810 protein-coding genes, 13 tRNA genes, 3 rRNA genes, 34 pseudogenes, 1 riboswitch and 1 other annotated feature (2 of these 862 running past the window's edge) are annotated in these 922,746 nt (G+C 52.1%); of the genes and pseudogenes, 532 read left to right on the top strand and 328 right to left on the bottom strand.

Annotated elements, in window-relative coordinates:
* Both LCS67_RS20870 and lysC read right to left on the bottom strand, forming a co-directional pair.
* Nucleotides 1–123, bottom strand: partial view of a PTS sugar transporter gene (locus tag LCS67_RS20870; protein WP_000716846.1) — the 5' end (the start) only. The gene continues 1,467 nt to the left of window position 1, outside the view; the window shows 123 of its 1,590 coding nt (coding positions 1–123); the start codon lies at nt 121–123; its stop codon lies beyond the left edge, outside the window.
* Nucleotides 124–499: 376 nt separating this feature from the next.
* Entirely contained in the window at nt 500–1,849 is a 1,350-nt protein-coding gene (lysC, locus tag LCS67_RS20865; RefSeq protein WP_000136392.1) for a lysine-sensitive aspartokinase 3, read from the bottom strand.
* A 387-nt stretch (nt 1,850–2,236) separates the two neighbouring features.
* On the opposite strand from lysC, the gene pgi reads away from it, so the two are divergent.
* A complete protein-coding gene (gene pgi / locus LCS67_RS20860; protein ID WP_000790035.1) occupies nt 2,237–3,886 on the top strand; it encodes a glucose-6-phosphate isomerase in 1,650 nt (549 codons plus the stop codon).
* A 91-nt stretch (nt 3,887–3,977) separates the two neighbouring features.
* On the opposite strand, the gene LCS67_RS20855 is transcribed toward pgi, so the two are convergent.
* Nucleotides 3,978–5,233, bottom strand: a protein-coding gene (locus LCS67_RS20855; RefSeq protein ID WP_111725023.1) for an IS3-like element ISSen1 family transposase whose coding sequence is annotated in 2 segments (ribosomal slippage) — nt 3,978–4,882 and nt 4,882–5,233 — 1,257 coding nt in all. Because the reading frame shifts where the segments join, the coding sequence is not laid out codon by codon here.
* 411 nt (nt 5,234–5,644) lie between these two features.
* Between LCS67_RS20855 and yjbE the strand changes: the two genes are divergently transcribed.
* From yjbE to psiE, 5 genes are all read left to right on the top strand, one after another.
* Complete coding sequence (gene yjbE, locus LCS67_RS20850; RefSeq protein WP_031569882.1) at nt 5,645–5,887, top strand: exopolysaccharide production protein YjbE; 243 nt, start codon at nt 5,645–5,647, stop codon at nt 5,885–5,887.
* A gap of 63 nt (nt 5,888–5,950) precedes the next feature.
* Nucleotides 5,951–6,589, top strand: a complete 639-nt coding sequence (locus tag LCS67_RS20845) for a YjbF family lipoprotein (RefSeq protein ID WP_000824809.1) — start codon at nt 5,951–5,953, stop codon at nt 6,587–6,589.
* Nucleotides 6,586–7,323, top strand: a complete 738-nt coding sequence (locus LCS67_RS20840) for a capsule biosynthesis GfcC family protein (RefSeq protein WP_000977974.1) — start codon at nt 6,586–6,588, stop codon at nt 7,321–7,323. Before LCS67_RS20845 ends, LCS67_RS20840 begins: the two co-directional genes overlap by 4 nt.
* On the top strand, nt 7,323–9,419 hold the full coding sequence (locus LCS67_RS20835; RefSeq protein ID WP_000750782.1) for a YjbH domain-containing protein: 2,097 nt from the start codon (nt 7,323–7,325) through the stop codon (nt 9,417–9,419). The genes LCS67_RS20840 and LCS67_RS20835 overlap by 1 nt, the downstream gene beginning before the upstream one ends.
* A gap of 142 nt (nt 9,420–9,561) precedes the next feature.
* Complete coding sequence (gene psiE, locus LCS67_RS20830) at nt 9,562–9,972, top strand: phosphate-starvation-inducible protein PsiE (protein WP_000982752.1); 411 nt, start codon at nt 9,562–9,564, stop codon at nt 9,970–9,972.
* A 45-nt stretch (nt 9,973–10,017) separates the two neighbouring features.
* Here psiE and xylE read toward each other — a convergent pair whose 3' ends face one another.
* From xylE to malF, 3 genes are all read right to left on the bottom strand, one after another.
* Nucleotides 10,018–11,493 carry a D-xylose transporter XylE gene (gene xylE / locus LCS67_RS20825; RefSeq protein WP_001091898.1) on the bottom strand — a complete coding sequence of 492 codons (1,476 nt, stop codon included), beginning with the start codon at nt 11,491–11,493 and terminating at the stop codon, nt 10,018–10,020.
* A gap of 319 nt (nt 11,494–11,812) precedes the next feature.
* Nucleotides 11,813–12,703, bottom strand: a complete 891-nt coding sequence (gene malG, locus LCS67_RS20820; RefSeq protein ID WP_001252081.1) for a maltose ABC transporter permease MalG — start codon at nt 12,701–12,703, stop codon at nt 11,813–11,815.
* Nucleotides 12,704–12,717: 14 nt separating this feature from the next.
* On the bottom strand, nt 12,718–14,262 hold the full coding sequence (malF, locus tag LCS67_RS20815; RefSeq protein ID WP_000382569.1) for a maltose ABC transporter permease MalF: 1,545 nt from the start codon (nt 14,260–14,262) through the stop codon (nt 12,718–12,720).
* Nucleotides 14,263–14,304: 42 nt separating this feature from the next.
* Between malF and LCS67_RS22920 the strand changes: the two are divergent.
* Nucleotides 14,305–14,445 (top strand): annotated as a pseudogene (locus LCS67_RS22920) (hypothetical protein); the annotation flags it as partial.
* Here LCS67_RS22920 and malE read toward each other — a convergent pair.
* Nucleotides 14,394–15,584, bottom strand: coding sequence for a maltose/maltodextrin ABC transporter substrate-binding protein MalE (malE, locus tag LCS67_RS20810; protein WP_000695415.1), 1,191 nt, complete (start codon nt 15,582–15,584; stop codon nt 14,394–14,396). The pseudogene LCS67_RS22920 and the gene malE sit on opposite strands and share 52 nt — an antisense overlap.
* A gap of 361 nt (nt 15,585–15,945) precedes the next feature.
* Between malE and malK the strand changes: the two genes are divergently transcribed.
* The 5 genes from malK (at nt 15,946) to ubiA (ending at nt 21,148) form a co-directional block, all read left to right on the top strand.
* On the top strand, nt 15,946–17,055 hold the full coding sequence (gene malK / locus LCS67_RS20805) for a maltose/maltodextrin ABC transporter ATP-binding protein MalK (RefSeq protein ID WP_000179176.1): 1,110 nt from the start codon (nt 15,946–15,948) through the stop codon (nt 17,053–17,055).
* Nucleotides 17,056–17,143: 88 nt separating this feature from the next.
* Nucleotides 17,144–18,502 carry a maltoporin gene (locus tag LCS67_RS20800; RefSeq protein WP_000973678.1) on the top strand — a complete coding sequence of 453 codons (1,359 nt, stop codon included), beginning with the start codon at nt 17,144–17,146 and terminating at the stop codon, nt 18,500–18,502.
* 163 nt (nt 18,503–18,665) lie between these two features.
* Nucleotides 18,666–19,583, top strand: coding sequence for a maltose operon protein MalM (malM, locus tag LCS67_RS20795; protein ID WP_000782497.1), 918 nt, complete (start codon nt 18,666–18,668; stop codon nt 19,581–19,583).
* A gap of 181 nt (nt 19,584–19,764) precedes the next feature.
* Nucleotides 19,765–20,262, top strand: coding sequence for a chorismate lyase (gene ubiC / locus LCS67_RS20790; protein ID WP_000019216.1), 498 nt, complete (start codon nt 19,765–19,767; stop codon nt 20,260–20,262).
* Between the two features lie 13 nt (nt 20,263–20,275).
* Entirely contained in the window at nt 20,276–21,148 is an 873-nt protein-coding gene (ubiA, locus tag LCS67_RS20785; protein ID WP_000455251.1) for a 4-hydroxybenzoate octaprenyltransferase, read from the top strand.
* 98 nt (nt 21,149–21,246) lie between these two features.
* On the opposite strand, the gene plsB is transcribed toward ubiA, so the two are convergent.
* Nucleotides 21,247–23,667, bottom strand: a complete 2,421-nt coding sequence (gene plsB, locus LCS67_RS20780; RefSeq protein WP_001631823.1) for a glycerol-3-phosphate 1-O-acyltransferase PlsB — start codon at nt 23,665–23,667, stop codon at nt 21,247–21,249.
* Nucleotides 23,668–23,837: 170 nt separating this feature from the next.
* Between plsB and LCS67_RS20775 the strand changes: the two genes are divergently transcribed.
* The 5 genes from LCS67_RS20775 to LCS67_RS20755 all read left to right on the top strand — a co-directional run bounded on the left by LCS67_RS20775 (nt 23,838) and on the right by LCS67_RS20755 (nt 26,768).
* The gene (locus LCS67_RS20775) at nt 23,838–24,206 is read left to right on the top strand and encodes a diacylglycerol kinase (protein WP_000002900.1); all 369 of its coding nucleotides are present in this window, start codon (nt 23,838–23,840) and stop codon (nt 24,204–24,206) included.
* A 108-nt stretch (nt 24,207–24,314) separates the two neighbouring features.
* On the top strand, nt 24,315–24,923 hold the full coding sequence (gene lexA / locus LCS67_RS20770; RefSeq protein WP_000646079.1) for a transcriptional repressor LexA: 609 nt from the start codon (nt 24,315–24,317) through the stop codon (nt 24,921–24,923).
* A gap of 178 nt (nt 24,924–25,101) precedes the next feature.
* A complete protein-coding gene (gene dinF / locus LCS67_RS20765; RefSeq protein WP_031569867.1) occupies nt 25,102–26,427 on the top strand; it encodes an MATE family efflux transporter DinF in 1,326 nt (441 codons plus the stop codon).
* Nucleotides 26,424–26,537: a hypothetical protein gene (locus tag LCS67_RS20760; RefSeq protein ID WP_001575282.1), complete on the top strand. Its 114-nt coding sequence runs from the start codon at nt 26,424–26,426 to the stop codon at nt 26,535–26,537. Before dinF ends, LCS67_RS20760 begins: the two co-directional genes overlap by 4 nt.
* A gap of 21 nt (nt 26,538–26,558) precedes the next feature.
* Nucleotides 26,559–26,768: a CsbD family protein gene (locus tag LCS67_RS20755; protein WP_001030592.1), complete on the top strand. Its 210-nt coding sequence runs from the start codon at nt 26,559–26,561 to the stop codon at nt 26,766–26,768.
* A 99-nt stretch (nt 26,769–26,867) separates the two neighbouring features.
* On the opposite strand, the gene zur is transcribed toward LCS67_RS20755, so the two are convergent.
* Nucleotides 26,868–27,383 carry a zinc uptake transcriptional repressor Zur gene (gene zur, locus LCS67_RS20750; RefSeq protein ID WP_000416269.1) on the bottom strand — a complete coding sequence of 172 codons (516 nt, stop codon included), beginning with the start codon at nt 27,381–27,383 and terminating at the stop codon, nt 26,868–26,870.
* A gap of 246 nt (nt 27,384–27,629) precedes the next feature.
* On the opposite strand from zur, the gene LCS67_RS20745 reads away from it, so the two are divergent.
* The 3 genes from LCS67_RS20745 to pspG all read left to right on the top strand — a co-directional run bounded on the left by LCS67_RS20745 (nt 27,630) and on the right by pspG (nt 30,436).
* Entirely contained in the window at nt 27,630–28,940 is a 1,311-nt protein-coding gene (locus tag LCS67_RS20745; protein WP_001039335.1) for a conjugal transfer protein TraF, read from the top strand.
* An 87-nt stretch (nt 28,941–29,027) separates the two neighbouring features.
* Nucleotides 29,028–30,026: a tRNA dihydrouridine(20/20a) synthase DusA gene (gene dusA, locus LCS67_RS20740; RefSeq protein ID WP_001182224.1), complete on the top strand. Its 999-nt coding sequence runs from the start codon at nt 29,028–29,030 to the stop codon at nt 30,024–30,026.
* A gap of 167 nt (nt 30,027–30,193) precedes the next feature.
* Nucleotides 30,194–30,436 (top strand): envelope stress response protein PspG, encoded by a 243-nt coding sequence (gene pspG, locus LCS67_RS20735; RefSeq protein WP_000891414.1) that lies wholly within the window; start codon nt 30,194–30,196, stop codon nt 30,434–30,436.
* Between the two features lie 174 nt (nt 30,437–30,610).
* On the opposite strand, the gene LCS67_RS20730 is transcribed toward pspG, so the two are convergent.
* Entirely contained in the window at nt 30,611–31,594 is a 984-nt protein-coding gene (locus LCS67_RS20730) for a quinone oxidoreductase (protein ID WP_000235555.1), read from the bottom strand.
* 64 nt (nt 31,595–31,658) lie between these two features.
* Here LCS67_RS20730 and dnaB point away from each other — a divergent pair, with 64 nt between their 5' ends.
* From dnaB to LCS67_RS20700, 6 genes are all read left to right on the top strand, one after another.
* A complete protein-coding gene (gene dnaB, locus LCS67_RS20725) occupies nt 31,659–33,074 on the top strand; it encodes a replicative DNA helicase (protein WP_000918353.1) in 1,416 nt (471 codons plus the stop codon).
* Nucleotides 33,075–33,105: 31 nt separating this feature from the next.
* On the top strand, nt 33,106–34,185 hold the full coding sequence (alr, locus tag LCS67_RS20720; RefSeq protein WP_001147297.1) for an alanine racemase: 1,080 nt from the start codon (nt 33,106–33,108) through the stop codon (nt 34,183–34,185).
* Between the two features lie 185 nt (nt 34,186–34,370).
* Nucleotides 34,371–35,564: an aromatic amino acid transaminase gene (gene tyrB / locus LCS67_RS20715; RefSeq protein ID WP_000486919.1), complete on the top strand. Its 1,194-nt coding sequence runs from the start codon at nt 34,371–34,373 to the stop codon at nt 35,562–35,564.
* Between the two features lie 186 nt (nt 35,565–35,750).
* The gene (aphA, locus tag LCS67_RS20710) at nt 35,751–36,464 is read left to right on the top strand and encodes an acid phosphatase AphA (protein ID WP_000724435.1); all 714 of its coding nucleotides are present in this window, start codon (nt 35,751–35,753) and stop codon (nt 36,462–36,464) included.
* Between the two features lie 128 nt (nt 36,465–36,592).
* Complete coding sequence (locus LCS67_RS20705; protein ID WP_000270392.1) at nt 36,593–37,009, top strand: secondary thiamine-phosphate synthase enzyme YjbQ; 417 nt, start codon at nt 36,593–36,595, stop codon at nt 37,007–37,009.
* Between the two features lie 2 nt (nt 37,010–37,011).
* A complete protein-coding gene (locus LCS67_RS20700; RefSeq protein WP_000155665.1) occupies nt 37,012–37,368 on the top strand; it encodes an MmcQ/YjbR family DNA-binding protein in 357 nt (118 codons plus the stop codon).
* On the opposite strand, the gene LCS67_RS20695 is transcribed toward LCS67_RS20700, so the two are convergent.
* From LCS67_RS20695 to uvrA, 3 genes are all read right to left on the bottom strand, one after another.
* Nucleotides 37,369–37,707: a hypothetical protein gene (locus LCS67_RS20695; protein WP_000146597.1), complete on the bottom strand. Its 339-nt coding sequence runs from the start codon at nt 37,705–37,707 to the stop codon at nt 37,369–37,371.
* On the bottom strand, nt 37,694–38,149 hold the full coding sequence (locus LCS67_RS20690) for a hypothetical protein (protein ID WP_000432200.1): 456 nt from the start codon (nt 38,147–38,149) through the stop codon (nt 37,694–37,696). Before LCS67_RS20690 ends, LCS67_RS20695 begins: the two co-directional genes overlap by 14 nt.
* Nucleotides 38,150–38,280: 131 nt before the next feature.
* Nucleotides 38,281–41,106 carry an excinuclease ABC subunit UvrA gene (uvrA, locus tag LCS67_RS20685; RefSeq protein WP_080183760.1) on the bottom strand — a complete coding sequence of 942 codons (2,826 nt, stop codon included), beginning with the start codon at nt 41,104–41,106 and terminating at the stop codon, nt 38,281–38,283.
* A 247-nt stretch (nt 41,107–41,353) separates the two neighbouring features.
* On the opposite strand from uvrA, the gene ssb1 reads away from it, so the two are divergent.
* The 7 genes from ssb1 to siiF all read left to right on the top strand — a co-directional run bounded on the left by ssb1 (nt 41,354) and on the right by siiF (nt 66,333).
* Nucleotides 41,354–41,884, top strand: a complete 531-nt coding sequence (gene ssb1 / locus LCS67_RS20680) for a single-stranded DNA-binding protein SSB1 (protein ID WP_000168322.1) — start codon at nt 41,354–41,356, stop codon at nt 41,882–41,884.
* 1,040 nt (nt 41,885–42,924) lie between these two features.
* Nucleotides 42,925–43,557 (top strand): SPI-4 type I secretion system auxiliary protein SiiA, encoded by a 633-nt coding sequence (gene siiA, locus LCS67_RS20675; RefSeq protein ID WP_000389239.1) that lies wholly within the window; start codon nt 42,925–42,927, stop codon nt 43,555–43,557.
* Complete coding sequence (locus tag LCS67_RS20670; protein WP_023228454.1) at nt 43,554–44,942, top strand: MotA/TolQ/ExbB proton channel family protein; 1,389 nt, start codon at nt 43,554–43,556, stop codon at nt 44,940–44,942. The genes siiA and LCS67_RS20670 overlap by 4 nt, the downstream gene beginning before the upstream one ends.
* The gene (siiC, locus tag LCS67_RS20665) at nt 44,932–46,251 is read left to right on the top strand and encodes an SPI-4 type I secretion system protein SiiC (RefSeq protein ID WP_001670706.1); all 1,320 of its coding nucleotides are present in this window, start codon (nt 44,932–44,934) and stop codon (nt 46,249–46,251) included. Before LCS67_RS20670 ends, siiC begins: the two co-directional genes overlap by 11 nt.
* The gene (gene siiD, locus LCS67_RS20660) at nt 46,248–47,525 is read left to right on the top strand and encodes an SPI-4 type I secretion system protein SiiD (protein ID WP_001081935.1); all 1,278 of its coding nucleotides are present in this window, start codon (nt 46,248–46,250) and stop codon (nt 47,523–47,525) included. The genes siiC and siiD overlap by 4 nt, the downstream gene beginning before the upstream one ends.
* Before the next feature lie 16 nt (nt 47,526–47,541).
* Nucleotides 47,542–64,227: a non-fimbrial adhesin SiiE gene (gene siiE, locus LCS67_RS20655; protein WP_100521820.1), complete on the top strand. Its 16,686-nt coding sequence runs from the start codon at nt 47,542–47,544 to the stop codon at nt 64,225–64,227.
* Nucleotides 64,228–64,266: 39 nt separating this feature from the next.
* Nucleotides 64,267–66,333 (top strand): SPI-4 type I secretion system protein SiiF, encoded by a 2,067-nt coding sequence (gene siiF / locus LCS67_RS20650; protein WP_000358574.1) that lies wholly within the window; start codon nt 64,267–64,269, stop codon nt 66,331–66,333.
* Between the two features lie 277 nt (nt 66,334–66,610).
* On the opposite strand, the gene LCS67_RS20645 is transcribed toward siiF, so the two are convergent.
* On the bottom strand, nt 66,611–66,892 hold the full coding sequence (locus LCS67_RS20645; RefSeq protein WP_000719058.1) for a YjcB family protein: 282 nt from the start codon (nt 66,890–66,892) through the stop codon (nt 66,611–66,613).
* Between the two features lie 563 nt (nt 66,893–67,455).
* Here LCS67_RS20645 and LCS67_RS20640 point away from each other — a divergent pair.
* Nucleotides 67,456–69,057 carry an EAL domain-containing protein gene (locus LCS67_RS20640; protein WP_000083658.1) on the top strand — a complete coding sequence of 534 codons (1,602 nt, stop codon included), beginning with the start codon at nt 67,456–67,458 and terminating at the stop codon, nt 69,055–69,057.
* On the opposite strand, the gene soxS is transcribed toward LCS67_RS20640, so the two are convergent.
* Nucleotides 69,045–69,368 carry a superoxide response transcriptional regulator SoxS gene (soxS, locus tag LCS67_RS20635; protein ID WP_000019483.1) on the bottom strand — a complete coding sequence of 108 codons (324 nt, stop codon included), beginning with the start codon at nt 69,366–69,368 and terminating at the stop codon, nt 69,045–69,047. The genes LCS67_RS20640 and soxS overlap by 13 nt on opposite strands.
* Nucleotides 69,369–69,454: 86 nt before the next feature.
* Between soxS and soxR the strand changes: the two genes are divergently transcribed.
* From soxR to LCS67_RS20615, 4 genes are all read left to right on the top strand, one after another.
* Nucleotides 69,455–69,913 (top strand): redox-sensitive transcriptional activator SoxR, encoded by a 459-nt coding sequence (soxR, locus tag LCS67_RS20630; RefSeq protein WP_000412686.1) that lies wholly within the window; start codon nt 69,455–69,457, stop codon nt 69,911–69,913.
* Nucleotides 69,914–70,205: 292 nt separating this feature from the next.
* Nucleotides 70,206–70,874, top strand: coding sequence for a glutathione S-transferase family protein (locus LCS67_RS20625; protein ID WP_000958575.1), 669 nt, complete (start codon nt 70,206–70,208; stop codon nt 70,872–70,874).
* 346 nt (nt 70,875–71,220) lie between these two features.
* The gene (gene ghxP, locus LCS67_RS20620) at nt 71,221–72,570 is read left to right on the top strand and encodes a guanine/hypoxanthine transporter GhxP (RefSeq protein WP_000106907.1); all 1,350 of its coding nucleotides are present in this window, start codon (nt 71,221–71,223) and stop codon (nt 72,568–72,570) included.
* 149 nt (nt 72,571–72,719) lie between these two features.
* A complete protein-coding gene (locus LCS67_RS20615) occupies nt 72,720–74,366 on the top strand; it encodes a Na+/H+ antiporter (RefSeq protein ID WP_001542845.1) in 1,647 nt (548 codons plus the stop codon).
* 94 nt (nt 74,367–74,460) lie between these two features.
* Here LCS67_RS20615 and LCS67_RS20610 read toward each other — a convergent pair whose 3' ends face one another.
* Nucleotides 74,461–75,348, bottom strand: a complete 888-nt coding sequence (locus LCS67_RS20610) for a LysR family transcriptional regulator (protein WP_000354962.1) — start codon at nt 75,346–75,348, stop codon at nt 74,461–74,463.
* A 103-nt stretch (nt 75,349–75,451) separates the two neighbouring features.
* On the opposite strand from LCS67_RS20610, the gene LCS67_RS20605 reads away from it, so the two are divergent.
* Nucleotides 75,452–75,862: a CidA/LrgA family protein gene (locus LCS67_RS20605; RefSeq protein WP_000257347.1), complete on the top strand. Its 411-nt coding sequence runs from the start codon at nt 75,452–75,454 to the stop codon at nt 75,860–75,862.
* Nucleotides 75,855–76,544, top strand: a complete 690-nt coding sequence (locus LCS67_RS20600; RefSeq protein WP_001067096.1) for an LrgB family protein — start codon at nt 75,855–75,857, stop codon at nt 76,542–76,544. The genes LCS67_RS20605 and LCS67_RS20600 overlap by 8 nt, the downstream gene beginning before the upstream one ends.
* Nucleotides 76,545–76,582: 38 nt before the next feature.
* Here LCS67_RS20600 and actP read toward each other — a convergent pair whose 3' ends face one another.
* From actP to acs, 3 genes are all read right to left on the bottom strand, one after another.
* Nucleotides 76,583–78,232 (bottom strand): cation/acetate symporter ActP, encoded by a 1,650-nt coding sequence (actP, locus tag LCS67_RS20595; RefSeq protein ID WP_000832536.1) that lies wholly within the window; start codon nt 78,230–78,232, stop codon nt 76,583–76,585.
* Entirely contained in the window at nt 78,229–78,543 is a 315-nt protein-coding gene (locus LCS67_RS20590; RefSeq protein ID WP_000999620.1) for a DUF485 domain-containing protein, read from the bottom strand. Before LCS67_RS20590 ends, actP begins: the two co-directional genes overlap by 4 nt.
* A gap of 239 nt (nt 78,544–78,782) precedes the next feature.
* Entirely contained in the window at nt 78,783–80,741 is a 1,959-nt protein-coding gene (gene acs / locus LCS67_RS20585) for an acetate--CoA ligase (RefSeq protein ID WP_000083874.1), read from the bottom strand.
* A gap of 431 nt (nt 80,742–81,172) precedes the next feature.
* On the opposite strand from acs, the gene nrfA reads away from it, so the two are divergent.
* The 9 genes and pseudogenes from nrfA to LCS67_RS22910 form a co-directional block, all read left to right on the top strand.
* Nucleotides 81,173–82,609, top strand: coding sequence for an ammonia-forming nitrite reductase cytochrome c552 subunit (gene nrfA, locus LCS67_RS20580; RefSeq protein ID WP_000101784.1), 1,437 nt, complete (start codon nt 81,173–81,175; stop codon nt 82,607–82,609).
* A gap of 44 nt (nt 82,610–82,653) precedes the next feature.
* Nucleotides 82,654–83,220, top strand: a complete 567-nt coding sequence (gene nrfB, locus LCS67_RS20575) for a cytochrome c nitrite reductase pentaheme subunit (RefSeq protein WP_000115068.1) — start codon at nt 82,654–82,656, stop codon at nt 83,218–83,220.
* Nucleotides 83,217–83,888, top strand: coding sequence for a cytochrome c nitrite reductase Fe-S protein (gene nrfC, locus LCS67_RS20570; RefSeq protein WP_001278032.1), 672 nt, complete (start codon nt 83,217–83,219; stop codon nt 83,886–83,888). The genes nrfB and nrfC overlap by 4 nt, the downstream gene beginning before the upstream one ends.
* Nucleotides 83,885–84,841, top strand: coding sequence for a cytochrome c nitrite reductase subunit NrfD (gene nrfD / locus LCS67_RS20565; RefSeq protein ID WP_031569835.1), 957 nt, complete (start codon nt 83,885–83,887; stop codon nt 84,839–84,841). The genes nrfC and nrfD overlap by 4 nt, the downstream gene beginning before the upstream one ends.
* Nucleotides 84,834–86,570 (top strand): heme lyase CcmF/NrfE family subunit, encoded by a 1,737-nt coding sequence (locus LCS67_RS20560; protein ID WP_031615756.1) that lies wholly within the window; start codon nt 84,834–84,836, stop codon nt 86,568–86,570. Before nrfD ends, LCS67_RS20560 begins: the two co-directional genes overlap by 8 nt.
* Before the next feature lie 82 nt (nt 86,571–86,652).
* Nucleotides 86,653–87,072: pseudogene (nrfF, locus tag LCS67_RS22915) on the top strand (heme lyase NrfEFG subunit NrfF); the annotation flags it as partial.
* Entirely contained in the window at nt 87,069–87,689 is a 621-nt protein-coding gene (gene nrfG / locus LCS67_RS20555) for a heme lyase NrfEFG subunit NrfG (protein ID WP_000083233.1), read from the top strand. The pseudogene nrfF and the gene nrfG, both read left to right, overlap by 4 nt.
* 344 nt (nt 87,690–88,033) lie before the next feature.
* A complete protein-coding gene (gltP, locus tag LCS67_RS20550; RefSeq protein ID WP_000793278.1) occupies nt 88,034–89,344 on the top strand; it encodes a glutamate/aspartate:proton symporter GltP in 1,311 nt (436 codons plus the stop codon).
* A 4-nt stretch (nt 89,345–89,348) separates the two neighbouring features.
* Nucleotides 89,349–89,425: pseudogene (locus LCS67_RS22910) on the top strand (hypothetical protein); the annotation flags it as partial.
* A gap of 76 nt (nt 89,426–89,501) precedes the next feature.
* Here the strand turns inward: LCS67_RS22910 and yjcO are convergent.
* The 6 genes from yjcO to LCS67_RS20520 all read right to left on the bottom strand — a co-directional run bounded on the left by yjcO (nt 89,502) and on the right by LCS67_RS20520 (nt 95,536).
* Nucleotides 89,502–90,191 carry a Sel1 family TPR-like repeat protein YjcO gene (gene yjcO / locus LCS67_RS20545; RefSeq protein WP_000803307.1) on the bottom strand — a complete coding sequence of 230 codons (690 nt, stop codon included), beginning with the start codon at nt 90,189–90,191 and terminating at the stop codon, nt 89,502–89,504.
* Nucleotides 90,192–90,367: 176 nt separating this feature from the next.
* Nucleotides 90,368–92,515 carry a formate dehydrogenase H subunit alpha, selenocysteine-containing gene (locus LCS67_RS20540; protein ID WP_011233236.1) on the bottom strand — a complete coding sequence of 716 codons (2,148 nt, stop codon included), beginning with the start codon at nt 92,513–92,515 and terminating at the stop codon, nt 90,368–90,370.
* Nucleotides 92,516–92,885: 370 nt separating this feature from the next.
* A complete protein-coding gene (gene lpxO, locus LCS67_RS20535; RefSeq protein WP_000457033.1) occupies nt 92,886–93,794 on the bottom strand; it encodes a lipid A hydroxylase LpxO in 909 nt (302 codons plus the stop codon).
* A gap of 257 nt (nt 93,795–94,051) precedes the next feature.
* Complete coding sequence (phnO, locus tag LCS67_RS20530) at nt 94,052–94,486, bottom strand: aminoalkylphosphonate N-acetyltransferase (RefSeq protein ID WP_001527229.1); 435 nt, start codon at nt 94,484–94,486, stop codon at nt 94,052–94,054.
* A 151-nt stretch (nt 94,487–94,637) separates the two neighbouring features.
* Nucleotides 94,638–95,081, bottom strand: coding sequence for a VOC family metalloprotein YjdN (yjdN, locus tag LCS67_RS20525; RefSeq protein WP_001131298.1), 444 nt, complete (start codon nt 95,079–95,081; stop codon nt 94,638–94,640).
* A gap of 119 nt (nt 95,082–95,200) precedes the next feature.
* Nucleotides 95,201–95,536 (bottom strand): zinc ribbon domain-containing protein YjdM, encoded by a 336-nt coding sequence (locus LCS67_RS20520; protein ID WP_000056482.1) that lies wholly within the window; start codon nt 95,534–95,536, stop codon nt 95,201–95,203.
* 467 nt (nt 95,537–96,003) lie between these two features.
* Between LCS67_RS20520 and proP the strand changes: the two genes are divergently transcribed.
* Both proP and pmrR read left to right on the top strand, forming a co-directional pair.
* Nucleotides 96,004–97,506, top strand: a complete 1,503-nt coding sequence (proP, locus tag LCS67_RS20515; protein WP_000919710.1) for a glycine betaine/L-proline transporter ProP — start codon at nt 96,004–96,006, stop codon at nt 97,504–97,506.
* A gap of 69 nt (nt 97,507–97,575) precedes the next feature.
* Nucleotides 97,576–97,665, top strand: a complete 90-nt coding sequence (gene pmrR / locus LCS67_RS20510) for an LpxT activity modulator PmrR (RefSeq protein WP_000844399.1) — start codon at nt 97,576–97,578, stop codon at nt 97,663–97,665.
* Between the two features lie 7 nt (nt 97,666–97,672).
* On the opposite strand, the gene pmrB is transcribed toward pmrR, so the two are convergent.
* The 7 genes from pmrB to melR form a co-directional block, all read right to left on the bottom strand.
* Complete coding sequence (pmrB, locus tag LCS67_RS20505; RefSeq protein ID WP_001212189.1) at nt 97,673–98,743, bottom strand: two-component system sensor histidine kinase PmrB; 1,071 nt, start codon at nt 98,741–98,743, stop codon at nt 97,673–97,675.
* A gap of 9 nt (nt 98,744–98,752) precedes the next feature.
* Nucleotides 98,753–99,421 carry a two-component system response regulator PmrA gene (gene pmrA / locus LCS67_RS20500; protein WP_000697899.1) on the bottom strand — a complete coding sequence of 223 codons (669 nt, stop codon included), beginning with the start codon at nt 99,419–99,421 and terminating at the stop codon, nt 98,753–98,755.
* Nucleotides 99,418–101,061: a phosphoethanolamine transferase EptA gene (gene eptA / locus LCS67_RS20495; RefSeq protein ID WP_000919296.1), complete on the bottom strand. Its 1,644-nt coding sequence runs from the start codon at nt 101,059–101,061 to the stop codon at nt 99,418–99,420. Before eptA ends, pmrA begins: the two co-directional genes overlap by 4 nt.
* A 133-nt stretch (nt 101,062–101,194) precedes the next feature.
* Nucleotides 101,195–102,532 (bottom strand): arginine/agmatine antiporter, encoded by a 1,338-nt coding sequence (gene adiC / locus LCS67_RS20490; protein ID WP_000093130.1) that lies wholly within the window; start codon nt 102,530–102,532, stop codon nt 101,195–101,197.
* Between the two features lie 139 nt (nt 102,533–102,671).
* On the bottom strand, nt 102,672–103,433 hold the full coding sequence (locus tag LCS67_RS20485) for an AraC family transcriptional regulator (protein ID WP_001217074.1): 762 nt from the start codon (nt 103,431–103,433) through the stop codon (nt 102,672–102,674).
* A gap of 297 nt (nt 103,434–103,730) precedes the next feature.
* A complete protein-coding gene (gene adiA, locus LCS67_RS20480; RefSeq protein WP_001542850.1) occupies nt 103,731–105,998 on the bottom strand; it encodes an arginine decarboxylase in 2,268 nt (755 codons plus the stop codon).
* Between the two features lie 232 nt (nt 105,999–106,230).
* Nucleotides 106,231–107,163 (bottom strand): transcriptional regulator MelR, encoded by a 933-nt coding sequence (gene melR / locus LCS67_RS20475; RefSeq protein ID WP_000106992.1) that lies wholly within the window; start codon nt 107,161–107,163, stop codon nt 106,231–106,233.
* A 268-nt stretch (nt 107,164–107,431) separates the two neighbouring features.
* On the opposite strand from melR, the gene melA reads away from it, so the two are divergent.
* Both melA and melB read left to right on the top strand, forming a co-directional pair.
* Entirely contained in the window at nt 107,432–108,787 is a 1,356-nt protein-coding gene (melA, locus tag LCS67_RS20470) for an alpha-galactosidase (protein WP_001615029.1), read from the top strand.
* A gap of 83 nt (nt 108,788–108,870) precedes the next feature.
* Nucleotides 108,871–110,301, top strand: coding sequence for a melibiose:sodium transporter MelB (gene melB / locus LCS67_RS20465; RefSeq protein ID WP_000028070.1), 1,431 nt, complete (start codon nt 108,871–108,873; stop codon nt 110,299–110,301).
* Between the two features lie 88 nt (nt 110,302–110,389).
* Here melB and fumA read toward each other — a convergent pair whose 3' ends face one another.
* From fumA to LCS67_RS20440, 5 genes are all read right to left on the bottom strand, one after another.
* The gene (gene fumA / locus LCS67_RS20460; RefSeq protein WP_031569809.1) at nt 110,390–112,036 is read right to left on the bottom strand and encodes a class I fumarate hydratase FumA; all 1,647 of its coding nucleotides are present in this window, start codon (nt 112,034–112,036) and stop codon (nt 110,390–110,392) included.
* A gap of 95 nt (nt 112,037–112,131) precedes the next feature.
* Nucleotides 112,132–113,472 (bottom strand): anaerobic C4-dicarboxylate transporter DcuB, encoded by a 1,341-nt coding sequence (gene dcuB, locus LCS67_RS20455; protein ID WP_000899149.1) that lies wholly within the window; start codon nt 113,470–113,472, stop codon nt 112,132–112,134.
* Between the two features lie 146 nt (nt 113,473–113,618).
* Nucleotides 113,619–113,885, bottom strand: a complete 267-nt coding sequence (locus LCS67_RS20450; RefSeq protein WP_001642024.1) for a hypothetical protein — start codon at nt 113,883–113,885, stop codon at nt 113,619–113,621.
* A gap of 316 nt (nt 113,886–114,201) precedes the next feature.
* Nucleotides 114,202–114,921 (bottom strand): two-component system response regulator DcuR, encoded by a 720-nt coding sequence (gene dcuR, locus LCS67_RS20445; protein ID WP_000611307.1) that lies wholly within the window; start codon nt 114,919–114,921, stop codon nt 114,202–114,204.
* The gene (locus tag LCS67_RS20440) at nt 114,918–116,549 is read right to left on the bottom strand and encodes a sensor histidine kinase (RefSeq protein WP_000682906.1); all 1,632 of its coding nucleotides are present in this window, start codon (nt 116,547–116,549) and stop codon (nt 114,918–114,920) included. The genes dcuR and LCS67_RS20440 overlap by 4 nt, the downstream gene beginning before the upstream one ends.
* A gap of 374 nt (nt 116,550–116,923) precedes the next feature.
* On the opposite strand from LCS67_RS20440, the gene LCS67_RS20435 reads away from it, so the two are divergent.
* From LCS67_RS20435 to LCS67_RS20420, 4 genes are all read left to right on the top strand, one after another.
* Entirely contained in the window at nt 116,924–119,353 is a 2,430-nt protein-coding gene (locus LCS67_RS20435; RefSeq protein ID WP_141085978.1) for a DMSO/selenate family reductase complex A subunit, read from the top strand.
* A gap of 13 nt (nt 119,354–119,366) precedes the next feature.
* Nucleotides 119,367–119,993, top strand: a complete 627-nt coding sequence (locus LCS67_RS20430) for a DMSO/selenate family reductase complex B subunit (protein ID WP_000816143.1) — start codon at nt 119,367–119,369, stop codon at nt 119,991–119,993.
* Complete coding sequence (locus LCS67_RS20425) at nt 119,986–120,759, top strand: dimethyl sulfoxide reductase anchor subunit family protein (protein ID WP_000544926.1); 774 nt, start codon at nt 119,986–119,988, stop codon at nt 120,757–120,759. Before LCS67_RS20430 ends, LCS67_RS20425 begins: the two co-directional genes overlap by 8 nt.
* Before the next feature lie 75 nt (nt 120,760–120,834).
* Nucleotides 120,835–121,428, top strand: coding sequence for a molecular chaperone (locus LCS67_RS20420; RefSeq protein ID WP_001542855.1), 594 nt, complete (start codon nt 120,835–120,837; stop codon nt 121,426–121,428).
* An 83-nt stretch (nt 121,429–121,511) separates the two neighbouring features.
* Here the strand turns inward: LCS67_RS20420 and LCS67_RS20415 are convergent, their stop codons facing one another.
* Nucleotides 121,512–122,912: a DUF1996 domain-containing protein gene (locus LCS67_RS20415; protein ID WP_000773787.1), complete on the bottom strand. Its 1,401-nt coding sequence runs from the start codon at nt 122,910–122,912 to the stop codon at nt 121,512–121,514.
* A 303-nt stretch (nt 122,913–123,215) separates the two neighbouring features.
* On the opposite strand from LCS67_RS20415, the gene LCS67_RS20410 reads away from it, so the two are divergent.
* Nucleotides 123,216–124,121 carry an SdiA-regulated domain-containing protein gene (locus tag LCS67_RS20410; RefSeq protein ID WP_001268209.1) on the top strand — a complete coding sequence of 302 codons (906 nt, stop codon included), beginning with the start codon at nt 123,216–123,218 and terminating at the stop codon, nt 124,119–124,121.
* Between the two features lie 294 nt (nt 124,122–124,415).
* Here the strand turns inward: LCS67_RS20410 and LCS67_RS20405 are convergent.
* Both LCS67_RS20405 and LCS67_RS20400 read right to left on the bottom strand, forming a co-directional pair.
* A pseudogene (locus LCS67_RS20405) lies at nt 124,416–124,550 on the bottom strand (hypothetical protein); the annotation flags it as partial.
* 109 nt (nt 124,551–124,659) lie between these two features.
* A pseudogene (locus tag LCS67_RS20400) lies at nt 124,660–124,759 on the bottom strand (hypothetical protein); the annotation flags it as partial.
* 19 nt (nt 124,760–124,778) lie between these two features.
* On the opposite strand from LCS67_RS20400, the gene LCS67_RS20395 reads away from it, so the two are divergent.
* Entirely contained in the window at nt 124,779–124,961 is a 183-nt protein-coding gene (locus tag LCS67_RS20395) for an ATP-binding cassette domain-containing protein (protein ID WP_001527266.1), read from the top strand.
* Here the strand turns inward: LCS67_RS20395 and rtsB are convergent.
* The 3 genes and pseudogenes from rtsB to LCS67_RS20380 form a co-directional block, all read right to left on the bottom strand.
* Entirely contained in the window at nt 124,954–125,241 is a 288-nt protein-coding gene (gene rtsB, locus LCS67_RS20390) for a transcriptional regulator RtsB (protein ID WP_001269916.1), read from the bottom strand. The genes LCS67_RS20395 and rtsB overlap by 8 nt on opposite strands.
* Nucleotides 125,238–126,113: an AraC family transcriptional regulator gene (locus LCS67_RS20385; RefSeq protein ID WP_000921676.1), complete on the bottom strand. Its 876-nt coding sequence runs from the start codon at nt 126,111–126,113 to the stop codon at nt 125,238–125,240. Before LCS67_RS20385 ends, rtsB begins: the two co-directional genes overlap by 4 nt.
* Before the next feature lie 263 nt (nt 126,114–126,376).
* A pseudogene (locus tag LCS67_RS20380) lies at nt 126,377–126,599 on the bottom strand (hypothetical protein).
* Between the two features lie 316 nt (nt 126,600–126,915).
* Between LCS67_RS20380 and LCS67_RS20375 the strand changes: the two are divergent.
* The 3 genes and pseudogenes from LCS67_RS20375 to LCS67_RS20365 form a co-directional block, all read left to right on the top strand.
* Nucleotides 126,916–127,209, top strand: coding sequence for a DUF1778 domain-containing protein (locus LCS67_RS20375; RefSeq protein WP_001110453.1), 294 nt, complete (start codon nt 126,916–126,918; stop codon nt 127,207–127,209).
* A complete protein-coding gene (locus tag LCS67_RS20370) occupies nt 127,206–127,697 on the top strand; it encodes a GNAT family N-acetyltransferase (RefSeq protein WP_000625912.1) in 492 nt (163 codons plus the stop codon). The genes LCS67_RS20375 and LCS67_RS20370 overlap by 4 nt, the downstream gene beginning before the upstream one ends.
* A 214-nt stretch (nt 127,698–127,911) precedes the next feature.
* Nucleotides 127,912–128,160: pseudogene (locus LCS67_RS20365) on the top strand (IS481 family transposase); the annotation flags it as partial.
* A gap of 275 nt (nt 128,161–128,435) precedes the next feature.
* Here LCS67_RS20365 and LCS67_RS20360 read toward each other — a convergent pair.
* Nucleotides 128,436–128,663: a hypothetical protein gene (locus tag LCS67_RS20360; RefSeq protein WP_001112992.1), complete on the bottom strand. Its 228-nt coding sequence runs from the start codon at nt 128,661–128,663 to the stop codon at nt 128,436–128,438.
* A 586-nt stretch (nt 128,664–129,249) separates the two neighbouring features.
* On the opposite strand from LCS67_RS20360, the gene LCS67_RS20355 reads away from it, so the two are divergent.
* The 12 genes from LCS67_RS20355 (at nt 129,250) to LCS67_RS20300 (ending at nt 139,307) form a co-directional block, all read left to right on the top strand.
* Nucleotides 129,250–129,540, top strand: a complete 291-nt coding sequence (locus LCS67_RS20355) for a PapB/FocB family fimbrial expression transcriptional regulator (protein ID WP_000773469.1) — start codon at nt 129,250–129,252, stop codon at nt 129,538–129,540.
* A gap of 34 nt (nt 129,541–129,574) precedes the next feature.
* Nucleotides 129,575–130,114, top strand: a complete 540-nt coding sequence (locus LCS67_RS20350; RefSeq protein ID WP_000721295.1) for a fimbrial protein — start codon at nt 129,575–129,577, stop codon at nt 130,112–130,114.
* A gap of 45 nt (nt 130,115–130,159) precedes the next feature.
* Entirely contained in the window at nt 130,160–132,562 is a 2,403-nt protein-coding gene (gene faeD, locus LCS67_RS20345) for a F4 (K88) fimbrial usher FaeD (protein WP_371062536.1), read from the top strand.
* 22 nt (nt 132,563–132,584) lie between these two features.
* On the top strand, nt 132,585–133,376 hold the full coding sequence (locus LCS67_RS20340; protein WP_024137307.1) for a fimbria/pilus periplasmic chaperone: 792 nt from the start codon (nt 132,585–132,587) through the stop codon (nt 133,374–133,376).
* A 35-nt stretch (nt 133,377–133,411) separates the two neighbouring features.
* Nucleotides 133,412–133,903: a DUF5462 family protein gene (locus LCS67_RS20335; RefSeq protein ID WP_000709795.1), complete on the top strand. Its 492-nt coding sequence runs from the start codon at nt 133,412–133,414 to the stop codon at nt 133,901–133,903.
* A 222-nt stretch (nt 133,904–134,125) separates the two neighbouring features.
* Entirely contained in the window at nt 134,126–134,899 is a 774-nt protein-coding gene (locus LCS67_RS20330; RefSeq protein ID WP_000751769.1) for a hypothetical protein, read from the top strand.
* 230 nt (nt 134,900–135,129) lie between these two features.
* Nucleotides 135,130–135,927, top strand: coding sequence for a K88 minor fimbrial subunit faeH (locus LCS67_RS20325; RefSeq protein ID WP_000704729.1), 798 nt, complete (start codon nt 135,130–135,132; stop codon nt 135,925–135,927).
* Between the two features lie 27 nt (nt 135,928–135,954).
* Nucleotides 135,955–136,719, top strand: a complete 765-nt coding sequence (locus LCS67_RS20320) for a fimbrial protein (protein WP_079971610.1) — start codon at nt 135,955–135,957, stop codon at nt 136,717–136,719.
* A gap of 421 nt (nt 136,720–137,140) precedes the next feature.
* Nucleotides 137,141–137,725: a hypothetical protein gene (locus tag LCS67_RS20315; protein ID WP_024151731.1), complete on the top strand. Its 585-nt coding sequence runs from the start codon at nt 137,141–137,143 to the stop codon at nt 137,723–137,725.
* A gap of 72 nt (nt 137,726–137,797) precedes the next feature.
* On the top strand, nt 137,798–138,010 hold the full coding sequence (locus tag LCS67_RS20310) for a FaeA/PapI family transcriptional regulator (RefSeq protein WP_000063792.1): 213 nt from the start codon (nt 137,798–137,800) through the stop codon (nt 138,008–138,010).
* Between the two features lie 261 nt (nt 138,011–138,271).
* The gene (locus LCS67_RS20305) at nt 138,272–138,433 is read left to right on the top strand and encodes a hypothetical protein (RefSeq protein ID WP_001816720.1); all 162 of its coding nucleotides are present in this window, start codon (nt 138,272–138,274) and stop codon (nt 138,431–138,433) included.
* A 25-nt stretch (nt 138,434–138,458) separates the two neighbouring features.
* A complete protein-coding gene (locus LCS67_RS20300; RefSeq protein ID WP_000175392.1) occupies nt 138,459–139,307 on the top strand; it encodes an SdiA-regulated domain-containing protein in 849 nt (282 codons plus the stop codon).
* Between the two features lie 131 nt (nt 139,308–139,438).
* Here LCS67_RS20300 and LCS67_RS20295 read toward each other — a convergent pair whose 3' ends face one another.
* Nucleotides 139,439–140,191: a non-specific acid phosphatase gene (locus tag LCS67_RS20295; RefSeq protein ID WP_000842411.1), complete on the bottom strand. Its 753-nt coding sequence runs from the start codon at nt 140,189–140,191 to the stop codon at nt 139,439–139,441.
* A gap of 553 nt (nt 140,192–140,744) precedes the next feature.
* Here LCS67_RS20295 and LCS67_RS22780 point away from each other — a divergent pair.
* A pseudogene (locus LCS67_RS22780) lies at nt 140,745–140,822 on the top strand (helix-turn-helix domain-containing protein); the annotation flags it as partial.
* Nucleotides 140,823–140,901: 79 nt separating this feature from the next.
* On the opposite strand, the gene LCS67_RS20280 reads toward LCS67_RS22780, so the two are convergent.
* From LCS67_RS20280 to aspA, 6 genes are all read right to left on the bottom strand, one after another.
* Nucleotides 140,902–140,977: transfer RNA gene (locus tag LCS67_RS20280), tRNA-Phe, on the bottom strand.
* 115 nt (nt 140,978–141,092) lie between these two features.
* Nucleotides 141,093–141,668, bottom strand: a complete 576-nt coding sequence (locus tag LCS67_RS20275) for a transcriptional regulator (RefSeq protein ID WP_001188509.1) — start codon at nt 141,666–141,668, stop codon at nt 141,093–141,095.
* Between the two features lie 36 nt (nt 141,669–141,704).
* Entirely contained in the window at nt 141,705–143,408 is a 1,704-nt protein-coding gene (locus LCS67_RS20270; RefSeq protein ID WP_000068889.1) for a protein-disulfide reductase DsbD, read from the bottom strand.
* Nucleotides 143,384–143,731 (bottom strand): divalent cation tolerance protein CutA, encoded by a 348-nt coding sequence (cutA, locus tag LCS67_RS20265; RefSeq protein WP_000887832.1) that lies wholly within the window; start codon nt 143,729–143,731, stop codon nt 143,384–143,386. Before cutA ends, LCS67_RS20270 begins: the two co-directional genes overlap by 25 nt.
* A 120-nt stretch (nt 143,732–143,851) precedes the next feature.
* The gene (dcuA, locus tag LCS67_RS20260) at nt 143,852–145,153 is read right to left on the bottom strand and encodes an anaerobic C4-dicarboxylate transporter DcuA (RefSeq protein WP_000637595.1); all 1,302 of its coding nucleotides are present in this window, start codon (nt 145,151–145,153) and stop codon (nt 143,852–143,854) included.
* Nucleotides 145,154–145,267: 114 nt separating this feature from the next.
* The gene (gene aspA, locus LCS67_RS20255; protein ID WP_000069440.1) at nt 145,268–146,704 is read right to left on the bottom strand and encodes an aspartate ammonia-lyase; all 1,437 of its coding nucleotides are present in this window, start codon (nt 146,702–146,704) and stop codon (nt 145,268–145,270) included.
* A gap of 340 nt (nt 146,705–147,044) precedes the next feature.
* Here aspA and LCS67_RS20250 point away from each other — a divergent pair, with 340 nt between their 5' ends.
* A complete protein-coding gene (locus tag LCS67_RS20250; protein ID WP_001267291.1) occupies nt 147,045–147,521 on the top strand; it encodes an FxsA family protein in 477 nt (158 codons plus the stop codon).
* Between the two features lie 58 nt (nt 147,522–147,579).
* Here LCS67_RS20250 and yjeH read toward each other — a convergent pair whose 3' ends face one another.
* Nucleotides 147,580–148,821, bottom strand: coding sequence for an L-methionine/branched-chain amino acid transporter (gene yjeH, locus LCS67_RS20245; protein WP_023220391.1), 1,242 nt, complete (start codon nt 148,819–148,821; stop codon nt 147,580–147,582).
* A gap of 275 nt (nt 148,822–149,096) precedes the next feature.
* On the opposite strand from yjeH, the gene LCS67_RS20240 reads away from it, so the two are divergent.
* The 3 genes from LCS67_RS20240 (at nt 149,097) to LCS67_RS20230 (ending at nt 151,677) form a co-directional block, all read left to right on the top strand.
* Nucleotides 149,097–149,390: a co-chaperone GroES gene (locus tag LCS67_RS20240; protein ID WP_000027827.1), complete on the top strand. Its 294-nt coding sequence runs from the start codon at nt 149,097–149,099 to the stop codon at nt 149,388–149,390.
* A 43-nt stretch (nt 149,391–149,433) separates the two neighbouring features.
* Nucleotides 149,434–151,080 carry a chaperonin GroEL gene (gene groL, locus LCS67_RS20235; protein WP_000729126.1) on the top strand — a complete coding sequence of 549 codons (1,647 nt, stop codon included), beginning with the start codon at nt 149,434–149,436 and terminating at the stop codon, nt 151,078–151,080.
* A gap of 243 nt (nt 151,081–151,323) precedes the next feature.
* Nucleotides 151,324–151,677, top strand: a complete 354-nt coding sequence (locus LCS67_RS20230) for a DUF4156 domain-containing protein (protein ID WP_000558210.1) — start codon at nt 151,324–151,326, stop codon at nt 151,675–151,677.
* Nucleotides 151,678–151,724: 47 nt separating this feature from the next.
* Here the strand turns inward: LCS67_RS20230 and LCS67_RS20225 are convergent, their stop codons facing one another.
* Both LCS67_RS20225 and epmB read right to left on the bottom strand, forming a co-directional pair.
* Entirely contained in the window at nt 151,725–152,582 is an 858-nt protein-coding gene (locus LCS67_RS20225) for a YjeJ family protein (protein ID WP_001229229.1), read from the bottom strand.
* Between the two features lie 281 nt (nt 152,583–152,863).
* Complete coding sequence (epmB, locus tag LCS67_RS20220; RefSeq protein WP_023136357.1) at nt 152,864–153,892, bottom strand: EF-P beta-lysylation protein EpmB; 1,029 nt, start codon at nt 153,890–153,892, stop codon at nt 152,864–152,866.
* A 40-nt stretch (nt 153,893–153,932) separates the two neighbouring features.
* Between epmB and efp the strand changes: the two genes are divergently transcribed.
* The 3 genes from efp (at nt 153,933) to ecnB (ending at nt 154,948) form a co-directional block, all read left to right on the top strand.
* A complete protein-coding gene (gene efp / locus LCS67_RS20215) occupies nt 153,933–154,499 on the top strand; it encodes an elongation factor P (RefSeq protein ID WP_000257282.1) in 567 nt (188 codons plus the stop codon).
* 60 nt (nt 154,500–154,559) lie between these two features.
* On the top strand, nt 154,560–154,694 hold the full coding sequence (locus tag LCS67_RS20210; RefSeq protein WP_024151732.1) for an entericidin A/B family lipoprotein: 135 nt from the start codon (nt 154,560–154,562) through the stop codon (nt 154,692–154,694).
* Between the two features lie 107 nt (nt 154,695–154,801).
* The gene (ecnB, locus tag LCS67_RS20205; RefSeq protein ID WP_000239598.1) at nt 154,802–154,948 is read left to right on the top strand and encodes a lipoprotein toxin entericidin B; all 147 of its coding nucleotides are present in this window, start codon (nt 154,802–154,804) and stop codon (nt 154,946–154,948) included.
* 30 nt (nt 154,949–154,978) lie between these two features.
* On the opposite strand, the gene LCS67_RS20200 is transcribed toward ecnB, so the two are convergent.
* Complete coding sequence (locus tag LCS67_RS20200) at nt 154,979–155,566, bottom strand: helix-turn-helix transcriptional regulator (protein ID WP_000912959.1); 588 nt, start codon at nt 155,564–155,566, stop codon at nt 154,979–154,981.
* 256 nt (nt 155,567–155,822) lie between these two features.
* Between LCS67_RS20200 and sugE the strand changes: the two genes are divergently transcribed.
* A complete protein-coding gene (gene sugE, locus LCS67_RS20195) occupies nt 155,823–156,140 on the top strand; it encodes a quaternary ammonium compound efflux SMR transporter SugE (RefSeq protein WP_000118469.1) in 318 nt (105 codons plus the stop codon).
* Nucleotides 156,141–156,156: 16 nt separating this feature from the next.
* Here the strand turns inward: sugE and LCS67_RS20190 are convergent, their stop codons facing one another.
* The 5 genes from LCS67_RS20190 to frdA form a co-directional block, all read right to left on the bottom strand.
* Nucleotides 156,157–156,690 (bottom strand): lipocalin family protein, encoded by a 534-nt coding sequence (locus LCS67_RS20190; RefSeq protein WP_001221668.1) that lies wholly within the window; start codon nt 156,688–156,690, stop codon nt 156,157–156,159.
* Between the two features lie 110 nt (nt 156,691–156,800).
* The gene (gene frdD, locus LCS67_RS20185; RefSeq protein ID WP_000609650.1) at nt 156,801–157,160 is read right to left on the bottom strand and encodes a fumarate reductase subunit FrdD; all 360 of its coding nucleotides are present in this window, start codon (nt 157,158–157,160) and stop codon (nt 156,801–156,803) included.
* A gap of 10 nt (nt 157,161–157,170) precedes the next feature.
* Nucleotides 157,171–157,566: a fumarate reductase subunit FrdC gene (gene frdC / locus LCS67_RS20180; RefSeq protein ID WP_000208749.1), complete on the bottom strand. Its 396-nt coding sequence runs from the start codon at nt 157,564–157,566 to the stop codon at nt 157,171–157,173.
* A 10-nt stretch (nt 157,567–157,576) separates the two neighbouring features.
* Nucleotides 157,577–158,311, bottom strand: coding sequence for a fumarate reductase iron-sulfur protein (gene frdB, locus LCS67_RS20175; protein WP_000829509.1), 735 nt, complete (start codon nt 158,309–158,311; stop codon nt 157,577–157,579).
* A complete protein-coding gene (gene frdA / locus LCS67_RS20170) occupies nt 158,304–160,094 on the bottom strand; it encodes a fumarate reductase (quinol) flavoprotein subunit (RefSeq protein ID WP_001192952.1) in 1,791 nt (596 codons plus the stop codon). Before frdA ends, frdB begins: the two co-directional genes overlap by 8 nt.
* Before the next feature lie 322 nt (nt 160,095–160,416).
* Here frdA and epmA point away from each other — a divergent pair, with 322 nt between their 5' ends.
* Both epmA and yjeM read left to right on the top strand, forming a co-directional pair.
* Entirely contained in the window at nt 160,417–161,394 is a 978-nt protein-coding gene (epmA, locus tag LCS67_RS20165; RefSeq protein ID WP_000004797.1) for an elongation factor P--(R)-beta-lysine ligase, read from the top strand.
* 225 nt (nt 161,395–161,619) lie between these two features.
* Nucleotides 161,620–163,122, top strand: a complete 1,503-nt coding sequence (yjeM, locus tag LCS67_RS20160) for a glutamate/gamma-aminobutyrate family transporter YjeM (RefSeq protein WP_000149874.1) — start codon at nt 161,620–161,622, stop codon at nt 163,120–163,122.
* Nucleotides 163,123–163,183: 61 nt separating this feature from the next.
* On the opposite strand, the gene mscM is transcribed toward yjeM, so the two are convergent.
* The 3 genes from mscM to rsgA all read right to left on the bottom strand — a co-directional run bounded on the left by mscM (nt 163,184) and on the right by rsgA (nt 168,641).
* Complete coding sequence (gene mscM, locus LCS67_RS20155; protein WP_001236755.1) at nt 163,184–166,510, bottom strand: miniconductance mechanosensitive channel MscM; 3,327 nt, start codon at nt 166,508–166,510, stop codon at nt 163,184–163,186.
* 18 nt (nt 166,511–166,528) lie between these two features.
* On the bottom strand, nt 166,529–167,497 hold the full coding sequence (gene asd, locus LCS67_RS20150; protein WP_000934949.1) for an archaetidylserine decarboxylase: 969 nt from the start codon (nt 167,495–167,497) through the stop codon (nt 166,529–166,531).
* A 91-nt stretch (nt 167,498–167,588) separates the two neighbouring features.
* Entirely contained in the window at nt 167,589–168,641 is a 1,053-nt protein-coding gene (gene rsgA, locus LCS67_RS20145) for a small ribosomal subunit biogenesis GTPase RsgA (RefSeq protein WP_000041945.1), read from the bottom strand.
* A 106-nt stretch (nt 168,642–168,747) separates the two neighbouring features.
* On the opposite strand from rsgA, the gene orn reads away from it, so the two are divergent.
* Nucleotides 168,748–169,293: an oligoribonuclease gene (gene orn / locus LCS67_RS20140; RefSeq protein WP_001271546.1), complete on the top strand. Its 546-nt coding sequence runs from the start codon at nt 168,748–168,750 to the stop codon at nt 169,291–169,293.
* Between the two features lie 61 nt (nt 169,294–169,354).
* On the opposite strand, the gene LCS67_RS20135 is transcribed toward orn, so the two are convergent.
* On the bottom strand, nt 169,355–170,095 hold the full coding sequence (locus LCS67_RS20135; protein WP_000727894.1) for an arginine ABC transporter substrate-binding protein: 741 nt from the start codon (nt 170,093–170,095) through the stop codon (nt 169,355–169,357).
* Between the two features lie 275 nt (nt 170,096–170,370).
* Between LCS67_RS20135 and LCS67_RS20130 the strand changes: the two genes are divergently transcribed.
* The 3 genes from LCS67_RS20130 (at nt 170,371) to LCS67_RS20120 (ending at nt 170,790) form a co-directional block, all read left to right on the top strand.
* A tRNA-Gly gene (locus LCS67_RS20130) sits at nt 170,371–170,446 on the top strand.
* 37 nt (nt 170,447–170,483) lie between these two features.
* A tRNA-Gly gene (locus tag LCS67_RS20125) sits at nt 170,484–170,559 on the top strand.
* A 155-nt stretch (nt 170,560–170,714) separates the two neighbouring features.
* A tRNA-Gly gene (locus tag LCS67_RS20120) sits at nt 170,715–170,790 on the top strand.
* Nucleotides 170,791–171,059: 269 nt separating this feature from the next.
* On the opposite strand, the gene queG is transcribed toward LCS67_RS20120, so the two are convergent.
* A complete protein-coding gene (gene queG / locus LCS67_RS20115; protein WP_001615111.1) occupies nt 171,060–172,199 on the bottom strand; it encodes a tRNA epoxyqueuosine(34) reductase QueG in 1,140 nt (379 codons plus the stop codon).
* Between queG and nnr the strand changes: the two genes are divergently transcribed.
* From nnr to LCS67_RS20005, 22 genes and pseudogenes are all read left to right on the top strand, one after another.
* Nucleotides 172,198–173,745: a bifunctional ADP-dependent NAD(P)H-hydrate dehydratase/NAD(P)H-hydrate epimerase gene (nnr, locus tag LCS67_RS20110; RefSeq protein WP_000968675.1), complete on the top strand. Its 1,548-nt coding sequence runs from the start codon at nt 172,198–172,200 to the stop codon at nt 173,743–173,745. The genes queG and nnr overlap by 2 nt on opposite strands.
* On the top strand, nt 173,717–174,178 hold the full coding sequence (tsaE, locus tag LCS67_RS20105; protein WP_000981984.1) for a tRNA (adenosine(37)-N6)-threonylcarbamoyltransferase complex ATPase subunit type 1 TsaE: 462 nt from the start codon (nt 173,717–173,719) through the stop codon (nt 174,176–174,178). Before nnr ends, tsaE begins: the two co-directional genes overlap by 29 nt.
* A gap of 16 nt (nt 174,179–174,194) precedes the next feature.
* A complete protein-coding gene (gene amiB, locus LCS67_RS20100; protein WP_000640362.1) occupies nt 174,195–175,514 on the top strand; it encodes an N-acetylmuramoyl-L-alanine amidase AmiB in 1,320 nt (439 codons plus the stop codon).
* A gap of 9 nt (nt 175,515–175,523) precedes the next feature.
* Nucleotides 175,524–177,380: a DNA mismatch repair endonuclease MutL gene (gene mutL / locus LCS67_RS20095; RefSeq protein ID WP_031568666.1), complete on the top strand. Its 1,857-nt coding sequence runs from the start codon at nt 175,524–175,526 to the stop codon at nt 177,378–177,380.
* Nucleotides 177,373–178,323: a tRNA (adenosine(37)-N6)-dimethylallyltransferase MiaA gene (miaA, locus tag LCS67_RS20090; protein ID WP_031568669.1), complete on the top strand. Its 951-nt coding sequence runs from the start codon at nt 177,373–177,375 to the stop codon at nt 178,321–178,323. Before mutL ends, miaA begins: the two co-directional genes overlap by 8 nt.
* Before the next feature lie 82 nt (nt 178,324–178,405).
* Complete coding sequence (gene hfq / locus LCS67_RS20085; protein WP_001051875.1) at nt 178,406–178,714, top strand: RNA chaperone Hfq; 309 nt, start codon at nt 178,406–178,408, stop codon at nt 178,712–178,714.
* 71 nt (nt 178,715–178,785) lie between these two features.
* On the top strand, nt 178,786–180,066 hold the full coding sequence (hflX, locus tag LCS67_RS20080; protein ID WP_000460338.1) for a ribosome rescue GTPase HflX: 1,281 nt from the start codon (nt 178,786–178,788) through the stop codon (nt 180,064–180,066).
* 214 nt (nt 180,067–180,280) lie between these two features.
* Nucleotides 180,281–181,540 carry an FtsH protease activity modulator HflK gene (gene hflK, locus LCS67_RS20075; protein WP_000312505.1) on the top strand — a complete coding sequence of 420 codons (1,260 nt, stop codon included), beginning with the start codon at nt 180,281–180,283 and terminating at the stop codon, nt 181,538–181,540.
* A gap of 2 nt (nt 181,541–181,542) precedes the next feature.
* Nucleotides 181,543–182,547, top strand: a complete 1,005-nt coding sequence (gene hflC, locus LCS67_RS20070; RefSeq protein WP_001232417.1) for a protease modulator HflC — start codon at nt 181,543–181,545, stop codon at nt 182,545–182,547.
* A 78-nt stretch (nt 182,548–182,625) separates the two neighbouring features.
* A complete protein-coding gene (locus LCS67_RS20065) occupies nt 182,626–182,823 on the top strand; it encodes a DUF2065 domain-containing protein (RefSeq protein ID WP_001089290.1) in 198 nt (65 codons plus the stop codon).
* A gap of 102 nt (nt 182,824–182,925) precedes the next feature.
* On the top strand, nt 182,926–184,224 hold the full coding sequence (purA, locus tag LCS67_RS20060) for an adenylosuccinate synthase (RefSeq protein ID WP_000527965.1): 1,299 nt from the start codon (nt 182,926–182,928) through the stop codon (nt 184,222–184,224).
* A gap of 219 nt (nt 184,225–184,443) precedes the next feature.
* The gene (nsrR, locus tag LCS67_RS20055) at nt 184,444–184,869 is read left to right on the top strand and encodes a nitric oxide-sensing transcriptional repressor NsrR (RefSeq protein WP_001177632.1); all 426 of its coding nucleotides are present in this window, start codon (nt 184,444–184,446) and stop codon (nt 184,867–184,869) included.
* 37 nt (nt 184,870–184,906) lie between these two features.
* Nucleotides 184,907–187,345 (top strand): ribonuclease R, encoded by a 2,439-nt coding sequence (gene rnr, locus LCS67_RS20050; RefSeq protein ID WP_000076351.1) that lies wholly within the window; start codon nt 184,907–184,909, stop codon nt 187,343–187,345.
* 90 nt (nt 187,346–187,435) lie between these two features.
* On the top strand, nt 187,436–188,167 hold the full coding sequence (gene rlmB / locus LCS67_RS20045) for a 23S rRNA (guanosine(2251)-2'-O)-methyltransferase RlmB (RefSeq protein WP_001293274.1): 732 nt from the start codon (nt 187,436–187,438) through the stop codon (nt 188,165–188,167).
* 132 nt (nt 188,168–188,299) lie between these two features.
* Nucleotides 188,300–188,704: a YjfI family protein gene (locus LCS67_RS20040; protein ID WP_000312615.1), complete on the top strand. Its 405-nt coding sequence runs from the start codon at nt 188,300–188,302 to the stop codon at nt 188,702–188,704.
* Between the two features lie 14 nt (nt 188,705–188,718).
* Nucleotides 188,719–189,417, top strand: a complete 699-nt coding sequence (locus LCS67_RS20035; protein ID WP_000511981.1) for a PspA/IM30 family protein — start codon at nt 188,719–188,721, stop codon at nt 189,415–189,417.
* A pseudogene (locus LCS67_RS22905) lies at nt 189,417–189,518 on the top strand (hypothetical protein); the annotation flags it as partial. The gene LCS67_RS20035 and the pseudogene LCS67_RS22905, both read left to right, overlap by 1 nt.
* Before the next feature lie 122 nt (nt 189,519–189,640).
* Nucleotides 189,641–190,324: a YjfK family protein gene (locus LCS67_RS20025; protein ID WP_000090292.1), complete on the top strand. Its 684-nt coding sequence runs from the start codon at nt 189,641–189,643 to the stop codon at nt 190,322–190,324.
* A 17-nt stretch (nt 190,325–190,341) separates the two neighbouring features.
* A complete protein-coding gene (locus tag LCS67_RS20020; protein WP_000547736.1) occupies nt 190,342–190,740 on the top strand; it encodes a DUF350 domain-containing protein in 399 nt (132 codons plus the stop codon).
* A gap of 9 nt (nt 190,741–190,749) precedes the next feature.
* Entirely contained in the window at nt 190,750–191,388 is a 639-nt protein-coding gene (locus LCS67_RS20015) for a DUF1190 domain-containing protein (protein WP_001085604.1), read from the top strand.
* Between the two features lie 2 nt (nt 191,389–191,390).
* Entirely contained in the window at nt 191,391–192,554 is a 1,164-nt protein-coding gene (locus LCS67_RS20010) for a glutathionylspermidine synthase family protein (RefSeq protein WP_000943948.1), read from the top strand.
* Nucleotides 192,555–192,638: 84 nt separating this feature from the next.
* Complete coding sequence (locus LCS67_RS20005) at nt 192,639–194,261, top strand: isovaleryl-CoA dehydrogenase (RefSeq protein ID WP_000118974.1); 1,623 nt, start codon at nt 192,639–192,641, stop codon at nt 194,259–194,261.
* A 44-nt stretch (nt 194,262–194,305) separates the two neighbouring features.
* Here LCS67_RS20005 and yjfN read toward each other — a convergent pair whose 3' ends face one another.
* Nucleotides 194,306–194,581, bottom strand: coding sequence for a DUF1471 family protease activator YjfN (gene yjfN, locus LCS67_RS20000; protein WP_001542902.1), 276 nt, complete (start codon nt 194,579–194,581; stop codon nt 194,306–194,308).
* A 130-nt stretch (nt 194,582–194,711) separates the two neighbouring features.
* Nucleotides 194,712–195,041, bottom strand: coding sequence for a biofilm peroxide resistance protein BsmA (gene bsmA, locus LCS67_RS19995; RefSeq protein WP_000586836.1), 330 nt, complete (start codon nt 195,039–195,041; stop codon nt 194,712–194,714).
* 183 nt (nt 195,042–195,224) lie between these two features.
* Between bsmA and yjfP the strand changes: the two genes are divergently transcribed.
* Entirely contained in the window at nt 195,225–195,974 is a 750-nt protein-coding gene (gene yjfP / locus LCS67_RS19990) for an esterase (protein ID WP_000560310.1), read from the top strand.
* Here the strand turns inward: yjfP and ulaR are convergent.
* Both ulaR and ulaG read right to left on the bottom strand, forming a co-directional pair.
* Entirely contained in the window at nt 195,971–196,726 is a 756-nt protein-coding gene (gene ulaR / locus LCS67_RS19985; protein WP_000133620.1) for an HTH-type transcriptional regulator UlaR, read from the bottom strand. The two genes, yjfP and ulaR, sit on opposite strands and share 4 nt — an antisense overlap.
* 104 nt (nt 196,727–196,830) lie before the next feature.
* The gene (gene ulaG, locus LCS67_RS19980) at nt 196,831–197,895 is read right to left on the bottom strand and encodes an L-ascorbate 6-phosphate lactonase (RefSeq protein ID WP_000049161.1); all 1,065 of its coding nucleotides are present in this window, start codon (nt 197,893–197,895) and stop codon (nt 196,831–196,833) included.
* Between the two features lie 362 nt (nt 197,896–198,257).
* Here ulaG and ulaA point away from each other — a divergent pair, with 362 nt between their 5' ends.
* The 7 genes from ulaA (at nt 198,258) to LCS67_RS19945 (ending at nt 203,309) form a co-directional block, all read left to right on the top strand.
* Entirely contained in the window at nt 198,258–199,655 is a 1,398-nt protein-coding gene (gene ulaA, locus LCS67_RS19975; protein WP_000404876.1) for a PTS ascorbate transporter subunit IIC, read from the top strand.
* A gap of 15 nt (nt 199,656–199,670) precedes the next feature.
* Nucleotides 199,671–199,976: a PTS ascorbate transporter subunit IIB gene (gene ulaB, locus LCS67_RS19970; RefSeq protein WP_000218358.1), complete on the top strand. Its 306-nt coding sequence runs from the start codon at nt 199,671–199,673 to the stop codon at nt 199,974–199,976.
* Between the two features lie 9 nt (nt 199,977–199,985).
* Nucleotides 199,986–200,450, top strand: coding sequence for a PTS ascorbate transporter subunit IIA (gene ulaC / locus LCS67_RS19965; protein ID WP_000776531.1), 465 nt, complete (start codon nt 199,986–199,988; stop codon nt 200,448–200,450).
* A gap of 13 nt (nt 200,451–200,463) precedes the next feature.
* Nucleotides 200,464–201,114 carry a 3-keto-L-gulonate-6-phosphate decarboxylase UlaD gene (gene ulaD, locus LCS67_RS19960; RefSeq protein ID WP_023216462.1) on the top strand — a complete coding sequence of 217 codons (651 nt, stop codon included), beginning with the start codon at nt 200,464–200,466 and terminating at the stop codon, nt 201,112–201,114.
* 9 nt (nt 201,115–201,123) lie between these two features.
* Nucleotides 201,124–201,978, top strand: coding sequence for an L-ribulose-5-phosphate 3-epimerase UlaE (ulaE, locus tag LCS67_RS19955; protein ID WP_000949550.1), 855 nt, complete (start codon nt 201,124–201,126; stop codon nt 201,976–201,978).
* Nucleotides 201,978–202,664: an L-ribulose-5-phosphate 4-epimerase gene (locus tag LCS67_RS19950; RefSeq protein ID WP_001170769.1), complete on the top strand. Its 687-nt coding sequence runs from the start codon at nt 201,978–201,980 to the stop codon at nt 202,662–202,664. The genes ulaE and LCS67_RS19950 overlap by 1 nt, the downstream gene beginning before the upstream one ends.
* An 87-nt stretch (nt 202,665–202,751) precedes the next feature.
* Nucleotides 202,752–203,309, top strand: coding sequence for a YagU family protein (locus tag LCS67_RS19945; protein WP_000026294.1), 558 nt, complete (start codon nt 202,752–202,754; stop codon nt 203,307–203,309).
* A gap of 52 nt (nt 203,310–203,361) precedes the next feature.
* On the opposite strand, the gene yjfY is transcribed toward LCS67_RS19945, so the two are convergent.
* Nucleotides 203,362–203,637, bottom strand: coding sequence for a DUF1471 family protein YjfY (gene yjfY / locus LCS67_RS19940; RefSeq protein ID WP_000466078.1), 276 nt, complete (start codon nt 203,635–203,637; stop codon nt 203,362–203,364).
* A gap of 386 nt (nt 203,638–204,023) precedes the next feature.
* Here yjfY and rpsF point away from each other — a divergent pair, with 386 nt between their 5' ends.
* The 5 genes from rpsF to LCS67_RS19915 all read left to right on the top strand — a co-directional run bounded on the left by rpsF (nt 204,024) and on the right by LCS67_RS19915 (nt 206,536).
* Nucleotides 204,024–204,419 (top strand): 30S ribosomal protein S6, encoded by a 396-nt coding sequence (gene rpsF / locus LCS67_RS19935; RefSeq protein WP_001216673.1) that lies wholly within the window; start codon nt 204,024–204,026, stop codon nt 204,417–204,419.
* A 6-nt stretch (nt 204,420–204,425) separates the two neighbouring features.
* Nucleotides 204,426–204,740 carry a primosomal replication protein N gene (priB, locus tag LCS67_RS19930; protein WP_001519453.1) on the top strand — a complete coding sequence of 105 codons (315 nt, stop codon included), beginning with the start codon at nt 204,426–204,428 and terminating at the stop codon, nt 204,738–204,740.
* A gap of 4 nt (nt 204,741–204,744) precedes the next feature.
* Nucleotides 204,745–204,972: a 30S ribosomal protein S18 gene (gene rpsR, locus LCS67_RS19925; RefSeq protein ID WP_000135199.1), complete on the top strand. Its 228-nt coding sequence runs from the start codon at nt 204,745–204,747 to the stop codon at nt 204,970–204,972.
* A gap of 41 nt (nt 204,973–205,013) precedes the next feature.
* Nucleotides 205,014–205,463, top strand: a complete 450-nt coding sequence (gene rplI, locus LCS67_RS19920; protein WP_001196065.1) for a 50S ribosomal protein L9 — start codon at nt 205,014–205,016, stop codon at nt 205,461–205,463.
* A 146-nt stretch (nt 205,464–205,609) separates the two neighbouring features.
* Nucleotides 205,610–206,536 carry a DMT family transporter gene (locus LCS67_RS19915; protein WP_000381075.1) on the top strand — a complete coding sequence of 309 codons (927 nt, stop codon included), beginning with the start codon at nt 205,610–205,612 and terminating at the stop codon, nt 206,534–206,536.
* A gap of 49 nt (nt 206,537–206,585) precedes the next feature.
* Here LCS67_RS19915 and LCS67_RS19910 read toward each other — a convergent pair whose 3' ends face one another.
* On the bottom strand, nt 206,586–207,221 hold the full coding sequence (locus LCS67_RS19910; RefSeq protein WP_001119446.1) for an OapA family protein: 636 nt from the start codon (nt 207,219–207,221) through the stop codon (nt 206,586–206,588).
* A 219-nt stretch (nt 207,222–207,440) separates the two neighbouring features.
* Here LCS67_RS19910 and fklB point away from each other — a divergent pair, with 219 nt between their 5' ends.
* Nucleotides 207,441–208,061, top strand: a complete 621-nt coding sequence (fklB, locus tag LCS67_RS19905) for an FKBP-type peptidyl-prolyl cis-trans isomerase (protein ID WP_000235161.1) — start codon at nt 207,441–207,443, stop codon at nt 208,059–208,061.
* A 295-nt stretch (nt 208,062–208,356) separates the two neighbouring features.
* The gene (gene cycA, locus LCS67_RS19900) at nt 208,357–209,766 is read left to right on the top strand and encodes a D-serine/D-alanine/glycine transporter (RefSeq protein ID WP_000228322.1); all 1,410 of its coding nucleotides are present in this window, start codon (nt 208,357–208,359) and stop codon (nt 209,764–209,766) included.
* 111 nt (nt 209,767–209,877) lie between these two features.
* On the opposite strand, the gene ytfE is transcribed toward cycA, so the two are convergent.
* From ytfE to LCS67_RS19885, 3 genes are all read right to left on the bottom strand, one after another.
* The gene (gene ytfE, locus LCS67_RS19895; protein WP_000331467.1) at nt 209,878–210,540 is read right to left on the bottom strand and encodes an iron-sulfur cluster repair protein YtfE; all 663 of its coding nucleotides are present in this window, start codon (nt 210,538–210,540) and stop codon (nt 209,878–209,880) included.
* A gap of 102 nt (nt 210,541–210,642) precedes the next feature.
* On the bottom strand, nt 210,643–211,608 hold the full coding sequence (locus LCS67_RS19890; protein ID WP_000623290.1) for a DMT family transporter: 966 nt from the start codon (nt 211,606–211,608) through the stop codon (nt 210,643–210,645).
* Nucleotides 211,609–211,688: 80 nt separating this feature from the next.
* Nucleotides 211,689–212,537, bottom strand: coding sequence for an SDR family oxidoreductase (locus tag LCS67_RS19885; protein WP_000560616.1), 849 nt, complete (start codon nt 212,535–212,537; stop codon nt 211,689–211,691).
* An 87-nt stretch (nt 212,538–212,624) separates the two neighbouring features.
* Here LCS67_RS19885 and LCS67_RS19880 point away from each other — a divergent pair, with 87 nt between their 5' ends.
* The gene (locus LCS67_RS19880; RefSeq protein ID WP_001201297.1) at nt 212,625–213,011 is read left to right on the top strand and encodes a winged helix-turn-helix transcriptional regulator; all 387 of its coding nucleotides are present in this window, start codon (nt 212,625–212,627) and stop codon (nt 213,009–213,011) included.
* 57 nt (nt 213,012–213,068) lie between these two features.
* Here LCS67_RS19880 and LCS67_RS19875 read toward each other — a convergent pair whose 3' ends face one another.
* On the bottom strand, nt 213,069–215,012 hold the full coding sequence (locus LCS67_RS19875) for a bifunctional 2',3'-cyclic-nucleotide 2'-phosphodiesterase/3'-nucleotidase (RefSeq protein ID WP_100521815.1): 1,944 nt from the start codon (nt 215,010–215,012) through the stop codon (nt 213,069–213,071).
* Between the two features lie 267 nt (nt 215,013–215,279).
* Between LCS67_RS19875 and cysQ the strand changes: the two genes are divergently transcribed.
* Nucleotides 215,280–216,020, top strand: coding sequence for a 3'(2'),5'-bisphosphate nucleotidase CysQ (cysQ, locus tag LCS67_RS19870; RefSeq protein WP_000893398.1), 741 nt, complete (start codon nt 215,280–215,282; stop codon nt 216,018–216,020).
* Here the strand turns inward: cysQ and LCS67_RS19865 are convergent.
* Complete coding sequence (locus LCS67_RS19865; RefSeq protein ID WP_000175304.1) at nt 216,010–216,567, bottom strand: YtfJ family protein; 558 nt, start codon at nt 216,565–216,567, stop codon at nt 216,010–216,012. The two genes, cysQ and LCS67_RS19865, sit on opposite strands and share 11 nt — an antisense overlap.
* 326 nt (nt 216,568–216,893) lie before the next feature.
* On the opposite strand from LCS67_RS19865, the gene LCS67_RS19860 reads away from it, so the two are divergent.
* The gene (locus LCS67_RS19860; protein WP_000689229.1) at nt 216,894–217,100 is read left to right on the top strand and encodes a DUF1107 domain-containing protein; all 207 of its coding nucleotides are present in this window, start codon (nt 216,894–216,896) and stop codon (nt 217,098–217,100) included.
* An 83-nt stretch (nt 217,101–217,183) separates the two neighbouring features.
* On the opposite strand, the gene LCS67_RS19855 is transcribed toward LCS67_RS19860, so the two are convergent.
* Both LCS67_RS19855 and msrA read right to left on the bottom strand, forming a co-directional pair.
* The gene (locus LCS67_RS19855; RefSeq protein WP_000934970.1) at nt 217,184–218,527 is read right to left on the bottom strand and encodes a hemolysin family protein; all 1,344 of its coding nucleotides are present in this window, start codon (nt 218,525–218,527) and stop codon (nt 217,184–217,186) included.
* 182 nt (nt 218,528–218,709) lie between these two features.
* Complete coding sequence (msrA, locus tag LCS67_RS19850) at nt 218,710–219,348, bottom strand: peptide-methionine (S)-S-oxide reductase MsrA (RefSeq protein ID WP_000051465.1); 639 nt, start codon at nt 219,346–219,348, stop codon at nt 218,710–218,712.
* A gap of 212 nt (nt 219,349–219,560) precedes the next feature.
* On the opposite strand from msrA, the gene tamA reads away from it, so the two are divergent.
* From tamA to LCS67_RS19835, 3 genes are read left to right on the top strand one after another with little or no spacing between them, the layout of a single operon-like run.
* Nucleotides 219,561–221,294, top strand: coding sequence for an autotransporter assembly complex protein TamA (tamA, locus tag LCS67_RS19845; protein ID WP_001120237.1), 1,734 nt, complete (start codon nt 219,561–219,563; stop codon nt 221,292–221,294).
* Complete coding sequence (gene tamB, locus LCS67_RS19840; RefSeq protein ID WP_100521813.1) at nt 221,291–225,070, top strand: autotransporter assembly complex protein TamB; 3,780 nt, start codon at nt 221,291–221,293, stop codon at nt 225,068–225,070. Before tamA ends, tamB begins: the two co-directional genes overlap by 4 nt.
* 2 nt (nt 225,071–225,072) lie before the next feature.
* Entirely contained in the window at nt 225,073–225,417 is a 345-nt protein-coding gene (locus LCS67_RS19835; RefSeq protein WP_001219167.1) for a gamma-glutamylcyclotransferase, read from the top strand.
* Nucleotides 225,418–225,471: 54 nt separating this feature from the next.
* Here the strand turns inward: LCS67_RS19835 and LCS67_RS19830 are convergent, their stop codons facing one another.
* The 4 genes from LCS67_RS19830 to fbp form a co-directional block, all read right to left on the bottom strand.
* On the bottom strand, nt 225,472–226,680 hold the full coding sequence (locus LCS67_RS19830) for an MFS transporter (protein WP_000203137.1): 1,209 nt from the start codon (nt 226,678–226,680) through the stop codon (nt 225,472–225,474).
* On the bottom strand, nt 226,677–227,840 hold the full coding sequence (locus LCS67_RS19825; protein ID WP_000977196.1) for a metallo-dependent hydrolase: 1,164 nt from the start codon (nt 227,838–227,840) through the stop codon (nt 226,677–226,679). Before LCS67_RS19825 ends, LCS67_RS19830 begins: the two co-directional genes overlap by 4 nt.
* Before the next feature lie 409 nt (nt 227,841–228,249).
* Complete coding sequence (gene ppa / locus LCS67_RS19820) at nt 228,250–228,780, bottom strand: inorganic diphosphatase (protein ID WP_000055079.1); 531 nt, start codon at nt 228,778–228,780, stop codon at nt 228,250–228,252.
* Between the two features lie 226 nt (nt 228,781–229,006).
* Nucleotides 229,007–230,005 carry a class 1 fructose-bisphosphatase gene (gene fbp, locus LCS67_RS19815; RefSeq protein WP_000853764.1) on the bottom strand — a complete coding sequence of 333 codons (999 nt, stop codon included), beginning with the start codon at nt 230,003–230,005 and terminating at the stop codon, nt 229,007–229,009.
* A 174-nt stretch (nt 230,006–230,179) separates the two neighbouring features.
* On the opposite strand from fbp, the gene mpl reads away from it, so the two are divergent.
* Both mpl and iolR read left to right on the top strand, forming a co-directional pair.
* A complete protein-coding gene (gene mpl, locus LCS67_RS19810) occupies nt 230,180–231,559 on the top strand; it encodes a UDP-N-acetylmuramate:L-alanyl-gamma-D-glutamyl-meso-diaminopimelate ligase (RefSeq protein WP_001219833.1) in 1,380 nt (459 codons plus the stop codon).
* A 490-nt stretch (nt 231,560–232,049) separates the two neighbouring features.
* Nucleotides 232,050–232,883 carry a myo-inositol utilization transcriptional regulator IolR gene (gene iolR / locus LCS67_RS19805; RefSeq protein WP_000033840.1) on the top strand — a complete coding sequence of 278 codons (834 nt, stop codon included), beginning with the start codon at nt 232,050–232,052 and terminating at the stop codon, nt 232,881–232,883.
* Between the two features lie 50 nt (nt 232,884–232,933).
* Here the strand turns inward: iolR and iolT1 are convergent, their stop codons facing one another.
* Both iolT1 and LCS67_RS19795 read right to left on the bottom strand, forming a co-directional pair.
* Nucleotides 232,934–234,367, bottom strand: a complete 1,434-nt coding sequence (iolT1, locus tag LCS67_RS19800; RefSeq protein ID WP_000107709.1) for a myo-inositol import MFS transporter IolT1 — start codon at nt 234,365–234,367, stop codon at nt 232,934–232,936.
* A gap of 227 nt (nt 234,368–234,594) precedes the next feature.
* A complete protein-coding gene (locus LCS67_RS19795) occupies nt 234,595–234,789 on the bottom strand; it encodes a hypothetical protein (RefSeq protein WP_000667715.1) in 195 nt (64 codons plus the stop codon).
* A 36-nt stretch (nt 234,790–234,825) separates the two neighbouring features.
* On the opposite strand from LCS67_RS19795, the gene iolT2 reads away from it, so the two are divergent.
* A complete protein-coding gene (gene iolT2, locus LCS67_RS19790; protein ID WP_000083113.1) occupies nt 234,826–236,262 on the top strand; it encodes a myo-inositol import MFS transporter IolT2 in 1,437 nt (478 codons plus the stop codon).
* 352 nt (nt 236,263–236,614) lie between these two features.
* On the opposite strand, the gene iolB is transcribed toward iolT2, so the two are convergent.
* The 3 genes from iolB to LCS67_RS19775 are packed head-to-tail and all read right to left on the bottom strand — an operon-like array spanning nt 236,615 to nt 239,272.
* Nucleotides 236,615–237,424 carry a 5-deoxy-glucuronate isomerase gene (gene iolB, locus LCS67_RS19785; RefSeq protein ID WP_000002011.1) on the bottom strand — a complete coding sequence of 270 codons (810 nt, stop codon included), beginning with the start codon at nt 237,422–237,424 and terminating at the stop codon, nt 236,615–236,617.
* Nucleotides 237,425–237,448: 24 nt separating this feature from the next.
* Entirely contained in the window at nt 237,449–238,954 is a 1,506-nt protein-coding gene (gene iolA / locus LCS67_RS19780) for a malonate-semialdehyde dehydrogenase IolA (RefSeq protein ID WP_000450728.1), read from the bottom strand.
* Nucleotides 238,955–238,969: 15 nt separating this feature from the next.
* Nucleotides 238,970–239,272 (bottom strand): hypothetical protein, encoded by a 303-nt coding sequence (locus tag LCS67_RS19775; RefSeq protein ID WP_071786680.1) that lies wholly within the window; start codon nt 239,270–239,272, stop codon nt 238,970–238,972.
* Nucleotides 239,273–239,394: 122 nt separating this feature from the next.
* Here LCS67_RS19775 and reiD point away from each other — a divergent pair, with 122 nt between their 5' ends.
* From reiD to iolI1, 5 genes are all read left to right on the top strand, one after another.
* A complete protein-coding gene (gene reiD, locus LCS67_RS19770) occupies nt 239,395–240,219 on the top strand; it encodes a myo-inositol utilization transcriptional regulator ReiD (protein ID WP_000332219.1) in 825 nt (274 codons plus the stop codon).
* Between the two features lie 259 nt (nt 240,220–240,478).
* Nucleotides 240,479–241,399, top strand: a complete 921-nt coding sequence (iolE, locus tag LCS67_RS19765; RefSeq protein WP_012601329.1) for a myo-inosose-2 dehydratase — start codon at nt 240,479–240,481, stop codon at nt 241,397–241,399.
* Nucleotides 241,400–241,417: 18 nt separating this feature from the next.
* Complete coding sequence (gene iolG1 / locus LCS67_RS19760; RefSeq protein ID WP_000172704.1) at nt 241,418–242,428, top strand: inositol 2-dehydrogenase IolG1; 1,011 nt, start codon at nt 241,418–241,420, stop codon at nt 242,426–242,428.
* A gap of 97 nt (nt 242,429–242,525) precedes the next feature.
* Nucleotides 242,526–243,869, top strand: coding sequence for a lysosomal glucosyl ceramidase-like type III secretion effector SrfJ (gene srfJ, locus LCS67_RS19755; RefSeq protein WP_000678384.1), 1,344 nt, complete (start codon nt 242,526–242,528; stop codon nt 243,867–243,869).
* On the top strand, nt 243,870–244,703 hold the full coding sequence (iolI1, locus tag LCS67_RS19750) for a 2-keto-myo-inositol isomerase IolI1 (RefSeq protein ID WP_000976927.1): 834 nt from the start codon (nt 243,870–243,872) through the stop codon (nt 244,701–244,703). It abuts the gene before it with no gap.
* Here iolI1 and LCS67_RS19745 read toward each other — a convergent pair.
* Both LCS67_RS19745 and LCS67_RS19740 read right to left on the bottom strand, forming a co-directional pair.
* Complete coding sequence (locus LCS67_RS19745; protein WP_100521811.1) at nt 244,700–245,866, bottom strand: MFS transporter; 1,167 nt, start codon at nt 245,864–245,866, stop codon at nt 244,700–244,702. The genes iolI1 and LCS67_RS19745 overlap by 4 nt on opposite strands.
* Before the next feature lie 60 nt (nt 245,867–245,926).
* On the bottom strand, nt 245,927–247,864 hold the full coding sequence (locus LCS67_RS19740; protein WP_077905318.1) for a bifunctional 5-dehydro-2-deoxygluconokinase/5-dehydro-2-deoxyphosphogluconate aldolase: 1,938 nt from the start codon (nt 247,862–247,864) through the stop codon (nt 245,927–245,929).
* Nucleotides 247,865–248,280: 416 nt separating this feature from the next.
* On the opposite strand from LCS67_RS19740, the gene iolD reads away from it, so the two are divergent.
* The 5 genes from iolD (at nt 248,281) to iolH (ending at nt 254,636) form a co-directional block, all read left to right on the top strand.
* Entirely contained in the window at nt 248,281–250,221 is a 1,941-nt protein-coding gene (gene iolD / locus LCS67_RS19735) for a 3D-(3,5/4)-trihydroxycyclohexane-1,2-dione acylhydrolase (decyclizing) (RefSeq protein WP_000849477.1), read from the top strand.
* 180 nt (nt 250,222–250,401) lie between these two features.
* A complete protein-coding gene (gene iolG2 / locus LCS67_RS19730; protein ID WP_000736098.1) occupies nt 250,402–251,424 on the top strand; it encodes a D-chiro-inositol-2-dehydrogenase IolG2 in 1,023 nt (340 codons plus the stop codon).
* 72 nt (nt 251,425–251,496) lie between these two features.
* Nucleotides 251,497–252,723 carry an MFS transporter gene (locus tag LCS67_RS19725; protein ID WP_000661780.1) on the top strand — a complete coding sequence of 409 codons (1,227 nt, stop codon included), beginning with the start codon at nt 251,497–251,499 and terminating at the stop codon, nt 252,721–252,723.
* A gap of 160 nt (nt 252,724–252,883) precedes the next feature.
* Nucleotides 252,884–253,699 (top strand): 2-keto-myo-inositol isomerase IolI2, encoded by an 816-nt coding sequence (iolI2, locus tag LCS67_RS19720; protein ID WP_001019388.1) that lies wholly within the window; start codon nt 252,884–252,886, stop codon nt 253,697–253,699.
* 52 nt (nt 253,700–253,751) lie between these two features.
* Nucleotides 253,752–254,636, top strand: coding sequence for a sugar phosphate isomerase/epimerase IolH (gene iolH, locus LCS67_RS19715; RefSeq protein WP_000683955.1), 885 nt, complete (start codon nt 253,752–253,754; stop codon nt 254,634–254,636).
* A gap of 55 nt (nt 254,637–254,691) precedes the next feature.
* Here the strand turns inward: iolH and yjgA are convergent, their stop codons facing one another.
* Entirely contained in the window at nt 254,692–255,243 is a 552-nt protein-coding gene (gene yjgA, locus LCS67_RS19710; protein ID WP_000166287.1) for a ribosome biogenesis factor YjgA, read from the bottom strand.
* Between the two features lie 95 nt (nt 255,244–255,338).
* Here yjgA and pmbA point away from each other — a divergent pair, with 95 nt between their 5' ends.
* The 13 genes from pmbA (at nt 255,339) to LCS67_RS19645 (ending at nt 265,477) form a co-directional block, all read left to right on the top strand.
* Entirely contained in the window at nt 255,339–256,691 is a 1,353-nt protein-coding gene (gene pmbA, locus LCS67_RS19705; RefSeq protein ID WP_000852994.1) for a metalloprotease PmbA, read from the top strand.
* A 98-nt stretch (nt 256,692–256,789) separates the two neighbouring features.
* A complete protein-coding gene (gene cybC, locus LCS67_RS19700; protein WP_001232231.1) occupies nt 256,790–257,176 on the top strand; it encodes a cytochrome b562 in 387 nt (128 codons plus the stop codon).
* A gap of 277 nt (nt 257,177–257,453) precedes the next feature.
* On the top strand, nt 257,454–257,792 hold the full coding sequence (locus LCS67_RS19695; RefSeq protein WP_001255104.1) for a glycine dehydrogenase: 339 nt from the start codon (nt 257,454–257,456) through the stop codon (nt 257,790–257,792).
* Nucleotides 257,793–257,802: 10 nt separating this feature from the next.
* A complete protein-coding gene (locus tag LCS67_RS19690) occupies nt 257,803–258,165 on the top strand; it encodes an SFCGS family glycine-rich protein (protein WP_000435389.1) in 363 nt (120 codons plus the stop codon).
* Nucleotides 258,165–258,467, top strand: coding sequence for a DUF4312 family protein (locus LCS67_RS19685; protein ID WP_000975187.1), 303 nt, complete (start codon nt 258,165–258,167; stop codon nt 258,465–258,467). Before LCS67_RS19690 ends, LCS67_RS19685 begins: the two co-directional genes overlap by 1 nt.
* Nucleotides 258,468–258,489: 22 nt before the next feature.
* On the top strand, nt 258,490–259,266 hold the full coding sequence (locus LCS67_RS19680; protein WP_000478578.1) for a DUF4311 domain-containing protein: 777 nt from the start codon (nt 258,490–258,492) through the stop codon (nt 259,264–259,266).
* 11 nt (nt 259,267–259,277) lie between these two features.
* Nucleotides 259,278–259,922 carry a DUF4310 family protein gene (locus tag LCS67_RS19675; protein WP_000392127.1) on the top strand — a complete coding sequence of 215 codons (645 nt, stop codon included), beginning with the start codon at nt 259,278–259,280 and terminating at the stop codon, nt 259,920–259,922.
* 58 nt (nt 259,923–259,980) lie between these two features.
* Nucleotides 259,981–261,114 (top strand): amidohydrolase/deacetylase family metallohydrolase, encoded by a 1,134-nt coding sequence (locus LCS67_RS19670; RefSeq protein ID WP_023212816.1) that lies wholly within the window; start codon nt 259,981–259,983, stop codon nt 261,112–261,114.
* Nucleotides 261,098–262,216: a DgaE family pyridoxal phosphate-dependent ammonia lyase gene (locus tag LCS67_RS19665; protein ID WP_001139184.1), complete on the top strand. Its 1,119-nt coding sequence runs from the start codon at nt 261,098–261,100 to the stop codon at nt 262,214–262,216. The genes LCS67_RS19670 and LCS67_RS19665 overlap by 17 nt, the downstream gene beginning before the upstream one ends.
* Entirely contained in the window at nt 262,213–262,953 is a 741-nt protein-coding gene (dagF, locus tag LCS67_RS19660; RefSeq protein ID WP_000779263.1) for a 2-dehydro-3-deoxy-phosphogluconate aldolase, read from the top strand. The genes LCS67_RS19665 and dagF overlap by 4 nt, the downstream gene beginning before the upstream one ends.
* Nucleotides 262,954–262,969: 16 nt before the next feature.
* Nucleotides 262,970–264,883, top strand: a complete 1,914-nt coding sequence (locus LCS67_RS19655; protein ID WP_001212131.1) for a BglG family transcription antiterminator — start codon at nt 262,970–262,972, stop codon at nt 264,881–264,883.
* Between the two features lie 77 nt (nt 264,884–264,960).
* Nucleotides 264,961–265,203 carry a type II toxin-antitoxin system RelB/DinJ family antitoxin gene (locus tag LCS67_RS19650; RefSeq protein WP_000212724.1) on the top strand — a complete coding sequence of 81 codons (243 nt, stop codon included), beginning with the start codon at nt 264,961–264,963 and terminating at the stop codon, nt 265,201–265,203.
* Nucleotides 265,193–265,477 (top strand): type II toxin-antitoxin system RelE family toxin, encoded by a 285-nt coding sequence (locus LCS67_RS19645; protein ID WP_000220578.1) that lies wholly within the window; start codon nt 265,193–265,195, stop codon nt 265,475–265,477. The genes LCS67_RS19650 and LCS67_RS19645 overlap by 11 nt, the downstream gene beginning before the upstream one ends.
* 3 nt (nt 265,478–265,480) lie before the next feature.
* On the opposite strand, the gene nrdG is transcribed toward LCS67_RS19645, so the two are convergent.
* The 7 genes from nrdG to treR all read right to left on the bottom strand — a co-directional run bounded on the left by nrdG (nt 265,481) and on the right by treR (nt 275,227).
* On the bottom strand, nt 265,481–265,945 hold the full coding sequence (gene nrdG, locus LCS67_RS19640) for an anaerobic ribonucleoside-triphosphate reductase-activating protein (protein WP_001009178.1): 465 nt from the start codon (nt 265,943–265,945) through the stop codon (nt 265,481–265,483).
* A gap of 216 nt (nt 265,946–266,161) precedes the next feature.
* The gene (gene nrdD / locus LCS67_RS19635) at nt 266,162–268,300 is read right to left on the bottom strand and encodes an anaerobic ribonucleoside-triphosphate reductase (RefSeq protein WP_000187815.1); all 2,139 of its coding nucleotides are present in this window, start codon (nt 268,298–268,300) and stop codon (nt 266,162–266,164) included.
* 614 nt (nt 268,301–268,914) lie between these two features.
* On the bottom strand, nt 268,915–269,655 hold the full coding sequence (locus LCS67_RS19630) for a GIY-YIG nuclease family protein (protein WP_223202802.1): 741 nt from the start codon (nt 269,653–269,655) through the stop codon (nt 268,915–268,917).
* A gap of 165 nt (nt 269,656–269,820) precedes the next feature.
* Nucleotides 269,821–270,792, bottom strand: a complete 972-nt coding sequence (locus tag LCS67_RS19625; protein ID WP_000219492.1) for an IS110 family transposase — start codon at nt 270,790–270,792, stop codon at nt 269,821–269,823.
* Between the two features lie 229 nt (nt 270,793–271,021).
* Nucleotides 271,022–272,674: an alpha,alpha-phosphotrehalase gene (gene treC, locus LCS67_RS19620; protein ID WP_000155049.1), complete on the bottom strand. Its 1,653-nt coding sequence runs from the start codon at nt 272,672–272,674 to the stop codon at nt 271,022–271,024.
* A gap of 49 nt (nt 272,675–272,723) precedes the next feature.
* Nucleotides 272,724–274,142 (bottom strand): PTS trehalose transporter subunit IIBC, encoded by a 1,419-nt coding sequence (gene treB, locus LCS67_RS19615; RefSeq protein ID WP_000048828.1) that lies wholly within the window; start codon nt 274,140–274,142, stop codon nt 272,724–272,726.
* A 137-nt stretch (nt 274,143–274,279) separates the two neighbouring features.
* Complete coding sequence (treR, locus tag LCS67_RS19610; protein ID WP_001181297.1) at nt 274,280–275,227, bottom strand: trehalose operon repressor TreR; 948 nt, start codon at nt 275,225–275,227, stop codon at nt 274,280–274,282.
* A gap of 151 nt (nt 275,228–275,378) precedes the next feature.
* Between treR and mgtL the strand changes: the two genes are divergently transcribed.
* Entirely contained in the window at nt 275,379–275,477 is a 99-nt protein-coding gene (mgtL, locus tag LCS67_RS22900; protein WP_107320725.1) for a mgtA regulatory leader peptide MgtL, read from the top strand.
* A 140-nt stretch (nt 275,478–275,617) separates the two neighbouring features.
* A complete protein-coding gene (gene mgtA, locus LCS67_RS19600; RefSeq protein WP_031615735.1) occupies nt 275,618–278,326 on the top strand; it encodes a magnesium-translocating P-type ATPase in 2,709 nt (902 codons plus the stop codon).
* Nucleotides 278,327–278,441: 115 nt separating this feature from the next.
* Here the strand turns inward: mgtA and LCS67_RS19595 are convergent, their stop codons facing one another.
* From LCS67_RS19595 to pyrL, 5 genes are all read right to left on the bottom strand, one after another.
* Nucleotides 278,442–278,888 (bottom strand): transposase, encoded by a 447-nt coding sequence (locus tag LCS67_RS19595; RefSeq protein WP_000252557.1) that lies wholly within the window; start codon nt 278,886–278,888, stop codon nt 278,442–278,444.
* Nucleotides 278,889–278,962: 74 nt separating this feature from the next.
* Nucleotides 278,963–279,349 carry a 2-iminobutanoate/2-iminopropanoate deaminase gene (ridA, locus tag LCS67_RS19590; protein ID WP_000047544.1) on the bottom strand — a complete coding sequence of 129 codons (387 nt, stop codon included), beginning with the start codon at nt 279,347–279,349 and terminating at the stop codon, nt 278,963–278,965.
* Nucleotides 279,350–279,425: 76 nt separating this feature from the next.
* Nucleotides 279,426–279,887, bottom strand: coding sequence for an aspartate carbamoyltransferase regulatory subunit (pyrI, locus tag LCS67_RS19585; RefSeq protein ID WP_000148566.1), 462 nt, complete (start codon nt 279,885–279,887; stop codon nt 279,426–279,428).
* A 12-nt stretch (nt 279,888–279,899) separates the two neighbouring features.
* Nucleotides 279,900–280,835 (bottom strand): aspartate carbamoyltransferase, encoded by a 936-nt coding sequence (gene pyrB / locus LCS67_RS19580; protein WP_000013055.1) that lies wholly within the window; start codon nt 280,833–280,835, stop codon nt 279,900–279,902.
* A gap of 35 nt (nt 280,836–280,870) precedes the next feature.
* Entirely contained in the window at nt 280,871–280,972 is a 102-nt protein-coding gene (gene pyrL / locus LCS67_RS19575; protein WP_000249504.1) for a pyr operon leader peptide, read from the bottom strand.
* On the opposite strand from pyrL, the gene LCS67_RS19570 reads away from it, so the two are divergent.
* Nucleotides 280,952–281,092, top strand: coding sequence for a hypothetical protein (locus LCS67_RS19570; protein ID WP_077905461.1), 141 nt, complete (start codon nt 280,952–280,954; stop codon nt 281,090–281,092). The genes pyrL and LCS67_RS19570 overlap by 21 nt on opposite strands.
* On the opposite strand, the gene LCS67_RS19565 is transcribed toward LCS67_RS19570, so the two are convergent.
* The 3 genes from LCS67_RS19565 to argF (LCS67_RS19555) form a co-directional block, all read right to left on the bottom strand.
* Nucleotides 281,062–281,550: an arginine repressor gene (locus tag LCS67_RS19565; RefSeq protein ID WP_000666051.1), complete on the bottom strand. Its 489-nt coding sequence runs from the start codon at nt 281,548–281,550 to the stop codon at nt 281,062–281,064. The two genes, LCS67_RS19570 and LCS67_RS19565, sit on opposite strands and share 31 nt — an antisense overlap.
* 186 nt (nt 281,551–281,736) lie before the next feature.
* Nucleotides 281,737–283,140: a YfcC family protein gene (locus LCS67_RS19560; RefSeq protein ID WP_000514438.1), complete on the bottom strand. Its 1,404-nt coding sequence runs from the start codon at nt 283,138–283,140 to the stop codon at nt 281,737–281,739.
* 55 nt (nt 283,141–283,195) lie between these two features.
* Nucleotides 283,196–284,200, bottom strand: a complete 1,005-nt coding sequence (argF, locus tag LCS67_RS19555; RefSeq protein WP_000237031.1) for an ornithine carbamoyltransferase — start codon at nt 284,198–284,200, stop codon at nt 283,196–283,198.
* Between the two features lie 23 nt (nt 284,201–284,223).
* Here argF (LCS67_RS19555) and LCS67_RS22895 point away from each other — a divergent pair.
* A pseudogene (locus LCS67_RS22895) lies at nt 284,224–284,306 on the top strand (hypothetical protein); the annotation flags it as partial.
* A 5-nt stretch (nt 284,307–284,311) separates the two neighbouring features.
* On the opposite strand, the gene arcC reads toward LCS67_RS22895, so the two are convergent.
* The gene (arcC, locus tag LCS67_RS19550; RefSeq protein WP_000428751.1) at nt 284,312–285,244 is read right to left on the bottom strand and encodes a carbamate kinase; all 933 of its coding nucleotides are present in this window, start codon (nt 285,242–285,244) and stop codon (nt 284,312–284,314) included.
* A gap of 10 nt (nt 285,245–285,254) precedes the next feature.
* Entirely contained in the window at nt 285,255–286,475 is a 1,221-nt protein-coding gene (gene arcA / locus LCS67_RS19545) for an arginine deiminase (protein ID WP_000410838.1), read from the bottom strand.
* A gap of 676 nt (nt 286,476–287,151) precedes the next feature.
* On the opposite strand from arcA (LCS67_RS19545), the gene LCS67_RS19540 reads away from it, so the two are divergent.
* Entirely contained in the window at nt 287,152–287,604 is a 453-nt protein-coding gene (locus LCS67_RS19540) for a YhcH/YjgK/YiaL family protein (protein ID WP_000583457.1), read from the top strand.
* Nucleotides 287,605–287,676: 72 nt separating this feature from the next.
* Here LCS67_RS19540 and argF (LCS67_RS19535) read toward each other — a convergent pair whose 3' ends face one another.
* Nucleotides 287,677–288,681, bottom strand: coding sequence for an ornithine carbamoyltransferase (gene argF, locus LCS67_RS19535; RefSeq protein WP_000103041.1), 1,005 nt, complete (start codon nt 288,679–288,681; stop codon nt 287,677–287,679).
* Complete coding sequence (gene argL, locus LCS67_RS22890; protein WP_223148976.1) at nt 288,651–288,746, bottom strand: putative translational regulatory protein ArgL; 96 nt, start codon at nt 288,744–288,746, stop codon at nt 288,651–288,653. The genes argF (LCS67_RS19535) and argL overlap by 31 nt, the downstream gene beginning before the upstream one ends.
* 100 nt (nt 288,747–288,846) lie before the next feature.
* On the opposite strand from argL, the gene rraB reads away from it, so the two are divergent.
* Nucleotides 288,847–289,263, top strand: a complete 417-nt coding sequence (gene rraB, locus LCS67_RS19525; RefSeq protein ID WP_000002940.1) for a ribonuclease E inhibitor RraB — start codon at nt 288,847–288,849, stop codon at nt 289,261–289,263.
* Nucleotides 289,264–289,274: 11 nt separating this feature from the next.
* A complete protein-coding gene (miaE, locus tag LCS67_RS19520; RefSeq protein ID WP_000218452.1) occupies nt 289,275–290,087 on the top strand; it encodes a tRNA isopentenyl-2-thiomethyl-A-37 hydroxylase MiaE in 813 nt (270 codons plus the stop codon).
* Nucleotides 290,088–290,330: 243 nt separating this feature from the next.
* On the opposite strand, the gene LCS67_RS19515 is transcribed toward miaE, so the two are convergent.
* Together LCS67_RS19515 and LCS67_RS19510 are read right to left on the bottom strand one after the other, a co-directional pair.
* Nucleotides 290,331–290,819 carry a DUF3617 domain-containing protein gene (locus LCS67_RS19515; RefSeq protein WP_000681668.1) on the bottom strand — a complete coding sequence of 163 codons (489 nt, stop codon included), beginning with the start codon at nt 290,817–290,819 and terminating at the stop codon, nt 290,331–290,333.
* 106 nt (nt 290,820–290,925) lie between these two features.
* Nucleotides 290,926–291,429 (bottom strand): GNAT family N-acetyltransferase, encoded by a 504-nt coding sequence (locus tag LCS67_RS19510; protein WP_001519079.1) that lies wholly within the window; start codon nt 291,427–291,429, stop codon nt 290,926–290,928.
* Nucleotides 291,430–291,623: 194 nt separating this feature from the next.
* On the opposite strand from LCS67_RS19510, the gene LCS67_RS19505 reads away from it, so the two are divergent.
* A complete protein-coding gene (locus tag LCS67_RS19505) occupies nt 291,624–292,811 on the top strand; it encodes a YjgN family protein (protein WP_001066974.1) in 1,188 nt (395 codons plus the stop codon).
* 141 nt (nt 292,812–292,952) lie between these two features.
* Here LCS67_RS19505 and LCS67_RS19500 read toward each other — a convergent pair whose 3' ends face one another.
* The 3 genes from LCS67_RS19500 to pepA all read right to left on the bottom strand — a co-directional run bounded on the left by LCS67_RS19500 (nt 292,953) and on the right by pepA (nt 297,901).
* Nucleotides 292,953–295,808 (bottom strand): valine--tRNA ligase, encoded by a 2,856-nt coding sequence (locus LCS67_RS19500; RefSeq protein ID WP_000416331.1) that lies wholly within the window; start codon nt 295,806–295,808, stop codon nt 292,953–292,955.
* The gene (holC, locus tag LCS67_RS19495) at nt 295,808–296,251 is read right to left on the bottom strand and encodes a DNA polymerase III subunit chi (protein WP_001523689.1); all 444 of its coding nucleotides are present in this window, start codon (nt 296,249–296,251) and stop codon (nt 295,808–295,810) included. Before holC ends, LCS67_RS19500 begins: the two co-directional genes overlap by 1 nt.
* Before the next feature lie 138 nt (nt 296,252–296,389).
* Nucleotides 296,390–297,901: a leucyl aminopeptidase gene (gene pepA, locus LCS67_RS19490; RefSeq protein WP_000397158.1), complete on the bottom strand. Its 1,512-nt coding sequence runs from the start codon at nt 297,899–297,901 to the stop codon at nt 296,390–296,392.
* A 280-nt stretch (nt 297,902–298,181) separates the two neighbouring features.
* Between pepA and LCS67_RS19485 the strand changes: the two genes are divergently transcribed.
* From LCS67_RS19485 to lptG, 3 genes are all read left to right on the top strand, one after another.
* A complete protein-coding gene (locus tag LCS67_RS19485) occupies nt 298,182–298,232 on the top strand; it encodes a hypothetical protein (RefSeq protein WP_212724070.1) in 51 nt (16 codons plus the stop codon).
* A gap of 63 nt (nt 298,233–298,295) precedes the next feature.
* Nucleotides 298,296–299,396, top strand: coding sequence for an LPS export ABC transporter permease LptF (gene lptF / locus LCS67_RS19480; RefSeq protein WP_000584134.1), 1,101 nt, complete (start codon nt 298,296–298,298; stop codon nt 299,394–299,396).
* Nucleotides 299,396–300,478 carry an LPS export ABC transporter permease LptG gene (gene lptG, locus LCS67_RS19475; protein WP_001182242.1) on the top strand — a complete coding sequence of 361 codons (1,083 nt, stop codon included), beginning with the start codon at nt 299,396–299,398 and terminating at the stop codon, nt 300,476–300,478. The genes lptF and lptG overlap by 1 nt, the downstream gene beginning before the upstream one ends.
* Nucleotides 300,479–300,693: 215 nt before the next feature.
* On the opposite strand, the gene idnR is transcribed toward lptG, so the two are convergent.
* The 4 genes from idnR to idnD all read right to left on the bottom strand — a co-directional run bounded on the left by idnR (nt 300,694) and on the right by idnD (nt 304,957).
* The gene (gene idnR / locus LCS67_RS19470; RefSeq protein WP_001244064.1) at nt 300,694–301,692 is read right to left on the bottom strand and encodes a DNA-binding transcriptional regulator IdnR; all 999 of its coding nucleotides are present in this window, start codon (nt 301,690–301,692) and stop codon (nt 300,694–300,696) included.
* A 63-nt stretch (nt 301,693–301,755) separates the two neighbouring features.
* Nucleotides 301,756–303,075, bottom strand: coding sequence for a gnt-II system L-idonate transporter (gene idnT, locus LCS67_RS19465; RefSeq protein WP_001128356.1), 1,320 nt, complete (start codon nt 303,073–303,075; stop codon nt 301,756–301,758).
* 61 nt (nt 303,076–303,136) lie between these two features.
* The gene (idnO, locus tag LCS67_RS19460) at nt 303,137–303,901 is read right to left on the bottom strand and encodes a gluconate 5-dehydrogenase (protein WP_000998688.1); all 765 of its coding nucleotides are present in this window, start codon (nt 303,899–303,901) and stop codon (nt 303,137–303,139) included.
* A 24-nt stretch (nt 303,902–303,925) separates the two neighbouring features.
* Entirely contained in the window at nt 303,926–304,957 is a 1,032-nt protein-coding gene (gene idnD / locus LCS67_RS19455; RefSeq protein ID WP_000453343.1) for an L-idonate 5-dehydrogenase, read from the bottom strand.
* A 216-nt stretch (nt 304,958–305,173) separates the two neighbouring features.
* Between idnD and idnK the strand changes: the two genes are divergently transcribed.
* The gene (gene idnK / locus LCS67_RS19450; RefSeq protein WP_000896758.1) at nt 305,174–305,704 is read left to right on the top strand and encodes a gluconokinase; all 531 of its coding nucleotides are present in this window, start codon (nt 305,174–305,176) and stop codon (nt 305,702–305,704) included.
* 27 nt (nt 305,705–305,731) lie between these two features.
* On the opposite strand, the gene ahr is transcribed toward idnK, so the two are convergent.
* Nucleotides 305,732–306,751, bottom strand: a complete 1,020-nt coding sequence (gene ahr, locus LCS67_RS19445; RefSeq protein WP_000152563.1) for an NADPH-dependent aldehyde reductase Ahr — start codon at nt 306,749–306,751, stop codon at nt 305,732–305,734.
* A gap of 222 nt (nt 306,752–306,973) precedes the next feature.
* Between ahr and LCS67_RS19440 the strand changes: the two genes are divergently transcribed.
* The 7 genes and pseudogenes from LCS67_RS19440 to LCS67_RS19405 all read left to right on the top strand — a co-directional run bounded on the left by LCS67_RS19440 (nt 306,974) and on the right by LCS67_RS19405 (nt 313,475).
* Nucleotides 306,974–307,058: transfer RNA gene (locus LCS67_RS19440), tRNA-Leu, on the top strand.
* Between the two features lie 477 nt (nt 307,059–307,535).
* On the top strand, nt 307,536–307,760 hold the full coding sequence (locus LCS67_RS19430) for a CopG family ribbon-helix-helix protein (protein ID WP_031233173.1): 225 nt from the start codon (nt 307,536–307,538) through the stop codon (nt 307,758–307,760).
* Nucleotides 307,761–307,868: 108 nt separating this feature from the next.
* A complete protein-coding gene (locus LCS67_RS19425; protein WP_000016244.1) occupies nt 307,869–308,108 on the top strand; it encodes a type II toxin-antitoxin system CcdA family antitoxin in 240 nt (79 codons plus the stop codon).
* A 2-nt stretch (nt 308,109–308,110) separates the two neighbouring features.
* Nucleotides 308,111–308,419: a CcdB family protein gene (locus tag LCS67_RS19420; protein ID WP_001199743.1), complete on the top strand. Its 309-nt coding sequence runs from the start codon at nt 308,111–308,113 to the stop codon at nt 308,417–308,419.
* A 434-nt stretch (nt 308,420–308,853) separates the two neighbouring features.
* A pseudogene (locus LCS67_RS19415) lies at nt 308,854–309,155 on the top strand (Arm DNA-binding domain-containing protein); the annotation flags it as partial.
* A 361-nt stretch (nt 309,156–309,516) separates the two neighbouring features.
* On the top strand, nt 309,517–313,032 hold the full coding sequence (locus LCS67_RS19410; protein WP_000342547.1) for an AAA domain-containing protein: 3,516 nt from the start codon (nt 309,517–309,519) through the stop codon (nt 313,030–313,032).
* A 140-nt stretch (nt 313,033–313,172) separates the two neighbouring features.
* Nucleotides 313,173–313,475, top strand: coding sequence for a hypothetical protein (locus tag LCS67_RS19405; protein WP_024146607.1), 303 nt, complete (start codon nt 313,173–313,175; stop codon nt 313,473–313,475).
* Nucleotides 313,476–313,522: 47 nt separating this feature from the next.
* On the opposite strand, the gene LCS67_RS19400 is transcribed toward LCS67_RS19405, so the two are convergent.
* From LCS67_RS19400 to LCS67_RS19390, 3 genes are read right to left on the bottom strand one after another with little or no spacing between them, the layout of a single operon-like run.
* Complete coding sequence (locus tag LCS67_RS19400; protein ID WP_080097121.1) at nt 313,523–316,900, bottom strand: DEAD/DEAH box helicase family protein; 3,378 nt, start codon at nt 316,898–316,900, stop codon at nt 313,523–313,525.
* A gap of 2 nt (nt 316,901–316,902) precedes the next feature.
* Nucleotides 316,903–320,220, bottom strand: a complete 3,318-nt coding sequence (locus tag LCS67_RS19395) for a DNA methyltransferase (RefSeq protein WP_000049831.1) — start codon at nt 320,218–320,220, stop codon at nt 316,903–316,905.
* A 20-nt stretch (nt 320,221–320,240) separates the two neighbouring features.
* On the bottom strand, nt 320,241–323,132 hold the full coding sequence (locus LCS67_RS19390; protein ID WP_000580535.1) for an SNF2-related protein: 2,892 nt from the start codon (nt 323,130–323,132) through the stop codon (nt 320,241–320,243).
* A 175-nt stretch (nt 323,133–323,307) separates the two neighbouring features.
* On the opposite strand from LCS67_RS19390, the gene LCS67_RS19385 reads away from it, so the two are divergent.
* From LCS67_RS19385 to LCS67_RS19355, 7 genes are all read left to right on the top strand, one after another.
* Complete coding sequence (locus LCS67_RS19385; RefSeq protein WP_223617493.1) at nt 323,308–324,135, top strand: hypothetical protein; 828 nt, start codon at nt 323,308–323,310, stop codon at nt 324,133–324,135.
* A 2-nt stretch (nt 324,136–324,137) separates the two neighbouring features.
* Nucleotides 324,138–325,841: a membrane protein gene (locus tag LCS67_RS19380; RefSeq protein ID WP_024151736.1), complete on the top strand. Its 1,704-nt coding sequence runs from the start codon at nt 324,138–324,140 to the stop codon at nt 325,839–325,841.
* Complete coding sequence (locus LCS67_RS19375; protein ID WP_000434625.1) at nt 325,813–327,543, top strand: LeoA/HP0731 family dynamin-like GTPase; 1,731 nt, start codon at nt 325,813–325,815, stop codon at nt 327,541–327,543. The genes LCS67_RS19380 and LCS67_RS19375 overlap by 29 nt, the downstream gene beginning before the upstream one ends.
* A gap of 180 nt (nt 327,544–327,723) precedes the next feature.
* Nucleotides 327,724–328,953: a DUF6361 family protein gene (locus tag LCS67_RS19370; protein WP_024146610.1), complete on the top strand. Its 1,230-nt coding sequence runs from the start codon at nt 327,724–327,726 to the stop codon at nt 328,951–328,953.
* Nucleotides 328,947–330,743 carry a phospholipase D family protein gene (locus LCS67_RS19365; RefSeq protein ID WP_000933952.1) on the top strand — a complete coding sequence of 599 codons (1,797 nt, stop codon included), beginning with the start codon at nt 328,947–328,949 and terminating at the stop codon, nt 330,741–330,743. Before LCS67_RS19370 ends, LCS67_RS19365 begins: the two co-directional genes overlap by 7 nt.
* A complete protein-coding gene (locus LCS67_RS19360) occupies nt 330,733–333,882 on the top strand; it encodes a helicase-related protein (RefSeq protein ID WP_000763887.1) in 3,150 nt (1,049 codons plus the stop codon). Before LCS67_RS19365 ends, LCS67_RS19360 begins: the two co-directional genes overlap by 11 nt.
* A gap of 611 nt (nt 333,883–334,493) precedes the next feature.
* Complete coding sequence (locus tag LCS67_RS19355; protein ID WP_000199874.1) at nt 334,494–335,369, top strand: phosphorothioated DNA-binding restriction endonuclease; 876 nt, start codon at nt 334,494–334,496, stop codon at nt 335,367–335,369.
* 477 nt (nt 335,370–335,846) lie between these two features.
* On the opposite strand, the gene LCS67_RS19350 is transcribed toward LCS67_RS19355, so the two are convergent.
* The 3 genes from LCS67_RS19350 to LCS67_RS19340 all read right to left on the bottom strand — a co-directional run bounded on the left by LCS67_RS19350 (nt 335,847) and on the right by LCS67_RS19340 (nt 339,016).
* A complete protein-coding gene (locus tag LCS67_RS19350) occupies nt 335,847–336,563 on the bottom strand; it encodes a YebC/PmpR family DNA-binding transcriptional regulator (protein ID WP_000532939.1) in 717 nt (238 codons plus the stop codon).
* Nucleotides 336,564–337,122: 559 nt separating this feature from the next.
* Complete coding sequence (locus LCS67_RS19345) at nt 337,123–338,754, bottom strand: methyltransferase domain-containing protein (protein ID WP_000979784.1); 1,632 nt, start codon at nt 338,752–338,754, stop codon at nt 337,123–337,125.
* Nucleotides 338,755–338,758: 4 nt separating this feature from the next.
* A complete protein-coding gene (locus LCS67_RS19340; protein ID WP_001054380.1) occupies nt 338,759–339,016 on the bottom strand; it encodes a YjhX family toxin in 258 nt (85 codons plus the stop codon).
* A gap of 487 nt (nt 339,017–339,503) precedes the next feature.
* On the opposite strand from LCS67_RS19340, the gene LCS67_RS19335 reads away from it, so the two are divergent.
* The 3 genes from LCS67_RS19335 to LCS67_RS19325 all read left to right on the top strand — a co-directional run bounded on the left by LCS67_RS19335 (nt 339,504) and on the right by LCS67_RS19325 (nt 342,041).
* A complete protein-coding gene (locus tag LCS67_RS19335) occupies nt 339,504–340,112 on the top strand; it encodes a DUF1062 domain-containing protein (RefSeq protein WP_000864859.1) in 609 nt (202 codons plus the stop codon).
* A 351-nt stretch (nt 340,113–340,463) separates the two neighbouring features.
* Entirely contained in the window at nt 340,464–341,375 is a 912-nt protein-coding gene (locus LCS67_RS19330; protein ID WP_000556785.1) for an STM4504/CBY_0614 family protein, read from the top strand.
* Nucleotides 341,376–341,579: 204 nt separating this feature from the next.
* Complete coding sequence (locus LCS67_RS19325) at nt 341,580–342,041, top strand: DUF302 domain-containing protein (RefSeq protein WP_001642121.1); 462 nt, start codon at nt 341,580–341,582, stop codon at nt 342,039–342,041.
* Here the strand turns inward: LCS67_RS19325 and LCS67_RS19320 are convergent.
* The gene (locus tag LCS67_RS19320) at nt 342,038–342,712 is read right to left on the bottom strand and encodes a dienelactone hydrolase family protein (protein ID WP_000588686.1); all 675 of its coding nucleotides are present in this window, start codon (nt 342,710–342,712) and stop codon (nt 342,038–342,040) included. The genes LCS67_RS19325 and LCS67_RS19320 overlap by 4 nt on opposite strands.
* Nucleotides 342,713–343,061: 349 nt before the next feature.
* On the opposite strand from LCS67_RS19320, the gene uxuR reads away from it, so the two are divergent.
* Nucleotides 343,062–343,835, top strand: coding sequence for a Uxu operon transcriptional regulator (gene uxuR / locus LCS67_RS19315; protein ID WP_000841654.1), 774 nt, complete (start codon nt 343,062–343,064; stop codon nt 343,833–343,835).
* On the opposite strand, the gene trpS is transcribed toward uxuR, so the two are convergent.
* On the bottom strand, nt 343,836–344,849 hold the full coding sequence (trpS, locus tag LCS67_RS19310) for a tryptophan--tRNA ligase (RefSeq protein ID WP_001094619.1): 1,014 nt from the start codon (nt 344,847–344,849) through the stop codon (nt 343,836–343,838). It abuts the gene before it with no gap.
* Nucleotides 344,850–345,566: 717 nt separating this feature from the next.
* Here trpS and LCS67_RS19305 point away from each other — a divergent pair.
* Complete coding sequence (locus LCS67_RS19305; protein ID WP_000907671.1) at nt 345,567–346,097, top strand: Hcp family type VI secretion system effector; 531 nt, start codon at nt 345,567–345,569, stop codon at nt 346,095–346,097.
* 238 nt (nt 346,098–346,335) lie between these two features.
* Complete coding sequence (locus tag LCS67_RS19300; RefSeq protein WP_000683243.1) at nt 346,336–347,070, top strand: aspartate/glutamate racemase family protein; 735 nt, start codon at nt 346,336–346,338, stop codon at nt 347,068–347,070.
* A gap of 5 nt (nt 347,071–347,075) precedes the next feature.
* Here the strand turns inward: LCS67_RS19300 and hypT are convergent, their stop codons facing one another.
* The 7 genes from hypT to mdtM all read right to left on the bottom strand — a co-directional run bounded on the left by hypT (nt 347,076) and on the right by mdtM (nt 355,278).
* The gene (gene hypT / locus LCS67_RS19295; RefSeq protein WP_000383509.1) at nt 347,076–347,984 is read right to left on the bottom strand and encodes a hypochlorite stress DNA-binding transcriptional regulator HypT; all 909 of its coding nucleotides are present in this window, start codon (nt 347,982–347,984) and stop codon (nt 347,076–347,078) included.
* Nucleotides 347,985–348,102: 118 nt separating this feature from the next.
* On the bottom strand, nt 348,103–349,275 hold the full coding sequence (iadA, locus tag LCS67_RS19290) for a beta-aspartyl-peptidase (protein ID WP_001113050.1): 1,173 nt from the start codon (nt 349,273–349,275) through the stop codon (nt 348,103–348,105).
* A 12-nt stretch (nt 349,276–349,287) separates the two neighbouring features.
* Entirely contained in the window at nt 349,288–349,749 is a 462-nt protein-coding gene (locus tag LCS67_RS19285; RefSeq protein ID WP_000211979.1) for a YjiG family protein, read from the bottom strand.
* Nucleotides 349,746–350,417, bottom strand: coding sequence for a nucleoside recognition domain-containing protein (locus LCS67_RS19280; protein ID WP_000068752.1), 672 nt, complete (start codon nt 350,415–350,417; stop codon nt 349,746–349,748). Before LCS67_RS19280 ends, LCS67_RS19285 begins: the two co-directional genes overlap by 4 nt.
* An 868-nt stretch (nt 350,418–351,285) precedes the next feature.
* The gene (locus LCS67_RS19275) at nt 351,286–352,470 is read right to left on the bottom strand and encodes an MFS transporter (RefSeq protein WP_031568870.1); all 1,185 of its coding nucleotides are present in this window, start codon (nt 352,468–352,470) and stop codon (nt 351,286–351,288) included.
* A gap of 208 nt (nt 352,471–352,678) precedes the next feature.
* On the bottom strand, nt 352,679–353,950 hold the full coding sequence (locus LCS67_RS19270; protein ID WP_001033023.1) for a DUF445 domain-containing protein: 1,272 nt from the start codon (nt 353,948–353,950) through the stop codon (nt 352,679–352,681).
* An 86-nt stretch (nt 353,951–354,036) separates the two neighbouring features.
* Nucleotides 354,037–355,278 (bottom strand): multidrug efflux MFS transporter MdtM, encoded by a 1,242-nt coding sequence (gene mdtM, locus LCS67_RS19265; protein ID WP_001188918.1) that lies wholly within the window; start codon nt 355,276–355,278, stop codon nt 354,037–354,039.
* 478 nt (nt 355,279–355,756) lie between these two features.
* On the opposite strand from mdtM, the gene LCS67_RS19260 reads away from it, so the two are divergent.
* Nucleotides 355,757–356,710 carry an Rpn family recombination-promoting nuclease/putative transposase gene (locus tag LCS67_RS19260; protein ID WP_000750005.1) on the top strand — a complete coding sequence of 318 codons (954 nt, stop codon included), beginning with the start codon at nt 355,757–355,759 and terminating at the stop codon, nt 356,708–356,710.
* Here LCS67_RS19260 and LCS67_RS19255 read toward each other — a convergent pair.
* Nucleotides 356,707–356,850, bottom strand: coding sequence for a hypothetical protein (locus LCS67_RS19255; protein ID WP_153247006.1), 144 nt, complete (start codon nt 356,848–356,850; stop codon nt 356,707–356,709). The genes LCS67_RS19260 and LCS67_RS19255 overlap by 4 nt on opposite strands.
* Nucleotides 356,851–356,890: 40 nt before the next feature.
* On the opposite strand from LCS67_RS19255, the gene LCS67_RS19250 reads away from it, so the two are divergent.
* On the top strand, nt 356,891–358,261 hold the full coding sequence (locus LCS67_RS19250) for an NAD-dependent succinate-semialdehyde dehydrogenase (RefSeq protein ID WP_000331434.1): 1,371 nt from the start codon (nt 356,891–356,893) through the stop codon (nt 358,259–358,261).
* 97 nt (nt 358,262–358,358) lie between these two features.
* Here LCS67_RS19250 and LCS67_RS19245 read toward each other — a convergent pair.
* A pseudogene (locus LCS67_RS19245) lies at nt 358,359–358,499 on the bottom strand (hypothetical protein); the annotation flags it as partial.
* On the opposite strand from LCS67_RS19245, the gene yjiS reads away from it, so the two are divergent.
* The gene (gene yjiS / locus LCS67_RS19240; RefSeq protein ID WP_000397916.1) at nt 358,466–358,630 is read left to right on the top strand and encodes a DUF1127 domain-containing protein YjiS; all 165 of its coding nucleotides are present in this window, start codon (nt 358,466–358,468) and stop codon (nt 358,628–358,630) included. The pseudogene LCS67_RS19245 and the gene yjiS sit on opposite strands and share 34 nt — an antisense overlap.
* A 76-nt stretch (nt 358,631–358,706) precedes the next feature.
* Here the strand turns inward: yjiS and LCS67_RS19235 are convergent, their stop codons facing one another.
* From LCS67_RS19235 to btsT, 6 genes are all read right to left on the bottom strand, one after another.
* The gene (locus LCS67_RS19235) at nt 358,707–359,627 is read right to left on the bottom strand and encodes a DUF5655 domain-containing protein (RefSeq protein ID WP_031568878.1); all 921 of its coding nucleotides are present in this window, start codon (nt 359,625–359,627) and stop codon (nt 358,707–358,709) included.
* 410 nt (nt 359,628–360,037) lie between these two features.
* Complete coding sequence (locus LCS67_RS19230; RefSeq protein ID WP_000438685.1) at nt 360,038–360,679, bottom strand: LysE family translocator; 642 nt, start codon at nt 360,677–360,679, stop codon at nt 360,038–360,040.
* A 47-nt stretch (nt 360,680–360,726) separates the two neighbouring features.
* Nucleotides 360,727–361,542: an AraC family transcriptional regulator gene (locus LCS67_RS19225; RefSeq protein ID WP_001128427.1), complete on the bottom strand. Its 816-nt coding sequence runs from the start codon at nt 361,540–361,542 to the stop codon at nt 360,727–360,729.
* Nucleotides 361,543–361,578: 36 nt separating this feature from the next.
* Nucleotides 361,579–362,535 carry a GTPase gene (yjiA, locus tag LCS67_RS19220; protein ID WP_000187838.1) on the bottom strand — a complete coding sequence of 319 codons (957 nt, stop codon included), beginning with the start codon at nt 362,533–362,535 and terminating at the stop codon, nt 361,579–361,581.
* A 10-nt stretch (nt 362,536–362,545) separates the two neighbouring features.
* On the bottom strand, nt 362,546–362,749 hold the full coding sequence (locus LCS67_RS19215) for a YbdD/YjiX family protein (protein ID WP_000460616.1): 204 nt from the start codon (nt 362,747–362,749) through the stop codon (nt 362,546–362,548).
* 94 nt (nt 362,750–362,843) lie between these two features.
* A complete protein-coding gene (btsT, locus tag LCS67_RS19210; protein ID WP_000379929.1) occupies nt 362,844–364,994 on the bottom strand; it encodes a pyruvate/proton symporter BtsT in 2,151 nt (716 codons plus the stop codon).
* Nucleotides 364,995–365,360: 366 nt separating this feature from the next.
* Between btsT and tsr the strand changes: the two genes are divergently transcribed.
* Nucleotides 365,361–367,022 (top strand): methyl-accepting chemotaxis protein, encoded by a 1,662-nt coding sequence (tsr, locus tag LCS67_RS19205; RefSeq protein ID WP_000919524.1) that lies wholly within the window; start codon nt 365,361–365,363, stop codon nt 367,020–367,022.
* 111 nt (nt 367,023–367,133) lie between these two features.
* On the opposite strand, the pseudogene LCS67_RS19200 reads toward tsr, so the two are convergent.
* Nucleotides 367,134–367,208: pseudogene (locus LCS67_RS19200) on the bottom strand (GNAT family N-acetyltransferase); the annotation flags it as partial.
* A 136-nt stretch (nt 367,209–367,344) separates the two neighbouring features.
* Between LCS67_RS19200 and LCS67_RS19195 the strand changes: the two are divergent.
* The 7 genes from LCS67_RS19195 to LCS67_RS19165 all read left to right on the top strand — a co-directional run bounded on the left by LCS67_RS19195 (nt 367,345) and on the right by LCS67_RS19165 (nt 374,843).
* The gene (locus LCS67_RS19195) at nt 367,345–370,110 is read left to right on the top strand and encodes a sigma 54-interacting transcriptional regulator (protein ID WP_001224220.1); all 2,766 of its coding nucleotides are present in this window, start codon (nt 367,345–367,347) and stop codon (nt 370,108–370,110) included.
* A gap of 101 nt (nt 370,111–370,211) precedes the next feature.
* Nucleotides 370,212–370,634 (top strand): PTS sugar transporter subunit IIA, encoded by a 423-nt coding sequence (locus tag LCS67_RS19190; protein WP_000820693.1) that lies wholly within the window; start codon nt 370,212–370,214, stop codon nt 370,632–370,634.
* Between the two features lie 14 nt (nt 370,635–370,648).
* On the top strand, nt 370,649–371,110 hold the full coding sequence (locus LCS67_RS19185) for a PTS sugar transporter subunit IIB (RefSeq protein WP_000634729.1): 462 nt from the start codon (nt 370,649–370,651) through the stop codon (nt 371,108–371,110).
* A gap of 25 nt (nt 371,111–371,135) precedes the next feature.
* A complete protein-coding gene (locus LCS67_RS19180; RefSeq protein WP_000228866.1) occupies nt 371,136–371,915 on the top strand; it encodes a PTS mannose/fructose/sorbose/N-acetylgalactosamine transporter subunit IIC in 780 nt (259 codons plus the stop codon).
* Nucleotides 371,893–372,741 carry a PTS system mannose/fructose/sorbose family transporter subunit IID gene (locus LCS67_RS19175; RefSeq protein ID WP_000178065.1) on the top strand — a complete coding sequence of 283 codons (849 nt, stop codon included), beginning with the start codon at nt 371,893–371,895 and terminating at the stop codon, nt 372,739–372,741. The genes LCS67_RS19180 and LCS67_RS19175 overlap by 23 nt, the downstream gene beginning before the upstream one ends.
* Nucleotides 372,742–372,753: 12 nt before the next feature.
* Nucleotides 372,754–373,815 (top strand): SIS domain-containing protein, encoded by a 1,062-nt coding sequence (locus LCS67_RS19170; protein ID WP_000075418.1) that lies wholly within the window; start codon nt 372,754–372,756, stop codon nt 373,813–373,815.
* A gap of 17 nt (nt 373,816–373,832) precedes the next feature.
* Complete coding sequence (locus tag LCS67_RS19165) at nt 373,833–374,843, top strand: SIS domain-containing protein (RefSeq protein WP_000900319.1); 1,011 nt, start codon at nt 373,833–373,835, stop codon at nt 374,841–374,843.
* A gap of 133 nt (nt 374,844–374,976) precedes the next feature.
* Here LCS67_RS19165 and opgB read toward each other — a convergent pair whose 3' ends face one another.
* The 6 genes from opgB to LCS67_RS19135 all read right to left on the bottom strand — a co-directional run bounded on the left by opgB (nt 374,977) and on the right by LCS67_RS19135 (nt 380,712).
* Nucleotides 374,977–377,268: a phosphatidylglycerol--membrane-oligosaccharide glycerophosphotransferase gene (opgB, locus tag LCS67_RS19160; protein ID WP_001292720.1), complete on the bottom strand. Its 2,292-nt coding sequence runs from the start codon at nt 377,266–377,268 to the stop codon at nt 374,977–374,979.
* A gap of 282 nt (nt 377,269–377,550) precedes the next feature.
* On the bottom strand, nt 377,551–378,042 hold the full coding sequence (locus LCS67_RS19155) for a DUF2501 domain-containing protein (protein WP_001090316.1): 492 nt from the start codon (nt 378,040–378,042) through the stop codon (nt 377,551–377,553).
* Between the two features lie 57 nt (nt 378,043–378,099).
* Nucleotides 378,100–378,837 carry a DNA replication protein DnaC gene (gene dnaC, locus LCS67_RS19150; protein WP_000799924.1) on the bottom strand — a complete coding sequence of 246 codons (738 nt, stop codon included), beginning with the start codon at nt 378,835–378,837 and terminating at the stop codon, nt 378,100–378,102.
* 2 nt (nt 378,838–378,839) lie between these two features.
* Nucleotides 378,840–379,379, bottom strand: a complete 540-nt coding sequence (gene dnaT / locus LCS67_RS19145) for a primosomal protein DnaT (RefSeq protein ID WP_000098578.1) — start codon at nt 379,377–379,379, stop codon at nt 378,840–378,842.
* A gap of 92 nt (nt 379,380–379,471) precedes the next feature.
* Nucleotides 379,472–379,945, bottom strand: coding sequence for a threonine/serine exporter (locus LCS67_RS19140; RefSeq protein WP_000511329.1), 474 nt, complete (start codon nt 379,943–379,945; stop codon nt 379,472–379,474).
* The gene (locus LCS67_RS19135) at nt 379,936–380,712 is read right to left on the bottom strand and encodes a threonine/serine ThrE exporter family protein (RefSeq protein ID WP_001665630.1); all 777 of its coding nucleotides are present in this window, start codon (nt 380,710–380,712) and stop codon (nt 379,936–379,938) included. The genes LCS67_RS19140 and LCS67_RS19135 overlap by 10 nt, the downstream gene beginning before the upstream one ends.
* A 711-nt stretch (nt 380,713–381,423) precedes the next feature.
* On the opposite strand from LCS67_RS19135, the gene LCS67_RS19130 reads away from it, so the two are divergent.
* Nucleotides 381,424–382,149: a response regulator transcription factor gene (locus tag LCS67_RS19130; protein WP_000936659.1), complete on the top strand. Its 726-nt coding sequence runs from the start codon at nt 381,424–381,426 to the stop codon at nt 382,147–382,149.
* Nucleotides 382,110–382,784, top strand: coding sequence for a DNA-binding transcriptional activator BglJ (gene bglJ, locus LCS67_RS19125; protein WP_000431546.1), 675 nt, complete (start codon nt 382,110–382,112; stop codon nt 382,782–382,784). Before LCS67_RS19130 ends, bglJ begins: the two co-directional genes overlap by 40 nt.
* A gap of 50 nt (nt 382,785–382,834) precedes the next feature.
* Here the strand turns inward: bglJ and LCS67_RS19120 are convergent, their stop codons facing one another.
* From LCS67_RS19120 to LCS67_RS19110, 3 genes are all read right to left on the bottom strand, one after another.
* Entirely contained in the window at nt 382,835–383,293 is a 459-nt protein-coding gene (locus tag LCS67_RS19120; protein WP_000058271.1) for a YbaK/EbsC family protein, read from the bottom strand.
* A 150-nt stretch (nt 383,294–383,443) separates the two neighbouring features.
* Nucleotides 383,444–384,232 (bottom strand): siderophore-iron reductase FhuF, encoded by a 789-nt coding sequence (gene fhuF / locus LCS67_RS19115; protein WP_000331537.1) that lies wholly within the window; start codon nt 384,230–384,232, stop codon nt 383,444–383,446.
* Nucleotides 384,233–384,352: 120 nt separating this feature from the next.
* Entirely contained in the window at nt 384,353–385,417 is a 1,065-nt protein-coding gene (locus tag LCS67_RS19110; protein WP_000211204.1) for a GGDEF domain-containing protein, read from the bottom strand.
* A 250-nt stretch (nt 385,418–385,667) separates the two neighbouring features.
* Here LCS67_RS19110 and LCS67_RS19105 point away from each other — a divergent pair, with 250 nt between their 5' ends.
* Entirely contained in the window at nt 385,668–385,904 is a 237-nt protein-coding gene (locus tag LCS67_RS19105) for a DUF1435 domain-containing protein (RefSeq protein WP_000941879.1), read from the top strand.
* Between the two features lie 31 nt (nt 385,905–385,935).
* Here LCS67_RS19105 and LCS67_RS19100 read toward each other — a convergent pair.
* From LCS67_RS19100 to rsmC, 4 genes are all read right to left on the bottom strand, one after another.
* Nucleotides 385,936–386,022: transfer RNA gene (locus LCS67_RS19100), tRNA-Leu, on the bottom strand.
* Between the two features lie 31 nt (nt 386,023–386,053).
* Nucleotides 386,054–386,140 (bottom strand) — tRNA-Leu (locus LCS67_RS19095).
* A gap of 27 nt (nt 386,141–386,167) precedes the next feature.
* Nucleotides 386,168–386,254, bottom strand: a tRNA-Leu gene (locus LCS67_RS19090).
* Between the two features lie 190 nt (nt 386,255–386,444).
* On the bottom strand, nt 386,445–387,473 hold the full coding sequence (gene rsmC / locus LCS67_RS19085; protein WP_001272285.1) for a 16S rRNA (guanine(1207)-N(2))-methyltransferase RsmC: 1,029 nt from the start codon (nt 387,471–387,473) through the stop codon (nt 386,445–386,447).
* A 102-nt stretch (nt 387,474–387,575) separates the two neighbouring features.
* On the opposite strand from rsmC, the gene LCS67_RS19080 reads away from it, so the two are divergent.
* From LCS67_RS19080 to LCS67_RS19045, 8 genes are all read left to right on the top strand, one after another.
* On the top strand, nt 387,576–388,013 hold the full coding sequence (locus tag LCS67_RS19080; protein WP_031570628.1) for a DNA polymerase III subunit psi: 438 nt from the start codon (nt 387,576–387,578) through the stop codon (nt 388,011–388,013).
* Nucleotides 387,958–388,404: a ribosomal protein S18-alanine N-acetyltransferase gene (gene rimI / locus LCS67_RS19075; protein ID WP_001092434.1), complete on the top strand. Its 447-nt coding sequence runs from the start codon at nt 387,958–387,960 to the stop codon at nt 388,402–388,404. The genes LCS67_RS19080 and rimI overlap by 56 nt, the downstream gene beginning before the upstream one ends.
* Before the next feature lie 21 nt (nt 388,405–388,425).
* Nucleotides 388,426–389,103, top strand: coding sequence for a pyrimidine 5'-nucleotidase (gene yjjG / locus LCS67_RS19070; protein ID WP_000870686.1), 678 nt, complete (start codon nt 388,426–388,428; stop codon nt 389,101–389,103).
* A 91-nt stretch (nt 389,104–389,194) separates the two neighbouring features.
* Entirely contained in the window at nt 389,195–390,784 is a 1,590-nt protein-coding gene (gene prfC, locus LCS67_RS19065; RefSeq protein ID WP_000175965.1) for a peptide chain release factor 3, read from the top strand.
* A 401-nt stretch (nt 390,785–391,185) separates the two neighbouring features.
* Nucleotides 391,186–391,803, top strand: coding sequence for a molecular chaperone OsmY (osmY, locus tag LCS67_RS19060; protein ID WP_000178963.1), 618 nt, complete (start codon nt 391,186–391,188; stop codon nt 391,801–391,803).
* 128 nt (nt 391,804–391,931) lie between these two features.
* Nucleotides 391,932–392,093 (top strand): DUF1328 domain-containing protein, encoded by a 162-nt coding sequence (locus tag LCS67_RS19055; protein WP_000490276.1) that lies wholly within the window; start codon nt 391,932–391,934, stop codon nt 392,091–392,093.
* A gap of 123 nt (nt 392,094–392,216) precedes the next feature.
* Complete coding sequence (locus LCS67_RS19050) at nt 392,217–393,290, top strand: patatin family protein (protein WP_000531540.1); 1,074 nt, start codon at nt 392,217–392,219, stop codon at nt 393,288–393,290.
* A complete protein-coding gene (locus LCS67_RS19045; RefSeq protein WP_031570623.1) occupies nt 393,287–394,060 on the top strand; it encodes a metal-dependent hydrolase in 774 nt (257 codons plus the stop codon). Before LCS67_RS19050 ends, LCS67_RS19045 begins: the two co-directional genes overlap by 4 nt.
* Nucleotides 394,061–394,092: 32 nt before the next feature.
* Here the strand turns inward: LCS67_RS19045 and LCS67_RS19040 are convergent, their stop codons facing one another.
* Nucleotides 394,093–394,956 carry a YjjW family glycine radical enzyme activase gene (locus tag LCS67_RS19040; RefSeq protein WP_031570622.1) on the bottom strand — a complete coding sequence of 288 codons (864 nt, stop codon included), beginning with the start codon at nt 394,954–394,956 and terminating at the stop codon, nt 394,093–394,095.
* Nucleotides 394,928–396,478, bottom strand: a complete 1,551-nt coding sequence (locus LCS67_RS19035; RefSeq protein ID WP_001111686.1) for a YjjI family glycine radical enzyme — start codon at nt 396,476–396,478, stop codon at nt 394,928–394,930. Before LCS67_RS19035 ends, LCS67_RS19040 begins: the two co-directional genes overlap by 29 nt.
* Before the next feature lie 259 nt (nt 396,479–396,737).
* Between LCS67_RS19035 and deoC the strand changes: the two genes are divergently transcribed.
* The 5 genes from deoC to LCS67_RS19010 all read left to right on the top strand — a co-directional run bounded on the left by deoC (nt 396,738) and on the right by LCS67_RS19010 (nt 401,865).
* Nucleotides 396,738–397,517 (top strand): deoxyribose-phosphate aldolase, encoded by a 780-nt coding sequence (gene deoC / locus LCS67_RS19030; protein WP_001519713.1) that lies wholly within the window; start codon nt 396,738–396,740, stop codon nt 397,515–397,517.
* A 123-nt stretch (nt 397,518–397,640) separates the two neighbouring features.
* The gene (gene deoA / locus LCS67_RS19025; protein ID WP_000477840.1) at nt 397,641–398,963 is read left to right on the top strand and encodes a thymidine phosphorylase; all 1,323 of its coding nucleotides are present in this window, start codon (nt 397,641–397,643) and stop codon (nt 398,961–398,963) included.
* Nucleotides 398,964–399,014: 51 nt separating this feature from the next.
* The gene (deoB, locus tag LCS67_RS19020) at nt 399,015–400,238 is read left to right on the top strand and encodes a phosphopentomutase (RefSeq protein ID WP_000816454.1); all 1,224 of its coding nucleotides are present in this window, start codon (nt 399,015–399,017) and stop codon (nt 400,236–400,238) included.
* Between the two features lie 209 nt (nt 400,239–400,447).
* Nucleotides 400,448–401,167, top strand: coding sequence for a purine-nucleoside phosphorylase (gene deoD / locus LCS67_RS19015; RefSeq protein WP_000224864.1), 720 nt, complete (start codon nt 400,448–400,450; stop codon nt 401,165–401,167).
* Nucleotides 401,168–401,373: 206 nt separating this feature from the next.
* Nucleotides 401,374–401,865 carry an REP-associated tyrosine transposase gene (locus LCS67_RS19010; RefSeq protein ID WP_000073957.1) on the top strand — a complete coding sequence of 164 codons (492 nt, stop codon included), beginning with the start codon at nt 401,374–401,376 and terminating at the stop codon, nt 401,863–401,865.
* An 84-nt stretch (nt 401,866–401,949) separates the two neighbouring features.
* Here the strand turns inward: LCS67_RS19010 and lplA are convergent, their stop codons facing one another.
* A complete protein-coding gene (gene lplA / locus LCS67_RS19005; RefSeq protein ID WP_000209769.1) occupies nt 401,950–402,966 on the bottom strand; it encodes a lipoate--protein ligase LplA in 1,017 nt (338 codons plus the stop codon).
* A gap of 33 nt (nt 402,967–402,999) precedes the next feature.
* Nucleotides 403,000–403,644, bottom strand: a complete 645-nt coding sequence (locus LCS67_RS19000) for a YtjB family periplasmic protein (RefSeq protein WP_000090067.1) — start codon at nt 403,642–403,644, stop codon at nt 403,000–403,002.
* Between the two features lie 116 nt (nt 403,645–403,760).
* On the opposite strand from LCS67_RS19000, the gene serB reads away from it, so the two are divergent.
* The 3 genes from serB (at nt 403,761) to nadR (ending at nt 407,578) form a co-directional block, all read left to right on the top strand.
* On the top strand, nt 403,761–404,729 hold the full coding sequence (serB, locus tag LCS67_RS18995) for a phosphoserine phosphatase (protein WP_001132983.1): 969 nt from the start codon (nt 403,761–403,763) through the stop codon (nt 404,727–404,729).
* A gap of 83 nt (nt 404,730–404,812) precedes the next feature.
* Nucleotides 404,813–406,195, top strand: a complete 1,383-nt coding sequence (radA, locus tag LCS67_RS18990; RefSeq protein ID WP_001029710.1) for a DNA repair protein RadA — start codon at nt 404,813–404,815, stop codon at nt 406,193–406,195.
* 150 nt (nt 406,196–406,345) lie between these two features.
* The gene (gene nadR, locus LCS67_RS18985) at nt 406,346–407,578 is read left to right on the top strand and encodes a multifunctional transcriptional regulator/nicotinamide-nucleotide adenylyltransferase/ribosylnicotinamide kinase NadR (RefSeq protein ID WP_000093829.1); all 1,233 of its coding nucleotides are present in this window, start codon (nt 406,346–406,348) and stop codon (nt 407,576–407,578) included.
* 117 nt (nt 407,579–407,695) lie between these two features.
* Here nadR and ettA read toward each other — a convergent pair whose 3' ends face one another.
* The gene (ettA, locus tag LCS67_RS18980; protein WP_000046773.1) at nt 407,696–409,363 is read right to left on the bottom strand and encodes an energy-dependent translational throttle protein EttA; all 1,668 of its coding nucleotides are present in this window, start codon (nt 409,361–409,363) and stop codon (nt 407,696–407,698) included.
* A gap of 208 nt (nt 409,364–409,571) precedes the next feature.
* Here ettA and sltY point away from each other — a divergent pair, with 208 nt between their 5' ends.
* The gene (sltY, locus tag LCS67_RS18975; RefSeq protein ID WP_000373262.1) at nt 409,572–411,509 is read left to right on the top strand and encodes a murein transglycosylase; all 1,938 of its coding nucleotides are present in this window, start codon (nt 409,572–409,574) and stop codon (nt 411,507–411,509) included.
* 57 nt (nt 411,510–411,566) lie between these two features.
* Nucleotides 411,567–411,893: a trp operon repressor gene (trpR, locus tag LCS67_RS18970; protein ID WP_000192005.1), complete on the top strand. Its 327-nt coding sequence runs from the start codon at nt 411,567–411,569 to the stop codon at nt 411,891–411,893.
* Between the two features lie 101 nt (nt 411,894–411,994).
* On the opposite strand, the gene yjjX is transcribed toward trpR, so the two are convergent.
* On the bottom strand, nt 411,995–412,510 hold the full coding sequence (yjjX, locus tag LCS67_RS18965) for an inosine/xanthosine triphosphatase (RefSeq protein ID WP_100521904.1): 516 nt from the start codon (nt 412,508–412,510) through the stop codon (nt 411,995–411,997).
* A gap of 48 nt (nt 412,511–412,558) precedes the next feature.
* Between yjjX and gpmB the strand changes: the two genes are divergently transcribed.
* Complete coding sequence (gpmB, locus tag LCS67_RS18960) at nt 412,559–413,206, top strand: 2,3-diphosphoglycerate-dependent phosphoglycerate mutase GpmB (RefSeq protein ID WP_000942363.1); 648 nt, start codon at nt 412,559–412,561, stop codon at nt 413,204–413,206.
* Here the strand turns inward: gpmB and robA are convergent.
* Nucleotides 413,203–414,072, bottom strand: a complete 870-nt coding sequence (gene robA, locus LCS67_RS18955; RefSeq protein ID WP_000371685.1) for an MDR efflux pump AcrAB transcriptional activator RobA — start codon at nt 414,070–414,072, stop codon at nt 413,203–413,205. The genes gpmB and robA overlap by 4 nt on opposite strands.
* A gap of 211 nt (nt 414,073–414,283) precedes the next feature.
* Between robA and creA the strand changes: the two genes are divergently transcribed.
* From creA to creD, 4 genes are read left to right on the top strand one after another with little or no spacing between them, the layout of a single operon-like run.
* The gene (gene creA / locus LCS67_RS18950; RefSeq protein WP_100521905.1) at nt 414,284–414,757 is read left to right on the top strand and encodes a protein CreA; all 474 of its coding nucleotides are present in this window, start codon (nt 414,284–414,286) and stop codon (nt 414,755–414,757) included.
* Nucleotides 414,758–414,769: 12 nt separating this feature from the next.
* The gene (creB, locus tag LCS67_RS18945) at nt 414,770–415,459 is read left to right on the top strand and encodes a two-component system response regulator CreB (RefSeq protein ID WP_001187046.1); all 690 of its coding nucleotides are present in this window, start codon (nt 414,770–414,772) and stop codon (nt 415,457–415,459) included.
* Complete coding sequence (gene creC / locus LCS67_RS18940; RefSeq protein ID WP_001647439.1) at nt 415,459–416,883, top strand: two-component system sensor histidine kinase CreC; 1,425 nt, start codon at nt 415,459–415,461, stop codon at nt 416,881–416,883. The genes creB and creC overlap by 1 nt, the downstream gene beginning before the upstream one ends.
* A gap of 57 nt (nt 416,884–416,940) precedes the next feature.
* Nucleotides 416,941–418,290 (top strand): cell envelope integrity protein CreD, encoded by a 1,350-nt coding sequence (gene creD, locus LCS67_RS18935; RefSeq protein ID WP_000920387.1) that lies wholly within the window; start codon nt 416,941–416,943, stop codon nt 418,288–418,290.
* Nucleotides 418,291–418,347: 57 nt separating this feature from the next.
* Here the strand turns inward: creD and sthE are convergent, their stop codons facing one another.
* The 8 genes from sthE to arcA (LCS67_RS18895) all read right to left on the bottom strand — a co-directional run bounded on the left by sthE (nt 418,348) and on the right by arcA (LCS67_RS18895) (nt 426,623).
* The gene (gene sthE / locus LCS67_RS18930) at nt 418,348–419,433 is read right to left on the bottom strand and encodes a fimbrial major subunit SthE (protein ID WP_001253757.1); all 1,086 of its coding nucleotides are present in this window, start codon (nt 419,431–419,433) and stop codon (nt 418,348–418,350) included.
* A gap of 40 nt (nt 419,434–419,473) precedes the next feature.
* Nucleotides 419,474–420,031, bottom strand: coding sequence for a fimbrial protein (locus LCS67_RS18925; RefSeq protein ID WP_001056991.1), 558 nt, complete (start codon nt 420,029–420,031; stop codon nt 419,474–419,476).
* Nucleotides 420,032–420,048: 17 nt separating this feature from the next.
* Nucleotides 420,049–422,586, bottom strand: coding sequence for a fimbrial outer membrane usher protein (locus LCS67_RS18920; protein ID WP_080183750.1), 2,538 nt, complete (start codon nt 422,584–422,586; stop codon nt 420,049–420,051).
* 45 nt (nt 422,587–422,631) lie between these two features.
* Nucleotides 422,632–423,315, bottom strand: coding sequence for a fimbrial biogenesis chaperone SthA (sthA, locus tag LCS67_RS18915; protein ID WP_000680522.1), 684 nt, complete (start codon nt 423,313–423,315; stop codon nt 422,632–422,634).
* A gap of 70 nt (nt 423,316–423,385) precedes the next feature.
* Nucleotides 423,386–423,931 (bottom strand): fimbrial protein, encoded by a 546-nt coding sequence (locus tag LCS67_RS18910; protein ID WP_000482237.1) that lies wholly within the window; start codon nt 423,929–423,931, stop codon nt 423,386–423,388.
* Between the two features lie 338 nt (nt 423,932–424,269).
* Nucleotides 424,270–424,941, bottom strand: a complete 672-nt coding sequence (locus LCS67_RS18905; RefSeq protein ID WP_000811639.1) for a winged helix-turn-helix transcriptional regulator — start codon at nt 424,939–424,941, stop codon at nt 424,270–424,272.
* A gap of 384 nt (nt 424,942–425,325) precedes the next feature.
* Complete coding sequence (locus tag LCS67_RS18900) at nt 425,326–425,640, bottom strand: hypothetical protein (protein ID WP_000749515.1); 315 nt, start codon at nt 425,638–425,640, stop codon at nt 425,326–425,328.
* A gap of 266 nt (nt 425,641–425,906) precedes the next feature.
* On the bottom strand, nt 425,907–426,623 hold the full coding sequence (gene arcA / locus LCS67_RS18895; RefSeq protein ID WP_001194359.1) for a two-component system response regulator ArcA: 717 nt from the start codon (nt 426,621–426,623) through the stop codon (nt 425,907–425,909).
* A 95-nt stretch (nt 426,624–426,718) separates the two neighbouring features.
* On the opposite strand from arcA (LCS67_RS18895), the gene yjjY reads away from it, so the two are divergent.
* From yjjY to thrC, 6 genes are all read left to right on the top strand, one after another.
* Complete coding sequence (yjjY, locus tag LCS67_RS18890) at nt 426,719–426,859, top strand: protein YjjY (protein ID WP_001541509.1); 141 nt, start codon at nt 426,719–426,721, stop codon at nt 426,857–426,859.
* 399 nt (nt 426,860–427,258) lie between these two features.
* The gene (locus LCS67_RS18885; RefSeq protein WP_001266769.1) at nt 427,259–427,945 is read left to right on the top strand and encodes a tRNA/rRNA methyltransferase; all 687 of its coding nucleotides are present in this window, start codon (nt 427,259–427,261) and stop codon (nt 427,943–427,945) included.
* Between the two features lie 213 nt (nt 427,946–428,158).
* Complete coding sequence (thrL, locus tag LCS67_RS18880; RefSeq protein ID WP_001575544.1) at nt 428,159–428,224, top strand: thr operon leader peptide; 66 nt, start codon at nt 428,159–428,161, stop codon at nt 428,222–428,224.
* Nucleotides 428,160–428,280, top strand: a sequence feature (Thr leader region). It overlaps the preceding gene by 65 nt.
* Before the next feature lie 25 nt (nt 428,281–428,305).
* Entirely contained in the window at nt 428,306–430,768 is a 2,463-nt protein-coding gene (gene thrA / locus LCS67_RS18875) for a bifunctional aspartate kinase/homoserine dehydrogenase I (protein WP_001264680.1), read from the top strand.
* A gap of 1 nt (nt 430,769) precedes the next feature.
* On the top strand, nt 430,770–431,699 hold the full coding sequence (gene thrB / locus LCS67_RS18870) for a homoserine kinase (protein WP_000241685.1): 930 nt from the start codon (nt 430,770–430,772) through the stop codon (nt 431,697–431,699).
* Nucleotides 431,700–431,702: 3 nt separating this feature from the next.
* Complete coding sequence (thrC, locus tag LCS67_RS18865) at nt 431,703–432,989, top strand: threonine synthase (RefSeq protein ID WP_000781105.1); 1,287 nt, start codon at nt 431,703–431,705, stop codon at nt 432,987–432,989.
* A gap of 93 nt (nt 432,990–433,082) precedes the next feature.
* Here thrC and yaaA read toward each other — a convergent pair whose 3' ends face one another.
* The gene (yaaA, locus tag LCS67_RS18860) at nt 433,083–433,856 is read right to left on the bottom strand and encodes a peroxide stress protein YaaA (protein WP_000906172.1); all 774 of its coding nucleotides are present in this window, start codon (nt 433,854–433,856) and stop codon (nt 433,083–433,085) included.
* Nucleotides 433,857–433,934: 78 nt separating this feature from the next.
* Nucleotides 433,935–435,365 carry an alanine/glycine:cation symporter family protein gene (locus tag LCS67_RS18855; protein WP_001113801.1) on the bottom strand — a complete coding sequence of 477 codons (1,431 nt, stop codon included), beginning with the start codon at nt 435,363–435,365 and terminating at the stop codon, nt 433,935–433,937.
* A 268-nt stretch (nt 435,366–435,633) separates the two neighbouring features.
* On the opposite strand from LCS67_RS18855, the gene tal reads away from it, so the two are divergent.
* Together tal and mog are read left to right on the top strand one after the other, a co-directional pair.
* Complete coding sequence (gene tal / locus LCS67_RS18850; protein WP_000130179.1) at nt 435,634–436,587, top strand: transaldolase; 954 nt, start codon at nt 435,634–435,636, stop codon at nt 436,585–436,587.
* A 110-nt stretch (nt 436,588–436,697) separates the two neighbouring features.
* Entirely contained in the window at nt 436,698–437,288 is a 591-nt protein-coding gene (gene mog / locus LCS67_RS18845; protein ID WP_000380373.1) for a molybdopterin adenylyltransferase, read from the top strand.
* Between the two features lie 56 nt (nt 437,289–437,344).
* Here mog and satP read toward each other — a convergent pair whose 3' ends face one another.
* From satP to LCS67_RS18830, 3 genes are all read right to left on the bottom strand, one after another.
* Nucleotides 437,345–437,911 carry an acetate uptake transporter gene (gene satP, locus LCS67_RS18840; RefSeq protein ID WP_000528525.1) on the bottom strand — a complete coding sequence of 189 codons (567 nt, stop codon included), beginning with the start codon at nt 437,909–437,911 and terminating at the stop codon, nt 437,345–437,347.
* Nucleotides 437,912–438,060: 149 nt separating this feature from the next.
* Nucleotides 438,061–438,774, bottom strand: coding sequence for an acidic protein MsyB (gene msyB / locus LCS67_RS18835; RefSeq protein WP_001103472.1), 714 nt, complete (start codon nt 438,772–438,774; stop codon nt 438,061–438,063).
* Nucleotides 438,775–438,809: 35 nt separating this feature from the next.
* Nucleotides 438,810–439,214: a DUF2541 family protein gene (locus tag LCS67_RS18830; protein ID WP_001258082.1), complete on the bottom strand. Its 405-nt coding sequence runs from the start codon at nt 439,212–439,214 to the stop codon at nt 438,810–438,812.
* Between the two features lie 348 nt (nt 439,215–439,562).
* On the opposite strand from LCS67_RS18830, the gene dnaK reads away from it, so the two are divergent.
* The 4 genes from dnaK to LCS67_RS18810 all read left to right on the top strand — a co-directional run bounded on the left by dnaK (nt 439,563) and on the right by LCS67_RS18810 (nt 444,403).
* Nucleotides 439,563–441,479 (top strand): molecular chaperone DnaK, encoded by a 1,917-nt coding sequence (gene dnaK, locus LCS67_RS18825; protein WP_000516126.1) that lies wholly within the window; start codon nt 439,563–439,565, stop codon nt 441,477–441,479.
* Nucleotides 441,480–441,564: 85 nt separating this feature from the next.
* The gene (dnaJ, locus tag LCS67_RS18820) at nt 441,565–442,704 is read left to right on the top strand and encodes a molecular chaperone DnaJ (RefSeq protein ID WP_001119009.1); all 1,140 of its coding nucleotides are present in this window, start codon (nt 441,565–441,567) and stop codon (nt 442,702–442,704) included.
* A gap of 280 nt (nt 442,705–442,984) precedes the next feature.
* Nucleotides 442,985–443,932, top strand: a complete 948-nt coding sequence (locus LCS67_RS18815; RefSeq protein ID WP_000534916.1) for a LysR family transcriptional regulator — start codon at nt 442,985–442,987, stop codon at nt 443,930–443,932.
* A gap of 126 nt (nt 443,933–444,058) precedes the next feature.
* A complete protein-coding gene (locus LCS67_RS18810) occupies nt 444,059–444,403 on the top strand; it encodes a phage holin family protein (RefSeq protein WP_000026889.1) in 345 nt (114 codons plus the stop codon).
* Between the two features lie 60 nt (nt 444,404–444,463).
* Here the strand turns inward: LCS67_RS18810 and LCS67_RS18805 are convergent, their stop codons facing one another.
* Nucleotides 444,464–444,997 carry a glycoside hydrolase family 108 protein gene (locus LCS67_RS18805; RefSeq protein WP_225090900.1) on the bottom strand — a complete coding sequence of 178 codons (534 nt, stop codon included), beginning with the start codon at nt 444,995–444,997 and terminating at the stop codon, nt 444,464–444,466.
* Nucleotides 444,998–445,013: 16 nt separating this feature from the next.
* Nucleotides 445,014–445,457 carry a winged helix-turn-helix domain-containing protein gene (locus LCS67_RS18800; RefSeq protein ID WP_000860681.1) on the bottom strand — a complete coding sequence of 148 codons (444 nt, stop codon included), beginning with the start codon at nt 445,455–445,457 and terminating at the stop codon, nt 445,014–445,016.
* A 380-nt stretch (nt 445,458–445,837) separates the two neighbouring features.
* Here LCS67_RS18800 and LCS67_RS18795 point away from each other — a divergent pair, with 380 nt between their 5' ends.
* From LCS67_RS18795 to LCS67_RS18740, 12 genes are all read left to right on the top strand, one after another.
* The gene (locus tag LCS67_RS18795) at nt 445,838–447,937 is read left to right on the top strand and encodes a glycosyl hydrolase family 18 protein (protein WP_000235809.1); all 2,100 of its coding nucleotides are present in this window, start codon (nt 445,838–445,840) and stop codon (nt 447,935–447,937) included.
* Nucleotides 447,938–448,029: 92 nt separating this feature from the next.
* The gene (locus LCS67_RS18790; RefSeq protein WP_031570575.1) at nt 448,030–451,026 is read left to right on the top strand and encodes a hypothetical protein; all 2,997 of its coding nucleotides are present in this window, start codon (nt 448,030–448,032) and stop codon (nt 451,024–451,026) included.
* Between the two features lie 288 nt (nt 451,027–451,314).
* Nucleotides 451,315–452,010 (top strand): winged helix-turn-helix transcriptional regulator, encoded by a 696-nt coding sequence (locus LCS67_RS18785; protein WP_000980522.1) that lies wholly within the window; start codon nt 451,315–451,317, stop codon nt 452,008–452,010.
* A 430-nt stretch (nt 452,011–452,440) separates the two neighbouring features.
* Nucleotides 452,441–452,983 carry a fimbrial protein BcfA gene (locus LCS67_RS18780; protein ID WP_000743357.1) on the top strand — a complete coding sequence of 181 codons (543 nt, stop codon included), beginning with the start codon at nt 452,441–452,443 and terminating at the stop codon, nt 452,981–452,983.
* 100 nt (nt 452,984–453,083) lie between these two features.
* Nucleotides 453,084–453,770 (top strand): fimbrial biogenesis chaperone BcfB, encoded by a 687-nt coding sequence (gene bcfB, locus LCS67_RS18775; RefSeq protein WP_000742551.1) that lies wholly within the window; start codon nt 453,084–453,086, stop codon nt 453,768–453,770.
* A gap of 4 nt (nt 453,771–453,774) precedes the next feature.
* Nucleotides 453,775–456,396, top strand: a complete 2,622-nt coding sequence (gene bcfC / locus LCS67_RS18770; RefSeq protein WP_080183738.1) for a fimbrial usher BcfC — start codon at nt 453,775–453,777, stop codon at nt 456,394–456,396.
* Nucleotides 456,397–457,404, top strand: a complete 1,008-nt coding sequence (locus tag LCS67_RS18765) for a fimbrial protein BcfD (RefSeq protein WP_000701256.1) — start codon at nt 456,397–456,399, stop codon at nt 457,402–457,404.
* Nucleotides 457,405–457,950 carry a fimbrial protein BcfE gene (locus LCS67_RS18760; protein ID WP_001082038.1) on the top strand — a complete coding sequence of 182 codons (546 nt, stop codon included), beginning with the start codon at nt 457,405–457,407 and terminating at the stop codon, nt 457,948–457,950.
* Between the two features lie 15 nt (nt 457,951–457,965).
* Nucleotides 457,966–458,484 carry a fimbrial protein BcfF gene (locus tag LCS67_RS18755; protein ID WP_001243228.1) on the top strand — a complete coding sequence of 173 codons (519 nt, stop codon included), beginning with the start codon at nt 457,966–457,968 and terminating at the stop codon, nt 458,482–458,484.
* Nucleotides 458,450–459,181, top strand: coding sequence for a fimbrial chaperone BcfG (gene bcfG / locus LCS67_RS18750; RefSeq protein ID WP_001135030.1), 732 nt, complete (start codon nt 458,450–458,452; stop codon nt 459,179–459,181). The genes LCS67_RS18755 and bcfG overlap by 35 nt, the downstream gene beginning before the upstream one ends.
* 64 nt (nt 459,182–459,245) lie before the next feature.
* On the top strand, nt 459,246–460,091 hold the full coding sequence (locus LCS67_RS18745; RefSeq protein ID WP_000291402.1) for a DsbA family protein: 846 nt from the start codon (nt 459,246–459,248) through the stop codon (nt 460,089–460,091).
* Nucleotides 460,092–460,158: 67 nt separating this feature from the next.
* Complete coding sequence (locus LCS67_RS18740; RefSeq protein WP_000558466.1) at nt 460,159–460,443, top strand: hypothetical protein; 285 nt, start codon at nt 460,159–460,161, stop codon at nt 460,441–460,443.
* Between the two features lie 121 nt (nt 460,444–460,564).
* On the opposite strand, the pseudogene LCS67_RS22885 reads toward LCS67_RS18740, so the two are convergent.
* A pseudogene (locus LCS67_RS22885) lies at nt 460,565–460,958 on the bottom strand (transcriptional regulator).
* 822 nt (nt 460,959–461,780) lie between these two features.
* Between LCS67_RS22885 and LCS67_RS18735 the strand changes: the two are divergent.
* A pseudogene (locus tag LCS67_RS18735) lies at nt 461,781–461,960 on the top strand (arylsulfatase); the annotation flags it as partial.
* 207 nt (nt 461,961–462,167) lie between these two features.
* Here LCS67_RS18735 and LCS67_RS18730 read toward each other — a convergent pair.
* Entirely contained in the window at nt 462,168–462,464 is a 297-nt protein-coding gene (locus LCS67_RS18730; protein ID WP_001542932.1) for a 5'-nucleotidase C-terminal domain-containing protein, read from the bottom strand.
* A 455-nt stretch (nt 462,465–462,919) separates the two neighbouring features.
* On the opposite strand from LCS67_RS18730, the gene LCS67_RS18725 reads away from it, so the two are divergent.
* From LCS67_RS18725 to nhaR, 8 genes and pseudogenes are all read left to right on the top strand, one after another.
* The gene (locus tag LCS67_RS18725; protein WP_000052612.1) at nt 462,920–463,684 is read left to right on the top strand and encodes an outer membrane protein OmpK; all 765 of its coding nucleotides are present in this window, start codon (nt 462,920–462,922) and stop codon (nt 463,682–463,684) included.
* 20 nt (nt 463,685–463,704) lie between these two features.
* Entirely contained in the window at nt 463,705–465,192 is a 1,488-nt protein-coding gene (locus tag LCS67_RS18720) for a sulfatase (RefSeq protein ID WP_100521906.1), read from the top strand.
* A 103-nt stretch (nt 465,193–465,295) separates the two neighbouring features.
* Nucleotides 465,296–466,492: an anaerobic sulfatase maturase gene (locus tag LCS67_RS18715; protein ID WP_001189142.1), complete on the top strand. Its 1,197-nt coding sequence runs from the start codon at nt 465,296–465,298 to the stop codon at nt 466,490–466,492.
* A gap of 17 nt (nt 466,493–466,509) precedes the next feature.
* Nucleotides 466,510–467,763, top strand: coding sequence for a hypothetical protein (locus LCS67_RS18710; protein WP_000457886.1), 1,254 nt, complete (start codon nt 466,510–466,512; stop codon nt 467,761–467,763).
* Nucleotides 467,764–467,881: 118 nt separating this feature from the next.
* Nucleotides 467,882–468,139: a hypothetical protein gene (locus LCS67_RS22880; protein WP_000528977.1), complete on the top strand. Its 258-nt coding sequence runs from the start codon at nt 467,882–467,884 to the stop codon at nt 468,137–468,139.
* Nucleotides 468,061–468,288 (top strand): annotated as a pseudogene (locus LCS67_RS22875) (arylsulfatase); the annotation flags it as partial. The gene LCS67_RS22880 and the pseudogene LCS67_RS22875, both read left to right, overlap by 79 nt.
* Before the next feature lie 162 nt (nt 468,289–468,450).
* Nucleotides 468,451–469,617, top strand: coding sequence for a Na+/H+ antiporter NhaA (nhaA, locus tag LCS67_RS18700; protein WP_000681340.1), 1,167 nt, complete (start codon nt 468,451–468,453; stop codon nt 469,615–469,617).
* A 61-nt stretch (nt 469,618–469,678) separates the two neighbouring features.
* Nucleotides 469,679–470,578 (top strand): transcriptional activator NhaR, encoded by a 900-nt coding sequence (gene nhaR, locus LCS67_RS18695; protein ID WP_000062872.1) that lies wholly within the window; start codon nt 469,679–469,681, stop codon nt 470,576–470,578.
* A 54-nt stretch (nt 470,579–470,632) separates the two neighbouring features.
* Here nhaR and LCS67_RS18690 read toward each other — a convergent pair whose 3' ends face one another.
* From LCS67_RS18690 to rpsT, 3 genes are all read right to left on the bottom strand, one after another.
* Nucleotides 470,633–472,672, bottom strand: coding sequence for a TIM-barrel domain-containing protein (locus LCS67_RS18690; protein ID WP_001116449.1), 2,040 nt, complete (start codon nt 472,670–472,672; stop codon nt 470,633–470,635).
* Between the two features lie 39 nt (nt 472,673–472,711).
* On the bottom strand, nt 472,712–474,085 hold the full coding sequence (locus LCS67_RS18685; RefSeq protein ID WP_000099988.1) for an MFS transporter: 1,374 nt from the start codon (nt 474,083–474,085) through the stop codon (nt 472,712–472,714).
* 460 nt (nt 474,086–474,545) lie between these two features.
* Nucleotides 474,546–474,809, bottom strand: coding sequence for a 30S ribosomal protein S20 (gene rpsT / locus LCS67_RS18680; RefSeq protein WP_001518655.1), 264 nt, complete (start codon nt 474,807–474,809; stop codon nt 474,546–474,548).
* A gap of 105 nt (nt 474,810–474,914) precedes the next feature.
* Between rpsT and LCS67_RS18675 the strand changes: the two genes are divergently transcribed.
* The 8 genes from LCS67_RS18675 to rihC all read left to right on the top strand — a co-directional run bounded on the left by LCS67_RS18675 (nt 474,915) and on the right by rihC (nt 483,350).
* The gene (locus LCS67_RS18675; RefSeq protein WP_001538903.1) at nt 474,915–475,130 is read left to right on the top strand and encodes a DUF2575 family protein; all 216 of its coding nucleotides are present in this window, start codon (nt 474,915–474,917) and stop codon (nt 475,128–475,130) included.
* Between the two features lie 7 nt (nt 475,131–475,137).
* Entirely contained in the window at nt 475,138–476,076 is a 939-nt protein-coding gene (gene ribF, locus LCS67_RS18670; protein WP_000767311.1) for a bifunctional riboflavin kinase/FAD synthetase, read from the top strand.
* Between the two features lie 44 nt (nt 476,077–476,120).
* Nucleotides 476,121–478,955 carry an isoleucine--tRNA ligase gene (gene ileS / locus LCS67_RS18665; protein ID WP_001563101.1) on the top strand — a complete coding sequence of 945 codons (2,835 nt, stop codon included), beginning with the start codon at nt 476,121–476,123 and terminating at the stop codon, nt 478,953–478,955.
* On the top strand, nt 478,955–479,455 hold the full coding sequence (gene lspA, locus LCS67_RS18660) for a signal peptidase II (RefSeq protein WP_000042736.1): 501 nt from the start codon (nt 478,955–478,957) through the stop codon (nt 479,453–479,455). Before ileS ends, lspA begins: the two co-directional genes overlap by 1 nt.
* Nucleotides 479,456–479,609: 154 nt before the next feature.
* Nucleotides 479,610–480,059: an FKBP-type peptidyl-prolyl cis-trans isomerase gene (gene fkpB, locus LCS67_RS18655; RefSeq protein ID WP_000047269.1), complete on the top strand. Its 450-nt coding sequence runs from the start codon at nt 479,610–479,612 to the stop codon at nt 480,057–480,059.
* 2 nt (nt 480,060–480,061) lie between these two features.
* Complete coding sequence (ispH, locus tag LCS67_RS18650) at nt 480,062–481,012, top strand: 4-hydroxy-3-methylbut-2-enyl diphosphate reductase (RefSeq protein WP_001166422.1); 951 nt, start codon at nt 480,062–480,064, stop codon at nt 481,010–481,012.
* Between the two features lie 199 nt (nt 481,013–481,211).
* Nucleotides 481,212–482,414, top strand: a complete 1,203-nt coding sequence (locus tag LCS67_RS18645) for an XAC2610-related protein (protein ID WP_000516311.1) — start codon at nt 481,212–481,214, stop codon at nt 482,412–482,414.
* A gap of 15 nt (nt 482,415–482,429) precedes the next feature.
* The gene (gene rihC, locus LCS67_RS18640) at nt 482,430–483,350 is read left to right on the top strand and encodes a ribonucleoside hydrolase RihC (RefSeq protein ID WP_000741408.1); all 921 of its coding nucleotides are present in this window, start codon (nt 482,430–482,432) and stop codon (nt 483,348–483,350) included.
* Between the two features lie 21 nt (nt 483,351–483,371).
* Here the strand turns inward: rihC and LCS67_RS18635 are convergent, their stop codons facing one another.
* The 6 genes from LCS67_RS18635 to citS all read right to left on the bottom strand — a co-directional run bounded on the left by LCS67_RS18635 (nt 483,372) and on the right by citS (nt 490,658).
* Nucleotides 483,372–484,058: a response regulator gene (locus LCS67_RS18635; protein ID WP_000377415.1), complete on the bottom strand. Its 687-nt coding sequence runs from the start codon at nt 484,056–484,058 to the stop codon at nt 483,372–483,374.
* Nucleotide 484,059: 1 nt separating this feature from the next.
* On the bottom strand, nt 484,060–485,679 hold the full coding sequence (locus tag LCS67_RS18630; protein WP_001563099.1) for a sensor histidine kinase: 1,620 nt from the start codon (nt 485,677–485,679) through the stop codon (nt 484,060–484,062).
* 134 nt (nt 485,680–485,813) lie between these two features.
* Nucleotides 485,814–487,115, bottom strand: a complete 1,302-nt coding sequence (locus tag LCS67_RS18625; RefSeq protein WP_000444883.1) for an oxalacetate decarboxylase subunit beta — start codon at nt 487,113–487,115, stop codon at nt 485,814–485,816.
* Between the two features lie 12 nt (nt 487,116–487,127).
* Nucleotides 487,128–488,903: a sodium-extruding oxaloacetate decarboxylase subunit alpha gene (gene oadA, locus LCS67_RS18620; protein WP_000150495.1), complete on the bottom strand. Its 1,776-nt coding sequence runs from the start codon at nt 488,901–488,903 to the stop codon at nt 487,128–487,130.
* 16 nt (nt 488,904–488,919) lie between these two features.
* A complete protein-coding gene (locus tag LCS67_RS18615) occupies nt 488,920–489,159 on the bottom strand; it encodes an oxaloacetate decarboxylase subunit gamma (RefSeq protein ID WP_001001154.1) in 240 nt (79 codons plus the stop codon).
* Between the two features lie 158 nt (nt 489,160–489,317).
* The gene (gene citS / locus LCS67_RS18610) at nt 489,318–490,658 is read right to left on the bottom strand and encodes a citrate/sodium symporter CitS (protein ID WP_000183609.1); all 1,341 of its coding nucleotides are present in this window, start codon (nt 490,656–490,658) and stop codon (nt 489,318–489,320) included.
* Between the two features lie 244 nt (nt 490,659–490,902).
* Here citS and citC point away from each other — a divergent pair, with 244 nt between their 5' ends.
* The 7 genes from citC to dapB all read left to right on the top strand — a co-directional run bounded on the left by citC (nt 490,903) and on the right by dapB (nt 497,104).
* A complete protein-coding gene (gene citC, locus LCS67_RS18605) occupies nt 490,903–491,946 on the top strand; it encodes a [citrate (pro-3S)-lyase] ligase (RefSeq protein ID WP_077916013.1) in 1,044 nt (347 codons plus the stop codon).
* Between the two features lie 29 nt (nt 491,947–491,975).
* A complete protein-coding gene (gene citD / locus LCS67_RS18600; RefSeq protein WP_000691461.1) occupies nt 491,976–492,269 on the top strand; it encodes a citrate lyase acyl carrier protein in 294 nt (97 codons plus the stop codon).
* Nucleotides 492,266–493,135, top strand: a complete 870-nt coding sequence (gene citE / locus LCS67_RS18595; protein ID WP_001247809.1) for a citrate (pro-3S)-lyase subunit beta — start codon at nt 492,266–492,268, stop codon at nt 493,133–493,135. Before citD ends, citE begins: the two co-directional genes overlap by 4 nt.
* A 10-nt stretch (nt 493,136–493,145) precedes the next feature.
* Nucleotides 493,146–494,666, top strand: coding sequence for a citrate lyase subunit alpha (citF, locus tag LCS67_RS18590; protein ID WP_000665582.1), 1,521 nt, complete (start codon nt 493,146–493,148; stop codon nt 494,664–494,666).
* On the top strand, nt 494,666–495,217 hold the full coding sequence (citX, locus tag LCS67_RS18585) for a citrate lyase holo-[acyl-carrier protein] synthase (protein ID WP_031568117.1): 552 nt from the start codon (nt 494,666–494,668) through the stop codon (nt 495,215–495,217). Before citF ends, citX begins: the two co-directional genes overlap by 1 nt.
* The gene (gene citG / locus LCS67_RS18580) at nt 495,195–496,103 is read left to right on the top strand and encodes a triphosphoribosyl-dephospho-CoA synthase CitG (RefSeq protein ID WP_001103238.1); all 909 of its coding nucleotides are present in this window, start codon (nt 495,195–495,197) and stop codon (nt 496,101–496,103) included. Before citX ends, citG begins: the two co-directional genes overlap by 23 nt.
* A gap of 179 nt (nt 496,104–496,282) precedes the next feature.
* Entirely contained in the window at nt 496,283–497,104 is an 822-nt protein-coding gene (gene dapB, locus LCS67_RS18575; protein ID WP_000544042.1) for a 4-hydroxy-tetrahydrodipicolinate reductase, read from the top strand.
* Between the two features lie 127 nt (nt 497,105–497,231).
* Here the strand turns inward: dapB and LCS67_RS18570 are convergent, their stop codons facing one another.
* Nucleotides 497,232–497,396, bottom strand: coding sequence for a hypothetical protein (locus tag LCS67_RS18570; protein WP_001610158.1), 165 nt, complete (start codon nt 497,394–497,396; stop codon nt 497,232–497,234).
* A gap of 747 nt (nt 497,397–498,143) precedes the next feature.
* Here LCS67_RS18570 and carA point away from each other — a divergent pair.
* The 3 genes from carA to caiF all read left to right on the top strand — a co-directional run bounded on the left by carA (nt 498,144) and on the right by caiF (nt 503,207).
* Nucleotides 498,144–499,292, top strand: a complete 1,149-nt coding sequence (gene carA, locus LCS67_RS18565; RefSeq protein WP_000597270.1) for a glutamine-hydrolyzing carbamoyl-phosphate synthase small subunit — start codon at nt 498,144–498,146, stop codon at nt 499,290–499,292.
* Between the two features lie 18 nt (nt 499,293–499,310).
* Nucleotides 499,311–502,538, top strand: coding sequence for a carbamoyl-phosphate synthase large subunit (carB, locus tag LCS67_RS18560; protein WP_001126315.1), 3,228 nt, complete (start codon nt 499,311–499,313; stop codon nt 502,536–502,538).
* A gap of 273 nt (nt 502,539–502,811) precedes the next feature.
* Entirely contained in the window at nt 502,812–503,207 is a 396-nt protein-coding gene (gene caiF / locus LCS67_RS18555) for a carnitine metabolism transcriptional regulator CaiF (RefSeq protein ID WP_000333324.1), read from the top strand.
* Between the two features lie 76 nt (nt 503,208–503,283).
* Here the strand turns inward: caiF and caiE are convergent, their stop codons facing one another.
* The 6 genes from caiE to caiT all read right to left on the bottom strand — a co-directional run bounded on the left by caiE (nt 503,284) and on the right by caiT (nt 510,468).
* On the bottom strand, nt 503,284–503,880 hold the full coding sequence (gene caiE, locus LCS67_RS18550; protein ID WP_000122863.1) for a carnitine operon protein CaiE: 597 nt from the start codon (nt 503,878–503,880) through the stop codon (nt 503,284–503,286).
* A 109-nt stretch (nt 503,881–503,989) separates the two neighbouring features.
* Nucleotides 503,990–504,775 (bottom strand): crotonobetainyl-CoA hydratase, encoded by a 786-nt coding sequence (gene caiD, locus LCS67_RS18545; RefSeq protein WP_000004378.1) that lies wholly within the window; start codon nt 504,773–504,775, stop codon nt 503,990–503,992.
* Nucleotides 504,776–504,828: 53 nt separating this feature from the next.
* Nucleotides 504,829–506,382, bottom strand: coding sequence for a crotonobetaine/carnitine-CoA ligase (caiC, locus tag LCS67_RS18540; RefSeq protein ID WP_000355804.1), 1,554 nt, complete (start codon nt 506,380–506,382; stop codon nt 504,829–504,831).
* Between the two features lie 62 nt (nt 506,383–506,444).
* Entirely contained in the window at nt 506,445–507,662 is a 1,218-nt protein-coding gene (caiB, locus tag LCS67_RS18535) for an L-carnitine CoA-transferase (RefSeq protein WP_001016212.1), read from the bottom strand.
* A 111-nt stretch (nt 507,663–507,773) separates the two neighbouring features.
* Nucleotides 507,774–508,916 (bottom strand): crotonobetainyl-CoA dehydrogenase, encoded by a 1,143-nt coding sequence (gene caiA / locus LCS67_RS18530; RefSeq protein WP_000347134.1) that lies wholly within the window; start codon nt 508,914–508,916, stop codon nt 507,774–507,776.
* 34 nt (nt 508,917–508,950) lie between these two features.
* A complete protein-coding gene (caiT, locus tag LCS67_RS18525; protein WP_000787073.1) occupies nt 508,951–510,468 on the bottom strand; it encodes an L-carnitine/gamma-butyrobetaine antiporter in 1,518 nt (505 codons plus the stop codon).
* Nucleotides 510,469–510,948: 480 nt separating this feature from the next.
* Here caiT and LCS67_RS18520 point away from each other — a divergent pair, with 480 nt between their 5' ends.
* The 7 genes from LCS67_RS18520 (at nt 510,949) to LCS67_RS18490 (ending at nt 516,819) form a co-directional block, all read left to right on the top strand.
* Nucleotides 510,949–511,719: an electron transfer flavoprotein FixA gene (locus tag LCS67_RS18520; RefSeq protein ID WP_000692185.1), complete on the top strand. Its 771-nt coding sequence runs from the start codon at nt 510,949–510,951 to the stop codon at nt 511,717–511,719.
* A 15-nt stretch (nt 511,720–511,734) separates the two neighbouring features.
* Entirely contained in the window at nt 511,735–512,676 is a 942-nt protein-coding gene (locus LCS67_RS18515) for an electron transfer flavoprotein subunit alpha/FixB family protein (protein WP_001032206.1), read from the top strand.
* Between the two features lie 49 nt (nt 512,677–512,725).
* Nucleotides 512,726–514,012 carry an FAD-dependent oxidoreductase gene (locus LCS67_RS18510; RefSeq protein ID WP_023251625.1) on the top strand — a complete coding sequence of 429 codons (1,287 nt, stop codon included), beginning with the start codon at nt 512,726–512,728 and terminating at the stop codon, nt 514,010–514,012.
* Nucleotides 514,009–514,296 (top strand): ferredoxin-like protein FixX, encoded by a 288-nt coding sequence (fixX, locus tag LCS67_RS18505; RefSeq protein ID WP_000203736.1) that lies wholly within the window; start codon nt 514,009–514,011, stop codon nt 514,294–514,296. Before LCS67_RS18510 ends, fixX begins: the two co-directional genes overlap by 4 nt.
* 147 nt (nt 514,297–514,443) lie before the next feature.
* The gene (locus tag LCS67_RS18500; protein ID WP_001136169.1) at nt 514,444–515,784 is read left to right on the top strand and encodes an MFS transporter; all 1,341 of its coding nucleotides are present in this window, start codon (nt 514,444–514,446) and stop codon (nt 515,782–515,784) included.
* An 88-nt stretch (nt 515,785–515,872) separates the two neighbouring features.
* Nucleotides 515,873–516,103, top strand: coding sequence for a YgdI/YgdR family lipoprotein (locus tag LCS67_RS18495; protein WP_001172089.1), 231 nt, complete (start codon nt 515,873–515,875; stop codon nt 516,101–516,103).
* A 299-nt stretch (nt 516,104–516,402) separates the two neighbouring features.
* A complete protein-coding gene (locus LCS67_RS18490) occupies nt 516,403–516,819 on the top strand; it encodes a hypothetical protein (protein ID WP_000767274.1) in 417 nt (138 codons plus the stop codon).
* Nucleotides 516,820–517,042: 223 nt separating this feature from the next.
* On the opposite strand, the gene srfN is transcribed toward LCS67_RS18490, so the two are convergent.
* Complete coding sequence (srfN, locus tag LCS67_RS18485) at nt 517,043–517,333, bottom strand: DUF1471 family virulence protein SrfN (RefSeq protein ID WP_000745957.1); 291 nt, start codon at nt 517,331–517,333, stop codon at nt 517,043–517,045.
* A gap of 898 nt (nt 517,334–518,231) precedes the next feature.
* On the opposite strand from srfN, the gene LCS67_RS18480 reads away from it, so the two are divergent.
* Nucleotides 518,232–520,121, top strand: coding sequence for a sulfatase-like hydrolase/transferase (locus LCS67_RS18480; RefSeq protein WP_000066315.1), 1,890 nt, complete (start codon nt 518,232–518,234; stop codon nt 520,119–520,121).
* 351 nt (nt 520,122–520,472) lie between these two features.
* On the opposite strand, the pseudogene LCS67_RS22870 reads toward LCS67_RS18480, so the two are convergent.
* Nucleotides 520,473–520,553: pseudogene (locus tag LCS67_RS22870) on the bottom strand (hypothetical protein); the annotation flags it as partial.
* 120 nt (nt 520,554–520,673) lie between these two features.
* Here LCS67_RS22870 and kefF point away from each other — a divergent pair.
* From kefF to folA, 3 genes are all read left to right on the top strand, one after another.
* Nucleotides 520,674–521,204 carry a glutathione-regulated potassium-efflux system oxidoreductase KefF gene (gene kefF / locus LCS67_RS18475; protein WP_000600704.1) on the top strand — a complete coding sequence of 177 codons (531 nt, stop codon included), beginning with the start codon at nt 520,674–520,676 and terminating at the stop codon, nt 521,202–521,204.
* Complete coding sequence (kefC, locus tag LCS67_RS18470; RefSeq protein ID WP_000377171.1) at nt 521,197–523,059, top strand: glutathione-regulated potassium-efflux system protein KefC; 1,863 nt, start codon at nt 521,197–521,199, stop codon at nt 523,057–523,059. The genes kefF and kefC overlap by 8 nt, the downstream gene beginning before the upstream one ends.
* A 198-nt stretch (nt 523,060–523,257) precedes the next feature.
* Nucleotides 523,258–523,737 carry a type 3 dihydrofolate reductase gene (gene folA, locus LCS67_RS18465; protein ID WP_000624379.1) on the top strand — a complete coding sequence of 160 codons (480 nt, stop codon included), beginning with the start codon at nt 523,258–523,260 and terminating at the stop codon, nt 523,735–523,737.
* A 95-nt stretch (nt 523,738–523,832) separates the two neighbouring features.
* Here the strand turns inward: folA and apaH are convergent, their stop codons facing one another.
* The 6 genes from apaH to lptD are packed head-to-tail and all read right to left on the bottom strand — an operon-like array spanning nt 523,833 to nt 530,573.
* On the bottom strand, nt 523,833–524,681 hold the full coding sequence (apaH, locus tag LCS67_RS18460) for a bis(5'-nucleosyl)-tetraphosphatase (symmetrical) ApaH (protein WP_000257211.1): 849 nt from the start codon (nt 524,679–524,681) through the stop codon (nt 523,833–523,835).
* A 10-nt stretch (nt 524,682–524,691) separates the two neighbouring features.
* Nucleotides 524,692–525,069, bottom strand: coding sequence for a Co2+/Mg2+ efflux protein ApaG (gene apaG / locus LCS67_RS18455; protein WP_000610894.1), 378 nt, complete (start codon nt 525,067–525,069; stop codon nt 524,692–524,694).
* Nucleotides 525,070–525,071: 2 nt separating this feature from the next.
* Nucleotides 525,072–525,893 (bottom strand): 16S rRNA (adenine(1518)-N(6)/adenine(1519)-N(6))-dimethyltransferase RsmA, encoded by an 822-nt coding sequence (rsmA, locus tag LCS67_RS18450; RefSeq protein ID WP_001065397.1) that lies wholly within the window; start codon nt 525,891–525,893, stop codon nt 525,072–525,074.
* Nucleotides 525,890–526,879 carry a 4-hydroxythreonine-4-phosphate dehydrogenase PdxA gene (gene pdxA / locus LCS67_RS18445; protein ID WP_000092999.1) on the bottom strand — a complete coding sequence of 330 codons (990 nt, stop codon included), beginning with the start codon at nt 526,877–526,879 and terminating at the stop codon, nt 525,890–525,892. Before pdxA ends, rsmA begins: the two co-directional genes overlap by 4 nt.
* Complete coding sequence (surA, locus tag LCS67_RS18440) at nt 526,879–528,165, bottom strand: peptidylprolyl isomerase SurA (RefSeq protein WP_000800482.1); 1,287 nt, start codon at nt 528,163–528,165, stop codon at nt 526,879–526,881. The genes pdxA and surA overlap by 1 nt, the downstream gene beginning before the upstream one ends.
* A gap of 53 nt (nt 528,166–528,218) precedes the next feature.
* Complete coding sequence (gene lptD, locus LCS67_RS18435; protein ID WP_000746125.1) at nt 528,219–530,573, bottom strand: LPS assembly protein LptD; 2,355 nt, start codon at nt 530,571–530,573, stop codon at nt 528,219–528,221.
* Nucleotides 530,574–530,826: 253 nt separating this feature from the next.
* On the opposite strand from lptD, the gene djlA reads away from it, so the two are divergent.
* A complete protein-coding gene (gene djlA, locus LCS67_RS18430) occupies nt 530,827–531,639 on the top strand; it encodes a co-chaperone DjlA (RefSeq protein ID WP_001200595.1) in 813 nt (270 codons plus the stop codon).
* Between the two features lie 94 nt (nt 531,640–531,733).
* On the opposite strand, the gene rluA is transcribed toward djlA, so the two are convergent.
* The 4 genes from rluA to LCS67_RS18410 all read right to left on the bottom strand — a co-directional run bounded on the left by rluA (nt 531,734) and on the right by LCS67_RS18410 (nt 538,500).
* Entirely contained in the window at nt 531,734–532,393 is a 660-nt protein-coding gene (gene rluA / locus LCS67_RS18425; RefSeq protein ID WP_000525196.1) for a bifunctional tRNA pseudouridine(32) synthase/23S rRNA pseudouridine(746) synthase RluA, read from the bottom strand.
* An 11-nt stretch (nt 532,394–532,404) separates the two neighbouring features.
* Complete coding sequence (rapA, locus tag LCS67_RS18420; RefSeq protein WP_001116966.1) at nt 532,405–535,311, bottom strand: RNA polymerase-associated protein RapA; 2,907 nt, start codon at nt 535,309–535,311, stop codon at nt 532,405–532,407.
* 173 nt (nt 535,312–535,484) lie between these two features.
* On the bottom strand, nt 535,485–537,836 hold the full coding sequence (gene polB, locus LCS67_RS18415) for a DNA polymerase II (RefSeq protein WP_031568121.1): 2,352 nt from the start codon (nt 537,834–537,836) through the stop codon (nt 535,485–535,487).
* Between the two features lie 43 nt (nt 537,837–537,879).
* Nucleotides 537,880–538,500 (bottom strand): YdcF family protein, encoded by a 621-nt coding sequence (locus LCS67_RS18410; protein ID WP_000877518.1) that lies wholly within the window; start codon nt 538,498–538,500, stop codon nt 537,880–537,882.
* Nucleotides 538,501–539,017: 517 nt separating this feature from the next.
* On the opposite strand from LCS67_RS18410, the gene LCS67_RS18405 reads away from it, so the two are divergent.
* A complete protein-coding gene (locus tag LCS67_RS18405) occupies nt 539,018–539,437 on the top strand; it encodes a DUF4751 family protein (RefSeq protein ID WP_001102192.1) in 420 nt (139 codons plus the stop codon).
* Nucleotides 539,438–539,442: 5 nt separating this feature from the next.
* Here the strand turns inward: LCS67_RS18405 and araD are convergent, their stop codons facing one another.
* From araD to araB, 3 genes are all read right to left on the bottom strand, one after another.
* Nucleotides 539,443–540,138, bottom strand: coding sequence for an L-ribulose-5-phosphate 4-epimerase (gene araD / locus LCS67_RS18400; RefSeq protein ID WP_000888685.1), 696 nt, complete (start codon nt 540,136–540,138; stop codon nt 539,443–539,445).
* Nucleotides 540,139–540,278: 140 nt separating this feature from the next.
* Complete coding sequence (gene araA, locus LCS67_RS18395; RefSeq protein ID WP_023212446.1) at nt 540,279–541,781, bottom strand: L-arabinose isomerase; 1,503 nt, start codon at nt 541,779–541,781, stop codon at nt 540,279–540,281.
* Between the two features lie 10 nt (nt 541,782–541,791).
* Complete coding sequence (gene araB, locus LCS67_RS18390; RefSeq protein WP_031568125.1) at nt 541,792–543,501, bottom strand: ribulokinase; 1,710 nt, start codon at nt 543,499–543,501, stop codon at nt 541,792–541,794.
* Nucleotides 543,502–543,841: 340 nt separating this feature from the next.
* On the opposite strand from araB, the gene araC reads away from it, so the two are divergent.
* Both araC and LCS67_RS18380 read left to right on the top strand, forming a co-directional pair.
* Nucleotides 543,842–544,687 (top strand): arabinose operon transcriptional regulator AraC, encoded by an 846-nt coding sequence (gene araC, locus LCS67_RS18385; protein ID WP_000852387.1) that lies wholly within the window; start codon nt 543,842–543,844, stop codon nt 544,685–544,687.
* A gap of 118 nt (nt 544,688–544,805) precedes the next feature.
* On the top strand, nt 544,806–545,573 hold the full coding sequence (locus tag LCS67_RS18380) for a DedA family protein (protein ID WP_001148369.1): 768 nt from the start codon (nt 544,806–544,808) through the stop codon (nt 545,571–545,573).
* 38 nt (nt 545,574–545,611) lie between these two features.
* On the opposite strand, the gene thiQ is transcribed toward LCS67_RS18380, so the two are convergent.
* From thiQ to sgrR, 4 genes are all read right to left on the bottom strand, one after another.
* Entirely contained in the window at nt 545,612–546,319 is a 708-nt protein-coding gene (gene thiQ, locus LCS67_RS18375; protein WP_000915973.1) for a thiamine ABC transporter ATP-binding protein ThiQ, read from the bottom strand.
* A complete protein-coding gene (gene thiP, locus LCS67_RS18370; RefSeq protein WP_000235637.1) occupies nt 546,303–547,913 on the bottom strand; it encodes a thiamine/thiamine pyrophosphate ABC transporter permease ThiP in 1,611 nt (536 codons plus the stop codon). The genes thiQ and thiP overlap by 17 nt, the downstream gene beginning before the upstream one ends.
* Nucleotides 547,889–548,872, bottom strand: coding sequence for a thiamine ABC transporter substrate binding subunit (thiB, locus tag LCS67_RS18365; protein ID WP_000915326.1), 984 nt, complete (start codon nt 548,870–548,872; stop codon nt 547,889–547,891). Before thiB ends, thiP begins: the two co-directional genes overlap by 25 nt.
* A gap of 31 nt (nt 548,873–548,903) precedes the next feature.
* A riboswitch (TPP riboswitch) is annotated at nt 548,904–549,003 on the bottom strand.
* A 47-nt stretch (nt 549,004–549,050) separates the two neighbouring features.
* Nucleotides 549,051–550,709 carry an HTH-type transcriptional regulator SgrR gene (sgrR, locus tag LCS67_RS18360; RefSeq protein WP_023137255.1) on the bottom strand — a complete coding sequence of 553 codons (1,659 nt, stop codon included), beginning with the start codon at nt 550,707–550,709 and terminating at the stop codon, nt 549,051–549,053.
* A gap of 92 nt (nt 550,710–550,801) precedes the next feature.
* Between sgrR and sgrT the strand changes: the two genes are divergently transcribed.
* Entirely contained in the window at nt 550,802–550,924 is a 123-nt protein-coding gene (sgrT, locus tag LCS67_RS18355; RefSeq protein WP_000553886.1) for a glucose uptake inhibitor SgrT, read from the top strand.
* Nucleotides 550,925–551,209: 285 nt separating this feature from the next.
* On the opposite strand, the gene leuD is transcribed toward sgrT, so the two are convergent.
* The 5 genes from leuD to leuL form a co-directional block, all read right to left on the bottom strand.
* A complete protein-coding gene (gene leuD, locus LCS67_RS18350) occupies nt 551,210–551,815 on the bottom strand; it encodes a 3-isopropylmalate dehydratase small subunit (protein ID WP_000818267.1) in 606 nt (201 codons plus the stop codon).
* A gap of 10 nt (nt 551,816–551,825) precedes the next feature.
* Entirely contained in the window at nt 551,826–553,226 is a 1,401-nt protein-coding gene (gene leuC, locus LCS67_RS18345; RefSeq protein WP_001140632.1) for a 3-isopropylmalate dehydratase large subunit, read from the bottom strand.
* Nucleotides 553,227–553,228: 2 nt separating this feature from the next.
* Nucleotides 553,229–554,320 (bottom strand): 3-isopropylmalate dehydrogenase, encoded by a 1,092-nt coding sequence (gene leuB / locus LCS67_RS18340; RefSeq protein WP_000042325.1) that lies wholly within the window; start codon nt 554,318–554,320, stop codon nt 553,229–553,231.
* On the bottom strand, nt 554,320–555,891 hold the full coding sequence (leuA, locus tag LCS67_RS18335) for a 2-isopropylmalate synthase (protein ID WP_000082819.1): 1,572 nt from the start codon (nt 555,889–555,891) through the stop codon (nt 554,320–554,322). The genes leuB and leuA overlap by 1 nt, the downstream gene beginning before the upstream one ends.
* Nucleotides 555,892–555,978: 87 nt before the next feature.
* Nucleotides 555,979–556,065 (bottom strand): leu operon leader peptide, encoded by an 87-nt coding sequence (gene leuL / locus LCS67_RS18330; protein WP_001575587.1) that lies wholly within the window; start codon nt 556,063–556,065, stop codon nt 555,979–555,981.
* 656 nt (nt 556,066–556,721) lie between these two features.
* Here leuL and leuO point away from each other — a divergent pair.
* The 23 genes from leuO (at nt 556,722) to mutT (ending at nt 584,096) form a co-directional block, all read left to right on the top strand.
* Nucleotides 556,722–557,666 carry a transcriptional regulator LeuO gene (gene leuO / locus LCS67_RS18325; protein WP_001115418.1) on the top strand — a complete coding sequence of 315 codons (945 nt, stop codon included), beginning with the start codon at nt 556,722–556,724 and terminating at the stop codon, nt 557,664–557,666.
* Nucleotides 557,667–557,987: 321 nt separating this feature from the next.
* Nucleotides 557,988–559,712 carry an acetolactate synthase 3 large subunit gene (ilvI, locus tag LCS67_RS18320; protein ID WP_000425623.1) on the top strand — a complete coding sequence of 575 codons (1,725 nt, stop codon included), beginning with the start codon at nt 557,988–557,990 and terminating at the stop codon, nt 559,710–559,712.
* A 2-nt stretch (nt 559,713–559,714) separates the two neighbouring features.
* The gene (ilvN, locus tag LCS67_RS18315) at nt 559,715–560,206 is read left to right on the top strand and encodes an acetolactate synthase small subunit (RefSeq protein ID WP_001563086.1); all 492 of its coding nucleotides are present in this window, start codon (nt 559,715–559,717) and stop codon (nt 560,204–560,206) included.
* 283 nt (nt 560,207–560,489) lie between these two features.
* Nucleotides 560,490–561,494 (top strand): catabolite repressor/activator, encoded by a 1,005-nt coding sequence (gene cra, locus LCS67_RS18310; protein WP_000762406.1) that lies wholly within the window; start codon nt 560,490–560,492, stop codon nt 561,492–561,494.
* A 605-nt stretch (nt 561,495–562,099) separates the two neighbouring features.
* Nucleotides 562,100–562,558 carry a division/cell wall cluster transcriptional repressor MraZ gene (gene mraZ / locus LCS67_RS18305; protein ID WP_000488294.1) on the top strand — a complete coding sequence of 153 codons (459 nt, stop codon included), beginning with the start codon at nt 562,100–562,102 and terminating at the stop codon, nt 562,556–562,558.
* A 1-nt stretch (nt 562,559) separates the two neighbouring features.
* Nucleotides 562,560–563,501 (top strand): 16S rRNA (cytosine(1402)-N(4))-methyltransferase RsmH, encoded by a 942-nt coding sequence (rsmH, locus tag LCS67_RS18300; RefSeq protein ID WP_000970443.1) that lies wholly within the window; start codon nt 562,560–562,562, stop codon nt 563,499–563,501.
* Nucleotides 563,498–563,863: a cell division protein FtsL gene (gene ftsL, locus LCS67_RS18295; protein ID WP_000625651.1), complete on the top strand. Its 366-nt coding sequence runs from the start codon at nt 563,498–563,500 to the stop codon at nt 563,861–563,863. Before rsmH ends, ftsL begins: the two co-directional genes overlap by 4 nt.
* Before the next feature lie 15 nt (nt 563,864–563,878).
* Nucleotides 563,879–565,645 carry a peptidoglycan glycosyltransferase FtsI gene (gene ftsI, locus LCS67_RS18290; RefSeq protein WP_000642236.1) on the top strand — a complete coding sequence of 589 codons (1,767 nt, stop codon included), beginning with the start codon at nt 563,879–563,881 and terminating at the stop codon, nt 565,643–565,645.
* The gene (gene murE / locus LCS67_RS18285; protein WP_023204299.1) at nt 565,632–567,119 is read left to right on the top strand and encodes a UDP-N-acetylmuramoyl-L-alanyl-D-glutamate--2,6-diaminopimelate ligase; all 1,488 of its coding nucleotides are present in this window, start codon (nt 565,632–565,634) and stop codon (nt 567,117–567,119) included. The genes ftsI and murE overlap by 14 nt, the downstream gene beginning before the upstream one ends.
* Nucleotides 567,116–568,474, top strand: coding sequence for a UDP-N-acetylmuramoyl-tripeptide--D-alanyl-D-alanine ligase (gene murF, locus LCS67_RS18280; protein WP_000626640.1), 1,359 nt, complete (start codon nt 567,116–567,118; stop codon nt 568,472–568,474). The genes murE and murF overlap by 4 nt, the downstream gene beginning before the upstream one ends.
* Nucleotides 568,468–569,550 (top strand): phospho-N-acetylmuramoyl-pentapeptide-transferase, encoded by a 1,083-nt coding sequence (gene mraY / locus LCS67_RS18275; RefSeq protein ID WP_000964138.1) that lies wholly within the window; start codon nt 568,468–568,470, stop codon nt 569,548–569,550. The genes murF and mraY overlap by 7 nt, the downstream gene beginning before the upstream one ends.
* 2 nt (nt 569,551–569,552) lie before the next feature.
* Nucleotides 569,553–570,869 (top strand): UDP-N-acetylmuramoyl-L-alanine--D-glutamate ligase, encoded by a 1,317-nt coding sequence (gene murD, locus LCS67_RS18270; RefSeq protein ID WP_031568139.1) that lies wholly within the window; start codon nt 569,553–569,555, stop codon nt 570,867–570,869.
* Nucleotides 570,869–572,113, top strand: coding sequence for a cell division protein FtsW (ftsW, locus tag LCS67_RS18265; protein ID WP_001239803.1), 1,245 nt, complete (start codon nt 570,869–570,871; stop codon nt 572,111–572,113). The genes murD and ftsW overlap by 1 nt, the downstream gene beginning before the upstream one ends.
* Nucleotides 572,110–573,177 carry an undecaprenyldiphospho-muramoylpentapeptide beta-N-acetylglucosaminyltransferase gene (murG, locus tag LCS67_RS18260; protein WP_000016613.1) on the top strand — a complete coding sequence of 356 codons (1,068 nt, stop codon included), beginning with the start codon at nt 572,110–572,112 and terminating at the stop codon, nt 573,175–573,177. The genes ftsW and murG overlap by 4 nt, the downstream gene beginning before the upstream one ends.
* 118 nt (nt 573,178–573,295) lie before the next feature.
* Nucleotides 573,296–574,771: a UDP-N-acetylmuramate--L-alanine ligase gene (murC, locus tag LCS67_RS18255; RefSeq protein WP_023213698.1), complete on the top strand. Its 1,476-nt coding sequence runs from the start codon at nt 573,296–573,298 to the stop codon at nt 574,769–574,771.
* Entirely contained in the window at nt 574,764–575,684 is a 921-nt protein-coding gene (locus LCS67_RS18250; protein WP_000763897.1) for a D-alanine--D-alanine ligase, read from the top strand. Before murC ends, LCS67_RS18250 begins: the two co-directional genes overlap by 8 nt.
* A gap of 1 nt (nt 575,685) precedes the next feature.
* The gene (ftsQ, locus tag LCS67_RS18245) at nt 575,686–576,516 is read left to right on the top strand and encodes a cell division protein FtsQ (protein ID WP_000075728.1); all 831 of its coding nucleotides are present in this window, start codon (nt 575,686–575,688) and stop codon (nt 576,514–576,516) included.
* The gene (ftsA, locus tag LCS67_RS18240) at nt 576,513–577,775 is read left to right on the top strand and encodes a cell division protein FtsA (protein ID WP_000588463.1); all 1,263 of its coding nucleotides are present in this window, start codon (nt 576,513–576,515) and stop codon (nt 577,773–577,775) included. Before ftsQ ends, ftsA begins: the two co-directional genes overlap by 4 nt.
* Nucleotides 577,776–577,836: 61 nt before the next feature.
* Nucleotides 577,837–578,988 (top strand): cell division protein FtsZ, encoded by a 1,152-nt coding sequence (gene ftsZ, locus LCS67_RS18235; protein WP_000462785.1) that lies wholly within the window; start codon nt 577,837–577,839, stop codon nt 578,986–578,988.
* Nucleotides 578,989–579,088: 100 nt separating this feature from the next.
* The gene (gene lpxC, locus LCS67_RS18230) at nt 579,089–580,006 is read left to right on the top strand and encodes a UDP-3-O-acyl-N-acetylglucosamine deacetylase (protein ID WP_000595487.1); all 918 of its coding nucleotides are present in this window, start codon (nt 579,089–579,091) and stop codon (nt 580,004–580,006) included.
* Nucleotides 580,007–580,284: 278 nt separating this feature from the next.
* Nucleotides 580,285–580,782: a secA translation cis-regulator SecM gene (gene secM / locus LCS67_RS18225; RefSeq protein WP_023137252.1), complete on the top strand. Its 498-nt coding sequence runs from the start codon at nt 580,285–580,287 to the stop codon at nt 580,780–580,782.
* 61 nt (nt 580,783–580,843) lie between these two features.
* A complete protein-coding gene (gene secA / locus LCS67_RS18220) occupies nt 580,844–583,549 on the top strand; it encodes a preprotein translocase subunit SecA (protein WP_000905755.1) in 2,706 nt (901 codons plus the stop codon).
* Nucleotides 583,550–583,700: 151 nt separating this feature from the next.
* Nucleotides 583,701–584,096, top strand: coding sequence for an 8-oxo-dGTP diphosphatase MutT (gene mutT, locus LCS67_RS18215; protein WP_000826474.1), 396 nt, complete (start codon nt 583,701–583,703; stop codon nt 584,094–584,096).
* A 33-nt stretch (nt 584,097–584,129) separates the two neighbouring features.
* Here the strand turns inward: mutT and LCS67_RS18210 are convergent.
* A pseudogene (locus LCS67_RS18210) lies at nt 584,130–584,270 on the bottom strand (aldo/keto reductase); the annotation flags it as partial.
* A 30-nt stretch (nt 584,271–584,300) separates the two neighbouring features.
* On the opposite strand from LCS67_RS18210, the pseudogene LCS67_RS22865 reads away from it, so the two are divergent.
* Nucleotides 584,301–584,414: pseudogene (locus LCS67_RS22865) on the top strand (LysR family transcriptional regulator); the annotation flags it as partial.
* Here LCS67_RS22865 and yacG read toward each other — a convergent pair.
* Genes yacG through coaE form a run of 3 tightly spaced genes read right to left on the bottom strand, consistent with a single transcriptional unit; the run spans nt 584,411 to nt 585,975 of the window.
* On the bottom strand, nt 584,411–584,602 hold the full coding sequence (gene yacG, locus LCS67_RS18205) for a DNA gyrase inhibitor YacG (protein WP_001286419.1): 192 nt from the start codon (nt 584,600–584,602) through the stop codon (nt 584,411–584,413). The pseudogene LCS67_RS22865 and the gene yacG overlap by 4 nt on opposite strands.
* A gap of 9 nt (nt 584,603–584,611) precedes the next feature.
* Nucleotides 584,612–585,355: a cell division protein ZapD gene (zapD, locus tag LCS67_RS18200; protein WP_000557441.1), complete on the bottom strand. Its 744-nt coding sequence runs from the start codon at nt 585,353–585,355 to the stop codon at nt 584,612–584,614.
* Complete coding sequence (gene coaE, locus LCS67_RS18195) at nt 585,355–585,975, bottom strand: dephospho-CoA kinase (protein ID WP_001270914.1); 621 nt, start codon at nt 585,973–585,975, stop codon at nt 585,355–585,357. Before coaE ends, zapD begins: the two co-directional genes overlap by 1 nt.
* Nucleotides 585,976–586,200: 225 nt before the next feature.
* On the opposite strand from coaE, the gene LCS67_RS18190 reads away from it, so the two are divergent.
* On the top strand, nt 586,201–587,244 hold the full coding sequence (locus LCS67_RS18190; protein ID WP_001217363.1) for a GMP reductase: 1,044 nt from the start codon (nt 586,201–586,203) through the stop codon (nt 587,242–587,244).
* 30 nt (nt 587,245–587,274) lie between these two features.
* Here LCS67_RS18190 and hofC read toward each other — a convergent pair whose 3' ends face one another.
* The 4 genes from hofC to nadC form a co-directional block, all read right to left on the bottom strand.
* Complete coding sequence (hofC, locus tag LCS67_RS18185) at nt 587,275–588,477, bottom strand: protein transport protein HofC (RefSeq protein ID WP_000114110.1); 1,203 nt, start codon at nt 588,475–588,477, stop codon at nt 587,275–587,277.
* Entirely contained in the window at nt 588,467–589,852 is a 1,386-nt protein-coding gene (gene gspE / locus LCS67_RS18180) for a type II secretion system protein GspE (protein WP_000650587.1), read from the bottom strand. Before gspE ends, hofC begins: the two co-directional genes overlap by 11 nt.
* A gap of 9 nt (nt 589,853–589,861) precedes the next feature.
* On the bottom strand, nt 589,862–590,299 hold the full coding sequence (ppdD, locus tag LCS67_RS18175) for a prepilin peptidase-dependent pilin (protein WP_000414989.1): 438 nt from the start codon (nt 590,297–590,299) through the stop codon (nt 589,862–589,864).
* A gap of 221 nt (nt 590,300–590,520) precedes the next feature.
* Complete coding sequence (gene nadC, locus LCS67_RS18170; protein WP_001135139.1) at nt 590,521–591,414, bottom strand: carboxylating nicotinate-nucleotide diphosphorylase; 894 nt, start codon at nt 591,412–591,414, stop codon at nt 590,521–590,523.
* Nucleotides 591,415–591,501: 87 nt separating this feature from the next.
* Between nadC and ampD the strand changes: the two genes are divergently transcribed.
* Together ampD and ampE are read left to right on the top strand one after the other, a co-directional pair.
* Nucleotides 591,502–592,065, top strand: coding sequence for a 1,6-anhydro-N-acetylmuramyl-L-alanine amidase AmpD (gene ampD, locus LCS67_RS18165; RefSeq protein WP_000936326.1), 564 nt, complete (start codon nt 591,502–591,504; stop codon nt 592,063–592,065).
* Complete coding sequence (gene ampE / locus LCS67_RS18160; protein WP_000172042.1) at nt 592,062–592,916, top strand: beta-lactamase regulator AmpE; 855 nt, start codon at nt 592,062–592,064, stop codon at nt 592,914–592,916. Before ampD ends, ampE begins: the two co-directional genes overlap by 4 nt.
* Nucleotides 592,917–593,007: 91 nt before the next feature.
* Here ampE and LCS67_RS18155 read toward each other — a convergent pair whose 3' ends face one another.
* The 3 genes from LCS67_RS18155 to aroP form a co-directional block, all read right to left on the bottom strand.
* The gene (locus LCS67_RS18155) at nt 593,008–593,958 is read right to left on the bottom strand and encodes a family 43 glycosylhydrolase (protein WP_000024771.1); all 951 of its coding nucleotides are present in this window, start codon (nt 593,956–593,958) and stop codon (nt 593,008–593,010) included.
* Nucleotides 593,958–595,364, bottom strand: coding sequence for a glycoside-pentoside-hexuronide (GPH):cation symporter (locus LCS67_RS18150; protein WP_023137246.1), 1,407 nt, complete (start codon nt 595,362–595,364; stop codon nt 593,958–593,960). The genes LCS67_RS18155 and LCS67_RS18150 overlap by 1 nt, the downstream gene beginning before the upstream one ends.
* Nucleotides 595,365–595,527: 163 nt before the next feature.
* Nucleotides 595,528–596,901, bottom strand: coding sequence for an aromatic amino acid transporter AroP (gene aroP / locus LCS67_RS18145; protein WP_001539002.1), 1,374 nt, complete (start codon nt 596,899–596,901; stop codon nt 595,528–595,530).
* A 562-nt stretch (nt 596,902–597,463) separates the two neighbouring features.
* Here aroP and pdhR point away from each other — a divergent pair.
* From pdhR to LCS67_RS18120, 5 genes are all read left to right on the top strand, one after another.
* Nucleotides 597,464–598,228: a pyruvate dehydrogenase complex transcriptional repressor PdhR gene (pdhR, locus tag LCS67_RS18140; protein WP_000331771.1), complete on the top strand. Its 765-nt coding sequence runs from the start codon at nt 597,464–597,466 to the stop codon at nt 598,226–598,228.
* Between the two features lie 306 nt (nt 598,229–598,534).
* Nucleotides 598,535–601,198 (top strand): pyruvate dehydrogenase (acetyl-transferring), homodimeric type, encoded by a 2,664-nt coding sequence (gene aceE, locus LCS67_RS18135; RefSeq protein WP_000003840.1) that lies wholly within the window; start codon nt 598,535–598,537, stop codon nt 601,196–601,198.
* Nucleotides 601,199–601,212: 14 nt separating this feature from the next.
* Nucleotides 601,213–603,102 (top strand): pyruvate dehydrogenase complex dihydrolipoyllysine-residue acetyltransferase, encoded by a 1,890-nt coding sequence (gene aceF / locus LCS67_RS18130; RefSeq protein ID WP_017441555.1) that lies wholly within the window; start codon nt 601,213–601,215, stop codon nt 603,100–603,102.
* Nucleotides 603,103–603,303: 201 nt separating this feature from the next.
* A complete protein-coding gene (gene lpdA / locus LCS67_RS18125; RefSeq protein WP_001529952.1) occupies nt 603,304–604,728 on the top strand; it encodes a dihydrolipoyl dehydrogenase in 1,425 nt (474 codons plus the stop codon).
* Between the two features lie 288 nt (nt 604,729–605,016).
* Nucleotides 605,017–605,301 carry an outer membrane protein gene (locus LCS67_RS18120; protein WP_000765363.1) on the top strand — a complete coding sequence of 95 codons (285 nt, stop codon included), beginning with the start codon at nt 605,017–605,019 and terminating at the stop codon, nt 605,299–605,301.
* A 37-nt stretch (nt 605,302–605,338) separates the two neighbouring features.
* On the opposite strand, the gene LCS67_RS18115 is transcribed toward LCS67_RS18120, so the two are convergent.
* Together LCS67_RS18115 and LCS67_RS18110 are read right to left on the bottom strand one after the other, a co-directional pair.
* Nucleotides 605,339–606,130 (bottom strand): DUF2950 family protein, encoded by a 792-nt coding sequence (locus LCS67_RS18115; protein WP_000757447.1) that lies wholly within the window; start codon nt 606,128–606,130, stop codon nt 605,339–605,341.
* A 12-nt stretch (nt 606,131–606,142) separates the two neighbouring features.
* A complete protein-coding gene (locus tag LCS67_RS18110) occupies nt 606,143–607,738 on the bottom strand; it encodes a DUF3300 domain-containing protein (protein WP_052942881.1) in 1,596 nt (531 codons plus the stop codon).
* Nucleotides 607,739–608,126: 388 nt separating this feature from the next.
* Between LCS67_RS18110 and acnB the strand changes: the two genes are divergently transcribed.
* From acnB to LCS67_RS18080, 6 genes are all read left to right on the top strand, one after another.
* Nucleotides 608,127–610,724 carry a bifunctional aconitate hydratase 2/2-methylisocitrate dehydratase gene (acnB, locus tag LCS67_RS18105; protein WP_000888956.1) on the top strand — a complete coding sequence of 866 codons (2,598 nt, stop codon included), beginning with the start codon at nt 608,127–608,129 and terminating at the stop codon, nt 610,722–610,724.
* 188 nt (nt 610,725–610,912) lie between these two features.
* Nucleotides 610,913–611,275, top strand: a complete 363-nt coding sequence (gene yacL, locus LCS67_RS18100; RefSeq protein WP_000384308.1) for a protein YacL — start codon at nt 610,913–610,915, stop codon at nt 611,273–611,275.
* Between the two features lie 234 nt (nt 611,276–611,509).
* Nucleotides 611,510–612,463 (top strand): 2-keto-3-deoxygluconate permease 1, encoded by a 954-nt coding sequence (locus LCS67_RS18095; RefSeq protein WP_001022089.1) that lies wholly within the window; start codon nt 611,510–611,512, stop codon nt 612,461–612,463.
* Nucleotides 612,460–613,731 (top strand): D-threonate kinase, encoded by a 1,272-nt coding sequence (gene dtnK / locus LCS67_RS18090; RefSeq protein ID WP_000782192.1) that lies wholly within the window; start codon nt 612,460–612,462, stop codon nt 613,729–613,731. The genes LCS67_RS18095 and dtnK overlap by 4 nt, the downstream gene beginning before the upstream one ends.
* Entirely contained in the window at nt 613,721–614,704 is a 984-nt protein-coding gene (locus tag LCS67_RS18085; RefSeq protein ID WP_080183754.1) for a D-threonate 4-phosphate dehydrogenase, read from the top strand. The genes dtnK and LCS67_RS18085 overlap by 11 nt, the downstream gene beginning before the upstream one ends.
* A gap of 9 nt (nt 614,705–614,713) precedes the next feature.
* Complete coding sequence (locus LCS67_RS18080; protein WP_000678255.1) at nt 614,714–615,481, top strand: DeoR/GlpR family DNA-binding transcription regulator; 768 nt, start codon at nt 614,714–614,716, stop codon at nt 615,479–615,481.
* A 29-nt stretch (nt 615,482–615,510) separates the two neighbouring features.
* On the opposite strand, the gene speD is transcribed toward LCS67_RS18080, so the two are convergent.
* The 3 genes from speD to LCS67_RS18065 form a co-directional block, all read right to left on the bottom strand.
* Nucleotides 615,511–616,305 (bottom strand): adenosylmethionine decarboxylase, encoded by a 795-nt coding sequence (gene speD, locus LCS67_RS18075; RefSeq protein WP_000734276.1) that lies wholly within the window; start codon nt 616,303–616,305, stop codon nt 615,511–615,513.
* A gap of 20 nt (nt 616,306–616,325) precedes the next feature.
* Complete coding sequence (gene speE / locus LCS67_RS18070) at nt 616,326–617,186, bottom strand: polyamine aminopropyltransferase (RefSeq protein WP_000829974.1); 861 nt, start codon at nt 617,184–617,186, stop codon at nt 616,326–616,328.
* A 106-nt stretch (nt 617,187–617,292) separates the two neighbouring features.
* On the bottom strand, nt 617,293–617,640 hold the full coding sequence (locus LCS67_RS18065; protein ID WP_000846613.1) for a YacC family pilotin-like protein: 348 nt from the start codon (nt 617,638–617,640) through the stop codon (nt 617,293–617,295).
* A gap of 201 nt (nt 617,641–617,841) precedes the next feature.
* Between LCS67_RS18065 and cueO the strand changes: the two genes are divergently transcribed.
* Nucleotides 617,842–619,452, top strand: coding sequence for a multicopper oxidase CueO (gene cueO / locus LCS67_RS18060; RefSeq protein ID WP_000946047.1), 1,611 nt, complete (start codon nt 617,842–617,844; stop codon nt 619,450–619,452).
* 77 nt (nt 619,453–619,529) lie between these two features.
* On the opposite strand, the gene LCS67_RS18055 is transcribed toward cueO, so the two are convergent.
* Complete coding sequence (locus LCS67_RS18055; RefSeq protein ID WP_031568172.1) at nt 619,530–621,920, bottom strand: glucose/quinate/shikimate family membrane-bound PQQ-dependent dehydrogenase; 2,391 nt, start codon at nt 621,918–621,920, stop codon at nt 619,530–619,532.
* A 205-nt stretch (nt 621,921–622,125) separates the two neighbouring features.
* Here LCS67_RS18055 and hpt point away from each other — a divergent pair, with 205 nt between their 5' ends.
* On the top strand, nt 622,126–622,662 hold the full coding sequence (hpt, locus tag LCS67_RS18050; RefSeq protein WP_000683342.1) for a hypoxanthine phosphoribosyltransferase: 537 nt from the start codon (nt 622,126–622,128) through the stop codon (nt 622,660–622,662).
* Nucleotides 622,663–622,719: 57 nt separating this feature from the next.
* On the opposite strand, the gene can is transcribed toward hpt, so the two are convergent.
* Complete coding sequence (can, locus tag LCS67_RS18045) at nt 622,720–623,382, bottom strand: carbonate dehydratase (RefSeq protein WP_000651590.1); 663 nt, start codon at nt 623,380–623,382, stop codon at nt 622,720–622,722.
* A 108-nt stretch (nt 623,383–623,490) separates the two neighbouring features.
* On the opposite strand from can, the gene LCS67_RS18040 reads away from it, so the two are divergent.
* Nucleotides 623,491–624,417 (top strand): ABC transporter ATP-binding protein, encoded by a 927-nt coding sequence (locus LCS67_RS18040; RefSeq protein WP_000150617.1) that lies wholly within the window; start codon nt 623,491–623,493, stop codon nt 624,415–624,417.
* On the top strand, nt 624,414–625,184 hold the full coding sequence (locus LCS67_RS18035; RefSeq protein WP_000983418.1) for an ABC transporter permease: 771 nt from the start codon (nt 624,414–624,416) through the stop codon (nt 625,182–625,184). Before LCS67_RS18040 ends, LCS67_RS18035 begins: the two co-directional genes overlap by 4 nt.
* A gap of 117 nt (nt 625,185–625,301) precedes the next feature.
* Here the strand turns inward: LCS67_RS18035 and LCS67_RS18030 are convergent, their stop codons facing one another.
* From LCS67_RS18030 to LCS67_RS18015, 4 genes are read right to left on the bottom strand one after another with little or no spacing between them, the layout of a single operon-like run.
* The gene (locus LCS67_RS18030; RefSeq protein ID WP_000794036.1) at nt 625,302–626,378 is read right to left on the bottom strand and encodes a fimbrial protein; all 1,077 of its coding nucleotides are present in this window, start codon (nt 626,376–626,378) and stop codon (nt 625,302–625,304) included.
* Between the two features lie 8 nt (nt 626,379–626,386).
* Nucleotides 626,387–628,933 (bottom strand): fimbrial outer membrane usher protein, encoded by a 2,547-nt coding sequence (locus LCS67_RS18025; protein WP_023212436.1) that lies wholly within the window; start codon nt 628,931–628,933, stop codon nt 626,387–626,389.
* 26 nt (nt 628,934–628,959) lie between these two features.
* Nucleotides 628,960–629,643: a fimbrial biogenesis chaperone StiB gene (gene stiB / locus LCS67_RS18020; RefSeq protein WP_001086399.1), complete on the bottom strand. Its 684-nt coding sequence runs from the start codon at nt 629,641–629,643 to the stop codon at nt 628,960–628,962.
* A gap of 47 nt (nt 629,644–629,690) precedes the next feature.
* On the bottom strand, nt 629,691–630,242 hold the full coding sequence (locus tag LCS67_RS18015) for a fimbrial protein (RefSeq protein WP_000779119.1): 552 nt from the start codon (nt 630,240–630,242) through the stop codon (nt 629,691–629,693).
* Nucleotides 630,243–630,607: 365 nt separating this feature from the next.
* On the opposite strand from LCS67_RS18015, the gene LCS67_RS18010 reads away from it, so the two are divergent.
* Together LCS67_RS18010 and LCS67_RS18005 are read left to right on the top strand one after the other, a co-directional pair.
* Nucleotides 630,608–631,048, top strand: a complete 441-nt coding sequence (locus tag LCS67_RS18010) for a PTS sugar transporter subunit IIA (RefSeq protein ID WP_000901969.1) — start codon at nt 630,608–630,610, stop codon at nt 631,046–631,048.
* Between the two features lie 61 nt (nt 631,049–631,109).
* The gene (locus tag LCS67_RS18005) at nt 631,110–632,339 is read left to right on the top strand and encodes a polysaccharide deacetylase family protein (protein ID WP_000245328.1); all 1,230 of its coding nucleotides are present in this window, start codon (nt 631,110–631,112) and stop codon (nt 632,337–632,339) included.
* A 6-nt stretch (nt 632,340–632,345) separates the two neighbouring features.
* Here LCS67_RS18005 and panD read toward each other — a convergent pair whose 3' ends face one another.
* The 16 genes from panD to thpR all read right to left on the bottom strand — a co-directional run bounded on the left by panD (nt 632,346) and on the right by thpR (nt 647,327).
* Nucleotides 632,346–632,726 (bottom strand): aspartate 1-decarboxylase, encoded by a 381-nt coding sequence (panD, locus tag LCS67_RS18000; protein WP_000621526.1) that lies wholly within the window; start codon nt 632,724–632,726, stop codon nt 632,346–632,348.
* 94 nt (nt 632,727–632,820) lie between these two features.
* The gene (panC, locus tag LCS67_RS17995; protein ID WP_000905342.1) at nt 632,821–633,675 is read right to left on the bottom strand and encodes a pantoate--beta-alanine ligase; all 855 of its coding nucleotides are present in this window, start codon (nt 633,673–633,675) and stop codon (nt 632,821–632,823) included.
* Nucleotides 633,676–633,800: 125 nt separating this feature from the next.
* Nucleotides 633,801–634,595, bottom strand: a complete 795-nt coding sequence (panB, locus tag LCS67_RS17990; RefSeq protein ID WP_000043005.1) for a 3-methyl-2-oxobutanoate hydroxymethyltransferase — start codon at nt 634,593–634,595, stop codon at nt 633,801–633,803.
* Nucleotides 634,596–634,716: 121 nt separating this feature from the next.
* Nucleotides 634,717–635,985, bottom strand: coding sequence for a fimbrial-like adhesin (locus tag LCS67_RS17985; protein WP_001610392.1), 1,269 nt, complete (start codon nt 635,983–635,985; stop codon nt 634,717–634,719).
* Nucleotides 635,986–636,006: 21 nt separating this feature from the next.
* Nucleotides 636,007–636,591, bottom strand: coding sequence for a fimbrial-like protein (locus LCS67_RS17980; protein ID WP_012218521.1), 585 nt, complete (start codon nt 636,589–636,591; stop codon nt 636,007–636,009).
* Nucleotides 636,592–636,602: 11 nt separating this feature from the next.
* On the bottom strand, nt 636,603–637,211 hold the full coding sequence (staE, locus tag LCS67_RS17975) for a fimbrial protein StaE (RefSeq protein WP_000745162.1): 609 nt from the start codon (nt 637,209–637,211) through the stop codon (nt 636,603–636,605).
* 14 nt (nt 637,212–637,225) lie between these two features.
* On the bottom strand, nt 637,226–637,792 hold the full coding sequence (locus tag LCS67_RS17970) for a fimbrial protein (protein ID WP_001549988.1): 567 nt from the start codon (nt 637,790–637,792) through the stop codon (nt 637,226–637,228).
* Entirely contained in the window at nt 637,779–640,385 is a 2,607-nt protein-coding gene (locus LCS67_RS17965; RefSeq protein ID WP_001125005.1) for an outer membrane usher protein, read from the bottom strand. The genes LCS67_RS17970 and LCS67_RS17965 overlap by 14 nt, the downstream gene beginning before the upstream one ends.
* Before the next feature lie 59 nt (nt 640,386–640,444).
* Nucleotides 640,445–641,182 (bottom strand): fimbrial chaperone, encoded by a 738-nt coding sequence (locus LCS67_RS17960; protein ID WP_000019793.1) that lies wholly within the window; start codon nt 641,180–641,182, stop codon nt 640,445–640,447.
* Nucleotides 641,183–641,447: 265 nt separating this feature from the next.
* Nucleotides 641,448–642,041, bottom strand: coding sequence for a fimbrial protein (locus tag LCS67_RS17955; RefSeq protein ID WP_000756782.1), 594 nt, complete (start codon nt 642,039–642,041; stop codon nt 641,448–641,450).
* Nucleotides 642,042–642,443: 402 nt separating this feature from the next.
* Entirely contained in the window at nt 642,444–642,923 is a 480-nt protein-coding gene (gene folK, locus LCS67_RS17950) for a 2-amino-4-hydroxy-6-hydroxymethyldihydropteridine diphosphokinase (RefSeq protein WP_000150780.1), read from the bottom strand.
* Nucleotides 642,920–644,317 (bottom strand): polynucleotide adenylyltransferase PcnB, encoded by a 1,398-nt coding sequence (gene pcnB, locus LCS67_RS17945; RefSeq protein ID WP_206734930.1) that lies wholly within the window; start codon nt 644,315–644,317, stop codon nt 642,920–642,922. Before pcnB ends, folK begins: the two co-directional genes overlap by 4 nt.
* A 161-nt stretch (nt 644,318–644,478) precedes the next feature.
* Nucleotides 644,479–645,375: a tRNA glutamyl-Q(34) synthetase GluQRS gene (gene gluQRS, locus LCS67_RS17940; protein WP_001549989.1), complete on the bottom strand. Its 897-nt coding sequence runs from the start codon at nt 645,373–645,375 to the stop codon at nt 644,479–644,481.
* A 68-nt stretch (nt 645,376–645,443) separates the two neighbouring features.
* Nucleotides 645,444–645,899 carry an RNA polymerase-binding protein DksA gene (dksA, locus tag LCS67_RS17935; RefSeq protein ID WP_001155232.1) on the bottom strand — a complete coding sequence of 152 codons (456 nt, stop codon included), beginning with the start codon at nt 645,897–645,899 and terminating at the stop codon, nt 645,444–645,446.
* 176 nt (nt 645,900–646,075) lie between these two features.
* Nucleotides 646,076–646,780 (bottom strand): DNA/RNA nuclease SfsA, encoded by a 705-nt coding sequence (gene sfsA, locus LCS67_RS17930; protein WP_000899412.1) that lies wholly within the window; start codon nt 646,778–646,780, stop codon nt 646,076–646,078.
* Nucleotides 646,781–646,796: 16 nt separating this feature from the next.
* The gene (thpR, locus tag LCS67_RS17925; protein WP_001294185.1) at nt 646,797–647,327 is read right to left on the bottom strand and encodes an RNA 2',3'-cyclic phosphodiesterase; all 531 of its coding nucleotides are present in this window, start codon (nt 647,325–647,327) and stop codon (nt 646,797–646,799) included.
* A 72-nt stretch (nt 647,328–647,399) separates the two neighbouring features.
* On the opposite strand from thpR, the gene hrpB reads away from it, so the two are divergent.
* From hrpB to fhuB, 6 genes are all read left to right on the top strand, one after another.
* Complete coding sequence (hrpB, locus tag LCS67_RS17920) at nt 647,400–649,829, top strand: ATP-dependent helicase HrpB (protein WP_023213685.1); 2,430 nt, start codon at nt 647,400–647,402, stop codon at nt 649,827–649,829.
* Nucleotides 649,830–649,969: 140 nt separating this feature from the next.
* A complete protein-coding gene (mrcB, locus tag LCS67_RS17915) occupies nt 649,970–652,489 on the top strand; it encodes a bifunctional glycosyl transferase/transpeptidase (protein ID WP_000918126.1) in 2,520 nt (839 codons plus the stop codon).
* A 292-nt stretch (nt 652,490–652,781) separates the two neighbouring features.
* On the top strand, nt 652,782–654,971 hold the full coding sequence (gene fhuA / locus LCS67_RS17910) for a ferrichrome porin FhuA (protein ID WP_000113229.1): 2,190 nt from the start codon (nt 652,782–652,784) through the stop codon (nt 654,969–654,971).
* Nucleotides 654,972–655,019: 48 nt separating this feature from the next.
* Complete coding sequence (gene fhuC / locus LCS67_RS17905) at nt 655,020–655,817, top strand: Fe3+-hydroxamate ABC transporter ATP-binding protein FhuC (protein ID WP_001610412.1); 798 nt, start codon at nt 655,020–655,022, stop codon at nt 655,815–655,817.
* On the top strand, nt 655,817–656,707 hold the full coding sequence (gene fhuD / locus LCS67_RS17900; RefSeq protein ID WP_001205359.1) for a Fe(3+)-hydroxamate ABC transporter substrate-binding protein FhuD: 891 nt from the start codon (nt 655,817–655,819) through the stop codon (nt 656,705–656,707). Before fhuC ends, fhuD begins: the two co-directional genes overlap by 1 nt.
* Before the next feature lie 14 nt (nt 656,708–656,721).
* A complete protein-coding gene (gene fhuB, locus LCS67_RS17895; RefSeq protein WP_100521895.1) occupies nt 656,722–658,761 on the top strand; it encodes a Fe(3+)-hydroxamate ABC transporter permease FhuB in 2,040 nt (679 codons plus the stop codon).
* Nucleotides 658,762–658,845: 84 nt separating this feature from the next.
* Here fhuB and hemL read toward each other — a convergent pair whose 3' ends face one another.
* Entirely contained in the window at nt 658,846–660,126 is a 1,281-nt protein-coding gene (gene hemL, locus LCS67_RS17890; protein WP_000045251.1) for a glutamate-1-semialdehyde 2,1-aminomutase, read from the bottom strand.
* A 169-nt stretch (nt 660,127–660,295) separates the two neighbouring features.
* Here hemL and clcA point away from each other — a divergent pair, with 169 nt between their 5' ends.
* Together clcA and erpA are read left to right on the top strand one after the other, a co-directional pair.
* Entirely contained in the window at nt 660,296–661,717 is a 1,422-nt protein-coding gene (gene clcA / locus LCS67_RS17885) for a H(+)/Cl(-) exchange transporter ClcA (RefSeq protein ID WP_000845430.1), read from the top strand.
* Nucleotides 661,718–661,798: 81 nt separating this feature from the next.
* Nucleotides 661,799–662,143 carry an iron-sulfur cluster insertion protein ErpA gene (gene erpA, locus LCS67_RS17880; protein ID WP_001278668.1) on the top strand — a complete coding sequence of 115 codons (345 nt, stop codon included), beginning with the start codon at nt 661,799–661,801 and terminating at the stop codon, nt 662,141–662,143.
* A gap of 100 nt (nt 662,144–662,243) precedes the next feature.
* Here erpA and LCS67_RS17875 read toward each other — a convergent pair whose 3' ends face one another.
* From LCS67_RS17875 to mtnN, 3 genes are read right to left on the bottom strand one after another with little or no spacing between them, the layout of a single operon-like run.
* The gene (locus tag LCS67_RS17875; RefSeq protein ID WP_000964234.1) at nt 662,244–662,867 is read right to left on the bottom strand and encodes a TRIC cation channel family protein; all 624 of its coding nucleotides are present in this window, start codon (nt 662,865–662,867) and stop codon (nt 662,244–662,246) included.
* A 36-nt stretch (nt 662,868–662,903) separates the two neighbouring features.
* Nucleotides 662,904–663,704 (bottom strand): vitamin B12 ABC transporter substrate-binding protein BtuF, encoded by an 801-nt coding sequence (btuF, locus tag LCS67_RS17870; protein WP_001118847.1) that lies wholly within the window; start codon nt 663,702–663,704, stop codon nt 662,904–662,906.
* On the bottom strand, nt 663,697–664,395 hold the full coding sequence (gene mtnN, locus LCS67_RS17865; RefSeq protein ID WP_000689822.1) for a 5'-methylthioadenosine/S-adenosylhomocysteine nucleosidase: 699 nt from the start codon (nt 664,393–664,395) through the stop codon (nt 663,697–663,699). The genes btuF and mtnN overlap by 8 nt, the downstream gene beginning before the upstream one ends.
* Nucleotides 664,396–664,479: 84 nt before the next feature.
* On the opposite strand from mtnN, the gene dgt reads away from it, so the two are divergent.
* The 3 genes from dgt (at nt 664,480) to cdaR (ending at nt 668,864) form a co-directional block, all read left to right on the top strand.
* Nucleotides 664,480–665,997 carry a dGTPase gene (gene dgt, locus LCS67_RS17860; RefSeq protein WP_000146450.1) on the top strand — a complete coding sequence of 506 codons (1,518 nt, stop codon included), beginning with the start codon at nt 664,480–664,482 and terminating at the stop codon, nt 665,995–665,997.
* A gap of 129 nt (nt 665,998–666,126) precedes the next feature.
* Nucleotides 666,127–667,554, top strand: coding sequence for a serine endoprotease DegP (gene degP / locus LCS67_RS17855; RefSeq protein ID WP_000753958.1), 1,428 nt, complete (start codon nt 666,127–666,129; stop codon nt 667,552–667,554).
* A 152-nt stretch (nt 667,555–667,706) separates the two neighbouring features.
* Nucleotides 667,707–668,864 carry a DNA-binding transcriptional regulator CdaR gene (gene cdaR / locus LCS67_RS17850; RefSeq protein ID WP_000929420.1) on the top strand — a complete coding sequence of 386 codons (1,158 nt, stop codon included), beginning with the start codon at nt 667,707–667,709 and terminating at the stop codon, nt 668,862–668,864.
* A gap of 123 nt (nt 668,865–668,987) precedes the next feature.
* Here cdaR and LCS67_RS17845 read toward each other — a convergent pair whose 3' ends face one another.
* Nucleotides 668,988–671,957, bottom strand: a complete 2,970-nt coding sequence (locus LCS67_RS17845) for a putative mucin/carbohydrate-binding domain-containing protein (RefSeq protein WP_080183704.1) — start codon at nt 671,955–671,957, stop codon at nt 668,988–668,990.
* A 185-nt stretch (nt 671,958–672,142) separates the two neighbouring features.
* The gene (locus LCS67_RS17840) at nt 672,143–672,529 is read right to left on the bottom strand and encodes a DUF3461 family protein (protein ID WP_000272193.1); all 387 of its coding nucleotides are present in this window, start codon (nt 672,527–672,529) and stop codon (nt 672,143–672,145) included.
* A 246-nt stretch (nt 672,530–672,775) separates the two neighbouring features.
* On the opposite strand from LCS67_RS17840, the gene LCS67_RS17835 reads away from it, so the two are divergent.
* Complete coding sequence (locus LCS67_RS17835; protein WP_000017177.1) at nt 672,776–674,077, top strand: MFS transporter; 1,302 nt, start codon at nt 672,776–672,778, stop codon at nt 674,075–674,077.
* A gap of 36 nt (nt 674,078–674,113) precedes the next feature.
* Here LCS67_RS17835 and dapD read toward each other — a convergent pair whose 3' ends face one another.
* From dapD to map, 3 genes are all read right to left on the bottom strand, one after another.
* Nucleotides 674,114–674,938, bottom strand: a complete 825-nt coding sequence (dapD, locus tag LCS67_RS17830) for a 2,3,4,5-tetrahydropyridine-2,6-dicarboxylate N-succinyltransferase (RefSeq protein WP_001186676.1) — start codon at nt 674,936–674,938, stop codon at nt 674,114–674,116.
* Between the two features lie 29 nt (nt 674,939–674,967).
* A complete protein-coding gene (gene glnD / locus LCS67_RS17825; protein WP_001094523.1) occupies nt 674,968–677,640 on the bottom strand; it encodes a bifunctional uridylyltransferase/uridylyl-removing protein GlnD in 2,673 nt (890 codons plus the stop codon).
* Between the two features lie 237 nt (nt 677,641–677,877).
* On the bottom strand, nt 677,878–678,672 hold the full coding sequence (gene map / locus LCS67_RS17820) for a type I methionyl aminopeptidase (protein ID WP_001018214.1): 795 nt from the start codon (nt 678,670–678,672) through the stop codon (nt 677,878–677,880).
* 450 nt (nt 678,673–679,122) lie between these two features.
* On the opposite strand from map, the gene rpsB reads away from it, so the two are divergent.
* From rpsB to tilS, 21 genes are all read left to right on the top strand, one after another.
* The gene (gene rpsB, locus LCS67_RS17815) at nt 679,123–679,848 is read left to right on the top strand and encodes a 30S ribosomal protein S2 (protein ID WP_000246886.1); all 726 of its coding nucleotides are present in this window, start codon (nt 679,123–679,125) and stop codon (nt 679,846–679,848) included.
* Nucleotides 679,849–680,105: 257 nt separating this feature from the next.
* Nucleotides 680,106–680,957, top strand: a complete 852-nt coding sequence (tsf, locus tag LCS67_RS17810; RefSeq protein ID WP_000808106.1) for a translation elongation factor Ts — start codon at nt 680,106–680,108, stop codon at nt 680,955–680,957.
* Nucleotides 680,958–681,101: 144 nt separating this feature from the next.
* Complete coding sequence (pyrH, locus tag LCS67_RS17805; RefSeq protein WP_000224567.1) at nt 681,102–681,827, top strand: UMP kinase; 726 nt, start codon at nt 681,102–681,104, stop codon at nt 681,825–681,827.
* 146 nt (nt 681,828–681,973) lie between these two features.
* Entirely contained in the window at nt 681,974–682,531 is a 558-nt protein-coding gene (gene frr / locus LCS67_RS17800; RefSeq protein WP_000622423.1) for a ribosome recycling factor, read from the top strand.
* A gap of 141 nt (nt 682,532–682,672) precedes the next feature.
* Nucleotides 682,673–683,869, top strand: coding sequence for a 1-deoxy-D-xylulose-5-phosphate reductoisomerase (gene ispC / locus LCS67_RS17795; RefSeq protein ID WP_000811899.1), 1,197 nt, complete (start codon nt 682,673–682,675; stop codon nt 683,867–683,869).
* Nucleotides 683,870–684,181: 312 nt separating this feature from the next.
* Nucleotides 684,182–684,940, top strand: a complete 759-nt coding sequence (ispU, locus tag LCS67_RS17790) for a (2E,6E)-farnesyl-diphosphate-specific ditrans,polycis-undecaprenyl-diphosphate synthase (RefSeq protein WP_000947413.1) — start codon at nt 684,182–684,184, stop codon at nt 684,938–684,940.
* 12 nt (nt 684,941–684,952) lie between these two features.
* Nucleotides 684,953–685,810: a phosphatidate cytidylyltransferase gene (gene cdsA, locus LCS67_RS17785; protein WP_000922422.1), complete on the top strand. Its 858-nt coding sequence runs from the start codon at nt 684,953–684,955 to the stop codon at nt 685,808–685,810.
* Nucleotides 685,811–685,821: 11 nt separating this feature from the next.
* Nucleotides 685,822–687,174, top strand: a complete 1,353-nt coding sequence (gene rseP, locus LCS67_RS17780; RefSeq protein ID WP_000949017.1) for a sigma E protease regulator RseP — start codon at nt 685,822–685,824, stop codon at nt 687,172–687,174.
* A 31-nt stretch (nt 687,175–687,205) separates the two neighbouring features.
* The gene (gene bamA, locus LCS67_RS17775) at nt 687,206–689,638 is read left to right on the top strand and encodes an outer membrane protein assembly factor BamA (RefSeq protein ID WP_001240936.1); all 2,433 of its coding nucleotides are present in this window, start codon (nt 687,206–687,208) and stop codon (nt 689,636–689,638) included.
* 122 nt (nt 689,639–689,760) lie between these two features.
* The gene (skp, locus tag LCS67_RS17770; RefSeq protein ID WP_000758966.1) at nt 689,761–690,246 is read left to right on the top strand and encodes a molecular chaperone Skp; all 486 of its coding nucleotides are present in this window, start codon (nt 689,761–689,763) and stop codon (nt 690,244–690,246) included.
* Nucleotides 690,247–690,249: 3 nt separating this feature from the next.
* A complete protein-coding gene (gene lpxD / locus LCS67_RS17765; protein ID WP_001139265.1) occupies nt 690,250–691,275 on the top strand; it encodes a UDP-3-O-(3-hydroxymyristoyl)glucosamine N-acyltransferase in 1,026 nt (341 codons plus the stop codon).
* A 105-nt stretch (nt 691,276–691,380) separates the two neighbouring features.
* Nucleotides 691,381–691,836, top strand: coding sequence for a 3-hydroxyacyl-ACP dehydratase FabZ (gene fabZ / locus LCS67_RS17760; protein ID WP_000210741.1), 456 nt, complete (start codon nt 691,381–691,383; stop codon nt 691,834–691,836).
* 3 nt (nt 691,837–691,839) lie between these two features.
* Entirely contained in the window at nt 691,840–692,628 is a 789-nt protein-coding gene (gene lpxA / locus LCS67_RS17755) for an acyl-ACP--UDP-N-acetylglucosamine O-acyltransferase (RefSeq protein WP_000565952.1), read from the top strand.
* Entirely contained in the window at nt 692,628–693,776 is a 1,149-nt protein-coding gene (gene lpxB, locus LCS67_RS17750) for a lipid-A-disaccharide synthase (RefSeq protein WP_000741217.1), read from the top strand. Before lpxA ends, lpxB begins: the two co-directional genes overlap by 1 nt.
* A complete protein-coding gene (gene rnhB / locus LCS67_RS17745; RefSeq protein WP_000569411.1) occupies nt 693,773–694,369 on the top strand; it encodes a ribonuclease HII in 597 nt (198 codons plus the stop codon). Before lpxB ends, rnhB begins: the two co-directional genes overlap by 4 nt.
* Nucleotides 694,370–694,392: 23 nt before the next feature.
* A complete protein-coding gene (gene dnaE / locus LCS67_RS17740) occupies nt 694,393–697,875 on the top strand; it encodes a DNA polymerase III subunit alpha (protein WP_023207369.1) in 3,483 nt (1,160 codons plus the stop codon).
* Nucleotides 697,876–697,887: 12 nt separating this feature from the next.
* Entirely contained in the window at nt 697,888–698,847 is a 960-nt protein-coding gene (gene accA / locus LCS67_RS17735) for an acetyl-CoA carboxylase carboxyl transferase subunit alpha (RefSeq protein ID WP_000055753.1), read from the top strand.
* Nucleotides 698,848–699,026: 179 nt separating this feature from the next.
* Nucleotides 699,027–700,790 (top strand): chitinase, encoded by a 1,764-nt coding sequence (locus LCS67_RS17730; RefSeq protein WP_000524167.1) that lies wholly within the window; start codon nt 699,027–699,029, stop codon nt 700,788–700,790.
* 75 nt (nt 700,791–700,865) lie between these two features.
* A complete protein-coding gene (gene ldcC, locus LCS67_RS17725) occupies nt 700,866–703,007 on the top strand; it encodes a lysine decarboxylase LdcC (protein ID WP_100521894.1) in 2,142 nt (713 codons plus the stop codon).
* A 55-nt stretch (nt 703,008–703,062) separates the two neighbouring features.
* Nucleotides 703,063–703,452: a VOC family protein gene (locus tag LCS67_RS17720; protein WP_000901088.1), complete on the top strand. Its 390-nt coding sequence runs from the start codon at nt 703,063–703,065 to the stop codon at nt 703,450–703,452.
* A 62-nt stretch (nt 703,453–703,514) separates the two neighbouring features.
* Nucleotides 703,515–704,807, top strand: a complete 1,293-nt coding sequence (gene tilS / locus LCS67_RS17715; protein WP_080183723.1) for a tRNA lysidine(34) synthetase TilS — start codon at nt 703,515–703,517, stop codon at nt 704,805–704,807.
* 83 nt (nt 704,808–704,890) lie between these two features.
* Here the strand turns inward: tilS and rof are convergent, their stop codons facing one another.
* Together rof and LCS67_RS17705 are read right to left on the bottom strand one after the other, a co-directional pair.
* Nucleotides 704,891–705,151: a Rho-binding antiterminator gene (rof, locus tag LCS67_RS17710; protein ID WP_000062329.1), complete on the bottom strand. Its 261-nt coding sequence runs from the start codon at nt 705,149–705,151 to the stop codon at nt 704,891–704,893.
* Nucleotides 705,138–705,338, bottom strand: coding sequence for a YaeP family protein (locus tag LCS67_RS17705; RefSeq protein ID WP_001518678.1), 201 nt, complete (start codon nt 705,336–705,338; stop codon nt 705,138–705,140). Before LCS67_RS17705 ends, rof begins: the two co-directional genes overlap by 14 nt.
* A 197-nt stretch (nt 705,339–705,535) precedes the next feature.
* On the opposite strand from LCS67_RS17705, the gene LCS67_RS17700 reads away from it, so the two are divergent.
* The 3 genes from LCS67_RS17700 to nlpE are packed head-to-tail and all read left to right on the top strand — an operon-like array spanning nt 705,536 to nt 707,233.
* The gene (locus tag LCS67_RS17700; RefSeq protein ID WP_001185323.1) at nt 705,536–706,081 is read left to right on the top strand and encodes a YaeQ family protein; all 546 of its coding nucleotides are present in this window, start codon (nt 705,536–705,538) and stop codon (nt 706,079–706,081) included.
* On the top strand, nt 706,078–706,500 hold the full coding sequence (gene arfB / locus LCS67_RS17695) for an alternative ribosome rescue aminoacyl-tRNA hydrolase ArfB (RefSeq protein ID WP_000560524.1): 423 nt from the start codon (nt 706,078–706,080) through the stop codon (nt 706,498–706,500). Before LCS67_RS17700 ends, arfB begins: the two co-directional genes overlap by 4 nt.
* Nucleotides 706,501–706,531: 31 nt before the next feature.
* Entirely contained in the window at nt 706,532–707,233 is a 702-nt protein-coding gene (gene nlpE, locus LCS67_RS17690) for an envelope stress response activation lipoprotein NlpE (RefSeq protein ID WP_000252576.1), read from the top strand.
* Between the two features lie 73 nt (nt 707,234–707,306).
* Here nlpE and proS read toward each other — a convergent pair whose 3' ends face one another.
* The 6 genes from proS to metN all read right to left on the bottom strand — a co-directional run bounded on the left by proS (nt 707,307) and on the right by metN (nt 712,894).
* Nucleotides 707,307–709,025, bottom strand: coding sequence for a proline--tRNA ligase (gene proS, locus LCS67_RS17685; RefSeq protein WP_001260675.1), 1,719 nt, complete (start codon nt 709,023–709,025; stop codon nt 707,307–707,309).
* A 110-nt stretch (nt 709,026–709,135) separates the two neighbouring features.
* Entirely contained in the window at nt 709,136–709,843 is a 708-nt protein-coding gene (tsaA, locus tag LCS67_RS17680; RefSeq protein WP_000093989.1) for a tRNA (N6-threonylcarbamoyladenosine(37)-N6)-methyltransferase TrmO, read from the bottom strand.
* Nucleotides 709,840–710,244, bottom strand: a complete 405-nt coding sequence (gene rcsF / locus LCS67_RS17675) for an Rcs stress response system protein RcsF (RefSeq protein WP_001202315.1) — start codon at nt 710,242–710,244, stop codon at nt 709,840–709,842. Before rcsF ends, tsaA begins: the two co-directional genes overlap by 4 nt.
* Nucleotides 710,245–710,362: 118 nt before the next feature.
* Complete coding sequence (gene metQ, locus LCS67_RS17670) at nt 710,363–711,178, bottom strand: methionine ABC transporter substrate-binding lipoprotein MetQ (RefSeq protein ID WP_000874215.1); 816 nt, start codon at nt 711,176–711,178, stop codon at nt 710,363–710,365.
* A gap of 38 nt (nt 711,179–711,216) precedes the next feature.
* Nucleotides 711,217–711,870, bottom strand: a complete 654-nt coding sequence (locus tag LCS67_RS17665; RefSeq protein WP_001287486.1) for a methionine ABC transporter permease MetI — start codon at nt 711,868–711,870, stop codon at nt 711,217–711,219.
* Nucleotides 711,863–712,894, bottom strand: coding sequence for a methionine ABC transporter ATP-binding protein MetN (gene metN / locus LCS67_RS17660; protein ID WP_000594021.1), 1,032 nt, complete (start codon nt 712,892–712,894; stop codon nt 711,863–711,865). The genes LCS67_RS17665 and metN overlap by 8 nt, the downstream gene beginning before the upstream one ends.
* A gap of 189 nt (nt 712,895–713,083) precedes the next feature.
* Between metN and gmhB the strand changes: the two genes are divergently transcribed.
* The 8 genes from gmhB to dkgB all read left to right on the top strand — a co-directional run bounded on the left by gmhB (nt 713,084) and on the right by dkgB (nt 720,395).
* On the top strand, nt 713,084–713,650 hold the full coding sequence (gene gmhB / locus LCS67_RS17655) for a D-glycero-beta-D-manno-heptose 1,7-bisphosphate 7-phosphatase (RefSeq protein WP_001140158.1): 567 nt from the start codon (nt 713,084–713,086) through the stop codon (nt 713,648–713,650).
* Nucleotides 713,651–714,018: 368 nt separating this feature from the next.
* A 16S ribosomal RNA gene (locus LCS67_RS17650) occupies nt 714,019–715,558 on the top strand.
* A 69-nt stretch (nt 715,559–715,627) separates the two neighbouring features.
* A tRNA-Ile gene (locus LCS67_RS17645) sits at nt 715,628–715,704 on the top strand.
* Between the two features lie 111 nt (nt 715,705–715,815).
* Nucleotides 715,816–715,891: transfer RNA gene (locus LCS67_RS17640), tRNA-Ala, on the top strand.
* Between the two features lie 182 nt (nt 715,892–716,073).
* Nucleotides 716,074–718,979: ribosomal RNA gene (locus LCS67_RS17635) — 23S ribosomal RNA — on the top strand.
* Between the two features lie 201 nt (nt 718,980–719,180).
* Nucleotides 719,181–719,296: ribosomal RNA gene (gene rrf, locus LCS67_RS17630) — 5S ribosomal RNA — on the top strand.
* The 16S, 23S and 5S rRNA genes sit together here with 3 tRNA genes alongside, the layout of an rRNA operon.
* A 54-nt stretch (nt 719,297–719,350) precedes the next feature.
* Nucleotides 719,351–719,427 (top strand) — tRNA-Asp (locus LCS67_RS17625).
* A gap of 164 nt (nt 719,428–719,591) precedes the next feature.
* A complete protein-coding gene (gene dkgB / locus LCS67_RS17620; RefSeq protein WP_000154889.1) occupies nt 719,592–720,395 on the top strand; it encodes a 2,5-didehydrogluconate reductase DkgB in 804 nt (267 codons plus the stop codon).
* A 21-nt stretch (nt 720,396–720,416) separates the two neighbouring features.
* Here the strand turns inward: dkgB and yafC are convergent, their stop codons facing one another.
* Entirely contained in the window at nt 720,417–721,331 is a 915-nt protein-coding gene (gene yafC / locus LCS67_RS17615) for a DNA-binding transcriptional regulator YafC (RefSeq protein ID WP_000648526.1), read from the bottom strand.
* 104 nt (nt 721,332–721,435) lie between these two features.
* On the opposite strand from yafC, the gene LCS67_RS17610 reads away from it, so the two are divergent.
* The 3 genes from LCS67_RS17610 (at nt 721,436) to LCS67_RS17600 (ending at nt 724,391) form a co-directional block, all read left to right on the top strand.
* On the top strand, nt 721,436–722,611 hold the full coding sequence (locus LCS67_RS17610) for an MFS transporter (RefSeq protein WP_001127552.1): 1,176 nt from the start codon (nt 721,436–721,438) through the stop codon (nt 722,609–722,611).
* A 131-nt stretch (nt 722,612–722,742) separates the two neighbouring features.
* Nucleotides 722,743–723,543: an endonuclease/exonuclease/phosphatase family protein gene (locus LCS67_RS17605; protein WP_001230970.1), complete on the top strand. Its 801-nt coding sequence runs from the start codon at nt 722,743–722,745 to the stop codon at nt 723,541–723,543.
* Nucleotides 723,544–723,620: 77 nt separating this feature from the next.
* Nucleotides 723,621–724,391, top strand: a complete 771-nt coding sequence (locus LCS67_RS17600) for a class I SAM-dependent methyltransferase (protein WP_000207218.1) — start codon at nt 723,621–723,623, stop codon at nt 724,389–724,391.
* A 55-nt stretch (nt 724,392–724,446) separates the two neighbouring features.
* Here the strand turns inward: LCS67_RS17600 and mltD are convergent, their stop codons facing one another.
* Complete coding sequence (gene mltD / locus LCS67_RS17595) at nt 724,447–725,814, bottom strand: murein transglycosylase D (protein ID WP_080183857.1); 1,368 nt, start codon at nt 725,812–725,814, stop codon at nt 724,447–724,449.
* Between the two features lie 71 nt (nt 725,815–725,885).
* A complete protein-coding gene (gene gloB, locus LCS67_RS17590) occupies nt 725,886–726,641 on the bottom strand; it encodes a hydroxyacylglutathione hydrolase (RefSeq protein WP_001052773.1) in 756 nt (251 codons plus the stop codon).
* Nucleotides 726,642–726,675: 34 nt separating this feature from the next.
* Between gloB and LCS67_RS17585 the strand changes: the two genes are divergently transcribed.
* Complete coding sequence (locus LCS67_RS17585; protein WP_000801231.1) at nt 726,676–727,398, top strand: class I SAM-dependent methyltransferase; 723 nt, start codon at nt 726,676–726,678, stop codon at nt 727,396–727,398.
* Here the strand turns inward: LCS67_RS17585 and rnhA are convergent.
* Nucleotides 727,395–727,862 (bottom strand): ribonuclease HI, encoded by a 468-nt coding sequence (gene rnhA / locus LCS67_RS17580; RefSeq protein WP_000917872.1) that lies wholly within the window; start codon nt 727,860–727,862, stop codon nt 727,395–727,397. The two genes, LCS67_RS17585 and rnhA, sit on opposite strands and share 4 nt — an antisense overlap.
* 63 nt (nt 727,863–727,925) lie before the next feature.
* Here rnhA and dnaQ point away from each other — a divergent pair, with 63 nt between their 5' ends.
* Together dnaQ and LCS67_RS17570 are read left to right on the top strand one after the other, a co-directional pair.
* Nucleotides 727,926–728,657, top strand: a complete 732-nt coding sequence (gene dnaQ / locus LCS67_RS17575; RefSeq protein WP_001562201.1) for a DNA polymerase III subunit epsilon — start codon at nt 727,926–727,928, stop codon at nt 728,655–728,657.
* Nucleotides 728,658–728,790: 133 nt separating this feature from the next.
* Nucleotides 728,791–728,867, top strand: a tRNA-Asp gene (locus LCS67_RS17570).
* A 319-nt stretch (nt 728,868–729,186) separates the two neighbouring features.
* Here LCS67_RS17570 and LCS67_RS17565 read toward each other — a convergent pair.
* The 6 genes from LCS67_RS17565 to tagK are packed head-to-tail and all read right to left on the bottom strand — an operon-like array spanning nt 729,187 to nt 735,342.
* Entirely contained in the window at nt 729,187–730,236 is a 1,050-nt protein-coding gene (locus LCS67_RS17565; RefSeq protein ID WP_000367623.1) for an ImpA family type VI secretion system protein, read from the bottom strand.
* Nucleotides 730,237–730,246: 10 nt separating this feature from the next.
* Nucleotides 730,247–731,242: a type VI secretion system baseplate subunit TssG gene (tssG, locus tag LCS67_RS17560; RefSeq protein WP_000145239.1), complete on the bottom strand. Its 996-nt coding sequence runs from the start codon at nt 731,240–731,242 to the stop codon at nt 730,247–730,249.
* The gene (gene tssF / locus LCS67_RS17555; RefSeq protein WP_031564775.1) at nt 731,239–733,122 is read right to left on the bottom strand and encodes a type VI secretion system baseplate subunit TssF; all 1,884 of its coding nucleotides are present in this window, start codon (nt 733,120–733,122) and stop codon (nt 731,239–731,241) included. Before tssF ends, tssG begins: the two co-directional genes overlap by 4 nt.
* Before the next feature lie 15 nt (nt 733,123–733,137).
* Nucleotides 733,138–733,632 (bottom strand): type VI secretion system baseplate subunit TssE, encoded by a 495-nt coding sequence (tssE, locus tag LCS67_RS17550; RefSeq protein ID WP_000108007.1) that lies wholly within the window; start codon nt 733,630–733,632, stop codon nt 733,138–733,140.
* Nucleotides 733,629–734,453 (bottom strand): type VI secretion system accessory protein TagJ, encoded by an 825-nt coding sequence (locus tag LCS67_RS17545; RefSeq protein ID WP_000750540.1) that lies wholly within the window; start codon nt 734,451–734,453, stop codon nt 733,629–733,631. The genes tssE and LCS67_RS17545 overlap by 4 nt, the downstream gene beginning before the upstream one ends.
* Nucleotides 734,440–735,342 (bottom strand): type VI secretion system-associated protein TagK, encoded by a 903-nt coding sequence (gene tagK / locus LCS67_RS17540; RefSeq protein ID WP_000806696.1) that lies wholly within the window; start codon nt 735,340–735,342, stop codon nt 734,440–734,442. Before tagK ends, LCS67_RS17545 begins: the two co-directional genes overlap by 14 nt.
* A gap of 367 nt (nt 735,343–735,709) precedes the next feature.
* Between tagK and tssH the strand changes: the two genes are divergently transcribed.
* The 24 genes and pseudogenes from tssH to LCS67_RS17425 all read left to right on the top strand — a co-directional run bounded on the left by tssH (nt 735,710) and on the right by LCS67_RS17425 (nt 762,645).
* On the top strand, nt 735,710–738,373 hold the full coding sequence (gene tssH / locus LCS67_RS17535; protein ID WP_000449780.1) for a type VI secretion system ATPase TssH: 2,664 nt from the start codon (nt 735,710–735,712) through the stop codon (nt 738,371–738,373).
* A gap of 85 nt (nt 738,374–738,458) precedes the next feature.
* Complete coding sequence (locus LCS67_RS17530) at nt 738,459–738,749, top strand: hypothetical protein (RefSeq protein WP_000175471.1); 291 nt, start codon at nt 738,459–738,461, stop codon at nt 738,747–738,749.
* A gap of 61 nt (nt 738,750–738,810) precedes the next feature.
* Nucleotides 738,811–739,353 carry a type VI secretion system contractile sheath small subunit gene (gene tssB / locus LCS67_RS17525; protein ID WP_000996818.1) on the top strand — a complete coding sequence of 181 codons (543 nt, stop codon included), beginning with the start codon at nt 738,811–738,813 and terminating at the stop codon, nt 739,351–739,353.
* 23 nt (nt 739,354–739,376) lie between these two features.
* Nucleotides 739,377–740,885 (top strand): type VI secretion system contractile sheath large subunit, encoded by a 1,509-nt coding sequence (gene tssC / locus LCS67_RS17520; RefSeq protein ID WP_000013884.1) that lies wholly within the window; start codon nt 739,377–739,379, stop codon nt 740,883–740,885.
* A gap of 186 nt (nt 740,886–741,071) precedes the next feature.
* The gene (locus LCS67_RS17515; protein ID WP_001602342.1) at nt 741,072–741,518 is read left to right on the top strand and encodes an STY0301 family protein; all 447 of its coding nucleotides are present in this window, start codon (nt 741,072–741,074) and stop codon (nt 741,516–741,518) included.
* A 253-nt stretch (nt 741,519–741,771) separates the two neighbouring features.
* Nucleotides 741,772–742,257, top strand: coding sequence for an Hcp family type VI secretion system effector (locus LCS67_RS17510; protein WP_000312802.1), 486 nt, complete (start codon nt 741,772–741,774; stop codon nt 742,255–742,257).
* A 67-nt stretch (nt 742,258–742,324) separates the two neighbouring features.
* Nucleotides 742,325–742,519: pseudogene (locus LCS67_RS17505) on the top strand (type VI secretion system lipoprotein TssJ); the annotation flags it as partial.
* Between the two features lie 42 nt (nt 742,520–742,561).
* Entirely contained in the window at nt 742,562–743,047 is a 486-nt protein-coding gene (locus tag LCS67_RS17500; protein ID WP_001081548.1) for a type VI secretion system amidase effector protein Tae4, read from the top strand.
* Nucleotides 743,032–743,415 carry a type VI secretion system amidase immunity protein Tai4 gene (locus tag LCS67_RS17495; RefSeq protein WP_000379082.1) on the top strand — a complete coding sequence of 128 codons (384 nt, stop codon included), beginning with the start codon at nt 743,032–743,034 and terminating at the stop codon, nt 743,413–743,415. Before LCS67_RS17500 ends, LCS67_RS17495 begins: the two co-directional genes overlap by 16 nt.
* A 142-nt stretch (nt 743,416–743,557) precedes the next feature.
* The gene (locus tag LCS67_RS17490; RefSeq protein WP_023251615.1) at nt 743,558–744,043 is read left to right on the top strand and encodes an Hcp family type VI secretion system effector; all 486 of its coding nucleotides are present in this window, start codon (nt 743,558–743,560) and stop codon (nt 744,041–744,043) included.
* Between the two features lie 66 nt (nt 744,044–744,109).
* Nucleotides 744,110–744,646 (top strand): type VI secretion system lipoprotein TssJ, encoded by a 537-nt coding sequence (tssJ, locus tag LCS67_RS17485; protein WP_001045934.1) that lies wholly within the window; start codon nt 744,110–744,112, stop codon nt 744,644–744,646.
* 3 nt (nt 744,647–744,649) lie between these two features.
* Complete coding sequence (tssK, locus tag LCS67_RS17480; RefSeq protein ID WP_000118728.1) at nt 744,650–745,993, top strand: type VI secretion system baseplate subunit TssK; 1,344 nt, start codon at nt 744,650–744,652, stop codon at nt 745,991–745,993.
* The gene (tssL, locus tag LCS67_RS17475) at nt 745,990–747,294 is read left to right on the top strand and encodes a type VI secretion system protein TssL, long form (RefSeq protein WP_000132488.1); all 1,305 of its coding nucleotides are present in this window, start codon (nt 745,990–745,992) and stop codon (nt 747,292–747,294) included. The genes tssK and tssL overlap by 4 nt, the downstream gene beginning before the upstream one ends.
* 4 nt (nt 747,295–747,298) lie before the next feature.
* The gene (locus tag LCS67_RS17470) at nt 747,299–748,072 is read left to right on the top strand and encodes a Rap1a/Tai family immunity protein (RefSeq protein WP_000976551.1); all 774 of its coding nucleotides are present in this window, start codon (nt 747,299–747,301) and stop codon (nt 748,070–748,072) included.
* 202 nt (nt 748,073–748,274) lie between these two features.
* Nucleotides 748,275–748,683: pseudogene (locus LCS67_RS17465) on the top strand (Shiga toxin A subunit).
* A gap of 33 nt (nt 748,684–748,716) precedes the next feature.
* Nucleotides 748,717–752,586 (top strand): Type VI secretion protein IcmF, encoded by a 3,870-nt coding sequence (icmF, locus tag LCS67_RS17460; protein WP_031564752.1) that lies wholly within the window; start codon nt 748,717–748,719, stop codon nt 752,584–752,586.
* The gene (locus LCS67_RS17455) at nt 752,586–753,368 is read left to right on the top strand and encodes a TagF domain-containing protein (RefSeq protein WP_001254115.1); all 783 of its coding nucleotides are present in this window, start codon (nt 752,586–752,588) and stop codon (nt 753,366–753,368) included. Before icmF ends, LCS67_RS17455 begins: the two co-directional genes overlap by 1 nt.
* The gene (locus LCS67_RS17450) at nt 753,365–754,204 is read left to right on the top strand and encodes a hypothetical protein (RefSeq protein ID WP_000654209.1); all 840 of its coding nucleotides are present in this window, start codon (nt 753,365–753,367) and stop codon (nt 754,202–754,204) included. Before LCS67_RS17455 ends, LCS67_RS17450 begins: the two co-directional genes overlap by 4 nt.
* Before the next feature lie 374 nt (nt 754,205–754,578).
* Nucleotides 754,579–756,771 (top strand): type VI secretion system Vgr family protein, encoded by a 2,193-nt coding sequence (locus LCS67_RS17445; protein ID WP_031564747.1) that lies wholly within the window; start codon nt 754,579–754,581, stop codon nt 756,769–756,771.
* Nucleotides 756,772–756,794: 23 nt separating this feature from the next.
* The gene (locus LCS67_RS17440; RefSeq protein WP_000375832.1) at nt 756,795–757,241 is read left to right on the top strand and encodes a DcrB-related protein; all 447 of its coding nucleotides are present in this window, start codon (nt 756,795–756,797) and stop codon (nt 757,239–757,241) included.
* 18 nt (nt 757,242–757,259) lie between these two features.
* Complete coding sequence (locus tag LCS67_RS17435) at nt 757,260–761,360, top strand: RHS repeat-associated core domain-containing protein (protein ID WP_100521857.1); 4,101 nt, start codon at nt 757,260–757,262, stop codon at nt 761,358–761,360.
* Complete coding sequence (locus LCS67_RS17430; RefSeq protein ID WP_000116458.1) at nt 761,357–761,803, top strand: hypothetical protein; 447 nt, start codon at nt 761,357–761,359, stop codon at nt 761,801–761,803. The genes LCS67_RS17435 and LCS67_RS17430 overlap by 4 nt, the downstream gene beginning before the upstream one ends.
* Before the next feature lie 352 nt (nt 761,804–762,155).
* Nucleotides 762,156–762,242, top strand: a pseudogene (locus tag LCS67_RS22860) (hypothetical protein); the annotation flags it as partial.
* Nucleotides 762,243–762,366: 124 nt separating this feature from the next.
* A complete protein-coding gene (locus LCS67_RS17425; RefSeq protein ID WP_012664366.1) occupies nt 762,367–762,645 on the top strand; it encodes a hypothetical protein in 279 nt (92 codons plus the stop codon).
* Nucleotides 762,646–762,711: 66 nt separating this feature from the next.
* Here LCS67_RS17425 and LCS67_RS17420 read toward each other — a convergent pair whose 3' ends face one another.
* A complete protein-coding gene (locus LCS67_RS17420; RefSeq protein WP_072103250.1) occupies nt 762,712–763,026 on the bottom strand; it encodes a SymE family type I addiction module toxin in 315 nt (104 codons plus the stop codon).
* 52 nt (nt 763,027–763,078) lie between these two features.
* Here LCS67_RS17420 and LCS67_RS22855 point away from each other — a divergent pair, with 52 nt between their 5' ends.
* From LCS67_RS22855 to LCS67_RS17370, 11 genes and pseudogenes are all read left to right on the top strand, one after another.
* Entirely contained in the window at nt 763,079–763,276 is a 198-nt protein-coding gene (locus LCS67_RS22855) for a transposase (RefSeq protein WP_053258939.1), read from the top strand.
* A pseudogene (locus LCS67_RS17415) lies at nt 763,210–763,783 on the top strand (integrase core domain-containing protein); the annotation flags it as partial. The gene LCS67_RS22855 and the pseudogene LCS67_RS17415, both read left to right, overlap by 67 nt.
* Before the next feature lie 760 nt (nt 763,784–764,543).
* Nucleotides 764,544–765,038, top strand: a complete 495-nt coding sequence (locus tag LCS67_RS17410; protein ID WP_061377699.1) for a pilus assembly protein — start codon at nt 764,544–764,546, stop codon at nt 765,036–765,038.
* Between the two features lie 83 nt (nt 765,039–765,121).
* Nucleotides 765,122–765,859, top strand: a complete 738-nt coding sequence (safB, locus tag LCS67_RS17405; RefSeq protein WP_001530955.1) for a pili assembly chaperone SafB — start codon at nt 765,122–765,124, stop codon at nt 765,857–765,859.
* Nucleotides 765,860–765,882: 23 nt separating this feature from the next.
* The gene (locus tag LCS67_RS17400; protein ID WP_000669620.1) at nt 765,883–768,393 is read left to right on the top strand and encodes a fimbrial biogenesis outer membrane usher protein; all 2,511 of its coding nucleotides are present in this window, start codon (nt 765,883–765,885) and stop codon (nt 768,391–768,393) included.
* Nucleotides 768,394–768,414: 21 nt separating this feature from the next.
* Nucleotides 768,415–768,885, top strand: coding sequence for an AfaD family invasin (afaD, locus tag LCS67_RS17395; RefSeq protein ID WP_000266941.1), 471 nt, complete (start codon nt 768,415–768,417; stop codon nt 768,883–768,885).
* Between the two features lie 406 nt (nt 768,886–769,291).
* A complete protein-coding gene (locus LCS67_RS17390; RefSeq protein WP_000119391.1) occupies nt 769,292–770,113 on the top strand; it encodes a polysaccharide deacetylase family protein in 822 nt (273 codons plus the stop codon).
* Between the two features lie 82 nt (nt 770,114–770,195).
* Nucleotides 770,196–770,433 (top strand): annotated as a pseudogene (locus LCS67_RS17385) (PerC family transcriptional regulator); the annotation flags it as partial.
* A gap of 496 nt (nt 770,434–770,929) precedes the next feature.
* The gene (locus tag LCS67_RS17380; protein WP_000970302.1) at nt 770,930–771,877 is read left to right on the top strand and encodes a LysR family transcriptional regulator; all 948 of its coding nucleotides are present in this window, start codon (nt 770,930–770,932) and stop codon (nt 771,875–771,877) included.
* Nucleotides 771,878–771,996: 119 nt separating this feature from the next.
* Nucleotides 771,997–772,116: pseudogene (locus tag LCS67_RS17375) on the top strand (hypothetical protein); the annotation flags it as partial.
* 80 nt (nt 772,117–772,196) lie between these two features.
* Nucleotides 772,197–772,358 (top strand): annotated as a pseudogene (locus tag LCS67_RS17370) (transposase); the annotation flags it as partial.
* Between the two features lie 64 nt (nt 772,359–772,422).
* Here the strand turns inward: LCS67_RS17370 and LCS67_RS17365 are convergent.
* A pseudogene (locus LCS67_RS17365) lies at nt 772,423–772,980 on the bottom strand (ATP-binding protein).
* A gap of 1,035 nt (nt 772,981–774,015) precedes the next feature.
* Between LCS67_RS17365 and tcfA the strand changes: the two are divergent.
* The 6 genes from tcfA to tioA all read left to right on the top strand — a co-directional run bounded on the left by tcfA (nt 774,016) and on the right by tioA (nt 780,622).
* Entirely contained in the window at nt 774,016–774,726 is a 711-nt protein-coding gene (gene tcfA / locus LCS67_RS17360; protein WP_001009507.1) for a fimbrial chaperone TcfA, read from the top strand.
* Between the two features lie 50 nt (nt 774,727–774,776).
* Nucleotides 774,777–775,352 (top strand): fimbrial protein TcfB, encoded by a 576-nt coding sequence (tcfB, locus tag LCS67_RS17355; RefSeq protein ID WP_001555872.1) that lies wholly within the window; start codon nt 774,777–774,779, stop codon nt 775,350–775,352.
* Nucleotides 775,353–775,460: 108 nt separating this feature from the next.
* Nucleotides 775,461–778,148, top strand: a complete 2,688-nt coding sequence (gene tcfC / locus LCS67_RS17350) for a fimbrial outer membrane usher protein TcfC (RefSeq protein WP_024151533.1) — start codon at nt 775,461–775,463, stop codon at nt 778,146–778,148.
* 22 nt (nt 778,149–778,170) lie between these two features.
* Nucleotides 778,171–779,277, top strand: coding sequence for a CfaE/CblD family pilus tip adhesin (locus LCS67_RS17345; protein ID WP_031564707.1), 1,107 nt, complete (start codon nt 778,171–778,173; stop codon nt 779,275–779,277).
* Between the two features lie 132 nt (nt 779,278–779,409).
* Complete coding sequence (tinR, locus tag LCS67_RS17340; protein ID WP_000141547.1) at nt 779,410–779,865, top strand: Lrp/AsnC family transcriptional regulator TinR; 456 nt, start codon at nt 779,410–779,412, stop codon at nt 779,863–779,865.
* 139 nt (nt 779,866–780,004) lie between these two features.
* Nucleotides 780,005–780,622, top strand: coding sequence for a protein TioA (tioA, locus tag LCS67_RS17335; RefSeq protein ID WP_000241747.1), 618 nt, complete (start codon nt 780,005–780,007; stop codon nt 780,620–780,622).
* 601 nt (nt 780,623–781,223) lie between these two features.
* Here the strand turns inward: tioA and LCS67_RS17330 are convergent.
* A pseudogene (locus tag LCS67_RS17330) lies at nt 781,224–781,336 on the bottom strand (hypothetical protein); the annotation flags it as partial.
* Between the two features lie 56 nt (nt 781,337–781,392).
* On the opposite strand from LCS67_RS17330, the gene LCS67_RS17325 reads away from it, so the two are divergent.
* Nucleotides 781,393–781,578, top strand: coding sequence for a hypothetical protein (locus tag LCS67_RS17325; protein ID WP_031602079.1), 186 nt, complete (start codon nt 781,393–781,395; stop codon nt 781,576–781,578).
* Nucleotides 781,579–781,584: 6 nt separating this feature from the next.
* On the opposite strand, the gene pagN is transcribed toward LCS67_RS17325, so the two are convergent.
* The 4 genes from pagN to fadE all read right to left on the bottom strand — a co-directional run bounded on the left by pagN (nt 781,585) and on the right by fadE (nt 786,687).
* Nucleotides 781,585–782,304: an adhesin/invasin protein PagN gene (gene pagN, locus LCS67_RS17320; RefSeq protein WP_000787605.1), complete on the bottom strand. Its 720-nt coding sequence runs from the start codon at nt 782,302–782,304 to the stop codon at nt 781,585–781,587.
* Between the two features lie 345 nt (nt 782,305–782,649).
* Nucleotides 782,650–783,057, bottom strand: coding sequence for a Spy/CpxP family protein refolding chaperone (locus LCS67_RS17315; protein ID WP_000788200.1), 408 nt, complete (start codon nt 783,055–783,057; stop codon nt 782,650–782,652).
* Nucleotides 783,058–783,366: 309 nt separating this feature from the next.
* Nucleotides 783,367–784,134 (bottom strand): amidohydrolase, encoded by a 768-nt coding sequence (locus LCS67_RS17310; protein ID WP_000015789.1) that lies wholly within the window; start codon nt 784,132–784,134, stop codon nt 783,367–783,369.
* Nucleotides 784,135–784,242: 108 nt separating this feature from the next.
* On the bottom strand, nt 784,243–786,687 hold the full coding sequence (gene fadE / locus LCS67_RS17305) for an acyl-CoA dehydrogenase FadE (protein WP_000973041.1): 2,445 nt from the start codon (nt 786,685–786,687) through the stop codon (nt 784,243–784,245).
* A gap of 239 nt (nt 786,688–786,926) precedes the next feature.
* Here fadE and lpcA point away from each other — a divergent pair, with 239 nt between their 5' ends.
* Nucleotides 786,927–787,505 (top strand): D-sedoheptulose 7-phosphate isomerase, encoded by a 579-nt coding sequence (lpcA, locus tag LCS67_RS17300; RefSeq protein WP_000284051.1) that lies wholly within the window; start codon nt 786,927–786,929, stop codon nt 787,503–787,505.
* Between the two features lie 212 nt (nt 787,506–787,717).
* Nucleotides 787,718–788,485 (top strand): class II glutamine amidotransferase, encoded by a 768-nt coding sequence (locus LCS67_RS17295; RefSeq protein WP_100521856.1) that lies wholly within the window; start codon nt 787,718–787,720, stop codon nt 788,483–788,485.
* Here the strand turns inward: LCS67_RS17295 and dpaA are convergent.
* Nucleotides 788,456–789,196, bottom strand: a complete 741-nt coding sequence (dpaA, locus tag LCS67_RS17290; protein WP_001225658.1) for a peptidoglycan meso-diaminopimelic acid protein amidase — start codon at nt 789,194–789,196, stop codon at nt 788,456–788,458. The two genes, LCS67_RS17295 and dpaA, sit on opposite strands and share 30 nt — an antisense overlap.
* A 249-nt stretch (nt 789,197–789,445) precedes the next feature.
* Here dpaA and dinB point away from each other — a divergent pair, with 249 nt between their 5' ends.
* The 3 genes from dinB (at nt 789,446) to prfH (ending at nt 792,470) form a co-directional block, all read left to right on the top strand.
* A complete protein-coding gene (gene dinB / locus LCS67_RS17285) occupies nt 789,446–790,501 on the top strand; it encodes a DNA polymerase IV (protein ID WP_001226199.1) in 1,056 nt (351 codons plus the stop codon).
* Nucleotides 790,502–790,719: 218 nt separating this feature from the next.
* Nucleotides 790,720–791,859, top strand: a complete 1,140-nt coding sequence (locus tag LCS67_RS17280; RefSeq protein WP_000528904.1) for an RNA ligase RtcB family protein — start codon at nt 790,720–790,722, stop codon at nt 791,857–791,859.
* A complete protein-coding gene (gene prfH, locus LCS67_RS17275; RefSeq protein WP_000602087.1) occupies nt 791,856–792,470 on the top strand; it encodes a peptide chain release factor H in 615 nt (204 codons plus the stop codon). The genes LCS67_RS17280 and prfH overlap by 4 nt, the downstream gene beginning before the upstream one ends.
* A gap of 155 nt (nt 792,471–792,625) precedes the next feature.
* Here the strand turns inward: prfH and pepD are convergent, their stop codons facing one another.
* The gene (pepD, locus tag LCS67_RS17270; protein ID WP_001292981.1) at nt 792,626–794,083 is read right to left on the bottom strand and encodes a cytosol nonspecific dipeptidase; all 1,458 of its coding nucleotides are present in this window, start codon (nt 794,081–794,083) and stop codon (nt 792,626–792,628) included.
* Between the two features lie 248 nt (nt 794,084–794,331).
* Here pepD and gpt point away from each other — a divergent pair, with 248 nt between their 5' ends.
* From gpt to crl, 3 genes are all read left to right on the top strand, one after another.
* Nucleotides 794,332–794,790, top strand: a complete 459-nt coding sequence (gene gpt / locus LCS67_RS17265; protein WP_001292018.1) for a xanthine phosphoribosyltransferase — start codon at nt 794,332–794,334, stop codon at nt 794,788–794,790.
* A gap of 88 nt (nt 794,791–794,878) precedes the next feature.
* Nucleotides 794,879–796,123 (top strand): esterase FrsA, encoded by a 1,245-nt coding sequence (gene frsA, locus LCS67_RS17260; protein ID WP_000189586.1) that lies wholly within the window; start codon nt 794,879–794,881, stop codon nt 796,121–796,123.
* Nucleotides 796,124–796,180: 57 nt separating this feature from the next.
* On the top strand, nt 796,181–796,582 hold the full coding sequence (crl, locus tag LCS67_RS17255; RefSeq protein WP_000174693.1) for a sigma factor-binding protein Crl: 402 nt from the start codon (nt 796,181–796,183) through the stop codon (nt 796,580–796,582).
* Nucleotides 796,583–796,632: 50 nt separating this feature from the next.
* On the opposite strand, the gene phoE is transcribed toward crl, so the two are convergent.
* A complete protein-coding gene (gene phoE / locus LCS67_RS17250) occupies nt 796,633–797,685 on the bottom strand; it encodes a phosphoporin PhoE (RefSeq protein ID WP_001043672.1) in 1,053 nt (350 codons plus the stop codon).
* Between the two features lie 282 nt (nt 797,686–797,967).
* Here phoE and proB point away from each other — a divergent pair, with 282 nt between their 5' ends.
* From proB to LCS67_RS17230, 4 genes are all read left to right on the top strand, one after another.
* Complete coding sequence (gene proB, locus LCS67_RS17245) at nt 797,968–799,071, top strand: glutamate 5-kinase (RefSeq protein ID WP_001285275.1); 1,104 nt, start codon at nt 797,968–797,970, stop codon at nt 799,069–799,071.
* An 11-nt stretch (nt 799,072–799,082) separates the two neighbouring features.
* Nucleotides 799,083–800,333 carry a glutamate-5-semialdehyde dehydrogenase gene (gene proA / locus LCS67_RS17240; RefSeq protein WP_000893220.1) on the top strand — a complete coding sequence of 417 codons (1,251 nt, stop codon included), beginning with the start codon at nt 799,083–799,085 and terminating at the stop codon, nt 800,331–800,333.
* A 115-nt stretch (nt 800,334–800,448) separates the two neighbouring features.
* Nucleotides 800,449–800,524 (top strand) — tRNA-Thr (locus LCS67_RS17235).
* 153 nt (nt 800,525–800,677) lie between these two features.
* Nucleotides 800,678–801,850, top strand: coding sequence for a tyrosine-type recombinase/integrase (locus LCS67_RS17230; RefSeq protein ID WP_100521855.1), 1,173 nt, complete (start codon nt 800,678–800,680; stop codon nt 801,848–801,850).
* Here LCS67_RS17230 and LCS67_RS17225 read toward each other — a convergent pair.
* Together LCS67_RS17225 and LCS67_RS17220 are read right to left on the bottom strand one after the other, a co-directional pair.
* The gene (locus tag LCS67_RS17225) at nt 801,847–802,035 is read right to left on the bottom strand and encodes a helix-turn-helix transcriptional regulator (protein WP_000189281.1); all 189 of its coding nucleotides are present in this window, start codon (nt 802,033–802,035) and stop codon (nt 801,847–801,849) included. The two genes, LCS67_RS17230 and LCS67_RS17225, sit on opposite strands and share 4 nt — an antisense overlap.
* The gene (locus tag LCS67_RS17220) at nt 802,032–803,432 is read right to left on the bottom strand and encodes an SNF2-related protein (protein ID WP_052909489.1); all 1,401 of its coding nucleotides are present in this window, start codon (nt 803,430–803,432) and stop codon (nt 802,032–802,034) included. Before LCS67_RS17220 ends, LCS67_RS17225 begins: the two co-directional genes overlap by 4 nt.
* A 36-nt stretch (nt 803,433–803,468) precedes the next feature.
* Between LCS67_RS17220 and LCS67_RS17215 the strand changes: the two genes are divergently transcribed.
* On the top strand, nt 803,469–804,224 hold the full coding sequence (locus tag LCS67_RS17215; protein ID WP_052909488.1) for a hypothetical protein: 756 nt from the start codon (nt 803,469–803,471) through the stop codon (nt 804,222–804,224).
* On the opposite strand, the gene LCS67_RS17210 is transcribed toward LCS67_RS17215, so the two are convergent.
* The 11 genes from LCS67_RS17210 to LCS67_RS17160 all read right to left on the bottom strand — a co-directional run bounded on the left by LCS67_RS17210 (nt 804,182) and on the right by LCS67_RS17160 (nt 813,248).
* A complete protein-coding gene (locus LCS67_RS17210; protein WP_072106198.1) occupies nt 804,182–804,490 on the bottom strand; it encodes a VRR-NUC domain-containing protein in 309 nt (102 codons plus the stop codon). The genes LCS67_RS17215 and LCS67_RS17210 overlap by 43 nt on opposite strands.
* Before the next feature lie 189 nt (nt 804,491–804,679).
* Entirely contained in the window at nt 804,680–804,895 is a 216-nt protein-coding gene (locus tag LCS67_RS17205; protein ID WP_100521854.1) for an ANR family transcriptional regulator, read from the bottom strand.
* 10 nt (nt 804,896–804,905) lie between these two features.
* Nucleotides 804,906–805,385, bottom strand: a complete 480-nt coding sequence (locus LCS67_RS17200; RefSeq protein ID WP_052909485.1) for an HNH endonuclease signature motif containing protein — start codon at nt 805,383–805,385, stop codon at nt 804,906–804,908.
* Between the two features lie 3 nt (nt 805,386–805,388).
* Nucleotides 805,389–807,455: a DNA polymerase gene (locus LCS67_RS17195; RefSeq protein ID WP_100521853.1), complete on the bottom strand. Its 2,067-nt coding sequence runs from the start codon at nt 807,453–807,455 to the stop codon at nt 805,389–805,391.
* Nucleotides 807,456–807,529: 74 nt separating this feature from the next.
* On the bottom strand, nt 807,530–808,168 hold the full coding sequence (locus tag LCS67_RS17190; protein WP_100521852.1) for an Nmad5 family putative nucleotide modification protein: 639 nt from the start codon (nt 808,166–808,168) through the stop codon (nt 807,530–807,532).
* 50 nt (nt 808,169–808,218) lie between these two features.
* Nucleotides 808,219–808,767 carry a DUF2815 family protein gene (locus tag LCS67_RS17185; RefSeq protein ID WP_100521851.1) on the bottom strand — a complete coding sequence of 183 codons (549 nt, stop codon included), beginning with the start codon at nt 808,765–808,767 and terminating at the stop codon, nt 808,219–808,221.
* A gap of 15 nt (nt 808,768–808,782) precedes the next feature.
* Nucleotides 808,783–810,084, bottom strand: a complete 1,302-nt coding sequence (locus tag LCS67_RS17180; RefSeq protein ID WP_100521850.1) for a DUF2800 domain-containing protein — start codon at nt 810,082–810,084, stop codon at nt 808,783–808,785.
* On the bottom strand, nt 810,077–810,598 hold the full coding sequence (locus LCS67_RS17175) for an NUMOD4 domain-containing protein (protein ID WP_100521849.1): 522 nt from the start codon (nt 810,596–810,598) through the stop codon (nt 810,077–810,079). The genes LCS67_RS17180 and LCS67_RS17175 overlap by 8 nt, the downstream gene beginning before the upstream one ends.
* Nucleotides 810,599–810,603: 5 nt before the next feature.
* Nucleotides 810,604–811,479: a hypothetical protein gene (locus LCS67_RS17170; RefSeq protein ID WP_100521848.1), complete on the bottom strand. Its 876-nt coding sequence runs from the start codon at nt 811,477–811,479 to the stop codon at nt 810,604–810,606.
* Nucleotides 811,480–811,760: 281 nt separating this feature from the next.
* Nucleotides 811,761–812,288, bottom strand: coding sequence for a hypothetical protein (locus LCS67_RS17165; protein ID WP_100521847.1), 528 nt, complete (start codon nt 812,286–812,288; stop codon nt 811,761–811,763).
* A gap of 336 nt (nt 812,289–812,624) precedes the next feature.
* On the bottom strand, nt 812,625–813,248 hold the full coding sequence (locus LCS67_RS17160) for a LexA family protein (RefSeq protein WP_100521846.1): 624 nt from the start codon (nt 813,246–813,248) through the stop codon (nt 812,625–812,627).
* 120 nt (nt 813,249–813,368) lie between these two features.
* Here LCS67_RS17160 and LCS67_RS17155 point away from each other — a divergent pair, with 120 nt between their 5' ends.
* From LCS67_RS17155 to LCS67_RS16965, 39 genes and pseudogenes are all read left to right on the top strand, one after another.
* Nucleotides 813,369–813,581, top strand: coding sequence for a helix-turn-helix domain-containing protein (locus tag LCS67_RS17155; RefSeq protein ID WP_080091516.1), 213 nt, complete (start codon nt 813,369–813,371; stop codon nt 813,579–813,581).
* A gap of 3 nt (nt 813,582–813,584) precedes the next feature.
* Nucleotides 813,585–815,753 carry a VapE domain-containing protein gene (locus tag LCS67_RS17150; protein WP_100521845.1) on the top strand — a complete coding sequence of 723 codons (2,169 nt, stop codon included), beginning with the start codon at nt 813,585–813,587 and terminating at the stop codon, nt 815,751–815,753.
* A gap of 305 nt (nt 815,754–816,058) precedes the next feature.
* Complete coding sequence (locus LCS67_RS17145; RefSeq protein WP_100521844.1) at nt 816,059–816,493, top strand: antiterminator Q family protein; 435 nt, start codon at nt 816,059–816,061, stop codon at nt 816,491–816,493.
* 587 nt (nt 816,494–817,080) lie between these two features.
* Entirely contained in the window at nt 817,081–817,269 is a 189-nt protein-coding gene (locus LCS67_RS17140) for a hypothetical protein (protein WP_000658039.1), read from the top strand.
* Between the two features lie 89 nt (nt 817,270–817,358).
* Nucleotides 817,359–817,748, top strand: coding sequence for a phage holin family protein (locus LCS67_RS17135; protein ID WP_001623349.1), 390 nt, complete (start codon nt 817,359–817,361; stop codon nt 817,746–817,748).
* Nucleotides 817,735–818,016, top strand: coding sequence for a phage holin family protein (locus LCS67_RS17130; RefSeq protein WP_079964098.1), 282 nt, complete (start codon nt 817,735–817,737; stop codon nt 818,014–818,016). The genes LCS67_RS17135 and LCS67_RS17130 overlap by 14 nt, the downstream gene beginning before the upstream one ends.
* A complete protein-coding gene (locus LCS67_RS17125; protein WP_100521843.1) occupies nt 818,016–818,630 on the top strand; it encodes a glycoside hydrolase family 19 protein in 615 nt (204 codons plus the stop codon). The genes LCS67_RS17130 and LCS67_RS17125 overlap by 1 nt, the downstream gene beginning before the upstream one ends.
* Complete coding sequence (locus LCS67_RS17120) at nt 818,627–819,169, top strand: DUF2514 family protein (RefSeq protein ID WP_100521842.1); 543 nt, start codon at nt 818,627–818,629, stop codon at nt 819,167–819,169. The genes LCS67_RS17125 and LCS67_RS17120 overlap by 4 nt, the downstream gene beginning before the upstream one ends.
* Before the next feature lie 102 nt (nt 819,170–819,271).
* Complete coding sequence (locus tag LCS67_RS17115) at nt 819,272–819,775, top strand: hypothetical protein (RefSeq protein WP_023136440.1); 504 nt, start codon at nt 819,272–819,274, stop codon at nt 819,773–819,775.
* A gap of 59 nt (nt 819,776–819,834) precedes the next feature.
* Nucleotides 819,835–820,407, top strand: a complete 573-nt coding sequence (locus LCS67_RS17110; RefSeq protein ID WP_000162793.1) for a terminase small subunit — start codon at nt 819,835–819,837, stop codon at nt 820,405–820,407.
* Nucleotides 820,408–820,409: 2 nt separating this feature from the next.
* Nucleotides 820,410–822,032 (top strand): TerL protein, encoded by a 1,623-nt coding sequence (locus LCS67_RS17105; protein WP_100521841.1) that lies wholly within the window; start codon nt 820,410–820,412, stop codon nt 822,030–822,032.
* The gene (locus tag LCS67_RS17100) at nt 822,032–823,501 is read left to right on the top strand and encodes a DUF1073 domain-containing protein (protein ID WP_100521840.1); all 1,470 of its coding nucleotides are present in this window, start codon (nt 822,032–822,034) and stop codon (nt 823,499–823,501) included. The genes LCS67_RS17105 and LCS67_RS17100 overlap by 1 nt, the downstream gene beginning before the upstream one ends.
* A gap of 13 nt (nt 823,502–823,514) precedes the next feature.
* The gene (locus tag LCS67_RS17095) at nt 823,515–824,123 is read left to right on the top strand and encodes a phage minor head protein (RefSeq protein WP_225090899.1); all 609 of its coding nucleotides are present in this window, start codon (nt 823,515–823,517) and stop codon (nt 824,121–824,123) included.
* 14 nt (nt 824,124–824,137) lie between these two features.
* Nucleotides 824,138–825,370 (top strand): DUF2213 domain-containing protein, encoded by a 1,233-nt coding sequence (locus tag LCS67_RS17090; protein ID WP_100521839.1) that lies wholly within the window; start codon nt 824,138–824,140, stop codon nt 825,368–825,370.
* Between the two features lie 4 nt (nt 825,371–825,374).
* Nucleotides 825,375–825,872, top strand: coding sequence for a hypothetical protein (locus tag LCS67_RS17085; protein WP_000128058.1), 498 nt, complete (start codon nt 825,375–825,377; stop codon nt 825,870–825,872).
* Between the two features lie 11 nt (nt 825,873–825,883).
* The gene (locus LCS67_RS17080; protein ID WP_100521838.1) at nt 825,884–826,825 is read left to right on the top strand and encodes a DUF2184 domain-containing protein; all 942 of its coding nucleotides are present in this window, start codon (nt 825,884–825,886) and stop codon (nt 826,823–826,825) included.
* A gap of 41 nt (nt 826,826–826,866) precedes the next feature.
* Nucleotides 826,867–827,235: an STY1053 family phage-associated protein gene (locus tag LCS67_RS17075; protein ID WP_100521837.1), complete on the top strand. Its 369-nt coding sequence runs from the start codon at nt 826,867–826,869 to the stop codon at nt 827,233–827,235.
* Nucleotides 827,201–827,608 carry a DUF4054 domain-containing protein gene (locus LCS67_RS17070; RefSeq protein WP_100521836.1) on the top strand — a complete coding sequence of 136 codons (408 nt, stop codon included), beginning with the start codon at nt 827,201–827,203 and terminating at the stop codon, nt 827,606–827,608. Before LCS67_RS17075 ends, LCS67_RS17070 begins: the two co-directional genes overlap by 35 nt.
* Entirely contained in the window at nt 827,605–828,153 is a 549-nt protein-coding gene (locus LCS67_RS17065) for a hypothetical protein (protein WP_100521835.1), read from the top strand. The genes LCS67_RS17070 and LCS67_RS17065 overlap by 4 nt, the downstream gene beginning before the upstream one ends.
* Nucleotides 828,140–828,529 (top strand): hypothetical protein, encoded by a 390-nt coding sequence (locus LCS67_RS17060; protein WP_001142488.1) that lies wholly within the window; start codon nt 828,140–828,142, stop codon nt 828,527–828,529. Before LCS67_RS17065 ends, LCS67_RS17060 begins: the two co-directional genes overlap by 14 nt.
* Complete coding sequence (locus LCS67_RS17055; protein WP_129328868.1) at nt 828,504–829,067, top strand: hypothetical protein; 564 nt, start codon at nt 828,504–828,506, stop codon at nt 829,065–829,067. The genes LCS67_RS17060 and LCS67_RS17055 overlap by 26 nt, the downstream gene beginning before the upstream one ends.
* A 3-nt stretch (nt 829,068–829,070) precedes the next feature.
* Nucleotides 829,071–830,216 (top strand): DUF3383 domain-containing protein, encoded by a 1,146-nt coding sequence (locus LCS67_RS17050; protein ID WP_070808804.1) that lies wholly within the window; start codon nt 829,071–829,073, stop codon nt 830,214–830,216.
* Between the two features lie 11 nt (nt 830,217–830,227).
* Nucleotides 830,228–830,668, top strand: coding sequence for a phage structural protein (locus LCS67_RS17045; RefSeq protein ID WP_000257262.1), 441 nt, complete (start codon nt 830,228–830,230; stop codon nt 830,666–830,668).
* Between the two features lie 3 nt (nt 830,669–830,671).
* Nucleotides 830,672–831,124, top strand: coding sequence for a phage tail assembly chaperone (locus LCS67_RS17040; RefSeq protein ID WP_000389050.1), 453 nt, complete (start codon nt 830,672–830,674; stop codon nt 831,122–831,124).
* A gap of 23 nt (nt 831,125–831,147) precedes the next feature.
* On the top strand, nt 831,148–831,312 hold the full coding sequence (locus LCS67_RS17035) for a DUF6889 family protein (RefSeq protein WP_023229521.1): 165 nt from the start codon (nt 831,148–831,150) through the stop codon (nt 831,310–831,312).
* The gene (locus tag LCS67_RS17030) at nt 831,302–833,311 is read left to right on the top strand and encodes a transglycosylase SLT domain-containing protein (protein WP_100521833.1); all 2,010 of its coding nucleotides are present in this window, start codon (nt 831,302–831,304) and stop codon (nt 833,309–833,311) included. The genes LCS67_RS17035 and LCS67_RS17030 overlap by 11 nt, the downstream gene beginning before the upstream one ends.
* Nucleotides 833,311–833,886 (top strand): phage baseplate protein, encoded by a 576-nt coding sequence (locus tag LCS67_RS17025; protein WP_100521832.1) that lies wholly within the window; start codon nt 833,311–833,313, stop codon nt 833,884–833,886. The genes LCS67_RS17030 and LCS67_RS17025 overlap by 1 nt, the downstream gene beginning before the upstream one ends.
* Nucleotides 833,886–834,188, top strand: a complete 303-nt coding sequence (locus LCS67_RS17020) for a phage baseplate plug protein (RefSeq protein WP_000155111.1) — start codon at nt 833,886–833,888, stop codon at nt 834,186–834,188. The genes LCS67_RS17025 and LCS67_RS17020 overlap by 1 nt, the downstream gene beginning before the upstream one ends.
* A 2-nt stretch (nt 834,189–834,190) precedes the next feature.
* On the top strand, nt 834,191–835,252 hold the full coding sequence (locus LCS67_RS17015) for a hypothetical protein (protein ID WP_100521831.1): 1,062 nt from the start codon (nt 834,191–834,193) through the stop codon (nt 835,250–835,252).
* Nucleotides 835,253–835,254: 2 nt separating this feature from the next.
* The gene (locus LCS67_RS17010) at nt 835,255–835,596 is read left to right on the top strand and encodes a hypothetical protein (RefSeq protein ID WP_225090898.1); all 342 of its coding nucleotides are present in this window, start codon (nt 835,255–835,257) and stop codon (nt 835,594–835,596) included.
* Between the two features lie 539 nt (nt 835,597–836,135).
* Nucleotides 836,136–836,309: a hypothetical protein gene (locus tag LCS67_RS17005; protein ID WP_164972474.1), complete on the top strand. Its 174-nt coding sequence runs from the start codon at nt 836,136–836,138 to the stop codon at nt 836,307–836,309.
* Nucleotides 836,310–836,369: 60 nt separating this feature from the next.
* Entirely contained in the window at nt 836,370–837,125 is a 756-nt protein-coding gene (locus LCS67_RS17000) for a Gp138 family membrane-puncturing spike protein (RefSeq protein WP_058108200.1), read from the top strand.
* Entirely contained in the window at nt 837,125–837,478 is a 354-nt protein-coding gene (locus tag LCS67_RS16995) for a hypothetical protein (protein WP_001270643.1), read from the top strand. The genes LCS67_RS17000 and LCS67_RS16995 overlap by 1 nt, the downstream gene beginning before the upstream one ends.
* Nucleotides 837,479–838,678, top strand: a complete 1,200-nt coding sequence (locus LCS67_RS16990) for a baseplate J/gp47 family protein (RefSeq protein WP_100521829.1) — start codon at nt 837,479–837,481, stop codon at nt 838,676–838,678.
* Nucleotides 838,675–839,355, top strand: a complete 681-nt coding sequence (locus LCS67_RS16985; RefSeq protein ID WP_023223254.1) for a DUF2612 domain-containing protein — start codon at nt 838,675–838,677, stop codon at nt 839,353–839,355. The genes LCS67_RS16990 and LCS67_RS16985 overlap by 4 nt, the downstream gene beginning before the upstream one ends.
* Nucleotides 839,355–840,887, top strand: coding sequence for a phage tail protein (locus LCS67_RS16980; protein ID WP_100521828.1), 1,533 nt, complete (start codon nt 839,355–839,357; stop codon nt 840,885–840,887). Before LCS67_RS16985 ends, LCS67_RS16980 begins: the two co-directional genes overlap by 1 nt.
* Nucleotides 840,888–840,901: 14 nt before the next feature.
* Nucleotides 840,902–841,420, top strand: a complete 519-nt coding sequence (locus LCS67_RS16975; protein ID WP_000421108.1) for a tail fiber assembly protein — start codon at nt 840,902–840,904, stop codon at nt 841,418–841,420.
* A gap of 248 nt (nt 841,421–841,668) precedes the next feature.
* Nucleotides 841,669–841,854 carry a PagK family vesicle-borne virulence factor gene (locus LCS67_RS16970; RefSeq protein WP_071786695.1) on the top strand — a complete coding sequence of 62 codons (186 nt, stop codon included), beginning with the start codon at nt 841,669–841,671 and terminating at the stop codon, nt 841,852–841,854.
* A gap of 98 nt (nt 841,855–841,952) precedes the next feature.
* Nucleotides 841,953–842,378, top strand: a pseudogene (locus tag LCS67_RS16965) (tail fiber assembly protein); the annotation flags it as partial.
* A 127-nt stretch (nt 842,379–842,505) separates the two neighbouring features.
* Here LCS67_RS16965 and LCS67_RS16960 read toward each other — a convergent pair.
* The gene (locus LCS67_RS16960) at nt 842,506–843,708 is read right to left on the bottom strand and encodes a multidrug effflux MFS transporter (RefSeq protein WP_000776343.1); all 1,203 of its coding nucleotides are present in this window, start codon (nt 843,706–843,708) and stop codon (nt 842,506–842,508) included.
* A gap of 208 nt (nt 843,709–843,916) precedes the next feature.
* On the opposite strand from LCS67_RS16960, the pseudogene LCS67_RS16955 reads away from it, so the two are divergent.
* Nucleotides 843,917–844,273, top strand: a pseudogene (locus LCS67_RS16955) (recombinase family protein); the annotation flags it as partial.
* A 276-nt stretch (nt 844,274–844,549) separates the two neighbouring features.
* Nucleotides 844,550–844,771 (top strand): annotated as a pseudogene (locus LCS67_RS16950) (hypothetical protein); the annotation flags it as partial.
* Between the two features lie 47 nt (nt 844,772–844,818).
* Here the strand turns inward: LCS67_RS16950 and stbE are convergent.
* The 5 genes from stbE to LCS67_RS16925 form a co-directional block, all read right to left on the bottom strand.
* Complete coding sequence (stbE, locus tag LCS67_RS16945) at nt 844,819–845,577, bottom strand: fimbrial biogenesis chaperone StbE (RefSeq protein WP_001247022.1); 759 nt, start codon at nt 845,575–845,577, stop codon at nt 844,819–844,821.
* Nucleotides 845,543–846,868 carry a fimbrial usher protein StbD gene (stbD, locus tag LCS67_RS16940; RefSeq protein ID WP_000899094.1) on the bottom strand — a complete coding sequence of 442 codons (1,326 nt, stop codon included), beginning with the start codon at nt 846,866–846,868 and terminating at the stop codon, nt 845,543–845,545. Before stbD ends, stbE begins: the two co-directional genes overlap by 35 nt.
* Before the next feature lie 4 nt (nt 846,869–846,872).
* Nucleotides 846,873–849,434, bottom strand: coding sequence for a fimbrial outer membrane usher protein (locus LCS67_RS16935; protein WP_080148140.1), 2,562 nt, complete (start codon nt 849,432–849,434; stop codon nt 846,873–846,875).
* Nucleotides 849,418–850,179, bottom strand: coding sequence for a fimbrial biogenesis chaperone StbB (gene stbB / locus LCS67_RS16930; RefSeq protein ID WP_000781492.1), 762 nt, complete (start codon nt 850,177–850,179; stop codon nt 849,418–849,420). The genes LCS67_RS16935 and stbB overlap by 17 nt, the downstream gene beginning before the upstream one ends.
* A 61-nt stretch (nt 850,180–850,240) precedes the next feature.
* The gene (locus LCS67_RS16925; RefSeq protein WP_000062033.1) at nt 850,241–850,777 is read right to left on the bottom strand and encodes a fimbrial protein; all 537 of its coding nucleotides are present in this window, start codon (nt 850,775–850,777) and stop codon (nt 850,241–850,243) included.
* A 662-nt stretch (nt 850,778–851,439) separates the two neighbouring features.
* On the opposite strand from LCS67_RS16925, the gene LCS67_RS16920 reads away from it, so the two are divergent.
* The 9 genes and pseudogenes from LCS67_RS16920 to LCS67_RS16880 all read left to right on the top strand — a co-directional run bounded on the left by LCS67_RS16920 (nt 851,440) and on the right by LCS67_RS16880 (nt 858,201).
* Nucleotides 851,440–852,174 carry a winged helix-turn-helix domain-containing protein gene (locus LCS67_RS16920; protein ID WP_001005860.1) on the top strand — a complete coding sequence of 245 codons (735 nt, stop codon included), beginning with the start codon at nt 851,440–851,442 and terminating at the stop codon, nt 852,172–852,174.
* A pseudogene (locus tag LCS67_RS16915) lies at nt 852,147–852,447 on the top strand (hypothetical protein). The gene LCS67_RS16920 and the pseudogene LCS67_RS16915 overlap by 28 nt, the downstream one beginning before the upstream one ends.
* 512 nt (nt 852,448–852,959) lie before the next feature.
* Nucleotides 852,960–854,534 (top strand): EAL domain-containing protein, encoded by a 1,575-nt coding sequence (locus LCS67_RS16910; RefSeq protein ID WP_000868297.1) that lies wholly within the window; start codon nt 852,960–852,962, stop codon nt 854,532–854,534.
* A gap of 99 nt (nt 854,535–854,633) precedes the next feature.
* The gene (locus LCS67_RS16905; protein ID WP_000081363.1) at nt 854,634–855,377 is read left to right on the top strand and encodes a transcriptional regulator; all 744 of its coding nucleotides are present in this window, start codon (nt 854,634–854,636) and stop codon (nt 855,375–855,377) included.
* On the top strand, nt 855,350–855,838 hold the full coding sequence (locus LCS67_RS16900; RefSeq protein ID WP_000545419.1) for a hypothetical protein: 489 nt from the start codon (nt 855,350–855,352) through the stop codon (nt 855,836–855,838). The genes LCS67_RS16905 and LCS67_RS16900 overlap by 28 nt, the downstream gene beginning before the upstream one ends.
* Nucleotides 855,839–856,239: 401 nt before the next feature.
* Nucleotides 856,240–856,764 (top strand): Ail/Lom family outer membrane beta-barrel protein, encoded by a 525-nt coding sequence (locus LCS67_RS16895; protein WP_000830237.1) that lies wholly within the window; start codon nt 856,240–856,242, stop codon nt 856,762–856,764.
* A 143-nt stretch (nt 856,765–856,907) separates the two neighbouring features.
* Nucleotides 856,908–857,549 (top strand): helix-turn-helix transcriptional regulator, encoded by a 642-nt coding sequence (locus tag LCS67_RS16890; RefSeq protein ID WP_000610827.1) that lies wholly within the window; start codon nt 856,908–856,910, stop codon nt 857,547–857,549.
* 10 nt (nt 857,550–857,559) lie between these two features.
* A complete protein-coding gene (locus LCS67_RS16885) occupies nt 857,560–857,784 on the top strand; it encodes a membrane protein (RefSeq protein WP_000737124.1) in 225 nt (74 codons plus the stop codon).
* 57 nt (nt 857,785–857,841) lie between these two features.
* Nucleotides 857,842–858,201 (top strand): DUF4156 domain-containing protein, encoded by a 360-nt coding sequence (locus tag LCS67_RS16880; protein ID WP_000722976.1) that lies wholly within the window; start codon nt 857,842–857,844, stop codon nt 858,199–858,201.
* Between the two features lie 69 nt (nt 858,202–858,270).
* On the opposite strand, the gene mdsC is transcribed toward LCS67_RS16880, so the two are convergent.
* From mdsC to mdsA, 3 genes are read right to left on the bottom strand one after another with little or no spacing between them, the layout of a single operon-like run.
* Nucleotides 858,271–859,728 carry a multidrug efflux transporter outer membrane subunit MdsC gene (mdsC, locus tag LCS67_RS16875; RefSeq protein WP_001610632.1) on the bottom strand — a complete coding sequence of 486 codons (1,458 nt, stop codon included), beginning with the start codon at nt 859,726–859,728 and terminating at the stop codon, nt 858,271–858,273.
* A 16-nt stretch (nt 859,729–859,744) separates the two neighbouring features.
* Nucleotides 859,745–862,912, bottom strand: a complete 3,168-nt coding sequence (mdsB, locus tag LCS67_RS16870) for a multidrug efflux RND transporter permease subunit MdsB (RefSeq protein WP_031564646.1) — start codon at nt 862,910–862,912, stop codon at nt 859,745–859,747.
* Nucleotides 862,909–864,135, bottom strand: a complete 1,227-nt coding sequence (gene mdsA / locus LCS67_RS16865) for a multidrug efflux RND transporter periplasmic adaptor subunit MdsA (protein WP_023197128.1) — start codon at nt 864,133–864,135, stop codon at nt 862,909–862,911. Before mdsA ends, mdsB begins: the two co-directional genes overlap by 4 nt.
* 276 nt (nt 864,136–864,411) lie before the next feature.
* Between mdsA and golT the strand changes: the two genes are divergently transcribed.
* The 13 genes and pseudogenes from golT to foxA all read left to right on the top strand — a co-directional run bounded on the left by golT (nt 864,412) and on the right by foxA (nt 880,623).
* The gene (gene golT, locus LCS67_RS16860) at nt 864,412–866,700 is read left to right on the top strand and encodes a gold/copper-translocating P-type ATPase GolT (RefSeq protein WP_031564643.1); all 2,289 of its coding nucleotides are present in this window, start codon (nt 864,412–864,414) and stop codon (nt 866,698–866,700) included.
* Nucleotides 866,701–866,711: 11 nt separating this feature from the next.
* Nucleotides 866,712–867,176: an Au(I) sensor transcriptional regulator GolS gene (gene golS / locus LCS67_RS16855; protein ID WP_001020583.1), complete on the top strand. Its 465-nt coding sequence runs from the start codon at nt 866,712–866,714 to the stop codon at nt 867,174–867,176.
* Nucleotides 867,177–867,253: 77 nt separating this feature from the next.
* Complete coding sequence (golB, locus tag LCS67_RS16850; RefSeq protein ID WP_001159470.1) at nt 867,254–867,448, top strand: gold resistance metallochaperone GolB; 195 nt, start codon at nt 867,254–867,256, stop codon at nt 867,446–867,448.
* Between the two features lie 291 nt (nt 867,449–867,739).
* Nucleotides 867,740–868,993, top strand: a complete 1,254-nt coding sequence (locus LCS67_RS16845; RefSeq protein ID WP_000288504.1) for an MFS transporter — start codon at nt 867,740–867,742, stop codon at nt 868,991–868,993.
* A gap of 188 nt (nt 868,994–869,181) precedes the next feature.
* The gene (locus tag LCS67_RS16840; protein WP_000910364.1) at nt 869,182–871,140 is read left to right on the top strand and encodes a site-specific DNA-methyltransferase; all 1,959 of its coding nucleotides are present in this window, start codon (nt 869,182–869,184) and stop codon (nt 871,138–871,140) included.
* Nucleotides 871,141–871,149: 9 nt separating this feature from the next.
* Nucleotides 871,150–874,122: a type III restriction-modification system endonuclease gene (locus LCS67_RS16835; RefSeq protein ID WP_077916001.1), complete on the top strand. Its 2,973-nt coding sequence runs from the start codon at nt 871,150–871,152 to the stop codon at nt 874,120–874,122.
* 276 nt (nt 874,123–874,398) lie between these two features.
* Nucleotides 874,399–874,500, top strand: a complete 102-nt coding sequence (gene ssaA, locus LCS67_RS16830; RefSeq protein ID WP_000934834.1) for a small effector SsaA — start codon at nt 874,399–874,401, stop codon at nt 874,498–874,500.
* 116 nt (nt 874,501–874,616) lie between these two features.
* Nucleotides 874,617–876,020: a cytochrome ubiquinol oxidase subunit I gene (locus LCS67_RS16825; protein WP_000393711.1), complete on the top strand. Its 1,404-nt coding sequence runs from the start codon at nt 874,617–874,619 to the stop codon at nt 876,018–876,020.
* On the top strand, nt 876,017–877,027 hold the full coding sequence (cydB, locus tag LCS67_RS16820; protein ID WP_000151045.1) for a cytochrome d ubiquinol oxidase subunit II: 1,011 nt from the start codon (nt 876,017–876,019) through the stop codon (nt 877,025–877,027). Before LCS67_RS16825 ends, cydB begins: the two co-directional genes overlap by 4 nt.
* A pseudogene (locus tag LCS67_RS22850) lies at nt 877,027–877,098 on the top strand (DUF2474 family protein); the annotation flags it as partial. The gene cydB and the pseudogene LCS67_RS22850, both read left to right, overlap by 1 nt.
* Nucleotides 877,077–877,269, top strand: a pseudogene (locus LCS67_RS22750) (hypothetical protein). The pseudogenes LCS67_RS22850 and LCS67_RS22750, both read left to right, overlap by 22 nt.
* Before the next feature lie 95 nt (nt 877,270–877,364).
* Nucleotides 877,365–878,369: a ferrioxamine uptake transcriptional regulator FoxR gene (foxR, locus tag LCS67_RS16810; protein ID WP_000074611.1), complete on the top strand. Its 1,005-nt coding sequence runs from the start codon at nt 877,365–877,367 to the stop codon at nt 878,367–878,369.
* Between the two features lie 145 nt (nt 878,370–878,514).
* The gene (gene foxA / locus LCS67_RS16805; protein ID WP_001127717.1) at nt 878,515–880,623 is read left to right on the top strand and encodes a ferrioxamine B receptor FoxA; all 2,109 of its coding nucleotides are present in this window, start codon (nt 878,515–878,517) and stop codon (nt 880,621–880,623) included.
* 40 nt (nt 880,624–880,663) lie between these two features.
* On the opposite strand, the gene LCS67_RS16800 is transcribed toward foxA, so the two are convergent.
* A complete protein-coding gene (locus tag LCS67_RS16800; protein ID WP_000433131.1) occupies nt 880,664–881,296 on the bottom strand; it encodes a LysE family transporter in 633 nt (210 codons plus the stop codon).
* Nucleotides 881,297–881,527: 231 nt separating this feature from the next.
* Between LCS67_RS16800 and yahO the strand changes: the two genes are divergently transcribed.
* Nucleotides 881,528–881,803, top strand: coding sequence for a DUF1471 family periplasmic protein YahO (yahO, locus tag LCS67_RS16795; protein ID WP_000848026.1), 276 nt, complete (start codon nt 881,528–881,530; stop codon nt 881,801–881,803).
* Nucleotides 881,804–881,947: 144 nt separating this feature from the next.
* On the opposite strand, the gene prpR is transcribed toward yahO, so the two are convergent.
* Nucleotides 881,948–883,564 (bottom strand): propionate catabolism operon regulatory protein PrpR, encoded by a 1,617-nt coding sequence (prpR, locus tag LCS67_RS16790; RefSeq protein ID WP_000205265.1) that lies wholly within the window; start codon nt 883,562–883,564, stop codon nt 881,948–881,950.
* A gap of 265 nt (nt 883,565–883,829) precedes the next feature.
* Between prpR and prpB the strand changes: the two genes are divergently transcribed.
* The 4 genes from prpB to prpE all read left to right on the top strand — a co-directional run bounded on the left by prpB (nt 883,830) and on the right by prpE (nt 889,415).
* Nucleotides 883,830–884,717, top strand: coding sequence for a methylisocitrate lyase (gene prpB, locus LCS67_RS16785; RefSeq protein WP_000052223.1), 888 nt, complete (start codon nt 883,830–883,832; stop codon nt 884,715–884,717).
* Between the two features lie 110 nt (nt 884,718–884,827).
* On the top strand, nt 884,828–885,997 hold the full coding sequence (gene prpC / locus LCS67_RS16780) for a 2-methylcitrate synthase (RefSeq protein WP_001285877.1): 1,170 nt from the start codon (nt 884,828–884,830) through the stop codon (nt 885,995–885,997).
* 39 nt (nt 885,998–886,036) lie between these two features.
* A complete protein-coding gene (locus LCS67_RS16775) occupies nt 886,037–887,488 on the top strand; it encodes a bifunctional 2-methylcitrate dehydratase/aconitate hydratase (RefSeq protein ID WP_000107074.1) in 1,452 nt (483 codons plus the stop codon).
* Between the two features lie 40 nt (nt 887,489–887,528).
* Nucleotides 887,529–889,415: a propionate--CoA ligase gene (gene prpE / locus LCS67_RS16770; protein WP_000010222.1), complete on the top strand. Its 1,887-nt coding sequence runs from the start codon at nt 887,529–887,531 to the stop codon at nt 889,413–889,415.
* 105 nt (nt 889,416–889,520) lie between these two features.
* Here prpE and hemB read toward each other — a convergent pair whose 3' ends face one another.
* Nucleotides 889,521–890,495, bottom strand: coding sequence for a porphobilinogen synthase (gene hemB, locus LCS67_RS16765; protein ID WP_000130724.1), 975 nt, complete (start codon nt 890,493–890,495; stop codon nt 889,521–889,523).
* Nucleotides 890,496–891,007: 512 nt separating this feature from the next.
* Here hemB and LCS67_RS16760 point away from each other — a divergent pair.
* Together LCS67_RS16760 and iprA are read left to right on the top strand one after the other, a co-directional pair.
* Nucleotides 891,008–893,944 carry an autotransporter outer membrane beta-barrel domain-containing protein gene (locus tag LCS67_RS16760; RefSeq protein WP_000556520.1) on the top strand — a complete coding sequence of 979 codons (2,937 nt, stop codon included), beginning with the start codon at nt 891,008–891,010 and terminating at the stop codon, nt 893,942–893,944.
* 85 nt (nt 893,945–894,029) lie between these two features.
* The gene (gene iprA / locus LCS67_RS16755) at nt 894,030–894,653 is read left to right on the top strand and encodes a hydrogen peroxide resistance inhibitor IprA (protein ID WP_000950234.1); all 624 of its coding nucleotides are present in this window, start codon (nt 894,030–894,032) and stop codon (nt 894,651–894,653) included.
* Nucleotides 894,654–894,697: 44 nt separating this feature from the next.
* Here iprA and ampH read toward each other — a convergent pair whose 3' ends face one another.
* Nucleotides 894,698–895,855, bottom strand: coding sequence for a D-alanyl-D-alanine-carboxypeptidase/endopeptidase AmpH (ampH, locus tag LCS67_RS16750; protein WP_000830780.1), 1,158 nt, complete (start codon nt 895,853–895,855; stop codon nt 894,698–894,700).
* A 346-nt stretch (nt 895,856–896,201) separates the two neighbouring features.
* Here ampH and sbmA point away from each other — a divergent pair, with 346 nt between their 5' ends.
* Together sbmA and yaiW are read left to right on the top strand one after the other, a co-directional pair.
* The gene (gene sbmA / locus LCS67_RS16745) at nt 896,202–897,422 is read left to right on the top strand and encodes a peptide antibiotic transporter SbmA (RefSeq protein ID WP_000477023.1); all 1,221 of its coding nucleotides are present in this window, start codon (nt 896,202–896,204) and stop codon (nt 897,420–897,422) included.
* 14 nt (nt 897,423–897,436) lie between these two features.
* Nucleotides 897,437–898,531 carry a surface-exposed outer membrane lipoprotein YaiW gene (yaiW, locus tag LCS67_RS16740; protein WP_001271409.1) on the top strand — a complete coding sequence of 365 codons (1,095 nt, stop codon included), beginning with the start codon at nt 897,437–897,439 and terminating at the stop codon, nt 898,529–898,531.
* Between the two features lie 37 nt (nt 898,532–898,568).
* Here yaiW and LCS67_RS16735 read toward each other — a convergent pair whose 3' ends face one another.
* The gene (locus LCS67_RS16735) at nt 898,569–898,877 is read right to left on the bottom strand and encodes a YaiY family protein (protein ID WP_000763139.1); all 309 of its coding nucleotides are present in this window, start codon (nt 898,875–898,877) and stop codon (nt 898,569–898,571) included.
* A 267-nt stretch (nt 898,878–899,144) separates the two neighbouring features.
* On the opposite strand from LCS67_RS16735, the gene LCS67_RS16730 reads away from it, so the two are divergent.
* On the top strand, nt 899,145–899,360 hold the full coding sequence (locus tag LCS67_RS16730; RefSeq protein WP_001239240.1) for a DUF2754 family protein: 216 nt from the start codon (nt 899,145–899,147) through the stop codon (nt 899,358–899,360).
* Between the two features lie 25 nt (nt 899,361–899,385).
* On the opposite strand, the gene ddlA is transcribed toward LCS67_RS16730, so the two are convergent.
* Complete coding sequence (gene ddlA, locus LCS67_RS16725) at nt 899,386–900,480, bottom strand: D-alanine--D-alanine ligase (RefSeq protein WP_001096588.1); 1,095 nt, start codon at nt 900,478–900,480, stop codon at nt 899,386–899,388.
* A gap of 77 nt (nt 900,481–900,557) precedes the next feature.
* On the opposite strand from ddlA, the gene LCS67_RS16720 reads away from it, so the two are divergent.
* The 5 genes from LCS67_RS16720 (at nt 900,558) to adrA (ending at nt 905,085) form a co-directional block, all read left to right on the top strand.
* Nucleotides 900,558–901,271 (top strand): extensin family protein, encoded by a 714-nt coding sequence (locus LCS67_RS16720; RefSeq protein ID WP_000480786.1) that lies wholly within the window; start codon nt 900,558–900,560, stop codon nt 901,269–901,271.
* Between the two features lie 168 nt (nt 901,272–901,439).
* Complete coding sequence (locus LCS67_RS16715) at nt 901,440–902,651, top strand: multidrug efflux MFS transporter (RefSeq protein ID WP_000446772.1); 1,212 nt, start codon at nt 901,440–901,442, stop codon at nt 902,649–902,651.
* 296 nt (nt 902,652–902,947) lie between these two features.
* Entirely contained in the window at nt 902,948–903,208 is a 261-nt protein-coding gene (gene iraP, locus LCS67_RS16710; RefSeq protein ID WP_001518423.1) for an anti-adapter protein IraP, read from the top strand.
* Between the two features lie 352 nt (nt 903,209–903,560).
* Nucleotides 903,561–903,881: a phosphate starvation-inducible protein PsiF gene (gene psiF / locus LCS67_RS16705; RefSeq protein WP_000705162.1), complete on the top strand. Its 321-nt coding sequence runs from the start codon at nt 903,561–903,563 to the stop codon at nt 903,879–903,881.
* A gap of 91 nt (nt 903,882–903,972) precedes the next feature.
* Complete coding sequence (gene adrA, locus LCS67_RS16700) at nt 903,973–905,085, top strand: diguanylate cyclase AdrA (RefSeq protein WP_023233102.1); 1,113 nt, start codon at nt 903,973–903,975, stop codon at nt 905,083–905,085.
* Nucleotides 905,086–905,099: 14 nt separating this feature from the next.
* Here adrA and proC read toward each other — a convergent pair whose 3' ends face one another.
* Nucleotides 905,100–905,909 carry a pyrroline-5-carboxylate reductase gene (proC, locus tag LCS67_RS16695; RefSeq protein WP_000412193.1) on the bottom strand — a complete coding sequence of 270 codons (810 nt, stop codon included), beginning with the start codon at nt 905,907–905,909 and terminating at the stop codon, nt 905,100–905,102.
* Nucleotides 905,910–906,048: 139 nt separating this feature from the next.
* On the opposite strand from proC, the gene LCS67_RS16690 reads away from it, so the two are divergent.
* The 5 genes from LCS67_RS16690 (at nt 906,049) to ppnP (ending at nt 908,735) form a co-directional block, all read left to right on the top strand.
* Nucleotides 906,049–906,504 carry a YaiI/YqxD family protein gene (locus LCS67_RS16690; RefSeq protein ID WP_000158137.1) on the top strand — a complete coding sequence of 152 codons (456 nt, stop codon included), beginning with the start codon at nt 906,049–906,051 and terminating at the stop codon, nt 906,502–906,504.
* 184 nt (nt 906,505–906,688) lie between these two features.
* A complete protein-coding gene (gene aroL / locus LCS67_RS16685) occupies nt 906,689–907,234 on the top strand; it encodes a shikimate kinase AroL (protein WP_000983570.1) in 546 nt (181 codons plus the stop codon).
* A gap of 26 nt (nt 907,235–907,260) precedes the next feature.
* Complete coding sequence (gene yaiA / locus LCS67_RS16680) at nt 907,261–907,452, top strand: protein YaiA (RefSeq protein ID WP_001143161.1); 192 nt, start codon at nt 907,261–907,263, stop codon at nt 907,450–907,452.
* Nucleotides 907,453–907,702: 250 nt separating this feature from the next.
* Nucleotides 907,703–908,380, top strand: coding sequence for an AroM family protein (locus tag LCS67_RS16675; protein WP_001276437.1), 678 nt, complete (start codon nt 907,703–907,705; stop codon nt 908,378–908,380).
* A gap of 70 nt (nt 908,381–908,450) precedes the next feature.
* Entirely contained in the window at nt 908,451–908,735 is a 285-nt protein-coding gene (ppnP, locus tag LCS67_RS16670; protein WP_000941953.1) for a pyrimidine/purine nucleoside phosphorylase, read from the top strand.
* Between the two features lie 37 nt (nt 908,736–908,772).
* On the opposite strand, the gene rdgC is transcribed toward ppnP, so the two are convergent.
* The gene (gene rdgC / locus LCS67_RS16665) at nt 908,773–909,684 is read right to left on the bottom strand and encodes a recombination-associated protein RdgC (RefSeq protein ID WP_000964307.1); all 912 of its coding nucleotides are present in this window, start codon (nt 909,682–909,684) and stop codon (nt 908,773–908,775) included.
* A gap of 125 nt (nt 909,685–909,809) precedes the next feature.
* On the opposite strand from rdgC, the gene mak reads away from it, so the two are divergent.
* Nucleotides 909,810–910,718, top strand: coding sequence for a fructokinase (gene mak / locus LCS67_RS16660; protein ID WP_001219282.1), 909 nt, complete (start codon nt 909,810–909,812; stop codon nt 910,716–910,718).
* A 19-nt stretch (nt 910,719–910,737) separates the two neighbouring features.
* On the opposite strand, the gene araJ is transcribed toward mak, so the two are convergent.
* The 3 genes from araJ to sbcD all read right to left on the bottom strand — a co-directional run bounded on the left by araJ (nt 910,738) and on the right by sbcD (nt 916,422).
* A complete protein-coding gene (gene araJ / locus LCS67_RS16655; protein WP_000755629.1) occupies nt 910,738–911,910 on the bottom strand; it encodes an MFS transporter AraJ in 1,173 nt (390 codons plus the stop codon).
* Between the two features lie 172 nt (nt 911,911–912,082).
* On the bottom strand, nt 912,083–915,223 hold the full coding sequence (sbcC, locus tag LCS67_RS16650; protein WP_001610717.1) for an exonuclease subunit SbcC: 3,141 nt from the start codon (nt 915,221–915,223) through the stop codon (nt 912,083–912,085).
* Entirely contained in the window at nt 915,220–916,422 is a 1,203-nt protein-coding gene (sbcD, locus tag LCS67_RS16645) for an exonuclease subunit SbcD (RefSeq protein ID WP_001221249.1), read from the bottom strand. The genes sbcC and sbcD overlap by 4 nt, the downstream gene beginning before the upstream one ends.
* Before the next feature lie 213 nt (nt 916,423–916,635).
* On the opposite strand from sbcD, the gene phoB reads away from it, so the two are divergent.
* From phoB to malZ, 5 genes are all read left to right on the top strand, one after another.
* Entirely contained in the window at nt 916,636–917,325 is a 690-nt protein-coding gene (gene phoB / locus LCS67_RS16640; protein ID WP_000113921.1) for a phosphate response regulator transcription factor PhoB, read from the top strand.
* A gap of 69 nt (nt 917,326–917,394) precedes the next feature.
* Nucleotides 917,395–918,690 (top strand): phosphate regulon sensor histidine kinase PhoR, encoded by a 1,296-nt coding sequence (phoR, locus tag LCS67_RS16635; protein ID WP_000893638.1) that lies wholly within the window; start codon nt 917,395–917,397, stop codon nt 918,688–918,690.
* Nucleotides 918,691–919,098: 408 nt separating this feature from the next.
* Complete coding sequence (brnQ, locus tag LCS67_RS16630; RefSeq protein ID WP_000149625.1) at nt 919,099–920,418, top strand: branched-chain amino acid transporter carrier protein BrnQ; 1,320 nt, start codon at nt 919,099–919,101, stop codon at nt 920,416–920,418.
* A gap of 74 nt (nt 920,419–920,492) precedes the next feature.
* Nucleotides 920,493–921,863 carry a proline-specific permease ProY gene (proY, locus tag LCS67_RS16625; protein WP_000445556.1) on the top strand — a complete coding sequence of 457 codons (1,371 nt, stop codon included), beginning with the start codon at nt 920,493–920,495 and terminating at the stop codon, nt 921,861–921,863.
* Nucleotides 921,864–922,024: 161 nt separating this feature from the next.
* A protein-coding gene (gene malZ / locus LCS67_RS16620) for a maltodextrin glucosidase (RefSeq protein WP_080183958.1) crosses the window boundary here: on the top strand, nt 922,025–922,746 show its 5' end (the start). 1,096 nt of this gene lie beyond the right edge of the window; the window shows 722 of its 1,818 coding nt (coding positions 1–722); it begins with the start codon at nt 922,025–922,027; its stop codon lies off the right edge, out of view.

Here is a 922,746-nt window from a genome sequence, read left to right as displayed (position 1 = left end):
GGCCACATTCACGCCCGCAGCCTCACACTGCTGATAAATCTCCTGGAGTAACTTCTCTGGCTCGGCGCCACCCAGGTTGTAGAGGTTGCCTCCACTGCTTCCAATAATCGCAATTTTTTTCATAGCGGCCTCAAATAGGGTAAGGGGGTTATCTGTGTTGTAGTGCAATCATAATTCCAACTAAAACAAAATAAAGCAACAATGAAAAAGTGGCCTTATACCAAACGATCTCAATTTTTAAAGGTAACGCATTAAAATATAATGATTAATTTATGTTTTTGCTTTGTGTTGTTTTATGTGGTTTTGTGACGAAGTTCAAAATGAGGAGGGCATAAATAGGGGAAAGCTGCCCATGTTGATGGGACGAGTAGGGTGTTGCGGATTCCTGAGCAGTATTCCGCCGGCAGCGCCTGGCGCGGGAACCGCCGGATGACGTGCTTGCGTCGCCATCCGGCAGCGTATTGCCTGATAGCGCTCACCCGCTGCCGTGTCAGGGCGATTATTCAAATAAGTTCTGATGCAGCTTTTGCACCACTTTCTCGGCATCGTCTCCCGGCACGAGGAAGCACAGATTGTGGCTGGAGGCGCCGTAACAAATCATGCGAATGTTGAACGGTTCCAGGACGCCAAACACTTCTTTACCAACGCCGCAGGCTTTTGACAGGTTGTTGCCAATCAGCGCGACCAGCGCCAGTCCTTCTTCGACTTCTACCCGACACAGCGCGGAAAGCTCCATCAATAAGGATTGGGTCAGTAACGTATCGCCCGTGGAGGTGGAGCCGGTAGTATCCAGCGTCAGCGCGACGCTCACCTCCGAAGTGGTAATCAGATCTACCGAAATATTATGCCGCGCCAGAATGCCGAACACCTCTGCCAGGAAACCTCGCGAGTGCAGCATATTCAGGCTGTGCAGCGTCAATAGCGTTTGATTGCGGCGCAGCGCCAGCGCACGGAACAGCGGCGGGTTTTGGGTTTTATTGCACACCAGCGTACCGCCCGCTTGCGGATCTTTACTGGATCCAACGAAGACCGGGATATCGCTACGCACGGCCGGGAGTAAGGTGGCTGGATGCAGTACTTTTGCGCCGAAGGTTGCCATCTCCGCCGCTTCTTCAAAGTCGATTTCATCAATTCGCTGCGCGACGGGCACCACGCGCGGGTCGGTGGTGTAAATACCGGGCACATCTGTCCAGATATCAACCCGCGCGGCGTGGAGCGCTTCAGCCAGCAACGCTGCCGTATAGTCGCTGCCGCCGCGGCCTAACGTCGTGGTGCGGCCTTTGCTTTCACTGCCGATAAAGCCCTGAGTAATGACCAAAGTTTCGTTCAGGCGCGGGAGCAACTGCTGCGCGGCCAGTTCCGCAAGCGCTGCGACGTCCGGTTCCGCACGACCAAAGCGATCGCTGGTACGCATCACTTTGCGCACGTCGAACCAGTGGGCCTGTACGTCGCGTTCACGCAGGATCTCAACAAATAGCAGGGTAGACATCAGCTCGCCGTGACTGACCAGTTCATCGGTCAGGGCTGCCGATGTCGCCAGCGATGCCGCCTCCGCCAGAATAGTGATGTTTTCCAGCAGGCGTTCAATCTCTTCGCGAATGACATTCGGATGACGCAGACGATCAAGGATATCGAACTGGATTTTACGGATGGCGTCGAGCGTAGCGAAACGTTCGCCAGGCTCCATCCCTTCGGCCAGCGCCACCAGCAGATTAGTGATGCCGGCAGACGCGGAAAGCACGACTAAACGAACATTGGCGTCGGAAAGTACGATATCCGCGCTACGGTTCATGGCGTCAAAATCAGCGACGCTGGTACCGCCAAATTTGGAAACAACGATCTCTGTCATATCAACCTCGTGTCAGGAAATGAAAAACGCGACCATGGCACAAGGGCAGAACAGAAACCGGTGCAGGCGCAAATGCAAGTAACGTATTTATAAATAAAAGTTGTGGCCTGGACTGTCAACGTTGGGATTATGCGGATTTTTTATGCTGAGTTTAGGCTCAGTAACAGCGCTTATAACCCCGATACCCGTTTGTAGTATGTTGGCTTATCTATGCGCCCGGCGACTCACCCACTTGCTGCCTTTCTGCACCTCGAATTATTTAGGGTATATACTTTTTATCCTCATTCGACAGTGCCTGGGGCAACGGCACTAAAACAATCACACTTTTCTGTGACTGGCGTTACAATCGATCCCAGTCACAATTCTCAAATCAGAAGAGTATTGCTAATGAAAAACATCAATCCAACGCAGACTTCTGCCTGGCAGGCGCTCCAGAAACACTACGATGAAATGAAAGACGTTACGATCGCTGAGCTTTTCGCGAACGATAGCGACCGTTTCGCTAAATTTTCCGCGACGTTTGACGATCTGATGCTGGTGGATTTCTCCAAAAACCGCATCACCGAAGAGACGCTGGCAAAATTACAGGATCTGGCGAAAGAGACCGATCTGGCCGGCGCGATTAAATCCATGTTCTCCGGCGAGAAGATCAACCGCACTGAAGACCGCGCCGTGCTGCACGTGGCGCTGCGTAACCGTAGCAATACGCCGATCATCGTGGACGGCAAAGATGTGATGCCGGAAGTGAACGCCGTGCTTGAGAAGATGAAAACTTTCTCGCAAGCGATTATCTCCGGTCAGTGGAAAGGCTACACCGGTAAGGCCATCACCGACGTGGTGAACATCGGTATCGGCGGTTCCGACCTCGGCCCGTTCATGGTGACCGAAGCGCTGCGTCCGTATAAAAATCATCTGACTATGCACTTCGTCTCTAACGTTGATGGTACCCACATCGCTGAAGTGCTGAAAAAAGTGAACCCGGAAACGACTCTGTTCCTGGTGGCGTCGAAAACCTTCACCACGCAGGAAACCATGACCAACGCCCACAGCGCGCGCGACTGGTTCCTGAAAACTGCAGGCGATGAAAAACACGTGGCGAAACACTTTGCTGCGCTCTCCACCAACGCCAAAGCGGTCGGCGAATTTGGTATCGACACGGCCAATATGTTCGAGTTCTGGGACTGGGTCGGCGGTCGTTACTCGCTGTGGTCTGCCATCGGGCTGTCCATTATTCTGTCCGTCGGTTTCGACAACTTTGTCGAGCTGCTTTCCGGCGCGCACGCGATGGACAAGCATTTCTCCAACACTCCGGCGGAGAAAAACCTACCCGTTCTGCTGGCGTTGATTGGCATCTGGTACAACAATTTCTTCGGCGCGGAAACCGAAGCCATTCTGCCGTACGACCAGTATATGCACCGTTTCGCCGCCTACTTCCAGCAGGGCAACATGGAATCCAACGGTAAATACGTTGACCGTAACGGCAACGCCGTGGATTACCAGACAGGCCCAATTATCTGGGGCGAACCAGGCACCAACGGTCAGCACGCGTTTTATCAATTGATTCACCAGGGTACTAAAATGGTGCCGTGTGACTTTATCGCCCCGGCTATCACCCATAACCCGCTATCCGATCATCATCAGAAGCTGCTGTCTAACTTCTTCGCGCAGACCGAAGCGCTGGCGTTTGGTAAATCCCGCGAGGTGGTTGAGCAGGAATATCGCGATCAGGGTAAAGATCCGGCGCAGCTCGAACACGTTGTGCCATTCAAAGTGTTTGAAGGCAACCGCCCGACCAACTCTATCCTGCTGCGTGAAATTACGCCGTTCAGCCTGGGTGCGCTGATTGCGTTGTATGAGCATAAAATCTTTACGCAGGGCGTCATCCTGAACATCTTTACTTTCGACCAGTGGGGCGTTGAGTTGGGTAAACAGTTGGCTAACCGTATTCTGCCGGAGCTGGGCGATGATAAAGCTATTTCGTCCCATGATAGCTCTACCAACGGTCTGATTAACCGTTATAAAGCCTGGCGCGCCTGATGGCGCTGCGCTTATCCGGTCTACGTAATGCATAGCGTCTGTAGGCCGGATAAAGCGTTTCGCCGCCATCCGGCAAAAAGAGAATAAGTGACTAGTCCTGATATAGGTTGACAGTTTTTTGTCTGTAAAACGCCTGATGAACATCATCGGGCGTTTTGTATTTCAGGGCCAGGTGTGGCCGTTCATGGTTATAAATTGCCACGGACTCTTTTACTATTTCCCGCGCTTGCGCCAGGTCTGCAGGACGCGAGAGTAAAAACTCATTTTTCAGTATCCCGTTTATTCTCTCAGCCAGCGCATTCTGGTAGCAGTCGTAACCATCGGTCATTGAACAGGTTATTCCGTTTCGCTCATGAACTGACTGATAAAGTACCGAACAGTATTGCAGTCCTCTGTCAGAGTGATGTACCAGCGGACCTGTCGTTTTTCTCCGCCTCAGAGCCTGCCTGAACGCCTTTACCACATTTTCTGTCTGCAGGTTTTCCCCGACATGGTAACCCACGATTTTTCTGGAGCAGGCATCGGTGACCAGACTCAGATAGGCCGTGCCGCTGCGTAGTGGAAGGTAAGTAATATCGGCGACCCAGACCTGCTCTGGCTCAAGGGCGGTAACCTGTTCAGGGCCGGGTTTCAGCAGATTAGGATGCCGGTAAAAGCGATGATGGCTGTTGGTGGTTTTGTGATATGCCCGTTTCACGGGTACCAGGAGCCGGTATTCACCCAGCAGATTAAACAGACGGTCCCGTCCGATATTCAGCGTGTTATCAGTCTGCATGTTCAGCAGATAGTGCAGTTTACGCGTACCGATTCGCGGCTGACGGCACCGGGTACGGGCAACAAAATCAAGAACCTGAGCATGATGCTCCTGCCGTTTATTACATCTTGTATTGTACTGGTACCACGCCTGTCTGCTGTGCCCCAGGAACTGGCATGCACGCGTAACTGTTATTTTGGGGGCCTGACTTTGCGTGAGGACTTGCCGGGCCGCTTTTTTACAACACTTACCCCGTAATCATTTTTCAGGACGTTGATAACGCACTCAAAAAACTCAGCTTTCTGGTTTGCCAGCTCAAGCTGTTCTTCAAGTTCCCTGATTCTTTGCTCGGGTGTCAGCGGGATAGTTGTCTGAGCCACAGGCAGTTTCCTCTTCACCGGGTCAGGAAGTCCGGGTCTCCAGTCAAGCCGGCCATATTTACGCAGCCAGACAAGTACGGTGGAGCGCCCCTGAATGCCATATCGCTGCTGGGCTTGTTTATAGGTCATCTCGCCTTTTTCGACCTGCTCAACGACGGCTATTTTAAAGGATAGAGGATAATCGCGTTGGGTGCGTTTGAACTCAGTCATCATCACGTTCTCCGGATTTAAGTCTGGAACGTGTCAACGCTATTCAGGACGGGTCAAAGATAATAAAAAGGCCGATATTCACATCGGCTTTTTTTATAAGATAATTCCGCTTGTCCGTCTTTATCCCCACGATTTTATATTGAGCTTAATCCTAAAATAAGCAATAACCAGAAAATCACTCTACGTTATTTTCAGATTATACGGATGCCAATGTCTTTTGGTTTAATTTTAACTTATTGATTTTATTTGTTTGTTAATTAAATAATGTAGGCGTTACTTCTTTAAAGTTTAATTATCCTAAAACCTCGCTGTTATTTCTCCCGGACATAATCCGCCTGCTTTGGTTGTGTATACTCGGTAGCGCCCGAAATTCTTTTGGGTAAATCTCCATTCATTCAATGAAGGGAAATTATGATGAAAAAAGTACTGTATGGCATTTTTGCCATAACCGCGCTTGCGGCGACACCTGTCTCGGCAGCCCCCGTTCAGGTGGGTGAAGCGGCAGGGTCGGCAGCGACGTCGGTATCGGCGGGAAGCTCCTCCGCTACCAGCGTTAGCACCGTAAGTTCGGCGGTGGGCGTCGCGTTAGCGGCAACCGGCGGCGGCGATGGTTCCAATACCGGAACCACGACCACCACGACCACCAGTACCCAGTAGTATCGGTACGTTTAACCATAACCACACTCCGGTGTGGTTATTTTGCCCCTCTGGAGAAGCGTCGTGAAGCGACTCGCACTTATCCTGATTTGCCTGCTATTACAGGCGTGTTCGGCCACTACTAAAGGCCTGGGCGATTCACTGTGGGACAGTTTGTTCGGTACGCCAGGCGTACAGCTAACGGATGACGATATTCAAAACATGCCGTATGCCAGCCAGTACATGCAGCTTAACGGCGGTCCTCAACTGTTTGTGGTGCTCGCTTTCTCGGAAAACGGGCAGCAGAAATGGGTGACGCAGGATGGCGCGACGATCGTGACGCAGCATGGCCGTCTGGTCAAAACGCTGCTCAGCGGCGACAACCTGATCGATGTGAATAATCTGGCGGCCGACCCGCTGGCGAAACCAGGACAGATTATCGATGGCGCGACCTGGACTCGCACCCTGGGCTGGACCGAACATCGCCAGGTGCGTTACGCCACCGCCCGTTCCGTTTTTACATGGCGAGGGACCGATAGCGTTAGCGTCGGCAGTGAAGAGACCGCCGTGCGGGTGCTGGATGAAGAAGTGACGACCGATCAAACGCGTTGGCGTAATCGCTACTGGGTTGATAGCGAAGGCCAAATTCGCCAGACGGAACAGTATCTGGGCGCGAATTACTTTCCGGTGAAAACCACGCTGATTAAGGCGGCAAAATCATGATGAAAAGGACGATAAGCGCGCTGGCGCTGGCCTTTGTCGCGTCATCCGCCTTTGCCAGCGGCACTGTTACCGTTTTTACCCAAGGTAATAGCGAGCCTAAAACGCTGACAGACGCTGAGCGTCTGCTCGATTTAGTCGGACAGCCGCGCCTGGCAACGAGCTGGTGGCCTGCGGCGGTGATAGGCGAAGAACAGGCGACCGTGACGGCGCGTCAGCAGCAGCAGGAACTTCTCGGGCGACTGGCGGCGCTCAGCGCTGAGGAAGACGGTGATGCGGCGGCGGCGATAAATACACTGCGCCGACAGATTCAGGCGGTGAAGGTGACGGGCAGACAATTCGTGAATCTTGATCCTGACGTGGTGCGGGTGAGCGAACGAGGTAACCCGCCGCTGCAAGGTCACTACACGCTCTGGGTCGGGCCGCAACCCACGCAGGTGACGCTCTTTGGCTTGATTAGCCAGCCGGGCAGCCAGCCGTTCGTCCCTGGGCGGGACGTCGCCAGTTATCTCGAGGGTCAGCGCTTACTCAGCGGCGCGGATCGTAGCTATGCCTGGGTGGTTTACCCTGATGGACGCAGCCAAAAAGCGCCGGTGGCTTACTGGAATAAACGTCATATCGAGCCAATGCCCGGCAGCATTATTTTTGTCGGTTTTGCCGATTCCCTTTGGCGCGGCACGCCGGAGGCGATAAATGCCGACATTCTTCATACCCTGACGCAGCGGATACCGGAATAATGAAAAAAACACATCTGCTCAGCGTGCTGGCGCTGGGTATTAGCGCGGCCTGCCATGCCGAAACATATCTAGCCCCTGTTGGGCCTTCACAATCTGACTTTGGCGGCGTGGGCCTGCTGCAAACGCCGACAGCGCGTATGGCGCGTGAAGGGGAGATGAGCCTGAACTATCGCGATAACGATCAGTACCGCTACTACTCGGCTTCGGTTCAGCTTTTCCCGTGGCTGGAAACCACGTTGCGCTATACCGATGTCCGTACGAAAAAGTACAGCAGCGTGGAATCATTCTCCGGCGACCAGACTTACAAAGATAAAGCGTTTGATGTGAAACTGCGGTTGTGGGAAGAGAGTTACTGGATGCCGCAGGTGGCGGTTGGCGCGCGCGATATCGGCGGGACGGGGCTGTTTGATGCGGAATATATTGTAGCGAGTAAGGCCTGGGGGCCGTTTGATTTTTCATTAGGTCTCGGCTGGGGCTATCTTGGCACCAGCGGCAATGTGTCTAATCCTTTCTGTTCGTATAGTGATAAATTCTGTTCGCGTGATAACAGCTATAAAGAGGCAGGTTCCGTTGACGGTAGCGATATGTTTCACGGCCCGGCCTCGCTGTTTGGCGGCGTGGAATACCAGACCCCGTGGCAACCGCTACGCCTGAAGCTGGAGTATGAAGGCAATAACTATCAGCAGGATTTTGCGGGTAAACTGGAACAGAAGAGCAAGTTTAACGTCGGCGCCATTTACCGCGTCACCGATTGGGCCGACGTTAACCTCAGCTACGAGCGCGGCAACACCTTTATGTTTGGCGTTACGCTGCGCACCAATTTCAACGATTTACGTCCCGCGTATCATGACAATTCACGCCCGCAATACCGACCACAGCCGCAGGATGCCATCCTGCAACATTCGGTAGTGGCTAATCAATTAACGTTATTGAAATATAATGCTGGTCTGGCGGACCCGAAGATCCAGGTCAAAGGCGATACGCTGTACGTTACCGGTGAACAGGTGAAGTACCGCGACTCCCGTGAAGGGATCGTGCGCGCTAACCGGATCGTCATGAACGATCTGCCGGAGGGGATCCGCACGATCCGCGTGACGGAAAACCGCCTTAATCTGCCGCAGGTCACCACTGAAACCGATGTCGCCAGCCTGAAACGCCATCTGGAAGGCGAACCGCTGGGACATGAAACCCCGCTGGCGCAAAAACGCGTAGAGCCGATCGTGCCAGAGAGTACTGAACAGGGCTGGTATATCGACAAGTCGCGCATTGATTTTCATCTTGATCCCGTGCTGAATCAGTCGGTAGGCGGCCCGGAAAACTTCTATATGTATCAGTTGGGCGTAATGGGAACTGCGGATCTGTGGGTCACGGATCATCTGCTCACCACGGGCAGCGTGTTTGCCAATATCGCCAACAACTACGACAAATTTAACTACACTAATCCGCCGAAGGATTCGCATCTGCCGCGGGTGCGTACGCATGTCCGTGAGTATGTGCAGAATGATGTTTATGTGAATAACCTACAGGCCAACTACTTCCAGTATTTTGGCAATGGTTTCTATGGGCAGGTCTACGGTGGTTATCTGGAGACCATGTTTGGCGGTGCCGGGGCGGAAGTCCTGTATCGCCCGATAGACAGCAATTGGGCGTTTGGTCTGGATGCCAACTACGTGAAACAGCGTGACTGGCGTAGCGCGCAGGATATGATGAAGTTTACCGATTACAGCGTGAAGACCGGACATTTGACCGCATACTGGACGCCGTCGTTCGCCCAGGATGTGCTGGTGAAAGCCAGCGTTGGTCAGTATCTGGCGGGCGATAAAGGCGGTACGCTGGAGATCGCCAAACGCTTCGATAGCGGCGTCGTTGTCGGCGGTTACGCGACGATTACCGATGCGTCGCCGGATGAATATGGGGAAGGGGATTTTACCAAAGGTGTATATGTTTCCGTGCCGCTGGATCTCTTCTCGTCCGGCCCAACCCGAAGTCGTGCGGCAATTGGCTGGACGCCGCTGACGCGTGACGGTGGTCAACAGCTTGGGCGTAAGTTTGGCCTGTATGATATGACCAGTGACAGGAGCGTAAATTTCCGTTAATACTCAGGCCGGATAAGGCGTTCAAAGCGCTATCCGGCAAATTATCTTATTGAACAAAATATAAACATAAATAAAAAATATAGATGCTCGTCACATTTGTGCGTTATACAGAAACCTCGCCGCAGAGAAAGAGGGGGCTGTTATGATGCCATTATCGCGCTCACGTCTTGAGTTTATCGCCACGATTTTACAAAACGTACTAAATTTGGGGCTGCTTACCCTCGGTCTGATTCTGGTCGTTTTTCTCGGTAAAGAGACGGTGCATCTGGCGGATGCATTATTCGTGCCTGAGCAAGCCAGCAAATATGAACTGGTGGAAGGGCTGGTGATCTACTTTCTTTATTTCGAATTTATTGCGCTGATTGTGAAGTACTTTAAGTCTGGCCTTCACTTTCCGCTGCGCTATTTCGTGTACATTGGGATCACGGCGATTGTGCGCCTGATCATTGTCGATCATAAAACGCCAATGGATGTATTACTCTATTCGGCGGCGATCCTCCTGTTGGTTATCACGTTGTGGTTATGTAATTCGAACCGACTACGGCGAGAATAGGCGTCGCCACACCGTAACGGACGTACGGCGTGGCGATAAATCAGCTTATTGTATGGCGGCTTTCGGCGTTTTCTCTTCTGCTGGCGTCCATAACTTCTCAAGTTCTTCCAGCGTTTTGCCTTTGGTTTCCGGCACGAACTTCCACATAAACAGCGCCGCCAGAATACCCATACAACCGTAAATCCAGTAGGAGAAACCGTTGTGGAAATGGGAAACCAGCCACGAATTTTTGTCCATCATCGGGAAGGTCCAGGAGACGAAGTAGTTCGCCAGCCACTGCGCGGCGACGGCAATGGCGAGCGCTTTGCCACGAATCGCGTTCGGGAAGATTTCTGCCAGCAGCACCCAACAAACCGGTCCCCAGGACATGGCAAATGCGGCGACGTAAAACAGCATCGACAGCAGCGCTATCAGCCCGGAAGCCTGGGTGTAAAACGCGGTGCCAAGGCTGAACATCCCAAGAGCCATACCCAATGCGCCAATAATTTGCAGCGGTTTGCGACCAAATTTATCTACCGTCATGATGGCCAGCACGGTGAAGCTCAGGTTGATTACGCCGACAATAATGGTCTGCAAGAGCGCCACGTCGGTGCTGGCCCCTAACGTTTTAAACACTTCCGGCGCGTAGTAGAGCACGACGTTAATGCCGACAAACTGCTGGAAGACGGACAGCATCACGCCAATGACTATCACGCCCACGCCAAACATCAACAGGCGTCCGCCGGTTTTACGACCATGCTCCAGAGACTGGTTGATCTCCTGCATGGCCTGGGTAGTGAGGCTGCTACCCATAATTTTGCGCAGAATGCCCTCCGCCTGTTCGTGTTTGCCACGTGCCATCAGCCAGCGCGGGCTTTCCGGTACGGTATACAGCAGCAGTAAAAACAGCAGGGCGGGAATACTTTCTGAAGCAAACATATATCGCCAGCCATCGGTATTCAGCCAGTTAGCGTCACCAGAGCGGGCAATGAAATAGTTAACGCAATACACCAACAGTTGACCAAAAATAATGGCGAACTGGTTAAAGGAAACCAGTTTCCCACGAATATGCGCTGGAGCCAGTTCAGCAATATACATCGGTGAGAGCATTGAGGCTAAACCAACGCCAATACCACCAATGATGCGATAAATAACAAATTCGGGGACATATCCGGCCAAATAAACAGGTACGGCATTATCTGGGTTAATCGTGGTAAATCCTAATTCTGGCCATGCGGAGCCAATACCGGAAATAAAGAACAGCAGAGCGGCGATTTTCAGCGAGTCCCGACGACCAAAGCGGTTACTGCAATAACCGCCCAGCGCACCGCCGATGATGCAGCCAATCAACGCACTGGCGACGCAGAAGCCCAATAGCGAGTTGGCGGCGGATTCACTTAAATGTTGCGGAGCGACAAACACGGTATTTAAGGATTCTACCGTTCCGGATATGACGGCAGTGTCATAGCCGAATAATAACCCTCCTAATGTTGCGACTAAGGTAATGGAAAAAATATAGCGGGAATTATAGTGGGTGTTCATTCAGACCTGCCTTAGAGGATACAGCTCTTTTGATCAGTGTCGTGATGGTGAATTTAACAGGCAGGGAAAACAATTATCATTTTTTACATTGCAATTATGTTTTGTCTTTTCTGTGATCTTAATTCTGTTTAATTTGTCTGTTTTCAGGCGGTAAATATAATTGCAGTGATGGGGGCCACGAAAGGAAATAATCGTAACAGCAATGCAAAATAACATAAAAAAAGCGCTCCGAAGAGCGCCAAAATACGACCATAAGTGGGGATAACATAAGTTGAGGGCAGTGGCATTGCCCGTTGCCGGGCAGGTACTTCGATAAGACTTAACCTTTCACACCCCCTGCCGTCAGGCCGTTGACCAGCCAACGCTGCGCCAACAGGAACACCAGGGTGATAGGAATAGCGGAAAGGACGGCGGCGGCGGCAAAGTCGCCCCACAAATAGTTTTGCGGGTTGAGATATTGCTGCATACCCACGGCCAGCGTATAGCTGTCCACATCGCGCAGTAACAACGAGGCGACCGGAACTTCGGTAATCGCCGCGATGAACGACAGAATAAACACCACCGCCAGAATCGGTACGGAAAGCGGCAGCAGCACCAGGCGAAATGCCTGCCACGGGGTTGCGCCATCTAGCGCGGCGGCCTCTTCCAGCGAGCTGTCGATAGTTTCGAAGTAGCCTTTAATCGTCCAGACATGCAGCGCAATGCCGCCAAGATAGGCGAAGATCACGCCGCCATGCGTATTCAGACCGATAAATGGAATGTATTGTCCCAGGCGGTCAAATAACGCATACAGCGCCACCAGAGACAAAACCGCCGGAAACATCTGGAAAATCAGCATCCCCTTGAGCAGTGTTGCTTTACCTGGAAAACGCATTCGTGCGAAAGCGTAGGCGCAGGTGGTGGAGAGCGCCACGATGCCGATGGCGGTAATACCGGCGATTTTCACCGAGTTCCACAGCCACAGCAGGACCGGGAAGGGAGGCGGCGTTACCCGACCATCCGCATGTTCCACGCTGAAACCCAGCGCCAGCCGCCAGTGTTCCCAGGAGATTTTATCCGGGATCAGGCTTCCGGTGGCGAAGTTCCCCTCACGTAGCGAGATAGCGATGACCATCAGCAGCGGGAACATGATCGCCGCGATGAAAATCAGCAGCCCCAGGTGCGTGATGAAGAGACGTAATTTTTGAGATTTGGGTTGGACCATAGCCATTGTTATTATCTCCCTTAATCAAACTTCATACGCGTGGCTTTCAGGTTCACGATGGCCAGCGCGCCTACCAGCAGGAAGATCAGCGTGGCAATGGCCGCCGCCAGACCGAAGTCCTGACCGCCGCCGCCTTCAAAGGCGATACGGTAGGTGTAGCTGACGAGCAGATCGGTATAACCGGCAGGCGTGGTGGTGCCGAGACGGTCTGGCCCGCCGTTGGTCAATAACTGAATCAGGACAAAGTTATTAAAGTTAAAAGCGAAGCTGGCGATCATCAGCGGCGTTAGCGGCTTAATCAGCAGCGGTAAGGTGATCTTAAAGAAATTCTGAAATGGACCGGCGCCGTCCATTGCGGAGGCTTCGTACAGGTCATCCGGAATCGCTTTCAGCAGTCCCATGCACAGGATCATCATGTAGGGATAGCCCAGCCAGGTATTCACGATAATCACCATTGCCCGCGCGGTGTTGGGGTCGCTGAACCAGGCAGGTTTAATGCCAAACAGCGCGCTCAGCATCATATTGATTTCGCCAAAGCTTTGGTTGAATAACCCTTTGAAAATCAAAATTGAAATAAACGACGGTACGGCGTAGGGCAGAATCAGCAGGACGCGGTAGATAGCTTTACCTTTCAGCGCTTCCCACTGTACGAGGCAGGCCAATACCATCCCAACCGCCACGGTTAACACCACAGTGAGAACCGAAAAGACCACGGTCCAGACGAAGATAGCGAAAAAAGGCTTCTGGATCCCTTCGTCGGTAAAGACGCGCGTAAAGTTTTTCGCGCCGATAGTAACGGTATAACCAGGACTGAGTTTTTCATCACCCCAGCTTCCGTCGGCGTTGATCGACTGATAATAACCGCTATCGTTGTTTGGCCGGTATTTTACGCCGCTCTGGTTATTGGTAAGCAGGCCATCATCAGCCAGTGTGTACAGCGGACGGGTACCGGAAAACTGACGTAGCGAGCTCATAATCACTTTACTTTCATCCGGCAGGACGGCGGTTATCTGGTTCAACGCCAGACGGTTCTGGGTGATTATTCGCAGATTGGCGCGTTCGCCGCCCGGCAGGGCATCAGTCTCTTTCAGCTGTAATTTTTGTTCGCCGCCGAAGGAAAATGCGTCAGACAGGTAATGTTTGCCCGTTTCTCCGTCGGTGAGGGCCAGTTGCCACTCGTTGCCGGCCGGGTAAAGACCGAAGTTATAGGTTTTTCCCGCCTGATAAGAACGGTCCATCAGCACTTGCTGGGCGCGTTCAAAGGTGAGCTGGTTGGTGCTGCTGTAGTTAGTAAAGGCGATGGCGATGGTGCACACCAGCGGGAATAGCACAAACAGCCCCATGCCGGCGAGGCCAGGGTAAACGTAGCGCCAGGCGTAGGTTTTACGATTTGCGAAAATATACAGGCCAGCAGAGCTTAAAATCAGCGTCATGATGGCGAACAGATACTCCCCTTGTACGTACATTAAAACTACAAGGTAACCCACCAGCAGGCCCAGCAGACCAATTACTGACCATTTAAGCTGGTCGCTTTGCCACCAGTGTTTCTTTTTAATGACATCCATGGGGGTTTTCCTCTACAGCGTTGAAACTTCCTGGCCGGAGATGTGCCTGATGGCGCTGCGCTTATCAGGCCTACGGTGTGTTGTAGGCCGGATAAGGCATTTATGCCGCCATCCGGCACAGGCTCGCGGCATTACTTAGTGATACGGCTTTGTGCATCTTTCAGCGCGGCATCCACGGTTTGACGGCCGCTGGCGGCGTTGATCACAGCCGTACGTACCGCATACCAGAAGGCGGACATCTGCGGAATATTCGGCATGATCTCGCCTTTCTGGGCGTTATCCATGGTGGCGGCGATACGGGGGTCTTTCGCTAACTGCTCCTGGAAAGATTTCAGCGCCACGGCGCCCAGCGGTTTATCTTTGTTCACCGCTTCCAGACCCTGATCGGTCAGCAGGTAGTTTTCGAGGAACTCTTTCGCCAGCTCTTTATTCGGGCTGGCAGCGTTAATCCCCGCGCTCAGCACGCCGACGAACGGTTTCGAGGGTTTGCCTTTGAAGGTCGGCAGCAGGGTGACACCGTAGTTGACTTTGCTCTTGTCGATGTTCGACCATGCCCACGGGCCGTTGATGGTCATTGCCGTTTCGCCTTTATTGAAGGCTGCTTCGGCGATGGAGTAATCGGTATCGGCGCTCATATTTTTGTTCTTGATCATATCGATCAGGAAAGTCAGACCCGCTTTCGCGCCGGCGTTGTCGACGCCAACGTCTTTCACGTCATACTTGCCGTTTTCAAATTTGAACGCGTAACCGCCGTCAGCGGCGATCAAAGGCCAGGTGAAATACGGCTCTTGCAGGTTGAACATTATCGCCGACTTCCCTTTCGCTTTTAGTTCTTTATCCAGCGCCGGGATCTCTTCCCAGGTTTTCGGCGGGTTCGGGACGAGGTCTTTGTTATAAATCAGGGAGAGGGCTTCAACGGCGATGGGGTAGGCGATCAGCTTGCCGTTATAACGTACCGCATCCCAGGTGAACGGATAGAGTTTGTCCTGAAACGCTTTATCCGGAGTGACCTCCGCCAGCAGACCAGACTGCGCGTAGCCGCCAAAACGGTCGTGCGCCCAGAAGATAATGTCAGGACCGTCGCCGGTGGCAGCCACCTGCGGGAATTTCTCTTCCAGCTTATCCGGGTGCTCAACGGTCACTTTAATGCCGGTGTCTTGCTCAAATTTTTTACCGACCTCGGCCAGACCGTTATAGCCCTTGTCGCCGTTGATCCAGATAACCAGTTTACCTTCTTCAATTTTGGCGAGAGCCGGGGCGGAAATCATCATCGTCGTAAGTGCGGATAATGCGAGGATGCCTACGCCAGTTTTAATCTTCATATCTCCCATCCTTTTTGGTGATGTACACAGAGGTGGTTTAACGGTCTCTAGTTTCTTTATACGACAACCTCTTTCCATCCTCCCCGCCCCTACGCCCCACCCCGGCTTTATGTGATCTGTGTTACATAAATGTGAGTAATGCGTGCTGGCGCACATAAAAACACGCCGATTTTTGCGGGCGGCATCACGAAATTCCTTTTCTGCCCGCGCCCGTGGTCTCAGGCGCTGTGCCCTCATCCTCCCGCCTCCTCCCCCATAAAAAAGCCGGGGGGTGGAGGATTTACCCCAGTCAGGGATCGCGCATAGTCAGGCCATCATGAATGTTGCTGTCAATGACAGGTTGTAACGAAGGGAGAAGGGCATGGCGAGCGTACAGCTACGAAATGTAACGAAAGCCTGGGGTGACGTGGTGGTATCGAAAGATATTAACCTCGATATCCATGACGGGGAGTTCGTGGTGTTTGTCGGACCGTCAGGCTGTGGTAAATCGACCTTGCTGCGTATGATCGCCGGGCTTGAAACCATCACCAGTGGCGACCTGTTTATCGGGGAAACCCGTATGAATGATATTCCGCCTGCCGAGCGCGGCGTGGGCATGGTATTCCAGTCTTATGCGCTCTATCCCCATCTCTCCGTTGCAGAAAACATGTCTTTCGGCCTCAAGCTGGCGGGCGCCAAAAAAGAGGTTATGAATCAACGCGTCAACCAGGTGGCGGAAGTGCTGCAACTGGCGCATCTGCTGGAACGTAAGCCAAAAGCGCTTTCCGGCGGTCAGCGTCAGCGCGTAGCGATTGGCCGCACGCTGGTAGCGGAGCCGCGTGTGTTTTTGCTGGACGAACCGCTCTCTAACCTGGACGCCGCGCTACGCGTGCAGATGCGCATTGAAATTTCTCGCCTGCATAAACGTCTGGGCCGCACGATGATTTACGTCACCCACGATCAGGTCGAGGCGATGACGCTGGCCGACAAAATCGTGGTGCTGGACGCCGGTCGCGTCGCGCAGGTCGGTAAGCCGCTGGAGCTGTACCACTATCCGGCGGACCGCTTTGTCGCGGGCTTCATCGGCTCGCCGAAGATGAACTTCCTGCCGGTGAAAGTGACCGCCACCGCGATTGAACAAGTCCAAGTCGAACTGCCGAATCGCCAGCAAATCTGGCTGCCGGTCGAAAGTCGCGGCGTGCAGGTCGGCGCCAATATGTCTTTAGGCATTCGGCCGGAACACCTGCTGCCGAGCGATATCGCCGATGTCACCCTGGAAGGTGAAGTCCAGGTGGTCGAGCAGTTAGGGCACGAAACACAAATTCATATCCAGATCCCCGCCATCCGTCAAAACCTGGTTTATCGCCAGAATGACGTGGTGCTGGTAGAAGAGGGCGCCACATTCGCTATCGGCCTGCCGCCAGAGCGCTGTCATCTGTTCCGCGAGGATGGCAGCGCATGTCGTCGTCTGCATCAAGAGCCGGGTGTTTAAGGCCTCCATAAAAAAACGAAACGCAAAACCATTCGCAGTTTTAGAAGGTGGCAGCGTTTAAAGAAAAGCAATGATCTCAGGAGATAGAATGATGATTACTCTGCGCAAACTCCCTCTGGCGGTTGCTGTCGCAGCGGGCGTAATGTCCGCTCAGGCAATGGCTGTCGATTTCCACGGTTACGCCCGTTCCGGTATTGGCTGGACGGGAAGCGGCGGCGAACAACAATGTTTCCAGGTGACCGGTGCACAAAGTAAATACCGTCTCGGTAACGAATGTGAAACCTATGCGGAACTGAAACTGGGCCAGGAAGTGTGGAAAGAGGGCGATAAGAGCTTCTATTTCGACACCAACGTCGCCTATTCGGTTAACCAGCAGAACGACTGGGAGTCGACCGATCCCGCCTTCCGCGAAGCGAACGTGCAGGGTAAAAACCTGATTGAATGGCTGCCGGGCTCTACCATCTGGGCCGGTAAGCGCTTCTATCAGCGTCATGACGTACACATGATCGACTTCTACTACTGGGATATTTCAGGTCCTGGCGCGGGTATCGAAAATATCGATCTGGGCTTCGGTAAGCTTTCACTGGCGGCGACCCGCTCTACTGAAGCGGGCGGCTCTTACACCTTCAGCAGCCAGAATATTTATGATGAAGTGAAAGATACCGCTAACGACGTCTTTGACGTACGTCTGGCTGGTCTGCAAACGAACCCGGACGGCGTACTGGAGCTGGGCGTTGATTACGGCCGCGCCAATACGACCGATGGTTATAAGCTGGCTGATGGGGCATCGAAAGACGGCTGGATGTTCACCGCCGAACACACGCAAAGCATGTTGAAAGGCTATAACAAGTTTGTCGTGCAATATGCCACCGATGCCATGACCACGCAGGGTAAAGGCCAGGCGCGTGGTTCCGACGGTTCTTCATCTTTCACTGAAGAATTGCCTGATGGAACCAAAATTAATTATGCCAATAAGGTCATCAATAATAATGGCGATATGTGGCGTATTTTGGATCATGGCGCCATCTCGCTTGGTGATAAATGGGATTTGATGTACGTCGGTATGTACCAGAATATCGATTGGGATAATAACCTGGGTACTGAGTGGTGGACCGTGGGCGTACGTCCAATGTACAAGTGGACGCCAATCATGAGTACCCTGCTGGAAGTCGGCTACGACAACGTGAAATCTCAGCAGACCGGCGATCGTAACAATCAATATAAAATCACCCTGGCGCAACAGTGGCAGGCGGGCGACAGCATCTGGTCGCGTCCGGCTATCCGTATTTTCGCCACCTACGCGAAATGGGATGAGAAATGGGGCTATATCAAAGACGGCGATAACATTTCCCGTTATGCCGCAGCGACTAACTCCGGCATTTCCACCAACAGCCGTGGCGATAGCGATGAGTGGACCTTCGGCGCCCAGATGGAAATCTGGTGGTAATACGATGGTCATCTGACGTAACGAGGGGCGCAAGCCCCTCTGAAACATCAGGTCTGATGATGCTTGTAAGCCGAATAAGGCGCCAGCCGCCATTCGGCGATATGTTTGGGTTGGCGCGCTATTGCCTGGCTACCGCTGAACCCGCCTTATTGAGGTGAGAATAATGAAAATGAAGAAAAGTCTCGTCGCCCTCTGTTTAACCGCAGGGCTGTTCGCCAGCGTGCCGGGTATCAGCCTGGCGGAAGTGAACTATGTACCGCAAAATACCAGCGCCGCGCCCGCTATTCCTGCTGCTGCGCTACAGCAATTAACCTGGACGCCTGTAGATCAGTCAAAAACGCAGTCTACCCAACTGGCGACGGGCGGCCAGCGCCTTGACGTCGCCGGCATTACCGGCCCGGTCGCCGCTTATAGCGTTCCGGCGAATATCGGCGAGCTGACATTAACTCTGACCAGCGAGGTCAATAAGCAAGCCAGCGTTTTTGCGCCAAACGTGTTGATTCTTGACCAAAATATGACGCCTTCGGCGTTCTTCCCCAGCAGTTACTTTACTTATCAGCAGCCGGGCGTCATGAGCGCAGACCGGCTGGAAGGCGTGATGCGCCTGACGCCTGCGTTGGGGCAGCAGAAACTCTATGTTCTGGTGTTTACGACCGAAAAAGATCTTCAGCAAACTACTACGCTGCTCGATCCGGCAAAAGCCTATGCCAAAGGCGTCGGTAACTCTATCCCGGATATTCCCGATCCAGTTGCTCGCCATACCACTGACGGCGTGGTGAAACTGAAGGTGAAAACCAACAGTAGCTCCAGCGTATTGGTCGGGCCGTTGTTTGGCTCGTCCGGTACCGGGCCGGTAACGGTAGGCAATACCGCCGCGCCGGTCGCTGCGCCAGCGCCAGTCGCGCCGAAGAAAAGCGAACCGATGTTGAACGATACGGAAAGCTACTTTAATAAAGCGATTAAGGATGCCGTAGCGAAAGGCGACGTCGATAAAGCGCTGAAACTGCTTGATGAGGCCGAACGTCTGGGATCGACATCTGCCCGTTCCACCTTTATCAGCAGTGTAAAAGGCAAGGGGTAATTGTTTCCCCACAGTGCTGATTTTGCAGCAACTGGTGCGTCTCCTGGCGCACCTTTTTTTTGTCATTTCATGCGAATTGTTATTTTTTTGTTGCGCAACAGATCACTTAATTGTGATTGCGCCCCCCGTAATGTCTTTTCTGAGATACAATGACTTTAGGTTATGAATCGGAGAGTAAGGCATGTCACACCCTGCGTTAACGCAACTGCGTGCGCTGCGCTATTTTGATGCGATTCCTGCGCTTGAACCCCATTTGCTGGACTGGCTGTTGCTGGAAGATTCTATGACTAAACGTTTTGAGCAACTGGGAAAGCGGGTAAGCGTGACGCTGATTCGGGAAGCGTTTGTCGACCAAAGCGAGGTCGAGGAAGCATCAGGTTTACTGCCATCCGAATCCCGCTACTGGTTACGTGAGATACTGCTTTGCGCTGACGGCGAGCCCTGGCTTGCCGGACGTACCGTGGTACCGGAATCCACGCTGTGCGGACCTGAACAGGTCTTACAACATCTGGGTAAAACCCCGCTTGGACGTTATCTATTTACATCATCGACACTGACCCGCGATTTTATTGAAATTGGACGCGATGCAACGCTGTGGGGGCGCCGCTCTCGACTGCGGTTGAGCGGAAAACCGCTGTTGCTTACCGAGCTTTTTTTACCTGCATCGCCGCTGTACTGAGAGGAAGATAAAGATGGAGTGGAGTCTGACGCAGAGTAAGCTGCTGGCGTTTCACCGTTTGATGCGTACAGATAAGCCTATTGGCGCGTTGCTGCTGCTCTGGCCGACGCTTTGGGCGCTATGGGTGGCGACACCGGGTATGCCTCAGCTGTGGATTTTGGCGGTTTTTGTCGCTGGCGTGTGGTTAATGCGCGCGGCGGGCTGCGTGGTAAATGATTACGCCGATCGTAAATTTGACGGACATGTAAAACGTACGGTCAACCGGCCTTTACCCAGCGGCGCCGTGACAGAGAAAGAAGCGCGCAACCTGTTTGTGGTGCTGGTGCTGCTGGCGTTTCTGTTGGTGCTGACGCTGAACGCCATGACGATTCTGCTTTCCGTGGCGGCGTTGGCGTTGGCCTGGGTTTATCCCTTTATGAAACGCTACACCCACCTGCCGCAGGTCGTGCTGGGGGCCGCTTTCGGCTGGTCAATCCCCATGGCGTTCGCCGCGGTGAGCGAATCCCTGCCGTTGAGCTGCTGGCTGATGTTCCTCGCCAATATTCTCTGGGCGGTGGCTTACGATACGCAATATGCGATGGTCGACAGAGATGATGATATCAAGATAGGCATTAAATCGACGGCGATCCTGTTTGGTCGTTATGACACATTGATTATCGGGATTCTGCAGCTTGGCGTCATGGCGTTAATGGCGCTGATCGGCTGGTTGAATGGTCTGGGATGGGGATATTACTGGTCTGTGCTGGTGGCGGGCGCGCTGTTTGTCTACCAGCAAAAACTGATTGCGAACCGTGAACGTGAAGCCTGCTTTAAAGCCTTTATGAACAATAACTACGTTGGCCTGGTGCTATTTTTAGGGCTGGCGATGAGTTACTGGCACTTCTGATGTCATGCCGGGCGGACCCGGCCTACAAAGCCAAAATTTTCAATACGTCATATCAGTTGCCCGATAAGCTTACGCCATCGGGCATTTCAGGCACTGGCTTACTCGCCCTGCGTCGCGCTTTCAATCGTCAGACGGACATCAGAGGTAATCAGATCGGCAAGCATCTGATATATCTTCATCGTTTCTGCCGGTTCGGCATCGCCCGTATCACTGATATAACCCTCATCCCGTAGCGTCAACACGAGTGAACTGAACACCGCTTTGTCGAAAAACTCCGGCGCGTTAATACCGTGCAGGACAGACAGACGTTGCGCCACGGTACGGCTTTCTTTCTCCAGCGTACTGCGGTTGATGGACGGATTGGCGCTCAACAGCCAGAACGTAATGGCATAACGCTGTAGCGTTTCGCGCGCGCCTGCCGCCAGCAGTTGCAGCGTACGGGAATGCGCCGGGTTGATATGCAGTTCATCATCCTGCAGGGTAATTAGCCCCTGACGCTGCATTTCACTGGCCAGCGCGTCAATGACCGAGGCTAACTCCTCGCGCTCCCAGCGCAGGAACAGCTCCGCTTTTAACATCGGATAGAGCGCTTCAACATGCTGCTGCAACGCATCACGCGAAATGCGACGATGCTGGGTGATAATCGCCGCCATCAGCGAAGGCATAATCAACATATGCGCGATATTGTTACGATAGTAGGTCATCAACACCGCCTGCTCGCGCGGCAGAATGATGATATCGCCAATGGTGTCTTTCTCGACCTCAAACTTATTCATCTGCAGCGCGTGAGCGATGAGCTCACCAGCGTTGGCGGCAGGAACGGTTGAGTCTGTGGAATAAGGGACATTGCGCATCAGATCGAGATAGCAATCAAGCTGTTCGGTGAGCTGCTCGCGGGTGAGCGAGCGCTGACGCGACGCCAACAGCGCGGTACAACACAGGTTCATCGCGTTTGCCGCGCCAGCGTTGTTAATACGCACCATCAGATCGGCGGCGATACTATTTACCGTCGGCGTCAGCCAGGCTGGGCGTATGGCCTCTATAGGGTCGATAGATTCGCGCCACTCCGGCACATGCTGGTTCAGGTACGTCATGAGCGGCATCGGTTCGCCAAAGTTAACGTAGCCCTGACCCAGATTGCGCAGCTTGCTCAAGCCTTTCAGCATTTGCGGCAGGCTCTCTTTCTCTTTTGTCGCGCCGCGCAGCTCTTTCGCATAGGTTCCCACTTCCATGACGTGCTCATAGCCGATGTAAATAGGCACTAACGTAATTGGACGGGTACCGCCGCGCAGCATCGCCTGTATAGTCATCGACAGGGTGCCGGTTTTCGGGTCTAACAAACGTCCGGTACGCGAACGTCCTCCTTCGACAAAATACTCAACCGAGTAGCCGCGGCTGAACAGCTCGCCCAGGTATTCGCGAAAGACGGTGGAATAGAGTTTATTCCCCTTAAAGGTGCGACGAATAAAGAACGCGCCCAGACGACGGAAAATCGGGCCAGCGGGCCAGAAATTAAGGTTAATACCGGCGGCAATGTGCGGCGGAACCAGTCCCTGGTGATACAGCACATAAGAAAGGAGCAAGTAGTCCATATGGCTGCGATGACAGGGCACATAGACGATTTCATGCCCGTCGTGCGCCAGTTGGCGTACGCGCTCGGCGTTATGCACGTTAATCCCCTGGTACAGTCGGTTCCAGGTAAACCCCAAAATCCTGTCGGTCAAACGAATCATCTCGTAAGAGAAGTTCGCCGCGATCTCTTCCATCAGCGCAATGGCGTTTTGCTGCGCTTTTTCATGAGAGATTTTCTTACTGCGCGCTTCGTCTTCTACCGCGCGAGCGATCGCTTTCGAGGCCAGCAGTTTGTTAAACAGATCCTGACGGGCGGGCAGGCGTGGGCCAACCGCCGCCAGGCGCTGGCGAGCAAAGTGCATACGCGCCACGCGAGCCAGCTTCTGCGCGATGATTTTATCGGTGCCGTGTTCATCAGCCATACGACGCAATGAGACGGACGGCGAGAATCGGACAAAGCTATCGCGACCTAGCCAGGAGATGGCAAAGAATTTCTGTACGCCGTTCAGCATACGTAAAGGCGGGTTATCTTCTCCCTTTTCACGACCCGGCGCGCGGCCAAACATCACGGAAACGGGCACCATCTGCACGTCCAAAGCCGGATTACTCCGATGCAGATCGAGATAATCGTGAAAAAGTTTCACCGACTCTTCTTTTGGCGTGTAATAGGTAAAGACACGCGGTCCGCCGTGAATAAATACATAGCGTGGCAGCAGCGCGCCGTCGATCTCCAGCGGCTCCAGCGGATCCGGAAGATCGTGCGCCAGACATTGAGCCCGCAGCGTCAGTAAGTCCGCTTTTGAGTTGTATGGCAAGACATACATAATGGGGCGAGAAGTATCGAGCCCCAATTCCTGGGCGGGTTCCGCCGGAATAGACTTGCTTTTTACCAGTATGCTTAATGGTAAATTCAGTAATTTGTAGTAAATTCGTGGCCAGCCGGACATAAACGATGTAAAGCCTCTGGTTAATAATGCAAATGCGGTGCAAGGATATCAGAAAGTTTAGCGAATTTCTGTTGTATCCCGTCATACTTCGCGCTGCGTTACGGCAGTCCGAATCGTGCAGGGCAACCGTATAATGTCATTGACGTTAATAATGTAAAAAGGTTCTTTTGATGGCCAATAATACCACTGGATTCACCAGAATTATCAAAGCGGCAGGATATTCCTGGAAAGGATTTCGCGCCGCATGGACTCACGAAGCGGCGTTTCGCCAGGAAAGTATCGCGGTATTGCTGGGCGTCATCATCGCCTGCTGGCTGGATGTGGATGCGATTACCCGTGTGTTATTGATAGGTTCCGTTTTACTTATCATGATTGTTGAAATCCTCAACAGTGCTATTGAAGCGGTCGTGGACCGCATCGGTTCTGAATACCATGAGCTTTCCGGCCGTGCGAAAGATATGGGATCGGCCGCGGTGCTACTGTCTATTTTCGTTGCCCTGATGACCTGGGGCATCCTGTTATGGTCACATTTTCGATAAAGGTTCCAAATTTTATAAATCTCTTGTTTTTTGCGCCGTTTGTGGTTCCAAAATCACCTTTAACTGTATATACTCACAGCATGACTGTATATACACCCAGGGGGCGGAATGAAAGCGTTAACGGCCAGGCAACAAGAGGTGTTTGATCTCATCCGGGATCACATCAGCCAGACAGGTATGCCACCGACGCGTGCGGAAATCGCGCAGCGTTTGGGGTTCCGTTCCCCAAACGCTGCGGAAGAACACCTTAAAGCGCTGGCGCGCAAAGGGGTGCTTGAAATCGTTTCCGGCGCATCGCGAGGTATCCGTCTGTTACAGGAAGAAGAGGACGGATTACCGCTTGTCGGGCGTGTCGCGGCGGGTGAACCGCTTCTGGCGCAGCAGCATATTGAAGGCCATTACCAGGTCGATCCTTCACTGTTCAAACCCAGCGCCGATTTCCTGCTGCGCGTGAGCGGAATGTCGATGAAAGACATCGGTATTATGGATGGGGATTTGCTGGCGGTACATAAAACGCAGGACGTCCGTAATGGCCAGGTGGTTGTCGCTCGCATTGACGATGAAGTGACAGTAAAACGCCTGAAAAAGCAGGGCAATAAAGTGGAGCTGCTGCCGGAAAACAGCGAGTTTACACCGATAGTGGTGGATCTGCGCGAACAAAGCTTTACGATTGAAGGGCTGGCGGTAGGCGTCATTCGCAACGGGGAATGGTTGTAATCTCTTTTTGATCTCCTTGTAAGCCGTCATCCGGCAATCGTGCAGCCTGATGGCGCTGCGCTTATCAGGCCTACGGGAATGCAGTTCCTGAGATGATTAATTTGTAGGCCGGATAAGGCGTTACGTCGCCATCCGGCAATGCGCTCGTTTCGTTTAACTCCTTGTCAGGCTTTTCTCCATGCCGCTTTTTACCTCCTCTGATAAAGCTCTCTGGCGTCTCGCGCTGCCGATGATTTTTTCTAACATCACCGTCCCCTTACTGGGGCTGGTCGATACGGCGGTGATTGGTCATCTGGACAGCCCGGTTTTCCTGGGCGGCGTGGCGGTGGGCGCGACTGCCACCAGCTTTCTTTTCATGCTGCTGCTATTTCTACGTATGAGCACCACCGGCCTAACGGCGCAGGCATTTGGCGCCAAAAATCCGCAGGCGTTAGCCCGGACGCTCATTCAACCGTTATTGCTGGCACTGGGCGCAGGCGTGATGATTGTGCTATTTCGCACGCCGCTTATCGAGCTGGCTTTACATATTGTCGGCGGGAACGACGCTGTCCTGGTGCAGGCGAGACGCTTCCTTGAAATTCGTTGGCTAAGCGCTCCTGCGTCACTGGCGAATCTGGTACTGCTCGGTTGGCTGTTAGGCGTTCAGTATGCGCGGGCGCCGGTTATCTTGTTGGTCGTGGGCAATATCCTCAACATCGCGCTCGACCTGTGGCTGGTAATGGGGCTTCATATGAACGTGCAGGGCGCCGCCCTGGCGACGGTCATCGCAGAATATGCCACATTACTGATCGGCCTCATGATGGTACGTAAAGTTCTCCATCTCCGCGGTGTGTCGCTGGATATGCTAAAACAGGCCTGGCGCGGCAACGTGCGCCGCCTTTTGGCGCTCAATCGCGATATCATGCTGCGCTCATTGCTCCTTCAGCTTTGTTTTGGCGCCATTACGGTGTCAGGCGCGCGGCTGGGCAGCGATATTATCGCGGTAAATGCAGTCCTGATGACCTTACTCACCTTTACGGCCTATGCGCTGGACGGTTTTGCTTATGCGGTGGAGGCGCACTCCGGTCAGGCTTACGGCGCGCGTGACGGTAGCAAGCTACTGGACGTCTGGCGAGCGGCGTGTCGTCAGTCAGGAATTGTGGCCTTGTTGTTTTCCACGGTCTATGCCCTGGCAGGCGAACATATTGTCGCGTTACTGACCTCATTGCCGCAAATACAGCTACTGGCGGATCGGTATCTTATCTGGCAGGTGGTATTACCGCTGGTGGGCGTATGGTGCTATCTGCTCGACGGTATGTTTATTGGCGCGACGCGCGCCGCCGAAATGCGCAATAGCATGGCAGTCGCCGCGGGAGGATTTGCGCTGACGCTCTTCGCCCTGCCGGTATTAGGAAATCATGGTTTATGGCTGGCATTAACCGTGTTCCTGGCGCTTCGCGGTCTGTCGTTGAGCCTTATCTGGCGTCGTCACTGGCGCGAGGGTACATGGTTTGCCAGATCGTGACGGTTAAAAATTCTGAATATAAAACCGAAGGCCGAATTCCTGCCTACAATTATTATCACGTCCAGCAGAAATTGCAGTGCATTTGGGCGAATAACACCTGCTATTCCTAACCGAATGATGAGGACAAGATGATGAATAAAGACGAAGCCGGCGGTAACTGGAAACAGTTTAAAGGTAAAATGAAAGAACAATGGGGCAAACTGACCGATGACGATATGACCGTTATCGAAGGTAAACGCGACCAATTGGTAGGTAAAATCCAGGAGCGTTACGGTTACCAAAAAGATCAGGCGGAAAAAGAGGTTGTTGACTGGGAAACCCGTAACAACTATCGCTGGTAATATGTTTTCCCCTACCAGGAGTACATGGATGTGCTTCCCACTGTTTGCTTATGAATGCGGGCGTGCCCCTCTCTACTGCCGCCCGTTTTTCCGTTCAGGCTAACGCGGTTTTTTCTTCACCAGCACCGAGTGATCGTGACCACAGTCGCCCGGATGGCGACACGCTTCCACTTCTACGCACGCAGGGCACAGACCGTGCGCCTCAATAACGTTATGTCGTAGCGCAAAGCCCATTTTAGCCGCCAGCATATGCATGATGTCTTCCACGCCCTCGGCACACTCTTCCTTCACCACGCCGCAACGATCGCAGATAAACATGGCCGAGCTGTGCGTCGGCTGGTCGAACAGGTGGCAAACCACATAACTATTGGTGGATTCCACTTTATGGACAAAACCCTGTTCGAGCAAAAAATCCAGCGCGCGGTAAATGGTGGGCGGTTTGGCCTGTGGTTCCGTTTCGCGCAGCAAATCGAGCAAATCGTATGCGCTGATGGCACCCTGTTGCAGACTCATCAGGCGCAGCACTTCGAGGCGCTGAGGCGTCAGGCGCACGTTGCGCTGCGCGCAGAGTTTTTCAGCTTGCGCCAGTAACTCTTGCGTTGTGGTCTTTTCCATGTAGCACCTCGAATGGCATGAAAGTCTAATCCGTTACTTTACCACGAGCTGCTTAAAACTCTGAAATTACCCCGCGACAATATATCGCCTGCTAAGCTTTTCCGCGCCAGTATTCTCATCTATACCTAATGAGGGTCGATATTATAACAACAGGATTTAACATCACTATTTCACAGCAATAGTTCGCCTCTGTCCGGTAAAGCGTGGCGGAGGGATTACTTCACCTGATAATAAGATGGGCTAACTGTGAACAAAAACGTCAAACTTTCACTGATTGCTATCGCGGTCTCGCTTTTTATGGCAAAGCAGGCGAGCGCCGCCAATACCTGGACGGAAGCGCGTAATGACGCAATGGGCGGGACGGGCGTTGCGTCCGCGAATTATGGCAGCGGAGTACTATTAAATCCGGCGTTACTGGCAAAAGCCAAACCGGAAGACAATATCACTGTTGTCCTTCCTGCGGTCGGCGTCCAGATTACGGATAAAGACAATCTCCAGGATGAAATTGACGATATCAGCGATAAAGTGGATTACTACGATGAGGTCGTCGATAACCTTACGCTGGGGCAAATTCTGCTCAATCCGCGAGGCGTGCTGAATCAATTTCAGGGCGCCGCGCGCGACCTGGCCGATGAGCTGGAATATCTCAACGGAAAAACCGCTCGCGCCAATGCCGGCGCCGGGTTGGCGGTAAGTATTCCAGGGCAAACGCTTTCCGTGGCGTTTATCGCCAAAGGTTATGCGCATGGGCGCGTGAGTTCGTCCATTGATCAGAACGATATTCAGTATCTGCGCGATATCCAGCATGATGAACGTGTTGCGCTTCGTGAAGCAGGACGCGCTGCTTTATTGGGGTCTGACGAAATTACAAAGCATTTAAACTCTACCGCGTCGGGGCGGGTAGCGATTGTATCTGACTACGGTATTGCGCTGGCGAAGCAGTTTGTGGTGGGCGAGGTGCCTGTTTCCATTGGCGTTACGCCAAAACTGCAAAAAACCTGGCTCTATAACTACACCACCTCAATTTATAACTACGACAGTAGCGACTGGAATAGCAGCCGTTATCGCAATGATGATACGGGTTTTAACATTGATGCGGGGCTTGCTGCCGATATCGGTGAAAACTGGACGCTGGGGCTGAGCGGGCAAAATCTGGTATCTCGCGATATCGATACGAAAGATATTTACATCACTAATGGTATGACGGGAGAAACCACCAACTACAAAGATACATACCAAATCCGCCCCCTGGTTACCGCGGGCATCGCATGGCATAACGATTTGCTGACCGTAAGCGCCGATGGCGATCTGACGGAAACGAAAGGCTTTAAGAGCGAAGACAATTCACAGTACGTGGGTGTCGGCGCTGAAGTTCGACCGTTGTCATGGCTGGCGGTGCGCGCAGGGTATCGTGCGGATGTGAAAAATAACGATAGCAATGTGGTTACCGGCGGTCTTGGCTTTGCGCCCTTTAACCGCGTGCATCTCGACTTAATGGGACTGTACGGCGAAGATGAAACCTGGGGGGCAGGCGCGCAGCTTACAATGACATTCTGAGGTGCTTTCACCGGAGGCGCTACGCCTCCGGTTTAGCGTTATGCTATAGTAACGCCCCTTTTTTAACCGGATGCTTATTTATTCGCCATGCAGCCTGAAACCCAGTCCTCCGCTTTTCCTGCTTATCGCTTCTCCATCGCGCCTATGCTCGACTGGACGGACAGACATTGCCGCTATTTCCTGCGTTTGCTGTCTCGCCAGACGCTGCTCTACACCGAAATGGTGACCACGGGCGCGATTATTCACGGTAAGGGTGACTATCTGGCTTACAGCGAAGAAGAGCATCCGGTCGCTCTACAGCTTGGTGGAAGCGATCCGGCTCAGCTTGCGCATTGTGCAAAGCTGGCGGAAGCGCGTGGCTACGATGAAATTAACCTCAACGTGGGGTGCCCCTCCGATCGCGTGCAAAATGGTATGTTTGGCGCCTGTTTGATGGGCAATGCGCAACTGGTCGCCGATTGTGTTAAAGCCATGCGTGATGTCGTCTCGATTCCGGTGACGGTAAAAACCCGCATTGGTATTGACGATCAGGACAGTTATGCGTTTCTGTGTGATTTCATCGATACGGTTTCCGGTCAGGGCGAATGCGAGATGTTTATTATCCATGCGCGCAAAGCCTGGCTTTCTGGCTTAAGCCCGAAAGAAAATCGTGAGATCCCGCCGCTGGATTACCCGCGCGTCTATCAGCTAAAGCGGGATTTTCCGCACCTGACCATGTCCATTAACGGCGGCATCAAATCGCTGGAAGAGGCGAAGGAGCATCTGCGCCATATGGATGGCGTCATGGTTGGCCGCGAAGCTTATCAGAATCCGGGTATACTGGCCGCGGTGGATCGGGAGATCTTTGGCGCCGATACCACCGATGCCGACCCGGTTGCGGTGGTTCGCGCGATGTATCCCTATATTGAGCGTGAGTTGAGCCAGGGAGCGTATCTGGGGCATATCACTCGCCATATGCTGGGGTTGTTCCAGGGCATCCCCGGCGCGCGGCAGTGGCGTCGCTATCTGAGCGAAAACGCCCATAAAGCTGGCGCGGATGTTGCTGTACTGGAGCAGGCGCTAAAACTGGTAGCAGACAAGCGTTAAAAGTTCGCCAAAAATTAGTCAATCTCACCACGCTCTGTGCAGTCTTGCAGGGTATTTTCTTTATATATCAAAAACATAAATATTGGCATGATTTTTGTAATAGCTTACCTGACCAAACCCGGTAAGCGCCGTGCCGCCGGGCAATGCCATCTTTATGGGGAGCGACTATGCTGGAACTACTTTTTGTGCTTGGCTTTTTTCTGATGTTAATGGTGACGGGCGTCTCCTTGCTGGGCATTCTGGCCGCGCTGGTTGTAGCGACTGCCGTCATGTTCCTGGGCGGAATGTTCGCCCTGATGATCAAGCTGTTACCGTGGCTACTGCTGGCGGTGGCTGTGGTGTGGGTGATCAAAGCAGTAAAAACGCCAAAAATCCCACAGTATCAGCGCAATAACCGTCGGTTTTACTAAGGTATTGAGCGGTTCGTCACAACCTGGAACTTTGCCCTCACAGGCAAATAGGAATCGATTATTAAATCTGTCATGATTGCGCAGGTAACGAATTCATCGCGCTGTACCCTACATACAGCCGAACAAAAAAAGAAAGGGCTTCCCGGGTGGAAGCCCAATTTCTTTGCAGAGCTATTACGGAATCAGCAGGCTTGAGCCCTGTGTGGCCCGGCTTTCCAGCACTTCATGCGCGCGACGGGCATCTTTTAACGCATAGCGTTGATTTTCAGCCACATCAACTTTAATCACGCCGCTGGCGATCAATGAGAATAATTCATTGCTGGCTTCGGTTAGTTCTTCACGCGTCGTAATATACCCCTGTAGTGAAGGTCGCGTGGCATACAGGGAACCTTTCTGATTCAGAATACCTAAATTCACGCCGGTGACGGGGCCGGACGCATTGCCGAAACTGACCATCAGTCCCCGACGTTGCAGGCAGTCCAGTGAGGCTTCCCAGGTATCTTTCCCCACGGAGTCATAGACCACGCGGACTTTTTTGCCGCCGGTGATCTCTTTTACCCGTTCTACAATGCTCTCCTCACGGTAATTAATTACCTGCCAGGCGCCGGCGTCCAGCGCCCGCTGCGCTTTTTGCGCGCTACCGACGGTACCGATAAGCTTCGCGCCCAGCGCTTTCGCCCATTGGCAGGCGATCAGACCGACGCCGCCCGCAGCGGCATGAAACAGGAAGGGTTCATCGGGTTTCACTTCATAGGTTTTGCGCAACAGGTAAAAAACGGTCAATCCCTTGAGAAAAGAGGCTGCCGCCTGTTCGAAGGAAATGGCGTCAGGTAAAATCGCGGCTTTATCTGCGGGGACGTTATGGACGGAACTGTAAGCGCCGAGCGTTGACTGCGCGTAGACGACGCGATCGCCGACGCGAATGTGCTCCACGCCGTTGCCGACTTTACTGACCACACCCGCAGCTTCGGTTCCCAGGCCCGCAGGCAACGACGGGGGCGGATAGAGTCCGCTACGGATATAGGTGTCGATGAAGTTGATACCAATGGCTTTGTTCTCAACCTGGATTTCGTGTTCCGCCGGTTCCGTTGGCGTAAACTCCACGGTCTGAAGCACTTCCGGACCACCATGCTTGTGAAATTCAATACGCGTTGCCATGCTTCCTCCAAAAGAAATGTGGTAATCTTTCGACCCAATCACTATCTCGGTAACTCCATTCACTATGGCAGGAAATAAACCCTTCAACAAACCACAGACTGATGCCCGCGACCGCGATCCGCAGGTTGCCGGGATAAAAGTACCGCCGCACTCGATTGAAGCGGAACAGTCGGTGTTGGGCGGTTTAATGCTGGATAACGAGCGCTGGGACGATGTGGCCGAGCGCGTGGTGGCGGAAGATTTCTATACCCGCCCGCATCGCCATATCTTTACGGAGATGGGGCGCTTGCAGGAAAGCGGCAGTCCTATCGACCTGATTACGCTCGCGGAATCGCTGGAGCGGCAGGGCCAACTGGACAGCGTCGGCGGTTTCGCCTATCTGGCGGAGCTGTCTAAAAACACGCCAAGCGCGGCGAATATCAGTGCTTATGCGGACATTGTGCGCGAACGCGCCGTGGTCCGCGATATGATCGCGGTGGCGCATGAAATTGCGGACGCTGGTTACGATCCACAGGGGCGCAATAGCGACGAACTGCTGGATCTGGCGGAGTCGCGCGTCTTCCAGATCGCGGAAAACCGGGCCAACAAAGACGAAGGTCCGAAAAGCATCGACCAGATTCTCGACGCTACCGTGGCGCGTATTGAGCAGTTGTTCCAGCAACCGCACGATGGCGTTACAGGCGTGGATACCGGCTATCAGGATCTCAATAAAAAGACGGCAGGGTTACAGCGTTCGGATTTGATTATCGTCGCGGCGCGTCCCTCCATGGGTAAAACCACTTTTGCGATGAACCTCTGCGAAAACGCGGCGATGTTGCAGGATAAACCGGTACTGATCTTTAGTCTGGAGATGCCCGGTGAACAGATCATGATGCGTATGCTGGCCTCGCTGTCCCGCGTCGATCAGACACGTATTCGTACCGGTCAACTCGATGATGAAGACTGGGCGCGAATCTCCGGCACGATGGGCATTCTGCTGGAGAAACGCAATATGTATATTGACGACTCCTCAGGTCTTACGCCGACAGAAGTCCGTTCGCGCGCACGGCGTATTTTCCGCGAACATGGCGGGTTAAGTCTGATTATGATCGACTACCTGCAATTGATGCGCGTGCCGTCGCTTTCTGATAACCGTACTCTGGAAATCGCCGAAATTTCCCGCTCGTTGAAAGCGCTGGCGAAGGAACTCCAGGTGCCGGTCGTGGCGCTATCGCAGCTTAACCGCTCTCTGGAACAACGCGCGGATAAACGTCCGGTGAACTCCGACCTGCGTGAATCCGGCTCTATTGAACAGGATGCCGACTTAATTATGTTTATCTACCGTGATGAGGTTTATCACGAGAACAGCGACTTAAAAGGCATTGCTGAAATTATTATTGGTAAGCAACGTAACGGTCCTATCGGTACGGTTCGTCTGACGTTCAATGGTCAGTGGTCGCGCTTCGATAACTATGCGGGACCGCAATACGATGATGAGTAACTCTCCGTCATTCTGTTAACAAGGAATTCAAATGCAAGCGGCAACAGTCGTCATTAACCGCCGCGCTCTGCGACACAACCTGCAACGTCTGCGTGAACTGGCGCCTGCCAGTAAGCTGGTTGCGGTGGTGAAAGCGAACGCTTATGGACACGGTCTTCTGGAGACCGCGCGAACGCTCCCTGATGCTGACGCTTTTGGCGTGGCGCGTCTTGAAGAGGCTCTACGTCTGCGAGCGGGCGGGATCACGCAGCCTATCCTGCTGCTGGAGGGTTTTTTCGACGCCGCCGATCTGCCGACCATTTCCGCGCAATGTCTGCATACCGCCGTACATAATCAGGAGCAGCTTGCCGCCCTGGAGGCGGTGGAGCTGGCGGAGCCAGTAACGGTCTGGATGAAACTGGATACCGGTATGCATCGTCTCGGCGTGCGTCCCGAAGAGGCGGAGGCGTTCTACCAGCGTCTGACGCACTGTAAAAATGTACGCCAGCCGGTGAATATCGTCAGCCATTTTGCCCGTGCGGATGAGCCGGAATGCGGCGCTACCGAACATCAGCTCGACATTTTTAATGCCTTCTGTCAGGGTAAACCCGGTCAGCGCTCTATTGCCGCGTCTGGCGGTATTCTGCTGTGGCCGCAGTCTCACTTTGACTGGGCGCGTCCGGGCATCATTTTGTATGGCGTATCGCCGCTGGAACACAAACCCTGGGGGCCTGATTTTGGTTTTCAGCCGGTGATGTCCTTAACCTCCAGTTTGATCGCGGTGCGTGACCACAAAGCGGGCGAACCGGTGGGCTACGGCGGGACATGGGTGAGTGAGCGCGACACGCGCCTGGGCGTGGTGGCGATGGGTTATGGCGATGGCTACCCACGAGCGGCGCCTTCCGGTACGCCAGTACTGGTCAATGGTCGTGAAGTCCCGATTGTCGGGCGGGTGGCGATGGATATGATTTGCGTGGATTTGGGGCCAAACGCGCAGGATAACGCGGGCGATCCGGTGGTCTTATGGGGCGAAGGTCTGCCGGTTGAACGTATCGCTGAAATGACAAAAGTAAGTGCTTACGAACTTATCACGCGCCTGACTTCAAGGGTGGCGATGAAGTATATTGATTAAATACGCGGCAGGCCGGGTGGCGCTTGCGCTTATCCGGCTTGTCTCGCGCATTGGCTGTAGGCCGGATAAGACGTTCACGCCGCCATCCGGCAATATGCGCATCCACCACAACATCCTCTCGATCTTCTCGTCCTTCCGGTTTATTGTGTTATTTCCTGCCCTCTGTAAACCTGGAGAACCATCGCGTGTTTCAAAAAGTTGACGCCTATGCCGGCGATCCGATTCTTTCACTGATGGAGCGTTTTAAAGACGACTCCCGTCACGACAAAGTAAATCTGAGCATTGGCCTGTATTACAACGAAGACGGGATTATCCCACAGCTCAAAACGGTGGCCGAAGCCGAAGCCCGGCTTAACGCGCAGCCGCATGGCGCTTCGCTGTACCTGCCGATGGAAGGACTCAATACTTATCGCCATACTATCGCGCCTTTGCTCTTTGGCGCCGATCACCCGGTTCTTCAGCAACAGCGCGTGGCTACTATCCAGACATTAGGCGGTTCCGGCGCGCTGAAAGTGGGCGCGGATTTCCTGAAGCGTTATTTCCCCGACGCAGGCGTATGGGTGAGCGACCCCACCTGGGAAAACCATATTGCGATATTTGCCGGGGCAGGATTCGAAGTGAGTACTTACCCCTGGTATGACGACGCGACTAACGGCATCCGTTTTAACGATCTGCTGACCACGCTGAATACGTTACCTGCGCGCAGTATCGTGCTGCTGCACCCCTGTTGTCACAACCCGACCGGGGCGGATTTAACGCCTTCGCAATGGGATGCGGTGATTGAGATAGTGAAAGCGCGCGATCTGATTCCGTTCCTTGATATTGCCTATCAGGGGTTTGGCGCAGGCATGGACGAGGATGCTTACGCTATTCGCGCCATTGCCAGCGCCGGGTTACCTGCGTTAGTCAGTAATTCTTTTTCGAAGATTTTCTCGCTGTACGGCGAGCGCGTCGGCGGCCTGTCCGTGGTGTGTGAAGATGCTGAAATTGCCGCGCGGGTTCTGGGACAGCTAAAAGCGACGGTGCGCCGAATTTACTCCAGTCCGCCGTGTTTCGGCGCTCAGGTGGTCGCTACGGTCCTGGGCGATGAGGCGTTAAAAGCGGGCTGGCTGGCGGAAGTCGACGCGATGCGTAACCGCATTATATCGATGCGCCAGACGCTGGTGAAGGAGCTGAAGGCGGAGATGCCTGACCGCAACTTTGATTACTTGTTACAGCAGCGCGGTATGTTCAGCTATACCGGGTTAAGCGAGGAGCAGGTCGAGCGGTTGCGCGATGAGTTTGGCGTTTACCTGATTGCCAGTGGCCGCATGTGTGTCGCCGGGCTTAATGCTTCAAATGTACACCGCGTGGCGAAGGCATTTGCCGCTGTCATGTAATATTCAGGCCGGACGGCGATAACAGTGCCCTCCGGTCTGACAATAGCTGTTGTGATCATCCTCTTTTTTCGTAACAAAACCGCAGATAATCCTTCCTTTTGACCGTTACTGGCGTTATGGTCAGATAGTTTTTTGAGCAAAGACTCATCTTAATAATTATAATATTTTGAATTTTAAGGGAAAAGTATGAAAAAAATAACCCTGGCGCTAAGTGCCGTCTGTTTGTTGTTTACGCTAAACCATTCCGCGAATGCGTTAGTATCTTCCCCTTCGACGCTCAATCCGGGCACTAACGTTGCAAAACTCGCGGAACAAGCGCCTGTCCATTGGGTCTCTGTCGCCCAGATTGAAAACAGCCTCACCGGACGCCCGCCGATGGCGGTCGGCTTTGATATTGACGACACCGTGTTATTTTCCAGCCCCGGATTCTGGCGCGGAAAGAAAACCTACTCCCCGGACAGCGACGATTATCTGAAAAATCCGGCCTTTTGGGAAAAAATGAACAACGGCTGGGATGAGTTCAGTATTCCAAAAGAAGTGGCCCGACAGCTCATTGATATGCATGTTCGCCGTGGCGACAGTATTTACTTTGTCACTGGTCGTAGTCAGACGAAAACGGAAACCGTGTCGAAAACGCTGGCGGATAACTTCCATATTCCGGCGGCGAATATGAATCCGGTGATTTTCGCCGGCGATAAACCGGAACAAAATACGAAAGTACAGTGGCTGCAGGAGAAGAACATGCGTATCTTCTACGGCGATTCGGATAACGATATTACCGCGGCTCGTGATTGTGGTATCCGCGGTATTCGCATCCTGCGCGCGGCTAACTCCACCTACAAACCGCTGCCGCAGGCAGGAGCGTTTGGCGAGGAAGTCATTGTCAACTCGGAGTACTAAAAATCAGGAGAGCGACAGGCTCTCCTTTTTTGCATGATTTTTGCACAAACTTGCCCCGCTGGCTTTTACCTTTTCCAGACTTGCTGCACACTATTCAGGAGACGTTTGTTTTTAGGAAGGAGCAGCCTATGTGGTATCAGCGCACCATTACACTGAGCGAGAAGCCGCGCGGGTTTCATCTGATAACAGATGAAATTATCGATAAATTGTCTGGCTTACCGCCTGTCGAAACGGGTTTGCTGCATCTGTTGTTACTACATACCTCGGCCTCGCTGACGTTAAACGAAAACTGCGATCCCACCGTGCGCGCTGATATGGAGCGCCATTTCCTGAAAACCGTTCCCGATAATGCGGCGTATGAACATGATTACGAAGGCGCAGATGACATGCCTTCGCATATTAAGTCGTCAGTATTGGGCGTCTCGTTGCTGCTGCCTGTACGCCAGGGGCGTTTACAGTTAGGAACATGGCAAGGTATCTGGTTGGGAGAGCACCGTATTCACGGCGGTCCACGTAAAATCATCGCGACACTACAAGGGGAATGATAATGACCATTTCGGAATTACTGCAATACTGCATGGCAAAACCTGGCGCAGAGCAGAGCGTCCACAGCGACTGGAAAGCGACGCAAATTAAAGTGGAAGATGTACTTTTCGCGATGGTAAAAGAAGTTGAAGGACGCCCGGCAGCCTCTCTCAAAACCAGCCCGGAACTGGCAGAGTTGTTACGTCAGCAGCACAGCGATGTACGACCGAGTCGGCACCTTAATAAAGCGCACTGGAGCACGGTCTATCTGGACGGATCGCTGCCGGATTCACAACTCTATTATCTGGTCGATGCCTCTTATCAACAGGCGGTAAATGCGCTGCCGGAAGATAAACGCAAGCAGTTGCCGCAGTCCTGATTATAGCGCGCCGACCAACAACGCCAGGGCGATATCAATGAGGCGGATGACCGTAGACCGGATACGGCTGCCGAGGGCGATTTGCGCATTATTGGCGCGTAGCCTGGCGAGGTCCCGCTGTCCTTCCAGCAGAATAATCATATCATCGTCGTCCAGCCAGCCGCGAGCATGTTCCTGAAGCGCGCGGGCGATAAACGCGGCGGACTCGCGGATACCGTCGTCGCTGTCTTCTCTTGCCTGCTTATACGCCTGGATAAACTCGGCAATCGCCGAGGAGGCTACAGGATGTTCGGCCCGGGCGGTGGTCATCAGGTAATGTATTTCGTTAATAGACGCCATTTTCTTCTCCCTGAGTACAGCGGGCGCCCCAATGCAGACACTCACCCTGTATGGCTAATTTCCAGACCTGATTATTTTGCTGTTGGTATCTCTCAGCCTGGATGTAAGTAAGTGGTTGCTTACGTTGTATAACCCGCGCATAAAGACGCAAATAGTGATTTTTCAGCAGCGCCAGATTATCGAGTCGGTGTTTATCCCCACCTTGACGGGCGACCCGCTCAGCCTGAAAAAATGTCTGGCGGATATCGCGGTCATCCTTGAGCAGTGTCTCTTTTTGCCACGGTATTTGCGCCGCGTCCTGCAGGAAGCGGGTTGAGCGCGCTTGTAATAGCGTCAGTTGTTGAAAAGCCACGGCGCTAAAGCGGTCAGGCAGTATACAGGCGGATAAAAACAGGCACAGCAGTAGTGTGATTGCGTAGGGCAACTTCATGGTGTTTTCCATAACAGACCGTTTGCGCTATCACATGTCAGAGCGAGGCGGCACGCAAATCACAAATGCTCAACACGGATACAATGAGGTGGGATGAGGAAAAATGATGCCGCTTCCCGGCGAATCGGAAAGCGGCGTGAAGGTTATTTGAGCATAGGTTTAAGGAAGCGGGCGGTATGCGACGCCTCGCACTCCGCCACGGTTTCCGGCGTACCGGAGACGAGAATTTCGCCGCCGCCGCTGCCGCCTTCCGGGCCGAGGTCGACAATCCAGTCCGCCGTTTTAATGACGTCCAGGTTGTGTTCGATCACCACGATGGTGTTGCCCTGATCGCGCAACTGATGCAGAACGTCAAGCAACTGCTGAATATCAGCAAAGTGCAGGCCGGTGGTCGGCTCGTCGAGAATATACAGCGTCTGCCCGGTGCCGCGCTTCGACAGTTCGCGCGCCAGCTTCACGCGCTGGGCCTCGCCGCCGGAAAGCGTCGTCGCCGACTGACCAAGACGGATATAGGTCAGCCCCACGTCCATCAGCGTCTGCAGCTTACGCGCCAGCGCCGGAACCGCATCAAAGAACTCACGCGCTTCTTCAATGGTCATATCCAGCACTTCGTGGATGGTCTTGCCTTTGTACTTAATCTCCAGCGTTTCCCGGTTATAGCGCTTGCCTTTGCACTGGTCGCACGGCACGTAAATATCCGGCAGAAAGTGCATTTCGACTTTAATGACGCCATCGCCCTGGCACGCTTCGCAGCGACCGCCGCGCACGTTGAAGCTGAATCGCCCTGGCGTATAGCCGCGCGCGCGAGACTCCGGCACGCCAGCAAAAAGCTCGCGAACCGGGGTAAAGACGCCCGTATAGGTCGCCGGGTTGGAACGCGGGGTGCGCCCGATCGGGCTCTGGTCGATATCGATCACTTTATCGAAATGTTCCAGCCCCTGAATATCCCGATACGGCGCCGGTTCGGCGATAGTCGCCCCGTTTAACTGACGCTGGGCGATGGGGAACAGCGTGTCGTTAATCAGCGTCGATTTACCGGAACCCGAGACGCCGGTGATACAGGTAAACAGCCCTACCGGTAGCGTAAGGGTCACATCTTTCAGGTTGTTGCCGCGCGCGCCGGTGAGTTTGAGCACTTTTTCTGGATTTGCCGGCACGCGTTGTTTCGGCACTTCAATTTTGCGTTTACCGCTCATGTACTGGCCGGTCAGCGATTCCGGTACCGCCATAATGGCTTCCAGCGGGCCTTCCGCCACCACCTCGCCGCCGTGAACGCCCGCGCCGGGGCCAATATCAATCACATGGTCGGCGGCGCGGATGGCGTCTTCATCGTGTTCCACCACAATCACGGTATTGCCAAGATTGCGCAGATGAATCAACGTACCCAGCAGCCGTTCGTTATCGCGCTGGTGCAGACCGATGGACGGTTCATCCAGCACATACATCACGCCGACTAACCCGGCGCCTATCTGGCTCGCCAGACGAATACGCTGGGCTTCGCCGCCGGAAAGCGTCTCTGCCGAGCGGGAGAGCGTGAGATAGTTCAGGCCGACGTTCACCAGAAACTTGAGGCGATCGCCGATCTCTTTTAGCACTTTTTCGGCGATTTTCGCCCGTTGCCCGGAAAGCTTGAGATTAGTGAAAAAATCCATCGCATGGCCAATGCTCATATCGGAAATAGCAGGCAGCGGCGTATTTTCCACAAATACATGGCGCGCTTCGCGATTCAGTCGCGTTCCTTCACAGCTGGCGCAGGGGCGATTACTGATGAATTTCGCCAGCTCTTCGCGCACCGCGCTGGATTCCGTTTCTTTATAACGGCGCTCCATATTATGTAGCACGCCTTCGAACGGATGGCGGCGCACGGAGGTATCGCCGCGATCGTTCATATATTTAAATTCGATGTTCTCTTTGCCGGAACCGTACAGCACGACTTTGTGTACGTTGGCGCTGAGGCTTGCCCACGGCGCATCCACGTCGAACTTATAGTGTTCCGCCAGCGACTTGAGCATTTGAAAGTAGTAAAAATTGCGACGATCCCAACCACGAATCGCGCCGCCTGCCAGCGACAGGTCGGGATTCTGGATCACGCGGTCCGGATCGAAATATTGCTGAACGCCGAGGCCGTCACAGGTCGGGCAGGCGCCTGCCGGGTTGTTGAACGAGAACAGACGCGGTTCCAGCTCGCGCATACTGTAGCCGCAAATCGGACAGGCAAAATTGGCGGAGAACAGAAGCTCCTCCGCTTTCTCATCGTCCATATCGGCAACAACCGCCGTGCCGCCGGATAATTCCAGCGCCGTTTCGAACGACTCCGCCAGGCGTTGGGAAAGATCGTTGCGAACTTTGAAGCGATCGATCACCACCTCAATGGTATGTTTCTTTTGCAGCTCCAGCTTCGGCGGATCGGAGAGATCGCAGACTTCGCTGTCAATACGGGCGCGAATGTAACCCTGGCTTGCCAGATTTTCCAGCGTTTTGGTGTGTTCGCCTTTACGCTCTTTAATAATCGGCGCCAGCAGCATCAGACGTTTGCCTTCCGGCTGTGACAGCACGTTATCGACCATCTGGCTAACGGTTTGCGCCGCCAGCGGCACGTCATGATCCGGACAACGCGGTTCGCCCACGCGGGCAAACAGCAGGCGCAGGTAGTCGTGGATCTCGGTAATAGTACCCACCGTAGAGCGCGGGTTGTGCGATGTCGATTTCTGTTCAATTGAGATCGCGGGCGATAGCCCCTCAATATGGTCGACATCCGGTTTTTCCATGAGCGACAAAAACTGCCGCGCGTAAGCGGAGAGCGATTCAACGTAACGACGCTGCCCTTCGGCATACAGAGTGTCGAAAGCCAGTGAGGATTTGCCTGAACCCGAAAGCCCGGTCACGACAATCAGTTTGTCGCGTGGGATGACGAGGTTAATATTTTTGAGATTATGGGTGCGGGCGCCCCGAACTTCGATCTTATCCATTCACCTTTCCCGGTAGAGACTCGGATGCCTGGTTTGTTTGAAGGACAAACGGCAGAAACGGCTAATTATGACACAATTTAACCTGTTTGAATATACAGTATTGGAATGCATCTTCAGCTAAAGTATGCAACAATATGAGGTTCGCGCGAGTGACCTGGAACCTGCATCGCAGCTATTAAAATGCTACGTGGAAATGGTACACTCACGCGTTTACACTATTTATGAAACGTATTCAGGAGACTCAATTATGGCCAGCAGAGGCGTAAACAAGGTGATTCTCGTTGGTAATCTGGGCCAGGACCCGGAAGTACGCTATATGCCGAGTGGCGGCGCTGTCGCCAACTTAACGCTGGCTACTTCTGAATCCTGGCGCGATAAGCAGACCGGCGAAATGAAAGAGCAGACTGAATGGCACCGGGTGGTGATGTTCGGCAAACTGGCGGAAGTGGCCGGCGAATATCTGCGTAAAGGTTCTCAGGTGTATATCGAAGGTCAATTGCGTACCCGCAAGTGGACCGATCAGAGTGGCCAGGAACGCTATACGACTGAAATTAACGTTCCGCAGATCGGCGGCGTGATGCAGATGCTGGGTGGTCGTCAGGGCGGCGGCGCACCGGCAGGCGGTCAGCAGCAGGGGGGTTGGGGTCAACCGCAACAACCTCAGCAGCCACAGGGCGGCAACCAGTTCAGCGGCGGCGCGCAGTCGCGTCCACAGCAATCCGCGCCAGCGCCGTCTAACGAACCGCCAATGGATTTTGACGACGACATTCCGTTCTGATTTTTGGTAAAAAACTCAAAGCGTTATTTGCATTTTCGCTATAGTTCTCGTCTGCTGAAATGCCTGGTGTAAACCAGGCATTTTCTTACCTGGTATTATTGTCTTTGTCTCCCTTTCAAAAAAGAGAAGCGCATATCTTACGGAAAAATGTCGCTTATCGCCTCTGGCCGACTCGCCTCGGCACATCATTATCCAGCCGAAGTTCATAAATGTACTGCAATAACCCGGATTGTCTTAAATATGAAAGAGAAATCTCATCTGCAAAATATATAATTTATAGCCATTTTTTGACAACAAAAAGATATTATAAAATAACGTTAGAGAATGGTCGGTATTATCAATAGTTAATTAAATGTTTGCTTTAGCTTGTGATGAGGTCAAATATGATATGTTCATCTTGCTTTATTTTTAATTGCTGAAGATAAACTTGTTACTTATAGCTGGCTTTATATAAAAAATGGTTTTATTTATGTATTTTTTTTACGCAATTCTGATTTTTTACTCCCCGCTTATTATATTTTTAATGATTTAAGTTATATTGAAGTCCCTATGACCCTATGTTTTAATTGTGAAAATTCATTTTATCCTCTGGAGGCAAATTTATTAAATACGTATGATTATAACGCGTATTAAAAAGAAATATGTCCTTAAAATGATTTAGAGTTTCAATGATTAGCTAACAAATCTATTTATCGGCGAGTGGTTTTAATTTGCTGATGACTATTTTTTATTTATGAGCTGAGAGCTTATGCGATACCTATTATTGGGGAAGATATAGTTAGTGCAATAATTGATGTCTACCTAATTAAAAAATAAAGAGTGTTTTTAATTAAAGCACTCATCTTTGTTGTGGGCGCATAAAAATGGCGTCATTGTTTTTATTTTTCTGATTACGAGATGTAGGAAAACTGAAATCTATAAAGCGTATTGGTAGCAGGAAGCCAAGGGCGGTAGCGTTCACTTTCTGAATAAGTTGAGCATCCTTTATCCTTTCTAATCCACAAAAACATTTTATTCACAATGTAATATCAGGAGACAACATGGAAGACGAAAGTAATCCGTGGCCTAGTTTTGTTGATACATTCTCTACGGTATTGTGCATTTTTATATTTCTTATGTTGGTGTTTGCACTTAATAATATGATTATTATGTATGACAACTCAATTAAAGTTTATAAAGCAAATATAGAGAATAAGACTAAATCTACTGCTCAAAATAGCGGAGCCAATGACAATTCAAATCCTAATGAAATAGTTAATAAGGAAGTGAATACTCAAGATGTGTCGGACGGAATGACTACAATGTCAGGTAAGGAGGTTGGAGTATACGATATCGCCGATGGTCAGAAAATTGATATAACATCTACAAAAAATGAGCTTGTTATTACGTATCATGGCAGGCTGAGAAGCTTTTCAGAAGAGGACACTCATAAAATAAAGGCTTGGTTAGAAGACAAAATCAATAGTAATTTATTGATAGAAATGGTTATTCCTCAGGCAGACATCTCTTTCTCTGACTCTTTACGACTGGGATATGAACGGGGAATTATTTTAATGAAAGAGATTAAGAAGATATATCCTGATGTAGTTATTGACATGAGTGTTAACTCCGCAGCATCAAGTACAATGAGTAAAGCTATTATCACGACTATTAATAAAAAGGTGTCAGAGTGAAATATATAAATCATTACCGCTATTTGTTTGTCTGTTTTTTCCTTGCCATACTCCCTTTTTCCGCTTTATCTTTTCCCGGTATAAGAGAGTATGTTTTTGATAACTTTATGGTTTCTGCAATTTACAATGGAGTCATTATTGCCATTTATATTACAGGCTCTTTGTGTGCATTATTCACTATTTTTAAAAATATTTCAGCAAAAGACATATTAATAGCTCAGGACGCCAGCAGAAAAAATAGTATTCTTTCTAACCTCAATCAGATTTTGTTTTCCGGAGAACCCAAACAGTGTGATTTCAATTTGCTGATGGAATTAGATGACAATGTGTCTACCGCCCGTAACCAACGATTGTCATTTATTATGAGTTGTAGCAATGTGTCGACGCTTGTTGGCCTGTTGGGGACGTTTGCGGGTCTGTCTATTACGATTGGTTCAATCGGGAATTTATTGAGCTCGCCATCAGATGTTGGCGGTGATAATGCAAGTAATACACTCAATATGATCGTGACAATGGTAGCGTCGCTTTCTGAACCATTGAAAGGGATGAATACCGCATTTGTATCTTCTATCTATGGTGTTGTTTGCGCCATACTCCTGACCTCACAAAGTGTTTTTGTTCGCAGCTCCTATTCCCTTGTTTCTACGGAAATCAAAAAATTAAAAATCATAAGCAACAGATCCAATAATAAACAACGAAGCCTGCGGGTTGAATCAGAGACGCTTGTAGAATTTAAAGAGTTGTTTAAAGCGTTTTTTGATAACTACCTGACAGTTGAAAACTTACGGACGCAGGATGAAGAAAAGAAACGAGTGATGCTATCAGATAGCTTTGTCACTTTGCAAAACCGACTATTGGATAACTCAGCAAAACTGGAACAACTTTCTACGCTGATTGATGGTTATCTGGTAAGCAGTAACGAAAATCTCAAAAAATTATCTGACGGTGTAATAACAATTACCTCTCGTTTATCTGAAGGTAATATCCTGCTTGCTGATAATAATGCACGACTGGAGGCAATGAGTACAATACAAAATATTATAGACAAAAAGAATGATTCAATAATAGCATCAGTTGATAAATGTTATCAGGAATCTCTTTCACATGGTAAGACCATAAACGATATTGCCGCTGGCAGTGCCGATATTTCTCATACTCTCGATGGGCTGAGAACAGAAATGGATGAGGATATGAACAATGTTCATTTAGCGCTATCCGATCTATCGGCTACTGATAAAAAGATTATTGCCAATACTAAAGAGATTAGTGCTGAAATGGTTAGCTACCGTGATACCTATATGCCATTAATGGAAAAAATAACATCTATGCACCAGGAAATAGTAAAGCAACGTTTGTTAAACAAGGAGGAAAAAAATGAAGATTAAGATGTTTTTTCTGACGACTGCTTTTATTACACAAAGTACATACGCCAGCGAGCTTCCGGTCATTCCTCTAAGAGATTTAGTTAATGCCGCATTAACGCATCAGCCCTCTGTTGCTGTTTCATATTATGAGACTGAAAAGAAAAACAGTGACTTAGATCTTTCACGGGCAGCACTTTATCCTACCCTGGATCTAACATCTGGCCTTAATAATAACAGGAAGGAGTCGTCAGGTACCGAGAGAAACGTTGAAAATAAGGTGTCCTTATCATACCGAATAACGGATTTTGGAGTGAGGGGGGCTAATATCAGGAAATCTGAATATGAAAGAGATAATAGTAAAACTGACTATGAAAAAACAAAGAATATAGTGTCTCAGGAGGTTGTGACAACCTATTACAACATCAGTAAATATCGTGAAATGATTGATGGCGTAAATCTGGAGAAAGAGTTTTATAAAAAGATGCTGGAAACTTTTTCGCTGCTGGTATCTTCCGGTGTAGCTATGCAATCTGATATGCGTAAAGTACAAGTATCTATCGATGCATTAAATACCAGAAGCATTATGTATCAGTCGATGTTGGATGATGAAATGTATAAAATGCAGAATATGACTGGTCTGAATTTGTCACCAGATCAGATTCAAAGCGATGAAAAATTCAACCTCTTCAAAAAATATATCTTTGTCGAAAGTCCTGAAAAACTTATGGACATGGTGATGAAATACAACGATGACTATAAGATGCTTGTCAATACCCGAAAAGCCGCGACCGAAGATATTAATGCCGCAAAATCATCCTATTTTCCGACTGTAGATCTCGTTTCCAGCTATGTACAGAATAACCCGAGCGGTAGTGCCAAAAAAAGTGATTATGAAGATGAATTTAAAACAGGTATCAATGTCAGTTTCAACATTTTTAATGGGTTCAGAAATTCAGCCCAGGAAAGAAAAATGGTGGCAAGTTACTCGCAGGCTAAGCTGCAAATTGACGATTTTTTGATTAAAACGCGTTATAACATTGATTCACAACTTTCAAGATACGCCGCTGCAAAAGAGACTTACTCAGTGGCGGAACGTTCACATACAAACGCGTTACAGCTTACTGAATTATATGAGCAGGAGTTTCAGTTAGGGCAAAAAAGTTTGCTTGATTTAATTTCAAGCCGTAATGAAGCATTTCAGGCATATGTAAGCATGATCGACAGCAAATATAGCCTGTATATTTTAAAGTTACAGCAACTCTCATTGATTTTTCATTTAATGGATTATTTAAAAGGAAATACTGAAAGTGAGTTAAATGTAATGAAATGAATAGAAGACAAAGCGATCATCTCATGATGATAATTATTTCTTTGACGATCTTAATTATTATCCTTACCTACTTTATAGAAATTAATTCAGTGGTTCATGGTCAGGGCGTTATCACCACTAAAGATAATGCTCAGTTAATATCTCTTTCTAAAGGAGGGACGATACAAGATATTTATGTGGCCGAGGGTGATACTGTAAAAAAAGGAGAACTCCTTGCAAAGGTCGTTAACCTTGATCTGCAAAAAGAATATCAAAGGTATAGAACTCAAAAAGGGTATCTGGATAAAGATGTTAACGAAATATCTTTCATTCTTGATAAAGAAAATGAGAGTGGATTGATTACCCTGGATGGCACCCGTTCTTTAAGTAATAAAGAGGTAAAAGCGAATATTGAATTAGTGCATAGTCAGATAAGAGCTAAAGAGTTAAAAAAAACCTCTCTTGATTCTGAGATTAGCGGATTACAAGAGAAGCTGAGTTCGAAAGAAAAAGAACTCGCATTGCTTGCCGAAGAAATAAATATTCTTTCCCCACTGGTAAAAAAAGGAATTAGCCCATATACCAATTTTCTTAACAAGAAACAGGCGTATATAAAAGTTAAGTCTGAAATTAATGATATTGAAAGTAGCATCACTTTAAAAAAAGATGATATTGAGTTGGTTGTTAATGATATTGAGGCGCTTAATAATGAATTGCGACTATCTTTATCTAAAATAATATCTAAAAATCTTCAGGAACTTGAGGTTGTTAACTCTACATTAAAAGTAATAGAGAAGCAGATAAATGAGGAGGATATCTATTCACCGGTTGACGGTGTAATTTATAAAATCAATAAAAGTGCCACTACTCATGGTGGTGTGATTCAGGCGGCGGACTTACTTTTTGAAATAAAACCAAAAGTAAGGACTATGCTGGCCGATGTGAAAATATTACCCAAATACCGTGACCAAATATATGTAGATGAAGCCGTTAAACTGGATGTGCAGTCAATTATCCAACCAAAGATAAAATCGTATAATGCGACTATCGATAATATTAGCCCTGATTCCTATGAGGAAAATACCGGAGGAACAATTCAGCGTTATTATAAAGTAATTATTGCATTCGATGTTAATGAAGATGATTTACGGTGGTTAAAACCAGGTATGACTGTTGACGCCAGTGTAATTACCGGAAAACACAGCATTATGGAATACCTGTTATCTCCCTTGATGAAAGGCGTGGACAAAGCCTTTTCAGAACCAGTTAATACTAAACGATTAGATACACCTTGAGAGTGAATATAATATTATGGGAAATAAAAGCATACAAAAGTTTTTTGCCGATCAAAATTCTGTAATTGATTTATCTTCTTTGGGTAATGCCAAAGGCGCAAAAGTTTCTCTTTCCGGGCCAGACATGAACATTACCACGCCGCATGGGTCAGTGATCATTGTCAATGGCGCTCTTTATTCAAGTATCAAAGGCAATAACCTCGCTGTTAAATTTAAAGATAAGACTATTACTGGCGCTAAAATTCTGGGCAGCGTAGATTTAAAAGATATTCAACTAGAGAGAATTGACAGCTCATTGGTTGATTCTGCTCAGGTAGAAAAGAAAGGTAATGGCAAACGACGAAATAAGAAGGAAGAAGAGGAATTAAAAAAGCAGCTTGACGAGGCTGAAAACGCAAAGAAAGAAGCTGATAAGGCGAAGGAAGAAGCTGAGAAAGCTAAGGAGGCTGCAGAAAAAGCGCTCAATGAAGCGTTTGAAGTACAGAACTCGTCAAAGCAAATTGAAGAAATGCTGCAGAACTTTTTGGCTGACAATGTAGCAAAAGACAATCTGGCTCAGCAAAGCGATGCTTCCCAGCAAAATACACAGGCTAAAGCAACGCAGGCTTCTAAACAGAACGATGCTGAAAAAGTTCTTCCTCAACCTATTAATAAAAATACCAGCACTGGCAAAAGTAATAGCAGTAAAAATGAGGAAAATAAGCTCGATGCCGAGTCTGTTAAAGAGCCGCTTAAAGTCACATTAGCGCTTGCGGCCGAGAGTAACAGCGGTAGCAAAGATGATAGTATAACTAATTTTACCAAACCTCAGTTTGTAGGTAGCACTGCTCCCAATGCCACGGTCATTATTAAAATTAATGGTATTGCTGTCGGTCAGGCTGTAGCGGATAGTTTGGGTAACTTCACCTTCACTGCGCCTGAAACATTGACTGATGGAACATACAATCTGGAGGCAGAGGCCAAGACTGCTGATGGGAGCGGTAGCGCCAAACTTGTCATTACTATCGATTCCGTTACCGATAAGCCAACATTTGAACTTTCGCCTGAAAGTAGTGTGTCTGGTCATAAGGGCTTAACGCCGACCTTGACGCCTTCAATTGTTGGTACGGCGGAAGAGAATGCCAAGGTTGACATTTATGTAGATAATAAACTGGTTGCCAGCGTTGATGTCGATAAAGATGGAAACTGGAGTTATGAATTTAAAGATAATGAATTATCTGAGGGCGAAAATAGTATAAAAGTCGTTGCCGTAGATAAAGCAGGTAATAAAAACGAAACGACGGATAGTATCATAACCGACACCATTGCTCCGGAAAAGCCGACGATTGAGCTGGATGATAGTAGTGATTCCGGCATTAAAAATGACAGCATTACAAATAGCACCCTGCCAACATTTATTGGTGTGGCGGAACCCGGTTCTACAGTCTCTATTTATCTTGGACTTAAACATCTTGGTGAGGTCATTGTTGCTAAAGATGGGACATGGAGCTATACGCTTACTACGCCGCTCAAGGATGGCGAATACAATATAACAGCAACAGCTACTGATATTGCCGGACATACCTCAGCGACGGCAAATCTGCCTTTTACTATTGATACACGTATCAGCTATTTCAGCGCTGAGATTGAAACGACGAATGATAGCGGTATTGTCGGAGATAACGTTACTAACAATACTCGCCCAACCTTTACAGGTAAAACTGAGCCAAATGCTATTATCAGTGTCATAAATAGTGAGACTGGCGAAGAGGTTATTTTTAAAGCGAATGACAAGGGCGAATGGACGTTCAATTTCACTTCCGACTCAGTGGAAGGGATTAACAATCTTACGTTCACTGTTGAAGATGTCGCTGGCAACAAAAAGGATTTTTCCTTTAGTTACGTTATCGATACTGTTGCCCCTGTACCTCCGACGGTTTCTTTGGAGGATTTTGTTGTTTTACCGAATGGTATAATTTTATCAGGGAATGATTTACCGGCTTTAGTCGGTACGGCAGAGCCAAAGTCTACCATCTTATTGATGCGAGATGGCAAATTATATGACAGCATTGAGGTTGACTCAAACGGGACCTGGAATTATCAGTTTAGTAATAAATTTCTTCAGGGCGCCTATGATATTGAAATCATTTCTCAGGATGCCGCCGGTAATAAATCCTCTACTGTTAAATATTCTTTTACTATTCAAACTGAAGTTGTACCTCCAAAAGCGGAACTCGATGCCAGTGATGATTCCGGTGCAAAAGGCGACTGGATTACCAATAAACATAATGCTCTGACATTACTGGGAACAGCGGATAGGTTTGCTACCGTAAATATCCTTATCGATGGTAAAACGATAGGCGTGACGACTGCGGATGCAGACGGTAACTGGAATTTTGATATTTCCCGAAATCTGTCTGACAATGTTTATAAGATTACGGTTGAATCCATCGATCCTTTAGGAAGAACGTCATCTGTAGATTATCAGCTTACCATTGATAGCTTTACGCCGATCCCTACTGTTATGTTGCATGATAGCGCTGATTCTGGCGTTAAAGGCGATATGATTACTAAAATTAATACGCCGTTGTTTACCGGGATGGCTGAAGCTAATGCTAAGGTTTCCATCTATGTCGACGGTGTGTTAAGTGGCGAGGCTATTGCTGGCGATGATGGTGTATGGAATTTTCAATTTACCACAGCGTTATCCGATGGCTCGCATGACGTAACGGTAAAGGTAGAAGATATTGCCGGTAATACTGCCTCCTCATCAGCGTATAATTTCCAAATCGTAACGCAAACGCAAAAACCAACAATAGAGTTGGTCAACGATACGGGGGTTGATAATACAGACCATATTATTAATGAAAAGAATCCTGCACTGACAGGAACCGCTGCACCCTATTCAACGGTTAAACTCTATATTGATGGTGCACTGATCGCTGAGGTCAGAACAAATAAAGATGGCAGATGGGAGTATACTCTGAAAGCCGATCAAGGTTTGGTTGATGGCGATCATAGAATAACTGCTTCAGTTGAAGATATCGCTGGCAACATTGCCCATTCGGATCCTTTCTTAATTAGCGTCGATACTGCTATTTCAATACCGATAGTTTCATTGAGCCCGGATTCAGATTCGGGAATTTCAGATGATAATTTAACGAATATCGTTAAACCTACCTTGCACCTAAAAGATATTGATCCGGACATTATCAGTGTTCAGGTATGGGATGCCGCGTCTGATACGCAGATCGGTGTTGCCACGCAACAACCTGATGGTTCATGGGCCTATACCTTTACTTCAGATTTAACGGAAGGCTTGCATCAGGTTTATGTCAAGGTTGAGGACATTGCGGGTAATAAAGCGAACAGCGCGGTATTCGATTTTACTATCGATACCACAGTATCAACGCCGGTGATTTCCCTGCTTTCTAAGGATGATACGGGGGTTACAGGCGATAACCTGACCAACATCAATAAGCCAGGTTTTGCTATTTCCGGTGTTGATGCCGATGCGCATCGGGTCGTCGTACAGGTGATGCACAATGGCGTGAGCGAAGAGATCGAACTTTCTCACCTCAATGGTAGTTGGTTATTTACACCAGGGAATACGTGGGCGGATGGCAGCTACACGTTAACGGTGAAAGTAGAAGATAAGGCAGGAAATACCAACTACTCAGCACCGCTGACGGTCGTTATCGATACCCAAATCGCCATTGATGGGGTGGAACTGGTCAACGATAGCGGCGTGAAAGGCGATAATATGACCAACGACGACCGTCCCCACTTTCGTGTGACGGTACCGACGGATGTCAATGAAGTCCGTCTGAGCATTGACGGTGGTAATTCGTGGGTTCAGGCAACTCCGGGCGTGGCAGGAAGCTGGGAGTATATCTGGCCGACAGACCTGGCAGATGGTCAATACACGCTAACGGTGGAAGCGACTGATAAAGCAGGCAATACAGTGACGAAGACCATCGATTTCGCGGTGGATACCACGCTGTCAGTGCCGGTCATCGTACTGAATAGCGCGGACGATACCGGTGTCCAGGGCGATAACATGACGAATAGCACCCAGCCGACATTTGCCCTGCAGCATATTGATGATGATGCCGTTCGCGTTACGGTCAGCGTGGAGCATGGCGGCGTCACCACCACATTTGACGCCACGAAAGGCACAGGCGGATGGAGCTTTACGCCGACAGGGGCGTGGGCGGATGGTGATTATACCCTGAGTGTGTCAGTCGAAGATAAAGCGGGGAACACCAGCCATTCGTCATCGCTGACGGTGACGGTGGACACGCAAATCGCCATTAATAACATTGAACTGGTCAATGACAGCGGTATTCCCAACGATAATCTGACTAATAACGTGCGTCCGCACTTCCAGGTGACGGTACCGACGGATGTCAACGTGGTGCGCCTGAGCATTGACGGCGGCAAGACGTGGTTCAACGCTACCCAGAACGCGACGCCGGGCGTCTGGGATTATATCTGGCCGGATGATGTGGCCGACGGAGGCTATACCCTGACGGTAGAAGCGACCGATGAGGCGGGAAATAAGACAACACAGACGCTCGATTTCACCATCGATACCACTCTGTCTGTGCCGACCCTCTCGCTGGACAGCGCAGATGACAGCGGCATCGCGGGCGATAATATCACCAATGTTAAAACGCCGGGCTTTACCCTCAACAATATTGATACCGATGTCAGCCGGGTAACAGTGGAGGTAATGCACAATGGCATTAAACAGGAGGTGCCACTGGTTCAGACCGGCGGACAGTGGCGCTTTGCGCCGACCAGCGACTGGGCGGACGGCGACTATATCCTGACGGTGAAGGTAGAAGATAGGGCCGGAAATGTGAAGCAGTCCGCGCCGTTGACGGTGACAGTGGACACGCATATCGCCATTGACCGTATTGAACTGGTTAACGACAGCGGTATCCCCGGCGATAATCTGACCAATGAAGCGCGCCCGCACTTTCAGGTGACAGTACCGGCGGATGTTAACGGTGTAAGACTGAGTATTGATGGCGGCAAAACGTGGTTTGACGCCACGCAGAGCGCGACGTCGGGCGTCTGGGATTATACCTGGCTGACGAATGTGGCTAACGGCCCTCACACCCTGATGGTGGAAGCGTCCGACAAGGCGGGAAACAAAACGACGCAGAAACTGGACTTCATCATCGATACCATGCTGTCAGAACCGACGATTACCCTGGACAGTGCGGATGACAGCGCCGCTGGCGATAACATCACCAACGTTAAGATGCCAGGCTTTACCCTCGGTAATATCGACGCCGACGTGACCAAAGTGGTGGTGACGGTGGCGCATGATGGTAAGAACCAACAGATAGAGTTGATTAAGAACGGCGGTGTGTGGCGCTTTACGCCGGGCGCAGCCTGGACCGATGGCGACTATACGCTGACGGTAAAGGTAGAAGATAAGGCGGGTAATACAAATTATTCTGCGCCGCTGACGGTGACTATCGATACGCAAACGTCTATTGATCGCATTGAACTTCTTAATGACACGGGTATTGTCGGGGATAACCTGACCAATGAAGCACGTCCACAGTTTCATATTACGGTACCGACGGACGTGAACTCTGTGCAACTGAGTCTTGATGGCGGCATCAACTGGGTTAACGCAACGCTGACGCCCGACGGCGTTTGGGAGTATATATGGCCGACAGATCTGGTCGAAAATACGTATACCCTGACAGTGAAAGCAACCGATGTTGCAGGCAACACGGCGACGGAAACGCTCAATTTTATCATTGATACCACATTGTCGACACCGACCATCACGCTGGATAGCGCAGATGATAGCGGCACCGCCAACGATAATAAGACTAACGTTAAAACACCGGGTTTTATTATCGGCGGTATTGATTCTGACGTGACTCAGGTCGTCGTGCAGGTGATGCGCGATGGTCACAGCGAGGAGGTGGAGCTGACGCAGACTAACGGGCAGTGGCGTTTTGTACCCGGCAGCGCGTGGACTGATGGCGACTATACGCTGACGGTAACGGTGAAAGATGAGGCGGGTAATATTCGCCACTCAGCGCCGTTGACGGTTACCATCGATACGCAAATCGCCATTGACCATATTGAACTGGTCAATGACAGCGGTATTCCCGACGATAATCTGACTAATAACGTGCGTCCGCACTTCCAGGTGACGGTACCGACGGATGTCAACGTGGTGCGTCTGAGCATTGACGGCGGCAAGACGTGGTTCAACGCTACCCAGAGCGCGACGCCGGGCGTCTGGGATTATACCTGGCTGGCTGATGTGGGTGAGGGGAAGCATACCCTGACAGTGGAGGCGACCGACAAGGCGGGAAACAAAACGACGCAGCAACTGGACTTCATCATCGATACCCTACTGTCAGAACCGACTATCGTGCTGGACAACACGGACGACAGCGGAACAAAAGGCGATAACCTGACCAACGTAAATAAGCCGACGTTTTTACTGGGCAATATTGACGCAGACGCGCGGTATGTCACGGTTGAGGTGCAGCATGGCGGCACGAAAGAAGTGCTGACGGCCACCAAAGACGCGACCGGCAACTGGAGCGTAACACCGACCGGCACATGGGCAGATGGCGACTATACGCTGACGGTGAGGGTGGAAGATGAGGCGGGGAACGAAAAACACTCAGCGTCGCTGACGGTCACTGTTGATACCCAAATCACCATTGATGCTATTGAACTGGTTAATGATAACGGTATTCCCGGCGACAATATGACTAACGACGCCCATCCGCAGTTCCGCGTGACGGTACCGGGGGACGTTAACGAAGTCAGTCTGAGCATTGACGGTGGCGTGACCTGGGTTAAGGCGACACAGAGCGCGACGCCGGGCGTCTGGAATTATACCTGGCCGGGCACCGTGCCGGATGGCGACTATACGCTGAATGTGAAAGCGACTGACAATGCGGGTAATACGGTGACGGAGACACTCCACTTCACTATTGATACCACGCTGTCGACGCCGGTCATCGTACTGGATAGCGCGGACGACACCGGCATCCAGGGCGATAACATGACTAATCGCACCCAGCCGACATTTAACCTGCAACATATTGATGATGATGCCGTTCGCGTTACGGTCAGCGTGGAGCATGGCGGCGTCACCACCACATTTGACGCCACGAAAGGTGTAGGCGGATGGACCTTTACGCCGCCGACATCATGGGGGGCGGGCGATTATACCCTGAGTGTGTCAGTCGAAGATAAAGCGGGGAACACCAGCCATTCTGCATCGCTGACGGTGACGGTGGACACGCAAATCGCCATTAATAACATTGAACTGGTCAATGACAGCGGTATTCCCGACGATAATCTGACTAATAACGTGCGTCCGCAGTTCCAGGTGAAGGTACCGACGGATGTTAACGAGGTGCGCCTGAGCATTGACGGCGGCAAGACATGGTTCAACGCTACCCAGAGCGCGACGCCGGGCGTCTGGGATTATACCTGGCTGGTTGATGTGGGAGAGGGGAAGCATACCCTGACAGTGGAGGCGACCGACAAGGCGGGAAACCAGACGACGCAGAAACTGGACTTCATCATCGATACCCTACTGTCAGAACCGACTATCGTGCTGGACAGCACGGACGACAGCGGAACAAAAGGCGATAACCTGACCAACGCGAATAAGCCGACGTTTTTACTGGGTAATATTGACGCAGACGCGCGGTATGTCACGGTTGAGGTGCAGCATGGCAGCACGAAAGAAGTGCTGACGGCCACCAAAGGCGCGACCGGCATCTGGAGCGTGACACCGACCGGCACATGGGCAGATGGCGACTATACGCTGACGGTGAGGGTGGAGGATGAAGCGGGTAACGTAAAATACTCGGCGCCGCTGACGGTCACGGTTGATACCCAAATCACCATCGATGTTATTGAACTGGTTAATGATAACGGTATTCCCGGCGACAACCTGACCAATGACGTTCGTCCACACTTCCGCGTCACGGTGCCAGGGGATGTCAACGAGGTACGTCTGAGTATCGACGGCGGTAATACGTGGGTTCGTGCAACACAGGGCACGGCAGGGATCTGGGATTACACCTGGCCGAAAGATGTGACCGACGGGCTACATACCCTGACGGTAGAAGCGACCGATAAGGCGGGAAATAAGACGACGCAGACGCTCGATTTTACCATTGATACCCGGCTGTCAACGCCTACCATCACTATGGATAGCAGGGACGATACAGGTGCCATTGGCGATCATATTACGAGCGTCAAAAGACCGGGCTTTACCATTGGCAATATTGACGCCGATGCGCACTCGGTCATTTTGCGGATCACACAGGGCGGCAATAGCCAGGAAGTGACACTAACCCAGGTTGGAGGACAGTGGCGCTTTACGCCAGATGCTGACTGGGCGGACGGTAGCTATACGCTAACGGTAGAAGTCCAGGATAACGCGGGGAATGTCCGCCAGTCCACGCCGCTGATAGTGACGGTAGATACGCAAACCAGTATTACCGATATTACATTGGTCAATGATCATGGCGTGCCTGATGACAATCTAACTAACAGTACCCGTCCGCAGTTTGAGATCACGGTGCCGGCGGATGTGAATTCTGTGCAACTGAGCATTGATGGCGGCGCAAACTGGGTGAGCGCGGCGCAGGGTATCGAAGGCGTCTGGGGCTATACCTGGCCAACGGATATGGGCGATGGAAAACACACCCTAACCGTCATGGTCACCGACAGAGCGGGCAATACGGCGACGCAAACGCTTGAATTTTTCATCGACACCCGGTTGTCGACGCCGACCATTGCGCTGGATAGCACGGATGATACCGGTACGCCTGGCGATGATATGACCAATCGCACCCGACCGACCTTTATTCTGCAGAATATCGATTCGGATGTTATCAACGTTACAGTCAGCGTCACGCATAATGGAACGACAACCTCGTTTACTGCGACACAGGGGGCTGGAGGATGGAGCTTTACACCGCCAGCACCGTGGGGCGACGGTGATTATACGCTGACGGTGACAGTGGAGGATCGGGCGGGAAATACGCGTCCGTCTACGCCGCTGACGGTGACAGTGGATACGCAAATAGCCATTGATCATATTGAATTAGTCAACGATAGCGGCGTCCCTAGCGATAATATCACAAAACATGTGCGTCCGCAGTTCCAGATCTCGGTACCGGATGATGTGGAAAAGGTTCTTCTGAGTATTGACGGCGGCACGACCTGGGTTACTGCAATCAAGAGTTCGACGGCTGGCATTTGGGATTACACCTGGCCGACGGATATGCCAGAGGGACAGCATACCCTGATCGTGGAAGTGACTGACGGTGCGGGTAATAAGATGACGGGGACGCTCGATTTCACTATCGACATCACGTTGTTGACGCCAACCATTGAGCTAGCGCCCGATCAGGATACCGGACAGAATAAGAACGATAATCTGACCAGTGTCACTCAGCCGATATTTGTGTTGGGGAGTATCGATAAAGATGTTCGACACGTGGAATTGAGTATTGAGCATAACGGCACGTTTAAAACGGTGGTACTCACCGAATCAGCCGACGGCTGGCGTTATCGACCGGATTCTGCTTTGGCGGACGGTAGCTACACATTCACCGTGACGGTAACAGATGTGGCAGGCAACCAGCAAACATCCGCGCCTTTAAAGGTGACGATAGACGGTACGTTGACTACGCCGGTGATTGAACTGGCAGCTGGCGAAGATAGCGGTACTGTTGGCGATCGCCTCACCAATCACGATCGGCCGGTGTTCGACATACGCCAGGTTGATTCTGACGTTACGCGCGTGATGGTCAAAGTAACTTACAACGGTAAAACGCACGAGGAAGCGGCGGTATTCACCAATGGTCAATGGCGCTTTACGCCTTCTGCGAGCTGGGCTGATGGCTCATATCAGTTAGCCGTTGTGGTGGAAGATCTGGCGGGGAATGTAAAAGAATCTGCGCCGTTAGAGGTGCGTATTGATACCACGACAACCATTAACAATATCGTATTGCTTAATGATACTGGCGTGCAGAATGATCAATTAACGAATGTTGCCAAACCGTCATTCAGAATTGACGTTCCCGGTGATGTCATCCAGGTACGCGTAACCCTGGATGGTGGCGCTAACTGGAATGTGATACGCAAAAATGCCGACGGACAGTGGATTTTTGACAGCCCGAATACTCTGGTTGACGGCACATATACCCTTCGCGTAGAGGCCACGGATGAGGCAGGTAATATTGCGAATAAAGATTTAGTATTTAATATCGATACTAATATACAGGTTCCGACTATTGCTTTAGACGCAGGACAAGATACCGGAGCGAATACAGCCGATAATATCACTAATATTTCACGACCCACCTTTACGATTGGTAATGTTGACCCCGATGTTATTAAAGTCGTGGTGACGATTGATGGTCATGATTATAACGCGACTAAGGTTGGGGCTGGTTGGCAATTTACACCAGGCAATGCCATTCCGGATGGTTCTTATAATATTACCGTTACGGTTGAAGATAAGGCCGGAAATACCGCGACATCGAAACCATTACCTGTTGTGATAGATACGACGGCTGAAATTGAAAGCGTCACGTTGGTTACAGATAGCGGTGATAGCGATGTAGATAACATTACCAAAGTCGACAAGCCGCAGTTTAGTATTGTTACCGCTGATGATATTACCCATGTGCGCGTTAAAATCGATAACGCCGCTAATTGGATTGAACTCACAAAAGGAGGGGATGGCCGCTGGATATTTAATGTCGGTTCGGCATTACCTGATGGGAAACACACTCTCTTGGTTGATGTGACTGATATCGCTGGCAACGTTGCGCAAGAAACGCTGCAGTTTACGATTGATACGACTCTGCGAGAGCCGACAATTGTACTCGATCCCACCCATGATACTGGTGATGATACTAATGATAATCTTACCAGGATTAACAAACCGGTGTTTATTATCGGTAATGTCGATAATGATGTATCACACATTGTGGTTCATATTGATGGTCGGGATTACACCATTGAAAACACAGGGGGGAATTTAACCTTTACGCCGGATCAACCGCTGTCTGACGGTCAGCATACGATCTCTGTTACCGTAACGGATATTGCTGGTAATACCAAAACATCGGCCGAACTGCAGATTGAAATCGACACGCAGGTTCAGATTGACAGTGTTACGTTAACAACAGATAGCGGCGTCAACGATCACGATAATGTCACCAATGCTACCCGTCCCTCTTTTGAAATTGCAACGCCTGATGATGTGACATCGGTGCTGGTTTCTTTCGATGGCGTAAACTGGACGCCTATCAGTAAAAATGCGGCCGGGCAGTGGGAATTTACTGCAGGTAGCGCATTGCCTGATGGTCATTATACTCTCCATGTCCAGGCGACGGATCGGGCAGGAAATACGGCAAATTCCACGCTGGGCTTCACCGTGGATACGCAGATTGACGGCCTGAGCGTCGTGATGCTGGACGACGCCGGAAAGGATTCTACGGATGGTATTACGAATATTACCTCTCCACGTTTTGAAATTTCAGCCAGAGAACCGCTGCAGAGCGTGACGGTAATTTTAAACGGGAAATCCAGCACACTGACTCAGGGGGCAGGTAATAAATGGCTGTTTACCCCTGATACACCGTTAGTGGATGGAACTTACAAAATAGAAATAGTGGCTGAAGATATCGCAGGTAATAAAATTAGCAAAGAGGTATCATTCACAATAGACACTATTGTTTCTGATCCCAGTATTGATTTGCTGGATGCGGATGATACTGGCGAAAGCGCTGTTGATAATATTACGAGTGTCACTAAACCACGTTTCGTTATTGGCAATGTACCCGCCGATATTGATACTGTTGTAATCAGAATTAACGGCGTTTCTTATCCGGTTACGGCAAATGGCAATAACCTCTGGGAATTTCAGGTTCCCGTTGCGTTAAACGATGGCGTATATGAAGCCGTTGTTGTCTTCAGAGATATTGCCGGAAATACTTCTGAAACTAAGCTGCCCTTTACCATTGATACCACGACAAGCGTCAGTGTCAGAATGGAGCCAGCGTCTGATACCGGCAGCTCCAATAGCGATAACCTTACGAATAAGCAAAATCCCAAATTCGAAGGTACTGCGGAGCCTAATGCGAAACTGGTGATTACCATTGTTGATGATAAGTCAGGTCGGGAGGTTCTAAAACACACGATTACGGTTGGCGCCGATGGCAACTGGAGTGTGACGCCGAATATACTGCCGGATGGCATGTATACCATCAACGTCGTCGCAACAGATGTCGCGGGAAATACTGCGCAAACGCAGGAAAGATTCACTATCGATACGGTTACGATCGATCCTACCATTCGCCTTTCGGATCCATCTATTGATGATCAGTATGAAGCAACCAGCCTGCGTCCTGAGTTCAAAGGGCTAGCCGAAGCGTTCTCGACGATTATGATTCAGTGGGATGGGAAAGTGGTCGGCTCGGCAAACGCCAATGCGAATGGCGAATGGAGTTGGACGCCGCCATCAGTATTAGCGCCAGGCTCCTATGTTGTGAGCATTGTTGCCAAAGATAAAGCGGGTAATGAATCGTCGCAGGTCGACTTTCCTGTCGTAATACCTGTTATTGATGTCACGCCTCCAACCATAAAGCTCAGCGAGGAGAGCGATAGTGGTGCCTTAGGAGACTTTACCACGAATAATAAAACGCCGACCCTGGTTGGGAACACGTTACCTAATGCGATTGTGAGTATTTATGTGGATGGCGTGAAGGTCGGCGAGGCGACAGCGGATACAGCGGGTCGATATACTTTCCAGTTATCGGAAATGAAAGATGGCCATTATGTCGTCCAGGTGGGTATCGTCAACCCTCGCGATAATAGCGAACTGCGTTCCACCGCCGTTGATGTCACTATCGATACCGAGGTTGCTGAACTGGTATGGAATATATCTGGAATGCATGAGGGCGGATATATCAATACGGTGACGCCGGAGATTGGCGGCACCAGTGAGCCAAACAGCAAAATCACTATCTTTGTGAATGGCGTTGAAAAAGCGATTGCTTATACGACAGGCGCAGGACACTGGGGCGTAGTATTACCTGCTTTGGGTAATGACGGTAATTATGTATTAACGTTTAAAGTTGAAGATGTTGCCGGCAATATCAGAGAGTTTGGTCCGCAGAATGTGATACTGGATACGGTAATTTCGCCGTTAACCGTGGTATTACGCGAAGCTGATGACAGTGGCAAAGTTGGCGACTGGATCACCAATAAATCTCATGTCACCATCGATGGTACTGCCGAAGCCGGAAGTACTTTAACCATCAGGAATCCACAGGGGGTGGTTATTGCTACCCTGGTGGTAGGCAATGATGGTCGATGGAGCGCAGAATTAGATCTGCGTGAAGGTAGTAATGCCTTTGTCGTGGTATCGGAAGATAAAGCGGGCAACAGCCAACAAAAAGATATCCTGATAGAACATGATACGCAGATTGAAATCAGCGATATTTCATTAAGTCGGGATACTAATAGCGGTGATAAATATGATCTGATTACCAATAATAAGTCTCCGGTACTGGTTGCCATGACCGATCCCGGCGCGACGGTACAGGTTTATATTAATGGTGTGTTACAAGGCACAGTAGAGGCGAGTTCGTCAGGTAATATTAGCTATACCATGCCGGCAAATAGCGCCGACGGCGAGTATCAGGTGCAATTTGTTGCTACGGATACTGCTGGTAACCGGGTTGAGTCTGCGATTACAACCGTGACAATCGATTCTCAAATTGCTGTCTTTGACATTGATGAAGATTCATTACCGGCCCTCTCTAATAACCGGGCGTTGTCAGTCTCAGGTGTCGGGGAGGCAGGTTCTCAGGTCAGCATCTTTGTCGATGGTAAATTAGTCAACGTTGTTATGGTTGAGGCTGATGGCACATGGCGCGCGCCGATACTGCTGCAAGATGATGGTACGTTTAATATTCATTTCAGCATTACTGACGTTGCTGGCAACACTGAAGTGAGCAAGGATTATAGCGTGGATGTCGATTCATCAACCGACTTCCCAACGCTCAACCTTGAAGATGCGAGCAACTCTGGTTCACTTGACGATCTGATTACTAGTCACAACAAGCCTGTGTTAGTTGGCACCGCAGAAGCGGGAGCCACAATCCATATTTATGTGGATGAAAAGATCGTGGCAAATGTTCTTGTGCTTGAAGATGGAACCTGGTCCTATCAGTTTGATAATGCGTTAAAAGATGGTGAATATTCTATCCGAGTGGTTGCCGAAGACCCGGCAGGTAATACGGCAGAATCGCCTCGCTTACTCGTCACGATAGATACCAGTACGTTTATCGATAATCCTGTTATGATGGCAGGTTCTGATAACGGTATTTTCAGTAATGATAGTATAACGAGTCAAACCCGGCCTGCGTTTAGTATTTATGGAGAAATGAACCAGAGTGTTCAGATTTTCATTGATGGGGTGTTAGTCGATACGATCACGGTGACGGACAGAAATCAAGTTTATCGACCTGAGTCACCGTTGGGCGATGGTTCCCATAGCATTTATTATGTTATCACCGATAAAGCAGGCAACACGGCTACCTCGAAAACGCTAAACTTTACTATCGATACCTTTAATACGACGCCTGTCGCCATTGATTCTATCGGTGGACAAACGTTAGCAGAGATGACCGGTAGTGATGGCAAAATATATATAACGGACACGACACGTAACTTATTGTTTAGTGGCAGTGCCGAGCCCAATAGCAAAATAGAAATCATCATTAATGGCTTAAATGTGGGGGAAGTTTGGGTTAATGACAAAGGCCACTGGCAGATGCCGGTGAACCCGCTTTATTTCACAGAAGGCCAGCTGGATATCACTGTTAAATCTACGGACCGTGCTGGTAACGTAAATCAGGAAAAGTATTCCATTTGGGTCGATACGCATATCCAGGTATTTACTAGCGAGCTTGATGACAATAAATCATCATCGAAAACGGACTGGTGGAGTAATAGCTCCACTATTACCATGAGAGGTATGGGGGAAATTGGCGCTACGGTATCATTAATCGTGGCAGGGGTCACGCTGGCAACCGCTGTCGTTGCGGCTAATGGGCAGTGGGAGTTATCGACCGATCAACTTCCGGAAGGGAAATACGATATCACTTTGAGTATTGAGGATAACGCAGGCAACCGTAAGGAAGAAGTACATGAAATATTTATTGATCGAACGCCGCCAAACGCTCCGGTCGTAACTTATTCAGATATTGTCAACGATCTAATTATTATGCAGGGAACGGCGGAAGCCAAATCTCAGCTAATAATAACCGATAGTAATGGGAATACTTATACGTTAACCGTTCCTGATAATGGTAAATGGAGTATGGCGATCCCGTATCCATCGGAAGGGAAGTTTACCATTACGAGTGTGGATGCGATTGGTAACCGGAGTGATGATGTCCCTCTCGATATCATGAAAGAGACTCCTGTTATTTCATTATCTCCAGACTCAGACAGTGGTACGGTGGGCGATAATATTACGCGAGATAATCAGCCTACCTTTATTATCGGGAATCTGGAAAGCGATGTTGTGGTCGTTCAGGTCGATATCAATGGGACCGTATATAATGCTGAAAAAAATGCCGATGGCGTTTGGTTCTTTACGCCAGGTACACCGTTAGCTGATGGTTCCTATACGGTATCGGTAATCGCAAGCGATGCCGCGGGTAATCAGAAAAACTCGTTACCCATTACCGTTACGATCGACAGTACGCTGACCGTGCCGGAGATTGCGCTGGCAGCAGGTGAAGGCAATGGCGCTTCAGACAGCGATAACGTGACGAATCACAATCACACCCAGCCTAAGTTCACGCTGCAGCATATTGATGCTGACGTGACCGGGGTGACCGTAAACGTGACGCATAATGGCGTGACAGACATCTATCAGGCGACGCAAGGCGCGGATGGCTGGACCTTCACGCCGCCAGCCGCCTGGAATGATGGTACCTACACGCTGAGCGTGACGGTGGTGGATCGCGCGGGGAACTCACTGCAATCTGCTTCGCTGGAGGTGACGGTTGACTCAACGGTGACGGTAACAGCGGATAGCCAGCATGACGATGCGAGCGATGACGCCACGGCAACAGCGGTTACTCCACCGGAGTCTGAAACAGTGAATGCCGAAAGCGCTACGCATCTTCGTACAGTGCCGTCTGCGGCGGAAGAAAGCGTGGTGAAGGAGACAGCCTATAGTATTACATTGTTAAACGCTGACTCTGGGGATGAAATAGATCGTTCAATTAGTCAGACACCTTCTTTTGAAATATCAGTACCTGAGAATATTGTTAATGTCAGTGTTATGTTTGAAGGAGAAGAGTTTACTCTGCCGATAACTAACCAGAAAGCAATATTCGAAGTTCCGCTATCTTTGGAAGATGGTGAATATACTATGGACGTGAAATTCCTTGATAAGGACGATGATTTCCTGATTAAGGAGAAAACATTCTCAGTCGATCACTCCTCGGCGGATATTGTGAACGCAATGAATGCAAGAGGAAAGACCGAGGATGATATTAATGATTCCCCTTCAACGAGTTCTGTAGGGCACAACAATAACGGCGCTATTGAAGTTTTCGCCGTTAATGAAGTTACGTTACCTGTAGATAATCAAGAAGAACACGCATAATAACGGAGACCCCTCACCTTTGGGTGAGGGGGTTTACTTATGGATAAAAAACTAGAACCTTATTATTTAAGTGCGGAAACGGCATTATCTATAGTGTCTAAAAAATTCAACATAAAAATTGACATCAAAGAAGATGATATAAATTTAAGATTTAAAAAGTACGACAGAAATAACACTGACGACTCTATACAAATGAAGAATTTCTTTTTGTCGTTAGGGCTTTCTCTACAGGATATATTATTTAATAATGGTGAGGATTTACTAAATGAGCCTATGCCGATTTTACTATTAACACCAGAAATGAAGTGGATGGTGTGTGTGAGTGGCGGGCAAAAAATAAAGTTGGTAAACGCGCGCGGTGAACTCTGTTATGTTGAAATTGAAGATGAATATTTAAAAGAGTTATCTGCATTTAGTATACTACCTTTAAATAAAGTTGTTGATAGTATAAGAGTAAAAAATATCATAAAAAACTCTTTATCGATGAACAAGATTTTTTATACTAAATACTTCTTTTCATCTCTTTTTATGGCAATTTTTGCGTTAACTATTCCAGTATTTAGTAATCTGTTCTATGATAAGCTTGTTCCAAGTGCTTCGGTTTCATCTTTATTTGGCGTGGCTATAATTGTTGCTGTATTTATTGTTTTTGAGTTTATCCTTCGTACTTCGAAAGATATTTATCAGTCTATCACAGCAAGGCAGGATGACGTCGATATTGATATCGCATTTCTTGAAGCGGTACTTTATAGTAAAAAGAAAAATGGCAGATCCATGTCATCAGCATTTGTGCTATGGAATGAGTTTCAGAAAATTAAACCCGTTTTATTAAACTCGATCTTTCAACGTATAGCCGATATTCCAATATTTATTATATTTCTCATTGTTATATATGTAAATTTAGGTCTGGTCGTTATTGTCCCTGTTACCATGTTTATCGTCTCTATTATTATTTCCCTCGTTAACCACCATTATACTAATGAGTTAATGAACAAACAAAAAGAAGGACAGAAGAACAGAAATATCTTCATCTCAGAGGTTTTCTTATCTATTAAAATGATCCATACCTTAAATAATCAAGGTTTACTTTTTGATTGGGTCAACACATCAAATGAACAGTCGTATCTTAACCTGAAGATAAGGAAATTAAATCTTATCTATCAATCTATATTGGGGAGTATGTCATCTATTACCCAAATAACTATTATGGTAATAGCCTTTTTTATGGTAATCAAGGGTGATGTTACTACTGGCGCAATTGTTTCATCTGTCATTGTCTCTGGTCGTATTTCCGGGATCATTTCGAATTTTTCTTCTACATTAATCTCTATTTTATCAGCAGAAAAAACCGGTAAGGATCTGCTTTCTTTTTTTGATGAAGATCAGGCAGAAAAAACACCGGCATTACAGTCCATATCAAAGTGCAATGGCGATATCTCTATTCGGGGTGTGAGTTATCAGTATGACGCTCAATCTCCGATGATTATTAACCGACTGTCTATAGACATACCTGCGGGGCAGCGTGTCGCAGTGATAGGCGAATGCGGTGCAGGAAAAAGCTCATTACTGGGAATGCTATCTGGCTACCTTTCGCCAACAGACGGCGCCATCTTATATGATGGATATAACTTAGGGCATTTATCGCAGAACTTTTTTTCTCAGCATTTAAGCGTGGTGACGACACATGATGTTTTATTCACCGGAACCATTGAAAGTAATTTCGCGTTAAAACCGCAAAACGACAGGGGCCGGGTACTCAAGGCGCTCCATCTGGCGAACTGTGGTTTTATCTTGCAACATCCTATGGGGCTGAAGTTTCCGGTGAATTTTATGGCTAAAAACCTGTCATCCGGACAGCAACAGCAGTTATTATTAGCACGTAGTCTGAGCAGTAACGCCAGCGTCTTTTTATGGGATGAACCAACATCAAATCTGGATGAAAATACCGAGAAGCAAATTTTTGATAACTTAGATGAGTTTATTCATGGGAAAACGTTGATCATGGTGACGCATCGTCGATATCTGATAAAGTATTTTGACCGGGTTCTGGTAATGAAAGGTGGAAAAATAATCCGTGATTGTTCTCCGGATAAATTATTAATGTAAAATAAGCAGCGCTTGTCGCTGTTATCAGGTGGTACTGCTTAATAAAAAAGACCCGTTGCACAAACGGGTCTTTTTTGTCATTTAACGAGTCGGCAATGTCTTCAATAAGTTTAGCTCGATTCTGTTAGGGCTATTCCACTTGCCATTTTTGGATAACCACACCTGGCGGCCCTCATCAACGGCAATGCGAGGGACGTGATGGTTCGCAAGGCTACTCCTGGCGCGCGATTCCGCGTTGAGATAACCGGTGGGCGGCTTCATCGGCAGCGATAGCGTATCAGGTCAGCACCATCGGCCATTCTGGCGGGGTCTGGCTCATCGTTTCGACCATTACGGCTTCAATGTTATGCCAGATCGCAGCGAGATCCATCATGGTAATACCGAGTAAACCGGTGGCAAACCAGCAGGCGGATACCACGCCCAGACCGCTACTGATCACCGCCAGACCAATATAATCTGATTTACGGAAACGGATATTGAGCGTGCTGGCTAAAAACATGAGCACGGCGCTCAACAGTTGCCAGCGGAGAAGAACGACACCAGTGGTTATGGCAGCCATGAAACATTTCCTCTGAATAGACCTTTGTCCAGGACAGCACGGCGTTGTTCCCGGGAAACGTGGGACATTCTGGCTATCAACGGACGTCACATCAACATCGAATGAAACATTGTTTCTGTTTCATTGTTTTTGTGAACTATATCACAAAAACAGGCTTGTTCGCCAGATCGGCAATGTATTTTTTGTGCGTTTTATAACCTTATTTTTTGTGTGACTTCTGCGCGTCCGTAGAGAAACAGCCGGAAAGCAAAGATGTATTATTACTACTCTTTTATTTCTTTTTCGTGAAATTCAGACCTGATAAAAATATCAAGTTATTTATCAAAAGAAAGGAGTAAAGATGTATACCCCATCGTTTACTTAGGTATAAATCTGATGTTATCAAAAATATTTAGCGTCCTGCCTGGTATGCGAGAGAGATTGCGCTTAGTTATTAATGGTAAATGTTGATCGGTAAAAGTCTGTTGCTAATATTGATAAATTCATGCACCGTAAACCTCCGTTTGGTTCACGTCTTATTTTGCCAACAATAGTCACAAATAATGCAGGGAAATAGGCTGAAAATGAGTCAAAGCACACGACGCAAGGTGTTGAGATTTCTCGGAACGATCATTGTGGTGTTACTTCCTGTATTGCTGGCGATCTGGTTTGCTCATATCCGGGCAGTCTCTGAAACCAGAAATCAGTTACATTCATTTGCGCAGTTGGTATTAGATAAAACGGAGCGGGTTATCCTGCAAGCGAATTTAGCCCGCGATGCCGCTGAACAATATCAGGGGCAAGCCTGTACGCCAGCCCATCAACAGCGAATGCTGAATATTATCCGCGGTCGTTTGTACATTAATGAGTTGATTTATGCTAAGGGCCAGCGTTTTCTATGCTCTACGGTTATGACGCCAACAAGTCCTTATTTTATTCCCCGCGCTGACTATAAACGAAAGCCTGACATCGCTATTTATTACTATCGTGATACGCCTTTTTTCAACGGTTATAAAATGACATATATGCAGCGGGGAAACTATGTCGCGGTTATCAATCCCTTATCTTATAGCGAGGTGATGTCAGACGATCCGGCGTTGGCCTGGGGAATGTATGATACGGTGACCAACACCTTTTTCTCTCTGAGTGAACAGGCGCAGGCTGATCACCTATTACCTTTGGTACGACGGAGTGAACCTGTGTTCCAACAGGGTGAGCGTTTTTATACTCTGGTTAAATCAGCAAAACGACCGGTTGCCGCGATTGTTTCAACCTCAAAGCAACGCTTTTACCAGAACCTCTTTCATCAGCTTACGTTAACGCTACCGTTAGGGATCATCTGTAGCATTATCGTCTTATTTATGTGGTCACGATCCCGGCAGGCATATTACTCACCGCGTCGATTGCTGCAACGGGCCATTACCAGGCACCAGCTTTGCCTTCATTATCAGCCGATCATTGATATCCGAAACGGGACATGTGTAGGTGCCGAAGCGCTATTGCGTTGGCCGGGCTATCACGGTCCGGTGATGAGCCCGTGCGAATTTATTCCGCTGGCGGAAAAAGAGGGGATGATTGAGCAGATCACCGATTATGTCGTCGAAGAGGTATTTAATGATTTAGGTGGTTTTCTGGCCGCGCACCCGCATCTTTATGTCTCTATCAATCTCTCTGCCGCCGATTTTCTCTCTTCCCGACTAATTGTGATGATTCATGAAAAAACGCGTCAGCATTCAGTGCTTGCGCAACAGATAAAGGTTGAAGTGACCGAGCGCGGATTTATTGATGTGCCTAAAATGACGCCGATTATTCAGGCGTTTCGCCAGGCGGGATACGAGGTGGCAATTGATGACTTTGGTACCGGCTATTCGAACTTGCATAACCTGTACTCATTAAATGTCGACCTTTTAAAAATTGATAAATCTTTTGTCGACACGCTAACCACTAATAGCGCCAGCCATTTGATTGTGGAACATATTATTGAAATGGCGCAAAGTTTGCGGCTAAAAATCATTGCGGAGGGGGTTGAAACGGCTGAACAGGTTAGCTGGTTGCTAAAACGCGGCGTTCAGTATTGTCAGGGATGGCACTTTGCGAAAGCGTTACCACCGCAGGAATTCATCTCCTGGCTACAACAAACGCCCGCGCCTCTGACGATACGCGGGCAGACGCCCTACAGGCGGTGACGGTAATCGCTGGGAGTGCGATCGAACTCGCGGCGGAATACACGCGAGAAGGTTTGCTGCGATACATAGCCCAGGTCCATCGCGATATCAAAAATCGGGCGCTCGGTCGTTCGTAGCTCAACAGCCGCCAACAGGAGACGGCGCTGGCGAATATACTCGCCTAATGTTTGATGCGTTACCGTACGAAACATCCGCTGTAAATACCACTTGGAGTAGCCCGATTTTTTTGCCACCACATCAATGTTTAGCGGTTGGTCGATATGTTCATCAATCCATTCGATAAGGGTCTGAATTATCTGCTGATGCGACATATTGTTGCCTCTTAAACAGTATTCGATTCGTCGTTTTGTCTGCGGGCGAGTATAATTCCTCAAGTTAACTTGAGGTAAAGCGATTTATGGAAAAAAAATCTCCCCGTTTAAAAGCCTTACTGACGCCGGGGGAAGTTGCGAAACGTAGCGGTGTTGCTGTGTCCGCCCTGCACTTCTATGAAAGCAAAGGGCTAATTACCAGTATCCGTAATAGCGGTAACCAACGGCGATACAAGCGTGACGTGTTGCGTTATGTCGCGATTATCAAGATCGCCCAGCGTATCGGCATCCCGCTGGCAACTATCGGCGACGCGTTTGGTATCTTGCCGGAAGGGCATACGTTAAGCGCGAAAGAGTGGAAGCAGCTCTCCTCGCAGTGGCGCGAAGAGTTAGACCGACGTATTCATACGCTGGTGGCGTTGCGCGATGAGCTGGACGGTTGTATCGGCTGCGGCTGTTTATCGCGTAGCGACTGTCCGCTGCGAAATCCAGGCGACAGGCTTGGCGAACACGGGACGGGTGCCCGGCTGCTTGAAGATGATTAACATGCACTCGGCCATCGGGCTGAGTTCACCTAAAACTAAAGCGCCGCTAAGGGCGCTTTAGTTTGTTTCCGGTCTTTGTCTTTCGCTCTATCCCGCTGATTACAGGAGGGTTTCCCCCGACGTCAACACCCCTCATATCGAGCACGTGGTGGAGGTTCCGGTTTGTGTTGATACTGTAAGTGTAAGCGACGACGCCCTGTTCGCCAGCGAAATGCTGATTTTTTAGCCGAAATTTTTACGGCAACTGCCATAATTTTCTATAGTTAGTTGGCATACCTTACAGGAGACAGCCATGCTGACGGTGCACCATTTAAATCAGTCTCGTTCGCAGCGCATCCTCTGGGCGCTGGAAGAGCTGGCGTTGCCTTACCAGATTGTGCGTTACCAGCGTGAAAAGACCATGCTGGCGCCGCCGGCATTGAAAAAAGTGCATCCACTGGGCAAGTCTCCGGTTATTGAAGATCACGGTATGGTTATTGCGGAATCGGGCGCCATCCTGGAATATTTGCAGGACACTTACGACAGTATCGGACGCTTTAAACCTGCGGATGCGCAGGGGAAACAACACTATCGATTCTGGCTACATTACGCTGAAGGTTCGCTCATGCCCTTACTATTGATGAGACTGCTCTTTACCTCTCTGGGTAAACCGCCGGTACCATTGGGCCTGCGAACGTTGGGCGGCGTTATCGGTAAGGGCGCGCAAAAAGCGTACCTCAATCCGCAACTGGAAACCCATGCGCGCTTTATTGACGGGCATCTGGCAAATCACCCCTGGTTTGCCGGAGAGCAGTTAAGTATGGCGGATATCCAGATGAGCTTCCCGCTATTTGCGCTGCTTGCCCGAGGCGGGATCGCTCATCTCGACCATATCAACGCATGGAAAGCGCGGGTAGAAATGCGTCCAGCCTGGCAACGAGCGATTCAGCAGGGCGGTCCGTTTACCATTCCTGGCGGATAATGGCGTTTTTGTGAGCAGATTGCGCAACGTATTTGCTAACAGCGATGCGAAAAATTGTTGCTGGATTGCGCAGGGACGATAACGTTTGCGCATCGTCTGGCGATTTATTGAGCATACTAAGCAGAAAAGCATAAAAAGCGGCAAAGTTCAGTTGAAAAAGCGTTGATGATCGCTGGATAATCGTTTGCTTTTTTTTGCCACCCGTTTTGTATACGTGGAGCTAAACGTTTGCTTTTTTGCGGCGCCCCGGTTGTCGTAAATGTAGCACAAGGAGATAACGTTGCGCTGTTAGTGGATTACCTCCCGCGTATACCGACGAATAATAAATTCTCAGGGGATGTTTTCTATGTCTACGCCTTCAGCGCGTACCGGCGGTTCACTCGACGCCTGGTTTAAAATTTCACAACGCGGGAGCACCGTTCGCCAGGAAGTCGTTGCTGGCTTAACCACGTTTCTTGCGATGGTTTACTCCGTCATCGTGGTGCCAGGGATGCTGGGTAAAGCCGGGTTCCCGCCTGCCGCCGTCTTTGTAGCGACCTGCCTGGTCGCAGGCGTCGGCTCTATCGTTATGGGGCTTTGGGCGAATCTGCCGCTGGCTATCGGTTGCGCTATCTCGTTGACGGCGTTTACCGCGTTTAGCCTGGTCCTGGGGCAGCATATTAGCGTACCGGTCGCGCTTGGCGCCGTATTCCTGATGGGCGTACTGTTTACCGTTATCTCCGCCACCGGCATTCGTAGCTGGATTTTGCGTAACTTGCCACAGGGCGTGGCCCACGGAACCGGTATCGGTATTGGCCTGTTTTTGTTGCTGATTGCCGCCAACGGCGTCGGCCTGGTCATTAAAAACCCGCTGGATGGCCTGCCGGTCGCGCTGGGCGATTTCGACACCTTCCCGGTGATTATGTCGCTTGTGGGGCTGGCTGTTATTCTCGGTCTGGAAAAGCTGAAAGTCCCCGGCGGCATTCTGTTGACCATTATTGGCATTTCTATTGTGGGTTTGCTCTTCGATCCTAACGTCCATTTTTCCGGCATTTTCGCCATGCCTTCGTTGAGCGATGAAAACGGCAACTCGCTGATCGGCAGCCTGGATATTATGGGCGCGTTAAACCCTGTCGTTCTGCCAAGCGTACTGGCGCTGGTGATGACGGCGGTGTTTGATGCGACCGGAACGATCCGTGCGGTCGCAGGGCAGGCTAATCTGCTGGACAAAGATGGACAAATTATTGATGGCGGCAAAGCGCTAACCACCGACTCCCTGAGTAGCGTTTTCTCCGGCCTGGTCGGGGCAGCGCCAGCCGCGGTGTATATCGAGTCTGCGGCCGGTACGGCGGCGGGCGGTAAAACGGGCCTGACGGCGATTACCGTGGGCGTGCTGTTTTTGCTGATCCTGTTTCTTTCGCCGCTCTCTTATCTCGTTCCCGTCTACGCAACCGCCCCGGCGCTCATGTATGTCGGTCTGCTGATGCTGAGTAACGTGGCGAAAATCGATTTTGCTGATTTCGTCGATGCGATGGCGGGGCTGGTAACGGCCGTATTTATTGTACTGACCTGTAACATTGTCACCGGGATTATGATCGGCTTTGCCACGCTGGTCGTCGGGCGTCTGGTTTCCGGCGAATGGCGTAAGCTGAATATCGGAACTGTCGTCATTGCGGTCGCGCTGGTCGCTTTTTATGCCGGCGGCTGGGCTATCTAGTTCTGCCTTCATTCTGAAAAACGGGCGGCGTTGGTCGCCCGTTTTCATTTTCAGGACACATCACGTTACCTTTTGCGTTAATCTGAAGAAGGTGAAACCGAGGCATGATGCCTTTCTCCATCATAAAAAACATCGCAAACAGGGAACGCATGGAAATTTTCTTCACAATACTCATCATGACCCTTGTGGTCTCGCTGTCGGGGGTATTTACGCGTGTATTACCCTTCCAGCTTCCTTTACCCCTTATGCAGATCGCCATTGGCGCGCTGTTGGCGTGGCCGACGTTTGGTTTGCATGTGGAATTCGACCCGGAACTCTTCCTGGTGCTGTTTATTCCGCCGCTGCTGTTTGCGGATGGCTGGAAGACGCCGACCCGTGAATTTCTTGAGCATGGACGAGAGATTTTCGGGCTGGCGCTGGCGCTGGTCCTGGTAACGGTTGTGGGAATCGGCTTCCTGATTTATTGGCTGGTGCCCGGCATTCCGCTGATCCCCGCCTTTGCGCTGGCCGCTGTGCTGTCGCCGACCGATGCGGTAGCGCTCTCCGGAATTGTGGGCGAGGGGCGCATCCCGAAAAAAATCATGGGCATTCTGCAGGGAGAGGCGTTAATGAACGACGCCTCCGGTCTGGTATCGCTGAAATTCGCCGTCGCGGTGGCGATGGGGACGATGGTCTTTACCGTCGGCGGCGCGACGCTGGAATTTTTTAAGGTCGCTATCGGCGGTATTCTGGCGGGTTTTGTGGTCAGTTGGCTGTATGGCCGCTCGCTGCGTTTTTTGAGCCGCTGGGGCGGCGATGAACCCGCGACGCAAATTGTCCTGCTGTTTCTGCTGCCCTTCGCGTCTTACCTGATTGCCGAGCATATTGGCGTCTCAGGCATCCTGGCCGCGGTTGCCGCCGGGATGACCATCACCCGTTCTGGCGTAATGCGCCGCGCGCCGCTGGCAATGCGTTTGCGCGCGAACAGTACCTGGGCGATGCTGGAATTTGTCTTTAACGGTATGGTCTTTCTGCTGTTGGGACTGCAATTGCCGGGTATTCTGGAATCTTCGCTGGCGGCGGCGGAAGCTGACCCGAATGTCGAAACCTGGATGCTCTTTACCGATATCGTGCTGATTTATGCGGCATTGATGCTGGTTCGCTTCGGCTGGCTATGGGCCATGAAAAAGTTCAGCCTGCGTTTTTTGAAGAAGAAACCGATGGAGTTCGCCAGCTGGACGTCGCGTGAAATTCTGATTGCTTCCTTCGCTGGCGTTCGTGGGGCGATCACCCTGGCTGGTGTGCTCTCTATACCGTTACTTTTGCCGGATGGCAGCGGATTTCCGGCGCGTTATGAACTGGTATTCCTGGCGGCTGGCGTCATTCTGTTCTCGTTATTTGTCGGCGTGATCATGCTGCCGCTGCTGTTGCAACATCTGGAAGTCGCCGATCATGCGCAACAGTTGAAAGAGGAGCGTATCGCCCGTGCGGCGACGGCGGAGGTGGCAATTGTCGCCATTCAGAAAATGGAAGAGCGTTTGGCGGCGGATACCGAAGAAAACATCGATAATCAGTTGCTTACTGAAGTAAGCTCGCGTGTCATTGGTAACTTGCGTCGCCGTGCCGATGGGCGAAACGATGTCGAAAGCTCCATACAGGAAGAAAACCTGGAGCGACGTTTCCGTCTTGCCGCGCTGCGTTCCGAACGCGCCGAGTTGTATCATCTGCGCGCCACACGAGAAATCAGCAATGAAACATTGCAAAAGCTGCTGCACGACCTGGATTTGATGGAGGCGTTACTGATAGAAAATCAGTAGTCCTTGTGGCCCGGTGGCGCCATGCTTACCGGGCCTACAAGTAGGCCGGATAAGGTGCTTGCGCCGCCATCCGGCAAGGGTTTTAACCCATGGCTTACGGTTGTTTCAGCCAAAACCCTTCGCAACAGGTTAACCATGCCCGGGCGCTGTGCGACAGATACACGCCCTCTCGCCAAATCATGCCCAACTGCCAGCGGAGATCGCTTTCCAGCGGCAGCCAGCGCAGCGTGGCCTTATCCAGACGCTGACAAATCGGCTCCGGTAAAATGGCGATGCCGACGCCCGCTTGCACCATGGCGGCGAGAAAATCCCATTGCCCGCTGCGCACGGCAATCCGTGGTTTTACGTCATGCTGGCTAAATAAGGTCATCAACTGGCGGCTCAGGGCAAAGTCTTCGTTATAGATAAGAAGAGGATGCTCCGCCAGTGCTTCAGGCGCGATGGAGTCGCAGGTTGTCCACTGACCTGAACGGGGAACCAGCACGCACAGCGGATGACTGAACAGCGATAATGTCGTCAGCCCGCTCGCTTCTTCCACCGGGAGCGCGGTCATCGCAACATCCAGCTCGCCATTCATTACCGCCTGCTGTACCGTCAGGCCGCCAAACTCCGAAATTTTGAGTTCAACGCCAGGGTAGCGTTGTCGAAACAAACTGATTGGCCCGGCCATCAACATGCCGACCATCGGGGGAATACCCAGCCGCAGCACGCCCTTGTTGAGATGGTTAATATCGCTCAACTCGGCCTCTAACTGGCGAAACTCAGCGAGGATCGCCAGACCGCGTTCAAACACCACGCGTCCGGTATCGGTCAGCAATAACTTACGTCCGTCGCGGATCAGTAGCGTACAGTTAAGCTCATCTTCAAGATTTTTCAGCATCTTGCTAATGGTGGGCTGGGTGACAAATAACTTCTCCGCTGCGCGGGTGAAACTTTGCTGGCGCACCACCTCGACAAAATAACGCAGCGTTCTGATATCCATGATTATTCCTTCCGACTATGCCTGCAATGATTTTAATTCATTTCTGCCCGTGACGGAGGTTCTCTATACTGGCGCTCCGTATTATTTTTCAGGACATTCCCTCATGGCTGTGGCGATAAGCCGCGTTACGCCTGCCGTTGTGCAACGACTCCAGGTACCGGTTCAGGTACTGCTCTATGCAGGTTTATTCATTTTTTCCCAATATCTTGTCTCCTGGCTGCACCTGCCGTTGCCCGCGAATCTGGTCGGCATGGTACTTATGTTGGCGCTGATCGTTTGCCGGATTATTCCGCTTAGCTGGGTACGCGCAGGCGCACGCTGGCTGCTGGCGGAGATGCTGTTATTCTTTGTTCCCGCCGTCGTGGCGGTAGTGAACTATGCCCATCTGTTACTGGTGGACGGCTGGCGCATCTTCTCGGTGATAGCGATCAGTACCTTAATGGTACTCGGTGCGACGGCGTGGGTGGTGGATAAAGTGTATCGCTATGAGATGAGCAGGCTAAACCGTGAATAACGTTCAGTTAAGCGTACTGTGCCTGGTGATTACGCTGGGGATTTACTTCGCCAATAAGCGTCTGTATCGCCGTTTTCGCAAACTGCCGTTGATGCCATTAGTGTTGACGCCAGCACTGCTGGTGTTAATGCTGGTGTTCGGTCATATCTCCTGGCAAAACTATATTGGTGAATCGCACTGGCTATTGTGGCTGCTCGGCCCGGCGACCATTGCCTTTGCGGTGCCGGTGTACGATAACCTCGCGATTATCAAACGTCACTGGATGTCGCTCACTGCGGGCGTAGTGACGGCGACGGTGGTGGCGGTCACCAGTTCCGTTTGGCTGGCGCGTCTGTTCACGTTATCGGATGAGATTCAGCGTAGTCTGGCGGTACGTTCCGTTACTACGCCGTTTGCGCTGGCGGCGGCAGAACCCCTGGGCGGGCAGCCAGATCTGGTGGCGCTGTTCGTGGTCGTCACTGGCGTGTTTGGCATGGCGGTCGGCGACGCGCTATTTTTGCGTCTCTCTATCCGGGAAGGCATGGCAAAAGGGGCAGGATTCGGCGCGGCGTCACATGGGGCGGGCACGGCGCGTTCCTATGAACTTGGTCAGCAGGAGGGTGTCGTCGCCAGTCTGGTAATGATGCTGTCCGGCGTGGTGATGGTGCTGGCAGCCCCGCTGGTGGCGAGGGTAATGTTCTGATTTTCCTCCGACCCACAGGGCCGGAGGAAACGGTAAGATTAATGCGCACGCCCTTGTTGTACGCCGAATCCCGTTTGGGAGCGGATAAACTGAGCGCGGAACTGCTCACGTTCACGGTTGCCTTCTGCCGAGTTATCGGTGGCCGAGAAAAACCAGATCCCCAGGAACGCCACGCTGATAGAGAACAGCGCCGGATACTCATACGGGAAGATCGCTTTTTCGTGGCCGAGGATCTGCACCCAAATGGTAGGGCCAAGAATCATCAGCACCACCGCTGTCAGTAAACCTAACCAGCCGCCCAGCATAGCGCCGCGCGTGGTCAGTTTTGACCAGTACATGGAAAGCAGAATGATGGGGAAGTTGCAGCTCGCGGCGATAGCAAACGCCAGGCCCACCATAAAGGCGATGTTCTGATTTTCAAACAGGACGCCGAGGATAATGGCGATCACGCCCAGCACCAGGACGGTGATTTTCGACACCTTCAGCTCTTCACGTTCGGTTGCGCCTTTGCGGAACACGTTGGCGTACAAGTCATGCGACACCGCCGATGCGCCCGCCAGCGTCAGACCGGCAACCACCGCCAGAATGGTGGCAAACGCCACTGCCGAAATAAAGCCGAGGAACAGGTTGCCGCCTACCGCGTTGGCCAGATGCACCGCCGCCATGTTATTGCCGCCAATCAGCGCGCCCGCGGCATCTTTATAGGCTGGATTCGCCCCCACCAGCATGATAGCGCCGAAGCCGATAATAAAGGTCAGAATGTAGAAATAGCCCATAAAACCGGTGGCGTAGAACACGCTCTTGCGCGCTTCGCGGGCATCGCTGACCGTAAAGAAACGCATCAGAATATGCGGCAAGCCGGCGGTGCCGAACATCAACCCCAGACCCAACGACAACGCCGAAATCGGATCTTGCACCAATCCTCCAGGGCTCATAATCGCCGTGCCTTTCGGGTGTACCGCCATGGCTTCGGTAAACAGATTATTGAAGCTAAAGCCGACGTGTTTCATCACCATAAAGGCCATAAAACTGGCACCAAACAGCAACAGGACGGCTTTGATAATTTGCACCCACGTTGTCGCCAGCATCCCGCCGAACAGCACGTACATCATCATCAGCACGCCGACCAGCACCACGGCGATGTGATAGTTGAGGCCGAACAGCAGTTCAATCAGTTTACCGGCGCCGACCATTTGGGCGATGAGATAAAGCGCTACCACTACCAGGGAGCCACAGGCCGAAAGAATACGGATTGGCCCCTGTTTCAGGCGATAAGAGGCAACGTCAGCAAAAGTATAACGTCCCAGATTACGCAGGCGCTCGGCAATCAAAAACAGGATGATTGGCCAGCCGACAAGGAAGCCCAGCGAATAGATCAGCCCGTCATAACCGGAGGTAAACACCAGCGCGGAAATGCCGAGAAATGACGCGGCAGACATATAGTCGCCGGCAATCGCCAGGCCGTTCTGGAACCCGGTGATATTGCCGCCTGCGGTGTAGTAGTCGCTACGGGAACGTACGCGTTTAGAGGCCCAGTAGGTAATACCGAGCGTAAACACGACGAAAATCAAAAACATGATAATCGCCTGCCAGTTGGTGGGCTGGCGTTCAACCGCGCCGCTAATGGCATCCGCCGCATGAGCGGCGAAGGGGAGTGCGGCGGCAAGCGCCGTCAGAACTCTCTTCATAATGCTTTCACCTCATGCAGTACGGCGTTATTAAGACGATCGAATTCGCCATTCGCCCGCCAGATATAAATTCCGGTCAACACAAAAGAAATCACAATCACCCCGACGCCAATGGGAATTCCTCGGGTGACGCTGGTTCCCGCATGTAGAGGCGTGCCCAGCCAGCCAGGCGCGAAGGCGATCAGTAAAATAAAGCTGATATAAACCGCCAGCATGATAACCGACAGAATCGTGGCAAACCGTTGCCGTTTTTCGACTAATTCCCTGAAACGCGCACTGTCTTCTATCCGCTGATAAATTTGGTCATTCATCACAGAGCTCTCCAGAGGTCCCCCTGCGTCTTTCGCGCTACAGGCGCGTTGGCCGCACTCGCGCGCCCCAGCCACATAGTGAACTATGCTGCTGAGGATGTGCTCGCTTGCCGCCTTCCTGTAACACGAAATCCTTTGGGGGAGGTTTTTTTATATTTCCCTCTCCCGGTTTGAGAGAGGGCAGGGGTAGGGTCGTAGGCCGGATAAAACGCATTCGCGTTGCCATCCGGCATTTATGGTTATGACGGCATCGCGATGGCCTGCTTCTCTTCGAGCAGTTTCTCCACCACGCCAGGATCGGCGAGAGTCGAGGTATCGCCCAGATTGCTGGTATCGCCCGCCGCGATTTTGCGCAAAATGCGGCGCATAATTTTGCCGGAACGGGTTTTTGGCAGTGAGTCGGTCCAGTGCAGCACGTCCGGCGTCGCCAGTGGGCCAATCTCTTTACGTACCCAGTTGCGCACCTCCGCGTACAGTTCTGGCGACGGCTCCTCGCCGTGGTTGAGCGTCACATAAGCGTAAATCGCCTGGCCTTTGATAGCGTGTGGAATACCCACCACCGCCGCTTCGGCGATCTTCGGATGCGCCACCAGCGCTGACTCGATTTCCGCCGTACCCAGACGGTGGCCGGAGACGTTTAACACGTCATCCACGCGACCGGTGATCCAGTAATAGCCGTCTTCATCGCGACGCGCGCCGTCGCCGCTGAAATACATATTCTTAAAGGTAGAGAAATAGGTCTGCTCAAAACGTTCATGATCGCCGAACAGAGTACGCGCCTGGCCCGGCCAGGAATCGGTGATGACCAGATTGCCTTCCGTCGCGCCTTCTTGCGGATGGCCTTCGTTATCCACCAGCGCAGGCTGTACGCCAAAGAAAGGACGGGTGGCGGAACCGGCTTTCAGTTCGATAGCGCCTGGTAGCGGCGTGATCATAAAACCGCCTGTTTCAGTCTGCCACCAGGTGTCGACGACCGGACATTTTTCCTTGCCGATCTTCTTCCAGTACCATTCCCACGCTTCGGGATTGATCGGCTCGCCGACGGAACCCAGAATGCGCAGTGAAGAACGGTCGGTGCCTTCAATGGCTTTATCGCCTTCCGCCATCAGCGCGCGGATGGCCGTTGGGGCGGTATAGAGAATGTTGACCTGGTGTTTGTCGACCACCTGGCACATGCGAGCGGGCGTTGGCCAATTCGGCACGCCTTCAAACATTAAGGTGGTCGCGCCGCAGGCCAGCGGGCCATACAACAGATAGCTGTGCCCCGTCACCCAACCCACATCGGCGGTACACCAGTAAATATCGCCAGGGTGATAATCAAAGACATACTTAAAGGTGGTCGCGGCGTAGACCAGATAGCCGCCGGTGGTGTGCAGCACGCCTTTCGGCTTGCCGGTGGAGCCGGAGGTATAAAGGATAAACAGCGGATCTTCGGCATTCATCGCTTCAGGCTGGTGCTCAGGGCTGGCTTTTTCAATCAAATCGCGCCACCACAGGTCGCGGTCTTCTTGCCAGTCAATGTCGCTGCCGGTGCGCTTCAGGACGATCACATGCTCAACGCTAGTGACATTCGGGTTTTTCAGCGCGTCATCGACATTCTTTTTCAGCGGGATACTGCGTCCGGCACGTACACCTTCGTCAGCGGTGATCACCAGCCGCGAGCTGGAGTCGATAATGCGTCCGGCGACGGCTTCCGGCGAGAACCCCCCGAAGATCACCGAATGCACCGCACCGATGCGGGCGCAGGCCAACATTGCCACCGCCGCTTCCGGCACCATCGGCATATAAATCGCTACCACATCGCCTTTTTTAATGCCCAGATCCAGCAGTGTATTCGCGAAACGGCAGACATCGCGATGCAGTTCGCGATAAGAGATATGTTTACTCTGCGACGCGTCATCGCCTTCCCAGATAATGGCGGTGCGATCGCCATTTTCCTGCAAATGGCGGTCAAGACAGTTCGCCGCCAGATTCAGCGTGCCGTCCTCGTACCATTTAATCGACACATTGCCTGGCGCAAAGGAGGTGTTTTTCACTTTTTGGTACGGCGTGATCCAATCGAGAATTTTTCCCTGTTCGCCCCAAAACGTATCGGGGTCGTTAATAGACTGTTTATATTTAGTCTCATACTGCTCTGGATTTATCAGGCAACGATCCGCAATGTTGGCGGGAATGGCGTGTTTATGTGTTTGGCTCATGCTGTTATTCTCCTTGTAGGATGTTAATAATATGTCGCATAAACGTTAAATGTAGGGTCTTAATAAGTTTTGTTTAGTATTTGGGCGACAGATCACGCAAAAAGGGAACTGTGCAAATAAGCAGCAATCTATTTTTTGATTGTGTCCCGCAAAATTAGATAAATTTTCGGGATAACATGACGTTATATGAAATTTTTTAAAAAAGTGATCCGTGTCCGGAAATCAGAAAAGAGAGGGAGTTTTGTCCAGGTTACTAACTCTAAAGTGGTATTTTACATACACTTACAATTGATTAAAGACAACATTTTAAGTGTGGTTATTTGTTACACATAGAGGAGATCAATGTAATAACAGTATTTGTGCGGTTGCTGTTATGGAAAACGATAAAAAATCGCCATTAAAGATAATGGCGCAATCTGGATGAGACCTCTATGGCAAGGAAAACACTACGCGCACGCCGTTTCTTCAGCCTTATATTTCCTTTTTTCTTCATTACCTCTGTTTACGCTGAGCAAACGCCTGTATCCGCAAAAACCGTTACTGTTGAAGCGAAAAATGAAACGTTCGCGCCTCAACACCCCGACCAATATCAGTCATGGAAAGCGACGTCAGAACAGTCTGCCCGTGAAGATGCGCTGGCGGAAGACCCTCGTCTGGTGATCCTGTGGGCGGGCTATCCCTTCTCCCGTGATTACAACAAACCACGCGGCCACGCGTATGCGGTAACTGACGTGCGCGAAACGCTGCGTACCGGCGCGCCAAAAACGGCGGAAGACGGCCCGCTGCCGATGGCCTGCTGGAGCTGTAAAAGCCCTGATGTCGCGCGCCTTATCCAACAAGAAGGCGAAGACGGCTACTTCCATGGCAAATGGGCGCGCGGCGGCCCGGAAATTGTCAACGATTTGGGCTGTGCCGACTGTCATAACACCGCGTCGGACGATTTCGCCCAGGGGAAGCCAGCGTTAACGTTGTCGCGCCCCTATGCCGAACGGGCGATGGAGGCTATCGGCAAACCGTTTGATAAAGCGGGACGATTTGATCAGCAATCGATGGTCTGCGGCCAGTGCCACGTGGAGTACTACTTTGACGGTAAAAACAAAGCCGTTAAGTTCCCGTGGGATGAGGGCATGAAGGTCGAAAATATGGAGCAATACTACGACGCCATCGCCTTCTCTGACTGGACTAACTCGCTGTCGAAAACCCCAATGCTCAAAGCGCAGCACCCGGAATATGAAACCTGGAGCGCGGGCATTCACGGTAAGAACAACGTGACCTGTATCGACTGCCACATGCCGAAAGTACAGAACGCCGAAGGCAAGCTCTACACCGACCATAAAATCGGCAACCCGTTCGACAATTTCGCGCAAACCTGCGCCAACTGCCACACCCAGGATAAAGCGTCCCTGCAAAAAGTGGTCGCCGAGCGTAAACAGGCGATTCATGACCTGAAAATCAAGGTTGAAGATCAGCTGGTACATGCGCACTTCGAAGCGAAAGCCGCATGGGATGCGGGGGCGACAGACGCGGAAATGAAACCGATTCTGAACGATATTCGCCACGCGCAGTGGCGTTGGGATCTGGCGATTGCGTCACACGGTATTCATATGCATGCCCCGGAAGAAGGTCTACGGATGTTAGGCAGTGCGATGGATAAAGCCGCGGATGCCCGAACTAAACTGGCGCGACTGCTGGCGACCAAAGGCATTACCCATGAAATTCCGCTGCCGGATATTTCGACGAAAGAGAAGGCGCAGAAAGCAATTGGTTTGAATATGCAACAAATCAACGCGGAGAAGCAAGACTTCCTGAAAACGGTCGTACCGCAGTGGGAAGATCAGGCGCGTAAAAACGGTCTGTTAAGCCAATAACCCCATTCCGCCCCGTAAGGGGTGGATAACTCAACGGAGTGAATATGAGCGTATTACGTTCGTTATTAACTGCTGGGGTGCTGGCGTCAGGCCTGTTCTGGAGCCTGAGTGGAATCACTGCCACGCCAACGTCGCAGGAGTCGGATCAACGCTGGACGGTCACCCAGCAGCGTAATCCGGATGCTGCCTGTCTGGACTGTCACAAGCCGGACACCGAAGGTATGCACGGTAAACATACGGGCGCTATCAACCCGAACAATAAATTGCCGATAACCTGTACCAACTGCCACGGTCAACCGTCGCTTCACCACCGTGAAGGGGTGAAAGATGTGATGCGTTTTAACGATCCGATGTATACGGTAGAGCAGCAGAACAGCGTCTGTATGTCCTGCCACTTGCCTGAACAACTGCAAAAAGCGTTCTGGCCGCACGATGTTCATGTTACTAAAGTGACCTGCGCCAGTTGCCATTCCCTGCATCCGCAGCAAGACACGATGCAGACGCTAAACGATAAAGGGCGGATCAAAATATGCGTGGATTGCCACAGCGATCAGCGTACTAACCCGCACTTTAACCCGGCGTCCGTTCCGTTGCTTAAGGAGCAGCCATGAGTTGCACCCGACGTCAATTTATTACCCGCGTCGGCGCGCTGGCGGCGGTCAGTGGGATGGCAGGACGCGTCGTAGCGAACACGTTGAATATTAACGGCGTGCGTTATGGCATGGTACACGATGAGTCATTATGCATCGGCTGCACGGCCTGCATGGATGCCTGTCGGGAAGTCAACACCGTGCCGGAAGGCGTATCGCGCCTGACGATTATTCGCAGCGAGCCGCAGGGGACGTTTCCGGAGGTGAAATATCGCTTCTTCCGCCACTCGTGCCAGCATTGCGACCATGCCCCCTGCGTTGACGTCTGCCCGACGGGGGCATCATTCCGCGATGCCGCCAGTGGTATTGTCGACGTGAACCCGGACCTTTGCGTCGGCTGCCAGTACTGCATTGCCGCGTGTCCCTACCGCGTGCGCTTTATCCATCCGGTCAGTAAGACGGCGGATAAATGCGATTTCTGCCGGAAAACCAACCTGAAAGCGGGCAAACAGCCTGCCTGCGTTGAGTCATGCCCGACGAAGGCGCTGACGTTTGGTAATCTGGACGATCCCAACAGCGATATCTCCCGTTTGTTGCGGCAAAAAACTACCTATCGTTACAAGCTGGCGCTGGGCACAAAACCGAAGGTCTACCGCGTTCCCTTTAACTATGGGGAGGTGAGCCAATGACATCCGCTTCTGCATTTCATTTTGCATCACTGGTGTGGGACTGGCCCATCGCCATCTATCTGTTCCTGATTGGCATCTCTGCCGGACTGGTTACGGTGGCGATTCTGCTGCGCCGCTTCCATCCTGAGGCGGGCGGTTCGGACAGCACGCTGCTGCGCACCACGCTGGTGTTAGGGCCGGGGGCGATTATTCTTGGTCTGCTGATTCTGGTCTTTCACCTGACGCGCCCGTGGACCTTCTGGAAGCTGATGTTCCACTACAGCTTTACCTCGGTGATGTCGATGGGGGTGATGCTGTTCCAGTTGTACATGGTAGTGCTGGTGCTGTGGCTGGCGAAAATCTTTGAAAAAGAGGTGATTGCCCTGCAGCAGCGTTGGCTGCCGCGGTTAGAGATCGTGCAGAAAGTGTTGGCGCTAATAACGCCGTTTCATCGCGCGCTGGAGACGTTAATGCTGGTGCTGGCGGTCCTGCTCGGGGCGTACACCGGCTTTCTGCTGTCGGCGCTGAAATCCTATCCGTTCCTGAATAACCCGATCCTGCCGGTGCTGTTCCTGTTCTCCGGCATCTCCTCCGGCGCGGCGGTGGCGCTGATCGCTATGGCGTTACGCCATCGTAGCAACCCGCACAGCACCGAGGCGCGCTTTGTGCATCGCATGGAGGTTCCGGTGGTATGGCTGGAAATTTTCCTGCTGGCGGCGTTCTTCGTCGGTCTGGCGCTGGGCGATGACGGCAAAATGCGCGCGCTGGCGGCGGCGCTGGGCGGCGGATTCTGGAGCTGGTGGTTCTGGCTTGGCGTCGTAGGGCTGGGATTGATTATCCCGCTGCTGCTGAAACCCTGGGCAAATCGTAGCGTCACGTTTCACGGCGTGCTGGCCGTTTGCGGCGCCAGTTTGACCGGCGTGCTGCTGCTGCGCTTTTTCATTCTTTATGCGGGACAGCTAACGGTTGCATAATCTGGACATCTTCCTTCCTGAAGCCGGATTTCTGGCGCTGTTGTTGAGTCTCGGGGTCAACGTGCTGACCCCGCTGGCGACGTGGTGCGGGATGGGGCTGCACTGGCGCGGCGTCATGCGCCTGACGACCTGCGGCGCGTGGACGGCGTTCACGCTGCTGCTACTGGCGTTTGCGATTCTGGTTAGCTGTTTTCTGACCAGCGATTTTTCGGTCGTTTATGTTGCGCAGCATAGCCATAGTCAGTTGTCATGGGGACTGAAACTGGCGGCGGTATGGGGCGGTCATGAAGGCTCGCTCCTGCTGTGGGCGCTGCTTCTTTCGGGGTGGACGGCGCTATTCGCCTGGCGCTCCCGGCATGAATCTGACGCGCTTTTTCCGCTGACCCTGAGCATCTTGTCCCTCATTATGGCTTCGCTGCTGCTATTTATTGTGCTGTGGTCCGATCCGTTCCTGCGTATTTTCCCTCCCGCCATGGAAGGGCGCGACCTTAATCCCATGCTGCAACATCTGGGGCTGATCTTACATCCGCCTCTGCTCTATCTGGGTTACGGCGGCCTGATGACCGCGGCGAGCGTAGCGCTGGCTTCGCTACTGTGCGGCGGCTTTAACGCGGCAACCGCCTGGGTGTGCTGGCGCTGGGCGTTACCCGGCTGGTGCGCTCTGACGCTGGGGATCATTCTCGGATCGTGGTGGGCGTATTGCGAACTGGGCTGGGGCGGCTGGTGGTTCTGGGACCCGGTGGAAAATGCCTCGTTGTTGCCGTGGCTTGCCGCCAGCGCCTTGCTGCACAGTCTGTATGTCAGCCGCCAGCGCGGGAGCTTCCGTCACTGGTCGTTGCTGCTGGCGATACTGACGCTGATCCTCTCGTTGCTGGGAACGCTGATTGTGCGTTCCGGCATTCTTGTTTCGGTACATGCCTTTGCGCTGGATAACGTGCGCGCGGTGCCGCTGTTTATCCTTTTTGCCGCGTTAAGTCTGGCATCGCTTGCTCTGTACGGCTGGCGGGCGCGGGAGCCGTATCCGGCGACGCGTTTGGACGGCGGAAAGTGCGAAACGCTCATTCTGGCGACGTTGCTGCTCTTTAGCGCCGTCTTGTTGATCGTGCTGGTCGGGACGCTCTACCCCATGATTTATGGTTTGATGGGCTGGGGAAGGCTTTCGGTGGGCGCGCCCTATTTTAATCGCGTCACGCTGCCGTTTGGCCTGCTGATGCTGGTAGTTATCGTGCTGGCGACAATCAGAAGCCGCAAACTCTCTGTGCATCGTCAGCTTCCGGCATTGCTGGCGCATACGGGCGTATTTATCTTCGCCGCTGGGATCATGGTTTCCAGCGGCAGTCGGCATGAAATCAGTCTTAACCTCAGCCCCAGTCAGCAGGTGGTACTGGCGGGCTATACCTTTCGTTTCGAGCGTCTGGATCTGGAGGCCAAAGGCAACTACACCAGTGAAAAAGCGCGGATCACGTTGTGGCGGAATGAAAAACGCATTGGCAGCCTGCAGCCTGAAAGGCGCTTCTATGCCGCGCGTCGTCAACAGATGATGGAGCCGGGGATTCACTGGAACCTGCTACATGACTGGTACGCGGTGATGGGCGAAAAAACCGGACCGGATCGTTACGCCATGCGCTTATACGTGCAGACCGGCGTGCGCTGGATCTGGGGTGGGGGATTGTTGATGGTGTGTGGCGCGCTGCTGAGCGGATGGCGGGGGAGGAAGCGTGATGCGTAAATTACTCACAGCGTTGCCGGATGGCGGCGTAAACGCCTTATCCGGCCTACAGGATGCGCAAACCGTAGGTCGGATAAGCGTAGCGCCATCCGGCAGAAAGTTTTTACTCTTAACGATCGTCCTGTTTTTAATCACCTTCGCCACCCACGCCCAGGTGGTGGATACCTGGCGCTTTGACAATCCGCAACAGCAGGAAAAAGCGCTGTCTATTGCCAGTCAACTGCGTTGTCCGCAGTGTCAGAACCAGAATTTGCTGGAATCCAATGCGCCCGTGGCGGTCAGTATGCGCCATCAGGTTTACAGTATGGTGGCCGAAGGTAAAAGCGAAGCGGAAATCACCGCCTGGATGACCGACCGTTATGGTGATTTCGTACGCTACAACCCGCCGTTGAATGAGCAAACGCTGCTGTTGTGGACGCTGCCGTACCTGCTGTTATTGCTGGTGGGTGTGGTGGCCTGGCGGGTGAGAAAGCGTCAGCACGCAGAAAAGGGGGAACAATGAGCCAGTCTGAACACTCCACTGCGCCGTTACGTCCCATGCCCGTAAAGCGTCTGGCGGCTGCGGCGGTGTTGATGGTGGCTGCCTGTGTCGGCGGCTATCTGTTGACGCCGAAATGGCAGGCTGTGCGTAGCGAGCAACAGCGTCTGGCCGATCCGCTACGTGACTTTACGAACCCGCAAACGCCAGAGGCGCAGCTTTCCAGGCTGCAAGAAAAAATCCGCGCCAATCCGCAGGATAGCGAGCAATGGGCGCGGCTGGGCGAGTATTATCTCTATCGCAATGCGTATGACAATGCGCTGCTGGCATATCGTCAGGCGTTGCGTCTGCGAGGCGATAACGCGCAGCTTTTCGCCGCGCTGGCAACGGTGCTGTATTACCAGGCCGGACAACATATGACGCCTGCGACGCGTGAAATGATTAATAAAGCGTTAGCGCTGGATGCGACAGAAGTGACCGCGCAGATGCTGCTGGCGGCGGATGCGTTTATGCAGGCGGATTATGCGCAAGCCGTGTCGCTGTGGCAAACCTTACTGGATGCTAACTCGCCGCGAGTGAATCGCACGCAGCTGGTAGAGGCCATTAATTTGGCTAAATTGTTACAAAATCGGCAGAAATAATTTTTTCTTTTTTGTGACTTTTGTCATGTGAGCTGTTTAAAAAAACGGCGAATGAGACACAAGTAAAAATTAATTACCTCAGTGTATTATTCGTTTTTGACGAAGTAAAAAACTTTCCATAACAAATAGTTATTCATCATTAACACCATAAACTCGCGTTATTATGCATAAAAACAGCCAAAAGCCCTGTTATGAAAGGGTTGCGCAAGACGCTATGCAAATGATACTGATTATGCGCGTTAAAAAACTCTACAAACCAACGCAACACAAATCATACCCTTTCAGTATGTATTGCTCTCATGCTTTCGGCGGAGAGCAACGCTTCATCGAGGAAGTCTGTTGTTATGAAAAATTTGAAAGTCAGCCTGGCCTGGCAAATTTTGCTGGCTATGGTGCTGGGCATTCTGTTGGGCAGCTATCTGCATTATCACAGTGACAGTCGTGAATGGCTGATTGCCAACCTGCTGTCGCCTGCTGGCGATATCTTTATCCATCTGATTAAAATGATCGTCGTGCCGATCGTGATCTCGACTCTGATTGTCGGCATCGCCGGCGTTGGCGATGCGAAACAGCTAGGCCGTATCGGCGCCAAAACCATTCTCTATTTTGAACTGATCACTACGGTGGCGATTATCCTCGGCATTACGCTGGCGAATGTCTTTCAGCCAGGCTCAGGCATTGATATGTCGCAACTGGCGACCGTCGATATTTCGAAATACCAGAACACCACGGCGGAAGTACAAAGTCATGCGCATGGGCTGATGGGGACGATACTGTCGCTGGTGCCGACCAATATCATCGCATCGATGGCCAAAGGGGATATGCTGCCAATTATCTTTTTCTCGGTCCTGTTTGGGCTGGGGTTGTCGTCCCTGCCGGCAACGCACCGCGAACCGCTGGTGACGGTATTTCGTTCCATCTCTGAAACCATGTTTAAAGTCACCCATATGGTGATGCGCTATGCGCCAGTGGGCGTTTTTGCGCTGATCGCCGTCACGGTGGCGAATTTTGGTTTCGCGTCGCTGTGGCCGCTGGCGAAACTGGTGCTGCTGGTACACTTTGCCATTATCTTCTTTGCGCTTGTAGTGCTGGGCATCGTGGCGCGCCTGTGCGGGTTAAGTATCTGGATTCTGATTCGCATTCTGAAAGATGAATTGATTCTGGCGTACTCGACCGCCAGCTCCGAGAGCGTGCTGCCGCGCATTATCGAGAAGATGGAAGCTTACGGCGCACCAGCCTCTATCACCAGTTTCGTGGTACCGACCGGTTACTCATTTAACCTCGACGGCTCCACGTTATACCAGAGCATCGCCGCCATTTTTATCGCGCAGCTATACGGTATCGACCTGTCGCTGTGGCAGGAAATTGTACTGGTGCTGACGCTGATGGTGACGTCGAAAGGGATTGCCGGCGTGCCAGGCGTTTCCTTCGTGGTGTTACTGGCGACGCTGGGCAGCGTGGGCATTCCGCTGGAAGGTCTGGCGTTTATCGCCGGTGTCGACCGTATCCTCGACATGGCGCGTACTGCGCTAAATGTGGTGGGGAATGCGCTGGCGGTGCTGGTGATCGCCAAGTGGGAACACAAGTTTGACCGCAAAAAAGCGCTGGCCTACGAGCGCGACGTGCTGGGCAAATTTGATAAGACCGCCCAATAACGGATTGCCGGATGGCGCTTTGCTTATCCGGCCTACAGAGAAAGAAAATGTAGGCCGGATAAGGCGTTCACGCCGCCATCCGACAACCTGCTCCGGGTTGCCTGATGGCGCTACGCTTATCAGGCCTACAACGACTACGTTCATCAGGCAATAAACATCAGCCATTTGTTAGCGTTTCGAACTCTTCGCAACCGGTATCAAACCCTTCCAGACAGCTTAGATTCAACCAGTGCAACGCCTTCTGCTTGTTCTTTTCAATAAAGCCCGGTTCACCGTTTAAAAACATCATTCCCGCCCAGTATTCTGAATAGCCGGTACGGGAAATGGCGGAACTGCGTTTGAAATACCAGGCGGCTTTTTCATCATCGGCGGCAATGCCCACGCCGTTGGCGTAAATCAGGCCAAGCAACATTTGCGCATCCACCGCGGAGTCGTTATCCAGATCTTCAGAGGCCTTTTGCAGCAGCGAGATGGCTTTTGGGTAGTCCGGACGCCCGGCCTGGGTGTTGACCAGGATCCGCGCCAGCGTAATTTCGCCCGCTTTACTGCCCGCGTTAGCCGCCTTTTCAGCCAGCTTTTTCGCGTCGGGATAATCCAGGCTTACAGGATTAGTGATTTTGATTTGCGCCAGTAGCGCGCAGGCGTCGGCGTCGCCATTGTCGGCGGCTTTTTGCGCCCAGTATTCAGCTTTGTTCAAATCGCCATAGCTCAACCAACTGTCGGCCAGAAAATATTGCGCGCGTCTGTCACCTGCCTCTGCTGCCTGCAAATACTGGCTACCCGGCTCAGGATCTGCGGCATGGGCAAAGAATGTCATAAACAACATCAATGCAAGAAGTGGTTTCATTTTGAATTTTATTTAGGGTACGGAAAAGACAGTATAAAGAGATCGTATGGATAAAAAAACAGCCTCCGGGCGGAGGCTGTTATAGGGAAAATGCCTGATGGCGATGCTAATGCATCTAATCAGGCCTACAGTAGACGCAGGCCGAATAAAGCATTCTGATGCCGCCATCCGGCAGATCAACCCATTGCGCTTTCGCGCAGGCGGGTTTTCAGCTTGTTGTACTCATCAATCACATACTGCTCGGCGGCTCGCTGATCGGCGATCGGCTCAACGCGTACGGCGCAGTATTTGTACTCCGGCGTTTTGGTAATCGGGCTGAGGTTTTCAGTCACCAGCTCGTTACAGGCGCCAATCCACCACTGGTAGGTCATGTAAATCGCCCCTTTGTTCGGGCGATCGCTGACCTGCGCGCGGGTGATGATTTTGCCTTTGCGCGAATGAACCCACACCAGCGCTTCATCTTCAATGCCCAGACGCGCGGCGTCGGCGGTATTGATTTGCGCATAGCCCGGTTCATCGGCCAGCGCGGCCAGCGCCGCACAGTTACCGGTCATTGAGCGGCAGGAGTAGTGGCCGACTTCGCGCACCGTCGACAGTACCATCGGGTACTCTTCGGTGAGTTTATCGATAGGCGCTACCCAGTCGCAGGTGAAGAACTGCGCCAGACCGTTGGGGGTATCGAACTTCTCTTTAAAGAGGTACGAGGTTCCCTGATCGGCATCCGACGTGTCGCGACACGGCCACTGGATATAGCCCAGCTCGCCCATTTTCTCGTAAGTGGCACCGTAGAAATCCGGGCACAGATGACGCAACTCATCCCAGATTTCCTGGGTATTGTTGTAGTGCATCGGATAGCCCATCCGGGTGGCGATTTCACTGATAATCTGCCAGTCGGTTTTCAGGTCCCACTTCGGCTCAACGGCTTTAAAGAAGCGCTGGAAGCCACGGTCAGCCGCAGAGAAGACGCCTTCATGCTCGCCCCACGAGGTGGAGGGTAAAATCACATCCGCCGCCGACGCGGTTTTGGTCATGAAGATATCCTGCACGATGACCAGTTCCAGATCCTCAAACGCTTTACGTACTGCAGAGAGTTCCGCATCGGTTTGCAGCGGATCTTCACCCATAATGTACGCCGCGCGCACTTCGCCATGCGCCGCACGGTGCGGCAGCTCGCTGATGCGATAGCCGGTATGCGCAGGCAGACTTTCTACGCCCCAGGCTTTAGCGAACTTCTCGCGGTTTTCCGGGAACTTAACGTACTGGTAGCCCGGATAAGTATCCGGCAGCGCGCCCATATCGCACGCACCCTGAACGTTGTTTTGGCCGCGAACCGGGTTAACGCCCGCGCTTGGCTTGCCGAGGTTGCCGGTCAGCATCGCGAGGCTGGTCAGTGAACGCACGGTTTCCACACCCTGATAGAACTGGGTGACGCCCATCCCCCACAAGATCGCTGCGCTTTTCGCGCTGGCATACATCCGCGCCGCCTGACGAATCTCCTGTGCGCTCACGCCAGTGATCTCTTCGACGGACTCCGGCGTATAGCCTTCGACAATCTTGCTGTACTCTTCAAAACCTTCGGTACGGCTGGCGACAAACGCTTTGTCGTACAGGTTTTCTTCAATAATGACATGCCCCATGGCGTTGAGCAGCGCGATATTCGAGCCGTTTTTCAACGCGATATGCATGTCGGCAATGCGCGCGGTTTCAATTTTGCGCGGATCGCAGACGATAATTTTCGCCCCGTTGCGTTTAGCGTTAATCACATGATTCGCCACGATAGGGTGGGAATCCGCCGGGTTATACCCGAAGACGAACACTAAATCAGTGTTATCAATTTCGTTAATCGCATTACTCATTGCGCCGTTACCGACCGATTGGTGCAGACCTGCAACCGATGGGCCGTGTCAGACGCGAGCGCAGCAGTCAACGTTATTGGTACCAATAACGGCGCGTGCGAATTTTTGCATTACATAGTTGGTTTCATTTCCGGTACCGCGAGAGGAGCCGGTTGTCTGGATTGCATCCGGACCGTACTTCGCTTTGATGGCGCTCAAACGTTCAGCGACGTAATTGAGCGCTTCATCCCAGGAAACAGATTCCAGTTTGCCGCCACGCTGGCGACGGATCATTGGGGTTTTCAGGCGCGGGGTCAGGATCTGGGTATCATTAATAAAATCCCAGCCGTAGTAGCCCTTCAGACACAGGGTACCCTGGTTGGTTTTCCCCTGCGCCGCCTCAGCCCGGACGATTTTGCCGTTATCGACCACCAGATTGATTTTGCAACCTGATGCGCAATACGGGCAAACCGTGACGACTTTTTTCATCGGTTTCGCTCCAGTTAATCAAATCGCGCATACGCGCTGTCGCCCTCAGTATGCATGTTTTATGCCACTTTTTTAGTATGGGCTTTCCCTGATATTACGGGCGAATTTTGCTCAAAACCCTGACGAAAAACAGGCTATCGTCAGTTTTGACGTGTCGAAAGAAAATGCCACATGACATTTATTATGGGGAGAAACGCTGAGCGCAGGCCAGATAGGGCGGAGCCGCCATCCGGCAATCTGCTCTGCCTGAAGTGGGGTTTTTAATAAATTGTCCGGATGGGGATGGATAGACTCAAGGCCAGGAAACGCGTTGAGACTAACGCCAGGATAGAACGGGCCGCGGCAGGCAGTTCCATACCGCGGCCCGGCTTCAGAGGAGGCTGAAAAGGATTATCGCGGCAAAAATAGCGGCAATAACGAGATATTTCAGCGCGTAATAGAGAGTGCGGTTTTTCTTTTTCAGCCGTTGCCCGGCATCGCGTGCTGCGTGAACGTATTTAAAGATGCGATTAATCGCACCGGTGCGATCGTTCTCGTCGTTTGGCGAACTGGCGGCGGACATCAACGATGCGCCGACCCAATGGTTTACGCTCTGCGCCCAGCGCCATTTCATTGGGCGCTCAATATCGCAAAAGAGGATAATACGTGTCTGCTCAGTTTTATTTTCCGCCCAATGAACGTAGGTTTCGTCGAAGATGACGGCTTCGCCGTCGCGCCAGCTATGGCGCTGTCGATCAACTTCAATAAAACAGCGGTCGTCATTCGGTGTGCTTAATCCAAGATGGTAACGTACTGAACCGGCATAGGGGTCGCGATGTTTTCCCAGATAGGCTCCGGGAGGCAACTCGGCGAACATCGCCGCTTTAATAGAGGGGACGCTGTTGACCAGCTTTGTCGTTATCGGGCATAACGTTTCCGCCGACGGGTGGGCATCGGAATACCATTTAAGGTAAAACCGTTTCCAGCCGCGCTTGAAAAAGGTGTTGAATCCGGCGTCGTTATTGGCCTGCGCGGCTTTTATGTGATGCTGAAGCCGTAGCGCCTCTTCACGAATCACCTGCCAGTTTTCCGTCAGCTTCTGCAGCTCTGGAAATGCCGTGGTATCAAAGTACGGCTGCTTTGCCGGTAACGTTGAGAAGCGAGTCATGAACATATTGATCGGCGCCATAAACGTCGAGTGGTCAAAGAGTTGACGGGAAAGTTTTTGTTTTTCCACCCCGCGTGAATGCGCATAAATGACGCTGATAATAAAAATACCGATAATGATTGCTGCGAACATAACGTCACTGTCCTTCTAAGAAAACCTCATCCCGGGATTTTCAGGCAACCCTCCCGGTGATGCCAAAGAGAAAAGTGTAGTTCGTTGACAATAAATTTACATTTCTACAACTTAAAAGGGCCATTTTTGTTAAAGAAGCGAGTCAGCCCGTTTAATCTTTATCCAGGCTTGCCGACAGTAGAATTAAGATGGCTCCGCTACTTCACCCGGTGACGGTTGATTACGTTATGTCTTATCTCCCGATGACGGCTGCCAGATCACAATGCTTTCGTAAACCGGAAATGACTTTGCTTGTAACCTTCGCGAAGATAAAAACGGTGTGCATCGCGGCGCTTAATATTTGTGGAAAGCTCCGTTAGCTCGGCGCCCGCCTGACGTGCTTCTTCTTCTGCCCAGGCCAGAAGCTGACTGCCAACTTTTTGTCCCCGCATCTGCGGTAATACCACCAGCTCCTGAATTTCGCCAATCCAGTTGGCATGATGGAGATGAAACTGCATATGCAGGCTGATCATGCCGACTACCTCTCCGTTGCGCAGCGCTAAACGATAATGAAAGTTGGGGTCCAGTAAATTAGCGGCGAACCCATCCCTGAAAGCCTGATAATCAAGCTCATCTTTAAGTAACTCACAGATAAGCGCGTAAACAGAATCGGTATCCTCTGTTGTCGCGTGGCGTAATTCACAGACTGGCATAATGTCCTCCCGATGCTTCATCAGGATCAACCATCTTTCGGCAGACTGTAGCAAACTACCGTCATTATTTATTCTATGACAGTTAAACGGCGGATAACGTGCAGCCAAAGATCACTCTGATGGCAAGGGGGAGGGCGAGCCTCCCGGGGAGTTAGGTGGCAGGCTGATGTTTAACCACGTTAATCATCCACGGCACACCGAAACGATCGCTGACCTTGCCGAAACCCTGCGCCCAGAAGGTCTCCTGCCAGTCCATTTCGATTTGCCCTTGTGCGGCAAGGTTATCAAACCAGCGCTTCCCTTCTGCTACATCCTGGGTATCAAGCACCAGCGTAAAGCCGGAATAATGCGCCGTTCCCGACGCGCTGGCATCACTCATCATGATATCGCTGCCGGCAATGCGCATGTTGGCGTGGGCGATAGCAGTATCGGGAAAGCGTATTCCTGACGGGCAGCCCTCTTCGTTATCCGCCGCCGAGGGGGGCATTTCACCGAAGCTGAGTTTATAAAGCAGTTCTGCGCCTAACGTTTGTTGATAATACGCGATGGCGTCGGCACAGTTGCCGGCAAAAGAGAGATAGGGACTTAACGGCATGATGGTTACCTCAGGTAAGAGATGCTCGTTAAGTGTAGTTCGAAATTGGCACAATATTGTCGGTGGCAGGGCCGCTCAGGCCCGGTAAGCGAGGCGCTACCGGGCAATGACACGGTAAATCAGTTCTTTTTCACGAACTCGGATTTCAGTTTCATCGGGCCAAAACCATCGATTTTGCAGTCGATGTTATGGTCGCCTTCAACCAGACGAATATTCTTCACTTTGGTGCCGATTTTCAGCATGGAAGAGCTGCCTTTTACTTTCAGATCTTTCACGATGGTGACGCTATCGCCGTCCGCCAGCAGGTTGCCGTTGGCGTCTTTGACAATCAGCTCATCGCTCTCCTGAGCGGGTTCCGCATCGTTCCATTCGTGAGCGCATTCCGGGCAGATGAACATGCCGTTATCTTCGTAGGTATATTCGGAGTTACATTGCGGGCAGTGGGGTAATGACATGTTGGTATCCTCAAAAAGTCAGCGGGGGCAAACGCGCCCAAAAATGGCAGATCGCCGAAAAAGGCCGCAATTATACACAAAATCCTTAGCGTTGTCGGGACTATTGCCGCTTTTATAAAAGGGACTGCGCCACGCCAGTCAGCAATGGTTTACACTCAAATAACCGCTTTTTTACTGTCACCACAGCGCATTAGGGCGTCCTTATTTACACCTTTTGACCGAATTGACATATATGTGTGAAGTTGATCACATATTTAAACCCTGTTAGGGTAAAAAGGTCATTAACTGCCCATTCAGGCGTCAACAGGTTCGGTTGTACAGTCCGTAACCGGACAGTGTAAGTAAACCTGCTACGCTTGTATGAGGGAGAGCGTTCGCGCCCCTCCCTCCGCTCGACGGCGACGCTGGCGCGGTATGCCAGTGCCCGCCGTATATAGCGCTACAGGGCTTAGCCTATGAGGACAGCTATGCTGAAAAGGAAAAAAATAAAACCGATTACACTGGGCGATGTGACCATCATTGATGATGGTAAACTTCGCAAAGCGATTACCGCCGCCTCGCTGGGCAACGCGATGGAGTGGTTTGATTTTGGTGTTTATGGATTTGTTGCCTACGCGTTGGGTAAAGTCTTTTTCCCCGGTGCCGATCCCAGCGTCCAGATGATTGCCGCGCTGGCCACGTTTTCCGTTCCCTTCCTGATTCGTCCGCTCGGCGGGTTATTCTTTGGTATGCTCGGCGATAAATACGGGCGCCAGAAGATCCTGGCGATCACGATTGTGATTATGTCGATCAGTACCTTCTGTATCGGGTTAATCCCCTCTTACGCGACGATCGGTATCTGGGCGCCAATACTGTTGTTGCTGTGTAAAATGGCGCAGGGCTTCTCGGTTGGCGGGGAATATACCGGCGCGTCGATCTTTGTCGCGGAATATTCGCCGGATCGTAAACGCGGATTTATGGGAAGCTGGCTGGATTTTGGTTCCATCGCCGGGTTCGTGCTGGGCGCGGGCGTGGTGGTCTTAATCTCAACGATTGTCGGCGAGGAGAATTTCCTGGAGTGGGGCTGGCGTATTCCGTTCTTTATCGCTCTGCCATTGGGAATTATTGGTCTCTACTTACGCCATGCGCTGGAGGAGACGCCAGCGTTTCAGCAGCACGTGGATAAACTGGAGCAGGGCGACCGCGAAGGGTTGCAGGATGGGCCGAAAGTCTCCTTTAAAGAGATTGCCACCAAACACTGGCGGAGCCTGTTGTCATGTATCGGTCTGGTGATTGCCACCAACGTGACCTACTACATGCTGCTCACCTACATGCCGAGCTACCTGTCGCATAACCTGCACTATTCTGAAGATCACGGCGTGTTGATTATCATCGCCATTATGATCGGGATGCTGTTTGTGCAGCCGGTGATGGGGCTGCTGAGCGACCGTTTCGGTCGACGTCCATTTGTGATTATGGGCAGCATTGCGCTGTTCGCGCTGGCGATCCCGGCCTTCATCCTGATTAACAGTAACGTTATTGGCCTGATTTTTGCCGGTTTGTTGATGCTGGCGGTGATTCTGAACTGCTTTACCGGGGTGATGGCCTCGACATTGCCGGCGATGTTTCCGACGCATATTCGTTACAGCGCGCTGGCGGCGGCTTTTAATATCTCTGTATTGATTGCCGGTTTGACGCCAACGCTGGCGGCCTGGCTGGTGGAAAGCTCGCAGGATCTGATGATGCCGGCGTATTATTTGATGGTCATCGCGGTGATAGGCTTGATTACCGGTATTTCCATGAAAGAGACGGCCAATCGTCCGTTAAAAGGCGCAACGCCAGCGGCGTCGGACATCCAGGAAGCGAAGGAAATTCTGGGCGAGCATTACGATAATATTGAGCAGAAAATCGACGACATCGATCAGGAAATCGCGGAGCTGCAGGTCAAACGTTCGCGTCTGGTACAGCAACATCCGCGCATCGATGAATAAATTTCGCGCTTAAGGTTCGCTTAATCTCTCGTGGGCATACTCTCCTCCATACCTTTGGAGGAGAGCGTCATGAAAAGCTATATTTATAAAAGTTTGACGACCCTGTGTAGTGTGCTGATTGTCAGCAGTTTTATCTATGTGTGGGTCACGACGTATTAAACGCCTGTTATGCCTTTTTCAACAGCACCCAGGCACGGGTGCCTGTTCTTTCTGTACGGTTTTGCAGGAAAAACTGTCCCTGATGTAGCTGGGTGATGCGGCTGACGATACTCAGCCCCAGGCCAATTCCGCCATAACGGCTGTCCATCCGCACGAACGCTTCGCTTAGCTTCCCGCATTTGCTTTCATCAATACCCGGCCCCTCGTCTTCGACCGCCATAATAGCGTCGGGGTCGGCGCTAATGTGGATAGTGATATGGGTTCCTTCAGGGCTATAGCGATGCGCGTTTTCCACCAGATTTCGCAGCAGCATACGCAGTAACGTCGCGTCACCGCGCACCACCACGTCCGCCGCGCTTTCCGGCAGCAACAGAGTTTGCTGACGCGTTTCCAGCATGGTGTTCAGCTCATCGTAGGAGGGGAGGATCACATCTTCCAGCAGTTTTACTTCCTGATAATTCCCGGAAGAGAATGACTGGCCCACGCGCGCCAGTTGCAGAAGCTGGGAGACGCTATCCATCATCTGGTCAAGACGGGCGATAAGCGGCGCGACATCAACATTGTGGGTTTTTGACAATAATTCCAGATGCAAACGCACCCCCGACAGCGGCGTGCGTAGCTCATGCGCCACATCGGCGGTAAAAAGGCGTTCATTGTCGAGCGTGGTGGTCAAACGCGTAACCAGTTGATTGATCGCCGAGACGACGGACTCAATCTCAAGCGTGGAGCTGTGAATGGCGATCGGCGCCAGATTATCCGCCGTCCGTGCTTCCAGCTCTTTTTGCAGTTCGGCGAGCGGACGGGTAATACGCCGTACCGCCTGGTAACAAATTAGCAGAGTCAGGCTAACCATAAATACGCCGGGGACGATCAGGCTGGCGACCGCCTCGCGAATTTCGTGCATGATATGGCGATCGTTGTTGCGATTATCCCGCAGCGCCTGCTCGAACAATTGAATTTGCTCAGTGCTTTCATGCCATAACCAGAAGGTACTGATTAACTGGAACACCAGCAGAATAAGACCAATTGTCAGCATTAAACGCTGGCGAAGGGTCATCGCTCTTCGCTGAAAACGCATCAGGCTCACTTAGCTTTCCTCAGTGGCAACCAGCATGTAGCCAAACCCGCGAACCGTGCGAATGCGCGACTTGCCGACTTTGTCGCGCAAATTATGTATATGCACTTCCAGAGTGTTGGTCGAGGGTTCGTTATCCCAGTTGTAGATATCGTTATAAAGAATTTCCCGGTGCACCGGACTGCCTGCCTTGAGCATCAACCGTGAGAGCAGCGCGTACTCCTTAGGCGTCAGGGTCAGTTCCTGTCCATCCCTCCATGCCTGATGGCGACCTATATTGAGCGTCAGATTGCCAACCGTCAGTTCACTTTCACCCTGATTATTATGGCGGCGCAGCAGCGCGCGGATGCGGGCGTGCAATTCCTCCAGGGCGAAGGGTTTTACCAGATAATCATCTGCGCCGACATCCAGCCCGGTAATGCGGTCATTGAGCGTATCGCGGGCGGTCAGAATGAGTACCGGGAGGGTATATTTTTTCTGTCGGATTCGCGTCAGGAAATGCAGGCCATCCTCATCGGGAAGCCCTAAATCCAGCACCATCAGACTGTAATGACCAGACTCCAGACTATGCTCGGCGGCACGCGCTGTCGAAACGCCATCACACGCATAGCCTTCGGTTTGCGCGGCGAGTATTAACCCCTGTAATAATAGCGTGTCGTCTTCAACAATCAGTATCTTCATTCGCTTAGTCTCCTGCACGGTTGCAGAATATCATCTGCGGCCTGGTAATACGTCGTTTGTACGCCGGTTAATCCCAGCATGGTTGAGAAAAGATTGTCCTGTGAATAATCCAGCGTGCTCGCCCGTTTTTGCAGGCAGGCCTGATCCACCTGATAACGCTGTTGATAATCTTTAGAAAGCCAAATGAGCATCGGGACATGTTTTTGCGTATCCGGCGCAATAGAATACGGCAGACCGTGTAAATAAACGCCATTTTCACCCAATGATTCGCCGTGATCGGAAAGATAGACCAGGCTGGTTGTGAATTTATCCTGATGAGATTTCAGCAGATTAATGGCTTTATCTACAATATAGTCCACGTACAGCACGGTATTATCATAGGTGTTGATCAACTGCTGTTGGGAACAGTTCTGAATTTCGTTAGTGTCACAGGTTGGGGTAAATTTTTTAAACTGCGGTGGATAACGGTTGTAATAGGTTGGGCCGTGGCTGCCGATGGTATGCAGTACAATAACGCCATCGCCTTTCAAATGGTCGATATAGTCTTCCAGACCGTGAAATAACACCTCATCGTAGCACTCGCCGTCGATACATTGTCCGGGCAGGTTTAGCTCGGTGACATTTTGATGCGGAACGCGATCGCATGCGCCTTTACAGCCGCCGTCATTATCATTCCACAGTACGTTAATCCCCGCGCGCTGGATAATATCCAGCAGCCCTTCCTGGTGATGCGCCAGCTCTTCGTCATAATGTTTGCGCGGCATATCAGAAAACATGCAGGGAACGGAGATCGCGGTCGCCGTACCGCAAGAGGTGGTATGCGGGAAATAGATCACATCGTCTTTCGCCAGCCGCGGATTGGTGTCGCGCGGATAGCCGCCAAGAGAGAAATCATCGCCGCGCGAGGTTTCGCCAACGATAAGAATCGTCAGGTTTTTGCGATCGCCTTTCAGCATTAATGGATTGCGATGGGCATCCTCGCCAATGCGTACCAGCGGCAAATTCGCCAGCCGTTGATGCGAATACCATGACCAACTGGCGACAATACTGTTCGATGGGCTTAACGCTTTGATCAACTGTTTATTATTTCGAAATAGCGAGGCGTAATCTTTGTAGAAAAAGGCGGCGACCAGAATAACTAATAAAATAGAGATCAGGACGCTGGCCAGGCGGTAAAGCCCGCTACGTAAGCGCGGCGTCGCCGGGCGGATTTTGACCCAGAAGGCAATCACGACGGCCAGAACGCCGCTTAATCCCAGCGTCAGCACCATTTGCGGCGTCATCAGCGCAAAGGTTTCCGCAGGCGTGGTATCCATCATATTGGCGATCATGGAACGATCGATGATGATGCCGTAAGTCAAAATAAAATACTGCGCGGCAGCGCCGACCAGAATAAAAACGCAGGCCAGCAGTCGGTTTAGCCAAATAAATGAGGCCAGCGTCAGCACACTATTGACCACGCTAAACGCGACGACCGGCATGGAAATAAACACCAGCACATTGCGTAGCGAGTTTAACGGTAGGTCTTGTAGTACCTGCTTGTAGAACGCAATGTTCAGGCAGACGGCAATATAAAAGGAAAAAAGCAGAAGCCAGGCGATTTGCCCAAGAACAGGTCTTTTAAGAAAGCGCTTTAACATGTTGATGCGTCCATCGATTCGGTGACGCTAATCGTGACAAAGAAAAATTAAGTGAACCTTAAGAACTTAATGTTGGTGGCGGCCGGATAACCTGCGCTATCCGGCCTGTTGCGATAACATTAACTACACGTGGTCAATCCTGTTTAACCGGCGCATCCAGCGGATACGGGTTTTTGTGAATGCGGTTGTAATTCAACGCATACAGCGCGGTGATCACCATCAACGTGACGAACGACCACATCACTTCTTTGGCGCCGGAACCGATGACCGCCCAGATGCAATACACAAACGCGACGAAGGTAATCAGCAGATACAGCGGGCGCGCTTTACCAAAGTGACCGTGGCCCAATAGCAACAGCGCGGCACAGGTGTAAAGATAAGGCACCAGGGTGAAGATAACCGACACGGAGGAGACCAGACCAAACTCTTTCGCGGCGTTCGGCGACATACTGCTGAACTGGAAGATAGTCATCAGCACGCCGACGATAAGCAACCCAGCCACTGGCGTACCGGCTTTATTAACCCGTGCGAAGATTGGCGGGAAGAGACCATCGTCCGCCGCCGCTTTTGCGGTTTGACCGGCAAGCAGCGTCCAGCCGCCGAGAGAGCCCAGGCAACCCGCTGCCGCACAGAAGGAAACAATAGCCCCTGCGGTATCGCCCAGCGCCATACGCGCCGCGTCACCGAAAGGCGATGCCGACACACGCAGCGCTGCGTTGGGGATCATCCCCATAATCGCCGTTGTGGAGAGTACATAGCAGACGGCGGCGATCAGTACCCCGCCGATGGTGGCGATAGGCACGTTGCGTTTCGGGTTTTTGACCACACCGGCCGCAACGGAGGCGCTTTCTACCCCGATGAATGACCACAGCGTAACGTTCAACGTGCTTTGAATCGCGCCGAAGGTATTCATGCCGCTCACGTTCCAGGCCGCCATATAGGTTTCGCCTTTAAACCAGAACCAGCCGAAGACCGCAATCCCTACGATAGGCACCAGCGCCAGTACGGTGGCGACGGCCTGTACGCGGGTAATCATTTTCGGCCCGACGATGTTCAGCAGAACAAAAATCCACAGCACCGCGACGCAGGTAAGCGTTAATACCAGCGGATCTTTCAGAATCGGGAAGAAATAGCTCAGATAGCCGACGCCGATAACGACCATCGCGATATTACCGATCCAGCATGCCAGCCAGTACAGCACGTTCGTTTGATAGCCCAAAAACGGCCCGAAGCAGCGACGTGCGTAGGCATAGGAACCGCCGGGACTGGGATCTAAGGACGACATTTTGGCATAAACCATCGACAGCGCCAGGGCGCCGATGATAGTGACCAGCCATCCGTAGATTGCAATCCCGCCAGTGGCCGCCAGGTTGGCAGGGAGTAAGAATACCCCTGAACCCATAATATTCCCCGATACCATTAAGGTGACGGGGATTAGGCCCACTTTGTGAGCATCAGCATCCGAAGACATAATTTGGACTCCTGAAAAGGTGACTTCGTTACGATAAATTACGTCGTATCATACCCCCTCAGAATGCCGCTGAATTATGTCGGAGACGGGTTATCGCCAATGCTGTTATTATCGTGTCTTATCGTTGAGTGTAGAAAAATTAGGCAGCCGATCGTTCCCGATGTTGGCTAACATAATGCAGGGGGGTCATACCATAAAACTCTTTAAACACGGAAATAAAGTACGATGTGCTGTTATACCCACACAGCTGTGAGACTTGAGAGATATTCTTTCCGTCCATTAATAATTGGTTTACGGCATAACGCATTCGGCAGGTCGTGATTATTTGGCTATAACTGGTATTCTCGTTTTTGAGCTTTTTCTTTAACAAGCTTGGACTCAGGCACAGGCAGCTGGCAACGGCGCTCAGATTCCAGTCTTTATGAATATCGCTCTGAATGATGTGGTAAACGCTGTCACTGATGCGGCTGCGCAGCATGTGCATTAACAAAGAAATAAATTTTTTGTGGTCAAGAAAGCGGGATAAAACGGTGAAAAGGAGCGCACGGGTACGTTCACTAACAATTTCATCCGGTGCTTCCATCGCGCTGTAGCGGGCGGCGACCCTGAAGATATCCGGCGTCAGACAGTTGGCGGTCAATAAGGGATCGGCGTTGCGTTGCCAGACGGGAAGGTGTGAGAGATCTTTATTCAGGAATTGTAAATAGTCTTTAATATTATTGCGACTCACTTGTATTACTAGCACGCTATTTAATGATGAAATGTCAATAACGTTATTTTCACAAGCCAGAATGGCCATATGATTCGCTTTTAAACTGATTGGCTCCTTACCATTTACTCGTAACCATGTATCTTTTTCGGTTAATAACACTATGCAAGGTTCGTTGCTGCAAATCCTCATACCCGAACTCCTGGAATATGAACATAAAATACCGGATCTCGCCAAACGGGAGAGATAACGGGGACTGAGTCAATTGTGTGATGAATTGAAACTGCACTAAAATAACTTTCCTGAATAATATTACAATATTTGTACGATGAATTAGGGTGTACAAAAAGTTGTACGCGAGTGGCAACTTGTCATTTTTGTATAAAAAAAGCGCGGGATGGGGCCCGCGCAAAAAGGTATGACAGTATTATTGTTTTGCAGCAATACTCAGGGAATACATGCCATCCTCAAAAAAAAGACTCTTTGTGATTAGGCTTTCACGCACATAACGTGATATACGCCATCAATAATTTCCGTGCCTTCGGTTTCATGCTCAAAGCCAGGGAAGTGATGATCCCAGGATTGCAGTGAGCGTAAGTAACCCACCTGCGGACTGTTTTCATCGCCAAAGTTTTCGCCGGAGAGCAGCATCGGGATGCCTGGCGGGTAAGGAATAACGGAGTTCGCCGCGATGCGACCCGGTAGATTTTCAATCGCCACCATTTCAATATTGTTGTTCACAATCGCGTTGTAGGCGTCGCGCGGGGTAATCTCCGCAACCGGCAGGGTGGAATAGGCGGCGTTGAGACGGGCGCCCGGGTTATTTTCACGTAGCCAGGCAAACATTTTATCGCCCAGGTCATGAATACCCATGTTCGCGTAAGTGTCAGGATAATCCTGCACCAGTTCCGGCATCACCTGCGCCAGCGGCGTATTCGCGTCGTAATGATGTTTGAAGGAGCACAGCGTGTTGATCAGCGTTCCCCATTTCCCGCGAGTTACCCCCATGGAGAACAGGAACATAATCTGAAAGTCGGTGGTGCGGGTCGGCACGATACCGTGGCGGCCAAGCCATGCTGTGACCAGCGCAGCAGGTACGCCGGATGCTTCCAGTTCGCCATCGTCGCCCATACCCGGCGCCAGAATACTGACTTTAATCGGGTCCAGCATACTCCAGTTATCCGGCAGGTCTTTAAAGCCGTGCCAGGTTTCTCCGGGGCGCATGACCCAGCAGTTCTGGTCGGTGGCCAGCAGTTTTGCCGGCGCGTCGGCGAAGTCATACGTTTTACCGGTTTGTGGATCGGTGACGACGTCTTTATTCCACGGTTTAAAGAACCAGTCGCCTTCATCGGTAAACTCTTTATAAAGACGCGCCATCGCCTGACGGAAATCAACCGCTTCGTCAATCACCTCTTGAGTCAGGGACAGGCCGCTGTTACCGTCCATCATCGATACCGCCACATCGTTGGATGCGCAGATGGCATATAACGGAGAGGTGGTGGCATGCATCATATATGCTTGGTTGAAGCGGGAGAAATTCACCGCGCCACGGCCTTCACGGACATGAATGTAGGAAGCTTGTGAAAGCGCATTCAATAATTTGTGCGTGGAGTGGGTGGCAAACACGGTCGGACCGTTATGGTCGCCTGGCTCGCCGCGCATCGCGTAGTGATCGCAATAAATCGGGTTGAAGCGCGCATAGCCGTACCATGCTTCGTCGAAGTGAATGCGATCGCTGGTTTTTGCCAGCAGATCCTGCGCCTCTTTGGCGTTATAGCATACGCCGTCATAGGTACAGTTGGTCACCACGCTGTAAGACGGTTTCTGTCCGGCTTTGGTTTTGGTCAGCGGGCTGGCGCTGATTTTTTTCTGCAAGGTTTCAGGCTGCATTTCCTGCGGGTAGATTGGCCCGATAATGCCGTAACGGTTACGGCTTGGCACCATATATACCGGTTTGGCCCCAGTGAGGATCAGCCCCTGCTCGATGGATTTATGGCAGTTACGATCCAGTACAACGACATCATTATCCGTCATACAGGCCTGCATAATAGTACGGTTAGAACCGGAGGTCCCGACAACCACGGACCAGGAGCGGTCAGCACCGAATACGCGGGCGGCGTTTTTCTCGCTTTCGCCAAACGCGCCGGTATGGTCGAGGAGTGAACCGAGCGTGGTACGCTCAATCCCCATATCGCTGCGGAACAGGTTTTCGCCATAATAATCGTGATAAAAGCGACCGGCAGGCGTTTTAGTGAAACCGACGCCGCCCTGGTGTCCCGGCGCCGCCCATGAATATTCATGAATGTCGCTGTATTTCATCAACGCGTTAAACAGCGGCGGTAACAGTTGCTGGCGATACCGGGTCATGGCGGCAACAGCGCGTCCGGCGATAAAGTCAGCGGTGTCTTCCAGAATCCAGGCGAATTCATCGACAAGCTCCAGCAGGTCGCGGTCCAGCGATGCCGTCGCTTTTTCCCTGTCGCCTAACAGGAAAACGGGCACGTTTTGCTGACGCTCGTGAAGCTTACCGATCAATTGCCTGACGCTCAGGTGCTCATCCGGTTGTTCCATTTGGTAGCTAAACATCAGACAGTCAATGGCTTCGTTCGCGGACAAGATGGCATAGCCGTCATCGAAGGATGTCGATTTAATGACGGTAACATTTTGTTGGCTCAAGGCATCCGCCAGACGCTCAACCGCGTTGCCAACCCAGGTGTCCTGATGCAGAAACTCACTTTCAACAATTAATACTTTCATCATCTTTTACCCGGTTGTGGAGGCCGTGCAATTTACGCCTTGCCGACCCGCCGTATGAATGTGACGTGGGCAAGTATTACCCCGTCAAATAGGGGGTGTAAAGTGATGGAATAATGGTCAGTTATTGATATTATTGTTTAATAAACAATGGGTTAATTATTGATATCGAGCGATTTCACCTGCCGTTTATCGACAGGTGAATTATTTTTTTGGCTGATAGTGGTATCCGGCTTTAGCCGGGCATCGTCTGGCGTCGTTGCTGGCTTAGCTTGCGGTATTGTTGCGGAGACATGCCGACAAATTTGCTAAAAGTACTGTAAAAACGGCTGCTGGATCGGAACCCGGCAGTCAGAGCGACATCGAGGATCGTTTTGTCAGTATCGCTCAATAAGGCACGTACGTGATTGATGCGCATCGCCGTGATGTACTGCTTCATCGTCAATTGCATAACCCGCTGGAATATTCCCATCGCGTAATTAGCATTGAGTTTGACATGCTCCGCGACGTCGTTAATGGTGAGCGCCTGATCGTAGTTATCGGCAATAAATCCCAGCATCTGGCTTACGTAAAACTGCGCATGGCGTGAGACGCTATTCTTGTGGGTGCGTGATGTTTTATTGAGCAAAATAGGCTGCCAGCCGGAAAGGCTAAAGCGTTTAAGCATCAGGCCGATTTCATCGATCGCCAACTGGCGAATTTGCTCATTCGGGCTGCTTGTTTCCTGCTGCCAGCGCAACACTTCAAAGGTGCTAAGCTGCTGGGTCGCCAGTGATTTAACCACCATCCCGTGCGTGACGTGGTTGATAAGATCGCGATCCAGCGGCCAGGAGAGAAACAGGTGCATCGGCAAACTGAAAATCGCCATCTGGCGGCAGTTGCCGGGGCGGGTAAGCTGGTGTGGCGTACAGGCCCAAAACAGGGTGATATGTCCCTGCTTTATCTGCACGACTTCATTGTTGATTAAATACTCCACATCGCCGTCAAACGGAACATTCACTTCTACTTGCCCATGCCAGTGACTGCTGGCCATTCTGTGCGGTGGCCTCAGCTCAACGTCCAGTCGTTGATATTCGGAATAGAGCGACAGCGGGCTACGGGTTTGCTTTTCATCGCCGTTGCACATGTGCGGGTCGGGCGGGAGGAGGGATATTGCTTGCGTACTCATCGTCACTCCATTTCCTGAATTATCAGAATTATGCCCCTTTAGCCGGGAGGAAACCGGGAATCCGGACACAGAATCCGTCGATATTGTAGAGCGTAGCCTGACTTTCAGGCCGAATACTCTGCTTTTTACGCCATTTTGTCCCAAAAACTCAGATCTCCCGCGCGTCAGCATACGATCTGAGTTTTCGGGAATGCTCATCGGGGAAGACGGAGGTTTTCACCGGGAACGCGTGCCACCATGAAGGTGTTCACTACTGTTCTGGAGAGTCATGATGACGGCACCCAAAATTACCTTTATCGGCGCAGGTTCTACGATTTTCGTCAAAAATATCCTCGGCGATGTGTTTCACCGCGAGGCGCTAAAATCAGCGCATGTCGCCCTGATGGATATTGACGAAACCCGGCTGGAAGAGTCGCACATTGTGGTACGGAAACTGATGGACTCAGCGGGCGCTTCTGGCCGGATTACCTGCCATACCCACCAGAAAGCGGCGCTACAGGATGCGGATTTTGTGGTGGTCGCCTTTCAGATTGGCGGCTATGAACCCTGCACCGTGACCGATTTTGAAGTTTGTAAGCGTCATGGCCTGGAACAGACGATCGCCGATACGCTGGGGCCGGGCGGCATTATGCGCGCGCTGCGGACCATCCCGCATCTGTGGCGGATTTGCGAAGACATGACGGAAGTCTGTCCGAAAGCCACCATGCTCAATTACGTCAACCCGATGGCGATGAATACCTGGGCGATGTATGCCCGCTATCCGCATATCAAACAGGTCGGCCTGTGCCATTCGGTACAGGGAACGGCGGAAGAACTGGCGCGCGACCTGAATATCGATCCCGCCTCGCTGCGCTATCGCTGCGCCGGCATTAACCACATGGCGTTTTACCTCGAACTGGAGCGCAAAACGGCTGACGGGACTTATGTCGATCTCTATCCTGAATTGCTGGCAGCCTATGACGCCGGACAGGCGCCGAAGCCCAATATTCACGGCAATGAACGCTGCCAGAACATTGTGCGCTATGAGATGTTCAAAAAGTTGGGCTACTTCGTCACCGAATCATCAGAGCATTTTGCCGAGTACACGCCGTGGTTTATTAAACCGGGACGCGAGGATCTGATTGCGCGCTACAAGGTGCCACTGGATGAATATCCGAAACGCTGCGTAGAACAACTGGCGAACTGGCATAAAGAGCTGGAGGAGTATAAAACCGCCGAGCGTATCGACATCAAACCGTCCCGCGAGTACGCCAGCACCATTATGAACGCTCTGTGGACCGGCGAGCCGAGCGTGATTTACGGCAATGTGCGTAATGAGGGGCTGATTGATAACCTGCCGCAGGGAAGCTGCGTGGAAGTGGCTTGTCTGGTGGATGCCAACGGCATTCAACCGACGAAGGTGGGGACGATCCCTTCTCATCTGGCGGCGATGATGCAGACCAACATCAACGTGCAAACGCTGTTGACCGAAGCCATCCTCACGGAAAACAGCGATCGCGTGTATCACGCGGCGATGATGGACCCTCATACCGCGGCGGTGCTGGGTATCGAAGAGATCTATGCGTTGGTTGACGATCTGATCGCCGCGCATGGCGACTGGCTTCCGGCCTGGTTACGCCGTTAATCTCCAGCCGCGCTGGACGGCAGATCCGGCGTTTAACCTCTACTAACAGAAGGCGGGCGCTGGTAACAGCGACCCGGTACCCTATGAGCATCTCTCTGACAACAAAGCTGAGTTACGGGTTCGGTGCGTTTGGTAAGGATTTCGCCATCGGCATTGTGTATATGTACCTGATGTATTACTACACCGATGTGGTGGGACTCTCGGTCGGCCTCGTCGGCACCCTCTTTCTGGTCGCGCGAATCTGGGATGCTATAAACGATCCCATCATGGGCTGGATTGTCAACGCCACGCGTTCGCGGTGGGGGAAATTTAAGCCGTGGATATTGATCGGCACCTTAACCAATTCGCTGGTGCTTTTCCTGCTGTTCAGCGCCCATCTTTTTGAGGGAACCGCGCAGGTTGTATTTGTCTGCGTAACCTACATCCTGTGGGGCATGACGTATACCATTATGGATATCCCATTTTGGTCGCTGGTGCCGACCATTACGCTTGATAAGCGAGAACGCGAACAACTGGTGCCGTTCCCGCGTTTCTTCGCCAGTCTGGCTGGCTTCGTCACTGCCGGTATAACGCTGCCGTTTGTGAACTACGTTGGCGGAGCGGATCGTGGGTTCGGCTTTCAGATGTTTACGCTGGTACTGATTGCGTTTTTTATCGCCTCGACTATCGTGACATTACGCAACGTACATGAGGTGTACTCCTCCGACAACGGTGTAACGGCGGGCCGCCCACATCTGACGTTAAAAACGATCGTTGGATTGATATACAAAAACGATCAGCTCTCTTGCCTGTTGGGAATGGCGCTGGCGTATAACATTGCCTCCAATATTATCAATGGCTTTGCGATCTACTACTTCACCTATGTGATTGGCGATGCCGATCTTTTTCCCTATTACCTTTCTTACGCCGGCGCGGCGAATCTGCTGACGCTGATTGTCTTCCCCCGGCTGGTGAAAATGTTATCGCGACGGATATTGTGGGCGGGCGCCTCCGTGATGCCCGTTCTGAGTTGCGCAGGGCTCTTCGCGATGGCGTTGGCGGATGTCCATAATGCCGCTTTAATCGTGGCGGCGGGTATTTTCCTGAATATCGGGACCGCGCTCTTTTGGGTGCTTCAGGTGATCATGGTGGCGGATACGGTCGATTATGGGGAATTTAAGCTCAATATTCGCTGCGAGAGTATCGCTTATTCCGTACAGACGATGGTCGTGAAGGGCGGCTCGGCGTTTGCGGCGTTCTTTATCGCTCTGGTGCTGGGGCTGATTGGCTACACGCCGAACGTGGCGCAGTCTGCGCAAACCCTGCAGGGGATGCAGTTTATTATGATTGTCCTGCCGGTACTGTTTTTCATGATGACGCTGGTTCTCTACTTCCGCTACTACCGTTTGAACGGCGATATGCTGCGCAAGATTCAGATCCACCTGCTGGATAAATACCGGAAAACGCCGCCATTCGTCGAACAGCCGGATAGCCCGGCGATTTCTGTGGTAGCGACCAGCGATGTAAAAGCGTGAGCATGGTCTCTCGTGCAGGCCGGATAAGCGTAGCGCCATCCGGCAATTAACCGATAACGCGGCCCGGGTGAACGCCGGGCCTGCCAGGTTATTTCGCGCAGTTAGCGCACTGTTTGCTGACAATCTGCTGGAAGAAATCGTTGCCTTTGTCATCCACCAGGATAAAGGCCGGGAAATCTTCTACTTCAATTTTCCAGATAGCTTCCATGCCGAGTTCCGGATACTCGACGCACTCCAGATGCTTAATGCTCTGCTGTGCCAGTACCGCCGCCGGGCCGCCGATACTGCCCAAATAAAAGCCGCCATGTTTTTTACAGGCATCCGTGACCTGCTGACTACGGTTGCCTTTCGCCAGCATGATCATACTGCCGCCGTGGGATTGCAGTAGATCGACATAAGAGTCCATTCGGCCTGCGGTGGTGGGGCCTAATGAGCCAGATGGATAACCTGCCGGGGTTTTTGCCGGACCTGCGTAATAGATGGGATGGTCTTTAATATACTGCGGCAGGTCTTCGCCGGATTCAATACGCTCTTTTAGCTTCGCGTGGGCGATATCGCGACCTACGATAATGGTGCCCGTCAGCGACAGGCGAGTCGAGACCGGGTACTGCGATAGCTGGGCGAGGATCTCTTTCATCGGACGGTTGAGATCGACTTTCACCGCGTCGCCTTCGCCCGCCTGACGCAGCGCTGGCGGAATATACTGGCCCGGATTGTGTTCCAGTTTTTCGATCCAGATGCCTTCGCGGTTGATTTTCGCTTTGATGTTACGGTCGGCCGAGCAGGAGACGCCCATCCCCACCGGACAGGAAGCGCCGTGACGCGGCAGGCGAATTACGCGAATATCGTGGGCGAAATATTTCCCGCCGAACTGGGCGCCGAGGCCAAGTTTATGCGCTTCTTCCAGCAGTTCCTGTTCCAGGCGGAGATCGCGGAATGCCTGGCCGTGCTCGTTACCTTCCGTCGGCAGCGCGTCGTAATAGTGGGTGCTGGCGAGTTTAACGGTTTTCAGCGTGCTTTCCGCCGAGGTGCCGCCAATGACAAAGGCGATATGGTATGGCGGACAGGCTGCGGTGCCCAGCGTGCGCATTTTCTCAACGAGGAAGTTTTTCAGCTTGCCTGGGGTGAGCAGCGCTTTGGTCTCCTGATAGAGATACGTTTTGTTTGCTGAACCGCCGCCTTTCGCCACGCAAAGGAACTTGTACTCGTCGCCGTCGACAGCATAGAGATCGATTTGCGCTGGCAGGTTGCTGCCGGTATTGACCTCTTTGTACATATCCAGCGGCGCGTTCTGCGAGTAGCGCAGGTTATCTTCGATATAGGTATTAAACACGCCTTTGGAGAGCGCGGCTTCATCGCCGCCGCCCGTCCAGACGCGTTGGCCTTTTTTACCCACGATAATCGCCGTGCCGGTATCCTGGCAGGTCGGCAGAATGCCTTTGGCGGCGATTTCGGAGTTTCTCAGGAATTGCAACGCCACATATTTGTCGTTTTCGCTGGCTTCGGGGTCATGGAGAATGGCGGCGACTTGCTGCTGGTGTTCAGGACGGAGCATAAAAGACGCATCATGGAAGGCCTGCTGAGCCAGCAACGTTAACGCCTGCGGCTCAACGTTGAGGATAGATTCTCCATTGAATTCACTGACGCTGACATAATCGGAGGTGAGCAGATAATACTCTGTTTTGTCCTCTCCCATCGGGAAAGGCGCCTGATAGATAAACTCTTTTTTCGACATGTGCTTCCAGCCTAATAGTAAGAAAATGTATTAAGAGCCTCATGGGCCAGGCTCTAAGTCGCGCGCCGCGCATAGCCGGGCGGCGCGCGCGGCCATTACAGGAATCCGTACATTGCGGCAAAGATCCAGCCAAAGACGCAGGAGACGCTCACGCCAATCAAACCCGGCAGAATGAAGCTGTGGTTAATGACGAAGCGGCCAATACGGGTTGTGCCGGAACGGTCAAACTGAATCGCCGCCAGATCGCTTGGGTAGGTCGGCAGGATATAGTAGCCATAACATGCCGGCGCAGAGGCCACGATATACGCCGGATCGACACCGATAGCCAGCGCGACGGGAACAATCGCCGCCAGCGCCGCGGCCTGGGAGTTAACAAACTTGGAGACCAGCAGCAGAACGATGGCGTAGGCCCACGGATACTCTTTGACCATTTCGCCCAGCACGCCCTGAATTTCCGACATATGCGCGCCGAACATGGTTTCCGCCATCCAGGCGATCCCGTATACCGCGACAATCGCAATCATACCGGAACGAAAAACTTCGTTTTTTGAGATAGACGCAGGATTGGTTTTGGTCAGAATGATAATGAGCGCCCCGGTCAGCAGCATGAACATCTGAATGACCAGCACCATCGACAACGGTTTGCCGCCGAAGGTTGGACGTAAGTCGGAGTCCGCGCCCAGGAGAGCGACCACGGCAATCGCCGCCAGGAAGATCCACATCGCCAGCCAGTTGCTTTTCGGCAGTTTTTTATCCAGCAGCGTCGCGGTATCGCCGTACACGTACTGACGGTTTTCCGGTACGGAGATAAATTTCTGAAACGCTTCGTCTTTATCCAGATCTTTACCGCGGAACCAACTAAAAATACCGATTGCCAGGATACCGAGCAGGGTAGACGGGATGGTGATCGACAGCAGATCGAGGAACTCCAGATGTTTTCCGTCAAATGTCACGTTGCCCAGCATCGCTACCAGAGAAACCACGGCGACGGAAACCGGACTGGCGATGATGCCCATTTGCGCGCCGATAGAACTGGCCGCCATTGGACGTTCCGGACGGATATTATTCTTGATCGCCACGTCATAGATAATCGGCAAAATGGTGTAGACCACGTGGCCTGTCCCACACAGAATCGTCAGGGTACAGGTGACGAACGGCGCCACAATAGAGACGTATTTGGGGTTGCGACGCAGCAGCTTTTCGGCAATCTGCAGCATCACATCCAGCCCGCCTGACGCCTGCAACGTTGCCGACGCGGCGACTACCGCGATAATGACCAGCATTACGTCAACGGGCGGTTTACCTGGCTGGAGATGGAAAACAAACACCAGAATGACCAGACCAATACCGCCCAACAACCCGAGCGCGATCCCGCCCTTTCGGGCGCCATAAAACAGACATATTAATATTATGAGAAGCTGTATACTAAATAACATTTTTATTTATCCTCGCGATAAACCCAGTCAATTTTGATAAATGGATCACAGCCATCCTCTGATTTGTGTGAATGAGCATCAGGAAATGGCGAATATTCAATGCGCCAGTGGCGACGATTAACGATTAAGCTTTTTACAGAGTTGCTTTAAGTAATTATTTTCTTGCGATGGTGATGTTCAGAGGGGAGTACCCTCTGGCGATGGGCAGGTGGAGTCAGCGAGAGCAGTAAATTATGATTTGTCTGTTTTAAAAACAGGCGTTTATTATTTAATTTTTGTGTCTCGCCATCAGGTAAATCACGAGATAAATCCAACAGAATGTGACTTATGTGATCATTGTCACGCCATTTTTTTAAATTATTAGTATGGCGTGTGGAGACGCGTATCTGCTCACCAATATACGTATTGTCCATAGGCGTAGCACAAGCTCCATTGCTACAAACATAATTTTATTTAAGTGTCAGGAAAATTCCGGACAAATCCCTTTTTTAATAAAAATACACACTCTCGGCATGGGATAATACTTAATTAACTTTTGTTAGCGTTTTGAAACTAAAAACAGCGCAGAGCGCTGTAATAATAGAAAATAACGTTAACAGGCCTGGGTTGAGTATATTTGATCTGACACAATTTCCCAGATTTGTTATTAATGTGATAGCGTTTTTATTGGCATTGTTATAATAAATGTTACCAGGATATAACGCTTCGCGTCGGCTTTATGCGGTATCCTTACTGACAATATTGTTTCAGTAAAGAGTAATGTTCCGGCTGAACGCGGTAGCGGTAAACCGGCCTGCCGGTCACGCCGTAATGAATACTGGTAAACAAGATATGGCAATTCACCAGCCAGATGAGATATTTACGGCAGGAGACGCGCGAGATATTCACTTCGTTGGCCAACTCGTCGGTAGAAAATTCCTGCTCCTGATGCGCATCAATCCACTGGCATAAGGTGCGTAGCGTTTGCTGCGTCAGCCCTTTTGGCAGCCGGCGAGGCTCCTGCTCGCTGGATGAATTACCGTGAATGAGCAGGTCAAGCTCAGACTGTTCGTAATACTGGCGTTTTTCCATCGCCGTTTTCTTACGTAGCCAGCCGGTCAGCGCTTCTTCAAAGCGCGTGGCCTGAAAAGGCTTGATCAGATAATCCACCACGCCGTAGTGAAGCGAATCTTTAATGGTGGCGGCGTCAGCGGCAGAAGAAATGACAATAACGTCGCTTTTGCAGCCTGCGCTGTGCAGGACAGGCAGCAGATCCAATCCGTTTTCCTGCTGCATGTAGATATCCAGCAGGATTAGGTCAATGTGATTTTCACTGTTGAAGATAAACTCTTTCGCTTTTTCCAGCGTCGAAGCGGTTCCACAACAATGAAAACCGGAGATTTGCGCGACATAGCGGCGATTTAACTCCGCGACCATCGCATCGTCATCGACAATTAATACATTGATCATAGGCTGGTCCTTTTTCCATCCCAGGGTAACTGTACAAAAAATTGTGTGAAGATCCCAGGCTCGGACTCCACGGAAATTACGCCGCCAAGCGCTTCAACCTGCTGTTTAACCAGCGCTAAACCGACGCCGCGTTCGGCGCCTTTCGACGAGACGCCTTTTTCAAAAATCGCCTCGATGCGCTCAGGTTCGATACCCGGACCGTCATCGCTCACTTCGCAATGCAGCCAGCCATGGCGGTAGTGTAACGAGACGCTGATTTCGCCGCCGGATTCCTGGCTCAATGCTTCCAGCGCGTTTTCAATCAAATTACCCAGCGCCGTAATCAGCACCGTAACCTGATCTTCATTGTTATTATCCGGTAACTGGCTGTCGCTGCTTATCACCAGGCTGTGCCCGAAATCAGAGGCGCGAGTAATTTTACTGAGCAAAAAGCCAGCGATAATCGGCGACTTTATTTTACCCAGCAGCAAACCGATCTCTTCCTGATAGTTATTGGCCGTCTTGATAATATACGCTTCAAGCTGCTTATAACTCTTCAGGTGCAATAATCCCAGAATCACATGTAATTTGTTCATGAATTCGTGGGATCGTTCACGGAGCGCATCCGCGTAGTTCACCATCCCGTCCAACCGCTGCATCAGTTGGCGAACTTCTGTTTTATCCCTGAAGGTGGATATCGCGCCGATAATTTCGCCGTTGCTGCGCACCGGAACGGTATTCACCAGCAGCAGGCGGCCTTTGACGATAATCTCTTCATCGCGGCGCGGCGTACCGTCACGCAACACTTCGCTAATGTCCACCACCTGCGACCAGGCATGACTCAGGGTGGATAATCTGGCGTCATCCTGCGTTTTTCGATAATCGAGCAGCGCCTGCGCCGCATGGTTAATCAACGTGACTTCGCCGCTACCATCCACGGCGATAACGCCCTCTTTGATTGACTGCAGCATCGCCTGGCGTTGTTCAAACAGGGTTGAGATCTCATAGGGTTCTAGGCCAAACAGGATACGTTTTAGCACCTTGACCAGCGCATACGTGCCTACTAACCCCACCAGAGCGCCGAACAGAATGGACCAGATAATACTGCCGCGGCTATTGTTGATCTGCTGCGTAACGTGACTGAGTTCCAGGCCGATCGCTACCACACCGATCTGCCGGTGGCGTTCATCATAAACCGGTGTGAAAACGCGCAGCGCTTTGGCAAGAAAGCCGCGATTAATGGCAACGTTTTCCTTTCCCTGCAGCGCGAGCAGAATGTCATCGCCTTTGAACGGTTGGCCGATTCGCTGCGTTTCTGGGTGTGAATAACGGATGCCCTGCATGTTGGTCACCACAATAAACAAAAAGCCATTATGCTGGCTCACCGCTTCGGCGAGCGTCTGAATGCCGCTTTCCGCAGGCGGTTTTTTCAGCCCCTCGCGAATTGCCGGAGAGTCCGCCAGCGAGCGCGCCACCGCCAGCGCTTTATCTGCCAGCGCGTCGCGCGTCATGCTGCTGATTTGCGAAAAATAGATCAGATGGACCACAACGAGCACCGAAAACAAAACGGCGCTGACCATCAGAATGACGGTAGTGCCGAGTTTCATGGGGCGTTTGCGTAACGCCCGGCATGGCAGGGAGTGTTTCATAGTGGACCTGAGCGGACGAATCGTAAGGTTATTATCCCTGATGAGGCGTCTAATTCAAAGGCATAGGCGATGTTGCTCCAGTGTTGAAAAGCCCGTCTTACCTTGTAGGGGGCGCTACCTGCTCATGTCGACTGGCAAACGTCATGTCGTTAATTAATATCGCCGGATACCGTGATGGGTAATTTATTTTCATCAGAATTGCATAAAATAATTTTTCATTAATTTTTATAATAACGTATGCGGTGTCACGTTTTATTTTTACTGACGTTCAGAATGCGTTTGATCACAATCAATCAGCGCTAATGTTTAATCTATTATGATTAGTTTTCATTACATATTATTAATAATTATGGAAGCAATGTGAGAAATAAAAAATGGAAATAAAAAAATGGCTGAACACAACCATAACCCGACGTGATGCTATTGTCGCTACTGCAAAAGTAGGGGCGGCGGTGACGCTAAGTCAGGCGATTACGCTGCCTTTTGCTACCACTGCCCAGGCGCAGAATATCCCGATACCGAAGGATGCCAACGACGAAACCGTCAGGCACAGCGCCTGTCTGGTCAACTGTGGCAGCCGATGCCCGCTTAAGGTTATCGTGAAAAATGATCGCATCGTGCGCATTGAGCCGGAAGACGCGAAAGATGACGCGGTATTCGGCGAGCATCAGATTCGTCCCTGCCTGCGTGGGCGTTCCAGTCGCTGGCGCGTCTATAGCCCGGATCGCATTAAGTATCCGATGAAAAGAGTGGGAAAACGCGGTGAAGGAAAATTTAAACGTATTTCATGGGATGAGGCCACGGCCTTTATTGCAGCGGAATTAACGCGCGTTAGCGAACAATATGGCCGGGAAGCTATTTATTATAATTATCAATCCGGGGCATATTATCATACACAGGGCAGGCCCGCCTGGATAAGATTATTAAATCTCACCGGCGGTTATTTAAATTATCACAACACCTATTCCACGGCGCAAATCGCCACCGCCACGCCCTATACCCACGGCGATTATGTCGGTAGCCATTTTACGCAGATCGCGCATTCCGATCTGGTGGTGCTATTTGGTCTGAATCTCTCAGAAACGCGGATGTCCGGCGGCGGTCAGGTTGAAGAGCTGCGCCGGGCGCTGGAGACCTCGAAAGCCCGAGTCATTATTATCGATCCACGCTATACCGATTCGGTGATTACCGAACACGCCGAATGGCTACCGATTCGCCCAACCACGGACGCTGCGTTAGTCGCCGGCATCGCGCATACGCTGATTACCGAACAGCTTCTCGACGAGGCGCTGGTAAACCGCTATTGCGTCGGCTACGACCGTAGCACCTTGCCGGACACGGCTGCGCCTAACGCCAGCTATAAAGATTATGTTCTTGGCACGGGCGATGACGGTATCGCGAAAACCCCGGAATGGGCGGCGGATATCACCGGTATTCCGGCAACGCGTATTCGCCAACTGGCGCGCGAAATCGCCTCGGCGCGTGCCTGCTATATTTGCCAGGGCTGGGGTCCGCAGCGTCATGCCAACGGCGAACAAACCGTGCGTGCTATTCAGACGCTGCCAGCGTTAACCGGCCACTTCGGGCGGCCCGGCACCAACAATGGCAACTGGCCTTACGGTACGCCGTATGGCGTGCCATTGTTGCCTGTCGGTAAGAATCCGATCAAAACCTCTATTCCTTGCTATTTATGGACGGACGCCATTCAGCATCCGGAGAAAATGACCGCGACGACAATGGGCGTGAAAGGCGCGGACAGGCTAAAAACCGGGATTAAGCTGTTTTTCAACCAGGCCGGTAATACCTTGCTGAATCAGCACGGCGAAACGAACCGCACCCGTCAAATTCTCGCGGATGAATCGCTGTGTGAAACCATTATCGTGATTGAAAACCATATGACGCCCAGCGCGATGTATGCGGATCTGCTGTTGCCGGAGACCAGCTATCTTGAGGCGGAAGACCTGGTGGACAGCTCCTATGCGGCGGGATCGCATAACTATATGATTGCGATTCAGAAAACCGTTAAACCGATGTGGGAAGTGCGCAGCACGTATGACATCTGCGCGGATATCGCCGGGCATCTTGGACTGCGCGAGCAATATACCGAGGGCCGAACTCAGGCGCAGTGGGCGGAGATGCACTATCAGCAGATCCGTGAAAAACGACCATACCTGCCGGAGTGGAGCGTGGCGAAAGAGATGGGCGTGATTGACCAGCGTATCGCGACCGAGCAGCAGAGCCTTGCGTTTGCCGATTTCCGCGCCGACGCCGAGGCTAATCCACTCTCCACGCCGTCGGGCAAAATTGAAATTTACTCCCAGGCGCTGGCGGATCTGGCGCAAACGTGGACTTTGCCAGAAGGCGAGCGAATTCCCGCATTGCCGGAATTTTGCCCGGCGAAAGAGTCGCACCTTAACAAAACGCTGACGGCGAAGTATCCGTTGCAGTTAAGCGGCTTCCATACCAAAGGGCATACCCACTCGACCTACAGCAATGTGCTGATGCTGCATGAGGCGGTGCCGGATGAAGTCTGGATTAACCCGATTGACGCCAGCGCCCGCCAATTGAAGTCCGGCGATCGGGTGCATGTATTCAATGACCGCGGCGTGGTGGAGCTTCCCTGTAAAGTGACCCAGCGCATTTTACCCGGCGTGGCGGCGATGCCGCAGGGCGCGTGGACGCGGCTTGACGGCAACGGCGTTGATGTCGGCGGCTGTATCAATACGCTGACCAGCCACCATCCTTCGCCGCTGGCGAAAGGCAATCCGCAGCATACCAATCTGGTTGAAATTAAACGCGCTTAAGGAGTGATGTACGATGAAACAGTATGGCTTTTATGTTGACTCCTCGCGCTGTTCAGGCTGTAAAACCTGCCAGGTAAGCTGCAAGGATAATAAAGATCTGGATGTCGGTCCGAAACTGCGCCGCGTCTATGAATATGGCGGCGGAAGCTGGGTGAAAGAGGGGGAAAGCTGGCATCACGACACCTTTACCTACTACCTCTCTATTGCTTGTAACCATTGCGATGAGCCGGTATGTGTCTCTGGCTGTCCGACCGGGGCGATGCATAAACGCAAAGAAGATGGTCTGGTCGTGGTGGATGACAGCGTATGCGTCGGCTGTCGCTATTGTGAAATGCGCTGCCCCTACGGCGCGCCGCAGTTTGATACGCAGGCGAACGTGATGCGTAAATGCGACGGTTGTCTTGACCGACTGGAGAACAATCTGCGCCCTATTTGTGTGGATTCTTGCCCGCAGCGAGCGCTGGATTTCGGCCCTGTCGATGAATTACGGGCAAAATATGGCACGGAGAATCAAATCGCGCCGCTGCCTTCAGCGTCGTTCACCCATCCTAACCTCATTATTAAACCGCATCCGAAAGCGAGACCCACGGGCGATACGGAAGGCGCAATCATGAACATTCGGGAGGTGCGCCATGCATGAGTTACCGCTGGTCTTTTTTACGGTCTTTACCCAGAGCGCGGTCGGCGCGTTTATTCTGCTGCTGATTGGCGGCGCAATGGGGCTGGTCGCGCCGCGGCGCAAGGCTATTGGTCTGTTCTCGGTGATGTGCCTGTTTGGGCTGGGCGTCATTGTCGGCACCTTCCACGTCGGGCAACCGCTGCGCGCGTTGAATATGCTGCTGCGCGTCGGACATTCGCCGATGAGTAACGAGATTGTCTTGTCGGCGGCTTTTGCGGCGCTCGGCGGTCTGGGGGCGCTCGGTTTGTTGCTGAACCGGGCGACGCCGCTGTGTAACGCGTTGGTATGGTTGGCGGCGATAGTCGGGGTGGTCTTCTTATACGCCGTTCCGCAGATTTACCAACTGCCGACGGTGGCGACCTGGCGTTCATCTTACACCACGGCAATGATGATATTGACGCCGTTGATTGGCGGCGGCGCGTTGGCGGCATTGTTTGGCGTGCGCCGTCTGGGGCTACTGGTCAGCGTGTTGGCGATTTTGGTGAGCTTTTGTCTGCGCCCGGGCTATATGGCGACGCTGATGAGCGCCGATAGCGCTCTGACCGCCGCGCAGCATAGCTGGTTTACCGCCCAGGCGATATTGCTGGCGGCGGGCGTGGTCGGGGTGGTGGCCTGCGCGCGCCTGAAATCGAGCGCTGCGGTGCTGGCCATGACGGCAGTGGTGGTTATCGCGGCGGAGTTGGCGGGTAGGATTGCGTTTTACAATCTGTGGACGCTGCCAATGTAGTTTTTTGCCCGGTTTATGCCATGTAAGCCTGATAAGCGTAGCGTCATCAGGCGAAATATTTCAGGAGCTATTGCTATGCCTTCCCGTGCTGTTTTGCCGCGTATCCTCGGCGCACTGTTTTACTTCTCCCCTGAGAGGCCGGAGGTGAAAGCGTTGTTCGACTGTTTGCCAACGTTGCCTGAGCTTTACCCCTGGCGCGATCGCGGACATATTGAATCACTGTGTGCGTCATGGTCGCTACCGGATGATGATGCGCTTACATGGCAATTTTCCGTGTTGTTTGAAGGCCAGGGAAAGATGCCCGTCCCGCCCTGGGGATCGGTCTATCTGGAAAAAGATAATTTGCTGATGGGGGAAACCACCGCCGATTATCGAGCTTTTTTACAGGCGCAGGGCATGGTATTCACTGACCGTGAACGCGAGCCGGAAGATCAGTTTGGCCTGATGCTATTAGCCTGTAGCGATCTGCTGGCTCGAGGCGACAACGTGGCGGCCAACCGGTTACTGGAGGCGCATCTGCTGCCCTGGGGATTCCGCTATCTGGAATTGCTGCAACGCAATACCGTTAGCGCCTTCTATGCCCGGCTTGCCATCGTAGCGACCTGTTATCTGCAGGATGTTCAGCAGCAACAGGGACTACAGCCTGAGAATAAACGGTTGTTTTTCTGAGGTATTGGTCAGGTTTTGATGGCGTGCCATAATGCTTGTGCCGCCATCGTGCCCGCTGTTGCGTCAGCGGGCACAGTTTACTATTACAGCTCCGGCGTCTTTTTGAAACCGGTCAGCATCAGCACCAGGCTCTGTTTTGAGTCCGCTGGCGTGAAATCGTAGTGATTTCCCTGACGGTCGCCGCCGATATACCAGGATATTTCCGTTTTCCCTTCCGCCAGCGCTTTGCGCACCGCTTTATCGACATCAACCATGCGATACTCATGTGAATGGTTTAGATATAACACGGCATCGGAACGGTAGTTGATCGCCGGTTTATTGTTCCAGGACACGGTACTGACGTGCCAGTCACTGCTGGTCGGGTAAAAGAAAATTTGATCGGCGCCGTTCGTTTCCGTTTTGCCGCCAAAAAGGCGAATACGGTATTTGAATAGCGAAGCGTCCATATTGGCAGGCAGGGGCGGGATCTTAAATTTCACCAGCGTGAGCGTTTCCGGGTGCTGCGTGCGTCCGCCATTTGTCCAGTCATCCTGTACGTACAAGGTATCGACGCTGGCATGAGGCTTGTCGTCTTCGCTGCTTACCCAGGTATTTTCTTCCGCTTTACTGTAGGCGTAAGGAACCGTAGTGCCGCAATCCAGTCCCTGATTCATACACAGATCCGTCATAAACTGCGCGCCATCTTCCGTCCAGCCATTCATAAAATCGGCATGGGCGGTATAAAGACTTCCCCAGCGATCTGCCCGGGTTTCGCCATGCATTACCGGGTCCATCGACAATTCCACTTTAGACGTATCCAGCGAGGAGATCTGCGGGAGTACCCAGGCGATGTTCATATTCACCGTCGGGATTTTTACCGGATAGTCTGCGGAACATTTCCCGTGGTCGGCATAGATAGCGTTATTGTGAGTATGGGTCGGTTTCAGGTTGACGCCATCCCAACAGTTGGGGAAAGCGATCCCGATATTAAACTGGACGGCATCGCCCGCTTTACGCAGGCCGCATATTTCGCCTACCTTGTTGGTGTAACCCTTGCCGTTGGCACATAAAAAGGTGATTGCGGAACTGGGGCCAGTACCGTGATGATCGCCTGCCAGTAACTCCAGCCCTGCCGGGAATGGATGGAGCGGATATTGCGCAACATTTGTAGATTGATAATAGGTCTTTTGGTAGGCCGGATTTACGATTTCACCATCGGGTAATTTCATGGACGGCGCCCAGTAAGCGGAGCTGTCGGCTTTATTATCACAGGTGGTATCTGGTTGCGCGCGCAACGTCTGGTAGGTAGAGACCGCGTCGGTGTGGGTGTTGCCAAAAAAGTCATGCCACATCGCCTGATTCGCTTTACCAAACATCATAATCGCGTCATCGCCCAGCGTGTGGTGATAGCCGCACACGACATGCGCCTGAGGACCGGCATGGGCCGGGAATGCGCCAGCGGCAACGAGCGTAGCCAGGCTGACGGTAATAAGGTTGAGTTTCATTTTTTTGCTGCCCGGTTGAATAGAAGTGGGAGCAGCAATAGCAGATCAGATTGCGGTGTTACATCTCATTAATTATCACTTTTTGTCATTCGCCCTGCATACAGGGGCGAATTTGCAGACGTACTATTTAAATAATTAGCCGAAACTACCCTCCTCTTGATTATGTCAATTTACAAAAAGGGTACGTTAGTGATTAAAATCGGGCTTTTTGTGATAACCCTCACTATTTCATTTTGCCTATGCTAATGGCGCTCGCCATAACCGAATAACGATTCTATCGGACATCGGCTTTATTTTTAAGAAATGCGTTACGACATCAGTCGTGGCGCGATCTGCTATGGATTTTTTATGAGATTACTAAAACGCGTTATTGTGGTTGTACTCTTGGGCGTGATTTTATTTATGGTCAGGGACGATATACGCTATGTTTATCAACTGATCCTCAAATATGGTGATAAACCCTCGGCGCTAGCACTGAGTAGCTATAAAGCGGTTATTCAGCAAAAACCAGTCGCAGGAGTTAAGAGTAACCTTTCAGGTTTGACCTACTCTGCCGAAGACAGGATGCTTTTCGCCGTTATTAATAATCCCCCTGAACTGGTCTGGTTAACGACAGAAGGGCAGCTGGTAGGGCGGATGCCGCTCCAGGGCATCCACGACCCGGAGTCTATTGCATGGAGTGGGGGCAACCAGTTCCAGATAGGCAGTGAGAAAGATGGCGCGGTCTATAAAACACAGGTGGATATTCAGCGCGGCACCATGCAGATAATCTCCATGGTGAAGCTTGAGGGCTATGACAAAGCAAAAAATAAAGGGCTGGAAGGTACGGCATGGGATGCGAAAAATGAGAGATTATATGTCGCAAAAGAAAGAAAACCCATTATGATCAAAGAAGTAGAGATGAGCAAAAATGGTATCACCAGAGCGTTGCCTTCTGCCATCACTGCAAGTGTGAGCGATGTCTCCGGACTTGAATACCATGCCCCAACGGATTCGCTGCTGGTGTTGTCGGACGAGTCAAAAATGATTCTGGAGGTCAGTTCCGAGTGGCGGGTGCGCGATCGATTGTTCCTGACGGCGGAGTGGTCAGGGCTCAGAGACGATATTCCCCAACCAGAAGGGATTGCCATGGATAATGAAAATAATTTGTATATTGTGAGTGAACCAAATCTGTTTTATAAATTTTCGTGTGATATACAGAATGACTAAAATCTATTTTTACTGTCACAGTATGCTAAAACAGAACAAGGTTATTAATACCATGATTTGACGATTGTTTGATTCGTTGATTCATTGTTGGGGATATTTATGTTTTACTTACCTCAGTAACGGATTACTTTGTGGTGTAGCGTAACGGTAATTGTCCTCCTCATATTTGCGGCAGCGTAGTCTGCCGCTTTTTTTTATAAATTAACTCTCTCTGTAATAATTAACAGACAATAAATATTATGCTGTTTTTTTCAGGAGGCCTTCGAAGAGACCTCGCATGGTGATGTTTAGTTATCAGGCATAATATTCTTCATCAACACTTACCGAATGCCATGTCGCCTCGCTAAGCGAAATCATTTCATCTACGCCGGAACTCTTGTTAACCGGGTTTTACGTCGGCGATGTGCCTGTAAATGTTCCATTGGCGGTGGCGCTATTCCCGGCGGGATCGGTGGCCGTAATGATGTACTGATTCTCCCCCCCGACAGAATAGCGGATTGCGGAACAGAAACATGCCAGTTACCGGTATCGTTATCAACACTGGCGGAGTAGAGTCGATCGTCAGCCAGCCGATAGACAGCGAAGAATTACCCCATAGCGTTTGCGGAACGAACACTGATTGAACAGCTTTCATTCACTGCTGTTCCCGGAGATTTTATGGGTATTATCGGTACATCAGGTTCAGGTAAATCTTCTTTAATCAAAGCACTATCAAATTCCAGTCATTGCTATACGGGAACAGTTAAATTAAACAACGTAGATATCACACCGATCTCTGAAGATGATATCCAGAATTGCCTTGCCTACCACTTTGGCAACATTTTAGAAAAAATTACGTAATATCGACTGATATGTAAAACTCATTCAGCATCAAATGGATTAATTCAACATCAGTAGTAATATCCATTTTTTTATAGGCTGATCTCTTTTGTGTTGAAATCGTTTTTATATTTCGATCTAATAAATTTGAGCAACTTTTAACAGATAATCCTGCTGCCACGTAATAAATGACTTTTTTCTCGCTCAATGTTAGGTCGAATTTTTTAGCGAGTAACAGAATCCCATCTCTTATATTAATATGTTTTGCTTTGTTCTTATACTGCATTGTCAGATATCTCAATTAACATATTGATGACGAGAGGAAGATAAAAACGCTAAAAATTCCGATGGTGTAGTTTTGAAGTGTTTTTTAAAAACGCATGTAAAATAAGAAGCACTATCATAACCACACATATAAGCCACTCGGGTAATATTATATTCACTATTGCGTAGAAGTTTTGTCGCTTTATTCATTCGCGCATTAAGGTAAACTTCGCTGAATGAGGTGTTCTCTTGTTTCAATTTCCTCTTTAATGTGGAACAACTCATATAGAGTGAGTCAGAAATATCCTTGAGTGCCCATTTTCGACTTATGTCGCTTATAATAATATTATAAATGTTTTCGGCTAATGTATTTTGCGATAGTTCTCTGAAGAGAGCAAATGCTTCGGGTTCATAGATGAACTCTGAAAGTAGAAATCTTATTAAATATTCCTTTTTATCTTGGGATAGTTTTTGGCTTTTATTTGAAGAGTGTAAGAGGTTGAATACTCTTGCTACGCCTGTTTCTATTGGCGCTAACAGATGTTTTGTCGTCGGTTTTGTTAATGGGGCCGAAAAGTCTGCATGTTCATACAGAAAAAAATTATAAGCATTTTTTATTGACGCTGAATCTAATTCAATTAAATTATAATTTAACTGTTCATGAGTCTCTTCCATTGTGATATGAATGGTTTGATCTTTAGCTAAAAATATTAACATTGGCCCTGATGCCGTAATATACTCCCCGGACGATGTCGTAATTGAAATTTTACCCGTGGTGAGCTTGATGAGCACGGACTGCAGTAAATTTAATCCCTGAAGTGATAAGGATTTCCTCTGCCAGTTTTGCGCTGATTGTAAACATTCAATGCTCCCCACCTGGACAGGTGAGGGATTAAATACTTTTAGCATGATAATTTCCTTTTATTAAATGTGCGTGTAAATCAAAAATTATTCTGAAAAATATTTCAAAAAAACTAATATATAGCTATATAATTATTTGCGAACTTAAGGTATCAGGTGGCGATCTTTTCATTTTCTATGGAAAATGCTATTTTATATTGCATTTCTACATATTATAGTATCGTTAAAAAACTATGTCGCGTATAAAAAAAAGATGGAAATTTACAAGAATTGGCTCATGTTATTATCAAATTATCTCTTTAAAATTTGAATTAAGTAATAATTTCCTTTAATCTTTTAGAGAATAGCTCTTTAATTTCATGGAGGTAGTTAGCATGAGGTATAAGATCTGATTTTAATTTGTGATAAGGTTTATCCTGGAGGTAAATATTAACGTTCTCGGTTAGGAAAGGCATACAACGCGGTAAATATATACTGCGGCGGATAGATGGCGTAGCGATATCCGGAAGTTTGAGGGGGAGGGGACGCATTCAATCGTATGGTTGGCTTTATGAAAAACGGTGTAACACGTTATTGGGGTTCTTACTGTGCGTATCCGTTAGGTTTATGCTTTCTGATTATATAATGTTGCGTGTTTTGGCGCGGCAGTATTGAATCTTTTGCTGCGTCGGCCCCGAGGAGGAATCACTCACAGCGAATGCCAGCGCACAGCCTGGTACTGAATCTCTAAATGAGTAGAAAACCTTTCGGTTCGATACTCCGGTTCTATTCCTTCTAAATTTATCGTAATGACATCTGCGTTACGCGTGTTGTATACTTAATATCCACAGAAGTACAAGAGGACAACACTATGCCAGCCGCAAACAGTATGGCGATGAAACGCGAAACCCTGAACCTGCGTATCAAACCCGCCGAGCGCGATCTTATTGATCGAGCGGCGAAAGCCAGAGGGAAAAACCGCACTGACTTTGTGCTGGAAGCTGCCCGTGCTGCCGCCGAGGAAGCGCTGATCGAACAACGCATCATTATGGCCGATCCACAGGCTTATCAGGAATTTCTGGCTCGTTTGGATCAAACACCTTCACCTAATGCCGCACTGCGTAAAACCATGCAGACCCCTGCGCCGTGGGAGCAGGAAAAATGATCTCCTCCCCTGAGCCGCTTCATGCCGGACATATTCTTACTCCGTTTTGCTGCGGTGTGGATTCTATGGATAACTGGCTGAAACAGCGGGCGATGAAAAATCAGACCACTGGTGCGTCCCGTACCTTTGTGTGTTGTGGCAGCGATTCGAGCGTACTGGCCTATTACTCGCTGGCGTCCAGCGCGGTCACGACGAATACCGCCCCCGGTCGCTTTCGTCGCAATATGCCTGACCCGATTCCGATTGTGGTATTGGGGCGTCTGGCGGTGGATAAATCGCTTCATGGGCAGGGCGTTGGTCGGGCGCTGGTACGCGACGCAGGGCTGCGGGTTATTCAAGTGGCGGAGACTATCGGCATTCGCGGGATGCTGGTTCACGCCCTGTCGGATGAAGCGCGGGAATTTTACCAGCGGGTGGGGTTTGTACCGTCGCCGATGGATCCGATGATGTTGATGGTGACGTTGGGGGATTTGGTGGAGAGTGTTTAAACTCCAGAACGTATCCATTAACCTCACAGATACTTCAAGTTACGGATGAACATTGCCCCTGAAATAAAAAATGAATTCAGTTTTGAACATTTTCCATCAAATTAAGTGGGTTTTCGTCGATATGCAGCGTCAAGTTGTACAAAAAATAGTTACGAAACACACCCTGGTCCTACGTTACTTATAAGAGTTATCGCTTGTTATTATGCAGCAGCGAGGTCAGCACAGAACCAGTAATGAGTTACGTAAACAGAGAGTCTTTATCTCCGGAAGCGGTGTCCGTTCTGTTTGGTTTCGCCATAACCTTGAGAACTTCAAAAAGCGCCTGAAAGCGCTGGAGCGTAGAGCCAGTGACGACGAGGCGTGTGGAGAAATCGAAACGGCGCATCCCGGTTATCTGGGTTCACAGGACATATTCTATGTTGGCAACCTGAAAGGCGTTGGGCGTATTTACCAGCAGACATTCTCGGGCCAGACTGTGTGTTCTGTTCTTTTTGACGATCGGATGTCCGAAGATGATGGCTGCCGCCAGACTGACGATGTCTGTCCTGCTGCTCAATATCCCGTCCGGGGGCGTGATGATGCTGTCAGGTCTGCTGCCCGGTGGCCGCTGGTTTGCGCAACTTTGTGTCCTGCACCTGACCGTTATCAGAGCCGTGTTATATCTCCCCTGATCATTCCTTTCCTGTCGAAAATTACACTGTCTGTTGTTTAATTATGTATTAACCCGGAGAGACTCTTTTAGCTCCAGCAGTCAGGCATTGCGGGTTGTTTATCTGCTGACTGAACGTTTTCTCTGTGTGTAAACACCTTCCCTTCTTCCACCTGATCCATGTTTAAGAATGGAACGGATGTTATTTTATTACGGCAACCATGTCCGTTTTTTTTATTTATTTCCCTTTTTTTAATATCTGAACATAATTTAATACTCTCCCAGCCTGTTTTCTGAACGTTGTTTTTATCCGGCATTAATGGTTCTGTATTTTATATACCCTGTTCACCGGGCCCTTTAATTCTCGGTTACTGTTTTGCGTTTTGTTGAAAAACAGGAAGATACTTGCGTGGTGAATAATATCCTGCGGTACTTGTTCGGGGCTGGGAAACCTCTTTGTTTGCGGTCGATTCCGGCTTAACTATAAATCAACGTCTTTTTTAAGTGCTGCGAGGTTGCTGTGTATCCATTTGATTTAAATGTATTTTATATCGTGATATTCAGTTTTATTACATGAAGTTCTGTCTTTTTCGTTATTATTTTCTGTTTTTGATTCTGGTTAATTAATTCTTTATTTTTTAATGGAGTGGAATGCATGGTGGACTGGTTATTTGGCGATCTTTTGTATTGGCTTAATGCTATTTTATGGTGTATTAATCTATTATTTGTTTGTTTTTTGGTTTTTAGTGTTACATATTGGCTTTGCTATGGATTAAAAGATCGTTAAAAATGGCCTTTTCAGCATTAATCTCTTAAATATAATAAGCGAAAAGATTAGTTATCTTCCCTTTACATGTTTTCCTTGCCGGGAAGGTTAAGGAAAAGTTAAGGAAGGAAGTTCCGTTGAAACTGAATAAAAAATCATTTTCCGGCGTCAGGATAGTGAGGGCCGGGGAACTCGAACCGGGGGCAGTGTCCGAAGAGCAGTTCTGGCTACTTGTTGATATATCCCCGATACACAGTGAAAAGATTATTCTGGCCCTGAAAGATTATTTCGTTTCCGGGTATTCCAGAAAGGTTGTGTGCGAACGCCACGGTATGAGTGGCGGGTATCTCAGCACCAGTGTTAACCGGCTGAATTTTATCAGCAGGAATGTGCATAAACTGGCGGGTTATTACAGCCATCATGAATGATAAAGCAGACTGAACCGTCTGCTCCGGATTTGCGATGAAAAAAATAAAGATACTTTTCCTTCTGCTGCTGGCAGGGGGCGGGCTTTCTCACGCTTCCGTTCAGAAAACCCTGTTCAGTGCTGATGTGGTGGCCTCTGCCTGTCATGTGGTGGTGGATGCTGACGGTACCGGCAGCAGCCGTCTGACGTTCGGGACATACCGTAAGTCGTCCGCTGCACCCGTGCCGCCGCGTGATTTCACCGTGCGTCTGTATGAGACCGGCGCCACCGTTCAGGGCTGTTCGGCCTTTCTGGCCGGGCAGATCGCCACCCTGAATTTCGGCAACCCGGGCCAGCTGGACGGACAGGGTGTGGTCACCCGTGGCGCCGGCGACGGTATCCGTATCGATGTGCGGGCCGCGGATACGCAGGCGGACTTCCGGGGGCGCATCACGCAGGCAAATCATGAGGTGAAGTACCCGGTGGATTTTGCCGCGAAGGGGCAGTTCCGGTTTCGTGCGCAGCCGGTGTTTCCGGCGGACGTGAAGGCGGGTGAGTACAACGGCGCCCTGACCTTTGTGGTCACCTACCAGTAAGGAATGCTGATGAACGGGAATAACGTAAGACAGCCAGCCTGCCAGATGTCTTTTCGCCATGCCGTGCTGGCATTTGCGATAGCGGTTGCCCTGGGCAGCGGTACCGCAAGTGCCGGAGAGAAACTGGACATGTCCTTTATTCAGGGCGGGGCGGGGATTAACCCTGAGGTCTGGGCGGCGCTGAACGGAGATTATGCGCCGGGGCGCTACCTGGTGGACCTGTCCCTGAACGGGAAGGATATCGGGAAGCGGATCCTGGACGTAACACCACAGGACAGCGAAGCGCTGTGTCTGTCAGAAGCGTGGCTGGCAAAGGCCGGGATTTATGTCAGCGCGGAGTACTTCCGTAAGGGATATGACGCCACGCGGCAGTGCTGGGTGCTGGCGAAAGCGCCGGCGGTGAAGGTGGACTTTGATGTCGCCACCCAGAGCCTGTCGCTGGCCATTCCGCAGAAAGGACTGGTGAAAATGCCGGAGAACGTGGAGTGGGACTACGGCACGGAGGCGTTCCGGATGAACTACAACGCGAACGCCAACAGCGGGCGGTACAACACGTCGGCGTTCGGCTCAGCAGACCTGAAGGCCAACATCGGTCGCTGGGTGGTGAGCTCGTCAGCCACGGCCAGCACCGGGGATGGCGGGAGCAACGAGGCCACGATAAACATGTTCACGGCCACCCGGGCCATCCGCTCCCTGAGTGCGGACCTGGCGGTCGGGAAGACCTCGACCGGTGACAGCCTGCTGGGCAGTACCGGCACGTACGGGGTGTCCCTGTCGCGGAACAACAGCATGAAGCCGGGCAACCTGGGGTATACCCCGGTGTTCAGCGGCATTGCGAACGGTCCCTCAAGGGTGACCCTGACCCAGAACGGCAGGATGCTGTACTCGGGGATGATGCCGTCCGGGCCGTTCTCCGTCACGGATGTGCCGCTGTACAGCAGCGGGGACGTGACGATGACCGTCACCGGGGATGACGGGCGGGTGCAGACGCAGGTCTTCCCGCTGTCGGTAATGGCCGGGCAGCTGAGTCCGGGGCAGCACGAGTTCAGCGTGGCGGCCGGGATACCGGACGACGACAGCGACCTGGAGGGCGGGGTGTTTGCCGCGTCATACGGGTATGGTCTGGACGGGCTGACACTGCGCACGGGAGGCGTGTTCAACCAGGACTGGCAGGGCGCCAGTGCCGGTGCGGTACTGGGGCTCGGTTATCTGGGGGCGGTGTCTGCTGACGGCGCTTATGCCACGGCGAAGTACCGGGACGGCAGCCGCAGCGGGAATAAGGTGAAACTGGCCTGGAGCAAACAGCTGGCGCTGACGAACACCGGACTGCGGGTGAGCTGGTCACATCAGAGTGAGGAATATGAGGACATGTCCTCCTTTAACCCGGCTGAAACATGGCTGCAGCAGAACCAGGGGCGCCGGACCCGGGATGAGTGGAATGCGGGCATCAGCCAGCCGGTGGGAGGGCTGTTCAGCCTGTCGGCGTCGGGATGGCAGCGGAGCTATTACCCGGCCTCCACGACCGGCAGTTACCGGTACGCTGATGACAACGGTAAGGAGACAGGAATTACCGGTACCCTGAGCACACAGATAAAAAGCGTCAGCCTGAATCTGGGCTGGTCCGGGTCCCGGAACATGAACGGGGAGAACACCTGGTCGGCCTCCGCGTCGGTGTCTGTGCCGTTCACCCTGTTTGAGCGGAAGTACAGCAGCAGCACCACGGTGAGCACCGGTAAAGATGGCGGCACCGGCGTCAGTACCGGTATCTCCGGGGCCCTGAACGACCGGTTCAGCTACGGTCTGGGCGGCGGCCGTGACAGTGACGGCGGTATCAGCAGTTACCTGAACGCCGCCTACAGCGGCGACCGGGCGAACCTGAACGGCACGGTGAACCACTCGTCCGGTTCGGGCACCAGTGGTTCGGTGTCAGCCAGCGGTTCGGTACTGGCGGTGCCGGCGGCGCGGGACATCATGTTCAGCCGGACCACCGGGGACACGGTGGCGGTGGTGAGCGTGAAGGACACGCCGGGGGTGAAGGTGATGTCCGGCAATGAAACGTCGGACAGTGACGGAAACCTGGTAGTACCGCTGAACAGCTATGACTGGAATACGGTGACCATAGATGCGGGCACGCTGCCGCTGGACACGGAGCTGTCCACGACCAGCCGGAAGGTGGTGCCGACGGACAGCGCGGTGGTGTGGATGCCGTTTGATGCTCTGAAGGTGCACCGTTACCTGCTGCAGGTGAGGATGCCGGACGGGGCCTTTGTGCCGGGTGGCACATGGGCACGGGACAGCAATAACACGCCGCTGGGCTTTGTGGCGAACAACGGCGTGCTGATGATTAACGCGGTGGACCGCCCCGGCGATATCACGCTGGGACAGTGCCGGATACCTGCGGCGAAACTGCAGGAGACGGCGAAACTACAGGAAATTACGTGCGAATAAGCATAACCGGACAATGATGACGATGAAACAGACCCAGAAAATGCGTTCTTTTTTCCGTAACAGAGTGACGAAGGCGCTGGGAATGACCCTGGCCCTGATGATGGCGAGCCAGAGTGCGCTGGCTTCCCTGGCGGCGGACCAGACCCGCTATATTTTTCGCGGCGACAAGGACGCGCTGACCATCACGGTGACCAACAATGACAAGGAGCGTACTTTCGGCGGCCAGGCGTGGGTGGACAATATTGTGGAGAAAGACACCCGCCCGACGTTTGTGGTGACGCCCTCCTTCTTTAAGGTGAAACCGCAGGGGCAGCAGACGCTGCGTATCATCATGGCCTCTGACCACCTGCCGAAGGATAAAGAGTCAGTGTACTGGCTGAACCTGCAGGATATTCCGCCGGCGCTGAAGGGAAGCGGGATTGCCATTGCCCTGCGCACGAAGCTGAAGCTGTTCTACCGCCCGGAGGCGCTGCTGAAGGACCGTAAAGGCGCCGAGGAAGGCATCAGCCTGCAGGTCCGTCCGGACGGGCGGACGATGCTGGTCAACACCACGCCGTATATCTACGCCATCGGCAGCCTGCTGGATGCGAACGGTAAAAAGGTTGCGGTAGACAACGACACCGCCCAGAAACTGTTGATGTTTATGCCGGGGGATGAGGTGCAGGTGAAGGGGAATGTGGTGAAGGTGGATTCCCTGAACGATTACGGCGAGCTGCAGACCTGGACCATCAACCAGAAAAAAACGGCGACTTCTCCCAGGCAGAAGACATCTGATACGGCGGTTAATTCGTCTGATAAAGCAGGTAAAAAATAACCCTTTCCGGTCCTGCGGAATAGAGAGAAACCATGATGAAAAAAGCACTGATGGCGGTGGCCCTCTTCAGCGCCCTGCCGGTCCTGGCGGCGGATTACAGCGAGAAGACGCAGTACCTGGGCGTGGTGAACGGTCAGGTGGTGGGCAACAGCGTGGTGAAGGTGACGCGCACCCCGGCGGACCCGGTGCTGTACCGGACGGAGAGCAACGGTCCGCTTCCGGAGACGCTGGTCATCCGCAATGCCGAAAGTCGTCCGGCATCCGGAAACATGGCGTATATCACGGTGAAACGGACCCTGGGAGACGGCCGGGACGCACGGCTCACGCTGAAGACCACCCTGATGGTGGACGGGCAGCGGGCGGCCATTACGGCCGGCCAGCGGGGAGAGGATGTGGTTATCACGGTGCCGGCGGCAATCCGGCAGGTGGAGCTGAGAAGTGACGCGCCGGCGGAGCTGGAGGTGCCGGCGAACTACCGGGGGAATGTGCAGGTGCCGGTGGAAGTGGAAGGTATCAGCGCCGGTTAAAAAGAACGGCAGGGCACCACGAATTACCTGAGTGAATGACGCCCAGTTATTTACGGCAATAACGTAAAGCCATTCTGTATTACAGGGATAAATATCTCAGTGATGCCACATAAATAAGGTGGCAGGGGATGGCTTTGCGGTAAGACCGGGTAACAGACGGAATTACTATTTAATAACAAAATAGTTCTTTAATTGTTTTATAAAACTGAAAGGAATAAATTCATGAAAAAAACACTGATTGCACTGGCAGTGGCTGCATCTGCAGTGGTATCCGGCTCGGCTATGGCTGCGTGGACAGCAAACGGCGGCGGTGGTCAGGTTGAGATTGGCGGGTCACTGACACCAGTGACGAAAGCGACTCCGTGGGAAACTGCAATCGGCACTGCTGTCACAGACCTTAACGCTCAAATTCAGAAAAATGACACAAAAGTTGAAGTTAATGTTCCAAAAACCCTCCCTATCCTGGCCATTCGCTCTACTGCGCAGTTTACAGGCCGGGCAGGCATTGCTCCAGCCATTAATTATGGGTGGATTGGCAATGTCTGGAAGAATAGTTCAACACAAGCTTCAGCAGAAGTACGGAACGAAGCGGGAGTGGTTGTAGGTGGTGCTCATTTCCCTTTAACTGTTCAAGGAGCCATGGCTGCATCCAAAGTTGATGGTAGCACTCCTCACCAGAAATTGATGTTTGCAAATAAGAAGGGGCAGGCGTACGTTGGTGGTCTTCCAACATCTGCTAACGATGTTTTGGATGTTAGAAATATCATTCTTCAGGGGTGGCCTGATATTGCAGATAAATTTGTCCTCCCAAGCGGGGCGGCATGGGAACCTAATTTTTACGAGACATTTACTGACTCAGGCTGGAAATACTCTTCCTATTATGGTTCTGTAATTGCCAAAAATAGTAAAATTAATATAACCATGAATGCTCCAGTTAAGGCCGATGCTCCATTTAAATGGAAAATTAGTTTGCCTGCTACGGTTACCTATCAATAATAGATCAGATTACCAGACATAACAGAATGTAATATGCCTGGTTATTAAAAACGGCGAACTGTTTTTGGGTCGTTTGCCGGTAATAAACCCGGCATTCCGGTATGGTTATTTCCTGCTTCTCTGTCAGTCAGGGAATGTCCGTATGCGCCGGTGTCGGGTTTATTTTTCAGCTTATCTGAGCGCACGTTGTTTATTAATACTGATTAACGGATAAAACAGAGTGAATAACGATGAAAATAACACATCATTATAAATCTATTATTTCCACCCTGGTCGCAATGGCCCTGTTTTATTCCGCAGCACCCCGGGCCGAAATTCTTGACGGCGGGGAAATACAGTTTCACGGTCTGGTCACTGACGAGGCCCCGAAATGGACCTGGCAGGTGGGGGCTCCTGACCAGACATGGGCGGTGGACACCGCTGATGCCCGTAATGAAAACGGCTTTCTTGTTTTTAATCTGCGCAGTAAGGGCACCCTGCCGTTTCTGGAAGGCCATCTGTATGAGGTGGCTGAGCGCGGTGGGCCCGGCTTCACCCCTTTTATCTCTTTCAGCAGTAACGGGCAGCCGTTTTCCGTGACGGATGGCGGCAGCACGACGGCGCAACACTTCCGCGCCTCTGTCCCGGTACGTAACCCGGAGAACGGTCACGTGGCGGGACAGCTTTCTTTCATCCTTGACCAGGGAATGGCCGTCAGCGCCGGTACCCCGGAGGACGGCATCACACTACCGGCAGGCATGTCGCTCGTAAACGGGCAGAGCGTGAGCGGTGTGCAGGCCGGCACCCTGCCGCAGTGGCTTAAAAGCCGCCTGTCCGCCCTGCTGCTGATGAACCGGGGCTTCGGTAACGGAATGAGCACGGCAGATAACGGTCAGGTTATCAGTCAGGGCGTGCTGGCTGACGGCCGGGTGACCCGGCTGGCGGCGGCCTATGCGTCCGCCGTCTCGGATTTTGAGCTGCGCCTGCCGGCAGAAAACACGCCGGCGCAGTGGCAGGCCGGGCTGAGTGTGACGGTGACGGTCCAGTAAAGAACGGGCAGGGAGAGGAAGAACACAATGAAACGAATGACGATTTTACTGCTGGCCGCCAGTCTGCTGCCGTCCTGTGTGCTGGCGTGGAACACGCCGGGGGAAGACTTCAGCGGAGAGCTGAAGCTGGGCGGGCCGGTGACCAGCACCCGTAATCCCTGGGTCTGGAAGGTCGGGGAAGGGAACACACAGATAAACACGAAAGCTGTCTCTGTCCTGCGCAGTGGGGAGCAGGTAATACCGGTTCCCCTGCCGGCCATGACGGTCCTGCTGGGAAAAACTATCCTGACCACCCCGGCCGGCCGGGAGGGGCTTGCGCCGCAGGTGACGTACGGTAAGGAAACCGAGGGTTTTGCACTGGCGTGGACGGCGCCGGGTACGGCATCGGTGACACTGCCGGTGACGGGGGAGGGAAATGTCCGTACCGGGACATTCACCTTCCGGATGCAGGCGGCGGGTGTGCTGCGCCATGTCCTGGGGGACCGGGCGGAGTATGCCGGGCTGTATGGCGACCTGCAGGGCAACGGCTTGCCGCCACAGACGCAGGTGATGCCGGCAGGGCAGACGCCGGGTGTGCTGCAGACCCTGTTTGACAGTGAAGGCCCGGTCTGGCTCCGGGAGATGACGGTCAGCAGCGTGTCCGGACTGAGCCGGTTCAGTGACGCCGCCCTGCGCCAGGTTGACGGGGTATACGGCGCACAGACGGTGGCGGACAGCGGTGAGCTGCGTTTTAAGGGGGCGGTACCGTCCCGCTGGCATACCTCCCTGGCGGTGAGCATTGAATACCGGTAAGGCTGCAGGCCCCCGGTCACCCGTTCCGGACCCCGCCGTTTTTATGGGGCTGGAGCGGGCCGACGGCGTGTTTTTCTTTGTGAGTGTCCGGGATATCCGGCAGGCGCAGGAACATAACGGCCGGGTCAGGCTGGTATTCGGGGAAGGCACGACATTCATGACCAGAATGTCGCTGTCTGAGTTTTCTGCTGCCTTACATGAAGCCGGTGGCTGTTATCTGTCGGTTGTTGATGCAGGTACTGTGTTATGTCAACCACTTGCAGGGAAACCTGATGCCGGTAGTGAACTATTTCTGAGCAGGGATCGTAATGAAAATATCTGTACGTGTACTGGTCACGGTTTATCTGCTGGTTCTTGTGGGACTGGCAGCCATGCTGGCAGGGCTGATAAGCCCGGCGTTAAGTTAGCGGGGGCAGGATAAATGGAAAATGCCATGTCCCGTCGGAAACGCGTACTGCTGACGGGGAACTGTGAATATGAACTGCTGGGGCTGTCACATCTGCTTGCCGGTATGGGGTATGCCGTGATGCGACCGGAGATGTCACCTCCCGGGGCATATGACCTGGCCCTGGTGGCACTGAGTGCGGAGCCGCTGGCCGGCTGGGGGCGGCATCTGCAGGACATCAGAATGCTGCACGCGGCCAGTCCGGTTCCCATGGTTGTTCTGGTACCTTCGCGGCTGCAGGAAATGCGGCTCCTGAGAGGAACTGCGCAGGTTATCAGTGGCCGGGACAGCCTCCTCCGGCTGCGTGACATGCTGCGTCAGGCGTTTGAGGGAAGAGCCGGGCCGGAAAGCTCAGGTGAACTGACTGAGTTGCGAAAGCGGACTTTGATATCCCTGTGTACGGCCATAACCAGGAATGCCTCACTGAAGGCGGCATCACGCAAGGATTATTACCTCCGGGCCTGCCTGGTGGAGTATGCAGGGGTGGAGAACCTGCATGTACTGTGCACGAGCGGCCTGTTACCCGGGGTGATTACAGATGAAACCGGACAACGCTTCTGATATGTGAAGACCCGGGGCAGGTATTTCAGCTTCCGGGACACCATTGCTTCCCCGTAGTCACAGGAGAACAAAATGAGTAATGACGCTTGCGACAAAATTCTGTCTTTTATGCAGTCACAGGCAAACGGCAGGATAAATATACCGGTCAGGACCCGGAGTATTGCGGATGCGGCCGGGCTGACAATATACCAGGCCAGGGCTTATCTGGTTACGCTTGAGGACGCTGGCGTGGTGGAGAAAATGAATGCAGGTAAAGGCGTGTCCGGCCGATGGCTGCTGGTCTGACGGATATCCGGTAAAACAGGGGCATGGAGAGAACAAGTGGCCGGAACAGATATTGCGGTAACTGACTGATGAACTTTCTGAAGATGATTTATTACATCTGTATTTCTTTTGTCGTCATGATGTCACTGGTGTTTTTTGTATCAGTATTTCTGTTACTGAATATTGAATGAATATAATCCGGGGCTGCATGACAGGCCTTACGGGAATAAAGCTCTTTTTATCCGGACATCTCCATACCGGTAATTCCCCGGAGAATTTTTTTTGCAGAAGGACAACATGCCGGATGACGAAAGACGCGCCGGGTATGGCGGGGGACGCTTTTCGCTCCGGGCGCTGATTTTACTGCTGCTGACCAGCGCTTTTATCTCCGGCTTCCTGACCGGAGCCCTGGCCATGCTCTGGTTTGTCATTGACTGCATGTAATGCGATGAACTGAACATCCGGAACCATGACTCTGAGACGTTTACTTAAACAAAAACCGGCACTGCTGGCTGGCGCTCTTCTGATGGTGGCCGGTGCTGCCACACTGTATTTTCCGGAAACCTGGTACCCGGAGGAAACGCAGTGGCAGCTTGCGACAGAAAAAGACATTCCCGGTATACAGGGCGGTCTCTCCGGCCTGACGTGGAACCCGGACAGCGGAACGCTGTTTGCCGTGACCGACCATCCGTCGTCGGTGGTGGAGCTGGACACGGACGGGAACGTGCTGCGGGTGATACCATCGGATGGCGACCATGATTTTGAGGCCATTGAGTATCTCGGCCGGAACCGCTATGTCCTGTCCCGGGAACGGGAGCGGATACTCACCACCCACCACATTGACAGGAATACGTCTGTCCTGCCGCCGACGTCATACACCCTGACCCTGGATGTGGACAGAAAAAGCGACAATGCCGGTTTTGAAGGCCTTGCCCGTGGACGGGGAGAGAATGCCCTGATAGTGGCGCAGGAAAAGAAACCGCTTCGTTTTTTAGAAACGGACCACAGCCATGACTCTCTGTCGGTCAGTGATTCACTGACGCACCGGTTGTCCCTGCCGTGGTTCCTGAAGGATATCTCCGGCCTGCATTACGACAGGAAAAACAGGCGGCTGTATGTGCTTTCCCATGAATCAGCCCTGGTACTGGTGTCAGACCCCGAGGGCGGCTGGTGGGTGATGCCGCTGCGCCGGGGACACAGTGGTCTGGAGCGGGACATTCCGCAGGCGGAAGGGATAGCTTCTGATGGCCGGAATTCGCTGTGGATAGTCAGTGAGCCAGACCGGTTTTACCGCTTCAGCCGGACAACGACGTCATGACGGTCTGGACGGACTGCAAACGGGTGGTTTGCGAATCGGGGAAACCAAAGGCGTTCTCCACGCCCGGTCGCCCCTACGCAGTTGCACTTCCTTTCATTTACTGTGGCCAGTTTGCGGGAAGACTTTCACCTTCAGTAATTAAGTTTGGGGTGATCTTCTTTACTCAATAAATTATTTTTGTCGTTCAGCTCCTCACGGACTTTTGCCAGTGACTTCTGAAAAGCCGGGATTGTTTGCAGCCTTGCAAACTCTACTGCTCCCACATAACGGCCAGCATCAACATCGCTTTGCCAGTGAGCACCGCATATCACTCTGCTTTGCCCGAACTCCCATCCTCGTCTGGCGAGCTCCTGCGCGCGTTCCGGTCTGGCCTGGGATAATACTAATGCCAGAAGTGTACCATAAGCAGTATGCCCGGAAGGGTAAGAGCCATCTTTTCTCAAAGTATCCTCATCTTCAGGACGGCAGGTAGAATGATTAAATAAGACAAAGGGACGAGTACGCATATAATATTTTTTTGCCGAAGCAGTAGCGTAGTAGCCGCCCATTTTCAGAAGATTCTGTAACATATTCCAGGTTTCTGGCGTATCTTTGGGATTAATTTTAGCACCCACTACTGGCGAGAATATTCTGGCTATATTTTCCACGCTTACATCTGCATCCTCAGCAGCTTGTTTCCATCGTGGGGAACCTTTTATCGCATAGCCCTTAAAATAAGCCTCCTTATCATAGCGGAAAGCCGGATCATCATTACCTGGCGGTGGTGGTAAGTAGAACTGACTGTTCACTGATTCTTCAGGAGAATGAAAGGGTTGCACTGTTTCTGCTGATGTATATTTAGCTACGATCAGTGGTAGAAAAAATAGTAAATAACGACTTTTCATAAAGACTCACTCCGGATCAGGAAATAATAAACAGATGTAATCCTATAATGATTTATTGCAATGGTTATTCAACATACAGGTAAAAAAGCAGGACGCTGCACTGGCATTATCGTCTGCCCATACCGGACTGACTGCAGCGGACAACAGAACAATACTGATATTTCCGGCTAACAGCATTTTGTTTAACTTTTGTCTCCGGTTATTTTTTATCTGCGTGCCTGACTGACATGCATTAGGTTAAAATGTTTACGTAATAACAAAGTATGAATAAGTATTTTAAAATATGTGCCCTGTTACCCCGACAGTTACCACCAGTTATGATGTGCTGAGTATTAATTTATGATTATGAACAAGAGTCGGAAACAGTATTTAAGAATAAAGAAGCCGACAAAGAAAAAATGCCAAAATTGGCGAAGGGATTATTGTTTTCAGTGATGAAAAAGCTCATGGCGGAGATATTGGATTCACTTGTCGGGGTTAGCGAACCGTCAGATGAAGTGATAGGCGTTATTACTGGTAATAATCTCCCTGTAGCTAAGTAAGCTTTTGACCCTGGCCCAAAGGGGAAAAGCTGATCGACGAAGCGCTGGGCGTTGCGCCAGAGAAAATCTGGCCTTCTCGTTATAGCTAGTCAGGCCGGAGATGGGGGCTACGGATTTCCATTCCCAGAAAAGCAAAAACCCAGCCATAGGCTGGGTTTTCTGAATAAGTGGTGCCCGGACTCGGAATCGAACCAAGGACACGGGGATTTTCAATCCCCTGCTCTACCGACTGAGCTATCCGGGCAACGGGGCGCATTAAACCGTAAAGGGGCGCGGTCGTCAACGGCTTTACACGAAAAAAGTGATAAAAGCGCGCTGACTGCCTGCTTTTCAGGCAAAATGCATAAAATCAGTACCCGTCAGGTGAGCGCTCCACCCTGACGGCACTGTGCAAAACGCAGAATATCTTCCGCCAACCGCTGAGCGGTATCTACATCAGCCTGACTGCGGTTGACCAGCATTCGGCTGAGACAACCTTCCAGCACCAGCTCCATCTGCCTTGCGACCATCGCCGGATCGTCAATTTCCAGCGTGGTCAGTAGCTCATGGGTAAAATCATGTGCCGCGCGTTTTTGTTGATTGGCCAGTTGGTGAATAGGATGGGTTGGGTCGGGATAAAACGTACAGGCGGCAATGAACAGGCAACCAGGATAACGGTTATTACTGACACATTCCGAGAGCGCGCTGTAGCGTGCCAGTAGCTTTTGTTCAGCAGAAAGCGTCTCATCAAGAAGAAGCTGGCGTCGCCAGATATCTACCTGCTGACTCAGGTAACGTAGCGCGTCATATAAAATGGCTTCTTTATCTGGCCAGAAACGCTGTAATGTGTCGAGTGGGCGATTTACGCGCTCCGCCACCATTTCCAGCGTAGTATCGGCTATCCCTTGCGTCTCCAGTAATTTCAGGGCTTCTCCCAGAATATCTTCACGTTGCACGGTATTCTCCTCCGTCTTTGCTTTTGCAAGTGTCGCTCACGGTTGGCGATCGTGCAAATGCGCGCTAAAGGTGGCGGCGTCCATAAAGCCGGTGACTCGCGATTGCGGCTGTTCCTGGCCTTGGGCATTAAAGAACAGAATGGTGGGCAGCCCGAGGACTTGCAGATGCTTTAACAGCGCGACATCCTGCGCATTGTTAGCGGTGACGTTAGCCTGCAAGAGCACCGTGTCGCCGAGCGCCTGCTGGACCCGCGGATCGCTGAAGGTATACTTTTCAAACTCTTTACAGGCCACGCACCAGTCGGCGTAGAAATCCAGCATAACGGGTTTGCCTTTGGCCTGCGCCAGCGCCTGATTGAGTTCGTCCACGGTAGAAATAGCCGTGAAATTGAGGTGCGCTGGAGCTTGCGCGGATGGCGATCCGAACGCCCAATCCTGTAGAGGCCGCACGCTAATGAGCGCTGCCGCCAGCAGGATAATCTGTACGATACGCATCCACGCTCGTCTGGCCTGAAGGCTGGTGATAAAGGCCCAACCAAAGAAAGCGACGCCCAGCAGCGACCACAGACGTAAACCCCAAGCCTCGCCAATAATCCGCTCCAGTAAAAAGACCGGTAACGCGAGGATCACGAAACCAAAAGCGGTTTTGACATGCGCCATCCACGGGCCGCTTTTCGGTAGCAGGCGGTTGCCAAACACGGTGACCAGCATTAGCGGCAGACCCATACCTAATGCATACAAATACAGCGTACCGCCGCCCAGCCACATGTTGCCGCTCTGAGCGATATAAAGCAGGATCGCGCTTAACGGCGCTGTAGTGCAGGGCGAGCAAATTAATCCGGCAATCGCCCCCATAACAAAAACGCCGCCGGGCGAGCCGCCTTGCTGACGATTACTCATTAATGTCAGCCGGGTTTGCAGTGAGGAGGGGAGCTGTAGTGTGAACAGGCCAAACATCGACAACGCAAGCAGGGTGAACACGGTGGCAAGGCCGATTAACACATAAGGGTGCTGCAGCGCCGCCTGAAACTGTAATCCCGCCGCGGCGACGACCAGACCCAGTGCGGTATAGGTCAGCGCCATCCCTTGTACATAGATAAAGGCCAGCAGCAGTGCGCGCCCCGTCGACAAACGTTGCCTTCCCCCCAGGACAATACCGGAAATCAGCGGATACATGGGTAAAACGCAGGGCGTAAAGGCGATGCCGATGCCGATCAGCAGCGCCCAGATCGCGGAAAAAGGTAGCTGGGCGGCGGGTTTTGACGTCTCACCCGTCTGGGTGACAGCAGGCGTCGGCGTGGCGTCTATTGCCGCGGCGACTTCACTTAGCGGCACCGTTTTCGTTTCCGGCGGATAACAGAATCCCGCATCGGCGCACCCCTGGTACGTTACCGTTAATGTCGCGCCAGCCGCCGCCTGGTTAACCGTTACCGGAACGTTTAGCCGCTTACGGTAGATTTCGCTTTTTCCGTAGAACTCATCTTCATGCCAGACGCCTGCCGGGAGTTGGACTGCGGCGATATCCGCTTTCGTCGGCGTGATACTAATTTGTTTACGGTAAAGGTAGTAACCCTCTTTTACCTGCCAGGAGAGGGTAAGATCGTGTTGATTTTGCTGAAAATCAAAAACAAACGCCCGGTCGGCAGGGACGAACTGCGAGCGACCCGGCGCGTCGAATAATCCGGCGAAGGCGGATGTGCTGCACAGCAGCAGGATCAGCGTAAAGATGCGTTGAGCCATGAGAGGTAATCAGTATCTCCGTGAGTAACAGGTAAAACCAGAAGTTCAGGCGTTTGATACGGGTGATGAGACTTCAGGCAGTCGATAAGCGCTTGCTGATGTGAAACGGTGGTCTTTAAGATCATTTGAACTTCATACTCCTGCTCCAGTTTGCCTTCCCAGTAGTACAGCGATGTCGCGCCGGGGAGGAGGGTGGCGCAGGCGGCCAGTTTTTCCGCCAGCACTTTGGCGGCCAGATCCTGGGCGGTAGCTTCATCCGGGGCGGTACAAAGCACCACAACGGCCTCGGGGATGGAAATATCCTGACTCTTAACATCAAGCATAAACACCTCGAAAGAACAAAAAGACCCGCAAGTGAACGGTCACTATACAACGGACGAGGGCAGGATGTTAGTCAAAGGGCGGGAGAATGCGGGGCGTGATACGCCCCGCGGGTGAAACACTTACAGCATAAAGCTGCCCAGCAGGAAGCCGAAGCAGACAGCCAGAACGACGCCCAGGGTGCCTGGGATGAAGAACGGGTGGTTAAAGACGAATTTACCGATACGGGTTGTACCGGTGTCATCCATCTGTACCGCCGCAACCAGAGTCGGGTAGGTCGGCAGAATGAACAGGCCGGAAACGGCGGCGAAGGAGGCGACTGCCGTCAGCGGAGAGACGTTCAGCGCTAGCGCCATCGGCATCAGCGCTTTCGCCGTTGCCGCCTGAGAGTAGAGCAGCGCGGAAGCAAAGAAGAAAATGACGGCCAGCAGCCACGGATGACCCTGGATGACGCTACCCGCAGTGTCTTTGATCCAGTCGATGTTAGCGGATACGAAGGTATCGCCCAGCCACGCCACGCCCAGAATACAGATACAGGCGCTCATCCCTGCTTTAAAGGTGCTGGAGTTGAGGATGGCGTCAGTTTCCACTTTACACAGGATGGTGGTCAGCGTTGCGACGCTCAACATGATGATCAAAATAGCGTTGGTGGTGTTCATCAGCGGTTTCTCAACCAGGCCGAGGCTCGGACTGTTGACAATCGCATAAACAACCACGCAGATAACGCCCAGCAGGAACAGCCAGACGGAATTTTTTGCCATCGGTTTGATTTCAATCTGCTTTTCACCACGCAGTTCAATCAGCCCTTCTTCCAGACGCTTGCGGTAAATCGGGTCGTCCGACAGTTTGGAGTTGAACAGCATCGTGACCAGGAAGGACATCACTAGCACCGCCAGCAGCGTAGAGGGGATAACTACGGACAGCAGGTGAATGTAGCTAATGCCATGACCTTCCATAACAGAAGACATATACACCACGGCCGCAGAAATCGGCGAGGCGGTAATCGCAATCTGCGCGGATACCACGGCGGTCGAGAGCGGACGGCAAGGTTTGATTCCCTGCTCCTTCGCGACTTCAGCAATAACCGGCAGCGTTGCCAGGGAAATGTTCCCGGTACCAGCAAAAATAGTCAGGAAATAGGTCACAATCGGTGCGAGGATAGTGATGTATTTCGGGTTCTTACGCAGCAGTTTTTCCGTCTGGTTTACCAAATAATCCAGACCGCCCGCGACCTGCATAGCAGAGATCGCGGCGATAACCGCCATGATGATGGAAATGACATCGAATGGAATTGTCCCTGGCTTCACGCCGATGGCGGCAAGTACCAGAACACCCAGCCCACCTGCGAATCCAATACCGATGCCCCCAAGTCTGGCGCCCAAAAAGATTGCCAGCAAAACAATGATAAGTTCGACAACTATCATATTAGCCTTCCTTGTTGTTTAACAAGTTGATATTAAATTGTTGTTATTTGGTAACTTCTTGTAAGAAAAAAGGCACGTCATCGTGACGTGCCTCTTTGGTACTACCCTGTACGATTACTGTTCGCTTTCATCAGTATAACGTTTAGCTTTATAAGCCGGGTGCATCAAGTTCTGTACGGAGAAAATATCGTCCAGCTCGGCTTCCGTTAACAGGCCGCGCTCCAGCACAACTTCACGTACGCTCTTACCGGTTTCAGCACAGATTTTACCGACGATGTCGCCGTTGTGGTGGCCGATGAACGGGTTGAGGTAAGTGACGATACCGATGGAGTTATAAACGTACCCTTCGCACACTTCTTTATTCGCGGTAATGCCGTTAACGCATTTTTCCAGCAGGTTGTAGCACGCGTTGCTCAGAATGTGGATGGATTCGAACATCGCCTGACCGATAACCGGCTCCATAACGTTCAACTGCAACTGACCGGCTTCCGCCGCCATCGTAACGGTGGTGTCGTTACCGATGACTTTAAAGCATACCTGGTTTACGACTTCCGGTACTACCGGGTTCACTTTGGCTGGCATGATGGAAGAGCCCGCCTGCAGTTCCGGCAGGTTGATCTCGTTCAGGCCGGCACGAGGACCAGAAGAGAGCAAGCGCAGGTCGTTACAGATTTTGGACATCTTCACTGCCAGACGTTTCAGCGCGCTGTGAACCATAACATACGCGCCACAGTCAGATGTCGCCTCAATCAGATCTTCCGCCGGAACACAGGCGAAACCAGTGACTTCAGCCAGTTTTTTCACCGCCAGCGGAGAGTATTCTTTCGGCGTGTTCAGACCGGTACCGATTGCCGTTGCGCCAAGGTTGACTTCCAGCAGCAGCTCAGCAGTACGCTCGATGCTTTTCACTTCTTCTTTCAGCAGGATGCTGAACGCACGGAATTCTTGACCAAGCGTCATCGGTACGGCGTCCTGCAACTGGGTACGACCCATTTTCAGGATGTCCTGGAATTCAACCGCTTTACGTTCGAAACCTTCACGCAACTGGTTGATGGCATCGATCAGTTTGACGATAGAGGCGTAAACCGCTACACGGAAGCCTGTCGGATAGGCATCGTTAGTGGATTGACATTTATTCACGTGGTCGTTCGGGTTCAGGTACTGATATTCACCTTTCTGATGACCCATCAGTTCCAGCCCGATGTTGGCCAGCACTTCGTTGGTATTCATGTTGACGGAAGTGCCCGCGCCGCCCTGGTAGACATCTACCGGGAACTGATCCATGCACTTACCGTTGTTAAGGACTTCATCACATGCGGCAATGATGGCGTTCGCCACACTCTTAGGAATGGTTTGCAGCTCTTTGTTGGCCAGCGCCGCCGCTTTTTTTACCATAACCATGCCACGCACAAATTCAGGGATGTCGCTGATTTTGTTATTGCTAATGTAGAAGTTTTCAATCGCTCTCAGAGTGTGAACACCATAGTAGGCTTCAGCTGGAACTTCCCTGGTACCCAACAGATCTTCTTCGATACGAATGTTGTTTGACATGTGAACCTTCTTTTTCAAGCTGCCAATGATTTTTACTTTAAAACACACAGGATATATGTGATTTCGAATGTTTTCTGACCGACGATTATCCCCTCCATCGGCCTGATAAACGAGATCATATGCTGGTTCAGAATTCCTACCGTAATCTGGATCACTTAAAGTGTGGGAATTTACCCCTTATTTATTATTTTGTGAAATAGGTCACCGCTTTAGTATTACTACCTAAAATAGGTGTACAAACCACTTGAAATTTTGCTACGCACCACCATATCGGATCGATGCGAATCGCAACCCCATTCAAATGGTCGTCGCAGACGGCCATGACTTACAGGAGAGTCCTTTGCGCTGGATACCCTTTTTAGCTGTCTTTCTCTATGTTTACATTGAGATTTCTATCTTTATCCAGGTCGCCCATGTGCTTGGCGTCCTGATGACGCTAATCCTGGTGATTTTTACGTCTGTTATCGGTATGTCGCTGGTACGTAACCAGGGTTTTAAAAACTTTTTGCTGATGCAACAAAAAATGGCGGCCGGTGAGAGCCCGGCGGCAGAAATGATTAAGAGTGTATCGCTGATCATCGCTGGCTTACTGCTCCTGTTGCCGGGATTTTTCACCGATTTTCTCGGCCTTCTCCTTTTGTTACCACCAGTGCAAAAACATTTGACGCTGAAGTTGCTGCCGCATTTACGTTTTTCCCGGATGCCGGGCGGCGGGTTTAGCGCGGGTACTGGCGGTGGCGAAACATTTGACGGCGAGTATCAGCGTAAAGATGACGATCGCGATCGTATTGAACATAAAGACGATCGTCGGGATTAAAGGTAGAAATGTTGGTCGGATAAGTCGCGCGAGGCGTTATCCGGCCAGCGGATGCGTCTTACGCCATGCGTTTTCGCTTCGGTAAAAACAGCCATAATGCAGCCAGCATGATAATGGCATATAAGCTTTTCCACCCCAGCATTGCCAGCAATAACAGGCACAGTAGACAACCCGTCACCGCCAGTGCATAGCAACGCCCTTTCAACAGTCGACAGCCCGCCAGCATACAAAGCAGATAGAGCATAATAAAAATACCGTTAGCATAGACGATCAGCGCATTGAGGTTAATCTTCAGGGCATAGACGACCAGGGAACTCACGCAACAACAGGCCAGAATAACGTTTAACGCGTGCAAGGGAAGGCGCCCGGGAGAGAGTTGAGCCAGATAGTGATCGGGCTGATATTGCATTTGCGTCCATATCAGACGCGCAAAACTCTGAGCATACACATTCAGGCTGGCAAAGCAGGTGAGATAACCAATAATGCAGGCTACCCACAACGCCTGGATACCGAAGAGATGAACAATAATAAGCGGTAGCGATGCTGTTGCCGCTATCTTGTCGCTATAGACGCCAAAATGCAGCACCACGGCGGTACAGGCCCAATAAATGGCGCCGGCCAGCATCAGGCCAATGATCAATGCGCGCGGAAAATCACGTTCAGGATTTTTAAATTCAGATGACAAATGCGTAAACGCCTCAATTCCCACAAATCCCCAGAACATGATCGCCAGGGCGGTACACAGGCGGGAAAAGGTGATTTCGTTTGCGGCTGGGAAGGTGATATCTGCAGGTTTAATTGCGCCTTTCCACAGAATGGCGGCAATAAGCGCGATAATTAATCCAGCGATAATGGCTTGCAGGTTGGCGCTGGAGCTGGCGCCGCGCGATCCCATAAACCATAGCAAACCTAGAGTACCCAGCTCCCCAAATAAGAGCTGTTCGCTTTGCCAGCCAAACAGCGCCTGGCCGAAACCCACCGCAATATGCAAGGCTGCGGGAAAACTAACAGGAATGACTGATAAAAACAGCCAACTGATCACTCGTTGCAGACGCGGGCCAAATGCCATCCCGACAAAATGCGCTACGCCGCCAGCGTGTGGAAAATGACGCCCCAGCACAGCAAAGACAATCGCAATAGGGAAAATCAAAATAATGAGTAGCGGCCATGCCCAAAGGCTGATGTTGCCTGCCGCCAGCGCAGCCAGCTCTGGAAGCGCAAAAACGCCAGTCCCTAATAATGATGTGGTTAACAAGATAACGCCCTGAACCAACCCAAGCTCTTTTTTTAGTTCATTCATCAGCTCATTATCCGGCGGCATTGTAACGTCAGGTGACGACAGACATTTTTAAGCGTATCACACACGCCTTTTCTTATAGCAGGATGTTCTAAACCTTGGGTAAACGTGAGATAAGTAGCGTTTTTACCGCTTTTTTCGCTCAGAAGAATTTTTTTTCATCTCCCCCCTTGAAGGGGCAAAACCCCATCCCCATCTCTCTGGTCACCAGCCGGGAAACCGTTTACGGGCCGGCGTCACCCATAACTGATAATGACTTTCTCAAAGGAGAGCTATCAATGAGTATTCGTCCGTTACATGATCGTGTGATCGTCAAACGTAAAGAAGTTGAGTCCAAATCTGCTGGCGGCATCGTACTGACCGGTTCCGCAGCGGGTAAATCAACTCGTGGCGAAATCATCGCTGTCGGTAAGGGTCGCATCCTGGACAACGGTACTGTACAGCCGCTGGACGTGAAAGTTGGCGACATCGTTATTTTTAACGATGGCTACGGTGTGAAATCTGAAAAGATCGACAATGAAGAAGTGTTGATCATGTCTGAAAGCGACATTCTGGCAATTGTTGAAGCGTAATCCGCGAACGACACTGAACATACGAATTTAAGGGAAAGAGAAAATGGCAGCTAAAGACGTAAAATTCGGTAACGACGCTCGTGTGAAAATGCTGCGCGGCGTAAACGTACTGGCAGATGCAGTGAAAGTAACCCTCGGTCCGAAAGGCCGTAACGTGGTTCTGGATAAATCTTTCGGTGCGCCGACTATCACTAAAGATGGTGTTTCCGTAGCGCGTGAAATCGAACTGGAAGACAAGTTTGAAAACATGGGCGCGCAGATGGTGAAAGAAGTTGCCTCTAAAGCGAACGACGCTGCAGGCGACGGCACCACCACCGCGACCGTACTGGCGCAGTCCATCATTACCGAAGGCCTGAAAGCCGTTGCTGCGGGCATGAACCCGATGGACCTGAAACGTGGTATCGACAAAGCGGTTGCTGCTGCGGTTGAAGAGCTGAAAGCCCTGTCCGTACCGTGCTCCGACTCTAAAGCGATTGCTCAGGTAGGTACTATCTCCGCTAACTCCGACGAAACCGTAGGTAAACTGATCGCGGAAGCGATGGATAAAGTCGGTAAAGAAGGCGTCATCACCGTTGAAGACGGTACCGGTCTGCAGGACGAACTGGACGTGGTTGAAGGTATGCAGTTTGACCGCGGCTACCTGTCTCCTTACTTCATCAACAAGCCGGAAACTGGCGCAGTAGAACTGGAAAGCCCGTTCATCCTGCTGGCTGATAAGAAAATCTCCAACATCCGCGAAATGCTGCCGGTTCTGGAAGCCGTTGCAAAAGCAGGCAAACCGCTGCTGATCATCGCTGAAGATGTTGAAGGCGAAGCGCTGGCTACCTTGGTTGTTAACACCATGCGTGGCATCGTGAAAGTGGCTGCTGTTAAGGCACCGGGCTTCGGCGATCGTCGTAAGGCGATGCTGCAGGATATCGCTACCCTGACCGGCGGTACCGTAATCTCTGAAGAGATCGGTATGGAGCTGGAAAAAGCAACCCTGGAAGACCTGGGTCAGGCGAAACGCGTTGTGATCAACAAAGACACCACCACCATCATCGATGGCGTGGGTGAAGAAGCTGCAATCCAGGGCCGTGTTGCTCAGATCCGTCAGCAGATTGAAGAAGCGACCTCCGACTACGATCGTGAAAAACTGCAGGAGCGCGTAGCGAAACTGGCAGGCGGCGTTGCGGTAATCAAAGTTGGCGCTGCGACCGAAGTTGAAATGAAAGAGAAGAAAGCCCGCGTTGAAGATGCCCTGCACGCGACCCGTGCTGCGGTAGAAGAAGGCGTGGTTGCCGGTGGTGGCGTTGCGCTGATCCGCGTTGCTTCTAAAATTGCTGACCTGAAAGGCCAGAACGAAGACCAGAACGTGGGTATCAAAGTTGCGCTGCGCGCAATGGAAGCTCCGCTGCGTCAGATCGTGCTGAACTGCGGCGAAGAGCCGTCTGTTGTCGCTAACACCGTTAAAGGCGGCGACGGTAACTACGGTTACAACGCAGCAACTGAAGAATACGGCAACATGATCGATATGGGTATCCTGGACCCAACCAAAGTTACCCGTTCTGCGCTGCAGTACGCGGCTTCTGTGGCTGGTCTGATGATCACTACCGAGTGCATGGTGACCGACCTGCCGAAAAGCGATGCTCCTGATTTAGGCGCTGCTGGCGGCATGGGTGGTATGGGTGGTATGGGCGGCATGATGTAATTGCCCACACCCTGCATCCTTCAGGCTGCAGATGCGTTGGCTAACCCCAGTCACTTACTTGAATAAGTGACTGGGGATTAACAAACTGGCCGCCTTCCTGCAACCAGAATGATTTGGGTGCTTATCTCCCAGAATTGAGAAACCCCCGGGCAGAAATGACCGGGGGTTTTTCTTTTAGTCATCTTTTTAGTATAAGATTCAGATACGGACAAAACGTCCAGCTCATTGATTATGGGGAATAACATGCACGTGAAATATTTAGCAGGGATCGTTGGCGCCGCGCTGCTGATGGCGGGTTGTAGCTCCAGCAACGAACTTACCGCTGCCGGCCAAAATGTACGCTTTGTCGAAGATAAGCCAGGCGCGGAATGCCAGCTTATTGGTACGGCAACCGGTAAACAGAGTAACTGGTTTTCAGGCCAGCACGGCGAAGAGGGTGGCTCAATGCGTGGCGCAGCGAACGATCTGCGTAATCAGGCGGCCGCGATGGGTGGAAACGTGCTGTATGGCGTAAGTAGTCCGTCGCAGGGCATGTTGTCCAGTTTTGTCCCGACGGCCAGCGAGATGAACGGCCAGGTTTATAAATGTCCGAACTGATATGTCTGAATCGTAACGCCCTCTGAAAGATTCAGAGGGCAATATGGTTAGCGTTTTTCCTGCGATGATGCCATGCGTAGATTATGCAACGCGCGCATGCATTGATCTTGCGTCAGACGCGCTGCTTTACCGGTTCTAAGCGTTCTGACAAAAACCTTACACGGTTTTCCTTCCAGCTTTTTAAGACGCGGGCTGAAATTCAGTAAGCGGCGTGATATCGCTTCAGCTTCTTTAGAGCCTGACTGACTGCGGGTCTTAATGATGGTGCCGCAATCATGCGATTGTCCTGCCTCATCCGTATAACGATAAACGAGCGCTAAATAATGGTTATACAGATTATGTTTCCAGTCAGGCTGGTTATAGGTATCGAATTCGATATTACCGTTTTCCAGACAGTCAGCATCGTATAATGGTAAAAAGTCCAGCATTGAAGAAATACGCAATGCGAGCTCACGCATTTCGGCATTATTAATGGCGTGAATAATAGCCATCACCAGAACTTCAACCTGCCACTCACCGACCTGTAAATCAAGATGGCTACCATTGTGCAGCTTTAACGTAAAGGTTAATACTTTTTCTGTATTATCGCTCAACGCTAAAGATTCAACTCGCTGATTAACATCGGCATTTTCCAGCTCTTCACGGAGTATTGCCGGAATATTCTCATGCATTTTAAGCACATGACTGCTTTTAGCTTTCTGGCGTTTTTCCTGCTCTTGTTCCGGAAGCGAGTGTTGTAAATAAAGCCGGTGTTCAAGGCCGATCAACAAGTCTCGCAGCGCGAGCACAGGAAAGAAAAGCAGTGTTTCTTTATTTCTCAGTGACTTCACCTTAAGCGCCAGCGCGATAAACTTATCATTGTGACGAATAACGCCGGTATTTAGTCCCTTAATCGTTAAGGCCATGTCAATTCTCCACAAATATAAAATAATTAAATGTTTTACTGCAATGTATTTGATATATAAATTGTTTATGCCGTCCTATAAAAAGGAGAACCAGTATAATTCGAAAATGCAGTACACGCTAAGCGAGTCCTAAAACGGACTTTATTGAAAAGAGAGGACCGGAAAGGTGTATTTAACGAAGGTTAGTTTATCCTCGCCAGAGGGTGAGGAGAATCGTGGGGGAATCTCCTCGTAATATTGCGCGGTAATATTTTTCGTCGTCCCTGACGTGCCCGCGAGGATTAGCACTGCCGAAGCTGTAAATCCAGCGGTGTTTTGCTCGGTTCGCCGCCGATTTCACGCGCCAGTCTTGGCACCATATAGCCGGATACCAGCGTGAGCAGTTCGCGCATGATTTGCCGGGCTTCGTCATCGGTGACCATAAAATGCGCGGCGCCCTGCACTTTATCCAGCACATGCAGGTAATAGGGCATCACGCCGGCGTCAAATAGCGCGTTGCTCAGATTCGCCAGCGTTTGCGCGTTATCATTCACGCCACGCAGCAGGACGCTCTGGTTGAGAAGCGTGACGCCCACGTGGCGCAGTTTCTTCATCGCCAGGCAGAACGCCTCGTCCACTTCATTAGCGTGGTTGATATGGTTCACCAACAAAATTTGCAGACGTGACTGGTCAAAGCGGGCGACCAGTTCGTTAGTAATGCGTGCCGGGATGACGATAGGCAACCGGCTGTGGATGCGTAGCCGCTTGACGTGCTTTATGGCTTCCAGTTGCGTGAGCAGCCAGTCCAGCTCATGATCTTTCGCCATCAGCGGATCGCCGCCGGAAAAGATGATCTCATCCAGTTCCGGGTGTGCGGCGATATACTCCAGCGCGACTGTCCAGTTACGCTTATTGCCTTGATTCTCCGCATACGGGAAGTGACGACGGAAACAGTAGCGGCAATTTACCGCACATCCGCCTTTTACCAGCAATAGCGCCCGGTTTTGGTATTTATGCAATAATCCTGGCACCACGCTGTGTTGCTCTTCCAGCGGGTCGGTGGAGAAACCGGGGGCGACAATAAATTCATCCCGGGACGTCAGCACTTGACGTAACAGAGGATCGTCAGGGTTGCCCTTCTCCATGCGCGCAATAAAAGCGCGCGGCACGCGGAGGGCAAACAAGCGCCTGGCGTCCTGTCCTGCCCGGAGGTTTTCATCAGCTTCAATCTGTAAAAGATGCAGCAGTTCGTCGGGATTGGTCACAACATCGGCAAGTTGCGCTAACCAATCTTCTCGCAATGGGGTATTTAGGGTTACAATATGCGCCATTTTGTGGCTTAGCTACCAGTTAACAATTTCAGAGGGCCTTATGGCGACTTACTATAGCAACGATTTTCGTTCCGGTCTTAAAATCATGTTGGATGGCGAACCTTATGCGGTTGAATCCAGTGAATTCGTGAAACCGGGTAAAGGCCAGGCGTTTGCCCGCGTTAAGCTGCGCCGTCTGCTGACCGGCACGCGCGTTGAGAAAACCTTCAAATCGACCGATTCCGCTGAAGGCGCGGATGTAGTCGATATGAACCTGACTTACCTGTACAACGACGGTGAGTTCTGGCATTTCATGAACAACGAAACCTTCGAACAGCTGTCTGCAGATGCCAAGGCTATCGGCGACAACGCAAAATGGCTGTTGGATCAGGCGGAATGCATCGTAACCCTGTGGAACGGTCAGCCTATCTCTGTCACTCCGCCGAACTTTGTTGAACTGGAAATTGTTGATACCGACCCAGGTCTGAAGGGCGATACCGCAGGTACTGGCGGCAAACCAGCCACGCTGTCTACTGGCGCAGTGGTTAAAGTTCCGCTGTTCGTGCAGATTGGCGAAGTGATCAAAGTCGATACCCGTTCCGGCGAATACGTATCCCGCGTAAAATAATTTACGTTATCGGGAAAAATGGTGCAGCGTATGCTGCGCCATCCTATTTTTCGCGCCTCAATGATGAAACGCTTTATCTGCCTTGTCGCGCTGGTTCTTCTTACCGGCACATTATTAACGGCATGTAATACCGCCCGCGGCTTCGGCGAAGATATTCAGCATCTTTGCCACGCCATCTCCCGTGCAGCCAGCTAATCGCTTCTCGTCTTCCTAAAATTAGTCGATCGCCCATCATTTTCTGGGATGTTGTCTATTATTAAGTTGCTATACACAAACAACATTGGCTAGAAAAGGAAGACATTATGGTTAAAAAGACAATTGCAGCGATCTTTTCTGTTTTGGTACTTTCCACTGTATTAACTGCTTGTAATACCACGCGCGGCGTGGGCGAGGACATCTCGGACGGTGGTAGTGCGATCTCTGGCGCTGCAACCAGAGCTCAGCAGTAATCATCAACGGTACGGCATGGCGTCGTACCGTTAATCGATTTTCTCCGGAAGCATAAGAAAGGGAGAATACCGATTATCCATATGAAGTTTCATACGGATATTACGCTTATAGGTGTAAACCGTTTTCCCGTGAATACCAAGCGCATACGCAATCTCTTTATTGCTGGTGCCTTCCGTCCACATCGCGAGTACCTTTTCCTCCTGCGGAGAGAGCAATGGAGTGGCGCTTTCCGGCGCTTCCTGCAGTGGATGAGTATATAGCGCTCCTTTAATTCGTTGTGCAAGCTCATGTAAAGGCGTGTGTTTAGATAACACCGCATGACTGGCATATTGCGGTCTGTACGGCATATTCCCTGACTGTAATAATACCAACGGCGTCATCCTGCAGGCGGCAAAAAATGCATTGATAGGCTGTTCGGGTAAGGCATCGTTGAGAAAACCATATAAATCAGCGATAACCAGATGGGGCTTCCATTGCAGAATATGTTCTTTCGCCAGTATAAGGTTATTCATCCCGGATACCAGCAGTGAAGAACTGAGCACATCAGTGTGATTAAGCCAGGCCTCCATGCCCGTACGGGTAAAGTGGCATCGGTCTATCACTAAAATTTTCAACATAGTTTTTTGCACCCGGAAGTAGATAAAGCACTTTCTTTCCCAGAAGGCGTTCCATCATAGAGAACTCCTGTGGGCGCTAAATGCGAAAACTACGCGGCTTAAAAGGGCCAATTCCCGCCTTTAGACGGAAAAAAATAAAAAGGTTGAAATTCATTTTCTCTCAGGCAAAAATGGCTTTTCATCCGTATACGTTACAGGACGACCTGTAAACGCTATTCTCACCGGGGACGGCCCCATTAATTATCTGGAGCCTGCTATGTCCTGGATCATTCTATTAATCGCTGGTTTACTTGAAGTGGTATGGGCTGTCGGCCTGAAGTATACCCACGGTTTTTCTCGTCTGACCCCCAGTATTATCACCATTACGGCCATGGTTATCAGTATGGCGTTACTTTCCTGGGCAATGAAAACGCTGCCCGTTGGAACAGCGTACGCCATCTGGACCGGCATCGGCGCCGTCGGGGCGGCAATCACCGGTATCCTTCTGCTGGGCGAGTCTGCCTCACCGGCGCGTTTGCTCAGTCTTGGCTTGATCGTCGCGGGTATCATTGGGCTAAAACTCAGTGCGCATTAATTCGTCGCTGACATTGCTACGAACCTGATTGTTTTACCCAAATTAATTTATTGACGTCAAACCCCTCCCGGGTCGCGACGGCCAGCATTTGCTGTTTTATTTCCTCAGAAAGCGTTGGCGTGCGAGAGAGTATCCACAGATAGTCGCGATCCGGGCCGCACACCAACGCATGACGGTATTCCCGGTCAAGCGCAATCACGTTATAGCCGCCGTAGAACGGGCCGAAAAAAGAGACCTTGAGCGCGGCGCGGTTTGGACTACCGGTAAAATACGCTTTGCCTTCTGTTTTTTGCCACATTCCCCGATCCGGGTTATAGCCTTTATTGATGACATTAATCCCGCCATCGTCACGCAGACCATAGGTGGCCGTGACTTGTTCCAGTCCACGTTCAAATCGATGATCGAGGCGTGCGATCTCATACCAGGTGCCGAGGTAACGTTTGGCATCAAAGTTATTTACCACGGTAACGCCTTTAGGCGGAGTAGGTGAACTACAGGCGACAACCAGAAATGCAGCCGTAACTGCAGCAACGACGGGCAGAATGCGCATAAAATTTTCCTTCCAGTGTTTTTTCTAAGTGTAGAACCTGGCGGGAAAATGAGAGGCAGGAAAAGAAAAAACGCCCTCTTATCGGGTAGATAAGAGGGCGTCGTGGCAACTTAGAGAGTGATAACGCCAATCGCCGTCACAACGGTCAGGATTGCCGCCAGACCGTAGAAGACCCATTTGCCCGCAGGCACGTGGATTTTCAGGTCATGCATCGCGTGGTGCATACGGTGTAGGCCACACCATAGCGGCAGCACGATCATCAGGAACAGAAAAACGCGACCAATAAAGCTTTGAGCGAACGTCAGTACGCGCTCAAAACTCAGGGCATCGCCCGGAAATAGCCCCAGCGGCAGCATGATGCCAACCAGTAGCACGATCACCGGCGCGATGATCGCGCCCCACATACCGCCTGCGCCAAACAGTCCCCAGAATACGGGTTCATCAGAACGTTTTGGGTTTGGATTAATCATCCGGGACTCCTTACCAGAACAGGGCAACATACAGAATGACTACGGTGACTACCGCAGTGACCACCCAAAGCCCTTTGATGATTGGCTCTGGCCCCATTTTTTCGTCTTTTACAATGATATTGGCCGCCTTCGGCGCCAGTTCAAACCAGGTTTTGGTGTGCAGCAGCGCGGCCGCCAGGGTGATCAGGTTTAAGATCACCACCACCGGGTTTTGTAAAAAGCCGACGAATCCCATCCAGGATTCCGCGCCGTGTTTGAGCGCAAACAGACCGAAAATCAGTTCAATACTGAACCAGACTGCCGGCACTGCTGTGCCTTCGCGCAGCATATAAAAGCGATAAAACGGCAGTTTTTTCCACCAGGTGGACGTCATCGGCCGCACATAGGGTTTGCGTTTAGTCGTCATGTTGCACTCCTTAGCGTGGTTTCAGGGTGGCGATAAGAAAGTCTTTCGAGCTTTCCACTTTACCCTGCTGAATGGCCGCAGCCGGATCGACATGTTTTGGACAGACTTCGGAGCAGTAGCCCACGAAAGTACAGGTCCATACGCCGTTCGGACTGTTCAACTGCGCCATACGCTCCTTCTTACCGTGATCGCGGCTATCTTCGTTATAGCGATGCGCCAGCGTAATCGCAGCCGGTCCGATAAACTCAGGATTCAGACCGAACTGCGGGCACGCGGCGTAGCACAGACCACAGTTGATGCAACCGGAGAACTGGTGATACTTCGCCATTTGCGCCGGGGTCTGGACATTCGGCCCCTGATCTGGCGTGCGAGAGTTGCCAATAATGTACGGTTTGATCGCTTCCAGGCTTTCGATAAAGTGCGTCATATCGACAACCAGATCGCGCTCAATCGGGAAGTTCGCCAGCGCTTCCACCTTCATACCGTTGGTGTAATCGCGCAGGAAGGTTTTACACGCCAGTTTAGGGACGTTGTTGACCATCATGCCGCAAGAGCCGCAGATCGCCATACGGCAGGACCAGCGGTAGCTCAGGTCTGGCGACAGGTTATCTTTGATGTAGCCCAACGCGTCCAGTAGCGATGTTGTTTCATCATAAGGAACTTCATAGAAAGCACTGTGCGGCGCGGTATCGGTTTCCGGGTTATAGCGCACCACCTCAACTTTCAGGTTTTTCATCTCAGCCATTCGCCTTCTCCTTCTTATCGGCTGCTTCCGCTTCACCGCCGTAAACACGTTTGGCTGGCGGCAGGGTGGTGATTTTCACGTCGCTGTATTCCAGACGGGTCGTGCCATCAGCATCGCGGAAGGCGAGGGTGTGCTTGAGGAAGTTCACATCGTCGCGCTCGGTACAGCCTTCATCCAGACGCTGATGCGCGCCGCGGGACTCTTTACGCGCCAGCGCAGAGTGCGCCATACATTCCGCCACGTTCAGACCATGACCCAGTTCGATGGTATACAGCAGGTCAGTGTTGAACACGCTGGAGGTATCGGAGATACGTACGCGCTTGAAACGTTCCTGAAGCTCGGCCAGTTTATCAATGGTTTTCTGCATCAGTTCCGGGGTACGGTAAATACCGCAACCTTCTTCCATAGACAGACCCATCTCATCGCGGATCTTCGACCAGTTTTCGTTGCCTTCCTGGTTCACCAGATTTTTCAGACGTTGTTCAATATCGGCAACCTGGGCGTCGAGCGCGGCGCTATTTGCGGCGCCTGCCGTCGCAGCGCGTTCCATTGCTTGTTCGCCAGCCAGACGACCAAATACCACCAGTTCCGCCAGTGAGTTGGAACCGAGGCGGTTCGCGCCATGCAGGCCAACAGAGGAGCATTCGCCAACGGCAAACAGCCCTTTGACACGGCTTTCACAGTTCTGGTCGGTTTCAATGCCGCCCATGGTGTAGTGCGCGGTCGGACGTACTGGAATCGGTTCTTTAACCGGATCGACGCCGACATAGGCTTTCGCCAGTTCGCAAATGAACGGCAGACGTTCATGCAGTTTCTTCTCGCCGAGATGACGCAGGTCGAGGTGAACCACATCGCCGCGCGGCGTGGAGATGGTGTTGCCTTTACGCCATTCGTGCCAGAAAGCCTGGGATACTTTGTCGCGCGGCCCCAGTTCCATATATTTGTTTTTCGGCTCGCCCAGCGGCGTTTCGGGGCCCATGCCGTAGTCTTGCAGATAACGGTAGCCATTTTTATTGACCAGAATACCGCCTTCACCGCGGCAACCTTCGGTCATCAGGATACCGGAACCTGGCAGGCCGGTCGGGTGATACTGAACGAATTCCATATCACGCAGCGGAACGCCGTGGCTCAGCGCCATGCCCATCCCGTCGCCGGTGACGATGCCGCCGTTGGTGTTATAGCGGTATACGCGGCCTGCGCCGCCTGTCGCCATTACCACGGCGTTGGCACGGATTTGCACCAGCGTGCCTTCCATCATATTCATTGCCACCAGGCCGCGCGCATGGTTGTCATCAACCAGAATATCCAGCACAAAATGTTCGTCAAAGCGCTGGATTTGCGGGAACTGCAGGGAAGTCTGGAACAGGGTATGCAGCATATGGAAGCCGGTTTTATCCGCGGCGAACCAGGTACGCTCGATTTTCATACCACCGAAGCGACGCACGTTAACGCTACCGTCCGGACGGCGGCTCCACGGGCAGCCCCATTGCTCCAGCTGCGTCATCTCAGTGGGACAATGGTGGACAAAGTAATCCACGACATCCTGCTCACACAGCCAGTCTCCGCCTGCTACCGTATCGTGAAAATGGTAGTCAAAGCTGTCATGATCCTGGGCGACAGCGGCTGAACCCCCTTCGGCAGCGACGGTGTGGCTGCGCATCGGGTACACTTTTGAGATCAGTGCGATTTTAGCATTGGGATTCGCCTGTGCGGCAGCAATTGCAGCACGTAATCCCGCGCCACCGGCGCCTATAATGGCAAGATCGGCTTGAAAGGTTTGCACGACATTCCTCCAGATTATTGTAATTTCACCCTCGCGCAGCCAGATAAAGCCTCTGGGTTCTGCGAAGTATGAATGCGTTTCCACTGCTCCTTTATGGGTACAACAGTATAGTCTCAGGGATGTCAGGGAAATTTGACGTGTTCGATTTTTTTAGCGTATCAGAGGGATGAATTATCATTGATTTTGATTAATTTAATTACTAAACCATCTGAAATCACTTTTTTTACCCTCCAGAAGGCACCCGATACGCCTGCGCAAAATTTGTTTCGCCCGCGCGTTGCGAGTAGACTTCGTGACCTTGTCTTAAACTGGAGAAAGAATCATGAGCGAAACGGCAACCTGGCAGCCGAGCGCGTCCATCCCCAATTTATTAAAACGTGCGGCGATTATGGCGGAAATCCGTCGTTTCTTTGCCGATCGTGGAGTGCTTGAGGTTGAGACGCCCTGCATGAGTCAGGCGACGGTCACAGACATTCATCTGTTCCCGTTCGAAACGCGTTTCGTCGGACCTGGCCATTCCCAGGGGATGAACCTCTATTTAATGACCAGTCCGGAATACCATATGAAACGCCTGCTGGCGGCAGGGTGCGGTCCGGTTTTCCAGCTATGCCGCAGTTTCCGTAATGAAGAGATGGGACGACATCATAATCCGGAATTCACCATGCTGGAGTGGTATCGCCCGCATTACGATATGTACCGCCTGATGAATGAAGTGGATGATTTGCTTCAGCAAGTGCTGGATTGTCAACCTGCGGAAAGTCTCTCCTATCAACAGGCGTTTCAGCGCCATCTGGAGATTGACCCGTTATCAGCAGATAAAACGCAACTGCGTGAGGCGGCGGCAAAGCTTGATTTAAGCAATATCGCTGATACGGAAGAAGACCGTGATACGTTGCTGCAACTGCTGTTCACGATGGGGGTTGAGCCGCATATAGGTAAAGAAAAGCCGACCTTTATTTATCACTTTCCGGCAAGTCAGGCATCGCTGGCACAAATCAGTACCGAGGATCATCGCGTCGCCGAGCGCTTTGAGGTGTACTACAAAGGTATTGAGCTGGCGAATGGTTTCCACGAACTGACGGACGCACGTGAGCAACAACAGCGCTTTGAACAGGACAATCGTAAGCGCGCCGCGCGCGGTCTGCCGCAGCAGCCGATTGACCAAAATCTATTGGATGCGCTGGCCGCCGGTCTACCGGATTGTTCCGGCGTGGCGCTGGGTGTTGATCGTCTGGTGATGCTGGCGCTGGGAGCAGAAAGCCTGGCGGACGTGATTGCTTTTACGGTCGATCGGGCGTAAATCTGAAATTCACTCTTTGGCGAGATAAAATGGCGCAATAAGCGCCATTTTGTAGCATATTTTTTCAATTATCCTCTGTTTGCCACAACATAAGGCTGGAACTTTGATGCCATTTAGGTATCAATCCTGTGTTGATTTTTTTATCGCTGACCTTTGTAAAAAAGAAGGCGGCGTCAATCGGTGAGCGGCGTCTGGCAAACGCGCTCGAGCGTAAGGGATGGTTGAATGACCCACACGATAAAAAAGATGAGCCTTATTGGGCTTATCCTGATGATTTTTACTTCTGTTTTTGGTTTTGCGAATAGCCCGTCGGCGTTTTATTTAATGGGGTATAGCGCAATCCCGTGGTATATATTTTCTGCCTTGCTGTTTTTTATTCCATTCGCCTTAATGATGGCTGAAATGGGTTCCGCTTATCGCAAAGAAGAGGGCGGGATCTATTCGTGGATGAATAATAGCGTGGGGCCACGTTACGCGTTTATCGGCACGTTTATGTGGTTTTCATCGTATGTCATATGGATGGTAAGTACGGCGGCAAAAATTTGGGTACCGTTTTCTACTTTTGTTTTTGGCGCCGATATGACGCAGCACTGGCGTATTGCGGGGCTTGAGCCTACGCAGGTTGTCGGGCTGCTCGCCGTCGGCTGGATGATTCTGGTGACGTGTGTCGCCGCCAGAGGGATCAATAAAATTGCGCGAATTACGGCGGTCGGAGGTATTGCCGTAATGTGCCTTAATTTAGTTTTATTGTTAGTGAGTGTCGCTATTTTGTTATTAAATGGTGGGCATTTTGCACAAGAAATTAATTTTACCTCGTCACCGAATCCGGGTTATCACTCCGGCCTGGCAATGTTGTCATTTGTGGTATTTGCTATTTTTGCTTACGGCGGTATTGAGGCTGTCGGCGGACTGGTGGATAAAACCGAGAAACCGGAAAAGAATTTTGCGAAAGGTATTGTTTTCGCGGCTATTGTGATTTCAATTGGTTATTCTTTGGCGATCTTTTTATGGGGCGTCAGCACTAACTGGCAACAGATATTAAGTAATAGCGCCGTTAACTTAGGGAATATCACCTACATTCTGATGTCGAGTTTAGGCACGACATTAGGTAACGCGTTAAACCTTTCTCCGGACGCAGCGATGACGGTGGGCGTCTGGTTTGCGCGTATCACCGGCCTTTCTATGTTTCTGGCTTATACCGGCGCGTTTTTTACGTTGAGCTATTCACCGCTGAAAGCCATTATTCAGGGGACGCCAAAAGCGTTGTGGCCCACGCCGATGACGACACTGAACGCTAACGGTATGCCGGCGACCGCTATGTGGCTACAGTGCGTGCTGGTGAGTCTGTTTATTTTGCTGGTCTCTTTTGGCGGTGACACCGCATCGGCGTTTTATAACAAACTCACGCTGATGGCGAACGTCTCAATGACCTTGCCATACCTGTTCCTTGCGCTGGCATTTCCCTTCTTTAAAGCGCGTCAGGATCTGGAGCGGCCATTTGTTCTCTTTAAAACCAAAGCCTCTACCCTGGTCGCGACGGGTGTTGTGGTGCTGGTGGTGACGTTTGCCAACGTCTTTACCATCATCCAGCCGGTGATTGAAGCTGGGGACTGGGACAGCGCCTTGTGGATGATCGGCGGCCCGATCTTTTTCTCGCTGCTGGCGATGGCGATTTATCAGAATTACAGCAGCCGCATGAGTGCCGATCCGGAGTGGGCGGCGGAGTAAAGGCCGTATGCCGGATAAGACCCCACGGGTCGCATCCGGCATTTCTTGCCTGGATCATGCGCTACAAACTCCCCGCCGGGCGGCTGGTTTTACCCGCTGACGTTAACGTTCTCCCCGTTTGTTTACCGCCGAGACTCTCCAGACGCATCTGGAACGGCGGGAACGGCATATCAATACCGTGCTCGCGGAAGCCAGCCAGAATCAATTGGTGGATCTCATGGCGTAATGGCATACGGTGTCCCATTTCCGCGGCATAAATACGCAGTTCGAAAATTTGAATACCCTGCTGGAGATCCACCAGAAAGATTTCAGGCGGTGGGTTATCCAGCACCAAAGAACAGCGCTGCGCCGCCGTCAGCAGAATTTGCGTCACCTCTTCGCTATTGGCATCCGCCGGTGCCGGGATGGTTAACACCACGCGCGTAACGGAGTCAGACAGCGACCAGTTGATAAACTGTTCGGTGATAAAGGCTTTATTCGGCACGATAATCTCTTTACGATCCCAGTCGCTGATAGTGGTGGCGCGGGTATTGATTTTGGTCACGCTGCCGGTGAGATCGCGAATGGTCACCGTATCGCCGATACGAATCGGCTTTTCAAACAAAATAATCAGGCCGGAGATAAAGTTAGCGAAAATTTCTTGCAGGCCAAAACCAAGCCCAACGCCGAGCGCGGCAACCAGCCATTGTAGCTTCGACCACTCAATGCCGATCATCGAGAAACCGACCAGCCCGCCAATCAGCATTAATAGATATTTGGTGATGGTCGTGATGGCGTAACCGGTACCAGGCGTTAAATCGAGATGCTGTAATAACGCCAGTTCCAGCAGCGCAGGCAGATTACGCACCAACTGCGTGGTGATGATAAAGACCAGAATCGCAATGAGCACCGCCCCGAGGGTAATCGGCTCCAGGCTTTCCACTCCTTGCACCGTAGAGGTGACATCCCACAGCGAAATATTCTCCAGGAAGCCGAATGCCGAGTGGATTTCCGACCACAGTACAATTACCGATAGCAGGGCGATAAGCATCAGAATTGAGCGGACCAGACGCAGCGACTGAGCGCTAATAGCGTCAAGATCGATTTCACTTTCATCGATGTCGACCGCGCCTTCCAGGCTGGAGGAGTGCGCCGGTTCTTCTTCGCCGCGCGCGCGCTGCGCCAGCATTTCCGCCCGACGATGTTTGGCGCGGTCAAAAGCCAGTCGGCGTCGTTGGATCAGCATCCAGCGGCGAATGACGTGATAGATGACCAGCAACAGGAACCAGATGGCGACCGAGGTTTCCAGTCTCGCCAGTAGCGCCTGCGCCGTGGCCAGATAACCCACCGCCGCCGCCAGAATCGCGATAAGCGGCGCGCCCATCAACATATTCCACAGCAGGCTGTTGACCATGTTGTCGCCGTTGCCTTCTTTATCAAGATAGAGCGGGATGCCCGCTTTTTTCAGACTCAGCGTGACCAGCGCCAGCGCGCCGCATATCAGGATGAAGCAAAGGCGGCCCAACGAGCCGGAAAACTCCCGATCGTTAAGATTATCAAACATGATCACTGCCATGATGAGCGGCACGATCAGCCCAATGCTCATCAGGTAGTAGCGCATCGCTTTCGCTACCCGGTTTCGCGGCCAGCCAAAATGCGCCACAAACAGGCCATTAGGGCGGGCAAACGCGGCGCAAATCATGACTACCCACAACAGCGGTACTGTCGCCGTCACGCCATCGCCGATGGCGACGGCCAGCGGATACGGCCAGGCTTCCTGTAGACCATAGCCGAGCGTCGCCCACAAGACCGGCAGCGGCGAGGCCACCAGAATCGACCAGAACACCGTTCGCAGCGTCAGCGAGAAGTGATCCTGGGTGACTTTCCCGACGCGCGAGGCCGAGCGCTCAAGGAACCGGTTGAAGTGTTGGCGTGAATAGAGGCTAAACCCGACCAGCGCCAGCGCGCCGAATAACGGCAGTAGCGTCTCTTTGCTGGTCAGCATCATGATGCTGGCTTTACCTAACTGATTAAACGTATCTAATGAGATAAGCCGGCGTAAATCCTGAACCAAATCAACAGGCCAGGAGAGCGATAGCGGGCTAACGTCAGCGGTCCAGAACAGATAACGGTGGGTCGCTTCATTAACCTCTTTAAGCGCATCCTCCAGTTGGCTGTTGGAGACTTTCAGTTTGGTCAGCTCCAGGATCAGCGTATCGCCGCCCTGTAACAAAGAGTTGAGCAGCTCGCGCTGAGTGCGAAGCTGGGCGTCAAGGATCTGGTTTTGCTCGGCGGTCAGCGGCTGTCCATTGGCCTGACGTATTTGCCGTAGCTGCGGCTGCTTATTGAGTAACTCTTCATAGCGCATACGGTGGACGCGTAGCTGCGCCATTTCCGTATCAAGCTGCTGCGGCTTAGGCATCTCTGGCAGACGGGCGACCTGCGCGCGCAGCGCTTCGCCAAGCATGTTGGACACGCCAAGCCATTGCGACTGCTCCCGCAGCGTATTGAGCGCCTGGCGCACCTGTAACGTTTGGCTGGTGGCCTGTCGCTGCTGCGAGGCGACCAGATCCATCCGCTGCGCTTGTTGATTGAGTGCCTGTGACAGCTCGCGGTTGACTTTAAATTGTTCGACGATGCCTTCCGGCAAACCGGCGCTGTTTTCCGCCAGCAGCTCAGTGCTTTCCAGCGCGCGTTCCGCTTCACGTTGACGCAGGCTATTGAGCTGATTGCGCAGCGCCTGAAGATACGCATCCAATTGCTGACTCTGTTTTTCCGCCAGCTCGGAACGCAGACGAGCCAGTTCCTGCCGGTTGTTGGCGGACAGTTGCGCCAACTCCAGTTCGTCGACTAACGCTTTTAGTTTGGCGGACTCCGCCTGCATACTGAGACTTTGCGCCTGGCTAAGCGCGGCACTTCCGCCTGCGGCGCCGAGCCGTCGCTCAATCTCATTAAGCTGGCGGCGGGCATCGTTTTGCTGTTGGGGAAGCTGGCTGAGCGAGTCGGCGATCTCCCTGACGCGCTCCTGCTCCTGTTGCGCCTCGCGGGTTTTATCCAGTAGCTGGCTGCTAACCTGCAAGATCTCCTGATTTAACGCTTCGGTGGACATCTCTGGCGGTACGCTGCGAGGCTCATCGCGCAGATTATTCAACTGGGCGCGCAAGGTGGCGGATAGCTTAGGGAAATTATCAATAACGTGTTGATATTGTTTCGCGCGCTCAAGCGAGCCTTTTCGCTCTTCAAGCGCGTTTAAAGCAGTCTGGAGCGCCTCAACGGCTTCCGGCTGAGCGGGCTTCGCCGCTTTTGCCTGCTCCAGTTCCTGCGTGATTTGTTTGGCGTCGGGGGCCGTTGCGGCGAACGCCCCCGTGCTGAGGCACCAGGCCATCAGAAAAGCGATAATCAGGCGCACGTCAGCATTCTCTCTTGATTAGGTGTCGTCTTTTTTATTGTCAACCAGCGGGCTGGCGTCGTGTTCGGCTTTAATTTCTTCTGCCGGCAGCGGAGCAGGTTCTACCTCCGGCGCGACGAATGTTTCGGTCGACGTCGCCAGCGGTTGGCCAATTTTGGTAACGGACAGGCTTGCCAGCGACGCGATCAGATTCACTTTCCCCGGCGCAAATAAGTTGATGACCGTGGAACCCAGTTTAAAGCGCCCCATCTCCTGGCCTTTCAACAAGGCGACAGACCCTTCATGTTCGCCTTCTGGCCAGGTCCAGCGCTTGATGATGCCTTCGCGCGGCGGGGTAATGGTTCCCGCCCAGACGGTTTCGATACTGCCGACAATAGTTGCGCCGACCAGAATCTGCGCCATAGGACCGAACTCGGTATCAAACAGACAGATAACGCGCTCGTTGCGGGCAAACAGGTTGGGGACGTTTTGCGCGGTCAGATGGTTAACGGAGAACAGATCGCCCGGTACGTAGATCATTTCACGCAGGATGCCGTTGCATGGCATGTGCACGCGATGGTAGTCGCGAGGGGAGAGGTAAGTGGTCACAAACGTGCCGTTGCGGAACTTATCCGCCATCAGGTAGTTACCCGCCAGCAACGCCTCAAGGCTGTAATTATGGCCTTTGGCCTGCAAAATTTTATCTTCTTCGATACGACCTAACTGGCTTATCACGCCGTCGGCAGGCATAACCAGGATGTTAGGATCGGTATTGAGCGGACGCACGTCATCACGCAGCGGACGAACAAAGAAATCATTGAACGTACGATAGCTGGCGGTATCCGGTTTTTGCGCCTCGGTCATATCAACTTTGTAATACTTTACGAAGAGATCGATAACCAGTTTTGTCAGCCATCCTGCTCGTTTGCTTGCGCCCCAGCCCGCCAGGCGAGTGAGCCATAGTTTCGGCAGAATGTATTGTAGCGAAAGTTTAAATGAGTTTAACAAGGTAGCCTCCAGGCCATTGTTGTTCCTGAACCGGCAGTTATACCGGTATCCTGAAAAAAGGGGACGATTCTAACGACGCCTAGCGTATCTGTCAGTCGTCCGTATCAGAAAAGTTTTTACGCGTTTTTACCTGCGCCATACTTTCAAGAATTCGGTGATAATTTTCGAAACGGGTTTCCGCAATAGCGCCGTTCTCTACCGCTTCGCGAATGGCGCAGCCTGGATCGGCGTCATGCTTGCAGTCCCGGTATTTGCAATGTCCCAAATAGTCATGAAATTCGACAAAGCCCTGGGTGATTTGTTCCGGCTCCAGATGCCATAAGCCGAACTCGCGCACGCCGGGGGAATCAATGACATCGCCGCCATGCGGGAAATGATACAGACGAGCAGCGGTAGTGGTATGTTGACCCAGACCGGAGACATTCGACACATCGTTCGTCAGAATCTCGTTCTGTAAGCCGAGCAGAGCGTTTAGCAGACTGGATTTTCCGACGCCGGACTGCCCGGCAAAAATACTGATGCGACCGGTTAACGCCTCTTCCAGCGGTTTCAGACCATCCTGCGTATGGCTGGAGACCATCAGCACGCGATAGCCGATATTGCGGTAGATATCCATCTGCTCATTAACGAAGTCCATACCTTCGTCGTCCAGCAGATCAATTTTATTGAGTACGATAAGCGGCTCAACCTGTAGGGTTTCACAGCCGACCAGATAGCGATCGATGATATTCAGCGACAGCTCCGGCAAAATCGCGGAGACGATAACGATTTGGTCAATGTTGGCGGCAATAGGCTTCACGCCGTCGTAGAAGTCCGGGCGCGTCAATACCGAGGTGCGCTCATGCACCGCTTCAACGATGCCTTTTACGTTGACGCCCTCTGCGGCGGCTTTGCCCGGACGCCAGACGACGCGATCGCCCGTCACCAGCGAACGGATAGTGCGGCGGATATTGCAGCGGTGAACCTCGCCGTCAGCAGACTCCACATCGGCATGCATACCAAAACGGCTAATGACGATACCTTCTGCAGGCTCGCCAAACAGGTTGTCATCGTAGTCGGCTTTCTCCGCGGACGTTTTTAAACGACGCTGGTGATTGGCGTTCACACGGCGCTGCTGGCCTTTGGAGAGTTTATTTTTGCTCAATCGTACTGGCTCCTGGTCGCCCATAGTGGGCAAAACATCTATGATACACGCAATTGTAGATGAATATAGTCACAGTGAATGTGACCTCTGAACGGTGGAAAATAGCATGAGTGCCGATGAAAACAACCTGATTTGGATCGATCTGGAGATGACAGGTCTGGACCCCGAGCGCGATCGCATTATTGAGATAGCCACGCTGGTGACGGATGCCAGCCTGAACATTCTGGCAGAAGGGCCGACGATTGCGGTACATCAATCCGATGCGCAACTGGCGTTAATGGATGACTGGAACGTGCGCACCCATACCGGCAGCGGCCTGGTAGATCGCGTTAAGGCAAGTACGATGGGCGAACGAGACGCTGAACTGGCGACGATTGAATTTCTGAAAACGTGGGTGCCTGCGGGTAAGTCGCCGATTTGCGGTAACAGTATCGGTCAGGATCGTCGTTTTCTGTTTAAATATATGCCGGAACTGGAGGCTTACTTCCACTATCGCTATCTGGATGTCAGTACGCTCAAGGAACTGGCGCGCCGCTGGAAGCCGGAGATTCTGGCCGGCTTTACCAAGCAGGGCACGCACCAGGCGATGGATGATATTCGCGAGTCGGTGGCGGAGCTGGCTTACTACCGCGAGCATTTCATTAAGCTGTGAGGCGTAACATGCCGGATGGCAACGCCAGAGCGTCTCATCCGGCAGCTCTCCCGCCACTGAATTACTGCGTAAACCATTTCTCTTGCATTTGCGCATATTCCGGCGACGCTTTCACCTTGTCGAGCGCGGCATTAATTTCTTGCAATAGCGCGTCGTTGCCTTTGCGTACCGCAATGCCTAACCCTTTTCCGTAGTAGTCAGGATCGTTGGCGCGTTCATCCATGATGGCATAATCCGGATTGTTTTTTAGCCACTTACCAATCGCGGCGACATCGCCAAACACGCCCTCAAGACGGTTGTTTTTCAGATCGGTAAAGGCGTTTAGATAGCTGTCATAGGCGACAGGCGTGATGGCTTGTTGTTTATCCTGCAAATAGCGCTGATGCGTTGTACCGTTTTCCAGACCGACTTTTTTGCCTTTCAGATCGGCAAAAGTGTGATAAGCCCCTTTACGCGTGACGACTACCGCCGATAAACCTTCGTAATAGGGTCGGCTAAAGGAGACCTGCTGCTCACGTTTGGGCGTCATATCCATACCGGCGATCACCGCATCAAACTTTTTGAAGCGTAGGCCGGGGATCAGACTATCAAAGCTCTGGTTAGTGAATGAGCACTCCGCTTGCATCTCTTTGCAGACCGCGTTGGCGACATCAATATCGAAACCAACAATTTTATTATCGGCATCGACAAACTCATAGGGCGCATAGGTGGCGGAGGTGCCAAAATGTAATGTTCTGGCGGAAACGGAAGCGGCGTGAACGGAGAGGCTGGCTAACAGCATGACAATAAGTTTTTTTTTCATCTTGATCCCTGATATCAATTGGATGTTGTGGTCACCGTGCTATTCTTTTTTTGGCGCAGGGTGCTATTCTGATTCTGTGCCTTTAGGCGTGGCGTGAAAAGTTTTTTGTTGCATAGCGCACGCTTTGCTCGTTTTTTGTCTTGTTTGGTGATTTAATCAGCATTCAAACAAAAATCGCGAAAAAATGCGTTCAGGGGCTTGCAGCTAAATGGATTTCTCGTATAATGCGCCTCCCGTAACGACGCAGAAATGCGAATTACGACAGCAACAAATTTGCGGGAATAGCTCAGTTGGTAGAGCACGACCTTGCCAAGGTCGGGGTCGCGAGTTCGAGTCTCGTTTCCCGCTCCAAAATTTGAAAGTACTTGTTAAGTACAAGCGCACCCAAGCGGGAATAGCTCAGTTGGTAGAGCACGACCTTGCCAAGGTCGGGGTCGCGAGTTCGAGTCTCGTTTCCCGCTCCAAATTTGAAAGTACTTGTTAAGTACAGACCACCAATCGCAGGATTTCGAATTGCGACAAGGCGGCAACTGAATGAGTCCTCAGGAGCTTACTGAAGTAAGTGACTCAGGCGAGTGAAGGCAGCCAACGCAGTAGCGGTTCGAAAGACGAAGATTATGCGGGAATAGCTCAGTTGGTAGAGCACGACCTTGCCAAGGTCGGGGTCGCGAGTTCGAGTCTCGTTTCCCGCTCCAATTCTTATCTACAGTAAAATTATCCACAACGAATATCGCGTTGGGGCACGTTTTGTTCCGCTTTCGTCAGATCCTTGTAAACAGACTTATCCACAGGGCGGCCCATTACTCCTGGAATGCAAAAAATTATACCTGACGCGTAGAATTTTTATAATTTACTGAAAAATATAGAAAAAATAAGATTTCAAAACGTTAGCGTTATTGACTATTCCTTTTTTCCCTCTTGAATCGCAATGTGTTTTTATTTTTATACACAGCCTGTGAATAATTCAGGCATCGCGCACCAGCCCTTTTTCAATCACCCTGACCAGACGCTGTTTTTTCGGTAGCTGCACTTCAATGATGCAGGCGTTGCGCTTTTCAATTTGTTGCGCAATCGCCCATTCGATATGCTCATCAAGAAGTGGATGCTCACCCTTGCGGCTTTCCAGCGCCGTAATGACGGCATTACTCCACGGCGCATTCCCCAGCGCGACGGCAACATTGCGCAGCCAGCGTAAATGACCAATGCGCCGAATCGCAGAACCTTCAGTGACTTTCAGAAACTGCGCTTCGCTCCAGCTAAACAACTCAACCAAATCTGGGTTATGCAGCGCCTTGCGTGGGCTAAAATCTGCTTCGTCGGTCAACTGAGAGTAACGATTCCACGGACAGATAAGCTGGCAGTCATCGCAGCCGTAAATACGGTTGCCTATCAGTGGGCGAAATGCTTCCGGAATAGCGCCTTCCAGCTCAATGGTGAGATAAGAAATACAGCGCCGCGCGTCCACCGTATACGGTTCGACAATCGCCCCGGTCGGGCAAATGGTCATACAGGCGACGCATTTTCCGCAACCTTCCTCGACCGGCTGGTCGACCGGAAGCGGTAAATCAATCAGCAGTTCCCCCAGGAAAAAGAATGAGCCCGCCTCCCGATTAAGGATAAGTGAGTGCTTACCCGTCCAGCCAAGTCCGGCTTTTTCCGCTAATGGGCGTTCAAGAATAGGCGCAGAGTCGACAAACGGTCTAAAATTCAGCGAACCGCAGTACTGCTGGATCTGCTCGCCCAGTTTTTTAAGGCGGCTGCGTAATAGCTTGTGATAATCACGCCCCAGCGCATATCGGCTAACGTAGCCCAGCGTGGGATCCTTCAACGTACTGGCAAACGCGGCGTTGGCGGGCAGATAGTTCATGCGCACGCTGATGACACGTAGCGTACCGGGTAAGAGTTCATGAGGCCGGGCGCGCATCATACCGTGGCGCGCCATCCATGCCATCTCGCCGTGGTATTGTTTGTCCAGCCACGCCTGCAGCGCAGGTTCGGATGCGCGCAGATCGGTATCAGTAATACCGACCTGCTGAAAGCCCAGCTCCAGCCCCCACTGCTTAATATTTTGCGCTAACTGATTGAGATCGAGGGGCTTTGACATGATGGACCATAACATGAAGAAAAACCCTGTAAGTATACCACACTCCATTTGGCCCGCCGATGACATCAAACGGCTGGAACGCGATGCGGCGGATGCCTTCGGACTCACACTCTATGAATTGATGCTGCGCGCTGGCGACGCGGCATTTCGGGTAGCCCGTGACAGTTATCCTGACACCCGACACTGGCTGGTGTTGTGTGGTCATGGCAACAACGGCGGCGATGGTTACGTCGTGGCGCGACTAGCGCAAGCGGCGGGCATTAGCGTAACGTTGCTGGCGCAGGAGAGCGACAAACCGTTGCCTGAAGAAGCGGCGCAGGCGCGCGATGCCTGGCTGAATGCCGGCGGCATTATCCATGCTGCCGATATTATCTGGCCGGAAGCGACGGATCTGATTATCGACGCGCTGCTTGGCACCGGCATAGCCCAGGCGCCGCGCGACCCGGTAGCCGGTCTGATTGAACAGGCGAACGCTCATCCTGCGCCGGTTGTCGCCGTCGATATCCCGTCAGGTCTGCTGGCGCAAACGGGCGCCACGCCTGGCGCGGTGATAAGCGCCGCGCATACGGTCACGTTTATCGCCCTGAAACCAGGCCTGCTGACCGGCAAAGCGCGTGACGTTACCGGCATACTGCATTATGACGCGTTGGGACTGGAAGGCTGGCTGGCAAGCCAGACGCCGCCGCTCCGGCGTTTTGACGCGACGCAGTTGGGGCAATGGTTAACGCCGCGTCGACCGACCTCGCATAAGGGCGATCATGGTCGTCTGGCGATTATCGGCGGCGACCAGGGAACAGCGGGCGCAATTCGGATGGCTGGCGAGGCGGCGCTGCGTACGGGGGCTGGGTTGGTCAGAGTACTGACTCGCGGTGAAAACATCGCGCCGTTGCTGACGGCCCGCCCGGAACTGATGGTACATGAACTCACGCCTCAGTCGCTGGAAGAGAGCCTGACCTGGGCTGACGTTGTAGTGATCGGCCCGGGGCTTGGGCAGCAGGAATGGGGCAAAAAAGCCTTACAGAAAGTAGAAAACGTCCGTAAACCTATGCTGTGGGATGCGGATGCGTTGAACCTACTGGCAATCAATCCTGATAAACGTCACAATCGCGTGATTACGCCGCATCCGGGAGAGGCTGCCCGCCTGTTAGGATGTTCTGTGGCAGAAATTGAAAGTGATCGCTTACTTTCAGCACAGCGTCTGGTAAAACGGTACGGAGGCGTGGTCGTGTTAAAAGGCGCAGGAACGATTATCGCCGCTGAACACCACCCTCTGGCTATCATTGACGCTGGTAATGCGGGGATGGCGAGCGGCGGGATGGGCGATGTCCTGTCCGGCATCATCGGCGCATTGCTCGGACAGAAGTTTACCCCGTATGATGCGGCATGTGTGGGATGTGTGGCTCACGGCGCGGCGGCGGACTTACTGGCAGCGCGTTATGGCGCTCGCGGCATGTTGGCGACCGATCTTTTTACTACGCTGCGGCGTATTGTTAACCCTGATGTGATTGACGTAAACCATGATGAATCGAGTAATTCCGCTACCTGACGAACAGGCGACGCTAGACCTGGGGCAACGGGTAGCCAACGCCTGCGATGGCGCGACCGTTATTTATCTGTATGGCGATTTAGGTGCCGGTAAAACGACGTTTAGCCGGGGATTTTTACAGGCGTTAGGCCATAACGGTAATGTAAAAAGCCCCACCTATACGCTGGTAGAGCCTTATGCGCTTGATAACATGATGGTATATCACTTCGACTTGTACCGTCTTGCGGACCCGGAGGAGCTGGAGTTTATGGGCATTCGCGATTATTTCGCCAACGACGCCATTTGTCTGGTGGAGTGGCCGCAACAAGGTAAAGGCGTTCTCCCCGACCCGGACGTCGAAATCCATATTGATTACCAGGCGCAGGGGCGTGAGGCTCGCGTAAGCGCGGTATCCTCATCGGGTCATTCGTTACTGGCGCGTTTAGCCGATTAGCTATAAAGGTGGCGGGATGATTTATCGCATCAAAAATGCCGTAATAGCAGCCTTAATCCTGCTGTGCGCGCAGGCGGGCGCCGCCAGTCTCTCTGATATTCAGGTGTCCAACGGCGAGCAGCAGGCGCGCATTACGCTGAGTTTTATCGGCGAGCCGGAATATGCTTACTCACAGGACGGTAAACGTACCGTGGCGCTGGATATCAGGCAGACCGGCGTGATTCAGGGGCTGCCGCTTCAGTTTAGCGGTAACAATCTGGTGAAAACGATCCGTGCCGGAACGCCGAAAGATGCGCAATCTTTACGGTTGCTTGTCGATCTGACGGAAAATGGTAAAACCGAGGCTGTGAAGCGGCAAAACGGCGGCAACTATACGGTCATTTTCACCATTAATGCCGATGTTCCGCCGCCACCGCCGCCTGTCGTCGCGAAACGGGTTGAAAGCGCGCCCCGCCCGACGGAGCCGGCCCGTAATCCGTTTAAATCTTCTGATGATCGCCTGACTGGCGTAACCAGCAGCAATACCGTTACGCGGCCTGCGGCGCGCGCGTCGGCAGGCGCTGGCGATAAAGTGGTGATTGCTATTGATGCCGGACATGGAGGCCAGGACCCCGGTGCGATAGGCCCGGGCGGTACGCGCGAGAAAAATGTCACCATCGCCATCGCGCGTAAGTTACGCACATTGCTGAATAACGATCCGATGTTTAAAGGCGTGCTGACGCGTGACGGCGACTATTTTATTTCGGTGATGGGGCGGTCTGACGTGGCGCGTAAGCAAAACGCCAACTTCCTTGTCTCTATTCATGCGGATGCCGCGCCAAATCGCGACGCCACCGGCGCCTCCGTCTGGGTATTGTCCAATCGTCGCGCGAATAGCGAAATGGCAAACTGGCTTGAGCAGCATGAGAAGCAATCCGAACTGTTAGGCGGCGCTGGCGATGTGCTGGCGAACAGTCAGTCAGACCCTTACCTGAGCCAGGCGGTACTGGATTTGCAATTCGGTCATTCGCAGCGGGTAGGGTATGATGTGGCGACGAACGTGCTAAGCCAACTGGATGGTGTGGGGTCGCTGCATAAACGTCGCCCGGAACACGCGAGCCTGGGCGTGTTGCGTTCGCCGGATATCCCGTCCATTTTGGTGGAGACGGGCTTTATCAGTAATCACGGCGAAGAGCGATTGCTGGCGAGCGACCGCTATCAGCAGCAGATTGCTGACGCTATATACCGGGGGTTGCGTAAGTACTTTGCAGCGCATCCGATCCAGTCTGCGCCGCAGGGCGGCCCAGGCCAGACGGCCAGTACCAACCAGCCTGGCGCCATAACCGCCGCGAATTAAGGAGATTTCATGCCGATTCAGGTTCTGCCGCCGCAGCTTGCGAACCAAATCGCCGCTGGCGAAGTGGTGGAACGCCCTGCGTCGGTTGTTAAAGAGCTGGTAGAGAATAGTCTGGATGCAGGCGCCACCCGCGTTGATATCGACATCGAGCGTGGCGGCGCGAAGCTTATTCGTATTCGCGACAATGGCTGCGGCATTAAAAAAGAGGAGCTGGCGCTGGCGCTGGCCCGTCATGCCACCAGTAAAATCGCCTCGCTTGACGATCTGGAAGCGATTATCAGTCTGGGATTTCGCGGCGAAGCGCTGGCCAGTATCAGTTCGGTCTCGCGTTTGACGCTAACGTCGCGCACGGCGGAGCAGGCGGAAGCCTGGCAGGCGTATGCGGAAGGGCGTGACATGGACGTAACGGTAAAACCCGCCGCGCACCCGGTCGGCACCACCCTGGAAGTTCTGGATCTCTTTTATAATACGCCCGCCCGGCGCAAATTCATGCGTACCGAAAAAACGGAATTTAATCACATTGATGAGATCATCCGTCGTATTGCATTGGCCCGTTTTGACGTCACGCTTAACCTGTCGCACAACGGCAAATTGGTACGGCAGTATCGCGCTGTCGCAAAGGACGGGCAAAAAGAGCGCCGGTTAGGCGCCATCTGCGGGACGCCGTTTCTCGAACAGGCACTGGCGATCGAGTGGCAGCATGGCGATCTGACCCTGCGCGGCTGGGTCGCCGATCCGAATCACACCACCACGGCGTTAACGGAGATCCAGTACTGCTATGTGAATGGCCGCATGATGCGCGACCGCTTGATCAACCATGCCATTCGCCAGGCCTGTGAAGATAAACTGGGCGCGGACCAACAGCCTGCGTTTGTGCTGTATCTGGAGATTGACCCGCATCAGGTGGATGTCAATGTTCATCCCGCCAAGCACGAAGTGCGTTTTCATCAATCCCGGCTGGTGCACGACTTCATCTATCAAGGGGTGCTGAGCGTTCTGCAACAGCAGACGGAAACGACGCTGCCGCTGGAGGAGATTGCGCCAGCGCCGCGGCATGTCCCGGAAAACCGTATCGCCGCCGGGCGCAACCATTTTGCTGTACCCGCCGAGCCAACTGCGGCGCGCGAGCCCGCGACACCGCGTTATTCCGGCGGCGCATCGGGCGGTAATGGCGGGCGTCAGTCCGCAGGTGGTTGGCCGCACGCGCAGCCAGGTTATCAGAAGCCGCAGGGCGAGGTTTATCGCGCGCTTTTACAGACGCCGGCGACGAGCCCCGCGCCGGAGCCGGTTGCGCCTGCGCTTGACGGACATAGCCAGAGTTTTGGTCGCGTACTAACGATAGTCGGCGGTGACTGCGCGTTGCTGGAACACGCGGGGACTATCCAGCTCTTGTCGCTGCCGGTTGCGGAGCGTTGGCTGCGTCAGGCGCAGCTTACACCGGGTCAAAGTCCGGTTTGCGCGCAGCCGTTGCTGATTCCGCTGCGTTTAAAAGTGAGCGCCGATGAAAAAGTCGCGCTGCAAAAAGCCCAATCTTTGTTGGGAGAATTGGGTATTGAATTTCAGTCAGATGCGCAGCATGTGACCATTCGGGCGGTGCCTTTACCCTTACGACAACAAAATTTACAAATCTTGATTCCTGAACTGATAGGCTACCTGGCGCAACAGACCACATTTGCAACGGTCAATATTGCACAATGGATAGCGCGTAATGTGCAGAGCGAACATCCGCAGTGGTCGATGGCGCAGGCCATATCGCTGCTGGCGGATGTTGAGCGGCTATGTCCGCAGCTGGTAAAAGCGCCGCCGGGTGGCCTGTTACAACCTGTTGATTTACATTCGGCGATGAACGCCCTGAAGCATGAATGATGTAAGCAAGGCGAGCCTGCCTAAGGCGATATTTTTGATGGGGCCGACGGCCTCCGGCAAAACGGCGCTGGCGATAGAACTGCGTAAAGTTTTGCCAGTAGAGTTGATAAGCGTTGATTCCGCCCTCATTTATCGGGGAATGGATATTGGCACGGCTAAGCCGAATGTCGATGAGCTGAAAGCGGCGCCGCATCGACTGTTAGATATACGCGACCCGTCGCAGGCGTATTCGGCGGCGGATTTTCGCCGCGACGCGTTAGCGCAAATGGCGGAGATCACCGCTGCGGGGCGTATCCCGCTGTTAGTGGGCGGTACCATGCTGTATTTTAAGGCATTGCTGGAAGGCTTATCGCCGCTGCCTTCAGCAGATCCGGAAGTCAGATCCCGGATAGAGCAGCAAGCAGCGGAGCTTGGATGGGAGGCGTTGCATCAGCAACTTCAGGAGATAGATCCGGTTGCCGCCGCGCGAATTCATCCAAATGATCCGCAAAGACTTTCCCGGGCACTGGAAGTTTTTTTCATTTCGGGTAAAACTTTAACGGAGCTAACGCAAACGTCAGGAGACGCGCTACCGTACCAGGTGCATCAGTTCGCTATCGCCCCGGCGAGCCGTGAACTGCTCCATCAGCGCATTGAACTGCGTTTTCATCAGATGTTGGCTTCAGGTTTTGAAGCAGAAGTCCGGGCGCTTTTTGCCCGAGGAGATTTGCATACGGACTTGCCTTCCATCCGTTGTGTGGGATACCGCCAGATGTGGTCATACATTGAGGGCGAAATCTCATATGATGAAATGGTTTATAGAGGTGTTTGCGCCACGAGACAGTTGGCGAAGCGCCAGATGACCTGGTTGCGCGGTTGGGAAGGGGTGCGCTGGCTTGACAGTGAGAATCCCGATCGGGCGCGAAAAGAAGTATTACAGGTTGTTGGTGCTATCGCAGACTGAATGTGTACAATTGAGACGTATCGTGCGCAATTTTTCAGAATCGAAAGGTTCAAAGTACAAATAAGCATATAAGGAAAAGAGAATGGCTAAGGGGCAATCTTTACAAGATCCGTTCCTGAACGCATTGCGTCGGGAACGTGTTCCAGTTTCTATTTATTTGGTGAATGGTATTAAGCTGCAAGGTCAAATCGAGTCCTTTGATCAGTTCGTGATCCTGTTGAAGAACACGGTCAGCCAGATGGTTTATAAGCACGCGATTTCTACTGTTGTCCCGTCTCGCCCGGTTTCCCATCACAGCAACAATGCCGGTGGCGGCGCCAGCAATAACTACCATCACGGTAGCAACGCGCAGGGTTCTACTGCGCAACAGGACAGCGAAGAGACTGAATAAGTTCACGCGCTGTTTATCCATGTCGGGGGCGTCGGATAATCGCCCCCGCTGGTTATTAAGAGGGTTTACGCTTGTTTGACCGTTATGATGCCGGTGAGCAGGCGGTACTGGTACACATCTATTTTTCGCAAGACAAAGATATGGAAGACCTCCAGGAGTTTGAATCTCTGGTCTCTTCCGCCGGTGTCGAAGCAATGCAGGTGATTACCGGTAGCCGTAAAGCACCGCACCCGAAGTACTTTGTAGGTGAAGGTAAGGCAGTTGAAATTGCGGAAGCCGTGAAAGCGACTGGCGCAGCGGTCGTATTGTTTGATCATGCATTGAGTCCAGCCCAGGAGCGAAACCTGGAGCGTTTGTGCGAGTGCCGGGTTATCGATCGCACCGGTCTTATCTTAGATATTTTTGCCCAGCGTGCGCGTACCCATGAAGGTAAGTTGCAGGTTGAGCTGGCGCAGCTACGCCATCTGGCTACGCGTCTGGTGCGTGGCTGGACCCACCTTGAACGTCAGAAAGGCGGGATTGGTTTGCGCGGTCCGGGTGAAACCCAACTCGAAACCGACCGTCGTTTACTGCGTAATCGCATTGTGCAGATTCAGTCGCGCCTGGAGAAAGTTGAGAAGCAACGTGAGCAGGGGCGGCAGTCGCGCATCAAGGCCGACGTTCCGACGGTATCGCTGGTGGGCTATACCAACGCCGGAAAATCCACCCTTTTTAATCAGATCACTGAAGCGCGGGTCTATGCGGCAGATCAGCTATTTGCGACGCTGGACCCCACGTTACGTCGTATTGATGTAGCGGATGTCGGTGAAACCGTTCTGGCGGATACGGTAGGCTTTATCCGCCATTTACCGCACGATCTGGTGGCTGCCTTTAAAGCTACCCTGCAGGAGACGCGTCAGGCGACGCTGCTGCTGCATGTGGTCGATGCGGCGGATGTTCGTGTGCAGGAAAACATCGAGGCGGTAAACACCGTTCTTGAAGAGATTGACGCTCACGAAATCCCCACCTTAATGGTGATGAACAAAATCGATATGCTGGACGACTTTGAACCGCGTATCGACAGAGATGAAGAGAATAAACCCATCCGCGTTTGGCTTTCAGCGCAAAGCGGCGTGGGAATACCACAGCTTTTTCAGGCTTTGACGGAGCGTCTTTCCGGCGAGGTGGCGCAGCATACGCTGCGTTTGCCGCCGCAGGAAGGGCGTCTGAGAAGCCGGTTTTATCAGCTTCAGGCAATAGAAAAAGAGTGGATGGAGGAAGACGGTAGCGTCAGTCTGCAGGTACGAATGCCGATTGTCGACTGGCGTCGCCTCTGTAAACAAGAACCGGCGTTGATCGAATACGTGATCTAGACGCGAAGTCATTCAGGTCGTATTGAGGCGGTAGCTGAGAGAATCTCAGGAGCTCACAACGAAGTGACCTGGGGTAAAAAAGCCGCCACTCAAGACGCAGCCTGAAAGATGATGTCTGTAACGGCGGTTCGTCTGAAGCATGGAGTAATTTCGCCTTATCCTCTGAGGTCGAAAGACAACGGGGATCACCGCATAACAAATATGGAGCACAAACATGGCGTGGAATCAGCCCGGTAATAACGGACAGGACCGCGACCCGTGGGGAAGCAGCAAACCTGGCAGCAACTCTGGGGGAAATGGAAACAAAGGTGGCCGCGATCAGGGACCTCCCGATCTGGATGATATCTTCCGTAAGCTGAGTAAAAAACTCGGTGGTTTTGGGGGCGGTAAAGGCACCGGTTCCGGCGGCGGTAGCTCATCGCAAGGCCCGCGTCCGCAACTGGGAGGCCGTATTGTCGCCATCGCCGCGGCGGCAGTAGTCATTATCTGGGCGGCCAGCGGTTTTTATACCATTAAAGAAGCCGAGCGCGGCGTTGTGACGCGTTTTGGTAAATTCAGCCATCTGGTAGAGCCAGGTCTGAACTGGAAGCCGACATTTATTGACGACGTCACGCCGGTGAACGTTGAAGCGGTGCGCGAACTGGCGGCGTCAGGCGTGATGCTGACGTCTGATGAAAACGTCGTGCGCGTTGAAATGAACGTGCAATACCGCGTCACCGATCCGCAGAAATATCTGTTTAGCGTGACCAGCCCGGACGATAGCCTGCGTCAGGCCACTGACAGCGCGCTGCGTGGCGTCATTGGTAAATACACGATGGATCGCATCCTGACCGAAGGCCGTACCGTTATTCGTAGCGATACCCAACGCGAGCTGGAAGAGACTATCAAACCGTACAACATGGGGATTACCCTGCTGGACGTGAACTTCCAGGCTGCGCGTCCGCCGGAAGAGGTGAAAGCCGCCTTTGACGACGCGATTGCCGCACGTGAAAACGAGCAGCAGTACATTCGTGAAGCGGAAGCGTATACCAACGAAGTTCAGCCGCGCGCCAACGGTCAGGCGCAGCGTATTCTGGAAGAGGCACGCGCCTATAAAACCCAGACTATCCTGGAAGCGCAGGGTGAAGTCGCCCGGTTTGCGAAGATTTTGCCGGAATATAAAGCCGCGCCGCAGATTACACGCGAGCGTCTGTATATTGAAACGATGGAAAAAGTGCTGAGCCATACCCGTAAAGTACTGGTTAACGACAAGAGCGGTAATTTAATGGTGCTGCCGTTAGATCAGATGCTGAAAGGCGGGAATGCGCCGGCGGCAAAGAGCGACAATAGCGCCAGCAACCTGCTGCGCCTGCCGCCGTCCACAAAGTCAAACGCCAGCGGAGCAAGCAACACGTCGTCCTCAAATCAGGGCGATATTATGGACCAACGCCGCGCGAATGCGCAGCGTAACGACTACCAGCGTCAGGGGGAATAACGATGCGTAAGTCAGTTATTGCGATTATCATCATCGTGCTGGTAGTGCTCTACATGTCCGTCTTTGTGGTCAAAGAGGGCGAGCGTGGCATTACGCTGCGTTTTGGTAAAGTTCTGCGTGACGATGAGAACAAACCGCTGGTTTACGCGCCGGGTCTGCACTTTAAGATCCCGTTTATTGAATCAGTGAAAATGCTTGATGCGCGTATCCAGACGATGGATAACCAGGCCGATCGCTTTGTGACTAAAGAGAAGAAAGACCTGATTGTCGACTCCTACATCAAATGGCGTATCAGCGACTTTAGCCGTTACTATCTGGCGACCGGCGGCGGCGATATTTCGCAAGCCGAAGTGCTGTTAAAACGTAAATTCTCGGACCGTTTGCGTTCTGAGATTGGTCGCCTGGACGTAAAAGACATCGTGACAGATTCTCGTGGTCGTCTGACTCTGGAAGTGCGCGACGCGCTGAACTCCGGTTCAGCCGGTACCGATGATGAAGTAGCGACCCCGGCGGCGGATGACGCGATTGCCGAAGCGGCGGAACGCGTCACGGCGGAAACCAAAGGTAAAGTACCGGTCATCAACCCGAACAGTATGGCGGCGTTGGGTATCGAAGTGGTCGATGTGCGTATTAAGCAGATCAACCTGCCGACCGAGGTTTCTGAGGCGATTTACAACCGTATGCGTGCCGAGCGTGAAGCGGTCGCGCGTCGTCATCGTTCACAAGGTCAGGAAGAAGCGGAAAAACTGCGTGCGGCTGCTGACTATGAGGTGACGAAAACTCTGGCGGAAGCCGAGCGTCAGGGGCGTATCATGCGTGGTGAAGGTGATGCTGAGGCCGCGAAGCTGTTTGCCGATGCGTTCAGCCAGGACCCTGATTTCTACGCGTTCATTCGTAGTCTGCGCGCTTACGAGAAGAGCTTCGAAGGTAATCAGGACGTGATGGTACTGAGCCCGGACAGCGATTTCTTCCGCTACATGAAGACACCGAGTTCGACGACACGTTAAAATAGCGTCAGCGGTTTTAGACCAGCAAAACCACCGCATCCAAAGGATGCCGGTGGTTTTCTTTTATAAGGGCGATAAATGAATTCAACAATCTGGTTGGCGCTTGCTCTGGTATTAGTCCTCGAAGGGCTGGGACCGATGCTGTATCCCGGCGCATGGAAAAAAATGGTTTCGGCACTGGCGCAACTGCCGGAAAATGTTTTACGACGTTTTGGCGGCGGACTTGTGGTTGCGGGAGTTGTGGTCTACTACATGTTGAGGAAAACGATTGGCTGAGCAAAAAGTGGTCGGATTTGCCGCAGATTGAGTGCAAAAAGTGCTGTATATCTGAAAAAGCGATGGTAGAATCCATTTTTAAGCAAACGGTGATTTTGAAAAATGGGTAACAACGTCGTCGTACTGGGCACCCAATGGGGTGACGAAGGTAAAGGAAAGATCGTCGATCTTCTGACTGAACGGGCTAAATATGTTGTACGCTACCAGGGCGGTCACAACGCAGGCCATACTCTCGTAATCAACGGTGAAAAAACCGTTCTCCATCTTATTCCATCAGGTATTCTTCGCGAGAATGTAACCAGCATCATCGGTAACGGTGTTGTGCTGTCTCCGGCCGCGCTGATGAAAGAGATGAAAGAACTGGAAGACCGTGGCATCCCCGTTCGTGAGCGTCTGCTGCTGTCTGAAGCTTGTCCGCTGATCCTTGATTATCACGTTGCGCTGGATAACGCGCGTGAGAAAGCGCGTGGCGCGAAAGCGATCGGCACCACCGGTCGTGGAATCGGGCCTGCTTATGAAGATAAAGTGGCACGTCGCGGTCTGCGTGTTGGTGACCTTTTCGACAAAGAAACCTTCGCTGAAAAACTGAAAGAAGTGATGGAATATCACAACTTCCAGTTGGTTAACTACTACAAAGTTGAAGCGGTTGATTACCAGAAAGTTCTGGATGATACGATGGCTGTTGCCGACATCCTGACTTCTATGGTTGTTGACGTTTCGGACCTGCTCGACCAGGCGCGTCAGCGTGGCGATTTCGTCATGTTTGAAGGTGCGCAGGGTACGCTGCTGGATATCGACCACGGTACTTATCCGTATGTAACTTCTTCTAACACCACTGCAGGTGGCGTGGCGACCGGTTCCGGCCTGGGCCCGCGTTATGTTGATTACGTTCTGGGTATCCTCAAAGCTTACTCCACTCGTGTAGGTGCAGGTCCGTTCCCGACTGAGCTGTTTGATGAAACCGGCGAGTTCCTCTGCAAGCAGGGTAACGAATACGGCGCCACTACCGGCCGTCGTCGTCGTACCGGCTGGCTGGACACCGTTGCCGTTCGTCGTGCGGTACAGCTGAACTCCCTGTCTGGCTTCTGCCTGACCAAACTGGACGTGCTGGATGGCCTGAAAGAGGTGAAACTCTGCGTGGCTTACCGTATGCCGGATGGTCGCGAAGTGACTACCACTCCGCTGGCAGCTGACGACTGGAAAGGTGTAGAGCCGATTTACGAAACCATGCCGGGCTGGTCTGAATCCACCTTCGGCGTGAAAGATCGTAGCGGTCTGCCGCAGGCGGCACTGAACTACATCAAGCGTATTGAAGAACTGACCGGCGTGCCGATTGATATTATTTCTACCGGCCCCGATCGTACTGAGACGATGATTCTGCGCGACCCGTTCGACGCGTAATTGATGGATGATGCCCGGTAACGCTACGCTTACCGGGTCTATGATGAGTACGCATTTGTTGGCCGGATAAGATGCTTTGCATCACCCTTCGGCTCAAATGCGTCATTGTTCCCCGCTTTTTTCCTTCCTGAACCGAAATAAATTAGCAGCCTGACAGGTGGCTGGTTTATCATCAATACAGATAAGTTATATCCCGTTTTCCCTTTTCCTGAGGTTGATGTGCAGTTAACGAGTTTCACCGATTACGGCTTACGTGCGCTAATCTATATGGCGTCGTTACCAGATGGACGAATGACCAGCATTTCTGAGGTGACAGAAGTCTACGGCGTGTCCCGTAATCATATGGTCAAAATTATCAATCAGCTTAGCCGGGCGGGCTTTGTCACCGCCGTTCGGGGAAAAAATGGCGGTATCCGCCTGGGTAAACCGGCTAATACTATTTGTATTGGCGATGTGGTGCGTGAGCTGGAACCCTTATCACTGGTCAACTGTAGCAGCGAATTTTGCCACATCACCCCTGCCTGTCGTCTGAAACAGGCGCTTTCTAAGGCCGTGCAGAGTTTTCTCAAGGAGCTGGATAACTACACGCTTGCCGATTTGGTTGAAGAGAATCAACCGCTTTATAAATTATTACTGGTGGAGTGAAGTAAACTTCATTAGAGATGACAATGGAGGAACCTCAATGTCACAAGATCCTTTCCAGGAACGCGAAGCAGAAAAATACGCGAATCCTATCCCGAGCCGGGAATTTATCCTCGAACATTTAACGAAACGTGAAAAACCGGCCAGTCGCGAAGAACTGGCCGTAGAACTGAATATTGAAGGCGAAGAGCAGCTTGAAGCCTTGCGTCGCCGCCTGCGCGCGATGGAGCGCGACGGACAACTGGTCTTTACCCGCCGCCAGTGCTATGCGCTGCCGGAACGCCTCGACCTGCTGAAAGGCACCGTGATCGGTCATCGTGATGGTTACGGTTTCTTACGTGTCGAAGGCCGCAAAGACGATCTGTATCTTTCCAGCGAGCAGATGAAAACCTGTATTCATGGCGATCAGGTGCTGGCGCAGCCGCTGGGCGCCGATCGTAAAGGTCGCCGCGAAGCGCGTATCGTCCGTGTACTGGTACCGAAAACCAGTCAGATAGTCGGGCGTTATTTCACCGATGCGGGCGTCGGCTTTGTAGTGCCGGACGACAGCCGCCTAAGCTTCGACATTCTTATCCCGCCAGAAGACGTCATGGGCGCGCGGATGGGGTTCGTGGTCGTGGTTGAACTGACCCAACGTCCAACTCGCCGTACTAAAGCGGTAGGGAAAATCGTCGAAGTGCTGGGCGACAATATGGGCACCGGTATGGCGGTTGATATGGCGCTGCGTACCCATGAAATACCCTACATCTGGCCGCAGGCGGTAGAGCAGCAGGTTGCCGGGCTGAAAGAAGAGGTGCCGGAAGAGGCGAAAGCCGGTCGTGTCGATCTGCGCGATTTGCCGCTGGTCACTATTGATGGCGAAGATGCCCGTGACTTTGACGACGCGGTTTACTGTGAGAAAAAACGCGGCGGCGGCTGGCGTTTGTGGGTCGCTATTGCTGACGTGAGCTATTATGTACGGCCGCCAACGCCGTTGGATCGCGAGGCGCGCAATCGCGGCACGTCGGTTTACTTCCCGTCACAGGTTGTCCCAATGTTGCCGGAGGTGCTCTCCAACGGCCTGTGTTCGCTAAACCCGCAGGTTGACAGGCTGTGTATGGTCTGTGAAATGACCATCTCGGCGAAAGGTCGGCTGACCGGCTACAAATTCTATGAAGCGGTGATGAGCTCCCATGCGCGTCTGACCTATACCAAAGTCTGGCATATGCTGCAGGGCGATCAGGATCTGCGTGAACAATATGCGCCGCTGGTGAAGCATATTGAAGAGCTGCACAACCTCTACAAAGTGCTGGATAAAGCGCGTGAAGAGCGCGGGGGGATCTCGTTTGAGAGCGAAGAGGCGAAGTTTATCTTTAACGCCGATCGTCGCATTGAGCGTATCGAACAGACCCAGCGTAATGACGCGCATAAGCTTATCGAAGAGTGCATGATCATGGCGAATATCTCGGCGGCGCGCTTTGTCGAAAAAGCTAAAGAGCCGGCGTTATTCCGTATTCATGATAAGCCCACCACCGAAGCGATCACCTCATTCCGCTCCGTACTGGCGGAGCTGGGGTTGGAGCTGCCGGGCGGAAATAAACCGGAACCGCGCGATTATGCCGAACTGCTTGAATCGATTGCCGACCGGCCGGACGCCGAAATGCTGCAAACTATGCTGCTGCGTTCAATGAAGCAAGCGATTTACGATCCGGAAAACCGCGGGCACTTTGGCCTGGCGTTGCAGTCTTATGCGCACTTTACCTCGCCGATTCGCCGCTATCCGGATCTTTCTTTGCACCGCGCCATTAAGTACCTGCTGGCGAAAGAGCAAGGGAACAAGGGCAACACCACAGAAACGGGCGGTTATCACTACTCGATGGAAGAGATGTTGCAGCTCGGCCAGCACTGTTCGATGGCGGAACGCCGCGCTGATGAAGCGACGCGTGATGTCTCCGACTGGCTGAAATGTGACTTTATGCTGGATCAGGTAGGCAACGTCTTTAAGGGCGTGATTGCCAGCGTCACCGGTTTCGGCTTCTTTGTCCGTCTTGATGAACTGTTTATCGATGGGCTGGTACACGTTTCCTCACTGGATAACGATTACTATCGCTTCGATCAGGTAGGGCAACGTCTGATTGGCGAGTCCGGCGGGCAGACATATCGCCTGGGCGACCGGGTCGAGGTACGCGTCGAAGCGGTGAATATGGACGAACGGAAAATTGACTTTAGCTTGATTTCCAGCGAGCGCGCACCGCGTAACGTCGGCAAAACGGCGCGTGAAAAAGCGAAAAAAGGTGAAAGTAAAAACGCCGGTAAACGTCGTCAGGTAGGTAAAAAAGTTAACTTCGAGCCTGATAGCGCCTTCCGCGGCGAGAAAAAAGCGAAGCCGAAAGCAGCGAAAAAAGACGCGAGAAAAGCAAAAAAGCCATCGGCTAAAACGCAGAAAATAGCCGCAGCGACCAAAGCGAAGCGTGCGGCGAAGAAAAAAGCGGCAGAGTGAGCAATACCCTCTTCAAACAGAAGAGGGTGAATTATCTGTAGGCCGGGCAAGCGTAGCGCCCCCGGCAAAACGTAAACAACGAGTACATTAATGAGCGAAATGATTTACGGCATCCACGCAGTGCAGGCCCTGCTGGAGCGCGCCCCTGAACGTTTTCAGGAAGTCTTTATTTTAAAAGGCCGTGAAGATAAACGTCTGTTGCCGCTGATTCACGCCCTTGAGTCCCAGGGCGTGGTTATCCAGCTGGCAAACCGCCAATATCTCGACGAGAAAAGCGACGGTGCCGTGCATCAGGGTATTATCGCTCGCGTGAAACCAGGCCGGCAGTATCAGGAAAACGATCTGCCGGATCTGATCGCATTACACGATCGCCCCTTTTTGTTGATCCTCGATGGCGTCACCGATCCGCATAATCTTGGCGCCTGTCTGCGCAGCGCCGATGCCGCTGGCGTACATGCGGTAATCGTGCCGAAAGACCGCTCCGCGCAACTTAACGCGACGGCGAAGAAAGTCGCCTGCGGCGCAGCGGAAAGCGTGCCGTTGATCCGCGTCACCAACCTGGCGCGCACGATGCGCATGTTGCAGGAAGAGAATATCTGGATTGTCGGAACGGCGGGCGAGGCTGACCATACGCTGTATCAGAGCAAAATGCCTGGCCGCATGGCGCTGGTCATGGGCGCAGAAGGTGAAGGTATGCGTCGTCTGACCCGTGAGCACTGCGATGAGCTGATCAGCATTCCTATGGCCGGTAGCGTGTCGTCGCTGAATGTCTCTGTTGCGACCGGGATTTGTCTGTTTGAAGCCGTTCGCCAGCGAACCTGACGCTAATAGTATTTTTTAAGAAAAAACCATCCGATTATGGATGGTTTTTTTTTATCTCTGGCTGGTAATATAAAAAGAAAAACCTACCCTGTAATTTCTTTTATTTATAAAAAATGAGATAGAGATAAAAATATGGCATGGACTCCACGGACGCTGACGGATGCGTTAAACAACATCGCCGAATTAGATATTGATATAGAAAATAATGAATCATCATTAATAATAAAAATGAATGATTATGGCGATTTACCACTGGCGGTTTTATTTACCTCGCAACAAATAGTTATCGAGACTTATATCTGTCCGGTAAATACGATTAGAGATACCGCGGAATTTAATCTTTTCTTGCTGAGAAATCAGAAGATTTTACCGCTGTCTTCGGTCGGTATTACCCAGGTAAAACAGGAGGAATATTATGTCGCTTTTGGCGCGTTGTCGTTAAATTCGTCGCTTGCCGACGTGACGCTGGAAATCACCACGCTTGTAGAAAATGCGTTGGATATCGCTGAAATAACACAAGTCTATTCACAGGAATAATACAGGCGGCTTACATGGGAATTTTAAAAAGTTTGTTCACGTTAGGTAAATCATTCGTTGCTCAGGCAGAAGAGGCCATTGATGAAGCACAGGGTGTACGTATGCTGGAGCAGCATATTCGCGACGCAAAAGCCGAGCTGGATAAAGCGGGTAAATCCAGAGTGGATTTATTGGCGCGGGTGAAACTAAGCCATGACAAGCTGAATGATTTACGTGAGCGTAAAGCAAGCCTTGAAACGCGGGCGTTGGCGGCAATGAGTAAGAATGTCGACGCCGCTTTACTCAACGAAGTGGCGGAAGAAATAGCCCGTCTGGAAAATGCCATTCTTGCCGAAGAACAGGTGCTGACTAATCTGGAAGCCTCTCGTGATGCGGTAGAGAAGGCCGTAACGGCGACAGGCCAGCGGATTGCGCAGTTTGAGCAGCAACTTGAAGTGGTTAAGGCGACAGAAGCCATGCAGCGCGCCCAGCAGGCGGTGACGACTTCGACCGTCGGAGCCGCGTCGAATGTGTCTACGGCGGCGGAGTCGCTTAAACGTTTACAAACGCGTCAGGCTGAACGCCAGGCCCGGCTGGATGCCGCCGCGCAGCTGGAAAAAGTCGCCGATGGACGCGACCTGGACGAAAAACTGGCGCAGGCCGGTATTGGCGCAACCAATAAAAGCAATGCTCAGGATGTGTTGGCGCGTTTACAGCGTCAACAAGGCGAATAATGCTCTTTACATGGATTGTCAAAACCTGCCAGCGTCATTTGTCCAGACTGACCTGGCCCGCTTTGCTGGGCCTGTTTATCGGGCAGTATCTGCTTTGCTATCGGTAGCGCGAAAGCGCGCTACCGTGCTGGGTTTCGTCGCTTTCATACGAGACGGCACATGAATGCGCGATCTCAAATGGCATTATGCCCAACGACAATCGCATTCTGGCTGAAGAGGTCGCATGGCAAGAGATAGAGGTTCCCCTATGATGCAATTTTTTCAGCGTTTGCTCGGTAAAACAAGCGCGCCAGCGCCGATTCGCGGACCATTAGGATTACATCTTAACGCCGGTTTCACGCTGGATACGCTGGCATTTCGGCTACTGGAGTCGTCGTTGCTGGTGGCGCTACCGGGTGAAAAATACACTGTCGCGGCAGTGAGTCGCATAGATTTAGGCGGCGGCAGTCAGATTTTTCGCTACTACACCTCTGGCGATGAGTTTCTACAAATTAACACCACTGGCGGCACGGGTGTTGACGACATTGATGACATCAAACTTTTTGTATATGAGGAAAGTTTCGGTATTAACGAGGAACGCCACTGGCGTTCAGCCATTGCGCCAGCGGCAATAGGGCCGATGACGCTCAACTGGCAAGAACGGCGCTGGCAACGCTTTTTTAACCATGAAGAGCCGGGCAATATTGAACCTGTCTACATGCTGGAAAAGGTTGAAAATCAGCAGGCAGAGAAATGGGACGTTCACAATTTTACGATGGGCTTCCAGCGCCAGGTGACGGACGACGCCTGGGAGTATCTTCTATTGAACGGGGAAGAATCATTTAACGAACGCGGTGAGCCTGAATGGGTGTTTTCGCGCGCGCTCGGCGTGGATATCCCGCTCACCTCACTGACGGTTATTGGTTAAGCACAAACAGGACAATTATGCATATACTGGACGCATTACTGGCTTTCTGCGCCTATTTTTTTATTGGCGCGGCAATGGTCATCGCATTTCTTTTTATTTACTCAAAGATAACGCCGCATAATGAATGGCAGTTGATAAAAAATAACAATACTGCGGCATCGCTGGCCTTTAGCGGTACGTTGCTGGGCTATGTCATCCCCTTATCCAGCGCGGCGATAAACTCGGTCAGCATCCCGGACTATTTTGCCTGGGGCGGCATTGCGCTGGTGATTCAACTGCTGATTTATGGCTGCGTAAGGTTATACATGCCTACGCTGAGCGAAAAAATTATTCATCACAACGTGGCGGCGGGGCTATTTATGGGAACCGCAGCGCTGGCTGGCGGTATTTTTAACGCTGCCTGTATGACATGGTAACGGAAGATCATGGCAAAAAAACGAAAATCCAGAAGCACATCCGGCGTAGGCCATTCGGCAATAAGACGGATAGCCGAACCGGTTAATCCCTTTGAGCGGCAACGAAATCGCTACACGCCAAAATGCCTGACGCTGGTGATTATGGGCGGAGCGGCCTTTTTTCTCCTGAAAGGGTGCGGTGATGGCGGCAATACTGACAACGACGGCGATGGGACATTTTACACCACGGTGAACGACTGTATTGACGATGGCAATAGCGCCAGCGTTTGCGCTGACGGCTGGAATAATGCGAAAACAGAATTTTACGCGAATGTGCCTAAGCAATTGACGCAGGAGAGCTGTCAGTCGCAGTTTGGCGATTGCTACTTTGATAGCACCGATCGGAGTTGGGTTCCGGTATTAAGCGGCTTTTTGCTCAGCCGCGCGATTCGTCAAAACCGTGACGAACAATACATCTATAGCAGCGGTGGTTCATCCTACGCCTCCCGTCCCGTCTGGCGCACCACGTCCGGCGATTATGCGTGGCGCAGCGGTACAGGGAAAAGCGATACCGCGACCAGCCTTGGTTATACGACACGGAAAGCGTCCACCGTCTCCCGCGGCGGCTATGGCCGTTCTTCCAGCGCCCGCGGGCACTGGGGAGGCTAACCATGTTACGACATAACGTACCGGTACGCCGGGATCTGGATAAGATCGCCTGCGATCACGGTTTTGACTTTCATGTTATCGATAACGAAATTTACTGGGATGAAAGCCGGGCCTACCGTTTTACATTACGGCAAATTGAAGAACAGATCGAAAAACCGACCGCAGAGCTTCATCAGATGTGTCTGGAGGTTGTCGAGCGGGCCGTCCGGGATGAGCAGATCATGCAGCAGTTGGCGATCCCGCCATTGTACTGGGATGTCATCGCCGAAAGTTGGCGCAGCCGCGATCCTTCGCTTTACGGACGGATGGATTTCGTCTGGTGCGGCAAAGATCCGGTTAAATTGCTGGAATACAACGCGGATACGCCGACATCGCTCTATGAATCCTCCTACTTTCAATGGCTATGGCTGGAGGATGCTCGTCGTAGCGGCGCCATTCCGCGTGATGCCGATCAATACAACGCGATACAGGAGCGGCTGATCGCCCGCTTCAGCGAGCTGTACAGTCGGGAACCGCTCTACTTTTGCTGTTGTGAAGATACCGACGAAGATCGCACGACGGTGCTGTACCTTCAGGATTGCGCGCAGCAGGCGGGCCAGGAAACGCGATTTATCTATATTGAAGAACTGGGGCTTGGTGTAGGCGGCGTGCTGACCGATCTGGACGATAATGTGATTCGCCGCGCCTTTAAGCTCTACCCGCTGGAGTGGATGATGCGCGATGACAACGGCCCGCTGTTGCGAAAACGGCGTGAGCAATGGATTGAGCCATTGTGGAAAAGTATTCTGAGTAACAAAGGGCTGTTGCCGTTATTGTGGCGCTTTTTCCCTGGCCATCCGAATCTGCTACCGGCCTGGTTTGAGGGCGAAAAATCGCTCGCAGCGCCAGGCGAAAGCAGCGTACGGAAGCCGATTTATTCACGTGAAGGCGGCAACGTCACGATTTTCGACGAGCGGCAAAATGTTATCGATCATGCCGACGGCGACTACGCTGACGAGCCGATGATTTACCAGGCGTTTCAGCCTTTGCCGCGCTTTGGCGATAGCTATACGCTGATTGGCAGTTGGATCATTGACGATGAAGCCTCCGGGATGGGGATTCGCGAGGACAATACGCTGATTACCAAAGACACTTCCCGTTTCGTCCCACATTATATTGCCGGTTAATCATACTTTTGTGATCTTGCTCCGGCGTCAATGGCGCAGTCATGACCATACTTGACTTCAGCGCCATTGAAGGAGGGAGACACCATGTCCTGGCAAACACATACCGTTTTTAATCAACCAGCTCCGCTCAATAACAGTAACTTATTCCTGTCTGATGGCGCGCTGTGTGAAGCGGTTTCCCGGGAAGGAGCGGGATGGGATAGCGATCTTCTCGCCAGCATTGGCCAACAACTGGGAACGGCGGAATCACTGGAACTGGGTCGTCTGGCGAACGCGCATCCTCCTGAGTTGCTGCGTTACGATCCCCAGGGACAGCGCCTGGATGACGTTCGCTTTCATCCCGCCTGGCACCTGTTGATGCAGGGGCTTTGCGCTAATCGGGTACATAACCTGGCCTGGGAGGAGGAGGCAAGGGCGGGAAGTTTTGTCGCCCGGGCGGCGCGTTTTGTATTACATGCTCAGGTAGAAGCGGGAACACTCTGTCCTGTCACGATGACCTTTGCCGCGACACCGTTGCTATTGCAGATGCTTCCCGCCACTTTCCATGACTGGCTGGTGCCGCTGCGCAGCGATCGCTACGATTCGCATTTGCTGCCGGGCGGGCAAAAACGGGGCCTGCTTATCGGCATGGGAATGACGGAAAAGCAGGGCGGATCGGACGTACTCAGTAATACGACCCACGCGGAGCGGCTGGCGGATGATTCATATCGGCTGGTGGGACATAAATGGTTTTTCTCTGTGCCGCAAAGTGATGCGCACCTCGTGCTGGCGCAGGCAAAAGGAGGGCTATCCTGTTTCTTTGTGCCGCGTTTCCTGCCAGACGGGCAACGGAACTCTGTTCGTCTTGAACGCCTGAAAGATAAACTCGGTAATCGATCTAATGCCAGCGCCGAAGTCGAGTTTCAGGATGCCGTCGGCTGGCGGCTGGGAGAAGAGGGCGAAGGAATTCGGCATATCTTAAAGATGGGCGGTATGACGCGTCTTGACTGCGCGCTCGGGAGTCATGGTTTAATGCGGCGCGCGTTTTCAGTCGCGATTTACCATGCTCATCAGCGTCAGGCTTTTGGTAAAACGCTGATCGAACAACCGTTGATGCGACAAACCTTAAGTCGTATGGCGCTATGCCTGGAAGGGCAGACGGCGCTTTTGTTTCGGCTGGCGCGCGCCTGGGAGCAACGTCGCGAGGCGAAAGAGGCATTATGGGCGCGATTATTCACGCCAGCGGCGAAATTCGCCATCTGTAAGCAGGGAATCCCTTTTGTGGCTGAGGCGATGGAGGTTCTCGGCGGGATGGGGTATTGCGAAGAGAGCGAACTCCCGCGCCTGTACCGTGAAATGCCGGTGAACAGTATCTGGGAAGGTTCCGGTAATATCATGTGTCTGGATGTACTGCGGGTGCTGACAAAACAACACGGCGTCTATGACGTATTGAGTGAAGCTTTTGCGGAAGTCAAAGGTCAGGATCGCCATTACGACCGCGCGGTACGCCAGCTACAGCAACGTTTACGCAAACCGGACGAAGCAATGGGCAGAGAGATTACGCAGCAGCTTTTCTTGCTGGGATGCGGAGCGGAAATGCTGCGTCATGCCTCGCCGCCGCTGGCGCAAGCGTGGTGTCAGATGATGCTGGATACACGCGGCGAAATGCCGCTGCCTGCCCAGGTGCAAAATGATTTACTGTTAAGGGCGACCGGGGGACTGCGGTAACGTTTGACCTGTAGTACATGCCATCCGGCGCGAGCCACGCGGCATCAGGCATAGAGTATCGCCTGTACGCGCCAGTTATCCGACTGTTGTTCTTCATACATTTGAATAATTCTGTACCAGGACGCACCCTGTTCGTCGGCTTTCAGGGCGATAATCCGCTCCACATCCTGTGGGTTTCCTGCAATATTACTGACCGAGATCAGGCCGATTTCATTCAGACCCGTTACGCAGTCAGCACTGGCGAATTCGGCAGACTGTGCCGTCGTACTCACCAGTCCGGCAGAAAGCAGCAGTGAGGATAAGGCAAGTTCTTGTTTCATCGTCAGCTCCTTATTACATACCCCGCATTTAACAGGACGCTCCATCACGGTAAACCTGTTTGTGTATTGTGCACAGGTAAACGCATAGGGGCGCAAAGCAATGTAAAACTGACTAAAAATCAATCTACTGTTATTGACGATACAAAATGGCTTGTGAATACCACTGGCCGGTTACAACCGTTTCATCAACCATTAAGATAACGTAATAATCGGCTTTCGCAGCGACGGCTTTCGCTCTGATTTCATCTATTGCATCATCCGGGGAGCCCCGAACCAGCGCGCTTACGGTCCCCATCCGCTGTAGTCCTTGCGTTTGATCGCGACGGATTTCCTGCGGGTGATCGGCGACAGGCGGCGCAGGTTGCGGCGTACCCTGCAGCACGCTACACGCGCTTAATAACAGTGCTGCTATCAATGAAGCAAACCGACGCATAACTCTATCTCGTTTCCTGATAATCATAGTGTAATGCCTTATTGATTTCCCTTTAGGGGGAATGTTCCCGAAGTGTTACCTGTCACGCGATTTTCGAATGAAAACGTTGCGAAAGCGTAACCCAGTTCTCAAACATTATGAATTATTGCGCTATCCATAAACTTGCGTTAAGTATTTCTCCGTGGCATACCGGATAAAAAGGAGAGAATAATGATAGCGATTGAAACACGACAATTAGCCGGAGGCGTCGTATTACATGCCTTCCCGGAAGGGAAACGCGCCGTGCCGCTTCCCTGTGTGGTGTTCTATCATGGCTTCACCTCCTCCAGCCTGGTTTATAGTTATTTTGCCGTTGCCCTGGCACAGGCAGGATTGCGGGTAGTCATGCCGGATGCGCCGGAGCATGGCGCTCGCTTCGGCGGCGACTCACAGGGACGGATACAGCGATTCTGGCAGATTCTGCACCAAAACATGCAGGAATTTACGACGTTACGTGCGGCGATTCAGGCGGAAAATTGGCTACTTGACGGGCGGTTAGCGGTGGGCGGCGCATCCATGGGCGGTATGACGGCGCTGGGCATTATGACGCGTCACCAAGAGGTAAAATGCGGGGCCAGTTTAATGGGGTCGGGCTATTTTACCGGGCTCGCCCGGACGCTTTTCCCGCCGTTATCCCCGCAGAACCCGGTACAGCAGGCGGAATTCGACAATATCATCGCGCCGCTACGTGAATGGGAAGTCACACACCAGTTAGAGCGACTGGCCGACAGGCCGCTTCTGTTGTGGCATGGTCAGGAGGATGACGTGGTGCCTGCTATCGAAACCTTCCGGCTCCAGCAGGCACTCGCCGGGGCGAAGCTGGATAAGCATGTGACCTGTTTATGGGCCGCAGGCGTGCGGCATCGCATTACGCCAGAAGCGTTGTCGGCGACGGTAGCGTTTTTCCGACAGCATCTTTAAACGCGGAGTATGCTTACACCCTGGGCTTCAAGCTGTTGCAAAACTTGCGGATTGGCATTTTTGCCGGTAATCAGCATAGCGATCTGATCGGCGCGGCTGAACAGCATTCCCGCGCGCTCGCCAATTTTACTGCTATCGACCAGCGCGACCAGTTTCCCGACGACGCTGAGCATTTTTTGTTCCGCCATGGCGGTTAGCATATCGGTCTTGTACAGGCCATCCGCGGTTAAGCCCTTTCCGCTGGTAAACATCCAGTGGCCAGCATAGAGACTGTTTTCACTTCCCTGCGGGCTCAGGGTAATCGACTGGCTTTTATTATACTGACCCCCCATGATAATCACGCTTTCATGCTCTTGATCGATCAGATAATTCGCCAGCGGCAGATAGTTGGTAATGATCTGTACTGGCTTCCCGCACATTTCGCGCCCCAGCAGGAAAGCGGTGGAGCCGCAGTTAATCACTACGCTTTCACCCGGGTTCACCAGCTGCGACGCCGCTTTCGCGATGCGTACTTTTTCATCGTGGTTTTGCGCCTGGTGCAGATTCATCGGCGTCCAGCGGGGCCGCTGTTGGGTAATGGCCTCTGCGCCGTTGCGCACTTTTTTAAGTTTCCCGCTTTCGTCGAGCTTGTTGATGTCGCGGCGCGCTGTCGCCGGGGAGATCCCCAGACGCTCAATCACGTTTTCGACGGTAACAAAGCCCAACTGTGCCAGCATATCCAGCAGTATTTGATGTCTTTGTGCTTCAGTCATGAGCTATTCCGATACAAATTGATTTGAAAAGATGATATTTGAAATAGCCTGGAAATACTAAAGTAAATGGAAAAAATGCCGGGTAATCCCGGCATGATATCGACTCACAGGAAGGATTTGAACGGTAGATCGGGTTCAATGGTAAAGCAATCGTCAAACCCACGCGGATAGTGGTATTCGAAATTGTCTTTATCCAGCGGCCAGGTAAACTTGCCGCCAACCTGCCAGATAAACGGTTTAAAACCATACTTCAGGCGATCTTTCTTCATTTCCCATAGCACGCGGATCTCTTGCGGATCGGCCTGGAAGTTCGACCAGATATCGTGATGGAACGGGATCACCACTTTGGTATTCAGCGATTCCGCCATGCGTAAAATATCCGCGCTGGTCATTTTGTCCGTAATACCGCGCGGGTTTTCACCGTAAGAACCGAGCGCGACATCAATTTGATGTTCGTTGCCGTGTTTCGCGTAGTAGTTGGAATAGTGAGAATCGCCGCTGTGATAGAGATTGCCGCCCGGCGTTTTAAACAGATAGTTAACCGCGCGTACATCCATGCCGTCTGGCAGTACGCCAGCGGCTTTCTGATCGGCGGGCAGGGTGATTAATGCGGTGCGGTCAAAGGCATCAAGCGCATGAATTTCAATATCTTTCACTTTCACGACATCGCCCGGTTTTACCACGATGCAGCGTTCTTTCGGCACGCCCCAGCCAACCCATAAATCCACGCAGGTCTGCGGGCCGATAAACGGAACATCATCGGCGCAATTCTGCATTACGGCAGCCGCGACATTGACGTCAATGTGATCGTTATGGTCGTGGGTCGCCAGTACGGCGTCAATTTGACGGATAGCGAAAGGATCGAGAACAAACGGCGTGGTGCGCAGGTTAGGCTGTAATTTTTTGACGCCAGCCATACGCTGCATCTGATGGCCGGTTTTCATCAACGGATTACCGTGGCTCTGTTTACCGGTACCGCACCAGAAATCGACGCATACGTTAGTGCCGCCTTCAGATTTTAGCCAGATACCGGTACAGCCCAGCCACCACATAGCGAACGTACCCGGCGCGACCTGCTCTTGCTCAATCTCTTCGTTCAGCCAGCTTCCCCACTCCGGAAACGTGCTCAGAATCCATGATTCACGCGTGATGCTTTGTACTTTACTCATCGCATTTACCTTCATGTTTGTTCAAAATGGTTCAAAACGTGATTTGTTTTGATTAATCCTGACACTATTTTCTCAAGAAGGCAATGGGCTATTTTTTGACTTTTGGGTAGAGGAGAACGCAGCCAGAAGAAAATTTAATCTTTTCTGGCGTCATGGGGATGTATTCATCTTTATGATTTTACTTATTTTAATGAAGAAATGAGTTATTTATAAGTAAACCATGTATTAAGTGTGCTAATTATTTGCGCGCTACGTCACATTTAATCAAATTCAATCTTGTTGTGATTACTTTTGAAAATTACAGTGGAGGGACATTATTCTGAGCGCCTGTGACTCAGCAACCTTGTCTACCGGAGATCGTTATGGAGATCCTCTACAACATCTTTACCATTTTTTTTAATCAGGTAATGACCAATGCCCCGCTATTACTGGGTATTGTGACCTGCCTGGGCTATATCCTGCTGCGTAAAAGCGTCAGCGTGATCATCAAAGGGACGATCAAAACCATCATTGGCTTCATGCTGCTACAGGCCGGGTCCGGCATTCTGACCAGCACCTTTAAACCGGTGGTGGCGAAAATGTCTGAGGTCTACGGCATCAACGGCGCGATTTCCGATACCTATGCTTCGATGATGGCAACGATCGAACGGATGGGTGATGCGTATAGTTGGGTAGGCTACGCGGTGTTGCTCGCGCTGGCGCTGAATATTTGTTACGTCTTGTTGCGACGCATTACCGGTATTCGCACCATCATGTTGACCGGGCACATCATGTTCCAGCAGGCGGGGCTGATTGCGGTCTCTTTCTATATCTTCGGCTATTCCATGTGGACCACCATTATCTGCACGGCGATACTGGTTTCCCTGTACTGGGGTATTACCTCCAACATGATGTATAAGCCGACTCAGGAAGTGACCGATGGCTGTGGTTTCTCCATCGGTCACCAGCAGCAGTTTGCTTCCTGGATTGCCTATAAAGTCGCGCCGTTCCTGGGCAAAAAAGAGGAAAGCGTTGAAGACCTCAAACTGCCGGGCTGGCTGAACATTTTCCACGACAACATCGTCTCCACGGCGATTGTAATGACCATCTTCTTTGGTGCCATTCTGCTCTCCTTCGGTATCGACACCGTGCAGGCGATGGCGGGCAAAGTGCACTGGACGGTCTACATCCTGCAAACCGGTTTCTCCTTTGCGGTGGCGATCTTCATCATCACTCAGGGCGTGCGCATGTTTGTGGCAGAACTCTCTGAGGCCTTTAACGGTATCTCCCAGCGTCTGATTCCGGGCGCAGTACTGGCGATTGACTGTGCGGCTATTTATAGCTTCGCGCCGAACGCGGTGGTCTGGGGCTTTATGTGGGGCACCATTGGTCAGCTGATTGCGGTTGGCATCCTGGTTGCCTGCGGCTCCTCGATCCTGATTATTCCTGGCTTTATCCCGATGTTCTTCTCCAACGCCACTATCGGCGTGTTCGCTAACCACTTCGGCGGCTGGCGTGCGGCGCTGAAAATTTGTCTGGTGATGGGGATGATTGAAATCTTTGGTTGCGTCTGGGCGGTGAAACTCACCGGTATGAGTGCCTGGATGGGTATGGCGGACTGGTCGATTCTGGCACCGCCGATGATGCAGGGCTTCTTCTCCCTCGGTATCGCCTTTATGGCCGTCATCATTGTAATTGCACTGGCTTATATGTTCTTCGCTGGCCGCGCACTGCGCGCAGAAGAAGATGCAGAAAAACAACTGGCAGAACAGTCTGCTTAATAAGGAGTTTTGATTATGACCGTACGTATTCTGGCTGTGTGTGGCAACGGACAAGGCAGTTCCATGATCATGAAAATGAAAGTGGACCAGTTTTTAACCCAATCAAACATTGACCACACGGTAAACAGCTGCGCGGTTGGCGAGTACAAAAGCGAGTTGAGCGGCGCGGATATCATCATCGCTTCTACCCATATTGCAGGCGAAATCAGCGTGACCGGCAACAAATATGTGGTTGGCGTGCGCAACATGCTCTCTCCAGCTGACTTCGGCCCGAAACTGCTGGAAGTGATCAAAGAACATTTCCCGCAAGACGTGAAGTAAGGATGCAACATGAAATTACGTGATTCACTGGCGGAGAATAATTCTATCCGCCTGCAGGCTGAAGCGAATACCTGGCAGGAAGCCGTCAAGATCGGCGTCGATTTACTGGTGGCTGCCGACGTGGTGGAGCCGCGCTATTACCAGGCCATTCTCGATGGCGTTGAGCAGTTTGGCCCCTATTTTGTGATTGCCCCCGGCCTGGCGATGCCGCATGGCCGCCCGGAAGAAGGGGTCAAGAAAACCGGTTTTTCTCTGGTGACGCTGAAAAAGCCGCTGGAGTTCAACCACGAAGATAACGACCCGGTGGATATTCTGATCACCATGGCGGCAGTAGACGCCAATACCCATCAGGAAGTAGGCATCATGCAGATCGTTAATCTGTTTGAAGACGAAGCCAATTTTGACCGTTTACGCGCCTGCCGTACCGCGCAGGAAGTCCTGGATCTCATTGACCGCACCAACGCGGCAGCTTAAGAAGGAATTGAACATGTCATTACCAATGTTGCAGGTCGCGCTGGACAACCAGACTATGGATAGCGCCTATGAAACCACCCGCCTGATTGCCGAAGAAGTCGATATCATTGAAGTGGGCACCATTCTGTGCGTGGGCGAAGGCGTGCGCGCCGTTCGCGACCTGAAAGCGCTCTATCCGCACAAAATTGTGCTGGCGGACGCCAAAATTGCCGATGCCGGCAAAATCCTTTCTCGTATGTGCTTCGAAGCCAACGCAGATTGGGTGACCGTGATTTGCTGTGCGGATATCAACACTGCGAAAGGCGCGCTGGATGTGGCAAAAGAGTTCAACGGCGATGTGCAAATCGAGCTGACCGGTTACTGGACCTGGGAACAGGCGCAGCAGTGGCGCGATGCGGGCATTCAGCAAGTGGTTTACCACCGCAGCCGCGACGCGCAGGCCGCAGGCGTGGCGTGGGGTGAAGCGGATATTACTGCGATTAAGCGGCTGTCCGATATGGGCTTTAAAGTGACCGTGACCGGCGGGCTGGCGCTGGAAGACCTGCCGCTGTTCAAAGGCATTCCGATCCATGTCTTTATCGCGGGCCGCAGCATCCGTGATGCCGCTTCTCCGGTAGAAGCCGCGCGTCAGTTTAAACGTTCCATCGCTCAACTGTGGGGCTAAGGAGCGGCTATGTTGTCGAAACAAATCCCGCTTGGCATCTATGAAAAAGCGCTCCCCGCCGGGGAGTGCTGGCTGGAGCGCCTGACGCTGGCAAAAGAACTGGGTTTCGATTTCGTCGAGATGTCGGTCGATGAAACCGATGAACGTCTTTCGCGGCTTGACTGGAGTCGCGAGCAGCGCCTGGCGCTGGTGAGCGCGGTTGCTGAAACCGGCGTGCGCGTGCCGTCCATGTGTCTGAGCGCGCATCGTCGTTTTCCACTCGGTAGCGAAGATGACGCGGTACGGGCGCAGGGGCTGGAGATTATGCGTAAAGCGATTCAGTTTGCGCAGGACGTCGGGATTCGCGTCATTCAACTGGCGGGGTACGACGTTTACTATCAGCAGGCCAACGACGAAACGCGTTGCCGCTTCCGCGATGGGTTAAAAGAGAGCGTTGATATGGCCAGCCGCGCCCAGGTGACGCTGGCGATGGAGATCATGGACTACCCGCTGATGAATTCCATCAGTAAAGCGCTGGGCTATGCTCACTACCTCAATAACCCGTGGTTCCAGCTCTATCCGGATATCGGCAATCTGTCTGCCTGGGATAACGACGTACAGATGGAGCTACAGGCGGGAATCGGGCATATCGTCGCGGTACACGTCAAAGATACTAAACCCGGCGTGTTCAAAAATGTGCCGTTTGGCGAAGGCGTTGTCGATTTCGAACGCTGCTTCGAAACGCTCAAACAGAGTGGCTATTGCGGGCCCTATCTGATTGAGATGTGGAGCGAAACAGCAGAGAACCCGGCGGCAGAGGTAGCGAAAGCGCGTGACTGGGTGAAAGCGCGCATGGCCAGCGCCGGTCTGGTGGAGGCAGCCTAATGCAAAAACTCAAGCAGCAGGTATTTGACGCTAACATGGATTTGCCCCGTTATGGACTGGTGACGTTTACCTGGGGCAACGTCAGCGCTATCGATCGCGAACGCGGGCTGGTGGTAATTAAGCCAAGCGGTGTCGCCTATGAAACCATGAAGGTAGATGACATGGTGGTGGTGGATATGGATGGCAAAGTGGTGGAGGGAGGTTATCGTCCTTCTTCCGATACCGCTACCCATCTGGCGCTGTATCAACGCTATCCGTCGCTTGGCGGCGTCGTTCATACCCACTCCACCCACGCCACGGCATGGGCGCAGGCGGGGATGGCTATTCCAGCGCTCGGCACCACGCACGCGGACTATTTCTTTGGCGATATTCCTTGTACCAGAGCGTTAAGCGAAGAAGAAGTGCAGGGCGAGTACGAGCTGAACACCGGTAAGGTGATCATCGAAACGCTGGGCGAGGTGGAACCGCTGCATACGCCAGGCATTGTCGTGTATCAACACGGGCCGTTCGCCTGGGGGAAAGATGCGCACGATGCGGTACATAACGCGGTCGTCATGGAGGAAGTGGCGCGAATGGCGTGGATTGCGCGCGGCATTAACCCTGGCCTCAACCCCATCGACGATTATCTGATGAATAAACACTTCATGCGTAAGCATGGCCCGAATGCGTATTACGGGCAGAAGTAAAACAACGCTCCGGGATCCTATCCCTCAGGGATGTAATTGGTCAGATTCCGGAGCTTCTTTCATAACACTCTATAGAATCATACTATTGTGTCTATCAACGGATTGTTTGTTAAAACTGACCCACAGCGGCGTCGGTATGGAGTAGCTGCGTTAATTGGTTTTGCAGCGGGTATTATTTCAGCATTTGTAAAATGGGGCGCGGAAGTTCCTTTACCGCCGCGAACGTTTTCCGGCGGGCGCGATGAGTTTAATCCACCGTATATTTTTTTGCGGGATTATTTAGGCATTGACCCAACACAAACGGTTTATACCTTTTCTGAGCATGTTATTAACCCTGTGATGGTAACTCACATTATCTTTTCGCTGGTATTCGCAATAGGTTACTGCGTCGTCGCGGAAATTTTCCCGAAAGTTAAATTATGGCAGGGGATACTGGCGGGGCTGATTGTTACGGTTGTCGTGCATGGCATATTCTGCCCGGCGCTGAACTTAACGCCTCCGCTTACACAACTTCCTTTTGACGAGTACGCTTCTGAAATTCTGGGACATGTATTTTGGTTTTGGGTGATTGAATTAATGCGCCGCGATCTGCGAAACCGCATAACGCATGAGCCGGATGCCGAAGTGCCATTAACAACCCGATAAGCGAAAAAAATGCCCCCTGACCAGGGGGCAAAACTATGGCATTTTCCTGATACTAGCGATAAATCTCCGCGCTGGCATGCATGTTGCCGTTACTACTGGGCTCCCGTAACAAAATCGGGTGGTAGTACGTTGCGCCTCGCGCATCAGTTTCTTCTTTCAGCGCCTGGCGGGCCTCGCTTTCAGTCGCGAAATTATGGTTTATGTAAATCACGCCTAAGCTCTGTATATCGTCCATATTTCTGGCCTGACGATTATCAATTTCAATGGCTGCCATTGTATTTACGCTGAGCAAAAATCCAGCCAGAAGGGGGAAAATACGGAAGAACATAGTGGCCTCCTCGGCGGCGGTTGCTGACCTGGCCCTGCCTCCTTTTTTGTGAACCTCTGATGTTATTTTAATCGCTACCAGCAGGAGCGATAGCGACCATTTCTGATGCAGTTGTTCAAAAAATTACCGCATTTCCCGCTTCTGCCTGATAAATCGTCAACTCGCTAGCTGTTATGGTGGTTAACAGGTCGGTATCTCAGCCTTAATCTTTTACATTTCAGAACTGATCGGCAGGCACATAAATAATCGAACTATTGCCTTGAGTTTCGCCGGACGTGTCAGTATTATAACGCGTCATTTTTCAGCCGACCTTTAACACGTTCCTTGCCTCCATGGGCCGCGGCTGACCCAGACAGGAGGCTGAATAATCCGTAAGGAGCAATTCGATGCGTCATTACGAAATCGTTTTTATGGTCCATCCTGACCAGAGCGAACAGGTTCCGGGTATGATCGAGCGTTACTCTGCCGCCATCACTGGCGCAGAAGGCAAGATCCACCGTCTGGAAGACTGGGGCCGCCGTCAGCTGGCTTACCCGATCAACAAACTGCACAAAGCGCACTATGTTCTGATGAACGTTGAAGCGCCGCAGGAAGTGATCGATGAGCTGGAAACTACCTTCCGCTTCAACGATGCCGTTATCCGCAGCATGGTTATGCGTACTAAGCACGCTGTTACCGAAGCTTCTCCGATGGTTAAAGCGAAAGACGAGCGCCGTGAGCGTCGCGATGATTTCGCTAACGAAACCGCAGATGATGCTGAAGCTGGGGATTCTGAAGAGTAATTTCTGATGACCAACCGTCTGGCGTTGTCCGGCACCGTGTGCAGGGCCCCCCTTCGAAAGGTCAGTCCATCAGGAATTCCGCATTGCCAGTTCGTGCTTGAGCATCGTTCTGTGCAAGAGGAAGCCGGCTTTCACCGGCAGGCGTGGTGCCAAATGCCCGTTATTGTTAGCGGACACGAAAACCAGGCCATTACTCACAGTATAACGGTCGGCAGCCGCATAACCGTTCAGGGGTTTATCTCTTGCCACAAGGCAAAGAACGGTCTGAGCAAAATGGTTCTGCATGCCGAGCAGATTGAATTGATAGATTCTGGAGACTAGCCATATGGCACGTTATTTCCGTCGTCGCAAGTTCTGCCGTTTCACCGCGGAAGGCGTTCAAGAGATCGACTATAAAGATATCGCTACGCTGAAAAACTACATCACCGAAAGCGGTAAGATTGTCCCAAGCCGTATCACCGGTACCCGTGCAAAATACCAGCGTCAGCTGGCTCGCGCTATCAAACGCGCTCGCTACCTGTCTCTGCTGCCGTACACTGATCGCCATCAGTAATCGGTCACGGTCCATTAATACGACTTTGAGAGGATAAGGTAATGCAAGTTATTCTGCTTGATAAAGTAGCAAACCTGGGTAGCCTGGGTGATCAGGTTAACGTTAAAGCGGGCTATGCTCGTAACTTCCTGGTACCACAGGGTAAAGCTGTTCCGGCTACCAAGAAAAACGTTGAATACTTCGAAGCACGTCGCGCTGAACTGGAAGCTAAACTGGCTGACGTTCTGGCTGCTGCAAATGCACGCGCAGAGAAAATCAACGCCCTGGAAACCGTTACTATCGCGTCTAAAGCAGGCGACGAAGGTAAACTGTTCGGTTCCATCGGTACTCGCGACATCGCTGACGCTGTGACTGCAGCTGGCGTTGACGTGGCTAAGAGCGAAGTTCGTCTGCCGAACGGCGTTCTGCGTACCACTGGCGAACACGAAGTGAACTTCCAGGTTCACAGCGAAGTATTCGCAAAAGTTATCATCAACGTGGTTGCTGAGTAATCAGGCATTCTCGTTTTTGCTAGCAACGAAACGTCGGCCCAGCGCCGACGTTTTGCTTTTTAACCCCATCGCTTTTCGACTGGTTATCTCCCCCTCTTTTCGCGATAATCAAAAATAAAACATTATTTTAATTTCTTGGTGAAAGAATGGATACCCAACGCCAGGCCTCCCCGTTTGCCCGCAAAAACGTCGTTTATGTGTGTGCCGCATTTTGTTGCCTGCTATGGGGCAGCGCTTATCCAGCCATCAAAAGCGGTTATGACCTCTTTCAGATAGCCACCGACGATATCCCTTCTAAAATTGTTTTTGCTGGTTATCGTTTTTTGTTTGCGGGTGGGTTGCTGCTACTGTTCGCGCTGCTTCAGCGTAAACCGATTGGTCGGTTTCGTCCGCGCCAGTTTGCTCAGTTAACGTTACTGGGGCTGACTCAGACGTCGCTACAATATCTCTTTTTCTATATCGGCCTTGCGTTCACCTCCGGCGTGAAAGGCTCAATCATGAACGCGACAGGCACATTCTTCAGCGTATTGCTGGCGCACTTTATTTATCAGAACGACCGATTGAGCTACAACAAAACGCTCGGCTGTATTCTGGGCTTTGCGGGCGTCATGGTGGTGAACGTCAGCAACGGCCTGGATTTCAGCTTTAATCTGCCGGGAGAAGGCTCCGTGGTGCTGGCGGCGTTTATTCTTTCTGCGGCCACGTTGTATGGCAAACGTCTCTCGCAGACGGTCGATCCGATGGTCATGACTGGCTATCAATTGGGGATTGGCGGTCTGGTACTGGTCATTGGCGGCTACGTTTTTGGCGGTACGCTGACGATACATGGCTTCTCGTCGGTGGCGATTTTAGTCTACCTGACGTTGCTCTCGTCGGTCGCTTTTGCGCTATGGAGCATTTTACTCAAATATAATCGCGTGGGGATGATTGCGCCGTTTAACTTTCTGATCCCGGTTTCCGGCGCTGCTCTTTCGGCTATTTTCCTCGGCGAGAATATTCTGGAGTGGAAATACATGATTGCGCTGGTGCTGGTGTGTTCGGGGATTTGGTGGGTGAATAAGGTGAAGCGGTAATGCTTCACCTGAACGAATAGGGTATAGGCGGGGTAAGGCGTAGCCGGCGTTACTGTGCGCGAATAAAACTGCCGTCAGGCTGACGCGTAAACAGCACCTGTTGGCCGTTATCGCCATCTATCGTTAAACCTGTCACCACCCCGCTGGCATTCTGGCGAATTTTAATCATTTGACCATTTTTGAGATTACTCAGCGGCTTGCCAGCGCCTTCTACCTGCGCCATTGCATAAACGTCTGTTGGGGGAAGTCCGTGGTCACGGAACAGTTGCGCCAGAGTTTTACCAGGCTCTACCCGGTACGAGCGCCACTGTTGACCGATGCCGCTATCCTGCTGGAAAGGCTGCGTTTGCGGCTGGTTTTGTTCTTCCGGCTGGCCTTCCTGGATAGGTTCCGGCGCAACGGGCGCCACCTGATCCGGATCGTTTTGCGGCGCGACCAGCTGCGCCTGAAGCTGGGCCTCTGTCGGCGGCTGTGATTGCGATTGCAGATCCAATTGCGCTTCCCGCGTGACGACGGGCGAGTCGCTGGTCTCGCTGGCGGGCAGCAGGAAACCGATCACCAGCACGATAGCGGCAATGATAATGCCACGACGATGCATAGGCGGCAGCGGCTCCATGATGCGAAAATTATCCGGCGCGTGCCAGATTTTCGCCAGGGTTGGTTTTAATTCAAAGCGCCCGGGCATGGTTTACCTCCTGCTCCGCATCTTGTTCCTTAATCATAGAGTATAGATGGCTAACGCTATGATACTGGTAGTGCTATCCGCTTTCGTGACATCAATACGGATAATCTATTGTTTCTTTTTCCCTGCGATTTGTCATCCTCCCTGAGACAAAGTTTTACCAGAAGAAGCGTGGCTGTTATGCTGCCCGCTACTTTTTTGATATCCGATGAAGGAAAAATAATGGCCACCCCGACTTTTGACACTATTGAAGCGCAAGCGAGCTACGGCATTGGTTTGCAGGTAGGGCAGCAGCTCAGCGAATCCGGTCTTGAAGGGCTGTTGCCTGAAGCGCTGGTTGCAGGCATTGCTGATGCGCTGGAAGGTAAACACCCGGCGGTTCCTGTTGATGTGGTGCATCGTGCGCTGCGTGAAATTCATGAGCGTGCGGACGCGGTGCGTCGTGAGCGTTTCAAAGCGATGGCGGCCGAAGGCGTGAAATACCTGGAAGAAAACCGCGAAAAAGACGGTGTGAACAGTACTGAATCTGGTTTACAGTTCCGCGTTCTGACGCAGGGCGAAGGCGCGATTCCGGCGCGTACCGACCGCGTACGCGTGCATTACACCGGTAAGCTTATTGATGGCACCGTATTTGACAGCTCCGTCGCGCGCGGCGAACCGGCTGAATTCCCGGTAAATGGCGTGATCGCCGGCTGGATTGAAGCGCTGACTCTGATGCCGGTAGGTTCCAAATGGGAACTGACTATCCCACAGGAGCTGGCCTATGGCGAGCGTGGGGCCGGGGCATCTATTCCGCCATTCAGCACCCTGGTGTTTGAGGTGGAACTGCTGGAAATTCTGTAAGCGCCCCGGGTTTGCCGGATGACGGCGTAAACGCCTTATCCGGCAACCCTGACTTCAGCAGATGCCAATATTTTATTTTGCAAATGGCGTCGTTACGTGTATTTTTGTGAGCTAATTCGCATTATCAAAGTGATATAACACTCATTTTAAACATAAAATTAACATTGTATTTGAATCTTAGTATTCATCCCGCCGATTCTTACCTAATATCGATGAGTCCTGATAACAGGATCGTCGTATCATAGACCAAAGGCCGTAGAGCCCGCACAACACAGACAGGTACAGGAAGAAAAACATGGTAGATCAGGTAAAAGTCGCAGCCGACGAACAGGCTCCGGCTGAACAGTCGCTACGGCGCAATCTTACAAACCGTCATATACAGCTTATCGCTATTGGCGGCGCTATTGGTACCGGTCTGTTTATGGGATCGGGTAAAACGATCAGTCTCGCCGGACCGTCGATCATTTTTGTGTATATGATCATCGGTTTTATGCTTTTTTTCGTGATGCGCGCCATGGGGGAATTGCTGCTCTCGAATCTGGAATATAAATCGTTTAGCGATTTTGCTTCCGACCTGCTTGGCCCCTGGGCGGGATATTTCACCGGCTGGACGTACTGGTTTTGCTGGGTAGTGACCGGTATGGCTGACGTGGTGGCGATTACCGCCTACGCGCAGTTCTGGTTTCCCGGCCTTTCCGATTGGGTCGCCTCGCTGGCGGTAGTGATCCTGCTGCTAAGCCTCAACCTCGCCACCGTTAAAATGTTTGGTGAAATGGAATTTTGGTTTGCTATGGTCAAAATCGTCGCCATCGTGGCGTTGATTGTGGTCGGGCTGGTCATGATTGCGATGCACTTTAAATCGCCGACAGGCGTTGAAGCGTCTTTTGCGCATCTGTGGAATGACGGCGGCTGGTTCCCGAAAGGTATTAGCGGGTTCTTTGCCGGTTTCCAGATTGCGGTGTTCGCCTTCGTGGGCATTGAGCTGGTCGGTACTACCGCCGCAGAAACTAAAGATCCGGAAAAATCGCTGCCGCGCGCGATTAACTCAATACCGATCCGTATCATCATGTTCTACGTCTTTGCGCTGATTGTCATTATGTCGGTGACGCCGTGGAGTTCCGTGGTGCCGGATAAGAGCCCGTTTGTTGAGCTGTTTGTACTGGTGGGTCTGCCTGCCGCCGCTAGCGTGATCAACTTTGTTGTGCTGACCTCGGCGGCGTCTTCCGCCAACAGCGGCGTCTTCTCGACCAGCCGTATGCTGTTTGGCCTGGCGCAAGAAGGCGTGGCGCCAAAAGCGTTCGCTAAGCTATCGAAACGCGCGGTACCGGCGAAAGGCCTGACCTTCTCCTGTATCTGCCTGCTGGGCGGCGTGGTTATGCTGATGGTCAACCCGAGCGTGATTGGCGCATTCACCATGATCACTACGGTTTCGGCTATCCTGTTTATGTTTGTCTGGACCATCATTCTGTGTTCATACCTGGTGTACCGCAAAAAGCGTCCCCACTTGCATGAAAAATCCATCTATAAGATGCCGCTCGGTAAGCTGATGTGCTGGGTCTGTATGGCGTTCTTTGCGTTCGTGCTGGTATTACTGACGCTGGAAGACGATACGCGCCAGGCGCTGATCGTGACGCCGCTGTGGTTTATCGCGTTGGGTCTGGGCTGGCTGTTGATAGGTAAGAAACGGATGGCGGGAATGCGTTAATTGTTTTGCCCGGTAGCGCTGGCGCTTACCGGGCTTACAGCGTAGCGTTGATTTGTAGGCCGGATAAGGCGCGGTTTACAGCCGCCACCCGGCAAAATGCCTGGCTGGCGATTATTCCCCGGCCAGCGCGCGTGGGAACAGCACGTTATTCTCCAGGCTGATGTGCTCCATCAGATCATCAATCATCTCATTAATGCCGTTATACATCGCTTTCCAGGTGGTGCAGGCTTCTGGCGGCGGCGTTACATTTTGGGTGACGTGTTTGATGACGTCTACCAGCTCTCCCGCCTCGTCATGCTCGATTTCCATTACGCTTATCGGGCCCGTTGCCTGGCGACCCATACCCTGTTTGATCATGGGGAACAGGATCTGTTCTTCTTTCATCATATGGCTGGAAAGCTCTTCATGCAGCGCGGTGAGATATTTTGTCAGGCCGCGTGGGACGTTTGGCTTATCCGCGTGAACGCGTTCCACTTTGGTTGCCTGCAGGATAAGCTCCGGCAGTTGTTCGCGGTGTCGATCATGATAGCGCACCACGATATGGTCAATAATGTCCGCCAGCGGAACGGCGCGCCAGTCTTTTTCGATGGGCTGTTCAGCCAACTGCGCGAGTTGCGCTTCAATGATGTCAATATCGACGTCGTGACGCGCGGCGGCGCGCGCCAGCGTCTGTTTTCCGCCGCAGCAGTAATCCATATCGTACTGGCGAAACAGCGCCGATGCGCGGGGAATAGAGAGCGCCAGTTCGCCTAAAGGTTGATCGCGATAAGCCATTGCCGTTACCTCATTTGCAATAATATAAGTTGTATTTTAAATGCATCTTTAAGGCGAGGCTATAACTCTTTCGGGGTGCGTATAATTTAAGCCAGGATGAGATTAGCGTTCCGTGACCGGAACGACGGTCGCTTTTTCCGGTTTCGCTCTCACGGCAATGACCACGCCCGCCACCAGGAGCGCAATGCCGCTTAACGTCAGGAATGGCGGGATTTCCTGGCGCAGAATGAAGGTATAGAGCAGTCCCGCCAACGTCTCAAAAACAATGAGCGGCCCTAAAATAACGGTTGGCAATTTTTGGCTGGCGATATTCCAGCACAGCGCGCCCACCCAGGAACACAGCACCGCGATGGCGATCATCAGACCGATAAATAGCGCGGGATGCGGGCCAAAGGGCAGGGTAAACAGCGGTTTCTGGATACTCAGCCACAGACAGACCGCCGCGTAGCCGATTAACGAGACCGGCAGCGTAACCAGCGCCTGCGCCGTTGCCCACATCATGGGATGTTTGTCGGGATTTTCCCGCAGCCAGCGGGCGTTGCGCAGCGCATACCATGCCCAGCACGCTACGGAAATCAGCGCCAGCACAATGCCTGAACCATAGCGCCAGCCGCTAACATCGGATAATCCCTGACTAAGTTCAGCAATATTGACGCACAGCAGGCCAAAACCGATAAGCGCCAGCGCGGGCGCTAAACGCCGCCAGGATAATCTGCCGTCTCGTTGGCTATAGAGAACGTTAGCGAAAAGCGGAATGACGACCGGCAATGTCCCGATGATCATCGTCGACACCGGCGCGCCGGTTCGCTGAATGGCGCTGGCGAGGCAGGCGTAATAGATTACATTGCCCATCAGGGTCAGCGACAGGGCGGTGGACCAATCTTTGCGCGTCAACTGGCGTAACCGCGTGCGGCCTAACCAGGCAATCGGCAGGGCAATCAGCCCCAGCGCCAGATAGCGTCCCATTGACTGTAAGAGGGCCGGGTAATCCGGCACGATTAACGGGCCGACGAAAATCAATCCCCACATTAGCCCTGCCAGCAGGGCGTATAGCACGCCGCTAATCATCAGATTCTCCTCATAAACCGTTCTGTCATTATCAGAGAAGGTCTATGAGGATGCCACATAAATTAACTAAATTTTAACACTTACAGTACGGAGCGAAGGCTTTCTGTGAGCGTCGTCGTCGGGCGACCGATGAGTTTACGCAGCGTATGGCTGTCATCAAACAAGCCGCCTTTCGCCGCGCCAGCGTCAGAATTGGCTAACATATCCGCCAGTCCGTCAGGCAGGCCTGCGCCTTTCAGCGCGGCGGCAAAATCGACTTCACTCAGGTTCTGGTAGACGATTTTTTTTCCGCTCTGATGAGTAAGTTCATCCGCCAACTGGCTTAATGTCCAGGCGTCATCACCCGCCAGCTCGTAGACATTCCCGGCGTGACCCTCTTCACGGATGACGCGCGCGGCGGCGGCGGCATAGTCAGCGCGCATTGCGGAGGCGATTTTCCCTTCTCCCGCTGCACCAATAAAGACGCCATGTTTCAGCGCGGCAGGGACGCTCGCCAGGTAGTTTTCCGTATACCAGCCGTTACGTAATAGTGTGTGAGGAATACCTGACTCAGCCAGCATTTTTTCCGTTTCAATATGTTCATCGGCGAGCGCCAGCGGCGATTTATCCGCATGTAGCAGACTGGTATAGGCGATGAATTTCACCTTCGCGGCAATGGCGGCCTGAATGACGTTGCGGTGCTGCGCGGTGCGTTGTCCCACTTCGCTGGATGATATAAGCAGCAGTTTATCAACACCCTGTAAGGCGGTGGTCAGCGCGGCTTCGTTAGCGTAATCCGCCTGGCGAACGGCAATCCCGCGCTGACTGAGCGGGGCAGCTTTTTTCGGGTTACGGACGATCGCGACGAGGTGACTGGCGGGCGTCGTTTTTAGCAGGTTTTCAATAACGTGTTGGCCCAGTTGGCCTGTTGCGCCAGTGATAGCAATCATGGTGAACTCCTCAGTGTTGGTCTTGTGTTTTATTACGCTACCACCTAAACTTACTTTTAGTAAGTACGTACAAAAAGGTAAGTATCAATGCGCGCTCATACTCTTTCCCGGCAGTTGCGTGAAGGCAATCTCTTTGCTGAACAGTGCCCGTCCCGTGAGGTGTTAAAACATGTCACCAGTCGCTGGGGCGTACTGATTCTGGTCGCGTTACGCGACGGTACACACCGTTTTAGCGACCTGCGTCGCAAGATGGGAGGCGTGAGTGAAAAGATGCTGGCGCAGTCGCTACAGGCGCTTGAACAGGACGGATTTCTCAACCGGGTGTCATATCCAGTTGTTCCGCCGCATGTGGAGTACAGCCTGACGCCGCTTGGCGAGCAGGTGAGCGATAAAGTCGCCGCGCTGGCGGACTGGATAGAACTGAATTTGCCCCAGGTATTGGCGCAGCGGGAGCGTTTATCAGATGGCGGCTAGCGCTTTATTCGGCCTGCCAGTCAGGCCGAATAAACGCAGCGCCATACGGGACTCACGTTACTTGCTCAAATCCACCTGATAAATGGCAAAACCAATATCATCGACGGCAACCTTCTTCATCGGATACTGCCCTTTCGCTTTAATGAAGGCAGCGGCTTTATCGCCTGGCGATGTTTCAAAGCGGATATCCAGCGCCGTATCGCTGTGGATTGGCGCCAGACGCCAGTTATTATCCGCCGCCGGATGGATTTCGCCCGCGCGTTTTGACTCTGCGCCAATCCATGCCGCCAGCACGGCGCGATTTTCATCCGGAGACGCAAAGGCGATATGGCTGTCGCCCGTGCCGGCAAACTTGCCGCCGTAAGCGCGATAGTTATTCGTGGCGACCAGGAACGTAGCGTTCGGGTCGACAGGCTTACCGTTAAAGGTCAGGTTTTTAATACGTTCCGCCTGCGGATTCACCATCTGACATTCGCCATCATAGCGGGCGGGCTGTGACACATCGATTTGATAATTCACGCCGTCAATGACATCGAAATTATAGGTGCGAAAGCCATCCCAATTGATCAACGATTGCGGTTTGTTGCTATGAATATCAATCTGATTAAATTGTCCGGCAGAACATTCCAGCCACTCTTTTACCTCCTTGCCGCTGGCTTTCACCACCACCAGCGTATTCGGATAGAGATAAAGATCGGCGGCGTTACGGAAGGTCAACTGGCCTTTTTCCACTTCGACAAAACTGGCAGGATCGTTCTTACGCCCGCCAACTTTAAACGGCGCGGCGGCGGACAGCACCGGCAGTTTCGCCAGATCCGGATCGCCCTGAATAAAGTGTTCCACATACGCTTTTTGCGCGTTATTCACCACCTGTACGGTAGGATCGTCCTGCACCAGAGCAAGATAACTGTACATATTATCGGCGGATTTACCGATGGGCTTGCTGACAAACTCGCGGGTGGCATCGTGATCGGCTTTCAGAATATCGACCAGCTTACTGTCTTCCGCTGCCAGCGACTTTTTAGCGGCGGCGTCATAGATAGGCCGCGCTTGTGCTTTCGCCTGCGTAACCTGCCATTTGCCGCTGTCGTTATTGAGCACCAGATCGACCACTCCCAGATGGTCGCCCCACATGCCAGGCATTACCGCAGGAATGCCGTTAAGCGTACCTTTGGCGATATCCGCGCCTTTGATGTCGGCAAAATCTTTACCGGGGAAGACGGCGTGGGCGTGGCCAAACATAATCGCGTCGACGCCGGGAACTTCGCTGAGGTAATAAACCGAGTTTTCCTCCATGCTGTGGTACGGATCGGCAGAAAGGCCTGAGTGAGCAATGACTACCACGATATCAGCGCCTTTCTCGCGCATTTCGGGCACATATTTCCGGGCGGTTTCCGTAATGTCATTGACGGTAACTTTGCCGCTCAGATTCGCTTTATCCCAAATCATGATTTGCGGCGGAACAAAGCCGATATAGCCGATTTTCAGAGTTTGCGGGTTGCCGTCTTTATCAATAACGCTCGTCTCTTTAATCAGATAAGGCATAAAGAGCGGCTTTTGGGTTTTAACGTCGATAATATTGGCGTTAACATAAGGGAATTTCGCGCCGGCCAGCGCGTTATGCAGATAGTCCAGACCATAATTAAACTCATGGTTGCCGAGGTTTCCAACCGCGTAATCCAGAGTGTTGAGCGCTTTATAGACCGGGTGAATATCACCGTCTTTGAGCCCTTTTGCCGCCATATAATCGCCCAGAGGGCTCCCCTGAATCAGGTCGCCGTTATCCACCAGCACGCTGTTTTTGACTTCATTTCGGGCGGCATAAATCAAACTTGCGGTACGTACCAATCCGAATTTTTCGGTTGCGGTATCCTTGTAATAATCGAAATCCATCATGTTGCTATGTAAATCAGTAGTTTCCATGATACGGAGATCGACGGTGGCCGCATTCACGCTGGCGGCGATCAGCGTAGCCAGAAGCGTTGCACTAAACTTAATCATCAGAGGCACCTTTTAAGAACGCAATAGAAAAGCCGGATAGTGAAAAATAGCGATGATAAACAGTGAAACCCGATATCGTTCCGACCGTCGCCAGAAGAAGGCGAAACCGCCCCATCCGGCCGATTTTTTGCGAGTGTTCACAGAAGGGTGAATCATGCCATGAAAGGTATTATCAAAACCGCAGACGGTATCACAGTTGGCGGAACCCTTAACGATCGGGTATAAGTAAAACAACGAGTTAACGCCCCCGTCATAAAGAGGTGGAGAATGTTAGAACAAGTATGCCAGCTTGCACGGAACGCGGGCGATGCCATTATGCAGGTTTATGATGGAGCCAAACCGATGGAGTACGCCCGCAAGCAGGACGATTCTCCAGTCACTGCGGCGGATATCGCCGCACATACCGTGATTCTCGAAGGGTTACGCACGCTCACGCCGGATATTCCGGTGCTTTCAGAAGAAGATCCGCCTGCCTGGGAAGTGCGCCAGCACTGGCAGCGCTACTGGCTGGTCGATCCGCTCGACGGCACCAAAGAGTTCATCAAGCGCAATGGCGAATTCACGGTCAATATCGCGCTGATTGAGCAGGGCAAGCCGGTGTTGGGCGTGGTCTATGCGCCGGTGCTGAAAGTGATGTACTACGCGGCGGAAGGTAAGGCCTGGAAAGAGGAGTGCGGGGTGCGTAAGCAGATTCAGGTCCGGGATGCCCGCCCGCCGCTGGTGGTGATTAGCCGTTCGCATACGGATGATGAACTCACCGAATATCTCCAACAGCTTGGCGAACATCAGACAACTTCTATTGGTTCCTCGCTGAAATTCTGTCTTGTGGCGGAAGGCCAGGCGCAGCTTTACCCCAGATTTGGGCCGACCAGCGTCTGGGACACTGCCGCAGGTCATGCCATTGCCGTTGCAGCCGGGGCGCACGTTCACGACTGGCAGGGAAAAACGCTGGACTATACCCCTCGTGAATCGTTCCTTAACCCCGGCTTCCGGGTGACTATTTACTGAGGAGCTTATGCAGCAGGCCGACCACCTGCTGTACCTCTTGCTGGGTTAACGCGCCATCTTTCACCCATTGAACCCGACCGTCTTTGTCAAGCACAATGACGGCGGACCCCTCTTCTTTTAATTGCCAGGCGTTACGCGCCACGCCATTGCTGTCGACAATAAATTGCGACCACGGATAGAGCTTTTTATTACTTTCTATACTGCTACGCACGAACATACCGGAGCCTGGGATCGCATCATCAGTGTTCACAATTGTGGTCGTCTGGTATTTGTCATGCGGGAGCTTGGCTGATTTAATCGCTTCAATCAGCGTGGCGTTTTTTTCCTTCGCTGACGTTCGACCCGCAATGTGCAGCAGGACGCGCACTTTTCCCGCCAGCTGCGCGCTATTCCAGTTTTTATAACTAAACTCATCTTTATTCAACGTCAGTTCGCCACGATCGGCAATGCCTACCGGCGGCACCCGTTGGTTAACTTCAAGGTTATGCGCACAAGCCATTATGGGGAGTAGCAGACACGACATCGCCAGAATTTTACGTAGGGTCATGGTCATTCCTTCTTTATTTTTTTGCAGGTGATCCGACCACTTTGGGCCGATAGTTAATCATATGTGCGATTGATGCTTTTTCCCGCAAAGGGGATGCCAGTTTGCGGGCGGGCGCACACTTCCTGTGAAAAATGAAGGCATATACTGAGAAAAATGAGCTGATGTTTAGATAATTCTGAATAACTGTAATCAAAAGGTAAATATACTTATGCACACTGGAAACGACGTAGATATGGTCTATAGTCATATGGCATTAAAATTTGCGCCTTAAAACTGTTGGGCCGATTGTGGCACCGCAAGGGCGTAATACTCTGCAGGAGACAACAATGAAAATTTTCCAACGCTACAACCCGCTACAGGTGGCGAAGTACGTGAAGATCCTGTTCCGTGGACGGTTATATATCAAGGATGTTGGCGCTTTTGAGTTCGATAAGGGTAAGATTCTTATCCCAAAAGTGAGAGACAAGCAGCACTTGTCTGTGATGTCTGAAGTTAACCGTCAGGTTATGCGTCTGCAAACTGAGATGGCGTAACCAAAAGTGCTATGCAGTAGGTTAAAAAAGTAAAAAAAACGGCTCCTGAATCAGGAGCCGTTGATGTTTCTGGCAAACGGATTTCAGGCCGCGCTGTCTTCTTTACCTTGCGCATCGGGCAGTTTCGGTGCCGGTACGTTGCTTTTATTGTCGAGACGCGTCACCAGCAACTGATCGATACGGTAGTTGTCGATATCCACCACTTCAAATTTGTAGCCGGAAAACTTCACCGAATCAGTACGTTTTGGAATCTTGCGCAGCATAAACATCATAAAGCCGCCAATGGTTTCATAGTTGCCGGATTGCGGAAACTCATCGATATCCAGCACGCGCATGACGTCGTCAATCGGCGTGCCGCCGTCAACCAGCCAGGAATTTTCATCGCGTGCCACAATTTGCTCTTCCAGTCCCTGGCCGACCAGGTCACCCATTAGCGTGGTCATCACATCGTTCAGCGTAATGATACCGACGACCAGTGCGTATTCATTCATAATGACCGCGAAATCCTCGCCCGCCGTTTTGAAACTTTCCAGCGCCTCAGAAAGGGTCAGCGTATCCGGCACAATCAAGGTATTGCGAATTTGCACGCCGCCATTCAGCGCCATACTTTGGTTCGCCAGCACGCGGTTCAGCAGATCTTTGGAGTCTACATAGCCGATGATGTGGTCGATATCTTCATTACACACCAAAAATTTTGAGTGCGGATGTTCGGCGACCTTTTTCTTCAGGCTTTGCTCGTCTTCGTGCAGATCAAACCAGATGATACTTTCGCGCGGCGTCATGGAAGACGGTACGGTGCGGGATTCAAGTTCAAACACATTTTCAATCAGTTCGTGCTCTTGCTTGCGCAAGACGCCCGCCAGCGCGCCGGCTTCCACCACTGCGTAAATATCATCAGAAGTAATGTCGTCTTTCCGCACCATTGGAATTTTGAACAGGCGGAAGATGTTGTTTGCCATGCCGTTAAACAGCCACACCAGCGGGCGAAAAACGAACAGGCAGAAGCGCATCGGGTTGATGATACGCAAAGCCACAGCTTCTGGCGCAATCATACCGATGCGTTTCGGGGTTAAATCCGCGAACAGGATAAACAGCCCCGTCACCAGCGAGAAAGAGAGAATAAAGCTCAGCTGCTCGGAGAGTTCTGGCGACATATAGTGCGAGAAAAGGGCGGAAAAGGCGGGCGAAAATGCCGCATCGCCGACGATACCGCCAAGAATAGCGACGGCGTTCAGGCCAATTTGCACAACGGTGAAAAACATGCCGGGATTTTCCTGCATTTTCAATACGCGTTGTGCGTTGATACTGCCTTCATCAGCTAATAACTTAAGTTTAATCTTACGTGATGCGGCAAGCGAGATCTCGGAGATGGAGAAGAACGCACTTACAGCGATCAGGCAGAATATAATGAATATACTGTTTAACATATCTTATCCGGCGAAACGCCAGATCCTCGGAAGGGAAGTTTATAAATCCGTGTGGTAACGTTTAATGAAAACCGGCTCGTAGCAGTGAGCCGATAAGTTCAGGGCTAGTATAGCGTAAGCTACTGTAAAGTCGCCAGAGGGTTCATTTTCAACTCCGACAAGTTCCCCCTACGCCAGCGTCGTCACGCGTCAGGCGGCAGGCAAACGCCGATCCCGCCAATCCCACAGTAACCGTATGGATTTTTGTGCAGATACTGTTGGTGTTCATCTTCGGCGTAGTAAAACGGCGTCGCATGGGTGATTTCCGTGGTAATAGGGCGATGGTTTCCGGCGGCGGCCATTGCCGACTGAAAGCGCTCGCGACTGGCGTGAGCAGCGGCACTCTGTTCCGGCGTTAAGGGATAAATCGCAGAACGGTATTGCGTACCGTGATCGTTACCCTGTTGCATCCCCTGCGTTGGATCGTGATTTTCCCAGAAAATCTGTAAAAGCTGCTCATAACGGATAACGGCAGGATCGTACACTATCCGTACCGCTTCGGCATGACCGGTCTGCCCGGAGCAGACTTCCCGGTAGGTTGGATTAGGCGTGTAACCGCCCGCATACCCTGCCGCGGTGCTATATACGCCGGGCAATTGCCAGAATAAACGTTCTACGCCCCAGAAACAGCCCATAGCGAAGTAGGCGATCTCCATCCCGGCAGGGACATTGGTCATAGAGTGTTCATTTACCGCATGCAGAGTGGCGATCGGCATCGGGGTGTTGCGTCCTGGTAACGCATCTGCTTGAGTAACCAGATGTTTTTTATCAAATAAACTCATGAGCTATTCTCCCGAAAGCGTTAATTGGCGTTAAGGTTGTAACGAGACGCATCTTTGCACACAATAACAACATTAATGTATCTGGATTTAACCATAAGAAATATTTGGGCAGTCGTCTGCTTTTCAATCGAAATTGTTGATTTTATGTTAAGCCGCGGAGCGGTAGTGTGATTTTTTCCAGGGGTGGGAATAGGGGATATTCAGGAGAAAATGTGCCACATATCCGTCAGTTATGTTGGGTTAGCTTACTGTGCCTGAGCAGTTCTGCGGTAGCCGCAAATGTTCGTCTGAAAGTCGAAGGGCTATCCGGAGAGCTGGAAAAAAACGTTCGCGCACAGCTCTCTACGATTCAGAGCGATGAGGTGACGCCGGATCGGCGCTTTCGCGCCCGAGTTGATGATGCGATTCGCGAAGGGCTTAAAGCGTTAGGCTATTACGAACCCACTATCAAATTCGACCTGCTTCCACCGCCTGCGAAAGGACGGCAGGTATTAATCGCCAGGGTTACGCCCGGCCAGCCGGTGTTGATTGGCGGTACAGAAGTCATTTTACGCGGCGGCGCGCGCACGGACAAAGATTATCTGGCCTTACTGAAAACGCGTCCGGCAATCGGCACGGTGCTGAACCAGGGAGACTATGACAATTTTAAGAAGTCGTTAACCAGCGTGTCGCTACGTAAAGGCTATTTCGACAGCGAATTCGTTAAAAGTCAGTTGGGAATTGCTCTGGGCCGTCATCAGGCGTTTTGGGATATTGATTATGATAGCGGTGAGCGCTATCGCTTCGGACCTGTCACCTTCGAAGGTTCGCAGATTCGTGATGAATATTTACAAAATCTGTTGCCGTTTAAAGAGGGCGATGAGTACGAGTCGAAAGATTTGGCGGAACTAAACCGCCGACTTTCCGCTACCGGATGGTTTAATTCTGTCGTGGTGGCGCCGGAATTTGAGAAATCGCGTAAAACAAAAATTCTGCCGTTAAAAGGCGTGGTATCGCCGCGAACCGAAAACACGATTGAAACTGGGGTGGGGTACTCCACCGACGTCGGGCCGCGCGTGAAAGCGTCGTGGAAAAAACCGTGGATGAACTCCTACGGTCATAGCCTGACCACCAGCACCAGTATTTCTGCGCCGGAACAGGTGCTGGATTTTAGTTATAAAATGCCGCTGCTGAAAAACCCGCTGGAGCAATACTATCTGGTACAGGGCGGTTTTAAACGTACCGATTTGAATGATACGGAGCAGGACTCGACCACGCTTGCCGTGTCGCGTTACTGGGACCTTTCCAGCGGTTGGCAGCGGGCGATTAACCTGCGCTGGAGTTTCGACCACTTTACCCAGGGGAACGTCACCAATACCACCATGCTGTTCTACCCGGGCGTGATGATCAGCCGAACCCGCTCGCGAGGGGGACTGATGCCAACCTGGGGCGATTCGCAGCGCTATTCAGTAGACTATTCGAATACGGCCTGGGGCTCCGACGTGGATTTCTCCGTGCTGCAGGCGCAAAACGTCTGGATTCGGACTTTGTACGATCGCCACCGTTTTGTGATGCGCGCCAATTTGGGCTGGATAGAAACCGGTGATTTCGACAAAGTTCCGCCGGATTTACGTTTCTTCGCCGGGGGCGACCGCAGTATTCGCGGCTATAAATACAAATCTATTTCGCCTAAAGATAGCGACGGCAATCTTAAAGGCGCCTCAAAACTGGCAACCGGATCGCTGGAGTACCAGTATAACGTCACCGGCAAATGGTGGGGGGCAGTGTTTGTCGATAGCGGCGAGGCGGTGAGTGATATTCGCCGTAGCGATTTTAAAACCGGGACCGGGGTCGGCGTGCGCTGGGCGTCGCCGGTTGGGCCTGTCAAACTCGATTTTGCCGTACCGGTCGGCGACAAAGACGAACACGGTTTACAGTTTTATATCGGTCTGGGGCCTGAATTATGAGTTTATGGAAGAAAATAAGCCTCGGCGTGTTGATTTTCATTGTGGTGTTACTGGCGAGCGTTGCGTTTCTGGTCGGGACGACGACGGGGCTGCATCTGGTATTCAGTGCGGCGAACCGCTGGGTGCCGGGGCTGGAGATTGGGCAGGTCACCGGCGGCTGGCGGGACTTATCATTAAAAAATATCCGCTATGAGCAGCCGGGCGTTGCGGTGAATGCGGGCGAAATTCATCTGGCCGTCGGGCTTGATTGCCTGTGGCGCAGTAGCCTGTGCGTCAATGATCTGGCGCTAAAAGACATCAATGTCGCTATCGACAGCAAAAAAATGTCGCCTTCCGAACCGGCGCAAGAAGAGGAAGAAAGCGGACCGCTGAACCTCTCCACCCCCTGGCCCATCACGCTGTCGCGCGTGGCGTTGAATAACATCAATATCAAGATTGATGACACTACCGTTTCGGTGTTGGATTTTACCTCCGGGCTGGCATGGCAGGAGAAGAACCTGACCCTGAAACCGACGCGGCTTCAGGGACTGCTGATTGCGCTGCCGAAGGTCGCTGACGTGGCGCAGGAAGAGGTGGTTGAACCCAAAATCGAGAAACCTCAACCGGATGAAAAGCCGCTTGGCGAAACGCTAAAAGATCTGTTTGCAAAACCGGTAATGCCGGAGATGACTGATGTTCACCTGCCGCTCAATCTGAATATCGAGTCATTTCGCGGCGAGCAGCTACGCATCACCGGCGATACCGATCTGACGGTGCGCACGATGCTGCTTAAAGTCAGCAGTATCGACGGTAATATGAAGCTGGATACTCTGGATATCGACGCCAACCAGGGCACGGTGAAGGCCTCCGGTACGGCGCAGCTCGCCAATAACTGGCCGGTTGATATTACGCTCAACAGTACGCTGAATATCGATCCGCTAAAGGGTGAAAAGATAAAACTCAAGGTCGGCGGCGCGTTACGCGAACAACTGGAGGTCGGGGTGAACCTTTCCGGGCCGATGGATGTCGCGCTTCGCGCCCAGACGCGGCTGGCGGAGGCCGGTTTACCGCTCAATCTTGAAGTCGTCAGCCAACGCATTGCCTGGCCATTGACGGGTGATACCCAGTTTCAGGCTGACGATCTGAAGCTCAAACTGAGCGGTAAGATGACCGACTATACGTTGTCGATGCGAACCGCCGTGAAAGGACAAGATATTCCGCAGGCGACCATCACGCTGGATGCCAAAGGGAATGAGCGGCAGATTAATCTCGATAAACTCACCGTCGCCGCTCTGGAGGGAAAAACCGAACTGAAAGCGCTGGTGGACTGGCAGCAGGCGATTAGCTGGCGTGGCGAACTGACGCTGAATGGCATCAATACCGCTAAAGAGATCCCGGACTGGCCCGCGAAGCTTAACGGCGTCATGAAAACCAAAGGCAGCCTCTACGGCGGCACCTGGCAGATGGATGTCCCGGAGCTCAAGCTGACCGGCAATGTGAAGCAGAACAGTGTTAACGTCAACGGGACGCTAAAGGGCAACAGCTACATGCAGTGGACGATCCCGGGGCTGCACCTTGCGCTGGGCCCAAACAGCGCCGATATAAAAGGCGAGCTTGGCGTTAAGGAGCTGAATCTTGACGCCGCCATCGATGCGCCGGGGCTGGATAATGCGCTGCCAGGACTGGGCGGCATGGCAAAAGGAATCGTTAAAGTCCGCGGTACGGTAGAAGCGCCGCAGCTGTTGGCGGATATCACCGCCCGCGGTCTGCGCTGGCAGGAGCTGTCTGTCGCCCAGGCGCGCATTGAAGGCGATATTAAATCCACCGATCAGATAGCGGGCCATCTCAACGTTCGCGTAGAGCGGATTTCGCAGCCCGACGTTAACATCAATCTGGTGACGCTTGACGCCAAAGGCAGCGAGAAGCAGCATCAGCTACAGCTCCGTGTTCAGGGAGAACCGGTATCCGGTCAACTCTCCCTGACAGGCAGTTTTGATCGCGAGGCGGCGCGCTGGAAAGGGACGTTAAGCGACACCCGTTTCCAGACGCCAGTGGGGCCATGGTCGTTGACCCGCGCGATTGCGCTGGACTACCGTAATAAAGAACAGAAAATCAGTATCGGGCCGCATTGTTGGCTGAACCCGAACGCCGAGCTGTGCATCCCGCAAACCATTGATGCGGGCGCCGCAGGACGGGCGGTGGTCAATCTCAACCGCTTTGATCTGGCGATGCTGAAGCCATTTATGCCTGATACCACTCAGGCCAGCGGGGTCTTTAGCGGGAAAGCGGACGTGTCGTGGGATACCACCCAGGAGGGATTGCCGCAGGGGAAGGTCACGCTTTCCGGTCGTAACGTGAAGGTCACGCAGACCGTCAATGACGCGCCGTTACCGGTCGCGTTTGAGACGCTGAACCTCAGCGCCGAACTGCATAATAATCGCGCCGAGCTGGGATGGCTGATTCGCCTGACGAACAATGGTCAATTCGATGGCCAGGTGCAGGTAACCGATCCTCAGGGGCGGCGCAATCTCGGCGGTAACGTCAACATGCGCAATCTCAATCTGGCGATGGTCAACCCTGTCTTTTCGCGCGGCGAAAAAGCGGCGGGAATGTTAAACGCCAGGCTACGTCTGGGCGGCGATGTGCAAAGCCCGCAGTTGTTTGGTCAGTTGCAGCTTAGCGCGCTGGATATTGACGGTAATTTTATGCCGTTTGAGATGCAGCCGAGCCAGCTCACCATGAACTTTAGCGGTACGCGTTCGACGCTCGCCGGTATCGTGCGAACACAACAAGGGCAAATTAACCTGAACGGTAACGCCGACTGGAGCCAGATTGACAACTGGCGCGCGCGGGTGACGGCGAAAGGCAGCCGGGTGCGGATTACCGTTCCGCCGATGGTGCGCCTGGATGTCTCGCCGGATGTGGTCTTTGACGCGACGCCTTCGCTGTTCACGTTGGATGGGCGTGTGGACGTTCCGTGGGCGCGAATTGTGGTGCACGACCTGCCGGAGAGCGCGGTTGGCGTCTCCAGCGATGTGGTTATGCTCAATAATGACCTGCAACCAGAAACGCCGCAGACAGCGTCTATTCCCATCAACAGTAATCTGACGGTCCACGTCGGCAACAACGTGCGCATCGACGCCTTCGGGCTTAAAGCGCGTTTGACCGGCGATTTGAAAGTCGCGCAGGATAAGCAGGGACTGGGGCTGAATGGTCAAATCAATATTCCTGACGGCCGATTCCGCGCCTACGGCCAGGACCTGCTTGTCCGTAAAGGCGAGCTGCTGTTCTCCGGCCCGCCGGATCAGCCGCTGCTCAATATCGAAGCGATCCGTAACCCTGACGCCACCGAAGACGATGTCATTGCGGGCGTGCGTGTCACAGGCACTGCTGATGAACCCAAAGCGGAAATCTTCTCCGATCCGGCGATGCCGCAGGCTGAAGCGCTTTCTTATCTGCTGCGTGGGCAGGGGTTGGACAGCAATCAGAGTGATAGCGCAGCAATGACTTCCATGCTTATTGGCCTGGGGGTTGCGCAAAGTGGTCAGGTTGTGGGTAAAATCGGAGAGACATTCGGTGTAAGTAATCTGGCGCTGGACACGCAAGGGGTGGGCGATTCGTCTCAGGTCGTGGTCAGCGGCTATGTACTGCCGGGTCTACAGGTGAAGTATGGTGTAGGGATATTTGACTCTCTGGCGACGCTCACGTTACGTTATCGCCTGATGCCTAAGCTATATCTGGAAGCAGTGTCTGGCGTAGATCAGGCACTTGATTTGCTCTATCAGTTTGAGTTTTAGCAATGCGAATATTTGTCTATGGCAGTTTACGACAGAAACAAGGCAACAGTCACTGGATGACCAATGCCCAATTGCTTGGCGATTACCGTATCGATAACTACCAGTTGTATAGTCTGGGCCACTATCCAGGCGCAGTTCCGGGAAACGGAGCGGTATACGGTGAAGTTTATCGAATTGATAACGCCACGCTGGCCGAACTTGATGCTTTGCGCACCAGGGGCGGTGAATACGCACGCCAGTTAATCCAGACGCCTTACGGCAGCGCATGGATGTATGTATATCAACGTCCTGTTGATGGGTTAACTCTGATTGAAAGCGGTGACTGGTTAGACAGAAACCAGCCCTGAACTGAACACGCCACCCTCGGGTGGCGTTGTTTTTTTACATTCTGGCTGATGGCGCTAGCGCCGGGCATGGTGAGCTCTTATTCTGCCGTAGATCAATAATGACGCGCCGCCCAGGATAACAATGCATCCGAGAACCATAAATCCCTGCATGTAGCTGCCGGTTGTCCGGTAAAAATAGCCGACCATTAGGCCTGCCAACGTACCGCCGCCGCCAGCGCCGATGCCATTAATAATACCGGAGGCTGGGCCAATCGCATGGGGTTTAACGTTCGACTGGATAATCGACCAGATATTGGGGGTAAAGCTGGCGGCATAATAACCCATCGCCAGGGTAATGAGCGTGATTTTAAAGCCCGGCGCATCGACAAATGGCAAGAGAAATAACATTACGCCGGGGATTAGTAGGCCCAGTGAAGCAATAAGTACACGCTTTTGTGTCTTATCACTGATCCATGAGATAGGGATTGCCAGTATAACCGCAGTCAGATAAGGCAGAGAACTGACCAATGCTTTACTGAATCCGGTATAGCCGAGAGAATTGACAACCATGGGGATCCATAACGTAATTCCCCAGAACAACATCCCTTGAGTGATGTAGGTAAAAATAAGGAGTAGGAAGGGGGTTCCGCCCAGCGATTCCAGGGTAAGTTTAGTTTTCTCTGTTGGCGTCGGCGCACGATAATAAGGCGCTTCTTCCTGTTTTTTCAGCATTGTTATATAAAGTGGAACTACAACAACAATGCCGATCACACCAGTGATAATAAAAACATTTCGCCAACCGAAGGCAGCATCCAGCGGGGACAAAATCATAAACCCCAGGCCTAATGCCAGGAACTGTCCATAATACTGGATAATGCTGTTCGCCTGCGTCCGTTCTTTGTCTGAAAACCAGTCGCTGGCGAAGCGGGACTGCTGCGGCCAATAAATGCCTTCGGTAATGCCAAGCACCAGCCGGCAAATCAAAATAACGTACACTGACGAGGTAAATCCGACAAAAACGGTCGCAATCGACCAGATTAGCACCATCAGAATGACTATTTTTTTCGGATCGTATCGCTGGGTAAATACGCCGCCAAAAATATTTGAAAAGGCATAGCCAATAAGAAATATGGTTAATACAATGCTGGCCGTTGCGCCATCAATATTCAGGTCGTGTGTAATCGTAGGTAACGTAACGGAAAGATTAGAACGGTCAAGATAAGCAACAAAAAGGCCGAACATTAATGTCGCGCCGATCCGTAGCCATTTTTGCATTGAGGTCATTTTTCAACTCCGTTTGGCCGCGCGCCAAAATCAATTTGACGAAATAATATCTCACCGGATTTTATGGTCATTTGTGGTACCAGCACATGCGTCCCCGTGAGCGTTTCACCATGAATATCGGCAAATTCAACATGCCTGTTTTTTAATTTAAAGATGGCGATATCGGCAAATGCCCCAGGGGCCAGCGTACCAATTTCTGCTGCCATGCCCAATAAAACTGCTGGGGTATGGGTACAGGCGTTAATGACATCGGTAAGCGCGACGCCGAGTGCTAAATATTTCGATAAAATCCATGGTAAGGCGTAAACAGGCCAGGCGAGTTTAGTGATGGTTGAGAGATCGCTACTGATGATATCCGGAAGAAAGCCATTGGCGATGGCCCGGCGTGCCGTGTTCATTGAAAAATGGCTGCGACCATTGGCGGCATCAAATATAACGCCTCTTTCCCTTGCCTGACGGACTTCGGCTAAGACAGCGCCTTCATCAGTAAGAATGGTGCTACCTTTGCCGTGAAACGCATGAGCGATAATATCGCCGTGGCGTAGCAAGGAGACAAGTTCTTTCATGGGAACGACGGGATGAGTCGAGTGTATTGCCACGGGGCACCTTAAATCGTTGGCAATACGAAGGGATTCAGTCAGCGGTTTTAAGCCATATTCAGCAATGTCCTCAGTCTGAACCTTGAGTTTTAATCCCTGAAGAACGTTGCGATACTGGCGAAACAGCGCGTGGATCTTATTTTCATCAATATTGTCAGGATCATAATTTTCTTGTGACCAGGTTTGGCCCGGCGGCGACACGGTCAGAAACGCTTTGATTCGAACTTTGCTGGCGCAAATCACCGTTCGGTAGAAGGCATCAAAGTTTGCCGTACCGGCAGAACCTGCATCCACGACGGTGGTGACACCATTCGGCGGCATGTACATATCAGGCCTGACGCCGCCTTCCGTCGCGTCATAAAAAACATGCGCGTGATAATCGATAAGACCGGGAGTGACGATCATGCCGTCGGCATGGATAATCCGGGTCTCCGAAGTTACAGGATATTTATCGGCATCAACGATAATATCGTTGATGATGCGTAACTTGTTAATCTCATTAATATTACGAGCGGGATCGATGATATGTCCACCGGTAATTAATATATCATTTTTCATCATAATCTCTTAAAATAGTAAATAATTATGGCAGCCCTTAAAAATATATTAAAAAGTGTGTTTTGAGCGGATGTTATGTTGGATTAAAAATACGGTTATTGGTAGGGAGAGCTTAGGATACCTTATTAAAAAGGTAATCGGGCCTATGCACTAAATAAGAATTTAGCGCTTGCTAATATTTAGGGCGTAAGTCCAGGGGAGTCTGGGGGCATTCACAAAACAATTATTATCTTAAGCTTTTTAGAGAAACCGTGAGCGTATTCAACCCTTTTTAATAAAAAATCAGGTAAAGTCTTATTCATTCCGTGAATGTTAAATTAATAATGATAAAAATTGTGTTCTATTCATTAGCCAATAAAAAGGCCCTCATTACTATGAGAGCCTTTATCTTGACGCTTATGTAAAAGCGAACTTATTTCTTCGCTGCGCGCTCGAAGGAGGCAACGATTTCCGCTTTAGCCGCTTCGGCGTTGTCCCAACCGTCAACTTTCACCCATTTGCCTTTTTCGAGATCTTTATAATGCTCGAAGAAATGAGTGATCTGCGCTTTCAGCAGTTCCGGCAGATCGTTCACATCTTTAATGTGATCGTACTCTTTGCTCAGTTTGGTGTGCGGTACGGCAACCAGTTTCGCATCTTCACCGGATTCGTCGGTCATTTTCAGTACGCCAACCGGACGGCAACGGATGACGGCGCCTGGCTGCAGCGGGTACGGCGTCGGGACCAGAACGTCTACCGGGTCGCCGTCCAGAGACAGGGTATGGTTGATGTAACCGTAGTTGCACGGATAGAACATCGCGGTGGACATGAAGCGGTCAACGAACAGCGCGCCGCTCTCTTTGTCAACTTCGTATTTGATCGGATCTGCGTTAGCCGGGATCTCGATAACGACGTAGATATCTTCCGGCAGTTCTTTACCCGCCGGGACGTTGAGTAAGCTCATGTCTGTTTCCTTTGAATTTATGACAAACAAGTGGCGAGTATTATAGCCAACTCACGCCGAAAGTCTTCGCTTGTTTTCGTTTCCGCCTCATCTGGCGCGTCGTTGCGGAGCATAAACGACAAAGGTTAAGAACCGGAAAAATCACGGGCCTGATAAGGCAACGCCGCCATCGGACATGTTATTGCCCAATGGCGGCTTCATGCGTTATTCCGCATGGTGGTAAAAATTACGCGTCCGGGTATTCGCGGATAAAGCGTTCCACATCGTCAACCATATGGCGGTTGCCGACGAAGAACGAGCGGCGCTGGTGAAGGCTTTCCGGAATGATATCCAGAATACGTTCTTTACCATCGCTTGCTTTGCCGCCGGCCTGTTCCGCGAGGAACGCCATCGGGTTGCATTCATACAGCAGACGCAGTTTTCCCTGCGGATGGCTGGCGGTGCTGGGGTAGAGATAGATGCCGCCTTTCAGCAGGTTGCGGTGGAAATCGGCCACCAGAGAGCCAATGTAACGTGAGGTATAAGGGCGACTTGTTGAACTATCCTCTTCCTGGCAGAATTTGATGTACTTCTTCACGCCATTCGGGAATTTAATGTAGTTGCCTTCGTTAATGGAGTAGGTTTTACCCTTTTCCGGGAAACGCATACGTTCCTGGCACAGACAGAACACGCCCAACGACGGATCGTAGGTGAAAGCATGTACGCCGCAGCCAGTGGTGTAAACCAGCATGGTGGACGAGCCATACACGACATATCCCGCAGCGACCTGTTTGTTGCCGGGTTGCAGGAAATCTTCTTCGGTGACCGGCGTGCCGACGGGCGTCACGCGGCGATAAATCGAGAAAATCGTACCGACAGAGACGTTAACGTCGATGTTAGAAGAGCCATCCAGAGGGTCCATCAGCACCACATATTTCGCGTGTTCGCAGCCTTCAAAGACGACGATTTCGTCCTCTTCTTCCGATGCGATGCCCGCTACAATATCGCGCGCTTTTAGTGCAGCTTTCAGTTTCTCGTTCGCGAACAGATCGAGTTTCTGCTGAACCTCGCCCTGTACGTTCTCAGCACCGCTGGCACCCAGGATATCGACCAGACCGGCCTTGTTGATATCGCGGTGGATGATCTTGGCGCCCAATTTTATTGCCGACAGCAAAGCAGTGAGCTCACCGGTAGCCTGAGAGAACTCGTGCTGCTTTTCGACAATAAATTCACCTAACGTTTTCATAACACTTTCCCTGCAATTGATTGGAGTAAAGCGACCGTAACAATCTTAACAAACATTTCAGATGATGCGCTCAGGTGAATCGCGCCAGCAAAGTACAGATTTACCTGAAATGCGTTTCTCACTTGCCAGACATGTGCGTAAAATGGCTCGCAGATAAAAAAAGGATAGTGACGTATGCGCATTCATATTTTGGGAATTTGTGGCACTTTCATGGGGGGGCTGGCGATGCTGGCTCGCTCGCTTGGTCATGAAGTAACGGGTTCGGACGCCAATGTGTATCCGCCGATGAGTACCTTACTTGAGAAGCAAGGCATTGATCTGATCCAGGGTTATGACGCCAGCCAGCTCGATCCGCAGCCGGATCTGGTGATTATCGGTAATGCGATGACGCGCGGGAATCCGTGCGTGGAAGCGGTGCTGGAAAAAAACATTCCCTTTATGTCTGGTCCACAGTGGCTGCATGACTTTGTGTTGCGCGACCGCTGGGTACTGGCGGTCGCCGGTACCCACGGCAAAACCACGACCGCAGGCATGGCGACCTGGATACTGGAAGCTTGCGGGTACAAACCGGGCTTCGTGATCGGCGGCGTACCGGGTAACTTTGAGGTTTCCGCGCGCCTGGGCGAGAGCCCGTTCTTTGTTATCGAAGCGGATGAGTACGACTGCGCGTTCTTTGATAAACGTTCTAAATTTGTGCATTACTGCCCGCGGACACTGATCCTCAACAACCTTGAGTTTGATCATGCCGACATCTTCGACGATCTGAAAGCGATCCAGAAGCAGTTTCACCATCTGGTGCGCATCGTGCCGGGGCAGGGGCGCATCATCTGGCCGGAAAACGACATCAACCTGAAACAGACCATGGCGCTGGGCTGCTGGAGCGAGCAGGAGCTGGTGGGCGAGCAGGGACACTGGCAGGCGAAGAAGCTGACTACGGATGCTTCCGAGTGGGAAGTGTGGCTGGACGGCGAAAAAGTCGGCGATGTGAAATGGGGCCTGGTCGGCGAACATAACATGCACAACGGTCTGATGGCGATTGCCGCCGCGCGCCACGTGGGCGTCGCGCCCGCTGAAGCGGCCAGCGCGCTGGGGTCATTTATTAACGCCCGCCGCCGTCTGGAACTGCGCGGCGAAGCGAACGGCGTGACGGTGTATGACGATTTTGCTCATCACCCGACGGCAATTCTGGCCACGCTGGCGGCGCTGCGCGGTAAAGTGGGCGGCACCGCGCGCATTATCGCAGTGCTGGAGCCGCGTTCTAACACGATGAAGATGGGGTTATGCAAGGATGACCTGGCACCGTCGTTAGGGCGTGCGGATGAAGTGTTCCTGCTGCAGCCGCCGCATATTCCGTGGCAAGTGGCGGAAGTCGCTGAAGCCTGCGTACAGCCTGCTCACTGGAGTGGCGATGTCGATACGCTGGCGGAAATGGTGGTGAAAACCGCACAGCCTGGCGATCACATCCTGGTGATGAGCAACGGCGGTTTCGGCGGCATCCATCAGAAATTGCTGGATGGGCTGGCGAAAAAAGCTCAGAACGTAACAGCGTATTAAATGACTATGCGGTCAGCCAGCTTTGTGGCTGGCTGTTTTATATGGGGCATCTTGCCATCGAAAGCGCATTCCGCTCGCCGGGAGACGTTAAAGCAATACTGAAAAATCATTTGCCGCTCAGTATTGAAAAAGAGTAGACGCATATCCTTAAAGTAATCAGTGTAATACACTAAGAGTGTTCCGCCGGTTGCCGTATGCGGGACGAAAAGAGCCAGTTCGCAATAACAGATGAAGGTTTCGTGATTTATAAACGTCATCTTCTGCCTTTCAACGTTTGCGATGCCGCCTGGCTGCGGGCATCGTCCAGTCATAACAATGCTGATCCTGTCGCATTTATGCGGTCAGATTCAGATTGCTCAGAACCCAGCCCGCCAGCAAATTCTGTACTGAAGGTAACCACAGCGCAATTTGAATGTTGTTAACTGTATGTTCAGTTCATTTGTGCTAATATTGTTATTTACGAAATTTTCGTTCTTTTAGAGTATCATGCATGTCTAAACATCAAACTCAACTTTCCTTACTGCAGGATGATATCCGCAGTCGCTATGACAGCCTTAGCAAACGTCTTAAACAAGTTGCTCAGTATATTCTGGATAACAGTAATAGCGTTGCTTTTGACACGGTCGCTTCCATCGCGCAACATGCCGATGTTCCCCCTTCGACACTGATTCGTTTTGCTAATGCGTTTGGTTTTAGCGGATTTAATGAAATGAAACAGGTATTTCGCCAGCACCTGATGGAGGAAACAGTAAGCTATACCGAGCGGGCGCGTCTGTTCAGACAGAAAAATGCGGATGAAGGGGAACCTACCCCGGAAAAGCCGGGTGAAATTCTGAAGCTATTTTCAATGGTGAATGCACAGGTATTACAACAATTACCGGTGCAGATTAAAAATGAGCAGTTGGATGCGGCGGTCAATCTGTTAGCGAAAGCCGACAATATTTATGTGATTGGATTACGTCGTTCGTTTAGCGTGGCCAGTTATTTAACCTACGCATTGCGTCATCTGGAGAGACGGGCATTTTTAATTGACGGTATTGGCGGAATGTTCTCTGAACAGCTAAGTATGGTCAGCCCTGACGATGTTGTTATTGCCATCAGCTACTCGCCTTACGCGCAGGAAGTGGTGGAATTAGTCGAGCTTGGCGCGAAACGCGGTGCGCACCATATTGCGATAACCGATAGCCAGGTCAGCCCGCTGGCAGCGTTCAGTGAAGTCTGTTTTGTGGTACGTGAAGCGCAGGTCGATGGTTTCCGTTCTCAGGTCGCGTCCATGTGTCTGGCGCAAACGTTAGCGGTTTCACTGGCGCTGGCGACGGAGTAAAAAAACAAGCCGATGATCGTATTTAGCGATCATCGGCATTGTGGTGAAACTTAATCAGAATAACGTTCGGTTTGAATTGGCTGCAGTTTTTTTCTGCGTTTTGCTAACACTACGCTCTCCATTTTCTCCAGCGAAATGCCTTTTGTTTCCGGCAGGTAACGGCAGATAAAGAAGTAACTGAAGATGCAGCAGATGGCAAATATCCACATTGGAAATGCGCCGTGGAAATGCGAAAGTAAATACGGGTTTTCATTAATCATCGGGAAGAATTGCGAAACTAAAAAGTTTGCCATCCACATAAATCCGACCGAAATACTCATTCCCTGCGACCTCATCCGGTTAGGGAATATTTCAGAAATAAGCACCCATGCGCCCACGCCCCAGGAAAGCGCGTAGAAAATCATAAAGAACAGCATACCGAATAGCGCGAAATAACCGGTTGCCTGGCTGTACAGCGCCCATGAGGTGAGCAACAAGCCGATGATGCTGCCAATAGTGCCTTTACGCATCAGCGACAAACGCCCCATCTTATCCATAATCATTGCGCCAATAATGGAACCGATAAGCTGAATCACGCCGATCCAGATTGTCTGGAACAGGGCCTCCTGGGCGCTACCGGTCACATCCTTAAGGACGATTGGCGCGTAATACATCATGACGTTAACCCCTGTTACCTGTTGCAGCATAGCGATCATGCAGCCCAGAATCAGGATGAAACGCACGTTCCCGTCGCGGTAATTGAGTTTTTGATGGGCGTTTAGTTGGTCGTTTTGCAGTGAGGTTTTTATATCGGCAAGAAGATGTCTGGCATGTTCTTCGTTGGATATTTTGGTCAGTATTTTTAGCGTCTCCTCCTCGCGACCAATCATCATCATCCAGCGGGGAGATTCCGGGATTAAAAAGACTAAAATACAGAACAAAATGCAGGGAATAATACCCGCAGCAAACATATAGCGCCAGCCAAGTTCAATGAGCCAGGTATCCGCTGCAATCGATGCTATTTTGTAGTTAACGTAGAAGATCAGAATCTGACCGAAAACGATAGCGAACTGCTGCATACTTAATGCTCTGCCGCGCATGTTTTTCGGTGAGACTTCAGACATATACATCGGTGATACTGTTGCCGCCAGGCCGACTGCCAGTCCACCGATAATGCGATAAATCACAAAATGGGTGAACGTGTAGGAGAGGGAGGTGCCCACTGCGGAAATAGTGAATAACAGCGCTGAAACCATCAATGATTTCTTGCGTCCAAAACGTTTGGATAAATATCCGGCGCTAAACGAACCAATAACGCACCCCACCACAACGCAGGAAACCGCCCAGCCGGTCTCAGCAGGAGATAGATGAAAGTAGCTGGTCAGTGAACCAATCGCACCTGAAATAACAGCAGTATCGTAGCCAAATAATATTCCGCCCAATGCGGCAATCGCGCAGATGCGTAATATGTAACCCGTATTATAACAACTATCTGATGTGGACATAGGTAGATTATCTCCAGAATAAACTTCATCTATCTGTTTGAATTTAGTGAACAAATAGACAAATTCATCTTATGTCGGTCATTGCCGTAGCTCTGCCGACGATCTTATAGCTATTGAGAACTCTCGTTTCACAACCTATGTTTTAATTTCAAAGCGATCAATAATGAAACTTATGTTTTGTTATGAGTATCACATTTCGAATTTCATAATCCTGGCGTTTTTTATCGTTAAGATGCTGCGTTTTGCGCAGTGCTCTCATCTATATTGATGAATTTACTTGGTTTTATTGCTTTCGTGACAATGCCTGAACTCAATTTGTCAGGGGCCGTACTTTTTGTTCTTTCCTGGAATATCTCCATTTCGTGATCTTTTGCATGGAATTTTTCTTCTAATGAATGCAAAAATAAAATGAAAAATTTCATTGGTGTGTTGTTTCCTCAACAGGCAAGGGAGGGATTATGTCTCAGAGAAGTAAGTACAATTCGGCCTATGTGTACGTCCTGTGTTGTATTGCGGCGCTGGCTGGATTGATGTTTGGTTATTCAACGGCGGTGATTACCGGGGTGGTATTGCCTTTACAGCAGTATTACCAACTGACGCCAACCGAGACCGGATGGGCCGTTTCCAGTATCGTGATTGGTTGTATCATCGGCGCGCTGGTCGGTGGAAAAATTGCCGATAGACTGGGGCGTAAACCTGCGCTTCTGATCATTGCGATCATTTTTATCGCTTCTTCCTTAGGGGCGGCGATGAGTGAATCGTTCATGATCTTCTCCCTTTCCCGCATTGTGTGTGGTTTTGCGGTTGGGATGGCCGGAACGGCATCCACCATGTATATGTCTGAACTGGCGCCTGCTGAAATTCGCGGCAAAGCGCTGGGCATTTACAATATCTCCGTGGTATCTGGCCAGGTTATCGTGTTTATAGTCAACTATCTGATAGCAAAAGGAATGCCTGCTGATGTGCTGGTTTCCCAGGGCTGGAAGACTATGCTTTTTGCCCAAGTGGTACCCTCCATTGCGATGTTAGCGATTACGCTTTTCCTACCCGAATCACCGGCATGGTGCGCCCGTAACAACCGCAGCGAAGCTCGTTCGATAAAGGTGCTTACCCGGATCTACAGTGGATTAACGGCCACAGATGTGGCCGCTATTTTTGACAGCATGAAAGAAACCGTACGTCCACAGGACAACGTCGCCGGGGGAGAACGCACCAACCTGAAAAGCTCGCCGGTGCTCCGCTATATTCTGTTGGTTGGATGCTGTATCGCCGTTTTGCAACAGTTCACAGGCGTTAACGTAATGAACTATTATGCGCCGTTGGTGTTGCAGAACAGCAGTACCGAAGTGGTTATGTTCCAGACCATTTTTATCGCGGTATGTAATGTGGTGGGCAGTTTTATCGGCATGATCCTGTTCGACCGCTATGGCCGTATACCGATTATGAAAATTGGTACCATCGGCTCAATTGTCGGCCTGTTGATCGCGTCATACGGTTTGTACACCCACGATACAGGCTACATTACCATCTTTGGCATCCTGTTTTTTATGCTGCTGTTTGCCGTCAGCTGGAGCGTTGGCGCATGGGTACTGATTTCTGAGGTTTTCCCTGAAAAGATAAAAGGTTTTGGGATGGGGCTGGCGGTGAGTCTGATGTGGATAGCCAACTTCCTCATCTCACTGTTGTTCCCGGTCATAAATGATAACGCCTGGCTGCAGGAGACCTTCGGCGGCGCTTTTTCGATGTGGATTTTTGTCGTCTTTAATTTGGTCTGCTATGTCTTTATTTCTCGTTATGTGCCGGAAACAAAAGGGGTGCCGCTAACAGAAATTGAACAGCTGGCCGAGAACAAGCTGCGTGAAATTCAGGGGAAACGTCGCGATGTAATAGCCTGATACCTCTCCAATATTAGCGGAGAATATCCAGAGATATTCTCCGCTGGTTACACAACCTTTACTCCCTCCGGCGAGTGCGCACAGGATATACCCTGTTGAAACCTCCCCAGTGTTTACCACCTCTACGTAACTACTTGATCCATAATAATATCGGCAAATAGGGTAAGTCTTCTTCTGCATCATTATTTTATTGCGTATTCCTGGTGGGGGCCGTGCCGTAAATACGCTATATACAAAACAGGGAAATAATTTAAGAGAAGGCGGATAGCGATCTTATGAGCGTGTGTGGCGCAGAGTTGAATAAAAAAGCCAGCCGCAGAGGACGGCTGGCAAAGTACCACTCAACGAAGTGTTATCGCGGGTAGTCTGGTGAGTTAATCCACGCGTGGTTCTCTTCCCAGGTGAAACGCCATTTTCGTAGCGGGCCGGCCATCACGTTCAGATAGTAGTTATCGTAACCCGCGATGGTGGCAACCGGGTGGTAGCCCTTAGGTACTTTCACTACATCCCGGTTATAGACCGCCATACATTCATCCAGGCTGCGATCGTCGGTGTAGACGCGCTGTAAGCAGAATCCCTGAGGTGGATTGAAACGGTGATAGTACGTCTCTTCCAGATAGGTCTCCTGGCCTTCAACTGCCGTATCGTGCTTGTGCGCGGGCCAGGAGCTGGTATCGCCTTCATTAGTGTACACTTCAACGACTAGCAGGCTGTCGGCGAGCTGGCTATCAGGAAGGATGTTATGCACCAGGCGCTGATTGCGCCCTTTTCCCCGATGCTCTACCCCGACCTCTTGTGGCGAGATCAGACGTACCGGAAGCTCTCCGAATCCCGGCGCGCTGCATACGGCCAGCTCAAGGTCGGTTTCGGCTGTCACTTTCGCCTCCGTATGATGGGGGAGGTAAACCGAATAAGCCGGAATGCGTTCAAACGGACTCATGCGCTGACCAATCCGATAGAAAAAACTGTCGTCGGCCTTAACGCTGGCCAGCCCGGCAACCAGCACCAGACAGCGTTCACGCTCATCGGACGGCAGGGTTATCGACTCTCCAGCCTTCAACTGCCAGACATCAAAACCGACATACTCCCAGCCTGCATTTTGAGGGGAAATGTGTTGGATATTTCCCGACTCAGAGGTACAGGTACTCAGCAAGTTGGCCATAATCTTCTCCTTCCTGAAAGCGTATTAACCGAGAGTCGGCATACTGAACTCCGATACGATCTGCTGTCCGTTCGGCCAACGCGAGGTAACGGTTTTCATCCGGGTATAGAAGCGCACGCCATCCGGCCCATGGACGTTCAGGGCGCCAAACACCGAGCGCTTCCAGCCGCCAAAAGAGTGAAATGCCATCGGAACCGGAACTGGAATATTAATACCGACCATCCCGGCTTCAACCGACTGGGCGAATTCGCGCGCATAGTGACCGTTGGTGGTGAAAATCACGCTGCCGTTGCCGAATTCATGGGAGTTTACCGTGCTAATGGCGGTGGCATAATCCGGGACGCGCACAATTCCGAGAACCGGGCCAAAAATTTCTTCACGCCAGATGGTCATCTCAGGCGTGACGTTATCAAACAGAGTGCCGCCGACATAAAAGCCTTCAGGATATCCCGCCACGCTATAGTTGCGGCCATCCATGACCAGAGTTGCTCCCTCGCTAACCCCTTTGTCGATGTAACCCAACACTTTCTGTTGATGAGCACGTGAAACAACCGGGCCCATTTCATTTTCATCTTTGCCGCGCAGCTCTCCCGGGCCGATACGTAGCGCCGCAATCAGCGGTTTCAGGCGTTTGATCAGACGGTCCGCCGTTTCATCGCCCACCGCGACTACTATCGGCAGCGCCATACAGCGTTCGCCCGCGGAACCAAATGCTCCGCCCATAATGGCGTTGACGGTGGCGTCCAGGTCTGCATCCGGCATGACGATTGCGTGATTTTTGGCGGCCCCGAAGGCCTGTACGCGTTTGCCATGGGCGCTGGCGGTGGTATAGATATGTTCCGCGACAGCGGAGGAACCGACAAAGCTGACGGCCTGTACGCGAGGGTCGCTGGTCAACAGGCTAGCCGCCTCATTGCCACAGTGAACAACGTTAAACACGCCGTCCGGCAGGCCAGCCTCCTGCAGAAGCTGCGCCATACGTAACGATGCGGACGGCACCAGTGCGGGCGGCTTCAGGACGAAGGTATTGCCGCAAGCCAGAGCAACCGGGAACATCCACATAGGCACCATTGCCGGGAAGTTAAACGGTGTGATGCCTGCCACAACCCCAAGCGGCTGCATTAATGAAAAGCTGTCAACGCCTGAGCCGACGTTAAAGGAGTACTCTCCTTTGCTGAGGTGCGGGATCCCGCAGGCAAATTCGACAACCTCTATGCCGCGCGTCAGTTCGCCAAGCGCATCTGACCAGACCTTGCCATGCTCGCTGACGATCAGCGCCGCCAGTTCGTCCCGATGCTTTTCCAGTAATACTTTGAATTCAAAAAGGATACGTGCCCGGCGTAGCGGAGTCATTTTACTCCATGCCGGAAAAGCCTCATGTGCGCTTTGAATTGCCGCCAGCATCTCCTCTCGGGTGCTCTGGGTGACCTGACGAATTACTTTACCGGTGGCCGGATTAGTCACCGGTAGCGTCTCGCCGCTGCTGCTCAGTGTCGTTTTACCATGAATAAAATTGCCGACTGTTTCCATCTCTTTTTTATCCTCTTAAACCGATGTTGACGACGTTCTGACTGAGCGGTCACAGGAAAGCCTGGTTATCTTCAGCCTAAAACGCATACCGTATTCAATGTAAATTTTAGGATTAAAAATTTCAAATTTATTTTTATGAAATTTTATTTTGAAAATTTGACGACTGATTTTTATACGAGGGTATGTGCAGTAAGAAATCAAAAACCTAATTAACTTATTGATTTTTATTGTTTTTATTTGGTGTGGTATCAATGGTTGTCTGTTGTGATGAGGAAAGATTTGGAAAAAATTATGATCTATATAGCATTTTTGTTTCATTTGGTGTGGTATAAAAATTCAAATTTCAGGGGTGTTTCGGCACCACAGTTTCGGATATTGGAGGGTAAATCATGCGCTTGTGCTTCTGTCCTTCAGAACGAGAGAATAAGGCTCAGCCCCAGTTGGCGTATGTGAGTCAGGTCAGTGAGAGCAATGGTCCGTTTGTCCGGTTCATGCATATGCACCCACAGACCGTTGAACTGATTCTTATCACCGAAGGAGACGGGGAGTATTTCATTGGCGATCGCATCTACCCGGTTCGTAAAGGCGACTTGGTCATTTATAACAGCCAGGTGGTGCATGATGAGTATCTGGAAAGCGGGCGGCCAATTGGCACTATTTGTTGTGGGATTAACAATATTTCGTGTCCGGGTCTACGTGAGAATGCGCTAATACCGGATGATATTGTGCCGGTTATTCCACTGTATCACCATTATGCGACGGTGGAAAAACTGATGAGCTCCGTGTTTACCGTTATTAATCAGCATGCGGTAGAAGGGCCAGCAATGGCGCAGCTATTGACCCAGGTAGTACTCAAATACATTGAGGGAAATGTCTTATTGCGCACAGGTAACGATGCCATACAGCGCCATGAAAATTTACTTGATTCAATAAAATCCTATATTGATCGCAATTTCTATGAGCCAATTCGGCTGGATACACTGGCGACGAAATTTAATGTCAGTCCTTATTATGTTTCCCATGAATTTAAACGCCGCTATGGTTATTCACCGATGGATTACCTGATAAAACGTAGGCTGGGGGAGGCGCAATCGTTACTAACCACGGATGAAGGCGGGCGCGAAAAGATCACCTCTATTGCTTATCGTGTTGGCTTTAGCAACCTTAGTCATTTTCAGAATTACTTCAAAAATAAAGTGGGGAAAACACCCGGTCAATATCGAAAGGACTATCGTAAAGCTAATTATTTATTATTTGAATATTAATGCTTGCTAAAATTTAATCGTCATGAGAATGGTCGCAATACTGCGGCCATTTTTTATTTGTCGGTATATTTTATGCGTTTATCTATAGCGCGAAAAGTCTGGCAATATCATTAAAGAGTGATGATTTTTTTGTGATACCTGACGCATTTATCCCACTTCTTCAACCAGGATAGATAAAGTTTTTCAGGCTACAAAAAGTAATATGTTGTCCATCAAAGGTTAATTTGCATCGCGGTATGCAGTAAAAGCGTTTCATTAAGTGGGAGCCAGCAACATGTACAATGTAAAAAAGAGCATTAAGTTGGGGATTGCGCCTATCGGTTGGCGCAATGATGATATTCCTGAGATTGGTAAAGAAAATACATATAAACAAATACTTAGTGATGCCGCGCTCACCGGTTTTTCCGGGACGGAAGTTGGCGGTTGTTATCCGCAGGATCCTGCTGAGTTAAATAAAGAGTTAATGCTTCGCGGACTGGAAATACCAGGCCAGTGGTTTTCTTCCTTTATTATTCGCGATGGTATTGCATCTGCGATGAATGCTTTTGAACAGCATTGTGCTTATTTGCAGGCAATACATGCATATGTCGCCGTTGTTTCTGAACAAACTTATAGTATTCAAGGTATTATCGATAAGTGTGTTTATACAGAGAAGCCTAACTTCAGCGACAGCGAATGGCAGCTTTTATGCGAAGGACTTAATGCGCTTGGGAAAATTGCCAATGCGCACGGGCTGAAGCTCGCTTTCCATCATCATATGGGCACCGGTGTGCAGACTCTGCCAGAAGTGGATCGACTCATGGAGAATACCGATCCGCAATTTGTACATCTGCTGTTTGATACCGGGCATATATATGTTTCTGACGGCGATGTCATGCCGCTACTGAGTAAACATTTTGATCGTATTAAACACGTTCATTTTAAAGATGTGCGTAATGAAAAACTCAAAGCATGTCGCCTCGCGAAGAAATCATTCCTCAATTCTTTCCTTGATGGTGTGTTTACCGTCCCCGGCGATGGAAATATTGATTTTAAATCCGTATTAGCTTATCTGGTCGGGCATCAATATTCTGGCTGGATTGTTGTTGAGGCCGAGCAGGATCCTAAGAAATATAACCCATTGGAATATGCGCAAAAAGGTAAAAAGCATATTGATGAGTTACTGAAAAATTATCTTTAATTGAAAAGGAAACAGAAAATGACTTTAAAAGCAGGTATTGTAGGTATCGGCATGATCGGCTCCGATCACTTAAGACGTCTGGCCAACACCGTGTCGGGTGTAGAGGTTGTTGCCGTATGTGATATCGTCGCGGGTAGGGCGCAGGCGGCGCTGGATAAGTATGCGATCGAAGCCAAAGATTATAATGACTATCACGATCTGATTAATGATAAAGACGTTGAAGTGGTCATCATTACCGCATCAAATGAGGCGCACGCCGATGTGGCCGTTGCCGCGCTAAATGCTAACAAATATGTTTTCTGCGAAAAACCGTTAGCGGTGACGGCTGCGGATTGTCAGCGTGTGATTGAAGCAGAGCAGAAAAATGGTAAGCGCATGGTGCAGATTGGTTTTATGCGCCGCTACGACAAAGGTTACGTTCAGCTGAAAAATATTATCGACAGCGGCGAAATCGGTCAGCCATTAATGGTTCATGGACGTCATTACAATGCCAGCACGGTGCCAGAATACAAAACGCCACAGGCTATCTATGAAACATTGATTCATGAAATTGACGTTATGCACTGGCTGCTTAACGAAGATTATAAAACCGTTAAGGTTTACTTCCCGCGTCAGTCCAGCCTGGTGACCACTCTGCGTGATCCGCAGCTGGTTGTAATGGAAACCACCTCCGGCATCAATATTGTGGTTGAAGTATTTGTGAACTGCCAGTATGGCTACGACATTCACTGCGATGTTACCGGCGAGAAAGGAATGGCGGAGCTGCCAACCGTCGCCAGCGCCGCGGTACGGAAAGCGGCGAAGTATAGCACCGACATCCTGGTTGACTGGAAACAGCGCTTTATTGATGCCTACGACATTGAGTTCCAGGATTTCTTCGATCGCCTGAACGCAGGATTGCCGCCGGCAGGCCCAACGTCATGGGATGGTTATCTGGCTGCGGTTACCGCTGATGCCTGCGTGAAGTCTCAGGAAACAGGGAATACCGAGATTGTTGAATTACCCTCAAAACCTGATTTCTACAAATAAACCTTCCGCGTATTAAAACCTTCTGCCGGATAGCGATGCTTAAGCGTCCTATCCGGCATATCACAATTTATTATCTTCTTTTATCCGGAACTTCCCTATGAAAGGCAGACTCATCTCTTCCGATCCGTATCGTCAGCAATTCCTTGTTGATCGTGCGGTCTCTTTTTCGCATCGTCAGCGTGATTGCAGTGAATTAATCAGCGTCTTACCGCGCCACACGTTACAGCAGATTGACGGATTCGGCGGCAGCTTTACCGAAGGTGCGGGCGTGGTATTCAACAGCATGAGCGAAAAGACGAAGGCGCAATTTCTTTCCCTTTATTTTTCTGATCAGGAACATAATTACACTCTGGCGCGGATGCCAATTCAGAGCTGTGATTTTTCCCTGGGCAATTACGCGTATGTCGATTCCAGCGCTGACCTGCAGCAGGGACGGCTCTCCTTTTCCCGCGATGAAGCGCATTTAATACCGCTGATTTCCGGGGCGTTGCGGTTAAATCCACACATGAAGCTGATGGCTTCGCCGTGGAGTCCGCCGGCGTTTATGAAAACTAATAACGATATGAACGGTGGCGGCAAGCTGCGGCGCGAATGCTACGCCGACTGGGCCGATATCATTATCAACTACCTGCTGGAATACCGCCGCCACGGCATTAATGTGCAGGCGCTCTCCGTGCAGAATGAGCCGGTGGCGGTAAAAACCTGGGACTCCTGTCTGTATAGCGTGGAAGAGGAGACAGCCTTTGCCGTGCAGTATCTGCGTCCGCGCCTCGCCCGGCAGGGTATGGATGAGATGGAGATCTATATCTGGGATCACGATAAAGATGGCCTGGTAGACTGGGCTGAACGCGCCTTTGCTGACGAAGCTAATTATAAGGGAATTAACGGGCTGGCATTCCACTGGTATACCGGCGACCATTTTTCGCAAATACAGTATCTGGCCCAGTGCCTGCCGGATAAAAAACTCCTGTTTTCCGAAGGCTGTGTGCCAATGGAGAGCGATGCCGGTAGCCAGATTCGCCACTGGCATACCTATCTCCATGACATGATTGGTAATTTCAAATCGGGTTGTAGCGGGTTTATCGACTGGAATCTGCTGTTGAACAGTGAGGGTGGGCCGAATCATCAGGGTAATCTGTGTGAAGCGCCCATTCAATACGATGCGCAAAACGACGTGCTGCGGCGTAACCACTCCTGGTATGGTATTGGCCACTTCTGCCGCTATGTGCGTCCGGGGGCGAGGGTCATGCTTTCTTCAAGTTACGATAATCTTCTGGAAGAGGTGGGATTTGTGAATCCCGACGGCGAGCGTGTGCTGGTGGTGTATAACCGCGATGTCCAGGAAAGGCGTTGCCGGGTGCTGGATGGCGATAAAGAGATCGCGTTAACGCTGCCGCCGTCAGGCGCCAGTACGTTGCTATGGCGGCAGGAGTCGATCTGAATGATGAAGCTGGGATTTAATGAAGCGACCTGTATGCGAAACTCCACGCTGGCACAGGATGTTGTGTTGGCGGAACGTTTTGGCTATGACTACATCGAAATCCGTCTGGATATGTTGCAGGAGTGGTTGCAGAAACATACGTTAAGCGAGCTGGCAGACATTTTCGCCGTCGGCCACCTTAAGCCCTGGGGCTACAATTCGCTGGAAGACATTACGTTTTGTGATAGCGAAAGCTGGGCGGAGAAACGGCGGCAGTTGGCTTTCGCCTGCCATGCTGGCTCAGTGGTGGGGGGGGATTGTCTGGTCGTGGTGCCCACCATTCGTCAGGGGGGAAATTTTCCGCCAGGGGAAACGGTGAAAGATTCAGTGAAGCGTCTGCGCGAGATGGCGGCAGTGGCGGAAGAAAGCCAGATGCGGCTGGCCTTTGAGCCGATCGGTTCCGCAGGATGCTGTGTGCGCAGTCTTGCCATGGCGATGGAGATCGTAGATGCGGTCGATCGCAGTAACGTCGGGCTGGTCGTCGATGCCTTTAATCTTTACCTGCACGATCAATGGCGGGATCTGACCACGCTTCGCCAGATCCCTGTGGAAAAGATCTTCGTTTACCATATTGATGACGCCGATAATCTGCCGCTGGCAACGCTGGAGCATTGCCATCGTCTGTTTCCTGGCAACGGCGTGATCCCACTGCATGAGATCACGCATGAGCTAGTGCAGAAGGGCTATGAGGGGATCTGTTCGCTGGAACTGTTTAACCCTGGCTACTGGCAGATGGCGGCCAGCGAAGTCTTTGCGATAGGGGCGGAAAAGACTCGCCCCTTCTTAACTGCTTAATGTTGCCGCAGCAGGAGATGGACAACCGCCGCGCCCAGCAGCGCGCAGGCCGCGGCCAGAAGAAAGACCTGCTGATAGCCGATAAACGGCGTCAGCAGGCCCGCTATTGGTCCGGTAAATCCGTAGGCCAGATCCTGAAACGCTGACCAGACGCCGAGGGCCGTACCACGAATCTCCGGTGGCACTCTGCGCACAACCTCTACGCCCAGCGATGGGAACATCAGCGAACAGCCGCAGCCGGTAATCGCCGCGCCAATCAGCGCAGCGCCTGCTGACGGAGCGGCCCACATTACCGCCAGTCCGGTCCCCTCTACCAGTAGTGAAAAGGTTGCGACCGTGGCGCCGCCGTAACGGTCGGGAAATTTGGCGCAGAAAAAGCGGACAGCGATAAACGCAATGCCAAATAGCGTCATCGCAAAACCGGTGTTATCCCAGTGACGCTCGTTGAACCAGAGGGCGGTAAACGCGCTTAGGGTGGCAAAACCAATGCCCTGGAGCACAAGCCCTGTTCCGGGCCGCCACACCAGGCCGACTACCCGTAGCACTGGCACGCGGGGACGGGCTGTTGGGATATTCCCCGGAATGCCATAGATGGCTCCGCTGGCGATGATCGGCAACAGCACGACGAGGAGCGCCGGAAGCGCCAGGCCGGCCCTGGCGTAAAGCGACAGCCCCAGCGGCGCGCCGATAGCCAGCGCACCGTAGGTCGCCATGCCGTTCCAGGAAATAACCTGACCCGCGTGGGTCGAGCCCGCCAGCCACATCCCCCAGGTTAAATTACCGGTCAAAATGAAACTTTCACCGATGCCCAGCAGCACACGACCAACAATCAGTATGGCCCATGCGAGCAGCGGAACCGGGTGAGCGATTAGACTGACCAGCATCAGCAGACCTGATGCGGCGCAGTAGAACTGACCGGTGATAACCGTCCGACGTCCGCCTGACGTGTCGGCTTTTCGACCCGCGGCGCCCCGGGTAAGCAAGGTGGCGATAAACTGGCTGCCTACCGCGATACCGATCAACAGATCGCTCAGATGCAACTGCTGCTGAACGTACAGCGGCAGCATGACTAACGGGATGCCAATAGTCAGATAGTTGAGAAACATCGCGGCGCTGATGCGAAACAGCGTGATCGATGTGGAATGTTGTGTGAGAGCTGGCATGGAATCGTCCTTGAACACGCCCCTTGTCCGATGCAGACACGGGGCGTGATGAGGCAGGCATTAACGTGCCGAGCGGTATTCGCGCCAGTAGTCAATAAGCATGCGGTATTTTTGTTTCACCGTTGCGATGAGCTGTTCATCGTTAAGCTGGCCGCCTAACCACTGGCGTGACGGTTCGCCAAAGATGGTCCGGCCGACGGCGAAACCTTTCACCCAGGGCATATCCGCTGCTGCGGCGAATCCTGACTTCAACTCGCTTTCCGGTGCGTCCAGGCCAAGTATCAATATACCGCGACATTCAGGGTCATAATGCTCAATATGCTGGCTGATTTCTCGCCAACGATCTGGGCTTAACGGCGGCAGTTTCCACCAGTCCGGCAGGATCCCCAGTTGATAAAAACGTTCCACAATCTGAGGATAGTATTGCTCATTTTGGTCTGCCGCATCGCGCGGCAAGATGACTTCCAGCAGCAGATCGTGACCAGACTGGCAGCAGGCGCGGTAAACCTCGTCAATGAGCGCCTCTTGTTCAAGACGTACCGACTCTGCATCGAGTGGATGATAGAAGACCAGACATTTCACGACGTGCTCTTGCGGCCAGCTGACAAGCTGAGAGCCAATATCGCCATGTTCCAGCTTCAGCGGATACGAACCGGGCATCTCAACCGGTCGGCCAATCCACCATCCCTGGCCGGTCACGTCGTTAAGCGCCTGCTGACCAAAGGTGGTATCGGCAAGGATGCCGCTATTATTCTGTAAACCGGCCTCAAGCGCCGCCTGACGCGCCCCTTCCAGCAGTAGCATCTTCAGAGGGGGGATCGCGGATTCACTGGCGCCGACTTCATTTGCGATATCCACCAGTTGCTTGCGATGGTCAAAGGCGAATACGCACAGCTCCGGCCAGTGCTGTTTACGGGTTGTGACCCGATGAAGGTGATTCAGCCGCGGGTCTTTGTCTGGCCGGGTGATGGATTGTTCACGCGCGAGGTAGTCGTCCAGCTCTTTTTTGGTTGGCATGGCGGGGGCACAACCGTGGCGCGATACCACTAACGCGCCGCAGGCGTTTGCATAACGGCAGGCTTGCTCCCAGCTTTCATCGTTCAGGTATCCCCGCAGCAGTCCTGACATAAAGGCATCGCCCGCGCCCAGAACGTTCAGAACGTCTACGCGAACGCCGCTATGTATCTTCACCTGCGACCAGTCATCGGCAATGTTGCCTTCAAAGACTGAGCAGCCCAGCGCGCCGCGTTTGCACACCAGTACGGCCTGGGTCAACTGACGGACGCGCCGCAGGGCGGTCAGCGTGTCGGTACTGCCGCCGGCGATATGGAATTCTTCTTCGGTCCCAACGATCAGATCGAAATGGCGCAATACCTGCTGGAGCTGTTCGGTAACCTGTGATGAGGCGATGAAACGCGTTTCACCGTCTCCTAGCGACGTCAGGCCCCACAGTACGGGGCGGTAGTCGATATCCAGCGCCCGCCGCAGCCCGTGTTTTTGCGCATACTCCAGCGCTTTAAGAACGGCGGCGCGCGTATTGGGGTGAGAAAGATGGGTACCAGTGACGGCTAATGCGCGTGAAGAAGCGATGTAATCTTCGCGGATATCCTCGGGTGTTAGCGCCATGTCCGCGCAGTTATCGCGGTAGAAGATCAGAGGAAAGGTGTCCTGATCTTTAATGCCGAGGATCACCAGCGCGGTCAGACGATCGCGATCCGACAGCAGGCACTGCGTATCCACACCAACGCGGTTTAATTCTTCACGAACGAAACGTCCCATATGCTCATCGCCGACGCGGGCCAGCATAGCGGAACGTAATCCCTGAATGGCCGTGCCGTAGGCAACATTGCCTGACGATCCCCCTAAATATTTAGCGAAAGTCGTCATATCCTCCAGCCGCGACCCGATTTGTTGACCATACAAATCAACGGCGACTCGTCCCAGACAGATAACGTCCAGCGGCTTTTGCTCACTACTGACTGCTTTATTCATTGACATATCCCCTAACAGAAGACGGTGTTATTTTTGCCCATACTAAGGTTTGGTGATTTCATTTTCAATAAAAATGGAAATAATGTTTTCATTTATTGTTTGAACAAGATCACAGAAATGGCATTTCCGGGCAACGCGTATGATCGTTTTCTGTTGTGTTTTTTGTGTTAATTAATTGATTATTAATACTTTATTTATTTTAAAAGCGCATGGAAGATAAATTTCATTTTCATGAAAAATACGCCTAAATGGCGAAATTTTTTAACCGTTTTTTGATCTCCTTCCCATAAATGAAATATAAATTCCATATAATTGTGAGAACGGAAATTTTGATCCTATGATAAGTCTCTGTGTTTTTGGGGCTGAAGCGATGCATAAGCAGGCAACGACAGCCGAACGGTTGATAAAAGCAGGTGGGGTACATGAAAACAATCAGGTTGACCATGGCGCAGGCTTTGGTGCGCTTTCTTGATAATCAGTACATCGACGTAGACGGCAGCGAAATCAAATTTGTAAAAGGGATTTTCGCCATTTTTGGCCACGGGAACGTCGTCGGATTGGGGCAAGCGCTGGAAGAGGACTGTGGCCAACTTAGCGTTCATCAAGGGCGTAACGAACAGGGAATGGCGCATATCGCGACGGGATTTGCCCGCCAGATGCGTCGCCATCAGATTTATGCCTGCACCTCCTCAGTGGGGCCAGGGGCCGCCAATATGATCACCGCAGCGGCGACCGCGACGGCTAACCGTATTCCACTGCTTTTGCTGCCGGGCGATGTGTACGCATCTCGTCAACCCGACCCGGTTTTGCAACAGGTTGAACAAGAACACGATCTGACGCTGAGCACCAATGACGCTTTCCGTGCAGTTAGCCGCTACTGGGATCGCATTACGCGTCCGGAACAGCTAATGAGCGCCTGTATCAGCGCGATGCGGGTGTTAACCGATCCGGCGGATACGGGGGCCGTGACGCTTTGCCTGCCACAGGATGTGCAGGGTGAAGCCTGGGATTATCCGGATTATTTTTTCGCTCGCCGGGTCTATCGTCTTGAGCGTCACGCGCCGACGGAGCCGATGCTGAACGAGGCGGTTGCGCTGATTCGCCGCCACCAGCGGCCGCTGATCGTTTGCGGTGGGGGCGTGAAGTATTCGCAGGCTGAAGAGGCGCTGCTGAGATTTGCCGAACGCTGTCATCTGCCGATTGCTGAAACCCAGGCTGGCAAGGGAGCGCTCAGTTCTGCACACCCGTTGAACGTCGGCGGGATTGGCGAAACCGGTTCACTGGCGGCGAATCTGCTGGCGCAGGAAGCCGATCTGATTATCGGTGTGGGGACGCGCTATACCGATTTCACCACCTCCTCAAAGTGGATCTTCCAGAATCCCGACGTGCGCTACTTAAATATCAACGTTAGCCGCTTTGATGTCTTCAAGCTGGATGGCGTACAGATGCAGGGTGACGCTCGCGTCGCCCTGACGCAGCTTAGCGAACGGCTGGCCCAGGAGCATTATGCTTCGCAATGGGGTGAGACTATTCACCGCGTCCGCTCGCAATATATGGCGGAAGTTGAGCGCGTCTATGCTGTGGAATATAGCGGAGAGGGCTTCAAACCTGAAATTGAGGATCATATGGATACTCAAAAGGTGTTTGAAGAGTTTAATGAGATTACGCGGTCGTGGCTGACCCAGACGCGCGTGTTGGGCGTGCTTAACCGGATGTTGCCGGAAAACGCGCTGGTGGTGGCGGCGGCGGGCAGCCTGCCGGGCGACCTCCAGCGTGTCTGGCAAAGCCGCGGCGAGAATGATTACCACGTCGAGTACGGCTACTCCTGTATGGGCTACGAAGTCAATGCCGCATTGGGGGCCAAGCTGGCGCAGCCGGAGCGCGAGGTGTACAGCTTCGTGGGCGACGGTTCGTTCATGATGCTGCACTCTGAGTTGGTCACTTCCGTCCAGATGGGGAAAAAGATTACCGTCATTTTGCTCGATAACATGACCAACGGCTGTATCAATAATCTGCAAATGGAACACGGTATGGACAGTTACTTCACCGAGTTTCGTTTCCATCAGCAGGAGAGCGGTCGTCAGGAAGGCGGGTTTATCCCAGTCGATTTCGCTCGCATCGCTGAAGGATATGGCTGTAAAAGCTATCGCGTCACCACCATTGAACAACTGCATGAAGCGTTGGAAGATGCTCGTAAACAGACCGTGAGCACGCTGATAGACATAAAAGTGCTTCCCAAAACGATGGTGCATAAGTACCTGAGCTGGTGGCGCGTTGGCGGGGCGCAGGTATCCCGTAGCGAACGTATCCAGGCGGTAGCGCGTATGCTTGAGGAACATATCGGACAGGCCCGGCAGTACTGATTAATTTGCCGTCGTTCAGGTTGCAGAAGTGTGGTTATTGTTCTGCAACCTGAACGATACAGCGTCAACGCATTGTTTGCTTTTCAGAACGGCAAAATAAAACGATCCGTTTTTCGCAGAACTACGGATGCTTTTCTTTTGCGGTTTTAAATTTACTATTCATGAGATTAAGAGGTACGAATGAAAAAGCTTCGATGTGGTGTTATTGGCCTTGGTCGGGTAGGTAAAATGCATGTTGAAAATATGTATTTACTGCCTCAATTAGATATTATCTGCGCCGCCGATTATTTTATTGAGGAGATGAGCGATTGGCTTTATTCGGTAAATATAACTTCAGGGTATAAAAATTATCAGGAACTTTTACAGCGTGATGATATAGAGGCAGTTTTTATTTTCACCTCAACGGATATGCACGAAGAGATCGTCACGGCGGCAGCGCAGGCGGGGAAGCACATTTTTTGTGAAAAACCGCTCAGCATGAATGAAGATGAGCAGGCCTCAATGGCGGTGCTGAGAAAAGTGAAAGAGAAGGGGGTGACGCTGCAGGTTGCCTTTAATCGCCGTTTTGATCCTCAGTTTCACGAGGTCTTTGAGCTGGTGCGCAGCGGCAAGATTGGTCGGCCCCAGATGATAAAAATCACCTCCCGCGATCCGGACCTGCTACCCCATGATCTGATCAAACGTATTGGCGGTCTGATTTTTGACTTCACCATGCATGACTTTGATATGGCTCGTTTTATGATGCAGGATGAAGTCAGCGAAGTCTATGTTAAGGGCAATACGCTGATTGATCCCAGCCTGAAAAATATTGATGATGTTGATACGCTTGCGGTGATGCTGACTTTCAGAAACGGCGGCTACGCGCTCATTGATAACAGCCGTCGGGCGGTATATGGCTATGACCAACGGGTGGAGGTTTTTGGCTCAGAAGGGATGGCGTATGCGGATAACGTTAGTGAATCGACGGTGAAAGTTTTCAACAGCCAGCACTGCATAATGAAAAATCCTCTTCCTGATTTCACGGTCCGTTATCGCGAAGCTTACCGAACGGAAATATTACACTTTATTGATTCAGTCCTGCATCATACGCCGGTTGTCTGTACCGGCGAAGACGCATTATTGGCCCAGCGTATCGCTATTGCCGCGCAGCAATCATTAAAAAGCGGGCTGCCGGTGAAAATAACAAGCGATATTTATCTTTAACTGCATCTGTTAATAATGAATAAACTCTCGCACTGAAAAGTGTGAGAGCTTTTCTATACCGAGGGTAATAAAATGAAAGAAATGCAGGCAACGCTGCCCCAGACATTTTATATAAAACCAGGTAAGTTTATCTGGAGCTACCTGGGAACATTTTTATTTATGTTGGGCGGCTGTATTGAGAACAGCTGGTTATCTGCCTGGTTAAATACGCAGGGATTTGATCAGGCGCATATCGGGCAGATTTTTGCCGGGTATGGGATTGTGGTCGCGATCACCTCCTGGCTATCCGGCGTCTGTGTGGACGTTTTTGGTCCTAAAAAGGTGATGGTTACCGGTTTTATCGTCTATCTTCTGGCTTCCGTCGCGTTTCTGAACTTTGCGCTACCCAGCCATGATTTTGGCGCCATTCTCGTGACCTATATGCTGCGTGGCGTGGGGTATCCGCTGGTCTGTTACTCCTTCCTGGTACGCCTGACCATCCAGTTGGATAATCACCAGCAAGGGATCGGCACCTCGCTGTTTTGGGTGGTCTATAACCTTGGTTTTACCATCATTGGGCCGGTGGTGGCGGCGTCGTTAATTCCTGCGTTGGGGCATATCAACGTGATGTGGGCCGGGATGGGCGTTGCGCTGCTGGGGGTTCTCTTCATGCTGGTGCTGGAACGCAATGAATTCATTCTGAAACCGCGAACGACGCCGGTCTTCAAAGAGTTATCTGCGGGTATCTCCATTATGTATGAACGGCCACGGATCGGTCTGGCGGTGATTGTCAAAACTATTAACGGTCTTGGCACCTATGGTTTTGTTGTCGTATTACCTCTGTTTCTGCTGGATAAGCACTTTACGCTTGAGGAATGGGCGAGTATTTGGGGGATTACCTTTATCTCTAACCAGGTCTTCAACATTATCTTTGGCTGGATGGGCGATAAAATTGGTTTTCGCCGAACCATCCAGATTTTTGGCAGCATCCTGACCGGTGTCGCTACGCTGATTGTTTACTGGGTGCCGATGATATGGGGGCATAACTATGTCGCCTTTATGCTGGCGATGTGTTTGTGGGGAGCCGGGCTGGCTGGCTTTGTGCCAATGACGCCGCTGGTGCCGATGATGGCGCCGGATAAGAAGGGGGCGGCGAACTCGGCCGTGAACTTTGGTTCCGGCCTGGGGAATTTCGTTGGGCCAGCGCTGGTCTCTGTTCTGGCAGGATTCGGCACCGGCGTGGTGATGTATACTATGGCGGGGCTCTATTTATTCAGCGGCATTCTGGTGCAGTTTCTTAAAGTGCCTGGCGAAAAATAGCTTCAAATATTCTTCAAAAATCCCTTATAGCCTGTGATGTTCATCACTAAATTAAACCGGTTTTTATCAAGATTGATAAAGCCGGTTTTTTCACCCTACGTTAAATTGTACTAACGGATTACGGTTATTTACCCACCCATATACGTTCAGGGAGAAAATAATGAATATCGAAAAAACACGGTTTTGTATTAACCGGAAAATTGCACCGGGTCTAAGCATAGGAGCATTCTTTCGACTGGTTAAACGTCTTGAGTTTAATAAAGTGGAATTGCGTAATGATATGCCAAGCGGCAGCGTTACTGATGACTTGAATTATAATCAGGTGCGTAACCTGGCAGAAAAGTATGGACTTGAAATTGTCACAATTAATGCGGTCTATCCCTTCAACCAACTGACCGAGGAGGTCGTAAAAAAAACGGAAGGATTATTACGAGACGCGCAGGGAGTCGGCGCGCGGGCATTAGTTCTTTGTCCGCTGAATGATGGAACGATTGTGCCGCCGGAGGTTACGGTTGAGGCAATAAAACGACTGAGCGATCTCTTTGCCCGGTATGATATTCAGGGGCTGGTTGAACCTTTGGGATTCCGCGTAAGTTCGCTGCGTTCTGCCGTCTGGGCTCAGCAACTGATCCGGGAAGCAGGTTCCCCCTTTAAGGTTTTGCTGGATACCTTCCATCATCATCTGTACGAAGAGGCCGAAAAGGAGTTTGCGTCGCGCATTGATATTTCTGCTATCGGGTTGGTGCATTTGTCCGGTGTGGAAGACACCCGACCAACGGAAGCATTGGCTGATGAGCAGCGTATTATGCTGAGTGAAAAGGATGTAATGCAGAATTACCAGCAGGTGCAGCGTCTGGAAAATATGGGATATCGCGGTATTTACGCTTTTGAACCTTTTTCTTCCCAGTTGGCTTCCTGGAGTGAGGCGGAAATAGAGGAACAAATTAATCGCAGTGTGTCATTGCTGTTGCAATGATACAGCTAATTTCCAGGTGACCGTTTTCAGTTTCCGCAGCGTGGTATTTACAATGAAAATTGCTTTTGATGTCGATGTTATTAAACATTTACCCATTACCCAAATGGTACGGCAGGTTTCCGAGTGGGGGTATAAATATATTGAGCAGTCGCCGCACCCGCGTATTAATCCGTTTTATAAACACCCTAAAGCTGGTCGCGATACCATGCAGGAATATAAACGCGCCTTGCAGAACTACGGTGTGGAAATCTCGTCATTTATTGTGGTTTATCGTTGGTCCGGCCCCGATGAAGAGCGTCGGCGCGCCGCGGTAACCAACTGGAAGCGGATGATTGAGATTGCCGTTGATATGGGCGTACAGGTGATTAATACCGAGCTTTCCGGGACGCCGGATGAGCCGGAGATTTGTGAAGAGATGTGGTATCGCTCCATGGAGGAACTGCTGCCGATCGTAGAACGAGAGGGAATTCGAATCGAAATTCAGTCTCACCCCTGGGATTTCTGCGAACTGAACGATGAGACGGTCGACATGGTGCAGTCTTTGCGTAGTGATAACGTGACCTATCTGTACAGCGCACCGCATGGCTTCTTTTACGATAAAGGGCAGGGCGATGTCGCAAGGATGCTGAACTATGCCGGGGCCGATCTTTCGCATGTTCTGCTGGCCGATACGCACAACCACACGCTTCCCTGCCGCTATATCATGAACCCGCCTGGCGTGAATGCGACGATTCATCAGCACATCGGGCTGGGAGAAGGTGAGGTCGATTTTGACGCGCTATTCCAGGCGCTGCGTGAAATGGATTTTGCAAATCGCACGTTTAAGGTGGGCGGTGAGGCAATTATCACCACGTCGCTGTTTGGTTATCCTGAAAAAATGAGTGTTCAGGCGGTGGAAACGCGCGAGCGGATCGAGCGGGAGCTACTCGGACGTTAAAAACGGGTGGATTTGCCTGTACCGCGCCACAGGCTGGCGCGGTCATTTGCGGCAATTACCCTTCGTTTTCCGCTAGCTCGCGCAGATACTGGAAGATCTGACGCGCTGATTTCGGCGGTTTGTTGCCTTCTTTCTCTTTCTTCGCATTGCGGATCAATGAACGAAGCTGTTGACGATCGGCGTGCGGCCACAGGGTCAGTACTTCGGCTACCGCGTCATCGCCTTCGACGATCAGACGATCGCGCAGATGCTCAAGCTTGTGAAACAGCACCACCTGCTGATTATGGCGGTTCTTCAGCTTGTCCAGCGCCTGGCGAATAGGTTCAACGTCGCGTTGGCGCAGCATTTTTCCGATAAGCTGCAACTGGCGGCGGCGTCCTTCCATTTTGATACGCTGGGCCAGTTCAATGGCGTCGCGCAGATCGGCGTCCAGCGGGATCTTATCCAGCGCGTTTTTCCCCAGATCCACCAGTTCCGCGCCCAGGCGTTTTAATTCCTCGGCATCGCGTTTAATTTCACTTTTACTGACCCAGATAATTTCATCGTCTTCGTCTTCGATGTCATCACCGGGAACGTCGTCGAGCCAGTCTTCGGGCTGCTTTGTCATGTCAGGCTCCTTAAAAAAAGAGGCTAATGTTACCAGTTAAGATGCGCACTGAAAAACGGTTCTCTGTTAGACTTCAGAGAAACTCTCTCTACATTATGGCATTTGCAATGAAAGTAATCTCACAAGTTGAAGCGCAGCGTAAGATTCTGGAAGAAGCAGTTTCGACAGCGCTGGAGTTAGCCTCAGGCAAATCGGATGGGGCGGAAGTCGCCGTCAGCAAGACCACCGGCATTAGCGTCAGCACCCGTTATGGTGAAGTAGAGAATGTCGAATTTAATAGCGACGGCGCGCTGGGCATTACGGTGTATCACCAGAACCGCAAAGGCAGCGCCTCTTCGACGGATTTAAGCCCGCAGGCGATTGCCCGTACCGTGCAGGCCGCGCTGGATATCGCGCGTTACACGTCGCCGGACCCGTGCGCAGGCGTGGCGGACAAAGAACTGCTGGCGTTTGACGCGCCGGATCTGGACTTGTTCCACCCGGCAGAGGTTACGCCAGACGAAGCCATTGAACTGGCCGCGCGTGCGGAGCAGGCTTCTCTAAAGGCGGATAAACGCATCACCAATACCGAAGGCGGTAGCTTTAACAGCCATTACGGCATTAAAGTGTTCGGCAACAGCCACGGCATGTTGCAGGGATATTGCTCCACGCGCCATTCGCTCTCAAGCTGCGTCATCGCCGAAGAGAACGGCGATATGGAGCGTGATTACGCTTACACCATCGGTCGGGCAATGGCGGATCTGCAAGCGCCGGAATGGGTCGGGGCCGAGTGCGCGCGCCGTACCTTATCCCGCCTGTCGCCGCGCAAGCTCTCCACCATGAAAGCGCCGGTCATTTTCGCCAATGAAGTGGCGACAGGGCTATTTGGTCATCTGGTTGGGGCGATTGCCGGCGGCGCGGTATACCGTAAATCCACTTTTCTGCTCGACTCGCTGGGCAAACAAATTCTGCCGGAATGGTTAACCATCGAAGAACACCCGCATCTGCTAAAAGGGCTGGCGTCTTCACCGTTCGACAGCGAAGGCGTGCGTACAGAGCGCCGGGACATTGTGAAGGATGGCGTACTGACGCAATGGTTGCTGACCAACTATTCCGCCCGCAAACTGGGGCTGAAAAGTACCGGTCATGCTGGCGGCATTCATAACTGGCGTATCGCCGGGCAGGGGCTGAACTTTGAGCAGTTACTGAAAGAGATGGGCACCGGCCTGGTGGTGACGGAACTGATGGGCCAGGGCGTCAGCGGTATTACCGGCGACTACTCCCGCGGCGCTGCGGGATTCTGGGTTGAAAATGGTGAAATCCAGTACCCGGTAAGTGAAATTACCATTGCCGGTAATTTAAAAGAGATGTGGCGTAATATTGTCACTGTGGGTGATGATATTGAAACGCGCAGTAATATACAGTGTGGTTCGGTATTGTTACCGGAGATGAAAATCGCCGGACAATAATACCCGTCATACTTCAGGCTGCAGGCGCGTTGGCTGCCTGCAACTTGAATTATTCAGGGTATTACACTTATCGTTAATAATAAAAAAGGAAGTGAGCAATGCGTAAAAGCCTGTTAGCTATTCTTGCTGTGTCATCGCTGGTATTCGGTTCGGCTGTTTTTGCTGCCGATCTTGAAGATAATATGGATATTCTCAATGATAACCTGAAAGTTGTTGAGAAAACGGATAGTGCCCCTGAACTGAAAGCGGCATTAACCAAAATGCGCGCGGCCGCGCTGGATGCTCAAAAAGCTACGCCGCCAAAGCTGGAAGATAAAGCGCCGGATAGCCCGGAAATGAAGGATTTTCGTCACGGTTTTGACATTCTGGTCGGCCAAATTGATGGCGCGCTGAAGCTGGCGAACGAAGGTAACGTTAAAGAAGCGAAAGCGGCGGCGGAAGCGCTAAAAACCACCCGCAATACGTATCATAAAAAGTATCGTTAATTTTTGTGGGATGGCGGCTTCGCTTTATCCGCAGGTCGCCATCCGGCAAAATGTAATACCCATCACACTTTCTCACTTTAGACGACAACGTCATTGTTTCGCCATTTCCTCTTTATGCCGCGATAGATCTCACACTTTCCCGGCGATAATTCATTAATGCCGCCTTTTCTGTGGCGCAGATCACCTATCCCACTCGCGTTTCCACTTCGAGGTGGAAAATAACTCGCTACAAACTTTTAACCCTTGCCGCTAGTTTTATCTCATTGCCATTAACGGGGTGAGACGCGTGGATAACGGAGCAGTAAAACACGATGCCGGTGAGCGAATTAACGAACTGGCTGAACAGGTGTTAACGCAGGTAGATAGCCTGCTGGGGCGGCATCACATTGTCCCCAATGCGGTACAGACGCAAATGCTGACCTCGCACGTTCGCGCGATGGCGCACCGGTCAATTACCGGCGAGCCTTTACCGGAAGTCGATGCCAGCTTGTTTGATGAAATCTCAGCCGAATCAATGGCGCTCGCCCGCGAAATCGTGGCGGCGTTTGGCAACCTTCCTGACGAAGAAGCCTGGCTATTATCGGTACATTTTGAAGTCGCGAAAGACAACCTCTAAGGAGCAAAAAATGGAACAGATTACCGTCGTGATTGGCGATCGCCTGGGTAAAGGCCAGAAAGTGGCGGCAGGCGTGGAAAAAGCGGGCGGTCGCGCGGTCGTCGTACCGGGCGTCGCGGCAGACATGAAGCTGGGCGATGTGATGAAAGCGGAAAACGCCACCTTCGGCATTTCATTTTGCGGCAGCGGCGGCGCGGGCGCTATCACCGCGCAAAACAAGCATGGCTACAAAGCCAAATATGGAATGCGGTCAGTGGATGAAGGCGTCACCGCTATCAATGAAGGCTGCAACGTGTTGGGTTTCGGCTTTATGGATAAAGAAGAGCTCGGCGAGCGCCTGGTGCAGGCGTGGCAAAAGAAATACGGCGCCTGATGATGAAAGAGCAATTCACCACCACGGTGAGAGTAAAAGGCAAGGGCGACGCCAAAGCACGCGCCTTTGCCGATGCGCTGAACCATGTTCAGTCGGCGGTGATGAGAGAGTCGCCGTATATCTTACTGCGTATTGAGCCACAGGATGTGCGGATTGTTCAGGCGCATGAGTCGGTGCGTAAAGAGGCCTTTCTGTTTTTCTTTTTGCGCCGGGAACGACGCACTTACAGCGTGGAGCTGGATGTGACCGTCAACGTGACCGCCATCAATCTCGACAGGGTGGATTTCGTCGCGAAACGCTGATTTTTATTAAAAAGGCATAGTTATGTTCCTGATAATACTAATTAAATCGCTCATTATCGGCGCGCTGGTCGGCGTAGGAGTGGGCGCTGGGGCTGCACGCATGTTTCACGCGCCAACCACGCAGGGGATGGGCGCGTTCCGTACGTTGGGCGAACTCAACTCTTGTGAAGGCGACCCGGCATCTCACTTCTCCTTTGGACTGGGTTTCTTCTTTAACGCCTGGGCGTCGTCTGTGGCGGCCGGATCGTTCACCCAGGATGTCGATCACCGCATTATCCCTAACTGGGGCGCGGCGGCGCTCATGATCAAAAACCGTAACGTTGGCGAGACGCTGCACGACCCGAAAAAAATGGCGATCGCCTGCGCCGTCATCGGCATGATCGTCGTGACGTTCCTTAACCTGACCGCCTCATCCGTGCCAGAAGCGCTACAGGTGACGGCGGTTAAGGTGCTGGTACCGGCGGCAAACCTGCTGGTCAACATCGTCATGCCTGTGATCTTCTGGTTAGCGGCGATCGACGCCGGTAAAAAATCGGGCTTCTGGGCCACCGTTTTCGGCGGCGCGGCGCAGCTCATCATGGGGAACGCCGTACCGGGGCTGGTGCTGGGTATTTTGATCGGTAAAGGCGTAGAAGAGAGCGGCTGGAACCATGTCACCAAAGTGATGATGGTCGCCATCGTTTTGCTGTTTGTGTTGAGCGGCTTCTTCCGCGGCTTCGACATGAAAATGATCGAGTCTTTCAACATGACGGTACCTAACTGGCTTGAACTGATCCACAACTCGCTCAGCGGCAAATAACGGAGGCCACAATGGAAGAGAATAAAGGTTTTTGGTATGCCGACTGGTCGTTCCCGATCTTTGTTGGTCTGCTCTCCTCCGGCGTTTTCGCCGGGACGCATATGTACTATCTGTACGGTATCGGCGCATTTAACGAAGTCGCTTTTGTGGCGATGTTGAAAGCGGGGATGGATACCGGCGTCTACGGCGCGGTCGCCGCTTTCGGCGCCAGCTTTTTATTTGCCCGCATTATCGAAGGTTCGCTGGTCGGAATTCTGGATATCGGCGGGGCAATTCAGACTGGCGTGGGCTTAGGGGTTCCGGCGTTACTGCTGGGGGCTGGCTTTGTCTTCCCGGTGGCGAACTTTATCGCTTCGCTGATAACCGGTCTGGTGATTGGCCTGGCGATTGGCTACATCATTATTCTGGCGCGTAAGTTCACCATCAATCAGAGCGACTCCACGTACGGGGCGGACGTCATGATGGGGGCCGGTAACACTTCAGGTCGTTTTCTGGGGCCGTTGATTATCCTCAGCGCCATGACGGCATCGATTCCCATTGGTCTGGGCTCTCTGGTGGGCGCGCTGCTGTTTTATATCTGGCAGAAGCCGATTACCGGCGGCGCGATTTTAGGCGCGATGATCCTCGGTTCTATCTTCCCGATTGCGATTAGCTAACTGTTGATTTGTAGGCCGGATAAGGCGGTTGCGCCGCCATCCGGCAAAGGAGAGAACGATGTTTGATTTACTCCTGCGCCATGCGCGTCTGGTCGATGACACGCTGACTAATATTGCCCTGCAAGATGGCAAAATCGCGGCGTTGGGTGACGTTGATGGTCCGGCGCTGAAAACCATTGACCTGCGCGGCGAGTGTTACGTTAGCGCGGGTTGGATTGATTCGCACGTTCACTGCTACCCGACATCGCCGATTTACCACGACGAACCGGATAGCGTGGGTATTGCCACTGGCGTTACCACAGTGGTGGATGCCGGTAGCACTGGCGCAGATGATATTGATGATTTCTATGCTTTGACCCGTCAGGCGACCACCGACGTTTATGCGCTATTGAATATTTCCCGCGTTGGGCTTATTGCCCAAAACGAGCTGGCTAACATGGCCAATATTGACGCCGATGCGGTCCGGCAGGCGGTAAAACGCCACCCGGATTTTATCGTCGGCCTCAAGGCGCGGATGAGCAGCAGCGTGGTAGGCGTTAACGGCATCACACCGCTGGAACGCGCTAAAGCCATGCAGCAAGAAAACGGCAACCTGCCGCTGATGGTGCATATTGGCAATAACCCGCCGGATCTGGACGAAATAGCGGAGCGTCTGACGGCGGGCGATATCATTACCCACTGTTACAACGGTAAGCCGAACCGTATTCTGACGCCGGAAGGCGAGCTGCGCACCTCGGTGACACGAGCGCTGGCGCGCGGCGTGCGTCTGGACGTCGGGCATGGTACCGCCAGCCTGAGCTTTGCGGTGGCGAAACGCGCTATTAGCCTGGGGATTTTACCGCATACCATCAGTTCCGATATCTACTGCCGTAACCGCATCAATGGCCCGGTGCATTCGCTGGCTAATGTGATGTCGAAATTCCTCGCCATCGGCATGTCGCTGCCGCAGGTCATTGCGTGCGTGACGGCCAATGCCGCCGATAGCCTGAATCTGAAAACCAAAGGGCGTCTTCAGCCAGGTCTGGATGCCGACCTGACCCTCTTTACGCTTAAACGCCAGCCCGCCGTGTTGGTAGACGCGGAAAACGACAGCTTACAGGCTGAAGAATTGCTGACGCCGCTTGCCGCGATACGCGCAGGCAAGGGCTATATGACCGAACAAGGGAGCGCGGAACATGCCTTCGATTTTTGAGAAGTATCAATTAAAACAGGTGATTAATGCCTCCGGACGTATGACGGCGCTCGGCGTCTCCACGCCGCGCCCGGAAGTGATAGACGCGGCGATGGCCGGAATGAATCAGTATTTCGAGATGAAAGATCTGGTGAATAAAACTGGCGAGTACATTGCGAAATTGCTGGAGGTGGAAGGGGCGACGGTAGTCTCCTGCGCCAGTGCGGGCCTTGCCCAGTCGGTTGCCGCGGTACTGGTTCAGGACAGCGACTGGCTGCTGGAAAACCTGCACGTTACACCGATTGAAAATAACGAAATCGTCCTGCCAAAGGGCCACAACGTCAACTTTGGCGCGCCGGTGGGAACGATGGTGGCGCTGGGCGGCGGCAAACTGGTGGAAGCCGGTTACGCCAACGAATGTTCCGCCGCGCAGTTGGCGGCGGCCATTACGCCGCGCACGGCGGCTATTCTCTATATCAAATCTCACCACTGCGTACAGAAAAGTATGCTTAGTGTGGAGCAGGCTGCGGTAGTGGCACGCACGCATAATCTCCCGCTGATTGTGGACGCGGCGGCGGAAGAAGATTTGCAGTGCTACTACCGCGTGGGCGCAGATCTCGTTATCTATAGCGGCGCGAAAGCGATTGAAGGGCCGACCAGCGGGCTGGTGATTGGCAAAACGCAGTATGTTGAGTGGGTAAAACGTCAGTCAGCGGGCATTGGCCGGGCGATGAAGGTCGGCAAAGAGGGAATTGTTGGCCTGACCTGCGCTATTGAACTGTACCTCAGTGCGCAGAAAGAGAGCGGTGCGGAAATGGTCGAGAAAATGACGCCGTTTATTAATAACTTGAATCAGCTTCACGGCGTAAGCGCCCGTGTGGTGTGGGACAGCGCCGGACGCGACATCGCGCGCACGGAAATTAAGTTTGATGAAGCCGTTACCGGCATCGCCACAGGCGAACTGGTCGACGCGCTGAAGCAAGGGGAATACGCGATTTACTTTCGCGGATACAAAGCCAACGAAGGAATTATTGAAGCGGATGTCCGCAGCGTCGATCGCGCGCAGTTAGCGATTGTGGCGCGTCGTATTGGCGAGGTGATTAATCAGGAGAAAAAAGCATGAAACTGACCCCTAACTTTTACCGCGATCGCGTTTGCCTGAACGTACTGGCCGGTTCGAAAGATAACGCCCGGGAAATCTACGCGGCGGCGGAAGGTCATGTGCTGGTTGGCGTGCTCTCCAAAAACTATCCGGATGTGGCAAGCGCAGTCGCGGATATGCGTGAATATGCGGCGCTTATCGATAATGCGCTCTCCGTCGGACTGGGGGCAGGCGATCCTAACCAGTCGGCGATGGTGAGCGAAATCTCGCGTCAGGTACAGCCGCAGCATGTCAACCAGGTGTTTACCGGCGTCGGGACCAGCCGGGCGCTGCTGGGGCAAAATGAGACGGTGGTTAACGGTCTTGTCTCGCCGACCGGCACGCCGGGGCTGGTGAAAATTTCCACCGGCCCGCTAAGCAGCCGCGCGCCGGACGGCATCGTACCCATAGAAACGGCGATTGCGCTACTCAAAGACATGGGCGGCAGCTCCGTTAAATACTTTCCGATGGGAGGACTCACCTGTCGCGACGAGTATAAAGCGGTGGCTGAGGCCTGCGCCCGCCATGATTTCTGGCTGGAACCGACGGGCGGCATCGATCTGGAAAACTTCGCCGAGATTCTGCACATCGCCCTTGATGCAGGTGTAAGCAAAATCATTCCTCACATTTATAGTTCGATTATTGATAAGGTGAGCGGCAACACTCGTGCGGACGATGTGCGTCAGTTACTCGCTATCGTCCGGTCGCGTGTCGGCTAATCATGAGGAGAGAGACGTGCGATTCCCCAACCAACGTTTAGCGCAGCTATTTGCGATGCTGCAAAACGAGACGCTGCCGCAGGACGAACTGGCGCAGCGGTTGTCGGTCTCCACGCGTACCGTTCGGGCGGATATCGCCGCGCTGAACATGTTGCTGACGCCGCATGGCGCGCAATTTACTCTCAGCCGCGGCAACGGGTATCAGCTCAAAATTGATGATCCGGCACGTTATCAATCCCTGCAAACGCAGCAATCTCCCGCCCTGGCGCGCGGTCCGCGCACCAGCCAGGAGCGGATACACTATTTGCTGGCGCGTTTTTTAACCTCCGCCTTCTCGCTGAAGCTGGAGGATTTGGCAGATGAATGGTTTGTCAGCCGTGCGACGCTGCAGAACGACATGGCGGACGTGCGCGAGCATTTGCTGCGTTATCATCTGACGCTGGAAACGCGTCCGCGTCATGGCATGAAACTGTTTGGTGGAGAGATGGCGATTCGCGCCTGTCTGACCGACCTTTTATGGACGCTGGCGCAGCAGGAGCCCTCCCATCCGTTAATTGTTAGTACCACGCTGAACACCGAGGTGTCTCAACGGCTGCAGTCTCTTTTGCCGGATATTTTCTCTCATTGTCAAATCCGCCTGACCGATGAGGGCGAGCTGTTTCTGCGTTTATACTGCGCGGTGGCGGTACGGCGTATTCGCGAGGGGTATCCGTTATCGGAATGCGTGGCGGAGGAGGTCGATGAAAAGGTGCGCCATGCGGCGCATGAAATTGCGGAGCTACTACAACAGCTGGCCGACAAGCCGCTGTCGGAGCCGGAAGTAAGCTGGCTGAAGGTGCATATTGCCGCCCGCCAGGTACAGGAGATTGCCCCCAGCGCCATTAATGCCGATGATGAAGAGGCGCTGGTGCGCTATATCCTCAATTTTATTAATACCCAGTACAACTATAACCTATTGAATGATAAACAGCTTCACGCGGACTTGCTGACCCACATCAAAACGATGATCACCCGCGTGCGCTACCAGATCATGATCCCCAACCCACTACTGGAAAATATTAAGCAGCACTATCCGATGGCGTGGGATATGACATTGGCGGCGATATCGAGTTGGGGAAAATACACGCCGTATACCATTAGCGAAAACGAAATCGGTTTTCTGGTGCTGCATATTGGCGTTGGGCTGGAACGTAGTTACAACATTGGCTACCAGCGGCAGCCGCAGGTACTGCTGGTGTGTGATGCTGGTAATGCGATGGTGCGGATGATTGAAGCGGTACTGGCGCGGAAATACCCGCAGATTGAGATAGCCCGCACTTTGACGCTACGCGACTATGAGGCGCGGGACAGTATTGTGGAGGATTTTGTGATTTCCACGGCGCGGATCGGTGAAAAAGATAAACCGGTCATCATGATCGCGCCCTTTCCTACCGACTATCAATTGGAGCAGATCGGTAAGCTGGTGCTGGTGGACAGAACCCGTCCGTGGATGCTGGATAAATATTTCGATGCCTCGCATTTTCGCATTGTGGAAGGGGAAATAGATCAACAGACGCTGTTTAAAACGCTGTGCGATCAGTTGCATGAGGAAGGCTTTGTTGATGCGGCGTTTCTCGATTCGGTTATTGAACGTGAAGCTATCGTCAGTACGTTATTAGGCGACGGGATTGCCTTGCCACACGCGCTGGGGCTGCTGGCGAAGAAAACGGTGGTTTATACGGTGCTCGCGCCACAGGGGATTGCCTGGGGTGATGAAACGGCGCACGTTATTTTTTTACTCGCCATCAGCAAAAGTGAATATGAAGAGGCGATGGCCATCTACGATATTTTCGTCACTTTCCTGCGCGAACGCGCCATGACGCGCCTCTGCGCATGTCAGAATTTTACGCAATTTAAAACGGTCGCGATGGAGTGCGTGAGTCGTTTTTGAGAGGCGTTATCCAGAATTCGATGTAATGCGAATGTAATGCTAAACTGCATTACACATTCGATTTTACTGGAGGCATAATGGCCACGCTGAACGTCCGTCTGGATGACAAACTCAAAAATGAGGCTTATGCCGTGCTGGAAAAACTGAACATTACTCCAACGGAGGCCGTGCGATTACTGTTCCAGTACGTCGCGGAAACGGGGCGCATGCCAGTGAAAACCGTCACTCTTAGCGACAGTGAGGATGCACTGATTCAGACAGTTCGGGAGAGGCTGTCTAGTCCGCAAAAGGGAATCAAGGTTAGTCTGGATGACTTATGAACTGGAATTCGACCCGAGGGCCTTAAAAGAGTGGCATAAGCTGGGCGATACGGTGAAGGCTCAGCTTAAGAAAAAGTTGGCTGATGTGCTATTGAACCCCAGAATTGACTCTGCCCGTTTAAACGGTCTTCCTGACTGCTATAAAATTAAGCTTAAATCGTCCGGTTATCGTCTGGTGTACCAGGTTCGGGATGACGTTGTGATTGTGTTTGTTGTCGCGGTCGGCAAGCGAGAACATTCAGCCGTCTATCACGATGCAAACAAACGGCTTTAGCGATCAACGCAAATGATGCACTACCTGGTTGCTGCTACCGCGCCAGATAAGCGCCGGGTCTTTCAGATCCTGCACAAATTTGCCATCGACCAGCACGTTGATGAGATCGACCACCTGCATCTGTGCGGCGTTAAGTTCATCGAGCTTGTAGCCGGTCCACACCCAGATATCTTTCCCCGGGCACTCCGCGTGGATACGTTGTACCAGTGTCAGGATATCCGGTACGTTTTGCGGATGCAGCGGATCGCCGCCCGACAGCGAGATCCCCTGACGGTGAATGCGCGTGTCGTTCAGATCGGCAATGATCTTATCTTCCATCTCTTTGGTAAACGGCTGGCCGGAGTTCAGCCGCCAGGTGCTTTTGTTATAGCAGCCAGGGCATTCATGCACGCACCCTGACACAAACAGGGTGCAGCGGGTGCCGGGGCCGTTAACGATGTCTACGGGGTAGTATTGGTGAAAGTTCATGTTTCCTCGTTGCATTTGGCGCTGTAGCGGCGTTGGCCGCTCTTACTTACCCAGGTCACTTACTTATGTAAGCTCCCTGGGATTCGTTCGTTTGCCGCCTTGCTACAACACCAACTGCTTAGAGGAAATTCATGAAATTGGAACTATAGCCAGCGGTTGTAGGCCGGATAAGGTGTTTACACCGCCATCCGGCATTTACGCATTGCAAACGGAGGATTAACCTATCTGCCCATTGCCTAAATGCTTCACGCGGCGCTTCACTTCTTCCTGCTTACCGGCGTTAAACGGGCGTGCGTCCGGGCTGCCTAAATAACCGCACACGCGGCGGGTGACCGAGACGCGCGCGGCGTCGTGGTTGCCGCATTTCGGGCAGGTGAAACCTTTACTGGTACATTCGAACTCGCCGGTAAAGCCGCACTCGTAGCATTCATCGATCGGCGTGTTGGTGCCGTAATACGGTACATGCTGATAGCTGTAATCCCAGACATCTTCCAGCGCCTTCAGGTTGTGCTGAATGTTCGGGTATTCGCCGTAGCAAATGAAACCCCCGTTCGCCAGCGGCGGATACGGCGCTTCGAAATCGATTTTGTCGTACGGGTTAACCTTCTTCTCCACGTCGAGGTGGAAGCTGTTGGTGTAGTAACCTTTATCGGTTACGCCCGGCACCACGCCGAACTCGGCGGTATCCAGACGGCAGAAGCGGTCACAGAGGTTTTCACTTGGCGTGCTGTACAGACTAAAGCCGTAGCCAGTCTCTTCTTTCCACTGATCCACGGCCTGGCGCAGACGTTCCACAATGGCGATACCTTTGGCGCGCAGCTGCTCGCTGTCATAGACATGTTTGTCGCCAAACAGCGCGTTGATGGTCTCATGAATGCCGATGTAGCCCAGAGAGATGGACGCACGACCATTTTTAAAGATTTCAGACACGTCGTCGTCCGCTTTCAGCCGCACGCCGCAGGCGCCTTCCATATACAGGATAGGCGCGACACGGGCTTTCACGCCTTCAAGGCGGGCGATACGGGTCATCAGCGCCTTCCGCGCCAGCGCCAGACGTTCATCCAGCAGTTTCCAGAATGCGGTTTCGTCGCCTTTTGCTTCCAGCGCGATGCGCGGCAGGTTAAGGCTAATCACGCCCAGGTTGTTACGCCCGTCGTGGATCTGCTCGCCGTTTTCGTTCTCCCACACGCCGAGGAAGCTGCGGCAGCCCATTGGCGTTTTGAACGAACCGGTGACTTTGACCACCTGATCGTAGTTGAGGATGTCCGGATACATGCGCTTGCTCGCGCACTCCAGCGCCAGTTGTTTAATGTCGTAGTTCGGATCGCCAAACTTGTGGTTCAAACCGTCGCGGATAGCGAAGACCAGTTTCGGGAACACGGCGGTTTTGCGATTTTTACCCAGACCGGCGATACGGTTACGCAAAATAGACGCCTGGATCAGACGCGACTCCCAACTGGTGCCGAGGCCAAAACCAAAGGTCACGAAAGGCGTCTGGCCGTTAGCGGTGTGCAGCGTGTTAACTTCGTATTCCAGCGACTGGAAGGCGTCGTAGCACTCTTTTTCGGTGCGAGAACGCGCATACCCTTCGGCATCCGGGATCTGCCACTCATCGGCGGTTTTGCGGTGCTTGTTGTAGCTTTCGGTGACAAACGGCGCCAGCACTTCGTCGATACGGTTAATGGTGGTGCCGCCATAAATATGGCTGGCGACCTGCGCGATAATCTGCGCGGTAACGGCAGTGGCGGTAGAGATAGATTTCGGCGGTTCGATCTCAGCGTTACCCATCTTAAAGCCCTGGGTCAACATGCCTTTCAGGTCGATCAGCATACAGTTGAACATCGGGAAGAACGGCGAATAGTCGAGATCGTGATAGTGGATATCGCCGCGCTCATGCGCTTGTACTACGTCACGCGGCAACAGGTGCTGGCGGGCATAGTGTTTGGCGACAATCCCGGCCAGCAAATCGCGCTGGGTGGGAATGACTTTACTGTCTTTGTTGGCGTTTTCATTGAGCAACGCGGAGTTAGTTTGCTCTACCAGGCCGCGAATTTCCTGGTTCAGACGACCACGCTTTTCACGCTGAATGTCGCGATCGTGACGGTATTCGATGTAGGCGCGGGCAAGCTGTTTGTACGGGCCGGACATCAGTTGGTTTTCAACCGCAGTCTGGATCTCGTTAATATCCACCTGACTGCGCGCGTTCATTTGGCTGCTAACGACTTCTGCGACGGTGGCACAGTAATCTGCGTCATCGACTCCCGCTGCTTTAGCTGCACGTAGAATGGCTTCCTTAATGCGCTCTGATTTGAATGGCACTTTACAGCCATCTCGTTTCATCACATGCGGTGTCATGATCACTCCATATTTGTAAGAACAGGTTATCCACAGAGGCCGGGGAAGCCATAACAGGTTTATTCATCTCTTTTCCAATGACTTCCCGCAATCCTGACCCAGGTTATCCACAATTCACCTTGTGTCGAGTGAACGGGTGTTGTAGCAATTGTAGTCAATTAATACAACATATTGGGGCGGCGTGCATTTTAAAGTCTATATGTAGTGATTTGCATCAAGGATGTTTGCAATTTTATTGATGTAGAACAAGGTAAAAATCAGAGCGTACAGATGGCGGGCGCTGTAGCGTTTGTAAAAGATAGCAAGAAAAATCTGATTAATTATTCAACAAAAACAGACAGTAACCAGGAGCAACGCCACAGCCCGTGTCAATAGGCCTGTGGCGTTTATCCGTATAAGATACCCTCTTAATTTGCAACCTTCTATTGAGGTCTAAAAGGATTCAATCTAGATGGGGGGGCGTGTGAAGGTCAGCTTTGAGCGAGGAGCGGACGTTCGCTGTTTACTATTACCGGATGTGCTTTGATAATATTTGCGTATTTAATTGACGGCGAGCAGGTCACCCAGCGGAACTTTTCAGGTTGATATGACCGTAAGAAGGAAGAAACACTCTTTCATTTTAGCTTCATCATGTTTTGTGTGATTACCTCGAAAGGTGCAACATCACCAATTGTGTAATTGAGTTGAAAATACTGTCTAAGCTCAACGCCACCCATGATGCGGGGTGAACCAGACTGATTGGCAGTTCGATTAATCATTGCAGTGATGGAAGACATGCCATCACGAAGAATAATCTTGATGTTCTCACCGTCTTTACCAAACTTTTGAGAACTTACTACCGGCACATTGAAGAATCCTCTACGCCAGTACGTATCTGTCATGTTGAAAGTGAATTGTTTAATACTATTGTGTGTGATGATTTCAGCTTCAGTTGATATTACTTCTTCACTCTTCAGTTCTGGCCTCTGAACTCCATTCCATTCAGGACTAATGGCACTAATGATTGAATCCTCAAGACCAGCAGCAAGATTCAAGTGAAATTGCCCGTAGTGCATCAGTCCTGAATCTGGAAGTACTAAGATATCAACGGCAACATTATTAGATAGCATCTCAATGATGTTAGCGTTATTTTTTATATTCGTAGATTGGGAAGGGCCTGGACGTGAATAATGGTACATCCTGTTACGTAGTAGACGAGTGGTTTTACCAACGTATTTTACCTCACCATCACAAACAAATGCATAGAGGTTGTTCTTAACATCAGTGAATCTGTCATCGAGATGGTACTTCAGGCTGCCGTCTATAATTTGCCAGAATCCTACCTTGATAAAACCAATCTCAGTCAAACGATTCATGTTAGGGTTCCATATGGGGAGAGTAAAAGCATTATACATGCTGAACTCCTCACCGTAGCTTAAAAGTTTGATGTCAGTAACGTCCGCTCTTGGCACAAAGCTGCCCGTTGGCCAAATGGAAGTAGGCACATTTGAACCTGTCGAGTATCTGCCAGTTTACTGTGGTCAGCTTGTAACTACAGAATGTACAGCTATGCGTGAACTGAACGCTGTACCTGACTTTAGTACCCCGAATACTATATGGATTAGTTTCCGCATAACGGCTCCAACGACAAGCATTCTCGGTTTGCCTGCAAGCAATAGTCGTTGCCCAAATGCCTTTATATCTGGGTTATATCTCAGGGCGACCAACGCAGGCATATAAAGGGCACTTCTTAGTCGCGTATCACCCATTTTTGACATACGCGTCTTGCCTCTGACAGAACTACCGGATTGATGGTGACGTGGATTTAGCCCCAGGTACGCAGTGACTTCTTTTGCTTTCCTGAATCCTTTACCGGACATGAATGATAAAATCAGATTGCTCGAAACCTCGCCGATACCAGGAACTGACTGTATAAGTGCATCCTGCTTTTTCAGTTCGTCATCACTTCTCACATGATCTTTTATCTCTTGCCGGACAACCTCGATTTCCGTTTTAAGCAGGCTAATGATGCGATCGAGAGAAGCCTGAATGTTTGCTTCAGCATTCTCACGACGGTTGCACTCCATTCTTAACATACCATTGAGCGCGCTGATACGACGGACGAGGGCCTGCAACTTTCTCACTGGTGCTGGCGTTGGTTTCCATCCGTCAGGCACAGCAGCTTTACAGAACCGGGCAATAAGTTTTGAGTCCGCTTTGTCGGTTTTAGTGCGCGAAAGTTCCGATGCACCGAATCCTTTAATACGTGCAGGATTAACAACACTGACTTTTATCTTATTTTCATACAAAAATGTGGCGAGTGAAGTGCCATAGTCACCAGTCGCTTCCAAACATGCGTGAATGTCTGGCATTGTGCTCTGACCAAGCCATTTATAGAGGGCCAAAAATCCAGCGGATGTGTTTTCAAAAGCTTTGCATCGGTAATTTCCGTCACAGAGTTCTGCTACATCAAATTTCTTACTGGCAATATCGATACCAAGATATACCGTCATAACTTTTCCTCATAAAGTTCAGCATTGACCTACCTTGCAAATTCAGGCTCACCGGTGTCCGGGGCCACAGATACCCTTCGGTCATTCACTGAATGAAAGGCAAAGCGGTAGTTATCTTATGCACTGGCTTGTTAGCCACAGGATGTCGCCGTCCTGCTTTGCCCTGAACATGGTCGTTAACCTACAGAATCAACTCATTCTGTATCGCCGATAATACAAGGACGTCGCGTTAGCGTTGTAACCACCAGATGGCTTCAAATGGGCGGAGCGTCATCGCGGCTGGCTGGCTGGCGACCTCGCCATAATTATGCAGTAGCGCCTGCCACTGTCCTTTGATATGCGGTGGATGCCACTCCTGACACTGGTCGCTCAGATTGGCGACAACCAGCAGGGTTTGCCCCTGCCACTGGCGGCGATAACACCATACTGATGGGCTATCCGGGAGGAGATCCTGATAATCGCCCCAGATCAGTACAGGCTGGGTTTTACGTAGCGCAATCAGCTTTTGATAGGTGTAAAACACCGAGTTTTCATCGCGTAATGCCGCCGCGACGTTAACCTCCGTATAGTTATCGCACAGGCTTATCCACGGCTCGCCTTGGGTGAAACCGGCGTTTTTACCGTTGTCCCACTGCATCGGCGTGCGGCTGTTGTCGCGGGATTTACTGGCCAGGATAGCCAGCAGTTCGTCGGGGTCGCGCCCGGCGGCGCGTAGCGCGGCAAACATGTTATGGCTTTCCACGTCGCGATAATCGGTGATGCGGGTAAAGTGTGGGTTGGTCATGCCGATTTCTTCGCCCTGATAGATATAAGGCGTCCCTTGCATACCGTGCAGCGCCATCGCCAGCATTTTCGCGGCTGGAACCCGGTATTCCCCCTCGTCGCCAAAGCGGGAAACGATGCGCGGCTGATCGTGATTACACCAGAATAACGCGTTCCAGGCGACGTTATGCATTCCCTGTTGCCAGTGGCGGAACAACGCTTTCAGCGCCACATAATCAGGTTTTGCCAGCGTCCACTTTTCGCCATTGGGGTAATCCACCTTCAGATGATGAAAATTGAAGGTCATCGAGAGTTCGTCGCCGCTAAGCGCGGCATATTGCTGGCAGTTTTCCAGCGTGGTAGAGGACATTTCGCCTACCGTCATCAGATTACGCGGTGTAAAAACGTCACGGTTCATTTCGCGTAAAAACGTATGCGCGCGCGGTCCGTCGGTATAAAAGCGGCGTCCGTCGCCCGTCGGATCGTCAGGGAAGTCCTGATCTTTGGCGATCAGGTTCACCACGTCCAGACGCAGGCCATCCACGCCGCGATCGGCCCAGAATTCGCAGACCTTTTTCAGCTCGGCGCGCACGGCGGGGTTTTCCCAGTTCAGGTCGGCCTGTTCAGGCGCGAAAAGGTGTAAATAATATTGTTCGCTCTGGCTATGCCAGCGCCAGGCGCTGCCGCCAAATTTGGATTGCCAGTTATTCGGGCAGACATCCGGCGTGCCATCGCGCCAGATATAAAACTGACGGTATGGGCTCTCTTTGTTCAGCGCTTCGCGAAACCAGGCGTGCTGGGTAGAAGTATGGTTAAACACCATATCCAGGATGATGCGAATACCGCGTGCTTTCGCCTGCGCGACCAGCTCGTCAAAATCATCCAGCGTGCCGTAGGTCGGGTCGATAGCCGTATAATTTGCGACGTCATAACCGTTATCCACCTGCGGCGAGATATAAAACGGCGTGAGCCAGATGGCGTCCACGCCGAGTCGCTGTAGATAGTCAAGGCGCTGCGTGACGCCGCGTAAATCGCCTGTGCCGCTGCCGGTCGTGTCCTGAAAACTTTTTGGGTAGATCTGATAGATAACGCCGTTTTGCCACCAGAGGGGAATAGTCATTGTTGTTTCCTGCAAGTGCGTTGGGACGCAACTGCGCCCCGAAGAAGTATTAGACAATTTGTAATGTGCCCTGACGATGCTTACGCTGATAGATAAAGGTGGTCAGAATCACCGGGATAACGATCGCGATAACCATCGCCATGCCGTACACCTGCCAGTAGCGCGGCGGTATAGACAGGATGCCCGGCAGGCCGCCCACGCCGATACCGTTGGCGATGACGCCGTTCAGACCGCAGAGCAGTCCCGCCAGACCAGATCCGATCATCGCGCACAGCATCGGAAAACGATACTTTAGATTGATACCGTACATCGCCGGTTCGGTTACCCCAAGGTAAGCGGAAATGGCGGCAGGAACGGAGATCTCGCGTTCATTGTGTTTACGGCTGGAGATGATGATGCCCACCACGGCGGAGGCCTGCGCGATATTCGACAGCGCAATCAGCGGCCAGACTGGCGTACCGCCCATGCTCTGGATCATCTGCATATCGATAGCGAGCGTTGTCTGGTGGACGCCGGTAATGACCAGCGGGGCATACAGGAAGCCGAACAGCGCCGCGCCTATCGGGGCGAAACTGCCGGTCATCAGATAACGTACCGCAAAGGCCACACCGTCGCCGATCATACGACCAAAGGGGCCGATAAAGGTGTGGGCGAGAAAGACGGCCAGTATCAACGAACACACCGGGACGACGACCAGGTAGAGATAATCCGGCACGATGCGTTTCAACCGCGTTTCAATAAACCCAAGCGCCAGCCCTGCCAGTAGCGCCGGGATAACCTGCGCCTGGTAGCCCACTTTCTCAATGCTAAATAAGCCGAAGTTCCAGACGTCCGGCGTTTGCTGGCCCAGCAGATACGCATTCATCAACTGCGGCGACACCAGCGTCACGCCGAGCACGATACCAAGAATCGGCGTGCCGCCCATTTTTTTCACCGCCGACCAGCAGATCCCCACCGGCAGATAGAAAAAGATCGCTTCGCCGATCAACCATAAAAAATCATAAAGCGTTTTTAGCGCTGGATGCATCTGCGCCAGCGTTTGGCCGTTGCTCATCGGCACATCGCCGATCACGTTACGAAAGCCTAAGATCAAACCGCCGCTGATCAACGCCGGTAGTAGCGGAAAGAAGATCTCCGCAAAGTGGGAAATTAACTGCTCATGCCACTTCATGTTCTGGCGAGCGGCTTTTTTGGCCTGCTCTTTATCAGCATACGCTTTGCCGGTGGTCTCCAGCAGCGCGTTATAGTAATCGCCGACTTCGGTGCCGATCACCACCTGAAACTGCCCGGCGTTGGTGAAACAGCCTTTAACCATCGGTAATTGTTCGATCTCTTTTGGCCTGGCGTTCGCGGGCTGGTGGAGCACAAAGCGCAGGCGAGTAATGCAGTGGCTCACCGTGGCGATGTTGTCACGCCCGCCGACCAGGTCAATCAGCCGGTCGATATCGGCTTGTTTTACTTTGCTCATCGTAAAGCCTCATGGCAGAGGAGGTAAGTTATGGGTTGGCGCAAGAGTAGCTCTTCAACGGTGGTTTAAAAATGGGAACGTTCCCGAAACGCAGCGACGATCACAAATTACTCGTGGTATTCCGTTTAATTAGTCACTCAGGCGAGGGTAGAAGGAATGACGATCCGGCGCGGATCGCAGCGGCCATTGATCTGTTCGATCAGCTGCGAAGCCGCCTGCCGTCCGGCTTCAGCATAGCCAGGATCGACAGTGACGATCTCCGGGTGCAGGAATTTTATCAGCGGCGTGTTCCCGACGCTTGCCAGTTGCAGCGTCTCAATACGTTGCTCCTGTAAATACTTACTGGCGCCCAACGCCAGCGTATCGGTGGCGCAGACTAACGCGGTGGTATCCGGCATGATGACGCTTGCCGTATGCTCATAGCCCTGCTTCATGGCAAGACCGGGCAGGGCGGCGACGGGATGAAGTTTATGTTTTTTGCAAAACGCCAGGTATGCGTCATGCCGACGTTTGCCGGTGGTAATATCGCTATGGGGAACGCCCAGAAAGCTAATGTTGCGGTGTCCCTGCTCATACAGCCGCTGCATAAGGATATGAATCGCGCCCTCGTCGTCGTAACAGACGGAGGCAAAACCTTGCGCATCTCTTGCCAGCAGCACCAGCGAGGCTTTCCAGGGGGCGATCAACTCTTCTGTGATGCCGGTAAAGCCAAACAGCACCACGCCATCAATGTTACGTCGTCTGAGCATGCCCAGATGTTCCATTACCAGCGTCGGCGAGAACTGACTTTCCATCATAATAGGGTCGTAGCCCTGTTCATAAAACGCAGGCAGCATGGTCTGAACCGCGAGATTTTCAGACAACGAATCAAGGCGAGTGACGATAATAGCGACCACTTTATCGCTTTGTCCCCGCATCGCACGGGCGGAGCGGGACGGAGAGAAACCGTGTTGATTCATCACCGCTTCGACACGCTCGCGGGTACGTTCGCTTACGCCGCTTTCATTGTTAAGCACGCGGGAAACGGTTGATTTCCCTACGCCGCTCAGGCGGGCGATGTCTTTGATAGTGAGCCGGTTTTGCATCCTGTTTTCCCGTGGCGTGACGCTGATGGTGATTGGTGATAAAAAGAGTAACTTTACTCAAGCGAAGGGCAATGGGCAAAGTCTGGTTTATCGTTGGTTTAATTACGTAACGGTATGATACCGCCATAATTGCCACAAAACTTATGGATTTATGCGTATAATCCACGGCGCAAATCGTTTACTTACCGGAGGCGACATGGACCCTGAACCCACCCCTCTCCCGCGATGGAGAATTTTCCTTTTCCGGTAAGCCTGCCTCTGCTGTCTTACCGGTGTGTAAGACAGTGACACAATAACGTCCCTGTTTTTATTTAAACATTGCTCATCGGGCAAGGCTTTGCCGCGCCTGAAGAATTTTCTGCGCCTGACTTCGGCGCGGAGGGATTACCTATGCTAAAAACCATTACCCGCCAGCTTTTTGCCCGGCTTAATCGTCATTTGCCTTATCGTCTGGTTCACCGCGATCCGCTGCCCGGGGCGCAGACCGCGGTAAATGCGACTATCCCGCCTTCGCTGAGCGAACGCTGTCTGAAAGTCGCGGCAATGGAGCAGGAGACTCTCTGGCGCGTTTTTGATACGCACCCGGAGGGATTAAACGCCGCCGAGGTAACGCGCGCGCGTGAAAAGCATGGCGAAAACCGCCTTCCGGCACAGAAACCCTCGCCGTGGTGGGTGCATCTGTGGGTATGTTATCGCAATCCTTTCAACATCTTACTCACGATTCTTGGCGGCATTTCTTATGCCACGGAGGATCTGTTTGCCGCAGGCGTTATCGCCCTGATGGTCGGTATCTCAACGCTGCTGAATTTTGTGCAGGAAGCGCGCTCGACGAAAGCAGCGGACGCGCTAAAAGCGATGGTGAGTAATACCGCTACCGTACTGCGGGTTATTAATGAAAATGGCGAAAACGCCTGGCTGGAATTACCCATCGATCAACTGGTGCCCGGCGATATTATTAAGCTGGCGGCGGGGGATATGATCCCGGCGGATTTACGGATTATCCAGGCGCGCGATCTGTTTGTCGCCCAGGCGTCGCTGACCGGCGAATCTCTGCCGGTCGAGAAAGTCGCCGCGACGCGTGAGCCCCGGCAAAATAACCCGCTTGAGTGCGACACGCTGTGCTTTATGGGGACGAACGTCGTGAGCGGAACGGCGCAGGCCGTGGTGATGGCGACCGGCGCCGACACCTGGTTTGGTCAATTGGCGGGGCGCGTGTCGGAACAAGATAACGAGCAGAACGCTTTCCAGAAAGGAATTAGCCGCGTCAGCATGTTGCTGATCCGCTTTATGCTGGTCATGGCGCCGGTAGTACTGATTATTAATGGTTACACGAAAGGTGACTGGTGGGAAGCGGCGTTATTTGCGCTTTCGGTCGCGGTAGGGCTCACCCCGGAAATGTTGCCGATGATCGTCACCTCCACCCTCGCGCGCGGGGCGGTGAAGCTCTCGAAACAGAAAGTTATCGTGAAGCACCTTGATGCGATTCAGAACTTCGGCGCGATGGATATTCTGTGCACCGATAAAACCGGCACTCTGACGCAGGATAAAATTGTGCTGGAGAATCATACGGATATTTCTGGTAAGCCCAGCGAGCATGTACTGCATTGCGCCTGGCTGAACAGCCATTATCAGACCGGTCTAAAAAACTTACTGGATACGGCGGTCCTGGAGGGAGTAGACGAAACCGCCGCGCGTCAGCTCTCCGGACGCTGGCAGAAAATCGATGAGATTCCGTTTGATTTTGAGCGTCGCCGGATGTCGGTGGTGGTGGCCGAAGATTCGAGCGTGCATCAACTGGTCTGCAAAGGCGCGTTACAGGAGATCCTGAACGTGTGTACTCAGGTGCGCCACAACGGCGATATTGTGCCGCTGGACGACAATATGCTGCGCCGGGTGAAACGCGTTACCGACACGCTGAACCGTCAGGGGCTACGCGTGGTCGCCGTCGCGACCAAATACCTGCCTGCACGTGGGGGCGATTACCAGCGTATCGATGAATCTGACCTGATCCTGGAAGGGTATATTGCTTTTCTCGATCCGCCGAAAGAGACCACCGCGCCGGCGCTGAAAGCGCTGAAGGCGAGCGGAATTACGGTGAAAATTCTCACCGGCGACAGCGAGCTGGTAGCGTCGAAAGTTTGCCATGAAGTTGGGCTGGATGCGGGCGATGTCGTTATTGGCAGTGATATTGAAGGGTTAAGCGACGACGCGCTGGCGGCGCTGGCCGCCCATACGACGTTGTTTGCGCGTCTGACGCCGATGCATAAAGAGCGCATCGTCACTTTGCTCAAACGCGAGGGGCATGTGGTCGGTTTTATGGGCGACGGGATTAACGATGCCCCGGCGCTGCGGGCGGCGGATATTGGTATCTCGGTAGATGGCGCGGTGGACATCGCCCGTGAAGCCGCCGATATTATTCTGCTGGAAAAGAGCCTGATGGTGCTGGAAGAAGGCGTCATTGAAGGTCGTCGTACTTTTTCTAATATGTTGAAATATATCAAGATGACGGCCAGCTCAAATTTCGGTAACGTGTTTAGCGTACTGGTGGCGAGCGCCTTTTTGCCGTTCTTGCCAATGCTGCCGCTGCACTTGCTGATTCAAAACCTGCTGTACGATGTATCCCAGGTGGCGATTCCGTTTGATAATGTCGATGAAGAACAAATTCAAAAGCCGCAGCGCTGGAATCCGGCGGATTTGGGGCGCTTTATGGTCTTTTTCGGTCCGATCAGCTCGATTTTCGACATTTTGACCTTTTGTCTGATGTGGTGGGTATTTCATGCGAATACGCCAGAAACGCAAACTTTGTTCCAGTCCGGCTGGTTTGTGGTGGGATTACTGTCGCAAACGCTGATTGTGCATATGATCCGTACCCGTCGTCTGCCGTTTATTCAAAGTCGCGCCGCCTGGCCGCTGATGGCGATGACATTGTTGGTGATGGTCGTGGGAGTTTCGTTGCCGTTTTCGCCGCTGGCGTCTTACCTGCAATTGCAGGCGCTGCCGTTAAGCTATTTCCCGTGGCTGATTGCCATTCTGGCGGGCTATATGACGTTAACTCAGTTGGTGAAAGGGTTTTACAGCCGACGTTATGGCTGGCAGTAAACACTTTCGTCGGGGATTCGCCAGCGTGCTTAATCCCCGATATCGCTAACCAGGTCAGATGCCCGTAAAGCTCGACAAGTTTAACGCGATCGGCTTTATCTTTAAATTTCAGGGCTTATTCAAGCAACTGTAGAATGCTATATGCAGGCATAAAAAAGAGGAATGTCCAGCTAAGTTTGTAAAATGTGTTCTCTGCCCCCAATCCGGAACGAGAGGAGGAGATATCCCACCGCCGGATATGTTTTGCGGATATGCGACGAAAGCGGCGAATATAGCTAACGCAATAAACTAAGTAAGGAGGAATCGCTAAGGCGCCAGTGGGTTTAGGAAACATAAGGGTAAGCAATATGGCTGCGACAATGAAGCATAAAAAGACTATCTTCGCGGTAGATTCTATCTGTTTTAATTCCTGGCGTACGCTTTCAGCATGCTTCTCCTGCCAGCGACGGAGCGTGCTGTTGCTAAATCCATATTCTTCGCACAACGCCTTATTCGGTACGCCGTTTTTCGACTGTTGCAGAAAATCGGCGATTTGTTCCTCGGTAAAACGCGATCTTACCATTGCCGCCTCTCCATGGCTGTTGGTGCCCCGAACCGGGCAAACTTGCGCCGCCCGGCGGGGATGACGTCCGGCGCTTAGCGACGAACAGCGATCGCTTCAATCTCAATTTTCACGTCTTTCGGCAGACGGGCAACTTCCACGCAGGAACGCGCCGGGAAGGTGGCGTTGTGCTCGGTGAAGAAGGCTTCGTAGGTGGCGTTGACGGTCGCGAAATCGTTCAGGTCTTTCACGAATACGGTCGTTTTCACAATGTCGCCTACTTTCAGGCCAGCGGCTTCCACGATAGCTTTAACGTTTTCCAGCGACTGACGTGCCTGAGCGGATACGTCTTCCGCTACGGCACCGGTTTTCGGATCGACCGGGATCTGACCGGAAGTGATTACCATGCTACCCAGGTCAACGCCCTGTACGTATGGGCCGATTGCTGCTGGTGCATTTTCCGTCGCAATAGTTTTGCTCATGATTTCTCCTGAATTACAGCGGTAATAGAATGTCCCCGCTCATTATAGGGAGCCGGGATCTCATAACCAACCCCCATTAGTTGGCCAGCACCACATTATGCGAAAACTCTTTTTCACAGTATTTGCATTTGAGGGCGATATCATTGGCGCGTTTTTTCACTGCAAAGCTGGAGGATACCGGTTCCGCGTGGCTGATGCAGTTGCTGTTCGGGCAAACCAGCACATTATTAATACGCTCCGGCAGGCTGGGACGTGATTTCCCGACTACGTCGTAGTTGTCGATGCGGTTAACGGTGGCCTGCGGCGCGTACAGAGCAAGTTGGTTAACCTGCTCATCGGTGAGGAAGGTGTTTTCTATTTTAATTAAGTCCTTACGCCCCATCTCGCCAGACGGGAGATTCAGACCGATAGTGATTCGCTGATCGGTCTCGGTCAATTTAAACAGACTCAGCAGTTTAAAGCCTACCTGCGCAGGGATATGGTCAATCACGGTGCCGCATTTAATGGCTTCAACCTGCAGTTTGTTATCGTGTGTCATCGTTTTTCTCCCTTACAGACTCAGTTCGCTATTCAGTACCAACGCCAGTAACGCCTGGCGAGCGAAAATACCGTTGCCCGCCTGTTGGAAGTACCAGGCGTGTGGCGTTTTATCCACATCCGTGGTGATTTCATCAATCCGCGGCAGCGGGTGCAGCACTTTCATATTTTCACGCGCGCCGTTCAGGTCGCTGGCGCGCAGAACAAACTGCGCCTTCACATTGGCGTACTCCGACGGGTCGAGACGCTCTTTCTGTACGCGAGTCATATAGAGGATGTCGACGTCGGCCATGACCTCTTCAATAGACCCATGCAGGCTCCAGGCCATTCCTTTTTCATCCAGCATATCCAGAATGTACTGCGGCATCGCCAGCGCGTCCGGCGCGATAAAATAAAAACGGTTGCCGCTAAATTTCGCCAGCGCCTGGGTTAGCGAATGCACGGTGCGGCCATATTTCAGATCGCCGACCATCGCGATATGCAGGTTATCCAGACGGCCCTGTGTTTCCTGGATGGTGAACAGATCCAACAGGGTCTGCGTCGGATGCTGGTTCGAACCGTCGCCCGCATTGAGCACCGGCACCTGACCGGAAAACTCCGTCGCCAGACGTGCCGCGCCTTCTTGCGGATGGCGCATCACAATCGCGTCCACGTAAGTGCTAATCACTGAGATCGTGTCGGCTAACGTTTCTCCTTTTTTCCCCAGCGACGTGTTGGCGCTGTCGGAGAAGCCCACTACGCTGGCGCCCAGGCGATGCATTGAAGTTTCAAACGACAGGCGGGTACGCGTGGAGGCTTCGAAAAAGCAGCTGGCGATCACTTTATGTTTCAATAGCTCCGGCTGCGGGTTGGCTTTTAATTTCGCCGCCGTCGCCAGTACCAGATTAAGATCGTCGCGGCTGAGGTCGTTTATGGAAATGATATGTTTTTGATATAGCGGGTTAGCCATGTTTATCTCCTGACGCCTGGGCAAAAAAAAGCCCCTCAATTGAGGGGCTTGGTATTGGTTTTCAACGGAAAGAAAAACGGCAGGCCTGCGTCCTTTTTCAGACGCGGTAAGACAGAATGTCGTACACACTGAACCATGCTTCCTCCCGGCAAATTGTCCGCGATTATACTCAGCTCTGTTTGGGGATCAAGCAATTAATGCATGATTTACTCATCGCAAACGGTTCTTATGAATTTAAATTCATTTTAAGCAAATAATTAATTTGTTTGTGTACCAGCGCCGTGCGCTGAACGACCCGTGGTGCGACCCAGACAATACTGCTACCGGCAACGACGCCGAGAATTTCCGGCAATGCGTGGTAATCCAGAATTCTCGCGACGGCGCGACCATAACCTGCCGCCGTATGGATAAGGATAAATTCGCTATTATGTTCAACGCTGACGACCATTTCGGCTATTGAACGTCCGGCATCCGGCGAAGGACGCCGCTGGGGATTTACGGAATAAATCTTTTGTCCCTTCGTATTTCTGATTTTTATTGCGCCCAGCAGCTTGAGCAGGCGCGAAACCGTAGACTGACTAATACCTTCAAATCCCTCATTTTGTAAATCGCGGCGAATCTCCTCCTGGGACAGGTAACTTTTTTCACTAATCAGGCGCTGACAAACCGCCAGTTGCTGTTGTTCTTTGGCGGAGTAATCATCGTATTCCTTCATAAATGCACCTTATCTTTATTATTGATATCAACGGACTGGCGAAATTCATCACATTTGTCACATTGATTGCGGATCAATCGGGCGGTTTTGCAGGAAAATGAGAAGCCGATCAAAAAAGGTGACGGCGTGCCTGATGGCGCTGTGCTTATCAGTCCTGTCGGATAAGGCGCGTCGCCATCTGGCTCGTTACATCATCGCTCCGATGCTCAGTACCGCCATATTCAGCAATGTCAGGATCAGCAACAGCGGCGCGACCCATTTCAGATAGCGGACATAGGGAACCCGCGCGATTGCCAGACCGCCCATGACCACGGCGGAGGTGGGAGTAACCAGATTCACAATCCCGGAGGCCGACTGGTAGGCGGTTACGACCAAATCCCGTTGTACGTGGGCAAAATCCGCTAACGGCGCCATAATGGGCATCGTCAATACGGCAAGACCGGAAGAGGAGGGCACCAGGAAGGAGAGCAATACTTCCAGCCAGTAGGTTACGTTTATGAAAATGGTGGTAGAGAGGCCGGAAACCAGACTTTCCGCGCTGTGCAAAATGGTATGGGTAATCATACCGTTATCCATGACCACCACAATGCCGCGCGCGATACCAATAATTAGCGCCACGCCGAGCAAATCCCGCGCGCCGTCGATAAAGGTACTGGTGAACGCTTCCTCACCCATCCGCGTTATCACGCCAACGATAATCGCCGCCGCCAGAAAAACGCCGGAGATTTCCGCCATCCACCAGCCGAGAACCGCCACGCCGTAAATCATCACCGCGAAAGAGGCGGCGAAGATCAGCAGCACCCATTTCCGGGTAGCCGTAAACTCCAGCAGTGTATTGGCGCGATTGCCGAGGAAATGGGCGCGATTTTCCTCCATTTTATCCGCCACGACAGAAAGCTCAGGATGGGCGCGGACTTTGCGCGCATAGCGCATTACCCAAAACACGCACAGTACGTAGCCGACAATTAACAGCAGTACGCGCATCAGCATTCCCTGAGTAAAAGGGATGCCGGCGGCGTTGGCGGCAATGACCGTGGCGAAAGGGTTAATGGTCGAACCGAGCGTGCCTATCCCGGCGCCGAGCAGTACGGTTGCCGCCGCCACTAACGGATCGAAGCGGGCCGCCATCATAACTGGCACCAGCAGCGTGTAGAAGGGCAACGACTCCTCCGCCATGCCATAGATAGTGCCGCCTGCGGCGAACAGCGCCATCAGAATGGGGATCATCCACTCATCTTTGCCGTTGAGTTTGACTGTTACCCGTTCAATACCGGCATCAATCGCCCCCGTTTTATTCACCACCCCCAGAAAGCCGCCGATAATCAAGACAAACAGCGCGACGTCAATGGCGCCGGCGGTGTAGGTTTCGTGGTTATAGAGGCCGTCAATCGGCGCCAGTAAAACAGCGGTAATCCCTTGCGGATGCGCGTCCACGGGGGCATACGTTCCCGCCACCGGCACCTCTTTTCCCAGCGTGGCGTTCATCGCCATTTGGTATTTTCCCGCCGGCACAATCCAGGTCATCACCGCGACCAGGGCAATAAGAATAAACAGGATGGTATAAGCGGTGGGAAATTTAAATTTACCCATGATGTTCTCTCCTGATATCACGGATATGCGCCGCGAGGGCGCATATCCTGTGGGATTAGTCGCCGAGCGTCGCCACCATGACCGCTTTGATGGTGTGCATCCGGTTTTCCGCTTCATCGAAGACTATCGAGCCTGCGGACTCGAACACCTCTTCCGTGACCTCCAGTCCTTTCAGGCCGTAAGCCATTTCGATTTCGCGTCCCACTTTGGTGTGCTCGTTATGGAAGGCGGGCAGGCAGTGCATAAACTTCACATCAGGATTACCGGTAGCGTTTACCACCTGCTGGTTGACCTGATATGGCGTCATCAGACTGACGCGCTCCGCCCAGGCTTCTTTGGGTTCTCCCATCGAGACCCAGACGTCGGTATAGAGGAAATCCACACCGTGAACGCCGTCTTCAACGCTCTCCGTTAAGGTGATACGAGCGCCGGTAACGCTGGCGATTTCCCGGCACTGCGCGACCAGCGCGGCATCAGGCCAGAAGGACTTTGGCGCTATCAGGCGGATATCCATGCCCATCTTCGCCGCGCCCACCATCAGCGAGTTGCCCATGTTGTTGCGCGCGTCGCCCAGGTAGGCGAAGCTCAGTTCCGGCAGCGTTTTACCCGGCGCGTGTTCCAGCATGGTCATCAGATCGGCCAGGATCTGTGTGGGGTGAAATTCATCGGTCAGGCCGTTCCAGACGGGAACGCCCGCGTATTCCCCCAGCTCTTCCACAATGTGTTGACCAAAACCGCGATATTCGATGCCGTCATACATCCGCCCCAGGACGCGAGCAGTATCTTTCATGGACTCTTTATGGCCGATCTGCGAGCCGCTTGGGCCGAGATAAGTCACCTGCGCGCCCTGGTCGAAAGCGGCGACTTCAAACGCGCATCGGGTGCGGGTAGAGGTTTTTTCAAAAATCAGCGCGATGTTTTTGCCGATCAGCGTTTGCTTTTCGCATCCGGCTTTTTTTGCGGCTTTCAGCTCAATAGCCAGATCGATGAGGTGTTGGATTTCCGCCGGGGTGTAGTCAAGCAGCTTCAAAAAGTTACGATTTTTCAGTGAAATAACCATTACAATATCCTTGTTAAAATGAATTGCCTGATGGCGCTGCGCTTATCCGGCCCACGGTTATGCGCGCGCTGTAGGCCGGATAAGGCGGAAGCCGCCATCCGGTAAAAAGCCTTATGCGTCAACGTCGGCGGTTTCACACCGAATCAAAGTACCTTTCTCGCCCGCGAGAATGGCTTGCCCATCCGCCAGCGAGCCGATTCCGGCAATGCCGCGGCAATGGCTGACAAACTCAGCGCAGGCGGTCACTTTCGGGCCCATCGAACCGGCGTCGAACTGCATTTCACGAAGCAGCTCCGGCGTAACCTGCGCCAGCGGGCGTTGGGTGGGCTTGCCCCAGTCGAGATACACCGCGTCGGCATCGGTCAGAATGAGCAGCGCGTCGGCGTGAATTTGGCTGGCAAGCAGGGCGGCGGACAGATCTTTGTCGATCACCGCCTCGATACCGTGGTAGCCATCGGCTTTTTCCACGACCGGCACACCGCCGCCGCCGTTACAGATAACCAGGTGATCGCGGCTAATCAGCGCGCGGATGGCATCGTTTTCCACAATGCGTTTCGGCTGCGGGGAGGGCACAACGCGGCGGAAGGCGTTACCGTCGGCTTTGAATACCCAGCCCTTTTCTGCCTGTAACGCACGGGCCTGCGCTTCGTCGTAAATCGGTCCGATATATTTGGTTGGATTGAGGAATGCCGGGTCGTTGGCATCGACTTCGACCTGGGTGAGCAGGACGCTGATTTCACGCTCCGGCAGATGATTCTTCAGCGCCTGTTGCAGCATGTAGCCAATCATGCCCTGGCTTTCCGCACCGAGAATATCAAGCGGGTAGGGCGTAACGTTAGCGTAGGCGCTATTTTGTAGCGCCAGCAGTCCTACCTGTGGGCCGTTGCCATGCACTAACACCACGCGCCATTGCCGGGTAAGCTGGGCGATGGTTCTGGCCGCCAGTTCGATATTTTTACGCTGAATATCAGCCTCCAGCGGTTCGCCGCGTTTGAGCAGCGCATTGCCGCCCAGCGCGACGACCAGTGTGCGTTTGTTTTCCATAACGTCTCCTTTAAATACCATCGCGTTCCAGTGGACAGCTCATGCAGCGTGCGCCCCCGCGCCCGCGACCCAGTTCATCGCCGGGAATGGGAAGGACGGTAATGCCGGCTTTGTCGTATTTTTCGTTGGTCCAGATGTTGCGCTCATAGCCCACCACCACGCCGGGACGCAGGGTGAGCACGTTATTGGCGTCATTCCACTGTTCGCGCTCAGCTTCAAATGCGTCGCCGCCAGTGGTGATTAAGCGCACCTGATCGATGCCAAGCGCTTTTTCAAGAGCATGAACCAGCGTGCTCTCCTGGGTTCGTTTCAGACCGCCGCGTCCGTCTGGCGTCAGCGTCCAGCACTGAACGTCCGGGCGAACGACTTCCGGATAGACGGAGAAGGTGTCGATATCAATGTGGGTCATGACGGTGTCAAGGTGCATACAGGAGCGATGTTTTGGCAGTTCAACGGCAATGACGCGTTCCGCCTGACGATGTTTAAACAATGCCTGCGCCAGGAACTCGACGCCCTGCGGCGTAGTACGTTCAGACATACCGATCAACACCGCGCCGCGGCCAATCACCAGCACATCGCCGCCCTCTAAAGTGGCGTGGTCGTAATTAATGTCCTCGTCGCCGAAATATTTAATGAAATCACCGTCTGCGAATTGAGGATGCCAGCGATAAATAGCACGTAAATTATTCGTTTCACGTTGGCGTGCAGGTTTCGCCATGGGGTTAATTGAGACGCCGTTATATATCCAGCAGGACGTGTCACGGGTAAATAGGTGATTCGGTAATGGCTTCATAATAAAGTCATTAATATCGTGAGTATCGACCACCATATTTTTTATGGAGGCGGGGATTTCGCCGTAAGTTAAACCGCCGCTTAAATGGCGAGCCAGTTCACGGTGCGGCATATCCGCCAACCAGGCGCGAATATCTGCGGCAAAGGTGGGCCCAAGGCGATAATCGGAAATTTGCGTGTCCAGTAGCCAGGCTTTAGCGTCAGCCACATCCAGCGTTTGGGTGAGCAGGTCGGTTAACAGCAACACTTCTATCCCTTGCTGGCGCAGCGTGTTGGCAAAAATGTCATGCTCTTCGCCAGCGCGCTCTACGGATAATACATCGTCAAAAAGTAATTCCTGACAATTTGAAGGGGTAAGTCTTTTTAGGCTGAGATTGGGCCGATGCAACATTACACTGCGTAATTGACCGATTTCAGAACCGACAAAATGCTTTTCCATCATTATACCTTTTACATAATTTCAAGAATAAAGAAGGAGTGGCTGCAAATATTTAGCGTGCTTGCAGTCGCGGCGTTTCAGTTAAATTCGGGAGCAATGATTGAATTTTATTTGGGTTGTTAATGTGATGAGATTCACATCAATCAAGGAGTGCTATTTTTCTTATTTAATATATGAGCCGGGTCAGAGAAATTCAAAAAACAATAAGGCATTAAATGAATTACTACGCAGCTATATGGTTTGTTATTTTTTTATTGTTAATTATTTGTTTGTTGTATTGAATGATATTTAAATCTTAACTAATTGAAAACAAAGTGATTATTTTTAAGAGTTGCATAACTATGCGTGAGGGGGATTTTATTATCGGGGATATTTAAATAATTTAAAAATAACTATGGATATAGAAGTCATTTATGCAGGGAGAGCGAATTGTGATCGCTAAAACGTTTTTATGTTAACGCCTTTAATATCAAAGGGTTGTTAGTGATGGCGATTTGGCGCCGCTGGGGTTTATGCATAGGTACTGCATAAAGTTGGGCGAACTATTAACAATATATAAACACCGCTGGCGATAAACATGCGCTGGCGCAAAATCGATGAGAGTAAGGGTAGTATGGCAGCCATTTTTCTCGTATAAAGAGAAAAAATAAAATGCTGTTTTAACTAAGGGGATGCGATGATTATTGGCAATATTGAACATCTGGAGGCCTGGCTGCCGACGGCGTTACGGCAGGCGATTGAGCACGTCAATGCGCATGTCACGGCAACGACCGCGCCAGGTAAGTATGACATTGACGGCGACAGGCTGTTTTATATGATTTCTGAAAATATGACGGAGCCGGGCGAATCGCGCAGCGCAGAGTATCACGCCCGTTATCTTGATATTCAGATTGTGCTACAAGGTCAGGAAGGGATGGCATTCAGTACCCGGCCTGCAGGAACGCCGCACACGGACTGGCTGACGGATAAAGACATTGCATTTTTACCGACGAGCGTCGACGAGAAAACCGTCGTCCTGAACGAAGGCGACTTTGTGGTGTTTTATCCCGGCGAAGTGCATAAGCCCCTGTGCGCGGTGGGAGAACCGGCGCGGGTACGTAAAGCGGTGGTGAAAATGCTGATGGCGTAATATTTTGTCCGGATGGCGGCGCCTGCACGTTGCGATTTTGTAGGCCAACCGCCATCCGGCATCATAACGACATTATTTAGACAGCGTCGCTACCATTACTGCTTTGATGGTATGCATTCGGTTTTCCGCTTCATCAAAGACAATGCTGGCCGCAGACTCAAAAACCTCGTCGGTCACTTCCATCCCGCCATGTAAACCGTACTCTTCGGCCATTTTTTTGCCGAGCGTGGTTTCGTCATCATGGAACGCAGGCAGACAATGCAGGAACTTAACCTGCGGATTGCCGGTTAACGCCATCATCTGGCTGTTGACCTGATAATCACGCAGCAGGGCAATACGCTCCGCCCATTTCTCTTTGGGTTCGCCCATAGAGACCCAAACATCGGTATAGATAAAATCCGCGCCTTTTACGCCCGAGGCGATATCTTCGGTCAGGGTGATGGCGCCACCGTTCTTTTTCGCCATGGCGCTGCACTCCGCCACTAACGCGGCTTGCGGCCAGCAGGCTTTTGGCGCGACCAGACGGAGATCCAATCCTGTTAACGCGGCGGCTTCCAGCATGGAGTTACCCATGTTATTACGCGCGTCTCCGGCATAGACCAACGTCATCTCGTTAAAGGCTTTACCCGGCAGATGTTCCTGCATGGTGAGCAGATCCGCCAGTAATTGCGTTGGGTGATACTCATCGGTTAAACCGTTCCATACCGGCACACCGGAATATTCAGCCAGCGTTTCGACGATCTCCTGGCCATATCCTCGATACTGAATACCGTCAAACATCCGGCCCAGGACGCGGGCAGTATCTTTGATGGACTCTTTATGGCCGATCTGGCTCCCGCTGGAGCCCAGGTACGTCACGCGCGCCCCCTGATCGTATGCGGCAACTTCGAAAGAGCATCGTGTCCGGGTCGAGTCTTTTTCGAAGATGAGCGCAATATTTTTACCCACCAGCTTTTGTTCTTCTTTACCGTTTTTCTTATCGGCTTTCAGTTTGGCGGCAAGCTGCAACAGAGCAGTGAGTTCACTGGCGGTGAAATCAAGTAACTTTAAAAAAGGTTTTTGGTAAAACGTAGACATACTTCCCTCACATGGCTTAGGCCTCTCATTGAATTAAAATTCACTTTATATGGATGATTATTCATTTGCAACCCTGTTTGATAAAACTTTTCTCGATAAGGTGGAGGCAACGTCGGCGGTATGTGACAATAAGAGTATCGGCAGGACATCTATGAGGAACGAGCTATGGCAAACCCGGAATTACTGGAAGAGCAGCGTGAAGAAACGCGGTTAATTATTGAAGAGTTACTTGAGGACGGCAGCGATCCGGATGCGCTGTACACTATCGAGCATCACCTTTCCGCTGACGATTTCGAAACGTTGGAAAAAGCCGCGGTAGAAGCCTTTAAACTCGGCTATGAAGTGACGGAGCCGGAAGAGCTGGAAGTGGAAGAGGGCGATACGGTTATTTGTTGCGACATCCTCAGCGAGTGCGCGTTGAACGCCGAACTCATCGACGCTCAGGTTGAGCAACTGATGAACCTGGCGGAAAAATATGATGTTGAATACGACGGCTGGGGAACCTATTTTGAAGACCCTAATGGCGAAGAGGGTGACGACGACGATTATGTCGATGAAGATGACGACGGCGTGCGTCACTAAAGCTGTATAGTATGACGGTACGGCAGCGTCTGCTGTCGTATTTTTTTAACAGGTTACGTATGAATTACCCGCAAATACTCTCTCCGGTGCTTAATTTCCTGCATTGCCCGACGCCGCAGGCGTGGATTGTCCAGGCCCGCGATCCGCAAAATCTTCCTCTTCTGCTTACCGATCACTTGATCTGCGAACTGAAGGCTGCGCAAACCGCGTTGCTGTTGGTGCGTAAATATGTCGCCGATAAATCGGGCGCCGACGCGCTGCTCGCCTGGCTGCAACCTTACGAGGCGTTCGCGTTTCGTCAGGGGCCGGAGCCGGATTTCGTTGCCCTGCATAGACAGATTAGCAAAAGCGCCATGCCGCAAACTGATGACCCCTGGGGTCGTCAGCTGATCGACCGTATGGTGTTATTGATTAAAGAGGAGTTGCACCATTTTTGGCAGGTACGCGAGGTCATGCAGGCCAGAAACATTCCTTATGTGAAAATCACCGCCAGCCGCTACGCGAAAGGAATGTTGAAAGCGGTACGCACGCACGAACCGCTCACCTTAATTGATAAGCTGATTTGTGGGGCGTATATCGAAGCCCGCTCCTGCGAACGTTTTGCCGCTCTGGCGCCCTGGCTGGATGAGGATTTACAGACGTTTTATCTCTCGCTTCTGCGCTCCGAAGCGCGGCATTATCAGGATTACCTGGCGCTGGCGCAGCAGATTTCCGCCGAGGACATTTCTGCGCGCGTGCGCTATTTTGGCGAGGTGGAAGCTGACCTTATCTTGTCGCCAGACCGCGAGTTTCGTTTTCATAGCGGCGTGCCAGCCGCCGGATAAAGGGTAAAATTAAAGATTAGCGTTTTTATCTTTTACGCTGTCGCTGTCTGCAAAATTTGTGGTGGTCATCCGCCCGGCATCAAGCTGCTGGCGAGCAGGAAAGGTCATTTTCATGATATTCTGTTCTGAGTAAAGCCTGCCAGCGGCAGGCAAAAAGAACTCACTCAGTGTTATATTCCCGAAAGGTGACCGTGAACAATGCCATTATTGCATCAATCACTACGGGTTTTTGTGTTGAAATAGTTACTGTTTCACGCCTTTTGACGCTTCAGAGCAGGTCTTGCCAACAAAGGTTTGTTTAATTTTGTTGATGGAGGTTGTTTTATTACCTCCTGCATCGACATCCGATTTCATGGTCATCGCAAATTCTGTATCGCTTATTTTCGTCGTTTCTACAATAGAGTGCGATTTGGCATCAGGATTATTACACACAGTCTCATTGATCAGTTTGGTATCCGTACTTTCTACAAATGTTGTCGTGCAACCGCCTGCACTGGTAGAAAAACCCTTCACCATTTTTTTAGAATCTTCAGACATTTTAGGGGTATAACACATAAGCGTCGCTATGCCCGAATTTTTTTCATCCATTAATACTTCTTTTGTATCTGGATTGATGGTGCGCATTTCTATATTTTCCATTTTCCATTCGCCGGGCTGTATATCTAAAGCATATACATTAGAGATACTAATAAACATAGCGGGGAAAACAATTGCTGATAATAGGTGTTTCATTTATAACTTCCTTGAATAATAAGTGATTCCCGGATAACAGGATGTTTCCGGGATTACTTATATCAGCAAAAATAATACCTGGCGAGGATAAATAAACGCCTGGTTTTCAGAGATCCTTTAACATCCTCACTTCGCAATCGACATGTCCGGTGCAGCCGAGCGGTTCGCTAATATGTTCAAATCCTAAACGTTCGTATAGCGCAATCGCCTCGCGTAAAAAAGCCGTTGTTTCCAGATAGCAGCGTTTAAAACCCTGTTCACGGGCATGATCCAGCGCCATCAGCGCCAGCTTTTTCGCCAGCCCCTGGCCACGAATCACCGGTAAAAAATACATTTTTTGCAGTTCACAAATGTCTGGTTCGCTACAGGATAACGGCGCCACGCCGCCGCCGCCCACCACACAACCGTTTTGCTCTACCACCCAGTAGGCCGCGCCCGGTTGGCTATAAACCTGATACAGTTCATCCAGATTGGGGTCGGCAACGGTATAACCTTTATCGGCGGTAAGTCCGTATTCCGCTGAAACCTGACGGATGACACGGGCAATAGCGGCATTGTCGGCGGTAGTGATTCGGCGCACCGTGAGCGTTGGCGAGGCGACATTATTCATAATATGGCTCAATTTTTAAAATTTATTTATAGATTACTTTAATACCACCGTCTTGAGTCACGCGCAAGGAGATCCTGAATCAGACAAAATAAAAGGCGGAAAAATTAAACAAAAATAGTATCGTAGTCAAATCAGTAACAATTTACTGGTTTTTATTATTAATTCTAATAGATTGTAATTCAGGGATATGATTCATGAATAACGTTATCAGTAGTAAAGATAACCATAATCACACGTTGGTGTTTACAGGCAAGGGCGGAAAGTATTTTGTTATTTGCCTTGTGAATTTCTTGTTGACGTGTATCACGTTGGGAATCTATGCGCCGTGGGCGATGGTGAAATGTCGACGTTATATTTATACTAATATGACGCTAAACAATCAGCCTTTTGCTTACAAAGCCACGGGCGGCGCATTATTTATTAGTGTGTTGTTAGTTTTTATTATTTATATTGTTAGCCTCTCTCTTATTGAACACGGTCATCCCGGTCTCGGTTTTACGCTATTCGGCTTATTAATTGCGATTATTCCTTTTATGGCGGTGAAAGGATTACAGTATCAGGCGATGATGACTTCGCTTAATGGCGTACATTTTGGATTCCAGTGTTCCATGCGGCGCGCCTGGTGGTACATGTTCGCTCTCCCGGTACTCCTGATGGTGGCGCTTTATATTGTTCTTTATATTATCTCACTGGTAACCATCGCCGTCGGCGGTTTAGTGTTCAATATCGTTTTTCTCGGTTTGCTGGCTATTATTGGGATAGGGGTCATTAACGGTATTACCTACAGCAAATGGATGACCTTGTTTGGCAATGGCGCAAACTTTGGCATTCATCGTTTCTCGATTCAGGTTAATGTTAAAACGTGCATCAGAGGGTGCGTGTTGGCAATGTTGACCCTTTTCCCTTTTGCTGTCGTGATTGGTTATCTAATCGCGCCGGTGTTCACCGACATGATTCTTTTGAGTATGATGGGGAATGCGCAGGCAGGAGGGGCGCTTATTCTGCAATATTATGGCCAGATAATGGCATGTTATTTCCTCTATTTTCTCGCGATTATTGTGGTAACCAGTTACTTATATGTGGCGTTACGCAACCTGTTTTTAAACAATTTGTCACTGGCGAACGATTCGATTCGTTTTCATTCCTCTGTCACTGCACACGGTATGCTGTGGCGGTTACTGGTGGTGTTTGTGATTTCCGGCGTGACCTTAGGGCTGGCTTATCCGTGGTTGAAAATTTGGCTGGTGAGCTGGCTGGCGCAGAATACACAGGTCCAGGGCGATCTGGATTCGCTTGAGTTAACCAATGATGAGAAGCCGCTGGAAAACAGCCTGCTAATGTGGATTTCTCGTGGCATTATGCCTTACTTCCCGTTTATCTGATGTAAAAAGGCCGACGTTTACGTCGGCCCATAATTCATGTTGTCGGATGGCGGCGTGAATGCCTTATCCGGCCTACCGATCGCGCCATGTCAATAAGCGAACGTGTAGGCCTGGTAAGCGAAGCGCCATCAGGCTTTCAGATTACAGCGCGCTAATAACCGCCTGCTGCTCAATCAGTTTCGCTTTGGCTTCTGCGTAACCGTCCAGCTTCTCACGCTCTTTGGCAATCACCGCTTCCGGCGCACGGGCGACGAAACCTTCGTTGGACAGTTTGCCTTCGATACGGGCAATCTCGCCTTCGATTTTCGCCACTTCTTTCGCCAGACGCGCCAGCTCATCGTCTTTGTTGATGAGGCCTGCCATCGGGATCAGCAGTTCGGCGCCGTCGATGATTTTGGTCACGGAAACCGGGCCTTTGTCATCGGCTGGCAGCACGGTGATGCTTTCCAGACGCGCCAGGGTTTGCAGGAAGCTACGGTTGTCGTTAACACGACGAACGGCTTCTTCACTACAGCCGCGCAGCAGCAGTTCCAGCGGTTTGCCCGGGGCGATGTTCATTTCCGCACGAATGTTACGTACCGCGACGATCGCCTGCTTCAGCCACTCGGTATCGGCCAACGCGGCTTCATCCACCTGTGCGGCGTTATATTCCGGGAACGGCTGCAGCATGATGGTGTCGGCGGTAATACCGCAAATGACCTTCACGCGCTGCCAGATGGTTTCGGTGATGAACGGAATGATCGGGTGCGCCAGACGCAGCAAACCTTCCAGCACGGTGACCAGCGTATGGCGGGTGCCGCGCAGCTCAGACTCGGAACCCCCGGTCATCACCGGCTTGGTCAGCTCCAGATACCAGTCGCAGAACTGGTTCCAGGTGAACTCGTACAGGATGCCTGCGGCGATATCGAAGCGGAAGCTGTCCAGAGCGTCGCGGTAGGCTTTAACGGTCTGGTTGAATTCCGCCAGGATCCAGCGGTCCGCCAGCGACAGCGTCATTTCGCCGCCGTTGAAGCCGCAATCCTGCTCTTCGGTGTTCATCAGCACAAAGCGGCTGGCGTTCCACAGCTTGTTACAGAAGTTACGGTAACCTTCCAGACGCTTCATATCCCAGTTGATATCGCGGCCGGTCGAGGCCAGCGCCGCCAGGGTAAAGCGCAGGGCGTCGGTGCCGTGCGGCTCGATGCCGTTCGGGAACTGCTTCTCGGTACGCTTGCGAATTTTCTCCGCCATCTGCGGCTGCATCATATTGCCGGTGCGTTTTTCCAGCAGTTCCGGCAGGGAGATGCCGTCCACCATATCCAGCGGGTCGATAACGTTACCCTTGGATTTGGACATCTTCTGGCCTTCGTCGTCGCGAATCAGACCGGTCATATAGACGGTATGGAACGGCACCTGCGGCTTGCCGTTTTCATCTTTGATGAAGTGCATGGTCATCATGATCATGCGGGCAATCCAGAAGAAGATGATATCGAAGCCGGACACCATCACGCTGGTGGGGTGGAACTGACGCAGGGCGTCGGTGTTTTCCGGCCAGCCGAGGGTGGAGAAAGTCCACAGCGCGGAGGAGAACCAGGTATCGAGAACGTCTTCGTCCTGACGCAGCGCAACGTCGGCACCAAGGTTGTTTTCCTGACGCACTTCGTCTTCTGTACGGCCAACGTAGACGTTGCCGTCGTTGTCATACCATGCCGGGATACGGTGACCCCACCACAACTGACGAGAGATACACCAGTCCTGGATATCACGCATCCAGGAGAAGTACATGTTTTCGTACTGCTTCGGCACGAACTGAATGTCGCCGTTTTCAACCGCTTCCACCGCCGGTTTCGCCAGCACGTCGGCACGGACGTACCACTGGTCGGTTAGCATCGGTTCGATAACCACGCCGCCACGGTCGCCGTAAGGGACGGTCAGGTCGTGCGGTTTAATTTCTTCCAGCAGGCCGAGCGCGTCAACGGCAGCAACGATGGCCTTACGGGCAGCAAAGCGTTCCAGCTTCTGGAACTCAGCCGGAATCTCGCTGGAATAAACGTCAGACTCTTCACCTTTGGTATCGAACACTTCCGCGCTTTCGCGAATGTCGCCGTCAAAGGTCAGGATGTTGATCATCGGCAGGGCGTGACGTTTCCCGACTTCATAGTCGTTAAAGTCGTGCGCCGGGGTGATTTTTACGCAGCCGGTGCCTTTTTCCATATCGGCGTGTTCGTCGCCCACAATCGGAATACGGCGGTTAACCAGCGGCAGAATAACGAATTTGCCAATCAGATCTTTATAACGCGGATCTTCCGGGTTCACGGCCACGCCGGTATCGCCCAGTACGGTTTCCGGACGGGTGGTGGCGACGACCAGGTAATCTTTACCGTCTGCGGTTTTCGCGCCGTCGGCAAGCGGATAGCGGATGTGCCACATCGAGCCTTTGGACTCGCGGTTTTCCACTTCCAGGTCAGAGATGGCGGTGCGCAGCTTCGGGTCCCAGTTCACCAGGCGTTTGCCACGGTAAATCAGGTCTTCTTTGTACAGGCGGACAAAGACTTCTTTCACGGCATTGGAAAGACCTTCGTCCATGGTGAAGCGCTCGCGCTCCCAGTCAACGGAGTTGCCGAGACGGCGCATCTGACGGGTAATGGTGCCGCCGGATTCCGCTTTCCACTGCCAGATTTTGTCGATAAACGCATCGCGGCCGTAGTCGTGACGGGTTTTACCTTCTTCAGCGGCAATCTTGCGCTCAACCACCATCTGGGTCGCGATCCCGGCGTGGTCGGTGCCGACCTGCCACAGGGTGTTTTTACCCTGCATACGCTGGTAACGGATCATGGTATCCATGATGGTTTGCTGGAAAGCATGTCCCATATGCAAACTGCCGGTGACGTTCGGCGGCGGGATCATGATGCAGAAGGACTCTTTGCTTTCGTCGCCGTTAGGCTTGAAATAGCCCTGCTTTTCCCAGTGCTCGTAAAGCGGCTGTTCGATATCTTGGGGGTTATATGTCTTTTCCATTATTTCCAGGTTGCCGTATTCAGGTTAAAACCAGCCACGCGGTAGGCTTTGTAGCGTTCGCGCGCCAGTTGTTTCAAAGTTTCTTCGTAAGGGACGAAGTCTACCACTTCTGTGAAAGCGGTGGCAAAATCTGCAAAGCTTGTACGCAGGCTGATTAAAATATCGCGCGGGCTGCTGTTGCGTTTTTGCGGCCAGGCAATTTCAACCGGCGCGCCGCCGCGTGGGCCTTCGCCTGCCAGATTGTGCGGGACAAAACTTTCCGCCGGTCTCGCCCACAGCGCTTCATCCAGCCGAATGGCCTGCTTCTCATCTTCGCAGGCGATCAGCACGCGCTTGCCGGCGCGCCAACGTTCTGCGGCAATTTCACACACCAGTTGTTCAACGGCGCTTAAACCATTGACGGTAGTGTCATTATCCAGAAGATAGAACGTCGCATTTTTCATATATGGGGCTTCTTGTGGTGGATTTAAATGCGTTGCCATGATGCCTCCCGTAGGCCGGATAAGCGCAGCGCCATCCGGCAAAACGCCTGATGGCGCTGCGCTTATACGCCTTATCAGGCCTACGGGGTAATCTCAAACTTACTCTTCGCCGTTAAAGCCCGCGCGATTGAGCAGGAACTGCGACAACAGCGCTACCGGACGCCCCGTCGCGCCTTTCGCTTTGCCGGAGCGCCAGGCGGTGCCGGCGATATCCAGGTGCGCCCAGTTATACTTACGGGTAAAGCGCGACAGGAAGCAGCCCGCGGTGATGGCGCCGCCAGGACGACCACCAATGTTTGCCATATCCGCAAAGTTGGACTCCAGTTGTTCCTGGAACTCATCGCCCAGCGGCAGACGCCACGCGCGGTCGCCAGCCTGCTCGGACGCGCCGATCAGTTCATGCGCCAGCGGGTTATGGTTCGACATCAGACCGGTAATGTGATGGCCCAGCGCAATCACGCAGGCCCCGGTTAGCGTCGCCACGTCGATAACCGCTTCCGGTTCGAAGCGCTCAACGTAGGTCAGCACGTCGCACAAAACCAGACGGCCTTCGGCGTCGGTGTTCAGGACTTCAACGGTTTGACCAGACATGGTGGTCAGCACGTCGCCCGGACGATACGCGCGTCCGCCCGGCATGTTTTCACAGCCCGCCAGCACGCCGATAACGTTAATCGGTAGCTGAAGCTCGGCAACCATACGCATCACGCCGTAAACCGCCGCTGCGCCGCACATGTCGTACTTCATCTCGTCCATCCCTTCAGATGGCTTGATGGAGATGCCGCCGGAGTCGAAGGTCAGGCCTTTACCCACCAGCACGATCGGGCGCGCGTCTTCGGATGGATTGCCCTTGTACTCAATCACCGACATCAGCGATTCATTCTGCGAACCGTGGCCGACCGCCAGATAAGCGTTCATACCCAGTTCGCGCATTTGCTGTTCGCCGATGACGCGGGTGATGACATTTTTGCTGTAGCTGTCGGCCAACTGGCGCGCCTGTGACGCCAGGTAGGCGGCGTTACAGATATTGGGCGGCATGTTGCCGAGATCTTTCGCAGCCTTAATCCCGGCGGCAATGGCCAGACCGTGCTGAATGGCGCGTTCGCCGCTGGTGAGCTCACGGCGGGTCGGCACATTAAAGACCATCTTACGTAGCGGGCGGCGCGGCTCGCTCTTGTTGGTCTTGAGTTGATCAAAGCTATAAAGCGTCTCTTTGGCCGTTTCGACGGCCTGACGCACTTTCCAGTAGTTGTTGCGGCCTTTGACGTGCAGTTCGGTCAGGAAACAGACGGCTTCCATTGAGCCGGTATCATTCAGAGTATTTATCGTTTTCTGAATAACCTGCTTATACTGACGTTCATCAAGCTCGCGCTCTTTGCCGCAACCAATGAGGAGGATTCGCTCGGAAAGAACGTTAGGAACATGGTGCAGCAACAGAGTCTGCCCCGGTTTTCCTTCCAGTTCGCCGCGACGCAGCAATGCGCTGATGTATCCGTCGCTAATTTTGTCGAGCTGTTCTGCAATCGGAGAAAGGCGACGCGGTTCAAAGACGCCCACGACAATGCAGGCACTCCGCTGTTTCTCCGGGCTACCGCTTTTTACACTGAACTCCATGCACTATGCTCCTGAATCTTAAAGACAACAGTGGTGGCTACAGCTATACTCGTCGTCTTTCAAGTTGCAGATGCGTTGGCTGCGCCTGCTCACCCCTGTCGCTTACCTGATGTAAGCTCCGGGGCTCCACAGTCTTGCCGCCTGCCTGCAACTCGAAATCCATTAGAGTATAGAAATTGAAAGCTTTCGTAACTCATATCCGCTGTTGCGGTGACTTCGTGTTAATCTTAACGTTATTACGGCATTGGCACGTCAGAACAAGTTCTGAGAGGTGAATCCGCTGAGTATAATGATCTTAGCGATGATTTCGACGACTCAAGAGAATAAATGACGTTTAAGCCATGAAACAAGCTAAATTCCAGCAAAAAAATGGGTTTTTACGGGCGTATTTAAAGTGATAATCATAAGATATCTGGTGCGGGAGACGCTCAAAAGCCAGCTGGCGATACTCTTCATCTTACTTTTGATCTTCTTTTGTCAAAAGTTAGTGAGGATTCTCGGCGCGGCGGTTGACGGCGATATTCCCGCAAATCTGGTGCTCTCGCTTCTGGGGCTGGGCGTACCGGAAATGGCGCAGCTCATCCTGCCTTTAAGCCTGTTCCTGGGGCTGCTGATGACGCTGGGCAAACTGTATACCGAAAGTGAAATTACGGTCATGCACGCCTGTGGGTTGAGCAAAGCCGTATTGGTAAAGGCTGCTATGGTACTGGCGTTATTTACCGGTATCCTTGCGGCGGTTAACGTGATGTGGGCCGGCCCCTGGTCGTCAAAACACCAGGATGAAGTGCTGGCGGAGGCGAAAGCGAACCCCGGTATGGCGGCGTTGGCGCAGGGGCAATTCCAGCAGGCGACCAACGGCAGCTCGGTGCTGTTTATCGAAAGCGTTGATGGCAGCGACTTCCACGATGTTTTCCTGGCGCAGATTCGCCCTAAGGGCAATGCTCGTCCTTCTGTAGTCGTGGCCGATTCCGGACACCTTACTCAGTTGCGCGATGGTTCCCAGGTTGTCACCTTAAACAAAGGGACGCGTTTTGAAGGGACGGCGTTGCTACGCGATTTTCGCATCACCGACTTCCAGAACTATCAGGCGATTATTGGCCATCAGGCCGTGGCGCTGGACCCGAACGATACCGACCAGATGGACATGCGCACGCTGTGGTATACCGACAACGATCGCGCTCGTGCCGAGCTGCACTGGCGTATCACGTTAGTCTTTACCGTGTTTATGATGGCGCTGATGGTCGTGCCGCTCAGCGTGGTGAATCCACGTCAGGGGCGCGTCTTGTCTATGTTGCCCGCCATGCTGCTTTATCTGCTGTTCTTCCTGATCCAGACCTCCATTAAATCGAATGGCGGTAAAGGCAAACTGGACCCGGTTATCTGGATGTGGGCGGTCAACCTGATCTATCTGGCGTTGGCGATTGGTTTAAACCTGTGGGATACGGTGCCGGTCCGCCGCCTGCGTGCCCGTTTTCTGCGTAAAGGAGCGGTATAATGCAGCCATTTGGTGTACTTGACCGCTATATCGGTAAAACCATTTTTACCACCATCATGATGACGTTGTTCATGCTGGTGTCGCTCTCCGGGATCATCAAGTTTGTCGATCAGCTGAAAAAAGCGGGGCAGGGTAACTACGACGCGCTGGGCGCGGGTATGTACACCCTGCTCAGCGTACCTAAGGATATCCAGATCTTCTTTCCTATGGCGGCGCTGCTTGGCGCGCTGCTGGGACTGGGGATGCTGGCGCAGCGTAGCGAACTGGTGGTGATGCAGGCATCGGGTTTCACCCGTATGCAGGTGGCGCTGTCGGTGATGAAAACGGCTATCCCCCTGGTGCTGTTAACCATGGCGATCGGCGAATGGGTCGCCCCGCAGGGCGAGCAGATGGCGCGTAACTATCGTGCGCAGGCGATGTATGGCGGTTCGCTGCTTTCCACCCAGCAAGGTCTGTGGGCGAAAGACGGGAATAACTTTGTCTATATTGAACGGGTGAAGGGCGACGAGGAGCTGGCCGGCATTAGTATTTACGCTTTCAACGATCAGCGTCGTTTGCAGTCGGTGCGTTACGCCGCTTCGGCAAAATTCGACCCGGAGCATAAGGTCTGGCGTTTGTCGCAGGTGGATGAGTCCGATCTGCAAAACCCGAAACAGATCACCGGTTCGCAGACGGTGAGCGGTACCTGGAAAACGAATCTGACGCCGGATAAGTTAGGTGTGGTGGCGCTGGACCCGGATGCGCTTTCCATCAGCGGTCTGCATAACTACGTTAAATATCTGAAGTCGAGCGGACAGGACGCCGGACGTTATCAGCTCAATATGTGGAGTAAAATCTTCCAGCCGCTCTCCGTGGCGGTGATGATGCTGATGGCGCTGTCGTTTATCTTTGGCCCACTGCGTAGTGTGCCGATGGGCGTGCGCGTGGTGACGGGGATTAGCTTCGGCTTCGTCTTTTACGTTCTCGACCAGATTTTTGGCCCGCTGACGCTGGTATACGGCATTCCGCCGATTGTCGGCGCGCTGCTGCCGAGCGCGTCTTTCTTCCTGATTAGCCTGTGGCTAATGCTGCGTAAGTCGTAATCACAGGCTGCCATCCGGCAATGCAGTAAAGCGCGGTGCCTGATGGCGCTGCGCTTATCAGGCCTACTATGACCCGTAGGCCTGATAAGTCCTTTCCGCCGCCATCCGGCAGACCGCCTGGTATTCCTCGAATGATGTAGCGCGTAACCTGACGCGTGGCGCTTTTGGCTACGCGTTAAGCTCAGGCAAGCTGCGGGAAAAAGTAGTTCAAAAATTTATAATGTGTTGCCGTGATAAATCTGATAACCCAAATCAATCGTATTATGGTTGAGATCGTTATTTTTAATTTTGTTGAGCAACATCTGCGCGGCTCTGCGCCCGATCTCAAAACGAGGGGTAATTACGCTGGCGAGGCTCGGTATCATTTGCCTGCCCATCTCCAGACCGTGGAAGCCGGCGATGGAGATCTGCTCCGGTACGGCCAGTTGACGCTCGCGGCACCACAGTAGAGCGCCCATTGCGATATCGTCATTTGTACAAAAGACGCCATCCACGTCCGGGTGCGCAGTAAGCGCATCACGCATTAGCTGTATCCCCAGATGGATAGAGGAGATAGCGCGGGGATTGATGCGCAACGGCGCCAGCCCCCGGCGCGTCATCGCATCGCAGTAGCCGTGATAACGCTGCTCATCTCGGATATCGTCTTTTGAACCCAGATAGAGGATTTTTCGCCGCTGGCGTTTATCCAGCATGGTGCTGACCATATCAAAGGCGGCCTGACGGTTATCAAACCCCACCTCCATATCTAAGCGATCGCCCTGGATATCCATGAGTTCTACAATCGGAAGGGTAGCTGAGCGCAGGAATTTGACGGTTCTGAGGGTATGATATTTTTCTGAAAGAATAATGCCGTCGATATTGTAAGACAGTAAATTGATAACGGACTCTTCTTCCGAATCGCGATTGTAATTGTAATTCGCAATGAGAGTTTGGTAGTTATGACCCGACGTTACGGATTCAATCCCGGCAAGAATGTCGGCAAACAACTGGTTCTGAAAAGAGGGGATCAGCACGCCCAGAGTGTAACTTTGTGCGTTTAACAGCATAGCTGGCGCGCGATTTGGTATGTAGTTAATTTCCTCCATGATCTGCGCAATACGCTCGCCGGTTTCCCTGGCGACTTTTTTCGGCGAGCGGATGTAACGGCTCACCGTCATTTTTGTCACGCCTGCAAGCGTAGCGATATCCTGCAAAGAAATTCTGTGATTCCTCATGTTTTCTCCAGTACCGGGGGCGGGAACGTCGCCCCCATGGTTAATTGGGCTGCGGATGATGAATTAATGCAGAACCGCATTCAGCGCCAGTACGCCCAGCAACCCCATGACAGAAATCAATGTTTCCATAACGGTCCAGGTGCGTAGGGTTTCCCCGACGCTAAGATTAAAATACCCTTTAAACAGCCAAAAACCGGGATCGTTAACATGTGATGCAATAACGCTTCCCGCGCCTGTCGCCAGTACCATTAACGCCGGATCGGCGTGGGTTACGTTAATAATCGGCAATACGACGCCCGCTGTGGTTATCGCGGCCACGGTCGCGGAACCTAACGCAATACGCAGCACGGCGGCTACCGTCCAGCACATTAATAACGGAGATAGCGAGGTGCCAGTCATTAATTGCGAGATATATTGACCCACGCCGCTATCCACCAGCACTTGCTTAAACGCGCCGCCGCCCGCGATGATAAAAACAATCATCGCAATAGCGCCAATGGACTCGCCGACGATATCCATCACCTGCTCAACCGTACGTCCATTGCGTCGGCCCAGCGTAAAAATGGCGATGATAATGGCAATAAACAACGCCACTGCTGGATTACCAATAAATTCGAAGAAAACCCGCACGGCATTCGTTTTTGGCAGCGTGATTTCACATACCGCTGCGATGGCCATCAGAATGACCGGGATCACGGCGGCAAAAATACTGTTCCAGAATGACGGCATCTCTTCTTCACTGAATAGGTGAGGATTAAATAATCCTTCAGGCGGCGCTTTTTCAAATCGCGCCAGTAATTTTGAAAACAGAGGGCCGGCAACAATCACTGTCGGTATGGTAATGATTAACCCATACAGCAGGGTCGTACCGAGATTTGCCTCAAAAATTGTCGCAATAGCGGTAGGGCCGGGATGCGGCGGCAGGAAGCAGTGCGTAACGGATAAGGCGGCGACCATTGGAACCCCGACATACAGCAAGGGCAGCCCCGATGAGGCCACAATCGTAAAAACGAGCGGCAACAGCAGTACGAATCCGACTTCAAAAAACATTGCCAGGCCGACGATAAGCCCGGTGATCACCAGCGCCCATTGCACGCGTTTTTTGCCGAACGTATTAATGAGCGTCGTCGCAATGCGCTGCGCTGCGCCGGTATCGGAAATTAATCTTCCCAGCATCGCGCCAAAACCGAGGATCATGGCGAGTCCGCCCAGAGTACCGCCAATTCCGTTTTGTATGGAGTGCAGGACGTCTTGCGCGCCCATTCCTTCGGCAAATCCCACCACGGCGGCAACCAGAACAAGGGCGATAAAGCCGTTAACTTTAAAGCCAATCATTAAGACCAACAGCAGCGCAACGCCTGCCGCAATAATTATTAATGGCATATTCGTCTCTCTTATTAGCGCCAAAATAGCAGCGCTTACGCGCTGCATCGTATTTCCCTGGTCAGACGGCAACCAGCATACCGCCATCGACAAACAGCAGATGTCCGTTAACAAAGTCGGAGGCTTTTGACGAGAGAAACACCGCTGCGCCAATAAGCTCCTGGGGATCGCCCCAGCGTGCGGCAGGCGTACGTTTGCATAGCCAGGAGGTGAAGGCTTCATCTTCAACCAGCGCTTTGGTCATCTCCGTTTTGAAGTATCCCGGCGCAATACCGTTGACCTGGATATTATGACGCGCCAGCTCCACGCACATGCCGCGAGTCAGCATCTTCACGGCACCCTTCGACGCGGCGTATGGCGTAATCGTGTCGCGGCCCAGCTCGCTTTGCATCGAACAGATGTTGATCACTTTTCCTGCCTGACGCGCCACCATACGGCGCGTAACGGCCTGAGAGACGAGAAAAACCGCGGTCTGATTTACGGCGATGACGTCATTCCACTCCTGCTCGGGAAACTCAGTAAACGGATGACGGCGCTGGATACCGGCGTTATTTATCAGGACGTCAATGACGCCGATATCTTTTTCGATATGTTCAACCGCAGCCTCAATATCCTGTTTATGGGTGACATTAAAGGGAGCGGCAATAGCCTTTATCCCTTCCTGCTGAAGTTTCGTCACGGCTGTTTCGGCGCGCTCCGGGGTAATATCGTTAACAATAATGCGCGCGCCATAGCGACCAAGACCGGTCGCCAGCAAATAACCAATTCCCTGAGCGGCTCCGGTGATAAGGATATTTTTACCTGCCAGTGAAAAAAGATCGTTCATGATAGTGTCCCTTATTTTACTTTCTCAGAAAACGAGCTGAACTTTTGCCGCCTGTGTTTTGTCTCCGGCAAAGATCAGCGCCGCTTCCAGGTCGGTAAATGGATATTCCGCGCTCAGTAACGGCAGCGGATTGATAACGCGGTTGGCAAGCCAGGAAACCGCAGTATTAAATTCGGTAGTAAAGCGGAAAGAGCCTTTCAGGGAGATCTCTTTGCTTATTAGCATCATCATCGGGAAGTTGGGGACTGCGCCGCCCATGCCAACCTGCACCATCACGCCTTTGGCCCGTGTGACTTCCAGACACGTTGAGATAGAGGAAGGATGCCCAGAGACTTCAAAACTGATATCGAAATACCCTTTTTCTGCTTTCCAGTCATCGAGAGAATCATGCTGTGGGTTCACCAGCGTATCCGCGCCCATCTGCCGGGCCAGCGAGAGAGAACGGGTACTGATATCGGCACATACCACTTCCGCCGCGCCCAGCGTTTTTACCGCGCTAACAATCAGGCAGCCGATAGGGCCAACGCCGGAGATAAAGACGCGTTTGCCTTGCAGATCGCCCGCCTCATGAGCCGCATGAATGGCAACCGCCAGCGGTTCGGCAAAGGCCATGGCTTTTTCGTCTGCCTGTTCCGGCCAGGGAATACACTGAACGGTATCGACAGCTTTAAATCGGGTAAAACCGCCATCGACATGCGGAAAATACATGGCGCTGCCAAAGAAACGTATTTCAGTACAGTGGTTTTCTTCATGCTGCAGACAGTATTTGCAATGACCGCAAGGCTTCGATGGATTAATCGCTACCGGTTGTCCTTCACGTAATAAATCTGAGTCGCTATGAACGATTTTGCCAATCACTTCATGACCTAAAATCATTGGCGCTTTTACTGTAAAATTGCCGACTTTGCCTTCCTGATAATAATGTAAGTCAGACCCACAAATGCCGCCTCGGGTAATTTGTACGAGTGTTCCTTTATTATTCCATTCAATATTTTGTTCCGTAACGGCAACAGCACGCTTACCCGCAACAACGCAGGATTGAGTTTTTACTTCCATAAATTCCTCACTGGTCAGGTAGTTACCCTGAACGCATTTAAGCGGTTTTATTTGTCATTATTTGTGACTTATGTCACGCTGGAAAATTGTTACACTACAATGTTACGCATAACGTGATGTGCCTTAGAGTTCTTCTCTATGGAAATTAAAAAACGTGAAATTGTCGAACGTAGAGGCGTAATATTGTGGAGTGGAATATGACTCAGAGGTATTTAAATGGCCGGGGAAAGCTATATTTTAATGGGTGTTTCAGGTAGTGGTAAGTCTTTAATAGGCAGCAAGATTGCAACATTATTTTCTGCGAAGTTTATTGACGGCGATGATCTCCATCCGGCGAAAAACATTGATAAAATGTCTCAGGGAATACCGTTAACTGATGAAGACCGTTTACCCTGGCTGGAACGATTAAATGACGCTTCATACAGTCTTTATAAAAAAAATGAGACGGGATTTATTGTCTGCTCGTCATTAAAAAAACAGTACCGCGATATTTTACGTAAGAGCAGCCCTAACGTACATTTCCTGTGGCTGGATGGCGATTACGCTACCATTCTGCAGCGAATGCAGCGTCGTGCCGGGCATTTTATGCCGCCAGACCTGCTGCAAAGTCAGTTTGACGCGCTGGAGCGACCCTGTGCCGATGAACATGATATTGCGCGTATCGATGTTAATCATGACATCGAGCACGTGACGGAGCAGTGCCGACAGGCTGTACAGGCTTTTCGTCAGGCACTCAGCGCTTCCTGATCATTGTCAAAGCGCTGAGTCAGGCGGTCAGAAGTCAGCTTTTAGCACTACACGATAGCGGGCTTTGCCGTCGCGAACGTGCTGGATAGCCTCGTTGATTTGTGACATTGCGAACAGTTCCGTGGTGGGCGCGACTTTGCTGCGTCCGGCGAATTTCATCAGTTTGCGAAGTTCATATGGCGTTCCGGTTGCCGAGCCTGAGATACTGCGATCGCCGGCAATTAATGTAAACGCCGGTACGGGCAGCGGCTTCAATACGGCCCCAACGGTATGGAAGTTGCCGCCATACGTCAGCGCTTCGAAGTAGGGCTGCCAGTCGAGATCGACGTTGACCGTGTTAATAATGAGATCGAACTGGCCCGCCAGTGCTTTTAACGCTTCCGGATCGCGGCTGTTCACCACGTTATTGGCCCCCATCGCCAGCACTTCCTGCTCTTTCGATGGATTTGAGCTGAACGCGGTGACTTCGCAGCCCATTGCATGTAACAGCTTTATGGCGATATGCCCAAGCCCGCCAATACCGATGACGCCAACGCGGCTGGTAGCAGTAATATGGTGCATCAGTAGCGGTTTAAAGACCGTAATGCCGCCACATAACAGCGGGCCTGCGGACGCCATATCTATATTCTCCGGAAGAGGAATTACCCACTGCCAGCCCGCGCGAAGCTTCTCGGCAAAACCGCCACGATTGAGGATAGTGGGCACTGCGCCTTCCTGGCAGTTAATTTGATTGCCGCTGATACAGGCATCGCAGTGTCCGCAGCTGCGCGCCGTCCAGCCGATTCCAACGCGCTGGCCGACTTTTAGCCCCTTATCCTGTGCCGCGCTGCCGAGTGCGGCCACCCGACCAATGACCTCATGTCCGGCAACCAGAGGGTATTGAGAGAACCCCCATTCATTGTCGATCATTGACAGATCGGAATGGCAGATCCCGCAGTAGTCGACCCGTACCTCGACATCTTCCGGTTGGAGTTCTCCCGCGTCATATTCATAGAGTTCGAGCTCGCCGCCCGCCTCTTTGGCGGCGTAGCTTTTTATTATCGTCATTGTGTTTCCCTTAATGTGGTGTTGAACTGAAAAGTGTAGAGCATGGAGGCAAGGGACGCCCGGCGTTAATCTGCTGGAGAAGGCGGGAAGTAGCCTGATTATTCTATTTAATACTCAACGCTGCTGAAATTTTCAGCACTTAGCGATACAGGTGTATGCTCGTGCTTGCATGGCGGCGTATGACAGGTATAATCCACAACGTTTTCCGCATACCTCTTCAGTGCCGAAGTGGCGAAATCGGTAGACGCAGTTGATTCAAAATCAACCGTAGAAATACGTGCCGGTTCGAGTCCGGCCTTCGGCACCATCGGAACATCAATAGACGTCAACGGACGTCTTTTTTTGTGCCTGAAATCCCCGTCATACAAGGCTTTCCGCGATTTTTCCTTCAACTGAAGTCAATCTAACTCAACCCACATCAACAAGCTTGTGAGTATACTAATGAGTATATTTTCCGATTCTATATTGCTTGTATACTCACGAGATACCAATCGAAGGAGGTCCATCATGACCTAACGGATACTAAAGTTCGTTCTGCGAAACCTGAGGATAAAGAGTATTCACTTGTTGACGGTGACGGCATGTTCCTTACTTGTAAAACCTAAATAGCTGCGCCAAATAGTAGATCACTTTGAGGGAACTCAGCCCGGATTGTGCGATCTGATCAATCGCCAAAAATCACGAATCACCAACCGGACTGAGCGATGCCGATCATAGCACCAATTCCCCGTGACGAACGACGCCTGATGTAGAAAGCTATCCATAATCTTCCGCTAAACAGACCATCAGCGCTCAGATTCCAGTTGAGTTGGCTCTTGCCGTTGAGAATCTGGCTGTAGAGCTGGATCGTTCAAAGAGCTGGGTCATAAAGGAAGCATTACTCTCCATGCTGGCTGAAAGAGAGCGACGTCACCAGAGCATCCAGGCCGGTCTTGCCGATGTGGATGCCGGTCGTGTGGTGAGTCATTCGGACATGGTGGATTTCGCTAACCGTTTAAAGGAAACCTGACAGGCAAAGATATTGCTATCCGAGATAGTCGCCTCTCATTGCCATTTGCTTAAATACTCCCCATACTAGATACATGTGTTTATTACACGTGTAATTTCAGGAGGCTCTATGTCGGGTATGAGTGTACGACATAAAAAAACAGTCAGTGTCACGCTGGAACCTGCATTGCTTCAGCAAGCCCGTGATGCAGGTATTAATCTGTCTGCGGTGCTTACCGCCGCGCTGAAAGAGGAAATCAGTGCCACAGGCGTTGAACGCTGGAAAGCAGAAAATAGAGCGGGTTTGCAGGAGCTCAATCGTATTACTGATGAGCACGGCCTTTTATCGGACGATTACAGGACGTTTTAATCATGCAATACATGGTTTATCGCAATAAAGGAAACAGCAAGGCTTATCCTTATTTACTTGATGTGCAAAGCGATATTATTGATGAACTGCATACTCGCATGGTTATCCCATTGTTTCCTGTGAGCAGGTTGGTAAATAACCCAGTTAAGCGCCTCACGCCCACTCTGAATGTGGAAGGTAATGACTATCTGGTGATGACTCACGAAATGGCGAGTATCAGGCTTTCGCAGATTGGTGATGAGGTGATGGACGTTCGTTCTCACAGGCAAACCATCAAAAATGCTCTCGATTTTATCTTTGACGGGTTCTGAATGGCTTGTAGGTCAAATGGAGAGTTGTTCACCGTTCTGGAGGGGACTTGACGCGCTTGAACCTGTGGAAGAAGATGAGGCGTGATTTTAAGTTAACTGCGTTTTCAGAGAATCACGCATGAGTATACATGTGAGTATATATAGCGGTTCTCTTGTTTTGTAATCTTATTTACTTCAATGGGTTACGTCGAGGATCGCGGTCCGGCCTTCGCACCAAGTGATGCAATAATTAGCTGCCTAATGGTGGCTTTTTTTGTGTCCATTTCTGTCCAGATTCGTCCATATCTGTCTGTAATTCAAAGATAATTTATTTTTCGCTAATAACCATATTTATTTTATGGCCTTTACGTGTTGGTCATTTTTCATCCATTGACATCCACGCGATCTGGGGGCAAAAAGGGGCAAATCCGGTTCGATAGAGGAGTGACCCCCAAATGGTGCTTACAGATCTCGCAATCCGGCATGCCAGCCGCCTGGCAAGGCATACAGGCTCTTTGACTGCCACGGTCTTTACATTCAGGTGAACCCCAGCGGATCCAAGCTGTGGTATCTGAAATTTCGCTTTGGAAACAAAAAGAACCGTATGGCATTAGGCCCTTATCCGCTCATTTCTCTTGTACTGGCAAGGGAGAAGCAAGCGGATTTAAGTCTGGAACGTGTCAACGCTATTCAGGACGGGTCAGGCATTAATCCGGCGGAAAAACGCAGAGAGGACAAGCGGGGTGGAGAGCCCCTTTATACGTTCGAGTCCGTGGCGCGCGAATGGGGCGCCAGTAACATAATCTGGTCGGCGGAACATTCAACAGCGTTATTTTCTGAGCTTACAGGTTCCAATATTGCACTGAACGCTATCTAGTCGGGCTCACGGGCTTCTGGAACGTGCTACGTAACCGGTAATCCTCTTCTGGTTCAGTTATAACGCTTTTATGTGACATGCAGCATGATATGGTCGTTTTCTGAACTCCGTATAACCTGAGTATTTTTATCGAAGCGTGAACAAAACATTGCAGCCAGCCTTTCAACGTGGACAATAGTTATCCATACGGTGATTTTATATTCGATAAATCAATGGGTTTCATTGAAACATAGGACTGGTAATGGATGACAATGCTTTAGGGTTTGCCTCATACTGGCGCAATTCGCTGGCAGATGCTGAGTCAGGAAAGGGCAGTTTTGAACGCAAAGATGCCAAAAATTTCACTCACTGGCATGGGATAGCGGCGGGACGTCTTGACGAAACGATCGTCGGTAAATTTTTTGAGGGAGAAAAAGACGACGTCGAAACAGTCGATGTCATCTTGCGGCCAAAGGTTTATTTCCGGTTACTGCAGCGTGGAAAGGACCATTCCGCTGGTGCGCCTGATATTGTTACCCCGATAGTGACGCCAGCCCTGTTGAGCCGTGAAGGTTTTTTATATCCGACGCCAGCGACCTCCATTCCCAGAGACCTGCTTGAACCTTTGCCAAAAGGGGCATTTTCAATTGGTGAGATTGGGCAGTATGATAAATATAAAACGACACATACCTCATTCTCTATCGACTTTGATGACGGTGTTGATAAGACCGCCGAAACGGATGAAGAACGAGAAGCACGATATGCAGCCTGGCAGCAGGATTGGCGTCAATATCTGGATGATTCAGAGAGGCTACTGAAGAACGTTGTCGGCGACTGGATTAAAAATCCCGAGCAATATGAACTCGCTGAGCACGGTTATATTGTTAAAACGGCGCAATCTGGCGGCGCCAGTTTCCATATCCTTTCGCTTTATGATCACCTGCTTATTTGCAAAAAGGATGTGCCGCTCTTCAATCGCTTCGCCTCGCGAGAGGTTCATGCTGCAGAGTCATTACTTCCTCCGGAAGCAAAATTCAGCGACAGACTTGGACACTCCGGGGATAAGTTTCCGCTGGCAAAGGCTCAGCGCGATGCCTTAAGCCATTTTCTGGATGCGAGGCATGGCGATATCCTTGCCGTTAATGGTCCCCCGGGAACCGGAAAAACCACGCTGGTGCTTTCTATCATCGCCACGCAGTGGGCCCGAGCGGCTCTCGAAAAAGCGGAACCTCCGGTTATTATCGCGACTTCAACGAATAACCAGGCTGTAACGAACATTATCGAGGCGTTCGGGAAAGATTTTTCCCAGGGCACTGGTGCAATGGCCGGACGATGGTTGCCAGAGCTGAAAAGCTTCGGCGCTTATTTTCCCTCAAGCACTCGTAAAGCCGAGGCCGCCAAAAAATATCAAACTGAAGATTTCTTCAACCAGGTTGAGTCAAAAGAGTATGTAGAGGATGCACTGCTGTTTTATCTGGAGAAAGCTAAGGCAGCCTTTCCTGAAAAAGAGTGTTCATCCCCTGAAAAGGTTATTGAACTCCTGCATGGTCAGTTGGCAGCAAAATCCGAACAACTGGTAAGGCTGAACACAACATGGCAAACGTTAAGCCAGGTTCGGGCAGCGCGTGAGCTTATTGCTAACGACATTAAGCAATATCTCGATAATTTAAATAAATTATTTGTCGGGCAAGAACAAAAAGTCACTCTACTAAAAAGTGCTAAAGCGGAATGGAAAAAATATCGGGCCAGTGAATCACTGATCTATCCATTATTTTCATGGCTACCAGCGGTTCGCAGTAAGCGGCAGTACCAAATACAACTGTTTCTCGAAGATAAATTAGGTGCGCTGATTGCGAGGAATCAATGGTCGGATCCTGAAACTATCGAACGTAATATCGATAGGTTACTTAATTCCGCCGAGCGCGAGCAAACAACCTACCGGCAGCAGATTGACTCCGCGCATGAAATCGTTCTTAAAGAACAGCAGGCGGCTCAGGAATGGCAGAGGCTGGCACTTGATTTAGGGTATGAGGGGGGCGAGGAACTGAGCTTCTCACAGGCAGATGAGCTGGCTGATACGCAGATTCGCTTCCCTGCATTCTTACTGGCGACCCACTACTGGGAAGGTCGTTGGTTGATGGATATGGCCAGCATTGATGATCTGCAGAAAGAAAAGGGCAAGAAAGGTGCTAAAGGAGTAGCCGCTCGCTGGCAACGCCGAATGAAACTTACCCCATGCGTGGTCATGACCTGTTATATGCTGCCCGGCAATATGCAGATAAGTGAACACAAAGGACAACGTAAATTCGAGAAAAGTTATTTATATGATTTTGCCGATTTACTCATTGTCGATGAAGCCGGGCAGGTGCTTCCTGAAGTGGCTGCTGCTTCGTTTGCTCTGGCTAAAAAGGCATTAGTGATTGGTGATACGGAACAGATCCCGCCAATATGGAGTATTACTCCCGCTATTGATATAGGTAACATGCTGGCGGATAAAATTCTGTCAGGCAGTACGCAAGAAGAGATTACTGAGAAATATACGGCAATCGCAGAGCTTGGTAAAAGCGCCGCATCTGGCAGCGTCATGAAAATAGCGCAGTGTGCTTCACGCTATCAATATGATCCCGAACTGGCACGTGGCATGTACTTATATGAACACCGCCGGTGCTTCGATAATATTATTGGATACTGCAATACGCTTTGCTATCACGGTAAGTTGTTGCCTAAAAGAGGATGTGAAGAGAGCAATTTAATGCCCGCAATGGGTTATCTCCATATTGATGGTAAAGGAGAGCTGGCAAGTAGCGGAAGCCGATATAATTTGCTGGAGGCTGAAACGATAGCGGCCTGGCTGACAGATAACCAGCAAAGTATTGAAGCGCATTACGGAAAATCGCTTCATGAAGTTGTCGGTATCGTGACGCCTTTTAGTGCGCAGGTATCGACCATCAAACAGACGCTGGATAAACAAGGCATCAGCGCAGGCGCGAATGAAAAGTCGCTTACAGTAGGCACCGTGCATTCTCTTCAGGGGGCGGAAAGAGCGATTGTTATATTCTCGCCAGTCTATTCAAAGCATGAAGACGGCACGTTTATTGATAGCGATAACAGCATGCTGAACGTTGCTGTCTCCCGAGCTAAGGACAGTTTCCTTGTCTTCGGCGATATGGACCTGTTTGAGATCCAGCCAGCCTCATCTCCGCGGGGATTACTGGCAAAATATCTCTTTGAGTCAGAGAAAAATGCACTCTTTTTTGACTATAAAGAGCGTGAGGATTTAAAAACTTCCGAGACCAAAATCTACACACTCCATGGTGTGGAGCAGCATGATAATTTCCTGAATCAGACGTTTGAAAATACCGGTAAACACATCACGATAGTCTCTCCATGGCTGACCTGGCAAAAGCTGGAGCAAACCGGTTTTCTTGATTCCATGATTGCGGCGTGTTCACGTGGTATTAACGTCACGGTAGTCACTGACAGAAGCTACAACACTGAACATAATGATTTTGAGAAGCGAAAAGAGAAGCAGCAGAACCTCAAAGCGGCGCTGGAGAAACTGAACGCCCTTGGTATTGCGACAAAACTGGTCAATCGTGTTCATAGCAAAATTGTTATTGGTGATGATGGTTTGCTGTGCGTGGGATCATTCAACTGGTTTAGTGCGACACGTGAAGCGCGATATGAACGATACGATACATCGATGGTTTATTGCGGTGATAACCTGAAGGGCGAGATTGAGGCAATTTATAATAGCCTTGAGAGGCGTCAGGTTTAGACAAATTCTTTTATTAAGCCATCTTTTTTCGGATGGCTATTTTTATACTGATTATCGTTGATGTAATATATTCAATATTGAAAGAATATAATGAGTTATGGTATATTCTGTGGACTGTTATTATAAATATGAGTATTATAATGAAATTGCTAAACACTTACGAAGATAAAGATGAAGCAGAGGATGCATTAACAAAAATCTCGGGTGAGAAAAGGCTTGCTAGTGAAAGAGATAGTACGGAAACCATTTATAATCTTTTTGGTCAAGCAACGTGGAGTAATTTTTATAAATTAGAAATGTTCTCTCTCCCGGAGTTGCAAAAACTACTTGAGCTGCGAAAGGCTGGCCAGCCTATAGATCAATCCAGGCATGCTGAAATAATGAACACACTGAATCATGTATCACGAGCTTTCGATTTAGAAGTTCCTGCACATTGGTTGTGATGCTTGCCCCATATCTTAAATAAGAAATGGGGCAAGAAGAATGGTTGTTAAGCAACCATCTTTTTGAAAAGCTTCTCCAGATAAATAGAACCAGTATCCTCTATAAAGAGTACGTTACGTTCTTCAATTTTATCTTTAGGTTCGGATACATTTATTAAATCAACGAAACGAGTTTCAGAAATAATAAACGCACTTAGGCTTAATTTATCATCAGATAATTTCTTCTCAAGCTCTTTTATTTCCTTGTACAAGCCAAATTTAGCATCGTCAAGATTCAGATTTCTAATACCTTTTGGATCAATCAGGCTTAACCATTGCTTCCCACTTTCATCATCAACTAGCCACAATAAAAAGTCAGGATAGAAGTTACCCGCAGTAGCGAAACCTAAGCCTTTAGCTTTGGAATCAGCATTGCGCAACAAGTATAAGCTCTTATTGCCGATGGTTTTTTGACCTTTTGGTGTTTCAATAAATTCTTGTAAATCCTTAATGAAGGTAATTTCGCTCGGTGCATCAAAGGCGGTTGGACGCATTTTTAGCGGTAAATCAGCATTTTTCTCAATTGAAAGAAGAGGATAATATAGATGCTTGTCGAAGGTTACAGCAATCATGCCGGGAGCGTTCCAGGATTTAGCTTTACCAATATCACCTTGAGCGACGATTTGCTGCAATTGCTCAAGTCGCTTTGTATAATCCAGACCGTCATCAGACTCTTCAATTTCAAAGTGATACATTTTGATCATGCATGGATCGTCTTCATTGACTTGAGTTATTTCATAGAATTGACCTTCATAAGCATTCTTTAATGCATTATAAAAGCGGTCGGTATAATCAGTCAGAAGGCGAAGCATAATATCTTCTTGCTTAGCAATATCGGAATACTGCTTAATTTCGAGCTCCGATGCCGGAATCGAAAGCGTGTACCAATTGTTTGCGATATTCGCCTTTCCAAGGCAAAAATCGATCAACCGTTGTTTATCCAGACGTAAATTTGACCATCCACGCTGTAGTTTATAGGCCTGAATAGCGAGATAAAGACGATCAAAATCAAACGCACTGATTACTTTATAATCTAATTTAGCCTCGTTTCTGACATTAACAGGTGTATTGTCACCCTTCCTGCTCGTATCAATCGACTCAAGTTTAGGATATAAATCGAGTTTGATGTGTGGATGCTTTATCTTGCCTTGCAGTTCAGCAGGAACCTCATAAAGCTCAGGAAAGTAAACACGCTTGAAGCCGTTTTTTTGATTATCCTTGTAGCCATCTTTGAGCTTAAGTGTTTTAAGCTTTGTATTAGGCATGTTTGGCCGGGTTTCAAAATTTAGCTCTAAGATCTCATCACTTGGCGTTATTCCTTCGTCTTCGAGATATTGTTTAAATGTTGCCATATAGTCAGCACGAACACCGAAAATATTCAGTGTCTCTAATTTCTCCAGATGCAGTCCTTTAGGACGTTCTCCTGGTGTGCTTCTTTTTAAAGAATAGTTGCGACCTTTCAGGCGTACCCCGCGACCAAAAAGCTGAATAATCTGTGAGCCTTCCCCACGCCCCATATTGAGTAGACCCATAGTTGATACACGCCAACTGCTCCAGCCCTCAGTAAATTTTCGGGACCCAATTAAGATATGCAGTTGGGAATCTTTATCGTTCAACGTATGGAACAGAGACTTGGCAAAATCGTCTCTTTGATAATCGAACGTCGTATCTTCCTCGCACATTTTATAAAGAGAGGGTGAATCGCCAATATTGATCAAACCAAAAGGTTCTGCTTCACCGACCTGTAATGCAAGTTCACCTTTACTTCCGATCAAATTTAATACTCTTAACCGCTGACCAGAATGTGTGGTATTAAACAGGCGAGCAAGGATATCCAAATAGATATCTTCCGGTCCATTTATTAGAGCAGTGAAGCGTTTTTCAAAGATGTTACGATCTTTGGTATCCAGAATTCTGGCTTTATTTTCAACAAGATCCCGAATCCATGATTTTGCTTGTACTTCATTGTTTAAAAACCATGCTAAAAAACGCAGTACTGCGTGAATATCCGAGTCTTCACCACTGACAGTGTTGCCAACAAAGACCCATAATGGTTTTTCAATGTTGAATTCGCCTAACTTATCTTTATTCTTATTGAATAAATATTGTTGCTGGTAAAAACTGAGTAAACAAGCAGTGAAGTATTCGTAGCGACGCTCATCTTTTTTATCTTCATTGGGATTAAGGTTAAGAATCAGAGACTCTTTTCCATAGCCATCTTCATAGAAAAATTTATAGGAATAGTCGAATAGAATTGATTTACCATAAACTTCTCTTGTGGCCTGAATACGCGCATCACGTAATTCCTCTGAGGTCAGCTCTAATTTTTCTAACTGCTCAGCAGACAGTTTCCCTAATGCAGTTGTCTCAAAGAGTAATTTTGCTTTTTTCTTTTTGATTTCGGCTTCGACAGCTTCAACATTATTTCCGCCAGATACTGCTTGTCCAAAAGTAGCCGAGTATTCGAATGCAAAACCGTCTCGTGTTAATTTGTCGCGACGACGCATCCAGGCACCAGCAGCAGTCCCTGTTCCTTTATGACCTTCATCAATTAGAACCAGATTGTTGCCTTCAAATGCCTCAACAGCAACGGTTTTATCACCCATGTCATCAGCAAGTTTATTGATATCAATAACTTCAACGGTACCTTTAAACGGAGCTGATTTGTTCTTATCAAACAACTGAATGTGGGAAAATCCAGAATTATACAACTCATCCAAGTGTTGTTGTGAAAGACGTTCGTCTGGCGTAAGCAGGATGATTTTATCAGGATAATGATGAGTATTACCATTCTGATAGTAATGTAGGTACTGTAAAATATTTACATGTAATAACAATGTTTTACCGGAACCTGTAGCATTCCAGTATGCCAGTTTATTCAAATCATCCAGGATGTATGATTTAAACTGATTAGCTCTATCCTTTGCTGTTTCATTATTTTCAGCATTGTATATATTGAGTTCACTGTTAAGACCATCAAGTAATTCTTGTTTACGATTGAAGTACCAATCGAGATAGATCTCAGTAAACAAAAGAGACAGGTATTGAAAATATTTCATATTCAATACTGTATCTTCTTTAAGATTACGATGCTCTGTTATTTGTTGCCAGTGCTTAACAATATTAAGATCGTAGCGACGTAATTCATCGAGGTCGATGAGATCGACCTCGAATAAGTAGTTACTTAACTCATGGAAGAACAGGCTTTGGCCATCTTCATGAATACCTTCAAATCGGTCTTCACCTAAACGGATTTTCAAACCATGCAGTGTACCGTCTTTAAAAAAACGGAACATAAAGCGATTTAAAACCAGCTGCTTATGAAAACTTAATTTGCTGTTGGTTTGCTTTTTGATGGCTTTTCCGGTAGTAGGTTTTTTAGCCATTCTTAAGCCTCCTCAGCAAACATTAAGTTTAGGAACTCAGGTTCGATCTGGCGAATTTTCAAACTACGGACGATTTCACCGTCTTCTTCATCAACTGTAAATGCAGTTGGTAGGTTATGATCGCCATTGATATAAATAACATCAAATGTTTTTTCTTTTGCATATAAATCAAATCGGTTGGCGTATTTATTCAACTCTTCATAACCGATTTTATCGCAGTCGCGCCACAGGATTAGCGTATGTTCTCCTGTTGGTAGCGTTCCTTCTACTCGGACATAGCCACGATCAACATTGGATTCAATAGAGTTAACATGTAAGCCAATAAGATAATTGAATGTTTCAACAAGATCAATTTTGTGCTCTTCATAGGCCCCTGCTGAATCGACAGCAATTTTCATCATATAATCGAATGGATTTCTAAAATCATCAGTTGAAAGCAATGAGCTACGACTATCAACTTCAAGCATATAATTAAGGAGATAGTCCTCTTTAAACTCTGGGTTATTGTCAAAAAGATCGACCTTTGGCTTCTTTAATTCTAAGTTATTTAGTGTATCTTCATAACTTTCCAGTCGTTGAAATTTTAGGCAAAGTGAAATCCCATCGTTAGATTCTGGTTTACCATTACGCCACTTTGAAGCGAATACAGTCTTTTTAATGCGCGGTAAAATGGTCGAATCAATATAGGTGTTAGTCTCCATTAAAATGAATTTACGATCAAGATTATCTGCCCTGTTACATTCTATTACAGCGCCAGCTGTGCTACCAGAACCACCAAATATATCAAGAACATAGCTTCCTTGGCTGGTCGCTTGGCGAACAAATTTACTCACAAAATTAGTGTGCTTAGGGGCTAAGAATATTCCTTTTACGCCAAAAAGGTTGGTAGTTTCTTTTTCACCATCGGAATAATCAACAATAATGCTTTTTGCTACATTAGTTTCTACTTCATGCAAAAAGCGTTTTTGTTGCGGGACTTTCGTTTCATCAGGTCCACAGGCTAATCTATGATCATTCATCAAAGATTCCCAAGAGTTACGTTTTGGATATTTTGGGTCTATATACTGTGTACCCTTCCAACCACGAGAAGGCATAGCGACAGGCTTACCTGTAACTGGATGATAAGGACGATAATAACGATAATTTGGATGGCTAGGATCCTTGGTCGTTCCCGATTGCTTTTGGTCGGCCTCCATAATTGTCCAATCACTTTCACGGAACACCCATATTTTTGCATTTTTCTCTCGGGCCTTTTCCTCTTCTACATAGGTCCCTTCTTGATCACGATATTCTGCAAACTTATATTGATAGACCCCATTCCAAGGGTCATTTCTTTTCTCTTGTGTATAATCTAAACCTTCAGCCTCAACTCTCTTTTTAAAAGAGTTTTTATTATTTTTATATAACTCTTTTAGCTTATTTTCTATATGGCAAACTGAAGGGAAATCTGGGTTCAATTCAGCTATCAGATGCATAACTTGTTCAAAACCTGGTTTAGGCTCTCTAAATAATGAGTAGTCCTCTTCCGCAGCCTTGATATCTTTGGCATATACTTCAATATATTCATGATTAGTCGAGAAAGTTTTAGCTCGACCATCATTAGTATTTTGAATCCAAATTAACTCTTCAGCCTTATTGTCTTCTCCAAAAACTTGATTCATTACACCTACTAATGAATCTCTTTCATTCTTATCAATACTTATATAGCATGCAGATGCTGGTGTCATTGTTTTTTGGACAAGTGCTAGACGGTCGTTCATCATCGTGGCCCATGACGAATGTCTATAGTTATTTTTGTAAGGAATTGCACTCACATCAGTATTATAAGGAGGATCAAGGTAAACGCACTTTATTTTATTATCGAATTTTTTCTGTATTAAGTTTAGGCCATGGTAATTATCAGTATGCAATAAAAGGCCATTGCATAGATCATCTATTTTTTCCAATGAATTCAGTAGGTTGCGCTTAAACTCATCGTCGAAATTACTTGTGTCGATGACAAGGAATTTATTCTCATGAAGAAAATCAATATTCACGCTCTCACTTTGAATACTATATATTCCCCTCCATTCATTAATTTGTTTTTCATTGTTGAGTATAGACTTATAAAATTTCGCCGGAACCAAATCTAAAGTCAAACAATAATCAGATTGAATAACAAATTTCTTTTTTGTCCAAAGTTTTTTCTGAAAATTTTCTAGCTGAGCTAAGAAAGTGATTAAATCCATTGCAACGTTGCGCAGGCATTGGATCATTCTAAGCTGCCTCTCAATATTTGAAAACACTTCTGCATTTTGCACATTATCGAGATTCATGACTTCATTTTTAATATAGAAATCTAATTCATTTTTTAAAAATACACCAAGATCTTTGTGAATGAAATAATCTGCGGTATTACGTTGAGTATAAGTATTAAGATGACGTTCTAATTCTGTTCGAGAGGGATTTTTTTCAGTTGGTGCTCGTTTAGTCAGTTCTGCCCAATGTTGCTGAACAGTTTTGTTTTCAAGAATAGTGGAAATAGCTGATTGTACTAAAGCATCTTGCTTAGTTCCCTTTGTTACCGCTTTATATTCGAAGTGAATAATCAACTCTGCGGATTCAACAGTCTTCCCATCTACAATCGATGTTGACTTGATCTCTTCAACTGGTTCATAGGATTGCTCGTATTCATCTCCATCTTTATCTAAGATAGTTCGGACGTGTGGTTCTATGAGTTTAAAGCGGCGATCCGTATTATTTTCTTTACGATTGTCTTTAGCTGTGTCTGCTGCTAGCAATCTAAAACTAACCTTTCGGCCATCAGTTAATTTAAATGTATAGTTGGAGAAATTTTCTCCACTTTTTATGTAGTACTGATCCTTATTTGCCCAGTGCAACATGACTTCTTCACCTGCGTAGGGAATGGCATAAGTATTGCCTTTGTAACGGCGCTTGCTGATAAAATCGCCATTGTCGTAATAACGTGAAAAGAAGGTTAGCAGGTGAGAGAAGACGGTATTTTCATGCTCGTTAGCTCCCGTTGCCATAGACATTAACTGTTTTTTAAGTTCTTTGACTTTAGGGCTTTGCGCTGGTTCAAAACCTGCATCTGTCGCTGCTTTGATTGCGAGATGCAACTGTTGTTCTAACTCTGCTTTATTAGCATTGCCAGCATCCATAAGCGATGACTGAATCTTAATCTTCAGTTTATTCTCAAGATAATCATTAATTTCATCCGCGCGGGCATTCAAAATGCGGTAAATGCCGAAATCCAACTCTGGTCGATCAATCTGAAAAATTTCTTTAAGTTTCTTAACTAATTCGTTGTATTTACTCATTGTTTTCTCTTATAAATCAATTAAATAACTTTCCAGCGAATGGTAAACAATTCTGCGATCTCTGTTTTCTGCTTCATTCTCTCTTCAAGGGCGCTGATCAACAGGTCTCGTTTGTTTGATATTTCATCTTCAATATCAAAAATCTCCATTCTCTGGCGCTTCTGTTGTCGCTCCAGTTGTTTTAGTCTTTCCTGGTTTTGTTTTTGTTCTTCAATGGATTGTGCCAGTCTTGCATCTCTCTTCAAAGACTTGATTTGCATTTTCGTATCGCGTAACGCTTCTTCCGCAGCATACATCACATCCTCTGCCCATTTTTCCAGCTTATCTCTTTCTAGTTCAAAGAGGGCATTGTTCTGCTCCATGACTTCAGCAAGTTGGGCATCGATTTGTCTCTTTTTGAGTAAGAGCAGGTCATCGGGCAATGTGTTCGCCTCTGCAGACATACTTTCTCTATCGCCTGGTGTTGCAGCAATCTGAAACAACCGCTTGCATGCTTCACCGTCTATTATTTGCCCGCGATCGGTCTTTGCCGTAAAGACTAAAAACTGCTGTGTGTTAAACGCATCTACAGTAAGCAAGTTCAGCGTCAACCAACCCGCCTGTCCTTTTAGTTGCTCAGCAACGGAAACTTTCGTTGCATGGTCACTGTAATTGAAGATGACTTCTGCCATCTCCGTATCTAGCCTTTTGGCGTTATCAATCACATACTCACCGAGAGGATGGTTGATGCGATACGCAAAACTATGATGTTCTTGCCTTTGTAACTCACTTTTTTGGTTAATACTTCTGCGTAGTAATTGATACTGCCCTACTGGTAACCCGTTGACTGGCTCGCACAATGTGAAACGGTGATGCTCATGATCAAAATTGGCACAATGTTTAAGTTGGTAATGTGTCACCGCCCAAAACCAGCGGCCAACCTTATCTAAGCGCTCTTGTGTTTCATCAAGCCTGATCTTTAGAACATCGTGAATATCTTCATCAAAATGCTCGAGTAGCTGCTCTTGAGTCTTTTGCATCTTGAGGTTAATTTCGTCTTCAAGCTCTTTTCGCAGTTTTTCAAAGGCGGCCTCAATCTCTTCAGGTGTCCGACATGACTCATAAATGGACTGAATTTTTTTTTCAAAGTCTACGCCGTTTTCAATGCTGCCTAAAACACTGTCTGATGCCCCAAACACACCATCGAAAAGATTGAATTTCTCAGTCAACAATTCCAGAACACGTTGATCTGCTTGATTTCTTTGGTTAAGGAAGTTAATAACCACCACATCAAACTCTTGCCCGTAACGATGGCAACGACCAATTCTTTGTTCAATGCGTTGAGGGTTCCATGGCAAATCGTAATTAATCAGCAACGAGCAGAATTGCAGGTTAACCCCTTCCGCTGCTGCTTCAGTAGCGATCATAATTTCAGCATGATCTTTAAAATGGTCGATCAATGCCGAACGTTTATCAATCTGCGCCGAACCTGTGATGCGAGAAGAACCACGATATTCTTCAAGCCATTGCTGATAAATTTGGTTTGTCTGCGGCGTGTTGTTGGTACCACTAAAAGTAACCACTCTACCCAGATAACCATGATTTTCTAAGAAGTGAGCAAGATATTGCTGAGTTCTCATCGATTCTGTAAAGATGATGACTTTTTTTGCTGCCCCCATTTCTGCAAGCTGTGCAAAACCTTGCTCCAGGCCAAGGAGTAACTCCTTTGTTTTAGTATCAACACCAATTTGTTCAGCTTTGAAGATGAGGGTCTCAAGCTCATTGATTTCAGCCTGAAGTGCTACTAGATCGATAATTTTGTGCTCTGTATCAGCGTTGAATATTTCATCACCTTCAACGATGTCATCTTCAAGATCATCATCAACAATAATCTGCTGAATGATATCTAGCTCATCTTCAACGATGCCTTTGTGCTTTAGTTTCTCAAGACGAATCTTAAGTATCTGTAAGTTATTCAAAACTGCTTTCGTACTCGACGAAAGCAGTTTTCTGAGAATAAGCCCTGTCAGATGCCTGTGTCGCTTAGGCAGCGCGTAGCTATCCTCACGTTCCAGCAGATTTTGAACACGCTCATAGAGTTCATGCTCTTGTTCACTTGGATAGAATGGGATTGTGATAGCTTTACGTTCCGTATACTTGACGTACTCGAGTACATTCTTACGTAATGTTCGTTTGATAAAGTGCGCCAGTCTCCCTTTCAGCTCCACCATATCACTGTCTGTCTGCATATATTGCTTTCTGAAAGCCTTAGGGTCGCCGAAAGTATGCTCATCAATAAGTGTCGATATGCCGTACAGTTCCATTAGCGAATTTTGCAAAGGCGTTGCCGTCAATAACAATTTTTTCCGGCCACAAAGCGCGCGTTTTAATGCTTGTCCCATCTTGTTACTGTCGCGGTGTGCATTCCGGAGTTTATGAGCTTCGTCAATTACCACTAGATCCCACATTTCAGCTACCAGCTTCTCTTCTAACCTGGCTGCATAGTGGAAGGACATTATTGTTATCGATTTGTTATTTAGAGGGTTATAGACACCTTCTTTTTGAAGCTGGCTGAAAGTCTTTGCATCCAATACCTGTGAAGGTAAGTTGAATTTCTCAATTAGTTCACTTGCCCACTGGCGACGTAAAGACGCTGGGCAGATGATCAGTAGTTTTCGCTTCCTTTCTGCCCAGTATTGGCAAAGTACTAATCCCGCTTCGATGGTTTTACCCAAGCCGACTTCATCGGCAAGTACCACGCCCTTACTTAAAGGATTCTCTATAGCAAATAACGCCGCCTCAATTTGGTGAGGGTTGAGATCAACGCTGGCATCAAACAATGACTGAGAAAGACGATCCACGCCATTGTTTGAATGGAGGATAGAAAGCTCATGCGCAAAATATTTAGCATGGTAGGGAGTTGTACCGATCATCTAAGCTCGCCCTTGTTTCCTGACGCTGAAATCACTGTGTATGGTCCACGACTTTAGCATGTCACCGTGCCCTCTGAACTGCTAAGTCTTCGATGCCCTCAGGCGAGCACCATGCGGATTAAGCGATGCCGATCTTATCATTTTAACCCTTACAGGCCGATATCTGATACAAAAGTTGATACGTGATAATCCGGTCAATATCTCCTTGCAATTGAAGTGGTTTTACTTTTTCTTCAACGCTAAGATTGCCTTCAAGTTAAGTAATGCTGCACAAGCCTGCCGGGAAGACTATGTATCTGAGCAAACCGGTGAAAATAGAACATTAATGAGATTAAAAATGAATACCGCTGAGGACTTCAACCGGCTTTATGCCGACGTAGGGCGTAACATTGAGCAAACATTAGCTGATATTGCAGGGCTTCATGTTGAAAACGAAGATGGCAAAAAGCAGCTTAATGCTATGACGGCGCAACTACAGATTCTGCAGGATACTTTCAATCAGAAATTGGCTTATCTACAGCAACATGCCGAATGGGACAAGTTTACCCTTGCTTTTTTTGGCGAAACTAACGCTGGAAAAAGTACAATTATTGAGTCTTTGAGAATCTTGTTCGATGAAACCACCCGCCGACAGCTGCTACAAAATAATCAAAATGATCTGCATAAGGCGGAGCAAGAGTTGCGCGAAAACTTAACGCAGTTACGAAAGGACGTTGGACGGGTCTACGGCGATGTGGTCGATAAAATTAGCAGCATCAGCTTTTCCGCCATGCGACTGCAGCAAATTATCGCCAATGAAAGCGCCTTACGGTTAAAAATGGAAGAAGAGGCGAGTAAAGCGCGCCTGCTTATCGAACAAAACGAAAGCCAGTCTCGTCTGAAAATTTTGCAGCGGCAAACGCACGTAAAAGCGCGTTTAACGTTATTGGCGATCGCCATTGTCAGTTTGTTTGTAGGGGCTGGTGGTGCGGTGGTGTTGCTTAATCAGTTGGCGGGTCACTAACAATGAGCAGCACACTGTCTCTAGCAGAGAATGATCCAGAACGGTTGGCCGAGGTGTGCAAACCGGCTATCGATATTCAGCACTTGCTGGATCAAAGCTTGTCGCGTCTTACTCAATCTGTCATCCGAACGGAAAAATTAAAAAATACGTCAAAGCGCGTCGACGGTTTAATCATTGGCACTGGTGAGTCGGATTTTACCAAAGGCAACACCCACTATGACTTACATATCGATGATAAAATCTTCCAGCTGATCGATGTGCCAGGCATTGAAGGTAATGAGTCCCACTATGTACATTTGGTTAAAGAAGCCATTGCGCAAGCGCATCTGGTGGTTTACGTCAACGGTACCAATAAAAAACCCGAAACGACGACTGCCAGGAAGATCAAATCCTATCTGGAATATGGTACTCAGGTTTATCCGCTGATCAACGCGCGCGGTTATGCTGATGACTATGAGTTTGAGGAAGATCGTGAGGATCTTTGCCGTCAGAGCGGCGCTGATAATACGCTTCGCCAGACCGTTGATGTTCTGGCTCCGGTATTAGGGGCGGAGGTACTGCTGGAGGGGCATTGCGTGCAGGGAATGCTGGCATTTTCAGCGCTGGCGTATGACGACAGCACGCAAAGTACGACCATTCATCCCTCCCGGGAGCATAATCTGGCGGTATCGCAGCAGGAGTACTTTTCGGTGTTCCCAGACCCTCTGGAAATGCGGGCATTTAGCCAAATTGATGCCGTAGCCCGGACAATCAGAAATAAGGTTGCCACCTTCCGGGAGGATATTGTCGAAAGCAACAAAGGCAAAGTCCGTGAGATGCTGGGGCAATACTTACAGGTGCTGGAAACACAGTTAGCCGGACACCGTACCTTCCTGAAAGGTGCAGAGCCAGAGTTTGATAAGTGCCGTGCCGCGTTCCGGAATGCGATTGCTGAGTTTGAACGGCGTATTGTGAATAACCGCCGCAACCGATGGAATACTTTTTTTAACGGGTTGAACGAGGCTAGTGACGCTATCGTCGAAGACGATTTCGGCGATAGCGACGCGATTTCGCAACGGATTCAGCGCGAGTTTAAAACGCGACGCACCGGCGTTGAAGCAGACATGCTGAAGGATACGGAACAGGCTGTGGAGGTATTGCAGCAGCAGATGCTGCATGCGGTGGAACGTCTACTGGAAGATATCAAGCATGTGGAATTTCAACAACGGGTCGGTTTTACGTGTAGTGGTGGTCTCGATTTTGGCAAGGATATGGTGTTGGGGTACGACCTGGGGTTAGGCGATTTTGGCTCAATGGCCTTCAAAATTGGCAGCTATGCGATGACGGGTGGCACAATTGGTAGTGCATTCCCAATTGTTGGAACGGCGATTGGTGCCATTGCTGGTGCGCTGGTCGGCGTGGTGATGACGGTGATCGGCTTTTTTACCAGCAAAGCATCAAAAATTCGCAAAGCGCAGGGAAACGTTCGTGACAAGTTGGATGGCGCAAGGGAGAAGGCTCTGGACGGCGTTGCAGATGAAGCCAGCAAGCTGGTGGCGACCATAAATAAGGAACTTGAGATTGGCCTACTGAAGAAAGTGAACGACATGCAGAGTGCCTTGCAGCAGCCAATTACCATTTTTGAAACGCAAATCACGCGAATCACTCGATTAAAAAACCAATTAGAGAAAATGCCTTATGGAACAATTCAAGCAATTCAGTATTGAGAAACAGGCGGCCATTGATTCGCTGTTACAATTGCGCGGTATGTTAGAGGCGCTGGGTGAAATGGAGATAGATATTGGTGATGATCTACAAAAAATATCCTCCGCCATTACCGCCGTTGAATCTGATGTGCTGCGTATAGCGTTGCTTGGCGCGTTTTCAGACGGGAAAACGAGTGTTATCGCCGCTTGGTTGGGTAAGGTTATGGAGGATATGAACATCTCCATGGATGAGTCCTCCGATCGATTAAGCGTTTACAAACCGGAAGGACTGCCGGGGCAATGTGAAATTGTTGATACGCCGGGACTGTTTGGTGATAAAGAGCGCGAACTCGATGGTAAGCAGGTGATGTATGAAGATCTGACCAAACGCTATATTTCTGAAGCGCACCTGATTTTTTACGTGGTGGATGCCACCAACCCGCTCAAAGAGAGCCACAGCGACATCGTTAAATGGGTTTTACGTGACCTGAATAAACTTTCTTCAACCATCTTTGTGATTAACAAAATGGATGAAGTGGCTAACCTGACGAACCAGGTATTGTTTGAAGAGCAGGCGGCGATTAAAAAAGAGAATCTGAAAGGCAAATTACAGCGCGCCGCAAACCTCAACACGGCGGAATGCGAACGGTTGAAGATCGTCTGCATTGCCTCTAACCCAAATGGTCGTGGCCTGCCGTTCTGGTTCGGCAAACCTGAACATTACGAAAGCCGCTCGCGCATTAACGATCTCAAAAAAACTGCTGCTGAAATTCTGAAAGCCAATGTCCCCGAAGTGCTGTTGGCGAAAACCGGCATGGACGTGGTGAAGGATATTGTTAATCAACGCGTTACGCTGGCTCATTTACAGCTCAGTGAACTGAACGCTTTTGTTGAAAAAAACGAAGAGGATACGCGCCGCTTTTGTCACGATATTAGGCAGAGTCGTACCGAGGTTAAACGGCTGGCCGGTGAGCTATTTGAAGAGCTGAACCTGATGGAAAAACAGCTCATGGGCCAGCTGCGACCGCTCAGCCTGGAAGATATCCGCCCGTTTATGGATGATGAGTTGGGATATACGGAAGAGGGGGTTGGTTTTAAACTTCACCTGCGCATTAAGATGTCTGTCGATCGCTTTTTCGATCAGTCATCAATCGTCACGCAGCGCTTATCGGATGACATTACGCGTCAGCTGAACTCCAGCGAAAGCTTTTTAAGCGGCCTGAGTGAAGGTGCATTTCGTTCTTTGGGCGGAGTCTTTAAGGGCGTGTCAAAAATTAACCCGGCAACACTCAAAACAACCATTTTTGCTGCACGCGACACGATTGGCAAATTAACTGGCTATGTTTATAAATTTAAGCCCTGGCAGGCAACAAAACTGGCCGGAAGTATTACTAAATGGGCTGGCCCGGCGGGTGCTGCGTTTACGATAGGCTCCGATCTATGGGATGCCTATAAAGCGCACGAGCGGGAGCGGGAGTTAGAAGAAGTGAAAGCCTCGTTAGCGAAAATCATTAAGGAGCCCTTTAAAGAAATCTATGATGTGCTGAGTTCAGATGAAAAAATGTTCGCTTTTTTTGCGCCACAGATTCAAAACCTGGAACAGGTGGTCACTGAGCTGACCGCGAAAAGCCAGGTTATCCGTGATAACCAGCAAAAACTGACGATTATCCAGTCAAAGCTTGCCCTGCTAACCTCACTCGCGTCGGAATCCCCGTCAGTTTGATGTGAAAGCCACTGTACCGCCCCAGGAATCGGGGGCGGTATCAGTAACCTGGTACATACGCTAAGTAAATATTGGTTTCCTAAGAAACGTTTGTATTGGTCCAGGACTGGTTATTAACGAACTGTTGTTGATGTATTTAAATGAAAATAAAAGATAATAAATATAACCAAGGAAATAGGTATGGTATCCGCGCTAGGTTGGCTTGATCACGATTCAGACGCACGGACTAAAACGTTAAATATTCTTGCGCTCTTTCAACAAAAAGAGAGCCGTGATGAATTAGGTATTGGCTCGATCCGAGATAGTTTTGCTGAACAGTTATTTCCAGGAACCAGCACCATCCAGACCCGTTTACGCTACATGCTTTTTATTCCATGGATCTACCAATACCTCGAGAATCAACGCATACCCGCCGCAAACTTTAGTACTCAGGCCGACCGTGACGAACGCGCCTTAATTATCACTCTCTCCCGGCTCGAAGAAGATTCGGCCGGTACATTTGGTAAAAACTCACGCGAGAAGCTTAAACGCCTGCCCAGCTCCGTTTACTGGTCCGGGCTGCAGCGCTGGGGTATTCGCGAGATTCTGTGGTCGCAGGAGGAATATCATCGGCGTGTGGATGAACTGTATCGTGCACGCACGGAAATCAGCGAGCGAGAATACTATGAAAAAAATCGGTGCGATATGGGCGACACAAGCGCGTATAAACCAGCCCAGAGCTGGCACTCCAGCCTGCCTGCGCCACCGTCCAACTTTCCTGATGAGGCAACATTCGCCCTAACACGGCAGGAAGCCAGTTTTCTTCGCGACCGTATTCAATCGTCATGTAAAGGCAGCCTACTGGCATGGTTAACCCTGCATAGCGAACCAGCAGACGTAAGCGCACCGTGGGAACACCCGGATTACGCGAAATTCCCGGACGCTCTCCAGGAACTGCTGACCCACGCGCGGTTTTTTTCTTATACGATGCACGGCGCAGCATTGCTATATAACTATTTGCTTGCCAAAGAACGAGCAGATAACGACCTTCTGTCTCAACACCGTGACAATTTCGTCGCCTGGTTTGCCGAACCGGTTCGCGAGAAGATCGCTACCTGGCCACTCGACCGCATGTGGGAACTTACTGCCGGGCCTGGCTATAGCATTAGCCTGAAAACTCGCCGCTTTGTGGAGCAGTGGATTGCACTGATCCGACAATCCTCTGGGACATTACTCACCAGTAAAGAAGCCTGTGCACTTATCCGTGCCCGCGAAATAGCCCTCAAAGGTCCGCGTTCGCGCTTTAAAAACAGACGTGCACTGGAGCAATGGAGTGGATATGCGGGAACCCTGCGGCTGGTCTATCGCTGGCATAACGTCCAGATAATACTTAACGATCTGGCGCACGGTCTCAGGAGAGAAGAATGCTAAACCCCAACAATCGCAGTTTATATACTTCGGCATTGACCTCTCCGCCCTGCATGGTGTTTGACGAAGCCATCGCAACCAGCTTTTCACTCGACCCGGTATTTTTATTACAGGCACCGGTCTATTTGGCTTTCACGGCAACCGACAGCAATCGCGCTCAGGATCCGCTATCCATTTTTGAAGCCATTCGTCGTTATTCCGAACGTATCACGGTGTACGTTCAAAAAGGTCGCATTCAAGTTCCCACAAAGCTCAAGCCTAATCCCTTGTTCGGTTTGCTTGAAGATATGATTGTTGAATCAAAAGCCAAAGGCCGCGGGGTCTTTCACCCCAAAATCTGGGCGATTCGTTTTATCAATCCTGAAACAGACGAAGTGATGTACCGGTTGGTAGTACTGAGCCGAAATTTAACCACCGATTCGTCCTGGGACCTCTCGTTGCAGTTGGACGGCTACCCTGTAAAACGTAAGCAAAGTGCCAATAAAGCACTGGTGCATTTATTCTCCGTATTGCCCAAACGGGCGACGGGAAAAATGGCGAAACATCGCCGGAAGCAGGCGCAGCGCTTCGCAGATGAACTGTTGTATGTTGAATGGGAATGTCCCGCTGGTTTTGATAAGGTCGCGTTTTTCCTGCCCGGAGAAGGTTACGACTGGAAGCCACCCGAAGCGGATCGTGCGGTGGTTATATCACCGTTTTGCACCGATGAGGCCCTGTGCCACATCGTGGAACATTGCCAACAAGCTGATGCCCTGATTTCACGTCCTGACACCCTGCTCGCTTTGAGTAAAGAGACGCTCAACCTTTTCACGCACCAGCTTCATCTTGACGACGCAGCAGAAGGGCAGATGCACGACGAGAGCTCACCTGATGAAATCATTGCCTCCGGTCTGCATGCCAAAGCTTATCTGTTTGAAAATGGCCGAGACAGCGAACTGGTTCTGGGCTCAGCGAACGCCACCAGCGCGGCGCTACTGGGGAAAACAAACTGCGAAATTTTAGTCTCGCTCAAGGGTAAGAAAAAGCACACGGGCACTATTGATGACCTCATTGGCAGCGACGGGATGGGAAGCTATCTGCAAGATTTTGACCCTGGCCAGCTGTTTGAGCCCGATGCCCTGCGTATCGAAGCAGAATGCCATCTTGAACAGGCGCGTACGTTGCTTGCTGAAGCTGCATTGAGTCTTCATGGTCACCCCGGTCAAAACGACCAAAGCTGGGCATTGTGGCTTATTGGCGAGATTCCTAAGTTACCGGGAGTTGTTCAGGCAACAGCATGGCCCATAACGGTATCAGAAGTGTTGAGTTGCAATCTACAGGACCCGAATAAGGAGAATAAAAGAGAACTCGGAGAGTTTTCAGTCCAGGCAATTACCGGACTGACAGCGTTTTCCCTTAAAACATCGCACCCGGACGTATCGCTCAGGTTCGTTCTCAATCTGCCAATTGATGCCTTACCCCCCGATCGCAATGCAATAATTTTACAAAACTGCATGCAGAATCAGGATTTTCTACGTTACTTGTTGATGTTGATAGGTGAAACGGGGCATCAATCCTTCTTTGCCGAAAATACCTTCGGTGATGGTCATTTCTTTACAGGGCTAGCCAGTGGAGAGGAATTCAGCGTTCTGGAAGAGCTGACACGTATCTATAGCCGCGAACCCGAGCGTTTAAACGATATCGCCGCGCTGGTGGAAAATATGCGAAAAGGGAAGAACGATATGATTCCGCAAGATTTTCTTGCACTGTGGGCCGTGTTTGAATCAGCCATGGGAGGACGATATGGCCGATAAGCATCCCAGTATTATTGCCCCACTCACGGGCTTGAAAGATTTCCAGCAACGCACCGTAAATTATGTTTTCCAGCAATTTTACGGTGATAAACCGCAAAATCGCTTTCTGGTAGCCGATGAGGTGGGGCTGGGCAAAACAATGGTTGCCCGGGGCATCATCGCCAAAGTTATCGAACATTTGCAGGATAATGTCGATCGTATCGACATCATTTATATCTGCTCAAATGCGGCTATTGCGGCACAGAATATCAAACGCCTGAATGTCAGTAATGAGGCGCAATTTTCACACTCAACGCGCCTGACGTTTCTGCCAAAGCAGGTGCGGTCTCTGCGCCAAAACAGAATAAATTTTATCAGCCTGACACCAAACACTGCTCTCGATCACACCCGAAGCCGTGGAGGTCACAAAGAAGAACGCGCGATCTTATATCGCATTTTGTACGATTTACCGTTAGCAAAAGGCATGCGCCGTGAACGTTTACGCAAGGGAATGCTTAACCTGCTACAGGCAGCAGCAGGCTTTTCTGGCTGGCATTCCACGGTAGACCGGCTATCTGTTGATGACATTGACACGGAACTGGCAAAAGATTTTCGTCGCAAGGTTCTGGACGATACCGAACTGTACGCTCAACTCAAAGAAGGTTGTGAATGCTTTGCCGATGATGACGAGGATAGCGAAATTCACGATTCTGAACTGCGCTACACACTAATCGGAAAACTCAGAAGTAAACTGGCTTCAGTGTGTTTGTCAGCGCTGGAGCCCGATCTGGTTATCCTTGACGAATTTCAGCGGTTTAAAGCTTTACTTGATGGTGACGATGAAGCCGCACTGCTGGCAAAAGCACTCTTTGAACAGCCGGACGTACGCGTGCTATTACTCTCCGCGACTCCGTATAAAATGTTCACTCTCGATCAGGAAAGCGAAGGGGATAATCACTACGCGGACTTTATTCGCACATTGCAGTTTTTGTACAACGATAGCAGTCAAATCAAGGGTATTCAGCAGCACTTACTCGATCACCGTACTGCATTGCACGCTTCCACAAATGCCGCAGAAACGAAAAAAGCACTGGAACACGCTTTATTACAGGTCATGTGCCGTACCGAACGGGTAACGATGACGCAAAAGCTTGATGCGATGACCAAAGAAGTTGCACAACCGGCAATGATTACGCTCTCCGACCTTCATCACGTTGCCGCCGTTGATGCTATCGCAATGGAGGTACAAGCTCGCGATATCATCGAATACTGGAAATCAATGCCTTACCTTCTCAATTTTCTAAAGCATTACGAGCTACGTACTCTTATTGACAAAGCACTGGAATACCCTTCCGATACATTGGGCAAACTCGTCAAATCAATAAAGCCTCAGTTACTGTCGAAGGCGAAATTAGAGCGCTACAAACCCCTTGATGCTGCAAATCCCCGCATGCGAATGCTGTTTGAAGACACGCTGGATAAAGACATGTGGCAACTTTTATGGATGCCACCTTCTCTACCTTACATTACGCCTGGTGGGGTCTATGCCAACAAAGGCAGCTTGACTAAAACGCTGGTATTTTCCGCCTGGAACGCGGTACCTAATGCGATTGCCACTGTTTGTTCTTATGAGGCAGAACGACGGATGATTGGTACTGATCCCCAGATTCTACATAGTCAGTTCAAAAAGAAAGTAAAACCGCTGCTCAATTTTGCAAAATCATCAAAAGATGGTCGTCTCTCCGGGATGCCTGTTATTGCCTGGATGTTGCCATCACCGACACTCGCCCGCCATATTGATCCGCTTGAAATTGCCCTCCAGCATGCCAGCGAGCCGTTGAGTGTAAAGGCCGTAAGGGCGATTGCAACGGCTAAATGTGAAGCACTGCTTGAAACTCTGGATAACGGTGAGCCGGGTACGCGTGTGGACGAGCGCTGGTATTGGGCAGCACCGGCATTACTGGATGCTCGTACCGAAACGCCAGACTGGTGGCAGGGCGAACATTACTGGTACATAGGGTCAACGAAAAATGAGAGTGCCGAAAACTTTCAGGAACATATCGACCTTTTTATCCAAATGGCAAATGGCGAGATCTCCCTCGGCCCACGCCCTGATGACCTGGCTGAAGTGCTCTGTGACTTAGCTCTTGCTAGCCCCGGTACGTGCGCCCTACGGGCGCTCAATCGCATCGACAATGGCCTGGCAGCCGATTCAGCAGAGATGTTATCCGGGGCAGCACAGATCGCTTCTGGATTTCGCTCACTCTACAACCTGGCGGAGAGCATTTCGCTACTACGCGGCACTGGCGATGACACTTACTGGCGGCTAACGCTGCGCTATGGCATCGATGGCAATATACAGGCCATGCTGGATGAGTATGTTCATACACTGTTAGAGTCGATGGGATTACAACATGAATCCGCTGAAGCGCAGTTAGCGGCTATTGCATCACGCATTCAGGCCGTTGTTTCGCTGCGTACCACGCAACTGAATATTGATGAGTTCAAAACGAAAGGGGGCAATTATTCCTGGGGCGATTTGCACACACGATGTCGCTTTGCTTTACGCTACGGCCAGCAGAGGGACGACACAAATCAAGCCGTCGCACATGCGGAGTCGGTGAAAGATGCGTTTAACTCTCCCTTCCACCCCTTTGTATTGGCCTCCACCTCTATCGGGCAAGAAGGACTCGATTTTCATACCTGGTGCCACGCGGTGATGCACTGGAATTTACCGTCAAACCCGGTCGATATGGAGCAACGTGAAGGGCGGGTGCATCGTTATAAGGGCCATGCAGTAAGGAAGAACATTGCTGAGCATTATGGTTTGCGTGCACTTCATTCGTTGGCAGAAAGCTCAGATCCATGGACACAGCTCTTCGCACTTGCGGCAAGTCACCGTAAAGCAGGACAATCGGAGCTGGTTCCCTACTGGATTTTTGAAGAGGGGACATCTTGCGTTGAGCGCCGGGTTCCTATATTGCCGTACAGCAAAGAGAGCATTAAGTTTAAGCGGCTTAAACGAGAACTAGCACTCTATCGTATTGTATTCGGCCAGCCGCGCCAGGAAGATTTATTGTTTGGCCTGAAACAAAGTGGTAATGAGTCTTTAACTGATTTTTCGGAGTGGCTTATTTCTCTTGAACCGCCAAAGATATAATGCTCCTTAGTGTGAGGAGCTTTATCCTGTTATACGATGGTGTGAGTTTGCCAACTAAAATGTAGATAAAATTAAACGAAAATCATAGCAGTATCTACTGTTACCACATGATTAAATTGAGTTAACTTGCTCAATTTCTGGAAAAAAAGGATCTCTGATATAGTAGTGTACTGATTTTTGGCCCGTAACCGAAATCACGTGTGGTGTGGGGAGCTAATGAGGCAATTTAGGGTTAGGATAGGTATTGTTGATGGGTGAAAATCACACAACTTTGTGATCTTCCACCCAGCATTCAATTTTATGTCCCATTCCGGGGCAACCCCCAAAGTAAATTCTAAAAATCCATCAATTTTCAATACATTGAACCTAAAGGCAAGTCCGCCCTTCACACCAAAAGCATATAAATGGACCTCAACTGAGGTCTTTTTTATGCCTGAAATCCAGAAGTTACCTACCTTTCTCGGTTGAGCGCTGTGTTTTTTCCATTGTTATCAGAATGCTAACTGTTAGTACAGAGCCGATAGACAAAAAGTATGTCTGCAATAATGTCTTGAATGTACATATAGTTGCGAGCATCATCGCAACTATGTGCTCATGAATTCTTCAATGTAATGACCTCTGACAAAACCCTAAAGCAAGCGATATCAAATATTACTATTTGGCGCAAAGGCGAACAGCGTGCGCCGCATAAGCCGTTATTGCTGTTATATGTTCTCTCGCACTATCGGCAGGGTCACGATCGCCTGTTTGATTATGGTTCTGAAATTCATGAGCAATTGCTGGATTTGCTGGAGCGCTATGGGCCACAGCGCCGTGAACAGCGCCCGGATATGCCGTTCTGGCGTTTGAAGGGCGATGGTTTCTGGGAATTGCAAAACGCGGACTTCTGCTCAACCAGCGGTAGCCGCCAGCCACCCAAACGTGAACTCATTGAATATAATGTTGCTGGTGGGTTTGATGTCGACAATTTCGCGCTGGTAACAAAAAAACGTAAGCTAATCGACACGCTGGCGCAGCAGATCCTTGAGGCGCATTTTCCGACCAGTATTCAGGAAGACATCGCTGACGAGATGGGTTTTGATATTCGCACCTCTCTCCGTCAACGCGATCCGAAGTTCCGCCAGGCGGTGCTACGAGCTTACAATTATCAATGTGCGGTCTGCGGCTTCAATATGCGCCACGACAACGCCCCTATAGCCCTTGAAGCAGCCCATATCAGATGGAAGCAACATCATGGTCCTTGTGAAGTGCCTAATGGCCTGGCGTTGTGCGCAATCCATCATAAAGCGTTCGATCGTGGTTCGATTGGCCTGGATGAAAATATGCGCGTGGTGGTTTCCGACGCGGTGAATGGTGGCGGAGTGGTACAGCGGCTGTTCTGGGATTTTGCGGGGAAAGAGATCGCGTTGCCGCAGATGAAAGAAAATTATCCGGGTGAACGGTTTGTGGAATGGCACAAGAGGGAGGTGTTCAGAGGAGGACATTGATCTGGGGGGATTTTGAGTGAGGTATACGTTATCTGCTAAAAACAGAATCACATCAAAGGCATCAAAGTAATCGGCCACGGTTCTCGCACTATGGTCTGTAGCGCGCTGGTGGAGTCATACCTGTAGTCAATCGACGCGTAGAGCGCCAGATGAACCATCACGAGCGCAAGCGGGATTCATAAGGTGCGGCACCTTAAAGAGCACGGGGAGATTGTAAGCAACCCGATATTGCTGGCTTTTGCTTAGCTTGCTGACGGGATTCGTCGGATGAAACATGAAAATTACCTCATGTTTTATATAAGGATTCGACACTATATCAAAACCGGTATCTCTCAACCTTTCAAGACTATGTGTCAGATCAGGTCGTGATAAGACACATAAATTTAAAAATCTATATATCTGGCCAGATAGACTTTTTTATAACAGCTTTATAAATTAAACAAATCTGCCATAGAGACAGATTTGTTTAATTTATAATTAGAGGTTTGCAACGTTATGATATACTTTTTGCACATCATCATCATCTTCAAGGGCATCAACAAGTCCTTCAAAGATTTCTAAATCTTCTGGTGAAAGCTCAACTTCTGATTGAGCAATCATTTCTAATTCTGTTGTTGAAAATTCAGTAATTCCAGCTGCTTTTAGCGCTGCAATTCCTTTGTGCAGGTCTGTAGCTTCAGTATAAATAACGATGTTTCCTTCTTCTTCGGTTACATCACGAACATCAACTTCAGCATCAAGCAAAATTTCAAAAATATGGTCAGGGTCTGTTCCTTTAAATACAATCACTCCAGTATTGTCAAACATATAGCTGACAGCACCTGCCGCTCCGATATTCCCGCCTTTTTTATTAAAAATTGTGCGGATATTAGCAATCGTACGGTTAACATTAGACGTCAACGTTTCAGCGATAACCATTGAACCATTTGGTCCAAAGCCTTCATAACGCCCTTGCACGAACGTTTCATCTCCGCCACCTTTGGCTTTATCAATGGCTTTATCAATAACATGTTTTGGAACCTGTGCTTGTTTCGCACGTTCAATAACGAATTTTAAAGCTGAGTTTGATTCCGGATCTGGTTCACCTTGTTTAGCCGCAGCATAGATTTCTACACCAAATTTTGCATATACTTTAGACGTTGCACCGTCTTTAGCCGTTTTTTTAGCAACAATATTTGCCCATTTACGTCCCACTGGAAACATCTCCTCAAAAAATTATTTACATTAATGGCAGGTTAATAACCTGCATGTTTTTCTACCGCATTATATCATAATATATAAATTCTCGTCTATGAGAAATAAAAACATCCGGCCTTTACGGGGGATTACTTTGATTTTAACAATAGCTAATATGGTGGATAAGTCATTTTCTAATTTTCTTCCAGTTCTTTTTTTATTCTTAATAATTGAATTGCAGCAATAACGTCTTATTGATGGTGGTTTCGCTCATCAGGTGAGGTGGAACGCTTGCACGTCTTGCGACATATTGTGGCAGAAACTTAATGGCGAAATTAAGAGCCTATCCCATTAGGGCTATTTTACTTGCCATTTTGGACCTGGGCAGTGCTCAAAATCCTCACGTACTACGTGTACGCTCCGGTTTTTGCGCGCTGTCCGTGTCCAAACTGGCTGCGCCAATAACGCCTGGTGGGATAGTCTCTAAGACGATATATTCCCGCCTTGAGCCGCGTTAATTTGTTGAATACTTTTAAATGGAGGTATACCTCTTGTAGGCTATACCTCCTGCTTCACGTTATCGCGCGATTAACGCAAATACGCCCCAGCCAAAGTATTCTCGCGTCCAGGTGACGTGACGTTTGGGGGCTACCGTCAGTTCTGTTCGAACCTCTTGCGCAAACTCATCGTCAGGGTTTTCCTCCAGCCAGCGGCGCATGGTCATCCACTTCGCGGCTTCATATCTGTCCCAGCCTTGCGGGTCCGCCAGCACCATTTCCACTACGTCATAGCCGAGTTGGTCGAAAAAGGCGACCAGCTCGGGCAGGGGGCGAAAATCGGCGACAGATGAGACGCCACAGGCGTGGGCGATCTCTTCCGTTGCGGGGATCCGACGCCAGTACGGTTCGCCGATGAGAATGAGCCCGCCTGGTTTGAGGCTTTTGGCCAGCAGATCTATTGTCCCCGCGACACCGCCCGCAATCCAGGTAGCGCCTACGCAGGCCGCCACGTCATATTTTTCCTCGTCGATATAACCGGCCGCGTCGTTATGAATAAAATGTACGTATTCACTGACGCCGAGCTCTTCTGCACGTTGTTTTGCCTGTGTGGTGAAGAGCGGGCTTATATCAATGCCAGTACCTGTAACACCGTAATCGCGAGCCCAGGTGCAGAGCATCTCACCCGAGCCGCTACCGAGATCGAGAATCCGCGTGCCTGGCTTCATGCGTAACGCATGGCCCAGTGTGGCGTACTTTTCCGCTGTAAACGGATTATGGATACGGTGTTCGCTTTCGCTAATGGTAAAAATACGTGGGATATCCATTGGGTTATTCCTTTTACTGAGGGCAATATCCTCAGAAGTGGATGCTTTTTCAGCCAGCAGCGCAAACAGCTTGCCTGCAAAAGTCTCGCCGACCGGCCAGGCGTGACTGTCCGGGCGCTGCAACACAGTGAAGCCAGCATCACCAAGCAGGCTGATATATTCATCATCGCGCCAGGCCTTCATTTGACTGCCGAAACGGGTGGTACAGCCGTTTTCCGCTATCGCCCAGAACTGCGTTGAGCTGGTTTGGGCCTCTTCATCCCAGGCATTTTCCGTTAACAGCAGATGAGGCTCGGCAAGAAACAGGCCGTGCGGACAACGCTGCCAGCCTGGCTGCGCCATGCCCTGGCGTTTAACTTCATCGAAGGTATGCACTTCAACAAGCAGTTTGCCGTCCGGTTTCAACCACTGCGCGCAATGACTGATGAGGCTTTGCGCATCCGCAGCGCTAAAGACATTCAGTTCCCCAAACGTCATCATAATGAAATCAAAAGGTTCCGTGGGGTGGTATGTACGAATATCTTGCTGAATGTAGTCAATATTCAGGTTTGCGGCTTGCGCCTGCTGGCGAGCCCATGTGATGGATGCCGGAGAAAAATCTACGCCTGTGCAGTGAAACCCACGCTCCGCTAACAGGCGGGTATAAAAACCGGGTCCACAGCCGAGATCCAGAATGCGGGCGCCAGCGGGTAACTGACGGGTAATCCATGTTACCTGTTGCTCAATCACGGTTAGCCGGCGGCTGGCCCAGTCGTGGTCCTGCGACAGATGATTTTCCAGCATGCGTTGGCTGAAGGCTGGCTCGTCCCAGGGGATTTTGCCTTCATCGGGTAATAGCCGAATGCGATGCGTTGCAAAAATAACGGCGCTGATATCCATCATCATCTCCTTAGCGATTGTCAGGCTGGGCGCGAACGTTGTTCAGCCCGGTTGTATTAATGCGGTAGGGCTGACCATTAACGGATTTGATCAGCTTTTTGGTTTTGAGTTTTTTGAATACAGCGAGCGTGCAATCGGCAAGCAACAGCCCTTCGCGGCTATAGCATTCAACGGCGGTGACGCGGCCTGACGCATCGCGGATGTGCGTAATGCGTCCGCCTTTGGCGAGAACGTGTAAGGTACGTTGTTCCTGACGGGATAAATTCATACTGAAGAACCTGTTTAATCATCATAGGCAAAACGTGCAAACACACTGCGGTGTCCGCATTCGATTTCGGCGCATTGATAATCAGTCCGGCCTGAAAAGGTCGGGGAACTGATTATCAGATGATGACATTCTCCAGCATCAAAGCCTCGGGTTGAGTTGAAAGGTATTTACGTCGTGAATGATAACACCTCTTTTCTGTAAGTGAATAACCGGGAGTGAAAAGTGTGATCTCAAAGGGAGGATCATGCGTTTAGTAAGTCAGTTGAATAGATACCGCCGCTACCATAATGAATATTGATTAAACTCATATACCCGATAATGGCCGCTTTGATAGTCTCGACGTATCTTTTTAGCCATTGACAGGGTTGTTGCGTTGGAAATCTTTTTTTAACCCACTGAAAAATATCACTTAAATATTTTTCATGCATAAACATTTATGGTCCGCTGAGTTCGGATCCGGTTTTGTATGGGTTAAAAAAGGTACGTTATGAAAGTCATATGGACTGTCACTCCTGTGGGGTATCAGCGCATAGCGAAACGTTGCCCTTCATGCAGCGTAAAACGGGATTTCACGCCTTCTGGGGCATTTCGGGTTAATTCGCAAAAGAAGGTACTCGATGTCTGGAGTATCTATAAATGCACACACTGCGATTACACCTGGAATATCTCCCTGTTCTCGCGCCTGCCAGTCAGCAAAATTAACCGCGATCTTTATTGCCGACTGATGGCGAATGATGCTGCCACGGTGCAATATTTTGCTTATGACAACGCGATCCTGAAGCGAAACAATGCTGAATTATCGGGGCAGCCTGATTTTCACATTCAGGAACGGTGGCTGGTCAGTATCGCCTCCCACAAGCAGGTCAGTGTTAGCGTCAGGATTTCCCGTTCTTTTCAGGTCAGCCTGCTGTCGATTTTGAAGAGGCAACTCCTGTTAAGCACAGCCGAAATCAAGAGACGGATTGAAACAGGGCAAATAAGTGGCGTCACGATGAAAATGCTTAAATCGCGAAAACTGAAAAATGCGAAATATGACTTGCAGCTCTCTGTTGAAACACTGTATGACCGGCGAAGAATTGTTCTGACCCGTCGATAAAAACAATAAGCTCACCTTACGTTTAAGTGTGCTGGTATGGCAGTGACGTAACGGAATGAAAGCAGGGCTAAGGGACAGGTGAGCTTTAGTTGAATAACCCTTGTCTGTGGCATTCAGTGAAGACTGAATGCCATGGATAATCCAGATTTTCGCACCAGTGATGATCAGCAGAATGACAAAGGGCGATGGGTTATAATTAACTGTAGAGTAAATAAATATTCACGCAACACCATTAAAAAATAAGAAAAAATGACTCACTGTTGAGCTGATATTAATACCTGAATTACTGAATTAGAGTAATGTGAAGCTATCCATAGCGTAATCTGTTCTGTTGCGGTTAAAGGGGGAGGAATGCACACCTTTAGACCATACTCACTAAGGCATAGCGATCTGTTATATGAAGATATTCCGTTAGAAATACGCGAGCAAATAATATTATTGATTATCAATACGCTAGGAAATTGCTCCTCTTTTTATGATATGACATTATACTGCTATCATAATAGTCATTCTGATGAAGTTTATCGAAGAATATGTAAAACGTTGCGCAAAGAGTATGGCTTATTCACCTTATATGCGCATTCAACGTCATATCTGGATGAAATGAGTAATCTGTTATTAAAAACAGATGATAAAAGAAAGCATATTGATACCATTGAACTTGCTTTTAACTATATAGATACCTACCTTCGGACCTATGAAGTTACGCTTGGGTTAGAACCGGATAAGGCGATTAGTGAATTAAATAATCTATTTCATGAGCATAGTTTAAAATATCGCTATGAAAATGGTAGAATTGTAAGGTTGCGCAGAATAAAACGGCTTAAAAACATATGTTATTATTTGTACTCCCCTGGAGAGTATGGCTTTGTCGAATATGATCTTATGGAAGCGTATAATCGCCTGATGCTTAATGATTTTGCCTGTGTCGTAAAGGAATGTCATGCAGCCTTCAGAAGCGTTCTTCTCAGAATTCATGAGAGAAAAGGTATCGTATATCATGAACAAGATAGTTTAAATACACTAATGGCTAATCTGATGGCGAGAGGCGTTATATCTGCTGAATATGTACATAAATTTCATTTTTTAAGTGACGTGCTGGAATCAGAAATATTTCTGCCGATGGCGCCAGAAAAATCGCATCATCACTACGCAATGATGCTCCGTATCTCTGAAGAGTTGGCCTGTAGTATTTATTATCTTACTGAGCGGAGTATATTTTTTCTTACCCAGCGGGCTGAAGAAGATGGTGCCGCGCCATAATAATGATCGCGCTGTCGCTCAGTCAGACTGCATCATCGTTATTTGAATTTGTTCAGACGTCGGAATTTTTTGTTCTGCCGTCTGTTTTTTTAGTGATGAGCTGTTCAGTGCAATAATAAGGGGTACAGTACGATGACTGATTTTTAAACTGCATATCATCTGTGTCGCATTTACTCATGGGTATTGGGTCAGGGAGAGAGAAGAATGAGTACTATTTTAAAGCCTTTTTTATTGGCGGTAACCCTGATGTTAATCTTAATAAGGCCTGGCTTTGCAACAGAGGATGGAGCGATAACCATGGTTAAAACCTACAGCGCTTATGATTATTTGCAGACCCGAGCGAGGTTGATGCACGCTGTCGCCGATCACGGTCTGGTGTTATTTGGGGAATTTGACCATGCCAGAGCGGCACAGAATGTTAACCTGAAAATGCCGCCGACAACGGTTCTGGTCTTTGGCAATCCTAAAGGCGGAACGCCTCTCATGCTGGCGCATCCCGAACTGGCACTGGATTTACCGTTTCGGGTGCTCATTAGCCAGCAAGCCGATGGGCGAACGTTGGTCAGTTATCATCCCGCTGAAACGCTGCAACGTTATGGTCTTGATGCCGCAGCCATACAGACTTTGAAAAAACTGGAACAGCTCGTTGAAAAAAGTCTCCACTAAAGCTGAAAATCGGGCGATGTGTTTGCACAGGTGATGTCGCGAATAAATGCGCTCACATCGTCCATTACCTGATGCGATAAGGCGGCATCGAAGGTGGCGCTATCAGCATCACAGAACCCGTGCCGCGCATCGTACATTTTACACTGCACCCGGGGTCGCTTTTCCAGCGCCTGTCGCATGGCGAGGGGATCAAACGCCGGCTCATAACGCGCGATAATAACCAGTGCCGGACAGAGAGGCGCAAGATGAAGGTACTGGCGTATACGGGAACCGTAATAGCAAATGACGCCATCGCATAACCCACTGGCTGCACTTAGCCATGCGAGCGTTGCTCCGACGCTATATCCTACGACGATTAACGTCTCATACTGCGTTCTGAGATCGTGGAGTAACGTGGTAACGACGGCGGGATCAAAGCCGACATTTGCTGAAAAGTGACGGTAAGCCTCCTCCTGCTGTTCATAGCGAAAGGGGGTATGGTGAGGAAACAGCGCGGGAATATAGATGTCGAATCCGCGCGTCATCCATTCATGGCCTGCGCGTTGGATATGAGCGTTAATACCATAAATTTCATGCAGAATAATCGCTGCCCGGCGATGGCGGCTCGACAGACTGGAGGCGTTGCTTCCCCCGGATACGCCTGGGGCGAAAAACACGGTGTCTTTTATCATAACGCGTTCTTGATACAAAGAGAGCGGCTGGATTTTCGCCGATCACGCTATGTCAGAGGCGTTGTTCCTGTCAATGTACAGACACATTTTATGGCCTGATTTTTGGTTGATAAATTTTATATTGGTAAACCAATATGCTGTTCATATTCAGGCATCAGGGCTAAAGGTGGAACATCAGTCGTGTATTGTCTATTGCCTTTCCTTTTATCTGGCCTCACTAGCGAAACGGGGCGCATTATTGTTTTGTTGGTTGACCAGTTTCGCGTTTTTGGTGTGCTACGCGTGCTATCCCTCTTTACAAATGCTATAGTCTGATACCGGGAAATCGCATCGGACGGGCACGACCAATATGAAATCAAACACTTCTCAGCAAAGACCTTACCAGGAAGTGGGCGCAATGATACGGGATCTGATTGTTCAGACGCCGTACCGCCCTGGGGAGCGCTTGCCGCCGGAAAGAGAGATCGCTGAGAGGCTCAATGTGACGCGTACCGTCGTGCGTGAAGCGCTGATCATGTTGGAAATTAAAGGTCTGGTTGAAGTCCGCCGCGGCGCCGGGATCTACGTGCTCGACAGCGCGGATAATAACGAGATGGAAGGCGCTGACGTCAATCACTGTAATGACGCCGGGCCGTTTGAACTGTTACAGGCGCGTCAGTTGCTGGAAAGCAATATCGCTGAATTTGCCGCTCTGCAGGCCACCCGCGAGGACATCATTAAAATGCGCCAGGCGTTACAACTGGAAGAGCGAGAGCTCGCCTCCAGCGCGCCGGGCGGCTCAGAAAGCGGCGATATGCAGTTTCATCTGGCCATTGCCGAAGCGACCCATAACAGTATGTTGGTAGAGCTCTTCCGCCAGTCCTGGCAATGGCGTGAAAATAATCCGATGTGGCTCCAGCTTCATAGCCATCTGGGCGATACGCTTTACCGTAAGGAGTGGCTGGTTGATCATAAGCAGATCCTCGCGGCGTTAATTAAGAAAGACGCCCGCGCAGCGAAGCTGGCGATGTGGCAGCACCTGGAAAACGTGAAGCAGCGTCTGCTGGAGTTTTCCAATGTTGATGACATCTACTTTGATGGCTATCTGTTTGAGTCATGGCCGCTGGACAACGTTGATGCCTGATTATACCTGGAATAGCGTGGGCAGACCCAGTCCACGTTTTACTTCCTGTAGCGTCTTTTGAGTGACCTCATGCGCCCGCTCGCTACCTTTTTTCAGCAATTCCATTAGCATTCCCTTATCCGCAATAAAGGTTGCCCGCCGTTCGCGTATTGGCGCGATCAGTTCTTGCAGGCAGGTCTCCAGCTCATTTTTACAGACACGATCGCCTAATCCGCCTTGTTGATAATGTACTTTCATCGCCGCGACTTTGGCTTTATCCGGATGGAACGCATCCAGCCACGTAAAGACGACGTTACCTTCTATTTTTCCCGGATCGCTAATTTTTAAATGATTGGAATCGGTGTACATCGCGCTGACCGCACGGTGGATGGTCTCTTCGCTGGCGGAAAGAAGCAGGGTATTGCCGAGCGATTTCGACATCTTGGCGCTGCCGTCAATGCCTGGCAGACGGCCCGTATCGCTCAGGAGCGCCTGACAGGGGCGCAATACCGGCGAGGAGAAAAGACTATTCATCTTATGAACGATCTCATTCGTTTGCTCAATCATGGGCAATTGGTCGTCGCCAACTGGTACCATTTCGGCCTTAAAGGCGGTGATATCTGCCGCCTGGCTAATGGGATACGCCATGAACCCGACCGGCAGGGAACGGGTAAAGCCTTTTTGGGCAATCTCATTTTTTACCGTAGGATTACGCTCGACTCGGGCGACGGTAACAATATTCATATACAGCACCGTTAATTCAGCGAGGGCGGGTAATGCGGATTGCAGGCAGATCGTCGTCAGCTTGGGATCGATGCCGACGGCCAGATAGTCAGCTAACACTTGCGGAATATTATCGCGGATTTTTTGCGGATTACTGCCGTTATCGGTGAGTCCCTGCAGGTCGGCAATCAGGACATACTGTTGGTGATCCTGCTGTAGCGCGACGCGCTGGCGCAGTGAACCGACATAATGGCCGAGGTGCAACGAGCCGGTGGGGCGATCGCCAGTCAGAATGATGGGAAGGGTGTTCATTAAGGACTCCTTTATGCTTACTGTAAAGCCGAAAGACGTCCCGAAACACAGTAGCCGCCTTTCGGCGGCTACTTAAAGAGGGATAGTGATCCGTGCCGCCTTCAGGAAGGCAGCCACCAGCGGAGATGGCGTTGCGTAGCGTTGGATCGTTTCGTGTTCATGTGATCTAACGTATCACGACTAAACGTAAGGGTAAAGCGGCTGGCGTGTCGTCCGGGCATAAAGTCATATCGCCTGAACAGAGAACATGTTACTGACTTTGAAACGCGATTTTATAATTTGCTGTCCAAAAATACGTGGCGCTGAAAGGCGCATTTTTGATGCAAATCATTTATTACTGTGATAACACTGCGCGCGATAAAAACATTAAATATATTCACATAGTAAATATGTTCTATTGGAATGGTTGTTTTCTATATGACAAAAGTCTAAAAAACCCATTGATGTGAAAAGGAATAAGAATTGTCTATATTCCGATTCTGTGTAATTAAGTAATTTCTCGGATAAAAATAAGAAATGATATTGATATTTCTTTTTTGATATGGTTCTTATAGCGGCTATGGTTATTCAGGAAACGATGCTTGAATGCCAGGCGTAATAGATTTCAGGTCAGTAGCGCTATTGTAAAATGGATTGTTGATGGCAGAAGGTATTTAGCAAGAATCCAGTTATAGCAGATTGTCGGTATTTAATCTGGTATACAGAGACACCAACGAAATGGCTGGAAAATGGAACGTTCTTTCATTGTTGGCGTTCCGTCCTTGTCAGCCTGCTTTGCCGCATGATAATCACGGAGGGGGGATGGACGCCATCTATTTAAAACTGGACGGTATTGAAGGCGAAAGCCGGATCAAAGGTTTTGAAAACCAAATAAAACTTATTGCTTACAACCACAACCCGACGAAACGGGAGTCCGGCGAAGCGAGAGGGACATATATTGGAGGATTGACGCTGACAAAGCCTGTCGATCTTGCTACGCCTGGCCTCTATGAGCACTATTGTAACGGGAAAACGGTGAAAGAAGGCGTGCTGACATTATGCCGTCGTGATAAGGGCGCAATGCTGCCATTTATTATTTATACGCTCACCAATGTGCGGATTTCACGCATGAGCAATCATGGCGACGCCGAAGGCAGCGCCACGGAGACCGTGGATTTGGTTTATAGCCATATTCGCTGGGATATTCCCGCATTAGCGTCGAAAAGCAAAACACGGCGGCCCCTTCACCGACAGGCGCTGTGGCGATGAGGATAAAACAAGCGTGCGGACTCGCAGTGGGCAATGCGGTGTAGCGAAATGGCATTTAGCGGCTTGCGAAGGTCGATGAGCGCTCATGTAACCAATCGATTGCCAGAAAAGGCGATAACGCGTGGCCCTTACACCCGTTATGATTTTTACGCATAGCCGCTAATAAAACGGCATTTTTTATATACACATCAAGTTGATAGTGTGTTTCTGACCTTGACGTAAATAAGCGGGAAAAGCGATGAAACACACCATTGGGATACTGGGGGGGATGGGACCTGCGGCAACGGCGGATATGTTGGAAAAATTTGTTGAATTACGACATGCCAGTTGTGATCAACAACACATCCCGCTCATTGTCAGCTCTATTCCTGATATTCCCGATCGTACAGCATGTCTGTTATCCGGCGGGCCTTCGCCATTCCGTTATCTGGAGCGTTATCTGCATATGCTGGAAGACGCCGGGGCGGAGTGTATCGTTATCCCATGCAACACTGCGCATTATTGGTTTGATGATTTACAGAACGTCGCGAAAGCGCGAATGATCAGCATTCTGGACGCTACTCTGGGGGATATTCCGCCATCGGCGCGGCACGTTGGTCTGCTGGCGACCAATGCGACGCTGGCAACCGGGTTATATCAAAAGAAAGCTCTGGCGCGGGGGCTGACGTTAATTCAGCCAGAAGACGCGGGGCAGGCGTTGGTAATGCAGGCTATTTATACGCTTAAACGTGGCGATAAAACTGCGGCGCAAGCGCTGCTGCTGCCGCAAATCGATAGCCTTATTGCCCGTGGCGCGCAGGCAATTATTATGGGGTGTACCGAAATTCCGCTTATTGTGGCCGGACATGAACGCGCGATAGCGTGCCCGATGATTGATTCCACAGCGTCGCTGGTGCGCGCGGCGATTCGTTGGTATGAGTCCTGGCCGGACACCCGCGCCTCTTTGACCGGGGAACAACGCCTTACCGCCTGATGTGTTTACAGTGCGGCCTGAAGCCCACGCAGGTCGCGCCAAAATGTTTCGGCTACCTGACTCATGCGGGTATTCATGCGATAAGCATAAGCCTGGATCGGGATAACCAGTTCGTCGGCATCAAGCACGATCAGGCGCCCGTCAGTAATCTCCTGACGGATAGCATACTCGGGCAACCAGGCGATTCCGCAGCCGTCCATCGCAACCTGTTTTAACAATTCACTCATCGAAGAGACGAAAAATGTACTGAAACTCAGTTCAGCATGGCGAGTCAGGGTACGATTTATCAGCCGGCCCATATAGGAGTTCTGACTGTAATTAAGCAGGGGAAAGTGCGGCTGCTCAAGCGTATAGCGCGGCTCGCCCCGGCCATTGTTGGCGCAAACCGGAAACAGTCTCGACTCAAACAGGCGGATGTTATCAAACGGCGCTTGTTGCAGGTTTTCATCGTGATAAGAAAAGATAAAATCGCTTTGCCCCTCACGTAACATATCCACCGCCTGGTCGACATCTATCGCCTCAACGGCGTAGGTAAACTGCGTCGGCATCTGCTTAACGATGGTCGGCAACAGGCCGAGGGAGAGCGAGTGGGCGGCGGCAATCTTGATTTTACGCAGCGTATAATCGCTGCCGCCGCGCAGTTCGGTCAGATTACTTTCCAGCTGCTGTAACAGGTGGCGAACCTGGGAGTGAAAGATTTTACCCTGTTCGGAAAGCTGTAGCGGTGAGACCTGTCGATTAAACAGTTCAACGCCCACGGCATGTTCCAGGGCGCGAATCCGCCGGCTAAAAGCGGGTTGCGATACGTTGCGGATAATGGCGGCCTGAGAGAAATTGCGGCACTTTTCCAGCGTCAGAAAATCATATAGCCATTTTGTCTCAATATTGTGCAAACCTGCTCCAGTTACATCCATTTACCGTTATCCTGTCAGCCGCCCGAAAGGGCATTCTACGTCCATTCGGGCGGCTGACAACCGCTTATCCCGTCCTCTTTCAGAATGCCGTGATGGGGCAGCCTGAAACTAGCGGGAATTACGCCGGTTCAAAGGTACCTTTTACGCAGGCTTTCCCCTCATTGACCATGCGTTTGCCGCGCGCATACACCTGCTCAATGCGTAAATCTGCGCTAAAGACGAGCAGATCCGCATCGTTACCGGGACGAATCTCGCCTTTGCCGTCCAGACTGAGGAAGGCGGCTACGCTGGTCGTCAGCGGACGCAGAGCATCGGTCAGGCTGAATCCGTAGTGGTTAACCAGCGTCTGCAACGTCTCCAGCAAACTTTCGAAGCCCGCGACGCCGATGCCCGTCAGATTTCCGGCAGCGTCAAATAGCGGCTGGCTGCCGTTGCCGTCTGAACTGAGCGTCACCCGGGAAAGCGGGACGCCGGCTTTTACCGCTCTGGCAATGCCCTCCGCCGGCGCGACGGGATCCGGAATACTGGAGGTAATGTCGATTACGCCGCCTTTAAGCGCAAACGCCAGTGCCTGCTCGAAAAGAGATTCGCTACGGTTGACGTGGGTAGGCAGCAGTTTACCGATCGGCACGTCGCTGTTTTCCAGGATGTCATACAGCGGCTGTAACCCTTTTTTGCTGCTGCCCATATGAAAAACGCTGACACCGGGTTTGCCGCCCAGCAGGCCGCCAACGCGTGATTCGGCGGCCATGCTGGCGAGTTGATTCCCGCCGGGCGCGGCGGAACGGTGGTCGGAGACTGCGCATTTCACGCCAATGACGCGATCGATCAGCGCGACGTCTTTTTCTACCGAGCCAGTAATGGTCGGCGACGGAACGTGATAAGCGCCCGTGAGCATCCAGGCGGTGATCCCCTCCTCATTTAGCGCTCGCGTTTTGGCTAACAGCGACGCGGGATGACGGCTAACGGAGTCGGTGCCAAGCAGGCCGACGACCGTTGTTATCCCGGCTTCCGTCAGGCGGCTCAGGGAGACTTCCGGCGTCCGCGTCGTCGGCCCCGCTTCGCCGCCGCCGCCGATCAGATGAACGTGTTGGTCGATAAAGCCCGGGCACAGCATACGACCGCTAAGATTAATCACCGCACAGTCCGGTACGATATCGCCGGGGATGTCAGCGCCGACGGCAATAATTTTGCCATTCGCGAGCAGAACATCACAGATGCCCCGGTCTTCTGGCGCAAACAGGTGCGCGCCCTGTAACAAGGTAAACTCCGCGGCGGATAAATCAGGCATGATAACTCCTTATTAAACAATAAGCTGCATGACCCAGATCGACAGCAGCGCATTGATGGCGCAGACTGCGATAATATGCGGGTAATATTTGGCGTTGACTTCGGCAGTACCGAGACAGCGGCCGACATTCTGTACCGGGTTTCCCATCAGGTAAATGGCTGGCAGTAGTACGGTAACATCGTGGCCACTTAGCGCGCCGGCGGTAGCCAGACTGGCCGCCACGCCAACGGCGCCGCCCATACTCATCAGCGAAGCCAGAAGCACCGTAGCCGCTTCGCCGGGAAGCCCCCACAATGCCATCACGGGCTGGCAGATATGGCCTACCCAGTCGAGCAGACCGGTAATTTTCAGCGCCTGAATAATGACAAATGCCATGACCACATTGGGTAACAGGTTGGTCGTGGCGATGGTAAAACCGCGGCGTGCGCCATCGATAAACATATCCATGACATTCTTACGTACCTGAGTCGTCATGATTGGGCTCCTTGCGCAGGGTGACGGCGTTCTTCGATGTTAATCCAGACGCGCAAAAGGTTTGCGCCGATAAATTTGAATAGCAGAATGACCACCAGCGGAATGATGACTGACGTCCCCAGAAAGGCGAATACCGCAACGCCGGAGGAGAAATAGTTGGTGATAATAGCGCTGCCGCTGGTCTGCCAGGCGGCAAAAATCACTTTATCGCGTTCGGTGATTTCGCCTTCCTGCGCCAGCTCTTTGGTCATACCCGCCGCGGCGTCGGTATTTTGCAGGTTGGCGATCAGCGCCAGTGAGCAAATGCCGGGAATGCCAAGCAATGGTTTCAGGATGGGCGTCATCAATTGCTGCGCCGCCCGCAGACCGCCAAGCCCATCCGTAATCGCGATGATACCCAGAGAAAGGATAACCGACGGCGCCAGCTCCAGCGCAAAAAGGAAGCCATCTTTCGCGCCCGTTCCGCCCGCGCCGCGAAAGGTCTGCGTACCGGTCACATGACCGAATGACCCGTTGAGTACGGTAAAATCAAAAACGCGCCACCAGCCTTCGCTTCCGGAAAATACGCCGGAAAAGAAAATAATGGTGAGAAAAAACGCCAGGTATCCCTTTATCCCGACCTTTTCTGTATCAAGCGGCATGGCCGCCCCGTCCACTTGTTGCGCCATAGCGATCCCCGAATTTTTTTGATGATGTGTTGGTTGTAGCCACAGGCCAAAAAGCCCGAAACAGAAAGACCTTATCAGCCATAAGGGTAAGGACAAAATGCAAGTATGTATCGTGCTATGCGTTTCTTGCATAGCAGCGCGAAAAATCACCATCTTCGCTACTGCCGGAGGCGCGGGGAACCGTGGACGGTATAACGCGAGGTAAAAAAGCAAAGAAACAGGTGTTGACGAAGACCGGAGCCGGGAGCAGGAAAAAGAGGAAATAAATTTGACGTTAGTCAATTTCACGCCACTTAATTATCGTTGTTAAAAAATAGGGTTTTTTAACCTAAATTTTACTTTTTACTGTAATTTTTCACGCCTTAAGAGGAATTGTCACGATCAGGTCAGTAGCCGCTGATGGGTCAGTTTGCGCCCTAAGAATCCTACGGGCAGGTAATAAAAAACGAATCATCTAATTAATTTCATGATGTGATTTATTTATAATTGTGATGATTTGAAAGGGCGCGATAATCATCATAATGGGATATACCCAAAATAATTCGAGTTGCTTAAAGGCGGCAAGGGAGTGAGTCCCCAGGAGCATAGATAACGATGTGATTGGGGTGAGCAACGGCCCGTCAGGGCGAGGCCCATGGATGGGCCGGGTAATCCGTAGCCAACACATAATCCACTTGAAGTATGAAGGGTATATAAAATAATAGGCAGATTGATAGCACTAAAAACCATAGAATAAGTATAGTTTTTAGTGGCATCTTTACCCTGAAATAACGTGTTGAGGATGTGCTATTAAAAACAGATCCGCATTGCGCCGCGAATAGCATTAAAGATACAACCTGGTGCGGAGAGCGTGGGTTTACTCTACCGCTTATTCACGTATCACAAACCGTTTTTGTTTTATCTGCTGCGCGGCGCTGATCAGCGCGGCAAAAAAGAGCGCCGCGGCGCCGCAAAGCGTGGCGTTGATAATTGCCGACGCGCCATTGCCTGACAGACTGGCGGCGAGCGGACCGAGAATTTGCCCAATACCATACGTTAGCGTCACCAGGCCTAACAAATTAATATTGCCCGGCACGCTGAGCTGTCGGGCAAGCGGCATCACCAGCGAGGTTGTACCCATAAACGTGGCGCCAAAACCAATACTGCTCAGTATTAACAGCAACAACGAGTCGCTGGCGAGAGACAGCAGCACGCAGGCGCTCTGGATCAACAGATTCGCGGTCAGGCATGGCAGGACGCCCCAATGTTTTGCCGCCCACAGCCAGCCGAAGCAGCCGGGAATGATCGCCAGGCCGACCAACGACCAAAGGTGCGCCGTGAGTAGCGGAGAGCCCGCGCTTTTCGCCATCAGCGGCAAATAGGTAGCGACAATGATGTAGCCGAATCCGGCGAAACCGTACAACAGCGCCAGTTGCCACCAGGGCATAGGCTGATTTTCGATTCTTGCTAAGGGCGCAGGCGGCAGCGCATGAGCGCGGGGGGGAATCAACATTGCCACGATTAATAGCAATATACCGGCGAGCGCTCCGGCCCCCAGCCATAGCGAATGGGCCGAAAGCGCATAATGTAAACCGCCAATGACATATTCGTTGCCCAGTGCAATCCCGGCCCCGACGCCGGAAAAGAGCGCGGCGATAACAAACGGATGGCGGGTATGATGCAACACAATCATTGATCCAAAAATCATCATTCCCGCACTCGCGACGCCTGCCAGGAAGCGCACCAACATGACGATTGCGGGTTGGGTAAATATCGCCATGGCCAGAATAAGAATACCGGTGGCGAACGCCGAAGCCAGCAGCATGGGGCGTAGACGAGAGGGGAGATGAAAAAGGCCAAAGGAAAACAGTAAGCTTCCCGCCAGGTACCCTGCATAATTGGCGCTGGCAATCCACGAGAGTTCGTTAAACGTTAGCTGCTTTTCCGCCAGCATTACCGGCAGCATGGGCGTATACAGAAAGCGGCCAACTCCCATCCCCAGCGTCAATACCATCATACCGAAAAGCGCCGTAAAAATGGGATGGCGAGGTGAAGCGCTCTGAGCATGAACCATGGTTTTTCTCTTTGCTAAAGTAAGGCAGGAATGCCGAATTGTTGTTTTAAATGATAATAAAAAGTAAAATTAATGTTTCAAATTTGCAAGAAAAGAAAGTGAAGCGCAGGCGAATAACGGATTGAGAAGAGGGGCATCGGTGGGAAATGGCATTAAATTAATGCCTCCCACGTGCGGGGTTTGGCAGTTAATCTGAACGAGAACGGCGTTAAATACTGAGCAGTGCCGGTATTTGCGACAGTAAATATAACACCAGACCGATAGCGCCGCCGACCAGCGTGCCGTTCACGCGGATAAACTGCAAATCTTTACCGATATTAAGCTCAATCTGCTGCGACATATCGCGCGCATCCCAGCCTTTTACGGTATCGCTGATGTGGCGCGTCAGGAAGGCGGCGAATTCCGGTGCGACGCGGTGCGCGGCCTGTTCCAGATGACCGTTAAGCGAGGCGCGTAATGCGTCGTCGGCGATCAGCGTCTCGCCAAACCATTGTCCGGCATGAGCGATGCGCTGCTTTACCTTCGAGTCTTCGGCGTTGATATCTGTTTTTAACCACTGGCGTAGATCCGCCCAGATCTCGCCGAGATAACGGTTAAACGCCTCATCTTCCTTCAGGTAACTTTTAATGTTTTCTGCCCGGGCAGCCATTTCCGGATCATGTTTAAGTTTATCGATCAGCTTATACGTCGCGCGATCGAAGGCATGACGAATCTGATGCGCGCGGTCGTGACTGATATCATCCAGCAGAGAATTTACCGCGTCGGAGACCAGTTCAGCGCTGTGTTCTCCCAGCCATTCGGTCGGCAGAATCTTCGCTTTTAACGGATGTTCCGTTTCCAGCCAGCGTATGATCTGTCTGGCGATAAATGTTCGGGAGCTGTCACGCTGTAACAGGGCGATAAGCTGGGCGATCAGCGTATCGAGTAACACCTGGTGACGATCGTTTTTGGTCATGCTTTCCAGCATCAGGGCGCTGGTGCCGGAAAGATCCACTTTATCAATCGCTTTATGTACCGCTCGCTTGAGCAGCCGCTGAATACGGGCGTCATCGGTCAGTTCCAGAAAGCCGCTCATAATTTGCAGCAGATGCTGCCCGACCCGGCTGGCGTTGTCCGGCTGGCTGAACCAGTTTCCGATAAGCAGCGCGGGTTCATGGCGGCGGATTAGCGCGATCAGCGACTGCGTATCAAGGAACTTCTCCTGCACAAATTGCCCAAGATTTTCGCCGATTCGATCTTTATTACGGGGAATAATCGCCGTATGTCGTGAAATAAACGGAATGGGAATACGGCGAAACAGCGCCACCACGGCAAACCAGTCCGCCAGCGCGCCAACCATCGCCGCTTCGGCAATAGCTTTTATGCCCAGCACCCAAAAACTGGGCGGCAGGAAAAGCGTGGTCACAAACGTCGCGGCGGCTATCAGCAACAGTGAGAGCGCCAGGCGTTTGGCGCGTTTGAGTTCGGCGATTTTATTCATAGGGTTAAGGATAGAGCCAGACGGCAGGAACGTGCAAAAAACATCAGATTATCCTGTGCCGGATAAGCCTCTATCCGGCAGAGTAGTTACTTCTCAGCGGCCAGTTCTGCCGCCTCATGCTGGCGCACGCGCTGTAATAATGTCGCCAGGGTGAAGACCACAATCACCCCGGCCACCGCTGCCAGCAGGTGAAACGGCAGTCTCCCGCCGTGAAACCACAGCCAGCGGCCAACTTCGACCGACACCGCCATCACCGTCAGAATCACCATGTTCAGCGAGGCCGAAACCGTCCCTTTTGGCAAGTTGTTGGAGAAAAGCGTGAAGCGAAACAGCGTCGGGAAAATCATTCCAATGCCGAACGCGTACAGGCTGGTGCCCAGCACAGACCAAAGCCAGACGTGCGGCAGAAGAAGATTACCGAGGAGTAATGTCGCCAGCCCGCTTAACTGAATTGGTACGGCGCGCCAGATAAAACGCGGTCGGGTCGGATCTTTCACCAGGCGCACAACGATCATATTGGCCACGATCACCGCGCCGAATACGGGCACCTGCGCCCAGGCGAATTGCGAAGTACTCATCCCGCCGGCATCGATCAGGATCACCGGCGACACCGCCACCCAGCTCATCATCGGGATGTAGCTCAACGACAGCGTCGCCGCCCCGGTGAGAAAAATCGGGTTGCGAAACACATTACGAAAATCGCGCAGTACGCTCACCGCACTGAACGGCACCGCGCCGCGTTGCACCGTTTCTGGCATCGCCAGCAGCAGGCCGCACAACGCCAACAGTCCCATCACCGCAATAATACCGAACAGCACCTTCCAGTGAACGAAGTGCATCAGCGCGGCGCCGGAGAGCGGGCCGATAACCGGAGCGACCAGCACAATGGAGGTAATAATCGCCATCAGCTTAATGGCTTTGGTTTGACCGAAGGCCTCCTGTACCGTGACGTAGCCGACCGTTGCGATAAAGCAAATGCTGGTGCCCTGCACAAAACGGGCAACCAGAAACTGCGTCATTGAGGTCGTCAACAGCGTTGCCGCGCAGGCGAGAGTAAAAATTAATGCCCCTGCGATCAGCACTGGCCGGCGGCCAATCCTGTCGGATAGCGGCCCCAGAAGCCATTGCAACGCCATTCCGCCCGCCAGATAGAGACTGACCGAGGCCGGCGCAAGACTGACGTCAGCATTAAAATCGCGCACGACGTTAATGATGCCAGGCTGAATCAGATCCGTCGTCAGATAGGCGGCAAAATCGTACAAAATCAGCGCCATCGGGAAAAATAACGTTGTGGCGCGTTGGGAGAAAAACTGAATAATCCGTTGCATAAAAAATGCGCTCCATGTCGGAGAACCCCATGATGGGACAGCGAAACTCAATACCGTCATCGTGACGTCAGGCAGGCGATGGAAACAGCGGCTGCGGATGTACTGAATTTCATGTAATCAAAAACGCTGCCGGTGAAAACACAGACAGGAAGAGACGCGTTCTGAATCTCGTCAGAACGTGTGGCGATTACAGATAACAATCAGCACATCACACCTCGGGAAATTTACGTTGCACGGAAAATATACACATTAAGTGTAATTAAATTTTGATGTTAATCAAAAGAGTTTGTCTGGTTAATAAAGATAAAGGCAGGGCGCGCAGGCTGGTATTTTGCGTGTTCAGTTCCGAAAATGCATGTGCATTACAGATAACAGGATTTATCTTCCGTCGCGCCTCGCAATGCTGAAAAGGTACGGATGAGAAAGGAATTTTCAGGAGGTAGAGTCGCAGCATCCCGGTTTGGGGTGACGGAGCGCCATGAAAAAATCGACGACCTCAACACCGCATGATGCGGTGTTTAAAACCTTTTTGCGCCACCCGGAAACCGCCCGCGATTTTATGGAGATTCATCTGCCGGTGTCGTTACGCCAGCTTTGCGACCTACGGACGCTAAAGCTGGAACCCGGCAGTTTTATTGAAAAAAATCTGCGAGCCTATTATTCCGATGTGCTTTGGTCGCTGAAAACGCGCGAGGGCGACGGTTATCTCTACGTCGTGATTGAACATCAGAGCACGCCGGATGCGCATATGGCGTTTCGGCTGATGCGGTATGCGATGGCGGCAATGCAACAGCATCTGGAGGCGGGGCATAAGCATCTTCCGCTGGTGGTGCCGATGCTGTTTTATCACGGTGTTGATAGCCCGTATCCTTTTTCGCTGTGCTGGCTGGATGAGTTTGCGAACCCGGAAGTGGCAAGAAGACTCTATGCCGCTGCCTTTCCGCTGGTCGATATTACGGTGGTATCGGATGATGACATTATGCAGCACCGCCGCATTGCGCTGCTGGAGCTCATCCAAAAACATATCCGCCAGCGGGACCTGCTGGGACTGGTTGAACAGATTGCTTCGCTGTTAGTTACTGGTTGCGCTAATGACAGGCAGCTTAAAGCGCTGTTTAATTATCTTATGATTCAGCACGGACACACGCCTCGTTTCACCACGTTTATTCGTGATGTGGTAGGGCATGTCCCGCACACTAAGGAGAGACTGATGACGCTGATAGAGAGGATCCGCGCAGCGGATCGCAGAAAAGGGGAACGGCAAGGAAGACAGGTCGGTCTGGAGGAAGGATTAGAAAAAGGGCTGGAAAAAGGTCAGCACGTTGCCGCATTGCGTATCGCCAGACAGATGCTGGCGGACGGACTTGACCGCGAGACTGTCCAGCGGTTCACCGGCCTTACGGCTGAAGAGCTTCAGGATGTTAGCCACTAACGCGGTTCCAGTCTGAATGTTGCAGGCCCGGTGATCGCCGGGCAACGCTCTCTATAATTATCGCTGATAACCGCACGAATATACCGAACTTTACCGATAGCGCCAGCCATCTCTACTACCCTTATTGTTCTGAGCGGCATTTACGGCTGCCTTAATGACGATAACAAGGAGACATGTGATATGGCTTACCAGACAGTGAATCCTGCCAATAATCAGCTCATTAAAGAGTACCCCCCGCACACGGACGCGGATATTGAAACCGCGCTGCAAAAAGCTGACGCGCTCTATCACTCCGACTGGTCCAAGGGAGAGATTGACCAACGTCTGCCGGTACTGCATAAGCTGGCTGATTTGATCGACAGCCGTGTTGAAGAACTGGCAAAAATCGCCAGCCAGGAGATGGGTAAGCTCATCGAGCAGAGCCGTGGCGAAGTCAAACTGTGTGCGCAGATCGCTCGCTATTATGCGGATAACGCGAAGCAGTTTCTTGCCCCGGTGCCTTATAAAACCGAGTTTGGCGACGCGTGGGTAGAACATCATCCGATTGGCGTCATCATGGCCGTTGAGCCGTGGAACTTCCCGTACTATCAGTTGATGCGTGTGCTGGCGCCGAACCTGGCCGCGGGTAACCCGGTGCTGGCGAAACATGCCAGCATCGTACCGCACTGTGCCGAGACGTTTGCCCATCTGGTGCGTGAAGCTGGCGCGCCGGACGGCGCATGGACCAACCTGTTTATTTCCTCCGATCAGGTGGCGAACATCATCGCCGACCCGCGCGTGCAGGGCGCGGCGCTGACCGGATCTGAAAAAGCGGGGAGCGCCGTGGCGGCACAGGCGGCGAAGCACATTAAAAAATCGACGCTGGAACTGGGCGGGAACGATGTGTTCGTCGTGCTGGACGATGCCGATCTTGAGAAAGCGGTGAAAATTGGCGTGCAGGCACGACTCACTAATGCAGGGCAGGTATGTACGGCGGCGAAGCGCTTTATCCTGCATGAGAAAATCGCCGATCAATTCCTCAGCCAGTTCACCGAGGCGTTCAGGAAGGTGAAGGTGGGGGATCAGATGGACGCTTCTACCGAACTGGGGCCGCTGTCGTCGAAAGATGCGCTGGAAACATTGACCAGACAGGTCGAGGAAGCGGTGAAAAATGGCGCGACGCTGCACGTTGGCGGCAAGCCGCTGGAAAGCAAAGGCAACTTCTTTGAGCCGACCATTCTGACCCACATTACGCGTGACAACCCGGCGTACTTTGAAGAGTTCTTCGGCCCGGTGGCGCAGATGTATTTGGTGAAAGACGATGACGAGGCGGTAAAACTCGCCAACGATTCCCACTACGGTCTGGGCGGCGCGGTGTTTAGTCAGGATATCGAGCGCGCTAAACGCATGGCCTCCCGGATTGAAACCGGGATGGTTTATATCAACTGGCTGACCGACACCGCAGCGGAGCTGCCGTTCGGCGGCGTTAAGCGTTCGGGCTTCGGACGCGAGCTATCGGATCTGGGGATTAAGGAGTTTGTGAACCAGAAGCTGGTAGTGGTGCGCCGCTAATCCCTGTTGCCCCTCTGAAATCGGGAGGGGCCTGGCTTTTTGCAGCGAAGGACGCGGATCTTAAATCAGAACGAAATAAGCGAACAAAACACCCTAAATCGCCCTCCTTATTTATCCACGTTGCACTAACCGTGTTTTTTATCCCGGTATTGTTTGTACAGACATTCATGATGCCCGCATTTTCTGTTCTATGCGGAGGCCGGTATGGAATTTTACGAGAACCGCCCCAGACAACCATTTATTGGCTTTGTGCAGCTCAGACGGGCGCTAAAAAGGTGGTGGCTGCGTAAGCGGGCCTGTCAGGCGCTGCGGCGAATGAGTGACGAACAGTTAAGGGATATTGGGTTGGAAAAGAAGGATGTGGAATAACAGATAAGAGTCAGTAAAACTGGAAAGGCTGGATAATCTTATCTTAACCTCTCCAGTAGGCGGGTATCCTGGAACGCTAATTTTCCTGCCAGGCTTTCTCGATCAGCAGTTTGGCTTTATCCAGATCGTGTTCGTCACGCACAATCAATTCGACGTCGCCGGTTCCCCAGTGGCCAATATGCGTGACGTCCCGGCTAAATCCTTCTTCAAGCTGGATATGCTGTGGATTGATTTTCAGCCACAGGCGTAGGTGTGGGTCGGTCACGGGATAAACGGCCACGCACAGAAAGTTACGAATGAGGTGGAAGGCGTCATAGAGCTTAAGCTCTTTAAACTGAACCTCATCACTGAGTGAGAGCACATAGCTTTTTAGCTGTTCATATAATGAAAGCAGCGCGGGAGAGGCCGAAGAGAGCTGTTCGCGCTGCGTGCGGGTATGGCGTTTACCGCTGCTGACGGAACCGTTCGCGATGATGTGCTGAGGGCTATTTTCGACCACGGCGTTAACCAGTTCCAGCATTAACAGGTCGTCGGCAAAAAGCTTGTAGCGAATCAGGTTGATATTGCGGTTGATTTGCTGAACGGCATGTTCGTCGTATTTATTAAAATCGGCGGCAATACAGATTAACCGTGTGCCGGACCAGTCAATGGCTTTGGCCGCGGTTTTACTTATTTTCTCCATCACCAGCAACTGAAATTCCGCTTTATGATCGAGCAGCCAGTCGAGATAAAACAGCCCCTGGTTAATGACGTTTTCATTGCTGTGGCGTTTATATTCAATAATCACCGGGCAGTTATTTTCGTCGAGGCCGAGGGAATCAATTCGCCCACGATGGGTTTTACCCGTGCGGTATTCGGTCTCGAGAAAGCGGACGCCAAGGAATGTTTCCATATGGGATTCGATCAGCATTTGCAGATCTTTTTCAATGGCTGCGGCTTTGCCCGGCAGTTCTTGTACTTTCCCGTCACCGAGGCGGAAAAGCTGGATATCGCTCATGGATCCCTCCTGAATTTTCTGCGCACTATCATACGTTATGTGAAAAGAGATAAAAGCGGAAATCGGGCTTTTGGAGGTGAGATATGTTATAAGCCCGACAGCAGGTGGTTACCGGGCAGCGGGCCGTAGGTCGGATAAGCGTTAGCGCCATCCGACGCTGTTACAGCAGTTTGCGCATCTTACAGAAGGAAAGTCCAGCTGAAAATCAATGAAAATAAGCCGCTGGATGAGAGGTGATATTATATTTGGTGATGAGAATAAAGCGGCTATTTAGTCGCTTTATTGGTTTCTGGGGGCAGGTTAATTTATGGCGGCGTCGGCATTATAAGAAGGAAAGGGTTCGAATGATGCAGACCCTATTCATCTGCCCGGGCAACGTTGACCACCGTATAAAGCTGCCCCTCATTGATTTAACTTGTAATGAACTGCCACACAATCCAGCAGCCAAAGGCGATCAGAATGCCGCCGGCGGCGCGTTCAATTTTCCAGACAAGATTACCCAGACGACCTTGAATTTGCGGCAGGGCGATAAGCGTTATCAGCAGCAGATCCCAGAGTAACACTACGCTGGTCATCCAGATTCCACATATGGCCTGCTGTGTAACGGTCACGTTTGGGCCCAGCAGGGCGGTCATTAGCGCCAGATAAAACAGAGCATTTTTCGGATTCAACAGCGATGAACCTAGCCCCAGTAATAGTTGTTTTGCCAGTGATGGACATGCCGATGCGGCGTACCGCCACTCCAGCGGCCCGGCGCGGCTTTTCAACAGTTGACGGCCCACCCATAGCAGGTAGGCGGCACCCAATAGTTCGATGATGGTAAAGAGCAGCGGCGTCTGACGTAGTAGCCCTGACCCAATCACCACCAGCAGAATATAGAGCCCATTTCCCGCCGCAATGCCGAGGCACAGCCCGACGCTACCGCGCAGCCGATAGCGTACGGCGTAACCGACCAGCAAAAAGAAGTCCGGACCCGGGCTGAGCAGCGCCATAAAATGCGCCAGCGCCAGTGCGGGAAACGCCGGAGGAAATAACGTTGTAACCTGTTCCATAGTAACCTCAGTGATGATACTGAGGTCAGCCTATACCTGCGGATGCGCTATTTATTGTCGGATATTGATCTGTTCTGCGCGTACTGACGCGGCGTTGCCGCCGTGTAGCTGACGAAGGTTTTGTGGAAATGACTTTGATCGGCGAAACCGGTCTGATAGGCAACATCGGCAATATCGTCCCCGGCGCGCAATCGGTGCCGGGCATATTCAATGCGGGCCATATTGGTAAAGCTGACAGGAGTCAGGCCTGTATCCTGCTTAAAAGTGCGAATCAGAGTCTCCTTACGGAGCGCAAACTCCTGCGCCAGTGTGTCCAGCGTCGGCGGTTCCTGAAGGTTGCTGACTAAGCGGGCAACCAACTGGCGGCTGATGGCGCATGGCGGTTCGGCGTCGGCGCTTTGTAGCGGCAGGGCGCGCAACAGGTGGATAATAAGCGCCGGAAGTCCGGCGGTTTGTTGCTGAGTAATAGACGTCACAATTTGCTGATAAAGCTGGAAAAGCTGCGGGTCCTGCAACTGTGGCTGCGTGGTATGCAGGCGGCTATTCGCCGGCAAATGGGGGAGCTGCGTCAGGCACCAGTCCGCATCGAGATACAGCATATGATAGCTGCGTGGTCGCTCGTGGAGCGGGTTACAACTGTGTGGAGATTGCGGGGGGATCAGGATCAGCTCGCCGGGGCGTAACAGATACTCTTGTCCGTTACTGATGCAGCGGGTTTCTCCGGCGATGATTGCGCCCAGCGACAGTTGCGGGTGGCTGTGGCGCTTATAGGCCTGACGGCTTTCACTGGTGGTACGTAGCTCCAGCCACGGCAGTTGTGGCAGACGCCAGAAGCGTTGGTGAATATCTCGGATAAGGGGCATACAATCTCCTGTGCGGCCCGGCTTTTCTGCGCCCGTTTACTTCCTTAACCCCGCAAATGCCGCTCTGATCTCGTCTTCCGGCAACTGGATCCCGATAAACACTAGCGTGCTGTGCGGCGTTTCGTCGCCCCACGGTCTGTCCCAGTCGGCGCTGTAGAGACGCTGCACGCCCTGGAACAGCAGACGGTTGGGTTCGCCGTCGATCCACAGCATCCCTTTGTAACGCAGCAGTTTATCCGCTGATTCCAGCAGCAGGTTTTCCATCACTCGCGAAACCTCGCTGATATCCACCGGGTAATCCAGCTCCACCACAATTGACGACACATCGTTCTGTTTATCGGCAATAAAGTGGAAACGCGGTTGGCTTGCCAGCACGTTCTCTTCCAGCATAAAGCCGCTGGTATTAAACAACTGGCTCAGGTCAATATCGCCATGTACCACGGTGTAAACCGGGGCGCGGGCGTTGATACGCGCCAGCCGCTCGCGCAGTTTCTCGCTGTCGCCTGCCACGTCGGTTTTGGTCAGCAGGATACGGTCGGCGTAGCCTATCTGCGACTGGGCGATGGTGAACTGGTTCATCTGCTCGTTAGCGTGCACCGCGTCGACCAGCGCAATCACGCCGTCTAACAGGTAGCGTTCGCATAATACGTCATGGGAGAAAAAGGTCTGAATAATCGGGCCGGGGTCAGCCATGCCGGTGCATTCAATTACCAGGCGGTCGAAAGCAATATCGCCGCGGTCGCGGCTGTCGAGCAGGTCTAATAGCGCATCTTCCAGCTCGTTGGAGCGGGTACAGCAGATGCAGCCGTTAGTCAGGGTTTTGATCTGTGTGGCGCGATCGCCAATCAGTTGATCGTCAACGGAGACTTCGCCAAATTCGTTTTCGATAACGGCGATTTTAAAACCATGTTGTTCGTTGAGGATATGGCGTAGCAGGGTGGTTTTGCCGGCACCAAGAAAACCGGTAAGTAGGGTAACTGCAATCGGGGTCATAGTCTCTCCATTAACAACAGCGCATACCGCCTTTGCCATCGCCGCCGTAACGTGCTTGCTGACGTTCGCGGAAGAACTCTTCATAGGTCATGTACGGCTTGTCGGGATGGTTGGTTTTCATGTGCTCGACATAGTTGTCGTAGTCCGGAATACCAATCAACATTTTTGCCGCCTGGCCGAGATATTTTTTTGCCTGACCTAAAGTATCAAACATTCTGCCGTCCTGTTAATGAATAAAGCCGGATGGCGGCTTGCGCCTTATCCGGCCTACACTAGCCGGGATCGCTGTGCGCTACCCGGCATCAGTTTTAGTGGTGTGAAGAGATCTTCACGCCGCCTTCCGGCACGGGCACATACGGGGTTTCTTTGTCGGTACGTTTATCGCTGTTGCGTACCTTCATCCAGGTGGTGAAACCGTAGAAGATAATACTGTACACCACCACCAGGAACAGAATACTCAAACCAGCGTTAGTGTAGTTGTTCACCACGATATGGTTCATGTTGGCAATCTGTTGCTCGGTCAGGTTGGTGCCGTTGGCAATCTTCTCTTTATACAGGTTTGCCATATAGAAGAAACCTTCCATCTGTGGGTTGGCGCTGAACAGTTTCAGGCCCAGCGCCCAGGTGGTGCAGATCAGCAGCCATACCGCCGGGATCACCGTTACCCAGATGTACTTGGTGCGCTGCATTTTGATCAGTACCACGGTGCTCAACACTAGCGCCACGGCGGCCAGCATCTGGTTAGAGATACCGAACAGCGGCCACAGGCTCTTCACGCCGCCCAGCGGGTCGACCACGCCCTGATACAGCAGATAGCCCCACAAACCGACGCAGCCTGCGGTACCGATGATACCCGCGACCAGAGAATCGGTTTTTTTCAGGAACGGGACGAAGTTACCCAGCAAATCCTGCAACATAAAGCGGCCGGAACGGGTACCCGCATCCAGTGCGGTCAGGATAAACAGCGCTTCGAACAGAATACCGAAGTGATACCAGAAGCCCATATCCGCCATCGGCAGGACTTTGTGGAACACATGCGCGATACCTACTGCCAGCGTTGGCGCGCCGCCTGCGCGGTTCAATACTGACGGTTCACCGATATCTTTCGCCGTTTGCAGGATTTGTTCCGGGGAAATCACAAAGCCCCAGGAGCTGACGGTCGCCGCTGCATGTGCGGTAACGTCTTTCAACTGCGCCATAATCAGCGGCGCGTTCTCGCCGCCCATCTCGTGCAGGTTTGGCATGGTAATGCCCAGACCTGCCGGCGGGGTGTTCATCGCGAAGTAGAGACCCGGTTCAATGATCGAGGCCGCCACCAGCGCCATCACCGCAACAAAGGACTCCATCAGCATCGCGCCGTAACCGATAAAACGCGCATCGGTCTCACAGGCCAGCAGTTTCGGCGTGGTGCCGGAAGAGATGAGCGCGTGGAAGCCAGAGACGGCGCCACAGGCGATGGTGATGAACAGGAACGGGAACAGAGCGCCTTTCCACAGCGGGCCGGTACCGTCGACGTACTGCGTCAACGCCGGCATTTTCAGTTCCGGGTTGAGGATCACAATCCCCAGCGCCAGACCGACGATCACGCCGATTTTCAGGAAGGTAGCGAGATAGTCGCGCGGGGCGAGGATCAGCCATACCGGCAGCAGCGCGGAAACAAAGGCGTAGCCGATCAGCGCGAAGGTAATGGTGGTGTCTTTAAAGGTCAGCGCCGGGCCCCAGTACGGGTCGTGGGCAATCACGCCGCCGAAGTAAATAGACGCCACCAGCAGCACGATACCAATAACGGAGACTTCGCCTACGCGTCCCGGACGCAGGAAGCGCATGTAGATGCCCATAAACAGCGCAATCGGCACCGTTGAGCAGACGGTGAAGACGCCCCACGGGCTTTCGGCCAGCGCTTTAACCACGATTAATGCCAGCACCGCGAGGATGATGATCATAATTAAGAAGCAGCCGAACAGCGCGATGGTGCCTGGAACGGTACCCATCTCTTCTTTGATCATCTCGCCAAGAGAGGCGCCGTTACGGCGGGAAGAGATGAACAGCACCATAAAGTCCTGCACTGCGCCCGCGAGCACCACGCCCGCCAGCAGCCACAGTGTCCCCGGCAGATAGCCCATCTGCGCGGCCAATACCGGCCCGACCAGCGGACCTGCGCCGGCGATGGCGGCGAAGTGGTGACCAAACAGCACGTAGCGGTTAGTCGGCACGTAGTTCAGGCCGTCGTTATTGATGACCGCCGGCGTCGCGCGCGTCGGGTCGAGCTTCATGACCTTCTGGGCGATATACAGGCTGTAGTAGCGGTAAGCCACCAGATAGACGGAAACGGAAGCGACCACGATCCACAGGGCGCTCACGTGTTCACCCCGACGTAGGGCAACGACCGAGAGGCAGAAAGCACCGATGATTCCGAGAATCACCCAGGGTATGTGCTTGAATATCTTTTTCGTATCCATAGTAAAACCTGGTTGTAAGTTTAATTATCAGCCGAAGCTGGGTGGACATTGAGTTCGTGTTTGAGGAGGTAGATTGACTGCTATGCTGAGAGGATCTTGCCAGATCATCGCGCGCGTAAAGTTAGGTAAATCAGTGAGTGGTTGTATGGCGGTTTAAGCGGTCGGACGTACCGGTAAGCGGTTTCGCGGAGGAGGGCGTGGGCTATTTTATGTGATTGAGATCACGATATAAAATGGGACGATCCTTGTTGCGCGGGGCGTCATAACGACTTAACTGAGCTAATCGTGATATTAATGGCGCGCATCCCATAAAGTTTTCCCTTTCCAGGCCGAAAATTCTGTATCTGTCTAGCGGAAAGAGAAAACATGTTAAAACGAATTAAAATTGTTACCAGCTTACTGCTGGTATTGGCGCTATTTGGCCTTTTACAACTGACATCCGGCGGGCTGTTCTTCAACTCACTGAAGAATGACAAAGAAAACTTCACCGTATTGCAAACCATTCGTCAGCAGCAGTCTGCCCTGAATTCAACCTGGGTGGAGCTGTTGCAAACGCGTAATACCCTGAATCGCGCGGGTATCCGCTGGATGATGGACCAGAGCAATATTGGCAGCGGCGCAACTGTCGCTGAACTGATGCAGGGGGCGACCAATGCGCTGAAGCTCACCGAAAAAAACTGGGCGCAGTATGAGTCATTACCGCGCGATTCACGTCAGAGTGAGGCGGCTTTCCTTGAGATCAAACGAACCTATGATATCTACCACGGCGCATTGGCGGAGCTTATTCAGCTTCTTGGCGCGGGTAAGATTAACGAGTTTTTTGATCAACCGACTCAAAGCTATCAGGACGCTTTTGAGAAGCAGTACATGGCCTATATGCAGCAAAACGATCGTCTGTACGATATTGCTGTTGAGGATAACAACAGTTCCTACAACCAGGCGATGTGGGTACTGGTCAGTGTGCTGATTGCCGTTCTGGTGGTCATTATCGCCGTCTGGTTCGGCATCAAACTGTCGCTTATCGCCCCGATGAATCGTCTGATTGAAAGCATTCGTCATATCGCCAGCGGCGATCTGGTGAAGCGTATCGACGTGGAAGGCTCCAACGAAATGGGGCAGTTGGCTGAAAACCTGCGTCATATGCAAAGTGAACTGATGCGTACTGTTGGCGATGTACGTAACGGCGCGAATGCGATCTATAGCGGCGCCAGCGAGATTGCGATGGGCAACAACGATCTCTCTTCCCGTACTGAGCAGCAGGCAGCGTCTCTGGAAGAGACCGCCGCCAGTATGGAACAACTGACCGCCACCGTGAAACAGAACGCCGAAAACGCCCGTCAGGCCAGTCACCTGGCATTGAGCGCCTCTGAAACAGCGCAAAAAGGCGGCAAAGTGGTGGATAACGTCGTACAAACAATGCGCGATATCGCCTCCAGTTCGCAGAAAATCGCCGATATTATCAGCGTAATCGACGGTATTGCTTTCCAGACCAATATCCTGGCGCTGAATGCGGCGGTAGAAGCGGCGCGCGCAGGCGAGCAGGGACGCGGGTTCGCGGTGGTGGCCGGTGAAGTCCGTAATCTGGCCCAGCGTAGCGCGCAGGCGGCACGGGAGATCAAGAGTCTGATTGAGGATTCCGTGAGCCGTGTTGATGTGGGTTCGACGCTGGTCGAAAGCGCCGGTGAAACCATGGATGAGATCGTCAATGCAGTGACCCGCGTGACCGATATCATGGGCGAGATTGCCTCGGCGTCCGACGAGCAAAGCCGTGGTATCGACCAGGTGGGCCTGGCGGTAGCGGAGATGGATCGCGTAACGCAGCAGAACGCCTCGCTGGTGGAAGAATCCGCCGCCGCGGCTGCGGCGCTGGAAGAGCAAGCCAGCCGTCTGACCCAGGCCGTCGCGGTGTTCCGTATTCAACAGCAACAGCAGCGTGCGCGTGAAGTGGCAGCGGTAAAAACCCCGGCAGCCGTGTCGTCACCAAAGGCCGCTGTGGCCGATGGCAGCGATAATTGGGAAACGTTTTAAGGGCGTATGGTGAACAGTCGGCCTACAGATGACCGTAGGCCGAATGAGATGCTCACACTTTTGCCTGATGGCGCTTCGCTTATCAGGCCTGGCAGTCCGCGCAGGCCGATTTTAAACCAGCATCAGGCGCATGGCGCAGCGTGATTTATACGCCAGGCCGTGCGCCGCTTCCTCCTCTCTTTTCTGATATCGCGCGCTAATCCAACGTTGAGTGAAGGTGTGCGGTGATCCACAAAAAATGAATAAAGCAAGAGATTGCACGACAGGAGAGCCTTGTTTCGCGGCATCATAATTGCTGATGTGATAATCGTGAGAGGATACGATGCGCAAAGATGCCCTGCTTGCTTTCCTGATGAACCAAACGGATTTTTTTGATCCGGAAAATGTCAGTGAGGTGTTTACCGCGCGCTATCTGGCGCAGCGTTTTAATATGCAGCGCAATACCGCCAGCCATTATCTGAACCAACTGGTGGCGCAGGGCGTGCTCTGCAAAATCAATACCCGTCCCGTCTATTTCCTGCATAAGCAGGCATTTAGCCAACAGTTTTTTACCCTTTCGCGTAATGAATACGCCAGCGTCGCGGAGCTGTTAGCGCACGGGGAACAGGAGTGCGCGCCGGACGATCACTTTTCCCTGTTGATTGGCCATAACGAAAGCCTGAAGCGCCCGATTGAGCAACTGAAAACCGCGCTTTTTTATCCCGACGGCGGACTGCCGCTACTGATGACCGGCGAAAGCGGCACCGGGAAAAGTTATCTGGCGCAGCTCATGCACGAATATGCCATCGCCCAGGCGCTTCTGTCGCCGGATGCGCCATTTATCAGTTTTAATTGCGCCCAGTATGCGAGCAATCCCGAACTGCTGGCGGCGAATCTTTTTGGCTATGTGAAGGGCGCGTTTACCGGCGCGCAGAGCGACAGACCGGGCGCGTTCGAGGCGGCTGACGGCGGCATGTTATTTCTGGATGAAGTCCACCGGCTGAGCGCCGAAGGGCAGGAGAAGCTCTTTACCTGGCTCGATCGTGGTGAAATTTATCGGGTAGGCGACACCGCGCAGGGGCATCCGGTTTCGGTACGTTTGGTATTTGCGACGACCGAAGAGATACACAGTACCTTTCTGACGACATTTTTGCGGCGCATCCCGATTCAGGTCAACCTGCCGGATCTCCAGCACCGCAGCCGCCAGGAAAAAGAGGCGCTGATCTTACTGTTTTTCTGGACGGAGGCGAAAAAACTCTCGGCCACGCTTATCCTCAAACCGCGTTTGTTGCAGATCCTCAATCAGTATGTTTATCGCGGCAACGTCGGCGAACTGAAAAATGTGGTGAAGTATGCGGTGGCGACGGCATGGGCGAAAAAGCCTGGGCAGGAAACCGTTACCGTGTCGCTGCACGATCTGCCGGATGCCATGCTGTCGGCATTGCCGTCACTAAATGAATCGCTGGCGGACGACACGCCGGTGAGCATCACGCCCGACACGAACCTGACCTGGCTGCTGCGCGCCCGCGACGAGATGCAGGGCATGATCCATGATACGCAGTGTCATGTGCTGGCGCTGTACGAGCTGGTACGTAGCGGGAAAGAGGGGTGGGAGACGGTACAAAAAAGAATGGGCGATGAAATTGAAGCTCTCTTCGATCGTCTGATTTTTACCGGCGACGATAATGTGCACTCCCAGCGGTTGCTGTTAATTACAAGCCAGGTGCGGGAAGAGTTTTATCGTCTGGAGAAGCGTTTCAATATGCAGCTTAACGGCAACTGTATTTACGCGCTTAGCCACTATTTAATCCATCGTACCGCACTGGCGCCTTCTCGTCTCAACAGCGAGCAGATCCGCCAACTGGACGCCTTCCTCGCCCAGAAATATCCGCTGCTGTACAGCTTCTGTTTACAAATTCTGGAGACGCTGGGCCAGAAGCTGGATCTGGAGCCGAGACGCATTGATATGCTGCTGCTGGCGCTTTGGCTGCATAAACAGGGGGCTAACAACCAAAAACAGGTGACGCATGCGGTGATTCTGGCGCACGGCTATGCCACCGCCAGCAGTATCGCCAACGTCGCCAACCGGTTACTGAAAAATACGATTTTTGAATCGTTCGATATGCCGTTGGACGTCACGCCGGAGGCGATAGCGCAGCAGGTGATGCGCTATCTGGAAGGGCACCCGCTCGCCTCTGGCCTGATGATTCTGGTGGATATGGGATCGCTCAAGGCCATTCATCGTCATTTTGATCGCGCGCTTTCCACGCCGGTGACGATTATCAACAACGTCTCGACCAGCATGGCCCTGTATGTCGGGGAGCGTATTTTACAGGGGCATTTTATTGAAGAGATCGCCCGCGATATCGCCCGGGATGTGCCGGTCGAGTATCAGCTCTACTGGCCGAAAAGCAACAAACCGCGCGCCATACTGACCACCTGCGCGACCGGTATCGGTGTGGCGACGAATCTTTGCGCATTACTGAGCGCCAGTATTCCGCAGGCGCTGGAGATTGACGTCGTCGCCTGCGATTATGCGATGCTGGCGAGCAATAAAACCCAGGAGCCGGTATTTATGCGCTACGACGTACTGGCGATAGTCGGCACTCTGGACCCGCACATCGCCAGCGTGCCGTGGATTTCGCTCGACTCGCTGATCTCCGGCGAGGGGAATCACTACCTGATGCGGCTGTTTGGTTCGCTGACCACGCCGGAGCAGGTGGCGGAGATCAATAACCTGCTGCTGAAAAACTTCTCGCTCCGACGAGTGATCGAATCCGTCACCATCCTCGACACCAGTAAAGTCATCAACCACGTTGAGCAGTTTCTGCTGCGCTATGAGCATCTGGCGGGCGTTACCGTCTCGAATGAAAGAAAGGTGGCGCTCTATGTGCATATTAGTTGCCTGATTGAGCGTCTGATCCGCCATGCGGGCATTACTGCTTATAGTGGACAACAGTGTCCGGAACAGGAACTGAATCGGCTACGGGAAGCGTTTAGTGTCATTGAGAGTAACTACAGTGTCAAAATCCCCACCGCCGAGCTTGGCTATATCCATAATATCCTGACCTTCGAAACAGAACTTATCGAGCAAGATCAACAGTTTTAACGATTCCTCTCTGTTAACCCGCATCTTTTTTCGGCGCGCCACTTTTTCTGGCACGCCGCTTGCTCTCTTTTATCACAGTGGAATGTGTTTTAGAGGTCAGGATGAAGAGACATTATATTTTCGCCAGCCACGGCACGCTGGCCAGCGGGGTTTTAAACTCCGTGGAGCTGATTTTAGGCAAACGGTCAAATGTCTGGACGCTGTGCGCTTACGTTGAAGAGAGCGTGGATTTAAGCCAGCAGGTAGATACGCTAATTGCCCGGATCCCGCCGGAAGATGAAATTATTGCGCTGACCGATATTTTTGCCGGCAGCGTGAATAATGAATTTGTCCGTTATTTATCACGGGAAAATTTTCATCTGCTGGCAGGGATTAACCTGCCGCTGGTTATCGATCTCTTTATGTCGGAAAACGATGGCAATACCACGCATACCATAATGACGGCGTTAGCGGATTCAAAAGAAAATATTCAGTACTGCAATCAAACTATCACCAGCGCCATGCAAAGCGATAAAGATTTTTAAGGGGAGGAAGCGTCATGATTGTTTTTTTACGGGTGGATCATCGTTTATTACATGGACAGGTCGCCTTTTCCTGGACGCAGTACGTTGGCGCCGACTGTATTTTAATTGCCAACGACAGCGTACCTAATGATGACCTGCGTAAAACCACCATTAAAATGGCGAAGCCGCCCGCGGTGAAGCTGGTTATTAAAAATATTGCCGATTCAATTGAAGCGATAAAAAGCGGCGTTACCGATAAATATAAACTTTTTATTGTTGTTGAATCCGTGGCGGATGCGTACCGGCTGGCGCGCGAATTACCCGACATTAAAAGTATTAATTTAGGCGGCACGAAGGTGCGTGAAGGGAGTCAGAATATTGCTAAAGCCATCAATCTGTTAGCGGATGAAATGACTCAACTTCGGGAGCTGGCGGCTGGCGGAGTAGAGATAGAAATTCGGCTGGTGCCTAACGATCGTAAACAACTTTTTGCCTGAGCGGATACCCTCCTGAGGACATATTATGGTAGAGGCGCTTTTACTTGGACTGGTGGCGTTTATCGCCCAGTCTGAATATGCATTAGGGACGTCGCTGATTTCCAGACCTATCGTGACCGGACTGTTAACCGGACTGGTGCTGGGCGACATGGAAACCGGAATTGTGATGGGCGCGACGCTGGAGTTGGCGTTTATCGGTTCCTTTTCGGTGGGTGCGTCGCTGCCGCCGGATGTGGTCACTGGCGGTATTTTAGGTGTGGCCTTTGCGATTAATTCCGGCGCCGGGGCGGAAACCGCGCTGTTATTAGGTTTGCCTATCGCGACACTGGCGTTAATTGTGAAAAATATCTATAACGGAATGTTTATTCCGTTGCTCTGTCATAAAGCCGATGCTTACGCTGAGGTAGGGGATACCCGGGGCATTGAGCGTATGCATTTAATCTCCGGCATTGGGCTGTCGCTGACGTTGGGGATTATCGTCACGGTCTCTTATTTAGCGGGCGTGAATATGGTTAAAGGTTTTCTGGATGCCATTCCAGAGTTTATTAAACATGGATTAAGCGTTGCCACCGGTATTATTCCCGCGCTGGGTTTTGCCATGCTGGCGCGCTTATTAATTAATAAAAAGGTCGCCCCCTATTTTTTCCTCGGTTTTGTTTTAATGGCGTATTTAAAAATTCCGGTGACGGGTATTGCGATTCTCGGCGCGATCGTCGCCGTCGTGATGGTCAATATGCCGAAATTTGCGGCCTCGCAACCGGCACCTGCGCAAGGAGCGTCTCATGACGATGAAGATGATTTCTGATAAAGACCGCCAGCAGGCGGAAACCACTGGTCTGGTCACCGCGCGTGATTTACGCCGCGTCTTCTGGCGGTCATTCCAGATGGAGTTTTCCTGGAACTATGAACGACAAATGAACCTGGCGTTCGTCTATACGCTCATTCCGGTATTAAAGAAACTGTATAGCCGAAAAGAAGATCTTGCCGAAGCGCTAAAACGCCATCTGGCTTTCTTTAATACCACGCCGCACATTGTGACGTTGATCCTCGGTATTACCGTGGCGATGGAGGAGAAAAATAGCCAGCAAAAAGAGATGGACGCCAGTTCTATCGATAACGTCAAAGCGTCGTTAATGGGGCCGCTGGCGGGTATTGGCGACTCTTTTTTCTGGGGAACATTGCGTCTTATCGCCACTGGCATCGGTACCAGTCTGGCGCTGAAAGGCAATATTCTGGGGCCGATTTTATTTCTGCTGGTGTTTAACGTACCGCATATTCTGGCCCGATGGTTCTTTACCCGCTGGGGCTATGTGCTGGGAACCGGCGTACTGCAACGTATTCAGCAAAGCGGAATGATGGAAAGCCTAACCTATGGCGCCTCGATTATCGGTCTGATGGTGGTTGGCGCGATGACGGCCTCCATGATTGATATCACCATTCCCATTACGTTTGGTACGGGAGAGGCGAAAACCCATGTTCAGGACATTATTAACGACATCATGCCTTGTCTGCTGCCGTTAATTAGCTTCGCCATTGTGTACTGGCTGTTAGGGAAAAAAGTGAAACCGTTAACCATCATTGGCGGTATTGCGCTGGTGGGAATTTTCGGTTCTTGGATAGGGTTATTTTAAGAGGGATACACAATGTCACCAACCATGCTGACCTATATTAACGAAGAGTCTGACGTCCTGGCGAATATTATTCTCCGCCATCGCCAGTCGCTGGAAGAAGTATCGCGGTTCGCCAGCCAAAAAACGTTACGACGAATCCTGATATTAGCCACCGGATCGTCATTGAATGCCGCCTTTTGCGCCCGTTATTTCTTTGAGCGCTGCGGTATCTCTATCGATATTAAAGAGCCGTACACCTTTAGCCAGTATGAGAATAGCGATCCGCAAGCCGATATGGTTATTGCTATTTCCCAGAGCGGGAAAAGCGCTTCTACCCTGGAGGCGATGCGTAAAGTTCAGGCGCAGGGACGTCCGGTATTCGCTCTGACCGCCGATCCGCAAAGCCCTTTTGGCAAGGCCAGCGATTATCCACTGGATATTCTGACCGGGATTGAGTCCGTCGGCTTTGTTACCCGTGGATTTAGCGCGACGGTACTGAATCTGTTGCTTATCGCGTTGTTAATTGCCCGTCAGCAGCAGCGACTGACGGAATCGCAGGTCGAGGAGTATGTGGCGCAGCTTCAACGCATCGCGGCAACCCTGCCGTTGGTTATCGTGCGTACGGAAGCGTTTATTCACCAGCACCAGTCCGTTTTACGAAACGGGACGCGTTTTGTGGCGATAGGCTACGGCGCGCTGGTTGGGGTGGCAAAAGAGTTGGAAACTAAATTTACCGAGACGGTGCGTGTTCCCTCAAGCGGGTTTGAGCTGGAAGCCTATATGCACGGCCCGTATCTGGAAGCCAATGCGGAACATGTGATGTTCTTCTTTGAGGACCGGCCCGACGCGCGCTCCAGGGTGCTACGGGAGTATATGACGCCTGCGGTCGCCAAAACCTTTACTCTCACGCTGGCGAAGGCGGCGCAGGATGACCAGACGCTTGCGCTGGATGTAGCGGTTGATCACCATTTCTCGCCATTGCTGTTGATTGTGCCGGTACAACTCATGGCGTTTCATATCGCCTCACTGAAAGGCATCGACCTTTCGGTACGCATTTTTGACGATTTCGATCGCGTTTTAAAAAGTAAAATCTGAACAATCAGGAGAAAAATATGTTGGGTTTTAATCAGGACGAGTACCTGACGAGTGCTCGTGAGATCATCGCTGCGCGCCAGAAGGCAGAACAGGTTGCTGACGAGATTTATCAGGACAGGTTCAGTTCTTTATTTTTCGCCTCTGTTGGCGGTTCACTGGCGCCAATGATGGCAATTAATGAATTTGCCAAAGAATTAACAACGTTGCCGGTTTATGTTGAGCAGGCGGCAGAATTAATTCATAAAGGAAATAAGCGGCTGAATAAAGACTCTGTGGTTGTTACGCTGTCTAAATCCGGTGATACCAAAGAATCGGTGGCGATCGCCGAGTGGTGTAAAGTGCAGGGAATACGCGTAGTCGCCATTACCAAAAATGCGGACTCTCCGCTGGCGCAGGCGGCGACATGGCATATTCCGATGCGTCACAAAAATGGCGTGGAATATGAATATATGCTGCTGTACTGGCTGTTTTTCCGCGTGCTGTCGCGCAATAACGAATTCGCCAGTTACGATCGCTTCGCCAGCCAACTGGAAATTCTGCCGGCGAATCTGCTGAAAGCGAAACAAAAATTTGATCCGCAGGCTGATGCTATCGCCAGCCGTTATCATAACAGCGATTATATGATGTGGGTCGGCGGCGCGGAGATGTGGGGCGAGGTCTATCTGTTCTCCATGTGTATCCTGGAAGAGATGCAGTGGAAGCGCACGCGCCCCGTCAGCTCTGCGGAATTTTTCCACGGCGCTCTGGAGCTGCTGGAAAAAGAGGTGCCGCTCATTCTGGTGAAAGGGGAAGGGAAATGCCGCGCGCTGGATGAACGCGTTGAGCGCTTCGCCAGTCAGATTACCGATAACCTGGTGGTGATTGATCCGAAAGCGTATGCGCTGGACGGTATTGATGATGAGTTCCGCTGGATCATGGCGCCGTGTGTTGTTTCGACATTGTTAGTTGACCGACTGGCGGCGCACTTTGAGAAATATACCGGCCACAGTCTGGATATTCGTCGTTACTACCGTCAGTTCGATTATTAACAGAAAGGGGCGTGTAGCATATACAGTGCCTGATGGCGCTTCGCTTATCAGGCCTGTGCGCCAGTTTATTGATAAAGATGATGTGTAGGCCGGGTAAGGCGCAGCCGCCACCCGGCATATATGACATTCTCTTTTAACCCTCAACATTCACCACTTTGATCTCCACCATGCCAATCCCCAATTTGCGCGGCGAATGGCCCAAAATATTACCTTCGTTGGTGGAGACGGGAGCGGGCGGCGCAATGACTAAGGTATTCGCGTCCGTCGGGTTGTTGAAATGCAGCGTGATAGTGGACACATCGTGACCCAGCACCAGCGTCTGTTCTTCGTTGCCGACGCGTACCGGGATCGGGCGCTCTGCGTTATCGCCGAAGGCTTTGGCGGTAATAATCAGATCGAATTTCTTCGGCAGCGGTTTTTTATATTCAATCTTCACCTCATCGCCCAACTGCGCATTTGACCAGCGGCCCCAGGACTCCGGCCGGGAAATGCCGCTAAACTGCTTCACCTCCTCCGGCGCGCCCGCGACATTAAAGATAAAGCTATCGGCTTTATAACGAATATCGTTATCGACAATCTTTAAGGTATCGACGTTGCCTTTGTAGCGTTCCATATCGATCATCGTGTCTTTAAACGCCGTCTTACCCTGCCACTGCGCTTTATCGACATGCTGTACGGTTTGCTGCCCGCCAAGCTGCCCCTGCGAGACGCACCAGTCGGTGGAGAGCGCCAGCGCCGGCGCCCATAGCTGCGCCATTTTGTAGCAGCGATCGATCCAAACGAAATTATCGCGCGGGGCGAAGTCGGCCAACTGGAACCGTAGCGGAGCGGAGTATTCACTTTCCGGTAACGGCTCGACGCGCTTATCCGATACGCGCAGTAGTAACGGCAGGCGGAAGTGGCTCCCGGAAAACGCGATCATGTTTTTGTCCCGATCGATAGTGAACGCTTTTATCTCTTTTGGAAAATTCCACAGGCGAATAATATCCGGCTTCATCGCCAGCACTTTCTCTTTTACATTCAGGAACACTTCCGACAGCGACTGCCCGGAAAGGCTGCTACGTCCCAGACCGATAAAATTATCGCCGCCGAGAATATCCAGCACCGTTGCGCCGTTGTCCATTGTGTTGCGTTTGACCGCCAGCGTCTCCTGCTGCGGTTTATCGCCGCGCAGAATGAAAAACAGATTGTTGCGATCTTGCTTATTCAGGTACTTCCAGGCCGTATTATTCATCGCCAGATGGTCGGAAGAGACGACGATAACGGTATCTTTAAACCACGGTGACGCTTTGATTTTGTTGATAAACTCGGCGATGTTTTCCTGGCTGCAACTTACGGCGCTAAAGGACTGGTTGGGTTTGCCGTCGTAATCGTAGCGTTTACGGTTGCAGGTGCGTGAGATAAACCCGTCCGGGTGGTGAGTATCTACGGTCAGCGTAAACAGCGAAAACCGCTGGCCTGAGCGGGAAAGCGCTTCAAATTTCTTCCATGCCTCATCAAGCACCGTATCGTCGTAGAAGCCCCAGTCGTTACGATAAGACGGGTCCGCCACCACCGTTTTTAGCTCTTCAGCGCCATACAGATGATCAAATCCGTGTGATTTCAGGAATACGTCTTTCCCGGCAAAACGCAGGTTAGCGCCCTGCACGAAATAGTTCTGGTAGCCGGAGTTTTTCAGAATATCGCCGAGGCAGATATTCTGCGGAAAGAAGCTGGACACCGACGCTGAGGCATTGCCCTCAAACGGCGCAAACAGCGGAATACCACACTGGGAAGCCACCATCCCGGCGATGGTGTAATCCGTTCCCGGCAGTTGCATGGTATGGCTGAAATCCAGCCCCTCATTTTTCAGCGCGCCCAACTCTGGCGTGAGATTGGGGAACGCGTCATTATCAAAATAGGTCCGTTCCAGGCTCTCGCCGTAGATATAGACCAGATTGAGCTTCGGATTAGGAATGGTTTTTGCTGGTTCTTTATAATAAACGGCAAAATCCGGATCGCCATCGCGCATTTGTGATTTTACCAGTTCGGTAATCTGGCGAAACGCCGGGCTGGCGTCGACCGAACCCAACGCCAGCAGTAACGCCAGCAGGCTGTAACCGACATGATGAGGATGGTGACGGCGGCGGCGTAGTACCCATCCCAGCGCGCCGAATACCGCCACTAACGCCAGGGCAATGCCGATTCCCGGCAGAATATATTTGCCGACTCCCGCTCCCGTCAGACTATTCGTGAGCGTATAAAGCACTGCGTCGTTGATCCCGTCGCCGGTAAAATAGTCGCTGGCATACAGGGTAATATTCAGAATGACAAAAAGTCCCAGCACCGTGAGAGTGGCGGCAAACCACCAGGTGTTACGGCCCGCCTTCCAGGCATATATCAGCACAGAGGCGAGAAACAGAGCGACAGAGAGCAACTCGGACAACTGACGATCCTCAATAAACCAGGCTTATCGCTGGCAGGAAAAAATTTCTAACAATGTAATAGCGATGTCACATTGCTGCAATTCTAATGACTTTACACGGCGCTATTATTTAGAATGAGTTTAGAAAGTTGTTTTTTTGATCGTCATCACTTCCTGACATAGCGGTTAATAACAGGAAAAGACGAAAGGAAAAGTCGGGTTAATGCCGTGCTGGCGGGTAAAGGGCCAAAACACGGCTTTTATCAGGACGTCCCAGCGTGGCGCACGGTCAGAAAAACGCAGTCAGGAAAGGAAATTCAGCCCTTGCTGCAACACCAGATCGCAAGCTTTGGTTTTCACCTTTTCCGCCAGCGGCGTACTGCCGATATTATTGAGGTTCAACTGCTGGCCGTCCTTCGTCTTGAGCAACCCTTGCAGGCCGTTCAGGTAGTTAGTGTCCTGCTCCTGCTGTGTAGTATCCAACCCCAACTTGTTCAGAATCTGATTTTTAACGTTTTCCACGTTGGTAGCGGACGCCAGCTTCTGTTTGGCGCAGTACTGCAAAATTCCGGCGGCATTATTCATATTATCAGCGCTGAGCGACTGGGCGCCGTTGCTGAGCAGACCGGTTAGCGCCGAAAGCGACATCCCGCCCTGCTGTGCGTTCGCGCCCTGAGCGCTTAACTGACTGGCGGCGCTGGAAAGCGAATCCTGCCAGGAGGCGGCGATACCGCTGGTGGAAATCAGTACGCAGGCGACCGCCGCGCAGCACAGAACATGTTTCGCTGTATTCATGGTAATCACCTGTGTTATGCCAGCCAGGCGTTGTATCGCCCTGGCGCACGTTGCAATTTAATACTCTTTACCCGTCACCCGGCTGCGGTAACTGTCCCAGGTAAAATTAACCCATAAACTGTTGCCGAGACGCATACGGTCCATGACGCGTTCGCCAAGCATTTTCGTCATCTCTTCCATATTGCTGTTCGTCAACATGCCGGTGGGACGTTTTGACGAGGAACGACGATCGACAATTTGATTGATGATCACTTTTTCATAACGGGATTCGGTCTGCACGCCGATCTCGTCGATCACCAGCAGATCAACGTTACTCAGATCGTTAAGCAACTGCTCTTCGCTGGTTTCCCGATTGCTGAACGTGTCTTTCATCGCTGACATAATATCCGCTACGGTGATAATCAGTACCGACTTTCCGCGCAGCAGCAGCTCATTACAAATAGCCGCGGCGAGATGATTTTTACCGGTTCCCGGCTTGCCGGAAAAGACAAAGCTGGCGATATTGCCGTCAAATTCATCAACGTACTGTCGGGCTTTACTTAACGCGTTCATTTGTCCGTCGCACTCAACCCGATAGTTATCAAACGAGCAGTTCTGATGCAGCGGTCGAATGCCGGAACGGTTAAAGGTGCGCTGCATTTTCATTGCCCGGTTTTCCCGCGCCAGCGCCGCCGCCCGGATCTCGCCTTGCTCTTTCTGCCACGCCAGCAGTTCTTCGCCCGTTTTAAACGCCGGCGTAATATGCGCAGGCATCATTTTTTGTAGACGCTGCATCAGGTCGCCAACATTTTTCATCGTTACCCCCTAAAACCTGGTGGAATATGATTGTCAGGTTCGCTGACGCTATTGATGTCGCGCTGCGGCATTCCGCCATTGCTGGAACGGCTGATTTGCACGCTGCGCGCCAGCTTTTGCTGCCACTGGATATGGTGAAAAACCTTACCTTCCGCCTGCCAGTAGGCGATAAACGCCGCCAGCTCTTCTGCGGTAACCGGCTCCCGAAGCGCCACGCCCCAAAGGGCAGCCTGACGCTGAAAATCCGCATCCGGTTGCCAGGCGGGATACATGGCGAATTTTCCGCAGGGAATCGCAACGGGGGCGGCTTCGGGTTCTTCGTAAAATTGCGCGTCTAACGCCACATCGCTTCCCGGACGTGATAACTTTTCTTCAAGCGCCAGCAGTTCAGCCATGCGTGCAGGCGTCACGGCATAAAAGGCAGGCGCATTATTAGCGAATACCGCCACTGCGCCGCCCGTTGACTTCGCCAGCACAGCATGATGATCGTGTAAAAGGACGTCAATACCGATGACGTCCGACGTTAAAATTCTGGAAGACATAATGTTTCTCAATATGGAACAACAACCGAGAAGGGCGACTGTTTTTATAGTACCACACAGACCCGTAAGAACAGCAGGAGGCGTTCCACCGATCACACGCGGGGGCGTTTGCGGTACAGCCATAATCCCGGTACAGAGAGGCCAATTGAGAGCGCGCCAACAATGGAAGAGGCTTTCAGAAAATTGGTTAGCAGCGTAATCATCATTGGTTCGCTATAGCCCAGATGGCTAATTTTTACTGCGGAAATCATCGCGGTATAGGCGGAAATCCCCGGAAACATCGGGATCACGGCCGCGACGGTAAACACTTTAGGGTGAGCGAGATACCAGCGTGACCACTGAATACCAATACTGCCGACCAGCAGCGAAGCCATAAACGTCGACCATTCGATATTAAAGCCAGCGCTCATCATCAGCATACGCGAGCCATGACCCAGCGCCCCCAGTAGCGCGCACCACGGAAGTGCCCGGTGGGGAACATTAAAGACCATCGCAAACCCGACGGCGGGGATCGCAGACAAGATCATGTCCTGCATTAGCGCCAGTAAAAAGTCGATTATACCCATCCTCGTAGCCCCCATACTGTCATTGACATCACTACGCCCACACAGGTGGCCAGTGTCAACAGGCTGGCGATAGCCCAGCGCGCCAGCCCGGTATTAATATGTCCTTTAAACATATCTGCGACGGAATTAATCAGCGGAAAGCCCGGCACCAGTAGCAGTACGCTCGCCGCCATGGCGATAGTGGGCGTTTGGCTAAAGGCGGGGAGGGTGAGCATCAGCCCGGAAATCGTGGTAGCGACAAAGGCGGTAATGCAAAAATTGATCTGCGGATGTAAATGCCGCTGCGCCAGCATCTGGCGAATATACATGGCTATCATACTGGCGAAAAAGGTGATAACCGCGCCATCCCAGCCGCCATTATTCAACTTACAAAAGCAGGAGCAGGAAAGACCGACCATAAACGCCACCAGCCAGCGCGGATAACGCAGCGGGCGGAGCTGGCTAAAACGTTTTTCCACGCCTTTGCAATCCAGCAGACGATGTTCCGCGAGGATAACGATATGCTGAACCTCCGTGACGACGTGCATATTAATGCCGCGATCCTGGTTTTTACGTGTCGATGTCAGACATTGTCCGTCTTTAATGGTCGTCAGTACAATGGCGTTAGAGGAGATCGCGCTTTCGACGCTATCCATACCGAGCGCCAAACCGAGGCGGGTGGAAAGCTCATCAACCAGTGCGCTTTCCGCCCCGTGCTGCAATAAAAACAGCCCGCATTGAATACATAACCGTGTTACTGCTCGTTGAATTGATTGCTCTTCTTGCATGACTCGTCCTGTCCGAAAAGACATTTTATGCGCCGCCACTATGACAGAGGCTTCCTTTTTAACACGAAGCGCAGGCATGATGGCGTTGGTTAAGATCAATTTCTTGTTGATAAAAACGTCAACCGCCAGGCGCAACGCATAAGTTTCCTGAGACGTGCGCTTCGTCACAGGCAGGATATCCTTATGGGCGACGGTTCTCGTATGTCCGTTTCCAGAATAGAGACATTATGCCAGCCTGGCCGTTCATTTTTGAATCAATGATGTGGTGAATTTTATCAACGACATGCATTAATCGTTTTACAACAATGGCGTGAGCAGCAGGTGTAAAAATAGGCGTGACTTAGTGTAATTTGCAGATATTACATGGATTTTATGGGTGACAGTCAGTATTGTTGGGCTTTTATTTCAGGATTCAGCAATATGAATGAAGGACGAACTCATATTTTAAATTTATTAATATGATGAGTTTCGTTAGAATTACTAATGTGCAAATTTAGTTAATTTAATTGTCTTGCTTCTGGTTTTATGAGTAACTATGCGATAGTGATTTCATGTTTTTGTGCTATGTGGATTGTAGCGCAATCAATGTTATATTTTTAAAAATAAAACAAGGATAATTAATCCACTCGGCTTATATTTCTTTGCGCTCATTGTTAATAGTATTTTTATTAATGGGACAATGAAAAGGGGCGGCGTGGGTGCGGAGGAATTATGCTGCCAGGATGCTGCAAAAATGGACTTATTATCAGTAAAACCCCCCTTATACAGGAAGGCCTTAAAGGGGCTATAACAGGTAATTTCCCCGATTATAAACTGGCGTATTGCCGTACGATAGAAGAGCTAACGCTGCTACAACTACGTCGAAGTAATTTAGTTATTGCTGATTTAGCAGTTAACAATGCCTCTCCCCGTGCTATCTGCGAATATTTTTATAGCTTACTCTCGCAATATCGCGACATACATTGGGTATTTCTGGTTCCTAAATCCAGCTATCCACATGCGGTTGATCTCCTGATGGGCCCCGTCAGCACCTTGCTTTCAGACGAAGAGCCAATCGAGAATCTTATTAGCGTTATCCATGCGGGAAACGCTCGTTCAGAAAGAATAAGCAAAACGTTATTATCGCCTCAGGTACCGTCTGAAATTCAGCAGTCCCACGACAGGCCGATTGTCCTTACGCTGTCTGAACGAAAAGTATTACGCCTTTTAGGAAAAGGGTGGGGCATTAACCAAATTGCGGCATTACTTAAAAAAAGTAATAAAACAATTAGCGCCCAAAAAAATAGCGCCATGCGACGCTTATCAATACACAGTAATGCAGAGATGTATGCATGGATAAACAGTTCTCAGGGAGCCAGAGAATTGAACCTACCTTCGGTATATGGAGAAACCATGGAATGGAAAACAGAATCAGCAAGAGAAATGTTGCGCTCGTAGAAAAATGCGTGATGAGCACCATTGGTATTAAAGGGCTATTTGATGCAATGCCGGATTGCCGACATACGCTTCATATTTTTTCAAAACCATCCGCGTTTTATAAGGCTGCGCTAAAGACGCCGTTTTCTGCCGTTATTTTTTCTCTTTCTGCGTTAAGAACTGAACGCCGGACAGGATTATCCAGCCTGACGGAACTGGCGATAAATTATCCCCATATGCGGCGTCTGGTGATTGCAGATGATGATGCTGAAGCCCGCTTAATCAGCGCGCTATCCCCGCTGCCGCTGGATGGGGTCATCAGCAAAGCGTCGCCGTTGGATGTTTTACAGGATGCCTTATTTACATCGCTTAATAGCGCCCGGCGGACAACGGAGCGTACAGATAATCTTTGGGAGCTTCACCAGAATTGTATGCTTAGTCCAACCGAGCGGGAGATTCTGCGTTTTATGTCGAACGGCTACTCAATGCCGCAAATTGCCGTCCAGTTAGAACGTAACATTAAGACTATCCGGGCGCATAAGTTTAATGTGATGTCCAAGCTGGGCGTGAGTTCTGATGCCGGGTTACTCGATGCAGCGGATATTCTGTTATATCTGCGCGCCGGAGATGCTACCGCGCTCCAGCATCGGGTATAGCCCGTGCCGGATGCGCCGTGCTTGTTCGGGGAGTCCGGGTGTCAGGCACGTTATTGGCACACGTCAACCCAGGTCGCCGATGTCAGTTCAGCCATTCTTTCCGGCGTGATGCGTACCGCGCTGTGCGTGGCGCCTGCGGCAGGCAATACTTCGTTATACCCCTTCAGAGAGATGTCGCAATAAACGGGCAGCGGGTGCTCCAGCCCAAAGGGACATACGCCGCCGACAGGATGTCCGGTTGCATTGACCACTTCATCGCTGCTCAACATACGGGCTTTTGCGCCGAAAGTGCTTTTAAGCTTCTTATTATCCAGGCGGGCATCGCCTTTAGCGACCACCAGGATAATAGTGTCTTTTACTTTAAGCGAGAGCGTTTTAGCTATCTGCCCAGGCTCTACGTTGTGCGCTTTGGCTGCCAGTTCGACAGTCGCTGTACTTTGATTTAATTCGATAATTTCAATATCGGGAGCATGATCGGCCAGAAATTGCCGTACAGATTGCAGACTCATTCTTCTCTCCTGAGACCTTACCAATAGCCACGGTAGACCCAAAAATGGCAAAACGTAATTTGGCATACGGAGAGCGCCGCTGTAAATATAATAATGTGACAGGCCAGCAGCAGTAAGCCGTGACGATAACTGAAGGCAACGTAACGCAGTTTACTTTAGCGTGCAGTCGCCGCACTGCTGTACGTCAGGTAAGCGGTAACGTTGGCAGCAGGTTCTGCGTACCAGAAGACCGTCGCGCATTACGACGGTCCGCCACAGCGGGTTATCCTGACCGTCGGATAGCTGCTTTTCAAAAAAACAGCGCTGGCGTAGCGTTGCCAGCAGGGCTTCGCCAAGCAGCGGTTTCATCTCAGTCAGATACCAGTTGATTAAATAACCGGTATTGCTCCAGATAAGTTTCGCGTTGATGTCGCCAGTCGCCTCCAGCGCCTGAATGACCGGCTGTAGTGCGGAGACTACCAGCGTTTCCATTCGTTCTTCCGGGGAACGCCCCGTTGTCAGGTTATCCTGATGCACATCAAGCCAGAAACATGCGGCGCGCCCGGTTTCATGAAATTCAACGTGAATATGTTCTGCCGAGACATTGATAGCGCGCGCTTGCGTCAGTAATGCCAGCATCAGCGGCGGCGTCATCAGCCCGATATACCATTGCGCCCACAGGGAGAGTAACGGCTTATTTTCACGTGGCAGGCCTGGCGTGTGGCGATAGATGTGATCGGAATAGGCGGCCAGCAATGAACGAAACGTCGCGGGGCGCGTCCACTGGGCAAGAGTCATCGCCGTTGGCGGCGGCGTTTCATCCAGCCGAATGAAGTCCAACAGGTACTCACGGGTAGAGGCGATCGTCTCGCGTACTGCGTCCGCCAGCGAGGCGTCTTCCGGCTGGGGAGCAGCTCGCCAGATAATATCGTCAGCAATCGGTGCGGAACGGTAGGCCATAGCGCAGTTTAATGATGTTAATCTAAATGATAATGATTGCTAATCCTATCGATAGCGATAAACGATGGCAAGCGGTTTATGGTTAACGCTGTTGGCGTAGCACGATTACGCCAGCAGGATTCATAGGGCGCGCATGTCGTCGCTGACCAGAATGTGGTTACGTCCAAGATGCTTGGCTTCGTAGAGCGCTTTATCCGCTTTTTCGATAGCGTCTCCGATATTGCGATCCGTCAGGGGCGCAATGCCGATACTGACAGTGACATTGGTGGCGACGCTTTCGTTAAACATATGCGGGATTTTAAGATCGTATACTTCCTGTCGGATACGTTCTGCGGTAGCGCGGGCTTGCTGTGGTTCGGCGGTGGTCAGCAACACCAGAAATTCTTCCCCGCCAAAACGGCAGACGACATCGCGCGATCGCACGGCGTCCCGAATTGCCGCTGAGACGCGGATTAACGCCTGATCGCCCATCATATGACCGTAGTGATCGTTGTACGCTTTGAAATGATCGATATCCAATAGCAGGACGTAGTGTTCATGGCTGCCCGGCGCCTGTAACGTATCCAGCCGATTTTGCAGGCCACGGCGGTTATATAAGCCGGTTAATGGATCAAGCATACTCAGGCCATTGAGGGTTTCCCGCTCGGCCAGCAGCTTAAACATGAGCTGCTGGGCAAAGTTATCGTAGCGTTTCTGGATAACATGTTGAATAGCGATTCCCACCATTGGCAGGGCCAGCAAATAGAGAATTCGCAAACCTTGTTCATTACCATTCAGCCACAGGCAGACCGCGACTGGCGGTAGCGAATAGAGCGTAAACGCGACGATATTCGCGGCAAAGGCTATCGAGCCGATAAACAGAACGCTAAGCAGGGAAATCAGTAAAAAAGAGAAATCATAATGGCCTAATGCCGGATACTTTAGCGCAATATGCGCCGCCCATATTCCCCCAAAGAGTAGGGAGATAAAGGGGAGATTAATTCTTTTTTGTCCATATTTCCCATGCCATATCAACAGTAATACGCTCAGGACCATTATCCCAATCATTGGCGTGCAAAATACATTGATTTGATAAAGGGGGAAAACGAGAGTAAATAGCGCCGACACGGCGTTGAGAAACAAGAAAAGACGTAAAGAAAACTGATACTTCTTAATACGAAGCGACCGCCAGGATGGTGTTGTCATGGGTAATTGTCGTTATTTATCGGTGATATACACGGAATCGGGCGCCAACATGAAAATAACGTATGAGAAAAGGTCGCCTAAAGCGAGGTGTTGTTGTTTTTACGTTAACAGTCGGACAATTTATCACCTTACTGAATACGTGTCATCAACCGTTAAGTAAAACTCATCTCTTTAGCTTCCTCCCTGGCTGACAAATGAGAAAATATATCATATGATATTGGTTATCATTATCAATTCCAGAGGTGAAACCATGTTGCAGCGAACGTTAGGCAGCGGATGGGGCGTATTATTGCCTGGAGTGATTATCGTTGGACTGGCGTTTATCGGCCTGTCAGCTTATGCGCTGAAGCTGTTGATTGTATCAGGATTGCTACTGTCTGCGCTGATGTTGTATCACAAACAATTACGGCATTTTGTACTGCTGCCATCGTGTATGGCGCTTATTGGCGGCATGATGTTGGCAATGATGAACTGGAATCAGGGATGAAAATGAAGAGACAAAGGAAGGATAAGATAATTGGTGCGAGGGGGGGGACTTGAACCCCCACGTCCGTAAGGACACTAACACCTGAAGCTAGCGCGTCTACCAATTCCGCCACCTTCGCACAGTTATCTTACTTTTTGATATCGCCTCGTTGGTGCGAGGGGGGGGACTTGAACCCCCACGTCCGTAAGAACACTAACACCTGAAGCTAGCGCGTCTACCAATTCCGCCACCTTCGCCCAGTGCGAGCAATATCAACGTGGTTTTGGTGCGAGGGGGGGGACTTGAACCCCCACGTCCGTAAGGACACTAACACCTGAAGCTAGCGCGTCTACCAATTCCGCCACCTTCGCATACCATCGATTCTTGAAAAGAATCACTACCACGGAGGCGCATTCTAGTGGTTTTCAGCTATTCGTCAATAGTTAATTGCATGGGACAGATTGATTGCTGCAAAAATGGGCGCGAGACGTAGGTTGGATAAGACGCCTGGCGCCGCCATCCGGCACATGCAACCAGATGGCGCTGCGCTTATCAGGCCAACTATTTCTTCGCCTGACGGGTCATCACGGTACGATAAACCTTAAAGCGCCCGGTTTGCGCGATGACTTCATGGAAGCCAAAAGTCTCATCCAGAATCTTAGGATAGGGCAGAAAGGCGTTCGCCACGATGCGTAACTCTCCGCCGCTGTTCAGATGGCGCACTGCGCCGCGAATGAGCGTTTGCGCCGCATCGAGGCTGGTTTGCATTCCGTCGTGGAACGGCGGGTTGGAGATGATCATGTCAAAACGTCCTTTGACTTCCGAAAAGACGTTGCTGGCGAATACCTCGCCTTCAAGGCCATTAGCGGCAAGCGTGGCGCGGCTGGCTTCCACCGCCGGAGCGCTGACGTCACACAGCGTCAGGCGCACTTTCGGAGAATGGCTGGCCAGCGCGGCGGAAAGCACGCCAGCGCCGCAGCCGACATCCAGCACTTTACCTTTGGTGTGCGGCGTCAGCGTAGATAGCAGCAGTTGGCTACCAACATCCAGTCCGTCGCGGCTGAATACGCCCGGCAACGTTTTGATGGTCAGCCCGTCGATGTTGTACTCGGCCCACCAGGATTCAAGACTAAACTGCGGCTGCTTTTCCAGACGACCATGGTAAAGGCCGCAACGTCGCGCGCTATCTACTTTGTTCAGCGGAGCATAGTCCGCCAGCATCGGTTCGGCGCTACGCACGCCGCTGCGGTTTTCCCCCACGACGAAAACATCGACGCCCGACGGCATCAGCGACAAAATATTCATCAACTGGAACTGCGCTTCGGGTTTATTTTTCGGCCAGTAGTAGATCAGCGTATCGCAGTCAGCGACATCGCTGGCTTGCGCGACCAGGCTAAAACGGACGTTATCGCCCATCTGGCGGCTTAACGCCTGCCAGTGGTGAAACTGTTGCGTATACGCGCGGCTGGCGGCGCATTCAAAGCGCGCGGGCAGGTCATCCTGCAAATCTCCGGCAAAAAGAATACGGCTTTGTTCGAAATCATCACTGTGGCGCAGCAAGACTTCACTTGCCGGGGTAAAAGCAGACATGGAATGCTCCTTAATTCAGACTGGCGGCGATTATAGTAGTTTGATGGCGGAGATTCGACAGATTTGCTATATTTGCGCCCCTGATTACAGGAGCGTTTCGCTATGACATCCCGACGAGACTGGCAGTTACAGCAACTGGGTATTACGCAGTGGGCGCTGCGACGTTCTGGCGCGCTACAAGGCGAGATTGCGATTTCCCTTCCCGCGCACGTTCGTCTGATCGTGGTTGCAGAGGAATTACCCGCGCTGAACGAGCCGCTAATGCGCGATATTTTACGCGCGTTGACCGTGAGTCCCGATCAGGTTTTATCCCTGGCGCCTGAGCGCGTCGCCATGCTGCCGCAGGGCAGCCGTTGTAATAGCTGGCGGTTAGGAACTGACGCGCCGCTCCAACTCGAAGGCGCTCAGGTCACGACGCCGGCGTTTAATGAACTCCGGGCAAACCCGGCGGCACGCGCCGCACTATGGCAACAAATCTGCGAACATGAACACGATTTCTATCCTCAGCACGACCGATCTCCCCGCAGCCTGGCAGATTGAGCAACGCGCTCATGCGTTTCCGTGGAGCGAAAAAACGTTTTTCGGCAACCAGGGCGAACGGTATCTCAATCTTAAGCTGACCGCTGCTGACAGAATGGCCGCGTTTGCCATTACACAGGTGGTGCTGGACGAAGCGACGCTGTTCAATATTGCCGTCGATCCGGATTTTCAGCGTCGGGGGCTGGGGCGTATGCTGCTTGAGCATCTGATTGATGAACTGGAAAAACGCGGTGTTGTAACGCTATGGCTGGAGGTACGCGCCTCTAACGCTGCCGCCATCGCGCTGTATGAAAGTCTGGGGTTTAACGAGGCGACGATTCGCCGCAATTACTATCCCACGGCACAAGGGCATGAGGACGCCATCATCATGGCGTTACCGATAAGCATGTAATAAAAGAGGCAAGGTGTAATGATGAAGTGGGACTGGATTTTCTTTGATGCCGATGAAACGCTGTTTACGTTTGATTCTTTCACCGGTTTACAGCGGATGTTCCTTGACTATAGCGTCACCTTTACCGCTGAGGATTTCCAGGATTACCAGGCCGTGAATAAGCCGCTATGGGTGGATTATCAGAACGGCGCGATTACCTCATTACAATTGCAGCACGCGCGTTTTCAAAGTTGGGCTGAACGGCTAAACGTTGCGCCGGGGCTGCTGAATGACGCTTTTATTAGTGCGATGGCGGAGATCTGTTCTCCTTTGCCGGGCGCCGTTTCGCTACTTAATGCGATTCGCGGGCAGGCTAAAATCGGTATTATTACTAACGGTTTTACCGCGCTACAACAAACTCGTCTGGAGCGCACCGGGCTGCGCGAGTATTTCGATCTGCTGGTGATTTCCGAGCAGGTTGGCGTCGCGAAGCCCGATCCGAAAATCTTTAACTACGCCCTGGAGCAGGCGGGGAACCCTGACCGCTCGCGCGTATTAATGGTTGGCGATACCGCGGAATCCGATATTCTTGGCGGCATTAACGCCGGACTGTCGACCTGCTGGCTTAACGCGCATCATCGCGAGCAGCCCGCGGGTATTCATCCAACCTGGACTGTGGCGTCATTAAGCGAACTGGAGCAGCTCCTGTGTAAACACTGATTGCCTCCCCCAGGTTGATGGGTAAAATAGCCGCATTTTTCGTATTCAACATGCGTGGTCAAACGCCGCGCTTAATCAAGAAGATTTGACTATGACGTTGTCTCCTTATTTGCAAGAGGTGGCCAAACGCCGCACTTTTGCCATTATTTCTCACCCGGACGCCGGTAAAACCACCATTACCGAAAAAGTGTTGCTGTTCGGACAGGCGATTCAGACCGCCGGTACGGTAAAAGGCCGTGGCTCCAGCCAACATGCAAAATCTGACTGGATGGAGATGGAAAAACAGCGTGGTATCTCTATCACCACCTCGGTGATGCAGTTCCCGTATCACGACTGTCTGGTGAACCTGCTGGACACCCCGGGGCACGAAGACTTCTCCGAAGATACCTACCGTACCCTGACGGCGGTGGACTGCTGTCTGATGGTGATCGACGCCGCAAAAGGCGTTGAGGACAGGACTCGTAAGCTGATGGAAGTTACCCGTCTGCGTGATACGCCAATCCTGACCTTTATGAACAAACTCGACCGTGATATCCGCGACCCGATGGAGCTGCTGGATGAAGTCGAGAATGAGCTGAAAATCGGCTGCGCGCCGATCACCTGGCCGATTGGCTGCGGGAAGCTGTTTAAGGGCGTTTATCACCTTTATAAAGATGAAACTTATCTTTATCAGACCGGTAAGGGCCACACCATTCAGGAAGTGCGCATCGTTAAAGGGCTGAATAACCCGGATCTGGACGCCGCCGTCGGTGAAGACCTGGCGCAGCAGCTGCGCGACGAGCTGGAACTGGTGCAGGGCGCGTCTAACGAGTTTGATGAAGAGCTGTTCCTGGCAGGGGAAATTACCCCGGTATTTTTCGGTACCGCGCTGGGTAACTTTGGCGTTGACCATATGCTGGATGGTTTAGTGGCGTGGGCGCCCGCGCCGATGCCGCGTCAAACCGATACCCGCACAGTGGAAGCCTCGGAAGAGAAGTTCACCGGTTTTGTCTTTAAAATTCAGGCCAATATGGACCCGAAACACCGCGACCGCGTGGCGTTTATGCGCGTGGTTTCCGGTAAGTATGAGAAGGGCATGAAGCTACGCCAGGTCCGTACCGGCAAAGATGTGGTGATTTCCGACGCGTTAACTTTTATGGCGGGCGACCGTTCGCACGTTGAAGAAGCGTACCCGGGCGATATTTTGGGTCTGCATAACCACGGCACCATTCAGATTGGCGATACCTTCACTCAGGGCGAGATGATGAAGTTTACCGGTATCCCGAACTTTGCGCCGGAACTGTTCCGTCGTATTCGCCTGAAAGATCCGCTCAAGCAGAAGCAGCTACTGAAAGGGCTGGTGCAGCTTTCTGAAGAGGGGGCGGTGCAGGTATTCCGTCCCATCTCCAACAACGATCTGATTGTCGGCGCCGTGGGCGTTTTGCAGTTTGACGTTGTTGTCGCGCGCCTGAAAAGCGAATACAACGTTGAGGCGATTTATGAATCCGTCAACGTGGCGACGGCGCGCTGGGTGGAAAGCGCCGATGCGAAGAAATTCGAAGAGTTTAAGCGTAAGAATGAAACGCAGCTGGCGCTGGATGGCGGCGACAACCTCACCTATATCGCCCCCACGATGGTTAACCTGAACCTGACCCAGGAACGTTACCCTGACGTTCAGTTCCGTAAAACGCGCGAACACTGATCCCTTTCCGGGCGCGGCATCCGCCGCGCCTTCGTACTTTCCCTGCCTTTTTAACCGCTTACGGAATGTTCTTAAATCCCGCGTTTTTTCTCCGATCTGCCTGTTTTTTATACGCACCGACAAGCGATTTTAAAATTGTGATCTATATTTAACAAAGTGATGACATAAATGTCGGCTTTAATGCCTGTTCAATGCGTGAATATGAGAGCTTAAAGCTGAGATTTGTTTCAGTCACGATATTAATAACTGAAACGGAAGGGTGGCAGGCGACGCGTCGTTACAAATTCACGAATGTGATGCCAGTCATTGACTTCAGAAACCGGTGAGTTTCACCGCATTCAGCAATGCAACCTCGTGTTGCCTGAGCTCAAATTACGAGCAAACTATACAGGACAAAATCGATGACTATGACAAGACTGAAGATTTCTAAAACTCTGCTGGCCGTAATGTTGACCTCTGCCGTTGCGACAGGTTCTGCCTTTGCAGAAAACGCAACAACGGACAAGGCGCAAAGCGGAACCGAAACCGCAGGGCAAAAAGTCGATAGCTCTATGAATAAAGTCGGTAACTTCATGGATGACAGCGCTATCACTGCGAAAGTAAAAGCTGCGCTGGTAGACCATGACAATATTAAAAGCACCGATATTTCTGTCGAAACCAATCAGAAAGTCGTCACCCTGAGCGGCTTTGTAGAAAGCCAGGCGCAGGCTGAAGCCGCCGTGAAAGTGGCGAAAGGCGTAGAAGGCGTGACCTCCGTTAGCGACAAACTTCACGTTCGCGACAATAAAGAAGGTTCCGTGAAAGGTTATGCCGGCGATACGGCCACGACCAGTGAAGTCAAAGCCAAGTTGCTGGCGGACGATCTCGTCCCTTCCCGTAAAGTAAAAGTGGAAACGACCGATGGCGTCGTACAGCTCTCCGGTACTGTTGAAACTCAGGAACAAAGCGACCGCGCTGAAAGCATCGCGAAAGCCGTTGATGGCGTAAAAAGTGTTAAAAACGATCTGAAAGTTCAGTAATTCGTCGTAATTCGTCCTCCCGACGTTTGTCGGGAGGCGTAATGTGCACCACACTAAAAATATCGCGAATGAGTAGCCTGAGCGCTCATATTTAGCGGTCGACATTAACTATGGTAAAGGAGAGGCTTATGTTTCGTTGGGGCATTATATTTCTGGTTATCGCGTTAATTGCCGCCGCATTGGGTTTTGGTGGACTGGCTGGTACGGCTGCCGGCGCGGCGAAAATCGTCTTCGTCGTCGGGATCGTGCTCTTCCTGGTCAGCCTGTTCATGGGCCGTAAACGACCCTAGCAGGCAGCTGTAAAGATATATTGCTATCAAGCCAGTCCAGCGGACTGGCTTTTACGGTTTTAGCCGTTAACGTTTTGCGTTACCTTGTCAGCCTGGAAAAAAATGAAAAACAGGAAGGCAGAGGTGGGCCAGCGAATACCGGTTACGCTCGGCAATATTGCGCCGTTATCATTAACACCGTTCCGGCCAGGCCGTATGGCGCTGGTCTGCGAGGGCGGGGGGCAGCGGGGCATCTTTACCGCAGGCGTGCTGGATGAGTTTATGCGTGCGCAGTTTAATCCTTTCCATCTCTACTTCGGCACATCAGCCGGTGCGCAAAATCTCTCGGCGTATCTCTGCAACCAGCCCGGCTACGGGCGTAAAGTCATTATGCGCTATACCACCAGGCGCGAATTTTTTGATCCGCTGCGATTTGTACGCGGAGGAAACCTTATTGACCTCGACTGGCTGGTGGAATCCACCGCCGCCCGAATGCCGCTGCAGATGGATACCGCAGCGCGCCTGTTCGACAGCGGAAAATCCTTTTATATGTGCGCCTGCCGGGGGGATGATTACACGCCGGGCTATTTCTCGCCGACAAAACAAAACTGGCTTGATATCATTCGCGCCTCCAGCGCCATACCGGGTTTCTACCGTACCGGTGTTACGTTAGAGGGCATCAACTATCTGGACGGTGGCATTAGCGACGCCATTCCGGTTCAGGAGGCGGCAAAGCGGGGGGCGAAAACCATTGTGGTGATCCGCACCGTACCCTCGCAAATGTATTACACGCCGCAGTGGTTTAAGCGTATGGAGCGCTGGCTGGGGGAGAGCAGTCTACAGCCGTTGGTCAACCTGGTGCAGCATCATGAAACGTCCTACAGCGCGATCCAACAATTTATTGAAAAGCCGCCGGGTAAGCTGCGGATCATTGAAATTTATCCGCCGAAACCGCTGCACAGCATGGCGCTGGGCAGCCGTATCCCGGCGCTGCGTGAGGATTACAAAACCGGGCAATTATGCGGGCGTTATTTCCTTGCCACCGTTGGTAAATTGCTCGCCGCAACGCCGCCTCTCCTGCGCCATACGTCGCGGATTGCCGTGCCGGAAACGGTGGTCGTGCCTCCGGCGCCGGTGGCCAATGATACGCATGTGGCGGAGGTCATTAGCGCGCCGCAGGCAAACGACACCACATTTACCGACGAGGATCTGGCGTGAGCTGGCGCTTTATCGATACACACTGCCATTTTGATTTCCCGCCCTTTACGGGCGATGAGCGCGCCAGTATTCAGCGTGCCTGTGAGGCGGGCGTTGGAAAAATCATCGTGCCGGCGACCGAGGCGGCGCACTTTCCCCGCGTGCTGGCGCTGGCGGCGCGTTTCCCGTCGCTTTATGCTGCGCTGGGATTGCACCCCATTGTGATTGAGCGTCATGCCGATGACGATCCTGATAGGCTGCAACAGGCGCTGGCGCAACAACAGAACGTCGTGGCGGTAGGCGAGATCGGTCTCGATCTTTATCGCGACGATCCGCAGTTCGCCAGGCAAGAGCGATTTTTAGACGCGCAACTGCAACTGGCAAAACGCTACGATCTGCCGGTGATCCTGCACTCGCGGCGCACGCATGACAAACTGGCGATGCACTTAAAGCGCCAGGATCTGCCGCGAACCGGCGTGGTGCATGGTTTTGCCGGCAGTCTGCAACAGGCCGAACGCTTTGTGCGACTGGGCTATAAAATCGGCGTCGGCGGCACCATCACCTACCCGCGCGCCAGTAAAACCCGTGATGTTATGGCGCGGTTGCCGCTGGACGCGCTGTTGCTGGAGACCGATGCGCCGGATATGCCGCTAAAGGGGTTTCAGGGGCAGCCGAATCGCCCGGAGCAGGCGGCGCGCGTATTTGATGCGCTCTGCGAATTACGTCCGGAGCCCGCAGAGGTGATAGCCGATACGCTGTATCGCAATACCATTACCTTGTTTCGGCTCTGAGGACATCGCAGCCGCCGTCCGGCAGGCGACGCTTACAAATATAGCGCCGGCAAAATCAGCTTCGCCACCCCACGCGCGCGCAATCCGTCTGCCAGCCGTTCCACCTCTTGCGGCGTCGCGCCTGGCCAGGCTTTCGCTTCGCCATAGACGCCATGCGCATGAAAGGCATTCAGGCGCACCGGAACCTCGCCCAGCGAAGTAATAAACGCCGCCAGTGAATCGATATGCGCCGCATAGTCCACCTGACCCGGGATAACCAGTAACCGCAGCTCCGCCAGTTTTCCCCGCGCAGCAAGAAAGCGGATACTGTGCTTAATATGCGTGTTATCACGTCCGGTCAGACGGTGATGACACTCGCTCTTCCAGGCTTTCAGATCGAGCATTACGCCGTCGCAAACCGGCAGTAGTTTTTGCCAGCCGGTCTCGCTTAACTGACCATTACTGTCCACCAGACAGGTCAGCCGTTGTAACTGCGGATCGGCTTTGATCGCCGTAAATAGCGCCACAATAAACGGTAATTGCGTGGTCGCCTCTCCGCCGCTGACGGTAATACCTTCAATAAACAGCGATGCTTTACGAATATGACGCAGCACATCGTCAACGCTCATGGTTTGCGCCATTGGCGTTGCCCGCTGTGGGCACATTTTCAGGCAGGTATCGCACTGCTCGCAGACGTCCGACCGCCATACCACTTTCCCGCCATCAACGCTGAGGGCGTGATGCGGACACTGCGATACGCATTCCCCGCAGTCGTTACAGCGTCCCATCATCCACGGGTTATGGCAATTCTTACAGCGCAAATTGCAGCCCTGTAAGAATAATGCCAGGCGGCTGCCTGGCCCATCGACGCAGGAAAACGCAATGATCTTACTGACTAAAGCGCATCTGTTGTTCATGGCTGACTACGCGTGGCTGTCGTTCCAGGATGCGGGTATTACGTGCGGCTTCTTCTCCCAGCCAGGTGGTATTCGTGCGCGAGCCTTCGGCGCGAAATTTCGCCAGATCCGACAGGCGCACCATATAACCGGTGACGCGCACCAGATCGTTGCCGCTGACATTGGCGGTAAATTCCCGCATCCCGGCTTTGAACGCGCCAAGACAAAGCTGGACCAACGCCTGCGGATTACGCTTGATGGTTTCGTCCAGCGTCAGAATGTCGCTGATCCCGGCATGATAAAAGGCATGGTGCGGTGCGACGGTTTGCAAATGGGTGATAGGGTCCGGTTCATCGCCATACGGCAGACGCGCGCCCGGCGTAGTGCCGATATCGGAACTTATGCCAGACTGGGCATGGAGCAGCGCCCGTTGCTTCCAGCCATACTTCACTGGCGTATTTTCGACGAAATCCGCCAGTTGGGCGCTGATACGGTAGCCCAGCTCGTTCGCCGTTTCATTCTTGCCGTAACGGGCGTTCAGGCCCGCGTTTTCGCACAGCAGATTCACGGCTTCCGCCAGCCCGTACATACCGAACATCGGCGCAAAACGTTCGGGATCGATCAAACCTTCCTGTACAAGAAAGCTATTCTCAAAGAAATGTGACTTTTCATAGAGGAATTCACATCGTGAATTAATGATGGCGATCTGCTGTCGGCAGTAGTGCGGTAGCGTGCGTGAAAAGAAGTCATCGACAGACGTACTGCGTTCTGCCACGGCTTTCAGGTTGAGACGTACCAGCGTACTGCCGCCGCCGCCAAGCGGTAGCGAGTTATAACAACTGACGATGCCATAATGGCCTTTTGTGAAAATTTTATCATTTACAGGGCCGTTGGAAATGTGTGGCTTACTGCATTCGCAAATGTTTTTGGCGACTTCCAGCAGCAGATCGTCCGGCGTAATTTCCGCATCGTAGATAAACGTCAGGTTAGGCGCCACCTGCTTTAGCTCGGCATCAGCGCGCAAAATCGCTCGTGTGACAGGCGTATCGGCAGGGCCAATATTGGCATGCATAAAGGCGTCTGGCAGCGTTCTGTCGAGATAACGCCAGAAACGTTTTATTCGAATATCGATCGCATCTTGTGTTAGAATTCTAACATACGGTTGCAGCAACGCATCAAGCTGGCCGAGATAAACCGGCATGGACGTCACGGAAGGTACGTGATGATACAGAATGGTGAGTAGGGATAACGCATCATCCAGATCTTTCGCGCCTTCCAGTTCCAGCCACTGTGAACCGTTAGCCAGAAATCGGGCGTAATCGGGCAACACGTAGCGCGGTTTGAAGGGGGCGTGCCCCTCAAACATATCGCAAATGACGCCTTCATCCAGCGCCTGGCGGGCATCTTCCGGCAGGGTGGGATAAGGCAGGGCGTTTTCAGCTTCCAGCGCCAGAAAATGGCGTTTTTGTTCAGGCGTGAGCACCGGGCTGGTCACAATTTGCTGGCAACGCTGCTGGAGCGCAGTTTCGCATGAGGCAGGCATCTTCGTTTCCTCTTTATGCCGGGACGATGCGCTATTGTAGAAAATGGCGGCAAACCGACTTTGATCCTGATGCGCTTATCGCTCGAAGAACAGACGGTGACGGCGGGATAATTTGATTCAGATCTCATTACAGTAATGCAAATTTGTACGTAGTTTTCATTAACTGTGATGTATATCGAAGTGTAATCGCGAGTGAATGTTAGAATATTAACAGACTCGCAAGGTGAAATTTTATACGGCAATGCCGTTGGAGAATGTCATGACTGATTTAAAAGCAAGCAGCCTGCGTGCGCTCAAACTGATGGATCTGACCACTCTGAACGATGACGACACCAATGAAAAAGTGATCGCGTTGTGTCATCAGGCAAAAACCCCGGTCGGGAATACGGCGGCGATTTGTATTTACCCGCGTTTTATCCCGATTGCGCGTAAGACTCTGAAAGAACAAGGTACGCCGGACATCCGCATTGCAACGGTGACTAACTTCCCGCATGGCAATGATGACATCGATATTGCGCTGGCGGAAACCCGTGCGGCGATCGCCTACGGCGCTGACGAAGTGGACGTGGTATTCCCGTACCGCGCGTTGATCGCCGGTAACGAGCAGGTGGGTTTTGACCTGGTAAAAGCCTGTAAAGACGCTTGTGCCGCAGCGAACGTATTGCTGAAAGTGATCATCGAAACCGGCGAGCTGAAAGAAGAGGCGCTGATTCGCAAAGCCTCTGAAATCTCCATCAAAGCCGGTGCGGATTTCATCAAAACCTCTACCGGTAAAGTGCCGGTAAACGCTACGCCGGAAAGCGCGCGCATCATGATGGAAGTGATCCGCGACATGGGCGTTTCCAAAACCGTTGGCTTCAAACCGGCGGGCGGCGTACGTACGGCGGAAGACGCGCAGAAATTCCTCGCGATTGCAGATGAACTGTTTGGCGCTGACTGGGCAGATTCTCGTCACTACCGCTTTGGCGCATCCAGCCTGCTGGCAAGCCTGCTGAAAGCGCTGGGTCACGGCGACGGTAAGAGCGCCAGCAGCTACTAAGCTCTGATTTGCCGGATGGCGCTGCGCTTATCCGGCCTACAAATCCAGGCCTGTAGGCCGGATAAGGCGTTAACCGCCATCCGGCGATGTAAGCCTTCTACTCTTTTCCCTCAGGAGGGTACCGTGTTTCTCGCACAAGAAATTATTCGTAAAAAGCGTGATGGTCATGCGTTGAGTGACGAAGAAATTCGTTTCTTTATCAATGGTATTCGTGACAATACTATCTCTGAAGGGCAGATTGCCGCCCTGGCGATGACCATCTTCTTCCACGATATGACCATGCCGGAGCGTGTTTCGCTGACCATGGCGATGCGGGATTCCGGTACTGTCCTTGACTGGAAAAGCCTGAATCTCAATGGCCCGATTGTCGATAAGCATTCGACCGGCGGCGTAGGGGACGTGACGTCTCTGATGCTGGGGCCAATGGTAGCGGCCTGCGGCGGTTATGTGCCGATGATCTCCGGTCGCGGCCTCGGACATACCGGCGGTACGCTCGATAAACTGGAAGCGATCCCGGGCTTCGACATCTTCCCGGACGACAACCGTTTCCGCGAAATTATTCAAGACGTGGGTGTGGCGATTATTGGGCAAACCAGCTCGCTTGCACCGGCGGACAAACGTTTTTACGCCACCCGCGATATTACCGCGACGGTGGACTCTATTCCGCTGATCACTGGTTCCATCCTCGCCAAGAAACTGGCCGAAGGGCTGGATGCGCTGGTAATGGACGTCAAAGTCGGCAGCGGCGCGTTTATGCCAACCTATGAACTTTCTGAAGCCCTTGCTGAAGCGATTGTCGGCGTGGCAAACGGCGCGGGAGTTCGCACTACGGCGTTGTTAACCGATATGAATCAGGTGCTGGCTTCAAGCGCCGGTAACGCGGTGGAAGTGCGTGAAGCCGTGCAGTTCCTGACCGGTGAATACCGCAATCCGCGCTTGTTTGACGTCACTATGGCGCTATGTGTGGAGATGCTGATCTCCGGCCAGCTGGCGAAAGACGACGCCGAAGCGCGTGCCAAACTGCAGGCGGTGCTGGATAACGGTAAAGCGGCAGAAGTCTTTGGTCGTATGGTGGCCGCGCAGAAAGGGCCGAGCGATTTCGTTGAGAACTACGATAAATACCTGCCGACCGCCATGTTGAGCAAAGCGGTATATGCTGATACCGAAGGGTTTATCAGCGCAATGGATACGCGTGCGCTGGGGATGGCGGTCGTCTCGATGGGCGGTGGGCGTCGTCAGGCGTCTGATACCATTGATTACAGCGTTGGCTTTACCGACATGGCCCGTCTGGGCGACAGCATCGACGGGCAGCGCCCGCTGGCGGTGATTCATGCCAAAGACGAAACCAGTTGGCAGGAAGCGGCGAAGGCCGTCAAAGCGGCAATTATCCTTGACGATAAAGCGCCAGCAAGCACACCTTCGGTCTATCGTCGAATTACTGAATAGTTGTATACTGATCTGATCAATTATTTTTGAAGCACTAAGTACGGAGAAGATATGAAACGTGCATTTATTATGGTGCTGGACTCATTCGGCATCGGCGCTACTGAAGACGCGGATCGTTTTGGCGACGTAGGTTCCGACACTCTGGGCCACATCGCAGAAGCTTGCGCCAAAGGCGAAGCTGACAATGGCCGTAAGGGCCCGTTGAATCTGCCTAACCTGACTCGTCTGGGGCTGGTGAAAGCGCATGAAGGCTCTACCGGTAAAATTGCCGCTGGCATGGACGGCAACGCGGACGTTATTGGCGCATACGCATGGGCGCACGAACTGTCCTCCGGCAAAGATACGCCGTCCGGCCACTGGGAAATCGCCGGCGTACCGGTGCTATTCGACTGGGGCTATTTCAGCGATCACGAAAACAGCTTCCCGCAGGAACTGCTGGATAAGCTGGTAAAACGCGCCAACCTGCCGGGCTATCTCGGTAACTGCCACTCTTCCGGCACCGTTATTCTGGACCAGCTCGGCGAAGAGCACATGAAAACCGGCAAGCCGATTTTCTACACCTCCGCTGACTCCGTGTTCCAGATTGCCTGCCACGAAGAGACCTTTGGCCTGGATAAACTCTACGAGCTGTGCGAAATCGCCCGTGAAGAGCTGACCGAAGGCGGCTACAACATTGGCCGCGTGATCGCGCGTCCGTTTATCGGCGACAAGGCCGGTAACTTCCAGCGTACCGGTAACCGTCACGACCTGGCCGTTGAACCGCCAGCGCCGACCGTGCTGCAGAAACTGGTCGATGAAAAACAGGGCCACGTGGTGTCCGTCGGTAAGATTGCCGACATCTACGCCAACTGCGGCATCACTAAGAAAGTGAAAGCGACCGGTCTGGACGCGCTGTTCGACGCGACCCTCAAAGAGATGAAAGAAGCGGGCGATAAGACCATCGTCTTCACTAACTTCGTCGACTTCGACTCTTCCTGGGGCCACCGTCGCGACATCGCGGGCTACGCCGCAGGTCTGGAGCTGTTTGACCGCCGTCTGCCGGAGCTGATGGAGCTGGTGGGTGAAGATGACATTCTGATCCTGACCGCTGACCACGGCTGTGACCCGAGCTGGACCGGTACTGACCATACCCGTGAGCACATTCCGGTGCTGATCTACGGTCCAAAAGTCAAACCGGGCTCTTTAGGTCACCGTGAAACCTTCGCGGATATCGGCCAGACGCTGGCGACCTACTTTGGTACATCGCCAATGGATTACGGTAAAAACATGCTGTGATACCCGTTGTCTTTCGCGCTGTAGATGCGTTGACTTCATTCGCTCACCCCGGTCACATAGTTTATCTATGCTCCCGGGGATTCACGAATTCGTCGCCTTCCTACAACGCGAAATCCTTAGGGTATTTCACTGTTTTTACAGACGTTTTGTAGGCCTGATAAGGCGTAGCCGCCATCAGGCAATAACAACAAATTTAAAGGGAACTGAAGATGGCAACTCCACATATTAATGCAGAAATGGGTGATTTCGCTGACGTCGTATTGATGCCGGGCGACCCGCTGCGCGCGAAGCACATTGCTGAGACTTTCCTCGAAGATGTTCGCGAAGTGAACAACGTTCGCGGCATGTTAGGTTTCACCGGGACTTACAAAGGCCGTAAGATCTCCGTGATGGGTCACGGTATGGGTATCCCGTCCTGCTCCATCTACACCAAAGAGCTGATCACCGATTTCGGCGTGAAGAAAATCATTCGCGTCGGCTCCTGCGGCGCTGTGCGCATGGACGTCAAACTGCGCGACGTGGTGATCGGTATGGGTGCCTGCACCGACTCCAAAGTGAACCGTATCCGTTTTAAAGATCATGACTTCGCGGCTATCGCTGACTTCGACATGGTACGTAACGCAGTTGATGCGGCAAAAGCGCTGGGCGTTGACGCGCGCGTGGGCAACCTGTTCTCTGCAGACCTGTTCTACTCTCCGGACGGCGAAATGTTCGACGTGATGGAAAAATACGGCGTACTGGGCGTAGAGATGGAAGCGGCGGGCATCTACGGCGTTGCGGCTGAGTTTGGCGCGAAAGCGCTGACTATCTGCACCGTGTCCGACCACATCCGTACCCACGAGCAGACCACTGCCGCTGAACGTCAGACGACCTTCAACGACATGATCAAAATCGCACTGGAATCCGTACTGCTGGGCGATAAAGAGTAAGATTGTGCTGTGCCCGGTGGCGCTTCGCTTACCGGGCCTACAACGGCCTGCGGTTGTTACCGGATCGACTTGTAGGCTGGATAAGGCGTAGCCGCCATCCGGCAATCTGCTGTTTATACTGCGGGCCTCATTCCCGAATTACCCTCTCCGCATTGCCTTTTGCTATTAACCCGTTACGTTTGGATTTTGTTTAAGGAATGAACAAAATGTCGAACTATCGTCGTTATTACATTAACGGTGGCACCTGGTTTTTCACGGTTAATCTGAAAAACCGGAAAAGTGATTTACTTGTCCGCCAGATTGCGGAATTACGCTCTGCTATTCGCCGAGTGAAAAATACGAAGCCTTTTCAAATTGATGCTTTTGTCGTGTTGCCTGAGCATCTGCATTGCATCTGGACGCTTCCTGAGAACGATTGTGACTTTTCATCTCGCTGGCGGGAGCTTAAAAAGTTATTTACCAAATCGATAATGCGCCATGACGTGTGGCAGCCACGATTCTGGGAGCACGCGATTCGCGACGAAAAGGATTTTCGCCGACATGCCGATTACCTCTACTTCAACCCCGTGAAGCACGGTTGGGTAAGGCGGGTGCAGGACTGGCCGTTTTCGACCTTTCATCGTGATGTTCGCAATGGCGTTTACCCGGTTTATTGGGCGGGGGAGGTGAGGGATCTTGACGCTGGTGAGTGGCGGTAATGCCGGATGGCGCGTTGCTTATCCGGCCTACAGAAAGCACTCATTTGTAGGCCGGATAAGGCGTAGCTGCCATCCGGCAATTCTTTAACGCACGGCCCCTGCGACCCAACTCGCCAGTTCCCGCAACTCACTCTCCTGTTCCGGAAACGTCGCTATCAGCGCTTCGCACGTTTCCTGTAGTTTATCCGCGCGGTACAAACACCCTTGCAGCCGCTCGGCCAGCGCTTCCAGCGGTGCCGGGTTCAGGCTATCGGTAAACACCTGCGCACGGGTAATCACACCTTTCTCGACGTCAAAATGCAGCTCGACGCCGCCCCAGGTGAAACGTTCGTCCAGCAGATGGCTGAACGCCGGTGCCTGGCCGAAATTCCACTCCCAACTGCTCTGGCGCGCAAAGGTTTCGGCAAAATTCGGCAGATCCGGCGTTTTATCCGGTGAAATCACTTCCGCGTCGACACGTTCGCCGTAATGAGCGAAAAAGGCTTCCGTGACCGCCTGGCAGACCTGTTGATGGGTGATACCCGGTAATAGCTCGGTAAGATTAGCCACGCGGGAGCGAACGGAGGTAATCCCTTTCGCCGCAAGTTTCTTTTTATCGGGATTCAGATAGTTCGCCAGACGGCTGAGGTCGGCGTTCAATAGCAGCGTACCGTGATGGAAACCGCGATCTTTGGTTTCGCGATAGGCTGAACCGGAGACTTTGCGATCGCCGTCCGGCGTTTTTACGACCAGATCGTTGCGTCCCGAAGCATCGGCCATGACCCCCAGTGAATTCAGCGCCGCGAGCACAATATGGGTGGAGATGGTTTTATCGTATTCCGGTTTACCGGCCATAAAGGTAAAACAGGTATTACCGAGGTCATGGAATACCGCGCCGCCGCCGCTGCTACGGCGGGCCAGACGGACGTTATCTTCTTCCATACGCCGCGTATTACACTCTTTCCACGGGTTTTGCGCGCGTCCAATGACCACCGTATCCGCGTTGCGCCACAGGAACAGCACGCGCTGGGTGGCGGGCATCTGGCGGAAAATGCACTCCTCGACCGCCAGGTTAAACCAGGGATCGTAAGAGTCAGAAATAAGCAGGCGTAATGTAGTCATGGTGGTTTTCCTTACCTTTATTAAGCCGTCATTTTACTCTTTTTCCTCACGCTCTTCCTCTTCCGGAACAGGCTTGCTGGCCGTTAACAGGAAGGGCGACTGCTGCCAGCGGGTGCGTTTACCTTGTAGCAAGGTGCGCGTCAGCACCACGCCTATCGCCAGCGAGAGTAGCAGCATCAGGCGTAGAATGTTGGTGGTGTTATCGACCTGCTTTGCTTCGGTGGCCAGCGTGTGGGTATCCAGAGTCAGACGCAGGTAGCCCAATGGGCCGTTTTTGCCCTGGATAGGCTCGACAATTTGTTGGTTAAAATAGCTGCCCGCTTTTTTGCCATCCAGCGCCAGCCTGTCGCGCACGTTGACGCTTTCGCCAGCGCGAGTAATAAGATCGCCCTGTTCATCATAGACGCCGGCATCCAGAATACGGCTCTCTTGCGTGAGCTGACGCAGCACGGCGTTGATGCGATTTTCATCCGGTGTTTCGCTGCGCATCAGCGGGGCGATGTTGAGCGTCACCTGGCGCGCCAGCGTGCGGGCCAGCTCTTCCAGCTGCGGATTGCGCTGTCGCTGGTGGTTTTGACTAAACCAGGACGCGCCCTGCATGAGCGCGACGAGCAGTGTGAGACAGAACAATACAATGACTGCACGATGCAGCCGAAATTTCAGTTTTGCGCGAGCCATATTCCACCTGCTGAAAATTTGAGGCTTAATGTTGCCAGAAGCGATGGTTACAAGGTAGCCTCATGCGTTATTTTCCGCGGGGCGGTTACCGGCCTGAACGATTTACAGGAGCTTTAATGCCTAACATTACTTGGTGCGATCTGCCTGAAGATGTCTCTTTATGGCCTGGTTTGCCTCTTTCTTTAAGCGGCGACGAGGTGATGCCTCTGGATTACCATGCAGGCCGCAGCGGTTGGCTGTTGTATGGGCGCGGGCTGGATAAGCAGCGTTTAACTCAATATCAGACCAAACTGGGCGCCGCAATGGTGATTGTCGCCGCCTGGTGCGTGGAGGATTATCAGGTCATTCGTCTGGCGGGGTCGCTAACGCCGCGTGCGACGCGGCTGGCGCATGAGGCGCAGCTGGATGTCGCGCCGCTGGGTAAAATTCCGCATCTGCGCACGCCGGGGCTGCTGGTCATGGATATGGATTCCACGGCGATCCAGATTGAGTGTATCGATGAAATCGCTAAGCTGGCTGGTACCGGTGAGAAGGTGGCTGAAGTGACGGAGCGCGCGATGCGCGGCGAGCTTGATTTTACCGCCAGCCTGCGTAGCCGCGTGGCGACGCTGAAAGGCGCGGATGCCGATATTTTGCGTCAGGTGCGCGGGAATCTGCCGCTAATGCCAGGATTAACGCAGTTGGTGCTAAAACTGGAAGCGCTTGGCTGGAAAATCGCTATCGCCTCCGGCGGCTTCACTTTCTTTGCCGACTATCTGCGTGACCAGCTACGTCTGACGGCGGCGGTCGCCAATGAGCTGGAGATCATGGACGGTAAATTTACCGGTCACGTTATCGGCGATATTGTGGATGCTGAGTATAAAGCCAATACCTTGCTTCGTCTGGCGCAAGAGCATGACATCCCGCTGGCGCAGACGGTGGCGATTGGCGACGGCGCTAACGATCTGCCCATGATCAAAGCGGCAGGGTTAGGTATTGCCTTCCATGCCAAGCCAAAAGTAAACGAAAAGACGGAGATTACGATCCGCCACGCTGACCTGATGGGCGTGTTTTGCATTCTCTCCGGCAGCATGAACCAGAAATGATTAACCTGCCCAATGGCAAGGCGACCGTAGGCCGGATAAGCGCCAGCGCCATCCGGCAACAGCGTTAACGAAAGAGGTAAAACGTGGCAAAAGCTCCCAAACGCGCCTTTGTTTGTAATGAATGCGGGGCCGATTACCCGCGCTGGCAGGGGCAATGCAGCGCCTGTCATGCCTGGAACACCATTACCGAGGTGCGCCTTGCCGCATCGCCGACGGTGGCGCGTAACGAACGTCTGAGCGGATACGCCGGCAGTGCGGGCGTATCAAAAGTGCAGAAACTGTCTGACATCAGTCTTGAGGAATTGCCGCGCTTTTCTACCGGTTTTAAAGAGTTTGACCGCGTGCTGGGCGGCGGGGTGGTACCCGGCAGCGCCATTTTGATTGGCGGTAACCCCGGCGCGGGCAAATCAACGTTGCTGCTGCAAACGCTGTGCAAGCTCGCCGAGCAGATGAAAACACTGTACGTCACCGGCGAAGAATCGCTACAGCAGGTGGCGATGCGCGCGCACCGTCTCGGCCTGCCGACCGCGAATCTGAATATGCTCTCCGAAACCAGCATCGAGCAGATCTGCCTGATTGCCGAAGAAGAACAGCCGAAGCTAATGGTGATCGACTCTATACAGGTGATGCATATGGCGGACATCCAGTCGTCGCCAGGCAGCGTCGCCCAGGTGCGCGAAACGGCAGCCTACCTGACGCGCTTCGCCAAAACGCGCGGCGTGGCGATCGTGATGGTCGGCCACGTCACCAAAGACGGGTCGCTGGCGGGGCCGAAAGTGCTGGAACACTGTATCGATTGCTCAGTATTGCTCGACGGCGACGCCGATTCTCGTTTCCGCACGCTGCGCAGCCACAAAAACCGCTTTGGCGCAGTCAATGAGCTGGGCGTCTTCGCCATGACCGAACAGGGGTTGCGCGAAGTGAGCAATCCGTCCGCCATCTTTTTAAGCCGCGGCGATGAGGTCACTTCCGGCAGTTCAGTGATGGTCGTCTGGGAAGGCACGCGACCGTTGCTGGTGGAGATTCAGGCGCTGGTCGATCACTCGATGATGGCGAACCCCAGACGCGTGGCGGTCGGTCTGGAACAAAACCGTCTGGCAATCCTGCTGGCGGTGCTGCACCGACACGGCGGTCTGCAAATGTCGGATCAGGATGTCTTCGTCAACGTGGTCGGCGGCGTGAAAGTCACCGAAACCAGCGCGGATCTGGCTTTACTGCTGGCGATGGTCTCCAGCCTGCGTGACAGGCCGTTGCCGCAGGATCTGGTGGTGTTTGGCGAAGTGGGGCTGGCAGGCGAGATTCGTCCGGTGCCGAGCGGGCAGGAGCGTATTTCCGAGGCGGCGAAACACGGTTTTCGTCGGGCGATTGTGCCTGCCGCCAACGTACCGAAAAAGCCGCCGGAAGGAATGCAGGTGTTCGGTGTTAAAAAGCTCGCAGATGCGTTAAGCGTGTTTGACGACTTATAATTCGCTGTATGCAGTGATGTTGTATAATTTGCCGGATGGCGACGCAATGCGTCTTATCCGGCCTACGGATTGATACGGATTGATGTTGTAGGCCTGATAAGCGAAGCGCCATCAGGCAGTGTTATGCGATTTTTCCAGCAGGAGGCTCTTGTGTCATCGTTCGACTATCTCAAAACCGCGATTAAGCAGCAAGGTTGCACTCTGCAACAGGTGGCTGACGCCAGCGGTATGACCAAGGGGTATCTGAGTCAGTTACTTAACGCCAAAATCAAAAGCCCCAGCGCGCAAAAACTGGAGGCGCTACACCGTTTTCTCGGGCTGGAGTTTCCCCGCCGACAGAAAAACATTGGCGTGGTGTTCGGTAAATTTTATCCATTGCATACCGGACACATCTACTTGATCCAGCGGGCCTGTAGCCAGGTGGATGAGCTGCACATCATTATGGGTTATGACGATACGCGCGACCGCGGACTGTTTGAGGATAGCGCCATGTCGCAGCAGCCCACCGTGTCGGATCGCCTGCGCTGGTTGCTGCAAACCTTCAAATACCAAAAAAATATTCGCATCCACGCCTTTAATGAAGAGGGGATGGAGCCTTATCCGCATGGCTGGGACGTCTGGAGCAACGGCATTAAAGCGTTTATGGCAGAGAAGGGAATACAGCCGAGCTGGATCTACACTTCCGAAGAGGCTGATGCGCCGCAGTACCTGGAGCATTTAGGGATTGAGACGGTACTGGTCGATCCTGAACGCACGTTTATGAATATCAGCGGGGCGCAAATCCGCGAAAATCCGTTTCGTTACTGGGAATATATTCCTACCGAAGTGAAGCCGTTTTTCGTGCGTACCGTCGCTATACTGGGCGGGGAATCAAGCGGCAAGTCTACGCTGGTCAATAAGCTCGCCAATATTTTTAATACCACCAGCGCCTGGGAATATGGCCGCGACTATGTCTTTTCGCATCTGGGCGGCGATGAGATGGCGTTACAGTATTCCGATTACGATAAAATCGCGCTGGGTCATGCACAATATATTGATTTTGCAGTGAAATATGCGAATAAAGTGGCGTTTATCGATACCGATTTCGTCACCACCCAGGCATTTTGCAAAAAATACGAAGGGCGCGAGCATCCCTTTGTCCAGGCGCTGATCGACGAGTATCGCTTCGACCTGGTGATTTTGCTGGAGAATAATACGCCGTGGGTAGCTGACGGACTGCGAAGTCTGGGCAGTTCAGTGGATCGCAAAGCGTTCCAGAACCTGCTGGTCGAGATGCTGAAAGAGAACAACATTGAGTTCGTTCACGTTAAAGAGGCTGATTACGATGGCCGCTTTTTGCGCTGTGTGGAACTGGTGAAAGAGATGATGGGCGAGCAGGGATAAGAACCAATGCCTGATGCGACGCTTACCGCGTCTTATCAGGCCTACAGTTTCACAACGTACTGGAATCGCTGGGTTTGTAGGCCGGGTAAGCGCAAGCGCCACCCGGCATTCAGACATTTATTTGGCAATACGCTTGTACTTGATACGCTTCGGCTCCAGCGCCTCGGCGCCCAGCGTGCGTTTCTTGTACTCTTCGTATTCGGTAAAGTTACCTTCGAAGAATTCCACCTTACCTTCATCCTGATAATCCAGAATGTGGGTGGCGATACGGTCAAGGAACCAACGGTCGTGCGAGATAACCATCGCGCAGCCAGGGAACTCCAGCAGGGCGTTTTCCAGCGCGCGCAGGGTTTCGATATCCAGGTCGTTCGTCGGTTCGTCGAGCAGCAGGACGTTGCCGCCCACCTGCAGCAGCTTCGCCAGATGCAAACGACCGCGCTCACCGCCGGACAGTTCGCCAACGCGTTTGCCCTGATCGACGCCTTTGAAGTTGAAGCGGCCTACATAGGCGCGGCTTGGCATTTCAGTGTTGCCGATCTTCATGATATCCAGCCCGCCGGACACTTCTTCCCAGACGGTTTTGCTGTTGTCCATCGCGTCGCGGAACTGATCGACCGAGGCCAGCTTGACGGTTTCACCCAGCGTAATGGTGCCGCTATCAGGCTGCTCCTGACCGGACATCATGCGGAACAGGGTCGATTTACCCGCGCCGTTTGGCCCGATGATCCCGACGATAGCGCCTTTCGGTACCGAGAAGCTCAGGTCGTCGATCAGTACGCGGTCGCCGTAGGATTTACGCAGATTGCTGACTTCAATGACTTTGTCGCCCAGACGCGGTCCTGGTGGAATAAACAGTTCGTTGGTTTCGTTACGTTTCTGATACTCAACGCTGTTCAGTTCTTCAAAGCGAGCCAGACGCGCCTTACCTTTCGACTGACGGCCTTTCGCGCCCTGACGCACCCACTCCAGCTCTTTCTCAATGGATTTACGGCGAGCTGCTTCCTGAGACGCTTCCTGCGCCAGACGCTGATCTTTCTGCTCCAGCCAGGAGGAGTAGTTGCCTTCCCACGGAATACCTTCGCCGCGGTCAAGTTCCAGAATCCAACCGGCGACGTTATCGAGGAAGTAACGGTCGTGGGTAATCGCCACGACGGTGCCTTCGAAGTCGTGCAGGAAACGTTCCAGCCACGCAACAGATTCGGCATCCAGGTGGTTGGTGGGTTCGTCGAGCAGCAGCATATCCGGCTTTTCCAGCAACAGACGGCACAGCGCCACGCGACGGCGCTCGCCGCCGGACAGTTTTTCGACTTTGGCATCCCAGTCCGGCAGACGCAGAGCGTCAGCTGCGCGCTCAAGCTGCACGTTCAGGTTATGACCGTCGTGCGCCTGGATAATCTCTTCAAGCCGGCCCTGCTCTGCGGCCAGCTTGTCGAAGTCGGCATCCGGATCGGCATACAGCGCGTACACTTCATCCAGACGTTTGAGGGCGTTAACCACTTCCGAAACGGCCTCTTCAATCGACTCGCGTACCGTGTGTTCCGGGTTTAGCTGAGGTTCCTGCGGCAGGTAGCCAATCTTAATGCCGGGCTGCGGGCGCGCTTCGCCCTCGATATCTTTATCGAGACCCGCCATGATGCGCAGCAGGGTAGACTTACCGGCGCCGTTAAGGCCCAGCACGCCGATTTTGGCGCCAGGGAAGAAGCTCAGCGAGATGTTTTTCAGAATATGACGTTTCGGCGGAACCACTTTGCCGACACGATGCATGGTATAAACGAATTGAGCCACGTTGGACTTCGCCTCTATGTTTATCGTGATGGTGAATAGATGTCAAAGGCGAAGTGTAGCCTTTTTCCCTGCCTAAGCCCAGCCAGCAGATCGCACTCGCAATAAAAGTAAAAAAGTGTCCGTAACGTGGCGCAAATGGCTATGACTGGTTAGCATAAATTCATTACGCGGCATGATGCTGCATTGGATAACAATTGAGGAAGAGCTTGTGGATAGAGCCAAACCATTTGTCTGGCGTCTCGCCGCCGCCAGCGTATGCCTGCTGACCTTTTGTCACCTCGCGCGGGCCGACTCACTGGAAGAGCAGCGTAACCGCTATGCGCAGATTAAACAGGCCTGGGACAACCGCCAGATGGATGTGGTAGAGCAGATGATGCCGGGTCTGAAAGATTATCCGCTCTACCCGTATCTGGAATACCGTAAGATCACCGACGATTTGATGAACCAACCGGCGATTGCCGTCACGCAGTTTGTGCGCGCCAATCCTACGCTTCCGCCTGCGCGTACGCTGCAATCACGCTTCGTCAATGAGCTGGCGCGTCGTGAAGACTGGCGCGGCTTGCTGGCGTTTAGCCCGGAGAAACCCGGCACCACGGAAGCGCAATGTAACTATTACTACGCGAAATGGAGTACCGGGCAAACGGAAGCGGCCTGGCAGGGCGCGAAAGAGCTTTGGCTGACCGGCAAAAGTCAGCCGAATGCCTGCGATAAACTGTTCAGCGTCTGGCGGGCCTCCGGCAAGCAAGACCCGCTGGCGTACCTGGAACGTATTCGGCTGGCGATGAAAGCCGGGAATACGGGTTTGGTTACGGTGCTGGCCGGACAGATGCCGGCGGAATATCAAACGATCGCCTCAGCGATCATTACCCTCGCTAATGACCCTAATAACGTGTTGACCTTCGCACGCACCACCGGCGCCACCGATTTTACCCGCCAGATGGCGGAAGTCGCGTTTGCCAGCGTCGCCCGCCAGGACGCGGAAAATGCGCGTCTGATGATCCCCTCGCTGGTACAGGCGCAGAAACTTAATGAGGAACAAACGCAGGCGCTGCGCGATATCGTTGCCTGGCGACTGATGGGCAACGATGTGACCGATGCGCAGGCGAAATGGCGCGATGACGCGATTATGCGCTCGCAATCGACGTCGCTTATCGAGCGGCGCGTGCGTATGGCGCTGGGGATGGGCGATCGTCGCGGTCTCAATACCTGGCTTGCCCGCCTGCCGATGGAGGCGAAAGAGAAAGACGAGTGGCGTTACTGGCAGGCGGATTTATTGCTGGAGCGCGGTCGTGACGCCGAAGCGAAAGAGATCCTTCATGCTTTAATGCAGAAGCGCGGTTTTTATCCGATGGTCGCGGCGCAGCGTTTAGGCGAAGAGTACACGCTTAAAATCGATAAAGCGCCCGCCAACGTAAACAGCGCGTTGACGCAGGGGCCGGAGATGGCGCGTGTACGGGAGCTGATGTACTGGAACCTGGATAACACGGCGCGCAGCGAATGGGCGAATCTGGTAAAAAGCCGTAGTAAATCTGAACAGGCGCAGCTGGCGCGCTATGCGTTTAACCAGCACTGGTGGGATCTGAGCGTACAGGCGACGATCGCCGGAAAACTGTGGGATCATCTGGAGGAGCGTTTCCCGCTGGCGTATAACGATCTTTTTACCCGCTATACCCGCGGAAAAGATATCTCACAAAGCTATGCCATGGCGATTGCCCGCCAGGAGAGCGCCTGGAACCCGAAAGTAAAATCGCCGGTAGGGGCCAGCGGCTTAATGCAGATTATGCCGGGCACGGCCACCCATACGGTGAAAATGTTTTCGATTCCGGACTACCGCGGCCCCGGCCAACTGCTGGAGCCGGAGACCAACATCAACATTGGCACCAGCTATTTGCAGTATGTTTATCAGCAGTTTGGCAATAACCGCATTTTCGCCTCGGCGGCGTATAACGCCGGGCCGGGGCGCGTGCGCACCTGGCTTGGCAATAGCGCCGGGCGTATCGATGCCGTAGCGTTTGTCGAAAGCATTCCCTTTTCGGAAACGCGCGGCTACGTGAAAAACGTTCTGGCCTATGACGCTTACTATCGCCACTTTATGGGGCAGAAAGAGGCCTTAATGAGCGACTCTGAGTGGCAGCGACGGTATTAATGCAGACGGGTTATGTTATCATTTGTACTCGTGTAACAGTACAAACGGCGGTATAACATGACCCAGCATTCCCCTTATTCATCGGCTATCGCCGAACAACGTAATCAGGAGTGGCTTCGTTTTGTGGAGTTACTCCGTCAGGCATATGCAGAGGATCTGCATCTGCCTTTATTACAACTGATGCTTACGCCGGACGAGCGTGAAGCGCTGGGAACGCGTGTGCGCATTATTGAGGAGTTGCTGCGTGGCGAAATGAGCCAGCGCGAGTTGAAAACCGAGCTGGGGGCGGGCATCGCCACCATCACGCGCGGGTCAAACAGCCTGAAATCCGCGCCGGTTGAACTGCGTCATTGGCTTGAGCAGATACTGCTGAAAAGCGCCTGATTTGCTCGTAGGCCGGATAAGGCGAAGCGGCCATCCGGCAACATCGCCGCGAAATGCCTGATGGCGCTGTGCTTATCAGGCCTACAACATAGCGCAAATAATTATCGATACACCGCGTTATGAAACGGGCTTAACGCCAGGATCACCGCCTGGTAGTAAACGCTGGAGCGCGTTAATTTTCCGGCGGTAAATACGCCAATGGCGCCCTCTTTGCGGCCAATCTCGTCAATATCTGTGTACTGCGACATCACTGGGCCAAGCGCTTCCCCCTGGCGGACTCTGTCGAGAATGACGGCGGGCAACGGCAGCGTGGCCGATCGCGCTTCACCGCGCTGAACGCCGTTATCAATCACCACCCAACTGAAGGTGGCGTCATCGTCAATTCCGGCTTCAATGGCTACCCAGAAATCAGCTTCTGGATGCAGGCGTCGCGCATTATCCACGCGATTTCGTGCGCCAGCACGCGTTTCCTCGCTTCCAAAGGGCTGCTCCGGTACGCCGCTCTCGACGGCGACGGGCGTAATATGGCACGATCCTTCGCCAAAAATCTCTTCAAATGCCTGTAGAATTGCCTGAATTTTGGCAGGATTGGTGGTCGCAGAGATAACCTGGTGCATAATTAAGCTCAGTTTTAAAAATTTATCGCAGTATAACGGAAAAAAAACATGTTACAGGTATACCTTGTTCGCCACGGTGAAACGCAGTGGAACGCCGAGCGACGTATTCAGGGCCAATCGGACAGTCCCCTGACAGCAAAAGGCGAGCAGCAGGCCATGCAGGTAGGAGAACGCGCCCGCAGCCTCGGCATCACCCATATCATCAGCAGCGATTTAGGCCGCACAAAACGCACGGCGGAGATTATCGCCCAGGCATGCGGGTGTGATATCACCTTTGACTCCCGCCTGCGCGAGCTGGATATGGGCGTGCTGGAAAAGCGCCAGATCGATTCGCTGACGGAAGAAGAAGAGGGCTGGCGTCGTCAGTTAGTCAACGGCACGCAGGATGGCCGCATTCCCGGCGGGGAATCGATGCAGGAGTTGAGCGATCGCGTTCATGCCGCGCTGGCGTCCTGTCTGGAGCTACCGCAGGGCAGCCGACCTTTATTGGTCAGTCACGGTATCGCGTTGGGCTGTCTGGTCAGTACTATACTGGGACTACCCGCCTGGGCGGAACGCCGGTTACGTTTGCGCAACTGCTCTATTTCTCGCATCGATTACCAGGAAAGTCAGTGGCTGGCGTCTGGGTGGGTGGTAGAAACCGCAGGGGACGTTTCGCATCTGGACGCCCCTGCATTGGATGAGCTACAGCGTTAACGGCGAATCGGGATCAGAAATTCGCAGCGCAGGTTGATAGGGCGATCGCCGGTTTTGGTATCTTCTGACGGGTAGTATCGCTCTATATCCTGCCCTTTACGACGGGTCAGATTCAGCATTGGCATACAGGTGCCGTAAACGGTCAGGATAAAATCCTGCACGCCGGTTCCTAACCCTTCATAGGTGAACATGACGTATTCACCGCCCTGCAACAGCACAGGATGCGCCGACTGAACATAGCCATCGGCCTGCTCTTGCGGCAGTGCGGTGGTATAGAATACTTCCTGCTCATCGTCTTTCTCCATGCTGGGGCGCGTTTCATTAAGCCCATAAAGCACTGGCGGAATAGTTGGCGAATGACCGAGGAAATCATGCCAGAATTGTACGCGCATTTCGTGGCGGAAGTCGGAAATCTGTTCCAGCGAGCAGGAATAGCTCTGCGTGACGCCAAGGAGCGGCGTATCTTCCAGCGTAACGAACTGATGTTCCGGCACGGTAAACTCGCCCAGCCGTAATGGCGGACGAATGCCAAAGGCGCTCCATTCCGAGGAGCGACGATACAGCGCTGGCGTCTGGGAAAACTGTTTCTTAAAGGCGCGCGTAAAGGTTTGCTGAGAATCGAAGCGGTACTGAAGAGCAATATCCAGAATTGGACGCGCGGTCAAACGCAGCGCCACTGCTGATTTCGATAAACGACGGGCGCGGATGTAAGCGCCAATGGCGTGGCCCGTCACGTCCTTAAACATTCTCTGCAGGTGCCACTTGGAATAGCCTGCTTTTGCCGCCACATTGTCAAGTGACAGCGGCTGATCCAGATGACCTTCCAGCCAGATTAACAGGTCGCGAATTATGCCAGCCTGATCCATAAAATATCCCCATCCTTTCAACAACGAGCACCCGATATCAGGTAAGAGGATAATAGCATTTTTTGTTCTTTTAGCATTCAGTGTTTTTTTTGAGCTTAAATGCTTTTTTTAGGCAACGTGACAGGTAATTATTCTAATCCTGTGATCTATAACCATTTTATTTTAGAATGTCTAATAATTACGCAATGTAACTTTTATGAATGGTAACAATATGAAATACAAGAGCTTAGTACTTTTCTCAATTTTGTTGCTGCTGGGGCAGAGCGCCCGCGCGGAACAAATTGGTTCAGTCGATACGGTATTTAAAATGTTCGGTCCTGACCATAAAATCGTGGTGGAAGCTTTTGATGATCCTGATGTCAAAAACGTGACGTGCTATGTTAGCCGGGCGAAAACGGGCGGCATAAAAGGCGGATTGGGGCTGGCGGAAGATACGTCTGACGCCGCTATTTCTTGTCAGCAGGTCGGGCCTATTGAACTGAGCGACAGAATTAAGAACGGCAAGGCGCAGGGAGAGGTGGTTTTCAAAAAACGCACCTCATTGATATTTAAGTCATTGCAGGTCGTGCGTTTCTATGATGAGAAACACAACACGCTGGCGTATCTGGCCTACTCCGACAAAGTAGTCGACGGGTCGCCGAAGAACGCCATCAGCGCGGTGCCGGTCATGCCGTGGCGACAATAACAGGGAAAGCGTATGCAGCAACCGCAGGTCTGGTTAGTCGAGGATGAACAGGGAATCGCCGATACGCTCATCTACACCCTGCAACTGGAAGGGTTTACCGTTGAGCTATTCGCTCGCGGGCTGCCCGCGCTGGAAAAAGCGCGTCAGCAACGGCCGGATGCGGTGATTCTCGATGTGGGACTACCGGATATCAGCGGCTTTGAGCTGTGTCGGCAGTTGCTGGAACGCCATCCTGCGCTGCCGATTCTTTTCCTGACTGCCCGTAGCGATGAAGTGGATCGATTGCTTGGTCTGGAGATCGGCGCAGATGATTATGTCGCCAAGCCGTTCTCGCCGCGCGAAGTGAGCGCCCGCGTGCGCACGCTGCTGCGCCGGGTGAAAAAGTTTGCTGCGCCGTCGCCGGTGGTGCGTACCGGACATTTTGAACTCAATGAACCGGCGGCGCAGATCGCCTGGTTTGGTACGCCGCTCTCGCTGACGCGTTATGAGTTTCTGCTCCTTAAAACCCTGCTGCTGTCGCCGGAGCGCGTGTACTCGCGCCAGCAATTGATGGATATTGTTTGGTCTGATGCCCAGGAGACCTTCGATCGGACGGTCGATACACACATCAAAACCCTGCGAGCTAAGCTACGCGCGATCAACCCGGATCTCTCGCCAATTAACACGCATCGTGGGATGGGATACAGCCTGAGGAGCGTCTGATGCGCATCGGAATGCGTTTGCTACTGGGCTACTTTCTTATTGTCGCCGTCGCCGCCGTGTTTGTGCTGTCTATCTTCGTTCAGGAGATAAAGCCGGGCGTCCGCCGCGCGACGGAAGGGACGCTGATTGACACCGCAACGCTGCTGGCGGCGCTGGCCCGCGACGATCTCCTTTCCGGCAACCCGACTCACGGCCAGTTGGCGAAGGCATTCGCCCAACTGCAACATCGCCCGTTTCGCGCCAATATCAGCGGGATCGTCAAAGTGCGCAATGAATACCATGTCTACATGACGGATGCGCAGGGGAAGGTGTTGTTTGATTCGGAAAACAAAGCGGTGGGGCAGGATTATTCTCGCTGGAATGACGTCTGGCTTACGCTGCGCGGACAGTATGGCGCCCGCAGCACGGCAAAAGATGCTGCCGATCCCAATAGCACCGTGATGTACGTAGCCGCGCCGATAATCAGCGATGGACGGATTATCGGCGTCCTGACTGTCGGCAAACCGAATGCGGCAATGGCGCCGGTGATTAAGCGCAGCGAACGGCGCATTCTGTGGGCCAGCGCCGTTTTACTGGGGATTGCGCTGGCGATTGGTGCGGGGATGGTCTGGTGGATTAACCGCTCCATCGCCCGGTTGACGCGCTATGCGGATTCCGTCACCGAAAACCGCCCGCTTGCGTTACCTGCATTAGGCAGCAGCGAGCTGCGTAAACTGGCGCAGGCGCTGGAGAGTATGCGCATTAAGCTGGAAGGCAAGAATGAGATTGAGCAGTACGTGTATGCGTTGACTCATGAGCTGAAAAGTCCGCTGGCGGCGATACGCGGCGCGGCGGAGATTCTGCGTGAAGGACCGCCCGCGGATGTGGTTACCCGCTTTACAGAGAATATACTGGCGCAAAATACGCGAATGCAGGCGCTGGTAGAAACCCTGCTGCGCCAGGCGCGGCTGGAAAACCGACAGGATATCCCTCTCGCGCCGGTTGCTGTTGATGAGCTATTTACGCAGCTTAGCGAGGCGCGCAGTATTCAGTTGGCGGCAAAAAATATCACCCTTACTCTACGGCCTTCCTCGCTGGTTGTCGTCGCCGACTCGGAGCTTCTGGCGCAGGCGCTGGGCAATGTGTTGGACAATGCCATCGACTTTACGCCTGAAAATGGCGTTATCACATTAAGCGCTCAGCCGATGGGGGAGAAAGCGATCCTGCAGGTGACGGATTCCGGCTGTGGTATTCCTGATTTTGCGCTGCCGCGCATTTTCGACCGGTTCTATTCGTTGCCCCGTGAAAATGGACGTAAAAGCAGCGGGCTTGGGCTGGCGTTTGTCAGCGAGGCGGCGCGACTCCTCAACGGTGAGGTGACGTTGTGCAATCGTCCCGAAGGCGGCGTGCTGGCCTCGTTGACACTTCACCGTCACTTCACATAACTTCAAATTCTCCCCACATCGCGTTCTTACACTGCTGGCATTGCAAAGGAGAACGCTATGTTGAAATCCCCCCTGTTGTGGAAAATGATTACGTTAGGCGGCGCCATGATCCTGCTGTTAATTCCCCTGATGATGGTACGGCACACCATCGTGGAACGTGCTGATTATCGAAGCCATGTAGAAGCCGCTATTCGTCAGAGTACCAGCGGCCCGCAAAAGGTTGTCGGCCCGCTGGTGGCGGTTCCGGTGACAGAGCTCTATACCGTGCTGGAAGAGGAGAAAGAGGTCCAGTATAAGCGCAGCTATCTCTATTTTTGGCTGCCGGAGTCGCTATTGGTTGAAGGCAATCAAAACGTTGAAGCGCGAAAAATAGGTATTTATCAGGGGCAGGTGTGGCATACCGATATGGCGATAAAGGCAGAGTTTGATGTGGCCCGTCTGCATGAGCTGAACAGACCGAACATTACCCTTGGAAAGCCCTTTATCGTCGTAGGCGTCGGCGATGCGCGCGGTATCAGCGCAGTAAAAGCGCCGCAGGTGAATGGTGAAACGCTCACTGTAGAACCGGGGACCGGCTTACCGGAAAGTAGAGAGGGCATTCATATCCCGCTGCCGGACAGTCAGTGGGCGACGCGCAACCTGACGTTGGCGATGTCGCTAAATTTAAGCGGAACCGGCAGCTTTTCACTGGTTCCCGTCGGGCGTAGCAGTGAAATGACCCTGACCAGCAACTGGCCGCACCCAAATTTTGTGGGGGATTTTCTTCCCGGTAAACGCGAAATCAGCGGTTCAGGATTTCAGGCCCAGTGGCAAACCAGCCGGTTTGCCACGAATCTCGGCGAACGGTTTGCTGATGTGCAAAAGGTGGATTGGGACAACTTACCGGCGTTTAGCGTCGCTGTATCGACGCCAGCCGATCAGTATCAACTGACGGACAGAGCGACGAAATATGCCATTTTGTTGATTGCGCTAACGTTTATGGCTTTCTTTGTCTTCGAAACCCTGACGGGACAGCGGTTACACCCGATGCAGTATCTGCTGGTGGGGTTATCGCTGGTGATGTTCTACCTGCTGTTGCTGGCACTGTCGGAACATATCGGTTTCACGCCAGCCTGGATCGCCGCAAGCCTGGTGGGCGCGTTGATGAATAGCGTTTATTTGCAGGCGGTGCTGAAAGGATGGCGCAATAGCGTGCTGTTTACGTTAGCGTTATTGGCGCTGGATGGCGTGATGTGGGGATTGCTGCGTTCGGAAGATAGCTCGTTGCTTCTGGGTACCGGCGTTCTGCTACTGGCGCTTGGCGGCGTGATGTTCCTGACGCGCCATCTGGACTGGTATTCGCTCTCTTGTCAGCAACGTAAGTCATTACCGCCAGTAAAAGATGACGAATTACGTTTGTGGAAATAAATCTAACGGGCGCGCGCGTTAACGTTTTCCCGCGCAGCGCCAGAAACTGTGATGCCGTTAGTTATAGGTCAGGTTTAATGTTGCCGTGGCATTCGCTTGCCCGGCCGTTACCGTGGCGGCGGTTTTATAGTAGCGCGCGCTAATTTTCAGGGTGGTCGACATATTCATGGTTCCGCCGCTAACCGTCTGGCTGCCATCGGCATTGGTGGTAATAGCGTGAGTAAAGAGATCAATTTTTTGATTGATTGGCAAACTGTCGGTAAAGAAACCAGCGTCCGGCGCCTGAATACCCAACTGTACGCCAACGCCGGTTGCGCTGGTTGGCGCGCTTGCATTGCTCAACTGGATGACTGAATTATCAGGGTTATTTCCGCTGGCAGGTTGGGCGCTTAACGATGCGGAAATAGCGGTGCCTTGTTCGCAGGTCAATAAGATATCCTGCTCGCCTGTGCCCGCGGTTTGACTATTAGTGAAACTGCCTAAATTGACGCTGCCTAAATCCACGGTGATGGCAGGTGTTTCTACCCGACATCCCATTGCTTTCATAATCAATTGCGTATTCCCCAAATACAGATGGGTCAGGATATCGCCGCCGGAGTCTTCCGTTGCGCTATCGCGAAAAGATACGCGCGCCAGTGGACTTTGGAATGTCGCGGTACCGGAGGTGATCGGACCGCCTAAGGCGACCAGTTCAACATTGTAGGCGGGAGCCATCGCATGGTGTGTTTTATTGCCATCGCCATTATGGTAGGTATTATCGATTGGCATGACATTATCGTAAGGGCCAGCATTCGTTTGGGTTTTAATCGCAATGCCCACGCCGGAAATACCGGTGCTAAATACCGGCGTGTTGTTCCCGTCATTCGCATTGATTGTCGCTGATGCATTTGACTGCGCGCTACCGGGTTCATATAAAAAACCGACCTTATAATCGCGACTACAGCCATCCATTGTGACTTCGGAGGTGGAAAACCAGCCCGATTGCCACAACACCTCGCCTGCGGTATAGGCGTGGCTATCCACCACAAGCTGCGACGGCGGGGTGATAGTGATCGCGCCTTCATTTCCGGAACGTTTACAGGAGGCGTAACCATGACCGGAATACGCGAACAGCAGAATAAGCGCCAGATATAACCTTCTCATGAAAAATTCCTGCTTTTATACCAGGTGAAATAGAAAGATGTTATTGCCATGCGATAGTGATCGTCACAACGGACGTGAAATCCCCTGCCGTGACTTTTCCATACGGGGTATACATCCTTGCGGCGACAGGCAAATTGGCTTCATGGGTATTACTGTTGATATCCACCGTGTAAGTGACGTTGTTGGCCAGATTGACCAGACTTTTACCGTCCAGGTTAAAAAGCTGTAATCCTAAATCCTGCGCCGGATTGGCCGCGCTGTTTGCATAAATTGCAGAAGCATAATTTGGATCGGGATAAGGTACGCCGTTAAATGAAATCGCGGCTTTTGTGGTCGTTGCCGGGCAATTCGTCATTTTTATGGTGAAAGGAATGGTGGCGGTATTGCCACCGGCCACAGCGATATCCGCCCGGGCATATTGCCCAAGAGAGATCGTGTCAGGTACCGTCACGGTACACGGATCGGCATAAATTAATCCCGTAACGTTAATGTCTACGGCATCTGCGGTATTGTATGCCGCGCTGATCGAGGGCGACCATAATGCCAGACCCGTGAACGTTAACAGGGCGGTTAATGCAGCAAATCTGTTCATATTCATCTTTTATCCCACCAGAATCACTGGCATTGCTCGTGTAAGATTTCTACGCCAGAAGCGGAGGGGGAGCTCGGTATACGATAAGAGACCTGACACTGGTCTGCTACTGTTGGCCCCCACTTCACTAATAACCGCCCTTGTTTTTCCAGTCCGGTTAACCAGGCCTGCCCCGCATCACCAACAAAACTGCTGTGATTGTCTGGTTTTGTTAAAGACGAGACGGTCGCGCCAAAAGGAACAGGCAGATTGTTTATGCGGGTTAATACCATCAATGCCTTGTAACCAATATTGGTTTTATATTCAGCCCTGACCACCGCGCCACGGGTAGGCACCAGCGTTTTACTGGTATCAATGAGCTCAATATTTTTTCTAATGCCCGTCGTATCTAAAGACACTTCATTACGATGGTAAGGCGAAGCATAAGGTACGACGGCATAGCCCCGAAAATCGGTGTCCACGCCCGTTTCGTTATTCACGGGGACACCCGCTGCGCCAGGGGCTTTAACCAATATGATGGTGTCGTCCATTGGCTGGGATAGTGTCAGGCCATTTCGATGTAACAGTACGCCGCCCTGAACGCCATAATTCAGGCGACGCATATGATTATCGTAGCTATATCCGCCGTTAATATCCGCATACGTCCCGTTATAGGTTGCGCTCACATTACCGCTGGTGGCTTTCTCTTGAGAGGAATAACCTTCCTGAACGCTCCATGAGAGATTTTTCTGTGCCAGCGCTGTTCCGTTTAAACCGACAGTATGCGTGGTATCGCCGTCTTTCGCGGAGTTCATATTGTAGGTGGCATACGTTGACGGCATAAAAGCATCTAACGGAATACTAATATTGATTGAAATTTGCTGGTCATTACTGTCTTCCGTATCGTCGTCTTCATCCTGAGAATTATCGGCGTTCAGCGTATAAGAATAGTTAATGCCATAGCTTACGTTATGCCATGTGTTGTTATAGCCAATACCTAATGATGTGGTATGAGTGTCATTCCAGTAATCTTCATTATATAAAGTGAGTGAAATGGAACCGTAGATAATGTCTTGCGACAACGACAGGTCGGTGCGATTACGTACATGATCATAGTGACTATTATCGCTATAGGTATCCAGCACATCCTCAAGAGCGTAGTAATCTTTGGTCGAATAACGGTAACCGGCGACAGTGAAATTGGTGCCTGTTGACTGAATATCTTTGCTGTAACGAATACGCCAGGATTGTCCGGTAAGCGTATCGCTAACCACATCGCCTGCTTTAATTTTTGACCATGAGTTGGTGACGTCTAGAGACAATGCGCCCAGATCGCCAAGGTTTAAGCCTGTCCCGATGAGCGCCGCATGATAAATATCATTGCTCAGCGTACTCTCTATTCCGCCATAGGCGGTTATGCCGCCTGCTAATCCGTATAAGGCCGTCAGTTCTGCGAAATTCTGTTGCGCGGAATGCGAATCTGATGAACGCGTGCGGCCTACCGTCAGGTCGTATTTCAGGTGGCCTTCACGCTGTAATACCGGAACGCTGGCGTAGGGCACAATGAAATGCTGTTCAGAACCATCGGATTCTTTGATGGTGACGTACAGGTCGCCCGAACCGCCGGTTGGATAAAGATCGTTGATGGCGAATGGACCCGCCGGAACGTTAGTTTTGTAGATGGTATAACCGTTTTGTTCAACGGTTACCTGCGCGCTGCTTTTGGCCACCCCGCGAATGACCGGGGCGAACCCTTTCATACTGTCCGGCAACATATCGTCATCAGAAGAGATCTGTACGCCCTTAAATGAAATACTGTCAAAGACGTCCGCGGGCGTGTTATTTTCCCCGGCGATCAGCTGTCCTTTTAAAAATTCGATATCGCGAGAAACATAGGTGTAGGCAGAATCCCAGCTATTTTGCCCATCGCTATCATGATTCCAGGTTGAGTAGTTACGAAAACGCCATGCGCCAATGTTAATACCTGGGCGCAGGTTAGCGTATTCGCTATTTTCCGTCCGGTTTTCATCAATATCGTGATCCTGCGATCCGGTAAAACTGTAGTTCAGCAAAAAAGCATTAATGCCTTCATCCCATTCGCTGGTAGGGACGAATTCTCGCGGGTCGGCGATCAACGCGATTTGAGGGATCGCTAAATCCAGCCGGTTACCGATGACATTAAACTTTGCTACAGCGCCAGCCAGCAGACTAAGATCGGTACACCCGTTTGGGTCATTTTTAAGCTCGGGGAAGTTTTCTGTTTTTACGCCCCACTGCTTGAGTTGTTCAACGCTAAGACACGGCTGTAGGGAGAGCTTATTATCTGCTGATTTTTTATTTTTAAAGGCAATATTTTTTGTTTCAACACTGGTGTTATTAATATAAATATCAACGTTATAGGTGCCTTCTGCCTGCCCCCCCCTTTCGAAAACCGATAGATCGACATTCTCCACGCCCGGTTCATCATTTTCCAACGATAATGGATTAAAATGATCATGCGCTAACGCTGGTTTTATGGAACAGCATATAAAGAGAAACGATAACGCTAATTGAGAACGGGGCTCTACTCTGGAGAATTGCACAGTAAAAGTCCTGAAAGGGTAAAAGTAAAGTGAAGTCGTTAATGGCTAGAATGAACCGGAATGCGGCTCTAAACTCATCCCATAATCGCTGATTAATCGCCACGTTACCGTGCCATGAGGGGCGGCAGTAGAACCCAATTTAAATGACGCTGATGATTTTGGCGGAACGAAGGTCGCTGATTTCACTTCATGGCTGTTAAGCGTCACACTGGCAAAGTTCATATAATAGGGAGTGGGGTTATTTACGGTAATAACATCACCTGCCGTCTGCCATTTTAATTGTTGGCTCTGGCTATCAGGCGTTGATTTTGTTAATGCTGGCGGCCGATATATAAGCTTTATTTGGGTATTAATGGAGATTTCCACGCGGTTCGCGGAGGCATTATCATCAATAGAAGGAATACCCTTAATATTGAGCCAGTACATAGACTCCCGATCTGCAGGTAGGGGGGCGCCAGAGCGAATAACCCGAATACTGTTCTTTTGCCCGGCATCAAGGCGAAAAAGAGGCGGGGTGATAATAAACGCCTGCTTATTTGTGACCTGGGGATCGGCAACCGATAACCATGACTGAACAAGATTCGCTTTGCTGTCTTTATTCTCTACATTGATTGACGACTCATCATTATTGCCGTCGAAAACCAGTCGGGTTCCGCCAACAACAATGCTGGCATGGGCAACATGGCTTGTCAGTAATACGACCAACACGGATTTCTTTATGTGTTTCATTTTTTACTCTGTAAAGATGTTTTACGCTATGGACTGGCATCCTGCCTGTCCATATCAGGATGAGAATGCCTTACTGATACGAAACGGTATACGTAACCTGAGTGCTAACATCCCCACCGGTTACGGTTGTGGAACCATCGTTTGCCATGGCGGCGTAATAGGTAAAGTCTGCTTTCGAGCCGTCGGTTGGCAGGTTTACTGCGGCATCATCCGTGTTATCTGTCACATCGCTATGTGAAGCGTTCTGAATAGAAATACCGACACCCGCAGCGCCCGTTTCCGATCCTTCGTCCGCGTTTTTGAAGTACGTTGGGTTGGAATCATCTGTTGCGCCGTGGAAGCGGAACATGGCCTGGGTTGGTACGCCAGTCCCTGCTTCCGGGCAGCTAACCAGGCTTACGGTAAACGGCACGTAATCGGTTGTGGCGCCTTTTTCCGCGATGCGTTCTTTGCTGTAATTACCTAAATCAATGGTGGTATCCGTGGAGCCATTAACCTGAACCGTACACGCCTGATCGTAAATTTTGCCATTGAACGTAATCGTGTTCTGGGCAAATACCGGTGTGGATGCTACGGCAGTTAACATTGCCAGGATGATAATTTTCTTATTAAACATATTAATTGTTGCCTGATTCTATTCGCTGAAAAATAAAGATAGCTATATAAAATAAAATATTATATTTTACTCTGTATGCGCTTCTTTCTGTTCTGTAGATAAGCAGGCGGCTATTCTACGTATATCAACTATGAACTCAATAAAAATTCTGATGCAATATTGAACGGCAGTCCAGTTTCGGACCCGGTAACAAAGTTTAATAAAGTACCACTAAAGAAGTACGGTTGATGACTGGATTTATAGAGCAAGATCTCTTTTTTGATAATAGTTATTATTTCCTGGGGGATTTATTTAACTCTACATGGCTTTATTTTTAAGAATATACGACGCTTGTCCGTTTAAAATGAAACCGGCAGGTTTCGAAGCTCTAACAGTCTTCCATGCAGTATTTTTATATAGTCCCCCGCTTTTAGTTCTGAAAGTACCTGCATGATACGGCTGCGTGAAAGCCCGGTTCTCTGCTGTATGAAGTTCTGGGCGTTGATCTCAAATCGTGAGCTTTCAGGATACGACCACAGTTCAAGTAACAGCGCTTTTATCTGGCTATAGGCGTCCTGCCCGATAAGGTTTCTGTCACGGTTAGTCATGAAAGCAATGCGGTACATCAGGATGTTCGAAATGTCACGCCAGAGATGCTTTTCATCGGCTATTTCCACAAAATCTTTTACTGGGACAGGATAATATTCACAGGTGGTTTCGGCGATAAAAAAGACGTCTGAATTCTCTTCTAACTGGTATAAGTCAGCATAGGCATCTACAAGGCCTAAAATCATTGGTGAGACACCGCAGCCCATTACAATGCTGTCGATACGCCGACATACTTTAATAGCGCCTTTAGTGATTAACAGGATGTGGGATTGATTATCAATCCTGATATCCAGTGTTTTACCGGCCGTAATAGTGACAGGGGAGATGTTTTGAATAACGTGCCGATGAATATTTAAAATGGCTTGCAGGTTTTTTTCTTTCCCTGTGGGACGATACACATTCCCGCCGTTTAACTGCTTCATATCTTCCCCATTATTATGGCTGATAAAGTGGTTGACTATTAAAAGGTAAAGATAAATTTAATATTCACTTAAAATTATAATTAAGTAAATTAAAATAGCCAACAAGAATATTTAAGTCAATGTATTCACCTTATCAATGCATGAGCGACAACGCTGTTTGTAAGGTTAACCATAGTAAATGTGATGATTTTATTTGCAATCATTTTATGACAGCTATCATAGGTACAGTGCTTAACGAGCGCGTAGAGCATACAGGATAGCGAAGCGATGAACATCGCTGTTGGAGGATACGAATGAGAGAAAAGTACAAAATGCAGGCGGGCGGCGTTTTACTGAGCGAAATCGCCGCCTGCCGGAACTCCTCCCGGCGGGAGCCATAAGCGGTTAGCGGTACTGGACGATCAGGCTTTGAATCTCCGGATGATCTTTTAACGACACGTGCCGTACCGTGGCGATTCCATTCATCAACGAAATAGCGTTTCCAGACGGTGTGGCGACTGTCTGCAAATGGGGGATATTATTCCGCAAACATGATACCTCGATATTGCGATCGTGAGGCGCAAGATTACAACCATATTCGACAATCTGACCTTTGAAATGAATAACGCCTGCGGAGACCGGCGCGGTAGCAGCCAGCGCGGCTGATGAAGCTGACATCGCTGCACAAAACAGGTAGCAGCATAATGGTGATTTTTTCATCCTTTGAAACCTCACGTCCTGTGAGCATCCCCTTATTTTTTGGGGACCAACAAATCCCGTGTATTACTCTTTAATGTTAATACACAAACTACCTTAACTTTCGCAAGCTGAGATAAACAGCGCTATATGACAATTTTTATGTAAAAGAGTACGTCATAACGGCAGGTCAGGAGGGAAAGCGGGGCCGCTTAGCGGAAGGGGAGCATAAGAAACAGCCAGTAAGAATAACTTACCGGCTGTTTTTACAGTTTGGCGCCTGGGCCGAATTAATCCTGCAGGTCGCCGCAGAAGCGATAACCTTCGCCGTGAATGGTGGCGATGATTTCCGGCGTATCCGGCGTGGATTCGAAATGCTTACGAATACGACGAATGGTAACGTCAACAGTACGGTCATGCGGCTTCAGCTCGCGCCCGGTCATTTTCTTCAACAGCTCTGCGCGCGACTGAATTTTGCCAGGGTTTTCGCAGAAGTGAAGCATCGCGCGGAACTCGCTGCGCGGTAGTTTATACTGCTCGCCGTCCGGGCCGATCAGTGAACGACTGTTGATATCCAGTTCCCAACCGTTGAACTTGTAGCTTTCAACGCTACGACGCTCTTCGCTGACGGTACCCAGGTTCATGGTACGGGACAGCAGGTTGCGGGCACGGATGGTCAATTCGCGTGGGTTAAACGGTTTGGTGATGTAATCATCCGCGCCGATTTCGAGGCCGAGAATTTTGTCGACTTCGTTATCGCGGCCCGTCAGGAACATCAGCGCAACGTTAGCCTGTTCACGCAGTTCACGCGCTAACAGGAGACCGTTTTTCCCTGGCAGATTGATATCCATGATCACCAGGTTGATGTCATATTCAGAGAGGATCTGATGCATTTCCGCGCCATCTGTCGCTTCGAATACATCATAGCCTTCCGCTTCGAAAATACTTTTCAACGTGTTGCGTGTTACCAACTCGTCTTCAACGATAAGAATGTGCGGGGTCTGCATGTTTGCTACCTAAATTGCCAACTAAATCGAAACAGGAAGTACAAAAGTCCCTGACCTGCCTGATGCATGTCGCAAATTAACATGATCGGCGTAACATGACTAAAGTACGTAATTGCGTTCTTGATGCACTTTCCATCAACGTCAACAACATCATTAGCTTGGTCGTGGGTACTTTCCCTCTGGACCCGACAGTGTCAAAAACGGCTGTCATCCTAACCATTTTAACAGCAACATAACAGGCTAAGACGTACCGGACACCTAATAAAACTACGCTTCGTTGACATATATCAAGTTCAATTGTAGCACGTTAACAGTTTGATGAAATCATCGTAGCTAAATGCTAGCTTTCATCACAAATTTGCAATATTCCAACTAGTTACGTAAGCCAACTAATAAATGCGATGAATCCAAAGAGCAGGATCTATTTTAAATTAAATTATCCTAAATAAACAGCAGGATAACGATGTTCTGTTAACATAAACAGCAATAGTACAGATACGCAATAGTGTAGCGTCTTTTACGAAATCAAAAATGCTTTTTCAGTGATATCCGTTAAAATTTTGTAAATTTGCGAAGCGTAATATGCTTACAAACGCCAGCTAATTTCCTGTAAATTAGTCAAAAAGAGTAATGAAATGCGTGTAACAATCGTTCTTGTCGCTCCCGCCAGAGCGGAAAATATCGGCGCAGCCGCCCGGGCTATGAAGACCATGGGATTTACTGACCTGCGTATTGTCGACAGCCAGGCGCACCTGGAGCCCGCCACCCGTTGGGTCGCACATGGATCTGGAGATATTATTGATAATATTGAGGTTTTCCACACCCTTGCCGACGCACTCCACGATGTGGATTTTACCGTAGCGACGACAGCCCGCAGCCGGGCAAAATTTCATTACTACGCTTCGCCCGCTGAACTGGTTCCCTTATTACAGGAAAAATCACGCTGGATGCGTCATGCCGCGCTGGTTTTTGGCCGTGAGGATTCCGGTCTGACCAATGACGAGCTGGCGCTGGCGGATGTATTGACCGGCGTGCCGATGGCGGCGGATTACCCTTCGCTCAATCTGGGACAGGCAGTCATGGTGTATTGCTATCAATTAGCAGGTTTAATGCAACAGACCACAGAATCCGTTGATATTGCTGATGAATCGCAGTTACAGGCGTTACGCGCGCGCCTTTTACGCCTGCTAACGACTCTGGAGGCGGCCGATGACCACAAATTAACCGACTGGCTACAACAGCGAATTGGCCTGCTGGGACAGCGAGATACGGTAATGTTGCACCGTTTGGTCCATGATATTGAAAAAAAACTAACAAAATAACGTGCTGTAATTTTTAAAATAATAAGAGATTACGTCTGGTTGCAAGAGATCATAACAGGTGGAATTGGTTGAAAATAAATATATCGCCAGCAGCACATGAACAAGTTTCGGAATGTGATCAATTTAAAAATTTATTGACTTAGGCGGGCAGATACTTTAACCAATATAGGAATACAAGACAGACAAATAAAAATGACAGAGTACACAACATCCATGAACCGCATCAGCACCACCACCATTACCACCATCACCATTACCACAGGTAACGGTGCGGGCTGACGCGTACAGGAAACACAGAAAAAAGCCCGCACTGTTCAGGTGCGGGCTTTTTTTTCGACCAGAGATCACGAGGTAACAACCATGCGAGTGTTGAAGTTCGGCGGTACATCAGTGGCAAATGCAGAACGTTTTCTGCGTGTTGCCGATATTCTGGAAAGCAATGCCAGGCAAGGGCAGGTAGCGACCGTACTTTCCGCCCCCGCGAAAATTACCAACCATCTGGTGGCGATGATTGAAAAAACTATCGGCGGCCAGGATGCTTTGCCGAATATCAGCGATGCCGAACGTATTTTTTCTGACCTGCTCGCAGGACTTGCCAGCGCGCAGCCGGGATTCCCGCTTGCACGGTTGAAAATGGTTGTCGAACAAGAATTCGCTCAGATCAAACATGTTCTGCATGGTATCAGCCTGCTGGGTCAGTGCCCGGATAGCATCAACGCCGCGCTGATTTGCCGTGGCGAAAAAATGTCGATCGCGATTATGGCGGGACTCCTGGAGGCGCGTGGACATCGCGTCACGGTGATTGATCCGGTAGAAAAATTGCTGGCGGTGGGCCATTACCTTGAATCTACCGTCGATATCGCGGAATCGACTCGCCGTATCGCCGCCAGCCAGATCCCAGCCGATCACATGATCCTGATGGCGGGCTTTACCGCCGGTAATGAAAAGGGTGAACTGGTGGTGCTGGGCCGTAATGGTTCCGACTATTCCGCCGCCGTGCTGGCCGCCTGTTTACGCGCTGACTGCTGTGAAATCTGGACTGACGTCGATGGCGTGTATACCTGTGACCCACGTCAGGTGCCGGACGCCAGGCTGCTGAAATCGATGTCCTACCAGGAAGCGATGGAACTCTCTTACTTCGGCGCCAAAGTCCTTCACCCTCGCACCATTACGCCTATCGCCCAGTTCCAGATCCCCTGTCTGATTAAAAATACCGGCAATCCGCAGGCGCCAGGAACGCTGATCGGCGCATCCAGCGACGATGATAATCTGCCGGTTAAAGGGATCTCTAACCTTAACAACATGGCGATGTTTAGCGTCTCCGGCCCGGGAATGAAAGGGATGATTGGGATGGCGGCGCGTGTTTTCGCCGCCATGTCTCGCGCCGGGATCTCGGTGGTGCTCATTACCCAGTCCTCCTCTGAGTACAGCATCAGCTTCTGTGTGCCGCAGAGTGACTGCGCGCGTGCCCGACGTGCGATGCAGGATGAGTTCTATCTGGAGCTGAAAGAGGGGCTGCTGGAGCCGCTGGCGGTTACTGAGCGGTTGGCGATTATCTCTGTTGTCGGCGACGGTATGCGCACGCTACGCGGCATTTCAGCGAAATTCTTCGCCGCGCTGGCGCGGGCTAATATCAATATCGTGGCGATCGCTCAGGGATCTTCTGAGCGTTCCATTTCTGTGGTGGTGAATAACGACGATGCCACCACCGGCGTGCGGGTAACGCACCAGATGCTGTTCAATACCGATCAGGTGATTGAAGTGTTTGTCATTGGCGTCGGCGGCGTCGGCGGCGCGCTACTGGAACAGCTTAAACGTCAGCAAACCTGGCTGAAGAACAAGCACATCGATCTACGCGTGTGCGGCGTGGCAAACTCAAAGGCGTTGCTAACCAATGTGCATGGCCTGAATCTTGACAACTGGCAGGCGGAACTGGCGCAAGCGAACGCGCCGTTCAATCTGGGACGCTTAATTCGCCTGGTGAAAGAATATCATCTACTCAATCCGGTGATTGTTGATTGTACCTCCAGTCAGGCGGTGGCCGACCAGTATGCCGACTTCCTGCGTGAAGGATTCCATGTGGTGACGCCAAACAAGAAAGCGAACACCTCGTCGATGGACTACTACCATCAGCTACGTTTCGCCGCCGCGCAATCACGGCGCAAATTCTTGTATGACACCAACGTCGGTGCCGGTTTGCCGGTGATCGAAAACCTGCAAAATCTGCTGAATGCGGGTGATGAACTGCAAAAATTTTCCGGCATTCTTTCCGGGTCGCTCTCTTTTATTTTCGGTAAACTGGAAGAGGGGATGAGTCTCTCACAGGCGACCGCTCTGGCGCGCGAAATGGGCTATACCGAACCCGATCCGCGCGACGATCTTTCCGGTATGGATGTGGCGCGTAAACTGTTGATCCTCGCCCGCGAGACGGGCCGCGAGCTGGAGCTTTCCGATATTGTGATTGAACCGGTGTTGCCGGACGGGTTTGACGCCTCCGGCGATGTGACCACCTTTATGGCGCATCTGCCGCAGCTTGACGATGCGTTTGCCGCCCGTGTGGCAAAAGCTCGTGATGAAGGTAAGGTATTGCGCTATGTGGGCAATATCGAAGAGGATGGCGTGTGCCGCGTGAAGATTGCCGAAGTTGATGGTAACGATCCGCTCTTCAAAGTGAAAAACGGTGAAAACGCGCTGGCGTTCTACAGCCACTATTATCAGCCCTTGCCGTTGGTGCTGCGCGGCTACGGCGCAGGCAATGATGTGACGGCGGCGGGCGTGTTTGCCGATCTGTTACGGACCCTCTCATGGAAGTTAGGAGTTTAACATGGTGAAAGTGTATGCCCCGGCTTCCAGCGCGAACATGAGCGTCGGTTTCGACGTGTTGGGCGCGGCCGTCACACCCGTTGACGGCACGTTGTTGGGCGATGTGGTATCCGTTGAAGCAGCGGACCATTTCCGTCTGCATAACCTGGGGCGATTTGCCGATAAACTGCCGCCGGAGCCGCGTGAAAATATTGTTTATCAGTGCTGGGAACGTTTTTGCCAGGCATTGGGGAAAACCATCCCGGTGGCGATGACGCTGGAAAAAAATATGCCGATTGGTTCCGGGTTAGGGTCCAGCGCCTGTTCCGTCGTCGCCGCGCTGGTCGCGATGAATGAGCACTGCGGCAAACCGTTAAACGACACGCGTCTGTTGGCGCTGATGGGCGAGCTGGAAGGCCGTATCTCCGGCAGCATCCATTACGATAACGTCGCGCCGTGCTTTCTTGGCGGTATGCAGTTGATGATTGAAGAAAACGGCATTATTAGTCAGCAGGTGCCGGGCTTTGATGAGTGGCTATGGGTACTGGCTTATCCGGGCATTAAAGTTTCCACCGCAGAAGCACGGGCCATTTTGCCTGCGCAGTATCGCCGTCAGGATTGCATTGCGCATGGACGGCATCTGGCCGGTTTTATTCACGCCTGTTACTCGCGGCAGCCGCAGCTTGCCGCCGCGCTGATGAAAGATGTTATTGCCGAACCATACCGCGCGCGTTTACTGCCGGGCTTTAGCCAGGCGCGGCAGGCGGTGTCGGAGATCGGCGCGCTGGCGAGCGGGATTTCCGGGTCGGGGCCGACGCTGTTTGCGCTATGCGATAAACCGGAGACGGCGCAGCGCGTCGCGGACTGGCTGAGCAAACATTATCTGCAAAATCAGGAAGGCTTCGTTCATATTTGCCGGCTGGATACGGCGGGCGCACGAGTAGTGGGATAATCAATGAAACTCTATAATCTGAAAGACCATAATGAGCAGGTCAGCTTTGCGCAGGCCGTCACGCAAGGACTGGGCAAACAGCAGGGACTTTTTTTTCCGCACGATCTGCCGGAGTTTAGCCTGACGGAAATTGATGAGATGCTCAACCAGGACTTTGTCAGCCGTAGCGCAAAGATCCTCTCGGCATTTATTGGCGATGAAATACCGCAGCAAATTCTGGAAGAGCGCGTCCGCGCGGCGTTTGCGTTCCCGGCGCCGGTAGCGCAGGTAGAAAGCGATGTCGGTTGCCTGGAGCTGTTCCATGGTCCGACGCTGGCCTTTAAAGACTTCGGCGGGCGTTTTATGGCGCAAATGCTGACGCATATCAGCGGCGACAAACCGGTGACGATTCTGACCGCAACGTCAGGTGATACCGGCGCGGCGGTGGCTCACGCGTTCTATGGCCTGGAAAATGTGCGGGTCGTCATTCTCTACCCGCGCGGTAAAATCAGTCCGTTGCAGGAAAAACTGTTCTGTACTCTGGGCGGCAACATTGAAACCGTGGCGATCGACGGCGATTTCGACGCTTGCCAGGCGCTGGTGAAACAGGCATTTGATGACGAAGAACTGAAAACGGCGCTGGGGCTGAATTCGGCTAATTCAATTAATATCAGCCGCCTGTTGGCGCAAATTTGCTACTACTTTGAAGCCGTGGCGCAACTGCCGCAGGGGGCGCGTAACCAACTGGTGATCTCCGTCCCCAGCGGCAACTTTGGCGATTTGACGGCAGGACTGCTGGCGAAGTCGTTAGGCCTGCCGGTGAAACGCTTTATCGCCGCTACCAACGTCAACGACACGGTGCCGCGTTTTCTGCATGACGGGAAGTGGGCGCCGAAAGCGACGCAGGCGACCCTGTCGAATGCGATGGATGTCAGCCAGCCGAATAACTGGCCGCGCGTGGAGGAGCTATTCCGCCGTAAAATCTGGCGCCTGACTGAGCTGGGCTATGCGGCGGTGGATGATACTACGACACAGCAGACGATGCGCGAGCTGAAAGCGAAAGGTTATATCTCGGAACCTCATGCGGCGGTAGCGTATCGGGCATTACGCGACCAGTTAAACCCTGGCGAGTATGGCTTGTTTCTCGGAACGGCGCATCCGGCGAAGTTTAAAGAAAGCGTGGAGTCCATTCTGGGAGAAACTCTGGCCTTGCCTGAAGCGCTCGCCGAACGCGCCGACCTGCCGCTGCTTTCACATCATTTGCCTGCGGATTTTGCCGCCCTGCGTAAGCTGATGATGACCCGCCAGTAACCATTGCGCCCGGTGGCGCTGTCGCTTACCGGGCCTATGGGGTGGTGTCGATTTGTAGGCCGGATAAGGCGTAACCGCCATCCGGCGATGCCGTTACTGCTCGTAGCGTTTAAAGACCAGCTCGTCTTGTGTGGAGGTTTCTTCATCAAAGAAATACCCTTCACGGTCAAACGCGGTAAGCTGTTCCGGCTTCGTTAAGCGGTTTTCAATAATAAAACGGCTCATCAGTCCGCGCGCTTTTTTGGCGTAGAAGCTTATCACCTTAAACTTGCCGTTTTTCTCATCAAGGAACACGGGCTTAATCAGTTCGGCATTCAGTTTCTTCGGCTTCACCGATTTAAAATATTCCTCGGAGGCCAGATTCACCACCACCCGATCGCCCTGCGCCTCAAGCGCTTCGTTGAGCTTATCGGTAATGATATCGCCCCAGAATTGATAAAGATCTTTGCCGCGCGGATTCTCCAGGCGAATCCCCATCTCCAGACGATAAGGCTGCATTAAATCCAGCGGGCGCAATACGCCATACAAGCCAGAGAGCATACGCAGATGCTGTTGAGCAAAATCAAAATCCGCGTCGTTGAACGTTTCCGCCTGTAGGCCGGTATAAACATCGCCTTTGAACGCCAGAATCGCCTGGCGTGCATTATCCGGCGTAAAATGAGGCTGCCAGTCATGAAAACGCGTGGCGTTGAGATCCGCCAGTTTGTCGCTAATTCCCATCAGCCTGGAAATTTGCGGCGCCGAAAGCTGGCGGGCCTGTTGAATAAGCTGCTGGCTGTGATCCAACAGCTCCGGCTGGGTATAGCGGGTCGTGGCCAGCGGGCTTTGATAATCAAGCGTTTTTGCAGGTGAAATCAGAATCAGCATATCCAGTCCTTGCAGGGAATTTTCTGCGACTTTAGCAAAAAAACGCCGCAGAGTTGACCGATGGTTGCGATTGTCGGCTTAATCGCGCGATGCCGCATCCCAGGTATCTGGCGCCAGTTGTGGTTCGATATCCGGGAAGCGCCGCGGATCGAACTGCGGTCTTACGCCCAGTTTCCGTTGTCGCAGATAATCGCTGGCGAGGGTATACACCACCGGTGAGAGCAACAAAATCGCCGTCAGATTGGTAATGGCCATACAGGCCATGATCATGTCAGCGAGCTGCCATATCAGCGGAAAACTGATAAGCGTACCGGCGATAACCATGCCAAGCGTCGCAAGGCGTAATAGCCAGATGGCCTTTGCGTTATGTAACCGCAGAAAAAACAGATTGTTTTCAGCGTAAATATAGTTGGCGACGATAGAACTGAACGCGAACAGAATGACGATAAGCGCGACAAAACTGGCGCCCCATTCACCGGTCAACGAAACCATTGCATGTTGGAGAAGCTGAATGCCTTCTGTTGACGAGTGGGACGCGTGATTCCCCGCCAGCAGGATAATCATCGCGCTGGCGGTACAGATGATAATGGTGTCGCTGAATACGCCAATCATTTGCACAATCCCCTGCGCGACTGGGTGAGGGGGATACGACGTTGCCGCCGCGGCCGCATTAGGCGTTGACCCCATACCCGCTTCATTAGAGAACATCCCACGCTGAAAACCGCTGGTAATAGCCTGAGTGAGCGTATATCCGGCTGCGCCTGCCGCGGCTTCCTGCCAGCCAAATGCGCTTTTGACTATCGAGGCGATAACGCCAGGCATTTGCTCAATATGCCAGAAGCAAATGAATACGCTGCCGGCGACCCACAATAACGCGATGAGGGGAATCAGCCATTGCATCAGGCGGGCGACGCCTTTTATGCCGCGAATGATAATTAACAGGGCACAGAACGCCAGAGCAATGCCGGAGATAAGTGGCGGAATGTTGAAGGCGAAATGGAGCGCGCGTGAGACGGCATTCGCCTGCACGCTATTAAAAATCAACCCGTAGGCGACGAGCAGAAAGAGGGCGAAAACCACGCCCATCCAGCGCATTCCCAGCCCGCGCGCCATATACCACGCCGGGCCGCCGCGGAACTGGCCTGTCGGGTCACGTTCTTTATAAAGCTGGGCAAGCGAACACTCGGCGAAGGAGGTCGCCATGCCAATGATGGCCGAGACCCACATCCAGAATACCGCGCCGGGACCGCCTGCGGCGATAGCCAGCGCCACGCCGGCCAGATTACCGCTGCCAATCCGCGCCGCGAGGCTGGTACACAGCGCCTGAAATGACGTCAGGCCGCCTGGCTGCGGGCTAAGGCTGCCTTTCAGACTGCGGCCAAATTGGCGAATATAACGAAACTGAATGAATCCGGTACGCCAGGTAAACCAACATCCTGCGCCGAGCAGCAGGTAAATCATTACCGAGCCCCAGAGTATTTCGTTAATAAAACTGAAAAACTCAGGCATTAACGTCCCTCTTGTTGATGCCGGCACGCTTTGATAATCCTGTATAAGCGTGACCCATGATGTAGATGACCTTGTCAGACTAATATTAACGGCAGTTTACCATAAATACGGCGGTATCCTTTAATTGCGCATCAACCGTCGGCAGATACGCAAACAGTGCACAAGGGCAGCCAGGTGCATGTAGGCGGTTGCGCTGTGAGTGCGTCGTGTTATCATCAGGGTAGACCGGTTACATCCCCTAACAAGCTGTTTAAAGAGAAACTCTATCATGACGGACAAATTGACCTCCCTTCGTCAGTTCACCACCGTAGTGGCTGATACCGGAGATATCGCGGCAATGAAGCTGTACCAGCCGCAGGATGCTACAACTAACCCTTCTCTCATTCTTAACGCAGCGCAAATCCCGGAATATCGTAAGCTGATTGACGATGCTGTCGCCTGGGCGAAACAGCAGAGCAGCAACCGCGCGCAGCAGGTTGTTGACGCGACCGATAAGCTGGCGGTGAATATTGGCCTGGAAATCCTAAAGCTGGTGCCGGGGCGTATTTCTACCGAAGTTGACGCGCGTCTGTCTTATGACACTGAAGCGTCTATCGCCAAAGCAAAACGTATCATTAAACTCTACAATGATGCGGGTATCAGCAACGATCGTATCCTGATCAAGCTGGCGTCCACCTGGCAGGGCATTCGCGCAGCCGAACAGCTGGAAAAAGAAGGCATCAACTGTAACCTGACGCTGCTGTTCTCCTTCGCGCAGGCGCGTGCGTGCGCCGAAGCGGGCGTCTACCTGATCTCGCCGTTCGTAGGTCGTATTCTTGACTGGTATAAAGCCAATACCGACAAGAAAGACTATGCGCCAGCTGAAGATCCGGGCGTGGTTTCCGTAACGGAAATCTACGAGTACTACAAACAGCATGGTTACGAAACCGTCGTTATGGGCGCAAGCTTCCGTAACGTAGGCGAAATTCTGGAGCTGGCGGGCTGCGACCGTCTGACTATCGCGCCGGCATTGCTGAAAGAACTGGCGGAAAGCGAAGGGGCGATTGAGCGTAAGCTCTCTTTCTCCGGCGAAGTCAAAGCGCGTCCGGAACGCATTACCGAAGCCGAGTTCCTGTGGCAGCATCACCAGGATCCGATGGCGGTTGACAAACTGGCGGATGGTATCCGTAAGTTTGCGGTAGACCAGGAAAAACTGGAAAAAATGATCGGCGATCTGCTGTAATCATTAACGCGTGGCCCTGATATGGGTCACGCTACCTCTTCTGAAACCTGTCTGTCCTTCCCTTCGCAGTGTATCATTCTGTTTAACGAGACTGTTTTAACGGAATAATTATGGATACCTTACGTATTGGCTTAGTTTCTATCTCCGACCGCGCTTCAAGCGGCGTTTACCAGGATAAAGGCATTCCTGCGCTTGAGGAGTGGCTCGCTTCTGCACTGACCACGCCTTTCGAGGTCCAACGGCGCTTAATTCCTGATGAACAGGAAATTATCGAGCAAACGTTGTGTGAACTGGTCGATGAGATGAGCTGTCATCTGGTGCTGACCACTGGCGGTACCGGTCCGGCACGTCGCGACGTCACGCCGGACGCGACCCTTGCCATCGCTGACCGTGAAATGCCAGGTTTTGGCGAGCAGATGCGCCAGATCAGCCTGCGCTTTGTGCCGACAGCCATTCTTTCCCGCCAGGTGGGCGTTATCCGTAAACAGGCGTTAATTCTTAATCTGCCTGGACAGCCAAAATCGATCAAAGAAACGCTGGAAGGCGTAAAAGCGGACGATGGCAGCGTTAGCGTGCCGGGCATTTTTGCGAGCGTGCCGTATTGCATACAGCTGCTTGACGGGCCGTATGTCGAAACCGCGCCGGAAGTGGTTGCCGCTTTCCGTCCGAAGAGCGCCAGACGTGAGAATATGTCATCCTGACCGGAAGATACTGATAGTAGGGTTATTCCTCCCGGTGCGGGAGGAATAAAAGAGATTTAGTGCGCTTCGCCGATTGGCAGAATAGTGCGGCCAAATTGCTCGTTTAGCACTTCACCCATCGCCAGATAAATAGCGCTGGCGCCGCAAACCAGACCAACCCAGCCTGCGATATGGATAATGGCTTCGTTACCGGTGATATTGCCGACCGCCAGCAGAGCGAACAGTACGGTCAGGCTCAGGAAAACAAATTGCAGCGCGCGGGCGGCTTTCAGCGTACCGAAGAACATAAACAGCGTGAACACGCCCCACAGACCTAAATAAGCGCCGAGTAGCTGAGCGTCAGGCGCATCCGTCAGGCCCATTTTCGGCATCAGCAGGATAGCGACCAGCGTCAGCCAGAACGAACCGTAAGAGGTAAAGGCCGTTAAACCAAAGGTATTGCCTTTTTTGTACTCCAGCAGACCGGCAAAAATTTGCGCGATACCGCCGTAGAAAATCCCCATCGCCAGAATAATACCGTCCAGGGCGAAAAAACCGGCATTGTGCAGGTTAAGCAGAATGGTGGTCATGCCGAAGCCCATCAGGCCCAGCGGTGCCGGATTAGCCAACTTAGTGTTGCCCATAATTCCTCAAAATCATCATAATTGAATGGTGAAATAGTTTCCCAGAATAACGAGTTCCGTATTCGGGGCGCGGCATAATAATCAGGGGGAAGAGGACTGTCTATGATCTAATAAGGGGGAAAAGAAAATATTTCCCCCTGTGAGGGCATTCACGCCTGAACGGCTGCCATCATTCGTCGCAGGCAGGCTATTTGCAACACCGCCGGAATAGTCACGCGATACGCGCTGCCGCTCATCGCTTTGACGCCGTTTAACGCCGCGCCGACCGGGCCGCCAAGACCTGCGCCGCGCAGTAATCCGTGACCCAGGATGCTCATTGCGGCATGGGTACGCAAAATGCGGGTAAGCTGGGTGGAAAGCAGGTGGGAGACCCCTTTTGCCAGACGGCGATCTTTCATGAGCAGCGGCAGCAGTTCTTCCAGTTCAGAAACTTTGGCGTCTACGGCTTGCAGAAATTCCTGCTTATGCGCCGCGTCCATCTTCTGCCAGGTATGACGTAAAAAATGCTCCAGTAGTTGCTGTTCTATTTCAAACGTCGACATGCTTTTATCTGCTTTGAGTTTTAGCCGTTTTGCGACATCCAGCAGAATCGCGCGGTACTGTTTTCCGTGTCCGCGCAATTTGTTGGCGATACTGTCGCCGCCGTAATGCTGAAACTCGCCGGCAATGAGCTGCCAGTTACGGCGGTGTTGCTCCGGGTGACCTTCCATCGCTTTGAACAGCTCGTTATGACTAAGGACGCTTGACAAGCGAGCCTTGCCCTTTTCGTTATGCGTCAGCAAACGGGCGAAATCGGCGAGTTGTTCTTCGCTACAATGCTGAAGAAAGTCTAAATCCTCGTCGTGTAAATAGGTGACGTTCATTTTCAGTCTGGCTTTTGGAATAGAAATAACAGCGATTAATCGTCGCCAATGACTTTAAGTCTCGCCATATCGGAAGAATTTACCGTATGACCTGAGAAGGTAATCTTTGATACGCAGCGTTTGTTGTCGTTATCGCTATTAATATTGATCCAGCCTGTCGTCTGGCCCTCTTTGATTGAGGAAGGGACGTTCAGGTTTTGGCTGGCGCTACGCGCAGTTTTAAAATAGACGGATGCGCCGCTAAGTTCGATGTCGCCGTGATCCGCCGTGAGTTGAATGCGCTTCACGATGCGGCAGACGGGAATTTTCAGCGCGAGATCGTTCGTTTCATTTCTGGGCATGGCAATAACACCCAGTATTTTATGGTCGTTCGCGTGCGCGACGCTACTTAACGCCAGGCCGAAAAGCAGGCCGGCGGAAATCGTTAACACAGATCGCATGGAATTTCTCTTTGACGGGTTCAATAAGCAATTACCGTCTATCATACTCTGCTCATGGCAACGATTCAGTTTTGTAATCTTTTCTTTTTATTACAATTTTTCCGTGAATGGTATTCGTTGTTTAATTTATTTCATGAATATTTATCTGTCTGGTTTTCCATCGCGCCCTCTCGTCATTAAAAAATTTTTTCATCTCCCCCTTGATGACGTGGGTTACGACCCCATCTTGTAGTCAACCGCAGTGGTGAGTCTGAAAAAAAACGATTCAGGGTAGTTGAAACCGCACGTTTCGCCCTTATTACAGATTCACAACCACATGATGACCGAATTTTTAGTGGAGACGTTTAGATGGGTAAAATTATTGGTATCGACCTGGGTACTACCAACTCTTGTGTAGCGATTATGGATGGAACGCAGGCACGCGTGCTGGAGAACGCCGAGGGCGATCGCACTACGCCTTCTATCATTGCTTATACCCAGGATGGTGAAACTCTGGTTGGTCAGCCGGCTAAACGTCAGGCAGTGACAAACCCGCAAAACACCCTGTTTGCGATTAAACGCCTGATTGGCCGCCGCTTCCAGGACGAAGAAGTTCAACGTGACGTTTCTATCATGCCGTACAAAATCATCGGCGCCGACAACGGCGACGCATGGCTTGATGTGAAAGGTCAGAAAATGGCGCCGCCGCAGATTTCTGCCGAAGTGCTGAAGAAAATGAAGAAAACGGCTGAAGATTATCTGGGCGAACCGGTAACTGAAGCGGTTATCACCGTACCGGCTTACTTTAACGATGCGCAGCGTCAGGCTACCAAAGATGCTGGTCGTATCGCGGGGCTGGAAGTTAAACGTATCATCAACGAACCGACTGCCGCAGCGCTGGCTTACGGTCTGGATAAAGAAGTCGGCAACCGTACTATCGCGGTTTACGACCTCGGTGGTGGTACTTTCGATATCTCTATTATCGAAATCGACGAAGTTGATGGCGAAAAAACCTTTGAAGTTCTGGCAACCAACGGTGATACCCACCTGGGTGGTGAAGACTTCGATACCCGCCTGATCAACTACCTCGTTGACGAGTTTAAGAAAGATCAGGGCATTGACCTGCGTAACGATCCGCTGGCAATGCAGCGCCTGAAAGAAGCCGCAGAAAAAGCCAAAATCGAGCTGTCTTCTGCGCAGCAGACCGACGTGAACCTGCCGTACATTACCGCAGATGCCACCGGTCCGAAACACATGAACATCAAAGTGACTCGTGCGAAACTGGAAAGCCTGGTTGAAGATCTGGTGAACCGTTCTATCGAGCCGCTGAAAGTCGCACTGCAGGACGCTGGCCTGTCCGTGTCTGATATCAACGACGTGATCCTCGTTGGCGGTCAGACTCGTATGCCAATGGTGCAGAAAAAAGTGGCTGAATTCTTTGGTAAAGAGCCGCGTAAAGACGTTAACCCGGACGAAGCTGTGGCTATCGGCGCAGCGGTTCAGGGCGGCGTTCTGACCGGCGACGTGAAAGATGTGCTGCTGCTGGACGTTACCCCGCTGTCTCTGGGTATCGAAACGATGGGTGGCGTGATGACTCCGCTTATCACCAAAAACACCACCATCCCGACCAAGCACAGCCAGGTGTTCTCTACTGCGGAAGACAACCAGTCTGCGGTAACCATCCATGTGCTGCAGGGTGAGCGTAAACGTGCGTCTGATAACAAATCTCTGGGTCAGTTCAACCTGGATGGTATCAACCCGGCGCCGCGCGGTATGCCGCAGATCGAAGTTACCTTCGATATCGATGCTGACGGTATCCTGCACGTTTCCGCGAAAGACAAAAATAGCGGTAAAGAGCAGAAGATCACCATCAAGGCATCTTCTGGTCTGAACGAGGAAGAAATTCAGAAAATGGTTCGCGATGCAGAAGCGAACGCTGAATCCGACCGCAAGTTCGAAGAGCTGGTTCAGACCCGTAACCAGGGCGACCATCTGCTGCACAGCACCCGTAAGCAGGTTGAAGAAGCAGGCGATAAACTGCCGGCTGATGACAAAACCGCTATCGAGTCTGCCCTGAGCGCGCTGGAAACTGCCCTGAAAGGCGAAGATAAAGCCGCTATCGAAGCGAAAATGCAGGAACTGGCGCAGGTTTCCCAGAAACTGATGGAAATCGCTCAGCAGCAACATGCGCAGCAGCAGGCTGGCTCCGCTGACGCTTCTGCAAACAACGCGAAAGATGACGACGTTGTCGACGCTGAGTTTGAAGAAGTAAAAGATAAAAAATAATCGCCCTTTGAACGGGTAATTACTGGCACGGGCGAAGAGGTTTCCTCTCCGCCCGTGTATGCATGTTAAGGGCAGATAAAAAGAGATGGCGAAAAGAGATTACTACGAGATTTTAGGCGTTTCCAAAACAGCGGAAGAGCGTGAAATCAAAAAGGCGTATAAGCGCCTGGCCATGAAATATCATCCGGACCGCAATCAGGGTGATAAAGAGGCCGAAGCTAAATTTAAAGAGATTAAAGAAGCCTATGAAGTGCTGACCGATGCGCAAAAACGCGCAGCCTACGATCAGTATGGTCACGCCGCGTTTGAACAAGGCGGTATGGGCGGCGGATTTGGCGGCGGCTTTAATGGCGGCGCTGATTTCAGTGATATTTTTGGTGACGTTTTTGGCGATATCTTTGGCGGCGGGCGTGGTCGCCAACGTGCGGCGCGTGGGGCTGATTTGCGTTATAACATGGATCTCACCCTGGAAGAAGCGGTGCGTGGCGTGACCAAAGAGATCCGTATTCCGACGCTGGAGGAGTGCGACGTTTGCCACGGCAGCGGCGCGAAAGCTGGTACGCAACCGCAAACCTGTCCGACCTGTCATGGTTCTGGTCAGGTACAGATGCGCCAGGGATTCTTTGCTGTACAGCAGACCTGCCCACACTGTCAGGGACGCGGTACGCTGATCAAAGATCCGTGCCATAAATGCCACGGTCATGGGCGTGTTGAAAAGAGTAAAACTCTGTCCGTTAAAATCCCGGCGGGCGTGGATACCGGCGATCGTATTCGTCTGGCAGGCGAGGGCGAAGCGGGCGAGCATGGCGCACCGGCAGGCGACTTGTACGTTCAGGTCCAGGTGAAACAACACCCTATTTTCGAGCGTGAAGGCAATAATCTTTATTGCGAAGTGCCGATCAACTTTGCGATGGCGGCGCTGGGCGGTGAAATTGAAGTGCCGACGTTAGATGGTCGCGTGATGCTGAAAGTACCGAGCGAAACACAAACGGGCAAGTTGTTCCGTATGCGCGGCAAAGGCGTGAAGTCCGTACGCGGTGGCGCGCAGGGCGATTTGCTGTGCCGTGTGGTGGTTGAAACGCCGGTCGGTCTGAGCGAAAAACAGAAGCAATTGCTAAAAGATCTTCAGGAAAGTTTTGGCGGCCCGACGGGAGAGAAAAACAGCCCGCGTTCAAAAAGCTTCTTTGACGGCGTGAAAAAATTCTTTGACGATTTGACTCGCTAATCTTTTTCCCGTTGTATTTTTCTTCAGCCCGGGTGTTTATCCGGGCTTTTTTCTGCCTGTACGCGCCCAGGCCTCTGTTAAACGCATCGTATCCTCTCATTTGTTGATATTTTGTTTTTACTGATAAACAAATTGATGTTAATCAGCAGTTTTGTATACGCTTATTCTTTAAAAAAACGTGATGTGATGACATTAACGATTGCTTTTTTAGATGCTGTGAATTGATTTATCTTGAGTATTATCTATATTGCTTTTTTTAGTTTCCGGAGGCAGACAGCGAATGGGATCGAAAGGTGCCAACAAGAGCTTTGATTATAATTTAATCAAAATTCTTGACGCTGTTATTTTGTCAGGAAATGCGGCTATGGCGGCAAAAAAGCTAGGCATTACACCGGCTGCCGTCTCTATGGCGTTAAAGCGCCTGCAGAGTTATTACCCGGAAGAACTGTTTAGCAGAGGGAAAGGCGGGCTCATCCCCACAGCTAAGGCTGTCGACATTCACCAAAATTTCAGTCAGGTGATGAAACTGGTGGATGACACATTTCTCTGTAATAGCAAAAAAGATGAAGCGTTCCAGATAACGTTATTAGGCAGTGATATTGTTGAAAGCTATTATCTTTCTCAGCTCTATAACAGCGATATTTTTGACCGTATTTTGATAAATCATTTCTCTGTCAGAAATATGAATCGGGAGCGTATCAGCGAACTTCTGTTTACTGCGCAAGGCGATCTGTTGATTGGTGCCGAACCTTTGCTGGAGTCCGGCATAGAGAATCAAATTATTGATAGTTTTAAATCATTTGTTTGTATCTGTAGCAGTAAACACATGCTGAGTACCCTCTCACAGCTATCGCTACATCATTTTTATTCTTCGCGTCATGCGTTATATCAGCCGGGGATGGGGGCTTCAGTGATATATCATGATAGCGAGTTATTTAAGGATGAGCTTTACTATACTGGCAGGCGTATTGTCGGCTATCGCAGTGATTCGCTTAACGGTTTGATGAGCATGATCGAACGAACCTCATTGATTGCATTGATGCCTTTGAAATTAGCGCTTTTTTATAAAAATCATCGTAAATATGACATTAAATTTATTCAGCCTCCGCCCGAACTGGCTTTGAAGTCAGTTCAGGTCTATGCATCCTGGAATAAAAATAGTAGAAATATATCGACGATTAATGAGATGGTAAGTATGTTACAAACGCTTTCCTCCTTCCGTCGCTAATACACCTCATTTTTACTCTTTGATTTAATATGGTTTTAAATGATGTGCTTTGATTTTTACCCTTCTGACAGGGCGCTTACACTCCTTGTGTTAATTATTCATTTATAATGATTTCGGAGTGTTAAAATGTCTATTCCCAACCATGTGTCGACAACAGAAGTTGTGCTATTGGAGCTAGAGATCTTACTCACTATTATTTCGATTGGCGCGTGGGGAGGCTTTGTCAGCTATCTTTTACGCAAAGATAAGACAGAATATAATAGTTCTCATGAAAGTATAAAATATTGCTTAACGCAGATCGTGATTTCCTGCTTCACCAGTTTCTTGTTAAGCGCGATTGCAATCGAAAAAGAATGCAGTTTCAACATTGTTCTGTTGGCGGCAGGCTTAGGCGGTGTTTTCGCGAGTCCGATCTTAAAAATTCTTGGGCGGCGGATTAAAAAAATTATCGAAGGAAATAATTCAGATTAATTATCATTCGCAGTATCAGGCTCATCCGTGAGCCTTTTACGCGTCTTTTTTCAGCCGGGTCTAGGTCACTCTATTCTTGATCCAGCCATAAATAAATTGTTCGTTATTGTGGTTTTTTTCAGCAACGTTTAAGTAGTACGTGCCCTGACTGCAATTGAGGGCTTTCACCAAAACGGCTTCCCCTTCCTGGCCTCGCCAGGCCAAATAATGTTCGAGAGCGGCAAGCGTCCGCGGGCCAATATTGCCATCCACATGAATATCCGGGTAGCGTTTACCTTCGTGATTAAAGACGTTCAACCAGCGTTGCAGCCACGCGCTGGGGTGGTAAGCGCCTATGTTGACTGCCGCATCGCACAGCTCGAAGGAGACTGGCCACGATAGCGTCGAGATGACATCAAAGCCTGGTTTTATCCAGTAATCCTCTTCGAGAATCGCGTAGGCTTCAGCGCGGGTCAGATCCCGCATATCGCCAGCGTAGCCATGCGCTCGCGCCGTGGCTTCGGTAATGTCCCAATGGGTGGCGCCGCCTTTATCTTTAGGGTTAAATACGTAACCGCCTTCAAGCGCAATAATTCCATCTATAATTGGATTCATCTTCCCTTTCCTTCGCTTAGTGAATATGCAGATACATGAGAGAACCTAACGTTACTGAAAATACGGTCGTCAGGGCAGCGATGGTTTGCCGTACAATCTGTTTTTTTCTTCCCTTTGTTTCGCTATCCGTCGCGATAATGGCGATATCACTATTAACTTTGAGGCCTTGTCTTGGAATGGTAATAAAAAGATCGTTAATACCAAGCGCTTTAAGGTCACGTCTGATTAAATAGAGAATCTGCGTTAGATTTGCATCATTAACATAGTGGCTTCGACTTCCCCATAACGCGGTGGTTATTTTTTGTCGCTCGATAATCTCCAGATGAGCATTCTCGATGATGAAACTGAGACATTTGGCTCTCATCGCAGTCATTTTAATAACCTGTGAATTTGAGACCGTCCTCAGTTCATATTTACCTTCATTGTAAATGCAGTTGCTATTAATGATATAAGTTTTCATAACGTCTTCCTTTAGAAATGTACATCCTGGTTGTCTGTGGTGACTATATTGTATGAGAAATGTCTTAATCCAATAAATGTCACTGGTTTTATTGTATTGTCATTGTCTATAGCGAGTGTAATCACATTATTTCATTGTAATTAAATGATATTTAATTACATGATAAATGATATTTACTATGTTCTCACCAGAACGGACTAAGCGGGCGCTGAGAGGTGTTGTTTTCTCTTCGGTAGACGGTGTTGTTAACCTCATTTTTATGATTTTTATATCATCTAAAAAGATGATGTTTTGTGATTAGCTATTTTTTATGCCTGTAACGATTATGGACCCCGCAGAACGAGCTGCGACAATTTTGAAACGTAAAAGGAAATTTGAAAATGGCTACAAGCAAACTGATTCAAGGCGATACAATTACTGAAACTACCCATGCAGCGAATGGTTTTGACCCTGCAACAAGCGATGATAAAATAAGCTATACTTCCGCTCGTGTTGCGAAACCGGTATACAATAAATATAAAAATTCCACGACTAAACCGAAGGTATTCGGTTATTACACCGACTGGTCACAGTATGACAGCCGTCTGCAAGGCAATATGTCCCAACCGGGCCGTGGTTATGATTTAACCAACGTTTCACCGACGGCTTATGACAAACTGATTTTCGGCTTTGTTGGCATCACCGGTTTCAGAAAAATTGATAAAGAAAACCGCGATGTCGTAGCAGAAGCGGCAGCACAGTGCGGCAAAGTGAAATATGAGCCGACCTTCCTCGATCCGTGGGGCGATTTCCAGTCTTATATCAACCTGGGTTTTGAAACCAGCGGCTGGGATGTTGATCCGAAAACCGTGACCCAGGCTAACGCCAAAGGTATGCTGGGCGCACTGCGTGATATGCAGGCAAAAGCGAAAGCCGCAGGTCACACGCTGGCGCTCTCCATGAGTATCGGCGGCTGGAGCATGAGTAACGGGTTCCACGAAACCGCCGCTTCTGACTCTTCTCGTAAAATCTTCGCCAAAGGCGTGGTGAAACTGTTCAAACAGTTCCCGATGTTCAGCGAAGTGGATATTGACTGGGAATACCCGAACGATGAAGGGGCGGGCAACCCGTTTGGTCCGGAAGATGGCGCTAACTACGCGCTGCTGATTGCCGAACTGCGTAAACAGCTGGATTCCGCTGGTCTGAGCAATGTGAAGATCTCTATCGCTGCTTCCGCAGTGACCACGATTTTTGATCACGCTAAAGTAAAAGATCTGCTGGCTGCCGGCCTGTATGGCATCAACCTGATGACCTATGACTTCTTCGGTACGCCGTGGGCGGAAACGCTGGGCCACCACACCAACCGCAAAGCGCTGGAAGAGGGCGGCTGGGCTGTCGAAACCATCGTTGATCACCTGCTGGCGGAAGGTTTCTCCGCTGACCGTATCAACATCGGTTATGCCGGCTATACCCGTAACGCTCGTCAGGCAGAAATTGAATCCCTGTCGCCGCTGAAAGGTTCTTATAACCCGGGAACAGGTGACACTACAGGTTCTTTCGAATCCGGCACCAGCGAATGGTATGACGTCATTTATAGCTACCTGGATCTGGAAAACCAGAAAGGTCGTAACGGTTTCAACGTTTACACCGACCAGGTCGCTGACGCTGACTACCTGTATAGCCCGGAATCCAAACTGTTTTTATCCCTGGATACGCCGCGTACTGTCAAAGCAAAAGGCGAATATGCAGCGAAACTGGGCCTGGGCGGCGTGTTTACCTGGACTATCGATCAGGACAACGGCGTGCTGGTTAACGCCGTGCGTGAAGGTCTGGGTTATGAAATCGAATCTGAAGTTATTGATATGGAACCGTTCTACTTCGAAGGTATCAATGTAGAAAATGGTGAAGAACAGAGCGATAGCGACGACGCGCAGAAAGTCAACCACGCGCCGAAAGCGGCGATTGAACTGCTGGTCGTAGGCGGATCTACGGTACAGCTGTCTGGCGCAGGTTCTTCTGATGAAGATAGTGATGAATTGTCCTTTAGCTGGGGCGTGCCTTCTCAAATCGCTGTGGCAGACAAAACGGCAGAAATCATTGAGGTTGTGGTACCGGAAGTTAGCGAAAAAACAGCCTTTCAGTTCACCCTGTTTGTACGCGACTGCTACAACGAACCGTCCTCTCAACAGCGCTTTGTTCTGACGGCTGTGCCTGCGCTATCTCAGGTTCAACCGGAACCGGAAGAGGAAGAAGAGATTATCGTTCCTGTACCGGACGAGGAAGAAGATACCACGCCAGCTGAGGATGATACGCCAGCAGATGACAAAACGTCACCTTACGCGCAGTGGGATGCTTTGACCGTTTATGGAGCAAACTGGGGTTCTTTCGAAATCGTTAGCTGGAAAGGCCATAACTATCAGGTGAAATGGTGGTCTATGGGCAACCAGCCTGACCTGAACTGCGGTGTCGGCGGTGCATGGACCGATCTTGGTGCTTACTAATACACGGCATTAAGCACGCTGTATTGGGCTTCATGATTCAAGCCCCGGTTTACCGGGGCTTTTCTCCACCAGGGACAGAGGAAGAGTAGACCATGACCATTTCCATCCATGCCAGCGCATTTGACGTCAACAGCTGGTATCAAAAAATCACCTTAACCTTTATTAATGAGAGCGGTAATGCGGTCGATATGAACCATGCCGCAATATCGTTCACGGCCTCCGGGCACATCGATCCATGGGGAAATAGCGGCGGTACGCTCAAAGGGAATCTGCCGCTTACGCTGAATGAGAGTTCGTATGGCACGCTGGAAACTAACAACATCATCATTAATAACAGCGATGCCTTACTTCTTCAGCCGGGCGAACGCGGGACGCTCTCTTTCAGCCTCGCGGCGACGCAGGTGCCGGTAAAAATGTCCGCCATCACCTTGACGCTGGCGTCATCGTCATCCGAAGACGCAGAGTCTGAAACTCCATCCGATCAGGAGACGCCAGCGATACCCGCCGCAGACGAACAACCCGCCGAACCCGATGTGCCGGAAAAGGACAATGACCTTCAGGGACGCGGCCTTACGCTTAACGTTAGCGAGTTGAATACCGCGAGTTGGTATCAACGCGTCACCTTTACGCTGACCAACCTCTACGCTCAGGCGGTAGATCTCAATCAGCTTCAACTGAATTTTACGGCCAGCGCGCACCCCGATCCCTACAGTCCGTTTCAGGGAACAATGCTGGGGAATCAGGCCGTGACGCTGGCCAGCGATGGGGGATGGCCCATCGAGAAGAATACCATCACCATTAATCATGACGGCGCGCTGATGCTGGCGGCGGGAGATACCGCCGAATTACAGTGCTATCTGGCCGCCACGCAGATGCCAGTTGCCATCAGCGATTTGAGCGTGACGTTGGCCCATGACCCTGCCCGTCAGGGAAAAATTTGCGTTCATTTTCCTGCCATGACGCAGACCGTGGCGCTTAAACCGACGATTGAGCTGCTGTTTCCTGCCGGCGAAACCCGGCGCTTTGTCGGTGAGTGGGGAGAGGTGCTGACAATAGGCGATCTTAGCGCAGGAACGTATCGGCTTACCGTACCGGTACTGGCGAATGATGAGATGCAAATCGCGCCAGTCGAGTCCTCTTTTACCGTTACGCTGCAAACCGGCGATGCCGCCGCGCAGGTCCAGGTATCCTGTCTGCCGATTGTCCGTTATGCCAGCGCGCGTCTGATGATTGACGCCCCTGCGCTTGGTAATGCGAAATTGACCGTTGAGATCGCCGATGCTACGCAAGCGGATGAGCGTACCGTCACGCTTATCGCCAACCAACCGCAGTTAATCACCCGGCTACTGGCGGGGCATCATTATACGGTCAATCTGCAGCCTGCGATGATTAATAACCGCTTTATATCGGCACCCATACAGCTTACGGGTTTTATCCCTGCTGCGGCGCAGGTTGCCGAGGTTGCTGTCGCTTACCAGCAGGCAGCGATCGACACGGCGAGTTTCGTGACGGTGGATGCCACTCTACTGGGCCTGCCTGATGGCGTCGCGCCGCAGCGTTATCTGTTCAGCAGCGGTAAATATCAATACTCATTAATGCTGGAGAGCGGTAGCGATCGGCAGACGTTGGCATTACGCTTTGCGCCCGGGCTGTATGATGTTCAGACGGACGACATTTTCATCGACAGCGTGCCGTGGCGCTGTGAACAGGCCGGGCCGCTACGGTTGTTGCAAAAGGTCAACCATGTGGCGCTGGAGTTTCTGCCCGGCGTGACGCTACAGGTAAAAGGTTGGCCTGATTACCTTGCTCATGGCGGCGTGACGGTTAACGCGCCAGAGACGGTTTCTCTTTATCGTGATATACCGTTTAGCGCGTTGTTTAAATACGATGGTTTTGACGGCGGCGGCGATCCGGTTCCGGCCGCGGAGGTTGACGTGAACGGGGATGGTTTTCTGGATTACGCGACGTTACCGATCCATAAAACCGTTGCGCTGGTGCGCCAGATAGAAAAAGAAGCCGGGCGTAGCGTCATGCCGGTAATGGTTATTTATACCGCGAATGCCAGCGGCGGTAGCGCCCTGGCGGATTTACAGGATGCGCAAAAGCTACGTAACCATTTTGGTAACTTTATTACCCAGTGTCTGGCGGCGCAGTCATACAAAGATGAGACGCATCCTGTCCCGGCCACCTTTGTGCTTAACCCGGATTTTCTGGGGGCGCTACAGCAAGGACCGTATGGCTATACCGTAGTACGGCAAAAAAACAGCGTGCCGGTGAATACCCAACTGGCGGCGGCGATACAAGCATTACCGGCGATGGCTGGCTTTATCGCGCCTTCGTTGCCGACGTTTAGCGACGATCTCTACGGCTATATTCAGGCGGTGAACTATCTTGTTCGTCAGTTTGCCCCGGATGTGGCTTTTGGCTGGCAGACGAATGTCTGGGCGACAGGAACGGCGGACTGGGTGCTGCGCGATACCGCTGATCCGGTAGCTGAAGGGCAGGCGATCGCCGAATTTATTCATGAACTGGGCGTTTATAGCGGAGAATATGCGCCGGACTTTATTGCGTTTGATAAATTTGAGCGTGACTGTTTCAGTCCTGATGCGCTTGCCCACTATGGCTGGAATGCGACATGCTGGCTTAATTACCTGGCGATGGTCAAACAGGTGACTAAAGCGCTGCTGACGCCCGCCATGCTGTGGCAAATCCCTGGCGGCCATATGCCTACAGTAGAAGAGGGCGTCAGTAAAATCAGCGCTGCGCACTTTGCATCCGGCGGAACCTTTTTTATGGGGGACGCCCGCATTGGCAGCGATCCTGACACGCTCTCTTTGCAGCTACTCAATACGGCCTTAAATAGCGCGACTTACGGCGTCCCGACCGTCGGCGACTTTTTACGTAAAGATAAAGGGTATGACTGGGGCCAGATGCAGGCGCTGAACCTACCGGACTTTAACGTCTTTTCGATCTTATGGGGCGGTGGTTCTACTATCAGTATTACGACAATCCATTCTAACGGTGAAGACGGCGGCTGGCTGGCGGATAAAATGGTAGAGTATTATGCTGCTCCACGCTATTTCAGATAATATCACTGCTTATTTGCATTAATCTGGACTATTAGTTTGAGATTCGAAGGCGCGCTCTTTCGAATCTCTTTTCTTGCGCCCCCTGACCTCCCATTCTTTATGCGTAATTCGTTATTAATTTTCTGTAATCATTTTGTATTAAGAATTGTCTTAATCTTAAAAATATTGCGTATTAGTGCCTTGTGAATACAGAAATACTGCATAGCGATGTTATTTATTATTAATTTAAGTACTTTTTGAGAGGTTATACTGTGGCGCTACATTGAGTAGATAACCGTTAATGAAAAAATGATGAACGACGCTTTTGCTAAAGATAATAATGAGAATTCATTACACTCTTTTCTTTTTTCTCAGCAGGCTAAACCTCACGCGGCGATTGATGCCTTATTTTCGGCCTTGTTGCCATTTGGTCAACCGTTTACGCTGGGTATCGGCGATGAGTTTTATTTACAGGCAAATGATGAACACTACATTGTATTACTGGAGTCTGGCGTTGTTTCTTTCTGTCATAATGACAAACGACTCCATATATCTTCATCGTTTGCGCCATCGGTCGTGGGTATGGTTGACAGCTATGGCGCTACCTATAATGTCCCCGCGCGACCGGAACACTTTTTGCTCGCAGAAACGGTTTGTACCGGTAGATTTGTTCGCCTGCCGGATTTTATAAAAATCGCCGATGAATGCGATTTGTGGCACGACGTGGCCCGTTGTCTGGCTTACCGTCTGATGGTGATGAGCGCGCGCGATCGTGAATTAGTCGGCGTCGATTCTTATCTGAAAGTTCGGGCGCTGCTGACTGAAATCTGGGCTTATCCACAGGCCTACCGGGAAAGCATTATCGTGTTGAATTTTATTCAACGGCGTACCGGGATATCGCGCAGTCGGACCATGAAGATTCTGTCTGAACTAAAAAAAGGCGGGTATATCCATATTGATAATGGGCGGCTGACGGCGCTCGGAAAACTGCCAGTGGCGTATTAATGTACTATACGCAACGATATATTTACATATCTCGACTGAATTTGCCTGATATCGTTAATAGAATGTTTTACTGAAGGTTGTTATGAAGGTTATTTTTAAAAAGTCAATATGGCTAAAGGAGATAGGCCGAACGACTGGTGTAAAGTTAATATAAAACAATAAGTTATGCCTGGTCCTATAAAACCAAATGTCGATGATTGCAACTTGCCGTTGGCTTGCTAATAATTAATAACATCGTTATCTCATTATAACGTAAAGATTAACTCACGACGTTGAGTGGCTGTTTTATTGCTTCTGACATTTATATCAGAACAAGAAGACACTTTTTTTCGCATAAGAAAAAGTCGTGATATTGCTGTGAAGAAATATCAGCAGCCGTTTCGTTAAAAAAATCTGATTACCCTCATTTTTATATTTAAAAGGAGCTTGAATGAAAAAGCCTGTACTAGCATTAATGGTCTCTGCAATTGCCTTTGGCGGAATGTTGTCCACCGCGCAAGCGGATACTACAACCGTCACTGGCGGTACGGTAAATTTTGTCGGACAGGTCGTTGACGCTGCCTGTTCTGTTTCCGCTGACTCTGTCGATCAGACCGTGACATTAGGCCAGGTTCGCGCCAGTAAATTAACCGAGGCCGGTATGGTGGCGAATCAAAAAGAAGATTTCACCATTAAACTGGAAGACTGCGATACTCAGACCAGCCAGAATGCGGCGGTGATTTTTAATGGCCAACAGGACGCAAACCAGCCGGGGTCGCTGGCGAATACCGCTGGGGCAGGTTCGGCGACGAATGTGGCATTACAACTTTATGGACCAGATGGCCAGGCGCTGAATATCGGTGAATCGTCCAGTACTGTTACCTTGAACGATGGCGAAAACGTTATTCCGCTTAGCGTGGATTATATCGCTACCGGTACGGCGACTGCTGGTAATGTTACCGCGACGGCGACATTTAGCATGGTTTATTCCTGATTCCTTATCGGGATTTTTTTCTCGTCTGTTGGGAGGCGAGAAAGGGGAGTTACGCGCGTCACTGCGCGTAACAAACCGACGGCATCAGGATATTACGCAGATGAAAAAAAACGTACCGATTTTCCTTCGATTATTGCTACTGCTGTCGGCGGCCGGCCTGTCGTTTGCCGCGCAGGCGGGAGGCATTGCGCTGGGCGCGACCAGGGTGATTTATCCGCAGGGAAGTAAGCAAACCTCCTTGCCGATTATTAATTCTTCTGCCAGCAATGTTTTTTTAATTCAGTCATGGGTCGCCAATGCCGATGGTTCACGCTCGACGGATTTTATCATTACGCCGCCTCTCTTTGTGATCCAGCCTAAAAAAGAAAATATATTACGTATTATGTATGTCGGGCCGTCATTACCGACCGATCGCGAAAGCGTATTTTATTTAAACAGTAAAGCGATACCCTCTGTCGATAAAAATAAATTGACCGGCAACTCCCTGCAAATTGCGACGCAAAGCGTGATTAAGCTATTTATCCGCCCGAAAAATCTGGCGGAGGCGCCAGCTCATGCCCCGTCGACGCTTCGCTGCCGTAACGAGCGCGGCCAGCTAACGATTACTAACCCTTCGCCGTACTACGTTTCGATGGTTGAACTGTACAGCGCGGGGAAAAAACTGCCGAATACTATGGTACCGCCGAAAGGCGCGATCACTCTCCCGGCGACGCCCGGCCAGGTATCTTTGCGCACGGTAAACGATTTTGGCGCAACGACGCCAGCACGCGTTTGTCCAGCTTCATGATGTTATGCGTAATCAGCTTTTCATGACGCGATATTACTCCAGCGTAGCTAAACTCGTATTAACCCCGCTGGCGTTGGCTATCGCATTGGCGCCAGCGCCGGGGTGGGCGGAAAACTATTTCAACCCGGCATTTCTGTCTGACGACCCGTCTGCGGTGGCCGACTTATCGACCTTTTCCCGTAATGCCCAGGCAGCGGGGATGTATCGCGTTGACGTTTACCTGAACAATACGTTTCTCGCGACCAGAGACATTGCCTTCCAGGCGGTGAAGACGACGGGAAAAAGCGCGCCCACCGATGACAGCGGATTACGCGCCTGCCTGACGCCTGAAATGCTTAAAAATATGGGGGTAAACACCGGGGCGTTTCCACTGTTGGCGAAGGCGGCGGCGGGAAGTTGCCCGGATCTCGCCAGTGCGATACCGGCCGCCCGGACCCGCTTTGATTTTGCGCAGCAACGTCTCGACATTAGCATCCCGCAGGCGGCGATGGTTGCCAGCGCCAGAGGCTATATCCCACCGCAATACTGGGATGAAGGTATTAACGCGTTGCTATTGAATTACACCTTTACCGGCGCGAATAGTCAGGATCGGAGCCCAGGCGGCAGTGCGGAGAACAGCTATTTTCTTGGATTGAATAGCGGCCTTAATCTGGGGGCCTGGCGGTTACGCGACTACTCCACATGGAACGCGAATAGCGGCGATCAGAATAGCGACAGCGACTGGCAGCACATCAGTACTTATCTGGAACGTGATGTGGTCTTTTTGCAGGGAGAACTGACGGCAGGCGATAGTTATACCCCCTCCGCATTATTCGACAGCCTTCCTTTTCGCGGGCTACAACTGGCGTCTGACGACAATATGTTGCCAGACAGCATGAAGGGCTTCGCGCCGACCATTCACGGCATTGCCAGAAGCAACGCGCAAGTGACCATTCGGCAAAACGGCTACATCATCAATCAGCGCTATGTGCCGCCCGGGGCATTTACTATTAATGATCTCTATCCTACCGCCGCCAACGGCGATTTGACTGTGGAAGTCAAAGAGTCCGACGGTTCTATTAATCGCTATAACGTGCCCTATTCCGCCGTGCCGATTCTACAACGAGAAGGGCGGCTGAAGTATGCGGCGACGGTGGCGGAGTATCGCAGCGATAGTAGTCAAAAAGAGAAGGTGAAATTCAGTCAGGCGACCTTGATATGGGGGTTACCGCATGGTTTTACGCTGTATGGCGGAACACAACTTTCCAGTCATTATCACGCGCTGGCGATCGGCAGCGGCGCAAATCTGGGCGACTGGGGCGCGGTGTCGCTGGATGTCACCCAGGCTACCAGTACGCTGGCGGATAATAACACCTACCAGGGGCAATCGCTGCGTTTCCTGTATGCCAAATCGCTTGCACAGTCAGGAACCAATTTACAGCTTATGGGCTATCGCTATTCAACCTCGGGCTTTTATACGCTGGATAATACCACGTGGAAACGGATGAGCGGCTATGACGATGACAGTCGGACTGACAGCGATAAAAGCAGGCCGGAATGGGCGGATTATTACAATCTTTATTGTACCAGGAGGGGGAAAGTACAACTCGATATCAATCAACAGCTAGGCGGGTTGGGATCGCTTTTTATTACCGGCAGTCAGCAAAGTTACTGGCACACTGATGAAAAGGATTCTTTGTTGCAGGTGGGATACAGCGATACGCTGGCGGGTATTGCATGGAGTGTTTCTTATAACAATAACAAATCCGCAGGCGATGCGGAGCGCGATCAAATTTTCGCGCTGAATATCTCGGTGCCGCTAAGTCAATGGCTGCAACACGATGATGAGGTTACGCGCCATCACAATGTTTACGCTACCTTTAGCACCAGTACGGATAAACAGCATAACGTTACGCAGAATGCGGGCCTTAGCGGCACACTGCTGGACGAAAACAATCTTAGTTACAACATACAGCAAGGTTATCAGAATCACGGTATTGGCGAAAGCGGCTCCGCCAGCCTGGAATACGATGGGGCGAAAGGCAACGCCAACATTGGCTATAACGTTAGCGATAACGGCGATTACCAGCAGGTGAATTATGGCCTGAGCGGCGGCCTGGTGGCGCACGCGCATGGAGTGACGCTAAGCCAGCCGCTGGGCAATACCAATATTTTGATTGCCGCGCCGGGCGCAGCCAACGTCGGCGTTGTCGACCAGCCGGGTATTCATACGGACGCGCGTGGCTATGCGGTGGTGCCGTATGCGACAACATATCGCCAAAACCGTATGGCGCTGGACGTTAACGCGATGGCTGATGATGTCGATATTGATGACGCGGTGACTCGCGTTGTGCCGACCGAAGGTGCGCTGGTTCTGGCCCGCTTTAAAGCGCGAGTCGGCGCGCGTGCCCTGGTAACGCTGAATCATAACGGTAAGCCTGTCCCCTTTGGCGCAACGGTGACGGTGAATGATCGTCATGCGGAGGCGATTGTTGACGAGGCCGGGGAAGTCTATCTTTCCGGGTTGTCAGCGCAAGGCATTCTGCACGTTCGCTGGGGGAACCTGCCGGATCAACAGTGTGTCGCGTCCTATCATCTCTCTTCCTCCCGTCAGATTCTGAGTCGACAACATGCGGAGTGTCATTAAATGAAAATACCTCTTTTATTTGCTCTGCTGGTGGGAAGTGTCGTATCGCAGTACGCATTCGCAGACGTGTGTAAAAACGTTAACGGTGTACCTTCCAGTATTAATTACGATTTAACGACCACTCTGACGGCAGAACAAAACCAGGTGGGAAAGACGGTTCAACTGGAAAAAAGCCAGGAAGTTAATGTACAGGCGGTGTGTCCCGCCGGCGCGGCGACCAATAGCCAGACTTATCGCTCCTATGTGTCGCCATATCCGATCGTAGAAACGAGCGGTAACTGGAAATATTTAAAGCTGGACCCGGACTATCTTGAAGGCGGAATGCGAATTGAGGATTCTTCGGCGGGCGATATCTATCCGCCAATGAACAATGTCCTGATGGGATATGATGAAAATGTGAAAGCGGGTCAACCGTTTTACGTTCGTGACTCAAATCTGGAGTTTCAGCTCAAAATTGTTAAACCGTTCGTCGGCACGGTGAATATTAGTCCTAAGACTATGTTCAATGTTTATGTCATGACCGCCGCAGGCGATCCGCTGACAGATGTCGTGTACAGCATTCTTTATAGTGGAACGGTGACCGTACCGCAAAGTTGCGAAATCAACGCCGGACAAACGATTCTGGTGAATTTCGGCGCATTGTACAGTGGCAATTTCAACCATGCAGGCCAAAAGCCGGAGGGGGTACGAGCGAAAAAATTTAGCGTACCGGTAAAGTGCAGCGGCCTGGATTCGCAGGTCAATTTAACGATGCGTCTTATCGCTACGCCGGATAGCCACGTTCCCCAGGCTATCGCTTCGGATAATGCGGATGTCGGCGTAGTGGTCGAAACCGATGAAGGAAACGCGCTTATCCCCAATGATGCACAGAGCGTCGCGCCTTTTATCACCGATAGCGCCGGACGCGCTAACATCACATTGCAAGCCTACCCGGTGAGTACAACAGGCGAAACGCCAGCGGAAGGGGCGTTTACCGCGCTGGCCAGCCTGCGAGTGGACTTTGACTAAATGAACAGATCACACTGCGCTCTTTTTGCCATGGGACTGATGCTGTGTCCACAAATCAATGCCAGCGCTGACGACCTCGCTTATAACCTCGAATTTACCGGCACTATTGTGGCGCAAACCTGCGACATAGATATTTCCAGCCTCAGTCAAAGTATTGATTTAGGGCAGTTTGCGGTCGGCGATTTTCCTTCGACAGGAACAACGACAAAATTTAAGCCCTTTAATATCAACCTCAAAAATTGTTCCCGAGGAATTGCCGGGGCGAAGATCTGGTTTACCGGCGAACCCGATCCGGACAATCCCGCGCTACTGGCGATAACCGATACCGGGATGGGAAGCGGAAACATGTTAGCAAGCGGGGTAGGGGTGGAAATTCTGAATGATGATCAGGATACCATCAGTATCAATAATGCCGACTCAGTGGTCTATCCGTTGAAAGCCGGACGCAACACGCTGTCTTTTTATATTCGCTATAAATCGACCCGGCCTACGGTCACGTCCGGGAACGCGACGGCGGTCATGTATTTCGATATGCAGTATGAATGAGGAGCCATCGTAATTATGCGTAACGATATCCTGTACGGCATCGGGATGCTGCTGGCGGCATCCGGCGTCCAGGCGCACGATGGCCGGGTCTATGTCTCCGGAACCATCACGGACAATACGTGTTCGCTCTCTCCAGACTCGGAAAATATTAACGTGGCGATGGGCGCGGTTTCTCAACGGCAGTTTTATCGCGCAGGCGACGGTTCCGCATGGCAACCTTTTGCTATCGATTTACAAAACTGCGGCAGCACTGCCAGCGGCGTAACGGTCAGTTTTAGCGGTGCGGGGGACAGCCGTAATACGGATTTATTGGCGCTTACCGCAGGGGAAAGCGACGCTTCAGGCATTGGGATTGCGCTTTATGATCAAAATAAAACCTTAATCCCACTGGGGCAGGAGAGTGATGTAGTGACGCTCAGTCCGGGCCAGGCGTCGGCGCATCTGCAATTTTACGCGCGTTATCTTGCCGATGGCGGCACGGTAACGCCCGGGGATGCCAATGCCTCCGCAACCTTCATTCTTGCCTATGAATAAGTTCTTTTTACGCTGCGCAATATATTGGTGCTTGCTTCCCATATCATGGGCGCAGGCTGGCGTGGTAATTGGCGGTACTCGCTTTATCTATCATGCGGGCGCCCCGGCATTAAGCGTACCGGTAAGTAACCATTCAGAAGCGTCCTGGTTAATTGATACGCATATTTTACCTGGTGGCCGTTGGCCAGGAACCAAAAACGAAGGGAATATCACGCCCTTCGTGGTCACGCCGCCATTATTTATGCTTTCAGCGCGCCAGGAAAATTCAATGCGGGTGGTTTATACCGGCGAACCGCTACCCGCCGACAGGGAAAGTCTGTTTACCTTGAGTATCGCCGCTATTCCCTCCGGTAAACCGGAAGCGAACCGTGTACAAATGGCGTTTCGTTCGGCTTTAAAATTGCTCTATCGCCCTGAGGGACTCGCCGGCAATCCGCAGCAGGCCTACCGGCATCTGATCTGGTCGCTTACCCCCGATGGCGCGACGGTACGCAATCCGACACCCTATTACGTTACGCTCTTTTTATTACGCGCTAACGAGCGCGCCCAGGACAACGCCGGGGTCGTGGCTCCCTTTGCAACGCGTCAAACGGACTGGTGCCGGCACACGGTTCGCTGCACTGTGCGCTGGCAAAGTATTAATGACTATGGGCGGGTAATGCCAGCGCAAACCGTGGATCTGACGCGTATTCATTAACCTATTTTTCAGGCGTCTCCCGATAGCGGGAGGCTTTCCGATCTTATCGAACGAGACTTTTATTATGTATTATCACGCGTTAAAACTTTCCCGACTGGCGATGTTGACGTTGGCAGGCGTTGCCGTATCCGCCTCGGCAATCGCCGCCGATTCTACCCCGACGTCGCAAATTGGTCCGACGGCGGAAGCCTACATCGTCAGTCATCCGGATAAAGTGGGAGAGGTGGTGGCAACGTATTTGGCCGAACATCCGGAATTTTTGGTTGCCGCCAGCGAGACATTGCATCAGCGTCAGCAGATTGCGCAACAACAGGCATATGTTCAACTGGCATTACAGTATCGTGCTGAGTTGCTCAGTAGCAGCAGTCCTTCCGTTGGGCCCAACGAGGCAAAAGCGGCGGTGGTGATGTTCTTTGATTACCAGTGCTCGTGGTGTAGCAAAATGGCGCCAGTGGTCGAAAACCTGATTAAGGCGAACCCGGATACCCGGTTTATTTTCAAAGAGTTTCCTATTTTTTCCTCCCGCTGGCCGGTATCCGGACTGGCGGCCAGAGTCGGCGAACAGGTATGGCTTACCCAGGGCGGGGCAAAATATCTCGACTGGCATAATGCCCTGTATGCTACCGGCAAAGTGGAAGGCGCGTTAACGGAACACGATGTCTATACCCTGGCGCAACATTATCTAACGCCGACGCAGTTGACCGCCGTAAAAGAAGCGCAAAGCAGCGGTGCAGTACATGATGCGCTCCTCACTAACCAGGCACTGGCGCAGCATATGGATTTTAGCGGCACGCCTGCTTTTGTCGTCATGCCTCAGACGCAAAACGATGATGTAAAACGGGTGACCGTGATCCCGGGAAGCACGACTCAGGATATGTTGCAAATGGCGATTCAGAAAGCGAAGGGATAGTGTTCACTTGTCGGGAAGCGAAAGCTTCTCGTTATTAACCGCCACCAGAAGTGCAGGAAGGCTTATTATGCATGTCAGACACTATGTGGTGCCCGCGTTGTGGTTGCCGCTCATGGTTATCGGTGCGGCGCAGGCGGGAAGCCAGATACGGTTTCAGGGAACGGTTGTTGAAGCAGGATGCTGGAATGAGACGGGGGTACTGGAAGTGCGTTGCCATCGGCAGGACGGTATTGAGCGCCATATTATCGTGGAGAATATGACTACGTCGATCGCTTCACCGTATGCGATGGTGGAACCTCATTACCTGGATGAGGACAAACAGCTGGCGCTGCTGCGGATTATTTATGACTGAACATAGTATGCACATCTGAAGGAGGCATAATAACGGTGGTTAAGTGCTCCGTTGCTTAAAAACAGAGATGATAACCACCGAAAATATCCGCTTAGTGATCGCCTTATCTTCTCGTACAGCGCTAGAGGCGTATTGGAAGATAAAATAAGGCGAGCATCGCCAGAAATATAGAAATGATTACTGCGATGATATTTTTATGTCGGTATGGTTTTTTACAGGTATAGGGCTGGGGAAGGTCGCTTGTATCAATAACGATCTTTTCATTTATTTTTATACCATGCCTCGGTAAGGTCATAAGTAATTCCTGTAAACCTATTTTTAAGATTGGGGCGTAATAGATAAATTGGCTGTGTCAGGTTAGTATCGCTGATAAATTTGCCCCGTTCCCCCCAAACGGCGTACGCAACACCTTCACGGATAATCAATTCATGATGTGCGTTTTCTATTAAATAGCTCAGGCGCCGGGCCCGCATAAATGCTATTTTGAACGCTGCATTACTGCTCAAAGACGTGATTTTTCTTAATCATTTATTGTAAATAAACTCATTATTTATTTTATGCTGTCTCATGATTACTCCATTTGTGCTTTCAGGCCATGATATCCCACTTGTTCCGTATAGTCAGCATCGTTGCAACGTGTCCGCTATGCTATGAGCAAGGATAGGTTGGGGCGACAGGCCTGAGAAATCAACTGTCATTAAATTGGCTAAATTGTTTAAGTGAAATAAATGTTATTGTTTTTGTGTTCTTTTTATAAGCATGTTGATCCTGTTTTATCAATATTTAATGAGGTATGCATATAACGCGTCGTTTAAGGATTCTTAAACCATTTTTTTGAGCGACAAATAATATGTGTGTCATTATTTTTTATTCAATTGATGAGAATTGTCTGTTGTGATTCATTAATTTGAAAATGCGGTTGGTCACAAAAAAGGACATAAAAATAATATTTTGCTGCCGTTTATGTTTAATTTTATTAAGTGTTGCTATGATTTTAGGTTAAGCATTTTTTATGTGCTTGAATGATAATTTATGTTACCTGGTGTAACGTTTATTTCGGCCTATTGGTCGGTCTTATGGATGCTATAGGATATAGGTAAAAAGAACTAAATAAATATTCGATGATGACTTGCTTTCTCAGGGTGAAATTTTATGAGTTAATAGCGGTATAAAATATTTTTATGATTTTTTTGTTATTGTGTTATACGTAGTGACTATGCTGCACATCTTCAGAATATTACGTTGGACGGGCAGAGAAATTGCCTCTGCATTGCAGAAGTCTCATAACGTATAGTCTGGAGATCATTATGTACGTAAATTAACAGTCCTCACTCGTCATGCCTGTACCAAGAGCGCTGATGAATCAGAAAATTGATACCGATAACGCGATGGTGCAAAACCATAACGCCATATACCAACAGCTCCTCGACCAAATTCGTGAGGACAATACATATAAACATGCCGTTATTACCCTTAATCCTTATGGCACCGCGCCGTTAAGCCTTTATCCTGGTGTCTGAGTTGAAAGCAGCGAACCGGGTATCGTGGAGTTTCTGGTTTTTGACAACGGTAATTACCGTTCCCGCGAAGATAATATCAATCTGCCGCCATCGGATAACGACCGCATGAGAGTTGTTTTATTTATTGATGTCGTCAACACGCATGGTGTGATCCGGAACGATATTATTGATATGTTCCATATAATCAGCAATTTCCTGCGAGGTTTACAGCCCTTTAATGCCTTTGACATTTTTACCTTTCGTGAAGTCAAATCCGCCACGGCCTTTACCGATAAAGGAATCCAGTGCGACGGTACTGAATGTACTGTCTGCGACCTGTTTACCTTTGATATCAAATTTGACAATACGCTGTACCAGCGGTTTTGTGTTGTAGTGTTTGAATTTGGCCGTTTTCGATACATGCTGCATGCCGTTCTTTGGATCGGCTGCATGAGACATCATCGCCTTCAGAGCGTTACCGCTAATTTCCACGCTCATTACGTCGTTAGTAAAAGGATACATACTTAGAACATCACCGATCAGGTAATCATCGTCATATCAATAATGGTGTGATGGAGGGCACCGTTGTAGTGATGGCTGAGCTGGCAGGTTTTCAGGTATTGCTTACAGCGATAGAGTTGCACTCCTGAGGGGGAAATGACCGTTTCGGATCCCTCCCTGAGTTACGGAACAGCGGGGCAAATCACATCAATCTTTGTTATCAGTTATCCAAAAGGTAAAGCTTAGTACAACACTAAATCTGCGGTATGACCTAAAAAGATGAAGTGTTGATTTAATAATAAACATTGAGTTATTTTTTATAAAAAAACATTTCTCGACACATTATTTTTAAATACTTTTATCCTGCGTGATGTGAGATTTATATCACTATTCTATAACTAGATTTGGTTAAACTTTGACACCGGAGTAAAACATATTCATTGATGAATAAAATATAACTATGGGAAATATATTCAATGTCTCTGATAAAGCGAACAGTATTATTTAGTCTCTTACTTACAATATCTACTGTTTTTAGCCATTCTGTACATGCACTGGAATATAAGAATTCATTTGGATCAATTAACGCCGGTTATGCTGACTGGAATAGTGGATTCGTCAATGTACATCGTGGGGAGGTGTGGAAAGTAACTGCTGACTTTGGTGTCAACTTCAAAGAGGCAGAATTCTATTCATTTATTGAAAGCAACGTGTTAAATCACGCTGTTGCTGGAAGAAATCATACTGTTTCTGCCATGACTCATGTACGACTCTTTGATTCAGATTATACTTTCTTCGGCAAGATATATGGTCAATGGGATAACTCATGGGGCGATGACCTCGATATGTTTTATGGAGCGGGGTATTTAGGTTGGAGCGGGAGTTGGGGGTTCTTCAAACCCTATATTGGTCTGCATAATCAATCTGGTGATTATGTCTCGCAGAAATATGGGCAGACAAGCGGCTGGAATGGCTATGTTATTGGCTGGACTGCAGCCTATAATTTTAATTTATTTGGTGAAGATTTTGTTTTATCTGACTGGAATGAAATCGAACTAGATAGAAATGACGCTTATACGGAGCAGCAATTCGGTCGAAATGGATTAAATGGTGGATTAACACTGGCATGGAAATTTTATCCCCGCTGGAAAGCTACTGTGACATATCGTTATTTCGCGAACAAACTAGGTTATGACGGATATGGAGACCAGATGATTTATATGGTCGGATATTCATTTTAAATAAAATCAAAGGAGTTGAAATGAAAAAAACAGTCATTGCCAGCATGATTGGACTGGCGCTTTGTGCGACAAGTACGATATCTGTCGTGCACGCGGCTGCCGAAAAACGCCCGAACTTGGTTTTTATTGTGGCAGATGATCTTGGCTATGGTGATTTGGCGACTTACGGTCACCAGATAGTGAAAACCCCGAATATTGACCGCCTGGCGAAAGAAGGGGTCAAATTCACTGAATACTATGCGCCGGCTCCTTTGTGTTCTCCTTCCCGCGCCGGGATGTTAACAGGCCGTATGCCCTTCCGCACCGGTGTACGCTCCTGGATCCCTGAAGGTACTAATGTTTCTATTGGACGTAACGAATTGACCATAGCCAATCTGCTGAAACAGCAGGGTTACGATACCGCGATGATGGGTAAACTGCATCTCAACGCCGGGGGCGATCGTACCGATCAGCCGCAGCCGAAAGAGTTAGGTTTTGATTACTCGCTGGTGAACCCGGCTGGCTTTGTGACCGATGCTACGCTGGATAATGCCAAAGAGCGCCCGCGTTACGGCGTCGTTCACCCAACCGGCTGGATGCGTAACGGCAAACATATTGATCGTGCCGATAGCATCAGCGGCGAATTTGTCAGTTCTGAAGTGGTGAACTGGCTAGATAACAAGAAAGACGACAAACCGTTCTTCTTATACGTTGCCTTTACGGAAGTTCACAGCCCGCTGGCCTCGCCGAAAAAATACCTCGATATGTATTCACAATGCGAATACCAGAAGCAGCATCCCGATCTGTTCTACGGCGACTGGGCGGATAAACCGTGGCGCGGTACCGGTGAATATTACGCCAATATCAGCTATATGGATGCGCAAGTCGGTAAAGTACTGGATAAAATTAAAGCGATGGGGGAAGAAGATAATACCATTGTCATCTTCACCAGTGATAACGGCCCGGTGACGCGTGAAGCGCGTAAAGTCTACGAGCTGAACCTCGCAGGCGAGACTGACGGTCTGCGCGGACGTAAAGATAACCTGTGGGAAGGCGGTATTCGCGTTCCGGCAATTATCAAATACGGTAAACACATTCCACAGGGCGTCGTTACCGATACGCCGGTGTATGGTCTGGACTGGATGCCGACGCTGGCGAACATGATGGATTTCAAACTGCCGACTGATCGTACATACGACGGGCAATCGCTGGTTCCGCTGTTGGAGCAGAAAACGTTAAAACGTAATAAGCCGCTGATCTTCGGTATTGATATGCCGTTCCAGGATGATCCGACCGATGAGTGGGCGATCCGCGACGGTGACTGGAAAATGATCATCGATCGTGAAAATAAACCTAAATACCTCTATAACCTGAAAAAAGATCGGTTCGAAACGCTGAACCAAATTGGCAAACAGCCTGAAATTGAAAAACAGCTGTATGGCAAGTTCCTGAAAATGAAACAGGACATCGATAACGACTCATTAATGAAAGCCCGTGGCGACAAACCAACGCCGGTGACCTGGGGCTAAAAGGATAATTATAAAAAATTAAGTATGCCACTTAGGGCTCTGCCCGCCTGATTCAGCGCCCTCGTGCTGAGTCAGGTTCTTTTATTTTAGGGATACGGAAAATATGCAACGGAAAAGCTGTCAGGTAATGATCAAACCGACCGGGTCGGTGTGTAATCTTGATTGTAAATATTGCTTCTATCTGGAAAAGGAAATGCTCTATCCCGATAGAAAAAACCATTACAAGATGACGGAAGAAACGCTAGCGTTGTTTGTGCAACAGCATATTGCGGCGCAGGACGTAGATGAAGTGATTTTTGCGTGGCAGGGTGGGGAACCGACGCTGATGGGGCTGCCATTTTACCGCCAGGCGGTAGCGCTCCAGCAACGTTATGCTAATGGAAAAGCCATCGTTAATACTTTTCAGACCAATGGCATTCTGATTGATGATGAATGGGCAAGATTCTTCAGGGCGCATGACTTTCTGGTTGGTATTTCGATTGATGGCGATGCGGCGCTGCACGACGAATGGCGGGTAACTCGCGCAGGGCAACCTACCCATCATAAAGTTGAACAGGCGATAAAATGCCTGGCGAGTCATGGCGTTGAATTTAATACTCTCACGGTGGTGAGTCAGAGCAATATGCTACACCCGCAGCGGGTTTATGCGTATCTGAAATCTATCGGCAGCCGCTATATGCAGTTTATTCCGCTAGTGGAAAGAGCGGCAAATAAAGACGGAATGCTGGCGCATCCGCAGGACGAGAAAACCGCAGTAACCCCCTGGTCAGTGGACGGATTACAGTTTGGAAAGTTCCTGAATGCCATTTTTGATATCTGGATCCGCGAAGATATTGGTGATATCGGCATTCAACTCTTTGAACAAACGCTGGCGGCATGGTGTGGACTCCCCCCTCAGGTTTGCGTTTTTGCGCCCGTTTGCGGTAGCGCTTTTGCAATGGAAATGAATGGCGATGTGTATAACTGCGATCATTTCGTTTACCCGCAATATAAGCTCGGCAATATTAACGACACGCCGCTGCGTCAGATGAATAATAGCGCGCAAAACCAGCAGTTTGGTCTCGATAAAAGCCGCACGATGGCGCAGGAATGCCATACCTGCCCGTGGCAATTCGCCTGTTATGGCGGTTGCCCTAAACACCGCTTTTTGCCTTCGGCTTGCGGACCGATGAAGCAAAACTATCTTTGTGCCGGCTATCAGTGCTTTTTCTCTCATACCGCACCGATGATGAAAGCGATGAAAACCCTTTACGTAAATAACCTGTCACCGGCGGAGATCCGGTCTGTTTTTTTTAAGTAATGCTCAAGGAGGAACGCATGTTTGCCAATATTAATGTGGACTGCTGTAAAACGCCGGGATGTAAAAATCTGGGCGTGTTGAACAGTCCGGATTATGTCCGCCAGGGAAAAGATGTTCTTTGTCGGGAATGTGGTTTCCTGTTTCCTGTTATTTCCGCTGGGGCGTTAAATCTTTTTCGCCACACGGTAAACCGGGGATGGAAAGGCCTGGTCAAACAGTGTCCTGCCTGCGGCAGCACCTCATTAAAGAAATACGGCTTCTCGACTCAGGGAGAACACCGCATGGCGTGTAGTCAGTGTCGGAAAACGTTCATCGTCCCCGAAAAGGCAAAAAGCGATTGCCGACAGGACGAGCTGGCAACCCTAATTGAGGAAGGAACATCGCTTGCCGGGATCCGCTCACAGCTGAAATTAGACAGCACAGGCCTTAACCGGGCGCTGTTTAAACTATCCCGTAATGCAAACCTTGCGGAGCGATGCCAGCAGTTTCCGGCCTTCGATATCGCACTCAGCACCCGCGCTTTCCGGGTGAACTATAACGGTGGAGACAGCAGCCTGTATGTTCTGGTGACGGCAGAAGAACAAAGCGGAAGGGTGGTGGCGATTTCGTCAAATTATTCAGCACAGCCGCTGGATAAAGCCTGGCAGTATCAGTCGTATTATGAAGAACGGCTACCTCCGGGAACACTGGCGCATATGGTGCAACGTAAGGAAGCGATTACAGCGCGCCGCGAAACTTTATTTGATATCGATTACGGTCCGGCCTCGTTATATAAGAATGACTCCGGAATGATCGTAAAGCCGGTGTTGCCTGCCTACCGCCATTTTGAACTGGTGCGGATGCTGACGGACGAACGCTCCTTAAACGTTCAGCATTACCTCGATCATGAATGCTTTATTCTGGGGGGATGCATGATGGCGAACATGCCGCATGTCCATCAGGGCCGTTGCCATATTTCATTTGTCAAAGAACGCGGTACGACGCCGCTGCAAAAAGATACTCCGCCACGCCTGTTTTTAAGCGGCGGTATCCGTAACAATGTCTGGCGTACTTTTTCTACCCGCGATTATGCTATGGCGGTGTGTAATCTCACCGGTAATAAAAAAATTACCCAGCAACGTTATGCTACGTTACAAGGCGCGACGGCGTTCATTAATTATCTGTATGCGCATCCTTTTTTGGCGCAGCTTAATCGTCTGTCACCGGCAAATGTGACGGCAACGCTGGATTATCTGAAGTATGAATATAATCAATCCCGTAAGGTCGGATAACGCATCGCATGCCGTGTGATAGAGCTGAATCGATGGCTTTTGATTATCAGCCCAACCCTCTCCAGCGTATCTATTTCGTTGTTCCAGCAAGGAACGACAACGATATACTGGAGAGATCATGGGGCCGTTCAAACATCAAAAGAATACGCTTCTTGGCCCGTGTCTTGCCGTCAATCAGAGGATTGATAAGCAAAATGCGATGGTGCTCAACCATACGGCGATTTATGAGCACAGCCTCAGCCAGATTACAGAAAGTAATACAGTACAAAATGCGTTGATTATTCTTAATCCGTTTATGGCCGCGCCATCTCTTGCCAGCCTGGCGAGAGCGATATTATCGATCCGCAGGCGGGCAGCGAGGCGATGGGGCTGCTAATTTTACAGGAGATTGCGCCTACGGAGAAAACCGTGCTTTTTGAAGCGACCATGACGTCAGGTTACTACAAAAACGCGGAAACGAACGGGGAAGGCTATCGCTACGATATTACCAGTTTCCGGGTGTATAAAATGGATCTGTACGCGTAGCGGTCTATCATCAATGACTGACTGCACTAAAAAAGTCCGGCGTAAGTCGGACTTCATTTCGTAAAAAACGAGCTATTCATCATATATAATCTAATTTTAACGATGAGTCAGGCGAGGTAAGATAGTAGATTCGAAGAATTCACCTGATTGAGAGAATAAAAAGTGAAACATCTGCACCGATTTTTTAGCAGCGATGCCTCTGGGGGCATCATTCTCATCATCGCCGCTGCGCTGGCTATGCTGATGGCCAATATGGGCGCGACCAGTGGATGGTATCATGATTTTCTGGAGACGCCGGTTCAGCTACGGGTTGGGGCGCTTGAAATCAACAAAAACATGCTGCTGTGGATCAACGATGCGCTGATGGCTGTGTTTTTCCTGTTGATTGGTCTGGAAGTTAAGCGCGAACTAATGCAAGGCTCGTTAGCCAGTCTGCGCCAGGCTGCTTTTCCGGTGATTGCCGCCATTGGCGGGATGATTGTACCGGCATTGCTCTATCTGGCCTTTAACTACTCCGATCCGGTCACTCGCGAGGGCTGGGCTATTCCTGCCGCGACGGATATCGCCTTTGCGCTGGGCGTGCTGGCGCTGTTGGGCAGCCGGGTTCCGCTGGCGCTGAAAATTTTCCTGATGGCGCTGGCGATCATCGATGATCTCGGCGCCATCGTTATTATCGCACTGTTTTATACCAGCGATCTTTCCATCGTCTCGCTGGGCGTGGCGGCGTTCGCGATTGCCGTGCTGGCGCTGCTGAACCTGTGCGGCGTCAGACGGACTGGGGTATATATTCTGGTCGGGGCAGTGCTGTGGACGGCGGTACTGAAGTCCGGCGTTCACGCGACGCTGGCAGGCGTCATTGTCGGCTTCTTTATTCCGCTGAAAGAAAAACACGGTCGCTCGCCGGCGAAGCGTCTGGAGCATGTTCTGCACCCGTGGGTCGCGTACCTGATCCTGCCGCTCTTCGCTTTTGCGAATGCCGGCGTTTCTCTTCAGGGCGTCACGATTGACGGTCTGACCTCCATGCTGCCGTTGGGAATTATTGCCGGTCTGCTGATTGGTAAGCCGCTGGGGATTAGCCTGTTTTGCTGGCTGGCGCTGCGTTTCAAGCTGGCGCATCTGCCGCAGGGGACCACTTATCAGCAAATCATGGCGGTCGGCATTTTGTGTGGCATTGGCTTTACGATGTCCATCTTTATCGCCAGCCTGGCATTTGGCAATGTCGATCCGGAACTTATTAACTGGGCGAAATTGGGCATTTTGATTGGTTCATTGCTCTCCGCAGTGGTGGGGTATAGCTGGTTGCGCGCGCGTTTGAACGCGCCGGCATAACCAGTACGAAGGAAAGGGGGAGCGATGTATCGCTCCCTTGCGACATTGAACAGGGAGAGGAATGAGCATGTCTCATATTAACTACAACCATCTTTATTACTTCTGGCATGTCTATAAAGAAGGTTCTGTCGTGGGTGCCGCAGAGGCGCTTTTTCTGACGCCGCAAACCATTACTGGTCAAATTAAAGCCCTGGAAGAGCGTTTACAGGGGAAGCTATTTAAACGTAAGGGACGCGGTCTTGAACCCAGCGAACTGGGCGAGCTGGTTTTTCGCTATGCGGACAAAATGTTTACGCTAAGCCAGGAGATGCTGGATATCGTCAATTACCGCAAAGAATCAAACCTGTTGTTTGATGTCGGCGTCGCCGATGCTTTATCCAAGCGTCTGGTCAGCAGCGTTCTGGATGCGGCGGTGGTGGTGGATGAACCCATACATCTGCGTTGCTTTGAGTCGACGCACGAAATGTTGCTCGAACAGCTCAGCCAGCACAAGCTGGATATGATTATCTCCGACTGCCCGATAGATTCCACGCAGCAGGAGGGGCTATTCTCAGTCAAAATCGGCGAATGCAGCGTCAGTTTCTGGTGTACGAATCCGCTTCCTGAAAAAGCGTTCCCTGCCTGCCTGGAAGAGCGACGGTTGCTGGTGCCGGGACGGCGCTCAATGCTGGGGCGTAAGTTGTTGAACTGGTTTAATTCGCAGGGGTTGCAGGTTGAGATCCTCGGCGAATTTGATGACGCGGCCTTAATGAAGGCGTTTGGCGCGACACACGATGCGATTTTTGTGGCGCCGAGCCTTTATTCGCTGGATTTTTATGCCGATGAGTCGGTAATAGAGATTGGACGCGTGGAGAATGTCATGGAAGAATATCATGCGATTTTTGCCGAGAGAATGATCCAGCATCCGGCGGTGCAGCGTATTTGCAATGCGGACTACTCGGCATTGTTTAAGCTTCAGTAGACATACCTACCGTAATACTTCCGGCTGCGGTACTAGCCCGCAGCCGGAGTCATTCTACAAATTCAGTAGGCTGCGGTACTGCCCACCTTCGCGGATAAACACCGGAATTCTGTTCAGTGGCGTAGCGTACTGCAGCGTTTGCCCTCCTGAATAGCTTTCACCGGTCGCAAGATCCGTCCATGTTTCCCCTTCCGGTAGCCAGATATCACGTTCGCGCATACCTTCATGCATGACGGGGGCGATCAGCAGGTCAGGACCAAAACAATACTGGTCGGTGATTGCCCAACTTGTTTCCTGTTCGGGGAATTCAAAGAACAGGGGGCGCATCACTGGCGAATTGTGCTTATGGGTTTCCTCCATCAGCGCTTTGATATAGGGCTTGAGTTTTTCTCGCAACGCCAGGCAACCTGTCAGTACGTCGCATACTTCCTCACCGTAGCTCCAGACCTCGTTCGGCGCACCTGTAGGGCACTGGGCGATACCATCCCGGTACGGTTGCGCGGGTAAAATTTGCGGATCGCGGTTGCCGTGCAGACGCATCACCGGACTAAAGACGCCCCACTGGAACCAGCGAATTAGCAATTCATGGAATTTCGGGTCGTGAATATTACCGCCATGAAAACCGCCGATATCCGTCGTCCACCACGGTATCCCCGCGATTCCCATATTGAGTCCGGCGGCAAACTGGTTGCGCAGCGATCTAAACGAGGAGTGAATATCCCCTGACCAGACCAGCGCGCCGTACTTCTGACTGCCGGCCCAGGCGCAGCGTAGCAGGTTGATAACCTGGTCTTCGCCATCAGCTTTCATGCCGTCAAAAAAGGTTTTAGCGTACATACGTGGGTAGATATTGCCCACTTCCAGTACCGGCCCGGCATGGTAGCGATAGTTGTCGTAGTCGTAAACGCTGAACTCAGGTTCGGCTTCATCTAACCAGAATAGCTTCACGCCTTTATCGTAATAGTTGCGTTTGGCTTTGCCCCAGACGTAGTCGCGCGCGCCCGGATGAGTCGCATCAAAGTAAGTGGTATTGCCGAGGAAATCCATATTGATCGGCAAGCCACGTTCCGTTTGTACCAGCCAGCCGTTTTCGCGCATCTCCCGATAGCTTTCGGTACGGTTATCTACCGTCGGCCAGACGGAGACCATCAGCTCAATTCCCAGCGATTTCAGCTCGGCAATCATGGCATCAGGATCGGGCCAGTCGCGCGCATCGAACATCCAGTCACCCTGATTCGGCCAGTGAAAGAAGTCGATAACGATCACTGAGATAGGCAGATTGCGACGCTTATATTCGCGGGCGACCTCCAGCAGCTCTTCCTGCGTACGATAACGGAGTTTGCACTGCCAGAAGCCCATGGCGTAGTCCGGCATCATCGGCGGTGTGCCGGTAGCCAGCGCGTAAGCCCGGCTAATTTCTGCCGGGGTATCGCCAGCCGTGATCCAGTAGTCCAGCTGTTCGCTGACCTGCGCTTCCCATTCGGTAACGTTTTGGGCAAAGGTTACGCGTCCGACTGCCGGATTGTTCCATAAAAATCCGTAGCCCAGACTGGAGAGCATAAACGGTACTGAGGCCTGGGAGTTACGTTGCGCCAGCTCAAGCACGCATCCTTTGAGATCCAGGTTGGCCTGTTGATACTGCCCCATACCATAAATTTTTTCCCCTTCGGTGGCTTCGAAGCGGGCTTTCAGTGAATATTTCCCACCCTGAATAGGGCGGAACTCGCGTCCCTCAAGGTTGAGTGCGCTGACGTACTGGCCGTGAGATGATTCATCCTCGCCAATTTCGCCCCGCAGGCGCCAGAACTCCTGCAACAGGGGTTTGTGTGGATGGCGGTAAAAGGTAACTTGTCCTTTTTGATTGACGATAGCGATAATTTTGCCGTTGGTCAGCGTTGCCTGGTGGTGCTCATAATCAATGTGGCACTGACTTTCTGCGACTGGCTCAGTCAATGCCCAGTCTTCATTTCTCATTACCGGCAGATGACGGCCGCTGCGTACGCGCAGGCTGTTCTCGCCCCAGGGTTCAATCCATAAATAGCGATCGTTTTGCTGCCAGACCAGACGACGCGGGTCTTGTTGCATAAATGGCATGGTGGTGCCTCCCATATTCGAGGGTGAAGGTAAAGAACGTTATGAGTTGATGGTTTCCAGATCGTGGCGAATCTTCTCTTCCATCGCTTCGTATTTGCGAAAGAAAAGTAGTGGGATCGCTGCGAGCGCGAAGAGTAGGGCGGGTGCCCAGATAAAGGCCCAGATAATTCCCTCCAGACCCGCAGCACTCTGGGCATGGTTGGGGACATAGCCAAAACTGTTCATGATCCAGGCGGCGAAAGCGGTGCCGAGGCCACTACCCATCTTGATGCAGAAGGTGCTGCCGAAGGCGATAAGAATGCCGGTAGCCTTAATACCGGTCTTCCAGGCACCGAAATCGACGGCGAACCCCAGCATGGCAAACGGCATTGAGCAGGCGATACCGCTGCCGATATTGCCGAGTATCCAGGCGGCGATGAGGAAAGTAATGTTGTCCGCTGCCAGCCACATCATGACGCCGCCAAACGTGGCGACCAGCAGACCGCCTACCCATATCCAGGTTTTAGCCAGGTATTTGCTAAAGAAGGGGATAGCGATGATAAACAGGATCTGAATCGTCGCCAGGCTGTTAATCAGCGGTACCAGATCTTTACGGTCGAGGTTGTAGGTCAGATAATAGACAATGGTCGTGTTGCGCTGCTGTAGGGCAATCCAGAAGATCAGATTAGCCAGCACCATCAGGATCCACGGCCAGTTACCTTTCATCGCCGCGAAACTTTTTTTCATCGGCAACTTAGGTTCATGCTGTATTTTATCCGTATCCATTTCACGAATGTTTTTAAACGCAAAGAGCGTTAGCGCGCAGGATATAATGGCAAATGTAATTGCCGTATAAATAAAACCAGCGTGATCATCACCGTTACCTAAAAAAGCGACTAACGGCAAGGCGGTCGCGTTCATTAATAAAACCCCAATTTGCCCACCGGTCATTCGCCAGGAATTTAAAACCAGTCTTTCCTTGGGAGATAAGGTCATCAGGGGTAATATTGCACTGAGTGGTGTATTAAGTCCGGTAAATAGAATGCTGGCAATCATATAAGATATTGCTGCATAGATGGCTTTTCCTGTCATACTGATATCAGGAGACCAAAATGACAGCGCGCTGAATACCGCAAAAGGCAGCGGTAACCATAAAAACCAGGGACGACATTTACCGTAGCGTGAACGCGTTTTATCGATGATGATCCCCCATATGGGGGCGTCTATGCCATCGATAATACGCGCCAGCAGCAGGATAACGCCTGCTACGGCAAGGCTAATGCCCGCAACGTCTGTGTAGAAATATAAAATGTACGTTGAACCGAAGCAGTACAGCAGATTACCCGCCACATCCAAAGAGCCGTAGCTAATACGCTGTAGTAAAGACAATGATGCTGACCCGGAAGGCTGGGTATCCTCAATGACAGAACTCATAATGATAACTCCGATATTGGTACGATACGCCCAGAAAAACAACCTCTACTTTCTAAGCAAGTTTTAAATATTATTTTTATGTCGTTTCTGAATTTAACCTCAGATTAAAATGAGTGAGTAAGGTGTACATGAAAAGTAGTTAACCCGACGGCATCAATCAATTATCAAATCTTACATCAGGATTGCGTTTATTAGTTTTTGAATGAGCGATGTTTCTATTTGCTAAGGTGGTCACAGTTTTTTTAATAATGAAATAAAAAAAGGAAAACAGTGAAAGAAAATAACTTTCAAGTATTACGTGACGTGGCTAAGGGAGGAGTAGCTGAAAAAAGAGGCTGGTTAGTAAGAGCGTTAACGAGTGAGATCGGCGCCAGCGGTTGACGAGAAAAACGGCAGATAGCAGGCATAAAAAAACCCGCTTTACGCGGGTTTTTTTACAAAGCTGATAACAAGCAGGCGATTAAGCCAGTTTGTTGATCTGTGCAGTCAGGTTAGCTTTATGACGTGCAGCTTTGTTTTTGTGGATCAGACCTTTAGCAGCCTGACGGTCCACGATCGGTTGCATTTCGTTAAATGCTTTCAGTGCAGCAGCTTTGTCGCCAGCTTCGATAGCTGCGTATACTTTCTTGATGAAAGTACGCATCATAGAGCGACGGCTTGCGTTGTGCTTACGAGCCTTTTCAGACTGAACGGCGCGCTTCTTAGCTGATTTGATATTAGCCAAGGTCCAACTCCCAAATGTGTTCTATATGGACAATTCAAAGGCCGAGGAATATGCCCTTTTAGCCTTCTTTTGTCAATGGATTTGTGCAAATAAGCGCCGTTTAAATTGCAGCACTCGTTGCGTAGTGATGGCGCAGGATTCTACCAGCTTGCGTGCTGTGAATACAGCCTTTCCATGAGAAAAATTGCATTAAGCGGCGGGTTTTGGGGCGGAGTTTGCCGCATGGCGATGAAAAGCATCTTCTTTATGTTTCCTCAGGGCAATAGTCGGTTAACCTTGACCGCTGTACAAGGTATACTCTTGCGATTTTCACTGTTTTGAGTCAGACATGAAGCTGATACGCGGCATACATAATCTCAGTCAGGCCCCGCATGGGTGTGTGCTGACCATTGGTAATTTCGACGGCGTACATCGAGGGCATCGCGCTCTACTGCAGGGTTTGCAGGAAGAAGGACGCAGACGCGGTCTGCCGGTGGTGGTCATGATTTTCGAACCGCAGCCGCTGGAGCTGTTCGCGACGGATAAAGCGCCCGCTCGCCTGACGCGCCTGCGTGAAAAACTGCATTACCTTGCGCAGTGCGGCGTGGACTATGTGCTGTGCGTGAAATTCGATCGCCGCTTTGCCGCTTTGACGGCGCAAACGTTTATCAGCGAACTGCTGGTGGAGCGACTTGGCGTGCAATTTCTTGCCGTCGGCGATGATTTCCGCTTTGGTGCTAGCCGCGCGGGCGATTTCTTGTTATTACAGAAGGCGGGGGCGGAGTATGGTTTTGCGGTTTCCAGCACCCAAACCTTTTGTGAAGGCGGCGTGCGTATCAGTAGTACCGCAGTGAGACAGGCGCTGGCGGAAGATAACCTGGCGCTTGCCGAAAGCCTGCTGGGACATCCCTTTACTATTTCCGGGCGTGTCGTTCATGGCGACGAGCTGGGACGTACCATTGGCTTCCCGACGGCGAACTTACCGCTGCGCCGTCAGGTCTCCCCGGTAAAAGGGGTCTATGCGGTGGAAGTCACCGGGCTTGGCGATAAGCCGTTACCCGGCGTAGCGAACATTGGCACTCGTCCAACGGTGGCTGGCGTGCGTCAACAACTGGAAGTGCACCTGCTGGACGTTGTAATGGACCTCTACGGTCGCCATATAGATGTAATACTGCGTAAAAAGATACGTAATGAGCAGCGATTTGCGTCGCTTGATGAGCTAAAAGCGCAAATCGCACGCGATGAGTTAACGGCCCGCAAGTTTTTTGGGCTAGCCGGGCAGGTGTAATCCTGACGGTGTTTATCAAACCGAAATACGGAACCGAGAATCTGATGAGTGACTATAAATCGACCCTGAATTTGCCGGAAACAGGGTTCCCGATGCGCGGCGACCTCGCCAAGCGTGAACCGGGAATGCTGGCGCGTTGGACCGATGATGATCTGTACGGCATCATTCGTGCGGCCAAAAAAGGCAAAAAAACCTTCATTCTGCATGATGGCCCTCCATATGCGAATGGCAGCATTCATATTGGTCACTCAGTTAACAAGATTCTGAAAGACATTATCGTGAAGTCCAAAGGACTGTCGGGATTTGACTCGCCTTACGTGCCGGGCTGGGACTGTCACGGTCTGCCTATCGAGCTGAAAGTCGAGCAGGAGTTCGGTAAGCCGGGCGAGAAATTCACTGCCGCTGAATTCCGCGCCAAGTGCCGCGAATATGCCGCTACGCAGGTTGACGGCCAGCGTAAAGACTTCATTCGTCTGGGCGTGTTGGGCGACTGGTCGCATCCGTACCTGACCATGGACTTCAAAACCGAAGCTAACATCATCCGCGCGCTGGGCAGAATTATCAAAAACGGTCATCTGCACAAAGGCGCTAAGCCGGTGCACTGGTGCGTTGACTGCCGTTCCGCGCTGGCGGAAGCGGAAGTTGAATATTACGACAAAACGTCGCCGTCTATCGACGTGGCGTTCCGCGCCGTCGATCAGGATGCGGTGAAAGCGAAGTTTGGTTTGCCGGGCGTGAGCGGCCCGATCTCGTTGGTCATCTGGACCACCACGCCGTGGACTCTGCCGGCTAACCGCGCCATCTCCCTGGCGCCGGACTTTGATTATGCGCTGGTGCAGATTGACGGACAGGCGGTGATTCTGGCGAAAGATCTGGTTGAAAGCGTCATGCAGCGTATTGGCGCGGCTGAATACACCATTCTCGGTACCGTAAAAGGCGCGGAGCTGGAACTGCTGCGCTTTACCCATCCGTTTATGGGCTTTGACGTGCCGGCGATCCTCGGCGATCACGTCACCCTGGACGCAGGTACCGGCGCGGTACATACCGCCCCTGGTCACGGCCCGGATGACTACGTGATCGGTCAAAAGTATGGCCTGGAAACGGCTAACCCGGTTGGGCCGGACGGCGCTTACCTGCCAGGCACATATCCAACGCTTGACGGTGTTAACGTCTTCAAAGCGAACGATATCGTTATTGAACTGCTGAAAGAAAAAGGCGCGCTACTGCATGTCGAAAAAATGCAGCACAGCTATCCGTGCTGTTGGCGTCACAAAACGCCGATCATTTTCCGCGCGACCCCGCAGTGGTTCGTCAGCATGGATAAAGAAGGGCTTCGTCAACAGTCCCTGAAAGAGATCAAAGGCGTTCAGTGGATCCCGGACTGGGGTCAGGCGCGTATTGAATCAATGGTCGCTAACCGTCCTGACTGGTGTATCTCACGTCAGCGTACCTGGGGCGTACCGATGTCGCTGTTCGTGCATAAAGAAACGCAGGAGCTGCTGCCGATTGAGCGTACTCTGGCGGCGATGGAAGAGGTGGCGAAACGCGTCGAAGTTGACGGTATCCAGGCATGGTGGGATCTCGACCCGAAAGAGATCCTCGGCGAAGATGCTGATCAATACGAGAAAGTTCCGGATACGTTGGACGTTTGGTTTGATTCCGGTTCCACCAGTTACTCCGTGGTTGACGCACGTCCGGAATTCGCCGGTCACGCTGCCGATATGTATCTGGAAGGCTCTGACCAGCATCGCGGCTGGTTTATGTCCTCCCTGATGATTAGCGTGGCGATGAAAGGCAAAGCGCCATACCGCCAGGTACTGACTCACGGCTTCACCGTCGATGGTCAGGGGCGCAAAATGTCCAAGTCCATCGGTAACACCGTATCGCCGCAGGATGTGATGAATAAACTGGGCGCGGATATCCTGCGTCTGTGGGTGGCGTCTACTGACTATACCGGCGAAATGGCGGTCTCTGACGAGATCCTCAAACGCGCCGCCGACAGCTATCGTCGTATCCGTAATACCGCGCGCTTCCTGCTGGCGAACCTCAATGGCTTCAATCCGGCCACCGATATGGTCAAACCGGAAGAGATGGTGGTGCTGGACAGGTGGGCGGTGGGCTGCGCGAAAACGGCGCAGCAAGAGATTCTGAAGGCATACGAAGCTTACGACTTCCATGAAGTGGTACAGCGCCTGATGCGCTTCTGCTCCGTTGAAATGGGCTCGTTCTACCTCGACATCATCAAAGACCGCCAGTACACCGCGAAGGCTGATAGCGTCGCGCGTCGTAGCTGCCAGACTGCGCTGTATCATATCGCAGAAGCTCTGGTTCGCTGGATGGCGCCGATCATGTCCTTCACGGCTGATGAAATCTGGGGCTACCTGCCGGGCGAGCGTGAAAAATATGTCTTCACCGGCGAATGGTACGACGGGTTGTTTGGCCTGGAAGAGAATGAAGAATTTAATGACGCATTCTGGGACGATGTCCGCTATATCAAGGACCAGGTCAACAAAGAGCTGGAAAATCAGAAAGCCAATGGCATCAAATCGAACCTGGAAGCAAAAGTGACGCTGAAATATGCTGACGATGCTAACGGTACGATCAAGAAGCTGAAACTGTTGGGTGAAGAGGTCAGATTTATCTTCATTACTTCCCAGTTCGTGATTTCTGAGCAAGCGGGGGGTATTGATGATGAAAATATTCAGTACAATGCTGGTAATACGACAGTTCAGGCAGTGGTAACGCGTGCCGAGGGTGATAAGTGTCCGCGCTGCTGGCACTACACTACTGATGTCGGCAAGGTGGCGGAACATGCAGATATCTGCGGACGCTGTGTCAGCAACATCGCCGGTAATGGCGAACAACGTAAATTTGCCTGATGAGTAAACCACTCTGTTCAACAGGACTACGCTGGCTATGGCTGGTAGTAGTCGTGCTGATTATCGATTTGGGCAGCAAATACCTGATCCTCCAGAATTTCGCTCTGGGGGATACGGTAGGGCTGTTCCCGTCGCTTAATCTGCATTATGCGCGTAACTACGGCGCGGCTTTTAGCTTCCTGGCGGATAGCGGCGGCTGGCAGCGCTGGTTCTTTGCCGGGATTGCGATAGGGATCTGCGTAATTCTTTTGGTGATGATGTATCGCTCGAAAGCGACGCAGAAGCTGAATAACATCGCTTATGCGTTAATCATCGGCGGCGCGCTGGGGAATTTGTTCGATCGTCTGTGGCACGGCTTTGTTGTCGATATGATCGATTTTTACGTCGGCGACTGGCATTTCGCGACGTTCAACCTTGCCGATAGCGCGATCTGTATCGGCGCGGCGCTGATTGTACTGGAAGGCTTTTTGCCGAAGCCGACAGCGAAAGAACAGGCATAAGCGTAAATACCGGGTGGCGCTTATCCGGTTTTGTAGGCCTGATAAGCGCAGCGCCATCAGGCAAACGTGGTGCCGGATGGCGGTGAAAACGCCTTATCCGGCCTACGGTTTTATCGTTCTTTGTGCCTCCGGGCAAAACACGTGAGCAATTTGCATGTCTAAATCCGTACAGAGCAACAGCGCGATCCTCGTTCACTTCACCCTGAAACTGGATGATGGCTCAACGGCGGAATCTACCCGCAATAACGGCAAGCCAGCCCTGTTCCGTCTTGGCGATACCTCGCTTTCCGAAGGTCTGGAGCAGCAGCTTCTGGGGTTGAAAGAAGGGGAAAAGAAAGCGTTTTCGCTGGAGCCTGACGCCGCGTTTGGCGTCCCCAGTCCGGACTTGATCCAGTATTTCTCGCGCCGTGAGTTTATGGCGGCGGGCGAACCGGAAGTCGGGGCGATTATGCTTTTTACCGCAATGGATGGCAGCGAAATGCCTGGCGTGATTCGCGAAATCAACGGCGACTCGATTACCGTTGATTTTAACCATCCGCTGGCCGGGCATACCGTTCACTTTGATATTGAAGTGCTGGAAATCGATCCGGCGCTGGAGGCATAAACATGCAGATCCTGTTGGCCAACCCACGCGGTTTTTGCGCCGGGGTAGACCGCGCTATCAGCATTGTTGAAAATGCGCTCGCCATTTACGGCGCGCCAATTTACGTTCGGCACGAAGTCGTGCATAACCGCTATGTAGTGGACAGCCTGCGCAAGCGCGGGGCGATCTTTATAGAACAAATTAGCGAAGTGCCGGATGGCGCCATTCTGATCTTCTCCGCTCATGGGGTTTCCCAGGCGGTGCGTAACGAGGCGAAAAGCCGCGATCTTACCGTTTTTGACGCCACCTGCCCGCTGGTGACGAAAGTCCATATGGAAGTGGCGCGCGCCAGCCGTCGCGGTGAAGAGTCTATTCTCATCGGCCACGCCGGGCACCCGGAAGTGGAAGGCACCATGGGCCAGTACAGCAACCCGGAAGGGGGGATGTACCTGGTTGAGTCGCCAGAGGACGTCTGGACGCTGAATGTCAAAAATGAAGGCAAGCTCTCCTTCATGACGCAAACCACGCTTTCCGTGGACGATACGTCCGATGTGATTGATGCGTTGCGTAAACGCTTTCCGAAAATCGTCGGCCCGCGCAAAGACGATATTTGCTATGCCACTACTAATCGTCAGGAAGCGGTGCGGGCGCTGGCGGAGCAGGCTGACGTGGTGCTGGTGGTCGGCTCGAAAAACTCTTCTAACTCTAACCGGCTGGCGGAACTGGCCCAACGGATGGGAAGAACCGCGTTTCTTATCGACGATGCGGCGGATATCCAGGAGGCGTGGGTGAAAGAAGCCGCCTGCGTTGGCGTCACCGCTGGCGCTTCCGCGCCGGATATTCTGGTGCAGAATGTTATTGCGCGTCTGCGCGAGTTTGGCGGCGGCGAAGCTGTCACGCTTGAGGGGCGCGAAGAAAATATTGTTTTCGAAGTGCCGAAAGAGCTGCGTGTGGATGTTCGTGAGGTCGAATAAGATTTCATAATTCAGAAATCTGCCTGATGACGTTACGTTGACCAGATCTTAAGAATTTCTTTTGATATTCAATGGGCGACAGGAAGAATAAGGCGTAGTCGTCATCCGTTGCTAATGCCCCACCTTTTTGCTATTCATCTGAAAAACCAGCACAATCGTTGCTGGTTTTTGGGGTGTAATGCCTACAGGGATAAGGGAAATGGGCAAAATAAAATATGGATTGGCAACGTTACTCGCCATCGGCTTTTGGATGGACGCGACAAGCGCCACGGTGCTGGAGCTACCCGCCTGGGAGCGAAACTATACCGGAACTATCGCGGGGAAACCGGTAAACGTTAATATCACGCGATTTGGTAACACGCTTTATGGGTATTACTGCTATGAACCTTGCAATCAGCACAAGGCAGCGATTGCTCTACGCGGCTCACTCCAGGATAAAGAGGTGCATCTTGAAGAACGCGTAAAGGCGCTTTCGGGTTACTGGAATGCGGAAATCTCCAGCAGTGAGATTAAAGGCGAATGGACTTCCGCAGATAAAAAACGACATTTTCCTGTTGCCCTTATCTACCTCAAACCTAAAAACTCCCCTGATATTGTGCTGGTCACGAACACGAATGATGCAGGGGGTTACGACCCTTCCAAAGAGATTGATTGCGGCAATACGCCGGCCATTTCGGCGATAAAATTATACCGTGATGGTAAACTCATACAGACCTTAGATACCGCCTCGGTGGGCACTTGTAGCCCGTTTATGCCTCAATGGGGGGATGTCAATTTTGATGGCTACCCGGATCTGTCGATTGTAACAGAGCTACTTGCAGGGCCGAATGCTCCAGAACAAACATGGCTCTATGACCCCGCCAAACAGCGTTATGTTGATGCGCCAGCGTCTTATCAGGAAATCACTTCACCAGAGATCGATGCTGAACATAAACAGATTGTTAGCTATTGGCGCGGTGGTTGCTGCAGTCATGGCGTCAATGTGTATCGCTGGAAAGGAAAAACGATTGAACTGATCGATCGCGGTGAAAGCTATTTTCAGCCTGTGATCAGTAAAGGCAAAATGTATAACTGCTACATGATACCTTCCTACGCTGATGGGCGTATTATTTATCCGCTAGTACGTAAAAATGGTCATTTGACGCCGCCTTTTAGCCTTGATGAGACGTGTCAACCTTTTTGGCTAACCGGTAATGTTCGTACCGTGATTCAGGCAGAAAAACCCGGCGCTGAGCCCGAATCGCTTGAGATTCAGTGGCAGGAAAACAAAGCATCGCCAGGGCGTTTTTGCCCATTAGTTCCGTTTGTCGAAGGTAATAAGCTAAGTCCGCGTCTGGTGACGGATGACGATGTGCCTGATACCTGTATCAGTCGCGCTGAGTACGAAGATATAAAACAATAGGTCAGGAGAGCGTTAATGGCAGCATCCCTACACATTATTCTTGATACCGATCCAGGCATTGATGACGCCGCCGCGATTGCCGCTGCGCTGTTTGCCCCCGAGCTGGATCTGCAACTGATGACCACCGTTGCCGGCAACGTTTCGGTCGAAAAAACCACCCGTAACGGCTTACAGCTCCTGCATTTCTGGGACGCCGATGTGCCACTTGCCCAGGGGGCCGCGACGCCGCTGCTGCGTCCGTTACGCGATGCGGCATACGTCCACGGCGAATCCGGCATGGAAGGCTATGATTTTGTCGACCATCAGCGCCAACCGTTGGCGAAGCCAGCGTTTATCGCTATCCGGGATGTGCTGATGAACGCCCCGGAGCCCATGACATTGGTGGCGATAGGGCCATTGACCAATATTGCGTTGCTACTGATGCACTATCCGGAGTGCCGCTTCAACATTCACCGGCTGGTGATTATGGGCGGTTCCGCAGGGCGCGGCAATTTTACGCCTAATGCTGAATTTAACATTGCTGTCGATCCGGAAGCCGCCGCCCACGTATTTCGTAGCGGCATTGAGATTGTGATGTGTGGGCTGGACGTCACCAATCAGGCCGTGTTGACGCCGGAGTATCTGGCTACGCTTCCTGCGCTTAATAAAACCGGCGGCATGCTGCATGCATTGTTCAGCCATTACCGCAGCGGCAGTATGCAAAGCGGTCTGCGGATGCACGATCTCTGCGCTATCGCCTGGCTGGTGCGTCCGGAGCTTTTTACCCTGCAATCCTGTTTTGTGGCCGTAGAAACGCAGGGGCAATATACCGCCGGTACCACGGTGGTGGATATTGAAGGGCGTCTGGGGCAGCCCGCCAACGCGCAGGTGGCGCTGGCGCTGGATGTGGACGGTTTTCGTCAGTGGGTGGCTGAGGTGTTTGCCTGTGCGCCGTAATTACATGTTGGCGCCATAATCTCATACTTTGCCGCGATAGAGTCTCTCCGGCCTGCCCACTTTCCCGTAGCTGATCTCCGCTTCGAGAAAGTTATTTTTCACGCCTTGTTCCAGATAGCGTCGGGCAGTGGTTTTACTGCTGCCCAGAATTTGCGCCAGAGTGTCTGCTGTATGTACTGCCTGCGGGTCGGCGAATATTTGTCGTACCCGGTTGAAGGTGTTTTCATCAATTCCCCGCAGTCCGCTATTCGGTTCTGCGGTTTGTTCTTTGGCCTGGATATTAAATAAGGCATCAACGTGCGTCTGGTTTGCCTGCTCACTGGAACGTAACGAACTGCGGTAACGGGTGAACCGCTCCAGGGTATGCTGCAGGCGCTGATAATGTACCGGCTTAATCAGATAATCGAATACGCCCATGCGTAAGGCATCGCTGATGGTATCCATATGATTGTCGGCGGTAATGAAAATAATTCGCCCCGTGTAGTTGGTGCTGATGGTATGACGAATTAAATCGATCCCTTTGCCATCGGGTAAAAAATTATCCAATAGAATTAACTGTGGTTGATAGAGGCGTATTTGCTTCTTTGCACTTTCCAGTTTGTCTGCGATGCCGACGATTGAAAACTGGGGAAAAAGCTTGATGGTGTCCACCAGGATTTCCGCTAGCATCGGTTCGTCTTCAACGATGAGTGTCGTAATGCTATCCATGTTATTCTTCTCTGGTAAAAGGGATATAGAGGGTAAAAATGGTGCCAAAAGGATTATTGTTATCGACGATAATGTCACCATTGGCCTGCTTGACGTAGCTGTGCACCAACCATAATCCAATTCCGTGATCGCCGTTGTTGTGGGTGGTCACTCCACGCTCGAAAATATGCTGGCGGATATTTTCGTCAATACCACATCCCTGATCGGCAACTTCAATAATGACTTCATTACCTTCGCTGTTGATCAGGCACTCAATCTGTCGCGAGCCTTCGCGATTGAGCAGGGTGGCGTTATAGGCGTTGTCCAATAAATTGCCAACAATCGAAATCCATTCATTATGCGAGAGCGATGACGGCAGGTGTTCAACAAAGCTTGAAGGATCGAAAATCAGCTCCAGCCCCAGCTCTTTTGCCCGATAATATTTACCGATTAATAGCCCCGCAAGGTGGTGGTCGCGGAAATTATGGGAAATAAAATCGAGTACTTTCTGGTGGCTTTCCGACTGCTGCTGAATCAGCGCCAGCGCATTATCGTAGCGCTTCAGGAACAGCAGTCCGGCAATGGTGGAAATAAGGTTGCGATGCTCATGCTGCACGGCGCGCAGGTTATCGGCGTATTGCCGCACCTGACTTAACTGCAGGCTGAGTGTATTGATATCGTCTTTGTTGCGAAAGCTAATAACCCAGCCCTGAGGCTGGTTGTCAATAATGACCGCCATGCGACTGGCGATGACTTTCATTTGGTTAAAGGTGACGATCTCATCTTTTTTGTTTTTTTGCGGCGCATCGTAAAAAAAAGCCTCCGGCAACACGATATGGTGGATTGCATAGCCAATGAGTTCAGACTCCGGTTGGCTCAGATTCAGTAAGCGGCGAGCCGTTTGGTTAATGGCGGTAATACGGTGATGGGAGTCAATGGCGATCAACCCTTCAAATACCGACTCAAATAACACGCTTTGCTGAATTAATAGTTGTGAAAGCTGCTGCGGCTCCATGTTAAGCATCTGCTTTTTAATATGCAGCGAGAAGCGGCGGGCGCAGTACAACAGCACCAGCAACAGTATCGCCATCGGGAACAGCAACGAGCTGATTTGTAAGTTAAGCCAGCTCTCCAACTGTTCCAGAGTATAGCCGACGGAAACAATACCGATGACTTTACCGGTACTGTCCTGAATCGGGGATTTACCACGTAAGGAAGAGCCTAATGAACCTTTACGCACCGATACGTAGCTTTTAGCGTTATACAGCGCGTCGTCGCTATCGCCGCCCTCCATATATTTGCCGATCTCATTCGGGTTGACGTGATACAGTCGCTGACCTTTTTCGTTGCCAACGGTAATGTAAGTCGCATCCGAAAACGAGCGCATTGGGTCAATCAGCGCTTTGATGCGTGGCAAATCATGCGCCTCTACGGCTTCAACTAATTCTGGCATAGCGGATATTTGCATTGCCTGAATAAGCGCACGTTGGCCCACCTGATAATGCAGGCGCTCTTTCGTGATATCGGTCAGATACCAGGTGATTGCCAGCATCACGATGGTGGATGTAAACAGGATCAGTAGAAATATCCGGTTTTGAAACGAGCGTCTGGCAAACCAGTGTGTAATTTCCCGTATAAACATATTGGTATTTAGATATTTAATTACGGTATTTTCTTGCATTCGGCATCACCGGAACCTGAACCAGTTCATACTTACTTTTCTTTCAGAAAAAATTTGGATGAAAATGGGATACGACATGCGTATCCCATCCACTATTACATCGCCAGCACGTATTTCAGCATCACGCCCGCCGCAATGGCCGAACCGATAACCCCCGCCACGTTCGGGCCCATCGCATGCATCAGCAGGAAGTTCTGCGGGTCCGACTCCAGGCCCACTTTGTTCGACACCCGTGCCGCCATCGGCACCGCCGACACCCCCGCCGAACCGATAAGCGGGTTGATTTTGTTCTTACTGCACAGGTTCAGCAGCTTCGCCATCAGCACCCCGGCCGCCGTCCCGATACCAAAGGCAATCACCCCCAGCAGCAGAATGCCCAGCGTCTGCGGCTGCAGGAACTTGTCCGCCACCAGCTTGGCGCCCACCGACAGCCCGAGGAAGATGGTCACGATATTAATCAGCCCGTTCTGTACCGTGTCGCTCAGACGCTCCACCACCCCGCTTTCACGCATCAGATTGCCAAAGCAGAACATCCCCAGCAGCGGCGCGGCGTCCGGCAACAGCAGGGCCACCAGCATGAGCAGCACCACCGGGAAGAGGATTTTTTCCCGCTTGCTGACGGTGCGCAGCTGCACCATGCGGATTTTGCGCTCAGTCTCCGTGGTCAGCGCCTTCATAATCGGCGGCTGGATTAACGGCACCAGCGCCATATACGAGTACGCCGCCACCGCGATGGCCCCCAGCAGCTCCGGCGCCAGCTTGCCCGACAGATAAATCGCCGTCGGGCCGTCCGCGCCGCCGATGATGCCGATGGCCGCCGCCTGCGGCAGGGTGAAGGAAATCAGGCCGAAGTAGTTCAGCGTCAGCGCCCCCAGTACCGTAGCGAAGATGCCGAACTGCGCCGCCGCGCCGAGCAGCAGGGTGCGCGGATTCGCCAGCAGCGGGCCGAAGTCGGTCATCGCCCCCACGCCCATAAAGATGACCAGCGGCGCGACGCCGGAGCCAATCGCCACTTTATAGAACAGCGCCAGTACCCCCGGCGTGTAGCCCATGTCCACCGCCAGGTTCTCCATCTGGCTCTGCACCGACGGCAGCGCCAGCGCTAACGCCTCCTTGATGGCATGAACGTCCGGCGCGCAGTTGAGCTTCGCGGCAATCACCGCCAGCTGCCCGGCGTCGTGATGCGCCAGCAGGCTTTCCAGCGCGGTCAGCGCCATGCCCGCTTCCGGGATGTTGGAGAGCAGCCCGCCGAAGCCAATCGGCAGCAACAGCAGCGGCTCGAACTTTTTCGCAATCGCCAGCCACAGCAGCAGCAGGCTGACCAGCAGCATGATGGCCTGGCCTGCGCCAAGGTGCATCAGCCCCATGCCCTGAAGCAGGGCGTTCAGACTTTCCATTTCAGTTCTCCGTTACGCCAGCGTCATCAGGGTGTCGCCCACAGAGACCGCGTCCCCGGACTTCACCGCGATACCGCGTACCGTCCCGGCCTGCGCGGCGCGGATTTCGGTTTCCATCTTCATGGCCTCCAGAATCAGCAGCACATCGCCTTCGGCCACCGTCTGGCCCTCGGTGGCAATCACCTTCCAGATATTCCCCGCCAGCGGGGCGGTGACCGGGGTGCCTGCGCCTGCGGGGGCGGCGGCCTGAACCGGTGCGGAAGAGGCCGCCGGTTCAGCCGCAGTGAGCTGGCTGATATCGCCGCCGTCGCTGACCTTCACCACAAAGGCTTTGCCTTCCACTTCCACGGTGTAGATACCGGAAGCTGCGGCTTTTGCCGGGGCAGCGGCAGGCTGCGCGGCTTCCGCCTGCGGCACCGGCTCAAACGCCGCCGGGTTGTGGCGGTTCTCAAGGAATTTGAGGCCGGGTTGCGGGAACAGCGCCACGGTGAGCACGTCGTCGATGGCGTTTCCCGCAAGCTGGATGCCCTTCTCCTGCGCCTGGCGCCTGACGTCCGCTTCCAGTTCAGCCAGTTCCGGTTTGAGTAAATCCGCCGGACGGCAGGTCACCGGGGCTGCCCCTTCCAGCACGCGGGCCTGTAACGCGGCGTTAACCGGCACCGGGGTGTGGCCGTATTCGCCTTTCAGAATGCCCGCCGTTTCTTTGGCAATGGTTTTGTAGCGTTCGCCGGTCAGGACGTTGAGCACCGCCTGGGTGCCGACAATCTGCGAGGTGGGGGTCACCAGCGGGATAAAACCGAGGTCCTCGCGCACGCGGGGGATTTCCGCCAGCACCTGGTCCAGCTTGTCCGCCGCATTCTGCTGCTTCAGCTGGCTTTCGAGGTTGGTCAGCATCCCGCCCGGTACCTGCGCCACCAGAATGCGGCTGTCGTAGCCTTTCAGCTGGCCTTCAAAGGCGTGATATTTTTTGCGCACCTCGCGGAAGTAGGCGGCGATGCTTTCCAGCTTCAGGATATCCAGCCCGGTGTCATATTTTGTGCCGGCAAGCGTGGCGACCAGCGCCTCGGTGGCCGGGTGGCCGTAGGTGGCGCTCATGGAGGAAATCGCCGTGTCCACGCCGTCAACGCCCGCCTCGATAGCCTTCAGCAGGGCCATCTCCGCCATCCCGGTGGTGGCGTGACAGTGCAGGTGCAGGCGCACCTCAAAACGTTTTTTGATTTCACTGACCAGCTCAAAGGCGGCCATCGGCGTCAGGATGCCGGACATATCCTTGATGGCAATCGAGTCAACGCCGGTTTCCAGCAGCTGTTCGGTCAGGTCCAGCCAGGTCTGCAGGGTGTGCGCCGGGCTGGTGGTGTAAGAGAGCGTGCCCTGGGCGTGTGCGCCGTGGCTGCGCACCGCCTGCAGGGCGGCTTTCATATTGCGCGGGTCGTTCATGGCATCAAACACGCGGAACACGTCCATGCCGTTTTTCACCGCGCGTTCGACAAAACGCTCCACCACGTCATCGGCGTAGTGGCGGTAGCCGAGCAGGTTCTGGCCGCGCAGCAGCATCTGCAGCGGGGTTTTGGGCATGGCTTTTTTGAGTTCACGCAGGCGAACCCACGGGTCTTCGCCGAGGAAACGGATGCAGGCGTCAAAGGTCGCACCGCCCCAGCACTCCAGCGAGCCGTAGCCGACATCGTCAAGCTGAGCGGCAATCGGCAGCATATCGTCAAGGCGCAGGCGGGTGGCGAACAGAGACTGGTGGGCGTCGCGCAGGACGACATCGGTAATGGCAATGGTCATGGATCCCTCCGGGAAATTAAACGTGGTGGCGGTGATGGTGAATGGCGGCGGCAATCACCGGCTTTAAGCGGGTGAAGTCGTCCACGACGGGAACGGCGCGCGGTGCGGGCGCGGCGACGGGTTCCGGGAAGAAGCGAGTAATCACGGCAGACATGCCGCGAATGGCAAAGATGAGCAGGAACAGAAAGCTCAGTACGAACCCCATCCCTAAAAACATCAGGGTGAAACCTTCACCCAGTAGTACAGCTTCATTCATGAATCATTTTCCATAATGAGAGGCACGACGGTGGCCTTGACGACAACCTTCCTGGTGAATCCGGCTAAGGAGTAGAGTGGATTTCCCTTGGCCACCTCTGGCTTTGGCCTCTACTTTTCTCCAGGTCGTTTGCGGCAAAGACACCGCCGTGCGTTTTTTTACACCATCATGCTGAACACGATGCTAGCGATAACCAGCACAATACCGCCGCCCAGACGAGAGGAAATTTGTGCATACGAGATGAGGCTCATACGATTACAGGCGGAAAGCACTTCCAGATCGCCGGAACCGCCGCGGTTGGCCATACAAAGACCCGCAGTAATGGATGATTCAATCGGGTAGAAGCCAATCAACCAGCCCCCGATAGCTGCGCCAACGACAGCGCCGACCACAATGATCGCGGCGATAACGACGTTGGCGAACGTCAGGGCGTCGATGATCTCTTGCAGATCGGTGTAGCAAACACCCACACCTACCATCAACACCCACAGCAGTTGTTTGGAGAAGAAGTCAGAAAGACGTTTTGCCCCGGCTTTAATCTCCGGTGAGCAAAGACCTGATGCGTTCAGCGCAGCAACAATCAGAACCATCCAGGCGAAGTAGTGAATAGAGACGCCGCCGATGCTTGGCAGAATTTTCTTGGCAACAACATAGGCCAGCAGGAAGCAGGTGGTGGATAACACCATGCCAACCGCCGTTTCACGATGGGTAATCTGACCGGCCTTTTCATCATCTTCGGTTTTGAAGGAAGCCTTACGAACCAACTCACCTTCACCGCTAAGCCAGGTGTATTTTTTACCGACCATATCGAGGAGTGCAGCGAAAATAATGGCGAAGATGTTTGCGATGGTCAGAATGGCGATAGCCGTTGAGTAGTACTCTTCGCGAGAACGTCCGGTAACTGAGTGATAAATTTCAGACAGAGGCACGGCGCCCGCGCCGTTACCACCGCCCATAATCGGCAGAACGTACAGCATCATGATACGGTCGACCGGGATACCGAAGCACAGACCAATGACGATACCGAAAAGGGACGCGCCGACGATCCCGGCGAGGATGGTTGGGATATAGCCCAGCAGTGATTTTAATAGCAGCTTACGGTTTACCGACAGGATAGCGCCTGTGATCAACACCGCGATAAACAGGTTAAGGAAGTTGCTTTTATCCATTACGTTGCTGATCGCATCAATTTCTTTCTGCGTAAATATGCCAGCATAGACAAAATAAGCTGCAACCAGAAATATCATAACCGGTGCGCCGCCAATATATTTATTGAAGATCGGTAAACGTTTGCCGATTTCACCAAAAATGGCCCCCATCACAAACATAAGGGCAAAACCACCGACTAAGTCAGTAGGTATAGCATTATAAAAATGAGAAAGTAATAAAGTAATTAATGCAAAAGCATAAAGCGGTAGCGGCATACCAAAGATTTTGAATCTGAGTAAATCGCTAGCCCCCTTTCTCTCCGTAGCCGAAGCCTGGGTCATGTTGGTCATAAACATTTTCCTGTGTATTGATGGGTAACAAGACCTGCGCATACTAATAAATTCAATGAACCGTGAGATGTGACTATCTTCACTGAATGGTTGTGTTTTTAATTAATTTAATTGTTTTTATTAACTCTGATTAATTAAGGAAATAAAAACTATAAAGGTCATAAAGGCAGCGGGGAAAGTGTGATGTCTATTCCAGACGAATAATATAAACACTGGCGAAATATGCGGCGTTATTTGCTGACGGATGCTGAATAGAGTGAATCTGATATTTAAACGCATTTATTTGCAAAAGGATGTATTGCGTCGCGAGTCGGTCGCCATGTTTCTGAAGGGCGAGGGACTCGCCCTGGAAGACGATTGTGAAATCGCGGTATGCGCATATTGGCAGGGTGAGATAGTTGGATGCGGCTCGCTGGCCGGGAACGTACTGAAATGCATCGCTGTTTCCCCAGTTTTACAAGGGGAAGGGCTCAGCCTCAAACTGCTGACTGAGTTGCTTACATTGGCCTACGAGTTAAGCCGCAGCGAGCTTTTCCTGTTCACTAAGCCGCAAAATCGGTTGCTGTTTTCTGGCGCGGGGTTTTGGCCCATTGCGCAGGCAGGTGAGCTGGCGGTGTTAATGGAGAACAGCAGTGAACGGTTAGCGCGCTTTTGTCGCCAACTGGCGCTTTATCGTCAACCGGGAAAAACGATCGGCGCCATCGTCATGAACGCCAATCCGTTTACATTGGGCCACCGTTACCTGGTGGAGCAAGCGGCTGCGGCCTGTGACTGGTTGCATCTGCTTGTGGTCAAAGAAGATGCTTCATTTTTTTCCTATACCGACCGTTGGGCACTGATCGAACAAGGAATCGCGGGCATTGACAACGTCACGTTGCATTCCGGCTCCGCTTATATGATCTCGCGTGCGACGTTTCCCGGCTATTTCCTCAAAGAAAAAGGGGTTGTGGACGACTGCCATTGCCAGATCGATCTGCAACTCTTCCGTGAACATCTGGCTCCAGCGCTGGGGATTACCCATCGTTTTGTCGGCAGTGAACCGTTTTGTCCTCTGACCTGTGCCTATAACCAGCGAATGCACGACATTTTACACGATCCGAAGCGCAGCGGCCCGGTTATTGAGGTCGTCGAGCTGGCGCGGGTGGAGAAAAACGGCACGGCTATTTCCGCCTCTCGCGTCAGAAAACTGTATAGCGAACGTAATTGGCCGGCGCTAAGCGCGCTGGTGCCTGCTGGTACCCTGGCATATCTGCAGCGGCATGCCGCCAGACACACTGAAACCATATGACGTAACACCGTTAACAAGGAACATAACTAATGAAAATCATTAAAGATGCCCTGGCAGGCACGCTGGAATCCAGCGATGTGATGATCAGGATAGGTCCATCCAGCGAGCCAGGAATTCGGCTGGAGCTAGAGAGTCTGGTGAAGCAGCAGTTTGGCGCGGCGATTGAGCAAGTCGTGCGCGAAACGCTGGCGAAGCTGGGCGTTGAACGCGCGCTGGTTAGCGTCGATGACAAAGGCGCGCTGGAGTGTATTTTACGCGCCCGAGTGCAGGCGGCGGCGCTGCGCGCTGCAGAACAAACGGAAATTCAATGGAGTGCGTTATGAGACCACGTCGCAGTATGTTGTTTATCCCCGGCGCAAATGCGGCCATGTTGAGCACCTCGTTTGTCTATGGTGCGGACGCGGTGATGTTCGACTTAGAAGACGCCGTAGCGTTACGTGAGAAAGATACCGCCCGTCTTTTGGTTCATCACGCGCTTCAACATCCGTTCTATCAGGATGTTGAAAAAGTGGTGCGCATTAATCCACTGAACACGCCGTTTGGTCTGGCCGATCTTGAGGCCGTCGTGCGTGGTGGCGCGGATATTGTGCGTCTGCCGAAAACCGACAGCAAAAACGATGTGCTGGAGCTGGAAGCGCAGGTCGAACGGATCGAACGTGAATGCGGACGCGAGGTCGGCAGTACCAGGCTGATGGCGGCGATCGAATCAGCGAAAGGCGTGGTCAATGCCGTCGACATCGCCACCTCCAGCCCGCGCATGGTGGCAATTGCGCTGGCGGCATTTGATTACGTGATGGATATGGGCACCTGCCGGGGCGATGGCACCGAGCTGTTCTACGCCCGCTGCGCAGTGCTGCATGCGGCGCGCGTTGCGGGTATTGCCGCCTATGATGTCGTTTGGTCGGATATCAATAATGAAGAAGGCTTCCTGAAGGAAGTGCAGTTGGCGAAAGGACTTGGTTTTAACGGTAAGTCCTTAGTGAATCCACGTCAGATTGAGCTGTTACATCAGGCTTATTCTCCGACACGTAAAGAAGTTGAGCATGCGTATGAGGTGATTGCCGCCGCTGAAGAGGCTGAGTCTCGCGGTCTGGGCGTCGTTTCACTCAACGGCAAAATGATTGACGGCCCGATTATCGACCACGCGCGCAAAGTGGTGGCGCTGTCGGCTTCCGGTATTCGTGATTAAGGAAGGAACCATGAAAGAGACTGTAACCATGCTCAACCAGCAATATGTCGTACCGGAAGGATTACAGCCCTACCAGGGGGTAACAGCGAACAGCCCGTGGCTTGCCAGCGAAACGGAAAAGCGTCGGCGTAAAATTTGTGACTCGCTTGAAGAGGCTATCCGTCGTTCCGGGCTTAAAAATGGTATGACGATCTCCTTCCACCATGCGTTTCGTGGTGGCGACAAAGTCGTCAATATGGTGATGGCGAAGCTGGCGGAAATGGGATTCCGCGATCTGACGCTTGCCTCCAGCTCATTAATTGATGCCCACTGGCCGCTTATCGAACACATTAAAAATGGCGTGGTGCGGCAGATTTACACCTCCGGGCTGCGCGGCAAGTTAGGGGAAGAGATCTCCGATGGCCTGATGGAAAACCCGGTACAGATCCACTCTCACGGCGGCCGCGTAAAACTGATTCAGAGCGGTGAGCTGAATATTGATGTCGCTTTCCTCGGCGTGCCGTGCTGCGACGAATTTGGTAATGCGAACGGTTTTAGCGGCAAGTCACGCTGCGGCTCTTTAGGGTATGCGCAGGTTGACGCGCAGTACGCTAAATGCGTGGTGCTCCTGACTGAAGAGTGGGTCGAGTTCCCCAATTATCCGGCCAGTATCGCGCAGGATCAGGTTGATTTGATCGTGCAGGTGGATGAGGTAGGGGATCCGGAAAAAATTACCGCGGGCGCGATTCGTCTGTCCAGTAACCCGCGTGAACTGTTGATCGCCCGGCAGGCGGCCAATGTGATCGAACACTCAGGTTATTTTTGTGACGGTTTCTCGCTGCAAACCGGCACCGGTGGCGCTTCTCTGGCGGTCACCCGTTTCCTGGAAGACAAAATGCGTCGCCACAACATTACGGCGAGTTTTGGCCTGGGCGGGATCACCGGCACCATGGTGGATCTGCATGAGAAAGGGTTGATCAAAGCGCTGCTGGATACGCAATCATTCGATGGCGATGCAGCCCGTTCGCTGGCGCAGAATCCACATCATATTGAAATCTCAACCAATCAATACGCGAACCCCGCCTCTAAAGGCGCGGCATGCGAACGCCTGAATGTGGTGATGCTGAGCGCACTGGAAATTGACGTGAATTTCAACGTTAACGTGATGACCGGTTCAAACGGCGTACTGCGTGGCGCATCGGGCGGCCATAGCGATACGGCAGCAGGGGCCGATCTCACCATTATTACCGCACCGCTGGTCCGTGGCCGAATCCCATGCGTGGTGGAAAAAGTGCTGACTACCGTCACGCCTGGGGCAAGTGTTGATGTGCTGGTTACCGACCATGGTATTGCAGTGAACCCTGCGCGTCAGGATCTGCTTGATAACCTGCGTGCTGCGGGCGTGGCGCTGATGACCATCGAACAACTGCAACAGCGCGCTGAGCAACTGACCGGTAAACCGCAGCCGATTGAGTTTACCGATCGGGTGGTGGCTGTGGTGCGTTATCGCGACGGTTCAGTGATTGACGTGATTCGCCAGGTTAAAGGCTGATGAAGGGCACAGACCTGCTGTACCAGGGCCAGGCAGTTACGCTGGAGGAGATGCTACAAGCGCGCGATAAACGTGCCGCCAGGCAGCGTCAGGCGTTGAACTGCTATCGGCTACCGTTGATTTCCCTCACGCTGGTTGCACCGGGCGCCGTTAAAAACTCAGTGGTCTGGCGGCGTGTCGCCGATTACGCAATTGCCGAAATACTGGCGCTTTGCGAACAGAAGGAGTGGGTCAACGTCTGGGAAATTCAGGTGAATGAACGCAGCGGCCCGGAATGGATGGCAGCGGTCTGTGCGCCGGCAATGGCGTTGAAACAGCACATGTCGACACTAGAGATGAGCCATCCGTTAGGGCGGCTTTGGGACATCGACATTATTGATAGCGACGGTAAGTCGCTATCACGCCGTGAACTCGGGCATCCTGCCCGGCCATGTTTGATATGCCAGCAGGATGCTCATCTCTGTGCCCGGGGCAAGCATCACACCCTTGACCTTTTGTTGGATGAAATTGCACGAAGGATTGAATGCTATGAACGTGAGCGTTGTGACTGAACGGCGTACGCCAGCGTACTCATCGCTGGCGGCTGGCGAACTTAATGGGTTGGTTGCAAGAGCGCTGCTGACGGAAGCCAGGCTGACACCAAAACCCGGTCTGGTCGATATTCGTAATTCGGGAGCGCATAGGGATATGGATCTGGCGGCATTTGAACGTAGCACTACCGCCATTGCTCCGTGGATGGAAAAGTTTTTTATCATGGGCAACAACACGGCGGCGCTGGCGGCAGAAAATGTCCTGGTGATGCTGCGTCCGCTGGGGATGGCCTGTGAGAACGATATGCTACAGGCGACCAATGGTGTGAATACCCATCGCGGGGCGATTTTCGCTTTTGGCCTGCTGAGCGCAGCGATTGGCCGACTTCTCGCGCGGGGAGAACCGTTGGAGCAAAATCGTATCTGCGACCAGGTTGCCCGCCTGAGTCGGAATATTGTTGCCCACGAGCTCTCAGCAAAAAAAGCGGGAAAACTGACAAAGAGTGAAACCCATTTCCAGTGCTATGGCCTGTCGGGCGCGCGGGGAGAAGCGGAAAGCGGTTTTCGAACCGTCAGAACGCAGGCTTTGCCGGTGTTTAACCGGGTCGTGCAGGAGCATGACGATACCCATCTTGCCCTGCTGCAAACATTGTTGCATCTGATGGCGTGGAATGATGATACCAATCTGGTGTCACGGGGAGGCCTGGAAGGGCTTTACTACGTGCAGCAGCAGGCACAAAAATTGTTGTGGCAAGGGGGCGTATTGGTTGAGGGGGGCATTGAAGCGATGCAGTCCCTCGATGATGAACTCATCCTGCGTAACTTAAGCCCTGGCGGTAGCGCGGATTTACTGGCAGTGACCTGGTTTTTAAGTCATTTTCCTGCCGGTTCCCTCTATCCTGAGTAAGTTTCTCTTCTTTCATTCTCTCCAGCAATGATTCATCCTGCGGGATGAATCATGTCTTTTACTGATATCGCTCCCTGTTTATCATTAATTTCTAATTATCGGCGATTTTAGATGGCGGCCTCCGGGCGCGCTGGTTACTCTGAAAACGGTTTACGCAATTTTTACAAAAGAGAATAGCTATGCATGAAGCACAGATCCGCGTTGCGATTGTCGGCGCCGGTGGCCGCATGGGACGGCAGTTAATCCAGGCCGCCATGGCGATGGAAGATGTTCAGCTGGGTGCCGCGCTGGAGCGCGAAGGCTCTTCCTTGCTGGGCAGCGATGCTGGCGAACTGGCAGGCGTGGGGAAAACGGGCGTCATCATTCAAAGCGATCTGGCGTCGGTCAAAGATGATTTCGATGTTCTGGTCGATTTTACCCGTCCTGAAGGCACACTGGCGCATCTGGCATTCTGCCGTAAACATGGTAAAGGGATGGTGATTGGTACTACCGGCTTTGACGACGCCGGTAAACAGGCCATTCGCGAGGCGTCGCAAGAGATTGCGATCGTTTTCGCCGCAAACTTTAGCGTCGGCGTTAACGTCATGCTCAAGCTGCTGGAGAAAGCCGCGAAGGTAATGGGCGACTATAGCGATATTGAAATTATTGAAGCGCACCACCGCCATAAAGTGGATGCACCGTCGGGTACGGCGCTGGCAATGGGCGAGGCAATCGCCGGGGCGCTGGATAAAAATCTGAAGGACTGCGCGGTCTACTCGCGTGAAGGTTATACCGGCGAGCGCGTACCGGGCACGATTGGCTTTGCGACCGTACGCGCGGGCGACATCGTCGGCGAACATACCGCGATGTTTGCCGATATTGGCGAGCGCGTAGAGATTACGCATAAAGCTTCCAGCCGCATGACGTTTGCAAATGGCGCGTTGCGATCGGCATTATGGCTAAAAACGAAGAAAAATGGGCTATTTGACATGCGGGATGTGCTGGGACTGGATGTACTATAACGACTAAATACCTTCGTGATGTGGTTGTGGTAATCAAGATTAATTGATTACAAAGGGCAATATATTATTGCCCTTTTGTTTTTTTGCCCCCCGGTTATTCGGTCAGATAAATAACGCCTTTCACCATTCATGTTTCGATAGTTTCTTCGCCCACGACATGTTCTGCCGCTGTTTGCGCGTTAAGAATAGTCAGTTTAAAGATCTCCGGGCCAACGGCATCCATTTGCGTGACGTAATTGCCATTACGATAAATGCGGTTAATTAGCCCTTCAGGCGCATCGGTACGGGCCATTACGTTCAACGGGAAAAATACTGCCTGAACTGATGTTAGTCATATTCAGCCGCAGTGGCTTACCGTATGCAAAAGGCACCTCGACCAGACTGATAAGACTGATATCCATTGGGGGGGAGTGCTGTTCCTCGGGGGGGGGGTTATCTCTTTTGTTTCAATAGGTTAGCTTTTTTATGCTGTAGTGAGGCTGGTTGTGGTTCAATCGTATGCGCTAGTCTTAAAGAAAAAGAAGTTAGACCTTTATATCGAGATTGTGATTCTCATTACATTATCTTAATTTGCTGTTTTTGTCGATTTTTTTGATGTGTTTTGTTTGTTTTTTATTTTAACAAGTGATTGATTTTTAAATTATTTTTATCGTTAATTTGCTTTATTTTGAATTTTTATTCATTTAATGGTATTGGTGGTTATTAAATTAATTTTTATCGTTGTTTTTCGTTGTTTTAATGTGAAATTTGACCATTTGGTCCACTTTTTATCGTTCCAGTCAGCTTTTTTCGAACTCAAGGAAGCGCAAGCGTTTTCTATCGTCACTTAGTTGATCTTTTTGCCTATTAAATAGGATAACTTCCTTATAATGTGCAAAATAACATAAAAAACACCCTCTTTAAGTTGACTTTTATCCGGCTTAACTTCAGAATGCCGCCGTTTGCCAGAAATCCACGGGTAAGCAAATTTGCATTGCTTCATACTGACTGAATGAATTAATATGCAAATAAAGTGAGTGAATATTCTCTGGAGGGTGTTTTGATTAAGTCAGCGCTATTGGTTCTGGAAGACGGAACCCAGTTTCACGGTCGGGCCATTGGGGCAACGGGTTCGGCGGTTGGGGAAGTCGTTTTCAATACTTCAATGACCGGTTATCAAGAAATCCTCACTGATCCTTCCTATTCCCGCCAAATCGTCACTCTTACTTATCCCCATATTGGTAATGTCGGCACCAATGAAGCCGATGAAGAATCTTCTCAGGTACATGCACAAGGTCTGGTAATTCGCGACCTGCCGCTGATTGCCAGCAACTTCCGTAACACCGAAGACCTCTCTTCTTACCTCAAACGGCATAACATTGTGGCGATTGCTGATATCGATACCCGCAAGCTGACGCGTCTGCTGCGTGAGAAAGGTGCACAGAACGGCTGCATCATTGCAGGCGATAGCCCGGATGCGAAGCTGGCGCTGGAAAAAGCGAAAGCATTTCCTGGACTGAACGGTATGGATCTGGCGAAAGAAGTGACCACGGCGGAAACTTACCGCTGGACGCAGGGTAGCTGGACGCTGAAAGACGGTTTACCGGAAGCGAAATCTGAGGATGACCTGCCGTTCCACGTGGTGGCCTACGATTTTGGCGCCAAACGCAACATTCTACGTATGCTGGTGGATCGCGGCTGCCGCCTGACGGTGGTGCCAGCGCAGACCTCTGCTGAAGAGGTGCTGGAAATGAATCCGGACGGCATCTTCCTGTCAAACGGCCCTGGCGACCCGGCCCCGTGCGACTACGCGATTACTGCTATCCAGAAATTCCTCGAAACCGACATTCCTGTGTTCGGCATCTGCCTCGGCCATCAGCTACTGGCGCTGGCGAGCGGTGCGAAGACCGTTAAGATGAAGTTCGGCCATCACGGCGGCAACCATCCGGTAAAAGATATGGACCGAAACGTGGTGATGATCACCGCGCAGAACCACGGCTTTGCGGTGGATGAAGACTCGCTGCCAGCCAACCTGCGCGTGACCCACAAGTCGCTGTTCGACGGCACCCTGCAGGGCATTCACCGTACCGATAAACCGGCGTTCAGCTTCCAGGGCCACCCGGAAGCCAGCCCCGGCCCGCACGATGCTGCACCGCTGTTCGACCACTTTATCGAGCTTATTGAGCAATACCGTCAGTCCGCGAAATAATCAGGAGTAATAAGAGCCATGCCAAAACGTACAGATATAAAAAGCATCCTGATTCTGGGCGCGGGCCCGATTGTTATCGGTCAGGCGTGTGAGTTTGACTACTCCGGCGCTCAGGCGTGTAAAGCGCTGCGCGAAGAGGGTTACCGCGTCATTCTGGTGAACTCCAACCCGGCCACCATCATGACCGACCCGGAAATGGCCGATGCCACCTACATCGAGCCGATTCACTGGGAAGTGGTGCGCAAAATCATTGAAAAAGAGCGTCCGGATGCGGTGCTGCCGACCATGGGCGGCCAGACAGCGCTGAACTGCGCGCTGGAGCTGGAGCGGCAGGGCGTGCTCGAAGAGTTCGGCGTCACCATGATTGGCGCCACCGCCGACGCCATTGATAAAGCCGAAGACCGTCGTCGCTTCGATATCGCGATGAAGAAAATTGGTCTCGACACCGCGCGTTCCGGTATCGCGCACACTATGGAAGAAGCGCTGGCGGTTGCCGCTGACGTGGGCTTCCCGTGCATCATCCGTCCGTCCTTTACCATGGGCGGCACCGGTGGCGGTATCGCTTACAACCGTGAAGAGTTCGAAGAAATCTGCGAACGCGGTCTGGATCTCTCGCCAACCAACGAGCTGCTGATTGATGAATCGCTGATCGGCTGGAAAGAGTACGAGATGGAAGTGGTGCGTGATAAAAACGACAACTGCATCATCGTCTGCTCTATCGAAAACTTCGACGCAATGGGTATCCATACTGGGGACTCGATCACCGTGGCCCCGGCACAGACGCTGACCGACAAAGAATACCAAATCATGCGTAACGCCTCGATGGCGGTACTGCGTGAAATCGGCGTCGAAACCGGCGGTTCTAACGTCCAGTTCGCAGTGAACCCGAAAAACGGTCGTCTGATCGTTATCGAAATGAACCCGCGCGTCTCCCGCTCCTCGGCGCTGGCGTCGAAAGCCACCGGCTTCCCGATTGCCAAAGTGGCCGCCAAACTGGCGGTGGGTTATACCCTCGACGAGCTGATGAACGACATCACCGGTGGCCGTACACCGGCCTCCTTCGAGCCGTCTATTGACTACGTTGTCACCAAAATTCCGCGCTTTAACTTCGAGAAATTCGCCGGTGCCAACGACCGTCTGACCACCCAGATGAAATCGGTCGGGGAAGTGATGGCGATTGGCCGCACGCAGCAGGAATCCCTGCAAAAAGCGCTGCGCGGCCTGGAAGTGGGCGCTACCGGCTTCGACCCGAAAGTCAGCCTCGACGACCCGGAAGCGCTGACTAAAATCCGCCGCGAGCTGAAAGACGCGGGCGCTGATCGTATCTGGTATATCGCCGATGCCTTCCGCGCAGGCTTGTCTGTGGATGGCGTGTTCAACCTAACCAACATCGACCGCTGGTTCCTGGTGCAGATTGAAGAGCTGGTGCGTCTGGAAGAGAAAGTGGCTGAAGTCGGGATTACCGGCCTCAACGCCGACTTCCTGCGTCAGCTCAAGCGCAAAGGTTTTGCCGATGCGCGTCTGGCGAAACTGGCGGGCGTGCGCGAGGCGGAAATCCGCAAGCTACGCGACCAGTATGACCTGCACCCGGTCTACAAGCGTGTGGATACCTGCGCGGCGGAATTCGCCACCGATACCGCCTATATGTACTCCACTTATGAAAATGAGTGCGAAGCGAACCCGTCCGTTGATCGCGATAAAATCATGGTCCTCGGCGGCGGCCCGAACCGTATCGGCCAGGGCATCGAATTTGACTACTGCTGCGTACACGCCTCGCTGGCGCTGCGCGAAGACGGTTACGAAACCATTATGGTCAACTGTAACCCGGAAACCGTCTCCACCGACTACGACACCTCCGACCGCCTGTACTTCGAGCCGGTGACGCTGGAAGACGTGCTGGAAATCGTGCGCATCGAGAAGCCGAAAGGTGTGATCGTACAGTACGGCGGCCAGACCCCACTGAAGTTGGCGCGCGCGCTGGAAGCGGCAGGCGTGCCGGTTATCGGCACCAGCCCGGACGCCATCGACCGCGCGGAAGACCGTGAACGCTTCCAGCATGCGGTTGACCGTCTGAAGCTGAAGCAACCGGCCAACGCCACCGTCACCGCCATTGAACAGGCTGTCGAAAAAGCGAAAGAGATCGGCTACCCGCTGGTAGTACGTCCTTCTTACGTGCTGGGCGGTCGGGCGATGGAAATTGTCTACGACGAAGCCGACCTGCGTCGCTACTTCCAGACCGCAGTCAGCGTCTCTAACGATGCGCCGGTACTGCTGGACCGCTTCCTTGATGATGCGGTTGAAGTGGACGTGGACGCTATCTGCGACGGCGAAATGGTGCTGATTGGCGGCATTATGGAGCACATTGAGCAGGCTGGCGTACACTCCGGCGACTCCGCCTGTTCCCTGCCAGCCTACACGCTGAGCCAGGAAATTCAGGACGTGATGCGCCAGCAGGTGCAGAAGCTGGCTTTCGAGTTGCAGGTGCGCGGCCTGATGAACGTGCAGTTTGCGGTGAAAGACAACGAAGTCTATCTGATTGAAGTCAACCCGCGTGCGGCGCGTACCGTACCGTTCGTCTCCAAAGCCACCGGCGTGCCGCTGGCGAAAGTGGCGGCGCGCGTGATGGCCGGCAAATCGCTGACCGAGCAGGGCGTGACCCAAGAAATTATCCCGCCGTACTACTCGGTGAAAGAAGTGGTGCTGCCGTTCAACAAATTCCCCGGCGTTGACCCGCTGTTAGGGCCAGAAATGCGCTCTACCGGGGAAGTGATGGGCGTCGGTCGTACCTTCGCGGAAGCGTTCGCCAAGGCACAGTTGGGCAGTAACTCCACGATGAAGAAACAGGGCCGTGCGCTGCTCTCGGTTCGCGAAGGCGACAAAGAGCGCGTGGTGGATCTCGCGGCCAAGCTGCTGAAACAGGGCTTTGAGCTGGATGCCACCCACGGTACGGCGATTGTGCTGGGCGAAGCCGGTATCAACCCGCGTCTGGTGAATAAGGTGCATGAAGGTCGTCCGCACATTCAGGACCGCATCAAGAATGGCGAATATACCTATATCATCAATACCACCGCAGGCCGCCGCGCGATTGAAGACTCCAGGGTGATTCGTCGTAGCGCGCTGCAGTATAAAGTGCATTATGACACCACGCTGAACGGCGGTTTTGCAACGACGATGGCGCTCAATGCCGATGCCACCGAGAAGGTAACCTCGGTGCAGGAAATGCACGCGCAGATCAAAAAGTCGTAAATAAAGGGTCCGGTGGATATTGCTCTAACCGGACCTGTAATATAATTCTGAAAGGGTTTCTGTAAAGAAACCCTTTTTTTATCTTGCGTAAGGTCATTCCTGGAGAAGTCCGTTTCCGTAACCACATTTTCTATGTAATAAGCACGATATTGCTCACACTAATCAATATTTAAGTCGCATACTATCTTGCATATCCACAATTTTAATATGGCTTAGTTTTTATTAGTTTGGACAGGCCGTAGCCAGATTTTTAATTTGTGAAATGGTGTGCTTATGTGTGAAAAATATGTTGAAAGACCGCTTTATTTGTTAATTGCTGACTGGATGATGGCAGAGAACCGATGGATCACGGCCAGGGAGATTTCCCGTCAATTTGATATTGAACACTGCAAAGCAATTAATACGCTCTCCTATATTCTGTCAGAAGTGGGGGAAATTGTTTGTGAAGTGAAGATGATCCCTAACCAGATTGCAGGACGGGGCTGCCAGTGCCAGCGTCTGGTGAAAGTCGTGAGTATCGACTCTCAACTCTATCGCCGATTGAATCATAATTTGCAGGAAAGAAAAGTGAGCGTGGCGAAAGCGCCGCGACTGTCTGCCGTTCCTCCCACAGAGCTAAACCGTGAGCAGAAATGGCAGATGATGCTCTCCAAGAGTATGCGTCGATAATTGTCTGTTTACCTGCTGGCGGGGTAAACGGTAATTGACGCGTAGGCCGGATAAGCGTGAGCGCATCCGGCATCAATTACTGTGCTGATTTTGGCTTCACGTCCGTCGTGCCTTTCAGGCGCGGCCGGTTTTCTTCGACCTGCGTTAACGGCTTCGTTTCAGATAACCCCGTTCGACAGCGGATCGCAAGATCCTGATATTCTTTAGTGTTGAGGCGTTTCCAGTGCAGCTCCTGATCCGTAACCTGGCGTAGTACGCGCGCCGGTGAACCCACCAGCAGTTGCCTTGCCTCACCCTGAAATCCGGCTTTGACAAAACTCATGGCGGCGACAATGCTCTCTTCGCCAATCACTGCGCCGTCCATAATGACGCTATTCATGCCGACCAGGGCGTCCCGTCCCACCACGCAGCCATGTAAAATAGCGCCGTGGCCGATATGGCCGTTTTCATGCACGATGGTATCGGTATCGCAGTAGCCATGCATAATGCAGCCATCCTGCAGATTAGATCCTGCCTCCAGGATCAGGCGGCCATAATCCCCACGCAATGACGCGAGTGGGCCAATATAAACGCCGGCGCCCACGATGACATCGCCAATCAGCACGGCGCTGGGATGGACAAACGCGTCCGGGTGTACCACCGGGATCAGTCCTTCAAAGGCGTAATAGCTCATGGTTGTACCTCTGTTTTTTTGCCGGATGGCGGCGTAAACACCTTATCCGGCCTACGGTTGCGCATGTGCTGTAGGCCGGATAAGCGAAACGCCATCCGGCATAGTCACATTAACGACCCTTCCACACCGGATCGCGTTTTTCGGCAAATGCCTGCGGTCCTTCGAGCGCATCTTCTGAATGCAGTACCGACGGATAATGCTTCAGTACGCCGCTGCGGATGTAGCGGTAGCCTTCTTCTACCGGCATTTCGCTGGTCGCGCGATAAATCTCTTTTAGCGCCGCGATAGCCAGCGGGGCGCTATTGACCAGTTGTTGCGCCAGTTCGCGAGCGCTCTCCATCAGTTCGCTCTGGCTGACAACGCGGTTCACGATCCCCCAACGCAGCGCTTCTTCGGCGCTCATTCGTCTGCCGGTCATCACCATTTCGTTGACGATAGCCGGTGGCAGCAGCTTAGGCAGACGCAATACGCCGCCGCTGTCAGGCACGATGCCGAGCTTTGCTTCCGGCAGCGCGAAGCTGGCGTTTTCGGCGCAGACAATAAAGTCCGCCGCCAGCGCCAGCTCAAAACCGCCGCCAAACGCGTAGCCGTTCACCGCGGCGATAACCGGCTTATCGAGGTCAAATATTTCGGTTAAACCGGCAAAGCCGCCGGGACCAAAATCGGCATCCGGCGCTTCACCTTCCGCTGCCGCTTTTAAGTCCCAGCCAGCAGAAAAGAATTTCTCCCCGCCGCCGGTAATGATTGCTACGCGTAATTCCGGATCGTCACGGAAATTAAGAAAAGCTTCACCCATTGCAAAGCTGGTTTTGGCGTCAATGGCATTCGCTTTAGGTCGGTCGAGGGTAATTTCCAGGATCGGGCCGTTACGGGTCAGATGTAATGACTCACTCATAGTTCATCTCCAGATAAATAGTTTCCCGGCGGGAGGGATTCCTGCCGGAAGGTTTATTTCAGATTTTTTTTGATTATTTTTCCTGAACAGTTGCGCGGCAGGTCAGTTCTGATCTCCATAAAAGAGGGAACCTTGAATTTCGCCATATTGTTTTCGCAGAAGCTGAAAAACTCGGCCTCGCTTAATGTTTCACCTTCATTAAGGACGATAAACGCTTTAATGGCTTCATCACGGATCGCATCTTTAATACCGACCACCACAATGTCCTGAATTTTCGGATGCGCAGAAATAATATTTTCCAGCTCGACGCAGGAGACATTTTCCCCGCCGCGTTTAATCATGTTGCAGCGTCTGTCGACAAAATAGAAATAGCCATCCTCATCCTGGTAACCCGAATCACCGGTATGTAACCAGCCCTCTGGTTCCAGCGCCCTGGCGGTTGCCTCCGGCTGCATGTAATACTCTTTGAAGATAGTCTTGCCGGGGATGCCTTTAATACAGATTTCGCCAATTTCTCCGGCGGGCAGCGGGCGATTTTGATCGTCGCGAATTTCAGCTTCATAGCTAAAACCCACGCGACCAATGGAAGGCCAGCGCCGTTTGTCTCCGGGACGGTCGCCAATAATTCCGACAATGGTTTCAGTCATACCATAAGAGGTCAGCAGCCTGACGCCAAAGCGTTCGGTAAAGGCGTCTTTTTCCTGCGCGGATAGATTGAGATAGAACATCACTTCGCGCAGATGATGCTGCCTGTCCGTTGGTGCGGCGGGTTGGACCATCAGCGTGCGGATCATCATCGGGATGCACTCGGTCACCGTCGCCTGATATTTACGTACCTGATCCCAGAAGGCCCTGGCGCTGTACTTTTCCAGGAGCACAAAGGTGCTGCCGGCGGAAAAGGCTGGCATTGCGGCGGTACACTGGCAGTCGATATGAAACGCGGGCATCACCGTCATGTACACGTCATCATCGCGCAGGGCGATTTGCCAGGCAGAGTAGTAGCCTGCAAAACGCAGGTTATAGTGGGTAATCACCACCCCTTTTGGACGCGAGGTGGTACCGGAGGTAAACAGAATTTCCGCCGTATCGTCAGTGGATAACGCGGGCGTATAGCACAGCGTGGCCGACTGGCGTGCTTGTAGTTGGGTAAAGTGGCTCACGCCGTCGTCAGCCGGAAGCTGCTCGCCAATCAGACAGATATGATTAAGCGGAGTGCTATTGTCCTGGCGTATTTCACGGTACATAGGATAAAACTGGGCGCTGGTAACCAGCAGACTCACCTGGCTGTTTTGCAGGATCCAGGCGCTTTCTTCGCCCAGTAAGCGGGCATTAATCGGCACCATAATGGCGCCGATTTTTGCCAGCCCAAACCAGCAAAAGATGAATTCCGGACAGTTATCCAGATGCAGCGCGACCCTATCACCCTTGCGGATCCCTAAGGAGTAAAAAAGGTTCGCCGTGCGGTTAATCTCTTCATTGAGCGAGGCATAGCTAAACTGCCGAACGATTCCCTCACAGGATTCGAAAATTAACGCCGTTTTATCTCCGTACACCCCGGCCAGGTCGTCCCACATCTGACGTAAGTTTTGTCCGCCAACGATATCCATATTGCTTTATCCACTGAAATCAGGCGTGAGCGCTAACCGGAAAACCGATTAGCGCATCGCGTTTAATCCTCAACTTTGGCCAGGCCTTTGCCGACCAGTTCCTTAATATCTGCTTCGCTATAACCAATGTTTTTCAGAATGGCGGCGGTATCCATGCCGTGTGATGGCATGCCACGCCAGATTTTCCCCGGGTTGTTTTTAAATTTCGGCATGATGTTCGGCCCTTTACAGGTGCGACCGTCCATTGTTTGCCACTGAGTAATCGATTCGCGGGCAACGTACTGCGGGTTACCTTCCAGTTCCGGAATGGTGAGCACCTTCGCACAGGCGATATTCAGCTCAGCAAAACGCGCCTGAACGTCGGCGATGGTGTGTGTTGCCAGCCAGGCGTCCAGTTTCTCTTCGACGAGCGGGCCGTAAGGGCATTCCACGCGATGGATGAGCTGCGTGCCTTCCGGAACTTCCGGCGTACCGAGAATATGGGCCAGACCAATATCTTTAAAACACTCGTTGATTTGCGTGATGCCGACCAACTCCATGACGATGTAGCCATCGGCGCATTTATACAGGCCGCAGCCGGCGTAGTAGGGGTCTTTCCCTTTCGTCATACGTGGACAGATTTCGCCGCCGTTGAAGTAGTCCATCATGAAATACTGACCCATGCGCAGCATCACTTCGTACATGGCGATATCGATGCTTTCACCTTTACCCGTTTCGCGTACTTTGTGCAGGGCCGCCAGCGCGGCTGTCGTCGCGGTCATCCCGGAGAAGTAATCGGCGGTATACGGGAAGGCTGGCATCGGCTGATCAACGTCGCCGTTTTGGATCAGATAACCACTGAATGCCTGCGCGATGGTGTTATACGCCGGAAGATTGGTGTACTCCTCGGTACCATACTGGCCGAAGCCGGAAAGGTGGGCAATGACCAGTTTCGGGTTATGTTCCCACAGCACTTCATCAGTAATACCACGGCGGGCAAAGGCCGGGCCTTTACTGGCTTCAATGAAAATATCGGTGGTTTCCATCAGTTTCAGAAACGCTTCCCGACCTTCATCTTTGAAAATATTCAGCGACAGGGCGTGCAGGTTGCGGCGTGAGAGCTGCGGGTAGTTAGGCTGTACGCGGATGGTATCGGCCCATGCGACGTTTTCAATCCAGATAACCTCGGCGCCCCATTCGGCGAACATCTGTCCGGCGAATGGACCGGCGATTTCGATTCCTGAAAAAACAACGCGTACCCCAGCAAGCGGGCCAAAGGTTGGCATTGGTAAATGATTCATCATTTTTCTCCTGGCATTTTTTGTGGTATGTAGGCCGGATAAGCACAGCGCCATCCGGCATGATTGCCTGATGGCGACGCCCCGCGTCTTATCAGGCCTACAAGGGATCGATTAGCGGTATTGCTTAAGTACCGCACGACCCAACGTCAGGATCTGCATTTCATCAGAACCACCAGAAACACGGTCAACGCGCAGGTCACGCCAGAAACGCGTGATGCGGTGGTTGCCCGCGATACCAACACCTCCCAGTACCTGCATGGCGGTGTCTACCACTTCAAACGCGGCGTTGGCGCAGAAGTATTTGCACATTGCCGCGTCGCCGGAGGTAATAGTCCCGTTATCTGCTTTCCACGCGGCTTCCAGCAGCATATTTTTCATGGAGTTCAGTTTGATCGCCATATGCGCAAACTTCTCCTGAATCAGCTGGAAACGGCCAATAGCTTCACCAAACTGCACGCGCTGATTCGCGTAACGCGCAGCGTCTTCAAAAGCGCACATTGCGGTACCGTAGTTGGTCAGCGCGACGAGGAAGCGCTCATGGTCAAACTCTTCTTTCACGCGGTTGAAGCCGTTACCTTCCCGACCGAACATGTCTTTCTCGTCCAGTTCAACGTCGTCAAAGGTGATTTCACAGCAGCTGTCCATGCGCAGACCGAGTTTCTCCAGTTTGTTGACCTTGATACCTGCTTTGCTCATGTCCACAAACCACTCGGTGTAAACCGGTTTATCCGGCGATGCACCGTCTCTCGCCATGACCACGATGTACGGGGTATAGGCGCTACTGGTGATAAAGCACTTACTGCCATTGAGATAAACCTTACCATTTTTGCGTGTATAAGTGGTTTTCAGACTACCAACATCCGATCCCGCTCCCGGTTCGGTGATAGCAGAGTTCCACATCTGCTTACCGGTGCCCCGGAAGGCCATGATTTTATCAATTTGCTCCTGAGTTCCTTCACGCAGGAAAGTGTTAAAACCTCCCGGCAATTGGTACAACACGTAAGTTGGCGCGCCAAGACGTCCCAGCTCCATCCAGACGGCAGCGACGGTAACAAAACCCGCTTCCAGACCGCCGTGTTCTTCCGGGATCAGCAGGCTATCAATACCCATATCCGCCAGTGCTTTTACAAAACGCTCAGGGTAGACGCTGTCACGATCGCACTCGGCAAAATAAGCTTCCCAGTTCTCACTGGCCATCAGTTCGCGAATACCGGCGACAAACAGCTCCTGTTCGTCATTTAAGTTGAAATCCATCTTTCAGCCTCTTGATCAATTGGGTTAATAAGAATTACTTGTCTTTCCAGTGCACTTTGGCGTCTTTAATAAAGGACAGCGTCACCATAATGTTGACGAAGAACAGCGGGCATCCTCCGGCGATAATCGCGGTCTGAATCGGCTTCAACCCACCCAGCGCCAGCAGAACGATACCGATGATGCCGACCAGCACCGACCAGCCGATACGCACTAACAGAGGCGGCTCTTCACCATCGCGAACTTCACGACAGGTCGACATCGCCAGGGTGTAAGAGCAGGCGTTAATCAGCGTGACGGTGGCAATAAAGCAGAGGATGAAGAAGCCCCACATGGTGGCGGTGCTGAGCGGCAAGGCGGCCCAGGTTTCGATAATGGCGCGCGCCACGCCGTGTTGTTCAATCAACTGCGGAATGTTGAGGATGTTTTTATCCATCAGCAGCAGCGTGTTGCTGCCCAGCACTGTCCACAGGATCCAGGTAGACGCGGTCAGACCCATCACCATCCCGAAGCACAGTTCACGTACGGTACGACCACGGGAAATACGGGCCAGGAAGATACTCATCTGGATGGCGTAAATAACCCACCACGCCCAGTAGAAAACAGTCCAGCCCTGTGGGAAGCCGCCTTTACCGATGGCGTCGGTATAGAACAGCATCCGTGGCAGGTGCATTAACAGCATCCCGACGGAGTCGGTGAAGTAGTTCATGATGAAGCTGGCGCCGCTGACGATAAACACCCAGCCGAGCATCAGGAAGCTCAGGTAGCTACGCACATCGCTGGCGATTCTGACCCCTTTTTGCAGGCCGCAGGCCACGCAAATCGCGTTCAGAATGATCCAGCAGGTAATGATGATGGCATCCAATTGCAGCGTATGCGGAATACCGAACAGCCATTGCATACACTCGGTGACCAGCGGGGTAGCCAGACCGAGACTGGTGCCCATCGCGAAGATCAGCGCCACCAGGTAGAAGTTATCGACGATGGTACCGAACAACCCTTTCGCATGCTTTTCACCGACGAGCGGTACCAGCGTGGAGCTGGGACGGATGACATCCATCTTGCGTACAAAGAAGAAGTAGGCGAAGGCCACGGAAAGGAAGCTATAGGTTGCCCACGGTAGCGGCCCCCAGTGGAACAGGCTGTACGCCAGACCTATCTCTTTCGCGCCGGTGGAGTTTGGTTCCAGGCCGAACGGCGGGGTGGAGATATAGTAGTAGATCTCAATAGAGCCCCAGAACAGAACCGCAGCTGATGTACAGGAGGCGAACATCATGAAAATCCAGCTGGCGGTGCTAAACTCCGGTTTTTCGTCGCCTAATCTCTTTTTAGCATAGGGGCCAAAAACCAGCCAGAACCAGCCGAAGAGCATGACGACCATATACCATTCAAATGCCCAACCCCAGACGTTGGTGACATAACTGAATACCGCATTAATAACGACGTTAGCGGCATCAAGATCTCTGACTGTTAGCCAGCAAAGTATCCCGACAATTATTAATGGCGGAAAAAAAACCTTCGGTTCAATTCCCGATTTTTTCTTTTCATTTTTCATAAGTGAATTCCAGTGTGAAAACGAAATTTATTTAGCGTGCCAGTCCATGAACGTTTGTTTATTTATTATTAATGATTTGTTGATAAGTTTTTAACCTCTGGGACGCCTCAATGAGTAACTCATGATGGGTATTCACTTCGGGTGATTCTGTTATCTTCGTCACACTTTTTTGCGTTGATTATTTTGTGTCTAAATTTTGATTTTTTCTTTATTTATCAATTTGTTGGTTGTGGTTTTTTAACTTTTTTAAGTATCTGACGTTCAATATTGTTGAGCCAGCAAACAATATTGAAAATTTTCATATTTGGCATATTTCTTTCAATATTGGTGAGGTGCGTAACACTATTGAAAGTTACGAATATCAATGTGTGACATTTTCAATATTGGTGATTAAGGTTTTATTTCCGAATTAAAGAGCGTGATATCTGTATTTAACACCGCCGATATAAATACGTTTCCTTCATGATTTCTGGAGATGCAATGAAGATAATTACTTGCTACAAATGCGTACCTGATGAGCAGGATATTGCGATTAATAATGCTGACGGAACACTCGATTTCAGCAAAGCGGATAGCAAAATCAGCCAATATGATCTGAATGCAATTGAAGCTGCTTGCCAGTTAAAACAGCAGTTGGGAGACGCTCAGGTTGTCGCCATGAGCGTTGGCGGCAAAGCGCTGACTAATGCAAAAGGGCGCAAAGATGTCCTCTCTCGTGGCCCTGATGAACTGATTGTGGTCATTGACGATCAATTTGAGCAGGCGCTGCCGCAACACACCGCTACCGCGCTGGCCGCTGCCGCGCAAAAATCAGGTTTCGATCTGCTTATCTGCGGCGACGGTTCTTCCGATCTTTATGCTCAGCAGGTTGGTTTGCTGGTGGGCGAAGCGTTGAACATTCCGGCGATTAACGGCGTGAGTAAGATCCTCTCTCTTACCGACAGCACATTGACGGTAGAACGCGAACTGGAAGATGAAGTTGAAACGCTGAGCATCCCGCTCCCGGCGGTGATCGCGGTTTCCACCGACATTAACACCCCACAAATCCCTTCGATGAAAGCCATTCTTGGCGCGGCGAAAAAACCGGTTCAGGTCTGGTCGCCTGCGGATATCGGGCTGAACAGCGTACCCGCGTATTCCGCACAACAGGTTGCCGCACCGAAGCAGCGCGAGCGTCAGCGTGTGGTGATTGAAGGTGACGGTGAAGAACAAATCGCCGCGTTTGTCGAGAATCTGCGCAAAATCATTTAATTATCAGGGGATGTTATGAACAAATTTTCCAGTGTCTGGGTATTCAGCGATACCCCTTCTCGTCTGCCCGAACTGATGAGTGGCGCGCAGGCTGTAGGTGAAAAAGTTAACGCGTTCGTACTGAACGAAGCGGATAGCGCGACAGCATGTCACTTAGGCGCGGATCATGTCTGGCTGCTCAGCGGCAAACCAGAAGACCGCATGATCGAAGACTACTCTGCTGCGATGGCTGAGACTATTCGTCAGCATAGCGAGGGCGGCGCGGTGCTGCTGCCGAATACGCGTCGGGGCAAGCTGTTGGCGGCAAAGCTGGGCTATCGCTTGTCGGCTGCGGTTTCCAACGACGCCAGCGACGTCGCCCTGCAGGATGGAAAAGCGGCGGTTAAACATATGGTCTACGGCGGTCTGGCGATAGGGACAGAGACCATCGCTTCGCCGTTTGCCGTGATCACACTCAGCAGCGGAACGTTTGACGCACAACAACCGGATGCTTCCCGCAGCGGCGAGATGCACACCGTGCAGTGGCAGGCTCCGGCCACTGCCGTGACCCGCACCGCAACCCAGGCGCGTCAGAGCAACAGCGTTGACCTCGACAAAGCGCGTCTGGTGGTCAGCGTGGGACGCGGCATCGGCAGCAAAGAGAATATCTCGCTGGCCGAAGCGCTGTGCCAGACGATTGGCGCCGAGCTGGCCTGTTCTCGCCCGGTGGCGGAAAACGAGAAGTGGATGGAGCACGAGCGCTACGTCGGTATCTCCAACCTGATGCTCAAGCCTGAACTGTATCTGGCGGTGGGGATCTCCGGGCAGATCCAACACATGGTCGGCGCCAACGGCGCGCAGACGATTTTCGCCATCAACAAAGATAAAAACGCGCCAATCTTCCAGTATGCGGATTTTGGCATCGTTGGCGATGCGCTGAAGATCCTGCCTGCGCTGACGGCTGCCTTAGCGCGATAAACCATTTCGGGCAGGATGCGAAGGTATCCTGCCGCTGACAGGAGTACGTATGTCCGAAGATATCTTTGATGCCATCATCGTGGGTGCAGGTCTGGCCGGTTCGGTTGCGGCGCTGGTGCTTGCTCGCGAAGGTGCACAGGTGCTGGTTATCGAGCGCGGCAATTCTGCTGGCGCGAAGAATGTCACCGGTGGGCGCTTGTATGCACATAGCCTGGAACGCATCATTCCCGGCTTTGCGGATCAGGCCCCCATTGAACGCATGATCACCCACGAAAAACTCGCCTTTATGACCGACAAAGGGGCGATGACGATGGATTATTGCAACGACGAGGACGCCGCATCGTCGCAAGTTTCTTATTCCGTTTTGCGCAGTAAATTTGACGCCTGGCTGATGGAGCAGGCCGAAGAGGCGGGGGCGCAACTGATCACCGGTATTCGCGTCGATAACGTCGTTCAGCGTGATGGCAACGTCGTGGGCGTGGAAGCCGATGGCGATATTCTGGAAGCCAAAGTCGTAATCCTCGCTGACGGGGTGAATTCTCTGCTGGCTGAAAAGCTGGGCATGGCCAAACGCGTTGAGGCATCGCATGTTGCTGTCGGCGTGAAGGAACTGATCGAACTGCCGAAGTCGGTCATTGAAGATCGTTTCCAGTTACAGGGCAACGAAGGTGCCGCCTGTCTGTTTGCCGGGGCGCCAACCGATGGTCTGATGGGCGGTGGCTTCCTGTATACGAATGAAACAACCCTTTCCCTGGGGCTGGTCTGTGGACTTCATCATCTGAAAGACGCGAAAAAATCGGTCCCGCAAATGCTGGAAGATTTCAAACAGCATCCGGCAGTTGCGCCGCTGATCGCCGGTGGCAAGCTGGTGGAATATGCCGCACACGTTGTACCCGAGGCGGGAATGAATATGCAGCCTGAACTGGTGGGCGATGGCGTACTGATTGCCGGGGATGCTGCCGGCATGTGTATGAACCTCGGCTTTACCATCCGTGGTATGGATCTCGCCATATCCGCAGGCGAAGCGGCGGCGAAGACGGTGCTTTCGGCGATGAAGCGCGACGATTTTAGCAAGCAATCGCTGGGGGAATACCGTCAGCATCTGGACGAAGGTCCGATGCGCGATATGCGTATGTATCAGAAACTGCCGGCTTTTCTTGATAATCCCCGCATGTTTACCGCTTATCCCGAAATGGCGGTCAATATCGCGCGCGACCTGTTCACCGTGGATGGCTCCGCGCCGGTGCCCATGCGTAAAAAAATCCTGCGCCATGCGAAGAAAGTGGGCTTCATCAACCTGATGAAAGATGGCCTGAAAGGAGTGACCGTATTATGACATCTCCCGTTAATGTGGACGTCAAACTGGGCGTCAATAAGTTCAATGTGGATGAAGACAGCCCGCACATCATTCTCAAAACCGATCCTGATAAACAGGCGCTGGAGGTGCTGATTAAGGCCTGTCCGGCGGGACTGTATAAAAAGCAGGACGACGGCAGCGTTCGTTTTGATTACGCCGGGTGCCTGGAGTGCGGAACGTGCCGGATCCTCGGCCTTGATACGGCGCTGGAAAAATGGGAATACCCGCGCGGGACGTTTGGCGTGGAGTTCCGCTACGGCTAATAAGTACGAAGTTGTGCCCCCGTTGGCCGGATAAGATGCGGTAGCGTCGCCATCCGGCAATCATGTGGCGCCAATGCCGGATGGCGGCGGAAACGCCTTATCCGGCCTACAGATGACGCTTTGCCCGTGTTGAAACAGGACATCACCATGCCGCAGCCCAGGAACTTTGACGACCTTAAATTCTCCTCCATCCATCGCAGAATTATGCTGTGGGGAAGCGGCGGCCCGTTCCTTGATGGCTACGTGCTGGTGATCATTGGCGTGGCGCTGGAACAACTGACGCCGCTATTGCACCTTGATGCTGAATGGATTGGCGCGCTCGGCGCGGCTACGCTTGCCGGACTGTTTATCGGCACCTCGTTGTTTGGCTATATTTGCGATAAAGTCGGGCGGCGTAAAATGTTCCTGCTTGATATTATCGCTATCGGCGTTATCTCCGTGGCGACCATGTTTGTTTCCACGCCGCTTGAATTGCTGGTGATGCGCGTTTTAATTGGCATTGTTATCGGCGCGGATTACCCTATCGCCACTTCCATGATTACGGAGTTTTCCAACACCCGCCAGCGTGCGTTCTCCATCGGTTTTATCGCCGCGATGTGGTACGTCGGCGCGACCTGCGCCAACCTGGTGGGTTACTGGCTGTATGACATGGAAGGCGGCTGGCGCTGGATGCTTGGCAGCGCCTTTATCCCGTGCTTAATCATTTTGATTGGCCGCTTTGATCTGCCGGAATCGCCACGCTGGCTATTGCGAAAAGGACGGGTAAAAGAGTGCGAACAAATGATGATCAAACTGTTCGGCGAACCGGTCTGCTTTGACGATGAGCCGCCGCAGGAGACCCGCTTCCTGCAACTGTTTAATCGCCGTCATTTCCCGTTTGTACTGTTCGTTGCGGCTATCTGGACCTGTCAGGTAATCCCGATGTTCGCTATCTATACCTTTGGGCCGCAGATCGTCGGGTTACTCGGCTGGGAGCAGGGGCGCAACGCGGCGCTCGGCAATGTGGTGATTAGCCTCTTTTTTATGCTGGGCTGTATACCGGCGATGTTCTGGCTAAACAGTATTGGCCGTCGCCCTCTGCTTATTGGCAGCTTCGCCATGATGACTATCGCGCTGGCGCTGCTGGGGCTGGTGTCAAATCTGGGCATCATACTGGTCGTGGTGGCGTTTGCGGTATACGCCTTCTTTTCCGGCGGGCCGGGCATACTGCAATGGCTTTATCCTAATGAACTCTTCCCGACGGATATTCGCGCTTCGGCCGTGGGGGTCATCATGTCATTAAGCCGCATCGGAACCATTGTCTCCACCTGGGCATTACCGATTTTTATTACTCGTTACGGCATTAATAACGTCATGCTGATTGGCGCGTTGATTTCGTTAGTCGGGCTTGGCGTATCGGTGATGTTTGCCCCGGAAACTCGCGGCTTGACGCTAACACAGACCGGAAACATGACTTTGCGCGGAACGCCATCGGATAACCCTCGTTAAGAGTGTTCTGCATTTCTCCTTGCTTTTCGCCAATAACGCTACAGTTAACAGTCACATGCTAAAACAACTGAAAAGCAGGGAGAACACCATGCAAAAACGTCTTATGACCGCACTGTTTACCGCAGCAACACTATTCACCGTCGCAGGATGCTCTTCTAACCAGGCGGTTGAAACCACGGATGGCAAAACTATTGTCACCGACGGGAAACCCGAGGTCGATAACGATACCGGTATGGTGTCTTACAAAAACGCCGCCACCGGGAAAACCGAACAGATTAACCGCGATCAGCTGAAAAATATGAGCGAGCTGGATAATTAATTCAATTTTTTCTGATTAGCCGCTCAATAATATTCTCTCTTTATGCGCATCCATTTATTCCCATGCGAATAAACGGATGCCTGAACAGGCAGGGACGCCGGAAAACGTCGAAATACGTTAGACCATTCGCCCGTGTTCCCGCTTTCCCCACCGCGCTGTCCGCTTACATGAGGTTACACTCATCGACATTTCTCTGAACAGCGGCTCAACATTTCCCGGAAAAAAACATATCGCAGGGCATTTATCCTTATGATTAGGTATAAATGACCAGGTATAAGGAACAGGAGTCTGTAATGAAACTGAAACTAATACCTTTTTATTTGCTCGCGCTATTTTCTGCCGCCTCCGGAGCTACGGAGATAAACGCCTGCAAAGACCTGATCGGAACATGGAAAACCACGGCAGATAACCCGCCTTATACCATGACAATATTGCCGCCAGTAGAAGGCTGCGGGGAAAAATGTGTGAAACTGAACGTACAGTATGAACTTGACGTGACTCACCGCAACGCGCTTTATTGCCATGAAGGACAAGAGGGGGTAAAAGGGCAGGGCCCCATGGTGATAGCATTTGAAGGGGCGTATGGTGGACACGCTATTGGAACCTATAACCGACAGCTGCAATTACTTTGGGCTGGCGTAATACCGAAAAATAAAAAGGGGAAATGGATAACGAAAATGGAAAATTACTGGTTCAGGCAGGTAAAAGCGCACTAAATATTACCTTAAAACAGCCCGCAAAACCGTCTTATTCACGAAGGGCTTACTGCCTGCGCGCGCACATTCCAACGGCTTGCCTGCCCCGGATGAACTGTTGATAAAAAAGAGGGCCAGCATCTGTTTCCAGACGGCCCTGAGTGGATTGTGACGGAACATGGCACCTTGCTGGCGCTCTCTTATTATTTCATGCCTGTGCCCTCGTTATGGCGCAATCAGAGCTTTATTTCGTCGCATCGTTATAAACTTCGGCAACGGCTTCAAAATTCGGACCATGCTCACGTGCAGCGATAATATGGTAATATTTTCCGCCTTTCGCATCGGCTAATGCTGACAGTTTTTCGCGTAGATCAGAGGGTGAGGAAATCTGCCCGCCACTCTGGGACACATTTATGGTGCCGACCTTAACCAGTTTGAAGTGGCTGATTTCTTGCTTAGAGACCTGCTCTGCCGCAAGCGTGCTGAATGAAGCAACCGTTGCCAGTAATGCGGCGGCAATAATGCGTTTTTTCATGGTTCTGTTCCTGTTGCATTGATGATAAGGTTTGCGCAATATCAGTAATCCGTAACGAAATTATTTATCCCCTTCATACTTCAGGTTGCTTACGGGTTGGCTACGGATTACTCGGCCCACCTATGGGCCTCGCCCTGACGGGCCGTCGCACGCGACGTTCAAATCTGCTCCCGGCAGATTTGCCGCTCACCCCAGTCACATAATTATCTATGCTCCAGGGGACTCACTCCCTTGCCGCCTTTAAGCAACTCGAATTATTTTGGGTATATAACCTCGGTTGATTATCTGAAAATAGACTTATTTGGTGTGACCGTCTTATATCTTGTTATAGTCACCTCTTTATGTTGTTGTCAATGTAAAATAATGCACTGTCAGTTAAAAAGAAACTTAACCCCCTGTAAATAATAGTTTTTATATTATTTCTTGTAATGACGGAATTTTTATTGAATCACGCGGCAATACGATAGTTTTATTCATAAGCAATATAACAGAATTGAGTTATGTTTTAATTTCCCAGAGTGATATTACCGGTTGTATGTCTATGGTTGCGCGGCCTGTTACTGATAGTGTTTCTTTCGGGGAGATTTTCTTGTAGCGGCATAGGGTAATCACCGTAGCTGAAGGGAAAAGGCACGAACACAGCGCTATAGAGTATGTTTAATAATGTATTTTTTTATGAAGTAATGTCTGCAGTTGTATCTCTAAAATAAAAACAATGAACTTTTCATCTAAATAATTTTTCAGTGAATTATGGTTGTTTATTAATATATTTCTAATTTGAAATACAAATCAATTTATAACACATATTCTTACCCGGAAGGCATTGATACATATCCACGTTTCCTCGTACAGTAATAAATGAATATGTGATAAAGTTACTGACTACAGGTATAATAATATGAGTAATAAAAAAAATCTGTCCGCAGAAGAGACGGATCTTACGCGTAGGAAACTGTTAACCAGTGCCGGTATTCTTGCCGCAGGCGGTATGTTATCCGGCGCGGTAAAGGCTGATGAAAAATGCGCCGTCAAGGCGAAACCGGCGTGGGATAAACCGTTTACCGGCGAAATCCCGGAAAAATTGCCAGAAGGATATAATATTCTGTTAGTCGTGACCGACCAGGAGCGTTTTTTTCCTACGTTTCCTTTCCCGGTACCCGGCAGAGAGCGGCTCATGAAAACGGGGGTGACATTCTGTAATCATCAGAATACCAGTAATGTCTGTACGCCTTCCCGCTCCGTATTGTATACCGGCTTACATATGCCCCAGACAAAGATGTTTGATAATCTGGGATTACCCTGGATGCCTTATGACCTTGACCCCGCTCTTGGAACCACAGGCCATATGATGCGGGAACTGGGATACTATACGGCCTATAAAGGTAAGTGGCATCTTACAGAAAAACTGGAGAAGCCTTTGCCTGACGAAAAAGATGAGGATATTGATGTCGGGGATATTCCTGAACCAGAATTACATAAAATTATGGAAAAATATGGTTTTGCTGACTATCACGGCATCGGCGATATTATTGGCCATAGTAAAGGCGGCTATTTTTATGATTCAACCACCACGGCTCAGACTATAAATTGGTTAAGATGCAAGGGGCAGCCCTTGAATGACCAACACAAGCCCTGGTTCCTGGCCGTTAACCTCGTTAATCCTCATGATGTCATGTTTATTGATACCGATAAAGAGGGAGAAAAGGTACAGTGGCGTGGCGAGTTGGATCAGGATGATAATACCCTGGCGCCCACGCAGCCGCCGGAAAACGAGCTTTATCAGGCAAGCTGGCCGAACTATCCGCTGCCGGCAAACAGGCATCAATCATTCAATGAGCAGGGAAGACCGCCGGCGCATCTTGAATACCAGACGGCGCGCGCTGCGCTGGAAGGGCAGTTTCCTGATGAAGATCGTCGTTGGCGTAAACTGCTTGACTACTATTTCAACTGTATCCGCGATTGTGATACTCACCTTGACCGGATATTAAATGAACTTGATGCCCTCAAGTTAACTGATAAAACGATTGTTGTATTTACTGCCGATCATGGCGAATTAGGCGGAAGCCATCAGATGCACGGTAAAGGCGCTTCCGTTTATAAAGAACAGATCCATGTACCGATGATTATTTCCCACCCGGCGTACCCCGGTAATAAGAAATGTCAGGCGTTGACCTGTCATCTTGATATCGCGCCGACATTAGTTGGGCTGACCGGTTTGCCGGAAGAAAAACAGCACCAGGCGTTAGGCAACCGCAAAGGCGTTAATTTTAGCGGATTGCTAAAAAACCCGGAAGGCGTTGCGGTTAATGCGGTGAGAAATGCCAGCTTATATTGCTATGGCATGATCTTGTATACCGATGCCCATTATCTCCACCGCGTTATCGCGCTACAAAGAGATAAACAAAAAACGGTGGCGCAAATCAAGCAGGAAATATCCCATTTGCATCCTGATTTCAGCCATCGTTCAGGGACGCGGATGATTAACGATGGCCGTTATAAGTTTGCACGCTATTTCTCGCTAAGGGAGCATAATACGCCGGAAACCTGGGAGGATCTTATTAAGTACAACGATCTTGAACTTTACGATCTTAAAAATGATCCCGATGAGAACCATAACCTTGCTGCTGATAAACAGAAATATCAGGATCTCATTCTTACGATGAATGAAAAACTGAATAAAATTATCAAAGACGAAATTGGCGTGGATGACGGCAGTTTTATGCCGGATGCGGCCCATGAGCCGTGGGATCTTACTATTGAGCAGTTTAACCGCATGGCGAAAGATTAAGAGCCTGGCCCATTAGGCTATTTTATTCGCCATTTTGGGACCGGGCAGTGCTCAAAATCCTCACGTACTACGTGTACGCTCCAGTTTCTGCGCGCTGGTCGGCCCCAAACTGGCTTCAACAATTACGCCTGGTGGGCCAGGCTCTAAGTATCTGACCCATTAGGTTAATTTATGCGTCGGCGATCTGGCATCCAGCGTGTCTGGAGGTTCAGATGCTGTTGGCGCTGCGCTTATTGGGCCTGTGTCATCATGTAATGGATTTATATTACAGTCATTACAGGCAAATTTAGCGCAGCGCCGCCCGACAAGAAGGCCTTAAACCGATTTGTCAGCGATTTAAGGCCGCCATCATCACCGACCTTTCCACACCGGATCGCGCTTTTCCGCAAACGCCTGCGGCCCTTCGAGAGCGTCTTCCGGGGGCAGGATGGCGTCAACCCTTGCTGGCGTTAATTCAATTTTTTCTGGTTAGCCGCTCAATAATATTCACTATTAGCCTGGCGAATTTGTCACTACACTTTGTAATAAAAAACAGATCATCACAGGCTAATCATGATCCTCATTATTTATGCGCATCCGTATCCGCATCATTCTCATGCGAATAAACGGATGCTTGAACAGGCAGGGACGCTGGAAAACGTCGAAATACGTTCGCTTTATCACCTCTATCCCGATTTCAATATTGACGTTGCCGCCGAGCAGGAGGCGCTGTCGCGCGCGAGTCTTATCGTCTGGCAGCATCCGATGCAGTGGTACAGCGTCCCTCCTTTACTCAAATTATGGATGGATAAAGTCCTCACCCACGGCTGGGCTTACGGTCATGGCGGTACGGCATTACACGGTAAACATCTGCTGTGGGCGGTAACGACCGGCGGCGGTGAAAACCACTTTGCTATCGGCTCCCATCCCGGATTTGACGTCCTTTCTCAGCCGCTACAGGCGACGGCGCTCTATTGTGGCCTCAAATGGCTGCCGCCGTTTGCCATGCATTGCACGTTCATTTGCGATGACGACACCTTACAGGCGCAGGCGTGTCAGTATAAACAGCGTTTACTGGCATGGCAGGAGGTGAATCATGGATAGCCATACTCTACTGCAGGCGCTGATCTATCTTGGTTCGGCGGCGTTGATTGTGCCGATTGCGGTACGTTTGGGCTTAGGATCGGTGCTGGGGTATCTGATTGCGGGGTGTATTATCGGCCCCTGGGGACTACGGCTGGTGACGGACGCCGAATCTATTCTGCATTTTGCGGAAATCGGCGTCGTGCTGATGTTGTTTGTTATTGGGCTTGAGCTGGACCCGCAACGGTTATGGAAGCTGCGCGCCTCGGTATTTGGCGGCGGCGCGTTACAGATGGTGGTCTGCGGCGGACTGATAGGTCTGTTCTGTATGTTTCTTGGCCTGCGTTGGCAGGTGGCGGAACTGATTGGCATGACGCTGGCGCTTTCGTCCACGGCTATCGCCATGCAGGCAATGAATGAGCGTAACCTGACCGTTTCGCAAGTAGGGCGTAGCGCATTTGCAGTGCTCTTGTTCCAGGATATCGCGGCGATCCCGCTGGTGGCGATGATTCCTCTGCTGGCCGCCAGCGGCGCATCCACCACGCTTGGCGCGTTTGCGCTATCGGCGTTGAAAGTCGCAGGCGCGTTGGCGCTGGTGGTGCTGCTGGGACGCTACGTCACGCGCCCGGCGCTGCGCTTTGTCGCGCGTTCTGGTTTGCGGGAAGTGTTCAGCGCCGTGGCGCTATTTCTGGTGTTTGGTTTCGGCCTGTTGCTGGAAGAAGTTGGGCTGTCAATGGCGATGGGCGCGTTCCTGGCGGGCGTTCTGCTGGCGAGTTCGGAATATCGTCATGCGCTGGAAAGCGATATTGAACCCTTTAAGGGGTTGCTGCTGGGGCTGTTCTTTATTGGCGTCGGCATGTCGATTGATTTCGGCACGCTGGTGGAGAATCCGCTGCGCATTCTGCTGTTGTTGGCCGGTTTTCTGGCAATCAAAATCGTCATGCTGTGGCTGGTCGCGAGGCCGCTGGGCGTACCGGCAAAACAGCGTCGCTGGTTTGCCGTCTTATTAGGCCAGGGAAGTGAGTTTGCGTTTGTGGTTTTTGGCGCGGCGCAAATGGCGGGTGTACTTGAGCCGGAATGGGCAAAAGCGCTGACGCTGGCGGTCGCGCTGTCGATGGCGGCAACGCCGATTTTTCTGGTGCTGCTGACGCGCATGGAGAAGACCGCGACGGGTGAAGCGCGCGAGGCGGATGAAATCGACGAAGAGCAGCCGCGGGTTATTGTGGCCGGGTTTGGACGATTTGGGCAGATAGCCGGGCGTTTGCTGCTGTCGAGCGGGGTGAAGATGGTGGTGCTCGATCACGATCCCGATCATATCGAAACGCTGCGTAAATTCGGCATGAAGGTTTTTTATGGCGACGCGACGCGTATGGATTTGCTGGAATCTGCCGGAGCGGCGAAGGCGGAGGTATTGATTAACGCCATTGACGATCCGCAAACCAATTTGCAACTGAGTGAACTGGTGAGGTCGCATTTCCCGCATCTGCAGATTATCGCCCGCGCCCGTGATGTCGATCATTACATTCGCCTGCGCCAGGCAGGTGTGGCGATGCCCGAACGTGAAACCTTCGAAGGCGCGCTCAAAAGCGGGCGACAGGCGCTGGAAGCGCTGGGGCTGGGGCGTTATGAAGCCCGCGAGCGCGCGGATCTGTTCCGCCATTTTAATACCCGGATGGTGGAAGAGATGGCGAAAGGGGAAAACGATCCGTTATCTCGCGCCGCCGCCTATAAACGTACCAGCGCGATGTTGAGCGAAATTATTACCGAGGACCGGGAGCATCTGTCGTTGATTCAGCGCCACGGCTGGCAGGGAACGGCTGAGGGCAAACATTCCGGGGAGGCCGCTGATGAACCCGAGGTCAAACCGTCAATCTAAAGTAAAAAATGTGATGTTCTGCAAACTTTACTGCTAATTGGCTGTTTTTGAACTACTGTAATGCTGGCGCTCCACATCAAATGAGTGGCGTCGCCAGCAGAACGAAAAATTTTCGTGCTCATCCTCTTTTCGTCAGTCGACGAAAGATTGCGCTTTACGTATAGTGGCGGCAATTTTTTTTGTATCAGGAAATAATTAATGATCAGTCTGATTGCGGCGTTAGCGGTGGATCGCGTCATCGGTATGGAAAACGCCATGCCGTGGAACCTGCCTGCCGATCTCGCCTGGTTTAAACGTAACACGTTAAATAAACCTGTCGTCATGGGACGTCACACCTGGGAGTCCATCGGGCGCCCCTTACCGGGACGTAAAAATATTGTTATCAGCAGCCAGCCGGGCACCGACGATCGCGTGCAGTGGGTGAAGTCTGTCGATGAGGCGATTGCCGCTTGCGGCGACGCGCCGGAAATTATGGTCATTGGCGGCGGGCGCGTGTACGAGCAGTTCCTGCCAAAGGCGCAGAAGCTTTATCTGACGCATATTGATGCGGAAGTCGAAGGCGATACCCATTTTCCGGATTATGAACCGGATGACTGGGAATCGGTATTCAGTGAGTTTCACGATGCCGACGCGCAGAATTCTCACAGCTATTGTTTCGAGATTCTGGAACGTCGTTAACGCTGTAGTGCCGGATGGCGGCGAAACGCCTTACCCGGCCTACTCTTGAGCCAGATGTAGGCCTGATAAGCGTAGCGCCATCAGGCATAAACCTATCAGGCGTTGACCGCTTCGCCTTCGCCCATATCCATCTGGCGGTTTGACGGCTGCACAAAATACTGTTTATCTTCCCAGCGTAAACAGGTTAACTCCCCGCCCCAGCAGCAGCCGGTATCCAGCGCGTAAATACCTTCCGGCGTCCCTTTCCCTTCCAGCGACGCCCAGTGCCCGAACGCAATACTGTAAGCCTCGCTCACCGGCCCCGGAATGGCGAACCACGGCTTCAGCGGCGCAGGGGCATTTTCCGGCGACGCTTTGCTGTACATATCCAGTTGACCGTTAGGAAAGCAGTAACGCATACGGGTAAAGGCATTAGTAATAAAGCGTAGCCGCGCCAGACCGCTTAACTCCGGCGACCAGTTATTTGGCATATCGCCATACATCGCGTCGAGGAAAAAGGGGTACGAGTCGCTCGACAGCACCGCTTCAACATCGCGGGCGCACTCTTTTGCCGTCTGCAAATCCCACTGCGGGGTAATACCCGCATGCGCCATGACCAGCTTTTTCTCTTCATCTACCTGCAACAGCGGCTGACGGCGTAACCAATTCAACAGCTCATCGGCGTCCGGCGCTTCAAGAAGCGGGGTCAGCCGGTCTTTAGGTTTGTTGCGGCTAATCCCGGCGAATACGGCCAACAGGTGTAAATCGTGATTCCCCAGCACCAAACGCACGCTATTGCCAAGCGATTTGACGTAGCGTAACACGTCCAGCGAACCGGGACCGCGGGCGACCAAATCGCCAGTCAGCCACAGAGTGTCTGTGTCTGGCGTAAATTCCACTTGCTGTAATAAGGCGATCAGTTCGTCGTAGCAACCGTGAACGTCGCCGATGAGATAAGTTGCCATTGTTATAATTTTAGTGAATGAGTGTAGGGACGGCGAGTCGAAACACGGGAATGTCGATGGTAAAGGCGTCGCCATTTTCATCGATCATTTCGTAATGACCCTGCATGGTGCCCAGCGGCGTTTCAATTACCGCGCCGCTGGTGTACTGATACTCTTCGCCAGGCGCAATGCGCGGCTGGACGCCAACCACACCTTCGCCCTGGACTTCGGTTTCACGGCCATGACCATTGGTAATCAGCCAGTAGCGGCCCAATAGCTGCACTGGCGCCCGGCCCAGATTGCGGATGGTTACGGTATAGGCAAAAACGTAACGTTCATCGTCAGGTGAGGATTGCGCCTCAATGTAGACGCTTTGCACCTGAATACACACTCTGGGCGAATTGATCATGTTTAACTCTCCTTCAAAGGCGCGTTTTCCGACAGATAATTGGCCATCTGGCAGTACTGCGCGACAGAGATATTTTCCGCGCGCATTGCCGGGTCAATACCCATTTCCGTCAACGTCTCAACGCTAAAAAGATTGCCGAGACTATTACGGATCGTTTTACGGCGCTGGTTAAAGGCCTCGGTGGTAATACGGCTCAACACGCGAATATCTTTAACCGGGTAAGGCATTGTTGCGTGTGGAACCAGACGCACCACGGCGGAGTCCACTTTGGGCGGCGGCGTGAAGGCGGATGGCGGCACTTCAAGCACCGGGATCACCTGACAGTAATATTGCGCCATCACGCTTAAACGACCATACGCTTTGCTGTTCGGCCCTGCAACCAGACGATTTACCACTTCTTTTTGCAACATAAAGTGCATGTCGGCAATGGCATCAGTATAGCTAAAGAGATGGAACATCAGCGGGGTGGAGATATTATAGGGCAGATTGCCGAACACACGCAGCGGTTGGCCCAACTGCGCAGACAGTTCACCAAAGTTCATGGTCATGGCGTCCTGCTGATAAATAGTCAGCTTCGGCCCTAAAAACGGATGGGTTTGCAAACGCGCCGCCAGATCGCGGTCAAGTTCAATGACCGTGAGCTTATCCAGTCGTTCGCCGACCGGCTCCGTCAGCGCCGCCAGACCGGGGCCGATTTCAACCATCGCCTGGCCTTTTTGCGGATTAATAGCAGAAACAATACTGTCGATCACAAACCGATCGTTGAGAAAGTTTTGCCCGAAGCGTTTACGGGCTAAATGGCCCTGATGGACTCGATTATTCATTGGGTATTAACAATCATTTTGATGGCGAGATTAAGCGCCGTAATAAAACTGCCGACATCCGCTTTTCCACGGCCCGCCAGTTCAAGCGCGGTGCCGTGGTCAACGGAGGTTCGAATAAAAGGTAGGCCGAGCGTTATATTCACTCCCCGACCGAATCCCTGGTATTTTAGCACGGGCAGGCCCTGATCGTGGTACATCGCCAGCACCGCGTCGGCATTATCGAGATATTTGGGCTGAAACAGCGTATCAGCAGGTAGCGGCCCGTTGAGTTTCATTCCCTGCGCCCGCAGCTCGTCGAGCACCGGAATGATGGTGTCTATCTCTTCCGTGCCCATATGACCGCCTTCGCCCGCGTGCGGATTCAGGCCACAGACAAGAATGCGCGGTTCGGCAATACCAAATTTGGTCCGCAAATCGTGATGCAAAATAGCAATCACTTCGTGCAAAAGCGCAGGGGTGATGGCGTCTGCAATCGCCCGTAGCGGCAGATGCGTGGTCGCCAGCGCCACGCGAAGTTCTTCGGTTGCCAGCATCATCACGACTTTTTTCGCCTGCGAACGCTCTTCGAAAAACTCGGTATGACCGGTAAACGGAATGCCTGCGTCGTTAATAACGCCTTTGTGCACGGGGCCTGTGATCAGCGCGGCAAATTCACCGTTCAGACAGCCATCACACGCTCGCGCCAGCGTCTCTACCACATAGGGGCCATTTTCTACCGTCAACTGACCGGGGATGGCAGGCGCGTGCAGCGAGACCGGCAATAGGGTCAGCGTTCCCGCGGGCTGCGGCGCAGCGGGGACATCAGGCGAGTAAGGGAGAAGCGAGAGGGGCAGGCCGAGCATGGCGGCCCGCTCCGTCAGGAGCGCGCCGTCCGCACAGACGACCAGTTCAATCGGCCACGCGCGTTGCGCCAGTTGGACAACAAGATCGGGGCCAATCCCGGCGGGTTCGCCGGGAGTGATAACAACGCGTTGCGCACTGCTCATTAGTTACTCAAAATCTTAACGTAAGCGCTGGCGCGCTGTTCTTGCATCCAGGTCGCCGCTTCTTCTGAGAATTTACGGTTCATCAGCATACGATAAGCGCGATCTTTCTGCGCCGCATCGGTTTTGTCTACCTTACGCGTATCCAGCAATTCGATCAGATGCCAGCCGAAAGAGGAGTGTACCGGCGCGCTTATTTGGCCTTTATGCAGCTTCGTCAGCGCGTCGCGGAACGCCGGATCGAAAATATCTGGCGTAGCCCAACCCAAATCACCGCCCTGGTTAGCGGAGCCCGGGTCCTGAGAGTACTCTTTCGCCGCAGCGGCAAAGGTGGTTTTACCACTCTTAATGTCAGCCGCGATTTCTTCCAGCTTCAGGCGCGCCTGCTGATCGTTCATGATCGGCGACGGCTTAAGCAGAATGTGACGAGCGTGAACTTCGGTCACGGAGATACTCTGGCTCTGACCGCGCAGGTCGTTTACTTTCAGAATGTGGAAGCCGACGCCGGAGCGAATCGGGCCGACAATGTCGCCTTTCTTCGCGGTGCTCAGCGCCTGGGCGAAAATCCCCGGCAGCTCCTGGATACGGCCCCAGCCCATCTGACCGCCTTTTAGCGCCTGCTGGTCGGCAGAGTAGGTAATCGCCAGTTTGCCGAAATCTGCGCCGTTACGCGCTTCTTCAACAATGCTTTCCGCCTGGCGCTGCGCGTCGTTAACCTGCTCGGAGGTTGGGTTTTCCGGCAGAGCAATCAGGATATGGCTCAGGTTCAGCTCGGTGCTGGCGTCGTTTTGGGTGCCAATCTGTTTTGCCAGCGCGTCAACTTCTTGCGGCAAAACGGTGATACGGCGACGAACCTCGTTGTTGCGCACTTCAGAGATAATCATCTCTTTACGAATCTGGTTACGGTAGGTTGAATAGTTCAGCCCATCGTAAGCCAGACGGCTGCGCATCTGATCCATCGTCATATTGTTTTGTTTGGCGATGTTGGCGATGGCCTGATCCAACTGCTCATCCGTGATCTTCACTCCCATCTTCTGACCCATCTGCAGGATAATTTGATCCATAATCAAACGTTCCAGGATCTGGTGACGCAGCGTGGCGTCGTCCGGAAGCTGCTGACCTGCCTGACCCGCGTTAAGTTTGACTGATTGCATTAAGCCATCAACGTCGCTTTCCAGCACGACGCCATTATTGACGACGGCTGCGACTTTATCGACTACCTGGGGGGCAGCGAAACTGGTATTCGCGATCATGGCGATACCGAGAAGCAGCGTTTTCCAGTTCTTCATACTTTTTCCATTTCAATTAACCGCAATGCGGATTACGTTGTAAATCAATCAGATTACATAGAGCTTTGGTACGGCAGAATGTTCGAACGCAACATTTCTTGCGTGCCGAGGCCGTAGTTAGAGCTCAAACCGCGCAGCTCAATGTTGAAGCCAATCGCGTTATCATAAATCGCGTGTTGTTTATCGTTATCCCAACCGTTCAGCTTACGTTCGTATCCGACGCGGATCGCATAGCAGCAAGAGTTGTACTGCAAGCCGAGCATCTGGTCTGCAGGTTTGCTCGAATTGGTATCGAAGTAGTACGCGCCGACAATCGACCAGCGATCGGCAATCGGCCAACTTGCCACCGCGCCCACCTGGTTGATGCCGTTTTTATACTGCTCTGCCGTGGAATAATACGAAGGCAACGTAGCCTGAATATATTCCGGGCTGGCATAGCGGTAGTTCAACTGTACCAGACGATCCTGATCCCGACGGTATTCGAGGCTGCTGCTGCTGGTAGCGACGCTATCCAGACGGGTATCGTACTGCACTCCGCTACGCAGCCCCCAGCGTTCTGAAATACGCCAGTAAGTGTCGCCTGCCCAAACCAGCGAACCGGTTTTGTCGTCATTCTCCCATTTAATGTTGTCATCGCCGGTGCGAGACTCCGTGAAATAGTAGATTTGACCAACAGAAACGTTAAAACGTTCAACGGCGGCATCATCATAAACGCGTGTTGTGACGCCGGTCGTGACCTGGTTGGCGGAAGCAATACGGTCGAGACCACCATAAGTGCGGTCGCGGAACAGGCCGTTATAGTCGGATTGCAGCAAAGAAGAATCGTAGTTATAGATGCCGCTCTGGTCGCGGTACGGCACATACAGGTACTGCACGCGTGGTTCCAGCGTCTGGGTATACCCCGGCGCCAGCATCGCCATATCGCGTTCGAAGACGAGCTTACCGTCGACTTTAAACTGTGGCATGACGCGGTTAACCGAATCTTCCAGTTTTTTGCTGTTATTGGCGTTGTACCAGTCCAGATTCGTTTGCTGATAGTGCGTCGCCATCAGCTTCGCTTCGGTGTTCAGGCTGCCCCAGCGGTTGGAGAGCGGCAAATTGATGGTTGGCTCCAGGTGGACGCGGGTCGCTTCCGGCATATTGTCTTTGGTGTTGACGAAATGTACCGCCTGGCCGTAAATCCGGGTATCAAACGGCCCGAGATCGTTATAGTAGTAGTTAACGTCTAACTGCGGCTCCGCAGAGTAGCTGCTGGTGTTTTGATCGTTAAAGACCTGGAATTGCTTGGTCGACACCGTAGCGTCAAAGTTTTGTACGGCGTAGCCGACGCTGAATTTCTGCGTTGCGTAGCCGTCGGTACTGGAACCGTACTTACTGTCGAAATCATTAAAATAGCTGGAGTCGCTGACTTTGGTGTAATCGACGTTAAAACGCCACACCTGATCCATCACGCCTGAGTGCTGCCAGTAGAATAACCAGCGGTGCTTATCGCCCTCTTTGGGATGTTCGTCCTCGTAGACTTTATCAGAAGGCAGATAATCTAATTCCATCAACCCGGCGCCTGCCTGCGTGAGATAACGGAATTCGTTCTCCCACATAATATTGCCGCGGCGGTGCATATAGTGCGGGGTGATGGTGGCGTCCATATTGGGCGCGATGTTCCAGTAATACGGTAAGTAGAACTCGAAATAGTTCTTGGTCGTGTATTTCGCGTTCGGGATCAGGAAACCTGAGCGACGTTTGTCACCGACGGGGAGCTGTAAATAGGGGCTATAAAAGATCGGAACCGGACCTACTTTAAACCGGGCGTTCCAGATCTCCGCAACCTGTTCTTCACGGTCATGGATGACTTCACTCCCCACCACGCTCCAGGTATCGGAGCCAGGCAGACAGGAGGTAAAGCTGCCGTTTTCCAGAATGGTATAGCGGTTTTCGCCGCGCTGCTTCATGAGATCGGCTTTACCGCGTCCCTGACGGCCCACCATCTGGTAATCGCCTTCCCAGACGTTCGTGTCTTTGGTGTTCAGGTTCGCCCAGCCCTTCGGCCCTTTAAGGATGACTTGATTGTCATCATAATGCACATTACCCAGCGCATCGACGGTGCGTACAGGTTCCGGCTGACCTTCCGCCTGCTTCTGATGAAGCTGCACTTCATCCGCTTGCAGGCGGCTATTCCCCTGCATAATGTCCACGTTGCCGGTAAAAACGGCATCGTCCGGGTAGTTACCTTTAGCGTTATCGGCATTGATAGTAACCGGCAGATCGTTGGTATCGCCTTTTACCAGAGGACGATCGTAGCTCGGCACGCCCAACATACACTGTGAGGCGAGATCGGCTGCCAGCCCCTGATGACTATAAAGGGCGCTGGCGATCATGGTGGCCAGAAGAGTGGGAATACGTTTTTTCATACGTTGTATTTATTGTTCCATCATCGGTAGCGTTGCGCGTGACAAACGGTCACAGCCTAACTTACTCATCTTCGCTGCGCCAGTGTTAATCCTGCCGTTTAGCGTCTGTGGTGTTAGGCACGGCATTGAATGACAGGTATGATAATGCAAATTATAGGCGATGTCCCACAATTGACCGTAGCCTTCATTCGCAGAAAAGCACCTTATTTTGTGGGAGATAGCCTCACCGATAGCGTAACGTTTTGGGGAGTCTATGCAGTACTGGGGAAAGATAATTGGCGTCGCCGTAGCCCTGATGATGGGCGGCGGCTTTTGGGGCGTGGTCCTGGGTCTGCTGGTGGGCCATATGTTCGACAAAGCCCGCAGCCGAAAAATGGCGTGGTTTGCCAACCAGCGGGAACGGCAGGCGCTGTTTTTTGCCACCACCTTTGAGGTGATGGGCCACTTAACCAAATCAAAAGGACGGGTGACGGAAGCGGATATTCATATCGCCAGTCAGTTGATGGATCGCATGAATTTACACGGCGATTCACGTACTGCCGCGCAGAACGCCTTTCGGGTCGGAAAAGCGGATAATTACCCATTACGTGAAAAGATGCGGCAGTTTCGTAGCGTCTGCTTCGGGCGTTTTGATCTGATTCGGATGTTTCTGGAAATTCAGATCCAGGCGGCGTTTGCCGATGGCTCGCTGCACCCTAATGAGCGGGAAGTGCTGTATGTGATTGCGGAAGAGTTAGGTATTTCCCGCGTACAGTTCGATCAGTTTCTGCGCATGATGCAGGGCGGCGCGCAGTTTGGCGGTGGTTATCATCAACAGTCCGGCGGCGGCTGGCAGCAGGCGCAGCGCGGCCCGACGCTGGAAGATGCCTGTAATGTGCTGGGGGTTAAAACCACCGACGATGCAACCACCATTAAACGCGCTTATCGCAAACTGATGAGCGAGCATCATCCGGACAAACTGGTCGCGAAAGGTTTGCCGCCGGAAATGATGGAAATGGCGAAGCAAAAAGCGCAGGAAATTCAGAAAGCGTATGAGCTAATCAAAGAACAGAAAGGCTTCAAGTGATTGAATTGCCGGATGCGGCTAGCGCCTTATCCGGCCTACGTTAATGAATGTAGGCCGGGCAAGCGAAGCGCCCCGGCATAAATTGGCTCAGAATTTAAAAATCTGCCGGGACTTTAAACGTCATGCTGTTACCGTAAGCGGGATGGGTAATGGTCAGCATTTCGGCGTGTAACTGCAAACGCGGCGCCAGCGACAACGCTTCCGGCGAGGCGTAAAACCGATCGCCTAAAATCGGGTGGCCTAACGCCAGCATATGCACACGAAGCTGATGCGAACGTCCGGTGATCGGTTTTAGCACCACGCGGGCGGTATTATCCGCCGCAAACTCCACCACGTTATATTCCGTTTGCGCCGGTTTGCCGGTTTCATAACACACTTTCTGCTTTGGCCGGTTCGGCCAGTCGCAGATGAGCGGTAAGTCGACCAGTCCTTCCGCCGGGGAGGGATGCCCCCATACGCGCGCCACATACTGCTTTTTCGGCTCACGTTCGCGGAACTGGCGTTTTAGCTCCCGCTCCGCGGCTTTGGTCAGCGCCACTACAATCACGCCGCTGGTGGCCATATCCAGACGATGCACCGATTCTGCCTGCGGGTAGTCGCGCTGGATACGCGTCATAATGCTGTCTTTGTGCGCTTCCAGACGCCCCGGCACGGACAACAGGCCGCTGGGCTTATTGACCACCATAATGTGCTCATCCTGATACAGGATAACCAGCCAGGGTTCCTGCGGCGGATTGTAGTTTTCCATCCCCATGTACGGCTCCGTTATTGGTGCGTGACGACGATAAGACGCAGCGCGTCCAGACGCCAGCCTGCCTGATTCAGGCTTTCCAGCACCTGCTGACGGTTACTGTCGATAGCGGCAAGTTCGTCGTCGCGAATGTTCGGGTTGACGGCGCGCAGCGCTTCCAGACGCGACAGTTCCCCGGACAGTTTTTCATCCGCCTCGCGACGCGCGTTATCAATCAGCGCTCTGGCGGACTTTTCAATCTGAGTTTCGCCCAGTTGCAAAATGGCGTGGACGTCCTGTTGCACGGCGTTAACCAGTTTGCTACCGGTGTGGCGATTCACGGCGCTGAGCTGGCGGTTGAAGGTTTCAAACTCGACCTGGGCGGCCAGATTGTTGCCGTTTTTATCTAACAGCATACGTACCGGCGTCGGCGGCAGGAAGCGGTTCAGTTGTAGCTGTTTCGGCGCCTGCGCTTCCACGACATAAACCAGTTCGACCAGCAGCGTGCCGACGGGCAGCGCTTTATTTTTCAACAGCGAAATGGTGCTGCTGCCGGTATCGCCGGAGAGGATCAGATCCAGTCCGTTACGGATGAGCGGATGTTCCCAAGTAATAAACTGCGCATCTTCGCGAGACAGGGCTACGTCACGTTCAAACGTGATAGTACAGCCGTCTTCCGGCAGGCCGGGGAAATCCGGCACCAACATGTGATCGGACGGCGTCAACACGATCAGGTTGTCGCCGCGATCGTCCTGGTTAATGCCGACGATATCGAACAGGTTCATGGCGAACGCGATCAGGTTGGTGTCGTCGTCCTGTTCTTCAATGCTTTGTGCGAGCTGTTGGGCTTTTTCTCCGCCGTTGGAGTGGATCTCCAGCAGGCGGTCGCGGCCCTGTTCTAACTGGGCTTTTAGCGCTTCATGTTGCTCGCGGCAGGATTTGATCAGATCGTCAAACCCGTCGGTTTCTTCAGGCGCGGCCAGATAGTTAATCAGACTGGCGTAGGCTGAATCATAAATCGCGCGACCGGTCGGGCAGGTGTGCTCAAAGGCGTCCAGCCCTTCGTGATACCAGCGAACCAGCACCGACTGGGCGGTTTTTTCCAGGTACGGGACGTGGATCTGGATATCATGCGCCTGGCCGATACGATCCAGACGACCAATACGCTGTTCCAGCAGATCCGGGTTAAACGGCAAGTCGAACATCACCAGATTGCTGGCAAACTGGAAGTTACGTCCTTCGGAGCCGATTTCAGAACATAACAGCACCTGCGCGCCGGTATCTTCTTCGGCGAACCAGGCGGCGGCGCGGTCGCGTTCGATAATCGACATGCCCTCATGGAACACGGCGGCGCGGATGCCTTCGCGTTCGCGCAGCACCTGCTCCAGCTGTAACGCGGTGGTCGCCTTAGCGCAGATCACCAGCACTTTTTGCGAACGATGGCTGGTCAGATAGCCCATTAGCCACTCAACGCGTGGGTCGAAGTTCCACCAGGTGCCGGTATCGCCTTCGAACTCCTGATAAATTTGTTCCGGATAGAGCATATCGCGGGCGCGATCTTCCGCGCTCTTACGCGCGCCCATAATGCCGGAGACCTTAATGGCGGTCTGATACTGGGTCGGCAGCGGTAGTTTTACCGTATGCAGTTCACGTTTCGGGAACCCCTTGACGCCGTTACGGGTGTTGCGGAACAGAACGCGGCTGGTGCCGTGGCGATCCATCAGCATCGACACCAGCTCATCACGGGCGGCCTGCGCGTCGTCGCGATCGCTATTAGCGGCCTGCAATAGCGGTTCAATATCCTGTTCGCCGATCAGATCGCCCAGCCTGTTCAGTTCGTCGTTGCTGAGTTTATTGCCCGCCAGCAGCATGGCCACCGCATCGGCGACAGGGCGGTAGTTTTTCTGTTCTTCGACAAACTGTTCGAAATCGTGGAAACGGTTCGGATCGAGCAGGCGCAGACGGGCGAAATGGCTTTCCATCCCCAGCTGTTCTGGCGTGGCGGTCAGCAGCAGCACGCCCGGTACACGTTCAGCTAATTGTTCGATGGCCATATATTCACGGCTCGGCGCATCGGTGCTCCACACCAGATGATGCGCTTCGTCGACCACCAGCAAATCCCACTCGGCGTCGCACAAATGTTCCAGACGCTGCTTATTACGGCGGGCGAAATCCAGCGAGCAGATCACCAGTTGTTCGGTTTCAAACGGGTTATACGCGTCGTGCTGCGCTTCGGTATAGCGTTCGTCATCGAACAGCGCGAAGCGCAGGTTGAAACGGCGCAGCATTTCTACCAGCCACTGGTGTTGCAGGGTTTCCGGAACGATGATCAATACGCGTTCCGCCGCGCCGGATAATAACTGTTGATGCAGAATCATCCCGGCTTCAATGGTTTTACCTAAGCCCACTTCATCCGCCAGCAGTACGCGCGGCGCATGGCGACGACCCACATCATGAGCGATATTAAGCTGATGCGGGATCAGGTTGGTCCGCTGACCGCGCAGGCCGCTGTATGGCATCCGGTACTGCTCGCTCTGAAATTTACGGGCGCGATAGCGCAGCGCGAACCGATCCATTCGATCGATTTGACCGGCGAACAGACGATCCTGGGGCTTACTGAAAACCAACTTGCTGTCGAGCAGAACTTCGCGCAGCGTCACATTGGTCTCTTCGGTATCCAGGCGGGTGCCGACATAAACAAGCAGGCCATTTTCTTCTTTTACTTCATCGATATGTAGCTGCCAGCCTTCATGGCTTGTAATCGTATCGCCAGGGTTGAACATGACGCGGGTCACGGGAGAATCACTACGCGCATACAGGCGGTTTTCCCCCGTGGACGGGAAAAGTAAGGTGACGGTTCGCGCATCCATCGCAACAACGGTTCCAAGTCCCAGCTCGCTTTCTGTATCGCTGATCCAGCGTTGACCAAGTGTAAAAGGCATATGTGTTCGGCTCTATATCTTTAATTGCAGGCATTACTCGCCATTCCCAGGCGACAGCACTGGATAATTGCGAGTATACGACCCCGCTACCAGGCTAATGTGGTAGTGGCGTTAATTAGGTCCAGGAATGGAAAGGGCGCTATGGTACTGGAAGGCGGCGCTTTCGTCACGCGTCAAAATAGCCCCAGTTGCCCGGTCAGTAGTGTAGCAAAATTATCTTCAACGAAGGGAAGAATTCCTTCCGCCACGGGTTGTAGCTGGCGGGTAAGATAGTGTTCGTAATCCAGCGGCGACTGCTGGTAATCCACGGGCTCGGGGCCGTTAACAGTCCAGACATATTTTATGGCGCCGCGATTCTGATACTGCGCCGGACGACCCCGCTTCAGGTTTTGTTCATCCGCCAACCGGGCGGCGCGAACGTGCGGCGGGATGTTACGTTGGTACTCATGTAAAGGGCGACGCAGACGCTTGCGATAAACCAGCTGCGCGTCCAGCTCGCCCGCCATCAGTTTATCAATAGTCTCGCGCACATAGTCTTGATAAGGTTCATTGCGAAAAACGCGCAGATACAGCTCCTGTTGAAAGCGCTGCGCCAGCGGCGTCCAGTCGGTCCGCACCGTTTCCAGGCCTTTAAATACCATGCGCTGGCTGTCGCCTTCCTGAATCAGGCCCGCGTAGCGTTTTTTACTGCCAGTATCCGCGCCGCGGATGGTCGGCATCAGAAAACGGCAAAAGTGGGTTTCAAACTCCAGCTCCAGCGCGCTGGTCAAATTTTGCTGTTGTAACGTCTGCGCCCACCATTCGTTCACGTGACGCACCAGCCTGTGCCCGATTTCCGCCGCGTCGGCTTCTGAATGCGCGCGCCGGAGCCAGACGAAAGTGGAATCGGTATCGCCATAAATTACGTTATAACCCTGCGCCTCAATCAGCGCTTTGGTCTGGCGCATAATCGCATGGCCGCGCATGGTGATTGACGACGCCAGACGGGGATCGAAAAAGCGACAGGCCGTGGTGCCGAGTACGCCATAAAAGGCGTTCATAATGATTTTAAGCGCCTGCGAGAGCGGTTTATTACCCTGACGTTTGGCTTCATCGCGCCCGTGCCAGATTTGGCTAACAATTTCCGGCAGGCAGTGCTTTTCTCGTGAAAACCAGGCGTCAAGGAAACCTTCGGTACTGTGTTCCGGATCCGGCTGCGCCATGCCTTCGACCAGCCCGACGGGATCAATCAAAAACGTGCGGATAATCGACGGGTACAGGCTTTTATAATCCAGCACCAGTACTGAATCGTATAATCCGGGTTGTGAATCCATTACGTAGCCGCCGGGACTTGCCAGCGGCGGCACTTCGCCGAGATTGGGCGCGACATAGCCGGCGCGGTGCATTCGCGGAAAGTAAAGATGCCCAAATGCGGCGACCGAACCGCCGTGGCGATCGACCGGCAGGCCGTTGATCGTCGCGCGTTCCAGCAAAAACGGCATGATCTCGGTTTTATGGAAAATGCGCGTGACCAGCTCGCAGTCTTTCAGGTTGTAGGTGGCGAGGGCGGGTTTATCCTGGGCAAAGCGGCGATCGATCTCATCCATACGATCCCAGGGATTATCAATGGATTTTCCTTCGCCGAGCAGTTCCTGCGAGACGGCTTCCAGCGAAAAAGACGAAAAATTCCAGAACGCGGATTTAAGCGCGTCGATACCATCGATAATGACTCGCCCTCTGGCCTGGGCGAAAAAAACGCCGTTTTTGAAGCCATGTTCGCGCCACTCCAGTTCGCTATTGTCTCGCCCCAGCCGTAAAGGGATACGGTAGCGTTCGGCATGTTTTTGCAGCATACGCAGGTCGAACTGCACCACGTTCCAGCCGATGATGACGTCAGGATCATGTTCGGCAAACCAGGCGTTGAGTTTTTCCAGCAACTGCGGGCGGCTGGCGACATACACAAGCTCGAAGTCCAGTTGGCGGTCATCGCCATTCGCCGGACCCAGCATATAAACGGTACGCTGGCCGCAGCCTTCCAGACCAATGCAATACAGTTCGCCGTGTCGCGTGGTTTCGATATCCAGCGAGACCCATTTTAGCGGCGGTCGATAGTCGGGGTGGGGTTTAAGACGCGCATTGCGGATAACGCCGTTGCGCATCTCGCCGTCTACCCAAACGGGCGACGTAATAAAACGCTCCATCAGGTAACGTTCCGGCGGGCGTACATCCGCTTCATAAACGGTGACGCCGTTTTCGCGCAGCTGTTTCTCCATCCGCATAAGCTGGCGGTGAGTGCGGCAATACAGACCGGATACCGGCTGACGATGAAAGTCTCGCAGCTGGAGCGGCGTCAGGCGATAGTCTTTTTCCGCCTGTAGCAGCGAGGCGGCGCGGGAGGTCTGGCTGGTCGGAATAAACGCCACGGACTCTTGCGGCGCCAGCGTCGCCTGCACAGGGCCGTTGTCTGTCGCCAGCCAGAAAGAGACCTCCGTTCCTTGCGGCGTATCCCGCCAGTGCCGGGTTAAAATGAAACCTGCCTGCGCCACGATGATTACCTGTCTAAAAAATTCACGCTAATTATAACCTGTTTTAGGGGGTAATACTGTTATTTTGTACAGGCATATAACGTAAAAACCGATATCCGCTGTAATAAAAAGTTTCTCGCAGTAAGAAGCGGGTTTGCGCCCACCAGGATTTATAGCGGGTGGATCGCGTGGGTGATGAGCGGCTATCGATACCATTATCCTGAGCGATAGTTTTCAGACGCAGCATATGCAGCGGATCGCTGACCAGTAACGCTGTGCGCCATTGTTGTTGTCGCAGTATCTGTTTTGCGTAACGAATATTTTCGCGCGTCACGGTAGAGCGCTCTTCAATAAAAATTGCCTTAGCCGGAATGCCTTTTTCCAGAACGTATTGACGGGCTATCGCCGCGTCGGAAACCGTTGCGCCAGCGCCGTAGCCGCCGGTTAATACCAACGCGCGGACAATGTGTTGTTGGTAAAGCCAGATGGCATGATCCAGTCTGGCCTGAAAAACGGGAGAAGGCGTTTTTCCGCTAACGCCTGCTCCTGCGACAATCGCGCAGTCAGCTACGCGCGTCTGGTCTTGCTGACTGAACTGATAAATAGCGATAGCGTTATGGATAAACACCGTGGCCATAATAAGAATTATGCCTGCCGCGATTCTGGTGATGTAGCGATATTTCATGAATGAGTTCGTTCCCCGTGACGGGTGTAATGAATATTTTAACGATAAAAGAACTTTTAGCGTCAGATATTTTTGCTGACGTGTATTTATCAATATAATGATGTCGGTGTAGACAGCTGATATAATTATCCTATAACTGCTAATTTTGAATCATGTTTATTTACAATTTTTATCCATAGGTTGGCTGTTTTGTGTCAAGTCTGTTTCCATACATTAAGTATTTTTCAGAATAGTGCTTGCTCGAATTTGTTACTTATTTCTCGGATTAACAAAAAAGCGATATTTTTTGTTTGTTTTAATTAATGAAAAGTGTAAGAATTTTATTTGAAACATCCGCACCGTCAGGTAGAAATATAATATTCCAATTGGCCGCTATGGTTAAATAAAAATGGATTACAGTGCGAATTCGTCGGGAACTCTCTGCATAATTTAATTTTTATTTTAGAATATAATTTTATTTTGACTTTCAGGTGCGGGTGTTTTTATCAAAATGTGTGGTATTCGGGAATTATCTTTTATGAATGTGAATATGCAGGCGTGTCCGGTAGGGAACGCACGTTATCTTTTCGTCAATACTCAACGCGCTAACCCTTCCATAAAAACCGTGAGTCGATTTTTTGAGTATAAAACATGGACAGATCAGATTTGGCGTACCGAAATTATTGAAAACGGCAATGCTTTTTTTCACTGGCAAGGGCACGACAGAAAAAACGGACATCGGGATACCATTATTAACTATCTGTTAAATGGGCAACGCTGGCAGTCAACAATCGAAGATTATATTTTCTTCCATGCGCTGGAAGGAAAAGTGTTGCAGGGACATTATGATAATATTATTGAATATGTGAGTTCTGATAATTACGTCTATCAAAGCGCATTTGCTGAATATATCACCGACCAGACTCATCAACGCGCCCCCAATGGGACGCGTTTTTAGAGACATTACTGCCCGTAATAGGCTTTTGCGCCGTGTTTGCGTAGATAGTGTTTATCCAGAAGGGATTGCTGCATATCGGGCAACTGCGGCGCCAGCTGGCGGCAGAAGATCCCCATATAGGCCACTTCTTCCAGCACGATGGCGTTATGCACTGCATCCTCGGCATTTTTACCCCAGGCAAACGGGCCGTGCGAATGGACAAGCACGCCGGGCATTTGAGCGGCGTCAATACCTTGTTTTTCAAAGGTTTCAACAATGACATTGCCCGTTTCCCATTCATACTCGCCATTAATTTCCGCTTCGGTCATTTTGCGAGTGCAGGGAATCGTACCGTAGAAATAGTCGGCATGGGTGGTTCCCGTCGCCGGAATCGGCTGACCCGCCTGCGCCCAGATAGTCGCGTGGCGCGAATGGGTGTGTACGATGCCGCCGATAGTCGGAAATGCCTGGTACAACAGACGGTGGGTTGGCGTATCGGACGACGGTTTCTTATGACCTTCAACGACTTCACCGGTCTCCAGGCTGACCACCACCATATCGTCAGCGGTCATGACGCTATAATCGACGCCGGACGGCTTAATCACCAGTACGCCGCGTTCGCGATCGACGGCGCTGACGTTACCCCAGGTAAGGGTGACCAGGTTGTGTTTTGGCAGCGCCAGATTGGCTTCCAGTACCTGGCGTTTGAGATCTTCTAACATTGTTTTCTCCCTGCCGGATGGCGCTTCGCTTATCCGGCCTACGAGCGACGGTGTGCCGGATGGCGACATAAATGCCTTATTCGGCCTACAGGACCGTAGGCCCGGTAAACGCAGTGCCACCGGGCATTCAGACTCCACTTTTAGCGTTTTAAACCGTAATACACCTCGTTCCAGCGCAGCGCGTCCTTAAAGGCTGGCAGACGGGTATCGTTATCAATCACCGCGATTTCGATATCGTGTATTTCTGCGAACTGGCGCATATCGTTCAGATCCAGCGCGTGGCTGAAGACGGTATGGTGCGCGCCGCCAGCCAGAATCCACGCTTCGGAGGCGGTCGGCAGATCCGGCTGCGCCTTCCACAGCGCGTTAGCCACCGGCAGTTTCGGCAGGGAGTGCGGCGTTTTTACGGTGTCAATGCAGTTGACCAGCAGGCGATAACGATCGCCGAGGTCGATCAGGCTGGCGACGATCGCCGGGCCGGTTTGGGTATTGAAAATCAAACGCGCCGGATCTTCCTTGCCGCCAATGCCGAGGTGCTGGACGTCGAGGATCGGTTTCTCTTCCACCGCGATGGACGGACACACCTCCAGCATGTGCGAGCCGAGCACCAGATCGTTGCCTTTCTCGAAGTGGTAGGTGTAATCCTCCATAAATGAGGTGCCGCCCTGCAGACCGGTTGACATCACTTTCATAATGCGAAGCAGAGCGGCGGTTTTCCAGTCGCCTTCGCCCGCAAAGCCGTAGCCCTGTTGCATCAGACGCTGTACGGCCAGACCCGGAAGCTGTTTCAGACCGTGTAAATCTTCAAAGGTAGTAGTGAATGCGTGGAAGCCGCCCTGTTCCAGGAAACGCTTCATACCGAGTTCAATGCGCGCCGCTTCCCGCACGTTCTGGCGTTTATCGCCGTGGATCCGGGTGGCGGGCGTCAGGGTATAGCTGCTTTCATATTCGTCAATCAGAGCGTTGATATCGCCGTCGCTGATGGAGTTCACCACCTGCACCAGATCGCCGACCGCCCAGGTATTGACCGAGAAGCCAAATTTGATTTGCGCGGCCACTTTATCACCGTCAGTCACTGCGACTTCACGCATATTGTCGCCGAAGCGGCAGACTTTTAGCTGGCGGGTATCCTGTTTAGAGACCGCCTGGCGCATCCAGGCGCCGATACGCGTATGGGCCTCTTTATCCTGCCAGTGGCCAGTGACGACCGCGTGCTGCTGGCGCATCCGCGCGCCGATAAAACCGAACTCGCGGCCGCCGTGCGCAGTCTGGTTCAGGTTCATAAAGTCCATATCGATGCTGTCCCACGGCAGGGCGGCGTTAAATTGGGTATGGAATTGCAGTAGTGGTTTGTTAAGGATACTCAGCCCGTTGATCCACATTTTGGCCGGGGAGAAGGTGTGCAGCCAGACCACCAGCCCCGCGCAGCGATCGTCATAATTGGCGTCACGACAAATGGCGGTAATCTCATCCGGCGAGGTGCCCAGCGGTTTTAATACCAGTTTACATGGCAGTTTGGCTTCGGTATTCAGCGCGTTGACCACATGCTCGGCATGTTGAGTGACCTGACGCAGGGTTTCTGCGCCATACAAATGCTGGCTGCCAATCACAAACCATACTTCATAATTATCAAAAATCGTCATTGTCGTGTCCTTAATGAGTCAGGATTGCCTGATTGGCCGGGGTCGTTGGCGCCGGCGCGGCAGTCGGAAGATAATGTTGTTCTGCACTTAGCGCCCACTGCTGGTAGCGGCGGTAAAGCTGTTCGAGGCGTTGCGCTTGTTCAGGGCGGGGACGCAGAGTGCGTTCTACCGCGCTTGCCATGCTTTGCTGGGCGGCAGGAATATCGGCATGGACTTTCGCAGCGACGGCGGCAAAGATAGCGGCGCCTAATGCGCAACACTGGTCGGAAGCGACGATCTGCAACGGACGATTCAGTACGTCGCAGCAGACCTGCATAATGACCTGATTTTTACGGGCGATGCCGCCAAGCGCCATCACGTTATTGACCGCGATACCCTGATCGGTAAAACACTCCTGAATGGCGCGCGCGCCGAAGGCGGTCGAGGCGACCAGACCACCAAACAGCGCTGGCGCGTCGGTGGCGAGATTGAGATCGGTAATGACGCCTTTCAGACGCTGATTAGCGTTTGGCGTGCGGCGACCGTTAAACCAGTCGAGCACCACCGGCAGGTGATCCAGGGACGGATTTTTCGCCCAGGCGTCGGTGAGCGCTGGCAGTAGCTGCTTCTGGCTGGCGTTAATCTGGGTTTTCAGTTCCGGGTGCTGCGCGGCAAGTTGTTCCAGCGGCCAGCTCAACACGCGGCTAAACCAGGCGTAGATGTCGCCGAAAGCGGACTGGCCCGCTTCCAGACCGATAAAGTTCGGCACCACGCTGCCATCAACCTGACCGCAAATGCCTTTCACGGCGCGATCCCCGACGCTCTGTTTATCCGCAATCAGAATGTCGCAGGTAGACGTGCCGATGACTTTTACCAGCGTATTGGGCTGCGCGCCCGCGCCGACCGCGCCCATGTGACAGTCGAACGCGCCGCCGGAAATCACTACGCTTTCCGGCAAGCCGAGGCGCTGCGCCCATTCGGCGCACAGGGTGCCCACGGGCAGATCGGCGGTGAAGGTTTCGCTAAATAACGGGTAGCGCAGATGACGGTTAATGCACGGATCGAGTTCATCAAAGAAGCTCGCGGGTGGCAGGCCGCCCCAGCTTTCATGCCACAGCGTTTTGTGCCCGGCGCTGCAGCGGCCACGGCGGATATCCTGCGGGCGAGTGGTGCCGGAAAGCAGCGCCGGCACCCAGTCACACAGCTCAATCCACGAGACGGCGGCCTGCGCGACGGCGCTATCCTGACGGGTGACGTGCAGAATCTTCGCCCAGAACCATTCGCTGGAGTAAATGCCGCCAATATAGCGGGAGTAGTCGACCTTACCTGGCTTATGGCACAGACGAGTGATTTCGTCGGCCTCTTCCACGGCGGTGTGATCTTTCCACAGCACAAACATCGCATTCGGGTTCTCGGCGAACTCCGGACGCAGCGCCAGGACGTTACCGTCGGCGTCAATCGGCGCTGGCGTAGAACCGGTGCTGTCAACGCCAATGCCAACGACATTTGCGCGTTGCGCGGAGCTTAATTGTGCCAGAACGGCTTTCAGCGCGGCCTCCATTGACTCCATGTAGTCGCGCGGATGATGACGGAACTGGTTGTTCGGGCCGTCGCAATAACGGCCTTCTTGCCAGCGCGGATACCACTCTACGCTGGTGGCGATCTCGTCGCCGGTGGCGCAGTCCACTGCCAGAGCGCGCACTGAATCACTGCCAAAATCGAGGCCAATTGCAATTGCCATCGTCTTACTCCATCCAGAAAAACAGGTATGGAGAAACAGTAGAGAGTCGCGGCAAAAACCGTCAGGCAGGATCCGCTAATCTTATGGACAAAAATGCTAATGCTTTGCAAAGTGTGACGCTGTGCAAATATTCAATGTGGACATTCCAGCCATAGTTATAGACACTTCTGTTACTTAATTTTATCGCCTGAACTGTACGCTTTTGTTACAAAGCGCTTTTCACAAGCGGGGTTGATACGTGCTTTCATTAAGCGCAAGGTCTTGCGGAGACGTAAGCTCTGTCGTCCTGGTCAATATGGACAATTTGTTTCTTCTCTGAACATCGGGGGGTAGAGAAATCATGGCTGAAACGCAAAATGATCCGCTATTGCCGGGATATTCATTTAATGCCCATCTGGTCGCCGGACTGACGCCAATTGAAGCGAATGGATATCTGGATTTTTTTATCGATCGTCCGTTGGGTATGAAGGGATATATTCTTAACCTGACCATCCGCGGAGAGGGCGTCATTAATAATAATGGCGAGCAGTTTGTCTGTCGGCCTGGCGATATATTATTGTTTCCGCCGGGCGAGATTCATCACTATGGACGGCATCCGGACGCCAGCGAGTGGTATCACCAGTGGGTTTACTTCCGACCCCGCGCCTACTGGCAGGAGTGGCTGACCTGGCCGACAATCTTTGCCCAGACAGGATTTTTCCGCCCGGACGAGGCGCGCCAGCCGCATTTCAGCGAACTGTTCGGGCAGATCATCAGCGCCGGGCAAGGGGAAGGTCGCTATTCTGAGCTACTGGCGATCAATCTGCTGGAGCAGTTGTTGCTCAGACGTATGGCGGTAATTAATGAGTCGTTGCATCCGCCGATGGATAGCCGTGTGCGCGATGCCTGCCAGTATATCAGCGACCATCTGGCGGACAGCCATTTTGATATCGCCAGCGTCGCCCAGCATGTCTGCCTGTCGCCCTCCCGGTTATCGCATCTGTTCCGCCAGCAGTTAGGCATTAGCGTATTGAGTTGGCGCGAAGATCAGCGTATCAGCCAGGCGAAACTCCTGCTTAGCACCACGCGAATGCCGATAGCGACCGTTGGGCGCAATGTTGGATTTGACGATCAGCTCTATTTTTCGCGGGTATTTAAAAAATGCACCGGGGCAAGTCCTAGCGAGTTCAGGGCCGGATGTGAATAAAAAGTGAATGATGTGTCCACAAAGATGTCATAAGCCGTAACTATTCGGATAATTGACGGCTTGACGAAGGGGGACGGGGTAAGCAGAATCCCTGCTTCATCACGCTGACGGACACACTATGCAAGCACTGCTGGAACACTTTATCACCCAATCCACTCTGTATTCGCTTATCGCCGTGTTGCTGGTCGCCTTCCTGGAATCGCTGGCGCTGGTGGGGTTGATTTTACCCGGCACGGTACTGATGGCGGGGCTGGGCGCGCTTATCGGCAGCGGCGAGCTCAATTTTTGGCATGCCTGGCTGGTGGGTATTATCGGCTGTCTGATGGGCGACTGGATTTCCTTCTGGCTGGGGTGGCGCTTTAAAAAGCCGCTACACCGCTGGTCTTTTATGAAAAAGAACAAGTCGCTGCTGGATAAAACCGAACATGCGCTGCATCAGCACAGTATGTTCACGATCCTGGTCGGACGTTTTGTCGGTCCGACGAGGCCGCTGGTGCCGATGGTGGCAGGAATGCTGGATCTTCCCGTGGCGAAATTTATTGGGCCGAACTTGATTGGCTGTTTGCTGTGGCCGCCGTTTTATTTCCTGCCGGGCATTCTGGCGGGAGCGGCAATCGATATTCCTTCCGATATGCAGAGCGGAGATTTCAAATGGCTGCTGCTGGCGACGGCGTTGCTGCTGTGGGTCGGAGGCTGGCTATGCTGGCGGCTGTGGCGCAGCGGCAAAGCGGCAGTCGATCGTTTAACCGCGTATTTCCCCCGCAGCCGTTTGCTGTATCTGGCGCCGTTGACGCTCGGGATCGGCGTGGTCGCGCTGGTGGTGCTGGTTCGCCACCCGCTGATGCCGGTATATATCGATATTCTGCGCAAAGTTGTGGGTTACTAACGATTCCTTTGCCGGATGGCGGCTTCGCCTTATCCGGCCTACAAAATATGGGATTTGATGCCCAATAGCGCTGAGGCGCTGGCTTGACCGCTTAGTAGCTCGTCTGTTTTGCCTTGCCACGCAATGCGTCCGTCGGCCACGACGATTGACCGGGGCGCAATTCGCGCCGCATCTTCCACGCTGTGCGAGACCATCAACAGCGTAAGCTGTCGCTCGCGGCAGATATCGCTGACCAACGTCAGCATCTCCTGGCGCAGCGCGGGATCGAGCGCGGAGAACGGTTCATCCAGCAGCAGTACCGGCTGTTCACGTACCAGGCAGCGCGCCAGCGCTACCCGCTGACGCTGGCCGCCGGACAGCTCGCCCGGCAAACGCGCCATCAGACTCTCAATGCCCATCTGACGTGCGATAGCGTCCCGTTTTTCCCGCTGGCTGGCGTTGAGCGTTAACCCGGGGTTTAGCCCCAGACCGATATTTTGCTGCACATTCAGGTGGCTGAATAAATTATTCTCCTGAAACAGCATTGAGACCGGACGGCGTGAGGGCGGCGTAAGCGTATGATCTTCGCCGGCAATCAGTAGCGTACCGCTGGCAGGCGCAAGAAAACCGGCAATTAAATTCAACAACGTGCTTTTCCCCGCGCCGCTGGGGCCAAGAATCGCCACCTGCTCGCCGCGTTCTACCGCCAGCGTAAAACGCATCGGCAAATGATGGTAAAGCCAGGTGATATCAATCAGTTTTAGCATGTCGGCCCGGTAGTTTCTCTATGAGGGTAAATAACGTAAAGCAGAGCAGCAGCAGTATCAGTGCGGTCACCGCGCCGTCCTGGCTGCGGTAGGAGCCGATCTGCTGATACAGATAAAACGGCAGCGTGCGGAAATTGTCATTGCCGAAAAGCGCGACGACGCCAAAATCACCGATAGAAAGTACGCAGGCAAACGCCAGCGCCTGCGCCAGCGGACGTTTCAGCGCCCGCAGTTCCACGACCTTTAACCGCGACCAGCCTTCAATTCCTAATGACTGGCACAGCATTCCATAACGGGCGGTAATATCGCGCATTGGGTTTTCCAGGACTTTTAGCGCGTAGGGGATTGCCATCAGCGCATTGGTGAAAATCACGATGCCGTCGGCGGATTCCGGTAAGCCAACGCTGCTATTGAGCAGTAAAAAGAAGCCTGTCGCCAGCACGATCCCCGGCATCGCGAGGATCAACATCCCGCTGAGTTCCAGCGTTTGTCCGGTGAATAGTTGCTGGCGTTGGCGTAGCTCGCGGCTACTCCACAGCAGCATCATGGTCAGCACCACACACAGAACGCCCGCCGCCAGCGCAATGCGTAGCGATGTCCAGACAGCCTGCCACAGAATGGGTTGCGCCAGCACCTCCGGCAGGCTGCGGTTGACGCCATCGACCACCACGGCGACCAGCGGCGGAAGCAGCAGCAGCAGCGCCAGCACGATTAATAAGGCGTCCGTCAGACGGCTGTGGAGACGATCGTCAGGATCGCGCCAGCCCTGCGTCAGCGTCATCCCCGGCGCAATCGCTTTGCTCAACCGTTGGCTTAGCAGTACCAGCGCCAGGCAGCAGACCATCTGGATTAATGCCAGCATCGCCGCGCGGGCAGGATCGTAGTCATAACTGAGCGCCTGAAAGATAGCCAGTTCGATAGTGGTGGCCTGCGGGCCGCCGCCGAGCGACAGGACCGTGGCGAAACTGGCGAAGCAGAGCATAAAAATCAGCGCCGCGACGGGCGGAATTTGGCGGCGCAGCCACGGCCATTCGACAAAACGGAAAAAATGCCAGCCGCGCATACCGAGCTGGGCGGCGAGCTGGCGCTGCTCGCCGGGAATGCTTTCCAACGATTGCAGCAACAAACGGCTCGCCATTGGCAGGTTAAAAAAGACGTGCGCCAGTAAAATGCCCTGCAAGCCGTAGGGGGAGAATGTCCACTGAAGCCCCAGCATCTGCCACAGCGAGGCCAGCCAGCCCTGACGGCCATACACGCTAAGAATGCCGAACACGGCAACCAGTACCGGCAGAATCAACGTCATGGCGCACAGACGCAGCAGCGCCAGACGTCCAGGAAAACGGCGTCGATAAAGCGCGCGGGCGAGAAAAACCGCCGGGACCACAGACAGCACTGCGGACAGAAACGCCTGCCAGAATGAGAAGCGCACCACATGCCACAGGTAGCTATCCCGCCAGATTGTCGACCACGCGCCCGACGGCGCGTTCAGCCAAAGCGCCAGAAAGGCCGCCAGCGAGACGGTTATCATCAGCGCGGCGGCGCACAGCCCCGGAATCAGCCAGCCGGGAATTAACGGCTGACGGCGCGTTGCCATTCGCTAATCCATGCCTGGCGTTGTGCTGCCACTTGTTGCGGCGTGAATTCCAGCGTTGTGGCGGGTTTTGCCAATGATTCAAACCCTGCTGGTAGGGCGACGTCCGCTACCGGGTACATCCAGTTGCCGGTGGGTATGGCGTTCTGAAACGCCGGAGAAACCATAAATTTGAGGAATTTCTCCGCCAGTTCCGGCTGCTTACTGGCGACGGTACGCGCCGCGACTTCTACCTGTAAGTAATGGCCTTCGCTGAAGTTCGCGGCGGCGTAATTGTCCTTCTTCTCTTCAATAATGTGATACGCTGGAGAGGTGGTGTAACTGAGCACCAAATCGCTTTCACCTTTCAGAAATAAACCGTAGGCCTCGCTCCAGCCTTTCGTCACCGTCACCGTTTTGGCCGCCAGTTTTTGCCAGGCCTGCGGCGCGTTATCGCCATAGACTTTGCGCATCCACAGTAACAGCCCCAGCCCTGGCGTACTGGTACGCGGATCCTGATAAATCACCCGCCATTTTTGATCGCTCTCGACCAGTTCTTTCAGGCTTTTCGGCGGATTTTTCAGCTTGCTTTTATCGTAGACAAAGGCGAAATAGCCGTAATCGAACGGCACAAATGTGTCGTTTTTCCAGCCGCCGGGCACCTTGACCGCCTCATTCGCCACGCCGCTTTTGGCAAAGAGTTTAGTTTGCGTGGCCGCTTCCAGCAGATTGTTGTCCAGCCCCAACACCACATCGGCTTTGCTGTTCTTCCCCTCCATCCGCAGGCGGTTGAGCAGTGAAACGCCATCCTCCAGCGCCACCAGTTTCAGCTCGCAGTTGCAATCGGCTTCAAACGCTTTTTTCACCGCCGGGCCTGGCCCCCAATCGGCGGCGAACGAGTCGTAGGTATAGACGGTGAGAACGGGTTTGGCGAAAGCAGGCGCCGCGCACAGGAGTAAAAGCGGAAGATATTTTTTTAACACTTTGCACCTCAGTTAAAGAGTGGCAAAGGACTTGAGAGGTAGCCTCAAATCCCTTCGCCGGCATTATCCGGATCAGGTTCGACGGGTATTTTCTCAGCGCGCGCATGAGCGCGGCACCCCGTTGAGTTCGGCGTTAGTGTAGTGATTTTGTTGCCGGGCAGCAATTAAGAGCTGGCTTTTAAGGGTCCGGCGGCGCAAACCACGCCGATTTAAAATCAAACCAGCCGAGGGTATTCATGCGCAGCCCGCGCATACTGCGTTGTCCCTGGATAATCAGCCAGTGGTGGATCAACGGCACAATCGCTTTGCTGGCCAGCAGCTGCTGGCACCAGTTCGCCAGGTTCATCTCGCCAGCGCGCCACTGCGCGGCGTCGCCCTGCCAGTCGCGCGGAATGCAGTTCTGCAAGAGCGGTACTTCGCACAGGTGCGCGAACAGCGAGAAATCCAGCGGCAGCGTAAAGTTAGCGCTATTGAGCCAGATATCGCTTTCGATCTCGCCGGCGTGCCATTGATCGTAGTCGATCTCCTGAATATGCAAATGCACCTGATGTTCAGCCAGAAGCGCGCTCATGATACGGGCGATAACCCGGTGCTCAATGTGTTCGCGATAGAAGGTCAGCGTGAGGGTTTCCAGACCGGCGGGTTTTTCGCCCGGGCCTGGACGGGCGTGATGCCAGCGCGGTAAAAGCCCATAGGCCGGGAACCAGAGCTGCTGTAGCGGTTCATCGGCATGATAGAGTAAATTGGTGGGGGAGAGGACGTGGCTTACCCATTCTCTGACCTGCGGATGCGCGCCGCGCGGCGTTCTGGCGTCGAATAGCAGGTAATAGCACCCCTCTTCCAGTCGGCTTTCTATCGCTTTTTCACCGCCTTGTATCGGCCCTTCCAGCATCAATCCGCAGGCCGGTTCTTCACTGATATCCGGCAGTACCCAGACGTTCACTTCGTCTATCAACGCCCGATAGCCGAAGTAGTCATCAAAGGCGAGTATCTTGAGCTGGTTCGGCGTATTACGCCGCACGGCATAAGGCCCGGTGCCGATTGGGTGGCTGGCGAAATTAGCCAGCGTTTCCCACTCCCGCGGCAAAATCATCGCCGGGACCTGGCCCAGCAGCCACGGCAACCAGCGATCCGGCTGGGAAAGATGAATATCCAGCGTCCACGCGGTAGGGGAATCTATTTTTGTGATGTGCGAGTAAAGCGGAAGCGTATTGATACGCGTCAGCGAGGCGATGACATCTTCCATCTCCAGCTCGCGGCCATGATGAAAATGAATGCCGGGGCGCAGGTAGAAGCGCCACAGTAAAGGGGAAATTTGCTGCCAGTGGTGCGCAATGTCCGCTTCCAGTTCCCCGTTTTCCTCATTTACCCGCGTGAGCGAACTGAAAATTTGCCGGGCAATATGAGTTTCCGAGCGACGTAATGCGGTTCCCGGCAGGAGATTGTGCATCGGACGATAGTAAAGAACCCGCAGAATATGCCGCCCCTGGCGGAAGCTGCGTCCCAGATGGGAAATCAGCATTTGCCTGACAGCGCTTTTATCGCCGACCAGTTGTACCAGTTGATCGATTCGATCTTGTTCCAGCAGGTCTTCCGCCCGCTGCTGTTGCAGCGCCAGTCCGGTATACAGGAACGTCAGACGCGAACGCTTTCCGCGTCCAACTTCGGCTTCCCATGTTAGCCAACCGCGCGCCTGCATCGTATTTAGCAGCGTACGCATATGGCGACGCGAACAGTTCAGCAGATCCGCCAGCTCATTAAGCGTGGTGTCTTGCGTTTTACCGTCACAACATTGCCAGAGACGGATAAATTGTTGTTGCAGGCGACCTGAGGGCATAAAAGGGGAACTCCGATGAAAAACTCAGCAATTTTATTATCCCTATATTAGGCCAATAATATCTTTCGATGAAGCAAGAGGAAGAGGTCACTATGCACCAGTTCTGGTTGAGATATTTTGCCGCGACGGAAAAAACGTCCTGGCTGGCTTGCCTGAGCGCGCCGCAGCGCTTAAAAATGCTCGCGGAACTGATGCAGTGGGAGGCGACCGATTGAAGCCAATTGCAGACATCATGTGTGACTGAGTATTGGTGTAGGCGATAGCCTAAAATCACCCGCCAGCAGATAATACCTGCTGGCTTTTTTTATTTCGGCTGTTTCTGTGGTCACGCAGGTGGTGACCGGGCGAGTAAAAATCGTATAAAAAATGCCGGAATATCCCCGGCATGAGCGACTGATGAGTAACCCGGAGCTTGATGGCGCTACGCTTATCAGGCCTACAGAATATAATGGCAACCGGGTGATATTGCATAACCTGTAGGCCCGGTAAGGCGTGAAGGGTTACCGCATAAATGCCGGTTGTTTATTTTCGTAGGCGGCAATCGCGTCTTCGTGCTGCAGCGTCAGCCCAATGCTGTCCAGACCGTTCAACATGCAGTGGCGGCGGAAGTCGTCGATTTTAAAGCTGTAGGTCTTATCGCCTGCTTTCACCACCTGTGCTTCCAGATCCACTTCAAATTTAATGCCCGGATTGGCTTTCACCAGGGCAAACAGCTCATCGACCTGTGCGTCGCTCAGGGTTACCGGCAGCAGTTGATTATTGAAACTGTTGCCGTAGAAGATGTCGGCGAAGCTTGGCGCGATCACCACTTTAAAGCCGTAATCGGTCAACGCCCACGGCGCGTGCTCGCGTGACGAGCCGCAGCCAAAGTTTTCCCGCGCCAGCAGTATCGACGCGCCTTGATATTCCGGAAAGTTCAACACGAATTCCGGATTTGGCTGTTGGCCCTTTTCGTCCAGGAAACGCCAGTCGTTAAACAGATGGGCGCCAAAACCGGTGCGCGTAACCTTTTGCAAAAACTGTTTAGGGATAATTGCATCGGTATCGACGTTGGCGGCATCCAGTGGGACAACCAGGCCGGTATGCTGGGTAAATTTCTCTGCCATGGTAGTTTCCTTATTTGATGCTGCGAATGTCGGCGAAGTGGCCGGTAACGGCGGCAGCGGCGGCCATCGCCGGGCTGACTAAATGCGTGCGACCCCCGCGGCCCTGACGGCCTTCAAAGTTACGGTTGCTGGTGGATGCGCAGCGCTCGCCCGGGTTCAGGCGGTCATTATTCATGGCCAGGCACATGGAACAGCCCGGTAAGCGCCATTCAAATCCTGCTTCGATAAAGATCTTGTCCAGACCTTCCGCTTCCGCCTGCGCTTTCACCGGACCTGAACCCGGCACCACCAGAGCCTGTACGCCAGGCGCGACTTTGCGCCCTTTGGCGACTTCCGCCGCCGCGCGCAAATCTTCAATACGCGAATTGGTACAAGAGCCGATAAAGACTTTATCAATAGCAACGTCCGTTAACGGTACGCCCGGCTGTAAGCCCATATAAGCCAGCGCTTTTTCGGCGCTGGCGCGCTCAACCGGATCGCTAAAAGAGGCGGGATCGGGGATGATGTCGGTGACGGAAATCACCTGGCCCGGATTCGTGCCCCAGGTCACCTGCGGCGCGATCTCTTCTGCTCGCAGGGTGACGACAGTATCAAAGGTCGCGCCGTCATCGGTTTTCAGCGTTTTCCAGTACTCGACGGCTTCGTCAAAATCGCGGCCCTTCGGCGCGTGCAAACGCCCTTTTACGTAGTTGAAAGTGGTTTCATCCGGGGCGACCAGACCGGCTTTGGCACCCATCTCAATCGCCATATTGCACAGCGTCATGCGGCCTTCCATACTCAGCGCGCGGATCGCGTCGCCGCAAAATTCAACCACGTGTCCGGTGCCGCCGGCGCTACCGGTTTTACCGATGATCGCCAGCACGATGTCTTTGGCGGTAATGCCCGGCGCGGCGTTGCCCGTGACTTCAATCTTCATGGTTTTAGCGCGCCCCTGTTTCAGGGTTTGCGTCGCCAGTACATGTTCTACCTCAGAAGTGCCGATGCCGAAGGCCAGCGCGCCAAACGCGCCGTGGGTGGCGGTGTGGGAGTCGCCGCAGACGATGGTCATGCCCGGCAGGGTGACGCCCTGTTCCGGCCCCATCACATGGACGATGCCCTGATATGGGTGATTCAGGTCATACAGCTCGACGCCGAACTCGTTACAGTTCTTAATCAGCTCCTGCATCTGGATACGCGCCATTTCACCGGAAGCATTAATGTCTTTAGTCTGCGTCGAGACGTTGTGATCCATCGTGGCGAAGGTTTTCCCTGGCTGACGTACCGGACGATGGTGCGCGCGCAGACCGTCAAACGCCTGCGGAGAGGTGACTTCATGCACCAGGTGGCGGTCGATGTACAGCAGCGGCGTTTCGTTTGGCGCCTCAAAGACCACGTGGGCATCAAATAATTTTTCGTATAACGTTTTGGCCATGATTACACCCCTTCTGCGACATAGCGGGCGATAATATCGCCCATCTCATCGGTACTGACTGCGGCAGCGCCCCTGGCTAAATCGCCGGTGCGAACGCCCTCTTCTAATGCGCGATTGATCGCCTGTTCAATGGCCGTTGCCGCATCGTTGGCATCCAGGCTGTAGCGCAGCAGCAGCGCCAGCGACAGGATCTGCGCAATTGGATTGGCGATATTTTTCCCGGCGATATCCGGCGCGGAGCCGCCAGCCGGTTCATACAGGCCAAACCCTTGCTCGTTCAGGCTGGCGGAGGGCAACATCCCCATTGAACCGGTGATCATGGCGCATTCGTCGGACAGAATGTCGCCGAACAGGTTAGAGCACAGCAGTACGTCAAACTGCGACGGGTCTTTAATCAACTGCATGGTGGCGTTATCGATATACATGTGCGCGAGTTCCACATCGGGATACGTTTTCGCGACATCATTGACGATCTCACGCCACAGGATAGAGCTTTGCAGTACGTTGGCTTTATCAATAGAGGTGACTTTACGGCGGCGTTTACGCGCCGATTCAAAGGCGATACGGGCAATGCGCTCGATCTCAAAGCGGTGATAAACTTCGGTATCAAAGGCTTTTTCGTACTGACCGCTGCCTTCACGGCCTTTTGGCTGTCCGAAATAGATCCCGCCGGTCAGCTCGCGCACGCACAGGATATCGAAACCGTTAGCGGCGATATCGGCGCGCAACGGGCAAAATGCTTCCAGTCCCTGATACAGTTTCGCCGGACGCAGATTACTGAATAATTTGAAATGTTTGCGCAGCGGCAGCAGGGCGCCGCGCTCCGGCTGGCTTTCCGGGGGCAAATTTTCCCATTTCGGGCCGCCGACGGAGCCAAACAGAATGGCATCCGCCTGCTCGCACCCTTCAACGGTGGCTTTCGGCAGTGGATGACCATGATTGTCGATAGCAATACCGCCGACGTCATAGTGGCTGGTGGTGATACGCATATCAAAACGGCTGCGTACCGCATCCATAACTTTCAGGGCTTGCGCCATGACTTCCGGGCCGATACCGTCGCCCGGCAGTACGGCAATATGATAGTTCTTCGACATTACACGGTTTCCTTGTTGTTCTCTTTATTTTGAGCTTTGCGTTGCAATTCTTTTTCAACTTCGGCTGCGCGCCAGATATTGTTCAGTACGTGCACCATCGCTTTGGCGGAGGATTCGACGATATCCGTCGCCAGCCCGACGCCGTGGAAGCGGCGACCATGATGGTTCACGACGATATCGACCTGACCCAGCGCGTCTTTGCCCTGGCCTTTGGCGTTCAGGTCGTATTTAACCAACTCAACGTCGTAGCCAGTGATGCGGTTAATCGCCTGATAGATGGCGTCGACCGGGCCGTTGCCGTTCGCCGCCTCGGCCTTGATCTCTTCACCACAGGCCAGCTTCACGGAAGCAGTGGCGATATCGCTGGAGCCGGACTGCACGCTGAAGTAATCCAGACGGAAATGCTCTGGTTCTTCTTGCTGTTTATTAATAAACGCCAGCGCTTCCAGGTCATAGTCGAACACCTGGCCTTTTTTGTCCGCCAGCTTCAGGAACGCGTCGTACAGGTGGTCCATGTTGTAGTCTGTGTCCTTGTAACCCATCTCTTCCATGCGATGTTTCACGGCGGCACGGCCAGAGCGGGAGGTCAGGTTCAGCTGTATCTGGTTCAGACCGATGGACTCTGGCGTCATGATTTCATAGTTTTCGCGGTTCTTGAGGACGCCATCCTGGTGGATGCCGGAAGAGTGGGCGAAAGCGCCGCTGCCGACAATCGCTTTGTTGGCCGGGATCGGCATGTTACAGATCTGGCTGACGGTCTGGCTGGTGCGCCAGATTTCGTGGTGATTGATGTTGGTGTGTACGTTCATGATGTCTTTGCGCACTTTAATCGCCATGATCACTTCTTCCAGTGCGCAGTTACCGGCACGTTCTCCGATACCGTTCATCGCGCCTTCAACCTGACGCGCGCCCGCATGTACTGCCGCCAGCGAGTTGCCTACTGCTATCCCTAAATCGTCGTGGGTATGAACGGAGATGATAGCTTTGTCGATATTGGGGACACGTTCATACAGGCCGGAAATGATTCCCGCGAACTCAAACGGCATGGTATAGCCCACGGTATCGGGAATATTAATGGTTCTCGCGCCGGCGTTTATAGCGGCTTCCACCACGCGCGCCAGATCGTCAACAGGCGTCCGGCCAGCATCTTCGCAGGAGAACTCCACGTCATCAGTGTAATTACGCGCCCGCTTAACCATGTATACCGCGCGTTCGATGACCTCATCCAGCGTGCTGCGCAGCTTGGTGGCGATGTGCATTGGCGAGGTGGCGATAAAAGTATGGATGCGAAACGCGTCGGCGACCTTCAGCGCCTGTGCCGCGACGTCGATGTCTTTTTCTACACAACGCGCCAGGGCGCAAACGCGGCTGTTTTTAATGGTGCGGGCGATGGTTTGGACGGATTCAAAATCCCCCGGAGAAGAGACCGGGAAGCCTACTTCCATGACATCAACACCCATGCGCTCAAGGGCCAGGGCAATCTGCAGCTTCTCTTTCGCGCTCAGGCTGGCCTGTAACGCTTGTTCGCCGTCGCGTAAGGTCGTATCAAAAATAATGACTTGCTGGCTCATGATGTGGTCCTTGTCTCCAGGGGCGCCTTGCGTCAGGCATAAAAAAACCCGCGCAACGGCGCGGGTTTTGTTTGACTTCGAGCTGACTTAATGTTGAATGCCGCCCACCGGTCTACCGCGCACAATAAATGCGTTGAGTAGTAGTAGCCCAGTGAAACGAACGATATGTGACATTAATTCAGCTCCAGCGAATGCGATATGCTTTTAGTGGTACTGGATATGCCGTTTAATGTCAACTCTGATTTCTGTCGCCATTGCATTTTGTTGACCATATCCGGATACGTACTTTAGCTAATTGTGCTGGGCTGCGCGTCCAATAAAGGATAAAAGAACGAGTGGACATTCATACTTTTCATTGTTTGAAATATTTAGGCATTTTTGTTTGCAAATTGGTTAGGGGAATGGCCTGTTAAAGGTATGCTAAAGGTTTGGTTTATCTTTTTGATTTATTTTATATTTTAACAAATAACCTTGTTTACTTAATGGATAAGGATAAAGTTATTGATAAATTAATGTTAACTTTTTAGCTATTAATAATATAAACATTTAATTGAAACTTAAATGATCATTCACTTGGTGTATGATTGTGTATTCGCCATAGTTATGGTTATATTGCTTGCGTAATTTAAACATTATGAATCGCAATGGTGTGACTCAGGACACATTACGCTTGCGCTGGCATTCTATTTGTCTCTGTCAGCGTCTTTATGTTTTCCGAATTTTAACGCTTTCCCTTTTTCTTATTTTATATGCATGGTAAATCATATTTTCAGGAATTATTTCTGCCTTCAGCCAGAAAAAGGGAGTTAAGCGTGACAGTGGAGTTAAATATGCCAGAGGTCAAAACCGAAAAGCCGCATCTTTTAGATATGGGCAAACCACAGCTTCGCATGGTTGATTTGAACCTATTGACCGTGTTCGATGCGGTAATGCAAGAGCAGAATATTACGCGCGCCGCCCACACGCTGGGAATGTCGCAGCCTGCGGTCAGTAACGCCGTAGCGCGTCTGAAGGTTATGTTTAATGACGAACTTTTTGTTCGATATGGACGAGGAATTCAGCCGACTGCCCGTGCATTTCAGTTATTTGGTTCAGTCCGTCAGGCGTTGCAATTGGTGCAAAATGAATTGCCGGGATCGGGGTTTGAGCCGACCAGCAGCGAACGTGTATTCAATCTTTGCGTGTGCAGTCCGCTGGATAATATCCTGACGTCACAGATTTATAATCGTGTAGAAAAAATTGCGCCAAATATTCATGTCGTTTTTAAAGCGTCGTTGAATCAGAATACTGAGCATCAGTTACGCTATCAGGAAACCGAATTCGTTATTAGTTATGAAGAATTCCGTCGTCCTGAGTTTACCAGCGTACCGCTATTTAAAGATGAAATGGTTTTAGTCGCCAGCCGAAAACACCCGCGTATTAGCGGCCCGCTACTGGAAGGCGATGTTTATAATGAACAACATGCGGTTGTTTCTCTCGATCGTTATGCGTCATTTAGTCAGCCGTGGTATGACACGGCGGATAAACAGTCGAGCGTGGCTTATCAGGGCATGGCGCTTATCAGCGTTCTGAACGTGGTTTCGCAGACGCATTTGGTCGCTATTGCCCCGCGCTGGCTGGCGGAAGAGTTTGCGGAATCGCTGGATCTGCAAATATTGCCGTTGCCTTTAAAACTGAATAGCCGGACATGCTACCTTTCCTGGCATGAAGCGGCTGGGCGTGATAAAGGGCACCAATGGATGGAAGATTTATTAGTTTCTGTTTGTAAGCGATAAAACCGGGCAGAATAAATCAGAAACAAATTCTGGTTTATTCTGCTTTTTATCGTATATCAAAAATTTTATGCTGAATTAACGGTGAGCGATTCTTTTCGTCGCTGTGAAAAATAGATGAATTGCTGTAAGTCTGCATTTATAAGCGATTATTTATTACCTGGTGTGATTCAGACGGAGTATTTCTCCATTTCTTCTCTTCTTGCCTCCTGATTATTCTAACCTTCCCCATCTTTACGTCATTCCACCCAATTGCCAGGCGTGATAGCGAGCGGTTAAGGTGTCCGTCAAACCGTGATGACAGGTATAAAGTGGAGGCAAGCCGTGGAGATGTTGTCTGGAGCCGAGATGGTCGTCCGATCGCTTATCGATCAAGGCGTAAAGCAGGTGTTCGGCTATCCTGGAGGCGCAGTGCTTGATATTTATGATGCGCTACATACCGTTGGAGGGATCGATCATGTGCTGGTGCGTCATGAGCAGGCTGCGGTGCATATGGCGGATGGCCTGGCGCGAGCCACTGGCGAGGTTGGCGTGGTGCTGGTGACTTCCGGACCGGGAGCGACCAATGCGATTACCGGGATTGCTACGGCCTATATGGATTCCATTCCGCTGGTGATTCTTTCCGGCCAGGTCGCCACCTCATTGATTGGCTATGATGCCTTTCAGGAGTGCGACATGGTGGGGATTTCCCGACCGGTGGTCAAACATAGCTTCCTGGTCAAACAGACGGAAGATATTCCCCAGGTGCTTAAAAAGGCCTTCTGGCTGGCGGCAAGCGGACGTCCTGGGCCGGTGGTCGTGGATTTGCCAAAAGATATTTTGAATCCGGCGAAAAAAATGCCGTATGCCTGGCCGGAAACGGTCAGTATGCGCTCTTACAATCCCACAACATCAGGTCATAAAGGACAAATTAAGCGTGCCTTGCAAACGCTGGCGTCGGCAAAAAAGCCGGTGGTCTATGTTGGGGGAGGGGCGATAAGCGCGGCCTGCTATACGCCGCTGCGCCACATCATTGAAACCTTTAACCTGCCGGTGGTCTCTTCATTAATGGGACTGGGCGCGTTTCCTGCTACTCATCGCCAGTCGTTAGGAATGCTGGGAATGCATGGCACTTATGAAGCCAATATGACCATGCATAACGCCGACGTGATTTTCGCTGTTGGCGTACGATTTGACGACCGCACGACGAATAATCTCGCTAAATATTGTCCGAACGCGACGGTATTACACATCGACATTGACCCGACGTCCATATCCAAAACGGTTAACGCTGATATCCCGGTGGTGGGCGATGCCCGCCTGGTACTGGAACAAATGCTGGAGCTACTGGCGCAGGATGCGCCGTCTCAGCCGCAGGATGATATTCGTGACTGGTGGCAGCAGATAGAGATCTGGCGCGCCCGTCAGTGCCTGAAATATGACGCGGAAAGCGAAAGCATTAAACCCCAGGCGGTGATTGAAACCCTCTGGCGTCTGACGAAGGGCGACGCTTACGTGACGTCCGATGTAGGACAACACCAGATGTTTGCCGCCCTCTACTACCCGTTCGATAAACCACGTCGCTGGATTAATTCCGGCGGGCTCGGCACGATGGGTTTTGGCCTACCGGCTGCGCTGGGCGTTAAAATGGCCCTGCCGAAAGAAATGGTGGTCTGCGTGACCGGCGATGGCAGTATACAGATGAACATTCAGGAGCTATCGACAGCCTTACAGTATGAACTGCCGGTACTGGTTCTGAATCTGAACAACCGTTATCTGGGGATGGTGAAACAGTGGCAGGATATGATCTATTCCGGTCGCCATTCTCAGTCTTATATGCAGTCGTTACCGGATTTTGTGCGCCTGGCGGAAGCATATGGCCATGTTGGGCTGCAGATTAACCGTCCGGATGAGCTGGAAAGTAAACTCAGCGAAGCCCTTGAGCATGTGCGTAATAACCGACTGGTGTTCGTCGATGTCACCGTTGATGGCAGCGAGCATGTCTATCCGATGCAGATTCGCGGGGGCGGGATGGACGAAATGTGGTTAAGCAAAACGGAGAGGACCTGATGATGCGCCGGATTTTATCGGTATTACTGGAAAACGAATCTGGGGCGTTATCGCGGGTTATCGGCCTCTTTTCGCAACGCGGATATAATATTGAAAGCCTGACCGTCGCGCCGACGGACGATCCGACGTTGTCGCGCATGACTATCCAGACGGTAGGCGATGAAAAAGTGCTTGAGCAAATTGAAAAGCAACTGCACAAGCTGGTTGATGTGCTGCGCGTCAGCGAGCTGGGACAGGGAGCGCACGTTGAGCGGGAAATCATGCTGGTGAAAATCCAGGCCAGCGGCTACGGACGGGAAGAGGTGAAGCGTAATACGGAAATTTTCCGTGGTCAGATTATTGACGTTACGCCAACGCTGTATACCGTTCAACTGGCGGGCACCAGCGATAAACTGGATGCTTTTCTGGCCTCGCTGCGCGACGTGGCGAAAATTGTTGAAGTGGCGCGTTCAGGCGTCGTCGGGCTTTCGCGCGGTGATAAGATTATGCGCTGAGCAGATTCGCCGGATGACGACGCGATTGCGTTTTATCCGGCCAACAGGCTGATATCTGGCCCAGGTCCGATAAGCGTAACGCCATCTGGCAGGTTTGCCGGATATCAGCCAACAGGAATTATCGCCCAACCCAATATCACCGGTTGGGCTTTTTTTTGCGAAATCCGTGGTAACCCGGAATAAAAGCGGTTGCCGGAGTGATCAAACTGCGCTTAGATGTTAACGATTTTAACCCATGCCGACATAAAGGTTATGGTTTGTACAATTTACACAAGGGGCAATTGTGAAACTGGATGAAATCGCTCGGCTGGCCGGTGTCTCGCGCACAACTGCAAGCTACGTTATAAACGGTAAAGCAAAGCAATACCGCGTGAGCGACAAAACCGTAGAAAAAGTCATGGCGGTAGTGCGTGAGCACAATTACCATCCTAACGCTGTGGCTGCCGGGCTGCGTGCTGGACGCACACGTTCCATTGGTCTGGTGATCCCGGACCTTGAAAACACGAGCTACACCCGTATCGCAAACTATCTTGAGCGCCAGGCACGCCAGCGTGGCTACCAACTGCTGATCGCCTGTTCTGAAGATCAGCCGGATAACGAAATGCGCTGCATTGAGCACCTTTTGCAACGCCAGGTGGATGCAATCATTGTTTCAACTTCGTTACCGCCGGAGCATCCCTTCTATCAGCGCTGGGCCAACGATCCGTTCCCCATCGTCGCGCTCGACCGCGCGCTGGATCGCGAACATTTCACCAGCGTGGTCGGCGCCGATCAGGATGATGCCGAGATGTTGGCGGAAGAGCTGCGTAAATTCCCGGCGGAAACGGTGCTTTATTTGGGCGCGCTGCCGGAGTTGTCTGTCAGTTTCCTGCGCGAGCAGGGGTTCCGCACCGCATGGAAAGACGATCCGCGGGAGGTGAATTTCTTATATGCCAACAGCTATGAGCGCGAAGCCGCCGCGCAGTTGTTTGAGAAATGGCTAGAAACGCATCCTATGCCGCAGGCGCTCTTTACGACATCGTTCGCGCTATTACAGGGCGTGATGGACGTTACGCTGCGGCGCGATGGAAAACTGCCCTCGGATTTAGCGATTGCGACCTTCGGCGATCATGAGCTGCTGGATTTTCTGCAATGCCCGGTACTGGCGGTGGCGCAGCGTCATCGTGATGTCGCGGAACGCGTGCTGGAGATTGTGCTGGCAAGTCTTGATGAACCGCGTAAACCGAAACCCGGCTTAACGCGTATTCGGCGAAACCTGTATCGTCGCGGCATTCTGAGCCGTAGCTAAAGGACCGGCGGTGAAAGACTCTCTCTTCTGCCGCCGTCAAACAAATGCGTATCAGTAAAAATATCCCTTAAATAATTAAGATTATTCCTTAAAATTATCCGAAAATTCTTTTTTATTACCTTTCTTTTGTCCGAAATCGTCCATATTCCACTAATTAAGACGTAACGAGTCTTTTCCTTTGTCTTGTTTTGTTACAAGCAGGCAAGAAATCGTCGAATTAACAGCCACTTTTTGTCTTTGGCGCGACAGTCGCTCGTAGGCGCTGGTATAGCAGGCGCTGCACACGTTAAACAGGCACTGTTAACACGGTGCAATATGTCCTAAAATGCCGCTCGCGTCGCAAACTGACACTTTATATTTTTCTCGGATTATATTGAGTCCGTTTTAAACGGCGGTGGGTCTTTGGTTTTTTTCTTACAAATATTCATAACGTTAATTTGGCTTGCGCGCTGGACGGAAATTAATCAACGCAGATATTCGCCGTAAACATTGGCTTTTTTACTTCGGTAAGCGTTGTGACTTGCTTGACAAGCTTTTCCTCCGCTCCGTAAACTCCTTCGAGTGGGAATTTGTGGGATAAAGTGGTAAGAAGGGGTGAGACTGGCATGTTCCGGGGGGCAACGTTAGTCAATCTCGACAGTAAAGGGCGCCTGACCGTGCCGACCCGTTATCGGGAGCAACTGATCGAGAGCGCTACCGGTCAAATGGTATGTACCATTGACATCCATCACCCATGCCTGCTGCTTTACCCCCTGCCTGAATGGGAAATTATTGAGCAAAAGTTATCTCGTCTGTCGAGCATGAACCCGGTAGAACGTCGCGTACAGCGTTTACTGTTGGGCCATGCCAGCGAATGTCAGATGGATGGTGCAGGTCGATTACTGATCGCGCCAGTTCTGCGGCAACATGCCGGACTGACGAAAGAAGTGATGCTGGTTGGACAGTTCAACAAATTTGAGCTGTGGGATGAAACGACCTGGTATCAACAGGTCAAGGAAGATATCGACGCTGAACAGTCAGCTACCGAAACGTTATCGGAGCGGCTGCAGGACTTGTCTCTATAAGATGATGGAAAATTTTAAACACACTACGGTACTGTTGGATGAAGCCGTTAATGGGCTGAATATTCGTCCGGATGGTATCTATATTGATGGCACATTTGGTCGCGGCGGCCACTCGCGCCTGATCCTCTCGCAACTGGGCGAAGAGGGGCGCTTGCTGGCGATCGATCGCGATCCGCAGGCGATCGCCGTTGCGCAGACCATTAATGATCCTCGCTTCTCCATCATTCATGGACCTTTTTCCGCGTTGGCTGATTATGTAGCCGAGCGCGAGCTTACCGGCAAGATTGACGGGATCCTTCTCGATCTTGGCGTCTCTTCTCCGCAGCTTGACGATGCGGAGCGCGGTTTTTCATTTATGCGCGACGGTCCGCTGGATATGCGAATGGACCCCACGCGCGGCCAGTCTGCCGCCGAGTGGTTACAAACGGCGGAGGAGGCGGATATCGCCTGGGTGCTGAAAACATTCGGCGAGGAGCGTTTTGCCAAACGTATTGCTCGCGCCATTGTTGAGCGCAATCGCGAACAGCCGATGACCCGCACCAAAGAGCTGGCGGAAGTGGTTGCGGCGGCGACCCCGGTAAAAGACAAATTCAAACATCCCGCGACCCGTACCTTCCAGGCGGTGCGCATCTGGGTAAACAGTGAACTGGAGGAGATAGAGCAGGCGCTAAAAAGCTCGCTCAGCGTACTGGCCCCAGGCGGGCGGCTTTCAATCATCAGTTTCCACTCGCTGGAAGACCGTATTGTGAAACGCTTTATGCGTGAGCAAAGCCGCGGTCCGCAGATACCGGCGGGATTACCGATGACGGAAGCGCAGCTCAAAAAACTGGGCGGTCGTGAGTTACGAGCGTTAGGCAAGTTGATGCCGGGTGAAAAAGAGGTAGCTGAAAATCCTCGGGCCCGTAGTTCAGTTCTGCGTATCGCAGAGAGGACGAACGCATGATCAGCAGAGTGACAGAAGCCCTAAGCAAAGTGAAGGGATCGATAGGAAGCAACGAGCGCCATGCCTTGCCTGGCGTGATCGGTGACGATCTTTTGCGGTTCGGGAAGCTGCCACTCTGCTTGTTCATTTGCATCATTTTAACGGCGGTGACGGTGGTCACGACGGCGCACCATACTCGTTTACTCACCGCGCAGCGTGAACAACTGGTTCTGGAGCGCGATGCATTGGACATTGAATGGCGCAACCTGATCCTTGAAGAAAATGCGCTCGGCGATCACAGCCGGGTGGAGCGGATCGCAACGGAAAAGCTGCAAATGCAGCATGTTGATCCGTCCCAAGAAAATATCGTAGTGCAAAAATAAGGATAAACGCGACGCATGAAAGCAGCGGCAAAAACGCAAAAATCGAAACGCCAGGAAGAACAGACCAACTTCATCAGTTGGCGTTTTGCGTTGCTATGCGGCTGTATTTTACTGGCGCTGGTTTTTTTACTTGGACGCGCGGCGTGGCTACAGATTATCGCCCCGGATATGCTGGTGCGTCAGGGCGATATGCGTTCGCTGCGTGTTCAGGAAGTCTCCACCTCACGCGGTATGATTACCGACCGTTCCGGGCGTCCACTGGCGGTCAGCGTACCGGTTAAGGCGATCTGGGCCGACCCGAAAGAAGTTCATGACGCCGGCGGCATCAGCGTCGGCGATCGCTGGAAAGCGCTTTCTACTGCGCTCAATATTCCGCTCGATCAGCTCTCCGCCCGTATCAACGCCAACCCGAAAGGGCGTTTTATTTATCTGGCGCGCCAGGTAAATCCTGACATGGCGGACTACATCAAAAAACTCAAACTGCCGGGGATTCATTTGCGTGAAGAGTCCCGCCGCTACTACCCGTCAGGAGAAGTAACCGCTCACCTCATCGGTTTTACCAACGTCGACAGTCAGGGGATTGAAGGCGTTGAAAAGAGCTTTGATAAGTGGCTTACCGGTCAGCCTGGCGAGCGAATCGTGCGTAAAGACCGCTATGGTCGCGTGATTGAGGATATCTCCTCCACTGACAGTCAGGCAGCGCACAACCTGGCGTTAAGCATTGATGAACGCTTACAGGCGCTGGTTTACCGCGAACTGAACAACGCGGTGGCGTTTAACAAGGCGGAATCCGGTAGCGCGGTGCTGGTCGATGTCAATACCGGTGAAGTACTGGCGATGGCGAATAGCCCTTCCTATAACCCCAACAACCTTGCCGGTACGCCGAAAGACGCGATGCGTAACCGTACCATCACCGACGTGTTTGAACCGGGTTCTACGGTTAAGCCGATGGTGGTGATGACCGCGCTTCAGCGCGGTATCGTCAACGAAAATACGGTGTTGAATACCGTTCCATACCGAATTAACGGCCACGAAATTAAAGACGTGGCGCGCTACAGCGAATTAACCCTGACCGGGGTTCTACAGAAGTCGAGTAACGTCGGCGTATCCAAACTGGCGTTAGCGATGCCGTCCTCAGCGTTAGTAGATACTTACTCACGTTTTGGGCTAGGAAAGGCGACCAATTTGGGGTTGGTCGGAGAACGCAGTGGCTTATATCCTCAAAAACAACGGTGGTCCGACATAGAGAGGGCCACCTTCTCTTTCGGCTACGGGCTAATGGTAACGCCGTTACAGTTAGCGCGAGTCTATGCAACGATCGGCAGCTATGGCATTTATCGCCCGCTGTCGATTACCAAAGTTGATCCGCCTGTACCCGGCGAACGCATCTTCCCTGAATCCACCGTACGCACCGTGGTGCATATGATGGAAAGCGTGGCGCTGCCGGGCGGCGGCGGCGTGAAGGCGGCAATTAAAGGCTACCGTATCGCGATTAAAACCGGTACGGCGAAAAAAGTGGGGCCGGACGGTCGCTACATCAACAAATACATTGCTTACACCGCAGGCGTCGCGCCTGCGAGTCAGCCGCGCTTCGCGCTGGTGGTTGTCATCAACGATCCGCAGGCGGGTAAATACTACGGCGGCGCCGTTTCCGCGCCGGTATTTGGTGCCATCATGGGCGGCGTTCTGCGCACCATGAACATCGAACCGGACGCGCTGACAACGGGCGAAAAAAATGAATTCGTAATTAATCAAGGCGAGGGAACAGGTGGCAGATCGTAATTTGCGCGACCTTCTTGCTCCGTGGGTGGCTGGACTACCCGCGCGAGAACTGCGAGAGATGACGCTCGACAGCCGTGTGGCTGCGGCGGGCGATCTCTTTGTGGCAGTGGTGGGTCATCAGGCGGACGGGCGTCGATATATCCCGCAGGCGATAGCGCAAGGCGTAGCTGCCATTATTGCAGAGGCGAAAGACGAGGCGAGCGACGGTGAGATTCGCGAAATGCACGGCGTACCGGTCGTCTATCTCAGCCAGCTCAATGAGCGTTTATCTGCGCTGGCGGGCCGCTTTTACCATGAGCCATCTGAAAACATGCGTCTGGTGGCGGTGACCGGCACCAATGGCAAGACCACCACTACTCAACTACTGGCGCAGTGGAGCCAGTTGCTCGGCGAAACCAGCGCAGTGATGGGAACGGTAGGCAACGGACTGTTGGGTAAAGTGATCCCGACGGAGAACACAACCGGTTCCGCTGTGGATGTTCAGCATGTGCTGGCCAGCCTGGTTGCGCAGGGCGCGACCTTCGGCGCGATGGAAGTCTCTTCTCACGGCCTGGTGCAGCATCGCGTGGCGGCGCTGAAATTTGCCGCCTCCGTGTTTACTAATTTGAGCCGCGACCATCTCGACTATCATGGCGATATGGCGCATTACGAGGCGGCAAAATGGATGCTTTATTCCACCCACCATCACGGTCAGGCAATCGTCAACGCCGATGATGAAGTTGGACGCCGCTGGCTGGCGTCGCTACCCGATGCGGTCGCGGTATCAATGGAAGGGCATATCAACCCTAACTGTCACGGTCGTTGGCTGAAAGCGGAGGCGGTGGATTACCACGACCGCGGAGCGACGATTCGTTTTGCTTCAAGCTGGGGTGAAGGCGAAATCGAAAGCCGCCTGATGGGCGCGTTTAACGTCAGCAACTTACTGCTGGCATTGGCGACGCTACTGGCGCTGGGCTATCCGTTAACGGATTTGCTGAAAACCGCCGCGCGTTTGCAGCCGGTTTGCGGACGTATGGAAGTATTCACTGCGCCAGGCAAACCGACGGTGGTGGTGGATTACGCGCACACGCCGGATGCGCTGGAAAAAGCGTTGCAGGCGGCGCGCCTGCACTGCGCCGGAAAATTGTGGTGCGTCTTTGGCTGTGGCGGGGATCGTGACAAAGGTAAGCGCCCACTCATGGGGGCCATTGCCGAAGAATTCGCGGATATCGTCGTGGTGACTGACGATAACCCGCGTACCGAGGAGCCGCGCGCCATTATCAACGATATTCTGGCCGGAATGCTGGACGCCGGGCAGGTCAGGGTAATGGAAGGCCGCGCTGAGGCGGTAACCAATGCCATTATGCAGGCAAAAGACAATGACGTCGTGCTGATTGCAGGTAAAGGGCACGAGGATTACCAGATTGTCGGCACGCAGCGTCTTGATTATTCAGACCGCGTGACCGCAGCGCGTTTGCTGGGGGTGATCGCATGATTAGCGTAACGCTCAGCAAAATTGCCGATGTCCTTGGCGCCGAACACCGCGGGGCGGATCTCACGCTCGATACGGTCATTACCGACACACGGAAAGTGACGCCGGGATGCCTGTTCGTGGCGCTGAAAGGGGAACGCTTTGATGCGCATGATTTTGCTGATAAAGCAAAAGCGAACGGCGCTGGCGCTCTGCTGGTCAGTCGTCCTCTGGATATCGATCTTCCGCAGGTGATTGTAAAAGACACGCGTCAGGCATTTGGCCAACTGGCCGCCTGGGTACGTATGCAGGTACCGGCGCGGGTGGTGGCGTTAACCGGTTCGTCCGGCAAAACCTCGGTCAAAGAGATGACCGCCGCGATTCTTAGCCAGTGCGGAAATACTCTGTATACCGCAGGCAATTTTAACAACGACATCGGCGTGCCGATAACGCTGCTGCGCTTAAACCATGATTATGACTATGCGGTAATCGAGTTAGGCGCTAACCACCAGGGAGAAATCGCCTGGACCGTTAGCCTGACGCGCCCGGAAGCGGCGCTGGTCAATAACCTGGCGGCGGCGCATCTGGAAGGTTTCGGCTCGTTGGCCGGCGTGGCGAAAGCGAAAGGCGAAATCTATACCGGTTTGCCTGAGAACGGTATCGCGATTATGAATGCCGATAATAATGACTGGCTGAACTGGCAAAGCATTATTGGCGATCGTCAGGTGTGGCGCTTTTCGCCGAATGCGGCAAACAGCGACTTTACCGCTGCGAATATCCACGTGACGTCACACGGTACCGAATTTACCCTGCAAACGCCGATGGGCAGCATTGATGTGCTGCTGCCGTTGCCGGGGCGGCACAATATTGCCAACGCGCTGGCGGCCGCTGCTTTATCAATGGCGGTGGGGGCGACGCTGACGGCGGTTAAAGCAGGGCTGGCGGCGTTAAAAGCTGTACCCGGGCGTCTGTTCCCGATTCAGCTAAGTGAAAACCAACTGGTACTGGATGACGCTTATAACGCCAACGTCGGTTCGATGACCGCCGCAGTGCAGGTCCTTTCTGAAATGCCCGGCTACCGCGTGCTGGTGGTAGGCGATATGGCCGAGCTGGGCGCAGAAAGCGAAGCGTGCCACCTCCAGGTTGGCGAGGCCGCAAAAGCGGCGGGTATTGATCGCGTGTTAAGCACCGGAAAACTCAGTCAGGCTATCAGCCACGCCAGCGGCGTCGGCGAACATTTTGCCGATAAAGCCGCGCTCATTGCGCGTTTACACGCTCTGCTTCAGGAGCAACCAATGATGACTATTTTAGTGAAAGGATCACGCAGCGCCGCGATGGAAGATGTGGTTCATGCGTTACAGGAGAAAGGTTCATGTTAGTTTGGCTGGCCGAGCATTTGGTCAAATATTATTCCGGCTTTAACGTCTTTTCTTATCTGACGTTTCGCGCCATCGTCAGCCTGTTGACCGCGCTGTTCATCTCTTTATGGATGGGCCCGCGTATGATCGCTCGTCTGCAAAAACTCTCTTTTGGCCAGGTGGTACGTAACGATGGCCCGGAATCGCACTTCAGTAAACGCGGTACGCCGACGATGGGCGGCATCATGATCCTGACGGCGATTGTGATTTCCGTTCTGTTATGGGCTTACCCGTCTAACCCGTACGTCTGGTGCGTGCTGGTGGTATTGATTGGCTACGGCATTATCGGTTTTGTCGATGACTACCGCAAAGTGGTGCGGAAAGATACCAAAGGGCTGATTGCGCGCTGGAAATATTTCTGGATGTCGGTTATCGCGCTCGGCGTGGCCTTTGCGCTTTATCTCGTCGGGAAAGACACGCCCGCGACCCAACTGGTGGTGCCGTTCTTTAAAGATGTTATGCCGCAATTGGGGCTGTTTTACATTTTGCTGTCCTACTTTGTCATCGTCGGTACGGGTAACGCCGTAAACCTGACCGACGGGCTTGATGGTCTGGCGATTATGCCGACTGTTTTCGTTGCTGCCGGCTTTGCGCTGGTGGCCTGGGCGACCGGGAACATGAACTTCGCCAATTACCTGCATATTCCGTATTTACGCCATGCGGGCGAGCTGGTGATTGTCTGTACGGCGATTGTCGGCGCGGGATTAGGATTTTTGTGGTTTAACACCTATCCGGCGCAGGTTTTTATGGGCGATGTCGGATCGCTGGCGTTGGGCGGCGCGTTGGGCATTATCGCCGTGCTGCTGCGTCAGGAGTTCCTGCTGGTGATCATGGGCGGCGTCTTTGTGGTGGAAACTCTGTCGGTCATCCTGCAGGTGGGTTCCTTTAAACTACGCGGACAGCGTATTTTCCGTATGGCGCCTATCCATCACCACTATGAACTGAAAGGCTGGCCGGAACCGCGCGTGATTGTGCGCTTCTGGATTATTTCGCTGATGCTGGTGCTGATTGGCCTGGCAACGCTGAAGGTACGTTAATCATGGCTGATTACCAGGACAAAAACGTCGTCATTATCGGTCTGGGCTTAACCGGACTCTCTTGCGTGGACTTTTTCCTTGCCCGCGGCGTGACGCCGCGGGTGATGGATACTCGCGTGACGCCGCCGGGTCTGGATAAGCTGCCGCAAGAGGTTGAGCGTCACGTTGGCGGCCTGAACGACGAGTGGCTCTTAGCGGCGGATTTAATCGTCGCCAGCCCTGGCATCGCCCTGGCGCATCCCTCTCTTAGCGCTGCCGCCAGCGCTGGAGTGGAAATTGTCGGCGATATCGAACTGTTTTGCCGCGAAGCGCAAGCGCCGATTGTGGCCATCACCGGCTCGAACGGCAAAAGCACCGTGACCACCTTAGTGGGCGAGATGGCGAAAGCGGCGGGCGTCAATGTCGGCGTTGGCGGCAATATCGGTCTTCCGGCGCTGATGCTGTTGGATGCCGATCGCGAATTGTACGTGCTGGAATTATCCAGTTTCCAACTGGAAACTACCTCAAGTTTGCAAGCGGCGGCGGCAACGGTGCTCAACGTCACTGAAGATCATATGGACCGATATCCGTTTGGTTTGCAACAGTACCGGGCGGCGAAACTGCGCATCTACGAGAAGGCGAAAGTGTGCGTAGTGAATGCCGATGACGCGTTGACGATGCCGGTACGCGGGGCCGATGAACGCTGCGTCAGCTTTGGCGTCAATATGGGTGATTATCACCTTAATCGTCAGCAGGGCGAAACCTGGCTGCGAGTCAAAGGCGAGAAGGTGCTGAACGTGAAAGAGATGAAGCTTTCCGGTCAGCATAACTATACCAATGCGTTAGCGGCGCTGGCGCTGGCGGATGCCGTAGGTTTGCCGCGCGCCAGCAGTTTGAAGGCGTTGACGACATTTACCGGTCTGGCGCATCGCTTCCAGCTGGCGTTGGAGCATAACGGCGTACGTTGGATCAATGACTCGAAAGCGACCAACGTCGGCAGTACCGAAGCGGCGCTAAACGGTTTGCATGTGGACGGTACGTTACATCTGCTGCTGGGCGGCGACGGTAAGTCGGCAGACTTTTCTCCGCTGGCGCGCTATCTGATCGGCGACCGTATCCGCCTGTATTGCTTTGGGCGCGATGGCGCGCAGCTTGCCGCACTGCGTCCGGAAATCGCCCAACAGACTGAGACGATGGAAGAGGCGATGCGTTTGCTGGCGCCGCGCGTTCAGCCGGGTGATATGGTGCTGTTGTCGCCCGCCTGCGCCAGCCTCGATCAGTTTAAAAATTTTGAGCAACGGGGCGATGTCTTTACCCGTCTGGCGAAGGAGTTAGGTTGATGCGTTTATCTCTCCCCCGTCTGAGAATGCCGCGCGTACCAGGCTTTGGCCTCCTGGCCTGGCTGTTTGCGGCGCTTAAAGGCTGGGTGATGGCTTCGCGCGATAAAGACGCCGACAGTCTGATCATGTATGACCGCACGCTGCTATGGCTGACCTTCGGGCTGGCGGCGATTGGTTTTGTCATGGTGACGTCGGCCTCCATGCCAGTCGGGCAGCGCCTGGCGAACGATCCGTTTTTGTTTGCCAAACGTGATGCGCTCTATATCTTCCTGGCATTTTGTCTGGCGATGGTCACGCTACGTTTGCCCATGACCTTCTGGCAAAAATACAGCACGACGATGCTGATTGCGTCGATCATTATGCTGCTTATCGTGCTGGTCGTCGGGAGCTCGGTCAACGGGGCGTCGCGCTGGATTGCGCTGGGGCCGCTGCGTATTCAGCCTGCGGAGTTTACCAAGCTGTCGCTGTTCTGCTACCTCGCGAACTATCTGGTGCGTAAGGTTGATGAGGTGCGAAATAACCTGCGCGGCTTTTTAAAACCAATGGGCGTGATTCTGGTGCTGGCGGTGTTACTGCTGGCGCAACCTGACCTCGGGACGGTGGTCGTACTGTTTGTCACCACGCTGGCGATGCTGTTTCTCGCCGGGGCGAAATTATGGCAGTTCATCGCCATTATCGGGATGGGCATCTCGGCGGTGATTCTGTTAATCCTCGCCGAACCGTATCGTATTCGCCGCGTTACCTCGTTCTGGAACCCCTGGGAAGATCCGTTCGGCAGCGGTTATCAGCTGACGCAGTCGCTGATGGCTTTTGGTCGCGGTGAGATATGGGGGCAAGGGCTGGGGAATTCGGTGCAGAAACTGGAGTATTTGCCGGAGGCGCACACCGATTTCATCTTCGCCATTATTGGGGAAGAACTGGGTTATATCGGTGTGGTATTGGCGCTTTTAATGGTATTCTTCGTCGCTTTTCGCGCGATGTCGATTGGCCGTAAGGCATTGGAGATTGACCACCGTTTTTCCGGATTTTTAGCGTGTTCTATCGGTATTTGGTTTAGTTTCCAGGCGCTGGTAAACGTTGGCGCGGCCGCGGGGATGCTGCCGACCAAAGGTCTTACGCTGCCGCTGATCAGTTATGGCGGGTCGAGTCTGTTGATTATGTCGACGGCCATTATGTTTTTATTACGTATTGATTATGAAACGCGTCTGGAAAAAGCGCAGGCGTTTACACGAGGTTCTCGATGAGTGGTCAACCGAAGCGGTTAATGGTGATGGCGGGCGGTACCGGCGGGCACGTGTTCCCGGGACTGGCCGTTGCGCATCATTTAATGGCCCAGGGCTGGCAGGTTCGCTGGCTGGGTACCGCCGATCGTATGGAAGCGGATTTAGTGCCGAAGCATGGCATCGATATTGACTTTATTCGGATCTCCGGTCTGCGCGGCAAAGGCGTAAAAGCGCTTCTGGCGGCGCCGCTGCGGATTTTTAACGCCTGGCGGCAGGCGCGGGCGATCATGAAGCGGTTTAAGCCGGATGTCGTGCTGGGAATGGGCGGTTATGTTTCCGGCCCCGGCGGTCTTGCCGCCTGGTCATTGGGTATTCCGGTCGTCTTGCATGAGCAAAACGGTATCGCCGGACTAACCAATCAGTGGCTGGCCAAAATCGCGACCACGGTGATGCAGGCGTTTCCCGGTGCGTTCCCGAACGCGGAAGTGGTGGGTAACCCGGTGCGTACCGACGTACTGGCGTTGCCGTTGCCGCAGGTGCGTCTGGCCGGTCGTGACGGTCCGATTCGCGTGTTGGTGGTCGGCGGTTCTCAGGGGGCGCGAGTCCTGAACCAGACGATGCCGCAGGTTGCCGCCAGACTGGGCGATACGGTTACAATCTGGCATCAAAGCGGAAAAGGCGCGCAGCTCACGGTAGAGCAGGCATATGCCGGGGCGGGACAACCGCAACATAAGGTAACGGAATTTATCGATGACATGGCCGCCGCCTATGCGTGGGCGGATGTGGTGGTATGTCGTTCCGGCGCTTTAACGGTGAGCGAGATCGCCGCCGCCGGATTACCGGCGATATTCGTGCCGTTTCAGCATAAAGACAGGCAGCAGTACTGGAATGCGCTGCCGTTAGAAAACGCCGGCGCAGCTAAGATTTTTGAGCAGCCGCAGTTTACTGTAGAGGCTGTCGCCGACACCCTGGCGGGGTGGTCGCGCGAGGCGTTGTTAACCATGGCGGAGCGTGCCCGCGCGGTATCCATTCCGGATGCTACCGAACGCGTCGCCAGTGAAGTCAGCCGGGTTGCCCGGACATAATTTGTGGCGGTGCCTTTTGCATCGCAGGGTTTTTCTACCCTCAATAATTTGGGTTGCAGGCAAGCCAACGCATCTGCAATTTGAAGTATGGCGGGTATTGGAGTTAATGGCGTAAAGAATGAATACACAACAACTGGCAAAACTGCGTTCCATCGTGCCCGAAATGCGTCGCGTTCGGCACATTCACTTTGTCGGCATCGGTGGTGCTGGTATGGGCGGTATTGCCGAAGTTCTGGCCAATGAAGGGTATCAGATCAGTGGTTCCGATTTAGCGCCGAATCCGGTGACCCAGCAGTTGACGAGCCTGGGGGCGACGATTTTCTTTAATCATCGTCCGGAAAATGTGCGTGATGCCAGCGTGGTCGTCGTTTCCAGCGCAATTTCCGCGGATAACCCGGAAATTGTCGCGGCGCATGAAGCGCGTATTCCGGTTATTCGCCGTGCGGAAATGCTGGCGGAACTGATGCGTTTTCGCCACGGCATCGCCATTGCCGGGACGCACGGAAAAACCACAACGACCGCGATGGTGTCCAGTATTTATGCCGAAGCGGGGCTGGACCCGACTTTCGTGAATGGCGGACTGGTGAAAGCCGCAGGCGTTCATGCGCGTCTGGGCCATAGTCGTTACCTGATTGCCGAGGCAGATGAGAGCGACGCGTCCTTCCTGCATTTGCAGCCGATGGTCGCGATCGTCACTAACATCGAAGCCGACCATATGGATACCTATCATGGCGACTTTGAAAATTTAAAGCAGACGTTTATTAACTTCCTGCATAACCTGCCGTTCTACGGTCGCGCGGTAATGTGCGTCGACGATCCGGTCATCCGCGAGTTGCTGCCGCGGGTGGGGCGTCAGATCACGACGTATGGCTTTAGCGAGGATGCTGACGTCCGCGTAGAAGATTATCAGCAGATTGGGCCGCAGGGGCACTTTACGCTGTTGCGCCAGGGAATGCCGGATCTGCATGTCACGTTGAATGCGCCGGGTCGCCACAATGCCCTGAATGCCGCCGCGGCAGTGGCGGTAGCGACCGAAGAAGGCATCGACGATGACGCTATCCTGCGCGCGCTGGAAAGCTTCCAGGGGACCGGGCGTCGTTTTGACTTCCTCGGCGAGTTCCCGCTTGAGCCGGTGAATGGTAAAGCCGGGACGGCGATGCTGGTGGATGACTATGGCCATCATCCGACCGAAGTAGACGCCACCATTAAAGCTGCGCGAGCAGGGTGGCCGGATAAAAACCTGGTGATGCTGTTTCAGCCGCACCGTTACACGCGCACGCGCGATCTGTATGACGATTTCGCCAATGTGCTGACCCAGGTTGATGCGCTGCTGATGCTGGACGTTTACCCGGCGGGCGAAGCGCCGATTCCGGGCGCGGATAGCCGCTCTTTATGTCGCACGATTCGTAATCGGGGAAAAATTGACCCGATTCTGGTTTCCGATCCGGCTCAGGTTGCGACAATGTTAGCGCCGGTGCTGACGGGTAACGACTTGATATTAGTGCAAGGCGCAGGAAATGTTGGCAAAATTGCGCGTTACTTATCTGAAATCAAGCTGAAGCCGCAAATCCAGGAGGAAGAACAACATGGCTGATAAAATCGCGGTCCTGTTGGGCGGAACCTCTGCGGAGCGGGACGTTTCGTTAAATTCCGGCGCGGCAGTGTTGGCCGGGTTACGTGAAGGCGGCATTGATGCGCATCCCGTCGATCCGCAAGAGGTCGATGTCGCGCAGCTTAAAGCAATGGGCTTTCAGAAGGTCTTTATTGCGTTGCATGGCCGCGGCGGTGAAGATGGCACCTTACAGGGAATGCTTGAACTGCTCGGCCTGCCTTATACCGGCAGCGGTGTGATGGCCTCGGCGCTTTCAATGGATAAACTGCGCAGTAAATTGCTGTGGCAGGGCGCAGGCTTACCGGTTGCGCCGTGGGTCGCGCTGACGCGCGCTGAGTTTGAAAAAGGCCTTAGCGAAGAACAAAAAGCGCGAATTTCGGCGCTGGGTTTACCGCTAATTGTCAAACCCAGCCGTGAAGGCTCCAGCGTCGGTATGACGAAAGTAGTAGAAGAAAATGCTTTACAGGGTGCGTTATCATTGGCTTTTCAGCATGATGACGAAGTACTGGTTGAGAAATGGCTGTGCGGTCCGGAATTTACGGTGGCGATAGTTGGCGAAGAAATTTTACCGTCAATTCGTATCCAACCGGCAGGAACCTTCTATGATTATGAGGCGAAGTATCTCTCTGATGAGACTCAGTATTTCTGCCCTGCCGGTTTAGAAGCGTCCCAGGAAGCCGCGCTACAGTCTCTCGTCCTGCAGGCATGGAAAGCTTTAGGCTGCACGGGATGGGGGCGTATTGACGTCATGCTGGACAGCGATGGTCAGTTTTATCTGCTGGAAGCCAATACTTCTCCGGGGATGACCAGCCATAGTCTGGTGCCGATGGCGGCGCGTCAGGCGGGAATGAGCTTCTCGCAGTTAGTGGTACGAATTCTGGAGTTGGCGGACTGATATGTCGCAGGCTGCGCTGAACACGCGAAACAGTGATGAAGAGACGCCTTCTTCACGCCGCAATAATGGAACGCGTCTTGCAGGAATTTTATTCCTGCTGACGGTACTGTGCACCGTGTTTGTTAGCGGGTGGGTCGTGTTAGGGTGGATGGAAGATGCGCAGCGTTTACCGTTATCAAAGCTGGTATTAACCGGCGAGCGTCACTACACGCGTAACGATGATATCCGTCAGGCGATACTGGCTCTGGGCGCGCCGGGAACCTTCATGACGCAGGATGTGAACATTATCCAGAGCCAGATTGAGCGTTTGCCGTGGATTAAACAGGCCAGCGTCAGAAAACAGTGGCCTGATGAATTGAAGATTCATCTGGTTGAATATGTGCCGATTGCGCGTTGGAATGATCAACATATGGTCGATGCTGAAGGGAACACCTTCAGCGTGCCGTCAGACCGCATCGGCAAACAGGTTTTACCCATGTTGTATGGCCCGGAAGGCAGCGCGAGTGAAGTGTTGCAGGGATACCGCGAGATGGGGCAGGTGCTGGCTAAGGATAAATTCACTCTAAAGGAAGCGGCGATGACCGCACGTCGCTCCTGGCAATTGACGCTTAATAACGGCATTAAGCTCAATCTCGGCAGGGGCGATACGATGAAAAGGTTGGCTCGCTTTGTAGAACTCTATCCGGTTTTACAGCAGCAGGCGCAAACCGATGGCAAACGGATTAGCTACGTTGATTTGCGTTATGACTCAGGTGCGGCAGTTGGCTGGGCGCCGCTCCCCCCTGAGGAATCTAATCAGCAACAGAATCAGGCACAGGCAGAACAACAATGATCAAGGCGACGGACAGAAAACTGGTAGTAGGACTGGAGATTGGCACCGCGAAGGTTGCCGCTTTAGTAGGGGAAGTTCTGCCCGACGGTATGGTCAATATCATTGGCGTGGGCAGTTGCCCATCGCGGGGTATGGATAAAGGCGGGGTGAATGACCTTGAGTCAGTGGTGAAATGCGTTCAGCGCGCCATTGACCAGGCGGAATTGATGGCTGATTGCCAGATCTCCTCGGTATATCTGGCGCTTTCCGGCAAACATATTAGCTGTCAGAATGAAATTGGTATGGTGCCCATTTCCGAAGAGGAAGTGACGCAGGAAGATGTGGAAAACGTCGTGCATACTGCGAAGTCAGTGCGCGTGCGCGATGAACATCGCGTGCTGCATGTGATTCCTCAGGAGTACGCCATTGACTACCAGGAAGGCATTAAAAATCCGGTCGGTCTTTCCGGCGTGCGTATGCAGGCGAAAGTACATTTGATTACCTGCCACAACGATATGGCAAAAAACATTGTCAAAGCTGTTGAACGTTGTGGTCTGAAAGTTGACCAACTGATATTTGCCGGACTGGCGGCCAGTTATTCCGTGTTAACGGAAGATGAACGTGAACTGGGCGTCTGTGTCGTGGATATCGGCGGTGGTACAATGGATATCGCCGTTTATACTGGCGGCGCGCTGCGTCATACCAAAGTGATCCCTTACGCGGGGAACGTGGTGACCAGCGATATCGCTTATGCCTTTGGTACGCCGCCGAGCGATGCTGAAGCCATTAAAGTCCGCCACGGTTGCGCGCTGGGTTCCATCGTCGGTAAAGACGAGAGCGTTGAAGTACCGAGCGTAGGCGGGCGTCCGCCGCGCAGCCTGCAACGTCAGACGCTGGCGGAAGTGATTGAGCCGCGTTACACCGAGCTGCTCAATCTGGTCAACGAAGAGATATTGCAATTACAGGAACAGCTTCGCCAACAAGGGGTAAAACATCACCTGGCGGCGGGGATTGTGTTAACCGGCGGAGCGGCGCAAATCGAAGGGCTTGCTGCTTGCGCTCAGCGCGTGTTTCATACGCAGGTGCGTATCGGCGCGCCGCTGAATATCACCGGTCTGACGGATTATGCCCAGGAGCCGTATTACTCAACGGCGGTGGGATTGCTTCACTACGGGAAAGAGTCCCACTTAAACGGTGAAGCAGAAGTGGAAAAACGTGTTACGGCATCAGTTGGCTCGTGGATCAAGCGACTTAATAGCTGGCTGCGAAAAGAGTTTTAATTTTTTATGAGGCCGCCAGATATTACGGCCTCAGGCGACAGGCACATGACGGAGAGAGATTATGTTTGAACCTATGGAACTAACCAACGACGCGGTGATTAAAGTCATCGGCGTCGGTGGTGGCGGCGGTAACGCTGTTGAACACATGGTGCGCGAGCGCATCGAAGGTGTTGAATTCTTCGCGGTGAATACCGACGCTCAGGCGTTGCGTAAAACGGCGGTTGGCCAGACCATTCAAATTGGTAGCGGCATTACCAAAGGTCTGGGCGCCGGCGCTAACCCGGAAGTCGGTCGTAACGCGGCGGACGAAGACCGTGAAGCGCTGCGTGCGGCGCTTGAAGGCGCAGACATGGTATTTATCGCGGCAGGCATGGGCGGCGGTACCGGTACCGGCGCGGCGCCAGTGGTTGCTGAAGTGGCAAAAGATTTAGGTATTCTGACCGTTGCCGTGGTGACTAAGCCTTTCAATTTTGAAGGCAAAAAGCGCATGGCATTTGCGGAGCAGGGTATCACCGAGCTGTCCAAGCATGTGGACTCGTTGATCACCATCCCGAACGACAAGCTGCTGAAAGTGCTGGGCCGTGGTATCTCCCTGCTCGACGCGTTCGGCGCGGCTAACGACGTGCTGAAAGGCGCGGTTCAGGGTATCGCAGAGCTGATCACCCGCCCGGGCCTGATGAACGTCGACTTTGCTGACGTGCGTACTGTGATGTCTGAAATGGGCTACGCAATGATGGGCTCCGGCGTGGCGAGCGGTGAAGACCGTGCGGAAGAAGCGGCTGAAATGGCTATTTCTTCTCCGCTGCTGGAAGATATCGACCTGTCCGGCGCGCGCGGCGTGTTGGTCAACATTACGGCGGGCTTCGACCTGCGTCTGGACGAGTTTGAAACCGTCGGTAACACTATTCGCGCGTTTGCGTCGGATAACGCCACCGTGGTTATCGGTACCTCTCTGGACCCGGATATGAATGATGAACTGCGCGTGACGGTAGTGGCGACCGGTATTGGTATGGACAAACGTCCGGAAATCACCCTGGTCACCAATAAACAGGTGCAGCAGCCGGTGTTGGATCGTTATCAGCAGCACGGTATGGCGCCGCTGACGCAGGAGCAAAAAACGGTCGCGAAAGTGGTTAACGACAATACACCACAGGCGGCGAAAGAGCCGGATTATCTGGATATCCCCGCATTCCTGCGTAAGCAAGCTGATTAAGAATTAGCTGGAATTTGGGATTCTGGGCTCTTTGTGCTAAACTGGCCCGCCGAATGTATAGTACACTTCGGTTGGATAGGTAATTTGGCGAGATTATACGATGATCAAACAAAGGACACTTAAACGTATCGTTCAGGCGACTGGCGTCGGTTTACACACCGGTAAAAAAGTCACCCTGACATTACGCCCTGCGCCGGCCAATACCGGGGTCATCTATCGTCGCACCGACTTGAATCCACCGGTAGATTTCCCGGCCGATGCCAAATCTGTGCGTGATACCATGCTCTGTACGTGTCTGGTGAATGAGCATGATGTACGGATTTCAACCGTTGAGCATCTGAACGCTGCTCTGGCGGGCTTAGGTATCGATAACATCGTTATTGAGGTTAATGCCCCGGAAATCCCGATCATGGATGGCAGTGCCGCTCCGTTTGTCTACCTGCTGCTTGATGCCGGTATTGATGAACTGAACTGCGCCAAAAAATTCGTACGCATCAAAGAGACTGTTCGGGTTGAAGATGGCGATAAATGGGCTGAATTCAGACCGTACAATGGTTTTACGTTGGATTTCACCATCGACTTTAACCATCCGGCGATCGATTCCAGCAGCCAGCGCTACGCGATGAACTTCTCTGCGGATGCGTTCATGCGCCAGATCAGCCGTGCGCGTACCTTCGGTTTTATGCGTGATATCGAATATCTGCAGTCCCGCGGCCTGTGCCTGGGCGGCAGCTTCGATTGTGCCATCGTTGTTGACGATTATCGCGTATTGAACGAAGACGGCCTGCGTTTTGAAGATGAATTCGTTCGTCACAAAATGCTTGACGCGATCGGTGACTTGTTCATGTGTGGTCACAATATTATTGGTGCGTTTACCGCGTATAAATCCGGTCACGCATTGAATAACAAATTGTTACAGGCAGTCCTGGCAAAACAGGAAGCCTGGGAATTTGTGACCTTCCAGGACGACGCAGAACTGCCGTTGGCTTTCAAAGCGCCTTCGACGGTACTGGCATAACGACATACGCTGTCGTATAAAATTCGACTGGTTAACCTGGCACTCTCTCCGGCCAGGTGGGCCAGTCGTTTTTTTTACTATTCTTTATCTGCGCTTTCCTTAATACAGCCATTTTGACAGGGTTAAATGGAAACACGGCGCGTTCGCTGTTTTCTTAGCCGATTTTCACCTTAGCTTCTCGTCATTACTGCTGTAGCGCGTACGCTTTAATGATAAGATTTGTGCGCAAATTGTTTTGATTCCGTAAGCCCATGAGGGGCATATCAGGTGGCAATGACGTGAGTGGAATACTGACGCGCTGGCGACAGTTAGGCAGACGATACTTCTGGCCGCATCTCTTATTAGGGATGGTCGCGGCGAGTTTTGGTTTGCCCGCGCTCAGTAACGCCGCCGAAACCAATACACCTGCAAGGACGACCGCCAGCACCGCGTCTAAAGTTAACTTTAGCCATCTTGCGCTGTTAGAAGCCTCTAACCGTCGTCCCAATTTCACCGTAGATTACTGGCATCAGCACGCTATTCGCACGGTGATTCGCCACCTTTCTTTTGCAATGGTGCCGCAAACGCTGCCCGTTGCCGACGCGCCGTCGCCATTACAGGCGCATCATATCGCCTTACTGAATACGCTCAGCGCGATGCTCACGCAGGAGGGCACGCCGCCGGCGATTGTTCGCCGCCTCTCCCTGGCGTATTTTGCGCCACAAACCGCATTTAGCATCCCGGCCTGGATAAGTCAGGCGCAGGGTATCCGCGCCGGTCCGCAACGTCTCAGCTAACGAAAAAAGACCCTTTTATTTTATTTGTAGCTCCGCGGCGCGGGGCATTTGAGACTTTATTATGCTAATCAAATTATTAACCAAAGTATTCGGTAGCCGTAACGATCGTACGCTGCGTCGTATGCGTAAGGCCGTCAGCCTTATTAATGCGATGGAACCGGAGATGGAAAAACTCTCCGATGACGAACTGAAAGCGAAAACCAACGAATTTCGCGCCCGTATTGAAAAAGGCGAAAGCGTAGAGAGCCTGATTCCGGAAGCGTTCGCGGTGGTGCGTGAAGCCAGTAAACGCGTCTTTGGGATGCGTCACTTCGACGTTCAGCTATTGGGTGGTATGGTGCTCAACGATCGCTGTATCGCCGAAATGCGTACTGGTGAAGGTAAAACGCTGACCGCAACGCTGCCAGCCTACCTGAACGCGCTGTCCGGTAAAGGCGTTCATGTGGTAACCGTGAACGACTATCTGGCGCAGCGTGACGCCGAAAACAACCGTCCGCTATTCGAATTCCTCGGCATGTCCGTTGGTATCAACCTGCCAGGTATGCCTGCGCCAGCCAAACGTGAAGCTTACGCTGCCGACATCACTTACGGCACTAACAACGAATACGGTTTTGACTACCTGCGCGACAACATGGCATTCAGCCCGGAAGAGCGCGTGCAGCGTAAACTGCATTATGCGCTGGTGGATGAGGTCGACTCCATCCTGATCGATGAAGCGCGTACGCCGCTGATTATTTCCGGCCCGGCGGAAGATAGCTCGGAAATGTACAAAAAAGTGAACAAAATCATTCCGCACCTGATTCGTCAGGAGAAAGAAGATTCTGACACTTTCCAGGGCGAAGGCCACTTCTCCGTTGATGAGAAAGCGCGCCAGGTTAACCTGACCGAACGCGGTCTGGTGCTGATCGAAGAGCTACTGGTGCAAGAAGGCATTATGGATGAAGGCGAGTCGCTCTACTCGCCTGGCAATATTATGCTGATGCATCACGTCACCGCCGCGCTGCGCGCGCACGCGCTGTTTACCCGTGACGTGGATTACATTGTGAAAGACGGCGAAGTCATCATTGTTGATGAACATACCGGTCGTACCATGCAGGGGCGTCGCTGGTCTGACGGTCTGCACCAGGCGGTAGAAGCGAAAGAAGGCGTTGAAATTCAGAATGAAAACCAGACGCTGGCGTCTATCACCTTCCAGAACTACTTCCGTCTGTATGAAAAGCTGGCCGGTATGACCGGTACGGCGGATACTGAAGCCTTCGAATTTAGCTCTATCTATAAGCTGGACACCGTCGTTGTTCCGACCAACCGTCCGATGATCCGTAAAGATTTGCCGGATCTGGTGTACATGACCGAAGCGGAAAAAATCCAGGCCATTATCGAAGATATTAAAGAGCGTACCGCGAACGGTCAGCCAGTGCTGGTCGGGACGATTTCTATCGAGAAATCTGAAGTGGTCTCCAGAGAACTGACCAAAGCGGGCATCAAACATAACGTCCTGAACGCAAAATTCCACGCCAACGAAGCAGGCATCGTTGCGCAGGCTGGTTATCCAGCGGCGGTCACTATCGCTACCAACATGGCGGGGCGTGGTACCGATATTATGCTGGGCGGTAGCTGGCAGGCGGAAGTCGCCGCGCTGGAAGCGCCGACGGAAGAACAGATTGCGCAGATTAAAGCGGACTGGCAGGTACGCCATGACGCGGTTCTGGCTGCCGGCGGTCTGCATATCATTGGCACCGAGCGCCATGAATCCCGCCGTATCGACAACCAGCTGCGTGGCCGTTCCGGTCGCCAGGGCGATCCGGGTTCTTCCCGTTTCTACCTGTCGATGGAAGATGCGCTGATGCGTATTTTCGCCTCCGATCGTGTCTCCGGTATGATGCGTAAACTGGGGATGAAGCCGGGCGAAGCGATTGAGCACCCGTGGGTGACGAAAGCTATCGCTAACGCGCAGCGTAAAGTAGAAAGCCGTAACTTCGATATTCGTAAGCAACTGCTGGAATATGATGATGTGGCGAACGATCAGCGTCGTGCAATTTATACCCAGCGTAACGAACTGCTGGATGTGTCTGACGTGAGCGACACCATTAACAGCATTCGCGAAGATGTCTTTAAGGCGACTATCGACGCCTACATTCCGCCGCAGTCGCTGGAAGAGATGTGGGACATCCCGGGTTTGCAGGAACGCCTGAAAAACGACTTCGACCTGGAGCTGCCGATTGCCGAATGGCTGGATAAAGAGCCGGAGCTGCATGAGGAGACGCTGCGTGAGCGCATCCTGGCGCAGTCCATCGAGGTGTATCAGCGTAAAGAAGAGGTGGTTGGCGCTGAAATGATGCGTCATTTCGAAAAAGGCGTGATGCTGCAAACGCTCGATTCCCTGTGGAAAGAGCACCTGGCGGCGATGGATTACCTGCGTCAGGGTATTCATCTGCGCGGCTATGCACAAAAAGATCCGAAGCAGGAATACAAGCGCGAATCCTTCGCTATGTTCGCCGCGATGCTGGAATCGCTGAAATATGAAGTGATCAGCACCCTGAGCAAAGTCCAGGTACGTATGCCGGAAGAGGTCGAAGCGATGGAAATGCAGCGTCGCGAAGAGGCGGAGCGCCTGGCGCAGATGCAGCAGCTAAGCCATCAGGATGACGATACCGCCGTGGCTGCCGATCTGGCCGCCCAAACAGGCGAACGTAAGATTGGACGTAACGATCCTTGCCCTTGCGGTTCCGGTAAGAAATACAAACAGTGTCACGGTCGCCTGAGCTAATGCGATAAACTTACCGGCCTGATAAGACATAATGTGTTGCCATCAGGTCGGTGCTGGCATTATTGCCGAAGGGCGCTACGCTTATTCGGCCTGGCATTGAACACAGATAAAAAGGCGCAGGCGACTGCGCCTTTTTTATGGATGCAACAAGATGAAAAGACTGCAAATCGCGGTTGGGATTATCCGCAACCCGAACGATGAAATTTTTATTACCCGACGCGCCGCGGATGCGCATATGGCGAACAAGCTGGAATTTCCCGGCGGAAAAATTGAAGCCGACGAAACACCAGAGCAGGCGTTGATCCGGGAGCTACAGGAAGAGGTGGGGATTACGCCAACACAGGTGACATTATTCGACACTCTGGAATATCAATTCCCGGACCGACACATTACGCTGTGGTTTTGGCTGGTTGAACGCTGGGAGGGCGAACCGTGGGGGAAAGAAGGACAGCCGGGACGGTGGATCGCGCAAAACGCGTTGAATACGGACGATTTTCCACCGGCCAATGAACCGATTATTCGTAAATTACGCCAATTTGCGCCTTAGTGGGGGATCGCAACACGATCCCCATCGATCTTATTAGCGATTTAATGTCGACATAATTTCCGGCCAGTAGCGGGGGCCGGCCGCGGCGTCGTGAGGAAAAACCGCCTCAATTGCCGTCAGCTCCTGCGGGCTTAGGGTCAGTGATAACGCGCCAGGGTTTTCTGGCGCAGTGGCGGCTACGTTTCTGTTATAGCCTAATCTCGCCGATTTTATTTGTATTATCCCGGCCGCGCGCATATGGCGCCAAAACTACGCGTATTTATTGATTATTTTTGTCATAAGGCGATATTGCCGTCTCAACAGAGCCCTCTCCGTTAGCGCTCTTCGCTCCAGTCGTCGCTATCAGACTGGTCGCCGCTGCTGGCGATTCGTTTCTCTTCGGCGGCCCATTCGCCCAAATCAATTAACTGACAGCGTTTAGAACAAAATGGGCGGAAGGGGCTAATTTCTCCCCAGACGACCGGTTTACCGCAGGTCGGACAGTTTACGACGGTCACGTCAGACATTTTTACTCCTTAGCAACAGGCCAGTTCAAAATCAAGACGCTCCGGCACCAGACCATTTTCACTATCCAGCGGCATAAAGCGAATGGCAAAACGGCTCTTATGGCCGGAAATTTGCGGATAAAGTTGTGAATCGAGCGTCAGCATAAGACGCAGCAAATCGGCGTCGTCCCCGTTATCCTGATAAAAACCGTTCAGGCTGGTTTGCTTACGGAAAGGCGCTGAATTACGGATCAGATCAAGTACCAAAGTCAGCGCCTGGGTGAGGGGATTCAGGCTGGCAAGCCAGCTTTCAATCTGGGCGTCGCGCTGCGCCTGTTGTAGGTGCAACCAGATATGCAGAGTGGGTAAATCGAAACTGCAACAGCCGCCAGGAATACTTAGGCGTTGACGCACAAGGGCAATCAAGCGATCTTCGCGTAGCTGCTGGCCAATCCTCGGGGCGGAGATCAGCACGCTGCCCGCGGATTTTAACTGCTGGCGCAGGGCTTCAATACGGTCTTGATCGACGCCGGGAACCTCAACCCAGGCCTGTAATTTACGCTGCTGGCGCTCCAGTTCTTTCAGCAGTTCGGTACGGACTTCGCCCCGTTCGAACACATCCAGTAGATCGCTGATGTTACGGAAAAAATGCAGTGCGCCAGCATGGTCTGCAATTGGCAGGTTGATGGAGAGCTGTTGGATCAAAAACTCTATGCGCAGCCACGTACGCATCTTCTCATTGAGAGGGTGTTCAAATAGGACCTGGGTGTGCATTACGGTTTTTCCTGTGAGACAAACTGCGACGCGAGCTTAAGATAACTGGCGTGCAGGCGGGCCACATCTGATGCGATAGCATCCGGTGCGCCGTTATTATCAATAACATCGTCCGCCACGGCAAGGCGCGCTTCACGCGTCGCCTGCGCAGCGAGAATGTGTTCAACATGCTCGCGCGTAACATCATCACGCTGCATTGTGCGCATAAGCTGCGTTTCGGGCGTCACGTCAACCACCAGTACGCGGTTGGCTTTTTGATACAACCTGTTTTCAACCAGCAGAGGCACAACCCATAACACATAGGGCGATGTAGCCTGTTGAAACTGTCGTTGGGTTTCCTGCTGAATTAAGGGATGAAGCAGAGCGTTAAGCCAGGCTTTTTCTTCCGGATGCGAAAAAATACGCTCACGCAGCGCCCGGCGACGTAACGTGCCGTCGGCGGCGATAAGTTCAGAACCAAAATGTTCCGCTATTGCGTTCAGGGCGGGCTGCCCTGGCTCAACCATCTGGCGCGCGATAATATCCGCGTCAATGACGGTTATTCCGAGGTCAGCGAAGGCATCAGCGACGGTACTTTTACCGCTGCCAATACCGCCGGTTAAGGCTACGGTATACCTCATATCTCCAGCTTCCGGAATTTTAGTTTGACAATCAAAAGGTTAAATTTTAAGCATACAAAGACGATACGCTCTGAGCATTAACCTACTATTCGCCAGGTAAATTTATGGGATTGTAACGTAAAAAAAGAGAATTTCGCAGTCTTGTACGGCCATGATTAGTGCGTATGATAACGTCACTGGAGTTGTGAGTTTCGATTTTTCGCCATTAACCCCAGGAATCCGTACATGCGTATTGAAGAAGATCTGAAGTTAGGTTTCAAAGACGTTCTTATCCGTCCTAAGCGTTCTACCCTCAAAAGCCGTTCCGATGTCGAACTGGAACGTCAATTCACCTTTAAACACTCAGGTCAGACCTGGTCTGGCGTACCGATTATCGCGGCCAATATGGATACCGTCGGGACGTTTGAAATGGCGCAAGCATTGGCCGGGTTTGATATTCTGACTGCTGTACATAAACATTATACCGTTGAAGAATGGGCAGCTTTTATCAACACGGCTTCGGCTGATGTTCTGAAGCATGTGATGGTTTCCACCGGGACCTCTGATGCTGATTTCGAAAAGACCGTGCAGATTCTGGCGCTGGATCCTGCGCTGAACTTTGTCTGTATTGATGTGGCCAATGGCTATTCAGAACATTTTGTGCAGTTCGTCGCGAAAGCACGTGAAGCATGGCCGACAAAAACAATCTGCGCAGGCAATGTGGTAACGGGCGAGATGTGCGAAGAGCTTATCCTCTCCGGCGCCGATATCGTGAAAGTGGGAATTGGTCCCGGCTCCGTATGCACGACGCGTGTAAAAACTGGCGTTGGTTATCCGCAACTGTCGGCGGTTATCGAATGTGCTGACGCGGCGCATGGCCTGGGCGGCATGATCGTCAGCGATGGCGGCTGCACCATGCCAGGCGACGTAGCAAAAGCCTTCGGCGGCGGCGCGGATTTCGTTATGTTGGGCGGTATGCTGGCGGGTCACGAAGAGAGCGGCGGCAGCGTGGTAGAAGAGAACGGCGAGAAATTTATGCTGTTCTACGGCATGAGTTCGGAATCTGCGATGAACCGTCATGTCGGCGGCGTCGCGAAATACCGCGCGGCAGAAGGTAAAACGGTTAAATTGCCGCTGCGTGGGCCGGTGGGCAATACTGCCCGCGATATCCTGGGTGGTTTGCGCTCAGCCTGCACTTATGTCGGCGCGTCTCGCCTGAAAGAGTTGACCAAACGCACCACCTTTATTCGGGTGCAGGAACAAGAAAACCGCATTTTCAATAGCCTCTAATATTCTGGCTGGCGTAAATGTGCGCCAGCCTTATCCCATCCCGCTCATCGCGTCTCCCAGATGAAAAATCGGCAAATACATCGCCACCACCAGCGTACCGATAATTAAGCCGGTGATGATCAATAACGCCGGTTCCAACAGCGACGCCAGATTATCGGCCAGCGCCAGCGTAGTTTCACTGTGGTGACGGGCAAGGTTATGCAGCATGATATCGAGTGAACCGGACGCTTCGCCCGTTCTGACCAGTTGCAGGCATAGCGGACTAAATTCCTGGGTATTTTTTAGCGCCAACCAGACCGGATTGCCCGCGGCGATCTCCTGATGTACCTGCGTTAAACGCTGTGACCAGTAAGGGCAGCCGAGGCTATCGATAGCGCTTTCCAGTCCCTGAAGAAAAGGAATGCCTGCGCTTTGGGTCAATGCCAGTACGGTGAATATTTGCGCTAGTTTCTGGCCTCTTATCAGGCGACCCATAACGGGAAGCCGTAGCAGAAGACGCTGCCGCTGCGCTTGCCAGGACGGCTTTTGTTTTACCCTGCGGTGAGCGATAGCAACGAGCATCGCCAGGAACAAGATGAGCCAACCCCATGCCGACCCCCATTGCGCTATCGCGATAATACCGCGCGTCAGAAGAGGGAGCGGGGTATTGAAGCTACGGTAAATGGCGGCAAATTCCGGCAGAACAAAGTGCAGCATGGCGAAAACGACCAGAGCGGCCATTGTCAGAATAATGGCGGGATAGCGCAGCGCCTTTTTCACGCTAACCGTAATCTGCCGCTGCGCTTTTTGCTGACGGGCCAGTTCAAAGCAGCATTCGGCCAGTTTGCCGGTCAGTTCTCCGGTGCGGATCATCGTCTGGTAGAGCGGCGGAAATACCTGCGGCCAGGAGACTAATGCGCTGGAAAAAGGGACGCCCTGTTCAAGCTCGTGAGCCAGCGTGCGCAACAGCGCTTGCCATTGTCGGTGGGGATGCTGTTGCGCAAGGAGTTCCAGCCCTTCAGAAAGCGTCAGTCCGGCATGAATGAGCGTGGCCAACTGATGAATAATTTCAGCGCTTTGCTCTTCTTTCCACAGTGCGGCGTTAACGCCCATGCGCTTGATGCGAAGCGGCATAATGCGCTGATGTTGCAGGGTGATGATCAGCGCCAGACGATTGTCCACCCATACAACGTCTTGTTCCAGTTGACCTTTATCGTTAACGCCTTGCCAGCGCCAGAGCTGTTTAACGCTCATGGGGCATTCCCAGAACGCGCAGTATCTCTTCAAAGGACGTCATGCCTTGCTCAACGGCGCGACAGCCATTTTCAAAAAGCGTCCCTGTACCGGTCTGTTGGAGGTGGGCTTCCAGTGCTTGCGCCGATGCGCCGCTCGCAATTAACTGACGTAATGCCGGGGTAACGGTTAACACTTCGAATAACGCGGTTCGGCCATAAAAGCCGTGGTAGCAATGCTGACAGCCGCTTGCCTGCCAGCGCGGTAGCGCGCTGGGCCAAAGATTGGGCGATAGCACCACGGGATCGCTCAGGCGCTCTTTGCAGTGCGGGCAAAGCTTCCTTACCAGGCGTTGCGCTACCACCAGCGTAAGCGCCGATGAGATCATCCAGCGTGCTACGCCCATTTGTTGTAAACGTATCAGGGTTTCGCTGGTGGAGTTCGTATGGAGCGTGGAAAGTACCAGATGGCCCGTTTGTGCCGCCTTAATGGCGATTTCTGCGGTGTCGCCGTCACGAATTTCACCTACCATGATGATGTCAGGATCCTGGCGTAAAAGCGCGCGCAGCACATTTTGAAAGGTGAGCCCGGCGCGGGGATGGATCTGCGTTTGGTTAATCCCATCCAGTGGAATTTCTATCGGATCCTCAACGCTACAGAGGTTGATACCCGGCATATTCCGGGTTTGTAGCGCGCTGTATAGCGTGACTGTTTTTCCGCTACCGGTGGGGCCAGTCACCAGTACCAGCCCCTGAGGTTGCTGTAGGGCTTGTCTAAAAGCGGTAAGTTGTGCCCCGTACATGCCCAGCGTGTCCAGATCCAGCGTTTGTTCAACCTGATGCAACAACCGTAAGACGACTTTTTCGCCTTCTTTACAGGGAAGCGTGGCGATACGAAAAGAGATGCTGTCGCCCGCCAGGTCAACGGTAAATTGCCCGTCCTGCGGCAGCCGATGTTCAGCGATGTCCAAATTTCCCAGGACTTTCAATCTGGCCGTCAGCGCAAGCCCCGTCTCTTTGGCGATGTCCTGCAGAATATGAAGAACGCCGTCGATGCGGAGTCTTATCCGGTAGCGGCTGGCGCCTGGTTCGAGATGGATATCAGAGGCGCGTTTCGCCATCGCCGAGCGTAATGTCTGATTGAGAAGCTGGGCCGCGGTTTCTCCGCCTTTCGCGGCGTTTGCCGAGGGAGCCTGATCCGGCTTATGCCGATGATTTTCCATTTGCTGGCGAGTCCAGCACACAATATCAATCTGTTTTTGCGTGGCGAAATGCAGAGCGTCCAGTAACGCATGAGAGGGCGCGTCGACCACCGCAACAGTGATACTGTTGCTGGCGCTATTGATCAGTACAGCCTGATGACGTTGACACAATGTGTTGAGCTGAGCGTCTTTCATCTTGTCTCCTTAGTTGGCGTCAAAACGGAAGACATCTTCACAAGCCTGTTGTAACGCGCTGTCGCTTTGAATATTGCAGTTACGCGTCCAGCCGGTAATGCCGTTAGCATTGTCCCAGGCGGGCGTCATGATGACGCTAAGCCCGCTCAGACTCTCCTGGCCGGTAAGCGTGATGACGCCTTTTTCCACGCTCATGCCCGAAACATAACGGGTGATGACGGGCGAGGGGATACCGTTGACGCCCGCATCGCATGTGCTCGTCCCACCATGTTCCAGAGCGCAGAGTTCGACGGCGGTACGGTAGGGGACAAACGTTTGCAACATATCCGTCAGCGCCGCTTTACGCAGATAGTTCTGGTAAGCCGGAATGCCGATGGCGCTTAAAATGGCGATGATGCCAATAACGACCATCAGTTCGATAAGCGTGAAACCGCGTTGTTTTTCCATTGTTCGCTCCTTGAGTTAGCTGGCGCTACTGTGGCAAACGCGGGAAGAGCGGGCGAGCGGCAAAAGGTAAAACGGGAAGGCGGATTCTGAAGATTTTCGCTGCGTTACATGACACGGCAACGTTATTGCGAGGCGCTACGAATATTTTACCGAATAATGACGCGGATCTACGGACAGGTGATTTATAGACCCGACGGCGCAGCGCCATCGGGTGGAGAGGATCAGCAAAAACGCATGGAGAGATCGAGCGCGCGTACGTGCTTGGTCAGCGCGCCAACGGAGATGAAATCCACCCCGGTTTCAGCAAATTCGCGTAAGGTTTCCGCGGTGACGTTGCCGGATACTTCCAGCCGCGCCTGGCCGTTGACGCGTTTCACCGCCTCGCGCATCTGGTCGGTGTTGAAATTATCCAGCATGATAATATCCGCGCCTGCTTTCAGCGCATCGTCCAGTTCATTCAGATTTTCGACCTCGACTTCTACCGGCACGTCCGGATGTAGCCAGAACGCTTTTTCCACCGCCTGACGAACAGAACCGGAGGCGATGATATGGTTTTCTTTAATCAGGAACGCGTCAGTGAGGCCCAGACGATGATTGGCGCCGCCGCCACATAAAACCGCATATTTGAGCGCAGTGCGCAGACCCGGCAGCGTTTTACGCGTGTCGAGCAACTGGGTTTGGGTGCCAGCCAGCAGTCCAACGTAGCGGCGTACTTCACTGGCGACGCCGGAAAGGGTCTGGACAAAGTTTAGCGCCGTGCGCTCGCCGGTCAGCAATACGCGAGCGGGGCCGTTCAGTTCAAACACTGTTTGGTTGGCATAAATGGCGTCGCCGTCATCGACATGCCAGGTGAGGCGCACATCATCGCCCGCCAGTTGGATGAAGACCTCTTCAACCCAGCGCTTGCCGCAGAAAACGCCGTCTTCACGAGTGATCACCGTGGCATGGGCTTGCGTATCTGCCGGCAAAAGTTGCGCGGTGATATCGTTGCCAGCATCGACTTCTCCACCTAAATCTTCACGCAGCGCCTGAGCAACGGCAGCAGGGATATCGAGATTAATGCGTTCCAGTAGCGCGTCACGTCGGTCGTCTGGGTTATAACGGCGAGGCGGCATGATAAAACTCCAAATTGCTAACGAATCATAAGGTAGAAACATGCTACTCTGAAGCAGCTATAAGCACCACTCAAAAGGAGACTCTGCATGTTGCCAGATAAGGGTTGGTTGGTAGAGGCGCGACGCGTCCCTTCTCCGCATTATGATTGCCGTCCGGATGACGAAAAACCGTCCTTGCTGGTGGTGCATAATATTAGCCTGCCCCCCGGCGAGTTTGGCGGTCCGTGGATCGATGCATTATTCACCGGAACGATAGATCCAGACGCCCATCCTTTTTTTGCAGAAATCGCTCATCTTCGTGTTTCGGCCCATTGTCTGATTCGTCGCGACGGTGAAATCGTCCAGTATGTGCCTTTTGATAAGCGTGCGTGGCATGCGGGCGTATCAAACTATCAGGGGCGGGAACGTTGTAATGATTTCTCCATTGGTATTGAGCTGGAGGGGACGGATACGCTGGCTTATACCGATGCGCAGTATCAGCAGCTAGCCGCCGTGACGCGCACGCTTATCGCTTGCTATCCGGCGATCGCCGACAATATGACCGGACACTGCAACATTGCGCCTGACCGTAAAACGGACCCTGGCCCTGCCTTTGACTGGCCGCGCTTTCGCGCTTTGGTAGCCCTTTCGTCGCACAAGGAGATGACATGACGCTGTTTACGACATTACTGGTGCTGATTGTCGAGCGCCTGTTTAAGCTGGGCGAGCACTGGCAGCTCGATCATCGGCTGGAGGCGCTATTCCGTCGGATTACGCATTTTTCGATGTTGCGCACGATGGGAATGACGGCGATCGCGATGGTGGTGACTTTTCTACTGCTCCAGGCGTTAAAAGGGCTGCTATTTAACGTGCCGACGCTGGTGGTGTGGATTCTCCTGGGCGTGCTGTGTATCGGCGCGGGCAAAGTGCGAGTACATTATCACGCCTGGCTGAAAGCGGCGTCTCGTAACGATCCGCATCCTTGCGAGGCGATGGCCAGCGAGCTTACGCTGATTCACGGCGTGCCGCCGGATTGTAATGAGCGTGAATTTTTGCGTGAGCTGCAAAATGCGTTGTTATGGATAAATTTCCGTTTTTACCTCGCACCGCTATTTTGGTTTATCGTTGGCGGTCCGTGGGGGCCGGTAACGCTGGTGGGCTATGCGTTTTTACGGGCCTGGCAGACCTGGCTGGCGCGCTATCAGACGCCGCACCAACGTTTGCAATCCGGCATTGACGATATTCTTCATGTGCTGGACTGGATTCCGGTACGTCTGGCGGGCGTAGTGTATGCATTACTGGGGCATGGCGAGAAAGCGTTGCCGGCCTGGTTTGCCTCGCTGGCGGATCTGCATACTTCGCAATATCAGGTGCTCACACGTCTGGCGCAATTCTCACTGGCGCGCGAACCACATACTGACAAAGTAGAAACCCCCAAAGCGGCGGTGTCGATGGCGAAGAAGGCCTCGTTTGTGGTGGTGGTGATTATTGCGTTGCTCACCATTTATGGGGCATTAGTATAGCGTTGTGCCGATGGCGCTAACGCTTATGCTGCCTACAATGGAAAAATCTGTAGGCCCGGTAAGCGTTAGCGCCACCGGGCAGTGCAACGGCTTAGATCGTATCGGCTGGCGGTACGCCAAAATCAGGCATCCCGTTTTCGTCCCAGCGCACCCGTTTCAGACGCGTATGGCGGTTGGGATCGTACAACGGATCGCCTTCAATTTCGGTGTAATTTCTCGCGTGGTACACCAGTACATCTTCACCTTCCGGCGTTTGCGTAAAGCTGTTGTGTCCCGGCCCATACTGGCGATTCTCATAGCTGGTGGTAAAGACCGGGCGCGGTGATTTATGCCAGTTGGCCGGATCGCGCGGATCGTCGTTTACGTTAATCCACAGTAACCCCATACAGTAGTTTTCATCGGTGGCGCTGGCCGAATAGCTGATAAACAGCTTGTCGCCATGCACCACGACGGCCGGACCTTCGTTAACCCAAAAACCCCGACACTCCCAGTCGTACTCTGGCTTACTGAGTCTTACCGGCTCGCCTTTAAGAGTCCACGGGTTTTCCAGTTCAGCCAGATAAATATTTGAGTTACCGGCAATATCCGGCGCTTTTTGCGCCCACAGATACCACTGTTTTCCCTGATGATAAAAAGTGGTGGCATCGAGGGCGAAGGTATCAAACGGTGTTTTAATTTGACCTTTCTCCGTCCACTTGCCGGTGAGTGGGTCGGCATCGGCGCACTCCAGGGCAAACATGCGGTGCTGGAACATTCCCAGCTTATCAAGCGCTTGAGTATGGGTAGCGGCAAAATAGATGTACCACTTACCGTTGATGCGGTGCATTTCCGGTGCCCAGATGAGCTGGCTCATCGGGCCGCTTTCCGGTTTGCGCCAGACGACAACGGGGTCGGCGGCGCGCAACCCTTCCAGCGAATCAGCCCGGCGGATTTCCAGCCTGTCATATTCCGGTACGGAGGCAATAAAGTAGTAATCGCTGCCGTCGCGTAAAATAAACGGATCGGCACGTTGTTCAATAAACGGGTTTGGCCAGTTTGCCATCAGGCTTTCCTTACGCTTTCAGCGGCTTTGAGCTCCTGCAACTCACTCAATTCGCGGTAATTAGTGCGACGTTTTTCCAAATCGTCCTGGATTTTTTTCATCAGTTCACGGTCAACTTTCAGCAGACGTACCACGCCTGCGGTAATCAGATAGCCAACGCCAGGGATAACGGTAAACAACAGCATAATACCGTTCATCGCCGAAGCGCTTTGCGCTTTGGCGCTGGCGTCATAACCGTACCAGGAGAGCAAAAAGCCGACCATCGCCCCGGCAATCGCCAGGCCCAGTTTCAGGAAGAACAGATTACCGGAGAAGCTAATACCGGTAATGCGTTTGCCGGTTTTCCATTCGCCGTAATCATCGACGTCCGCCATCAGCGACCAGTGCAACGGGGAAGGGATCTGATGCAGAATATTGAGCAGGAAGTAGAGCGCCACTATCATCACGGTAGCTTTCGGATCAAAGAAATAGAACGCGCAGGAGAAAATCGCCAGCGCGATATTGGTCCAGAAAAATACCTTCAATTTACACCAGCGATCGGTTAAGACTTTTGCCAGCATACTGCCGATCATCATACCGACCACGCCAAGGCTAATAAAAAGCGTAGCGAAATGGGTGCTTTGTCCCATCACCCAGGTGACGTAATACATGGTCGCCGCCATACGGATAAACCCCGGGCAGACGTTACATAAGGTCAATAGCAGAATGCGTACCCATTGATCGTTTTTCCACACGTCTTTGAAATCATTCTTCATATCATCGTGCGTCGGAATGGCAGGGCGAACGCGTTCGCGGACGCTGGCAAAGCAGAACAGAAACATACCCATGCCGATAATCGCCAGCACGGTCATCGCCAACTGATAGCCTTTGGCTTTGTCGCCGCCGCCAAACCAGTCCACCATCGGCAATAGCGTTAACGATAACAACAGCGTCGCGATGCCGACTAACACGAAGCGATAAGCCTGACAGGCCACGCGCTCTTTTGGATCGTTGGTGATCACGCCGCCCAGTGAGCAATAGGGAATATTGATGGCGGTGTAGGTCACGGAAAGCAGAAAATAGGTGACGAAAGCATAGACAACTTTGCTGTTATAGCCCCAGTCCGGCGTCGTGAACATCAGCACGCTGAACAGCGCGTAGGGAAATGCAATCCACAGTAGCCAGGGGCGGAAACGACCATATTTACTTTGGGTACGATCGGCAAGCGCGCCCATCACCGGATCGGTAACGGCATCGATAACGCGTACTGAAAGGAGTAAAACACCGACTAACGCCGGGGCAAGACCAAAAATATCCGTATAAAAATAATTAACAAACAGCATGATAGCGCCAAAAATAATGTTACATCCGGCGTCACCCATGCCATACCCGATTTTCTCTCTTACCGAAAGTCTGCCCTTATCCATTGAGACTTCTCCCCATCAGATGATGGCGGTAATTATTCGCCTGCGAGCTTTTATTTGCGTAGCAGGATCACGCCGCTGATATGGATAAAATGGTTATACGTGGGAAACTGTGAGACAGATAACACCCTCCCCGGACGGGGAGGGCGGAAAAGTAACGCCACGATCAGTGGGCTTTCACCGTTTTTGCCGTTTTTTCTTTACACAGGTAGCCGACGCCCAGGATGAGCAGCCATACCGGAATCAGCCACACGGAGATCGCCATACCTGGCGTCATCAGCATAATGATCAATACCGCCGCCATAAACAGCAGACAGAGAACGTTGCCGAACGGATAAAACAGGGCCGGGAAGCGGGTTTTCACGCCCTGCTGCTGTTTTGCGCGACGGAACATCATATGGGCAAGGCTAATCATCGCCCAGTTAATGACCAGCGCGGAGACCACCAGCGCCATCAGCAGTCCGAATGCGGACTCTGGGGCCAGGTAGTTGAGCAGCACGCACAACGCCGTCACGACGGCGGAAACCAAAATGGAGCTCACCGGCACGCCGCGTTTGTCGACGTTCAGCAGCGCTTTCGGCGCATTTCCCTGCTGGGCCAGACCGAACAGCATACGGCTGTTGCAGTAAACGCAGCTGTTATAAACCGATAGCGCGGCGGTGAGAACCACGATATTCAGCGCATTGGCGACAAACGTATCGCCCAGCTCATGGAAGATAAGGACAAACGGGCTGGTATCGGCGGTGACGCGAGTCCATGGCAGCAGCGAAAGCAGGACCGCCAGCGAGCCGATATAAAAAATCAGGATGCGATAGATAACCTGATTGGTAGCTTTGGGGATGCTCTGTTCCGGGTTATCGGCTTCAGCGGCGGTGATCCCTACCAGCTCCAGTCCGCCGAACGAAAACATAATAATGGCCATCATCATCACCAGCCCGGTCCAGCCATGCGGCAGAAAGCCGCCCTGTTCCCACAGGTTGCGCACGGTGGCCTGCGGACCAGCGGTATCGCTGAAGAGTAACCACGCGCCGAACAGAATCATAGCGATGACGGCGATCACTTTAATAATGGCGAACCAAAACTCCATCTCACCGAACACTTTAACGTTGGTCAGGTTGATGGCGTTGATAATCACAAAGAAGGCTGCCGCAGAAGCCCAGGTGGGGATCTCCGGATACCAGAACTGGATATATTTACCCACTGCGGTCAGTTCCGCCATGGCAACTAATACGTACAGCACCCAGTAGTTCCAGCCGGAAGCGAATCCGGCAAAGCCGCCCCAGTATTTATAGGCGAAGTGGCTAAAAGAGCCGGCGACCGGTTCTTCAACCACCATCTCCCCCAGCTGGCGCATAATCAGAAAGGCAATAAAGCCTGCAACCGCATAGCCCAGGATAATTCCTGGCCCCGCCGACTGAATAACGGAGGCGCTTCCCAGGAACAAGCCTGTCCCTATCGCGCCGCCCAATGCGATAAGCTGAATATGGCGGTTTTTCAGGCCGCGCTTGAGCTGCTCGCCGTGCTGCTGACTGTCCATCATAAAACCTCGTGTATCGGGCGCGGTTTATTTATAACGCGCTTATTTTGAACGATGCAGTAGTGCGTGTGTAAGTTTGCAATTCCGCTTTTTGTATTGATTTATTTACAGATTCGTTTTTTTAAATGTCACTTCAACTCTTTCGTCTTGATCAGAATAATGGTATGTGTCCGCGAATGCACCTGCTTTGTGCAGGGGTGATGACGAGTTGCGTAAAAAGAAAGCACTTGTAAATACCTCCTTTTATTTTCCCTTACAAAGGTTGATTTGTTTTTATTCATTATTTATGCATAAAAACGCATTTAATCTGCTGTTGAATCGGTTCAGATGAGATTTTTTATCGTTTCAAATACGTTAAATCTACCTCCTGGTGGGTAAATTTAACATTTGTGCACAGTTACAGTTTTGAAACATGATTTCTGTAAAATTGTTAAAATGTGCCTCCTTTACTGATTTCAATCAAAACCTGTATGGACAGAAGGTGAATACTTTGTTACTTTAGCGTCACAGACATGAAATTGGTAAGACCAATTGACTCCGGGCAAATGGCTTAAGACAGGAAATCATGGCCTACAGCAAAATCCGCCAACCAAAACTCTCCGATGTGATCGAGCAGCAGCTGGAGTTTTTAATCCTTGAGGGAACATTGCGTCCCGGAGAAAAACTCCCACCGGAACGTGAACTGGCAAAACAGTTCGACGTCTCCCGTCCCTCCTTGCGCGAGGCGATTCAACGTCTCGAAGCGAAGGGATTGTTGCTTCGTCGCCAGGGCGGCGGAACCTTCGTGCAGAGCAGCCTGTGGCAGAGCTTTAGCGACCCGCTGGTGGAACTGCTCTCCGATCACCCTGAATCCCAGTTTGACCTGCTCGAAACGCGCCATGCGCTGGAAGGCATTGCGGCTTATTACGCGGCGCTGCGCAGCACCGACGAAGATAAAGACCGTATTCGCGAGCTGCACCATGCCATTGAGCTGGCGCAAGAGTCCGGCGATCTGGATGCCGAGTCCGAAGCCGTGCTCCAGTATCAAATCGCCGTCACCGAAGCGGCGCACAACGTGGTATTGCTTCATCTGCTAAGGTGTATGGAGCCGATGCTGGCGCAAAACGTGCGGCAGAACTTCGAATTGCTGTATGCGCGTCGGGAGATGCTGCCGCTGGTGAGTACGCATCGCACCCGTATATTTGAAGCCATTATGGCCGGAAAACCAGAAGAAGCGCGTGAAGCGTCACACCGCCATCTGGCGTTTATCGAAGAGATTATGCTGGACAGAAGCCGTGAGGAGAGCCGTCGTGAACGCGCTTTACGCCGCCTGGAACAGCGCAAGAATTAGTTTTTTCTGGCAGAACGTTAACCAGAAGATGTTGTGAATAAAGCGCAAAAATGTGCGCGGCAACTAAATGCCAGGCCCATAAGGCTATTTTATTTGCCATTTTGGTCCTGGGCAGTGCTCACAATCCTCACGTACTACGTGTACGTTCCGGTTGTTCCGCGCTGTCCGTGACCAAACTGGCTGCAACAATTACACCTTATGGGCCAGGCAATAAACGCAGAACCTGTCTTATTAAGCTTTCTGACGAAAGTTTAATGGGACAGGTTCCAGATAACTCAACGTATTAGATAGATAAGGAATACCCCCATGTCAGAACGTTTCCCAAATGACGTGGATCCGATCGAAACTCGCGACTGGCTACAGGCGATCGAATCGGTCATCCGTGAAGAAGGTGTTGAGCGCGCTCAGTATCTGATTGACCAACTGCTTTCTGAAGCTCGCAAAGGCGGCGTGAAAGTCGCGGCAGGCGCAGGGGCCAGTAATTACATCAACACTATTGCCGTTGAAGACGAACCGGAATACCCGGGCAATCTGGAGCTGGAACGTCGCATTCGTTCTGCGATCCGCTGGAACGCCATCATGACCGTGCTGCGTGCGTCTAAAAAAGACCTTGAGTTGGGCGGCCACATGGCGTCCTTCCAGTCTTCCGCCACGATCTATGATGTCTGTTTCAACCATTTCTTCCGTGCGCGCAACGAACAGGATGGCGGCGACCTGGTTTACTTCCAGGGCCACATCTCTCCGGGCATCTACGCTCGCGCGTTCCTGGAAGGTCGTCTGACCCAGGAACAGATGGATAACTTCCGTCAGGAAGTTCACGGCAATGGCCTCTCTTCCTATCCGCACCCGAAACTGATGCCGGAATTCTGGCAGTTCCCGACCGTCTCTATGGGGCTGGGCCCAATCGGTGCTATCTACCAGGCGAAATTCCTGAAATATCTGGAACACCGTGGCCTGAAAGATACCTCTAAACAGACCGTTTACGCCTTCCTCGGCGACGGCGAGATGGATGAGCCGGAATCCAAAGGCGCGATCACCATCGCCACCCGTGAAAAACTGGACAACCTGGTCTTTGTTATCAACTGTAACCTGCAGCGTCTTGACGGCCCGGTCACCGGTAACGGCAAGATTGTTAACGAACTGGAAGGCATCTTTGCAGGTGCTGGCTGGAACGTTATTAAAGTCATGTGGGGCGGTCGTTGGGATGAGCTGCTGCGTAAAGACACCAGCGGTAAACTGATCCAGCTGATGAACGAAACCGTTGACGGCGACTACCAGACCTTCAAATCCAAAGACGGCGCTTACGTGCGTGAGCACTTCTTCGGTAAATACCCGGAAACCGCAGCGCTGGTGGCCGACTGGACCGATGAGCAGATTTGGGCGCTGAACCGTGGTGGTCACGATCCGAAGAAAGTTTACGCGGCACTGAAAAAAGCGCAGGAAACCAAAGGCAAAGCGACCGTAATCCTGGCCCATACCATTAAAGGTTACGGCATGGGTGACACCGCGGAAGGTAAAAACATCGCTCACCAGGTTAAGAAAATGAACATGGACGGCGTGCGTTACGTCCGCGATCGTTTCAACGTGCCGGTTGCCGATGCTGATCTCGAAAAACTGCCGTACATTACCTTCCCGGAAGGTTCTGAAGAACACAAATACCTGCATGAACGTCGTCAGGCGCTGCATGGCTACCTGCCAAGCCGTCAGCCGAACTTCACCGAGAAGTTAGAGCTGCCTCAACTTTCAGATTTCGGCGCGCTGCTGGAAGAGCAAAGCAAAGAGATTTCCACTACGATCGCTTTCGTGCGTGCCCTGAACGTGATGCTGAAGAACAAGTCGATCAAAGATCGCCTGGTTCCGATCATCGCCGACGAAGCGCGTACTTTCGGTATGGAAGGTCTGTTCCGTCAGATTGGTATCTACAGCCCGAACGGCCAGCAGTACACCCCGCAGGACCGTGAGCAGGTTGCTTACTACAAAGAAGACGAGAAAGGCCAGATTCTGCAGGAAGGTATCAACGAGCTGGGCGCAGGCGCATCCTGGCTGGCTGCGGCGACCTCTTACAGCACCAACGATCTGCCGATGATCCCGTTCTACATCTACTACTCCATGTTCGGGTTCCAGCGTATCGGCGACCTGTGCTGGCAGGCTGGCGACCAGCAGGCTCGCGGCTTCCTGATCGGCGGGACTTCCGGTCGTACAACGCTGAACGGCGAAGGTCTGCAGCACGAAGATGGTCACAGCCATATTCAGTCGCTGACTATCCCGAACTGTATCTCTTACGACCCGGCTTACGCTTACGAAGTGGCTGTCATCATGCATGATGGTCTGGAGCGTATGTACGGTGAGAAACAAGAGAACGTTTACTACTACATCACCACCCTGAACGAAAACTACCACATGCCGGCCATGCCAGCAGGTGCCGAGGAAGGTATCCGTAAAGGTATCTACAAACTCGAAACCCTTGAAGGTAGCAAAGGTAAAGTTCAGCTGCTGGGCTCCGGTTCTATCCTGCGTCATGTGCGTGAAGCAGCACAGATCCTGGCGAAAGACTACGGCGTAGGTTCTGACGTGTACAGCGTAACCTCCTTCACCGAACTGGCGCGTGATGGTCAGGATTGTGAGCGCTGGAACATGCTGCACCCGCTGGAAACCCCGCGCGTTCCGTACATCGCTCAGGTGATGAACGACGCTCCGGCAGTGGCATCTACTGACTATATGAAACTGTTCGCCGAGCAGGTTCGTACTTACGTACCGGCTGACGACTATCGCGTACTGGGTACGGATGGCTTCGGTCGTTCCGACAGCCGTGAGAACCTGCGTCACCACTTCGAAGTTGATGCTTCTTATGTGGTTGTTGCAGCGCTGGGCGAACTGGCTAAACGTGGCGAAATCGACAAGAAAGTGGTAGCGGATGCGATTACCAAATTCAACATCGATGCAGATAAAGTTAACCCGCGTCTGGCGTAAGAGGTAAAAGAATAATGGCTATCGAAATCAAAGTACCGGACATCGGGACAGATGAAGTTGAAATCACCGAGATTCTGGTCAAAGTGGGCGACAAAGTGGAAGCTGAACAGTCGCTGATCACCGTAGAAGGCGACAAAGCCTCTATGGAAGTCCCGTCTCCGCAGGCTGGCGTCGTGAAAGAGATCAAAGTCTCTGTCGGCGACAAAACCGAGACCGGTGCACTTATCATGATTTTCGATTCCGCCGACGGTGCAGCTGACGCTGCACCTGCTAAGGCAGAAGAGAAGAAAGAAGCGGCTCCGGCAGCAGCACCTGCTGCGGCAGCGGCGAAAGACGTTCACGTTCCGGATATCGGCAGTGACGAAGTTGAAGTGACTGAAGTGATGGTGAAAGTGGGCGACACCGTTGAAGCTGAACAGTCGCTGATCACCGTCGAAGGTGACAAGGCCTCTATGGAAGTGCCGGCGCCGTTCGCGGGCACCGTGAAAGAGATCAAAGTGAACACCGGTGATAAAGTGTCTACCGGCTCACTGATTATGGTCTTCGAAGTGGCGGGCGCAGCGCCTGCCGCAGCACCAGCGAAAGCGGAAGCCGCTCCGGCTGCGGCTGCTCCTGCAGCAGCGACGGGCGTGAAAGACGTTAACGTACCGGATATCGGCGGCGACGAAGTTGAAGTCACCGAAGTGATGGTCAAAGTCGGCGATAAAGTTGCCGCTGAACAGTCGCTGATCACCGTGGAAGGCGACAAAGCCTCCATGGAAGTGCCTGCGCCGTTCGCGGGCACCGTGAAAGAAATCAAAATCAGCACCGGCGACAAAGTGAAAACCGGTTCTCTGATTATGGTCTTCGAAGTAGAAGGCGCAGCGCCTGCGGCCGCTCCGGCTAAACAGGAAGCGGCGGCACCGGCTCCGGCGGCGAAAGCTGAGAAGCCTGCTGCCCCGGCTGCCAAAGCGGAAGGCAAGTCTGAGTTCGCTGAAAACGACGCTTACGTTCACGCTACTCCGCTGATTCGCCGCCTGGCGCGTGAGTTTGGCGTCAACCTGGCGAAAGTGAAAGGGACTGGTCGTAAAGGCCGTATTCTGCGCGAAGACGTTCAGGCTTACGTGAAAGATGCTATCAAACGCGCGGAAGCTGCGCCGGCTGCTGCGGGCGGCGGTATCCCGGGTATGCTGCCGTGGCCGAAAGTGGACTTCAGCAAGTTTGGTGAAGTTGAAGAAGTGGAACTGGGCCGTATCCAGAAAATCTCTGGCGCGAACCTGAGCCGTAACTGGGTGATGATCCCGCACGTTACGCACTTCGACAAAACCGATATCACCGATCTGGAAGCGTTCCGTAAACAGCAGAACGCCGAAGCTGAGAAGCGCAAACTGGACGTGAAATACACGCCAGTGGTCTTCATCATGAAAGCGGTTGCCGCTGCTCTGGAACAGATGCCGCGCTTCAACAGCTCTCTGTCCGAAGACGGTCAGCGTCTGACCCTGAAAAAATATATCAACATCGGCGTGGCGGTTGATACCCCGAATGGCCTGGTGGTTCCGGTCTTTAAAGACGTGAATAAGAAGAGCGTGACCGAGCTGTCTCGCGAACTGACCACCATCTCCAAAAAAGCGCGTGATGGTAAGCTGACCGCTGGCGAAATGCAGGGTGGTTGCTTCACTATCTCCAGCATCGGCGGCCTGGGAACTACCCACTTCGCGCCGATTGTTAACGCGCCGGAAGTGGCTATCCTCGGCGTTTCTAAGTCGGCGATGGAACCGGTGTGGAATGGGAAAGAGTTTGTGCCGCGTCTGATGATGCCTATCTCTCTTTCCTTCGACCACCGTGTGATCGATGGTGCTGATGGTGCGCGTTTCATTACCATTATCAACAATATGTTGTCTGACATTCGCCGTCTGGTGATGTAAGCGAAAAAGCCGGCCCGACGGCCGGCTTTTTTTTGATAATCTCATGTATTTTGTGAGGTTATTAGCGAAAGCGATAATTCGTGATCCGTTTGTTGTTTCAAAATTGTTAACAATTTTGTAAGATACGGGCGGATAGAACGACCCGGTGGATGATGGGCGATCAAGTACCCCGGACCGCCGGATACAAATAAAGAGGTCATGATGAGTACTGAAATCAAAACTCAGGTCGTGGTACTTGGGGCGGGCCCGGCAGGCTATTCTGCCGCTTTCCGTTGCGCTGATTTAGGTCTGGAAACCGTAATTGTAGAACGTTACAGCACCCTTGGCGGTGTTTGTCTGAACGTCGGCTGTATCCCTTCTAAAGCGCTGCTGCACGTAGCAAAAGTTATCGAAGAAGCCAAAGCGCTGGCTGAACACGGTATCGTCTTCGGTGAGCCGAAAACCGATATCGACAAGATTCGTACCTGGAAAGAGAAAGTGATCACGCAGCTGACCGGCGGTCTGGCGGGTATGGCCAAAGGCCGTAAAGTGAAAGTGGTCAACGGTCTGGGTAAATTCACCGGGGCGAACACCCTGGAAGTTGAAGGCGAAAACGGCAAAACCGTGATCAACTTCGACAACGCGATCATCGCGGCAGGTTCTCGTCCGATCCAATTACCGTTTATTCCGCATGAAGACCCGCGCGTATGGGATTCTACCGACGCTCTGGAACTGAAAGAAGTGCCGAAGCGTATGCTGGTCATGGGCGGCGGTATCATCGGTCTGGAAATGGGTACCGTATACCACGCGCTGGGTTCAGAGATTGACGTGGTTGAAATGTTCGACCAGGTTATCCCGGCGGCTGATAAAGACATCGTTAAAGTCTTCACCAAGCGCATCAGCAAGAAATTCAACCTGATGCTGGAAACCAAAGTAACTGCCGTTGAAGCGAAAGAAGACGGTATCTACGTTTCGATGGAAGGCAAAAAAGCCCCGGCTGAAGCGCAGCGTTATGATGCGGTTCTGGTGGCGATCGGTCGTGTGCCGAACGGTAAAAACCTCGACGCGGGCAAAGCTGGCGTGGAAGTTGACGACCGTGGCTTTATCCGCGTCGACAAACAGCTGCGCACCAACGTGCCGCACATCTTCGCTATCGGCGATATCGTCGGTCAGCCGATGCTGGCGCATAAAGGCGTTCACGAAGGCCACGTTGCCGCTGAAGTTATCGCCGGGAAGAAACACTACTTCGATCCGAAGGTTATCCCGTCTATCGCGTACACCGAGCCAGAAGTGGCATGGGTTGGCCTGACCGAGAAAGAAGCGAAAGAAAAAGGCATCAGCTATGAAACCGCCACCTTCCCGTGGGCAGCTTCTGGCCGTGCTATCGCTTCTGACTGCGCAGACGGTATGACCAAACTGATTTTCGACAAAGAATCTCACCGCGTGATCGGCGGGGCGATTGTCGGCACCAACGGCGGCGAGCTGCTGGGTGAAATCGGTCTGGCGATCGAAATGGGCTGTGACGCGGAAGACATCGCGCTGACCATTCATGCGCACCCGACTCTGCATGAGTCCGTGGGCCTGGCGGCGGAAATCTTCGAAGGTAGCATTACTGACCTGCCGAACCCGAAAGCGAAGAAGAAATAATCTTCTGTAGGTGGCAATGCGCCATTCGACACAGAAAAGCGGCTTTACAGCCGCTTTTTTTATGCATGGCAAATCAGATGTGTCAAATGATGGCGAAGGATAACGAAACCGCAAAATTTATCTTTTCCGCAGCAGTGCGCTTTTCAAACCTTATGCCGTCGGTAGTGCCTTTGTCAGTCATTTTCGACCAACTAATTGTTTCATAAGAAATACCTCTCCTTACTTTGTCATCACCCTGAAATTAGTAACGCTATAAAATAATAGCGAGCTAATTATGAGGTTTGATATATGAAACTTTTTCTGACAACAGCAGCGCTAACCGCGACGTTGATCTCCGGCATGGCATTTGCCAGCGATCCCGTCATCCCCTGGGCGACTAACAGCGGCGGTACGGAAAGTACGCATATTGCGGCAATGGGCGAGGATTTGAATGCGCAGCATCAGCAGATCACCCACACGCATGAAGGCGTATGGGCGGCCAATTCCGGCAGCATTCAGGCTGATGAAGCCGCGCTGACCAGCAACAAGCCGCCGGTACAAGGCCACCCGGAATTAATGCCGCATCAGGGCTAATGATCATGGCCTGGCGATAACGCCAGGCGCTTACGGGTTATTCGGCGACCTGCCACTGCGCGTCTGGCGCAAAACGCGTGATAGCCTGAACTTTACTCTCCGTCTCTTTGCCTAAATCCGCCTGATAAATACGATCGTCCTGGTTGACCATAAAACTCATCACCCCGGTTTCGCCGTAATGCATCGGCCAGGCCAGAAGCGCCGCGCCGTGACCGTCGTTATCGCTGATAATACGGAAATGGTAGCCGTGGTAACCCTCATCTGGCGCTGCGGGGCTAAAGTTTGGGCCTAAGGGACTGGGGGCGTCGCCTGCTTTGGTTGGCCAGTACAGGCCATCTTTTTGGCCTTCGCTACTGATTATCCTGTGCGCCCAGCGATGGTTTTGTAAGTAATAGTCCTGCTGCGCATCAACGTAAGCATGCATAGCCTGTAAGGTAGAAAGTTCATTTCGCCCAATAGTACGGGTGAGGATCTCATTCCCGGCTGCCGCCATATCAAAGCGCCAGCCGCCAGCCTCTTTCACCATGGGCACCGGGAGCTGCCAGTCTTCTCGTCCGACATTCAGGTGCGCCGTATTGTCTTTTTGTACAATGCGATGGCCTTCGCGCCAGTCACGGTTGAAGCGGGCCACGGCCTCGGGATCGGCGCCTTCCGGCGGCAGAAATTGCCGCCAGTCATCGCCCAGTAGCGCGGTAAGCTGCGTTTCGTTTTTTCCGGCTACCGCCGCGGCGAAGGCACTGGCGGCCGCTTCCGGGGAGGGGAACCGTTCCTGCGCGTAGCCCAGCAAGGGTAACGACAGTAACAGAGCGCTTAACATAACCTTTTTCATTATCTGCTCCGGTTAACGGCGATGAAATTCATGATGTTCAGAAAAATGTTCCCGCGCGGCGGCGTGTTGCTCGGTGTTTAAGTGGCTGCCGCGACGGCTTTCCAGGCCGCGTAGCTGTTGCGATTGCCATGACGGCGATCGACTGTCGTTCCCGCTAAACACATTGGCGTGCATATTCTGGCGAAATGCCTGACGCTGCTGCGGCGTAGAGGATGCGATCCGCTGATGCGCCGCGTTACGCTGTTGCTGCGATAAGGGATGCTGCTGCGTCTGGGATTTCAGCGTCGCGCTATGCTGCTGCGCCGTCTGTCGACGCGCGCTGTCATACTGATTGTCATAACCGCGATAATTATTACGCCGGGCTATCTGATTTAATTGTTGTGAGGCCGCTTTACGCTGGGCATCGCGGGTGCCTGGCGCTGGCAAAGAAGCGTTCGCTGTATGGCTGCGCTGTTGGAATTGCGTCATGGCCGCCTGGCGCTGACTGTCGCGAGACACTGGCGCTTGCTGCGTTGCGCTTAACCCGCCGTTAACATTGGTGGGATGGAACCGTTGCGCAACGGTATTATTCGGATAGGGGACGCCATTGCGCCAGGCGGGATTATGCTGCCAGCCCATCGTTTGGCCCGGCAGGTTTTGCCCGGATATCCGGTTGAAATTATTGACATTGATATTGATATTATCGCCATTGTGTTGATAACCGTTACCACCATGATGGTAATCATCATCATGATGGTCGTCGTCATGGTGGTGATGATCGTCGTCATCCCAGTCTATGCTGCTGAACAACGCATAGGTGGTGGCGACGCCCAGACTATAACCAAAACCTTTAACAAAACTATCGGCAAACTGCTGTCCCGGAGGGGGCGGTAAATACACCGGCGGATAAGCGGTATTGGGCCAGGCGCCATACACCGTCGCGGGGTTATAGTTCGGCACGTACACCACCTGCGGATTCGCGGGTTCAATTTTGATGACGGTCGACGGTGTCGCTGGCGTACTGGCGGATGTGGTGGTTGTCGTCGTGACGGCGGTAGAAGCGCTGGACTTCGGCACGCTGGTGACGGTTTGCTGTGGCGTTGATTTTAGCGAACCGGTTTGTTGAGCGAGTAGACGCAACCTTTGCACCGCATCCATCACATCCTGTGGCTGGGCTAAGAACGCATCGCCCAGGTTTTGCACCCATTGCGGATTCTCGCCCATAAGCGCCATCAACTGGGGAAAGGCGACCAGCGATTTGACGCTGGGATCCCACGGTTGGCTGGCCACCGCCTGAATAGCGGCATCGCCCTGCAGCGTGGGGTTATCTCGCGACCACTGGACGGCCTGAACCACGTTCGCCGGGTAGGTGGAGGCCATGAGCACCTGCGAAAGCAGGGCATCGGGATAAAGCGCGACAGGCGCGACCCATTGATCGATTTGCGCAGTGGTAAAGGTCGTTTTCGCGACAGGCGCGGGCACAGCGGTCTGCGTTGGCTCAGGGGCGGGAGCTGCCGCCTGCGCGGGCGCTTCGGGAGCGCGGCTTTTAACATACAGTACGCCCGAAGCGGCAAATAACCCGGCACTGCAGACAAGGGCAATGAGATGGGGTTTAAAGGGCAACGTCATTTTATCTCTCCCGATTCCAGAGAATCGCTATGGTCATTATGCCTGCCGCCGACGGGGTGCAGTTTCGCGTGAGTATAAAGGGACGATAGTTTAATTTTTAGCTAATGTTGGGATCGATAACGTTACGTGACGATCAAAGCACGAAATGAGGTAAGCATTTATGGCTGTAGCTCCCGTCTCAGTAGAGCATTAGACCATCCTTAACGATTCAGCCACTTTTTTATGTTGCTTTTTTGTAAACAGATTAACACTTAAAGAAAATCCTGTTATTGTGCCGTATGCGGTACCGGGCATTTACCCTACTAACTACTGTCTCACAGGAGCGTGAAGAGAATCGCCCATCAACAAAAGCGCCGCATTATGACAATGAGAGCGAGGAGATATCGTCGTGCTAGAAGAATACCGTAAGCACGTAGCTGAGCGTGCTGCCCAGGGGATTGTGCCGAAACCTTTAGACGCAACCCAAATGGCTGCGCTTGTCGAGCTGCTGAAGACCCCGCCTGTGGGCGAAGAAGAATTCCTGTTAGACCTGTTGATCAACCGCGTTCCTCCTGGCGTAGATGAAGCCGCTTATGTTAAAGCCGGTTTTCTCGCTGCTGTCGCGAAAGGCGACACCACCTCCCCGCTGGTCTCCCCAGAAAAAGCCATTGAACTGCTGGGCACTATGCAGGGTGGTTACAACATTCATCCGCTGATTGATGCGCTGGACGATGCGAAACTGGCGCCGATTGCGGCCAAAGCGCTGTCCCACACCCTGCTGATGTTCGATAACTTCTACGACGTAGAAGAGAAAGCCAAAGCGGGCAATGAATACGCCAAACAGGTGATGCAATCCTGGGCTGACGCCGAATGGTTCCTGAGCCGTCCGCCGCTGGCGGAAAAAATCACCGTCACTGTTTTCAAAGTGACCGGCGAAACGAATACCGACGATCTCTCTCCGGCGCCGGATGCGTGGTCGAGACCGGATATCCCGTTACATGCGCAGGCGATGCTGAAAAACGCCCGTGAAGGCATTGAGCCGGATCAGCCAGGCGTTGTTGGCCCCATCAAACAAATCGAAGCATTGCAGAAAAAAGGCTACCCGCTGGCCTACGTGGGTGACGTGGTGGGCACCGGTTCTTCCCGTAAATCCGCGACCAACTCCGTGCTGTGGTTCATGGGCGATGACATCCCGAACGTGCCGAACAAGCGCGGCGGCGGTCTGTGCCTCGGCGGCAAAATTGCGCCTATCTTCTTTAACACTATGGAAGATGCGGGCGCACTGCCGATTGAAGTTGACGTTTCTAACCTGAATATGGGCGATGTGATTGACGTCTACCCGTACAAAGGCGAAGTGCGCAACCACGAAACCGGCGAGCTACTGGCAACCTTCGAACTGAAAACCGACGTGCTGATCGACGAAGTGCGTGCCGGTGGCCGTATTCCGCTGATCATCGGCCGTGGCCTGACCACCAAAGCGCGTGAAGCGCTGGGTCTGCCGCACTCTGATGTATTCCGTCAGGCAAAAGACGTGGCGGAAAGCAGCCGTGGCTTCTCGCTGGCGCAGAAAATGGTCGGTCGCGCCTGCGGCGTGAAAGGTATCCGTCCGGGCGCATACTGCGAACCGAAAATGACCTCCGTCGGTTCTCAGGATACTACTGGCCCGATGACCCGCGATGAGCTGAAAGACCTGGCCTGTCTGGGATTCTCCGCCGATCTGGTCATGCAGTCGTTCTGTCACACCGCAGCCTATCCGAAGCCGGTTGACGTGACCACGCACCACACGCTGCCGGACTTCATTATGAACCGTGGCGGTGTCTCTCTGCGTCCGGGCGACGGCGTTATCCACTCCTGGCTGAACCGTATGCTGCTGCCGGACACCGTGGGGACCGGCGGCGACTCCCATACCCGTTTCCCGATCGGCATCTCCTTCCCGGCGGGATCTGGCCTGGTGGCATTTGCTGCCGCGACCGGCGTGATGCCGCTGGATATGCCGGAATCCGTTCTGGTGCGCTTCAAAGGCAAAATGCAGCCGGGCATCACCCTGCGCGATCTGGTCCATGCCATTCCGCTGTACGCCATCAAACAGGGCCTGCTGACCGTTGAGAAGAAAGGCAAGAAAAACATCTTCTCTGGCCGCATTCTGGAAATTGAAGGTCTGCCGGATCTGAAAGTTGAGCAGGCATTTGAGCTGACCGATGCGTCCGCCGAGCGTTCCGCGGCAGGCTGTACCATCAAGCTGAACAAAGAGCCGATCATTGAATACCTGACCTCCAACATCGTCCTGCTGAAGTGGATGATTGCGGAAGGCTACGGCGACCGTCGTACGCTGGAACGCCGTATCCAGGGTATGGAAAAATGGCTGGCGGACCCGCAACTGCTGGAAGCCGATGCTGACGCGGAATACGCGGCAGTGATCGACATCGATCTGGCGGATATCAAAGAGCCAATCCTGTGTGCGCCGAACGATCCGGACGACGCGCGTCTGCTGTCTGACGTGCAGGGCGAGAAGATCGACGAAGTGTTCATCGGCTCCTGCATGACCAACATCGGCCACTTCCGTGCCGCCGGTAAGCTGCTGGATAACCATAAAGGCCAGTTGCCAACCCGCCTGTGGGTAGCGCCGCCAACCCGTATGGACGCCGCGCAGCTCACCGAAGAAGGTTACTACAGTGTGTTCGGTAAGAGCGGTGCGCGTATTGAGATCCCTGGTTGTTCCCTGTGTATGGGTAACCAGGCGCGTGTGGCTGACGGTGCGACGGTGGTCTCTACCTCTACCCGTAACTTCCCGAACCGTTTAGGTACCGGTGCGAACGTCTTCCTGGCTTCTGCGGAGCTGGCGGCGGTGGCGGCGCTGATCGGCAAACTGCCGACGCCGGAAGAGTACCAGACCTTTGTGGCGCAGGTGGATAAGACGGCGGTGGATACTTACCGTTACCTGAACTTCGACCAGCTCTCTCAGTACACTGAGAAAGCGGACGGCGTGATTTTCCAGACTGCGGTTTAATTTGCCTGACGGCGTCAGGCTTACCATGCCTACGCCTCTTATTGCCCGGTGGCGGCTACGCTTACCGGGCCTACAACACCCATCGCAACTGCGGTGGGTTTTTATTTTCATTCCGCCTGCTGTTCCCGCTTTTTTTCTTCTCCGCTGCTGCGATAATGACTGTAAGGGCTTTGCAGAGGAAAACAATTATGGATTACGAATTTCTGCGCGACGTTACCGGAGGGGTAAAAGTACGAATGTCGATGGGCCACGAGGTGGTCGGTCACTGGTTTAATGAAGAGGTTAAAGACAACCTCTCGCTACTGGATGAAGTAGAACAAGCCGCGCGTACGGTCAAAGGCAGCGAACGCTCCTGGCAACGAGCAGGGCATGAATACACGATCTGGATGGACGGCGAAGAGGTGATGATTCGCGCCAATCAGCTGGATTTTTCCGGCGATGAGATGGAAGAGGGGATGAGTTATTACGATGAAGAGAGTTTATCCCTGTGCGGCATGGAGGATTTTCTACGGGTCGTCGCCGCGTATCGGGAATTCGTCAGTAAAGCCTGACCCTCTCTTCGTTATTGTCCCGCAACGCCAGTCGACGGACAGTTGGGGGCGGTAGTGGAAACGAAATCACCACACATTCCAGCCGGGAGTATCCCGGCTTTTTTATTGCAGAATGATTTTTTGATTTTTATTAATCATTTTAAAACTGTGATCTGACGCGTTTGTGATCTTAATTTGATTGAATATAATCGTTATGATTTTATTCAATCACAACAAGCAACAGGCGGTAAGACCATGAACATCAAAAAAGCAATAGAGCGCGTACCCGGCGGCATGATGGTCGTACCGCTCGTTATTGGCGCAGTCATTAACACCTTCGCTCCGCAGGCGCTTGAGATTGGCGGTTTTACCACCGCCTTATTTAAAAACGGCGCGGCGCCGCTGATTGGCGCTTTTCTGCTGTGTATGGGAGCCGGTATCAGTGTGAAAGCCGCGCCCCAGGCGCTATTGCAGGGCGGGACGATTACGCTCACTAAGTTGCTTGTCGCCATCGGGATTGGCCTGGGCGTGGAGCATCTTTTCGGCGCGGAGGGTATTTTTGGCCTGAGCGGCGTGGCGATTATCGCGGCGATGAGCAATTCGAATGGCGGACTTTATGCTGCGCTGGTAGGCGAATTCGGCAATGAGCGCGATGTCGGCGCTATCTCTATTTTGTCTCTTAATGATGGCCCTTTCTTTACGATGATTGCGCTGGGCGCGGCAGGGATGGCGAACATTCCCATTATGGCGCTGGTGGCGGTGCTGGTTCCGCTGGTTGTCGGCATGATCCTCGGCAATCTTGATCCTCATATGCGCGATTTTTTGACCAAAGGCGGCCCGCTGCTCATTCCTTTCTTTGCTTTTGCGCTGGGGGCGGGCATCAACCTGGAAATGTTACTGCAAGGCGGACTTGCCGGAATTCTGCTCGGCGTGCTGACAACGTTCGTTGGCGGTTTCTTTAATATCCGCGCAGATCGTCTGGTTGGCGGAACTGGCATTGCCGGGGCGGCGGCCTCCAGCACCGCGGGTAATGCCGTTGCGACGCCGCTGGCTATTGCGCAGGCCGACCCTTCGCTCGCCGAGGTGGCCGCTGCTGCCGCTCCGCTGATTGCCGCCTCGGTGATCACCACGGCAATCCTGACGCCAGTGTTGACCTCCTGGGTTGCGAAAAAACAGGCGCGTCAGGCTTCTTTGGAGAAAAACGCATGAAAATGATAGTCATCGCCGACGATTTTACCGGATCGAATGATACCGGCGTCCAGTTGGCGAAGAAGGGGGCGAGAACGGAAGTCATGTTGAGCGCGTCGCAAAAACCGTCCCGCCGCGCCGATGTGTTAGTCATTAACACCGAAAGCCGGGCGATGCCCGCAGATCAGGCGGCATCTGCCGTTTATGCCGCGCTTTCCCCGTGGTGTGAGACATCGCCAGCGCCGCTGGTGTACAAAAAAATCGACTCTACATTTCGCGGCAATATCGGAGCCGAAGTGACGGCGGCTATGCGCGCCAGTCAGCGAAAACTGGCCGTTATCGCCGCCGCGATCCCTGCGGCTGGACGCACGACGCTTGAAGGAAAATGTCTGGTTAATGGCGTCCCGCTACTGGAAACCGAATTTGCCAGCGATCCGAAAACGCCCATTGTCTCTTCCCGTATTGCCGAGATAGTGGCGTTGCAAAGTGAGATCCCTGTGTATGAAGTCTTTTTGCAGGATGTTCGACGCGGTGGGTTAAGCGCCTTACTTACGGCTTATGCGGCTGAGGGCGAAGGGATTATCGTCGTGGATGCGGTGGAAGAGCGGGACCTGACGTTGATTGCGCAAGCGGCGTGCGAACAACCGTCGATGCCGCTGCTCGTCGGCGCAGCGGGTCTGGCGAATGCGTTGCCGGTTGAACTTTTTATGCAAGACCGGCAGCGGCTGCCGGTGCTGGTGGTGGCCGGTTCGATGAGCGAAGCCACGCGACGTCAGGTGGATAATGCGCTGTGCCGGGGACGTGCGGAGGTCGTGGATATCGATGCCGCGCGCATGGTGTCGGATAGCGCGGAGCAGGAAATCGCGTCTGTCGTAGAGCAGGCCTGCGCGCTGTTAAGTCAGCATCGACATACGATATTACGCACCAGCCGTCGCGCAGAAGATCGACAGTTAATCGACGCGCTGTGCGAAAAATCCGCGATGAGCCGTCAGCAATTGGGCGAGCGACTGAGCCAGCGGCTTGGCGTCGTCACGTTAAACATTATCGAGCAGGCGCGGATTGGCGGGTTGTTTCTGACCGGCGGCGATATCGCTACCGCCGTCGCCGGCGCGCTTGGCGCTGAAGGTTATCGCATTCAGAGCGAGGTGGCGCCCTGTATTCCCTGTGGAACGTTTGTAAACAGCGAAATTGACGATCTGCCGGTCATTACCAAAGCGGGCGGATTCGGTTCAGACAGTACGTTGTGTGACGCGCTTTATTATATTGAGGAGATGTATTGTGGAGACTAAAACCGTTGCCATTACCATGGGCGATCCAGCGGGCATTGGGCCGGAAATTATTGTTAAAGCGCTAAGCGAAGACGGTCTCAACGGCGCGCCGCTGGTGGTTATTGGATGCCTCGCAACGTTGAAACGTTTACAGGCGAAGGGCATTACGCCGAACGTCGAGTTACGGGCCATTGAACGGGTTGCCGAAGCGCGTTTTGCGCCCGGCATCATTCATGTGATTGATGAGCCGCTGGCGCAGCCGGAGGCGCTGGAGGCCGGGAAAGTTCAGGCGCAGGCGGGGGATTTAGCGTATCGCTGCGTGAAGCGCGCCACCGAGTTAGCGTTACGGGGTGACGTACAGGCTATCGCTACCGCGCCGCTGAATAAAGAGGCGCTGCACCTGGCGGGGCACAACTATCCGGGCCATACCGAGCTGCTCGCGACCCTGACCCATAGCCGCGATTACGCGATGGTACTTTACACCGATAAACTAAAAGTGATTCACGTTTCAACGCATATCGCGCTGCGTAAATTCCTTGATACGTTAAGTACCGTGCGTGTCGAAACGGTGATTGGCATTGCTGATACTTTCCTCAAGCGTGTGGGTTACGTTAAACCGCGTATCGCCGTGGCAGGCGTGAATCCTCATGCGGGCGAGAATGGCCTGTTTGGCGATGAAGAGACGCGTATCCTGACGCCAGCCATTACCGATGCCCGCGCAAAAGGTATGGACGTTTATGGGCCGTGCCCGCCGGATACTGTATTTCTCCAGGCTTATGAGGGACAGTATGATATGGTGGTGGCGATGTATCATGATCAGGGGCATATCCCGTTGAAATTGCTTGGCTTTTATGATGGCGTGAATATCACCGCGGGGCTGCCGTTTATTCGGACCTCTGCCGATCATGGCACCGCATTTGATATCGCCTGGACGGGAAAAGCAAAATCTGAGAGCATGGCCGTATCGATCAAACTGGCAATGCAACTGGCATAATTCCCTGTTATGAAAGGACAACACCGTCTGGATCTCATTGTGGCGTATCTGAAAAACCATACGCTGGTTACGGTAGAACAGCTGGTTGAGGCGGTTGACGCATCGCCAGCCACTATCCGTCGCGATTTGATCAAGCTGGATGAGCAGGGCGTGATCAGCCGTAGTCATGGCGGCGTGGCGCTGCGGCGTTTTGAACCCGCCCAGCCCACCACCAATGAAAAACAACTGCGATCGCCTGCTGAAAAACGGGCGATCGCACGCGTTGCCGCATCGCTGGTGAATGCTGGCGATGCCGTCGTGCTGGATGCCGGTACGACAATGATGGAGCTGGCGAAATGCTTAACCCATCTTCCGCTGCGGGTCATCACCGTCGATCTGCATATTGCGCTGTTTTTAGCTGAGTTCCGGCAAATTGAAGTGACGATTGTCGGCGGTCGTATCGATGACAGCAGTCAGTCCTGTATCGGTGAGCATGGGCGTAAGCTGTTGCGCAGCGTTTATCCGAACATCGCGTTTATGAGCTGTAATTCATGGGGGGTAAAAACGGGCGTGACGACCCCAACGGAAGATAAGGCCGGGCTTAAACAGGAGATTATTGCTAATGCGCAGCGCAAAGTGTTGCTGGCGGACAGCAGTAAGTATGGCGTGCATTCGCTCTTTAATGTGGTGCCGCTTGAGCGCTTTAATGATGTGATTACCGACGTCAATCTGCCGCCGTCAGCGCAGGTTGAACTGAAAGGGCGCGCTTTTGCGCTAACGCTGGTGCAGCCGGAGTGACAGCGCCGTCAGGCGCTGCCAGTGGTGAATCAGACCGCAGAAATATTGCGGCCGTAGTAAATCTCGCGCATCTCTTTCCACAGCGCGGCGGTGATCTCCTGGCGTTCGGTTTCAGTGAGATCTTCCGGTTTGGTGTGAAACATGTAGTGCTTAAGATCGAACTCCTTAAGCAGCATCTTGGTATGGAAAATATTTTCCTGATAGACGTTTACATCCACCATGTCATACAGCGACTTCATATCTTCCGACATAAAATTCTGAATAGAATTAATCTCATGATCGATAAAGTGCTTCATACCGTTGACGTCGCGCGTAAAGCCGCGCACGCGGTAATCGATGGTGACAATATCGGACTCTAGCTGGTGGATCAGGTAATTGAGCGCTTTTAGCGGTGAAATCACCCCGCAGGTTGACACTTCGATGTCGGCGCGAAAGGTGCATAGCCCGCCTTCCGGATGGCTTTCCGGATAGGTATGCACACAGATATGGCTCTTATCGAGGTGCGCCACCACGGTTTCCGGCAGCGGGCCGGGATGTTCGGTTTGATCGATAAGTTTCGGGTCGATCGGCTCTTCGCTCACCAGAATCGTGACGCTGGCGCCCTGGGGTTCATAATCCTGACGGGCGATGTTCAGGATGTTCGCGCCGATAATGGAGCATGTCTCCGACAGGATCTCGGTCAGTCGGTTGGCGTTATAGAGTTCATCGATATAGGCGATATAGCCATCGCGCTCTTCTGCGGTTTTGGCGTAGCAGATATCGTAAATACAAAAACTCAGGCTTTTCGTCAGATTGTTAAAGCCATGCAGTTTCAGCTTTTTCAATTTTTATCACCTCCTTAACGTCACTGTGCGGACAGTGCGTCATGTAGATATTGCGGTAGCGCAAATGCAGCGGCATGAATAGCCGGGTTGTAATAGCGACATTTGAGGCCGGCGGCATGAAAACGCGCCTGAATAATTTCGCTCGACAGGTGACGAAGAGCGTCGTTGTTCGTCGCCCAGGCGAAGGTCATGATGCCGCCGTAATAGGTCGGAATCGCCGCCTGGTAGAAGCCGACATCGCTGAAGTAATGACTCAGTTTGCGGTGGCTGTCGAGCGCTTCATCCTGTTGCAGGAAGCACACGCCGTTCTGGGCGACAAAAATGCCGCCCGGATTCAGGCAACGCTTACAGCCTTCATAAAAGGCGGAGGTAAACAGGCTTTCGCCGGGGCCTATCGGATCGGTACAGTCGGAAATGATCACATCAAAGGTCTGATGGGTCTGATTGACGAAATTCACGCCGTCGTCGATTACCAGCGTAAAGCGCGGATCGTCGTAGCTGCCGGCATTGTGGTTGGGTAAATACTGGCGGCAAAACGAGACTACGCCAGCGTCGATCTCCACCATGGTGATGGTTTCGACATTTTTATGCCGGGTAACTTCACGTAGCATTGCGCCGTCGCCGCCGCCGATAATCAGAACGTGTTTCGCATGACCGTGCGCCAGCAGCGGGACGTGGGTCATCATTTCATGATAAATAAACTCGTCGCGTTCGGTGGTCTGTACCACGCCGTCCAGCGCCATCACGCGGCCAAAAGCGGCGTTTTCAAAGATGATTAAATCCTGGTGATCGGTTTTTTCATGATACAGAACGTTGTCTACGGCAAAGTACTGACCAAACTGGTCGTGTAGCGTTTCATGCCACATCGTATTTTCGGCCATTGGCTGATACCTCCATTGTTAACACCCGTAAAAAAAGGGCGCAACATCATAGCTAACAATGACCGTGGATGCACGGTCATTATTTCAGCAATAGGATCGCGGAGGATTATTTAACGTAGGCTAACAGGCTCAGAGAATCGCGGGCCAGAGCTTTGCATTTTTTAGCGACCGGAATACCGATGCCGCTAAGATCGCGGTAGCTGTCTTCGCCCAACGATTTCATATCGAAGGTGTCGTAGTTACTCAGGTCCCACTGATTTTGCTGGGCAAAAAAGACCAGCGCACGGCGAATCTGACTGTTGGGTAAATTTTGGTAACCACAGTCATTTTTCAGAAAAACGAAAACCGCCGTTAAATCGGCCATATCTTCAGCTTCGGATTCAGTAAGCGCATAGCTATTTGCGCATAAGGCCATCAGGCTGCCAAACAACACGGGTCTGAAAAACGTCTTCATTGCTTCTACCACGGCATCAGGGAAAGTCAACGTTAGCATACTGAGAACGTAGCGACGACTTTTATTATCAGGATTGGTCGCGGCGTTTTCATTCTTATTGTATTGCTGTCAGGAATGGTAAAGACGTGTTGCTGGCTTGACCTTCCCGTTAGGGCAGGGTCTAAGCTTAGACACCCGCCTGTTCATTATAAGGAAATGATTATGTTACGCCGTGATTTCTTAAAATATTCAGTGGCGCTGGGGGTTGCATCAGCGCTGCCGCTGTGGAGCCGCGCCGCTTTTGCCGCCGAACGTCCCGCGTTGCCTATTCCTGACCTGTTAACGGCAGATGCGAGCAACCGTATGCAGTTAATTGTTAAAGCCGGACAGTCGACATTCGCCGGTAAGAACGCGACAACCTGGGGCTACAACGGTAATTTGCTGGGGCCAGCGGTACAGCTTCACAAAGGAAAAAGTGTGACCGTTGATATCCATAACCAACTGGCCGAAGACACGACGCTTCACTGGCATGGTCTGGAGATTCCGGGCATCGTCGACGGCGGCCCGCAGGGGATTATTCCCGCAGGCGGAACCCGCACGGTGACGTTTACGCCGGAGCAACGCGCCGCGACCTGCTGGATTCATCCGCATAAACACGGCAAAACCGGGCGCCAGGTGGCGATGGGCCTTGCCGGACTGGTGCTGATTGAAGATGACGAGATTCGCAAATTGCGCCTGCCGAAACAGTGGGGCATCGATGATGTGCCGGTGATCATTCAGGACAAACGCTTCTCCGCCGATGGTCAGATTGATTATCAACTGGATATTATGACCGCCGCCGTCGGCTGGTTTGGCGATACGCTGCTGACCAATGGCGCTATCTATCCGCAGCATTCCGCGCCGAAAGGCTGGCTACGTCTGCGCTTGCTAAATGGCTGTAATGCGCGTTCGCTGAATATCGCCGCCAGCGATAATCGTCCGCTTTATGTGATTGCCAGCGACGGCGGCCTGCTGGCGGAGCCGGTGAAAGTCACCGAACTGCCGTTATTAATGGGCGAGCGTTTTGAAGTGCTGGTGGATATCAGCGACGGGAAAGCCTTTGATCTGGTGACCCTGCCGGTCAGCCAGATGGGAATGGCGATCGCTCCGTTTGATAAACCGCATCCGGTGATGCGTATCCAGCCGCTGCGGATTACCGCCTCCGGTACGCTGCCGGATACGTTGACGACGATGCCTGCGTTGCCGTCGCTGGAAGGGCTAACGGTGCGCAACCTGAAACTGTCGATGGACCCGCGTCTTGATATGATGGGGATGCAAATGCTGATGAAGAAATATGGCGCTCAGGCGATGAGCGGCATGGATCATGACAGCATGAACGCGCATATGCAGGGCGGCAATATGGGGCATGGCGAGATGGATCATGGCAACATGGATCACAGCGGGATGAATCATGGCGCGATGGGCAATATGAATCACGGCGGAAAATTCGACTTCCATAACGCTAACTTTATTAACGGCCAGGTCTTCGATATGAACAAACCGATGTTCGCGGCGCAAAAAGGCCGACATGAACGTTGGGTGATTTCCGGCGTGGGCGACATGATGCTGCATCCTTTCCATATTCACGGCACGCAGTTCCGTATTCTGTCAGAGAACGGCAAAGCGCCAGCGGCGCACAGAACGGGCTGGAAGGATACGGTACGCGTTGAGGGCGGTATCAGCGAAGTGTTGGTCAAGTTCGATCACGACGCGCCGAAGGAACATGCCTATATGGCGCACTGTCATCTGTTAGAACATGAAGATACGGGAATGATGTTAGGATTTACGGTCTAATCGCTGTCTCCGACGCAGGCCGGGTAAGGCGAAGCCGCCACCCGGCACAATGCCCGGCATACGCCGGGCATTAATGGTTATTTCGCGTCGTCAGGCAAAGCATAGGCGACGATATAGTCGCCCATCTTCGTACCAAACGAACCGTGGCCTCCGGCAGAAACGACCACATACTGCTTACCGTTTACCTCATAGGTCATCGGCGTTGCCTGGCCTCCGGCGGGTAAACGTCCCTGCCACAGTTTTTCTCCGTTGCTCATGTTATAAGCGCGCAGGTAGTTGTCGGCGGTCGCGGCGATAAACAGCACGTTACCGGCGGTTGAGATTGGCCCGCCGAGCATGGGCATCCCCATGTTGAACGGCACCGGAACCGGCATCGGGAACGGCATACTGTCGCGCGGCGTCCCTATACGTTTCTTCCATACGATTTCATTGGTCTTCAGATCCAACGCGGAAATATAGCCCCAGGCCGGTTGTTTACACGGCAGGCCAAACGGCGAAAGGAACGGATTCAGCGTGACGCCGAATGGTACGCCGTACTGTGGCTGAATACCTGCTTCTGTACCGGTACCTTTCGCGTCTTTCGGCGGCTCCATCGGATTACCCGGGCCGCGTGGGATCAGCTTCGAGACAAACGGCAGCGCCATCGGGTTAGCGATAGCGACCTGACGGTCTGGATCGACGGAAATACCGCCCCATTCAAACATCCCCAGGTTGCCAGGGAATACCAATGTCCCCTGCTCGGACGGTGGAGTGAAGATACCTTCATAGCGCAACTGGTGGAACATAACGCGGCACACCAGTTGGTCGAACATGGTCGCGCCCCACATATCCGCGCCGGAGAGATCTTTTTTCGGGCGGAAGGTTAAATCAGAGAACGGCTGAGTTTTGGCGACGTAGTCGCCTTTTGCCGCGCCCTGTGGGACCGGTTTTTCCGGAGCGGGCACGACCAGCTCGCCATTACGTCTGTCGAGCACAAAGATATTACCGGTTTTCGCTGGCGCATAGATAACCGGAACGGTGGTACCGTTAACGGTGATATCCGCCAGCGTCGGCTGTGCCGGCAGGTCCATATCCCACAGATCGTGATGGACGGTCTGATAACTCCAGGCCAGTTTCCCGGTGGTGGCATTCAGCGCCAGGATGGAGCTGGCGTAACGTTCCTGCTCCGGCGTGCGGTTACCGCCCCAGATATCCGGCGTGGTCACGCCCATCGGCAGATAGACCAGATCCAGTTTCGCATCATAGGCGGCAGGCGCCCAGGAGTTCGGCGAGTTAAAGGTAAAAGCGTGCTCATCGGCTGGAATCGCGTTCGGATCTTTCGCCCCCGGATCGAAGGCCCACAGTAGCTTACCGGTATTAACGTCAAAACCACGGATAACGCCGGACGTTTCGCGGGTAGAGAAGTTATCCGTGACCGAACCGGCAATGACGATCGTTTTATCGGTGATAATCGGCGGCGACGTCGGTTCATACAGTCCCGGCGTGGTGTCCGGCATATTGGTTTGCAGATTCAGGATGCCTTTGTTGGCGAAGGTTTCACACAGCTTGCCGGTTTCGGCATTCACCGCGAAAAGGCGACCGTCATTGACCGGGAGGATAATGCGGCGCGGACAGTCGGCGATGACCTCCGGCGAGGCGGTATCCGCTTTGGCCTCATGATAAGAGACGCCGCGGCAGGTCACATGCTGGAAAGACGAATCGGTCTTCAACTGAGGATCAAAATGCCACTTCTCTTTACCGCTGGCGGCGTCCAGCGCGAACAGACGCTGGTGAGCCGTACACAGATAAAGCGTATCGCCGACTTTAATCGGGGTCACTTCGTTGGTGATTTCGCCCGGATCGTTGGGTTGTTTCAGATCGCCGGTGCGGAAGACCCACGCTTCTTTCAGTTGGTGAACGTTATCCGCAGTGATCTGTTTCAGCGGTGAATAGCGTTGGCCTTCCTGATTACGTCCATAGGCCGGCCAGTCTTCGTCGGCGATCGACGAGCTTGTTGCGGCGGGCGTGGCGTCGGCGCGAAGCGTACCGTTGATCTCCTGCGGGTCGTTGAAGCCAGCCCAGGTCAGAATGCCGCCGCTAATCAGCAGCGCCACGACCAGCGCCGCCACAGCGCCGCTGGAAGGAACCACCAGCCGATGCCAGACAAACGGCAATATTAGCCAGATGCCGAAAAACACCAGAATATCGCTACGCGGCGTGAGCGCCCAGAAGTCGAACCCGACTTCCCATACGCCCCAAATCATTGTCGCCAGCAGCAAGGCGGCATACAGCCACAGCGCGGCACGTTTACTGCGCCATAGCAATCCGGCCACAACCAGCATCACGAGGCCCGCGATGGGGTAGTACCAGGAACCGCCAATAGCAACCAGCCAGACACCTCCGATAAGAAGATACAGCCCACAAAGCGCTGCAAAGAGGGCCGTCAGCGTCACGAGTAATCGTGGCGATCGTGCGTTATTTTCTGCCATAAAAAGACACCATCCCAAATTGTTAATTTTTTAGTAGCAATTAAGTATAGGAATTAACATGTGTGATCGTAATCACAAAATGAGCTTTCTTATCAAATGCCGCGAATGAATACGTTTGCTGTTATACTGCGTGCCTTGCGCGTCAATGCGGCGTTATTAGTCACCGGCATTGAGTGATTTGTTTTTAAATCATATGGTTATAAATATGAAACATACTGTTGAAGTCATGATCCCCGAAGCGGAGATCAAAGCACGTATTGCCGAGCTGGGTCGTCAGATTACCGAACGTTATAAAGACAGCGGCAGTGAAATGGTGCTGGTAGGTCTGTTGCGTGGCTCATTTATGTTTATGGCGGACCTGTGCCGTGAAGTCCAGGTTCCTCATGAAGTCGATTTTATGACCGCCTCCAGTTATGGTAGCGGCATGTCCACCACCCGCGACGTGAAAATCCTCAAAGATCTGGATGAGGATATTCGCGGTAAAGACGTGCTGATTGTCGAAGACATTATTGATTCCGGTAATACGCTGTCGAAGGTCCGTGAAATCCTGGGCCTGCGCGAGCCGAAATCGCTGGCGATTTGTACGCTGCTGGATAAACCGTCTCGTCGCGAAGTGGACGTGCCGGTTGAGTTCGTTGGCTTTTCGATTCCGGACGAATTCGTAGTCGGTTACGGTATCGACTACGCCCAGCGTTATCGCCATCTACCGTATGTTGGTAAAGTGGTGCTGCTGGACGAGTAAGAGCAGAAATGCCGGATGGCGTCGCTAAAGCGACTTATCCGGCCTATAGCTAATGGCTTATTGGTGGGGAATGTATTTCAGACTTAGGGCGGAGATACCCTTATGATAGCCGTTCTCCAGCGTTTTTTTGTTGGTGGCGGTGACGTCAAGATCGCGCAGCAGGCCATCATTGATACTGTACGCCCAGCCGTGAATGGTCACATTCTGCCCGCGTTTCCACGCTGACTGCATAATGGTGGAATGCCCCAGGTTATAGACCTGCTCCATGACGTTCAATTCATAGAGCGCGTCCAGACGTTGCTCTTCGGGCATTTTTCCCAACAGCGAGCTATGTTTAAGCCAGATGTCGCGGATATGCAGCAACCAGTTATTAATCAAGCCCAGCTCAGGGTTTTCTACCGCAGCCTTGATACCGCCGCAACCGGAGTGGCCGCAAATGATAATATGCTCAACTTCCAGAACATCTACCGCATACTGAACCACGGAGAGACAGTTCAGATCGGTGTGAATAACCAGGTTAGCCACATTACGGTGAACAAACAATTCGCCCGGTTCAAGCCCGGTTAAACGCTCTGCGGGAACGCGGCTGTCGGAACATCCAATCCATAGAAAGCGCGGTTTTTGCGCTTGCGCCAGTTTCTCAAAAAATCCGGGGTCCTCTTCCACCAGCATTTTTGACCATAGTGCATTGTTGCTGATGAGTGTATCTATGTCTTTCATGGAAGTTAACGACCTGTAACCAAATAAGTGCGTTGGGCTAATATAGGGCAACTCCGTAGTTATTTAAACCATATATAAAGTGTAAGAACGTAAAGTAAGTGAGAATTTATGACCATTGCGCTGGAACTTCAACAACTTAAAAAAACCTATCCCGGCGGCGTTCAGGCGCTGCGCGGCATAGATTTGCAGGTCGAAGCGGGGGATTTTTACGCGCTTCTGGGGCCAAATGGAGCAGGGAAATCGACCACCATCGGTATTATCAGCTCATTGGTTAATAAAACGTCCGGGCGCGTTAATGTTTTTGGTTACGACCTGGAAAAAGACGTGGTTAACGCTAAGCGACAGCTTGGACTGGTGCCACAGGAGTTTAACTTTAACCCGTTTGAAACGGTGCAACAGATCGTAGTGAATCAGGCCGGTTATTACGGCGTGGAACATAAAGAGGCGGTTTTACGTAGCGAAAAGTATTTAAAACAGCTCGATCTGTGGGAAAAACGTCATGAACGCGCGCGGATGCTCTCCGGTGGGATGAAACGCCGCCTGATGATCGCCCGCGCATTGATGCATGAGCCTAAGCTATTGATTCTCGACGAGCCGACGGCGGGCGTCGATATCGAATTGCGTCGCTCGATGTGGGGATTCCTGAAAGACTTAAACGCCAAAGGCACCACGATTATTCTCACCACCCACTATCTGGAAGAGGCGGAAATGCTGTGCCGCAATATCGGTATTATTCAGCACGGCGAGCTGGTGGAAAATACCTCCATGAAAAATCTGCTTTCAAAGCTGAAATCGGAGACGTTTATTCTGGATTTAGCGCCAAAAAGCCCGCTGCCTAAGCTTGCGGGTTATCAATATCGTCTGGTGGATACCTCGACTCTGGAGGTTGAAGTGTTGCGCGAGCAGGGGGTTAACAGCGTTTTTAGCCAACTGAGCGAGCAGGGGGTTCAGGTATTAAGTATGCGTAATAAAGCCAACCGTCTGGAAGAACTGTTTGTGTCGCTGGTGCATGAAAAACAAGGAGATCGCGCATGATGCAGCTTTACTGGGTTGCCCTTAAAAGCATCTGGGCGAAAGAGATCCACCGCTTTATGCGGATCTGGGTGCAAACGCTAGTGCCGCCTGTCATCACGATGACGCTCTATTTTATTATTTTCGGTAACCTGATCGGTTCGCGCATCGGCGAAATGCATGGTTTTAGCTATATGCAATTTATTGTGCCGGGCCTGATTATGATGGCGGTTATTACTAACTCCTACGCGAATGTCGCGTCGTCATTTTTTAGCGCCAAGTTTCAGCGCAATATTGAGGAACTGCTGGTCGCGCCGGTACCAACGCACGTGATTATCGCCGGATTTGTCGGCGGCGGCGTGGCGCGCGGGCTGTGCGTGGGGATTCTGGTGACGGCGATTTCGCTCTTTTTTGTGCCTTTCCAGGTGCATTCCTGGGTATTTGTCGCGCTAACGCTGATTCTGACCGCGATTCTGTTCTCGCTGGCCGGACTGCTGAACGCCGTGTTTGCGAAAACCTTTGACGATATCAGCCTGATCCCGACCTTTGTGCTGACGCCGCTGACCTACCTCGGCGGGGTATTTTACTCGCTGACGCTGCTGCCGCCGTTCTGGCAAGGGTTGTCGCACCTGAACCCGATCGTCTACATGATCAGCGGCTTCCGTTATGGTTTCCTGGGTATCCATGATGTGCCGCTGGTCACCACATTTGGCGTACTGGTGATCTTTATCGCCGCTTTCTACCTGCTGTGCTGGTCGCTGATCCAGCGTGGGCGCGGTTTGCGCAGTTAAGTGTTGACAGGGGAGATGGGGCGTTGGGTTGCACTTCGCTTCACCCCATCTACGGGGCCGTAATATCAATGGGTTACGGGTCTGTAGGGGGAGGCTTGCTGAAACCCAACGCTTCTCTCAGCGAATCTGAATCTCCAGCGTGGCGGTAGCCTGGTATTCTCCGGTGTGGGGAACATGTCCGGTGGTATTGACCGGCGCGGCGGTGAACTCGGTGCTGCCTCTACCGTCGGCGTAATCTTCAATCGGCAATTCGGCGCTGCCGCCGGGAACGATGGTCTTATCGTATTTATCGGAAATCCGTATCCCTAAATTCTCATTGTCGGTTTTCAGGTATTCCGGGTTGTGCGGATCGGTTTCTCCATTCAATGACATTGACAGGTTGGTGCCGTCCGCCACGTTGCTACAGGTAAAGTTTACCTGAGTGGTGACGTGCGAGTTCTGCGGACTATCGCCGAGGTGACGAATATCTTTGCCCTCAATATCCGGCAGCCTGACCTCGATAACCTGCCCGGCGTTGATGGAACAGGACTGCGGCACGGTAATGGTCCCGGACATGGTGACGTGCGCGATAGGGGGAATGGAGGGGGGAATATTATCTCCACTGCTGCCCGGCGTTTTTGATAAATAGAGATTCATGATCGTTGTTTGCGGGATCGAGATTTCTCCGACCAAAGGATGAGTAATATAAATCCTTACCGTGCCTTTATTACCCGCCGTCATTGATTTCATTTCTGCATCGCCACAGCCGCCTGCGGAGGCATCATTATTGCTGATTGAGGAAAACGGGACGGGAATATATTCACCAAGCTTCCCGGCTATATACGCTTCGGTACCAATTTCCAGTTTGCCTGTCACGAGGACATAGTAATCCATATGTCCGTAGTATCGCGTCTCGCTGTGCGTGCCTTTCTGCGTCAGATCGCCGGTGGTCGCGGTGAAATAGTTGTACCCGCGATAATCACTGTTATCGCAGTCGCATTTAGCCGAATATTCTCCGCCTGCTGACCAGTGCTCTTCAACGATGGTTCCCGTCTGGTTCCCATCCGTATCGGTAATGGTTTGATTAAAACTAAAAGGAAAATCATGCGTGCCGCTGGTTGGTTGACACCAGCCGCTTCCGTTGCCCATCGTTCCGTCTGCCAGCGCATGGCCTGAAAATAGCGACAACGCCAGCAGCATCCATAAATTCTTCATTGTGTTCCTCACTGGCAGACGGCGTTCGCCATCACTATGCCGTTCATATTTTTGCTGATATCCAGACGGTAATCCGCGCGGCAAGAGGCGCTTCCCCAGTTCACCAGGAGCAGGCCCTCTTCCGGCAGGCCGCTGAGGAAGACCTGGCCTTTATCGCCGACGATACTGGCCAGGTTCGCATCCTGCCCATCGACGCTTGCCGTCGCGCCAAAGGGCACGGGCTCGCCATTGCTGCGCGTCAGCGTTAACAGCGCGCGATAGCCCTTATGCGTGTCATACGCCGCGCGCACCACCGCATTACGCGTCGGGTAGACGGTCTGGTTGTTGAGCGGAATATCCACGTTGTCGGCAAACGTGCTGCTGTCGAGCGAGATATCGTAGCGATAATACGGAGTGACGTTGGGGATCACCGTATAACCCCGGAAGTCGGTGGCGACGCCGGTCTGGTTTTCAACTGAAACGCCGCTGGCGCCGGGCGCTTTAATTAAAATCGCCGCGCCGGTAATCGGCTGGCTCAGGGTAATACCGTTTTCGTGCGCCAGAATGCCGCCGCTGATGCCGTAGCTGACCTGTTGGCTATCTGGCGACTGATTGTAACCGGCGTTGAGGTTGGCATAAGTGCCTTTGTAGCTGGCGTTTACCCCGCCGGAATCACCGTCTTGTGTGCTGTGGCTCTGCTGTAACGACCAGTTCAGGTTTCTGTCACGCAGCGCGGTGCCGCTAAGGGTGGTGCTGTTCACCGTGGCATCGTGCTTACGCGTGTTCAGCATATAGCTGGCGTATAGCCTGGAATCGAACACCGTAAACGGAACATGCAGCGACAGCGTGAACAGCCGATCGTTCTGGTTATAACGATCGTCGTCGTTATCATCATCGTCATTATCCGATCGGTACTGGTAGGTGTTTTTGTTATAGCTGTAGCTTAACGTATAGCTCACCGGGCCCCAGCTATTGTTGTAGTTGGCGCTCAGAGATTCCATCTGCTGCGCGCTGTGCCAGTAATCTTCTTTTACCCAACTTAGCGTTAAGGAACCGAGCGTATCGCTAATTTGCTGGTTGACTGAAGCTTCGAAACGATTATGGCGCTTGCCGTAGTTATCATAAAAATCGTCGTCCGGGTTGATCACCTCGCTCAGCGAATTGTAGTTTTCGCTGGCGTAACGATAGCCGGCCAGCGAAAACGTGGTGCCCGTACTGACGACGCCCTTGCTGTAGCGGACGCGCCAGGATTGCCCGGCTTCTTTGCGGCCATCGTCAAATTTGGCGTGCGACCAGATACCGTCCAGGGAAATGGCCCCCAGCATCTGCATATTTTGCCCGACGCCGAAGGCGACGGACTGGTATTTATCGCCGGCAATCTGGCTGCCGCCGTACAGCGTGATACCCCACGGCAGGCCGTACAGCAGGGTCGCCTGGCCGAAGTCGTCCAGCGTGTGGTTGTCGTAATCACGATATTTACCCACGGTCACGCTGTATTTTGCCCGTCCGGTGCGCTGCAGAATCGGCAGCGAAGAGTAGGGCACGATAAAATGCTGTTCGCTACCGTCGGCTTCTTTTACCGTCACGTCGTAGTCGCCGTTGCTGCCGGTGGGAAACATATCGTTGATTTCAAATTCGCCCGGCGAAACGGCAGTTTGATAGGCGATATAACCGTTTTGCCGCACGATAACCTGCGCGTTTGAACGGGCGATGCCGCGAATCGTCGGGGCGTAACCACGCTGGCTGTTGGGCTGCATTTGATCGTCAGAGGTGAGCTGGAGGCCGCGAAAAGGTACGCTGTCGAACACGTCGGATGGCGTATTGCTGTCTCCGGCGGTGAACTGGCTTTTCAGCGCGATAATGTCGCGCTGTAAATAGTTATAAACGCTGTTCCAGCTACCGCTCTCGCCGTTATTTGCGCTCCAGTTACTGTAGTTGCGAAAACGCCACGGCCCGAGGTTAAAACCCGGCTGGAGAGCGAGATACTTCGATTCCGCATCGTCGGAATCCTCACTGGAACCGTACTCTTTATAGCCGCTGAAACTGTAGTTCAGCATTAGCGCGGTAATTCCCTCCTGCCACTTTTCCGGCGGCACGTAGCCGCGCGCGTTGTTGGCGATGTAGAGTTGAGGGATGCTTATCGATAATGCCTGTTGCTGAAAATCAAACTGCTGGCTGGCACCGGGGATAGCGCTGAGATCGACGCAGCTTTTTTCACTCTCCAGCGTTGGAAAAAGGTCGGTTTTGACGCCGTTATCTTTTAGTTCCTGAAGCCGTAAACAGCCCTGTAATGCCTGTTGACCGTCACTGAGCGTCGTGAGTTGAAAATCAACGTTTCGCGCGCCGATTTCTGTTTTGTTGATAATGATAGTGACGTAATAGGTGCCAGGAAGTTGGCTTTTGTCGTTATCAAATGTCGACAGATCGACGCTTGTGCGATTCGCCTGCCCATGGTGTTCAATAAATGCCGGATTGAAATAGTCGCGCGCCCATGCAACATGTGCGAACGTGCTGCCCAGCGCGATACACACAGCGCAGCGCGATAAATAAAATCCCCTGTGTTGCCCTTTGCGCATCGGCACTCTCATCCCTGTCACTCTTCTCAAGGCGTTTGTTTATGTTCGGGGCCAGTACCGCCAAAATCGTTGATGATAGACCAGGCGATCGGGCCGCTGGCGGCGGCAGGCAGCGTGTACTGCGCGTTGCCGAAAGGCGCCACATAGCGCGGGGCTTTTACTTTTTGACTGCCAACGGAAAGGGTGGCGAAGTTCATATAATAGGGCGTGGGGTTCTTCACGGTGAGCGTGCGACCCTGACGCGACCACGTTAACCGATCGGCAACCTCTTCTGGCTTTTGGGTTAACGCTTTTGGCCGGTAAATCAGCTTAAATTCCGCTTTAACGGCCAGCATGAGCGTATTGTGCTTATTGTCCGGATTGCTGCTGGGAATCGATTTAATATCCAGCCAGTACAGCGACTCGCGATCTTCCGGCAAATTGCCGCCGGTACGGATAATTCGCAGTACGTTCTTTTGCCCGCCATTAAGGCGAAAAAGCGGCGGGGTGACCATAAACGGCGCATCGCCGCTCGCCCCGGTTTCGCTGATCGATTGCGCCCAGGACTGAATTAAATAGGGAACGTTGTCGCTATTGCTTATCGATATGGATGCATCTTTGGCATCGCCGTGAAAAATAACCCGCGTTGCGCCGATGTTTATCCCTGCGGCATGCGCCAGCGAACCGCACAACAGGCAACAAAGCAACCCTGCTTTAGCCAATGAATTCATTGATGACCTCAATAAACAAATGGGCCAGCCGACGCTGGCCGCCAGGATCAGTTATATTGCAGATAGAATGTTGCGCTTGCATCGACATTTCCCGACCCAACGGGAACCGCGGTGGCGATATAGCGGGCGGTGAAAGGCATTGAGAGTGTCGTCACCCCCTCTTCTGTAGGGAGCGCGACTGCGGAAGACCATGCCTGAAGATCGTTAAAGGTCACTGGCGTACTGTCACCCGTTTTATCAAGAATTTGCACGCCAATATTCTGAGCATCAGCCTCATTTTTCAGGATGGTCGCATCGGTTCCGTCGAGCGTACCTTCAAAGCGTGCCTGTACATTGCTGTAGATGTTTGCGTCGCAGTTTTCGAGATCGATGGTGAAGCCTTTATCCCCTGCCGTTTGCCCTGCGGCAGTAAAAAGAGAGGCAAATTCGTTCTGTAATGTTACCTCTATTAATACTGAATCCGTTTTTACCGTACAGGCGTTTTGCTGAATGAGGCCGGTGATATGTACGGTGCCGTCTTTAGCGGTGTCTGCCAGCGCGGCGGGGGAGAGGGTGATGGCAGCCAGTGCCACAGCGAGTGTTTTTAAGGTGAGTTTCATTATCTTTGATCCTTTAAGATATTATAAATATTGACATAGTAGCAATATTTATTGTGTGGAAAGTTATTGTTCTTTTTATTCCCGAATGAGTAAATATGATGTTCGATGATTTTTGCGGCGCGAAGAAAAATTCAGAATACATAAATATAAAATATTTATAATATATATTTTATTGATTGTTTTGGTGGGTGTTTGTTTAATAATTGCCGTGATTATACTTTCAATGGGCCAGATTCTATGAAGGCTGCGAACATTTTTAAAAATAATGCAAATTTTTTTGAATAAAAAATGATCGTGGTCATAGAGTGTTGTCGGCCAAAAAAACATGCTGACATGCTGGATTGGAGCTCAATGGAGGAGAAGTTATGCTGGGATGGGTGATTACCTGCCATGACGATCGCGCACAGGATATGCTTGATCGCCTGGAGAGAAAAAATGGTCCGCTGGCGCAATGCCGGGCGGTCAATTTTTGGCGCGGCGTGAGCTCAAACATGTTGAGCCGTATGATGTGTGATGCCCTCCATGCCACCGACTCCGGTGAAGGCGTGATATTTTTAACCGACATTTCCGGCGCGGCGCCTTATCGTGTAGCGTCGCTGATGAGCCATAAACATTCTCAATGTGAAGTTATTTCAGGTGTCAGCTATTCATTGATAGAGGAAATGCTTCCTTTGCGAGAGTCGATGAGCAGTTCAGCATTTCGCGACCAGATTGTCGCGCTTGGCGCGCCGGATGTCACCAGTCTCTGGCATCAGCAGCAGAAAAACCCGCCTTTTGTATTGCTACATGATTTGTATGAGTTTTGATCAATACCATTGACGACGCTTTTGCTACAATAACGGCGTTTTTTCGCCTCGGTTATGATATATGGTTATGCGCGTTGTTCTTATCTTGCTGTTCTTTTTCTCCGGTAATGTGTTGGCTGCCTTGCCCGCTCGTTATATGCAAACGACGAAAGACGCCGCCATCTGGTCGCAGATTGGCGATAAAATGGTGACCGTAGGGAATATCCGCGCCGGACAAATTCTTTCCGTAACGCCTGTTGCGGCTGATTATTATGCCTTTAAATTTGGCTTCGGCGAGGGGTTTATCGATAAAGGCCATCTGGAACCTGTGCAGGGAAAACAAAAAGTGGAAGATGGCCTGGGCGATCTTAACAAGCCGCTCAGCAATCAGAATCTGGTGACCTGGAAGGACACGCCGGTGTATAACGCGCCGGACATCAGTAGCGCCCCGTTTGGCGTATTGGTGGATAACTTGCGTTACCCCATTATTAGTAAGCTGAAAGGCAGGCTACATCAAACCTGGTATCAGATCCGTATTGGCGACAGGCTGGCGTATGTCAGCGCCATGGATGCGCAGGAAGACAACGGCATTCCGATTTTGACCTATCATCACATCTTACGTGATGAAGAGAATACCCGTTTTCGCCATACGTCCACCACGACTTCGGTTCGGGCATTCAGCAACCAAATGACCTGGCTTCGCGATCGCGGCTATGCCACGTTGACGATGTACCAACTGGAGGATTACATCCATAACCGCGCGAATTTCCCGGCGCGCGCGGTGGCTATCACCTTTGATGATGGCCTTAAATCGGTGAGTCGCTATGCGTATCCGGTATTAAAGCAGTACGGTATGAAAGCGACGGCATTTATTATTTCATCGCGTATTAAGCGCCATCCGCAAAAATGGAATCCCAGGTCGCTGCAATTTATGAGCGTGTCCGAATTGTGCAAGATAAGCGATGTTTTTGATTTTCAGTCGCATACTCACTTTTTACATCGGGTAGACGGGCATCGTCGTCCGATTTTATATAGCCGCAGCTACCATAATATTCTGTTTGATTTTGAACGTTCGCGGCGGGCGCTCGCACAGTTTACTCCGCACGTATTTTATCTTTCTTATCCCTTTGGCGGCTATAACGCGACCGCGATCAAAGCAGCAAAAGACGCCGGTTTCCATCTGGCGGTCACCACGGTGAGAGGGAAGGTGAAGCCGGGAGATAATCCGATGCTGCTCAAAAGGCTGTATATTTTACGCACGGATTCGCTGGAAACCATGTCGCGGCTGATCAGCAACCAGCCGCAGGGGTAAGGACTATCAGGCAACCTGGACCGGAATGGCTTTCGCGGTACGCTTCATTTCGTTGTCGCCTTCAAAGTAGGCCACTTTCGGCCGCCATGTCCGGGCTTCTTCATCAGACATGGTGACGAAGCTGGCGATAATCACAATGTCGCCAACCTCAGCGCAGTGCGCCGCCGCGCCGTTCACCGAGATGATTCTGGAGCCGCGTTCAGCCGCAATCGCATAGGTTGAGAAACGTTTCCCATTGGTCACGTTCCAGATATCAATCGCTTCGTTTTCCAGAATACCGGAGGCATCGAGGAAATCCTGGTCAATGGCACAGGAACCTTCGTAGTGCAGGTCCGCCTGCGTGACTTTTACGCGGTGGAGCTTGCCTTGCAGCATGGTGCGAATCATAACATCTATACCCTGTCGTTTATCTTGACTAAGCAGGCGCTTGTGGCCTGCTTTGGAAATTCTCAGGCAGTATTGCCCGATTTTTAACCCCTGTCTACTGGGCTAATGTAACGCTTTGATTATCGATCAGACGCGCCTGACCCAGCCAGGCGGCGGCCAGAATCACGGCGCGTTTGCTGGTTTCCGTCAGTTCCAGCAGCGTGTCGGCATCACGGATTTGAATGTCGTCGGCACGGAAGCCTTTTTCATTCAATTCCTGTTCGGCAATGGCAATAATCTCTTGCAGCTCACGATTACCCGCAATCAGTTTTTCAGCGATGCTATTCATCACGTTGTGTAGACCTGGCGCAATTTTGCGCTGCTCTGCGGTCAGATAACTGTTACGTGAGCTGAGCGCCAGACCGTCTTTGGCGCGAATAATCGGCACGCCGACGATCTCAATGTCATAACTCATATCCGCCACCATTTTGCGAATCAGCGCCAGTTGCTGGAAATCTTTCTCGCCAAAGCAGGCGATATCCGGCTGGATCAGGTTGAACAGCTTGCTGACGATGGTCGAGACGCCGCGGAAGTGGCCCGGACGGCTGGCGCCTTCCAGCATGGTGGAGAGGCCGGGAACATCAACGTACGTCTGGCCTTCCATCCCCTGCGGGTAAATTTCCTCAACGGCTGGCGCAAAGACATAATCGACTTTGCGCTTGTTCAGCTTTTCACAGTCTTCCTGCAGCGTGCGTGGATAACGCACTAGATCGTCCGGCCGGTCAAACTGCATCGGATTGACGAAAATGCTGACGAACACCACATCAGCCCGGGCTTTTGCCTCATCGACCAGCTTCATATGACCGTCGTGCAGATTGCCCATGGTGGGAACCAGTGCGACGCGTTTGCCTTCCTGACGCAGACGACGGATATGCTGGCGCAGCAGCGGCAGGGTTTCAATGATTAGCACAACAAGACTCCTTGAGTTGCCTGATGATCCTGCCCGATGGCGCTGCGCTTATCAGGCCTACATCCGTTGAGGATCTGTAGGCCGGATAAGACGCGTCGCGTCGCCATCCGGCACGGTTAGAAAAATTAGTGAAAGCTGTGTTCTTCGCCCGGATAAACGCCGGACTCCACTTCAGCTATATACTGCCGTACAGCCGCGCGCATGTCGCCCGTTTCGGCAAGGAAATTTTTCGCAAATTTAGGGATATGGCCGCCGGTGATGCCGAACGCGTCGTGCATTACCAGGATCTGCCCGTCGGTAACGTTGCCCGCGCCTATGCCGATCACCGGAATCGACAGTGCTTCCGTGACGCGCTTCGCCAGTTCAACCGGCACGCATTCCAGCACCAGCAGCTGTGCGCCCGCCGCTTCTAAGGCCAGCGCGTCATCCAGCAGCACCTGCCCGGCGTCGCCGCGCCCCTGAATTTTATAGCCGCCGAAGATATTCACCGACTGCGGCGTCAGCCCCAGATGGCCGCACACCGGCACGGCGCGTTCAGTGAGCATTTTCACCGTATCAACCAGCCATGCGCCGCCTTCGATCTTGACCATATTGGCCCCGGCGCGCATCACGATGGCCGCGTTTTCAAACGCCTGTTCCGGCGTGGCATAAGCCATAAACGGCAGGTCGGAGAGCAACAGGCAGTTCGGCGCGCCACGGCGAACGGCGCGGGTATGATAGGCGATATCTTCCACGGTGACCGGCAGGGTGGAGTCGTGCCCCTGAATTGTCATGCCCAGGGAATCGCCCACCAGCATCACGTTGATGCCTTCATCGGCGAACAGTTTGGCAAAGCTATAGTCGTAGGCGGTGATTGTCGCGAAGCGCTTCTTTTCCTGTTTGCATTTTTGCAGCAGTGAGATAGTGGTGGGTTTGCTCATAACCTCTCCGGCCATAATATTGATGAATAGAATGGCCGCATTGTAGGGGAATGACCGAAGAAAGTGTTAGCGCTTTGTGGGAAAGGAAAAAACCGGCAGAGGAGGTCTGCCGGAATAAACATCAGGGATAAGTAATGGTGAATTTACCCGTAGCTTTGAATTTTCCTGGGGTTATCGCTTTGTTACCATCCTGTTTCAGGGTCGCCTGGAAATTCATTACCTGCTCAGCATTCCCAATTTCGCTATTTTCGTAAACCGGGGAATTAGTAAAAGAATAAATAGAACTGCTGATGTTTGGCTTAAGTAAGGTCCAGTCAGCAGGGCTATTTGGATTTTTCTCCCCTTCGATCATGACACCGATACCACCAGCCGCCTCACTGCCGGTAAGTGTATTACCGAGCAAGGTGTTATCCTGTCCTCCTACCGTTGCAGAACTTAACGTAACATTCAATTCTTTAACGTAAGCGCAATTACTGAGCTTTATGGAAAATTTGCGGTTAATGGTATTCGCCGAAATGTCTTTGGCATTCTGTTCCCCAAATGGAACCGTTGAATTTGTTACCCCATCGCCTGTGACCGCATTGGCCTGGCAGGTAGGATAGTTAATCGTCAACTGATTTGGTGCTATATTGTAATATACATTATGTGAGCCTGAGAAGGCTGGTGATGAAGCAAATTGATAATCATACGATTGTTCTTTTCGTAGCGAGACAGATAACGAAGTTGCTCCGGCAGGATTAAAAGAGTCATCAATATACAAATGATATTTAACCCACAGAACAATACCGCCTAATCCAAAATAGGTCCAGTTGGTTGGCCTCTGACAGAGTTCGAAACGACCATCCTTTGGCATGATATTTGTTAAATCAAATTTTTTTGCGCCGGACGTTTCTCCGTTGCTCCAGTTTATCCAGAATTTTTCACCCCAGTATTGGCCGCCAAAGTTGATATTGGTGACTTCGATACCCATGTACATACCAGGAGTATTAGTTTCCCATAACATATTACCGTTGTAGGTTTTACCGGAGTTCTTGTAGCCATGATACAGTGTCAGGACATGGTTATCATGATCTTTGTTACAACTTAGCCCAGTAGTGGGGTCGAGCTCTGTCGCATCATTCGATACGGAGATTTCACGCAGTCCTGAGCCGTTATGAATAGCTATTGGATTAAGCATGTTTTTGGGCGCATAGGATTTTGTAAAATCCTGCACCGCTCCCCATACGTTTCCCCCTTCATTCTTTGTATATTGGCCTACATATAGTGACCAGCCATACGAAGGCGTCACAAAAGAAACGAAAGATAACAGTAATAATGATATGATTTTAACGACACTCTTTAGTCTCTGAGTGTTTAATAGCATCAGTCGGTGATCGCATTTTGTTATCATAATAGTTAACTGGTCCTCACGTTATTCGTATTCAACATTTACCAGCACGCGGCTGCTGAGTTTGCCGGGGACGACCACGTCGTTACTGAGGACTTTCTGCATCCGGGCATAAAACGTCCATGAGGTATCGCTGTATGTCGTCGCGGCAAAGGTTGCCCGCGAGGAGCCATCGGTGTTCAGAACGTTATGGCGGGGTGACTCGGTGGTAAAAATCACTACGCCGACGTTGGAGGCACCGTCTGTGCTGGTCGCTAAATCATTGGCAAACACCTGCTTATTACCGGTAACGAACTGCCCGCTCTGTGGTAAGAAGTTAAACGTGACGTTCGTGATTGCGCCGTCGCTAACCGGGCAGCTTATCAACTTAATCAGAAATTCCTTGCCGCCCCCGTAGTCCGTTTCCGCCGTGATGCCATCGGCAAAGTAACTCGGCCCGACGGTCGCTAAACTGACTGTACCATTACCGTCAATTTCAATCTGGCAGGTATCTTTCTGCACGGTGGCGGTAAAATCCACGTTGGTGTCGGCATACAGCGGCGCGATAAACAGGGCTGTTGCCAGCCCTGAAAATAACGTGGCGAGCATGAGTCTGCGCAAACGTCTCATTGGTATCACCATTACTGGTAAGTGATGGTGAAGGTGGTGGGGGAATAGAAGTCACCTGCTGTTAGCGCAGTGATTGCATAACCGGTAACCGGCACCATGCGAGCGCTTAACGGATAATCAACCGGTGTGGTTGAACTTGCACTGCTCAGATCAATCTCTTGCGCATTTTTGTTACGGCAGTGGAACTGGACACTGTTAGAACCTTCCGGGGTAGCTGTTGTCCAGAGTTCAACAGCGGTTCTCTGTGCTTTAGACGTCGCTGTGGAGGCGTTGGCAAATTCTGCGTTAATCGAATCGCTGCCTGCGCAACCTGCATCTCTTGGCGCAATGACCAAAGAGGCTTTTTTATCTTTTAATCCCGCGCAGTCACTGAAGCGCAGTTTAAAGCTTTTGACTTTTGTTTTGGCAAAAACTTCCGAAATGTAGACGTTGCCAAATGCGATAGTATCGGTGGCGGTTTCACCGTCCAGCACCGATGCGGAGCAGGTTCCCGCCGTGATGTTGGCATTTACCGTTAAGTCCAGGCTGGCGGTGCCATCGGCCTGCGCCATTGTTGATACGCCCGCGGTCATGGTCGCCAGTGCGCCTAAGATTACGCCGCGCAATACTTGCTTTTTCATTATCATCGTCCCTGTTATTGATAAGTGAAGTTAAACGTAGCGGTAGAGCTGAAGGCACCCATGGTACCCGCGCCGTCGGTCAGTTCACGCAGCGCAACCGTCATCTCTACTTCGTTTGCTGTGCGCTCGTCGTCAGTCCAGGTAATTGAACCGGAGCCTGGCGTGAAATAGGTTTCATCGGTGGTGCTCTTACGCTTAAAGCCCATACCAATATTGCTGGCCGCATCGGACGCCGCAGACTGGTTTTTAATAAAGTTGCCGCTGGCATCCGCAGAGCTGCCGAGTGCGGTGGTAATTTTCGTCAGGGCGGCACTGCAATCTTTCGCCACAAACTTAAAGTTTTTCTGCGATTCCGCTGATTTTTTTATGATTTTATCCAACCCGACATCGCCGACATTCAGCGTATAGCCGCTGGTAGCATCACCCGATACGTTCGAGCCATCTAACGCCGCAATCGACATGCTGCACGTCGTGGCCAGCACGGTAGCGGTAAAGTCAACGTTGATATCTTCCGCCTGACTGGTCAGTGGAAATATCATCGCGAGCACAGAGGCTGCTAAAAGGTGCTTATTCCTTCTCATTGTCTATTCCATTTGATTTAAGGTTATTAACACGACAGGTTACGTGGTCTAACAGTAAGGTCTGGCTGGACCCTACCGTTTGTTGCGTTGCAGGCAACGCAAAGGTTGCTGAACAAGTTACTGGCTGGTTTTCTTCAAACCAACGTACTGAGAGTTCGCCCGCATCGCTGATACCGCGAACAAAAGCCTGTCCGCCCTGGCCCATGTTGCCGATCTGCACATCGTTCTCGTAGATTTCTGCGCCAAACGGCAGAGCTTTGCCGTCATTGCGGGACATGTTAAGAATGACCGAGCGTCCCTGGTCGGTTTCGAAACTGGCTAAGACCACCGCGCCATCGCGCGGCACCAGAGTTGCGCTGGTGCTCTTAAGCTCAACGTCGTTTTCCAGTGTGTCGATATCGACATTGACCAGGTTTTCTCTGTAGGCGGAAAGCGAGTTTGTCGCGCCGTAGCCCCAGCGATCGATGGTGCTGTTGCCACCATTGATGCGTGCGCCTTTCGCGCCGGGGGCTTTTACCAGCACGATGGCATCGCTATTACCGAAGTTATCGTTAGTGAATGTCAGGCCGCCGCCATGCAGGACAAAGCCCCCGTTTGTCGCGAGCGAATATTGTCGGCTGCTATCGTTATTGGCAGAGGCTGAGGCCGAAATATCTCCCCACGGGGATTGATAGCTGGCATAGCCGCCGATATCAGAGATGCTCTTGCCCTCTTTCTGCATGGTATAACCCGTATTTACGCTATAGTTCAGCATATTGTCTTTGCTGCTACCGCTGCTGTTCATGCTCAGGTTATGGCCACCGTTAAAGTCCGTCCGCATCTGCGTGGAGAGGGTGTTAAAACCGGAACGGCGACTCTCCCCGCCAAGCAGGTTGGCGAGTGGAATACTCAGGTTGATATAGAGCGAATCATCTTTTTTACCGTCTTCATCCCAGGTGCGTTGCAGGTTGACGCTCATGCTGCCCCATGAGAAGCCTTTGCCGTAGCCCAGCGTATAATCGCTGCGGCTGTCGCCCGTCGCCCAGTAATCTGTCCAGGAGCCTGAGAGATAAAAGGAACCGTAATCCGTTTCGCCATACTGTAACGGCTGGCTGATGCTGAGGGTGATCTGGTTTTTCAGGCGCGCAAAGTTATTCATGGTGTTGCGCTGGTCGTCATCCCCATATTTCGCTTCGTCGATCAACTGAAGCGCATCGTTCAGCCCCAGATAATTCTGGGTTGAATAGCGGTAGGCCGCCACGTTAAACGAGGTATCAGTGGCTTCAATCAGCTTGTTCCACGTTAAGCGGTAGCTCTGCCCCTGATAGGTTTTATCGTCAGGGATCTCCGCGCGGGAATGGGTGATGTCCAGCGCGATGGCGCCAAACGGCGTGTTGAGGCCCATGCCGAGCAACCCCGCCAGGTAGTGATTATCGGTAGCCTGAACGCCAGTATAGGCGGTCAGATAGTTGTTCAAACCGTAATAGTAGGTACCCTGCGCGACATACGGATTATCGTGAAGATCGTCGTCATTCACTTCCCCGGCGCTGACATCCCAGCGCCCGACGCCGGGTTTTTGCATCTGCATTACCGAGGAGAAGGGCTGGCTAAAGGTACGCTTGCTGCCGTCGGCCTCTTCGATAGTGACGATGAGGTCGCTCCCGTAGCCAGAAGGGCTGAGATCGTTAATCTCGAACGGACCTGGCGGCACCGTTGATTCATAAATTTTGTAGCCGCCCTGGGTAATGGTGACTTTGGCGTTGGTATTGGCGACACCGCGGATCACAGGGGCGTAGTTGGCAAGCTGTGACGGTAGCATACGGGAGTCACTGTACAGACGCACCCCGCGAATGCTGACCGAGTCGAAAGTCTCGCCGGTGGTGTACGCCTCGCCTAACATCAGTTGCGAGCGCAGCGCAGTGAGATCGCGCTGGATGTAGCGGTTCTGAAAATCGAAGTTACTGCCGCTGTTATTGTTCCAGTTATAGTTACCGTTGGCGCGAAAACGCCATGCTCCGAGGTTAATACCGGTATTGAAAGCGGCGTACATATTGTCGTTATCGACACCGTGATTGGTATTGTGATAGCCGTTAATGTTGTAGGAGAGTAGCGCGGCCGGGATTCCGTTTTCCCATAGCGACGGTTCCACATAGCCGTCATAACTTTTGTTAACCCATGCCTGAGGCACGACGATATCCAGGCGCTGGTCGCCCATATCAAACGTCACGCTGGATTGTTCAATCAGCGCTGGCAGATTTAAGCAATCGCTGCTCTCGTCGTCGCCTTTCTTCAAAATGGCTTTTTCGCCGACGTTTTGCGGCGACTTAATGTGTAGCTGCGCCAGATTTTTCATGGTCAGGCAGGCCTCGGCGCTTTTTTTGCCGATGTCGATAAACGGGATGGTCTGGCTGGCGACGGCCTTCTCATTGACAAACACTCTCACGGTGTACGTTCCCGCTGGCGTGGGGTTGCCATTAGAATAGCGGCTGACATCAATAGACGTAGCGCCATCGCCCATCAGAAATGTGCTGTCGTATTCAACGATGTCCGCAGCCAGGCCGGGCTGACTGTAAAACAACGCACAGCACATCGCGAGCAACGTCTTTTTTGGCATGGTCCTGGTTGTGGAAACGTTTTGCACCGTCTTTTTCATCCTGCTTTGTGATAACGTCATTACAGTGAAGCTGAGCCAGCGATGATGCCGCCGTAGTCATTAATGGACTGGAATTCCAGTTTGCCTGCGCTGGCGTTTTGCAGTCCTTTCACCGTGAAGGCGGCTTTGCCAAAGGGGGCAACCATGGTCGCGTCGACGTCATAGCGTTTTCCGCCGCTGGTGTAGGTGGCAGAGTTAAAGGAGACGTAATACGGAGTCGGGTTATCGGCGCGAAGAACGGCATGGCCCTGTTCGCTGGCGACCTGCCATTTCAGCTGTTTTGCCGCTTCTGCCGGGGCGCCCGGTAAACCCGTCGGGCGATAAAATAGTTTGATGCGGGTGCGAAACGCCAACTGGAGCAAATTCTTATTTTCTTCCTGGTTGGTATTTGCCTTCGGTGGAACTTCCAGCACGTTGAACCAGAAAACGCTTTCGCGATCTTTCGGTAGCGATTCTGTGGCGGTATACATAATTTTTATCGACTGCCCGCGCTTAGGTTCTATTCGTGATACCGGCGGCGTGGCGGCGAAGGGCGCTTTAATACTGCCCGGCTCGGCATTATCATTGCCGAGATCTATCCAGTTCTGAACTAATAATGGGCTTTTACCTTTATTTTCCAGACGTACGCTGACATCTTTTTTATTTGCATCATAAATAATACGCGTGCCAGAAATAATAATATCGGCCTGGCTGGCAGAGCTAAATAATGCCCCGGTCAGAGCGATAGCAGACAAAGTAAACTTTAAAGAGTGAGACATAAGCCGTCCTTGCTGTATTGAATATCCGAAACAGGGTAAGTAGCGCCGAAATTTGCTACTACCCCGCAATGTGCATCGTCTGTAATACTGTCTGTTAAAGACAGCGAGACTGATGACAAACACCGAAGCTGAATAAATGTTGGGTTTTATTTAACCCGTAAAAATTAACTCATTTATATTCATTGAGTTATTGGTTTTATGGGGCAAGACGCAGCCCAACATTAAACAGCACCAATAGCGTTGTCAGCAATCTGAGAGGCGACTATTACTCGTAAGTAAAGGTATAAATCGCATTGGTGGAGACCAGACCGGTTGTCACGCTGGCACCTGCATCAGACGATTTCACGTAAGACGCTTTAAAGTTGTAGGTTGCGATACCGTTGGTAAAGCTTTCTTCCATCGTGTTAGAAGGATCGTTGATTTTCACCAGCGAGAGAGCGTTGGCATCGTCAACATGGTGAACCGCGATATCAACCGCTTTCGCCGCCTCGATACCGCTGCGGGTCAGCGTTTCGTCGTTATCCAGGGTGCCCTTCGTATTGCTAAAAGAGGAGGACATCGTCAGATGTGATTTCATCAGGCCTGCGCCAGCATCGGAGCAGTCAATAATGATGGAGAAATCTTCTGCGTTTACGCCTGCGGTGCTGTTTTGAACTTCTGCGGTGACATCGCTAACGTGTGCGGTTTTCAGAGTAACCGTACCGTCGATATTGCTATTACCAACAGCGGAGCTGACGACTTTTTTACAGGTTTCAGCGCTGACCAGACCTTCAAAATTAATACGACCACCTTCGACAGCCATAACGGAAGAAGAGCCTAAAGCCATAAATACGGCTGTCGCCAGGAGAACTTTTTTCATACTTGCATCCTTACAAAATGAGATAAATGTACCACTTCAATAAGATTAAAGAGGGACGGCACATTCTATGCATATATTTCATTATGTAAAATAACGAAATATTATGTGTTTGTTTAAAGGATATTTGTGGTGAATTTTTTTTCAAAAGCAAAAATGCTGATTAGATTTATATGTTTTTTAATGATGTTTAAAAACAAGATAGTACATTAAATCTGCAAAAAAAGCGGCTTTAGGGGGAGAGGGATGTTAATGAATTCACTGAATCAATTTAATAATTTTACATATAAATGACATTCATTTTTGCTAAACAATCTTTTAAGAGAAAATAACGATTGGATTTATTCCATTAATTAGTGAGCGAAGTAATAATACAGGTTTCTTAAAAATAATATTAATTAAAAATTACCAGTATGCTGGTGCGGGGGTATGTTGATGAACAAGCTGCGTCAGCGCGACGCCATCGTCGGGGAAGCGCAGTTTTGGAGCGATCTCAAACAGCGGCCACAGCATAAAACCGCGGTTTTTCATGTCGTAGTGCGGAACCGTCAGACGGTCGGTGTTAATGACTTCATCGCCAAACAGCATAATGTCGAGATCCAGCGTACGCGGCCCCCAGCGTTCTGCTTTGCGTACCCGACCCTGTTGCAGCTCAATGCGCTGGGTATGGTTAAGCAATTCTTCGGGGGCGAGGGCGGTATCCAGCGCCACCGCGGCGTTCAGGTAATCGGGCTGATCCTGTGGGCCAAGCGGCGGCGTGCGGTAAAACGAAGAAACCGCGACGATACGGCTATCGGGAATGTTGGCGATAGCCTTCAGGGCGGCATTAACCTGCTCCAGAGGAGAGGCCAGATTACTGCCAAGCGCGATATACGCGATCGTCATACGGTGCCCTCGCGGCGCGGCGCGCGTTTGCGCGGACGTGAACGGCGGCGGCGTGGAGCAGGATCGTCGTCCAGCTCGTTGAGCATTCCTTTTTGTTCCGGCGGCGCGGAAGCCTGAAACTCGGCCCACCACTGCGCCAGACGTTGCAGCTCAGTATTATTTTCCACCTGAGCGCGCAGCTCCAGCAAATCAAACGCGGCGCGGAATTTGGGATGTTCCATCAGCTTCCAGGCGCGTTTGCCCTGACGACGGGACATCCGTAACTGAAGCTGCCAAATATCACGGGTAAGCGTGGTAAGGCGTTTCGGGATCGCCAGCGAACGGCAGGCTTCATCCAGCACGTCATTCATGGCCAGCGCGAAAGCGTCGTAATAGGCCAGACCGCTCTCCTGAGCGATTTTTTGCGCCATTTCCAGCAGCGGATACCAGAACATGGCGGCAAACAAAAATGCCGGATTAACGCGCATTTCGTTACGGATGCGGTTATCCGTATTCTTCAACACCAGCGCAATGATGCGTTCCATTGCGCTGTCGCCGTTTTCGGTGAAATAACGCGTAATGGTAGGAAACAACGGCTGGAAGAGGTGGTATTCCCGCAGTTGTTGATAGGTTTCAAAACCGTTCCCCGCCTGCAACAGCTTCAGCGACTCTTCGAACAGGCGCGCGGGAGGAATGTCGTTTAGCAAGGTTGCCAGAGGCGGGATTGGCTCAGCCGTTTCAGGGCTGATACGCATATTGAGCTTCGCAGCGAAACGCACGGCGCGCAGCATTCGAACCGGATCTTCGCGGTAGCGCGTTTCCGGATTGCCGATCAGGCGAATCACGCCTTCTTGCAGATCCTGCATCCCGCCGACGTAATCGCGCACGGTAAAATCCGCCACGCTGTAGTAAAGGCTGTTGATGGTGAAATCGCGGCGCTGGGCATCTTCTTCGATAGAGCCGAAAATATTATCGCGCAGCAGCATACCGTTTTGCCCACGCTGGGAGGTCGTACGGTCGCTTTCACTGCCTTCATGATGACCACGAAACGTTGCCACTTCGATAATTTCCGGGCCAAACATCACGTGAGCCAGGCGGAAACGACGCCCCACCAGACGGCAATTGCGGAATAATTTCCGTACCTGATCCGGTGTTGCGTTGGTGGTCACGTCGAAATCCTTCGGCTTTTTGCCGAGCAGGAGATCGCGGACGCCGCCGCCGACCAGGTAGGCTTCATAGCCCGCTTTGTTCAGCCTGTACAGTACCTTGAGGGCATTTTCACTGATATCTTTGCGGGAGATAGCGTGCTGTTCACGCGGGATAATCGTCATATGTGGACGGGCGACGGCTTGTTCTGCCTCGCTCTCCTCGCGGCTTAACACCTTACGGCAAAAATTAGCGACTCGGGTAAAAATAGCGCACCTCGGTAGTGTCATACATTAATAAGATCAACTTACTCTATGTCTTTCGCATTACGGCAGACGGGCGTAAGAGAACAACGCGACCTGGGCTGTAAGCATCATTAACGCCGCAGCAATGCGAAAGACGATGAGCAAAAATAGCGGCTAATCATAGCTCAGCGAGACGCATTTGAGAATGCCGGATTTACATTAGCCGATGTGGGTACGGCTGCAAGCCTCCAGTGCTCCACCGCAAAGCGCAGCAACTCCTCAACAGACATCTCCTGCCACGCTACGACGTCGCGTTGGCCTAAAAAGCGCAATGCCTGGACCAGTACCGGGCGCGGATCGCCTGTCGCAAGCGCAGGGGCATGATTTTGCTTGGAAAGTTTAGCGCCTTGTTCGTTGAGCGCCAGCGGAAGGTGCACGTAACCTGGCGCACGCCAGCCAAACTGTTTATACAGCGAAAGTTGTCGGACAGTGGGTTCGATTAAATCTGCGCCGCGGACGATCTCCGTCACCCCCTGAAAATGATCGTCGACCACCACGGCCAGATTATAAGCAAACAGTCCGTCGCGGCGGTGGATAATAAAATCTTCGCTCGCCAGCTGTGGGTCAGCCTGAATATCGCCGCGCAAGGCATCATGGAAACGCATCACCGGATGCTGCTGTTTAATCCTGACGGCGGCATTCTCCGGCCCGTGGTATAACGTCCGGCAATGGCCGTCGTAAATACCGCCCAGACGTTGAATGCGCGAGCGGGGGCAAGTGCAGTAGTAGCTCAGTCCCTGCTCGTGAAGCCAGGCCAGCGCCTCGCGATAAGCCTCATGACGCTGTGATTGCCATAAGACCTCGCCATCCCAGTGCAGGCCGTAATGTTCCAGCTGGCGCAGAATGGTCGCTGCGGCACCGGGAACTTCACGTGGGGGGTCGATATCCTCTATGCGAACGCGCCAAATTCCGCGTTGCGCACGGGCTTGTAGATAGCTGCCGAGGGCGGCGATTAACGAGCCGAAATGCAGTTCGCCGGATGGCGACGGCGCGAAACGGCCAATATAGTGTGAGTCAGTCATGCTGCGGGCAATAAAGAATAAGGCGGGAAAACTCCCGCCTGTCATAAATAGGGTAGAAACGAACGGGATTAACCCGCCATCTGTTTTTCGCGAATTTCAGCCAGCGTTTTGCAGTCGATGCACAGATCGGCTGTTGGACGCGCTTCCAGGCGGCGGATACCAATCTCCACCCCGCAGGACTCGCAATAACCGAAGTCTTCATCTTCCACTTTCTTCAGCGTCTTCTCGATCTTTTTGATCAGTTTGCGCTCACGGTCACGATTACGTAACTCCAGGCTAAACTCCTCTTCCTGCGCGGCGCGATCGACCGGATCGGGGAAGTTGGCGGCTTCGTCCTGCATGTGCGTCACAGTGCGATCGACTTCATCCCGGAGTTGATTACGCCATGCTTCAAGAATACGCTTGAAGTGCGATAGCTGGGCTTCGTTCATATACTCTTCGCCCGGTTTCTCCTGGTACGGCTCCACCCCAGCGATGGCGAGAATACTCAGGGACGATGTTTTACGGTTTTGCCCTTCTTGCATGTTGCTTCTCCTTAACACGCACTATCGATCCCCATGTTCGGGGGAAAATCAGGTCGCTATAAATAGCAGATGCTTTTCCGGATAGCAATTATCTAAACGTAACACTTGACAACCCTGTGAGGAAAAGCGTATTTACGCACGCGGCCAGAATACTTAATAATCAGGCTGTTATTCCACTACAACGTTATGGGTACTGGTTCGTTCAGTTCCATTTTTTGGGCTGAAAGTTCTGCTTTATAAGCTAAAACTTCCACGCCTTTATTCTGAGCCTCGCTCAATAGCTGCGCGTATTTTATATCGATATGACGTGCGGGTGAAAAACGTGTAATGGCGGAGTGCAGCACCGCGAACACCACCACCGCGCGATGACCTGCCGCCGCAACGCCCATCAACTCCCGAAGATGTTTTTGCCCTCGTTCGGTGATGGCGTCGGGAAAATAACCGTTTTCTTTTTCCGCTAACGTGACCGATTTCACTTCAATATAGCAGTCCGGGCGGAAATCTGCCTGTAACATAAAATCTATACGGCTGCGCTCGGCGCCATATTTGACTTCACTTTTCAGAATATTGTACCCCGCCAGCGCCGGCAGGCGATTCTCCTGAATCGCTTCTTTCGTTAGCTGGTTCGCCCGCAGCGTATTCACGCAAATGAATGCGCCGGATTGCGTTTCAGTCAATTCCCAGGTATGCGGATATTTGCGTTTAGTATTTTCTGATGTCGAATACCAGACGGTATCGCCAGGCGTGGCGCAGCCGGTCATCGCGCCGGTATTAGGACAGTGCAGCGTAAGCGTCGTACCGTCAGGGGTGATCACATCGGCTAAAAAACGTTTATAGCGCTGAATCAACGTAGCGCGTTGTAAAGGGGGGGAGAATAGCATCGACATTCCTTCATTATTATTCGCCCAGCGTCCAGCGCTGCAGCTCGGCATAGCGGGTACGGCCTTGCCCATACGAAGAGGCGTAAAGCGCAAATGACGTGACCGGAAATGACCAGCAAAAGCCCGGCGGCGGGATAGCCACCGTATGGCTGGCGTCGCGCAGCAGCGTAATATGCGGGTGAAAAGGCTGCGGGCTTTGGTAACAACCGCTGCGGGCGGCCTGCGCGCGCAGCATATTAGCCAACTGCAACAACCCGCGCGGCGGATGGCGCATCCCCAGCCACACCACGCGTGAACGCAGCCACTGACCGGCGTCATCCAGATGTAGCGTAAAGCCCGGCTGGCGAATTCGTCCGGCCAGTTGCGCAAGCGCGCGCTGCTTATCGTTACTGACGTCGCCTAAAAAGGCCAGCGTCAGGTGCAGGTTCGCCGCTGCGACGGGGCGTCCGTCTTCAGACGCAAAATGAGCGGCGCGCCAGGCGATAATTTGCGTGCGCGCGTCGTCGGGTAAGTCAATCGCAAAAAACAGCCGTTTTGGCTCAGACATAGGGATACTCGGTTATGGATTAACACGATGCTACAATGCGGCGCAAAGAAAGTTAACCCCGTGGAGCCGTTTGTGACGTCATTGCCCGTTGCCGCCGTATTGCCTGAATTGTTGACAGCCCTAAAAACCGCGCCGCAGGTTTTGTTGTCCGCGCCTACCGGGGCGGGGAAATCCACCTGGCTGCCGTTGCAACTCCTGCAACAAGGTCCGGTTGCTGGAAAAATCCTCCTGCTTGAACCGCGTCGTCTGGCGGCGCGTAATGTCGCGCAGCGTCTGGCGGAAGCGTTGAATGAAAAGCCTGGCGAAACGGTAGGTTACCGGATGCGCGCGCAAAGCTGCGTGGGGCCGCGTACCCGGCTGGAAGTAGTGACAGAAGGCGTATTGACCAGAATGATTCAGCGCGATCCCGAATTACGCGGCGTGGGGCTGGTGATACTGGATGAGTTTCATGAGCGCAGTTTACAGGCGGATTTAGCGTTGGCGCTGTTGCTGGATATCCAGCAAGGGCTTCGTGACGATCTCAGGCTGTTAATCATGTCAGCGACGCTGGATAACGACAGGCTCTGTCAGCGACTGCCTGATGCGCCGACGATCGTCTCGGAGGGGCGCGCGTTCCCGGTGGAGCGACGTTATCAACCGCTTGCGGCGCATTTGCGTTTTGATGAAGCCGTCGCGATGGCGACAGCGGAACTGCTGCGCAATGAAAACGGTTCGCTGCTGCTATTTTTACCCGGCGTAGGCGAAATACAGCGCGTTCATGAACATCTGGCGTCGCGGGTAGGGAGTGATGTCCTGCTTTGTCCGCTGTATGGCGCATTGTCTCTGGAGGCGCAACGCAAAGCGATTGTTCCCGCTCCCGCCGGGATGCGTAAAGTGGTGTTGGCGACTAACATTGCCGAAACCAGTTTGACGATTGAAGGGATTCGTCTGGTCGTCGATAGCGCTCAGGAGCGCGTGGCGCGATTCGATGCGCGAACGGGACTGACGCGGCTGGTTACGCAGCGTATCAGTCAGGCGTCAATGACGCAGCGCGCGGGGCGCGCCGGACGACTGGCGCCGGGTATCTGTTTACATCTGCTGGCCAAAGAACAGGCGGAGCGGGCGGCGGCGCAAAGCGATCCGGAAATCTTACACAGCGACCTCTCCGGTTTGTTGATGGAAGTGTTGCAGTGGGGATGTCACGATCCGGCATCGCTTTTCTGGCTGGACAGGCCGCCGGAGGTGAATCTTCAGGCCGCCCGCCGTTTATTATTGATGTTAGGCGCGCTGGAGGGCGAGCGATTAAGCGCGCGGGGGCGGAAAATGGCGGCAATGGGTAACGATCCGCGCCTGGCGGCGATGTTAGTCAACGCCGACGAGGGCGACAGCGCCGCCACCGCCGCCATGCTCGCGGCCATCCTTGAGGACCCGCCGCGCGGCGGCGGTACGGATTTAAGCGTGCTATTTTCGCGGCGACAGCCGGGCTGGCAGCAGCGTAGCCAGCAGCTTTTAAAACGGCTGCAGGTGCGTAATGGCGAGCCGGATAGCGCGCTTATTATGCCGCTGTTGGCCAGAGCATTTAGCGACCGCATCGCGCGGCGTCGTGGTCAGGAAGGGCGCTATCAGTTAGCCAATGGTATGGGCGCGATGCTAGATGCGGATGACGCGTTGGGACGTCATGAATGGCTGATCGCGCCGCTGTTACTGCAAGGTAGCGCCTCGCCGGACGCCCGAATATTGTTGGCGCAGCCGCTGGATATTGCCTCGCTGATTCAGGCGTGTCCTGATTTACTGCGCCAGTCTGACACCGTTGAATGGGACGAGGCGCAGGGAACGTTGAAAGCGTGGCGCAGAATGCGTATTGGACAGTTGACGGTTAACGTTCAGCCACTGGCGAAGCCGTCTGAAGAGGAGCTTCATCAGGCGATGCTGAACGGCATCCGCGATAAAGGTCTGGCCGTCCTTAACTGGACGCCGGAAGCGGAGCAGTTCCGTCTGCGTCTACACTGTGCGGCGAAATGGCTGCCGGAATATGACTGGCCTGCCGTGGATGAGGCGTCGCTGCTGGCGACTCTGGAAAACTGGTTGCTGCCGCACATGACAGGCGTACAGTCGTTACGGAGTCTGAAATCTCTGAATGTGACTCAGGCGTTACGGGGACTGCTTGACTATGCCATGCTGCAACGTCTGGATAGTGAACTGCCTGGGCATTACACTGTGCCGACGGGAAGCCGAATAACGATTCGTTATCATGAAGATAACCCGCCCGCGCTGGCGGTCAGAATGCAGGAAATGTTTGGCGAAGCGAAGACCCCAACCATCGCTCAGGGCCGCGTGCCGCTGGTGCTGGAACTGCTTTCGCCAGCGCAGCGACCGCTACAGATTACGCGCGATTTAAGCGCTTTCTGGCAGGGGGCGTATCGCGAAGTGCAAAAAGAGATGAAGGGCCGTTACCCCAAACATGTCTGGCCGGACGATCCGGCGAATACGGCCCCAACGCGGCGCACGAAGAAGTATTCGTGACGTGTTATACGTTGCCTCCAGGCCGGATAAGGCGTTAATCGCCATCCGGCAAAAGGGTAAATTGAGAGATTTCTTCTTCTGTCGTCTGGCGGAAGAATAGAGAATCGGGCCTTTGCGCCTGTATGTTGCGGAGAAAAAGCATGGCGGGGAATGACCGCGAGCCGATTGGACGTAAGGGGAAACCGTCACGTCCTGTGAAACAAAAGGTGAGCCGTCGTCGGCAGCATGACGACGATTATGATGATGACTATGAGGATGAAGAACCGATGCCGCGTAAAGGTAAGGGCAAAGGGCGTAAGCCTCGTGGCAAGCGCGGCTGGCTGTGGCTATTGCTAAAACTGTTTATCGTTTTTGTGGTGCTGTTCGCCATTTACGGCGTCTATCTGGATCAAAAAATCCGCAGCCGTATTGATGGCAAGGTCTGGCAGCTTCCGGCGGCGGTATATGGCCGGATGGTGAACCTTGAGCCAGACATGCCTGTCAGCAAAAACGAGATGGTGAAATTGCTGGAAGCGACGCAGTATCGTCTGGTGACGAAGATGACCCGTCCCGGCGAATTTACCGTGCAGGCCAATAGCATTGAGATGATCCGTCGTCCGTTTGACTTCCCGGACAGCAAAGAAGGGCAGGTGCGCGCGCGGCTGACGTTCAGTGACGGGCGTCTGGAAACCATCGTCAATCTGGATAACAACCGCCAGTTTGGCTTCTTCCGTCTCGATCCGCGGCTTATCACCATGCTTTCTTCGCCAAATGGCGAGCAGCGTTTATTCGTCCCGCGCAGCGGTTTCCCGGATCTGCTGGTCGATACGCTGTTGGCGACGGAAGATCGTCATTTCTATGAGCATGATGGCATTAGTCTTTACTCTATCGGGCGTGCGGTGCTGGCCAACCTGACGGCGGGACGCACGGTGCAGGGGGCCAGTACGCTGACCCAGCAGCTGGTGAAGAACCTGTTCCTCTCCAGCGAAAGATCATACTGGCGTAAAGCGAATGAAGCCTACATGGCGCTGATCATGGATGCCCGTTACAGTAAAGATCGTATTCTTGAGCTGTACATGAACGAGGTCTACCTCGGTCAAAGCGGGGACAATGAAATTCGCGGTTTTCCGCTGGCGAGCCTGTATTACTTTGGTCGTCCGGTAGAGGAACTGAGCCTCGATCAGCAGGCGTTACTGGTGGGGATGGTAAAAGGGGCGTCGATTTATAACCCGTGGCGCAACCCGAAACTGGCGCTGGAGCGTCGTAACCTGGTGTTACGCCTGTTACAGCAGCAGAAAATCATCGATCAGGAACTCTATGACATGCTGAGCGCGCGTCCGCTTGGCGTACAGCCGCGCGGCGGCGTTATTTCACCGCAGCCAGCGTTTATGCAGATGGTTCGTCAGGAACTGCAGGCGAAGCTAGGGGATAAAATTAAAGATCTCTCCGGCGTGAAGATCTTCACCACCTTTGACTCCGTGGCGCAGGATGCCGCAGAAAAAGCCGTTGTCGAAGGCATTCCGGCGTTGAAGAAGCAGCGTAAATTGAGCGATCTGGAAACCGCGATGGTGGTGGTGGATCGCTTTAGCGGCGAGGTGCGCGCGATGGTTGGCGGGGCGGAGCCGCAGTATGCCGGCTATAACCGTGCCATGCAGGCGCGCCGTTCCATCGGGTCGCTGGCGAAACCGGCGACCTATCTGACCGCGTTAAGTCAGCCGAACTTATACCGTCTGAACACCTGGATTGCCGATGCGCCGATTTCTCTGCGCCAGCCGAATGGTCAGGTCTGGTCGCCGCAGAACGACGATCGTCGCTACAGCGAAAGCGGGAAAGTGATGCTGGTGGATGCGTTAACTCGCTCAATGAACGTACCGACGGTCAATCTGGGGATGGCGTTAGGTTTACCGGCGGTAACCGATACCTGGACGAAGCTCGGCGTGCCGAAAGATCAGCTCAATCCGGTTCCGGCGATGCTGTTAGGGGCGCTGAACCTGACGCCGATCGAAGTGGCGCAAGCGTTCCAGACTATCGCCAGCGGCGGAAATCGCGCGCCGTTATCAGCGCTGCGTTCGGTTATTGCGGAAGATGGTAAGGTGCTGTACCAAAGTTATCCGCAAGCTGAACGCGCCGTACCGGCACAGGCGGCTTACCTGACGCTATGGACAATGCAGCAGGTCGTCCAGCGTGGTACGGGGCGTCAGCTTGGCGCGAAATATCCGGGTCTGCATCTGGCGGGTAAAACCGGGACGACAAACAACAATGTCGATACCTGGTTTGCCGGTATCGACGGCAGCCAGGTGACTATCACCTGGGTAGGCCGTGATAACAACCAGCCGACGAAACTGTACGGTGCCAGCGGCGCGATGGCGATTTACCAGCGCTATCTGGCGAACCAGACGCCGACGCCTTTAGTTCTGACGCCGCCGGAAGATGTGGTGGATATGGGCGTTGATTACGACGGTAATTTTGTCTGTAGCGGCGGTATGCGCACTCTGCCGGTCTGGACGGACGATCCAAATACGCTGTGCCAGCAGGGCGAGATGATGCAGCAACAGCAGCCGTCAGGCAATCCGTTCGATCAGTCGTCTCAGCCGCAACAGCCTGCGCAGCAACAGCCGCCGAAAGAAGAGAAGAGCGACGGCGTTGCCGGCTGGATTAAGGAGATGTTCGGCGGCAATTAATCACGGTAATAGTGCCGGGTGGCGCTGTGGTTACCCGGTCTACACCGTTACGACTCCATTACGCGCGACGTAGGCCGAATAAGATGCTTACGTCGCCATCCGGCAAATCCCCTATAAATAACATTTCAGTCTAATTTATTAACCCTTCCTTTTCATCTGGTTGTTTCTTAACCCCTTAGTTTTCGTAGGGCCGCGTATCGCTTGCCATTGCGACGATATTTCGCCTATCATGCTGCGGTTATAATAATAATTATCGTTTACGTTATCATTCACTTTCATCAGAGATATACCAATGGCGCGTCTTAAAACTGCTCAGCCAAACTCCTCACTGCGTAAAATCGCAGTTGTAGTAGCCACAGCGGTTAGCGGCATGTCTGTCTATGCACAGGCGGCGGTTCAACCGAAAGAAGAAACCATTACCGTAACCGCAGCGCCTGTCGCGCAGGAAAGTGCCTGGGGACCGGCTCCGACCATCGCCGCGAAGCGTTCCGCCACCACCACCAAAACTGATACACCTATCGAAAAAACGCCACAGTCGGTTTCGGTGGTCACTAACGAAGAGATGCAGATGCATCAATTCCAGTCAGTAAAAGAAGCGTTGGGTTACACGCCGGGTGTAACGGTAAGCAGCCGCGGCGCTTCCAATACCTATGACTTCGTGATTATCCGTGGCTTTTCTTCCGTCGGCCTGAGCCAGAATAATTATCTGGATGGCCTGAAATTGCAGGGGAACTTCTACAACGATGCGGTTATTGATCCCTACATGCTTGAGCGTGTTGAGTTGATGCGTGGCCCAACGTCCGTTCTCTACGGTAAGAGCAACCCGGGCGGTATCATTTCGATGGTTAGCAAGCGGCCGACTACTGAGCCGCTGAAAGAAATTCAATTCAAAATGGGGACGGACAATTTGTTCCAGACCGGTTTTGATTTTAGTGATTCCCTGGATGACAACGGTGAGTTCTCATATCGTCTGACGGGACTGGCGCGTTCGACAAATGAGCAGCAAAAGAGTTCTGAGTCGCAGCGCTATGCGATTGCGCCCTCTTTTACCTGGCGTCCGGATGAGAAAACGAATTTTACGTTCCTTTCTTATTTCCAGAACGAACCAGAGACCGGCTACTACGGCTGGCTGCCGAAAGAGGGAACGGTTGAACCATTACCGAATGGTAAACGTCTGCCAACGGATTTCAACGAAGGGGCGTCAAACAACACCTATTCTCGTAACGAGAAAATGGTGGGATACAGTTTCGAGCATGGCTTCAACGACACTTTTACCGTGCGCCAGAATTTACGTTTTGTCGAAATGAAAACTGCGCAAAAAAGCGTCTATGGCACGGGGATTGCGGCGGACGGCCATACGCTTAACCGCGGTACTATCGTTGACAACGAGCGTTTACAGAATTTCAGCGTAGATACACAACTGGAAAGTAAATTCGCGACCGGCGATATTGATCATACGTTGCTGACGGGTGTCGATTTCATGCGTATGCGTAATGATATTAACGCGACGTTTGGTAGCGCGCCGTCAATCGATCTCTATAACAATTACCATCCTGAATACTTTGCTTTCGGCGGCGCTGAGCCGTACCAGATGAACGAAAGTAAACAAACAGGCCTCTATGTTCAGGATCAGGCGGAATGGAATAAGTGGGTATTTACTCTCGGCGGCCGCTATGACTGGTCTAAACAAGCGACAACGGTGCGTCAGAATTCCACTACGCCGACAGAAGGATATATTGAACGTAATGACCACCAGTTCACCTGGCGCGGTGGCGTAAACTACGTATTCGATAATGGAATTTCACCTTACTTCAGCTATAGCCAATCTTTCGAGCCAAGCGCCTTCGATTTGTGGAGCACCCCACGCGTTTCTTACAAGCCGTCAAAAGGCGAGCAATATGAAGCAGGGGTGAAATATGTACCGAAAGACATGCCGGTTGTTGTTACGGGTGCCGTTTATCAGCTGACCAAAACCAATAACCTGACCGCCGATCCAACCAACCCATTAGCGCAGGTGCCGGCAGGCGAAATTCGTGCGCGAGGTGTAGAGCTGGAAGCCAAAGCAGCATTGACGGCTAACATCAATATGACGGCGTCTTACACTTATACTGATGCTGAATACACGAAAGACACTAATCTGAAAGGGAATACGCCAGAGCAGGTGCCTGAACACATGGCGTCGTTGTGGGGCGATTACACCTTCAACGACGGTCCGTTGTCAGGTTTAACGCTGGGAACAGGCGGTCGTTTTATTGGTTCCAGTTACGGCGATCCGGCCAATAGCTTCAAGGTAGGCAGCGCAGCGGTGATGGATGCGGTCGTCAAGTACGATCTGGCGCGTTTTGGTATGGCGGGCTCCAGCATTGCGGTTAACGTTAATAATCTGCTCGACCGCGAATACGTCGCCAGCTGCTTCCAGACCTACGGCTGTTTCTGGGGCGCAGAACGTCAGGTCGTTGCAACGGCAACCTTCCGTTTCTAATTTCTTTTTGGGCACGGCTTGCCGTGCCCGTTTTACAAGTTGGCTGCGATGCAGGAAAACCACATTCATTCCGATACCACCTTTGCGCTGCGAAGCGTCGCCTTTCGTGTGCCGGGCCGCACGCTTTTACACCCTCTCTCGTTAACGTTTCCCGCAGGTCGCGTCACCGGACTTATTGGTCATAATGGTTCCGGTAAATCCACGCTGTTAAAAATGCTGGGCCGCCATCAGCCGCCTTCCGAAGGGGATATTCTGCTCGACAATCAGCCGCTGGCGAGCTGGAGCAGCAAGGCATTTGCCCGCAAAGTTGCCTATCTGCCTCAACAATTGCCGCAGGCGGAAGGAATGACGGTGCGCGAACTGGTGGCGATTGGCCGCTATCCGTGGCACGGCGCGCTGGGACGCTTTGGCGTCGCGGACCGGGAAAAAGTAGAAGAGGCGATTACGCTGGTCGGCTTAAAACCGCTGGCGCATCGTCTGGTAGACAGTCTTTCCGGCGGCGAGCGCCAGCGCGCGTGGATTGCCATGCTGGTCGCGCAGGACAGCCGTTGTCTGCTGCTGGATGAGCCGACGTCAGCGCTGGATATCGCCCATCAGGTTGACGTGCTGGCGCTGGTGCATCGCTTAAGCCAGCAGCGCGGGCTGACGGTGGTTGCGGTGCTGCACGATATCAACATGGCGGCCCGCTACTGTGATTATTTAGTCGCGCTACGCGGCGGTGAAATGATTGCGCAAGGAACGCCTGCGGAACTGATGCGCAGTGACACGCTGGAGCAGATTTACGGTATCCCGATGGGTATCCTTCCGCATCCAGCGGGCGCGGCACCTGTGAGTTTTGTGTATTAATGCGTGATTTATATCCTCTTACTCGCCGCCGTTTATTAACGGCGATGGCGCTCTCGCCGCTGCTGTGGCAAATGAATACGGCGCAGGCTGCCGCTATCGATCCCCGCCGGATTGTGGCGCTGGAGTGGCTGCCGGTTGAGCTGCTGCTGGCGCTCGGTATTACGCCTTATGGCGTGGCGGACGTGCCAAATTATAAGCTGTGGGTTAGCGAACCGCCGTTACCGGATTCGGTGATTGATGTGGGTCTTCGCACTGAACCCAATCTCGAACTGCTGACAGAGATGAAGCCGTCGTTTATGGTCTGGTCGGCAGGTTACGGACCCTCGCCGGAAAAATTGGCGCGGATCGCGCCGGGGCGCGGGTTCGATTTTAGCGACGGCAAAAAGCCGCTGGCGGTGGCCCGACGCTCGCTGGTTGAACTGGCGCAGACGCTGAATCTGGAAGCTGCGGCAGAAAAACATCTGGCGCAATACGATCGCTTCATCGCCAGCCAGAAGCCGCATTTTATCCGCCGCGGGGGGCGTCCGTTACTGATGACGACGCTTATCGATCCGCGGCATATGCTGGTGCTCGGCCCGAATTGCCTGTTCCAGGAGGTGCTGGACGAGTATGGCATCGTCAATGCCTGGCAGGGTGAAACCAACTTTTGGGGCAGTACGGCGGTCAGCATCGATCGGCTGGCGATGTATAAAGAAGCGGATGTGATCTGCTTCGATCACGGGAATAGCACCGATATGAACGCGCTGATGGCAACGCCGCTGTGGCAGGCCATGCCGTTTGTCCGCGCCGGGCGCTTTCACCGGGTGCCCGCCGTTTGGTTCTATGGCGCGACCCTCTCCACGATGCATTTTGTCCGCATCCTGAATAACGTGTTGGGAGGCAAAGCGTGAGCAGAAAACGTGAAATGCCGGATGGCGGCGCGAAAAACGCCTTATCCGACCTACGGTTCGGGTGCTTTGTAGGCCGGATAAGGCGAAGCCGCCATCCGGCGTTGCTGTTATTGGCGCTGTTTGTTGCCGCCTGCTGGCTGACATCGGTTAACTTCTCCGTTGCGCTACCGCGCAGCCAGTGGCAACAGGCTATCTGGTCACCGGATATCGACATCATTGAGCAGATGATTTTTCATTACAGCCTGTTGCCAAGACTGGCGATTTCGCTGCTGGTGGGCGCGGGGCTTGGGCTGGTAGGCGTCCTGTTCCAGCAAGTATTGCGTAACCCGCTGGCGGAACCGACCACGCTGGGCGTGGCGACCGGCGCGCAATTGGGGATCACGGTGACTACGCTATGGGCGATTCCCGGCGCGCTGGCGACGCAGTTTGCCGCCCTGACGGGAGCCTGTATCGTCGGCGCGCTGGTGTTCGGCGTGGCGTGGGGCAAACGTCTGTCGCCAGTGACCCTAATCCTCGCCGGGCTGGTGGTTAGCCTCTATTGTGGCGCAATCAACCAGTTACTGGTGATTTTCCACCACGATCAGTTGCAAAGCATGTTTTTATGGAGCACCGGAACGCTGACGCAAACCGACTGGAGCGGCGTGCAGCGTCTGTGGCCGCAGTTGCTGGGCGGTGTGATGCTCACGTTATTGTTGCTACGTCCGATGACGCTGATGGGGCTGGATGACGGCGTTGCGCGTAATCTGGGGCTGGCGCTGTCGTTAGCGCGTCTGGCGGCGCTGTCGCTGGCGATTGTGTTGAGCGCGCTGCTGGTCAACGCGGTGGGCATTATCGGTTTTATCGGCCTGTTTGCGCCGCTGCTGGCGAAAATGCTTGGCGCAAGACGTCTGCTGGCGCGCCTGATGCTGGCGCCGCTCATTGGGGCGCTTATTTTGTGGCTATCCGATCAGATTATCCTTTGGCTCACCCGCGTATGGATGGAAGTTTCCACCGGTTCAGTGACGGCGCTAATCGGCGCGCCGCTGCTCCTGTGGCTGCTGCCGCGGCTTAAAAGCATGAGCACGCCGGATATGAACGCCAGCGATCGTGTGGCGGCGGAACGTCGGCATGTCCTCGCTTTTGCCGTTGCCGGTGGCGCGCTCCTGCTACTGGCAACATGGGTCTCGCTCTCTTTTGGTCGCGACGCGCACGGCTGGACGTGGGCGAGCGGAACGCTGCTTGAGGAACTGATGCCGTGGCGCTGGCCGCGGATACTGGCGGCGTTAATGGCGGGCGTCATGCTGGCGGTGGCGGGCTGCATTATTCAGCGTCTGACCGGTAATCCAATGGCCAGTCCGGAAGTGCTGGGGATCAGTTCCGGAGCCGCGTTTGGCGTGGTGTTGATGCTGTTTTTGGTGCCGGGGAATGCCTTCGGTTGGCTACTGCCCGCCGGAAGCCTGGGCGCGGCGGCGACACTGCTGATTATTATGTTAGCCGCCGGACGCGGCGGTTTCTCGCCACAACGGATGTTGCTGGCGGGGATGGCGCTCAGCACCGCGTTTACCATGCTGCTAATGATGCTCCAGGCGAGCGGCGACCCGCGGATGGCGGAAGTGTTGACCTGGATCGCAGGATCTACCTATAACGCCACTGGCGGGCAGGTTACGCGAACCGCGATCGTGATGGTAATTTTGCTGGCAATTGTGCCATTGTGTCGCCGCTGGTTAACGATTTTGCCACTGGGCGGCGATGCCGCGCGCGCGGTGGGCATGGCGCTTACGCCGTCGCGTATCGCGCTGCTGGCGCTGGCGGCTTGTTTGACGGCAACTGCGACGATGACCATTGGGCCGCTGAGTTTCGTTGGACTGATGGCGCCGCATATTGCGCGGATGCTCGGTTTTCGCCGGACGATGCCGCATATGGTCATCTCGGCGCTGGCAGGGGGCGTTTTACTGGTCTTTGCCGACTGGTGCGGCAGGATGGCGCTATTTCCGTATCAGATCCCGGCGGGACTGCTTTCAAGCTTTATTGGCGCGCCGTACTTTATCTATTTGCTACGTAAACAGAGCCGCTGAGTTTGCCGGATGGCGGCATAAATGCCTTATCCGGCCTACGGCGTAGAATGTAGGCCGGGTAATCGTCACCCGGCAATTCATCCTTTACAATTTCGCAAACACCCGGCGCGCGGCGTCAATAGTACTATTAATGTCGTCCATGCTGTGTGCGACCGACATAAAACCCGCCTCAAACGCCGATGGCGCCAGATACACGCCTTCCTCCAGCATCAGGTGGAAGAAACGCTTAAAGCGTTCAACGTCGCACGCCATCACGTCCTGATAGCAGGTTACGCTCTCAGCGTCGGTGAAGAAAATCCCGAACATGCCGCCGACGTGGTTGACGACCAGCGGAATATTCGCTTCTTCGGCAGCTTCCAGCAAACCTTCCGCCAGACGGGTGGTGAGCTCATCCAGCGTTTCATGAATGCCGGGCTGGGCGACTTCATTCAGGCAGGCGAAACCGGCCGCCATCGCAATCGGGTTGCCGGAAAGGGTGCCCGCCTGGTAAACCGGGCCCGTCGGCGCCAGCGCATCCATTACATCGCGACGACCGCCAAACGCGCCTACCGGCATCCCGCCGCCGATGATTTTACCCAGACAGGTCAGGTCCGGCACGACGCCGTAGTAATCCTGGGCTCCGGCCAGCGCTACGCGAAAACCGGTCATCACTTCGTCGATAATCAGCAGCGCGCCGAACTCATCGCACAAGGCGCGCAGACCTGGCAGGAATTCCGGCAGCGGCGGGACGCAGTTCATATTGCCCGCCACCGGCTCGACGATGATACAGGCGATTTCCTGCGGATATTGTTCAAACGCCGCGCGCACTGACGCCAGATCGTTATAAGTGCAGGTCAGCGTATGTTTCGCGAAATCTGCCGGCACGCCCGGTGAGTTCGGCTGACCGAGCGTCAGCGCGCCAGAACCGGCTTTGACCAGCAGACAGTCTGCGTGGCCGTGGTAGCAGCCTTCGAATTTGATAATCTTATCGCGGCCAGTAAAACCACGCGCCAGGCGAATAGCGCTCATGGTCGCTTCGGTACCGGAGTTCACCATGCGCACCATGTCCATGGTCGGCACCAGGTTGGTGACCAGTTCCGCCATTTTCACTTCCATTTCGGTTGGCGCGCCGAAGCTTAAACCGCGCTCCGCAGCTTCGATCACCGCATTGCGGATAGCCGGATGGTTATGCCCCAGTACCATTGGCCCCCAGGAACCGACATAGTCGATATACGCTTTGCCATCGACATCGTACAGATACGCGCCGTCCGCTTTTTCGATAAACAGCGGGGTGCCGCCCACGCCAGTGAAGGCGCGAACAGGGGAGTTCACACCGCCGGGGATCAGCTCGCGGGCCGCGCTATAGAGATTTTCAGACTTACTCATGGAAAGATTCCTGGTTCGTAGAAAAAGTGAATACCCGCTATTCTAAGTTATTCAGAGAAGGTTATGAAAGTTTTACGCATTTGAAACAATACGATTTGCAGGGGATTTTCACGGCGTTGGCGAGTAGAATGCCGACTTTAGATTTGTATTACCAATTAATGATCTTCTGATGAAAACAGACACTTCCACCTTTTTAGCTCAGCAAATTGTGCGTTTACGGCGCAGAGATCAGATTCGCCGGTTAATGCAGCGGGATAAAACGCCGCTGGCCATCCTGTTCATGGCGGCCGTTGTCGGCACGCTTACCGGACTGGTTGGCGTCGCCTTTGAAAAGGCGGTTTCCTGGGTACAAAACATGCGCATTGGCGCGCTGGTTCAGGTCGCGGACCATGCGTTTTTGCTTTGGCCGCTGGCCTTTATCCTTTCGGCGTTACTGGCGATGGTCGGCTACTTTTTGGTGCGAAAATTTGCGCCGGAAGCCGGCGGCTCGGGTATCCCGGAAATTGAAGGCGCGCTGGAGGAGTTACGTCCGGTGCGCTGGTGGCGCGTGTTGCCGGTGAAGTTTATCGGCGGGATGGGGACGTTGGGCGCAGGAATGGTATTAGGGCGCGAAGGGCCAACGGTACAAATCGGGGGCAACCTGGGGCGCATGGTGCTGGATGTTTTTCGTATGCGCAGCGCCGAAGCGCGGCATACGTTGCTGGCGACCGGCGCGGCGGCGGGGCTCTCTGCGGCGTTTAACGCGCCGCTGGCGGGTATCCTGTTTATTATTGAAGAGATGCGCCCGCAGTTTCGCTACAACCTGATTTCGATTAAAGCGGTGTTTACCGGCGTCATCATGTCGAGCATTGTGTTCCGCATATTTAACGGCGAAGCGCCGATTATTGAAGTCGGCAAACTGTCTGATGCGCCGGTTAACACGCTGTGGTTATACCTTATCCTCGGTATTATTTTTGGCTGCGTCGGGCCGGTATTTAATTCGTTGGTGCTGCGTACCCAGGATATGTTTCAGCGCTTTCATGGCGGCGAAATTAAAAAATGGGTGCTTATGGGCGGCGCGATCGGCGGCCTGTGCGGTATTCTGGGGTTGATTGAGCCGGAAGCGGCAGGCGGCGGATTTAACCTTATTCCTATCGCCGCGGCAGGTAATTTTAGCGTCGGGCTACTGCTGTTCATCTTTATTACCCGGGTGGTCACGACGCTGCTTTGCTTTTCTTCCGGCGCGCCGGGGGGCATTTTCGCCCCGATGCTGGCGCTGGGAACGCTGCTTGGTACGGCCTTCGGTATGGCGGCGGCAGTGCTTTTCCCGCAGTATCACCTGGAGGCCGGTACCTTTGCGATTGCCGGGATGGGGGCGCTGATGGCGGCGTCGGTGCGCGCCCCGCTGACGGGGATTGTGCTGGTGCTGGAGATGACCGATAACTACCAGCTCATTTTGCCAATGATTATCACCTGTCTTGGCGCGACACTATTAGCCCAGTTTTTGGGCGGGAAACCGTTATACTCAACCATCCTGGCGCGCACTCTGGCGAAGCAGGATGCGGAACAGGCGGCGAAAAACCAGAATGCGCCTGCGGGCGAGAATACTTGAACGAATTACCAGGGTATTAGATAATGACTGCCAATATTGGGTGAAAATTTATCCAATTACCGATGTCGTTTGGAGCAAAATATGAGTGATGACGTAGCGCTGCCGCTGCAGTTTACCGACGCAGCAGCGAATAAAGTAAAAAGTCTTATCGCTGACGAAGATAACCCGAATCTGAAACTGCGCGTGTATATCACCGGCGGTGGTTGCAGCGGCTTCCAGTATGGTTTTACCTTTGACGATCAGGTGAACGAAGGGGATATGACCATCGAAAAACAGGGCGTTGGCCTGGTGGTTGACCCGATGAGTTTGCAGTATCTGGTGGGTGGTTCGGTGGATTATACCGAAGGTCTGGAAGGTTCCCGCTTCATTGTAACCAACCCGAATGCGAAAAGTACCTGCGGGTGTGGCTCTTCCTTCAGCATTTGATTGCTGTTCGTTGTGCCGGATGGCGACGCGAGCGTCTTATCCGGCCTACAACATCTTTCCTGTAGGCCCGATAAGCGTAGCGCCATCGAGCAAAACAATATCAACGTCCGTTTTCATCCAGTGCAAACGTCGGCAATTTCAAATGCCAACGAATGGCCGCCAGCCGAATGAACAGCGTGACGACCATACCCATCATGCTGGCGCTTTCCAGCGGTACTGAAAACGTATAAAACGCGGTGGCGTGAACAATCCCGCCGATAATACAGGCCGTGGCATAGATTTCGGTGCGTAGGATCATGGGAATCTCGCGTGCCAGAACATCGCGAATAATCCCGCCGCCGACGCCGGTAATCACGCCCATACAGACTGCCACTAATGGCCCCGTTTCAGCGAGGAAGGCTTTATTCACCCCAATGCCGACAAACACCGCCAGCCCGACCGCATCCAGTACCGGCAACATCCATTTCGGCAGACGTCTTGGCTGGCGAACCAGCAGGATGGTCAGCATACTGGTGACCATGGCGACGACCAAATCGGTAGGATCTTTAACCCAGAATACCGGGCCGTTATCCAGCGCCATATCGCGGATTGTCCCGCCGCCGACGGCAGTAACGACGCCGAGCACCAGGACGCCGAACGGGTCCATACGTAATTTCCCGGCCAGCAACACGCCAGAGATAGCAAATACAGCCGTGCCTACAATATCCAGCCAATAGACGAGCATTGTCGAATCCCCACTGGGAGCCTGGTAAGACAGGCTCTAATTCACCTGTGAAAGCGCATTACAGAGTTGTTTTGCGGCGAGGATAATACGCGGGCTTGCGCGTTCAAACCAGTCGCTGTTAAGCGGAATAACCGGAATTTTTAGCAGGTTTCCCCAGTATTGTTCAATTTTGAGAATTTCGCCCGCTTTTCCGGCCACGATAATAGCCTGGGGATGCCTTGCCAGCACCTGCTCACGGCTGACTTGCGGCCACGGCACGCGGCTGTCAGCAAAGACGTTTTCTCCGCCGCAGGTCGTCAAAACCTGATGTTGAATAGACCCTTTACCACTGGTAAACAGAGGATTCATGCCAAACTGAAGAAAGACGCGCTTTTTAGCTTTACCGGCATACTCGGCGTTGAGCGCGGCGTACTCGTTTAGCAATGTCTGCGCTGCCTGCTGAGCCTTTTCCGGCTGCGGGCTCCAGGCGGCCAGTTGACGGAGCGTGTCGGCGATCTGTTCGATGGTTACCGCGTCCACCCACATGACCTTAATACCTAATGACGTCAGTTGGTTTACCTGGCGTTCCGCATTACCGCCGCGCCAGGCGACGACCAGATCCGGCTTCAGCGCCACAATGCGTTCCAGATTCATTCCCTGCCAGGTAGAGACCTGTTCTATTTTTTGCGCTTCGGGCGGGTAGTCGGAATAGCTGCTGACGCCAACGGGCGTAATCCCGGCGGCAAAAGCGAGCTCCGTATTGGCGGGAGAGAGGGTAATGACGCGCGGCGTAGCGTAAAGCCACACCGGGAGCGTAAGCAGCAGGGCGACCAGCGCCCTGAACATTTGCTTAGCCATGCGCCAGTTTCTGTACCAGCGTCTCGACCATCAGAGTCGACTGTTTCGCCGCCACCGCGAGGAATTCGTCAAAGCTGAGGTGCGATTGCTGATCGGCCACGTCAGAAATAGCGCGTACCACCACGAACGGCACGTTGAAGTTATAGCAGACGTGTGCGATAGCGGTGGCTTCCATCTCTACGGCGACCGCGTCGGGGAAGTTATGCCGAATTTTTGCCAGCCCGACGGAGCCGTTAATAAACGCGTCGCCGCTAACAATAAGGCCGCGTACCGCGTTCAGATTCAGCTCTCTGATGCAGGATTCTGCGGCGGCGATCAGTTTATCATCGGCCTTAAATCCGGCCGGACAGCCCGGTAATTGCCCGTATTCATAGCCGAAAGCGGTCACATCAGCGTCGTGGTAACGCGCTTCGTCAGAGACGACGATATCGCCGACCTTCAGCGTGGACGCCAGACCGCCTGCGGAACCGGTATTGATGATCACGTCCGGTTTGCAGTGCTCCAGAAGCAACGTTGCGCCCAGCGCCGCCGCGACTTTACCGATACCAGATTTCAGCAACGCCACTTCGGTGCCGTTCAACTGGCCGGTGTAAATTTCGCAGCCGCCCAGCGTAATCGTCTGACGGTTGTCAATTTTGTCACGCAGCAGCGTAACTTCTTCTTCCATTGCGCCAATGATGCCGATTTTCATAGATTTACTCGCGATAAGTCAGTTTTGAGGGCATAGTTTATCATGCGCTTATGGGGAAGCGCATTTCTCAGGCGGGGAGAGGATATGGCATCGATCGATTTCCGAAATAAAATTAACTGGCATCGTCGTTATCGTTCACCGCAGGGCGTAAAGACGGAACATGAGATCCTGCGGATTTTTGAAAGCGATCGCGGGCGGATTATCAACTCTCCGGCTATACGCCGTTTGCAGCAAAAAACGCAGGTTTTCCCGCTGGAGCGCAATGCCGCGGTGCGTACTCGCCTGACGCATTCGATGGAGGTGCAGCAGGTAGGGCGTTATATCGCGAAAGAGATTTTAAGCCGCCTGAAAGAGCAAAACCGACTGGAGGAGTACGGTCTGGATGCGCTGACCGGTCCCTTTGAAAGTATTGTGGAAATGGCCTGCCTGATGCACGACATTGGTAATCCGCCGTTCGGTCATTTTGGCGAGGCGGCGATCAATGACTGGTTTCGTCAGCGGCTGCATCCGGAAGATGCGGAAAGTCAGCCGCTCACGCATGATCGCTGTGTGGTTTCCTCGCTACGGTTACAGGAAGGCGAAGAAAATCTGAACGATATTCGCCGCAAGGTACGTCAGGATATCTGCCATTTTGAAGGCAATGCACAGGGAATTCGTCTGGTACATACGCTCATGCGGATGAATCTTACCTGGGCGCAGGTTGGCGGAATTTTAAAATATACCCGTCCGGCATGGTGGCGAGGGCCGGTGCCGGATTCCCATCGCTATTTAATGAAGAAACCGGGCTATTATCTTTCTGAAGAGAAGTATATTGCGAGGTTACGTAAAGAACTTCAGTTAGCGCCTTACAGTCGCTTTCCATTAACGTGGATTATGGAAGCCGCAGATGATATTTCTTATTGTGTTGCCGATCTTGAAGACGCGGTAGAGAAAAGAATCTTTAGCGTTGAGCAGCTTTATCACCATTTATATCACGCGTGGGGCCACCATGAGAAGGATTCGCTGTTTGAGCTGGTGGTAGGAAATGCGTGGGAAAAATCACGCGCCAATACATTAAGCCGCAGTACCGAAGATCAGTTTTTTATGTATTTACGGGTAAATACATTAAATAAACTGGTGCCCTATGCCGCTCAGCGTTTTATTGATAATTTGCCGCAGATTTTTGCCGGTACCTTCAATCAGGCGTTACTGGAAGATGCCAGCGGTTTTAGCCGCCTGCTTGAACTCTATAAGAATGTGGCGGTTGAACATGTGTTTAGCCATCCGGATGTAGAACAGCTTGAACTACAGGGATACCGGGTGATCAGCGGATTATTAGATATCTATCAGCCGCTATTAAGTTTGTCGCTTAACGACTTTCGCGAGCTGGTGGAAAAGGAACGGTTGAAACGCTTCCCCATAGAATCGCGCTTATTTCAGAAACTTTCTACGCGCCATCGTTTGGCCTACGTGGAAGTCGTCAGTAAATTACCTACGGATTCGGCGGAGTACCCGGTACTGGAATATTATTATCGCTGTCGGTTGATTCAGGATTATATCAGCGGGATGACTGACCTTTACGCATGGGATGAATATCGGCGTTTGATGGCGGTCGAACAGTAAATGGACTTTTGTAAAGATGGACAATAAATTTTTACTTTTTCCAGAAACTTTGTTCCGGAACTTCGCGTTATAAAATGAATCTGACGTACACAGCAATTTTGCGTTACCTGTTAATCGAGATTGAAACACATGAAAAAAACCACATTAGCAATGAGTGCACTGGCTCTGAGTTTAGGTTTGGCATTGTCGCCTCTGTCTGCCACGGCGGCTGAAACGTCCTCTTCAGCAATGACTGCCCAGCAGATGCCAAGCCTGGCACCGATGCTCGAAAAAGTGATGCCATCGGTGGTCAGTATTAATGTAGAAGGTAGCACCACGGTGAATACGCCGCGTATGCCGCGTAATTTCCAGCAGTTCTTTGGCGATGACTCCCCGTTCTGCCAGGACGGTTCTCCGTTCCAGAATTCTCCGTTCTGCCAGGGCGGCGGTAACGGCGGCAACGGCGGTCAACAACAGAAATTCATGGCGCTGGGCTCCGGCGTAATTATTGACGCCGCAAAGGGCTACGTCGTTACCAACAACCACGTGGTTGATAACGCCAGCGTGATTAAAGTACAGCTTAGCGATGGACGTAAATTCGATGCTAAAGTGGTGGGCAAAGATCCACGTTCTGATATCGCGCTGATTCAAATTCAGAATCCGAAGAACCTGACGGCGATTAAGCTGGCGGACTCCGACGCGCTGCGCGTGGGGGATTATACCGTCGCTATTGGTAACCCGTTTGGTCTGGGCGAAACGGTGACGTCAGGTATCGTTTCGGCGCTGGGGCGTAGCGGCCTGAACGTAGAAAATTACGAGAACTTTATTCAGACCGACGCCGCGATTAACCGCGGTAACTCCGGCGGCGCGCTGGTGAACCTGAACGGTGAGCTGATCGGTATTAACACCGCGATTCTGGCGCCGGACGGCGGCAACATCGGTATCGGCTTCGCTATCCCCAGTAACATGGTGAAAAACCTGACGTCGCAGATGGTGGAATACGGCCAGGTGAAACGCGGCGAACTGGGGATCATGGGGACTGAGCTGAATTCCGAATTGGCGAAAGCGATGAAAGTCGACGCCCAGCGTGGCGCGTTCGTCAGCCAGGTGATGCCGAATTCGTCCGCGGCGAAAGCGGGTATCAAAGCCGGGGATGTTATTACCTCGCTGAACGGTAAACCGATCAGCAGCTTTGCGGCGCTGCGCGCTCAGGTCGGCACTATGCCGGTCGGCAGCAAAATCAGCCTCGGTCTGCTGCGTGAGGGTAAAGCGATTACGGTTAATCTGGAACTGCAGCAGAGCAGCCAGAGTCAGGTTGATTCCAGCACCATCTTCAGCGGGATTGAAGGCGCTGAAATGAGCAATAAAGGCCAGGATAAAGGCGTTGTGGTGAGCAGCGTGAAAGCGAATTCACCCGCCGCGCAAATTGGCCTCAAAAAAGGTGATGTGATTATCGGCGCTAACCAGCAGCCGGTGAAAAATATCGCCGAGCTGCGTAAAATTCTCGACAGCAAGCCGTCGGTGCTGGCGCTGAATATTCAGCGTGGTGATAGTTCTATTTATTTGCTGATGCAGTAATCACCTTTGTCCCCCTTCCGCCATGGAAGGGGGCAACACTTTTCTGTGAAACCCCCCACAACTCCATACTTCTTTGCACTGTTTTGTGCATTTGCACAATGTCGAGACCTGTCATCTTCCTTATGCTTGTGCTCTGCTCACAGGAGGGATTTATGGCTGGCTGGCATCTTGATACCAAAATGGCGCAGGATATCGTGGCGCGCACTATGCGCATCATCGATACCAATATCAACGTAATGGATGCCCGCGGGCGCATTATCGGCAGCGGCGATCGGGAACGTATTGGTGAATTGCACGAAGGCGCGCTGTTAGTGCTGTCGCAGGGCCGGGTTGTGGATATCGACGACGCCGTGGCGCGACACCTGCACGGGGTGCGTCAGGGGATTAATCTTCCCTTACGCCTTGAGGGCGAAATTGTCGGCGTGATCGGCCTCACCGGCGAACCAGAGCATCTGCGTAAATATGGCGAACTGGTGTGTATGACTGCCGAAATGATGCTGGAGCAGTCGCGGTTAATGCACCTTTTGGCGCAGGATAGCCGTTTGCGCGAAGAGCTGGTGATGAACCTGATTCAGGCCGAAGAAAATACGCCGGCGCTGGTGGAATGGGCGCAGCGTTTGGGGATCGATTTGAACCAGCCACGTGTGGCGGCGGTGGTGGAAGTCGACAGCGGCCAGCTTGGCGTCGATAGCGCAATGGCGGAACTTCAGCAGTTGCAGAATGCGCTTACCACGCCGGAGCGTAACAACCTGATAGCCATTGTGTCTCTCACCGAGATGGTGGTGCTCAAACCCGCCTTAAACTCGTTTGGTCGTTGGGATGCTGAAGATCATCGTAAGCGCGTAGAGCAGCTTATCTCGCGAATGAAAGAGAATGGTCAGCTACGTTTTCGCGTGGCGCTGGGCAATTACTTTACCGGGCCGGGCAGTATTGCACGCTCATACCGCACGGCGCGCACCACGATGATGGTCGGCAAACAGCGGATGCCAGAAAGCCGCAGCTATTTTTATCAGGATTTGATGCTGCCGGTTCTGTTAGATAGCCTGCGTGGCGGCTGGCAGGCCAATGAGCTGGCGCGCCCGCTGGTAAAACTCAAAGCGATGGATAACAACGGATTATTACGTCGGACGCTGACGGCGTGGTTTCGCCATAATGTCCAGCCGCTGGCGACCTCTAAGGCACTGTTTATTCATCGTAACACGCTGGAATATCGGCTAAATCGTATTTCGGAACTGACCGGGCTGGATTTGGGAAATTTTGACGATCGGCTGTTGCTGTATGTGGCGCTACAGCTGGATGAACAGCGTTAAGTCCGGCAGCGCTTCGCTGACCAGAGCAGGGAACTTGGGCGAAGTGGTAGGCCGGATTAGGCAAAACCGCCATTCGACAACGTAATCTCACAGCGCCCGAAGACGCTGTGATGGGGGGGGTGGTTAATTCGTGGTCAGGCGCTGCAATCCCCGCGCCGTGACCTGCCAGATCACGTGTTGCGGCTGCGGCCAGCTTTCGCCATTGAGCGGGTTGCGGATAACCGACTGGTCTGCGCCCTCGGCATGAAAGACCTCAATCGTATAATCCTCACCCAGCCCGCAGACGTCAGTATAGCCGCCAAGCTGCACCGAACCTTTTATCGACTGACGGTAAACCACCGTACCGCGCGTATTATAAATCGTCACTGCCGCATATTCCGTTGCGAAGTCGCTATGCGGCACAATTGGGTATGCGGTAAAGATAAATTGTTGCGCACGGATGTCTATTTCCATACTGGCAAAACCATTTTCTTCCTTGCCAATAAGCTGCCAGCTGAATTTATCGCCATATAATGCGGCAGCATCGGAGGTATTTTTCTCTTCCGTTTGTTCCGGTGAGTCGACCTCCAGCCCATCGCTCACCACGCGCCAGCGGTTGTGTTTTTTCAGCGTGACGTTTTGCCCGGTCGTTTCATTGATGGCGTTGCAACGGTAAGGTTCGTCATGGAAGAGCTCAATGTACATTCCCGCTTGCAAAACAACCGTATCGCTATCGGCTGAATAGTGGGTGATGCCATCATAATGACGGCTATAGATAACCTCGCCGGACTCCTCCTTCACCGTGAGCGTGCTGTATGTCGCGGTATAGTAGGGATGAGGCTGCCCGGCCAGTGTTTCTATTGTCATGCGCTGTTGCCGATTATCGTAAGCAAGCTGGCAAAACGTTCTGTCGCCTTGTCCGCGTAACTGCAACGTCACGCCTTTACCGATGCCTTCGCCCGGCTCGCTGTTATCCGTCGGCAGCACATCAACGCTGTCGCGCATTAACGCGCTACGGGTCGGCTCTTCAATGTGGGAGAGCATCAGCCAGAGATCGTTTTTGCAAGCGGCATAAGGTTGCGCCATCAATGAAGGGCAGGCGCGGATAGCATCTGCGCGATGGATAAACATAGCCTGGAGATCTGCGGCAGGATCGTTGTTGAGCGAAAAATGATAAAGCCCTTCGCTATCAAGATGCAGTAACTGATATTTCGTCGACGAGACCAATGTCAGATAGCCCGGCGAGGCTTTCAGGCGGCCAGGCTCGGCATGATAAAGATAAAGGTGGTAGTGGTCGCTAAACGGCACCACAATTTTTTCGGTGGCGCAGTTTGTTCCGTTCATCTTACGTTCAAAAACCTTTTCGCCGCTGGCGGTTAACACCGTTATGCTGGCGTATAACGTATTCGCGAAGTAGCTGTGCGGCGTGGCTTTCGTGATGTCCAGAACTAATTGTCTGGCCTCATGATCCACGGCTAAACGGGCGAAGGGCATGTCGCCGTAGCCGAGGAAAATCAACTGCTCGTTATGCGCGGTGCTGTCCTGCAAGGCGGTGAAATTAACGGTAAGCGCGTTTTCCCCTTCGCGGATAACCACATAGTCCGTGTCCGGGCGGTATTTCTGCGATCGCCCTTTGGGCAGGGTGAGATGGTAAATGCCAATGGGCAGGGGAGTTAACGTGAGCGTACTGTCGTTGACGGGCAATGTATATGTGCTGCCGGCGTTGTCGTGTAGCGTTAAGACGCGTCCATAAAGTTGCTCCGGCTGATCGATATTCAGCGTTAGCGTGAGCGTTCCCGTTTTGTTCAGCGCCGCCAGCTCGGCGTTTTCAACCAGCCAGACAAAAGAGTCCAGCCCTAACTGTTGGCGCGCGCTTTCCCATTCGCGCTCCGGCAGCAGATCGTAAAGCGGCCAGACGGGTTTTACCGCCTGTGCGGCGATCTGCTCGCGGGTGAACGCATCGACCGGTAAGCCGCACAGCTGAATAAACGGCGCGACGTCATAACCTGAGGCTGTGGCGATGGCGTCCGCCAGCAGATCGGTCAGGCGATGCTCGCAGGGCAAAAAGTTTTCGTCAGCACCCAGCGCGCGGTAGTTCTGGTTAAACACCCGGAAGGCTTCTGTTCCGCCTTTAAATAACATCAGCATCAGAAATTGCAGGCGGGGGCGGACGCCCCAGGCGCTAACCGGCGTGCGATTCCGCAGATAGGTAATGAATTGCAATTCCTGCTCAGACTGCCGTCCGTAATTGTAGAGCCAGCCGTCGGTATAAAGATGGTTCCCCTGGTTCAGATTAAGCTGCTGGAAAAACGCGGCGTAAATGTTGTTCCACACCTCACCGACTGGCAGGTCGACGTCATTCATAAAGACGCCCTGATAGCCGTGACCGATTTCATGCAGAATCGTCCACTGCGTGGCGACATTATCGATCCACCCCTGGCTTAATGTTGCAGCCGTTTGCGCGCACCACCAGGGGAGATAATAAGCCGCGCCGACGCCGTGTTTATCCGCTTTAATAAAATAGCGGTTAGCGACATTTTGATTAAGCGGCGAAGCAGGGCTATCGCTGAGACCAGTCCAGTCATTATAGGCGTCGATCACTCGCGTATAGTAGGCATCCAGCGCGGTGATACCGGCGTTGATGACATTAGCGCGATCCGCCCAGGGCAGCAGAAAACGCACGCGGTCCAGTTCCAGCAGGGCAAAAGGCGACGCCTGTTCTTCCCAGGTCTGGAAAAAAGCGTCTTCGGATTGCCCCTTACGCCAGTGTGGCAAATTTTTATTGCTGGTTGGCTGTCGGTAGATCACCGAAAACTCGCCGCCCTGCGCAAAAAAGAGGGTATCAATAAAGGGAACGGAATCGACCGTTGTGCTGATCGTTTGCCAGTTGCCGTTCAGCGTAAGCGATTTCTCACACGCTGAGTCATTGCACAGCAGACGGAGTCTGGCGTTACCGGCGTTGTTATTTGGCTGGCGGATTTGCAGCTGCGTATTCGCTGGCAGAATAAATCCCAGCACCTGGCGGTCGTGCTCGCGCCCCTTTTCAAATTTGATGTTATCCAGTCCGGGGGCCGCAGGCAGCGAATAACATGTTAGCGTGATTTCCTGAGTCATATAACCTCCATAAATAGGGAGGATGAACATAGCTTTTTATTTTTATTAATAAATACAGCAGGATAACGAAATGATATGTATTGAGCCGCTGTGAGGCATAGTGATGAAAAATGGTGGTAGCCGTGAGGTGGATGAGAGGGAGCAGCAGAGTGAGAGGGGCCCGAAATGAAGCCCCGGCAGCTTTTTTATTTGCGGGTAAGCTTGTCCAGATCGGCTTCGATTTCACTGATCTTATTCGCGACGACGCTTTCCAGGTGGCGCAAGTCGTCGAGGATCTTACGTTTGAGATCGAGTTCTGAGCGGTCGCGCTGGCAGATTTGGTCCAGCTCGTCAATCACATAGCGTAGGTTAGGGCTAATCTCCTGTACTTCTTTATAACCCTGACCGATGCCATCGGCCACCACCGTTTTACGCTGGCGTGGATACTTAAACTTCACGCTTTTAGCAAAGAATTCACCTCTATCCTTTTGAAAATAGATTTTCAGGATATCGTTATTGGCTTCTTGCCGCAGGCTGTAACGATCGATTTCCTCAGGATTGGTAATGCCCAGACTTTTTAGATTGTCATACATAGCGGTATCCTTCATCACACTATAACTTTTGAATAATTAACGAAAAGTTGGTTTTTCGCCACCAATGGATACAAAAAAAGCGCGGTTGATCGCAGAAGACGTCTCGGCAACGTCATGAGTAAAAGGGCGGTGGTTATTGATAGTTTAAGTAATTCAACGCGATATTCCGTTTATAGAGAAAGCGTTTGAGGTCAGTGTGGAAAATTGACCGGAGGTAGTGGTCGATAACCTTGAGAGGCGGAGTCTATGTCCGGAACGTATAATGCTACTATTCGCCGGGTGGTGATTTCCGCCTGGATAGGAAACTCCATTGAATATTATGATTTTCTATTATACGGCCTGGCAAGCGCGCTGGTATTTGGCCCGCTTTTTTTCCCTGGCGCCAGCCCATTGACTGCAACGTTATCTTCTTTTGCCAGTTTCGGCGTGGGATTTATTTCCCGGCCGCTGGGCGCGCTATTTTTTGGCAACAGGGGAGATACGCTTGGGCGTAAAAACACGTTATTAATCACGTTAGGGGGGATGGGCGCGGTCACGTTTCTCATCGGTTGCCTGCCTTCTTACGCCAGTATTGGCGCGCTGGCGCCTGCCTTACTGGTTATTCTGCGTTTTCTGCAGGGATTTATGGTTGGAGGCGAATGGGGAGGCGCCATGTTAATGGTCGTGGAATATGCTGCTGGAAAGCACCGGGGGCGGTTAAGCGCGCTATCGCAAACAGGAGGACTCACGGGACAATTATTGGCGACAGGCGCATTTATAGTCGTGACCCAATTACCGAAGGAGGCGTTGTTATTGTGGGGATGGCGTATTCCTTTTCTGCTCAGTGCGCTTTTGGTGCTGCCTGGATTATATATGCGTCATCGTCTGGATGAGACGCCTGTCTTCCGTGCGTTTAAAAAGCAGCAGGCCATTAATCATAGGCAGCAAAAAGAAGAAAGGCCGGTGGTCAAAGTGGTACGAGAGCAATGGCGCAGCATTTTGCTGATTATAATTCTACGTTTTGCGGAAAGCGTTCCCTTTTTTCTTGCCACCGTCTTCGCGGTTTCCTGGGCGACGACGCAGCTTGGGATTGCCAGCCTGACTATTCTGTACATTGTAATGTTCACCTGTCTGCTGGCGTATCCCATGCACGTGCTATTTGGCATCATGTCGGATCGGCGTGGCTGCCGTCAGGTGTATATTTTCGGCGCGCTTTTTGTCGCGGCAATGGCTTTTCCCTTTTTCTGGCTGCTGGAAAGCCGTTCGCTCATACTGATGACAATGGGCTACGTTCTGCTTATTAACATTGGTCATAATTCACTGAATGCCGTGCAACCTTCTTTTTTCGCCGGACTGTTTCATCCGCCTGTACGCTACAGCGGTTCATCAATTGGCGCTCAGTTGGGGGCGGTTGTGGCAGGGGGATTCACGCCGTTTATCGCTAAAGCGTTAAGCGCAGTCTATGATAACAGTTGGACTTTGGTTGCCGGTTATGTCGTTTTGACTGCGTTGGCTTCGGCATTTGCGGCAAAGATTGCGCCGGAAACCGTGTTACCGCATTCGCCGTAATGCAAAGGGGGGCTGTCGCCCCCGCTTTTCACTCGCTTAATCAATAGTGCGCAGTAATTCGTTAATGCCCACTTTGCCACGCGTTTTGGCGTCGACTTTTTTCACGATCACCGCGCAGTACAAACTGTACTTACCGTCTTTTGACGGCAGGTTGCCGGAAACGACCACGGAGCCCGCCGGTACGCGGCCATAGTGAACTTCACCGGTTTCGCGATCGTAGATTTTGGTGCTCTGGCCGAGGTATACCCCCATGGAAATGACGGAACCTTCTTCGACAATGACGCCTTCCACGACTTCAGAACGCGCGCCAATAAAGCAGTTGTCTTCAATGATGGTCGGGTTAGCCTGCAGCGGCTCCAGTACGCCGCCGATACCCACGCCGCCGGAAAGGTGAACATTTTTACCAATCTGCGCGCAGGAACCCACCGTCGCCCAGGTATCAACCATGGTGCCTTCGTCAACGTAGGCGCCGATGTTAACGTAAGACGGCATCAGCACGGTGTTGCGGGCGATAAATGCGCCCTGACGAACGGCTGCAGGCGGAACGACGCGGAAGCCTTCTTTCTGAAAACGCGCTTCGTCGTAATCAGCGAATTTCATCGGGACTTTATCGAAGTAGCGGCTTTCCGCACCGTCGATAACCTGGTTATCGTTAATACGGAAAGAGAGCAGAACCGCTTTCTTCAACCACTGGTGAGTGACCCACTGACCGTCGATTTTTTCTGCGACACGCAGCGCGCCGGAATCAAGTAGAGAAATGACCTGGTTTACCGCCTCTCGGGTCACGGTATCTACATTAACCGGCGTAATATCGGCGCGGCGCTCAAAAGCGGTCTCAATAACGTTCTGTAACTGCTGCATTGTTAAACTCTTTCATATAAATAAACACACTACCCTTTATCGTTTGGATTGAGGGCCGCTGTCAACCGTTGTTGCACCTCAAGTTGCAGCACATTATTAAGTGCGCGCCGATCCGCTGTGGCGATTATGAATAAATCTTCTACTCGTTCACCAATGGTTGTAATTCGGGCGCCATGAAGCGAAATTCCCAGATCGGCAAAAATTTGTCCGACCCTGGCCAGCAGACCAGGTTGATCGAGCGCGATCAATTCCATGAATGATTTTCTGTCGGTATGGGTGGGCAAAAAATTGACTTCCGTTTCGACCGTAAAGTGCCGTAACTTTGCCGGTTGCCGACGCGGCTGCGGCGGCTGCCAGCTACGCTGCGTAATGGTCTGTTCAAGACCGGTGCGAATAACGTCATGGCGATCCGCCGCCAGCGGGCTGCCGTCTGGTTCCAGAACGATAAACGTATCCATTGCCATGCCGTCGCGAGTGGTAAAGATCTGCGCGTCATGGACGCTTAAATTACGCCTGTCCAGCTCGGCGCAGACGGCGGCAAACAGATAGGGTCTGTCCGGACTCCAGATAAAAATTTCGGTTCCGCCGCGCGTGGCTTGCGGACTGAGCAACACTAACGGTTGGCTCAGATCGTGCTGCAATAAATGGCGTGCGTGCCAGGCGAGCTGATTTGGACTATGACGAACAAAATAGTTAGCGCGACAGCGGGTCCAGATTTTGTGCAGCGCGGCTTCATCAATATTGTCCATTCGCAGCAGCGCCAGCGCCTGAAGCTGATGGTGACGCACGCGCTCACGCATATCCGGCGTATTTTGCATTCCACGTCTGAGCTGTTTTTCAGTGGCGAAGTACAGCTCGCGCAGCAGGCTCTGTTTCCAGCTATTCCACAAGGTTTCGTTGGTCGCGCAGATGTCCGCGACGGTCAGGCAGACCAGAAAACGCAGCCGTGTTTCGGTTTGCACCTCTTCGGCAAACTGCTTGATGACTTCCGGATCCTGGATGTCGCGGCGCTGGGCGGTGACTGACATCAGCAGGTGTTGGCGCACCAGCCAGGCGACCAGTTGCGTTTCGCGTGAGTTCAAACCGTGCAGTTCGGCGAAGGTGAGTACATCCTGCGCGCCCAGTACCGAATGGTCGCCGCCGCGTCCTTTCGCAATATCGTGGAACAGCGCGGCGATCAGGATCAGTTCCGGATGGGGAAGCCGCGGCCAGAGATCGACGCATAGCGGATGGCGCTGGCGCGTCTCTTCTTTCGCGAAGCTCTCCAGTTTGAGCATTACGCGGATGGTGTGTTCATCCACCGTGTATGCGTGGAACAGGTCAAACTGCATTTGTCCGACGATGTGCGACCACTGCGGCATATAAGCCCACAGTACGCTGTGGCGATGCATAGGCAGCAGGCCGCGGCTGACCGCGCCGGGATGGCGCAGCATACTAAGAAACAGAGTGCGCGCCTCCGGGATGTAACACAGCGGTTGGCTCAGGTGGCGGCGGGCGTGGCGCAAGTGGCGTAACGTCGTAGAGTAGATGCCGGTGATCGCGCTATTGCGCACCATCATATAAAACATGCGCAGGATCGCTTGCGGTTCGCGGATAAACAGCGTGTCGTCACGCAGATCAATGAGCGTGCCGCGCAGTTGAAACTCATCGTCAACAGGACGTGGTTTTTCATCCGCAGGCAGCGCCAGAATCGCCTCGTCAAATAGCTGAAGCAGCATCTGATTAAGTTCGCTCACCCGGCGCGTAACCCGGAAGTAGTCTTTCATCATCCGCTCAACCGGATCATTACCCTCGCCGCTGTAGTTAAGGCGTTGAGCGACGCTTAACTGGCGGTCGAACAGCAGGCGGTTATCGTAGCGGCTGACCACCAGATGTAGCGCAAAGCGAATGCGCCACAGGATATGCAGGCACTCGTTGAGCTCCGCGCGCTCTGCGGGGGTTAAAAAGCCGAATCCCACCATCTCATCGAGCGAGGTAGCGCCGAAGTGACGTCGGGCGACCCACTGTAACGTATGGATATCGCGCAGGCCGCCGGGGCTGCTTTTAATATCCGGCTCCAGATTATAGCTGGTACCGTGATAGCGCTGGTGGCGCTGGTTCTGCTCTTCTACTTTGGCGGCGTAAAATTTGTCGGACGGCCAAAAACCTTCGCTGAAAATATGTTTTTGCAGTGCCAGAAACAGAGCAACATCACCGATCAGCAGGCGCGTTTCGATGAGGTTTGTCGCAACGGTTAAATCAGACAGACCTTCCAGCAGACACTCTTCCAGCGTACGTACGCTATGCCCGACATCCAGCTTGACGTCCCATAATAAAGTCAGCAGCTCGCCGACCTTTTGTGCCTGTTCATCGGGCAGCTTTTTGCGGCTTAAAATGAGCAGATCAATATCGGAAAGCGGATGCAGTTCGCCGCGTCCATAGCCGCCGACGGCGACCAGCGCCAGATCGGCAATCTGACCGAAACCGGCCTCAATCCACAGGCGTTGCAACAACTGGTCGATAAATTCGGTTCGGGCTTCAATAAGCTGTTCAGCACAAATGCCGCTGTCAAATGCCTCGCCCAGCCAGTGTTGAAAGATGTCGATGCGGGCTTTGATACCGGCGACGGTCAGTTCAGCGCGCGGCCAGACGCCAGGGTTTTGCGGCTGGTCAGGGAGGGTGGGGAGTGCGGTATTCGCGTGCTGTTCAGGAAGAGTATTCATATGCGCCACCCATTAAAAAGCCGGATAATGGCGTGAACGCCTTATCCGGCCTACGTATTTACTCTTCATCCTTCAAGTTGCTTCTACGTTGGCTGCGCTCGTTCACTCCAGTCACGTACTTATGTACGCTCCTGAAGATTCACTCTCTTGCCGCCTTGAGGCAACTCGAATGATTTTGAGTAAAGGTGTAATTTGTAGGCCTGATAAGATGCGAAGGCATCGCCATCAGGCAAAACATTATTCGTCGTGTGTGATGATCGCCGGGATGGTGTCATCTTTACGCAGCGTCAGAATTTCACAGCCGTTTTCCGTTACCACAATAGTATGCTCGTACTGAGCAGACAAGCTGCGATCTTTGGTTTTCACCGTCCAGCCGTCTTTCATGGTGCGGATACGGTAATCCCCGGCGTTCAGCATCGGTTCAATGGTAAAGGTCATGCCAGGCTGCAACACGACGCCGCCATCGTCTGCATCATAATGCAGCACCTGCGGTTCTTCATGGAAGCCGCGACCAATACCGTGTCCGCAGTATTCACGTACCACGGAGAAACCTTCGCCTTCGGCATATTTCTGGATGGCGGCGCCAATGGTGCGCAGGCGGATGCCCGGTTTCACCATTTTGATGCCCAGATACAGGCTCTCTTGCGTGACGCGGCACAGACGCTCGCCCAGAATGGTCGGTTTGCCGACGATAAACATCTTCGAGGTATCGCCGTGGAATTCATCTTTAATCACGGTCACGTCGATGTTGACGATATCACCATCTTTCAGATGTTTAGCGTCATCCGGAATGCCGTGGCACACCACTTCATTAATAGAGATACAGACGGATTTCGGATAGCCGTGGTAGCCGAGGCAGGCGGAGATCGCGTGTTGTTCGTTAACGATGTAATCGTTACAGATACGGTCCAGTTCGCCGGTGGTGACGCCCGGTTTGATATACGGTTCGATCATTTCCAGCACTTCGGCTGCCAGACGGCCCGCGACGCGCATTTTTTCGATGTCTTCAGATGTCTTGATAGAGATAGCCATGAATTCTGTCCATCAGTGCCGATGATTTCGGCAATAATTGTGTAAGTGCTGACAATGGTATCAGTCAGGGGTGTACCCTGCCAAATTGAGAATCATTCTGAACTTCGCCTTTCGTGCCACAGGTGCGTTGGCGACATTTTTTCACCCCAGTCACTTATTAGCCGTAAGCTCCAGGGGATGCAAAAATTTGCCGCCTGCTTGTAACACGAAATTCATCGTTCAATTCAGCACTGAGTGCCAACAATTATTGGTGTCGGTGGCGTATTTGTGGTATAAAGCGCGCCGGACTTCCGATCCATTCGAAGACTACACACGATGGACGGGAGCGACAAATCTCACTTTGTGTAACAACACACACGTATCGGCACATATTCCGGGGTGCCCTTTGGGGTCGGTAATATGGGATACGTGGAGGCATAACCCCAACTTAATCTATAGAGGTTTTAAATCATGGCAACTGTTTCCATGCGCGATATGCTCAAGGCTGGTGTTCACTTTGGTCACCAGACCCGTTACTGGAACCCGAAAATGAAGCCGTTCATCTTCGGCGCGCGTAACAAAGTTCACATCATCAACCTTGAGAAAACTGTACCGATGTTCAACGAAGCTCTGGCTGAACTGAACAAGATCTCTGCTCGTAAAGGTAAAATCCTTTTCGTTGGTACTAAACGCGCTGCAAGCGAAGCGGTGAAAGAAGCTGCTAACAGCTGCGACCAGTTCTTCGTGAACCATCGCTGGCTGGGCGGTATGCTGACTAACTGGAAAACAGTTCGTCAGTCCATCAAACGTCTGAAAGACCTGGAAACTCAGTCTCAGGACGGTACTTTCGAAAAGCTGACCAAGAAAGAAGCGCTGATGCGTACTCGTGAGCTTGAGAAACTGGAAAACAGCCTGGGCGGTATCAAAGACATGGGCGGTCTGCCGGACGCTCTGTTCGTTATCGATGCTGACCACGAGCACATTGCTATCAAAGAAGCGAACAACCTGGGTATCCCGGTATTTGCTATCGTTGATACCAACTCTGATCCGGACGGCGTTGACTTCGTTATCCCGGGTAACGATGACGCAATCCGTGCTGTTAGCCTGTACCTGGGCGCTGTCGCTGCAACCGTTCGTGAAGGCCGTTCTCAGGATCTGGCTTCCCAGGCGGAAGAAAGCTTCGTAGAAGCCGAGTAATAAGGCTTGATAACTCCCTAAAATAGTTCGAGTTGCAGGAAGGCGGCAAGCTCGAGAATTCCCGGGAGCTTACATCAGTAAGTGACCGGGATGAGCGAGTGAAGGCAACGCGCCTGCGGCTCGAAATATGAAGGGGAGAGCCCTTATAGACCAGGTAGTATCACGTTTGGTTAGGGGGCCTGTATATGGCCCCCTTTTTCACTTTTATATCTGTGCGGTTTGATGCCGGGCAGATCAAATCTTTCGAGGATTTTAGAATGGCTGAAATTACCGCATCCCTGGTAAAAGAGCTGCGTGAGCGTACCGGCGCAGGCATGATGGATTGCAAAAAAGCGCTGACTGAAGCGAATGGCGACATTGAGCTGGCAATCGAAAACATGCGTAAGTCCGGCGCTATCAAAGCGGCGAAAAAAGCAGGCAACGTGGCTGCTGACGGCGTAATCAAAACCAAAATCGACGGCAACGTCGCTTTCATTCTGGAAGTTAACTGCCAGACTGACTTCGTGGCTAAAGATGCTGGCTTCCAGGCATTTGCTGACAAAGTGCTGGACGCCGCTGTTGCTGGCAAAATCACTGACGTAGAAGTCCTGAAAGCGCAGTTCGAAGAAGAGCGCGTTGCTCTGGTAGCGAAAATTGGCGAGAACATCAACATTCGTCGCGTAGCTTCCCTGGAAGGCGACGTTCTGGGTTCTTACCAGCACGGTGCGCGCATCGGCGTTCTGGTTGCTGCTAAAGGCGCTGACGAAGAGCTGGTTAAACAGCTGGCGATGCACGTTGCGGCAAGCAAGCCGGAATTCGTTAAGCCGGAAGACGTGTCTGCTGACGTGGTAGAGAAAGAGTACCAGGTACAGCTGGACATCGCGATGCAGTCCGGTAAGCCGAAAGAAATCGCAGAGAAAATGGTTGAAGGCCGCATGAAGAAATTCACCGGCGAAGTTTCTCTGACTGGTCAGCCTTTCGTCATGGAACCGAGCAAATCTGTTGGCCAACTGCTGAAAGAGCACAACGCTGACGTGACTGGCTTCATCCGCTTTGAAGTGGGCGAAGGCATTGAGAAAGTCGAGACTGACTTTGCAGCAGAAGTTGCTGCGATGTCTAAGCAGTCCTGATTTTCCTGAGGAGCCGCCTGAGGGCGGCTTCTTTTTGCGCCTCTCTTGTAAAATCAGCCGACGCTTGGCGTCTGCGCTGAAATGCGACGTACAATGTCGCCGGAATTAACTCATATCAATCGTTGACAGTCTCAGGAAAGAAACATGGCTACCAATGCAAAACCCGTCTATAAACGCATTCTGCTTAAATTAAGCGGCGAAGCTCTGCAGGGTACGGAAGGCTTCGGTATTGATGCAAGCATACTGGATCGTATGGCTCAGGAGATCAAAGAACTGGTTGAACTGGGTATTCAGGTTGGTGTGGTGATTGGCGGTGGTAACCTGTTCCGTGGCGCAGGTCTGGCAAAAGCGGGGATGAACCGCGTTGTGGGCGACCACATGGGCATGTTGGCCACCGTCATGAACGGCCTGGCAATGCGTGATGCGCTTCACCGCGCCTATGTGAACGCCCGCCTGATGTCGGCAATTCCTTTAAACGGCGTATGCGACAACTACAGTTGGGCCGAGGCTATTAGCCTGCTGCGTAATAACCGTGTTGTGATTCTGTCTGCAGGTACGGGTAACCCGTTCTTCACTACCGACTCTGCGGCCTGTCTGCGCGGGATCGAAATTGAAGCGGATGTCGTACTGAAAGCGACCAAAGTGGATGGCGTATTCACTGCCGATCCGGCAAAAGATCCTTCCGCGACCATGTACGATCAGCTGACCTACAGCGAAGTGCTGGATAAAGAGCTGAAAGTGATGGATCTGGCGGCGTTCACGCTGGCTCGTGACCACAAACTGCCGATTCGTGTTTTCAACATGAACAAACCGGGCGCGCTGCGTCGTGTGGTGATGGGCGAAAAAGAAGGGACGTTAATCACGGAATAATTCCCGTGAGCGCCAAATACGGGTAAGATTCTGTTCTATTGACGGGTCTTATTACCTGGCAGAAATTAAACGAGACTATACTTAGCACATCTTTGTATTGTGTGACCGTCTGGTCTGACTGAGACTAGTTTTCAAGGATTCGTAACGTGATTAGCGATATCAGAAAAGATGCTGAAGTACGCATGGAAAAATGCGTTGAAGCGTTCAAAACCCAAATCAGCAAAGTGCGCACGGGTCGTGCTTCTCCCAGCCTGCTGGATGGTATTGTCGTAGAATACTATGGCACTCCGACCCCGCTGCGCCAGTTGGCAAGCGTAACGGTAGAAGACTCCCGTACCTTAAAAATTAACGTGTTTGACCGTTCTATGGGGCCAGCCGTTGAAAAAGCGATCATGGCGTCAGACCTCGGTTTGAATCCAAGCTCTGCGGGCACCGACATTCGCGTTCCGCTGCCGCCGCTGACCGAAGAACGTCGTAAAGATCTGACGAAAATTGTCCGTGGCGAAGCGGAGCAGGCGCGTGTCGCCGTTCGTAACGTCCGCCGTGATGCGAACGATAAAGTAAAAGCTCTGCTGAAAGATAAAGCGATCAGTGAAGATGACGATCGTCGCTCTCAGGAAGAAGTACAGAAAATGACCGACGCGGCAATTAAGAAAGTGGATGCGGCGTTGGCAGATAAAGAAGCAGAACTGATGCAGTTCTGATTGATCTGTACGCAGATATAAACTCATTCCACCGCTAAACCTGGCGGATGAGTGGTGTACAAAGCGCCGCGCAGAAGACATTATCAGGTCTCCTGTGCGGCGTTTTGCTTTTTATTCCGTTTCAACACTTCTGGACGTTTCATGAAGCAATTAACCATTCTGGGCTCGACCGGCTCTATTGGTTGCAGCACACTGGACGTGGTGCGCCATAATCCTGATAGCTTCCGCGTTATCGCGCTGGTGGCGGGTAAAAATGTCGCCCGCATGGCGGAGCAGTGCCTGGAATTCTCGCCGCGTTATGCCGTGATGGACGATACGTCGAGCGCAGAACAGCTCAAAATAATGCTTCAGCAGCATGGCAGCCGCACCGAGGTTCTGAGCGGTCAGCAGGCTGCCTGTGAGATGGCGGCGCTTGATGAGGTCGGGCATGTGATGGCGGCCATTGTGGGCGCGGCTGGTTTACTGCCGACCCTGGCGGCGATTCGCGCAGGGAAGACGATTCTGCTGGCGAATAAAGAATCGCTGGTGACCTGCGGGCGGCTGTTTATGGACGAAGTAAAACGCAGCAACGCCCGGCTTTTACCCGTCGATAGCGAACATAACGCGATTTTTCAGAGTTTGCCGCAATCTATTCAGCATAATCTGGGATACGCTGACCTTGAGCAAAATGGTGTAACGTCGATTTTGCTTACCGGGTCTGGTGGCCCGTTTCGTGAAACGCCAATGTGCGATCTGGCAGCGATGACGCCGGATCAGGCATGTCGTCATCCGAACTGGTCGATGGGGCGGAAAATCTCCGTCGACTCCGCCACCATGATGAATAAAGGTCTGGAATACATTGAAGCGCGTTGGTTATTTAATGCCAGCGCACGTCAGATGGAAGTGTTGATCCATCCGCAATCGGTCATTCATTCGATGGTGCGTTATCAGGACGGCAGCGTCCTGGCGCAGCTTGGAGAACCTGACATGCGTACGCCTATTGCGCATACGATGGCATGGCCGAATCGCGTCGCGTCCGGCGCGCAGCCGCTCGATTTTTGCAAACTCAGCGCGCTGACGTTTAGCGCGCCAGATTATCAGCGTTATCCATGCCTGAAGCTGGCGATGGAGGCGTTTGAGCAAGGTCAGGCGGCAACGACGGCGCTCAATGCGGCAAACGAAATCACCGTTGCCGCGTTTCTGGCGCAACAGATTCGTTTTACCGATATCGCCGGGCTCAATTTAGCGGTGCTGGAGAGGATGGATTTACAGGAACCGGCAAGCGTTGAGGACGTATTGCAGGTTGACGCCATCGCGCGTGAAGTAGCCAGAAAACAAGTGATACGGCTCTCACGCTGACGATTATCCCGCGACAGAAGATCGTGCTATTTGTTAGCGTTGGGCTTCGGTGATATAGTCTGCGCCACCTGATCGCAGGTTTTTGGCTTTTTTCGGTCAGGTTAGCCGTGGTTTTACACGGCTTTTTTGTGGATACACAAAATCATTCAGGACGCATCGGGACGGCAGGCGAATACGTTCCCGGCGTGCGCAGACAGCGCACGACAGGGGCGATGACGCGCAGCCATCCGCGAAGCGGACCGAAGAGAATGTGTATAAAGGCTTCAGTATTCCTGAGTACCGCTAAATCCTTTCAGGGACAAAAAACGCGTTATGTTGTCTGCAACTCAACCAGTAAGCGAAAATTTGCCAGCGCATGGCTGCCGTCATGTTGCAATAATTATGGATGGCAATGGTCGCTGGGCGAAAAAGCAAGGGAAGATCCGGGCCTTTGGGCATAAAGCCGGGGCGAAGTCCGTCCGGCGAGCGGTCTCTTTTGCTGCCAATAACGGTATTGATGCGTTAACGCTGTATGCCTTTAGTAGTGAAAACTGGAACCGACCGGCGCAGGAAGTGAGCGCGTTAATGGAGCTGTTTGTGTGGGCGCTGGATAGCGAAGTCAAAAGCCTGCACCGCCATAACGTTCGCCTGCGTATTATCGGCGATATCAGCCGATTCAACTCACGTTTACAAGAACGTATTCGCAAATCAGAAGCGCTTACCGCCCATAATACGGGTCTAACGCTGAATATCGCTGCGAATTACGGCGGACGTTGGGATATTGTCCAGGGAGTCCGACAACTGGCGGAACAGGTGCAGGCTGGAGTGCTGCGCCCCGATCAGATTGATGAAGAGAGACTAGGCCAGCAAATCTGTATGCATGAGCTGGCGCCTGTGGATTTAGTAATTAGGACTGGGGGAGAGCATCGCATTAGTAACTTTTTGCTTTGGCAAATTGCCTATGCCGAACTTTACTTTACGGATGTTCTTTGGCCCGATTTCGATGAACAAGACTTTGAAGGTGCGCTGCATGCCTTTGCTAATCGAGAGCGTCGTTTCGGCGGTACCGAGCCTGGTGATGACAAAGCCTGATGGGGGTTGCTTTTGCTGAAGTATCGCCTGATTTCTGCTTTTGTGTTAATACCCGCGGTCATCGCTGCGCTTTTTTTATTGCCGCCGGTGGGGTTCGCCATTATTACGCTGGTTGTCTGTATGCTGGCCGCGTGGGAATGGGGACAGTTAAGCGGTTTCGCCGCGCGTTCACAGCGGGTTTGGCTGGCGGTGCTGTGTGGTCTGTTATTGGCGCTGATGCTATTTTTGTTGCCTGAGTATCATCACAACATTCGTCAACCGCTGGTTGAGATGTCGCTTTGGGCATCGTTAGGATGGTGGGTTGTCGCGCTACTGCTGGTGCTATTTTATCCCGGTTCGGCGGCAATCTGGCGCAACTCAAAAACATTGCGTCTCATTTTCGGTTTGTTAACTATTGTGCCATTTTTCTGGGGCATGCTGGCGCTGCGCGCCTGGCACTATGACGAGAATCATTACAGTGGCGCAATATGGCTACTCTATGTCATGATCCTGGTCTGGGGAGCGGACTCTGGCGCGTATATGTTTGGTAAATTATTTGGCAAACATAAGCTGGCGCCGAAGGTTTCCCCGGGTAAAACCTGGCAAGGGTTTATCGGCGGGCTTGCTACGGCTGCCGTGATCTCATGGGGTTACGGTATGTGGGCGAATCTGAATGTTGCGCCTGTTATCTTGCTGATTTGCTCTGTGGTGGCGGCTCTGGCTTCTGTACTGGGCGACCTCACCGAGAGTATGTTTAAGCGCGAAGCAGGAATTAAGGATAGCGGCCACTTGATTCCAGGCCATGGCGGCATTCTGGACCGAATTGACAGCCTGACGGCTGCCGTACCGGTCTTTGCTTGCCTGTTGTTACTGGTGTTCAGGACGCTCTAACGGAAGGTTTTATGCTGAGTATTCTCTGGAATCTGGCTGCATTCATCATCGCACTGGGCGTGCTGATCACTGTGCATGAATTTGGTCATTTCTGGGTTGCCCGGCGCTGCGGTGTGCGAGTTGAGCGCTTTTCCATCGGCTTTGGCAAAGCGCTTTGGCGTCGTACCGATCGGTACGGCACCGAGTATGTCATCGCCCTGATCCCGCTGGGCGGCTACGTCAAAATGCTGGATGAACGCGCCGAACCGGTAGCGCCGGAATTGCGTCGTCACGCCTTCAATAACAAAACGGTGGGCCAGCGCGCCGCAATTATTGCCGCAGGTCCGGTTGCGAACTTCATTTTTGCTATCTTTGCTTACTGGCTGGTCTTTATCATCGGCGTCCCTGGCGTTCGTCCGGTCATTGGCGAAATAACGCCCAACTCGATTGCTGCGCAGGCGCAAATTGCGCCTGGTACGGAACTTAAAGCCGTTGATGGTATCGAAACCCCTGATTGGGATGCCGTGCGTTTACAACTGGTGTCCAAAATTGGCGATCAGCAGACGACGGTGAGCGTCGCGCCGTTTGGCAGCGACCAGCGGCAGGACAAAACGCTTGATTTACGTCACTGGGCATTTGAGCCTGATAAGCAAGATCCTGTATCTTCTTTAGGGATTCGGCCCCGCGGGCCACAGATTGAACCGGTACTGTCAGAAGTGCAGGCGAATTCCGCAGCCAGTAAAGCGGGTTTGCAAGCGGGCGACAGGATCGTTAAAGTCGATGGTCAGCCGTTAACGCAGTGGATGAAATTCGTGACGTTTGTACGCGATAATCCCGGTAAGCCGTTAGCGTTAGAGATTGAAAGGCAGGGGAGCGCCTTGTCGTTGACGTTAACGCCGGATACGAAATCGGTTAACGGAAAGGCGGAAGGGTTTGCAGGCGTGGTGCCTAAAATTATTCCTCTGCCGGAAGAGTACAAGACTATACGCCAGTATGGGCCTTTTAGCGCCATCCTCGAAGCCACGGATAAGACGTGGCAGTTGATGAAGCTGACGGTCAGTATGCTGGGTAAATTGATAACCGGTGATGTGAAACTGAACAACCTCAGTGGGCCGATTTCTATCGCTCAGGGGGCTGGGATGTCAGCGGAGTTCGGGGTGATTTATTACCTGATGTTCCTTGCGCTAATCAGCGTGAACTTAGGGATAATCAACCTGTTTCCGCTGCCCGTTCTTGACGGGGGTCATCTGCTGTTCCTGGCGATTGAAAAGCTTAAGGGCGGGCCGGTATCCGAGCGGGTTCAAGACTTTAGTTATCGCATTGGCTCGATTTTGCTGGTGTTGTTAATGGGGCTTGCACTTTTCAATGATTTCTCTCGGTTGTAAGAGAGTTAGTTAGGAAGAACGCATAATAACGATGGCGATGAAAAAGTTGCTCATAGCGTCGCTGCTGTTCAGCAGCGCCACCGTATACGGTGCTGAAGGGTTCGTAGTGAAGGACATTCATTTCGAAGGCCTGCAGCGAGTCGCCGTTGGTGCGGCTCTCCTCAGTATGCCGGTGCGCACAGGCGACACGGTTAATGATGAAGATATCAGTAACACCATTCGCGCTCTGTTCGCCACCGGCAACTTTGAGGACGTCCGCGTCCTGCGCGATGGTAATACCCTTCTGGTTCAGGTAAAAGAACGTCCGACCATTGCCAGCATCACTTTCTCCGGGAACAAGTCGGTGAAAGATGACATGCTCAAGCAAAACCTCGAAGCGTCTGGCGTACGTGTTGGCGAGTCTCTGGATCGCACCACGCTGTCTGATATCGAAAAAGGTCTGGAAGACTTTTACTATAGCGTAGGTAAATACAGCGCCAGCGTTAAGGCGGTCGTCACGCCGCTGCCGCGCAACCGTGTTGATCTTAAACTGGTGTTCCAGGAGGGCGTATCGGCGAAGATCCAACAGATCAACATCGTCGGTAACCATGCCTTTAGCACCGAAGAACTCATTTCTCATTTCCAGTTGCGTGACGAAGTGCCGTGGTGGAACGTCGTCGGCGATCGTAAATACCAGAAACAGAAGCTGGCGGGCGACCTTGAAACCTTGCGCAGCTACTATCTGGATCGCGGCTACGCGCGTTTCAATATTGACTCCACGCAAGTGAGTCTGACGCCGGATAAGAAAGGGATCTACATCACCGTCAATATCACCGAAGGCGATCAGTACAAGCTTTCCGGGGTTCAGGTAAGCGGTAACCTGGCCGGACATTCCGCTGAAATTGAGAACCTGACGAAAATTGAACCGGGCGAGCTCTATAACGGCACCAAAGTGACCAAAATGGAAGATGACATCAAAAAGCTTCTGGGTCGCTATGGTTACGCCTATCCGCGCGTGCAGTCACAGCCTGAAATTAACGATGCTGACAAAACCGTAAAACTGCGCGTGAACGTCGATGCGGGCAACCGTTTCTACGTGCGTAAGATCCGCTTTGAAGGCAACGATACCTCAAAAGATTCCGTTCTGCGCCGTGAAATGCGCCAGATGGAAGGGGCGTGGCTGGGCAGCGACCTGGTTGACCAGGGTAAAGAGCGTCTGAACCGTCTCGGCTTCTTTGAAACCGTCGACACCGACACGCAGCGCGTTCCGGGTAGCCCGGATCAGGTTGATGTGGTGTACAAGGTGAAAGAGCGTAATACCGGTAGCTTCAACTTCGGTATCGGTTACGGTACAGAAAGCGGCGTGAGCTTCCAGGCCGGCGTTCAGCAGGACAACTGGTTAGGTACCGGTTATTCCGTGGGGATTAACGGCACCAAAAACGACTACCAGACCTACAGCGAACTGTCCGTTACTAACCCATACTTTACCGTTGACGGCGTGAGCCTCGGTGGTCGTATCTTCTATAACGACTTCCAGGCGGACGATGCGGATCTATCCGACTATACCAACAAGAGTTACGGTACGGATGTGACGCTTGGCTTCCCCATCAACGAGTACAACACGTTGCGTGCTGGTTTAGGGTATGTGCATAACTCCCTGTCCAATATGGAACCGCAGGTTGCAATGTGGCGTTATCTGGCATCAATGGGTCAGTATCCGAGTACTAATGATCAGGATAATAGTTTTAGCACTGATGACTTCACCTTTAACTACGGCTGGACCTACAACAAACTAGACCGTGGTTACTTCCCGACGGAAGGTACGCGTATCAACCTGACGGGTAAGGTGACGATTCCGGGATCGGATAACGAATACTATAAAGCGACGTTGGATACCGCGACCTATGTACCGATCGATAACGATCATAAGTGGGTCATTCTAGGCCGTACCCGCTTTGGTTATGGCGATGGTTTAGGCGGTAAAGAAATGCCGTTCTATGAGAACTTCTATGCCGGTGGTTCCAGTACCGTTCGTGGCTTCCAGTCCAATACCATTGGTCCTAAGGCGGTCTATTATCCCTATAACCCTAAAAATTACGATGCTGATGAAGACTACGATTGCGCGACGCAGGACGGCGCAAAAGATATGTGTAAGTCGGATGATGCGGTAGGGGGGAACGCGATGGCGGTCGCCAGCCTGGAATTTATCACGCCGACGCCGTTTATCAGCGAGAAATATGCTAATTCGGTCCGTACTTCTTTCTTCTGGGATATGGGGACCGTCTGGGATACTAACTGGGATTCCAGCCAGTATTCTGGTTATCCGGACTACAGCGATCCGAGCAACATCCGTATGTCCGCGGGTATCGCATTACAATGGATGTCCCCATTGGGGCCGTTGGTCTTCTCCTACGCCCAGCCGTTTAAAAAGTACGATGGAGACAAAGCCGAGCAGTTCCAGTTTAACATTGGTAAAACCTGGTAATTGTTCACTGCAAAGGAATGCATTGGTAGTGTAGCGATGACTTTTGGCGATGCCCCCAGGGATCGCCAGGCCACGCAAAGAGCTGTACCTTCGGGTGCAAATGGGATGGTAAGGAGTTTATTGTGAAAAAGTGGTTATTAGCTGCAGGTCTTGGTTTGGCGATGGTAACGTCCGCACAGGCTGCTGACAAAATTGCAATCGTCAACATGGGTAATCTGTTCCAACAGGTTGCGCAGAAGACGGGTGTATCCAATACACTGGAAAACGAATTTAAAGGCCGTGCGGCTGAACTGCAAAAAATGGAAACTGATCTGCAATCTAAAATGCAGCGTCTGCAATCCATGAAAGCAGGTAGCGATCGTACTAAGCTGGAAAAAGACGTGATGTCTCAGCGCCAGACTTTCGCGCAAAAAGCGCAGGCTTTTGAGAAAGATCGCGCTCGTCGTTCCAACGAAGAACGCAACAAACTGGTGACTCGTATCCAGACTGCAGTGAAAAAAGTGGCTAACGACCAGAGTATAGATCTGGTGGTAGACGCAAACACCGTTGCTTACAACAGCAGCGATGTGAAAGACATCACCGCTGACGTACTGAAACAGGTTAAATAAGTAATGCCTTCAATTCGACTGGCTGACTTAGCAGAACAGTTGGATGCAGAATTACACGGTGATGGCGATATCGTCATCACCGGCGTTGCGTCCATGCAATCTGCAACAACAGGCCACATTACGTTTATGGTAAATCCTAAGTACCGTGAACACTTAGGTTTATGCCAGGCTTCTGCGGTTGTCATGACGCAGGACGATCTTCCTTTTGCTAAGAGCGCGGCGCTGGTAGTTAAAAATCCCTACCTGACCTACGCGCGCATGGCGCAAATTTTAGATACTACGCCGCAGCCCGCGCAGAATATCGCGCCAAGCGCCGTGATTGATGCGACGGCAACGCTGGGTAGCAATGTTTCAGTCGGCGCGAATGCGGTGATTGAATCTGGCGTACAACTGGGCGATAACGTGGTTATCGGCGCAGGCTGTTTCGTCGGAAAAAATAGCAAAATCGGGGCGGGTTCACGCTTGTGGGCGAACGTAACGATTTACCACGACATTCAGATCGGTGAGAATTGCCTGATCCAGTCCAGTACGGTGATCGGCGCGGACGGTTTTGGCTACGCTAACGATCGTGGCAACTGGGTGAAGATCCCACAACTGGGCCGGGTCATTATTGGCGATCGTGTCGAGATCGGCGCTTGTACCACCATTGACCGTGGCGCGTTGGATGATACTGTTATTGGCAATGGCGTGATTATTGATAATCAGTGCCAGATTGCACATAACGTTGTGATTGGCGACAATACGGCAGTTGCCGGTGGCGTCATTATGGCGGGTAGCCTGAAGATTGGCCGTTACTGCATGATTGGCGGCGCCAGCGTGATCAATGGGCATATGGAAATATGCGACAAAGTCACGGTAACTGGCATGGGTATGGTGATGCGTCCCATCACGGAACCGGGCGTCTACTCCTCAGGCATTCCGCTGCAACCCAACAAAGTATGGCGTAAAACTGCTGCATTGGTGATGAACATTGATGATATGAGCAAGCGTCTCAAAGCGATTGAGCGCAAGGTTAATCAACAAGACTAACGTTCCGCCTTGTAGTTGCCATTCTTTTCCGGCCTGTCACATTCATACGATTGCGGCAGGCCGTGTTATTATTGCCTTTTTGTATATTTGGACAGGAAGAGTATTTTGACTACTAACACTCATACTCTGCAGATTGAAGAGATTTTAGAGCTTCTGCCGCACCGTTTTCCGTTTTTACTGGTCGATCGCGTGCTGGACTTTGAAGAAGGTCGTTTTCTGCGTGCGGTGAAAAATGTCTCCGTCAACGAGCCGTTTTTCCAGGGGCATTTCCCGGGCAAACCGATTTTGCCAGGCGTGTTGATTCTGGAAGCGATGGCGCAGGCAACCGGTATTCTGGCGTTTAAAAGCGTTGGTAAACTGGAACCTGGCGAACTGTATTATTTCGCGGGTATTGATGAAGCGCGCTTTAAGCGTCCGGTGGTGCCAGGCGATCAGATGATCATGGAAGTCACTTTCGAGAAAACGCGCCGTGGCCTGACCCGCTTTAAAGGGGTTGCGCTGGTCGACGGTAAAGTTGTGTGCGAAGCAACCATGATGTGTGCTCGTAGCCGGGAGGCCTGATTCGTGATTGATAAATCCGCCTTTATTCATCCTACCGCCATTGTGGAAGACGGCGCTGTAATTGGCGCTAATGTCCACATTGGTCCCTTTTGTATTGTTGGGCCGCAGGTCGAAATTGGTGAGGGAACCGTACTGAAGTCTCATGTGGTCGTGAATGGTCAAACCAAAATCGGCCGCGACAACGAGATTTATCAGTTTGCCTCCATCGGTGAAGTGAACCAGGATCTGAAATATGCGGGTGAGCCGACCCGTGTGGAAATTGGCGATCGTAACCGCATCCGCGAAAGCGTCACCATTCATCGTGGTACAGTGCAGGGCGGTGGGTTGACGAAGGTGGGTAGCGATAACCTGCTGATGATCAATGCGCATGTCGCACATGATTGTACGGTAGGTAATCGCTGTATCCTCGCCAACAACGCCACGCTGGCGGGGCACGTATCAGTCGATGATTTTGCGATCATCGGCGGTATGACGGCAGTTCATCAATTCTGCATTATCGGTGCGCATGTGATGGTCGGCGGCTGCTCCGGCGTGGCTCAGGATGTCCCTCCGTATGTGATTGCGCAGGGTAACCATGCGACGCCGTTCGGGGTAAATATCGAAGGGCTGAAGCGTCGCGGCTTTAGCCGTGAAGGGCTGGTGGCGATTCGTAATGCCTACAAACTGTTGTACCGCAGTGGTAAAACGCTCGACGAAGCGAAGCTGGAAATCGCTGAACTTGCTGAAAAGCATCCGGAAGTGAAGGCGTTTACCGAGTTCTTTGAGCGTTCAACGCGCGGTCCGATTCGTTAATGGCGGCACAGCGTCCTTTAACGATTGCCCTGGTCGCCGGTGAAACGTCCGGCGATATTCTTGGCGCAGGCTTAATTCGTGCGCTGAAAGCGCGCGTACCCAACGCCCGCTTTGTGGGCGTTGCGGGGCCGCGCATGCAGGCCGAAGGGTGTGAAGCCTGGTACGAAATGGAAGAGCTGGCAGTCATGGGCATTGTTGAAGTGCTCGGACGTTTACGCCGTTTGTTGCATATCCGCGCCGATCTGACCCGTCGTTTTACCGAACTCAAGCCCGATGTCTTTGTCGGGATTGATGCCCCTGATTTCAACATTACCCTCGAAGGTAATCTGAAAAAACAAGGGATTAAGACCATTCATTATGTCAGCCCGTCCGTTTGGGCCTGGCGACAGAAACGCGTTTTCAAAATAGGCAGATCCACTCATATGGTGTTGGCTTTTCTGCCTTTCGAAAAAGCGTTTTACGATAAATTTAACGTCCCGTGCCGCTTTATCGGTCACACCATGGCGGATGCAATGCCGCTGGACCCGGATAAAAATGCGGCGCGCGACGTGCTGGGTATCCCGCATGACGCCCATTGTCTGGCGCTACTGCCAGGCAGCCGTGGCGCGGAAGTGGAAATGCTCAGCGCCGACTTCCTGAAAACCGCACAATTGCTGCGACAGCGCTATCCCGATCTGGAAGTGGTAGTGCCGCTGGTGAACGCGAAACGCCGCGAGCAGTTTGAAAAAATTAAAGCGGAGGTTGCGCCGGATCTCGCCGTTCATTTGCTGGACGGCATGGCGCGCGAGGCGATGATCGCCAGCGACGCGGCTCTGCTGGCCTCGGGTACGGCGGCACTGGAGTGTATGCTGGCAAAATGCCCGATGGTAGTGGGGTATCGTATGAAGCCCTTCACTTTCTGGCTGGCGAAACGTCTGGTAAAAACGGAGTATGTGTCTTTGCCTAACCTGCTGGCGGGAAGAGAATTAGTCAAAGAGCTGTTGCAGGAAGAGTGCGAACCGCAAAAACTCGCCGAAGCGCTGTTGCCGCTACTGGCGAACGGTAAAACCAGCCATGCGATGCACGACACCTTCCGTGAACTGCATCAGCAGATCCGCTGTAATGCCGATGAGCAGGCGGCAAATGCCGTCCTGGAGTTAGCACAATGATCGAATTTGTTTATCCACACACCCATTTAGTGGCGGGTGTGGATGAAGTGGGCCGTGGCCCGCTGGTGGGTGCCGTAGTGACCGCCGCCGTGATCCTCGATCCGGCTCGCCCGATCGTCGGTCTGAATGATTCCAAAAAATTGTCTGAAAAGCGTCGTCTGTCATTGTATGACGAGATTAAAGAAAAGGCGTTAAGCTGGAGTCTGGGACGCGCGGAAGCGCATGAAATTGATGAGCTGAATATTTTGCACGCCACCATGCTCGCCATGCAGCGCGCTGTCGCTGGTCTGCATATTGCGCCAGAATATGTGCTGATCGACGGCAATCGCTGTCCGGCGCTGCCTGTGCCGTCAATGGCCGTGGTGAAAGGCGACAGCCGCGTGGCGGAGATTAGCGCGGCGTCTATTCTGGCGAAAGTCACCCGCGACGCAGAAATGGCGGCGCTGGATATCGTTTTTCCTCAGTATGGCTTTGCGCAGCACAAAGGCTATCCAACCGCTTTTCATCTGGAAAAGTTGGCACAGTATGGCGCGACGGCGCACCACCGACGCAGTTTTGCGCCTGTTAAACGCGCTCTGGGACTTGTGTCCTGATTCTTGTATCGAGAAATCTGAAGATGTCTGAACCACGTTTCGTTCACCTGCGGGTGCACAGCGACTACTCTATGATCGATGGGCTGGCGAAGACCGGGCCGCTGGTGAAAAAGGCGGCCTCATTAGGTATGCCTGCGCTGGCGATCACCGATTTTACCAACCTCTGCGGTCTGGTGAAGTTCTACGGAGCGGGTCATGGCGCGGGCATTAAACCCATCGTCGGGGCGGACTTTAACGTTCACAACGAACTGCTGGGAGATGAGCTGACTCATCTGACGGTACTGGCGGCGAATAATACGGGATACCAGAACCTGACGTTGCTGATCTCGAAAGCGTATCAGCGCGGCTACGGCGCGGCAGGCCCGATTATCGAGCGCGACTGGCTGGTAGAGCTTAAAGAAGGTTTGATCCTGCTTTCCGGCGGGCGCATGGGCGACGTAGGCCGCTGTCTGCTACGCGGCAACCAGGCGCTGGTGGAGGAGTGCGTTGCTTTCTATGAAGCGCATTTTCCCGATCGCTACTTTCTGGAACTGATCCGTACCGGCAGACAGGATGAAGAGACCTATCTCCATGCTGCGGTTGAATTGGCTGAGGCACGTGGTTTGCCGGTTGTCGCGACAAACGATGTCCGTTTTCTTGAAAGCGATGATTTTGACGCCCATGAAATTCGTGTCGCGATCCACGACGGTTTCACGCTTGACGATCCTAAGCGTCCGCGCAATTACTCGCCGCAGCAATATATGCGCAGCATCGATGAGATGTGCGAACTGTTCGCCGATATTCCGGAGGCGCTGGAAAATACGGTGGAGATTGCCAAACGCTGCAACGTAACGGTGCGTCTGGGTGAATATTTCCTGCCGCAGTTCCCGACCGGCGATATGACCACCGAAGATTATCTGGTCAAAAAATCGAAAGAGGGGCTCGAAGAACGTCTGGCTTTCCTGTTTCCGGACGAAGAAGAGCGCAAAAAGCGTCGCCCGGAATATGACGAGCGTCTGGATATTGAACTACAAGTTATCAACCAGATGGGGTTCCCTGGCTACTTCCTCATCGTGATGGAGTTTATCCAGTGGTCAAAAGATAACGGCGTGCCGGTAGGGCCGGGACGTGGCTCCGGGGCCGGTTCGCTGGTGGCCTACGCGCTGAAAATTACCGACCTTGATCCGCTGGAATTTGACCTGCTGTTCGAACGTTTCCTGAACCCGGAACGTGTCTCGATGCCTGACTTCGACGTTGACTTCTGTATGGAGAAACGCGACCAGGTGATTGAGCACGTCGCAGACATGTACGGGCGTGATGCGGTATCGCAAATTATCACCTTCGGTACGATGGCGGCGAAAGCCGTTATCCGCGATGTGGGCCGAGTGCTGGGGCATCCGTACGGTTTTGTCGATCGTATCTCGAAGCTGGTGCCGCCCGATCCGGGCATGACGCTGGCAAAAGCCTTTGAAGCGGAACCGCAACTGCCGGAAATTTACGAGGCGGATGAAGAGGTCAGAGCGCTGATCGATATGGCGCGTAAGCTTGAAGGCGTCACGCGTAACGCCGGTAAACACGCTGGCGGCGTGGTCATCGCGCCGACCAAAATTACCGACTTTGCGCCGCTGTACTGCGATGAAGAGGGCAAGCATCCGGTTACCCAGTTTGATAAAAGCGACGTGGAATATGCCGGGCTGGTGAAGTTCGACTTCCTCGGCTTGCGTACGCTGACTATCATCAACTGGGCGCTGGAGATGATCAACAAGCGGCGGGCGAAGAATGGCGAGCCGCCGCTGGATATCGCCGCCATTCCGCTGGACGATAAAAAAAGCTTCGACATGCTGCAGCGCTCGGAAACCACGGCGGTCTTCCAGCTTGAATCGCGCGGCATGAAAGATCTGATCAAACGTCTGCAGCCGGACTGCTTTGAAGATATGATCGCGCTGGTGGCTCTGTTCCGTCCCGGTCCGTTGCAGTCCGGGATGGTAGATAACTTTATCGACCGTAAGCACGGTCGTGAAGAACTCTCTTACCCGGACGTTCAGTGGCAGCATGAAAGCCTGAAGCCGGTACTGGAGCCGACTTACGGCATCATTCTGTATCAGGAACAGGTGATGCAGATTGCCCAGGTACTTTCCGGGTATACTCTCGGCGGCGCGGATATGCTGCGTCGTGCGATGGGTAAGAAAAAGCCGGAAGAGATGGCCAAACAGCGTTCCGTTTTTGAAGAGGGCGCGAAAAAGAACGGTATCGACGGCGAACTGGCGATGAAAATCTTTGACCTGGTGGAGAAATTCGCCGGTTACGGGTTTAACAAATCGCACTCCGCCGCTTATGCGCTGGTTTCTTATCAGACGCTATGGCTAAAGGCGCACTATCCGGCTGAATTTATGGCGGCGGTGATGACTGCCGATATGGACAACACCGAGAAGGTCGTCGGCCTGGTGGACGAGTGCTGGCGGATGGGACTGAAAATTCTGCCGCCGGATATTAACTCCGGATTGTACCATTTCCACGTTAACGATGAGGGCGAGATCGTCTACGGCATCGGCGCGATCAAAGGCGTCGGCGAAGGGCCGATCGAAGCGATCATCGACGCGCGTAATCAGGGCGGCTATTTCCGCGAACTGTTTGATCTGTGCGCGCGGACCGACACGAAAAAGCTCAACCGCCGGGTGCTGGAAAAGCTGATCATGTCCGGGGCGTTCGACCGCCTGGGGCCGCACCGCGCCGCGCTGATGAACTCATTGGGCGATGCGCTGAAAGCCGCCGACCAGCACGCCAAAGCGGAAGCTATCGGTCAGGCGGATATGTTCGGCGTACTGGCGGAAGAGCCGGAGCAAATCGAGCAATCCTATGCCAGCTGCCAGCCGTGGCCGGAGCAGGTGGTGTTAGATGGGGAACGTGAAACGTTGGGGCTGTACCTGACGGGCCACCCCATCAATCAGTATTTAAAAGAAATTGAGCGCTATGTCGGCGGGGTAAGGCTCAAAGACATGCATCCGACAGAACGTGGTAAAGTCACCACGGCTGCGGGGCTCGTGATTGCCGCAAGGGTTATGGTCACCAAGCGCGGCAATCGTATCGGCATCTGTACGCTGGATGACCGTTCCGGGCGTCTGGAAGTGATGTTATTTACCGACGCGCTGGATAAATACCAGCAGTTGCTGGAAAAAGACCGCATACTTATCGTCAGCGGACAGGTCAGCTTTGATGACTTCAGCGGGGGGCTTAAAATGACCGCCCGCGAAGTGATGGATATTGACGAAGCTCGCGAAAAATACGCTCGCGGGCTTGCTATCTCGCTGACGGACAGGCAAATTGATGACCAGCTTTTAAACCGACTCCGTCAGTCTCTGGAACCCCACCGCTCGGGGACCATTCCAGTACATCTCTACTATCAGAGGGCGGATGCGCGTGCGCGGCTGCGTTTTGGCGCAACGTGGCGTGTCTCTCCGAGCGATCGTTTACTTAACGATCTGCGTGGCCTCATTGGTTCGGAGCAGGTGGAACTGGAGTTTGACTAATACAGGAATACTATGAGTCTGAATTTCCTTGATTTTGAACAGCCGATAGCAGAGCTGGAAGCGAAAATCGATTCTCTGACTGCGGTAAGCCGCCAGGATGAGAAACTGGATATTAATATCGATGAAGAAGTCCATCGCCTGCGCGAAAAAAGCGTAGAACTGACGCGCAAAATCTTCGCCGATCTCGGCGCATGGCAGGTAGCCCAACTGGCGCGCCATCCGCAGCGTCCGTACACCCTGGATTATGTCCGTCTGGCGTTTGATGAGTTTGATGAGCTGGCGGGCGATCGCGCCTATGCGGATGACAAAGCCATCGTCGGCGGTATCGCGCGTCTGGAAGGGCGACCGGTGATGATCATTGGTCATCAGAAGGGTCGTGAAACCAAAGAAAAAATTCGTCGTAACTTTGGCATGCCTGCGCCGGAAGGCTACCGCAAAGCGCTGCGCCTGATGGAAATGGCTGAACGCTTCAACATGCCGATTATCACCTTCATCGACACCCCGGGCGCTTACCCTGGCGTGGGCGCGGAAGAGCGTGGTCAGTCTGAAGCTATCGCCCGCAACCTGCGTGAGATGTCTCGTCTGAACGTACCGGTCATCTGCACCGTGATTGGCGAAGGCGGCTCCGGCGGCGCATTGGCGATTGGCGTGGGTGATAAAGTGAATATGCTGCAATACAGCACCTATTCCGTTATCTCCCCGGAAGGTTGCGCCTCTATTTTGTGGAAGAGCGCCGACAAAGCGCCATTGGCTGCTGAAGCGATGGGCATCATCGCGCCGCGTCTGAAAGAGCTGAAGCTAATCGATTCCATCATTCCGGAGCCGCTGGGCGGCGCGCACCGTAATCCGGAAGCGATGGCGGCGTCGCTAAAAGCGCAACTGCTGGAAGATTTAGCCGATCTCGATGTGTTAAGCACCGATGATTTAAAAAACCGTCGTTACCAGCGTTTGATGAGCTACGGTTACGCCTAATCATTTACCTCATTTTTCCCAGGAGGCCGGATAATCCGGCCTCTTTTTTTTGGACGAGGAAAAATGAGACGCCGATGAGTTGATGTGATTAAACGCAACGGCATGTTCTCCCTGACACTGTAGCAACTGCCAGGCGTGTGGCCAGGGCAGGCAGTGAACTACCCTTCAAGGAGAAAATTATGGGATTGCAAAAAACACTGGCGCTCAGCGCCGTGGCGGCAGGAATCATGTTGAGCTTATCCGGTGCGCAGGCCGCGCCGCTGCTTAGCAGTAGTGAGCCAATGACCATCAACGCCAGCGATCTGGCGGCGAAAGAGAAAGCGCTGACGGATTTTCCGTTAATGGAGGCAGTGAAATCCTCTATCCAGACGTTGGATAACAGCGCGGTCGAACAAATCGAACCGGGGCGCGCCGCTAACCCGGCAAACGTAAAACGCGTTGAAAGTATTCTGAAAGAGGCCGACTGGGATTATCTGTTCCCGATGCGCGCGCCGGAATATACTTACTCTAACTTCCTGAAAGCGATAGGTAAATTCCCGGCGGTTTGTGGTACCTACACCGATGGACGCGATAGCGACGCTATCTGCCGTAAAACCCTGGCTACTATGTTTGCGCATTTTGCCCAGGAGACGGGCGGTCACGAAAGCTGGCGTGACATTCCGGAATGGCGTCAGGCGCTGGTCTATCTGCGCGAAGTCGGCTGGACAGAAGGGCAGAAAGGCGGCTACAACGGCGAATGTAACCCGGATGTATGGCAGGGCCAGACCTGGCCGTGCGGTAAAGATAAGGACGGCGATTTCCTCAGCTATTTTGGTCGCGGGGCAAAACAGCTTTCTTATAACTACAACTATGGGCCTTTCTCTGACGCGATGTATGGTGACGTTCGCCCTCTGCTGGATAAACCCGAGCTGGTGGCGGATACCTGGATGAACCTGGCGAGCGCCGTCTTCTTCTTTGTGTATCCGCAGCCGCCGAAGCCGTCTATGCTACATGTGATTGACGGTACCTGGCAGCCAAACGATCGCGATAAAGCAAACGGCCTGGTATCAGGTTTCGGCGTCACCATTCAGATCATCAATGGCGGCGTGGAGTGCGGCGGCGCAGATGAGAATGCGCAGTCGCTTAACCGTATCGCCTACTACAAAGAGTTTGCCAACTACCTGAAAGTGCCGGTGCCGGCTGACGAAGTGTTGGGCTGTAAAAAGATGAAGCAGTTCGATGAAGGCGGCGCTGGCGCGTTACCGATCTATTGGGAACAAGACTGGGGCTGGAGCGCCGATACTGCGGACGGTAAAACCTATTCCTGCCAGTTAGTGGGATATCAAACGCCGTATACCGCCTTTAAAGAGGGCGACTACACGAAATGTGTACAGCATTATTTCAACGTTAATGTCGTCGATGATAACGGAACCACTGAACCGGATGTCACGCCAACTCCAGCGCCAGTGACGGATGAAAACGTGGCGCCCGTCGCGCGCATTGCCGGGCCGGTCGGGGCGGTGGAAGCCGGTAGCCCGGTTTCACTCAGCGCGGAAGGATCGACCGACGCGAATGGCGACAAGCTCACCTATACCTGGATGTCGCAGGATGGCAAAACGCTGAGCGGCCAGGATAAAGCCGTTGTGATTTTCAACGCGCCGGATGTCACTCAGAACACCCAGTATGTGGTGAATCTGACCGTTAGCGACGGTACGCTCTCCAGCACTGCGGTTTATACGCTGAATGTGAAAGCGAAGGCCGCCGCTGCGGATGACGAAGATAAGACCACCAGCTACCCTGCCTGGAGCAGCAGCCAGAAATGGAATCCGGGCGACATCGTCAACAATAATGGCGCATTGTACCAGTGCAAACCGTTCCCGGAAGGCTCATGGTGTAATGTTGCGCCTGCTTACTATGAGCCCGGCGTAGGGATTGCCTGGGCCGATGCATGGAACGCATTGTAATAAGATAAATCCTGTCGGTGCTTTGCATCGGCAGGATTGTTACTATGCTTATCTCAGGTTTTTTCAGGAGAAAGCATGAACATCATCGCCATTATGGGGCCGCACGGGGTTTATTATAAAGATGAACCCATCAAGGAGCTTGAGCGTGCATTACAATCCCTGGGATTTCAAATTATCTGGCCGCAAAATAGCGTTGACTTGTTGAAGTTTATTGAACATAACCCGCGCATCTGCGGCGTTATTTTTGACTGGGATGAATACAGTCTCGACCTTTGTAGCGAAATCAACCAGCTAAATGAATACCTTCCTCTCTACGCCTTTATCAATACCAACTCCACGCTGGACGTTAGCGTTCACGATATGCGCATGGCGCTGTGGTTTTTTGAGTATGCGTTGGGGCTGGCTGAAGATATCGCGACGCGCATTCATCAATATACAAACGAATATCTCGATAATATTACACCGCCGTTTACCAAAGCGCTGTTTACCTACGCCAAAGAAGGAAAATATACCTTTTGTACGCCGGGTCATATGGCAGGAACGGCGTATCAGAAAAGCCCGCCAGGCTGTCTGTTTTATGATTTTTTTGGCGGCAATACCTTAAAAGCTGACGTGTCGATTTCGGTGACTGAACTGGGATCGCTGCTGGATCACGCCGGACCGCATCTGGAAGCGGAAGAGTATATCGCCCGTACTTTTGGCGCCGAGCAGAGTTATATGGTGACGAACGGTACGTCGACCTCGAATAAAATTGTCGGTATGTATGCCGCGCCTGCGGGAAGTACGCTACTTATTGATCGTAATTGCCATAAATCGCTGGCGCATTTGCTGATGATGAGCGATGTGGTGCCTCTCTGGTTGAAGCCGACGCGCAATGCGCTCGGTATTCTCGGCGGTATTCCTAAGCGTGAATTTACCTGCGACAGCATTGCGCGTAAGGTGGCGGAAACCGCGCAGGCGCAATGGCCGGTTCATGCGGTTATCACCAATTCTACTTACGATGGTCTGCTGTATAACACTAACTGGATCAAGCAGATGCTGGACGTTCCCTCGATCCATTTTGATTCCGCCTGGGTACCCTATACCCATTTCCATCCGATCTACCAGGGGAAAAGCGGGATGAGCGGCGATCGGGTGCCCGGAAAAGTGATTTTCGAAACGCAATCCACCCATAAAATGCTGGCGGCTTTTTCGCAGGCGTCGCTTATTCATATCAAAGGGGAATATGACGAAGAGACGTTTAACGAAGCGTTTATGATGCACACTTCCACATCGCCGAGCTATCCCATTGTCGCCTCTATCGAGACCGCGGCGGCGATGCTGCGCGGCAATCCAGGGAAAAGATTGATTAATCGTTCGGTGGAGCGGGCGCTCCATTTTCGTAAAGAGGTACAGCGGTTACGTGAAGAGTCCGATAGCTGGTTCTTTGATATCTGGCAGCCGGAAGAGGTTGATGAGGCCGAATGCTGGCCGGTCACGCCGGGAGAAACCTGGCATGGCTTCACCGATGCTGATGACGATCATATGTTCCTCGATCCGGTTAAGGTGACAATCCTGACGCCGGGGATGGATGAACAGGGCAACATGAGCGAAGAGGGGATACCCGCCGCGCTGGTGGCGAAGTTCCTCGATGAGCGAGGCGTGGTGGTGGAAAAAACCGGGCCGTATAATTTGCTGTTTTTGTTCAGCATAGGGATTGATAAGACCCGTGCGATGGGGCTGCTGCGCGGGCTGACGGAATTTAAACGGGCCTACGATCTTAACCTGCGCGTCAAAAATATGTTGCCGGATCTGTATGCGGAAGATCCGGATTTTTATCGCAATATGCGCATTCAGGATCTGGCGCAGGGGATCCATAAACTGATCCGCCAGCACGATCTTCCGGGGCTGATGTTGCGGGCGTTCGAGGTTTTACCGGAGATGATCATGACCCCGCACCAGGCCTGGCAGCGTCAGATCAAAGGCGAGGTGGAAACCGTGGCGCTCGATCAACTGCCAGGGCGCGTTTCCGCGAATATGATCCTGCCTTATCCGCCAGGCGTTCCGCTGTTGATGCCCGGCGAGAGGATCACGCAACAGAGTCGGGCCGTGCTCGATTTTCTGCTGATGCTCTGCTCGATTGGCCAGCATTATCCCGGTTTTGAAACGGATATTCACGGCGCGAAACGGAATGAAGACGGGGTGTACCAGGTACGAGTCTTAAAACACGCCTGTTAGCTTGCCTGACGGGAATGTGACGAGTAACGTACTGATAATCAATAAAGGAGACGCTATGCTGGGATTAAAACAGGTTCATCACATCGCGATCATTGCGACAGACTATGCGGTGAGCAAGGCGTTTTACTGCGATATTCTGGGGTTCGATCTGCTAAGCGAAGTCTGGCGGGAAGAGCGTGACTCGTGGAAGGGCGATTTGGCGCTAAACGGGCAGTATGTGATTGAGCTTTTCTCTTTTCCCTTCCCTCCGGCGCGTCCAAGCCGACCTGAAGCCTGCGGCCTGCGCCATCTGGCTTTCAGCGTGGAAAATGTGGAAAACGCCGTTGCGCATCTGGAAAAGCATCAGGTTAAGTGCGAACCGATACGCATCGATCCGTATACCGGGAAGCGCTTTACTTTTTTCAACGATCCGGACGGTTTACCGCTTGAGCTGTATGAGCAGTAAGGCTTGTCATTAAGACGCTCGCCAGGTAACGTTGCCGGGCTAAGTCACTATAAGCATGGATCATGACCACTCTCACGTTGAATACCTCGTTACTCTCTTCTCGCCGTATTCTGGCTGCCTTTAGCGGTGGCCTGGATTCTACGGTGCTTCTGCATCAACTGGTGTTGTGGCGAGAACGCCATCCTGACGTCACGCTGCGTGCTATCCATATTCATCACGGTTTAAGCCCTCATGCTGATAGCTGGGTGCGGCATTGCGAAACCGTATGCGAACGCTGGCAGGTTCCGCTGGTAGTGGAGCGGGTGACGCTGGCGGATAATGGCCTGGGTATCGAGGCCCATGCGCGTGAAGCGCGCTACCGGGCGTTCGCACAGACGCTATTGCCTGGCGAAGTGCTGGCAACCGCGCAGCACCTTGACGATCAGTGTGAAACATTCCTGCTGGCGTTAAAGCGCGGCAGCGGTCCGGCCGGACTTTCCGCGATGGGAGAACACTCGCCTTTTGCCGGAACTCTGCTTCTTCGCCCGCTGTTGAGAGAAACGCGGAAGACGCTGGAACAGTGGGCTGTGCGTCATGGCTTATGCTGGATTGAAGATGAAAGCAATCAGGATGACGCCTACGATCGCAATTTCTTACGCCTGCGCGTGCTTCCGCTCTTGCAGCAGCGCTGGCCGCATTTTCCTGCGGCGGTAGCCCGTAGCGCGACGCTCTGCGCCGAGCAAGAAAGGCTGCTGGACGAGCTTCTGGCCAGCGATCTTACGGACTGTATCACGACGGAGGGAACATTGCGGCTCTCTCCATTAATGTCGATGAGCGATGTACGGCGGGCGGCGATTTTGCGTCGCTGGCTGGCGATGCGTAATGCGCCGATGCCCTCTCGCGACGCGCTGGAACGTATCTGGCAGGAGGTGGCGCTGGCGCGCGACGATGCCTCTCCCTGTTTACGCTTTGGCGATCACGAGATTCGCCGTTATCAGTCGCAACTGTGGTGGATTAAATCCGTGGCCGGACAACACGAAACGACGGTCGCCTGGCCCGTCTGGCAAACACCGCTGGCGCTGCCTGCCGGCTTAGGGACGGTACAGCTCGTTCCTGGGGGCGAACTGCGCCGACCGCGAGAGGAAGAATCCGTCAGCATTCGGTTTAAGGCGCCAGGGTTGCTACACATTGTGGGACGTCACGGTGGACGTAAATTAAAGAAAATCTGGCAGGAGCAGGGGATCCCGCCCTGGCGACGAGACACCACGCCGCTGTTGTTTTACGGCGAAACGCTGATTGCGGCTGCGGGTGTTTTTGTGACGCGTGAGGGAGCAGCAGAAGATAAAGAAGGGGTGAGTCTGGTTTGGCATGCCTGATGGCGCTGCGCTTATCAGGCCTACGTATCGCATGGAACGTAGGCCGGATAAGGTGCTTGCACCGCCATCCGGCAACAAAATACTCAGGATTCGCTAACTACCACGGTACCAATTTCCGGGTGGCTGAAACTGGCGATTTTATCGAGACGAAGTTCACAAGACTCGCCGGAAATCTCGGCAAGCAGATACTCTACGTTTTTACGTAAGATCAAATCGTTCGCTTTTGCCTGCAAAACCTCGCCATCTTTTAACGTTAGCGTCAGTATTAAATGATGCATGCAGGCAAGCTCAAGACTATCGTAGTCATCGCAATTAATGGGTTGATACGTTTCATTCATTGACATAATCGCTCACCAGTAAGTTCGCGGCAGCATAAGCTGCCTTTTCCCTGACCGACTCTGAAAGGGCGCTATCTGCCGCCACTTCATTAAGCACTTTCAATACACAACCCAGCGCATCCGGGACATACCCTAAGTCTCCGCTGGCGATTTCCGCATACCGCTTGCGTACTAACTCACAATATTTTTCCACATGCCCTCCTGTCAGCATTCTGACTTAACCGTGGATGCAAGTCTAAGCCTACGAAGTTAAATCTTGTTTAGCAAGGTGACTATACCATACTCATTTGCGCAATATCAGCGCCTGACGCGAGTGGGTAAAAGATTCGTTAACAGCCTTTTAGCGCGGTTTTCGCTACAATGGGCGCCTGATTCGAAAGGAGTTTTCTCATGGCGCTTAAAGCGACAATTTATAAAGCCGTCGTCAATGTGGCTGACCTTGATCGCAACCGGTTTCTGGATGCGGCATTGACGCTGGCGCGTCACCCTTCTGAAACGCAGGAGCGCATGATGCTGCGCCTGTTGGCATGGATAAAATATGCTGATGAGCGGTTGCAGTTTACACGCGGGCTCAGCGCGGAAGATGAACCGGAGGTCTGGCTGCGCAACGATCATCTGGGCATCGATCTCTGGATAGAGCTGGGGCTGCCGGATGAGCGCCGTATTAAGAAAGCCTGTACTCAGGCGAGCGACGTCGCGCTCTTTGCTTATAACTCCCGGGCGGCGCAAATCTGGTGGCAGCAGCATCACAGCAAGTGCGCGCAGTTCGCTAACCTGTCCGTCTGGTATCTGGATGACGGGCAACTGGCGCAGCTCAGTGAATTTGCCGATCGTACCATGACGCTACAGGCGACGATTCAGGACGGCGCAATCTGGCTTTCTGATGCTCGGAATAATCTGGAAATACAGCTAACCGCCTGGCAACAGCCCTCATGATTGCCATCTCCCGGACGGTCTCCATAGCCGATAATGAGCTGGAAATTACGGCTATTCGCGCGCAGGGCGCGGGTGGTCAGCACGTAAATAAGACCTCTAGCGCGATTCATTTGCGCTTTGACATTCGGGCCTCTGGCCTGCCAGAGTATTACAAACAGCGTTTGCTGACGGCCAGCCACCATCTGATAAGCGATGATGGCGTCATTATCATTAAGGCGCAGGAGTTCCGGAGCCAGGAGCTCAACCGGGAAGCGGCTATCGCCAGGCTGGTTGCCGTCATAAAAGAATTCACCGCGGAGCAGAAAAAACGTCGCGCAACCCGTCCGACGCGTGCCTCGAAGGAGCGCCGCTTGTCCTCGAAGGCGCAAAAATCTTCTGTAAAGGCGCTTCGCGGCAAAGTTCGTCGTCCACTGGATTGACGGGCAGGAATAGCAATTTCATAAGGATTTTATGGTGAGAACAGCAATATTGTCAGTAGCGGCAGCCTGTACGCTATTTGCATTGATAGGGTGTAATAACCGTGCGGAAGTTGACGCCCTGCAACCTGCGCAGGCGGCGGAATTAAAACCCATGCAGCAAAGCTGGCGCGGCGTGCTGCCCTGTGCGGATTGTGAAGGTATTGAAACGTCACTGTTTCTGGAAAAAGACGGCACATGGGTGATGAACGAGCGCTATCAGGGCGTGCGCGAGGAACCTTCCTCTTTTGCGTCATACGGTACCTGGGCGCGGACGGCGGATAAACTGGTGTTAACCGACAGCAATGGCGAGAAATCGTATTATCGCGCGAAAGGCAATGCGCTGGAGATGCTCGACAGAGAAGGCAATCCGGTGGCTTCGCAGCTTAATTATACGCTTGTGCCTGTTACCGCCAGCCTGCCGGTAACGCCAATGCCGTTGCGTGGTATGTATGTATACAGGGCCGATGCGGCGACCTTTACCGATTGTGCGACCGGAAAACGGCTGCCGGTCGCCAGTAACGCCCAGCTTGAGCGCGGCTATCTGACGGCGAAAGGTGAAGCGGAAAAACCGGTGCTGCTGACGGTAGAAGGGCATTTTGTGTTTGCCGCGAACCCGGACACGGGCGAGCCGGTAAAAATGCTAATAGCCGATAAAAACGCGAAGTTTGCGCCGGGTAAAGATTGCACTCACTAATAAAAGGCCTCGCAGGATGCGAGGCCTTTACATATCTGCCGGGTGGCGCCGGGCAATCCCAACAAAATGTCGTTTAGCCTTTAATCGCCTTGACCAGATAATCAACGATATCGCCGGTTTTAATCAGCGATTTTTCACCGCTGCGACGGTATTTATACTCAATATCGTCGTTATCCAGGTTGCGATCGCCAATCACGATAGTATGTGGAATACCAATCAGCTCCATATCGGCAAACATCACGCCCGGGCGCTCTTTACGGTCGTCCATCAGCACTTCAATGCCCTGCGCGCGCAATTCGCTGTACAGCTTTTCCGCCAGCTCCTGCACACGGAAGGATTTGTGCATATTCATCGGCAGAATAGCGACCTGGAAAGGCGCAATGGCGTCAGGCCATACAATGCCGCGCTCGTCAAAGTTCTGCTCGATAGCCGCGGCAACGACACGTGTTACGCCGATACCATAGCAGCCCATTGTCAGGATCTGGTTACGGCCATCTTCACCCTGAACGGAGGCTTTCAGCGCTTCTGAGTACTTGGTACCTAACTGGAAGATGTGACCCACTTCGATACCGCGTTTGATAAGCAACGTTCCCTGACCATCCGGACTCGGATCGCCGGCGACTACGTTACGGATGTCGGCAACAACAGGCGTCGCCACATCGCGATCCCAGTTAATACCAAAGTAGTGTTTACCGTCGATGTTGGCGCCAGCGGCAAAATCGCTCATGGCGGCAACGGTACGATCGATGATGACCGGAATCGACATATTGACCGGGCCGAGGGAGCCAGGGCCGGCATTAATTACGGCGCGAATCTCTTCTTCGGTAGCGAAGGTCAGCGGGCTGGCAACGTGCGGCAGTTTTTCCGCTTTAACTTCATTCAGTTCATGATCGCCGCGAACCAGCAGAGCCACCAGCGGAGACTTGCTGTCTTTCGCCGCTTTCACCAGCAGCGTTTTTACCGTTTTTTCAATTGGCAGGTTGAACTGTTCCACCAGCTCCGCGATGGTTTTGGCATTTGGCGTATCGACCAGAGTCATTTCCTGCGTCGCCGCTGCGCGCGGCGTTTGCGGCGCGATAGCTTCTGCCAGTTCAATGTTAGCCGCGTAATCAGAAACATCAGAGAAAACGATATCGTCTTCGCCGCTTTGCGCCAGCACCTGGAATTCATGCGAGGCGTTGCCGCCGATAGAACCGGTATCGGCCTGTACCGCGCGGAAATCCAGCCCCATACGGCTGAAGATACGGCTATACGCGGCGTACATGGCGTCATAGGTTTCCTGCAACGACTCCTGAGAGGTGTGGAAAGAGTAAGCATCTTTCATCAGGAATTCGCGCGAACGCATCACGCCAAAGCGCGGACGCACTTCATCACGGAATTTGGTCTGGATTTGGAAGAAGTTCAGCGGCAACTGCTTATAAGAGCTGAGTTCATTACGCACCAGATCGGTGATAACTTCTTCGTGGGTCGGGCCGAGTACGAACGGACGCTCGCCACGGTCGACAAAACGCAGCAGTTCCGGACCGTACTGTTCCCAACGACCACTCTCTTGCCACAGGTCGGCTGGCTGAACGACTGGCATCGACACCTCGATAGCACCGGCGTTGTTCATCTCTTCACGCACGATGTTTTCGACTTTTTTCAGGACGCGCAGGCCGGTCGGCAGCCAGGTATATAACCCGGAGGCGAGCTTGCGGATCATCCCGGCGCGCAGCATCAGCTGGTGGCTGATAACCTCGGCGTCGGCAGGTGTCTCCTTCAGAGTGGAGAGCAGGTATTGGCTAGTACGCATGTTGTTACGGTTCCAGTTGAACGATCGAACAGGCTCAATGTGAGCCTGATACAAAAAAAGTGATTTAGTTTACCAGCGTGCAAGAGATGTCAAAAGAGAAGGGAGTGAAATTACCGTGGTTCCAGCGCAAACACTTCAAATCCAGTGCTAACCACACGCCAGCGCACGTTAAAATCATGCAGCCAGACGGCATAGGTTTTGCCCGTCTCTTCACCCTTACGATAAGCCGGGCGAGGATCTTGCGCCAGCACATCGCAAATAAATGTCCGTAGCTGCGGATAACGCCTTTCCAGCGTCGTAAGCTGTTGAGCCACCTCAGCGGTAAAACTCACGGGCATTTCAGCTATCGGCGCCTGTTGCGCATAGCTGGCGGCGGCGTCCGGTAAGGCCTCGGCAAACGGTAAATACGGTTTGATATCCACCACCGGCGTGCCATCCACCAGATCCAGACTGCCTAATTTCAGAATTACGCTCTCTTTCCGGCACTCGATACCTTTTAGCGCAACGAGCGACATGCCAATCGGATTGGGGCGGAACGTGGAGCGCGTGGCAAAAACGCCCATTCTGGCGTTACCGCCAAGACGGGGCGGACGAACTGTTGGCCGCCAGCCGCCGTCCATCGTCTGATGAAAAACGAAAAGCACCCACAAATGGCTGAACGCCTCCAGGCCGCGAACGGCATCGGCCTGGTTGTAAGGCGCTATCAGATGCAGTTCGCCGCAGGCGCTTTTGACCAGACCGGGCTGGCGCGGAACGGCGAATTTTTCTTTATAGGGGGAGCGAATAACGCCGATTTGTTCAAACTGAAAGCTGCTCATTTCGCCGAAATATTCAGGGCGGACCCGATACAAACCGCCTGACGATAGCAGCCTGGCGTGCCGCTGGTAATTTCACAGCTGTGCAGCAGGACGGCGTTGGCTTTCATTTTAGATGCATTAATCTGCATACGCTTGCGCGCAGTTGGAATGTTAGGCGGAGAGTCTTGATTTGTCGCCTGGCAGGATTCGCCGCTAACCTCGCCAAGATCGCGGAAAGGTTTGCCGACTAAGTCTTCAGCATTGGTGTAAATCCTGACGGGAGCGGCACGCGGCGCTTTAGGTTTCTCCGGCTCCGCTTTTGGCGGGGTTGCGGTGCTTTGAACGGGTTCAACAGGGGATCTGCTTAGCATGGAACAACCGCCCAGCATGAGTGCCAATAAACAGATCGGTAAAGCACGCATAATATTTCCTCAATGAATGTTCTAATTGCCAGATATTGAATCAGGAGCTTGCATAAATGACAAGACGGGCAATAGCCCGTCCTGAATAATATTACAGATTGTGGAATCAGCCTAAAACTTACCAGCCTTTCACCGCGCCGCCATTAAAAACTTTATTTGCGGCTTCGTACACTTCATCAGACTGGTAAGCCTGAACGAATTTTTTCACATTCTCGGCGTCTTTGTTATCTTCACGCGTCACGATAAGGTTAACGTACGGAGAATCTTTATCTTCAACGAAGATACCGTCTTTCGCTGGCGTCAGGCCAATCTGGCTGGCGTAAGTCGTATTGATGACCGCTAACGCGATCTGCGCGTCATCCAGCGAACGCGGCAACTGCGGCGCTTCCAGCTCAACAATTTTCAGATTTTTCGGGTTTTCCACGATATCCAGCGAGGTAGGAAGCAGACCGACGCCGTCTTTCAGTTTAATCAGCCCTACTTTTTGCAGCAGCAACAGGGAACGACCAAGGTTGGTCGGGTCGTTAGGCACAGCGACCTGGGAACCGTCCTTGAGCTCATCCAGAGATTTGATTTTTTTGGAATATCCTGCAATGGGATAGACAAAAGTCTTACCAACGGAAACCAGTTTGTAGCCGCGATCTTTGATTTGCTGATCCAGATACGGTTTGTGCTGGAAGGCATTGGCATCGATATCGCCTTTGCTCAGCGCTTCATTAGGCAGAACATAATCATTAAAGGTCACCAATTCCACGTCCAGGCCGTATTTTTCTTTCGCGACTTTCTGCGCGACTTCGGCAACTTGCTGCTCTGCGCCAACGATTACGCCGACTTTAATATGATTCGGATCTTTTTCATCCTGACCGCAACCCGCAAGTGCCAGAGAACCAATCAGAGCACCCACTGCCGCAAAGGTTTTGAATTTGAACGCCATGCTTATTTCCTTAATGAGTATTTGTGTTGTGTTTAACGTTACTTATGCGTGACAGCCCTGACGATGCGATCGCCGGATAACTGAATTAAATAAACCAGAACGACAAGTAATACCAGCACCGTATTCATCACGGTAGCATTGTATCCAATATAACCGTACTGATAGCCGATTTGACCGAGGCCGCCTGCGCCGACGGCGCCGCCCATTGCGGAGTAACCGACCAGGGTGATCAGTGTAATGGTTGCCGCATTCACCAGACCAGGCAGCGCTTCCGGTAAAAGGATTTTACGTACAATTTGCAGCGGCGTGGCGCCCATCGCTCGCGAGGCTTCAATCAGCCCGGCAGGGATCTCTAACAACGCATTTTCCACCATACGGGCGATAAAAGGCGCGGCGCCGACGGTCAGCGGTACAATTGCGGCCTGCAAACCAATGGAGGTGCCGACAATTATTCGGGTAAAAGGAATCATCCACACCAGCAGGATGATAAAGGGAATCGAGCGGAAAATATTGACCACCGCGGAGAGGGAGCGATACAGCCGGGCGTTCTCCATAATCTGCCCCGGGCGCGTAACATACAGCAATACGCCGACCGGCAGGCCAATCACGAAACCGAAGAAACCGGAGACAAAGGTCATCGCCAGCGTTTCCCAGACGCCACGAACCAGTAACCACATCATTGCCTCAGACATAACCCAGTACCTCAACTTTCACATGGTGATCCTGCAGCCAGGCAATTGCGGCTTGCGTCTCTTCTTGTGTGCCGTGCATTTCCGTTAGCATAATGCCGAACTTCACACCGCCCGCGTAATCCATCTGCGCGCTGATAATATTATTGTTCACGTTGAAACGACGCGCGGTTTCAGAAAGCAGCGGGGCATCCACAGACTGTCCGGTGAACTCCATGCGCAGCATCGGCACGCTGTCAGTTTCCGGCGACGCTTTCAAACGCGCCTGGTAATCTTCCGGAATGTCCAGGTGCAGAGTGGACTGAATAAACTTCTGCGCCAGCGGCGTTTTAGGATGCGAGAAGACTTCGCTGACCGTATCCTGCTCAATAAGCTCGCCATTACTGATGACGGCAACGCAGTCGCAGATACGTTTTACGACATCCATTTCATGAGTGATAAGCAGAATCGTCAACCCCAGACGACGGTTGATATCTTTCAGCAATTCCAGAATCGAACGGGTCGTCGCAGGATCAAGCGCGCTGGTGGCTTCATCGCACAGCAATACTTTTGGATTACTGGCTAACGCGCGGGCAATCGCGACACGCTGTTTCTGACCGCCGGAAAGATTTGCCGGATAGCTGTCGTGCTTGTCGCCAAGACCGACTAAATCCAGCAGCTCTGTGACACGGCGTTTGATCTCTTCCTTTGGTGTGTTATCCAGTTCCAGCGGCAACGCGACGTTGCCAAACACGGTACGGGAAGAGAGCAGGTTAAAATGTTGGAAAATCATGCCGATTTGACGGCGAGCTTTGGTCAACTCAGACTCTGAAAGCGTTGTCAGCTCCTGACCGCCGACCTGAACGCTACCTTCGGTTGGGCGTTCAAGTAAGTTAACGCAGCGGATAAGCGTACTTTTACCGGCGCCGGAGGCGCCAATGACGCCATAAATCTGCCCGGCAGGGACGTGCAGGCTGACATTATTTAGCGCCTGAATGGTGCGCGTCCCCTGCTGGAACACTTTGGTAATATTCGAAAGTTTAATCATTGGTTATTTATTATCGTAATTAAGTTAGCCGTGGCATTTTCGTCTGTCTAATACGGTCAACGCCGTCAACAGAATGGATGTTAAGGCATCCAGACGTCTAAATCAATCAGGCTTTATACGATGAGCACTTTCTTGCCTGCTGAAACATGCGATACTAGCGCCACTTGCTTTACTCAGGAGCTATAAAAGGTGGCAAAGTCTGTACCCGCAATTTTTCTCGACCGTGACGGCACCATTAATGTGGATCACGGCTACGTACATGAAATCGATGCATTTGAGTTTATAGACGGCGTTATTGACGCGATGCGCGAGCTAAAAAAAATGGGCTATGCGTTGGTGGTGGTGACGAACCAGTCCGGAATCGCGCGCGGCAAATTCACCGAGGCGCAGTTTGAAACGTTAACCGAATGGATGGACTGGTCGTTGGCGGATCGCGATGTTGATTTGGACGGCATCTATTATTGTCCTCACCATCCGCAGGGCAGCATAGAAGAGTTCCGTCAGGTATGTGATTGCCGCAAGCCGCATCCAGGAATGCTTATCTCAGCGCGTGATTTCCTGCATATCGATATGGCGGCCTCTTATATGGTGGGAGACAAGCTGGAAGATATGCAGGCGGCTGCGGCGGCAAATGTCGGGACAAAAGTGCTGGTGCGTACGGGCAAACCGGTCACGGCAGAAGCAGAAAACGCGGCGGACTGGGTGTTAAACAGCCTTGCCGACCTGCCATCGGCGATAAAAAAGCAGCAAAAATAAGCGTTATGGATAAAAGATGAGCGGTTAAAACAAAAATGCATTTTTCCGCTTGTCTTCCTGAACCGACTCCCTATAATGCGCCTCCATCGACACGGCGGATGTGAATTACTTCACACAAACAGCCGGTCGGTTGAAGAGAAAAATCCTGAAATTCAGGGTTGACTCTGAAAGAGGAAAGCGTAATATACGCCACCTCGCAACGGTGAGCGAAAGCCGCGTTGCGCTGCTCTTTAACAATTTATCAGACAATCTGTGTGGGCACTCGAAGATACGGATTCTTAACGTCCTCGGACGAAAAATGAATACCAAGTCTCAAGAGTGAACACGTAATTCATTACGAAGTTTAATTCATTGAGCATCAAACTTTTAAATTGAAGAGTTTGATCATGGCTCAGATTGAACGCTGGCGGCAGGCCTAACACATGCAAGTCGAACGGTAGCACAGAGAGCTTGCTCTCGGGTGACGAGTGGCGGACGGGTGAGTAATGTCTGGGAAACTGCCTGATGGAGGGGGATAACTACTGGAAACGGTAGCTAATACCGCATAACGTCGCAAGACCAAAGAGGGGGACCTTCGGGCCTCTTGCCATCAGATGTGCCCAGATGGGATTAGCTTGTTGGTGAGGTAACGGCTCACCAAGGCGACGATCCCTAGCTGGTCTGAGAGGATGACCAGCCACACTGGAACTGAGACACGGTCCAGACTCCTACGGGAGGCAGCAGTGGGGAATATTGCACAATGGGCGCAAGCCTGATGCAGCCATGCCGCGTGTATGAAGAAGGCCTTCGGGTTGTAAAGTACTTTCAGCGGGGAGGAAGGTGTTGTGGTTAATAACCGCAGCAATTGACGTTACCCGCAGAAGAAGCACCGGCTAACTCCGTGCCAGCAGCCGCGGTAATACGGAGGGTGCAAGCGTTAATCGGAATTACTGGGCGTAAAGCGCACGCAGGCGGTCTGTCAAGTCGGATGTGAAATCCCCGGGCTCAACCTGGGAACTGCATTCGAAACTGGCAGGCTTGAGTCTTGTAGAGGGGGGTAGAATTCCAGGTGTAGCGGTGAAATGCGTAGAGATCTGGAGGAATACCGGTGGCGAAGGCGGCCCCCTGGACAAAGACTGACGCTCAGGTGCGAAAGCGTGGGGAGCAAACAGGATTAGATACCCTGGTAGTCCACGCCGTAAACGATGTCTACTTGGAGGTTGTGCCCTTGAGGCGTGGCTTCCGGAGCTAACGCGTTAAGTAGACCGCCTGGGGAGTACGGCCGCAAGGTTAAAACTCAAATGAATTGACGGGGGCCCGCACAAGCGGTGGAGCATGTGGTTTAATTCGATGCAACGCGAAGAACCTTACCTGGTCTTGACATCCACAGAACTTTCCAGAGATGGATTGGTGCCTTCGGGAACTGTGAGACAGGTGCTGCATGGCTGTCGTCAGCTCGTGTTGTGAAATGTTGGGTTAAGTCCCGCAACGAGCGCAACCCTTATCCTTTGTTGCCAGCGGTCCGGCCGGGAACTCAAAGGAGACTGCCAGTGATAAACTGGAGGAAGGTGGGGATGACGTCAAGTCATCATGGCCCTTACGACCAGGGCTACACACGTGCTACAATGGCGCATACAAAGAGAAGCGACCTCGCGAGAGCAAGCGGACCTCATAAAGTGCGTCGTAGTCCGGATTGGAGTCTGCAACTCGACTCCATGAAGTCGGAATCGCTAGTAATCGTGGATCAGAATGCCACGGTGAATACGTTCCCGGGCCTTGTACACACCGCCCGTCACACCATGGGAGTGGGTTGCAAAAGAAGTAGGTAGCTTAACCTTCGGGAGGGCGCTTACCACTTTGTGATTCATGACTGGGGTGAAGTCGTAACAAGGTAACCGTAGGGGAACCTGCGGTTGGATCACCTCCTTACCTTAAAGAAGCGTACTTTGCAGTGCTCACACAGATTGTCTGATGAAAAACGAGCAGTAAAACCTCTACAGGCTTGTAGCTCAGGTGGTTAGAGCGCACCCCTGATAAGGGTGAGGTCGGTGGTTCAAGTCCACTCAGGCCTACCAGATTTTCCCTGAATACTGCGTTGTGAAATAACTCACATACTGATGTATGCTTCGTTATTCCACGCCTTGTCTCAGGAAAAATTATCGGTAAAGAGGTTCTGACTACACGATGGGGCTATAGCTCAGCTGGGAGAGCGCCTGCTTTGCACGCAGGAGGTCTGCGGTTCGATCCCGCATAGCTCCACCATCTCGTGAGTGTTTACGAAAAAATACTTCAGAGTGTACCTGAAAGGGTTCACTGCGAAGTTTTGCTCTTTAAAAATCTGGATCAAGCTGAAAATTGAAACACAGAACAACGAAAGTTGTTCGTGAGTCTCTCAAATTTTCGCAACACGATGATGAATCGTAAGAAACATCTTCGGGTTGTGAGGTTAAGCGACTAAGCGTACACGGTGGATGCCCTGGCAGTCAGAGGCGATGAAGGACGTGCTAATCTGCGATAAGCGCCGGTAAGGTGATATGAACCGTTATAACCGGCGATTTCCGAATGGGGAAACCCAGTGTGACTCGTCACACTATCATTAACTGAATCCATAGGTTAATGAGGCGAACCGGGGGAACTGAAACATCTAAGTACCCCGAGGAAAAGAAATCAACCGAGATTCCCCCAGTAGCGGCGAGCGAACGGGGAGGAGCCCAGAGCCTGAATCAGCATGTGTGTTAGTGGAAGCGTCTGGAAAGGCGCGCGATACAGGGTGACAGCCCCGTACACAAAAGCGCATATGCTGTGAGCTCGATGAGTAGGGCGGGACACGTGGTATCCTGTCTGAATATGGGGGGACCATCCTCCAAGGCTAAATACTCCTGACTGACCGATAGTGAACCAGTACCGTGAGGGAAAGGCGAAAAGAACCCCGGCGAGGGGAGTGAAAAAGAACCTGAAACCGTGTACGTACAAGCAGTGGGAGCACCCTTTGGGGTGTGACTGCGTACCTTTTGTATAATGGGTCAGCGACTTATATTCTGTAGCAAGGTTAACCGAATAGGGGAGCCGGAGGGAAACCGAGTCTTAATTGGGCGTTAAGTTGCAGGGTATAGACCCGAAACCCGGTGATCTAGCCATGGGCAGGTTGAAGGTTGGGTAACACTAACTGGAGGACCGAACCGACTAATGTTGAAAAATTAGCGGATGACCTGTGGCTGGGGGTGAAAGGCCAATCAAACCGGGAGATAGCTGGTTCTCCCCGAAAGCTATTTAGGTAGCGCCTCGTGAATTCATCTCCGGGGGTAGAGCACTGTTTCGGCTAGGGGGCCATCCCGGCTTACCAACCCGATGCAAACTGCGAATACCGGAGAATGTTATCACGGGAGACACACGGCGGGTGCTAACGTCCGTCGTGAAGAGGGAAACAACCCAGACCGCCAGCTAAGGTCCCAAAGTCATGGTTAAGTGGGAAACGATGTGGGAAGGCCCAGACAGCCAGGATGTTGGCTTAGAAGCAGCCATCATTTAAAGAAAGCGTAATAGCTCACTGGTCGAGTCGGCCTGCGCGGAAGATGTAACGGGGCTAAACCATGCACCGAAGCTGCGGCAGCGACACTCAGGTGTTGTTGGGTAGGGGAGCGTTCTGTAAGCCTGCGAAGGTGGCCTGTGAGGGTTGCTGGAGGTATCAGAAGTGCGAATGCTGACATAAGTAACGATAAAGCGGGTGAAAAGCCCGCTCGCCGGAAGACCAAGGGTTCCTGTCCAACGTTAATCGGGGCAGGGTGAGTCGACCCCTAAGGCGAGGCCGAAAGGCGTAGTCGATGGGAAACGGGTTAATATTCCCGTACTTGGTGTTACTGCGAAGGGGGGACGGAGAAGGCTATGTTGGCCGGGCGACGGTTGTCCCGGTTTAAGCGTGTAGGTGTGTGTTCCAGGTAAATCCGGTTCACTTTAACACTGAGGCGTGACGACGAGGCACTACGGTGCTGAAGCAACAAATGCCCTGCTTCCAGGAAAAGCCTCTAAGCATCAGGTAACATCAAATCGTACCCCAAACCGACACAGGTGGTCAGGTAGAGAATACCAAGGCGCTTGAGAGAACTCGGGTGAAGGAACTAGGCAAAATGGTGCCGTAACTTCGGGAGAAGGCACGCTGACACGTAGGTGAAGTGATTTACTCATGGAGCTGAAGTCAGTCGAAGATACCAGCTGGCTGCAACTGTTTATTAAAAACACAGCACTGTGCAAACACGAAAGTGGACGTATACGGTGTGACGCCTGCCCGGTGCCGGAAGGTTAATTGATGGGGTCAGCGCAAGCGAAGCTCCTGATCGAAGCCCCGGTAAACGGCGGCCGTAACTATAACGGTCCTAAGGTAGCGAAATTCCTTGTCGGGTAAGTTCCGACCTGCACGAATGGCGTAATGATGGCCAGGCTGTCTCCACCCGAGACTCAGTGAAATTGAACTCGCTGTGAAGATGCAGTGTACCCGCGGCAAGACGGAAAGACCCCGTGAACCTTTACTATAGCTTGACACTGAACATTGAGCCTTGATGTGTAGGATAGGTGGGAGGCTTTGAAGTGTGGACGCCAGTCTGCATGGAGCCGACCTTGAAATACCACCCTTTAATGTTTGATGTTCTAACGTGGACCCGTGATCCGGGTTGCGGACAGTGTCTGGTGGGTAGTTTGACTGGGGCGGTCTCCTCCTAAAGAGTAACGGAGGAGCACGAAGGTTGGCTAATCCTGGTCGGACATCAGGAGGTTAGTGCAATGGCATAAGCCAGCTTGACTGCGAGCGTGACGGCGCGAGCAGGTGCGAAAGCAGGTCATAGTGATCCGGTGGTTCTGAATGGAAGGGCCATCGCTCAACGGATAAAAGGTACTCCGGGGATAACAGGCTGATACCGCCCAAGAGTTCATATCGACGGCGGTGTTTGGCACCTCGATGTCGGCTCATCACATCCTGGGGCTGAAGTAGGTCCCAAGGGTATGGCTGTTCGCCATTTAAAGTGGTACGCGAGCTGGGTTTAGAACGTCGTGAGACAGTTCGGTCCCTATCTGCCGTGGGCGCTGGAGAACTGAGGGGGGCTGCTCCTAGTACGAGAGGACCGGAGTGGACGCATCACTGGTGTTCGGGTTGTCATGCCAATGGCACTGCCCGGTAGCTAAATGCGGAAGAGATAAGTGCTGAAAGCATCTAAGCACGAAACTTGCCCCGAGATGAGTTCTCCCTGAGACTTAAAGTCTCCTGAAGGAACGTTGAAGACGACGACGTTGATAGGCCGGGTGTGTAAGCGCAGCGATGCGTTGAGCTAACCGGTACTAATGAACCGTGAGGCTTAACCTTACAACGCCGAAGATGTTTTGGCGGTTGAGAAGACAACAATTTTCAGCTCAGATTCAGAGTTGAGTACGCAATAATTTGCGCAGCAGCAAGGCGGCAAGCGAAGGAAAGGAAGGAGCATACAGAAGTATGTGACTGACTTTACGAGCGCAGGCAACGCCGCTGATGCGATAAAGAATTGCGTACTGAGCATAAAAGAATTTGCCTGGCGGCACTAGCGCGGTGGTCCCACCTGACCCCATGCCGAACTCAGAAGTGAAACGCCGTAGCGCCGATGGTAGTGTGGGGTCTCCCCATGCGAGAGTAGGGAACTGCCAGGCATCAATTTAAGCAGTAAACTGATGTAAAAATCAGTGGTTGTAAAAGAATTCGGTGGAGCGGTAGTTCAGTTGGTTAGAATACCTGCCTGTCACGCAGGGGGTCGCGGGTTCGAGTCCCGTCCGTTCCGCCACTTATTAAGAGCCCTGAGCATTAGCTCAGGGCTTTTTCTTTGCCTGTCATTTAATTATTGCTCAATTCGCAAAAATCCTCTGCATTTCTCGCTCTTTTTCTACAAAGCGCTGAAGGTCATAATCCCCTCAGTTAACGAACATAGTGATTAAAAAGAGGAGTTCTATGACTATCCCTGCATTCGGTTTAGGTACTTTTCGCCTGAAAGACGACGTGGTTATCGCTTCTGTGAAAACGGCGCTTGAACTGGGCTACCGTGCTGTCGACACTGCGCAAATCTATGATAATGAAGTTGCTGTTGGACAGGCGATTGCTGAGAGCGGCGTACCGCGTAATGAGCTGTACATCACCACTAAGATCTGGATTGAAAACCTTAGCAAAGACAAGCTGATCCCAAGCCTTAAAGAGAGCCTGAAAAAACTGCGTACCGATTATGTCGATCTGACGCTGATCCACTGGCCATCTCCGGGTGATGCCGTGTCTGTCGAAGAATTTATGCAGGCATTGCTGGAAGCTAAAAAACAAGGGCTGACTCGCGAAATTGGCATTTCAAACTTCACCATTCCGCTGATGGAAAAGGCTATTACCGCGGTGGGCGCAGACCATATCGCCACCAACCAGATTGAGCTGTCTCCGTACCTGCAGAACCATAAAGTGGTTGATTGGGCACGCGAGCACGGTATCCATATCACCTCATACATGACGCTGGCCTATGGTAAGGCGCTGAAAGATGAAGTGATTGCACGTATCGCTGCTAAACATAATGCGACCCCGGCGCAGGTTATTCTGGCATGGGCGATGGGCGAAGGCTATGCGGTTATCCCATCTTCCACCAGGCGTGAAAACCTGGCAAGCAATCTGCTGGCGCAGGACCTGCATCTGGATGCTGAAGATAAAAATGCGATCGCGGCACTGGATTGCAACGACCGCCTGGTTAGTCCGGAAGGTCTGGCTCCTGCCTGGGATTAATTGCCTGACCCTTTGTACCCTTTAACCCTCTTTCACAGCTCCTTCGGGAGCTTTTTTTATATGTTCACTTAAGAAGTCGATAAATGCCCGGATACGTGTACTGACGGCACGATCGCTGTAGTAAACGGCGCTGAAAGGCATTTCTACCGGCAGACGTTTATCGGCCAGCAGTTCCACCAGTTCTCCCCGCGCGATCTCTTTATCAATCATATAATCTGAAAGACATGCAATGCCGTTACCGCTCAGGCAAAGTTGTTTTAACGTTTCCCCGCTGTTGGAAGAAATCCCACATTCGATCTCATGGAGCTGCCCATCGCTACAGGCTATTGGCCAGGTATTGAGCGAGATGGGTTCAGAAAACCCCAGGCACAGATGCCGTTTTAACTCTTCAACGCTCTCAGGCTTGCCAAAGCGGGCAATATAGTCAGGTGAAGCGATAATCTTGCGATAACTGGTAAATAACGGACGCGCGCGCAGACTTGAATCTGTCAACGTGCCTGCGCGTATCGCAACATCCACTTTTCGTTCAATAAGATTGATGAACGTTTCTGAGGAGACAAGAGACAACGTTATTTCCGGATATCGTTCACGAAAAGGTTTAATCAGCGGCATCAGGAAATGCAGCATTACCGGCGTTGCCGCATCGATACGCAGTAAGCCGCGCGGGGTATTACGCGACTCCATGATTTCCGTTTCTGCGGCGGCCATTTCTTGCAGTATCTGCTGCACGCGCCTGAAATATCGCTCTCCTTCTTCAGTCAGGCTCAGCTGTCGTGTCGTACGATTAAGCAGACTGACGCCGAGCTTCATCTCCAGCTTTTTAACTGCCCGGCTGACAGCGGAATTGGCCTGTCCAAGCTGCTCTGCCGCCCGGCTGAAGCTGCCGCTTTCCACGACAGCGACAAAAATTGCGAGTTCTTCGGAGGTGGCTTTCATTTTTGCTCCTGCAGCAAAATTAAATTGATATTTTGGCTATTTTTGTCATTAAAACATCCAGGCATACTGCGTGTCATCTGATTACTGTTGTTATGGAGTTATGTATGCCTCTCGCTTTATTTGCACTGACAATAAGTGCCTTCGCTATCGGTACGACTGAGTTTGTGATTGTCGGCCTGGTGCCGACCATTGCACAACAACTGGCTGTCTCGTTACCTTCCGCCGGAATGCTGGTTTCAATCTATGCGCTGGGGGTGGCTATTGGCGCGCCGGTGCTGACCGCTCTGACCGGACGCCTGCCGCGTAAGCAGTTACTGGTTGCGCTGATGGTCTTGTTTACGGTGGGGAATTTGCTGGCATGGCAGGCGCCGGGCTATATGACATTAATCGCTGCCCGTTTGCTGACGGGCCTGGCGCACGGCGTGTTCTTCTCGATTGGCTCTACCATCGCGACAAGTCTGGTGCCAAAAGAGAAAGCGGCTTCTGCGATCGCTATTATGTTTGGTGGTTTAACGGTCGCGTTGGTCACGGGCGTTCCGCTGGGCACATTTATCGGTCAGCATTTTGGCTGGCGTGAGACCTTCCTTGCGGTATCACTGTTAGGCGTGATTGCGCTGATGAGTAGTCAATTGCTGATCCCGGCCAATATCCCCGGTCGGGCGGCCGCCAGCATTCGTGACCAGGTGAAAGTACTGACTCATCCTCGTCTGTTGCTGATTTACGCTGTTACGGCGCTGGGCTACGGCGGGGTATTCACGGCATTCACCTTTCTGGCGCCGATGATGCAGGATCTGGCGGGATTCTCCCCGGCAGCGGTAAGCTGGATCCTACTGGGGTATGGCGTATCTGTGGCTATCGGCAATATCTGGGGCGGTAAACTGGCGGATAAGCATGGTGCCGTGCCGGCGCTGAAATTCATTTTCGCCGCGCTGTTTGTTCTGCTGATGGTCTTCCAGGTGACCGCGTCTACTCAGTACGCCGCACTGGTCACTATTCTGGTGATGGGGATCTTTGCCTTCGGTAACGTACCGGGGTTACAGGTCTATGTGGTACAGAAAGCGGAACAATTTACGCCCAATGCGGTAGATGTGGCGTCAGGTCTGAACATTGCGGCGTTTAACATTGGTATTGCGCTGGGCTCCGTGATTGGCGGACAAACGGTGGCGCATTACGGTTTGGCGCAGACGCCGTGGATTGGCGCCCTCATTGTTCTGGTGGCTTTCCTGCTGATGGGTGTCAGCGGACGTCTTGATAAACCTGTACGCATTGCTCTGGAGTAAATTATTGATGTAAGCGCCTACTTACAAAACAAACTGCAATTGTTCGTTGAAAGTGAGTGCTAAAATCCCTATAACAGAAGAACCAGTCCGGTTGAGGACTGGTTGACGTTACAGAGGTTTGAAAGTCAAAAGTGCGAAAAAACACCTATGCGATGCGCTATGTTGCCGGACAGCCCGCCGAGCGGATTTTGCCGCCCGGGTCGTTTGCGAGCATCGGCCAGGCATTGCCCGCCGGGGAACCGCTAAGCAGTGAAGAGCGGATCCGTATCCTCGTGTGGAATATATTCAAGCAGCAGCGAGCCGAATGGTTATCGGTGCTGAAGAACTACGGCAAAGATGCGCATCTGGTCCTGTTGCAGGAGGCGCAGACGACGCCTGAACTGGTACAGTTTGCCACCGCTAACTATCTTGCCGCCGATCAGGTTCCCGCTTTTGTATTACCTCAGCATCCGTCTGGCGTCATGACGCTTTCTGCCGCCCATCCTGTTTACTGCTGCCCTTTACGGGAAAGAGAACCGATTTTACGTTTGGCGAAATCAGCCCTGGTGACGGTATATCCCTTGCCGGATACCCGTTTATTAATGGTAGTAAATGTTCATGCGGTAAATTTTAGTCTGGGCGTGGACGTATACAGTAAGCAGTTACTTCCGATCGGCGACCAGATTGCGCACCATAGCGGCCCTGTCATTATGGCGGGTGATTTTAATGCCTGGAGCCGTCCACGTATGAATGCGTTGTACCGCTTTGCACGTGAGATGTCGCTGCGCCAGGTGCGTTTCACTGACGATCAGCGCCGTCGTGCGTTTGGACGACCGCTGGATTTTGTTTTTTATCGTGGGTTAAACGTGAATGAAGCCTCCGTACTGGTGACGCGCGCTTCCGATCACAATCCGCTACTCGTTGAATTCAGTCCCGGCAAACCTGAGCAATAAAGGTGCGTCAGGTCTGCCGTGGGGCAGGCCTCTGCGGGTGCTGCCCTCTATTTTTCTCATAACAGAAGGGCACTACCATGACAACGCATTCCCACCATGACAATGTTGAAAAGCAGTTTGGTTCACAGGCGAACGCCTATTTACATAGCGCCGTTCACGCAGCGGGTCGTGACTTAGCGCGGCTGGCGCAAAGGTTGTCTGATTTTTCCCACGCGAACGTACTGGATATGGGATGTGGGGCTGGACACGCGAGTTTTGTCGCTGCGCAACATGCCAACTCGGTCGTGGCATACGATTTATCCGCCAGCATGCTTGAGGTTGTCGCTGGAGCGGCGGAAGAAAGACATTTAAGTAATATTACTCTCCGGCAAGGCTATGCCGAAAAACTGCCCTTTGAAGATGCATCGTTTGAGGTGGTGATTAGCCGCTATTCCGCGCATCACTGGCACGACGTTGGTCAGGCATTGCGTGAGGGTTATCGTGTATTAAAACCCGGCGGCGTGCTGATTATCATGGATGTCATGTCGCCTGGACATCCTGTACGCGATATCTGGCTGCAAACGGTGGAGGCGTTACGCGACACGTCGCATGTCCGTAACTATTCCAGTGGCGAATGGCTGGCGATGGTCAATAACGCGATGCTGGTAACGAATACCGTGATAACCGATCGTTTATCGCTGGAGTTTCGCTCATGGGTAACGCGGATGCGTACGCCAGCGCCGTTGGTTGAGGCGATTCGATTATATCAGGCGAGCGCCCCGGTAGAGGTGAAGCGTTATTTTGAGTTGCAGGATGACGGCTCGTTTAGCAGCGATACTATCATGCTGGAAGCGCATAAAGCGGTATAGCAATTTAAAAGGCGCCGGGGGAAGCGGCGCCTTTTGGCTTTTTCGTCGGACAATATCAGGAGTCTGGCGTGCTATTGTCCTTCACAAACAACGTAAGCTGATCGCCCGGTTGTAGATTATCCGTATCATGGTTCCAGCGCATCACATCTTTGATATTCACCCCGTGACGTCTGGCGATACTGGAAAGCGAATCGCCTTTACGGACACGATAGGTAATGCTATCGCTATTGTTTGCCAGTCGTTGTGCGCTGCTGCCAGCGCCCACGGTCAGGCTTTGCCCGATTTTCAGGCGCGAACCACGCAGGTTGTTCCACTGCTGCAAGTCCTTCGTGCTTACGCCAAGCCGCGAAGCAATACCGGAAAGCGTATCGCCAGAGCGCACCTTATAGCTACGGCTATTCAACGGCGTATTGTCGGCGATCAGTTGGGACTGAACGGCGTCAATCTCACCGGAAGCCAGCGACTCACGCAACTGCTCGGCATGCTTTTTGGGCACCATAACATATTGCGGACCGCTTACGCCTAAGGTAGACCCTTTTACACCGGCATTAAACGTCTTCAGCTTGCTGATAGACATGCCCGCCATATCCGCAACCTGGGCCATTTCAACTGGACTGTTTAAACGAACTCGTGCCAGCGCTCGGCTTTCATCTGTTGTTGGCAGACGTACGCCGTAGCGTTTGCTGTTTTTGAGAATTTCACTCAATGCCAGCATCTTAGGTACGTAGAGTTTTGTTTCTCTGGGCAAAGAAAGCGACCAGAAATCCGTCGGTTTTCCACGCGCTTTGTTTGCTTTAATTGCCCGCATAACACGGCCTTCGCCGCTGTTATACGCTGCAACGGTTAACAGCCAGTCGCCGTCAAACATTTTGTTCAGACGCTGCATCATGTCTAACGCGGCGGTCGTAGAGGCTACAACATCGCGACGCGCGTCATAATTACGGGTCTGCTTTAAACCATAATTGCGCCCTGTGCTCGGTATGATCTGCCAGATGCCTGCGGCATTGGCGCCAGACGTTGCGTGAGGATCAAAAGCGCTCTCCACTATGGGTAGTAGTACCAGCTCCATAGGCATGTTACGTTTCTTAACCTGCCCCGCTATCCAGTACATATACGGCTCTGCCCGTAAAGTTACATCGTGGAGATAGCTCTTATTGCGTAAATACTTCTGTTTCTGTTCGCGAATCCGGCTGTTTTCCGGAATTCCCATCTTTAGCTCGTCGCCAATGAAAGCCCACAAGTCCTGATCTGGCGCGATAGACGTTCCGTCGTCCATCCATCGTGCCTGACTCGTAAACTTTCCTGCTTCCCCTTGACCAGCTGCAGAAAGGCTCTGTGCGTGCTGTTGGACGTTGCCAGTGTCCTGAGACGTCTGGCACCCCACAAGCAGGACAGAGGCGAGTAATATCGCTTTTGCCTTCATGTGTGTGTCAATAGTTGCTTAAAAGACGACCGATCATAACGGCGAAGTTAGCGAATGACAAGTAAGAATTATCAGAACGTGTCTTTCTTTGACCTTAACCATGCAAAACGCGCTTCTGGTTGTTGCAATATTGTTTCTTTGTTGATTTCGTTAATTAAATCAATATCTTCAGTTCTTAAAAAAAGATTAATCTTACGCTCATTTTTAAGAATAACGGGTAATGTCATTTGTTTTTTTACACGTAACTCTTTAACTTTACGATAATATTCATTTATGAACGAATCGTGCGGAAGTATGCTCAATGCGAACTTAATGTTAGCTAAAGTGTATTCGTGAGCGCAGCAAATGAGCGTGTCGTCAGGCAGAGAATTAATTTTCATAAGTGACTGATACATCTGTGATGGCGTGCCTTCAAACAGTCGACCACAGCCGCCAGAGAACAGCGTGTCGCCGCAGAATAAGTAAGGATGGCTAAAGTAACAGACGTGTCCTAACGTGTGACCCGGCGTGGCAAAAAGAGTAAATTTCTCGCCTAAAACGCGAATAGTATCGCCATCGCCAACAAGATGGGTTGCTCCCTTGTCTTGCGTTTCCGCCGGTCCATAAACCGTCATTTGCGGGAAGTGTTGCAACAGCTCTTTGACTCCGCCAACATGGTCGTGATGGTGATGCGTCAGAAAAATCGCCTCCGGCATCCACTTATGTTCAGCAATGGCCTTTAAGACGGGGGCCGCTTCGCCGGGATCAACAATCACACAGCGGCCTTCATCATTGGTCAGCACCCAGATGTAATTGTCCTGAAACGCGGGAATACTGTTAAGATTCATATATTACCTCTCAAATAATTAGCGGAAGGTTGCGATGAAACCGGCAAGGCTCTCTCAAACTGTCGTTGCGCCCGGATGTTGGGGTGAGTTGCCCTGGGGCAATTACTACCGTGAGGCGCTGGAACAGCAGCTCAATCCGTGGTTTGCAAAAATGTATGGTTTCCATTTGCTTAAAATCGGTAATTTAAGCGCAGAAATCAATTCCGAAGCGTGCGCGGTCTCCCATCAGGTGAATGTTTCATCGCAGGGGGCGCCGATGCAGGTTCTGGCCGATCCGCTACATCTTCCTTTTGCGGATAAATCCGTCGATGTTTGTCTGCTGGCGCATACTTTGCCGTGGTGTACCGACCCGCACCGTTTATTACGGGAAGCCGACCGCGTATTGATTGATGACGGTTGGCTGGTCATCAGTGGATTTAACCCGCTGAGTTTGATGGGGTTACGTAAACTGGTACCCGTTTTACGTAAAACACCGCCCTATAATAGTCGGATGTTTACCCTTATGCGGCAACTGGACTGGCTGTCTTTACTCAATTTTGAAGTGCTACATTATAGCCGTTTTCATGTCTTACCCTGGAAAAAGCAGGGAGGGCGGCTATTAAATACGCATATCCCGGCGCTGGGCTGTTTACAGCTTATTGTGGCCCGTAAGCGGACCATCCCGCTTACGCTTAATCCGCTGCGACATAATAAAAGTAAAACCCCTATCCGCCAGACCGTTGGCGCCACCCGGCAATATCGCAAACCGGATGGCTAAGCTTCCGCCTGGTAGCCACTATCTTCCTGCGTGGGATTCATTGCCGCGGCGCGCGCCAGTTCATCACAACGCTCGTTTTCGGGATGGCCTGCATGGCCTTTGACCCATACCCATTTGATCTGATGCTGACCTAACGCAGCATCGAGACGTTTCCAGAGATCGACATTTTTTACGGGTTTCTTTTCCGCTGTTTTCCAGCCGCGTTTCTTCCAGTTATGAATCCATTGGGTAATTCCTTGCCGCACATATTGGCTGTCGGTGCTCAATGTCACTTCGCAATGTTCTTTTAACGCTTCAAGCGCGACGATCGCCGCCATCAGTTCCATACGGTTATTGGTGGTCAGCGTGTAACCTTCACTAAACGTTTTTTCATGACCGCGATAGCGTAAGATAGCGCCATAACCACCAGGCCCTGGATTCCCCAGGCAAGAGCCATCGGTGAAAATTTCTACCTGTTTAAGCATCTCTGGTAGACTTCCTGTAATTGAAATCGATAACAAAACGCAAGTCTGACATAAATGACCGATATGAGCACTGCAATTACACGACAGATTGTCCTCGATACCGAAACCACCGGTATGAACCAGATAGGCGCGCACTATGAAGGTCACAAGATTATTGAGATCGGTGCGGTTGAGGTGATAAACCGTCGTCTGACCGGTAATAACTTCCACGTTTACCTGAAGCCGGATCGGCTGGTGGATCCGGAAGCGTTTGGCGTACACGGCATCGCCGATGAGTTTCTGCTGGATAAGCCGGTTTTTGCTGATGTGGTCGATGAGTTTCTCGATTATATCCGCGGCGCGGAGCTGGTCATCCATAACGCATCGTTCGATATCGGCTTTATGGATTATGAGTTTGGTCTGCTTAAACGCGATATTCCTAAAACCAATACTTTCTGCAAAGTTACCGACAGCCTGGCGTTGGCGCGGAAAATGTTCCCCGGCAAGCGTAACAGCCTTGATGCGCTGTGTTCGCGTTATGAGATAGATAATAGCAAACGTACTTTGCACGGCGCATTGCTCGATGCCCAGATCCTTGCTGAAGTGTATCTGGCGATGACGGGCGGGCAAACGTCCATGACGTTTGCGATGGAAGGAGAGACGCAACGGCAGCAAGGTGAAGAGACCATTCAGCGAATCGTTCGCCAGGCCAGCCGGTTACGGGTCGTTTTCGCCTCTGATGAAGAGCTGGCTGCGCATGAATCGCGGCTTGATCTGGTGCAGAAAAAGGGCGGAAGTTGCCTTTGGCGGGCGTAATTTATTCCTTTTTAGGCTATAAAAATCATCCTTCGGGCGATTTTTGCAGCAACTGATTCAAAAGGTGAGAAAAAGCGTTGACGGGCGACACCGCAAACCGTAATATTCGCCTCGTTCCCAGCGGGAACATAACGGAGCGGTAGTTCAGTTGGTTAGAATACCTGCCTGTCACGCAGGGGGTCGCGGGTTCGAGTCCCGTCCGTTCCGCCAGATACAAATCTCAGGGTGTTTTTATACATCCTGTGAAGTAAAAAAACCGTATCACTGTAAAAGGGATACGGTTTTTTTTCGTCTTCAAGAAGTTCCTCCGTCTATCGTGGAATCTGACGCAAATGGGCCTACGCCTGGATGACGAACAGGATATTACCGCCACTTCTTTCACTGCCATGGTTATTTTGTCCCACTGACATTTAAGGCGCGGCCTCATGGCGGTGCTTAACCGGGATCGGGACATGTTCAGCGCAGAAGCAGACTGCGTAATGTTGATATCACTCAGATAATCACGGAGAACCGCCAGACATGTGCATCATCATTCCAGGGCATCCCACTTCTCCAGCAACTCCACCGGGATCTCATTGATCACCTCCGAGAACCGTTTTCCCACCAGTCTTTCAGCCTGGCGTAACAGTGGGATGGTCGGGCTACTGGGTTCACTGCTCTCAAACCAGCGACGAATGCACCGCAGGCGTTCCAGCGCATCATTACGATCGCGAATTGGCCCCGGTTCAGCATTGTGTGGGAGGGATATACCGGGGGGCGTGTTGACAGGCGGCACATCCTCTGCCCGTGCCGGAACGGCATTATCCATAACCGTGCCTGCGGGGTCTGGCGCTGGCGACGGAGGGATTTCCGGCGTGGTTGTCTGTACCACGTCAGGCAGCAGCGCCAACAACTGCCGCAGGCGTGAAAAATCTGGAGCCAGATCGCCTAATGTCTCACGCGCCCACACTTGCAGGCGTTCTGCGCTTTCCTGCGCTTCGCGAAACTCCGCCAGCGGTAATGCCCCACGGGCTTCGAGGTCGGCCAGTTGCTGGCGGACGGATTCGGGGGCCAGCGCATCAGCCGGGCGGGGAGCGGATAACGCGCGCTCGACATCCCGTACCTGCAGGCGCAGGGCGGCACTGTTTGACAGCGTGATACCGCGAATGTCTGCCATCACGCCTTCGTGATCCAGCAGCGCCGCCAGGGCATTACTGCGCGCCAGCGCCGCATCTTCAATAGATTCTGCGGATGCGCCTTCGCCGGTAAGCAGCTGTGGATGGAGTGCATCAGACCAGATTACGCTCAGTTCTGCCAGTTGTGTGAGCATTTCCGCCAGTCCCTGTGCACCAGCCTGCTGGATGCGACTGCGCAGCAGCAGGATCAACACCCGGATATCCTTACTGCGCGTGAGCAGACGGCGCGCATCACGCTCAATTTCCGGCCAGTTCACGGCTTCCGGCGTACTGACAAAATCACCATATTGCGCCTCCGCCTGGGGGGCGGCGCGGCTGAACAGCAGCAGGTATTCCGGATCGTACTCCGGATCGGGGCCGCAGGGTTGTTCCGCGCTTACCGGTTTAGTCAGGGACATGTCCATATCATTACTCTCAGTGGGTTAAGCCGTGTTCAGGTTCAAAAATCATGCCGGTCACCGGACGGTCATGCATGGCTTTACCTGCCCAGGCCGTCCAGCCAAGCCGCTGCGCGCCGCCGATCACCGCAGGCGGTGCGGCATGGGGCTTCAACTGCAGCTCAATTTCCCAGCAATATTCAAAACCGATGAACGTACGCACCAGTTCTGTCAGCACGGGCAGATTGTTGCCGCCGGGCAGAAAACGCAGATAATCCTCCAGCGTGAGCGGGCCGATAATTAGCCGGAATTTGTACTGCATATCCGGTACGGCCTGGCCGATAAGCGCCCCGTTGCCCAGCACCGAAGACTGCGCGGGCGTGCCCAGACGGGTGATTTCATCGTTCGCCACCGTTATCCAGTGCAGGGCGAATTCTTTCACCGCAAAAGGTACGCTGAAATAGTGTGCCAGCGTGGCGGCCAGCCCGTCAGGATTACGCGATTCGCGTACCAGATGAGCGGAGGCTGCCAGGCGAACATGATCTGACAGCGGGCTTTCGGCGCTTTCCCGTAGATCCTGCCCGCTGAGACTGGCGATATAAAACGCAAAACGGTCGTGTTCCGGTTTGTCCAGCCCGCCACCAGCGGACTGGGCGCTGCGCCATGCCTGCCAGAACTGCGTCAGCCAGCGGTGGTGAAAAATATTGGAAAAATGAACCAGCGTCGGATCGTGACGACTCTCTGAGCGGTTTAGCGCCAGCTCGGTATAGTGCAGCGGCAACGGGCCGTTTGGCCCCCATAGTCCGAGGCTGTACAGGCTCAGGTGCAGGCGTCCATCCTGCCAGCTGACCTGGGCGATTTCCCGTGGCGCAAAGGTCATCGTCGGCGTCTGTCCCAGACGGAATTTTTCCATCCGTGGCTGCCAGATACTGCCTGCCGGAGTATCACAGAGCTGGGCATCCACGCGCCGCATCAGGTTCAGGAATCCGTAACGCCATGGGGTTTTCTGCGCCTGGTCGAGAGCGCCGGTCATACGCTCCCCCGTTGCCCGGTTCTTACCGGCCAGGTCATGACATGCCCGCGTTGCATCGAGTGCAGCGTCATCTGTGAGAAGGTATTAATGGAAACATGGCGGGCAATATAGTGTTCCAGCACCAGACCGAACAGGTAAGGACTGATACCGGAAAATCCTTCTTCGTCCACGGTCAGTTCGCAACTAACGCCCCGGCCATAGACCAACAGACCGGAGCCGGGCAGGCGGCGGGTTACTGGGGTGGTTTTGCAGCCAATCAGGCTGCGCACCTGGCGCGACTGCGGGCTGTCGTGAGCCAGAATAAACAGATTCAGCAGATCGCGCAGCGCCTGGCCGCCGGTGCGGTGATCCAGATCGGCCAGCGGCAGATAATTAAACGACAACTGCCGGATCAGCCGCCAGGCCATTTCGCGTTCAGCCAGCGGCGGCTGCGGCGGGCGCGGCGGTCTGATAAGACCCACGCCCGCCACCGGGATCGCCGCATCTACGGTCAGATCATCCCGGCCATTACGTGGAATAAGGCAGGGCAGATCGCGGTTAGTCACCATTGCCGTGACGGTGATATGGCGTATATTTTCCGGGTAGGGCGCTTCATGCTGATCAACCAGCGACAGGAAGATTTCCGAGCCGGTATAGGCGGTTCGGGTGCCATAGCGGCGGGCGTTTTCTGACGAGCGGCGCGGTTCACGACGCAGTGAAAAATAACGCCCGTGGTTGCCTTCGTCATTATTACGGGTGTGATACAGCGGACGAAAAATCATCTTCCGTGTGGTTTCCGCTTCCAGGCCTTCGACTTCCTGAACAGAAAACACCTCGTAATCCAGCGGACGGGTACGATCCACTACCAGATGCTGTTCCGTCACGCTGTGAGTGACTTCAATCCGGGTGGTGGTGCGGGGAAACAGGTTGATCACCGGCGTACAGAACAGGCTGAACTGTGCAGCGTCCGTCTGATGAATCAGCCAGTCCGGCGGCAGGCGGTTAAGCAGTATGACAATTTCCGCCACATTGCCCTGCACCTTTTGTAACCCGGCAGACAATCCGGTCGGGGTGAAGAAGTAAAACCGTTCCGGACAGGCGAAAAATTCATGCAGCAGATTATGGCCGTGAAACACGTTCCAGGCGAGCGGCAGCAGCCCCTGCCCTGGCTCCAGCCCTTCGTGCGCCACCGGGTGTTGAAGATTCACATTCAGTTCGCCGTCAAAGTGACCGGGTTCACCGGCCAGTGTGGCGACGGCGCTGGTATGCAGCAGCTCAAACAGGTGTGACGCAATGCGTTCTTCGCCGCAGAGGTAAAAGGGCAGCCGTGCCGGACCGGCCAGCTCGCTGAAAATCAGTTCCCCGAAGGTTCGCAGGGTGATGCGCAATGCCCCGGCGACATGAATATTAGGCGGCAGATAGCGGTGCAGGGCGGGCATATCCGGCGGCGCGGCGGTCAGGCGTACCTCCTCGATGGACAGCGGCCACAGCGTGACGTCCTGGCTGCTGCGAAACTGGCAGGCGGTATTTTCGCCTTCCGGGATGGGGGAAACGAACGCGGTATCGCGCGGCACGGTGACCCCTTTCGCCAGGTCGCCTTCCTGCGTATCGGGATACAGCTTTACCACTGCCATCGATGGCGTGGGGGTGACGTAATTGGGGCTGACGACTTCCAGTAATCGCTGTGTGAAGCGGGGAAACTCGGCGTCAATTTTTAGCTGAGTACGGGCGCTCAGAAAGCTGAACGCCTCGATCATGCGTTCCACATACGGGTCGGCAATATCGGTTCCCTGCATCCCCAGTCGGGCGGCAATTTTGGGATGGAGGGTGGCGAACTCAGCACCGGTCTCCCGCAGGTAGCTCAGTTCGCGGTTGTAATACTCCAGTAGCCGTGGATCCATGAATAATGCCCTGTATTAAAAGAACGTAATGCGGCTCAGCTCCATATCCAGCGCGCTGCGTACCAGAAACTCCGTGGGATACGGCTGCGTCAGAATTTGTCCGCGAATTTCAAACTGTAGCGTGTTATAGCTACCCTGCCGGGTTTTATCGAGCAATGGCGTGACCCTGAGTGTGGCGGCGTTCAGCCGGGGTTCGAAACGAATAATGGCGCGCCGGATCGCCTCGCTGATATCGTCCCACTTATGCTCATACATAAAGCTGCCCGCCAGCGGCGGCAGGCCATAGTTGAGCACTGACGCCGCCGCCTGCGGATAGCGCCGGGCGTCGATGTCACCCTCGTGGCTAATGGTATTGAGCAAAAAGGAGAGATCCCGACGAATGATCTCCTTCAGTTGTACCGGCGTGACGCTGATATCCCGGTCAATTTTCTGATACGGAGCATTGTCACACAGCCGATCAAATAGGGTGGGCAGCAGATGGTTAGCGGGTGTAAAACGAGACGTGCTCATGCGCCATCGTTTTCCTGAGCATGAAAGGTACAATGGGCCATGTCCAGCAGGCTGATATCGCCGTGGCTGGTCAGCCACACTTTCTGCCCCAGCGCCCGCACGGTGGTTTCGCCGGGGCCGTCCTGCCAGGCGGTTTCCCGGCACAAACGCAGGGCGTCGGATGCACTTTCCGAACCGCTGTAACGGGTAAAGAGCCAGGCGCCGTGCGTATCGCCATTCACCAGGGTGATATTAACGGATTTCCACAGCAGATCGGTCAGGCGCGTCGGTTGCGGCGATTCCAGCGAGCGTATTTGCGAAAACGGTAGCCAGATATACACGCCGCCGGTGACCAGCTCAAGTACCGGGCCAAGGCGGGAATCGCTGTCGCTCGCCCAGTCAAATGCGCCGCCGTTCCACTGCCCGCCCGTGTCTGTTATGGCTTCCAGTGCGGTATTACGGTGTTTATCAACCTCACCGGTATCGTCATGACAGGCGAGTGCCGCCAGCAGTGACTCCACCCAAACGGGCTGCGGCAGAAGGAAACCTGGTCGTTGTTCACCCTGAAAAACGGTGCGGCGGAACATTTCGCAGCGAACCAGCTCCCGGTACAGCCGGGCCTCCTGGGTATAATTGGCCTCCATCCTGGCGCATAGCTGAAGCTGGTGTAGCGCCCGCGACCAGTCTCCGGCCACACACAGCAACTGAAACAGGCTGTGGCGGCAGAGCGCCTTCGCCGGATTTTCCCGAACCTGCTGCTCCGCCATCTGAATCCCCTCCGCAATAGAGTATTCCTGTATCAGCGCGGACAGGGTAGCAGGAAGCGTGTCAGTTTTTTTCATGGGCGGTATTTCCATTTTTCTGTGTCGGAGTGATTCGGTAGTGGCTGTCGATGCCAATAATACGATGCTCGCGGCGGGTCAGATCGGGCAGTATCTCGCTATGTGCGGTTTTCCCCGCCTGTTCCGGCGAGAGCAGTTGCAGGATATCGGGCATTGATTCCATCGCCAGCCAGTGCATTTCACCCTCACCGGTCGTGTCCAGCGTATCCAGAATGGCATCAATACCGGGCGCGCCTGCCACCATATCCTGTAACGTGTCGGTGTCGCCCTTTTTATCGTATAACGACGTCAAATCCTGGGTGACAGCGTCTTCATTTCGGAGAAACGGTTTAGGACGGAGGGGCTTTTCCTGCCCGGAGGGCCGCAATGCCTGCTGATATTCCTGGTAAAGCTGGTGTAGCGTGCTATCCGCTTCATGGCCGGTGTAAGAGGACGCGGTTTCCCGGACGGGAATAATATCGAACGGGTTCTGCGGATTGAGCTGTTGTTGTTTAAACCAGTCCAGATCCAGGTACTCAGCAACGGATTCAGATGACTGAACCAACTGAGGAAACGAAACATCGGGACGGGACTCATCATTGGTGCGGGCAAGGCACCAGGATGACAGACCCCATTCAATCGTATCTCCATCATTCAGCCGCATACGGTGATGAGGTTCCATCACCTGCTCATTGACGGCACAGCACAGTTCATCAGAGTGATTAACAATCCACCACGCCTCTTCGTGGCGAACAAGACTGAGCGCGATATCGTCTTTCCCATGTTGCTCAAAAAGCGGAATGTAGGGGGCGGCGGCAGTAAATACGATGTATGTCCCTGCGGGATACTGTACGTTATCCGTTATACCCTGCGACTGTATTTTCCGTAATTCCCACATGTCTTGTTTCATTATGTCCCTTAAATGTATTTATTTTTCTGGAGGAAACGTTTAGGGAGTTTTAATTCATAAATAATTTTAACTAAATTCATAGGGAGTCATTATTGATGACACCCTTTTTATTATTTTCGTTGTGAATGCATTGTTGTATGCATAGATGTCTTTTTTGAAATATTATTTCTTTTAATTCTGCAATTGCGATTTTTATCTTGCTGTTCATTGATTATTTAATATTAACAGCTTGGTTGCTAATTAGTCCCTGATCTGTATCATTGTTTTGTTTCGATATTTTTTCGAGGCTATCAATAAAGAATTGTTTATATATTTATATGCATTGATGCATTATTTTTATGAATTTTTATGTCACAAGGCATAACACATGGAAACTCCTGTTTCACGCAGTGCGTTGTATGGAAAACTGGCCGGCCCACTATTCCGGTCGCTGGAATCGGCAACGGCATTTTGCAAACTACGCTCTAATCCCTGGGTTGAGCTGACTCACTGGCTGCACCAGTTAACACAGCAGCCCGATAACGATATTCTCCACGTTCTTCGGCATTACCAGATCCCTCTTTCTGATGTGGAGAAAGCGTTACTCCGGCAACTGGATATGCTGCCCGCCGGGGCCAGCGCCATTAGTGATTTTTCTCACCATATCGATCTCAGCGTTGAAAAGGCCTGGATGCTGGCGAGCGTCCGTTACGGCGATAACAAAATTCGCAGCGGCTGGTTGCTGCTGGCCTTGTTGACCACGCCAGAACTGCGTCGGGTACTGAGCAGTATCTGCGCGCCGCTGGCCACGCTTCCGGTTGATGAACTGACTGAAATACTGCCCTCGTTGATCGAAACATCGCCGGAAGCGCAGGAGCGCCCTTACGACGGCTCCGGCCTGGCATCAGCCATTCCCGGTGAAAGCAGTCAGGCGATTCCCAACGGCGGGCAGGACGGTAAATCCGCGCTGGCAAAATACTGTCAGGACATGACGGCACAGGCGCGCGACGGCAAAATCGACCCGGTGACGGGGCGTGAGCATGAAATCCGCACCATGACGGATATTCTGCTGCGCCGTCGCCAGAATAATCCACTACTGACTGGTGAGGCGGGCGTCGGGAAAACGGCGGTCGTCGAAGGTTTTGCCCTGGCGATTGCGCAGGGGGAAGTGCCGCCCGCGCTGCGGGAAGTACGGCTGCTGGCGCTGGACGTTGGCGCTCTGTTGGCCGGAGCCAGCATGAAAGGCGAGTTTGAATCGCGTCTGAAAGGGTTACTGGAAGAGGCCGGGCGCTCGCCGCAGCCGGTTATTCTGTTTGTTGATGAAGTTCACACTCTGGTGGGCGCGGGCGGCGCATCCGGCACGGGCGATGCCGCTAACCTGCTGAAACCGGCGCTGGCGCGCGGCACCCTGCGGACTATCGGCGCCACCACCTGGAGCGAATACAAGCGCCATATTGAGAAAGATCCGGCGCTGACCCGGCGTTTTCAGGTGTTGCAGATTGCCGAACCGGAAGAAATCCCCGCAATGGAAATGGTGCGTGGTCTGGTGGATACGCTGGAAAAACACCATAACGTACTGATTCTGGATGAGGCGGTACGTGCGGCGGTACAGCTTTCTCACCGCTATATTCCCGCCCGGCAGTTGCCGGATAAGGCCATCAGCCTGCTGGATACCGCCGCGGCCCGCGTGGCGCTGACGCTGCACACGCCGCCTGCCAGCGTACAGTTCCTGCGCCAGCAGCTAAAAGCGGCGGAAATGGAACGGTCGCTGTTGCAGAAGCAGGAAAAAATGGGGATTCAGTCAGATGAGCGGCGCGATGCGCTGACGGCGCGAATTTTCTCGCTCAACGATGAACTGACTGCATCCGAATCCCGCTGGCAGCGGGAGCTGGAACTGGTACATACGTTGCAGAAACTGCGTCTCGCAGAGTCTGATGCTGATGACAAAACCACGCTGCAACAGGCCGAAACGGCGCTAAGGGAGTGGCAGGGTGACGCGCCGGTGGTGTTCCCGGAAGTCAGCGCGGCGGTGGTCGCGGCGATTGTCGCCGACTGGACCGGTATTCCTGCCGGGCGCATGGTGAAAGATGAGGCCAGCCAGGTGCTGGAACTGCCTGCCCGACTGGCGCAACGCGTTACCGGGCAAGACGGCGCGCTGGCGCAGATTGGTGAACGTATTCAGACCGCCAGGGCGGGACTGGGCGATCCACGCAAACCGGTGGGCGTGTTTATGCTGGCCGGGCCGTCCGGTGTCGGTAAAACCGAAACCGCGCTGGCGCTGGCGGAGGCTATCTACGGCGGTGAGCAAAACCTGGTAACCATCAATATGAGCGAGTTCCAGGAGGCTCACACCGTTTCCACACTGAAAGGCGCGCCGCCCGGCTATGTGGGCTATGGCGAGGGTGGTGTGCTGACGGAAGCGGTGCGTCGCCACCCCTGGAGCGTAGTGCTGCTCGACGAGATCGAAAAAGCGCACCATGACGTCCACGAACTCTTCTATCAGGTGTTTGATAAAGGGGGCATGGAGGACGGTGAGGGAACACATGTCGATTTCAAAAACACCACGCTACTACTCACCACCAACGTGGGTTCCGACCTCATCAGCCAGATGTGTGAAGATCCGGCCTTAATGCCCGATGCTACGGGGCTTAAAGAGGCGCTAATGCCGGAATTGCGCAAGCATTTCCCGGCGGCATTTCTGGGCCGCGTGACGGTGATCCCTTACCTGCCGCTGGATGAAACGTCGCGTGGCGTGATTGCCCGTCTGCACCTTGACCGGCTGGTGGCGCGGATGGGTGAACAGCACGGCGTGACGCTGACGTATAGCGAGGAACTGGTCGCACATATTGTGGCGTGCTGTCCAATGCATGAAACGGGCGCGCGGTTGCTGATTGGCTACATCGAACAGCACATCCTGCCACGACTGTCGCGCTACTGGTTGCAGGCCATGACGGAAAAAGCCGCTATCAGGCAGATTGATATCGGCGTTAATGGTGATGAGCAGATTGTTTTTGAGACAACCTCGCAGGAGGGAATATGCCAAAAGAGTTAAGTGGTGCGCAGTGGGTTTATGGCGTGACTAAGTTTGTCGGCGGAAATACAGATAAACCCCACTGGTCAATTGATGGGCATTAAATATGACATTACGTTACCCGGCGTTATTGACTCCTTTGCTAATGATGTTCGCTTTCAGTGTTCATGGCGAACCGCCTTTACCACAGGATGTGCAGCATTTTCTGAGCAATGCAGAGATGTGCCAGCATCTGGCCGGCGAATGGGACAGTTCTTTACCGGAAGAGGATAAAAAAGACATAGAAAAGGGCATTAATACCTGGTGCCCTCCGGCGAAAAAAGCACTTCCTGGGTTACGGGAAAAGTACAAAGAAAACAAAGAGATTATAAAAAAACTCTCTGAGTATGATTTTTAAACTGTGCCGTTGCACCGCTATCCGGGCGGTCGTCGGTAGATTGATAAGGAAATGAAAGAGTATGGCTATCAACAATAGCGCGCAGAAATTCATCGCGCGCAACCGCGCGCCGCGCGTGCAGATTGAATATGACGTAGAGATTTACGGTTCCGAGAAAAAAATCGAGCTGCCGTTCGTGATGGCGGTGCTGGCCGATCTGGCCGGGAAACCGCGTGAAGAACTGCCGCCGGTGACGGATCGCAAATTCCTCGATATTGATATTGATAACTTCAATGAGCGCATGAAAGCCATTGCGCCGCGCGTGGCGTTCGCTGTGCCGAATACGCTGACGGGTGAAGGTCAGTTGATGGTCGATATCACGCTGGAAAATATGGACGACTTTTCGCCGGCACAGATTGCCCGCAAGGTGGACGCCCTGAACCAGTTACTGGAAGCCCGCACTCAACTGGCGAACCTCCAGACCTACATGGATGGCAAGGCCGGGGCGGAAAATCTGGTCAATAAACTGTTGCAGGACCCGACTCTGCTGAAAACGCTGGCGAATGCGCCGAAATCGGCCGCTACCCAGCAAGGTGTGTCAGCGGATAATGAATCAGCGGAATAATGTCGAATTTTTAAGGAATTTTCATGGCAAACAGTAATATGCAGGCAACCGACGCGGTTGCTCAGGATACCGTCTCCGCATCCGGTGAATTTGATGCGTTGCTGAATCAGGCCTTCCGACCCAAGACTACCCAGGCGGCAAAAGCCGTGGAAGCCGCGGTGCAGACGCTGGCGCAACAGGCGCTGGCGAACACGATCACCGTCAGCGATGACGCCTATAAAAGCATCAGCGCTATTATTGCGCAGATCGACTTTAAACTGACCGAACAGATCAAACTGATTCTGCAACATCCCGACTGGCAGAAGCTGGAATCCTCGTGGCGCGGTATGGAGCATCTGGTTTACAACACCGAGACCGACGAAAAGCTGAAAATCCGCTTCATGAATCTGTCAAAAGATGAATTGCGGCGCAACATGAAGCGTTACAAGGGCATCGCCTGGGATCAAAGCCCGATGTTCAAGAAACTGTATGAAGCCGAATACGGCCAGTTAGGCGGCGAACCTTATGGCTGTATCATTGCGGATTACTACTTCGACCATACACCGCCCGATGTGGATCTGCTTGGCTCTATCGCCAAAGTCGCCGCGTCGGCCCATGCGCCGTTTATTGCCGGGGCTTCCCCCTCGGTACTGCAAATGGACTCCTGGCAGGAGCTGGCGAATCCCCGCGACCTGACTAAAATCGTCACTCAGAACCTGGAATATGCGCCGTGGAACTCCCTGCGGGCCAGCGAAGACTCCCGTTATATTGGCCTGACGATGCCGCGTTTTCTTGCCCGCCTGCCGTATGGCGCAAAAACTAACCCGGTAGACGAGTTTGATTTTGAAGAAGATGCGGATGGTTCTGACCATACCAAATACGTCTGGAGCAACGCGGCCTACGCGATGGGCGTAAACATCAACCGTTCTTTCAAACACTACGGCTGGTGTACGTTGATTCGCGGTGTGGAATCAGGCGGTGCGGTGGAAAATCTTCCCTGCCATACCTTCCCGACTGACGATGGCGGCGTGGACATGAAATGCCCGACCGAAATCGCCATCTCTGACCGCCGCGAGGCTGAACTGGCGAAAAACGGTTTTATCCCGTTGATCCACCGTAAAAACTCAGACTATGCCGCCTTTATCGGCGCACAGTCGCTGCAAAAACCACAGGAATACTACGATCCAGACGCGACGGCCAACGCCAACCTGTCCGCCCGTCTGCCGTACCTGTTCGCCTGCTCGCGCTTCGCGCACTTCCTCAAATGTATCGTCCGCGACAAAATCGGTTCCTTTAAAGAGCGTGAGGATATGCAGCGCTGGCTGAACGAGTGGATCATGAATTATGTCGACGCCGATCCGGTGAACTCCTCGCAAGAAACTAAAGCCCGTCGTCCGCTGGCTGCCGCTGAAGTAGTGGTGGAAGAGGTCGAAGGCAATCCAGGTTATTACGACGCGAAATTCTTCCTGCGTCCGCATTTCCAGCTTGAAGGGCTGACGGGATCGCTGCGCCTGGTGACAAAACTGCCGTCAGTGAAGCAGGGCAATGCCTGATGCATTTATTTTGTGAATGTTTAAGCGAGTGAAGTCAGAGAAGATAGAGAATATAAAGAGGGATATGAAGAAAAGAATTTCGTCTCGCCCACGGTCTCGTAAAGGTGGGTACGTAATGATGACACATATCCGAATGCCAGTAACAATGCCGAAGCTTTTTATATCATTGAGTAGGAAATACATATTATGACCATAAGCCCAACTTTTCATCTGTTACCTGGTATTGTTCTGCTCTTTTCACAATATGCTGTAGCCTGGGAAGTCAGTTGCCCGGCTGTTATTGATACTCAGTCTTCTGCTGTGAGCCTGAAGTCTGATGTCCCAGCGGCGTGGCAGCTTTCTCCCCGATATATGTCGCGTTTATGGTTAAGTAGTATTGGGGTAACGCAGGGTAAACCTGAAAACCTGATGGATCTCAAACCAGAGACTAAAAAAGTAAACGGTGAAAATTGGTCTGTATGGGAAACAGAACGTGTTAGCGATAAAGAAACCGATCGCTATTGGGTTTCGTGTATTTATGGTCATGAACAGATATGGTTGACGCAACCAATACCTGCTTCTTCTACTCGCTGTAAGACTCGTAATTTTGAGGGATCGCCAGAAGACCAGTCTGTATCTTTTATCTGTAATTAGCGATTTGAGACGTGAAAATTTCAGTACAGGTTATGGTTTTTATTATCGGAAGTTATGAAGCATTATTTATATGCATTAAATAATGCAAATTCATAAAATAACTAAATACATTATCGGTACCGGAAAAATATACAGTCCTCTGTTCTCCTGAAGTTATTGGAGAAGGATTCTGTACGGCAATGATTTATCTATAAACAAAAAGATATAGATAAAATCAGGTTTATTTTAAGTAAAACTTAATAAGGATATAAAAATGGCTTATGACATTTTTTTGAAAATTGACGGCATTGATGGCGAGTCAATGGATGACAAACACAAAAATGAAATTGAAGTACTGAGCTGGCGCTGGAATATCCATCAGGAATCCACCATGCACGCCGGTAGCGGCCTCGGCTCCGGTAAGGTCTCCGTCACCAACCTGGATTTTGATCACTATATCGACCGCGCCAGCCCGAACCTGTTCAAATACTGCGCCTCCGGCAAGCACATTCCGCAGGCCATTCTGGTTATGCGTAAGGCTGGCGGCAATCCGCTGGAGTACCTCAAGTATACCTTCACCGACCTGATTGTCGCCGTGGTTTCCCCGAGCGGCAGCCACGATGGTGAAATCGCCTCCCGTGAAACGGTCGAGCTTTCTTTCAGCACTGTGAAACAGGAATACGTGGTGCAGAACCAGCAGGGCGGCAGCGGCGGCACTATCACCGCAGGCTACGACTTCAAGGCCAACAAAGAAATTTAACGGCTGTTTTTCCGGCCAGATGTTATGTCTGGCTGGTTTTATTGTTTTGATTTTAAAGGAATTTACAGTGAATAAATGGCGTAACCCCACTCGGTGGTTATGTGCGGTAGCTATGCCTTTTGCACTGCTCCTGCTTTCCGGATGCGGCAGTAGCGATTCGCTACCTGACCCCTAATCGCAGCGGCCTGGCCTGAGCGTGAAAGCGTTTTACAAGGTGAATTCTGACAATCAGAAGAAAGCGGCGTCCGTGAAGATACGTGTTGAGAATTAATGAGCTACACAGAATTTTTAGAGGGTAAGCAAAATGAACAGACCTTCATTCAATGAAGCGTGGCTAGCTTTTAGGAAGGTGAATCATTCCGTCGCTGATGTGGGTAGCATTATTGGTGGAAACGTTGGGAAAAATATAACTGGTGGTTATTTTCAAAATGCCTGTCCTATTCGAATGAGCTATGTTTTGAATGCGACAGGATTCCCAATAGCCCGTAACTCCCCGTATGCAAAGGTTAGTGGTGCCGATAATAAATTCTATATTTATCGTGTGAATGATATGATTGATCATCTTACTCATAATATGGGCAAGCCTGATCTTATTGTTAATAATCCGAAACAGAGTGACTTTATAGGGAAGAAAGGAATTATCGTAGTAAAAGGGCATGGCTGGAGCAATGCCAGAGGACACGTTACATTATGGAATGGCAGTATCTGTTCAGATCAGTGCCACTTATTAAATGACCCAGATAATGGACCATTTGTTCCTGAAGTTGGGACTCTGTGGATACTGCCATGAAATGGTTAATATTAGTTACTTTCAGCATAAGTGGAATGTTGGTATGGCAGCCATCCTTTGCACATGAAGCATTGACCACACAATATTCACAGTCGGAACTCTTAAAAAACTGGGCGCTGAGTCATTGTCTGGCATTAGTATACAAAGATGATGTCGTTAAAAACGATGCCAGAGCTACGGCCAGTGCTTACCTTGAATATGGTAAACAATCTGTGGAGATTTATCATGAAATTGATGAGATTGCGAAAAAATATTCAGGATTGAAATATAATGGCTCGATATCATCAGATTTTAATACCATGAAGTGCATAGATTTTATCCACGACAGTGAATTAAATGAATTAATTAAAAGGCGTGTCGAGAAGTAAAATTCAAAGATATTAAAAGCATATGTTCTCTTGCTCTGATGAATTTATGGGTAATAGAGAGCTGTACAGTAATAGTTAATCTGTTCACCTAATAAAGCAGATAAATCAGGGCTTTATTTAGGTAGTTAAAAGGATAGTAGATATGTCTTATGACATTTTTCTGAAAATTGACGGCATCGACGGTGAGTCGATGGATGACAAACACAAAAATGAAATTGAAGTACTGAGCTGGCGCTGGAATATCCATCAGGAATCCACCATGCACGCCGGTAGCGGCCTCGGCTCCGGTAAGGTCTCCGTCACCAACCTGGATTTTGATCACTATATCGACCGCGCCAGCCCGAACCTGTTCAAATACTGCGCCTCCGGCAAGCACATTCCGCAGGCCATTCTGGTTATGCGTAAGGCTGGCGGCAATCCGCTGGAGTACCTCAAGTATACCTTCACCGACCTGATTGTCGCCGTGGTTTCCCCGAGCGGCAGCCACGATGGTGAAATCGCCTCCCGTGAAACGGTCGAGCTTTCTTTCAGCACTGTGAAGCAGGAATACGTGGTGCAGAACCAGCAGGGCGGCAGCGGCGGCACCATCACCGCAGGCTACGACTTCAAGGCCAACAAAGAAATTTAACGGTTGTTTTTCCGGCCAGATTTATATCTGGCCGGATTTATTGTTTTGATTTTAAAGGAATTTACAGTGAATAAATGGCGTAACCCCACTCGGCGGTTATGTGCGGTAGCTATGCCTTTTGCACTGCTCCTGCTTTCCGGATGCGGCAGTAGCGATGCGTTACCTGACCTCGAATCACAGCGACTCGACCTGAGCGTGAAAGCCTCCGATAAGGTGAATCCTGACAATCAGAAGAAGGCCGCGCCCATTGAGATACGTGTTTATGAACTGAAAAATGACGCCGCTTTCACGACAGCCGATTACTGGTCGCTCCATGACAACGACAAATCCGTCCTTACCGACGATTTAGTGCGTCGCGACAGCTTTATTTTGCGTCCCGGCGAAGAGAAAAAACTGCGTCGCCCGCTGAATGCGCAGACCACGGCAATCGGCGTACTGGCCGGATACCGTAACCTGGCCAAATCGGTCTGGCGGGTAACCTACAAAATCCCGGAAGCCCCGGAAAAAGCCTGGTACAGCAACTTCATACCGGGGAAAGGAAAAGTGCAGTTGGATGCGGAACTGGAACAAAGCGCTATTGTAATTACGGAACGGGATAAATGAATTATGAGCTGGAATGACCGCGTAGTCTGGAGTGAAGGACAATTTTTACTGCCGCAGATGTTTCAGCAGCAAGAGCGTTATCTGGAACACGTCATGCATTACCGCAGCCTGCCGCTGACCCCCTTTTTCTGGGGATTCAGCCACTACAATATTGATGGCGAAGCGCTGAACATCGGTAAACTGATACTGAAAGAGGCATCAGGGATTTTTCCTGACGGTACGCCGTTTAACGCACCGGACCATACCCCGCTGCCGCCGCCGCTGACCATCCTGCCGGAGCACCTGAACCAGCAGATTTGTCTGGCGGTACCGGTACGCGCGCCGAACAGCGAAGAAACTACGTTTGACAATAACCCGGAATCACTGGCGCGTTTCTCGGTACACGAACACGACATCCGCGACGCCAACTCGCTGGGACGTGGCGCGCAGTTATTACAGCTCAGTCACCTGCGCCTGCGGCTGCTGCCGGAAAAGGCGGTGACGGGCGCCTGGATTGGCCTGCCGCTGACCCGCATCATCGGGCTGAATCCTGACGGGCGGATAGATATCGACCACGACCTGATCCCGCCCATCATTAATTATCAGGCCAGTTCACTGATGTGTACCTGGCTGTCGTGGATCAACGATCTCATCCGGATGCGGGCCGATTCGCTGGCGGAACGGCTGACCGGCAGCGACAACCACGGCCATGAAGCAGCGGAGGTCTCCGATTACCTGCTGTTGCAAATTCTCAATCGCTTTGAGCCGCTGTTGACCCACCTGGCGAAAACGCCGCTGGCCCCGGAAGTGTTGTATCGCTACCTGTCCGAACTGGCCGGGGAACTCTCCACCTATGTGCGTCCACAAACGCGACGGCCCGCTGAATACAAAGAGTACAAACACCTGACGCCCTATGCCGGGTTGAAATCGCTGGTTGATGAGGTGCAGTTCCTGCTGAATGCGGTACTGATCCGGGGCGCGCAGCGCATCGAACTGAAAGAGGGGAGTTACGGCATCCTGAATGCGGTGGTGGCTCCTTCCGATCTTGCCGATTTCAGCACGCTGGTACTGGCGATAAAGGCTTCAATGCCGACCGATGTGCTACTGCAACATTTTGCCGCCCAGACCAAAATCGGGCCATCCGATCGCCTGCCGGAACTGATCCGCTCGCATCTGCCGGGGCTGGCTTTGCAGGTTTTGCCTGTACCACCGCGCCAAATCCCGTTTCAGGCCGGATACATCTATTACGACATCCGCCGCGAGGGAGCATTGTGGGAACACATTGCCCGTTACGGCGGGATGGCCATGCATACCGCCGGGGAATTTCCGGGGCTGGAGACAGAACTGTGGGGAGTGCGCGATAAATGACAGACAGTACCCTGACGCCGCCAGCGGCGGACATGATGTCCTTTTTGTCCACCACGCCGGAACATAAGAACAGTGAATATGAAACGCCGGTACACACCAGCCAGCGCACGGAACTCAATGTCATCGTTGAAGACGGTCCGGACAGCAAACTCCGGCTGGCTGAAATCAGCGCGGCGGCTAACCCGTTGCTCGCCGCTGCCCAGCCTTTATTGTGCGCTCTCGCAGCCATGCCCGCTAAGCTGGATGCGGCCCTGGTAGAGCCTTACCGTAATTTGCTGGTACGCGAGATGCATCTGTACCAGACATTATGCGATCAGGCGAACCTGCGGCGCGAGCACGTACTGGCGGTACGTTACTGCCTGTGTACGGCGCTTGATGAAGCCGCCAATAACACAACCTGGGGACGGCGCGGCGTCTGGGCCGGAAAAAGCCTGCTGGTAACATTTCATGGTGAAAGCGAAGGCGGGATAAAACTTTTCCAGATCATCGGGCGTTTGGCGGCCAGCTTCCAGGAGCATGGCAACGTACTGGAGGTTATCTACCACCTGCTAGGGTTGGGATTTGAAGGCCGCTACAGCGTGCAGCCAGACGGGCGTAAGCAACTGGACAATATTCGCCAGCAATTGCTGACACAGCTTTCACAGCGTCGCGATCCGGTCATGCCCGCGCTCTCGCCTGACTTTCAGGGGGCGATAAGCGGACGACTGCGGCGGATGCGCCGGGTGCCGGTCTGGCTGAGCGCCGGGATAGCCCTGTTGGCGATGCTGACGCTGTTTGGCCTTTACAGCCACCGGATGGATGTGCAGACCGTCACCGTACAACAGCATATTGATGCGATTGGTATAAAACTGCCGCCGCCGCCCGTGCCGGTTCATAAGCTGCGGCTGAAAATCCTGCTGGCAAACGAAATCGCCCGTGGCCTGCTGACCGTGGACGAAGATGACCAGCACAGTAGGGTGGTCTTCCGTGGCGACGCCATGTTTGTGCCGGGACAGAAAACGGTGAGTGACGCAATCCGGCCAGTGATTAACAAAGCGGCGCGGGAAATCGCCCGCGTGGGCGGCGCAGTCACTGTAACGGGTCACACTGACAGCCAGCCCATTCATTCGGCTGAATTCCCATCCAACCTGGTGCTGTCGGAAAAACGGGCGGCGGAAGTTGCGGCGTTGCTGACCTCCGGCGGCGTACCTGCCGGACGGGTACATATCGTTGGCAAGGGCGATACGGTGCCGGTGGCGGATAACGACAGTAAAGCCGGGCGGGCGAAAAACCGTCGGGTGGAAATTCTGGTAGTGGAGTGAATGAATGATGAAAAAATCAACCTATGATGTGTCTCATCATTCGGCAGTATGTGGCGTGACGGGGGATTATTATCGGATCTCCGCGACATATCACATAACACGATCTGTTCGTGTTTTTTTGATCATCTTATGTTGCCTGTTATCCGGTGGCGCTTTTGCCGGATCCCCGATTAACGCAGGATTCATTTCCCCCGATAATGTCAACCTCAGTATACGGGATTTTCTGGGATTTTATGCCAGTGATAACTTACAGGAAAAAGATAATACACTGATGTATGTGTTGGGGGTAGCGGATGCCACAGAAGGTAAGACGTGGTGTGGATATGGTCAGGTTGACAGTATAACAATAAACCATACTGTGCTGGCCTGGCTTGATCGGTACTCTGTGAAAAAGCCTGATGCAAGAGCTTCGGTGCTGATAGAGGAAGCATTAGTTAAAAATTTTCCCTGTCAGAGGACAGACTCCTCCATAAAAATTGCTTCCCGGTCATCTCCCATTTTATCCCTGACTCCGGATGCGCTTAATCTTTCAGGTAATGACTTTTTTAAATTTTGGGTGTCTGGTAATCAACGGGATAAACTCAGGGCGGGTATCTATCTGCTTGGCGTGGAGGATGCAACGGAGAAAAAACTATGGTGTGGATACGATTTATTTAAGACGCTAACATTAAATGAAATTGTCTATGTTTCTCTTAAAAATAAAACCAATGAGGAACTGAATTCTCGCGCGGCTGAACTTATCATAAATAAATTAATAGAGTATCCCTGTAATATATAAAATCATTCAAGTTGCATCAAGGCGGCAAGGGAATGAATCCCCAGGAGCGTACATTAGTTCGTGACTGGGGTGAGCGAGTAAAGCCAACGCACATGCAGCCTGAAGTATGACAGGTATACCCTGTAATAATGTTATCGCTGCCAGTTCAGATAAAGTATTGGTGGTAAAGTCTTGGTGGTAAAGGATTGATATGTTTAAGGTGATGGTCTGTCTGTTGGTGGGTATTCCTGCCATTTCTTATGCGCAGGGTTATGGGTGTGCTACGGTTGGAGCATCAATGGAGTCATCGTTATTTGATGCCATAAAAAATGACCTGAATATAGATGTCGCTACTATTATAAAGGATAAAACAAAGTGTATCTAAGGTCTATGCAGAATCTCTGGCCAGGATGGATTATGAAAAAGATAAGGCCAAAAATAAAGTGGCAATATTAGATAAGAAATCCTATTTCGATAGTTACTATGAGAACCAGGTTAAATCTATCGTGGCAAAATATACCTATATTAACAAAGATAAAGAAAAAGATATTTTCATTGCATCCAGCTTCATGAATGCTGATGAGTGTTCTGTAAAATTTAATGGTTATATTACTTTATCCAGGGAATTTTAAAATATTGATTATTGGGTGGCGAGTCGAAACATAATGCAAAAATTTCTTAGTCTGCTTTTTTCCCGGCGCGCGCTGGCGGTTGTGGGCGTTCTGGTTTTGGTGCTGCTGGTCTGGTTTGTCGGGCCGCTGGTATCATTTGATACCCTGCGCCCGCTGGCCTCCGTGGGGAGCCGGGTAGTGACCATTGCCCTGTTGCTGATGTTGCTGGTACTGTGGCTGGTCAACTGGTCAATGAGCATTATCGGCATCAGTGTCCTGTGCCTGGCGATTGGCTTCGTCACACCGCTGCTGGCCCTGGGCGATGTCCATCCGTTTGCGCCGCTGTGGGTCCGCCTGACATTAATTGGTTTCATCCTGCTGATGTACGCGCTGTACGGCCTGTACCGGCTGTGGCGTGCGCTGCGTATGGATGAACAACTGCTGCGTCGCTTCCTGCATCCGCGCGGGGAAGAGGTACCGGTGGCTGGCGAGATCAAAGCCGACCTGCGCACCGTCAACCATATTGTCACGCAGGCCATCCGGCAACTGCGGCAGTTGCGGGTGGACATGCCCGGCTGGCGTAAAATCTTCGAGGGAAAACGCTTTCTGTATGAGCTGCCGTGGTTCATGGTGGTCGGCAGTCCCGGCGATGGCAAAACCACGGCCCTGCTGAACACCGGATTGCAGTTCCCGCTGGCGGAGCAAATGGAGCAGACCTCGCGTATCCTGACAGTGCCGGGTGGCGGCACGCTACACTGCGACTGGTGGTTTACCAACGAAGCAGTGTTGATTGATACGGCCGGACGCTACGCCCGCCACGATGACGGCGGAGAAGCGAGCGCCGCGCAGCGTAACGCCGGAGAGTGGCAGGGCTTTCTCGGTCTGCTGCGTAAACATCGCCCCGGCGCGCCGCTTAACGGCGTGATCCTGACGCTAAACGTGGCGGATTTAACCGCACAGTCACCGGCGGAACGCCTGGCGGCCTGCGCCGCTCTGCGGGCGCGACTGGCAGAACTGCGCGAGACCCTGGGGATTCGCTTTCCGGTCTATCTGGTGGTCACCAAAATGGATTTGTTGCCGGGGTTCAGCGAATATTTTCGCACGCTGACCAGCCATCTTCGTGCACAAATCTGGGGCTTCACGTTGCCGTACAGCCGCAGGCGAAAAGCGGGCGACCCGCAGGCGCTGCACGCCGCCTGCGCGCAGGAGCTGGCGCGCCTGACGCTGCGGCTGGATCAGGGACTGGATACCCGGTTACAGGAAGAGTACGACCTTAAAAGCCGCCAGCGGCTGTATACCTTCCCGCGTGAGTTCGCCGCCCTCGGCGAGCCGTTGCTGGAGGCTATTGAACAGATCTTCCTCGATTCAAAATTCGATGCCACGCAACTGAATAACACGCTGCGCGGGGTGTTTTTCACCAGTGCCGCGCAGGCGCAGGCCGACGCCGTGGCCGACCAGTTGAGTATCTGGCAGCGCTTTGTCCGGGCGATAAAAACCGCCCGTGGCGAATCATCCGCCTCTCTCCCACACGCTCTGCCGGACGGCAACCGCAGCTACTTTCTGCATGATCTGCTAACACAGTTTATTTTCCGTGAAGCGCACCTGGTGGAGCCAAACCTCCAGTGGGCCTGGCGTTACCGCCTGCTGCGCCTCGGCGGGCACCTGCTGGTACTGGTGCTGGCATTCCTGTTGTGGCAGGGGATGCAGACCAGCCAGCAGACCAACGGCGACTATCTGAATGAAATCAGCGCCCGCGCGACCCGGCTGGACGGCGAGGTGAAAGCCTACACCGGTAAACCGGCGATGGCTCCCGTCCCGGCACTGCTGGACAGCGCAAGGGAACTGTCCGCCTGGCCGGAACTGGACCCGGACGCGCCGCCGCTGACCTGGCGCTACGGCCTGTACAGCGTACCGCCGGTAACCGACAGCGTGGCGTCGCTGTACAACCGCCTGCTGGATCAACTGCTGCTGCCGCCGCTGGTGAAACGGATGGAGTATGTGCTGGCGGACGCCATTGCCCGTCAGGATAGTAAAGCGGCCTACGATGCCCTGCGCATCTATCTGCTGCTGAATCTGGATAAAGATCACGAAGATAAATACAACGCGGCGGAGATCCAGTCGTGGGTGATTAACGATCTGGGGAACAGCGACAGCGTGGCCGGGTTCGGCGGGCGCGCCGCCGTGCTGACGCATATCGAAGCGCTGTTTGACGGCAGCCGGGTGGTGCATTCACCGTATGAGAAAGATGAGGCGCTGATCCGCCAGGCGCGGGCATTCCTCGACGGTCACACCAGTACCGAGCGTATCTACGCGCGGGCGCTGGCGGCAATGGAGAGCGAAGCGCCGCAGGAGTTCACGCTGGTACGCGCCGTCGGCGCGGATGCGGGAACGGTGTTTGTGCGTAGCAACGGCGCGCCGCTGGATCGGGGCGTGCCGGGTATTTTTACCCGTGAAGGATACCGGGAGCTGTTCGACAAACGATTACCGGAATTTGTGGCGGCGGCGACGGCGAACGATGGCTGGGTGATGGGCCGGGAGAGTACGCCAAAAAAGCTGACTGACAGCCTGCGCAGCCAGATACCGGGGCAGGAGCAGTCTGTCGCCCGCGAAGTCCGCCGTTTGTACCTGACGGAATATGCCCGCCGCTGGCAGGATTTTCTGGACAGTATCCATAGTATCAACAGTGCCGGGGAAGAGGGCAGTTCCGGCCTGGCCTATGATTTACAGGTGCTGCGCACCCTGGCGTCGCCGGACTCACCGCTGATGCGGCTGGGAAAAGCGGTGGTGGAGCAGACCACGCTGGTGCCGCCGCCGGACCCGCAGGCCAGACAGAAACAACTGGCGCAGCGCGCATCCGGTAACGCGGGGAAAGTGGTACAGACGGCAAAACTGTTCCAGGATATTCACCCGGAAGAACGGCTGGAAAAAACGCTGGTGGATGACCGTTTCGCCGCGCTGCGCGAGGTCATTGCCGGGCGAACGGACGGCGGACAGAGCGGCGGTGGGACGATGCAGATCGCTTCGCTGCTGACCATGCTCAACGAGTATTACACCCAACTGACCATTGCTGATAGCGCGCTGGCGGCGGGGACGTTGCCAGCGCGCATTACTGCCGCAGACAAGTTGCAACTGGAGGCGGCGAAACTGCCTGCGCCGCTGAAAAACATCCTGCTGGATCTGACGAAGCAGGGAACGCGCAAAATCAACGCCGGGACCGGCGACGTGCTGAACACCCAGATGGAGGCGATGATGGGCGACGACTGCCGTGACGCCATCGACGGGCGCTATCCGTTCGCCGACAGTCCGCAGGAGGTCAGCGCCGAGGACTTTAACCGCATCTTCGCCAGCGGTGGCGTACTGGATGCTTTCTGGAGCAAACAACTGGCTCCGCTGGTGGATACCGCCAGCGATCCGTGGCGCTACAAACCGACCGAAGGCAACATGACGTTGCAGGGGCCGGATTTAACGCCGTTTCAGCAGGCGAAGCAGATCCGCAGCGTATTTTTTAACAGCGAGGGCGGGAAAAAATTTTCCTGGTCGATGCAGATTAGCGTGGTGGATATGGACCCGGCCATCACGGAACTGGTGATTGATATCGACGGCCAGGTGCTGCGCTACGCCCATGGTCCGGACCGGCCCCTGAAAGTGACGTGGCCGGGACCGCGCAACGGCTCGATGGCGGAAATCACCGCCAGCCCGCGTATTCGCCAGGACACCTCAACGCTACTGACCGGCGGGCCGTGGGCGCTGTTTCATCTGCTGGACGCCGGAAAGGTACAGGAAACGGCGGTGCGGGGGCGGCAACTGGTGGAATATGATTTTGACGGTCGTCGGGTGGTGCTGGAAATCACCGCCGGGCGGGATTTTAACCCGGTCAGCCGGGAGCTGTTGCAGAACTTCAGTTGCCCGGCGAGGGCGCTGTAATGCGCCGGCCAGCGGCGGTATCAGCCCCGGCGATGTTCGGCAGGCTGCCGGACCAGCGCGACTATGTGCGCTGGCGGGTGGGCGCTGAAGAGGGACGAATATGGCAGGACTGGCTGAACCGCCAGACGTGGGTGGGCAGCGGGCGGCATATCGTGTTGCCGGGAGGCCAGACGACAGATGAAGAGCGTGACGGCTGGATGCACCTGTCGCCGCGTGGCGAACATGATATGCCCGCGCCGGAACACCATCCGCTGCCGTGGAGCTTTGTGATGTCGCCGGGATTTTTGCCGATGGGGGGGACGACTGACTGGCTGACCGGAGTGCTGATGGCGTCACGGGATAGCGTGGGACGCCCGTGGCCGCTGGTGATTTACCAGCGCTGTGGTCGGGAGTGGCTGGACGAGAGTTTGCAGGAGACGCAGGGCTGGCTGTACTGGCTGGCGAGGCTGGCGGCGCAGCATATCACGCCGGACACGATGCGGCGCGGGCGGCTGACGGAGCAGGTGGACCAGCTATGGGCGATGTGGCAGCCGGGGCCGTGGTGGGCGCAGTGGCTGCGTGGGTTACGACGTACATCGCAGCGCAGCCGGGAACTGACCGGGCTGCCGGATGAAGCACCGGTAGTAGAACTGCCGGGCGTGCGTTATCTGCCGTGGCCGGGCTGGCCAGGTAAGACGCTGGGGCAGGCAACACCGGGGCAAGGCTGGTTCTGGCAGCAGAACAGTGAAGGGCGGTATGTGGATGCGCTGCGACTGGCGGAGAATAACAGGAGGGAAGAGTGAAAGACTTATGGCAGACAGCACTGAACACGCAAGAACAAAATAGTTTCGCTGCAACCTGTAAGCCAGAAGATAATTTGTTGTTAAACGGTGTATTTTTGTGGGTTGAAACCACAGGTGCGGGTCATGCTTTTGTCTCTGTACATATGGATAATTCTGTTTATTTGTACACTTACGGGCGGTATGGAAGGACTGGCTCTAGTGCGACTGTCGGAGATGGTATTTTAAACTTCTTTGAAGATGAAGATGCCCGATCTTATTATCGTTATGAGCTATATCAGATGGAAGCACATGTGTTTGAAATAAATGATGCTAATCCGATATTGGTTCGTGAATTTTTTGAAAAATTGTGGAATGCAGCAAAACCACCTGTTCCTACAAAATCAATGACGGACAGGGTAAAGTTGCGGGGGCGTACAATTGATATTTATGATGTAACCGGAAATAATTGTACGACACACTCCGTTGAGGGGATTAAATATTCTGGTTCGAAAATATTTGAGACAAAATATATATTACCTTCTATACAGTCATCATTTGGGGTATCTGCTTCGCCACAGTTAACAGTTGACACAGAGATAGATTTCACGATCCCTTTCTCATTACAACAATACCTTATTGAGAAAAGTTCTGATTTTTCATCAATGTCAGTAATGAATATGACCAGTGAATTCAGGCAACAATATCCTAATATTGGTGATAAAAGTGGAGCAGCACAGGGATTGAGCGCTGTACTGATGGGGGTGGGAGCAAAAAGTTCTGCTTCATCAGGTACCTCGTCGCCATATTCTGGTGGTACATCTGGCGGTTCTCTGGGGAGTTCATACAATGACAAATAAATTCTGGATACGCTGGGGGATTATTTTATTTATCTCTGCCATTTATTATATTGTTGTTTTTTATTTTAATATTATATTTGCAGTGAACTACTCGGAAACGATGAGCATGGGAGGGGATTTTAGTTCGTCCCAGTGTGTCTGGTTTGCCAGACAACTCTTATCGGATCATAATTATGTGTTCATTGTTTCAGTTGTGGGTTTTTTAATTTGTATGCCACTTATTTTGCTGGCTTTCAAAAAAATAAGATAAGCATTGCATTTTTTTTGAAACGTAAGCGCTTTTTTGTGCTTTTTAAAATATGTTTGTGCCAGTGGAATGTTATTTCCGACTGCCAAATACTGCGCTTAAATTTAGTATTAAAGGAGCAAATACCATGAGTTTTGTATCCACAAATAATAAATCCGGTATGGGGGGGCTGACGACAACCACGCCGCCGATAACAGGTGAAAACAGTGGAACTACAGCAGGTTCGGTTGCCGGAAGCGTGGCGGGAGCCGCAGAAGCGGCAGTGGAACAGGCGCTGGGATCTCTGATGGGCGACCTGCCTGAACCGTCGGGGTTGGTGAAAGCAGCGGTGGCTGCGGCGGCACAGGCTGCGGCAGCGGCGGGCGCGGCGCAGGATGTGATATCGGCACTAATTTCTGGTGCAACCAGCGGGCCGGGCGCACATAACGTGACGGTCAGCGGCAGCGCAGTTCCACCGCAGATGCTGCTGTTTTCCAGTCTGAACGGCTCGGAAGCTCTCGGTAGCTTGTTTACCTACATCGTACAGCTAAAAACGCCCGACACCCTGAATCTGGGCTATGTCTCCCCCGCAGCCAACCTGCCGCTTAAAGCCATGGTGGGCAAAGATTTGTGCGTCAACATCGAACTGGATGGCGGCGGCAAACGGCATATCAGCGGGCTGGTCACGGCGGCGCGGGTGGTGGGCCATGAAGGGCGTTCTGTTACCTATGAGCTGCGTATGGAGCCGTGGGTAAAACTGCTGACCCACACCAGCGACTACAAGGCATTCCAGAATAAAACCGTGGTGGACATTCTCGATGAAGTGCTGGCTGAGTATCCGTATCCGGTGGAAAAGCGACTGGTGGAAAGCTACCCGGTACGCACCTGGCAGGTACAGTACGGTGAAACTGATTTTGATTTTCTTCAGCGACTGATGCAGGAGTGGGGCATCTACTGGTGGTTTGAGCACAGCGAGGACAGCCACACGCTGGTGCTGGCGGATGCCATCAGTACACATCACGCCTGCCCGGATTCACCGGAGGTAGAATGGCATCAAAAAGGGTTAAAGCTGGATAAAGCATTTATCCACACCATTATAGCCAATGAAAGTCTGCGTACCGGGCAGTGGGTACTGGATGATTTTGACTTTAAAAAACCGCGCTCGCGGCTGGCGAACACAGTGGCAAACCCGCGTGAAACCGGCCATGCCAGTTACGAACACTACGAATGGCCGGGCGATTATTTCGACAAGGGCGAAGGCGAAATGCTGACGCGCATTCGTATGGAAGCGCAGCGCAGCCCTGGCAGCCGGGTTCACGGTGCCGGGAATATCCGTACGCTGATGACTGGCTACACCTTTGCGTTGATGAATCACCCTACGGCAGAACTCAACCAGGAATATCTGTTGGCGCAGACTACGCTGTTTGTGCAGGACAACGCGCAGCACAGCGGGCAGGACCAGCACTTTACCTTCTCCACCCGTTTTGAACTGCACCCCACCCGCGAGGTGTACCGCCCGCAGCGAACCATCAGCAAACCCCACACCAAAGGACCGCAGAGCGCCATTGTCACCGGCCCGTCGGGCCAGGAAATCTGGACGGATCAGTACGGGCGGGTAAAGGTACAGTTTGGCTGGGATCGCTACGGCAAAATGGATGAAAACAGCTCCTGCTGGATACGCGTCAGCTACCCATGGGCGGGCAAAGGCTTCGGGATGATCCAGATCCCGCGTATCGGCCAGGAAGTGCTGGTGGATTTCAAAAACGGCGATCCGGATCTGCCGATCATCGTGGGGCGTACCTACAACCAGGACACCATGCCGCCGTGGGGACTGCCGGGAATGGCGTCGCAGAGCGGGATCTTCAGCCACTCGCTGTATGGCGGGCCAACGAACGGCAACATGCTGCGTTTTGATGATAAAACCGGCGCGGAGGAAGTGAAGTTCCACGCGGAAAAAGATCTCAACACCACGGTGAAGAATAATGAAACACATACGGTAATGGTGGATCGCACTAAAACCATTATTAAAAATGAAACCAACAGTATTGGTGAGGACAGAAACACCACGGTAACGAAGAATGACGGCCTTTCCGTAAAACTGGCGCAGACGATCAATATCGGCACCACTTATCGTTTAGATGTTGGCGATCAATTCACGCTTCGCTGCGGCAATGCGGCGCTTGTTTTACATAAGGACGGCTCCATTGAGTTTTGTGGCAAGCAACTGATGTTACATACCAGCGATGTCATGCAACTGATTGGTAAAGGTATTGATATGAACCCGGATGGCGGCACAGCCGTAACCGCCGATGATATTGCCCCCCTTCCCACCTCTGAGTGATCCGAATTAAACCTGGAGTTCTCATGGATCGACCATACCGCATACAGGAAGGGTGTTTTGTCCTGCCTGAAACATTTACGGATCGCAGCGTTAATATTTTTATCCTGGAGGGCAATGAACGAACATCGCCCAGCCTGAATATTTCCCGCGATACGCTAAAACCTGATGAAGACCTGCCCGCCTATATTGACCGCCAGATTGCACTGATGAAAAAAAATCTCGGTCAGCACCGGGTATTGTCGCGAGCGCCTGCACAGGCAGGAACGGGCAATGATGCCCTTATGGGGGAACAAATTGCCGCCACCCATAAATCCGGGAAAACGGAAGTGTACCAGCGTCAGGCCGGGTTTATTGCAACCCCTGGCAAGGTACTGGTCTTCACCCTGACCAGTCCCCGTCCTTTTGATGATAAAGCAGACCTGCTCTGGAACACTTGGCTGGCAGGCTTTCAGCCGGATAAAAACGAATAATCACACGGAGGTGTGACCATGTATGAAGCAGCCCGTGTGGATGACCCTATCTACCACACCAGTGCGCTCGCCGGGTTTCTTATCGGCGCTATCATCGGCATCGCCATTATCGCGCTTGCCGCCTTTGCCTTCTTTAGCTGCGGTTTTCTTGCCGGGCTGATTCTGGGTTTTATGGCCGATCAAATAGCCTCCGGGGTATTGCAACTGGGCGAGGCCATCGGGCGCTCCATCCACCACACGGCAGGAAAAATCCTCACCGGTTCGGAGAATGTCAGCACCAACAGTCGCCCGGCGGCGCGCGCGGTACTGAGTACGGTGAAATGCGATAACCATATCGCAGAAAAACGCATCGCCCAGGGGTCGGAAAATATCTACATTAACAGCCAGCCCGCCGCCCGTAAGGATGACCACACCGAATGCGACGCGGTGATTGAAGACGGTTCGCCGAATGTGTTTCTGGGCGGCGGTACGCAGACGGTACTGGAAATCAGTTCTGAAATTCCGGACTGGCTGCGCAAGGTGGTGGATGTATTGTTTGTCGTGGCGAGTCTGCTCGGCGGGCTGGCCGGGGCGTGGCGGCAGGCGGCAAAGCTGGGGACGAAATTTGGCACTAAATGTGCCGCTAAGTTTATCGGCGGGGAGCTTGCCGGGATGGCCGTGGGTGAGGCTATCAGCGGGCTGTTCAGCAATCCGGTGGATGTGACCACCGGGCAGAAAATCCTGCTGCCGGAAACGGACTTCACCCTGCCCGGTCGCCTGCCGGTCACCTGCTCGCGTTTTTACGCCAGCCACCTGGAAACCGTGGGACTGTTGGGACGGGGCTGGCGGCTGAACTGGGAAACCAGCCTGCGCGAGGACGATGAACACATCACGCTGACCGGCGTACAGGGGCGGGAACTGTGTTACCCGAAAACGATGCTGACGCCCGGCCACCAGATATTTGACCCGAAAGAACAGTTATACCTCAGCCGCCTGCATGACGGGCGTTACGTGCTGCATTACACCGATCGCAGCTATTACGTATTTGGTGATTTTGACAGTGACGGCATGGCATACCTGCTGTTTATGGAGACGCCGCACCGCCAGCGCATTGTCTTCGGGCACGAAGGAGGCAGACTGGTACGGATAGCCTCCAGCAGCGGGCATCACCTGTTACTGCACCGCACACAGACCCCGGCAGGGGAGCGGCTGTCGCGAATTGAACTGGTGCAGGGCGGCACCCGTGGCAATCTGGTGGAGTACCGGTATGACGATAACGGTCAACTGACCGGCGTGGTGAACCGGGCGGGAACGCAGGTGCGGCAGTTTGCTTATGAAAACGGGCTGATGACGGCGCACAGCAATGCGGCGGGGTTCACCTGCCGCTACCGCTGGCAGGAACTCGACGGCGCGCCGCGCGTGACGGAGCACGACACCAGTGACGGCGAACATTACCGCTTTGACTATGATTTTGCCGCAGGCACCACCACCGTCACCGGCAGGCAGGGGGAGTCATGGCAGTGGTGGTACGACAGGGAGACGTATATCACCGCGCACCGGACGCCGGGCGGTGGAATGTACCGCTTCACGTACAACGAAGACCACTTCCCTGTCAACATTGAGCTGCCCGGCGGTCGCACGGTGGCGTATGAATATGACATCCAGAACCGGGTGGTGAAGACGACAGATCCGGAAGGCCGGGTGACGCAGACGCAGTGGAACGGCGAGTTCGACGAAATCACGCGCACGGCGCTGGACGATGACGCTGTCTGGAAAACGCAGTACAACGCCCACGGCCAGCCAGTGCAGGAGACGGACCCGGAAGGGCGGGTGACGCAGTACGCTTACGATGAACAGGGGCAGATGTGCAGCCGGACGGATGCGGCGGGCGGCACGGTGGTGACGGCGTTCGACAGCCGGGGGCAGATGACGCGGTACACCGACTGTTCAGGGCGCAGCACCGGATATGACCACGATGAGGACGGCAACCTGACGCGGGTGACGGACGCGGAAGGGAAGGTGGTACGCATCAGCTACAACCGGCTTGGGTTGCCGGAGACGGTGAACTCACCGGGGAAACAGCAGGACAGGTATACCTGGAATGCGCTGGGGCTGATGAGCAGCCACCGGCGCATCACGGGGAGCGTGGAGAGCTGGCGGTATACGCCGCGCGGTCTGCTGGCGGCGCACACGGATGAGGAGAAGCGCGAGACGCGCTGGCAGTACACGCCGGAAGGCCGGGTGGCAGTGCTGACCAACGGCAACGGGGCGCAGTACCGGTTCAGTCACGATGCGGACGGCAGGCTGGTGCGTGAGGTGCGCCCGGACGGGCTGAGCCGTACTTTTATCCTGGACGGCAGCGGTTATCTGACGGCGATACAGACCACGGGCACGCAGGGCGGGGTGCGGCGGGAGACGCAGCAGCGGGATGCGCTGGGCCGCCTGTTACGGACGGAGAATGAACACGGCCAGCGGACGTTCAGCTACAACCGGCTGGACCAGATAACGGCAGTGACGCTCACGCCCACGGAGGCGGGGCAACAGCAGCACCGGATGCAGGCCGACACGGTGCGTTTTGAGTATGACCGCAGCGGCTGGCTGACGGCGGAGCACGCGGGGAACGGCAGCATACGTTATCAGCGCGATGCGCTGGGCAACCCGACGGACATCACGCTGCCGGACGGGCAGCACCTGACGCATCTGTATTACGGGAGCGGGCATCTGTTACAGACGGCGCTGGACGGCCTGACGGTGAGCGAGTATGAGCGCGACAGCCTGCACCGTCAGATAATGCGCACGCAGGGGCAGCTTGCGACGTACAGCGGTTATGACGACGACGGTCTGCTGAGCTGGCAGCGCAGCCTGGCGCCCGGCAGTGCCCCTGTTCTTCCCGGCCAGCGCCCGGCGCAGCAGGGCTGCGTGACGTCGAGGGACTATTACTGGAACAACCACGGCGAGGTGGGCACGATTGACGACAGCCTGCGTGGCAGCGTGGTGTACAGCTATGACAGAAGCGGTTACCTGACCGGGCGCTCAGGTCAGATGTATGACCATGACCGTTATTATTACGATAAGGCGGGCAACCTGCTGGATAACGAAGGGCAGGGTCCGGTGATGAACAACCGGCTGCCGGGCTGTGGTCGTGACCGTTACGGTTATAACGAGTGGGGCGAGCTGACCACGCGGCGCGACCAGCAACTGGAGTGGAACGCGCAGGGGCAGCTGACGCGGGTCATCAGCGGCAACACGGAGACGCACTACGGCTACGATGCGCTGGGGAGGCGAACCCGCAAGGCGACGTACGGGCGGCACACGGGCCATACGGCGCGGAGCCGGACGGACTTTGTGTGGGAGGGGTTCAGGCTGTTGCAGGAGAACGTGCAGCAGCAGGGCTGGCGGACCTATCTGTACGATGCGGAACAGCCGTACACGCCGGTGGCGAGCGTGACGGGAAAGGGAGAAAGCAGGCAGGTGTGGTATTACCACACGGACGTGACGGGCACGCCGCAGGAGGTGACGGCGGCGGACGGAACGCTGGTGTGGGCGGGATATATCAGGGGGTTTGGAGAGAATGCGGCGGACATCAGCAACAGCGGGGCGTACTTTCACCAGCCGCTGCGGCTGCCGGGGCAGTATTTTGACGACGAGACGGGGCTGCATTACAATCTGTTCAGATATTATGCACCGGAGTGTGGACGGTTCGTCAGTCAGGATCCGATAGGGTTAGCGGGGGGAATAAACCTCTACCAATATGCGCCGAATCCGTTAAGTTGGGTTGATCCGCTGGGTTTAAGTGGAGAACCGATAGGCAGTGAGAACAATCCATTTGATTCTTCTCGTGCTGCTCGTCGTGAAGCTATGAGGCAAGCAGGAATACCCACAAGCCAACAACCGATCAGCCAATCACAAAATAGCTCTGGTCGAGAATATTCTTACGAAACACCAAAACCAGGTGGCGGCACTGGTTTATCATCCGTACAAGAGCAAACAATGGATATTAGTCATCCAGATAAGCCACATTGGGAAGCAGGACAAGTTAAAACAGATGATTTTGGAAATCCTCGAATGAATAAGTATGGGCGACCTCAATTACGTAATGGTAAAGGGAAAGCATATTATGGTAAAGGAGGATGCGAATGAGTGTATCTGAATACAAACGAGCATTGCTCTATAGAAAAGCTCAGGCTAATGTATGCAAAAATGATTATTTTAATAAAATACAATCATTTACCAATGATACTGTTGTAGGGGGTAATTTTCTTACCTTAGAAGAAACTGATAATATTATAAATTCTCTTAAAGATAAGAAAATAAATTCAAAAATTAAAGTGGAAATTGATAGCTATCAACAACTTGTTGAATTTATTAAAGAGAAAGTTGCAGGTCTTTCTTCTTATTTATTAATTGATGAAGAATGGAAGTTTTGCGGAATGTATAAGATAAGTAGTGAGTTTTCGAGTGATTATAATTTTGATGAATTACATTCAGACGAGATAAGAATAATATCTTGCGATCTATCTTTTCAGATTCAAATAGACTATAACCACAATAAAATAGAGTGTGAATATATTATGTATAAATAATTTTTGATTGAATAAATATTTTTGAGCGATTATCTCTCACTGAAAGTATTTTGATTTCCCAGCCCAGCCAATCGCCCTTAAGTTGTTGGCTGGGATGGGACTACGCGAATATTGGATAGAAATTTTGGTTTTACGATTGATGTGGGAAATACCGATATAGCCAACTTTAAGACAGCACTGTGTTTTGGATGATTTTTTACTTAACCTGATTATTAAATAGTAAAATAAGTATCGTACAGATAGCTAAACTTATCAGGGGGGGCGGTAGCGTATGAACTATGACGCAATGAGTTTGATGATTTACATACGAAACTGATTGTACGATCCACCTTTCGGTTAGATTGCGTGATCTGACCCAATAGGGCTGAAAGGGGGATGGAGTCGATATCATTCTCCGCTGAATCCTATTACAGATAGTGATCTTCTTGGTCTTATTACTTGTGGCGCTGATAGAGGTGATCCTGGCACGTTATTAAGATGAAAAATGGTTGAAAATAATTGCATTAGTGAATGCTCATTTATGCCTTTACCTACAAAAAGTAACGGATTTGCTTGCTGGAATTGTGTTAACGAATGTAAAGGAAATCAAGGCTATTGATGTTTTTACTACAGGAATAAGTATGGTTAACGATAAGGATACAGCTATATTAATTAGTGATTTAATGTTGAGATTCGGTAAGGAGCTTGATGAATCTGTTGCTGTTGTTCAGTCCCGTTGTGATGAGGATGAATTTAAGGTATATCGAGAAGCGGTTGGTTTTATCATGGGTGAAATGCTTATTAAAATAATGAATCCATTATATGAAAAACATCCAGAAATAAAACCAAAAGGATTGAAATAAAACATCTGGAACCGGATGAATAATGTGTAAAAGCCGGAGGGGTTATCTTTTCCCGGCTTTTTATTATCAATTACTCATTAACTCCTGTTCCGTTCTTTTACGTTTAATCACCGGAATATCTCCGGTATTGTTCAGCGCCCCCAGAAATTTTTTTAACCACTGTTCTGCATTCCGTTTATTAATGCGGGTTACACCCATCCCTTCAATACAGCCAAAGAGTCCGCGGGTATGCTGCGGCGTGATCACGATGCAATCCCTCATTACCCGCACCTTGACGGGCATCCCGTTAATAAACCCCGCCTGCGGCATCCATTCACCGTACAAACGAACTGAAAGTCTCTCAACGCGTGAGTATGTAAGTATCCCGCATAATCGAGCCATTCACATTTAGAGATCATCCGACATAATCAATCTGCCAACGCAGGAGATCGCTGTGCGTAAATCCCGTTTTACTGCGCACCAGATCATCGCTGTGATTAGATCAGTCGAATCCGGACGGACTGTTAAAGATGTCTACCGGGAGGCCGGTATTTCTGAAGCCACCAGGGACAACTGGAGGTCTGGATACGGCGGCAGGGATACGCGTGGAATCACAAAAGGCTCCACCGTATTTACTGTCTGCTCAAGCTGAATTTTCGCCGTAAGGGTAAACAACGGCTGCCGGTACGCAATCCCTCGCCACTGGTCACGCCGGAAGCGCTGAACCAGAGCTGGTCTGTGGGCGTCGTTTTCGCACGTTCAATGTTGTTGATGACTGTAATCGTGAAGCGTTGTCGATAGAAATCGATCTGAATCTGCCAGCTCTGCGAGTGGTCCGTGTACTCGACAGGATTACAGCAACCGCGGTTATCCGGCCATGCTGCGTATGGATAAGGGACCGGAATTTATCTCGCTGGCACTGGCTGAATGGGCAAAGAAACATGTAGTAAAGCTGGCGTTTATCCAGCCGGGTAAGCCGAAGAAAAACGTTTTCATCGAGCGTTTTAACCGGACATACCGTACAGAAATACTCAATTCTTATCTGTTCAGAACGCTGAATGAGGTGCGGTAAATTACGGATAAAGGGTTATCAGAATATAACTGCGAACGTCCACATGAATCGCGGAACAATATGATACCCAAGGAATACCGCCAATAACGTTATCTGGCCGGAATCTTAAAAATGCATGGAACTAAAACGGGTCTATTTACGGGGGCACCTGCGATGAATTTCGCTGCACTGAAAAGCGATACCGGATGAGAGCTGCTTCAAATTAATGTGCCATGTTCACGGGGAGGTGGTGCGACGTTTGCATAATCCAGCAAGAACTGAAAGGAAGGGGAGAGCTTTTTCATGCCTGTATAATCAGTCTGACCTGTGTCAGTCAGCTCTTAGTGTTGAGACTCTCGTTGGAGCGTTATAATTGCTTTTCCGTTTCGGAAAACAAGATTTTCCATTAAAGATCTTCCCTGCGAGGAAAAGTTAACTAATAATCTTACCGTCGAGTTAGGAGATGTATGTTTAAATATAAACAATGTTGCAACGATGCCTGATAATTATCCTCTCTTCGAAGATAAGTTTCCCACACCCAGTGTGGTGGGTGTCATTGTAATGTTATCACTTGAATGTAAATGGAAGGTATAATTGCTTTTTGACTAGTATTCTATTCCACCCTGACAACACGATGTTAACATCAACACTGTTTATATTGGCAATAACGCAATTTTTTTCAGATTAAGAGGTGCTCTGATATATAGATTTTTATAACATTACTTATTTGAATTGGTAACAAATACCAATAAGTACAAGCTGTTATTACCAGCCACGGATTTTTCCATACGGTAAGATTTGGTATGGCGTTATGTATTCTGGATGTGCTGGATTATTTTAATTTGGTTTAAAAAAGGTGGTTATTCAAATGAAAAGCATAAAAAAATTGATTATCGCAAGTGCGTTGAGCATGATGGCTGCTAGTTGTTATGCTTCAGTTTTGCCGAACACAGAGCAACAGAAATCAGTGGATATTAGCTTTGCCGCTCCCGAACATTTAACCATATCGTTTGATCAGATGCCAGGCTTAATGGCTGGGAAGAATGCTAAGGATATGGATATTGCGAAGCTTACAGTTGATTCTACTTCTATTAAAGAGTTCGGGGTCAGGGGGATTTCTGGCACGCTAATGAACGATTCTGGCAGTGAATGGAAAATAACTGGTAAAAATGGTGGCAACCCAATCATTGTGCGCTTTTCAGATTATGATCTAAACAAAACTCATGTCCCGGTAATGTGGAATGGGAGAAAATGGCTCACCTTTGATACCAATGTCCCAATTGATATTATTGCAGTAGCGGGTCAGGATATCTCACCTGATACGTACCCACTGACTGTAGACGTAGTGGGATATCAGCCTTAATAGTAAACAACTATTAGTGTATTGCGCCTTGTTTAAGGCGTAATACACATCAAGTTTTTCATTTTTCTTTTACAATTTTTGATATGAAAACAATTAATTTTGTTTTAATGGCGGCAGCTTTGTTCGCCTCTAATTCTATGGTTTCAGTATATGCCGCCAGGCAGCAATTAAATTCAGCCACTAAATCATTCAGCGTGAAGCTGGGAGCTACACGTGTGATTTATCACGCTGGTACACCAAGCGCGACGCTCTCGGTGAGCAACCCGCAGAATTACCCTATTTTGGTTCAGTCTTCAGTCAAAGCAGAAGACAAAAATTCGCCAGCCCCCTTTATGGTGATGCCGCCTCTATTTCGTTTAGAAGCGAACCAGCAGAGTCAACTGCGTATTATCCGTACTGGTGGTGACATGCCAACGGATCGCGAGACTTTACAGTGGGTCTGTATAAAGGCGCTACCACCCGAAAATGAACAGTCGGATACACAGGCTAAGGGCGCGACCCTTGACCTCAATTTGTCCATCAGCACCTGTGACAAGCTGATTTTCCGCCCGGATGCCGTGAAGGGGACGCCGGAAGATGTTGCAGGAAATTTAAGATGGGTGGAGACGGGCAACAAACTTAAGGTAGAGAACCCCACCCCGTTTTACATGAATTTAGCCTCTGTCACAGTAGGGGGAAAGCCCATTACAGGGCTTGAGTATATCCCCCCCTTTGCTGACAAAACACTAAATATGCCAGGTGGCACTCGTGGTGATGTCGAGTGGAAAATTATTACAGACTTAGGTGGTGAAAGTCATCCGTTCCACTACGTTTTTAAATAAATTCAAGGATTTAGCGGCAGAAAATGAAGTTCAAACAACCTGCCTTGCTACTGTTCATCGCGGGAGTGGTTCATTGCGCAAATGCGCACGCTTACACATTCGATGCATCAATGTTGGGCGATGCAGCGAAAGGGGTTGATATGTCGCTCTTTAACCAGGGGGTACAACAGCCAGGGACTTATCGAGTGGACGTGATGGTGAATGGTAAACGTGTCGACACCCGTGATGTGGTGTTCAAATTGGAAAAGGATGGGCAAGGAACGCCTTTTCTGGCTCCTTGTTTGACGGTCAGTCAGCTTTCACGCTACGGCGTAAAAACGGAAGATTACCCTCAGTTGTGGAAAGCAGCAAAGACCCCAGATGAGTGTGCGGATCTGACCGCCATTCCACAGGCTAAAGCGGTACTGGATATCAATAATCAGCAACTGCAACTGAGTATTCCGCAGTTGGCGTTGCGTCCGGAATTTAAGGGGATCGCTCCTGAAGATCTCTGGGATGATGGTATTCCGGCGTTTCTGATGAACTACAGTGCGAGGACAACGCAGACGGATTACAAAATGGATATGGAGAGGCGTGACAACTCTTCCTGGGTACAACTGCAACCGGGAATCAATATAGGTGCGTGGCGTGTCCGCAATGCGACCAGCTGGCAGCGGAGTAGTCAACTGTCGGGGAAGTGGCAGGCAGCATATACCTATGCTGAGCGTGGACTGTACCCACTAAAAAGTCGTCTGACTCTGGGGCAAAAGACTTCGCAGGGGGAGATATTTGATAGTGTGCCATTTACCGGTGTGATGTTGGCATCGGATGACAACATGGTGCCCTACAGTGAGCGGCAGTTTGCTCCAGTAGTGCGTGGGATTGCCCGCACGCAGGCTCGGGTGGAGGTCAAACAGAATGGTTACACCATTTACAACACCACCGTGGCGCCCGGACCGTTTGCACTGCGGGATCTGTCGGTAACAGACAGTAGTGGTGATCTGCATGTCACCGTGTGGGAGGCCGATGGCAGTACACAAATGTTTGTGGTGCCGTATCAGACCCCGGCGATAGCACTGCACCAGGGATATTTGAAGTACAGCCTGTTGGCGGGCCGATACCGATCGTCAGACTCTGCAACGGATAAGGCGCAGATCGCGCAGGCTACGTTGATGTATGGTCTGCCGTGGAATCTCACTGCATACGGCGGTATACAGAGTGCAACGCACTATCAAGCTGCATTGCTTGGTTTGGGGGGATCTCTCGGGCGATGGGGGAGTTTATCTGTCGATGGAAGCGACACACACAGTCAGCGTCAGGGGGAGGCGGTACAGCAAGGAGCCTCCTGGCGACTGCGTTACAGCAACCAGCTGACTGCGACGGGGACAAATTTTTTTCTGACGAGATGGCAGTATGCCTCGCAGGGCTATAACACCTTATCCGATGTGCTCGACAGTTATCGACATGATGGCAACCGTCTATGGTCGTGGCGAGATAATTTGCAGCCGAGCTCGCGTACCACCCTGATGTTGAGTCAGTCATGGGGGAGGCATTTGGGCAATCTGAGTTTAACCGGTTCCCGTACCGACTGGCGTAATCGCCCCGGTCATGATGACAGCTACGGACTGAGTTGGGGAACCTCTATCGGAGGGGGCTCGCTGTCATTGAACTGGAATCAAAACAGAACGCTGTGGCGCAATGGCGCGCACCGTAAAGAGAACATAACCAGCCTGGGGTTCAGTATGCCATTAAGCCGCTGGACGGGGAATAATGTAAGTGCCAGTTGGCAGATGACTTCACCATCACACGGTGGTCAGACGCAACAAGTGGGGGTCAACGGAGAGGCATTCAGTCAGCAACTGGATTGGGAGGTGCGTCAGAGTTACCGTGCCGATGCCCCGCCAGGTGGTGGTAATAACAGCGCATTGCACTTGGCATGGAATGGGGCTTACGGCCTGTTAGGTGGTGACTATAGCTACAGCCGGGCGATGAGCCAGATGGGAGTCAATATCGCGGGAGGTATAGTTATCCACCATCATGGTGTGACGCTGGGGCAACCTTTGCAAGGCTCAGTGGCGCTGGTTGAAGCGCCAGGGGCCTCGGGGGTGCCAGTTGGCGGCTGGCCTGGCGTTAAGACGGATTTTCGTGGCGACACCACAGTGGGCAACCTGAACGTCTATCAGGAGAATACAGTCAGCCTCGATCCGTCGCGACTACCGGATGACGCAGAGGTCACACAAACCGATGTGCGCGTGGTGCCAACCGAAGGGGCGGTGGTGGAAGCGAAGTTTCACACTCGCATCGGGGCCAGGGCACTGATGACGCTGAAACGGGAAGATGGTAGCGCCATTCCTTTCGGGGCGCAGGTTACAGTCAATGGGCAGGATGGCAGTGCTGCTCTGGTGGATACTGATAGCCAGGTTTATCTCACTGGTCTGGCGGATAAGGGCGAACTGACGGTGAAATGGGGAGCACAGCAATGTCGGGTTAACTACCAGCTACCTGCCCACAAGGGAATCGCGGGCTTGTATCAAATGAGCGGTCTCTGCAGATAGCCGATTCTGAAGGAGAGAATAATGTGGATGAAAATACAGCGAGTGAAAACGGTTATCTATAGCGTAAGCTTACTGGTCACTGCCAGTAGCTTGGTGCCGATAGCGAACGCCGCAGAAAAACTTCAGACAACGCTACGTGTAGGTACTTACTTTCGGGCTGGGCACGTGCCAGATGGGATGGTGCTTGCGCAAGGCTGGGTGACTTATCACGGCAGTCACAGCGGGTTTCGGGTATGGAGCGATGAGCAAAAGGCGGGTAACACGCCTACCGTATTGCTGCTGAGCGGGCAACAGGATCCTCGCCATCACATTCAGGTTCGCCTGGAGGGCGAGGGGTGGCAACCAGATACGGTGAGTGGTCGTGGCGCCATTTTAAGAACCGCTGCAGATAACGCCAGTTTCAGTGTGGTCGTTGATGGCAATCAGGAAGTGCCTGCGGACACCTGGACGCTGGATTTTAAGGCCTGTGCATTGGCGCAGGAGGATACGTAGCCGTCTGTTCCACTCATACTTCCTGTATAAGTGAATAAGGCGAATACTGTATATCAGGTTCGAGGATGTATTGAAAATTTACTCAAGGCAAATATGGTTAGCAATCTTCATTGCAGAAAAATCAATTGCTGATTTATTTTAAAATCTGAAATTCATCTTTTTTGTAGGGAGAGGAATATTATGTTTCGTAAAATAATTTAACAGACACTGATGCCTTTATTATTTTCTGTTTTGTGGATTTGTTTGATTCACTCTTTTGTGAACGGGTCTTTATAAGCCCTTAGTATAAGGTTTGTTTATCTGTCAGGTATTCATATGTGATATTTAAGATTTTATGTTTAGGGGGCTTTTTCTTGTCCCCTCAGGCGTAAAAATAATTTATTTTTTACATAAAGGAATAAAGCATATGTCTTATGCACGACATTTACCGGTATTAATGTATCACCATGTCAGTGATAAACCCGGACAGATAACCTTATCTCCCCGTACGTTCCGGGCGCAGATGAAATGGCTGGCTGAATCTGGCTGGAAAACCGTTACCGCAGCAGAGGTGGAAGCTTTTTATCATGGTGCAAGATTGCCTCGTAAAAGCGTCATGCTGACCTTTGATGGCGGCTGGCTGGATAACTGGTTGCAGGTTTTTCCGGTGCTGCAGGAGTTTAATCTGCATGCGCATCTCTTTCTTGTGACCAGTTTGATCAGTGACGGACCGGTCCGTATTCCTGCAGGCGAACCGGTGTACTCTCATGATGAGTGTCAGATGCTGGTTAAACAAGGCCGGGCTGATGAGGTCATGCTGCGCTGGTCAGAGGTCCGGGAGATGCACCTCAGTGGCCTTGTTGAGTTTCACTCGCACACGCACACCCACCGACGCTGGGACCAGAAACCTGTGTCCCGTAATCCGTCGGATTTGCTTCGTGTCGATATTCTTCTTAGTCGTAAGCGGATGAGGGAGATGCTGGGTTACTGCAGTCAGCATCTGTGCTGGCCTGAGGGCTGGTATTGTTCTGACTATATTCATGTGGCTGAAGAGCTGGGGTTCACATACCTGTATACCACAGAAAGGCGTATGAACAATCCAGTCATCGGTTCACAGCGTATTGGTCGTATCAACACAAAGGAGCGAAAGAATGTGGGCTGGCTGAAACGTCGTCTGTTTTATCACACCACGCCCGGATTTTCTTCGCTGCTGGCCCGGCATAAGGGGGCACGTCGGATAGCTGACTGAGCCGGAGACCAGGATGAAAGTGCTGCATACCGAATCCTCCCCCATCATCGGCGGGCAGGGGTTGTAGGCTATATCCCAAATGATGGTGCTGATTTTGAGCAGAAATAAGATAACACCGGAGGCCGTGATAGACCCGGTTGCGCAGAATCTGGAGGCCGCAGGTCACTGGCGCAGGGCTTCTACCCGCTGGCTTTTGGTCATGGGAGATTTTGAATGTACAGAGGCCCAGCGGGAGTGGTTGTTGTTGCGCCGGAATTATTGCCTTGCGCAGATATCTTCCCCTGGCGCCAGTAAAGCTGGATATCAGCGACGTGACGAAATGAGAGGAGCCTGCACATAGGTTTATGTTTTGAGTAAGCGTCTTATTTAAACCGTCTGTTCTTTTTCCTCCACTTTCACAAATAATGTCGAGCCGGGTGGGGGGGACTCAAGTAAGAATAATCTGGCGATGTTTTGCTTGTTTCCACGGGATACTTTGTTAGGTGAACGATACAATTAATGCGTTCCAGACTGCGTCACAGAAAAGGACAATGCCTTTGCAGAACGGGCGCATGACAATGAACCACTTTATTATTGGTATCTGGTTCGGCGACAACCTTGACGATCACTTCTGAGATAGGGTATTTACACTGAGTGGTAAACAGGTTCAATTAGTAACCGGAGATGGATGCAAAATCATGATCGATTCAGATGCTATTTTGCAGCCAATAGATTTTTTATTATGATGATATCAAGGACATTGAGGCACACAATGACGCATCAGTAAGTCGTTGATAGCTCCTTTAATATAAGAATTTCTTTTATCAACGGAAGATAATGATGGAACTGATCAATAATCGTGGTATGCGAGACTGGATGATATTTATTAAAGTGGCGGAAGTAGGGAATCTTTCCCGGGCTGCACGGGAATTAGATATTAGCATTTCTGCTGTCAGTAAATCGCTTAGTCGCCTTGAGAATTCTATTGAGGTTACTTTACTTCGGCGCGATTCACATCACTTAGAACTGACTGGAGCTGGTCAGACAGCCTATGCAAGCATGAAAAGGATAACATCTTCCTTTCAGTCCTTGCTGGATGAATTGCGAAATCCGGATAAAATTATCAGAGGGAGTATAAAATTTTCGGCTCCGGCTATTGTCTGTGAGTTTCTTGCCAATAAGTGGATATGGGAATTTACAGCTAGCTATCCGGATACAAAAATCTACCTGGATTCACGAGAGCGTAGCGATTTTTTTAGTAAATCCCTGGAGTTTGATGAGCTGGTTTTTAAAAGTGGCATAATCGAAAGTGAGGATCTCGTGTATCGAAAGATAAGCCCTTTAAAGTTGGTTCTTTGTGCGAGTCCGAAATATATTAGAAAATATGGCAGGATCTCACATCCTGGCGATTTGGAAAATCACATTATTGTGGGTCTTCACAACCATGGTCTTTCCGGACCTCTTACTCTTTTCCGTCAAGATGAATCATACACTATTAGTGGCGCTGTTAATGTTCATTTATCTTCCAATAATCTTTTGAGTGTTCTTAATTTGGTTTTAGAAGGAAAGGGTATCAACCTCATGACTCCGGCCTGGCTTGCCACCAAATACTTAAAAAATAATGAACTTGAAATTATACTTCCTGAATGGAGGGTCCCAGATCTCCCCATTTATCTTGTATGGCGTCATCGTCAGTATTATTCTCCTTTATTTCAACGCTTTCTGTCTTTTATTGAAGATAAATGGAATAATCGCCCACAAATTGATTTTCTGAATGATGATTAACCCGTTTGGAATGGTTTTGACACGTTCCTGACTTAAACCCACATGATGATGACTGAATTGAGGCATCGAGATATGCGACTGGTCAGCCAGTCGTCTTTTGACGATGCCCAATACAAAACATGATGCCGACTGACGGAAATGATAATACCCGGAAACAGGACGGGGCTGTTTTTGGGCAGCCGGAAGTTAAGCCCATACCAGAAACGTTGCAGTGTACTGAAAAATGGCGCCAGGTTGCACTGTAAGTATCCCGCATAATCGAGCCATTCACATTTAGAGATCATCCGGCATAATCAATCTGCCAACGCAGGAGATCGCTGTGCGTAATGCCCGTATTACTGCGCACCAGATCATCGCTGTGATTAGATCAGTTGAATCCGGACGGACTGTTAAAGATGTCTACCGGGAGGCCGGTATTTCTGAAGCCACCAGGGACAACTGGAAGTCTGGATACGGCGGCATGGAAGCTTCTGATATTAAATCTTGAGGATGTCAACGCCAGGATTTATGGTCGTTTTTCGCTATTTTTAATATCCGCTGTTTGATCACTTCTGCTGTCCGCTTTCCGCCATTTCATCTTCACTGATTGGCGTTGCGCTTTTGGTCAGCGCCCCGACTTTGCGTTTTTCCTTCAGTTGGTAACTTTCTCCTTTGATATTCAGTGTGGTTGAGTGATGCAGCAGCCGATCCAGGATCGCTGTTGCCAGCACGTTATCACCGAACATCTCTCCCCAGTCTGCGAAGCCTTTGTTTGACGTCAGGATAATGCTCGCTTTTTCATACCGTCGGTTCAGCAGTCGGAAGAACAGACTGGCTTCCTCACTGGTCATTGGCAGGTAACCTGTTTCGTCCAGGATCAGCCCCCGCGCATAGCTCAGTTGTTGTAGCTGGCGCTCCAGGCTGTTTTCCATCTTCGCTTTCATCAGCGTCTACCAACCTGTCCTGCGGCATGAACAACACCCGATGGCCCACATCTGCCGCTTTCACACCGGGGGCAGCGGCCAGGTGGGTTTTCTCCACTCCGGGGGCCCCAGCAGGATCACATTCTCGCAGCGCTCCACGAACGCCAGACCGGCCAACTCCCGGACGACCTTACGATCGATGCCTGGCTGGAAGCTGAAGTCGAACTGCTCCAGCGTTTTGACTCATGGCAGACGAGCCTGTTTCAGCCGGGATTCCATTCCGCGCTGATGTCTGCCGTTCTATTCCTGCTGCAGCGCCATGCACAGGAATGTCGACTTATTTTGGGCTGACAGAGGCATTGGTCGTTAAGACTTGTATATTCATGTTGCTTACTCGCACAAAAGGGGGAAAGGAACCGTAAACAACATTGACAGGTAAGGGACTGGCATCAATTTGAATGGTGTTTTTTTATAACACTATGTTTTAAAAGGTGAATTGTATTTTCATGGTGAATTGTTCTGTTTTATATTGTTGTTTATGGAATATTTAACCAATATTTCATCTAAAAATAGTGTATTATATTGATTACACTTTGCTGGAGAGGTGTAAACATCAAGTGTAACCATATGATGTATATAAGTTTTTGTTTGCTGATATCATATTTTTAACAGATATTGAGCAAGTAAATCTGATCTAACTGTAACTTTAGTTTTCTAAATTAATTACTTTGCTTACTTTTTTTTACCTGGTTTTGTAAAACCTCATGATGATCAGTCTATTTGTGGCTTTGTTTAAGGTTTATTTGGTTTTGTAGTCTGAATTGTATCTCCCTCCTGGAGGGCTTTCTTTAGATTCTCTGTCTCCTACGTTGTTATGTTACGTATTTGTTGCTTTGAAGGAGGGGGAAATACAGTTCCATTTATCTGAGTAAGTCAGGTACACAGTAACAACTTTCTTATGAAGAATTTCCAAAATTTTTACTGCGGCGTTATTAATTGTTCAGCGATTCTTACAGATCTGTCGTTCGCTTTTGGTGAATGAAATCCGTGGACTTTTATTTACTAATTTTTCCTTTCCTGAAAAAAACAGAGGTATTGAGCGAAAAATTTTATTCCGTATGATGCCCTCCACACAAAATGTATTAACACTGAATCGTAATTTGCTTCTTTATGCTGATAACTTTCTGTCTATGCTAATACTAAAATTTAGATGACTTTTATACGGTAAAATCTGGTATGAATTTTAAAGATACTCTTCCCGGGGTGTTTCTCTGTGTCGCTATGTTTGCATGTGGTCATGCCAGGGCGAATATGCTCGTTTATCCTATGGCGGCAGAAATTAATAGTAGCCGCGAAGAGGCCACCTCGCTGTTCGTCTATTCTAAATCAGATCATGTGCAATATATTCGAACAAGAATCATGCGTATTGAACATCCTGGTATGCCACAGGAGAAGGAGGTACCAGCAGGGAATGATATAGAGACAGGACTTGTTGTCTCCCCGGAGAAATTTGCCCTTTCCCCGGGAACAAAAAAAACAATACGTGTTATCAGTACTCAGGCACCGGAAAGAGAGGAAGCCTGGCGGGTATACTTCGAGGCTGTTCCTGAACTGGAAGATGATCCACAGGCAGGTGGAAAGCAAAATTCATCCGTAAGTGTGAATCTTGTCTGGGGGGTGTTGCTGCGTGTTTCTCCGTCAGACCCCAGGCCTGCGCTGGTAACGAACGGTCACCACCTGCTGAATACGGGAAATACCCGGCTTTCTCTTATTCGGGCCGGCAACTGCGACACCACATGCCACTGGCAGAATATAGACAAAAGTATTTATCCCGGCGGGAGTGCTGATATTCCGGCCGGAATAAAAAGTAATGCATTTCGTGTGGAATATCGTACGGGTGCAAATTCACCGGTAATCTCTGCTGATTTAACAGCAGCCGGAAAGTAAAAACACACGGAGCGTACGCTATACCCTACATTTATTCTCAGGGGGAGCGGATGTATACCGGGTGTACATATATCACTGTAATAAACAACAAAGCAAGGTTATTTTTTATGAACATGAAAACATCTTTTATTGCCGCGGCTGTGGCATTGGCCACCGTTTATTCTTTTTCTGTTTCTGCGGTTCAGAAGGATATTACCGTCACTGCCAATATTGACAGTACACTTGAACTGCTGCAGGCCGATGGTTCATCCCTCCCGTCGACTATGAAGCTGGATTTCATGCCGGGTAAGGGCCTGGTCCATAAATCACTCCAGACCCGCCTTTACAGCAACGATCAGACCAAGTCGGTTAATGTAAAACTGTTGAATGCTCCACAACTTATCAACGTTCTGGATCCCACCAAAACCATTGATATGGAAGTGACTCTGGGAGGACGGTCACTGACCACCACCAATTCTGTACTGGAAGCTAAAACCCTGTTCCCGGACGGAAAAACTGGCGATGCTTCAGCTCCGCTGAACCTGGATATTGGTCAGAAGGCTGGAGCAGCCTTACAAAACCTGCCTGCCGGTGAATACAGCGGATTGGTCAGTCTGGTGATTTCACAGGCTGTCACTGCCGGCTAATAACCGGTTATTAGCTCTTCATCTGATCCGGTTTTGGGTTGTCACCGTTCGTACCTGAACCGGATCCGGTATTGATCTTATTATTAATTGCAATTCAGGTCTCTTTACGTGAGTCGTTATTTCTGGATGTATTATTTACTGGGATTGTGCAGTTTTACCAGCCAGGCAACTCTTATTCCCCCTCCTGGATTTGAATCTCTGCTGGAAGGACAGACTGAGCAAATTGAAGTGTTGCTACCAGGGCATTCACTGGGATTATTTCCGGTGGTGGTTAAACCGGACACCGTGCAGTTCATGTCCCCATTGATGGTACTTGAAAGCAGTGGGCTTGCCGCGTTGCCGGTCGCAGAACGGCAAAAAGCGCTGGCTGCACTCAGCCGTCCGTTGCTACGTAACAGCAATCTGGTCTGTGGTGTCTCAGAAGCAAAAGACAGCAGCGAGTGTGGTTACGTGGCAACAGATAAAGAGGATGTTGCGGTTATTTTTGATGAGAACAACGGTCAGTTATCTTTGTTTCTTAACCGGGACTGGTTGCCGGATGAAGAACGACGTGATAAACGCTGGCTGACTCCGACCCCGGAGGGTGTCAGCGCATTTATTCACCGCCAGACGCTGTATCTGAGTGATGATCTCCACAGTCGTAATATGACACTGAATGGTAGCGGTGCCCTGGGGCTTGGTGACGGTCGTTATCTGGGAGGCAACTGGGCGGCTATCTGGAATCAGTCAGAACATTACAATAACAGTCAGACCTGGTTTGACAATCTGTTTGTCCGTCAGGATCTCGGCAATCAGTATTATCTCCAGGCTGGTCGGATGGATCAGCGGAATCTGTCCAGCGCCACGGGGGGGGATTTTGGGTTCAGTCTGCTTCCCCTGAGCCGGTTTGATGGATTACGAACCGGGACCACCCAAGCTTATGTTAACCATGAGGTGGACCAGAATGCCACTCCGGTTATGGTTCAGGTTACCCGAAATGCCCGTATTGATATTTATCGTGGCAGCGAGTTGCTGGGGAGTCAGTTCCTGACCCCGGGAATGCATACCCTGGATACTCACTCTCTTCCACCGGGAAGCTATCCTCTGGCGTTGCGGATATATGAGGATGGAATTCTGCGACGAACGGAGAGCCAGCCCTTCAGTAAGGGGGGTAATAGCTTCAGTGCACAGACCCAGTGGTTTATTCAGGGCGGGCAGGAAGATACCGGGGATAAAGCCAGCCATTATGACGGTGAGACTGTCATGGCTGCCGGATTCCGAACTGGGCTGCGGAAAAATATCAGTCTGACCGAAGGTATCTCTCTGGCACATGAGGCCTGGTACAGTGAAACCCGACTGAATTCACAGCATGCAGTGCTGGATGGCACGCTGGACCTTTCTGCCGGGATACTGCATGGGACAGACAGCACGAGCGGTAACACTGAGCAGGTGACATACAACGACGGATTTTCCGCGAGTCTGTGGCGTAACCATACGGAAAGTGATGCCTGTAGTGGTCGTCATCCACAGTCAGTGCATGCCAGTATGACCTGCCAGACTTCGATGAACGCCTCCCTGTCGGTTCCGGTGGGGAACTGGTATGCCCTGCTGGGATACAGTACCAGCAGGACAGAAGGTCGGCCGGTTTACCGGGGATATGATGATAACAGTGACAAAGAAAATGTGTTCTGGCGACAGGCATACATCCCTGCCTCTCACCGCGAATCTGCTCAGGCTAGTGCAACGTACAGCCTTAATATGGCTGGCATGAATATTAATACCCATGGGGGAGTATGGCGAACCCGAAATGACGGAGTGAATGATGATGGCTTGTTTATGAGTGTCAGTGTGTCATATGCCTCTCAACCACCGACAATGACTGGCAGTAATGGGTATACCTCAGCCGGGACCGATATTCACAGTAGCCGGAATCAAAAAACACAGACGTCCTGGAATGTGAACCATGTGAGATCCTGGCAGCAGGATCTGTATCGTGAACTGTCGGTGGGTTTCTCCGGTTATAACGACGACAGCTGGAGCGGGAGTCTCGGCGGACGCATGAGCGGCCGTATGGGTGAACTGAGCGCCACTATCAGTAACTCCCATCAACGTAATGCGGGCAGCGCCAGTTCACTCACCGCTGGCTACAGCTCGTCTCTGGCGTTATCCCGTAATGGACTGTTCTGGGGAGGTGGTCAGGACGGTGAACCGGCCTCTGGCATGGCGGTGAACGTGGAGTCAGAGGGGGACGAGGGCAGTAGCGGGAAAGTAGTCAGCGTTCGTGGCAGCAGCCAGCCGTTCAGTCTCGGTTTTGGTCAGCAGTCGCTGTTGCTGATGGAAGGCTATAACGCCACGGAGGTGACCATTGAGGATGCAGGGGTTAGTTCACAGGGTATGGCAGACGTAAAAGCGGGAGGGGGAAGCAGGCGTTACTTCCTGACACCCGGGCATCTGCTGGTTCACAACATCAGCGCCAGTATGAGCCGACTGTACGTTGGCCGCGTACTGGACAAGGATGGCAGACCGCTGCTGGACGCACAGCCACTGAACCATCCATTTTTGTCGCTGGGACCTTCCGGGCGATTTAGCCTGCAGAGCGAGCATAAAGAATCCAGCCTGTGGCTGCTGTCTAAAAACAGGATCCTGCGTTGTCCGATGTCAGTACATAAACGTCGGGATGTTATGCAGGTAGTGGGTGATGTGCGGTGTGAATTAAGTGACGTGGATGCCCTGCCACAGGCGTTGCAAATATCGCCGCGGGTCATCCGTTTGCTGAACGTGGCAGGTTTGCTGCGCCATTCCGTTCAGGAAGCCTGACGTAGAGATAAAGGCGATTACTATGAAGAATAAAATGAAGTGGACGAGTATGACAGCCTATTGGTCAGCAATTATTAATTTCATCCGAAAACTTGTTCGCTCTGCAAGGATGGTTGCAATTCATCTTCTGGTACTGTGGTTACCTGTTTCAGCTCAGGCTGAAAGGGAGAGCGACTATTCATGGAACCTGCCAGTCTCTGAGAATATAGACCTGAATGCACTCCCTGAACAACAGGATATATGGTCTATTAAGGTAGTCCGAAGGGATTTCGGTCTAGGGTACTTTTCATTAATGTGCCTGTCTGAAAACGATGATGTTTTCGGAAAATGCCGGACAAGGGTTCCAGACGGTGTGTGTGCTCAACCTTTCCAAAACGTGCCATTACGGTTTACGCGGCAGGGTAGTGGTGAGACGATTACCCTGACCGTGGCAGGTAGGTTTGCTAATCATGATGAGGGATTTGCAGGATCGGTGACCTACAGCGAGATGGCGGATCACGTCATTATAAAAACATGGATTCTGCGTGAGGAGTTGAAAAAAATCCCGACTACCGGCATCTGGACTGCGCATCTGCAGATGCGATCTTTGCGATGGTGGAATATTCCAATCGGTAGTTTAGTGTCGGATATCACGCTGAATGTAACAGACCACTTTGCTGAAAATGCGGCTATTTACTTTCCGCAATTTGGTACAGCAACCCCTCGGGTGGATCTGAATCTGCACCGGCTGAATGCCTCACAAATGTCGGGCAGGGCTAATCTGGATATGTGTCTGTATGACGGAGGTGTGAAAGCCCGTTCATTACAGATGAAGATAGAAGGAAGCAATAAGTCAGGTACGGGATTTCAGGTTATAAAGAGCGATTCTGCTGATACGATTGATTATGCGGTCAGTATGAATTATGGGGGACGAAGTATTCCTGTCACCCGTGGCGTGGAGTTCAGTCTGGATAACGTGGATAAAGCAGCAACGCGTCCGGTGCTACTTCCCGGGCAACGGCAGGCGGTACGTTGTGTGCCAGTGCCCCTTACCCTGACAACACAACCCTTTAACATCAGGGAGAAGCGTTCTGGTGAGTATCAGGGAACGCTGACAGTGACAATGCTGATGGGAACACAAACCCCCTGACAGTAATTATTTATTTTATTGATATCTTTCTTATATGGTTTTTTAAATCAGAGTTCTCTTTATATACTTGTTTTATTTAATAAAGAAAATCTATTCACTTATGAAAATCAATGCGTGAGGTTCTGCTTTCCTATGACTGAGTATTTAGATGATAAAGATAAAGAATTATTGAAAGAAATCCAAAAAGATTGTGCGCAAACTTTATGGCAACTTGCATATAAAGTGGGACTTACGCCCACACCATGTTTCAAACGTTTAAAAAAACTTAAAGACAGGGGGGTTATCATTGGTCAGTTCGCTTTATTGGATAAAGAAAAACTAGGTCTTTCACTTAATGTCTTTATTATGATTAACATATCTGAGGAGCAATACGCTAGTATTTCTGAGAAAATAAAGTCAATGCCTGAGGTTATTGCCTTTTATCGAATTTCTGGATCATTTAATTATTTAATGCATACAGTATTTACAGATATGAACGATTACTATAGTTTTTATGAGAAAATAATATTAACTAATTCTTCAATTAGTGGATCTGCATCGAGCTTTGTTCTTGAGCAAATAAAGGAAACAAACGAACTGCCAGTGTGAAAGTGTGATGTGTACTTACTGATTTAATACATTATTATCCTTCTTACGGAACAACAACGGTAGATTGCGGCTGTTGAACAAGGATTTTAATCAGCAGTGGTGAAATTAAGCGGCACAGAATAACACAGCGGAATATCACATGGTTAAATATCACCCCGTGCATGTAACAAAAAACCGCATTAAAACAGATGATGTTACTGATATTTATTTCGTTGAACCCTTCTGGAAAGAAGGCGAAAACCACATAATTGAGTCATTGATGTTTTTTGAAGAGTTACAAAAGTCATTTAATTTATTCAACCATAAATATGGGTTAAATAAATATATACTCAGGATCCCCTGGGAATTTGTGCTCATACATATGGAAAGGATCAGTAAATTAAATAGCGTCGGGTTATTTGCTGTTTCTGTTGACTTTAATAACAACCACAAATTTCTGAGCGAGTACATCAGGAGTCGCAGAGATTATGGTATGGAAGTTTGGTTTGATTTTTGTGGTAAACATTCTTATTCCAGTGAAATTAAAAACCTTGGGTTCTTTTTTCAGGCTTGCGTAGTGCCTCGTGATCCTAATTTTATTAGTAGTGTTTATCATTATCATAAGTTCCAAAAGATTCTTGTCGGGGATATAAATGATGTAGAACAGAGGGCCGTGTACCAGAACGAAGTTGATTACATGTATGGAATGCAATGGCCATCGTCATATGACGGTTTTTTCTTTCGGGATCATAAAAAAAATGAAACTTGGTGTATATAACAGAAGGAGTGAAAATTTGAATCAAAAATATCTTATTTATTTTTTGTTTAATTATTGTTTTGTTTTTTATTACGATTAAATATAAAGAACATCATTGTTCGTGCGGTGGGGAGGCTGGAAGTTTAGGGGATGACCGTTTATCAACAATTTTATTACAGCCACCATACGAATGGTTTATATATGCACTAGATGTATTATTTTAGTTTAATATATCGATGGTTGCTATTTGCATTGATGATGTTCCGTTACATTAAGGAATATACATCTGTATCTCGTTATACGCACACTCACATTACTAATCATTATTAATATGAGTGTGGTTCTTGTTTTACGCATGCATGGTTGCATGTGACGTTAAATTTAAATGAGCTGACTGTATGAATTCTAAATACTTTAGAGAGGTGTTTTTTGTCTCGGTAGTTGTTATATTATTATTTTATTTGGTGTTATTTGCAGCCAGTGCTCATGCTGAAGGCGGTTTCAGCTCTGGAGGCATTGGGTTATTTATGACGGGAACAAGAGAGATGCTACTGTAGAGATAATAAATTCTGCTAAAGATTCCCCAATTCTTGTGCATTGACATCCTCCACGTCCTGAAGGGCGTGGGTTCCTGCTCCAACGGGCTGCCTGACTGCACGCTCCTTCCACAGGCAAGCACGGCGTGTCCCGCTCTAAAATGTTACGCGCGCCGTTTACATCGGCGTTCGCAGTATATCTTCATACCAGACACTTGTAAGTATCTCGCATAATCGTGCCATTCACATTTAGAGATCATACAACAGGACGGGGCTGTTTTTGGGCAGCCGGAAGTTAAGCCCATACCAGAAACGTTGCAGTGTACTGAAAAATGGCGCCAGGTTGCACCTGTTCAACGATTTTCTGAAGGCGCAGGAGTATTCATTACTGATATCCTCCATTGCGCCTTCGGGAACCCACAGGACCAGCTATTTTACTGATAGTGTTTAAAAGGCGTAAGTAATGCCGAGCATGAAGTCATTGGAGGCAGCCTTTGTGTCTGCATCATAAGCGGTATGTTCATCACCAGCATAGTGATTTTTTGAAATGCTTACTTTGCCTGCATTAATGTATTTATAACTGGCGTCAATCATAATATTATCTGTTACAGCATATTTTGCACCGATACCTGCGCCCCAGGCAAAGTTATTTTTTGAAGCAGACAGAGTTTCATTAATACCAAAACCAACAGGAATGGTGTTATTACTTAGCTTCACATGAGCGAGGCCAACGCCTGCGCTGATATAGGGTGTAAACGCCGTACTATTGTGAAAATCATAATAGCCATTAACCATGTAAGTGGTCATTCGGACCTGATTTTTTACATTTATGTGTACTGGCTGACCAAATGCAATAATATCCTGCCCGCCTTTAGCATCCGTCTCACCTCTGAAAGTGGTATCCAGTTCTAAACGTACTGGAAGCTGGAATGGATCATAAAAGTCATAACCGATAGCAACCCCGCCGCCAAAAACGCCTTTGGTACGGTCAGGTAACGTTGCATGACCATTGACTATCTCATCCTGGCTGAAGGTTGAGTTGATTCCATAGACATTTACTACGGATGTCCCCGCTTTCCCGGTGATATAGATCCCTTCTTTTGCTGATGCAGTAGCGGACCAGGCTACCACAAGGGGAATGATGCAGACTGCGAAAAAGTTTTTCATTTCAGAACCTGCCTTAATATTGGGCTAAAAGACAAGTTTCACGGTATAGGGTGTGATATAACGATTACATAAACGAAGCCCAAAAAACGGTCTATTGTAACGCTGGGTTTTCTGTAAGCGGGTAAAAAATGAGATGAAGATTTTAAATAACAATACGATAATCGTCGGTATGGAAATCCATCTCCTCGCCAAATTGCCCAACGTATGCCAGCCCCACGTACGGTTTCACTTCTATGTTATGTAACGGGTAGTGTGAGATGGAGCGATGCTGTAAGAAAAAGATGAAGATGAATTTGTACCCGACCAGAATAAAGCCCGTTATCCAGGAATAACGGGCAAAAATATTTACTCAAGTGCCTGGGCGAGATCTTGTTGTACCTGTTGACGTTGTTCTGGTGTCAAGACTTTGCTTAAATCAAAATAATATTTAACCCGATAATAGCGAGCCTGTTGTTCTATGTTACTGAAGGCTGCAAGCTGCTGTTTTACGGCGGCGTCATCCCATTTACCGGATTTAATCACCTCTATCAGCGCACCGTCTTTAATTCCCTTCATAGAAATCTGACTGACGTCGGTTTCCAGTTGTTGGTGAAGTTTTTTGATCCGGGTAATCTGATCGTTTGTCAGCTTCAGATGCTGGACAATAGGATCCTGGGCGGGCAGGGGAGGATTGGGAACAGCGGTGGCGAAAGCGCCAAAAGAAACGCCCGCCAGAGTCGCTGCCAGTAAAGTTGTGCGTACAAAGTTTTTCATGAAGATATCCTGATAAGGGAGTGATTAACCGTTTTTATTACCCACGAATGGCGAGCAATTATCTTAGAGCCTATCCCAGTAGGCGTTATTGGCGCAGCCAGTTTGGACACGGACAGCGCGCAAAAACCGGAGCGTACACGTAGTACGTGAGGATTTTGAGCACTGCCCAGGTCCAAAATGGCAAGTAAAATAGCCCTAATGGGATAGGCTCTTAGTCAGAATACGTTGCCTGCCACATTACGCCACGCGAATTTGTTTTACGGAGAGTTACGGAGTGAAACAATCCCGCCGCGGTGAGCGGCAGGTTGCTTACAAGGTGAATGGATCGGCATCGCGCCAGGCTGGAAATTTTTCGCGATAGTCCTGCAAGGCGACGAGAGAAAGATCGGCATCGATACGTGTCGCCTGGTGTGGTTCGGCGGTGGCGATAATATCACCCTGGGGATTAATGATCCGGCTATCGCCGCGATAATGTAACCCGTTGCCATCGGTGCCAACCCGGTTGCAGCCTGCGACATAAGCCTGATTTTCAATAGCGCGCGCTGTCAGTAATGTTTGCCAGTGTAGCGAGCGCGGCGCGGGCCAGTTCGCTACATACAACGCCAGATCGTAATCATTGCGGTTGCGCGACCATATCGGAAAGCGCAGATCGTAACAGATCAGCGGTAGAATGCGCCAACCGCGCCACTGCACGATGATGCGTTTATCGCCTGCGGCATAATGTTGATGTTCATCCGCCATACGAAACAGATGGCGCTTATCATAGAGATGAACCTTACCTTCTGGTTCAACCAGTAAGAAGCGATTTACGGCGCCGCGCTCAGTTTGTAGCGCCGCGCTGCCGGCAATCAGAGCGTCAGTTTGTCGGGCTTTGGCCTGCATCCACGTAATCACGCTATCTTGCGAAAGTGAGTTATTAGCGGCCTCCATCGCGAAGCCGGTGGTAAACATTTCAGGCAGAACAATCACATCCCGGCCAGATACGAGCTCTAGCTGTCTGTCAAAATGACGCAGGTTTGCCGGGCCGTCCATCCAGACTAAAGGTTGTTGCAACAGAGTAATTTTCAAACCAGACACGATCGGAGCTCCTCATTGAACAGCGTCTTTACACTGTAGCATGAGCAATAATAAAAAAGCGGCAAGAAAAAGCCCCGCGAAAGCGGGGCAGGAAAGATGCGAGACTGATTATGCGGCTTCGACTTTACGCACTTTCTCCGGCAGCTTTACCGGTTTGGTCGCCAGCGCTTCAGGTTCAAAATCATCAACGTTGATACTGCGCAGGCGGCTCTCTTCCGCTTTCGCCAGGATGGCGGCTTCATCTTTATCTATAAGCCCTTTCGCCAGCGCATTGCGCGCCAGTTCATCCAGACGAGTAAACGGCAGATTTTTACCCAGTTCTTTGCAGATGCGCTGGTGGATAGGGTCGGCAGCGATGACATCACGCAGCGCTTCTTCCAGTAAACCGACCGGATTATGTTCGGCGGGTGTCAGATACTGGCCGCGCCCAATGCGTGAACGTGTGGCGTTCGGCACCTGCAGGATCTTCGCCACGGCGTGATCCAGCTTATCAGACGGCGCCAGATAATGACGGCCAGTCGGGAAGATCATCGCGGTGAGCAATCCGGCCACGACGCGGTTCGGGAAGTTCTGCAGCAGATCGTCCATCGCTTGTTCAGCACGATACAGCGCATCCTGTACGCCCCAGTGCACCAGCGGCAGGTCGGCTTCGTGGCGACCTTCGTCGTCGTAACGCTTCAGTACGGCTGAGGCCAGATAAAGCTGACTCAACACATCGCCCAGACGCGCGGAGATACGCTCGCGGCGTTTCAGGCTGCCGCCCAGTACCGCCATTGACACGTCAGACAGCAGCGCCAGGTTTGCGCTCAGTCGGTTCAGATGCTGGTAATAACGCTTCGTGGCGTCGCCGGTTGGCGTATGGCTCGTTAATCCGCGGGTCAGGCCAAGCCAGAAACTGCGAACGGTATTGCTGCCGACATGACCAATATGTTTAAACAACAGCTTATCAAAGGCATTCACATCATTATTCTGCGCTGCGGCCATCTCTTCCAGTACATAAGGATGGCAGCGAATGGCGCCCTGACCAAAGATCATCATGCTACGGGTCAGGATATTCGCGCCTTCCACGGTGATCGCGATAGGCGCGCCCTGGTAAGCACGCGCCAGGAAGTTGCTCTCGCCCAGCATAATGCCTTTACCCCCTGTGATATCCATCGCGTCGATAATTGACTGCTGGCCGCGGTGGGTGCAGTGGTACTTCACGATAGCCGACAGTACCGCCGGTTTTTCGCCCAGCATAATGCCGTAGGTGATTAACGATGCGGCGGCATCCATCACATAAGCGTTACCTGCAATACGCGCCAGCGGTTCCTCAATACCTTCCATCTTGCCGATAGAAATTTTGAACTGACGACGAATGTGAGCATAGGCGCCGGTTGCCAGCGCGACGGATTTCACCCCGCCAGTGGAGTTGGACGGCAGGGTAATACCGCGTCCTACCGACAAACATTCCACCAGCATACGCCAGCCCTGTCCGGCCATTTTGGGGCCGCCGATAATATAATCAATAGGCACGAAAATATCGTTACCGCGGGTTGGACCATTCTGGAACGGAACGTTAAGCGGGAAGTGGCGACGACCAATTTCCACACCCGGCGTTGAGGTGGGGATCAGGGCGCAGGTAATACCCAGCTCTTCTTCTCCGCCTAACAGTCTATCCGGATCGGAAAGCTTAAACGCCAGACCCAACACGGTAGCTATCGGCGCCAGCGTAATGTAACGCTTGTTCCAGGTCAGGCGCATACCCAGCACCTGCTGGCCCTGCCATTCGCCCATGCAAACCACGCCGGTATCCGGAATGGCGCCTGCATCAGAACCTGCTTCCGGGCTGGTCAGCGCAAAGCAGGGGATCTCCTGGCCGCGCGCCAGTCGCGGCAGATAGTGATTCTTCTGCTCTTCCGTACCATAGTGCTGCAATAACTCGCCAGGGCCGAGTGAGTTTGGAACGCCGACGGTGATAGCCAGAATCCCGGAGACGCCGGACAGTTTTTGCAGTACACGGGACTGCGCATAAGCGGAGAACTCCAGCCCGCCATACTCTTTTTTAATGATCATCGCAAAAAAACGATGCTCTTTCAGGTAAGCCCACAGTTCCGGCGGCAGATCCGCCAGTTCATGGGTAATCTGAAAATCGTTCGCCATCCGGCACGCTTCTTCTACCGGACCGTCGAGAAACGCTTGCTCTTCGGCAGTGAGTTGCGGTTGCGGATAGTTGTGCAGTTTTTTCCAGTCAGGCTTGCCCTGGAACAGATCGCCTTCCCACCAGGTTGTACCGGCATCAATCGCTTCTTTCTCAGTGCGCGACATCGGCGGCATGACCTTACGGAAGCCGCGGAACACCGGTGCGGAAATCATTGATTTTCGCATCGGTGTGAGGTTAAACGGCACGAGGATAATGGCCAGAGGAACCAACAGCCAGATGGACCACAGGCCAGCGACGCCAAGTGCGGCGGTCCAGGCGAGCAGAATCAGGCTGCTGAGAAATAAACTCACGCGGTGATAGAACAATGCGCCGAGCAGAACAACCGTAGCGATAATACTCAAAATCATCATAACGAAAAGCTCCCTTGCTTGTAGGAGGTCTGACCACTTGTGATGATTAGGTTGTAGTAGATGTAAAATTTTTTAGCAATGTGTTTACAAAATAATTACAACAAAGCTCACATTGTTGCCGTTTTTGGGGGCACGAAAAATCAAAAGCGTGAGGCGTTAATTCGGCTTATGCTTCTCGCCTGTACTGCTATCCGGTACACTGCATACTGTCATTTACATTCATGCTGAAGGATATCCTCATGTACCAGGATCTTATTCGTAACGAACTGAACGAAGCGGCGGAAACGCTGGCTAATTTTTTAAAAGATGACGCCAATATTCACGCCATTCAGCGCGCGGCGGTCCTGTTGGCTGACAGTTTTAAAGCGGGTGGTAAGGTACTTTCCTGCGGTAACGGCGGCTCCCATTGCGATGCGATGCACTTTGCTGAAGAGCTGACAGGTCGTTATCGTGAAAATCGTCCGGGCTACCCGGCAATTGCGATTTCTGATGTTAGCCATATATCCTGCGTCAGTAATGATTTTGGCTATGACTATATTTTCTCTCGTTACGTTGAGGCGGTAGGGCGCGAAGGCGATGTCCTGTTAGGGATCTCGACGTCGGGTAACTCTGGTAACGTGATTAAAGCGATTGCCGCGGCCCGTGAAAAAGGCATGAAAGTGATTACGTTGACCGGCAAAGACGGCGGCAAAATGGCGGGAACGGCGGATATTGAAATTCGCGTACCGCACTTCGGTTATGCCGATCGTATTCAGGAAATTCATATCAAAGTAATTCATATTTTGATTCAGTTGATCGAAAAAGAGATGGTTAAATAACTATACCCGTCATACTTCAAGCTGCAGGTGCGTTGGTTGCGCTCAGAAACCCCAGTCACATAGTTATCTATGTTCCTGGGGATTTCCTCCCTTACCGCCTTCCTGCAACTCGAATTATTTAGGGTATAGCATATTGTTTTCTTTGATATTTTGAGTTTTGATTGGCTGTAAAAATTACGCCTTCCCGCTTAAGGCGTTTGTGGAGGTGATGTATGTGCGAACTGCTTGGGATGAGCGCCAATGTGCCGACGGATATCTGCTTTAGCTTCACCGGACTGGTGCAGCGTGGCGGCGGAACCGGGCCGCATAAAGACGGCTGGGGAATTACCTTTTACGAAGGAAAGGGCTGTCGCACGTTTAAAGATCCGCAACCGAGCTACCATTCGCCGATTGCGAAACTGGTACAGAATTACCCGATCAAGTCCTGCTCGGTTATCGCCCATATCCGTCAGGCTAATCGCGGTGAAGTGGCGCTGGAAAATACACACCCTTTTACCCGGGAATTACGGGGACGCAACTGGACTTATGCTCATAACGGTCAGCTCAACGGTTATAAGTCGCTGGAAACCGGTAATTTTCGTCCGGTGGGGGAAACCGACAGCGAAAAAGCGTTTTGCTGGCTATTGCATAAATTAACGCAGCGTTATCCCCGCACGCCGGGCAACATGACAGCGGTATTTAAATATATTGCGACACTGGCGACGGTATTACGTGAAAAAGGCGTTTTTAACATGCTGCTGTCAGATGGGCGATATGTGATGGCGTTTTGCTCAACCCATTTGCACTGGATCACTCGCCGGGCGCCGTTTGGCGTAGCCACGCTGGTGGATCAGGATATGGAAATTGATTTCAGTTCACAGACCACGCCAAATGACGTGGTTACCGTGATTGCTACCCAGCCGCTAACGGGGAATGAAACCTGGCAAAAGATTATGCCAGGCGAATGGGCGTTATTTTGCCTCGGAGAGCGTATAATTTGAGGCCAGCTGTGGCTGAACAACTTCGTGACTCAACGGTTTGCTCACGACGTAACGTCCATCAACGATAGAAACAGTTGGCGGCTTATGCGTCTGTTCAAAATAATCGTAGCCGGGTTTTAGCTGCGCCCAGAAATCTTTGTAATAAGAATATTTATGACGCTGCATATTGGCGTCGGTCATCCGGAACGGATAAATACTCACCTGCACGCTCGGCTGACCAAAGACCAGCGCGGCGGTGACAAACTGGAAAATCTCATCAATGCCGCTGTCGGTCATGGCATAGCAGCCGACGGAAACACAGGCACCGTGAATCATCAGATATTTACCATCATAGCCATGCGCGCGATCGTAGGCATTGGGAAAACCAATGTTGATGGCCTTATAAAAACGGCTGTCTGGCTTGAGTTGATTACGCTGAACGCTGTAAAACCCTTCCGGACTTTTAAAATCGCCCTGACGGCGTTTCGGGCCTAACCCGCCGGAATAGTTGCAAATTTTGTAGCTATCAAGCAACTGGTATTGCTCACCCATTTTGACGTAGAGATCAAGAGTGCGCTCTTCTTTAAAAATCTGAATATAGACCGGTGAGCCCATTAACTGCTGCTTATACTCTTTACTGACCGGCGTGACGGGGCTGCTGCTGCTCAGCAAACCGGCAAATGAGACGCACGGCATCAGAAGCATCGCAAGAAAAAATGCGATTTTACGCATACTGCTTGTTCCTTGATAAAACGGTTACACACGCCAGAACGGCAAAAGAGTCCCCAAATCGGAGTAATCTGGATTTGGAGCGCTCACATTAGCACCACGGCAGTTTTTCGCAAGTCCCCGTGTGTACGTTTACAATTTTCCCGCCGCTTTCGTCGTCATACCTTCGAATATGTCGCATTTTTAACGCGAATGTCTCTTTGCGCGCAATAAAACATACTGTACACTTAAACAGTATTGTGGGGGCGAGCGATGCGCAAAATCATACATGTTGATATGGACTGTTTTTTTGCCGCGGTAGAGATGCGTGATAATCCGGCGTTACGCGATATCCCTATTGCCATTGGCGGGAGTCGTGAGCGAAGAGGCGTTATCAGTACCGCCAACTATCCTGCGCGCCAGTTTGGCGTACGCAGCGCGATGCCGACTGCCATGGCGCTAAAGCTGTGCCCTCATCTCACCTTACTGCCTGGCCGCTTTGACGCCTATAAAGAGGCTTCGCGGCATGTACGTGACATCTTTTCCCGCTACACTTCACTGATTGAACCGCTCTCGCTGGATGAAGCCTGGCTGGATGTGACTGACAGCCCGCACTGTTATGGTTCGGCGACTCTGATCGCCAGGGAGATTCGTCAGACTATTTTCAATGAACTGCAACTCACCGCTTCTGCCGGCGTTGCGCCAGTGAAATTTCTGGCGAAGATCGCCTCCGATCTCAATAAACCGAACGGGCAATATGTTATTACGCCAGCCGATGTACCCGACTTTCTTAAAACGTTGCCGTTAGCCAAAATTCCAGGCGTGGGGAAAGTTTCCGCCGCCAAACTGGAAAATATGGGGTTAAGAACCTGCGGGGATATTCAACAGTGCGATCTGGCGATGCTTCTCAAACGCTTTGGTAAATTTGGCCGGGTATTATGGGAGCGTAGTCAGGGTATTGACGAGCGTGATGTTAACAGCGAAAGGCTGCGTAAATCGGTAGGCGTTGAGCGTACTCTGGCGGAGGATATTCATGAATGGTCGGACTGCGAGGCTATTATTGAGCATTTATATCCGGAGCTGGAGCGTCGTCTGGCTATAGTGAAGCCCGATTTACTGATTGCCCGACAGGGCGTTAAATTAAAATTTAATGATTTTCAGCAAACCACTCAGGAACATGTCTGGCCGCAATTAAATAAAGAAGACTTAATTACCACCGCCCGTAAAACCTGGAACGAGCGTCGCGGCGAGCGCGGCGTACGGCTGGTGGGGCTACACGTAACGCTGCTCGACCCTCAATTGGAACGACAGTTGGTGTTAGGGTTATAAGTCAGGCCATTAAGATTTTATCACTATTACGATTGCGCCATCTAAATTTCAGTATTACTATACCCGCGTTTTCTCATTCTCAATAACTGCAAAGGAGGTTCATCATGACACTTTATTCTCTGAACGCACTTTGCAGACATTTCCAGGATTAATTTTCTCTTATTGCTCTGGATTAGTCTGCCATTTCCTGATTTTTTAATTCATATATGGAATGGTATATGGGCAATTATATTCGTCCTTTATCAGATGTGGTATTTTCTATCGCATCAGATAACCTGTGGATCGAAGATTCCGCGATCCAACAATTATATACGACGGCTAAGTTAACCGGTATGAGACGCGTTATCGGGATGCCAGATCTGCATCCGGGGCGCGGCTACCCTATTGGCGCAGCCTTTTTCTCGCGTGGACGCTTTTATCCGGCGCTGGTCGGCAACGATATCGGCTGCGGCATGGCGTTATGGCAAACGGATATTTTAGGGCGTAAATGTAACGCCGATAAACTGGAGAAGCGGCTGGCGTCGCTGACTGACGTGGCGGACGCGCAGTGGCTGGAGGAGAATGTCCCCGCCGCAATGCAGCATCATTCGTGGCGCTCTGCGCTGGGTTCCATTGGCGGCGGCAATCATTTTGCCGAGCTGCAGCAGGTCGATCGCATCGTCGATGCTGATTCGTTCGCTTTGTCGGGGTTGCAAAAAGCGCAGTTATTACTGTTGGTACACAGTGGTTCACGCGGTCTGGGGCAAGCTATCCTGCGTCGTCATGTGGAGGCGTTTTCGCATAACGGTTTGCCGGAAGATAGCGACGATGCGCGCCGCTACCTTGCAGAACATGACGATGCGCTGGCATTTGCCCGCAGTAATCGCGCGCTGATTGCCCGCCGGATACTGCAACAGCTCAGGGCTGAGGGCGAACCGCGGCTGGATGTGGCGCATAACTTCGTTGAACCCTGTACTGTCGCGGGTGAGGCGGGGTGGCTGCATCGTAAAGGCGCTACGCCAGATGGGCAGGGACTGGTGATTATCCCCGGCTCGCGCGGCGATTATAGCTGGCTGGTGAAACCCGTCGTCAGCGAGGAGAGCCTCTTCTCCCTGGCGCATGGCGCGGGACGCAAATGGATGCGTACTGAGTGTAAAGACCGGTTATCGGCAAAATTTACCCCGCGACAGCTCTGCCGTACCGGGATGGGTAGCCGGGTGATTTGCCGCGATCGCCAGCTCATTTATGAGGAAGCGCCGCAGGCGTATAAATCCATCGATAGCGTGGTGGATTGTCTGGCAGACGCCGGACTGATTACGCCAGTTGCCTGCCTGCGTCCGGTGCTGACGCTGAAAACCTCAGGGGAGAAAAGCGCATGATCTTACTGCAACTTTCTTCCGCACAGGGACCGGACGAGTGTTGTCTGGCGGTAAAAAAAGCGCTGGATTGTCTGACGAAAGAAGCCGCCAGAGAAAAGGTATCGTTGACACGGCTTGAAACAGAGCCGGGACGATTACCAGACACGCTGCGTTCCGCGCTGGTCTCGCTGGACGGCGAAAAAGCTATGGCTTTCAGTGAACGTTGGTGCGGCACGTTACTGTGGATTTGTACCAGCCCGTATCGCCCGCACCATGGGCGAAAAAACTGGTACGTCGGCATTGGGCGCTTTTCCGCCGACGAACACATACAGTCTGATGAGATTCGTTTCGAGACTCTGCGCTCTTCCGGCCCGGGTGGGCAGCACGTTAATAAAACCGACTCGGCAGTGCGGGCCACGCACCTGGTGAGCGGGATTAGCGTGAAGGTTCAGTCGGAGCGCAGTCAACATGCGAATAAGCGTCTGGCCCGGCTGCTGATTGCCTGGCGGCTGGAACAGCAACGGCAAAATGAGTGTGCGGCGTTGAAGTCTGAAAGGCGTCTGTTCCATCATCAGATTGAGCGCGGCAATCCGCTGCGGATATTTAAAGGAATGGCGTTTACGCCACAATAATTCGGTGTTACCGGCGCTGTTATCGGGCTGTCTGGCTATTCGCGTGTAGCCGCAGCGCTATTTCAGCGTATTCAGGAGAGGTTATCTGGCAATGGATACCCGATATTCCATATTGCTAGCCCGTCCAGAAATGGGACGGGCATTTTAGCGCTTTCTTACTTCGCAGGAATCGCTTTCAGCAATTCGGTCAGCAGAGTCCAGTAGTGGCCGACGCTTTCGATATGTACCTGCTCATCCGGAGAGTGAGGTCCGGTAATGGTAGGCCCAATAGAAACCATGTCCATATCCGGATAGGGTTTCTTAAACAGACCGCATTCCAGGCCGGCGTGGATAATCTGGATGTTCGGTGTCTTGTTGAACAGACGCTGATAGGTTTCCCGCACCAGGTGCATGACCGGCGAGTTCGCATCGGGCTGCCAGCCAGGATAGCTGCCTTTTGCTTCGGTTTTCGCGCCAGCCAGCTTGCCCAGCGAATCCAGCATACTCACCACATAATCTTTACCGCTGTCGATAAGAGAGCGAATCAGGCAGTGAATTTCGACATTCGCATCAGACATTGTGACCACGCCAACGTTTAGCGATGTTTCCACTACGCCTTTCGCTACGTCTGAATTGCGGATCACGCCGTTCGGCGTTGCGTTCAGCAGGCGCACAAAGGTATCGCGTGACGGCGCGGTCAATGCGGCTTTATCACTAGCAACCTCATTGAGTTGCAGCGTCAGGTTTTTCTCTTTTTCCGCCAGTTCGTTTTTCAGAATATCCTGGTAAGCGTTCACTAATGTTTTCAGAGCGCCTACGTTGTTTGCGGAAACGGCGAGGGTAGCGAACGCTTCGCGCGGAATCGCGTTACGCAGCGTGCCGCCGTTGAAATCGATCAGACGCAGATCCAGTTCTTCTGCGTGCCCGGCCAGAAAACGCGCCAGCAATTTGTTGGCATTGCCAAGGCCGAGGTGAATTTCACCACCGGAGTGGCCGCCTTTCAGACCTTTCAGGGTTAGCTTAAAGCACGCAAATCCTGCGGGTACAGCTTCACGGGTCAACGGCAGATTAGAGGTAAAATCGATGCCGCCTGCGCAGCCCATATAGATCTCACCTTCTTCTTCAGAGTCGGTGTTGATCAGGATGTCGGCCTGCAACCAGCCGGACTGGAGGCCGAACGCGCCATCCATGCCGGCTTCTTCGGTCATGGTCAGCAGCACTTCCAGCGGGCCATGGACGACATTATCATCAGCCAGTACCGCTAACGCAGAAGCCATTCCAATACCATTGTCGGCGCCGAGCGTAGTACCGCGCGCTTTAACCCATTCGCCATCAATATAAGGCTGGATAGGATCTGTAGTGAAGTCGTGAACGGTGTCGCTATTTTTTTGCGGCACCATATCCAGATGCGCCTGTAAAACGACCGGCTTGCGATTTTCCATACCTGCAGTGGCGGGCTTACGGATCAGAATATTACCGACCTGGTCGCGATCCACGTAAAGGCCTTTCTCTTTGGCCCAACTCACAATATGTTCCGCGAGTTGCTCTTCGTGATAGGACGGGTGAGGAATAGAACAGATTTTGGCAAAAATATCCCACAAAGGTTGTGGTGATAACTGAGACAGTTCAGACACGATAAGTCTCCTTGGCGGTGGTCTGAAAAACGTTCTTACAGGCCACAGGGTTAGCGGAATTGATAACTCTTACGAGATGCGACTGAGAATACCACTTTCTCCGCCTGCGGGTAGTATAAAGCATACAAAAAGAGGCGTGGATTCCGCTAAACACTGGTTTTTAGCGCGTCAGGTCTCTATAATCTCGCGCAACTATTTCCCCCTCGAACACTTTTTAAGCCGTAGATAAACAGGCTGGGACACTTCACATGAGCGAAAAATACGTCGTCACCTGGGACATGTTGCAGATTCACGCACGCAAACTGGCGAGCCGCCTCATGCCTTCAGAACAATGGAAAGGCATTATTGCCGTAAGTCGTGGCGGCCTTGTACCGGGCGCACTACTGGCGCGTGAATTGGGCATTCGTCATGTCGATACCGTATGCATCTCCAGCTACGATCACGATAACCAGCGCGAACTGAAAGTGCTGAAACGTGCAGAAGGCGACGGCGAAGGCTTTATCGTCATCGACGATCTGGTCGATACCGGCGGTACCGCCGTCGCGATTCGCGAAATGTACCCTAAAGCGCATTTCGTCACGATTTTCGCTAAACCGGCGGGCCGTCCGCTGGTTGATGATTATGTTATTGATATTCCTCAGAACACCTGGATTGAGCAGCCCTGGGATATGGGTGTGGTATTTGTACCGCCGATTTCAGGTCGTTAATCAGCAGCTTTTCAGAGCGCCCGGCAATGCCGGGCGCTGTTTTATTGGTTACAATAAGCCTCTATGAGTATCCAAGGAGGCTGCACGAATGACACAGGCTAACCTCAGCGAAACCCTGTTCAAACCCCGCTTTAAACATACTGAAACGTCTACCCTTGTCCGTCGGTTCAATCGTGGGTCGCAGCCGCCCATGCAATCCGCGCTGGACGGTAAGAACGTTCCGCACTGGTATCGCATGATAAACCGCCTGATGTGGATTTGGCGCGGCGTTGACCCACGAGAAATCCTTGATGTGCAGGCGCGCATTGTGATGAGCGACGCAGAGCGAACGGATGATGATTTATACGATACGGTCATCGGTTACCGCGGCGGCAACTGGATTTATGAGTGGGCAAAGCAGGCGATGGACTGGCAGCAGAAAGCCTGTCAGGAACAGGACGCCATGCGCAGCGGACGCTACTGGCTTCATGCCTCAACGCTCTATAACATTGCCGCCTACCCGCATTTGAAGGGCGATGAGCTGGCGGAGCAGGCGCAGGCGCTGGCGAATCGCGCCTATGAAGAGGCCGCGCAGCGGTTGCCCGGCTCGTTACGTGAAATGGAATTTGCCGTTCCTGGCGGTTCGCCTGTCACCGCGTTTTTACATATGCCGAAAGGGGATGGTCCGTTTCCGACGGTGCTCATGTGCGGCGGCCTGGACGCCATGCAAACCGACTATTACACCCTGTATGAACGCTATTTCGCGCCGCGCGGTATCGCGATGTTAACGCTTGATATGCCTTCGGTTGGATTTTCATCAAAGTGGAAATTAACCCAGGATTCCAGCTTGCTCCACCAGCATGTGTTAAAAGCGCTTCCTAATGTCCCCTGGGTAGATCATACCCGTGTTGCGGCGTTTGGTTTCCGTTTTGGCGCCAATGTTGCGGTGCGTCTGGCCTATCTGGAAGCGCCGCGTTTGAAAGCGGTGGCTTGCCTGGGGCCGGTGGTCCATGCGCTACTTAGCGATCCGCAACGACAGAGCACGGTGCCGGAGATGTATCTGGATGTGCTGGCCAGCCGTCTGGGTATGCATGATGCTTCGGATGAGGCGCTACGTGTGGAGCTCAATCGCTATTCGTTGAAAGTACAGGGGCTACTGGGCAGACGTTGTCCTACGCCAATGCTTTCCGGCTTCTGGAAAAACGATCCTTTCAGCCCGGAAGAAGAGTCTCGCTTAATTACAACATCATCTTCAGACGGTAAGCTGATAGAGATCCCTTTTAACCCGGTGTACCGCAATTTTGACCACGCGCTGCAAGAAATTACCGACTGGATTAATCATAGATTGTGTTAATAGATTGATAAATTCTATTGATTTGGTAAAACAGTTGCTTCATTAAAGGAGATCGCAATGACGTTACCGAGTGGACACCCGAAAAGTAGATTGATCAAGAAATTTACCGCGCTTGGCCCCTATATCCGGGAAGGGCAGTGCGAAGACAATCGTTTTTTTTTCGATTGCCTGGCAGTTTGCGTCAACGTGAAGCCCGCGCCAGAGAAGCGTGAATTTTGGGGCTGGTGGATGGAGCTGGAAGCACAAGAGAAACGCTTCACTTATCGTTATCAGTTTGGTTTGTTTGATAAAGAGGGCAACTGGACCGCAGTGCCGATTAACGAAACCGAAGTGGTGGAGCGACTGGAATACACGCTACGCGAGTTTCATGAAAAGCTACGCGACCTGCTGATTTCTATGGAGCTGGCGCTGGAGCCGTCTGACGATTTCAACGACGAGCCGGTAAAACTGTCGGCATAACCCTGCTGCCATGCCTGATGGCGTAGCGCCATCAGGCACAATGCGACTTATCAGAACTGGTAGGTCAACCCTATTGCCACAATATCATCGTCATTAATGCCTAACGTGTTATCGCTATCAAGCTGATTGATTTTGTAATCTACAAACGCGGACATATTTTTGTTGAAGTAATAGGTTGCGCCAACGTCAATGTAATTCACCAAATCCTCACTGCCGACGCCCTCAATATCTTTGCCTTTTGACAGCACATAGCCTAATGACGGACGCAGACCAAAATCAAACTGATACTGGATAACCGCTTCGAAATTTTGGGTTTTATTGGCAAATCCGCCGGAAACTGGCGTCATGTTGCGGGTTTCTGAATAGAAAGTCGCAATATAAATATCATTAGCGTCATACTTTACACCCGTAGCCCAGGCTTCGGCTTTATCGCCCGTACCGCGGCGCTGCAGATTTTGCTCCCTGGTGCGATCGGAGAGAGTATAAGCGCCGCTGACGGCAAAATCGCTGCCGCCGAAATCATAGCTCACGGATGTGCCGAAGCCGTCGCCGTTTTGCTTTTTCACATCGCGATTTTCGTTTTTCCCCTGATACTGTAAGGTAAGATCCAGTCCATCAACGATGCCGAAGAAATCGGTATTGCGGTAAGTCGCCAGCCCGCTGGCGCGTTTAGTCATAAAATTATCGGTCTGGGCGGAAGAGTCGCCGCCGAATTCGGGAAACATATCCGTCCAGGCCTCAACATCGTACAGCGCGCCCAGGTTACGTCCATAGTCAAAAGAACCGATATCTTTTAATTTCAGGCCAGCAAAGGCCAGGCGGGTTTTTTGCTGGGACGAATCACTTTCGGCTTTATTACCGGCAAATTCAGCTTCCCAGCGCCCGTAGCCGGTCAATTGATCGTTAATTTGCGTTTCGCCTTTAAAACCAAAACGAACGTAGCTTTGATCGCCATCTTTGCTGTCATAATCGCTCATATAGTGCATGGCTTTAACTTTTCCATACACATCAAGCTTATTACCGTTTTTATTGTAAACCTCGGCGGCGTGAACAGATGCTGATGCGATGATACTCACCACTATTGCCAGAGTGCTCTTATTCATTTCCATTCCTGTTTTAATTACGCGCTATGATTTGTCGGGAGACCCGGTAAAAAACAGGAAGGTTTTTAACGTTCGGTAATGAAAGATTTATGACAAAGTGAGAATTTTTTTAAAAAAATATGTTTAATTGTTGCGGTAATAAAATGGTCAAATTCTGCCGCTACGCTTGCTGATCCTGCGCAACAAAATTTCACGCTACGCGTACAGGTTGTTGGCAACCGGAGCCAGTCCTGCTAAAACGTTCATTTGGTCTTTATTTCTTATTTTGAACGGCAGAGAATCATGAGTGACAGCCAGACGCTGGTCGTAAAACTCGGCACCAGCGTGCTAACAGGCGGATCGCGCCGCCTGAACCGTGCCCATATCGTAGAACTTGTCCGCCAGTGTGCGCAGCTACACGCCGCGGGACATCGTATTGTTATTGTTACCTCTGGCGCGATTGCCGCCGGACGTGAACATCTCGGCTACCCGGAACTGCCGGCAACGATCGCCTCTAAACAGCTTCTGGCGGCGGTAGGGCAAAGCCGCCTGATTCAACTGTGGGAGCAGTTGTTTTCAATTTACGGTATCCATATCGGGCAGATGCTGTTGACGCGTGCGGATATGGAAGACAGAGAGCGCTTTCTGAACGCCCGCGATACGCTGCGTGCATTACTGGATAACCATATTGTGCCGGTTATCAATGAAAATGATGCCGTTGCGACAGCGGAAATTAAAGTGGGCGATAACGATAACCTCTCCGCGCTGGCTGCGATCCTGGCAGGCGCGGATAAACTGCTGCTGCTGACCGATCAGCAAGGATTATTTACCGCCGATCCGCGTAGCAATCCGCAGGCGGAGCTTATCAAAGATGTGTATGGCGTTGACGATGCGCTGCGCTCTATCGCGGGAGACAGCGTTTCCGGACTGGGGACCGGTGGTATGAGCACTAAGCTTCAGGCGGCAGACGTGGCCTGTCGCGCGGGTATTGATACGATTATTGCCTCAGGCAGTAAACCGGGCGTGATCGGCGATGTGATGGAGGGGATTTCCGTCGGCACCCGTTTTCATGCGCAAGCCTCGCCGCTGGAGAACCGCAAACGTTGGATCTTCGGGGCGCCGCCGGCAGGCGAAATTACGGTTGATGAAGGTGCGACCGCGGCAATGCTGGAACGTGGCAGTTCACTTCTGCCAAAAGGCATCAAAAGCGTGACGGGCAATTTCTCGCGGGGGGAGGTCATCAGAATTTGTAACCTGCAAGGGCGTGATATCGCTCATGGCGTCAGCCGTTATAACAGTGATGCTCTGCGGCGGATAGCCGGCCACCACTCTCAACAAATCGATGCGATTCTGGGCTATGAATATGGCCCGGTCGCTGTTCATCGTGATGACATGATTACTCGATAAGGAACAGGCATATGCTGGAACAAATGGGCATTGCTGCTAAAGCGGCGTCGTATAAGCTGGCGCTGCTCTCCAGCGGCGAAAAAAATCGCGTGCTGGAAAAAATAGCCGATGAACTGGAAGCGCAAATGGAAAGTATCCTCAGCGCGAACGTACAAGATGTTGAGCAGGCGCGAGCCAACGGCCTGAGCGAAGCGATGCTGGACCGCCTGGCGCTGACCCCTGCGCGTCTGAAAGCGATTGCTGACGATGTGCGCCAGGTCTGTAATCTCGCCGACCCGGTCGGGCAGGTGATCGACGGCGGTCTGCTGGACAGCGGGCTACGTCTGGAGCGCCGCCGCGTGCCGTTGGGCGTGGTTGGCGTTATCTATGAGGCGCGTCCGAATGTTACCGTTGATGTGGCTTCTTTGTGTCTGAAAACCGGTAATGCGGTGATTCTACGCGGTGGGAAAGAGACGCATCGCACGAATGCCGCAACCGTTCGTGTCATTCAGAAGGCACTGAAAGCTTGCGGTTTACCGGAGGCAGCGGTTCAGGCAATTGATAATCCGGATCGTTCGCTGGTCAATGAAATGCTGCGTATGGATAAGTACATCGATATGCTGATCCCGCGCGGCGGCGCAGGCTTGCATAAACTGTGCCGCGAGCAATCCACAATCCCAGTGATTACCGGCGGGATTGGCGTGTGCCATATTTTTGTCGATAGCAGCGCAGACATCGCCCCGGCGCTGAAGATTATCGTCAACGCCAAAACCCAGCGCCCGAGCACTTGTAACACGGTGGAAACCTTGCTGGTGCATCAGGACATCGCAGAACGTTTTTTGCCTGCGCTGAGCAAGCAGATGGCGGAGAGTGGCGTGACGCTGCATGGGGATGAAACCGTCATACAGGCACTGCATGGTCCTGCCAAACTGGTGCCGCTGAAACCGGAAGAGCTGGATAACGAGTTTCTGTCTCTGGATCTGAACGTTGTGGTGGTCGAAAATATGGATGGCGCTATCGCCCACATTCGCGAACATGGTACTCAGCACTCCGATGCGATTTTGACGTGTGATATGCATAATGCTGCGCGTTTCGTGAACGAAGTGGATTCCGCTGCGGTTTATGTCAACGCCTCTACCCGTTTTACCGATGGCGGGCAGTTTGGGCTTGGCGCAGAAGTGGCGGTCAGCACGCAGAAATTACATGCCCGCGGTCCGATGGGGCTTGAAGCGCTTACCACCTATAAGTGGATCGGCTTTGGCGATGGTACGATTCGTGCGTAATTAATGTCGAGCGGTGCAAAAATAGCCGGTTGAGTAGCAAGGCTATTGACGCACCGCCCGGTTAGTTTTAACCTTCTATCCCGTGATTCACCCGCGTGAACACACCCTTCTCAGGGCCGATATAGCTCAGTTGGTAGAGCAGCGCATTCGTAATGCGAAGGTCGTAGGTTCGACTCCTATTATCGGCACCATTTTTTCCTCCAGTATCATCCCCAATCGTCTATTTTTCCTTGTTTTTCTTGTAATTGACCGTTCTGTTTGTCCAGTGTTATCCACTTTTTACCGTTGCAATCCAAATTTAAAACGGGTACATAGACGGGTATCTGAGTTTGAGGCGGGTACCTATGAAACTAAATGCGCGACAGGTCGAGACGGCAAAGCCTGGCGAGAAAGACTACAAACTGCCAGACGGTAACGGGCTTATTCTGCTGGTGAAAACCAGTGGAGCGAAATACTGGCGATATCGCTATACCTTCGCCGGTAGAGAAAAGATGCTGGCGCTCGGTGTGTATCCGGCGGTTTCACTGGCCGCGGCTCGCGAAAAGCGAGATGAAGCCCGGCGAAGTGTTGCAGCTGGTGTGGATCCGGTAAAGGTCAAAAGCCACGTTGCAGCTGCCGCAGCAAACTCTATTACCTTTAAAGATATTGCCATCGAGTGGCATGAGTTTAAGAAGCCGCGCTGGTCGCCTGGCTATGCCTCTGACATTCTCGAAGCATTCAATAAGGATATTTTTCCGGCGGTTGGTAAGTTAACGGTTGCTGAGATCGAGCCCGTCCAGATGCTGACGGCGCTGCGTAAAATTGAGAATCGCGGCGCAACTGAGAAAGCAGCTAAAACGCGCCGATGGTGCGGCGAGGTATTCAGTTATGCTGTTGCGACCGGGCGCGCGAAGTACAACCCCGTCAGCGAACTGAATAGCGCAATGACCGGCCATAAAGGTGAATCCTTCCCGTTCCTGACAGCGGAAGAGCTACCCGATTTTCTGGCGGCGCTTGAGGGTTACAAGGGGAGTCCGCTTCCCCGGCTGGGTTTGCAGATCATGATGCTGGCGGGGCTGCGTACCTACGAACTGCGGCACTCAAAATGGGAATGGGTAGATTTCGATAATCGGCTATGGGAGATACCCGCCGAATTTATGAAGATGGATCGCCCGCACCTGGTACCGCTTTCCGACCAGCTTGTTGTCTTGCTGAAAGAGTTGCACGGTCTTACAGGTCGATACGTGAATATGTTCCCCGGCAGGAATGACCCGTCAAAGGTCATGAGCGAGAACACAATAAACAGGATGATCCACACGCTGGGGTATAAGGGAAGGGTTGTAGGGCATGGCTTCCGGCATACGTTCAGCACCATACTGAACGATAGAGGATTCAACTCTGACTGGGTTGAACTCCAGATCGCTCATGTGGACAAGAATAATATTCGCGGGGTTTATAACCATGCCCTCTATATGGAAGGGCGTCGGGAAATGATGCAGTGGTATGCGGATTATATTGACCAGCTGCGTTTGATTTAAAGAAACTGTTTTTTCCACTCTTCTACCTCGCCGCGTACCCAGCGGGAGGTTCGGCTCCCGAGCTTCTTGGGCTTCGGGAATTCGTTATTACTGATGCGCTCATAAATGCTGGATTTTTTCAGGCCAACAGAGCGCTCAACCTCTTTGATGTTAATCAGGTCAGTATCAGAGATAACCGGTGTCATGCTATACCTCTCTTTTTCATGGCATCGAGCAGGATGTCCTGCACTGTTCGTTTTGAGTTACGTCGCTCCATCACCATTTCGTCCATAGTGTCGGCGGTGATAATGTGGTGAATGAACACTGGGCGGTTGTGTCCGGCCTGAATCTGCCGGGTTGGCCCGATGCGTTCGATAATTTGCTGGTACTGCTCCAGATCCCACCAGTGCGAGAAAAACACCAGTATGTTGCCGCCATCCTGCATATTCAGGCCGTGGCCTGCGCTTGCCGGGTGCGCGAACAGGACCGGTATCTTTCCGGCGTTCCAGTCGCGAAGGGTCTGTGGACCCTGGTCGAGGTGGCGGCCGCGAGGGAATGCTTTAAGCAAACGTTCAAGGTCGTGTTTCCAGTGGTAGGCCACCAGCACCGGCGCACCAGCTGCTTCCGTCAGTATGCTGTCCAGCGCCTGCAGCTTCGCGTCATGCAGTTCTGACCAGCTTCCGGCGTCGTCGGTATATACCGCACCGCTGGCAATTTGCAGACACTTCACCGTTTTTGCCGCGGCGTTTGGCGCTTCGATGCCTTCGCCGTTCAGCTCAAGGAACATTTCCTTTTCCATTTCGCGATACTGCTGGCGGGCCTTCGGCGGCATGTCCACGCGGATCACGTTATGGATGGGTTCCTGGATATCAAACCAGTCAGCGGCATCCAGCGATATGGTCACATCGGCTAACGCTCGCTGTATCTCGTCCTGCGAGTGTGCGAACGGCTCCAGCTTCGTCCAGCTTTGCCCCGGAAACTGTATTGAATTGAACCAGCGGGAGGTAAACGCGCCGTAGGTGCGCCCGAGACGCTGGCCCTGATCGACAAACCACGCCTGCCCCCACAAATCCACCAGGCCGTTTGGTGCTGGCGTACCGGTGAGGTTCATCCAGCGCCGGACGTGCTTATGTGCGACTTTACCCAGCGCCGCCGCGCGCTTACCGCCACCGCGCAGCCGGAAGGATTTCAGCCGGGTGCTTTCGTCGGGGATGACGGTACCGAACGGCCAGCGGTCTCCCAGCGTTTCAACCAGCCAGACCAGATTGTCGTAGTTGATGGTAAAAACGCTCGCGTTACTGTTCGCCAGCGCCGCAGCGCGCGCTTTGGCGTTACCAACAATCGGCTGCACTTCGATATTGCGCAGATGCCTCCATTTCACTGCTTCATCCGGCCAGGTGCTGGCGGCCACGCGCAGCGGCGCAAGGACCAGCGCGGGCTGTGTTTCCGCGCCCGCCATGAAGAGATCTTCCAGCGTGGTGAGTGTCGCCACGGTTTTACCCATGCCCATACCCGCCCAGATGTTGCAGCGCAGGATGTCGATTTGGTGGTTAATGATTAGAACTTGATAAGGGTGGGGTAGGAAAGTATGTGGGTTGGACATATAATCGTCTCATTCATATAAACTTGGATATAAATAATGAAAATTTCAGGTCGAGAATTCCTCAAAGATTTTTCGTCAATACCTACTATATCAGCGTTGCTTTATATCTTGACTTATGCCTACTTAGCTGGGGAGAGCTATTATTTTAAATATCCAATAGAGTTTATAGATATAAACATTAACATTATCCTGATAACTTCATTTAAAATATCGACAATATATCTACCTCTCTTTTGCGTTTTTTGGTTTGATTTGCCGAAAAGATCATCGATTTTATGGTTTGTGATTTCTGGTGTTTATTCATTGTGGATTATGAGCGTTTACACCTTTAATATATTAAATCCCATTAAATTGTTTATGTTGATATATAGTGGGAAAGCCATTTTCTTGGTATCACTTGGCATTATTGTTGTGGTTTTTATGATTATGATTGTTATTTGGAATGGTGTTTTTAAATCAAATCCAACAAATAAGATCACATCGGCTGTCTTGGGTACAATGTGTCTTTTGGTGCTGTCATTTCTTGCTGGATTCGTTAACTCAACGTCTAATAAAGTATCGTATCCGGAGTACGATAATGGTGAAAATGGGCTTTCGACAACAACTGACGCACCCTTTATACTATTGTCAAAAAGTAGTAATGGTTTCATCCTCGGGCGTTGTGATGCCTACGATAAAGACTTTGTATTGATTCCCTACGATGACAAAATTAAATTTAGAAGGGTCAAAGACGAAGATAAAATAAATTTTTATAGGCATTGTTTTGATGATACTTGGCATCTGTCTCTTTGAAGAATCTCTTCCAGATTTTTGCTATCCAGTACCACCACGGTAAAGCCCAGCGCACGCAGCCGTTCATGCTCGCGCAGCTGGTCGGCGCGTGGTGGTTTGCCGGGTGCTTTGCATTCGACAAAGACGATGCGACCGCCGGGTAGCAGAACAATGCGATCAGGTACTGAACGGTGACCGGGCGATATAAACTTATAAGCCACACCGCCAGCCTTTTTTACTTCGGCGACGAGGTGCTTTTCGATGAGGTTTTCACGTTCGTAGGCCATGGCGCTATCTCCCGTCAAAGCGGCCGTAGCCTTTGACCATGCAGTGACCGTTTATATACACCGCGGTTGTGCTTAGTTCTTTGGCTATGCGCTCTTCACAGTCATTCCTGTCTGATTCCCCCGCCCATCCCAGCAGCATGATAAAAAGGGCGATACCTCCGCCCCACAGGACTAACCGGAGCAGAATCTTCATACCTCTGCCTCTTTACGCTTCTCGCGGATGTTTTGCATGATGCAGAAATCAGCGCGGTTATCGCTCCACTGCTGGTTAACAGGGTTGCGGGATTCCTGGTTTGCTTTGGCCCATACTTTCGCCGCCCGGTCATATTCGCCAGCCTGCTCAAGGCGCATAGCCTCTCTTGCAGACCGGAAATACAACGGGCTGTCGTGTTTTTCGAATGACATAGGAGATACCTCAGAGTGAGCTGGCAAACTCTCCTGCGTAAAGCTCCGCGCCTTTGGCGTAAGCCTCTGCTGCCTGCTCTTTTGTGGGAAAATACCCGAGGTTTTTAACTCGTCCTCGGATTACGATTTTTGCCTGCCATGGCTTTCGCGGGCAATTAGGGTGAAACACAACGCCTTTGAAACCGGATGTGTTGTGCCTACGCTTTGCAATGTTGTATTGATTCTGGGCGTTATTGCAGACTCGAAGGTTTTCTATCCTGCAATCACGCGGGTCACGGTTTATGTGGTCCAGCATCGGTGGTATGGATCCGTGGTGGTAGAGCCAGACGAGTTGGTGCAAGTAGTAGGTTTTTCTACCGATAGTGGTTGCAAGATACCGCTGATTCTTACCCGTACCGTGCCACGGGTAGGGCTTACGACCACCAACACGACGCAATAACCCCGTCAGTGGTTCGTAGACGAACAGCGCTTTAACTTCATCCTGTGTCATAACTCACTCTTTTCTGTAATGGTACGCCTCGAAGCCGCCAGCGTTCAGCGGGATATCTGGCGCCCATTCGGGGTTAGTGGAGAGCAGCGCAGAAAGCGCTTTATCGTTAAAATCGTCGGTGTCCGGTGCTTCGCAAATAACTTCGTCGTGTACCGTCAGCACAATGCTGTAACCGGCGTCCTCGATCAGCGGCATGTTTCCGGCCAGAACATCACGGGCGGCCGCCTGTGTGACGTTTTCCACCAGCTTTCCACCGTAGGTTTTGAGCCGCTGCCATTTGCGCGAGTAGGAGTTAACGCCCTGATAGGTGATATTCCCCTTCTCGATGGACGGGGACGGGTAACAGAGTGCTCGCCCGGATGGCAGCTGTATGCGCAGCCATGCGCCATCGCGGCGGATTTTCAGATAACTGCAGTACAGCGTTTTTTTCGGTGTGGCTATTGCGGCGCGGACGGTGCGCTCGAGCTCATACCAGAAATCGCAGGTTGCCGGGTGCGCTCTGCGCCAGAGACGTTTAAGCGAGTCACAGGCAATAAATACGCGCTCAGACAGGCCGTAGGTCGCCTTACGTTTTACCGATTCGTCATACCAGCTTTTCGCTTCGCGGATAACGTCGCGAGGGATATTAGGTAGCGCGGCGTTCGCCAGCTTGTCGAGGTCCAGACCATATACAAGGGCAAAGGTAAGAAACGCCGCAACGCCACCGCCAAAGCCGAGGCCGAGCTCCATCACCTTGCCGATCTGACGCTGGTATTTATCAACATCATCCGGCGAGATGTTGAAGGCGCGGGCGTAGGCCAGTTTATAGAGGTCGGGGCCGGTCCCCTCGTCGTACTCCCTGAACGCGTCCAGTTTCCACTGCTCACCGGCAAGCCAGGCCAGCTTGCGCCCTTCGATGTTCGACAGGTCGCTAACCACCAGCTTTTTACCTTCGGGCGCCATAATGCAGCCGCGCAGCGCAGAGCTGGTCAGCTCCATGATGTTATCGAACAGCAGATCGGCGCATCCGGCTTTCAGTGCTTCGATGCCCTCGTCTATCTGCTCCTGCTCAAGAGAAGGGCGGGGCAGGTTCTGCGGCTGGAATAATCGCCCGGCCCAGCGCCCGGTTCGCGATGCACCGCAGAACTGCAGCGTGCCGCGCAGACGACCGTCACTGCTCACGCCTTTCATCAGCGATTTGTACTTACTGGTGCTGGTGGTGCTGGCCTGCAGGCGGATAGCCAGTAGCTCTTTTACCGCCGACGGCAAATCAGGATCTGTGATGCGGCGTTCCAGCGTGCTGCGCTGCATGTCCGGCAGCTCCACGCCGTAGGATTCAACAATGTGCTTAATCAGTGCGTCGCGCTGCGTGGCCGCCTGCACTTCGCCATCGGTCATCACCTGTGTGCGTTTCGCAAGGCGCTTTTGCTCCAGGTCTACAGCCTCGATTGCTGCCTGCGCGAGCTGCACATCCATGCAGACGCCGCGGTCGTTGATATGCTGGTCACGATGCCAGAGCGCCAGCTCTGCACCCTGATAATTCCACTTCGGCAGGCGTTTATACACTTCGCGCATGGCTTCGATATCAAGGCCAGCATAAGCAACAAAGCGCCGCCATTCTTCCGGGTGCGTCTTACTGGTCGCGCGGCGCAGTTTGCTGTTCTTTGGCCGTGGCTTACAAAAAAGCTGTATGAGCGCCTTACCTTCTTTATCCTTCGCCTTGTCCTGCGGAACGCCCAGCACTTCGCAGAGCACCCCCAGTGCGCCGGGGAGTCCGTGCGCCAGCGCCTGTACCATTGTGTCGCGCCAGCGTTCTACTGGCGGTGCCAGCCTCGGCATTGCATAACGCAGGACGGTGCGGTCAAAGTACGAATTATGGAAATAAAGCAGGGTTTCAGGGTCTACGATTGCCTCGTACAAGCCGTGGGGGATACCGCCGCCGGCAGTGACGTCCCAGACGTTAACAGGCCCGTCGTTGATAGCCCAGGCGAATAACATTACTTCGGCGCCCTCGGCATAGGCATGTGTTCCGTTTTTGATGGGTATTTCACAGAAGGTTTCCAGGTCGCCCCAGAGAATGTTTTCAGACATAGATATTCCTCGCGGGTGCTTTGCAAAAAGGGACGCTCTTCGCAAAACACCCGGCGCATGGCCGGGTGAGGTGATTACGCTGCGGCTTCTTCGTCAGAGGGGAGCCCGATCATTTCGTTGAGTGTTTCGCGCCGTATCGCTGGTGGTAGGGGGACGGACGGGGCGTCAGCCGGCAGAAGTTCTTTAGCTTCGGGCCATTCTTCCAGCAGCCTCTTAACCGTGCGCACTTTACTGAGCGCTGCACTGACATTCTGTCGAATGTCCGCTTCATCGCTTTTGATCTGCTTGAGTAGCGCATCGAATCCGTAGAATTCGGTAACAAGAGGATCATCCGCCAGGAGGGTGAACTCATACGGTGATATTTTGCGGATGTGTTCTGGTGCGTTGGGTTCATGTGCCCGATAGTTCCCGTTGAAATAAACGTTTACTCGCGCGCCTGCCAGATTGAGATAAATGTCGCTATCTGTTCTGATAAAAGTGTTGGTAGTTTTCAGTGCTTCGGGGAATTTTGATGCCAGCGTTTCTATTTTTTTGAGATTTTTGATTATCTCGGCCTCAACTTCTTGACCACCAATCGCCGCAAGGCGAACACGCTCAGCCCAGTCCATACGCGCTGCTCGCAGCGCCGCTTTGCGCTTGGGTATTCCCGCTTTTGTCAGCGCGTTACAGATAACTTGTTCTTTAATATGGTTGGTTAATACTGTTTGTGTCATTGTTCTGACCTCGGAAAATAGCCCGGCTATATGCCGGGCGCGGTGGGGAGTTAAATCAGCGCGTCGGCATCGGCGCCTTCGCTGATGTCGTCGAAGTCGTCAGTGCTTGCCACTCCTCCGCCAGCGAAGGCGTCGCCATCGTGCAGGAACTGAACACCGCCCAGCGAAGCGTTGATACGTTTGCCGAAGTTGTTGTCTTGAGCCCAGATGTCGATAACTGCGTTGACATAGCAGCCTGCATAAGGACGACCATCAGCCTGGATTAGCGGAGAACGGTCACGGTCAAGAACTGCCGGACGCGCTTTGTTGGCTGCGTTCAGGAAGAAGTTACCCGGGAAGCCTTCGTATTCAGCTTTCTCGTCACCATCATGCAGGCACAGGTTGAGCTTCTTCTCGAGCTGGCCGTAGATGATTTCCCACTTCTCACCCCATTTCTCTTTGGCCACCTGCTTTAACGCCTTGCGAACCTCTTCCAGTTGTGGGTGGTTCGGAGCCATCAGAAAGACTGCCGAGAAGCGCGGGTCGCCTTCACCGTTTACGGTTTTGGCTTCGAACAGTGCAGGAAAAGCAAGGCGTACGTTATTCAGTTTAATTTTCATGGAGTATTTCCTTAATCAGATGAGGTCTGCGGCGAGCGCGTCGTCGGATACGTCGTCGAAGTCGTTAACAGGGTTGATATTGAGCGCCGGGCGCGGGTCGGATTCGGGGGCTACGGTGGGTTTACCGTCAGTGCGGGTGATCAGCGCTTCGACTTTCGTCCAGCGGCGAGGACTGGCCTTTTTGATAAGCTTCTCGGCTTTGGTTGGGCTAATCAGCTTAAGGTCGAAAACCTCCTCAGTTTTATAACGGAACTGGTCTTTCAGCAGCGCGCGGGCGGCTTCTTCATCGCTCCAGGCGCGATTACCCTGTTTACCAGTAACCAACTTAAAGCCCGGTACCGGATGCCCGGCGTTCAGCTCACTGTTCACCCGGTCGCGCACAGCCTTTAGCCACGATTCGATAGCATCGGCCTGACTGTAAATCTCCGCCAGTTCCTTGATGGTCAGAAGCGGTACGCGCGAGCGGGCACCAGTTATGATTTCACCGACTGGTTTTGTCAGGTCTTCGAAATCGTTGGCAGCAGTTTGCATGTGCTGCATTTTCTGAGCAGTGCAAACGGCTTTTGCCTTACAGAACCGGCACTGTTTTTCGCCAGGGGTGAAGTTTTCCAGCGGCAGGGTTTCGACACCCTCACAATCGGCGATGTTGAACATCACGATCACACTGGCGGCCGCTTCCTGCGCCCGTTCGCCGAATGCCTGGAGCTCTTCCACCGTCAGGGCCCACTCTGAAACGTGGTTAAGCCGCGGCTGGTGGATGAACAGGCGCACCGTCTCGAAGTCGTACAGCATGCTGAACTGCTCGAGCGCGCCCAGGGCATACAGCTGCAGTTGCTCGTTCTGTTCGGCATCGACGCACACACCCTTACCGTATTTCAGGTCGTGGATCTGAAGCTCGTTGCCCGCGATGATTACGCCGTCGGCAGTACCGAATGACTCTTCAACCCCCACAATGTGGGAGAAGTCGACACGTTGCTCGACAAGCAACTCATTGCCCTGTGACAGCGCCCAGACTGTATCGACGTAACGGCCAACGGCTTCGACCATTTCCTCATCTACCTGTGGGCCTGTAGTATCATCAGGATGCTCAGCGAGCGGGTAAGAGCCGAGGAACATAGCGACATTGCAGCCCCCATAGTGTTCCGGGTGGCTTTGGCGGTTGCGCAGTACCTTTTCAGCGAGTGCATGCGCCGTGGTACCTTCAACAGCGAAAGACGTTTCTTTGTCTGGTTGCGTGGCCTCAAGCGCCAGACTGCCGGGGCAGCGCATCCACCGATGCGCGGATGACGGGGAAAGTCTTGCATGAACATCAGGCATTCATGACCTCCTGAATGTGTTTTCGCCGCGCAGCCGCTGCCTCGTTCAAGGAGGCGAAATACCCTAAGTGGGTGTATCGACCGTTATTGCTACCGTAGGCACGCCACGGCTTATGCTTACCTGCGTAGAAGGTGACGCCTACAACATTCGTTTTGCTTTTGCAGGCATGTCTGTTGCTGCAATTCTGATACCGTTTTAACCAACGAAGATTGGTAGCTCGATTGTCAGTGCGGATACCGTTGATATGGTCAACGTCCATTGCGTCAGGGGTATCGCATGAGAGAAATGTTTTGGCGATGAGACGATGGATTGGAACTTGCTTGCGCTGGCCGTTAATACAAATCGATACCGTTAAATATCCACGGCGGTTGATCTGAGGCTTTAATTCGCGGCCTTTAACAGACAATATTTTTCCGTTGTTCTCATCGCGAACCTTGCGATCTGTACTGCGGATTACCCCGTTGGGGTGTGCTTGGTAGAATCCTGCACAACCCGGAATGTCTATCCAGTTCATGGCAGTTACTCCACTGATAACGCTTTTTCAGCCTGGGCGATCACGTCTGCGAGATTCTCGTCGGCGACTTCACCCAACTTTTTCGCCCCCTGTTTTTCCAGAATGGCGACGGCTTCGGCACGGTATCCGCCTTTCGCGAGCTGGAGGATCAACCCTTCGGCCTGTTTACGCAGAGCCGCAAAATCCTGTTGGCTGTCGCCTGTCTCAGTACCGGCTTTTTCTGCTTCCTCTTTTCGTTGCAGATACTCGACTTTGTTGATTTCTGTATAACCCGCATCAAGATGCGCTTTCAGCTCGGCTTCGGTACTGAGTTCGCCGATTTTGCCGTCCTCATGCCGGACGAAGAACGGCCCCTTGCGTTTCTGTGGTTCGCTTTTGCTTCTTCCCTTCTTTGGCTTTACTTCATCGCGTCCGGCTGGCGGAGCATCAAGCAGGCGCTCGGCAAAAGCACGGCGCTCGCCGATGGTCGGCAGGTCGTCCCAGAATTTCAGAATGTTGCGGGACAGGTCGAGCAGGGCGGGTTTAAGCAACTCTTTCGCGCGTTTAACACCCTGCAACGCGCTGTCCAGTGCATCGATTTGCACCACGCGTGCTTCACCGGTTGCGTCGCGGTACGCGACGGCGCGCTGCAACATTTCTTCGGTTATTTGTTGCGGCACCGGATAGAACGCTGCCAGCGCGATAACGTCGCTGAATGTCAGGTCGTCCAGTGTCAGTGCCGCTTTTGTTTTAGCCACTGTTTCATGGTATTCCTGCACCTGCGCTATAGCATCCGGGCGCATGACAACGCCTGATGCCAGCGTGCTGATTAGACGTTCCAGCAGTTCGTTATTACGGGTTACCAGTTGGTTATTAAGCTCCAGGTTTGTTTCTAAGCTCATACTGCAGTCCTCGCTACAAGGAGAATGAAAGTTATGATCAGGCCGAGCGCAGTAGCGAGGGCCAGACCGGTAATTAAGTCGAAAGTTTTGTGGCGGTAACGGAGCACGTCGCGCCCCGTCAGCCGGTGGAGGTGTTCAGGTTTCATCGGTGGTGCTCCTTTTATGTCGGGGAACGCACCCGGTGCCATCGGGCGAGGCGTAACACTTTCATGGATGCGTTTTCAGACAGAAAAAGGCCCGTCGAAGGTGGCGGGCAAGGACTACACACAGCAATAGGTGATTTATTCAGATGGGGACGGCATACGGACTGGCATAATGAGCATATAAGCGTCAGCGCTTAACTGAAGGCGTATCGCGTCAGATACGCCTTGTGTTTCGATAATGGCGTTGGCCTTTTTATCGAAATATTTTGAGCATTTCGCAGCGTCTGCCAGATAGGGCAGATGTATACCAATGGCATCCACTTTTCCGGGTTTAAAGTCAGCCACCCGGCGCCAGTCCGGAAAATGTCCGTCAATAACTTCGACTGGCGATGTCATGACTGTCCGGCCTTCGTTATCGAGAAAAATGGCCGCTTTCAATACCGTATCTATACGGACCTGCTCAAATTTTGTGGGAGGCTTTGCTTTCACGTTGACGATGGCGCTTTCCCCTTCGGTTATGGCCTTACCGCAAAACAGGCGATGCCCGTTTGTGCCCACAACAAAACCCTCAGAGTCAAAGAAAATGCCATTCAGGTAATAGCGGACCTCCTTCACGCCAGCGCATGTCAGCGCAGACAGGTATTCAGCTCTTTTAACAGTGATCATGGTGTGTTCCTGTATAGGTCAGTTCACTTTGGTGGTGCGGTGGCCGGTGCTGATCTTCGGCTTGTCTCGGTGGACTGCAATTCACCGCACCCCAAAGGGAACTTACTGACCCGCATTGCCGACATCCTGTCCCGCCACGGTCCCGACGCATGGTTTAGAGTCGCGCCGTTCGACTTGGGGTTAAATCTACAATTTGAGTTGTATTTTGTAAACCACAAATGTGGTATTTTGTGTTGTGTGAATACCACTTTATTGATATTTAAATGAATTTAGTTTGTAGAATTTTACAAGTAAGAGAAGGGAGGGAGGGTCTTCTGACCCTCCTGAAGGGGTAAATTAACGTTTACGGCGGTAAATGCGGTGCTCAATCATCACTCCGATAATGCGTAATGGCAGCTCCGCGCTACGTAATACTGGATAGTCAGGGTTAAGTGGTACCAGTTCGAAATCGTCAATCCCTATTCCTAACGGGCGGTACTTCTTAAACGTTGCTTCATGCCCGTTGTTTTTGGCGACGACAAATTCACCAGGAGAAGGGCATAGGTCGGGATCTATAATAACAATATCCCCTTCTTTAAATTCAGGTTGCATGCTATCGCCATCTATACGCAGTGCAAAACACGTCTCTGGTACATCGGAATCAGCCAGAATATATTCAAAATCACCTGTCAGGTCGGTTATGTCTCTTGCTTCTGTGAGGCAGCCTGCCTGCACATAGCTCAGTACAGGTATTCTTCTGGTGCTTATTTCGGTAAGCGGCATGATGTTTTTGCCATTCAGGAGCCAGTCCGGGCTGCATTTTAACGCTTTGGCAAGGTCCAAAAGGTTGCGCGGCTTTCGGGTCCGTCCGCTTTCAATAGACTCAATCGATTGTTGACTCACCCCCGCAGAGTTTGCGACTTCTACTTGCGTCATTCCGAGCTCGAGGCGGCGGGCTTTGAAGCGTGCTGCGAGAGACATTTTTAATACCTTTTAAGAGTTGAAATTATGATCCTCTATTATTAAATACAATTTTTGTTGTATTTGACAAACATCATTAGTTGTTGCTAAATACCACTAAAATTGTATGAGGTGATAACTATGACTCTGGCTACCCGAGTAAAAGAGCGACGTAAAGAGCTCAAAATGACACAGGTCACGCTGGCAGAGCTAACAGGGGTTAGTCAGCAGGCGATAAACAGAATTGAAAGCGGTATTATCTCCCGCCCTCGTTATCTTCTTGAAATGTCCGTTGCGCTTGATTGCGATCCTAACTGGTTGCTGCACGGCCCCCAAAACGACAAAAAGGCGTAACCCATGCCAGAAAACAAAAGCTGGGGGGCGACGCCTGATGAATGGTTTCACTTTGATCTGGTGCTGGGGCGTACCGACCAGCTGCTGCCAGTTGTGTGCAACCCGGGTGCGGCCATTTCCCCGAACAGCAAACTCAAAATGCTTGGCAAAACGCCGAGCCTGTATAACCGCGACCGCCTGGCTACCGGGATTAAAGACTGGACCGAGCATGTCGTTACTGAACATGACTTTGCCCGATGGTCTAAAGAGCCCGATTACGGGATCTGCGTGCGTACCGGTCACGGCTGGCTTGCGCTGGACTGTGACAGCGAAGACGAAGACATACAGGCTGATATTCGCAAAACGCTGGTGCAGCTGCTGGGCGATCTGCCGCCACGACGCTGGCGCGCCAACAGCAATAAATGTCTGTACCTACTGGCCGTTGACGGCGATTTCCGTAAGCGCATCCACCGTCTGGCGGGTGATATGGGGATTATCGAGCTACTGGCGAACGGGCAGCAGTTCGTTGCCTGCGGTACGCACAGCAGCGGCGCGCGTATTGAATGGGACGGTGGTCTGCCGGGTGAGCCACCCGTCATTACTGCTGACCAGTTCGAAACGCTGTGGCAGCGCTTGGCGGACCAGTTGCCTGTGTCGGTCACCACTGAAGCGGGCAGCACGAAGATGCGCGACCGCTCAACGTTCACGCCCGGCGCCACGGATGAGACAGCGAATTATCTGGATGCGAACGGTTGGACGCTGCTGGACGGCGCGAACGGCGAGCGCTATATCCGCTGCCCGTTTGAGGATGGTCACAGCACCAGCGGCGACCCGACCAGCACAGTTTACTTCCCGGGTGGTACCGCGGGCTTTGAGCAGGGGCATTTCAAGTGTCTGCACGCCAGCTGTGCGCACCGCGACGACGGCGATTTCCTTAATGCCATTGGGATCCGCAACGACGATTTCGAAGACCTGACCAGCACAGAAGTGGCCGAGCCATTGCCGTTGCCTGCGTTCGAGCGCGATAAGTGGGGCCGCATCGAGGCCACCATCAGCAACGCGGCCAAAGCCGTTGTGCGTCCTGACTTCGTGGACATCGATATTCGCTTCGACCAGTTCCGCGATGAAATCATGTTCGCCCCGGCAGGCTCCGGTCAGTGGCAGGCGTTCACCGATGCGGACTATGCGCGCCTGCGCATCACGATGGAAAAGCGCGGCTTTAAGCCTGTCGGGCGCGAGCTCATCCGCGACGTGGTACTGCTGGCCGCTGACGAACAGCCGTTCGATTCGGCGACCACCTGGCTAAACGGGCTGGAGTGGGACGGCGTGCCACGCATCGAATCTTTCTACCATACGCACTTCGGTACCGCCGACACGCCATATGCCCGCGCGGTGTCCATGTACATGTGGACGGCGCTGGCTGGCAGGGTGCTGGAACCCGGTGTTAAAGCCGATATGGTGCCGATCCTCGTCGGTCCTCAGGGCTGCGGTAAATCCTCCGGCGTGGAGGCGCTGAGCCCCGACCCGGCGTTCTTCACTGAGATCTCTTTCGCAGAGAAAGACGATGACCTCGCACGCAAGATGCGCGGGCGTCTGGTGGCGGAGATTGGCGAGCTGCGCGGCCTCAATACCAAAGAGCTGGAATCCATCAAGGCATTCGTGACACGTACGCATGAGAACTGGATCCCTAAATACCGGGAGTTTGCCACCCAGTTCCCGCGTCGCCTGGTGTTTGTCGGTACCACCAACGAGGACGAATTCCTCGCTGATAAAACCGGTAACCGTCGGTGGCTGCCCGTTGAGGTGTCGAAAGTCGACGTGAAAGCGATAAAAACCGACCTGCTTTTGCTATGGGCTGAGGCTCGCGAGACGTTTAAGCGCCTCGGTGGCATCCAGTTCCGCGATGCTGAACGGCTCGGTGCGAGTGTCCACGAACAGTACACCATCAAGGACGCGTGGCTCGAGACGGTAGAGAAATGGCTCGACACGCCTGACCTGATGACTAACGACACTCCGCGAAACTGCGAATTTTTACGCGCTAGTGACGTTTTGCGTGATGCGATTGGCTTAAATCCCAGCCACATCGGAAAACGCGAAGAAATGCGAATTAGCAATGTTTTGCAAAATTGCGGTTATAAGCGTGAAACACGACGTGTTGAAGGCAAGTTAATGAAGGTTTGGCGGCGGGTGTAACCACCTGTTACCACCTTCAAAGGCGAGGTGGTAACTATTTAACTTATTGAAAGTAAATGGTTGTTACCACTGTTACCACTGTTACCACCTTATTACTAACAACCCCATATATATATATAAGTCGTTCAGGGAAAGGTTAAGAACATGGTGGTAACAGCGGTAACAGGTGGTAACACCGCGAGCTAGTAATTTTTTACACATAACAGCGTGCGATACACAAACCGGGGCTGTGTTACTCATGCCCACGGAGAGGCGGGCGCGGTTCCCTGAAAAATTTTCTGTAGCAAAACGTAGAGGTCAGATCTATGCGTAATATTCAACAGGTTTTAGAGCGCTGGGGCGGCTGGGCTGCCGATAGCAACACCGCAGTAAGCTGGGCTCCGGTCGCTGCCGGGTTTAAAGGACTTGTGGTCAGCAGTTCGTCCAACAGACTGAGTTGCTGCGACGACGACGGACTGGTTATTGATGGCTGTGTCTGCCGTCTGCAGCAGGTGCGCAAGTCCGAAGAGCTGGACGTCATCATGCTGTACTACGTCCACGGGTTGACCAAACGCGAGATAGGGCGAAGGGCTAAAATTTCCGAACGTGAGGTCCGCCGCCTCATGTCTACCGCAGAAGGGTTTATCGAAGGGTGTCTTTGCATGTTGAATGTGCGTTTGCAAATGGATCCTGAGGTTGAAAAACAACGAAGTGAAAAAAGTATTAGTGCGGGCCGCAAAAAGTGCGCTACGCTGGTATGAGTTGAATTTCTGGCCTCAACGAAGAGGCTCCCGTGTGGGGGCTTTTTTTTCTTACCCTGTTCAGGGGAAAAGTTAATAAAACAGGGCTTACGCTGCGAAAAAACGCTATGCATTTTGCACCCTGTTTTATGCACGATTTATTCACCCGCTTTTGTCCGTTTAGAACCACTTAACCCGCGTAAATACGCCTTTCACCGCAAAGCTGTGGCGAGTGCGGATCGAGTGGTGCCGATAACGTACATTATGTTAAATAGAGCTGTTTTTTAACAAATTATGGGGCTCGCTTCGGCGGGCCTTTTCCGTATTCAGGTCTCACTGGCGGACGGCTCATAACCCAATCCGACAGGCGCTTGCGTAGAGCCCGTCCACTATATCAGGCTCCGGGAACCACCCTCGATATTACCGACGTAGCAAACGCAGCCCGTGAAGCCTGACCCTTTGATCACACACTGCGCCATCTGAGCTATCGGTGGTGGGGCTATGACTGGAAAGAGCAGCCTGTACAACAGGATTTGAGTTGTGGCTTCTTGCACCGCGGCATTTTCTGCTTCGCCCTATACTATTTGCTTAGTCTTGCGGAGGTGTGAATGAAAGAAGGGTATTACTGGATTCAGCATAACGGTGTTGTTCAGGTGGCATACTATACGAATGACACAGTTGACGATCTGGAATCAGGACAGCTTATTGTCGGTGTCTGGCATCTGACAAGGGGCGATGATATCTGCCATAACGGCGAAGCAGAAGTACTTTCCGGACCGTTACAATCACCAGTTTAAATGATTTCAACCTTATCAGGGCTGCCATCAGGCAGCCTTTTTTATTTCCCCTCATAACTGAGAGGACCCACACAACCAGAGGGGGATGAATGTCCGAACCTGTATCCAGTGCGACAGTGTTGGCTGGTGGATTAATGGGGGCCAGTGTATTCGGTCTGGCAACCGGAACTGATTATGGTGTGGTATTCGGTGCTTTTGCCGGCGCGGTGTTTTATGTCGCCACGGCAACCAACATCGGACGCATCAGGCTGGTCGCTTATTTTATTACATCATTTATTGTGGGAGTGCTTGGTGCCGGGCTGATAGGTACTAAGCTTGCGGCAATAACGCATTATGAAAAACCACTGGATGCACTTGGCGCAGTAATTATTTCTGCAATGTGTATAAAGTTTCTCACTTTTCTTAACAGTCAGGATCTGAACAGCCTGTTCAGTATTCTTTCTCGTATCAGGGGAGGGGGATCAGATGGTAGCAAATGACCCTTCTGCAGTTCTGAATTCCGTAATTTGTGGGGTGATAGTCATCGTTCTGATGTTTTACCGACGCGGTGATGCGACACACCGCCCCCTGATTTCGTTACTGGCCTATGTCATGGTGCTGGTATATGCCAGCGTCCCTTTCCGGTTTGTTTTTGGTCTATATGAATCATCCCACTGGCTGGTGGTGATGGTGAATATCCTTATCTGCGCCGCTGTGCTGTGGGCTCGCGGTAATGTGGCGCGTCTGGTAGATGCATTGAGGCACTGATGAATCAACAACAATTTCAGCAGGCGGCAGGTATCAGCGCCGAACTGGCTGCGCGCTGGTATCCACATATTACGGCGGCAATGAGCGAATTCGGTATTACTGCTCCACTGGATCAGGCCATGTTTATTTCACAAACAGGGCATGAATCAGCAGGATTTACTGTTCTGAAGGAAAGCTTCAATTATTCGGTGGAGGCGCTGAAAAAGACGTTTGGTAAACGCCTGACGACGTATCAGTGCGAAATGCTGGGGCGTGTCGATGGTAAGCAGGCCGCCCACCAGCCGCAAATAGCCAATCTGGTTTATGGTGGCCGCATGGGTAACAAAGACGCGGGAGATGGCTGGAAGTATCGCGGGCGTGGGCTTATCCAGATTACCGGTCGTGACAATTACCACAAGTGCGGCGATGCGCTGGGTATTGATTTATTGCTGGTGCCACAACTACTGGAGCAGGAAGGATATGCAGCCCGATCCGCAGCGTGGTTTTTCGCCACCAAAGGATGCTTGAAATACTCCGGCGACCTGGTACGTGTTACGCAGGTCATCAACGGAGGGCAGAACGGTATTGGTGATCGGCGGAAGCGCTTTGAAAAAGCAAAATCGGTGCTGGTATGATAGTACTGCTGAAATTGCTTAAAAAATTCTGGAAGCCATTAGCAGAAATACTGCTGGTGGCTTTTTTGTTATGCGCTGGTGCGTACTGGTGTTATTCACGAGGTTATCAGAGAGCGGATACATCCTGGAAATTCCAGTGGGCGCAACGAGACCTTACTGATGCGACCACCGCATTGCAGCGTGAAGTAACCGAAAGAGCGAAAGAGCAGCGTCGCCAGCACGCCGCAGATGAAGAACGGAAAAGAGCTGATGAAGAACTGGCAAAAATACAGGCCGATGCTGATGCTGCTGAGCGTGCTCGCGGTGGGCTGCAACAGCAGCTCGCAGCAGTACAACGGCAACTTGCAGGAAGTGAAACCGGCAGGCTTTCCGCTCTTGCCGCAGCAGGCCAGGCAAAAGCCGAGACCGGAATACTGCTCGCCCAGTTGCTTGGCGAAGCTGACGATCTGGCGGGAAAGTTCGCAAAAGAGGCTGATGAGCGTTATGTCGCCGGAAGCACATGCGAACGTACCTGGGACAAAGTGACCGGGCAGAACTGAAACCTGATAACAAGGAAAATTAATGAAGGCAAAATTATTCGTACTGGCCCTGGTATGTGTGTCCCTCGCCGGTTGTACAACGCTTTATTATCGGTAATGACTATGCGCCGTATATTAGCCACCGCTGCCGCACTTTGTCTTGGCGGCTGCATTACTGTGTATGGTCCGGTTAAAACAGGAGGGCAGCAACAGCAGGACAGCCAGGCCGGGCAGCAGCCAGGGATGAGTGAACAGATATCAACCTCATTCATCGGTAACCGTAAACCGGATGAGTTGCTGAATGCCGTGGCGCTGTATTTCAGGGAGAAGGCCATCACAGCCAGTGTTAACGACCAGACCACAGGTATTATCGCCGGTACAGGGGATGACCCGGAACTGAGTTCGTTGTATCTGGACTGTTCACTGTTACCGCAGACACAAAATATCCAGGAGCATTATCGTATCGTCGCGCAGGTCTGGAGTGCCGGTGAAGGCAGTAATGTTTCGGTAATGGTGACAGGCACTGCCGGACTGGATACTGCCGACGGTAACGATAAGGTGAAGCCGGTTGAGTGTAAAAGTACCGGGATATTTGAGAAGGATTTGCTGGAGCGGCTACGTAAATAAGCATTACAGAAGCTCTTCAACGAGGGGCTTCGATAATGACCTGACATATGGAAAATCAAATGACTAAGAAGCTGAAAGCAAAGCATGAGGTGTTTTGCCGCGAGTTTCTTGTCGATCTGAATGCCACTCAAGCCGCTATCCGTGCAGGATACGCCGCTAAGCGAGCGCATGTTACAGGGGCTGAACTTTATGGCAAACCTGAAATACGCGCCCGCATCAACGAGCTAAAGCAGGAGCGTATCGACCAGTTGGGCATCGACGCGAATTATGTGCTGATGCGGCTGGTGGAGATCGACAAGCTCGATGTGGCCGATATTCTCGAAGACGATTTGAGCGTTAAGCCACTCTCTGAGTGGCCGGAATCGTGGCGTCGGTACCTTAGCGGATTCAACCTGGCCGAAATGTTCGAGGGGCGCGGGGATGACCGCGCAATGGTGGGTATTCTTAAAAAGATTAAGTGGCCCGACAAGGTTAAAAACCTTGAGTTGTTGGGGCGCCATGTCGCTATTCAGGCGTTTAAAGACAACGTGAAAAATGAACTAACTGGCCCGGATGGTACGCCAATCCGAACCGAGGTTACCAATTTAACGCCTGAGCAAGCTGCGGAGGCGTATCAAAAGATGATGGGTTAGCTATGCCTTTACCGTTCCCCTTTGACTTCAAAAATCCTGATTACCAGATGGTTTTTGAATGGCGAATGGAGCGTTTGCTGCGTATTCGCCAGAACCCCGAAATGCTGCCAGCGCTAAAGCAGATTTACCGTACTAACCCGGCACAGTTCATCATCGACTGGGGTATGACGACGGACCCGCGTAATATCGATTATGGCCTGCCGGTCACCATTCCTTTTCTGCTGTTTCCGAAACAGGAAGAGTGGATTCACTGGATTATGGAACGCTGGGGCAAGCGGGAGAACGGTATCACCGAAAAATCCCGTGAAATGGGGCTGAGCTGGACGGCGATCGGGATGGCCTGTTCGCTTTGCCTGTTTAACAAAGAGATGGTCATCGGCTTCGGTTCCCGTAAAGAGGAATATGTCGACAGTACTGGTGACCCTAAGGCGCTGTTCTGGAAGGCGCGCAAGTTTGTAGAGACGCTGCCCGCCGAGTTTCGTGGATCGTGGAGTGAGAAGAAGCATGCACCGTACATGCGTGTTGAATTTCCTGAGACAGGCGCGGTCATCAAGGGCGAAGCTGGTGACAATATTGGTCGTGGTGACCGAACCACACTCTATCTGGTGGATGAGGCTGCATTTCTGCAACGTCCGCTACTGATTGATGCGGCGTTATCGCAAACCACCCGTTGCCGTATTGACCTGAGTTCGGTCAACGGTATGGCGAACCCGTTCGCGCAGAAGCGTCACGGCGGGAAGATACCGGTATTCACATTCCACTGGCGCAGCGACCCCCGTAAGGATGATGAGTGGTATCGCAGGGAATGCGAGAAAATCGACAATCCGGTGGTAGTGGCGCAGGAGCTTGACCTGAACTACAGCGCATCAGCGGAAGGTGTCCTGATCCCCTCAGACTGGGTACAGGCTGCTGTTGATGCACATATCAGGCTGGGCATCCAGCCAACTGGCAAACGACTGGGGGCGATGGACGTCGCCGACGAAGGTCGGGACAAAAACGCCTTTTCAACCCGTCACGGTTTCCTTCTGGAGAATGTGCGGGAATGGTCCGGCGTGGGCAGCGACATTTACCAGTCTGTTGAGAGGGTCTTCGGCTTTTGTGAACAGGATAATCTCGAAGAGTTTCGCTTCGACGAGGACGGTCTGGGGGCTGGCGTTCGCGGCGATGCGCGTGCCATTAACGAGTTACGCAAAGCCGCCCGCAGGCCGCCAATACTTGCCACACCGTTTCGTGGTAGCGGCGCGGTATTCGATCCTGATGACGAAGCCGTACGGGGCGACAATGGGCAGGCCGCACGCCTGAACAAGGATTTCTTCGCCAACGCCAAGGCGCAGAGCTGGTGGTACTTACGCAAGCTCTTCCGGAACACCTACCGCGCCGTTGTTGAGGGTATGGCCTACAACCCGGACGAAATTATCTCCATCAGCAGCACGATGGAGAGCAAAGACAAACTCATCATCGAGCTTTCGCAGCCAACCTACTCCATTAACGGCGTGGGGAAAATCGTTGTGGATAAACAGCCTGACGGCACCAGGTCGCCGAACCTCGCCGACTCGGTGATGATCAGCTACGCGCCAATGAATTCAGCCCTCAACATCTGGGAGCTGCTAGGGAGACAGGCCTGATGGCACGAAACAAACAAGTCTCGCGACGAACGGTGCAGGCCACGGCCGACGGCTACGAGAACTTTGTCGCCCGCGTGGGGATGCAGACGCCTAACCAGCACTCCGCATCGACCTACCGGGCGAACTTCACCAGCCGCAACCGTATGCTGGTGGAATGGTCCTATCGCTCATCCTGGCTCATCGGTGAAGCGGTAGATGCTATCCCCGACGACATGACCCGCAAAGGCATTCGCATCACTTCTGAGATTGACGCAAAAGACCGTGGCACTCTCGAAGCGCAACTGGATCAGTTGCAAATCTGGGATGCGCTGAACGACGTACTGAAATGGTCTCGTCTCTACGGCGGCGCGGTGGGCTTCATCATGATAGAAGGTCAGGCGCCCATGACCCCGCTACGGCTCGAAACCATTGGTGAAGGCAAGTTTAAGGGGATTCTTCCGCTTGACCGCTGGATGATTAACCCGGTACTGACCCGTCGCATTAAAGAAATGGGGCCGAATCTCGGCAAGCCTGAGCTTTATGATGTGGTGACCACCGCAACGGGCATCCCCGCCTGGCGTATTCACCACAGTCGCCTGATTCGCTTCGATGGGGTGACGCTGCCATTCCAGCAGAAGATGACCGAGAACGAATGGGGAATGTCGGTTGTAGAGCGTATCTGGGATCGGCTTACTGCGTTTGACAGCGCCACTGTCGGTGCGGCGCAGCTGGTCTACAAAGCGCATCTGCGGACCTACAAAGTGGAAAAACTCCGTGAGCTTATTGCACTGGGCGGCCCGGCATTCGAGGCGTTGCTGAAAAACATTGATCTGATCCGCCAGTTTCAGAGCAATGAAGGCATGACGCTAATGGATGCCAAGGATACCTTCGAAACCCACCAGTACAGTTTCAGCGGTCTGGATGACATTCTTTCGCAATTCGCCGAGCAGATTAGCGGTGCTGTTGGCATTCCACTGGTGCGCCTGTTCGGGCAGTCCCCTAAAGGTTTCTCAACGGGTGACGCAGACCTTGCCAACTATTATGACCGGGTCAGTTCATTGCAGGAACGTCGCTTACGCCTGCCAGTACGCCGGGTGCTGGACATTATGCATCGCTCGGAGCTCGGTAAGCCGCTGCCGGACGATTTCACGTTTGAGTTTAACCCGCTATGGCAGATGTCAGATGTGGACCGCTCAACGGTGGCTGTGAATACCACCACGGCGATTGTCAATGCGCTGGATGCAGGTCTGATGACAACCAAAGCCGCTATGACCGACCTGCGTGAAAACTCCGATGTTACTGGCATCGGTGCATCCATAACCGACGAGGATATCGAGAATGCCGAAGACGAAGCGCCTCCAGGTATCGGCGAACTTGAAAACCCGAAGCCAGAGCTGGCAGGCGGAGATCCGATATCGAACCAGCCTACGCAAGATAGCGCGGACGGTCGGCGACATCGTAAATGGCCGCTACGATGGTTCAAACGATAGCGTCATCGAAATTATGGACGCCCTGGAACGTTATAGCGAAATCATAACGCCCTGGGCGACCAAAGTTGCGGAGACATTTACCGCTGACCTCGCACGGCAGAACGATAAAGTCTGGCGGCAGCACAGCAAAGACATCAGCCGCGAGTTGCGTAATCTGGTGGAGAACGTCCCGATTGGCCGGGTGATGCAGTCCATCATCGCGGAGCAGGTTAAGTACATTAAATCGCTACCCCTCGAGGCTGCTGACAGGGTATACGACATCCAGTATCGGGCGATTGAAGCTGTTGTGACCGGTGGGAGAGCGGCGCATTTTGCTAAAGAAATTGCAGCATCGGGTGATATAGCAAAGTCCAGAGCTGACCTTATCGCCCGTACCGAGCTTGGACGTGCAACAGGCGCGCTCGATCAGGCGCGAGCGCTGTCAATCGGCTCGAATGGTTATATCTGGCGTACAGCCGAAGATGGCGACGTCCGGCATTCTCATCGGGAGATGGAAGGGAAGTTTGTCGAATGGGGACGACCCCCAACGCTTGACGGCATGACCGGTCACGCTGGCGAGCTCCCGAACTGCCGCTGTTATAAAGAAATCGTCTTCCCCAATCCTCATTCTTATCTCGCCTGAATCGCAGGTAAAACATGAAATATTTTTTCAATACCCGGCTGGGGGAAACCCGATACCGCCTGGCGGATGGCTCATTGCTTTGCAAAGACGTGCCCATAGCGCGAACAGGCAAGCAACTCTACGGCGCAGCCGACCTGCCCAACCTTATTCCTGATGCCTTTGGCGAAATTGTTGTCAGTCGCTCGCCAGAGCATGTCTTTGACCCCGCGACGCTGGCGTCCTTTGAGGGCATGAGTATCACCGTTCTCCACCCGGAGGACGAGAACGGTAATGTTCAGCTAATTAACCCCGCTAACTGGAAAGAGCTGGCGGTGGGGCATCTGCAAAACGTACGGCGCGGAACGGGTGACCAGGCTGACCTGATGATCGCCGACATCATCATCAAAGATGAGTACGCCATCCAGTTGGTTGAAGACGGTCTACGGCAAGTTTCTTGCGGCTATGACGCCGAATATGACCAGACCGAACCGGGTAAGGCCGAGCAGGTAGAAATTACAGGTAACCATGTGGCTCTTGTCCCCAAAGGCAGAGCCGGAAATCGTTGTGCAATTGGAGACAGAGACACAATGGCAAATCAAAAGAAAAGCTGGTGGACCCGCATGCGCACGGCCATCAAAACGGGTGACTCGGACACCATGAACGAACTGCTGGACTCTGCGCCAGCGGCGGTAACGGGTGATGAAGGGGAGCTGCCGAGCGGCGTTAACCTCAACATTAACCTTTCGCCGCAACAACCATTGCCGGACAAAAAGCCGGAAATGGGCGGAGAGCCAACCGGCGACGGCGAGGACGATATCATAACCTTGCTCAAAGCCCTGCTGGCTAAGCTGGAAGGAAATGCGACGGGCGATAACGACGATAAGCCTGACGATAAAGATAAAAAAGATCCGACCGGAGACGGCGAGGACGACGAGGAGGAAACTACGATTACCGGTGACTCTGCCTATCGTGCCGAAGTTATCGTCCCGGGTATCGATCTGAGCCGTAAGGTGAAACCGACCGCGTTCAAACGTGATGTGCTGGCCGCCGCTGATAAAACACTGGTTCGCCAGGTTGTCGGTGATGCTGATATCCGCAAATTGCCTAAGCAATCGGTCGATATGGCATTTAACGCCGTGTCTGAGATTGCCAAAGGGCGAAACACCCGCAGCACCACGGGCGATGCACAACGTCCAAATATGGGCATGACCAGCATCGCTTCCCTGAACAAACAAAACGCCGACTTCTGGTCTAACCGCAAAGGATAATCCAATGACTGCATATCTGTACCGGATGCCTGTTGGCATTGCCGGGGCTATCTCTCGCCCGCAGGACTTAACCGTCGAACCGGTGATCCTTAAATCCGATAACGCCTTCGCAGCGTATGGTCTGGCTGGCAAATACGACGCTGACGGCTTTTTCGTGCCGCTGGCGGAGGGTGACACCGTCGACAAGGTGAAGGGTATCTACGTTCGTCCGTATCCGACCACATCGCAGCCAGACATGGTTCGCCAGGTGGGTACTGATAAGAATTTCCCGGGCGACGCCATGAAGCGTGGGTACATGACGGTAAACGTGGGTGCTGATGCTTCGTCCGTTAAAAAAGGGGGCGTGGTGTACATCGTGGTATCAGCCGATGCTTCTATCCCGGTTCCGCTTGGCGGGATCACGGCGGCAGAGGTGACAGGCAAAACAGCCGCGTTACCTGATGCTTTTTTTACGGGGGCCGGTGACGCTAACGGCAACGCAGAAATCTCCTGGAAGATTTAAGGAACAGACGAATGATTACTTTTGATCAGGCAACCGTTGATAGCTCCGGTGCCTTTCTCATCGGGGAGCTGGAGCGACTCGACCAGGGGCTGAATCTCCCACTGGTGGGTTATACCTGGACACGTGATATCCAGTTGCGCGAAGACGTCTCTATCGCAGATGACATTTCCAGCTGGACGAATACCAGTTTTGGCGTGGCGGGTTCTGGCGCTAATCCGAATGGTAAAAACTGGGTAGGCAAAGATTCAACTGCCATTGCTGGCGTTAATGTTGATATCAGTAAAGACGGCAATCCGCTGAACCTTTGGGGGATGGAGCTGGGCTGGACTGTTGTTGAGCTGGCTGCGGCACAGCAGGTAGGCCGCCCGATCGACACCCAGAAGTACGACGGGATGCAGCTTAAATGGCAGATGGATAACGACGAACAGGTTTACGTCGGAGACGAAGCGCTTGGTTTGAAAGGTCTGACGAATCTCGTTGGTGTGACGCTGAACAACGCGACGAATACCTGGGCTAACTCCACCAACGATGAGATCCTCGACAGCGTGAACAGCATTCTGTCGAATGCCTGGGCAGCATCCGGTTACTCCGTCGTGCCTTCTGATCTGCGGATTCCGCCAGAGCAGTATTCACTGCTGGCGAGCCGTAAGGTTTCCGAAGCGGGTAACCAGTCACTGCTGACCTATCTGGCTGTGAACACTATCGCTTTCCACCAGAACGGCGTTCCGCTGGAAATCAAAGCGGTCAAATGGCTGAAAGGGCGCGGGGTTGGCGGTAAAGACCGTATGGTCGCCTACACCAACGATAAGAAATACGTCCGCTATCCACTGGTTCCGCTGCAAAGCGTTCCTGTTCAGTATCGTGGTCTGTACCAGATTGCGACCTACTACGGCAAGCTCGGTGCGGTTGAGCCAGTGTACAAAGAAACCCTGTCCTACGTGGACGGTATCTGATAACCAGAACGGCCCCGAAAGGGGCCAGAAGGAAACTGAAAATGGCGAAAGAAAAGCTGGTTACCATCCATGTTCACACCCCGTTTACGCTGACTCTCGGCGATCACTCAAAACAGGAGTTTGGCCGGGGACGGCATAACGTACCAGAAGAGGTCGCGTCGCACTGGTTTACCCGGGCGCACGCTGAGTTTTCCGAAAGCGGATCGAATGAAACTGATGACCAGCAACCCATTATCGACAGCCTGCAAGCGCAGATTGCCGACAAAGATAAACTGATTGCCGATCTGAAAGACGATCTGCTCAAGCTACAGGAACAGAACGACAGCCTTCAGGCACAGATTACTTCCGCCCGGACTGGCGGTAATGGGGCGAAAGATGCCAAAGAATCAAAGCCTGCCAACAGTAAGTGATTTTCGCCGCGACTTCCCGCAGTTTGCTGACCCTGCCAGATATCCCGAAGCACAAATCCAGTTTCGTCTGAATATGGCCGATGTACTGCTGAGCGAAAACGTCACCGGCAAAGCGTTGTTTCCGTACTTTGCCGAGTTGTTCGTGGCTCACTATATGACGTTATGGGCGGCAGATAGCCGGGCAACGCTTGTTGGCGGCCCTGGCGGTTCAACCAATGGTGTTCAGTCCTCCAAGTCCGTTGACAAGGTAAGCGTCAGCTATGACACCAGCGCGACACTAAACCCTGACGCGGGTTTCTGGAATAACACTCGCTACGGCGCGGAATTTTACCAGTTGATCACGATGTTCGGCGCCGGGGGACGTCAGCTATGAAAAGCGGTGTAACCATTCGTGCCGATAATGCTCAGTCCATTCTCGATGCGCTCAAATCGTTGACCAAAAAAGATGTTCTGGTCGGCATCCCGGCGGAAGACAGCGATCGGGATGATGTTTCGTTCGGTAATGCCGGGATTGGGTATATCAACGAATACGGCTCACCAGCGCAAAATATCCCACCACGTCCGCATCTTGTACCCGGCGTTAAATCAGTTGAAGACCAGACGATGCCACAGCTTAAAGCTGCGGCGCAAGCCGCGCTTGAAGGGGACGCATCGGGGGCAGAAAGAGCCCTCAATCAGGCGGGGTCGTTGGCAGCTAATGGCGTCAGAGGGTACATGACCACTACCGGCTTTACACCGCTTGCTGACAGCACTGTAAAAGCGCGAGCACGTAGGGGACGTAAAGGGGCAAGTGCGGAGCTAGCCCGGCGTTCTGCCGGTGAGGCACCAGGCACAGATCTGGCGAAACCTTTAATCGATACCGGGCAGTACCGCAGGGCAATCACCTATGTTGTGAGGGATAAAGATGCCGACTCTTGATGTAACTGATGTTCTTTTCGACCCGGATTTTTGCGACTTCAACCTTTGGGTAACGCGTCGGGTACAGACAGTGGACGAAGACGGGATTGGCAGCGACAGCGAAGTTAAAACGCAGTTTGCCGGGGTTGTTACCGTTGACCGTTCACTGGAAAACCGCCGCATGCAGTCCGGGCAGGTTATCAGCGGGGCGATTCTTATCGTGACGACTGAGCGACTCACGCAGGGGCAGACTGGCCGTGATGCCGATATCGTAACGTATCAGAACCGGGATTACCGGGTGACTTTTGTTGACCCGTACACCGCATATGGTGCCGGCTTTGTACAGGCGCATTGCGAGCTGCTGCCGTTCGATGGAGGATTTCCCGTTGAGCAATAATTCCAGTACGGAGCCGGGATGGCTTACACCTGTCAGCGGCGATCCGGATTATGACGAGGCACTCGACAGGCTGTTAAGCCAGTGGGTACGCAACGTTTCCGGTTTGCCGACTGGAATGGTTCGCCCCCGATGGCAGAAAGAGCAGCCGCCACTGCTGCCAGTTGAAACGAACTGGTGCGCGTTCGGCGTTACCGGATGGCCCATAGATAACAGTCCCGCATTCACTAACCAGACTGAAGAGGGCGCTCAGTTCTGGCGACATGAAACTTTTGAGTGCATGGCGTCATTTTATGGCCCGGCGGGCATGACGTTTGCGTCACGTTTTCGCGATGGCATATCTGTCCCGCAAAACAACGCCGAACTGAACGCGCTTGGCCTGTCAATGGGGGACTATACCGGTCTGACCCCTTTCCCTGAACTTATCAACCAGCAGTGGGTTCGCCGTTACGACATTACTGTGCGCCTTCGTCGCAAGGTGATGCGCGAGTACGGCATTAAATCGCTGGTGGATGCACCAGTTTCATTCTTCGGAGACTAAATTATGCCGCAGGGATTACCTGTATCAAACGTCGTTAATGTCGACGTGATCATTGGGCCGCGCGCGGCTACTGGTCGAAATTTTGGTTCACTGCTTATTCTCGGGACATCCACGGTAATTCCGGTGAAAGAGCGTCTTCGCCTCTACTCCTCAAAGGAGGACATCGGATCTGATTTCGGCGTGGACAGCCCCGAATATGAAGCAGCAACAGTCTATTTCTCGCAATCACCACGCCCTAAAGAAGTCTATGTAGGTCGCTGGGCTAAGACACTGGCAACGGGTGAGGCGGGTGCTGCTGAAAAGCTGATGGATGCGGTTAACGCCGTAATGGGCTACACCAACTGGTATGGTCTCGGTATTGCAGACAAAGAGGATATTGCAGATGACGACTGGCTGAAGGTTGCTGCAGCCGTAGAAGCTTCGGGCGTCAGCCGCATTCTGGCAATTACCACCAGCGATCCCGCCACCGTTGACGCCACTTCAACCGGGGATCTGGCCTACAAGCTGAAGGCGGCAAAATACGGGCGCACGTTCGTACAGTATTCTTCCAGCAGCAAGTACGCTGCGCTGTCCGCGTTTGGCCGCGCGTTTACGGTCAATTTCAACGGCAGCAACACCACCATTACTTTGAAATTCAAACAGGAGCCGGGGATCACTTACGAAACCCTGACGACTGATCAGGCGGCGGCGCTGGATGCCAAGAAGTGCAACGTGTTTGTGTACTACCAGAACGATACGGCAATCCTGCAGCAGGGCGTCATGTCCAGCGGAGATTTCTTCGACGAACGCCACGGGCTCGACTGGTTGCAGAACTACGTACAGACCAACCTGTATAACCTGCTGTACACCAGTACAACCAAAGTACCGCAGACCGATGCGGGTGTGACGCGTCTTCTGTCCAATGTTGAGCAGTCTATGGATCAGTCCGTGACGAACGGGCTGGTGGCTGCTGGCGTATGGAACGGTGGCCCGATTGGGCAGCTGGATTCCGGAGACACGCTGACAAAAGGGTATTACGTCTACGCGCAGCCGATTTCCGAACAGGCGCAGGCCGACCGCGAAGCGCGTAAGGCACCGGTTATTCAGGTGGCCTGTAAGCTGGCGGGGGCGGTTCATTTCGCTGATGTGCAGATCAACGTCGTTCGCTAAGGGGAAAATGAATGGCTACTTATTCTTTTACGGACGTCACAGCGTCCATTTCTGGTCCGACTGGTGTAATTGATCTGGGTTACGGCTCCGCCAGCTCCGAGGAAGGGATCACTGTTGCTATGGCCGGTCCTAAAAACACCATGACAATCGGCGCTGACGGCGAAGTGATGAACAGCCTTCACGCAGACAAGAGCGGCACGGTAACCGTCAACCTGCTTAAGACCTCGCCGACAAACAAAAAGCTGTCGCTGGCGTATAACGCCCAGAGCCAGTCCTCAGGCACCTGGGGAAACAACGTCATTGTGATCCGAAATAAGGTGAGCGGAGACATCATCACGGCGCGCAGCGTGGCATTCCAGAAACAGCCGGATAACGCCAATGCTAAAGCCGGTAATACGATGCCCTGGGTGTTTGACTGCGGCAAAATCGACCAGGTACTCGGAGAGTTTTAATAGATGGAATGTTCAGTCAAAGGCCACGATTACCGCGTGGCAAAACTCAGCGTTTTTGACCAGCTGAAAGTGACCCGTAAGCTGCTGCCGGTACTGGCGGGCATGATGTCAGATTTCGGGAGCATTCGTTCCCTTCTGCCTGCGGATGGCAAAATCGACACCGTGAAATTTGATCAACTGAAACCGGTGTTTGAAACCCTGCTGCCGCGTATCGCTGAGGAACTGTCTTCCCTGACCGAAGAAGACACCAACGCGATTATTCATCCGTGTCTGTCTGTGGTTTCACGTAAGCATATGGACGGATGGACGCCAGTATTTAGCAGCGGGCAGTTGATGTTTGACGATATCGATCTGCTGACCATGCTCCAGCTGGTGGCGCGGGTGGTCGCCGATTCGCTGGGAAATTTTTTGCCCGTGAGCCCTACCAGCGCGACGCCGGGCCAGCCTCAGGGCTAACCCTCAACAGCCTGCCTGACGGGCTGTCTTATCTCCTTGACCCGGTTGATGCCGGGTTAATCCCTTATTACGCGCTGAAGGATGGGTCTGTCGATCTGTGCGATATCGCGCTGATGAATGACCATCTGGCCGTTAAGGCTGACAACCAGCGCCGTATTGAGAAATGGAGAGAGGATAATGAACGCTGAGACTATTAAAGATTTTCTCGTCTCCCTTGGCTTTGGTATTGATGAAGCCGGATACGAGAAATTTGAATCTGTTCTTGCTGGCGTCACCGCAAATGCCATAAAAACAGGGCTGGCGGTGGAAGGTGCGGCGCTGTCCGTTGTTGCGTTTACGGCGAAAATTGCCTCCGGTCTGGATAACCTTTACTGGGCATCTCAACGCACCGGCGCGACGGTTCTGGGGATTCAGTCGATTGGCTACGCAGTTTCGCAGGTGGGTGGCAGCGTGGACGCGGCGCGGAGCTCGCTGGAAAGCCTCTCACGATTTGTACGTAACAACCCCGGCGCGGAGGGATTTCTTAACCGCCTGGGTGTACAGACTCGTGACGCCAGCGGGAACATGCGCGACATGGCTGCTATTTTTACGGGCGTCGGCCAGAAGCTCAGCAGCATGCCGTATTACCGCGCTAACCAGTATGCGCAGATGCTGGGCATTGACGAAAATACCCTCATGGCGATGCGTCGGGGTTTGGGGGGATTCTCCGGGCAGTACAGCGCGATGGCGAAGGCCATCGGTTACGACTCTCAACAGGCCGCTGTTTCCTCCAACAAATTCATGACCTCCCTGCGCGAGTTCGGCGCGATGGCAGGCATGGCCCGTGACAAAATCGGCTCGAATCTTGCTGGTGGTCTGGCGGGTTCGCTGGACACGCTGCGCCGCCACATCCTGGATAACTTCCCGCGCATCGAGCAGACCCTGACGAAAGCCATAAAAGGCATTCTGGCGCTCGGGGACATCATCGGGCGGCTTTTCTTCCGGCTTATTGAGGGGACGTCAGACCTTATTACCTGGTGGAAATCACTCGACAAGCAAACGCGGGAGCTGATCTCGCTGTTTGGTGCGCTGACTATTGCGCTGCGCATTCTGAACAGTACGTTCTGGATGTCGCCGATTGGCCTTATTACCGCGCTGGCGGCGGGGATTGCCCTCCTGTGGGAGGACTATCAGACCTGGAAGGAAGGCGGTGACAGCCTGATTGACTGGGAGAAGTGGAAACCGGAGGTCGACGCCGCGCTGAAGATGGTTCGTGACCTGAAAGCGACCGTTAACGACCTGGCTAAAGCGCTGGCAAAGCTACTCAATATCGACCCGAAAGCATGGTCCCTGAAGTGGGATTTCAGCAACTTCATCGATCAGATGGGCGAGTTCAGCAAGATGTTGAACATGATCGCCGACCTGCTTAACGCCATTAAAGATGGCCGCTGGGCTGATGCTGCCAGCATCGGAAAACAGCTTCTTAATCAGGGGAGCGATTCTCCGTCAGCAATGCCGATGGTGACCGACAGTGCCAACGGTGCCGCCGACTGGATTAAAGATAAATTTGGTGTTGATCCCCGTAATGTTGGTCGGTGGATAAAAAGCAAATTTGGCGATGATGAACCATACCAGTACGGACAGTCAGTAAAACGACCACAGCCAACCAAAGCAGGCTCGGAATTGCTTGGCTGGATGCAGCCGATGCTTACCAATCTGGAACAGCTCTACCGGCTTCCGGAAGGTTTGCTGCGCAGTGTGGCCATCACTGAATCAGGCGGAAATCAGTTCGCTGTTTCAGGTGCTGGCGCCAAAGGTCTGTTTCAGTTCATGGACGGCACGGCACGTGACATGGGGCTGCGAGGGAATGATGTTTTCGATCCTGAGAAGGCCGCACGAGCAGCTGCAAAATATCTCTCACAGTTGCTACAGGCTAACGGGGGCGATCTGAGCAAGGCGCTGGCGTCATATAACTGGGGGATCGGGAATGTACAGAAACACGGGATGGCCCTTATGCCGCAGGAAACCCGCAACTACATTCCCAGGGTACTGAGCAATATGCCAGGACGGAGTACGCAGGTTCAGCAGCAGAACACTTACCACATTTATGGTGGTGGTGATCCGCGTCAGGTGGGTTCAGAGGTTGAACGTCGCCAGCAGTCTGCAAACGCCCAGGTTATGCGCGGCAATCAAACGAAGGTGGGCTAATGGACTTTCTCTCTACTCTCTTTCAGCAGCAGACCAGAAAAATCGGGATGATTGTCCCCAGCGTGGTGGTTTCTGAGAAACATACCGATACGCTGGAGATAACAGAGCATCCGGTAGAAGTCGGAGCTGCCGTTGCCGATCATTCCTATAAAAAACCGTCTGAAGTCGTCATGGAGGTCGGGTTCGCTGGTGGCGGAGCGTTGCTGGATTTTGCCAGTAATCTGACTTCCACCAGCTTACTTGGCCTGAGTCCCCGGCAGACGTATCAGGAAATACTCGACCTGCAGGCGAGCCGTATTCCTTTCGATGTGGTTACGGGCAAACGGCTGTACAGCAACATGCTGATCCGCGCGCTGGAAGTGACGACAGACAAGACAACCGAAAACGTCCTGTCTGCCGTCCTCACCCTGAGGGAGGTTCTCATCTCGCAGACGCAGCAGGTAACCGTCGCGGATAAAACCGACATGAAGGACGGGGCCAGCACGTCGCCAGTCCTCAATACCGGAACCAAAACAACTAAACCGCCCAACACTTCTTTATTGCAGAGTGGTGCGGCTTTTCTGGGGCTGGGTTAATGACTATTCAGGAAATTCCGCTGACCGCGGATAACCAGCAGTTCAGCATCATCCTGGCGGGTATCACGTGGCGGATTCGCATCATCTGGCGTGACCTGTACTGGATCATGGACCTGCAGAACGACAGGGGGGAGCCGGTAATCTCCGGCATTCCTTTGGTCACTGGCGCCGACCTGCTGGCACAGTACGCATACATGGGACTGGGTTTTAAGCTGGTGGTGATGTGTGACGACAGTACACAGGATTATCCGACGAAAACCGACCTGGGCGGTCGCAGTCATTTACTGGTATTAACGGAGTAAGCATGTCACAGAACTGGATGAGGCATTTCGAGCTGCAGCTCGTGGGCGAAAACGGACAGGGTATTCAACTCAGCGACTTTAAAGTGACCTTTACGATCGACTGGTTCAACATCAGCAGCGCATCCCGGGTGGGAACGTTCAAAATCTACAACCTGTCAGCTGATACGGTGAACCGCATCACCGGCCAGGAGTTTTCGAAAGTGCGGCTGATTGCCGGTTACGACGGTATCGCGCCGGAGGTGGCAGCCAGTGATGTCGGCATTGCGCGGGAAGTCGACGCCGACACGGTGGGCCAGAGCGACGGGCGCAACTACGGACTGATTTTTAGTGGGGAAATTCGCTACTCGGTCACAGGAAAAGACAGTCCCATTGACTCCTACGTCCTGATTCAGGCCGCCGATACGGATCTGGCATTTGCCACCAGCATTACCAATCAGACGCTGGCAGCGGGTTACACGACAGAAGATATGTTCAGGCTGTTGATGAAGGACTTCGAAGCCAAAGGCGCGACCGTTGGTCGCACTCCGATATTCCCCCCGACTGTTTTCCCGCGGGGACGTGTGTTGTTTGGCATGACACGGCATCTTATGGATAACGTTGCTGCTCAGTGCGGCGCCACCTGGCAGTTCGTGGATGGTCAGCTTAATATGCTGCCCGAAGGTGAATACATGCACGACGCGATTGTGCTCAACAGCGCCACCGGGCTGATCGGCATGCCTCAGCAGACCATCGGTAATGGCGTTAACGTCCGCGCTCTGATTAACCCGAACATCCGGGTTAACGGGCTAATTCAACTGGATCAGGCTTCGGTGTACCGTACTGCATTGTCGAATAACGATATTGCTATGGCTGGTGGCCGTATCACCGACCAGAACACTGACGGTAATATCACGCTAAGCGGCACCACGGCGCAGCCTGCCAGCATTGCAACGGATGGCGTTTATGTTGTGAAAGGCATTATGTATACTGGTGACACAAGGGGCCAGGCGTGGTACATGGATATGATGTGCGAAGCGCGTGGGGCTCAAGATGTGAGAACTCAGGATTCGCTCAATCGGGGGTAAGCGTGAAAGCATTAGCTTTTTGTATTGCTGCTTTAATGTCATTTGGAGCTTCGGCAAGCGGCTATACGGCGTACTGCGGACCATACACCATTGTCGCAAGAGTTGGTGAAATGGACATGATCAATGGCGAACGCGTCACCTCTCAAAAGATTACAAATTTGGGGGCGGACGGTATCAAAATTGATATGGGTCTGATGCCTGCCAAAGATGGCAACAACTATGGTTTTGAGTATATCCATCGCCCTGGTACCGAAACGCGTTTCCTGAACGTCCAACTGCTGCAGAACAGCATGGACGCGCCGAGAATTATCGGTTCATTCCCGTGCAAGAAGGTTGATGATTAGTAAAGTATGTGTAATCAACGGAATGAAGCAGTTGGCCTTGAAATAGATACAATTTTGTCGTACTCAAAAGAGAGGTATGAAGAAGTTAAGGCAACGTACAGACGGTTGGAGGATAAAGCTAATTTTCTTCTTGCTGTGCTCGGTGTTGAGATTTCTGCATTATTAGCCGTTTTTGGGTCCTTTGAGTTGGGGCAACAGTTAAAGACTAGCCTATCAGCAAGATTGTCTCTATTGTGTTTGTGTTCATGCTTTGTATGTTTAATGGTTTGTTTTTATTATCTATGGAAATCTTGGGAACTTAGAAATATTCCTAAAATGCCAGTGTATCGTACAGCTGAACAACATGACTTTCTTCTGAAGGGAGATCGTGATGATACAGTTAGATTTCACTTGATAATGTATCGTAGGGCTATTGATAGTATCGAGAAAATCCATAAAGAAAAATCAGCATTTGTTAATGAGTTATTTCGATGGATGGCAATGTCGTTTGTTTTTTTTATTATTTCCGTAACGTGCATGTTGATAAATAAGGTTTGAAAATGTCCTATCCAGAAGACGAAAATGAGCATCAACCGAAACCCCAAGAGGCTGAAAAAGTTTTCCTTAATAACTATGAGCAAGACATCATAGCGAGAGTTCCTTTTGGGGACCTGGAAGTTATGACAGAAAGCTTTCATCGCAATCCGAATATCTTTCCAAAGAAAGAACGGTAGTAAAACCTAATCTACAAACCCGCCACCCGGCGGGTTTTTTGCTTTCTGGAGCCCTACCAAATGGCAGTATCTGACCAGACTCGCAGCGGCGACCTTGCCGAAACATTCAAATCTGAGCGGGAAACCACTAAAAACCAGATCCGTGTCGCGTTACCTGGCATTATTCAGTCATTCGATCCTGACGCGGTGACGGCGGTTGTGCAGCCTGCTGTCCGTTCGGTTGAAACTGATAACGACGGGAACCGCATTACCAAAAATTACCCGCTGCTGGTGGATGTGCCCGTGGTATTTCCTCGCGGCGGTGGCTGCACGCTAACGTTCCCGGTTAAAGCTGGTGATGAGTGTCTGGTGATTTTTGCCGATCGCTGCATCGATTTCTGGTGGCAGAACGGCGGGGTACAGGAGCCTGTCGACGATCGGGTGCATGATTTATCGGATGCGTTCTGTATCGTCGGGCCGCAGTCGCAGGCGCAGAAAATAAGCGGAATCAGCACCAGCGCCGCACAATTGCGTACCGATGATGGGGCTGCTTTTGTGGAAGTGGCCGCAGGCCATAACGTTACTGTTAAAACCCCCGGCGCGCTGACGGCTACTGCAGAAGGCGGAACTACGATCACATCACCCATCATTACGCTAAACGGTGACGTAACCATTAACGGCAATCTGTCGCAGGGGATGGGTGAGGGCGGCGGTAGCGCAACGATGCTTGGTCCTGTCACGGTGACAAACGATGTAACGGCTGGCGGTAAGAGCCTGATGACGCATACCCACGGCGGGGTACAGACTGGTGGTGGTAATACAGGAGCGCCTAACTAATGCGGTACAGACGTGAAGACGGCGAAGGTGATTACACTTTTGGTAGTGGCGATGATACCTGGCTGATTAACTCGCCAGAAGCTGTCGCGCAGGCGGTAAAAACACGATTTGCATTGTGGTACGGGCAGTGGTTCCTCGATAAGACAGAGGGAACACCGTGGATTCAGTCTGTGCTCGGTAAGCAAAAGCCGGAAACCTACAATCTGGCGATCCGCAAGCGCATCCTCGAAACGCGGGGCGTGAAATCCATCCTCTCTTTCAATACCACAGTGAACACGACGACGCGCCGCGTCCAGTTCTTCGCTGAAATCGACACTATCTACGGAACAACGACAGTAACCAGCGAGGCATAAATGGCCCTCAATTTGGACACACTCGGCTTATCGGCAACGGTAACCGCTGAGGGGATCAGTGCGCCTGATTACCAGACGATACTCGATACCCTGACGAGCTATTTCCAGCAGATTTATGGTAGTGACGCTTATCTGGAGCCGGACAGCAAAGACGGCCAGATGGTGGCGCTGGTGGCGCTTGCTATTCACGATGCCAATAACACAGCCATTTCCGTCTATAACTGCTTCTCACCTGCTACGGGTTACGGCGCAGCGCTGACCAGTAACGTAAAAATTAACGGTATCGCACGCAAAGGTGCAACGAACTCTACCGTGGATTTACTGCTCACTGGCACCGCAGGAACAACCATTACGAACGGCACCGTGAAAGACACCAATAACGTGATCTGGCGTCTTCCGGATTCAGTGGTGATTGGTGTTGATGGCACCGTGACGGCAACTGCAATCTGTTCCAAAAGCGGAGCGGTTGCAGCTCCTGCCGGGACGATTACCACTATCAATACACCGACCCGTGGCTGGACGTCGGTAACCAACCCGGCAGCGGCCACCGTTGGCGCACCTGCAGAAACGGACGCAGAACTGCGCATCAGGCAGGGGCAGAGTGTCGCGATACCATCCATCACACCATTTGAAGGTGTGGACGGGGCGATCGCTAATATTGCTGGTGTGACGCGCCACAAGCTCTATGAAAATGATACAGGAAAGACTGACGGTAACGGGCTTCCTCCGCATTCCATCTCGGCCATTGTTGATGGTGGCGATGTGACCGAAATAGCCAGGACCATCCGGGGAAATAAAGGGCAGGGGGTCCGGACCTGTGGAAAAACATCCGTAACCGTACCGGATAAATATGGCAATCCTCACATAATCAGTTTTTCGCGACCAACTGATGTCCCTGTTTACGGAAAAATCACCTTAACAGTTTTTGCCGGGTACACCTCTCAGATAGGTGTGCAGATTCAGCAGGCTGTTGCGGATTACATTAACAGACTGATGATTGGTGATCAGGTACTGCTGAGCCGGATTTATTCTCCTGCTAACCTTGGGGTCGTCAGTGGTGGAAATGCACGCTATTACGATATTCAGGAGCTACTGATCGGCAAATCTCCGGAAGCTGTTGCTGCGGCGAATATTAATATTGCTTACGACGAATCTGCCTCCTGTAAGCCGGAAAATATTATTATTACGGTGGCAGCATGAGCAAATATACGGACTTAATTACTAACTATCATGCGACAAAACCTAAATTCGTTGAACACATCGATTTAGTGACCAGGCCGTTATCTGAAACCTCAGCCGCAATAAATGGGCTAATAAACGCTTTTGATATTGATCATGCGACAGGAATACAACTCGATATTCTCGGCCAGTGGATAGGGTTAAGCCGGGTTGTAAGCCAGCCAATAAGCGGTGTCTATTTCAGCTGGGACACTGACGGACTCGGATATGACCAGGGCGTCTGGCAGGGGCCATATGATCCGGATTCGGGTTATACCTCGCTGAGCGATGAAACCTATCGCATCGTTCTAAAAACAAAGATAGCAATTAACAACTGGGACGGAAGAAACGACTCTCTGCCTCCCATTCTTGACGCTGCACTGGACGGGTCCGGTCTGAAGATGCAGATCGTCGATAACCAGGATATGACCATAGGTATCTGGGTTTTTCCTGAAACAGATATTTCATCGGTCTCTCTCGAACTTATTGCTGCGATACGACAAGGGTATCTGACGGTAAAGGCCGCTGGTGTATGGGGCGGAAGTATTGAAATTCCTTCGGTGGAAACGCCTTCTGAAGGAAACAGGTTTTTTGGGTTTGATATGGATAACGAATATATCAGCGGGTTTGATGCCGGTTCATGGGGGACATTACTCTGATGGCTAAAAATGATTTTAAACCGTTTGCGACGGGCAAGGGGGCTAATGTTACATCGCAGCCTGACTGGGAGGCGCTGCCGGCGCTCCTGTCTGGTTTTACTGCGGGCAAGGCATCAAGTGCACAGGTAAATAAAGCGCTGCGTCAGGCGAGCTTCATCGCTGCAGCACTGGCACAGTACACAGCCAGCAAGAGCGGGCAGGATGTACTCGATGATGGTGACCTGAGCGGCTTTATCGCCAAAATGTCCGCTGCGTTCGGTAAGGATTTTCAGACTCTTGATGCCACGCTGACGGCGCTCGCTGGTCTGGCTACCGGTGCAGATAAACTCCCGTATTTCACGGGGAATGATACCGCCGGACAGACTGATCTTACTTCTGTTGGGCGCGACATCATCGGAAAAACCAGCGTTGCGGATATTCTCACATACCTCGGTTTAGGAGAAACGATAAATCTGGCAAAAAATGCCGTTCCGGCGACGCGCAGGGTTAACAACAAACCGCTGTCCGGTGATATCAACCTGTGGGCGTCAGATGTGAAGGCTATTTCCGCCGATGCTGTTGGAGAAATTACCGATAACGGCACGATGGCATCAGCTAATATACCTGGATGGTGGCGGGTGGCGGTGTCGAATTCTGATACGGTCGCTGATTTTCCGACCTGGCCGGATGGCAGAAAGCTGTACAGCTACGGATATATGTTTGTTGAGAAAATCGGGGAAGTCTGGTTTCAGCACTATTACGCGCATATGGGCGCGAACGCAAAGCGCCAGGACTGGGGAACGGTACCGAATACCAGCCGCCCGTGGGTTATTGACTACAACACCTCAAATAAACCTTCAGCCGGTGATGTGGGTGCATTGCCGATTACCGGAGGACGGCTTAACGGTTCGTTAGGTATTGGTACTGATAATGCGCTGGGCGGTAATTCTATTGTGCTCGGTGATAACGATACCGGGATTAAGTGGCACAGTGACGGCGTTTTAGGCCTTTATGCCAATAATGCCCTGGTCGGTTATATCGACAACTCCGGGCTGCACATGTCAGTTGATGTTCTCACTAATGGTATCTTACGTGCCGGCAACGGAAAAACACTGACGTTATCGAGTGGTAACAACTCCGCGATGAACGCCGGTTTCAGTCTGTGGGGAAATGGCACAGACCGCCCAACGGTCATTGAACTGAGTGACGATCAGGGCTGGCATTTCTACAGCCAGAGACGACAAGACGGCGGTATCGAACTGAGTGTAAACGGCAATATTTACCCTGCTAATTACAGCAATTTTGACGCCCGTTATTTAACATCAGGAAACGTATATACAAAAGGCGAATCAGATAATCGTTATGTCCAGAATATCCAGCGCGGTGCTCCTGTATGGCCTGGCAAAGTAGATGAATATGGACCAGCAGAAGCGCCTGCTGGTTGCTTTTTAACACAGGCCAGACATGACCCAACAACAGCATACGGTGTGACATTTGCGTATAGACCGCTACAAATGTGGGTGGGTAATGGCTGGCGTACAATTAATGGATAATTTAGGTGAATATAATGGAATTAAAAAACGTAACCAGATACATTCCTGACGACCAGGACTACGATAATAACTTTCTGTATTTTCGTAGTGAAGATGGTCAGGACTTTTACGAATCACTGAGTAAATTCACCAAAAAATATAAGCTGTGCATTGACTCCGAAAATATAATACGTTCTGTAGCCGAAGATGTATCGCGCCTTTATCCGGCAGGTTTTTCGGTTGTTGAGGTCAATAAACTACCAGCCGGATTTAATATCTATGGCGACTGGAAATATTCGAACGGCACTGTTCTGGCTGTTCCCGTTGACTATCAGGCTAAGGCCGAAACCACCCGGCAGAAACTACTGGATGGAGCTAACAGCATCATTGCCGACTGGCGAACGGAACTGGCGCTGGGTGAAATCAGTGACGACGATAAGGCCACCCTGACTAAATGGATGTCGTATATCAAGGGACTTAAATCACTGGATTTAACAGGAATTTCAGACGAGGCCACCTTTAATAAAATACAGTGGCCTGCATTACCACAGTAACGACTACTACTGACTTGCTAGTTTTTAGGTGTTAATTCGGCTCAGGTATCTGTACGAAGTCACTAAGATATAAGTAAATTTTCTTTAGAAAAGAAAATTTATTGTACTTATTATTTACTTTTAAAGTAAATATATACTTAACAATCAAGAGATATTCAAGGAAAACTTTCTTTTCTGCTTTATCCTGATAAAAGGATTGCGATAAAAGTTAAGGATGAAGCATAGCTATCAATTATGTGGGTGATTTTATGAATAAACTTAACAGTGTATTGTTAGCGCTGGTTTTTGCTATATCGGCCATAGCATTTTCTTCATCTGCAATGGCCACTGAAAGCGGTAATAAAGGATTTCCTGGCCTTTCGTTTCCGTGGTGTAAAATCTGGCCGGCAGATATAGAAATCCCAGAACTACCATGGGGTAAAATATGCTGGTAAACGAAATAACTTTTATTAACCAAAGGGATTAATTGCCGCGTAAACAAGTAATTTTGTGGTATATGGATAATTCAAGTAACGACTACTGGCTGGTTTATCCGGCCAGTCATATTGCTGTATTTGACGCTGAAACCCAGACGTGGAGTCTGAAAGAAGACCATCGTGGCGAGACGGTTTACGATACAACCACTGGTAATCAGGTTTATATCTCCGAACTCGGCCCGTTGCCCGAAAACGTCACATCAGTTTCACCAGACGGTGAATACCAGAAATGGGATGGTAAGGCGTGGGTGAAGGATGAAGCGGCTGAAAAAGCAGCGCAGCTTCGTCAGGCGGAAGAGACCAAAAGCAGGCTCCTGCAAATGGCATCTGAAAAAATCGCGCCGCTTCAGGATGCGGTTGATCTTGGACTCGCAACAGATGATGAGAAAGCGCAGCTCGACGAATGGAAAAAATACAGGGTGCTGGTAAACCGGGTGGATACCTTAAATCCTGACTGGCCGGAGAAACCATCTCAGTTATAAAAATATAGCTATGTAGTAGAGATTGCTGCTATATAACATATAGCAGCAATGGCGATCAGCATACCATCAATTAACTTATCTTATTGTGAGCAGGCATATATGATGGAACCTGCTCTTTTTTATGCTGTCAGGCTGCTGTAAATGTTTGATACTTTCTTAACATGTAGGTCATTATCAGAATAATTAAAAGTAAGTACACCATCCATATGCTGATGCTTTGCTCAATTAAAAAGCTACCAATTCCGCCGATGACTGAAGGAATAACCAGCGAGGCGGCTCCCATTAACGCAGATGTGGCTCCCAGGCTGGTGCGCTGGCTGGACATAGTCAGGTAGGTATAGAGTGATTCGAACATCCCTCCGGCAAACATCAAAACAATGAAGAAGAATATAAAGACATTGACATGATGACTAAATATTAGTAGTGGGATACACAATACAATAAATGAAGCGATTAGTGTCAGCCACAAACTCAAAATTTGTGGCGCAGACTGTTTCTTTAGCAGTTTACCTGATAATGCTGCTCCAAGCAGAAGGAATCCTCCGATAATCGATGAGAGAACACCAAATTGCGTTGATGAGTATCCAAATTCAACCATCAAGATAAATGGGGCGGCTGTGACATAACAATAAATTAGTGAGAATGACAGTCCAAGAGAAAGGCAGGGTAGATAAAATCTTGGTTGTTTACTTATCTCTTTGTACGTATTAAATGATGATTTCAGTGAATAGGTGACCCGCCTCTCATGACTGAGTGTTTCAGGAAAGTTAAAATAAACGTACATTAGTGTTATAATAGCATACCCCAAGATCATTAGAAAAATTGCACGCCATCCCCATACATCATTAATTACTCCTCCCAGCAGCGGCGAAACAATGGGGACGACACCTTCGATAGTTATGATGATAGCGTACAGCGTAGCGGCCACTGAACCGCGAGTTACATCACGAACTGCACTGATTGCGGTAACCAGCGTTATTGATATAGAAAGACCCTGTATGACGCGTATCGCCAGGAACGTACTCAACCCGGTTGAGAGCGTGAGGCAATATGTTGTCACACCATAAATAACCGTACCTGCAAGCATAATTTTTCGCCGGCCAATAGAATCAGATAATGGGCCAAAAATTAGCTGTCCAAAACCTATGCAAAGGGTATAAACCATAATCGACAACTGCGTGGTTGAGACATTTTTTTCAAATTCTTTTGCGATATCAGGAATTGAAGGCAAATAAGTGTCCACTCCCAGAATGCCCATCATAGTCAACAATGCTAAGCCAACAGTAAAGAAAAGTATATTCTTTCTGTGAATAACAGTTTGCAGCTTCATTACTTATCACCATGAGTAAATTAAAAGCATGAAAAAGTTCACCATTTAAATGGAGGTGTTGTGGATAATTATCGTGTAGGCAATAAAACAGAGTTGAAAAGAACTGTCAAACTTTTGACTAAAAAAAGTGAGATGTGAATCACGGACATAAAACCATAATTTTCGATGTCATGGTTCCAATTAAATTTGATTGTTATCGTATGGAAGCTTGGGGCGGAGTAGGCGTCATCTGGTCGTTCTGGTAGAAGAATTGCGCGAACGCAGCGTTAATTTCCGCAGCCTGACAGATTCCATCGATACCAGTACACCAATGGGACGTTTCTTTTTCCATATCATGGGCGCACTCGCTGAAATGGAACGTGAATTAATTGTGGAAAGAACCCGCGCCGGGCTGGCAGCGGCAAGGGAGCAGGGGCGAATTGGTGGCAGGCGTCCAAAGCTCACCCCGGAACAATGGGCGCAGGCCGGGCGCCTGATTGGGGCGGGAATACCGCGACAGCGTGTGGCGATCATTTATGACGTGGGGCTGTCGACGCTGTACAGAAAATTTCCTGCTACCAATTAATATCATTTTACCTTCTGTTTTGTTCTCTTTCTGGAAGTAAAACTAAAACGGGTACCAATACGGGTACCTGTATGTTTATTTTAAATAAATAATAATAAATACATGTGTTTACATGTTTGGTTTTGCTCCTATTATCGGCACCATCTCAATCAAGTAGTTACAAACTTTTCTTTCATAACAATCTTCTCATTTTCTTTCTCGTGTACTTGTTTTGCATGGTATAGATGTCTATGAGGACGTCAGTCCGGAAAGCATTCGTTCTGCATGGTATGCCTTTCGTTATTCTCAGGGGCTACTAAGCCTGTGACAACGGGCATCGAAAATAATTTTCGCGGTTATATGATGCGTAATAATAATACGTTCTACACATTAATTGAGTCAGATAATGAAAACGTATGGGATATGTCTGTTGAGGAGAAGGGAACTCAACAGAACAAAGATGCCGTGCAAAAAGAAAAATATCAGCTTAATGCTATTTTTGACAATGGTACATGCTGAATTCTGGCTTGTCTCAGGGATACGACCGTATCCCTGAATATTTCCCATCAAAACTCAGGAATAAAATCACTCTTACTAATATATTTTTCCAGTATGGCGGTATATTGTCGCCAGTTCCCGGAGTCATTGATTACTGCATAATTTATCGATGCTCCCGGCGTTGGCGAGCGTGTTAGCGGCACATCAAGTGCTGTTTTCGGCGCAACCATGATATCGCCGATACTTTTCTTGTCATCCGTCGTTAGTGTTAAACTCATATACCACGAGGTGGGGTTAACTATCCGTATAGTATTTTCTTTAGCAATAAAGCGTAATTTTTTCTCCTCCGCTTCCGTTGGCGCTTTTAATCCGGTCGGGCGAATTAAAATTTTTAGCCGCAAACGAAGCGGTAATACCAGTTTTCGCGGGTTGTTTTTAATGTCATGGGGGAGTGGCGGTATCTGATAAATGTTTAGCCAGAAGAGACTCTCCCGGTCCGTTGCAAGCTGCTGGCGGGAACTCAGGAGCAGGCGAAGCGTTCTCAGTTCTCCTGGCTGCATTTTAAATACCGGCGGCAGCGCCACCAGCGGCGTTTTGCTGTTATCCGGAGAGGCGTCAATGTTTCCGGCGTCGGTCCATACCTGTAACAGCATCGGCGTTGTATTATCATTGGATAATGTCAACGATTGAGCGATATCATCTGAAGCAAAAATAATTCGGGTTCTGTCAATATTAACGGCGGCTTGTGCCGGGCCATACCATCCCGTCAACCCAAGTAGCGTTAATATGACTTTACTGAAAACTAACCACTGCCTGTAATTGCGCATTCACGCTTCCTGCCGTTACTGTTTGTCCGCCGATCGCCTCAAGCGAGGCAGTAAAATCACCGCTGTAGGTTTCTACTGAACCGGATGATACCCGTGTAGTTAAATCTTTATAGCCATACCAGCCTCGGGCGTTGCCAGTGCCTGTCTTGATCCGATCGGGTAACAGGTTAATCGGCGTACCGGCATCGTTATAGATGCGGATACCCACTCCGGAAGCTACGCCAGGTTCGCCATAATGGGTGTCCAGTAGCCACGACAGACCGCCTGCGGATGTGGTTAGCCCCAGGCGACGCGCCGCCGCCACGGCGGTGGGTTGATTAACGACAAACCCCATTGCGACATTAGCGGCGCTGGTGGACGGGAGGGCACTGGACACGGCACCGGACTCACATTCCAGGCTGACGTGGAAAGGCGCCTGGCTATTGCCTCCGGCGGCTAATATGCCGACGGCGACAGGGGGAATTTTCACGATCGCAGGATAATCTGTGATTTTACATAACGCGCCGCGAACATAGGTGACGCTATTATATGTACTCCATGCCCCGGGCCAATAGCCGGGCCAGCCATAATAATCGCTGGCATGATCCAGTCCCGCTTGGATCCGCTCGGTAATCAAGCCTGGGCCTTTAAAGGCGATATAACCCCGAGGCTGCGTCCAGGTATCTCGGTCCATTGGATTCTGGTAGGCAAAATATTTTCTTGAGTCAATTTTAAACATCTCATATAACACGTTGCTAAACGCGCTGGCAGGAATATAAATATATTTGTCATCCTGAAACCAACTGTCTGCGGTAAGTTGGCGTTCTTTCCAGAAACGGCTGTAATATTCGCCGGTACTGAGGTTTGTCATACGGACAGCAACATTACGCTCCACATCATAATAAGCGCCTTCTACTTCGGGAGTAAAAAATGCCCCCGCAAAAGCGCTATCGCCATTTGTCGAATACATCTCATAGAGCTTCCCGGCATCGGCGGTATCGCAGCGGTAAAGTACCTGTTTACTGGAATAGGGCGTGCCGGTGGCGGCCGTCAGGAAGTTACCTATCCCACTGGCCAATAGTGTGCCGGAGGGTTGAAATGTTTCACTATTACTGATGCTAATCACCGTTGGCAAACCGATATTACCGGTATTCGTGTCAGTTGCGCCGATCCAGTTTTGCGCCGTGTAGCCCGCTTTTATCGCCGCGTCAGAGAGCGCGCTCTTATCGGTGACTTTGATACATGACGACCATGTTCCGGCGCTGACGAACAGGCTGGTGATAAACAATAGCGTTCGGAAACTAAAAAGCATTGTGCTATTCCTTCTCGCAGATTTTGTTCAGATAGAGAAACGGTTCTTTGGTGTGAAGATCGAGTTGGTAGGCAACCCGGCAACGCTGGTTTGCCCCTGTTCCCCAGCGCACCAGTAGAGAACCCGACGGATGGGCGATACGGGCATAAATCTGCCCACTCTGGCCGACCATGCCGATGTTTGTGCCTTCACCGTTGAAAACATCAGCGCCCATTGGCGGTATGCCGCCATCCGGCATCTTCACGGAGATCAGCACTGCTTTGCCGCTGATAGTGGCGAAATTGACACGCGCGATGGCGCCAGCATAGGGCACAATCTGCTGACTTCCTCCCGTCAGTTCGGCATCGCTGCGCATCTTACGGGTGTCGAGCGTAACGTTATTGACGCGGTAAGGAGATAATGAAGGCAGAATGGCGTAACCAAAGCGATCAACCACAGCGCCCTGGCCATTTTGTACGATCGCGCCCTGCGCGCCATCGGCATGAATAAGCGCAAAGGTATCGCTGGTATAGGGGCCAGCCGTCAGACCTCCAGAGTGAAGTACCAGGGTGCCGGACGCGCCCAGCCCTTCCTGACGATAGTTATCACCCTGGTCATAGTTGGCGCGAAGTGCGCCAAACCGGGTGTTTTGTTGCAGATTACCGCCAAACGTCGTTGGCGCGCTGCTATCGCTATTACTATTGCGATAACGCTCGTAGCCGCCATAAACCGACCATGACAGGTCGCTGTTTTCACCGCTACTGCCGGTCATAGATACGGTTGAGGAACGGCTTTGACTGGACTGGTTATAATTCATGGCGACAGACGTTCTGTTTTCGCCCCAATCCAGCGGTATAGAGACATTAAACGACATTGTGGTTTCGGTATATTTTTGTCGGCTACTCACGTCCAGTGGTTCGTTAACGCCGTGATAAAAGCGATCGTAATCCCAGGTGGTGCGCTGTCGTGCGATATTCACCCCGTAGCTTATATTCCGCCACTGGTTGCTATATCCCATTTGTAGCTGTGTTATACGCGATTGGTTATTGTAGTAGTCTGCGGTGCTGGCGCTGAGGTTAAGCGTGCCAAGCTGTCCTAACGGCTGGCTTACCGTCGCGGACAGGCGATTGCGCTGATGCAGCGTGTCGGAGTAGTAATCAATCCCCGTTTTTGCTTCCCGGCGTACGCCGAGCACGTCCTGAAGATCGCGAAAGCCGTTGGTTGAATAACGATAAGCCGCCAGTACCAGGTTAGTGCCGGTGGTAAACGTTTTGCTGTAACTGAGTTCCGCGCGCCAGCCTTGCTGGCGATCGTTATGCTCTGCGCGCGCATTCGACCAGGTGGCGTTGAGGCCGAATGCGCCCATACCGGTGGCCCAGACGCCGCCCGCCAGCCATGCCTGGTAATGCTGCGCAATTCGTGAACCGAGGTTGAGGGTAATGGTGTTATTAACGCCGTGCTGGAACGTTCCCTCAAAGAAACGATTTTCAATATCGTAGTACTGACGAACCCTGCCGAAGGCCAGCGAATAGTGCCAGTTACCGGGACGTACCGAATCCGGCACGGAAGAATAAGGCACGGTGAAACGTGAGGTTTTACCGCTGGCCTCGATAACCTCTACCTCCAGATCGCCTTGATAACGGGTGTTGTACAGATCGTCAATATAAAATGGGCCCGGCGGAACGTTGGTTTCATAAATCACTTTCCCCAGTTGTTTTACTACCACGTGCGCGCTACTGGCCGCTACGCCCCGAACTTCCGGCGCATAACCGCGTTTGCCCTGCGGGCGCATCCGCTCGTCGGTGACAAGTTTAGCTCCGTTAAAAGACAGACTGCCGAATAAGCTGGAGTCCGTATAGCTATCGCCCAGCGACAGAATACTGTTAATAGACGCGACAGGTCTTTGCACCCAGGTTCGAACGCTATTATAGCGCCAGGCGCTTCCGCTCTGGTTGCTATTGGCATAGCGCAGATTACTTTGATGACGGACCTGCCAAAGTCCGAGGTTAACGCCCATGTTTAAACCGCTCCATAAGTATTGGTAGCGATAATGGCTGTCGGTATTTTCGGTGTGGGTCCAGTTTGTGTTATGGCGTAAAAACAGCGCCAGCGCGCCGCTATCCCACTCTGAAGGGGAGATATAACCGCGCGGTTTGTGCGTAAGTTCGGTCATTGGAATCGTCAGCAACAGGCGAAGCGTGGCGCTATCAAATTGCCAACCGGCATGAGGTACCCACTCCCTGAGCGGGCGACACTCGGTCGCAGCGTCGGTCGCGGGAAGTGATTTTATCTGTGCCGCTTTCATCACCGATAAGGGCAGGCAGGGTTCCGTCTGTTGACCCTCTTTTACAGCATCAAATCGAATATTAGTGCTCGCTGTTACCAGCGTGCCATTAACGTAAACGTCGGCAAGATAGTCTCCGGAAGGCGTTTGCTGTTCATTAAAACGGGCAATATTTTGTCCGTAAGTGGCCCCCTGAAGTAGCGCAGGATCAAAATAATACTCTTCACCCTGCGCGGAGCCTGAGCAAACTATGGCGATCAATAGCGCAAGGCTTTTGCGGTTCAAATTAATGGTGGGGGACATCGTAGCTCTCGCTTATCCTTGCGCCCAGGTCGTTAACCAAAGTAACGGTGACTGTACCGGAGAAGGATTTGAGTGACCGCTTGCCCGGCAGCCACCAGGTTTGACTGGAGAAAGGGGCAATCATGTCAGCATCCAGGTTATACGAAGCGCCGTTCACTTTTACATTCAGGTTACTTAAAGAGGCAAACCAGGGCTGCGGATTAACAATAACAATACCGCTTTTTCCAGAACCTTTATTTACCGTTTTAATCTGTAATTTTTTCGCCAGATTATCAGGTTTACCTAGCCCGTCAGGACGATAGAAAAGTTTTATTCTTGAGCGCAGCATCACCAACATTTTATTTTGCCCGCTGTCGCTGCCAATATTCGTTGGTGGTACCTGTAATACGTTAAACCAGAATACTGACTCACGATCCTGCGGCAATTTTTTCGTGTTGTTATAAATTACGCGTACAACCTGGCCTGCTTTGGGTTGAATACGAAATACCGGCGGCGTGGCAATGAACGGCATCGCGCTGCTATTTTCCGGGCTGGTATTCATATCGCCATCGTCAAACCAGGTTTGTACGATATAAGGTATTGCATCATTATTTTTTAACTGCACATCTACGGAGGAGGCTGTTGATGGGTAAATTATTCGGCTACCCAAAATAGTAACGCTCGCCCACGATGCTGTGGCGGGTAGGGCCAGCAATAGAAAAACTATTAAGTAATATAATGCGGAATGTCGGGTATCCATTTTCATCTCAACAACTCCCTGACGATTGAAAATGGTCTGGCGTTTCAACGCCAGACCGTAGCGACAATTATTTATACGAAACGGCGTATTGTAGGGTGGCAGCGACTGTCCCAGCCTCTGCTTTCCCGGTAGAGTAATACCGCGCGGTATAAGTCGCGCTCGCTTCAGAAGCATTTGGTTCCAGCTGTAGGTCGCCGTCGCCAGTAAAGCCGCCGGTCAGATTGATTGGCTCCCCTGAGGTGTCGAGTAATTGGACTTCAACATTTTTCGCGCTGCCAGTATTACCCAGGTTACCGTTACTGGTGACCTGATTACCGACAAAGACAGTGGAAATTTTTGTTGTTTTGTCCTTAGAGCCGGTACACCCGGACAGCCCAATATCAAACGTTATTGGCCCTGCGGTTTTCCCTTGTTCTGATAAATCTTTAGTACTTACTGTTGGCAATAACACGACGGGTTTAGCCTGATTACCATTAATCACGACAGAGCACGTTTCATCAGAGACTTCCCCTTGAAAGGTGATGGTGTTATCAGAAACAGCCATCGCGCTGCTGGAGACAAGAAGCGAGCCTGTGATCATTGCTAAATATTTTTTCATAGACATATGATAATGTTCCTGTATTAATCTTTACTTTTTCAGGACGAGTGCAATTCGCCCGAATGTTCGTGCTTATGGAGGAGTGGTAAAAATAACGATCATTAACTCTATTTTTGGATGTGAGCTATACCCTCCTGACTATTGATAATGCGATATAAAACAAACAGACTTATTTCTCCTATCATGAAATAGAGCGATAAGCGCTTTCGTCCATACATCTCATTAGTACAACTGATAGTGTTATCATTTGATTTAGTGTAATCCGATAACAATTCTCTCCGCGTCTGAATAGATAGACTATGTTGCAATACAAACCTGCACATTTTTGCTATGTAAAATCCGCATCAGTTAAACCTCCTGATGGATAATACGATGGTGAGATTAAGGTAAATTTTCTGAAATGTGCTTCTGAAACAGTATAATTAGTCTTACTTTTTTCTTACTTTTGGCCTTTCAGAAGTTTCCTGAGTTTGCGTTAAGGTAAAGAAAAGTGTTCAGATTTACCTATAACTGTTTGATTTGTAATGTGCAGGTAATACTTGTGTCAATTATTGTTTACTATAAGTGAGACTTATAAGTTAAACTCAGGTTAATTAGGGGGCTGAATTCTTTTTTGAGCATGATAATATGTCGTCTGAATGATGGATGCAGTTACCTTTAGGATTGTCATGAATGAAAGCATATTTTTACTTGATAAGCGTGTTGTATTTGATAGTACGAAGATGACCTTATCGCATGGTAATGAGATAATCAGAATATCAGAAGCTGAGACCCATCTGCTTCTTGCTTTTTGGCATGGTCTTTACAAAAAAGAAGATATTATTCATTTTGTTTGGGAAAATCGTGGAGGCTGCGTCTCAGAATCAAGTTACTATAAACTCATTAATCAAATGAGAAATGATTTTAGTAGCATCGGTCTACAGCCATCTGATATCGTAACTCGCCCTCGGGTGGGGGTGTCGCTGTCTGTTGCCATTGAACCTATAAAAAAAATCACCTCCCTCAAGGTGAGTGATGAAAACGTTAAAGGCACCCCGACTCGGGAGAAAATATTTTACAAAATTAAACGTCACAGCGTATTTGTGGTGTTAACAGGAGCCATTCTTCTGGCATTGCTCTATGGTGTATTTACTATATATAAAGCGCCTGTTCGTAACAGCTCTGATAGTTTTTTTACATATCTTGGCGAATATAACGATTATGCAATCTATAAAACAAAAGAGGATAAGGTCACATTAAGTGAAGTAGTTTTTGCTTTTAACTCTCTAAAAATTAAAATTTACCGGCAAAATGGACGCCATCTTTATTATATCAGGGAGCCTAACATGAATATTTTTCTGCAATGCTTAAATCCTGTTGAAATGGCGGTGCCAAAATGTATTACAGTAAAAGAACGTTACTGATTATATTTGTAATATTTATCGCCATTGTCGCAATCGGATCGGTAATAGCGCTTGAGTGGGTAAATCGTGACTCTTATAGAACCAATAATCTTATATGCACGACAAAATCAGAAGCGTATATTGCGCCACGAAAATTGTACATGGATGGTGGACTTGTGCTGGATCTTAAATCCGGCAGGATTACCCTACACTACGATGTAACTACCGATACGAAAGAAAAACGGCTTTTTTTTCGTGACATCTGTATCAGCAAACTGCGCAGAACGGGTATGAAAACATTTACTTTTAAAGTCAATTCAGTTAAGACTTTTGAGTCTGATACTGCTGGCGATTTGTTTTCCTGGCTGAGACTGTTACAGCCTGGTACGATTAATGAGTTAAAGATGGTAAAAATTGGGAAAAATACCTACATGTTTTCGCTTAATCGGCATTTGTATAATGTGTGTACCACCAGTAGTAACGTTGAGTTGTAGCCAATAATCCCTGTATTGATGGGAATTCGTTCCGTGATGGTTATGCCTCATCAGGCAGCGAACCTGGTATCAGGCTAACATATTGAATGCGTCTGTATTTTGGATATCTGCTATCGCTTATTTTAACGATAGTATCCTGCACCTGTTGGGTATTGATATTTTCTTGTCTATTTTCGGCACAGGGAGTGCCATCTTGCTATCATTAAGAACGTATAACCTATCTCTCAATATTGCTTTTCTATATTAATGTTACTTTAGTTATCTTATAAAAGCATACAGTGGCAAAAGGAAGGCCGGTAAGAGGGCAATGATTTGAAAGTAAGAAAGCTATTTCTGATGTTGTTTATTGCCGTTCCACTGATCGTCATGATATTGGTGGGGTTACTCGCGGGTATCTTCCAGCTAAAACGAGATATCGCCGTCAGCGCCAATACGCTGCTGCGGTTTAGCGCGGATATATCTGCCGCCTCCTGGCAAGTCGCCGGAAAAGCCACCAGACTGGCTGAGAGTTCCTGTACTGACACGCTGAAAGAACTGTCCAGAACGCGGGCCTTCACTCCTTATGTCCGTGACATTGGGTTTCTGGAAAATGGTGATATCACTTGCTCCTTTGTCACAGGAACCGAACGCTATCATTTTTCCCGGCTGGCAGGGCTTTCTTTACCTGCTTCTTATCCGAAACGGTGGTTGCGATCTATCGGTAGTATGGCCGAAGGACCCAATCGCCTTGTTGTGGTTTATGTGAAAAAAGTAGCAGCGAATAAAGCGGCCTTCGTCATTGTGGACTCGCAGTATGTCCAGGAGCTCATGGAGATATTGGCTGCAGAGAGAGCATCAGCCTTTAGCCTGACATTCGGCGCAGGGGAGGCGATTACCAGCGCTGCGACGTTGCGCGGTAAGGCGTTTTTAACGCAGCGGTTCACCTCAACCGATCACACTATCCAGCTGATGGTGCGAACCCCTTTCTCAACGTTATCGGCATACTGGTTACAAAACCTTTTTATTTTTGTTCCGCTGTCATTGTGTCTTTCTGTAGGGATGATGTTGTTCTACAGGCGCTGGTATTTAAAACGTTTATCTCTGGCCCGGGAGATTGCCAGGGGAATAACGCACAATGAGTTTACGGTACATTATCAGCCTGTTTTTAATGTTAAACACGGTAGTTGCGGCGGCGTGGAGGCGCTAATGCGCTGGCCGCAACCGGATGGCCGTTTTATAACCCCGGATATTTTTATTACCGCCGCAGAAAATGAAGGCATGATTATTCCACTCTCTCGTCATCTGTTCGAACTGATTGCTCATGACGTAATAAACTGGACTGTACCGGATGATTTCTATATCAGCGTAAATATATCGCCTGCGCATCTTATGGATGACGGTTTTATACAAGATATAGAGGCGCTCAGGACTCGTTTGGGAACGATAACGCTTATGTTGGAGCTCACCGAGCGTAGCCTGATTGTAGAACCTTCACAGGTCGCAGAAAAACTTTCAACGCTCCGTGAAAAAGGCGTGTTAATAGCGATTGATGATTTTGGGACCGGCTATTGCTCACTCTCCTATCTCCAGCAATTACCTGTAGACTCTCTTAAAATAGACAGAACGTTTATCGATACCATTGATACCAGCAGCGATGATGTTCCTGTCCTGGATACTATCATTACGCTGAGTCAGCGACTGGGGCTTAATGTGGTTGCCGAAGGGGTCAGTACCCAGCACCAATTGCGTTACATCTTAAGCCACGGGGTAGGATTCGTTCAGGGATTTCTTTATGCCAGGCCGATGGGGGCTAATGACTTTATGAGCTGGCTTGGCAAGTCGGCCCAGAGGCAAAATGGTTTACTCAAGGGGGAAAACGGATCCGCGAGCGGCCTGGTGGCTGAATAATACAGGAGCTCGCTACGGAAAAAAATTCAATAGCGCGATATATCCTGGTAATATGTTTATGCCGTGAAGAAACGTGATAGCACTGGGGCGGATATTTTTATGAGTCAGAACAATTATCTGATTGACAAAAGAGTTATTCTTGATTGTGAACGAATGACGCTTTCCTGCGCCGGAGAGTCGATAACGATATCTGAATCGGAACGCAGTTTGCTTATCGCTTTTCATGAAGGCCTTTTTAAAAAAGATGATTTAATTAACTATGTCTGGGGGCGCAAAGGTGTCGTGGTCTCTGATGCCAGTTATTACAAACTGATTAACCAGCTACGAGGATCATTTGATAAAATTGGTCTTAAGGGGGCGTCTGTTGTGACTCGTCCCCGCGTGGGTGTTTTACTCTCAGTTTCCATTGAACCGTTGAGTGATGAGGCGCAAAATACGCCGTTGCCTGCTGTTGCTGAAACAGAATTATCGACGGTTGAAGTGCGACACGATGACACTATTATTACCCCAATACCGGGCGCTGTGAATAAAAAAGATTGGCTCTACTTTTGCCTGGCCGCGCTTCTGATGTTTTTTATGATGTATAAAGTTAAGGGTGAAAATATTGATTACTTTACCCTCCAGGGTTCGTATGATGGATACACTTTTTATAGTGTCGGGCATGATAAAACCCATCTGACGGATATCGTTGAAGCGTACTCTGAGATGAGTAATGAAATACATAAACAAAACGGCAAAATCATTTATTACATTCGCGTTCCTAATACAAATATTTTTGTCCAGTGTCTTAACCAACTTGATATAGCGGAGCCGAAATGCATTTCCATAAAAGAACGTTATTAAGCGTGGCGACGCTTGGTATGTTGGCTGTTTCAGTCGTACTGATGGTAGTTTGGGTACGAAACAGTAACCATAGTTCTATTAATACTAATGAATTTTTATGTACGACAAGAACGGTAACGACGATACAGCCTAAAGATATCCATGCCGATGGCAGTCTTGTTCTTGATTTTAAGATGAAGAGAATTACGCTTCAATATGAAATAAAAACAAAAGATAACGGTGTAAAAATATTATACCGGGACGTGTATATGAAAAATTTACATCGAACAGCGCCTGGTGTTTATACGTTCGAAGTATCCCAGGTAAAAGTCTTTGCCACGGACACGGCTGGCGATCTGTTATCATATTTACGGGTTCTGCATCCGGAAGCGGCTAATGAGATTCGAATATCTAAAGTGGGTGAGAAAACCTTTTTCTATTCTCTTAATCGGCAGCTTTATAACGTTTGTACCGCGCAGTAGATCTGAATGTTGTCTGAATGCGTCAGAACGCGAGTTGCGAAATTGCCCTCCGCAAGGGTAAAGGTTAACTCAATAATCAATTAAAATGCATGTAAAACAATGATTTATGAATTTCTTATTCTTCAGGGAGGTGACTGATACTCGCTGATAACCTCTCGCAGCCCGCCTGACGGATGAGATGCCAGGATCGGGTCTGAAGCAACTATGAATCCGCTATTAATAAAAAAGTAAGAACTCTGTAAGACTGATTTCATATCCATTATCGAATATATCAGGTTATATTACCTCCGCAGTTGGCATGACTGGTAATAAGCGCATTAGGTACTCTTAATCTAAATGCTATTTGTGTGCCATAAGTTCCGGTACCGCCTTAATTATATATCAAAAATGGAGTGGTTTTAATGAAAAGACGGTCTTCGTTCCTTGTTTTTTTAGGTTTATTATTAGCGTCACCTTTAGCTTTGGCTAACGATCAGCACACCGTATCGTTTGGTTATGCACAAACTCATCTCAGTTCATTGAAAAATAGCGATAGCAAAGATCTGCGAGGCTTTAATTTTAAATATCGTTACGAGTTCAATGAGACCTGGGGGATGTTAGGCTCATTCACCGCGACGCGCAATGAAATGGAGAACTACACCTGGAAAGAGGGGAAGTTGCATAAAAATGGTTCCGATTCTGTAGACTATGGTTCTTTGATGTTTGGACCAACATATCGTTTTAATGACTATGTGAGCCTGTACGGCAATGCGGGTATAGCGACGATGAAATTTAATAAACACTCAAAAGAAGACTCCTTTGCCTACGGTGCTGGCGTAATATTTAATCCAGTTAAGAGTATATCTATCGATGCATCATGGGAAGCCAGTCGTTTCTTCGCTGTGGATACCAATACATTTGGTGTCAGCGTAGGTTATCGCTTCTGATATTAAAAGTATAAGCGTTACGTTTATGGCAAGGAATTAAAAATAATATGGCGCTGCTACAGAATAGGGATGGTTATGAGCGCTCAGGTAATCTTAAGAGGAAGATAAAACACTCACCGTAGCGTTATTCTATTGATGAAATTATGATAAATTCACTATCGGAACAACTTCCGTTAAAAACGATAGGTATAGTTTTAACGGATGATTATTATACTTATTTAGGCATCGCTTCACTCTTTGAGGATGGGAAGTGCTTTATGTTCCCACTCAATGGAGAATATAATTCGTGTCAGATATCAGCTAGCGAAGATATCATAATTATTATTGATGGACGAGTTTTGATTCAGGGGGTCTGGAAAGGTTTTAAGGCGCTCATGCAGCATTATCCACATGCTCGTCGAATCTGGCTCACGCGCAGAGATATTGGAAAACTTTATCCACATGGCTGCGATAGAGATCCTGATATCGATCCCGATTTGGCAAAGCCTGTTTTTATTGAGCATTTCATTAAATACGCTTGTGCAAACGAAGTAGCGGTCGGTGAACTTGCGCCGTTGACAAAAAAGGAGGAGGAGTTGTTATGGCACTTTTTATATAAAAAGTCGATGAGTCAGATCGCCAGTAGCTATGGCATGAGTCGTAAGACTTTGTACATTCATAGATTGCGTATCTGTCGTAAATATGGCTTCAAACGCTTTTTCCATTTGCTATTTATTTACCAAAGAAGTCGCCATATCTTCGCATCTAAAATTTGCCGTGTAGACAAAAACGCCGATCAGGCTTGAAGCAAACAAGATGAAAAAGTTAACGATGAGAGAGTGTGAAAGCATCAATCCTACTTTGCTGCTTGCCATTAAGATACTTATCTCGGCGCTTGACGAAAAAACAAAAATAAGGCTCAGAGAGCATATTGAAAAAACTGAACAAGAAATAGCCTCAAGCATACATGATAGCATCATGACAGAGACTTTTCTTCAGCAAATGAAAGACATTCGTTACATCTTAAATATAGTTCCTTGACGGCGTTCAGAAGCAAGAACGCGTTATTATTTAATGATTAATAGACCAGGTATTAGTATGAAAAAGATCTTAGTATGTTTCGTCGGCTTGGCGTTAACCGCATGTAGTGCTAATTCGTTGAATTATGGCGCTGAACAGGTACGGGTGATGGCCAGCGAGCCAGGTAAGGAATGCAGCTACTTAGGGGATATCACGGGCAGCCAGGGGAATTTCTTTACCGGTGGCTGGACTTCCAACAGTAACCTGGAAACGGGGGCCCGTAACGATCTGAAAAACAAAGCTTATAAAATGGGCGGCAATACGGTAGTCCTGTTAACCCAGCGTGCAGGCCAGACAGGAAGTTCATGGCACGGTTCGGGCTCAAGCAAACAAACGAATGTCACGTTAAGCGGGAACGTTTATCGTTGCCCTCGTTAACCTTATTTTGCAGGTAATATATGCCTGTTTAGCGCGCGCGCCGCACTGGCGACGCGGGCGCTATTTGGGCTAACCTTGTTTTTTCTCGCTGTATTCCCGCCAACCGCCGCCTAATGCTTTATACAGATTAATGATATTCAGCTGTTGCATGAGCCGTGTGCGCACCAGACGCTGTTGCGCGCCATAAAGCATACGATGGGTATCAAGCAGCGTAAGGTAGTCATCGACGCCTTCCTGAAAACGGAGTCCGGCCAGCTCATAGGCGATTTGACTGGCTTCAACCGCGCGTTGTTCTGATTGCACCTGGTCATTCAGCGTACGCTGTCCCGCCAGACCATCCGCCACGTCGCGAAAGGCTTGCTGAATAACGTTTTCATACCTGGCGATTTCAATCTGTTTTTGGACATGCGCCCTATCCAGGTCAGCGCGTAATGCGCCGCCGTGAAAGAGAGGCAAGGTGATTTGCGGTAGAAAACGCCAGCTTCCCGATCCCGGTTCAAAGAGTCCGCTAAGAGACGCGCTGGCCGTTCCCGCCGTGCCTGTCAGGCTGATGGTCGGGAAGAAGGCGGCGCGCGCTGCGCCTATTCTGGCGTTTGCGCCACGCAGCCTGTACTCGGCGGCGCGAATATCCGGGCGGCGTACCAGCAGATCTGACGGTAATCCGCCTGGCAGAGTGGTCGGGATCGCGCCTTCCGTAAGCGTGACCGCTTCGTTTAGTCGACGCGACAGTTCAGGCGTGAGCGGCTGGCCCAACAGCAATTCCAGCGCGTTACGATCCCGCGCCAACTGTCGCGTATACGCCGCGCGATTGATTTCCGCAGAACGCAGCGCGATCTCCGCCATACGCAGATCGAGCTGTGTGGCGTTGCCTGTCCGGGCAAGCTGGGTTGTCAATGTGTATGAACTTTTTTGCGCGGCCAGCGTATTTTCGGTTAAGCGCAGCAGCTCCCGGTCAGCCCGTAGCGTCAGCCAGGCGCTGGCGACTTCGGAAACCAGGCTCATTCGCGCCGCAATGTACGTCTCATCAAGCGCCATATAGGCGGCTAATGCCTGGTCGCTAAGGCTTCGCACTCGCCCCCAGAGATCCAGTTCCCAGGCCGTCGTCGCCCCAGCCATCTCGTAGCGTCGGTTAATCTCAGGCTCGTCCATGACGCTGAGATCGGCGGGAGTGCGACCGGCGTCCATGGCGGTGGCGATGCCGAGCGTCGGCAGCATCTCCGCGCGCTGAATACGGTATAACGCCCGGGCGGCTTCAACATTGAGCCCTGCCTTGCGTAAATCCCGATTATTGCGTAACGCGATCGCGATCAGTTCCTGTAGAAGCGGATCGTGGAAGAAATCACGCCAGCCAATGTCAGCGGCATCCGGCGCGCCAGAAACGGTTGACGTTGCGTAGGGATAGACCATCGCAGTCGGCGATGCGGGGCGTTCGTGCTTCGGCGCCATCGTACAGCCAGCAAGCGTGGTGACGAAAGCAAGCGTCGCCAGCGTGGCGGTCTGCCGATAGCCTGTAAAAGTGATCTTCATTATGCCATTCCCATCATTATGCTTGCTGATCATGTGAATCAACGCGGTTCTCACGCTTTAATGCCATCCTGCGAACCACCACGTAAAATACAGGCGTCAATAACAGGCCAAAGAGCGTGACGCCCAACATTCCGGCAAACACGGCGATGCCCATCGCATGTCGCATTTCCGCGCCGGCACCCGTCGCGAGTACCAGCGGTACTACGCCTGCGATAAAGGCGAAAGAGGTCATCAGGATAGGACGTAGACGCAGGTGTGACGCTTCCAGCACGGCGGTCAGCGGGTCTGCGCCGTCGTGTTCTTTGGCGCGGGCAAACTCGACAATCAAAATGGCGTTCTTGGCCGCCAGGCCGACCAGCACCACGAAACCAATCTGCGTAAAGATATTGTTATCTCCGCCAGATACCCACACGCCGACAATGGCTGAGAGTAATGACATAGGCGCAATAAGCAGGACGGCGAAGGGCAGCGACCAACTGTTATACTGCGCCGCCAGGATCAGGAAGGCCAACAGCACCGCCAGCGCAAAGATAGCAAGCGCGGAGTTGCCGGCCTGTTTTTCCTGATAAACCAGATCGGTCCATTCGAAGACCATCCCTTCCGGCAACGTTTCACGCACGATCTTTTCAATCGCGTCCGTCGCCTGTCCGGAGGAGAAGCCCGGAGCCGGTCCACCACTAATATCTACCGAGGGGAAGCCGTTGTAATGGATGATTCTGTCCGGCCCTGACTGGCGCATAATCGTGACGAAAGCGCTAAGCGGGATCATCTCGCCCTTCGCATTGCGGACTTTAAGCAGGCCGATATCCTCTTGCTGCATACGGAATGGCGCATCGGCCTGCGCCATCACCCGCCAGGTGCGGCCAAATCGGTTGAAATCGTTGACGTAAAGCGAGCCGAGGTTAATTTGCAACGTTTCAAAGATGTCGGTGAGCGATACCCCCATTGATTTCGCCTTTACCCGGTCGATATCCACCTGTAATTGCGGGGCGTTCGTCTGGAAACTGGCCAGCATATTGGCCAGTTCGGGCGTCTGCATCGCCTTAGACATAATCTCGCTTTGCACCTTTGTCATCGCTTCAAATCCCAGTTCCGCACGATCTTCAATCTGCAATTTAAAGCCGCCCGTCGCGCCAAGCCCTGGAACCGGCGGCGGCGGGAAGATGCCAATAAATCCGTCGGGAATGTGGCTAAATTTGTGCATTAGCTTTCCGGCGATAGCGTTAGCGGAAAGTGAAGGATCTTCACGCTCGTCAAAGGGTTTCAGCATGGCGAACATCAGCGCCGAATTTGGCACATTTACCGGGCCGTTAACCGACAGGCCGGGGAAGACGACGACGCTTTCAACGCCGGGTTCCGCCAGCGCGATAGCGGACATCTGTTTCACGACCGCCTCTGTGCGATCCAACGATGCGCCGCTTGGGAGCTGGGCGATGCCGACGAGATAGTATTTATCCTGCGCAGGCACAAACCCGTTCGGTACCTGATGGAAGCCAAGCCAGGTCAGCCCCACAAAGCCAGCATAGAGCACCATCACAATGACGCTGCCGCGCACGGCCCGACGGACGGCGCTAACATAGCGGTTCGACGCGCTGTCGAAGAAACGGTTAAAGCGATGGAAAAAACCGCCAGTGACCGTGCCCATCAACCGCGTTAGCCAGTCAGCCTTCGCAGTATCGTGGTGCGGTCTTAGCAAAATGGCGGCCAGCGCAGGGGAGAGCGTCAGCGAGTTAATGGCCGAAAGGATGGTCGAAATAGCGATGGTCAACGCGAACTGACGATAAAATTCACCCTGCAGGCCCGCCAGGAATGCGGAAGGGATAAAGACCGCCGTTAGCACCGAGGTAATAGAAAGAATGGGACCAGTGACTTCATCCATCGCCTTCTTTGCCGCCTCTCCGGGACTTTTGCCCTGCGAGATATGCCGTTCCACGTTTTCGACCACAACGATGGCGTCATCGACAACGATACCTATCGACAGGACCAAACCAAACAGCGAAAGCGTATTCAGCGAAAAGCCAAACAGGTGCATCAAGGCAAAGGTGCCGACCAGCGAAACGGGAACCGCCACCAGAGGAATAATGGACGCCCGCCAGGTTTGCAGGAACAGCACCACGACAAGGACGACCAGCACGAGGGCTTCCAGCAACGTAATCGCCACCGATTGTAGCGATGCGCGCACGAAGACCGTAGGATCATAGGCAATCCGGTATTCGATATCCTGCGGGAAGTTTTGCTGCAACTCATCCATTTTGCCGCGAATCGCGTTAGAAACGTCAATCGCATTAGCGCCCGGACTTTGAATAATCTGTAACGCTGGCGCCGCTTCGCCATTCAGTAAACTGCGCAGCGTATAGGCATCTGCGCCCAGCGTGACGCGGGCGACATCACGCAGACGCGTCACCTCGCCGTCAGCGCCGATTTTTACCACAATCTCGCCGAACTGTTCTTCGCTGGTCAGGCGGCCCAGCGTGTTTACCGTCATCTGAAAAGCGGCGGAGGCCTCCGGCTGTTGCCCGACGGAACCGGCGGCGACCTGTACGTTTTGTTCCCGCAACGCCGTAACGATATCACTGGCGGTAAGACCGCGGTTGGCGATTTTCGCCGGGTCCAGCCAGACGCGCATGGCGTACTCGCCCGCGCCCCAGACGAGAACATCGCCGACGCCAGGTAAACGGGCCAGTTCGTCGCGAACCTGCCGGATGGCGAAGTTAGACAGGTAAAGCGAGTCATAGCGTTTTTGCGGCGAGACAAGATGGACCACCATCAACATATCGGGGGACGTTTTCTCCGTTACAACGCCAATTCGCTGGACTTCTTCGGGCAGGCGGGGCAGCGCGCGGGATACCCGGTTTTGCACCTGAATTTGCGCCATATCAGGATCGGTTCCCTGTTCGAAGGCGATAGAGATAACCATGCGACCATCAATGGCCATCTGGGTATTCATATACAACATGCCGTCAACGCCGTTGATCACCTGTTCCAGCGGCGCGGCTACCGTATCGGCAATCACTTGCGGGTTAGCGCCGGGGTAGCTGGCGCTAACCTGTACCGTGGGCGGCGTAACGGCCGGATATTCACTCAGCGGCAGTTTTAAAAAGGCGATAGCGCCAGCCAGCAGCATTAACAGCGACAGGACGATGGCGAAGATGGGGCGTGCGATGAAAAAGTGGGTAAATTTCATTGGCGCACCGCCTTCGGCGCACTGTCGCCGTCCGCTTTAGTCAATGTCGCGGTCTGTTTATCGGGCATATTCTGCCGCATCGGCACCAGACGCGGCGCAACGGTCATGCCAGGACGCACCAGCCCCTTGAGGATGATTTTTTCTCCCGGCTGTACTCCCTGTGTAACGACGCGGAGTCCATCGACCATTTGTCCCAACTCAACCGGACGATACTCCACCTGATTCTCCTTGCCGACGATCAGCACATAGTTTTTGCCCTGATCGGCGCTCACCGCCAGATCGTCAATCAGCACGGTTTCCCGCGGCTCGCCGATGGGCAAACTGATTCGGGCAAACAGGCCGGGAGAAAGCATTCCGTCGGGGTCAGGAATCACGGCGCGCGCCCGGATAGTGCCGGTGCTGCGGTTCATCTGATTGCCCATAAAGTCGAGTACGCCCTGATAAGGCAGCCCGTTATCGGTGGTTAACCCCATGTTGACTACCGGTGGATTTTTGTCGGAGCGGGTATGCCGTAACGCCTTCAGCCAGGTGGCTTCGTCAATATCGAAATACACATACATGGGATTGTGAGACACGATAGTCGTCAGAAGCGTGGCGTTACCCGCTACGCCGCCGCTGACCAGATTGCCCCGGGTCACCAGTATGCGGTCAACGCGTCCGGCAATGGGCGCGGTAATACGGGTCCAGGAGAGTTCAAGGCGCGCTGCGGCGACGGCGGCTTTGGCCGATTGCATCTGCGCCTGTCGCGCATTACGCGTGGCGGTGACATCGTCAGCGTTTTTACGTGATACGGCGCCGCTGGCGACCAGTCGTTGAATGCGATCGAAATCCGCCTGCGCCTGGCGGGCCAGTACTTCAGCCTGACGTAATTGCGCGACGGCGGTGTCGAGGGCGACCTCGAACGGGCGCGGATCGATCTGGAACAGCAGTTGTCCGCGGCTTACCAGACGTCCTTCCGGAACGCTGACGGCGTCAAGGGTTCCTCCCACGCGCGAACGCAGCTCCACGGTCTCCGGCGCGGCCAGAAAACCGGTGAATTCCGCCGTAGGCGCGAGTGTGCGGCTAAGGGCTTTAGCAACCGGTACCGACGGTGGAGGCGGCGCGCTGGCCGGGGGGCCGACGGCGTTGCCTTTATCCCATAGTGCTTCGCCGGCCATGTAAATCACGCCCCCGATGGCGGCGATGACGCCGGCTATCAACATAATTTTGAATGTTCTACGCATGTCGTTTCCCTCTTTACCGCAGCGTGTCGGCCATTCCGCAACGCTGCCGCAGAATTTTTGGCAAAGGCTAGGCGTTACAACGAAGGAAAGGTCAAGCGTTCCTGGCGGGTTTTTACGGGACGTAGGTCGGCATCGTGGCGTAAATGTCTCGCATCATCCTCTTTTATGAGCCATCTCACATTCTCGCCGAACCGTGCAGCCTGAATACGCTTGACCTTCCCACAATGGCAAGCTTTAGGCTTTCTGATACCGAATAGTCAGGATGGGGAAGTCGTCATGAGTCAGTCAGAAAATCGTCACGACACGATAAGCTTACTTATTGAAGGTATGACCTGCGCGTCGTGTGTCGCTCGCGTTGAAAAAGGTATTAAGGCTGTGCCTGGCGTAACGGACGCTACGGTGAATCTGGCGACGGAGCGCGCCACCGTTCGCGGGACGGCGTCGGCGGAGGAGGTGATCGCGGCGATTGAAAAAACGGGGTATGAGGCGCGACCGATAAAGACGGCGGGGCAGGGCGAAGACGACTCTGAAGAGAAAAAAGAGGCCGAGCGCGTCAGGCTGAAGCGCGATCTGATTCTCGCCAGCGTGCTGGCGCTCCCCGTTTTTGTGCTTGAAATGGGCTCGCACCTTATTCCTGGTATGCACGAGTGGGTGATAAAAACGATTGGCCTGCAACAAAGCTGGTACTGGCAATTTGCACTGACCCTGTTGGTGCTGACGATCCCCGGTCGCCGTTTTTACCTTAAAGGGTTCCCGGCGCTGGCGCGTCTGGCGCCGGACATGAACTCGCTGGTCGCCGTGGGAACCGCAGCGGCATTCGGCTACTCGCTGGTGGCGACCTTTACGCCCGACCTGTTGCCTGAAGGGACGGTAAACGTCTATTACGAGGCCGCCGCAGTGATTGTCGCGCTTATTCTGCTGGGGCGCTTTCTGGAGGCAAGGGCGAAGGGGCGGACTTCCGAAGCGATTAAACGTCTGGTGGGGCTACAGGCGCGGGTCGCGCATGTGTTACGCGAGGGCCGCATCGTGGATATCCCTGTCGACGAGGTTGTGCTGGGAGACTGTGTGGAGGTTCGGCCAGGCGAGCGGATACCGGTTGACGGCGAAGTGACCGAAGGCCGCAGCTTCGTTGACGAGTCGATGATTACCGGCGAACCGATACCGGTAGAGAAATCCGCAGGAAGCGCGGTGGTGGGCGGTACCGTAAACCAAAAAGGCGCGCTCACGCTGCGGGCGACCGCCGTCGGCGGACAGACCATGCTGGCGCAAATCATTCGTCTGGTGGAACAGGCGCAGGGTTCAAAACTGCCGATTCAGGCCGTCGTGGATAAAGTGACGCTGTGGTTTGTCCCGATGGTGATGCTTATTGCTGCGCTGACCTTTGTGGTATGGCTGGCGTTTGGGCCGTCGCCAGCGCTGACTTTCGCTCTGATCAATGGCGTTGCGGTTCTGATTATCGCCTGTCCTTGCGCGATGGGCCTGGCGACGCCGACCTCCATTATGGTGGGAACCGGTCGTGGGGCTGAAATGGGCGTGCTGTTCCGTAAGGGGGAGGCGTTACAGCTACTCAAAGACGCTAAGGTGGTGGCCGTAGACAAAACCGGGACGCTTACCGAAGGCCGCCCGGTACTGACCGATCTCGACGTGGCCAGTGGCTTTGAACGCCGTGAGGTGCTGGCGAAAGTCGCGGCGGTAGAATCGCGTTCAGAGCATCCGATTGCCCGTGCGATTGTCGTGTCGGCAGAAGAGGAAGGGATCGCGCTACCAGGCATGAGCGGCTTCGAATCGGTGACCGGGATGGGCGTATACGCTACCGTTGCCGGTACACGTGTTGACGTGGGGGCCGATCGCTATATGCGCGAAATTGGCGTGGATATTAGCGGCTTCGCCACCACCGCCGAACGGTTAGGACAGGAAGGGAAATCGCCGCTCTATGCGGCTATTGACGGTCAACTGGCGGCGATTATCGCCGTGGCCGATCCGATCAAACCCAGTACGCCCGCCGCGATTAACGCTTTACATCAACTCGGGATTAAGGTCGCCATGATCACTGGCGATAATGCCCGCACGGCACAGGCTATCGCCAGACAGTTAGGAATTGATGACGTGGTCGCCGAGGTATTGCCGGAAGGGAAAGTCGAGGCGATACGGCGCCTGAAAGCGGCGTATGGGCAGGTGGCGTTTGTCGGCGATGGCATCAACGATGCGCCAGCGCTGGCGGAGTCCGACGTGGGGCTGGCGATTGGCACCGGCACCGATGTGGCGGTGGAATCCGCCGACGTCGTACTAATGTCCGGTAACCTGCAAGGCGTGCCGAATGCTATCGCGCTGTCTAAAGCGACCATCCGCAATATCCACCAGAATCTGTTCTGGGCCTTTGCTTACAATACGGCGCTGATTCCTGTCGCGGCAGGCGCGCTATTTCCGGTCTGGGGCATATTATTGTCCCCGGTATTCGCCGCAGGGGCGATGGCGATGTCGAGCGTGTTCGTGCTGGGCAACGCTTTGCGGCTGCGCCGTTTCCGGGCGCCGATGGCAACCCCATCCGACACATCCACGACCTGAGGAGGAGCGTCATGAACATCGGTAAAGCAGCTAAAGCATCGAAAGTTTCGGCCAAAATGATTCGCTACTATGAACAGATTGGTCTGATTCCCGCGGCAAGTCGGACGGATTCCGGCTATCGGGCCTATACCCAGGCTGATGTTAATCAATTGCATTTTATACGCCGCGCGCGCGACCTCGGATTTTCAGTTGCTGAAATCAGCGACTTACTGAATCTTTGGAATAACCAGTCGCGGCAAAGCGCTGACGTCAAACGCCTGGCGCAGACGCACATTGATGAACTGGACAGACGTATCCAGAACATGCAGCACATGGCGCAAACCCTCAAAGCGCTGATTCACTGCTGCGCCGGCGACGCGCTGCCAGATTGCCCCATTCTGCATACGCTTGGACAACCTGACGATAGCGAGCCGGAGGCGCGTACCGGAGCGGTATTGCGCCGTCCTCGTCGCCACGGACTGGCAAAGCGTCTGTAAGTCCTGAGATTACGCTTGACCTTCCAACACTGGCAAGGCCCAGACTGGCAACAGTTCCCACACAAAAGGAGTTCACCATGCAGTTCCATATTGATGACATGACCTGCGGCGGCTGCGCCAGTACGGTAAAAAAGACGATTCTGACTCTCGATGCTAATGCGACGGTGAGAACCGACCCGGCGACGCGTCTGGTTGACGTTGAAACGTCGCTATCCGCGGAGCAGATTGCCGCCGCCCTGCAAAAGGCCGGTTTCCCGCCGCGCGAAAGGTAATCGGCAATGGCGATCGGTCTGGCGACAGGCCGGTCGCGATACGCTAGCCACGCTTCGCTTTCCTTTGCATGAGAGAATCCCCATAAAAAATGTGACAAATCATGTGCCAGTAAGCTTTGTTAATAATATGTAATGATTTGTCTATTTTTGCTAACATTTTACCTGCTATATACAAAAAGATAACAAATAAGTAGCGCAACGCTACCTTGTTACGTCGCTTTGACGACGGGTGCGCTCCAGCGTTTCGCCGCTTCAAAGCTTGATGTTATTTTTTGATGCAGGACACTACCTATGTACACCCCCCTGAACTGGACGACGACACAACGACATGTGGCGTTTGCCAGCTTTACCAGTTGGATGCTGGATGCGTTTGATTTCTTTATCCTTGTCTTTGTACTTAGCGATCTCGCCGAATGGTTTCACGCTTCCGTATCGGACGTTTCCATTGCGATTATGCTGACCCTGGCGGTACGTCCCATTGGCGCGCTGCTATTTGGCCGAATGGCGGAAAAGTATGGACGTCGACCGATACTGATGCTCAATATTCTGTTCTTTACGGTATTTGAACTGCTTTCCGCCTGGTCGCCCACCTTCATGGCATTTCTGATTTTTCGGGTCATGTACGGCGTGGCGATGGGCGGGATATGGGGCGTCGCGTCATCACTGGCGATGGAAACCATTCCCGATCGTTCGCGTGGCCTGATGTCGGGCATTTTTCAGGCGGGCTATCCCTGCGGCTATCTGTTCGCCTCGGTTATTTTTGGCCTCTTTTACAGTATGGTAGGCTGGCGCGGTATGTTCCTGATTGGCGCCCTGCCTGTTGTCTTGCTGCCTTATATCTGGTTTAAAGTGCCGGAATCCCCCGTCTGGCTGGCGGCCAGAGCGCGTAAAGAGAATACCGCGCTGCTTCCTGTTCTGCGCAAACAGTGGAAGTTGTGTCTGTATCTGGTGCTGGTCATGGCGTTCTTTAACTTTTTCAGTCACGGCACGCAGGATCTCTATCCTACCTTCCTGAAGATGCAGCATGGTTTTGATCCGCATCTGATCAGTATCATTGCGATTTTTTATAACATTGCCGCCATGCTCGGCGGTATTTTCTACGGTACGCTATCGGAACGTATTGGGCGTAAAAAAGCGATCATGATCGCCGCCTTTCTTGCGCTTCCGGTACTCCCGCTATGGGCATTTTCCAGCGGATCATTCACGATTGGCCTGGGCGCGTTCCTGATGCAGTTTATGGTGCAGGGTGCCTGGGGTGTCGTGCCGACCTGGCTGAACGAGCTGGTTCCGGCGAATGCGCGCGCCGTGCTGCCAGGGTTTGTTTACCAACTGGGTAATTTACTGGCGTCGGTTAATGCGACGTTACAGGCCCGCATCGCGGAAACGCATGGTGGCAATTACGGGTTGGCAATGGCGATCGTGGCTGGCGCGGTGGCTATTTTAATCTGTGTATTTGTGGCATTTGGTCGCGAGACCCGGGGAGTCGTCATCTCCGGTACAGATAGCGACGCACTCCCGGAGTCGGCCGTCGGTCATCGCACGTAAACACTACGCTCCTGGCGCATACTGTCGCCGGGAGCACGCCTTCCCCCCGTAGTTTTCACGCCCTTTCAACGAACAACAAAGGTTAATGATGGCATCTGCCTTTCGTGACCATTACAATCATCGCTTACTTTTTTCTTTATAAGAAATTGATTGTTGGACCTTAAAATTGTCAACGGAGCGAAGATATCATGTTGAAAGATAACCAAAAACACAACGAGTCTGTTGCCCCGAATAGCGCCTTTCTGTCTGAGTTACAACGTGCATTACCGGAATTTTTTACCGCCGATCGCTATAACGAGCAGGGCGAACTGATCGCGAAAGGCGGATTTGATCTCGCCAAATTTGAGCGCGCGTTGAAAGCGCGTAATATTGATGAGCTGACTAGCGGTTATCAGATTGATTTTATTGGCAAAGATTACGCAAAAAAACAGGCGGGTGAAAAATCCGTTACCGTTATCGTTCCTGACGTGGAACACAATACTCTGGCAGAAAATAAAAACAGCCATAATCTTTTTCTGACCGGAGATAATCTGGATGTGTTACGCCATCTGCAAAATAATTACGCCGATACCGTCGATATGATCTATATCGATCCCCCTTATAACACCGGGTCGGACGGGTTTGTCTATCCCGATCATTTTGAATATAGCGATCGGGCGTTGCAGGATATGTTTGGTCTTAATGATACTGAACTGGCACGTTTAAAATCCATTCAGGGTAAATCGACGCACTCCGCGTGGTTATCTTTCATGTATCCGCGTCTTTTCCTGGCCAGGAAGCTCCTGAAAGATACCGGGTTTATTTTTATCTCTATCGACGATAATGAGTACGCCAATCTTAAATTAATGATGGATGAGATTTTTGGCGAAGGCGGATTTGTCACCAATGTGATGTGGAAGCGCAAAAAAGAGATTTCTAACGACTCTGATAACGTTTCCATCCAGGGGGAATACATTCTTGTTTACGCCAAAACCGGTCAGGGCGCTTTACGTTTAGAACCGCTTTCTAAAGAGTATATTCAGAAATCCTATAAAGAACCGACCGAACAGTTTCCAGAAGGGAAATGGCGTCCGGTGCCGTTAACGGTGTCAAAAGGGCTGAGCGGCGGCGGCTATACCTATAAAATTACCACGCCGAACGGTACGGTACACGAAAGACTATGGGCTTATCCTGAAGCCAGTTACCAAAAACTGGTGGCCGATAATCTGGTCTATTTTGGCAAAGATAACGGCGGTATTCCCCAGCGAGTCATGTACGCGCACCACAGTAAAGGGCAGCCAACGACCAATTACTGGGATAACGTCGCGTCGAATAAAGAGGGGAAAAAGGAGATTCTGGATCTCTTCGGCGACAACGTTTTTGATACGCCGAAACCGACCGCATTATTGAAGAAAATTATCAAGCTCGCCATCGATAAAGACGGCGTCGTTCTGGACTTTTTTGCCGGTTCCGGCACTACGGCCCATGCGGTAATGGCGCTGAATGAAGAAGATGGGGGGCAGCGCACGTTTATTCTGTGTACTATCGATCAGGCATTAAGCAATAACACTATCGCGAAAAAAGCAGGTTATAACACTATTGATGAAATCAGTCGCGAGCGAATTACACGCGTTGCGGCGAAGATCCGCGCCAACAATCCCACCACCAATAGCGACCTCGGTTTTAAACATTATCGTTTTGCCACTCCGACACAGCAGACGCTGGACGATCTGGATAGCTTCGATATTGCTACCGGCCATTTTATCAATACCAGCGGTCAACTGGCCGCTTTCACCGAGTCAGGATTTACCGACATGATCAATCCTTTTTCCGCCAGAGGATTGGGCGTGCCGGGCGGCGCAAGCGGCGAAGAGACCTTATTAACGACATGGCTGGTCGCCGATGGTTACAAAATGGATATTGACGTACAGACCATTGATTTTTCCGGCTATTGCGCCAGGTATGTTGATAATACGCGCCTGTATCTGATTGATGAACGATGGGGAACCGAGCAGACCCGCGATCTTCTCAACCACATTGGTACGCACCAGCTTCCGGTTCAGACCATTGTCATTTACGGCTACTCTTTCGACCTTGAATCCATTCGTGAACTGGAAATCGGCTTAAAACAGCTTGATCAAAAAGTGAACCTGGTGAAGCGTTATTAAGAGGGGATGATGATGAATATTTTACTGGAAGAACTTCCCCATCAGGAACAGGCGTTAGCGGCGATTCTGGCGAGTTTCACCGGTATCGATCACGCGCAGGCCGATCATAATCACTATGCTAATCCGCTGATTAAGGAACGTTACGACGATAAGGCCAATATTGACGTTAAAATGGAGACCGGGACGGGCAAAACCTATGTCTATACCCGGTTGATGTATGAACTGCATCAGAACTACGGGCTCTTCAAATTTGTGCTGGTGGTGCCGACGCCAGCCATTAAAGAAGGCGCGCGGAACTTTATTACCAGCGATTACGCCAGACAGCATTTTTCACAGTTCTACGAAAATACGCGGATGGAACTTTGCACCATTAACGCCGGTGATTTTAAAGTAAAGTCGGGGCGTAAAAATTTTCCGGCCCAGCTATTAAGTTTTACCGATGCCAGCCGTCGTGATAGCCATACGATTCAGGTTTTGCTGATCAATGCGCAAATGCTCAATTCCGCCAGTATGACGCGAGACGATTACGATCAAACGCTCCTGGGTGGGCTGACGTCGCCTGTTAAAGGGCTGCAAATGACGCGACCGGTGGTCATTATTGATGAACCGCATCGTTTTGCGCGAGATAACAAATTTTATCGAGCGATTCAGGCCATTCAGCCGCAAATGATCGTCCGCTTTGGCGCTACCTTCCCGGATATTGTCGAAGGTAAGGGTAAAAATAAATGTGTACGTAAAGATTACTATCGCCGGCAACCGCAGTTTGATCTCAACGCGGTGGACAGTTTTAACGATGGTTTGGTGAAAGGTATTGATATTTATTACCCGAATCTCCCCGAAGAACAGGCCAACAATCGTTATATCGTTGACAGCGTCACGGCAAAGAAATTAATCCTCCGACGGGGGAGCAAAATTGCCGAGGTTGGCGTGGGCGAAAATCTCGCCGATGTCGATGCAGGATTTGAAGGCAGTATCGAATATGCCGGCAGTAAAATGTTGTCGAACGATCTGGAGTTGGAGGCAGGGATGGCGCTGGTGCCAGGAACCTTTGGCGCGAGCTACCAGGAACTGATTATTCAGGACGCCATTGATAAGCATTTTGATACCGAGCAGGCAAATTTCTTACGCAGCAATGAGCCAGAAAATAATGCCCCGCGTATTAAGACCTTAAGCCTTTTCTTTATTGATAGTATTAAAAGCTATCGTGATGACGAAGGCTGGTTGAAAGTCACTTTTGAGCGTTTGCTGAAAAAGAAACTGACGCAACTGATTGACGATTATCAGCGCAAGACCCTGCCGCGAGAAGTGGAGTATCTGTCGTTTCTGCAGGCCACGCTCGCCAGCCTGCACTCGGATAACCAAAACGTCCACGCTGGTTACTTTGGCGAAGACCGCGGAAGCGGCGATGAGGCGATCCAGGCTGAGGTAGATGATATTCTGAAAAATAAAGAGAAGTTGCTCAGTTTTTCAGACCATCACGGCAACTGGGAAACGCGCCGCTTTCTGTTTTCAAAATGGACGCTTCGCGAAGGCTGGGATAACCCGAATGTTTTTGTCATTGCTAAATTACGTTCTTCCGGTAGCGAGTCGAGCAAAATTCAGGAAGTGGGGCGCGGCCTGCGGCTACCGGTAGATGAAAACGGCCATCGCGTTCATCAGGAAGAGTGGCCGTCCCGGCTGTCGTTTCTGATTGGTTATGATGAAAAAGCGTTTGCCAGTATGCTGGTTGATGAGATTAATCGCGACAGCAAAGTTCAGCTTAACGAGCAGAAACTGGATGAGGCGATGATCACACTCATCGTCACCGAGCGACAAAAAGTCGATCCTGCGTTTACGGAGCTTCGTTTGCTGGAAGATCTGGATGATAAAAAACTGATCAACCGGAGTAATGAGTTTAAACCCAGCGTAACGCTTAACGGGGAAACTAAAAGTGGTTTTGCGTGGCTACTGGAGTTCTATCCTGAGCTGACGCAGGCGCGGGTGCGAGCGGATCGCATTCGTGACAATAAGCCCGCCTCCCGACTGCGAGTCAGGTTACGCAAAGAGAATTGGGAACAACTTAGCAGTATCTGGGAGCAGTTTTCCCGCCGTTATATGCTGCAATTCGAGCGTAGCGGCGCTTCTTTGGAACAGATTGCCGCCGAGGTGCTGCGCGATCCGGCGCTGTATATACGCCAGAAGCCAAGCCAGGTGCAACAACGGCTGGTATCGAATGAAGATAATGGCCGTTTTGAAGTGGCGCAGCGGGAAGGCGAATTAGCCGCCAGCGAATTTATGGCGGGCATGAAATATGGCCATTTTCTTAAGCAACTGGCGTTACGCACCAGTCTGCCGGTTAACGTCCTGCACCCGGTGTTAATGGCGATGCTGCGTGATGTTTTACACGGAGATTCACGCTATTTAAGCGAGATCTCGTTGGACAATATGACCCGCGCGTTACAGACACGGATTAATGCGCATTTTGCGCAGCGCCACGATTATCTGCCTCTCGATTTTCAGGCTTCAACGTCGGTATTTGATTCCACGGCACGGCAGTTCAGAGAGGAGATTAGCGCTGAAATTGTGGGGAAAAATGTGGATGAGAATGCGATAGACGATCCCCGTTCTCTCTATCAAATACCGCCGTTGCGTTATGACAGCGTCGATCCAGAATTGCCGCTATTAAAATACGATTATCCGCAACAGGTTTCTGTGTTTGGCAAACTGCCTAAGCGGGCCATTCAGATCCCCAAATATACGGGGGGCTCTACTACGCCGGATTTTGTGTACCGTATTGAGCGTCAGGACGCCGACAGCGTTTATTTACTGGTTGAAACTAAAGCAGAAAATATGCGCGTAGGCGATCAGGTTATTCTTGATGCGCAACGTAAATTCTTCGATATGCTGCGTCGGCAAAATATCAATGTCGAGTTTGCGGAAGCGACCAGCGCGCCAGCGGTATTTTCTACGATCAATGGCTTGATTGAGGGGAAGGTAAACTAACGGGTTTGAATGGACCTTAACGGTTATCTTTTTGATAGACCATATAAAATGGCCGCCGCGCAGCGAGCGTTGCGGTCATTCTCCCTGTGCTAATCCCCCGTCCCGTAAACCGCGTTGACTTGAAGGTTATCGTTTTACGTCTATTCTTAACTTTCAGCTAAGCGTATTTTGCTGAAATTGCAAATAGTCTTGAGGACGCTGTTTTTTTGTTTTGCCGTTATTTTTATAACGGCCAGGTAGATATTGCCAATTGAATGTAACTAAGGGAGACATGTTATGCTAAATAGATACTACCGTTTCGCTGTCGAAAAAGACGACCCCTCCGAAGCGCCAGAGTCGGGCGATAAGCCTGACAGCCAGCCGCAAAAAAAATCGTAATTTATCTGGATATTCCCCGACGTTTTTACGTTTGGGGAAAATAACCGTTTCGTTTCAACCTGGTTGCGAACAGTGAATATTTTACACGAAGTGACTATATATAAACGGGAGGGAATATGGAGTTTGATGCATTCTTTTTAGCGAGACTCCAGTTTGCCTTTACCGTCTCTTTTCATATTATTTTCCCCGCGATTACGATTGGCTTAGCCAGTTACCTGGTGGTACTGGAGGGTTTATGGCTAAAAACGCGTAATCCTGTCTGGCGCTCGCTCTATCAGTTCTGGCTCAAAATTTTTGCCGTCAACTTCGGGATGGGCGTGGTCTCCGGTCTGGTCATGGCTTACCAGTTCGGAACGAACTGGAGCGGTTTCTCCCAGTTCGCCGGCAGTATCACCGGGCCTTTATTAACCTATGAAGTGCTCACCGCATTCTTCCTGGAAGCGGGATTCTTAGGCGTGATGCTTTTTGGCTGGAACAAAGTCGGGCCGGGCCTGCATTTCTTGTCTACCTGTATGGTGGCGTTGGGCACGTTAATGTCGACGTTCTGGATTCTGGCGTCTAACAGCTGGATGCATACCCCGCAGGGATTTGAAATTCACAACGGTCAGGTGGTCCCGGTGGACTGGTTCGCGGTGATTTTCAACCCGTCGTTCCCGTATCGCCTGTTGCATATGTCCGTTGCGGCGTTTTTAAGTAGCGCGATGTTTGTCGGCGCGTCCGCTGCCTGGCATTTACTGAAAGGTAACGATACGCCGGCTATCCGCCGTATGTTCTCGATGGCGTTATGGATGGCGGTCGTGGTGGCGCCCGTTCAGGCATTGATTGGCGATATGCACGGCCTTAATACCCTGAAGCATCAGCCGGTCAAAATCGCCGCGATTGAGGGGCACTGGGAAAATACGCCCGGCGAGCCAACGCCGCTTACGCTGGTAGGCTGGCCGGATATGGAGGCGGAACGGACCCGCTATGCGCTTGAGATCCCGGCGTTGGGCAGTCTGATCCTGACGCATAGCCTGGACAAACAGGTGCCTGCGCTAAAAGATTATCCCAAAGAGGATCGCCCCAACTCTACCGTGGTGTTCTGGTCTTTCCGTCTGATGGTGGGCATGGGTGTACTGATGATCTTCCTGGGGCTGGCCAGCCTGTGGCTACGCTACCGACGCCGACTGTATCATTCGCGGCCCTTTATGCACTTTGCGCTGTGGATGGGGCCGTCCGGGCTTATCGCCATCCTTGCCGGATGGGTGACGACTGAAGTAGGACGTCAGCCGTGGGTGGTCTATGGCCTGCTGCGAACGCGTGATGCGGTTTCCGCGCACAGCACCTTGCAGATGAGCATCAGTTTGCTGGCCTTCTTTGTGGTCTATTCCCTGGTCTTTGGGGTTGGCTATATTTATATGATTCGCCTTATCCAGAAAGGGCCGCAGCCGGCGGAGACACCGACCGCTGAAACCGATGGCAGACCAGCGCGTCCTATCTCTGCCGTGGGAGAATCGCTTGAGCAGGAGAAACGCGAATGACCATCGATCTTCCGGTTATCTGGTTTGCTATTATCGTGTTCGCCACGCTGATGTATATCGTAATGGATGGGTTCGATCTGGGCGTCGGTATCCTGTTTCCGTTTATTCGCGATAAACACGATCGCGATGTTATGGTGAACTCGGTCGCGCCGGTATGGGACGGGAACGAAACCTGGCTGGTGCTGGGCGGCGCCGGGCTTTTTGGCGCGTTCCCGTTGGCTTATGCCGTCATCACCGACGCGCTGACTATCCCGCTGGTGGTTATGCTGCTTGGTCTTATCTTTCGCGGCGTCGCTTTTGAATTCCGTTTTAAAGCCACCGAGTCGCATCGCGCGTTCTGGGATAAATCCTTTATCGTCGGGTCAATCCTGGCGACCTTTGCCCAGGGGGTTGTGGTGGGGGCGGTGGTGAGCGGTTTTCAGGTGGAAGGGCGAACCTTTAGCGGTTCGCAGCTTGACTGGCTGACACCGTTTAACCTGTTCTGCGGCGTCGGTCTGGTCGTCACCTATGCGCTGCTGGGCGCTACCTGGCTGATTATGAAAAGCGAAGATCCACTGCATAGCCGGATGTGCGCGCTGTCGCGCCCGTTGTTGATCGTCTTGTTGCTGGTGATGGGAGGCGTCAGCGTGTGGACGCCGCTCACCCACGACGACATCGCCGAGCGCTGGTTCACGCTGCCCAATTTATACTACTTCCTGCCGGTGCCTGTGCTGGTGCTGGCTTTTAGCATCTGGCTATGGCGCAGCGTGAAAAAACCAGAATCCCATGCGCGTCCATTTATTCTCACGCTAGGGTTGATTTTTCTGGGGTTCAGCGGGTTAGGCATCAGTATTTGGCCGAATATTATTCCACCGGATATTTCGCTGTATGCCGCCGCCGCGCCGCCGCAAAGTCAAAGCTTTATGCTGGTTGGGGCGCTGATAATCATCCCGATTATTCTGGCTTATACCTTCTGGAGCTACTACGTCTTCCGTGGAAAAGTGCGACATGGTGAGGGATATCACTGATGGTTAAAGTGAAAAAATGGTCGCGGCGAGTCGTATGGATGGTCGCGATATGGTGCGCCAGCGTGCTTCTGCTGGCGGGCGTCGGAATGTTGTTCAGACTGCTCATGACCTCCGCAGGATTTCGCTCCTGACTGATACCCCCCGGACGCGCTTTCGTCGCTGGCGAAAGCGCGTTTTTATCGACAGATCGGCGTTTATCGATCACCTTTGCTCGCCTTATCTCTCCCCTCAATGGCGGTTGATAATTATTCTCATCTTTATTGTCGTTCCCGGGCCGCAGTGATATGGTTACACAGTGGCTAACGCTCTGGTATAACGCAGATAAACGGTATTGATAATGTCTCCGATCTCCTGTCACTCTTCCGTCGCCCCGGCGATGAAAAAGATCTTTTCCGTCAGCGACTTCATCGCGTTTGGCGAGCGTTATGGCATTGATTACCGCTTCCCTGCGTTACCGCAGTATACGCAGAGTAGTCCCGTACTTCATGGCGATATCGAAGAGATAGCGCTTCCCGGCGGGATTTGCATTACACGCTCGGATGTTCACGTGTTACAACCTTATGAAACCACCTCTCGCCATAGCAGTCCGCTGTATATGCTGGTGGTGCTGGAAGGTAACGTCGCGCTGGCTGTCAATGAGCAGACCTTTTTGTTGAGCGCGGGGATGGCGTTTTGCTCGCAACTGAGTGAGCAGCAGACGATACGCGCCCATCACGGCGCAGACAGTAAATTGCGCACCTTATCGCTGGGAATGTACCCGGACGGCGGATGGCGGGAGCGTTTGCCTGTCTCGCTGGCAGACGAGTGGGAACGTAGCGCGGCCTCGGCGAGGGTCTGGCAGGTGCCGGAGTTTCTGCTTTCAGGGCTACGTTATGCGCAGCAGCCCGGACCTCATGCGGCGTCACGCCAGTTAATGCTGGAAGGCATCATGCTGCAATTGCTGGGCTATGCGCTAAATCTATGTCAGCCCGCAACGCAAAAACGCGGGCTTCCCGTCACCGGTGAATACCAGCGGCTGGAGCTCATTCGGCGTTTACTGGAGCAGACGCCGGAAAAAGCCTACACGCTGAACGAACTGGCGCATCGGGCGGCAATGAGTCCAAGTAGCCTACGGTGCAAGTTTCGCCATGCCTATGGGTGTACCGTGTTTGATTATCTGCGCGATTGCCGCCTGGCGCGCGCGCGTCGTTATCTGATGGAGGGATACAGCGTGCAGCAGGCCGCCTGGATGTCAGGCTATCAACATGCCACAAACTTTGCGACGGCATTTCGTCGGCGTTATGGCTGCTCGCCCGGCGAGCTGCGTGACGCGTCTCTGACGGCGTCCCGACACTGTGCGTAACGCGCTCCGCCAGAGCGGTAATATCCGCCGCTAACCCGGTTTTCTGCCGCTTTGGGTGATTTTTTATCATTGCGCATAGGCAATCTGGCGTTACGCATAGTGGTCCGTCATCTCTAAAAGGTAATAATTCTTATTTACAATAAAGATGCCTTTGGAGATGTTCATGTTTGCGACAACGCGTATGGCGCTATTGATAGGCGGAGCTATCGGCGGCGCGACTTTTCCTCTTTTTGCCCAGGAAACCACAAAAAATGATACCGTCATTGTCACCTCGCCCGTTCAGAGTGGCGCGACCAAGCTGGCGACGCCAGATATTGAAACGCCGCAGTCGGTATCCATTATTACCCGCCAGCAGTTTGAAGAGCAGGGCGCAACCAGCGTGCGTCAGGCGGTCAGCTACACCCCAGGCGTATACAGTAATCAGATAGGCGCGTCTAACCGCTTTGATTACATCGTATTGCGTGGTTTTTCGGACGGTAGTCTGGATAACGTCTATCTCGACGGGTTAAAAATGATGGGCGACACCAATTCGCACAGTTCGTTGGTGGTTGACCCCTGGTTTCTGGAAGATATCGAGGTGGTACGCGGCCCGGCGTCCGTTCTGTATGGACGTTCATCGCCAGGCGGCATTGTCGCGCTGACGTCGCGAAAACCGGCGTTTGATGCCGGGGGAGAGGTGAAGCTGTTTGCCGGCAATCACAACCAGCGCGGGGCGGCTTTTGATGTGACCGGCCCACTGGATGACAATGAACGTGTGGCGGCGCGTCTTAGCGGCATGACACGTTACGCCGATTCGCAGTTTACCCCCTTGAAAGAGGAACGTTATGCGCTGATGCCGAGCCTGACCTGGCGAATTACCGATCGGACGCGTCTTGATCTTATGGCCTATCTGCACCGTGATCCGGAAGGCGGTAGCCACTCCGGACTGCCTTATCAAGGCACGGTTGTACCTTATAACGGCGGAAAAATTTCTAACACTTTCTTTGAAGGTGAAGATGACTACGACAAATACGATCGCCGTGAAAATATGGTGGGTTATAACATTGAGCATCTGTTCGATAACGGCTGGTCGGTACGGCAAAAATTGCGCTATTTGCATACCAAAGTGACGTTGAATCAGGTCTATGCCGCAGGTTGGTTGAATGAAACGGCGCTGAATCGCGGCTATTCCGGCTCCGGGGAGAAAATGTCGGCTATCGCGCTGGATAATCAGCTCGACGGCAGCGTGGATACCGGGGCGATTAATCATCGTCTGCTGGTGGGGATCGATTATCAGGATCGCAGTAACCATACTACTGGCTATTATGGCGCGTTTCCGCCGATTGACGCTTTCAACCCTGTTTATGGCGCTCAGCCGGATTACATTACGTTGTATAGCCGTGAAAAACATAAGCTGCGGCAGACCGGATACTATTTACAGGATCAGATGTCATGGGATCGCTGGCGCTTTACGTTGGGCGGTCGTTACGATCGGGTCAGCGTGTCTAACATCGACAAACTTCATGATTCACGCAGCGATCTCGATAAAAACAACGTCAGCACCCGTGCTGCGTTGCTTTATCTGTTCGACAATGGCGTCGCCCCCTATCTCAGTTATTCTACCGCGTTTACGCCGACCAGCTTCGCCGACGAAAACGGCAATGTGCTGGAACCGATGAAAGGCAAGCAGTGGGAGGCGGGGGTAAAATACGAACCGCTGGGGGGGAACAGCCAGTTTAGCGCCGCCGTGTATCGTATTAACCAGACCAATATCGCGACCAAAGAAGAACCTACCGATCCGTACCGCTCGATTGGTGAAATTGAGTCTAAAGGGGTGGAACTGGAGGCCATTAGCCATTTGTCGGATAGCGTCCGTTTGCAGGCGGCGTATACCTATACTGATATCCGTTATAAGAAAAGTAGCCCGCAAGAGCAGGGTAAGCGCGCGGTTTATGCTCCACGGAACCAGGCCAGCGCCTGGCTAAGCTACGATGTGAAAAGCGGTCTGTTAGAGGGGCTGACTTTGGGCTCCGGCATCCGGTACGTCAACGGCGTGACCAGCGATCGCCTGAATACCCACACATTGCCGTCCTATACACTGGTCGATATGGTGGTAGGGTATGATTTATCCAGCATTGGGTTAAATGGCTTGAGCGCCCAGCTCAACGTAAATAACCTGACGGACAAACGCTATGTCGCTGCCTGTAATTCGCTCTCTTATTGTTATTTTGGTGCCGAGCGTAGCATTGTAGGCAGCGTTTCATGGGCGTTTTGATAACGCTTATCGTCCGGTAGCAAAGGCTACCGGGCAAACATTAGCGGTGCGTCACGCCTTCATAGAGAAGTCTGAGCGCAAACATCCCGATAATGGCGCCGATAACACGGCTGGCAATGCGCTGTATTCGTCCATAAGCGCGGCGGACTGCGGGGAGCGAAAAGGCCTGGCTGAGAAAAATACGCCAGATAACGGATGACAGCACAATTCCGGCCCAGGCCATTAACCTTGCCCATGTGGGCGTTTCTGCGCTAAGTGTTACGGAAAAAATACTGATAAAAAACAGTACGGTTTGCGGATTGGATAAATCGGTCATTAATCCCCGGCGAAAGAAAATTGTCCACGGGGCGGCAATCGGCGTCTGGAGCGTGCTCATTTGCGGCGTCGCCTGGTGGCGAATACTGTTCCAGGCGAACCATAATAAATAGGCGCCGCCGACAATTTTGATAAGAGAAAATACCGCTTCGCATTGCGTAATGAGCGTCGCCAGACCGAAAAGCCCCAGCCCGGAATAAAAGGCGTCTCCCGTGGCGACGCCCAGGCCGGTGATGACTCCCGCCCGGCGTCCTGATGCGAGGCTGGTTTGCACCACCACAAACAGATTCGCGCCGGGATTAAAAAAGGTTAACACAAACAGACTGACGGTAAGCACAACGGCATGAAACGGCTCCATAGGCAACTCTTCCCATAGCCTCAAGAAATAACGTTCATCTTATTAATAGTCAAACCAGATGATTGCGAGTGAGATCACAAAGCAGGGGCGTTTTAATCCGCGTTGTTACGCCGACAGAGCGGGGGCTGACTGGATTTTTCCAGCAATCTACACTACTTATTTAATCAGTCCGAACGGCCTTTTTGTTCTGATAAAGCGATGATGGCGTAATAATAAAACGAGGGTTTTGCTATGAAAACTGGCTACAAGGTTATGCTTGGCGCATTAGCGTTTGTCGTGACAAACGTTTATGCCGCAGAAATCATGAAAAAAACAGACTTTGATAAAGTCGCCTCCGAATACACGAAAATTGGCACGATTTCCACCACCGGGGAAATGTCGCCGCTGGATGCCAGAGAAGATTTAATCAAAAAGGCGGATGAAAAAGGGGCGGATGTGGTGGTGCTGACGTCCGGGCAGACAGAAAATAAAATTCATGGTACGGCTGATATTTATAAAAAGAAATAAAAGCGTTGCATCATAAAAATACCCGCCTGGGTTTCCGGCGGGTATTTTTATTCCTGGCAAACGGCATCCGTTTTGCCGGATGACGACCTGCAGTAAACGTAGCGCCATCAGGCATTCAGGACGCTGTCATTTGTCTTAATTACCCTACTGGTCTTTGGCACCTGCTTTTAAACGACGCCACAGAGTGGTGCGGCTAATCCCCAGATAACACGCCGCCGCGGTCTTATCGCCATTAAAGCGCGCCAGTACATCCTGTAACGCGTGCGCATCCACGGTTGAAGGCGTCAGCTCTGCTGTGTTCACCATAAGCTCAGGTAATAACTGCCGCATAAATTGCCTGTCCAGCGTTGGCGCGGGATCGACGCTTAAAAAAAGCGCCAGGCGCTCCATCATATTACGCAGTTCGCGAATATTACCGGGCCAGCGCCAGGCCAGCAAAAGCGGCTGACACTGTGTCAATCCATGACGTATCGATTCGGTAAACGGAATTTCCATCGCCGCCAGCGACTGTTTTAAAAAGTTTTCCGCCAGCGGCAAAATATCAGCCTGCCGCTCGCGCAAAGGAGGAAGCGTCAGACGCAGAATACTCAGGCGATAAAAGAGATCGGGGCGAAAACGTCCTTGCATTATCTCCCGATCCAGATCGCAATGCGTAGCGCTGATCACCCGGACATCCACCGGGATCGGCTGGTGTCCGCCGACGCGAGTGACGGCTTTTTCCTCCAGTACGCGCAAGAGTCGGGTTTGTAACGGCAAGGGCATTTCGCCGATTTCATCCAGAAACAGCGTGCCGCCGTGTGCGATTTCAAACAGCCCCGCCCGGCCTCCTCGTCGTGAACCGGTAAACGCGCCCTCTTCATAACCAAACAGTTCCGCTTCCAGCAACGACTCGGTAATCGCGCCGCAATTGACGGCGACAAAGGGAGGGGATGGCTTATTCTGACGGTGAGGCTGGCGGTGAAAAAACGTCTGGTGAATCGCTTGCGCCGCCAGCTCTTTTCCGGTCCCTGTTTCCCCCTGAATCAGCACTGCCGCACGGGAGCGGGCATAGAGTGTAATCGTCTGGCGGAGCTGCTCCATTTGCGGCGACTGGCCGCGTATATCGCCCAGTTCATACCGGGTTTGTAATCCCTTGCCGGGTGGGTAATCCACGCGCTGTCGCCGTGTCAGACGGGTCATATCCAGCGCATCATGGAAAGCCTGACGAACGGTCGCCGCGGAATAAATAAAGATGGCGGTCATTCCCGCTTCTTCCGCCAGATCGGTAATTAATCCCGCGCCGACGACAGCCTCAATACCGTTGGCCTTAAGTTCGTTAATTTGCCCGCGCGCGTCCTCTTCGGTGACATAGCTTCGCTGTTCAAGACAGAGGTGAAACGTTTTCTGAAAGGCAAGTAAAGCCGGAATGGTCTCCTGATAGGTCACGATACCGATAGACGAGGTGAGCTTTCCCGCTTTCGCCAGTGCCTGTAATACATCGAATCCGCTGGGCTTGATGAGGATCACCGGTATTGACAGGCGACTTTTTAAATAGGCTCCATTCGAACCCGCCGCGATAATCGCGTCGCAGCGCTCGGTCGCCAGTTTTTTGCGAATGTAGGTCACCGCCTTTTCAAAGCCGAGTTGAATAGGCGTGATGGTCGCCAGATGATCGAATTCCAGGCTGATATCCCGAAACAGTTCGAACAGACGCGTTACGGAGACCGTCCAGATCACCGGTTTATCGCTATTATCGCGCGGAGCGCTGTGGGCAGTCGTCATCGCAGTAGGTTCATCTTTAAGGGGCGATTTTTTGTTTTAAACGTGTTTCATAAATGTTGCAATGAAACGGAACGATTCGTTTCATGAAACGTTAGCTGACACGTTTTTCTTTTCCCTTAATCGCGCTTATTCATAACAGAAATGACTGTAATCACCTGTTTTTAAATCTCATTGTATTTAATTTTCTCGCTGCCTCTTTGCCTGGCATAGCCTTTGCTTTGGTGAATACATCTTGAGTAACAATTTACTAACATGAGGACGAGATATGTCTTTACATTCGCCGGGGCAGGCATTTCGCGCCGCGCTCGCTAAAGAGAATCCATTACAAATTGTCGGCGCGATCAATGCTAACCATGCTCTGTTGGCCCAACGGGCCGGGTATCAGGCTATCTATCTTTCTGGCGGCGGCGTAGCGGCAGGCTCGCTTGGACTGCCGGATCTGGGGATTTCTACGCTGGATGATGTGTTAACCGATATCCGTCGCATCACGGATGTTTGCCCGCTGCCGCTGTTGGTGGATGCGGATATTGGCTTTGGCTCCTCCGCCTTTAATGTCGCGCGGACGGTAAAGTCCATAGCCAAAGCGGGCGCCGCCGCGCTGCATATTGAAGACCAGGTTGGCGCTAAGCGCTGTGGACACCGTCCAAACAAAGCGATCGTCTCGAAAGAGGAGATGGTAGACAGAATTCGGGCGGCAGTGGATGCGCGCACCGATCCGAACTTTGTGATCATGGCGCGTACCGATGCGCTGGCGGTGGAAGGGCTGGAGGCGGCTCTCGATCGCGCGCAGGCTTACGTGGACGCGGGGGCTGACATGCTGTTCCCGGAGGCGATCACCGAACTGTCGATGTACCGCCAGTTCGCCGACGTGGCGCAGGTGCCGATCCTCGCCAACATCACTGAGTTTGGCGCGACGCCGCTGTTTACGACCGACGAGTTGCGCAGCGCAAACGTGGCGATGGCGCTCTATCCGCTGTCGGCGTTTCGCGCCATGAACCGCGCCGCAGAAAAAGTCTATACCGTGCTGCGCCAGGAAGGGACGCAAAAGAACGTGATCGACATCATGCAGACCCGCAACGAGCTGTACGAAAGCATCAATTACTACCAGTTCGAAGAGAAGCTGGACGCGCTGTACAGGAATAAAAAATCGTAGCCTGTAGGCCTGATAAGGCGAAGCCGCCATCAGGCAATGCCGGATGGCACTACGTTTATCCGGCTTACACGCCTCAATACCCTACACATTAAAAAAATGACGAGGACACTATGAGCGATACCACGATCCTGCAAAATAATAACCATGTCATTAAGCCCAAAAAATCCGTCGCCTTGTCTGGCGTACCAGCCGGAAATACCGCTCTGTGTACCGTGGGAAAAAGCGGTAACGATCTGCACTATCGCGGTTACGACATTCTCGATCTGGCGGAGCACTGCGAATTTGAAGAAGTCGCGCATTTACTGATCCACGGAAAATTACCGACCCGCGACGAGCTGAACGCTTATAAAAGCAAGTTAAAAGCGCTGCGCGGATTACCCGCCAATGTCCGTACCGTTCTGGAAGCGTTACCGGCGGCCTCGCACCCGATGGACGTGATGCGTACCGGCGTTTCCGCGCTGGGCTGCACCCTGCCGGAAAAAGAGGGACATACCGTCTCCGGCGCGCGCGATATTGCCGATAAGCTGTTGGCCTCGCTCAGCTCTATCCTTCTTTACTGGTATCACTACAGCCACAACGGCGAACGTATTCAGCCGGAAACCGACGATGATTCCATCGGCGGCCATTTCCTGCATCTGCTGCATGGTGAAAAGCCAACCCAAAGCTGGGAAAAGGCGATGCATATTTCGCTGGTGCTGTATGCCGAGCATGAGTTCAACGCCTCGACGTTTACCAGCCGGGTGATTGCCGGGACCGGCTCGGATGTCTACTCCGCGATTATCGGCGCGATTGGCGCGCTGCGGGGCCCGAAACACGGCGGGGCGAATGAGGTGTCGCTGGAAATTCAACAGCGTTATGAAACGCCGGACGAGGCAGAGGCGGATATCCGTAAACGCGTGGAAAACAAAGAGGTGGTGATTGGTTTTGGACATCCGGTTTACACCATCGCCGACCCGCGCCATCTGGTGATCAAACGGGTGGCGAAACAGCTTTCAGAAGAAGGCGGCTCGCTGAAGATGTACCACATCGCCGACCGTCTGGAAACGGTGATGTGGGAGACCAAAAAGATGTTCCCGAATCTCGACTGGTTTTCGGCGGTCTCCTACAACATGATGGGCGTCCCTACCGAAATGTTCACCCCGCTGTTTGTCATCGCCCGCGTTACCGGCTGGGCGGCGCACATTATTGAACAGCGTCAGGACAACAAGATTATTCGCCCCTCTGCCAACTATACCGGGCCGGAAGATCGTCCGTTTGTCTCGATAGACGATCGTTGCTAACTCACTCTTATTAAAAATAAAACGCAGGAAACGTACCCTATGTCTACCCAAGAACTGAACATCCGCCCGGAATTTGACCGCGAAATCGTCGATATCGTGGATTACGTGATGAACTACGACATCACCTCAAAGGTGGCGTACGACACCGCGCATTATTGCCTGCTCGACACGCTCGGCTGTGGTCTGGAAGCGCTGGAATACCCGGCCTGTAAAAAATTGCTTGGGCCGATCGTGCCAGGCACGGCGGTGCCCAACGGCGCACGCGTGCCGGGCACCCAGTTCCAGCTCGATCCGGTACAGGCAGCTTTTAACATTGGCGCGATGATCCGCTGGCTCGATTTTAACGATACCTGGCTTGCCGCCGAGTGGGGCCATCCTTCTGATAACCTCGGCGGTATTCTGGCGATTGCGGATTGGCTGTCACGCAACGCCGTCGCCGCCGGCAAAGCGCCGCTGACCATGAAACAGGTATTGAGCGGGATGATCAAAGCCCATGAAATTCAGGGCTGCATCGCGCTGGAAAACGCCTTCAACCGTGTCGGGCTTGATCATGTGCTGCTGGTCAAAGTAGCCTCGACCGCGGTGGTCGCTGAAATGCTGGGGCTGACGCGCGATGAGATCCTCAACGCGGTATCGTTGGCGTGGGTCGACGGCCAGTCGCTGCGCACTTATCGTCATGCGCCGAATACCGGTACGCGCAAATCCTGGGCGGCGGGCGATGCGACTTCGCGCGCGGTACGTCTGGCGCTGATGGCGAAAACCGGAGAGATGGGCTATCCCTCGGCGCTCACCGCCAAAACCTGGGGCTTCTACGACGTTTCATTCAAAGGTGAAACGTTCCGTTTCCAGCGTCCTTACGGCTCCTACGTGATGGAAAACGTGCTATTCAAAATTTCTTTCCCGGCAGAATTCCACTCGCAAACCGCCGTCGAAGCGGCGATGACGCTGTATGAGCAGATGCAGGCCGCGGGTAAAACGGCAGCGGATATCGAGAAAGTGACCATCCGCACCCACGAAGCCTGTCTCCGCATTATCGATAAAAAAGGCCCGCTCAATAACCCGGCGGACCGCGATCACTGTATCCAGTATATGGTCGCCGTGCCGTTGCTGTTCGGACGGTTAACCGCGGCGGATTATGAAGACGAGGTGGCGCAGGACAAGCGTATTGACGCCCTGCGCGAGAAAATCGTGTGTTATGAGGATCCGGCTTTTACCGCCGACTATCACGACCCGGAAAAACGTGCTATCGGCAATGCGATCACCGTGGAGTTTACTGATGGCTCACGCTTTGGCGAGGTTGTCGTGGAGTATCCGATTGGTCATGCGCGTCGCCGCGCCGACGGTATTCCGAAGCTTATCGAAAAATTTAAAATTAACCTGGCGCGTCAGTTCCCGACTCGCCAGCAGCAACGCATTCTGGATGTCTCCCTGGACAGAGCCCGCCTGGAGCAGATGCCGGTTAACGAATACCTCGATTTATATGTCATCTGAGCCAGCCAGCAGTAAGGCGTAAGTTCAACAGGAGAGCGTGATGTCTTTTAGCGAATTTTATCAGCGTTCCATTAACGAACCGGAGGCGTTCTGGGCCGAGCAGGCCCGGCGTATCGACTGGCGACAGCCGTTTACGCAGACGCTGGATCATAGCCGTCCACCGTTTGCCCGCTGGTTTTGCGGCGGCACCACTAACTTATGTCATAACGCCGTTGACCGCTGGCGGGATAAACAGCCGGAGGCACTGGCGCTGATTGCCGTCTCATCAGAGACCGATGAAGAGCGTACATTTACCTTCAGCCAGTTGCATGATGAAGTCAACGCTGTGGCCGCTATGCTGCTGTCGCTGGGCGTGCAGCGTGGCGATCGCGTATTGGTCTATATGCCGATGATTGCCGAAGCGCAGATAACCCTGCTGGCCTGCGCGCGCATTGGTGCGATCCATTCGGTGGTCTTTGGCGGTTTTGCCTCGCACAGCGTGGCGGCGCGCATTGACGATGCCAGACCGGCGCTGATTGTGTCGGCGGATGCCGGAGCGCGGGGCGGTAAAATCCTGCCGTATAAAAAGCTGCTTGATGACGCTATTGCGCAGGCGCAGCATCAGCCGAAACACGTTCTGCTGGTGGACAGAGGGCTGGCGAAAATGGCGTGGGTGGATGGGCGCGATCTGGATTTTGCCACGTTGCGCCAGCAGCATCTCGGCGCGAGCGTGCCGGTGGCGTGGCTGGAATCCAATGAAACCTCATGCATTCTTTACACCTCCGGCACTACCGGCAAACCGAAAGGCGTCCAGCGCGACGTCGGCGGTTATGCGGTGGCGCTGGCAACCTCGATGGACACCATTTTTGGCGGCAAGGTGGGCGGCGTATTCTTTTGCGCATCGGATATCGGCTGGGTCGTCGGCCACTCCTATATCGTTTACGCGCCGCTGCTGGCAGGCATGGCGACTATTGTTTACGAAGGACTGCCGACGTACCCGGACTGCGGGGTCTGGTGGAAAATTGTCGAGAAATACCAGGTTAACCGGATGTTTTCCGCCCCGACCGCGATTCGCGTGCTGAAAAAATTCCCGACGGCGCAAATCCGCAATCACGATCTCTCCTCGCTGGAGGCGCTTTATCTGGCCGGTGAGCCGCTGGACGAGCCGACGGCCAGTTGGGTGACGGAGACGCTGGGTGTGCCGGTTATCGACAATTATTGGCAGACGGAGTCCGGCTGGCCGATCATGGCGCTGGCCCGCGCGCTGGACGACAGGCCGTCGCGTCTGGGAAGTCCCGGCGTGCCGATGTACGGTTATAACGTCCAGCTACTCAATGAAGTCACCGGCGAACCTTGCGGCATAAATGAAAAAGGCATGCTGGTGATCGAAGGGCCGCTGCCGCCGGGCTGTATTCAGACTATTTGGGGCGACGATGCGCGTTTTGTGAAGACTTACTGGTCGCTGTTTAACCGTCAGGTTTATGCCACCTTCGACTGGGGAATCCGCGATGCCGAGGGGTATTACTTTATTCTGGGCCGTACCGATGATGTGATTAATATTGCGGGTCATCGGCTGGGGACGCGAGAAATAGAAGAAAGTATCTCCAGCTACCCGAACGTAGCGGAAGTGGCGGTGGTGGGGATAAAGGACGCTCTGAAAGGGCAGGTGGCGGTGGCGTTTGTCATTCCGAAGCAGAGCGATACGCTGGCGGATCGCGAGGCGGCGCGCGACGAGGAAAAAGCGATTATGGCGCTGGTGGACAACCAGATCGGTCACTTTGGTCGTCCGGCGCATGTCTGGTTTGTCTCGCAGCTCCCCAAAACGCGTTCCGGAAAGATGCTTCGCCGCACGATCCAGGCAATCTGTGAAGGCCGCGATCCGGGCGATCTGACAACCATTGACGATCCCGCATCGTTGCAGCAAATTCGCCAGGCGATCGAGGAATAGCCGTAAGCCGATAAGCCGCGTCCGGCAACGGGTTAGCGTCAGCGACTGAATAGTGGGGGGGGGGAACGTCGGGAAAGGGCGGCAGCGCGCCGCCCTGTAACAGAATTAACGCAGAATATTTTTCTCAGCCAGATCCAGCGCGAAGTAACTGAAAATCAAATCGGCGCCGGCGCGTTTAATCGAGCCCAGACTTTCCAGCACGACCTTTTCTTCATCAATGGCGCCAGCCATAGCAGCAAATTTAATCATGGCGTATTCACCGCTCACCTGGTAAGCGCCAAGCGGCAACTCTGTGCGTTCGCGGATTTCACGCAGCACGTCCAGATACGCGCCGGCCGGTTTCACCATTAAGCAATCCGCGCCCTGGGCTTCGTCGAGCAGTGATTCGCGAATCGCTTCACGGCGGTTCATCGGATTCATTTGATACGTCTTGCGGTCGCCTTTTAACGCGGTACCCGCTGCTTCACGGAAGGGGCCGTAGAAAGAAGAGGCGAACTTGGTGGAGTAGGACATTATTGCCGTATCGGTAAAACCGGCGGCATCCAGCGCCTGGCGGATAGCCTGGACTTGTCCATCCATGGCCGCGGAGGGCGCAATAAAATCTGCTCCAGCCGCCGCCGCGATAACGGCCTGCTTGCCGAGGTTGGCCAGCGTCGCATCGTTATCCACACCGTGTTCGCACAACACGCCGCAGTGGCCGTGCGAGGTGTATTCGCAGAAGCAGGTGTCGGACATGACGATCATCTCCGGCACGGTTTGCTTACAGATGCGGGACATTCTTGCCACCAGACCGTCTTCTTTCCAGGTATCGCTGCCGGTGTCATCAGTATGGTGGGAAATGCCGAAGGTCATAACGGAACGAATACCAGCATTTGCGATACGTTCAATCTCTCGCGCCAGCTGCTTTTCCGGGATACGCATTACGCCGGGCATGGCATCAATAGCTTTGTAATCGTCGAGTTCTTCTTCAACAAAGATCGGCAACACCAGGTCGTTCAGGCTAAGTGTTGTCTCTTCAAACATAGCGCGCAGCGCAGCGGATTTGCGCAGGCGGCGAGGGCGATGGATAAGGTCTGTCATGGTCTGCCTGATGTTTGTGGAATCGAAGGCCCAGTATACCTGAATCTGCAGGCAGATGTTTTACGAAAACGGTCCTTAACGTAGCAGGCGCAGCCCCAGCGGCGGCAGAACATGGCGCTTCTTTTATATACCGGAGATTAATACCTCAGGTACTATATCATTTTAAATAAGAATTAGTTTTACGTTGTTTTTAGTTTTATTTCATCGTCATTTAAGTAAATGTGGGTTTTAACATTATTCATATTTATTTTATTTTTCTTTAATCCATATTTATCTCATATGTATTTTATTTTTTTATTTTCTTGTAACCTCATGAAAAAGAATGATTTTTAATTATCTATTTTCCTTTTATTACGTCTTTTTAATTCATGTCCGAATCCGGACTGAGGATAAAGAATAATTGAACCTTTTAGCAATGACGCCGCATAATCCTCCTTGCTAAACATCTATATGTTTTTATGCATTGATAATTGATGGATCAACTATATTACGTCCCTGAGGAGGGATGACAAATGCACTCCTGGAAAAAGAAACTTGTAGTCTCACAATTAGCATTGGCTTGCACTCTGGCAATCACTTCTCAGGCGAATGCTACTACTTACGATACCTGGACTTATTACGACAATCCTACCACCGCGCTTGATTGGAATAATATGGATGCCGCAGGCACTGTTGATGGTAACTATGTAAACTATAGCGGTTTCGTTTACTACAACAATGCCAATGGTGATTTCGATCAGACGTTCAACGGTGACACTGTTAACGGTACGATTTCTACCTATTATCTGAACCATGATTATAATGACGCAACCAGTAATGAGCTGAATATTAGTAATTCAGTTATTCATGGCTCGATTACTTCCATGCTGCCGATTGGTTATTACGATCGTTTTGATACGTTGGATCACGATGGGTATTCTGAATATTATCGGTTCAACAACGGTACTGATACTGTTGACGGAAACTGGTATGACGGTGATGTGTTCACGCTGAACATCGCTAATTCCACCATTGATGATGATTATGAAGCGTTTTACTTCACTGATTCCTATAAGGATGGTGATGTAACTAAGTACACAAATGAAACATTCGATGTCAGCGAAGGCGTGGCGGTGAATCTTGATGTAGAAAGTAACATCAATATTTCCAACAATTCCCGTGTTGCAGGTATTGCCTTGTCTCAGGGAAATACTTACAACAACACTTACACGACGGAATCCCATAACTGGGATAACAATATTAATGTATTTGACTCTACTGTAACTTCCGGTTCAGATTATATCCTGGATAGTGCTTATACTACTGACACTGGTACTTTTGGCACAGGTCACTTTGGCAATTCCGATGAGCCGAGCGATTATACTGGTGCTGGCGACGTTGCATTATCTTTCACTGATGACAATGGTGCTTCAGACTATGCAATGAAGAACAATGTGTACTTCAGTAATTCTACGCTGATGGGTGATGTCAAATTTACCAGTAACTGGAACGCCAATTTCGATGCGGATGGTGATGATACTAACGGTGATGGTGTTCCTGATACCAACCATGGCTGGGCTGATGACGGCCTCAACGTCGACGAACTGAACCTTACACTTGATAATGGCAGTAAGTGGGTTGGTCAGGCGACTTATACTGTTGATACAACGTCCCGTATGTATGATGTTGAAACGAACAGCCTTACTCCAGGCGCAACATTGGAAGATAATGCCTGGAATCGTATCGTTGGTAATGAAGTTTTCCAGAGCGGCGTGTTTAACGTGACGCTGAACAATGGTTCTGAATGGGACACCGTTGGGGACTCGACTGTTGATACTCTGGCTGTAAACAATGGTTCTCAGGTTAATGTTTCTAATTCTGATTTAACATCAGACACCATTAATTTGACTAATGGTTCTTCACTGAACATTGGTGAAGATGGTTATGTTGACACCGATCACCTGACAATTGACTCCTATAGTACTGTTGGTTTGACCGAATCTACTGGATGGAGCACTTATTCCAATCTGTATGCCAATACCATCACCGTAACTAACGGTGGTGTGTTGGATGTGAATGTTGGTCAGTTTGATACCGAAGTATTCAGCACTGATAAACTGGAACTGACCAGCGGCAATACTGCTGATCACAACGGTAATGTTGTTTCTGGTGTGTTCAATATCCATAGCAGTGATTATGTTCTGAATGCTGACCTGGTGAACGACCGTACCTGGGATACCACTCAGGCTAACTATGGTTACGGTACTATCGCGATGAACTCTGACGGTCACCTGACCATCAACGGTAATGGCGATATCAACAACGGCGACGAACTGGATAACAGCTCTGTTGATAATGTTGTAGCGGCCACTGGTAACTATAAAGTTCGCATCGACAACGCTACTGGTGCCGGTTCTGTTGCGGATTACAAAGGCAACGAGCTGATTTATGTCAATGACGTAAACACCGATGCGACCTTCTCTGCAGCAAACAAAGCTGACCTGGGTGCTTACACCTATCAGGCTAAGCAGGAAGGCAACACTGTCGTGCTGGAACAGATGGAACTGACCGACTACGCTAACATGGCGCTGAGCATTCCTTCTGCGAACACCAATATCTGGAACCTGGAACAAGACACCGTTGGTACTCGTCTGACCAACGCTCGTCATGGCCTGGCGGATAACGGCGGCGCATGGGTAAGCTACTTCGGCGGTAACTTCAACGGCGACAACGGCACCATTAACTACGATCAGGATGTTAATGGCATCATGGTCGGTGTTGATACCAAAGTTGACGGTAACAACGCTAAGTGGATCGTTGGTGCGGCAGCAGGCTTCGCGAAAGGCGATCTGAGCGATCGTACCGGTCAGGTGGATCAGGACAGCCAGTCTGCCTACATCTACTCTTCCGCTCGTTTCGCAAACAACATCTTTGTTGACGGTAACTTGAGCTACTCTCACTTCAACAACGATTTGTCTGCTAACATGAGCGACGGTACTTACGTTGACGGCAACACCTCTTCTGACGCCTGGGGCTTCGGTCTGAAACTGGGTTACGACTGGAAACTGGGTGATGCAGGCTACGTAACGCCTTACGGCAGCGTATCCGGTCTGTTCCAGTCTGGCGACGACTACCAGCTGAGCAACAACATGAAAGTTGACGGTCAGTCCTACGACAGCATGCGTTATGAAATCGGTGTAGATGCAGGTTATACCTTCACTTACAGCGAAGATCAGGCGCTGACGCCGTACTTCAAACTGGCTTACGTTTACGACGACTCCAACAACGATGCTGACGTAAACGGCGACTCTATCGACAACGGCGTAGAAGGTTCTGCGGTACGTGTTGGTCTGGGTACTCAGTTCAGCTTCACGAAGAACTTCAGCGCCTACACCGATGCTAACTACCTCGGCGGCGGTGATGTTGATCAAGACTGGTCTGCAAACGTTGGTGTTAAATATACCTGGTAATCATTTTCTCTCAGGAGAAATAAAGGTAATTTAAACTGAAAAATGCCCGTCAAGGACTTGACGGGCATTATTGCAAGGAATGCATATGTTATCTTTAAGTAAGCCACTACAGGAATTCAACAGACTCGATAAATGCCTTTCTAAGCATGGTGCGCGTTTCGAGTTTGTTAACGATAAAGAGATTATCTGTTCACCTGATGAAAGTAATACCCATACCTTTGTTATTTTAGAGGGGGTTGTTTCGTTAGTTCGGGGTGATAAAGTTCTTATTGGTATTGTGCAGGCCCCCTTTATTTTCGGTTTAGCCGATGGTGTGGCGAAAAAAGAGGCACAATATAAATTAATTGCGGAGAGCGGTTGCAACGGTTATCGCCTCTCATCATCACAAACTCTCGCCATCATTGAGCAGAACCAACTGTGGCGTGAAGCCTTCTGTTGGATAGTATGGAAAAGCCAGGTACTGGAACTTCGTGACAAGCAGCTCATTGGTAATAATTCTTACGACCAGATTCGTGCGACGTTAATGACAATGATTGAGTGGGATGAAGAACTTCGCTCACGTATTGGTGTTATGAATTATATTCATCAACGAACGCGCGTATCGCGATCGGTGGTGGCGGAAGTTCTCGCGGCCCTGCGTAAGGGTAATTACATTGAAATGAATAAAGGCAAACTGATCAGTATTAACCGTTTGCCCTCCGAATATTAACAAAAATGTTGCGCCTCGTCTGATATAGCGCGAGGCGCGACGACTCAGGATGCAGGAATAGCAATCGGTTTATTGCCGCTTAGCTCAGTAACCAAATCGTTAATCCCGTCGCTCATATTGGTAAAACGAGTGAGGGGGGAACGGGTTACGACCACAAAAGCGCCAATATTATATTGTGGGATCATCGCCATATAGGTAATAAAACCGCCGCCGCCTCCTGTTTTCTGGATAATGCCAGGACGTCCGTCTTTTGGCGCCATATAGACCCAGCCCAGACCGAGCGCGTCGGCTTTACCTGGTACGTCCATCCCGATGATTTTCTTTAACTGTGTGCGCTGATAAATCAACGTTTGCATACGATCGGCCTGATGACTACGGTGATAGAAATCTGACGACAGATACTGTTGCATCCAGCGCATCATATCTCCTGGCGTAGAATAGACCCCGCCGCTGCCAATGGCTGCCAGCGTATTATTACAGGGGCTTGCGCCTTTCTCTGCCACCATCAGACGCTTACACTGATCGGGAGAGGGGGTAAACGTGGTGTCTTTCATTCCCAGCGGGCGGGTAATCTTTTCTTCAAACAGTTGCGTATAAGGTTTGCCGGAGGCGGTCGCCAGCGCGTCGGCTAACAGGTCGAACGCCAGATTGGAATAGGCCGCCTGCGAGCCTGGCGCGACTTTTAACGTTGCTGTGGAGAGCCAGCTCCAGCGTTGTTCGCGGGTTGGCCAGACAAATACCGGACGATGCGCCGCGCCGCCGGGCTGTTCTCGCGGAAGCGCGCTGGTATGGGTCGCTAAGTTGACCAACGTAATCGGCGTGCCTTGATACGTCGGGACATGCGCGCCGGGAGGCGCATATTTGCTGAGCGGATCGTTTAATTTTACCGTTCCCTGATCGAGCAATTTTACCAACATTTCACTGGTCATTAGCTTGGTGAGCGAAGCGATACGAATGACCGAATCAAGCTGTGGACGAACATTATTGCCCGGTCTGGTGTCACCGAAACTACGAAATACGCGTTGATTGCCGTCGATCACCACCAGCGCCATGCCCGTGGCGCCGCTACCATAAAAGATATGCTCGGCATAACGATCAACGATATCAGAGGCAAAAACCGGATCGGCAATCGGCTGAGCCGCCTGGACAGAAGTAAGTGATGCCGCAAACAGCATGGCAGTAAAAAGCAGACTACGTTTCAACGGTGATGTCCATAAGTGAAATAACGGTGGTTATGCGTATTTATACTACCCGGCGGCACATTGCAAAACGTTAAAGAGAAAAAAGTGGGTGAAAAAACGTAACGGCGGGTTTTCGTGATGAAGAATGTTTACTTTTGTGATAGAGCGCTTGTGATAACCTGATAGCGCCAGCCTGCCTGCTTAGAATGAAACTCGTCGAAACAATTCTGTTGAGCAGAAGTGCGAACTAAGCGTCACAACGTAGGTCACAATGCCTGGTTTAGCCCTTTCATTTGCGTGGGCATGGCGTGATATTGCCGCCGTCACAGCAGCCGTAATAAAGAGAAGAAGTTAGCAGGAGAGCATGATGTTTAAATCTTTTTTCCCAAAGCCAGGGCCGTTTTTCATGTCGGCGTTTGTTTGGGCGCTGATCGCCGTCATTTTCTGGCAGGCGGGAGGAGGAGATTGGGTGGCGCGACTTGTAGGGGCATCCGATGAAGTGCCTATCAGCGCAGCGCGCTTCTGGTCGCTGGACTATCTGATTTTTTATGCTTATTACCTGATTTGCGTGGGTTTATTTGCAACGTTCTGGTTCATCTATAGCCCGCACCGCTGGCAGTATTGGTCGATACTTGGCACCTCGCTCATTATTTTTGTCACCTGGTTTTTGGTGGAGGTTGGCGTTGCGGTTAACGCCTGGTACGCGCCGTTCTATGATTTGATTCAAACGGCGCTCAGCTCGCCGCACAAGGTCACTCTTGGTCAATTTTATCATGAAGTGGGGGTGTTTCTCGGTATTGCGCTTATCGCCGTGGTGATCGGTGTGCTGAACAACTTCTTTGTCAGCCACTATGTATTTCGCTGGCGTACCGCAATGAATGAGCACTATATGGCGCACTGGCAGTACCTGCGCCATATCGAAGGGGCCGCCCAGCGTGTGCAGGAGGACACCATGCGTTTTGCCTCTACACTGGAGAATATGGGCGTGAGTTTTATCAATGCCATCATGACGCTCATCGCCTTTCTGCCGGTGTTGGTCACCCTGTCAGCGCATGTGCCGGATTTACCCATCGTAGGGCATATCCCTTACGGCCTGGTCATTGCCGCCATAGTCTGGTCATTAATGGGGACGGGCCTGCTGGCAGTCGTCGGGATCAAATTGCCGGGGCTGGAATTTAAAAATCAGCGAGTGGAAGCCGCTTATCGTAAGGAGCTGGTCTACGGTGAAGATGACGCCAGCCGCGCCACGCCGCCAACCGTCCGTGAACTGTTTAGCGCGGTGCGTCATAACTACTTCCGTCTCTACTTTCACTATATGTATTTCAACATCGCGCGCATTCTCTATTTGCAGGTCGATAACGTTTTCGGTTTGTTCCTGCTGTTTCCTTCCATTGTTGCCGGTACGATTACGCTGGGGCTGATGACGCAAATCACCAACGTGTTTGGTCAGGTGCGCGGTTCGTTCCAGTATTTGATTAACTCCTGGACGACGCTGGTGGAGCTGATGTCTATTTATAAACGTTTACGTAGCTTTGAACGTCAGTTGGATGGTCAGCCAGTTCAGGAAGTGACCCACTCTTTTAGCTAACAGAAGGAAACGTTATGTCGGCGGCGTCCCGTCTTTATCCTCTGCCTTTTCTGGCGGTCGCCATATTGGCTGGCTGTAGTAGTCAATCCGGGCAGCCGGTGAGCAAGGGCGAGAAGCCTGTCGACGTGGCAAGCGTAGTACGTCAGAAAATGCCGGCCAGTTTCAAAGACAGAGAGGCCTGGGCGAAAGACATCGCGACAACGTTTAAGAGCCAGGGGCTGGCGCCGACGGTAGAAAATATCTGTTCGGTGCTGGCTGTCGCCCAGCAGGAGTCCGGTTATCAGGCTGATCCTGTCGTGCCGGGACTAAGTAAAATCGCCTGGCAGGAGATTGATCGCCGCGCTGAACGACTACACATTCCGCTGTTTCTGGTGCACACCGCGCTGAAAATTAACTCCCCCAACGGCAAGAGCTATAGCGAACGCCTGGACACGGTAAAAACCGAAAAACAGCTTAGCGCTATTTTTGACGACTTTATCAATATGGTCCCTATGGGGCAGACGCTATTTGGCTCATATAACCCGGTGCATACGGGCGGCCCGATGCAGGTCAGCATTGCCTTTGCCGAACAGCACGCGAAAGGCTATCCGTGGAAGATGACGGGTACGGTACGTCAGGAGGTCTTTACGCGCCGTGGCGGATTGTGGTTTGGAACCTACCATTTGCTGAATTACCCGGCGAACTACAGCGCGCCTGTTTTCCGCTTCGCCGACTTCAACGCGGGATGGTACGCCAGCCGTAACGCTGCGTTCCAGAATGCCGTCAGTAAAGCCAGTGGGGTAAAACTGGCGCTGGATGGCGATCTGATTCGTTATAACAGCAAGGAACCGGGCAAAACAGAGTTAGCGGTGCGCAAACTGGCAGGGCAGTTGGGAATGAGTGAGCGTGAAATTCGCAGCCAACTGGAGAAAGGCGATAGCCTGGCGTTTGAAAAAACGGCGCTCTACAAGAAAGTCTATAAACTGGCCGAGGCCAAAACGGGTAAGACGCTTGCGCGGGAAATGTTGCCCGGTATTCAACTGGAAAGTCCGAAGATCACGCGTAAGCTGACGACCGCCTGGTTTGCTAAACGAGTTGATGAGCGGCGGGCGCGGTGTATGGGGCGATAAATTTCGCGCTGGGATATTTTCTCCAGCGCGCTAAGGTTTATTGGTGACGGTGACGCCAGCGTAAAAACGCGGCGATAACGGCGAAAATGAGGCAGCCCGTGAGGAAGGGCACCAGGCCAAAAATCGTCCCGACGCCCAGCCCAATCTCTACCCGCGGTCGACCTGTATCCTGTACCTGCATCAGATGCTCATAGATGCCCGGCGCATGAACCAGCAGGTTTAAGAGTTGCGCTCCGGCCCAGAAGCAAAACAGTACAAATATGGCGTAAGCAATATTTCCGGGCGTAGAGGAGGTTTCTCGATGCTTCCCGCTGAACAGCGATTTTGAGAGAGTGAAATCAGCCATAAAGACCTCCAGGATGATCGGCTACGATCTGGCGTTATGCCATCGGCTTACTGTGAAGTCTGACAGGTCATTGTGTTTGTCAATATCAGAATCATGGTAATTTCACATACGGAATGTATCCATCGCGTAAATTTTTGTTAGTTGTCACAAAACGATCACTTTTATCAAAATCAATTAACATTTAAGAAATTCCGTATCCCCCACAGACTCGCTCGCCAGAAGTATGCAAAAATACGTTTTTGTTGCTGTTAATACGTCGGAGTCGTTATGCGTTTGCCTGTAAAAATTCGTCGTGACTGGCACTACTATGCCTTCTCTATTGGCCTTATCTTTATTTTGAATGGCGTCGTAGGATTGCTGGGTTTTGAGGCGAAAGGATGGCAAACCTATGGCGTTGGGCTGGTAACGTGGATTATCAGCTTCTGGCTGGCGGGGTTCATCATTCGCCGGCGCGAAGATGATGAGGTAAAAGACGCCCGATAAACGTTGCGCTATCGGGCGTGCGCTATTACATCGTGGTTTTTAAGGCGTTATTCGCCGTATGGCGTTCCAGCGCCAGCTCAATCAGGCGGCTGATCAAATCGGTATAGCCCAATCCGCTCGCCTGCCAGAGTTTTGGATACATACTGATATTGGTAAAACCTGGCAGCGTATTGATCTCGTTAATCACGACCTCATTGTCTGCCGTTAAGAAGACATCGACACGCGCCATACCCGCGCACCCCAGCGTCTGATAAGCCTGGATCGCGATCGCGCGGATCTTGTCATTCACCTCGGAAGGGATCTGCGCAGGCACGACAACTTGTGCGCCGTTATCATCAATATACTTAGTATCGTAGGCGTAAAATTCGCTATTCAGTACGATTTCGCCGCAGGTACTGGCCTGTGGGTTATCGTTACCTAATACGGCGCATTCGATCTCGCGCCCTTTGATCCCTTGCTCCACCACCACTTTATGATCGAATTCGAAAGCCAGCGCGACCGCCTGCTGATATTGCGCTTCGTTAGCGACTTTACTAACGCCGACCGAAGAGCCCTGATTGGCGGGCTTAACGAACAGCGGCAGTCCCAGACGGGATTCAACCTCGGCAAAACTAAACGCGTGACGATTCGTTCGGGTGAGTGTAATAAACGGGGCGATATTCAGTCCTGCATCGCGTAGCAGTCGTTTGGCGACGTCTTTATCCATGCAGGCTGCGGAGCTCAGCACGTCTGAACCGACAAACGGTAAGTTTGCGACGCGCAGCATCCCCTGCAATGAGCCGTCTTCGCCCAGCGTACCGTGGACGATAGGAAAAATAACATCTACCGTCGGTAGCGGCTGCCCGTTCTGGGCGTTAATCAACTGGTGTTGGTGTTTGCCAGGCACCTGGGCCAGACTGATTGCCGAAGGACGTAGCGCGATATGTGCCGGATCGTCTGCATTCTGCAAATAATTTTCCGCATCGTTAACATGCCATTGTCCTGCCTTATCTATCCCTAACAGCACCACGTCGAAGCGGGTTTTATCGATCGCATCAACGATATTTTTCGCTGATTGCAAAGACACTTCATGTTCCGCCGACTTACCGCCAAATACTATTCCTACCCGCAATTTCGCCATCTTAAAAACCCATTCCATCGAATGCAAAGCGTATACATTACCACGACAAAACGCGGGTTTCGCGGGCTTCTGCCATAATGTTTATGGGATGTGAGAACGGAGGCCGCGTGAGAGGTAAGGGTTTTCTGATTATTGTGCTGTTGGGCGGCATTGGCGGACTGGGATATCGTTATCTTCCCTCTTATTATAATCCTTTTGCTCCGCTACAACTTGCCGATCCGCCAGGCTGGATCACTACCTTCAAACTACAGCGCCTTACGCTGTCGCAGTGCCGGGAGCTTTTGACGGCGGCCAATCAACAGGGATTAATTTCATCACAACCTGTTGCGGATAGCACTGGTGAATGTCCCTTGTCCCATGTTGTGCGCGTCAGAGATTTTGGCCAGGTCAAACTGAGCAGCAGTTTTTTAGCCTCCTGCCCGTTGGCGCTGCGCTCCGCGCTGTTTGTCGAACAGCAGGCAAAACCTTTAACAGAAACGTGGATGAAGCGCCGCCTGACCCGCATCGAACATCTGGGCAGCTATGCCTGCCGTAATATTTATCACCGCCCGGATGCGCGTCGCAGTGAACATGCCAGCGCAGAAGCGCTGGATGTCAGCGGGTTTCAGCTATCGGATGGCCGAAAAATCACTGTTCTGCGCGGCTGGGGGCGTGAGGAGACGGGGCCCTGGTTACGCGCTATGTTAAACGCCAGTTGCCATTATTATGGCAATGGACTCGGGCCTGACTATAACGCTGCTCATGCTAACCATTTTCATCTTGGAATGCGGGGCTACGGCGTGTGTCGTTAAAGCATAAACGTCTGCCTTGCGCGGCTATATAATGTGATATGTTTCACAAAAATGATGAACGGGGAGACAAAATAGCAAAGTGTGACGTATCGCACCTCTGGAACCACCAGGAAAATGAGAGCTTGCTAAGCTAACGCGTATTTTCAGCTACTTACCGTTACGAGTCTTATGGAATCCTGGAAAGTTAATCTAATTTCCGTTTGGTTTGGATGTTTTTTTACCGGGCTGGCAATCAGCCAAATCCTGCCATTCTTACCCCTTTATATTTCCCAGCTTGGCGTCTCTTCCCATGAAGCGTTATCAATGTGGTCCGGGTTAACGTTTAGCATCACGTTTCTTATTTCCGCCATTGTGTCGCCGATGTGGGGCAGTCTCGCCGATCGTAAAGGGCGTAAACTGATGCTATTGCGCGCGTCGCTCGGGATGGCGATAGCTATTCTACTGCAGGCATTTGCGACCCATGTCTGGCAACTTTTCCTGCTGCGCGGAATCATGGGGTTAACGTCAGGCTATATCCCCAATGCCATGGCGCTGGTAGCCTCTCAGGTACCGCGCGAACGTAGCGGCTGGGCGCTCAGTACGCTTTCTACCGCGCAGATCAGCGGCGTTATCGGCGGGCCGTTAATGGGCGGCTTTGTCGCGGATCATATCGGGCTGCGGGCGGTATTTCTGATTACCGCCATGCTGTTGGTGGTGAGCTTTCTGGTCACGCTATTTTTAATTAAAGAAGGCGTACGTCCGGTCATCAGGAAAAGCGAACGCCTGAGCGGTAAAGCCGTTTTTGCGTCGTTACCTTATCCTGCGCTGGTGATCAGTTTGTTTTTTACCACGATGGTCATTCAACTCTGTAATGGTTCCATCAGTCCAATCCTGGCGCTGTTTATCAAATCAATGATGCCGGACAGTAATAACATCGCCTTTCTTAGCGGGTTAATTGCCTCGGTGCCCGGTATCTCCGCGCTTATCTCCGCGCCTCGCCTGGGAAAACTTGGCGACAGAATCGGCACGGAAAGAATTCTGATGGCCACGCTTATCTGCGCAGTGCTGCTTTTCTTCGCGATGTCCTGGGTCACCACGCCGTTCCAGTTGGGGCTGTTGCGTTTCTTGTTAGGCTTTGCCGATGGCGCGATGTTACCCGCCGTACAAACGTTATTGGTGAAATACTCCAGCGATCAAATTACCGGACGTATTTTTGGTTACAACCAGTCATTTATGTACCTGGGCAACGTGGTTGGGCCGTTGATGGGCGCGACGGTATCGGCGATGGCCGGTTTCCGCTGGGTTTTTATCGCTACGGCGGCGATCGTGTTGATCAATATTGGGCAACTGACCCTGGCGTTACGTCGTCGGCGTAACGCGCAAAAAGCGAAAGGCCAATAGCGGTGCATCGTAACGGCGCTTCTGCCGTTACGATATGGTTTAAATTAAAAGATATATTCTTTATCCGTGAAGTTTTTCTATAGATGGCATAACCTTAAATTATGATATAGCGTGATTATTGTTTTTTGATGGTTTATTATCGTCTCGTTTTCGGTCTGAGAAACGTTTCGCTGCGGCGACAGTGATAATTATTTGTGTAAAGTTCTTCCTGTATCATAAAAATAGTACTTTCAGCCTCTAGGCAGTGGTTCTTCATAGTGATAACGTCACCCTGGAACTAATAAGGAAATATGGTCATGAAAAATCTCATAGCAGAGTTGTTGCTTAAGCTAGCCCAAAAAGAAGAAGAGTCGAAAGAACTGGTTGCTCAGGTAGAAGCGTTAGAGATTATCGTCACAGCAATGTTACGTAACATGGCGCAAAACGAGCAGGAGATGTTGATACGTCAGGTAGAGGGGGCACTTGAAGGCGTAAAGCCGGATGCCAGCGTTCCTGATCACGATACGGAATTGCTGCGCCAATATGTAAAAAAGTTGCTGAGACACCCCCGGCACTAATCGTATTTAAAACAACACAGTTGTTATAACGTTACTTTTATAAAATAGCCCTGGCCGCTTCGTTTTTATTTTGCTCTGTATTAACCAGAAGAAAATAAAAACGAAGCGGCTATGGTAATAACAGTGTAACGCTATGCGCTGTTCTTCTGCATCCTGCCAGTGTGACTGTGGATAATCGAATTGCACATTAGCCTACGGTTTGTCAATCAATAAAACATCTATTGCTCACGGTAAGTAATACTTTTACAACCGGGTGGTATTTTTGCCAGTAACAGCCAGACTTATATAAAGTCCCTGGGATATTTCCCAAAGGGACAACGTGTAATGTGTACACTGACAAAAGGATGGTGCTATGAAAATAACATTACTGGTGACTTTACTTTTTGGCCTGGTCTTTTTAACCGCCGTCGGCGCAACCGAGAAACCGTTAACGCCGCAACAGCAGCGCATGACGACCTGTAATCAGCAGGCGACAGCGCAAGCGTTGAAAGGCGATGCGCGTAAAACCTACCTTAGCGACTGCTTGAAAAATAGTAAGTCAGCCCCTGGCGAGAAAAGCCTGACGCCGCAACAGCAGAAAATGCGTGAATGCAATGTTCAGGCGACGGAACAATCCCTGAAAGGCGATGACCGTAGCAAGTTTATGAGCGCCTGCCTGAAAAAAGCGGCGTAGTGCTATCGGGTGAGCCCTGAAAAACACTCACCCGAAATTTCATACTCCCTCCATGCGCTCTGTTTCTATAATTTGGGAAAATTGTTTCTAAATGTTCCCAAAAATAATGAATGATGAAAATTTTTACCGAAAAGCGGTTGAACAGGCGGTAGCGCCGCCTGACTCTCCTGATGATCGTCAGCGCTCCGGGTTGCGCTTCGCCCGGCGCATCAGGCTACCGCGCGCGGTGGGGTTAGGGGGGATGTTTTTACCGGTGGCCGCCGTGTTAGTGACGCAACCTGTCTTTGGCGGCTGGTGGCTGTTGCTGGTCGGCTGGTCTTTTGTCTGGCCGCATCTGGCGTGGCAGTGGTCGGCGAAAGCCCTTGATCCGCTAAGTCAGGAAATTTACAACCTGAAAGTGGATGCGATCCTCTCCGGCATGTGGATCGCGCTGATGGGCGTCAATATGTTGCCTGCCGCCGCGCTGTTTATGATGATGAGCATGAATCTGATGGGGGCTGGCGGGCGGCAGCTATTCACTGCCGGAATGGGGCTTTTGCTGGCGTCATGTCTGGTGACGTTGCAGCTTACCGGGCTACCCGTCGCGATGCGAAGCTCGTCGCTGGAAGTTACGCTCTCTTTGCCCGTCATTATGTTGTATCCGCTTCTGTTCGCCTGGGTAAGTTACCAAACGGCCATTAAATTAGCGGAACATAAGCGACGCTTGCAGGCGATGAGCTCGCGGGATGGCATGACCGGCGTCTATAACCGACGCCACTGGGAAATTTTATTACGTAATGAATTCGATCACAGTCGACGCCACCATCGGGAGGCGACATTGTTGATTATCGACATCGATCATTTTAAGAGCATTAACGACACCTGGGGACATGATGTTGGGGATGAGGCTATTATCGCCCTGACGCGTCAATTACAGATAACGCTACGCGGGAGTGATATTATCGGGCGCTTTGGCGGCGACGAATTTGCGGTGATTATGTGCGGAACGCCGGCAGACAGCGCGATTACCGCCATGTCGAGAGTGCATGAACGGCTAAATACCTTACGCTTGCCAGGCGCGCCGCAGGTCATGTTACGTATCAGCGTGGGCGTGGCGCCGTTAACGCCACAAATCGGTCATTATCGGGAATGGTTAAAGTCTGCGGATATGGCGCTTTATAAAGCAAAGAATGCCGGACGTAACCGCACCGAAGTGGCGGCATGACGTCCAGCCGGGCTTCAGGATTTACTGAGCGCCTCTGATTTTTCCATACACTTCGTCATCGCTTCTATTACCGCAGCGCGGAAGCCACGTTCTTCCAGAACGCGTACGGCTTCAATCGTCGTTCCGCCAGGCGAGCACACCATATCTTTCAGTTCGCCGGGATGCTTTCCGGTTTCGAGTACCATTTTCGCCGATCCCATGACGGCCTGCGCGGCGAATTTATAAGCCTGAGCGCGAGGCATACCGCCCAGAACGGCAGCGTCCGCCATCGCCTCGATAAACATAAAGACATAGGCCGGCGAAGATCCGCTCACGCCAACCACCGGATGGATCATCGGCTCAGCAATCACTTCCGCCTCGCCAAAGCAGCGGAAAATATTCAGGACATCAGCCGTATCTTCCGGTGTGACCAGCGCGTTTGGCGTGACGGAGGTCATTCCTGCGTTGACCAGCGACGGCGTATTCGGCATAGCGCGAATGATTTTACGGTCGTGTCCCAGCGCTCGCGCAAGCTGATCAAGCGTTACGCCTGCGGCGATAGAGACCACCAGCGAGTCTTTGTTCAGGCTGGAGGAGATTTCACTGAGCACTTTCACCATAATGCCCGGTTTTACCGCGCCGAAAACGATATCCGCGACCTGAGCGACCTCCTGCGCGCTTTGCGCCGCATTAATGCCGTACTGGTCATGCAGGGCGGCAACTTTATCGGGGGAGGGGGTGTAGACCCAGATCTGACCGGGAAGTACCTGACCGCTGGCAATCAGTCCGCCAAGAATAGCCTTGCCCATATTACCGCAGCCAATAAAACCGATTTTCTTCTCCATCTCGTCACTCCCTATGTTTGTGTGTTATGGGGAATGGTTAGCTTAACGCGGATTGAAAACGGGCAGAAGGAGAAACAGCACTTTGATGAAAGGCAAAAGCGCGAGACAATAAAAGATTGTATACCGTACGGGAGACATTATGACCATCTGGGTGGATGCGGATGCGTGTCCGAATGTCATTAAAGAAATTTTGTACCGCGCCGCCGAGCGGATGCAGTTGCCGCTTATTCTGGTTGCCAATCAGGCCTTGCGCGTGCCGCCTTCGCGTTTTATCCGCACGCTTCGCGTGGCCGCCGGGTTTGACGTGGCGGACAATGAAATTGTGCGTCAATGCGAAGCGGGCGATCTGGTGATTACCGCGGATATTCCGCTGGCGGCTGAAGTGCTGGAAAAAGGCGCTGCGGCTCTTAATCCCCGGGGAGAACGCTATAGCGACGCCACGATTCGCGAACGTCTGACGATGCGTGACTTTATGGACACGCTACGCGCCAGCGGCGTACAAACGGGGGGACCAAACACACTCTCGCCGCGCGATCGTCAGCATTTTGCCGCCGAGCTGGATAAGTGGTGGCTGGAAAGCCAGCGTAAAAAATAAATCGTGTAATGAAAAATTTACAGTTTATTCATTTCTGATTCTTGCTATAGTACTAATATTGTGACTTTAGTACCTTTGTGTAAATTATTATTTACATTTATGCGTTGTACTAGTTAGATGATATGATTATAACATTGCTGATATCAAATCCTGCGTATGCGCAGTTCCTGGGGGAACGCCTGCTATGATGCAACCTCTTTATCTTGTTGGCCCGCGGGGCTGTGGGAAAACCACCATCGGTATGGCGCTGGCGCAGGCAACCGGTTTTCGGTTTGCAGATACCGACCGCTGGCTGCAATCGCACGTGCAGATGAGCGTCGCTGATATCGTTGAAAAAGAAGGCTGGGGAGGGTTCCGCGCCCGGGAAACCGCGGCCCTGGAAGCGGTAAGCGCGCCTTCGACTGTTGTGGCGACGGGGGGCGGTATTATTCTCACGGAGTATAACCGACGTTATATGCACCGTGTTGGCGTAGTGATTTATCTGTGCGCGCCGGTATCCACGCTGGTTAACCGGCTTGAGGCTGAACCTGAAGCGGATCTGCGCCCGACCCTCACCGGCAAGCCGTTGAGCGAAGAGGTTCGGGAAGTGCTTGAGCAGCGTGACGCGTTGTATCGCGAAACGGCGCATTACATTATTGACGCGACGAAAACGCCGGCCCAGGTCGTTTCTGAAATTATTGCGGCGTTGCCGCCGTCGACGCAACGGTTACAGGGAGATGTCTATACTTAACGCTCACCCAGAATAAAGGAAACGCTATGCCAACCAGACCACCTTATCCGCGGGAAGCTTATATCGTCACCATTGAAAAAGGCACGCCGGGCCAGACGGTGACGTGGTATCAGCTACGGGCTGACCATCCGAAACCTGATTCGCTCATCAGCGAGCATCCGACCGCAGAAGAAGCGATGGATGCGAAAAAACGTTACGAAGATCCGGATAAATCATAGACGCATGAACCACTCGGAAGGGATTCCGGGTACCCCTAAATTGTATCTCCATCACATTCTTGAAATATTTATACTGGCAACTAAAACCGTAAATTAAGCGATAACAATACAATATTGGAATTATTTGGAATCTTTACACAATACGTTGCTCATCTGCTGCTACGCTTTCTGAGATTTGTAGGGCAGGTAGCGCGGTGAGCGTGTGAATATTTGCCCGGGAATTACGACGAAGTAATAAGGTGGAATAAAAATGAGTGCGTCGTTGGCAATCCTCACAATCGGCGTTGTGCCAATGAGCGAAGTGTTACCGCTTCTGACGGAATACATCGACGAACAACACATCACCCATCATAGCCTGCTGGGAAAAATGAGCCGGGAAGACGTTATGGCGGATTACGCTGTAGAGCCTGGCGACGATCCGCTTTTGACGTTGCTGAATGATAACCAGATAGCCCATGTTTCCCGCCAGAAAGTGGAGCGAGATTTACAGAGCGTTGTCGAGGTGCTGGATAACCAGGGTTATGATGTCATTATACTGATGAGCACCGCGGCGATTAAAAGTATGGCAGCCCGTAATTCTATTTTGCTTGAACCGCTGCGTATTATTCCACCGCTTGTCGCCTCTATTGTGGATGGACATCAGGTGGGCGTGATTGTGCCTGTTGCAGAACTTCTGGCGGCCCAGGAGAAAAAATGGCAGGTATTGCAAATGCCGCCGGTGTATTCGCTGGCGAATCCGGTTCACGGTTCTGAGCAACAGTTAATTGATGCCGGACAGGCGCTACTGGATCAAGGCGCGGACGTCATTATGCTGGATTGTCTGGGTTTTCATCAGCGTCATCGGGATATTTTACAGCAGGCGCTGGATGTGCCGGTTTTACTCTCTAATGTTTTGATTGCGCGGTTAGCTTCAGAACTGCTTGTCTAATTTTACGTGACAGGCCGAACGTCAGGACTCTATATTGGGTGTTAATTTAATAATGAGACGGGGCCTGATTATGCTACAAAGCAATGAATACTTTTCCGGGAAAGTGAAGTCTATTGGATTTACCAGCAGTAGCACCGGCCGGGCCAGCGTTGGTGTGATGGCGGAAGGGGAGTATACCTTTGGCACCGCCGAACCCGAAGAGATGACGGTTGTGAGCGGCGCGTTGAAGGTACTGTTGCCGGGAACTGTCGAATGGAAAGTGTATACAGCCGGTGAGGTGTTTAACGTGCCTGGCCACAGCGAGTTTCATCTACAGGTCGCTGAGCCCACCTCGTATCTGTGCCGCTATTTGTAACGGTGAGTCCCCTCTCCGGCGGAGAGGGACCCTCTGGTTAGCGCTGCGCTTCGCCGCCTAATCCTTCCACCAGGCTTTGAATCAGCGCCGCCAGCTCGCCGGTCATCAGGATAAAGTCCGCGTCAAAACGTTGGGCAAAATCTTCCCGGTCGATATCTTCGTTCTGATCGCGCAGCTCATCGCAGAATTTCAGACGCTTAATGGAGCCGTCGTCGCACATGACGAATTGAATACGCTGCTGCCAGTCGAGCGCCAGCTTCGTGACCACTTTACCCGCTTCAATATGAACGGCGATCTCGTCGCTGACCAGATCCTGCTTTTTCGCGCGGATCACGCCGCCATCTTCCAGCATCGCTTTCAATTCGGCTTCGTCCAGCAACTGGAAACCCTGAGCGACCGTACCGGAGCGCACCCACTCTGTGAGCGTCAGCTCAATCGGATTTTCCAGCGCCAGCGGGACGACCGGCAGCGAGCCAAGACTTTTACGCAGTAGCGCCAAAGTATCTTCCGCTTTTTTCGCGCTGGCGCAGTCAACCATAATCAGGCCGTTAACGGTATCAATCCACATCATTGTCTGACTGAAGCGGCTAAACGCGCGCGGCAGCAACGAATGCAACACTTCATCCTTCAGGGAATCTTTTTCCGTCTTCTTCAGCTTGCGTCCCTGATCGGCTTCCAGTTTCTGGATTTTCGCCTCCAGTGCCTGTTTGATCACTGGCGATGGCAGGATTTTCTCTTCTTTGCGCGCGCAAATAATAATTTGGCCATTGGCGGTGTGCGTTAACGCATCGCTGTGAGAGCCCATCGGCGGAACCCAGCCCATTTTGGCCATATCCTGGCTACCGCATGGGGTAAACGTCATTGAGGTGAGCTGTTTCTCCATCTCTTCGGCGCGTAATGTAATATCGCGGCTAAGACGGTAAACCATTAAATTTTTGAACCACAGCATGATAATTTCCACGGCCTTGTCGTTAAATCCAGGCGGTATAGTAACGAATTGTCGGCAGGCTTGCATTGCCAATCAGAACGGTGAATTCTACCCTGTTGATATTCCCAAAAAATGAGGAGCGGTATGTGCGTATTGGTATCGATTTAGGCGGCACAAAAACGGAAGTCATTGCGCTTGATGATGCAGGAGAGCAGCGGTTTCGCCATCGTCTGCCTACGCCGCGGGAGGATTATCAGCAAACGATAGAAACCATCGCTACGCTGGTCGACATGGCGGAACAGGCGACCGGCCAGACCGGTAGCGTCGGCATTGGCATTCCCGGTTCTCTCTCGCCTTACACCGGCGTGGTAAAAAACGCTAACTCTACGTGGCTTAACGGCCAGCCGTTCGATAGCGATGTGAGCCGTCGTCTGAAGCGTGAAGTGCGGTTAGCCAACGATGCCAATTGCCTGGCGGTATCAGAGGCGGTGGATGGCGCGGCGGCGGGGGCGCAAACGGTATTTGCGGTGATTATCGGTACCGGGTGTGGTGCGGGCGTAGCGCTAAATGGCCGGGCGCACATCGGCAGCAACGGTACGGCAGGTGAATGGGGCCACAATCCGTTGCCGTGGATGGATGACGATGAGTTGCGTTACCGCGAAGAAATTCCCTGTTATTGCGGTAAACAAGGCTGTATCGAAACCTTTATTTCCGGTACGGGATTTGCCACGGATTACCAGCGTTTGAGCGGTAAAGCGCTAAAAGGCGATGAGATTATTCGTCTGGTCGACGCGCAGGACGCCGTGGCGGAACTGGCGTTAAGCCGTTATGAGCTGCGGCTGGCGAAAGCATTATCTCATGTCGTGAATATTCTGGATCCGGATGTCATTGTGCTGGGCGGCGGTATGAGCAATGTTGAGCGCCTGTACAAGACGGTTCCGTCGCTGATGAAATCGTTTGTTTTTGGCGGCGAGTGCGAGACGCCGGTACGTAAGGCGCTGCATGGCGATTCAAGCGGCGTGCGCGGCGCGGCCTGGCTGTGGCCGCTGGCGTAACGTTTCTAGCCGGATGGCGTCATCCGGCAACCGGCGTGACCGATGGCTGCTTGTGTTTTAGACGTCCGTATACCAGCAACGACGACATGGCGGAAAACGAGAGCAGGGCGGCGGGAAGCGCCACATAGTGGTACGCAAAACCTAGCGTCAGCATCAGCCCGCCGCACCAGGCGCCAATCGCGCTACCGAGATTAAAGGCGATTTGCCCTCCCGCCGCGCCCAGCAGTTCGCCGCCTTTGGCGTTTTGCAGCAGCAGGATTTGCAGCGGCGCAGAGAGCGCAAACAGACCAGCGCAGCAGATAAACGCGAAAGTCAGCGATGCTGTTTTGTATCCGCTGAAGAAAAAGAGCGCCATGAGAGAGAGCACGATAATGAGGTCAGTCACTACCGCGATGCGCAGTGGAGTATATCTGCCGGAGAGTTTGCCGCTTAACAGATTGCCTAACACCATCCCCAGCCCGACCAGCATCATAATAAACGTCATGCTCGTCTCCGAAAAACCGGAGATGTACATCATAAATGGCTTGATATAGCTGAACCAGGCAAAAACGCCCGCATTGCCGAACATCGTGGCGGCGAAAATGAGCCACGGCGCGGGGCTACGCAAGAAGTGGAACTGCTCGCGCAGGCTGCCTTGGGCTTTGTCGCGAATATCCGGCACCCAGAAGAAAATCGCGGTGAGCACGGCGATGTTGAAAACCGCGATCAATAAAAAGGTGTAGCGCCAGCTAAATTCCTGGCTCAGGTAAGTGCCGACCGGAATGCCCACCAGATTCGCCACCGTCATCCCTGAAACCATACCCGCGACGGCGGCGGTGACTTTCCCGGGGCGGATAATCTTTGACAGGACAATGGCGCCGACGCCAAAAAAGGCGCCATGCGGAAAGCCGGAAACCAGTCTGCCGACGGCGAGCATCAGATATGACGAGGAAAAGGTAAATATGGCATTGCCCATCACGCACAGCGTGACCAGAAACAGCAGTATATGTTTAAGCGAAAAGCGGCTGGAAAAGAGCGCCATAACAGGCGCGCCCAGCACGACGCCGAAGGCGTAAAACGAGATCATATGCCCGGCGGCGGGAATCGTTATCCCGACATCGCGTGCCAGCTCCGTCAGCACGCCCATAATGCCAAACTCGGCCATCCCCAGTCCGAACGTACCCAGCGCCAAAGAAAAAATAACTTTTTTCATACCACCTGCCGAAAATAAAGGCGCATGTTGCGCGCTGTGGCTGTGAATTGTCACAGCCAATCAACGTATAGCTTGCGGATAAGCGCGAGGTAATACCATTCCTTATCCGTCTTTGTGTATTCATTATTATGCTATGTCATGACGGTATGCTGTGCGCAGGATGACACTCGTGTTACTCCACGGCAAACGCTTTGTCCAGTTTGCTATAACCAAGCCCATTGATTTTTTTCACTTTTATCTGCACGGGGATACGTTCTTTCATGGCTTCCACGTGGCTAATCACACCGATGGTCTTCCCGCTGGCATTCAGCGCGTCGAGCGCATCCAGCGCGGCGTCCAGCGTTTCGCTATCAAGCGTGCCGAAGCCTTCGTCGAGGAACAAAGAATCAATGCGCGTTTTATGGCTGACCAAATCTGATAACGCCAGCGCCAGCGCCAGGCTGACCAGGAAACTTTCGCCGCCTGATAACGTTCGCGTATCGCGCACGGCGTCGGCCTGCCAGGTATCGACAACCTCCAGTTCCAGCGCGTCGCTGGCTTTGCGCTGCAATAAATAACGGCCATGCAGGCGGGTGAGCTGATGATTCGCCAGCCAGACCAGATTATCCAGCGTCAGTCCCTGGGCGAATTTGCGGAACTTATCACCTTCTTTAGAGCCGATCAGCGCATTGAGATAGCCCCAGTCTTCCACTTGCTGAGAGGCTTGCTTCATTTCCGCCATCAGCGCGCGTTGGCGCTGCCGATTATCTGCATCCTGTTTAATTTGCTGGCGGATTTCCCCCTGGCGTGTCGTGTTCTCGCGCAGTTGTTGCGCCAACTGCGCCAGCCGCTGCGCGAGCTGCTCTGCCGTACACGTTGGGTCCAGACCGGCGGGCGGCTGTTGCTGATGGTCAGCCAGCGCCTGCGCGGACTGCGCGCTTAACGCCTTCGCTTGTTGTAGCTGACTTTCCAGCGTTTGTTGTTGTTTTTCCAGACGGGTCACGGTCTCTTCATCCAACAACGCCGCCAGGAACGTTGCCTGGCTGTCAAACGGGCTATTTTTTAACGCCGCATCAAAGTGCGCTATCGCCTCGGCGGCGCGCTGCTGTTCCTGCGTCGTCTGTTCCTGCAGGGTTTGCAACTGGCTTTGTAATGACACGCACTCATCATGCGCCTGCCGCCAGTTATCCAGCGGCACGTCGTCGTCGGAATCCGCGGTATCCGTTTGCGGTAGCGTCTCCAGCAACGGGGCAAGCCTGTCGATCTGCGTTTGCAAATCCGCGAACTCTGTCTGACGCTGTTGCCATATTTTCGCTTCGTCGGCGCGCTCATTCAGCCACGAAGCCTCGTTTTCTGGCGCAGGAAGGGAAAGCGTATACTGCGCCAAATCAGCCGTCAGCGAGGCCTGACGCTGCGCAATCTGCGCGGTAAAGCGCGCTACTTGTTCAGTATGCGCCGCGATTTGCGTTTGTAGAGCATGACGCTGGCTGAGCTGATCCAACTGTTGCTCATGCTCTTCCGCGGCGGTCAACCAGCCCGCGAGGTCTTCTTGCGGCTGGAGCTGAACGCCCAGCGTAGCGCACAGCGTTTGCCATTCCTCAGTAAGCGCTTGCTCCTCCTGCAACAACGACTGCGCCTCGCTTTCATCCCGCTGTAATTGTTGCGTTAAGGCATCTAACTGTCCTCGCAGCGCCGCGCCTTCTTCCGCCAGCGTTTTGACCTCTTTTTCCAGCGCGTCGCGGCGGGTTTGATTCGCGCTCAGCTCCAGCGCCTGATAGGCGGCGATGGCGGGGTGTGTCGTCGAGCCGCAAAGCGGACACGGCTGGCCGGACTGTAAGTGCGCCCGCTGGCTTTCCAGATCTTTGATGCGCGCCTCCTGCTCGCAAATAGTGCGAACGTCCGCAAGCTCCTGCGCTTTAGTCTTATAACTCAGTCGCTTATCCGTCAGACGTTGGGTGTATTGCGTCTGCTCCTGATGATGACGCGCGATAGCTGCCTGTAGCTGCGCCTGACGCTTTTGTTTCGGGATAATTTGCCCCTGAAGCGCGGCGAGACGATGGCGTAGCGGACGCTGCCGGGTATGCAATGCTCTGGCTTCCGCCAGCGCCTGTGGCGTGAGGTCGAGCGTGAGCGGCGGTAGCGCATCACGCTGACGCGTATCGCTCAGCAACTGCTGTTGCCATTGGCTCAGTTGCGCCCGGTCGTGGGATTGTTGTGTTAACAATGCTCGCCAACCCGCCAGTTCGCTGCGCCAGACGCGGATGCCGTCGTGTTCCGCCAGCCATGTCTTCAACCGCTGCCCTGTGGCGTTCAGTTGGGTGAATTGTCGATGCGCGCAGGCGCGGATACGCTGGCGCAGGCGATACGCACTTTGTAAGCGAGCATTCACTTCATCACTGTGTTGGCGAACACGCTCAACGGCGCGGGTTTGTTCCTGAATGCGCTCCCAATGCGGGCGTAACTGGCGGGCAGGTTGCGCCAGCGTCAGCGCCGCGAGCTGCGGCTGCGCTTTTTCTCGCGCCTCTTGCGCCGCGTACAGCGCCTGCTGCCGGGCGTGTAATTCAGTGTGGAGTTCGTTTTTTCGGGTCAGCCAGTGAAGGTGCTGCTGCTGTCCCTGCTGGCTGGCCAGCAGGCGTTTCTCTTCGTCAGTAAGCGCCTGCAAACTGGCTTCCAGTTGCTGTAACTGTTCGTCCGCCAATAGGGCGACGCCGCTGGCCTGCGCTTGTAGCTTTTCCAGTTCGAGACGGGCTGATTTATGTTTTTCAAATACCTGTGCGGAGATCTGCCCGTAAATCTCAGTGCCGGTGAGCTCCTCCAGAAGCTCTGCGCGCTCTTTCGCTTTGGCGTTAAGAAAGGCGGCGAACTGCCCCTGTGATAACAACATCGAACGGGTGAAGCGCCCGTAGTCCAGCCCGGTCAACGTGGCGATCATCTCCAGTTTATCCTTTACCTTATCGGCAAAGATCTTTCCGTCTGAACACCGCGCCAGCTCCACGCGTGGGGCCTGGAGATTGCCGTCAGGCTGATTTCGGGCTCGGTTCTGGCTCCAGAACGCGCGCCAGGCCTCGCCTTTTACCTCAAACTCCACTTCGGCCAGACATTCCGCCGTATCGCGCGTCATCAAATCGTTTTGCGACTGCGATACCGTATTCAGGCGCGGCGTTTCGTGGTATAGCGCCAGACAGATGGCGTCAAGCAAGGTGGTTTTTCCCGCGCCGGTCGGGCCGGTAATGGCGAATAACCCGTTACTGGCAAACGGTTCGGCGGTAAAGTCGACCTTCCATTCACCTTTCAGCGAGTTCAGGTTTTTCAGACGCAAACTGAGAATTTTCATGCCTCATGCTCCTCATTCAACGCGTAGAGCGTGCTGGAAAAGAGCTGATTCAGGCGCTCGCGCTGCGGGGGATCTAACGCTTCCAGCGCCAGACGCCGCGCAAAAACCTCCTCCACGCTAAGCTCGCTTAATGTTTCCCGCCGCTCGTTCGCCAGCGAGCGCTCGCGCTGTTCGCGGCTACGGCGCACCAGTAATACCTCTACGGGTAGCGACTCCGTTAGCGTCTGTATTCTGCGTTGGATATCGTGCAGATAATCATCGGTGGTGATTTCAATATCCAGCCAGACGGGGGGTGATTGCTCCACGCCGCGCCACTGCTCAAGCTGTTCGGTAATTGACGCCAGGTCGCCTTTTAAAACCGCCAGCGGTTGAGTCACGGGGACAGCCAGACTTTCGGTACTTTGCCATTTCCCCTGCTCGAAGGTCACCAGATGCACGCATTTGCTTTTGCCGCACTCATCAAAGCTGAGGGCGATGGGTGAGCCGCAATAGCGGATATGCTCCGTGCCGCCGACACATTGCGCGCGGTGAATGTGTCCCAATGCGATATAATCCGCTGGGGGGAAATGCTGCGCCGGAAAGGCATCCAGCGTACCGATATAAATGTCGCGAACCGCATCGCTTTTGCTGGCGCCGACGGTGGTTAAATGCCCCGTCGCGATAACCGGCAGCTTTCGTTCGCCGCGTAGCTGGCACGCTTCCCGATATTGCTGTTGATAATAATCGGCAATCGCATGAAGAAGTTGCTGCTGTTTCTCGCTGCCGGATAATCCCGCCTGACTGGTAAGAATGTCGCGCGGGCGCAAAAAGGGAATGGGGCACAGTACGGCGCCTGGAGAACCGTCGCGACGATGAAGTAGCTGCGGCGCATAGCCCGCGCTGGCGATCACGGTTGTATTGAGAAACGCCAGAATGTCGCGTGACTCGTTTAGTGTGGCGACGGAATCATGATTACCGGCCAGCACCACCAGATGACAGCCCGTTTGCTGTAAATTAACGACGAAACGGTTATAAAGTTCTCGGGCATAGCTTGGTGGCGAACCGGTATCAAAAATATCGCCAGCGACAATAATGGCATCCACCTGATGGGCCTGCGCGGTCTCCAGCAGCCAGTCCAGAAAAGCCTGATGCTCCGCGGCGCGGCTTTTACTGTAGAAATTTTGTCCCAGATGCCAGTCAGAGGTGTGGAGGATGCGCATAATTGTTCCATGCAAAAAAAGCGTGAACGGGATTATACACGTCATCCCCTCCATTTTTGGGCGCAATTTACCGCCGGTACACGGTAATGCACGGTTTCACCGGTGTCATAAATCATCAACATGCTGTCAATGCCGCCTTTTTTTTCATAAATCTGTCATAAATCTGACGCATAATGGCGCGGCATTGATAACTAACGACTAACAGGGCAAATTATGGCGAGACGTATTCTGGTCGTAGAAGATGAGGCGCCGATCCGTGAAATGGTGTGCTTCGTGCTCGAACAAAATGGCTTTCAGCCCGTAGAAGCCGAAGATTATGACAGTGCGGTGAATAAACTTAATGAACCCTGGCCGGATCTCATCCTTCTTGACTGGATGTTGCCCGGCGGGTCAGGGTTACAGTTTATTAAACATCTCAAACGTGAAGCCATGACCCGGGATATTCCCGTGGTTATGCTGACCGCAAGAGGTGAGGAAGAAGATCGCGTGCGCGGACTGGAAACCGGCGCTGACGATTACATTACCAAGCCGTTTTCCCCCAAGGAGTTGGTGGCGCGCATTAAAGCCGTTATGCGGCGCATCTCGCCGATGGCGGTCGAAGAGGTGATCGAGATGCAGGGACTGAGCCTTGATCCCGGCTCTCACCGCGTGATGACCGGCGACAGCCCGCTGGATATGGGGCCGACCGAATTTAAATTACTCCATTTCTTTATGACGCACCCGGAACGGGTTTACAGTCGCGAGCAGCTACTCAATCATGTCTGGGGCACCAATGTGTACGTTGAAGACCGGACGGTCGACGTGCATATTCGCCGTTTGCGTAAGGCGCTGGAGCACAGCGGCCACGACCGGATGGTGCAAACGGTACGCGGGACAGGGTATCGTTTTTCGACCCGCTTTTAATGCCTTTTCCGCCAGTTGATCACAGGTTTCTGGCGGAGAAGGCTTTCCATTCTTGAGGGAGTATGACGCGTGCTGGAACGGCTGTCATGGAAAAGGCTGGTGCTGGAGCTGGTGCTCTGTTGCATCCCCGCGCTTATCCTTAGCGCTTTTTTTGGTTATCTGCCGTGGTTTTTACTGGCGGCGGTGACGGGACTGCTTGTCTGGCATTTCTGGAATTTATTACGCCTCTCCTGGTGGCTTTGGGTCGACAGAAGTATGACGCCGCCGCCGGGACGGGGAAGTTGGGAACCGCTGTTATACGGTTTACACCAGATGCAGTTGCGAAATAAGAAGCGTCGCCGCGAGCTGGGGAACCTGATTAAACGTTTTCGCAGCGGCGCGGAGTCGCTGCCTGATGCCGTGGTACTGACCACAGAAGAGGGCGGTATTTTTTGGTGTAACGGTTTGGCGCAACAGATACTGGGGCTACGCTGGCCGGATGACAACGGGCAGAATATTCTCAATCTACTGCGTTATCCGGAGTTTACCCAGTATTTAAAAACGCGTGATTTCACCCGTCCGCTTCATTTGGTGCTCAATACCGGGCGGCATCTGGAGATCCGCGTTATGCCTTATACCGATAAACAACTCCTGATGGTGGCGCGCGATGTGACGCAAATGCATCAGCTTGAAGGCGCCAGACGTAACTTTTTCGCCAACGTTAGCCATGAGTTGCGTACGCCCTTGACGGTATTGCAAGGCTATCTGGAAATGATGCAGGAACAGGCGCTGGAAGGGGCGACGAGAGAGAAAGCGCTGCATACGATGCGCGAGCAAACGTATCGTATGGAAGGGCTGGTAAAACAACTGTTTACGCTGTCTAAAATTGAGGCGGCCCCGGCGCTGTTATTAAATGAAAAAGTGGATGTACCGATGATGCTGCGGGTCGTGGAGCGTGAAGCGCAGACGCTCAGCCAGCAGAAACATACCTTTACGTTTGAGGTCGACGATAGTCTTAGCGTTCTGGGCAATGAAGAGCAGCTACGTAGCGCGATCTCAAACCTGGTGTATAACGCGGTAAACCATACGCCGGCGGGAACGCATATTACGGTGAGCTGGCGACGTGCCGCGCATGGCGCTGAATTTTGCATTCAAGATAACGGTCCGGGGATTGCTGCCGAGCATATTCCTCGTCTGACCGAACGCTTCTACCGCGTTGATAAAGCGCGTTCGCGGCAAACGGGCGGCAGCGGCCTGGGATTGGCGATTGTGAAACATGCGTTGAATCACCATGAAAGCCGCCTTGAAATCGACAGTTCGCCTGGCAAAGGAACGCGATTTAGCTTTGTGCTGCCGGAACGTTTAATTGCCAAAAATAGCGATTAATTGCCTTTCGTAAGTATAACTTTCCATAAGCCAGCGGATGCTGGCTTATTTTCTTTGCAGTTAAAACGGGCTCGTTGAAACATTCAACGTTTGGTGATTTTTTGTTCGCATGATTAGCCATAACTTTTTCATGAGAATGGTGTTTTATTCTGGTTGTAAATTTCATATCGCTATATTCATCTGGTTTTTAGATCCCACCTTGCTTTAAAACGTTATAAGCGTTTAAATTGCGCTTCAGGTGCTGTCATTACGACTGCATTTGCGCGGTAAATCGAAAAACAATTCTTCGCCGCATCGGTCCGGGAGCTTTTCCCGCTGAAATTGATAAAAAACGCCGCTTTATAATCCTCCGGGAAAGGCAAAAATTTTAATGTTTACAACATCACCATCCACAGGCAGTAAGACTTTATGACCCATCAGTTAAAATCGCGCGATATCATCGCCCTGGGCTTTATGACATTTGCGCTGTTCGTTGGCGCAGGCAATATTATCTTTCCTCCTATGGTCGGTTTGCAGGCGGGTGAACACGTCTGGACAGCCGCTATTGGCTTTCTGATTACCGCCGTAGGGCTACCGGTTCTTACTGTTGTGGCGCTGGCGAAAGTCGGCGGCGGCGTAGACAGCCTCAGTACGCCGATTGGTAAAGTGGCGGGACTCCTGCTGGCGACCGTTTGCTATCTGGCCGTCGGGCCGTTATTTGCGACGCCGCGTACTGCGACGGTGTCGTTTGAGGTCGGTATCGCTCCGTTGACCGGCGATTCTGCAATGCCGTTGCTGATTTACAGCGTGGTCTATTTCGCTATCGTTATTCTGGTTTCCCTCTATCCGGGTAAGCTGCTGGATACGGTGGGGAATTTCCTGGCGCCGTTGAAAATTATTGCGCTGGTCATCCTTTCCGTCGCGGCTATCGTTTGGCCTGCCGGTCCAATCAGCAACGCCCTGGACGCTTATCAGAATGCGGCCTTTTCTAACGGATTTGTGAACGGCTATCTGACGATGGATACGCTGGGCGCGATGGTGTTTGGTATCGTTATTGTGAACGCGGCGCGTTCTCGCGGCGTGACCGAAGCGCGCCTGTTGACGCGTTACACGGTCTGGGCCGGCCTGATGGCGGGCGTGGGGCTGACGCTGCTTTACCTTGCCTTGTTCCGCTTAGGTTCTGACAGCGCGACGCTGGTCGATCAGTCAGCGAACGGCGCGGCGATTCTTCATGCCTACGTTCAGCATACCTTTGGCGGCGCGGGAAGCTTCCTGCTGGCGGCGCTGATCTTTATCGCGTGTCTGGTGACGGCGGTGGGGCTGACCTGCGCCTGCGCTGAGTTTTTCGCGCAGTATATTCCGCTGTCTTACCGCACGCTGGTCTTTATTCTCGGCGGCTTCTCTATGGTGGTGTCAAACCTCGGACTGAGCCATCTGATTCAAATCTCCATTCCGGTGCTGACGGCTATCTATCCGCCGTGTATCGCACTGGTTGTATTAAGTTTTACCCGCTCATGGTGGCATAATTCCACCCGCATCATCGCGCCGGCCATGTTTATCAGTCTGCTTTTTGGTATCCTTGACGGCATCAAAGCATCTGCCTTTGGCGATATGCTGCCAGCCTGGAGTCAGCGTTTGCCGCTGGCGGAACAGGGACTGGCGTGGTTGATGCCAACGGTGGTGATGGTGATCCTGGCGATTATCTGGGATCGCGCGGCGGGTCGGCAGGTGACCTCCAGCGCTCACTAAAATCGCTGACATATGTGTACACCACGGGGCTTAACGCCCCGTGGTTTTTTATTGTGTTGATAGGTCAGAAATTGATGGAAAGCAATAATAAGCTAAAGCGTGGGCTGAGCACCCGGCACATTCGCTTTATGGCATTAGGTTCGGCAATCGGCACCGGCCTGTTTTACGGCTCGGCGGACGCCATCAAAATGGCGGGGCCGAGCGTGCTGTTGGCCTATATTATTGGCGGGGTCGCGGCATATATCATTATGCGCGCATTGGGGGAAATGTCCGTTCACAACCCTGCCGCCAGCTCATTTTCGCGCTATGCGCAGGAAAACCTCGGCCCGCTTGCGGGCTATATTACCGGCTGGACCTACTGTTTTGAGATCCTGATCGTCGCCATTGCCGACGTGACCGCGTTCGGCATTTACATGGGAGTCTGGTTCCCCGCCGTGCCGCACTGGATTTGGGTGCTTAGCGTGGTGCTGATCATTTGCGCCATCAACCTGATGAGCGTCAAGGTGTTCGGCGAGCTGGAGTTTTGGTTCTCCTTCTTCAAAGTCGCCACCATTATTATCATGATTGTCGCGGGTATCGGCATTATTGTGTGGGGAATTGGCAACGGCGGGCAGCCCACCGGCATTCATAACCTGTGGAGCAACGGCGGCTTCTTCAGCAATGGCTGGCTGGGAATGATCATGTCGCTGCAAATGGTGATGTTCGCTTACGGCGGGATTGAGATTATCGGTATCACCGCCGGGGAAGCGAAAGACCCGGAGAAATCCATTCCGCGCGCTATTAACTCAGTACCGATGCGTATCCTGGTATTTTATGTCGGCACGCTGTTCGTCATTATGTCTATCTATCCGTGGAATCAGGTCGGCACAAACGGCAGTCCATTTGTGCTGACGTTCCAGCATATGGGGATTACCTTTGCCGCCAGCATTCTGAACTTTGTGGTATTGACCGCCTCGCTTTCCGCTATCAACTCCGATGTGTTTGGCGTAGGCCGTATGCTGCATGGTATGGCGGAGCAGGGGAGCGCGCCGAAAATCTTTGCCAAAACGTCACGCCGTGGTATTCCGTGGGTCACTGTACTGGTGATGACGATTGCGCTGCTGTTTGCGGTTTACCTGAACTACATCATGCCGGAAAACGTCTTCCTGGTGATTGCTTCGCTGGCGACGTTTGCGACGGTATGGGTATGGATTATGATTCTGCTGTCGCAAATCGCCTTCCGCCGTCGTTTACCGCCGGAAGAGGTAAAAGCGCTGAAGTTTAAGGTGCCGGGCGGTGTCGTAACGACGATAGCGGGTCTGATTTTCCTGGTCTTCATTATTGCGCTTATCGGCTACCATCCGGATACCCGCATCTCACTGTATGTGGGCTTCGCCTGGATAGTTCTGCTGTTGATTGGCTGGATATTTAAACGCCGTCGCGACCGTCAATTGGCGCAGGCGTAGTCGTTTTTCTCTGCCTTATCCGGTCTGCAGGCAACAGTAGGCCGGATAAGCGGAGCCGCTTCTCCTCCCGGAGTCTCCTCCCCTAATAAACCCCTGGATGATGAGTTATCCTTTAAATCTCTATGGCAAGGTGGCCCCATTTTCAGTAGAGGGGATACGAGATGTTGAATGCCTGGCACTTACCGGTTGCCCCATTTGTGAAGCAACATAACGATAAATTAACCATTACGCTGTGGCTGAGCGGAGAAAATCCGCCGTCTCGCGTGACGTTGCGCTCAGAATTCGATAATGAAGAAATCTCACTGGCGATGCGCAAACAGCGCCGCCAGCCGCAGCCGGGCGTGACGGCGTGGCGAGCGACGCTCAATATCGCGTTAGGGCAACCCCGTCGCCGTTACAGCTTTAAATTGCTTTGGCATGATCGCCAGCTTTGGTTTACGCCACAGGGATTTAGCTGTTTTCCGCCTGCGCGTTTGGAGCAATTTGCCGTTGATGTGCCGGATAGCGGGCCGCAGTGGGTCGCCGATCAAATTTTTTATCAGATCTTCCCGGATCGTTTTGCCCGCAGCCAGTCTCGTGAAGCCGGGCAGGATAAGGTGTATTACCACCATGCTGCCGGTCACGACATCGTGCGTAAAGAGTGGGATGAACCGCTCACCCCCCAGGCGGGCGGTTCCACCTTTTACGGCGGCTGTCTGAATGGCATTTGTGAGAAGCTGCCGTATCTGAAAAAACTGGGCGTCACAGCGCTATATCTGAATCCGGTATTTACCGCGCCGAGCGTCCATAAGTACGACACGGAAGATTATCGACATGTCGATCCGCAATTTGGCGGCGATCGGGCGCTGCTACGCCTGCGGCGTGAAACCCAGGCGCAGGGCAT

Origin of the sequence: Salmonella sp. A7 (assembly GCF_020181675.1) — a bacterium.
GTDB classification, from domain to species: domain Bacteria; phylum Pseudomonadota; class Gammaproteobacteria; order Enterobacterales; family Enterobacteriaceae; genus Salmonella; species Salmonella enterica.
This window is presented reverse-complemented; position numbering and strand designations above follow the sequence as displayed.

Bases quoted from the DNA above. Each gene is read 5' to 3' on its own strand.
- purA (WP_000527965.1), top strand. From the start codon at position 182,926: ATGGGTAACAACGTCGTCGTACTGGGCACCCAATGGGGTGACGAAGGT.
- mrcB (WP_000918126.1), top strand. From the start codon at position 649,970: ATGGCGGGGAATGACCGCGAGCCGATTGGACGTAAGGGGAAACCGTCA.
- tsaE (WP_000981984.1), top strand. From the start codon at position 173,717: ATGATGAATCGAGTAATTCCGCTACCTGACGAACAGGCGACGCTAGAC.
- LCS67_RS17110 (WP_000162793.1), top strand. From the start codon at position 819,835: ATGACTAAGAAGCTGAAAGCAAAGCATGAGGTGTTTTGCCGCGAGTTT.
- pdhR (WP_000331771.1), top strand. From the start codon at position 597,464: ATGGCCTACAGCAAAATCCGCCAACCAAAACTCTCCGATGTGATCGAG.
- hflK (WP_000312505.1), top strand. From the start codon at position 180,281: ATGGCGTGGAATCAGCCCGGTAATAACGGACAGGACCGCGACCCGTGG.
- LCS67_RS19425 (WP_000016244.1), top strand. From the start codon at position 307,869: ATGTCGGGTATGAGTGTACGACATAAAAAAACAGTCAGTGTCACGCTG.
- LCS67_RS16960 (WP_000776343.1), bottom strand. From the start codon at position 843,708: ATGAAGCTGCAAACTGTTATTCACAGAAAGAATATACTTTTCTTTACT.
- LCS67_RS19395 (WP_000049831.1), bottom strand. From the start codon at position 320,220: ATGAGTAAATACAACGAATTAGTTAAGAAACTTAAAGAAATTTTTCAG.
- LCS67_RS19055 (WP_000490276.1), top strand. From the start codon at position 391,932: ATGTTTCGTTGGGGCATTATATTTCTGGTTATCGCGTTAATTGCCGCC.
- idnK (WP_000896758.1), top strand. From the start codon at position 305,174: ATGGCCGGGGAAAGCTATATTTTAATGGGTGTTTCAGGTAGTGGTAAG.
- melR (WP_000106992.1), bottom strand. From the start codon at position 107,163: ATGAGTACGCAAGCAATATCCCTCCTCCCGCCCGACCCGCACATGTGC.
- LCS67_RS18035 (WP_000983418.1), top strand. From the start codon at position 624,414: ATGATGCAGCTTTACTGGGTTGCCCTTAAAAGCATCTGGGCGAAAGAG.
- LCS67_RS18790 (WP_031570575.1), top strand. From the start codon at position 448,030: ATGACCATTTCCATCCATGCCAGCGCATTTGACGTCAACAGCTGGTAT.
- LCS67_RS20840 (WP_000977974.1), top strand. From the start codon at position 6,586: ATGATGAAAAGGACGATAAGCGCGCTGGCGCTGGCCTTTGTCGCGTCA.
- LCS67_RS18765 (WP_000701256.1), top strand. From the start codon at position 456,397: ATGAAAATACCTCTTTTATTTGCTCTGCTGGTGGGAAGTGTCGTATCG.
- prfH (WP_000602087.1), top strand. From the start codon at position 791,856: ATGATCTTACTGCAACTTTCTTCCGCACAGGGACCGGACGAGTGTTGT.
- rnhB (WP_000569411.1), top strand. From the start codon at position 693,773: ATGATCGAATTTGTTTATCCACACACCCATTTAGTGGCGGGTGTGGAT.
- dcuB (WP_000899149.1), bottom strand. From the start codon at position 113,472: ATGTTATTTAGTATACAGCTTCTCATAATATTAATATGTCTGTTTTAT.
- proS (WP_001260675.1), bottom strand. From the start codon at position 709,025: ATGCGTACTAGCCAATACCTGCTCTCCACTCTGAAGGAGACACCTGCC.
- malE (WP_000695415.1), bottom strand. From the start codon at position 15,584: ATGAAGATTAAAACTGGCGTAGGCATCCTCGCATTATCCGCACTTACG.
- fumA (WP_031569809.1), bottom strand. From the start codon at position 112,036: ATGTCGAAAAAAGAGTTTATCTATCAGGCGCCTTTCCCGATGGGAGAG.
- LCS67_RS17500 (WP_001081548.1), top strand. From the start codon at position 742,562: ATGAACAGACCTTCATTCAATGAAGCGTGGCTAGCTTTTAGGAAGGTG.
- LCS67_RS16900 (WP_000545419.1), top strand. From the start codon at position 855,350: ATGCATTTCCATAAAAGAACGTTATTAAGCGTGGCGACGCTTGGTATG.
- dnaB (WP_000918353.1), top strand. From the start codon at position 31,659: ATGGCAGGAAATAAACCCTTCAACAAACCACAGACTGATGCCCGCGAC.
- tsaA (WP_000093989.1), bottom strand. From the start codon at position 709,843: ATGAGCAGCTTTCAGTTTGAACAAATCGGCGTTATTCGCTCCCCCTAT.
- LCS67_RS20300 (WP_000175392.1), top strand. From the start codon at position 138,459: ATGACTCTGAGACGTTTACTTAAACAAAAACCGGCACTGCTGGCTGGC.
- LCS67_RS20435 (WP_141085978.1), top strand. From the start codon at position 116,924: ATGGAAATAAAAAAATGGCTGAACACAACCATAACCCGACGTGATGCT.
- adiA (WP_001542850.1), bottom strand. From the start codon at position 105,998: ATGAAAGTATTAATTGTTGAAAGTGAGTTTCTGCATCAGGACACCTGG.
- arcC (WP_000428751.1), bottom strand. From the start codon at position 285,244: ATGGAAAACAAACGCACACTGGTCGTCGCGCTGGGCGGCAATGCGCTG.
- srfJ (WP_000678384.1), top strand. From the start codon at position 242,526: ATGAAAGGCAGACTCATCTCTTCCGATCCGTATCGTCAGCAATTCCTT.
- ftsL (WP_000625651.1), top strand. From the start codon at position 563,498: ATGATCAGCAGAGTGACAGAAGCCCTAAGCAAAGTGAAGGGATCGATA.
- caiC (WP_000355804.1), bottom strand. From the start codon at position 506,382: ATGGATATCGTTGGCGGACAAAACTTACGTCAGATGTGGGACGACCTG.
- LCS67_RS19320 (WP_000588686.1), bottom strand. From the start codon at position 342,712: ATGATAAAAGACACCGTGTTTTTCGCCCCAGGCGTATCCGGGGGAAGC.
- LCS67_RS19410 (WP_000342547.1), top strand. From the start codon at position 309,517: ATGGATGACAATGCTTTAGGGTTTGCCTCATACTGGCGCAATTCGCTG.
- LCS67_RS16925 (WP_000062033.1), bottom strand. From the start codon at position 850,777: ATGTCTATGAAAAAATATTTAGCAATGATCACAGGCTCGCTTCTTGTC.
- panD (WP_000621526.1), bottom strand. From the start codon at position 632,726: ATGATTCGCACCATGCTGCAAGGCAAGCTCCACCGCGTAAAAGTCACG.
- lplA (WP_000209769.1), bottom strand. From the start codon at position 402,966: ATGACTACATTACGCCTGCTTATTTCTGACTCTTACGATCCCTGGTTT.
- LCS67_RS19500 (WP_000416331.1), bottom strand. From the start codon at position 295,808: ATGGAAAAGACATATAACCCCCAAGATATCGAACAGCCGCTTTACGAG.
- tcfA (WP_001009507.1), top strand. From the start codon at position 774,016: ATGAATTTTAAAGATACTCTTCCCGGGGTGTTTCTCTGTGTCGCTATG.
- idnD (WP_000453343.1), bottom strand. From the start codon at position 304,957: ATGGAAGTAAAAACTCAATCCTGCGTTGTTGCGGGTAAGCGTGCTGTT.
- LCS67_RS20065 (WP_001089290.1), top strand. From the start codon at position 182,626: ATGAATTCAACAATCTGGTTGGCGCTTGCTCTGGTATTAGTCCTCGAA.
- ampE (WP_000172042.1), top strand. From the start codon at position 592,062: ATGACGCTGTTTACGACATTACTGGTGCTGATTGTCGAGCGCCTGTTT.
- ftsI (WP_000642236.1), top strand. From the start codon at position 563,879: ATGAAAGCAGCGGCAAAAACGCAAAAATCGAAACGCCAGGAAGAACAG.
- LCS67_RS19835 (WP_001219167.1), top strand. From the start codon at position 225,073: ATGCGAATATTTGTCTATGGCAGTTTACGACAGAAACAAGGCAACAGT.
- yacG (WP_001286419.1), bottom strand. From the start codon at position 584,602: ATGTCTGACGTGACCGTCGTAAACTGTCCGACCTGCGGTAAACCGGTC.
- hemL (WP_000045251.1), bottom strand. From the start codon at position 660,126: ATGAGTAAGTCTGAAAATCTCTATAGCGCGGCCCGCGAGCTGATCCCC.
- LCS67_RS18010 (WP_000901969.1), top strand. From the start codon at position 630,608: ATGCTGGGATGGGTGATTACCTGCCATGACGATCGCGCACAGGATATG.
- LCS67_RS17380 (WP_000970302.1), top strand. From the start codon at position 770,930: ATGATGGAACTGATCAATAATCGTGGTATGCGAGACTGGATGATATTT.
- LCS67_RS20370 (WP_000625912.1), top strand. From the start codon at position 127,206: ATGATCTCCTCCCCTGAGCCGCTTCATGCCGGACATATTCTTACTCCG.
- mdsC (WP_001610632.1), bottom strand. From the start codon at position 859,728: ATGAAGATCACTTTTACAGGCTATCGGCAGACCGCCACGCTGGCGACG.
- LCS67_RS17165 (WP_100521847.1), bottom strand. From the start codon at position 812,288: ATGATCACTGTTAAAAGAGCTGAATACCTGTCTGCGCTGACATGCGCT.
- LCS67_RS17075 (WP_100521837.1), top strand. From the start codon at position 826,867: ATGGCGAAAGAAAAGCTGGTTACCATCCATGTTCACACCCCGTTTACG.
- LCS67_RS19860 (WP_000689229.1), top strand. From the start codon at position 216,894: ATGAAAATTTTCCAACGCTACAACCCGCTACAGGTGGCGAAGTACGTG.
- prpE (WP_000010222.1), top strand. From the start codon at position 887,529: ATGTCTTTTAGCGAATTTTATCAGCGTTCCATTAACGAACCGGAGGCG.
- LCS67_RS18635 (WP_000377415.1), bottom strand. From the start codon at position 484,058: ATGGATAGCATTACGACACTCATCGTTGAAGACGAACCGATGCTAGCG.
- LCS67_RS19670 (WP_023212816.1), top strand. From the start codon at position 259,981: ATGTTTGATTTACTCCTGCGCCATGCGCGTCTGGTCGATGACACGCTG.
- mltD (WP_080183857.1), bottom strand. From the start codon at position 725,814: ATGAAGGCAAAAGCGATATTACTCGCCTCTGTCCTGCTTGTGGGGTGC.
- LCS67_RS18520 (WP_000692185.1), top strand. From the start codon at position 510,949: ATGAAGATAATTACTTGCTACAAATGCGTACCTGATGAGCAGGATATT.
- leuD (WP_000818267.1), bottom strand. From the start codon at position 551,815: ATGGCAGAGAAATTTACCCAGCATACCGGCCTGGTTGTCCCACTGGAT.
- LCS67_RS16885 (WP_000737124.1), top strand. From the start codon at position 857,560: ATGAAAAAGTTAACGATGAGAGAGTGTGAAAGCATCAATCCTACTTTG.
- LCS67_RS17060 (WP_001142488.1), top strand. From the start codon at position 828,140: ATGCCGACTCTTGATGTAACTGATGTTCTTTTCGACCCGGATTTTTGC.
- LCS67_RS19875 (WP_100521815.1), bottom strand. From the start codon at position 215,012: ATGATTAAGTTTAGTGCAACGCTTCTGGCTACGCTGATCGCCGCCAGC.
- ppdD (WP_000414989.1), bottom strand. From the start codon at position 590,299: ATGGAAAAACAACGCGGTTTCACGCTTATCGAACTGATGGTCGTTATT.
- gpt (WP_001292018.1), top strand. From the start codon at position 794,332: ATGAGCGAAAAATACGTCGTCACCTGGGACATGTTGCAGATTCACGCA.
- LCS67_RS16760 (WP_000556520.1), top strand. From the start codon at position 891,008: ATGCACTCCTGGAAAAAGAAACTTGTAGTCTCACAATTAGCATTGGCT.
- LCS67_RS17515 (WP_001602342.1), top strand. From the start codon at position 741,072: ATGACCATAAGCCCAACTTTTCATCTGTTACCTGGTATTGTTCTGCTC.
- siiC (WP_001670706.1), top strand. From the start codon at position 44,932: ATGAAGATTAAGATGTTTTTTCTGACGACTGCTTTTATTACACAAAGT.
- LCS67_RS17280 (WP_000528904.1), top strand. From the start codon at position 790,720: ATGGGCAATTATATTCGTCCTTTATCAGATGTGGTATTTTCTATCGCA.
- LCS67_RS16995 (WP_001270643.1), top strand. From the start codon at position 837,125: ATGCGGTACAGACGTGAAGACGGCGAAGGTGATTACACTTTTGGTAGT.
- LCS67_RS17155 (WP_080091516.1), top strand. From the start codon at position 813,369: ATGACTCTGGCTACCCGAGTAAAAGAGCGACGTAAAGAGCTCAAAATG.
- frdD (WP_000609650.1), bottom strand. From the start codon at position 157,160: ATGATTAATCCAAACCCAAAACGTTCTGATGAACCCGTATTCTGGGGA.
- LCS67_RS20330 (WP_000751769.1), top strand. From the start codon at position 134,126: ATGAAAAAAACACTGATTGCACTGGCAGTGGCTGCATCTGCAGTGGTA.
- tioA (WP_000241747.1), top strand. From the start codon at position 780,005: ATGGTTAAATATCACCCCGTGCATGTAACAAAAAACCGCATTAAAACA.
- LCS67_RS17420 (WP_072103250.1), bottom strand. From the start codon at position 763,026: ATGGCTCGATTATGCGGGATACTTACATACTCACGCGTTGAGAGACTT.
- proC (WP_000412193.1), bottom strand. From the start codon at position 905,909: ATGGAGAAGAAAATCGGTTTTATTGGCTGCGGTAATATGGGCAAGGCT.
- creC (WP_001647439.1), top strand. From the start codon at position 415,459: ATGCGCATCGGAATGCGTTTGCTACTGGGCTACTTTCTTATTGTCGCC.
- LCS67_RS20395 (WP_001527266.1), top strand. From the start codon at position 124,779: ATGGGTATTATCGGTACATCAGGTTCAGGTAAATCTTCTTTAATCAAA.
- ssb1 (WP_000168322.1), top strand. From the start codon at position 41,354: ATGGCCAGCAGAGGCGTAAACAAGGTGATTCTCGTTGGTAATCTGGGC.
- LCS67_RS20705 (WP_000270392.1), top strand. From the start codon at position 36,593: ATGTGGTATCAGCGCACCATTACACTGAGCGAGAAGCCGCGCGGGTTT.
- LCS67_RS16735 (WP_000763139.1), bottom strand. From the start codon at position 898,877: ATGGCTGATTTCACTCTCTCAAAATCGCTGTTCAGCGGGAAGCATCGA.
- citG (WP_001103238.1), top strand. From the start codon at position 495,195: ATGAACGTGAGCGTTGTGACTGAACGGCGTACGCCAGCGTACTCATCG.
- alr (WP_001147297.1), top strand. From the start codon at position 33,106: ATGCAAGCGGCAACAGTCGTCATTAACCGCCGCGCTCTGCGACACAAC.
- eptA (WP_000919296.1), bottom strand. From the start codon at position 101,061: ATGTTAAAGCGCTTTCTTAAAAGACCTGTTCTTGGGCAAATCGCCTGG.
- ftsA (WP_000588463.1), top strand. From the start codon at position 576,513: ATGATCAAGGCGACGGACAGAAAACTGGTAGTAGGACTGGAGATTGGC.
- dgt (WP_000146450.1), top strand. From the start codon at position 664,480: ATGGCATCGATCGATTTCCGAAATAAAATTAACTGGCATCGTCGTTAT.
- LCS67_RS19190 (WP_000820693.1), top strand. From the start codon at position 370,212: ATGAAGAGACATTATATTTTCGCCAGCCACGGCACGCTGGCCAGCGGG.
- actP (WP_000832536.1), bottom strand. From the start codon at position 78,232: ATGAAGAGAGTTCTGACGGCGCTTGCCGCCGCACTCCCCTTCGCCGCT.
- mgtA (WP_031615735.1), top strand. From the start codon at position 275,618: ATGCTAAAAACCATTACCCGCCAGCTTTTTGCCCGGCTTAATCGTCAT.
- LCS67_RS20625 (WP_000958575.1), top strand. From the start codon at position 70,206: ATGCTGACGGTGCACCATTTAAATCAGTCTCGTTCGCAGCGCATCCTC.
- groL (WP_000729126.1), top strand. From the start codon at position 149,434: ATGGCAGCTAAAGACGTAAAATTCGGTAACGACGCTCGTGTGAAAATG.
- LCS67_RS19675 (WP_000392127.1), top strand. From the start codon at position 259,278: ATGGAAGAGAATAAAGGTTTTTGGTATGCCGACTGGTCGTTCCCGATC.
- siiE (WP_100521820.1), top strand. From the start codon at position 47,542: ATGGGAAATAAAAGCATACAAAAGTTTTTTGCCGATCAAAATTCTGTA.
- idnO (WP_000998688.1), bottom strand. From the start codon at position 303,901: ATGAACGATCTTTTTTCACTGGCAGGTAAAAATATCCTTATCACCGGA.
- LCS67_RS17295 (WP_100521856.1), top strand. From the start codon at position 787,718: ATGTGCGAACTGCTTGGGATGAGCGCCAATGTGCCGACGGATATCTGC.
- osmY (WP_000178963.1), top strand. From the start codon at position 391,186: ATGACTATGACAAGACTGAAGATTTCTAAAACTCTGCTGGCCGTAATG.
- rpsB (WP_000246886.1), top strand. From the start codon at position 679,123: ATGGCAACTGTTTCCATGCGCGATATGCTCAAGGCTGGTGTTCACTTT.
- folK (WP_000150780.1), bottom strand. From the start codon at position 642,923: ATGACGATCGCGTATATCGCGCTTGGCAGTAATCTGGCCTCTCCTCTG.
- rapA (WP_001116966.1), bottom strand. From the start codon at position 535,311: ATGCCTTTTACACTTGGTCAACGCTGGATCAGCGATACAGAAAGCGAG.
- cydB (WP_000151045.1), top strand. From the start codon at position 876,017: ATGACCATCGATCTTCCGGTTATCTGGTTTGCTATTATCGTGTTCGCC.
- thiQ (WP_000915973.1), bottom strand. From the start codon at position 546,319: ATGCTAAAACTGATTGATATCACCTGGCTTTACCATCATTTGCCGATG.
- LCS67_RS20430 (WP_000816143.1), top strand. From the start codon at position 119,367: ATGAAACAGTATGGCTTTTATGTTGACTCCTCGCGCTGTTCAGGCTGT.
- zapD (WP_000557441.1), bottom strand. From the start codon at position 585,355: ATGCACACCCAGGTCCTATTTGAACACCCTCTCAATGAGAAGATGCGT.
- LCS67_RS19120 (WP_000058271.1), bottom strand. From the start codon at position 383,293: ATGAGTCTGCAATCTGTACGGCAATTTCTGGCCGATCATGCTCCCGAT.
- miaE (WP_000218452.1), top strand. From the start codon at position 289,275: ATGACGGTACGGCAGCGTCTGCTGTCGTATTTTTTTAACAGGTTACGT.
- argF (WP_000103041.1), bottom strand. From the start codon at position 288,681: ATGTCTACGTTTTACCAAAAACCTTTTTTAAAGTTACTTGATTTCACC.
- mgtL (WP_107320725.1), top strand. From the start codon at position 275,379: ATGCGTATAATCCACGGCGCAAATCGTTTACTTACCGGAGGCGACATG.
- pmbA (WP_000852994.1), top strand. From the start codon at position 255,339: ATGGCATTTGCAATGAAAGTAATCTCACAAGTTGAAGCGCAGCGTAAG.
- nnr (WP_000968675.1), top strand. From the start codon at position 172,198: ATGATGGACCATAACATGAAGAAAAACCCTGTAAGTATACCACACTCC.
- ubiC (WP_000019216.1), top strand. From the start codon at position 19,765: ATGTCACACCCTGCGTTAACGCAACTGCGTGCGCTGCGCTATTTTGAT.
- LCS67_RS19000 (WP_000090067.1), bottom strand. From the start codon at position 403,644: ATGGCTCGCGCAAAACTGAAATTTCGGCTGCATCGTGCAGTCATTGTA.
- rsmH (WP_000970443.1), top strand. From the start codon at position 562,560: ATGATGGAAAATTTTAAACACACTACGGTACTGTTGGATGAAGCCGTT.
- creB (WP_001187046.1), top strand. From the start codon at position 414,770: ATGCAGCAACCGCAGGTCTGGTTAGTCGAGGATGAACAGGGAATCGCC.
- frsA (WP_000189586.1), top strand. From the start codon at position 794,879: ATGACACAGGCTAACCTCAGCGAAACCCTGTTCAAACCCCGCTTTAAA.
- yaaA (WP_000906172.1), bottom strand. From the start codon at position 433,856: ATGCTGATTCTGATTTCACCTGCAAAAACGCTTGATTATCAAAGCCCG.
- LCS67_RS16845 (WP_000288504.1), top strand. From the start codon at position 867,740: ATGTACACCCCCCTGAACTGGACGACGACACAACGACATGTGGCGTTT.
- LCS67_RS18925 (WP_001056991.1), bottom strand. From the start codon at position 420,031: ATGAATATGAACAGATTTGCTGCATTAACCGCCCTGTTAACGTTCACG.
- LCS67_RS18625 (WP_000444883.1), bottom strand. From the start codon at position 487,115: ATGGAAAGTCTGAACGCCCTGCTTCAGGGCATGGGGCTGATGCACCTT.
- LCS67_RS19165 (WP_000900319.1), top strand. From the start codon at position 373,833: ATGTTGGGTTTTAATCAGGACGAGTACCTGACGAGTGCTCGTGAGATC.
- ecnB (WP_000239598.1), top strand. From the start codon at position 154,802: ATGGTTAAAAAGACAATTGCAGCGATCTTTTCTGTTTTGGTACTTTCC.
- lpxO (WP_000457033.1), bottom strand. From the start codon at position 93,794: ATGTTCGCAGCAATCATTATCGGTATTTTTATTATCAGCGTCATTTAT.
- LCS67_RS19300 (WP_000683243.1), top strand. From the start codon at position 346,336: ATGAAACACACCATTGGGATACTGGGGGGGATGGGACCTGCGGCAACG.
- LCS67_RS18720 (WP_100521906.1), top strand. From the start codon at position 463,705: ATGAAAAAAACAGTCATTGCCAGCATGATTGGACTGGCGCTTTGTGCG.
- LCS67_RS17585 (WP_000801231.1), top strand. From the start codon at position 726,676: ATGAAACCGGCAAGGCTCTCTCAAACTGTCGTTGCGCCCGGATGTTGG.
- gpmB (WP_000942363.1), top strand. From the start codon at position 412,559: ATGTTACAGGTATACCTTGTTCGCCACGGTGAAACGCAGTGGAACGCC.
- uvrA (WP_080183760.1), bottom strand. From the start codon at position 41,106: ATGGATAAGATCGAAGTTCGGGGCGCCCGCACCCATAATCTCAAAAAT.
- LCS67_RS20200 (WP_000912959.1), bottom strand. From the start codon at position 155,566: ATGTTGAAAATTTTAGTGATAGACCGATGCCACTTTACCCGTACGGGC.
- tilS (WP_080183723.1), top strand. From the start codon at position 703,515: ATGACCACTCTCACGTTGAATACCTCGTTACTCTCTTCTCGCCGTATT.
- LCS67_RS19685 (WP_000975187.1), top strand. From the start codon at position 258,165: ATGATGAAAGAGCAATTCACCACCACGGTGAGAGTAAAAGGCAAGGGC.
- LCS67_RS19570 (WP_077905461.1), top strand. From the start codon at position 280,952: ATGTCGTACACACTGAACCATGCTTCCTCCCGGCAAATTGTCCGCGAT.
- dcuR (WP_000611307.1), bottom strand. From the start codon at position 114,921: ATGATCAATGTATTAATTGTCGATGACGATGCGATGGTCGCGGAGTTA.
- LCS67_RS17160 (WP_100521846.1), bottom strand. From the start codon at position 813,248: ATGTCTCTCGCAGCACGCTTCAAAGCCCGCCGCCTCGAGCTCGGAATG.
- LCS67_RS17440 (WP_000375832.1), top strand. From the start codon at position 756,795: ATGGATCGACCATACCGCATACAGGAAGGGTGTTTTGTCCTGCCTGAA.
- nrfC (WP_001278032.1), top strand. From the start codon at position 83,217: ATGAGTTGCACCCGACGTCAATTTATTACCCGCGTCGGCGCGCTGGCG.
- nrfG (WP_000083233.1), top strand. From the start codon at position 87,069: ATGAGCCAGTCTGAACACTCCACTGCGCCGTTACGTCCCATGCCCGTA.
- LCS67_RS18250 (WP_000763897.1), top strand. From the start codon at position 574,764: ATGGCTGATAAAATCGCGGTCCTGTTGGGCGGAACCTCTGCGGAGCGG.
- prpR (WP_000205265.1), bottom strand. From the start codon at position 883,564: ATGACGACTGCCCACAGCGCTCCGCGCGATAATAGCGATAAACCGGTG.
- ileS (WP_001563101.1), top strand. From the start codon at position 476,121: ATGAGTGACTATAAATCGACCCTGAATTTGCCGGAAACAGGGTTCCCG.
- nrdG (WP_001009178.1), bottom strand. From the start codon at position 265,945: ATGAACTTTCACCAATACTACCCCGTAGACATCGTTAACGGCCCCGGC.
- ispC (WP_000811899.1), top strand. From the start codon at position 682,673: ATGAAGCAATTAACCATTCTGGGCTCGACCGGCTCTATTGGTTGCAGC.
- LCS67_RS20645 (WP_000719058.1), bottom strand. From the start codon at position 66,892: ATGGCTGCCATAACCACTGGTGTCGTTCTTCTCCGCTGGCAACTGTTG.
- LCS67_RS17445 (WP_031564747.1), top strand. From the start codon at position 754,579: ATGAGTTTTGTATCCACAAATAATAAATCCGGTATGGGGGGGCTGACG.
- dcuA (WP_000637595.1), bottom strand. From the start codon at position 145,153: ATGATAGTTGTCGAACTTATCATTGTTTTGCTGGCAATCTTTTTGGGC.
- soxR (WP_000412686.1), top strand. From the start codon at position 69,455: ATGGAAAAAAAATCTCCCCGTTTAAAAGCCTTACTGACGCCGGGGGAA.
- iolA (WP_000450728.1), bottom strand. From the start codon at position 238,954: ATGGAAACAGTCGGCAATTTTATTCATGGTAAAACGACACTGAGCAGC.
- tal (WP_000130179.1), top strand. From the start codon at position 435,634: ATGACGGACAAATTGACCTCCCTTCGTCAGTTCACCACCGTAGTGGCT.
- tamB (WP_100521813.1), top strand. From the start codon at position 221,291: ATGAGTTTATGGAAGAAAATAAGCCTCGGCGTGTTGATTTTCATTGTG.
- frdB (WP_000829509.1), bottom strand. From the start codon at position 158,311: ATGGCTGAGATGAAAAACCTGAAAGTTGAGGTGGTGCGCTATAACCCG.
- nrfB (WP_000115068.1), top strand. From the start codon at position 82,654: ATGAGCGTATTACGTTCGTTATTAACTGCTGGGGTGCTGGCGTCAGGC.
- faeD (WP_371062536.1), top strand. From the start codon at position 130,160: ATGTCTTTTCGCCATGCCGTGCTGGCATTTGCGATAGCGGTTGCCCTG.
- rsmA (WP_001065397.1), bottom strand. From the start codon at position 525,893: ATGAATAATCGAGTCCATCAGGGCCATTTAGCCCGTAAACGCTTCGGG.
- tinR (WP_000141547.1), top strand. From the start codon at position 779,410: ATGACTGAGTATTTAGATGATAAAGATAAAGAATTATTGAAAGAAATC.
- LCS67_RS19010 (WP_000073957.1), top strand. From the start codon at position 401,374: ATGTCGAACTATCGTCGTTATTACATTAACGGTGGCACCTGGTTTTTC.
- argL (WP_223148976.1), bottom strand. From the start codon at position 288,746: ATGAATAATCATCCATATAAAGTGAATTTTAATTCAATGAGAGGCCTA.
- pyrB (WP_000013055.1), bottom strand. From the start codon at position 280,835: ATGGCTAACCCGCTATATCAAAAACATATCATTTCCATAAACGACCTC.
- yjfY (WP_000466078.1), bottom strand. From the start codon at position 203,637: ATGTTCTTCCGTATTTTCCCCCTTCTGGCTGGATTTTTGCTCAGCGTA.
- hpt (WP_000683342.1), top strand. From the start codon at position 622,126: ATGAAACATACTGTTGAAGTCATGATCCCCGAAGCGGAGATCAAAGCA.
- iolI2 (WP_001019388.1), top strand. From the start codon at position 252,884: ATGAATATCGAAAAAACACGGTTTTGTATTAACCGGAAAATTGCACCG.
- LCS67_RS19140 (WP_000511329.1), bottom strand. From the start codon at position 379,945: ATGGGTATAATCGACTTTTTACTGGCGCTAATGCAGGACATGATCTTG.
- LCS67_RS17400 (WP_000669620.1), top strand. From the start codon at position 765,883: ATGAAGTTCAAACAACCTGCCTTGCTACTGTTCATCGCGGGAGTGGTT.
- LCS67_RS18745 (WP_000291402.1), top strand. From the start codon at position 459,246: ATGTATTATCACGCGTTAAAACTTTCCCGACTGGCGATGTTGACGTTG.
- metN (WP_000594021.1), bottom strand. From the start codon at position 712,894: ATGATTAAACTTTCGAATATTACCAAAGTGTTCCAGCAGGGGACGCGC.
- LCS67_RS19180 (WP_000228866.1), top strand. From the start codon at position 371,136: ATGGTAGAGGCGCTTTTACTTGGACTGGTGGCGTTTATCGCCCAGTCT.
- golS (WP_001020583.1), top strand. From the start codon at position 866,712: ATGAACATCGGTAAAGCAGCTAAAGCATCGAAAGTTTCGGCCAAAATG.
- proY (WP_000445556.1), top strand. From the start codon at position 920,493: ATGGAAAGCAATAATAAGCTAAAGCGTGGGCTGAGCACCCGGCACATT.
- ubiA (WP_000455251.1), top strand. From the start codon at position 20,276: ATGGAGTGGAGTCTGACGCAGAGTAAGCTGCTGGCGTTTCACCGTTTG.
- ulaD (WP_023216462.1), top strand. From the start codon at position 200,464: ATGTCATTACCAATGTTGCAGGTCGCGCTGGACAACCAGACTATGGAT.
- LCS67_RS18885 (WP_001266769.1), top strand. From the start codon at position 427,259: ATGCGTGTAACAATCGTTCTTGTCGCTCCCGCCAGAGCGGAAAATATC.
- yjbE (WP_031569882.1), top strand. From the start codon at position 5,645: ATGAAAAAAGTACTGTATGGCATTTTTGCCATAACCGCGCTTGCGGCG.
- lpdA (WP_001529952.1), top strand. From the start codon at position 603,304: ATGAGTACTGAAATCAAAACTCAGGTCGTGGTACTTGGGGCGGGCCCG.
- LCS67_RS20320 (WP_079971610.1), top strand. From the start codon at position 135,955: ATGAAACGAATGACGATTTTACTGCTGGCCGCCAGTCTGCTGCCGTCC.
- cueO (WP_000946047.1), top strand. From the start codon at position 617,842: ATGTTACGCCGTGATTTCTTAAAATATTCAGTGGCGCTGGGGGTTGCA.
- araA (WP_023212446.1), bottom strand. From the start codon at position 541,781: ATGACGATTTTTGATAATTATGAAGTATGGTTTGTGATTGGCAGCCAG.
- LCS67_RS19560 (WP_000514438.1), bottom strand. From the start codon at position 283,140: ATGGGTAAATTTAAATTTCCCACCGCTTATACCATCCTGTTTATTCTT.
- dinF (WP_031569867.1), top strand. From the start codon at position 25,102: ATGCCGCTTTTTACCTCCTCTGATAAAGCTCTCTGGCGTCTCGCGCTG.
- LCS67_RS19235 (WP_031568878.1), bottom strand. From the start codon at position 359,627: ATGAGCGATATCCAGCTTTTCCGCCTCGGTGACGGGAAAGTACAAGAA.
- LCS67_RS17970 (WP_001549988.1), bottom strand. From the start codon at position 637,792: ATGAGAAGGAATAAGCACCTTTTAGCAGCCTCTGTGCTCGCGATGATA.
- deoC (WP_001519713.1), top strand. From the start codon at position 396,738: ATGACTGATTTAAAAGCAAGCAGCCTGCGTGCGCTCAAACTGATGGAT.
- LCS67_RS18685 (WP_000099988.1), bottom strand. From the start codon at position 474,085: ATGAGTTCTGTCATTGAGGATACCCAGCCTTCCGGGTCAGCATCATTG.
- ldcC (WP_100521894.1), top strand. From the start codon at position 700,866: ATGAACATCATCGCCATTATGGGGCCGCACGGGGTTTATTATAAAGAT.
- hfq (WP_001051875.1), top strand. From the start codon at position 178,406: ATGGCTAAGGGGCAATCTTTACAAGATCCGTTCCTGAACGCATTGCGT.
- LCS67_RS19275 (WP_031568870.1), bottom strand. From the start codon at position 352,470: ATGGTTCATGCTCAGAGCGCTTCACCTCGCCATCCCATTTTTACGGCG.
- pmrB (WP_001212189.1), bottom strand. From the start codon at position 98,743: ATGCGTTTTCAGCGAAGAGCGATGACCCTTCGCCAGCGTTTAATGCTG.
- LCS67_RS17600 (WP_000207218.1), top strand. From the start codon at position 723,621: ATGACAACGCATTCCCACCATGACAATGTTGAAAAGCAGTTTGGTTCA.
- fklB (WP_000235161.1), top strand. From the start codon at position 207,441: ATGGCCACCCCGACTTTTGACACTATTGAAGCGCAAGCGAGCTACGGC.
- LCS67_RS17965 (WP_001125005.1), bottom strand. From the start codon at position 640,385: ATGCCAAAAAAGACGTTGCTCGCGATGTGCTGTGCGTTGTTTTACAGT.
- LCS67_RS17115 (WP_023136440.1), top strand. From the start codon at position 819,272: ATGCGCCGTATATTAGCCACCGCTGCCGCACTTTGTCTTGGCGGCTGC.
- siiD (WP_001081935.1), top strand. From the start codon at position 46,248: ATGAATAGAAGACAAAGCGATCATCTCATGATGATAATTATTTCTTTG.
- phnO (WP_001527229.1), bottom strand. From the start codon at position 94,486: ATGCCAGTCTGTGAATTACGCCACGCGACAACAGAGGATACCGATTCT.
- mdsA (WP_023197128.1), bottom strand. From the start codon at position 864,135: ATGCGTAGAACATTCAAAATTATGTTGATAGCCGGCGTCATCGCCGCC.
- thrB (WP_000241685.1), top strand. From the start codon at position 430,770: ATGGTGAAAGTGTATGCCCCGGCTTCCAGCGCGAACATGAGCGTCGGT.
- LCS67_RS17030 (WP_100521833.1), top strand. From the start codon at position 831,302: ATGAACGCTGAGACTATTAAAGATTTTCTCGTCTCCCTTGGCTTTGGT.
- frdC (WP_000208749.1), bottom strand. From the start codon at position 157,566: ATGACGACTAAACGCAAACCCTATGTGCGGCCGATGACGTCCACCTGG.
- iolT2 (WP_000083113.1), top strand. From the start codon at position 234,826: ATGTCTCAGAGAAGTAAGTACAATTCGGCCTATGTGTACGTCCTGTGT.
- holC (WP_001523689.1), bottom strand. From the start codon at position 296,251: ATGAAAAATGCGACGTTCTATCTTCTGGATAATGACACTACCGTCAAT.
- uxuR (WP_000841654.1), top strand. From the start codon at position 343,062: ATGAAATCAAACACTTCTCAGCAAAGACCTTACCAGGAAGTGGGCGCA.
- LCS67_RS18710 (WP_000457886.1), top strand. From the start codon at position 466,510: ATGTTTGCCAATATTAATGTGGACTGCTGTAAAACGCCGGGATGTAAA.
- rseP (WP_000949017.1), top strand. From the start codon at position 685,822: ATGCTGAGTATTCTCTGGAATCTGGCTGCATTCATCATCGCACTGGGC.
- sugE (WP_000118469.1), top strand. From the start codon at position 155,823: ATGTCCTGGATCATTCTATTAATCGCTGGTTTACTTGAAGTGGTATGG.
- LCS67_RS20690 (WP_000432200.1), bottom strand. From the start codon at position 38,149: ATGGAAAACACCATGAAGTTGCCCTACGCAATCACACTACTGCTGTGC.
- tssB (WP_000996818.1), top strand. From the start codon at position 738,811: ATGGCTATCAACAATAGCGCGCAGAAATTCATCGCGCGCAACCGCGCG.
- dnaJ (WP_001119009.1), top strand. From the start codon at position 441,565: ATGGCGAAAAGAGATTACTACGAGATTTTAGGCGTTTCCAAAACAGCG.
- LCS67_RS17130 (WP_079964098.1), top strand. From the start codon at position 817,735: ATGGTAGCAAATGACCCTTCTGCAGTTCTGAATTCCGTAATTTGTGGG.
- LCS67_RS17145 (WP_100521844.1), top strand. From the start codon at position 816,059: ATGCGTAATATTCAACAGGTTTTAGAGCGCTGGGGCGGCTGGGCTGCC.
- LCS67_RS17125 (WP_100521843.1), top strand. From the start codon at position 818,016: ATGAATCAACAACAATTTCAGCAGGCGGCAGGTATCAGCGCCGAACTG.
- yjjX (WP_100521904.1), bottom strand. From the start codon at position 412,510: ATGCACCAGGTTATCTCTGCGACCACCAATCCTGCCAAAATTCAGGCA.
- LCS67_RS20225 (WP_001229229.1), bottom strand. From the start codon at position 152,582: ATGGCCTTAACGATTAAGGGACTAAATACCGGCGTTATTCGTCACAAT.
- aphA (WP_000724435.1), top strand. From the start codon at position 35,751: ATGAAAAAAATAACCCTGGCGCTAAGTGCCGTCTGTTTGTTGTTTACG.
- LCS67_RS19155 (WP_001090316.1), bottom strand. From the start codon at position 378,042: ATGAATACAGCGAAACATGTTCTGTGCTGCGCGGCGGTCGCCTGCGTA.
- icmF (WP_031564752.1), top strand. From the start codon at position 748,717: ATGCAAAAATTTCTTAGTCTGCTTTTTTCCCGGCGCGCGCTGGCGGTT.
- stbB (WP_000781492.1), bottom strand. From the start codon at position 850,179: ATGAAAATGGATACCCGACATTCCGCATTATATTACTTAATAGTTTTT.
- LCS67_RS19825 (WP_000977196.1), bottom strand. From the start codon at position 227,840: ATGATGAAAAATGATATATTAATTACCGGTGGACATATCATCGATCCC.
- LCS67_RS17095 (WP_225090899.1), top strand. From the start codon at position 823,515: ATGGACGCCCTGGAACGTTATAGCGAAATCATAACGCCCTGGGCGACC.
- cdaR (WP_000929420.1), top strand. From the start codon at position 667,707: ATGGCTGGCTGGCATCTTGATACCAAAATGGCGCAGGATATCGTGGCG.
- LCS67_RS20410 (WP_001268209.1), top strand. From the start codon at position 123,216: ATGCGTTACGACATCAGTCGTGGCGCGATCTGCTATGGATTTTTTATG.
- ddlA (WP_001096588.1), bottom strand. From the start codon at position 900,480: ATGGCGAAATTGCGGGTAGGAATAGTATTTGGCGGTAAGTCGGCGGAA.
- LCS67_RS19400 (WP_080097121.1), bottom strand. From the start codon at position 316,900: ATGGCTAAAAAACCTACTACCGGAAAAGCCATCAAAAAGCAAACCAAC.
- LCS67_RS16905 (WP_000081363.1), top strand. From the start codon at position 854,634: ATGAGTCAGAACAATTATCTGATTGACAAAAGAGTTATTCTTGATTGT.
- speE (WP_000829974.1), bottom strand. From the start codon at position 617,186: ATGGCCGAAAATACGATGTGGCATGAAACGCTACACGACCAGTTTGGT.
- afaD (WP_000266941.1), top strand. From the start codon at position 768,415: ATGTGGATGAAAATACAGCGAGTGAAAACGGTTATCTATAGCGTAAGC.
- srfN (WP_000745957.1), bottom strand. From the start codon at position 517,333: ATGAAAAAACGCATTATTGCCGCCGCATTACTGGCAACGGTTGCTTCA.
- LCS67_RS16835 (WP_077916001.1), top strand. From the start codon at position 871,150: ATGATGAATATTTTACTGGAAGAACTTCCCCATCAGGAACAGGCGTTA.
- satP (WP_000528525.1), bottom strand. From the start codon at position 437,911: ATGGGCAACACTAAGTTGGCTAATCCGGCACCGCTGGGCCTGATGGGC.
- LCS67_RS17215 (WP_052909488.1), top strand. From the start codon at position 803,469: ATGAAAATTTCAGGTCGAGAATTCCTCAAAGATTTTTCGTCAATACCT.
- LCS67_RS16825 (WP_000393711.1), top strand. From the start codon at position 874,617: ATGGAGTTTGATGCATTCTTTTTAGCGAGACTCCAGTTTGCCTTTACC.
- LCS67_RS17050 (WP_070808804.1), top strand. From the start codon at position 829,071: ATGCCGCAGGGATTACCTGTATCAAACGTCGTTAATGTCGACGTGATC.
- LCS67_RS17180 (WP_100521850.1), bottom strand. From the start codon at position 810,084: ATGCCTGATGTTCATGCAAGACTTTCCCCGTCATCCGCGCATCGGTGG.
- LCS67_RS17730 (WP_000524167.1), top strand. From the start codon at position 699,027: ATGGGATTGCAAAAAACACTGGCGCTCAGCGCCGTGGCGGCAGGAATC.
- melA (WP_001615029.1), top strand. From the start codon at position 107,432: ATGATGACGGCACCCAAAATTACCTTTATCGGCGCAGGTTCTACGATT.
- LCS67_RS17210 (WP_072106198.1), bottom strand. From the start codon at position 804,490: ATGGCCTACGAACGTGAAAACCTCATCGAAAAGCACCTCGTCGCCGAA.
- phoB (WP_000113921.1), top strand. From the start codon at position 916,636: ATGGCGAGACGTATTCTGGTCGTAGAAGATGAGGCGCCGATCCGTGAA.
- metQ (WP_000874215.1), bottom strand. From the start codon at position 711,178: ATGGCGTTCAAATTCAAAACCTTTGCGGCAGTGGGTGCTCTGATTGGT.
- ulaA (WP_000404876.1), top strand. From the start codon at position 198,258: ATGGAGATCCTCTACAACATCTTTACCATTTTTTTTAATCAGGTAATG.
- iolB (WP_000002011.1), bottom strand. From the start codon at position 237,424: ATGGCCAACTTGCTGAGTACCTGTACCTCTGAGTCGGGAAATATCCAA.
- LCS67_RS19270 (WP_001033023.1), bottom strand. From the start codon at position 353,950: ATGAATAAAATCGCCGAACTCAAACGCGCCAAACGCCTGGCGCTCTCA.
- fhuD (WP_001205359.1), top strand. From the start codon at position 655,817: ATGCGTGATTTATATCCTCTTACTCGCCGCCGTTTATTAACGGCGATG.
- bsmA (WP_000586836.1), bottom strand. From the start codon at position 195,041: ATGATTATCAGGAAACGAGATAGAGTTATGCGTCGGTTTGCTTCATTG.
- dkgB (WP_000154889.1), top strand. From the start codon at position 719,592: ATGACTATCCCTGCATTCGGTTTAGGTACTTTTCGCCTGAAAGACGAC.
- LCS67_RS17315 (WP_000788200.1), bottom strand. From the start codon at position 783,057: ATGAAAAACTTTGTACGCACAACTTTACTGGCAGCGACTCTGGCGGGC.
- LCS67_RS17080 (WP_100521838.1), top strand. From the start codon at position 825,884: ATGATTACTTTTGATCAGGCAACCGTTGATAGCTCCGGTGCCTTTCTC.
- murD (WP_031568139.1), top strand. From the start codon at position 569,553: ATGGCTGATTACCAGGACAAAAACGTCGTCATTATCGGTCTGGGCTTA.
- iolH (WP_000683955.1), top strand. From the start codon at position 253,752: ATGAAAATTGCTTTTGATGTCGATGTTATTAAACATTTACCCATTACC.
- bcfC (WP_080183738.1), top strand. From the start codon at position 453,775: ATGCGTAATCAGCTTTTCATGACGCGATATTACTCCAGCGTAGCTAAA.
- kefC (WP_000377171.1), top strand. From the start codon at position 521,197: ATGGATAGCCATACTCTACTGCAGGCGCTGATCTATCTTGGTTCGGCG.
- cybC (WP_001232231.1), top strand. From the start codon at position 256,790: ATGCGTAAAAGCCTGTTAGCTATTCTTGCTGTGTCATCGCTGGTATTC.
- cycA (WP_000228322.1), top strand. From the start codon at position 208,357: ATGGTAGATCAGGTAAAAGTCGCAGCCGACGAACAGGCTCCGGCTGAA.
- LCS67_RS17170 (WP_100521848.1), bottom strand. From the start codon at position 811,479: ATGAGCTTAGAAACAAACCTGGAGCTTAATAACCAACTGGTAACCCGT.
- tssE (WP_000108007.1), bottom strand. From the start codon at position 733,632: ATGAGCACGTCTCGTTTTACACCCGCTAACCATCTGCTGCCCACCCTA.
- LCS67_RS19185 (WP_000634729.1), top strand. From the start codon at position 370,649: ATGATTGTTTTTTTACGGGTGGATCATCGTTTATTACATGGACAGGTC.
- LCS67_RS19195 (WP_001224220.1), top strand. From the start codon at position 367,345: ATGCGCAAAGATGCCCTGCTTGCTTTCCTGATGAACCAAACGGATTTT.
- LCS67_RS19630 (WP_223202802.1), bottom strand. From the start codon at position 269,655: ATGAATCGTTTGACTGAGATTGGTTTTATCAAGGTAGGATTCTGGCAA.
- deoB (WP_000816454.1), top strand. From the start codon at position 399,015: ATGAAACGTGCATTTATTATGGTGCTGGACTCATTCGGCATCGGCGCT.
- fadE (WP_000973041.1), bottom strand. From the start codon at position 786,687: ATGATGATTTTGAGTATTATCGCTACGGTTGTTCTGCTCGGCGCATTG.
- pgi (WP_000790035.1), top strand. From the start codon at position 2,237: ATGAAAAACATCAATCCAACGCAGACTTCTGCCTGGCAGGCGCTCCAG.
- LCS67_RS18690 (WP_001116449.1), bottom strand. From the start codon at position 472,672: ATGCCATTTATGCAACAAGACCCGCGTCGTCTGGTCTGGCAGCAAAAC.
- LCS67_RS16800 (WP_000433131.1), bottom strand. From the start codon at position 881,296: ATGGAGCCGTTTCATGCCGTTGTGCTTACCGTCAGTCTGTTTGTGTTA.
- ftsW (WP_001239803.1), top strand. From the start codon at position 570,869: ATGCGTTTATCTCTCCCCCGTCTGAGAATGCCGCGCGTACCAGGCTTT.
- LCS67_RS19105 (WP_000941879.1), top strand. From the start codon at position 385,668: ATGTTGCAGCGAACGTTAGGCAGCGGATGGGGCGTATTATTGCCTGGA.
- ulaC (WP_000776531.1), top strand. From the start codon at position 199,986: ATGAAATTACGTGATTCACTGGCGGAGAATAATTCTATCCGCCTGCAG.
- treR (WP_001181297.1), bottom strand. From the start codon at position 275,227: ATGCAAAACCGGCTCACTATCAAAGACATCGCCCGCCTGAGCGGCGTA.
- plsB (WP_001631823.1), bottom strand. From the start codon at position 23,667: ATGTCCGGCTGGCCACGAATTTACTACAAATTACTGAATTTACCATTA.
- LCS67_RS17090 (WP_100521839.1), top strand. From the start codon at position 824,138: ATGAAATATTTTTTCAATACCCGGCTGGGGGAAACCCGATACCGCCTG.
- LCS67_RS19365 (WP_000933952.1), top strand. From the start codon at position 328,947: ATGCTAAACCCCAACAATCGCAGTTTATATACTTCGGCATTGACCTCT.
- LCS67_RS16690 (WP_000158137.1), top strand. From the start codon at position 906,049: ATGACCATCTGGGTGGATGCGGATGCGTGTCCGAATGTCATTAAAGAA.
- ftsQ (WP_000075728.1), top strand. From the start codon at position 575,686: ATGTCGCAGGCTGCGCTGAACACGCGAAACAGTGATGAAGAGACGCCT.
- ilvN (WP_001563086.1), top strand. From the start codon at position 559,715: ATGCGCCGGATTTTATCGGTATTACTGGAAAACGAATCTGGGGCGTTA.
- LCS67_RS18830 (WP_001258082.1), bottom strand. From the start codon at position 439,214: ATGCGATCTGTGTTAACGATTTCCGCCGGCCTGCTTTTCGGCCTGGCG.
- tssG (WP_000145239.1), bottom strand. From the start codon at position 731,242: ATGACCGGCGCTCTCGACCAGGCGCAGAAAACCCCATGGCGTTACGGA.
- stbD (WP_000899094.1), bottom strand. From the start codon at position 846,868: ATGCTTTTTAGTTTCCGAACGCTATTGTTTATCACCAGCCTGTTCGTC.
- LCS67_RS18725 (WP_000052612.1), top strand. From the start codon at position 462,920: ATGTCTCTGATAAAGCGAACAGTATTATTTAGTCTCTTACTTACAATA.
- yjeM (WP_000149874.1), top strand. From the start codon at position 161,620: ATGACCCACACGATAAAAAAGATGAGCCTTATTGGGCTTATCCTGATG.
- LCS67_RS17200 (WP_052909485.1), bottom strand. From the start codon at position 805,385: ATGACACAGGATGAAGTTAAAGCGCTGTTCGTCTACGAACCACTGACG.
- nrfA (WP_000101784.1), top strand. From the start codon at position 81,173: ATGGCAAGGAAAACACTACGCGCACGCCGTTTCTTCAGCCTTATATTT.
- aspA (WP_000069440.1), bottom strand. From the start codon at position 146,704: ATGTCAAACAACATTCGTATCGAAGAAGATCTGTTGGGTACCAGGGAA.
- yjjY (WP_001541509.1), top strand. From the start codon at position 426,719: ATGACTAAAGTACGTAATTGCGTTCTTGATGCACTTTCCATCAACGTC.
- idnT (WP_001128356.1), bottom strand. From the start codon at position 303,075: ATGCCATTAATAATTATTGCGGCAGGCGTTGCGCTGCTGTTGGTCTTA.
- ppnP (WP_000941953.1), top strand. From the start codon at position 908,451: ATGCTACAAAGCAATGAATACTTTTCCGGGAAAGTGAAGTCTATTGGA.
- sgrR (WP_023137255.1), bottom strand. From the start codon at position 550,709: ATGCCCTCAGGTCGCCTGCAACAACAATTTATCCGTCTCTGGCAATGT.
- murC (WP_023213698.1), top strand. From the start codon at position 573,296: ATGAATACACAACAACTGGCAAAACTGCGTTCCATCGTGCCCGAAATG.
- hypT (WP_000383509.1), bottom strand. From the start codon at position 347,984: ATGGATGTAACTGGAGCAGGTTTGCACAATATTGAGACAAAATGGCTA.
- oadA (WP_000150495.1), bottom strand. From the start codon at position 488,903: ATGACCATTGCCATTACCGATGTCGTCCTGCGCGACGCCCACCAGTCT.
- pmrR (WP_000844399.1), top strand. From the start codon at position 97,576: ATGAAAAGCTATATTTATAAAAGTTTGACGACCCTGTGTAGTGTGCTG.
- LCS67_RS16990 (WP_100521829.1), top strand. From the start codon at position 837,479: ATGGCCCTCAATTTGGACACACTCGGCTTATCGGCAACGGTAACCGCT.
- LCS67_RS17510 (WP_000312802.1), top strand. From the start codon at position 741,772: ATGGCTTATGACATTTTTTTGAAAATTGACGGCATTGATGGCGAGTCA.
- rimI (WP_001092434.1), top strand. From the start codon at position 387,958: ATGAACACGATTTCTATCCTCAGCACGACCGATCTCCCCGCAGCCTGG.
- apaH (WP_000257211.1), bottom strand. From the start codon at position 524,681: ATGGCAACTTATCTCATCGGCGACGTTCACGGTTGCTACGACGAACTG.
- LCS67_RS19325 (WP_001642121.1), top strand. From the start codon at position 341,580: ATGAGTACTATTTTAAAGCCTTTTTTATTGGCGGTAACCCTGATGTTA.
- caiD (WP_000004378.1), bottom strand. From the start codon at position 504,775: ATGAGTGAGTCATTACATCTGACCCGTAACGGCCCGATCCTGGAAATT.
- LCS67_RS20610 (WP_000354962.1), bottom strand. From the start codon at position 75,348: ATGGATATCAGAACGCTGCGTTATTTTGTCGAGGTGGTGCGCCAGCAA.
- LCS67_RS20755 (WP_001030592.1), top strand. From the start codon at position 26,559: ATGAATAAAGACGAAGCCGGCGGTAACTGGAAACAGTTTAAAGGTAAA.
- apaG (WP_000610894.1), bottom strand. From the start codon at position 525,069: ATGATCAATTCGCCCAGAGTGTGTATTCAGGTGCAAAGCGTCTACATT.
- yafC (WP_000648526.1), bottom strand. From the start codon at position 721,331: ATGAAAGCCACCTCCGAAGAACTCGCAATTTTTGTCGCTGTCGTGGAA.
- LCS67_RS17410 (WP_061377699.1), top strand. From the start codon at position 764,544: ATGAAAAGCATAAAAAAATTGATTATCGCAAGTGCGTTGAGCATGATG.
- queG (WP_001615111.1), bottom strand. From the start codon at position 172,199: ATGTCAAAGCCCCTCGATCTCAATCAGTTAGCGCAAAATATTAAGCAG.
- cysQ (WP_000893398.1), top strand. From the start codon at position 215,280: ATGTTAGAACAAGTATGCCAGCTTGCACGGAACGCGGGCGATGCCATT.
- ssaA (WP_000934834.1), top strand. From the start codon at position 874,399: ATGCTAAATAGATACTACCGTTTCGCTGTCGAAAAAGACGACCCCTCC.
- LCS67_RS19420 (WP_001199743.1), top strand. From the start codon at position 308,111: ATGCAATACATGGTTTATCGCAATAAAGGAAACAGCAAGGCTTATCCT.
- iolI1 (WP_000976927.1), top strand. From the start codon at position 243,870: ATGATGAAGCTGGGATTTAATGAAGCGACCTGTATGCGAAACTCCACG.
- clcA (WP_000845430.1), top strand. From the start codon at position 660,296: ATGAAAACAGACACTTCCACCTTTTTAGCTCAGCAAATTGTGCGTTTA.
- fixX (WP_000203736.1), top strand. From the start codon at position 514,009: ATGACATCTCCCGTTAATGTGGACGTCAAACTGGGCGTCAATAAGTTC.
- ytfE (WP_000331467.1), bottom strand. From the start codon at position 210,540: ATGGCTTATCGCGATCAACCTTTAGGCGAACTGGCGCTCTCTATTCCC.
- dagF (WP_000779263.1), top strand. From the start codon at position 262,213: ATGAAACTGACCCCTAACTTTTACCGCGATCGCGTTTGCCTGAACGTA.
- LCS67_RS17230 (WP_100521855.1), top strand. From the start codon at position 800,678: ATGAAACTAAATGCGCGACAGGTCGAGACGGCAAAGCCTGGCGAGAAA.
- LCS67_RS20325 (WP_000704729.1), top strand. From the start codon at position 135,130: ATGAAAATAACACATCATTATAAATCTATTATTTCCACCCTGGTCGCA.
- prfC (WP_000175965.1), top strand. From the start codon at position 389,195: ATGACGTTGTCTCCTTATTTGCAAGAGGTGGCCAAACGCCGCACTTTT.
- coaE (WP_001270914.1), bottom strand. From the start codon at position 585,975: ATGAGGTATACCGTAGCCTTAACCGGCGGTATTGGCAGCGGTAAAAGT.
- ridA (WP_000047544.1), bottom strand. From the start codon at position 279,349: ATGAGCAAAACTATTGCGACGGAAAATGCACCAGCAGCAATCGGCCCA.
- LCS67_RS18405 (WP_001102192.1), top strand. From the start codon at position 539,018: ATGAATGTGAATATGCAGGCGTGTCCGGTAGGGAACGCACGTTATCTT.
- trpR (WP_000192005.1), top strand. From the start codon at position 411,567: ATGACCCAGCATTCCCCTTATTCATCGGCTATCGCCGAACAACGTAAT.
- LCS67_RS18760 (WP_001082038.1), top strand. From the start codon at position 457,405: ATGAACAGATCACACTGCGCTCTTTTTGCCATGGGACTGATGCTGTGT.
- malM (WP_000782497.1), top strand. From the start codon at position 18,666: ATGAAAATGAAGAAAAGTCTCGTCGCCCTCTGTTTAACCGCAGGGCTG.
- tssH (WP_000449780.1), top strand. From the start codon at position 735,710: ATGGAAACTCCTGTTTCACGCAGTGCGTTGTATGGAAAACTGGCCGGC.
- rnhA (WP_000917872.1), bottom strand. From the start codon at position 727,862: ATGCTTAAACAGGTAGAAATTTTCACCGATGGCTCTTGCCTGGGGAAT.
- LCS67_RS16840 (WP_000910364.1), top strand. From the start codon at position 869,182: ATGTTGAAAGATAACCAAAAACACAACGAGTCTGTTGCCCCGAATAGC.
- rihC (WP_000741408.1), top strand. From the start codon at position 482,430: ATGGCAGCATCCCTACACATTATTCTTGATACCGATCCAGGCATTGAT.
- mutL (WP_031568666.1), top strand. From the start codon at position 175,524: ATGCCGATTCAGGTTCTGCCGCCGCAGCTTGCGAACCAAATCGCCGCT.
- LCS67_RS18515 (WP_001032206.1), top strand. From the start codon at position 511,735: ATGAACAAATTTTCCAGTGTCTGGGTATTCAGCGATACCCCTTCTCGT.
- thpR (WP_001294185.1), bottom strand. From the start codon at position 647,327: ATGTCTGAGCCAAAACGGCTGTTTTTTGCGATTGACTTACCCGACGAC.
- LCS67_RS17435 (WP_100521857.1), top strand. From the start codon at position 757,260: ATGTATGAAGCAGCCCGTGTGGATGACCCTATCTACCACACCAGTGCG.
- staE (WP_000745162.1), bottom strand. From the start codon at position 637,211: ATGAAAAAGCAAGTATTGCGCGGCGTAATCTTAGGCGCACTGGCGACC.
- ahr (WP_000152563.1), bottom strand. From the start codon at position 306,751: ATGACGATAATAAAAAGCTACGCCGCCAAAGAGGCGGGCGGCGAGCTC.
- robA (WP_000371685.1), bottom strand. From the start codon at position 414,072: ATGGATCAGGCTGGCATAATTCGCGACCTGTTAATCTGGCTGGAAGGT.
- LCS67_RS20730 (WP_000235555.1), bottom strand. From the start codon at position 31,594: ATGGCAACGCGTATTGAATTTCACAAGCATGGTGGTCCGGAAGTGCTT.
- amiB (WP_000640362.1), top strand. From the start codon at position 174,195: ATGATTTATCGCATCAAAAATGCCGTAATAGCAGCCTTAATCCTGCTG.
- LCS67_RS18510 (WP_023251625.1), top strand. From the start codon at position 512,726: ATGTCCGAAGATATCTTTGATGCCATCATCGTGGGTGCAGGTCTGGCC.
- deoD (WP_000224864.1), top strand. From the start codon at position 400,448: ATGGCAACTCCACATATTAATGCAGAAATGGGTGATTTCGCTGACGTC.
- fbp (WP_000853764.1), bottom strand. From the start codon at position 230,005: ATGAAAACGTTAGGTGAATTTATTGTCGAAAAGCAGCACGAGTTCTCT.
- LCS67_RS18810 (WP_000026889.1), top strand. From the start codon at position 444,059: ATGTCTATTCCCAACCATGTGTCGACAACAGAAGTTGTGCTATTGGAG.
- LCS67_RS17070 (WP_100521836.1), top strand. From the start codon at position 827,201: ATGCCAAAGAATCAAAGCCTGCCAACAGTAAGTGATTTTCGCCGCGAC.
- yaiA (WP_001143161.1), top strand. From the start codon at position 907,261: ATGCCAACCAGACCACCTTATCCGCGGGAAGCTTATATCGTCACCATT.
- tssL (WP_000132488.1), top strand. From the start codon at position 745,990: ATGACAGACAGTACCCTGACGCCGCCAGCGGCGGACATGATGTCCTTT.
- LCS67_RS20015 (WP_001085604.1), top strand. From the start codon at position 190,750: ATGGCAAAAAAACGAAAATCCAGAAGCACATCCGGCGTAGGCCATTCG.
- LCS67_RS18905 (WP_000811639.1), bottom strand. From the start codon at position 424,941: ATGAAGCAGTTAAACGGCGGGAATGTGTATCGTCCCACAGGGAAAGAA.
- LCS67_RS19110 (WP_000211204.1), bottom strand. From the start codon at position 385,417: ATGACAACACCATCCTGGCGGTCGCTTCGTATTAAGAAGTATCAGTTT.
- foxR (WP_000074611.1), top strand. From the start codon at position 877,365: ATGTCTCCGATCTCCTGTCACTCTTCCGTCGCCCCGGCGATGAAAAAG.
- LCS67_RS17220 (WP_052909489.1), bottom strand. From the start codon at position 803,432: ATGTCCAACCCACATACTTTCCTACCCCACCCTTATCAAGTTCTAATC.
- brnQ (WP_000149625.1), top strand. From the start codon at position 919,099: ATGACCCATCAGTTAAAATCGCGCGATATCATCGCCCTGGGCTTTATG.
- lpcA (WP_000284051.1), top strand. From the start codon at position 786,927: ATGTACCAGGATCTTATTCGTAACGAACTGAACGAAGCGGCGGAAACG.
- pyrH (WP_000224567.1), top strand. From the start codon at position 681,102: ATGGCTACCAATGCAAAACCCGTCTATAAACGCATTCTGCTTAAATTA.
- malF (WP_000382569.1), bottom strand. From the start codon at position 14,262: ATGGATGTCATTAAAAAGAAACACTGGTGGCAAAGCGACCAGCTTAAA.
- proB (WP_001285275.1), top strand. From the start codon at position 797,968: ATGAGTGACAGCCAGACGCTGGTCGTAAAACTCGGCACCAGCGTGCTA.
- LCS67_RS18095 (WP_001022089.1), top strand. From the start codon at position 611,510: ATGAACATCAAAAAAGCAATAGAGCGCGTACCCGGCGGCATGATGGTC.
- lptD (WP_000746125.1), bottom strand. From the start codon at position 530,573: ATGAAAAAACGTATTCCCACTCTTCTGGCCACCATGATCGCCAGCGCC.
- pspG (WP_000891414.1), top strand. From the start codon at position 30,194: ATGCTGGAACTACTTTTTGTGCTTGGCTTTTTTCTGATGTTAATGGTG.
- epmA (WP_000004797.1), top strand. From the start codon at position 160,417: ATGAGCGAAACGGCAACCTGGCAGCCGAGCGCGTCCATCCCCAATTTA.
- LCS67_RS16720 (WP_000480786.1), top strand. From the start codon at position 900,558: ATGTTTATGGGATGTGAGAACGGAGGCCGCGTGAGAGGTAAGGGTTTT.
- LCS67_RS19725 (WP_000661780.1), top strand. From the start codon at position 251,497: ATGAAAGAAATGCAGGCAACGCTGCCCCAGACATTTTATATAAAACCA.
- creD (WP_000920387.1), top strand. From the start codon at position 416,941: ATGTTGAAATCCCCCCTGTTGTGGAAAATGATTACGTTAGGCGGCGCC.
- proA (WP_000893220.1), top strand. From the start codon at position 799,083: ATGCTGGAACAAATGGGCATTGCTGCTAAAGCGGCGTCGTATAAGCTG.
- LCS67_RS18630 (WP_001563099.1), bottom strand. From the start codon at position 485,679: ATGTTTATACGGGAAATTACACACTGGTTTGCCAGACGCTCGTTTCAA.
- LCS67_RS17720 (WP_000901088.1), top strand. From the start codon at position 703,063: ATGCTGGGATTAAAACAGGTTCATCACATCGCGATCATTGCGACAGAC.
- LCS67_RS20230 (WP_000558210.1), top strand. From the start codon at position 151,324: ATGCACGTGAAATATTTAGCAGGGATCGTTGGCGCCGCGCTGCTGATG.
- LCS67_RS19175 (WP_000178065.1), top strand. From the start codon at position 371,893: ATGACGATGAAGATGATTTCTGATAAAGACCGCCAGCAGGCGGAAACC.
- LCS67_RS20375 (WP_001110453.1), top strand. From the start codon at position 126,916: ATGCCAGCCGCAAACAGTATGGCGATGAAACGCGAAACCCTGAACCTG.
- dtnK (WP_000782192.1), top strand. From the start codon at position 612,460: ATGAAAATGATAGTCATCGCCGACGATTTTACCGGATCGAATGATACC.
- mdtM (WP_001188918.1), bottom strand. From the start codon at position 355,278: ATGCAACGGATTATTCAGTTTTTCTCCCAACGCGCCACAACGTTATTT.
- LCS67_RS18115 (WP_000757447.1), bottom strand. From the start codon at position 606,130: ATGAAAAAGGTTATGTTAAGCGCTCTGTTACTGTCGTTACCCTTGCTG.
- bglJ (WP_000431546.1), top strand. From the start codon at position 382,110: ATGGAAAACAGAATCAGCAAGAGAAATGTTGCGCTCGTAGAAAAATGC.
- miaA (WP_031568669.1), top strand. From the start codon at position 177,373: ATGAATGATGTAAGCAAGGCGAGCCTGCCTAAGGCGATATTTTTGATG.
- LCS67_RS20025 (WP_000090292.1), top strand. From the start codon at position 189,641: ATGGCAAGAGATAGAGGTTCCCCTATGATGCAATTTTTTCAGCGTTTG.
- pepA (WP_000397158.1), bottom strand. From the start codon at position 297,901: ATGGAGTTCAGTGTAAAAAGCGGTAGCCCGGAGAAACAGCGGAGTGCC.
- yaiW (WP_001271409.1), top strand. From the start codon at position 897,437: ATGTCGGCGGCGTCCCGTCTTTATCCTCTGCCTTTTCTGGCGGTCGCC.
- LCS67_RS17020 (WP_000155111.1), top strand. From the start codon at position 833,886: ATGACTATTCAGGAAATTCCGCTGACCGCGGATAACCAGCAGTTCAGC.
- phoE (WP_001043672.1), bottom strand. From the start codon at position 797,685: ATGAATAAGAGCACTCTGGCAATAGTGGTGAGTATCATCGCATCAGCA.
- arcA (WP_001194359.1), bottom strand. From the start codon at position 426,623: ATGCAGACCCCGCACATTCTTATCGTTGAAGACGAGTTGGTAACACGC.
- LCS67_RS17875 (WP_000964234.1), bottom strand. From the start codon at position 662,867: ATGCTCGTCTATTGGCTGGATATTGTAGGCACGGCTGTATTTGCTATC.
- mraY (WP_000964138.1), top strand. From the start codon at position 568,468: ATGTTAGTTTGGCTGGCCGAGCATTTGGTCAAATATTATTCCGGCTTT.
- pyrL (WP_000249504.1), bottom strand. From the start codon at position 280,972: ATGGTTCAGTGTGTACGACATTCTGTCTTACCGCGTCTGAAAAAGGAC.
- LCS67_RS19745 (WP_100521811.1), bottom strand. From the start codon at position 245,866: ATGCCAGCTCTCACACAACATTCCACATCGATCACGCTGTTTCGCATC.
- secA (WP_000905755.1), top strand. From the start codon at position 580,844: ATGCTAATCAAATTATTAACCAAAGTATTCGGTAGCCGTAACGATCGT.
- leuA (WP_000082819.1), bottom strand. From the start codon at position 555,891: ATGAGCCAGCAAGTCATTATTTTTGATACGACCTTACGCGACGGCGAA.
- LCS67_RS22880 (WP_000528977.1), top strand. From the start codon at position 467,882: ATGGGGCCGTTCAAACATCAAAAGAATACGCTTCTTGGCCCGTGTCTT.
- araJ (WP_000755629.1), bottom strand. From the start codon at position 911,910: ATGAAAAAAGTTATTTTTTCTTTGGCGCTGGGTACGTTCGGACTGGGG.
- LCS67_RS17015 (WP_100521831.1), top strand. From the start codon at position 834,191: ATGTCACAGAACTGGATGAGGCATTTCGAGCTGCAGCTCGTGGGCGAA.
- sthE (WP_001253757.1), bottom strand. From the start codon at position 419,433: ATGAGAAGGTTATATCTGGCGCTTATTCTGCTGTTCGCGTATTCCGGT.
- ispU (WP_000947413.1), top strand. From the start codon at position 684,182: ATGTTGTCTGCAACTCAACCAGTAAGCGAAAATTTGCCAGCGCATGGC.
- LCS67_RS16890 (WP_000610827.1), top strand. From the start codon at position 856,908: ATGATAAATTCACTATCGGAACAACTTCCGTTAAAAACGATAGGTATA.
- LCS67_RS16970 (WP_071786695.1), top strand. From the start codon at position 841,669: ATGAATAAACTTAACAGTGTATTGTTAGCGCTGGTTTTTGCTATATCG.
- LCS67_RS18015 (WP_000779119.1), bottom strand. From the start codon at position 630,242: ATGAAACTCACCTTAAAAACACTCGCTGTGGCACTGGCTGCCATCACC.
- mog (WP_000380373.1), top strand. From the start codon at position 436,698: ATGGATACCTTACGTATTGGCTTAGTTTCTATCTCCGACCGCGCTTCA.
- LCS67_RS17000 (WP_058108200.1), top strand. From the start codon at position 836,370: ATGGCAGTATCTGACCAGACTCGCAGCGGCGACCTTGCCGAAACATTC.
- caiA (WP_000347134.1), bottom strand. From the start codon at position 508,916: ATGGATTTCAACTTAAATGACGAACAGGAGCTGTTTGTCGCCGGTATT.
- LCS67_RS17175 (WP_100521849.1), bottom strand. From the start codon at position 810,598: ATGAACTGGATAGACATTCCGGGTTGTGCAGGATTCTACCAAGCACAC.
- ghxP (WP_000106907.1), top strand. From the start codon at position 71,221: ATGTCTACGCCTTCAGCGCGTACCGGCGGTTCACTCGACGCCTGGTTT.
- lpxC (WP_000595487.1), top strand. From the start codon at position 579,089: ATGATCAAACAAAGGACACTTAAACGTATCGTTCAGGCGACTGGCGTC.
- iadA (WP_001113050.1), bottom strand. From the start codon at position 349,275: ATGCCTGATTTATCCGCCGCGGAGTTTACCTTGTTACAGGGCGCGCAC.
- psiE (WP_000982752.1), top strand. From the start codon at position 9,562: ATGATGCCATTATCGCGCTCACGTCTTGAGTTTATCGCCACGATTTTA.
- LCS67_RS19355 (WP_000199874.1), top strand. From the start codon at position 334,494: ATGACCTCTGACAAAACCCTAAAGCAAGCGATATCAAATATTACTATT.
- yacL (WP_000384308.1), top strand. From the start codon at position 610,913: ATGGATTACGAATTTCTGCGCGACGTTACCGGAGGGGTAAAAGTACGA.
- LCS67_RS20210 (WP_024151732.1), top strand. From the start codon at position 154,560: ATGATGAAACGCTTTATCTGCCTTGTCGCGCTGGTTCTTCTTACCGGC.
- sbcD (WP_001221249.1), bottom strand. From the start codon at position 916,422: ATGCGCATCCTCCACACCTCTGACTGGCATCTGGGACAAAATTTCTAC.
- caiT (WP_000787073.1), bottom strand. From the start codon at position 510,468: ATGAAAAATGAAAAGAAAAAATCGGGAATTGAACCGAAGGTTTTTTTT.
- LCS67_RS18900 (WP_000749515.1), bottom strand. From the start codon at position 425,640: ATGAAAAAATCACCATTATGCTGCTACCTGTTTTGTGCAGCGATGTCA.
- LCS67_RS18480 (WP_000066315.1), top strand. From the start codon at position 518,232: ATGAGTAATAAAAAAAATCTGTCCGCAGAAGAGACGGATCTTACGCGT.
- LCS67_RS16775 (WP_000107074.1), top strand. From the start codon at position 886,037: ATGTCTACCCAAGAACTGAACATCCGCCCGGAATTTGACCGCGAAATC.
- LCS67_RS17345 (WP_031564707.1), top strand. From the start codon at position 778,171: ATGAAGAATAAAATGAAGTGGACGAGTATGACAGCCTATTGGTCAGCA.
- btuF (WP_001118847.1), bottom strand. From the start codon at position 663,704: ATGGCTAAGCAAATGTTCAGGGCGCTGGTCGCCCTGCTGCTTACGCTC.
- LCS67_RS17150 (WP_100521845.1), top strand. From the start codon at position 813,585: ATGCCAGAAAACAAAAGCTGGGGGGCGACGCCTGATGAATGGTTTCAC.
- caiF (WP_000333324.1), top strand. From the start codon at position 502,812: ATGTGTGAAAAATATGTTGAAAGACCGCTTTATTTGTTAATTGCTGAC.
- ulaE (WP_000949550.1), top strand. From the start codon at position 201,124: ATGTTGTCGAAACAAATCCCGCTTGGCATCTATGAAAAAGCGCTCCCC.
- lexA (WP_000646079.1), top strand. From the start codon at position 24,315: ATGAAAGCGTTAACGGCCAGGCAACAAGAGGTGTTTGATCTCATCCGG.
- ribF (WP_000767311.1), top strand. From the start codon at position 475,138: ATGAAGCTGATACGCGGCATACATAATCTCAGTCAGGCCCCGCATGGG.
- lysC (WP_000136392.1), bottom strand. From the start codon at position 1,849: ATGACAGAGATCGTTGTTTCCAAATTTGGCGGTACCAGCGTCGCTGAT.
- LCS67_RS20035 (WP_000511981.1), top strand. From the start codon at position 188,719: ATGGGAATTTTAAAAAGTTTGTTCACGTTAGGTAAATCATTCGTTGCT.
- LCS67_RS19510 (WP_001519079.1), bottom strand. From the start codon at position 291,429: ATGAATAATGTCGCCTCGCCAACGCTCACGGTGCGCCGAATCACTACC.
- rpsF (WP_001216673.1), top strand. From the start codon at position 204,024: ATGCGTCATTACGAAATCGTTTTTATGGTCCATCCTGACCAGAGCGAA.
- golT (WP_031564643.1), top strand. From the start codon at position 864,412: ATGAGTCAGTCAGAAAATCGTCACGACACGATAAGCTTACTTATTGAA.
- LCS67_RS20775 (WP_000002900.1), top strand. From the start codon at position 23,838: ATGGCCAATAATACCACTGGATTCACCAGAATTATCAAAGCGGCAGGA.
- nrdD (WP_000187815.1), bottom strand. From the start codon at position 268,300: ATGACACCGCATGTGATGAAACGAGATGGCTGTAAAGTGCCATTCAAA.
- LCS67_RS20135 (WP_000727894.1), bottom strand. From the start codon at position 170,095: ATGAAAAAAAAACTTATTGTCATGCTGTTAGCCAGCCTCTCCGTTCAC.
- LCS67_RS17390 (WP_000119391.1), top strand. From the start codon at position 769,292: ATGTCTTATGCACGACATTTACCGGTATTAATGTATCACCATGTCAGT.
- siiF (WP_000358574.1), top strand. From the start codon at position 64,267: ATGGATAAAAAACTAGAACCTTATTATTTAAGTGCGGAAACGGCATTA.
- btsT (WP_000379929.1), bottom strand. From the start codon at position 364,994: ATGGATACGAAAAAGATATTCAAGCACATACCCTGGGTGATTCTCGGA.
- LCS67_RS19170 (WP_000075418.1), top strand. From the start codon at position 372,754: ATGTCACCAACCATGCTGACCTATATTAACGAAGAGTCTGACGTCCTG.
- tcfB (WP_001555872.1), top strand. From the start codon at position 774,777: ATGTATACCGGGTGTACATATATCACTGTAATAAACAACAAAGCAAGG.
- gltP (WP_000793278.1), top strand. From the start codon at position 88,034: ATGAAAAATTTGAAAGTCAGCCTGGCCTGGCAAATTTTGCTGGCTATG.
- LCS67_RS19505 (WP_001066974.1), top strand. From the start codon at position 291,624: ATGAATAACGTTATCAGTAGTAAAGATAACCATAATCACACGTTGGTG.
- lpxD (WP_001139265.1), top strand. From the start codon at position 690,250: ATGCCTTCAATTCGACTGGCTGACTTAGCAGAACAGTTGGATGCAGAA.
- LCS67_RS18910 (WP_000482237.1), bottom strand. From the start codon at position 423,931: ATGTTTAATAAGAAAATTATCATCCTGGCAATGTTAACTGCCGTAGCA.
- LCS67_RS20005 (WP_000118974.1), top strand. From the start codon at position 192,639: ATGTCCTGGCAAACACATACCGTTTTTAATCAACCAGCTCCGCTCAAT.
- dnaC (WP_000799924.1), bottom strand. From the start codon at position 378,837: ATGAAAAATGTTGGCGACCTGATGCAGCGTCTACAAAAAATGATGCCT.
- aroP (WP_001539002.1), bottom strand. From the start codon at position 596,901: ATGATGGACAGTCAGCAGCACGGCGAGCAGCTCAAGCGCGGCCTGAAA.
- LCS67_RS20800 (WP_000973678.1), top strand. From the start codon at position 17,144: ATGATGATTACTCTGCGCAAACTCCCTCTGGCGGTTGCTGTCGCAGCG.
- LCS67_RS18155 (WP_000024771.1), bottom strand. From the start codon at position 593,958: ATGGCAAACTGGCCAAACCCGTTTATTGAACAACGTGCCGATCCGTTT.
- LCS67_RS18110 (WP_052942881.1), bottom strand. From the start codon at position 607,738: ATGACGTTGCCCTTTAAACCCCATCTCATTGCCCTTGTCTGCAGTGCC.
- fkpB (WP_000047269.1), top strand. From the start codon at position 479,610: ATGTCTAAATCCGTACAGAGCAACAGCGCGATCCTCGTTCACTTCACC.
- LCS67_RS20240 (WP_000027827.1), top strand. From the start codon at position 149,097: ATGAGTATTCGTCCGTTACATGATCGTGTGATCGTCAAACGTAAAGAA.
- rplI (WP_001196065.1), top strand. From the start codon at position 205,014: ATGCAAGTTATTCTGCTTGATAAAGTAGCAAACCTGGGTAGCCTGGGT.
- djlA (WP_001200595.1), top strand. From the start codon at position 530,827: ATGCAGTACTGGGGAAAGATAATTGGCGTCGCCGTAGCCCTGATGATG.
- hofC (WP_000114110.1), bottom strand. From the start codon at position 588,477: ATGAGCGTTAAACAGCTCTGGCGCTGGCAAGGCGTTAACGATAAAGGT.
- bcfB (WP_000742551.1), top strand. From the start codon at position 453,084: ATGAAAAAAAACGTACCGATTTTCCTTCGATTATTGCTACTGCTGTCG.
- lpxB (WP_000741217.1), top strand. From the start codon at position 692,628: ATGGCGGCACAGCGTCCTTTAACGATTGCCCTGGTCGCCGGTGAAACG.
- LCS67_RS17700 (WP_001185323.1), top strand. From the start codon at position 705,536: ATGGCGCTTAAAGCGACAATTTATAAAGCCGTCGTCAATGTGGCTGAC.
- LCS67_RS17565 (WP_000367623.1), bottom strand. From the start codon at position 730,236: ATGGACATGTCCCTGACTAAACCGGTAAGCGCGGAACAACCCTGCGGC.
- LCS67_RS20270 (WP_000068889.1), bottom strand. From the start codon at position 143,408: ATGGCTCAACGCATCTTTACGCTGATCCTGCTGCTGTGCAGCACATCC.
- LCS67_RS18570 (WP_001610158.1), bottom strand. From the start codon at position 497,396: ATGGCCCGTACCGATGCGCCTGAAGGGCTAATTAACCGCATTTATCGT.
- LCS67_RS19035 (WP_001111686.1), bottom strand. From the start codon at position 396,478: ATGCCTGCCTCATGCGAAACTGCGCTCCAGCAGCGTTGCCAGCAAATT.
- tssK (WP_000118728.1), top strand. From the start codon at position 744,650: ATGAGCTGGAATGACCGCGTAGTCTGGAGTGAAGGACAATTTTTACTG.
- rcsF (WP_001202315.1), bottom strand. From the start codon at position 710,244: ATGCGTGCTTTACCGATCTGTTTATTGGCACTCATGCTGGGCGGTTGT.
- hemB (WP_000130724.1), bottom strand. From the start codon at position 890,495: ATGACAGACCTTATCCATCGCCCTCGCCGCCTGCGCAAATCCGCTGCG.
- epmB (WP_023136357.1), bottom strand. From the start codon at position 153,892: ATGGCGCATATTGTAACCCTAAATACCCCATTGCGAGAAGATTGGTTA.
- dksA (WP_001155232.1), bottom strand. From the start codon at position 645,899: ATGCAAGAAGGGCAAAACCGTAAAACATCGTCCCTGAGTATTCTCGCC.
- araD (WP_000888685.1), bottom strand. From the start codon at position 540,138: ATGTTAGAAGATCTCAAACGCCAGGTACTGGAAGCCAATCTGGCGCTG.
- LCS67_RS19795 (WP_000667715.1), bottom strand. From the start codon at position 234,789: ATGAAATTTTTCATTTTATTTTTGCATTCATTAGAAGAAAAATTCCAT.
- LCS67_RS17185 (WP_100521851.1), bottom strand. From the start codon at position 808,767: ATGAAAATTAAACTGAATAACGTACGCCTTGCTTTTCCTGCACTGTTC.
- sbcC (WP_001610717.1), bottom strand. From the start codon at position 915,223: ATGAAAATTCTCAGTTTGCGTCTGAAAAACCTGAACTCGCTGAAAGGT.
- LCS67_RS18055 (WP_031568172.1), bottom strand. From the start codon at position 621,920: ATGGCAGAAAATAACGCACGATCGCCACGATTACTCGTGACGCTGACG.
- LCS67_RS19250 (WP_000331434.1), top strand. From the start codon at position 356,891: ATGGCTTACCAGACAGTGAATCCTGCCAATAATCAGCTCATTAAAGAG.
- treB (WP_000048828.1), bottom strand. From the start codon at position 274,142: ATGAGCAAAGTAAAACAAGCCGATATCGACCGGCTGATTGACCTGGTC.
- LCS67_RS17225 (WP_000189281.1), bottom strand. From the start codon at position 802,035: ATGACACCGGTTATCTCTGATACTGACCTGATTAACATCAAAGAGGTT.
- araC (WP_000852387.1), top strand. From the start codon at position 543,842: ATGGCTGAAACGCAAAATGATCCGCTATTGCCGGGATATTCATTTAAT.
- mtnN (WP_000689822.1), bottom strand. From the start codon at position 664,395: ATGAAAATCGGCATCATTGGCGCAATGGAAGAAGAAGTTACGCTGCTG.
- LCS67_RS19040 (WP_031570622.1), bottom strand. From the start codon at position 394,956: ATGAACAACAGATGCGCTTTAGTCAGTAAGATCATTGCGTTTTCCTGC.
- LCS67_RS20310 (WP_000063792.1), top strand. From the start codon at position 137,798: ATGAGTAATGACGCTTGCGACAAAATTCTGTCTTTTATGCAGTCACAG.
- LCS67_RS19915 (WP_000381075.1), top strand. From the start codon at position 205,610: ATGGATACCCAACGCCAGGCCTCCCCGTTTGCCCGCAAAAACGTCGTT.
- rdgC (WP_000964307.1), bottom strand. From the start codon at position 909,684: ATGCTGTGGTTCAAAAATTTAATGGTTTACCGTCTTAGCCGCGATATT.
- LCS67_RS17665 (WP_001287486.1), bottom strand. From the start codon at position 711,870: ATGTCTGAGGCAATGATGTGGTTACTGGTTCGTGGCGTCTGGGAAACG.
- citE (WP_001247809.1), top strand. From the start codon at position 492,266: ATGAGACCACGTCGCAGTATGTTGTTTATCCCCGGCGCAAATGCGGCC.
- LCS67_RS19260 (WP_000750005.1), top strand. From the start codon at position 355,757: ATGAAAAAATCGACGACCTCAACACCGCATGATGCGGTGTTTAAAACC.
- leuO (WP_001115418.1), top strand. From the start codon at position 556,722: ATGCCAGAGGTCAAAACCGAAAAGCCGCATCTTTTAGATATGGGCAAA.
- mdsB (WP_031564646.1), bottom strand. From the start codon at position 862,912: ATGAAATTTACCCACTTTTTCATCGCACGCCCCATCTTCGCCATCGTC.
- LCS67_RS20590 (WP_000999620.1), bottom strand. From the start codon at position 78,543: ATGAATGACCAAATTTATCAGCGGATAGAAGACAGTGCGCGTTTCAGG.
- leuB (WP_000042325.1), bottom strand. From the start codon at position 554,320: ATGTCGAAGAACTATCATATTGCCGTACTGCCGGGCGACGGTATCGGC.
- LCS67_RS18410 (WP_000877518.1), bottom strand. From the start codon at position 538,500: ATGAAATATCGCTACATCACCAGAATCGCGGCAGGCATAATTCTTATT.
- tsr (WP_000919524.1), top strand. From the start codon at position 365,361: ATGTTAAAACGAATTAAAATTGTTACCAGCTTACTGCTGGTATTGGCG.
- LCS67_RS16895 (WP_000830237.1), top strand. From the start codon at position 856,240: ATGAAAAGACGGTCTTCGTTCCTTGTTTTTTTAGGTTTATTATTAGCG.
- LCS67_RS19080 (WP_031570628.1), top strand. From the start codon at position 387,576: ATGACATCCCGACGAGACTGGCAGTTACAGCAACTGGGTATTACGCAG.
- LCS67_RS17845 (WP_080183704.1), bottom strand. From the start codon at position 671,957: ATGACTCAGGAAATCACGCTAACATGTTATTCGCTGCCTGCGGCCCCC.
- LCS67_RS20485 (WP_001217074.1), bottom strand. From the start codon at position 103,433: ATGAGGATTTGCAGCAACGAACCTTGCATAGTGTTATTAACCGAAAAA.
- LCS67_RS19830 (WP_000203137.1), bottom strand. From the start codon at position 226,680: ATGACCTCAATGCAAAAATGGCTACGGATCGGCGCGACATTAATGTTC.
- LCS67_RS17045 (WP_000257262.1), top strand. From the start codon at position 830,228: ATGGCTACTTATTCTTTTACGGACGTCACAGCGTCCATTTCTGGTCCG.
- iolG1 (WP_000172704.1), top strand. From the start codon at position 241,418: ATGACTTTAAAAGCAGGTATTGTAGGTATCGGCATGATCGGCTCCGAT.
- citC (WP_077916013.1), top strand. From the start codon at position 490,903: ATGCTGAATAGAGTGAATCTGATATTTAAACGCATTTATTTGCAAAAG.
- LCS67_RS18500 (WP_001136169.1), top strand. From the start codon at position 514,444: ATGCCGCAGCCCAGGAACTTTGACGACCTTAAATTCTCCTCCATCCAT.
- arfB (WP_000560524.1), top strand. From the start codon at position 706,078: ATGATTGCCATCTCCCGGACGGTCTCCATAGCCGATAATGAGCTGGAA.
- LCS67_RS19255 (WP_153247006.1), bottom strand. From the start codon at position 356,850: ATGCCGCTCAGAACAATAAGGGTAGTAGAGATGGCTGGCGCTATCGGT.
- fhuC (WP_001610412.1), top strand. From the start codon at position 655,020: ATGCAGGAAAACCACATTCATTCCGATACCACCTTTGCGCTGCGAAGC.
- LCS67_RS20385 (WP_000921676.1), bottom strand. From the start codon at position 126,113: ATGCTAAAAGTATTTAATCCCTCACCTGTCCAGGTGGGGAGCATTGAA.
- nrfD (WP_031569835.1), top strand. From the start codon at position 83,885: ATGACATCCGCTTCTGCATTTCATTTTGCATCACTGGTGTGGGACTGG.
- trpS (WP_001094619.1), bottom strand. From the start codon at position 344,849: ATGAACACCCTTCCCATCATTCTGACTGGCGATCGCCCCACCGGCTCG.
- LCS67_RS17055 (WP_129328868.1), top strand. From the start codon at position 828,504: ATGGAGGATTTCCCGTTGAGCAATAATTCCAGTACGGAGCCGGGATGG.
- LCS67_RS19690 (WP_000435389.1), top strand. From the start codon at position 257,803: ATGGAACAGATTACCGTCGTGATTGGCGATCGCCTGGGTAAAGGCCAG.
- gloB (WP_001052773.1), bottom strand. From the start codon at position 726,641: ATGAATCTTAACAGTATTCCCGCGTTTCAGGACAATTACATCTGGGTG.
- iolR (WP_000033840.1), top strand. From the start codon at position 232,050: ATGTCTAAACATCAAACTCAACTTTCCTTACTGCAGGATGATATCCGC.
- yjiS (WP_000397916.1), top strand. From the start codon at position 358,466: ATGGAATTTTACGAGAACCGCCCCAGACAACCATTTATTGGCTTTGTG.
- zur (WP_000416269.1), bottom strand. From the start codon at position 27,383: ATGGAAAAGACCACAACGCAAGAGTTACTGGCGCAAGCTGAAAAACTC.
- malK (WP_000179176.1), top strand. From the start codon at position 15,946: ATGGCGAGCGTACAGCTACGAAATGTAACGAAAGCCTGGGGTGACGTG.
- araB (WP_031568125.1), bottom strand. From the start codon at position 543,501: ATGGCAATTGCAATTGGCCTCGATTTTGGCAGTGATTCAGTGCGCGCT.
- yjgA (WP_000166287.1), bottom strand. From the start codon at position 255,243: ATGACAAAGCAGCCCGAAGACTGGCTCGACGACGTTCCCGGTGATGAC.
- LCS67_RS20010 (WP_000943948.1), top strand. From the start codon at position 191,391: ATGTTACGACATAACGTACCGGTACGCCGGGATCTGGATAAGATCGCC.
- xylE (WP_001091898.1), bottom strand. From the start codon at position 11,493: ATGAACACCCACTATAATTCCCGCTATATTTTTTCCATTACCTTAGTC.
- ppa (WP_000055079.1), bottom strand. From the start codon at position 228,780: ATGAGCTTACTCAACGTCCCGGCGGGTAAAGAACTGCCGGAAGATATC.
- yjdN (WP_001131298.1), bottom strand. From the start codon at position 95,081: ATGCCGTTAAGTCCCTATCTCTCTTTTGCCGGCAACTGTGCCGACGCC.
- LCS67_RS19225 (WP_001128427.1), bottom strand. From the start codon at position 361,542: ATGCCCCTTATCCGAGATATTCACCAACGCTTCTGGCGTCTGCCACAA.
- LCS67_RS20520 (WP_000056482.1), bottom strand. From the start codon at position 95,536: ATGTCATTACCCCACTGCCCGCAATGTAACTCCGAATATACCTACGAA.
- map (WP_001018214.1), bottom strand. From the start codon at position 678,672: ATGGCTATCTCTATCAAGACATCTGAAGACATCGAAAAAATGCGCGTC.
- LCS67_RS17490 (WP_023251615.1), top strand. From the start codon at position 743,558: ATGTCTTATGACATTTTTCTGAAAATTGACGGCATCGACGGTGAGTCG.
- bcfG (WP_001135030.1), top strand. From the start codon at position 458,450: ATGCCTCCGCAACCTTCATTCTTGCCTATGAATAAGTTCTTTTTACGC.
- LCS67_RS16730 (WP_001239240.1), top strand. From the start codon at position 899,145: ATGCGTTTGCCTGTAAAAATTCGTCGTGACTGGCACTACTATGCCTTC.
- LCS67_RS18730 (WP_001542932.1), bottom strand. From the start codon at position 462,464: ATGTATCCTTTTACTAACGACGTAATGAGCGTGGAAATTAGCGGTAAC.
- pyrI (WP_000148566.1), bottom strand. From the start codon at position 279,887: ATGACACACGATAACAAACTGCAGGTTGAAGCCATTAAATGCGGCACC.
- LCS67_RS19305 (WP_000907671.1), top strand. From the start codon at position 345,567: ATGGCTGGAAAATGGAACGTTCTTTCATTGTTGGCGTTCCGTCCTTGT.
- aroL (WP_000983570.1), top strand. From the start codon at position 906,689: ATGATGCAACCTCTTTATCTTGTTGGCCCGCGGGGCTGTGGGAAAACC.
- LCS67_RS20040 (WP_000312615.1), top strand. From the start codon at position 188,300: ATGGCATGGACTCCACGGACGCTGACGGATGCGTTAAACAACATCGCC.
- LCS67_RS16880 (WP_000722976.1), top strand. From the start codon at position 857,842: ATGAAAAAGATCTTAGTATGTTTCGTCGGCTTGGCGTTAACCGCATGT.
- LCS67_RS19215 (WP_000460616.1), bottom strand. From the start codon at position 362,749: ATGTTTGATACTTTAGGTCAGGCAAAAAAATATCTCGGCCAGGCGGCA.
- LCS67_RS20335 (WP_000709795.1), top strand. From the start codon at position 133,412: ATGAAAAAAGCACTGATGGCGGTGGCCCTCTTCAGCGCCCTGCCGGTC.
- pagN (WP_000787605.1), bottom strand. From the start codon at position 782,304: ATGAAAAACTTTTTCGCAGTCTGCATCATTCCCCTTGTGGTAGCCTGG.
- bamA (WP_001240936.1), top strand. From the start codon at position 687,206: ATGGCGATGAAAAAGTTGCTCATAGCGTCGCTGCTGTTCAGCAGCGCC.
- LCS67_RS19855 (WP_000934970.1), bottom strand. From the start codon at position 218,527: ATGTTAAACAGTATATTCATTATATTCTGCCTGATCGCTGTAAGTGCG.
- LCS67_RS19645 (WP_000220578.1), top strand. From the start codon at position 265,193: ATGACTTATGAACTGGAATTCGACCCGAGGGCCTTAAAAGAGTGGCAT.
- can (WP_000651590.1), bottom strand. From the start codon at position 623,382: ATGAAAGACATAGATACACTCATCAGCAACAATGCACTATGGTCAAAA.
- dpaA (WP_001225658.1), bottom strand. From the start codon at position 789,196: ATGCGTAAAATCGCATTTTTTCTTGCGATGCTTCTGATGCCGTGCGTC.
- LCS67_RS17960 (WP_000019793.1), bottom strand. From the start codon at position 641,182: ATGTCTCACTCTTTAAAGTTTACTTTGTCTGCTATCGCTCTGACCGGG.
- LCS67_RS20425 (WP_000544926.1), top strand. From the start codon at position 119,986: ATGCATGAGTTACCGCTGGTCTTTTTTACGGTCTTTACCCAGAGCGCG.
- citX (WP_031568117.1), top strand. From the start codon at position 494,666: ATGAAGGGCACAGACCTGCTGTACCAGGGCCAGGCAGTTACGCTGGAG.
- psiF (WP_000705162.1), top strand. From the start codon at position 903,561: ATGAAAATAACATTACTGGTGACTTTACTTTTTGGCCTGGTCTTTTTA.
- carB (WP_001126315.1), top strand. From the start codon at position 499,311: ATGCCAAAACGTACAGATATAAAAAGCATCCTGATTCTGGGCGCGGGC.
- LCS67_RS18740 (WP_000558466.1), top strand. From the start codon at position 460,159: ATGCATGTCAGACACTATGTGGTGCCCGCGTTGTGGTTGCCGCTCATG.
- nlpE (WP_000252576.1), top strand. From the start codon at position 706,532: ATGGTGAGAACAGCAATATTGTCAGTAGCGGCAGCCTGTACGCTATTT.
- prpB (WP_000052223.1), top strand. From the start codon at position 883,830: ATGTCTTTACATTCGCCGGGGCAGGCATTTCGCGCCGCGCTCGCTAAA.
- citD (WP_000691461.1), top strand. From the start codon at position 491,976: ATGAAAATCATTAAAGATGCCCTGGCAGGCACGCTGGAATCCAGCGAT.
- degP (WP_000753958.1), top strand. From the start codon at position 666,127: ATGAAAAAAACCACATTAGCAATGAGTGCACTGGCTCTGAGTTTAGGT.
- LCS67_RS20315 (WP_024151731.1), top strand. From the start codon at position 137,141: ATGGAAAATGCCATGTCCCGTCGGAAACGCGTACTGCTGACGGGGAAC.
- melB (WP_000028070.1), top strand. From the start codon at position 108,871: ATGAGCATCTCTCTGACAACAAAGCTGAGTTACGGGTTCGGTGCGTTT.
- citS (WP_000183609.1), bottom strand. From the start codon at position 490,658: ATGACCAACATGACCCAGGCTTCGGCTACGGAGAGAAAGGGGGCTAGC.
- LCS67_RS17135 (WP_001623349.1), top strand. From the start codon at position 817,359: ATGTCCGAACCTGTATCCAGTGCGACAGTGTTGGCTGGTGGATTAATG.
- LCS67_RS18030 (WP_000794036.1), bottom strand. From the start codon at position 626,378: ATGAAGAATTTATGGATGCTGCTGGCGTTGTCGCTATTTTCAGGCCAT.
- nhaR (WP_000062872.1), top strand. From the start codon at position 469,679: ATGAGCATGTCTCATATTAACTACAACCATCTTTATTACTTCTGGCAT.
- dnaK (WP_000516126.1), top strand. From the start codon at position 439,563: ATGGGTAAAATTATTGGTATCGACCTGGGTACTACCAACTCTTGTGTA.
- rluA (WP_000525196.1), bottom strand. From the start codon at position 532,393: ATGGGGATGGAAAACTACAATCCGCCGCAGGAACCCTGGCTGGTTATC.
- arcA (WP_000410838.1), bottom strand. From the start codon at position 286,475: ATGGAAAAGCATTTTGTCGGTTCTGAAATCGGTCAATTACGCAGTGTA.
- LCS67_RS19135 (WP_001665630.1), bottom strand. From the start codon at position 380,712: ATGCAAGAAGAGCAATCAATTCAACGAGCAGTAACACGGTTATGTATT.
- LCS67_RS16715 (WP_000446772.1), top strand. From the start codon at position 901,440: ATGGAATCCTGGAAAGTTAATCTAATTTCCGTTTGGTTTGGATGTTTT.
- leuC (WP_001140632.1), bottom strand. From the start codon at position 553,226: ATGGCCAAAACGTTATACGAAAAATTATTTGATGCCCACGTGGTCTTT.
- stbE (WP_001247022.1), bottom strand. From the start codon at position 845,577: ATGCGCAATTACAGGCAGTGGTTAGTTTTCAGTAAAGTCATATTAACG.
- fhuB (WP_100521895.1), top strand. From the start codon at position 656,722: ATGCCGGATGGCGGCGCGAAAAACGCCTTATCCGACCTACGGTTCGGG.
- LCS67_RS19680 (WP_000478578.1), top strand. From the start codon at position 258,490: ATGTTCCTGATAATACTAATTAAATCGCTCATTATCGGCGCGCTGGTC.
- LCS67_RS20190 (WP_001221668.1), bottom strand. From the start codon at position 156,690: ATGCGCATTCTGCCCGTCGTTGCTGCAGTTACGGCTGCATTTCTGGTT.
- LCS67_RS17195 (WP_100521853.1), bottom strand. From the start codon at position 807,455: ATGTCTGAAAACATTCTCTGGGGCGACCTGGAAACCTTCTGTGAAATA.
- LCS67_RS18715 (WP_001189142.1), top strand. From the start codon at position 465,296: ATGCAACGGAAAAGCTGTCAGGTAATGATCAAACCGACCGGGTCGGTG.
- iolG2 (WP_000736098.1), top strand. From the start codon at position 250,402: ATGAAAAAGCTTCGATGTGGTGTTATTGGCCTTGGTCGGGTAGGTAAA.
- acs (WP_000083874.1), bottom strand. From the start codon at position 80,741: ATGAGCCAAACACATAAACACGCCATTCCCGCCAACATTGCGGATCGT.
- dnaQ (WP_001562201.1), top strand. From the start codon at position 727,926: ATGAGCACTGCAATTACACGACAGATTGTCCTCGATACCGAAACCACC.
- LCS67_RS20615 (WP_001542845.1), top strand. From the start codon at position 72,720: ATGGAAATTTTCTTCACAATACTCATCATGACCCTTGTGGTCTCGCTG.
- LCS67_RS19335 (WP_000864859.1), top strand. From the start codon at position 339,504: ATGAAAGTCATATGGACTGTCACTCCTGTGGGGTATCAGCGCATAGCG.
- LCS67_RS17835 (WP_000017177.1), top strand. From the start codon at position 672,776: ATGTCCGGAACGTATAATGCTACTATTCGCCGGGTGGTGATTTCCGCC.
- LCS67_RS16975 (WP_000421108.1), top strand. From the start codon at position 840,902: ATGGAATTAAAAAACGTAACCAGATACATTCCTGACGACCAGGACTAC.
- LCS67_RS18040 (WP_000150617.1), top strand. From the start codon at position 623,491: ATGACCATTGCGCTGGAACTTCAACAACTTAAAAAAACCTATCCCGGC.
- ulaB (WP_000218358.1), top strand. From the start codon at position 199,671: ATGACCGTACGTATTCTGGCTGTGTGTGGCAACGGACAAGGCAGTTCC.
- LCS67_RS17065 (WP_100521835.1), top strand. From the start codon at position 827,605: ATGAAAAGCGGTGTAACCATTCGTGCCGATAATGCTCAGTCCATTCTC.
- efp (WP_000257282.1), top strand. From the start codon at position 153,933: ATGGCGACTTACTATAGCAACGATTTTCGTTCCGGTCTTAAAATCATG.
- LCS67_RS19345 (WP_000979784.1), bottom strand. From the start codon at position 338,754: ATGATGATGGATATCAGCGCCGTTATTTTTGCAACGCATCGCATTCGG.
- LCS67_RS20020 (WP_000547736.1), top strand. From the start codon at position 190,342: ATGCATATACTGGACGCATTACTGGCTTTCTGCGCCTATTTTTTTATT.
- dapD (WP_001186676.1), bottom strand. From the start codon at position 674,938: ATGCAGCAGTTACAGAACGTTATTGAGACCGCTTTTGAGCGCCGCGCC.
- ispH (WP_001166422.1), top strand. From the start codon at position 480,062: ATGCAGATCCTGTTGGCCAACCCACGCGGTTTTTGCGCCGGGGTAGAC.
- LCS67_RS20440 (WP_000682906.1), bottom strand. From the start codon at position 116,549: ATGAAACACTCCCTGCCATGCCGGGCGTTACGCAAACGCCCCATGAAA.
- LCS67_RS16935 (WP_080148140.1), bottom strand. From the start codon at position 849,434: ATGTCCCCCACCATTAATTTGAACCGCAAAAGCCTTGCGCTATTGATC.
- dnaT (WP_000098578.1), bottom strand. From the start codon at position 379,379: ATGTCTTCCAGAATTTTAACGTCGGACGTCATCGGTATTGACGTCCTT.
- gluQRS (WP_001549989.1), bottom strand. From the start codon at position 645,375: ATGACTGACTCACACTATATTGGCCGTTTCGCGCCGTCGCCATCCGGC.
- rnr (WP_000076351.1), top strand. From the start codon at position 184,907: ATGTCACAAGATCCTTTCCAGGAACGCGAAGCAGAAAAATACGCGAAT.
- yjcO (WP_000803307.1), bottom strand. From the start codon at position 90,191: ATGAAACCACTTCTTGCATTGATGTTGTTTATGACATTCTTTGCCCAT.
- LCS67_RS19360 (WP_000763887.1), top strand. From the start codon at position 330,733: ATGGCCGATAAGCATCCCAGTATTATTGCCCCACTCACGGGCTTGAAA.
- LCS67_RS18615 (WP_001001154.1), bottom strand. From the start codon at position 489,159: ATGAATGAAGCTGTACTACTGGGTGAAGGTTTCACCCTGATGTTTTTA.
- folA (WP_000624379.1), top strand. From the start codon at position 523,258: ATGATCAGTCTGATTGCGGCGTTAGCGGTGGATCGCGTCATCGGTATG.
- LCS67_RS20450 (WP_001642024.1), bottom strand. From the start codon at position 113,885: ATGGACAATACGTATATTGGTGAGCAGATACGCGTCTCCACACGCCAT.
- thiP (WP_000235637.1), bottom strand. From the start codon at position 547,913: ATGGCAACGCGCCGTCAGCCGTTAATTCCCGGCTGGCTGATTCCGGGG.
- rsmC (WP_001272285.1), bottom strand. From the start codon at position 387,473: ATGTCTGCTTTTACCCCGGCAAGTGAAGTCTTGCTGCGCCACAGTGAT.
- LCS67_RS20415 (WP_000773787.1), bottom strand. From the start codon at position 122,912: ATGAAACTCAACCTTATTACCGTCAGCCTGGCTACGCTCGTTGCCGCT.
- hflC (WP_001232417.1), top strand. From the start codon at position 181,543: ATGCGTAAGTCAGTTATTGCGATTATCATCATCGTGCTGGTAGTGCTC.
- priB (WP_001519453.1), top strand. From the start codon at position 204,426: ATGACCAACCGTCTGGCGTTGTCCGGCACCGTGTGCAGGGCCCCCCTT.
- LCS67_RS19375 (WP_000434625.1), top strand. From the start codon at position 325,813: ATGGAACAATTCAAGCAATTCAGTATTGAGAAACAGGCGGCCATTGAT.
- idnR (WP_001244064.1), bottom strand. From the start codon at position 301,692: ATGAGGAATCACAGAATTTCTTTGCAGGATATCGCTACGCTTGCAGGC.
- LCS67_RS19890 (WP_000623290.1), bottom strand. From the start codon at position 211,608: ATGATTAGCGGCGTGCTATACGCCCTGCTGGCAGGGCTAATGTGGGGA.
- LCS67_RS19775 (WP_071786680.1), bottom strand. From the start codon at position 239,272: ATGAAACAAAAATGCTATATAGATCATAATTTTTTCCAAATCTTTCCT.
- LCS67_RS17040 (WP_000389050.1), top strand. From the start codon at position 830,672: ATGGAATGTTCAGTCAAAGGCCACGATTACCGCGTGGCAAAACTCAGC.
- LCS67_RS18150 (WP_023137246.1), bottom strand. From the start codon at position 595,364: ATGGATAAGGGCAGACTTTCGGTAAGAGAGAAAATCGGGTATGGCATG.
- LCS67_RS17430 (WP_000116458.1), top strand. From the start codon at position 761,357: ATGAGTGTATCTGAATACAAACGAGCATTGCTCTATAGAAAAGCTCAG.
- LCS67_RS19880 (WP_001201297.1), top strand. From the start codon at position 212,625: ATGCGCGCTCATACTCTTTCCCGGCAGTTGCGTGAAGGCAATCTCTTT.
- LCS67_RS19285 (WP_000211979.1), bottom strand. From the start codon at position 349,749: ATGACGACTCAGGTACGTAAGAATGTCATGGATATGTTTATCGATGGC.
- LCS67_RS19380 (WP_024151736.1), top strand. From the start codon at position 324,138: ATGAGCAGCACACTGTCTCTAGCAGAGAATGATCCAGAACGGTTGGCC.
- iprA (WP_000950234.1), top strand. From the start codon at position 894,030: ATGTTATCTTTAAGTAAGCCACTACAGGAATTCAACAGACTCGATAAA.
- sthA (WP_000680522.1), bottom strand. From the start codon at position 423,315: ATGAAACACATAAAGAAATCCGTGTTGGTCGTATTACTGACAAGCCAT.
- lptG (WP_001182242.1), top strand. From the start codon at position 299,396: ATGCAGCCATTTGGTGTACTTGACCGCTATATCGGTAAAACCATTTTT.
- LCS67_RS19625 (WP_000219492.1), bottom strand. From the start codon at position 270,792: ATGACGGTATATCTTGGTATCGATATTGCCAGTAAGAAATTTGATGTA.
- LCS67_RS19370 (WP_024146610.1), top strand. From the start codon at position 327,724: ATGGTATCCGCGCTAGGTTGGCTTGATCACGATTCAGACGCACGGACT.
- tsf (WP_000808106.1), top strand. From the start codon at position 680,106: ATGGCTGAAATTACCGCATCCCTGGTAAAAGAGCTGCGTGAGCGTACC.
- rraB (WP_000002940.1), top strand. From the start codon at position 288,847: ATGGCAAACCCGGAATTACTGGAAGAGCAGCGTGAAGAAACGCGGTTA.
- LCS67_RS17455 (WP_001254115.1), top strand. From the start codon at position 752,586: ATGCGCCGGCCAGCGGCGGTATCAGCCCCGGCGATGTTCGGCAGGCTG.
- caiB (WP_001016212.1), bottom strand. From the start codon at position 507,662: ATGAATCATTTACCAATGCCAACCTTTGGCCCGCTTGCTGGGGTACGC.
- LCS67_RS18855 (WP_001113801.1), bottom strand. From the start codon at position 435,365: ATGCCTGAGTTTTTCAGTTTTATTAACGAAATACTCTGGGGCTCGGTA.
- citF (WP_000665582.1), top strand. From the start codon at position 493,146: ATGAAAGAGACTGTAACCATGCTCAACCAGCAATATGTCGTACCGGAA.
- LCS67_RS18380 (WP_001148369.1), top strand. From the start codon at position 544,806: ATGCAAGCACTGCTGGAACACTTTATCACCCAATCCACTCTGTATTCG.
- LCS67_RS16920 (WP_001005860.1), top strand. From the start codon at position 851,440: ATGAATGAAAGCATATTTTTACTTGATAAGCGTGTTGTATTTGATAGT.
- LCS67_RS17980 (WP_012218521.1), bottom strand. From the start codon at position 636,591: ATGAGACGTTTGCGCAGACTCATGCTCGCCACGTTATTTTCAGGGCTG.
- adiC (WP_000093130.1), bottom strand. From the start codon at position 102,532: ATGTCTTCGGATGCTGATGCTCACAAAGTGGGCCTAATCCCCGTCACC.
- LCS67_RS19280 (WP_000068752.1), bottom strand. From the start codon at position 350,417: ATGGCGCAACAAGTGGACGGGGCGGCCATGCCGCTTGATACAGAAAAG.
- dapB (WP_000544042.1), top strand. From the start codon at position 496,283: ATGCATGAAGCACAGATCCGCGTTGCGATTGTCGGCGCCGGTGGCCGC.
- fhuF (WP_000331537.1), bottom strand. From the start codon at position 384,232: ATGGCCTACCGTTCCGCACCGATTGCTGACGATATTATCTGGCGAGCT.
- treC (WP_000155049.1), bottom strand. From the start codon at position 272,674: ATGACTATTCCCCTCTGGTGGCAAAACGGCGTTATCTATCAGATCTAC.
- yjfN (WP_001542902.1), bottom strand. From the start codon at position 194,581: ATGAAACAAGAACTTGCCTTATCCTCACTGCTGCTTTCTGCCGGACTG.
- stiB (WP_001086399.1), bottom strand. From the start codon at position 629,643: ATGAATTCATTGGCTAAAGCAGGGTTGCTTTGTTGCCTGTTGTGCGGT.
- yjjG (WP_000870686.1), top strand. From the start codon at position 388,426: ATGAAGTGGGACTGGATTTTCTTTGATGCCGATGAAACGCTGTTTACG.
- LCS67_RS18025 (WP_023212436.1), bottom strand. From the start codon at position 628,933: ATGCGCAAAGGGCAACACAGGGGATTTTATTTATCGCGCTGCGCTGTG.
- fhuA (WP_000113229.1), top strand. From the start codon at position 652,782: ATGGCGCGTCTTAAAACTGCTCAGCCAAACTCCTCACTGCGTAAAATC.
- LCS67_RS19665 (WP_001139184.1), top strand. From the start codon at position 261,098: ATGCCTTCGATTTTTGAGAAGTATCAATTAAAACAGGTGATTAATGCC.
- argF (WP_000237031.1), bottom strand. From the start codon at position 284,200: ATGGTTATTTCACTGAAAAATCGTAACTTTTTGAAGCTGCTTGACTAC.
- foxA (WP_001127717.1), top strand. From the start codon at position 878,515: ATGCCTTTGGAGATGTTCATGTTTGCGACAACGCGTATGGCGCTATTG.
- crl (WP_000174693.1), top strand. From the start codon at position 796,181: ATGACGTTACCGAGTGGACACCCGAAAAGTAGATTGATCAAGAAATTT.
- tssF (WP_031564775.1), bottom strand. From the start codon at position 733,122: ATGGATCCACGGCTACTGGAGTATTACAACCGCGAACTGAGCTACCTG.
- iolD (WP_000849477.1), top strand. From the start codon at position 248,281: ATGAAAACAATCAGGTTGACCATGGCGCAGGCTTTGGTGCGCTTTCTT.
- panB (WP_000043005.1), bottom strand. From the start codon at position 634,595: ATGAGCAAACCCACCACTATCTCACTGCTGCAAAAATGCAAACAGGAA.
- LCS67_RS20700 (WP_000155665.1), top strand. From the start codon at position 37,012: ATGACCATTTCGGAATTACTGCAATACTGCATGGCAAAACCTGGCGCA.
- mraZ (WP_000488294.1), top strand. From the start codon at position 562,100: ATGTTCCGGGGGGCAACGTTAGTCAATCTCGACAGTAAAGGGCGCCTG.
- murF (WP_000626640.1), top strand. From the start codon at position 567,116: ATGATTAGCGTAACGCTCAGCAAAATTGCCGATGTCCTTGGCGCCGAA.
- thrC (WP_000781105.1), top strand. From the start codon at position 431,703: ATGAAACTCTATAATCTGAAAGACCATAATGAGCAGGTCAGCTTTGCG.
- LCS67_RS18795 (WP_000235809.1), top strand. From the start codon at position 445,838: ATGGCTACAAGCAAACTGATTCAAGGCGATACAATTACTGAAACTACC.
- LCS67_RS20350 (WP_000721295.1), top strand. From the start codon at position 129,575: ATGAAAAAAATAAAGATACTTTTCCTTCTGCTGCTGGCAGGGGGCGGG.
- rpsR (WP_000135199.1), top strand. From the start codon at position 204,745: ATGGCACGTTATTTCCGTCGTCGCAAGTTCTGCCGTTTCACCGCGGAA.
- sgrT (WP_000553886.1), top strand. From the start codon at position 550,802: ATGCACCAGTTCTGGTTGAGATATTTTGCCGCGACGGAAAAAACGTCC.
- LCS67_RS17545 (WP_000750540.1), bottom strand. From the start codon at position 734,453: ATGAAAAAAACTGACACGCTTCCTGCTACCCTGTCCGCGCTGATACAG.
- LCS67_RS18120 (WP_000765363.1), top strand. From the start codon at position 605,017: ATGAAACTTTTTCTGACAACAGCAGCGCTAACCGCGACGTTGATCTCC.
- LCS67_RS19340 (WP_001054380.1), bottom strand. From the start codon at position 339,016: ATGAATTTATCCCGTCAGGAACAACGTACCTTACACGTTCTCGCCAAA.
- dusA (WP_001182224.1), top strand. From the start codon at position 29,028: ATGCAGCCTGAAACCCAGTCCTCCGCTTTTCCTGCTTATCGCTTCTCC.
- LCS67_RS16985 (WP_023223254.1), top strand. From the start codon at position 838,675: ATGAGCAAATATACGGACTTAATTACTAACTATCATGCGACAAAACCT.
- LCS67_RS17955 (WP_000756782.1), bottom strand. From the start codon at position 642,041: ATGAAAAAAGTTCTCCTGGCGACAGCCGTATTTATGGCTTTAGGCTCT.
- accA (WP_000055753.1), top strand. From the start codon at position 697,888: ATGAGTCTGAATTTCCTTGATTTTGAACAGCCGATAGCAGAGCTGGAA.
- LCS67_RS19910 (WP_001119446.1), bottom strand. From the start codon at position 207,221: ATGCCCGGGCGCTTTGAATTAAAACCAACCCTGGCGAAAATCTGGCAC.
- gspE (WP_000650587.1), bottom strand. From the start codon at position 589,852: ATGAAAGACGCTCAGCTCAACACATTGTGTCAACGTCATCAGGCTGTA.
- kefF (WP_000600704.1), top strand. From the start codon at position 520,674: ATGATCCTCATTATTTATGCGCATCCGTATCCGCATCATTCTCATGCG.
- siiA (WP_000389239.1), top strand. From the start codon at position 42,925: ATGGAAGACGAAAGTAATCCGTGGCCTAGTTTTGTTGATACATTCTCT.
- LCS67_RS20295 (WP_000842411.1), bottom strand. From the start codon at position 140,191: ATGAAAAGTCGTTATTTACTATTTTTTCTACCACTGATCGTAGCTAAA.
- LCS67_RS17985 (WP_001610392.1), bottom strand. From the start codon at position 635,985: ATGATAACAAAATGCGATCACCGACTGATGCTATTAAACACTCAGAGA.
- LCS67_RS17005 (WP_164972474.1), top strand. From the start codon at position 836,136: ATGTCCTATCCAGAAGACGAAAATGAGCATCAACCGAAACCCCAAGAG.
- sfsA (WP_000899412.1), bottom strand. From the start codon at position 646,780: ATGCTATTCTCCCCCCCTTTACAACGCGCTACGTTGATTCAGCGCTAT.
- aceF (WP_017441555.1), top strand. From the start codon at position 601,213: ATGGCTATCGAAATCAAAGTACCGGACATCGGGACAGATGAAGTTGAA.
- LCS67_RS19865 (WP_000175304.1), bottom strand. From the start codon at position 216,567: ATGACCCTACGTAAAATTCTGGCGATGTCGTGTCTGCTACTCCCCATA.
- LCS67_RS20360 (WP_001112992.1), bottom strand. From the start codon at position 128,663: ATGCCGGATAAAAACAACGTTCAGAAAACAGGCTGGGAGAGTATTAAA.
- murG (WP_000016613.1), top strand. From the start codon at position 572,110: ATGAGTGGTCAACCGAAGCGGTTAATGGTGATGGCGGGCGGTACCGGC.
- yahO (WP_000848026.1), top strand. From the start codon at position 881,528: ATGAAAACTGGCTACAAGGTTATGCTTGGCGCATTAGCGTTTGTCGTG.
- aceE (WP_000003840.1), top strand. From the start codon at position 598,535: ATGTCAGAACGTTTCCCAAATGACGTGGATCCGATCGAAACTCGCGAC.
- LCS67_RS18815 (WP_000534916.1), top strand. From the start codon at position 442,985: ATGGGATCGAAAGGTGCCAACAAGAGCTTTGATTATAATTTAATCAAA.
- caiE (WP_000122863.1), bottom strand. From the start codon at position 503,880: ATGAGCTATTACGCCTTTGAAGGACTGATCCCGGTGGTACACCCGGAC.
- LCS67_RS18080 (WP_000678255.1), top strand. From the start codon at position 614,714: ATGAAAGGACAACACCGTCTGGATCTCATTGTGGCGTATCTGAAAAAC.
- LCS67_RS17205 (WP_100521854.1), bottom strand. From the start codon at position 804,895: ATGTCATTCGAAAAACACGACAGCCCGTTGTATTTCCGGTCTGCAAGA.
- LCS67_RS17190 (WP_100521852.1), bottom strand. From the start codon at position 808,168: ATGACACAAACAGTATTAACCAACCATATTAAAGAACAAGTTATCTGT.
- LCS67_RS20695 (WP_000146597.1), bottom strand. From the start codon at position 37,707: ATGGCGTCTATTAACGAAATACATTACCTGATGACCACCGCCCGGGCC.
- LCS67_RS17120 (WP_100521842.1), top strand. From the start codon at position 818,627: ATGATAGTACTGCTGAAATTGCTTAAAAAATTCTGGAAGCCATTAGCA.
- tssC (WP_000013884.1), top strand. From the start codon at position 739,377: ATGGCAAACAGTAATATGCAGGCAACCGACGCGGTTGCTCAGGATACC.
- prpC (WP_001285877.1), top strand. From the start codon at position 884,828: ATGAGCGATACCACGATCCTGCAAAATAATAACCATGTCATTAAGCCC.
- tagK (WP_000806696.1), bottom strand. From the start codon at position 735,342: ATGAAACAAGACATGTGGGAATTACGGAAAATACAGTCGCAGGGTATA.
- yjeH (WP_023220391.1), bottom strand. From the start codon at position 148,821: ATGAATGAACTAAAAAAAGAGCTTGGGTTGGTTCAGGGCGTTATCTTG.
- thrA (WP_001264680.1), top strand. From the start codon at position 428,306: ATGCGAGTGTTGAAGTTCGGCGGTACATCAGTGGCAAATGCAGAACGT.
- serB (WP_001132983.1), top strand. From the start codon at position 403,761: ATGCCTAACATTACTTGGTGCGATCTGCCTGAAGATGTCTCTTTATGG.
- LCS67_RS20605 (WP_000257347.1), top strand. From the start codon at position 75,452: ATGGCTGTGGCGATAAGCCGCGTTACGCCTGCCGTTGTGCAACGACTC.
- glnD (WP_001094523.1), bottom strand. From the start codon at position 677,640: ATGAATACTCTTCCTGAACAGCACGCGAATACCGCACTCCCCACCCTC.
- dnaE (WP_023207369.1), top strand. From the start codon at position 694,393: ATGTCTGAACCACGTTTCGTTCACCTGCGGGTGCACAGCGACTACTCT.
- LCS67_RS19405 (WP_024146607.1), top strand. From the start codon at position 313,173: ATGAAATTGCTAAACACTTACGAAGATAAAGATGAAGCAGAGGATGCA.
- LCS67_RS18755 (WP_001243228.1), top strand. From the start codon at position 457,966: ATGCGTAACGATATCCTGTACGGCATCGGGATGCTGCTGGCGGCATCC.
- LCS67_RS20420 (WP_001542855.1), top strand. From the start codon at position 120,835: ATGCCTTCCCGTGCTGTTTTGCCGCGTATCCTCGGCGCACTGTTTTAC.
- LCS67_RS16675 (WP_001276437.1), top strand. From the start codon at position 907,703: ATGAGTGCGTCGTTGGCAATCCTCACAATCGGCGTTGTGCCAATGAGC.
- LCS67_RS19650 (WP_000212724.1), top strand. From the start codon at position 264,961: ATGGCCACGCTGAACGTCCGTCTGGATGACAAACTCAAAAATGAGGCT.
- LCS67_RS20835 (WP_000750782.1), top strand. From the start codon at position 7,323: ATGAAAAAAACACATCTGCTCAGCGTGCTGGCGCTGGGTATTAGCGCG.
- LCS67_RS17610 (WP_001127552.1), top strand. From the start codon at position 721,436: ATGCCTCTCGCTTTATTTGCACTGACAATAAGTGCCTTCGCTATCGGT.
- leuL (WP_001575587.1), bottom strand. From the start codon at position 556,065: ATGTCACATATCGTTCGTTTCACTGGGCTACTACTACTCAACGCATTT.
- LCS67_RS18065 (WP_000846613.1), bottom strand. From the start codon at position 617,640: ATGAAGACGTTTTTCAGACCCGTGTTGTTTGGCAGCCTGATGGCCTTA.
- ftsZ (WP_000462785.1), top strand. From the start codon at position 577,837: ATGTTTGAACCTATGGAACTAACCAACGACGCGGTGATTAAAGTCATC.
- proP (WP_000919710.1), top strand. From the start codon at position 96,004: ATGCTGAAAAGGAAAAAAATAAAACCGATTACACTGGGCGATGTGACC.
- LCS67_RS19595 (WP_000252557.1), bottom strand. From the start codon at position 278,888: ATGGTAAGATCGCGTTTTACCGAGGAACAAATCGCCGATTTTCTGCAA.
- LCS67_RS17470 (WP_000976551.1), top strand. From the start codon at position 747,299: ATGATGAAAAAATCAACCTATGATGTGTCTCATCATTCGGCAGTATGT.
- ampD (WP_000936326.1), top strand. From the start codon at position 591,502: ATGTTGCCAGATAAGGGTTGGTTGGTAGAGGCGCGACGCGTCCCTTCT.
- LCS67_RS19230 (WP_000438685.1), bottom strand. From the start codon at position 360,679: ATGGAACAGGTTACAACGTTATTTCCTCCGGCGTTTCCCGCACTGGCG.
- safB (WP_001530955.1), top strand. From the start codon at position 765,122: ATGAAAACAATTAATTTTGTTTTAATGGCGGCAGCTTTGTTCGCCTCT.
- LCS67_RS19540 (WP_000583457.1), top strand. From the start codon at position 287,152: ATGATTATTGGCAATATTGAACATCTGGAGGCCTGGCTGCCGACGGCG.
- LCS67_RS19950 (WP_001170769.1), top strand. From the start codon at position 201,978: ATGCAAAAACTCAAGCAGCAGGTATTTGACGCTAACATGGATTTGCCC.
- nadC (WP_001135139.1), bottom strand. From the start codon at position 591,414: ATGCCGCCTCGCCGTTATAACCCAGACGACCGACGTGACGCGCTACTG.
- LCS67_RS19740 (WP_077905318.1), bottom strand. From the start codon at position 247,864: ATGTCAATGAATAAAGCAGTCAGTAGTGAGCAAAAGCCGCTGGACGTT.
- rlmB (WP_001293274.1), top strand. From the start codon at position 187,436: ATGAGCGAAATGATTTACGGCATCCACGCAGTGCAGGCCCTGCTGGAG.
- LCS67_RS17085 (WP_000128058.1), top strand. From the start codon at position 825,375: ATGACTGCATATCTGTACCGGATGCCTGTTGGCATTGCCGGGGCTATC.
- LCS67_RS17105 (WP_100521841.1), top strand. From the start codon at position 820,410: ATGCCTTTACCGTTCCCCTTTGACTTCAAAAATCCTGATTACCAGATG.
- malG (WP_001252081.1), bottom strand. From the start codon at position 12,703: ATGGCTATGGTCCAACCCAAATCTCAAAAATTACGTCTCTTCATCACG.
- LCS67_RS18005 (WP_000245328.1), top strand. From the start codon at position 631,110: ATGGTTATGCGCGTTGTTCTTATCTTGCTGTTCTTTTTCTCCGGTAAT.
- yjiA (WP_000187838.1), bottom strand. From the start codon at position 362,535: ATGACCCCGATTGCAGTTACCCTACTTACCGGTTTTCTTGGTGCCGGC.
- LCS67_RS17530 (WP_000175471.1), top strand. From the start codon at position 738,459: ATGACATTACGTTACCCGGCGTTATTGACTCCTTTGCTAATGATGTTC.
- LCS67_RS18645 (WP_000516311.1), top strand. From the start codon at position 481,212: ATGGGCAAAATAAAATATGGATTGGCAACGTTACTCGCCATCGGCTTT.
- ulaR (WP_000133620.1), bottom strand. From the start codon at position 196,726: ATGACTGAAGCACAAAGACATCAAATACTGCTGGATATGCTGGCACAG.
- LCS67_RS19130 (WP_000936659.1), top strand. From the start codon at position 381,424: ATGCTGCCAGGATGCTGCAAAAATGGACTTATTATCAGTAAAACCCCC.
- LCS67_RS16980 (WP_100521828.1), top strand. From the start codon at position 839,355: ATGGCTAAAAATGATTTTAAACCGTTTGCGACGGGCAAGGGGGCTAAT.
- LCS67_RS18800 (WP_000860681.1), bottom strand. From the start codon at position 445,457: ATGAAAACTTATATCATTAATAGCAACTGCATTTACAATGAAGGTAAA.
- LCS67_RS17140 (WP_000658039.1), top strand. From the start codon at position 817,081: ATGAAAGAAGGGTATTACTGGATTCAGCATAACGGTGTTGTTCAGGTG.
- lspA (WP_000042736.1), top strand. From the start codon at position 478,955: ATGAGTAAACCACTCTGTTCAACAGGACTACGCTGGCTATGGCTGGTA.
- soxS (WP_000019483.1), bottom strand. From the start codon at position 69,368: ATGTCGCATCAGCAGATAATTCAGACCCTTATCGAATGGATTGATGAA.
- msrA (WP_000051465.1), bottom strand. From the start codon at position 219,348: ATGAGTTTATTTGATAAAAAACATCTGGTTACTCAAGCAGATGCGTTA.
- mpl (WP_001219833.1), top strand. From the start codon at position 230,180: ATGCGCATTCATATTTTGGGAATTTGTGGCACTTTCATGGGGGGGCTG.
- LCS67_RS19515 (WP_000681668.1), bottom strand. From the start codon at position 290,819: ATGAAACACCTATTATCAGCAATTGTTTTCCCCGCTATGTTTATTAGT.
- creA (WP_100521905.1), top strand. From the start codon at position 414,284: ATGAAATACAAGAGCTTAGTACTTTTCTCAATTTTGTTGCTGCTGGGG.
- adrA (WP_023233102.1), top strand. From the start codon at position 903,973: ATGTTCCCAAAAATAATGAATGATGAAAATTTTTACCGAAAAGCGGTT.
- LCS67_RS17840 (WP_000272193.1), bottom strand. From the start codon at position 672,529: ATGTATGACAATCTAAAAAGTCTGGGCATTACCAATCCTGAGGAAATC.
- orn (WP_001271546.1), top strand. From the start codon at position 168,748: ATGAGTGCCGATGAAAACAACCTGATTTGGATCGATCTGGAGATGACA.
- yjfP (WP_000560310.1), top strand. From the start codon at position 195,225: ATGATAGCGATTGAAACACGACAATTAGCCGGAGGCGTCGTATTACAT.
- erpA (WP_001278668.1), top strand. From the start codon at position 661,799: ATGAGTGATGACGTAGCGCTGCCGCTGCAGTTTACCGACGCAGCAGCG.
- ulaG (WP_000049161.1), bottom strand. From the start codon at position 197,895: ATGAGTAAAGTACAAAGCATCACGCGTGAATCATGGATTCTGAGCACG.
- LCS67_RS19390 (WP_000580535.1), bottom strand. From the start codon at position 323,132: ATGATCGGTACAACTCCCTACCATGCTAAATATTTTGCGCATGAGCTT.
- LCS67_RS18495 (WP_001172089.1), top strand. From the start codon at position 515,873: ATGCAAAAACGTCTTATGACCGCACTGTTTACCGCAGCAACACTATTC.
- LCS67_RS19565 (WP_000666051.1), bottom strand. From the start codon at position 281,550: ATGAAGGAATACGATGATTACTCCGCCAAAGAACAACAGCAACTGGCG.
- pdxA (WP_000092999.1), bottom strand. From the start codon at position 526,879: ATGAGCAGTGCGCAACGCGTTGTTATCACTCCCGGCGAACCCGCCGGG.
- LCS67_RS20640 (WP_000083658.1), top strand. From the start codon at position 67,456: ATGAGTCAAAGCACACGACGCAAGGTGTTGAGATTTCTCGGAACGATC.
- LCS67_RS17025 (WP_100521832.1), top strand. From the start codon at position 833,311: ATGGACTTTCTCTCTACTCTCTTTCAGCAGCAGACCAGAAAAATCGGG.
- golB (WP_001159470.1), top strand. From the start codon at position 867,254: ATGCAGTTCCATATTGATGACATGACCTGCGGCGGCTGCGCCAGTACG.
- sbmA (WP_000477023.1), top strand. From the start codon at position 896,202: ATGTTTAAATCTTTTTTCCCAAAGCCAGGGCCGTTTTTCATGTCGGCG.
- pmrA (WP_000697899.1), bottom strand. From the start codon at position 99,421: ATGAAGATACTGATTGTTGAAGACGACACGCTATTATTACAGGGGTTA.
- mutT (WP_000826474.1), top strand. From the start codon at position 583,701: ATGAAAAGACTGCAAATCGCGGTTGGGATTATCCGCAACCCGAACGAT.
- msyB (WP_001103472.1), bottom strand. From the start codon at position 438,774: ATGAACGTCACCTATTTACACGACGAGGATTTAGACTTTCTTCAGCAT.
- cutA (WP_000887832.1), bottom strand. From the start codon at position 143,731: ATGCTTGATGTTAAGAGTCAGGATATTTCCATCCCCGAGGCCGTTGTG.
- LCS67_RS18805 (WP_225090900.1), bottom strand. From the start codon at position 444,997: ATGAATCCAATTATAGATGGAATTATTGCGCTTGAAGGCGGTTACGTA.
- surA (WP_000800482.1), bottom strand. From the start codon at position 528,165: ATGAAGAACTGGAAAACGCTGCTTCTCGGTATCGCCATGATCGCGAAT.
- LCS67_RS18785 (WP_000980522.1), top strand. From the start codon at position 451,315: ATGATGAACGACGCTTTTGCTAAAGATAATAATGAGAATTCATTACAC.
- iolT1 (WP_000107709.1), bottom strand. From the start codon at position 234,367: ATGTCCACATCAGATAGTTGTTATAATACGGGTTACATATTACGCATC.
- iraP (WP_001518423.1), top strand. From the start codon at position 902,948: ATGAAAAATCTCATAGCAGAGTTGTTGCTTAAGCTAGCCCAAAAAGAA.
- LCS67_RS18190 (WP_001217363.1), top strand. From the start codon at position 586,201: ATGCGTATTGAAGAAGATCTGAAGTTAGGTTTCAAAGACGTTCTTATC.
- LCS67_RS18780 (WP_000743357.1), top strand. From the start codon at position 452,441: ATGAAAAAGCCTGTACTAGCATTAATGGTCTCTGCAATTGCCTTTGGC.
- LCS67_RS20340 (WP_024137307.1), top strand. From the start codon at position 132,585: ATGAAACAGACCCAGAAAATGCGTTCTTTTTTCCGTAACAGAGTGACG.
- LCS67_RS19885 (WP_000560616.1), bottom strand. From the start codon at position 212,537: ATGATTGCTATCACTGGCGCAACAGGCCAACTGGGCCAACACGTTATT.
- dinB (WP_001226199.1), top strand. From the start codon at position 789,446: ATGCGCAAAATCATACATGTTGATATGGACTGTTTTTTTGCCGCGGTA.
- LCS67_RS19330 (WP_000556785.1), top strand. From the start codon at position 340,464: ATGCACACCTTTAGACCATACTCACTAAGGCATAGCGATCTGTTATAT.
- rof (WP_000062329.1), bottom strand. From the start codon at position 705,151: ATGTCAATGAATGAAACGTATCAACCCATTAATTGCGATGACTACGAT.
- LCS67_RS17100 (WP_100521840.1), top strand. From the start codon at position 822,032: ATGGCACGAAACAAACAAGTCTCGCGACGAACGGTGCAGGCCACGGCC.